We start from the raw sequence: 922,746 nt of genomic DNA on the forward strand, positions 1-922,746 counted from the left end.
GCGCAGACCCCGATCGGCACCAGCATGTAGAACGACCAGCGCCAGCTATAGATCTCGGCGAGATAGCCGCCGATGACCGGACCGAACGCCGGTGCGACTGCGACCGCCATCCCGAAGACCGACATCACCATCGTGTGCTGGCGCCGCGGAAACGTGTTGAACAGGATCGATTGCGACAGCGGCACGATCGGCGCCCCCGCCCCGCCCTGGAGGATGCGCCATAGCACCAGCATCTCGAGCGACTGCGCCATGCCGCAAAGCAGCGTCGCCAGTGTGAACAGGCCGATCGAGTAGACCACCACGCGCCGGGTGCCGAAGCGCGACACCAGCCATCCGGTCATCGGCGTCACCACGGCGGTCGCGAGAATGTTGAAGGTCATCACCCAGGCGATCTCGTCCTGCGTCGCCGACAGCGCGCCCTGCATCTGCGGCAGGATGGTCGACGTCGTCAGCAACGCCGTGCCGTAGAGCGAGGACCCCAGCACGACGGTCGCCATGGTCAGATAGCGTTGCGCCGGAGGCATGAACCCGGCCGCTTTGTCGGCGTCGATTTCGGTGGTGCTCACGCCAATGTCCCCTGCCCCTTTGGCGTTCCCAACGGCATCCCTTGCGCTCTCACGCGGTCCGATTGTAACCTAGCTTACTAGATAATTGCCTAGCTTACCAATTGCCCGGCGGCTACAATTGCTGTCATGCCGAATACCGAAGAATACATTGGCGTCGTGCTCTCCGATGTCGCCCGCCTGCTGCGGACCGAGTTCGATCGCCGCGTGCGCCGGCTCGGGATCACCCGCGCGCAGTGGCTGGTGCTGACGCGCCTGCACCGCCGCCCCGGCGCTTCGCATTCCGAACTCGCCGAGATGATGGAGGTCGAAAAGGCGACCGCCGGCCGCATGATCGACAGGCTGGTCGCCAACGGCTGGGTCGAACGCCGCAGCGAACCCGGCGACAAGCGCGTGAAGCGGGTGTACCTGACGCCGGAAGCCGAACGGGTGCACAAGCGCATCTGGCGGGTCGCCGAAGATACCGTCGAAACCGCGCTCGCCGATCTTTCCGCGCGAGAGAGCAAACAGCTTTTCGCATTGCTGCAGCGCGTCAAGGGGACGCTGGTTTCTGGCGCGGATGCTCCGGCCAAGGGCGCGGCTTTCGGCGCCGGCCGGAATTCCGCTTCGCGCGGGACGCGTCGCCTCAATGGCAACGGCAGGATCGCGTCGTGACGCCGCGCCAACGAAAACTGGCGCTGATTGGCGTTCCCGTGCTCGTCATTGTCGGTGCGCTCGCCGCCTGGCTGCAGGGCGGCCGCCACGTCACCACCGAAAACGCTTACGTCAAGGCTGATATCACCCAGATCGCCAGTGAAATTCCCGGCCGCATCATAGAGGTTCGGATCAGGGACCACTCGATCGTCAAGGCGGATGAATTGCTGGTGCGTCTCGATCCCGCCCCCTATCAGCTTGCGCTGGCCAAGGCCGAGGCCGACGCCGATTCAGCACGCTCGGCCGTCGAACAGCTCAAGGCGAGCCTGCGCGAGATCAGGGCCGAAACCAAAGAGGCCGAGAACAAGCTGACGTTCCTGCAGGCGCAAGCCCAGCGGGCGCGCGATCTGTCAGGGCGCGGCGTGACATCGGCCGTGAAACTCGAGCAAACCAACAGCGAGGAGCAGGAAGGTCTGGATCGCGTAGCCGTGCTGCATCAGCGCATCGCCCGCGTCGAAGCGGCGCTCGGTGGCAAGCCGGACCGGCCGACTGACGAATTTGCCGCTGTCCGCGAGAAGCTGGCGTTGCGCGATCGTGCAGCGCTCGATCTCGCCTATACCGAGATCAAGGCGCCGCGGGCCGGCGTCGTGGTCAATTTCAGGCTCCAGCTTGGTGAGCAGGTCAAGGCGCAGACGCCGCTGTTTGCGATGGTCGCCGATCGCAGGCCCTGGTTGGAGGCCAACTTCAAGGAAACGGATCTCACCCACGTCATCGTCGGGCAAAGGGCAAAGGTAGTGCTCGACATGCATCCCGACGTCACCTGGGATGCCGAGGTGGAAAGCATCAGTCCGGCAACCGGCGCCGAGTTCGCGATTCTGCCGGCGCAGAATGCTTCCGGAAACTGGGTCAAGGTCGTGCAGCGCCTGCCGGTGCGGCTGCGGTTGATCGAACGTCCCGGCGAGCCGCCCTTGCGCGCCGGCATGACCGCCTATGTGAGTATCGACACCGGTCGCACCCGAAGCCTCGCCGGCATATTCGGCAACGGCGCCGCCATCGCCGCGCGTCCGACATCGCAGGATACGATCAAGACAGAGTGACCTTCGGCCGGGACCGCGCGATTTTAGTGTGAACGATGATGGCGCAGGCGGTTCCTGTCGATGAACGAGGCGTTGACGCTGAAATAACGATTTTCTGTGCAATACGCCATCCGGCCCGAAGCCGTCGCCTGGCACTGGGCTCTGGTTGTGAAGATGCACTCGCCGGCTCCGCCAGCGTATTCGTCACCCTGAATGCAATAAGGATAATCGTTCGCTGAAGCCGGGCTTGGTCCGGCCGAGAACACAACTGCCGATGTCACGAAGGCAAAAAATACTGCACGCATGTTTTCCTCCTATGTTGCCACGGCATTGTCAGGCTCCGTCCCGGCATCGACGCGTAACCTATTTCACAATGTGCGCGTCACTGTTTGTTGATGATGGCTCCTGTTCGAGACATGTGTGCTGTCGGCTTTCGATGATCGGCGAAAGCCTTCAATCGACCGGAGCACCCTGTGCTGCGTCGATCCGTAGCCCTCCCCATTTGGAACGTTTCCACGCACCTCTCGTTTCCCTTCCTCAAACTCATCAGGAGGAAAACAATGTCTTTGGAAGCAGACGAAACCGGCAACCTGATTGGCAGCGACAAGGTCGAAGGAACGGCGGTCTATGGCGCCGATAATAACAAGATCGGTTCGATCGAGCGCGTCATGATCGACAAGAAGAGCGGCAGGGTGTCCTACGCCGTGCTCTCCTTCGGCGGCTTTCTCGGCATCGGCGACGACCATTATCCGCTGCCCTGGCAATCGCTGAAATACGACACCTCGCTCGGCGGCTACGTCACCGGCGTGACGGAAGCGCAGCTCAAGGGCGCGCCGCATTATGGCAACGACAATGCCTGGAACTGGGGCGACCCGACCAGGACCCGTGCCGTCAACGACTATTACGGCGTCGCGATCTGATCGCGGTCACACCTTGACTTCCGAAGGGCCCGCCTCGACAGCGGGCCCTTCGCGAACGCCGGCGCGTTCTTCACTCGGCGGAGAACTATTCCTGCTGCTTTGCGTTGGGGTCTGCGGGAGCAGAGCAATGGGAAAATTCTTCCTGATCATTATCGCCATAAGCGTCGCCATTTTGCTGGCGATGAGCGCGTATGTCATCAGCCTGTGACGGCGATGCGATTGCCAGCAGCCTGACCAAGAGCGCCGGTTACGGCATGGTATGTTGAGATCGTGATGGACGATGCGAAGCGGCAGCGCCGGGTGCGCAAGTTTGTCGCAGGAAGGTCTGCCCCAATCGCGCAAAGGTCCGCAAACGCTGCGCCAGCTTCCGGCGGCAGCACATGCCCGCCCGACACGATTGGTTAACGAAGTTGCGGGCAGCAATATAGGGTTGGACCTGGCATCCGCTATCAGCCCTACGCCGGTGAACCGTCTTCTACCCAGCCTGGTTTTCGATTAACCATCAGTTCCCCGGCGTAACCGGCGTGTGCCTGCTGCCAATGCACACGGGCTGCGCGTGCCCCAGCAGACTCGTCATCCCTGCGCCCTCTTTCTTTTTTGAGGGAACCAGTTAGCATGACGCGGGGTGAGGCGAGCCGCGGTAACGCGAAACACAGCCAGTTGCCATTCGTGCTCGCAGGCAGGCGATCGGGTATTCCAGAGACAGTAGTGATGGACACGACAGGTCGCGGCGTATTGGATACCCCGCAAGGGCGGGGTATGACGATCTCCTGTGCGGCGATGCTTCTCCTCCTTGTGATCCTCATCCCGGCCTCGCCGGCGTTCGCCGAACCATGCAGCAGGCCGGCGGCACGCTCCAAGATCGTTGAGGCGCTCCCGCTCGCTTCGGAACAGCGGCCGGTCAATATCACATTCCGCACCCATGCCGACGGCGTGAAGCTGTCGCTTGGCCTCAAGTCGAAATATCCCGACGATATGACCATCATTCTGCAGCATGACTTCGAGCAGTTGAACATCAAGGAGGACCGCTTCGAAGTCTTGCTGCGACTCATGGGGGCTCGGGAACGCCTCTCCGTGCCGTTCGCTGCGATCAAGGCCTTCTGGGATAAATCCGAGCTGAAGTGCTCTGACGGCTGATTCGTCACTGCGGCATCGCGCGCCGAATCAGGGCGCAGAGCCCTGTCATACGCGCAATCGGATGTTCGACGAACAGTCGGCAGGAAGCCAGCGCGCCCTGCAGCGTATCCGGCGGCGTGGCAGGTTTCAGTTGCGACGCGAGAACCGCGCCATGGGCATAGCCAAGCGCGCGAGTCGAAAGCGTCAGCGCGGTCAACCGCCCTTCCCGCTGCAACGGCGCGAGCATGGTTCGCACCAGCGCCAGATATGCAGGCCAATAGGCCAGATGCCGGTACATGCTCGCGATCAATTGCGGCTCGGTGTCTTCGCCGAAGGCGTTCAATTCCTCGACCAGCGCAGCCACCTCCGGATCCAACGCGTCCATCGGCGGCAACTCCGGAATTTTGGTACCCGACGGCTTTGGCGCGGTGCCGGCTGGCTTCACCGCATCCGCAGGCCGCTGTTCGTAATGCGCCAGCAGCGCGGACAGCACGACGAGCGCCAATGCGTTGGTATATTGATAGCTGTCGAGCACATCGCGAATGAGCGCACGTTCGGCATCGTCCACACCGGCAGCAGCCAAGGTGTCAGTGGAGAAGCCGGGCCAGTCCGGCAGCGCGATCGTCTGCCTGACGGCTTCGGCATGCAACGGGGCGTCGCCGAGATAGAGCGGACGGACGGTGGACCACGTCCATTCCAGCGCGCCCGGCATGGTCGCAAGGTTGCGCCAGATCAGGTTGACCACGCTGGTGCCGAGAACCTTTCGAATGTCGGCATAGATATCGGCGATCTCACCTCGCGCTTTGGATTCGAGAACCGACGGAACGCTTTCTGCCATTGCACCCACTCATCCCGTAGGGTGGGCAAAGGCGCGGTTACGCGCCGTGCCCACCATCTCTCAAAATCGTTGCGGGAATGGTGGGCACGCTTCGCTTTGCCCACCCTACGAAATCTACAAGGTTTACCCGAATGTCGCTTCCACCGTGCCCAATCCATCCAGTTCCATCTTCACGCTGTCGCCGGCCTCGAGCCATACCGTCTTCACGAGACTTCCCGTCAGCACGAGCTGCCCCGCATGCAGTCCCTTGCCTTCGTCGACGAGATGATTGGCGAGCCAGGCCAGCGCGTTGTGGGGATGGCCGAGCACGTCGGCGCCGGTGCCATGGCCAACCTCCTTGCCGTTGATTAAAGCGCGGCCCTTGACCGTGAGCAGGTCCGGCGCCTTGGTGCGCGCCACCGCCTTGCCGAGCACGCAGCCGGCGGCGAAGAAATCGTCGGCAACAAGCGTCGGCGCGCCCATCGACTCCCATTTGACGTAGCGGTCGTCGACGATCTCGATCGCGGGATGGTAGGCCTCGATCGCCTCCATCATCCACTCCGCGGTGAAAGGCCCTTCGCCCGGCGACAGGCTGCGCGCCAGCCGCACCGCGATCTCGCATTCGACGCCGACGCGAATGTAGTCGCCGAATCGCAGCTTGGCGCCGCTGTCGTGAACGCCCTTGGCGAACACGCCGCCGCCGCAGGGATGCGGGATGTCGAGATATTGCTGCATCACCGCGCTGGTGCAGCCGATCTTGTAACCGACCAGGCTGCCTGTCTGCGGCAGCAGCAGGTCGTGGACCGCGCGTTGGATCTGATAGCCTTCAGCCTCGGTGTCGGGCACGAGGTCGGACGGGAGCGAGGCCAAAGGCGTGCGATTGCGGCGGGCGGCAGCGATGGTCTGTGCAGCCGCGAGAATGTTGTCCATCGGCGCCACCTCCCGAAGCTGGTCCCAACCTGGCGGCAATTCACCACTATGGTGGGCGCTTTACAAGCGCGGCGGGGTCCCTCCGGTCAAGATTTGACAAGGCCGAGTTTGATCAGGCTTTCGGCGGTGGAGGTGATGATCTCCTCGTTGCCGCGCGGCGTCCAGCCGAGCGCGTTCCTTGCCTTGGCGCCGCTGCAACGCCTGACCTTGCCCAATTGCGCCAGGGCGTCCCGAAGCAACGGGACGCGCGTGGCCGCAAGCCGGACCAGCCAATCAGGCGCCTCCCATCGCGGCACCCGCGCGGCCGAAGCGCCCATCGTGCGCCGGAGCACTTTTGCGATGTCGAGAATCGACAGCGTTTCGCCGGCCACCGCGATGAACCGCTCGCCTTTTGCCGCGGGACTGGTCATGGCACGCAGATGCAGGTCCGCGACGTCGCGCACATCGACCAGGCCGAAATAGATTTTCGGCACCGCCGGCATGGCGCCGTCGAGCAGCGCCTTGAAGATTCCGACCGAGCCGGAAAAATCAGGTCCGAGAACCGGGCCGAAGATTCCGACGGGATTGACGACCGAAAGCTCGAGGCCGCCGCCTTCTTTGGCGATAAAATCCCAAGCGGCGCGTTCGGCGAGCGTCTTGGATTTGACATAGGGCTGCACCTCGGCGCCGCCATCCAGATTGGTCCAGTTCGACTCGTCGAACGGTTGCGACTGCGGCTTGTGGCCATAGGCGACCGCCGCCGTCGAAGATGTGATGACGACACGTTTCACGCCGGCCTCGCGCGAGGCACGGAGCACGCGGAGCGTTCCGTCACGCGCGGGAATGATCAGTTCGTTCTCGTCCCTGGGCACGCCGGACAAAAGCGGCGACGCGACGTGCAGCACGTAATCGCAGCCCGTCGCGGCCTCGCCCCAGCCGGCGTCCTGCGTGAGGTCGGCGGTGAAAAATGAAAGCCGATCGGCCGACGGCGCGCCACCCTCGCGCAGCATCGCCAGCACGTCCTGGCTCCGCTCCGGCTGACGCACCGTCGTCCGCACCTCGTGGCCTGCGGCGAGAAGCTGCAGGATGGTGTGGACGCCGACAAACCCAGACCCGCCGGTGACCAGAACGACGCTCATGCCATTGCCTTTCGCTGGTTGGCCGGCGCACGGAAATCATGCGGCCGGACCTGTAAATCGGCATCTGGGTCACTAGATCGAAATTGGCAAGCAGAATGAAATTCGAGACCGGTATGGAAAACAATACCACCGCGGATGTCGATGAATCCGAATGCGACGGCTGCGCGCCTGATCGCGTCATTCTCGCCGACTTCCAGCGCGCGATTCACGCCATCAGCGGCAAATGGAAACTTGAAATTCTTTTCACGCTGATGAATGGCGCGACGCGGTTCGGCGCGCTGCGCCGGTCGCTTGCCGGCATCACGCAGCACATGCTGACGGTGCAACTGCGCGAACTCGAAAATGACGGGCTGGTGCTGCGGACGGCTTTTGCCGAAAAGCCGCTGCGGGTCGAGTATGAACTGACCGACGCCGCCTATGGCCTGCTGCCGGCGTTCAGGGAACTGCTGAACTGGTCGAAACTATATAGGCTTGCGCCGCGATAGCGACGTCAGCATCGTCCGCGCGGCGCGACGGGCAGCCGTGCGACCCTACTCGTCCCGGTAAACCTTCTCGCGCTTCTCGTGGCGTTCCTGCGCTTCCACCGACAGCGTTGCAATCGGACGGGCCTCCAGCCGCTTCAGCGAGATCGGCTCGCCGGTCTCCTCGCAATAGCCGTAGGTGTTGTCCTCGATGCGTTGCAGCGCGGCGTCGATCTTGGAGATCAGCTTGCGCTGGCGGTCGCGGGCGCGCAGTTCGATGGCGCGATCGGTTTCGGAAGAGGCGCGATCAGCCAGATCGGGATGATTGACGTTCTCTTCCTGGAGGGTCTGCAGGGTAATCTTCGATTCCCTCAGGATCTCATCCTTCCACGCCAGCAGCTTGGCGCGAAAATAATCGCGCTGGCGGTCGTTCATGAAAGGCTCTTTTTCGGAGGGTCGATAATTCTTCAACTTTTCCAAGGTCAGCCCATCTTCACGTGCAAGGCGGGGCGGAAAATTGTCCGTCCGCGCGCGCCTTATATAGCGGCGGGTTGTGACAGACAATATAGGCCCTCCCCTTGGGGGTACCTCCCCCAAGGCCTTGCACAGGCAAAAGTTATCGGTCCGGCCTACCTTTTAGTAGCCAACCGTGAAGCGCTGGCGGATATGGGCCGGGCGCTCGATCTCGTCAGCGAGTGCAACTGCGAAATCCTCGAAGGAAATCGAGCTTTTGCCGTCGGCAGCGGTCAAAAGCTGGTCGGTCCCGAGGCGGAACTTGCCGGTTCGCTCGCCGGCCACAAACAGGGCCGAGGGCGACAGGAAGGTCCAGTTCAGTTCCTTCTCGGCCCGGAGCAGGTCGAGGAAGGCGGCGCCCTTCTCGGCTTCCGCCTTGTATGCCACGGGAAAGCCCGGGGTGGTGACCAGCCGGACGCCCGGGGCAACTTCGAGGCTGCCGGCGCCGCCGACGACGAGGTAGCGGCCGACCTTCGATTCCTTCGCCGCCCCGATCAGCTTGACCGGGTCGCTGGCCAGAAAATGAACCGAGCTGATCGCGGCATCATGGCCGGTGACCAGCCGGACGAGGCCGGCCTGGTCCATGATGTCGCCCCCGGTCGGCGTGACGTTGGCTTGCCGGGCGATTTTTTCGGGATGGCGGGCGATGGCGGTGACATTGTGGCCGCGGCGGGCGAGTTCCGCTGATATACGCGAGCCGGCATTGCCGGACGCGCCGATGACGGCGATTTTCATGGAGGATTCCCTTTCGATGCGTGGACGTGGTATCCACTGGTGACTAGATAACGAAAAGGATGTAGGTGTTAAGAGAGCACTTTTGGGTCACCTGATTACGCGGGAGTAACCGCCGTGAAAGCCACCAATTCGAAGATCCCGAACGCCTATTCGGCCGATTGCCCGACGCGCCAGATACTCGATCGCGTCGGCGACAAATGGGCGGTGTTAATCCTGCTTCTCGTGCGCGACGAGCCGATGCGTTTCAATGCGTTACGGCGGACGATTGAAGGCATCTCGCAGAAGATGCTGAGCCAGGTTCTCAAGTCGCTCGAACGCGACGGACTGGTCCGGAGACGCGCGATCGCGACCGTGCCGGTCACGGTGGAGTATTCGATCACGCCGCTCGGCGCGACGCTCGCCAACGCCGTCGACCCGTTGAGGGATTGGGCGGAGCAGAACCTGAAGGAAGTGTTGAACGCACAGCGCCGCTACGACGCGGCGCGCAAGGATATCGCGGCGTGAATCAACCACCACTGTCATGCCCCGCTTCAAGCGGGGCATCCAGTACGCCGCGGCCTCTCAGTCGAGCACGAGCGCCTCTGGAATACTGGGTTGCCCGGTCAAGCCGGGCAACGACATCCAGAATCTAAAATTGCCCGGCCTTTGCCAGCTCGACTTCAACCCGCAGCTCGATCTCGGACAATACCGAATCGAGGCCGGGATCGCCGGAGGAAGACTTCAGATTGGCCGCGGCATCGCGCAGCCGGTTCACGGTGGAAGCATCGAGATTGCCGGAGAGCAGCCCGATCTTGAGCTCGTCGAGCACGTCGAGCGCGCCCCTGCCCCGCGCCACCGAACGCTTGCGGCGCTCGGTCGGATCCTCGACACCCTGCAGCGCGAGCAGCGCATCGATGTTGCCGGCGGCCTTGGGGGCTGCGGCCGAGCGCGGCTCTTCGGGAGAAGGCGGCGCTTCCGGCAGCGAGAAGCCGGTCGAACTGGTTCGCCGCGCGTGGCTTGCGGGGGATCCAAGCGTGGTGCCGTTTGGTCCGTAGATGCGCATCGTGGTGGTCTCGGCGTGAGAATAGACGGACCTTCGCCTCCTTATGGTTAACGATGCGTAAATGGCCCGGCAAAATCTGCCGACGTACGGCAGTTTCGCCCATCGTGGTGAAGCCGCAGCAGAACATGTCTCCGGCGAACGTTCAGCAATATCAAGCCATTGCCTCAGAAACGCGACATGGCATGACCCTCGCATAGTTAATGCCGGATCGCCGTCATGGGAGTGGCGCCAACGGTCCGATGGAAGACCTTGAGGGGAGCACAGGATGCCCGGCATCCGTTCGGCAAGATTGATTTGGGTGGCCTGCGCCGCGCTGCTGGCGCTGGCGTTATCGCCCATATCCGCGGGCGCGACATCGCGGATCAAGGATCTCGCCAACATCGAAGGCGTGCGGCAGAACCAGTTGATCGGCTACGGCCTCGTGGTCGGCCTCAACGGCACCGGCGACACGCTGAACAACATCCCCTTCACCAAGCAGTCGCTGCAGGCGATGCTCGAGCGCATGGGCGTCAACATCCGCGGCGCCACCATCCGCACCGGCAACGTCGCCGCCGTCATGGTCACCGGCAACCTGCCGGCCTTCGGCACCCAGGGCACGCGGATGGACGTCACGGTGTCCGCGCTCGGCGACGCCAAGAACCTGCAGGGCGGCACCCTGCTCGTCACCCCCCTGCTCGGCGCCGACGGCAACGTCTATGCGGTCGCCCAGGGCTCGCTGGCGATCTCCGGCTTCCAAGCCGAAGGCGAAGCCGCCAAGATCACCCGCGGCGTGCCGACGGTGGGCCGCATCGCCAACGGCGCCATCATTGAGCGCGAGATCGAATTCGCGCTCAATCGCCTGCCCAATGTCCGACTGGCGCTGCGCAACGCCGACTTCACCACGGCCAAACGCATCGCGGCGGCGGTCAATGATTTCCTCGGCGTCAAGACCGCCGAGCCGATCGATCCCTCCACCGTGCAACTCGCGATCCCGGCCGAGTTCAAGGGCAACGTCGTTGCCTTCCTGACCGAGATCGAACAATTGCAGGTCGAGCCGGATCTCGCCGCCAAGATCGTCATCGACGAACGCTCCGGCATCATCGTGATGGGCCGCGACGTCCGCGTCGCCACCGTGGCGGTGGCACAAGGCAACCTCACCGTGACGATTTCCGAAAGCCCGCAAGTCAGCCAGCCCAATCCGCTGTCGCGCGGCCGCACCGTGGTGACGCCGCGCACGGGGATCAGCGTCAGCGAAGACGGCAAGAAATTCGCGGTCGTGAAAGACGGCGTCTCGCTGCAGCAGCTCGTCGACGGCCTCAACGGGCTCGGCATCGGCCCGCGCGACCTGATCGGCATCCTGCAGGCGATCAAGGCCGCCGGCGCGATCCAGGCCGACATCGAGGTGATGTGATGATCGGCATAGACAAGGCCTCGCTGATCAACGGCCGCAAGGATCCGCTGCTCGCCGACGCGCTGACCAAGGTTTCACCTGAGGCGCAGAAAAAGACCCGCGCCAAGGCCCAGGAATTCGAGGCGATGTTCCTCAACTCGATGTTTTCGCAGATGACCACCGGCGTCAAAGGCGAAGGGCCGTTCGGCGATACCACCGGCACCGGCGTCTGGCGCTCGATGCTGACGGACGAATATTCGAAATCCTTTGCCAAGTCCGGCGGGATCGGCATTTCCAACGACGTCTTCCGCACCTTGATCCTGCAGCAAGCCAACCGCGCCGCCTGATCCAAAAGGAAACCCGACATGAACCAGCGTTCTCAGGCCAGCCCCGCGCCCTCACCGGCATCCGCACCGGCAAGAGCGATCTCCACGCCGGCGGAAGCGCGCAAGCTGGCGGAAACTCTGATGGAGGTGATGAGCGGCCTGCTCGGCATCATCGAACGCGAAACCGAACTGGTCCGCGCCGGCCAGGTCCGCGAAGCAATGCAGCTGGAGGAGCAGAAAAGCGAGTTGTCGGGCCGCTACATGGTCGCAGTCGAAAGCCTGAAGAACGCGCAAAAATATCTCACCCAGGTCTCGCCGGAACTGCTGACCACGCTGCGGCGCCATCACGACACCTTCCGTGCCATGCTGCAGATCAATCTCACGGTCCTTGCAACCGCGCACGCGGTGTCCGAAGGCATCGTGCGCGGCGTCAACACCGAGATCCAGCGCCGCAATATTCCGAGCACCTACACCGCCGCCGGCCAGCGCGCCGTCCCCGGTCCGCGGCACATCAAGCCGCTCTCGGTCAGTCGCTCGCTGTGATCGTTTCGGTGCTTCTAAAAAATAGGAACAATTTTAAGTAAAAACTTGCGCGGATTTGAGTGAGAAATTCAGGGCACTCTCTAACATTGTATTGAGAGGTGTTGGGGCATAGTTGCGATTCGAGAGGGGTTGGGATTTGACTCGAAGCAAGCCAGGAGGCTGCCGTGAGTACAGATTTCAGCATCAGGCCGGTGGGGGCACCGGTTGCTACGCCGATTGTGCAGCACGCGAGCGAAGCGGCCCACAAGGCGGTTGCGACAGAACTGCCGGCGCCGCAAAGCGTCACGGCGGCGGATGTGAGCACGCGCGCGCGCGCGGAGTCCGATGCGGTCAATGTTTCCAGATCGCGTCAGGTGGTTTTCGATCGCGCAGCCGCCTCGATCGTCTACCAGGTCGTCGATGTCAGGACCAGCGCGGTGGTGCAGCAGTTCCCCGATGAAGCCGTGCTGCGCCGTCGCGCCTATTTCCACACCCTCGACCTGACCAAGAGCGCGCCCGCGCCTGCCCTTGCCACCGACCGCAAGGCTTGACGCGCTAACCGTCAGGGCTTGCCCGCCAGGCCCGCTGCGAGGTTGCAATTGATGTCGATCAGCGAATTCAGTTTCGACGGATCCGGATTCAATTGCATGTCGATGGTCTGCTTCATCACGAACACGCCGATATTGGCGATGTTCTGACGGACTTCCAGCGGCTGCTCATTGTCGTTGGTCTCCACCGCGCTCATGAAGATCGACCACAGCCGGCGATTGAAGAGCAGCGCATTGTGCATGTTCTTGTCGGGGCCCGCCCAGTTGGCCTGGACATCCAGAAGCTGTCTCGCAGCCTTCAGCAGCGCCTGCGCCTCGATTTCACGGGGGGATGCCGTCGTATGTGACGTACGCGAGTAGGCCTGGGCTGCATTGGACATTCACGACCTCGATGGGAGCGGTGCGCAGGACCGCTGGGGACTTCAAAACTGCCCAACTTTCATACAGTTCGTGCCTTTAAATATGGTTAGCAACGGTTACGCAATGTGACGGAGTCAGGGCATTACCGGGCTTCGTCCGCCTGCTGCACGGCACAAAAAAAGAACGGCGGAGTTTCCCCCGCCGCCCGATTTCGCCTGTGCCGCGCCGGCCGCGATGCCGGCTATCGCGCCGGCGCAAAGTTCACAACAATCAGACCCGATCGACCGGTGCCGAGTTCAGGGCCGATTGCCCGGTGGCTGCATTGGTGACCACGGTCTTGATCGTGCCGTGGCCCTCCTTCGACAGCAGGAATTTGGAGTCGCCGAACTTGAAGGCGTTGTCCTTGATCAGGATGTCCTGGAATCTGATCGGACCGTTGCCGCTCTGATATCGCACCTTCGCGCGAAATCCCTGCACGTCGGACACCGAGAAGGAAAACTTCTCGCCCGACGAATAGGTCCCCTTCCAGGTCCCTTCCCACTGCGTGGCATCGACAGGGACATACTTGGTATGGGACGGAATCGGCGCAGGCTTGGACGTGTAGCCTGCCGCGAGAGTGCTGAAGATGTCACCCATAGCTCAACCTTCTTGCTTGATGCCCGCTTCTGTTCAGGCGCGGCCGCTGAGGCCGGCCGCGAGATTGCGGTTGATTTCGATCAACGGCTTGATGTGTTCGACCTGCGGGCTGACCTGCAGCGCCATGGTCTGGCTCACAACGAAGATACCGATGTTGGCGATGTTCTGCCGCACGTGCAACGGCTGCTGGTTTTCATCGCGCAAGACATCGCTGAGAAAAATGGACCACAGTTTACGATTGAACATCAGCGCTTCGGAGATCTGCTCGCTCGTCGCGTTTTCATTGGTGACGATAGCCTGCAACTTGTTCGCCGCCTTCAGCAGGGCCTGGGCTTCGATATCACGGGGGGAAGAGGTGGTGTTCGCAATACGTGCGTAGGCGTTGGCGGCAGCACTAGACATTCGTCACCTCAGCAACTCCTCTTCCAGTTTGATAAGCTTGCGCATTTCCTTTAACGAAACGTAGAGCTGGCCGCTTAAAATTAGCTTACTTGAGGCTTCGATCTGCGGCCTGAAGCTCGGCACCGCCTCCAGCAAATCCTTGACGAAGCCCATATAAAGTTCCTGGTACTTCGGGATGTCCTTCTCCAGGTACATCTGCTGCACGCAGAGATAGACTCGCTTCACCGGGGAATTGGCTGTCTCCGCCGTCAGGATGTCCTTCTCGCGCAGGATCGGCGCTTCGCCATCGATCAAAAAGTGCGCTCGCGTCTCCGAATTGGTGATCACGCTTTCACCGATGATGATCCGCTCGAACGGCTTCAATTCAACCTTCAGCGCCATCGCCTAACCCCTTGCAAACAGCCGCATCGCGGCGCGCGTGTCCGGAACCAATTACACGAATCACCATGAACAATACCCGAACATTCCAATGCAAAACTGCATCAAAAAAAAGGCTTTTGCTTCATTAACGGAGCGAGTTTGGGCGTCGTCCGTCGGCTCCATCGCGGTTTCAAGGAAAAGCGGCGGGACCCTGCCCCGCCGTTTTTATGGCCTGAAACGTTTCTCCGGCTTACTGGAGGAGCTTGAGCACGCTCTGCTGCGACTGGTTGGCGAGCGCGAGCGCGGAGACCGCGATCGATTGGCGGGTCGACAGCGCCTGGCTGTTGGCCGCCTCCTCGTTGGAGTCGGCCAGCGTCAGATTGGCCGATCCGGTTTGCAGCACGTTGATGATGTTCTTCGCGAAATCCTGGCGGATCTGCACGATCGAGAGGTTGGCGCCGAACGCCGAAGCCTGCGAGCGCAGCGTGCTGCTGGCGTTGTTGAGCGCGTTCAGCACCTTGCCGGTCAGCACGTTGTCGATGAAATCAGTGCCAGGGGCGAGCGGTGCGAGGCCGAGGCCATTCGGGTCGAAGCTGACGCCCGCAATCGTCAGCGTCGACTTGCCGGTTTCGTTGAAGATCAGCTTCAGCGAGTTGCCGTCCAAAAGGTTGATGCCGTTGAACGATGCATCCTGCGCCGTGGTCTTGATCTGCTCGATGACCTGGTTGTACTGGGTGACCAGCGTGGCGCGCGCGGTTTGCGACACCGCATCGGGAACCGTTCCAACGACTGTGCCGCCGGCGCCGCCACCGACCGCATTGGCGCTGATGTTGATTGCATCCAGCGTGGTAGGCGCAGTAGCGGCCGTCGTGCCGGTGATCGTCTGGGCTGCACCGTCGTTGGTCGACGTGAAGGTCAGCTCGTCCGTGTTGGTGATCGAACCTGACAGGTTGACGCCCGCCACTGCCAGCGCCGTGTTGAGCTGGTCGAGCGTCTTGACGGTCGCCGCCTTGGTCGTGGAATTGAAGGGCGAGGCAGTCGTGCCGACCGTGATCGTCACAGCGGTGCCCGCCGAATTGGTGAACGTGAAAACACTACCGTTGAGCTTGCTGGTCGTGAGGTCGGCGGCAGTCGCCGGACCTGCGGGGGGGACCCCGGTGCCCGTGCCGGTGAATGCAATGCTGGACTTGGTGCTGTAGCCCGTCGGCTGCTGCAGCGCCTGGTTGGCGATCGACTTGGCGGTATCGACCAGCTTCTGCAGCGAGGTGATGCCGGTGTTGGCGGCCTGCAGCACCTGTACGCCGTTGCCGATGCTGTCGAGAAGATTGCTGATGTCGCCGGCGCGGGCATCGAGGCCGGCCGCGGTGAAGTAGTTGGTCGGGTTGTCGAGCGCGCTGTTGACCTTCTTTCCGGTGGCGAGGCGGGTCTGTGTCTTCGAGAGCAGGTCGGCGGTGCCCTGCAGCGAGAGCAGGTTCTGGCGGACTGCCGCCGTCAGGACGATATCGGACATATTCAACGCCTTCCTCAAGTGTGCGTCGCCGGCACCTTCTCCCGCGCCGGCGGGCTACATGACCTCACCCGAGTACGTTATGAACAAAAGCTTTTAAAATGTGGTTAACGGTACCTTATGAGGCATGGTTAATAGCCGGTTCCCCTGCTCACAACCCTTTAAGGCGCTGTTTTCGAACGACATGATCCTCCCGTTCCAGACACAAAAAAACGGCGGGGCCGAAGCCCCGCCGCCGTGATGGATCGAGTAGTTCGCCGAAATCAGCGCAGGAGCTGCAGAACGCTCTGGTTCGACTGGTTGGCGAGCGCAAGCGCGGAGACCGCGATCGACTGGCGGGTCGACAGCGCTTGGCTGTTGGCCGCTTCCTCGTTGGAATCGGCCAGGGTCAGGTTGGACGACCCGGTCTGCAGCACGTTGATCAGGTTCTTCGAGAAGTCCTGACGGATCTGCACGATCGAGAGGTTGGCACCGAAGGCCGAAGCCTGCGAGCGCAGCGTGGTGCTGGCGGTGTTGAGCGCCGTCAGAACCGAGTTGGTCGCTGCGTTATCGATGAAGTCGGTACCGTTGGTGAGCGACTTCAGGCCGAGACCGTTCGGATCGAAGGTCACGCCCGTGATCGTCGAGGTCGACTTGCCGGTTTCGTTGAACACCAGCTTCAGCGTATCGCCGTTGAGCAGGTTGACGCCGTTGAAGGACGCGTCCTGCGCAGTGGTGGTGATCTGCTGGATGATCTGGTTGTACTGGGCAACGAGGCTGGAACGGGCCGTCTGCGACACCGTGTCCGCAACAGCGGCGACAACGGTTCCGCCAGCGCCACCACCAGCCGCGTTCGCGGAGATGTTGATGGTGTTGGCAGCAACACCGGTCGCAGCTGCCGTCGAGCCGGTGATGATCTGGCTCGCGCCGTCGTTCGTCGACGTGAAGGTCAGCTTGTCCGTGCCGGAAATCGAGGCCGTCAGATTGACGCCAGCCGCCGACAAGGCCTGGTTGAGGTCGTCCAGCGACTTAACCGTCGCCGTCTTGGCGGTGGCATTGTAGGCGACAGCCGTCGCACCGACCGTGATCGTGGCGGCGGTACCAGCCGAGTTCGTGAAGGTGAACACGCTACCGGTGAGAGCGCCCTGGTTCAGGTTCGAAGCACTTGCCGTGGTTGTTTGGCCGGTCGCAGCACCGGTGAACTCCAAGCTGGCCTTCGTGCTGTAGCCCGAGGACTGCTGCAGCGCCTGGTTGGCGATCGACTTCGCGGTATCGACCAGCTTTGACAGCGAGGTGATGCCGGTGTTGGCGGCCTGCAGCACCTGCACGCCGTTACCAATGCTATCGAGCAAGTTGCCGATGTCGCTGGCGCGGGCGTCGAGGCCGGAGGCGGTGAAGAAGTTGGTCGGATTGTCGAGCGCGCTGTTGACCTTCTTGCCGGTGGCGAGGCGGGTCTGCGTGGTCGAGAGCAGGTTCGCGGTGTCCTGCAGCGAGAGCAGGTTCTGGCGGACCGAAGACGAGAGCGTGATGTTGGAGAGAGACATGAACAAAACCTTTCTGGTGTTACGCAACAGCCCGGCCTTCTTGGCCGAACCCGGGGGCAACCCTGAAAGCAAATGATCAATGGGAAATGAAATCGGCCTGAGAGATCCGCCGATACCAGGCGGGTTCTGAAGTCATGTGGAATAAAGAGTGAAAATGATGGGTAAATGATGAGTAGAAGTCGAAACTTCGGGGCGGCAAAGCCATCCGGGGACGCCCAAGTGTCAGGCCATTAGAGAGCGATTGGTCGCCTCGTCCCAGCGTCTCGCCAGACCTTCGGCGTTTGCGCCAGCCGAAAGTATACCTTCCAACCCAGAACATTGGGCCGCAGATGATCCACCACATCAAAAAAACGGCGGGGCCGAAGCCCCGCCGCCGTGATGGATCGAGTAGTTCGCCGAAATCAGCGCAGGAGCTGCAGAACGCTCTGGTTCGACTGGTTGGCGAGCGCGAGCGCGGAGACCGCGATCGACTGGCGGGTCGACAGCGCCTGGCTGTTGGCCGCTTCCTCGTTGGAATCGGCCAGGGTCAGGTTGGACGACCCGGTCTGCAGCACGTTAATCAGGTTCTTCGAGAAGTCCTGACGGATCTGCACGATCGAGAGGTTGGCGCCGAAGGCCGAAGCCTGCGAGCGCAGCGTGGTGCTGGCGGTGTTGAGCGCCGTCAGAACCGAGTTGGTCGCGGAGTTATCGATGAAGTCGGTGCCATTGACGAGCGACTTCAGGCCGAGACCGTTCGGATCGAAGGTCACGCCCGTGATCGTCGAGGTCGACTTGCCGGTTTCGTTGAACACCAGCTTCAGCGTATCGCCGTTGAGCAGGTTGACGCCGTTGAAGGACGCGTCCTGCGCAGTGGTGGTGATCTGCTGGATGATCTGGTTGTACTGGGCAACGAGACTGGAACGGGCCGTCTGCGACACCGAGTCCGCAATTGCGGCGACAACGGTTCCGCCAGCGCCACCACCAGCCGCGTTCGCGGAGATGTTGATGGTGTTGGCAGCAACACCGGTCGCAGCTGCCGTCGTGCCGGTGATGATCTGGCTCGCACCGTCGTTCGTCGACGTGAAGGTCAGCTTGTCCGTGCCGGAAATCGAGGCCGTCAGATTGACGCCAGCCAGCGACAAGGCCTGGTTGAGGTCGTCCAGCGACTTAACCGTCGCCGTCTTGGCGGTGGCATTGTAGGCGACAGCCGTCGCACCGACCGTGATCGTGGCGGCGGTACCAGCCGAGTTCGTGAAGGTGAACACGCTACCGGTGAGAGCGCCCTGGTTCAGGTTCGTAGCACTTGCCACGGTTGTAAAGCCGGTCGCAGCGCCGGTGAACTCCAAGTTGGCCTTCGTGCTGTAGCCCGAGGGCTGCTGCAGCGCCTGGTTGGCGATCGACTTCGCGGTATCGACCAGCTTTGACAGCGAGGTGATGCCGGTGTTGGCGGCCTGCAGCACCTGCACGCCGTTGCCGATGCTATCGAGCAGGTTGCCGATGTCGCTGGCGCGGGCGTCGAGGCCGGAGGCGGTGAAGAAGTTGGTGGGGTTGTCGAGCGCGCTGTTGACCTTCTTGCCGGTGGCGAGGCGGGTCTGCGTGGTCGAGAGCAGGCTCGCGGTGTCCTGCAGCGAGAGCAGGTTCTGGCGAACCGAAGACGAGAGGGTGATGTTGGAGAGAGACATGACGCTACCTTTCTGGTGTACGCAACAGCTCAGCCTTCTTGGCCGAACCCGGGGAGACCCTGAAACCAAATGGTCAATGAAAACTAAATTGGACCGGCAGATGCAGTGCTACCGCGCCGGTTTCAAAATCATGGTTAAAAAAGGGTGAAGGGGAGCGGAGAGTTCGGCGAGGTCGGGTGGTCACCGGCGGCCGGGTGGTCACCGGCGGTCAGGTGTCACCAGGCGTAAACAGCGCGCGGACCAGCTTCCGAGGTCCTGCTCGCTCGCACATCATTGAAGGTCGCAAAAAGCGCCGCGCGTCTTCAGAGCGGTGGCAAGGCCCGCGGCATGATCATGCCCGGAGCCAACAGGCTCCGAGCGACGGCCGGGCCGGTGCGAAGCTCAGCTCGTCAATGCCGGCTCGTCGGGCGATGCAGATGCAGCGAGAGGGGCTTCGGCCATCTCCGGGGTGGGCCGCCACGCACCGATCAGATTCTGCAGCTCGGTCCGAATGCGATCGATCACGGGTGCGTAGTCGCGCGTTTCGGTCTGCCGGAACAGACGCGCGGTCGGATACCAGGGGCTGTCGTCGCGATCGAGCAGCCAGCGGTAGTCGGGCGTGAACGGCAGCATGATCCACACCGGGCAGCCGAGCGCCCCCACGAGGTGGGCAACGCTGGTGTCCACCGTGATCACGAGATCGAGGCAGGAGATCAAAGCGGCCGTAGCGACGAAATCCGTGAGGTGCTCGCTGACGTCGAGGATTTCGGCGCGTTCGCGCAGGAAGACCATGTCCTGGTCGCGCGGATCCTTCTGCAGGCTGACGAAGGTGGCATCGAGATCCAGGATCGGTGACAGCGCCTGTAGCGCGATCGACCGGTTGTGATCGTTCTTGTGAACCCGGTTGCCGGACCATACGAGGCCGACGCGGAAGCGATCGTGCGGTCCTAGCCGGCTTTGCCATTCCTCGCAGAGCGCCTGCGGAACGGCAGGCAGATACGCCACCGGCGCCGGAATCGTCTCCAGCCGCGTGCGGAACGCCAGCGGCAGGCTGGACAACGGGCAATGGACATCGAACGCCGGCATCATGGGGAAACCCCGCGGCACGCCGTGCGTCACCCCGGACATCCCCAGCATCAGGGAATGGATCGCACCCGGGACCTCGAGAATGACCCGCGCGCCGAGCGCAGCCACCATCGGCACATAGCGGGCGAAATGGAGCACATCGCCCAATCCCTCGTCCGCATGCAGCAGGATGGTCTTGCCTGCGATCGACTCTTGCCCCAGCCAAAGCGGCTGGGTGAAGTTGCGCTCGATCAGGCCGACATTGGCCTTCCAACGCGCTTCGCGGCCGGCCCAGCCGGTTTCGAAATCGCCGGTCAGCAACTTGTGCATGGCAAAGTTCCAGCGCGTCGACGGATTATCCGGATCGATGGCCAGCGCTTTCGCGTAGAGCACAAAGGCTTCATCGAACCGATGCTGTTCGACCAGCGCGAGCGCCTTGTTGGTCAATGTCGTCGGCTGCTTCGGATTCAGCTTGAGCGAGCGATCGAAGCACGCGTGCGCCTCGTCGAAGCGAAAGAATCTCAGATGGACGACGCCCACATTGCAGTGGGTTTCAGCGTGGCGCGGATCGAGCTGCAGCGCCCGGTTGTAATCGGCCAGCGCTTCCTCGAACCGCATTGTCTGCTCGAAGCAAATGCCGCGTACCTGAAAGAGGCCTACGCGCCCCGGCTCGATCTCGTCGGACTGATTGAACAAGGCCAACGCTTCGTCATAGCGTTTCAGATTAAACAGCAGTTGCGCGCAGGTGCTCGCAGCTTCCAGATGGCGCGGATTGAACTTCAAGGCATGCTGAAAACTCAGCACGGCCTCGTCGGAACGCTCCATCTTGATGAGCACGTTGCCCATGCTCTTCCACAGCTCGGCGTCCTCGGGCTTGAACATCACGCCGCGATCGTAGGCCTTCAGGGCCTCGTCCAACCGACCCAACTGTTGCAATGCATTGCCGAGACTCAAGAGGTATTCGGGTTTCGGCACCTGCCGGAGGGCAAGCGCGATCCACTCGACCGCGTGATCGTATTGCCGGTTGTGGAAGGCGACAATGCCCATCAGATGCATCGCGTCGGCGTAGTCCGGCTCCTGAGTCAGGGCTTGCCGGGAACAGCCTTCGGCTTCGGCGACCTGTCCCACCTGCAGAAGGCTGAAACCGAGTTCGCAGAGCGCAGCCGGCGTGGTCGCGTGCGGTCCGGGCGTGATCTTCGCGGATTTAGCGGCAGTCCGGCGTTGGTGACGGTTCATCAGCCCCCCAATTCAAAATGACCCCAGCGCCGAATCGTTAGGTGATTCCGCGGCAACCGGGAAGGATTACAAAGTCTCAAGCCCAAAGTCCGGCGATAACGGAGGCCAGTGACGGCCGACCCGTTACAGGAATTTCAACAGCGAGGTTTGATACAGCATCGCCGTCGTCTGATACGACGCGTTGAGGCTGTTCTGCACGGCGAGGAGTTTTGCCGTGACCTCCGCGTCGGTGACGCCTTCGATAGATTGCAGCATGGTCTCGGCGGTGTTCTTGGTTTGGGTCTGGCGATCGGATGCCGACTGCATCGCGGTCTGGGCGCCGGCGAAATCCGCCTGCATGTCCTGCACGCTCTGCTGGCCGGGCTGCGCCAGAAGTTTTGTCGCCACCCGCTGGTAGAGCGCGCCGATCTGGGCGCTGGCGTTCGGGTCGCCGGCCGTCGTGCTCATGGCGGCCATGGCCGCGATGGTCTGCAATTGCGACGTCAGCGCCGGCTCGTTGGCACGGGCGCCATATTGCACGCTGATGCCGTCGTCGACGCGGGCCACCGCGGTGCCGCGCGCGGGGTCGGTGCCGGTTTCGCCAGTGTACCAGGAGAGCGTATTCGCAGCCGTGCCGGGCACCTGCGTCGTCGCGGTGGCGAACGGCGGGCCGCCGACACGCGCCACCGGACTGCCGCCGAAGAATTCGCTCGACGCCTTCATAGCGGACGCCGCGACCAGGGCGCCGTTGGCGAGAGCGCCGACGGCGGTGGTCAACGCGGCGTTGACGTTGGCGGCGGTCGCGGTCGAGTTGGCGCCGATCAGGAACTGGCCGGCCTGCGGCGGCGTCGTGGTGGTCGCGGTCAACTGCACGTTTTCGCTGGTGCCGTCCGGCAGATTGAACGCCACCGTGATGGTGTCGCCGGTGTTCAGGTTGGTCGCGCCGAGATCGAACGACCCGGTGGCCGGCGAGCCGGTCGGCCCGGTGGTCGTGACGCTTGCAGCCGACGAGGTGATCGATGCGAGCTTCAGGCCAAACGGACCTGTGTCCTCGGTCAATGAAATCGACGTCGGCGTCGGCGTCGCCTGCGTCAGCCGGCCGGTGCCGGAGCCGACATCGGCCTGCTTGCGTTCCGCGATCAGCTGCTTCAGGCCCGCCTGCGCGCCGACACCGTCGAGAATGTCGCCGGTCGCCGCCGTCGCCGCGGTGTCGGTCGCGCGTCCGGAAAACAGATAGCGATCGCCCGACTGGCTGTTCAGCAGACTCAGCATCTCGTCGAGCGAACTGCGCGCCGTGCCCTGGGCGATGGTCTGGCCGTTGCTGGTGATCTGGGTCGAGGACGTCACCGCCGCGCCCTGCACCGTGGTTCCGATCGCTACAATCCGCGTCAGCGCCGCGTTGGCGACGTTGATGCGGGTGGTGACATTGGTCTGCGTATCCGCGAACGAGTCGATGCTGCTGATCTGCGCGCGCAGCGCGACGGCAAAGCCGCGGTTGGTGCCCATGCCGGCATAGGTGTTCGATTTCTTGCCGGTGGCAAGCTGGGTCTGCAGACTGTCGAACTGGCTTTGCATATCCAGGATCCGCGATGCCAGAATCGATGTCTTGATGCCTACGCCGCTAACCGTCATGATGACCTACTCCAAAACCGTCGCGCCAAACCGATCACGCTAGACCTGCATCAACGAGTCGAACATCTGCTTGACGGTCGACATCACCCGCGCGTTCGCTGCATATGCATTCTGCAGCGACAGCAAATGCGCCATCTCTTCGTCGATGTTGACACCGGACTGGCTGTTGAACTTCTGCTGCAGCGTGCTCAGCACCACATCCTGACCGTCGGCGATCTGTTTGGCAGTATCCGCCGCCTGGCCCTGGGCGCTGGCGATCTGCTGTGAAAAATTCGACAGCGTCGCCTGGAACGGTAACGTCGAGGTACCGAAGCCGGTCGACGGCGAATACAGCGACTTGCCGGCAGTGAGCTGCTGGTAAAGGAAATCCGGTCGCTTGGTGTCGCCGGACGGCGTCGTCGCGTTGTACTGTACCAGCTTCGACGGATCGCCGACGAGCTGGCTGTTCACCCGGATTCGCGCCGCGAGTCCCACCGACTGCTGGCCTGCCGCGGTGATCGCGCCGGTATAAAGGCCGTTGCCGTCGGTGAACAACGGCACCTCGCCGCTGCCGCCCACCAGCGATGATGTGGTCGACGTCACGGAGGCGGCGTTCACGGTCGCGGTTCCGATGCCGTTGTCGAGCACCCGCAACGTCGAGCCGGTGTTGGAGAACTGCAGGCCGGCAGAGCCGAGCGCCGCATTGAGCTGGCTCGTCACCGAAGCCATGCCGGCGGAGAAATCGATACCGATCACCTGATCGTTGGGATCGGTGGTGGCGTTGTTGGACAAGGGCAGCACCGACGGATCGTCGACCCGCACCAGCGACAGCTGATGCTGGACGTTGTTGGTATCCGTATAAGTGAGATGGACTGCATTGCCGCTCTGCAGGCCGGACAGATCGAGATCGAAGCCGTTCGACGTCCCCGAGCTCACCGCAGTTCCCGCCGTGGTCTTGTCCGACAACAGGCTCGACATGTTGGCGGCAAACTGATCAAGCTGGGTTTGCGCCTGCACCAGCGTTTTGTCACGCAGCTCAAGATAGCCGGCGATGGTACCGGAACGGATCGAATTGGTCTGAATCAGGTTGAGCGAACCGCCATTCGGGAAATGGACCGAGAGGGTGCCGAGGTTGCTCTTGGTCGGATCGGCGTCCCACTGGGTGTTCGGTGTCACCGTGCCTTGCGGATTGAACGACAGCGTCGAGGCCTCGGCACCGACCAGTTGCACGCCCGAATTGGTGAAGACCTGGATTTGATTGTTGCTGTTTTCGATGACGCGAATGTCCATCAGTTGCGACAACTGGTCGACATACTGGTCGCGCTGGTCCTTCAGGGCCGCGGCCGCAGCATCGCTGGTGTTGCCGCTCTGAAGCTGGGTGTTGAGATTGACGATCTGCTGCATCGCCGTATTGGCGGTGTTGACCGCGGAATTGAGCCCGGCTTCCGCCTGGCTGCGCAGCGACTGTATGCCGCCCGACATGCTGTTGAGCTGCTGCGTCAGCGACTGCGCGGCATTGAGCACGCCGATCCGTGCCGACTGGCTGTCCGAGCTGGTCGATAGCCCCTGCACCGCGGTGACCAGATTGTTGAACGCGGTCTCCAGCGTTCCGGTGCCGCCGGGGGTGCCGTAGATCGACTGCAGGCTGCTCAGGATCGAGGAGCGCAGGTCGGCGTACGACGCACCGGACTGCTCGGTGCGGATCTGCTGCTGCAGATACAGGTCGAGTTCGCGATTGACGCCGGTGATGCTGACGCCGGCGCCGATCGAACCGGAGGACGTCTGGATCTGATTGACGGTCTTGCGGATGTAGCCCGGCGTGTCGGAATTGGCGACGTTCGACGAGGTCAGCGACAGCGCAAGCTGGTTGGCGCGCAATCCCGACATGGCAATTGAGAGGGCTTGACTGAGACTCATGACAAACTGCTCGTTTCAATTCCCTGTCGGATCAGACGGTCCATGTGCGCGACCTATCGCAGCACGTTCAGCAGATCCTGAACCATCGAGTTGGATGTGGTGATCACCTTCGTGTTGGCCGAATAGGCCTGCTGGGTGACGATCAGCTTGGTGAACTCGTCGGCGATGTCGGTGTTGGAGTTTTCAAGCGACGAGCCGACGATCGTGCCGCCGCTGCCGAACAGCGCCTGGCCGGACTGGTCCGTCGCCTCGAACGCGCCGCCGTCGATGCGTTTGAGGAAGTTGGTGCCGTTGAAGGTTGCGACCGAAATCTGCGCGAGGTCGATGTTGCGACCGTTGGAATAGTTGCCGACCACGCGGCCGTTCTGGCCGATCGACACGGTCTGCAGCGAACCGGCCGGAAAGCCGTCCTGCTGGATCTGGTTGACCTTCACATTGCCGTTGGCATCGGCGAACTGGGTGACGCCGCCGGCGCCGAAGTTGAGCTGGATATTGCCGAGCGGCACGCCGCCGATGGTCGGCGCCGTCAGGGTGATGCCGCCGATCGCCGGCGTCATCTGGCCGTTCGGCGAGAAGGTGAAGTCGGTGTTGACGTTCTGCCAGGCGACATCGGTGCCGGTGGCGCTGGAGTCGACTTGGTAGAACATGTTCCAGGTGTCGGTGTGGCCGGCGCCGAGCGACGAACTGTCGACCTTGGCCCAGCGCAGTTGCAGGCTGACCGGCGAGCCGGAGATGTCGTAGGCCGTCACCGCTCCGCCGCTGATGGATTCGTTGACGAAGGCCTGGAGATCGCCGCCGAGCACCTGTCCCGTGCCGGCAGTGCCGCCGCCGGTGCGCGGAAGGGTCAAGGGTGCAAGGCCCATTGCGCCAAGTGCAGTCGAATTGGTGGTGGCGAGCGTGAGGGTGCTGCCAGTGCCGGTATGCAGCGTGATCGCACCGCCGCTGATCGTCGGCGCCACGCCGGTGATCGCTTGGATATTTGCCATCAAATCGCCGACGGTGCCGGTAGTGAGATTGATCTCGTTGGCGGCCAGATTGGTAGGCGTATTGACGATGGTGATCGGGATGTTGTTCACCGTAATCGTATCGTTGAGGACGAAATTGGTCGTGAGCGAATTGGTGCCGGCGGCACCGTTCAACAGCGTCGATGTCGAGATCTGCGCCGGCGTCGGTGTCGCCTTGTTATTTTTGCTGGCGCCCGTGGTCGTTGCGTCGCCAAAAGGCGTGGCAGGCGTGCCGAGCGAGCGCGGATTGCCGGACGCGAAATCCGCCGGCTGCAACAGTTCCGACCCCGGAATCGAATTGTCGTGCTTGGTGGTCAGCGGGTAGCTCGCCAAATTGGCGCGGTAGCTCACCACCGATGTCGGCACCGCCGGCAGGAAGTCGTTGGCGAATTTCAGCACCTGCGGCACGCTGCCGGTCATGTTGCCGGTCGCCGGATCGATCGGAACGCCTTCGACATAATAGCCCGCGCCGTTGACCAGGTAGCCGTTCTTGTCGAGCGCAAAGTCGCCGCGGCGGGTATAGTTGTCGACGCCCGAAAACACCGGCTGGTTGTCGCTGAAGCTGCCGGGCTTCTGCACCACGAAGAAGCCGTTGCCGTTGATCGCCATGTAGGTGGAGACCGACGCGGTCTGCACGTCGCCCTGCACGGTGTTGGTTTCGCGCGATGCGGTGGTGACGCTGCCGGCGAGTTGATTGTTGACGCCGGTGTCCGGGATCAGATCGAGGAAGCTGGTGTCGATCCGCTTGAAGGCGGTGGTCTGCGAGTTGGCGATGTTGCCGGAGATGTTCTCCAGCGCATAGGATTGCGCGCGCAGGCCCGCGACGGAGGTCGTAAGAGCGCCGAAGATACCCATGACATTTTCTCCAAATTCGATCCGGGCGGCTCGCCGGTCTCAGGAAACCCAGGCCGCGTCGGGAGAAACTGTCGCAAGCGTTGTGCCAAACCCTAGAATCTCTCCAAATCAATGACTTAAACAAAAAGCCCCGGTCCGAGGACCGGGGCACATTTGCCGGGCGGGCAACAATTGCCGGGCAGCGCCCCTATGACGCCTGCGGTCCCGCCGGGTGAAACACCAGCCCAAACCCGTCGATGCAATAGCGCAAACCGGTCGGCTTCGGCCCGTCGTCGAACACGTGACCCATATGTCCGCCGCAGCGGCGGCAGTGGACTTCCGTGCGCGCCATCCCGAACGTCGTGTCCTTGGTTTCGCCAATGGCATTGTCGAGCGGTTTCCAGAAGCTCGGCCAGCCGGTGCCGCTCTCGTATTTGGTGTCAGAGGAGAACAGCGGCAGGTCGCAACCGGCACAGGCAAAGGTGCCCTTGCGTTTTTCTTTCAGAAGCGGGCTGGAACCCGGCCGCTCGGTGCCTTGCTTGCGCAGGATTTCATACTGCTGCGGCGTGAGCTGCGCGCGCCATTCGGCGTCGGTCTTTTCCACTTCGAATTTCTCGGCGGCCTGCGCCGGCGTGGCGCGCAGCCAGCGGAAAGCGGCGAGGCCAAACAGGCTGGCCAGGGATGTGAGCAGGATACGGCGGTCGATCATGGAAATCTCCGTGCGAGGCAGGCGTAACGGTTCACCATCAAGTACGGCCCAAGCACCCCGACGTTACACGGAACCGTCCCGGATTCGCTCACTTTCCTGCGAGGGAACGGCTGATACGCCGCCGTCCTGTGCCGCTGCCGGCTGCGGAGGCTGCGAACGTACCGGGCGCGGGCCGGCCGGCGGACGGCGCTGCGGCCCGGTTCCGGCCTGCCGGTTGGCCTCCGCCAATCGCGCATCGCGGACGCGTTCCCGGGCGCGGGCGCCTTCCCGGTAACGGGCCAGCGCGCCTGCCGCGGCGGAATGACCCCGCCCCCACAGGCCGATCAGATGGCCGGCAGCGCGGCCGGTGGGGCCGCCCGCCCACACCAGTTCGAACGGCGAGAACAGTTTCCAGCGTTCCTCGCCCCACAGGATGCTGCGCGCGATCACCTGCCCGGCCATCGCCGAGGTGTTCAGCCCATGGCGGCCAAAGCCGCTGGCGACCCACAGTCCTTTTCTCAACTGGCCGATCTGCGGCATGCCGTGCACGGTCACCCCGACCGCACCTCCGAACACGTCCGATATCGCGACCTTGCCGAGCTGGGGGAAGATGGTGGCGATGCGACGCTGAATGGCGGGACCAAAGCGGCGTGGCCGCGCTTCCCAGGTGGTTTCCGGGCTGGCCCACATCAGCCGGTCGCCGTCGACGATCCGGAAATGATCGATGCCGTCGCTGTCGGCTACCGACCCCTTGAAGGCGATCACCTCGCCCAGCCGCTCGCCGAGCGGCTCCGTGACCGCAGCATAGCGCCAGACCGGCAGCAGCGTCTCCGACAGGCGGCGCAACGGGGCGCCGAGATGAACGTTTCCGGCCAGCACGATGTGCGAGGCGCGCAGGCGCGCCGACGGCGTCACGATGCGCTTGCGAATCCCGGACGGATCGATACTGACGACCGGTGTATCCTCGAAGATGCGCGCGCCCGCCCGTCTCGCCTGCGCGGCAAGACCGTGGATGTATTTGCGGCCGTCGATCTGGAATGCGCGCGGATAATAGATGCCGTGGAAATAGCGTGCGGTCCCAAGCTGATCGCGAACGCGATCGATCTGCCATCCTTCGACCTCGGTCTCAAAATCCTCGCTCAGCGTCTGCAGCCGGCTGATCAGCGTTTCGCCGGCGTCGACATTGGAGACCTCCAGCGCGCCCTCGGTCAGCGTAATTCCGGGCATGGCCTCTTCGGTGGCGGCGGCGCGAACATAATCGGCGCCCTCCTTCGACAGCGCCCACAGCTCGCGCGCGTCCTCGAGGCCGACGCGCTCGATAAGGTCGCCGATCGGAAGGCTGTAGCCCGGCATCACCGTGCCGAGCTGATGGCCGGACGCGTTCCAGCCGACATGCCGGCCTTCGAGCACCGCCACGCTGGCGCCGAGGCGCGCGGCCTCCAGCGCCACGGTCAGGCCGGCAAGGCCAGCTCCGACCACGCAAATGTCAACATCCAGGTCGAATGACAGACGCGAGCGAAAAGGCGCGTCGTCGTCGGGGCCGTTGGTCGCACTTGTGAAAGTCTCGGGCATGGCGTTTCTTACGGACCGCTGCAGCGCTTGTCACCCTATCCGGGACATGAGCTTGTAGAATAGTCCAGACTAAGACCGAATCGAGATCGCGCCCATGCGCCGTTTGATGCTGCTGCGTCACGCCAAGACCGAACACGACGCGCCTTCGGGCCACGACCAGGACCGCCGTCTCGACGAGCGCGGCCGGCTGGATGCCGCCGCCATCGGAACCTGGATCGGCCGGCACCCACCGCTCCCCGACGCCGTCCTGGTTTCGACCGCGGTGCGGGCGAAGCAGACCTGGGAGATCGCCCGCGACGCCATGAAGGATGCCGTGCGGGAACAGTTCCCGCAGCCACAGGTCGAATTGCTCGACGAGCTCTATGGCGCCGAGCCGGCGCAGCTGCTGCGGCTGATCCGGCTGGCCGAAGTTACCGATCCCGCGCGCTTGATGCTGATCGGTCATAATCCCGGCATGCATGAGCTGGCGCTGATGCTGGCCGGCAGCGGCGACGCGGCGGCGAAGAAGTCACTTGAGGACAATCTGCCAACCGCCGGCTTGGCGATCCTGGATTTTGCGATCGACGACTGGGACGAAGTGGCGTTCCGCCGCGGCAAACTCGTGCGCTTCACCAGCCCGAAATTGCTGAAGCAGGCGCTGGACGATTGAGGCAAGCGGACATCCCCGCCCCGCCATGCTAAGCTTCCTCATGACGCCGTTTTCAAGCGAATTGAGAACAAGTTCGCCTAAAAGAAAACACGTCAAAACAAAAGGCTACAGCCCGGTCCTGATAACTCAGGATCAAACGGGCTCAAGCCAGGAGGCGCGGATGTTCAAGTCGATTCTTGTGCCGCTCGATCTCGCCGACACCGACCTCGCCAAGCCCGCGATCGCGACCGCCGCGACGCTGTCGCAGACCTGGAGCGGCTCGGTGCGCCTGCTCAACGTATTGCCGATAACGCCGGTAATGCTGGCCGAATATGTGCCGGCCGATTTCGACGCCCAGCAGCGCTTCACCTCGGAAGAAGCGCTCGCCATCGTGGCAAAGGAATCCGGCATCGAGGCGTCGCGCATTTCTACCGCAGTGCGGAAGGGCGGGATCTATCACGAGATCCTCGAAGAGGCGGCGGCGATCAAGGCCGACCTGATCGTGATGACCTCGCACCGACCGGCGATGCGGACCTACTTCCTCGGCTCCAACGCCGGCCACGTCGTGCGCTATGCCAAGTGCTCGGTGCTGGTGGTGCGGCACTAGGCCTGGAATCCGGAGCCTAGTCGCCGCCGGTGGTTGCAATCGTGGCCAGAAGCGAACTGGCGTCCTTCACCACGGCGTCGATCTCGTACAACGCAAGCCCAATGGCTAGCGCGAGCCCGGCAATCAGGGCTGCGATGGAAATGTGCTCAATCGTAACGCGCAGTCCTCTTTGACGATCATCCACGGGTGATGGCTCCATCCCTGTGGCCGGGAAGTTCGATCGCTTGAAAATTCTGAATGAGATCCCGATGCCGGCGGATCACTCGCGCCGCTTCCTGCTCTCTGGATTCGTGCAAGGCGGCTACCAGCCTTGTCCAGATGCGGACGCCCAGCGCCGGTCGCGGACGGTTTTCGGTTGACCAAGGATTTTGCCAGTGTGCGCCAGTGACCCGCGATCTATTGACGGAATGCATCTGATATTCCCTGACCGGTTGCGAAGCAGTTGCGCAACCATGTCACGGGGATGCCGGCGCCGCGTCGTAGGATCGTGGGATTTCGCGCACTTCATCCAGAGAAAGCGGATGAGGCAGAGCCACGCATCGGTGCGGTGGCCGTGAAAAATCGACGGCCGATTACGCCGGCCGCCCTTTCCACCCATGCAGGACCAGTGCGAGAACCGACGTCAGCGCCAGCACGATTCCAAGCCCGATGGCCGGGTCGCCGGCAAGGAGAGCTGCGAGCGATGCGCCGCATGCCGCCCCGGCCATTTGCGAAAAACCAAACAAGGCTGCGGCGGCGCCGGCCTTGTCGCTGAATGGCGATAGCGCGGCCGCGCTCGACAGCGGGCTCGCGATTCCCAGACCGAACAGGAAGACTGAAGCGGCGGCAAGAAATGGCAATAGCGAATTCTTCGCGGCCAGAATCGCGAGAAGCAGCGCGACACCTCCGACAACGGCCGATCCCAGGCCGATCAGCGTCGCGTGATAGAGGCCGAACCGCGCCGACAGTCTTGGCGCCAGCATCCCTGCTCCAAACACCAGGAAAACAACGCCTGCAAACAGCAGACCAAGCGTGACCGGTGACAAGCGGAAGCCTTCGAGAAGCACGCGCGGCGCACCTGAGAAAACGGCGAACAAGCCGGCCATCAACAAACTGGCGGTCCTGGCAGGCGCCGCAAACCGCGCGTCTCGAATCAGGTCGAGATAGCAACCGGCAACGCTGAGCGGATGCAGCGAACCGTAGGACGCGGCCTTGGTTTCGCCGACGAATGCCGCGTACGCCACCGCGGCGCAGATTGCGAAAATCGCAACAAAGGCAAATTCAGAGCGCCAGCCGAAGAGATGATCAAGCGCGCTGCCGACGAGCGGCGAGAACCCCGGGGCGGCCGCGGTTGCGATCGTGATCGACGCCATTACCTTTGCCAGCGCCTGTCCGTCGAACAGATCCCGGGCGATGGCACGGGAGAGAACGGCCATCGTACATGCGCCGGCAGCTTGGATCGACCGGCCGATCAACAAGCCCAAGAGATCGCCCGCAAATGCGCACCACATCGTTCCCAGTACAAAAACGCAGAGCCCGATCAGGATTGGTATTTGCCGACCCAACCGGTCCGACAACGGACCAACAATCAATTGTCCGACGGCAAAAATCGCCAGAAAGACCGTGATGGTCGAGGTGACGGCCGCGCTGGATACGCGCAGATCGGCGGCAATCACCGGCAGCGAGGGCAGAAAAATATTCGTCGACAAGATTCCCGTGGCGGCGAACGCACAAATTACCGCGCTGGAAGCCGTTGCCCTTCGCTGCCTGGGTTTTGCGGCAGACGCCTTGCTCAGAACGACTTCAATGCTCATGGCTTGCGTGTCCCGTGCTTGCTGGTCAAAACGCAGGGAACATCGGATGCCTGATGGTCTGCGCTGCCACGGCTCTCCGGCCGGACACCTGCCATCCTGATCAATAGTCTGTTGGGTGTCGTCCTAGGAATGTCGGAGGACGCTTCGGGCCGTCAGATGGGATGCAGCCCCTGCGCTATGCCAATGCGCGACGCCGGCCGTGCGGCGATACGGATCAAGAGGCTGGACCGCGTGACGATCCCGGTGACGCTCATTCAGCTAGCGGCGTCGTATATCCTGCCACGAGTTTGACGAGATCGGCCTGCCGCGAGGTACCCGTCTTTTCGAACAGGCGGGTGACATGCGTCCTGACCGTCGTGTCGGCGATGCCGAACGCGGTCGCGACTTCCGGAACGCCGCCAACCTCGACGATCGCCAGCAATACGCGAAGCTCGGTCGGCGTCAGCTTGAAGGCGCTGCCGATGGCTTGAGACGCGGAAGGTACCGCTAAGGTCGCCTTGCGGACAAATAGAGCCGCAGCGGCTGTACCGACAACTCCGGCGCGGCGCCGCGCTCCTGAGGTCAGCGGCAGCGCATGGGCGATAAAGCGCTCGCCGTCCTTTCCGGTCAGCGGCACGGCGATGCCCTTGGTGCCGAGGGCCGCGTCGCCCTGCCCTGCGGCTGCAAAGACGTCCCGCAAGGTTCGATCGATCTGCGCATCACGAGCTACCAGCCGCCCGCTCGCGGAACTCAGTATATCGCTCGCGCCAAGAAGCGCTTGGCCGGCGGCATTGGCATGAATCAGACGCCCGGTCGCATCGACCAGATACATGCCCGCACTGAGCCCATCGAGCGTATCGACGAAGGTTGCGACTTCCGCCGCCTTGAACTCGAACATTCTGCCAATCAGCACGGCTCGCCTGATATGCGGCGCGATCAGCCTCATTTGCCGGCGCGCATGGTCGTCGACGACGCCGTTCCGTTCGTGGCGGAAGACTCCGAAAATGGCGGCGCTGACGGTCGTCCTGTCGACGACCGCGCTCAGGAAATCGACCAGGCCCTGGGGCTCGGCCCATTGACGATACAATTCGCTCTCGGCGAGTTCGCCGACCGACATCAGGTCGGTGGTCGCAATCGGCTGTTCAAGGTCGCCGAGAAAGTGCCCCTCGGCGGCCGGATAGATCTGTTGAAAGAGAGCAACCGGCAACGGCGTCTGGAATCCAGTGCGGTGCGGGATCGAGGCGTGCGGTACGCCGACATCCTTGCAGAAAAGTCCGCCGCCGGAACCGCCGACAAAGCCGGCGATCCGTTCGATGGCGCTCTCCCAAAGAGAAGCTTCAATGGCAGCGTCGTAAACGGCGCTGATCAGGTCACTCAGCCGTCGCTGATCTTGGAAATCGCCTGGTGTGGACAATGCAGAAACCGACCGCGGATGTGAAACATTGCTCATTGGTCATCCCGAAAACGCGCCCCCGGTAAGACGGCAGTGATGCTTCATCAGTCTATTGCGATGATCCGGACAACTCGTCTGCTCAAATTATATTGAGGCGGCACTGTAGTTTGGTGGGGAATACAGCCCATCCTACGATCCTACGATGCCTGGCTCGACCCGAGACCAACCACACGACGGCCAGCCGGCGAGCCTCTGCTCGGGCGCGTCAAGGAAAATCGCCTCCGAAGGCCACGCGAAGGCCGCCCCTGGCGGTGCCGATGCGGCCCTGGTCGGACATCGCGATGCGTTCGACGAAAAAATTCGGCCCGATCCTTCGACCGGGCCGGATGGCGTTACAGCATTCAATCCAGACGCCTCACATGATGCGTCCGAAATCCGGATCGACGCCGCTGCGCACGGCCGATTCAATTCGGCTGCGTTCGATGCCGATGTCGCGGAGCGCGCGATCGTCCAATTCGCTCAGTGTCTGGATGGCCTGGCGGCGCGCGAGATAGGTGACGATACCGTTTACCCATTTGCCGAGCAGGCGGAAAAAGCCGCCCATCGCGCTGGGGGACACAGGTTGGCCTATGGTTCTGGATATCGTCGTCATCGCGCTTCTCCTTGCTTTCACGCGGCAAGCGGCTGCCGCCGGCACAAACGCTTGCGAGAGCGCCTGCACCCTAATGGACTGATTGTCTTGCACCCCTCTCAGTGCAATCTCGGGCTTGATGGGTTCAAAATGATCCGATACAGTTCTCGGTGCAAGGAAAACATTGCTCTCGGTGCAATTATGTCAAAATTCGAGTACCTGAAGCTTGCCGATACCGTCGCCACCGAGATCGCCAATGGCGCGCTCAAGCCCGGCGACCGCCTGCCGCCGCAGCGCAGCTTTGCCTATGAGCGCAAGATTGCGGTCTCCACCGCGAGCCGCGTCTACACCGAGCTGTTGCGCCGCGGCCTCGTGGTCGGCGAAGTCGGGCGCGGCACATTCGTTTCGGGCGAGACGCGCCGCGGCATCGCCATGCCGGCCGAGCCGCGCGGCGCGCGCATCGATCTGGAAGTGAATTACCCGATCCTGCCGACGCAATCGGCGATGATCGCGAGAAGCCTTGCCGGCCTGGAACGTCCCGAAGTGCTCGACCTCGCGTTACGGCACTCAACCACGGCAGGCACGCAGGCGGCACGGACCATTTCGGCCGAGTTTCTCTCACGGGAGGACTGGTCCCCCGCCCCCGATCAACTGGTCTTCACCGCGAACGGCCGGCAATGCATCGCGGCAGCACTGGCGGCGATGGTGCCAAGCGGCGGCCGCTGCGGCGTCGAGGCGTTGACCTATCCCTTCATCAAGGACATCGCGGCGAGGCTCGGCGTCACGCTGGTGCCGCTGGCGATGGACGAGTATGGCGTTCGCCCCGACTCGGTACAAAAGGCGCATCGCGAGGCGCATCTGTCGGCGCTGTACGTTCAGCCGACGATACAAAATCCGCTCGGCATGACCATGCCGCAGGCGCGCCGGGCCGATTTGCTGCGCGTCGTCGAAAAACTCGGCCTCCCCGTCATCGAGGACACGGTCTACGGCTTTCTCGACGAGGAAACGCCAATGGCCGCGCTGGCGCCGGATAGCTGCATCACGCTCGACAGCCTGTCGAAGAAGGTGGCGCCCGGCCTTGCGCTCGGCTTCATCGTGTCGCCGCCGCGCCTGCGCGAGCGCATCATGGCCGCGGTTCGCTCGGGCGGCTGGACGGCTTCCGGATTTGCCTTTGCCGCCGGACAACGGCTGATGGCGGATGGCACGGTGGCCGAACTGTCACGGCTGAAACGGATCGACGCGGCGCGGCGCCAGCAGATGGCGGCGAGATATCTCGCCGGCTTCGAGGTTCAGGCCAACGTCAAGTCCTACCATCTCTGGCTGACCTTGCCGCAGCATTGGCGCTCGCAGACATTCGTCGCGGCGGCGGCCCGACGCGACATCGCACTGACCCCTTCGACCACTTTCGCCGTGATCCCCGGCCATGCCCCCAACGCCGTACGCCTGGCGCTCGGCGCCCCCTCTACCGAACAGCTCGATCTGGCGCTGCGCACGCTCTCGGGAATGCTGACGGCGAAAGAAGACGTCGATACGACAGAATAGATCTACCGGTCGTGCGTTTCGCTCCCCGGCCACTCCGCGATAAAGCCCCTCGCCTTGTACGGCTCGATCTTGTGCCATTCATGGAGCATGCGGCGCGAGAATTCGGCATCGGTGTGCCAGAGCGCACGCGGCGTCCGAAAACTGTCGACCATGACCAGCATCTTCTCCACTTCCGGCCAGTGCCGATGCAGCGTCATCGGATAGCGGCGCGCGGTCCAGGTATTGCCGAGGCAGATCACGCTACGGATGTTGGCGAGCCCTAGCGCGGCATCGATGATCGGCAGCGAGAAGATCACGTTCTCGCCCGTGTTCATCGCACGATCCTCTCTCAGGATGATGTCGGCAGGAACCCCGCGCGCGACCATGGCATCGGCAATGATCGCGCATTCCGACAGATCGGAGCCTGCCGTCACGCCGCCGCTCACGATCGCCCAGCGAAAATATCCCCTTCGCCACAGCCGGCAGGCTTCATCGACGCGCTCCTCGACGTCCTCGCGCGTGCCGAACATGAACAGCAGGTCCGCCGGCCGTAGCGGCGTCTCGATCAAATGCCGTGCGTTGATCGCGGCAATCTCGGCCTCGGTCGGCAATCGCATTGCTTCGATCCGTCGCGACGATTCGTCAGGGAAATTCGGCCGCAACGATGCCGGCAGTCGCCGGCTTCGCGAAGTCACATTTCATTTCGCTTGATTGCGAAGCGACTATGGCAGCAGCGCGTCGGGAAGCTGGTCGAAAGAGTAGCTGCGCGGCCGATTGCGTTTGATGAAGCCGCCGATCGTCCAGACGAACCAGGCGGCCATGCCGACGAGAAACAACGCGCCGGTGAATTCGAACGTCATAAGCGCCCGCACCAGAAGACCGATCATCGCGATCGCCAACAACGCCACCATCGTAACCGCTGTGGCATAGGTGACCGTCCCGATGCCGCCGGTCAGGGAAGCCCTGCTGCCTGCCGCCTTCATCCTTCGATGCAGTTCGGTGATGAAGGCGCGGTAGCCCTGGTCCTGCGGCGTCATCAAGGAGACGGTCTGCCAGGTCGTCGAAAGGATGGCGATCCGCCCCTCCCCGGCCCTAGCGATATCGGCGCGAAAGCGGCGGGCCTGCATCGACATCGGCCGATACGACAGACGGACCGAGGCGATATCGGCATACGGCCACACGCCGGACCGTCGCCCGGTCCGCCACGACAATCCGGAATCCGTCAGTTCGAATTGATACGCCGACGAGATCAGCGACGCCTTATAGACGTAGCTGATCGTGCGCGCCCCCTCGCCCTCGGCCGCCTGGTTCGGCAGTGATGTCGGCAATCCAAAATATCCGTTTCGTTTGAAACCGCCTGCTTGCGGAGCCGGCTGGCTTTACCTTACAAGCGGGCCATGGCCGAGACGACTTATTTTCCGCGCCGCCTGATCCTGGCCGGCGCGATTGTTTCCGGAGTGCTGCTGGCGCTGGCCGTGCACATGCTGGGCGCGCGTTACGGGCTCGATCTCGGCGGCCTGTGGCGTTCCGATACCACCGAGTTCATGCCCGCGGGCGCAGCGATCGCGTGGTGGCTGATCGCGACCGTCGGCTTTTCCGGCGGCTATTTCACCGCCGGCCTGATGCACAGCGCGGCGTCGGGCCAGATCCCGCAGCGGATGCGGCAGTTCCTGATCGCGGTCGGCGTGCTGGTGCTCGCCGGCGCCGGACAGGCTGCCTCGGCGCCGAGCCCTGTCCCGACCATATCAGGCGTGCTGGCGGGCCTTGCAGCGCTGTGCCTGGGTGCGGCAATGGCGTTCTGCGGTGCGCATTTCGCCTTGCGCAGGGCTTGAGCTAGGCGACGATGCGCGCCCGCGCCGTCGACATCATCGTTTCCACCTCCGCTACCGGACGCGGCGGGCTGAACAGATAGCCTTGCGCCTGTGTGCAGCCTTCCTGGCGCAGGAGGTCGAACTGCGCGTCGGTCTCGACGCCTTCGGCCGTGGTGACGATGCCCAGGCTCTTGCCGAGGCCGGTGACCGCGCGGACGATCGCCATGGAGTCCTCGCGCGTCGCCAGTTCGCTGACGAACGAGCGGTCGATCTTGATCTTGTCGAACGGAAAGCTGCGCAAATAGCTCAGGGACGAATATCCCGTTCCGAAATCGTCCAGCGAGATCCTGACGCCGAAGCCGCGGAGCTCGTGCAGAACCGAAAGCGTCGCCTCGCTGTTCTGCAGCAGCACCGATTCCGTGATTTCCAGCTCGAGCCGGTGCGCCGGAAGACCGGAGGCTTTCAGCGCCTCCTTCACCGACAATACCAGATTAGGATTCTTGAACTGCACTGGCGACAGGTTGACGGCAACGCAGACATCCTGCGACCATTGGGCTGCGTCCATGCAGGCCTGGCGCAACACCCACTCGCCGAGCGGAACGATCAGGCCGGTTTCTTCCGCCAGCGGAATGAAGTTGACCGGAGAGATCATGCCGCGCAGCGCGTGATTCCAGCGCACCAGGGCCTCGAAGGCGACCACCACATCCTTGGCGACGTCGCGGATCGGCTGGTAATAGACCTCAAACTCTCCGCGCTTCAGCGCCGCGCGCAAATCAAGTTCCAAAAGCCGCCGCGCCTGCGCGCGGGCGTCCATTCCGGTCTCGAAGAATCGGTAAGTGCCGCGGCCGTCCTCCTTGGCGCGATAGAGCGCGAGATCGGCCTTCTTCAGCAGTTCGTCGGGGTTCTTGCCGTCCTCGGGCGCCAGCGAAATGCCGATGCTGACGCCGATGACAAGCTGGTGCCCGGCGATTTCGTAGGGCGCGGAAACCTGCTCGACGACATGACTGGCGAGCAAGGCGACGGCGGATGGGTCGCAATCGCTGCAGAACTGCACGATCGCGAATTCGTCCCCGCCGAGCCGCGCCACCGTGTCGTGCTCGGTGATGCATTCGCCGAGACGCCGTGCGACCTCTTTAAGCAGCACGTCGCCGACCGGATGGCCAAGCGAGTCGTTGATGTCCTTGAAGTGGTCGAGGTCGAGACAGAGCACCGCAAGCTGATCGTTGCGTTTGGCAAGCCGCAACGCCTTTTCGAGCTGCTCGCGGAATAGCGTCCGGTTCGGCAGATTGGTCAACGCGTCATGGCGCGCCATGTGAGAAATCTGTTCCTGGGCCGCCTGCCATTCCGTGATGTCTTCGAAGGTAGCGACCCATCCGCCGCCCTTCATGGGCTGATCGACCACGCGAAGCGAACGTCCGCTACGGCCCATCGTCTTGGTCACGATTCTGCCGGCTTTGGCGTCCGCCAGCACCGCGCTGAAGAACTCATCGGGATCGCCGTCCCATTCGCCGACCGCTTTCAGTTCCCGCAGAACGTCAACGAGCAAACGGCCTTGAAGCGGCATGCCGGTCCTGTCCATCAGTTCGACGTAGCGCTGGTTGAACAGCAGGATGCGGCCGTCCGCGTCAAACATGCAAAGTCCCTGCGACATGTTGTCGAGCGCGGTGTCGAGCAGGATCTTCTGATTATGCAGTTCGCCTTTCGCGCGGCGGTCGATCATGGCCGCCAGCAGTGACAGACCGAGGATGGCGAAGGCCGCGACCGCCGTCAGGAACGAAAGCGCCGTTGGAGAAATCGACATCCCGTCGCTACCGAGGGTCGGGTCGGGAATCAGCGTGACGGCGCCCATCGCCGTGAAATGATGCGAAACGATGGCGACCGTCAGCAGCCCGGTGGCTGCCACAGTATAAAGCGGATTGTCACGGCGTGCGGCGACCAGAAGCGCAATCGCGGCAAACAGGCTGCCTAACACAATCGAGGCAACGACGATGCCGGGCGACCACACGATGAACGCCGGAAGCTCGAGGGCCGCCATGCCGGTATAGTGCATCGCTGCGACACCACCGCCAATGACGGCGCCGCCGAGGGCGACTACCGACTGGCGCGCACTGGACAATGCAATGCAGAGGCCGATCGCGACAATGCTGATCGCGAAGACCAGCGATAACAAGGTGATGGGGATGCTGTATCCGGCGCCCGCGCCGGGATCGTACGCCAGCATCGCGACAAAATGGGTTGCCCAGATTCCGCAGCCGCCGACGGCCGCATCGAGGCCGATCCAGGTTGCGCGCGTGCGGCCGCGCGACACCCTGGCCCGATGAAACAGGCTGATGGCGACCGCGCTGGCGAGCCAGCAGATGGTGCCTGCCAATACGACCAGGCGCCAGTCATGCTCGGTGGCGAGGCAAGTTAGAACGCGATACATTACAGACTCTCCCCAACAGCCTGTAACAACGATCCCATTCGTATATTTGAGGTAACCGCCGCGGCCGAGTTGCGCGGATGGTGAACGAATATCCGAACGCCGGTCCCGCCGCGGTTGCGGGTCCAAAAGGTGGCAACCACCGACGGGATTTCGGTAAATCAAGCTGCCGGCGGCGTCCGCTCCAAGCGAAGTATCGTTTCCGATTCGTTACCGGCCGGCCGTCCGCCCCACCAGATTGCGGCAGCGGCTGCCAGCAATACGCCGGCCGAGATCAGCAGCGAGGCATGCAGACCGCTCATGAACGCGCTGGAACGGCCAACCAGCGATCCGAACAAGGCGACGCCCAGCACGCTGCCGGTCTGCCGGGTTGCGTTGAGCACGCCCGCGGCGATGCCCGAGCGGGATTTCTCCACGCTGCCGAGCAGCGTCGATGTCAATGGCGGCACCAGCAATCCGAGCCCGGTGCTCATCGCCATCAGTTGCAGGCAGATCGCCCAGTAGCTCGTCCCGGCCTCGATGCCGAGCATCGCGAGGCATCCGGCCGCGGACAGCACCGCACCGGCTGCGATGGTCGCGCGCGCGCCGATATATTCGGTAACGCGGGGCGCGAGCAGATTCACCGGCAACACCGCGCCCATCATCGGCACGAAAGCGAGCCCGGTTTCAAATGCCGACAATCCGTTGACCCGCTGGAAATACAGGCTGAGCACGAAGATCAAACCGTAGATCGCGACATTGACGAGCAGGCCGATCAGCGACGTCAGCGCGAACATCCGGTTCTTGAACAGCCGTAGCGGCAGCATGGGTTGCGGCGCGCGCGTTTGCCGCCAGACAAACAGCGCCGCACAGATCGAAAACGCCGCAAAGCCCGCGATGACGAACGGACTGCTCCATCCGAGCGCGCCACCCTCGATAATGGCGCCGGCGAGAAAACCGAGCGCCGCGACCGCGGTGACCTGGCCCGGCAAGTCTATCCCGCGCTGCGGAGATCGCGTCGTCTCGCCGGCAAAGCGCCACGCCAGCCACAGCCCCGCAAGGCCGATCGGCAGATTGACCAGAAAGATCGAGCGCCACCCGACCAGCGTGATCAGGACGCCGCCCACAAACGGACCCGCCGTGAGCGCAAGGCTTGCGCCGGCGGCCCAGATACCGACCGCACGTCCGCGCACTTTTTCTTCGGTATAGGCGTGACTGAGCAGCGCCAGCGAGTTCGGCACCAGAATGGCGGCCGCCAGGCCTTGCACACAGCGCGCGGAAATCAGGATCGCTGCACTGGGTGCCAGCGCGCAGGCAACGGAGGCCGCCGTAAAGAGGGCAAAGCCCGCAATGAATATTCGCTTGGAACCGATCCGGTCGCCCAGCGCGCCAGCCGTCAGGATGAAGGCCGCGAAAGTGATGGTGTAAGCGCCAACCATCCATTGTAATTCGGCGACGCCGCCGCCAAGCGAGGTTCCGATAGCATTGAGCGCGGTGTTGACGATGGTCACGTCGAGCTGAACCACGCCGTAACCGAGACTCATCGCCGCGAGCGTCAGCGACGTCGCCAATTTTGACGGAGCCGGTCCGGCTTCCGAATCGCGCGAAGCATCGATGCCCGAGACCGGCTTGAATTTGAGAGGAGCGCTTCGCATGGATCACCTCAATTTGGCGATCCAACACCATTTAACGGCGTCCGTTTCAATCGAACACTTCGACAAAGATCGAAGTATAGACGTATCCGAGCCGTCTGCTTACGACAAGGAACCGCGCGAGGTCCCCCCGCGCGGCTTTTTGCCTCATTCGACAGAAGAGATCAGCTTGCGGCCCGCAGGTTGACCTGGCCTTCGGCCAGCGAGGTCAGCTTGGCGTCAGTCTTCTTTTCCTCATCGAGCGTCTGCTGCAGGATGCTGGCGCAATCGTTGCGTCCCAGCTGCCGCGCCCACGCGATCAGACTGCCGTAGCGGGTGATCTCATAGTGCTCGGCGGCCTGCGCGGCGTTGATCAGGGCCGCGTCCAGCACGGCCTTGTCGGCGACCTCGCCCGCAACCTCGTCGGCTTCCTCGATGATACCGTCGATCGCCGGGCAATCGACCGCCTTCACCTCGGCGCCGTGCATGCGAAATACCTCTTCAAGGCGCTGCACATGCGTCCTGGTTTCATCAAGATGGGTCAAAAAGCCCTGTTTAAGCTGCTTGTCGGTGGCTTTTTCCGCCATCTTCGGCAGCGCCTTCACGAGTTGTTTCTCGGCGTAATAGATGTCCTGCAATTGATGTATGAACAGGTCGTTCATCGTCTTGATGTCTTTGCTGAAGAGTCCCATTGCGTCGTCCTTTGTTGGGGGAACATGCAGGCACAGGCCTTTTTTCGGCTGGATGCGCACGCTTCATGTTCGATGCTGGTAGGAGCTAACCGGCTCGCGAAACGGATGTTCCTAAGGCCTCGAAAACGCCGTGATCGAACCGACAGAACGCAAAAAGCGCCCGCGGAACGGACCTCGTTGCGACTCAAAATCGTTAACGCGGCGACATATGTAGGGCGTATGACAGGGACGGCGGACGAAGCCAAAAGGCATGCTTGTCAAGGGCTGCACAACGGCCCGGTTTTGGCTTATGGATTTCGAGCGCGGTGCCTCTGACCGTCGACTGTCACCGGTGGTGGCAGGTCCCATCTTTACGTAATGCCCCCCGCCGGGAGGATGAATGCATCGGCTGCTGACCACGCTCGGGCGTGGCTTCAAGGAGAAGATCGGCTGGAAACGGCTAGGGATCGCTGCGAGTCTCATCATCATCGCTCTTGCGGTCACCCATCTGGTTCGCACCCTGAAGGGGGTCGACACCGCGATCATCCTGACTGCTCTGACCGAGATCGCGCCGCATCGCATCGCGCTGGCCGCGCTGTGCGTGGTGGGCGCGTTTTGCACGCTGACCTTCTATGATTTCTTCGCCCTTAGGACCATCGGCAAGACCCACATCCCCTATCGCATCGCCGCGATGTCGAGCTTCACCAGCTACACCATCGGCCATAATATCGGCGCCACCGTCTTCACCGGCGGCGCGATCCGGTTCCGGATCTATTCCGACTACGGCCTGACCGCGATCGATGTCGCAAAAATCTGCTTCCTCTCGGGTCTCACCTTCTGGCTCGGCAACCTGTTCGTGCTCGGCTGCGGCATGGCCTGGCATCCGGAAGCAGCTTCCGCGATGGACCTGCTGCCGGACGCGATGAACCGGCTGATCGGGATCGGCTGCCTTGCCGGCATCGCCGCCTATTTCGTCTGGCTGCTGACGGGCGATAAACGGCGCGAACTCGGCCAGAACGGCTGGAAGGTGGTGCTGCCCTCGGCGCGGCTGACGCTGCTGCAGATCCTGATCGGCGTGGTCGATCTCGGCTTCTGCGCGCTGGCGATGTACCTGCTGATGCCGATGGAGCCGTATATCGATTTCGTATCGCTGGCGGTGGTGTTCATCCTGGCGACCCTGCTCGGCTTTGCCAGCCACGCGCCCGGAAGCATCGGCGTTTTCGATGCCGCGATGCTGCTGGCGCTGCCGCAGTTCGGCCGGGAGGAGTTGCTGGCGACGCTGGTGGTGTTTCGGATCCTGTACTTCCTGATCCCGTTCGGTATCTCGATCGGGATCATGGGGACGCGCGAACTCTGGCTCAGCGTGGTGCAACCCTGGCTGGAACGGCGCCGGCTCGGCGAAGCCTGCACCGCCAAGGCGCGGGTGCAGCCGCCGGTCAAGCGCCGGCAATCGGGAAGCCGGTAACGGCGTCGTTATCTTCTCCGTCTGGTCTTTTGACGCGGAGCTGCCGCATTCTCTTATTTCCGCCTCACCGCTAACGTCAAACGGCGCCATGGGAATCCTCGCACGTTCAATGCTGTTGCTCGCGCTGGTTGCCGGCGCGCTGGCCGGCCTGTCCACCTCCGCCGTGCAAGCCCAGACCGGCGCCGGCTATGGACCGCTGCAGATATCCTGGGAGGTGCGCAACCGCTTCCGCCTGTTCCGCGAGGAGCGGGATTTCCTGCTGCACGCCGAAAGCGGGCGTGGCCGCAGCGTGCTGGCTTCGGAGCAAATGCTGGCGATCCAGAGCGACGGCCGCGGCTGGGCGCGTAACACGGTGAACCGGCTCTGCATCGATCTCGCCGGCCGCGTCAGCGAGCCCTGCACGCGCGACAACGTCAAGGAAAGCTATCTGACGCCGATCGATCATCCGATCGTGGCCCGGCTGGCCGGCCCGATCCCGGTCGGTGCCACCTGCGCCTGGACGTTCGACGATGGCGACGGCCCACAAACCTCCACCTTCGACTGTGCCGAGCCGGTCAATATCAGGGTCCGCTATGGCCGCACCACGGTTGCCACCGTCGATGTGTCCAGCTCGGACGGCAGTCAACGCGTATTCACCGAGATCGCGGTGCGTGACATCTTCATCGCCGGCCTCGGCGACAGTGTCGCTTCCGGCGAGGGAAATCCGGACCGGCCGATTGCGCTGTCCGATGAGGGCTTTTGCTTCCGCTCCTACCTCGGAACGGCTGCCGCGCAATATTACCGACCGAGCCGCGCCGGCTATAAAGGCGGGCGCGCCTGCGAGGCGCCGGACTTGCTGTCAGTCTGGCAGCGCCAGAGCGCGCTCTGGTTCAATCCCGCCTGCCACCGTTCGCTCTACAGCTATCAGACCCGGACCGCGCTGGCGCTTGCGGTACGATATCCGCACATCGCGGTGACCTATCTGCCGCTGGCCTGCACCGGCGCCACCATTGCCGACGGGCTGTTCGGCTCGCAACGCGCCCGCGACTGCCTGCCGTCGAAATCGGGCAGCGGTGCCTGCCAGGGCACCGTCAACGGACAACTGGCCGAGCTGCGCGACGCCCTCGCCGCTGCAAAACGCCGCCAGGCGGATCGCAAGCTCGATCTGGTGCTGCTGTCGGTCGGGGCCAACGACATCTATTTCTCCGGCCTCGTCGCCGACGTGATCGTGGACAGTGCGACCGAACGCGCGCTGTTCCGGCGCAGCGCCGTGATGGCCACGGTGGACGATGCGCGCAGCGCGCTGACGCGCGACCTGCCGCAGGGATTTGCAAAACTGCGCGAGGCGCTGAAGCCGCTGGTCGGCGACCTGTCGCGGGTGGTCTACACCTCCTACGCCAATCCGACGGTGGCGAATGGCGGCGCGCCCTGCCCCGGCGGACGCGCCGGCTTCGACATTCATCCCTCCTTCAACGCCCAGCCGCAGCGGCTGGCCGCCGTGTCGAATTTCGTCGAAAGCGAATTCCTGCCGCAGTTGAGAGCGCTGGCGCTTTGCGAGGGCGGCATCCTGTGCCGCAATCCGCGCAACGACCGCATGACCTTCGTCGACAGCCATCAGACCAGCTTTGCCAATCACGGCTTCTGCGCGCGCGCCGAAAGCGATCCGGAATTCGACCGGCAGTGCTTCTCGGCGACCGGCGACAGCTTCGATCCCGATATCGTCACGGCCGCCAGCCAGCCGATGCTGTGCGGCCGCAGCGCCGGCGAGTACCGCGCCTATCTGCCGCGCGCGCGCTGGATCCGCGATGCCAATGACAGCTACTTCTCGGCGATGACCTATCCGCAGGGCTTGCCGACATCGCAGCAGCCGGCCGACATTCATGACGCGACCTGGGGCGTGTTGTCGGCGGTCTATGGCGGCGCGGTGCATCCAAGCGCCGAAGGCCACGCCGCGATGGCGGATGCCGCCGTGCCGGCGGCTGCCGCCGTGCTGCAGCTCGATGCGGGGGTGCCTGAAGTCACATCACAGCCGGCGCCACCGTTACCGGACGCACCGCGGCCACCCGGCGGGACAGGATTGAACTAGCGCAGCATCAGGCCGTGACGTGACGACCGAGCATCTCGTGCCTCGATGCAAAGCGGCGTGAGAGCCGCGAGCCCCAAGCTTATCCTACTTTGCATGGGGTTGTTTTCGCGATTTGGGTCTGGGCCTGGAGCCGTCCTGTCCTACCGCGCAGGAACCGGTGCCGGCGCAGTCGTCTTCTTGGGCGCCACGGGGGCCTTTGCCGGACCGACCGGCAGCTTCATCGCCGCGGCCTGCGCCGGCAGATATTTGACGATGATGGGCGGATCGACCTGCGCCAGTGCCGTATCCGGCAGGCGGGTCCAGACCTCATCCTTGCCGAATAGCGAAATACCGAGATAGCCGCGCATCGTCAACGTCTGGCCATCGGGGCTGAGCGTCATCTTGGCCTTGTAGATCTTGCCGTCGCGCGGATCGAGCACGTTGCCGTTCTCGTATTTCAATCCGTCGCGCTTCATGTCCCGGATAAAGGACATCCCGAGCCAGGGCGCGTCCTTTCGATCGTCGATGCATTTCGAACAGACTGGATTGGGCGGATCGTCGGCATCGAGAAACAGCTTGGCGAACACGCCTTCGAAGACACCGCTGTGATCGACCACCAGGAACCAGCCGACCGGCTTGCCCTTCTCGACCTTCTCCCATAGCCCGGCTGCAGAAAGTTCCGCCGGCTGGGCGGCGAGTTCACTGGCAAACGCGAGCCCGATCACGATGGAGAGTATCAGTTGAAGTCCGGTTAGCTTGCGCATCGTCATCACCTGATCAATTCCCTAAATGAATGGCCGCAGACTAAGGCCATTTCGCGAACGGTTCCAGTGATGATCGCCGCGCGCCCCGGCAAGACTCGGCGAGTCCAACTGTCGCTTTTTGGGATTCAGTTGACCCCGAGCTTCTTCTGCAGGCTCGACGACGAGGTGGTGTACTGGAACACCAGCCGCTTGTCCGGATAGACGTAGCGGTGCGCCTTCTGCGCCATCAGCGCGCCTTCGTGGAATCCGGACAGGATCAACTTGAGCTTGCCGGGATAGGTGTTGATGTCGCCGATCGCAAAGATGCCGGGGATATTGGTCTCGAACGCCGCGGTGTCGACCGGCACCAGATTGTTCTCGAGCGCGACGCCCCAGTTCGCCACCGGGCCGAGCTTCATGGTCAGCCCGAAGAACGGCAGCATCGTATCGCAGTCAACCTTCGAGACCGCGTTGTCGTTCCCTTTCATGACAGCCGCGGAAAGCTTGCCGCCCTCGCCTTCGAGCGAAGTGACTTGACCGATCTTCAGATCCATTTTTCCACCGGCCACCAGCGCGCGCATCTGCTCGACGCTGTGGGGCGCGGCGCGGAAATCGTCGCGCCTATGCAGCAGCGTCACGCGTTTGGCGATCGGATGCAGATTGAGCGTCCAGTCGAGCGCGGAATCGCCGCCGCCGACAATCAGGATGTTCTTGTCGCGGAACTGCTCCATCTTGCGCACGGCATAGTGCACCGATGAGCCTTCATAGGCCTCGATGCCCGGCACTGGCGGACGCTTCGGCTGGAACGACCCGCCGCCCGCGGAGATCGCCACCACCTTGCACTCGAACACCTGGCCCGCATCGGTCGTCACGCGAAAGCCGGGATCGCCGATCTTCTCGATTGTCTCCACCATCTCGTTGAGATGGAAGGTCGGATGAAACGGCTTGATCTGTTCGAGCAGCGCTTCCGTCAGGCCCTGGCCGGTGACCAGGGGAATGCCGGGAATGTCGTAGATCGGTTTTTCCGGGTAGAGCTCGGCACACTGGCCGCCGATCTTGTCGAGGATGTCGACCACATGCGCCTTCATGTCCAAGAGGCCCAGTTCGAAGACGGCAAACAGGCCGCACGGACCCGCGCCAATAATCAGCACATCGGTTTTGATCACTTCGCTCATGTCAGCTTCTTTTCGGTTGAACCTGGCGGGAAGGCCGCATCTGTCTAGCCAACAAGGCGGCGTCAGGAAAGCCATAATATGGTGTTCGAGACCGCGGCAACCCCTTGCCGTCATTCGACAAGTGGGCTGTAAGGGAACGAGATTTTCGGAGATTAAGCCCGTGAACGCCCCCTTGCGTCCCGACGCCACCCCGCGTCTGGAGGATTTTCCCTATCGCCTGTCGGACAATGTGAGATTTGCCGACCTCGATCCGAACCAGCATGTCAACAACGCGGTCTACGCGACCTATTTCGAAACCGGCCGCGTCACGCTGATGAAGGACCGCAGCTACGGGCTGATGCCGGACGGCGTCACCTGGATCATGGTCCGGCTCGACATGCATTTCCGCGCCGAATTGCGCTGGCCCGGTACGATCGAAATGGGACTAGGCGTCGTCAAGTTCGGCCGGACTTCCGTCACCTTCGATCAGGTGGTGTTCTCCGAAGGCACATGCGTGGCTTCGGCGCAATCGGTGTCGGTGCTGCTCGACGAAGCCACACGCAAGCCGACGGCGTTGACGCCGGATATCCTGGCGAATTTTCAGCGCTGGATTCGCCGCGGGGCAACACCGGGATGACGCGCGCGGCGATGCTGGCGGCTTCGCGTCGTTGGCGCTGACCGCCGATCCGCCGCCGCGATCAACTTCGCCGGTGGCCGCGGTTCGCGCGCTGACAATGACGTCTGCGACGAGGATGCGCTGGTTCGCGCCGTCGCCACGCTGGGCAGGACGTCGCGGATTCCGACGCTGTGGATCTGTGCGCAGAACGACAAGTTCTTGGAGCCCGAACTGGCGAGCCGAATGCATCAGGTGTTCACCGGCGCGGGCGGGCGGTCAAGTTCATCGATGTCTGCCATTCGGTGATGACGGCCATTCGCTGTTTTCGCGCGGGATATCGCTCTGGACGCCGATGGTCGACAGCTTCCTGCGCGACCAGAATCTCGGAACGCGCGATATCGCGATTGCGCCGGCACCACCGGCATTACCGTCACCATCGCATTTGCGCGACAAAGGGCGCGCGGGATTTTCCGATTATCTCTCCGCGAGCCCGCACAGGGCCTTTGCGGTGTCGCCACAGGGAGCTTCCGCGGCGGAAGCCGGTCGGCGCGTGAAGCGGCGGAAGCTGCCCTCGCCGCCTGCGCGGAGTACGCAGCCAATTGTGCGCTATATGCGGTCGACGATCATCTCGCCGAAACCGCCAGCGCCGGATCGCGCTGAACGTTTTTTTGGGACTTCAGGCCTGCCGCTCCGGCGTCGACACCACGAGGCCGTCGAGCTCGTCGCTCACCTTGATCTGGCACGACAGACGCGAATTCGGCCGCACGTCGAAACCGAAATCCAGCATGTCTTCTTCCATCGGGGTCGGCGCGCCGACCTTCTCGCGCCAGGCTTCGTCGACATAGACGTGGCAGGTCGCGCAGGCGCAGGCGCCGCCGCATTCGGCCTCGATGCCGGGAATGGCGTTGCGGATCGCGGCTTCCATCACGGTGGCGCCGTTCTCGACTTCAATGGTTCGTTTTTCGCCGGTATGGTCGACAAAGTGGATTTTGGCCATGATCGCTCGTGCTGCCGGAATATGTAAGGACGGTCCCGGCAGTCCTATAACGGGTCGATCCGCACAGCGCCAGCGGTCGGGACGAAAACCTGAGGCGGGATATTGCCGGGATTTTGGCCGATACGGCCTGCTTTCCGCTCAGGAACGGCGCAGAATCGCCTCGATCGCCGCCCGCGCCTCTGCAACCGTCTCGCCGAGTTCGGCAAGCTCGGCGGATGTATCGAAGCCTCTGGCGATGGCCGCCTCCAGCTGGGCGGCGGCATCGCCGACGGCAAAAGCGCCGATCGCGCGGGCCGAGCCCTTCAATGTATGTGCCAGCGCGCTGGCGTCCGCAGGCATGGTGGCGAGCTGGCTTACCAGTGTTACTGACTGTGCCACAAACATCGCCAACACCTCGTGCTCGAGGCCGGCATCGCCGAGCGTCATTCGGCTGAGATGTCCGAAATCGATCGGCCCGTCATCGGGAGCCAACGGTGGCGATGGCATCCATTCTACCCGTTCGAGATGAAGCGACATGACTTAAGGTCCGGATCGCCCCCACACAGTGATTCTACGGAAGGGCATTTTCCGTCAGCCAACCACGTCGACAGTTAACGGAACGTTCTCAGAATGGGCCGCAATTTTGCCTGATTTTAGCCGGCAATCGGCCTGCATTTCCGATTCGGTTTCAGAAATCTGTGTATTTCTAGGAACTTATGAAACAGAGCTGTTAACGATGATTAAGAATGTCTTAATCGCGGCCATTTCATTCGTATCGCTCAACCAATAGGATGTTTGCGGATGTGTGTGCGGGACAAGCGGCCGGCGGGTTGCTTGCGTCCGCGGGGGGTTATGAATCCAGCTTTGAGCTTGCGGGTTTTTGCGAGAACGGCTGGGTGCGTACAAAGTTAAGAGGGCTCGGCTGACATGGCGAACAATCCGAAGAAGGTCAAAGATCCGACTGAAGTCGCGCTGTCCGCCATCCAGGAAGCGCTCAACATCAGCGACACGAGCGTCGACAGCAGCCGAAATTCGTCGCTTGGCAACGAGCTCGCCCCTCCGACCAGTCCGTCTGCTCCGCCGCCCTATTCCGACATGTCTTTTGACACGCGCGGAAGCGCCGAGCGGCCGGTGTTCGATTCGATCGACGAGCCGCGCGGCCCGCGTCGCGCCGCCAATGACGATCGCGAAACCATCGGACAGATTCTGCAGGCGATCCAGAAGGGCAGCCCGGCCCGCAGCGTCTACACGCTTGCCTCGGTGTTTGGCGGCGTCTGGGTGATCGGTTGCGGCCTGCTAACCGTCAGCTTCCTGCCCGCGCTGCAGGCGGCGATCGGACAGAGCGGCGGCGTGCTGGTGCTCGCCGGCCTTGCCGCGTTGTTCTTTGCGCCGGTGCTGTTGTTCTATTTCCTAGCGAGCCTCGCCTGGCGCGGCCAGGAAATGCGGATGATCGCGCAGTCGATGGCGCAGGTCGCGATCCGCTTCTCCGAGCCCGAGGGCGCCGCCGCCGATTCGATGGTGACCGTAGGGCAAGCGATTCGCCGTGAAGTCGCCGCGATGGGCGACGGCGTCGAGCGCGCGATCGCGCGCGCCGGTGAACTGGAAACGCTCGTCGCCAATGAAGTCGCAGCGCTCGAGCGCGCTTATAGCGACAACGAGGTGCGGATTCGCGCACTGCTGCAGGACATCGCCCATCAGCGCGACAATCTGGTCGGCCAGGCCGAGCAGGTTCGCAGCGCCATTTCCGGCGTCCAGATCGACCTGCGCCACGACATCGCGCTGATCTCGGATGCGATCGCCTCGCGCGTCGACGAAGTCGCGAAAAGCATCACCGGCGCGCTCGAAGAGCGCGGCCAGCACATCACGAGCGCGCTCAGTCACGCCGGCGACAACATGATTCTTGCGCTCGGCGAGCGCGGCGGCGACCTGCTCGACCGCCTGGAGGAAGCCAGCGCCGAGACCACACGCGCCGTGCTCGACGCTTCCGAGCGGCTGACCACCAGTCTCAACTTCAAGACCGGCCACGTCCACGACGAGTTCGTCGATCTCGCCGATCGCGTCCACGAGATGCTGAACGAACGTATCGATCGCATCACCGGCGAATTCGAGCAGCGCTCCTCCACCATCGTCGACGGCATCTCCGACCGCACCGAGCAGGTCCACGACTCCCTGAAGAATTCCTCCGACTCGCTGCTGCTCGAACTCGAGCTGCGCTCGGGCGATCTCGTCAACAAGATCGACGAAGCCGGCAACCGCCTCGCGAGCCGCATCCTCACCTCCGGCGACAAGGCCAGCGACGCGCTGGACGTGACCGTGAACACGCTGGTCGCCAAGGTGATCGGCCAGACCGAAAACGCACACGACAGCCTCGCGCTGCAGATGAACGCCTACGACGAACTGGTGAAGAATCAGGGCGGCGAACTTGCGGAAAAATTCGCCCGCGACAGCGGCACGCTCGGCGCGCTGATCACGCGCCATATCTCCGAGTTCGATCGCACCGTCAAAACCTTTGGCGGCGTGATCGTCGAGCGCATGGGCACGCGCACCCAGGAGATCTCAGACAGCCTGAAGAACTACGTCGACACTTTCGACACCCGCCTGGTGGCGAACAGCGGCGAGATCACCGCCTCGCTCGATCAGCGCCTGCTGCAGTTCGAAACCACGCTGGGCACCCGCGTCAGCCACCTCGACACTTCGCTCGACAGCAAGATCAGGTCGTTCGACGAGACCATCGACGGCCGGTTGAAATCGTTGGAGACGACCTTCGACACCCGCGCCAGATCCGTCACCGAAACCATCGACGACCGCCTCGGCACGCTGACGGGCTCGCTGACCGACGGCGCGGCGCAGGCTATCCAGTCGATCGACCAGCGGCTGACTTTCCTCACCTCCTCGCTGACCGAGGGCACCGCGCAGGCGATTGCGGCGGTCGACCATCGTATCGCCAACGTCACCGAAACCATCGACGGCCGCAGCGCCCATCTAACCGACACCATCCAGGCGCGCTTCCAGGAAATCCATCAGGGTATCGAAACCCGCATCGGCGACATCGCCAGCGGCGTCGAGACCCGGGTCGGCGCCATCGCCGGCGATATCGACACCCGCGTGGCGCAGTTCGAGGATCTGCTCGGCTCGCGCATCGAGGCGGTCGCAGGCCGGATCGAAAGCAGCGGCCGCCAGGCCAGCGAAGACCTGATGTCGCGCGCCGAGATGTTGTCCTCCGGCATCAAGTCGCATGTCGAGGATGCGGAGCGTTCGCTGACCAATCTCGTCGTCAACACCGCAGAGACGATCCAGACCGGCGCGCGCACCGCGCAGCAGGCACTGCTGACGGTTTCCTCGGACGTCAACGCACAACTCAAGCTGACTTCGGCCGAGGTCGAAGCCGCCCTCACCGCCGTCGGCACCGGCGCCGCCGCTTCGATCCTCACCAGCGCCCAGGATGCCCAGACCACGCTGGTGTCGGCCTCCTCCGAGGCAGCCTCGCAGATCAAATCTCTCGCCGCCGACGTCGAACGCACCCTCTCGGCCGCCGGCGACGCCACCGCCGCGTCGGTTCTCGCCGGCGCGCGCGAGGTACAGAACACACTGGTGACCGCATCCGCGGACGCGGCAAACCACGTCAAGTCGCTTGCCGCCGATGTCGAGCGCTCACTGTCGATCGCAGGAACGACAACCGCCGACGCCGTCACCGCCGGCGCCCGCGAAGCACAGAGCACGCTGGTCGCCGCCTCGACCGAGGCCGCCACCCAGGTCAAGTCGCTCGCCGCGGACGTTCAGCGTGCGCTCTCGCTCGCCGGAACTGCGACCGCCGAGGCGATCACGGCAGGCGCCCGCGAGGCCCAGAGCACCCTCATGAACACGTCCGCCGACGCATCGAGCCAGGTCAAGTCGCTCACCGCCGACGTGCAGCGCTCGCTCTCGATGGCCGGCAATGCCACCGCCGAGTCGATCACGACGGGCGCGCGCGAGGCGCAGAACACGCTGATCACGGCATCGACCGAGGCCGCCAACCACGTCAAGTCGCTGGCGATCGATGTCGAACGGGCGCTGACCGCGGTTGGCGCCGACACCGCCGCCTCCATTCTCGGCACCGCGCGCGAAGCCCAGGGCTCGCTTGCGGCGACCTCCGCCGACGCCGCCAACCAGATCAAGGCAATCGCCGCCGAAATGGAGCGTTCGCTCGGCGTCGTCACCGCTGGCACGACCGACACCATCCAGACCACGGCTCAGAACGCGCAGAGCGCCCTGATCGCCGCCACTAACGAGGTCACGACCAAGGTCAAATCGACCTCGGCCGATATCGAACGCTCGGTGCTCGCCGCCAGCAGCAATTTCGGCTCGACGATGACCGGCAAGACCGACGAAATCGTCACCTACGTTCAGCAGCAGACCGACCGTCTGGCGCAGATCGTCGACAGTCGGCGCGGTTCGCTGGTCGAGGCGCTCAGCACCAGAACGACGCAACTGGCGACCGACATCGACCGCGTCACCGCCGACGCGCTGAAGTCGATCGAGACCCGCGGCCAGAGCTTCTCGCAGTCGATGTCGACCCACGGCTCCGAAGTCGCGCGCACGATCACGACCGCGGGCGACCTCGCCACCGGCGCGGTGGCCAAGTCGCTGAAGGACCTCGAACTGGCGTCGCGTTCGGCCCTCGACCAGTCGCGTCAGGTCTCGATCGCCGCCGTCACCGAAATGCAGGAGACCAGCAAGATCCTGCGCACCGACACGGTGGCGCTGTTCGAACGGCTGCGTGAAGGCAACATCCTGCTGCAGGAAGTGCTGACCGGCGCCCACGACAATCTCAACTCGCTGGAGCGCGCGCTGGTGACCCGTGTGGCCGACTTCGTGTCCGCCATGAACGACGTCACCACCCGCAACGGGGTGGCTACGCAGACCCTGGAGGACCAGCTCACCGTCTTCAACAGCAAGACCTCAAAGGCGCTGGAGGATCTCGGCGCACTGTCGAGCGAGTTCGAGAAGCACGGCAAGGAACTAGTCGACGCCGCTGGCGCCGTCGAACAGGCCAACCGCTCCACCACCACCTCGGTCGCCGACCGCAAGGCGCAGCTCGAATCGCTGGTGACCACCATCGACCTGCGCACCACCGACCTCGATCAGCGCCTGTCGCGCTTCACCACCCTGCTCGACGAATCGCTCGCCGCGGCCGAAGAACGCGCCCGCGATATCGCGCGCGTGGTCGCGGAAACCGCAGGCGCCGGATCGAGCGCGATCAGCCGCCAGTTCGAGGCAGTGCGTGCTGCGGCCGAGAACGAACGACAGCAGACCCTCGACGCGATGAACGACATGTATCAGCAGAGCACCCATGAGACGGATGCGATGTTCAAGCAGTCGACCGAGAAGTTCGCCGGGATGGTGCAGTCCATGAAGCAGATGGCCACCGAAATGCACAACGAGCTCGAGGCGACCCGCAACGAGCTGCGCCGCGGCGTGCTCGAGATGCCGCAGGAGGCCGCCGATAACACCGCGCAGATGCGCAAGGTGATCGTCGACCAGATCGAGGCGCTCGCCGAACTCAACCGGATCGTCGCCCATCATGGCCGCGGCCTCGATGTCGTGACCTCGGGTCGTGCCAGCGTGCAGCGCCAGGAAGAGCCCGTGATGGCAGCCGCCTCCGGCGGCCGCACCGAGGTGCGCATGCGCGATAACGAGGTACGCATGCGCGATGCCGGCAGCGCGTCGACGCTGCCGCCGCCGGACCTCGGCGGGCCAGCCGCACGCCGCGCCGAAGCCCCGCCGGTCTCGCCGGCAGGCGGAGGCGGTCAGGATGGATGGCTGTCCGACCTGCTCCACCGCACCGACGCCGGCGCCGGCGCCGGACAGGCTCCCCGTGGCCGCGCACCGCAGACCGCCGTCAATCCGCTGGAGTCGCTGTCGCTCGACATCGGCCGGCTGATGGACCGCAACCTCGCCGCCGAAATGTGGGACCGCTATCAGCGCGGCGAGAGCAAGGCGTTCACCAAGCGGCTCTACACGCCGGCCGGCCAGAAGGCGTTCGACGAAGTCTCGCGCAAATACCGCGCCGACCGCAGCTTCAAGCAGACGGTCGACCGCTATATCGCCGAGTTCGAACGGCTGCTCGACGAAGTCGCGCGCGAGGATCGCGGTCCACAAGCGCTACGCGGCCACCTCACCTCGGAGACGGGGCTGGTCTACACGCTGCTCGCGCACGCGGCCGGGCGGCTGGGGTAAGGTTCAAATTAATGGCAGAATGAGAAACGGAGGCAGCGATGCCTCCGTTTCGGTTTTCCGACCACTGCGGTTCGTTTGAATGGGAAAGGCGATGGGCTACATCAAGGTGAGCTGGAAACACGACAGTCCCCACAATCCGATCGTGCTTTACAGCGAGTTGGATGATGAGCGGTGGGAGGTCAGGAAAGTGGAAGTATTTCCCGACGGGTCGTTCGGATATGCCGATCGCGCTACGTCTCGCGGAACGACTTTCCTAGGCCTTGTGCCCATACCGACGCTTACGGAGATTGCTGCAATTCCCGAATTCGAGCCCGTGACGATCACGAAAGACGAGTTTGAGGCAATGTGGTTGAGGGCTATCGGGCAAGCCTGACCGGAGGTAAACCAGCGTCGCCGATTTGCAGTTCGCTGTCATTGCGAGGAGCGAAGCGACGAAGCAATCCATTCTTTTCCACGCGGCGATATCGATTGCTTCGCTTCGCTCGCAATGACGGCTCTTGCAGCGATTCTATTCGCTGCTCACCATTCGCCCCCTACTGCCGCTTCTGTCCGCTCGGCGGCTTCGGCGGAGCCGCCGCGTTCGCCCCCCTGGGCGGAGTCGCTGCGGTTGCCTCTGCCGGCGCGGGGTTATTGCTTCCGCCAAAGATCACGCGGCTCGGGTTGCGGTCAAAGTTATTCACGGCGCGGCTGATGTCGGAGAGGGTGCGGCGGCCATCGGTTATCAGTGCGCCCGACCGCTTGTCGAAATCTTCGGCGAGTTCGCGGATCGACTTCACCATCAAATTCAACTCGCCGCCGGCGGCGCCGCCCGCGATCGTGTTCAGCCCGAGCATGAGGCTGTCGGCCTTGCCCATCACGCCGTCGACCCTGAACATGACGTTGTCGATCTTCTCGGAGTTGCGCGCGAGCGCGGCCGTAAAAGTCTCGAGATTCCGCAGCGAGTTCTTCACCGATTCCTGGTTGTCGGCGACGATCCGGTTGACGTTCTGCAGCGTGGCGCGGATCGACTCGGTCACGTCCTGCAGCGCGCTCGGGTCGGCGGTCAGCATCGGCACGCCATCCTCGTCGAGCGGCACGGCAGCCGCGTACTCCTCGCCGCCCTTCAGCGAGATCGCCGCGACGCCGGTCAGCCCCTGGAATTCGAGGCCGACAAGCGTGTCCTTGCGGATCGGTGCGTTGTTCTCAACCATCGCGAGTGCGACCACGCGCCGCGGATTGTCGAGCTTGACCGACACAACCTCCCCTATTCGGATACCGTTGAAATTGACGCTGCCGCCATTGCGCAGACCGGACGCCGGGCCTTCGAAGACGATGCGGATCGGGCTGCGCTGCTTGGTGGTGTGCAGGCTCTGAAACCACAGCACGAAGCCGAACGCAGCGGCGATTACCGCCAGCGTGAAGGCGCCGATCAGGACGTAATTCGCCCGCGTTTCCATAACTCAAGGTACTCCGGAACCTGGATCTGTTCAGCCTCGCCGATCAGACCCGTCGTTTATCGCTTGTTTGAGCATGATCTCATCAAAAACCGGTGCCCGCTTCGTGATCGTGCTACTGCCCCATGACCGCGCGGGCGCGCTTGCCGTGGAAATATTGCCTCAGCCAGGGATGTTGCGAGGCCTGCATGTCGGCGATCGATCCTGCGGCAATGATCTTACCGTTCCCTAAAACCGCGATGCGGTCGCAGGCCGTGTAAAGGCTGTCGAGATCGTGCGTTACCATGAAAACCGTCAGGCCCAAAGTACGCTGCAGGGTGCGCACCAGTTCGTCGAAGTCCCCGGCGCCGATCGGATCGAGCCCCGAGGTCGGCTCGTCCAGGAACACCAGTTCCGGATCGAGTGCGAGCGCGCGCGCCAGCGCCACGCGCTTGATCATGCCGCCGGAGAGTTCGGACGGATAGCGGTCGGCGACGTCGGGCTTAAGTCCCACCATGCCGAGCTTGGCCACCATGATCTCGTCGAGCAGCCGCTGCGAGACCTTGAGATATTCGCGCACCGGAAACTGGATGTTCTGGCGCACGGTGAGCGAGGAGAACAGTGCGCCCTGCTGAAACAGGATCCCCCAGCGGCGCTCGACGCCGCGGCGCTCGGCGGCGTTCGCCGCATCGAGATCGACACCAAACACCTCGATGCGGCCGGCAACCTTCGGCACCAGGCCGATGATGGTCCGCGTCAGTACCGATTTGCCCGCGCCGGACGGACCGACAAATCCCAAAATCTCGCCGCGCTTGACGTCGAGATTGAGCCCGTCGAGCACGCGCGTCTTGCCAAATTGAACCGTAATGTCGCGGACGCGGATGATGGCGTCGGAAATCTCGCCCGCCATGGTCACATTCCGATCGATGCGAAGAAGATGGCGAATACGCCGTCCATCACGATCACGAAGAAGATCCCCTTCACGACCGAAGATGTCGTGTGCTGGCCGAGCGACTCGGCGCTGCCCTGCACCGCCAGCCCCTCGACGCAGGCGACGATGCCGATCACCGCGGCCATCACCGGCGCCTTGATGATGCCGACGATGAAATGGTCGATCGAGATGGCGTCACGCAGCCGCAGCAGGAAGGCCTCGGGATCGACGCCGCCATAGAGCCACGCCACCAGCCCGCCGCCGTAAAGCGCCGCCATCGCGCCCAGAAACGCCAGGATCGGCAGCGCCAGCACCAGCGCCAGCATCCGCGGCAGGATCAAGACCTCGATCGGGTCAAAACCCATGGTGCGCAGCGCGTCGATCTCCTCGCGCATCTTCATCGAGCCGAGTTCGGCGGTGTAGGCCGAGCCCGATCGGCCCGCCACCATGATCGCCACCAGCAGCACGCCGATCTCGCGCAGCACCAGCACGCCCAGCATGTCGACCACGAAAATATCGGCGCCGAACTTGCGGAAATGGAAAATGCCCTGCTGAGAAATGATGCAGCCGATCAGGAACGTGATCAGCACCACGATCGGCACCGCGCGCCAGCACACCTGCTCCAGATGATGGATGGTCGAGGTCATGCGGAAGCCGCGGGGCCGGATGAGAACATGGCCGGCCGCGGCAAGCACCGCACCCAGCATTTCGATCAATCCGACCAGCGTGCCGCCCACGCCAGCCACGGCGCGGCCGATCTGCTCCAGCATGCCCGTGATCGTCACCCGGTCAGTTTCGACGATCGGCTCTGCCTTCACGCGGCGCACCTCGTCGACCAGGCTTGAGTAATTGGCCGAGAGCCCGGCGATCTCGCCTTCGACCCCGCCCTGGGTCAGGCTTCGCCGCAGCCGCTCGATCAGCCAGGCGCCGAACGTGTCGAGCTTTGCCACCTGAGAGACATCGATGAAGATGTTGGGCCGGGTGCCGCTGAGCTTCTCGGCGTCGGCGACCATTCGTTCCAGCACCGGCGCAAAGCGGGCCGTCCACGAGCCGGTCGCGCACAGCGCCAGCGCGTTGCCCCTGGCTATCCGCTCCAATGTCGGGTTGCCGCTCACGATGCCCATCCCTTGGCCGATATGCCCCCTGAAAAACGTCAGGTTCCGCACGCCGCCTGCCTTGTAGAATCTGTCCCTAACCAGCCATAGTTGGTTGCAGCGGGCAAGCTTGCGGTTCAGAAAATTGCAGATTTTAAAATGACTTCCAGCCTATCTCGAAAGCTTGCCGTCAGCATCGAACGCTGGCCGATCGCAGGCGCCTTCACCATCAGCCGGGGCGCCAAGACCGAGGCCGTCACGGTTGTCGCCACCGTCAGCCGTGACGGCGAGAGCGGCCGCGGCGAATGCGTACCCTACCCGCGTTATGGCGAGACGCCTGAAGCGACACTGGAAGCGCTTAAAGCAATGCAGGAACCACTTGCGAGGGGACTGGACCGAATGGCCCTGCAGACGGCGATGCCCGCGGGCGCCGCGCGCAACGCGCTCGATTGCGCGCTGTTGGACCTCGAGGCCAAGCGCTCCGGCCAACGGGTCTGGACGCTGCTCGGCCGGCCGGCGCCGCGCCCCTGCACCACCGCCTTCACGATCTCGCTCGGCACGGCGGAAGCCATGGCGTCGGCCACCGCAAAGGCCGCGCACCGGCCGCTGCTGAAGATCAAGCTCGGCGGCGACGGCGATGAGGCGCGGATATCGGCGGTGCGCAAGGCGGCCCCGGAATCCGAACTGATCGTGGATGCCAACGAAGCCTGGACGCCGGACAATCTCGAAACCAATCTGGCCGCCTGCGCCAACGCCGGCGTGACGCTGGTCGAGCAGCCGCTGCCGGCCGGGCGAGACGAGGCGCTGGCGCGCATCAAGCGCCCAATCGCGGTCTGCGCCGACGAAAGCGTGCATGACCGCGCCTCGCTCGACGGCCTTCGCGCGCGCTACGACGCCGTCAATATCAAGCTCGACAAGACCGGCGGGCTGACCGAGGCGCTCGCCATGGCCGACGCCGCGCATGTGCTCGGCTTTGAAATCATGATCGGCTGCATGGTCGCGACCTCGCTGGCGATGGCGCCGGCCATGCTGCTGGCGCAACAGGCCAGATTCGTCGATCTCGACGGTCCCCTGCTGCTGGCGCACGACCGCGATGGCGGGCTGCGCTACGACGGCAGTCTGGTTTATCCGCCGGAAGCAGCCTTCTGGGGCTGATGCGAGAGCCGCTCCCGCGCCAGCCAGACCACCAACCCGCCGAGCGCGGCCATGACAGCCATCACGTAATAGATGCCCTGCCCCCAGCTCTCGTAGATCGTGCCTGACGCGATCGACGCGAGGCCGGCGACGATGCCGCCACAGGCAGTCAGATAGCCCTGGGCCCTCGCCATCACATGGCCGGGCACCTGATGCAGCATCAATCCCATGATGCCGACCTGGGTCAGTCCAAAACTCAGCGCATGCGCGAGCTGGACAACCGCAAGAACGGCGAGCGGCGGATCCTGCGCCGTTATCATCCAGCGCGCGGCGGCGCTCAGCGCCGCGATCAACACCAGCATCGACGGCTGCAGGGTGAAGCGCGGCGACAGCGCGAACAGCACGATCTCGGCAATCACACCCAGGACCCACAGCGTTGCAATCGTCAGTCCGTCAAAACCCGCCTGTTGCCAGGCGATCGATGCGAAAATGTAATAGGCGGCATGGCTGCCCTGGATCAGCGCCGACGCGACGATGACTGCGATAAAGCCGCCGTCGCGCAGCAACGCGCTGGCGCTGCCGGTGCCCGGCCGGACCGTCCTTGTGTCGTCCAGCGGACGCAGCGCGAGGCTCGCGAGCGCCCCGATCGCAGCGGAACCGGCGATGATCCAGATCAGGTTTTGGGCGGCGATGCGGTCGAACAGCACCCCGCAGACCAGCGCGCCGAGGACGAAGGCGGCCGAGCCCCACAGCCGCAACGGTCCGTAATTGAGGCCGTAGCGCTTCACGCCCCGTAACGCATAGGCATCTGTCAGGGGCACCATGGGCGTCCACAGGCAGCAGGTCAGTGCGTAGATCAGGAACACCAGCAACGGCAAATGCTGGGTGCCGAGGATGAAAAAGCCCAGGGCGGTCGCAAAGGCGGTCACCATGATGGCGCCGCGCAAGGCCTGGCGCCGTTCCGCAAAGCCTGTCACCAGCGGTAGCACCGTAAACCGGGTCACCGGGGGGACGGCCGTGATCAGCCCTATCCAAAATGCATCAATCCCGACCGCTTTCAACCAGACCGTGAAAAACGGCAGGTGAGTGCCGGTCATTCCGAACAGGGTGGCGTAAAACAGCGCCACCCGCGTCGCGAAACGCCGGGATGCATCTTGAGAAGCTGTGGGGATTTGTGATTCGCTCTGCATCAATTCAATTGCGATTCGGGCAATATCGTGTTGTCTCGTTATCGCAGGGCGCGCTGATTTGCGCGAAGAGTTTGACATGGCCGACGAAGCATTCGCCCTTTCTCCGATCTCAGCACGCGCCACGCTGCCGAGCGAGGAGGATTATGCCGCGATCGCCGAAGCCTTCATGGAAACTTCGCGGGGCCGCTGGTTCCTGACCGAATACGCCAAGCGCAACCGCAATGCCGACACCCGGATGGTGCTCGACGCGGTGGCACGGATCGAGCAAAGCCTCGTCGCCCAGCGCGAAGAAACCCTTGAACGGGAAGCAAGCCTCCAGCGCGAGGAAGGCCTTTCGGCGCAGCAGGCCGCGGAGGCCGTCGCCGCGGCGGCCGCGGCGCAGGAGCGGCTGACCGAAGCGCTCGCCGCCATCCGCAGCTCGGTCGAGGCGGCCGAGGAATCGGCGGTGGAAGCGCTCGACAGTCTTGCGCTGGAACAGCGGCTGGCGCCGGTCCGCAAGGGCGCGCGGGTGCTGCGGGAAATCGCCTGGCGGTTGCGGGAAATCGGCAATGACGGGCGGATCTGCGACCTGATCGATTCGCAGGTCACCGTCATCGAGAAAGGCACCGACCAGTTCTCCTCCCAAGAGGCGAGAGCGGCGCTGCATGCGGCCTTTTCCGCCCTTCAGGGCCGGCTTGTGGAATTCGGCGACGCCGACCGCGCACTGGCGCCGGCTGCCGAGAGCGAAGCGGTGGCACCCTCCCCCGCCGCGCCGGAAATGTCCCCGGCGGCGGAGACAGCCGAAATAGCTTTGGCACAGAAAGTTGCCGAGGCACCGTCCGCTTCGCCCGCCATGCCCGCCGAAGCCGCGCGTGCGGCAGTGGAACCTGTGCTGACGCAGACGACAACACTGCCGCCCGCAGAGGTCGCCGCTGCCCGGCCAGCCGCTGTCCAAGAAGCCGTTGTCCAGGAAGCTGTTGTCCACGAAACGGCCGTCAAGAACGCCGACCCCCAAGACGCTGCTCTCGAAGACGCTGCCCTCGAAGACGCTGCCCTCGAAGACGCTGCCCTCGAAGACGCTATCCTCGAAGACGCCGACGCCCAGGACGAGGCGGTCCTCGACATGATCGCGATGGAGATGGGTGCACCGGATCCGATCAGCGACGACGAGATCGCCGAAGCGATGGCCGAGCAAGCCCGCCTTGCGGAGCCTGCGCCGGTCGTCCCCGTGGTCGTCGCAAAACCGGGTGCCGCGCCGCCGCCACCGCCCCCGCCCGTTCAAAAGGTGGTTCAAGCTCCACCTCCGCCGCCCGCCGCAGTACCGGCGCCCGCGCCCGTGGTGGAAATGTCGCTCGGCTCGAGCCTCATCGCGAGCGGCATGCTGCGAAAGCCGGTCACGGCCGCCAACGACCCGCTGGCGCCGATCCGGCGCATGAGCCAGGCCGAGAAGATCGCGTTCTTTTCGTAAAAGGCCCTTTGCGTCGACAGCCCGAAGCTCTCCAGCTTCCACAACGCATCCGCAGCATTTGTTGCATCTGCGAGTAGTTCGCTTTCCGGTTGCTTCAACCCTCCGCCGACGTCAAGCTCACACGATCGTCTTCGCAAGCGGGGATCGCCGTGAAATCCAGAATCATCTTCAATCCGATGGCGAACAAGGGCAACTGCGGCAAGCGCTGGCCGCAAATTCGCGCCGAACTCGAAAAGCATCTCGGCCCGGTCGACGACGACGACATTGCGATGACCCACGCGCCCAATCACGCGACCAAGCTGGCGCAGGAAGCCGTCGATGCCGGTTGCCGGCGTCTGATCTCTGTCGGCGGCGACGGCACCTTCAGCGAGATGATGAACGGCGTGATCTCGGACGATCGGCCGATCGCGCCCGACCTCGTGCTGGCGCAACTGCCGGGCGGCACGTCGAACGAACTGTCCCGCTCCTTCGGCCAGCTCTCGCTCAGTGAGGCGAGCAAGGCCATCGCCATGGGCCACACCCGCGACATCGATGTGTTCCGCGCCGACGCCAGGGGCTATGCGGGCGGCCAGGTGACGCGCTACGGCTTCGTGCTCGCCATCGTCGGCGCCGCCGCCACGATTTCTTGGCGCGCGCAACGCGTGCCGCTGCTGAAGCGGCTCGGCCCGATCAGCTACGTCCTGATGACGGCGTTCACGTCACTGACCTACAACCCACGCGACTACCGCATCAGGATCGACGACGAAGCCGAGCAGAGCCTGCCAATGTGGTCTTTGATGCTGTGCAGCTTCGACGGCGCAGGTGAAGGGTTGATGCTCGCGCCCGGCGCCGATCCCGGCGACCGCAAGCTCGACCTGATCATGGTCGGCGACATCGGACATTGGGAAACCCTGACCAAGATCGTCCCCAACCTCGGCGACGGCAGCTATCTGGCGCACCCAAAGGTGTCGCGGCGCCACGCGACGCGGGTCACCATTGACAGCGATCGCATGGTCCGCGCCGACGTCGATGGCGAGAGCATCGGACAATTGCCGATGTCGGTGACGATGCTGCCGTTCCACCTCAAGGTGGCGGTTCATCGATAGCGGCCCGCGCAGGGACGTTCGTGTGGAACGCCCTCTGGATTTGTCTGCCGCCCGCAACGACCTTCTTCCGGGATCCGAAATCCGCTACGTGCTGCCGGCTGTCCTGGCGGTTGGCAGCCACGCGTAGGCCAGCCACCCGATCCCGTGCGATATCAGGTCGACGCCGAGAAGGAATCCAAGGACCCACAATCCCGTCATTGGAAATCCCGTCAGGATCACAAGACCGGCCAATACGCCGAATACGCCTGACAACAGCATGATCCAGCCCGCCTCCCGCCAGTGGCTGATGCCGAGCATGATGCGAACGATGCCGGAAATCAGCAATGCCAGACCGAGGACGTAGGTGAGGATCAGCGCGCTGGCGACCGGCTGGCCCACCAGCACGACGCCGAAGGCGATGTACAGGATGCCGAGCAGCACTTGCCAGGCAAACCCTCCCCATCCCTTGGTCCAGAAGGCGTGGACGATCTCGAAAGCGCCCGTGAAGATGGATACCCAGCCGATGAAGATGGTGCTGATCACGGTGACGAGCATGACGTCCCCGAGCACCAAAAATCCCGCCAGGATCATGGCGAGCCCGAGCAGGATGCAAACCCAGAAGGGTGGCGCAGGCAGTTTGGTGACGCCCATCGGCGAACTATTGTCAATTGTGGTCATGGAATCCTCCAGATTACGGATAGTCCCTGCCTCACTGCACTCGCATGCTCACCGCCAGCCGCATACGCGACGGCCTCGATGCCACCAGCAAACCCGACGGCGGTGCCGACGGCGCCAATGACGACCGTGCCGATGGCGACGGTGCCAGTGATGATGGCGATTCGGATGTCGAATGGGCCGTCGCGGCGATCGCCTGGCCCCGGCTTGAGCTTCCTGCTTGAAATCGTCGGCCTTGCTTCCGAGATTTTTTTCCATGGCGAGCGGCATCGCTTCGGCCGAGCCTGGCAGCAAGCCCACGCCCAGTCCTGTGGCTACAACGCCGCAAAGAAGGCTCCGCAGCGCACTGCGGCGATCGATTGCATCCATTGTTGTTCTCCTTGCCGGAATGTCCCTCTCCTCGCCTCTTCGTATTCAGTCAGCTCAATCTCACTCGATTACCTGTCGGGGCATCGCTCGGAATCTCGCTTGGCAGATAGTTCGGAAGCCGGCCTGCCGGGATGATAGCCAGCAGCGCAAGGCCGGCCATGATCAAGAACCCGATCTTCAGGGCACGCAACCGCGCTTCCGTATTCACGCGCACGGCTTCCTCGACCTGCCGCGGCGTGGCGGTGGTGCCTTCCATCAAACTGTGCAGCCGGTCGTTGCTGACGAAGGTGATGTTGCCGAGATCGACCTGGCTCTGGATCTCCTTCGGCAGCACCGGGTTCGCCGCGATGCTGCTCAGCACAATCGTGCTCAACAGGCCGACGAGAAGAGCACCCGCCAGCGCCGTTCCGACCGCAACGGCAAGATTTTGCGTGGTGCCGCGCAGGGAGCCGACGTCGCCTGCCAGTTGCTTGGGCGAGTCCGTGACCAGCACGTTGAACAAGAGCGTCACCAGCGAACCGAGGCCGATACCGAACAGAACCAGGCCGAACAGCACCGGAACCTCGCTCCAGTCGTTACGCAAGACAAAGGCGAGCCACACCAGGCCGATCGTGCACAGAATGAAGCCATAGCGGCCGATCTGCCGCGGGGTCAGGCGGTCATAGAGATTGACGATCAGCATCGCCATGAAAAATACCGTCAGGTTGAATGGCATCATCGCAACGGCGGTCGCGAGCGGCGAGCGGCCCTGGACGATCTGGATGTAAAGCGGCACCGAGAAATTCAGCGCCGCCTCCAATGCGACCACGGCAAACAAGGCGTAGACCGCGCAGCGCTCCTCGGGCGAGTCGATTACCGCAAGCGCCACTAGCGGCATCTTCCCCGCCGCCTGCCGCCGCAGCGTCCACATCAGGAAAGCCTGACCGAGCACGACGCCGAGAACGATCATGACCGGCGCGGGCGAAAGACCGAGCAGATCGAACGGCGCGTTGGCGGTGGCCAGCAACAGACCCCATCCGTTCAGATTATTGCAGCCGAAGCTGATGAGAACGATCGCCGACGCCGCCAGAACGACTCCGAAGAAATCGATATCAACATCCGGGCGGCCGTAGTCACGCTTGAGACGGAAGCTCAACAGGAAAACGATAGCGGAAACCGCGATCAGGATTCCGAACGCCGGACGCCAGCCGATATAGGTGCCGAGCACGCCGCCGATGATGAACGCCAGCACGCCGGCGGCCGCATGCGCGGAGCCGAGCGCGCCCAGCGCGGTTGCCTGCCGCCGTCCCGTGTAATTCTCGGCGATCAGCGCCACCAGCGACGGCACGATCACGGCGCCGGCTGCGCCGCAAAGCGCCTGCGCCGTCAACATCAACGTCGCCGTAGGGCTGAACGTCATCAATATCTGCGACGCACAGAACAGAACCACGGCGAAGCGGAAAACTTGCAATGCACCAAACCGCTGCGCGAGCTTGGCGCCCAGCATGACGAAGCCGGCCACCAGCATCGAATAGGCCACGATGCCGGTCGCAACCGTCGTCGGCGGCACCCCAAAGCTCTTGACCATCCCGCCGAGCGCGACCGGCAGCGAGGCGACATTGTAGGACATGATCATCTGGCCGAGCGCGATCGCGATCATCGGCACCCAAGACGCCCGTGCGCTTTCCCGGATTGCTCCGATTGGCATCGAGTGCGTCGCCATGGTGTTCTCCCGAGGTGCTCGGTTCGGGACCGACCGAGCCCTCGCTCGATCAGGCCGCGCTTTGCATCCGCGTCAGTTTTCCGGTTGCGATACGAACAAATCCATTCCCAGTCGCTGCGACAGGAATTTTGCCGCCAGTTGTCCCTTCACACTGTTGCCGGCCGTGTCGAGCGGCGGCGCGAAGGTGCCGAAGCCGCCTTTACCCGGAGAAACCGCGACGATGCCGCCGCCGATCCCGCTCTTGCCCGGCAGGCCGATGTCATAGAGCCAGTCGCCCGAAGTCTCGTACAGGCCCGCGGTAATCATGACGGTGAGCGCATTGTGGCAGGCGGCAGCATCCACGACGCGCTGCCGGGTAACGGGATTTACCCCGCCGTCCGCCAGCGTCGCGCCCATCACGGCCAGATCCCGCGCGCTCACATTCAGCGAGCACTGCCTGGTATAGAGATCGGTCGCTTGCTTGGGATCGCAGTAGAGCCGGTCGTAGCTTTGCAGCAGCCGGGCGATACTGCGGTTGCGGTAATTCGTCTGCGACGCCGAGGCATAAACCTCTTCATTGAGCGAAAGCTTGCGACCCGCAAAACGCGACAGCCCATCTTGAATGTATTGCCACTGGCCTTCCGCGGTCAGCCCCGGCACGAGACTCGTGGTCGCGATCGCGGCCGCGTTCACCATCGGGTTGGTGCGGCCCCCGCCCTGCTCGATGGCGGCGAGCGAGTGGAACGGCAATCCGGTGGCGCTCGCCCCCAGTCTGGCGCGCGCTTCCTCGGGGCCGACCGTCTCGCACACCAGCGCGAACACGAACGGCTTCGCCACACTCATGATCGAGAACTTATATTCGGTGTCGCCGGCCTCGTAGAGGCGCCCGCTGGTGCCGACGACGCAAATACCGAACAGCTCGCGCGGAACCCGGGCCAGCGCCGGATAGACCTGTGAATTGTGTCCCTCGCCGTTCGACTTGAACCGCCGGTGCGCATCGGACACCAGCCTTTGCACCATCGCAGGTTCGGGCAGATGTCCCGTCGAAATGTATGGCCGGTCTATCTGTTCCGCGATCGACGGAAAGTCCATTGGACCCATCCAAGGCCGTTCAACGACACATGAGCTGCACGCCGAGAAACGATCTGCGATGACCGCTTCAGCTGTTTATGACCCTCAGCCAACCTAGTGTTCGAGCGTGTATTAAGTCAACTACACAACCTTAAAGTAGGTTTGCGGCAGGTGTGTTCCACCGCAACACTTTGTGACAAATCGCACGACGCTGAAGATGCATCGACAAAGCTCGGCGAATTAGAAACCAATTTGACCGGGCCCCCCACCTTTTAATGAGGCCGCCGATCAGCGAAGCGTGATCCGTTCACTGGCAGGTTGTGATACGGTGACTTCGAGCCGCACGGCCACTGAGGGACCCGGCCGCTTGCCACTGACAGATCAACGGCTCCTGGCCGGGTCGCTCACCGCCGACGGACTTGCCGGCAGCGACATAGCGCGCTGTGCAGCCGAGGGAGTTTGACCGTCAGCAACCCGCCATGCGCGGTTACATCACGTCCATCATATTGAGTTGGAGGATACGGAGATGTCAGATCTAGTCGCGATCATCTATCCATCCGAGGCAAAGGCTGAAGAAGTGCGGCAACGCCTGTTCAAGCTGCAGAAGGAATATCTGATCACGATCAGCGATGCTGTGATTACAGTGAAGACGGAAGCCGGCCCGGTCAAGCTGAACCAGCTCGTCAATACGACAGCGATGGGCGCCATGTCGGGCAGCTTCTGGGGACTGCTGATCGGCGTGATCTTCCTCAATCCCATCCTTGGTGTCGCCCTCGGCGCGGCCTCCGGAGCGCTCGGCGGCGCCCTGTCGGATTACGGCCTCGATGACGCCTTCATGAAGGAACTGTCGGGGAAACTGCAGCCCGGCAACGCCGCGCTGTTCGTGCTCATCAAGAATATGACGGCGGACAAGGTGCTGCGGGAGATTCAGGACGCGGGCGGCACCGTGCTCAAGACATCACTTGACGATACCAAGGAGCAGCAACTTCGCGACGCGCTGGCGAAAGCCAACACTGAGCCGGCCGAGCCCAAAACAAACGCCGCCTGAGCGGAGCAACCGAAGTCCGCAGCTTCCCGGGACAGCATGCTGATCGATCCGCGCCACGGCGATATCGAGGACGATGCCGCCAGTCCCGGGCAGCGGTCGCTGCTCGCCATCGCCGGCAGCCTGCTGGTCGAAATCAGTTTGCCCAAGCTGCTGTTTGCCTGGACGGTATTGCTGTTGTTGCCGGCGGTGCTGCTGGGTCTGGCGCCGTTGCTGGCCTCCGCCTGGTTTTCAAAACTGTCGCAAAAGCTAGCCGCATTGACCGGGATCGGCACGGCGCTGGCTTTGCTTGCGATCGTCGCGGTGGGGTGGATCGGATGGCGACCGCTGTTCCGGATCGCCGAGAATAATTTCTGGTCGCTCAATGCACTCGCCGTGCAGCCCGGCTATGCGTTCACCCGCGAGGCACTGCGCCATCTGACGGAACGGGTATCGGGCAAAAAGCTGACCGTCGCCGGCCGGGCGCGGTTGCGCAGCGCCAATTCGATGGCAGCCGGCATCGTGCTGTCCGGATGCGCCGTGCTGATCGCGATGCTGGCCTGGCCCGCCTCGCGCTGGACCGGCGGCTGGAACGACCTGGTCTTGCTGCACCGCCTCGCCTGGCCTGCGCTGGCAAACGCCGTTCTGTTGGTGTCGGCCTATCTGGCGGTCGCATCGCTGATGTGGGGGTTTGCGGATGCCAGCATGCAGCAACCCGTCGATCTCGCCGCGTTCGATACCGCTTCGCCCCGGGGGCGGAGCTGGCGCGTGGCGCATCTGTCGGACCTGCACGTGATCGGCGACCACTACGGCTTCCGCATCGAAAGCGGACGGGCCGGCCCGCGCGGCAATAGCCGGCTCGATCGGGTGCTGGCGCGTCTCGCCGCCATTCATGCGACCGATCCCCTCGATCACATCCTCATCACCGGCGACATGACCGACGCCGGCCGCGCCGGCGAATGGGCGGCATTCCTCGATGCCATCGCCCATCATCCGGAACTTGCTGCGCTCATGGTCATGATGCCGGGGAACCACGACGTCAACATCGTCGACCGCGCCAATCCGGCCCGGCTCGACCTGCCGTTCAGCCCTGGCAAGCGGTTGCGGCAAATCCGCACCCTATCGGCGATGGCGGCCGTGCAAGGCGATCGCGTGCGCGTGGTCGACGCCCTTGGAAAACCGACGGCAACCCTGAACGAGGCGCTGGAGCCGCACCGCGAGGCGATCACAGCGCTTGCGGAGCATGGCGGTCTGCGCCGTGCAGCGGTGCTGCGTGGCGTGTTCGACGACCAGTTTCCGATGATCCTGCCGCCGGAGGCGGAAGACGGCCTCGGCATAGCCGTCCTGAACTCCAATGCCGAGACCCACTTTTCCTTCACCAACGCGCTCGGGCTGGTATCCGTCGAACAGACGCATCGCCTCGAGGCGGCGATCCGCCATTATCCGGCTGCACGCTGGATCGTCGCCTTGCACCACCATGTGGTGGAGTATCCCATGCCGGTGAAGGCGTTCTCGGAACGGATCGGTACGGCGCTGGTCAACGGCAGCTGGTTCGTGCGCAGGCTGGAAGCGTTGGCTGGCCGCGCCGTGGTGATGCACGGCCACCGCCATATCGACTGGATCGGCGCATGCGGCGCGTTGAAGATCATCTCCGCGCCCTCGCCGGTGATGAATGCGACCGATGACGCCGCCAGGCATTTCTATGTTCACACGCTGGTAGCCGGGCCGAATGGAAAGCTTGGTCTGCTGCCGCCCCAGCGCGTCGAGATTGCCGGCGAGAAGAACGCCCAGGGCGTACACTCATAAATTCGTGGATGATGAGCCCGATCCCTTGGGGTCGGCTTTGCCTCCGAAGGCCGACATCCGTCAGAGGCGTTGGCACGTCTGCTTTGTGGCCACTTCCAGACATCGCCGATGGGTATATAGGATCATCGTCCACCCCGGAGAACAGCAAGTGGCCCGAATAGAAACCTTCGTATGGATCGTGACGACTTTCATAATCGTTATGGCCGCCACTCCACCACGGGCTTTAGCAACACCAGAAGCGTCTGCATGCGGGTACCTCGCCGGTCTAATCGATAAGGCACCGCCAGGGCCGTTGTTCTTGCCCAGCTATCCGACCGTGGAATCGGGGCCTCTCCATGGCGGCGCATACCTTTATGACAATGCGGTGGCCGCCATCGCATTAGTCGGTTGCGGTGAGCGAGACAAAGCACGTCGGATCGGCGCGGCGATTCTCTGGGCCATCGATAACGACCGGACCTGGCATGATGGACGGCTCCGGAACGCTTACGCCGCGGGTGTGGTGGCGAGTGGCTCCGCCAAACTTCCGGGTTGGTGGGACAATACTCAGAACAAGTGGTTGGAAGATCGATATCAGGTGGGCAGCGATGTTGGTAACATGGCATGGGCCATGTTGGCATTGCTGTCGATTGATGATGTGAACACCGGCTCTCGGTTCCGCGATGGTGCAGCACGGCTTGGCGCCTGGGTCGCGCAATGGGCCGATACGCGCGGTACTGGCGGTTTCACGGGTGGTACGTTTGGGCACGAACCGACGCCGGAAGTGCGGACGTGGAAATCGACTGAACATAATACTGACCTCGCCGCCGCGTTTGGCCTTCTTGCGATCCGTACAGGCGATTCGCGCTGGCGCGATAAGGCAACGGTTGCTGAGTACTTCGTAAATACGATGTGGGATCCGGCATGCGCCTGTTTCGCCGCAGGTACCGCTGAAGACGGTGTCACGCACAATCCGATTTTGGCTCTGGATGCCCAGGTCTGGCCTTTAATGGCGCTCCCCGGAGCGACCGAGAAATTTGCATCGGCAATTACTACCGCCGAACAGCGAATGAGTGTCGACGAGGGCTTTTCCTACGGTGAAGACCGAGACGGTGTGTGGACCGAAGGGACGGGCCAAATGGCTCTCTTGTTGAAATTGCTTGGCAGGACTGGGAGGGCAAGGTCGTTGATCGCTGTCATCGAATCCCAGAGGTCGCCGGATGGTGGGCTGTATGCCACAACTGCCCGCGAGTTACCGACTGGGTTCGTGTTGGACACCGATCCGACCAAGCCGCGACTCTATTTCCGATTGCCACATCTTGGCGCAGCTTCGTGGGCTGCCCTCGCGGAACGTGGGTTCAATCCCTTTACGGTGACAAAAGGACTTCCGTAGTTGAGCCGCAGTGGAGGGATGGACCCTCGAACAGGTCGGGCGGCCTCGGACGCGCTCGCCGACATCATTTGTCTGCGTATTGCGCTCAGCTGAGTTCTTGGGCTAGTCCGATGAGAAGCCCTTCAGGCCCATGGAAGAAATCAATCGTCCTGCCGAGGTCTTCGAAGACGATTCTCACGTCGTCCATCTGCTTGAGCGCCATGTTTCCAATCTCCAAGGTGCTACTTCAGGGTGCTACTCTATGAGATAGATCGGACTTGACCACGCTTGGTGGCCGTCAGCCTGCGTGACGCGCAGGTAGACCGGCAGGTCTGCATCGCCAGTAAAACCCACCGTGTGATTAAGTGTGACATGGCAGCTGAAGTTGGCTTCGGGCAGACGGTAAACGCTCAATTGCCGGCCAAGGCCGCCACCGTCGAGCACGATGGTGCTGTCAGCGAGCGTAGTAAGTTCCACTACCCCCGAGACGATGTTGGTCTCGATGCTGAGCGTGCCGCGGTGTGCTTCGTCGAGCCAAAGGTCAATGCCCGCCAGATTGCCTGTCGTAACCGAAGTCCACGCCAGCGCGGTCGCGGCCGCCGTCTCTCGCACCATCCGCTCCGGATTGAGAAAATTGACCGGCGCGAATCGAGCAATGCGATTGCCCGCGACTGTCAGCTTGCCTTCCCACAGCGTCTCGCGTCCGCGGCCCCGATATTCGGCGCCTTGCCACAACACGCGCACCCGCCGCCCCAGATCAGACGCGTCATACGGACGAAACGTCTGGGCGACGACGGTTCCGTGCAGAACATCGACCCGCTCGATCGGCGCGGTTCCAATCACCTCTGCTGCAACACGCATCGGTGCACGCCCGGGGCGAATGATGTTTCCCATCACCGCCTGCTGAACCGGGAATTCAGTTGTCGGACCGAGCTGCGGGTCTTCCGCAAACCCGACTACGGGCTGGTCGAAGGAGGCGTGCAAATCAACAAATATCCGGGCACCTGATGTCCCGTAGTGTCTGCGTTGCCGCAGCGCCTCGAACAACGCATCGCGCGTCAGCTCAGGCATAAAATAACAGGTAAGGCCGCCAATGGCGCCGAAGCTGGACGCACCCGGGCGGGTCGCGCCGGGTCGTCCTTTGTGATCGTCGCTGTGACACACGACACCCACACGATAGCCCTTTTCAAAGGCATCATGCAGAATCCATTCGAAGGTGCCCCATGTTGAGTGAACCTCAACAGCTCGCTCCAGTCGGCCGTCATGGGCATAGTTCAGATCCGCGTAGCGCCCGCCGACGTGTGCGATAACGACGGCGTCTTCGCCTTGTAGTCCGCGGAACAATTCGTCGGCCGTGTAGATGGCATCGGTTGAGGTCTGCCCCTCGACCAGAATGTGCGACGAGCGTCGAATCGGGCGGCCTTCGCGGCGGTAGAAAATATTCCGATCGCCGCCCATACCGGTATTGCCCGACCATTCGTACCCCGGGAGGCAAACAAAGCGGCCGGGCACGTCGAATTCGGCCGTTAGCAGGTTGAGTTCCTTCCAGAACGCGTCAGTGATCTGGAAGTCATTGCCCTGGTGGCCAACCATGTCGATAAAGGCCGCGTCGCGCGCGTAGCGGAAATAGGCATCGGCGGTTCCCATCCCGATGGTTTCACCGCTCTGCCCGTGCAGATCGCCCCAATAGCGGCGCAGCGCGGCCTGCTTCACCACACGTAGTGGATTGGCGCGTGCAAGCTCTTTGCCGTTTGCCGTGAGCCGAATCTCGAGATCGCCTTCCGCCTCGGCGACGAGTTGTTCGATGACACGTGGACCATCGCCGTTCTTGATCTCCAATCGGGCCGGCAGTCCGCGTACCGGATGCGACGACTCAAGCTCGAAGCTCTGGTTAGCGTTCGCCGTGGGATTTCCCCACTTGTCTTCGGCAACAACGGCGAGGCGAAACAGCTCACCAACAAGCGCGAGTGACGGGAGGATTGCCTTCCAGCTCGCCGCCGGACCCGGCACGAGATCAAAAGCCGGCTGTACCGGTAGTTCGCAAAACTCATACGTTGCGAACGCATCGATCGAGGTCTTTAGCTCCACATTTGCTTCGACGTTGGTCTGCAACCGGAAGCCGGGTGAGCCCTGCCTGCGATCCCCCAAACGCACGGTCAGCGTATCTCCGGCGCGCAAATAGCCGCGCCCAACGCGAATGAGAAGGGTGTTCGCAAAGGGACGAACATTGAGCCGGTCGAACCACACTTCAAGCTTGGCGCCATTGCTGGCTTCCACCGTCGTGAAGTTTGCCGCTTTCGGCTTGTCGAACTGCGGCTTACTCATGTCGGAGGTGGTCCGCCACGAGATCTTGACCATACCGGTGTCATCGATGCCGAAGGTGCCTGCAGTATACACCAGGGTCAGTTCGGCATACGCGCCTGCGATGAACGGACCTGCCGGACTAAGCTTGATCCTTCCCATTTGGGCGGGAAGATAGGTCGAAAATGGCATTCGCTTTCCCGCTACTCGGCCTTGATATTCAAATCTTTCACCAGCCTTGCGAACTTGTCGTAATCCTCGCGAACGAGGACTGCGAACTGTTCCGCTGTGCCACCGATCGGCTCCTGCGCGGAGGCAAGAAAACTCGCACGCATCGTCGGATCGGCAATCGCCTTGTTGATCTCGCTGTTGAGGCGGTTCGTCACCTCCGTCGAAGTCCCGGCCGGCGCAAATACGCCGAGCCATTGATCGAGAACCAGCCCTTTCATTCCGGCCTCTTCGTAGGTTGGCACGTCAGGAAGGCTTGGCGATCGGGACCTGGAAGTCTGCGCCAGAAGGCGTAAGGTGCCGGCCTTATAATGCGGCATCAACGGTGTCGATCCGAGTGACCCAAGCTTGACGTGGCCGCCGAGCAGATCGTTGATCGCCTGCCCGCCGCCACGATAGGGCACCTGCTCAAGTCTGATGCCCGCGATCTGCGCGAACCATTGCACAGCCATGTGCTGAGGCGATCCGAGTCCGCTGCCAGTCGCGTATGGAAGGCCCGGCTGTTTCTTCGCCAGCGCGATCAATTCGGAGAGCGAACTTACGCCGAGCGAGGGGTGAACCGCCAGCACGATGGGTTGACGGGAAACCTGGATAATCGGCAACAGATCCCTGGAAGGATCGATGTTGGTATGGAACACGTGCGGATTGCTTGCGACCGTATCGATGGTAACGAGAACGGTATAGCCGTCCGGCGCGCTCTTGGCAGCATCCTCGACTCCGATGGTGCCATTGGCGCCTGACTTGTTCTCGACGTAAACCTGCTGGCCGAATGCCCGTGACAGGTGCTCGGCGATGAGGCGTGCACCGACATCGGTCGAGCCCCCTGCAGGAAATGGCACGATGAAGCGTATTGGCTTGGCGGGGTACGACTGGGCTTGCGCGACGCGGGCTGCAGCGAACGGCATTGCTGCCAGCGCGAGCGTAAAATGTCGCCTGTTGATCATGGTCCGCTCCTTGTGAAAATACGAGGCGCATTCCGGATAGCAGCATAGCGGAAGCCGATATAACCGAGTAATATTGTTGCTTGATCTGGCCATCAATTAAATTCATGGGCGGCAGCGCATGGCTTGGAGCGAGCAACGAATTAGTCGTCAACTGAAGCTTCGCGATCTTCATGTCCTGATGACGGTGGCCAGATGCGGCAGCATGGGCAAGGCGGCCGATCAACTATCGGTGTCTCAGCCCGCGATATCGAAGGCCATCGCGGACATGGAAACAGCGCTCGGGGTCAGGCTGCTGGATCGAAACCCGCGCGGCGTCGTGCCGACGATCTATGCGCGCGCTGCTGGATCGTGGTCTCGTCGCCTTCGACGAATTGAAGCAAGGCATCGAGCATGTCGATTTCCTCGCCAATCCCACGACGGGAGAATTGCGGATCGGAAGCACCATCGCAATTGCTACCGGCTTCTTGCCCGCCGTCGTCGATCGAATGTTACGGAAATATCCGCGCGTGATCTTTCATCTATCCGCCGGTGAGGCGGCGATGACATACCGTACCCTGGAAGAGCGCACAGTTGACGTGGTGATTGCGCCGGTGTTTGCGTCCATGGCGGTAGAACATTTACACGCCGAGATTCTTTATGAAGAGCCGTTGGTGGTTGTAGCCGGCGCACGAAGCGTCTGGGCGAATCGGCGCAAGATTGAACTTGCTGAATTGGCCGGCGCAACCTGGACACTGCCTCCCCTCTGTATGGCTCGGTCGTCGCCGAGGCATTTCGGGCCAACGGACTGGATATTCCCTCCGCAACCGTCTTCGCGTCCGTCACGCCCGCGCGCAACGCTCTGCTCGCCACCGGCCGTTTTGTCAGCATCGTTCAGGGTTCGGTGATGCGATTCAACTTTAATAATCCGGCTTTCAAGGTCTTGCCCATTAGTTTGCCGACGACGCGCCGACCAATCGGCGCCATCTCATTGAAGGCGCGGACGCTCAGCCCTGTTGCGCGTCTGTTTATCGACTGCGCGCATGAAGTCGCCAAGGCTCTTCCCAGGCAACAGTAGTGCAAGAGACAAATGTCGGCTTCGGATCCTGATAGCTGCGCCGCCAAGGTTACCTTCAGCGGTTCAAGCGTCCTAGGACGTGCGCTCACACATTCGTGGACACGCACTCAGCCGATCACCTTATCGATATGCGCGAGTACTATCGGGAGTGTCGACCCCGCTGTTGGAATTGCGCGGCGCTTCTTTTCGGCTAACTTTGTGAACCACATCACATATCCGACCCGTGATCGAATATAGCGTATTGGCGCATGGCACACGCTGAATTCGATCGGCAACGCTAACGCACCGGGCGCACCAACGGCACCCTTGGCGGTCCGTCCATTATGGAGGGGGCATGGTCGATACATCAACAGCAAAGCGGCTAGTTCAGGCCATCATCGATAATCTGCAGCAGCCAGTCCCCGGCAGGAGGCCGGTTCACACCATCGGCATAGGTGTGAAGGGTGAGTTCGTGGCGTCGGACGTGGCGCGCGCCTATTGCATTGCAGAGCACTTCAACGGAAAGCCCGTCAGGGTGTCGGTGAGGTTCTCCAACGGATTGGGGGGCGTGAAGCAGCACGACGGGTGGTCCGACGTTCGAGGAATGGCGACGCGCTTCCACATTTCGGGAGAGAGAGGAAGCGACCTGATCGCCACGACGCTCGGCGAATTCTTCGTCCGCAATGTCGACGACTTCTTCGAGTTCAACAAGATCGCGAAGCGCGAGAAGTATGAAAGGCGCCCCTGGTGGCGGAAGTTTGGGGACCTTCTGCAGCTCAAGATACCTCCTCGTAACCCGTACCCGAACGAAACCGAGAATGTCGATCAGGGAGCACTCCGTTATGCCGACCGGAACCGCTTCGCCCAGTTGGGAATATTCCAGGTTGCTCTGATCGGCGCACCAGAGAGCTATGCCCGCGCGAGCTATCATGCCGTCCACACCTTTTGGGTGATGGATCCCGACGGCGTTCGGCGCCCGGTGCGCTTTTCCTGGCAGCCGGTCGCGGGCGTTCGCAACACCGATCCCAAGGCCGTGCCGCACGAAAAATATCTGTTCGACGAGCTTAGAGACCGCCTGCAGCGGTGGCCGGCCCGATTCATGTTGATGATGACAATCGGCGAAGAGGGCGATGCGCTCGACGATCCCACAAAGCCCTGGCCGGCGAGGCGGGTCCGGGTCGCCATGGGTACCCTTACGCTCATCAAGGTATCCGAGGACCAGGAAGCGGATGGCGAACGCATCAGTTTCAATCCCTGCCGTCTCGCGCCCGGCATCGAAGTCTCCAACGATCCCATCCTCGAGGCTCGCCTGGGCGCCTATGAAGTCTCGCGTGAGATGCGCGGCGGGTGTCCTTTCAAGTGGAGGTGAGTCGATGCCAAGTGACGAAGGTTTGCTCGATCGTTTTGTGGACTGGGTGCCCACGACTCTCGTGTTCAAGCGCGTGGCGTCATGGACGCTGGTGCCTTACTGGGCGCGGCGGACGCCGGTGAAGTCTCTGCCCGGTGGTCCCCCCCAGTCGTCCCGGCACGGCGACAATGTCCAGTGCATGATGAATCTGATCATGCCGCTCAAGGTCAAGTCACCCATCGGACGAGCGGAAGCCGCGCTGGCAATCGCGCAAAGCCAGTATGCGATCTATGCCGGATTGAACAATGTCGGCACGGTGCACTTCGCGCGCTTCGTCATCGTCGGCGACAATATTTGTATGTTCTCCGTCTATGACGGGGATTTCACCAATTACATCCGCGATTTCATCGCCACGATTGGCGAGGTGTTCAACGAAGTGGTCAAGCTCGTTGAAGACGGAGAAAAAGTGACTCCCTGCGAGCGCAATGTCGAGGCGTTCATTCAATGGATACACGAGCGCGACCTGTACCAGGTGCCGGACACCGCCACCGATTTTCTGAGGGACCAGGAAGCCTTGAATGGCGACAGGGCCGTATCACCCGTCAATGACGATCTGACCCAGCTTCCGCGCAAAATGGTCCTGCAGCTTCGCGCCAACAAGAACGTCTCGCTCGGCAGCGGCTACCGGGCCTATCCCGGATTTTCGGTGGCTCAAATTCGCAAACGATTGGAGCTAGGCTGGTGACTGTCATGTTCAAACTCGCTGATCTGCAGGGCAATATCTTGCGCGGCTACACCAAGAAGCCGTACGTGCGCTACCTCGTTCTGGAGGTCGCCGATCCCGGCGCAGCCCGGCGTTGGCTCGCCGGCGCCGTATCGGGCCGCGACGGTGTCCCGCAGGTCACGAGCGGGGATTGGGGGGCAAACAGGCCGGACACCTGTTTCAACATTGGCCTGACCTTTGAGGGACTGCGCGCGCTCGGCACACCGGCTTCTTCACTCGACATGTTCCCGAATGAATTCATCGAAGGCATGACCGCCCGCGCCTGGAAACTCGGGGATGTCGGGCCGAGCGCGCCGGAAAACTGGCCGGCTCCGTTCAACGAGCCCAAGCGGGTCCATCTCATCGCGACGATCTACGCCGAGGAGGCCGCGCAGCTCGACGACGTCCAGCAGCGCGCGCTCATCAACGGAAGGGCCTGGACCTTGCTCGACACGCGGGAAGGTTACAGCTTTCCCGATGACATCGTTCATTTCGGGTACCGCGACAACATCATGCAACCGAGGTTTGAAGGTATCCACGACCCGCAACGGCATGACGACGGGCAACCCATGGCTCCGCTCGGCACCGTGTTGCTGGGGCACCCGACCAACCTCGAAGGTTTGCTGTGGCGGGTTCCGGAGCCTAAAGCCCTGGGGCTCAACGGCACCTTCAACGCCTTTCGCGTGCTGAAGCAGGATGTGGTGGGCTTCGAGAACTATCTCGACCAGGCCGCGTCCTATTTGCTGACGCACCCGCAGGTCGACGAGGTGCTGCCGCCCGGGGCCGAACTGAACATCTGCCAGGTCCTCTCAATCGCACCGCCGTCGCGTCATGCTGCCTTGCGCGAGGTCGTCGCCGCCAACCTGTGCGGCCGATGGCGCGATGGCACGCCGCTGGCCCTCTCGGCGGACGGGCCTGCCCCGCAATTGTATGACGCGAAATTCGACTACGTTGGCGAGTCGCGCTGTCCCTATGGAGCCCATATCCGCCGGTGCAATCCGCGCAACGGACAGATCGTGCAACGGGTGGCGAACAACAGCCGGCGTCTCGTCCGGCGCGGCGTGCCCTACGGACCACCCTACAAGGGTATGCAGCCCGGTGGCGAAGGCAAACCCGAACCGGAACGCGGCCTGCTCGGCAACTTTATCGGCGCCAGCCTCGGTGCCCAGTTCGAGGCTATGTCCTGCGACTGGCTGAACCTCGGCCTGCAGGATCCACGCATCACCGGCTCCAACGATTCGATCACGGGCACCAATGGTCCCGGCACGAGCTGGTTCGACCTGCCGCTCAAATCCGGCAGCACGATCAGGCTGAGGGGGTTGCCGGAGTTCGTGAGCACGCGAGGCGGAGCCTATACTTTCCTCCCCAGCCTCTCGGCGATCAGTTATCTGGGATCGCTGACGACGTAAGTAGCCCGAACAAGCCCTTAGTCATTCTGGCGGCTGTTGTGAGGCGGGCCTCGCATTTGGGTCGAAAACGGTGCTCGCGACCACATAATATAACTTCCGGTCTACGTCATCAGGCCGGCCACCAGATCATCAGCCTCGCGCAGATCGCGGGAAGTTTCCGCGGATGCAAATTTCGCCCGGGTCGATATCAAAAGGTCGCGTGCTTCGGCGCGTCCGGATGCGCTGTTGCTGGCGCTGACCAGGCGCGCGATGCTGATCGCCGTACGTAGCTCCCAACCGACCGCCCCGAGCTTTCTGGCGGAGGCAAGCGAGCGTTTGAACAAGCGCATGGCAGCCCGGTCGTCCCGCATTGGTTCGCGACACAGCAGCGAGCCGTGGATCCGATAAATTTCGGGAGCAGCCCAGCGCTCGCCGGTTTGCTTCACCAGGGACTCAGCCGAAGCAGCAAAGCTTCGGGCCCTTTCTAGCTCCCCGATCCGTCCGAATTCCGTGGCGAGCAGAATTCGATAGAGCGGAATTTGAATGCACCTATTCTCGGCGGGTAGTAAGCGGAGCAGGCCGCATAGTTGTTCGAGCACCTTTGGCGCCGGGCCTCGTGCGGTCAATGCCGCAGTCGCCCACAACGGACCGATGGTCCGGTACATTGGATAATCGTATTCATCAGCGACCTTCAGGCCGCGTTCAACGCTGGCAAGGTTGGCCGCAAGATCGCCTTCATACCAGTGATCGGACACGCCAAGAATGGAGGCAAATGCGAGCATGAAAGGATGCCCGATCTCGTTCGCGAGTTGCCGCGCCGTCTCACAGCACTCTCTGGCCCGGGTGGGCCGACCCAACAGCCATTCGATGTGCCCGGAATAGACGAGCGACACAATCAATGGATCATGCTGATAGATCTGAACGAGCTTCCCGTGCTCGCGAGGATTGTAGCGGGCGCTGATCAGAGCCGCGAGCTCACTCGCCTGCTCCAGACGACCGAGAAAGAAATTGGCGATCACGGCAGCAGCGTACGCCATGAGGGCAGCCTCGTCGTCGCGCCACTCCTCTGCCCGTCGGACGAAATCCTGCGCATGCGCGAGGCCCTTGGTGAGCTCGCAGTTGACCAGTTTGGCTATGGTACTTCCCCACAGCACCGTCGCCTTCTCGCGAATGGTGCCATAGCTCGCGCAAAGCTTGAGTGCGCGACTGTAGGGCCCATAGACGTGCGGATCGGACCATCCCGTGGTGGCGATGTACGCCATCGCCAGGCTGGATTGCAGTGCCATTTCAGCTTCGAAGCGCTGTGGTGAAGCGGGCAGCTTCGGAATTAGCGAGAGGCCCTCGCGAAGATGCGCCACCGCCTCCTTGTTGGCTGACCGGCGGAGCGCCGATCTGCCCGCCTGAAGCCAGGCCTCGATCGCTTCCGGGATGTTGCCTGCGCGCGCATAGTGATAACCGAGCACCGCGGGTTGACTGCTCTCCCGGATCGCTGCCTCATGAAGCAGCCACGATGCGACGCGCGCATGGAGTTCGCGCCGCTCTTCCTTGAGCAGGGAGGAATAGGCGACTTCCTGTATCATCGCGTGCTTGAATGCGAAGACGGTGCCTTGAGGTTCCTCGACGCAATACACAATCCCGGCGTTCTCCAGTGCCCGCAACGCGTCTTTCAGCGTTTGGCCGTTGCCCGGAAGTACGTTGAAAATACCTTCATAATTGAATTGCCTCCCGAAGACGGAGGCAATCTGGGCGACACGCTTGGCGGGACCGAGGCGATCAAGGCGCTCCATCAATGAGTCGTGAATACTCGACGGCACCAAAGGATCGGGCAAGCTTTTGCTCAGTGTCGAGCCGTCAGCGGCGCGCTCGACCTTGCGGGAATCGATCACTGCCCGCGTAAACTCCTCGACGAAAAGTGGCACGCCATCGGTTCTTTCCAGGATCTGACTGGTGATCCGGCGCGGAACGATATCGCTGCCTGCAACGGCTGCCACCATTTGCTCGCATTCGTGCGGTGCCAGCTTATGCAGGGCAATAGGTCGAACTGCCGAGCCCGACAACCAGTCCGCCTGGTAGTCATCGCGATGCGTGATCAGGATCATAACCCGCTCGCCACAACAGCGAGCGGGTAAGCGTACCACTAGGTCGATGCTGGTCGGGTCCATCCACTGGACGTCCTCCGCGACAACCAGAATGGGCCGCTTGTGCGAGGCAGCGACGAGAACATCGACGAAAGCCTCAAGGGCACGGTCGCGTACAAAGGGAGACCCGAGATCCGCGGGTTCGTATTCCGGGCAAGCGGGTATCGACAGCACCGCCCCGTAGTAACTGAGTGCGTGCGCAACGTCGGGGGCTTCTCTGGCCAAGTACGAGCGCAATTTTGCCAATGCGAGTTCCGCGTCGTCGGCTTCCTGGATACCGGTCACGCGCCTGAGCCTCTCGATTTCCGGGGCAAGCGGCGTGTTGACGTGGAACGGCGAGCATTGCAGCGACAAAACATCGCGCGGAGACACATCAACGGCACCGCGGAAGTGGCGGATCAGGCGCGACTTTCCTATGCCGGGTTCGCCGGAAATGATGCCGATCTGTCCTGAACCCGCTACGGTCTGTTGCCACATCTCGGCAAGCAATGCGCTTTCGCCGGTTCGGTCGATCATCGGGGCAAGAGGCGACCTCTGCGCCCTGTCGAACCTGCTCTCGCTGGACGCAAGAGCTTCGACGCGCCAGACCTCGACCGGCTCCTCCACGCCCTTGAGCGGTCGTCTGCCGAGCGGCGCATAGCTGAACGTTCCGCGGGTCAGTTCGTAAGTGCTCGATCCGACCACGACATCGTTCTCACCGGCGAGCCCTTGCAAGCGGGCAGCGACATGTGCGGAGCTGCCGAACACTTCCCGCCGATCAGGAGGCTCGCCGGGCACACTGCCGACGACGACCACCCCGGTGTTCACCCCGATGCGCACACCAAGGCGGACGAAGCTGCCATCCGATAGCTGAAATTGATGGTCCTTGATCGCCGCAGCGATCGCCAGCGAAGCGCGCACCGCGCGTTCGGGATCATTTTCATGGGCTTGTGGCACGCCAAAATAGGCAAGCAACCCGTCGCCGATCAGTCTGGCGATGTGACCGCCGTAGCGGCGAATCTCCGCGTCGCAGATATCGCGATAGGTTCTGATAACCGCGAAAAATTCCTCGGGATCGATCCGCTCACTCAGCGGTGTCGAGCCGACGATGTCGATAAAGGCCACGGTGAGCTGCCGGCGCTCGGCATGCGGAGCTTCATTCTCGACATTCGGCGGCGCCTGGGTCCGCTGAAGTCCACCCGAACGATCGGGCTTCGGCTGGCTGCTCATGACCCACCATGTTCAGTTTCGGCCGTACCTGCCCGCGAGGCAACAGAGAGGCGAGCTGCGTCCGGTTGACGCGGCCGAGCGGCCTGTGCTCGGGCGGACAGTTCCGGGGATTGAACACCATGTGCTCGCAGCCGTACAGCTGATTTTGCGCGACTTCTAACCATCGGATTAATGGATACAACGCTGCTGGGCGACCCTTCAGCCGGCTTTTAAGGGAAAGCGTCCTGGACCTTGCCCGGCTTCATCTGATCCGGTCCGCCGAACAGATCGGCGACCCAGCGGCTTGACGGATGGGCGGCGCAAAAGGTCAGAATGGCGAGCGTGATCGGCACGCCGATGAAGGTGCCGAACAGCCCCCACAGGAACGTCCAGAAGAAGATCGCGAATAGCACGACAACGGGCGAGATCGATAACATGGAGCCGGCCACCCTCGGCTCGATGTAGCTGCCGACCACGAACTGGATGACGTTCAGGCAGACGAAGACGCCGAGCACCGCGGGCCAGCTTTCGAACTGCGTCATCGCCAGCAAGGTCGGAAACAGCGTTGCAACGAACGGACCGATGAACGGAATATAATTGAGCACGAAGGCAATCACGCCCCACTCCAATGCGAACGGCAATCCGGCCAGCCATGCAAAGGCGCCGACCAACAGGCCGGTCACCGCGCTCATCTGCGTCCGCACCACCAGGTACTTCCGGAATTTCGCTGCGGTCGCCGCACTGCCGTCGAGCAGCACGCGGGCTGCGGTAGGATTATCCAACCGCTCAATTCTTTGCCTGACGTTCTCTACTTCGAGAAGCCCGAGCATGACGTAAATCAGCGCAATCACCCAGAAGCTCAGCGTGGTGTTGACGCGCCCGGTGACATACTGCGTGGTGCGCAAGAGCCAGCCAACGTTGAAATGTTCGGCCCAGAGCCCCGCGACCGAGATGCCGTGGCCGTCCAGCCAAATCACCATCGACGAATAAAGCGCCTGATACCGCGGCAAATCGCTGACCACCGAGCGGCCGACACGACCAAATCCCCAGGCCGCGAGCGAAGCAAAGGCGAGACAGATCGCTACCGTCGCAACGATTGTGATCGCCAGCGCGGCAAGCTTCGGCATCCAGGACTGCAACTGCTTCTGGATCGGCCACACAATCGCGATGATGAACAGCGCGGCCGCAAGCGGCGCAAACACCCGGCTCGCCTGAGCCAGCGCCGCCGTGACCAGGACGCCCGCGATGATTCCCGTGGTGGTCTTTAGCCCGAAGCCCATTTTGGGTCCCTTCGACCTTTCGGCAGCCTGAGATTGTCAGCCGTTTCGTGCGGCGGCAAGCGTGGAAGCGCCTCCTACTACAACCGTGATCACCGTCACGTACCGCCCCTGCCGATGCTGTCTAGCGTCCCCAGAGTAAATCTCGCCACAAGATTTCATTTGAGGAATGCTGCCATGTCCCGTTTCAAGTCAACGCTATTGCGCGCCGGTCTCCTGGCAAGCCTGTTGAGCTTCGGTGCCGGCGCAGCTTTTGCCGAAGCCCCCAACGCAGATATCCGCAACGGCGTGCAAACGCCGCCGCCGGTAGACCAGCGCATGGCGCTGGTGATCGGCAATGCAAATTATCAGACCGCGCCGAAGCTCGCCAATCCCGGCAATGACGCGCAATCGATGTCGCAACTGCTGAACTCGGCGGGCTTCGAAGTAACCCAGGCCACCGACCTGACACGCAAAGACATGGTCAGGGTCGTGCAGGACTTTACCGCCAAGGTCGCCGAGCGCGGCCCAGGCACCGTCGCCATGATCTACTATGCCGGTCACGGCGTGCAGATCGAGGGCGAGAACTATCTGCTTCCGGTCGATGCCAAAATCTCGTCGCCATACGATCTCGACGGCAATTCGCTGCGGCTGGTCGACCTGATGGGCACGCTGGACTCCATTTCAAGCCGGATGCGCATCGTCGTGCTCGACGCTTGCCGCAACAATCCGTTCCCGGAGGTCAGCGACGCCGGGCGGGGCCTGGCCATCGTGGACGCGCCGAACGGCTCGATCGTCGGCTACTCCACCGCACCGGGCATGGAAGCGGCGGATGGCGACGGCAACCACAGTCCGTATACGTCTGCGTTCCTCGATATCGCACGCGAGCCGAACCTGCCGATCGAGCAATTGTTCAAGCGCGTCCGGCTCGAAGTGAACCACGCGACAAGGGGCCGCCAGACGCCGTGGGAAAGTTCGTCGCTGACCTCCGATTTCTATTTCTTCGGCGATACGGCGGTTGCCGCAGGCCGTGAGCCGGATCGCCGCCCGATCCTGCAGATGGCGGCGAACCTGCCCTCGCGGTCGGTGCGGCAGGCTTACGACTATGTGGTGTCCGAAGGCTCGCCCGAATATTATGAGGAGTTCATCCGGCTCTATCCGAACGACCCGCTGTGCGACGAGATCCGCGTGCTGCACTATAATCTGAAGGTCGCAAAGGCGTGGCACAAGGCCGTGCTCGCGAACTCGCCGTTCGCCTACAAGACGTTCCACGAGAATTATTCCAACAGCCTCTACGCGCCCGCCGCGCTGAAGCTGTACGGTGCGCCGAAGGCCGTTCCGCTGATGCAGTTCACGCATCTGGCGAAACAGTCGCCATCGTACAAGCATGGCGGCCTGCCGGGACACTCGTTCGCCCACAACCACAACGGAGGCGCAACCGGTCTGATCCAGCAGATGCCGTCCCTATCGAAGCAAGGCCATGGCAACATGGGCATGCAGACCGGCAAGAACAGCCACGGCCCCTTCAATGCCGGCAAGTTCTCGAAAATGCCGGGCAGGTTCAACAACAGCCCGGTGCGGACCGGCAACAGGCACATGTTCAACAACGGCCCGCGTCATTTCGGCGGCGGGATGGGCGGACGCTTCAGCCAGCGCTTTTCCTCTGGCCCGTCGCGCATGTCATTTGCCCGCGGCTCGTTCGGCGGCGGCCGTTCATTCGGCGGCGGCTTTGGACGGCGTCACTGACCTGAGAGCCAGGTGTCAATGCAAAACCGGGCAGAGCGAACGCTCTGCCCGGCTCCGTTTGAGACGGGATGATCAGGCGACCAGCTTGGCGAACAGGTCCGCGTCGACATTGCCGCCAGAGAGCACGATGACGACGTTCTTGCCCTTGACGTCGATGCGGCCGGCCAGCAGTGCGGCGAGACCGACGGCGCCGCCGGGCTCGACTACCAGCTTCAATTCCCGATAGGCATAGGCGACCGCCGCGCCGACTTCCTCGTCGGAAGCGATCACGCCATTCGCCAGCAGCTTGCTGTTGATCGAGAAGGTAAGCTCTCCCGGCATCGCCGCCATCAGCGCGTCGCAGATGGTGCGGCCGGCGGCATGATGGGCCTCGCGGTGGCCTGCGCGCAGCGACAGGCCGTGATCGTCATAGTCCTTGGGCTCGGCGACGATGATCTGCGCCTGCGGAAACTTTGCCTTCACCGCCGTCGCAACGCCGGCGATCAGCCCGCCGCCCGATGCCGGCGCCACCACGATATCAGGGACGAGCCCGAGCGCCGCCATATCCTCGGCGATCTCGCGGCCTGCGGTGCCCTGGCCGGCGATCACGAAGGGATCGTCATAGGGGCGCACCAGCGTCGCGCCGCGCTTCGCAGCAATGCCGTTGGCGATGGCTTCGCGGTCTTCCTTGTCGCGGTCGTAGAGCACCACCTCGGCGCCGTAGCCCTTGGTGCGCTCGCGCTTGGTGATGGGCGAGTCCGCAGGCATCACAATGGTGGCCTGCATGTGCAGGATCTGCGCCGCCGCCGCCACGCCCTGGGCATGGTTGCCGGACGAGAACGCGACCACCCCGCCGCTACGCTTGTCCTGCGGAATCGAGGCCAGCTTGTTGAAGGCGCCGCGGAACTTGAACGATCCGGTCCGCTGCAGCATTTCGGGCTTCAGAAAGACCTTGGTCCCGACCCGTTCATTGAGAACGGGGAATGACAACAGCGGCGTTCGCACTGCAAAGGGCGCGACCACCTTAGCGGCGGCCTCGATATCGGCCGCGCCAATGGGTGGATTTTGGATGGGTTCTAGCATCCGCAATTTGTATCGCGGTTGCGGACGGGCGAGCAAGACGCATTCCGGTGATATCAGGCAACGAAATGCGGCTTATCGGCCACAAATTCCGCCACCTCGCCTTCCGGTTCGACTGGGCGAAGATTCAGGGCGTGCTCGACAAAAACCCGTGCGGAGGCCGGCCAGCTGTAGCCGGCGGCGAATTCGACGCAATCTTGCCGAGAAACCTGCAGCGCCTCCAGGCATGCCTTGCCCAAATCCTCGTCCAGGACGCCGACCGGCGCCGAGCCGATCACGTCGCGCGGACCGGTAACCGGAAAGGCGGCAACCGGCAGGCCGCTGGCCAGTGCTTCCAGCAGCACAAGGCCAAACGTGTCGGTCTTGCTGGGAAATACGAAAATATCGGAAGCCGCATAGATTTCGGCCAGTTCCTCGCCGTGCCTTGCGCCCAGGAACACCGCATCAGGATATTTCCGCTCCAGCGCCGCGCGGGCCGGCCCGTCGCCGACGACGAGCTTGGTGCCGGGCAGATCGAGGTCGAGGAAGGCCTCGAGATTCTTTTCGACCGCGACGCGCCCGACGCAGAGGAACACCGGCATCGGCAGGCAGAGGTCGGTGCTGCGCGGATGAAACAGCGAGGTATCGACGCCACGCGACCACAGCACCACGTTGCGAAAACCGCGCATGCGCAGCTCAGTCGCCAGCGCCGGCGTGGCCGCCATCACCGCCTGGCTCGGCCGATGGAAGGCGCGCAGCGCCCGCCACACCCAGGATTCCGGAATCGGCGAACGCGCCGAGACATATTCGGGGAAACGGGTGTGAAAGCTCGTGGTGAACGGCAGGCCGCGCTTGCGGCAGTAGCGCCGCACCAACAGCCCAATCGGGCCCTCGGTCGCGATATGAATGCTGTCGGGCTTTGCCGCATCGATCAGTTTTGCGATTTTTGCCGGGTACGGCAGCGCGAGCCGCAGATCGGGATAGCTCGGCATCGCAAAAGTACGAAACGATTGCGGTGTCAGGAAACTCACCTCGACACCAAAACCCCTGGCCGCCTCCGCCATCGCGGTCAGCGTTCGCACCACCCCGTTGACCTGGGGATGCCACGCATCGGTCGCGACCAGGATATGCGTCATGCGGCGCGCGCCGCGACGCGGGGAACCGGGGCTGCCGTTCGCAGTGGATCGGTCCAGGTGATGATCTCGAAGCTTCCGTCCTCGTGCTCGGCTAGCGCCGTGCAGCTTTCCACCCAGTCGCCGCAATTCATGTAGCGGATGCCGTGCTCGTCGCGGATCGTGGCGTAGTGGATGTGGCCGCAGATCACGCCGTCGGCGCCGTGCCGCCGCGCCTCGCCGGCCAGCGTCTTTTCGAACGCGCCGATATAGTTCACGGCGTTCTTGACCTTCAGCTTCGCCCATTGCGACAGCGACCAATAAGGCACGCCGAACATGCGCCGGAAGAAGTTGACCAGCCGGTTCATCTGGATGGCGAAGTCATAGGCTTTGTCGCCGAGATGGGCGAGCCAGCGGGCGTTCTGCACCACGAGATCGAAGATGTCGCCGTGGATGACGAGATAGCGCTTGCCGTCGGCGCCTTCGTGAATGGTGTTTTCCACTACGTCGATGCCGCCGAAATGCGTGCCGTAATAATTGCGCAGGAACTCGTCGTGATTGCCCGGCACATAGATGACCTTGGCGCCTTTTCGCGCCTTGCGCAGCATCTTCTGCACGAAATCGTTGTGCGATTGCGGCCAATACCAGCTCGACTTCAGCGCCCAGCCATCGACGATGTCGCCGACAAGGTAGATCGTGTCGGCGTCATGGGTTTTGAGAAAGTCGAGCAATCGGTCGGCTTGCGAGCCGCGGGCTCCGAGATGGACGTCGGAGATAAACAAGGTGCGAAAACGCCGTTCCGGGCTGTCTTCACTCAAGGAGTCACTACCCATACCTGTCCCCTGACAGATTTCTGTGACAGGGCGATGACTAGTTCACGCGACCCATAGCCCCACGAGAATCAGTGTCGCGCCCCGTGGTTTGCGGATAGCAGCGCGATGCGACAGGCAGGCGACATGAGAACGGCAACATCGCAGCGTCATCCCGTGAACGCACACGGAACCACCGGCGCCAACTGTCCTGAAATGGTTAACACCGCCGCTCGCTTCAACTGATCAGCCGCGGTGCATGTGTTCTTGCGTCCGAGCGCCAGGCAGCTAGGGCGAAGAGCCTCAATAAAACCTGTGGAAATGATGGATCGGGCCGTGGCCGTGGCCAACGCTGAAACGGTCCGCGTCCGCAATCGCCGCGCTGACCCAGGCCTTGGCGTTGCGCACGGCGGTTTCCATGCCCTCGCCCTTCGCCAGTCCCGCGGCAATCGCCGACGAGAGCGAGCAGCCGGTGCCGTGGGTATTTCTTGTGGCGACGCGTGGCGCGGCGAGTGCGGTGACGCCAGAAGAATCGACCAGATAGTCGATGCTCTCGGCGCTCTCGCCGTGACCGCCCTTGATCAGCACCGTCTTGCAACCCAGGGCCAGCAATCGCCTGCCCTGCCTCTCGACCGCGGCTTCGTCCGCCGCCACAGCTTCGTCGAGCAGCGCCGCGGCTTCCGGCAAATTGGGGGTGATCACCGACGCCAGCGGGATGAGTTTTGTGCGCAGCGCGTCGACGGCCTCAGTCGCGAGCAGCCGGTCGCCCGAGGTTGCGACCATCACGGGATCGAGCACGATATGCTTCGGCGACCAGCGCATCAACCCCGCGACGATGGCGTCGATGACCGGCGGATGCGCCACCATGCCGATCTTGACCGCGCCCACCGCCAGATCGGAAAACACGGCGTCGATCTGCGCGGTCACGAACTCGGCCGGCACCTGATGAATGCCGCTGACGCCCTGGGTGTTCTGTGCAGTCAGTGCGGTGATCACGGAGGCGCCGTAGACGCCAAGTGCGGCAAACGTCTTCAAGTCGGCCTGGATGCCCGCTCCCCCTGAGGAATCCGAGCCGGCGATGGTCAGCGCAATCGGCGTCGTCATCAAAAGTCTCGTCAAAATGCCGGGTTGAGAGCCACGGCTTGTCCTAGCGCGCCCCGCTATTGGCGGCAAGCTGGCTTGCCATTGTCAGCGGTTTTTGGCCTATTGGGCCAACATTTTTGGAGACGACAGCGATGGTTCCCTTCTTCGTCCAGTTCAAATGCAAGCTCGGCCAGTCCTACGCCGTCGCCAATGCGCTCGCTGAGGCCGAGATCGCCTCGGAGATCTATTCGACCGCCGGCGATTACGATCTGCTGGTCAAATTCTACGTCGACAACGACACCGACATCGGCCATTTCGTGAACGAGAAGGTGCAGGTGATTCCGGGTATCCAGGACACCCACACCATCATCACCTTCAAGGCGTTCGGCACGGGCTAGCACCGGCCGTCCCGCCAACGCCGTCGACTTCGCCCGGCGCGCGGCCACGCCCGCGGGCCTCTGGGAGCACCCGTTCTGTCCGAGACATCAGTACCTTTTGGCCGGTTGAAGGCCTTCATTGAGCAAGCGCTTATCGCGGTGGGTTTGCCGGACGCCGGCGCTGCAACGGTCGCGGAGCTCATGGCGGCGGCCGATCTGCAGGGATCGGACGGGCACGGCGTCAGCCGGTTGCCGCAATATGTCAGGCGCATCAAAGCGGGCGGCTTCAACGTTCGGCCGAACATCCATGTCATGCACGAGCATGCCGGCACGGCCGTCCTGAACGGCGACAACGGCATGGGCCACCTCGTTATGAAACGCGCCGCCGAAATGGCCATCGAAAAGGCGCGCACCACCGGCATCGGCTGGGTCAACTCGCAGTTCTCAAACCATGCCGGCCCGGCTTCGCTCTACGCCACGATGCCGCTCGCCCATGACATGATCGGGCTCTACTTCGCGGTCGGCAACGCCAACCATCTTCCGCCCTGGGGCGGCCTCGACATGCTGCTGTCGACCAATCCGATCGCAGCCGCCATTCCGGCCGGCGACGAAAACCCGATCGTGCTCGACATGGCGACGACGGTCGCCGCCTACGGCAAGGTGAAAACCAAGGCGTTACGGGGCGAGACCATGCCGGAAGGCTGGATGATCGATCGCAAAGGCAAGCCGCTGACCGATCCGAAACGCGCCGACGAAGGCATGCTGCTGCCGCTCGGCGGCATGGAGGCCGGCTACAAGGGCTACGGCCTTGCGATGATCATCGGCCTGCTCGCAGGCACACTCGGCGGCGCCGCGATGGGCCGCGACGTCATCGACTTCAATCACGACGACGACAGCGTCACCAACACCGGGCAGGCGATCGCCGCGATCAACATCGCAGCGTTCGGCGACGTCGCCATCTTCAAGCGAAGCGTCGATGGGCTGGTGCGCGATTTCCGCAATAGCCAGCGCATGCCGGGCGTGGAACGCATCTGGGTGCCGGGCGAACGCAGCCATGAAACGCGCCTCAGGCGAACGAGCCTTGGCATTCCCGTCGCGTCCGCGCTGCTGCGCGGACTGGACCAGGTCGCCGACGAACTGGGAATACCGAGGCTGACGAATTAGAGCGTCGCGGCGATCCGCAGCGAAGGGCTGCTTTCAGAACATCGGCGGCAGCGCTACCTCAGCTCCCACGGTCTTCGTCGGTTGGATGCTCGGCCTGGCCAATGGCCCCATGCGGGCAAGCACCTCGTTCGGCACCCCGTAGACCTGTATCACGTGGTCGATTTTTCTGAGACCGCAGGCCTCGCGCTGCACGACGAAGAGCCAGAGTGCATATCCCGCCTGCTCGACCAGACCATCGCGGATTTTTCGATCGGAATGGGTCGTCCGCGGACATGTGGCCAGTGCCGTCAGCGCGGCCTCCAGCCGCCGTCCAAGCCGCCCGAGCGCCGACGCCCTCTCTTCGGCAATCTCGTAGGCGAGCGTTGCGTATCCGGATTGAAGTAGATCCAACGCCATATGGGCGCGCTCCAAAACGTGGCCTGCCAACAATCTTATTGGCCGGCAGGAGGCTGTTCAAGGGCTGGAGGGCGGATTAGCCGAAGGCGTCATCCGCTCTTTTGCGGTGGCTCGGACTACGCCCCGACATGTCGCCGTGTCCGGATCAGAACACGTCGATCGTCGGGAAACGAGGCTCCTCGGTGATGCAGTCCCAAAGGTAAATCGCAAGGCCGACATCGCCGGTCCAAAGCGAATACCGTCCACGGCCAACGGCCATCTGAGCGCCGCGATACTGGACGATGGCCGTCATGGCGAATTGGCGCGCGCGGTTGAGCCAGACCGGGTCGTTCGTGCGGCGGTAGAGTTTCAGGAATGCGTAGCCATTCCCACCGGTACCGTGGCAAAGGTTCGAGCCCTTGGTCAGCGGTCCGGCGGCCCAAGTGAAGCGGCCGGCATCCACAAGAAGGGCGTCAAATTCAGGCGTCGCGAACGGCGCATCCGCAAAGGTCGTCACCATTCCGGGCGCGCCGTGACAGTGCTGACAATAGGCGGGTGGCTTCGCGCGCTTGCTTCTCGCGGCCCAGTTTGTCCCAATTTCAGACCGCCACGCATTCGCTGCGAGGGTCTCCGGCACAAATTCGGCCACCTGCGCCTGCTGCGCCAGCGTCAACCAATCCCACCCGCGCAACAACGGGATGACGTTGCCAGCAAACCCGTGAACGGGCCCCAGCCAACGGTCGTTCTCGCCATAGAGATCTTGTGTCCAGAGCCGACCTTGCTGCGTGTCCTCGAGAGCACCCAACAGCCGGGCCGCCTGCGCTTCGAACAGACCGCACCATCGCGTTTCCCCTGTCATCTCGGCCATGTGGATTGCGGCCAGCATGGATCCCGGCATGCCCCACATCAGCTCCCGGATCGGCAGTCCCATATTTGCTTCTGCGCGCATATGCACAAGATCAGCCAGGCTCGATGTGGGTGCGAGACGCATGGCGAGCAGCGCCGCACCCATGTCGCCCTTGAGCAGCGAGCCATGCTTCCCGTAATCGGTAGGCGAATTGTTTTCGAAGGTGTCGATCGTCCGCTCCAGCAGCCGGGGCAGAACAGGCCGAAAGTCTTCAGCAACGCGGACAGCACCAATTCGATGCAAATAATCCAGCGCCCAAATGACACCGGCCGCGCCCGTGTAGAAACTGGGATTACCGTCTCCCACGCCGTCGTCGCTTGGATGACCCAGCCAGAACGTGTCGGGATCGAAATGGGCGATGGCATCGGCCGCAATTTCTTCGATCACCGCCCGGACCGCCGATTCATTCCAGACGTCGTGTGCAAGCGCGCGGTGACGACCGAGGGCAACCATGCCTGAGGGCCTCCTGAGCGCGATCCATCTGTTCTTTAGACGAGGGAAGCAAGGATCGCACGGTTGAACGCAACGTATCCAAAAGCGCTAGGCGCGGCAAACCACAGCAGCATTCGGCGTCACGGCAGGCGCATCGCATCCATCTCGCCGCGAGGTAGAATTTGGTCGCTGTCGGAGGCATCGCGGAATCTGGCAGCCGCACATCCGGCAGATTTATGGAGTCGCCGCCCCCACGCCCGACTGTGACCTGTCGAGACAGGCCCCCAAAGTCCTCCTCCCCGTCATTCAGAACGACGGCTCCTTCAGGGCTGCCGACCGGCTGTGATAGAGGCCGCAGGGCTGGCCGCCTGCCGCCGCCTATGAAGCTGTCACACGGCCGGTATACATTAACCATCCCTGCGGATTTGCATGCTTTTGCCATAAGAGCATCATTTTACCGCCTAGATATCTTTGATTATCTAGGGCGTCGTCAATCGGAGGGCTCCGCGGCGGGGGACGTTCCGAGGGGGAAATAGTCGCGAGTACCACCATGGGGACGCTGTACGATTTGCTCGGGGCGCTTCCGAGCGATGATGCCGAGGGCTTGCGGACCGCATTCCGCAAGGCCGCGAAGGCGACTCATCCCGATGTCAATCCCGACAATCCCGATGCTGCGCTGCGGTTCAGGGAGCTGATGCGCGCCTATGACATCCTGACCGATGCCGAGCAGCGCGAGACCTACGATGAACTGCTCGCCATTGCGCTTCAGCCGGAGCCGGCCACGAAGGCCGTGCGTACCTACGAGGTTATCGGCAAGGTTGCTTCCAACACCATGGCGGCAACGGTCATTTCGGCGGTGCTAGTCGGCGGCTACGCCCTGTTCGGAATGTTTTCAAAACCACCAGGTGCTGCGGAAATCGCCGGCGACAGGATCGGCGGCGAAGCGCAGGTCGTCGCAGCGCTGCATCCTGACATCGCCGCTTCGAACGAAGCGCGCGTCCAGCGCGAGGAAGACGTATCAACCGTTGGCGCCGTCGGCACATCGGCGGTTGCGCCCACAGCGAAAGAGGCAAGCGCCGCTTCTATCGGCCGTTTCGAACCTGTCCCTGGATTCGTCTCGTACAATCTCGGGATCCAATATTATCCGCGCTTCGCAACCGCCAATTTCGACCGCGGCATCGTTCTGTATCGGGTCGGCGATCTCGACCGCCCGTTCGTCGCAGTCGCTCTACCGAGGCCTGCCACGGACTCGCGGCGGGCCAAGATCGCCGCGCCTGTGCCCGCTCTGCGCAAGCCGCTGGCGATCCTGCCGCCTGCGCCCCCTGCGCCGCCAGAGAGGCGAACGCCGATCACCGCCGCCTTGACGCCCTGATCGCGGGCGGCAACGCACCGGTCATGACTTCTCGGCGTCCTTTGCCTTCTTCGGCCGCGGCGGTCCCTCGACCGGCGGCAGCGACTTCAGATATTCCGCGATCGCGGCGCGATCCTCCGGCGACAATTGCGAGGTGTTCCTGATGACGCGCGCCATCGATCCGCCGGCGGTGTCACCATCAGGCGTTTGCCCGGTTTCGAGGAAGTAGGCGATATCCTTCGCGCTCCACTCGGCCAGTCTCTTCTGGGTGATGTTGGGCACCCAGCCCTCGCCCTCCGGATTGGGCCCGCCCGCGAAGCGTTGCGCCGCGACGATACCACCGAGGAAGTTGCGCGGGCTGTGGCACTCGGCGCAATGGCCGAGACCGTTGACGAGATACGCGCCGCGATTCCAGAACGCCGAATGCGAGGCGTCCGCCGTGTAAGGCTTGCCGTCCATGAACAGCCATTTCCAGACGCCGACATTGCGGCGGATATTGAATGGAAACGGCACGTCGTGATCGCGCGGCTTGCCGGCCACCGGCGCGAGCGTCTTCAGATAGGCAAAGAGATCGCGGACATCTTCGACGCTCGCATGCTGGTAGGACGCATAGGGAAAGGCCGGGAAATAATGCTGGCCGTCCGGCGAAGTCCCCGTGAGCAGCGCGGTGACGAAATCCGCTTCGCTCCACCGGCCAATGCCGTATGTCGGATCGGACGAGATGTTGGGAACGTAGAACGTCCCGAACGGCGACGGCATGGCAAGCCCGCCGCCCAGCTTCAGCCGATCGGGCTGGTTGGGAACGGCGTGGCAGGAGGAACAGCCACCGGCATTGAACGTTGTGATGCCGTTGGCGAGGTTCGGCGTACGGGGAGCGAGCGAAGCCGGCGCAACCACCGCCGGGACCGTCAGCCACCAGAAGATGCCGAGGCCGGCGGCGCCAGCCAGGATCAAGACAAGGAGAATTCGTCGCAGCATTCACCGATCCGTCATCAAGCGTCGCAACTCAATGATCAGTATGAACGTACTTTGCGCCACAGGCTTCCACGAAATTTCGAGGCGCCCCTCGGCGTTTCGGGAATAAATCCGGAAAGTCATTGTTTTGAGGCTGACGCCAACAGGGAGAACCACCATGTCGAACAAGACCATGCTCGTCACGTTTGCGCTGGGGGCAGCGATTGCTTTTGCAGGGCCCGCCTTTGCCGAAAAAATGAAGGCTGCGCTCGACGGCAAGGCCGAGGTGCCGCCCAACACCAGCGCGGCTACCGGTACTGCCGACATCGACTACGATCCCGCCAGCAAGAAGCTGAGCTGGAAGCTGAACTATTCCGGCCTGTCCGGCCCGGCCACCGCCGCGCATTTCCACGGCCCCGCCGAAGCCGGCAAGAATGCCGGCGTCGCGGTCGCGATTCCGAATGCGACATCGAGCCCGGTCGAGGGCAGCGCGACGTTGACCGATGCGCAGGCCGCGGACCTCGTGGCCGGCAAGTACTACGTCAACATTCACACCGCAGCCAATCCGGGTGGCGAAATCCGCGGTCAGGTGACCAAGTAGATCGCCGACTGACGGCCAACAAAAACAGGGCGGAGGCTTCGCGCACCCGCCCTGTTTCTGCGACTCCAATGATCAGCCGTTGTTGAGTTAGCCGTTCTTGAGGCGGAACGTCTCGTGGCAGCCCCCGCATTCCTTGCCGATGGCAGGCACCGTCGCCTTCAACGAATCGAGATCCTTGATCTTCGCCTTGGCTTCGGTCACGACCTTGGCGAAGCTCTCGATCTTGGCAGCGAAGCCGGCCTTGTCTTCCCAGATCTTCGGCGAAGAACTGTAATCGCCCTCGGGCTTCAGGCCCTTGGTGCTTTCCGGGAACATGGTCGGAAGCTTCTTGGCGGTGTCGCCGAGAACCTTGAGCGCCTCATTGACCGCCGCCTGGTCGTACGGCTTGTCACCCTTGACCATCGGTGTCAGCACGCCGCCGAGGGCCTTGCCGTTTCCCTTCATATCGGCCTGGGTCTGCTTGACCACATCCTGTTGAGCGATGCCTGCGCCAACGCTCAGCAGCAACGCTCCTGCGATCACCAACATTCGCTTCATTCGCTCGCCCCTTCTTAAGCTCAAAACACAGGCCCGCGACCGTCGCGAGCCTGCCTGTTTTGCCAACACCGCATCCGGCACATCATTCCGCATGCGACAAAATATCAGAGATTATGCTGTTTCTGTGCCTCGCGGATCGCGATCCAGACCCGCTCGGCCGTGGCCGGAATGTCGATGTGATCGATCTTGTATTCGCGCCACAGGCCCTCGACGATCGCATTGACCACCGCGGGGCAGGAACCGATCGCGCCCGCCTCGCCCGCGCCCTTGACGCCGAGCGGATTGGTCGTGCACGGCACGTTGTGCGTCTCGAAGTGGAATGACGGGCCGTCGGCCGCGCGCGGCATCGCGTAATCCATGAAGGTGCCGGTGACGAGCTGGCCGTCAGTAGAACTGTACACCGCCTGCTCCATCAAGGCCTGGCCGATCCCCTGCATCGCGCCGCCATGCACCTGGCCGGCGAGCAGCAGCGGATTGAGCGTCACGCCGAAATCGTCGACGATGACGTAGTTGACGATCTTGATGATGCCGGTAGCGGGATCGATCTCGACTTCGGCCAGATGCGTGCCGTTCGGATAGGTGCCGTCGGCCTGCGCGAAGGTCGCGCTCGCATTCAATTTCGAGGGATCGACGCCCGGGCGTTTCGCGAGATCCGCGAAGCTGATCGAGCGGTCGGTGCCGGCGATGCGCACGAGGCCATTGCTGATCTCGAGGTCGCCGGCGCTGGTCTCGAGCGCCTCGGCCGCGATCTCCTTCAGCTTGGCCCCGAGGTCGCGGGTCGCGCGCTCGACGCTGACGCCGCCGGTCGGGATCGACGCCGAGCCGCCGGTGCCGAGACCGGTGGCGATCTTGTCGGTATCGCCCTGCAGGACGTGGACGCGTTCCGGCGGCACACCGAACTGCTCGGCGACCAGTTGCGCGTAAGCCGTCTGGTGGCCCTGCCCGCTCGACTGGGTGCCGATCAGGATAGAGATGTCGCCATTGGGATCGAGCGCGACATTGGCGGTCTCCTCGCCCATGGTGCCGCACACCTCGACGTAGCTGGCGAGGCCAATGCCACGCACGAGGCCTGCCTTCTTCGCTAGCTTGGCGCGCTTCGGAAATTCCTTCCAGTTGGCGACTTCCATCGCGCGCTTCATGTGCGCGGTGAAGTCGCCGGAATCGTAGATCTTGCCGGTCGCGGTCTTGTAGGGCATCGCCTTCGGCGGAATGAAATTCTTGCGCCGGATCGCATCCGGCGTCATGCCGAGCTTGCGGGCCGCCGCGTCGACCAGCCGTTCGATCACGTACGCCGCTTCAGGACGGCCGGCGCCGCGATAGGCATCCACCGGCACGGTGTTGGTGAACACGGTGCGGACGCGGCAGTGGAAGGCCTGGATATCGTAGAGCCCAGGCAGCATGCCGGCGCCGCCATGCGGAATGTAGGGCCCGAAGGTCGAGAGATAGGCGCCCATGTCGCCCATCAGGTCGACGTCCATCCCTAAGAACTTGCCGTCCTCGGCCAGCGCCATCTTCGCGGTGGTGACGTTGTCGCGGCCCTGCGCGTCGCCCATGAAGTGATCGGAGCGGTCGGCGGTCCACTTGATGGTCTTGCGCAGCTTTTTCGCGGCCACCGAAATCAGCGCGTATTCGCGATACGGAAACAGTTTTGTGCCGAAGCCGCCGCCGACGTCGGGGCAGATCACCCGCATCTTCTCCATCGGCATCTTCAGCACCATGCCGCACAGGATTTCGCGTAAGCGATGGCTGCCCTGGCTTCCGATGGTCAGCGTCAGATGATCGCGCTTGGCGTCGTATTCGGCCACCGCTGCGCGCGTTTCCATGAAGTTGGTGATGACGCGTGGGTTGACGATCGTTACTTCGGCGACCGCATGCGCTTTCGCAAAGGCGGCGTCGGTCGCTTTCTTGTCGCCGATCGGCACATCGAACAGCACGTTGCCGGGCTTGTCGGCCCAGACCAGCGGCGCACCCGGCTTGACGGCGTTGGCAAGGCCTGCCACCGCCGGCAGCGGCGTCCATTTGACGTCGATCGCCTCCATCGCGTCGCGGGCCTGGTCGATAGTATCGGCGACCACGAAGGCGACGGCGTCGCCGACATGGCGCACCTCGTCCTTGGCGAGGATCGGGTATGGCGGGCCGGTGAAAGGATCGGTTTCCAGGTTGAACAGGCACGGCAGATCGCCGAGATCGCCGACCTCGGCCGCAGTCAGAATCAGCGATACGCCCGGCATCCCGCGGGCCTTGGCGACGTTGATGGTGAATTTGGCATGCGCATGCGGTGAGCGCAGCATCAGCGCGTGCAGCGCAGGCTGTGGCGAATGGTCGTCGGTATAGCGGCCCTTGCCGCGAATGAGCGCGTCATCTTCCTTGCGAAGAACGCTTTGACCGACGCCGAATTTGATGGGAGCTGCCATCGTATCTCCAATTGTCAGGGAGCACGATGACGCCTCTTGGAACCGTCATCCGCCCCATCTTTTTTTTGTTTGAGCATGGCCCTTTCGGAAAACCGGTACCCACTTTTCCGGGTCATACTCTAGAAGCGTTCCATATTGCAGTGGTTCGCGCCCCAGCGCAAACCGCTTTCGGCCGGCCAGCCCGGGTGCCCGCGCAGCCGAATCACCTGCGGACAGCAACTCTTTTCGCGCCTGCACAACAAAAGAGCCCCGGACGATGCCGGGGCTTTTGATTTTACGGGAGGCAGATAACGCCGAAATCAATACTTCGCGATCACCGGACCGCCGAAGGCGTAGTTCAGACCGACGCGCATCAGGTGGTCGTGGAAACGCGTGTCCACATTCGCAGCATTCGTGGCGAGCGGCGCGAGCCGGCGCGGAAAGAGTCGAAATCCATAGAGATATTTACTTACAATGGCTTAGGGGTTCGATCGCGCACCAACGTGAATATCCACCCCCTGCCAAACAGCAGCAGGATCAAGGCCCCGTACACAAAGGCACCGGCCGCGATCAGCAGCAGCAGCGCGGTCTCGTCCCGGAAGGTGTGCATTTGCGCGAAGTAGAAGCTGGCGAATCGCGCGGTGGCCCAAAGTGCGGCGGCCAGCAGGACACCCGCCGCCGCGAACTTGGCGAGCGAGGTGATCCAGGCGCGGTCGAGTTCGAGGTAACCTGCCCGCACCGCGAAGAACAGCACCAGTAGCAGATTGACCCAGGCCCCGATGGCGGTGGCGAGCGCCAGGCCGATTTGCGCCAGCGCGCCCATCAACGCGACCTTCAGCGCCACATTGACGGCAACGCCGGTCAGCGCCGCCTTGACCGGCGTCGCGGTGTCGTGGCGGGCGTAGAAGGTCGCGACCGCGCTGCGGATGGTCACGAACGGAATCAGGCCTATCGCGTAAGCGGCCAGCGTGGCGCCCGCGGCTGCGGCGTCTGCCTTCGAGAACGCGCCGCGCGCAAACATCGCGCGCATGATGACGTCAGGCACGGTCAGGAAGGCGGCGACGAACGGCACCGAAAACAATAGCGAGAATTCGAACGCGCGGCGCTGCGCGGCTGACGCACCAGTGACATCGTTCGCGGTGAGCCGCCGCGACATTTCCGGCAGCAGCACGGTGCCGATCGCGATCCCGATCACGCCGATCGGCAACTGGTTGAGACGGTCGGCGTAATACAGCGCCGAAAGCGCGCCCGCCGGCAGAAAGGTCGCGATGATGGTGTCGGCGAACAACGCGATCTGCGTTCCCATCGAGCCGATTGTTGCAGGCCCCAGCGCCCGAAAGAACTTGCGCACGTCTTCATCGAACTTGAGCGGCGCGAATTTCGGCAGGATGCCGCTTCTTGCCGCATCGCCGGCCAGCAGCAGGAATTCAAGGACCCCGGCAAGCAGGACGCCCCATGCGGCGGCGTAGCCCGCGCCTGGAAAGAACGCGGCCAGCGCCAGCGTCGCCATCATCGACAGATTGAGAAAAATCGGCGCGGCGGCGGCACTTGCGAACCGATGCATCACGTTGAGCATGCCGCCGTACAGCGTCACCAGGGTGATCAGCAGCAGATACGGAAACGTGATCCGTGTCAGCGAAATCGCCAGTTCACCCCGCGCCGGGTCGTCCTTGAACCCCGGCGCGAGAATGGCGATCACTTCCGGCATGAACCACCAGGCCACGAGAAGCAGAATTACCTGAGCGGCAAACAGCAGCGTGAAGATGCGGTCGGCGAACAGTTTTGCCGACGCTTCGCTCTTGCCGTGCAGATGCGCATAGGCCGGCACGAAGGCGGCGTTGAAGGCGCCCTCGGCAAAGATCGCGCGAAAATGGTTGGGCAGCCGCAGCGCCACGAAAAACGCGTCCGCGACGGGTCCGGCGCCGAGAATCGCGGCGAGCATGATGTCGCGCGCGAATCCGGTCAGCCGCGAGAGCAGCGTGTAACCGCCAACAGTGAAGATGCGTCCGAGCATGCGCCGCTTCTAGCGCATATTAGCCAGACGGGGAAATCAGGAAGAGAGCGCGCCGCGCACCGCCGCGATGACGCGATCCTGCGCCGCCTCGTCGAGATAGGCGTGAATCGGCAGGCTGATGACATCGTCCGAGAGCTTTTCGCTCACCGGCAGTCCGCCGTCCGCCACCGGGAACGCCTTGTACGCGGTCTGCTGATGCATCGATTTGGTATAATAGACCATCGTCGGAATCCCCTGCGCCTTCAGCGCCGCCGCAAAACCGTCGCGATCGGTCCCCTCGGGCAGGCGGATGGTGTACTGCGCCCAGATCGAGGTGCATCCGGAAGCCAATTGCGGCACCGTCACGAAATTGCCGAGGCCGCGCGCATAGCGCTCCGCCACGCGGTTGCGGGCGGCGATCTCGTCCTCGAAAATCTTCAGCTTCTCGATCAGGACCGCCGCCTGCATGGTATCGAGGCGGCCGGTCAGGCCGAGGCGCACATTGTCGTATTTATCGGAACCCTGGCCGTGCACGCGGATGCTGCGCAGGGTCTCGGCGAGTTCGTCATCATCGGTAAAGATGGCGCCGCCATCGCCGAAGCAGCCGAGCGGTTTGGTGGGGAAGAAGCTGGTCGCGGTCGCAAGTCCCAATGAGCCGATCCGGCGGCCCTTGTAGCTCGCGCCAAAACCCTGGGCGGCGTCATCGAGCACGAACAGGCCTTCGGCCTGCGCGACCTCGGCGATCGCATCGTGGTCGGCGCTTTGGCCGAACAGGTCGACGGGGATCACGGCGCGAGGCTTCAGACCGCGCTGCTTCGCCGTCGCGATACCGCGCCGGAGCGAGGCGGCATCCATGTTGTAGGTTGCGGCGTCGACATCGACAAACACCGGCGTCGCACCGGTCAACGCCACCGCTTCGCCGGTCGCACAGAACGTGAAGGATGGACACAGGACGGCGTCGCCTGGGCAGACTTCCCTGGCCATCAACACCATCAGAAGCGCGTCGGTGCCGCTCGCGCAGCTCACGACATGCCTGGCGCCGCAGAAATCCGCCAGGGCCTTTTCCAGCACGGCCACTTCCGGACCGTTGATGAAGAGGCAATGGCCGGTCACGCGCGAGATCGCCTCATCGATCGATGTGCCGAGCCGCCGGCGCTGCGAGCCGAGATCATAGAAGGGAACGGGTTCTGGACGCATGTGCTGGTTCATGGAGCCTTGCTTGGATCGGAATTTGAGAGTTCAGCCGGCGATGCGGCGCGGTCCCTTGCGCGCGGCGGAGGCCGCGGGCTTGGCGGGCTGCTCGAGGCAGCGGATCGCGATTTCGAGGCTGGCGACACCCTCATCGCCGGAAACCGCAGGCACATTGCCGGTGCGGACGGCATCGAGGAATGCGATCAGCTCGGCGCGCAGCGGTTCGTCATGGCCGACCGGCAGATGCCGCATCGAATAGCTGCCGTCGGGCTTGAAGCCGAAACACTCGGTCACCTGGCGCGTCAACAGATCGCCCATCACATATTTGCCGCGGGTCGCGACCGTGACGCTACGCGCCTTGAACGGCGTCAGCCAGTTGGTGTTGATGTGGGCGAGCACGCCCGAGGCGGTGCGGAACTGCAGCAGCGCGATGTCTTCGCGCTCGGCGACCGCGCTGGAAAGCTGCGGCTGCACCTCGACGATGTCGGATTCGGTGAACCAGCGGATCAGGTCGATATCGTGCACGGCCAGATCGATCACCACGCCGACATTGGACATCCGCGGCGGAAACGGTCCGACGCGGGTGATGCCGATCGAAAGAATATCCTCGCCCGAGATCGCCTGCTTGATGGCGGCGACCGCCGGATTGAAACGCTCGACGTGGCCGACCATCAGCGTCACGCCGGCACTGCGCGCCGCGTTGACGATGTCCTGCCCCTCCTCCACCGTCGAGGCGACCGGCTTCTCGACCAGGATGTGGATGTTGCGGGTGATGCAGGCGAGCGAGATCTCGTGATGCAGATGGGTCGGCGCCGCGATGGTGATGGCGTCGACGCCCTCCTCGAACAGCTCCTCAAGCTCGGCAAACGCGCGGCAGCCGACCAGCGCGGTGGCGCGCGCGCGGTGCTCCGGCAACGGATCGACGATGCCGACCAACGTCACCCCGGGCAGACCGGCCAGCACGCGGGCATGGTTGCTGCCCATCACGCCCGCGCCGACCACGCCGACGCGCAAGCTGCTCACGGCATCGGCCTTCGCGTCAGATGCGGACCCTTTGGAACTCATGATTTGTCGACCCCAAAAGCAGACTTCGAGCGGATTGTACGCCGGTAACGTCCCCGGCGGTTCCTCTAGCACGCCGTCACAGGCGTGGCGAACGCGATCGACCGTTTTTAGACACGTTTTGATTCAAACGATTACAGCCGCCGGGGACGGTAAAACTACTGTTCGCTCTAACTGCGCTTGTAGTCGTCCTCGATGCGAATGATGTCGTCCTCGCCGAAATAGCTGCCGGTCTGGACCTCGATCAGTTCGAGCTGGATCTTGCCAGGATTCTCCAGCCGGTGCACCGCGCCGATCGGGATGTAAACCGATTCATTCTCATGCACGGTCTTGACCAGTTCGTTGACGGTAACCTGCGCCGTTCCGCGCACCACGATCCAATGCTCGGAACGATGGTGGTGCTTCTGCAGCGAGAGCCGCCCGCCCGGCTTGACGATGATGCGCTTGACCTGGTGACGATCGCCATTGTCGACCGACTGATAGGATCCCCAGGGACGGTGCACCCTGATGTGATCTTCCGTCACCTGCGGCGCTACCGTCTTCAGTTTCGCCACCAGCCGCTTCAGCCCGTTCGCATCTTTCTGCCGGCTCACCAGGACGGCGTCCTGGGTTGCGACCACCACGAGATCGTCGACACCTTCCAGCGCGACCAGCGCGCGGTCGGTCGATACGTTGCAGTTGCGGGAATCCTCGAACACCGCAGCCCCCCGCGCCGCGTTGCCGTCGCCGTCCTTGCTGGACAATTCCCACACCGCATGCCAGGAGCCGACATCGGACCAGCCGCATGCGACCGGCACGACTGCGGCGCGCGAGGTCTTTTCCATCACGGCGTAATCGATCGAGATCGACTTCGCCGATCCGAACGCGGCCTCGTCGAGCTTGACGAATCCGAGATCGGTGCCCGCCTTCGTCACGGCATCGCTCACGGCCTGGACGCTTTCCGCATCGACCTTGCGATATTCATCCGTCAGCACGGCGGCGCGGAACATGAAGTTGCCGCTGTTCCAGAGATAGCCGGCCTCGACATAGTCAGCAGCCGTTGCCGGATCCGGCTTTTCGACGAACTTCGCAACCGCGCGGACCTTGCCGGAAATAACCTCGCCGGGATTGATGTAGCCATATTCGGTGGCGGCGCGTTCGGGCTGCACGCCGAACGTCACGATGTGCCCTGCTTCCGCGGCAGCCAGTCCCTCGCGGCAGGCGGCGAGGAAAGCCGGCGTGTCGCTCACCACGTGATCGGCGGCCAGCGCCAGCACGATCGCATCCTTGTCGCGCGCCTCTGCGAAGGCGGCGCCGGCTGCGATCGCAGGCCCGGAATCGCGCCGCATCGGCTCGAGCAGCACGTCGGCCTCGCGTCCGATCTCCGCCAGTTGCTCCAGCACCATGAAGCGATAGGCGTTGTTGGTGATGATGACGGGCCGTTCGAACAGATCAGCATCGGAAACCCGCAACAGCGTATCCTGGAACGTCGAGCGCGCCCCGAACAGGGACAGGAACTGCTTCGGGTGAACCTCGCGCGAGGCCGGCCACAGCCGCGTTCCGGCGCCGCCGCACATGATCAGGGGAATAATTCGTCGGTTCATCAATCTCAAACCCTGTAAAAGTCCCGATACCAGGCGACAAAGTCGCGGAGGCCATCCTCGATCGAGGTCTGCGGCCTGAAGCCGGTGTCGCGCATCAGATCGGTTACGTCGGCAAAAGTTTCGGTCACGTCTCCGGGCTGCATGGGCAACATCTCCTTGATCGCCGTACGGCCCAGTTCCCGCTCCAGAACGGTTACCACATGGGTCAGCTCTTCCGGATGATTATTGCCGACATTGTAAACTTTCGCAGGCGGCCCGGCGCCGTCATCGCGCGGGGGCTGATCGACCAGACGCAACACGGCCCGGGTCGCATCCTCGATAAAGGTAAAATCGCGCCGCATCCTGCCATGGTTAAAGAGCCGTATCGGAGTGCCCTCCACAATGGCCTTGGTGAAGATGAACATTGCCATGTCGGGGCGGCCCCACGGGCCGTAAATGGTAAAGAATCGCAAACCCGTCACAGGAAGACGGTAGAGATGACTGTAGGAATGCGCGATCAGCTCATTGGCTTTCTTCGTGGCAGCGTAGAGGCTCACCGGATGGTCGGTCTTGTCGTCCACCGAAAACGGCATCTTGGTGTTGGCGCCGTAGACCGACGATGAAGAGGCATAGACCAGATGGCCGCATCCATGATGCCGGCACCCCTCCAGCACATTGACGAAGCCCGCGAGATTCGCGTCGACATAGGCATGCGGATGGTCGATCGAATAACGCACGCCAGCCTGCGCTGCCAGATGCACGACTTTGGCAAATCGGTGCCCAGCAAACAGGCGTTCCATGGATGCGCGATCGGCGAGATCGATCTGTTCGAACGCAAAGTCCCGCTCCGCGCGCAGGATATTCAGCCGCGCCGCCTTCAGCGCCGGATCGTAGTAATCATTGAGGTTATCGAGGCCCACCACGGCACGGCCTTCGGCGAGCAGCCGGCGAGCGACGTGGAAGCCGATGAAACCCGCAGCTCCGGTTACCAATATGGGTTGATCCGTCATCGCATCCCTGGAAGGCGCCGCTCAAGGCCTGAAATCTTTGTCTGGGCCTCTTTACCTGCGTTGCTGAGGCCGCTGCAACACCCAGCAGCCCTGCTATTGCCAGATCGGCCCGAAAACCATACCAAGGCGCCGAATTGCATCGCTTTTTGCACCTCTTCTCAAACCCGGCACGGGCGAAATGCGCCGCATCCTGTTTTCGACGCTGAAGATACTGGTCTCGGCCGCGCTGCTGTATTTCGCGCTCCACAAGGTCAACCTTGCCGCGCTCTTCGCCCGCATCGACGTTTCCAGCCTGGGCTGGATCGGCGTGGCGATTGCCGTGACGTTCCTGCAGATATTCATCGGTGTGCTGCGATGGCGCGAGATCAGCGCGGAGTGCGGCGCGCCGCTGCCGACCAGGCAGGCGATGCGCTTCAACGTGATCGGAACCTTCTTCAACCAGACGCTGCCCTCCTCGATCGGCGGGGACGCCGTGCGGCTGTGGCTGGTGGCGCGCAGCGGCCACGGCTGGCGGGCCGCGACCTATTCCATCTTCGTCGACCGCGCCATCGGCTTGATCGCGCTCGCGGTCGTCGTCGTCGCGAGCCTGCCCTGGAGCTACCGCCTGATCACCGATCCGCACGGCAGGTCGGCCTTGCTGTTCGTGGATTTCGCGGCGCTGGCCGGCGGCCTTGGGTTTCTTGTGCTCGGACGGCTGCCATGGCCGTGGCTGAAGCACTGGTGGGGCACCCACCACATCCACGCCTGTTCGGTCATCGCCAATCGCGTGCTGTTCAGCCGCGCTCACGGTCCGAAAGTCGCGGTGCTGTCGCTATTGGTGCATGTGCTCGCTGTCGTCATCGCCTGGTGCGTGGTGCAATCGATCTCCGCGCCGGTGTTGTTCGGCCAGATCTTCCAGCTCATTCCGCCGGTCATGCTGATCACCATGCTGCCGATCTCGATTGCCGGCTGGGGCGTCCGCGAGGCCACCATGGGCCTGGCCTTCGGCTATGCCGGCCTGATGACCAGCGAGGGTGTCAACATCTCCCTGCTCTTCGGCGCAGTGTCGTTCATCGTCGGCCTGGTCGGCGGGCTGGTCTGGATCCTGAGCGCCGAGAAGGCCGCACAGGGCGCGGTGCCGATCGAAGTTCCCAAATAACACCGAGCAACTTTCCACGCGGATAGAATGGCCAGTTCGCAACTCCTGCTGTCGTTGGCTGCCGCCGTGCCGGCGGCGCTGGTGTCGGGCGTCCTGACATGGGCGATCCGGCCGCTGATGATGCGAATCGCGCTGGCAAAGCCGAATGCGCGCTCTTCGCATCGGATTCCGACGCCGCAGGGCGCCGGCATCGCGGTGGTCGCGGCGACGCTGATCGCGGCCGTCACCGTCATCGCCATTGCCGACGCAGCCGAGATGAAAATTCCGGTCGCGGTATTCGGCGCGACGCTGTTCATCGCCGCCGTAGGCTTTGTGGATGACGTCAGAACAATCCCGGTCGTGCCGCGGCTGCTGCTGCAGGGGGCTGCGGTCGTAGCAGTGATCGCTGCTGCGCCGGAAAATCTGAGGATTGTCGACGCATGCCCGCTCTGGCTCGAGCGCGGCTTGCTGGTCCTGGCAGGCCTGTGGTTCGTGAACCTCGTCAACTTCATGGACGGGCTGGACCTGATGACGATCGCCGAGATCGTACCCGTCACCGGCGCGCTCGTTCTGCTTGGCTGGCTTGCCGAACTTCCCACGCCCGCGATGGTCGCCGCCGCGGCGCTGTTCGGCGCGATGCTCGGATTTGCGCCTTTCAACCGGCCGGTGGCGAAGATCTTTCTCGGCGATGTCGGCAGCCTGCCGATCGGCCTGCTGGCCGGCTGGTGCCTGCTGCAGCTCGCCTGGCATCAGCAGATCGCGGCCGCGCTGCTGTTGCCGCTCTATTATCTCACTGACGCGACGGTCACGCTGTTTCGGCGGATGGCAAGGCGCGAGCCGTTCTGGGCGGCGCATCGCACCCATTTCTACCAGCGCGCCACCGACAACGGCTTTTCGGTTTGGCGCGTGGTAAGCGAGGTATTCGCGCTCAATGTCCTGCTGGCGGCGCTGGCAATCGGCTCGGCCATGACCTCGTCGACGGCCATCGCCGTCCTGCTTTTTGTCATCGGCGGCATCGCCACGGCGCTCCTGATGCGCCGCTTCTCGCGCCGACAGCCGTCAGGCTAATCCGGCTTGTTCTGCGCAAGCTCGCGGATCAGCCCGCAATAGCCGGTCATGGCGGTCTCAAAATCGAATCGCCCCGCGATTTCGGACGCGCGCTCGGCCCGCTGCCGGTCCTTGGCGCCGGCGGCGCGACTGATGGTCTTCGCTAGCTCCTCGGCGCTGCCGGGCTCGACGACCCAGCCGACATCGTGTTCGGTCACCGTCAACGCCGCCTCGGCATCCGCTTCGGAAACCAGGATCACCGGGCGGCCGATCGCCAGCAGATTGTAGCACCGGCTCGGAACCGATACGCCGGCGACGTTCTTGCGGTAGGGAATGATCCAGACGTCCGCCGCCGAAAGAAACGTCTCCAGCTGGTCGTCCTCGACACGATCGACCAGCGTGACGTTCGGAAGCCTTGCCTCGGACTGCATCTCGCGCAACTGGTCGAATCCGATCCCCCAGCCCGACAACAGGAAGTGAATATCCCTGTTCTCGCGTAGCAATCGCGCGGCCTCGAAGACGATGACGGGATCGTGGGTAAAGCCGAGATTGCCTGACAGGCCAACGACAAGCTGGCGGAAAGCGAACGGCGATACGGATTGTCAGGATCGACCGCGCGAACGCCGCGCGCAAGCGTCGCCCAGTTCGGAATGAAGCGGATCTTGTTGCGTGTCATTCCGCGATAACGCAGCAGCAGTTTTTCGGTATCGCGGCCGATGATGACCACGGCGTCGAGTGCGCGAAACATCGGCGCGTTGAGGGCGTGCATCGCCTTCGCCAGCAAGGAATCCGGCTTCAGCATTCCCGCCATGATCAGCACGTCGGGATAGAGATCGTGCATGATCAGCATCGACCTCGCGCTTTTCAATTTCGCGGCGGCGGCAAAGGCGTAGGGCAGCATGAAGGGTGCGGGCACGGTGAGCGCGACGTCGCCGCGGCGCAATTTCACCACTAGCGCTGCGAACATCCGGATCGTGAACAGCAGTTCGGCCAAAGCGCGCTTGAACAATGCGGCCTTGCCGGGCTTCCAATTCCTGACTTCGACGATCTGGGGCTTGCCGGCAGCCGCGGAGCCAGCCGTTCCCGACAGCACCAGGACCTCGGCTCCCTGCGCCACACGTTCCGAAATCGCCGCCATGATCGCCGCCGTCGTGCTCGGATCCGGCGGATAATGCTGGCTGACGACGACGACTTTTCCGGACTGCTGCATCATGGCTTTCAAGGTGGCCCGCATGGCCGGCGGGTACCGACAGATCAGGCGGCGTTCGATCCGAACTCGGGTACGGCATCCTTGAGCACGGCGCGGATGGTAGAGCGGTCATCCCGCGCAATCGCCTCTTCCAGCGCCGCGAGCCATTTGCACAACGTCTGCATCGGCGGCTCATTCGGCTTGGCCGCCATGATGCCGGCGACGCCGATCTCCACCGCCGGCTCCTCGCTGGCGAACAGGATCTCGTTCAGCCGCTCGCCCGGCCGCATGCCAGTGAACACCACCTCGATATCGATGCCGGGCTCGAGGCCGGACAGGCGGATCATCCGCTCGGCAAGCTCCACGATCTTGACCGGCTGTCCCATGTTGAGGACGTAGACCGAAACGTCGGGCCGCGCCGGCGTCAGCGCGTGGGTCGCTGCGGTCAGCACGAGATCGCAGGCTTCGCGGATGGTCATGAAGTAACGGACCATGTCCGGATGCGTCACCGTGAGCGGGCCGCCGGCCTCGATCTGTGCCTTGAATTTCGGCACCACCGATCCGTTGGATGCCAGCACGTTGCCGAACCGCACCGAGATCAACCGCATGTGCGGCTTGCCGTCCGACTGCGTCATCAGGTCATGGTCGAGCGCCTGGCAATACATTTCGGCAAAGCGTTTGGTCAGGCCCAGCATCGAGACCGGCTCGATCGCCTTGTCGGTCGAGATCATCACCATTGCGGTTGCGCCCGCCGCACGCGCCGCGTCGGCGACGTTGACGGAACCGAAGATGTTGGTCTTGACGCCCTCGCTCCAGTCGCGCTCGAGGATCGGCACGTGCTTCAGGGCGGCGGCGTGGAACACGATATCGGGCTTGAATTCACGCATCAGGTTCATGATCCGGTCACGATCGCGGATGTCGGCGATTCGCCCCTCGATCGCCGCATTGGTCGCGCGCGCCGCCAATGCTTCGGTCACTGCGTAAAGCGCCGGTTCGGAATGCTCGATCACCAGCAACCGCGCGGCGCCGAAGGTCGCGACGCGGTCGCAAATCTCCGAACCGATCGAGCCGCCGCCGCCGGTCACGATCACCGCCTTGCCCTTCACCAGCGCTTCGAGCCGCGCGTAATCGATCTTCTCGCTCGGCCGCAACAGCAGGTCTTCGACGGCGACATTGGTCAGCCGCGGCACGTCCCCGCTTTCCAGCGACGGCAGGCGGCTGACGAACAGGCCGAGCCGCTTGGCCCGCATCAGGATCGCTTCGGGATGCGCCTCGGGTTCGAACGCCGACGGGGTCATCACGATCCGCGAAATCGATTTTCCCCGTCCCGCGTAATCTCGGACCACGTCCTCGACGTCGTCGAGGCCGCCGAGCACCGGGACGTTACGAATCGACTGGCCGCGGTCCGCGGCCGACGGCGACAGCACGCCGACCGGCCAAAGCTGCTTGACCGCCCCGCTCTCGATCGCGCGCAACAGTACCTCGGCATCGGCGGCGCGGCCGATCAACAGGGTCGACGACGCCCCTTCGGTCCGGGCATGGCGGCGAACGCGCGAATAGCGGAAATAGCGATAGCCGAAACGGAGCGCGCTCAGCGCGAACACCTGGAGGAACCAGTAGAGGACGATGGTGATACGGCCGAACAGCACCGGCGCCCTGGCGCTCGATGCCCCGAAAATGAAGGCATAGTCCAGCACGATCAGCGCTACCGTCAGAACACTCGCCACGCGCATGATGTTCAGCGCATCGGGCAGCGATATGAAGCGCCATTTCGTCGTCGTCAGGTTGAAGACGTAGCAGATCACGACGCTGAAGACGACGAAGAGCGGCAGAATGCGCAGCAACAGCGGCAGGCGGGCATAGAAGGCCTCACCTCCCTCGAAGCGCAAATAGAACGCCGCGAGCAGCGCAAACGCGGTCGCCAGCGCATCATGCGCTGCGATCAGGTAATTGCGCTGGGTCAGTTGCGAAAGAGGCGTCATTCCATTGACCAGAAAGCGAGGGGGATTCCCGAGGCGCATCCGTGGTCCGCTGATATCTTATCTGCGGCGCGCATGCCAGCGATCATGCCCGGACTGTTCCGGGAGATTCCGCTTCGGATCCGGCGCACAGCACCATGCCTCCCGCTACGCCAACGCCCAGCACATACATCCACCCTTCATGAAAATCGAATAGATGCGAGTTGAACAGCGAACTGACCATGTTCTGCAGCACCACCATCAGCCCGATCCAGGCCGCCAGCCCCTCGCCGCGGAACAGGGAGAAATGTGACAACCACATCGCATACAGGATCACGACCCCGACCGTGCCCCACTGGACCGCGACGTTGAGGGTCTGGTTATGCGGGTTCCCGATCACCTGCCCCTGCGCCAGCACCGCGGGCCCGGTCGCCGCGGCTTCGAACAGGCCCCGCGTCGATCCCGTGCCGTGGCCGATGACCGGCGCCTCGGCAAAGAATCGCAACGACTTCTCCCAGAATTCGAGCCGCAGCCCGATCGACGTCGGCTGGTTGAGTTCCTTGTAGATTCGGTAATCCCGCGTGAACTTTTCTGTCGTCGCCTGCAGTTGAGGCGACACCGTCCAGGCCAGCGCCCCCAATATGATGGCGGCAGCGAACAGCAGCACGTTGGTTCGCCATTTCAAATGCGCCATCGCGAATACGGCGAGCATCACCGGTAGCGTCACCAGCGCCGTGCGCGACACGACGACGAACACCATGTTGACGACAAAGTTCGCCGCGACGAGCGTCAGCAGCAGCGCATGCCGGATTTTCCCTTCCCGCAGCAGCGTGATGATGGGGAAAGCAAGCACGACCGTGCACAACAGGAATTCCTGGCTCTGGTCGATATAGTTCTTGACGAAGATGCCGCGGTCCATCGGTTCGCCGGGGACCTTCAACGTCAGGCCGGGATCGATCGCGACCATCCAGGAAGCGGCGGTCATCAGCGTGCAGGACACCAGGAACGCGATGAATACCCACATGCCGCGCGCCGAGCGCTCGAAATGATAGAACAGGAATGGCAGAAAGAGCAGCTTCGTCGCCGGGCTCAGCGCATGGAGGCGCACGCCCCAGGCCGCGTCCGACCACAGGGTTCCGATCACGGCCAACGCCACGAGTGCAATCGGAAACACACAGATCGGCCGCTGCAAAGAACGCAGGAACGGGCGCAATTCCAGCGTGGTGGCAAGCCCGGCTAGCCAGATCGCCATGCCGATGCCCACACCGCTGGTCGACCACGGCAGCAACAACGCCACCAGCACCGCGATGAGGTCAACGTTGAGCATGCGCGCGAACGGGTCGGTCCGGGCCGAGGCCACGACCGACAGCATCGAGCCGACCGAATTTATCTCCCTGCGCTGGTGATCCGCCGCCATCACGACGATCCTGCCGATTCCGCGCGCGCGTTGTGTTGCCCGGCCGCCAGCGTCATGCCGCCGGCAACTCCAACACCGAACACATACATCCATCCTTCATGGAAATCGAAGATGTGGGAGTTGAAAAGCGAGGTGAAGATATTCTGCACGACGACCAGCAATCCGATCCAGGAAGCCAGATCGTCGCCGCGGAACAGCCGCAGATGCGAAAGCCACATCGCATAGAGCAGGATGATCCCGGCAGCTCCCCACTGAACCGCGACGGCGAGCGTCTGGTTGTGCGGATTGCCGATGACCTGGGCGGTAGCGCGATTGCCTGCGCCGGTCGCAGTCCGCTTGAACAAGTCGAGCGTGGAACCCGTCCCGTTGCCTATGACCGGCGCCTCGGTAAAGAAGCCCAGCGACTTGCGCCAATATTCCAGCCGTAATCCCACCGATGTCGGCAGGTTTTCGTTCTTGTAGCGCAGATAGTCGCTGACAAAGGCATCGGTCGTCAGCTGCAGCGGCGGCGACGTGGCAAACGCCAACCCCGCCATGACGGCCAATCCACCGAAGATCACCAGGCTGGTTCGCCATTTCAGGTGAAGCAGCGCGAACACGGCGAGCATGATCGGGATCGTGACCATCGCCGTTCGCGAGACGATCACGAATGCCATGTTGACGACGAAGCCGAGCGAGATCGCCCCCAGCACGAGCGCCTGCCAGATCTGGTTCGTGCGTAGCAGGCGGATGATCGGATAGGCCAGCGCCACTGCGCAGAGCGCGAACTCCTGGCTCTGGTCGATATAGTTCTTGACGAAGATGCCGCGTCCCCCTGCCTCGTCTGGGGCCTTCAGCGTGAGGCTGGGCTCCATCACCACCAGCCACGACACCGCCATCAGCAGCGCGCAGGATACCAGGAATGCGACGAAGACCCAGATCCCGCGCGACGACCGTTCGAAATGATAGAACAGTCCGGGCAACACCAGGAGTTTGAGGGTGGGACTGACGGCGTAAAGCCGCGCGCTCCATGCCGCGTCCGACCAGAGCGTGCCGACAAGGGCTAGACCGACCAGCGCCAACGGCAAGTAGCAGATCGGCAGTTTCAGCAAGCGCCCGTAAGCCCGCCAGTCCATCACCCATGCTACGGCGCCGAGCCAGAGGGGCACGAAGATCGCCGGTAGCGTCGTCGACCACGGCAACGTGAACGCGGCCAGAATCGCAAAAACATCCGCAATCGTCATCCACAGCGCCCGGTCGCGCCAGTACCGCCGCAGCAGCGACACCGGTGGAGCCGTAGCGCTCAGGCTCACGCCTTGCCTCCCCGCGCGCGGTCGACCAGCGACGTCGTGCTGTGGCCCGGCAGAATGTCGATGAGTACAACCTCGCCGCCGGCAGCCTCGACGATCTCGTGGCCGACGACCTGTTCGCGGGTGTAATCGCCACCCTTGACGAGTGCGCTCGGCCTCACCTTCGCGATCAGATCGATCGGCGTGTCTTCCTCGAAGATCGCGACGAGATCGACCGCCTCCAGCGCCGCCAGCACCTCGGCGCGCGCCCGCTCGTCCTGCACCGGACGCCCCTCGCCCTTTAATCGCTTCACCGAGGCATCGCTGTTAAGACCGACGATCAGGCGATCGCAGGCGCCGCGCGCGGCCGTCAGCACCTTGACGTGGCCGGGATGCAGGATGTCGAAGCAGCCATTGGTGAAGCCGATGCGCAGTCCCTGCCGGCGCCAGTCCGACAGATGCGCATCGAGATCGCCGCTAGCAGGCACGATCTTCTCCTCGGCCGCCAGCGACGCATGGGGCAGGATTTTCCGCCGCAGCTCGGCGGGCGTCACGGTCGCTGTGCCTTTCTTGCCGACCGCGACGGCCGCCGCCGCATTCGCCATCCGCAACGCCATCTCCCAATCCGCCTTGGCCGCGAGCGTCAGCGCCAGTACGGCGGCGACCGTGTCGCCTGCGCCCGAGACGTCGCGCACCTTGACCGGCAGCGCCGGCACGTGGATCGCCTCGCCGCCGCGAACCACCAGCGTCATGCCGTGTTCGCTTTGCGTCACCAGCATCGCATCGCAATCGGCGAGAATCATTGCGTCCTGCGCCGCGCCGGCAATGCTCTGGTCGGTATCGGCGCGGCTTCGGGTAGCTTCCGCAAATTCCTTGCGGTTTGGGGTCAGCAACGTGGCGCCGCGATAGATCGCGAAATTGGCGCTCTTGGGGTCGACGATCACCCGCTTGCCGAGCTTCCTGGCGGCATCGATGATGTTGCGGATGACGCGCGCCGTCAGCACGCCCTTGGCATAGTCCGACAGCAGCACGATATCGGCGCGCGCGATCTGCGGCAGGATCGCGTCGATCAGCCTTTGCTCGACATCGGCCGAGGCAGGAACGGCCTGCTCCCAATCCGCGCGTAGCATGTGGGTGGAAAAATGCTCGGAGACGAAGCGCACCTTACGCGTCGTCGGGCGGGAGGAATCGGTAACCAGCACGGCCTCGATCAGCTTCTCCCGCGCCAGATCGGCCTTCAGCTTCGCGCCCGCCTCGTCCTCGCCGACCAAGCCTGCAAAGATGCAGCGCGCGCCGAGCGCGACGATGTTGCGCGCGACATTGCCGGCGCCGCCGACATTAGTCTCGCTGCGCTGGACCGCGATGACTGGCGCCGGCGCTTCCGGCGAAATGCGCGACACCTCGCCATAGACGAATTCGTCGAGCATGAGGTCGCCGACGCAGAGCACGGTCTGGCCGAGAATCGCCTGGCTCAAGGCTTCAAAATCAAACATCTGTCTACCTGGTGCGCATCAGCGAAAGCGATCGTCGCGATCGAGAAAGCCCTTGACGTAACGCTCGACCGCGTCTTCCAGCACGGTGAAGCCGCCATTATATCCGGCGTGCAGCAGCCGATCGACTTCGCTCTGGGTGAAGTATTGATAGCTGCCGCGGATCGTTTCGGGCATGTCGATATACTGGATGTTCGGTGTGGCGCCGAGCGCGGCATAGGCCGACAGCATCAGGTCGCGAAAACTGCGCGCAGTGCCGGTGCCGACGTTGAAGATACCGCTGACGCCGGGCGCCGCCAGCAACCACATCGTCACGCGCACGACATCGTCGACATAAATGAAGTCGCGCCGCTGGTCGCCGTCGGCGATGCCTTCGCGGTGCGACTTGAACAATTGCACGGGGCGCCCGGCCTTGACGTCGTCGAAGCGCCGCGCCAGCACGCTCATCATCGTGCCCTTGTGATATTCGTTGGGGCCGAACACGTTGAAGAACTTCAATCCGGCCCATTGCGGCGGCAGCCGTTCGCCGCGCGCGGCGCGTTCGGCCACCGCCATGTCGAACAGATGCTTGCTCCAGCCGTAGAGGTTCATCGGCCGCAGCTTCTTCAACGCGTCCACGGACTGGTCATCGCCAAAGCCTTCGCTGCCGTCGCCATAGGTCGCCGCCGAGGACGCGTAGATCAGCGGCGTGGCGTTCGCCGTGCACCAGTCCAACAGCCGCATCGACTGCCGGAAATTGGTCTCGATCACCAGATCGCCGTCGGTCGCCGTGGTCTCGGAGATGGCGCCGAGATGAATGACGGCCTCTAGCCGGCAGCCCTTCAGCCAGTCCATCAGTTCCGAGGGCGGCACGACATCGGCGAGCTGGCGCTTGGCCAGATTACGCCATTTGCCGTCATGACCGAGCACGTCGCACACGGCCACGTCCCGGCCGGCGTCATTCAACGCAGCCACGACGTTCGATCCGATAAAACCGGCGCCCCCGGTCACCAGCAACATGCCATCCCCTGCCATGATTTGTTCGGCAAAGCTTTGCCCCACTCCCGCGCGGCAGGCAACTCAAAGCGCTTTTTAGCGAAGCGGCATTCGATTCGCGTCAGGAAAACACGTCAAACCAAAAGGATAGGACCCTCGGTTCTGATTTCATCAGAACCGCGGTCGAGATTGTTTCGCGCGACGAAGGCGGATCGCTCGACTTTACCTCCCGTTGCATAGCGGTTACGCCAGTGCCGGAAACGCCGCTGGGCGTCGAACATAAGATATGAATATTAATTCACTCAATGGGATCGCGGTGGAGGATGCCGCCGACACGCGGCCGATCCTGATCGTGCCCTACATGTGGATCGGCGATTTCGTCCGTGGCCACACGGTCGTGCGTGTCCTCAAACAGCGCTGGCCGAACCGCCCCGTCGACCTGCTGGTGACCTCCCTGTGCGCCCCTCTGGTTGACTACATGCCGGGTGTCCGCGCCGGGATCGTCTGGGACCTGCCCCGTGGCCGTCTTGCGCTGGCGAAGCAGTGGGGTCTCGCATCCCAACTGCGTGCCAAAGGTTATGGAACAGCCCTCGTCCTGCCCCGTACCTGGAAGGCCGCGATCGCCCCTGCGCTGGCCGGCGTCCCGGAACGCGTCGGCTTTTTCGGCGAGGCTCGATTCGGGCTGATCAACCGGATGCGCTGGGGCGAAAAGGCCCTGCCCCGCTTCATCGACAAGAATGCTGCGCTAGCGCTGCCGACCGGCGCGCCGCAGCCGGGCGAATGGCCGGTGCCGCAGCTTGTCGTGCCTGGTGAGGAAATCTTGCGCTGGCGGCAGGGCAACGAGCTGGGCTCAGGCCCCGCGGTGGCGCTCGCCCCTGGGTCCGTCGGTGCCTCCAAGCGCTGGACCTATTATCCCGGCGCCGCCCGGCTCCTGGTCGAGCGCGGCCTCGACGTCTGGGTGGTCGGCGGTCCCGGCGAGAAGGCGCTGGCGCAGGAGATCGTTGCCGCCACCGGCGGCAAGGCCCGCGACCTCTCCGGCACCGATCTGCGCAACGGCATTTTGGCGATGGCGGCAGCCGGCGTCGCCATCTCCAACGATTCCGGGCTGATGCATATCGCAGCCGCCATCGGCACGCCGACCATGGGTATTTTCGGCCCCACCAGCCCCTATCTCTGGGCGCCGCTGAACGGTCTCGCGGCCACGGTGCTTCAGACCAAGGCGGTGCTGCCCTGCCAACCCTGCCAGCGCACCGTCTGCACCATGAACGACCACCGCTGCATGCGCGATATCGACCCCGCCTATGTGGCCGACGTCGCGCACCGCCTGCTGGTTACTCAGCCCAGAGCCTGATCGGTTCTGATTACATCAGAACCGGGGCTCTGTTCTTTTGTTTTGACGCGTTTTCCTTGCGCGAACCGGCATCCGCTTCGCTCGAAAACGCTATAGCGTACGATAGACCGCGGCGATCGCATTCGCTTCCGCCTCGAGGCTGAATTTTTTCAGCACACGCGCACGTGCCCGCTCGCCCATCGCATGCGCCGATGCCGGATCGCGCATCAGCGGCTCCAGTGCCGCGGCCAGCGCGTCGACATCGCCGGGCGGCGTCAGCACGCCGGTCACGCCGTCCTCGACCACGAATTCGGCTGCGCCCGCGCGCGCCGCTACCAGCGCCGCACCTGAAGACATCGCCTCGATCAGCGTCAGCCCGAAACCTTCGTTGCGCGAGGTGAAGGCGTAGATCGTCAGCCGCTGATACCAGCGCTGCACCTCCTCGATCTCAAGCTCGCCGGTGATGACGATGCGCGATTGCAGTCCGGCGGCCTCGATCTGCTGTTTCAAGCCGTTGGCAAAACCCTGCTGCTCCGGCACGACCGCGCCGACGATCACGGCAGTGAAATCGGGATAGCGCGGCAGCAGCCGGCACATCGCCGCCACGAAAACATCCGTCCCCTTTTGCGCGCGCACCCGGCCGAAGCAGCCGATCGCGTAACGCCCCGGCAATTTGGCTTCCGCAAACGCCGTCGCGCGGTCGGCCTGCGGTGCATAAGCATCGGTATCGACACCGTGCATCACCACCGTTGCCTCGCGCTTGAGGAACGACGCCGAGAGTTCGGACGTGGCGATCACCGCATCCATCTGCCGGATCAGCCAGCGCGTCAGCCGCTTGTGATGCCGCTGCGCCGCCGAGGTGAAGACGAGTTTTAGCGGCCAGCCGAGCCCGCGCAACAACAGCCCCGCGATCATCTCGTCATTGCGCCGCGCGTGCCAGATCAGCGGCACGCGGCGGCGCCACAATTTCAAAAGATCCGCAAAACCCAGCCGCGCAATGCCGTCGGGCGCGTGCGGCCCGAGCCAGGCCGCGCGGTACATTGCGGCAAGCTTCGGCGCCACCATCCGGTTGGTCGCCGTGACGCCCGAATAGCGCCTGTGCAGATTAGGCACGATCAGTTGCAGATCACTGGCCAACTTGTTCTCGATCGGCACGTCAGGCTCCGTTTCGGCCAGTTCCTATACGCAACATTAAGCATAGTGGCCAGTTCGGCGCCCGCCGAAACCCTGTCTTCACCGAGGCCCCGCTAGCGTCGGTCCCAATAAACAGGAAAAGGTGGCTCATGACAGTGCTCGTCACTGGTGGCGCCGGCTATATCGGCAGTCATACGGTTCACGCGCTGGCGGATGCCGGCGAAAGCGTCGTCGTGATCGACAATCTCTCCACCGGGTTCTCACACTTCCTGCCCGAGGGCGTGCCGCTGTTCATCGGCGACGCCGGCGATGAAAACCTCGTCGCGGGCGTGATCGCCCAGCACAAGATCGAGAGCATCATCCATTTCGCCGGCTCCATCGTGGTGCCGGATTCGGTGCGCGATCCGCTTGGCTATTACCGCAACAACACCATGACGACCCGCAGCCTGCTGAATGCTGCGGTCAAGGGCGGCGTCAACCGTTTCATCTTTTCATCGACCGCTGCGGTGTACGGCAATCCTGACCAGGTGCCGGTGCCCGAACATGCGCCGACGCGGCCCGCGTCGCCCTACGGCTCTTCCAAGCTGATGACGGAAATCATGCTGCACGACGTGGCTTCCGCCCATGGCATGAACTATGTCGTGCTCCGCTACTTCAACGTCGCCGGCGCCGATCCGGATGGCCGCTGCGGCCTCGCCACGGTCGGCGCCACGCATCTGCTCAAGATCGCGGTCGAAGCCGCCACCGGGCAGCGCGCCAAGATCGACGTGTACGGCACTGATTACCCGACGCCGGACGGAAGCTGCATCCGCGACTTCATCCATGTCAGCGATCTCGCGCAGGCCCATCGCGCCGCGTTGTCCTATTTGCGCGGCGGCAGCAGCTCGATCACGTTGAACTGCGGTTACGGCCGCGGCTATTCGGTGCTCGAGACCATCGAGGCCGTCCGCCGCGTCTCGATGCGCAATTTCGCGGTTTCCTATGCGCCGCGCCGCCCCGGCGACATCATGACCATGGTCGCCGATACCAGCCGCATCCGCTCAACACTCAACTGGACGCCGCAATTCGACGATCTGCAGACCATCGCCATCCATGCGCTGGCCTGGGAACAGAAGCTGTTCCGCGACCGCGGCGGCCTTCCGCGGCAAGCGGAATCGGCCTGAAATCAAGCGCTTATTTGGCTTGAAAAAGCCCCGCCAAGCAGGCAAGGAGTCCCCGCAGCAGCCCTGACGCGCCGGCTATCCAGGCGCCGTCAATGGAACGCGGATGACCGATCTTCCAAGCAAACCGACCCGAAAAATCACCGACGATCCCTATGGCGCGGCGATCCTGATTCGCCGTCTCGTCATGGAACAGGGCTTTGTCTATTGGCGGCGCTATCTGACCGCATTCGCGCTGATGGCCGTGTCCGCCGGCACCACCGCGGGCTCCGCCTATATCCTGGGCCAGGTGATCAATCAGGCCTATATCGACAAGAACGTCACCGGCATTGCCATCCTCTCCGGCGTCACGGTGGTGCTGCTGTTCATCAAGGGCCTGGCGACCTACGGCCACACCGTGATCCTGTCGAAAATCAGCAACGCCATTCTCGCCAACAACCAGCGGCGGCTGTTTGCCAAGCTGATGAGCGAGAGCATCGGATTCTATTCCGAACGGCATTCCTCCGAATTCCTGGCGCGGCTGACATCGGGCGCAAAATCCATCACCGACGTCCTGACCCTGTTGATCAATGCCGTCGGGCGCGACGTGGCGCTGCTGGTCAGCCTGATCTTCGTGATGGTGACGCAGGATCCGGTGCTGTCGTTCATCGGCCTCGTCGTGGTGCCGCCGGCGATGCTGATCCTGCGCAAGCTGATCAAGCGCATCAAGGGGCTCGCCCACAACCAGTTCACCGGCAGCGCCGACATCATGGAGACCATGCAGGAATCGCTGCAGGGCATCCGCACGGTGAAGGCCTTCACGCTGGAAGCGGCCATGCAGCGCCGGATCGACGAGAACATCGCGGTGGTCGAGCGCAACGCCAACAAGATGGCGCGGGTCTCCAACCGCTCCAACCCGCTGATGGAAATGCTCGGCGGCTTCGCGGTCGCCGGCTGCCTGCTTTACGGCGGCTACAGCGTGGTGGCGCTCGGCGCCACGCCCGGGCAATTTTTCTCCTTCATGACCGCGTTCCTGCTGGCAACCGAGCCCGCCAAGCGGCTGGCGCGGCTCAACATCGACCTCAACAGCCAGTTGGTCGGCGCCCGCATGCTGCTGGAGATCGTCGACAGCCCGGCGAGCGAGCCTTCCGACGACGACAAGCCGGCGCTGAAACTCTCGACCGCGCGGGTCGAGTTTCGCGATGTCAATTTCTCCTACCGGCCGGACGAGCCGGTGCTGAAGGCCATGAGCTTCATCGCCGAGCCCGGCAAGACCACCGCTTTGGTCGGCCCCTCCGGCGGCGGCAAATCGACCGTGCTGGCGCTGATGCTGCGGCTCTACGAAGTGAACGACGGCGAAGTCCTGATCGACGGACAGAACATATCCGGCGTATCGCGGCATTCGCTGCGCGCCCAGACCGGCTATGTCGGACAGGACGTCTATCTGTTCCGCGACTCGATCGGCGCCAACATCGCCTTCGGCAAGGAAGGCGCCACCCAGGACGAGATCGTGGCGGCGGCGAAAGCGGCCTGCGCGCACGATTTCATCATGGGCTTTCCGCTCGGTTACGACACGCCGGTCGGCGAGCACGGCACACAGCTATCCGGCGGCCAGCGCCAGCGCATCGCAGTGGCGCGAGCGCTGATCAAGAACGCGCCGATCATCCTGCTTGATGAAGCCACCGCGGCGCTGGATTCGGAATCCGAAAAAGCCGTGCAGGAGGCGATCGACCATCTCTGCCAGAACCGCACCACCATCGTGATTGCCCACCGCCTGCACACCATCATGCACGCCGACGCCATTCTGGTGGTCGAGGGCGGCCAGATCGTCGAGCGCGGCCTGCACGACGATTTGCTGCGCCGCAGTGGCCGCTACGCCTCGTTCTTCCGCCTGCAGCAGCGCGACGCCGGCCATCCCAGTCTGGCGCCGGTCAGCGCAACCGCGTAAAAGCGAACCGCCGGATTTCCACCTGTAACCTGCCGAGACCTTTTTCATGAACGCAGCCTCCTACGTCATATCAGCAGCCCCGCAGCCCACCCTTCCCGTCGTCGGCGAGACGGGCTCCTATCCGGTCCGCCGCATCTGGTGCGTCGGGCGCAACTATCTCGAGCACATCCGCGAGATGGGCAATGACGAGCGCGCGCCGCCGTTCTTCTTCGGCAAGCACGCCGACATGCTGGTGCCCGACGGCGCCACCATCCCCTACCCGCCGCTGACCAAGGATTTTCATCACGAGGTCGAGCTGATCGTCGCGATGAAGAGCGGCGGCCTCAACATTCCCGCCGACAAGGCGCTCGACCACGTCTACGGCTATGCCGTCGGCATCGACCTCACCCGCCGCGACCTGCAGATCGCCTCGCGCAAGAAGGAACGGCCGTGGGAAATCGGCAAGTCGTTCGACTATTCCGCGCCCTGCTCCGCGATCCAGCCGGCTTCCAAGATCGGTCACCCCGCCAAGGGCAAGATCTGGCTCACGGTCAACGGCAAGGAAACCCAGAAGGGCGATCTCACCGAACTGATCTGGAACGTGCCGGAAATCATCTGGCAGCTTTCGCAACAGGTAAAGCTCGCCGCCGGCGACATCATCATGACGGGCACGCCAGCCGGCGTTTCCCAGCTCCAGCCCGGCGACAAGATCGAGTGCGGCGTCGACGGCGTCGGCACGCTGAAGGTGAACATCGGCAAGCCGGAATAGGCGACCGGCGCATAAGCCGTCACGAAATGCAAAGCCCCGGATCCGGTCCGGGGCTTTTTCGTAGCAACCGTAGGAGGGGTAGAGCGAAGCGAAACCCATCACGTCGCCTGTCCGGCACTGACGGGTATCGTTTCCCTCCACCCGTCCTACGCGCCTGAATCCTTCTCCAGCCGCGCAAAATGGCTACGCAGCCGCGGCACAGCGAAATCCATGAAGGCGCGTACCTTCGGCACCGTGAGCCGGCCTTGCGGCACGATCACATGCACCGGCAGCGCGGCGGGCTCGTGGCCCGCGAGCACGATTTCAAGTTCGCCGTTCCGCACCTTGTCGGCGACCTGATAGGAATAAAACAGCGCCACGCCCCGCCCGCCGACCGCCGACGCCACCGCTCCACGGGTGCTATTGATCACGAACCGAGGCGGAAACTGAACGGTTCGCGGGCCGGCGGCGCCCGGTGTCGAGGGAAAACTCCAGGAATTGGGGATGTGCGCCATCGAAATGATCTGGTGCTGGGCAAGATCGCCCGGCTCCTCGATGCGCGGATTCTGCTTGAGATAACTCGGCGCAGCCACCACCACCCGGCGCACCTCCCCCCTCATCGCGACCATCGACGAGTCGGCCAGTTCGCCGATGCGAAGCGCGGCATCGAAGCCTTCGTCGATCAGGTTCACCGCCCGATCCAGCAATGCGAGGCGCGCGGACACCGTCGGGTAAGCGTCCAGGAAGGTATCGAGGACCGGTCCTAGCACCAGTTCGCCCGATATACTAGGCGCCGTCAGCGCGAGCGGGCCGCGCGGCGCTGCCCGTTCGCCGCCGGCCAGGATGTCGGCCTCCTCGAGTTCGGTGAGCATCCGCCGGCAGGCCGCCGCATAGCGCTCGCCGACCTCGCTCAGCTTGATCGATCGCGTCGTCCGGTGCAGCAGCTCAGCCCCGACATGGGCTTCAAGGAAGGCGATGGCGCGGCTGACGGCTGCGGGCGAGCGGCCGAGCTTGCGGCCTGCGCCGGCAAGACTGCCCTCGTCGAGCGCGGCGACAAAGACCTTCATCGCATCGATACGGTCCATCATTCCTGTCCGGCCGCGACGGCCATCATACCGGAAGCATTATCCCGCATTCTTCCGCTTGGCGAAAAGAGTGCCTCTCGAACGATGGGCATTCGTTCGCGTCTCGAACGAGCGTATTTGGTTATGATCGGTTGAACGGGGCCCCAAATCCCCCCGCCTCATCCCCCTCGAACAGACAGGAGCTTGCCATGGGTACCGAACAGAAAGTCGCAGTGATTACAGGCGCATCGCAGGGCATTGGTGCCGCTTTGGTCAACGCCTATCGCGACCGAAATTACCGGGTGGTCGCCACCGCGCGTTCGATCAAGCCGTCGAACGATGACGGCGTGCTCAGCGTTCCCGGTGATATCGCCGACCCCCGAACCGCCGAGCGCGTGATCGCCGAAGCGATGGCCCAGTTCGGCCGCATCGATACGCTGGTCAACAACGCCGGCATCTTCATCGCCAAGCCTTTCACCCAGTACAGCGAGGCCGATTTCGCCGGCGCGCTCGGCATCAATCTCGCCGGCTTCTTTCGCATCACCCAACTGGCGATCGCGGAAATGGAGAAGCAGGGCAGCGGCCACGTCGTGCAGGTCACCACCAGCCTGATCGATCACGCCATCGATGGCGTGCCTTCCGTGCTGGCGTCGCTGACCAAGGGCGGCCTCAACGCCGCCACCAAGTCGCTCGCGATCGAATACGCCAAGCGCGGCATCCGCGTGAACGCGGTCTCGCCCGGCATTATCAAGACGCCGATGCATGCGGCGGAAGCCCATGCGGCGCTCGGCGCCCTGCATCCCGTCGGCCACATGGGCGAGATCAAGGACATCGTCGATGCGATCCTTTATCTCGAAGGTGCCGGCTTCGTGACCGGCGAGATCCTGCATGTCGACGGCGGCCAGAGCGCCGGCCACTGAGCGATCACTCCCTTGAGTGAGGGACCCCCACCCTCGCCCCGACGCGAGGCCCATGGCGGAACCGGCCGCGCCCAATCATTGGAACTCCAGCGATCTCGCTGGAGTTGGTTGTGGATCGGCGTAGTGTCGCCTGGGACAATAAGGATTGGGGCATGGACGTATTGGCGAGAAACAACGTCCACGAGAGCGGTCGGGGCCGGCGGGCCATGGTGTTCGCCCATGGCTTCGGCTGCGATCAGAATATGTGGCGCTTCGTGGCGCCTGCGTTTGAAAGCAACTTCAAGGTCATCCTTTTCGACCACGTCGGAGCCGGCGGGTCGGACCTGTCGGCCTACGACAGAACCAAATATTCGACGCTGGATGGCTATGCTGACGACGTGGTGGAAATCGGCTCCGAGCTCGGTTTGAAAGACGCCGTCTTCGTCGGTCATTCGGTCAGTTCGATGATCGGAATCCTGGCCGCATTGAAGGCCCCTGAATTATTCGGCCACCTGGTATTGGTGGGGCCCTCCGCCAGGTACATCGATGATGGCGAGTATGTCGGCGGATTCAGCGCAAAGCAGATCGCGGAGCTGCTCGAGTTTCTGGAGGACAACCACATGGGTTGGTCGGCCGCGATGGCTCCCTCCATCATGGGCAATCCAGAGCGCCCGGAACTGGGCGAAGAACTGACCAACAGCTTCTGCCGGACCGATCCCGAAATCGCCAAGGCTTTCGCCCGCGTCACCTTCACCTCCGACAACAGGGCGGACCTCTCCAAGGTCGCGATTCCGACCCTGATCCTTCAATGCAGCGAGGACATCATCGCATCCGAAGCGGTCGGCAAGTTCGTGCATGACAGCATTCCCGGCAGCGAGATCGTCTTTCTCAAGGCCACCGGGCACTGTCCAAACCTGAGCGCGCCCGCTGAAGTGGTCTCTGCCATTAAAGCGTATGTCTGAGCTCGGCCCCACCGACGAATACAAGGACCTCTTCGAGAACGCTCCATGCGGCTATCTCACGATCGGGCCCGACGGTCGGATCTCGAAGGTCAACGCCACACTTGAAGCCTGGACCGGCTTCCCGGCCGACAAGTTCGTCGGCCAGCGCCTCCATCAATTCCTGAACATGGCCGGCCGCATCTACTTTGAAACCCACATCGCGCCTCTACTGCGGATGCAAGGCTTTTTCAGCGAGTTTGCGCTCGACTTCGAGACCGCAGCCGGCGAGCGGTTGCCGGTCATCGCCAACGCCGCCGAGCGCCGCAATCCCGACGGCACCGTCCTGTTCACGGCCCTGGTCGTGATCAAGGCGACCGATCGGCGGCGCTACGAACGCGAACTGGTCGATTCGAGATCGGAGCTTCGAAAGGGGCTTGCCGTCGAGCGGGAGACCGCGGAACTGCGTGAGCAATTCATTGCCGTTCTGGGGCACGACCTTCGCAATCCACTCGCGGCGATCAGCGCGGGCGCCAGAATCCTGCAGCGCTCGGGCGTCCTGCAGGCTGACAAGGAGCTTCGCGTCCTCGACATGATGAACACGACCGTGACCCGGATGTCGGGCTTGATCGACAACGTTCTCGATTTCGCACGCGGCCGGCTGGGCGGCGGCATCACCCTCAGCCGCGACGCCAACCGACCGCTGCAGCCGGTATTAGAGCAAGTCGTCGACGAACTTCGCACCGCATCATCCGATCGCAGCATTGAGAGCAGCTTCGCCATCAACGAGCCCGTCAACTGCGACCGCTCGCGGGTTGGCCAATTGGTTTCGAACCTGATCGGAAATGCATTGACGCACGGCGCGGCCTACCAACCGGTGCGGGTTGGAGCGAAAACCGAAGACGGCGTATTCGAGTTCTGGGTTGCGAACGCCGGCGAGCCGATCCCCGCGATCGCAATGGGAAAGCTGTTCGAACCGTTCTTCCGCGGTGACGTCCGCTCCAGCCGACAGGGCCTCGGGCTTGGCCTTCACATCGCCTCGCAGATCGCGCAGGCGCACGGCGGCAGGATCGACGTCACATCCACACCGGATGAAACGCGCTTCGTATTCAGGATGCCGCTACAGCCTATTTAGCTTGATCGAACGTCCGGCGAGATGGGGGAGCGCGAGGTCTGGAGCGCTGCCTATAGCGGATATTTGTCGGTCCGCTCGTCAATGTGCTTTGTGAAGACTCGTGCACCGCAGCAAAGGGCATCGTGTTCGATCGCCGGTCGCCCGGCGCCTTCCAGTTGCAAGATCCGCAAAACTGACACAGATTTCAATTATTGCCGGGAATAACGGCGAACGTCAGAGCGGAGGAATCACCGATGATCAAGGTAAGCGTCATGTATCCCAACACGCCCGGGGCACGCTTCGACCACGACTACTATCGCGACAAGCATATGCCGCTCGTAAAAGCCCGCATGGGTGATGCTTGCAAGTCCTACACCGTCGACAAGGGCATGGCCGGCGGCGTGCCCGGCGCTCCCGCCACCTATGTCGGGATGTGTCACATCTTCTGCGACTCGGTCGAGGCCTTCCAGTCCGGCTTCGGCCCTCATGCCAAGGAGATCATGGCCGACATCGCGAACTACACCGACCAGTCCCCGGTCATCCAGATCAGCGAAGTCGTCGTAGGCTGATAACCCAGCAACCGTAGCCCGGATGAGCCATCGGACGCGCAACCGTGCGGCCCGGTGGCTGATGCGGGCTACTTGCTGAAAGAGCACACGACCATACCGGGCGAAGGCAATCTGAAGACGCTACTGCAAAACATGAAGCCCGAGTTGCACGACGGCGTCTTCGTTTTTTGCAGCATGTCGGAAGACAAGGAAATTCCAGCCGCACTCCAGAAGCTGCAGGTCTCCCCTATCAATTTGCATCGCGAATGATCACGCTGACCGTTCATTCCTCGCTTGAAGCGGTAGGCTTTCTGGCCGCAGTCACCGGTCGATTGACGGAAGCCGGCATCAGCGTGAATGCAGTGTCGGCCTTTTATCACGATCATTTATTTGTGCCGGAGCACAGAGCCGGGGAAGCCCTGCATCATCTGCAAAACTTGTCGAAGCAAACCTGGCTGCCGTAGCCCGGATGAGCAAAGGGATATCCGGGACTCTTCTAGGTACTTATCCCCCCGCATATCGCTTCGCTCATGCGGGCCACCTGCTGCGCGATTACCGCAACGCAGATAAAACAATCAACCCGACGACCCCAATCATCAGACTGTATTTCAGCGCGTAGTATACCTTGCGGTTCCACTCCTTGACCTTGCGGCTGGCGAGATGGATTTCATAGAGCTTGCCGAACACCTTGTTAAGCGCGCCGACATGCTCGCCTTCCATGTTCTGGGTCGCGGAAGCCTTGACGATGTGATGGCTGACCCAGCGGTTGATCGCGGTCATGATGCCGTACTTCATCGGACGTTCGACGTCGCAAAACAGGATGATGCGATTGACGCCGGTGGTATTCACGGCGCTGTGAATAAACGTCTCGTCGAACATGAACGCCTCGCCGTCGCGCCAGACGCACTGCACGCCGTCGACCAGCATCCGGCACTGGTCCGAATTGGGGGTGACGAGGCCCAGATGATAGCGCAGCGAGCCAGCAAAGGGATCGCGATGCGCGCCGAGCTTGCCGCCGGGCGGCAGCATGGCGAACATCGCGCCATGCACCGTCGGAATCGAGTTCAGGAGCTCGACCGTCTTCGGGCACAGCGTGCGCGCGGAAGGAAGGAAGTCGTCATACCATTTCAGGTAAAACCGCTTCCAGCCGCTCTTGAAGAACGAATAAAAGCCCCAGTCGTTGTTCTTGGCGGCGGCGCGGATAAAGCCCTCGTCGAACAGCCGCACCGCCTCTTCGCGGATCGTCTGCCAGTTCTCGCCGAGCTTGGCCAGTTCGGGAAAGCGCTCGACCGGGATCACCGGCTGGTTCGGAACCGCCGAGCCCGCATACATCAGCACGTTGTAGGGCGCGAGGTAGGTCGAGTGATCGCCGAGCTGGCGCGCGATCCGAAGCCGCTCGCGGCCGCGAAAGTGGACATAGAGCGTCGATGCGACGAGGATGTAGAGAACAACGAGCTGTGGCGCGAAAAGCTGCTGTAGCATTTCCGGTTCCTGTACCCGTGATGCGCGGATTTGATCCGCGGCCAGGAAATTCGGGGTTGGTGTTGGTTCCGTTTGGTTACATTTCGGCCTTATTTACCAATGCTCCCGCCCCGTCATCAAGGGTCCGGAAGCGAGTTCAAGAAGATGTCAACGCGGCAGCTACGCCGGGAAAAATAACAGCACCCCGTCTGCCGTAGCTCGTCTCCGCATATCTTGGAGCTTTCACCACTGCGCGAGCGCAGTTGCACTCCACGAGGGGTACACGTTCGGGCCACCCGGCGGCTCCTCGCAACCATCGGTACCGCGCAGCGGCGGCGAACCAAATTATGGGTCTGTCTCCGCGGAGAGCCCCCACATGGGGAGAAGGGGAGAACGCCGCCGCGCAACTGCATGTCACTATGTGACGCGCTGTGTGACTGCCCGACGGGCAAATCACCAAAAGCCTGTCCAGCCCTTCGCGCAAAAATATTCGCTTTCGTTCTCACGCAAATCATCGGCATAACTCCGCCTGTCTCACGGCGGATGAGGGGCGCTGACCATCGTCAAGAACGCGCGGTGAGATGCGATGGACGCGAGAGCTGCGACGGACGGGTGTGGCTTGAGCGTACGGCGAAGTCGTGTGGTTCGGGCGCCGCGGTGCTGGCGTTAAGCCCGGGAGAGGCAAGCCTTCTCTCGCGGCGACGGAGGCAAAAGAGCCGTTCTCCGGGAAGAGCACGAAGTAACCCGCAAAGCCATTGCGCAAGGAGTCAACTGGCCTAAAATGCCGAGTCAAATCAACGGCGAGCGGCTGATGTGTTCACATTTGTGTCGCGATCCGACCGGCGCTCCGAAAGGCTGTGCAAAATTCTGCGATGCACCCGACGTGCAACCCGTAACCAAGATCAGCTGGCACAGTGACGTTCCTCGATGACAGCGTAGCGTCGGCCAACAGCGCACGTTGTTCGACGCCTCCGATCACTGTGCCGAGTCGCGCTGCGAGGTCGATGCGGTTGAGTCCGCCTATGATGGTGGTGCGGACCTCCGCATGTCGAAAATTGATTTCGGCGATTCGCAGTCTCGCGCCGCCGTTCCACGCTTCGCCCGCTGCACCCGAGAGCGCAAGCAATCGGCGAGAAGCGCAGGCGCTAGGTCTTCAGTACCGCGTCTGTGGGCGCACAAAGCATTGGATGCTGCGGCCGATCAAATACACGTATGCCTGACCTGATGGCGAATACTCTACAACAATTTTCTCCGATGGCACTTTCACCCATTTGTATTCGCCCGGTGTGCCATCCGGCTTATACGACTCAATCCACACGTACCACTCAGGCTCCGGATACTTAGCGCCTTCGGGCACGACCATCTTATACTCGACTTTTACGGCATCCTTATCTGTGCAGCATGATTTGGATTTTTTGTCGCGACGATCATCAGGACGGTTGTCCGGTCGCTGAAGATTGTCGAGAAACTTCCGATCGATCTCCGGTACGGCATTCGTATGTTCATGAGCAAAAACGAAAGGCGAAAATAGCAAATAGAACAGCACGCCAAACATGGCCTTCATTATGAGCCTCCATGAGCTTAATTCAGTGCGCCTCCTACCCCAAAGGGGATTCCGACAGCTTAAAATCCCTATAGCCAAAACATCGCATTCTCAACGTGGCGAGAATATCCGATGTTTTGCGGGGCTGCTTAATTTTCGGAAACGGCCGCTTCCGGCGGGTTCTATAGCGCCCTACGAGGTTGCCATCGGCTCCAACTAGACGAGACGGTCAGCGTCTCGCGACATTAGAATTCCTTGTCACGCGCATCTGCGCCCGCACCATTGGACCAAGGGATTGCCGTAAGGCCGTTCTTTACAATTTTAAAAAGTTAGTGGGCCTGACTTTTAAAAGTAGCCGGACGATCTAGCCTGCGTTGATTGGTACGCCGATGATTTTAGATTTTTTGGGGATGTCCCATGTTTGAACGTCGTGCCCTGGAACGTATCGAAATCAACCATCACGCGCTGCTCCATGTTGACGGCATTCGCGGCTGCCATCCCTGCTGGGTGGTGAATATCCACGATGACGGAGCCATGCTTCACTCAGGCACCCATCACACCGCCGCCTTCAAATTCGATCTGTCGCTGGATGGCTTCAAGACGACCAAGCACTGCCGCGTGATCTGGCGGAATGGCAACACGTGCGGCGTCGAATTTGCCGGGGCGCCGCACTGAATGGCATGGTCATGCGGTTTTACTAGCCAATTCATTCTGCCGGACGGGCGCAGGCTGCTGACGCCACGCGATTGGGCCGAATACATCACTGCACTGCCCAAGCTGGAGCAGGATGCGGCATCACGTTGAGAGCGATCGCCGACGGCTGGACTGACAATGCACGGATATCGAGTCTGAAAAAGCCGCCGCTCAACGTTAGTCAGCGGTGGCGAAATCCCGCTGCGGGCTTACTTTAGTTTGTATGTGCCGGTCTGATGATTGCACTCTGAAACATCCCGTCCTTGATGACCGGAAAAGACCCCAGCGGCTCAACCGTAGCGCAAAGACAAACATTTGGGATGCCCCGACGATCGGCTTGACTTGTGACGCTATGAAGTTAACCGCCGACCGTCCGTTTGCTGACCCCCGATAAGGCAGCGCGCCGGCTGATGCAGCACGCGCACGGCTTCGAGCCCATACAGGACGGCAGGATTTACATTGAAGTTTTCAATGGCGCCTCCCTGTTCGGCGACAAAGGCACGCCGGCGGAATACACCGCTGGGCTGGACCACGGGATCCACAAGGCTGGCTGACGATGCACGAGAGCGGGACATTAGTGCGTCTAAGCGTAAGCGTCCGGTGAAGACCGCACACCGGCCACTCAGGCTGCCTGATCGACTTGCTTGTTTCGGTGGCGCCAATTCCACGGAAGGAGTTCGTCGAGCCTTTGGACGGGATGCTCGGCGATGCGCGCCAGAACGTCGGCGAGCCAGGCTTGCGGATCGACATCGTTCATCTTGGCGGTGACGATCAGGCTGTACATCACCGCGGCACGCTCGCCACCGCGATCAGAGCCGCAGAACAGCCAGGACTTTCGACCCAAAGCGATGCCGCGCACGCCACGCTCCGCCGCATTGTTCGACAGGCAGATGCGGCCGTCGTCGAGGAAGCGTATGAACGCGCTCCAGCGCTTGAGCATGTAGTCCATGGCCTTGGCGATGTCGTTGCGACGCGAGAGCTTGGCGCGTTGCTCGCGCATCCAGGTTTCTAAATTGGCGACCAACGGCGCGCTCAGTTCCTGGCGGACGGCCCGGCGCCGTTCGGGGCTCTGTCCGTTGATGCCTCGCTCGATCTCAAACAAGGCGTCGATCCGGCGGACTGCTTCCATTGCCAGCGGCGAGATCACTGCCGGCTTCTTGCCCTTAGCCTTGCGACGCGCATTCTCAGCCAGATCAGCCATTACGAAGAATGGTCGTCGGGCATGGACCCAGCACGCGGCTTCCAGGATCGGACCTGCGTTGCGGCCCGGGTCGTAAAGCTTGCCATAGCCGCTATAGGCATCGGCCTGGAAGATGCCGCTGTAGCCGGCCAGATGCGCCTGGGGATGCTCGCCCGCGCGATCGCGCGAGTAATAGAACACCGCCCCCGGCGGGGCCGGCCCGCCAAAAGGCTTGTCGTCGCGCACATAGACCCAGATCCGGGCGGTGTCGGTCTTGCCTTTGGCCAGGACCGGGACCGTGGTGTCGTCCCCGTGCAATCGCTCGGCGCTCAGCACATAGGCCTCGAGGCGCTTGAACAAGGGCGCCAGCGCCGCCGTGCAGCCGCCGACCTGGTCGGCCAGGGTCGATAGACTGATCGGCACGCCCTCCCTGGCATAGCGTTCCGCTTGGCGGTTCAGCGGCTGATGCTGGCCAAACTTCTCGAACAGCACCATCGCCAGCAAGCTTGGCCCCGCCCAGCCGCGGGCAATCACATAGAACGGCGCCGGGGCTTGGCTGATCTTCTCGCAATCACGGCAAGTAAACTTCTCGCGGACGTGCTGGATCACCTTCCAGGATTTCGGGACCACCTCCAACGTCTCGGTGATGTCCTCCCCGAGCCTGGACAGCCGCGCGCCGCCACAGCAGGCGCACACCACAGGCCCCGGCACGATCACCCGCTCGCGAGGCAGATGCTCCGGGAACGGCTGGCGCGACGGTCGCTTGCGCGTGAACGACGCCACCTTCATGGTTTTGGTCGCGGCCATTTCGGCTGCGAGCTCGTCCTCCGTCGCCGAACTCTCCAACTCCTCCAGCGTCAGCTCAAGCTGATCCAATAGTCGCGCGGTACGCTCCGAGCGCGGCCCATAGCGGTCGCGATTGAGTTTCTCGATCTGCAGCTTCAGATGGGCGATCAGCGCCTGGTTGTCGGACTGCTGAGCGCGGGCGGCCGCAGCCTCCGCGCGAGCAACGATCAATGCCGCTTTCAGCGTTTCGATGTCGTCTGGCAGCGATTCAAGGCCGTCACCCATGGCCCGATGGAATCACAAAAGGGGCGATTTGAGGCGTCTTTTCTTCCGTGCTTCAGAACATTTTTGAGCCTATCCCGCGCTCTGTGGCCGCCACGTATGCTGCGGGTTGCGCCAGTCGATCGCCTCCAGCAGATAACTCATCTGCGCCGCAGTCAGCCCCACCACACCGCTCACCGTCACCGGCCAGACAAAACGGCCACGGTCTAACCGCTTGGCGTAGAGCGACAATCCAATTCCATCGTGCCACAAGGCCTTGATCAGCGAACCGCCGCGGCCGCGGAACACGAAGACATCTCCGGCAAACGGATCTCGACCTAGGCTTTCCTGCACCAATAATGACAAACCCTGCATGCCCTTGCGCATGTCGGTGTAGCCGGTCGCAATCCAGATCCGTGCGTTCGAAGAGATCGGGATCATCGACGCTCCAGAACCTGCAACACCCGCGCCAGCGCCGTCGCATCGACGCCGGCGTCGACAATCACCCGACGATCCCTGCCAACGACAATCACCATCTGCCCGCTCGTCGGTGTGGCAGCAACCGCCGGCTCGACCTCAGCGGCAAGGACGACCCGCGCAAAGCCAGATTGTTCGCTTTGAGGGCTAATCGGCTCGGCATTGAGCGCGCGACGCCATGTCATCAGCAACGAACGTGATATGCCATGGCGCCGTGCCGTCGACGATATAGCGCGCGGCGCTTCAAAGCTCTCGGTCACGATCCGCAGCTTCTCGTCATCCGACCAGCGCCGCCGGCGACCAGTCTCGACCACCTCAAGCCGCTCAAGCTGAGTACTGCGCTTATGGCTGTCCATAAGGACTGTTACGCACCAATTGGACTAATCCAACAAGGCGGCCCTCGCCAGAGGGAAACGTCTAAGCCAAGAAGGAGTGGACCTATTCGCGTGATTTCAGGGGAACGACCAGGATCGGCACGATGCAAAATCGATTAAGCATTTGCGGCTATTACGAAGGTGCAGTTCGCAATGCTTCGAGGAATATCGGTGCTTCACGCTCTAAGACGATTGCTGTTGCAAGGCGCGCTGCGCGTGGCGCTCATTGCCGTTACCACCGCCAGTGTCGTGGGCTTCCTGTCACTTATCCCCCGCGCCTCGCAGTTGCCCGGGCAGACGCTAGCCGACGCCAAGGCTCCGAGCAGGGCGTGTTTGCCCAGCCGCTGCCGAGCGAAAGCGGAGACCATTCTGCGCAATGACAAACGTTGAAGGAGCGTTAGTCGCGCCCGGTCGTTGGCTAGTCAGGGACGACGGAGAGAGAGGAGCTATCAAATTTAGGATGATTTTCATCGCCTGTTTGCCCTCCGGTGTCCTGCGATACGTTCGTCCATCAGGCTGTTTTTCTATCCAGTCTTTGGCCACCATGTTGCTAATTAGCAATCTGCCGGCTGGGTAGCGTTGCTGCAGTGAAAGGCCGCGAGTGAGGGGCAACTTCTGCAGTGCGCTGCGCTCGTTGGCTCGCGGAATGTGAGGGCGGCGCTGGCACAATTGATCCTTCTCACCCGACCTACTTTTTAAGAACGCCGGCATCTGTATTGCCGAGGCTCTGCGTGGCTGCGTTTGCCGCGGGAGTGTCAACGGCGTTGCTATGGGAGGCCAGAGCGGAGCCAGCGCCGCTCGTCTGTGGTGCACCGACGTTATTGCCGGTTGTGCCTTTGCCGAGAGCATTCGCAGTGTTAGGGCCCGGTGATCCTCCCGTACCGCTGATAGTGCTGCCGGTTGAAAGCGTCGATCCGGCGGACCCACCTGTCCCGACGGATGACCCAGCGGAACTCTGCGCAAGCGCGTAGGAACAGGCCGCGAGGTAGACGCTCAAAGTTAGCGAAATGACCTTCATCATATCCTCCACGAATGCCAGCCAGCCTCTGATACCGCTGACCCACCGGGACACAATCGAATGGCGGAGATCTCGTTCCTACCGTAGGAACGAATTGTCGATCGCGTGCTTTGAAATCACAGTTGGAGCAGTGGTTTTGGAGTATCGGATGCGTACGTCCCGATGGGCGCCTTCCATTGTGCCCAAATAGTGGTGGCGCTAAGTAGCCGTCCCCCCAGGATACTTGCTGTAACTCACAGCAAATTCTCCTAAGTTGTATCTTAGATCTTTACAATCTGAAGCTCCCGGTTAAGAAGGGTTCTGCATGGTAAATGTTGCGGGAGGTCCTGCGGCAATGTCGGCGCTCCTGATAGGAGTCCTCGCTACGCTTGCGGTCGTTCTCTCGATCGCGCTCCTGGAGCGCTATCCGCAGGCAAAGACGCAAAATACGAATTGGTTGCGCCTCCAGACGAGCGCCAAAAGGCGCCGGACTATACGCCCGAGGAGAGAGAGCGCGTCGTTCCCCAAATCGAATTGGGAGCGTGCATCTTTACCCAAGGCGCGCTGCGCTACTCGTTGCGGCCACAGAAGGTGAGCTTCACGCCTTGCTCAAATCGCGGCGACTACGAGGTCGAGTTCAGGGAAGATCTGGCCGTGGCCACCGTCGTTGGCCAGGTTGAAATCAACGGCGCCGCACACGCCTTCACGGCTGTACTCAACCATCATCCCTTCGCGACCGAAATCGACGGATTCCAAGCCGTAAGATTTGAGATCGTGCCGCCACCCACGAGGAACGGAATGCGCCTTCCCGAGTAACCAGAACGGGGCCGACCGGTAGGCATCGGAGGAAGCTCTATGTCCTTATGGTGGCTGCTGATCATAGTCCCCGCTGCACTCGGTCTCGCGATTTGGATCTGGACCGAGTTTGAGATCTGGCGGGCAAAACGGCAGTAAGCGCCCATGCATTACCGGAAATTGGGCAAAAGGATGGGCCCCCCAGAGTGAACCGGCAGGCATGAAAAAGCCGCCGCTGGGTTGAGACAGCGACGGCCCTACTCACGCTCGCGTAACCTTATCCGCGATTGATCCGACCCTAGCCCGCAGACGGTTAAAGACTAATTGCCCGGCACGCGCTCGACGACGCGCCACAGCCCGGACGATACGCTACTTGCCCGGGCTGCCTGCCTGCAACGTGGGGGGCTTTAGAGGGTCCGGGAATGCGTCACGAGCACGGATTCGATTCATTCCGGGCCCCAACTTCCCGCACAAAAGAACGGCCCCTACCGGGAGGTTGAGGGGCTCTGACCAGATTGCATGCCCGAAGGCGTATTGCACACACGATCGGCTCACCGGATGGTTCCTAGAAAGCCTCCGTACGAAATCATAAGCGGCGCGAAGACCCTCGAAAGCGCCTAATTTGCTCTCCAGCTAATCTTGAGCTTCCCGTGAGAAGGTGCGCGACCCTTCGGAACGTAGCTTGGCAGGGATACGAAGAGGTCAGCGCCTCGCCTGTCTTCGATCCCTTTGGCCGTTTGCACTAGATGCTGTTGCTGGCTGCGGATCTCATCTCATCCACAACGGATTGAAAATTTGCACCTCGACGTCAGCTGCGGAATCCTCCGCGATGGCTCCGCAGCGACGACACCTGCAATCGACCAACAATTACCCGCTTGGCAACCCGGCGAAATGGATCGCCGACGGTCACGTGACCGGCAACACTCAATGCTCGGCCAAGTGCGATCGGCGGATGGTCGACGTCCGTCTGGATACCCTGACGCAAGACTTGCCCTTGGCCGGAGATCGGCCGTCGCCTCCTCTGCAGGGGTTTGGCACCGCGGGTTCTGTGAACATCGTGCCAAACTGGCATGACAGGACATCCTCTGCTGTGCCATTCACCAAGCATAGGAAAACGTGAGACTCAGCTTTGAACCTGACCGCCGACCGCCCCTTCGCCGATCCTGACAAGGCCGCCCGTCGTCTACTCGAGCACGCACACGCTTTCGAACCAATTCAGGATGGCCGGATCTACATCGAAAAACTCAACGCCCCTTTCCTATTTGGCGATAAGGGCACGCCCGCGGAATACAGCGCCGGATTGAAGCTCGCCATTGAACGGGGTTGGATAGAAATGCATGACAGCGGCACTTACGTGAAACTCACCGCCGCCGCCGCAGATTTATTTGCATGACGCCGAGAATTGTTTTGAACGTTCTCTGAATCGGCAAGACATATGTTTGAGGTCCCCCAAGCCTCATAAGCCCCCATCAGAAAGCCCCGCTTCCCCCAGGCAGGGGCTTTCGCTTTGCACCGGAACCGCCTTCTAACCAAGAAGCCCGCCGCCTGCGGGCCATCCGCCGGCGTGTAGAGCACGGACTGGCGGCCGGGAGCCTCCCCTGACGATTGCAGGCCCTGACCGGCAACCCTTGGTGACTCGACGTCGCCACCAATCTGAACCAAACTCCCTGCACGCTTGAATGCCGGCTGGCGGAGTTTGTCATGGGTGAATCTCACTGGACGCCGTCAACCCTGACCTGCCACTGAGTATTTCCTCCAGGTGGAGTTAGAGTCCGGCCTGAAGAAGGACGGACAGATGAAGCGAGCAAGGTTCACGGAAGAGCAGATTATTGCTGTGTTGAAGGAGCATGAGGCCGGGACGAAGACGGCCGTCCTGGCTCGCAAGCACGGGATATCCGAGGCGACCATCTACAACTGGAAGGCCAGATTCGGTGGCATGGATGTCTCCGAGGCCAAGCGGTTGAAAGCGCTGGAGGAGGAGAACGCGAAGCTGAAGACGCTGCTGGCCGAGCAGATGCTCGATGCGGCTGCGCTACGCGAGCTTCTCTCAAAAAAATGGTAGGGCCCGCTGCCAAACGCGCCGCGGTGGCGCATCTGGAGGCCGAGATGGGCCTGTCGGAGCGGCGGGCCTGTTCGATCGTGGGCGCGGATCGGAAGATGATCCGCTACTGCTCTCGCCGGCCACCGGACATCGAGCTACGCGCCCGGCTGCGCGAGCTGGCCAATGAACGCCGCCGGTTCGGCTATCGCCGGCTGTTCGTCCTGCTGCGGCGGGAGGGCGAGCCGTCCGGGATCAACCGGATCCACCGGCTCTATCGGGAGGAAGGGCTCACTGTCCGTAAGCGTCGGGCCCGCCGCAAGGCGACAGGCACCCGGGCGCCGATCCTGGTGGAAGCGAACCCGAACGCACGCTGGTCCCTCGACTTCGTCTACGGTCAGTTCGCCAATGGACGACGCTTCCGCGTCCTCAACATCGTCGACGATGTCACCAAAGAATGCCTGGGTGCGGTTCCGGACACGTCGATCTCCGGACGGCGAGTGGCTCGGGAACTGACGGCCATCGTCGAGCGGCGCGGCAAGCCGGGCTCGATTGTCTCCGACAACGGCACCGAGTTCACCTGCAATGCCATGCTGGCCTGGTGCAAGGACACCAGCATCAACTGGCACTTCATCGCACCGGGCAAGCCGATTCAGAATGCCTTCGTCGAGAGCTTCAACGGACGTATGCGAGATGAACTACTCAACGAGACACTGTTCTTCGATCTCGACGACGCCAGGACAAAGATTGCGGTGTGGGTTGCCGACTACAACGGCGACCGCCCGCACTCATCGCTGAAATACCTCACCCCGGCAGCCTACGCTGCCACATTCACCGCAACGGGCGATCGGCGGCGCAACCCCGACCAGCTCCGCCGATCGCCCGTTGCTCCACCTGCGCCACTCGGCGTACAAAACCCCGAGACTCTAACCGCCACTGGATGAACATTCAGTGGCAGGTCAATAGTCCCAAGTGACGATCAAACCGTTTATCTTGTAGCGGAAGATTTCGGCAAATTAGGCTGCGGCTGGCGCGAGGCCGCGTACGAAGCAACAGACTTGGAAAGCGTTATTCAGGATCTCCTTTCAGGCCAGTACAATAATCCGATCCGCGTCGTCGCCTTCAATACCCAGGAACTTCGGAAACGCTGCGATCAGTAGATGAGGGATATCCAACTCTCCCTTCAAAATTTCGTCGAGCGACAAGAATGTGCCGCATGGCGTCAATTGACATTGCGGCTCGTCTAGGCCCTCGTTTTAGGCCGTCATCTGGAAAGCTGGGGCTTAAGGTCAAAGGGGAATGAAAGGCGGGAAGTGGACCCGAGATCCTGACGTTCTACTTTTGATTATTGGGGTGCTGATTATCTTAATCTGGGTCGTTTTGCAGAGGCCGAATTACTAATCCCGTCTGGCGAGAGGGCCAATGCCGCACTGGATCCAAGCAAAGAAGGCGCTTTTTCAGTCATGGTCGAGACAGCCAACGACGCCTTGGGGGAAGCTCGCTGAACTGACCGAGGTTGGTTACTCCGAGGTGACCGCAAGGGACATCAGGTCAGGTGAGCTCTAGAAACTCTCGTGTCTCTTCGACCGTCAATCCAATCAGGATACGGTTTCCGTCGTCGTCTAAAGCGTAGTTGCTCTCGCCAAAAATCATGCCTCGTCAAAGCGCGGCGCGAAGGTTAGTGCAATGACTCGATCGATTTAACCTAACCTCTAAAGGTTAGCTGTGGAGTTGGTCTGACGCATCTTTGCTTTCAGTTCCGGAATTAACCAGGGGCGTCGACATCAAGCTTAATCGGCGAGCCTCGTTGCGACGGGCGACAAGACGTCTAGCGTGGCTTCGGTCGCGTAGATGACGATTAGTCCCCGCCTGATTACTGCGCGGCTAGGGGTCGCTGCGCTGCCCCTGCGGCGGCCCCGCCCCCGTTTTTTGAAAAAACACCAGCGAGGGGCGAAATGCCACTCCTCCTGCCAGACTTCGAAACGGTGTTCGACAAGAAGGGCTGGCGGCACTGAACCTGTCCGCTGGGCCTCTCTGGGCCGCTGCCATTCAGCTATCGATCAACCACCGTAGGTCCTACATCGGCTTTCGCCGTGGCCCCCGCCGCGGCAGCAGCAAAGGCGCGTGAGAGCTGAAGCGCCTGATCTGCCGTTATCTCAAAGTGTACGTTGACAAAATTCGCGATCACGACGGTGATCTCTTCCTGAATCTGCTCAACTAGGATAGCGGCCGACTCATTGAGTTCGACAACATAGCGCCCTGGGTCATCCTTCTCCAACGATACACTCTCCGTGCTTCCCGCGCCAAAGCGTTTGGGCGCTCAACCGTAGGCGCCCTGGGCGGCCATTGCTAACTTCCCCGCAACCTCATTGCAGCGCAATAGGTTTCGCCTCACGAAAAAGAGAAGTGTGATGCGACCATTTTGTGGCGGCAGAACCTTCAAAAGCCGGTTTGCCGTCACCAAATCACCCCTTGCCAAGGCAAGAAACCAGCGAGATTCAGCGTCCCCATAGAGGCAGTTTGTAATGAGCTTTTTTCTATGGATGCTGGGTGGCTGGGTGGTGCTCAACCTAGCGGTTGTTGCGGTGATGCACTTTAAACCCCTCCGTCCCCGGCGACACTGGCGGTCACCACGATACGGCTCGCTGGCTATCGCTCGACATCGACGCCGTCCGTTTTACGGTAGGATCTCCAAATTCAGATGATTGCGAAAGAGACCGCCTTCTGGCGGTCTTTTGTTTGCGGCGCACGCCCCTGTGAATAGCCGGGAAAAGCGAGCGATTGCTGCCTGACTCGCGGTGAACGATTGGATTGAACCTTTTGCGAGCACCGCAGGACGTATGTTTGAGGCCCTCCTTCCAAACCCCGTCAGAAAGCCCCGCTTCCCCAGTCCGGGCTTTCGCCTCGCACGCGCGATACTATGCCCGAGAGCGGCTGGCAGCGACCTTTCGAGGATCCGATACTCCTCCCGGACGGGAGGTCACTTCATACTTTGCGTGATGCCGCCGACTACATTACCGGCCTTTCGAAAGAGCAATCCGACCTGGCGCCGTGGTAAGTCGCTATCGAGGCATTGATACTAGTGGCATGGAGCGAACCGACAATGTTAGCGCGGATGGCATTCATGAAGGCGCTCAATCGTAACGTCGTGCTTGCGTTCAATCCCGACGCCAGGAAGCATCATTGGGGCAAACGAAAGCTCAAGAGGGACCAATGACCGTGCTGATTTACGTCGATACGCGCAAGGAGGTCGACGATCCAGAACACCTCAAGGTGTTTGCAGACGCGGACGCCGCGGAGACTTGGTTTGCGGAGAATGACCCCGATGGCGTGGCCTTCGAATACGAGGTTCTCGTCCGGCAGGCGCTCGGTTCGTTTTAAATCGGACGCCCGCCCGGCGTGAACCGGCGAGCGTTCGCCACTAATTCAGCGGGTTGCGGCTGTCCGGAAGCCATCCGCCGCATCGTAGAGTTGGCTAAGGGCGAAGAATAGGAGTGACAGCTTGAGCCGAGTTAATTTTCTTGTGTTGATTGCGGTGCTTTTCCCTACCTTTGCCTTTTCACTCGATAAGCCAATTGTCGCCCCTGAGTATCGAGAGGCCGCGCAAAAGCGACAGGCTGAGCTTGTGCGGCAAAGGTTCTGCACGGAAAAGGCGGGCAAAGAAAAGGTTACGAAGCGCGATCTGGCGTCTTTCGTACTCGGCTGCATGGATGAAGTTGAGAAAGCCGAACAAGCGATCAAGAAATGAAAGCAGCCTGCCGCGGAAACCATCCGCCGGCTTGCCTTCAGCTGGGCTGAAGGCGAAGGGCAAGTGACCGCCGAAGTCGAGCGATTAGATGACGGCGCCATTGAATGATCGCGGTCGGCCCCTAGGCGAGACGAGGTTCAGGCCCTTTTCTTTGTCAATTCCAGACCGGTAAGCGTCGCATTCGTAACAGAATTTGGCTCAGGTTCTCCTCGAAGATTGCTTGGTAGTAGTTTTCGAGTGCCAGAAATGCGTATCTTCAGTCTCTCCCCGGTCGTCCTAGTAATTGGACTCGCCACGCTGTCGATGAACACCAGCGGAGCAATGATCGCGCTCTGCTTAGTCGGCCTCGCGGCGATCATTCTGATAGTGCTGTTAGCCGCGACAGTGGTGATGGCCGAGGTCGAGCGATTGGATGACAGCGCCCTTGAGTGACCGCGATCGACCAGCGGGGTCCGCCGATCCACTACGAGGTGATAGGCCACCGGCGTGAACCGGCGCCCCTTCCAGGGCGTTCATGAACGGGCGGTCGAGTGGCCATCCAAACGAACTCGCTTCGCTATGGCTACACCCTGAGCATTCGAAAGTGTAATGTTCGAAGCCTTCCGCCCCTGCAGAGGTCACAGACGCCAACATCTCGTGCCGGCATTTGGGGCAGCGCGGGTGGACGAGTGGTAGTTTTGGATCGGTTATACGCATGATCACGCACCATTACTGAATGGGGACCGGCGTTTCCGTGACGCTTATCCTATGCGTTTAACAAGCCTCTGACCCCGCTCCAAAGTTACGCAGTGCTGATTTGTCACACAGCTTGCGATACCCGATGGCGAAAGATACGCCCCGCCAGCGTGAATAAAAGCGGGCGAAAAAGGGCCGCCGCTCCGAAACAGCGTGGGCTCCACACGCGGTCAGTAACAACATCAGAATTATCTTCGGCATTTTTTCTACCCTTTCTCACGACCCGCAATTCGGCCATAGGGAAACCAGACAGGTGTGCGCCACAAGTCATCGGTCAATCTGTCACGTTGAAGGAGCAGGATAGCTAGAGGAACCAATATACGACGCTTTCCTTGACCCTTGGTTCTTACAATCGCCGGGGCTAGTCTTTATGGATCTTCTTGGTGCGGCCGTATTAACGCTGGTCAGTTTTGCTGCCGGATTTCTGACGCGGGCCAACATCTCGAGGCGGCGCCGCGCTGCAGCTCGACGTATTCGCGGCGATTCGTGAAGGCCGCAGCGGTCGGCACGCCCCTGCTTTGAGAAACCTAATGGTAAACCCTGCCAAATACGGGTTCAAACCGGCGTGTCTTAAGCTTTACACCCGATAGAATTAGCGGACGCTAGAGAGATGTGCATTTCTGATCGGCGCTCGCCCGGTTCGAAATGAGGTTAATAACGACGTGACTATCAAAGGTTTGCTGCTCTTTGTCTTCGCTTTTGTCGCGGGCTATCTTGTCGCCCTCCTTCGGGAGCGCAGCGCGCTCCGACGAGAACGGAATGCAGAGCGATCGTACCAGAGGAGCACGGGTCAACATTCGTAAAGTTGGGTCGTTCACTTCGAAATTCCGATAGACCGGACTTCTTTGGCGCGCTCATTCAGTCCCGATTGTTAGGCATAGAAAGCCCCGCGATCGGGCAGACTGCCAGTTTTTTGTCGTGGCACCGACATCGACCCATACCCATGATGGGATGGTCGGTATGATTGACAACAGCATGATTTTGCAGCTCGCAGATAATTGGCGTTTTCACAGTTAAGCGTATGTGTGAGGGATTGTGAGTAGGCGTAAAGGAGTTATGCCATGTCCATAGCATCGGACGACATCGGCAGTGTGGAGAGCGGGCAGGTTCGCGAAAAGTCTATCGTAAGCGACGACGCGGCCTCAACGTCTACCGTTCGCAAGGTTCTTAAAGTGCTCCGCGACCCAGGTTTGGCTGCAGCACTTCTCAAAGCTCAACTCTGAATGCCCGGCAAGGCCCGATTGCCATTGTCGGTACGACTTTAGGGTCGCATCTACTTCAGATCTGGCGGCGACGTAAAATTTGGAGTTGGTGTGTGCTTGGTGGGAAACGCTGTCCCTATCGAAATTGTCTCGCTCAAGAGCTCCAATATTTCGATAGGCGATCATACGTTCATCAACTACGGCGCGTCGATTACAGCATACCAACAGGTTAGAATTGGCCGCCACTGTCTGTTTGGAAATCACGTTCGCATCTTGGATAAAAACGAGCATGGCATCAAAGAATGAAATGTGGCGCCGCCGGCCGCACCAATTGTCATTGAAGATAATGTATGGATGGGCTCTCACACGATAATTCTTCCCGGCGTCTCCATTGGAAGCAACAGCTCCATAGGCGCGGGCAGCGTGGTAACGCGAGACGTTCCAGCGAATTGTCTGGCGGTTGGTAACCCTGCCCGCGTTCTCCGTCGAATTTGACGAATTGAGCAAGACGCGATCCGGTCCAGACCGCCTCCGGGCGTTCTCACCGCGTTGACTCAAGCGGACGCTCGAATGTTTCCAGACAACCGCAGTTCCGTGGGGTGTGGTGAAGAGCCTTCATCATCCGCTCGGCCTTTTCGTCCGGCAGCATGGCCCTCCTCCACCAAGCGCTTGATTACGCTGGCAGATGCAGAACCTGAGTCGCGGCGAGCCGGTGTCGGACCGCGCCATCGCATTTCCACAGTCAGCGAGAATATGCCTGAGCGCTCAGGGCCATACGTCGGCTTGTAGAGCTGAGGCTGGCGGGCTCGACGGGACGACAGTATGAAAGCGCATTGACGAAAGATCACGTTCTCGCGATGGTATGAGGGGCTGTGGATAATGATTCGGACCATCTTTTTCATTAGGGGCAATAAATGTTGAAGCGGGCACTTTGCATCTGCGCGTGTGTCGCTGGTTTGGCTGGCTTAGTGGCCACGCCGGCCCATGCTGTAACTGTTGTAGTTGACGCATTTAATAATAGCAGCTCCGGCGGCGCTGGTTTGGCAACCGGATTGAGTCTTACGTTTGGCCAGACTTTCACCATTACAAGCTCCACCAACGACCTTTGGAGCGCTGGAGGACTACCGCGCTATTCAGATGGTAACGGCTTGACCGGTGATCGCAACGCGAGTGCTTTGGACGACAGCGGACGGCCTGTTGGAAGCCAGATTGGTACGAATTTCGGCCTTTGGTCCCAACACTCCATCAGCGCGCCTTACGGGAGCTTAGTAGGCGAGATTGCTGGTAGCTTCTTCTTAATTGGCACCAACTTTACGGGACAAGCAATCGCCAGTGGTGCATTGTCGCTTTTTTATTGGGACTCCAATCAGGGTGACAACTTTGGATCCATCACCTTTGACGTCAACGCAGCCGCTGTCCCGGGCCCAATCGTCGGTGCAGGTCTACCCGGTCTTGTGATGGCGCTGGGTGGCTTCGTTGCCTGGCTCCGACGCCGCAATCGAGCTGCCGCTGCCTGACCAACCACCAACTTCAGAACGATAGCGAGACCGCCTCCGGGCGGTCCTTTGTTTGTTGAAGCAGCTTTTGCCACACCGCTGGTTCCCGGTCGTTGACCTCGTTGCCATCGCCGTTCCGCCGAAATACTACTGCTGTATGAGCGACGATGTATTGCGTGTGGTGGCACTGACGATTGCCTGCCTGTTCGGTCTGTGGACCGCTGTTGCCTGCCGACGGGCCCAACACCACGGCTTGCCAGGCTCTGACGCGCTGATCTGGGCCGGATTATCGGGCGCGTTTTTCCTGCTTTCCCTGCTGAAGACGGCGCGCGGCCTCGGCTTGCTCCAAGGGTTCGGAGGCCTCTTGCGCGACATCTTCAAGCACCGGGGTTGGTACGAAGACCGCCGAAGTATGCAGATTGCGGCAAGCATCGCCATCGCCGTGGCAGTCATCGCCTTGATCGTTTGGGGCTTGCTGTGGGCTTGGCATTACATAAAGCGCTATCGCCTCGCCATCGGCTTCATGGGCCTGACTTTAGGCTTCGCGATCATTCGCTTCATTTCTCTGCACGAAGTCGACGCATGGAATGCGCAAGCGCCATGGGCGCGCACTGCCGCCGACCTCGTCGCCGCTGCCGGAGTATCCGCGGTAGCCATCGCCCGGCTTTGGCAGTTGAGGGTTTTTGCTTCGCGTCGAGCCTGAATTAAAGCGTGAACTGAGGTTGCTGCAAGCTTCGGCCGCTTAAGGCTGTCACATCCACCTTAAGCGGTTTCTCTTGTTGTGTATATCGCTCTAACTTAACTGCTGCGGGATATGGCGGGTCTGTAAGACAAGCTGAGGGGCAATCCGCCAATCAACGGGAGGAACCACAATGGGAGCAGCCCACCAGGATTTGATCGCGATTGATGTGCTCCTCGTACCTGACCGGGCAATGATCGATAAATCGATATCGCTGAACGCTCAACTGCGGACAAACTATCCGGCCGGATATGCGCTGGATACTACGCGTATTCCCCACGTGACGCTGCTGCAGCGCTTTGTGCCAGCGAAAGATTTTGAGGCGGTATGCGCCATTATCACGAATGTACTCGACAACGAGCCGCCCACAGCGATGACACTAACAGCTACAAGTATCGATTCTGTCAAATTTGAACGATTAGCCGTCGCGGTCCTCGTCGTCGAACGTACGCCTAAGTTGGTGCGGCTGCATCAGGAGATCACTCGCGGTTGTACCGTTCTCAGTAGCCGGAGGATCTGCGGCGGCATTCGCTGACTCAAAGGTGGCTGCGGGGACCGTCGATTGGGTTGAGACGTTCGTTCCGAAGTCGAGCGGAAAGAACTACCAACCTCACGTCACGGCGGGGATTGCGGCCGAGGCGTTCGTAGCGCAACTAAAAGCGGCGCCATTTATGCCCTTCGCATTCAAGGCGGCTGCATTGGCAGTCTTCCAACTTGGAAACTTCGGCACTGCAACGAGGAAGCTCTGGATATACTAGCTCGGTGAAGCTCTGCGCCGGGCAGCCAGCTCTTGAACTTTCTCCAAAGTCACAAATTCCAACAAAGTCTACTGATGCGCAACCTTTATTCGATCACAACTAATCAAGCCGCCATCGCCGCGCTGTTCCGCGTCGTCAATCGCTACATCAGCAGCCTCGCGCAGATGCCGGGCGTCTTCCCAGTCTATCCGGCTCCGGTGCTTTAAACAGTCCAACGGGACGGAGACAGCGACCACGCGGTGGGACATGCCGTGGCCACCGCGCATTGGCAGCGGCCGGTCACCATCGACCGCAACACATCGCACTGGCACGGATTAATTTTACGGCGCTGAACCGCCGTGTTTTGCCGGCGTTCCGTCCTGAACGCAAAGATAGCTACAACCTGGTCTTCCCTGCGCCCTCTAAACAAGAGGGCGTGAAGTAATCCAGCAAACCTCGGACGCAATGCGCCGCGAGATCGCCGCTTCACACTCAACTGTCATCGCAGCGAAGACGGATCATCCAGTATGTCAGAGAGGGCTGTGATTGAATCGAAAAGCCGCGACGTACTGGATACCCCGCATGCGCAGGGCATCAGCCCCGCAGCGCCTGCAGACCTTTGAAGGTCAAGCGCTTCGGATCACGGACGCCGGCCAGATAGAACTTGCGGATGAAGGCGGCGGCTGCGTCGCGGTCGCAATCGGTCAGCGCCACGATGGCATCGACGGCAATTCGCTGGGCGTCCATGGGCTTCCTCGTGCTGTCAGGGGCCACAAGCCACGCAGCGTACAGGCACGCCGGTTAATCCGGCGTTAACCGTGAGGATACCTTGAACGATTCGCGCGCAACCACGTATACGCGAAATAACGCATGGGGCAGGACGCGCCTCGCGGGGCGGAACTGCTCACGAATACTGCATCACCCCGTCGTCGACCTTGCCGTAGCGAAGCGTGACGATGTCGAGCGCGTAATTCTGATACAGCCGCCACGGCCGCTTCGAGCCCTGCTTGGGCAGCTTGGCGATCGAGCGCTGCACGTAACCGGAGGAGAAATCCAGCGACGGCAGTTCCGTGACTTCAGGATCGACGTTGTGCGGCATGCACTGCTTGTAGCCGTTTCGGTCCATGTAATTGATCAGCCGGCAGACATATTCGCAGGTCAGATCGCATTTCAGCGTCCACGATGCGTTGGTGTAGCCGAACGCCGAGGCCATGTTCGGAATGTCCGAATACATCATGCCCTTGTAGTTCAACGTTCGCGCGAAATCGATCGTGCGGCCGTCGACGCTGACCTCGAGCCCGCCCATCACCTGCAGGTTCAGCCCGGTCGCGGTCACGATGATGTCGGCATCGAGCTCGCTGCCATCCGTCAGCTTGATTCCGCTCTTGGTGAAGGCGTCGATCTCGTTGGTGACGACGGAGGCACGCTTGTCCCGGATGGACTTGAACAGGTCGCCATCGGGCACCAGGCACAGCCGCTGCTCCCACGGATTGTAGCGCGGCGTAAAGTGCTTGCCGACGTCGTATTCCGGACCGAGCGCCATCTTGACGCCGCCGAGGATCAGCTGCTTGGCGCGATCCGGCTTGCGGCGGCAGAGCTGGAAGAAGTACATGCCGAACAGCACGTTGCGCCAGCGGATCATGTGATAGGCGAGCTTGGCGGACAGATTGCGGCGCAGCTTGTTGGCGAGCGCATCCTCCGCCGGCCGCGCCACCACGTAAGTCGGAGAGCGTTGCAGCATGGTGACGTGCGAGGCGGTCTTGGCCATCTCCGGCACCAGCGTCACCGCAGTCGCGCCCGAACCGATCACCACCACGCGCTTGCCCGCATAGTCGAGATCCTCGGGCCATTTCTGCGGATGCACGATCTGGCCGGCGAAGTCGGCCGTGCCGGAAAATTCCGGCGTGTAGCCTTCCTCGTATTTGTAATAGCCCGAGCACATGAACAGGAAGCCGCAGGTGAAACGCACGATTTCGGTTGCGCCCTCGCCTACATTGCGTTCGGCCTCAACGGCCCAGCGCGCCTCCGGCGACGACCACGACGCGCGTTTGACGCGATGGTGGAAGCGGATCTTCTTGTCGATGCCGTTGTCGACCGCGGTCTCGCAGACGTAGTTCAAAATCCGCGGCCCGTCAGCGATCGCCTTCGGCTCGGTCCAGGGTTTGAACGAATAGCCGAGCGTATACATGTCCGAGTCAGAGCGGATGCCGGGATAGCGAAACAGATCCCAGGTGCCGCCAATGCAATCGCGCCCCTCGAGGATGACGTAGCTCTTGCCCGGGCACTTCTCCTGCAGGTGATAACCCGCGCCAATGCCGGACAGGCCGGCGCCGACGATGAGGACGTCGAAATGTTCTGCCGTATCGGTCATGACGATCTCCCTGCTTTCCGATCTAATGGACAGCAGGGAGAAATTGCAACTCGCAATGTCGGGGTGCCGCGACGATACAGGCTGTATCGAAATCATCGCGGGTTTTGCGACCGACCAGCAAAAAGCCCCGGATCGCTCCGGGGCTTCTAAGGCTCTGGCGTTTGCTTCAGAGCGCCGCCCGCAGCGCGGAATGCCTGAAATCAATACCGGTAGTGATCCGCCTTGTACGGGCCTTCCTGCTTGACGCCGATATAGTCGGCCTGGTCCTTGCGCAGCTCGGTCAGCTTGGCGCCGAGCTTGGCGAGATGCAGGCGGGCGACCTTTTCGTCCAGCGACTTCGGCAGCACGTAGACCTTCTTCTCGTACTTGCCGTCCTTGTTGTTGGCCCAGAGCTCGATCTGCGCCAGCGTCTGGTTGGTGAACGACGCCGACATCACGAAGGACGGATGGCCCATTGCGTTGCCGAGGTTCACGAGGCGGCCTTCCGACAGCATGATGATGCGATGCTTGTCGGGGAATTCGATTTCGTCGACCTGCGGCTTGATGTTGTTCCACTTCAGATTGCGGAGCGCCGAGATCTGGATCTCGTTGTCGAAATGGCCGATGTTGCAGACGATGGCGCGATCCTTCATCGCGCGCATGTGCTCGATGGTGATGATGTCCTTGTTGCCGGTGGCGGTGACGAAGATGTCGGCGCGGGGCGCCGCCTCTTCCATGGTCACGACCTCATAGCCTTCCATCATCGCCTGCAGCGCGCAGATCGGGTCCACCTCGGAGACCATGACGCGGCAGCCGGCCTGGCGCAGCGAGGCGGCCGAGCCCTTGCCGACATCGCCGAAGCCCGCGACCATCGCGAGCTTGCCCGACATCATCACGTCGGTGCCGCGGCGGATGCCGTCAACCAGCGATTCGCGGCAGCCATAGAGATTGTCGAACTTCGACTTGGTGACGCTGTCGTTGACGTTGATGGCGGGGAACAGCAGCTTGCCGTCCTTCTCCATCTGGTAGAGACGGTGCACGCCGGTGGTGGTCTCCTCGGAGACGCCTTTGATGTTCTTCGCGATCTCCGCGAAGTAACCCTTCGGCTTTTCCTTCAGAAGCTTCTTGATCAGCGCGAAGAACACTTCCTCTTCTTCGGAAGCCGGCTTCTCGAGGAAGGCCACGTCGCCCTGCTCGGCGCGCAGGCCGTGATGCACCAGCATAGTGGCGTCGCCGCCGTCATCGAGGATCATGTTGGGCGTGCCGCCGCCGTGCCAGTCGAACAGCTTTGCGGTGTAGTCCCAGTACTCCGTGAGCGTCTCGCCCTTCACCGCGAACACCGGAATGCCGGCGGCCGCGATTGCGGCTGCTGCGTGGTCCTGCGTCGAATAGATGTTGCACGACACCCAGCGGATGTCCGCACCGAGGGCTGCCAGCGTTTCGATCAAGACCGCGGTCTGGATCGTCATGTGCAGGGAGCCCGCGATGCGGGCGCCCTTCAGCGGTTGCTTCGGTCCATATTCCTCGCGCGTCGCCATCAGGCCGGGCATTTCGGTCTCGGCCAGCGAGATTTCCTTGCGGCCGAATTCGGCGAGCGAGATGTCCTTGACGATGTAGTCGGTGAAGGCGGGCTTCTTGGCGGCGGCGGTCATGTCGTTTTTCCTAACACGATGAATTCGGGCATATCGGTACAGGGCGAAGCTGGACGCATTGTGACAGTCAGCTCCCTCGCCCCGCTCTTGCGGGGAGAGGCAACGGCGGCCTTCCGGCCGCCGCTCTTTGCTTCAGATCGCCCAGGCGATGCAACGGCTCCGCAAACAGGGCGAGGTCGCAACAGATCAGATCGCGCGCTTGAGCGCGTCGACCAGATCGGTTTTTTCCCAGGAGAAGCCGCCGTCCTTGTCCGGCGTGCGGCCGAAATGGCCGTAGGACGCGGTACGCGCATAGATCGGCTTGTTGAGGTCGAGGTGCTTGCGGATGCCGCGCGGCGTCAGATCCATCGCCTCGGCCACGGCAGCCTCCAGCTTGTCCTCCGGCACCTTCCCGGTGCCGTGGGTGTCGATATAGATCGACAGCGGCCGCGCCACGCCGATCGCATAAGCAAGCTGCAGCGTGCAGCGGTCGGCGAAACCGGCGGCAACGATGTTCTTGGCGACATAGCGCGCGGCGTACGCCGCCGAACGGTCCACCTTGGTCGGGTCCTTGCCGGAGAACGCGCCGCCGCCATGCGGGGCCGCGCCGCCGTAGGTGTCGACGATGATCTTGCGGCCGGTCAGGCCGGCATCGCCATCGGGACCGCCGATATAGAACTTGCCGGTCGGATTGATGTGCCAGACCGTCTTGCCGTTGATCCAGCCTTCCGGCAGCGCCTGGCGCACATAAGGCTCAACGCGCTCGCGAACCTGGTTCGAGGTCATGTCCTCGACGAGATGCTGATGCGAGACCACGATCTCGCGCACACCGACCGGTTTGCCGTTCTCATATTGCACGGTGACTTGGCTCTTGGAGTCCGGACCCAGCACCTTCTCCTTGCCGGAGTGACGTGCTTCCGAGATCAACCGCAGGATCTTGTGGGCGTAGAAGATCGGCGCCGGCATCAGGTCCGGCGTTTCGTTGGTGGCGTAGCCGAACATGATGCCCTGGTCGCCTGCGCCCTCTTCCTTGTTGGTGCCGGGCTGCAGCGCATCGACGCCCTGTGCGATATCGGCGGATTGCGGATGCAGCAGGATTTCGATGTCGGCCTTCTCCCAGTGGAAGCCGTCCTGCTCGTAACCGATGTCCTTGATCGCAGCGCGGACCACGCTTTCGATCTGGTCGTTGGTGACGGATTTGGGTCCGCGGGTTTCGCCGGCGATGACAACCTTGTTGGTCGTGGCAAGCGTTTCGCAGGCTGCACGGATCGCCCAGGGGTCGATGCCGGCCTTAGGGCCTTCACGGAAAAACAAATCGACGATCTCGTCGGAAATCCGGTCGCAAACCTTGTCCGGGTGACCCTCGGAAACCGACTCGCTGGTGAACAAATAAGACGCGCGCATCAACAACCCCTTGTTCCCGCCGGATGCCGGCGGCTGTCTGTGATCTATCCCGGAATGTCAGTCGCGACGGCGCGAAATGACGTAGGATTCGTCGTAAAACCAAAGCCCATTATGCTTGCGCAGAACCTCTCTGGTGGCATCGAGGGTTCGGCTGTTTTCAGTCATTTCCGTCAACCGGTCGTCTTCGATTTGGGCGACATACACCGCCGCATTCCACGCTGCAAAAGCCGTCGAGGTTCCGATCTGGCCGGTGACCTCGTTGGGCAGCGCTTCCATATCATAACGGAAGATGGAACGGTTATCGGCGTACGCATTAAAGTTAAGGTCGCGGCCGGCCGATCCCAGCTCGTATTTCACCGCGCGCAATAGCTCATGACGGCTCACGGCGAAAGGATTTTCTCCCGGCCAGACCGACTGGATGATTTCCAGGCCCGGATCCTGCCCATGGGAGTGGATTCCAATCAGCCGGCCCCCTGCCCGCAAAGCCCTCGCCAGCGGCGCGATGATCCGCTTGGCGCGGAAATTCACAGAGGATTTGGCCCGATAGGGCTGGGAAGCGATCACGAGGTCGAAATTGGCCTCGGTCCGGCCCGCCCGGGGGATGATCGAATCAAGCAGGAACCGATGGTCCTCCCGGTACAGCACCAGCGCCACCGGACGTTCATAGATCGGCATGCCCGATTTAGGGCTGATGTTGGCCCGCCAGTTTTGCTCTAGAAACGGACCCAATTCGGCGATCTGGACCTCGAATTCGCCCGAAGAGGCCCCGCGCAGGGCGACCTCGTGCCAGATCATGCCCGCCGCCGCAGCCGGCGAGGCCGGGGTCAGCCAGGGCGCCTCGGCGTAGTGCATGTTGGTCAGCACGACCACGGTTGCGGGGTGCTCGAACAGCCGGTCCGGCACCTTGTCGAGCGTCAGCCGGACGTCCTCCAGGCTCAACTCCTTGCCGGCGATATAGAACGGCATATGGGGAAAACGGCCGTGCATCGAGCGCATCACCCGTGCCAGCACCGTGCCGTCGCCGACGCCGGCATCGAACACGCGCAGCGCCGGCGGCCGCGGGTGCAGGCTGGACAACTCCAGCGCCACCCGCTCGGCAATCACCCGTTTCTCGCTGCAGGTATGGACGAACAGCAGGTATTTCTGCCGGTTCTCGAAGAAGCGGAAATTGCCGCGGGGATCGCGCTTTTCCGGCGGCACGTCGAGCCCGCGCGGCGGCGGCAGCGCGCCGGTGGACACCGCGATATAGGCCTGGATGCGGTCCAGCGTGTCGATGGTGATGCGCTTGCCCTCGCGGAGGCGATGAACCAGCTTGCCGTCGTTGACCACCCGGCGGCCGAACGTCGTTTCCGCCATGTCAGACTGACGGCAGAACTCGGAGATCTGGCTGAGAATCTGGTCGTTCTTCATCGGGCGGGTTTTGGGAAGTACCGGTGGGCAGGTCAGGATGACCTATCTGTCCTACCACCATCTGCCCAACAAAGGAAACCCCTGCCAGCCCGCCGCCGGCATGGATCAGTCTCCTTGCTTGAACCCCCGCTTCGCCGGAGGCAACAAAGCGGTATCCGCTACTCGCGACCGCCACTCACGGGGACCTGATGCGCCGCGCAATCCAAATACTTAGCCTGCTCGCCGCCGCGCTATGGTCGGCGCCTTCGCTCGCCCAATCGCGCGCGCTAGGACCGCTCTGCACCACCGACACCACGCCGGCGGATCAGCAGATCGACGCCTGCAGCAAGATCATCGCGCTGAAAGTGTTTTCCGGCGAGAAGCTCGCGACCATCTACTTCTGGCGCGCGGTCGGCTGGAACAAGAAAGGCAACTACAATCAAGTCATCGCGGACGCCTCCGAAGCGATCCGCCTGCATCCCAGCGTCGCCCTCTACAATCTGCGTGGCTCGGCCTATTACGACAAGGGCGAGGACGACATCGCGATTTCAGATTTCAACGACGCGCTGCGGGTGGGACCGCCGAGCGGCATCATCTTTCACAATCGCGGCAACGCCTGGCGCTCCAAGGGCGAATACGCCAAGGCGATCGCCGACTACGATCAATCGATCAAGTTGGGGCCATCATCGGCGTTTTCCTGGCAGAACCGCGGCATTTCGAAACGCGCGCTCGGCGATCTCGATGGCGCGCTGGCCGACATCAACGAAGCGATCCGGCTCGACCCGACATTGCCGCAACCGTTGACCAGCCGTGCGGTGATCTGGCGCGCCAAAGGCGACCTCGATCGCGCCATCGCCGACACCACCGAGGCGATCCGGCTTGCAAAAGCAAAAGCGCCGGTCAACATCATGACACCGCCCGGCAGCGTGCTGATCTCGGCCTATAGCCATCGCGCGCTCGCCTATGAGGCCAAGGGCGATTTCGACCGCGCCAGGCAGAATTATGCTGCGGCACTCGAAGGCAAGGCCTCCGACGCCGGCAGCAAGGCCAACCAGGCAACCGCGAAGGTTCGCCTGTCGCTGTTGTCAGAGACGCTACCGCCCGCGCCGCGAACTGCAACCGCTGCACCACTGTCGGCAGCCAGCAAAGCCGCGCCGGCTTCGCCAGCGGGCGCCGCGAGCCCGCCCCCTCCTGCCCCAGCGGAGCAGCGCAAGCGCGCAGAGACCGCCAGAGAGACCGTCAGGCGCGTTGCACTCGTGATCGGCAACGGCGCCTATGCGCATGTCAGGGCGCTGCCCAATCCGACCAACGATGCGCGCGCGATGGCAAAAAGCCTGCGCGATATCGGCTTCGTGGTGACCGAAGGCACCGACCTCGACCGCACGGCGATGCAGGCGACGATCCGCGACTTCCTGCGCGACGCCGCGCGGTCGCAGGTAGCGGTGGTCTACTATGCCGGTCACGGCGTGCAGATCGACGGCCGCAACTATCTGGTGCCGATCGACATTGAATTTCGGGCCGGCAGCGGGATGACCGATACCATGATGGACATGGATACGATCATGGCCGGCCTCGACGATCAGGTCCGCACCAACATCCTGATCCTCGATGCCTGCCGCAACAACCCGGTGGCGCCGAAGCTGGCTTCCGCAGGTCCGGCCCGTGACATCGAAGCCGGCGCGGGGCTGGCCGCGCCCGCCACGCTCGGTGCCGGCTCGACCCTGGGTGCGGGCACGCTGATCGCATTTGCAACGGCGCCCGGACAGGTCGCACTCGACGGCGAAGGCGCCAACAGCCCGTTCTCGGCCGCGCTGACCCGCCACATCGGCACGCCGGGGCTGGAGGTGCAGCAGATGCTGACGCGGGTCCGCGCCGAGGTAGTTGCTGCGACCAAGGGCAAACAGGTGCCGTGGTCGAATTCCTCGCTGCTCGGAGAGGTCTATCTGGCGGAGAAATAACGGCGAGGCCGTCCTATGCTTCCTCCACGCGCTGTGCGACGAACGTTCCGTTCGGCTGATGGAAGATCATTTCATCGACGATCGCTCCCTCGCCGCGAAATTCAACAACGAAGCCTACCAGCTCGACGATGCGAAATCTTCTGCCCTGCTCGGGCGCGAGGTGATAGGCCGGCTGGTAGTCGGGCTTCAGTACAAGGCGGCCTTCGCTATCCAGCGTGACACGATGCGTTATCGCGCCGCTCTTGAAGTGGCCGATGCAGCGCGCACGGAATGCGGGATCGGTGCAGTCGCCGGCCGCAAGGCGTGTAAAGACGATATCCTTCACGACAGGCTCCAGTGGCGTCGACAGGCTGACAATATTGCCGTCGCGATCGGTCAGGAAGGTGATGGCAAGCCGGTCGGGCAGCAGGCGGTCCGGCACCTCGGGCAGCTCGAACGTCTCGTAGTGACGGTGCGTCAAGGGCGCGAACATCCGCCACGTCCAATGCAGTGTGCCGTCCTGCTCCTTGACCGACATCACGCCATAGGCAGGATGCTCGTACTCACCGGCATAGGCTGCGAGTTCGTGCGCCGGCTGCGTGTTCTTGTGACGCGCCTTTTCCCGCGCGTCCTTGTCGGCCTGCATATGGGCGATGAATTCGTCGCGCTGCTTGCGGGAGCGCGCCCGCCACTCGACCGGCACGCGGCCGCGCAGCCGGTCGATGATGTACCAGGTCAGCGTCGACGTGACTTCGCTCGGACTGCGGTTGGTGAAGACGGCAATTCCAATGCCGAACTCCGGCACCAGCGTCATCAGCGTACCCCAGCCGGGCCAGCCGCCGCCGTGAAACACCAGCCGGTCACCGCGATAACTGTTCACCTGGAAACCGAGGCCGTAATGGGCGTCGCCGAACTCGGCGTGGCCCGGCGCGGTGTTGTAGACGCGCGGCGCATGCAATTCGCCGATCAGCGCTGCCGGCAACAGGCGTTCGCCGTCGAACTCGCCCTTACCCAGATGCAGCCGCATCCAGTTCGCGAGGTCGACGACCGAGGTGTTGATCGCGCCGGCCGCGGTGGTACGGATCGGCAGACGCATGGCCGGCAGCCTCGTGTCCTCGTGCATCATGTACGGCCGCGCGGCTTCGTCCAAGGCTTCAAGATCGTCCAGACTGAAGCCGACGGTCATGCCGAGCCGATCCGTCAGCCGTGCACGGATGAACGCCTCAAAGCTTTGGCCGCTGAGACGTTCGATGAGCAGCCCCGCGACGTTGTAGCAGAGGTTGTTGTATTGCCAGGCGGCGCGGATATCGCGGCTCAATTCGAGGTGCCGCATGACACCGAGCATTTCGGAGGGCGCCCGGTCGCCCACAAAATGCACCCAGTCATGGCGCGGCAACCCCGACTGATGGCACAGCAAGTCGCGCACCGTGACCCGCTCGGTCGCGACCGCGTCGCTCAGGCGAAACTCGGGCATGTAGTCGCGCACCGGTTTGGTCCAGTCGAGCCGCCCCTCATGGTGCAGCAGCGCGATGGCGGTCGCGGTGAAAGATTTGGTGATCGAGCAGATCACGAACTGCGTCGCCGGCGTAACCGGCAGGTTCGTTTCGACGTCCCGCTGACCATAAGCCCGCGTCAGCGCCACCTTGCCATCCTGCACCACAGCAAGCGCTGCGCCCGGCACCTTCCAGTCGGCCATGACTTCGGCGGCGAGACGATCGAGATCGGAGACAAACGAGGAAACCGGCGTGGTGGACGCCTCGGCAGGTGAATGGGACATTGAAGCTTCTCGGCTTGAACGGCAGATGCGCCCATCCGGGATGGGGGCGCGGGGCGTTACGGGGGCCGGTTTCCCGGCAGGCCTCGCGGCTTGCTAGCGCGGAAGCTCGTAGAGACACGTCAACATGTTGCTTGTCCTAAACGCTACAATATGTAGCGCTACATTTTATAGCACATGACGAGGTTGCCGTCCAGATTGCAAATGATGGAGCTCATCTGGCGCAGAAGTAATCAGGCCGCGCGCACCACGTACGCTTTCGCGGCCTTCGCGATCCGCTGCGCCTCGATGCCGATTTCGCGCAACTGCCCGGTCGGCACCGTGATCTGGCCGCAGAAGTAGAGTCCCGGCACGTTGGCCGTCGCTCCCGTGACCAGCGGCATGCCGTGATCATCGAACACGCCCTCGACGTTCGGAACCAACCGGCGGAGATCAGGGCGGAAGCCGGTTGCGAGAATGACGGCGTCGAATTTTTCGGTTGCCCCATCGGTGAAGACGACACCGTCGGCCGTGAAGCGATCGACACCGCCGCGCACCTTGATCGCACCATCCCCGATTTTGGCAAGCGTGCCGATGTCGATCAACGGCACGCGGCCATCTTCTTCCACCATCTGGCGCGGACCCTTCGCGGCGCGCTTGAGGCCGAGCTTCTCGAAATCGCCCACCGCCAGCCGCAGTATCGGCGCGTTGATGAAATCGACGAGACGCGCCGGCAATCGCCGATACAGGATCGCCCATGACAGAATCGGAAAGCCAAGCAGATCGCGCGGAATGATCTGGACCGGACTGCGAACGGCCAAGGTGACGTCGACGCCGGCGTTGGCGAGATCAAGTGCGATCTCGCCGCCGGAATTGCCGAAGCCGATGACGAGCACGCGCCTGCCGGAATACGCCTCGGGATTTCGATAGTTGCTGCTGTGAGCGACCGCGCCCGAATAGATGTCCGATCCCGGCCAGGACGGACGGTACGGTGCGTCCGCAATGCCCGTCGCCACCACCACGACCGGCGCAGACATCGTATCCAGCGACGTATCCGCAAGCCATCGTGCACCATGGTGCCGGAGGCGCAAGACCTTGGTGTTAAAGCCCGGCTTGATCTGAAAACGCGCCGCGTAGCTTTCGAGGTAGGTGACCATCTGCGCGCGCGATGGATAGACCGGATAGTCCGGCGGCATCGGCATCCCGGGCAGGCCGGAATGGCTGCGGTCGGTGTGCAGATGAAGCCGGTCGTAATGCCGCCGCCACACCGCGCCGACCTGACCGGCCTTCTCCAGCACCATGACGTCGAGCCCAGCGGCCCGCATCGTCATGGCGCAAGCGAGCCCCGCGGGGCCCGCGCCGATAATGATGGCGTCACGGGTTGGCGTCACGAAGTTCCTCCCCCGCCGTCGCGCAACGGTGGAGAAGCGGTTACTTCCCCCACACCTCGTTGGCGACTTCGACCGCGAGGCTGAGCTTGGCCCACTGCTCTTCCTCGGACAGGATGTTGCCTTCCTCGGTCGAGGCAAAGCCGCATTGCGGCGACACCGCGAGCTGGTCGAGGGGCGCGAACTTGGCGGCCTCTTCGAGACGACGCTTGATGTCGTCCTTCTTCTCGAGCTCGCCGAACTTCGAGGTGATGACGCCGACCACGACCACCTTGTTGCCCTTTGGCAGATAACGCAGCGGCTCGAAGCCGCCGGCACGGTCGGAATCATATTCGAGGAAGTAGCCGTCGTAATTGGTGCCGGCCAGCATGGTCTCGGCCACCGGCTCGTAGCCGCCGGACGAGATCCAGGTCGAGCGGAAATTGCCGCGGCAGACATGGGTGGTGACCACCATGTCGGCCGGACGCTCGGCCAGCGCGTAGTTGATGACGCGCGCGTAGATTTCCTGCAGCCCATCGGGATTGTCGCCGCGCTCGCGCGCTTTTTGCAGCTCTTCCTGCGAGCAGAGATAGGCCCACACGGTATCGTCGAACTGCAGGTAGCGGCAGCCGGCGTCGTAGAACGCCTTCACCGCCTTGCGATAGGTCTTGCCGAGATCGAGGAAGAATTCTTCGAGATCGGGATAAACCTCCTTCGAGATCGCCCTGCGGCCGCCACGGAAATGCAGCACCGCCGGCGACGGGATCGTCATCTTCGCCGTGACGTGCGCCGTGTCGGCGTGCTTCTTCAGGAAGCGGAAATGATCCAGCATCGGATGGTTGTCGGGGAAGTCGAGCTTGCCGATGACGCGGACGGCGTCATGACGGGTCTCGACGCCCGCGAACTGAATACCGGTCTCGGGGTGGAAGAGCTCGCAGCCCGTGAGCTTGGCGAGAAAATCGAAATGCCACCAGGAGCGGCGGAATTCGCCGTCGGTCGCCAGCTTCAGGCCGATGGAAGCCTGCTTGTGTACGACCTTTTCGATCTCAAGGTCTTCGGCCTTGCGCAAATCCTCCGCCGTGATCTCGCCTTTCTCCAGTCTGGCGCGCGCCTCCTTGATGCGCTGCGGCCGCAACAGGCTGCCGACCTCGTCGGCGCGGAACGGGGCTTTGGTTCTCTGCATGGTCTCAACTCCCAATGAATCCTGGTGCGCGGAATCCTAATGCGCGGCGGCGCCGGCGACGCCGAGATAGCGTTCGAGCACCGCGGGATCGGCCTTCAGGACGGCACTGGCCGCATCATGCACGATCGCGCCGCGTTCCAATATCACAACCCGATCCGCCAGCCCCAGAATCTTTTGGGCATTCTGCTCGACAATGATCGAGCAGATGCCGCCCGCCCGGGTGATCGTGCCGAGCGCCTTTAACAATTCCTCAACGATGATGGGCGCCAGCCCCTCGGTCGGCTCGTCCAGCAGCAGCACCTTGGGATTGAGGGTGAGTGCCCGGCCGATCGCCAGCATCTGCTGCTCGCCGCCGGAAAGCTGGTTGCCGAAATTGTTGCGCCGCTCCTTCAGCCGCGGAAACATCTCGTAGACCTTTTCGACGGTCCAGGGACCGGGCTGGGCCACGGCCGTCATGTTTTCTTCCACGGTCAGCGAGCGGAAAATATTGCGCTCCTGCGGCACCCAGCCAATCCCTGCCCGCGCCCGCTGGTCCGGGCGCATCGCCGTGATGTCCAGCCCGTCAAGGGCAAGGCTGCCGCCGAAGCGGCGGGTGATGCCGACGATCGAATTGATCAGCGTGGTCTTGCCGGTGCCGTTGCGGCCCAATAGCGCCAGCACCTGGCCCTCGCCCAGGGAGAGCGACATCGAGGGCAGCACCACGGCTTCGCCGTAGCCGGCGCGCAAGGCATCGATGGCAAGAAGGTCAGGCATCGGTGGCCTCGCCGAGATAGACCGCCTTGACCTGCGGATCCCTGGCCACTTCGTCGGTCGGGCCTTCCACCAACATGGCGCCGTTGACCAGCACCGAGATGCGGTCGGCAAACGAGAACACCAGGTCCATGTCGTGCTCGATCAGCAGCACGGTGACGTCGCGCGGCAGGGCTGCGACCGCCGCCAGAATATCGTGGCGCTCGCTTTCGGGCACGCCGGCGGCGGGCTCGTCCAGCAGCAGCACGCGGGGCTTGGTGGCAATCGCGACCGCGATCTCGAGCAGGCGCTGCTTGCCATAGGGAAGCGTCGCCGTCAGTTCGTTCATCACGTCGAGCAAATGAAAGCGCCCGAGCGTTTCCGCTATCTCCTCGTTGACGTCGTCGCGCGTGCCCATCCGCCGCCACCAGTCGCCGCCGCGGCCGAGCCGCTCGGAGACCGCGAGCCCTACCGTTTCGAGCGGGGTCAAATCCGCATAGAGCTGGTTGATCTGGAAGGTGCGGGAGAGCCCGCGCAGCACCCTTGTATGAACCGGCAAATCGGTGATGTCGTTGCCTTCGAGCAGGATCCGCCCGCCATGGGGCTTGAGCACGCCGGTCAGGAGGTTGATGACGGTGGTCTTGCCGGCGCCATTCGGCCCGATCAGGGCGTGGCGGGCGCCCTGCTTCACCTGCAGCGACAGATCGCGCGTAACCTTCAAGCCGCCGAAGGATTTCTCCAGTCCTTTAGTTTCCAGCGCGATCGTCATGGCGCATCGCTTTCGGGAACGGCCACGACGGCTTTGCGGCCGGCGATGTGCCGGATCACGAGGTTGGGGAGCCACAGCGCCCAGCGATGCATGCGATCGCGGCCGACCAGCACGATCACGACCAGCACGAGCCCGATCCAGAACAGCCAGTATTGCGGCGTGATGGTCTGGAACACCTCCTGCAGCATCTTGAACACGACGGCCCCGATCAGCCCGCCATAGAGATAGCCGGTGCCGCCGATCACCAGCACCAGCATCAGATCGGCGGATTTTTCGAACGCGAACACGTCGAGCGAGGCCAATGCCGTGGTCTGGGTAAACAGCGCGCCGGCGATGCCGGCATAGAACGCCGCCACCGTGTAGATCGCGGTCAGGCGTCGGTTGACGGGAACGCCGATCGCCGACGCCCGCAATGGATTGTTCTTGATGGCGCGCAGTGACAGGCCGAACGGCGAGTTCACGATCCGCCGTGCCAGCAGAAACAGCAGGAACAGCACGATTAGCGAGTAGAAGAAGCCGGTCTTGCCGAACATGTCGAACGCAAACATGCCGAGGATCGGCTGCATCTCGATGCCCTGCAGCCCGTCGGTGCCGCCGGTGATGTTGGAGAAACGTTCCCCTAGCGCTTCGAGCAATAGCGCAATGCCGAGCGTCACCATCAGCCGCGTCAGGTCGACGCCGCGGATGACGAGGAAACTGGTCAGGAAGCCGAGCACGGTCGCGATCAGGCCGGACGCGACAAGCGCGATCACCGGCTCGTTGATGATCCCGTGCAGGGCCAATAGCCCTGCCGAATAGGCGCCGACGCCGAAGAAGGCGGCATGTCCCAATGAGACGATGCCGGCGTAGCCGAGGATCAGATCGAGCGACAGCGCGAACAACGCCAGCCGAATGATGTCGGTCATGATCAAATAGCGGGACGGAAACAGGAAAGCGCAGGACGCCGCGAGAACCCAGAACGCGATTTCGGCGGGGCGCCAGCGGGCGCGGGCGATGGCATGGGATGAGACGTCGGTTGCTGTGGTCATCGCGGGCTCATCGCGCGGCGGCCCGGCCGAACAGGCCGTTCGGACGCCAGATCAGGATCACGATCATGATGGTGTAGATCACGAACGGGCCCATCTTCGGCACGTAATATTTGCCGGCAACGTCGCCGATGCCGAGCAAGAGCGAGGCGAGGAACGGCCCGGTGATGCTGGAGGAGCCGCCGACGGTAACCACGATCAAAAAGTAGATCATGAATTTGAGTGGAAAATACGGATCGAGCCCGAGGATTTCGGCGCTCAACGCCCCGCCAAGCCCCGCAAGGCCGCAGCCGAAGGCAAAGGTGAAGGCGAAGACCTGCGGCACGTTGATGCCGAGGCCGCTGGCGGCGCGAGGATCGTCGACGGCGGCGCGCAGGCGGCTGCCGAACCGGGTTTTCGCCAGGATCAATTGCAGCGCCACCGTGAGCAGGCCGCAGATCACGATGATCATCAGCCGGTAGCGGCCGATGCCGACGCCGAAGAAATCGAACTGGCCCTCGAGCGCCGCCGGCAGCTTGATGAAGATCCGCGACGATCCCATGATGTAATCGACGGCGGCTACCGACATGAAGGTGAGGCCGATCGTGAACAGCACTTGGTCGAGATGGCTGCGGGTGTAGAGGTGGCGGTAGAGCGTGCGTTCCAGCGCCACGCCGATCGCCGCGGCCGAGACAAAGGCGAGCGGAAGTGCGGCGAAGAACGGCCAGCCCTGGTTGTTGACCAGCACAGCACAGATATAGCCACCGGTCATCGCAAAGGCGCCGTGGGCGAGATTTACGAAATTCATCAGCCCGAGCGTCACCGCCAGCCCGCAAGCGAGCACGAACAGCAGCATGCCGTAGGCGACACCGTCGAACAGGATGGTGAACAGCGTGGTCATGTTGGTCCAGTTATCTCAGACAGAACGATTGCGGCACGAGCCCCTCACCCGTATCGCTGCGCGATCCGACCTCTCCCCGCAAGAGCGGGGCGAGGTTAGCGCGACAGCGCTGCTTGTGCCTTCTCCTCATGAAACGAAGTGCATGCCGCGATTGCCACCCTGCTCCCTCGCCCCGCTCTTGCGGGGCAGCCGCGGGCACGAACCTTATTTCTTCGTCTTGCCGGAATCCTTGACCGCCTCAAAAGTCGCGAATTCGACGTTGTATAGTTCACCGTCGACCTTCTCGACCTTGCGGATGTAGATGTTCTGCACGATGTCGCGGGTTTCCGGATCGATCGAGATCGGGCCGCGCGGGCTCTCCCACTTCATGCCCTTCATCGCCTCGATCAGCGCATCGCCGTCGGTTTTGCCGCCGGTCTTCTTCAAAGCCTCGTAGATCAGGCGGATGCCGTCATAGCCGCCGACCGCCATGAAGCCCGGGCGCGAGCCGAAAGCCTTCTTGTAGGCGGCGACGAATTCCTTATTGGCCGCCGAGGGATGCGCCGCGGAATAGAGATGCGCGGTGACCGTGCCGAGCGCCGCGTCGCCCATGCCGTTGAGCAGGTCGTCGTCCATCACGTCGCCGGGGCCGATCACCTTGATGCCCGACTTGTCGAGCCCGCGTTCGGCGTATTGCTTCATGAAGTTGCCGCCCTGTCCTGCCGGCACGAACACGAACACGGCGTCGGGCTTGGAGTCCTTCATGCGCTGCAGAAACGGTGCAAAATCAGGGTTTTGCAGCGGCACCTTCACTTCTTCGACGATCTCGCCGCCACCGGCGGTGAAGTTCTGCTTGAAGAAGTTCAGCGCGTCGTTGCCGGGTGCATAGTCGGAGGTCAGCGTCGCGACCTTCTTGATGCCGTTCTTGGCGGCCCAGTCACCGATGATGGTCGACGACTGCGCCAGCGTGAAGGAGGTGCGGACGATATAGGGCGAACGCTCGGTGATGATCGAGGTGCCCGCCGCCATCACGATTTCCGGCACCTTGGCCTGCGTCGCCAGGGGTGCTGCGGCAAGGGCTGCCGGGGTCACGCCAAAGCCCGCGATGAAATTGACCTTGTCGTTGACGATCAACTCCTGCGCCAGGCGCTTGGTGTTGTCGGGAACCGCCGCGTCATCCTTCAGGATGACTTCGATCTTCTTGCCGGCGACGGTATCGCCGTTTTGCTGCATGTAGAGCTTGACCGCGTTGTCGATCTGCTTGCCGGTCGAGGCCTGACCGCCGGTCATCGGCAGGATCAGGCCGATCTTGACGGTTTCCTGGGCGTAGGCCGGCGCGGACGCCAGCATCCCGGCGACGGCGCCGGCGGCCAGCAACATGTGACTGCGAATAGACATGAGCAACTCTCCCCCTGATCGGCCTTGTGTCCTCGAACCGAGTCCCCGGCCCTTGATCTCTCACCATAACCCAGATTTTTCGGCCGGGTAGCGCGGCAACATGGCGTCCTTGGCCGCCCTTTTGTCAATCGGACCATTGGCCTGGCGACCGAGTGACCGGGCCCGCCTGAACTGTCGTGAAATACGCGACGGTATTCTAATATGATCCAATCTCGCTGCCCGACCTCCCATAACGGGCCGCCTATTTGTACGGTTGTACAAATGAAATGGTCCTGTCAACAAAGAAGCGCCCTTCACGATTCCCGGAGGCCGCGCCCTAAATCCATCATCCTTAAAGAGTGAGGCTGTAGCCTCAGCCGATGCCTACCAGCGCGCGCCATATTGTCACAATCCTCACCGTTGCCCTCGCCGGCTGCGGCGTGAGCGGTTGCGGCACGATCAGCGAGAAAATCGCGGCCGGTGTCACTGATGCCATCCCGGCGGCGATCGGCGGAATGCCCGCGGACGCGCCGCCGCGCCCCGGGACCGCGAAATACGATGAGTACATGCGGGAGCGCGAGCGAAAGCGCCTGCTGCCGGCGTCCGAGCGGGGCGAGGAGGCCAAGCCCGCGCCCGCGACGCAGGATGCGGCTCGCTAGAAGCGCTGGGATTTTGTTAAGGCGTTTTCTGCACGCAAACCGGTACCCCGCCCCCGGATCAAGTCCGTGGGCATGCTTCGCTCGAAACGCTACGTCAGTCCATAAACACGACGGTCTTGCGCCCGTTGAGGATGACGCGGTCCTCCAGGTGATGGCGCATGGCACGCGCCAGCACGCGGCGCTCGATGTCGCGGCCCTTGCGTGACAGATCTTCCGGCGTGTCGCGGTGGCTGATGCGCTCGACGTCCTGGTCGATGATCGGGCCTTCGTCGAGGTCGTGGGTGACGTAATGCGCGGTGGCGCCGATCAGCTTGACGCCGCGATCATGGGCCTGGTGGTAGGGACGCGCGCCCTTGAAGCCCGGAAGGAACGAGTGGTGAATGTTGATGCAGCGTCCCGACAGTCTTGCCGACATCTCGTCCGACAGGATCTGCATGTAACGCGCCAGCACCACGAGATCGGTCTTGGTGTCCTGAACCAGTTTCCAGACCGCCTGTTCCTGCTCGCGCTTGGTTTCCTTTGTCACCGGCATGTAGTGAAACGGGATCTCGCCGAAATCGAGATTGCCGTAGCTCTCGCGCGGATGGTTGGAGACAACAGCGGTCGGGATCATCTCGAGCTCGCCGGTGCGCCAGCGATAGAGGATATCGACCAGGCAATGATCCGATTTCGAGACCAGCAGCATCACCCGGCGACGATTGGCGCGGTCGCGCATCTGCCAGTCCATGGCAAAGCGGTCGGCGATCGCCGTGAAGCCGGTCTGCAGGGCCTGTAATTCGACCGCGAGATCGGCGGCGGTGAATACCACCCGCATGAAGAATTTATTGGTCTCGATGTCGTCGAACTGCTGGGCGTCCAGGATGTTCTGCCCGTTGTGGGCGAGAAAGGTCGACACCGCCGAAACGATGCCGGGGCGATCCGGGCACGACAGGGTCAGGACGAACTGGTGATCGGGCATGGCGAAGCTGACTACAATTCAGGCAAAAGGGTGATGCGGCGATTTGCGGCCCTGCTCTATCACCGCGCCTGCGCTTGCGCCAATCCCGAAACCGGGTTCAGGATGAACAAAGCGCGAAGCCAAAGCGTTGGAGTGAGATCATGGCTGACAGATTGAACGGTTACCGCATCCTGATCCTGGAAACGCGCGAGGAAGCGCAGTTTTCCCGCCTGCTCACCGAACAGGGCGCCGACGTGCTGCAATGTCCGATGTTCACCATCCGCGAAGCGCCGGACCCGGCGCCGGTCGAGGCCTGGATCGTACGGGCCATTGAAAGGCCACTGGATGACCTAGTGCTGCTGACCGGCGAAGGCCTGCGCCGGCTGATGAAGGTGGTGCGGCTCATCGGCGTCGAGGAAGCATTCGTTGCCTCGCTGGGCAAGGCGCGCAAATTCGCGCGCGGGCCCAAACCGGGCAAGGCGCTGCGCGAAATCGGGCTGGAACCGCAGATGACGACGGAAAAGCCGACCTCCGAAGGCATCGCCGAGATGTTGTCGCGCCTCGATCTCAGCGGCCATCGCCTCGGCTTGCAGCTTTATCCGGACAAGGATCACAGCGTCCTGATCGGCGCGATCAAGGCGCAAGGCGCCGAGGTCGATACCGTGCTGCCCTATGCCTATGACGCGCAGGCCGCCGACGCCAATATCATCACCGCAATCGACGAGATGGCGGCCGGCCGCATCGACGCGATCGCTCTGACCAATCTCGGCCAGATCCGTCGCCTGATCGAGGTCGCCCGCGCACGAGGCTGCGAGGACCGGCTACGCGAAGGACTTGAATGCACGCCGATCGCGTCCGTCGGACCGGCGGTATCCGACGAACTCAAATCCCACGGCCTGCGCACCGATATCTATCCGGCCGAGGACGCCTTCTTCATGCGGCCGCTGATCTCGGCGATGGCGGCGGCGCTTTCGAAAAATCCGCCGCGCGCCGCGGCGAGAAACTGACAAGCTCAGCTCTATTCTGGATGACTTGCGGCCGGGCAAAACGTCCACCTTGCCGAAACGACACCCTCCAGGAGGGTGCTATAGTTTCGGTCTTAACCATTGATCGAGCTGTAAAGTCCGGCGCCGCTATAGTAGACGAATACCCACTGGAGAAGACTCCGTTTATCGATCCGGACCTGGCCCACGTGACCAAATCTGAACGACAATCCGAAGCCGTCGAGACCAACGAGCTGTTGGCTTTCATAGCCCAGAACGCGCTCGCTGACGGTGACAAGCTTCCGCCCGAGCGTGAGCTTGCAACCGAGCTCGGTATCAGCCGCCGCGCGTTGCGGCATCTTCTGACTCGAATGGAACTCGATGGACATATCTGGCGGGGGCGACGCAACGGGACCTTTCTCGGTCGCCGGACGGTCGGACCGATCAGCATAGACCAGCGCATCATACGCGGAAGTCCGGCATCCGTTCTCGAGACCCGCCTTGTCATCGAGCCTTCGATGACCGCGATCGCGGCGGTGAAGGCCAGCGAAGCCGATCTGGTGAACATCGAGACCTGCATGCGGCGTACCACCGAGGTCAGGAATGACGACGATTGGATCAAGTGGGACGGCGCATTTCATCTTGCCATCGCCAAGGCGACCCGAAACGATGTTCTCGTCGGCTTGATTACCGCGTTCAACGAGGCGCGATCGTCTGGCGACTGGCAGGCTCTGCGGCTTGCAACCATTACGCCCGAGAAACGACGCAGGACGATCGCCCATCACCGCACGATCTGCGACATGCTGCGCAAGCGATCCGCCGATGATGCCAGCCGGGCGATGCGAGATCACCTTCTGACGACGCAACGCAATCTTTTCGAGTAATGCTCCGAGCCGGTCAGCCGGCTGAATCCGATGCGGGACGCGAGCGGACGCCGCTATTTGGGGATGGCACCGAGTTCGCGAGCCCAGCGCTGCTGGGTAGCAAAATCACGTTCCAGGAAGCGCGCAAACTCCTCTGGCGGCGTCGGGTCTGTCGCCGCTCCGAGCGTCGTAAATAATTCCCGCATGTTTGGACGCGCGAGCGCTTCCTTGACGCTGTCGTACAGGCGCGCCACGACCTCCTTCGGCGTATCGCGCGGAGCCCACAGGCCGAGATAGCCGAACACCACGAAATCCGGAAAGCCGGACTCCTTCATCGTCGGCACCCCGGTCAGAACAGGAGCACGTTCGGTGCCGGTCGAGGCAAGCACCTTTATCTGTCCACTATCGATGTAACCGCGCGCGCCGGAAATGCCGACAAAACACAGATCGACCTGCCCCGCGATCAGATCGGTCAAGACGGCGGCCGTGCCACGATAGGGAATGCCGGATAGCGGCATGCCGGCCTGCGCCTTGAGCAGCTCTCCGGCGATGTAGGAGATGTTGCCGATGCCGGCATGGCCGTAAGTCAGGCCATTCGGCCTGCTCTTCGCAAAGTCATTGAGCGCGGAAATGGTATCAGCCGGAATGTCCTTGCGTGCGACGAGGATGATTCCATTGGTCTCGATCAGTCCCATGACGGGCGCAAAACCCTGCAAGGGATCGTATCGGACCTGCGCGGAGTTGAACAACTTGTTTCCGATATGCGATCCCGTCGTCATCAGCAGCGTGTATCCGTCAGGCGCAGCCGCCGCGACGGACTCGCTGCCGATGATGCCACCGGCGCCGGAGCGGTTTTCGATGACCACTGTTGCGCCCAAAACTTCCTGCATCACCGCCCCCAAGGGACGCGCGATGGCGTCGATCGGGCCACCGGGAGCGAACGGCACGATGATCTTGATCGTGCGATCCGGAAACGCGGCTTCGGCGTTCCGAGCGCCCATGGCGAATCCAACGAGAGTGGCGGCGAGTGCTGAAATCAAAGCCACATGACGCATAGCGATTCTTTCTTGTTAAACGTGCTGGCCTGCGTGGCCGGATCTATCGCAAAGGGCCTTGAACGTAACGGTCACTCCAGTATCGACGCGTGAACGAGCGTGCTCAAAATATCCATGCGCTTGTTGTGCCATGCGTTGTCGCGGCGGCAGTTGCTCAGGAAAGCGAATGACACGCCGCTCGTCGGATCGGCCCAGCAGTAGGATGTGCCGACGCCGCTGTGTCCGAACGTGCGCGGGTGTCCGATGGCGCCAAGGCCCGGATGCCCGGTTAGGCCGCGAGAGAAAGGACCCAGACCGCGATGCATGGGGTAGCCGGTGTAGTCATCGACGAGATCGCCGGTGAAATCGCGGGTTACGTAGTCGATCATTCTTGGCGAGACGATGCGCACGCCGTTCCATGCGCCGCCCTGCGCCATCATCTGATAGAAGACGGCCATCGCACGTGCGGTCGCGTAGCCGCCGGCGCCTGGAATTCCCGCGCGCCTGAACACCGGTGCCGCCACCATCGGGTCGAGGGGCCATTGCTCGGATTGCTTCGGCGTGTACATCGCCGCTGCACGATGATCCTCCGCCTCGGGCAGGCCGAGAAACATTTCTCCGGCGAGCCCCAGCGGTTCAATCACGCGTTGGCGTATTTCGTCGCGATAGTCGGCGCCGATGATCGCTTCGATGAGCACGGCAATGACCCAATGCGCAGCCAGGCGATGGTAGACCGTGCGGCTCGCCGGCGGCCATTCGAGCTTGAACTCGCAGACCGCACGTCGAAGCCGCTCGCGGTCCGTGAAACATTCGGGCGGAACTTCCGCGGCGGGAAACCCTGCCTGGTGCGTCAGAAGATGCGCGACCGTAACGTCCTTCTTTCCGTGCGCCTCGAATCCGGGAACGTGCTCCGCAACCCGATCCGAAAAGCGAAGCTTGCCTTCCTCGACCAGTGTCCACACCGCAGCCGCCGTAATGACCTTAGTGTTCGAAAAAAGCGGAAAGAGCGTCCTTTTATCGACAAGGCGCGACGGGTCGACCGTGGCGCTGCCGAAGGAACGATAGAGCGCGAGCTTGCCATGCCGCGCGACGGCAAGCTGCGCTCCTGGATGGTAACCGCCGGCGATGTGCGACGTCACGATCTCGCATGCGCGATCGAGCTTTGCGGGATCGAGACCGAGCGCTTCCGGGCTCGCGGGTTGAATGAGCGAGGACTCTGTTGCTGCGACCATACTAGACGGCCTGCTTCAAGACCGAGTGCGCCAGGATCTGGCCGAAAGCGCTGGCGAGCGCGCGCTCCGGATCGGCCGGCGCCGACGCAACGCGCCAGGCGACATATCCGTCCGGGCGCACGAGGACTGCGCCTCCTTCACCTACGCCGTAGGCTTCCATCCAGGCCCCCTCCGGATCGGCGATGTCTTCGCCGAGAATCCGGACGTCGATCTTCGGTACGCCGTACTGGCTGGCCGCGGATCGCCAGACCGCGCCGCCGGGGGCCGCAAACAGCACGAAGCTTCGCCCCAGCAGATCGATCGTCGATATCCGCTGGCCCTTGTTTTCCAGCCAGACGTGCGGCGCGCGACAGCCGGGGTGAGCCGAAGGCAGATATTCGGTGACGGGGTCGCTCACTTCCGGCGGCTTCGATCCATCGGGCACGACGGCTGGCGATTGATATCGCGCACCGAAGATGAGGCCGCGCTCGTTGAGAAATTCCTTTCGCGGGAGCCGCGCCTCCGCCTGGCGCTTGGAGCGATCGAAGCTTTGCATGTTCAGCAGAGTCGCATGCACGACTTCCAGGGCATGCGGCCGGCGTTCCGCTTCATAGCTTTCGAGCAACGAAGGGTCCGCTTCGCCGTGAAGCACGGCCGCGATCTTCCAGGCCAGGTTCTGCGCATCCTGAACGCCCAGATTCATGCCAAAGCCGCCGCTTGGCGTGGTCTCATGCGCGGCGTCTCCGACGAGGAATATGTTGCCACTGCGAAAACTGTCCGCCACCATGGCGGAGCAGTTCCAAAAGTTGATGCCAAGGACCTCTACGGGAAGGTCGGGCACCCCGACCGCCTGACGAACCAGATCGATGCATCGCTCCGGCGTCAGGTTCTCCTTGGTGAAACCGTAGGCGCTCAGGCTGTGAACCAGAAAACCCCAACGATCGGCGCCGTTCACCGTGAGAAACGTCGCCCGGAGTTCCGGCTGCTCGATGAGATAGAGTGCGGCCGGCCGGTCTTCGACCCACGGCCGCAGATCCGCACGAAAATGCACGTTCACCGAATCGTAGATGTCCTTTTCGCCGGTCCTGCCGATCCCGAGCCTTTCCCGAACGAAACTTCGCGTGCCGTCGGCCGCGAGGACGTAGCGCGCTCGGAACGGTGCCGTCTCGCCACTCAGATGATCCTTCAGGGCGCCGGTCACGCCGCCGCCTTCGTGCCTGATGTCGTAGAGCTCGGTGTTGAACCTGACGCTATCGGGAGCCAATGCTTCCGCGTGACGGCGAAGCACCGGCTCCAGGACATCCTGCGAGCAACCACAATTGGCGACCGGTGACATCGCCCGCCCCGCCGGCGTCGCTCGTCCTGGCGTGAGGCGGTTGATTTCCTTGCCCGCAAGGCTTTCGGCCCAGAGGATCATTCCGCCAAATCGCGGAGGCATCCCCGCCGCACGGATGTCGTCCTCGACGCCCATCTGCCGGTACATTTCCATGGTTCGCGCGTTGATGCCGCGCGCTTTGGGTGCGACGGACGTACTCGGATGGCGCTCGATCACGACGTGTCCGACGCCGTGCTGGGAAAGAGCAATCGAGGTCGTCAATCCGACTGGTCCGGCACCGACGACCACGACATCGGTCTCCAACATGGGAGCCTCCCTGCTTTCGCGACTGCATCGCTTCTGGCGTCCACGCTCCGCTTCGGGATCCGTGGCGATTTTGTTATTGGTAGTTCTCGGAAGGAGCGCATGTCAATATTGAAATCGAATGGTTCGCCGATCGATATTGATTTCGTAAAAATACCGCGTCATCTTCAGCTATCTGGACGAGATTTGATACCTTTCAATATGAATGGTCTCAATTTATCTCACCTGCCCGCACCTCGAACGAGTAATCACATGTCAGACGCCATAGCCCTCGAACAAAGCGCGGTAACGACGCCTTCCAATTTCAATATGCCGGATATTCCGGATTCGCTGCGGACGCTGATGGCTGAAGTCGGCCCGAAATGGCGTGACGACACCGCCGGTCACGTCGACATGATGATCACTGCGTTCTCGGAAGTCTTGAAACTGGTTTCACGGGACGACGTGACCGTGCATCGTGACATCGCATACGGTCCACATGAGAGGCAGCACCTCGATGTGTTTCTGCCGGCAGGGAATGTAACGGCGCCACCGGTCGTGCTGTTCGTTCATGGCGGCGCGTTTGTCAGCGGTCACCGTAACCGCACCGAGCAGGTCTACTCGAATGTCCTGTGCTATCTCGCCCAGTGCGGCATCGCGGGGATCAACGTCGGATACCGGCTGGCCACGCATGCGACTTATCCCGGCGCAACACTGGACATCGCGGCCGCCGTCGATTGGGCACGCGCCCATGCCCATGAATACGGTTGGAATCCCGACAAGGTGTTCCTGATGTCCCACTCGGCCGGGGCCGCTCATGCTGGAAGCTACGCGTATGATCCCGCATTCGCATCGGCCGGAAAGCCGCCGCTCGCCGGAATGATCGTGGTGAGCGGCAGGGTCAGGATCGATAATCTCAAAGCGAATCCGAACGCGAAGAAGGTCGAGCAATATTACGGCACCGATGCTTCGCGGTTCGAAGGCTACTCTCCCGTCCACCACATCAATCGCGACAGCGTCGCGACATTCGTCGCCTGGGCGGAGTTCGAAAACCCGCTGATCGACGTCTACTGCGCCGAGCTGGTGTTTCGCCTGGCGGAGGCCAAGCGGAAGGCCCCTCCCATGATGTGGCTGCCTGGCCATAACCACTCGTCCGCCATCGCGCATATCGGCACGTCGGAAGACCGGCTTGGAAAGGCGATCGTCAGCTTCATCGAAAACCCACGGTAGCGAGCGGATCATGGACACGGCCATCGACACCAGACTGACGTTTCTCTGTGCCGTCGCGGTACATGCGGAAATCGAGGAGCTGATACCGCAGTTCACGCACCGGCACCGGATCGAGGTCGACGTGAACTACGACGTGAACCCGGCCGTAGCGAAGCGCGTCATGGCGGGCGAAGACTTTGACGTCGGATTGAACAATCCCTGGTACGTCGAAGAGATGATCAAGCTCGGCCTTGTCATTCCGGACATCCACGTTCCATTCGGGCGCGTTCCCTTGACGATAGGTGCGGCCGGCCCCGAGCCGGAGCAGATCGCCAGTTCGCAGGAGGCCGTGCGCAAGCTTCTGCTCAACGCGGATTCGATCGCCTACACGTCGACAGGAACGAGCGGGAAGACATTCCTGAGGGCCATTGAAATGGTAGGCCTGCAGGATCAGATTCATGATCGCCTGCGCCCGATGGGGGCCGGCGAGCCGCCGATCGCTGCCGCGAAAGGTCAGGTGCAGTACGCCGTCTCCCCGCTTTCAAGGATCATCGCCGCTCCCGGCGTCGCGCCGGTCGCGATCTTCCCGCCGGAACTTGGTCTTGATATCGACATGACCATGTTCGTCCACAGGAGCAGCCATGTTGGAGCGGCTATGCGGCTCATCCAGTTCCTGTCTGATCCCGGGCTGGACGCCTACCTTCGGTCTCACGGCGTGTATCGCTATGAGCTGAAAGCGTAGAACGCGATGGCGCAGGAGGCGGTAGCGATCACGCTAATGCCGTCCTAGTCCACCTTGGCGCCGGCGAACTTGACCACCTTGCCCCATTTCTCGGTTTCGTCCGCCACCAGCTTGCCGAAGTCGGCAGCGGAGCCGGGCAGCAGAATGGCGCCGAGCTCCGTAAACCGCGCCTTTGCCTTGGGATCGGCGAGGATCTCATTGACCGCCTTGTTGAGCCGCTCGACGATCTCGGGCGGTGTGCCCTTCGGCGCCGCGAGGCCATACCAGGCGCTCGCCTCGTAGCCCGGCAGGAAATCGGCGACCAGTGGCAGGTCCGGCAGCACTTCCGAACGGACCGTGCTAGTGACGGCAAGGCCGCGAAGCGCGCCGGACTTGACGTGCTCGGCGCAGGTCGGGATGTTGTCGAACATCACCTGCATCACGCCGGACAGCATGTCGGTAAGCGCCGGCGCGCCGCCGCGATACGGCACATGCTGCATGTTGATCCCGGTCAGCATCTTGAACAGTTCGCCCGACATGTGGATCGTGGAGCCGTTGCCGGACGACGCCATGTTGAGCTTGCCCGGATTGGCCTTGGCGTAGGCGATCAATTCGGGAATCGTCTTGATCGGCAGTGACGGGTGCACCACCACGACGTTGGGAAAGCGGATGATGCCGGCGATCGGCTCCATCTCCTTGATGAAATCGAACGGCAGCTTGTCGTAGAGCGTGGCGTTGATCGCATTCGCCGGCGCCACCAGCAGCAGCGTGTAGCCGTCCGGCGTGGCGCGTAACGCCTGCTCGGTCGCGATATTGGTGCCGCCGCCTGGCCGGTTCTCGATGACAAAGGATTGCCCGAGCTTTTCCGACAGCCACTGCCCCATCAGGCGCGCCGTGAGGTCGGCCGAGCCGCCCGGCGTATAGCCGATCACGAGGCGAACTGGCCGCGATGGATAGGCCTGCGCGCTCGCGTTTCCGGACGTTAGCGGAAGCGCAGCCGCACCGGCTGCAAGTTGCAGGAATCGACGACGCGGAAATTTCATCATGCTTCCTCCGACGCACTGGCGGCTCTTGTGGCCACCTGGATGCGTGCATCCTATCCGCGGAGCGTCGCGAAGCCGACAGATATTCTTAAGGCGAAGACGGGAGATTCACCGCGTCACTTCGTCTCGCTGAGGAACGCCTGATAGGCGAACCTGATGCCGTCGCCGAGAGAGGTAGAGGCTCGCCAGCCAAGTTTGGCCAGCCGGCTGACATCGAGCAGTTTTCGCGGCGTGCCGTCCGGGCGCGCGGTGTCAAAACTGATCTCGCCGGTATAGCCGACGGTTGCCGCGACCACGCGGGCAAATTCGGCGATGGTGATGTCCTCGCCGGTGCCGATATTGACCAGTTCATCGCTGGAATAGATCTTCATCAGATGGATGCAGGCATCCGCGAGATCGTCGACATAGAGGAATTCGCGCCGCGGCGTGCCCGTGCCCCAGACCACGACCTCTTTGGCGCCGGACACCTTCGCCTCGTGGAAACGGCGGATCAGCGCGGCGACGACGTGGCTGTATTCGGGATGATAATTGTCGCCGCGCCCATACAGATTGGTCGGCATCACATTGATGAAGTCGGCGCCGTACTGGCTGCGGTAGGCCTCCACCATCTTGATCCCGGCGATCTTGGCGATCGCATAGGGCTCGTTGGTCGGCTCCAGCGGCCCCGTCAGTATGCAATCCTCGCGCAACGGCTGCGGCGCCAGTTTTGGATAGATGCAGGATGAGCCGAGGAACATCAGCTTCTCGACGCCATGGACATGTGCAGCATGGATCACGTTGGTCGCAATCGCCAGATTGTCATAGAGGAATTCGGCGCGCAGCGTGTTGTTGGCGACGATGCCGCCGACCTTGGCGGCTGCCAGAAACACCACCTGCGGACGGCTGACGGCGAACCAGCGGTTGACGGCGGCCTGATCGCGCAGATCGGCCTCGCTGCGGGTCGCGGTCAGCACATCGACGTTTTCCGCCGCCAGCCTGCGCACCAGCGCAGACCCCACCATGCCGCGATGCCCGGCGACGTAGACGGTCTTGCCCTTCAGCTCAAACGGAAGCCTTGCCATTGGCCACCTCCCGCCTTGCGTCATCGAGATCGCCTGCGACCATTTCCTTGACTAGTTGGGTAAACGAGGTCTTGGGCTTCCAGCCGAGCTTCTCCCGCGCCTTGCTGGCATCGCCGACCAGAAGGTCGACTTCGGTCGGCCGGAAGTACACCGGATCGATGCGAACCACGGTCTTACCAGATTTTTTGTCGATGCCGGTTTCGTCGACGCCCTTGCCGCGCCATTCGATGCTGCGGCCGACTTCGGCAAACGCCAGTTCGACGAATTCGCGCACCGAACGGGCCTCGCCGGTCGCCAGCACGAAATCGTCGGGAGCATCCGCCTGCAATATCCGGTGCATGCCCTCGACATAATCCCGGGCATGGCCCCAGTCGCGCTTGGCTTCGAGATTGCCGAGAAACAGCGCTTCTTCCAGGCCGGTTTCGATGCGGGCCACACTGCGCGTGATCTTGCGCGTCACAAAGGTCTCGCCGCGGATCGGGCTCTCGTGGTTGAACAGGATGCCGTTGGAGGCATAGATGCCGTAGGCTTCGCGGTAATTCACCGTAATCCAGTAGCCGTACAACTTGGCGACGCCGTAAGGCGAGCGCGGATAGAACGGCGTGGTTTCCTTCTGCGGCACTTCCTGAACCAGACCGTACAATTCCGAGGTCGAGGCCTGATAGAACCGCGTCTCCTTCTCCATGCCGAGGATCCGGATCGCTTCCAGAAGCCGCAGCACGCCGATGGCATCGGCATTGGCGGTGTATTCCGGGCTTTCAAAACTGACGCCGACATGGCTCTGGGCGGCGAGATTGTAGATCTCGGTTGGCCTGACCTGCTGCATCAGCCGGATCAGGTTGGTCGAGTCGGTCATGTCGCCGTAGTGCAGCAGGAACGGCACGTTGCGGGAATGCGGATCCTGGTAGAGGTGATCGATGCGCGCGGTGTTGAACGAGGATGACCGCCGCTTGATGCCGTGGACCTCGTAGCCGAGGCCGAGCAGATATTCGGCCAAATAGGCGCCGTCTTGGCCGGTAACACCGGTGATCAGCGCAACGCGCTTTGGATTTTGAGCCGTCATCGTCTCTCCAAGAGCCTGCGAGACGGGCTTTAAGGAACCGTCAAGCCCCAAATCTGGAAGCTTTACGTCTCGGCTGCGCCGGACCTCTGCGCGGCGCAGGCCATAGCATCCGCCGGAGGCGGAGTCTAATCCGAAAGCCGACCGATATCAGACCCTTAGGCCAAGCGCCGTCCGCATCGACTGATGGTAGTGGATCATGGCCGGCTCGTTGCGACCGTAGACGATGTGCGTCTGCGCACCCGACGTCAGGCCGATCTGAATGCTGCGCCCCGTCGGGAAATCCTCGCCAGTCACAACATCGAGGACGAGCTGCATGTTCTTGTCCCAATGGTTACGCTCTTCCTCGGTGCTCGGCGCCTTCGGCACGTAAAGCCCAAGGTCCATGACAGAGCGATCCGCACGTCCCTCGCGGGGAAACACCCGCGCGAGTTCCACGTGGTCGCCCTGCACGAGGAGAACGGTGTTGGGAAACAGCGAATAGACGAGCGTCGTATTCCACATCAGATCCCATTTGTCCTCGGGCTCGGCCTTGAGCCGCTCGAGTTTCCGGCGCGGAAACGTCAGGCGGTGGTTGAGGCCGAATGCTTCGAAATCGGTCACGTTGCCATGCAGGATGTCGCGCAGAGAATCGCGGTGCAGGAAGCCGACGTGGTAGCCCTCGTTGAACGTATCCACGACAATCTTCCAGTTCATGGTCTCCGGGATCAGGCGCCGGTCGTAGAACGACCAGGACGCAAACCCAAACGAAGCAAGTTCCTCCGCGAGCCCGCCAAGCCAGGGATCGATGTCGAAATTCGTCGAACCGTCGGCGGTCGGGATCACCCACACCAGACCGTGCTTTTCACACAGCGGCAGTTCGACGAGAGAAGCACGTTCGCTGCGCACCTCAGGAAAGCTGCGCTCGTCCGGAATGCCCATCACTTGGCCTGCGAGATCGTAGGTCCAGGCATGATAGGGGCACGAGAACAGCCGCGCCTGGCCGCAGCCCTGCGCTACCTTGGCGCCGCGATGGCGACACACGTTCAGGAATGCGCGCAATTTGCTGTCGCGTCCCCGCACGATCAGAACGGGTAAACCGGCATGGTCGTCGGTGCTAAAACTCCCCGACGCGGGCCAGTCCGAAGCAAAACCCATGACCAGCGGATGCTTGCGAAACAGAACCCGCTGTTCCTCGGCGAGGCGCTCGGCGTCCGTGTAGACCGACACCTCGTTGCGCCAGGGGCTGTTTGCCATCGCCGTGGTCCGGGTCTCCACGTAATGCAACAGCCGCTTCAAAAGATTGATCTGATCCTGCCTGCTCATCGGACACCTCCGGCTGGCCGTGGTCACACAAACCGATCACGGTCCTTTGATACGGTGCCGTATCAATACCACTTGCAATTGCGGTTTTCAATACGGTACCGTATCGGACACGAACACAACAACGCGAGCGATCGGTTACATGTTGCGTTTGGTCTTTTTTTCAGAGGACGTCGAGACGGGCGTTACTCTCCGTAACGACGCAGCTTTTCGAGATCGACGATAGTTACCCCGCCATATTCCAGTCGAAGCAGGCCCTCCTTCTCCAGCCGCTTCAGGCACTGGTTGGCATTCTGCCGGGACAGGCCTGACAAGGCGCCAATTTCCTCCTGGGTGATCTCCAGATGACGCGTCAGGTCCGGATACAGAATCGGATTGAACAGCGACGCGATCGAGCGCGCGACGCGACCGGTCGCATCCAGCGCGCGGTCGTGTTCCAGCGCCCCGATGAACTGGCCGACCCGCTCGTTGAGCTGGCGGACCAGAAAGCGGTTGAACGCGACGCTGTTCTCGAACAGCCAGAAGAAGGTGCTGCGGTCCATCAGCGCCAGCTTGGTATCGCGCAACGCGACCACGTCGTAACGGCGCGGCTCGCTCTTGAGCATGGAGCCCTCTCCGAACCAGGCGCCCGCGGTCATGCCGGCCAAAGTCACAGCCTTGCCGGCGCTCGACACGGTACCCATTCGTGCAAGACCCGTGACAATGCCGGTCCAGTAGTCGAAGGGATCCCCGCGCATGAAAACGTATTCGTTGGCACCGTAGGATTTTTCCACGATGCCGGTACGCGCGACCTCGATTTCCCGCTCGTTCAGTTCGCGCGACCAGGCCGCGATGCGCTTGAGGTAATCCGCAGCAATCATGATCGCATCAACCGTCGCTTCTCCAGCGTGCTGCACTGCAGCAGAAAGGCAGGCCGGCAAATTTTTCCGACGAATTGTCAGGCAAAAGACATTTCAAACTATCGCATTGCCCTAAGGAGGGCCACCTCGGCACGCGCCATTTATGGCGCGGTGGCGGGGTGCGACACTACCACGCGTGAGGCGGGGCATTGGCCGGCACCGTTAGTCGGATGGCCTGCCCGTCACCGCCGAGGTAGGATCGCGCAGGCGATTGCAGACGATAGATATCGCAAACGATACATAAAGAGCGCGGCCCAAGCGCCATACCCGGAGGGAATGAGTGGCTTACACGTTGGAAGTGCGCGGGGTTTCGCTGCGCTTCGGTGGCGTCCGCGCGCTGACCGAGGTCTCCTTCGGCGTGAACGAGGGCGAATTGTTCTCGATCATCGGCCCGAACGGCGCCGGCAAGACCTCAATCGTCAATTGCATTTCCGGCCGTTACAAGCCGACCGAAGGCCAGTTGCTCTACCGAGGCAAGGACATCACCGGCCTCAAGCCGAACGCGCGGCCTTCGCTCGGCATCGGCCGCACCTTCCAGAACCTGGCGCTGTTCCATCATATGAGCGTGCTCGACAACATCATGGTCGGGCGGCACCATTTGCTGAAGAACAATTTCATCACGGGCTCCCTGTACTGGCTGACCGGCGCGCGGCGCGAGGAACTCGAACACCGCCGCAAGGTGGAGGAGATCATCGACTTCCTCGACCTGCAGTCGGTGCGCAAGGCGACCGCCGGCACGCTGCCTTACGGCTTGCGCAAGCGTGTCGAGCTCGCCCGCGCGATGGCGCTGGAGCCGCAGCTGATCCTGCTCGACGAGCCGATGGCCGGCATGAACTTCGAGGAAAAGGAGGACATGGCGCGCTACATCGTCGATCTCAACGAAGAGTTCGGCATGACCGTGATGATGATCGAGCATGACATGGGCGTGGTGATGGACATCTCCCACCGCGTCATGGTGCTGGATTTCGGCCGCAAGATCGCCGAGGGCGATCCGGCGTCCGTGCTCGCCGATCCCCATGTGAAGCGTGCCTATCTCGGTGAAGAGGATGAGGCCCTCGTCGACCCCGACGACAAGCCCGCGGCTCCGGAGTGCGCGGCATGATGGATTACGCCGGACGCGTCGCCCAGGCAGATACGTTTCCAAAGCTGTTGCGCCTCAATGCGAAAGAGCACGGCGGCGAGATCGCGTTGCGCGAAAAGGACCTCGGGCTGTGGCGCGTCTTCACCTGGAACGACTACCAGACCCGCGTGCATGATTTCGCGCTCGGTTTGATCGAACTGGGTCTTGGACGCGGCGACGTCATCGGCATCATCGGCGACAACCGCCCGGACTGGGTGGCCGCCGAAATCGCAACGCATGCCGTGGGCGCCATGAGCCTTGGCCTTTACCGCGACGTGCTGGACGAGGAAGCGGCGTATTTGCTCAGCTACGGCGACGCCAAACTGGTGTTCGCCGAAGACGAGGAGCAGGTCGACAAGCTGCTGGCGCTGGCCGATCGCGCGCCGAACCTCAAGCACATCATCTATTCCGATCCGCGCGGCATGCGGAAATATGACGATCCCCGGCTGCTGGAAGCCGAAAAGCTCGCCACGATGGGGCGCGACCGCGCCGCACGCGAGCCCGGCCTTTACGACCGGCTGGTCGATGCGACCGGCGGTGAGGACGTCGCGATCCTCTGCACCACCTCAGGCACCACGGCCAATCCGAAGCTGGCAATGCTGGCGGCCGGGCGCGTGCTGAAACATTGCGCGGCCTATCTGGCGTTCGACCCGAAGGGGCCGGACGACGAATATGTCTCGGTGCTGCCGTTGCCCTGGATCATGGAACAAGTCTACGCGCTCGGCAAAGGGCTGGTCTGCCGGATGAAGGTCAACTTCGTCGAAGAGCCCGAAACCATGATGCACGATTTCCGCGAGATCGCGCCAACCTTCGTGCTGTTCGCGCCGCGGCTTTGGGAATCGATCGCCGCCGATGTACGCGCCAACGTGATGGACTCCTCCCCGCTCAAGCAAAAGCTCTTCGACGTCGGCATGAAGGCCGGGCTTTCAGCGCTCGCCCAAGGCAAGCGGTCGGTGTTTGCCGACCAGCTGCTGTTCCGGGCGCTGCGCGACCGCCTGGGCTTCACGCGACTGCGCTCGGCCGCGACCGGCGGCGCCGCGCTCGGGCCGGATACCTTCAAGTTCTTCCGGGCGATGGGCGTGCCGCTCCGCACGCTCTACGGCCAGACCGAAATGCTCGGCGCCTACACGCTGCACCCTTTCGGCAAGGTCGATCCGGATACGACGGGCGTGCCGATGGCGGCCGATATCGAGGTTCGCGTCGACAATCCCGATGTCAACGGCGTCGGCGAAATCGTGGTGCGCCACCCCAACATGTTCCTTGGCTACTACAAGAACCCGGAAGCCTCGGTTGCCGATGTCAAGGACGGCTGGATGCATTCCGGCGACGCCGGCTATTTCAACGACGACACGCAGCTCGTGATCATCGACCGTATCAAGGATCTCGCCGAGACCTCGCGCGGCGAACGCTTCTCACCGCAATATCTGGAAAACAAACTGAAGTTCTCACCCTATATCGCCGAAGCAGTCGTACTCGGCGCCGGCCGCGACACGCTGGCGGCGATGATCTGCATCCGCTTCTCGATCATCTCCAAATGGGCGGAAAAGAAGCGCATCTCGTTTACGACCTACACTGACCTCTCCTCGCGCCCCGAAGTCTATGAACTGCTGCGCAAGGAGGTCGAGAGCGTCAATGCCACGCTGCCGCCGGCGCAACGCATTTCGCGCTTCCTGCTGCTCTACAAGGAACTCGACGCCGACGACGGCGAACTGACCCGCACAAGAAAGGTCCGCCGCAGCGTCATCAACGAAAAATACGCCGACATCATCGACGCGATCTATGGCGGCAAGCGCGATATTCCGGTCGACACCGTGATCCGCTTCCAGGACGGCACCACCCAGCGCATCCGCACCACCCTCCGCGTGGTCGATCTCGGCGGGCCTGTGCCAATGGCGGAGGCCGCCGAATGAACACCCAGCTCCTGATCCAGCTTCTGGTCAACGGTCTCGTGGTCGGCACGCTCTATGGCGTGGTCGCGATGTCGTTCGTGCTGATCTACAAGGCGACGCAGGTGGTGAACTTCGCGCAGGGCGAACTGCTGCTGGTCGGCGCCTGGGTGTGCTGGTGGCTGCTCACCAAATATCAGGTGCCGTTCTATCTGGGCATGCCGATCACGCTGGTCTTCATGTTCCTGTTCGGTATCGCGATCCAGATCGTGATCCTGCGCCCGATGATCGGCGAGCCGATCATATCCGTGATCATGGTGACGATCGCGCTGTCGACGGTGTTTTCGGCGCTGATGAAGTGGATGTTCGGCGTCAACCTCCAGCCGTTCCCGCGCATCTTCCAGACCCAGAACATCAATATCCTCGGACTACAGGTGCAGACCGTCTATCTGATGAGTCTCGCGGTCTCGGTGGCGATGATGATCGGAATGGCGTGGTTCTTCCGCATGTCCAAATACGGTCTCGCCATGCGCGCGACCGCGTTCAACCAGCAGGTGGCGCAGTCGCTCGGCATTTCAGTGAAAAGCGTATTCGCGATGGCCTGGGCGATTTCGGCAACCGTCTCCGCCGTCGCGGGCGTGGTGGTCGCCGTCGTCAATGGCGTCTCGGCCGGGCTGTCAGCGTACGGCGTCAAGGTGTTTCCGGCGGCGATCTTGGGGGGCCTCGACAGCGTCGGCGGCGCGGTGCTGGGCGGCATCATCATCGGGCTGCTGGAAAACCTCGCGCATTTTCTCGACAGCGAATACCTGCACTGGGGCAATCTGTACGAGGTCGCACCGTTCTATGCGCTCATCATTATTCTGATGATCAAGCCATACGGCCTGTTCGGCACCAAAGACATCGAGCGGGTGTAAACCATCATGGCAGGCCAGACCCTCATTCCATCAGGCGATTTCCGCACCAGCTATGCGGCGGATACCACCGTGTTTCCGACCACCACCAGCCGCAACGCCTTGATCGCGGGCATCGTGCTGATCTGCTTTGCGCCGCATATCCTGAACGAATACAGCCTCAGCCTGCTGATCCAGATCGGCATCTTCGGGATTGCCGCCCTGGGGCTGAACATCGTCGTCGGCTACACCGGCCAGATCTCGATCGGCCACGCCGCCTTCTTCGGCTTCGGCGCCTTTACGTCGGCCTATCTGTCGAACCGGTTCGGCATTCCCGTTTTCTTCTGCATCCCGCTCGCCGGCATCGTGACGGCCGCCGTCGGCCTGATCTTCGGCCTGCCCGCCGCGCGGCTGAAGGGGCTCTATCTCGCGATCGCGACACTGGCGGCGCAGTACATCCTGCTCGACTTCTTCGCCCGCGCGGAATGGTTCACCGGCGGCAGCGTTCCGGCCAGCGCCGAGGCATTTTCGATTTTCGGCTATTCATTACGCGGCGACAGAAAATACTTTTACGTCGTGCTGGCCTACGTCGTCGTCTGCTATCTGCTGGTGACGAACCTGATCCGGTCGCGCGACGGCCGCGCGCTGATCGCGGTGCGTGACCATTATCTCTCAGCCGAGATCATGGGCATCAACCTGACGAAGTACCGGACGCTGTCATTTGGGCTTGCGGCCTTCTTTGCCGGCGTCGGTGGCGCGCTCTACGCGCACTACAATCAGGTGGTCTCCAACGAAGGTTTCGGCATCGACCGCTCGATCATCTTCCTGGCGATGATCATTATCGGCGGGCTTGGCTCCATCATGGGCACGCTGATGGGGACCGCCTTCATGGTGATCCTGCCGGAGTCCATGGAATGGCTCAGCGTCGCGTTGCGCGGCAGCCCGATCGACCAGTTCCTGGGATTGAAGAACAACATCGCCTTCCTGCGCGAGATGGCGATCGGCCTGATCATCATCGTCTTCCTGGTGTTCGAGCCGGACGGACTCGCGCATCGCTGGCGGCAAATCAAAGCATACTGGAAACTCTACCCGTTCTCGCATTGAGGTCGGAACGGGACGCACAACGAAGACCTCGAGAAGTAACCGGAGGATTATGTCCATGACGATGAAGACATTGCTAAGCACCGCTTCGCTTGCCCTGTTGCTGGCAAGTGCTGCGACGACGTCGCAGGCCCAGGTGAAACTGGGACATCTGGCCGACTATTCGGGTGCCACGTCGGACGTCGGAACGCCGTTTGGACAAGGCGTCGCGGACGCCTACGCCTGGATCAACAAAAACGGCGGCATCGACGGCAAGAAGGTCGACGTCGATACGGTCGACTACGGCTACCAGGTGCCGCGCGCAATCGCCCAGTACAAAAAGTGGTCGGGTGCCGACAAGGTTGCTGCCATTCTTGGCTGGGGTACGGCTGACACCGAAGCGCTCACGGGCTTCCTCGCCGAGGACAAGATCCCCGATATCTCGGGCTCCTACGCGGCGGCGCTGTCCGACCCGACCGGCGCCGGCGGCAAGGCCAAGCCCGCGCCGTACAACTTCTTCTACGGCCCAAGCTACTCCGATGCGGTTCGCGGCATGCTGACCTGGGCTGCCGAGGACTGGAAGGCCAAGGGCAAGCCCGGCAAGCCGAAGTTCGTCCATATGGGCGCCAACCACCCCTATCCGAACGCGCCGAAGGCGGCCGGTGAAGCCATCGCCACCGAACTCGGCTTCGAAACCCTGCCGCCGATCGTGTTCGCCTTGACGCCCGGCGACTACAGCGCGCAGTGCCTGACCCTGAAGAGCTCCGGCGCCAATTACGCTTATCTGGGCAACACCGCCGGCTCAAACATCTCCGTGCTCAACGCCTGCAAGGCGGCCGGCGTCGACGTCCAGTTCCTCGGCAACGTCTGGGGCATGGACGAGAACGCCGCCAAGGCGGCAGGTGCGGCCGCTGACGGCGTGGTGTTCCCGCTGCGCACCGCGGTAGCCTGGGGCGGCAACGCACCCGGCATGAAGACAGTGATGGAAATCTCCAAGATGTCGGACGCGGCCGGTACCGCCTACCGCCCGGTGCACTACGTCGCCGGCGTCTGCACCGCGCTCTACATGAAGGAAGCCGTTGAATGGGCTGCCAAGAACGGCGGCGCCACCGGCGAGAACGTCAAGAAGGGCTTCTACCAGAAGAAGGATTGGGTGCCGGCCGGCATGGACGGCGTCTGCAATCCCTCCACCTGGACCGACAAGGATCACCGCGGCACGCTCAAGGTCGATCTTTATCGCATGAAGGTAGCCGGCGCGACCGACGCCCCGCTCAACGATCTCGTCAAGAACGGCGCGATCAAGCTGGAGAAGGTGAAGACCATGGACCTGCCGCGCAAGCCCGAGTGGCTCGGCTGGTAACACCGGAAGAAGCGTCTGTAGGCGCCCCCACGCTCAACTGTCATCCCCCGCGAAAGCGGGGGATCCAGTACGCCGCAGCATCTCGGTCGATGGCAGGCGCCTCTGGAATACTGGATCACCCGCCTTTGCGGGTGATGACGGCGGTGGATGGAGCGGAAGTCCCGCTCCTCCAACAAGCCAGGATCATGAACCATGACTGAAGCAACTCAAATCGATCGTCCCGCGGCGACGAAAGCCGCGGTCCCGCTGCTCAGCGTCCGCAACATCGAGGTGGTCTACGACAAGGTCATCCTGGTGCTGCGCGGGTTGAGCCTTGAGGTGCCCAAGGGTGCGATCGTGGCGTTGCTCGGCGCCAACGGCGCCGGCAAGTCGACGACGCTGAAGGCGGTTTCGGGCCTGCTCAAGACCGAGGACGGCGAAGTGATCCGCGGCGAAATCGTCTTCGACGGCACGCGCATCGACGGCATCGACCCCGACAAGATCGTTCGCCGCGGCATTTTTCAGGTGATGGAAGGCCGCCGCATCATTTCCGACATGACGTCGATCGAAAACCTCAAGCTCGGCGCCTTCACCCGCACCGACAATGAGATCGGCGACGACATCGACATGGTGTTCAAATATTTCCCTCGGCTGAAGGAGCGCACCGGGCTCGCCGGCTATCTCTCCGGCGGCGAGCAGCAGATGCTGGCGATCGGCCGCGCGCTGATGGCGCGACCCAAGATGATCCTGATGGACGAGCCGTCGATGGGCCTGTCGCCGCTGCTGGTGAAGGAAGTGTTCGCCATCATCAAGGAGATCAACCGCGACCTCGGCGTCACCATTTTGCTGGTGGAGCAGAATGCGCGCGCGGCGCTCTCGGTCGCGAGCCACGGTTACATCATGGAACAGGGCAAGGTGGTGCTCGACGGCTCGGCCTCCGAATTGCGCGACAACGAGGACGTCAAGGAGTTCTACCTCGGCGGCGCCGGCGACCAACGCAAGAGCTTCAAGAACCTGAAGAGCTTCAAGCGGCGAAAGCGGTGGCTGTGAGGCTCGCGTGAAGAGAACGCGTCAAAACAAAAGCCGCCACTTAGCCGATCACCTGCTCCGCTTCCGCGACCGCGCAAAGCACATGGTAGAACGAAGACGCAGGGATGGTGGCGACCAGCGAATTGCCGTCGCGATCGAACTGGTCATACCAGCCGCCCGCGACGGGATGGCTGAGATAATGCCGCTCAAGTCGCGACAGCGCCGCGCGCGCTTCATCGGCAGCCCCCGCCTCGCCCGCTTCGGCCTGCGCGATCCACGCCTTGGCGATCTCCGTCTGCGGCCACAGGCGCCGCGTGTGCCGTCTGATGTCGCCGTTGGCGTTGCCCTCATCCACAAGGCAGCCCGTCGCCTCGTCGCGATAGCGCAGCGCCGACGCCAGCAATTCGCCGCGGTAGCGTCCTGTCGGGCAGCCGGTGATGCGCTCAAAGCCCTTCAGCAGCCAGGCCCATTCCGCCTGATGCCCGGGCTCGACACTGACGGGCTCGATCTTCGAAAAATCCTCCTCAAAGTACTCTCCCAGCACCTGCCGCTGCTTGTCGTAGAGGTTGGCCAGAAACAGGCTGAAGAAATTCCCGGCCCTGTTCTGGAACACCAAATCGTGCGTCGCATCGAACGCCGCGATCATCGCTTCGAACAGATGCATCTGCGGATTCTGCCGCCGCGGCAGCGACACCGGCAATCCTTCATGGACCCCGCCGTGCGGCGAACGCAATTGCGTATCGACGAAATGGCACAGCGCGTCGATCTCGGTGCGGATTTGCGCGTCACGATCGAGCCCGTAGACGGTTGCAAGGGCGAGCAGGACAAAGGCGTGATCGTAAGAATCGCGCAGCGGATCCAGCACCGTGCCGTCAGGCTTCAGCGTGTGGACGAAGCCAGGTTTGCCGTCCGGGGCTTTCGCCTTCGCCAGCAAGTGCTCCAGTCCCTTCAGCGCGATCGCGCGGCCCTCGGGATACCAGCCCATTTGCGCCGCCTTGGCGTAACAATAGATCTGCCGCGCCTGCACGAACACCCGGCGCGGCGCCAAACGGTCCGCGCGGGCGTCTACATCGAGCCGATCGATAAAGCCTCCCGCTACGTCGTCCCAGCCTTCGGTCGACCACAGCGGCAGGCAATCGTCGATCATGCGAAGCCTCAGCCTCGCGACGATATCGGCCGAATCCGGCGCATCTGCCGCCGCAGCGGTATCTCTTTCAGCCATTGCGTTCCCTGGAACATCAACACCGGTAGAAGCCGTCTGATAGCACGTCAGAGGCGGCACGCAATCGGCGTAAATCTAAGGCATCAGCCATGACCGAACACTACGACGCCCTCGAAACGCGCGAGCCTGCCCAACGCGAGGCGGAGCTGTTTTCCCGGCTTCCGGACGTCCTGCGAAAGGCGTTGGCTGCGCCCGCCTATGCCGAGCGCCTCAATGGCATCGACCCCGCTTCTGTGACCAGCCGCGCCGCGCTGGCGCGCCTGCCGGTGCTGCGCAAGTCGGAACTCCCTGCCCTGCACAAGGCCGCGCCGCCATTCGGCGGCTTCGTGGCCGGGCCCTTGGGGTCGTTCGGTCGGCTGTTCACCTCCCCGGGCCCGATTTTCGAGCCCGAGCCCGTTCACGCCGACCCCTGGCGCGGCGCGCGCGCGCTGTTCGCGGCCGGCTTTCGGCCCGGCGACGTGGTGCTCAATACCTTCAGCTACCATCTGACGCCCGGCGGCTTCATTTTCGACGCCTCGGCGCGGGCGCTGGGCTGCGCCGTGATTCCAGCCGGCCCCGGCAATACCGAGCAGCAGTTCGAACTGATCGAGGCCTATCGCCCGGTCGGCTATAGCGGCACGCCGGATTTCCTCAAGATCCTGCTCGACGCCGCCGCAAGCGCCAGCCGCGACGTCTCCTCGATCAAGCGCGCGCTGGTATCCGGCGCGGCGTTCCCGAAATCGCTGCAGGACGAGGTGAAGTCGCGCGGCATCGATGCCTATCAGGCGTTCGGCACCGCCGACCTCGGCCTCGTCGCCTTCGAGACACCGGCGCGCGACGGCATGGTCGTCAACGAGGATCTGATCATGGAAATCGTGCGTCCCGGCACCGGCGATCCCGTGGCGCCCGGCGACGTCGGCGAAATCGTCGTCACCTCACTCGACCCGCAGCATCCCTGGATCCGCCTCGCGCTCGGAGACCTCACGGCGGTGTTGCCGGGCGCGAGCCCGTGCGGGCGCACCAATATGCGCATCAAGGGCTGGATGGGCCGCGCCGACCAGACCACCAAGGTCAAAGGCATGTTCGTCCGCCCCGAGCAGATCGCCGAGATCGGCAAGCGCCATCCTGGACTCGGACGATTGCGCCTCGTGGTGACGCGGTCCGGCGAGAGCGATCTGATGACGCTGAAGGCGGAAACGGCCTCACCCGGCGACGCCCTTCGCGACGAACTCGCCGCGAGCCTGCGCGCAGTGACCAAACTTGGCGGCAACGTCGATCTGGTCAGCACAGGTTCTCTGCCGAATGATGGCAAGGCGATATCCGACGAGCGCTGACTATCTCCCAAATAGGTTTGGTTCTGCAAGTGATGACAATTCCCTGGTAACAAGGATTGTCGGAGCAAACAGTCGCGCTCGTTCACCCGTTAGCCTGTAGAATCTAGCATTTCCGCAGCAGCCCGGGCCTTCGATGCGCAGTTGCCCGGCATACGAAGCAGGGAATTTCACAGGGAAATCCGAGCTTGAAGCAGTGAATTTCTCTTCCTCTTGCAAGGATACGAAGAATGCGTTGAGGGAATTATTTTTTGTCTGAAGCTTGTCTGGATATCTGCAATGGCGTCTTTCAGACATGAATCTGTCTGAAACTGTGCCTCCCTCGGAGGCTTTTGTCTGAAGACATGTCTGGAAGGTCCCACTATGTCTGAACCGACACTACCGGGGAGCGTTCCCGGAGGAAGACGACGAGGTTCGCTGAAACGAGCGGCCCCTTGGACGGCCATGCTCTCACTCGTGTCGCCCAAAATCAAAATCTAGTTGATCGGAACGGCTCGATACGCTATACATCGCCGAGCAGCAGAAGCGTGTGGGGTAGAGCAAGACCTCCGTTCTGTAGGTATCGCGGCCGAGCAGCGTCTCACTGTCCGTCGATTCACCGAGCTAGACTTTACATCAACCAAGGAAGGTTACCGACCGGGTGCAGCCAGGAAACTGGTTGATCGCGGTCGTGCGACCGTATCCGGAGGTAAAGCTTTAATTTCGACCATAGCGGCACATGCTTGAGGGGGCATAGAGGGGGCATAGACATGAACACTGACATCTATGAAGAGGCGGCGGTGGGTTACGGCAAGCCACCAAAGCATTCGCAGTTCAAACCTGGCCAGTCAGGAAATCCGAGCGGACGTAAACGGAAAGAAAAGAAGTTTTTTGATCCTAATCCTGTGCGGGAAATCTTACTTGAGGAAATCGAAATAACGATCAGAGGCAAAAAACGAAAGATGACGAAGGCTAAGGCGCTGGCTCTTAAATATGTGGGAATGGCGATGAGCGGAGACTACAAGGCGGCGGCGCTAGTTTTGCGGCATAGCGGGGGGTTGGATGTTCTGCAGTTGTGGGATGAAAAGCGCGCGAGCCCGAAATGAAATTCATGCGCAGTGAGTTTAATCGCTAGTTGAAAATTTTTTTCATATAGGTGCTGTTGACGAGAGTAGTGGGTCTTGAGTATCGGTGCGCGTACGGAGGCTTTCAATTTTACGCTTCCATCAGCGTCAAAGGTTTCTGGGCCGGTAGATCCCAGACCTGATCGCGACGAGCGAACGTTGGCTGCATCTACATCTTATCACCAAGGAGGGTGTGTGAAGTGACGAAGTCGGAGCAACCCGGCTGTCGGTCCATCATGCGCTAAGCCTCGGACCGGCAGCCCCACACACGGAGGGCAATCATATGCCAGTCAAGTTTGGTGCTAAGCCTGCAATCCATTCTAAACCGATAATCCACGTTGATGATTTGGACGACCTGGACGTCGACAACCAGCGTCCAAGTCCTTCGCACGGCCGCTTCCGGTCTGATCCTCGCATTAAGGCTGAATGCGTTGAGGTCGTCTCGATCAAGGACCTCAAGCCGAATTCGAAAAATGCCAAGCAACACCCGGAACGACAGATCTCCTTGCTAGAGGAGAACATTAACGAGTTCGGTTTCACAAATCCGCTAATTGTTGATGAAAACAATACAATCCTTGCCGGTCACGCTCGCTGGGAGGCCGCCAAACGGCTTGAGCTCGAGTACTTGCCGGTTGTCCGGCTTACGCATCTTAGTCCGGCGCAAAAACGCGCAGCGGCCATAGCGGACAACAAGCTTGCGGAACTTGGAGCTTGGGATTTCGAAATCCTGGGCGAGGAATTCGAATTCTTGACAGATCCTGACTCCGACATATGCTTCGATTACCGCATCACCGGTTTCGACACGCCTGAGATCGACGATATTCTCGATGACAAGTCGGACACGGACCGCAACGATCCGGAAGACGACATTGCGCCCCCGGTTTCCACGCCGCCGGTCACGCTACCGGGCGACCTGTGGGACGCTGGGCAGCACAAATTGATTTGTGCTGATGCAACCGTCTCCGAAGCCTATGAGCGGTTGATGCAGGGCGAGCGCGCGCAGATCAGTTTCAACGATTTCCCCTTCAACGCCCCCAACGAAGGTCGTGTGACCAAGCGCAAGGGCGCGCGCGAGTTCGCCATGGGAAACGCTGAGATGTCGAAGGAAGAGTACACGAATTTCCTTGCCAAGTTGTGCAAGAACATTGTGGCCAACATCGCAAGCGGCGCGATCGCCTATTTCTGCACGGACTGGCGTCACATGTCGGAATTGATGGCCGCTGCCGACCCGTTGTTTCACGCGTTCAAGAACTTGATCGTTTGGACCAAACCCAACGCGGGAATGGGAAGCTTTTATAGATCACAGCACGAACTAATCTTCGTCTTCGCCGTGCCGGGCAAGCCCATCAACAACATCGGCCCCGGCGCCAAAGGTTGCCACCGAAGCAACGTCTGGAATTATGCCGGTCTGTCCAGCTTCTGGCGCGGCCGGGACAAGACCTTGGCTATGCATCCGACGGTCAAGCCGGTCGCGATGTGGTGGACGCGTTGAAGGACTGTTCAAACCGCGGTGACATCGTATTGGACGTCTGCGCTGGATCCGGCACCACCATGATCGCCGCGGAGAAAACCGGCCGCCGCGCGCGTCTGATCGAGATCGATCCCGGTTACTGCGATGTCATCATAAGGCGTTGGCAAACCCTGACGGGCAACGTCGTCCGGCTCAAAGAGACCAACGAGACGTTCGAGCAGGTTGCCACAAGGCGAGTATAAAGGGGATGACAGAACGAAGCAGCTGAATACGCTTCCCGGCCACAACGTTCGATCCGATAAAACCGGCGCACCCGGTCACGAGCAACATGGCGTCCTCCTACCTAGATTGTGAGGGCAAGACCTTTGCCCGAGTACCGCCTAGCTTGCAACTTGGCTTCTTCAGGGTAGTGACTCTGGCTTTACCTGCCAGCACCGACAGGGTAGGATTCCGTCGGTTACGCATATCGAAAATGTGAATCAAAATTCATGCCAAGCAGTGGCGCCCGGCGGCGGAACTGCGCGCCGGGACAAGGAACCGCCCTCGTCCTCGGGCCGGCATCCCCGAACGGCTCGCTTCTTCGACGAAACCCGATTCGGCTAATCGGCCGGATGCGCTGGGGTGAAGTAAGGCCCTCTGCCGCGCTTCATCGACAAGAGCGCCGCGCTGGCCCTGCCTACGAGGGCACCTTTGCCGGGGCGGTGGCGCAATTATTCGTCCCCCTGAGAATACGGACGCGCTCGGCCCAAGTCCAACGGCCTTGGTACCGCGCCCGCGGTGACGCTCGGGCAGGGTTCTGTCGCGTCTCGAAACGCCGGACTTACTATCCGGAAGCCGCGCGACTGTTGATTGAGCGCGGCCTTGACGTCTGGGTGGTCGGCGGTCCAGGCGAAAAGCGCTGCTATAAAACCCTAGTCTGAGCGATTACCTTGGCGACGAAGGCGTCGAGGTCGCCGCCTGCGAACAGGAAGCCTGGTAGCCCTGCGTCCTGCGCCGCCTTCATATCGGTGGGCCGGTCGCCGATCACGAAGCTGCCCGAGTGCCGCACCGGCCAGTGCTGCATGAGATCGTGGATCATGCCGGGGCTTGGTTTGCGCCAGTTGTGATCTTCGAGATAGGCTGAAACGGAACCTTCGGGATGATGCGGGCAATACCTGACGTCGTCGATGACGGCGCCTTGGGATGCGAGTTCAGCGCGCATCCAGTCGTGCAGCGCAGCGACGTCGTCTTCAGAGTAGTAACCTCGCGCCACGCCGGATTGATTTGTGAAGAAGAACACGAAGTAGCCCGCCTCATTTAGTCGGCGAATTGCCTTTGCCGCGTTCGGCATCCAACGGATCCGCTCCCTCGTGCCGATATAACCATCGTCCTGATTGACGACACCGTCGCGGTCGAGAAAGGCTGCCGGTCTTTGCATCCTTCGTTCGCTCATTGGAAGGTCACCTCCACTACTGCTGGGGCTACAATCCATGGGCTGCGCCACAGCACAGACCGAACTACTACTCGTCGCGATCTCCGCAACAATCTGCGCCTTGTCGTCGTTGCTCCACTTCCGCCGACAGCGGCCTCGGTGACTTCCAACCGTCGGACCGTTCGGTGATAGCACTGCGCACAGTGTCTATTCTGAGCGTAGCGACTAAAGCAAGGCACAGACTCGCTGATCACCAGCATATCCAAATGATGGCCCCAAGACATCGCTTACATTGATGCGAGAAGTTGCTCGTTTTTCGTAGCTCGGTGCTTCCTGGCTCTGTCGACTGCATCAGCATAACTCAAACGTCCTGCGTTAGCCTCGTCAAAGTAAATTACGATAACAAATGAAGGTCGCCGTCACGCTGATAATTGTCCAGATTCTCGTAGTTGACCATCGATCCTTCGACAGAGGTGGGTTTTCCGTGAAAGCCAAGCGCTACGGCAATCAGCGCATTCGAGAGGCCGTCCCCCGGCAAGTAATGTCCAAAGAAAAGCCCTGTCACACCTACCGTCGCAAGCTCCTCGTCCGGGGGATAGGAAAATGGGATCATGTGCCTCGCTTCAATTCCCTCCCTTCCAACTACATCGGCCACTCGCATCCCCAGTAGTCCTCCGAACTCCTCGAGCCATCTCCGGTTTAATATGTGACTCTCTGTGGCCGCGGCCGGCCCGCCATACTCATTCTGCGAGTTCTCACCCCAGATGATGAGAGGTACCTTGTACTGAACGGCCGCCCGAACTGGAATCGTGAAAATCCCGACATGCTCGGGCCACGAAATGTCCCCGACCTGAGTCAATCCTTTGCGGTTCAGCTTGGCCCTCACAATTGGATTGGGAGACATCTCGACGTGATCCACCCAAAGATGCTTGATATTTTCTACGTTGGCCCGGCCAATCACAAGTTGACGACGTAACACAGAGCGGCGTTAGTCCGACGCGACATTCTCCGGATCGGTTTATTTGCGGGGCTTTTCTTTTCCCGATTTTCGAAGCCTGACACCGGGTCCACCACCGTTCTCGTCAATGAACTCGACGCCGGCAGCTTCCAAGGCTCGGCGAACGGCTAGTTCATTAGCTGCGGTGAGTGACGTGCCGTCTTCTGCAACTTCAGCCCGGCGGATCGTATTAGCGCCCAGCGCAGATTCTTTGGCGAGATCCGCTGCACTCCATCTCAACAGCGCCCGCGCGGCCCTGATTTGAGCGCTCGAAAGCATATGCTTTTTCATATTGCAATTTCACCCAGATGGTTTAAATTAGCCCATATGGGCAACTCGACCCGAATCGCGTTACACGCGTTACAAAGGATATAAAATGAAACCGGACGTTTGGACAAAGTTGTACGCGGACCGCCGTGCCTTTATTGGGGGCTCGGACGCCCGGATCATCATGGGCGACGATGAGGCAGCCCTGGTGCGGCTGTGGCGAGAGAAGCGCGGCGAGATCGAGCCCGAAGACCTCACGAACAACTTGATCGTCCAGCTCGGCAGCGTGACCGAGCACCTCAACCGGCACTGGTACGAGCGGAATACCCGTCAGGTCGTGACCGAGGTGCAGCGGCGGGTGTTTCATCCGGTCAAGCGGTGGATGGCGGCAACATTGGACGGCATGGTTGAGGGGACCGGCGCGGTGTTCGAGGCCAAGTTCATGCTGCCATGGTCGTTCTCGGAGGAAGGCGCGGCCGAGAAGCACATGGCCCAGCTACAGCACAACATGTGGGTTACGGCCTCCCGAACGGCGGTGCTGTCGATTATTACCGGGGGCGGCAAATGGGTGGAGATGACCATTTCGGCCGATCCGCTCTACCAGCACCTTCTGCTCACCGCGGAAAAGAAATTCTGGCGCTGCGTCGAGACCGGCGAGACCCCTCACCTGTTTGGCGTCGAGCCGCCACGGGTAAAGATCGAGGCAGTCCGGACCGTCGATATGAGCGGGTCAAACGCCTGGGCCGAGTTTGCAGGCCTGTTTCAGGCAACTCGGCAGGCGGCCCAGGACCACGAACGATCAAAGGCCGAGTTAAAGGCCCTGGTGCCAGAGGATGCCAGGGAAGCCTCGGGTCATGGTATCCGCGCCAAGCGCTCGAAGTCTGGCGCCATCAGTTTTGACATCGTCAGAGAGGAACCTCGCCATGCAGCGATCCAGCAATAAGATTGGCGCTCTGGCGACGGCACTCGCCAAGGCGCAAGCCGAGATCGCCAATCCGGAAAAGTCGCTCACCGCTACCATCGAATCCCCATTCCCGCGCGAGGGCCAGCGGACCTTTCGCTACGCTTCCTTATCCACAGGCCTCGACATCGTTCGCAAATGTCTGGGCCAGCATGAGATCGCAACGGTCCAAAGCACTGCGATCGACCGGGACAGCGGCCTGATCAGACTGACAACCACGCTCGTGCACGCCTCCGGCGAATGGGTGTCTTCGGACTGGCCGGTTTGCCCCGCTTCGGAGACGGCAGCTCCCCATCGGATGGGCGCGGCGCTGACCTATGCCCGGCGCTATGCCCTATTCACCCTGGTCGGCATCGCCGGGGAGGACGATCTCGATGCCCCCGACCTCGCCCTTCAAACCGTGGCTCCAGTCCCCAAAAGCGGCCCACCGATAAAGGGAAACGGCCCCGATGAAATTCGGCCGCCCCCGCCGACAAAACCATTCCAAGAGGCTCGCAAGGGCCCAAATGGCAAGCCGCTCTTTATTCTGTCACGCGAAGCCTCGGCAGCGCTTCGGGAACGGTTGTTGGCCGAATTGAAAGGATTGGAGCTCAACGACGGTCTGGACGCATGGGCATTTCAGGCATGGCCAAGGACAAACACCTTGACGCCCGTGGATGGGAACGAGGTCAGACTTGCGTTTCAAGCCCGGCTCGGCCGCCTACAGGCGATTCCGGAGGAGAACCCCTCGCCAGCCGAGCCCACGGCGAACCAAGAGATCCGCTCCCGCATCGACAAGAGCGTGCTGGCAATCCCCGTGGCGCGCCGCCTGCGTGACAAGCCCCACCTGCGGTTCGTGGCCAAACAGCCTTGCCTGGTTTGCGGGCGCCAGCCCTGCGATGCCCATCATCTGAGGTTTGCGCAATCCCGCGGTCTCAGCCTCAAGGTCAGCGACGAATTCACGGTCCCACTGTGCCGCGCTCACCATCGCGAACTGCACCGCACCGGTAGGGAAGTGGACTGGTGGCTGAAAGCCGGTCTCGAGCCAATCAGCCTTGCGCGCAAGCTTTGGCTGGAAACCCACCCCCTCGCCGCTTCTGCAGACGTCCTGAGCGACGACAACGAGCAGCCCGGTGCGGCGAACGATGAAGTAACCGCAATGTCACGGCGCCGGCGCGAGCCGCGGATTGCGAAACGAACCCAGTTGCCGGGCACTGCTACATGACTTCGCTTCGACAGATTGCATCCAACCGCCGCAACGCCCAGAAGAGCACCGGCCCCAAAACGCAAGACGGCAAAGCGCGTTCTTCCCAGAACGCCGTTCGCCATGGATTGACCGCGGAGACCGTGATCGGGCCGCTTGAGGATCCAGCTGACTACCAGGCATTCGAGCAGGCGGTCACGACCGCCTATGACGCGGAGACCGCCGTCGAGCGCGAATTGGTGCTTCGGCTGGCAAGCCTGTTATGGCGATTAAGGCGTGCGACCTCGGTCGAGACCGGCCTGCTCCAGATACAGTGCGAAACAAGCACCGCATCTGATCCTGATCCTGCGCTGACAAAGCTACCCGGAGAAGTGTGCGACGTTATCGAAATCTTCCAGTCCAGGCACGATTCGAGTGGATGCGAGCTTGCGCGCTGCTTTCTTCGTCTGGCCAACCTCGACAACGGAATTTTCGAACGGCTTGGCCGCTATGAGGCGGCGCTCTGGCGCCAGGTCAGGCAAACGATTTTAACGTTGCAGAACCTGCAGTGGCGCGTGCCGGGCGGTCGTTCTCGGCGAACCCTGGATCGTTGGCAAAGGTAAGGTCCGGCATCAGCACCTGTGAGACAGAAGTCCGAGAACCAGGAGCCGACGTCCGAGCGGTTTGTGAAGATCATGTAGCGTGCGAAACTTGATCCGCGGCCACTCAGATCGAGCTCGTCCCCGTGTTGGCGTGAGTTCGATCCCGTGGATATCAGCGAATCCCTGACATGGCCGGCAGTCGCGCTTCACCTCGAGATTTTCCGAGGTAAAGCGTCTCATCCAGACCGGTCTCGATGCGGGTAATCCCGCGCGATCTTGCGCGCGACGAAGGTCCGCGCCGCGGATCGGGCTCTCGTGATTGAACAGGATGCCGTTCGAGGCATACATCCCGTAGGCCTCGCGGTAGTTCACCGTGATCCAGTAGCCGTACAGCTTGGCGACGGCATAGGGCGAGCGCGGATAGAATGGCGTCGTCTCCTGCGGGACTTCCATACAGTTCCGGAGTCGACGCCTGATAGAACCGCGTCTATGCCGAGAAATCCGGATCGCTTCCAGGGGTCGCAGCACGCCGATCGCGTCGGCACTGGAGGTATATTCGGAACTTTCGAAAACTGACGCCGACATGGCTCTGGGCGGCAAGATTGCAGATCTCGGTCGGCCTGATCTGCTGCATCAGCAAGATCAGGTTGGTCCAATCCGTTATGTCGTCACGGTGGCAGCGGGAACGGCACATTGCGAACGTGGGGATCCTCATAGAGATTGATCAATGCGTCCAATATTGAACGAGGACGACCGCCGCTTGACGCCATGCACCGTGCAGCCCAGGCCAAGCAGATATTCGACAGATAGCCGCCGACCTGCCCAGTGACGCCGATGGGGAGCGCCACGCGCCGTTCACATCTTGAACTGCCTTGTTGACCCAACAACGGTTGCCTGGCAGCAGCTCAACGACGTTAAATCGCAAATATTGCGTTGACCGCGTAGTGACTGCCGGTTAGCACTCCGACTGGGGGGACCAAATTCCTATCATGACCCATTCGCCCAAATTGAGCTTGCTAGGGCCTTACTCTCGAGCGCAGGCCATAGCATTCAGCCCCACCGGCGAAGGTGACAGTTCGGAAATTCGACAAAGCGATCAAGCATGAAGAGAGGAGCGCTTGCGACAACAGCAAACTAGTGGCTTGCTAAAAGGGTCTGTCGCTTCCTGTTAGACCTTGTGGTACTTGCGATACCATTTTGCAAATCGTCCGATACCATCTTCAATCGTGGTCGCGGGCCGAAATCCAATATCGCGCACCAGATCTTCAACGTCGGCGTAGGTCGCCGGCACGTCTCCCGGCTGCATCGGCACCATCTCTTTGGTGGCCGAGCGCCCGAACTCCTTCTCCAGAAGCGAAACTACGTGCATGAGATCTTCAGGATTGTTGTTGCCGATATTGTAGATCTTCCACGGCGCGGCGCTGCTGGACGGGTCAGGCTTGTCGCCGGACCAGTTCGGATTGCCCTGCGGCGGGCGATCGATGAGGCGGACGATCGCCTCGCTGACATCGTCAACGAAGGTGAAATCGCGGAGCATGTTGCCCTGATTGAACAGCTTGATCGGCGTGCCCTCGACGATGGCTTTGGCAAAGATGAACATCGCCATGTCCGGACGACCCCACGGACCGTAGACGGTGAAGAACCGTAATCCCGTGGCCGGAAGTCGATAGAGGTGGCTATAGGCGTGCGCCATCAGCTCGTTCGCCTTCTTCGACGCGGCATAAAGACTGATGGGATGATCGACATTATCCTGCACCAAAAACGGCAATTTGGTGTTGGCGCCATAGACCGAGGATGAGGACGCAAACAGAAGATGTTTGCAGCCATTGTTCCGGCAGCCCTCCAGCACGTTGATGAAACCCTCGATGTTGGCATCGATGTAGGCGTGAGGATTATCAAGCGAGTAGCGAACGCCGGCCTGAGCTGCGAGATGGATGACAACGGGAAACCGTTGCTGCTCGAAAAGCATTTTTGTCGACGCACGATTTGCCAGATCGAGCTTCACAAAGCGGAAATTGGAATGAAGCTTCAGGATCTCGAGGCGGGCTTCCTTGAGCTTGGGATCGTAGTAATTATTGACGATGTCTAGCCCGACAACCTCGCGCCCCTTCAACAGCAAGCGCTGCGCTACATGAAATCCAATAAAGCCGGCGGCTCCGGTGACCAGCACCGCGTTTTCAGACATCGTTTCTCCGATTTTCGCCTAGAGCCGCCATAGCTCGATGCCGACGGGTCGAGAGCTGCGATCGAGCTTCATTTTTACATCGAGAACAAGGCCCGCACCGCCAGACAACAATCGCTGAACAAGCGGCCAGCCGCCGCTTATATATTGATGGTGTGCGACTGCAAGAATGACCGCGTGGGCTGGTTGCAATTTGTCGAGTTCGATAAGCGTTACGCCATATTCGTGCCGGGCGTCGGCCGCATTCGCCAAGGGGTCATGTACCTGGACCGTCAGGCCGAACGATTCCAGCTCGCAGATGATATCGACCACTCGAGAGTTGCGGGTATCCGGAACGTCCTCCTTGAACGTCAAACCAAGGATTGTAACGACGCTCCCCTGCCCTTTGCCCCGCAGCAGCCCCCGCACGCATTCCCGCGCGATCCGCTGGCCCATACCATCATTGATGCGGCGGCCGGCCAGAATGACTTCCGGGTGGTAGCCTGCTTTTTCGGCGCGATACGTCAGGTAATAGGGATCGACGCCGATGCAGTGGCCACCAACAAGGCCAGGCTGAAACGGCATGAAGTTCCATTTTGTTCGCGCCGCCGCCAGCACGTCGCCGGTATCGATCCCGAGCGCCTGGAAAATGAACGACAGTTCGTTCATGAACGCGATATTGAGATCGCGTTGGGTATTTTCGATGACCTTGGCGGCCTCGGCGACCTTGATCGAAGGAGCGCGATGAATGCCGGCCGTCACTACCGATCCGTAAACGTCAGCAACGATGTCGAGCGTCCCCGCATCCTGCGCCGAGACGACCTTCATGATGGTCTCGAACCGGTGCTGCTTGTCGCCGGGGTTGATCCGCTCGGGCGAATATCCGACGGTGAAGTCGGTACCGGCCTTCAGATGCGATGTCACTTCCAAAACTGGAACGCATTCTTCCTCGACGGCACCGGGATAGACCGTCGATTCGTAGACGACGATGTCACCCTTCTTGAGCACGCCTCCGACCGAACGCGAGGCCGCCATCATGGCACCGAGATCCGGCCGATGCGCGTCATCGATCGGGGTTGGCACGGTGACGATATAGAAATTGGACTTCCGGATCGCCGCTACGTCGGCAGAAAAGGACAGCGAAGCGTGACGAAGGTCCGCGATCTCTACCTCGAGGGTGCGATCGTGGCCTGCGTTCAACTCGGAAATACGCGCCACATCCACGTCGAACCCGACGACCGGTACTTGTGTTCGGGCAAATGACACCGCCACGGGCAATCCCACATATCCCAAGCCGACAACTGCTATACTTCGCCCGTGTGCCACTTATGAACTATCCAGCTGAAACTATTTTTGAGGGGTCTGTTTAGCCGCTATTCCGGCCATTCAGCAATAGCGAAACTGTCGGTATTGCCTGCTTGGTCGCGAAGTTCTAACAGTACTCCACGGCCGCAGCTGTGGTACGTGACCGCCGGCGCCGGGCGTCCTAAGCTCTAACAGTTACGGCTCGGAATGCGCAGATTTCTGGTTCTTGCTGCTCGAATACTGGTGCCCGGCGCGCTATCGCACGTCCTTAAAATCGGCAGCTCAATCCTGGTCGAGTTCTACTGTTTTTCACGGGTGGCAAGTCAAGATGTGCGGTATTGCAGGATTTGTTGTCACCAGTTCGCGGACATCGCTCGATCAGCTGAGATCCGTTGCTGATGCCATGCACATCAGCTTGCAGCATCGTGGCCCCGACGACCATGGCGTCTGGATCGATGGAGAGGCCGGCGTTGCGCTGGTGCACAGGCGCTTGTCTATTGTGGATCTTTCGATCGCCGGGCATCAGCCAATGCTTTCGGCCAACGGACGCTACGTCATTGTGTACAATGGCGAGGTTTACAGCCACGCAGAAATCCGCGCGGAGATCGAAGCGACGGGGCATCGATTCCGAGGTCATTCGGATACCGAAGTGATCCTGGAATCAATTGATAGAGTCGGTGTGCGTGCCACCGCCGATCGACTGATCGGAATGTTTGCACTTGCAGTGTGGGACAGAAAAACGCAAACGCTAACTCTGCTTCGTGACAGGCTCGGAATAAAGCCGATCTACTGGGCGAAATTCACGGGCCTCTTCATGTTCGGCTCAGAGCTCAAGGCACTGCGAAGCCACCCTGCGTGGACGCCCAAAATCCGCCCGAACGCCGTCGCATCATTTATGCGCCACAACTATATCCCGGCTCCTCATACGATCTATGAGAATGTCTACAAGCTCGAACCGGGAATGATCCTGACGCTGCCGTTTGGCGGCGAGCCACGGCTCGAGAAGTTCTGGGATGCCCGGCAGGTGGCTCTCTCCGGTATTCGCGACCCGCTGCGGGAAGATGATCGAACGCTGACAGACCGCCTTGAATCTCTTCTCATGGACGCCGTCGGGCGGCGAATGATCGCCGATGTTCCTCTCGGCGCCTTTCTGTCGGGTGGTGTTGATTCCTCTACAGTGGTCGCCTTGATGAAGGCCGCCAGTGCGGTGCAGGTCAAAACGTTCTCGATCGGATTTGAGCAGGCAAGTTTCAATGAGGCGCCCCATGCTGCCGCGGTCGCCCGCCATCTCGGCACCGACCACACCGAACTTGTTGTAACGCCTCGGCAAGCTCTCGACGTCGTACCGAACTTGGCTGAAATGTTCGACGAACCATTCGCCGATTCATCTCAGATCCCGACCTATCTGGTGTCCGCAATGACCCGAAAGCACGTCACTGTCGCGCTTTCGGGCGACGGCGGCGACGAACTATTTGCTGGCTACAATCGATACGAACTGACAAAGCGTTTCTGGAGTGCGCTTTCGCTCGTCCCGAGACCGATGCGGCTCGCGCTCGCCTCGGGCCTCACATCGTTAAGCCCTGGCCGGTGGGACGGGCTGTTTAACATGCTGCCGAGCAAGTTTGCGCGTCCGCAAGCTGGCGACAAGATCCACAAAATAGCTTCTGTACTCCAGCTAAGTTACGCCGACGAGCTATACCGACGCTTGATCAGTCACTGGACACCTGAGCAGATCACTCCGTCCGTGTCGGAAGACCGCGGCGTTCTCTGGGATGAGACCGCACGAAAGGATTTCCCGAACCTGTTAGACCGTATGCAGTTTTTGGATCTGGTCACCTATTTGCCGGACGATATCCTGACAAAAGTCGACCGGGCTAGCATGGCGATTGCTCTAGAAGCTCGGGTCCCCCTTTTGGACCATCGCGTGGTCGAGCTGGCCTGGAGGCTGCCACATTCGGCTAAAATCAGAGGTGGTGAGACCAAGTGGCTGCTGCGGCAAGTTCTTTATCGCCACGTACCTAAAGAGTTGATCGACCGGCCGAAGATGGGATTTGGCGTCCCTCTGGGCGAATGGTTGCGCGGTCCCCTGCGCGACTGGGCGGAATCCCTTCTATCGGAAAACCGCTTGAAAGAAACCGAATTCCTCGATAGCGGCGTCGTTAGACGTTATTGGAGCGAGCACTTATCCGGACGTCGAAACTGGCAATATTTGCTCTGGAACGTGCTTATGTTCGAGGCTTGGCGGGAACGGTGGACCTGACTCAACGAAATCCCACTTCGGCAAGGTCTGCCGGCTTTCGGCCTTTTAGCAATGCCTCATAAAGCTGTTCATACCGCCTCACGCAGCCTTCCAGCGCAAATTCCTTCTGAACTCGGGTTTTCGCTTTCACTCCCATGGCCAGCCGTAGCTGATCGTCGCCTGCCAATCGCTCAATAGCCACGGCGAATTGCTCCGGATTCCTCGGCGCTACAACAAGGCCGGTTTCTTGATCGACAACGGCCTCTGAATTACCACCGACGTTGGTAACTATCATCGGAAGGCCCTCGGCCATGCCTTCCAAAATTGCGTTAGAGAAACCCTCTTGATGCGAGCTGAGAATTCCTACGTCGGCACTTCGCAGCAACTCAGGGACGTCGTCACGCCCCCCCAGGAAAACAACGTTTTCTTCAATCTGCAGGATCTTCGTCAAAGCACTCAAGTCCGCGCCGATGCCGTCATCTCGTCCGACGACGAGAAGCCGCCAGTTGCGAGGAAGCCGCTGCTTCGCGATCCCAAACGCTGCGAAAAGATCGGAATGGCCCTTATAGGGAATAAGATTGGCGACGACGACGAACACGATTGCGTCGTCCGAAATGCTCAATCGCTCTCGTATGGCGATGCGAGCCTCAGTCGAAACGAACGATTTCTGATCAATGCCGTTATATATCAATCCCAAGCGATCTTTCGGAATCCCTTCTTTCTGATGCAGTTCTTGAACCACGCTACGAGAGTTCCCAAGTATCGCGCTCATTGCGGGATGCAAGTTGCGCTCGACTAGGCGTAGAAAACGATGCCCTGTATGGTACTCATTTAGGCTGCGGCGGCTCATGATCCGCACAGGAATGCGTGCGAGGAATGCCGCTGGCGCACCGAGAATGTAGGCAGCAGGGAGAAAGAAATGCGCGATTGCTGGATCTAGAGAACGCATCGTCGCAGCAAGTTTTAGCGTCGTTGCAGCAACCCACCACGCCCGGCGCACCCGCGACCCACCTTTCGGCGGCGGATCCAGCGCTGAAGTCAAAACCGGAACGCCGTTAGCCTCCAACTCATCAGCCAGCGAACCACGCTCGGTCAGACAATAGACCACAGGCGACCAACGCTTGCGATCAAGTCGCGGCAAGACCTGAACGAGGTGACGTTCCGCCCCACCGACATCGAGCGAGCCGATCACGCAAAAAACTGTTTGGGTACTCATGTTCGAACGAACAAGAACTCGTTGCAGCCTATGCCACCTCCGCATGTCTTCAACTTCTGCAACTTGAAGCCACGCATCTTGAAGAACTCGAATATTTCTTCGGGCTTGGCGACCTCGAACGGATAACCGCCGACCCAGTCAACGAGATCGTGCCAAGCCGACATACCCCGGTCGCCGCCATAGTTGCGCCAAGTCGACAGACCACGACCGCGAAGGAAGTCACGCGTCAGTTGTGGGCCCCAGATTCGCAAAAATGCGAGCCAAACGATGAGCCTTTGGCGCCATTGCGGACTATTGGCATAATAGCGTTTGATTCGTTTCCAGCGTTCGGACCGAAGGCCCTGATCGTTGTAGATTGAGACGACCAGCGCGCCGCCTGGGCTGACCAGCTCGCCTGTCAGCTCGAGCGCGCGCCACATATCACCTGTGTGATGCAAGACGCCCCAGGAATATACGACGTCATGCTGTCCGAGCCTACGCATATAGCTTTCGTCGAGCGCGGACCCGCGTTCAATCGACCAATCTGCATCGCCCGAGCAAAACCGCTCGCGCAGCACACGGGCGCATTCGACGGATTGCGGGTCGTAGTCGAGGGAATGAACTTTGGCGCCGAGATTGCGGGCGGCGAGACTGAACAAGCCGCTGCCGCAACCAACATCGACGAAGCTCCTGCCTTGGAGTGCCGATTCTGGAAGCATGTTGCGCAGCGATTCCTCTGCAGTACGGATGCGTGCGCTATCCACCATCTCGAGAAACCGTCGCCAATTGGCGCCAAACTCAAATCGACGTTCCTTATCTCTCACGTCGGTGTCATCCATGATGATGTCCATTGCCAAGCAACCCTCTGTAGGCGTCCTCATAGCGGTCCACGCAAGCGTCGAGAGAGAATGTTGATTCGACGCGCCGGCGTCCGGCCTGCCCTAAACGCTTTCGCAGCAGCGGATCATTCAGCAGCAAGGTCGCGGCTTGCGCCAACAATTCCGGTGCGGCGGGGGGAATGAGCAATCCTGTCTGATCCTCACACACCGCGTCAAAATTTCCGCCTGTCGCAGTCGCGATCACCGGCAGGCTGGCGGCCATGTATTCGAGGATCGCGTTGGGGAACCCCTCCTGATGCGAGGCCAGGATTCCTGCATCGGCGGCCTTCAGCAGTCGCGGAACGTCCGCGCGGCCACCAAGAAAATCCACTCGCTCAGCGAGCCCTAACCGTTGCGAGAGCTCGCGCAACTGCTGCGTAAAGGCAGGTCTCCCCTGTCCGACCAGGGCCAGACGCCACGGCAGATTCCCTGCAAGCCGCGCGAATGCCTGGAGCAAATCCACATGGCCCTTGTACGGAATGAGATTTGCGACTGTCGCAAAAACTATCTCGTCCGGATGCCATTGTTCCGCGCGCCGTGTCCCTTCTCGCTCGCCGGCCGCGTCATCAAACGCCTCAAGATCGATGCCGTTATGGTTCAGACGAAGCTTGGTATTTGCGATGCCTTCCGCCTTCAGCTCATCAATCACCCGGCTGGAATGGCCAAAGACGAGATTTGCATGCCGGAGCGCCCAACCCTCCATCCATTTGTCTCCGGGAAACGAGGAAGGCCGCACAGCCTGAGACCGACGACTCATAACCACCGGTGAAAATCCTGCCATTCGCCCCGCCAACCCGCCGACAATGCAGCACGTTGGGAGGAAGCAGTGCAGGATGCGCGGCGGCCGGCGGCGGAGCCCGACGGCAAGCGCTCGTGTCTGCTGCATCAGCGCCAGCACGCCTCTCAATTTCGGAACTGGGACAGAAAAACCGCGCGGCAAAACCTCGATCGGAATGCCTGCCGCTTCGATAGGCTCCGCAAACGCGCCGCCGCCGCTGAAGACGACGACCTTGAGTGCCCAGCCGCGCTTCGCCAACGCGGGTAACACTTGCGACAGATGCCGCTCGGTTCCACCCACGGCAAGACTGCCAACGAAAACGAGCACGTCCGTCATCGGCACACGGATCAGGGCATTCCCTGGGCTTCGAGCAGACTTGAGAAGCGGCCGTTCTTGCTAATCAGCTCAGACCAACCGCCTGCTTCGACCACGCGCCCCTCCTCGATCAGGAAAATCCGGTCGCAGAAACGAACCGTGGGAAGGCGGTGGGCAATCATGATCACCGTTAACTCCCCGCGCAACGCGCGTATCGCGTCCAATATCGACTGTTCTGCATCGCTATCGAGCGCGCTCGTGGCTTCGTCCAGGATAAGCAAGGCGCGGTTGCCGAGTAATGCCCGCGCGAGCCCGATGCGCTGCCTCTGCCCGCCGGACAGCATAACGCCCCGGTCGCCGATTACCGCATCGTAACCCTTTGGGTTTGCCATGATGAACTCATGGGCGTTGGCGCGTCGCGCAGCGTCCTCGATCATCTCGTCCGACGCTTCCAGATTGCTCCAGGCGATATTGTCGCGGACAGACATGTTGAAGAGCACCGTCTCTTGCGTGACGTAGCCCACGGACCTGCGCCAGTTGGCGAGACCCACTTCAGCCATTGGCACACCACCAACGCGAATGTCCCCCTTCGAACTGGGGATGAGACCAAGCAGGCAATCGACGAGGCTCGTCTTTCCCGCCCCAGACCGGCCAACAAAGGCATAATGTCCACCGGCGGCGAGATGCAAATCGATTCCCTGCAACACGGGTCGTTGATCATAGCGCAGATGAACATCTCTGATGTCTATATCGCCTTGCGAAAGCAGATTGTCGGGCTGCCCGATAATTTCCTGCGCGCTGTCGAGCTCGCGGTTAAGTCGTTCAAGATTCTCCACCGCAGGCAGCGTGATAAATAGCTGTTGTACCAAATGCTGAAGATTGCCGAGACGCGGATAGAGCCTCATGAACAATGCCACTACTGTGAGCACCACGCCACCCTCGAGGCCGAAGAGCGTCGTGGCAAGCGCCAAGGTGCCGAGCAACAGCAGGATGCCTGTTGCCTCAAACACTACCCGCAGCAGATGCGGCTGAAGCAGCAATCCCCGCTGAATGCGGGCAAGCTCATCTTCGATGACGTTGTGGCGCCGGGCAACATACTCTTCCGCCGCGGTGGCCTTGATCAGTTTGGCGCCATTGAACACCTCGTTAAGCCAACCCAACGACAGGGCGTGCTGAACAGATGTCTCTGCACCTAGAGCACGCGACCAGCGAAGGACAGGATGCAGGAGAGCCGCGACAAGTCCGGCCGCAATGAGCAGCAGGAACGTAAGCTGCCACGAAAGCACGACGGCTATGGCCACGAAGATCGCCGCGGTCACAACCGCGCTGACAAGTTGAACAATGACATAGACGGCGGATGCGGCGCGCGCGGTTTCCGATGTCACGAAATTGATCAGTCCACCAACAGAACGCTTCATCAGAAACGGCCAGTCGGCATGCATGACGCGCCGAAACGTTTCTTGCCGCAGGACGCGCAAGTAACCGCTTTGCACTGTGGCAGACAACCAGCTTTGCGCGATCACCAACGAATATTGCAACGCAATGATAGCGGAGATCAGCGCCACGACGGTTCCGAGTGTCATGTTGAGATCGAACCGCGCAAAGGCAGCGTTGAACAGCGACATATGGGCCTCTTGGCCGCGGGTAATACCCAGGACCGAGAGAAGCGGCAACAGGAGCGAGATTGCAAGGCCCTCGAACGAACTGGCGAGGATGATGAGAAAGACGAGCGCCGGTGCGCGCCAGCCAAACTGGTGCCACAGATCGCCGAGCAGCCTCCTGGCAAGTTTCGCAATCATAATGCCGCCGCTACGCCGGGAGCGAGAATGATCTGCCGGCCGTCACGCCATCGCGTGCCGCCTAGCTGACCCAGGCAAAGCGCCTCGAGCAGGACGACAAACTGCCGTGCGCGGACGGTCGCACTGTGTCGCTCGCGAATCATCTCCTGCCCTGCATTCACGATACGCCCCGCTTCCCGGCTATCGCTTTTCGCAAATTTTAGGACCTCATCTATCCGGCTCAGAAAGCCATCCTCAACCGCGAAGCAATTTTCCCCGTCCTTGAATCCGAGGTTGCCCATGTCAGGAAAGAAGCGGGCGACCAGCAGGGCACCAAACGCCGGAATCTCGAAGAACTTGCGGATCGCGTACCCTACCGATCCGTCGCAGGTAATGCCGACGCGGGACGCGGCGATCATGTTGCGGAAACGACGATGAAACCATGCCGACAGGTCAATATGCCGCTGCGCCCGATAATCGGTCGTGGCCCAATAGAGAAGACGCTGCAGCGGGCTCTCGAGCGAGGTGAGCGAGAATTCTCGCTGACTGACGAGATGATCCCTTGCTTCCTTCCGAAAACGATAGCCGATCCCCGGAACAATTGCATCCCATCTCTTCGGTACCGAACCATACGGCACGAACTCCCCGTCAGCAATGCAATGGGGCAACATCAGCCAGCGCTCGTCGATGAGCTCGGGATGTCGCACCATGTAAAGTTCGGGGTTGAACCAGCTCTCGCGTGCGGCCGCAGCGCGCGGATCGGGAATACGGTACTGCGGACTTGCCACTGCGCTGACGACGGCATCGGCGCGCCTGATGCAGCTTTCATGGATATATTCGGGGATCGCATAGGGGTCGACCTGAAGCAGGTTGAGCACTTTCGGCGCTGGATAATCGGACAGATCCCGTGGCACGAAGGCGCCATATTGTCCGGCGCCCGGCTCACCGAACATCCAGGTTTGCCCAATGATGATATCAAAACGGCCGACACGCCGTTCGAGCGCTCGCAAATTCGAAGTGTCGGCGGCATAGCCAATTCCGCCAAAGACAACGTCCGACTCGCGCGCCAGCGCGGACAACAGGGCGCGCACTGTCGGATTTGCATAAGCGACGTTGGTATCGAGGACGAGGGTTCTCATTTGCGGTGCGTCAACAGGCGATCAGCCAGATCCTTGTCCGTCGCATGAAACCCGTCGGAGCCGTCACTCAAGCTCAATATCGGATTGGCGTCACGCCATCTCATGCCTGTCAATTTGCCCGCAGCGGCGGCGGCGGCGGCCTGAAGGATCTGATCGACACGGCGGGATACGTTGTGGAAACTCCTTACCATGTCCTGCCCCCGGGTCGCGAGTGCGCGGCTTTCGACTGAATCGCTCTTTAACCAACGCACGATATCGCCAAGGGTATGGAGGTCCGCATCGCCCACGAGAACGGCGGTGTCGCGATGCCTGAAGCCAAGGGCCTCCGGTTGCTCGAAGGGGCGCGCAATGAGAATGGAACCAGCAGCCGGAATCTCAAAAAACTTGCGGATGGGATAGCCGACGGACCCATCGCAGGTGATTGATGAAAGCGATCGACGCAGTGTTCTCCGGAACAGGAACTGTGCTATGGGAATAGCCCCAAGGCGACGCGCAGGGCGACTGTTTACCGCCAACCGCGCCGCAGCCCGCTCGATTAGCGTGGCCTGAGACTTCACTTTCAATCCGGCAGCATCCTTGATTATCTCTGCCGCTCGCGATCGAAACCAGTACGACGTCCCCGCAATGCTGATGTCGATCGGTCTTTGGCGCGCTACTGCATGAAATTCGCCGTCACCGACTGCATGCGGAAACAGCAGGAAGCGCTCGTCGATCACCTCGGGTCTTTCGGTCACGTATCCCGGTTTGAGCCAATGTTCGCGCGGATAGGATTCGGCGAAGGACCGCTTCCAGAATTGCGGACTGCCAACGATTGATATCGCAAAAGAGCATCGATCAATGTAGCCGCGGAAAAAATCCTCACCAAGGGTGTGCAAATCCTGAACCATTAGATTGATGAAGGTTGGAATGCCTACATCGAGAATGCCGGCTGGCCGCGATTCCTCCAAATATGGTCTCGACGGCCCTACGACCCAGGGGTCCACAATTGCGACGTCGAAATGACCTAGCTCGCGCGTGACCGTACGATAATCGCTGTAATTCTTTCCATAGCCCCACCCGATCACCGTTACGTCCGCTCGCTTCGCGAGCTCCTCAACGAGCAAACTCCAGGTGGGATTGATGTAGTTCAGCTTTTGCGTGACGATTAAAGTGCGGCAGGTCATGATCCATCGCCTGTTCGGAATCCGGAGGACTCACCGATGGATACGGAAGGTTTTCTGCTTAACGGGTCTTGGGAGCGCATCTCAACCCTAAACGTAGGAACGGCCCGAGAACAAGGGCTCCAGGTCGAGTTGCCGCCACTGAACACCAACGGGCCGCGTGCCGAGCCAATAATGGTACTGTGCCTGCCCCAGGTCGACCACATAACTCGCAGTGGTCCAACCGGTGTCCGGGTGAATAGCAGTGCGCCGCCAAGCTCCCGGCCCACGCCCGGCGCGAAGGAAACGGCAAATCTTCCGCGCATCGGCCTGCGCTGGCCCGACAAACTGCTGACGCGCCCGCGCAAGCCGCGCCGCCGAATTGTCCAGCAGCAGCTGATGGCTGGTGTCGTCGTTGCGGTTGAGCCCGGTCATACCTTCGAGTTCGAAGTGGTTTGCGGCGAATTCGGCCGCTTGGCCTGCACGCACGCAAACGTCTGGACCAGTCGCTTCCAGCCGTGACACTGCGCCCAGCCGGTCGGCTATCACCAGTGAAATCCCGTCATGGGTCGGACCAAGGGGAGCAAAGGATCGAAACGCCCGCTCCGCCTCCGCAACCGAGTGCGCCACGCCCAGCACCGCCATGTCAGAGAAGCTCGTCGAAAGACTTGCCGGCGAGGGCTGGAAATTTCTTGCCACGTTCACCGATCCGCCGCCAAAAGTAACACCAAACTCGTTGACGCCCATACCAAGCCAAAAATATCCCGGCATCAGATGGCATAGCCGCGCAGGGCCGTCGTCCGGCCTCACATGCGCCACGACCACATTGTTGCTCGGACCAACGTCGAGATTTTGGCCGAGGATCGTGCCGTTGCGCGTTTGAACAGCAAGCGCGGCGCAGGAGCGTGAGTAATCACGCCATTGCACCAGAGACGGCCAGCTGGCGGCAAGAACCACGTCCCGCAGCGCCGCGCCCGACAAACCATCGCTCGCGCCTTCTAGATATGCCGCCACGTCCGCGTGCCTGGCTCGCAAATGTTCGAACGTCTCGTCGATGCCCGCGTCGACGCACTTCCTCTCAGCCTGCGGCAGTGAACTGCGATAATCGCTAGCGAGACCGACTTCCCGCGCCACCGGAGTTACCCGCGCCAACTCAGCGCCTATTGCGCGCCATGTACCGTGCAACATCCAAAGGCCGCGCCTGGCATCATACAAGGCATCCGCGGAGACGGCGGGTTCCGCCTGATTACGCATAACCGAATAACGCTCGTACCAGCGGCGGACGCCCAGCCTGTCTACGCCACTGCTGATTGCAGGACTGCGCATAAGCAGTCTGGCAAGGGACAGCGCAGATTTCGCGAACATGTCTACGATACCCATGTCATACAGGGGCCTCAAGAGCGGCATCGTAGTGGGGCGTTGGACGACCGAATGGTGATGGCGGTATTCTGCCAAGCTCTCGCCTTCTACGTAGCGCCGATCCCACGCCCATGGCGTCAGCAGCCGCAATGAGCGTCCGACGGCACGAATTCCGCATATGAAGAGCTGCGAAGGGCTTCGTCACCCGTCGACCTGCCCGTTCCAATCCCGGATGTGGTCCTTCAGACGCGGCCTTTCTCCGACCTTTCTCGCAGGACTTCCTACGTTCACGCTCCAGGGTTCAATGTCCCTGTTCACAAAACTCCCGCCACCAATGACCGCGCCCTCGCCAATGGTGATGTTTGGCATAAGCGTGCAATTGACACCAACATAGACATCATCCTCGATAACCAACCTCCCAAAGAGCGTGTTGGTGTGATCCTCCGGCAGACCGTCCACCATCCTGTAGCCACGGTAATCGTAGGTAGCCGTCAGCAACTGCGATCCACCTCCAACCGAGATGTAATCCCCCAAGATTGCCTCTCCTCCACCCCAAATATTCACGAATGGCTGGATGTCGTTGTAGGCACCGATTCTTATTCCTCGACCGCCCCACATGAAAACGAAGTCATGAATCCTAGCCATCTCGCCTATTTCGATTTGCTCTGGCCGACACAACTTGGCAAGAGGAAAGAGCTTTGCCGAAGCCGCGCAGCTTTTAAGGAAACCCCGAACATTTTCGCCCATAAATTCGTTTCCGGGAAAGTCCTCGGGTATGTGTCCTATCATGTCGCGCCTCCCCTTTTTCAGTTGAACGTGAACCGATCAGCCATCGGTCACAGATTCTGCTCTACAAGCATCCTGCGCTTTCGATCGAGCAGAAAGTTTAACTCGCCGTGCTCCATCTCCAGCTTGTAATCCGACAACATGTCGCTGAATGAATAGCGCGGCGACCAACCAAGTTCACGTGCGGCCTTGCTGATGTCATAGCTGCAGGCCTCTACCGAATTGGATATTTCCGGGCGGTAGACCACATTTGGAGTTTTGCCCTGTACTGCAAAGACCCTGACGATGCTCTCCACCTGTTCCTTCAACGAGAGCCTCTTGCCGGACGCAATATTGAACAGTCCGCAGGCCTCCTTACTCTCGATAGCCAAAGCGACCGCGGATACCACGTCCTTGACGTAAATAACGTCTCGACCTTTTCCGCTGTCGCCCCACACCTCGATCGTCCGCCCGCTTCTCGCGTTTTCGATGAACACACCTAGCCCGGTCTTCGCGACCGTTCCAGAAACGATAACACTCTCGTGGTGGCCGAACCCGTAGACCGACGGCAGCCTAAAAATGACACACTTCATCTTGTGTTGCTGAATATGGTATTCGATCAAATCCGCCGCAGCGCTTTCCGAAATGCTGAAGATTGAGAACCGGCCGGTATACTTGATAGCGCGCGGTGCTTCCTCGGTGATAAGGTCGCCCTTCTCCCAAAGACCCTGGATATTCCTGTGGGAAATCGTGTGCAGCAGCTTTCCGGCGTTGCAGCGCTGACAGTATTTCAGGATGTTCGCCACACCGAGCACGTTCACCTTTATATAGGTGGCGGGATCGCTGTCTGCGTTTGAGGCGGGCTGAACGCAGGCGAGGTTTACAACCGCCCGCACCCCTTGCTCTGGGAGACGATCAAACTCCTCCTCATTGACAATGTCCAGGGCCGTAAACGACGCCCCCTGATCGACCAGATACTTCGCTTCATCATTTTGCGATTTGTCAACAGCAACCACACGGTAGCCGGCCTGTTGCAGGTATCTTACCAGGTAAAATCCGATAAAGCCGGTAGCACCAATGACAACGACCGTATCGGAATCGGTTGGAGCACGCGCGTTGTCGATCATTTGAGAGCCCGTTGATAAATCACGAGGAACGGAAGGAACCAAACGTCCGCAATATTCTCCGGCGTGTAACGCTGTAAAGCCACCGTACGAGCGGCGCTTCGCAATTTCCGAACCTGGTCCGGATCTTTACTTAATTCGATGATAGCACGGGCCGCAGCCTCCACATCTCCTTCCGGTACAAGCTTCGCCGTTCGATCGTCGACATAAATCCGATGCTCGACATTGTCATAGGCGACAATGCAGCATCCTGCTGCCATGGCTTCGATCAGCGCATTGCCTTGCATCGGCGCGAAGTAAAAATCGGAGGCCGCCGCAACTGCCATACCTTGGGGTTGTGGAAGCTGCCCCAAGAACAAGACGCAATCTTGAACCCCCAAGTCCATCGAATGGCACAGGAGTTCGTCCCGATACGGACCCTCGCCGACAAATACGCCTGTTGCATGTAGCCCCATTTCGGCAAGGCGATATTGCAGATCTATCACACTTTTTGATTTCTTCTCGTTATGAAGACGACCGACGGTTACAATCCAGGGATGATCTCGCCTCTGGAGTTCAATCGGAATCTCGGACTGCCTCGCGGCCATCAGCAACGCCGTGACGTCTACGTTATTTACATATGGAAAAATACCATCGACGTTCATGCCCAGCTTTGCATAATAATCAGCTGCAAAACTAGCTGTTCCGCAATATGCATCGAAAACTCTGTACACGAGACGATACCAAAGCAACACAGCCCAGCGCAGACGCTCCGGGATGTATGATTGTTGGGGTAGCATCTTCTCCCAAAATGCTTCGATGAAGACCACCGCCGGGGTCCCCATGACCAGCTTTGCTACAAGGCCGATCTGCGCTGACCTGTTGGGGCCGTTGACGAGGATGACGTCGGCCGAAAGCGCGAGAAAACAGGCGCGCCACCAGCCGCGCACATAGCGCAGTGCCAGCAATGTCCATGCGAACGGAATTTGCAGACCCGGCAAAATGTCACCATCTTGTCGATACCGGATCCGATCCGTAATTCTTCTTTGCGAAGTTTTTTCTGCGAGAGCTACGTAGACGAATACCTTTTCAAATCTCTCGCCGCAATTATACCAGAGATTTGGATCATCCATGATCCCCTTGGTCACAGCTTCGTCGTAGGTATTGTAGCCAAGAATGAGGAGGGAGTGAGGCTTGTCACTCGCACGACGATGCGCGCGATATCGCCAGTAGGCGCGTGTCAGCAGCACGAGCGGACAAAGCGCGATTCCAATCGGCACAAGCATCGCCAGCATAACGAGCAATATCGCGCCGTCGAGCGGGCGAAACCAACGACGGCGGCGTTGAAGTATCGCAAGGTCCTCCGTCATGGCGACGTTTGCGAATGCAAAGAGGCGAACGGCAAAACGAAATACCACGGATATTCGCGCAGGATTTCTTCCCGCGACAGCTTGAGCAGTTTTCTGTTCTTTATCCGCGTATAATAAGTGTACCTGCGGTCCTGGGTGCCCCACCGCTTCTTAAAATGGTAGACCCCTTCCTGACTCTGCCAAGTACCGCCCCAGCTCCAGGTCCGGAAACCGTCCCGGGCAGCGTCAATCATTGCGCGATAGATGATGAGACTTAGGGGCTGCAAATGACGAAAATCGTTTCGGGAAACGGGGACGAAATATTCGGCCGTCTTGTTGAAATACAGTATCAGGAGCGCGGCAACCAATTCGCCCTCATGTCGAGCAACGTAGAGCCGCCGCGATCGGGGGGATGCGAAGTGTTGCTGTACGAATTTAAAGAAAGCTGGGGGCTTCACAATCCCTCCCAGCGCGCTGATCGTCTTCACGTGAACGTCTTCCAGGAAATCATAAGCCGTTTCGTCGACATCGATCACGATACCGCTCTTCTCCGCCTTGCGAACCATGTTGCGCGTCTTCTGATGAAACATACTCATCAAAGCGGTAGCTATGTCTCCCGAATCTGGAAGGGGCGTGATTTGTCCGATCCGATAGTCTGTCATATCGCGCTTGATATCGTCGTTATCGCGCCGGTCGAGCGGATTTTCGATGATGGACGCCGCCGCTATTTCGGGGTCGGCGATGAACCGATTATACTGTGCCAGAAGTGCTGAGCGAGCCTCCGGGACCGCCCCGACCAGACCTCCGATGCTGCCGAAAAACGGCAGCGAATTGCATACTGTTCCATGACGCCCTCTTTTGAAAAACAGTGGAAGGGCGCCGCGGATCGTATCCTGGTGATCCAACGCAAGCAAATATTTTGGCTCACCGCCCGCAACATCCTGAAGAAAATCGCGATAGGAAGGAGAATGGTAGACCAAGGAGGTCTCATGACCCAACAAGAAATCCTCGTAGGCCCTATCCATTTCTGGATTCAAAACGGTGACGCGCAAGATCAAATCCCGATGTTACGATGGCTTACGTGGAGCCAGGCTGAACAAAGCATAATTGCCGGCCTGTTTCAGCGGATGCTTATTCGGAAGCTGCAATTCCTCCGCGGTAACGTAGCGCTGATCGATCAAGAGGTGTGTCAGACCATCCTCCGCCGCATAGTCCTCGATGCGTCGACACAGCACGGGGAGAAACGCAGCGAGCCTCTCGTCGAAATCCTCACTGTGTCCGCCCCAATAGGTCGCAACACGTCCGGAATAAGCGACGAGATCGCTGAGATGGGCGGGCAGGCACATCACCCGGTGGACGCCGGGACTGAAAATGTCCACAAGAGACTGCAATTCTACAGAGCTTCGACCAACCTGCCCCGGTTGCTCGCGCCGCAGGTTGCGGGCGATCAAAACGTACTGGCGGGCTTCCAGCACCGCCGCGGCAGACAAAATTGCCATCAGCGGCAGGTCAAACTCGCTGACATGCAAAACCAGAAAAACCAGGGTCGGCACCAGTGCGAATTTCAGATATTGCCGGCCGAGGCCGATGCCGCGCAGGGCATGCACAAAATGGATGAGAGTCGCGGCAAGATAGACTGAGAGAATCCAGCCAAGCAGGAACATATCCATTGGAGCCGTAGGCCGGCGCAAGATCAGAAAGCCAACAAGTGGAACAACGAAATAGTTCTGGTGCAGCAAGTCCTTGCCGAACTGCACTACATCGCGCCAGCCGTCGTCATGATAGAATTGGATGCGCGTCTTGCCGTCGCTGTAGATGGACGACTGCCTGACTGCGTGGGCTCCTAATAGTGGCCAGTACCGATCCCAGAACCTGACGGTAATCGCATGCGCCCGGACGATGCGCCAGAATCCTCTGGGCCACAGGGCCAACGCGAGGAGGTAAAGCAGGAACGGCCAGACCACCCAGCGCCAATCCGCGGTCATCAACGCCAACACGGGTGCCGCAAACCAGAGCTGTTGGGATGACAGTTTATGACTGTAGAGAAGGATAAGGCCCGCGGGGGCCGCGGCCACGGCAAACCGCCAATCCTCCATGCCGTAAAACGCCAGCACCAGGAAGGCGGTGAGCAGAAGTGCACCGAAAGGACGAGTCGTGAGGTTGGCATATTCGAGGATCAAGCCGGGCGCGAGTGCATAGACCACAACGGCAAACGCACCCAAAGCCGGCAGGCCCGCGCTTGCACAGAGCGCAAAGCCGATCCCGACCGTCAGAAGGTCAATGACGTGGTTCAGCGCCCAGAAGTAGCGATCCAGCCATCGCTGCGGAATGAAGGCGCACAGAATGAAGAAGCCCGGCGGATACCACTGCTCCGGCTTTTCCAGAATGTAGACAGGGGGCAAGCGGATGGGCAACCGTCTCTCGCGTCGAAGGGCTTCCGCACACATCAGAATGTAGTACGCATCGCATCCCTGAAATCGGACCGTCCAGATCGGATAGAACCGAATTACGCAAAATATACCGGCTGCGGCCGCAAACCAGGCGATCGATACAAGCATCAGGAAGCCAGCAACGGAGTGAGCCTAGGCGGCCGGTGCCTGATCGTTCGTGAGCGCTGCCTGGGCAGCGCTCTCGATGCTCAGCTGTTCTTCCGGATCGGCAGTGTGGCGAACGACGGAGAATTTCTCGATCGCCTTGCGCTCGATCGTCGGCAGTCCATAACCCGAGCACAATTTGCAGATGTCGATGTTGCCCTGATCGGTCAGGATTCGGCGGCGAAAATCCCGAGCCTTCGCCCCATTGAACACGCCCATCAATCCCTGTTCGAAGACGTTGCCCAGGACGTGTTTGCCGTTCGGATCGCGGCAGCACGGCACGGCATCGCCATTCCAGTTGATCTGGATCGAATTCCAGATCCACGCGCACTCATTGTCCGGCAGAACCTTCGGGCGCAGATAGCCCTGCTCGAACGCCTTCTCGTCGTAGTACCAATACTTCCGGTCCTTGGGGAGGTAGGCGTAACCCTCCAGCATGTTGCGTACGCAGGGGTCGACGACATTGGCGACGTCGACGCCGATCTCCTTTGCCCATTTGAGGAATTGCGGCACCTCGTGCTCATTGTGCCGCATAACGATGAATCCCACCTCGATCTGCACGTTCGAGCCGGGATTGCGTTTGCGCTCCTCGATCAATTCGTAGAGATTCTTATGTGCCTTGGTCAGGCTGGACGCCACGCGATAGCGCCGATGCGTTTCTTCCGTCATGCCGCCAAGCTGGAAGCTGATCTTGTTGATGTCCGAATAGATCACGCCCTTGGCGTCGACGAAATCACCATTGGTACAGGTCTCGACATAGATGTCCTTGTCTCGGGTGAAGCGGATCATGTCGTAAGCGTGCTTGTTCAGGAACGGTTCGCCCATGAAATAGAACATGAGCGAATTGGTGTGCCTGGCCACCCGCCCGACGAACTCTTCGTATACCTGCCCATCGAGCATGCCTTTGCGGCGCAACATCTCGTTCTTGCCTGTCTCGCAGACCGGGCATTTGGCATTGCAACCGTTGGTCGGCTCTATGGAGACATGAACCGGCGGCAGTAGCGGGCCCACAATTCCACGCTGGGCCATCGCCGTGTTCCAGACGAACGAAGGCCATCCCTTCGCGCCGGTGCGCGCAATCCTGTAGGCGACTCTGGTCTTGCTCAGAATTCCCATTTCAGGTCCTCGACTGCTCTACCGCGGCCAACTCGCATGATTCATCAAGAGCACGCTCAATGTCTGCGCCAGCAGGTCATCTATCTCGGTCTTCGAGTTCAGTGCCGTGAAGGGCGCGCGCTGAATCAGCCTCGCCTCCCCGCTACGCATTTGAATATGAATTTCCAGCGCACCAGTCACGGAGCCATCGCTCTCCTGGTGCGTATCGCTCGATAGTGTCACCATCGGCGCGGCCCGTCGACCGAAATTCTCCTGCGCGATGTGGGAAAGCGCGTGCCCAAGATACTCTAGTGCGTCGCTGGTCATTTCAGCCTGTTGCGGAGTGACGCTCCGACAACCGGAATAGCGTCGGTTCCATCCGAAAACGTCGCCTCCATTAGCCGGACGCTGCCGGAGCCGCATGCAATGACCACACCCGCCGATTTCGAATGCAATACCTGACCCGGAACGGCGCAGAAGGGAAATCCGGCGACGAAGGAATCCGCGCGCCATATCCTGACGGTTTGATTTCCTTCCAGGGTCGTGAAGGCTCCATGGAAGGGTTTTGCAGAGGCGCGAACGAGCCTGAGAACGGTCTCACTGTCCGCCGTCCAGTCGATTGCGCCATCTTCTGGTCGGCGAGGAAAACACCGAAGCGACAGTGACGGGTCGGCCGGCTGTTCGGTCAGAACGGCGCCTCCTCTTTCAATGGCGCCAACCGCCTCGACGAACATCTCGGGGATCGACCTTTCCAGCCATCGATAGACGTCGCCGATATCAAGCGTGGTATCGAGCTCAAAATATCGCCTCAGGAGAATCGGCCCGGCATCGACGAGGCCAGGTGTCATTTTGTGCACGCACAAGCCAATTCTTTGTTCGCCATTGAGGATCGCCCAATTCGGACAGGCGTTGCCGCGGTAGCGCGGCAGATCGCCGGCATGGGCATTCAGGATGCCATCCTCAAACAGGCCGATTTCGTCTGCACCAAGAATGGACGGCCAGTTCATCGAAACACCCAACTTGGGCCGCGGTTCGCCGACACCGCTTAACGCGGCCGTTAGCTTGCCGCGAAAGTAGGTCGCTCCGACTTCCCTTGCGCATCGCTCAAAATCCTCCTCGACCGTCCCGTCCGTGTCCGACGGCTTTGCGGTGCCAAGAAACGCAATCGAATGGCCTGCTTCCGCCAGCGCTTCGACCGTTCGCAGCAGTATCCGGGTGCGACCAAAGACAGCAAGTATCATTCAGGATGCCGTTCCGAGGTGCAAGTACGCCGATCGATTCATGATGCCGGCGTCCTGAAATGAACCGGGATCGCCAAGTCACTCGCTGCTGCCCCTACGTTCGACTCGGCAGCCTCCCGGCCATGGCGACGGTTTCGGACGCCGATCTCGCCAACTTTCAGTCCCGCTGCGTGCAAATCAATCACCGGGGTTGGCCCGGCATAGTCCGTCGTGACCGTCATCTTGCCGTAAGGCGCAGGCGGATCCGGATGAATGGGAAGCCCAAACGCGCGTATGCTTTCGATATCGACGTTACCGCAGATATGGACCAGCACGGTGCCATCGCGAACAAGTTCCCGCGGATCGATCCCGCGCGCGCCGCCAACAACCATCTCCGAAGCTCTATGCTCCGCGATCACGACGGCGTCGGCCGGCGAAGCACGCCTGGCATATAGCTCGGCGACGTGACCGTCATCGGGCCTGATGAGCGCGACCTCGCTCGCCGACATCTCCAGGAGGCCCTTCTGGATGGAACTCCCGAAGGGATCACTGCCGATGATCACTATCCGCGAGCGAAAAACTTCGACACCTCTCTCCAGCATCAGTCGCGCGGCAACGAATGCGAGATAGTCGTATGTCCTTAGCCGCGGGTGCGTCTCACAGGTGCCCAGAACCGGTATGCCCAGATGTTCGCAGGACGCAATATCGATATCCTCCGCGCGAAACTCCCAGGGCTCCCACATCAGACTGACGACCGCCGAGCTTGTCAGTAATTCGAGCAACGAACGATCGATCGGTCGCACGAAACCTAGATTGGTGACCAGGTCGATCTTTGCCTGATTCAGCGACGGACGGCCCTGTTGAAAAATGATCCTTCCGCCTACTTTCAGTTCTTCCGCCCAAACCTCGATTTCGCGAGCGATTTCCTCGTAACTGCCGTAGCGCGAGTCGCGCCCCACGGCGAAAATCGGGTCAGCCCCAGCGAGAGCGGCTAGCAGAGGGGTAGTCGCAAAATAGCCGGAGGCCGCCTCCGTCAGCACCCCGATACCACGCAAATCAAGTTTAAAATCGGATATCGCAGCTTCCATGATCCGATTAATGCGGCGCCGCTCGTGACCTTCCGGAATCAACGGCATAGGTTTCTTGCTTTGCGCTTTCGCATCACTGCAGCCGCGACGCCCGTTCCAGCCGAGGTGCGGGCATTCGCGCCGCACCACGCGTCAGGAACTGATCGCACCAGGACGCCAAATAAATCAAAGACCAAATCAGCAGTCTGCGATTCTCCCGGCCCTCGACGTGATCGGCAACGAGCCGGCGGGCGACGTCGAAATCCAGATAGTCGTAGATCCTGGCCTTGGGATCAAAGAGGGCGCGGCGGACGTAGTCGATGCTCTCGCCCCTGAACCAGGTGGCGTCGGGCGCCGAAAAGCCTTGCTTGACCCCGCCGGCGACGTCGGCGGGCACATAGCGCGCCATCGCCTCCCGCAGGATGATCTTGCCATCCTGGGAACGTTGCGAATAGATCGAGGTCTTCGGTCCGGGAAGGTTTTCATCGAGCCCGGTCACCTCGCCGAGATTGGCGAGCTTGTGAGCGACCGGCAGCGCCATTCCGAAATCGACCAAGTCATTGTCCAGAAACGGAACCCGCGCCTCGAGCGAATGCGCCATCGACAGCTTGTCTTCCACGACGAGCAATCCGTGCAGAAAGCTCTTCGCCTCGAAATACAGGGAATGACAGATGAAGTCCTCGGGACGCTTGAGTTCGGTCGCGTGGTGCGCAAACACGCCGCGGAATATCGCCAGCGGATCGGTCGTATGCTTTCCCGAAAGCGGCGCCATCAGAGCAGGAAACGAATCACGTGGCACCAGACGCTGCCAGGACTTGAAGTAGCGCGCCGAATATTCGTCGAAACTGAAATTGGCATCGCCACGGAAGTACCGCCATGGATAGCCGGCGAACAGCTCATCGCCGCCTGCCCCGGAAAGCACAACCTTGTTGAACTTGCCAGCAAGCTTCGCGGCATAGAAGTTCGGATATGACTGGCCGACACGCGGCTCTTCCAAATGCCAGACCAGGCGATCGATCGAGCGCTCCATGTCGCCAGCCTTCAGCACCATTTCGTAATGCTCGGTGCGACACAACGCCGACATTCGCTCCGCCCTGGCACGTTCGTCAAAGGCAAGCTCAAGCCCGGATACAGAGCTCATGTCGAACCCGATCGTGAAGGTGCGCATTTCGGGCAATTGTCGGCTCGCTATCATCGCAATGGCGCCGGTATCGAGACCGCCGCTGAGATAGGAGGCCACCGGCACATCGCTCACGAGCTGGCGGCTCACCGCCTGAACAAAGAGGCTGTCGAGTTCATCCAGATAGTCAGCGCGCGTGCGCCCCGTCTCGCGTTCGCTGAACTCGAAATCCCAGTATTGGCGCGGCTCCGTGATCGGCCCCTGCATCGACACCGAAAGCGAGTTACCCGCCGGCAGCACCCGCACATTCTTGTAGAGCGTACGATCGGTCAGGAAATTCTGGAAGGTCATGTATTCCATCAGCCCGTCGGGATCCATCTCGGTCCGAAAGGCGGGATGCGCGAGGAATGCCTTGATCTCCGAGGCGAACAGCAAGGTCTGTCCGATCGTCGTGTAGTACAGCGGCTTGATCCCGTAGCGGTCGCGGGCCAGCAGCAGGCGCCGCTCACGCCGGTCGTAGAGCACAAAGGCGAACATGCCGTTCAATCGAGGCAGCGCGTCCAGTCCCCATTCCTCGAGCGCCGCAAGCAACACTTCGGTGTCGGACTCCGAACGAAACACATGATTACGGGTCTCGAGCTCGAGCCGCAACTCGCGATAGTTGTAAATTTCCCCATTGTAACTGATGACCAGGTGCCCGCCCCTGCTCGCCATCGGCTGGTGACCCGATGGCGACAGATCGATGATCGAAAGCCGCCGATGGCCAAGACCGAGCCCACCCTCCACAAGCTGGCCCTCATCGTCCGGGCCGCGATGGATCAGCATGTCCGTCATCGCCTTCAGGATGACGGACGAGGCGGGCTTGCCGTCGAAATTCAGATATCCGGCTATTCCGCACATGACTTCCAGCGCCCGCGCTTCCGCGCAATCATGGTGATGCCGGCTTCCTCAATGACCTCGCGCTCGATGTCGAAGCCGGAATCGTTGCACCATTTCCGTACTTCCTGTTCGGTCTGGCGGTGCGCATTGACCGGTGCAAACCAGTCGAAATTGATGTGCGCCATCTCGTCAAAGGTCAGATCGGGCCGATAGAACATCTTGACGGCATTCCAGTAAAGGAAACGCTGCACATCGTACTCACCGGCCTTGATGCCGAGCAAATCGACGTCGTGGGACACGGTGATCGTCGCATTGAGCTTGCCGAAAGCGATCCCGAGCTTGGTCAGCGGCTCCATTGCCTTCCAGGCCTGCTCGGGCGACAGGCCCTGTAACTTCTCCCGGATATAGTCATCCGTGAACTCACGGATCGGGCCCTTCTTGCGGTAGACATAAAACATGAAGCGCCCGCCCGGCTTGACCAAGCGCGCGGTTCGCTCAAAGGCAGCCTTTGTCGAATCGGTGTGATGCAGCACACCCTCGGAGAAGAGGACGTCGCAACTTTCGTCGCGAAACGGAAGCGCATTCAAGTCGCACTGGATGAATTCACCGTTCAATCCTGCAGCGCCAAAGCTGTCGGCTGCCACGTCAATGGCGGCCGAAATATCTGTGCCGATGAAGCGCACCTGCTTCAACCGATCCCCGAAGAGTTCGATGGAACTGCGCGCGGCACCGCAACCGATATCAACCAGCACGGCGCCGGCACTGAGCCATGGCATGTCCGACGGCTCGCCATAACGCGCACGCAGCCAGTCGCGCATCACGCCGCGGGCGGCGGGGCTCTCGAAAGTATCGCGTCGATTCCATTTGTACCCGAAGACGTCGGAAGTCTGGGCCTGCGATGCAGACACATATTCGACGGCGCGCAGCACACCCTCGCGCACCAGGAATTGCCGGCCACTGACCGAAACCTCACCCGACGCCGGAATCGCCACGCCGGTCACGTCGCTCAGGATGGGAAATCCCTTTTCCGCGAGGACCATCAGGCGTTACCCGAATCCAGCCGCTTCAGACAGTCAACGACGTATTTGTAATCATCATCGTCCATGCGGTTGTGCAGCGGGATCGCCATCGTATTTTGCTCGCAATCGCGTGCGCCCGGCAGATCGTCGATCTGATGGCCAAAGCGCTTTCGGTAGTAGCCGAGCATGTGCACCGAATGAGTGCCCGGCCGGGTAGCGACGCCCAGCGCATGAAGCTTGCCCATGATTTCGTTACGCGCAAGGGGCGCGCGCTTGGGGTCGACATACATCACATAGGCCTGCCAGGCATGGCTACCCGAATTTGGCGGCTGTGGATGCCTCAGCCAATCGATGTCGGCCAGCGCCTCCCTATAATAGCGGGCTCGCCGGTCGCGCTCCTCGATGAATCGGTCGAGCTTGGCCAGCTGGACGAGGCCAATCGCGGCCTGCACATCGGTCATCCGATAGTTGAACCCGAGTTCGTCAAAGGCGGCGAGCAGATAGGGCTGCGGCCCTTGATGGCGCTGCTCCTCGGAGATCGAGGCGCCGTGATTGCGCAGCATGTTGGCCCGCTCGGCAAGGGCAGCGTCGTCGGTCGTCAACATGCCCCCCTCGCCCGTCGTGATGGATTTGCGCGGGTGGAACGAGAAGCACGCGGCATCGCCAAGCCCGCCGGCGGGCCGGCCTTTGTAGGAAGCACCCGCGGCGCAGGCCGCATCCTCAATGACCTTGACGGACGCTGGCAATGCCGCGCGGATACCGTCCATGTCGGCACAAAGCCCGAACAGGTGCACCGCAATCACCGCCTTGGTGTTTTCGGTGACCTTCGATTTCATCGATGCAATGTCGATGTTGTAGGTAGTCGGGTCCACGTCACACAATACCGGCGTGCCACCGCAATAGAGCACGGCATTTGCGGTTGCGACCCAGGTAAACGACGGCACAATCACCTCGTCGCCAGGCCCGATCCCCATCGCGTCCAGCGCCAAGTGAAGCGCCGTCGTGCAGCTTGTTACCGCCATGGCATGAGCAACATCGTGCCGATCCGCAAAAACCTTCTCGAAGGCCGCCACCTTCGGACCCTGCGTGAGCCAACCGGAGGTCAATGGCTCGCGAACCGCGTGCCATTCTTCCTCCCCCATAGAGGGTTGAGATATCTGAATACGTCGTAGCGTCATGATTTCCGTTGCCTGTTAGGTGGCCGCCAGAGCGCGTCTCGCCTTGACTTCGGCGATGTGTGTCCGACGCCATTCGATAAGTGACTTCAATCCCTCGTCGAGATCGATAGCGGACGCAAACCCGATTTCTTCTTTCGCACGCTTCGGCGAGCCGATGCGATTGCGCACCAGCGTCGCGTGGCTCCGCGGCGCATAATTAATCGGCTGGTTCGAGCCGGTCAGATTCAGGAGCTTTTCGGCAACTTCCTTGAGCGAAGTTCGCTTACCGGTGCCAACATTGTAGAATCTATCCGTGGCAGTCGCCTTCATGGCGCACAGGTTTGCCCGCGCACAATCTTCCACCGCCACGAAGTCGAATGCCTCGGATCCATCACCCAGGATCGTCGGTCCCTCGCCGCGATCGATGGCGTCGAGCATTTTCATGATGACGGCGATATAGGCACCCCGATAGTCCTGACGCGGACCGTAGACATTCATATAGCGCAGACCGACATAATCCAGGCCGTACCGAAAGTGATAAGCCCGCGCCATCGCCTCGCCGCAGATCTTGGTGGCCCCGTAAAAATTCTTGTTGTTGAACGGGTGATCTTCCGTCATCGGCTCTTCGATCGCGTCACCGTAGACCGATGCCGACGAAGACCACACAAGGCGCTTCACACCGTTGCGGACGCAACTATCCAGCACGTTGAACATGCCACGCACGTTCACATCGAAAGCGGTCCGCGGGTACTCATGGCATTGGAGAAGCCATAACGCAGCGAACTGAAACACGCCGTCGACGCCCTTGAGAGCCGCGTCGAGAATATCAGACTGCGTGATGTCGCCGCCGGCTTCAAAACTTTTGACACGCGGGTCGCGCATGGCTTCCGCGAGATTTTCGTGAGTCCCACGAACGAAATTGTCATAGATAACGATCTCGCCGACGTCTTGCTGCACGAGTTGATCGACTGCGTGCGACCCGATAAGTCCGGCGCCGCCGATGACCACAAACCGCTTTCCTCGAACGTCCAAATTCCCTCCTACTCGATTGGCGCAAGATGCGAGGGCGAAATCTCGCGATACCGTTCGCCGCTCCGCCCACAGACAAGGTCAGCCGCCAATCTTTCGCCTTGCCTGCTCATCCAACCCATGCGGCGCGCCGGGTTTCCAGCCATAAGCGCGAACGCCGGGACATCTTTTGTTACCACAGCACCCGCGCCGATGAAGCAATACTCTCCAAGTCTATGTCCGCACACAATCGTCGCGTTAGCGCCGATGCTGGCTCCGCGACCGACAGGCGTCGTGCGGAATTCATCCTTGCGGGATACGGCGGCACGCGGATTGTTGACGTTGGTGAAGACGCAACTGGGGCCACAAAACACATCGTCGGCGAGTTCAACGCCATCATAGAGTGCAACATTATTCTGAATTTTGCAGCCGTTACCAACCCTCACCCGCGGTCCGATCATCACGTTTTGGCCGATCGAACAATTCTCGCCGATAATGGTGCCCGGAAGGATATGGCAAAAATGCCAAATCCTCGTGCCCCTTCCTATGGCAGCCCCCTCGTCCACGTAACTCGAGCCATGGATCAACACGCCGGGAAAGCGCGGATCTTCGCGCATCTCCGTCATGCGCGAAGGGCCTTCATGGCAAACGGGTGAACGGGGCTGCTCCCGCTGCCCAAGGGGACATTTCGAAAAGTCGACACGATATCGATCGACGAACGTACTTCGTCCAAGCCGAAGCCTCGTCCTGCGACAATCTCCTCATAACTGCGGGTATGTAAATCAGTGAAGCCTTCCGAAAATTCGACCTCGTCATTGTCGACGGTGATTGAACGGAACGTTGTCTTCTTCCCTTTGACGTTCTCCGGCAAATCGTTGCGATCCACTGACAGGAACCAGCTCACGTCGGCACGTTCGCACTCTAAAAAACCGGCGGCACGCTCCGGCTCGCGGAGGTGGGCCTCATTCCGCTGCACGCGGCCGAACACAAAGCTGAGCATATCGAAGAAGTGCACACCGATATTGGTTGCAACGCCACCCGATTTGGCATCCTCACCCTTCCACGATGCGTAATACCAGCGGCCTCTGGAAGCGATGTATGTCAGATCGACCCTGTGACGCTCGTTGCTATTGGCAAACTTTTCGCGCAGCGCGATAATGGCGGGATGAAGCCGTAACTGAAGAATTGTCGAAATGCGGCGGCCAGTGTCGCGCTCGATCTCCGCAAGGCCGTCGATGTTCCAGGGATTCAGAACCAGCGGCTTCTCGCAAATGGCATCCGCGCCAGACCGCAAGGCGAAGCGGCAATGCGCATCATGGAGATGGTTCGGCGAACATATCGAAACATAGTCGATCTTCCCGCCGCGGCGACGAAGTTTGTCGACATGTCGGTCGAACCGCTCGAACTCGGTAAAAAAATGTGCGTCTGGAAAATGGCTGTCGAGGATTCCGACAGAATCATTCGGATCGTAGGCGACCTTTAGGTCGCCGTCGATTACCTGCATCGCCTTCATATGACGAGGCGCGACATAACCGGCCGCTCCAATCAACGCAAATGAAGTCATCTGGACATCACCCATAAAATTGAGATGCTGTTATTCCAAGCTACCGCAGTCCGGGTGACTCGGGGCCACCAGACCGGCATATCCAAATTTGTATGCGGTTTACCCGCACACGTCAGGCCGCCTCAAGCAGCCGCCACCATATCGGCCTCGATCGAGACACGAACCTTTCGCCCCAACAGGTCAAGCAAGATCGCGATCCGATCTCGATCAGCCAACCCGTCGAACAATCCCAAATTATCGGCAAAGACGCCCGCCATCACGCGCACCTTTTCTCCCAACGCAAATTTCGGTCGTTGGTCCAGCCTGACGTAACCGCTTTCGTCTTCGCGCGCTCTCAGCAAGCTAAGGACCTGTTGTGCGACTGGAGCAGGATCGCAGCCGTTCAATACAAGGCGCGACACACCAAATGTTGATTGAATTGAACGCCACCGCTGCGTCGCCACGTCGATTCGCACAAATAGATAACGCGGGAACAAAGGCGCGGCGATTTTCTCGACCTTACGGGCATGGCTCCTGCGCTTCAAATAGCGAGGCAAGTATATCTCAAATCCCTGACGCACCAGATTGCGCGCCGCTTTTGACTCAGCGTTAATCTGCGTCTGGACGACGTACCACGCATCAGTGCTGACCATGTTCATTGCTCTGCACCCCGACGCTCAGAGAAATGTAAACCTAGCAATTTGGGAGCGAGCACACGATCGGAGCCGTAAACCCGCACGGCATCATCGAACGCCCGGCGCGGGTTAACTACATCGGTGACGATCACGGCGTCAAATGGAACTCTAAGACGGTCGTAGTCAGAAACAACTTCCTTTCCAACAAAACGCATCTCATTGAAATTTTGATCGACAATGGCGATGATCGAGACTCCGCAATCGACGGCCGATAAAATGGCAATCTCGGCTAAGTCCGACTTTCCGCAAAGCACAAGATTTTGGAACTTCTGCTCTTTCGCTAATTCAAAGACTTGCGCACAATCTGCTTTGGCCTGTCTAAAAAATGAAAACGAATACGACAGATATTCCACGGTCAGGCGCGACTTTTCAGCGAAGCCTTGCGGCGTCAGGTAATAGCCGTAGCGGCGCGCCGGCGCCTGGCTGACTTTGACGAGACCTTTTTTGATACATCGTTTGAGGTAGGCGTTAACGAGGCCTAGTGCAATTCCAAGTTCCTCCGCGATGCGGCGTTGCGATTGAGCGCCATCATCGACAGAATTGAGCAAATTGAGGACGATCCTTTCGTCCTCACCGCTCTCGTTTGACAACGCACGATCCATGGAAATTCCCCACTGGCGGGGCTAATAGCGCGTTCATCGCGTGAACGTCAAGTCGATTGTTCACCGCGTGAACAATCTAAGCCATTGATGTTATTCATAAATAATCGTTGATAAAATTCTAACGAACAATCGAAATCCCACGCCCCGTTCCCGTCGGTGAATTCGCTACATTTCTAAATCTCGTCACACCTGCAATCTTGCGCACTTTGCGTCAAGGCTGTACGTGCAAAACAAAGACCAAAATGCAAGCTGCTTAGCGCACCACGCGAGTTTCGACAGGAATTCATTCGTGCAAACCCACTCGCATGGTCATAGCCGCTTTGAAGCGGCCCGAAATGGCATTCGATGAACGACGGGACAAAAAACATTGATTTGGACGTCGCGGCCGGATTCGGTCATGAGTGGTCGACCTTCCGACAGGGTGAAAGCGAATTTTTGCCAGCGGACCGTGAGGCGATCTTCCGGTCCTACTTCCATATCTTTCCGTGGAGCGAGTTGCCGCCCGATCCGGTTGGCATCGACGTAGGTTGCGGCAGCGGGCGCTGGTCGGTGATGGTCGCTCAAAAGGTCGGTCATCTTCATCTCCTAGACGCAAGCGCAGACGCCCTCGCCGTCGCGCGGCAGAACCTCGCCCATGTCACCAACGTCAGCTTTCATCTCGCAAGCGTCGGTAATATGCCTGTTGACGATAACTCCCTCGATTTCGCGTTCTCGCTTGGCGTCTTGCATCACGTGCCGGATACAATGGCGGCCATCCGCGCTATCGCAACCAAGCTGAAGGTTGGTGCGCCGTTTTTAGTTTACCTCTACTACGCGCTCGACAACCGTTCATGGTGGTATCGCGCGGTTTGGCGTTTCAGCAATCGCTGCCGGATGATCATTTCGCCGTTACCGCCAAGATTGCGGCTCGTGATTAGCCAGATCATCGCGGTTGTTATCTATTTGCCCTTGGCGCGTTTCGCAGCGTTGGTTGAGCGCGCTGGGTTTTCTCCTGCTGCCATTCCGCTCGAGTCCTATCGCGATCGAAACTTCTACGTGATGCGCACCGACGCCTACGACCGGTTCTGTACCAGACTTGAGCAGCGGTTCACGCGAGACCAGATCGAGCAGATGCTGGCTGACGCAGGATTTGACGAGATTCGCTTTTCAGACAAAGTGCCCTATTGGTGTGCCGTCGGTAAAAAACGTTAAACCGTAGACTCGCAAAGCCACACTGTGAATTCTTTGTCACCAGCACGATCATAGATACTCCGAAACACTGCCGCTGGCTTGATAGCAGATTTGAGGCTCGTCTCCGGCCCCAGTGTGTCGCTTTACGGCTTAGGCGCAGAACCTCCTAGCCCCATTCTCGAAGGAAAAAATCGATCTATTCATCGACCTCTCAATCCGGCATAACCCCGACAATTAGGGATCATTGGACGCAGGAGCCTTCGACTTGTTCGGCGAACCGATAGAGCAACATGCAGGTTAGATTCAACGCGCAAACTATCGCGAGATGGACATCGGTCGCAGTTACAGTGGCGGTCCTCGCGAAGACCTTCGTGCCGTTCTATCTGATAGGCTCGACAGCGATTTTTGCGGCTTCGGTCGCAGCCGGGCTTGTTTTGGTTGCCCTGAGTTGGCGCCCAATCTTCGTCAGCGCCCGCCATGTCCGTGGCGCCCTGATCGTGGTCGCCCTATTCTACGCGGTCGTCGTCGTCAGCTTCCTAGTTTATTCCCGCGCTGCAGTGCCGGCGACGCACCTTTGGGGCATACTCATCATCCATGGGATCATTCTGATTTTTGGCTTTTCTGCAGCGCGTGCGCTGAATATGGTCCTGCTGGTCCTTTTTGGCATGGCGACGATCTATGTAGCGATGCTGGCCCTGCATGCACTGCGGTTCGGCGGCGTCACAACTGGCATCAATATCGACGATATCTTCGGAATCGGTGTTCCAGCAATTTACATTACCTTCCATCAGAATATCGGCTTCGTGCTCGGCGTCGGCATACTTGCAGCACTAGGATTGGCATCGAATCGCATCACGCAGATCCTCGCAGTGAGCGCACTGCCGATCGTGCTTCTGTTCCTGTTTCATATCGCCGCCCGAACGGCATTGGTCGCTCTCGCGAGCAGTCTCGTCTTCCTGAGTTTCACAACGCTTTGGGCCTATTCGAGGAAAGTGACGTTGCTAACTGCCGCAGCTCTCGTCGTGGCTGCGGCGATCGCATTGGGGGTGCTTTCCCAGCGCGCGCCAAACCAAATTGCCGTGGACGCAACGGCGCCAGACGCGGTCTCTCGGACCCTGCGAGAGCTCCAGGATCCCGATCCCGGATTCCGTTTGCCGATATGGAAACGGACCTGGCGCCATATCGTGACCGCGCCAGATCGACTGCCACTTGGGCGGGGTGTCGGCATGTATCCAGTCGATGCAGGATTTGGAGCTCCCGATTGGCTGCTTCGCCCTACCGAAGGATCCAAGCATTATCCCCACAACGTGCATCTTGAAATACTCTACGATACCGGAATTGCGGGGCTGGTGCTGTTTAGCACACTGACGGTCTTGCCAATATTAGCCTCGCTGCGGCGCTGGTCCATGTTTTCCCTCGCGGAGAGATTCGCTGTCGCCATATATGTTTTTAACCTTGTGAGTTCGGACATTTCCGGCGCGTTCGCCTATGCATACCTGCTGCAGTTTTTCCTCGCATTGACAACTGGGGTTATTGCCCTGAAACCAACTGCAGAAGCCGGCACGCAACACAAGCCAATAGCTGCGTGAGATCCCGCCGTTCGGCCGATGTCTGTGCATACGGCGATCAAAATTAAGCGTCGCACTGACCACATCGGATCAAGGGTCAATTTCAACCCTTAGCACCTCGAACCCCCAATCTGCATAAGAACCGGGATTGTGATTTATAGTAACGAAAAAGCGCTTATCGACCGGACGAGCATTGGGAGACAATACGGTCGCATAACCAGAAACCCTATAGTCACGATCGTCGGCGGCAAGATCGATACCGAATTTATTAGAAGCGCAACTTTCGAAACCGACCTGGCCTTGATCCTTCAGGCGTGCGCGCACCGCACTCTGCGCTGTAACGCAAGCCATAACTCTCATATCGTTCAAATAGGCCTTCGAACGGCCTTCCGCGCGGGATAAACTGGTTTGGAGAGCTGCCGCGAAGACTAACGCTAGACAACACCCTGTTGCCCTAGTCACCACTTTTGAAGCCGGCAATATGGCCCAACGATTCCTAAACGGCATGCTTTCGCTCGGAATTCCGGTGCTGCCTACCTCAACGAACATCGTCATGAGCGGAGCGTGACCAATGAAGCTGCAAGAGATTTAGGTATCTCACGAAGGTAGCACTTAAGAACGCCAGATACGAGCACTTTCAGCTAAGCGGCTTGTGCGCAATAGGAATTACTCTTAGAAGATTCTGATCTTATACCCCTGTTCATGAGATCGACGGCAGCCTAAAAACGGCGACCTGACCGAGACAGTCCCGGACTGTTCCGAGGGCAAATCAATCGATGTGAATTGAAATGACTTTGGAAACCGCTGCGCCGCCGCGACGAATACTATACGTCGTTAACGAGGACTTCGCGTTCTTGCTCAATCGGCTGCCGATGGCCCGGGCGGCGCGCGAAGCTGGCTTTGAGGTGCATGTCGCGACGCGCGTCGACAAGGGCGCCGACGCTATCGAGGCGGAAGGCTTCACGCTGCATCGGATTCCTCTCCGACGCGGTGGGTTATCACCATTTGCCGCAATCCCCACCATCGCAGCGCTTCGACGCATCGAAAACAAAATTAAGCCGCAGATCATTCACCACTCCGGTCTGCAATGCTGCGTCTACGGCTCGATCGCGGCGCTCGGGACAGGGATCCCACTCGTAAATGCAATAACCGGGCTTGGTTATATCTTCACATCGGTGACCTGGCGAACGCGGTTACTAAGGCGGAGCATGGCCATGCTACTGCCATGGCTTCTAAACAGCGAGCAGAGCCTAGTGCTCGTTCAAAACCCCGACGATCAGTCCGCTCTCGAAACCCTTGGCATAGACCGGAAGCGGACCGTCTTGATTCCCGGGTCAGGCGTCGATACCGATTTTTTACAACCGCTGCCAGAGCCGGATGGCCCGATTACAATGGGTTTCGCGGGGCGCTTATTGACCGATAAGGGCATTCGGGCGTTGGTCGCCGCCCATGGTATTTTGCGTAACCAGGGCCATGACATAAACTTGATCATTGCCGGAAATCCCGACCCAGCCAATCCAGCTTCCGTTCCGTTAGAGGAAGCTCAGGAATGGAGCCGCCGGCCAGGGATCACCTGGCTCGGGCACATCGATGATATCGTCTCGCTTTGGCGACGCTGTCATTTCGCAGTCCTGCCCTCGCACCGAGAGGGCTTGCCTATGAGTCTTCTGGAGGCGGCCGCGTGTGGCAGGGCAATGGTCGCAACAGATGCACCGGGCTGTCGCGAAATCGTCATCAATGACAAGACAGGGCTTTTGGTGCCGATTGAAAATCCGCCGGCATTGGCAAGCGCCATTTTGCGCCTTGCGACCTCACTTCCACTGCGAGCGCGTTACGGACAGGCTGCAAGGCAGATCGTCGTCGACAAGCTATCCGCCAAAATTATCGGCAAGGCCGTTGTAGAACTCTACGATCAATTGCTGCTAGACCGTTCAAATCGCACATACCGGCCGCATGATACTTCGATGTTGCCGGTCAAAGCGTTGCAGCCAACTGGGAGAATTCTGCTCGTCACCCAACACTATGCACCTTTTCCCAGCACCACGTCGGGCTACATGACCGACATTGCCAAAGCGCTTGCGCTGGAAAGCCAGGTAATCGTCTTGTCGGGTACCCCAAATTCCGGCTCGAAATTACCGTCGAAACCTGGCGAACCCACCGTAATCGAAATACGGAGCTGGTGGCCGGGGAAATCTGCGCTGGTATCACGATCACTAGCGGCTATCCTGTTCGCCGTGCAGGTTTTTCTTTCCGTCATCAAGCACAGCCGTCGCGAGGACGCCGTTCTTTGCGTTACGACTCCGTTCACATTACCGTATGCCGTGACGTTAGCGGCGCGGCTACGCAGGATTCCCGCGGCGCTTATTATCTACGATTTCTATCCGGATTCGCTGGTCATGGCGGGCTTTCTACAGCCCACGTCGATCGTGACAAAACTCCTGCGATGGGCAAACAAGGTGATGTTCGAAGGGCTCAGTGCCATCGTCACTATCGGGCGAGACATGAGTTCGTTGCTGATGGCCTACCCCCGAATGACCGCGGACAAGATCACCCTGATCCCGAACTGGGCGACGCTTCCCGTGCGCTATCGGGAGATCGATGCTGACAATCCCTACCGCCGCCGTTGCGGAGGCAAATTCCTGGTGGCTATGTCAGGAACTGCGGGATTTACCCACGATCCCGACTCTGTATTTGAGGCCGCGCAATTGTTGAAAGACAATTCTGCCATACATTTTTTGTTTTCTGGTGAAGGCGTCGGTTGGACCAAATTGAAGGAAAGGTACGCCGCTTCGCCACTGGACAATGTCACGCTGATCGAGCGTGTCCCCGAAGCAGAACTAGAAACGTTCCTGTCCGCCGCCGACATCTGGCTCATTCCGTACCGCAAAAACAATACTGGTGTCTCTGTGCCGAGCCGGATTTACAATTTGTTCGCGGTGGGCCGACCGGTCATCATTTGCTCAGAACCGAACGCGGAAGCGGCCCTGCTCGTCCGCGAACATGATTTGGGTTGGGTAGTGGAACCCGAAAAGCCCAATTCGATTGCGCGGGCGGTTACGCTTGCCGCCTCGGCCGTGGGTAACACCGAGGAGAAGGGCCAGCGCGCGGCCGAGATAGCCTCGCGCTATACAAGACAGATTGCGCTGAAATCCTACAATGAGCTGATGAGGCGCCTTCTAGACAGGCGAGCCGCGGTCCCCGAACAAGCTAAAGGAGAGGGTAGTGCCGCACGGATTCGCTGATCCTCATGGAGCGAGCCACACGACACGATATTTGTCGAGAAGCGTTCTAGCCGTTGACTCTCTTGGAAGTATTTTTCCATCGAGGACACTGGGGCGCGTGGTAAATCATCCCATGCTCAAGGACATCCACGCCAAAGCTGAAGCAGGTTACAAACTGGACGCCGGCAATCTCGCGCACACAAAGCATGCATTGGGCAAGCAGCATTGAGGATGACGTGTAAGCCGCGCATCGCCGCTGTCGGGTATCGGCGCCAATCGCGCAGGGTTGCGAAGCGGGCAGACAGCGCATTTTTTCAATGGCACAGCACGACGGCGAGACCATTGAGGACGGCCTCCGCATAATCCGTCAGAAAGGCCCGAAAACCCCTCTACCGCTGCAAAACATTGCCGCGTCAGGCGATAAGCATTGCCTGTCGTCCGGATATCAAATGGCTGCGTCAAAGCCAGTTCGATACCATCTATTTTCGAAATTCCCATCCGCCAGCTGCGCTTAGTCCTCCGTGAAGAACGCGGACGACCGCTGATTTAAGCGATCTTTTGAGCCGGGACAGATTCGGCGAAGGCCCGGATGATGGCACGCAAGAGTTCTGCGAGCCACCGCAGGAGCAGGCCGAAGTTGTAGCCGGCAGCGGCGAGGACGGCGTTGATGCGGTCGCCGACGCGGCCTTTGAGATAGTTGCGGTCCATGCGGTGCTCGGCCTTGACGTGGCCGATGACGGGCTCGACAGCCGCACGACGCTTCATCTCGCGCCGGATGGAAGCCGTGACGCGGCGGACCTGCCCCGAGATCCAGACCCTGAGCCGGTGCGGGTGGTTGTGGCCGCGGTACCCTTTGTCGACATGGATGCGGCGAGCCTCCACGCCGGTGAGCTTCTCCATGTCGGCGACCACAGGGCCGAGCGTGTGCCCGTCGAAGGGATTGCCGTGCAGCGCCTTGGCATGGAGCACGAACTGTCCGCCCTTCGGGGACGTCACGGGGGTGGCGATACTGACCTTGCAGCCGAACTCGTAAGGTGCGCGGGCTTTCCCCTTGCCGATGCACTCGACCTCCGGCGCATGTAACGCATAGACCTTGGGGCCGCGCTGATGCTGATCCTGGGTGCGCACCCGCTGCGCCAGATCGAGTAGTGGGCCGAAGCGAGCTTCCAGCGCCGCATCGCCATCAATCTTGCGGCGGATGTCGCGGATGATCCGGCCAAGTCGCGTCCGCAGGAACTTGAGGTGGCGCCGGGCGAGCTTGAACTGATGAGCGTGGGTATAGCGGCCGACCATGAGGGCGGCGCGCTTCGCCAGGCGCAGATAGCTCTGGCGCAGCGGCACACGGTTGCGCTTGGCGAACCCGACGAGCTTGGTGATGGCCCGATGCATCAGCCGCGCGTCGGTCGGATGCGCAACGGCCTTTGGCTGCACCGTGGTATCGACCGCCACTCGCTCCAGGTCCTTGGGACCGATGGCGCCAGTCTTGTGCGCCACCGACAGACTTTCCTGGATCTGGGCGACGAGCTGCTCCTCGCCGAGCCGCTGGCGCCAGCGCGTCATCGACGATCGATCGAACGGCAGCCGATGGCAGAAGCTCAACTCGCCGCAGAAGTATTGGTAATAGGGGTTCTCGATCCAGCGGGCGCACAGCACCTCATCCGAGAGATCGTGCATGTGCTTCAGGATGAACAGGCCGGCGACAAGCCGCGTCGGCAGGCCAGGCTGCCCCGGACCGGTTTGGCACACCGATCCAAAGCGGTCATCCAGAAACTTCCAGTCGATCAGCGCCGCCAACCGCACCAGCGGGTGTCCCATGTCGATGATTTGATCGAGGGCCGGAAGCAACAGGTCTTTCTGGCGATCATCCCGCGGTTTGCTCATCGCCTTCCCCAATGCCGATGACCCGCCGTCAGGGAATCACGAATCGCTCGAAAGCAAAATCCCAAAACGCAAGAAAGCGCGGCCCAACACCCGGCTTTCCTGCAAAATCGAATACTTTATCGAGACAACTTCTGCCTATCGCTCAGGCCGATCTGCATTCTTTACGGACGACCGCTTAAGCTCGCTGCTGTGGAAAATCTTGCTGCATGTGGCTGTGGGTGGGTCGCCGATCGTGCCGGCAAGTAACAAAATCAACCGCCGCTGGCTGGTATCGACTTGGGCTCGGTTCTAGTCAGAAGCCTGATCGCTTTGACAAGGATGCCTGCCAACAGCGGCGCGAGCAGCAGTCCGCCGGACAAGAATGCGGTGTTGAGGGCACTCACCAAGAGGGTGAATACGCCGCCAAATGCCGCCGCCATCATTGCAATGCCAAGCACTGTTTTGCCATTTACCAGATAAATCGCATCGATGGATCTGCAGGTAGCGGCCGCGAGCATGCTGAAACCGACAACGCCGGCGTAGGAAAAATCGATCCAGGCGTCTGCAATGAACAGTGCGTTGCTGGTAGCATCCCCGGTGCCGTGCCAGAGTTGCGAGATGATCGTGAATGCGGGCGTGTAGTTGAGACCCATGATCGTCGCCAGCGGCCGGATATTGGCGCCCCAGGTGTGAGGATATCGAGAAGGGAATGCGCCGAACGTTTCCAGAAGGGATTCACTCGGTACCTCAAAGACCCTGTAATAGAGAAACCCTAGCGCACCGAAACTGTCATAGGCTAATATCGTGAGCTTGATGCTGAAGCAAAGCACGAGAATGATCGCGAACAACGCGCCCAACCCACTCCACCAGTTCATTCGGTTGCGAAAAATAAGCAATCCGGCGACGATCAATTGAACAAGAAGGAATGCCGGAGGCGCTTTGCTCAGGGTTTCGGACCTTCCGACCATAACAGCTAGAAAAAGCAAACTCGTCGCCACAAATAAAATCCAGTAACGGTTGATCCAACCCGAAAGCAATCCCCACACAATCAGCATCGGCGCTACCGCACCCAGGAGCACGCGGTAAAGGTAGTTCGGGCTGCCACCATGATTCAGGCGATAAGCCGCCCTGCCCGATTCATCATCGGTAATCGACAGGAACGCCTTGATGGTGCCGAGATGGTCCTCTCTGATCGACACCCATGCGAGGAATAGCATCAGACACGCGATCACCAGCAATAACATTCGGGTACCACCGACGTCATCCTTCAATGGCTGCAAATTCCAGCCAGTCAAGGCAGCCTCCATGGCTGTGATCCGTTTTGGTATTAGGTGGTCGACAATCTCGATTCCCGCGATCACCCCGATAAACATCAGAGCTATCGCAAAATTCATAGATATAACGATGGCCGCGAAATCTGGTGATGCAGCCTCAATGATGCTGAATATTGGGGACTTACCCCCCATCGATCCTGAAAGCCGCTGGATCACCATAGCCTTTTCGCCCGAAGACAGCATGAAACTCAAATAGGCCGGGCCATAGATCAACAACAGCGCCCCCACCAGCATGGTGGTCGCCGTCAGAAACAAGCGCAATCTGAGATAAAGATAGATTGCTGCGCCACTCATGGCTACGGCTGCAACAATGTAACTTGCTGTAAGCATCATCTCTTTCGCCTGAATGCTATAGTTGTAAAATCAATCCTAATATCACCGCGAGGGAAAACCTGCGACCCCCTTCTGCATCGGCATCCGCAAAATTATTGGCAAGCACAAAAAGCTAAGAGCGGAACAATCGGCCCCCTATCCGGGATGCGGCGATCCAACTTTCATCAGGGCTGCAAGCGAACCAACATCCACATTTGAAGATATGTCCAAATTCGCAGCTCACTCCCAATCTTACGATCTGTCACAGTTGAGAGCGAAAACCGCTTTCCGAAGCGCCGGCCCGTCGACCAGTTCGGCAAAGGCCGGAATGTTATGTTCCAATCGCATTGCAGTCCATTCCGAAAGCGGGCCGTTCAGCCCATCCGGCATTGGGTTCCGCTTCCCGGTCCCGATCGATTCCGGCATTGAAAATGCCCCGGCATATATTGGTCTCCTCCAAAAGGGCGACTACCTCGGTCACCAGGCGCCAATCCAAAACGGAATTCGCATTTTGATGTCGTGCGCCATCGATGCGGCCGCATTTCGCCTACTCGACGTCGGACGTCATGCAGACGATCACCGACGAATCGAACCCGCCGGACAGGCAGGACTCGATCGGCACGTCACTGCGATGCGCAGGCTACGGCGTCTCGAAACAAAAGCAGCTCCCGTTTGCTGGCAAAACTCGAAGCAGCGGCGTTTCTTGCCGGGGTCGGGTTGAATGTGGTGATCCTGTCTTTTGTGGTGCTGAGGCTGGGCGTTGTACCACTCGGAATTGCACGACCTTAGGGTATCCCCCAATCGGCTCTGAACTGATATCGCCAGCAGCGGGCACAACTAGAATGCGAGAATGAGATCGATCACGGTCTTCTGCTGCTGCGCCGTAATTTCCGCAAAGATGGGCAACGACAGAACGCGCCCCTGATGCCGGTGAGCATTCGGGAACTGCTCGGGACGATGACCAAAACGGCTGTAGGCTGCAAGAAACGGCAGCGCAATCGGATAGTTGATGGCCGTTTGGACGCCGTTTGCGTTCAGGTGCGCGGCGAGCTTGTCACGCTGGGGGTGCTGGATGGTGTAGACATGATAGACATGGGTGCGTTCGGAAGCGACGTGCGGCACCGCGACTTCCTCAATCTGGTTAAGACCGGCATCATAGATTGCGGCCGCGGCCTGCCGAGCCTGAGTCCAACGTGGAAGATGCGGTAGCTTCGCCGAAAGGATGGCCGCCTGCAGACCATCCAAACGGCTGTTGATGCCCTCGATCTGATGCTGATGCTTGATCAATCCTCCGTGTCGCGCCACCATCGCCATGCGTTCGGCGAGATCGGCACGGTTTGTGACAATGGCGCCGGCGTCACCCATCGCCCCGAGATTCTTGCCCGGATAAAAGGAATAAGTCGCAGCTTCCCCAAAGGTGCCGACCTGTTCACCCTTATACCGCGCCAAATGCGCTTGCGCACAGTCCTCGATGACCCAAAGGCCGCGCTTGCGTGCAATCGCCATGATTGCGCCCATGTCGGCGGGTTGACCATAAAGATGGACTGGAATGATTCCGACCGTTCGTGGCGTAATGGCGCTCTCGACTGCAGCGGGATCGATCGTGAAAGTGCTGGTGTCGGTATCGCAAAAAACTACCGTCGCTCCGGCGTGAGTGATCATAGCCGAAGTGCTGATCCATGACTGTGCCGTTGTAATCACCTCATCGCCGGACCTAACCCCCAGGGCCGCCATCGCAACGTAGAGGGCGTCGGTTCCGTTGGCGCAGGACACGCAATGGCGCGCATTGACCGCGGCCGCAAATGCACGCTCAAATGCATCGACGTATGGTCCACGGATGAACGCACTGTCACGAATGACGGAAGCGACGGCAGCGTCGATTTCCGACTTGACGGTCTGGTATTGCAGATGAAGATCGGCGTAGGGCACGGCCATCGACTGGGCTTCCTCTAAAACTTAAAAAGATCACGCTACACGCGCGTTAGCAGGCGCGCCGGATTACCGACATAAGATCCAGCTACCGCGATATCCTTCGTCACGACGGCTCCCGCACCGACCACGACATTGTCGCAAATCTGTACCGGAAGAATCGTCGCACCTGATCCAATCGATACACGATTTCCGATCGTTGTGGAGCGCCACAATTGTTTGCGGCCGCGAGCCGGACCGCCGTGCGAAAACGTGTCATTGATGAACATCACCCCGTGGCCGATGAAGCAATCTTCGCCTATCGTGACGAGTTCGCAAACGAACGCATGGGACTGAACGCGCGTCCGCGCTCCGATCCGAACGTCCTTCTGAATCTCGGTGAAGGGGCCTATAAAGCAGTCGTCTCCGATTTCGCAGCCGTAGAGATTGCACGGCTTGACGATCTCAACGCGCGCGCCGAATAACACGTCGCGCACACCTATATGTCGGATCTCGGGCTCATTCATGGCAGCTCGCCGAGGCGACACAACTGCGGAACAAAATGCAATGAGACTTCCTTGCCCGTCTCAATGGACTCGTACAACGCGGATATCAGCTCGAGACTTTTGCGACCCTGAAGACCGTCGACGAGCGCGGAACTCTGATCGTTGAGGCATTTGATGACGTGCTCGTAATACGCCTGATGACCGAAGCCATAAACGTTCGGTGGATTGACGGAGAACTTCTCCATTACGTCTTTGTCTGACGGAAGCTCCTCGGCGAACTGCCAGTGCCGGATTTTGTTGACGGCAAATCCTGCAATTTCGACAGCGCCTTTCTCTCCCAGTATGGATAACGAACCTTCGAGATCCCTAGGCCTGATCGCTGTTGTTGCTTCGATGATTCCGAGTGCACCATTCTTGAATCTAAGCGTCGCCACTGCAGTGTCTTCGGCTTCAATATTCACCAACGCCGTTGCTGCTCGGGCATGTACGCTGACCACGTTACCAAAGAACCACTCTAGCATATCGACATGATGGCTGGCCTGATTGGCCAGAACGCCACCGTCATATGCCCAGGTTCCGCGCCATTGATCCTGATCATAGTAGGCTTGATCGCGGCACCAGCGCACGCGCACCGTGCCCAGCACAAGGCGACCGAAGCGACCTGCCTCAAGCGCTTCGCGCGCCTTGACCACAGGAACATTGAATCGATTCTGTTTCACGACGAATAGCTTAACTCCCGCTGCGTCGCAGGCACGGATCATGGTATCAGCGTCTTCAAGGCGAAGAGCCATCGGCTTTTCGACGATAACGTGTTTGCCCGCTTTGGCCGCGGCGATGGCGTGAGCCGCATGCATGCCGCTGGGTGTCAGCACCGAAACCGCCTGCATATCCTTTCGCCCAAGAAAATCATCGATATCGTAGAATGCCGGCACGCTAAACTTCGCGGCAATTGCGTCGGCGCGCTCACGCACCTCGTCGCAGACTGCAACGAGCTCGGCGCCGGGGATGTGGCCGCCCCCAAGAAGATCGGAGTGGCGCTTCGCAATGCGTCCGCAGCCTAGCAAGCCAAACTTGATCACACATCACCCTTTGCGGTTTGCGCTGAAGAGCGCCCGACGACCTATCCAATCCGTGCGTCCCAACAGTTGTAGAACCAGCATGGTCTGACCGGCCACCACACCGGATAGCCGAACCTGCTATCATTTTCAATATCTTGTATGCCCATGATGGATCAGGAACCACCCTGTCAAGGCTTGCCCTTACCGAAACTTTCGCGACGCGCCGCGACCCTTCAGATCCAAGCTATCAATCGGTCCTTTTTTTAGCTTTGGAGAAAGACTCTGACTAATTTGCATCGTCTTAAATACTGGTGCTAATCCTATGAATCCAAGAATTCACCCCGCGCCCAATTTTTTTGGTTTCGAGAGCGAGTAGGCTAGGTGGACGCGAAAATAGATTCGGAACAGGCGAAGAGCCTGGTGATAGGCGCCACCGGGCTTACTGGTGGCTATATCGTTGAGCACCTCGTCGGCGGCGGACAGCGACCGCTTGCTATCTCCAGGTCCCGGCAAACGGGACCTGGCATCGACTGGTATCAAGGGGACCTTGAGAATCCTGAGGCATTCCGGCTTCCCCCATTTGCGACACTATACTGCACAGCAAGCGCGATCTTGTTGCCGACGGCGCTTCCGTATCTTTTCAATCCCTTATTGAAGCGCGTTGTTGTCTTCAGTTCGACCAGCCTCATAACAAAAATTGACAGTGAAATCGTCTCGGAGCGAGAGACGCTGAAGAAACTCGCTGAGGCGGAACGAGAAATCGCCGCACTTTGTGATCAAAGCAACATTGGTTGGACGATATTGCGTCCGACGCTCATTTATGCCGAAGGTCGAGATCGCAATATTACGCCGTTGTCGAAGCTTATCCGTAGATTTGGCTTTATGCCTATTGTCGGCGGAGGGCCAGGCTTGCGGCAACCGGTGCACGCAGAGGATCTGGCGATCGGAGCCATTTCCGCCGCATCCAGTCCGGCCGCAGCCAGAAAGGTCTATTCCTTGCCTGGTGGTGAAACGCTTACTTACCGCGAAATGATCGATCGAATTTTTGACGGGCTGCGGCTGCCGCGGCGTACTATTTCGGTATCGCCTTTCTGGTGGAAGGCGGCCTTCATCATTGCAAGACCACTTTTTCCCGGCGCAAATGCGGCGATGGGCACCCGAATGATGAAAGATATGGCGTTCGATTCTACCCCCGCGCGAGAAGACTTCGATTGGGATCCAAGAATGTTCAATCCAGTTTTTGGCTAGGAGCGCCGGCAGGTCGCTGTGCGATATCGTCCGAGCGACCCGGCGGCGCCGAGATGAGGGAGGACCCACGAGGTTGTTGCTTCTCTTGCGCCGCTATTGCTTCTGGTCAAATCAAATACGTGGGCGGTCACCGCGTGTGGCTGCGCCGAGGAGGGGTGGAAATCCGGCGCTGGTGGCGGAGTGCTGGCGGCTCACACGCTGCCGGCCTCAAAACTCTCACAATCGACATGACGTGAGCCTGAAAGCCGCGGGTGGTGTTGTTGCCTGCGGCGTCGCACAATCGGCGGCCGCGTTATCCCGGTCGAGCTTGCATTGCAAGTCGAACAGTGTCCCCTTTGCGATGGCGCTATTGACACATGGCGCCGGGATTCTGTTCCTGCTGTGGTAGGTCATGCCGCGCGCGTTCGAGACGGGCCGAACCGGTAGCTTTCTTCATCAGGCGCAAGCTAAGCGCAAACGTCGAAACGTCGTATCCCGCTCCGCGAGACAGTCGTCGGACATAACCTGACCGGAGAGCTTCGATGCAAAGCGTTCTGATCCGGAAAAACTAATTCCCCTGATGATTATTCATGCGCCGGATGGCAAGCCGTTGCCGGTCTACGGCGACGGCTGCCATGCCCGCGACTGGTTGCACGTCTCCGATCACTGCGAGGCGCTGATGAAGGTGATCGAGGGAGGCCTCACCGGCGAAACCTACAATGTCGGCCGCGGCAACGAGCGCAGCAACCGCAATGTAGTCGGGTTGATCTGCGACACGTTCGACCGCGCCTTCGCCTCCGCTCCTCACCTTGCCGCGCGCTTTCCATCCTGCCCCGCCGCCTCCGGCAGCTCTTGCCGAACGCTGATCGGCTTTGTCACCGATCGCCCCGGCCACGATCAACGTTACGCAATCGACGCGACCAGGCTGGCCAACGAACTCGGCAGCCGCCGCAGCGTCGGTTTCGAGAGTGGAATTGGGCAGACGGTGCACTGGTATCTCGACCATGAACAGTGGTGGCGCGAGCGGCGCTTACAAGGCCTGGATCGACAAGAACTACGGCTTTCGGATGAGGGTCTAGCCATTCCTGCACATGCGTGTTCCCGCCGGTGCCAATGGGCGCGTGCGCTAGCGCGGAGAGGCCTGAATTGCATGCCGGAGTGTCTTTGCGAAGTCCGCGGCAAAGGCTGCCACGCGGTCGTCGTGGCCAGGGACGAGACTTCGAATTAATGGGGCGCCTGAATCCCGTGAGACCCGCATAAGGTGATCCGCCAGGGTCGCAGGGTCATCCGTTCCAAAATAGCTCGCCGTCCCGACGGCTTGTTCGCGATGGACGTCCAGGTCAGACAATATCATCGGCACCCCGAACGACTTCGCTTCTTCCACTGTCGTGCTCCATCCCTCGGATCGAGATGGATTGATCAAGCCGGTGCACGCCCGCAGCAACGCGTACACATGCGAAAGCGGAATCATTCCCAGATGAATAAAGCGCTTTTCGAGTCCACGAGTTTTCACCTGCCCCATGACCTGGTCGAAATAGCCTCGCTCGCGTCGATCTTCGGTGCTGCCCGATGCGCATACCACGGTATCGAACCCGCGCTGCGCTAGGATAGTCAGTGCATCGACGACCACTTGGTGGTTTTTGTGCGTGTAAAATTGATTCGGCAGGTAGAAGTATTTTTCAGGCAATCGGTACTGTGCAACTATCGTGGCCGGATTTGCAGTCAGGAACGCCGGCGATGGCTGGGTCGCGAAACGAACCACACGGACTTCGTTCTTCGCTCCGGGATAATATTTCCTGAAGTCGCGATGCGCGCTTTCGCTGCTCAGCATGACCGTCCGCCCGGATGCGATCTGAATTCGGAAGCCGGCTTCGCGGCGCCACCGCGCGAGTACCGGGAACAGCTCTGGCAAACGTCGATGCTGGAAGTCGGGAAACCAGATCACCGCCGGATACGGCAGCCGCCATCCGAAGAAGCGCCTACTCTGGAAGACTGCATCGATTTGATGCGCGCGGAACTCTGCCGCCGCTCCCCGGTCTAGACCCAGCGCCAGCGCGGCAAGCAGGCCGCGACTGCCTGTGAACGCCGCCGATTGCACAATCTCTACGCCGGGTATCGCAGCAATCGGCGCGAGATCGGCATCATCCCCATCTGTTCCTGCGAACAGGACGGGCGCAATTTCACCCGGACGAAACCTGTCAAGAGCTGCAAACAGGTTGCTTTGATAATTGTAGCCGCCGGCCCAGAGCTGGCGGGGAATATGGGTAAACGCAACACGTAGCGACGCGCCGGGACTCACCGGACCTGACCTTTGAACCAAGAAACGTAGTCGGCGAGGCCGTGTTCGGCAGGGATAGTCCAGTCAAACGGCAGCGCACGCAGCATGGCGTCGTCCGAAAGCAGGCTTGTCGGGTCGCCGGCACGGACGATGCCGGAAAACTGGATGGAGACGAGTCCGCCCCAGCACTGTGCTATCCTTTTAGCAATCTGCGCCACGGTGGTTCCACGCCCGGAGCCCGCGTTGACAACTTGAAACGCCTCCGACTGCGGCTTTCCGTCAATCGCGGTCAATAGCCGGGCGACGTCACGAACATCCGTCCAGTCCCGCACCTCCGCGCCTGTGCCCCCCAGCACCAGACTCCTTTCGCCCGCCTGCAGGCGGGAGCAGATGTCCCATAGCAGTTGCTTACGCAAGTTCGGCCCATATACCGAGAACAGCCGCGCGACCGTGCTCCGCAAGCCAAAGGTCACGGCGTAGCTTCGGCACAGTTGTTCCATCATTAGCTTGTGCTGCCCGTAAGGCGACATCGGAAGCGTTGCGGCGTTCACTGCAATTGCTCCCTCATGGCCTGCGCCATAGACCGCCGCGCTCGACGCGACGATAACGCGACAATCCCTGGCGGTGCCGCGCAGCCACTCCAGCAATCTGGCGGTGCTTGCAACAGTGCGCGAAAAGTCCTCAAACGGCTGCGCGATCGAGAGCCCAACCGACGAGCCGCCGGCCAGATGGAAAATCGTCGACGGCAATCCGGAGTGCTCCGCAAGCGCAATGAGATTGGCCGCGTCGATCTCGCCGTTCAGCCAATGCTGCAGCCCGATGCGACCCCTTTCGGCGTCGCCGATCGCGCCGTGGCCGATGCCATGAACGCGATTGCCCCGATCAGCCAACACTCGAACGAGATGCCGGCCGATAAAACCATTAGCGCCGGTGACCCATATGTTCATGACTCTGCCTTGTTACAGACAAACGAATAGAGCCGGCCAGGCCGGTGGTCAAAGCGCTCTGCCATCGAAAGCAGCGACATGAAAACGCTCTTGGAAGCAAGCGCGGCGCACCAGAGGGGCTTCACCGGAATCTTGCTGGTCAATCTTTCCACGACGGCCGTTCGTAATGTCTCGATCGTATAGGGAAACAGATTGATCGGACTCTTCAGCGGCGCAAGCACCTCGATCGCGGCAAATCCCGCAGCCTTCAGCGCGCCGATATATCGATCGAGAAGAAAAGCATGCTCGCCGCCGTAGAGGTGATGCAGGGGATGTTGATCGAGGAATGCCTCGAGGTGCGTCTCGTTGCTGATCACGTGTTCGCGCGCGGCGATGAGCATTCCGCCGGGGCGAAGCACGCGGAACATTTCCCGGCAGGCGCCATCGAGATCGCGCATATGGTGCAGCACCGCCCGCGCGAACACGACATCGAATGTGCCGTCAGCGAACGGCAGCCGCTCGGAAAATTCCTCAACCACCTCGATCGGCAAACAGGCCTCGGCGGCGAGATCCCGAATTGCCGCCGTACCGACCACGGCACTGGGGTCAGGCTCGAGCGCGGTGACTTCAAATCCGATGCGCGCCAGCGCGTAGCTGGCAATTCCGCGCCCGGCACCGACATCGAGCGCCTTGCCGGTGCGGTTCTGCAGAATGTTCGAAACCGCCTGCCATTCAGTGCTGGCAAAATAGCGCTCAGCAGCAGCGATCAGAGGGTCGTCATAGAAAGCGTCAAGCACCAGCTGGCGCCGGTCCGGCTGGTTGCGCAGCCAGATCACGGCATCCTCCCACGTCGTGAAGTCTTGCTCACCTTTCATCGGGTGGGATCTCCCTGATGAGCACGGCCGGATTTCCCGCAACGATGGAGAAGGCCGGGACATCCTTGGTGACGACCGCGCCGGCGGCCACAACGCCGCCCTTGCCCACTGTCACCCCACGCAAGACCATTGCGCCGGCACCAATCCAGGCGTCGTCCCCAATCGTGACCGGGCTCTCGTCGAGCGAGATTTCGCGCGGATGGCCGCGGGTGAAGATTTGCCTGATTTGCTGGTGCCGCGCCGCCGCTCCCAGCGGATGGGTAAGGCTGTCAAGAATATTCGCATTGTGTGAGATCAAGACGCGATTTCCAATGACGATGGAGGCAGCCGACCAGATCCTGGTCCCTTCGCCGACGTAGCACCATTCGCCAATCCTGATCTCGCCACCATGGGCGAACGTGAAAAGCTCGCCCAGGATGCGGCTGTGTCGGCCAACAACGATCTTGTCGGTAGCGCCACGGGCGTTCTTGATCCTTGCACAGGACCCGAGCACGGCATCATGCTCGAGCCGACAGGTCGCGCGTCCAATCAACCGCTTGATCAAGTAATCGATGTTCATGCGATCAACTCAAGGCATGCTGTGATAGCGGTGCAGATGATCTGGCGCTTCACCCCAGGAACCAAATTATCCGTACGCATCATCGACGCCCGATCATCCACCCGCCAGCCACGCTCTAGCACGGCTAAATCCGCGCGACGAGACCGGCAAAATGCTTCCATTGAGAAGCCTTGCTATAGGCCTGAGAGACCCGACTCCTTCCCCGCCCGGCTATTTCGGCCGATTCCGGCCAGTATTGCAGGCAATTTGAGAGGACTTCGGTGGCCTGCCCCGGCGAGTCGTAACTTTCCATGGTGACGCCCGGCTGCATTCCATCGGGGTAGCCGCCGGCGTCGGAGACCAGCAGTGCGCCGCATCCCATGGCTTCGAAACAGCGCATGTTCCCCCGATCGGTGCCGGCCATATCGATAGCCCCGTTCAGCACGATCTTTGACGAACCGATAAGCTCGTAAAGCTGTCTCCCAAACACCGGAGGCTTTGCGATCTTGGCGATCGCATCGGGACGCCGATGCTTCTGTAACGGCAGCCAGGCGCCGATTGCGCTTTCCGCAAGCTTCGTCAGCCGCGAAGCGTCGAGGCAATACACGATCCGGCGGCTGCCGGCCAGGCTTGCGACCTGTTCGAGCACCCTCGCGCGCGCTGTATGGTGTCGTGAATAGCCGCCAACAAAAAGCACGTCGATCGGCCTATCGCCGTGACCATACTCGTCCATGATCGGGTCCAGCGCGGGAAAGAACAGCTCGGCACGACAGCCCATGCGGCGCCAGGATTCGAGGATTAACGGAAAGTTTCCGAGCACCGCGCCATAGGCTGTCAGATCGGCGTTTCCTGACGGCGCAGCACGCCAGCAAAATGTCTTCCTAACGCAGCCGGGCAGTTTGCGTACGAACGTACTGGGATAGCGCACGGGATCGAGATTGTAGAAAACTTCGGTCCGGTGCTGCTCGATCTGGGCAAGCAAGATGACCTCGAGCGTCGGCTTTCCCGCAATCCCCTGCTCGCGCGCCCAATGACGCTGCAGGATTTCGTCATCACCATTGGTGAAGAACGCCTCGGGGGCTCCATCAAACACCGGTTTCAGAAAATGCAGCGCGCCAAAGCGGTCGTGCAGGAAGATGCGACGCCGTGCTTCGAAGCTCGACGCTTCCGCCGTGAGCTGGTTCAGCCGTACGAGATAGGACGGGTAGAGCCCGCTATTTTGAAACAGGCGCATCGCTCACGCAAACCTTGCCAGCATCCACTTCATATTCAGATACGGCCAGATCCGGCCGACCGTCTCCCAGTCCCATTGCTTCGACACGGTCAGACGGCTGACGGTCCGGCGCAAGCCTTCCTCGTCCACCAGTTCGGCGAACGCGGGCACCTTCCGATCGAGCAGACTGGCGGTCCAGCCGGCGAGAGGTCCGTTCAACCACTCCGGCATCGGCGAATTGAATCCGACTTTCCTGCGCCCCATGCGAATGGATTCCGGCATCAGGTTGGCCATCGCCTGCCGCGCAATGACCTTGGTATAGCCGTTCGATGACTTGCTGGTTTCGGGCAACGCCATCGTATAGGTCACCAGACGCCAGTCCATGAACGGCATCCGGACCTCGATGCCGTGAGCCATCGACAGGCGATCGAAGTTTCGCAGGATGGTAGGCAGCACAGTGCTGTGAAACATGCGATAGAGTCGACGGTTCAATGAGCCCCAGTCGCGCGGCAGCACGTCGTCATCGCCGACCAGCGGAAGCTGAGCCGGAACATCGCCCAGACCGCCACGCAGGAAATAGTGCCCCTGGCGTTTGATCATCAGCGCCCGCAACAGGTCGGTGCCTCTCCTCGCCAGTGCCGAACCGGAACCGAGTCCTGCGAGCATGTTTCGCATCCGGAAAGCTCCCGATTGCCCGTCCTGAAGATAAGCTCCCATCAGTTCGTCTGCGCCATGGCCATCCAGCGACACCGTCACGCTATGCCGCCTGAGTTCTCGATAGATCAACCAGGCAGCACTTGGAAGTCCGATATAGACGTCATCATTGTCGTCGAGGATTCGATCGAGTTCGGTGAGCGCGTCAGCCCGCCCGATCTCCAGGAATGACGGCGCGACATCCGCCCAGGCCGCGGCCTCCTCCGCCATCGGCCGCTCGTCATTGGAGGCGCCGGGAAAGGTCGCGACGAAAGCGTGGCGCCACGAGGTGCTGTCCCGCGGGCCCATACCGGCCTTTTCGTGCGCAGCCATGGTGCAGATCACGGCCGACGAATCGAACCCTCCCGACAGACAGGTCCCGATCGGGACGTCGCTGCGCATTCGCAGCGCAACTGCGTCCTGAAAGTGCTGGCGAAAGCGTTCCACGCGTTCGGCTTCGTTGGACGGGATCGCGGGCAGATGATCGACCGTCCGCCACCATCGTCGGATCTCCAATTTCCCCCGGCGCAGCCACATGCAGTGTCCGCCCTGGAGGCGGCGCACCTCCCGGCAAAGGGTCCGCTCGCTGCCCTCGACCCCGAAGGCATCGAGCATGAGCCGTCGCGCCACGTCGATATCCAGCGATACGTCGATCAGGCCGCTTCGCACCAATGCGCGCTGCTCCGATGCAAAGACAAAGCGCTCCGATGTCAACGCATACAATAGCGGCTTGATGCCGAAACGGTCGCGCGCCAGAAACAGTTCTTCGGTTTTGGTGTCGAAGATTGCCAGCGCCCACATTCCGTTGAAGCGCGTGAGCATGCCTTCCTGCCACGCTTGCCATGCGGCCAGGATGACCTCCGTATCTGACTGGCTGCGGAAAATCACCCCCTGCACTTCGAGTTCGCGCCGCAGTTCGAGGAAATTGTATATCTCGCCATTGAACACGATCACGTGGCGGCCGTTGACGGAAACCATCGGCTGATAGCCCCCTTCGCCAGGATCGATGATCGCCAGCCGACGATGGCCGAATGCCAGATTGCGGTTCGCGCTAAACCAGCTTCCCTCGCCAAAAGGTCCGCGATGCGCGACCAGGTTCGTCAATCGCGAGATTTCCGCCGGTTCGACCGCGTTGCCGCGGAGGTTCACGATGCCTGCAATTCCGCACATTCGTCAAATCGCCTTGAGGGGCAGGAAGCGGCTGACGATGACGCGAAGATCCCGCCAGCAGGCCGCTCCGTAGGGGCCGGCCTGCGAAACCGCGACCGCGACGGCGAAGATGACGCCGGCCGCCAGCACATAGAGGCCCCCCACGTACCACCAGCCGAGTGCCTGGTCGAGTTGCGCGCTGCGGAAGCCATATCGCAACGCCAGCGCGGTTGCGATGCCGACCCCGATCGGCATCAACACGAAGTGGATCAGACGCAACCACATGCCGGTGAGGCTGAAATGCCGGCGCAGCAGAATCACGACAGTGGCCATTTGGGCGATCATGCCAGTGCAGGCGCTCCATCCCGCCGCCTGCCATCCGAAATACGGCAAGGCGATCGCGCTGGTCGCCAGCGTGAACACGCCCGTGAGCAGGGAAATCAAGGCATTCGAGCTCGAGCGCCCTTGCGCCAGAAGATAGAATGCAAAGACATTCGAGCTCGATCCAAGTATTCCGGCGATCGACAGTATCACCAATACGCGCTGGGCTTGGGCGGCCACTTCGGCGCCGGTCCATAGATGAAGTAACGGGCCGGCGACGGGGATCAAGCCGCCAAGCGCACTCGCGGCGAGCACGTTGAGGATCCAGGAAGAGCGGAATAGGAGATCGGCCTTGCGATCGTCAGCCTCCGTTTGCAGGGCGCTGAAGAACGGGAATAGAATTTCGCCGACCTTTAGAACGCCGATATACACCGCCTCTTCTAGCCTCTGCGCAATCGTATAAAAGCCGACGAACTGCGGCTGCAGTAAAGCTCCGAGCAAATAACGATCCGCCTGCGCGGCAATGAGCGCGCCGCCCTGTGCGGCCAATTGCCAGCTACCCACCTTGACCAAATCACCGAGCGCCCCACGATCGATCGCCGGCCGCGCCAGCCAATCGCCGATGACACGTCGGGACCATCCGAAGGCCAGAAGCAGGCTCGTTGCAAAACCCAGCGCCTGACAGCCAAGAAACGTCGAGGCCTGGGGCCAGCGCGGAATGAACAACAGCATGGACGTCGTCGCGACAACGGTACTGACGATGCTGATCGAGGCAACTCGCCGGTAGTCCTGACGTGCCGTGAACAAGGCCAGGAAGACGGCTGACAGGCACTGGCAAAACCATCCGGTACTGGCCAACACAAATGCAAGCCCGAGATCATCCGCAGACGGCCTGCTCAAGTGAAATCCGAGGCGCGCAAGCGGCGCCCCGGCCAAGCCGAAAAGGATCGCGATCGAGCCACCTGCCGCCAATGCCAGCATCACTGCCGTGGCGAAAAGGAGTCGCGCATCCCCGCGCTCGGACGGCTCCAATCGCAGGGCGAGTTCCCGCGTCGTCGACAATGCCAGGGCGTTGCTGAATGCCAGTGCGGGCGCAACGCATGCGGTAACGAGGCCAGCGACGCCGAACGCGGCGACGCCGAGGCGAAAGACCACGAACGGCAGGACGAGGAGGTTGAGCGCCACGGCCGCTGCAAAGGCGATCGCGTTCCAGGCAGAATTACCTAGCAAATCGGTCGGACTTCTTTTCAATGCCATATCAGCTTCAGGCCGGCGCGAAATAGATCGTTCGATCAAGAGTTGGGCCGCCGACCCAACGACCACGGAACATGTCGTGCCGCGAATTATTAAGAGGCGCACTTGCCGGCCTGGCCGAAGAACCGAGCCCGGAGGTCGCTGAGTGTTTGATTTGTCCCACACTTGTCTATCTACAGGAGCTGCCAGGAGACCGCAATTAGGCCCATACAAGTTATTGAACTTAAAGGTAAATCGCGCTATCGATCAGATTCGCGTCGGGCGAGGCGGCCACCGATTTGTTTTTTCGTCCCGATATATTGGCAAACCTGCCGCGACAGTCCGAATGGGCGAATATCGCTACGCTCTCTGATCACCTCAAGCCCTTCCCGCGAAGTGTAGGAAAGACGCCCACAATCACCATCTTCCTTTGGGCAGAAGGTGTTTGAAAGGATAAGTAGATCGCTGACAGCTGCGCCTCATGACCCACATCATGATCAAGACGCTAACCGCTAATGCCGCTGCGAACCACTGTTGGAAATTCGGGCCAAATTGTCTAAGTCAGATGGCGGCTGCCCCACGTAAGAATCCAAAAAAGAAGGTTTTCTCAATGCCTTTCCCGCGAGCCTCGCAGGCCCTGTCCCGTTTCACCGTGCTCGATCTCACCCGCGTCAGCTCCGGGCCCACGTGCGTGCGGCAGTTGGCGGATTGGGCGCCAATGTCGTCAAGATCGACGCGCTGCTGGAGGACAGCGGCGGCGAGTAGCCGGGCGGCCCGCGGCAGGGATAGGACTTCCAGAATTTGCCCCGCAACAAGCGCGCCATGACGCTGAACCTGAAAGACCCCAAGGGCCTCGAAGTGTTCAAGCGCCTCGCCGAACAGGCCGACGGCGTGGTCGAGAATTTTCGTCCCGACGCGAAGGCAAAGCTCGGCATCGACTATGAGAGCCTCCGCCAGATCGACCCGCGCATCCACGTCTCCGGCTTGGGCTGCTATCAGAAGCTTCCAAGCCTGGATCAGATTGTGCAGGGTACACGCGCAGCTTTGGGTTTTGAATCACTGGAGATTGGATGCAAACCGTTCTGATCACCGGCGGTGCGGGCTTCATCGGCCAAAACCTGGTGCATGCGTGGCGGGCCGCGCGGCCGGACGACCGGCTGACCGTGGTTGATGCCATGACCTATGCGGCCAACATCCGCAGCCTGGAGCCGCTGATCGCCGATCGCAGCATCGCGTTCGTGAAGGGCGACATCGGCGACGCGGCGCTGATGCTGCGCCTGTTCGACGAACGAAAATTCTCCCGCGTGGCCCATCTTGCCGCCGAGTCGCATGTCGACCGCTCGATCAGCGATCCCGAGGCGTTTCTGCAGACCAACGTGCTCGGCACGTTCACGCTCCTCAAAGCGGCGCTCGATTGCTGGCGTGCCGCCGCGATGCTCGATGAGGCACGATTTCTTCACGTGTCGACCGACGAGGTCTACGGCTCGCTCGGCCCGGCCGATCCCGCCTTCACGGAATCCTCGCCCTATCGGCCGAACTCGCCCTATGCGGCGAGCAAGGCATCGAGCGATCATCTGGTCCGCGCCTTTGTCGCGACCTACGGCATGCCGGCGCTCATCACGAACTGCTCCAACAATTACGGCGCCTATCAGCACCCGGAAAAGCTCATTCCGCTGATGATCGTCCATGCGCTGGAAGGCAAGCCGCTGCCGATCTATGGCGACGGTTCCAACGTCCGCGACTGGCTGCACGTGTCCGATCATTGCTCCGCCCTGATGAACGTGATCGAGAGCGGCCGCACCGGCGAAACCTATAATGTTGGCGGCGGCAACGAGCGCAACAACCGCGACGTGGTCGGCTTGATCTGCGACACCATCGATGCCGCCTTCGCCGCTGACCCGCGCCTCGCGTCACGCTTTCCATCCTGTCCCGCGGCTGGCGGCGACTCCTGCCGCACGCTTATCACCTATGTCACGGACCGCCCCGGCCACGATCACCGCTACGCGATCGATGCCGGCAAGCTCGCGACCGAGCTCGGCAACCGCGGCAGCGTCGGTTTCGAGCGCGGACTGCAGCAGACCGTGCAATGGTATCTCGACAACGAGACGTGGTGGCATGACATTACGGGAATCAATCCAACCAGTTGCGATAGTATTGGACCCGACAAGGTCGACCGTGATCAGGGTCGATAGCTTTGGAAAGGACTTTTAAATAGCCCTGACTACCGGCCACAAATGGTGAACAAGCAGTTGGAAATCGGTGCTGGATTGGTTAAGCCACAAGTCTGCCCATTCCCCGGCGAAATCCAAAAACAAGGTTTCTCAATGCCTTTCCCCCGTGCTTCGCAGGCCCTTTCCCGTTTCACCGTGCTTGATCTCACCCGCGTTCGCTCCGGGCCCACCTGTGTGCGGCAGCTGGCGGATTGGGGCGCCAACGTCGTCAAGATCGACGCGCTGCTGGAAGACAGCGGCGGCGAGCAGCCCGGCGGCCCGCGCCAGGGCTCGGATTTTCAGAATTTGCACCGCAACAAACGGGCCATGACGCTGAATTTGAAGGACCCGAAGGGCCTCGAAGTGTTCAAGCGCCTCGCCGAACAGGCCGACGTTGTGGTCGAAAATTTTCGCCCCGACGTGAAGGCAAAACTCGGCATCGACTATGAGAGCCTGCGTCAGATCAACCCGCGCATCGTCTATGGCAGCATCTCCGGCTTCGGCCAGGATGGCCCCTATCACAAGCGGCCGGGCTTCGATCAGATCGCGCAGGGCATGGGCGGGCTGATGTCGATTACCGGTGCGCCCGGCGAGGGTCCGATGCGGGTCGGCATCCCCGTGGCCGACCTCACCGCCGGGCTGTTCTGCGCCATCGGCATCCTGACCGCGCTGCTGGAACGCGATGTTTCCGGCCAGGGCCAGTGGGTGCAGACCTCGCTGTTGCAGGCGCAGATCTTCATGCTGGATTTCCAGGCCTCGCGCTGGCTGATGGAAAAGGATGTGGCCAAGCAGGCCGGCAACAACCATCCGACCTCGATCCCGACCGGCGTGTTCAAGACTTCCGACGGCTACATCAACATCGCCACGACCGGCGGCCGGATCTGGGAACGCTGCGCGCAAGCGATCGGCGCGCCCGAACTCGTCACCAATCCCGATTATGCCACCGCGCCCGCGCGCTCGAAGAACCGCGACGCGCTCAATGCCACGATCGGCAAGCTCACCGAGAAAAAATCGACGGACGTTTGGGTCAAGGAATTGAACGAGGCCGGCGTGCCCTGCGGCCCGATCTATTCAATCGACCAGATGTTCGACGACGCCCAGGTCAAGCATCTCGGCATCGCCCAGCACGTGCCGAACGACGAGCACCGCCACATCCAGCTCATCGGCCAGCCGGTGACGCTGTCACGCACGCCGAGCAGCATGGCCGCACGGCCGCCCGAGTTCGGCGAGCAGACGGAGGAAGTGCTGGCCGAGTTCGGCTTCGGCAAGGACGAGATTGCGGAGCTGCGCCAGCGCAAGGTGGTGTGATTTCGTAGGGCGGATTAGCGTCAGCGTAATCCGCCATTTCACGGCAGGAGTCGGCGGATTACGCTTCGCTAATCCGCCTTACGGACCGCCCCTACTTCAGCGACGCCGTCGCGAGCGCGTGCTCCACGCAATTGTTGACATGCGTGCGCAGCGTTGCGGTGGCAGTAACGGCGTCGCGCTTCAGCGCCGCTTCGAGCAAGGCCTTGTGCTGCTCGGCGGGCTCGCTGCCGCGATAGCTGAACGCCACCATCTGGTATCGGAAGTATTTGTCGAACACTAAGGCATGCATCTCCATCAGCGTGCGTGAACCGCAATTGGAGATCAGCGCCTGATGGAATTCGCCGTCATAGCGCTTCCACTGTTCGAGCTCGCCGAGGCCGTTCTCCATCAGCCGATCGGTTGAGGCGAGCTTGTGGTGCGCGGAGACCACACGCCCTTCCCATTCGACATCGGCATTGGCGAACGACACACCCAGTGCATGCGTCTCCAGCACCAGGCGAAGCTCCGCAAGCTCCTTCAGGTTCTCCACCGAGACCGGCGCCACCTCGAACCCCCGCCTGCCCTCGGCCAGCACAAAACCTTCTGCGGCCAGCCGGTTGAGGATTTCGCGCAGCGTCGAGACGCTGACGCCGTAGTCCTCCTTGAGGCCTTCGAGCCGGAGTTTTTGCCCAGGCCGGAGCCGGCCGAACACGATGTCGGTGCGGATGCGGCGATAGCCGTCATCGCCGACCGCTTCCTGCTCTTCCGTTCGCTCGACCAGTGTCATTGCCAACCCATGCGCCAGGCAGCCAACCGGCAGCTGCCGAGTGCCACCTGCCATGTCAGCCGATTTCACTCAAGCATCATCATTCGTCCTACATAACATATTTCATATGATAGTTTCTAAATTATATTTTGACTTTAATTTCCTCATATGGATACTGCCCGCCATCGCGACGTTGAGAAGATCGCGAACCAACGGGGAGAACCGCCATGCGGATCGGATTGCTGTGCGCTGCCGTCAGCCTTTGCGCGCTTGTAGGAACACCTTCTGCCGCCCAGGTGCAGGAGCGCACCATCCGCTGGGGCCACCTCAACAACACCGACCACCCGGTCAGCTTCGGCGTGAAGAAATTCGCCGAGGTGCTGGCAGCCAAGAGCGGCGGCAAGCTGAAGATCCGCGAGTTTGCGGCCTCGCAACTCGGCAACGAGATGCAGCAGCAGTCGGCGGTGCGCGGCGGCACCCAGGAAATCCTTTCGGCGTCGACCACCTCGCTCGCCAGCGTCGTCAAGGATCTCGGCCTGTTCGACTTCCCCTTCATCGTCTCGACGTTCGATCAGGCCGAGGCGCTCGCGCAAGGCGCCTTCGGCAAGGCGATGCTTGAGACGCTGCCGGAGAAGGAACTGATCGGCCTCGGCTATTGGGGACTCGGCTTCCGCAACGCCACCAACTCGAGCCGTCCGATCGCAAAGGTCGAGGACTTTGCCGGGCTGAAGCTGCGGGTGATCCCGAATCCGGTCTATCTCGAAACCTTCAAGGCGCTGAAGGCAAATCCAGTACCGATGGCGTTCGGCGAATTGTACACCGCACTGGAAAATAGGACCGTCGACGGCCAGGAGAATCCCTACAGCGTCATCCTGTCGAACAAGTTCTACGAGGTGCAGAAATACGTATCGGCCACCAACCACACCTTCACGCAGAACGTAATCATCGTCAGCAAGAAATTCTGGGACGGCCTGTCGGCGGAAGAGCAGAAGATGCTGCGTGACAGTTTTGCCGAGACACGTGAATACCAGCGCGACCAGACCAAGCTCGCCGCGGAGAAGGCGCTGGATGAACTGAAAGCCAAGGGCATGCAGTTCAACGAGATCGCACCGGCCGAATACGCCCGCATGCAGGAGGCGACCAAGCCGGTCGTCGAAAAATTCTCGGCGGAATACGATCCGGCGCGCGTAAAACTCTTCACCGGCGAGCTGGCGCGCATCCGCGGCGCCAAGTAAGCCGTCATGGCCGCCATCGAACGGCTGATCGATCTCTACTGCCGGGTGCTCCGGGTCGCGATCGCGGTGTGCCTCGCCGCGATGGTCGTGCTGGTCTTCACCAACGTTGTGATGCGCTATCTCTTCAACTCGGGCATTCCGACCTCGGAAGAGCTGTCGCGCTGGCTGCTGGTGTGGCTGACATTTCTCGGCGCCATCGTTGCGCTACGTCAGCACGCCCATCTCGGCGTCGATACGCTCGTCCGCGCGCTCCCTCCGCTCGGCAAGAAGATCTGCTTCGTCGCGAGCTACCTGCTGATGCTGTACGCGGATGGTCTGCTGACGCTCGGCAGCTGGAAACAGGCGGTTCTGACCTTCGGCGACAGCGCGCCCGCCTCCGGCATCTCGGTCGGCCTGTTCTTCTACTCCTCCGGCCTCGTCTTCGGCGTTTCCGCAGCTGTGATCCTGCTGCTCGATCTCTTTCGCGTGCTGAGCGGCCGGGCGAGTGAGGGAGACCTGATCTCGGTGAAGGAAAGCGAAGAGCATGTCTGATCAGCGGGGGAACCGCGCGTGACGCTCGCCGTCTTCACCTTCTCGCTGCTCGGTGCCATGGCGCTGGGCATGCCGATCGCATTTGCTCTGATCGTCTGCGGCGTCGCGCTGATGCATTCGCTTGACGTGTTCGATTCGCAGATCGTCGCCCAGAACATCATCAACGGCGCCGACAGCTTTCCGCTGATGGCGGTCCCGTTCTTCATGCTGGCAGGCGAGCTGATGAATCGCGGCGGCCTCGCCCGACGCATCGTCAACGTCGCGCTGGCGCTCGTCGGTCACGTCAAGGGCGGATTGGGCTACGTTACGATCCTGGCCGCCTGCGTGCTTTCCTCCCTGTCGGGATCTGCCGCCGCCGACGCTGCTGCGCTGGCCGCTTTGCTGGTGCCCATGATGGTCGCCGCCGGCCACCGCAAGATGAATGCGGCCGGGCTTGTCGCCGCCAGCGGCGTCATCGGGCCCGTGATTCCGCCGAGCATCGGTTTCGTGCTGTTCGGCGTTACCGGCGGCGTGTCGATCTCAAAATTGTTTTTGGCCGGCATCTTCCCGGGGCTGATGCTGGGCGTAGGCCTGTGCTTTGCCTGGTGGTGGGTCGCGCGTGGCGAACTGACCGCGAGCCCACCGCGAAAGTCGTTGCGCGAGATCGTTTGGGCCTTCATCGACGGCTTCTGGGCGCTGATGCTGCCCGCGATCATCGTCGTCGGTCTGCGATTCGGCGTGTTCACGCCGACCGAGGCCGCCGTGGTCGTCGCCGTCTACGCCCTGTTTGTCTCCACTTGCGTCTATCGCGAGCTGAAGTTCGGCGAACTCTACGAAGTCTTCGTTTCGGCCGCGCTTAGCACCAGCATCGTCATGTTTCTGGTCGCGGCCGCGCTGGTATCCTCCTGGCTGATCACGATCTCCGAGATCGCCACGCAAGTCGTCGACCTCGTTCGTCCCTTCATGGGCAATCAGACGCTTCTGATGCTGGCGATCATGACGCTGGTCGTAATCGTCGGCACCGCGCTCGATATGACGCCCACCATTCTGATCCTGACGCCGATCCTGATGCCGATCATCAAGCAGGCGGGTATCGACCCCGTCTATTTCGGCGTGCTCTTCATCATCAACAACTCGATCGGCCTGATCACGCCGCCGGTTGGCATCGTCCTCAACGTCGTTTGCGGCGTATCGCGCATCAGCATGGAAGACATCATCAAAGGGGTCTGGCCCTTCCTGATCGCCCAATTGATCGTGCTGTTCCTGATGATCATGTTTCCAGCGCTCGTCACCGTGCCGGCGAAATGGTTCACCGGCTGACATGCGGCCGCGATCGGCTACACTGCCCCGTCATCATCTCGTGAAAGGCATTTTATGCGCATCATGATCCTCAACGGCCCAAACCTGAACATGCTCGGCATCCGCGAGCCGCACATCTATGGGTCAACCACGCTCGACGCCATCAAGGCGTCATGCGAGGAATTGGCCACTTTCGCCGGTGCCGAGCTGGCGTTCCACCAGTCCAACTACGAGGGCGTGTTGGTCGATCTGATCCAGTCCGCGCGCAATTCGGCGGACGCCCTGATCATCAATCCTGCCGGCTTCTCCTTCACATCGATTGCCATCTACGACGCCCTGAAGATCTTTGAAGGCCCGATCTTCGAGGTGCATATTTCAAACATCCACGCCCGCGATGAGTTGCACCGGCACTCAAAGCTCTCTGCCGCGGTCAAGGGCGTCATCGCAGGCCTCGGCCCCTACGGCTACATCGTCGCCATGCAGGCCGCATTGCAGGGTGCCGGCAAGTTGCCCGCAACACTGCCGGTCGCCATGCGCACCGGACCGAAATAAGGAAGCGCGACATGCAGGGAACCGGCTATCTCGCGATCTGGAGCGATCTCGCGCCGCAGAACGAAACCGACTGGGCGCACTGGATCACGCGCGAACATGCCGCCGAGCGCGTCGGCATCGACGGATTTTTGGCGTGCCGCATCTTCCGCGCGCTGGGTGTCGCGGTGAACCGCTACTTCATCCTCTACGAGCTCGAGGACGAGCGCGTCGTCGGCGGTCCGGACTATCTGGCACGGCTGAACGCGCCGACGCCATGGTCGCAGCGCACCATGCCCAAGCTTGAAAATTTCGCGCGCGGCGGCGGCCGCGTTGCGGCCTCAGCGGGCACTGGTCAGGGCGGCATTGTCGCTCCCCTGCGCCTCGACACCGGGCCATCCCGGGACGCCGCCACACTCGTCGCCGAACTCGCCCGCCTCGACCGCATCATCGCCGCGCGGGTCCTGCTCACCGACATCGCGCAGACCTCGATCAAGACCCGCGAGAAGGGCATGCGCGCCAATGACGGCTCCTTCTCCGCCCTGCTGCTGATCGAGGGCCTGGACGAAGCCGCGGTCCGCGAGGCCCTCCATCATCTGCGCAAGCTGCTTTCCACCGAGGACCACGGCGCGATCGATGACCTACCGCTTTATCGGCTCGCGTTCAGCCTGCCGAAGCAGCTTCTACCGGGCTGACGAGTGCGCGTGAAGACCGTAGGGTGAGCAAAGGAGCGCAGCGACGTGCCCACCATTCAGGATCGCGCTCTTCGAGAAATGGTGGGCACGGCGCAAACGCGCCTTTGCCCACCCTACGAAACTGACGAAAGCACCTCGAGGACCGTAGGATGGGTAGAGCGAAGCGAAACCCATCCTGACGAGCGCTCATGTCCGCGATGGGTTTCGCTTCGCTCTACCCATCCTACGCAAACTACGCTTTCGCCGGCCGCAGCATTCGGGTGACGCTGCCAAAAGCCTTGTCGATGACAGGCCAGAACAGCAGCACGATCGCCAGCGTGGTGATCGAGCCGACCAGGCCGTTCGACCAGAACACCTTCATGTCGCCGCCGGAGCCGATCATCGAGAGGCGGAACGCATCCTCGGCGCGGTTGCCGAGCACCAGCGCCAGCGTGAACGGCGCCAGGGGAATGCCGATCTTCTTGAAGACATAGCCGACCACGCCAAAGCCCAGCATGAGCCAGATGTCGAACATCGCGTTCTGGATCGCATAGGCGCCGATCGCGCAGGACACCACGATCATCGGCGCCACGGCTGCAAACGGCACCCGCAGGATCGAGGCAAAGATCGGCACCGTCGTCAGAACAAGCACGAGGCCGACGACATTGCCGAGATACATCGAGGCGATCAGCCCCCAGACAAAATCCTTGTGCTCGACGAACAGCAACGGATCCGGGTTGAGGCCCCACACCATCAAGCCACCGAGCAGGATCGCGGCGGTGCCGGAGCCGGGGATGCCGAGCGCCAGCATCGGCAGCAGCGCCGCGGTGCCGGAGGCGTGCGCCGCGGTCTCGGGCGCGAACACGCCCTCGATACGGCCCTTGCCAAAGCTGTCCGGATCCTTGGAGAAGCGTTTGGCGAGGTTGTAGCCCATGAAGGAAGCGGCAATCGCGCCGCCCGGGGTGATGCCAAGCCAGCAGCCGATGAAGGAGGAGCGAAACAGCGTCGCCCAGTATTTCGGTAAATCTTTCCAGACCGACAGCACCACGCGCAAGGAAATGCCGGCGGCGTGGCCGCGCAGTGCGAGGCGCTCCTCCATGGTGAGGAGGATTTCGCTGATGCCGAACAGGCCGATCACGGCGACCAGGAAGTTGATGCCGCGCAGCAGTTCCGACGAGCCGAACGTCATGCGCAACTGGCCGGACACGGTGTCCATGCCGATGCCGGCGAGAAGCAGGCCGAGCGACATCGAAATGACCGTCTTGTGCTTGGCTTCGCGGCCGAGGCCGACAAAGGAGCAGAAGGTGAGCAGATAGACCGAAAAGAATTCCGGCGGCCCGAATTTCAGCGCGAACGACGAGATCATCGGCGCCAGGAAGGTGATCAGCAGCACCGCGACCAGCGAGCCGATGAACGACGAAGTGAAAGCGGCAGTCAGCGCTTCGGCGGCCCTGCCCTGCTGCGCCATCGGATAACCGTCAAAGGTGGTCGCCACCGACCAGGCCTCGCCGGGGATGTTGAACAGGATCGAGGTGATGGCGCCGCCGAACAGCGCACCCCAGTAGATGCAGGACAGCATCACGATCGCCGAGGTCGGATCCATCGTGAAGGTCAGCGGCAGCAGGATCGCAACGCCGTTGGGGCCGCCGAGGCCTGGCAGCACGCCGACGAAAATGCCGAGCACCAGCCCCAACATCATCAGCAGCAGTGTTTTCCACGTCAGCAGCACGGCGAAGCCGTGCATCAAGAGGCCGAGGGCTTCCATCAGATGATCCCAAGCAGTTCGTCATTGCGAGCGAAGCGAAGCAATCCATGGCGCGGCAAAGCTAGAATGGATTGCTTCGTCGCTTCGCTCCTCGCAAATGACGGATAGAGTCATGCCGGATCCGTCAGCGGCCGAACGCCGCTTCGAGCGGGCCCTTTGGCATGATGACGTCAAAGGCGATGTCGAAGGTCACGAACATCACGGCGGTAAATACGAAGGCGGTGAGCAGCGACTTCCACCACGCGATCTTGCCGACCATGCGCATGAAACCGGCGATCAGGAGAAAGCTTGCGACATAGAGCCCGAGGAACTGCATCGCGAGGCAGAACAGCAGCGTCGGCACGAACACCGCCATCACGCGGCGAAGCTGCGCCCGCGTCACGAAAACTTCGGAAGCCTCCCTGCGCGACAGGAATGCGGCGATCAGGCCATAGAGGCTGGCGCCACCGAGGATGACCGAGAGATAGAACGGAAAGTATCCGGCCTGCGGGCCGGTCGATTCCCAGCCGGCTCCCGTTCGCCAGTTGTCCCATCCGAGGGTCAGCGCGAGTGCTAGCAGCAGAAGCGAAACGACCACGTCAGCTACGCGAACGCTGGTCACCGCAGGCGAATCCGCCTCCGGAGCGGTCGGGTCTTCGACGACGATTTCGATATCGGTATTGGACATGAAAGCTTCCGATAGCAGCGATCCGAGAGGGGATACGACGCTGGTATGCCAGACGTCAATGTCCGGCGCTACGCTCCGGGAATGCGCTCGCAAGTGCAGCACGCTCGGGGCGGAGCAGGCCGCGCTCGGTGATCAGTCCCGTCACCAGCCGCGCCGGCGTGACGTCGAAGGCGTAGTTGGCTACGGGCGAGCCCTCGGGAACCACCCGCACGGTTTCGACGCGGCCGTCAGCGGTGCGGCCGGTCATGGTCGCCACCTCTGCGGCGCTGCGCTGCTCGATCGGAATCTGCCTGATGCCATCATCAATACTAAAGTCGATGGTGGGCGATGGCAGCGCAACATAGAACGGCACGCCATTGTCGTGGGCGGCGAGCGCCTTCAGATAGGTCCCGATCTTGTTGCAGACATCGCCGTTGGCGGTCACCCGGTCGGCGCCGACGATCGCGAGATCGACCATCCGGTGCTGCATCAGATGGCCGCCGGTGTTGTCGGGGATCACGGTGTGCGGCACGCCGTGTTGGCCAAGCTCCCAGGCGGTGAGCGAAGCGCCCTGATTTCGCGGCCGGGTCTCGTCGACCCAGACATGAACTTTCAGGCCGCGATCATGCGCCAGATAAATCGGCGCCGTCGCGGTGCCCCAGTCGACTGTCGCAAGCCAGCCGGCGTTGCAATGGGTCAGGACATTGACCGGCTCGCCGGGCCGCTTCGTCGCCGCGATCTGTTCGATCAGCGCCAGGCCATGCCGGCCGATCTCTTCGTTGATCGCGACGTCCTCCTCGGCGATCTCGGCGGCACGGGCATAGGCGATCGGCACCCGCTCCGAGGGCGCCGCCGGCTTGAGCACGCGCTTCATTTCGTCGAGCGCCCATTTCAGATTGATGGCGGTCGGCCGCGTCGCGATCAGAGATTCGTAGGCGCGCTCGATGCCGGCGTCGGAACGATCGTCCCGCACCGCCAGCGCCATGCCGTAAGCGGCGGTGGCGCCGATCAGGGGCGCTCCGCGCACCAGCATGCTGCGGATCGCGTCCGCTGCCGCGTCGGCGGTCTCCAGGCGCGCGATCACGAACTCATGCGGCAACCGCCGCTGGTCGATCGCCCCCACCGACCAGCCGTCTTGCGCCAACCAGATACTGCGGAAGTGCCGGCCGTCGACCTTCATGACCGCAACACCCGCCCGGCGACGGCGTCGAGCTTCTTCAGTAATTGCGGATCGCGCGCCTCTGGCGCCGTAATCAAGGCGGTGTCGAGCGCCTTGTCCGATCCAACGGGACACGGCTCATGCTCGCGCGGAAAATCCCTCGCGAGGCGCGCAACGAGCGCCTTGGCCTTGCCGGCATTCGAGTTCAGCACGCGGATGATATCCTGCACGGTGACGGCATCGTGATCGGGATGCCAGCAATCGAAATCGGTGACCATCGCCACGCTGGCGTAGCAGATCTCGGCTTCGCGGGCGAGTTTCGCTTCGGGCATGTTGGTCATGCCGATCACCGAAAAACCCTGCGCCTTGTAGGTCAGGCTCTCGGCAAGCGTCGAGAATTGCGGGCCCTCCATGCAGACATAGGTGCCGCCCTGCACCGCCGCGATACCCTCGGCCTTGGCGGCGGCCGCCAGATGCACAAGCAGCCGCGGCGATACCGGATGCGCCATCGAGACATGGGCCACGCAGCCCCGGCCGAAAAACGAACTCTCGCGCTTGTAGGTGCGGTCGATGAACTGGTCGACCAGCACGAAGGTTCCGGGCGCTAGGTCCTCCCGGAACGAACCGCAGGCCGAGAGCGAAACCAGGTCGGTGACCCCAGCCCGTTTCAGCACGTCGATGTTAGCGCGGTAATTGATGTCGGAGGGCGACAGCACGTGTCCCTTGCCGTGCCGCGGCAGAAACACGATCGGCAAGCCTGCGATGACACCGCGCGTCAGGGCCGCGGACGGCTCGCCCCACGGGCTCTTGATCGCCTCCTCGCGGACGTCCTCGAGCCCCGGCAGATCGTAGATGCCGGATCCGCCGATGATGCCAAGCACGGCACGCGTCATGACTTCTCCCAATCAGGATTTCACTCGAGATGTTCGACTATACTGCGGCGCAATAATCAAGCATTGTCGCGCGGTTGCAAGAGGTCTCAAAATGCCGACCATGAAGGACCGGGAAAAACGCCAGTCGATCATCGATGCCTGCCGCAGCATGAATGCGCTCGGCATCAACCAGGGGACGTCGGGGAATATCAGCCTGCGCCACGGCGAGGGCCTGCTGATCACGCCGACCAGCACGCCTTATGAGGCGATGCGCCCCGAGCAGATCGTGTTCATGGGCATGGACGGCTCGCACGATGCCGCCCAGCGGCCGTCGAGCGAGTGGCGATTTCACCTCGACATCCTGAGAGCCCGGCCCGAAATCAATGCGGTGGTCCATGCCCACCCGACCTATTCGACGATCCTCGCCATCATGGGCCTGGAAATTCCACCGATCCACTACATGATCGCGTGCGCCGGCGGCGACACCATCCGCGTCGCGCCCTATGCGACCTTCGGCACGCAGGAACTTTCGGAGCACGCCGTGCGCGCGCTGGAAGGCCGGCTGGCGTGCCTGCTGGAACACCATGGCATGATTGCGGTCAGCGCATCGCTTTCGAAGGCGATGTGGCTCGCCGTCGAGGTCGAAGCGCTGGCCCGGCAATATCACGGCTGCCTGCAGATCGGGACACCGCGGCTGCTGCCGAAGGCCGAGATCGAAAACGTGCTCGGCAGGATCGCTGGATACGGTCCCGCCGACAAGTAACGATCAGTCTATTTCGCCACGAAGCCCGCTTCGTTCATCAGCAACGAGTTCAGCTTGTCATCCTCTTCAAGGAATTTCAGCATGTCCTTGCCGGTGAGGAAGATCGGCTTCAGCGCCTGCTTCTCCATGTAATCCTTGTACTCCGCCGTCTGCGTCACCTTCTGGAACAGCTCGACGTAGAACGCCTGCTGCTCCGGCGTCACCTTGCCGGGCAGGAACATCGCGCGCAGCATCAGATACTGGACGTCGAGCCCTTCCTCCTTGCAGGTCGGGATGTCGTTCCAGGATTGTGTTTCAGTGACCTTGGTCTTGTAGGAGATGCGCTCCTTGTCGAACACGCAGAGCGCACGAACCTGACCGGCCCGCCAGACCTCGAGATTCTCGGATGGATTATTGACGTTGGCTTCGGTGTGCTTGCCGACGAGTTGCGTCGCGGCCTCGCCGCCCGACTTGTACGGCAGATAGGAGAATTTCGCGCCAGTCTTCTGCTCCATGAACACGGTCAACACGTGGTCCTCGCGCTTGGAGCCGGTGCCGCCCATCTTGAACGGCGAGCTTGCGGCCTTGGCGGCGGCGACGAATTCCTTCACCGTCTTCGGTCCCTCGGTATTGTCCCACAGCACGAATTGATCCATCGCAACGACCGATACCGGCGTCAGCTCACGCCAGTTGAAGGGGATCTTCGCCGACAGCGGCAGCATGTAGATCAGCGAATAGGCGATCAGCACCTTGTTGGCGTCGCCGTCGCTGGACTTCATGTACATCAGCGCCTCGGCACCCGACGCCCCGCCCTTCAGCGACACAACCATTGGCTGCTTCATCAGGTTGTTCTTCTGAATGGCCGCCTGCATCATCCGCGCCATCTGGTCGGACGCACCGCCCGCACCGGCCGCAACCACGATTTCGACCGGCTTGGTCGGCTCCCACGCGGCGAGCGCCGGGGTGGTTGCAATCATGGCCGTCAAGGCGGCCGCGGCTTTCAGCATATGTCCCACGTGTTTCTTCCCTATGTGTCTTGTAAGGCTTGGATAAAACCAGATCAGGTTGCTTCATTTTGCGGGCGATACAGCTCCAGTTCAAGCTGCGCCGCAACCCAAGGTCTATGACTTTCGCACTAGATAGCACCGTTGCGAAATTGAGCAAAAGAAGCGCGACTTCGAGTCGCCGGCTTTTCGGTTGCTTGCCTGCGGGTGCCCCCCTTTAATACACGCGTGTGGCAACGAGGAGGAGAAAACGGAATGAGAGCGCTTTTGATGGCCGTCGCAATGGGCACGGCGGTGATGCTCGCCGGCTGTGGGAGAGATCCAGGGCCGAAAGGGGAAACCGGCGCTCAAGGCCCCGCCGGTCCGCAGGGCGCGCAAGGCCTGCAGGGCATTGCCGGGCCACAGGGGCAGCAAGGGGCACAGGGGCAGCAGGGTCCTCAGGGGCCGCAAGGACCGCAGGGTGCGCCCGGTGCAAAGGGCGATCCGGGGGCGGCTGGAACCATCGTCAGGTCGGTCCAGAGCGATGGACCGGTCAGTTGCGAAGCAAGCGAAATCCTGGTGTCGGTATTTTGTCCCTCTGGCGGCGCAGCCGACGGCGCAAAGTGCGGTACAAGCCCGACCATCGGCCTTTGTCTCAAGAAGCCGTAGCCGCCATACCGCTTCGCGGCCAGAGATGACGGCGCCTGGAGGCGGCATGAAAGCGTTCGCGATTGGTTTGGTGCTGATTTGTCTGTCCACCATCGCGGACGCCGGTTCGTCAATTATCGGCGCCGGCTCTCAAACCTGTACGGCGTGGACCAATCGAAAAAAGAACGCGATTGTCAAAGGAAGCTTTGAATCCTGGCTGGTCGGATTCATCAGCGGTCTGAACATCAGCGGCGAGCGGGACATCGTAGGCGGCGGCGATTTTGATGCGATCATCAGTTGGATGGATCAACGCTGCCTGGCTGCTCCTTCGGAGCGTATAGGCATCGCAGCCCTCGATCTGGGTATGGAGTTGGCAAGGAAAGCTGCTAGGCCATAGCGGGCGGCAAGCGTTGGCTGGCCCGGCTCTACTTGCCCTTCCAGTTCGGCGTGCGCTTGTTGAGGAACGCGTCCATTCCCTCGCGGAAATCCTCGCTCATATAGGCGCGCAGGATCAGGTCCCGGCCCTCCTCGCGCGACAGCGTACGACGGAGGCGGAGCACCGCTTCCTTGGCGGTTTCCATCGTGATCGGCGCATGGCCGGCAACAAGCTTGGCGGTTTCGTCGGCGCGGCGTTGCAGCGCCGGAACGTCGGGCACCACCTCGTTGAGCAGACCGAGCGACAGCGCCTCGGGCGCCTCGATCAGCCGCGCCGTAAAGATCAGATCCTTGGTCCGTGCCGGTCCGACCAGCGCAACGACCCGGCTGATATTCGACATCGACAGGCAATTGCCGAGCGTGCGCGCGATCGGAAAGCCTATCCGCGTCGCCGCCGTACCGATCCTGATATCGCAGCAGGCAGCGATTCCCGCGCCGCCGCCGGTGCAGGCACCGGCGATCGCCGCAATCGTCGGCACCCTGACCTTCTCCAAGGTCCCCAATACGCGATCGATCCGCTCTTCATATTCGAGCGCGTCTTCCGCGGTCTTGAAGGCCCGGAACTGCGAGATATCGGTGCCCGATGCGAATGCCTTGTCGCCCGTGCCGGTCAGGATCATCACCTTGATCGAGCGGTCCTTGTTGACGTCCTCGCAGATAACAGCCATCCGCTCGTACATGGCAAAGGTCAGCGCGTTACGCGCCTGCGGACGGTTGAACGTCAGCCGGGCGATGCCGTCCTCGACGGAATAGATCAGGTCTTCGGTCGCAGCTACCGGTGCGTTCATCGCAGCTCTCTCTGTTTTTGTTTCGGTCAAACGATCTCAGGCCACGGCGGCCTTCGGCATCGATACGACGTCGCGTCCCTTGAGCACTTCCATCGCCGCCAGCACACCGCCGCCGCGATGCGGCACCTTGGCGAGATCGAGACCCATCTCGACGCCCGACAGCGTGCCCATCAGCATCAGATCATTGAAGTGGCCGATGTGGCCGATCCGGAAGACCTTGCCCTTGATCTTGTTCAGACCGGTGCCGAGCGACATGTCGAAATTTTCCAGCACGACTTTTCGGAAATTGTCGGCGTCATGGCCTTCGGGCATCACCACGCCGGTCAGCGCGGGCGAATGGGCGCCCTGCTCCTGGCACTGCGTTTCCAGGCCCCACACCTTGGCGGCCGCGCGCGTCGCGGCGCTATGGCGCTTGTGGCGGGCGAAGACGTTCTCCAGCCCTTCTTCCTCGAGCATCTTGACCGCCTCGCGCAAGCCGAACAGCAGGTTCGTTGCCGGCGTGTAGGGCCAGGTGCCCGCCTTGTTGATCGCGATGACTTCCTCCCAGTCCCAGTAGGAGCGCATGGCAGGATTCGCTTTCGCAACCGCCAGCGCCTTTTCCGAGATGGCGTTGAAGCCGAGTCCCGGCGGCAGCATCAGGCCCTTCTGCGATCCGGCCACCGACACGTCGATGCCCCAGGCATCGTGCTCATATTCCAGCGATCCGAGGCCGGAGATGGTGTCGACCATCAGCAGCGCGGGATGATTGACGCGGTCGAGAATTTTACGGACGTCCTGCGGATGGGTGACGCAGCCGGTCGACGTCTCGTTATGGACTACGCACACGGCCTTGATCTTGTGCGCCTTGTCGGCCGACAGCCGCGCCTCGATCTGCTCGAGGTCGGCGCCATGGCGCCAGTCGCCGGGCAGGAAATCAATTTCGAGCTTGAACTTCTCGGCGATACCGCGCCACAGCACGGCAAACTGCCCGGTCTCCGCCATCAGAACCTTGTCGCCGGGCTGCAGCGTATTGACGAGGGCCGCCTCCCAGGCGCCCGTGCCGGACGACGGGTAGATGATCACCGGCTGCTTGGTGCGAAACACCCGCTGCATCGCGGCCAACACGGCGTGGCCGATCTCGGCGAATTCCGGACCCCGGTGGTCCATGGTCGGCATGTCCATTGCGCGCAGCACCCGGTCCGGCACGTTGGTCGGTCCCGGAATCTGCAGAAAATGCCTTCCAGTATGCACGGTCATGGGCGTCCTTCCCGGTCTTGTCTTGGCGTTTCGAGCCGCTCGAATACCACTATTCGGCGGCCTTGTCCCCCTCCGGGCGGGGGCTGTCAATGCATTAGAAGCAGGGCTTCGCCATGGGAAGCGCCGCTGACGTGAGGTTGGCCATGAACAGGTATCGCCGACGAAAGCCCGTCCGTCTCGACCGTCTTGAACCGGCGCCGCGAACTATGCCGGCGCCGGCCGCATGAGCTTTCCAGCGCCGCTGATCACCTTGTCGATGACAGGCCAGAACAGCAGCACGATCGCCAGCGTGGTGATCGAACCGACCAAGCCATTCGACCAGAACACCTTGAGGTCGCCGCCGGAGCCGATCATCGAGAGGCGGAACGCATCCTCGGCGCGATTGCCGAGCACCAGCGCCAGCGTGAACGGCGCCAGGGGAATGCCGATCTTCTTGAAGACATAGCCGACCACGCCAAAGCCCAGCATGAGCCAGATGTCGAACATCGCGTTCTGGATCGCATAGGCGCCGATCGCGCAGGACACCACGATCATCGGCGCCACGGCTGCAAACGGCACCCGCAGGATCGAGGCAAAGATCGGCACCGTCGTCAGAACAAGCACGAGGCCGACGACATTGCCGAGATACATCGAGGCGATCAGCCCCCAGACAAAATCCTTGTGCTCGACGAACAGCAACGGACCCGGGTTGAGGCCCCACACCATCAAGCCACCGAGCAGGATCGCGGCGGTGCCGGAGCCGGGGATGCCGAGCGCCAGCATCGGCAGCAGCGCCGCGGTGCCGGAGGCGTGCGCCGCGGTCTCGGGCGCGAACACGCCCTCGATACGGCCCTTGCCAAAGCTGTCCGGATCCTTGGAGAAGCGTTTGGCGAGGTTGTAGCCCATGAAGGAAGCGGCAATCGCGCCGCCCGGGGTGATGCCAAGCCAGCAGCCGATGAAGGAGGAGCGAAACAGCGTCGCCCAGTATTTCGGTAAATCTTTCCAGACCGACAGCACCACGCGCAAGGAAATGCCGGCGGCGTGGCCGCGCAGTGCGAGGCGCTCCTCCATGGTGAGGAGGATTTCGCTGATGCCGAACAGGCCGATCACGGCGACCAGGAAGTTGATGCCGCGCAGCAGTTCCGACGAGCCGAACGTCATGCGCAACTGGCCGGACACGGTGTCCATGCCGATGCCGGCGAGAAGCAGGCCGAGCGACATCGAAATGACCGTCTTGTGCTTGGCTTCGCGGCCGAGGCCGACAAAGGAGCAGAAGGTGAGCAGATAGACCGAAAAGAATTCCGGCGGCCCGAATTTCAGCGCGAACGACGAGATCATCGGCGCCAGGAAGGTGATCAGCAGCACCGCGACCAGCGAGCCGATGAACGACGAAGTGAAAGCGGCAGTCAGCGCTTCGGCGGCCCTGCCCTGCTGCGCCATCGGATAACCGTCAAAGGTGGTCGCCACCGACCAGGCCTCGCCGGGGATGTTGAACAGGATCGAGGTGATGGCGCCGCCGAACAGCGCACCCCAGTAGATGCAGGACAGCATCACGATCGCCGAGGTCGGATCCATCGTGAAGGTCAGCGGCAGCAGGATCGCAACGCCGTTGGGGCCGCCGAGGCCTGGCAGCACGCCGACGAAAATGCCGAGCACCAGACCAAGGATCATCAAGGTGATGATCTTCCAGGTCATGAGAACGGCGAAGCCGTGCAACAGCAATCCGAATGCTTCCATGACAGGGCTCCTAGCGGCCGAGCGCCGCTTCGAGCGGACCCTTTGGCATGATGACGTCGAAAGCGATGTCGAATGTCACGAACATCACGGCGGTGAACACGAATGCGGTGAGTAACGACTTCCACCACGCGATCTTGCCGATCATCCGCATGAATCCGGAGATCAGCAGGAAACTTGCGACATAGAGCCCGAGGAATTGCGTCGCGAGACAGAACAGGACGGTCGGCACGAACACGGCCGATACGCGGCGGAGCTGCGCCTGCGTGACGAAGGTCTCTCGCGCCTCCTTGCGCGAGAGGAATGCGGCCGCGAGGCCGTAGAGACTCGCGCCGGCAAGGATGACGGAGAGGTAGAACGGGAAATAGCCGGGTTGCGGGCCGGTTGCCTCCCAGCCTGCGCCGGTTCGCCAGTTGTCGTAGCCGAGTGTCAGCGCCAGCGACAGCAGGAGAAGGTTAACGACGACGTCGGCGGCGCGATTGCTGGTGACGGCCGGCGAATCCGCATCAGGCGCAGTCGGATCATCGACGACAATTTCAATATCAGTGTTGGACATGATCTCTCGAGGCTGATTTCGTGGTCTGTCTTCGACGGCAGGACAAGACGGCAGCGTGAACGCTTACGGCGCCGCGAATCCTGCTTCCGTCATCAGCGACTTGTTCAGCGCGTCATCTTCTTCGAGGAATTTGAGCATCTCCTGCCCCTTGAGGAAGATCGGCTTCAGCGCCTGCTTTTCCATGTAGTCCCGGTACTCGGGCGTCTGGGAAATCTTTTGAAACAGGTCGACATAGAATGCCTGCTGCTCCTGGCTGACCTTTCCCGGCAGGAACATCGCGCGCAGCATCAGATACTGCACATCGAGACCTTCCTCCTTGCAGGTCGGAATATCGTTCCACGACTGCGTTTCGGTCACCTTGGTGGTGTAGGAAATTCGCTCCTTGTCGAATACGCAGAGCGCGCGGACCTGGCCGGCGCGCCAGACTTCGAGATTTTCGCTTGGATTATTGACGTTCGCTTCGGTGTGGTTGCCGACCAGCTGGGTTGCGGCCTCACCGCCGGATTTGTATGGTAGGTAGGAAAATTTGGCGCCGGTCTTCTTTTCCATGAATATCGTGAGCACATGGTCCTCACGTTTGGAGCCCGTCCCGCCCATCTTGAACGGAGAAGCGGAGGCCTTCGCGGCAGCGATGAAGTCCTTGAGCGACTTTGGACCTGCCGCATTGTCCCACAGGACGAACTGATCCATCGCCACGACGGCCACCGGCGTGAGGTCGCGCCAATTGAAGGGAATTTTCGCCGACAGCGGCAGCATGTAGATCAGCGAATAGGCGATCAGCACCTTGTTGGCATCGCCATCGCTGGATTTCATGTACATGAGCGCTTCGGCGCCGGATGCCCCACCCTTCAAGGACACCACGACCGGCGCCTTCATCAAGCCGTTCTTCTGGATCGCCGCCTGCATCATGCGGGCCATCTGATCCGAGGCACCGCCCGCGCCCGCCGCAACCACGATCTCGACTGGCTTCGTCGGCTCCCATGCCAGCGCCGGCGCTGCGCCCGCGGCCAGTAGCAATCCAACGACGACGCCCGTTACCTTGCGCATATTTCCTCACTCCCACTATCTGTCGACGCTTGCGCCTGATGTTTTTGATTGCTCCGCAGGCTTCGCCGACAAAACACAGCGGCCAACGGAATTCGCAACACGATAGCCCCCCTCAACGGACCAACTAAATCCGGTCCGCCGACTGCGTCACCCGCCCACCACTTTGAGAGGCGTGGGATTGTTGGTTTCCGTTCGGCCTTCGAGGTAGCTCATCGCTGCCGCCACGCCGCCTGCCCGATGCGGTACGCCTGCGACCGACAACCCCATCTCTACGCCGGTCAACGCACCAAGCAGCGTGAGCTCGTTGCATTCGCCGAGATGACCGATGCGGAAAACCTTGCCCGCGACTTTCGACAGGCCAGCGCCGAGCGACATGTTGTAGTTGTCGAGCACGATTTGGCGGAATTGATCGGCGTCGTGCCCCGGCGGCATCAGCACGGCGGTCAGTACCGGCGAATGCTCCTGGGGATTTTGACACAGCACCTCCAGCCCCCAATGATTGACTGCCGCTCGCGTCGCTGCGGCGAGCCGCTGGTGACGCGCGAACACATTGTCGAGCCCCTCCTCCAGCAGCATCGCGATCGCCTCACGCAACCCGTAGAGCAGGTTTGTCGCCGGCGTATACGGGAAGAAGCCCTTCGCGTTCGGCTTCAGCATTTCTTCCCAGTCGAAATAGGAGCGCGGCATCCGGTTGGTTGTGGCGGCGGCGCGGGCCTTCTCCGAGATCGCATTGAAGCCGAGGCCGGGCGGCAGCATGAAACCCTTTTGCGAGCAACTGACGCTGACATCGACCTTCCATTCGTCATGCCGGTAGTCGACCGACCCAAGCGAGGAGATGGTGTCGACCATCAACAAAGCCGGATGTCCGGTCCGGTCGATCGCGGCGCGGATATCGGCGATACGGCTGGTGGCGCCGGTCGAGGTTTCGTTATGGACGACCATCACCGCCTTGATCGCGTGTACGAGATCCTCTGCAAGCCTGGCCTCGATCTGCGCGGGGTCGGCTCCGCGACGCCAATCGCCGGCAACGAAATCGACTTCGATCCCAAAGCGGGCTGCCATCTGGCGCCACAGGGTCGCAAAGTGGCCGGTCTCCACCATCAGGACCTTGTCGCCAGGCGAAAGCGTATTGACGATCGCGGCCTCCCAGGCGCCCGTCCCTGACGACGGGAAGATCACCACCGGTCCTGCGGTCTGGAAAATCCGCTGGCTACCCTCCAGCACCGCCCGCCCAAGCTCGGCGAACTGAGCGCTGCGGTGATCGATCACGGGCATGTCCATGGCGCGGAGAACCCGGTCCGGGACCGGGCTCGGTCCCGGAATCTGAAGAAAATGCCGTCCTTGCCGCATCACAATCTCCCAAAAAGCGCCTTGAGGGTTATTTTGCATTCATTTTTTGTCTTTTCAACCTAATTTTGGTATTCGATTTAGATCGTCGACGCCGTAGATTCCTCAAACTACTGTTATGCAAATGAAATCCACGATTCCCGAAACCGGGGTGCCAATCCCCCAGTCCGACCGCCAAGAGGCCTCGCTGCACGGCGAAATCCTCCTGCGGCTTCGCGATTACGTGGTCGAAGGCAACATTCCAGAGGGCGCACGCGTTCCCGAACGGCAACTCTGCGAGATGCTTGGAATCTCCAGGACGCCGCTCCGCGAGGCACTCAAGGTTCTGGCCGCGGAAGGCCTGATCGAGCTCCTGCCGAACCGCGGCGCACGCGTGCGCCAGCTTGGCGCGCGGGATCTGGAGGAGCTTTTCGACGTCGTGGCGGGCCTGGAAAGCCTCGCCGGACGCCTTGCCTGCGAGGCCATCACGGACGAGGAAATCACGGCGATCGAGCGGCTGCACTATGAGATGTACGGCCATTACCTCAATAGCGACATGCACGGCTATTTTCAGGTCAACCAGCGCATCCACGAAAGCATCGTTGCGGCCGCACGCAACGACACCCTGCACGCAGCCTACGCCAGCTTTGCCGGCCGGATCCGGCGCGTCCGCTATTCCGCCAATTTCGCGCGCCAGCGGCAGCGCTGGGGCGAGGCCATGCGCGAGCACGAAGCGATCCTGGATGCACTGCGCCGCCGTGCCGGAAGCGAGTTGAGCGACATCCTGTTCCAGCACTTGCGCAACAAACGAACCGCGGCCACTGAACATCTGGCGGCAGCCCAGGGCGCCACGGCCACCTCGGCCGCGGGCAGCTAGCTTGCCGATTATGAATTCATAATGTAGTTCGTCCTATAGAAAGTGCATAATCCCGTTGAGGGGTTGCAGCAGCCCTCTTGGATCACTTTGGATTTGGGATGAAAAACGCCTCAACGCTCGAGCGACGCCTTCGGTCAAACATGACCGGCGACGTCCTTTTCGGCGCCTTCGACCGCGGTCGCTACGCCACCGACGCGTCGTTCTACCAGATCATGCCGCTCGGGGTTGTGATCCCTCGTACCATCGATGAGGCGCTGCGCGCGCTTGCGATCGCCCGCGACGATGGCCTGGTCGTCACCCCGCGCGGCGGCGGGACGTCGCAATGCGGCCAGACGGTCAACGAGGGGATCGTCGTCGACTTCTCCAAGCACCTGAACCGTATCCTCTCGCTCGATGTCGAAAACCGCACTTGCGTGGTAGAGCCCGGCATCGTGCTCGACGATCTCAACCGCCAGCTCAAAAAGCACGGGCTGTGGTTTCCGGTCGACGTCTCCACCGCCTCGCGCGCCACCATCGGCGGCATGGCCGGCAACAATTCCTGTGGCGGCCGTTCGCTGCGCTACGGCACCATGCGCGACAACACGCTGTCGATGGACGCGGCGCTGGTCGACGGCACGTGCCTGCATTTCGGCGAGGTGCCGCGGGATCTGGCGCGGGTGAACTCGCCCCAGAGCGGGCTTGCGCTGTTCCGCGACATGCTCGATCTCGGCGAGCGCGAAGCCACCGAGATATCGGAGCGGTTTCCCAAGGTGCAGCGCCGCGTCGGCGGCTACAATCTCGATGCGCTGGTGCCACGCAATTCACCGAACAACATGGCCCATCTTTTGGTCGGCTCCGAGGGCACGCTGGCCTTCACCACGCAGGTCGAACTCAAGCTGTGGCCTGTCATCCGCAACAAGGTGCTCGGCGTCTGCCATTTCGGCAGTTTTTACGAGGCGATGGATGCGGCCCAGCATCTGGTGAAGCTGCGGCCGATCGCGGTGGAACTGGTCGACCGCACCATGATTGCGCTCGGGCGCGATATTGCCATGTTCAGGCCTGTGATCGATGCGACCGTGCGAGGCGATCCCGACGCGCTGCTGATCGTCGAGTTCGCCGAGGAGGGTCAGCCCGATAATCTGCGAAAGCTGAAACAGCTTTCGGAATTGATGTCGGATCTTGGATTCGGCTGGAATCATCCGCAGCGTAAATGGGGCGGTGTGGTTGATGTGGTCGAGCCCGCGACGCAGACGGCGATCGCGGATTTTCGTACCTCCGGCCTCAACGTGATGATGTCGATGAAGCAGGAGGGCAAGCCGGTCTCCTTTGTCGAGGATTGCGCCGTACCGCTGCCACACCTCGCCGACTACACCGAGCGGCTCAACGCCGTCTTTGCCAAACACGGCACCCGCGGCACCATGTATGCGCATGCTTCCGAAGGCTGCCTGCATGTGCGCCCTGTCCTCAATCTGAAGCTCGAAAAGGACGTCAAGGCGATGCGCGCCATCGCCGAAGAGACGTTCGAGATGGTGCGCGAATACAAGGGCTCGCACTCCGGCGAGCATGGCGACGGGCTGGTTCGTTCGGAATTTCACGAAACGATGTTTGGCTCGCGTATCGTGGCCGATTTCCGGGAGGTCAAGGCGCGCTTTGATCCGGACAATCTGCTCAATCCCGGCAAGATCGTCGATCCGCCCAAAATGGACGACCGTTCGCTGTTTCGCTTTTCGCCGGACTATCGCATAGGCGAACTGAAGACCGTTCTCGACTGGTCGGCCTATCCCGGCGCCGGCGGCGGCTTTCAGGGCGCGGTCGAGATGTGCAACAACAACGGCGCCTGCCGGAAGCTCGAGGGTGGCGTGATGTGCCCATCCTATCGCGCGACCCGCAACGAGAAAGACGTGACGCGAGGCCGCGCCAATACGCTGCGGCTGGCCATATCGGGCCAGCTCGGACCGGACGCGCTGGCCTCGGATGAAATGATGGACACGCTGAAGCTCTGCGTATCCTGCAAGGCCTGCCGCCATGAATGCCCTGTTGGCGTCGACATGGCCAAGATGAAGATCGAGGTGCTGGCCGCCCGCGCACAGAAACACGGCCTTTCACTGCGCGACCGCCTGGTCGGCTATCTGCCGCGCTATGCGGATCTGGCCTCCCGCTTCGCCCCGCTCGCCAACTGGCGCAATAACAGTCCGTTGCTGCGCGCGCTGTTTGAGAAATTTGCCGGCATCAGCGCGAAACGCGCGCTGCCCGCGTTCCGCCGCGACGTGTTCAAGGCCGACGCCGATGTCTTCGGGCCTACAGATGGCCATGAGGTCGTGCTGTTCGCCGATACCTTTAACCGCATCTATGAGCGCGAAAATCTCGACGCCGCCTTGCGTGTTTTGGTTGAAGGCGGATATCGCGTGCATATTCCAAGACCTGTCGACCGCGCCCGCCCGCTATGTTGCGGGCGAACCTTCCTCTCAGCCGGCCTGGTCGAACAGGCCCGCAGGGAACTGGACAGGCTGGTCGCGACCTACGCCCCATTCGCCGCGCGCGGCGTGCCGATTGTCGGGCTGGAGCCGAGCTGTCTCCTGACACTCCGCGACGAACTGCTTTCGCTCCGCTCGGACAACGAGGCCAAGAGCGTCAGCGCGCATGCTTTGCTGTTCGAGGAGTTTCTGGTTCGCGAGGCGGAAGCCGGCCGCCTGAAACTGCCGCTCGGCGCCATGCCGGGCAAAGCGCTGGTTCACGGCCACTGTCATCAAAAATCGTTCGGCGCGTTCAAATCGGTCGAAAAGGTGCTGCGCCTCGTCCCCGATCTGAGCGTCGAAACCGTCGAATCCAGCTGCTGCGGCATGGCGGGCGCGTTCGGCTACGGCGCCGACACCTATCAAGCCTCGATCGAAATGGCCGAGCTGTCACTGCTGCCGGCGGTACGCCAAGCCAAAGCGGCCACGCTGATCGTGGCCGACGGCACCTCGTGCCGGCACCAGATCAAGGATGGCACGAACCGTGCAGCCTTACACGTCGCCCGGGTGCTCGCGATGAGCCTCGACAGCGCGCGGTCCAACGATTAACCCCACTCAATCGCAAAGGAACCTGTTTATGGCCGAACTCACCCTCGACGTCGCCCGCACGATTCTCGATGCCGCCCTCGCCAAGGGCGTCGAGAAGAAATTGAAGCCTTTGGTCATCACCATTCTGGATGCCCGCGGTTGCGTGAAGGTCACGGCGGCGCAGGACGGCACCAGCCTGATGCGGGCCGAAATCGCGCACGGCAAGGCCTAGCGATGGGCATGGGATCGCGGGCGCTGTTCCAGCGCGCCCAGGAGCAGGCCTATTTCGTCAGCGCAGTAAATACGATGGCGCAGGGCCGTCTGGTGCCGGTGCCCGGCGGCGTGCTGATTCAGGGCGATGGCGGCCTGCTCGGCGCCGTCGGGGTCAGCGGCGACACATCCGACAATGACGAGATCTGCGCCGTCGCGGGCATCGAAGCCGCCGGATTGAAGGCAAACGCCGGATAGTCACCGTCCCGGCCAGGACGGTTTGCGCTTCTCGCCGAAGGCCTTGAGGCCTTCCTTGGCGTCCTCCGTCATCGCCAGCAATGCGATCTGGCTTTCGGTGTAGGCGATGCTCTCGTCGAACGACATCGAGGCGATCGCCCGCATCGCGTATTTGCCGCGACGGATCGCGGTCGGCGACTTGTCGACGATGCGGCTGATGAGCCAGTCGACCTTGGCGTCCAGTTCGGCCGCAGGCACCACGTAATTGAGAAGCCCGGCAGCCTGTGCCGCGTGGGCATCGAACGGCTCGCCGGTCAGCGACCATTCGCTGACGAGACGCTTTGGCGCGATCGACTGCAGCAGGCTCAGCACCTGCATCGGAAATACACCGACCTTCACTTCGGGTAGACCGAAAATCACGTGATCGGCGGCGACCGCCATGTCGGTCATGCACAACAGCCCCATGCCGCCGGCCATGCAGACGCCCCCTACCCGAGCGATTGCCGGCTTGGTGGCGTTCTGCGACAGCCGCAGCAGATCGGCGTAGTCGACATTCGGCCTGGAAAAATCCATCGCAAAGGCAGCGCCGCTGTTCTGCAGATCGGCGCCAGCGCAGAATGCCTTGTCGCCCGCGCCCGTCAGCACGATGACGCGAACCTCCTTGTCGTCATGCGCTTCGCGATAACCGTTGGCGATGCCGGCGACCACGTCGGCATTGATGGCGTTGCGCTTCTCCGGCCGGTTGATGGTAATCCAGAACGCCTGTCCGCGCTTTTCGCGTATCACGCTGCCCGTGTCGGTCATTGTCTCACTCACCCGTTTGCCAAATGCTAGCCAGCATTAGCGGCAGGATGACCGTGGACTGCAAGTGCGGTCTAGCTCTTGCGCGCAGTAGCTGACGTCACTTTTTTGACCCAGACCTTGTTGTCATGGAAGGCCGCGCCGCCGATCGGCGCGACCGTTTCGGCCCCCGTCAGCATGTTGATGCCGCGGCCGCCGATATGGGCCTTGTTCGGATGAATAGATTCGGCGATCAGCACACCGCGGCGCAGGCCGTCGAACAATCTGGCGGTCAGCGTGGTTTCGCCTCGCGTGTTCCCGAGCGTCACGGCGTCACCATCGGCGATCGAGAGGCTTGCGGCGTCTTCCGGATGGATCATTACCGAAGGCGCGCCCTCGCGGGCCTGCGATCCCGGCGTTTCGTTGAAACTGGTATTGAGATAGCCGCGCGACGGCGAGGTGGCGAGGCGGAACGGATGTTGCTCATCCGCCTCCTCGATGATCGTCCAGTGATCCGGCAGCGAGGGCATCTCGGCCCACGGACCCAAGCCCGGGGTGCCGTACGGCGGGTTCGCCCAATCGGCTTTGAAGTGGAACTTCTTGTCGGCGTGCGCAAAGCCGTCAAGATAATGGGAGGTGCGAAAATCCGGCTGGATATCGCGCCATAGATCGGCTTCCAGCGTTTCGATGTCGCCGTGGCCGCTCTTCTTCAGAGTCGCATCGATCAGTTCGCGCGGCGTCATCTCAAAGGCGGGATGCACGGCATCGAGGCGGCGACCGAGGCCTTGCAGCACCTCGTGGTTGGAACGGCACTCGCCGGGCGGATCGATCAGCTTGGGCCCGACCGAAATATGCTGGTGGCCGCCGCCGTAATAGAGATCGTCATGTTCCATGAACATGGTGGCGGGGAGCACGATATCGGCCATGGCGGCCGTTTCCGTCATGAACTGCTCATGCACCGCCATGAACAAGTCTTCGCGGGCAAAGCCCGTTCGCACGAGCGCCTGTTCGGGTGCCACCGTCACCGGGTTGGTATTCTGGATCAGCATCGCCTTGACCGGCGGTCCACCCTTCAAGGCTTCGGCATCGCCGGTCAGAATGCGCCCGATGCGAGACTGATCGAGCCAGCGGGTCGTGCGGTCGATCGCGTCATGTCCCTCGATGATGGATTCATCGAACTTCCATATCCCGGCATTGTTGAAGAAGGCGCCGCCACCTTCATACTGCCAGGCGCCAGTCACCGCCGGGATGCACAGCGCTGCATGCATCTGCGCCGCGCCGTTGCGGCTGCGGGTAAAGCCGTAGCCGAGGCGAAAGAACGAACGTTTGGTTTGGCCGACCAGGCGCGCGAACGCCTCGATCTCTTCGACCGGCACGCCCGAGATCGCGGAAGCCCATTCCGGTGTGCGGGTCGAAAGGTGCGCCTCGAGTTCGCCTGGACAATCGGTGTAGCGATCCATATAGGCGCGATCCGCATAACCCTCGCGGAACAAGACGTTCATGACGCCGCACGCGAAGGCGCCATCGGTACCCGGTCGAAGCAGGATCTTGATATCGGCCTGCTTCATGGTGTCGTTGTTGTAGACATCGACGGCCGCGATCTTCGCGCCGCGCTCCTTGCGGGCGCGGGAGGCATGGGTCATCACGTTGACCTGCGTATTCACCGGGTTGGTGCCCCAGATCACGACGAGATCGGAGACCCCCATCTCGCGCGGGTCGACGCCAGCGATCTTGCCAGTGCCGATGGCAAACCCGACGCGCGCGATGGTCGCACAGATGGTGCCGTAGAAACGGGAATACTTCTTCACATGCGCGAGGCGATTGATGCCGTCACGCATGACGAGCCCCATGGTGCCGGCGTAGTAATACGGCCAGACGGACTGGGCGCCGAATTCGCGCTCGGCCTGATCGAAACGCGCGGCGATTTCGTCCAGCGCTTCGTCCCAGGAAATCCGTGCGAACTGCCCCGAACCCTTCGGGCCGGTACGGCGCATCGGATGGAGCAGCCGGTCGGGATGATGAATGCGCTCGGCGTAGCGCGCGACCTTGGCGCAAACAACGCCCGCCGTGTAGGTCTGAATCTTGGAGCCGCGGACGCGGCCGATCGAGCGGCCGTCGATCACCTCGATGTCGAGCGCGCAGGCCGACGGACAATCGTGCGGACAGGTGGAGTGGCGGATGTCGACCTTGGCGTGCTGGTTCATGCGTTTCTAGGTAACATTAAACGCCGTGGCCGCCGAGAGGATTTGTCCGGCCGTGCACCTGCAAAAACGGCTTTTAGCCATGCATCAGCCGCCCAAATAGGCGCCGCCATTGGTGTGGATGGCCTGCCCGTTGATGTAGCGCGCACCGGGCCCACATAGAAAACGCACGGTTGCGGCGACGTCTTCCGGCAGGCCCCGATTGCCGGTGATGGTCTGATGGGTCAAGTGATGCGCCGGCTCCGGCTTGTCCTTGGGGCGTGGCGTGCCGATCAGCCCGGGAACCACGCAGTTCACCGTGATGCCGTCATCGGCAAGATCATGGGCCAGCGCCCGCGTCAGGCCGATGATGCCGGCCTTCGCCGTCACCACATGCGCGCGGTTTTTTGCGCCGGTATGCGCGCTGAGGCCGCCGATATTGACGACGGTTCCGGCACCTGACTTGCGCAGCGCCAACAGGCAGGCTTTTACGCAGAGGAACGAGCCGTCGAGCGTAACGTCGAGGATTTCGCGCCACGCCGCATAGCTCATCTCGGCGAACGGCTTCTCGCGCCGCAGCGCCGCGTTATTGACGAGGATATCGATACGACCGAATTGCTTGACGGCCGCGTTCGCCATGGCCTGCACCGCCACGGCGTCGGCGACGTCGCCGATATGGACCAACGCCCTGCCGCCGGCTGTCTCGATCTCGCGCACGACGGCGTCCGCCTCGGCGCGGTTACTGCGTGCGTTCACCACGATGGACGCACCGCCCTCCGCCAGGGTCAGCGCGATCGCGCGGCCGATATTGCGACCCGCGCCGGTGACGATGGCGACTTTGCCTGCAAGTTCCTGGGTCATGAGCCGCTACCCCCGCAATGACGAAAGATCGATGTGGCCATTATACAGCCCCGCCAGCAGTTTCAACGCCGCAACGCTTTGTGCCGGGCTCCAGCCGCCGTGCCCGGCGTTGAGCCCGAATTTGTCGATTACATCCTGCCGCGTCAGCGGCTCCTGCGCGCCGCCGCGCAGATAGGGCTGCCGCTCTTCCGCCACGCTGCCATCCCTGAGCGTGGCGCGGATGTGGCCGGTGTAATTGTTCGGATAGGGATTATCCGGATCGATCACGAACTTCACCTTGGCGGCGAGCGCCAGCACACGCTCATCGCGGATCGCGCTTTCTGTGAAGGCGCCGAGCCCGACGCCACCGTGCACGAAGCCGGTCGCCAGCAGATAGGGCACGGCGAACTTGGCGGCATAGCCGTTGCGCGGACGCTGCTTGTCGGCGAGCGGCTCCCAGAGCCGGTGCACCGTCCCCTCGGCCACCTCGCAGACGATCTCGGCGACATCTTCGGGCTGGATGCCGCGCGCGGCCAGCCGGCGCGCGCAATCGATATAGGGCTGCGCCATGGTCCCGCATGGATAAGGCTTGAACGCCAGCGTGTCCGTCACCCAGCGCGTGCCGAAATCGCCGGTCAGCGCGGCGTAATCGCCGTCCGTGGTGTGCGCAAAGCCATGGAACAGCCCGTGCACGCCCTCGAACACGGTGCGCGGCCCGACGAATCCTGCCCGCGCCAGCAGCGCCGCGCGGATACCCGATTGTGCCGCCCATCCGGCATGCAGTCGTTTGGTCCAGGCGCCTTCCGCGAGGTATTCGATGATGCCGCCGGCCATGCTGCCGGCAACGCCGAGCGCATCGACGATCTGCCTGGCGTTGAGGCCAAGCGCGGCGCTGACACCGGCGGCCGCGCCCATCGCGCCGAAGATAGCTGTCGGATGGAAGCCCGCCTTGTGGACCGCCTTCGGAACGACGAGGCTCAACCGGCACAACACTTCGGTGCCGACCGCAATCCCGATCAGCGCCATGCGGCCATCCGGATTGTGCCGCTCGCAGGCAGCGAGCACCGCCGGCACGATCACGGCGCCGGCATGCACCGGGCCACCCTCGAAGGTGTCATCGAAATCCTCGCCATGCGCGGCGGTGCCGTTGACGAAGGCCGCGCCCGCCGCATTCAATGTGCGCCGATGCCCGATCGCCGTGCAGGGACCATCATCGTCGCAGCCTGCCAGCGCGCTTCCGATGTAGTCCTCGTTGCGCGCGGTGACGCATAGGCCGACCACATCGATCAGCAGGTCCTCGCATTTGCGCGCGGTTACAGCCGGCAAGGCGTCGGCTTGCAGCGCAGCGATCTTTTCGGCGAGCGTTTCGGCGACCGAGGTCTCAGGCAGTCCGGAGGCCATGGCGATCAAACGCGGAAGATTTTGGTGTAGCGCGCCTTGATGGCTTCGCCTTCTTTCTCGACCGCCGCCGCGTCGTCCTTCATGGTCTTGATGTCCTTGAGCGGCTTGCGCCCCGCCTTCTCGGCCGTTTGAGAATGCACCGAGCGGAGGCCTCCGACATCGATGATGAGCTGCTGCGCCTCCCGGCTGAGGCTGAACGACTGAAACAGCCTTGCCGCGTTCGGATTGGGAGCATCCTTGAAGACGCCGTTCGGTCCGATGATCAGCGGCGAGCCTTCGGTGGCGTAAACCGGCTCGACCGGACGGCCCGCCTCCTTCATCTGGAAAATGTTGTATTCATTGCCGTCGGCCATCACCGCGCGCTCGCCGAGGTCGAGCTTCTTCGGCGGATCGGCCGATGACTGCACCTGCATGATGTTCTGCTTGGCAAGCTGTTCGAAGAACGTCCAGCCGAGATCGCGCTGCATCTGGTAGGTCGCGGTCATGATGGTGCCGCTGTAGCCCGGATGCGCCTTGACGATCTTGCTCTTCCATTTGGGATCGAGCAGTTCGGCAAAACTCTTCGGCGCGTCGTCGGCCTTCACCAGATTGGTGTTGTAGGCAATGATGCTGAGCCAGACGCGGAAGCTCGCAAACTGGCCATCAGGATCCTTGTGCTCAGCCGGATAGAATTTTGCGACCTCCTCCGGCACGTAAGGCGCCAAGATGCCGTCGCGCTTCCAGACGATGAAATGCGCAGCATCGGACGAGTTCACGACGTCGACGGCGTGGATGTTGCTGGAATATTCCTGGCCGATGCGCTGGAACACGCGCTCGGCGCCGGTGCGCTCGACCCGCACTGCGATGCCTGGATATTTCGCTTCGAACGCCTTGGCCAGTTTCTCCGCGACCGGCAGATCGGTCGAGGTGTAATAGATGACCTTGCCTTCTTTCTTCGCTGCGTCGATTAGCGCCGGCGTCACGGCTTCCGGTGACGGCGCCGCGGCCATCACGCGCGTGGAAAATGCTGCGCTTGCGAGAACGGCGCCAGTACCCTGAAGCATATGGCGTCGCGAAATCGAATTCTTCATTGGCGCTCCCTATTGTCGTTCGTCGAGCCTTCTCTGCGGGCTCGCTTCTGCTCGGTCCGATACCCCCGAACTTATCTTTTATTCCGAGGGCGCGCAGCCAGTCTTTCGTCGACAGCCCGTTCCCATTGCAGCTAAACTTGCGGCAAGGAATAAAACAAGCGTCAGGGGATGGAGAAATGACGGGCCCAAGAATTGCACTGGCTCTGGCTGCAGCGCTGTTCGCCACATCGCTGCCGGGTGCGCAAGCGCAGGACTATCCGTCGCGACCAGTCAAGGTGATTGTTCCCTTCGGCGCCGGCGGCCCTGCCGATGTCACCGCTCGCCAGATCGGGAACATTCTGCAGGAAAGTTTTGGCCAGCCCTTCGTGATCGAAAACCGCACCGGCGCCGGTGGCGTGATCGGCACGCAGGAAGCCGCCAAGTCGGCGCCCGACGGCTATACGCTGCTGATGATGTCGAACACCCAAACCGCGAATGAATCGCTGGTTCCACAGCGCAAATACGAACTGATGCGCGATCTCGCGCCGATTGCGCCGGTCAACTATTCCGATCTCGTCATCGTGGTTCATCCCTCCGTCCAGGCCAAGACGCTGCAGGAGTTCATCGCGCTGGCCAAATCGCAGCCCGGGAAACTGAACTATGCGTCGTCAGGTCAGGGCACGCCGTATCACATGGCGGGCGAGCTGTTCAAAGCCATGGCCGGCATCGACATATTGCACGTGCCTTACCGCAACAGCGGCGAGGCGCGCAGCGGCGTGATCGGCGGCCAGGTGCAGATGATGATCGACGCCGTCCCGGCAATGGCCCCCAACGTCGCCGAAAATCAGGTGCGCGCACTGGCAACGACCGGCAAGACGCGCTCCACCGTGCTGCCCAACACCCCAACGGTGATCGAAGCCGGCGTCCCCGACTATGAGGCCACCATCTGGCTCGGCCTGATGGCGCCCGCGGGCACGCCGAAACCAATCATCGACAAGCTCAATGCAGCAGTGAACGCGGCGGTGAAACGGCCCGATGTCGTCAAGCTCTGGACTCAGCAGGGCGCCGTTCCGATGGCGATGACCCCGGAGGAATTCGACAAATTCCTGCGCGGCGATATTGTGAAATGGGCGGAAGTCGTGAAGAAATTCGACAAGCCGCCGCAATAAGAAGAAGCCACAAGAGAAGGTTCGCCCTCGATGCCGAGCGTTCGATTTCGCCTTAACGGCGCCGAGACGGAGATTGACGCCGATCCCGACCGGTCATTGCTGGATGTTCTGCGCGGACAACTCGGCGTCACCGGGCCGCATTTCGGCTGCGGCGCCGGCGAGTGTGGCGCCTGCAACGTCATCATTGACGATCGCGCGTTGTCCGCCTGCGATACACCGCTGTGGTCGGTGGCCGGCAAGGATGTCACGACCATCGAAGGGCTGGGAACGCGCGAGCGCCCGCATCCGCTGCAGCGCGCCTTCATCGCCGAGCAGGCGCTGCAATGCGGCTATTGCGTCTCCGGCATTCTAATGAGCGCAGCGGCGCTGTTGAAACGAAATCCGTCGCCGACGAGCCGGGAGGTGAAGGAAGCGCTCGACCGCAACCTCTGCCGTTGCGGTTCGCATAATCGCATGGTGCGGGCGGTGCTGCGCGCGGCGGAAGAAATGGCGGCAGGATGAATCAACCGGCCCCCACTCCCTCCCCGCCCGCACTGCCGGTAAGCCTAGCAGCGAACCCGAAGCTGTCGTCGTGGCTGAAATTCTCAAGCGACGGACAGGTGACGGTCTCGCCCGGCAAGGTGGAGATCGGGCAAGGCATCGTGACCGCGCTGGCGCAGATCGCCGCCGATGAGCTCGATATCGACCTGTCGCGCGTACAGATGATCCGCGCGTCAACGGCCAATAGCCCCAATGAAGGGGTCACCTCGGGCAGCCTCTCCATCCAGCAGTCGGGGCGCGCGCTGCGCCATGCCTGCGCCGAGGTCCGCCAGATATTTCTTCAACAGGCGGCTGAACGACTGGGAGTCGGTGCCGATGCACTCGACATCGAAGACGGCACCATTTCAGGACCGGGCAATGTCAGGACCAGCTATTGGGAACTTGCCGCGGAGGTCTCGCTCGATCGCGACGCCACGCCGGGCGTAACGCCGAAGATCGCATCGCGGCGGGCATTGGCCGGGAATTCAGTTCAGCGGATCGACATTCCGGACAAGGTTTTGGGCCGGCCGCGATTCATCCACGATCAGGCCTTGGCGGGAATGCTGCATGGCCGCGTGCTGCGGCCGGAGAACGCGCGCGCGAAACTTATCGAATTGAAGGAGGACGGCGCCCGCGCAGTGCCCGGGCTCATCGCCATCGCGCGCGACGGCAATTTTGCCGGTGTCGTCAGCGAGACCGAACATGGCGCGGAGGCGGCTCTCGACGCCTTGCGCAAAGGCGCGTCCTGGTCCGACGGCGAGCCCCTGCCCGACGAAAACGATCTCGCAAGTTTCCTCAAAGCTCAACCGGCGGAAGTCACCGTTATCGACAAGAAGACGGCCGCAACGCCCGGCGCGGCAGCGCGGACCATCCGGCGGCAATTTACCCGCCCCTACATTGCCCACGCGTCGATCGCGCCGTCCTGCGCGATGGCGCAGTGGCACGGCGACCGCGTTCATGTCTGGACCCATAGCCAGGGCGTCTATCTCCTGCGCGCCGATCTGGCGCTGGTTCTCAAGCTGCCCGTCGAAAGCATCACGGTCGAGCATATGGAAGGCGCCGGCTGCTACGGCCATAACGCCGCCGACGATGTCGCGCTCGATGCCGTGCTGCTCGCGAGAAGCGCCGGCGGCCGGCCAGTTCGGGTCCAATGGTCGCGCCAAGGCGAGATGTCGGATGCCCCCTTTGGGGCGGCGATGGCGATCGAGATCGAGGCCGATCTCGATGCGCAGGGTGAAATCATCGACTGGCGGCACTCGATCTGGGGCAACGGTCACGTGGCGCGGCCGGGGCGCGCGGCACAGCCCGCGTTGCTGGCGGGGTACGAACTGGCAGACCCGTTTCCGCGCATGGTCTCGACCAATCCGCCGCAGGCCAATGGCGGCGGCGGCGATCGCAACTCGATCCCGCTCTATGATTTTCCATCCTGGCGTATCGAGAGCCATCGCCTGACCACCATGCCGATCCGCACCTCGGCGCTGCGGACGCTTGGTGGACAGGGCAATGTGTTTGCGATTGAATCCATCCTCGATGAAATTGCCGCCGAGGGCGGCGAGGATCCGATTGCGTTCCGCCTGCGTCACTTGCGGGATGAGCGGGCCAAGGATGTCATCCGCGCCGTTGCCGCCCGCGCCAAATGGAAGCCCGAGAAGCAGCCGGGTGTCGGTCATGGCGTGGCCTTTGCCCGCTACAAGAACACCGGCGCCTATTGCGCCGTCATCGCCGAGATCGAGGGCGCGGAGGAGATCAGCGTCAGGAAATTGACGCTGGCGGTCGATGTCGGCGAAGCCATCAATCCCGACGGTATCATCAACCAGATCGAGGGCGGTGCCATTCAAGCCGTGAGCTGGGTGCTGAAGGAACGCGTCCGCTTCGACCGGCAACGCATCACCAGCACCAGCTGGACGGAATATCCGATCCTGCGTTTCAGTGAGGTGCCTGAGGTCGAGGTCGAGGTAATCCAGCGGCCTGATGTGGACCCGGTCGGTGCCGGCGAAGCCGCCCATGGCCCGGTTACATCAGCCATCGCCAACGCCGTATTCGACGCGCTTGGCGTGCGCGTGCGCGATCTGCCGATCACGCGCGACAGAATCATTGCCGCGATGGAATTGAGCTCATGACGACGCTTAATATCCTCAGCGGCGGTGCGGCACAGGGTTTGGTTGGAAGCTTGTCGCAAACCTTCAAGGCCCAATCCGGTTTCGATATCATGGGCGAATTCGGCGCGGTCGGCATCATGGCCGATAAATTGCGCAAGGGCACGCCGGCGGACATCGTCATCCTGACCGCGACGCTCCTCGCCAAACTGGCGGAGGAGAAGCTGATCGTTGCCGCGACGATTTCCGACGTCGGCCTGGTCGAAACCGCCCTCGCCGTCCGCACCGGCGATCCCCAGGCCACCGTCAGGGATGCCGCTGATTTGCGCGAGGCCTTGCTCGCCTCCGACGCGATCTTCGTGCCGGACACCAAGGCCTCGACGGCCGGCATTCACGTTGCAAATGTCCTACAGCAGCTCAGTATCGCCGATGAGGTTGCGGCCCGCCTCCGGATCTTCCCGAATGGCGCAACCGCGATGCGCGAACTGGCGGCGTCCGAGGCGCGACGTCCGATCGGGTGTACGCAATCGACCGAGATCATCAGCACCAACGGTGTGACCCTGTCCGGCTCACTGCCGCCGGGCTGCGAACTGGCGACGATGTACACGGCGGGTATCTCGACCGCCGCCGCCCATCTGCAACAAGCGCAAGGCCTGATCGACTTGCTGACCGGCGCCGGACAGCTTGAACAGCGGAAACGCACCGGCTTCATCAGCGGCCGCGGCTAGGCGCTAACGTCTCGGTCCAGCTCGTGGACGAGCCCGGGCAATCGCAAAGCTGCACCAAGCCTGTGCGCAGCACGATTTTTGGTTGCCAGAGCCAATTCATATACTAATATATCAATCGAGAAAGCAGCCATGCCCGCACGCGCATCGAAAAAAGCCGAACCCAGAGTTCGCCAAATGGTCGCCGGCACCCGTCGCAGCGGCAGGCCGCGCGCGGCAACGGCGGCGTCCAGGATCTATTCCGATCTTCGGGTCGAACTGGTGTCGCTGCAGCGCAGGCCCGGCGAAGTCATCTCGGAAACGCAAATCGCGCTCTCCTACGGGGTGAGCCGCACGCCCGTTCGCGAGGCCATCCTCAAATTATCGGATGAGGGCCTGCTGGAGATCTATCCGCAGTCCGGCATCTTCGTCTCGCGGATTCCGGTGGCTGCACTGCCGGAGGCCATCATCATCCGCAAGGCGCTGGAGGAAACCACCGCGCGGCTGGCTGCGGAACGCGCGACATCGAGCCAGATACTGGCGCTGCAATCGATCCTGGAACGCCAGCGCGAGGCCAGCGCCGCCGGTGACAGCGACACGTTCCATCAGGCCGACGAGCTGTTTCATGCCACAGTCGCCGATGTCGCCGGCTATCCCGGAATCTGGAAATATATCCAGCAGGTGAAGGTCCACGTGGATCGCTATCGCCGGCTGACGCTGCCCCAGCGCGGGCGGATCGCAAAGGTAATTGTCGAACACGAGGCCGTGCTCACCGCGATCGAGGCGCATGACGCAGAGGCTGCAAGGCAGGCGATGGAAGTCCACCTTGAAAGCCTGCTCGAGAACATTTCGGCTACTCAACACATCAATCCGGAGTACTTCGACGAGCGACCTTAAAGTTCGAAAAGTCCATAAAACGATAAACAACATCAGGAGGAACACCATGAAACGCCGCGACTTCATCAAGTTGAGCGCAGGGCTTGGAGCCACGATGGCGACCACAGCGCCACTGTCGTCCGCTTTTGCGCAGACGAAAATGGTGCTGAAGGCATCGGACGTTCACCCGCTCGGCTATCCGACGGTCGAAGCCGTCGTGCGGATGGGCAAGAAGCTGGAAGCCGCCACCAATGGCCGGCTGACGATCCAGATGTTCCCATCGATGCAGCTCGGCGGCGAAAAGGAAATGATCGAGCAGGCCCAGCTCGGCGCGCTGCAGATCGCCCGTATTTCGGTCGGCGCCGTCGGTCCCGTCGTGGACGACGTCAACGTCTTCAACATGCCGTTCGTCTTTCGCAACTCCAAGCACATGGAGAAGGTTATCGACGGCGAGATCGGCGACGAATTGCTGGCGAAGATTTCCGCGAACGAAAAGACCGGCCTGATCGCGCTGTGCTGGATGAACGCCGGCTCGCGCAACGTCTACAACAACAAGCGGCCGGTCCGCACCATCGCCGACCTCAAGGGCCTCAAGGTCCGCATGATGGGCAATCCGCTGTTCGTCGACACCATGAACGCGCTGGGCGGCAATGGCGTGGCCCTCGGCTTCGATCAGGTTTTCAGCTCGATGCAAACCGGCGTGGTCGACGGCGCGGAGAACAATCCGCCATCGTTCATGGCGCAGAACCATTATCAGGTGGCCAAGTATTTCACGATGACCGAGCACCTGATCATTCCGGAGCTTTTGGTGTTCTCGCGCATCTCCTGGCAAAAACTGTCGCCGGAAGATCAGGCGCTGATCAAGAAACTTTCAAAGGAAACGCAGGCCGAGCAGCGCGTGCTCTGGTATGAAGCGGAGAACGCCGCCATCGAGAAGATGAAGGCGGCCGGAACCGAGATCATCACCGACATCGACAAGAAGCCGTTTCAGGATGCGGTCAAGCCGGTCTGGGACAAGTACGGCGCCAAGTATGCCGCCATGGTCAGGCGCATCGAGGCGGTCAACTAGGCGGGACTCGCGGTCTTTGAGTGGCCGGATGCTGTGGGTTCCGGGTGCTCTCGGACCCGCAGGATCGATACGAAGCGCCCTTACTTTCCGAGGTCAAAATGTCCGATTCTGGAGCCGGCGTTTTCCGGCGTGTGGTCGATGTGGTCTATTGGACGGGCGCCATTGTCGGGTGCGTGGCGCTCGTCCTGGTTTCCGCGGTCATTCCGTGGGCCGTTTATACCCGGTATATCCTGAACAGCGCTTCGTCATGGCCGGAACCGATGGCAGTGTTGCTGACCGTCGGCATCACCTTCATCGGCTCAGCCAACTGCTATCGTCAGCGCATCCATATGAACATGACAGTCGGCACCGATCTGCTGCCGCCGCTGTTGCGCCGCGCTTCGCTCTTCCTGAGCGAGCTATTGATGGGTGCGATTGCGATTTTCATGGTCGTGTGGGGGCTGAAGCTGGTTCAGACCACCTGGGGAAATTCGGTAGACGAATTTCCGTGGCTGTCGGTCGGGATCACCTATCTGCCGATCGTGGTCAGCGGCGCCATGATGCTCCTGTTCGTCGTCGAACGCCTTACCATCGGGCCACCGCCGCGTGACGGTGCTGACGCCCACGTACCGGTCGAGTAATTCCCATGGATATCGCCGTTCTCCTCCTCAGCATGTGTTTCTTCTTCGCGATCGGCATGCCGATCGCTTACGCGCTGGCGTTAGCGTCGCTGGTCGGCGCGCTGTGGATCGACTTGCCGGTCGGCGCGGTCATGCAGCAATTTGCCAGCGGCGTCGGCAAGGTCTCGATGCTGACCATCCCGTTCTTCGTGCTGGCGGGCGCCATCATGGCCGAGGGCGGCATGGCCAGGCGGCTGGTCGACTTTGCCGCCGTCGTCGTCGGGTTCACGCGGATGCGGGGCGGCCTCTCGCAGGTCAACATTCTCGCGACCACGATCATGAGCGGCATCTCGGGATCGTCGGTCGCTGACACGTCCGCGATCGGTTCGGTGATGATTCCCCAGATGGCCGCCAAAGGGTATCCGCGGGTGTTCGCAACCAACGTGACCATTAGCGCCTCGCTGCAGGCGATCATCATTCCACCGAGCCACAATTCGGTGATCTATTCGCTGGCGACCGGCGGCGTGGTGTCGATCACGAGCCTTTTCCTCGCCGGCGTGATCCCCGGATTGCTGCTGGGCTTCTCGTTGATGCTGCTCTGCCTGTTCTACGCCTATCGTGACAAGCATCCCAAGGGGGTGCCTGTGCCGATCCGCCAGGCGGTCAGGATGCTCGGTGACGCCGTGTGGGGGATCGTGACGCTGGTGATCGTGCTGGGCGGCATCCTCACCGGCGTCTTCACGCCGATCGAGGCCGGCGCGGTCGCCTGTGTCTGGGCGTTCTTCGTCACCATGTTCGTCTATCGCGACTACAAATGGTCCGAACTGCCGCTACTGGTTTACCGGACGCTGCAAACCGTGGCGATGGTGCTGACGCTGGTGGCCACCGCGTCGTGCTTCGGCTATGTCGCCGCCCTGATGCAGATGCCGGCAAAGATGACGGAATTCTTTGTTGCCATCTCCAGCAACAAATACGTGCTGCTGATGTGGTTGAACATCATGCTGCTGATACTGGGAACCGCGCTCGACCTTGCGCCCTTGTTGTTGATCTGCACGCCGATCCTGCTGCCTGTGGTGAAGAGTTTCGGCATCGACCCCGTGCATTTCGGCATCGTCATGTTGCTCAATCTCGGCATTGGCCTGCTGACACCACCGGTGGGGACGACGCTGTTCGTCGGCTGCGCCATCGGCAAGGTTTCTGTCGACGAGGTGATGCGCGGCATCTGGCCATTCTATTACGTCATGTTTACGGTGCTGATGATCGTGACCTACATACCCTGGCTGTCGCTGGCGCTGCCGAGGGCGTTCGGGTTCTAGAACAGGCGCCGCAGTCCGCGGGCAGAGGAGACTTTGCGTGAAGATCGTCGACCTCAGCCGGGAGCTCTATCACCGTACGCCGAGCTATCCCGGCCACCCTCCCGTCATGCACGGCGTCTGGAAGACCCACGAAGAATCCTTTGCGGAGTCCGGCAATGTGCACGGGCTGGCGTCGATGTTCATCTCCATGGTGGACCACGCCGGCACCCATATCGACGCGCCCAGACATTTCGGCGCGAGCGGCATATCGATCGATCAGTATCCGCTGGAGAAATGCATCGTGCCGGGCATCTGCATCGACCTGCGCCACATCGCGCCGCGCGCCGAGATTGCCCCTGCCGACCTCGAGACGGCGGTAGCGAAAGCTGGCTTGCCGGTGCCGAAGGGCGGCACCGTGCTGCTCTGCACCGGTCACCATGAGCGAACATTCCCCCGCAAGGAATATTCGAGCGACAATTCCGGCGTGAACGTTCCCGCCACCGAATGGCTGGCGCAGCAGGGCGTCGTCCATTTCGGCATCGATTCGATGCGGCCGGGACCGGAGGGCAAGGTGAATGCCCTCGTCCACAAGGCCTGTCTCGACCTCGACATCACCCATATTGAGAGCCTGTGCAATCTCGAAGCGCTGCTTGGCCGCGGCCAGTTCACCTTCATCGGCCTGCCGATGAAGTGGCGCGGCGGGACGGCTTCGCCGATCCGCGCGGTTGCAGTGTTTGAGATGTGAAGCGAGCAAAGCGCGCCGAACCGGCGTGGCGCCTTCGACAAAGGCGGTATCTAGCCGCTTACCCCGATCTTCCTTTCGACGAAGCGCGTATGGACGCGCTGTGAAAGCTTCCCTAAACTCATCCCAATAATGGCCGATGCCGGGGCACAACGGCGCGGATAATCGGGCGGGAACCCCCGTCGAATCAGGGGAGGAAAACATGGACCGTCTTCGGCGGACTAATCGCGCTGTCCTGTTTGCATCAATCGCTGCGACATCGCTTGGAGTGGCGGTGCCCGCGTCTGCGCAGGAATCCTTCAAACTCGGCATTGTGACGTTCCTCTCCGGACCGGCGGCGGACAGTTTTGGCGTTCCCGCCCGCAACGGCGCGCAGTTCGTCATCGATCAGTTGAACAAAGGGACGGCCCCCTCGCCTTATGAGAAGGTCGGCTTCGGTGGCATCAAGGTCGAGCCCGTCATCATCGACGAGAACGGCGGCGCGACCAAGCAGGTGCAGGAGCTGCGCAACCTCTATCAGCGCGACAATGTCGACGTCGTGCTCGGCTATATCGGCTCCGGCGACTGCCTTGCCGTCGCGCCGATCGCGGAAGAGTTGAAGAAGATGCTGGTGCTGATGGATTGCGGAACGCCGCGCATTTTCGAAGACGGCAAATACAACTACGTGTTCCGTACTGCCGCCCATGCCACGATGGATAACGTCGGCCTCATCAGGTACATGAAGGCCAAGAACATCAAGATGACGACGCTTTCGGCAATCAACCAGGATTACGCCTGGGGCCAGGACAGCCGGGCCGACTTCGTCGCTGCAGCCGAACAGCTCTATCCTGGCGTCAAGCTTCAGACGGATTTGCTGCCCAAGTTCGGCGCGGGCCAATACGGCACCGAAATTTCTGCGCTGGTGGGTGCCGGCTCCGACGTGGTTTATTCCAGCCTGTGGGGCGGCGATTTGCAGGCTTTCGTCCTGCAGTCGGCCCCTCGCGGGTTGCCGAAGCGCAGCCAGCTCGTGTTCAGCGCCGCCGACCACGTGCTGCCGCCGCTCGGCGACAAGATGCCCGACGGCACCATTATCGGTGCGCGCGGCGCCTACGGCCTGATGTCGCAGAAATCGCCGCTGAACGATTGGCTGTTCAAGGGATATGAAGCCGCCAATGGCGTCTATCCAGTCCAGGCCTCCTATCGCATGACGCAGGCGATTCTTGGATTGAAAGCCGCGGTCGAGAAAGCCATGAGCAAGAACGGCGGCAAGAAGCCTTCGACCGATGAAATGGTCGCGGCGATGACCGGTCTGGAGTGGCCATCACCCGGCGGACTGATTCAGATGAAGCTTGCCGACGGCCATCAGGCGATCCAACCGATCGCCTTCAGCCGCACCAAATACAATCCGGATCTCAAGCGGGTCGATCTGGTGGATATCCAGTACTTCGCCGCCGAATGCGTCAACCCGCCCCCGGGCGTGAAGGCGATCGACTGGATCAAGGGGGGCATGCAGGGTGCCAAGTGCAATTAGGCGCATTGGTATCCAACAAGCACGAGGCGGTGCGTGATTAGCTCTGCGCCGCCCTATTCTGCCCACCGACGGCCCGCGTGACGCCAGCGCCATGAATTTCTTTTTGACGATCATTCTCGATGGCCTGATTCAGGCCTCGTGGCTATTCATCGTCGCCCTTGGGCTGACGCTGGTATTCGGCGTATTGAAGATCCTCAACATCGCCCATGGCAGCTTCTACGCGCTTGGCGCCTATATCGCGGCAACCGCCGTAACCATGGCGGCCGCGCGCGGCCTGCCCCCGAGCGTCGGCTTCGTCGCCATGCTGCTCTCGGTGGCGCTGATCGCGGCCGCCGTCGGACTTCTGCTGGAACGCTGCCTCTTGAAAATGTTCTACGGCCGCGACGAGGTGGTGCTGCTGCTGGTGACCTATGCCGTGTTTCTGATCCTTGAAGACGTCACCAAGCTGATCTGGGGCGTCAATCCGATCTATGCGACGCAGCCATATGAGTTGTTCGGCAACCTCGAATTCGCCGGGCTTTATTACGTTGGCTACGATCTGGTGCTGATCCCGATTTCGGCGTTGATCGGCTTTGCGATCTGGTTCGGCCTCAATCGCACCGTGATCGGAAAGATCGTGCTCGCCGTCATCCACAACGAGGAAATGAGCGTGAGCATGGGCGTGCGCGTCAACCGCGTCTATGCGATCGCCTTTGCGTTCGGCGTCCTGCTCGCCGCCCTAGCCGGCGCCCTGACTGCGCCGAAAATATCGATGCAGCCGGGCCTCAGTTCGGATGTCATCATCCTGAGCTTCGCGATCGTCGTGATCGGAGGGCTCGGCAGCGTCGAGGGGGCGGCCGTCGGCGCGATTCTGGTCGGGCTGGCGCGCGCGGCTTCGGTGCATCTGATGCCGCAAGCCGAACTGTTCATGATCTATCTGATCATGGCGGCAGTGCTGATGTTTCGCCCCGAGGGTTTGTTCAAGCGCGAGACGGCAAGGCGGATCTGATGAGAAAAGGCCTGCATCCCCTGGTCATGATCGGTCTTGTCGCCGCGGTAACGCTGGCTGGCCGCGCGCTGCCGACCTGGACCTTGTCGCTGGCGACGATTGCAGCCTCCAATGCGCTGATCGCCCTTGGGATCGTCGTGCTGGCGCGTACCGGCAACGTGTCGTTTGGCCAGGGCCTGTTCTTTGCCGCCGGCGGCTATGGCGTGGCGCTGATCGCCAATGCCTGGGGTCTCACCGACGCGGTGGCGCAGGTGATCGTCGGCGCCGCTTGCGGCGGCCTGCTCGGCTTGGTCATCGGGCCGTTGATCGCGCGCTACAGCGGGATCTTCTTCGGCATGCTCACATTGGCGCTATCGATGGTGTTTTACGGCGTGCTGGTGAAATCGACTGCGCTTGGCGGCTCCGACGGGTTCAACGTCGGACGGCCAAGCCTGTTTGGCATGAGCTTCACCGATCCGCGCGAGGCCGACTTCATGCTGTATGCCGTCTCGGTCATCGTGACCGGATTTGCTGGCATCGCCGCGACCATCCTGTTCCGGTCCGAATTCGGTCTTGCCAGCCTTGCGGTGCGTGAAAACAACCTGCGGGTCGAATATCTCGGCCTCTCGGCCAATAGGATCATATCGGTCAATTTCGTGATCGCCGCGATCTTCGCCGGCGCCAGCGGCGCCTTTGCGCTGATGGCGCAGCGGCATATCGATCCGCAATTCGCATACTGGACCACATCGGGCGAATTCGTCTTCGTGGCGGTGCTTGCCGGCAACCAGAGCGTGGCCGCCGTCTTCGTTGCCTCGATGGCACTGGAACTAGTCCGCTCGTTCTCGAATCTCTATTTGCCCAACACCTGGCAACTCGTGCTCGGCGTGTTCCTCCTGGGCGTGATCCTGTTTCTGCCGCGCGGCATCGGCTCGCTCTGGATCAGGGACCGGCGCAAGCGGCGCATCCCGGCGGCGGCGCCTCTCACCGCCGAACGAGGAGCCGCACCGTGAACCCGGTTCTTTCGGTGCGTCAGCTCGAGAAGCGCTTTGGCGCCGTGGTGGCGGCCGATGCGCTTACCCTCGATATTCCGGCCGGGCAAAAGATCAGCCTGATCGGCGCCAACGGCGCCGGCAAGACCACCTTCGTCAACATGGTCACCGGCTATCTCAAACCCGACAGCGGGACGATCCTGCTCGACGGAATTAACATCGGCAGACGTTCGCCACGAAGCGCAGCCGGGCTTGGCATCTCCCGTTCTTTCCAGATTCCACAACTGTTTGTCGAGCTCACCGCCGCCGAAAATCTCGCTGTGGCGATTTCCGGCGTCGGCACACGAATGTCCCTCCGGGCGCCGGCGGAGGCCCAAGGCCGCCGCGACAAGGCCGTCGAGCTGCTGGAACGCTTTGGCCTTGCCGATCTGGCCGATCGCCCGATCTCGGAGCTTGCGGGTGGCGTGCGCAAACTGATCGATATCGCCATGGCATTGGTACGCCGTCCAAAACTACTGCTGCTGGATGAGCCGACCTCCGGTGTATCGGCGGAAGAAAAATTCACGACCATGGATCGCGTCATCCACGCCGTCGCGCCTGACGCTGCGACCATCGTATTCGTCGAGCACGACATGGAGATCGTCAGCCGCTATGCCGATCGCGTGGTGGCGTTCTATCAGGGCCGGATTCTGGCCGACGGGGTGCCCGCCGAGGTCCTGAATAATCAGGAAGTCCGCCGCTACGTCACCGGAGGCGTGCGATGAACGTCGCGGCGCCATTGCTCGCAATCGACGATCTTGTCGTCGAGATCCAGTCGATGCCGGCATTGCGTGGCTTTACGATGCACGTCGCGAAAGGCGCCATGGTCAGTCTGGTGGGCCGCAACGGCGCGGGCAAGACGACGCTGATGCGGTCGATCATGGGGCATCTGACGCCGGCCAGGGGCGCAGTGCGGTTCGAAGGCAGCGATCTGGCGTCCCGCCCACGCCATGCGCGCGCGGCACTCGGGATCGGCTATATGCCAGAAGACCGCTGCCTGGTGCCTCAGTTGACGGTCGAGGAAAATATCATGTTGCCGCTGTGGGTGGCGAAGCATCTCGACCGCAAGGCCCGGCTCGACTTCGTCTATGAGGTGATCGGCGAACTCACCGAGATGCGCCAGCGCAAGGCGTTATTGCTGAGCGGCGGACAGCAAAAGCTGGTCGCGCTCGGCCGGGCGCTGGCCATCGGCACCAAATGCCTGCTGCTCGACGAGCCGTTCGAAGGCATCGCGCCGGCGCTGTCGGAACGGCTGTCGGAGGTGCTCGCATCCCTCAAGGGCAAGGATCTGACCTTGCTGATGTCGCAATCGGACCTCAATCACTCGCGTGGGCTGATTGACGTGGAATTCACGATCGAGCGTGGCGCCAATCCCGTAACCGCCAGTCAATGAGCCCTGAGCGTCCCGGCTACGCGACGCGCATCGCCGCTCATTCGCTGTCGTGGCCGGACCCGGCTTCCGCCATCTCACGAAGCGACTCGGCATTCAGCACAACGATGGCACCGTGCTCGAGGCGCACCAGGTCGCGGCCTGCCCAGGCGCGCAACTGCTTGTTGATGCTCTCCCGGGTCATGCCGACCATCTCGCTGATCTCCTGCTGCGTGATCGCGATGGTTCGGCCCTGCGGGGCAGAGGTGTGCTTTTCGGACAGGCGAAGCAGCGCACTGGCCAACCGTCCTGGCAGATTCTGCAGGATAATCTGCTCGACCTGATCGCTGGTCGATCGCAACCGCTCGCAGAGCAATTCGATGAATTTCATCGCCAGCGCCGGTTGGGCCTTCACAAAGGGGATGAACTCGCGCCGGTCGATGACAAAGAGTTCGCACGTGCTGTTTGCTATGGCGTCGGTCGAGCGCGGCTGTTGGTCGAGCAGCGCGATCTCGCCGAAAATCTCCCCAGGCCCAACGATATTGAGGATCGCGTTGCGGCCGTCCGGCGAGGAAATGCTCATCTTCACCGTCCCCGAAATGACGGCGTACAGGCTGTTACCGGGATCCCCCTTGGAGAATAGCGTAGCTCCCCGCTTGAGCGTGGTGTGTTTGGCGTAACGGCAGAGCTGCTCGAAAGCCTCCGGCTCTAGGTCGGCAAAAATCGGGTGCTTGCGCAAAACCGATAGTTTGCTGCCCGGGAAACCGTGAGCTTCACCCGTCCTTTGTTGAGGCACGCCAGTTAAACTCCAGGGAACACGGGATTACCGCTCTTCCGTAATCAACGTGGGCTCACTTTTCAACCGGAAAGCGCCCTGCCGCGTCGATTTGGCGGCCGGAGTGCAAAGACGATGCCCAGTGTTAACGCTCCAAAAACCGTCGAACCTGCGATAAGATAATATAGCCAATCGAGCCTAGGCCCTTGCTGCTGCAGCAGCATCCATCCGCCGGCCAGTACGATAGCAACCCTCGACAGGCTGACAAGCAGTGGAGCCGTCGCCTGTCCCCATCCCTGATAGGCGGAAAACAGTATCACAAATGCGGCCATAAACCCATAAACCAGGCCCATCGCGTAGAAATAGCCGGATGCCGCAGAGACAACTCCTTCAGCATGGGTAAAAAGACCTGCGATCGAGGTTCCCGAAAACCGATCGCCGCAAAAATGGCCGCCGCCAGCAAACAGGAAACAAGCGTCACACGACGCGCGCGTGCCTCCAGGCCAGCGCCCACACAGGTCCCGACCATTATTGTCGTGCCTACGCCCAGGGCGAGCACCATGGAAGAAATAAGAAGCTCGACGCGAGCAGCCAAGCCATATCCGGCCAGCGCCTCAATACCGAAGTGAGCGACATAAGCCGTTATTGCGATCAACGCGACGTTGGAAACCAGTATCTGCAGCGACGAGAGCAATGCCACTTTCAGAATACGCGAAAAGAGCCGCCTCCGCGGCGAAAAGTCCGAAAAAGCGAGATGAATGGGACTCTTGGCGGACTGCAAATGAACGAACAGCCCGACGACGCCGATGGTGTAACATGCCCGCCAAAGGACGCGGCGCCCGCCAGCCGACGGGTATTACTTTGGCTATTCCTTGGTGATTCCTGTTTCTCGGATCACGCGCTCGTACTTGGCGAGCTGATCGCGCGTCATGGCTCGCAATTCCTCCGCCGAACTGCCGCGCACCGCGAAACCCAGCTCTTCAAGTTTGCGGCGCACTTCGGGATCGCCGACGGCCTTCAGCGCCTCGGCATTCAGCCGGGCAATAATGTTCTTCGGGGTGCCGGCAGGCGCCAGAATGGCAAACCATGAGTTGAAGAAGAAGCCAGGCAGGCCGGATTCCGAGACGGTCGGCACGTCAGGAAATTGCGGCAATCGCTTCTCGGTGGTCACCCCGATCAGCCGGACCTGACCGCCGCGCACCAACGCTGCGACGGTGCCCAGGCCCTGAAAGGCGACGGGAATCTGGCCGGAGGCGACGTCGGTCGCGGCCTGGGTGGCCCCCTTATACGGCACATGCGTCAGCGATATACCGGCAGCGGACGCAAACATCGCCATCGACAAATGCTGTGGGCTTCCCGGCCCGCCTGATCCATAATCGATCTTCCCCGGCGCCGCCTTCGCGGCCGCGATCAGGTCTGCTGCGGTCTTGAAGCTGGCCTGATTGTTGGCAATCAGCCCCCACTCCACTGTCGCTACCAGCGACACCGGTTCGAAATCCTTCAGGATGTCCCAGCGCATCTTGGACTGCAGGTTCGGCACCATCGTCATGATGCTGTCGTTGAACCCGCCAATCGTGTAGCCGTCCGGTTCGGCGCGGGCGACGGCCTCGGCTCCGATCAGCCCCGATGCGCCCGGCTGGTTCAGGATCACGAATTGCTGGCCCATGTTGTCGGCCATTTTCTGGGTCACGATCCGTGCTGCAACATCGACCGCACTCGCCGCGGCAAGGGGCACGATCATCTTGATCGGCCGATCCGGATAGCTCCCCTGCGCGATCGCAGGATGGCTTGAGAACAGCGCGAGTGCCGGAATCAGCGAATAAAGCAGTCGCATTTGAAATCTCTCCCTTTGGGCCGCAATTATTCCGAGAATGATTGCCCTTCCCTATCCGGATTGGCAATGTGGTTGCCGATAAAATGAAGAATGGACCGGCGCGTCAGTCGACCGGCCTGAGGAAAGTATCCAAACAATTGAGGGAGGCGACCAATGACCACCCGACGGAATTTCTTGAAAGGCGCGGCCGCGAGTGGGATCGCTTTTTGCAGCTGCGGTATGCTGGATGCGGCCCATGCCCAGCCGAAGGCCCCTCGCCTGCCGGTCAAAGTCAATGGCAAGCGCGTCCTGACGGTGGATGTCCACGCGCATTGTTATTTCCGTGAAGCCATTAACCTGATGGGGGACGGGGCCGACAAGGTGCTGCCGCCAGTCAAGGGCGTGCCCGAGCATTTCATCGCCATCGAGCAGCGCCTGAAGGAAATGGATGCGATGGCCATCGATATGGAGGTGCTGTCGATCAATCCGTTCTGGTACGGCAAGGATCGCGACACCGCAGCTCAGATCGTCAGGGTTCAGAACGAGAAACTGGCGGAGCTTTGTGCGGCGCGGCCCGAGCGGTTTGCCGCCTTCGCTTCCTTGACACTGCAGTATCCCGATCTCGCGGCGCAGCAACTCGAAACGGCGGTCAAGAAACAAGGCCTTCGCGGGGCCGCGATCGGCGGCAGCGTGCTGGGCGAGGATTTTTCCGATCCGAAATTCCATCCCGTCTGGGCCAAGGCGGAAGAACTCGGCGCGGTGCTGTTCATCCATCCGCAGAGTACGCCCGAGCTCGCCAAGCGTTTCAAGGGCAACGGCTGGCTGTCGAACACCATCGGCAATCCGCTCGACACCACGATCGCCTTGCAGCACCTGATCTTCGAGGGAACGCTCGATCGCTTCCCCGGGCTCAAGATCGTTGCCGCGCATGGCGGCGGCTATCTCGGCTCCTACGCCGCACGCGGCGATCATGCTTGCTTCGTGTCACCGCAAAACTGCAATCCGAACATCACGCTGAAGAAAAAGCCGTCCGAATATCTCAACCAGCTCTATTTCGACGCCATGGTGTTCACACCGGAAGGTCTGCGCCATCTGGTGGCGCAAGTCGGCGCCAGCCAGGTGTTGCTGGGCACCGACCACCCGATCCCCTGGGAGCAGCACCCGGTCGACCACGTTTTTGCGACCTCGATGCTTTCGGACAAGCAGAAGATCGCGATTCTGGGCGGGAATGCGGCGAGGTTATTTGGAATGAAGTTGGCTTAGACCGGGATGGGTTGAAGTCGAACCGAGAGCCCCACACAAAATCTCGAAAACAACCCCATGCAAAGTAGAATGCCTCCCGTCGGGCCTCACAACAGCTTTCCATCCGGCGAAAAAAACGGATGCGGGCCGTCGAAAGTCCCAATTGGGACCTGATGGGTTACGACCGTGCCGTACCCCTCGCCCGGAAACCAGGTGTGGAGGTGGAAGGCGGGCGGCTCGACCCTGAAGGAGGGTTGGCGCAGCTCGGCCAGATCGAGATCGACGGCATGGTTCGGGGCTGGGCAGATCGTCGTCGGCACGTCTGCAAACATGGTCAGTGTCGCGCGATGGATGTGCCCCGTTGCAATCAGCTGCACGCGGGAATGACGGCGCACGATGGGTGCGAGATCGCCCGCATTGAGAAGATTCTGGCGGTCCATGTGCCAAATGCCCGCCTTGAACGGCGGATGGTGCAAAAACAATAGCGCGGGCCGGTCGGGCGACGAAGCCAGTGTCTCGTCAAGCCATTGCAGCGTGGGCCCGTCGAGTTCGCCATGCGGCTTTCGCTGCACGCTTGAATCCAGCAGCAGCAGATCGAGACCGGCAACCTCGATCGTCTGATTGAGCGGCCCGGATACGAAGGCGTAGGAAGCGGAAGGAAACGCGGCGCGCATCAACTCGCGCGAGTCGTGATTGCCGGGAATACCGGCGAACGGAAGCTTGAGCGGCGCCAGCAGCCGCTTGAGATATTGATATTCCTCTGATGTCGGCGTATCCGCCAGATCGCCGGAGATCACCACGAAATCAGGTGCCGGGTCGAATTCGTTCAGCGCCGCAACACAGCGTTCCAGCGCCTTCGCTGTATCGACCTTGCCGTAGGCAAGCGAACCCGGCGGCTTGATATGAAGATCCGAAATCTGGGCTATATGAACCGGCTTTGACAACATCGATCTTCTCAGTTCTCAGGCGGCAACAGGCGGACGGCATCCGGCGAAATTGACAATCCGATCCGTTCGCCGGGCGTGACTTGAACCGTATTCGGTGCGTCGACCGTGAGCAACCTGTTGGACGCGCCGCTGACGACCAGCCGTTGCCTATCGCCAATGAAGCTGACGCTGTCGATAGTACCCGAAAGCGACGCACTTTCGACTGCCGTCACGCGAATGGTTTCAGGACGGATCATCGCAATCGCCGCCGGCATGTCCCCATCGCAGTGAATCGGCTGCCGTCCACCCGGCAAAACGAGATGACCGCCCTCAATCGGGGATTCGACGATATTCGCAGCGCCGATGAATTCGGCAACAAAGCGGCTTCGCGGCGTGAAGTAGATCTCACGCGGCGTTCCGATCTGGGCAATCGCCCCCTTCTGCATGACGACGACGCGATCGCCGAGCTCCATGGCCTCGGACTGATCGTGGGTCACATAAATCGTGGTGATCCCCAGCGCGCGCAGCAGGCGATTCAGTTCGCCGCGCAGCCGGTCCCGCAGCGCGGCATCCAGCGCCGTCAACGGCTCGTCGAGCAGCAGGATGCCCGGCCGGATCGCAACCGCACGGGCCAGCGCGACGCGCTGGCGCTGCCCGCCGGAAAGCTGGTCGATGCGGCGGCTTTCAAGCCCGGAAATATTGGTCAGCGCCACCAGTTCGGCGACGCGCACCGCCCGCTCCTTGGCCGGTATCCCGCGGATCTTCAGACCATAGCCGATATTGTCCGATACGGTCATGTTGGGGAAAAGCGCGTAGGACTGGAACACCATGCCGACGTTGCGCCGCTCGATCGGCACCGCCGTCATGTCCTTGCCGTCGAACATCACCCCGCCGCCTGCATCGGGCACTTCGAGCCCCGCGATGATGCGCAGCATGGTGGTTTTGCCGCAGCCGGAGGGGCCGAGCAGCACTAGCGTTTCACCACGGGCGATGTCGAGCGTTGCGGGTTCTAGCGCGTGGGTTCCGTCGGCGAAGGTCTTGCCGCAGGCCTCGATATGCACCGAGGCGCCATGTCCGGCCTGCGCGCTCATCTCTTCTGCTCCTTCTCGGCAAACAATTGCATGGCAACCAGCAACGGAATGATCATCACAAAGAAGATCAGCGTATAGGCCGAAGCCACTTCCAGCCGCATCGAGGCATAGCTGTCGGCGAGACCAATCGGCAGCGTCTTGGTCAACGGCGTGTGGAGCATCCAGGTCAGGTTGAATTCACCGAGCGACAACGTCACCACCATCAGGCTACCCGCCAGAATGCCAGGCAGGGCGTTGGGCACGATCACGTCGCGGAAGCGTCGCCATGGAGAAGCGCCGAGCGACGCCGCGCCCTCGTCCAGCGTCTTGATGTCGACGGTCGCGAACACAGCCATGACCGATCGCACCATGAAGGGCATCGTGAAGATGACATGGCCTGTAAGAATAAATAACCAGGAGCGGCGAAAATCGCCAAAACTTCCGTAAGTCAAGAGCAGCGCCAGCGCGATGGCGAGGCCAGGGATCGCCAACGGCAGGGTGATGATCTCCTCGACGATGCGTGACAGGCGACCTCCCCGCACATGCAAGGCATAGGCAGCCGGGACGCCCACGGCGAGCGTTACCGCAAGCGTCGCAAATGCGACTACGAATGACAGCAGGATGGTGCCGGCATAGAGCTGCCATACCTGTACGACCCATTGCAGGGTCAGGCCGGACTGGATGCCGCGAAAGTAGTTCACGGTGACTCCGGCGGAGATCGACAGGATCGCGGGCACCACCAGGAATCCGGCCACGAGCAGGGTGAAGATGAACTGGCCGGTGAAGATCAGGCGATCGCGCATGGTCTCATCCAGCCGCCGCGACGGCGCTTCCGCTGAAGGAGCGGGCAACCGCAAGAATGAGCCAGGTGATGATGCCAAGCCCGACCGACAGCGCGGCCGAGATGGAGAAATTCGCCGCCAGCGTGAACTCGGTATAGATCAGCATCGGCAGCACATCGATGTTCGTCGCTAGCGTAAACGCCGTACCGAACGCGCCCATCGCAGTTGCAAAGGCAATGGCACCGGAGGCAACGAAGGCCGGCGCCAGCGCCGGCAGCACAACATCGCGCTGTACCGCCCACGGGCTCGCGCCAAGCGAACGTGCGGCTTCTTCCAGACCGACATCGAGCTTCTGCACCGCAGCCATGATGGTGAGAATGACGCGCGGGATGGAGAAATACAGATAGCCGAGAAACAGACCGTAGATCGAATAGGCAAAAACCAGCTTCTCACCAAACAGGCGGTTGGAGAAATCGCCGATTAGGCCCTGTCGCCCGGCGAGGAGAATGATCATGAAGCCGACCACCACGCCAGGAAACGCCAGCGGAAAGGTCAGCATCGCAATCAGAACCGCGCGGCCGGGGAAGCGATGCCGCTGCAGGAACATGCCGGCGATCGTCGCCACGATAAGGGTCACGACGGTGGTCGCGGCGGCAAGCAGGACCGTGTTGATCAGCGTCGCGCGGTACCGCGGCTCAGTCAGGATCGCAAGATAGCCCGCAAGCCCCCGCGGTCCCTCTGCCCCGGTCACAACGAGCCGCGCCATTGGCAACAGGAAAAACGCCGCCGTCACGACCGCAAGCGGCAGCAGGCATAGCCAGACAAAAGACCTGTGTGACATCGGAGGATAGCCGCCCCGGCGAGAGGCGCCATATTGCCTCAGCGGACCTCGGCGAGATAGCGGTCGACAAAGCCTTTTTGCATGTTTTCCATCTGGCCCCAGTCGACGTTCTTCGCACGCGCATAATCGCTGTCAGGCAGGAACTTCTTCTTCACCGCTTCTGGCAGGTCGATCGGCCGCGCCGGACGGAGATAGGCGTTGGTCCAGATCGCCTGTCCCTTGTCGGACAACAGATAATCCAGGACTTTCTTGGCCTTTTCCTTGTCGGGCGCGTTCTTGACCAGGCCGACGACGTAAGGAAACACCACCGATCCCTCGCAGGGGATCACGAATTCAAAATTGCCTTTTTCCGAATATTTCGCGCGATAGGCATTGAAATCATAATCGAACAGAATCGGCATCTCGCCGGAGACAACGCGGGCGTAAGAGGTCTGCTTGGGAACGATCGGGTCGTTCTTGCGCAGATCCTTGAAGAAGTTGATCGCGGGGTCGAAGTTTGCTTCGGAGCCGCCGAGCGCCAAATTGATCGCGACCGCACCGACATAGCCGACCGCGGCCGACGACGGATCGAGATAACCGACCATGCCCTTGTAGTCGGACTTCAAGAGATCCTTCCAGCAGGCCGGCACCGGCTTGCCGCCGAGCGCGTCCTTGTTCACGAACAGGCCAAGCGTGCCGGAATGAATCGTGGTCCAATAACCGTCCGCATCCTTCAGGCCGGCGGGGACCTCGTTCCAATTCGCCGGCTTGTATGGCTCCAGCGCATCCTGCGCTTTGGCCTTCATGCCGAAGGTGACGCCGAAATACCCGATATCGCCGACAGGATTGCTCTTCTCGGCGAGGATCTGCGCCAGCGCCTGGCCGGAATTCTTGTTGTCGTGCGGGATATCGTAGTTGAGGTCGGCCTTGATCGCCTTGAGCATCGAAGCCCAGTCCGCCCATTCCGGCGGGCAATTGTAGCAAATGACATCGGCCGCTTTGGCGGACTGCCAGGGCGCGATCAGCGACAGCGCGAGCAAGGCAAGGACAAAACGGGCGGTCTTCATGGGGCACTCCGGCTTAGGGGGCGGCAATTGACGATCTCATCACCGACCGGTGTGCAAGTATAGGCCGCGTATGAAGGTTTTGCGACAAGGCGTTTTTGCTATGCAGCAAACCTACACGTCGCTAGCGGCATCCCGCAATTTCGCTGGCCGACGATTTCCGGTAGCATCCGGCGCTAGAGGAGAGACTCATGTACCAACCTCCAGGCGTGAAGACATCGCCCGCACTTCCGATTCCCGAGCGAATGAAGGCCTGGGTGCTAGGCGACCCGGACCAGCTGTTGCTGCTTGAAAAGCCCGTGCCCATCCCTTCACGCGCCGAAGTCCTGATCCGGATCGACGCGGTTGCGATCTGCGCCACCGACCTTGAAGTCATTCATTCGGGATCACCGGCCAGCATTGAAGGCGGCCTGCCCTTCAACAGGAATTTTACACCGGGTCATGAGTATATGGGTACAGTCGCCGCGCTCGGACCTGACGTCGACGAGTTCGAGATCGGCGAACGGATCAGCGTAGAAATTCACGCCGGCTGCGGCCAGTGCAAGCGCTGCCGCCAGGGCATGTACACGTCATGCCTGAACTACGGGAAGCCGGAGAAGGGCCATCGCGCCAACGGCTTCACGACGGACGGCGGCTTTGCCGAATACGCCGTGAATCATATCAACACACTGGCGCGGGTACCCGACACTATGGGTGACGCCGAGGCGACGCTGGTCGTCACCGCGGGGACCTCGATGTACGGGTTAACGGAGTTGGGGGGATTGGTTGCCGGCGAGAGCGTTGTGGTGATCGGACCGGGGCCGATCGGGCTACTCGCGGTGGCCGTTGCCAAGGCGCTCGGCGCCAGCCCGGTCATTCTGACCGGTACACGCAACAGCAGACTGGCGATCGGCCGGCAACTCGGCGCCGATCGCGTCATCAATATCAACGACGAGGATGCCGTTGAGGTGGTCAAGAAACTTACTGGCGGAATCGGCGCGGACTATGTGGTCGAGTGCGCCGGCAGCGAAGCGACGATCAATCAGGCTATTCATATGAGCAATCGTGGCGGGAAAATCTGCCTCGCCGCGTTCCCGCACGATCCAGTCACGATCGATCTCGCGCATCTCGTGAAGAACAACATTTATGCCTACGGAATTCGTGGCGAAGGGCGCAGCGCCACCCGCCGCGCCATGGCGTTGATGGCGGAGAAGCGCTTCGACGCCGCGAAAATCCATACCCACACTTTTCCGCTGGCCGATTTGCCGACCGCACTGCGTTATGCCCGTGAGCGCGTCGAAGATGCGATCAAGGTGGTCGTCACCAACCAGCAGGCGGGCGCGATCGCGAGTGCGGCGGCCGAATAGCGCGAACGGCAATCAACGCCCTTCGAACTTCGGCTCCCGCTTCTCCATGAATGCCTTGATGCCTTCCTGCATGTCCTGCGTCTTGAACAGCGGCAGGAGCTGCAGATAGACGTGATGCACATGATCGGGAAACGTTTCGTTGAGCCCCATCCGCATCATGCGCTTGGCGGCCTGGACCGCCAGCGGCGCGTTAGCCGCGATCTCGCGTGCCACCTCGCGCGCCCGTCCCATCAAAGCGGCGTCTGGCACGACCTCGTTGGCAAGGCCCCAGTCGAGAGCTTCGCGCGCCGAGAGCGTACGGCCGGTGAAGATCAGCTCGGATGCCTTGGCCCAGCCGATCATGCGCGGCAGAAACCAGGTGCCGCCGGATTCCGGCACCACACCACGCTTGACGAAGGCAGCCGCCAGCTTTGAGGATTCCGCCATGATGCGAATGTCGCAGCCGAGCGCCGTATCCATGCCGTAGCCGGCGGCTCCGCCATTCACGGCGCAAATCGTCGGCTTGTCCATGGCCTGCAGAACGGTCGGCGGCGTGTTGCGCAGGTCCAGCGAAGTCGCTGACGAAGCCGCGCTGAGACCATCGCCGCTACGCTCCTTCCGCAAATCCAGACCGGCACAAAATGCGCGCCCATTGCCGGTGAGGATGACGCAGCGAACGTCCCGGTCCTCGTTTGCTCTGAGGAGCAGCCGCGTGAGATCATTCAGCATCGGCCCGGAAATCGTGTTCATGCGCTCGGGAGCATTGAGCGTGATGACGGCGATATGATCGGCTACGTCATAGAGGACTTCGTTGGACTCGGTCTGCATGCCGCGTTGGGGTTGGTCCATATGACTTCTCGCTCTGTCCGATCGATCCTGTCGCCGTCGTATTATATCCGCCCCAAGGCGGTCAGGATAACCTGCGGCGTCAGTGGAATTTCTGTGATGATTGTCCCAAACGGCCGGAGCGCGTCGTTGACCGCGTTGGTTACCGCTGCGGCTGCACCCGCCGTGCCGGCCTCCCCTGCGCCTTTTGCCCCCAATTCCGTTTCCAACGTCGGTGAAACTATATGCCCAACATCGATGTCAGGCATTTCACCGGACATCGGAACCAGATAATCGGCCATATTGGCGTTGGTGAGCTGGCCGCGTTCGTCATAGATACATTTCTCGAACAATGCCGCCCCGAGGCCCTGCACAACGCCTCCCCTGACCTGCTCATCGACCAGTTGCGGGTTGATGATGGTGCCGCAATCCTCAACCACCCAATGCTTCAGCAGCTTCACAAAGCCGGTATCGATGTCAACCTCCAGCCAGGACGCTTGAACGCCGTTGGTGAAGGCAAACGGATATTCGCGCGGGACAAAGTGCCTGGTGGCCATAAACTCGGGCTGAATGCCGGGCGGCAACGTATCGGGACGAAAATAAACAATGCGCGCGAGCTCGTTCAAATCGATCCGCGGCGCACCATCGGCGGCATTCACCACGCCATTGTCGACAATGTCGAGTTCTGCGGGCGTCGATTGCAGGACGGCGGCCGCTACGTCGAGGATGTTTTTGCGCAGAACTTTTGCGGCTTGAAGCGCGGCCTCGCCGCCGATGCCGGCGCCGCGCGAAGCCCAGGTGCCGCCGCCATACGGCGTATTGTCGGTGTCGCCGAGAATGACACGGACCCGATCCATCGAGACGCCAAGCACGCTTCCGACAATCTGCGCGGTGAGCGATTCCGATCCCTGCCCCTGCTCAGTGATACTTGTTTGGCAGATCACCGACCCCTGCGCGTCAAGCCGCACCGCGACGCCATCCTGCGAGGATATTTTTGCCCCACCGACCCCATAAAACGCCGCGCTGGGATTGGTGACTTCGATGAAGCTAGCAATGCCGATACCACGATGGATATTCCTTTCTCGCAGAACGGCCTGCTCGGCGCGCAACGCGTCGTAGTCCATCATTTTGACGAGCTTGGCGAGCGCTGCATGATGCGACAGTTGTTCGAAGCGCAAACCTGATGGCGATGCGCAGGGATAAGCGTCATCGGTAATCAGATTGCGCCGCCGGATCTCGACCGGGTCCATGCCGATCTTCATGGCCGCCAGATCGACCAGGCCTTCCGTCACCGAGCAGGCGATCGGATGGCCTACGGCACGGTACTGGCACATCACGTTCTTGTTCTGGAACACGACGCGGGCCCGGGCCCGATAATTTTTGGTCAGATAGGGGCCGCCGACGAGATTGACGACCTGATTGGCCTCGATCGCGCTGGTGCGCGGGTACATCGAATAGGGCCCGATACCCGTGAGATCGTCGATCTCGAATGCCGTGATCGTGCCGTCGCGCTTGATACCGATTTTCCCCTTGCAGCGATGGTCACGGGCATGGATGTCGGTGTTGAAGCTCTCAACCCGGTCGGCGACGAATTTGACCGGACGCCTCAGGAGCTTGGATAGCGCGTAAGTCGCCATCTCGTCGGCATAAATGTGAACCTTGATGCCGAAGGAGCCGCCGACATCCTTGCAGACCACGCGGACCTGCGATTCCTTCAAGCCGAGATGAAGCGCCGCAATATTTTGCACCATATGCGGCGCCTGCGTGCCTTGATAGATCGTCAGTCTCGCTTCCGCGGCGTTCCAGTCTGCCACCACCGAACGCGGTTCGAGGGTCACGCCGGTGTGACGTCCGAAAACGAACTCCGCCTCGACCACCTCGTCGGATTCGGCAAAGGCCTGATCGACGAAACCGGCATCGTAGTTGCGTTCAAAGGCCAGATTGTCGCCGAGCGAGGCATGGATCACGGGCGTAGCCGGATCAAGCGCAGTGCGCATGTCGGTTACGGCATCGAGCTCTTCATATTCGACCGCGACGAGCTCGGCGGCATCCTCGGCATGGGCGCGACTGCTCGCCACCACGGCCGCGATCGCCTCGCCCTGCCAGCACACGCGGTCAACCGCGATAGCGTTTTGCGGCGCCGATTTGAGGCCCTTCAAATGCGAGAGTACGCCGACCCACGGTGTGATGACGGTTGAGAGTTCACTGCCCGAGACGACGGCGATCACTCCCGGCATCCGCTTGGCCGCGGAGGCATCAATGCTCTTGATCTTCGCGTGCGCGTGCGGCGAGCGCAGGAACACGACATGCACCATGCGCGGCAGCTCGATGTCGCTGACATAGAGTCCGCGCCCCTGCATCAGCCGGTCGAGGTTCGGCCGCGGCACCGTCTTGCCGATATAGGAGTTCGGACGGTCCAGCGCAGAAAGCGTCTCGGATTTTTCCCGTGCTGATGTCATGTCAAGCGTCCGGCGCGGGCCCGTGCTGTCGTCTCGATGGCGTCGACGATGGCCTGGTAGCCCGTACAGCGGCAATAATTGCCGGAGAGATGTTCGCGAATCTGTCCGCGATCCGGACACGGCGATTGCCTCAGCAGATCCTGCGCCGCCATCAGCATCCCGGGCGTACAGAAGCCGCATTGCAGCGCATTGCGTTCCCGGAATGCGGACTGCAAATCAGCAATCTCACCGCTGTCGGAGATCCCCTCGATCGTTTCAACGGTGGCATTGTGCGCCTGTACGGCGAGCAGCAAACAGGAACGGACGATATCGCCATTGACGCGAACCGTGCAGGCGCCGCAGACGCCGTGTTCGCAACCGACATGCGTGCCGGTCAGCTTGAGATGCTCGCGAAGAAAATCAGCCAAATTCAGGCGCGGCAGTACATTTGCTTCAACGTGCTCGCCATTAACACTCAGTGAAATCGCAACCGCAGCCGTCACACCGATGCTCCTGCGCGGAGATCGGGGCGACCGAGCAGCGAAGATACGCAACGCGCCAACAGGACTTTCGCCAAGTGCCGACGCATGGCGGGTGTCGCCTGATGATCCTCCAGGGGATCCAGCTCATCATTCAATGCGAAAAACGCCTCGGACAACACCGCGGGCGTGATGGCGACATCGACCAGTTTGCCGGCAGAACCGGCCAGCACCGGGCGATCGCCGACGGCAAAGAAGCCGAGGCGCAGATCGGCGAAGCGCCCGCCCTTGACCACGGCCTGCGCGGCGAGGCCAAGGATCGCGTAGTCGCCATGTCGACGGGCAAACTCATGAAAGAAATGGGTCGAATTTTTCGGGGCCACCGGCAGTTCAATGGCGACCAGCAGTTCCTGCGGCATGAGTGCAGTCTCGTAGATCCCGGCGAAAAACTCGCTCGCTGCAATCCGCCGCTCGCCACTCGGCCCGCGAGCAATGACGGTAGCCGCAAGCGCCAGCATGCAGGCCGGCAGTTCGGAAGCCGGGTCCGCGTGCGCAAGGCTTCCCCCGATGGTGCCGCGGTTGCGGATCGCGGGGTGGGCGACATGGGCGACCGCATCAGTCAGCAAGGGCGCATGGGCCGCTATTTCCGTGGATTTCAAGAGATCGGCGTGGCGTGTCAGGGCACCGATGGTGATGACGCCTTCCTTCACCACAATGCCGCGCAACTCGGCCAACTCGCCGATATCGATAACGAGTTCGGGCGCGATCAGGCGCATATTCATGGCCGGCAGCAGGCTCTGGCCACCCGACAGCACCTTGGCCTTCTCGCCATGCGTAGTCAGCAATTCCAGCGCATTTGCGACGCTGGTTGCGCGGGCGTAAGCGAAAGCCGAGGCTTTCATTTTTGGTGTGACCTCCCCGGCCAACTATCGACATTTTTGCAGGATTAGAGGGCTGAGACCGTGAAAGGTCAAGTTTGTTATCGGATGATTATTTCGACTTTGAGCTTGTTTTCATGCGGTGGACAACGCACGTTCTGTGCCAAATAAAAAGCCTGCCTTTGGGGAAGAGCAGACCATGAAGCTTGGGTTTTTTACGATGCCGATCCATCCCGTCGACAAGGATTGGCGGCTTTCGCTCAAGGAGGATCGCGAAGCTTTCCTGCTGGCCGACGAACTCGACTTTACCGAGGCCTATGTCGGCGAGCATGTCACCGACAGAGCGGAGAATATCACCTCCTGCATCGCGTTCATCGCGTGGCTCGCGGCGGCGACCAGGCAAATCAAGCTTGGCACCGGCACCGTCAACATGCCGAACGCGCATCCGGCGGCGGTTGCTGCCTCAATCGCGATGCTCGACCATATGCTCGACGGACGCCTGATCTTCGGCATCAGCCCCGGCGGCCTGCTGTCGGACGCGGAAGCGTTCGGCAATCTCGAAGCCGACAGGAATGCCATGTTCCTGGAGGCGATCAATCAGGTACTTCAGATCTGGGCCGGCGAGCCACCCTACAATCTGCAAGGCCAATTCTGGAACATATCGGTTCAGAAGACTCTGATCGAAGACATCGGCCAGGGCTTCATTCCGCGCCCACTGCAACGGCCGCACCCGCCGATCGTAGTCACGGCGGTGGCGCCGTTCTCCAAGGGTGTGACGGAAGCCGCCGCACGCGGCTGGGAACCGATTTCGGCAAATTTCCTGATGCCGGCCTGGGTGAAAAGCCATTGGCCGAAATACGTGGAGGGATGCGAACGGGCCGGCCGTCCCGCGGACACGGCAAACTGGCGCGTTGCCAAGAGCGTGTTCGTCGCCAGGGACGCAGCCACGGCAAAGGCCTACGCCACTGATCCAAATGGACCCTATGTCTATTACTATCGCTCGCTGTTCACCAAGCTGAAGCGCGCTGGCCGTATTGAATTGTTCAAAACGCGACGCGCTCAGCCTGACGACGAGGTCACGCTGGAGTCGATCTGCGACAAGCTGATCATTCATGGCACGCCGGAAAGCGTCGCAGATCAACTGCTGGCTTTTCAGGAGGAGACCGGCCCTTTCGGCACACTGCTCTATGCTGGTAAGGATTGGAAGGATCGCGAACTTGGACGCCGGTCAATGATCCTGATGGCCGAAAAGGTCATGCCGAGCGTCAACGCGGGCCTCTCCAAGGCCGCCGAATAATCCCATTCAAACGAGGAAAGCTTGCCGTGGCGCTGAGCGATCGCATTCCCTACCAGGCACAAATCGACCGACCAAGGCTGACGCTTCCCGGCGGCAAGAAGCTTGCGGTATGGGTTATCCTCAATGTCGAAGAATGGCGGATCGAGAACGCCATGCCTCGCACGGTGCTGAGCCCGCCGATGGGTCAGCCACTATTGCCCGACGTGCCTAATTGGTCATGGCATGAATACGGGATGCGCGCCGGCTTCTGGCGACAGTTCAAGGCGCTGACTGACCGCAAAATGCCGGTGACGTTGGCAATTAATGCCAATGTCTGCAATTCCTATCCGCGCGCGTCAGCGGCGCTCGAAGCGGGATTCGAATTCATGGGTCACGGTTTCGTGCAGGGACCGATGCATAAGGTCGAGAACCAGGCGGACGCCATCAAGCGCACGGTCGATACAATTTCGAAATTTGCGGGGAAGCCGCCACGATCATGGGAAAGCCCCGGTCTCACCGAGACCGAGGAGACCCTTGATCTGCTTCGCCTCAACGGTATCGAGTATATCGCGGACTGGGTGATCGACGATCTGCCGCAGGACATCGTCACGCCGCACGGCACCATAACCACAATCCCCTATTCGGTCGAAACCAACGATATCGTCATCCATGCGCTGCAGCATCTGCCGTCCGAGCAGTTCCTGAAACGCTGCACGGATCAGTTCGACCGGCTATATCTCGAAGGCGCATCGAACGCGCGGATCATGGCAATCTCAATTCACCCCTACATCACGGGTGTTCCGCATCGCATCAAGTATCTGGAAGCGCTGCTGGACTACGTGCTCGGTCATGATGGCGTTGCGCTCATGACAGCCAGTGAAATTGGCGACTGGTATCGCGCAGAACTGGCAAAGAATTAAAATTGCGGATCTAACGCAGCAACGCCAGCAAGCTCTGGCGATTCGCTTACGAAGAGCCGTTGCCGTCTCCGGTGATAAACCGGCCGAAGCTGCCGCGTGCGAACAGCAAGGGTTCCTGCCGATTGTAGGCGTAGGCTTCGACGGCGCCCAGGAAGATGATGTGGTCGCCCCCGTAATACCGATTGGCTGCACGGCACTGGAAACTGGCGACGCTGTCAATCAACACCGGCGCGTTGCCAAGCCCCGGCGTCCAGCTTACGCCGACGAACTTGTCGTCGGACGATTTTGCAAACTGCGATGCCAGCGCTTGCTGAGAAGCTCCAAGAACATTTATCGTGAAATGGCTGGCATTCTGGAAGATCGTGAGCCCCTGTGAAAACATCCCCAGACTCCACAAGACCAGCGGTGGATTGAGCGACACCGAGGCAAACGAATTGCAGGTCACACCGTACGGCCTTCCATCTGCGGACATCGCCGTGACGATGGTGACGCCTGTGGCGAACGTGCCAAGTGCGGTGCGAAAGTCGCGCGGATCGATCGCCGAGTTGTCGCTGGCAAATTCATTGGCCGGATCGGCCGGATGTTTGGGTGCGTCGGACATCCGCCAGGCCTCAGAGCGTCAGATTTTCGGACGGCAGGCCAAGCGCCACGCGTCCATAGTTGGTTCCCGCCGCATCGAAATTGAATGCGAGGTGCGAATTCACCGCGTGGGCGTCGCGGAACTGCCGCTGCAGCGCGCCTGACGTGAACAGGCTGCGCGCACCGCTTGCCGCGAACAACAACGAGACCGCTTCAGTGCAGAGCTTCACCGCGAACGCGCCATCCCGCCGAAGTCGCGTCTTGCCCGCAAGATCGGGAACGTAGCCGCGCCTTGCATCATCCATCGCGTCGATGCAGTTCGCGCGCATGACGAGGCGGGCCGCGTCGATCTTGGCGGAGGCTTCCGCAATCTTGATTTGGGTCGTCTGCAGGTCACTGAGTTTGGCACGATTGTAAGTCGAGGCCCGATGCCGCGCGAATTCGACGTAGTCGTTCAGACAGGCTTGCGCATTACCCAAGCCGACACCCGACAATACGTAGGGAAAGAGAGAGAATACCGGCAGCGCATATAGCGCGTTCGGATTGACCATGCTTCCCGGCGTTGGTCCGCCAGTCAACTCGCTGACCGCGACGGTCATTTTCTCCGCAACAAAGGCATCCTCGACCCATACGTCGTTCGATCCGGTGCCGCACAGTCCCGTCGCATTCCAGGTATCGTTGATCCTGTAGTCGCTCCTGTGAAGCAGGAATATACGATATTCGATGCCGTCAGCCTCGTCGTCCGATGACACCACGCCGGCAAGCATGTTCCAGTCGCAAGACTCGACGCCCGACGAGAACGGCCAGTGACCGCGAAGGACATATCCCCCCTCCGCCTTTCGCGCCCGACCGGCCGGAAAGATGAAAGACGATGCGATCAGCGCATCGGCATTCTTGCTCCAGACGGCGTCCTGCGCCTGCCGGTCGAACATGCCCAGCATCCAGTGATGGCTAGCAAGGTTGGCGAAATTCCATGCCACGGAAGCGTCCGCTTGCCCCAGCGCATCGGCGCAATCGACCAGAGCGACATAGTCAAGCTCGGTACCTCCAACGCGTTTGGGTTGTACGATCCGAAACAACCCGGTGTCATGCAAATCGCGCTCGGTCTCCGGCGGCAGACGCCGAAGCTCCTCGGTCTTTGAAGCACGATTGCGCAATTCCGGAATCAGCGCCTTGGCACGCGCAACCATGGCGACATAGGCGTCCGTACCCGGTCCCGTGGGCGACCTTGCATCCGGCTTTCCGCCGTCTCCAGCCATCATGTTTCCTCGCCCGCCCCGTTGCTTTTGCGCCGCTCGAGCCTGGCCAGTCTACCGGCTGACCGCCAATGATCAAGGCACACGGGAAGCATGGCTACTCCGCCACAAGACTGGTCCGCGAACCGCAAAAAAGCCCGGTGGCCACCGGGCCACCGGGCGAATAGAGCAATTTGAGTGCGCAGCGGACCAGCCGGTATTTTACGCCCTTGCGCCAATAGAGCGTATTCGGCCATGCCCAAGGGTCCTGGGGCTAGAGCCCGCACGAATGAAGTTGTTGGCTGAGTGCATGTTATCCGTGGTGTCGGAGATAATCGAGCACCACTCATTCAGGCGCGCACGCGCCTCCACAGCCCGCATCAGGCGCAATTGGCGCTGGTGTCCAAAATACTTACCCAGCACGCCAACGCGGCAAAAATGGCCGGCATTGAAGACGTGGGTAGACGGAATGATACCGGCGACGGCGACCGGCTCGGTTCTTTGAAAAGCAAGCCACCCGTGCCGCTGATCAAATTTGGAACGGGGCAGCGTCGAGCAACGTCATCTGATGAAGTTCCGCGAGCGCGTCTGCAATATCATCTTCATTCCCGTCAACCTGGCGAATCCGATACATCGCAGCAGCTGAATTCGTGCTCGTCGTTGACATTTCGGCGCGTCCGCCGATCATTTTCCGAGCGCCACCTTGATGCCAAGCCACACCGCCCCGACGAATCCTGTCACAATCACCGTGATGACTGCCTTGAAAGTGTAGCTCTGTGCTTGCTCGACGCTTCGGCGCCAGCGCCGCAAGTGTTGAAAATCCGCGCGCAACCCTTTGCGATCTTCCTCGTCGATTCCGAACGAGGTGAGCGCTGTCGCGACGGATTTGAGAACCACTGCATCGATATCGTCAGGACGAATTCTCTGCTGCTCCGCCAAGGTTTCGACGACGATAGCTCTGACATCTGCAGCCTGCTCCCCAGTCATCGCTTGATGATCCGCGCCACGTTCTCAAAACCCCGCTTGGCGAAATAGAACGAAACCACAAGATTGGATGTGATCGCAGCAAAACCCGCGAGCGGATCGGTAATACCGAGCCCAAGAACGCTGTCCCAGATCAACAATTTTCCAAAATAGATCGCCACGAAATATCCGATCAGCTTATCCGGCTCATACCAGTGCCCGATCTCGGCGATGCGATACCGCATGAGGGTGTTAGTTTCGGAGACCTGGGCTGCTATTTCGGCAGATGCCGCTTCGCTCGCAATCTTTTCCGAGATGTTGCCGGCCGCCAGCCTGGCCTTGTAACCGTCGATCAAGCCCTTGATGACGGGACCGCCGATAAAACTGATGATGGTCATCCACATCTGCGCGTCTCCAGCGTCATCCACACCGCGAATACGACCGCCAGTCCTTCGGCGCCGAATACGCCGGGACGGATCTGGTAGAGCTGGCTCGCCATCCAGATCACCCATGCACCGGCCAGCACGACCGCCCACATCAGCAGAGCGAGAACGATCTTCATGTCAAAGCGTCCGCCGTCGACAGGCTTCGGTAATCACGCCGGCCAGCGCTGCAAAGGTCAGCATCCCGAACGCCGACTTGGCGTCCAGGCTCGACAGCTGCGTGAAGTCGTACCCCGAGAATGCCCCGATGAGCCCGGCGCCGACGATGCCGACGACGTACTGAATGCGCGCCCCAGAGACTCGTCACGGAATCCTTGAACCATGCGTTGACCTTGTTCCATGTGGTGATCATGATTTCCTCCTGAAAACAGCGTTGAAGATGCTGGCAATGAACGCGCCGATCGAGCCTTCGCCGGATTGGCAATGGATGGCGCGGCAGGCTTTCAGCCGGGATCGGCTTGATCGAAAATCGATGGCGCGATCGTCGCCCCCGTGAACGTAATGGTGGGATCAAGCCATCATCGCCATCAGCAGGCCTGCGCAACCAAGCTGGCGGTCGACGACATTGGGATCGTAGACTGCGTCGCGGACATACTTGCCGGACCTATCCTGATCGGTGCCGGACCAAATGTAAGGCGACGGCCTCCCGCGCGCGGCGTAACCAAGCCGGTTATATTGCTCGAGCTTGGCCAGCGTCCGGCCAATGCTCCAGTCCTGTTGCTCCTGGCATCCCTTCAGGGGCCGCGTGCGGCGGTGACGATCCGCCCCGCAGGCTGGCATGTTCGCGCATGCCGGCCAATTGTGTGAAGGGTCCGAAGGCGGCCGCTCGCGACGCCCGGGGCGGGGCCGTTGGGAGTTGCGGCGTCGATGTGCGGCCGCCGTCCGATTGGGGGATTTCAAACAAAAAGCCCGCGACGGATTTCTCCGTGCGGGCTTTGCAATTTTCGCGATGATGGCGTTATGCCGGTGATTTGCCCGACAAGTCAAACCGTTTCCGAGCGGTCAACAAACTGCGGAAAATTTGACGAAACGGTTTCGACAAATTGAAACCGCCCTGGCTGACAATCTCGAAACGGAAAAGCCCCCGCCGTTTCCGGCGCGGGCTCTACGATATCTGCGATGATGCCAATGTGGGCCTGATTTGCTCGACGCGTCAAGTGGCCAAAGCAAAAAGAGGCCAAAGCAAACCAGTTCAGTACAGCGACATCGAAAACAAAATCGTTGGGCCGTGATGACGCAACCTGCGGCCCAACAGAGCGCAAGGAGGCTGTCGAATGTTTTTCGTTGCTGCCGTGCTCACGATTCTGTCGGGCTTGTTCTATGCGGCGGGCCGTCACGAGATCGGCTCGCTAGGTGTCGCGATGTGCCAATATGGCAGCCCGTTTTGCGACAATCCGTTTCTCGTCCTGGTCGCTGCCGGGCTGGCCGCGTGCTGGGGCACGTTCGTCAGCGTGCGCTAACGCACTTGTTCGCAAACCAGCAGACTTCGGTGAAGATGACCTTAAGCCCGTGATTTGCCCGACGTGTCAAACGTCGCGCTTTACTGCGGCGCCGGGTTCACCGGATGAACGGGCTTCGGCATGGGTGGCTCAGGCTCCACCCGCAGCTTCGGTTCGGTCGGCATGACCTTGGCGCCGGCTGCCTGGGCAGCTTCGCCGGTAGAACTGTAATTCGCCACAACGGCCGGCTGAACCTTCGGCTTGTTCCACGGCCCATGGTCGACGATCAGCATGCCGAGCACTCCGAGAACCGCGACCGCAATCGCCACCTTCAGCGGCCCGCCACCAGGTCTATTCAAGCGATCTTCCGTCAAAACCTTCGCCATTTGAAAATCCGCCTTTAACTTCCCCACGAGATCAAATCGCGGCGAAGAGGAAGGTTCCTCATCGGTTCGCAAGGCGATCGCTTCCGGGAACAAAAGTCCTGGCTGCGTATTGTAACGATGTCAGGTGTTTGCGCCGCAAATACCGGCCGACCAAGTGGGTTGCAGAACGTGAAAATCGAACCCTCAGACCCGTCGCAGCCCGGCATGGCGGAACGCGCCATCGATAGCGCGACCGATGTCTCACGCACGCTTACGGAGGTGTCTGCCGCGCTGCAGGCTGCCGTTGGTCGCCTCAGCGATGCGATCACGGCGGCACGGCAACCGGGAATGCCGCTCTCGACCATCAGTGCGATTACCCGCGAAGCGCCGCTCGCCAGCTTGTGCATCGCCTTTCTATTCGGTGTCGCGATCGCGCGTCGGCGCTAGCACGCCCTCTCAGAACTTGCCTTTGGTCGAGTCTTTCGCGGCCGATATAACCCCGCCGGTGATCTGACGCATATGTTCGCCGGCATTGGTGAACTGGCTGCGCAGGAATTCAGACTGGATACGCATGGCTTCCTGAAGATCGGTCGCATGGACCAGCTTTCGGGCATGCTCGAATGCAGCCTTCATGTTCTGTTCGGTAAACGTCAACGCCTGTCTGGAAATTTCCGTACCCGCGCCGGGCATCGACGTCATGGACTTTCCGGCGGCATCGAAGAACATGCCGAACGCCTTTTCTGCCTGATCGATGGTTTTCTCGGCCAGTTCGCGCAGCTCGGCCGGGACTTCGAGTTTCGGTTCGGTCATGGTCGCTTCTCCAATGTCGCCTTTGACAGGTTAGCACAATTCCCGGCTGCGTCTGCGCCGTATTGGACCGAGCTCCATCGAGGCACAGACCGCGCCTGTCGGCATCCGGCCGACCAATCCCGACGAACGGCTAAAGGAATGATTTCCTTTTCTCGCGGCCCGTAGCCGTACGGGTGGACGGCCGATTCCAATGGTGGCAACAGTGTGGCATAGTGATTCGGGTTAAAGATCGACTGTCGGTGGCGTTGCGTCTCTGTTTTTAAGTCTCTCGTGGGACATGGGGATAAAATGCTGCAAACGTTTCGACCGACGCCGACCTGCACGCGGTTTCAAACCAGTATAGAAATGCCTTGCATGAAATGCGGCGCACAGATGCGGCTGGCCATGATCGAGCCGCGCGACCAGAATTACGACGTCCTGACCTACCGCTGCACGCCCTGCGACTCCGGCGAGAGCTTCCTGAAGGCGCGCTGACTACGCCCCGTTCAGCACGGCTATTCCAGCCTGCGTCAGCACGAGCCCTTCGTCACGCACTTCCACCAGCCCAAGGCCGGTCAATGTCGTCAGATCTTCGTCGCTGACCGGCGACATTTTCAGCCGACGCGCCTGAACATCCCGCAACGTCCAGCGAAGACCGATAGCCTTCTCGAGGCTGAATTGGGCCAACGGATTTTCTGTCATTCGCTTGCGACTACTTGGCCATGGGAGATCGGACTCGTGTTTGGGGCGCCCTCCCGGGCGCAGCTGATAATGCGAAGGGGCCCGCCAGGTTCCTGACGAGCCACCAACTTGGGAAATGACTGCGTGTTTCCGGGCGAAAAGGCCCGGCGGGGCCGCCCTTCTCAATAGCGATAGGGTTCGATATCCAGCAATGGAAATGCGCTGAACACACTCGGCGGATTCGTCGCGGTCGCCGCATGCAAATAAGACTTGTCGAGTTCGGCAAGGCTTTTGACGCCGAGCAGCCCGAGGCAGCGGATCATCTCGTCTTCCAGCAGCTCCAGCATTCGCACGATGCCGGCTTCGCCCGCGGCCGCGAGTGCCCAGCATTGCAGGCGGCCGATGCCGACCAGATCGGCTCCTGACGCGATCGCCTTCACGATGTCGGTGCCGCGGCAGAACGAGCCATCGACCATGATCTTGGCGCGGCCGGCAACCGCGTCGACGATTTCCGGCAAGACGTGCATCGACCCTCGTCCATGGTCGAGCTGGCGGCCGCCATGGTTCGATATATAGATCCAGTCCACGCCATGATCGAGCGCGATGGCCGCGTCTTCCGCAGTCGCAATACCCTTGATCACCAGCGGAATTTTATACTTGTCCTTGATCAGCTTGACCGTGCGCCAATCCAGCCCCTTCTGAAAGTCGCCGCCGGTGGCCCGGATGCGGCTTTCGCGGACATACCGCTTGGCGATATCGCGCTCGCGCCGGCTGTAATGCGCGGTGTCGACGGTCAGGCAGAAGGCGGCATAGCCATTGTCGATGGCGCGGCTGACAACGTCTTCGACAAAGGCGTCGTCACCACGAACGTAGAGCTGATAAATGCGCAGCGCATCGGGGGCGGCCTTGGCGGTGGCTTCGAGCCCCGGTTCTGACACCGAACTCAACATGTGGGCCGCGCCGAACTGCCCTGCTCCGCGTGCAACGGCGGCGCCTGAATTGGGATCGAAAATTTCGAGTGCACCAACCGGCGCAATCATGACCGGCAGGCGCAAGCGGCGGCCGAATACTTCGGTCGACCCGTCGACCTGGGCGACGTTCCGCAGCACCCGCGGCCGGAATGCAATCTCGTCGAGCGCCATCCGGTTGCGGCGCATGGTGGTCTCGGTCTCCGCGGCCCCCACGATATAGTCCCATGCGTTCTGGTTGAGCCGGGCGCGGGCTTTGCGGACGAATTCGTGGAGATTCTGGAATTCTTCGCCGCTGGCGCCGAGTTCGACATTCCTCGCCGGCCGGCTGGGCGTCCCGTCATTCATGGTGCTTCTCTCCCGTTTTGCCGGCACATTACCCGCAGACAAACGGGAAAAGCTACCGTTTTGAACGAGTTAGGCGTCGTGCAAACGCAGGGATGTTATTCGTTTGCGAGATGCGTCGAGCCTCGTCGGCGCCGGCTCAGGCCGTGTTGCCCGGCTTCCCGAAAGCCCCCGCGTCAGCCAACGCCGCGATCCGTCGCTCATCGTAGCCGAGCGTCTTTCGGAGCACTTCGCTGGTATGCTCGCCAAGCAGCGGGGCCGCCACGGGATCGATGGTTGGCGTCAAGCTCATATGTAGCGGCGTTTCAATATTGGGGACTGCGCCCGCGGTCGGATGCGGAATCTGGCTGAGGCGATGGCGACCGCGCACTTCCGGCGCGTTAAAACCTTCTTCGACCGTGCGCAGATGGCCGACCGGTATGTTGGCCTTCTTCATCTTCGCCATCCAGTACTCAAGGCTGTCGCTGGCAAAGATACCGGCAATAATGGCGCGCAGCTTTTCCTTGTTGGCGGATCGGTTTTTCCTATGCGCGAACTGGGGGTCAGTAACGAGATCCGGCCGATCCAGTACGTCCACCACGAGCCGGCGGTACAGACGGTCGTTGGCGCAGGCCATGTAAAGCGGTCCGTCGGAGGCCTGGTAAAGACCTACGGTGGGCGAGCCATTCGGCGAATTGCCAAAGCGGCCAGGATTCGCGCCACTGACCAGATAGGCCATGCCGTAGAATGCGGTCATCGCTACGGCAGTGTCGATCAGCGCGACCTCGACCTGCTGGCCGCGGCCGAGCCGGTCGCGGGCGATCAGCGCCAGCAGGATCGCGTTGCACGCCGACATGCCCGTCGCCAAGTCGACGATCGGCGGACCGGTTCGCACCGGCTCGCCATCCGGATATCCGTTCAGCGACATGAAGCCGCTTTCGGCCTGCGTAATCGGATCAAACCCGGGACGTAGAGCGAACTCACCCTTGCGGCCATAGGCAGAGATTGAGCAATAGATCAGCCGCGGGTTGGTCGCCACGACGGAAGCGTAGTCGAGGCCATATTTCTTCATCACGCCGCCGGAGAAATTCTCCACCACGACATCCGCTTTCGCGATCAGTTCACGCGCGACTTCGAGCGCGGCAGGATTGGTGAAATCGAGCGCAATGCCGCGCTTGTTGCGATTGAGGCTGAGGAAGGCCGCGCTCTCGCCGCCGATTTCCGCGTGTTCATAATGGCGGGTATCGTCACCACCGTCAGGGTTTTCGATCTTGATCACTTCGGCGCCGAAATCGGCCAGCGTTTGCGTGCAGGCCGGGCCGGCAACGACCCGGGTGAAGTCGACGACCAGCAGACCGTCCAGCGCAGTCGGTTCACCCTTTGCGCGCGGCGTTCGCTCCGGCAATTGCGGCTTGGCGGTCATCTCCAGCATTTCCTCTTTGTTATTCTGCCTGGCGAAACCAAGGTTTCCGCCGCGACTTCAAGGCTTTCTTACCGGAACCGGATGGGTAACGCCAAACCCCGATTTTGCAGGGCGGGACCTGTCGCTGACATAGCTCTCAAGACGGGGCGCGGGGCTCGGGCATTGTCCCACGCCTCCAGGCTCCAGGCCAGGATTCGACCGCGAGGGTCCCCCAAACAGAGGGTACCCTAAAAAAACGTCGCCCGCCCCCGGTCAGATCCGGGAGGCGAGCGACGCTGCGTCGTTAATTCCGTGGAAGTCCGTCTCCTACTCGGCGATCACCACACCGGACCCGCCAAGCTCGGCAGGAAAATCCTTCAGTTTGGGCAGCCCATCCCGCATCGGCAGCACCGTCTCGGCGTAATTGACGTGCACGCCGGGCGTGAAGGGAAGCGTCGGCAGGGTTGCGGCGAACACATCGACCAGCCCGAGCGTCGGATGATTGGTCATCAGGTGACCGCCGCACTCCGCGCAGTACTTGCGCTGGCTCATCGGCGTCTTCTCGAACGTCGCGACATGTTGCGCCCCCGCGGTGATCCGTACCGCCTCCGGCTTCCACAGGGTGAACGCGTTCACTGGCCCGCCGGACCACGAGCGGCACGAACGGCAATGGCAATAACCCATTCCTTCCGGTGCGTCCGTGACCTGAACCTCGACCGCACCGCAAAAACAGCTTCCAGTATGTTTCATAGTTCCTTCGTCTCCGTGCAGATAGTTGAGAAGTGATCAGTTTAGTTTGCGCCATGGGAACAGCATCGGAACGTGCTCCCGATAAAAGCGATACTCGTCACCGAACATGCCGATGAGATCTCGCTCCTCGAGCATGATGCCGATGAAGATGTAGGCCGTGGTCACCGTTGCGAAGAGCAGATGCCCGGCGCTCATCGTCGGGGCCGCCCAGAACGCGATGACGAAACCGAGATAGATCGGGTGCCGGACAAAACGGTAGTAGAACGGCGTCCGGAAAACGGGCGCCGGCATCTGGCGGCCGACCAGATTGTTGGCGACTTGATGCAATCCGAACAGCTCGAAATGATTGATCAGGAAGCTACTCGTGAACACGATCACCCAACCGATGAACGACGCCGTGGCGATCACCATGGCCATTTCGGGTTCCTGGACGTGCCACATGACCGCCGGCATTGGACGCCATTGCCAGAACAACAGCAGAAGCATCAGACTTGCGCACAGCACGTAGGTGCTGCGCTCGACGGACTTTGGAATAAACTGCGTCCACCAGTGTTTGAACGATTTCCGCGCCATCACGCTATGTTGGATGGCGAATAACGACATCAGAGCGAGATTGATGACAATGGCCTCGAATATCCCTGATTCCGGGCCGATATCAATCGCCTTCGGCACGAAACGCCCCGATACGAACCCTATGGCGTACAGAATCGTAAACAGAAATGTGAGATAGGCCACACCACCAAATAGAAATGCAGTGAATCTTAGCAGCCGATTGCCCGGAATCGCCGGGCTAATGGCTTGGGCTTCCGTCATGAAATTGACTCCGCTACGGAAATGCGATTTCAACACCCGATTTTGGCAGAGGTGCACGGAGAGTGGCGACAGGTCTTTGCCTGAAGCTTGATCTCTTCATGAGACGGACTTGATTGTTTCTTTAGAAAATATGCGATGGGACAAGTGAAATTCAACTTCGATAACCACACCCTCGACATCGATCGTCGCGAGCTGCACCGTGGCGCCGACCTGGTGGCGATGCAGCCGCAAGTGTTTGACCTGCTGGTTCACCTGTTGAAGCACCGCGATCACGTGGTCAGCCGGGACGATCTCATTGCGCTGGTGTGGGGAGGACGAATGGTCTCGGACTCGACACTGGACAGCCGGATCAACGCCGCTCGAAACGCGATCGGCGACAACGGCAAGGAACAGCGGCTCATCCGCACGATTCCCCGCAAAGGGATTCGCTTCGTCGGCGCCGTGAACGGGCCAGGCGATGCGCAGGCCGCTTCGCCAGTAGAAGCAGAACAGCCGCGTTCGGCGCTAGCACTGCCCGACCGGCCAGCCATTGCCGTACTGCCGTTCGACAATATGAGCGGCGACCGTGAACAGGAATATTTCTCCGACGGCATCAGCGAGGACATCATCACCGCGCTGTCGAAGCTGCGTTGGTTCTTCGTGATCGCGCGCAACTCATCGTTCACCTACAAAGGCAAGGCAGTGCACATGAGGCAGGTCGCGGCCGAGCTCGGGGTGCGCTACGTGGTCGAAGGCAGTGTGAGAAGAAGCGGCGATCGCGTCCGCATCACCGCTCAGCTCAATGACACCGCGACCGGCAGCCACATCTGGGCGGAGCACTACGACCGCAAACTGATCGACGTATTTGCGGTGCAGGACGAGATCACCGACGCCATCGTCACCGCGATCGAGCCGCAAATTTACGCGGCAGAGAACTGTCGCAGCCGGCGCAAGCCGCCCAACAGCGTGGACGCATGGGACCTGGTGATGCGGGCGCTGTCGCATCACTGGCGGGTGACCCGGCCTGACAGCCTCACCGCGCAGGCGCTGCTGGAACGCGCGATCACGATCGATCCGAACTACGGCCAGGCGCTGGCCCTGTTCGCAACCAACCATATGTTCGGCGTGCATCTGGGCTGGACCGATCTTGCAACCGCGGCGCCCATAGCCGAACGAGCAGCATTGGCAGCGATTGCCGCCGACAGCGAGGATGCCTGGGCGCATACCGCGCTCGCCAGCGTGTATTTCTCTACGCGCCGGCTTGAACATTCGCTGGCAGAGTTTGAGCTGGCACTCCAGCTCAACCCGAACTTCTCCCTGGCGCAGGGGTACTATGCCCTGGCGCTGTGCTATAGCGGTAGGTGGACGGATGCCTATGCGGCAACCCAACGCGCCATCCGACAGAGCCCACGCGATCCCTCTTCCGCGATCTATTACGGCGTTGCGGCCTACGCCCAGTTCGTCGGACGGAATTATCAGGAAGCGATAGCACTGGCGCGCGAGGCGACCCGCCAGCGCGGCGACCTCACCGGCGCCTATCGGGTGCTGACGGTCGCTGCCGGCATGACCGGCCAGATCGAACTTGCCCGGAGCGCGCTTCACGAGTTGCGTCGGACCCAGCCCAATATTTCGCTGGCCTGGATCGCGACGCAGTTACCCTGGAAGCATGACGCCGATCGCGAACACTATCTCGAAGGCTTTCGCCGCGCCGGGCTGGAATAAGCTGCGACCACTGCTCCTGCTGGACTACTGCTGCTTTTCCCAGAACGACAGCAATCCCTGCGAGGCCGAACCGCCGATGACACAGGGAATGCCGATCGCGACCTGCCCCAGCGCAGCCGCTGAGACGCAACCGAGCGCGACCGCGCCGACGCCGACCTGACCCCAGAAGCTGAGGTCGCGGCGACTATCCGAGCCCTTGATCTTGAGTTCATCCACAGCGGTGAGCGCATCCTTGCGGAGCGCTGCGATTTGCACCGTGTCCGCCGCCTCGATCACTTCGGCGAGCGGCACCTTGACCGTCGCCGGCTGTCTGGCTAGTTCGCCGCGGAGATATTCGCGCAAACTGGCGTCGCGGATCGCGTAGCTTGCCAGCGTATAGCGCGCCATGCTTCCGACCGTCAGCTTGTCGACCGTGTCGCGGCTCTTGCTCCACGGCAGCATCTGGATGATGCGCTCGATAGGCGCATGCGAGCCGGTCGCAAAATAGTAGCCCCACAGGGTATCCAGCAAATCCTGGTTGCCCGCAAATGTGAGCGTCGTGTTCAGCTTGCGCTCGTCCTTGGCGAAGGGATTCTTGGTGAACGCCCCGCGCAGCTTGTCCATCACGCCGGGCTTCATCTCCTCAAGCGGAATGTCGGTCAAGGTCGGCAGCTTGCCCGCGAGGTAGCTGTCGATCATGACCTGCCGGCCCGGCATGCGTGGTGCGACCCGGCGCAGAACGTTTCTCCAGTCGGGCAGGCCCGAATAGGCGATGGCACGGATGATCACCCACTCGTCTTCCGGACGGATGGGAAAGAAGCTGGCAATGAGCTGCTCGGCCTTGGCCGGGTTAGAGCCGATCGCCCCCGCGACAAAGCCGAGATAGATTCCGGCATTCTCGGGCTCCTTGAACGTCTGCGAATGAAACAGCACACGCACCGCGGCCGGGACGTGGGCGTAGTCCGGCTTGGCACGGTAATTATAGATCCATTGCTGGACCACGCCGAGCGAGGCGCTCGGATCGACGTCCGGCGTCTTCTCCGCATACGCTGGCTGAATCAGCATGAGCGCAGTGGCAACGAAAGCTGCATAACGCATGTGATGCTCCTGCGAGCTAGACGCATGCGCGGTTCCGCACGGGCGTCTTAGGCTCTCTCGATAGCGAAGCATGAGGCGCGCATTGCGACAATTCTGAGAAAATCAGCATTAACAGAAGGCGCCTAAATTGTGGCGCACCGCCCCGCAACTCACCTTATCCCAGACATTTTTTTGCACTTCGATCTCAGCCGATCAATAGGAGACCCGCGGAACATGGGGATCAGAGCGATTAGATACATCACGCAAAGCAGGCGAACTGCCTATCGGCTTGCCGGCGCTCTCGGATTGATTTTCGCGACTCCTGTCATCGCCGAAATTGCATCGCCGTCGCAGGGATCGATCGTCGTCGAAGGTAACCGCCGCGTCGACGCCGAGACCGTACGCTCCTACTTTCACGCGACGCCTGATGGCCATTTCGACAACGCCGCGCGTGACGCGGCGTTGAAAGCGCTGATCGCGACGGGCCTGTTCGAAACGGTTTCCATCGAACGCGCCGGCGAGCGGCTTGTGGTGCGCCTGTCCGAAGCGCCCGTGCTCGACCGCGTCGCATTCGAAGGCAACAAGAAGGTCAAGGACACCGACCTGGCCGCGGCCGTCGAAGCGAAGCCGCGCGGCTCGCTGCAACGCGCCACCGTGCAGGCAGACGCCGGCCGCATCATCGAAGCATACCGGCGCGCCGGCCGCTCCGGGGTCCGCGTCGATCCGCAAATCATCGACCGCGGCAATGGCCGGGTCGACCTCGTCTACGCCATAACGGAGGGTGCAAAAACGCCGGTGCGGCAGATCGACTTCACCGGCAACAAGGCCTTCGGCAAGCGGCAGCTCAGCGCCGTGATCAAGACCTCCGCCCATCATATGCTGAGTTTTCTGACCGGCGGTGACGTCTACGATCCCGACCGCATCGCACAAGACCAGGAACAGTTGCGGCTTTACTACCGCAGCAAGGGTTACGCCGATGTCAGCGTCTCCTCGGCAAAGGCCGAGTATGATCCGGCGACGCAGGGATTTACGCTTAACTTCGCAATTGACGAGGGCCAGCTCTATCGCTTCCGGGAAGTTAGCGTCGCCTGCAACGTGCCGGGCCTGGATTGCGACAAGCTTCGCGCGCTCCCCACGGCCCACCCAAACGCGGTGTTCGACGGCAACGCCCTGGACAAGACTACCGAGCTTCTGGCCATCGAGATGGCAAAGCTCGGCTTTCCCTTTGCCCAGGCGACCCCTCGCCTCACTCGCGATGCCGCCGCGCAACGTATCGACGTCGCCTTCGTGATCGAACAGGGGCCCCGCGCCTATGTCGAACGGATCGAGATTCATGGCAACACGCGCACCCGCGATTACGTGATCCGGCGCGAGTTCGATATCGCGGAAGGCGATGCCTACAACAAGACGCTGATAGACCGGGCTGAACGGCGCCTGAAGAATTTGAACTACTTCAAGACGGTGAAGATATCGAACAGGCCGGGCTCGGCGCCGGACCACATCATCCTCGATGTCGAGGCGGTTGACCAGGCGACCGGCGATTTCAATGTTGCCGGCGGTTACTCGACCACCGATGGCGCCCTCGTCGAGGTCAAAGTAGGCGAGCGCAATTTCTATGGCACGGGCAAGAACGTCCAGGCCACCTTCACCTACGGCCAATATGCGCGCGGGATCAATCTGGCCGCGTCCGAACCCTATTTTCTCGGCACCAGGGTTGCTGCCGGAATCGAACTGTTTGGCCGCCAGAACGACGCCAATAGCTACCAATCCTACGGCAGCACGACCTATGGTGCGAGACTGCAGTTCGGTACGCCGATTACCGAGGAAATCGGCGTGCAATGGCGCTACTCGATCTATAATCAGAACATCACGCTTTCGCCAAACGCTTCGGGCCTGACGCCTTCGCTGGCCGTCCAGCAAGCGGCCGCCGCCGGCCCGACCTGGGTCTCCGCCCCCGGCAGCACGACGACCTACAGCACGCTGGACAACACAAAGAGCCCGACCAGCGGGATCAGGTCGCAGCTCAGCCAGGATCTGGCGGGGCTTGGCGGCGACGTAAAATTTCTGAAGACGACCGAAGACGTGCGATACTACAAATCGATCAACAGCGATCTGGTCGGCATGGTTCGCGCCCAGGGCGGCTACGTCACCGGTTGGGGCGGCCAGCAGGTGCCGCTGATGAACAATTTCTTCGGCGGCCCGACCATGGTGCGTGGATTTGCCCCCAACGGGTTCGGTCCACGCGACCTGACGCCGGGCACCACGATGGATAATGTCGGCGGCAGCGCATATTGGGCAACGACCGCAGAACTGCAGAGCGCAATCCCCGGCGTGCCCAATGAATATGGCCTCAGGGCCACCGCCTTCGTCGACGCCGGCAGCGTGTTCCGCTACAGCGGATCGACAGCATCGCTTCAGGTCGCCAACAAGAATGTCGTTCGCTCGTCGATCGGCGCTGGCCTGACCTGGGCCTCGCCGTTCGGCGCCTTGACCGTCGACTACGCCGTCCCCCTAAGCAAGGCTGCCTACGACGTGGTGCAGCCTCTTCGGTTCAGCGCGGGAGGGTTTTGACCGGGACAGGATGCCCCGTCGCGAACCCATAAAGCAACGCCAGCCGGTCGAGGCATTCGCGAAATCGCCTTGAAAAATAGTCACCCCAGCGTTTGGTGCACAGGCCTCTGCGCTGGCCGACCTGTTCCATGGTCAGACCCTGGACCAGCACGTCATGCACCAGCGCCGAGCCGTCCGCACCCAGTTCGCGTTCGGCCCGGTTCAACCGCAGCACGGCCTTGCGCTGGCCCTCGGTGATCGGTTCGCGGCTCTGCCCGCCATCGACATATTCCCGGGTGGGATCGACCGCACGCGGTCCGCGCTCGGCCTTCTCCCAGTCGCTCTGGAACGCACGTCCCGCCTGATACTGCGCCTCGTCGATCTGGCGGTGAGAATGCAGGCGCGCAAGCGGATCGTTGCGAATCGAACGCAGGGCAACGATCTTCTCGCCCGGCTCCAACGCCAGCGGATTATCGACCTCGACGGTTGCGACTTCCGCATTGCGCAACAAATCGCGGGACCTCCGGTCGTGTACCTTGGCGGGATCGTAAGGCTTTCGGCGCTTGGCTTTCGGCATCTGATGGACTCCTCGAAAACAGTGGAATTCGGTTGCGACCGGCAGCTCTAATCGGTTGCTGGCCTATTCGTTTGATGCGTCGGCTATCTCCTCGTGCAGCAGTTCGGACAATTCGTTCCGGCGGACGCAGCCCTCCGGCCGAAGGCCGATCAGCGCACGCAGATGAGCGATCCGATGGCGGCGCGGCAGCCGTTTCAGCCTGCCGGCCATGCAGGCGACAGCAGCGTTCTTCATGTCACCTCCACCACCCGCAGCGAAACGGTGCTCACCGTGCGCCCGTCGGGCACGACCGGTTCGCGGCTCAAGTGAAAATGAGGCGCGCAATAGCTCGAACCCGAGTGGCGCGGATGACCGCAGAAGGTGATGGCCTCGCCCTCTTCATCGCCGCCGTAGGGGTAGCGGCAATCGCTGCGCTCCAGCTCGGTCAGGGCGAGATGCCGCGGTTCGATTGCCACACAGCGCAGCTTGACCGGCTTGGCCTCTTTGAATACCGGCATCGGCCAGAGAAGTGCCGCCGCCCTAGAAGCACTGGGACAAGGCTCCGCGATATCGTGCAGATCAACGGGCTTGGTGGGCAGCGACGGTTTCTGGCGATCGTCCGCCTCCAGCCTCAGGCGCCGCGCGCGCCCGAGCGCGGCACTGCGCGTGTAGGACGTATTGAATCGAGAATTGATCGCGTGCGCGGCCTCTGAAAAGGACAGACCTTTGGCAATAAGTTCCCGCAGCGCGTCCGAGTGTTCGGGCGCCCAGTTCGACAGTTCCATTTTTGTTGTCCTTGCTCTTGTCAACGCCGCCCGACGCCGGCCGCCAATTTCTGATATTCCGAAATAAAAGTCAAGCTTGATTTCGGATAATCGGAACTGCTATCATTTCTGAAATTCGGAAAGGTCTAACGATGCTGGACATCAGGTTGATCGAACGGGGGCTGGAGAAGCCGGGCAAGACCAAAGGCGGATTGGCGACGGCGATGGGCGTCCGCCCCGGCGCGGTTTCCGAGATCCTGTCCGGTATACGCCTGATCAAGGCGTCTGAAATCGCGCCGATCATCGACTATCTCGAACTGAACTCGGTGCCGATCATGGGCCGTGTCGGCGCCGGCGCCTCGATCGAGCCGGAACACGAGCAGGTGCCGCCGGAAGGTCTCGGCGAGGTCGAACTGCCGTTCCCGATCGCCGAGGAGACCATCGCTTTCGAGGTATCCGGCGATTCCATGCTGCCTAAATACGAGAACGGTGATATTATCGTGGTCTATCGCGAACAGCGCCATCCGCTGTCGAGCTTCTACGGCGAGGAAGCCGCGGTCCGTCTGAAGACCGGCGAGCGTTATCTGAAAACGATCGAGCGGGGAAAATCTCCGACCGCGGTCAACCTCACGAGTTTCAATGCCAAGCCGATCACCGGCGTCAAGCTGGAATGGATCGGGGAGATCTGCGTCACTCTGCCCAGGGGCCAGATCGAGCGACTGCGTAACAAGGCGGCAGCCCGGGCACGCAAGGCGACAAGGACGACCGGCGGCCGCACGCCGGACAAATAGCAATCGTGGTTGTGATTTCCGAATCGACCGATTCGGTCGATGTCCGGGCCAGCCCCGCCGCCCTCACGACCTAATCTCTGTTTTTCCGAATTTTCACTTGACTTATTTCCGTTTTTCAGAAATACGGCCCTCGTTATTTCCGATGCGGGGGATGAGGTCAGATCGCCAGCATGCAGTATTTCGTCGTGATGATCGACTACGGCCGCCGCGGTCGCGAGGCTATCGTCGACCCGGAAATCACAAGGCGCGAAGTCATCTCCCGAATCGCGTCGGGTGAGTACAGCAATATCAGCTTATCCATGAAATCGCAGATTGCTCGGTCGAGGACATCACCGCCGAGATCCTCAGCGAGGCTGCCCTGCCCGACCTCGGCGCGACGGAGGCCGACTTGCAAGCCAGCCAGTTCGATCACATTCGCGATCTTCGCAAGCACGAGCGGGCGTGATCCCACCCGGTCGCACTAGTCCCTCAAAACATTGTGATTGTTGGGCGGGCTTTAATCGCCGAGAACTTGCTTAATTATTCTTCACGTAAAGTCTATTCCGGCTGAGCGGAGAGTCGCGCTAGATTCGCGATTCGATTCCTCCGACCTGCAAAGCTCTTAAACCACAATGTATCCGCCACTGAAGTCCGAGCTCGCCGCGCGCGACGGCGATCCCCGACTCTATCTCCTGCTTGGTATCGCGGCCTGGTTTCTCTTTCTGGACCACGTGCCGCATAATGCGGTCAGCCTGCTGACCATGCGCAATTTCGGATTCAGCGGCGCCGTCGACCTGTTCGTGTTCGTCGGCGGCTACACTGCCGCGATACTTTATGGAAGGATGATGCTCGAGCGCGGGTTCGTCGTGACGGCGACCCGTATCTTCAAGCGGCTGTGGCAGCTTTACGCCGCCTATATCGTCCTGTTCGTGATCTATATAAATCTGATCGGATATGTCGCGCGCCAGTCCGCCGCGCCCGCGCTTATCGGCGAATTCAACGTCACGGGAATTGTCGATCACACGGTCCGGACGCTGATTCACGGTCTGCTGCTTCGGGCCAAGCCGCTGAATCTCGATGTGTTGCAACTGTTCATCGTACTAATGGCAGTCTTCCCGCTCGTCCTGCTCGGCATGGTCCGCCGGCCGAATGTCACCGTGGTGGCGTCGATTGGTCTCTACTTCGCGGCCCGTCAGCTCGACTGGAACTTGTCTGCGTTTCCGGAGGGGCACTGGTACCTCAACCCGTTCTGCTGGCAACTGCTGTTCGTGCTCGGCGCCTGGCTTGCATTGAGCGGCAAGGCTCAGATCCGCGCCGTACACAAGCTTGAGGAATTCGCAATCCTGCGCGCTGCCGCGTGGCTGTACCTGCTCCTTGCCTTGGCGGTGACGGTTGCAGGGAAATTTCCGCAAGCCGCCATCGTGCCGGACCTCCTGCGCGATATCTTTGGGCCCAATGACAGGGAAAACCTCGCCCCTCACCGGGTGCTTCACTTTCTCGCGCTGGCTTTTCTGTTTACCTGGATGATGCCACGAGACTGGTCCGGTTTCCGATGGCAGGCGTTGCAGCCGGTGATTAAATGCGGCCAAGAATGGCTGGCGGTGTTCTGCGCCGGCGTATTTCTTTCGTTTGCCGGACACCTTGTCCTGATCACGGGCCCGGATTCGCTCGCCATGCAGGTTCTGGTCAGCTTTACCGGGATATTGATCATGACGGGCGTGGCCTATTACGTGTCGTGGTCCAAACAGCAGGATCACAAGCCGGCATTCCGGACCCCCGCGATGACGGGACTTCCGGAGGAAGGCCGGTTCGCCAAGTAATCGCGCCGATTTTCCTCTTACCCCGCGCCCCTCAATCCGCGAGCCCCTTGATAAGTCCGGCATCTATCAAAAGCCGGTTCAGGCGGCTGGCCTGCGTCCCATCTTCGCAGCTGTAGAATAGGCCGTCGCACCGTTGCAGGATCGCTTTCTGCTGCGCGAAGCTCGCACCGAGTGGAATTCCTGCCGCCTGCAGTACGACCAGGGGAAGGTACGGCGCATCAAGCCGGTCGAGCGCCGATGTGATATCGACCGGCGAAAAGTTTACCGCGTCGATCGCGTAGTATGTCGTCAGGTAACGCTGGTCCAACGCTTTTGCTCGTTTCGCAATTTCTTCCTCGCCGAGCGATGGATCGAGCAGGCGAGCTCCAAATTGAGGCTGATGATCGCCGTAGCGGATGATGAGGAAGGATTCCGTGGGAAATTCCTGAGCAAGCCTTTTCAGGAGTGCTTGATATTCCTGGGCGGATATCGCCTGACGCCGAATGTACTCTTCCACCTCAGGTGCGTTGCCAAGGTCGCGCCAATCGGGCGCTAGCTCGGACCGCAGCCGCTCGTCCCATGGAAAATGATTGGCTACCGTATACACATAGAGAAAGAGCGTTCCGTTGCCGCGTTCTCGCTTGATCAGATCGATCGCCCGGTCGTAGTAGAAACTGTCAGCCTCGAAGGCGCTGGTCCCCAGATCGTGCATATCCAGGTAGCGCGCGATACCGGTGGTCGTTTGAAATGCGCGCGACCCAAGGAAGGAGCCGTAGAACGGGTAGAGACTGAAGGTTTCATAACCGCATTGCTGCAAGATGCGCGGCAAGCCGCGATAGACGTGTCCGGCAGCGATTCGCGTCACAGATGTCGCAAACCGCCCGAACGATCGAACCGAAAGGCCTGTGAGCACATTATATTCGGTGAACCAGCTTGGTCCGCCGACGCCCTCCACGAGAAGCTTGCGCTCCCGGCCATCGAACGACTGAAAATGTCGATGATACCCCGCCGGGACATGGACCCCGGGCGCTATGCTGATGTCAAAGCTCGATTCATCGTGCAGCACAATGATATGTGGGAGCTTGCGTGTTGGATGGCAGACGGCGTCGGCAGCTTCGGCCACGGTCCCATGGGCGCTCTCAGCCGCCTCGAGATAGCCGCGAGAGGACAGTTCGTAAACTGCCTCGACCCCCGTCCGCGCAAATTTTGAGACGTAGCTTCGGCCTTCAAAATCCTCGTTGAGCCCGGTCGGCCAAAACAGCGACACGGCAACGACTGTCGCAGCCGATATCACGAAGCCAGCGAGGCTGGTCTGGAGACTCACGCGATATCGATCCAATCGCCAGGCGATGACGATCGCAACAGCCGTTGCCGCCACCGCCAACAAGATCCACCAGCGCAAGCCAGGAAATATCTCCAGCAGAAACGCAGTCGTGTCGCGATCAATGATCATCAAATCGACGAAGTCGATCGTCATCCAGAGCTTGTCGAACTTGAAGCGCGACAGCAGCGTCAGCACGATGAGAATTCCGAGAGAAACAAGCGCCGCCACGGTCGGCCTGCGCAGCAACGCCAACCACAGGCAGTTGAGCATGATCCATACGAGGAGGAATACCGCCGCACCCGCGAGGCGGACTTCGGTCATGAGCATGAGCACCATCACGCCGGCGTGCAGCAACAGCACCAGGCAAAGCGCGGCAATCCTTCCACGCCCGGCTCTCTTCTTGCCGACGTCGCCGGCTAGATCATCTAATGCACCTGTGCGCCTCAATTTGGTTCCGCGCACAATGCTGCGCTTGCCTGCAGTATCACCAACCATTGAACTTTCGTCGGAAAAGCGTCGTTCGAAATTTGCGAGACACGTCGTATCATATGCAACCTTTCGAACAGTTCGTTATTCCTGACCCGAGCCACTAATTTCAGTTCCCGGGCGGCAAATAGGCGATCGGAGGCTTGCATGCGCTTTCTCGCGGCAATTGGTGCGTTGGCAATCGTGGTCGGCATTGGCGCTGCGGCCTTCTTCTTCGGCGGCTACTACAGCGTGGCCGGGACGACCGAAGACCCAGCCGCCGTCACGTGGGCTCTGACGCGGGTAAGGACCGCGTCGATCAATCGCCACGCCAATGATAACCCGCCGGCTTCGTTTGGCGACGCCGCGATGGTGCAGGCCGGCGCCAAAGCTTATGCCAGTTTCGGCTGCGCGAACTGCCACGGCGCGCCAGGCGTCAAATGGCTGAAGTACTCGGAAGGGTTACATCCCGATCCGCCGGACCTGAAGGAGGTCGCCGGCGAGCTGACCCCTGCCCAACTGTTCTGGGTAATCAAGAACGGCATCAACATGACCGGCATGCCGAGCTTTGCGCAGGCTGGGGCCCAGGACGACGAGATCTGGTCAATTGCGGCATTTGTCAAGAAACTGCCGAGCGTTTCCGACGCCGACTACAAGACCTGGACCGCGTCGGCTGAACCAAAGCAATAGGCCGCTCTAGCGCAGCCGCTCACCTCCCTTGCTTCCACCGGAGATAACAATGACGCCACCGGCGATGGCAGCCAACACCGCCCAATAGCCGTAACGGAAGTCGGACGCCACGCCCAAGGCATAGAAGCTCAACACATAAATCGTCGCCGAACCGCAGACTGCCAGCGCAAACGCTGCTTCGCGGGGGCCGCTTCGCCTCCAGCTAAAGCAGCAGACGATGATACAAGCCAAAAGCCAAAAGCCCACGCGAAGAAAAGGCGTAGGCTTGAGCACGTCGTGGGCCGCGACCAGCGCGTTGAACGCAGTTCGATCGGCAAAGACATTCTTTGTCGGATGTTCAACATCGGCCGTCCACATCGTCAGATTATCGGCAGCGAGAAAATTCCACATGAAGGCCGAGCGGTGCTGCAAATAGGCAATCGGATGGCGGAGAATTGCTTCCAGCCAGGCCCGGGATATCGCCGGAGTACCGAACAAGCCTTTTTCACGTTCGACGTTGCGCATCACGAAATCACACGGCTCGAGCCGCCAATAAATGTCCCACTGCGTCGGCTGGTAACAGTTATTGAGCAGCATCGCTTTTTCCGGTTCGCTCCAGTCGATGGGAAACTGGTTTTCTTTCGAGAAGTGGCTGATGCCGCCGAGATCGAAGATCATGATCGTTTGCAGCGGATGCTGTCGTTTCGCATCCAAGATACCGTAGTAAACGAGCTGCACGATGCCAAAGAGACCAAACGCGGCCGGAATGTAGAGAATGGCCGCTTTGCGCAGGGAGAATTGCGACAGCCAGACAATGTAAGCAGCAAGTATCGGCGCAGCCAGCAAGGCGTTCGGCCTCAGCAGGACCCCGACTATAACCAACACGAGCGCCAGCACCTGCCCGGTCAACCTGGTCTGAGACGGACGATCAGACACCGCAAACGCCACAGTCGCGGCAAGCAACCAGAAAGTTGCAAACAAGACATCCCGCCAGATGATCCCGGCGAAGGCCAGTGCAGGCGGCGTCATTGCCAGCAGAGGCAACAGCAACGCGCTAGCCTTGCCGCGGGATGCGAGCGCAAGCGACAGGACGCCAAAGCCTAACCAGTAGGTTGTGGCAATCAGCAGGAACATGCTGCCAGCGCCGGGAGCAATCGGATCGATCAGGGCCCACAGCCAGACCATGACCGGCGACTGCCAATCGCCCATCGTGCCCTTGGCGATGTCCTCATAGACGAATTTGGCGTCGTAGGTCATGACGCCGGGATAGAAGATCAATAGCGTCAAGCCGAAACCCGCGGCGAGCAGTATGGCGACGGGGATCATCAGGAGTCGCGGCTGCATCAGCGGTCGATCACGCCGAGACAGCATAGATGTCTCCGGAATTGGCCGCCTGCGGCAGATCAATCAGCCAACGAGCGATGTCCTGTGCATCCATCCACTCCGCGATCAGCGTCTGGCTTTCTCCAAGGGCCGCGTTGAAGCGCCTGTAGCCCATCGCCGAACACCGCTCAATGCAGGCAAGCCCAACGTCGCGCTGGATGGTCGTGAACTCAAACGAAAGCGCGTGCACGGCCTGTGACAGGCCTGACAGCGCCTCTGCCTCAAAACCCTCCACATCAAGCTTGATGAATGCGGGAACACCGTGCTTGGCGACCAATGCATCCAGCGTCGTGACCACGACGTCGATGGTCTCGCTCCAGCGCTGGGTTTCCCAACCCGGCGCGCCATGTGCGGCTTGAACAAACGCCGGAGAGACCGACGACACCGTCGGGTTATCGACATTGATCAGCATGCGCGCCCCGCCCGGCTCACGCCCCACCGCCAGTGCCTCGATCGCAACAGATTTGCTGCGGCCATAAAGCAACCTGAGAGCCCTGACCATCGACGGCTGTGGCTCGACCGCGACGACGCGCGCGCCCAGCCGGTGGAACGAGGCGACGCGATCGCCGACATGTGCGCCGACGTCGAACACCAGATCGCCGGGCCGAACGAAGTTGCCATACAGCCGGTCCATCGCCGCAGCGCGCCGCTTGCCTCCGTAATAGATACGAAACGATCTGATGGTCGCGCGCGCAGTCCGGACAGCGCTGAGCATTGGCTAAACCGAGCTTGTCAGAGGCGGCTGGCTCTCTGACTTGATCGCGGGCAATGCCAATTCCAGAAGATCCTCCGGGGTTACCGTCTCCTCGGGAACCCGGCCGATGCCCATATGGGCTGCAAGGGCGCCGAGCGCTGGCCAGGCCGTTACCGTTGCAAAGAGAGCCGACAGGGCCGGCCCGCCGGCAAGCAGGAAAATGTACGGCAATGCCCACGGCTGGCTTGCCAGCACGAGGCCGAGCGAGGCGCATCCCACGAAGGTCTGCGGCCAGAGATCCCGCAGCGCCAAGGTCAGAGGCACCGCGTGATCGTCGCGGACCTGCCCCATCCAACCGATCTCGCGATTGAACAGCAGGCCCAAGAGAAAGATCGTATGACTGATCCAGAGGATCGGACACAGGATGATCGAGTACATGGTCTCGATGACGAAATTGACGGTAAACTGTCCCGCGCCACCGAATGCCAGGCGCTCCGCGGGCGAAAGCAGGACGTCGAGGGCGCCGGCGATCTTCGGCGAGAACCACATCACGAGCACCCACGTCAGCAACGCGCCGCCGGCATCGGCGCGCATGATCGTGGCGGGATCGTCGCACGTTACGAGCGCGATCGTGGCAAGGACGAGCAAGCCAATCCAGGCCGGCGAGCCAATGAACATCAGGATCGCGAGTACGAGCTGATAGCGGCTGACCGGCCTGAGGTTCGGCAGCAATAGAAATCGCCAGTACTGCATGTTGCCCTGACACCAGCGCAGATCGCGACGCATGAACTCCAGCAGCGTCGGGGGATTCTCCTCCCAGCCGAGATCTTCCCGCGGCACCACGCGCACATGATAGCCGGCAGAGCGCATCAGCGCCGCCTCGATCTGGTCGTGACTGAGGATATGCCGATCCTCCTCTCCGCCCTCTGACAACAATGGAAGCTGGCAGTGCTTTATGAACGGTTCAAGCCGCAAGACGGCGTTGTGTCCCCAATAAGGACCGCAATCGGACTGCCACCACGCACTTCCGATTGTGTAGGAGCGCATGCCGAGCCGCATGCCGAACTGGAAGATGCGGGCGAACAAGCTCGTTGACGGCAGCCCAACGACCAGGCCCTGCAGGATACCAAGCCTGGGATCGACCTGCATGATCCGCACGAGCCGGATAATCGCGCCCGCCGACATGAAGCTGTCAGCATCGAGCGTGACCGCGAACTCGTGGCGGCTTCCCCAGCGTTCGCAAAACTCGCGGATATTGCCTGCCTTGAAGCCGACATTCACAGTACGACGCCGGTAACTGATAGCGATCCGATCACGCCAACTTGCGGTCAATTCGGAAAAAAGTGCTTCCTCCCTGACCGCAAGATCGGCATCGCTGGTATCGCTGAGGAGGTAGAGGTGAAAGCGCTCACCGTAGCCGGAAGCGTGGATCCCTTCGAGCATCGGCTCCAGGTTACGGATAATACGGAGCGGCAGCTCATTGCGAACGCAAAGCAGCATTGCGGTCGATGCCGTCACGGGTTGGTCATCCCCGATCAGCCCGGCCGCGGGCAGTACCGCAGCCACCGGGTCGGCGGAAATGCGCATGATGATGAAGCCGATCACGGCATTCGAGAACCCCGCGACCATCCAGGGCAAGGTGACGGCGAACAGGAGAAGCACTGCAAAATCCAGAAATCCCAATCCGCCGGGCGCCAACGCCACTGCGGCGAGCCATAGCGATCCCGCCATGGTGACCGAAAACAGGACGGCAAAAATCGCTCGCCTGGCGAACATGCTCTTGTCGGCGGCTTCGGCTTGCGTCATGGCGGAGCGGGCTACTGGCGGCAGGAAAGGTTACGACTTCTCATTCGCCCGCAGGCGGTGCAGACTACCGCTTATAACACGTCAAACCGTCATGAATTCCAGTCCGAGATCGAAGAAAATGGCTGTCAGCGCGAGCGCCAATACCTCGGCTCTTTGGTATCGCGGACCCAAACAGGTCGAGCTCCGCCAGGAAGTCATACCACCGCCCGGCGCCGGCGAGGTACGCGTGAAGACCCTTTACAGCGCCATCAGCCGCGGCACTGAATCGCTCGTTTTTGACGGGCGCGTACCTGTGGGCGAATTCCACAGGATGCGCGCGCCGTTCATGGCGGGCGATTTTCCATTTCCGGTCAAATACGGCTATGCCGCGGTAGGACAGATCGAGAACGGCAGCAATTCCTTACGAGGCAAGACCGTCTTTGCGCTCTACCCCCACCAGACCGCGTTCAACATCCCTGCGGGCGCTGCGGTAACGCTTCCGGAGGATGTGCCACCACTCCGCGCGGTGCTGGCGGCCAACATGGAAACCGCGCTTAACGGCGTGTGGGATGCCGCACCGGGACCGGCCGACCGCATCGCCGTTGTCGGGGCCGGCGTGGTCGGTTCCCTTGTCGCCTATCTTTGCGGGCGGATCGCCGGTACGGACGTCACGCTTGTCGACATCAACTCCAGCCGAGCGGAATTAGCAGGGCAGCTCGGGGTTGGTTTCGCAGAGGCCGGAAACGCAAAAGCCGATTGCGATCTCGTCGTTCACGCCAGCGGATCGCCCGACGGACTGCGGACGGCGCTCGAACTGGCCGGAGACGAAGCGACTGTGCTCGAAATGAGCTGGTATGGTGACGCAGCAGTGACCGCCATGCTTGGAGGTCCGTTCCACAGCCGCCGGCTTCGCCTTGTATCGAGCCAGGTCGGACACATTGCGCCGTCGCATCGTCCGCGCTGGACGCACGGCCGCCGCCTCGCGGCCGCAATCGCGCTGCTCAACGATCCAAGGCTCGATGCATTGCTGGCGCCGGCCGTTGCGTTCGGCGATTTGCCGGAGCGATTGCCGGGAATTCTCGATGCCGGAAGCGGGATACTCTGCCAACCCATCATCTACTCGTAAGGAGCTGCCTTGTTCACCGTCGAAGTTCGTGACCACATCATGATCGCTCATTCCTTCAGTGGCGCGGTTTTTGGACCAGCGCAGAGGTTGCACGGCGCTACATTCGTGGTAGACGCCGCCTTTATCGCCGAGACCCTCGACGACAATGCAATCGTGATTGATATCGGCCGCGCCCATGATGCGCTTAAGACAGTTCTCGCGCCGCTGAACTACCAAAATCTCGACGAAGTACCCGAGTTCAAGGGCAGCAACACGACGACGGAATTTCTGTCCAAATATATCTTCGACGGCCTGGCAAAGCCGGCCCGCGCCGGTGAACTCGGCCGTCCCGGCCGGGAGCTCAAGGCCCTGCGCATTACGATCTCCGAGTCGCATCTGGCGCGCGCGCAATACGAAGCGCCGTTGTGGTGAAGCGCGTCGTCTTCGCGGTGCCAGGCAGTCTCGATACGCCGACTGGTGGCTACGCTTATGACCGGCGGATCATGGCCGAACTCCGGCAGTTGGGCTGGGACGTCGAGTGTCTCGACATTGGCGATGGATTTCCTTTGCCGGATGAGGCGACCCGTTCTGCCGCGCGATCCCTTCTGTTGGAGGTACCGGACGGTTTACCGATCGTGGTGGACGGCCTGGCATTGGGGGTGCTGCCAGACGTTGCAGCGGAAGTTGCAAGCCGTCATCCGTTGCTTGGGCTGGTTCATCATCCCCTTGCACTGGAATGGGGGCTGTCTGCCGAACGAACCGATGCCTTGCATCGCAGTGAGCAGGCTGCTCTCGCGTTAGTGCGCGAAGTCGTGGTGACGAGCCCTACAACCGCAAAACTCGTAGCTTCCGATTATGGCGTATCGGCCGACCACATTACTGTGGCAAGGCCCGGCAGCGATCCTGCGCCAAGGTCTCGGGGAAGCCGAAGCGAAGTGCCGCATTTGCTCTCCGTTGGCACTGTTGTGCCCCGGAAAGGATTTGACGTACTCGTTGCCGCGCTGGCCACATTGGCGGCGCTCCCGTGGCAGCTGACGATTGCCGGGGATCTCACGCGCGATCCGAATGAGGCGGCAAAGCTTGATGCCAGCATTTCTCAACACAAGCTTGCCGGCCGCGTCGCGACGCCTGGCGCCGTTTCTTCCGAACGTCTTGCCGTACTTTACGACAGCGCCGATCTGTTCGTTCTCGCCTCCCGCTACGAGGGATATGGAATGGCCTACGCCGAGGCATTGTCGCACGGTCTGCCTGTGATCGGGACGACAGCGGGAGCCATCCCGGATACTGTTCCGCAAGAAGCGGGTTTGCTGGTCGCCCCCGGCGACGTGGCTGAGCTGGCCGAGGCCCTGCGTCGGGTGATCGCCGACGCTGAACTCCGTCGTCGCCTCTCGGAGGGGGCGTTGGCATCGGCGCGAACATTGCCGACGTGGCAGCAATCCGGCGCGATCTTCGCCGCCGCGCTGGAGAAGCTCGCATGAGCGGTTTCTCCGCCGAATGGCTGGCCTTGCGGGAAGGCCATGACTTGGGCGCGCGCAATCCGATCGTGCTCGACGCGGTGGCCGGTCTATTCAAGTCGCACAACGCAATAAATGTCGTCGATCTCGCTTGCGGCGCTGGCTCCACCGTCCGCGCGCTCAGTTCACACCTGCCGGCACGACAGCGCTGGGATCTCGTGGACAACGATCAACGCCTGCTGACTTTGGCGTGTGGCGGAAAATCTACCGGCGATGTCAGGCTGAATGCCGTTCCACTCGATCTCAGCGGCAATTTCGAGAGGGTGCTCGACGACACAAAAGACGTGATCACAATGTCGGCCCTGCTCGACCTCGTCTCCGAAAACTGGCTGGATCGCCTTACCCGCCATGCCGCCTCGCAGGCGCTGCCGGTCTATGCAGCACTGACCTATGATGGCCGCATCGACATTTCCCCATCCGATCCGCTCGATGAGGCCATCACGTCGGCGGTCAATGCCCATCAGCTCACCGACAAGGGCTTTGGGCCGGCGCTAGGCCCATCGGCCGCCGTTGCGGCCATTTCCAGGTTTGAGGCGCTCGGATATTCGGTAGTTCAGGGTAACTCCGATTGGGTGATCGGAGCTGCTGACCAGGAGATCCAGCTCGAATTGCTAGCCGGATGGGCTACTGTCGCGAGTGAAATCGAAACGGTACCGCGCCGCGATATCGACCATTGGCTGTCAAGACGGAAGAACGAGGTCGGCGCACGCGCTTCAACGATGCGCGTGGGTCATGTCGATTTTTTTGCAACGCCGATGGCGACCCGCTGATCAGACAGGTCGCAGTCGAACAGCACATCGTCCTCGATCTTGTGCACGCGGACCTTCATCCGGTGGGCCTGGTCGGCTCGTTCGAGCGGCGGCAATTCGATCCCTGGCCCGCCTGCACCCAACATGACGGGCGCCACGTTGACATGCAACCGATCGAGACATCGCGCCGCGATAAAACGCGACACGGTGTCAGCACCGCCCTCAATTAACATTCGGCGCATCCCTGCACCGGCCAGCGATGCGACGATGGCGGACGGAGCAATGTTTCCGTCCTCCGCAGGCAGGGTGATGACTTCAACGCCGGGGGGTGGTGCGGCCCTCGAACCGTCTGTCGTAATCAACAGCCGGCGAACGCCGTCGTCGGCAAACAGCTTCGCATTCGCTCCCAGGCGTCCGCCCGGATCAATCACGGCACGCGCGGGCTGGGGACCAGCGACCTGTCTCACCGTCAGTTGCGGGTTGTCAGCCAGCGCCGTTCCTACTCCGACCACGACAACATCCACCAGCGCGCGTAGCCGGTGCAGATGTTCGATACCTGCCGGACAATTGATGTATTTGGAGTGGCCAGTCGCCGTCGCGACGCGACCATCGAGCGATTGGCCGACCTGCCCAACAATCACGAGATCGTCCACCGCCCCGGAGCACAACGGGCCAAATAGATCCGCCCAGGCTTGCGGCAGGGGGTGTTGTCCTCTACGAAAACACGCAACAAAGCTCTCCCAGTCATCGGGAGACGCAAATTTGCGATTGGGGAAATTGCTAAGCTGCACGGCAGAATTCGGTTCTCGCGAGTTATCAATGATACTATCGGCCACTCGTTCCTAAAAATCCATCTGATTTCTGGCGGAATGATTCAGGACTTTCGGTGTTCCACGAACGCGCCCAGTAAAAGAAAGTCCTGCACATGAACGCCGCCCACTCTCCTGCAATCTCCGCCCTGTTTGGCGACGAAGAACACCTCAGCGTTAGCCGCGCTTTGGGCGAACTGCAAGCGCGAAGGCCGATTCGTGTTAACGCCGCTGGCGAAGTATTGTTCGCTTTGCCGGTGGAGAGCCTTGACGACCAGCGGCTGCACGAATTTGTGGAGCTGTGCGGCCCGAATGCGCCGAAGCTGATAGTGACACAACAGCGAGCGCGCGCCATCGGAATAGATGCGTCAACGCCAGTGGCATTGTCGCTTTCCCGAGACGCCCGCACGAGCGATATCCTCGCCCTCGCTGCCGATGCCGAACACAATGATCGTTTTTCGCCAAAGGCCGAGGCTGCCGGTCGTGCCGCCAGGGCGGCGATCCGGCTCATCAAGCTCAGCCGCGGCCTGCCGGCGGTTATTGCGGTAAACCTGGCGAACATCCACCGCGAGCTGATGCGTTCGATCGTTGCCGTTGAGGCGGACGCGGTCGAGCGCTTTGCCGCAAGTGCGCCGAACGCGTTGGCCATCGCAAGCGAAGCCTCAATTCCGCTCGCCTCGGGCACAGCGGCCCGCTTTGTTGTGTTTCGTGACGCTCTCGGCGTCGATCAGGTCGCCATCATCATCGGCAACCCAAATTTTGGCAAGCCGATCCCGGTTCGGCTTCATTCGGCATGCCTGACAGGCGACGTGTTTAGCTCGCGACGATGCGACTGCGGTGACCAGCTGCAGCTCGCGCTCACGCGCCTTGAAAGCCTCGGTGGTGGCATTGTTCTGTACCTGGCCCAAGAAGGTCGCGGCATTGGTCTTGCGAACAAGATGCGAGCCTATCGATTGCAGGACGCCGGGCTCGACACGCGCGACGCCAACACGATGCTGGGTTTCGAGGACGATGAGCGCGACTATGGAACCGCGGCGATGATGCTGCGATCCCTGAACTGCAAGCGAATCGTGCTGCTCACCAATAATCCAGCCAAGCTGGACGGTCTCATGAAGGCGGGTATCGAAATCGCCGCCCGCGTTCCGCTCGAGGCGCCGATCAATTCCCACAACAGGCGTTACCTGACGACCAAAGCAGTACGCTCCGGGCACAAATTCGTTACACTGAAGGCTTCCGCCAGCGAAAAGTCCTGAACCCAATGACGATTTTCATATTGCGCCCTATCCCGCCTGGCGTGGACAGTCATTGAGATGTTCGGCCGGGCACCTCGCCTCGATGATCGTTCGTTCCGGCTTCTGATCGTTGGCACTGGCCTATGTTGGTCCATCGCATTCCCCGTCATCGCACTTTTCTATCAGCTCGAGCTCTATGGCGACGGCGCGATGTTTTCCTACGCTGTCGCAGTCCGGGACGTTTGGGCCTTCCATTGGCATAACATCTCCGGCCGAACCTCCGTCTTCCTGCTGACCCTGTTGCCCGCCGAAGCGCTCGTTCGAATCACGAACAGTCCCTCGGCTGGAATCATCGCCTATGGGGTGCTCTTCTATATTTCTCCTTTGATGGGGTTGGCCGTGACCTACGTGGCCGACCGCTCACCCGGCCGCATTATCTTTGTCTATGCGTGCGGATCGACAGCCCTGCTCTGCCCGTTGATCTTCGGCTTTCCCACGGAGATGTGGCTCGCCCACGCGATGTTCTGGCCCACGTTGGCGCTGAGCCACTATGCGAAAACAACGCATACCGGAGCCTTGCTGGTGTTGACCGCATGGCTCCTGCTGGCCTTCACGCACGAAGCAGCGCTGGTGCTGCTCTTGGCCATCGCGGTAACGCTGGCGCCGCGCGGCGTGTGGAGCGCTACTTTCGTACGCGCAACAATCAGCCTTTTGATTGTTGCGATACTAGCCGCGGCAGCGAAGATCATCCTGCCACCTGACGACTATTACGCAGGCGCATTTTTGCGGGCTGCACTGGGCTTCTTCGATCTCGAAATCTTCAGAGTGGAGGTCGTCCTGGTATTGCTGGGGGCGATCATCGCCTACGGCGCAATCCTGATGCTGTTGTCGATATGGCTCCCGAGGTGGGCATGCATCTGGGCTCTGGTGATTTCGCTCGGATTGCTCTTCACCCACTGGCTTTATCTCGATCATTCCGTCCATGCGAGCAGCCGCTACTATTTGCGGACCGCGCTGGTCGTCGTCACGCCCCTGCTTGGCGCGTTGGCGGCCTTGGCCGCGCTGACCAGGGAAGGTATCGTCCCCAATCGACTAGCGCGGCTGCGGCAAACCCTGATCTTGCCCCGTGGCAGGACGCTGTGCGCCCTCGCCTCGATCTTTCTCGTCGTAACCTTGATTCACGCAATGGAAACCGGGAAATTCGTCGCGTCGTGGGTCGACTACCGTGACGCAATTGCGATGCTGGCGATGAGCAACAATTCCGACCCTGCACTCGGTGATCCGCGTTTCGTCTCGGCCGAGCGAATTTCGCCAGCTCTCGCTCCCCTATCGTGGTTTTCGACTATCCCTTATTTGTCAATCATTCTCTCGAATTTCTCGCCGAATAGGCTAATCATTGATCCCGCTGGAAATTACTTCTGGTTATCCTGCGGAACGGCAACAAGGAACAAGGATGCGCAGCTTGTCGTTCCGGTGCAGACCCGTGAGTTGGTCCGGGTTTATTCGTGCCTGCATCGATAAGTCACGGACGATATCCCATGACAGCGCCAAGATCCCCAACGACCTAATTGAGAAATAGCCTTGAAACTAATCATCTTTGATTTCGACGGCACATTGGTCGACAGCCGCGCGCTGATTCTGGAGAGCCACCGAATCGTATTTGCCGAATTTCAGTTGCCTGTCCCGTCGCCCGCCGACAGTCTTGCGCTGGTTGGGAAGTCACTCGATGTCATTCTGACCGAACTGGCCGGCCCGACAGCCCCTATACGTGAGATGGTCAGGGCCTACGATCTCCTGCTCCCGCAACTGAGAGCGGATTCCGCCTTTGCCGAACGGCCGTTCGACGGAGTCGGCGACCTTCTGTATGAGCTAAGTTCTACTTCGGATACCGTTCTGGGCATAGCGACGGGGCATAGATCTGATACCGTCGCTCCCGCACTGGAAGCGCTGCGATGGAACGGCTTTTTTCGGACCATTCAGGCCGCCGACATGGCGCCCTCCAAACCCCATCCCTGCATGCTCCTTCAAGCACTCGCGGCAACCGGTGCGACGCCCGAGAATGCGGTCTTCATTGGTGACACTATCTTTGACATGGAGATGGCGCAGGCAGCCCGGTTGCGGTCGATCGGTGTCGGCTGGGGATATCATCAGGCGGACCGATTGGCGGCGGCTGGGGCACATCGCGTTGCCAAGACCCTCGACGAGCTAAGAAACTGCATTCGATCTGTCATGAGCGAGTGAGCTGCCGTCCAGGATCCTTGGAAATACGCCGTGTCGTATCATTTCTGTCGTAATCGGTGCCTGCGGATCGGAATCAGATCCTCAGGAGGAGGAAGTCGACCCGAGGAGGTAATCCAGTCGATCAAGCGCAGCGCAATTTCGTCTTGCTCTGCCTTGCGCAGCAGCGCATTCCGTTCGTCGCCGGCCGGAAGCCCCTCGGCCTTCTCGCGAAGTCCTTTGATGTGATCGCTCAGGCGATCAACGTGAGAGGCCTTGTTCAAGATCGAATACTTCGGATTGACTGCCATCCCTAGGGTACGGGGCAGATCTCCGGAAGGTTTCGAACCGTTGAGAGATTATCTGCCCACGCGGCTGACTTTCAGCCCGGGGGCTCGCAGGCGGCGTCGCCAAGCTGCCGTTCGACCCCGTGAACGACGTTGCGCCCGTTGGTCAACGCCCTGCAAACGGCAGTCAAGGACCCGCCCGTGGTCAACCGCTTCGCTGAACTCAGCGTGGCGCTCCCAAGCCGGAGCGGCATTGTGCAATCTCCTGGAACATCGTGCATTCGGCACTCCCCAGAGAATGCCCCTTTCAACCGCACCTCACTGTCGCCCATCATGGCGGCATCAAGCCTTCCCTCGGCCGATGCCGCCACGGCGCAGCTAAAGATACGATAGAACTGCGCCCCGTCGTAGGCGACCAGCAGCAGATCGACGCCGGCATTGAGCGCCTCGACCACTGCCGTACAGACGTTGCGTTGATAGATCGCCCCCATCACGAGGTCATCGGTCATGACGACGCCTTGATAATTCCATTTCTTGCGAACGATGCCATCGACGACCCGTTTGGAATGCGATGCCGGACGGTCCGGATCGACTGATGTCAGCGTCACATGCCCGATCATCAGTTGCGCTTTCGAACCCGCCAGCACCTTCCTGAAAGGAATCCAGTCCGACGCCTCGAGCTCGTCCAGAGGCGTATCGAGATCGGCGCTGAAATGATGGGTATCGGTTCGTACGCGTCCGAGACCCGGAAAATGTTTGACGGTCGCGCCGACCCCCAACGCTTCGAGCCCGTTGACGTAGGCCCGCGCGATATCGGCGACGACAGCCGGATCATCGGAAATCGCGCGGTAGCGAATCAGCGTGTTGAAATCGAGCCGGTTGCGCTTCATCTCGGGGCGCAGATCCAGCACCGGCGCAAGGTTCTGGTTGACGCCGAGCGCCGCCAACTCCTGCCCGTGCGTGCGTCCGAACGCCTCCGCCTTCTCGGCACGGACGTCCGGCGCAAGGCCTGCAAGGGTCGATAGCGCCGGCAACTTGGTCAAGGGCGGCGCCAGATGCGATACGATGCCGCCTTCCTGGTCGGCGGCGACGATCAGGGGTGGCAGGCCAGCCGCACGCCGCTTTTCCTGCAGCGCTGCGATCTCTTCTTTCAGACGCGCCGACGACGATCCTGCGACATTGTGCCTGGTGATATAGACGCCGGAGATCAGGCCCTTTTCGGCCAGAACAGCCACCTCTGGGAATGACGAGTATCCCACGACAAAGTGGCGCCCAAGGCTTCGCGCCACGCCAGCCTCGGCCTGCAAGACGTTCCGCTTGCGCCATTCAAACGAAGCATGCGCGCCGAGCATCGACAGCGATGGCAGGCACCACAGCAGAATGAGCGCTCTTGCCGCGACACCTCTCCTCCAATAGCCGCGGCGGACGAGAACCACGACGGCGATAATGCTCGCTGCTGCCAGAACAATGTTTCCCGGTCCCCGCAGCGAAACCAGATAGGGGTCGTTCTTGTTGACTGCTGCGAAAACGAAGATAGCTCCGGCGACCCAGATCATGACGAGGCGAATAGTTTTGAAAATTTGCATGAAAACGGATGGGGGCTTGCGCGAGGAGATCGAACGAGACAATGGCCCGTATCAAACTTGTCTCGCCGACGCGAGCGCATAACCGCGCGTGCACGGAAACTGCATAAAAATCCTGAACTCTTGCAGACGGCGCTCCAAGCAACTGCACAACAGCGTCGGATAGTTCGCCCTGCAAACCGGGGCGATCATCGAATGCCTGCTCCCACAAGACTAGCCAACGACGGGTGGTGGCTGTGCGAGCGGCCCGCAACGGCGCTGGTTTGCAATTTTCCTCTCCCGAAAGGCAGCATACGAATGGCCGATGTCACCGCGCCGGCATCCAATGCAGGCTTCGTTCACGACGGCACTTTTCCCGTCAAAGCTGCGATCGTTGTCGCGCTGGCTGCAATGGCCGACTGGCTGTTCTACGGGCACGGCATCGGAATATCGGCGGCCATCTTTGCGGTCGCCGTGGCCTGCGGCTCGCTGCTCGCCAACCTCGCAATTTTGAACCGAAGGCAGGTGCCGTCGGCACGCGCTCTCCTGCTGGCCGCCCTTGTCCCCGCCATTGAGGAATTCAACGTCGCGTCTCTGACCTTCATGGTGCTGGCGCTCGGCGCAGGCCTGCTGTTGTCCACCAATCATGATCGGCACCGTCTCAGCGAGCGAGCCGCGGCGTTATGCGATCTTTATCTGGTCGGCCCGTTCAGATTTTTCCGCGATGCTATCGCTGCGTTCAACCTGCCGGCACTGAAAACGGGATTTGCCGTCTGGTTCATTCCCATCGTTCTCGGCGGCATCTTCGTGTTTCTGCTGGTATCGGCCAATCCACTGCTCGAGAAGTGGATCGGCCTGCTGAACCTCCGCAACACAGCTTCTTACCTGAACCTCGAACGCATATTGTTTTGGGCTGTGGCGCTGTCGATCGTATGGCCCTTCATCCATGTCCGGTGGGGCGGCAAGCGGGAGATGCCGGCAGGTTTGGCCGAAGCGGCCGCACTGGCGCAGGCAATACCGTCGGGTCAAAACGACTTCTTCGGTGTTGCAACGATCCTGCGCTCGCTGATCCTGTTCAATTTGCTGTTTTCCGTTCAAACCGTTCTTGATGCGGCCTACCTCTGGGGCAACGCGACGTTGCCCGCCGATATCAGCTACGCCTCATATGCGCACCGCGGCGCCTATCCCCTCATTGTCACGGCGCTATTGGCGGCGGGTTTCGTTCTCGCCGCCATGAGGCCCGGCGGCCCGGCCGAGCAATCGAGGGTGATCCGGCCACTGGTCTACCTATGGGTGGCGCAAAATGTCCTGCTGGTGCTCTCATCGATCCTGCGCCTCGATCTCTATGTTCAAATCTACCTGCTGACCTGGTGGCGCGTCGCGGCTTTCATCTGGATGGCACTGGTCGCGCTGGGACTCGTGCTCATCGTTGCCCGCATCGCTCTCAACCGCTCGAACGACTGGCTGATCCGCGCCAACCTCACTGCCCTGACGGCAACGCTCTACGTCTGCTCGCTGGTCAATTTCGCCGCCGTCATCGCTGACTACAATGTCAACCACAGCCGCGAAGCCGCCGGCAAGGGCGGGTGGATCGACATGAACTATCTGTTTTCCCTCGGACCGCCGGCATTGCCGGCCATCGACCGGGCCATCGCCCTTCGCGGGTTCGATCCCGCCCTTGTTTCCCGCCGTGGTAGCCTTGTAGAACAGCAACGAAGAGAGGTGGTATCCTGGCGTAGCTGGGGCTTTCGGAGTTGGCGGCTGCAGCGCACCCTGGACGCCCAACAGAAGAGTTTGACTGCAGACTAGTACGACTTCCCGGAGAGACCCTTGACGCACCGCATTCTTATCGTTGACGACGACCTGCACATCCGCGAGGTCATGCGTGTTGCACTGAAGAAGGCCGGGATGACCGTCTCCGAAGCGCGCGACGGCAAGGAAGCGTTGACCCGCTTTGCCGCCGACAGGCCGGATCTGATCATTCTGGATATCGGCATGCCGGAATTCGACGGCCTGGACGTCTGCCGCGAAATTCGAAAGTCCTCGGACGTTCCGATCCTCTTTCTCTCCGCCCGCGACGACGAAATCGATCGCGTGTTGGGCCTGGAGATCGGCGGTGACGACTATGTCACAAAGCCCTTCAGCCCGCGCGAACTCGTCGCACGGGTGAACGTCATTCTGCGCCGCATAACCTCGCGCGGGCAGGATGCAAAAGGATCCATCGCCGCGCTGTCGCAGGGCCGGCTGTCCGTCGATCCAGACCAGCACATCGCCGCGTTTGCGGGCACTCCACTTCGCCTCACTGCCATTGAATTTGGAATCTTGAGGGCATTTTTGACGCGGCCGACGCTCGTCTTCAGCCGCGAACAGATCATGAGCGCCGCCTATCAGCTCAACATTCAGGTGTCGGATCGCACCATCGACAGCCACATCCGCAATATCCGCGCCAAACTGTCCGCCGTGAATTGCGACAATGTCATTGAAACCATTCACGGCGTCGGCTTCAAACTCGGCCGATGCGAGCCGCTGGCATGATACGTCGCCCGGGCGAGAAATGGCGGCCAACCGTCGGGCTGGTGATTTTCACCGCGCTTGCCGCTGCGGCGACGCTGCCACTGGTCGGACTGTTCTTCTTTCGCCTCTACGACAACCAGCTCATTCACCAGACCCAAGCAGAGCTGATCGCACAAAGCCGGGTGCTGGCCGCGGTTTATGCGCGGGAAGCGGAAGCCCGCCTCGGAAGCGGAATTGCCCTCGGCGCCGAAATTCCTCCCGAGGCGCGCCCCGATCGCGACGACCAGTTGACGCCGATCCGGCCCGCGCTCGATCTTGCTGCCGGCGGCGACCTGCTCAGGCGGCGTCCGAACGCCCTTCCCGCGAACGCGCCCGTCTCGCCCGCCTATGTCGAGATCGGCGCCAGGCTGATGCCGATCGTCCTGGAAACGCAGAAAGTCACGCTCGCAGGATTCCGCATCCTCGATTCCCGCGGCGTCGTGATCGCCGGACGCGACGAGGTCGGACAATCGCTCGCCCATATCGAGGAAGTGGCCACGGCTCTGCGGGGACAGTATCGGGCGGTCTTGCGAATTCGCAAGCCGGACAAGCCCCCACCGCCGATCTACTCGATCAGTCGCGGCGTCGGCGTCCACGTGTTCTCGGCGATGCCTGTCATCGTCAACAATCGCGTGGCGGGTGTCATCTACACCTCGAGAACGCCGAGCAACATCTTCGACCATCTCTATCAGGAGCGTGGCAAGTTCATTCTGGCGGCACTGGCCGTCGTCTTCGCGACCATCATCATCGGCCTGGTTTTCTCCCGAACCATCACCCGCCCGATGCGTGAGCTGGTCGACCGCGCGGCGCGCATCAGCCGCGGCGATCGCGACGCATTTCGGCCGCTCGCCCACTACGGGACGCGCGAGTTCGCCCAATTGTCGCACAGCTTCCTCGACATGGCCGAGCAATTGGCGCGGCGGTCGGACTACATCGCCACGTTTTCGGCGCACCTCACCCATGAACTGAAATCGCCGCTGACGTCGATCAAGGGCGCCGCCGAATTGCTGCTGGATTCGCTGCAAAGCAAATCCGACAATCTTACCCGGATGGAGCAGAAGAATTTCATATCAAACATTCTGGGCGACACCGGGCGCCTGGAAGCCATGACGCAGCGCTTACGCGAACTGGCGCGCGCCGAAACCGCTCCGCAAAACGAACAAACCGAATTGTCGCAGGTGATCGGCGGATTGAAGAGCCGGTTTCCGACACGCGCCATCGACGCAACCGGATGCCTGGAGCGCTCGATCGGCATGTCCAGCGAAAAGGCCCTGATCGTGTTGTCGCATCTGACCGACAACGCCATTCGCCACAACGCGAAGAGGGTACGGCTCGGAGCCGTCGCGGAAGAGACCTTCGTCAAGATGACCATCAGCAATGACGGCGACCCGATATCCGAACCGAACCGCGAAAAGATATTCGATGCCTTCTTCACCACCCGCCGCGACACCGGCGGCACGGGCATGGGGCTCTCCATCGTCCTGGCTGTGATGACCAGCCACGGTGGATCGATCCGGCTATTGCCGACCGACAACGGCGTTACGTTCGAGTTGCAGTTTCCGGCGGCCTGAAGGCCCTGCCGTCAAACCCGCTCGATGATGATTGCCGGCGCCATGCCGCCGGCGGCGCACATCGTCACCAGGCCCCGCTTGAGATCGCGCCGCTCCAGCTCGTCGAGCACGGTGCCTATCAGGATCGAGCCGGTTGCGCCGATCGGATGGCCAAGCGCGATCGAGCCGCCATTGACGTTGACCTTGTCGCGGTCAAGCTTGAGGTCGCGGATGAACTTTTCGGCGACGACCGCAAATGCCTCGTTGATTTCGAACAGATCGATATCGTCGAGCGTGAGGCCTGCCTTGGCCAGCACCTTGCGGGCGGCCGGCACCGGCGCGTTCAGCATCAGGGTCGGCGAGTCCCCCATGTTCGCCATCGCGACGACGCGGGCGCGCGGCTTTAGGCCATGCGCCTTCGCGTAACTCGGCGACGCCAACAAGACCGCCGCCGATCCGTCGACGACGCCGGAAGAATTGCCGGCGTGATGTACGAAGTTGATGTCGAGGTCGGGATATTTATCCAGAATAAGTTTGCGGTAGGTCGTCCCCTTGTCGTCGAGCGCATAATCGGCAATCGCAGCAAACGCCGCCTTCAGGCCGGCCAGACCTTCAAGCGTGGTCTGCGGCCGTGGATATTCCTCACGGTCGAGCGCGAGGCTACCGTCCTCGCGAAAAACCGGCACGAGGCTCTTGTCGAAATGTCCACCCTTGATGGCAGCCGCCGCCCGCTTCTGGCTTTCGAGGCCGAGCTCATCGACGTCCTGCCGCGTGATGCCTTCCAGCGTCGCCACCGCATCCGCGCAAACGCCCTGATGCGATTGCGGGTGCTTTGCGCGCAGGCGAAGATTGCCATTGTCCATCATGAACGGCCCCTCACCGCGCCGGCCTTCCATCGACATCATCTCGGTGCCGCCGGCGATCACGAGATCCTCGGAGCCCGACATGATCGAGTTGGCCGCCATGTTGACGCTGGTAATGCCCGAACCGCAAAATCGATCCAGCGTCACCGCGCTGGCGCGCACGTCATAGCCGGCGTCGAGCGCCGACATCCGGCCGAGATCGCCGCTCTGCTGGCCGCGCTGCGAACTGGTACCCCAGATGATGTCATCGACATCGGCGGTATTGATGCTGGTGCGATCGGCCAGCGCCCGCAATACTGTTGCGCCGAGCTGCTGCGGATGAATGCCCGACAAAGCGCCTTTGCCTGCCTTGCCAATGCCCCGAGGCGTCCTGCATGCGTCGATGATCAGCGCGTCAACCATGGTGTTTTCCCTGGATCTGTTGATTGGCTGCATTTGCTTCCGATCAAGTCCCAAAGTCAAATCGGCTCTGTCATGGCAGGTCGGCGAGCAGCCTCGCGCTCCCCGGTTGTGGCCACGACCATCCGCAGCCGGGGCGCCATCCTTGACGATCAATTTCGTTTATGCGCAGCTATTCAAAACAACAACGTCCTCAAGGGAGGAGAAATGGCCGCGGTACTGCGAGCGCTAGCCGGTTCCGGCTTCCTGATTGCATCGACAATTCTGGCTCAGGCCGCCGAGCCCCTCCATTTGCGCGTGGCGGACTCGTTTCCGAAGGGTCACTACCTCGTCAAGCTCGTCCTCGAACCCTGGATGGAAGAGGTCAAGAAGCGCACCAACAACGCCGTCACGTTCGACCACTATCCGGCGCAGCAGCTCGGCAAGCCGGCCGACATGCTGAAGCTGACGCAGACCGGCGTCGCCGATATCGGTTACGTCGCTCCGGGGTATACTTCAGACAAAATGCCGGTCTCCGAGGTAGCCATGCTGCCGGGGGCCTTCGAACATTCCTGCCAGGGTACCCTCGCCTATTGGAAGCTGGCACGGAACGGCGTGATTGCGCAGCAGGATTATACCCCCAACAACATCCGCCTGCTGCTGGCGGTGAGCCTGCCGCAGTATCGCATTTTTACCGTCAAAGCGCCGGTCAAGGATGTCGACGATGTCACCGGGCTGAAATTGCGCTCTACAGGAGGCGCGCAGGACCTCACGCTTCGTGCGATCGGCTCCGTGCCGGTGCGGATGGCGGCCCCGGACGCCTATGAGTCCCTTTCACGCGGCACCATGGATGGCCTGCTGTTTCCGCTCGAGAGCGTGGTCGCCTACGGCGCCGACAAGCTCGTCAAATATTCCACCGACGGGCTCGGCTTCGGCAGCTTTATCGTGTCCTATTCCATCAGTGACAACGTATGGAAAAAGCTCTCGCCGGAAGTCCAGAAGGCGATGATCGACGTCGCCGAAGAAATGCTGCCTGCCGTGTGCCAGCAGGTACAGAAGGCGGACAACGAAACCAAGAAATCGCTGGAAGCAGCCGGCATCCGTTTCGAAACCCTGCAACCCGAGGTCAACAGGAAATTCAAGGATTTGATGAAGGGCGTCGCCAAGGCGTGGTCGGAGGGGCTGGACGGACGCGGCAAGCGGGGCAGCGATGCGCTGAAGGAGTTCGACGCGGCGGTGGCGGCTATCCCCGCCCAATAAACGCAAGATGCGGCACAGCCGCAGGCTGCAAGATCGACACCCTGGGGAGGTGAATTTTGCTTGACGGAATATTACGGGCGGTCGGCAGGATCGAGAAAATCGCCTCGACCATCGCCGCCGTGTTCATGTTCGCCATCATGATGATCGTGTTCAGCGACGTCATCATGCGTTACGCCTTCAACCGGCCGTTCTCCTGGGCCTACGATCTGATTTCGATGTACCTGATGGCGGGTGTATTCTTCCTGGTCCTTTCGGAAGCCTATACCAGCCGGGCGCATGTCAGCGTCGATATCCTGCAGCAGAAATTCTCGCCGGCCATGATCCGCCTGTCGGAAATCGTCACCTGCGTCGTCGGTATCGTTGTGTTCTCCTTGATTGCCTATCTCGGTTTCCTGCGCGCCGTCGACAGCTTCCAATCGGCGGATGTCATGGCGGGCGCTATTCCCTGGCCGATGTGGCCCTCGATCGGGCTTGTGCCACTAGGGGCCGGATTGATCACGATACGCCTTGCGCTGCATCTGATTGCGCACGTGCTTTCCCTCGTCACCGGGCGGGCCGTGATCGCCCTGCCTGCATCGCACGCCGCCGGAGAAACCTTCGAATGATTCTCACGCTGGCGATGATCGTGCTGTTCGTGCTGCTCGCGATCGGCACCCCGGTGGGCTTTGCGATGGCCGGCTCGGGCGTTCTCGGACTTTATCTGGTCGGCGGCATGCCGATGCTGAGCGGCATCCTGCAAACCGCGCCGCTGTCAGCGGTGACGTCCTACGAGCTGATCACCATTCCGATGTTCCTGCTGATGGCCGAGTTCGTCCTGGTCAGCGGCATCGCCGACGATTTGTTCAAGGCAACCGCCGCCTGGGTGGGCCGAATCCCCGGCGGGCTGGGCATGGCGACCGCGCTTGCTGGCGCAGGTTTCGGTGCGATCTGCGGCACCAGCACGGCTTCGGCGGCGACACTTTCAGCCACCAGCCTGCCCGCGATGCTGAAGCAGGGCTATGAGCCGAAAATGGCGGCCGGCGTGGTTGCGATCTCCGGCACACTTGCGATGCTGATCCCGCCATCGGTCGCGCTCGTCATCTACGGCCTGCTGGCGGAGGTGAATATCGGCGCGCTACTGATCGGCGGCGTCATCCCCGGCATCCTCGTGACCATCACCATCATGGCAACTGTCTGGTTTCTCGCCTGGCAGGACCCCGCGCGCGCACCATCGGCGCCGGCGGTTTCGCTTATCGAAAAATTCCGGATGCTTCGGGTGGTTGGGCCCATGCTCCTGCTGTTCGGCATGGTGACCGGTGTGATCTATACCGGCGTCGCCACGCCGACCGAAGCGTCCGCGCTGGGGGCCTTCGGCGCCTTCGCGCTGGCGGGCTGGAAAGGCAAGATCAACTGGAAGACATTGCGCAGCGCGCTGCTGCGCTCCGCGCACGGCACCTGCATGATCGCGATGATTCTGTTTGGCGCCTCGATCTTCGGCTATTTCTTCACGCTGACCCAGGTGACGCAAAACCTGGTGGCCTGGGTAGGCAGCCTGCCGGTGCCGCCCTGGGTGATCCTGACGATCATCCTGTTCGGCTACATCGTGCTCGGTTCCTTCATGGACCAGATCGCGATCCTCGTGCTTACGGTTCCGATCGTGCTGCCCTTGATCAAGTCTCTCGGCTACGATCCGCTGTGGTTCGGTGTCATCAAGATCGTCACCGCCGAGGTCGGCATGATCACGCCGCCCGTCGGATTGAACTGTTTTGTGGTCGCACGTTATTCGGGACGACCGGTGGCTGAGGTGTTCCACGGCGTCTTTCCGCATTTCGTGGCGCATCTGATTGCTATTGCGATACTGGTCGTCTGGCCGCAAATCATTCTGTGGCTGCCAATCAAGATGGGATACTGAGACAATAAATAATAAAGGGAGGAGAACCTCATGATCGCAGCTCTCGACAGGCGAACCGTTCTTGCATCGACCATGCTCGTTGCCATGGCAGGCCCCGCGGTGGCGCAAGAAAAGATCACGCTGCGCCTCGCCGAAAGCCTTCCCGCCGGTCACGTCATCCACGAACTGGTGGCGAAGCCGTTCATGGAATTGGTCACGAAGGCTACCAACGGACAGGTCACGTTCCAGCATTACCCCGCCGAGCAGCTTGGCAAGGCCAAGGACATGGCGCAGCTCACTGTCGCCGGCGTCGCTGACGTCTCCTATATCGTTCCATCCTATTCATCGGAAAAATATCCGCTGACGGCGGTTGCGGAATTGCCGGGCATTTTCGATACCGAATGTCAGGGATCGCTTGCCTTCTACAAGATCTCGCACAATGGCGGGATTCTGGAGACCAAGGAGTTCGGACCCAACCAGTTGCGGCCGCTCGTGACCATCGCGCTGCCTGCCTATCAAATCCAGCTTGCCACTGGCCGCGAGGTCAAGACCGCGAAGGATCTGGAAGGGCTGAAGATCCGCACCATCGGCGGTGCCATGGACCTGATGATGCGCTCGATCGGCGGCGTTCCCGTTCGCATGGCTGCGCCTGAAATCTATGAATCGCTAACCCGCGGTACGCTCGACGGAGTGATCTTCTCGTATCAGAGTTCGGTGTCCTACGATTTCGGAAAGATCCTGAAATCGGGCACTGAAGGGCTGAACTTCGGAACCGCCATTTTTACCTATTCGATCGGCGAAGCGAAATTCAAGTCGCTGCCGGAGAACGTGCGCAAGGTGCTGATCGAGGCCGGCGAACAGACCACGCGCGAGGGCTGCAAGCGCTTCGAGGATGGCGAGAAGGGCGCGACCGAGAAGATCAAGTCGCAGGGCATGAAGGTGATCAACTTCGGCCCCGACGACAAGAAAGTCTTCGACACCGCGTTCAAGTCTGTGGCCGAGGACTGGGTCAAGGACATCAACAAGCGCGGCAAACCCGGGACCGAGGTGTTCAAGGCCTTCACCGAGGCCTTGGCCGCAAGCCATTGACCGGGCACGCTCAAAAAGGGGCAAACGCTGCCGCGCCGGCTGGACCGCTCACCGGCGTCAAGGTCATCGATCTGACCAGCGTGATGATGGGCCCGTACGCGACCATGCTCCTCGGCGACTATGGCGCCGACGTCATCAAGGTCGAAAGCCCCGACGGCGACGTGATGCGCTATGCCGCACCGATGCGGCATCCCAAGATGGGCGCGATGTACCTCCAGGGAAATCGCAACAAACGCTCCATTGCGCTCGACCTGAAGAAACCTGGCGGCCGAACCGCGCTGCTCCGGCTGGCGACGACGGCTGACGTCTTCGTGCACAATGTGAGGCCGGCAGCGATGGCCCGGCTCAAGCTCGGCGCCGGCGATCTGCTCGCCATCAATCCGCGACTTGTCTATGCCAGCCTGCACGGCTTTGGCGAGCAAGGCCCATACGCCGGCCGACCGGCATATGACGATCTGATTCAAGGCTTGACGGCCTTGCCCGCACTGACCGGCAAGATTACTGGCGAGCCCCGATATTCCCCGGCAACGATGGCCGACCGGATCGTCGGGCTGAACGCCACGCACGCCATCCTGGCGGCCCTCTTTCATCGCGAGCGTACCGGCGAAGGGCAAGCCATCGAAATCCCGATGTTCGAAACGATGGCGCAATTCGTGCTCGGCGATCATATGGCGGGCCGCAGCTTCGAGCCGCCGATCGGACCACCCGGCTATTCGCGATTGCTGTCGCCCGATCGCCGCCCCTATCAGACCAGCGATGGCTATGTCTGCGCGCTGGTCTATTCGGACAAGCAGTGGAACGCGTTCTTTCGTCTGATCGGCCTGGAAAAAGAAGCCGACCGCGACCCGCGCCTGAACAGCATCAGTGCGCGCACCAGGAACTACGACTTTGTCTATGAGTGGTTTTCGCAGGTCATGAAAACCCGATCGACCGCTGAATGGCTGCAGTTCTTCAACGAGGCCGACATTCCCCATGCGCCGCTGCTTGATCTGGACAGCCTGATCGACGATCCGCATCTCACAGCCGTCGGATTGCTCCAATCCGTCGAGCATCCGTCCGAAGGCACGCTACGTGTCGCAGGTCCCGCCGCGACCTGGAGCAAGACGCCTCCGTCGATCCGAAAATATCCGCCGCGTCTTGGCGAGCATGGCGAGGAGATCTTGCGCGAGGCCGGGTTCACGGATGATGAAATTGCAGCGCTTGAGGTCGAAGGCGTGCTGATCGAGCCTGATGGTACCGATCTCAATCCGTCTGCCTGAGGCAAGCGTCTGCGGAGCCTATGATCTCCGCAGCGCCAGGATCTTCTCCGCCGCGCGCAGATGCGGCTTGTCGATCATCTTGCCGTCGATCTTCACCACACCTGAAGTCGGATTGTCGTTGAAGGCCTTGACCACCCTCTCCGACCAGGCGATTTCCTCATCCGTCGGCATGAAGGCGGCATTGACGACGTCGACATGCTTGGGATGGATCACCGCCTTGGCGAGGAAACCATCCTGACGTGCGGCGATAGACTCTTCTCGAAGTGCGTCGAGATCGTTGATATCGGTCGCGATGGTGTCGATGGCGACGACGCCCGCCGCCGCAGCGCTGATCAGGCAGAGGTCTCGCGCCAGCAGGAACGGCCCATGGAAACGGTTCCCCGTCCGGTTCCGCGACGCGCCGAGCGAGGCTGCGAGATCCTCGGCACCCCACATCATGCCCCATAGCCGCGGGCTCATGTTTTCGAAATCGAGCAGCTTGAGGACCGCCCTTGCCGTCTCCGTCGCCACTGTCACTATTCTCGTCGAGCCCTGTTCAGTCCCGGCGGCGGCCTCGAAGGCGTCGAGATAGAGCGAAAGCCGGTTGACGTCGGCGGCGCCGGCGCATTTCGGCAGCACGATGCCGTCGGGGCGGCCCGGCATGACAGCCGCGAGATCGCCAAGCGTCATGTCCGTGTCGAGCGCATTGACGCGAACATAAACCTTCTGGTTCGGATTCCGGGCGTCGAGCATCTCGCGCACCGTACGCCGCGCGCCGACCTTTTCGTCCGGCGCAATCGAATCCTCCAAATCGAGGATCAGCGCGTCGGCCGCCGTCTTCCCGGCGTTTTCGAACTTGCGTTGACTATCGCCGGGAACAAACAGGAATGAGCGCATCGGCTTATGCCTTCGGTTTGCAATGCATCAGACCGGTCCGGCGGCAGCTTGCCACCACCTCGCCGCGCTGATTGGTCATGGTGTGCTCGAACTCGACGATGCCCTGGTTCGGCCGCGACTTGCTCTCTCGCTTCGAAATGATCCTGGTGTGCGACTTGAGCGTATCGCCGTGAAACACCGGCTTTGGAAATTTGACGTCGGTCATGCCGAGGTTGCCGATCGTGGTACCGAGCGTCGTATCGTAGACGCTCATCCCGATCATGATGCCGAGCGTATAAAGGCTGTTGAACAGCCGCTGGCCGAATTCGGTATTTTCGGAGAAATGCGCATCGATATGCAGCGGCTGCGGATTCATTGTCAGCAGGCTGAACATCGTGTTGTCCATCTCGGTCACGGTCCTGGAGAATTCATGGTGAAACTCCCGGCCGACCTCGAACTCCTCGAAATACAATCCCGCCATCAGCGTCCCCTGTAGTTTGGCGTCCGCTTTTCGACGAACGCATTCAAGCCTTCCTGACAATCTTCCGTCGTCGCGGCAAGCGCAAAACTCTCGGCCGCATTTTCGACCGAGCGGCGGAAATCGGCGTCGACCGCCCGCATGAAGGCGTCGCGCCCGATCTTCATGACGATCGGAGATTTGGCGGCGAGTTTTCCCGCGATTTTTCGCGCCCGGTCAAGCGCGGTCCCTTTTGGCACGACCTCGCTCAGGAGGCCCATGCGAAAAGCTGTCGCTGCATCGAAGGGCTCGCCGAGGAACAGCGGACCAAAAGCCTGATGCTTGCCGACCAACCGTGGCAGTTGCACAAAGTGGATCGCCGGGATCAAGCCCACATCGATCTCGGGATAGCCGAAGGTACAGGCATCACCGGCGATGATCATGTCGCACGAGATCGCAATCGTCATCCCGCCGGCCCGCACCGCACCGTCAATAGCGGCGATGGTCGGCTTGCCCATGCGATACTGGGTATCATTGAGCGCAAAATACAGCCGTTCGAGGAATGTCTTGGTCTCGATCCCGGGCTTGCCCCGGACGATGTCGAGATCAAGCCCGGCACAAAACACCTTGTGTGCGCTGCCGATAATGACGGTGCGCACCGCTTCGTCGTCCCTCGCCTTCGAAAGCGCCGCCAGCAGCGCATCGATCAGGTCCATGCTCAGCGCATTGACCGGCGGACGGTCCAGCATGATTTCGGCGATATTGCCTGAGACGGAATAACGAACGAGATCGGTGCTCATGCCGTGCCTCCCTTAATCTCTCCCTTGGCCTGACGGACCGCGCCGGCCTTGACCAGATCGTCAATGGCGCCACGCTCAAAACCCGCTTCCAGCAGCACCTCGTAACTGTCCTGGCCTATATCAGGCGCAGGGCGCAAGTCATCCTCCGAGAAGCTCGCGATGCCCGGCGTCCGCGGTGAGTACACAGGCCCCACGCCCGGCGTCTGCTGGCAGACCGCTGCCCGTATCGCCTCGACATGGACGTTGCGCAGCCATTCTCCAGGATTGAGGATCCGTTCCGCAATGAGATCGGCGGCATGCAGGCGGGCGAGCCAGACATCCGTCGGCTGCGTCAAAAACACGTCGCGCAACTGCGGGATCAGCGCATCAACGGAATCCGCACGCCGGGCAAAATCGGCGAAGCGCGGATCGCCGGCGAGGTCGTCGCGGCCGATCGCCGCGCACAGCCGCTTGTATTGCGGCTCGTTCACCAGCGTGACCATCATCCAGCCGTCGGCCGTCTGATACGAGCCCGCCGGAACGTTGAGCGCGCGCGGCGCACCGCCCTCCAGAACATATTCGGCGACCTTGTGACCAAGCAAGGCGGACGTCGATTGGCAAAGGTTCACGTCGATCCAGCGCCCGGTTCCGACGGTCGCGCGCGCGAACAACGTCGTCGCGATGGCCTGGAAGGCGTAGACGCCGGTGACGACGTCGGAGATCGTGGTACCGGCCCGGTGTGGGGTACCGTCATTGCCGACATTGATCGATACAAAGCCGGAAAATGCCTGCGCCACGGAATCAGAGCCGGGACGCTTTGAGTAGGGACCGCTCTGCCCGAACGCGCTGACCGAGAGATAGATCAGACCGGGATTGTCGCGTGATAATTCCTCGTAGCCGATCCCCAGCCGTGCGGCGACGCCGGGCCGAAAACCCTCGATCAGAACGTCGCAATCCCTGGCAAGGCCCCGCGCGATGGCGATCCCGTCCTTGTGCTTCATATCCAGGCATAGGCTGCGCTTGCCACGGTTATAGACCGCCGACAGCGTGGTGTGGCTTCCATAGGTCGTGCCCAGAAACCGCGACCAATCGCCCTCCGGCGGCTCGACCTTGATGACGTCGGCGCCATAGACGCCCAGCAGCATCGCGCAATAGGGCGAGGCGATGCCCTGCCCGAAATCCAGCACGCGCAGGCAGGCATACGGCGCCTCATGCGTCGGCGATATCTTGCGTTCAATGGCCATTCCATCCCCCGGATCGGGCCGAAAGCTACAGCGCGAGGTAACGCTGACGAATGTTTTCGTTGGCTTTCAGCTCTTCGATCCCGGATGTGTAGACGATCTGGCCCTTGTCGATAACCGTCGCGTGGCTCGCAAGGCCCAGGCAAAAATGCATGTTCTGCTCGGCGATCAGCACCGTGGCGCCGGTGCCGCGGAGTTGCCGCAGCAATTCGCCGATCCGCTGTACGATGATCGGGGCCAGCCCCTCGCTCGGCTCGTCCAGCAGTAGCAGCGCGGGATTTCCCATCAGCGTGCGCGCAATCGCCAGCATCTGCTGCTCGCCGCCCGACAGCCTTCCTGCGATCCGGTGCCGCAGCGGCTCCAGCAGCGGAAATACGTCATAGATGCGCCGGATCGACCACTCGTCCTCGCCATTAGGGCCCTTCTTGGCGCCGATCTCCAGATTGTCCTCGACCGTGTGCTCCGGAAAGATCTGGCGATCCTCGGGCACGAAGCCAAGACCGGCGCGCGCGATGTGGTGTGGCTTAAACCCGGACACTACTTTGCCGCGCAAGGTGACTTTGCCGCGACGTGCGGGCGCCAGACCCATGATCGCCTTCATGGTGGTGGATTTGCCGGCGCCGTTGCGGCCCAGCAGCGCCATGGTCTCGCCCTGCCGGACCGACAGGCCCACGCCGAACAGGATCTGGCTGGTGCCGTAATAGACGTCGAGATCCTCGACCTGCACGACCGGCTGCGCACTCATATCGCGGCTCCGGCGTGATGTTCGGTGCCGAGATAGGCCTCGATCACGGCCTCGTTGCGGCGGATCGCATCCGGCGCACCGGTTGCAAGAATACGGCCGTAGCACAGCACGACGATCTTGGGCGCGATCTTGAACACGATATCCATATCGTGCTCGATGAACACCACCGTGATCTTCTGCGTCTCCCAGAGCTCCCTCACCTTGTCGATCATCCGCCAGCGCTCCTCGGTGCCCATGCCGGCGGTCGGCTCATCGAGCAGCAGCACCTTGGGATCGAGCACCAGCGCGAGTGCGATATCGAGCAGCTTCTGATCGCCATGCGACAGCGTCGCCGCGATACGATTACGCTTGCCGGCCAAGCCCAGTAGCTCCATCGCATGCTCGGCGCGGTCGCGGGTTTCGGCCAACGGGAAACGCCGGTGCAGGACGCTGGCCCGGCGCTGGTCGGCGCAAACTGCCGCCAGCATCGTTTCCTCCACCGTCAGTGATGGAAAAATGCTGGCAACCTGGAACGCCCGGCCAATGCCGTGGCGCACAATCTCGGGCGGCGACCGCCCGGCCATGTCGACGCCATTGAGCAGGATCTGACCGGAATCCGGTTTCAGTGCACCGGTAATCAGGTTGAAGAACGTGCTCTTGCCGGCGCCGTTCGGGCCGATCACGGCGGTGAGCGAACCGTCGGCAAAATCGAGCGTGACATTGTCGGTCGCCTTGACGCCGCCGAACGATTTGGAAAGGGAGCGTATCTCCAGCATGGCTAGCTGCGCTCCCCGGCGCGGCGCCGCGCATACCACTCGACCACAAAATCCATCAGGCCTTTCCGCAGGCCGATCGCGAAGAACAGGATCACGATGCCAAGCACGATGCCGTGATATTCGGTCAAACGGGTAACGGTATCATTGAGGATCAGCAGCAGCACGGTGCCGACCATTGGTCCCAGGAAGGTCGCCACGCCGCCGAGCATGTTGATGAATATGCCCTCGCCCGAAATCGTCCAATAGGCGAATTCCGGATAGGCTCCGGAGACGAACAGCGCCATGATGACCCCGCCGGTCGAGGCGAACAGCGCCGCGAGCACAAAGATCGTCAGCTTGGCGCGCCAGACGTCGATGCCGATGAAGCTCGCACGCGTCGCGTTGTCGCGGATCATGCGCAGCGTGTAGCCGAATGGCGACTGCGCGATCTGATGCATCAAGAACAGCCCGATCACCAGCAGTGCGCAGCTCGCGACGTAGAGATGCAAATGGTTCGACAGATCAATGCCCCAAAATGGCGGCCGCGGAATGCCGCCGCGCAGCCCCTGATCGCCGCCGGTCAGCGATACCCACGACAGGATGGTCGAGTGGATCAGCATCTGGAACGCCAGCGTCACGAAGGCGAAGTAGATTTCCTTCAGCCGCACGCAGATGGCGCCAATGACGAGGGCGACGACAAACGTGATCGCCAGCGTTGCGACGAAAGCCACGGGGATGGGAACGCCGGTCTTCTGCATCATCAACCCGAAGCCGTAGGCGCCAAGGCCGAAGAACATGCCATGGCCGAACGAAGTCAGGCCGGTGTAGCCGACAAGGAGGTTGAGCGACGTCGCGAACAGTCCATAGGCTGCACAGCGGATCACGAAGTCGAGCAGCAATTTGCTGCTGAAAATCATCGGCAACAGCGCAAGCACGGCAAAGACTGCAAGCGCAATCAGGGCGTCCCGATTACGACGCGGCTTTGCCTCGGTACGGGAGACATTGAGTGCCGGCGCGCCCTGCCCGGCCTGCAGCTCGGTCATGCGACCTCCTTGCCGAACAGGCCGGTCGGCCGCGACACCAGCACGATCACCATGAACAGATACATCAGGCCTTCCGTAAACAGGGGAAAGCCGAGCGATCCGAACGAGCGGATCATGCCGATCAGGATCGCGCCGATCAGCGCGCCCAGGATCGAGCCCATGCCGCCGATCACGGTGACGATGAAGGATTCGATCAGGACCGAGAATCCCATGCCCGGCGTCAGCGAGCGCACGGGGGCGGCGAGCGCGCCGGCAAGGCCTGCCAGCATGCCGCCGAGCGCAAACACCCCGCCATAGATCAGGCCGGTGTTGATGCCGAGCGCGGACACCATGCCCGGATTATGCGCCGCCGCCCGGATCACCTTGCCGATCCTGGTGCGGGCCAGGCCGAGCCCGAGGATCACAGCGACCACTAGCGCCACGCCGATAAGGAGCAGATAATACGGCGGCACCACGCCGCCAGCGATGAATAGCGGCGCCACCTGGAACGCCGCCGGCATCCCCATCGACTTGAATTCCGGCCCCCAGATCATCCGCACGACGTCGTCGAAGATCAGCACGAAAGCGTAGCAGACGAGCAATTGCATCAGCACGTCGGCGCCATAGACCCGGCTCATGAACACCCGCTCGAAGATCAGGCCGAGCAACGCCGTGCCGGCCGCCCCGCACAGCATCGCCAGCGCAAAACGGCCGGTGAGCTGATAGGCCGTCATCGCGAAATAGGCGCCGAACATGTAGAAGGCGCCGTGGCTGAAATTGACGACCTTGAGCACGCCAAAAATCAGCGTCAGCCCGACGGCGACCAGAAACAGCAACATACCGATGATGAAGCCGCTGGTGGTTTGCGTCACCAGGCAGGCAGAGCTGGCGAGACAGCCGGTAAGCGCATCGAGGTCCAAGGGATGACATCCATTGCAGCGTGCGGGAACGGGCGGCCCGCGAGAAACTTACGGCAGTAAGCAGAGGCGGTTGCGCCGCCTCCGCTCGTCGTCGATCAGGTGTAGCCCTTGCTCTTCTTCCACTCGGCTTCGAGCTCGAAGATGGTCTTCCAGTCGCCGGCCTGAACCTGCGGCACATAGGGCTCCTGCGGGATTGTCGTTCCCCAGCCGATCGCATAGCCGACCAGCGTCTGGTCCTCGGCGCGCATCGTAACGGTGCCGTCGGCGCCAAACGGCGACTTGATCTTCAGGCCGCGCATCGCTTCCGCAATTTTCTTGCCGTCGGCCGAATTCGCCTTCTTCGAAGCTTCCGCTAACAGCATGATTGCAGTCGCATTTTCCCATGACCAGTTGGTGGGATATTCGTTGTACTTCGCCTTGTAAGCGTCACCCCAGGCGGCATTTTCCGGTGTTGCCGGATAGGTCTTGATGTAGCGATTGCCGGAGTGAATGCCCTTCGGCAGGTTCTTCACCACGGTCAGCGCGGTGTAGTCGGCCATGTTGACCGCGAATACCTCCATCTGGCTGAACAGCGCATAAATGTTGGCCTGATCGATATAGGACGTGAGGTCGCCGCCCCACAGGCAGGAATACAGCGCCTGCGGCTTGGCCTGCAGAATCTTCGTCACCACCTCGGTGTAGTCGGGCTGGAACAGCTTTGGCCAGGACTCGCTGATGATCTCGACGTCGGGTGCGAAGCGCTTCAGGTACAGCGTGAACTCGCCCGTGGTGTCGCGCCCATAGGCATAGTCGGGTGCACAGGTCGCCCATTTCTTCAGGCCCTTGGCTTTCGCAATCGCCGCTGCGTAGCTGCCGCCGACGATCGAGTCATGCACGCCCTGCCGCGCGGTGCGGAACGCATTGGGAATGTGCTGCTTGGGATCGGCGGTCAGCGCCGAGGTTTCCGAGTTGGTGTGAATGCAGAGCACGCCGAGGTCGCGCGCCACTTCATGCACAGCGAACGCACCCGACGACGCTTCCGCATCAATCAGGATTTCGCATCCATCGGTATTGACGAGTTCGCGCGCGACGCGGGCGGCCTCCTGCGGCTGTCCCTTGGAATCGCGGATCACCATTTCGATCTGACGTCCGGCCAGCCCGCCGGTCGCATTGACCTTTTCGACTTCCAGCATCACCGCGTTGCGCGAAGACGTGCCGAGTTGCGCCACGCGCCCCGACAGAATGGTCGGCATGCCGACCTTGATGGTCTTGGCCTGGGCGCGTGACACCCAGGGCGTCGCAAAGGTTACGGCCCCGGCGCCCATCATTGCCAACGTCGCACGTCGGCTTACGCCCGGTTTGCGGGTTCTCGTCATTGCTTCCTCCCTTTGGGGTTTGCGTTCCCAAATCCCTGCCGGAGGTCGTGTCGCCTCCGTACTCACAAGGATTTCAGAGCAAGGGGGGTGACGTCAAGCCAAAGATGAATTACGAGTCATAGTTCATCTAGGGAGAAGACGGATCCGGAAACCGGGTTTTTGGGCGACTAATGATCAATCTATCCAGCTTCATTGCATTTCACGCCCGGCGAACCCCGGACCGCTGTGCGCTGAAATACCGCGGCGAGGACGTCTCCTACGCCGAGTTCGACGGCCGTATCCGCCGGGTCGGCGGCTGGCTCGCCTCACGCGGAATAGGCGTGGGCGATGTCGTCGCGGTGCTGATGAAGAACAGCACGGCCTTTCTCGAATTCGTATTTGCTGCCAGCCATATCGGCGCGGTGTTTCTGCCGATCAATTTTCGCCTCTCCGCAGATGAAGTCGGCTACATCGTCGCCAATTCAGGCGCGCGCATCCTGATCGCCGATGATGAGCTTGCAAGCATCGCCGCAGGCGAAGCGCCGATCGTGCTGCTGGACGAAGCTGCGCAAGCCACCGCTACGCGGCTCGCGCCTGATATCGCCCCCGCCCCGATGCACGTCCGCCAGCCCCGCGACCTGATGCGTCTGATGTACACGTCCGGCACGACGGACCGCCCAAAGGGCGTGATGCTCACTTACGAGAACATATACTGGAAGTCGGCCGATCAGACGCTCGCGCTCGGATTGAACGCGGACACGCGATTGCTGGTGGTCGGTCCGCTCTATCATGTCGGCGCGCTCGATCTGCCTGGCATCGCGGTGCTCTGGCACGGCGGCATGCTTTCGATTCACCGCAACTTCGAGCCTGAGCAGGCGCTCGCCGCGATCGAAACGGAAAAACTCAACGCCGCCTGGTTCGCACCGGTGATGACGACCGCGATCCTCACCTGCCCCGCCCGCGACCGCTACGATGTCTCCAGTCTGCAATGGGCGATCGGCGGCGGCGAGAAAACCCCGGAGATGCGCATCCGCGCCTTCTCCGACTGTTTCAAGGGCGCCCGCTACATCGACGCTTACGGCCTGACCGAAACCTGCGGCGGCGACACTTTTATGGAAGCCGGCCGCGAGATCGAAAAGATCGGCTCGACCGGCCGTGCCATCGCCCATGTCCAAATCGAAATCCGCGACGATGCCGGCAACCACCTGCCATCAGGTGAGAACGGTGAAATCTGCCTGCGTGGACCCAAGGTGACGCAGGGCTACTGGAAGGATCCCGAGAAAACCGCGGCCGCATTTTTCGGCGACTGGTTTCGTACCGGAGACGTCGGTTATCTCGATGAGGACGGCTTCCTCTATCTGACCGATCGCAAGAAGGACATGATCGTTTCCGGCGGCGAGAATATCGCCTCCTCCGAAGTCGAACGCGTCATCTACGAACTGCCGCAGGTGCGCGAGGTTGCCGTCGTCGGCCTGCCCGACGCGCGCTGGGGCGAAAAGCCGGTGGCGGTCGTGGTTCTGGGCGACGGCACCACGCTGGAATTGCCCGATCTCGCCGACCACTGCCGCGCGCGCCTCGCAGGCTTCAAAGTGCCGAAGCAACTGATCATCCGCGACAGCCTGCCGCGCAATCCTTCGGGCAAGGTGCTCAAACGCGTGCTGCGGGCCGAACTGGAAACTCACGCATGACGCAATCATCGCAAGCTGCATCCGGCAAAGCGACGAAACTCAACCGTGTCGAGCGCAACGCCTGGACCAAGCGCAAGATATTCGACGCCGCCACCAAGGTCGTCGGCAAACACGGTTACGCCGAGGCATCCGTCGCCCGCATCACCGAGGAAGCCGGCGTCGCGCAGGGAACGTTCTACAATCACTTTGAAAATCGCCAGGAGCTGCTCGACCAGTTGTTGCCGAAGATCGGCACCGACATGGTCTACTTCATCCGCGAGCGCACCGGGAACGCAGAGGCAGCCAGGCAGGAGATAGAACGCTTCGGCGCGTTCTTCGATTTTATCCGCGAGGTGCCGGAATTTTTGCGCATCCTCAACGAGGCCGAATATTTCGCGCCGATCGGCTACCAGAAGCATCTCGACAATATCGCGACCGCCTATGTCCGCATCCTCCGGCGCGCGCGTCAGGCCGGCACGATCGTCGATTATAGCGACGAGGAGTTCGAAGCCATCGTTCACATGTTGATGGGCGCGCGTGGCTACCTGAGCCGCCGCTACTCCTATGTTAGGGGCAACGTCACGGCAGCGCCCGAGCATGTCATCTCCGCCTACCGAAAGCTGGTGACACGCGGCCTGTTCGCACCGAAAAAAGGCAACAACCATGACCGCTGAGGGTATCGTGCTCGTCACCGGCGGCAGCCGTGGCATCGGCGCCGCGACCGCAACGCTTCTGGCCGGACAAGACCGGAAGGTCGTTATCGTCGATATCGCGCCCGAGCCGCTGCCGGGGACGCAAACGATCCTGTGGCCGGCCCCCTTCGATGTCGCGAACGAAAGCGCCGTCGTCAGCGGCATCGCCGACATCGAGGCTGCGCACGGACCAATTGCGGGGCTGGTCAACGCTGCCGGCGTCTTTGGCAAGATGCACCCCATCGAGCGCGTGCGAATGGATCAATGGGACCGCGAGGTCAATATCGATCTGCGCGGCACGTTCCTGGTTGCCCGTAGCGTCGGTGTGAAGATGGCCGCGCGAAGGCACGGCGCGATCGTCAATGTCGCCTCGGTTGCCGGCATGACGTCTGGTCCGATCCATGCCTATACCGCCGCGAAAGCCGGTGTCATTCAGATCACGCAGACGCTGGCCGCCGAATGGGGCCGCAGCGGCGTGCGTGTCAATGCGGTCTCGCCGGGCTTTACGCGCACCGCCATGCTGGAAGCCGGTATCGCCTCCGGCGCGCTGAACAGGAAATGGCTGGAAAGTCCGACCGCGATGAACCGGCTGGTCGAGCCGATCGAGGTCGCCCACGCCATCGCGTGGCTGCTTTCGCCCATGAGCAGCGGCGTCACCGGAATCAATCTACCCGTAGACGCCGGATATATCGCAGGCACCACCTGGGCCGCCTATGGCGGCCTGCGCGAAGCACCGAGCGCGTAGTTAAGGACATGAGCATGAACATCGAGCTGTCGCGCAAGAAACTCGATCTGTCATCGGCCATCGCCGAGGGCGATATCCGGGTGCTGCTGATGGTGCTGGTTCACATGACCGGCGACGAGCGCTGGTTGGAGCCGCCCTACAAGCCCAAGCGCGACGTGCGCCTAATCCCGGACCCGCAAGCCGGCGTGCCGCCGGAAATCCAGGCCGAAATCCGCGCCGCCGTGCTGAAACTGTTCACAAACGGCGAACCGAAGCCCGTCATCACCGACCCCGGCGACGAATTGATGCTGAAGATGATGCGCGCCACACTCGGCGAAAACGTCACGCCGGAATATGCGCCGCTGATGCGCGAGGAAATGGGGTTCATTCCGCGGGATGCACGCTGGACCAAACTTCCTTCCGGTGAGAAGCTGTCGCAGAAACATGTCTTGATCGTCGGCGCCGGCGTCTGCGCCATCGCGCTGGGCGTCGCGCTTGGCCGGCTCGGCATCCCCTACACCATCGTCGAGAAGAACGACGAACTCGGCGGCACCTGGTATGTCAACCGTTATCCCGGTTGCGGCGTCGATACGCCGAACCATTCCTATTCCTTCTCGTTCGGGGCGCGCAATCCGTGGACGCGTTACTTCGCCCAGCGCCAGGAGTTGCTCGACTATCTCAAGAAAGTCGCGGTCGAATATGACATCCGAAAGCATCTCCGCCTCAATACCGAACTGAAATCGTCTCGCTGGGACGAGAACAAGCGGCGCTGGATCTCCACGTTGAAGACCGCCAATGGCGAGGAGATCTTTGAATCGACCACACTGGTCAGCGCCATCGGCCAGCTCAACGACCCCGCGCCCGTGCACTTCAAGGGCGAGGAGGATTTCAAGGGTGAAATGCTGCACTCAGCCTTGTGGACCGATGACGTCAATCTCGACGGCAAACATGTCGCCGTCATCGGCACCGGTGCGACCGCGATGCAACTGGTGCCCTCGATCGCCGACCGTGTGGCCTCGGTCACCGTCTACCAGCGCACCGCGCAATGGGCGCGCCCCGTGGCAGGCTATTCCGATCCGATCACCGAAGGCGCCCGGTGGCTGCTCGCGCATTTGCCGTTCTACGTGCAGTGGTATCGCTTCAACATGTTCTGGCGCTACGGCGACGGTCTGCTGCCGTTCCTGCGCAAGGACCCGGAATGGCCACATCCCGAGCGTGCCGTGAACAAGGGCAATGACCGGCACCGCGAGGAACTGACAGACTTCATCCTGTCCGAACTGAAGGACCGCCCCGACCTGATCGAAAAATGCGTGCCGACCTATCCGCCGTACGGCAAGCGTATCCTGCTCGACAACAACTGGTTCAAGACGCTGACAAAGCCGAATGTCGAACTGGTCACCGGCAGGATCGATCATTTCTCAAAGGACGGTGTCGTTGCTTCGGATGGCAAATTGCGGCCGGCCGACGTCATCGTGATTTCGACGGGATTCAAGGTCACGGAGATGGCGGCACGTCTCAACATCAGCGGGCGTGGCGGAAAGAATCTCAAAGCCGCGTGGGCCAATGACAACCCGACCGCCTATCTCGGCCTCACCGTACCGGACTTTCCGAACTTCTTCGTGATGCTCGGTCCCAATTCCGGCCCAGCGCATGGCGGCAGCGTGATCTTTCAATCCGAATGCCAGAGCCGTTACATCTCGGCCTGCCTCGTCGAAATGATCGAGCGTGATATCGCCGCCATCGAGGTTCGCCCGGAGGCGCACGATCGATACATTCGGAAAGTGGATGCAGAGCACGAGCAACTGATCTGGACTCATCCCGGCATGACAACCTACTACCGCAACGATCAGGGCCGCGTGTTTTCCGCGATGCCATGGCGCTTCGTCGATTACTGGGCGATGACCCACGATCCTGATTTCCGCGATTATCGCCAAACCATGATCTGACATTTGTTACCGGGGAACCGTGTTATTACTGCTTTTCGATAGCTTGACACCGGCCTGTATCTGCCGCAGCATTTGTACGCTGCACTTGATGGAGTTACGGAGCTTCGACTCCCTGCTTCGCAGGCATTGACGCCCCCGGTCATATGATCAAGGCGGCACGCAGCGGTTACGGACGGAAGTCCGTCGGCCAACTCTTGAGGAGGAGCATGACGCCACCGGATCAGACTGGTGACCTTGCTCATCGCAAGGTCCAGGTGCGGTCGAGGCCATAAGCAGCTGCTGGCCTCATCGCACCTTCCAACACATCAAACATATCCGCGGGACTGGAGCGCAAAGGCCACGCGCTACCGGATCCTGAAACCATACTGGTGTCTACCAGAAATCCTTCGCCTATAACGAAGATGTCGGGCCCCGCGATGCTCTAATGCACCGGGGCCCATTCGTTTTTGCAATGGAAACCCGCGTCCCATGGTTCCATGCTCTGTTCCGATCGGGATACCGATCCGACCGAACAAGGACACGCCATGGATAAACCGCGCGTAAGAATCTACACCGACTACAAAAGCCCCTATGCGTTCGTCGCCAACAAGCGGCTGTTCGAACTCGAGGACGCTCATGATGTCGAACTCGAATGGCTGCCCTACACGCTGCGCATCCCCGAATTCATGGGCACGGTGGAAGAGCGCACGCCGCACTTCTGGCGCAAGGTGCGCTACTCCTATATGGATGCGCGCCGCCATGCCAACGCGCAAGGCCTCACCATGAAGGGGCCGCGGCGGATCTATGACGCCTTCTATTCCAGCGCGGGCATGCTGTTCGCGCAGCGTCACGGCCTGTTCCGGCCCTATCACGACACGGTATTCCGTCGCTTCTGGAGTCATGATCTCGAAATCGACGAGCTGCCGGACATTTCGGGCGTGATCGCATCGATCGGCGGGTCGGCTGACGCGTTCGAGACCTACGTTCGCGGCCCGGCGCGGGCCGAGCACGACCGCATCATCGATGAAGCCGAGGCGCTCGGTGTGTTCGGCGTGCCGACCATGGTCTTCAACGGTGAATTGTTCTGGGGCGGCGATCGCGTCGACATGCTGATCGAGCGCATCAAGAAACCCGAATCGATCGCGACGGCGTTGGGCAGCCGCCACCGGACGTGAGGCGCGTAGAGCACGCCTCTTGATTTGCTTTCCTCTTAGACCAAGCCGTGCATTCATAGACCCATGGTGTGACTGACTTGAGTGATTTCCACTGAGCTTGACCAGCCAATCCAATCACGGCTTGGACTGACACTCGACGAACTTCTTGTATTCCCATCGCGTGCCGGTTCGACGGCGCCATACCTGTCCAAAAACGAGCTTTCCTGAAATTGATCGTCTCGGCATCAGCACTGTCCACAGGTGCCACGTTTCCGCCCATGCGGGTCGTGGGCTCATCTCGAAATGCTCTAGTCGCTCTCCGCCATCTGCAACCATGGCGACCCTCCTTTGAGACAAGGCCGCCGGCCGGAGTGATCGACCGACGAATTCACCATGCGAGTCCCGGCATTGGCAATTTCCTGTGCTGAAAGGCTACTGCAATTGAGCGATCCCGCAACTAAGGTCGTCCGTTAGTGTTGATGCACGGGCATGAGGTTAATTATGGAACCCAGTCCAGCGTAATCACTCGAGGAATTTGGGCATTCAGATAAACTTGCAACCTATTCGGTCACACAAACCAAGCCGCCATCGCCTGCCAGATTTCTCTCACTGGAAAGCGGCTGGAAAAGGCTATCGGTAAGCGTTCGAGTCACCGGCAGCTAATGGCCGACGAGCGCTGGCGGCGCAACCAATCGTGCTGCGCAGTTGAAAGAACGACCTTAGCGGATCCGTTCGAAGTCCTCGGGTTTTCGCTCTCGATCTGATGACCCTCGAAATCGGAACAACCCTGCTTTGGTCGATACGATATCGCCGGGCCGAAGGTCATCTTCGAGAACCCGTTTGGAAGCCGCTTCAGCTATCTCATCTTGATTAGGTGGCGGCGCTACGAGGCTTTTGTGCTCTCGTCGCATCAGGTCTAGCCGTTCACGGGAGGCTTTGACTTGAGCCTGCCATTCCTCCCTGCTCATCTGGGTTGTATCGGCTGTCGCGCTCTTCTGCGCGTAGCAGCCGATTGAAAGGCTCGCGGCCAGGCTAACCGTCGCAATAAGGAGAAAGCTTCGACTCATACCTTCGATTGACTCGCAATGTGTGCGCGCACCCTTTGGTCCGCCTCTCGTACCACAACTCGCAGTATGTGGCGACCACTCTCGGTCCAAGGGATTGACGATTTCCGCTGTGGCGACTAAGGCGCTGAAATTGCCGCGATCCTCGATCGCGGCCGACCGGTGGCAAGCTGTCGAAATCAAGGATACCCCTTTGCCTCGCGGCCTTCACAACCGATGGCGTCAGCCGTCATGCAGCCGTCACGGCGATTTCATAACAGTAAACGAAAATGAAATGTCGCTGAGCAATGCGGCTGGGAAAGCCTCGATTGAAACGAGGCTCAGTTTATCCAGGAGTTGTAATGAACAGTATCAAGCGAGCCGCGGCGGTGGCCGCGATAGCCTGCGCCGCGGCGCTAGGTGCATCTTCTGCATCGGCTGATGTCATCAGCAATCCAACAAACACCGACAGCTTTGTGTATCTTTCCGGCGCTTTGCAAGGTGGTCAGCAAACACAGTTCGTGGGACAGACGTTTTCCGCCTCAACCACCGGCGTGCTTACGGACTTTCAGTTTACCCTGAATAGCTCGACTATCACTTCGTTATATGGCGCAGTGTACGCGTGGGATGGCTCCAGGCCGTCCACACTCCTCTGGCAAAGCCCGGTGATGTCCGGAATTGGATCCGGGCAAAATGGAGGCGGTCTTTTCGACTTCTCGTTCACTGGGGTAAACGTTACGCAAGGCATGACCTATGTGGCCGTTCTGAGCACTTACGGGATTCCGAATAACAGCGGCTTGGCAACCGTTGCAGATTGTTTGCCTTTTGCCGGCTGCAACTCCAACTCTATCCCCAATCTCGGTAATATGGCGTGGGCCAATATCCTTGCCGACGGACCTTCCTGGACGTCAGTGACCTTTAGAGACGCCACATTTTCGGCGACGATCGCAAGCCCTGTCCCCGGCCCCATCCTTGGCGCAGGACTACCCGGTCTTGTGATGGCGTTGGGCGGACTGATTGCTTTGCGGCGCCGACGGATGGCAACTGCGTAGATTTCAACGCGCTAAAACGCGCTAGTCGGGTCAGAGACCGCCTTCGGGCGGTCTTTTTTTGACAGTTCCAGGCTTAACTCGCGGCGCCGACATCAAGCTTAACAGGCGATTGCCCGTTGCGACTTCATACAAGTGAGATACGCATCATCCGCCGGGGCTATTTTCCAACGTCCGGGCCTGCGGCGATTCAGGCGACTATACTCCGCTTGCAGAATTTATTTTAGAGCACGTACAAATGAACCATTATCGCGTTGTGACAATTGATCACGATGGCAAGTTGAGCCGGCACCGCGGCTTCGTTTGCGACACTGACGGCGATGCAATTGTGTGGGCCAAACAATTGGTAGATGCGGAGCCAGTTGAGCTTTGGAGCGGCGCTCGTTTTGTCGCTCGTCTCGAACCGCGATCCAATACAAAGCCCCAATAGGCGCGCGCGATTCGCGGTTCTCATCCATAGTCGCCTCTATTAACGATGATTACTTAGGTTAAAACTGCTTCTGAATTGTCCGCCTGCATTGCGCCCTATACCCATGTCAGTGTCCTGCAATCTGGCGGTTCCATTAGACAGCGCGGGACCGCTCTGATGGCTAGGACACGGGCCGCTGGTCTTTGTCCCCACGAAGGCCGGCGGTCCACTTTCCAAAAGCTTTTGACTATCTTGTCATCGAGAATGACAATCCTTGTGATTGCCTTCCAGATCTGAGCTTGATGGCATAAGGCGACGCGGTCGAGCCGATCAGCCGGTAACGTCCTTCGGTCATGGCATCACGTGCCATAGCGCATTCGAATTTCAGCCGCCAGACCTGCAATAACGCCTGCGGTGCCCGCCTTGCGGCGCAGCGAAATTTGCCGCTATTCTGACCGCCAATGATCCGGCTCCGCCCGGGCCCAATAATTCAACCGTGGAGAAACGCCATGAACCCGCCCGTCAGCTCGCCCGCCGTCAAGGTCGTGAAATCGGTTCGCGAACAGGTGAGCGCTGAGGAGTGGCAGGCGCGGGTCGATCTCGCGGCCTGCTACCGGCTCACCGCGATGTACGGGATGACCGAGATGGTGGCCAACCACATCTCCTGCCGGGTGCCGGGCACAACCGACCAGTTCCTGATCAACCCTTACGGCATGCTCTACGAAGAGATCGATGCTTCCAGCCTGATCAAGATCGATGTCGAGGGCAACACGCTGTTCAATGCGTCGGACTACGACGTCAACGTCGCCGGTTTCGTCATTCATAGCGCCATCCACATGGCCAAGCACGACATGGACTGTGTCGCGCATACGCACACGCCGGCCGGCATGGCCGTCTCGGCAATGGAATGCGGCTTGCTGCCGCTGGCGCAGACCTCGATGCGGTTTCTCCACATCGCCTATCATGACTTCGAAGGCATTGCCGACAATGTCGACGAGCGCGAGCGACTGGTGAGAGACCTCGGCGACCATGAAGCCATGATCCTTCGCAACCACGGCCTGCTCGTTGTCGGCCGTACCGTGCCGGCAGCCTTCAATGTGCTGTTCCGTCTCGAGCGCGCCTGCCAGGTGCAGATCATGGCGTTGTCCTGCAACACCAAGCTGATCTACCCGCCGCAGAACATCCTCGAAGACACCTATGAGCGGATGCAGCCGAAGCCCGGCCGCAGCACCCGCAACGGCAACCTCGCCTGGCCGGCACTGCTGCGCAAGCTCGATCGGGCTGATCCGTCTTATCGGAACTGAGAGTTCGTCCATTCGTCAGGCGCGCCAATCTCCGCACGATCTTTGGGCGGAGCCTGCCTGTAATTTGATCGCACATATCGCCGCTAAATCGCCGATGCTGATGTCAGGCGTGGCGACGGGTGCGTCCGATGAAGACATTCATTCGCGTGGTTGAATTATGGGTGCCCGACCGAACCCGCACGCGCCTCGAGTTCGGCGGCTGTCTTTGCAGCGAGGAATATTCGGAATTCAAGGCCGTCAGCGAAAACGCGCTGTTCGCCTATGATGAAGGCCTGCCCGGCAAGGCCTGGGCCTCCGGCCATCCCGTCATCCTCACCGAATTCGCAAACTCCTACTTCAAACGCACCGACGAGGCGATCGAAGCGGGCTTAACCTGCGGCGTGGCGCTGCCGGTCTTTGCCGGCGAATTCCTGATGGCCGTGATGGTGCTGTTCTGCGGCGACGACGAAAAGCACGTCGGCGCCATCGAGCTCTGGCACAACGACCCGGAAAAATCCCACGAGATGGGCCTGGTCGACGGCTATTACGGCACCGCCGACATGTTCGAATTCAATTCGCGGCACACCAAATTCCCGCGCGGGTTCGGCTTGCCCGGCCGCGCCTGGAAAGCCGGCATGCCACTCATCATCAAGGATCTGCACAACGCCAAGAGCTTCCTGCGCTGGGAGGAAGCGAGCGAAATCGGAATCAATTGCGGCGTCGGCATTCCCTACACCACGCCGCCGGATCAGACCTGGGTCATGACCTTCCTGTCGGCGCAGGCAACGCCGATCGCCAGGCGTTTTGAGATCTGGGTGCCGAACCCGGCGCGAACGGAACTGGTGTTTCAGTCCGGCGATTGCAGCAAAAATGCCGATCTGGCCTCGCTCTATGCGTCAAAGACGATCCGCAAGGGCGAAGGGAGCATCGGCGGCGCGTGGGCGACGGGGATGCCGGCCATCAACGAACATCTGAAGGTCGATGAATCGATCGCGGCGCAGTTGGCGCGCGCCGCCGGTATGAATCAGATCGTCGTTCTGCCGGTGATCGAAAACGCCCTGCTCAAGGCCGTTCTCGCCTGGTATCTCTAACCGATCGTTCGCCGGCGCATCAGCCCGCCTTGCGCCCGTGGTGACTATGCACTTGCGAGGAGAGAAGCCGTCGCCACTCATTGAATTCCGGACTTGCGATATCGCGTGGCCGCGGAAGGTCGATCCGATATTCATTGTCGATACGGCCGGGTCCGGGTGACATCACGACGACCCGATCGGCGAGGAAGATCGCCTCCTCGATCGAATGGGTGACAAAGATGACAGTCAGGCCGGTTCGCGACCAGATATCAACCAGCTCGTCCTGCAGGCGCTCGCGCGTCATTGCATCCAGAGCGCCGAAAGGTTCGTCCATCAGCACGACCTCCGCGTCGTTGGCGAGCACCCGGGCGATCGCGACGCGCTGCTTCATGCCGCCGGAGAGCTGGTGCGGGTAGACATCGGCGAAGTTCTGCAGACCGACGAGCTCGATGAAACGGTCGGTCGTTTCGCGGATTTCGGCCTTGGTGCGCCCCCGCGACTTCGGACCGAAGCCGATATTGTCGCGGACATTCAGCCACGGAAACAGCCCGTAATCCTGAAACACCATGCCGCGGCTGGGACCCGGCCCAGATATCGGCATGCCCCACATCAGATTATCGCCGTGCGTAGCGGCCTCGAACCCCGCGGCCATCCGCAACAGCGTGGATTTTCCGCAGCCGGAAGCGCCGATCAGGCAGATGAACTCGCCTTTCCTCACCTGCAGATTGGCGCCGCGCAACGCCTCGATCGAGCGGCCGTTCTGCGAATAGGTCTTGCCGACGTTCTTCATTTCCAGAATCGGGATCGGGGCTTCAGCCATGCGACGGACTCCAGGCCAGAAGGCGTCGCCCGATCAGCATCACCAACTGGTCGGACAAAAAGCCGAATGCGCCGATGACGATCATTCCCGAAATCACGATTTCGGTGCGCGAGAGCTGACGCGCCTCCATGATGATCGCGCCCAATCCGGTCTGCACGCCGGTCATCTCGCCGACGACGATCACCACCCAGGCAAAGCCCAGCCCAAGCCGCATTCCGGTGAAGATGGACGGCAGCGCGGCCGGCAGCACGACGCGAAAGAACTGCGCCGACTCGCTGCAGCCGAGCATCGAAGCCGCCTCGAACAGCCGCGGCTCGACCGAGCGTACGCCAAAAATCGTGTTCACGAGGATCGGATAGAACGCGCCGAGAAACACCAGAAAGAACGCGGAGCGCGGACCAAGGCCGAAGATGATCATTGCCAGCGGCAGCCACGCCGTCACCGGGACCGGCCGCAATATCTGGATGGTCGGATCGAGCAACTGACGGACCAGCGGCACGCGCCCGATCAGCATGCCGAGCGGCAACGCGACGATTAGCGCCAGCGCGAAGCCGCCATAGACCCGGCTGACGGAGGCCAGCAAATGGATGTGCAGCGTTTTGCTGTAGGCGTCGTCATTGATCCCGCCAACAGCAAGATCCCAGAGTTCGAGCCAGACTTCGTAAGGAGGCGGGATCAGGCTTCCGGGCCGGCCGACCGTAGCAAGATGCCAGATCGCCAGCATGGCGACAGGAAACGCGACGGCCAGCAGCAATGGCCGCAGGCGTGGCCACCAGGTGAGCGCCCATGACGTCTTGCGCGCGGCGACCGGCGTATCCTTGGTATCGGCCGCGAGCGTGGTCACGGTCAGGTCGGCTTCACCGCATCGACAAAGCTGGTGTCGATGAAGGTTACGAAATCAGGCAGGCGCTTGATCTGCTTCAGCGCCAGCATGTGGTCGGCATAGATCTTCGATTGCTCGATCTGCTTGGCCTCGAGCTTCCATGTCAGCTCGACATTGGGCACCGAAGCCTCGATCGCCTCCTTTTTCTGGCCGAGCTTGCTGGACGCCATCGCGACCATGGCGTCCTTGTTCGTCGCGGCGTAATCCGTTGCCCTCTGATGGATCCCGAGCATCACGCGGACGAGGTCAGGCTTTTGCGCAATCACGTCGCGATGCGTACCGAACACCATGTTCAACGATCCCATCGCCGTCGAGTAAGGATATTCGACCAGCGAACCGATACCGCTCGACAGCGACACGCCAGGGCCGGGTTCGGCGCCGACATAGGCATCGATGTCGCCGCGCGATAAGGCGATATGCATTTCGCTGAAGGAAACGCGGACCGGCTCGACATCCTTGATCGTCATGCCTTCCATGCGCAGCCGCTCCAGGAAGAACACTTCCTGCGTCGTGCCCGGAAACACCGCGACCCGCTTGCCCTTGAGGTCCTTGATCGAGGCAATCCCTGCGTCCTTCTTCGCGATGATCGCCATGCCGCGGTTGCAGGTCGAGGCAATGACCACGACCGGTTCTCCGGCCGCCGCACCGAGCAGCGCCGCGGCGATGCCGAATGCGCCGAAATCGACCGACTTGGTCACGACGGCATTCTTGCACTCGGTCGGCGTTTCGAACGGCAGCACCTCGATCTTGTAGCCCGCGGGCACGAACTGATCGTAGAAATAGGGAGCGATGGAGTGGATCAGCTTCAGCGCGCCGGCTCGAATGACGACTGGCCGCTCGGCGCGAACGATGGCCGGGCTCGCGAACAGTCCAGCCCCGAGACCGGCACCAAGGCCGGCAATGAATTCGCGTCGACAGATCCCAGATGTCATTGAACACTCCTCTTTTGACCCTGAGAAATGCAACAACCATGCCGCTCAAACAGGCGCTTACCGGCGCCTCGGGCGCGCCCGGAGCCCCACCCTCGAGGTGCGCAGAGGCTGTCATTCCGGCCGAAAGCGCCGGAAATGCCCCAGTGGTTGGCGCATATGCGTGGAAAATGGGCTTGCTCCAGCCCAACTGACCAGGAAACAGGCGACTATCGCAGGGCCCGGAAGAACTCCCGTACCTCCTGGACGAACGACTCAGGCTGTTCGAACGCGGCGAAATGTCCGCCCTTCGGCATTTCACGCCAGTGCTGAATATTCGTGAAGCTCGCTTCCATCCACTTTCGCACCGGCGTGACGATTTCCTTGGGGAAGACGGCGACGCCGGTCGGTATAGTCACCTTGTACGGCGTGCGGCGCTTGGGTCCGAAACTCTCCCAGTAAAGACGCGCGGATGACGCGGCGGTAGCCGTCACCCAGTAGAACATGACGTTGTCGATAAGTTCGTCGCGGCCAAGGATGTTCTCGGGATGGCCGTCGCAATCGGTCCAGGCCCAGAATTTTTCCAGAATCCATGCAGCCTGTCCGCTCGGCGAATCCGTCAAGCCGTAACCAAGCGTCTGCGGCCGGGTCGATTGCTGCTTGGAGTATCCGGAATCCCATTCGGCGTAATGTTCAATTCTCTTCAGCGCCCGCGCTTCCTCTGGCGTCGGCTGTCCCTCGACATTGGGCCGCGCTGACATCGCCAGCGTGATGTGAATGCCGGCGCAATGCTCTGTATCCTGCGCACCGATCGCAGTCGTGACCGCCGATCCCCAATCACCACCCTGCGCGACGTAGCGCGAATATCCGAGGCGATCCATCAGCACCGCCCAGCTTGACGCGATGCGACCGACGCCCCAGCCGGTGGTCTTCGGCTTCGCAGAGAAGCCAAAGCCCGGCAGCGACGGGCAAACAATGTGAAATGCATCGGCAGCGTTGCCGCCGTGCGCGGTCGGATCGGTCAAAGGCTCGATCACCTTGTGAAACTCGACCACCGAGCCCGGCCAACCATGTGTGATGACCAGCGGCATCGCGTCCGGATGCTTTGAGCGGACGTGCAGGAAATGAATGTCGAGCCCGTCGATCTCGGTGATGAACTGCGCAAACCGATTGAGGCGCGCCTCGCGCCCGCGCCAATCATACTCTTCCGCCCAATAGCGACAGATGTCCTCGATCCATTTCAGCGGCGCCCCCTGACTCCAGTCCTCGACCAGTTCAGCTTCCGGCCAGCGCGTATTGCGCAGCCGTGATTTGAGGTCGTGGAGAACGTCGTCGCCGATCGAAATGCGATAGGGTTTGACTTCAGCGCTCATGAAGGGCCCTCTTTCAAAGCCAGCCGGAACTGCCGGGACGGAGTTCACAGGCGAAAATCATTGTCGCACGCGAGGCCAACGTCGCGCGGGTGCTGGTGTATTCGACACGTCCGAAATCGAGCACGAATGGCTCGGCGAACTCACCGACACTGTCACAGAACACGTGAACACACACGCCAGCACTGTTGCACAGCCGTGCGAAGGCGTCGATACGATGACGTCCGAAATTGGTCCAGTCTGAGACCCGCCGGGACAATGCAATTTGAGCCCGCCACGCCAATCGTTTTGACACCGCCCGCTCCATAGTCTCGCATTGAGATGTTACGCTGACCCGCTCCGCATCTTCAACTGGAGACCGAACGCGGACTAGCGCAACTGACGAGTCGCGCTGCTTGCCGTCGGTTCCCGAATTAACTCGCCGAGTGGACATCAAGCTTAACAAATGACTTTCGTTGCGATGCCATCGGGATCGTTTAGTGATGAGCCGCCGGACTATTTCCCCAGGCGTCCGGCCTGACACCGGCAAGGCCGCTTGACGGCATTGTTCCTAACGTAGTTCAGCTATGGCCCTGCAAAAACCAGCGAACGTCTCCCGATTTCAGATCGTCTGTGGCATTTGCGACGGTTTGGGGATTGTCTTCGATTGCAGGGAAGATGCGCCCGCCTCCACTCTCATCAAATGCCGGCATTGTGGTGCGCCACGTGGCACGCTGGGCGATCTACGCCTGCTCTCTTGTTCAGGCAAAGAGAGTTTGTTTGAAATTTGAAGCGTCGACGTGTTGTCTATTTTCGACATCTGCGGCGCAATTTGGCTGCGGCGCTCGATTGACCCGCAGTTCGTCAGCGCGTAGCCGCTGTTTGTTGGCGGATGGCTTTCATAAACTGGCCAGGATAAAGGAGTACAATGGTTCGAAAACTTCTTGTGCTCCTTGCCTGGGTTTCTCTGGGCTATATTGTGTATGTCACCTTGTCACCCATCGGTCTTCGTCCTGTCGCCAGCAACAATCCCGCCTACGAGCGGCTCGGGGCATATGCGATCGTCGGCATTTTGTTCGGCTTGGCTTACCGTGGGCGAGCTTTCATGGCGCTGGGTATCGTGGTCGGTGCTGCGATTGCTCTTGAGGGCCTTCAGTACCTCACCCCGGACAGGCACGGGCGACTCGTGGACCTCCTTGAGAAGGCATCCGGCGGCTTGCTCGGAGTGTTGGTTGCGGTTGCGGCCAGCAGATACTTGGCTCGCTTTTAGCGCGCGATCACCAATGAACCCGCGCGCGTTTAAGCCGCACTGCAAGAATCCGCACTATTCGGAAGCTAAGGCGGGATGAATGCAACAACAGCGGCAGCCAGTTCGTTTGGCGAGATGGCGACCTTGCAGGAAACGTATTCCGGCCAGAGAATGCCGAGCACGTCTTAGCGAGTTCTGTGAAAGAGGTCCCGCCTAGCGTCGCGGCTCGCCTGCGGCCCGTCAAGCGGGACCATCGCGACAACTACGGACGCTGTGGCAGCTCGTGCATCAATGCGAGCGGAAAGCCCATAGCCGTGGCGTGAGCCGCGGACGTATCGAACGATCAATGCGCCATCCCGGTCAAAGAGCTATCATGGTGCGGCCACGCCCGGATGCGGACGTCCGACAGCCGCACGACGACCCGATCGCTCCAACCTGATTGAACGCGACTTCTTTCGCCCCCGCGCCAAACCGAATCTGGCTCGTCGCCAGCCCGTGACCTGATCCACCACTCCGATCGGTGCTCAGTATGTTTCTGAACTCGTAACGCGATAAAGTCCGCCTGCTTTAGAGGGCTCGATGAGCAAGGACTGCCATGACAATGCCCCGATCAAGAGCTCCTTGCACGCGCAAAACCGAACTCGTTCCAACAGCAAAAACCAGCGGACGTATCCCGATTTCAGATTGTCTGCCGCATTTGAGACGGCTTGAGGATCGTGTTAGACTGCAAAGAAGACGCTCCGCCTCCACTGTAATCAGATATCGGCCTTGTGGTGCGCCGCGCGGAACGCTGGCCGATTTACGTCTTGTCTCTTGTTCAGGCAAGGATAGCCTGTTCGAAATTTGAAGCGCCGACCAAGCTGACGCGCAATGCCGGTAGCTTGGACGTGCAAGCAATTGGCACTGGTTCTATCGTCCATAACAATCGCGTAGACCGCAAAGCAGGATGGCGGGCTTGGTCGCGGTGCCTACTATGGCATCAAGCCAGCGCGCTTTGATTACACACGGTACCACCCTTCCAAACTTTTTCTGAAGGGGTCCGAAGCGCGCTTGGTAGGCGAGCAGCAACACTGCCGTGATCGCGAGGATGGTATCGCGGAGGACGAGAGTCTCATCGCCACCACGGGCCGGTGATTATGGGGACAGCTCCGACACAAAAGAAGAACAGCCCATACCGCCAGTTGCAGGCAGCGGTACCCAAAACCACGCCAAGGAACGTCACCAATTGCTCGCTCATCGCAGAAATGTCCGGTCAATGCGCAGATCGCAATTAAGCCAATGGAAATCAACAATTATATTCCAAAAGCGCATCAAATGGATGATCTCCTCCCGCTCAATCGATACCCCTCTAGCAGATCAGTCCACAATCCGTCACGCGGAATGGCCTAGTTTTCGCCAGAGCATCTAGAAAAGGTTAAGTTCCGGGCAGCAGGCGACCATCACCAAAGCGATAGCTGCCAGCCAGCCTGTCGTGATGACGCTCTCGAATAGCGGACCACCCAGCGCAAGAATAGCTCGATTACGGCCTCGCCGGCGCTGATGCAAAAATTCGACATACAATTCGGTTCGACTTTACGAACTCGAACTGTCGGTCGAGTGGGCAGACACTCCATGCGCCTGCCCATTACCTTCGTCCATTGGTAAGAGACCAGTGCCATGTGGGCACGCCCCCACGGATCGATGCCACAACAGCCGTTTGATCTGGCGCTCGGCGATCAAACCAACCAGGCACGGAAGCCCGAAGGATCATCGCCGGTATCGAGAACAAAGAAAGTAGCTTCGATTACTGGCTCGCCGACACGCCCCCGGCGGGGTAGGAATTATTTGACCCAGGTAATACGGGGACCCCGCCCGGAACGTCCACGAGTACGATATTGACGTTGGAGGTCACCAGAGGTTGGTCCCCTCCGATCTGCACCACGTTGGTGCCGGCGATCAGGTCACTTGCTGGGATCGTTACTGCAAAGGTGCGCCAAGTGAAGCCCGTGGTGTCTGGATACGGCCACGGCGTTGGATGCGTATGTCCATTGACCGTAACGTTGAGCACACTAGGACGATCGCTGTGGAAGAAGTTGAACAGAACGCGGACCGTCGCGGCCTTGGGATTCGTCGGTATATTTAAGACATTCCAGGTTGAAGTGTTGTTGGGATCCGAGGCTTTACCAAGGTTGTTAGCCAGATTTGGAGCATAATTGTTGACCGGAACATTTGCATCCAGGGCATCATAGCTAAAGTCGCGGTACGTGAAGGGCCCGTCGAACGCGACGTTGTCCCAAGCAAAAGTGTGGTCGTGCTGAAGCGGAAGTTGGAGAGACTTGTCCGCGTTGTAGTGGACGTCCTGAAGCCAAATAAGCCCTCTGGTAAAACCGAGGTTTGCATTCAAGATCGTTGCCAAGTGCTTCAGAGTTGTGGGCGATGGAGCGACTCCCGCATCCGTTCCGTAAATATCGATCTGATTTTGTGAAATCCGAAGTTCATAGTGGTTCATCTGCCCTACTTGAGTGGCCTTCTTCACGCAAGCGTAGCCGCGAAGTTGTAACGATCCGCCGGTATCAAAATCGTTGGCGACGTAGTTGTTTATAAGAATTGCTGATCCGACCCCGAGATAACCATTATTATTCCCTTCTGGACATGGATTGGGGTTTCCATTCGAGTCCACGAAACCGTCAAACCGAAGCCCAAATCCATATTGCGGCAATGCCCGCCAGGTCTCGAAGTGTGCGAATGGCGCGGGAACTGGAAGATTGGTCATCCAAAACTCAGGCCATGCACCGTGCGATCCCTGCGAATCGTTCGATACTTCAAACGACACAGTGCCGGTTCTGCCGGCAAAATCGAACGGTTGCTTCGGATACATAGCAAGAACCGTGACGCCACCGCCTTCGTACCCCCCCGTTGGGTTGTCGTTTGAAGATTGGCGCAATTGACCGTTGCAGATCTGGATATCGTTCGGAGGGAGGACTTTCGTGCTACCGTTGCATCCAACGATTGTTGATGCGGGGTAAGCATTAGCTAAACCTTGGCCGAAGTTGACGAGTGCTTGTGTTCTCGAAACGCCCCAAACATTAGGGTCGAGATCGCCGGTCCGGCTTTGGATTCCTGGATTCTTCTTGTCGAACGTTTCGCAGAACGATACTGCACCGCCCAACTGCAGGCCGCAGTTGCCGACGACCGGTGTTGGAGATGAGGAAGATCCCGATCCGGGCGTTGATCCCGACCCAGTCCCGCCGGACGCCACCGACACCGAGGCGGAGCAACTCGCGGTGGCGCCACCGTTAGAACCTCCACAACCCCATGTCCACGGGCCCGAACCCGCCACGGCCGACGACGTGCCAGTTGAGCAAAGGTTGGTCGTAGGCACGGACGATACCGTCGTGCCATTTGCCGATCCACACGCGCCGTTGATCAGCGCCGGGCTAGTACTCACAGCCACGGTTGCACTAGCTACAGGAGACGTGCCTCCGGCTCCTGTGCACGCCAGCGTGTAGTTCGTGGTACTCGGCGGCGATACTGCAAGAGTGCCGCTGGTAGCTTTCGTCCCAGTCCAACCGCCCCCGGCTGCACATGAGGTTGCGTTGGTCGAGGACCAAGTAACAGTCGAGATCTTACTGGCGCTAATGCTAGGCGGACTCGCCGAAAATGCCACGGTGGGTATTGGAAGGGTGTTGCCGCCACCTTGGCTGCTCGTAGCGTAGATCTGAATGTTGTCCCAATGCCACGTGTACAGCCCGGTCGAGTTTGACGCCACTCCCCTTGCATCGAAATGTTTGTCCGGATTGTAACTGTCGTCGCCAAACTGGACGCGAATGTCTCCGTCGGGAATATTGCCGGCGACCGTACGTGAAACCGTCGTACCGTTCGGCTGCGCAATCGTCGTGGTCAAGGTTCCATTGCCGTTGTCGATAACGCAGTGCTTATAGCGCGCCGCCTTGTCCGACACTGTGAGGCCACGTGCGCCCTCATGAAATTGGTTATTGGTGTAACTGTTCATACTGCCGCGAAATACCTTGACGCCATTCGCTGCAGGGCCTTGTGGGGAACTCGGACCACCGTTTTTAGGGAAGTCAGGTGACGTGTAACCAAGGTCGGTCTTCCCCCCGTACTCAGCGGGCGTAAGGAAGTTGACTACAGTCCACTTGCCACCGCCGAGATCGGTGATGTTCTGATCCCAGCAGACTTTGGATACATTACGGAAAGTCGGTTTTGGAGAGAACCAAACGGAGACGTAGCCCTCCGTGTTGACAGTGGTCATCACGTGACCCTTGTCCTGATTTCCATCGGGCGCACAGTAATAATACGCGGCCTCGGCTGCCTGCTGTTGTGACGTCAGGTGAATCGTGCGGCTTGAGGTATTCGGATTTTCGCACGACATCCCGTGGTCGGCATGCCAGTCGTTCCTGTTTGAGCCGAACATCGCGCCGGCGTTCCATTCACCGGACCAGCCGTAATTGAATCGCTCCTTATAAGAAGTTGGAGTTTTAAAATCTTCGAAAAATGCAAGACCGGCTTCGTTTGAAGGCGTTGGAGTTGTCGTAGATCCCGAGCCAGGCGTCGAACCAGATCCAGCCGTAGATCCCGACCCGGGTGTAGATCCCGAGCCAGGCGTCCCCCCCGATCCAGGCGTAGATCCCGACCCAGCTGTCGACCCCGATTTGGACGCCAAGCAGCTAGCATTGGTACCCCCGTTTGAACCGCCACAGCTCCATGTCCACGGGCCCGTACCCGCCACGCTCGACGACGCGCCCTTTGAGCAAAGGTTGGTCGAAGGTGCAGATGATGCTTGCGTGCCGTTTGCAGATCCGCACGCGCCGGCGACCGGCGCCGGGGCGGCACTCACAGCCACCGTCGTACTGGCGGCTGAGGACAAACCTCTGTACCCAATACACGTCAGCGTGTAGGTCGTGGTGCTTGTCGGCGATACCGCAAGAGTGCCACTGTTGGCTTTCGTCCCTGTCCAGCCGCCGCTAGCGGTGCATGAGATTGCATTAGTCGAGGACCAGGTCACCGTCGAGATTTTGCCGGAGATGATGCTGGTCGGGCTCGCCGACAATGCAACCGTAGGGTTTTGAAATGCGCCAGGCACTGGCGACTGAGCGCGAGCACCGTCTGACTGGGCAAGCGCCACCGAGAGCGCGATTGTCAAGGGCAGGGCCCCGGCAAGCCGAAGTCGAGCGCTACGAAGCAGAGAGACAAAGGCCAAGCTCAAAATAACCCCTCCAAACCAACGATTACCTTTTGCAATCCTCGATTGCGTCTCAATTAAACCTCACCAGCGAACCGCGACTAGTGATTCTCCGTTGAGAATGCGGACGGCAACACAGTCCCTAACCATGTGACTAGGCGGCGACCTCGGCAGAAAGTGCGGCAAAAAGGAGCAAAGATACGGTCAATAAATGGTGATTTTGGACACGGGGACTGTTTCTAAAAGAGATTTTGTGCAGTTCAGACTGCGACATTATCGGCCACCAAAGAATCGGATCGGTTGCGCGACGATAACTTCGACGCCAAATCAAACCTACTTCGATTTCCCGACTCGAGAGGTGGAATTCGGCTCAATGTACTCTTTTCATTTCGGCCACACCGCCGGCGAATCGGGAACGAGATACGGACCGCCGGAAGGAGGACCGCTTGGTTTCTCATCAATCGCGACCACTGAACACTGCCTCACTTGAAGCAATGTGTCTCGTTTGAAGCAATAAACGGTCATTGCGCGAGTATGCCCAAGGTCGTGGTGACCCGGAGAAGAGCAGTGTCCTAGAATCTGGCGTCAGCACCCTGAATAGCGGGGATCTGGGTCCATGGATTCCTTCAAATAAGCCGATCCCAGCTTTACGAGCTGGTCCTCGGACTTTCCGGTCGAAGCCATTAATCTTAAATACTTCAATAGCCTATCGTGGGTTGGCATGGTGACAACATGCCCTGAGGAACTCACAATCCGGTCGACAATGTCATCCTTCATGCACCACCGAAAATACTAATTTTGCAACGCAATACAGGCAGTGCAACATCTCGCAGTCCACCCGTCAAGGGGGCGATTGGTGCTAAGCTTACCGGCGCAGCCGTTGCGCCCTGCGAAAGGCCTTCAGCACAACCAATTGCAAAGTGACGGGGTTTACCTTGGTGGCACAGAACCAAGTTAGGGCCGCACGAAAGATAGTTACTCGAGCCGCTCCGGCCACGCTGCCCTCAACGCTGAGGTCTGGGCCTCTAGTGGATTATCGATACCAACCTGAGTACGTATACCGGGTCAAATAGGCGGCGCCGCCATAGGGCCCATAAGCGCCGTACAGTGACGAGCACGAGTACGGATCTGGACAAGCAGGACGGATGACCGAGGTAGGCGGCACTACCTTCCTGGCGTGGTGCTTTACCGTCACACCATCAGCGGAGGCGTCGCCAGACACGGAAAAAAACACTGCAAGCGCCGCTGCTACGACGCAGATAATTTTGCCCACGAGCCCGACTCCATCAATTAAGATTGGCTAGTACCAGTAGACCACGTGAGGAGTCTTACAATCAACCCTCTCGGTGCCAGCCCGACGTCTTAAAGAGCGCGCGCCTGCGCTTTTAGCGATAGGAGTGATGAAAGACACACACCCGGAGGAGAGGCAGCGGCGCCCCGCCATTTGCCATTTAAAGTGGAAATAGGGCGACAATCCGCTTGGTGCGTTGCCAACGATATTGGCCCGATCCGATGCTTACGCTGCAAGGACCGAAATACCGTCATTTTGTCCGTACTGATTTTGCTTTTGCGCGTGCTACCGGGGTGACGCTGTATCTGCGCCGGACTTGTGCTGAAAATGTGGGTATCGATTCGTGGTGTTGGTCCATAATCCGGTGCTAGATCGATCCCGAATTCACCTACAAGCATCGATCATTCGTAGAAGGCGCCGAAATCTCCAGAAATTTGCCTCCATAGGGGCATTCCGCCGCCACGCTTGTGGCCGATACGCAACAGCATTCCCCGAAATCGGCAAGCATGGCCCCGCAACCCTACGCAGCTGCGATCGCATCGCTTATGGTCGCTCGCGGGCTAGGGCAAAGGGATTGGGACTTTCAGTGAGAATTAAGCGCGTCATCTTGGCCCTGCCTGTGCTGACCATGGCGGTTGCACTGGGCGGCTGCGGCTGGATGTCGGTGAGCGGCCCCGCCGCCACGGACATATTGGCAGGCCAGCGCGACCCGATGAGCCTCAACTACGCGGTGGTGAAGCTCACCCCGAAGATCGTCGAGGTCATGTCCAAGAACCTGCCGCGCCTTTCTACCTTCGTAGGCAATCAGCGGCCGCGCGACATCACCTTCGGCGTCGGCGATGTCCTCAGCGTCACGGTTTTCGAAGCCGCTTCCGGCGGCCTTTTCATTCCGGCCGAAGGCGCGGTGCGGCCGGGCAATTTTGTCGCTATTCCGAACCAGGCCGTCGACATCCACGGCAATATCTCGGTCCCCTATGCGGGTTCCATCCGCGCGCGCGGGCGCACCCAGGTCGAGGTGCAGGATGCCATTGTCGCCGCCCTCAAGAACCGCGCGATCGAGCCGCAGGTCATTGTGTCCATGGTCGAACAGAAGACGTCCATGATCAGCGTCCTGGGCGAAGGCCGCGCGGCGCGGATTCCCGCGACCGCCTCGCCCGAGCGCATGCTCGACGTCATCAGCCGGGCCGGCCTGGTGGCGGTTGGCGGCTCGACCGGGGCTGCCGGCGCTGAAACCTGGGTGCTCCTGGAGCGAGGTGGCAAGCGCGCCATCGCCCCGTTTGGCGCGCTGATTTATGAGCCGGTCAACAATGTCTACGTGCATCCCAACGATACGATCTATCTGTACCGGGAGCCGCAGACCTTCCTGTCGTTCGGTGCGGTCGGCGCACAACAACAGATTCCATTCGGAACCTGGCGGCTGTCGCTTGCGGAAGCGATCAGCAAGGCCGGTGGTCTGATAGATACCCAGGCTGATCCGGGCTCGGTGTTCCTCTATCGCGGTGAAGCGCGGGACGTTGCCGTAGCCATGGGCATCGACGTTTCGCCCTACGAAGGCCCTATCATTCCGGTGATCTACACGATCAACCTGCGCGATCCCGCCGGCCTGTTTCTGGCGAGCTCGTTCGAGATGCGCAACAAGGACATTCTCTACGTTTCGAACTCTGTGTCGGTCGAGTCCACCAAGTTCATGACGTATCTCAACACGCTCAACTCGACTATACAGGCCCCCATTTCGACCGTCACGAGCGCCTATGGCTTGCGGAATATCATCACCGGTACCGGCGCTGTGCCGAGCACTTTCGTAACCGGAGGTACGACGACTGTCGTCACGACGCCAACGCCCTAGGACCGATCGACATTCAGGATTCCCAAGTGGTTTGATCGCTGATTCATAGAGTTCCGTGATTCGACACGGAGCAGATGATGGCGGCGAAGCGATATGAGCTGACCGAGGTGCAATGGGCGAGGATCTCGCCACTGCTGCCGGGGAAAGCTGGCGACCCGGGACGTACGGCTGCGGATAATCGTCTGTTTGTCAACGGATGTCTGTGGGTTTTGCGATCGGGGGCACACTGGAGCGATCTGCCAGAGCGGTACGGCAAGTGGAAAACGGTGCACCAGCGCTTCAGTCGCTGGTGCCATGCTGGCGTCTGGGAGCGCGTATTCGCTGCTCTGACCGCCGATCGCGACAACCATTACCTGATGATCGACAGCACCATCATTCGCGCCCACCAGCAGGCGGCGAGCGGAAAAGGGGGGCCAAAGATCAGGCGCTGGGGCGTTCCCGAGGCGGACTGACTACCAAGATCCACATGCTGGCCGATGCCCTGGGCCGTCCGCTCCGCTTTATCGTCACGGCTGGGCAGGTCAATGACATCACCCAGGCGCCCGCCCTGCTGAATGGCCAGAGCGGCGATGCCGTGCTCGCCGACAAAGCCTATGACAGCAATGCCCTGCGTGCGATCATCGCGGAAATCGGCGCAACAGCGGTGATCCCGTCAAACCGCACCCGCAGGATCATCATTCCGCATGACGCCGACGCCTACAAACAGCGCAACCGTATCGAGCGCTGCTTCTGCCAACTCAAACACTTCCGACGCTTGGCAACCCGTTACGACAGGCGAGCCACCAACTTTACCGGCTTCATCCCTCTCGCTGCCGCAATAATCTGGATGCAATGAATGTCGATCGGTCCTAGGGCCGCGTCTGGGCTGGATTACGTTAAATGGCCGCCGACAGACTAGGCCGGGCGCAACCCGCCGGTATTGAGCCCAAGTTTACGCACAAGACCTTAAGTTACACGCGGCGCAGAAATCGACGGTCCAGCACCGCTTGCCCGAATACCGGTCACGAGGCTGAAGTTAATGGACTCTGACCCAGATTATGTCGACGGTGCCGCTGTCGCGGTTGGTACGGCTAATTGGCGAGTCCACCACCGAAGGCAAGATCAGCGACGATACTACAATGGCGAAAGTGAAAATCGCCAGTCCTGCTCATTGCCGATTTACCGCAGCGTCATTGCTGATGTCGGCAGCAGTCCCGGTCCCGCCCTCCTGGCCATCCGATCCCAACGACACGATCTCGTAAGGACCACGCTCGCCAGGCGAGCGATAAAGATAGACGTGTCCCCACGGATCGGCCGGCACCGCGCCGGTCTTGAGATAGGGTCCGTTCCAAATCGTTGTATTGCCTGGTCTTTGCGCCAATGCGGAAAGACCTTCACTAACGGTCGGATACCGGCCGACGTCGAGATAAAACAGGTCAAGCGAACTTGAGAAGCTCTCGATCTGGAGTTTGGCCGTCTTAACTTTGGAGTCCCCAAGGTAGTTGAGTACGCGGGGTCCGACCAAACCCATGATCAGCCCGATGATCGCGATAACAACCAGCATTTCTACAAGGGTAAAGCCTGCCTCAGCATGTCGCAGAGCATGGCGGCCTCTGGTGACCATATGAAGCTTCATCTGTCCTCTCCGTACCAAACCATTGTCCAAACCGGCACGACCGTCGGTTACCGCGCGGATGTCACGCGCAGCACTTCGGGGGCCGCGGTTATTCCAAGCCGGCATTTCTGCACGGCATCGTCCAGCATGGTCGTCATGCCTGCGCGTATGGCGGCGCCGTCGATCAGGGAGGCATCCGCTTCCGCGCCGACCAAAGGCCTGACTTCGTCGGTCAGTTCCAGCAATTCAAAAATCCCGGCACGTCCGCGATAGCCGGTGCCGCCGCAGCGTTCGCAGCCGCCAGGGCGATAGATCGTCTCGCCGGCTGCAAAGCCCAGAACCCGATAGCGCGGGTCGGCGACCATATCCGGTTCGGTCAGCTCGTGCTTGCTCTTGCAGCCGTCGCACAGCACGCGGACCAATCGCTGGGCAACGACGGCGCGCAACGTCGAGCGCAGCAGAAATCCCTCCACGCCGAGGTCAAGGAGCCGCGGTACCGCCGCAGCCGCCGTCTCGGTGTGAAGCGTTGACAGAACCAGATGGCCGGTCAATGCCGCGTGGATGGCAATGTTTGCCGTTTCGCTGTCGCGGATTTCACCGACCATGATGACATCGGGATCCTGGCGTACGAACGCGCGCATCGCCGTGGCGAAGGTCAGCCCGATCGCCGGCTTGGCCTGCGACTGGTTGATACCCGGAATCTCGTATTCGACAGGATCCTCGATGGTAAGGATCTTTCGCGTCGGCTCGTTGAGAATCGACAGCATTGTCGCGAGCGTCGTGGTCTTTCCGCTTCCGGTCGGGCCGGTGATCAGGATCAACCCATGCGGCAGCGCCAGCAGGCGGCGCAACGTCGCTTCGTCGCGGCCGAACAATCCAATCTTGCCCAAATCGAGCAAGCCGCGGTCGCGAGGCAGCAGGCGTATTACGACGCTCTCGCCGTGCTGTGTCGGCATGGTGGCGATGCGGATATCGATCTCGGTCCGTCCGACCCGAGCCCTTGCCGCGCCGTCCTGAGGCAACCGGCGTTCCGCGATGTTAAGTCCGGCCAGGATCTTGATACGCGAAACCACGGCCTGCGGTGGTGCATCTCCTGGAAACGGCACGGCGCGCAGGATTCCATCAACACGCATTCTCACCACGAGCCCGGTCCGGAATGGCTCGATGTGGATGTCGCTCGCTCGCAGCTCCATGGCACGCTCGAGCACGTCGTTGACGGCCCGAACTACGGGAGCGCCGCTCGCCAGATCGCGCAGGCTGTCGATGTCGTCGTCGCCGGTACGTTGTTCCGGCTCATCGACGTCCACCGCTTCCGCCGTGCGTTCGTCCAGCCGCAGTTCCAGCACCGTGGCGATGTCGTCGAAGGATGCAACGGCGATCGCAACGGGACGACCGCAGACGATCTCAGCTGCCCTGATCGCGGCGCCGTCAGCCGGGTCCGACACCGCCAGGCCAAAGCCGTCGTCCCCCAGCCTAAAAGGGAAAACCGAAGATTCGCGCAAAAATCGCGGCGAGAAATGCTCAACCGCACCTTGCACATTCGTCAGCTGCTGCAAACCCGCGCGCGGCAACTTCCAGAAGCCCGCGACCTCATCGGCGAATATTCCAGCCGGCAGGTCCGATTTTTCCCAAAGCTCCCGAAGCCCGTTTCCAGAAGCCGCTTCCACGGAGCTGACGCTCCGCAATTTTACCCTCGCGGCCTCCGGTAGCCGTTCGAGCAAATGCAGGCGAAACTGCTCAATGCTATGCCTTGAGGTCGCAACCGTCCCCCCCTCCCCTGCCGGTGACGTGATACGATTTGGGATTAAGTTTGACACGTTGCTACTTCGCTCCGCCGCTATCGCGTCACGCTATCCGCAAAATATACAATCCACAGCGCCGGACACAGAAACGCTCCCAAAGGTATCCGCGTCGTCCGTATCACAGCCTGGCCCCTCAAGCGCGCCAACATTACCGTTAGCAGCGCGCCGCTTGTCGCAAGGCCGAAACACCATGGTATTGCCTCGAACGGCAGCCACGCCCCGATTGCCGCCGCCAGTTTCACGTCACCCAGACCAAGGCCCTCGGTTTTCCTGATCCAGCCGTAGCCACTGCGAAACAGCGCCAGCACGCCTGCGATGCAGCCGGCGCGCACGATCGCATGCAAAACTGCTGTCCACGGGTCCGTTGTATCCAGCAACGGCGCAGCAAGGATGCCGCAGAAGAGGGCACCAAACGTAATCAGATCCGGCAGCAGAAAAGTTCTCGCGTCGACGTCAGCCCCGGCAAGCATCAACGTCCCGAGCACAGTCGAAGCAATGGCGACTGGCCACGGCAAGGACAGCGCGGAGATCAGGCCAATGGCGCAGGCGCCGCCGATCAGTATCGCCGCGTTCGGGCGGAGGTCGACCTCCGATCCAATCGCCTCCCCTGCTTCGACTTCGATCGTCATTTCACGACCCTGTTGCCGTCAATGACGCTGCGGCCGCCACGCATGGTTTGCAGGCGGTCCCGGAATTCCTCGGTGACCGCGCTGGCGTCGACACTGTTCCGAATGAGCTGTGTCTTGATGAAGATGATGATCTCGGACCGCGTCTTGGTGTTGGAGGTGTTTCCAAACACGTCACCAAGAAACTTGATTTCACGGAGTCCCGGTATGCCCGATTTAGTCTCCTGACTGCGCTCGCTGATAAGGCCGGCAAGCAACACGGTTTGACCGCTGGTCACCGAGACGGTGGAGTGGACGCGGCGCTGGGCAATCGTGGGTGTCAGAGTCTGCTTGTCGGCATTCACGATGTTGGAGATTTCCTGATCGACTTCGAGTTGAACAGATCCATTGGCGTGCACGTGGGGCAGCACTTTCAGGATCACGCCGGTATTTCGCATGGTGATCGTGTTGACGATCGGCGTGGCTGCATTGGTCAGAACCGCAGCTGAACTGGTCGTAATCGGAACTTCGTCGCCCACCTGCAGCAGGGCCGGCTGATTGTCGAGCGCAACGATGGATGGCGACGACAGCACCTTGACGTCCGTTATGGTGGATAGGGCGTTGAGGATCACGCGCGGCTGCGATGCCGATCCGAGCAGAAGATTCAAACCGGGAGCCACTTTCTGCAGCAGCGCCCCTTGCGCCACGTCCTGGCCCGCGCTCAGCAAACTGACCGCGCCATTGTTTTTGCCGAGTCCAACATCCTTACTGGTGAGGAAGGCCTGGACGCCGAACTGGAGGTCGTCCGTCAGCGTGACTTCCGCGACCGTCGCATCGATTGCAACCTGCATCAGCGGCCGGTCGATGTCGCGAAGCGCGCGTTCGACGACCCGATAGTCTTCCTGGTTGGAATAGACCACAATCGAATTGTTGCCCGCATCCGCTGAAATTCGTAGGTTCTGGAACGTTCCGCGCGGGATGGTCCCCGATGAATTGCCGGAAGCGTCCGCCTCACCATTCTTGCGACCTGCGAACGTTTCGAAAGCTGCCGCAATCGTGCCGGCGCCGCGATTGTCGGAGGTGGTGCTTGCGTTCGTCACCCCGTTTGCGTTCGACCCACTCCCGAGGGACGAGCCTCCGAGAGCATCCATGCGAGCCTGGGCGCTTTCGACCCCCGGCGCGAGCTGCTTCGTGGCAGAATCGCCGCTGCCGGATTTTTGACCGAAGATGTCGTTCAGAATCTTCGCCACTTCCGTTGCTTTGCCATTCTTCAGCTTGAACGTTCGCAGCGTTGTTCCGGTTGTATCGGACCTGTCGAGGCGACGGACCCACTGCGTGGTCTGGGCAAGCAGCTTCGGATTTTTTGTTACAACCATCACCGCGTTCATGCGTGAGATCGGCTGAAAGCGGATTACGCCCTGCCCCAATCCACCCTCACTCGTTTCAAACACCCGCTCAAGTTCGCCGATCATCGTCTCCGGCGAAGTCGATTTCAGCGGATAGACCCCAACCGACTGATTCTGCAGCCATTCCACATCGAAGGTCGAGACCACGTCCAACGCCGCCTGACGTTCTGCGGTGGTGCCCTGGACCAGCAGCAGATTTCGGGACTGGACGACACGGATAGCGCCCGGACGCGTCATAAAACTTTCGGCAGTCTTGGCCACTGTTGAAGCCGAGGTGTAGCGCAGAGGCACCAGCGAAACGCCGAAGCCCGGCTCCCCAGCTCCGACGTTGAGGGCGCCACTGCCACTCGCCTCGGCCATCGGAACCACCTTCACCAGATCGCCGGAGCGCACGATCGCAGCGTTTTGCATTTTCAAAACGCTTTCGAATGCCGGTAGCACGTCCTTGCGAGATATCGGACCGGCCGACGCCAGCGTTACGTTACCCTGGACGCGAGGGTCGACGACGAAATTAAGCTGAAGAATATCTCCGAGCAGGGTCTTGGCGACCGTTTGTACATCGGCCCCCTCGAAATTCATCTCGACGCCGTCGCCCTTCATAAAGGCGGCCTGCTGCAGTGAGGCGGTCCGCATCTCTGGATCGCGATCGCGCGGCCGCTCTGGTTGCACGTCCGAGCCCGGAAAAAGGAAGGGCTGATCTGTAGATTCGCGAGATTCGCGCGTCTTGCCGGACTTGCCCGAATTTCCCTCATTCCCGACAGGAAAACGCGGGCTGAAATCAGTGTTGCGAACGGAATCCATCGAATCAGCCGGAGCGACGCTCGCCACGGAAGCCAAATTCGCCGCTCCACAGCCGCCCAGTGCAAGGAAGGTCGAGACTATAAGGCAAGCCCGTATAGATCCGACCAGATCCCACCCATGCAATTTATCCAAAATATTCTCCCCCGCCGTGGCACCCCATTGCCACATATACGGCGACCGCCTGAGACCTAGGTGCGAGACAAGAAATGCCTCTAGGCCAGCGAGCCAATAGTGATTTCATTTACAACTGTGGGCATTCTGCGAACATTATGAGGCCAACACAGCAATCTATGCGGCAAACCAACGACTATTTTGGGCAAACCATCACTTTTTCAGTGCGAGATGCAATTTATGCAACCTGAAAGAAGCGAATCACGCTACAATTCATGCGAGCCGAATATAGCTGAATTGAGTCTCGGCTCTATCGGGGCCTTGTCTGCTGAACAAGCTCCAGCCCGCCGGTCGGCGACGGAGATTGCTGCATCTGCGAATTCTTCGGCCCGTCCGACCCGGCCCCTCCGCCCGCGCCTGCCCCCCCGCGCTCATCGTTGAAGAGCCTGTAGGTGGCGAAGCGGCCGTCCTGCGACGCCAACACCACCTTGCGCCCATCGATTTGGGCTACTTTCCAACCGTCGATATCGTCGCCCATCTGCGCGCGCAACAATCTCTTGTCCGCGCCAACTTGAACAACGGCGCGGGCGTTTTGACCATCCATCACCACGCCCAAGAGAATAACGCTGGGCGGTGCGGATGGCGGTGCAGACGCCGCGGGCGCCTGCGCGACCGGCGGCGGTGGCGCCGCAGGAGGACGACGGCTCGGCGAAAACAGCGAGCGATCGACGATCGCAGGCAGCTGCTCCAGCGGTTGTGCCGCGACCGGATTGGCGAGGGGCGCGGCTGCCCGTCCCGGCTCTTCGCTCCTTGCGGCGGCGTTGAAAATCAAGGCCGAAAGGAGCAAGACGAGGCTAAATGTCTCCCGCGGTCGTGAATGTCTCACGGCGCACCTCGCCGCCAAAGCGCGCGCAGGCTCAGAGTGGTCCGCAGAAGCGGATCTTCGACAGAACGCCCCGCTGTTGCGTTGACAGGCTGGACCGACAACCCATCCACGAAAACGTACGGCGTTCCGCTTTCAAGCTGGTACAGCACCGCCCGCAACGATTGCAGATTCATGTCAAGCGTAGCCTGGACGCGGACCGTATCAGGTGCGTCGTCGCGCTTGGCAGCTTCGCCGCCGGAGGAAACAAGGTTCGCATTTTTATCGCCGGCCAATTGCCCGAGATATGATTGCAGCTGCGCGCTGGCGAGACCCGGGGTCGGTGCATCGAGGAATGCGGTAGGCGGCGCAGCGGTCGGCCGGCCGGCTTTTACCTGAAGCCTGGCTTCGAGGCGCGAGAGCATCTCACGACGTTCGGAACTCTCCCGCACGGCGTCGGCGCGCGTCTGAAGCGACATCCCCGTCACGGTCACCGACACCAAAAGCAGCAAGACGAAAGCCCCGACAGAAATTGCCTGCTCACGATCGAGCCTGAGCATGTTTCAGTCCTCCCCGATCTTGATGTGCGGCTGGACGCGCGCCTCGATGGAGAACCTGAAAAGTTTGCCGTCCGGCCCTCGCGCCATCGGGGCAAAGAAACGTACGTCGGTCATATGCTTGGATTTCTCAAGTGGTGCCAGCAATCCGGGAGCATCGTCGGCTAGCCCGACAATCCGAAGGTTTTCTTTTTCCAGGCGGATTTCAGTGAGATAGGCGGAATCGGGCAGAGCCCGAGACAACGCCTCCATCACGATCACACTGGATGTAGACATCTCCTTTGTGGCCCACGCGCGTTCTGCCGGCGGCATCGATGCCAGGGAGGACGCCGTACGCCCTGTTTGAACCTGTTTCTGCAAGACCTTGGAACGGGCGGCCATGCCCTCACTCTCATCTCGAATGGAGGATGCCGATGCCCACGCCCACACACTCAGGGCGACAGTCGCCGCCACCGAGGCCGCAATTCCGACACCAATTTTTCGAGCCAATCCCCCTACACTGTCGCGCGATGGGTCCGCGAGCCGCGACCACAGCGTTACCGAGCCGGTTACTTCGTCGACGGCTTCGCTATCCGTGTCACGGGCCACGACGCGATCAACCGGCAAGCCGAGCGCGGCCAGATCGTGCCGCGCCGCATCGACATCGCTGCGCGCCGCCATGACAATTCGCACCTCCACCGCCGCGGCGTCTTCTGCGCCCGCTTCGGCAGCGAACCCGTACACGACATCATTGGCCGGCCAGGGCGACAGGCGCTCGATCTGGTTGCGGATGACTCCGGCCAGGAATTTGCGCGCCTGCGCCGGCACTGTTATTCGCCGCACGAAAACCTTGTCGGTAGGGAATTCGAGAACGACAAAATTGTTGTGGGCCGCGCGCTGGATATCTTCAGAGATTTCCATCCCAGGGGTCAAGGTCGCGAGAATGTTTCCTGCCTGGGCGTCGCGCAGCATCGCATCTCGGGTCGGCTCGGCCCGTCGAACCACGACACATTCGTCCTCGCGCGTAACAATCAACGAACGACGTTCGCGCCCGCTGTCACGCCAGGACAAAAACAGCGTCGCGAGGACTTCGATCCATCGTTTCCAGATAGCGCCGATGCGCATGACTTTACCTTTGTGCTTCAGACGATCCGTTAGAGGAGCCTTGGGGATGGTACCGGGGTCCAGACAAGTACGCGATAGGGTAGACTATCCTGAGGCAGCACGACGATCACCGACCGAGCGGCAGCGGCATAGCCGTTCGCAAGTTCGGCCGTGAGTTCTACCGAAGCGACGCGCACCGGCTTGACCGCCAGATATCGTCGCGCCGGTTCTATCAGCCGCGTCAGCCGCTCGACATCTGCCGAAGCGCTGTGGCGCGCCCTGACGAACGCGTCGGCCTGACTTTTGGCAATCCCGGGAAGTGCCGCGATGACGCCCGGTGGCGCGGTGAGCGGATTTATCGTTTCGCTGCCGAACACAGTCGCTAGCGGCATAATGCCTGCCACCCATTCCGGGCGCATTCCGGGAACGAGCTGCAGCTGTCGCACGTCGGAAAATGGCAGCCCGATCTCCGGCGTCGATGGCTGCCCTGTTTGTTGCGGCGTCCCGCTCGCACTATTGGTCGAACCGAGCGCGACATTCGGACGAGGCATATTGCCGGGATTGCGTCGTTCAACGATACGCTGGGCGACGTCGTTCGCCGCGGCCTGCGAAGCGCCAACAGAACGCAAGAGCGCCGCGATAACTTCGGCTGGCGCTTTTCCAACGTCGATGCGGCCACCCTCATCGGTGAGGCGCGACCGGACCGAACCGGTGGCAAGGTTGACCCTCGCTTCGTTGTCCAGCAGCGGCGCATCACCGAGAGCGTCGATGATGCCGGCGGCGGTCTCAAGCCCCGCCGAGAGCAGCGCAGCGCCCTGCACGCGATCGCGCTCCACCGCCATCACGCCCGCAAACCCGCGGAAGGTGACGGCCGCGGCCATCGCAAGTGCCGACAGCAGTGCGATCGACCACAGCACGGTCACCAAAATCACGCCACTGCGCGGATCGCTGCGTTTCATCGCACTTGCCCTTTCGGATCGGGCGCGTTGCCCGGTATCGAAGTCGCGACCGACAGACAAGCGACCGCCGCGTCCGCTTGCCCGCAGGCCGCCGGAGCATTGGCGCGAATCACGAAATCGGCTTCGCCGAGCAGATTGGCACCGGTGACGCGGTCCCGCAGATTCAGCCGGACGTATCGGGGCAACGCCCTTTCGCTGGCCCAACTCGCGGACCATGCGAGGGCGCCATCCGGCGCGAAGTGCCCGAATAAGAATGAAATGTCCAACTTGCCCTCGATCAGAACGACCGGATCTTTCGTCATGACATCTTCGAAGCGCGCGCGGGGTCCGGGCCAGGTCGCCTGGCGTCTAAGCAAACGGCTGATTTCACCGTCCTGCTCAACCGCCAAACTGATTAGGTCGTCGTCGAGCGGTCCCGATGCAGCCCGCCCGGCACTCACAAAGACGATGCTGGCCTGCTCGCCGGCGAAGGCGACGGCCGCCTTCCCTTCCTCCGTTCTTCTCGCAACGAAGCGGGCGGAACTGAAATCGCCCGCCAGACGCTCTACCGCGAGCATCAGGCGCTCCGCTTCGGCTACACTCCGCGTTCCGCGGTCGAAGAAAAGTGCGACATTGTGGATCAGTGCAGCGCTCGCCATGATGATCACGGACGCGATCGCAAGCGCGGCGAGAACTTCTATCAGGGTGAAGCCATCGCATCCGGCGCGCGTTCGGTTCCGTTGCATTTTCATCGCCGCGACGCCCTGCGGAGCCTTATTGTTTCCGCGGCAATGACCTGATCGGAGCCCCAGGCCACACTTGCCATCACACGATAGGCCTGCCAGGTCGGTCGGTCGGCAGCGCGGGGCGCGGCAGCGGCGACCGGCTCGAAGGCGACACGCCATCGTAATCCCGTTGTTTCGCCGTCCCGCGACAAGTCGGCCGCGCCGGAACGGTCGAAGGGAGCATCGAGCAGCGAGCGCAGCAGAACTTGCGCGGCGACGCGGCCGTCGGCATCGGCCATGATGCGGCGCGCCTGAGACAGGTGCGGACCGAGCACCACTGCAAAAGCGAGGATCACCGCAAGCGCTACCAAGGCCTCGAGAAGGGTGAAACCCGCCTGCCCGCTGCCGTCACGGCGCAATTGCGACGCCTCCCGTGTACCAATTGACTCGAATTTCATATTCGGCATTCTCGCGTGAAAATTTCAGCACGGCTCCCGTCGAGGCTCCGTCCGGAGTGAAGCGCACGACGGCCTGGCGCCCGGACCACAATGCGTCGATGCCGAGGACGTCGAGAACGACATCACGTGGGATGGCGAGAACATTGCCTCCATCGCCGACCAGAACACGGCGCTCGCCATCGAGAGACACTTGCCGGTCCCGCCCGGTCAGAACTGCACCGAGACGCTCGCGCCGAAGCAGTGCGGCCGTTTCGAGCGTCAAGGCCTTCAGCCCGCCTCTTCCGGTGCCGGGCATCATCGTGACCGCCAGCGACGCGACCAACGCGATGATCAGCATCACGGCCACGACCTCAATCAGGGTGAAGCCGGCGCGTCGATCGGAGGACAACGTTCGAAGTCTCGACTGCAGCGGCCGATCCATCCTGGCGGTCCTGATCATTGCGCAAGTTCCGTGATGCTGAGGAGCGCGCTCATAATCGATACGATCAGCGTGCCGATGACCACACTGACAACAACAATCGTGGCCGGCCCGATCGCGCCCATCAACCTGTCGAGACCGAGGCCGAGCTTGTGCTCATAGAAATGCGACGCCTGACGGACAATGGAGGCGAGGTCTCCGACTTGATCCCCGACCCTGAGCATCCTTACTGCCAGCGGCGGAAGCAGGTTGGTTTCCGCCAGCGCATCAGCGAAATTTCGGCCATTTCGCACGTGGTCGTGCACACGGTCCACCGCGGCAACGTAATCCGGCTCGGTCAGGACATCGCGCAGAATTTTCAGCGCGGTCGGAAGCGGCACGCCATTTTCGAGCAGCAGGCCGAGCGTTCCGACAATCCGCGCGGTACGTCGGTCGCCCATCGGCCCCGAAATTCCCGGAAGCCTTGCAATCGCGGCGACGATCCGCGCCCGCCATTCGCGGTTGCGCAATACCAGCCACGCGCCGACGACCAAAACCAAACACATCCCAAGAAACAGGTCGACGTTGGCACGCAGCCAGATAGAGGCCGCGACGATCAATGCTGCGCCTGAATTAAGACGCCCACCGAGGTCCTTGAAAACCGGTTCGAACTGCGGGACCACATACATCAGAAAAAACAAAAGAATGACCGTGGCCGTGCCGATAAGAAATAAAGGATAGCGGATCGCCGAATTGATCCGATCGGTCATCAGTTCCCGGCGCGTTCGATCCTCGACGATCGCGCGCAGCACCGCTTCGAGCTTGCCCGACGCCTCCCCCACGCGCACCATCGCCACATAGGCGGGATCGATAGTTGAAGGATGATGTTCCAGCGCCTCCGCGAAGCTTTCTCCTGCGGAGATCGATGCACGCAGCCCACTCGCAAAGCCCCCCAGTGCCTTGCTGGTGTCTTCGCCGAGCGTTTGGAGTGCCGCTTCGAGCGTCAATCCGGCTCCGATCAGAAGTGCCAGCTGGCGCAGAAAAATGGAAACATCGCGAGATCGTGGTGGCTTTTCGGCACGCCGGCGACCGCGGGTCAGAATTCCCGTTCCCGCGACCTCGGCATCAATCGGCAGGTGTCCCAGATACTCGATGCGCCGAACCACCTCCTCACGCGACGAAGCCTCGACCTCGCCGACGATGATTTCACCCGCGTGGGTAACAGCTCGATATCGGAACTGTGGCATTGACCGGTGCGTGCCGAGGTTATGTCGACGACATCCAAAAACCGTCAGCGCCCGATGTCGTCAAGATGCAGTGTGATTCAAAATTCACGTCCCGTCGTCGATATGTGCTGATCGATTGCGATAACGCGAGTGGACCCGCGGTAGGCCACGCGAGCGGCGAAAATAGGACATGCCGCGCGTCAAACTTGTGTCCCTTTGATGTCTAAAATATGGCGATGGGCCGGTTGCTCATCTACCGCTGGGGCCGCAAATATCTTTCTTCACGATATGTGCGCATCCCGCGCTAGATGGGCACGTCCGAATGGCCGGCCCGCTGCCGGAGCGCGGAAATCGTTTCAAGCAGATTGTCGCGGCGTGCTCTCATCGTTCTGGCAACGGCCGGATATTCCGGTCGCGCGAGATCTGTCACGCCGGCTTCCTGTTCGCGGAAGTCGATGTCTACGTTAAGCACATCAACCAAACGATGGAGGTCGGTAATTAAAGCTCTTGCCTGGGTCACCTCGCGCGTGGCGGTGACAATTCCAAGATGACGCTGCTGTTTCATTTTATAACGTCCAAATGATCAAACCTGGCACACCTTGAAAACTCTGGTGGCCTTAGGACGTCACAGGGCAATACCCGCGCCAGAACATGGACCGGGGGTAGACTCTATCGGTCACCGGCGCCGTTTAACCCCCTCGAGAACATGAGAGTCCGATCCGAACCGGACGGGCCGAGCCTAGTCGAACGACTGGGACCCACCTTCAGTCGAACCGGGCATCTTCCGCAACCGTCCTCCCGATGACGGAGGCTTAGAAGCTGGGCTGAACGGGCTTGTTGCAGTGCGGAAGCGCGGGGGTATTATGGTATGCGCATTTGAATACATCGGCGGGCCGGCATTCGCGTACAATTGCAGTGCGCCTTGCCAAGCATGGGGCTCCTTGACTAAGCTTAAGGCTGCGACCGAATGGCTTTCGAGTACCCGTATGCGTAAAGCAAACAAGAGTTTTCACGGGCTGGTTTTGAGCTGGGTCTTGCTCTTTGGCGGGCCCCTGATGCAATCGGTAAACGCCCAGGATGGAAAGCGCTCCGAAGATGGCGCCCCATATCTCGGGGCATCAGAAGTCGCGTTCGAGTGGCAATATTCCTGCACTGACGGGAAGGCTTGCTCGTTTAGTTGTCCCGGATCGGGCGGAGCATCCAACGTAACGGCGCTGACGCTTCAATTGGGGACCATCCCTCTTGGCGGCAACCAGAGAGCCTTCGGCGTATTTTACAAATTTTCAACCGTGCAGATCCCACGCGCTAACGGTTTTAGCCTCACGACGGGAATAAGCACTCTTTCATGCCAAGTGAATGGCATGGATCTCGACTATTCCGGACCGCGGAAGTCCGTCGACAGCTCTGCGCCGACGGCGGGCATCCCAACTCAAGAGAGCAAGCCCCGGGCTCAGTTGCGGTGAGGTTTACCTAACCGCAACGGCGGAACCGGCCTTACGGACGGGCTAAAGCTACTGATGTTGCGAGTCCCATCGACAACATCTCACCGAGCGTACCGCTGGCTGGAGTCGGAAATTCCGATTCCGCATCCTGATTGTTTTAACATACTGGGATCATTCTGACGCGCCATCCATCACGCGTCATCACACGCTGGCGGAAGAGAGGGCACTCATCGTAACCAGAAGAGATTCCGTACCAGTCGGGAGCTCCACTGTCGTTATCGTATCCGTAGCCATCCACGAACCCGTATACGCCGACGCCCCTGCCGTTGGATCCCCGTCCGTGAAAGCCGCCTCCATGGGAGTTACGGCTATTGAAGCTGCCACCGCCTCCCCCATTGAAACCGGTGCCCTGGGCCGATGCCAAATTTGCACTGACTGTAGCGGAGGCGAATAGGATGAGTAACGTTGCAATTGTTTTCGGGATCATAAGGAAGTCCTCGGAGAAGCTCTCGCACTGTGCTGCAGCGCACGTGGCTGAGGTGCGGCATTTGAATTGAACGAATGGCTCTTAGACGGAACGGAACATCCAAAAGGCGCCGACTTTGTGGTCCAAACCACCCATGCCCCCGGCTGACCGAAAACCACCTGTAGAGCTCCGCAGTTCAATCCGCGCCCAACAGGCGCCATGGCGCCGCCTCAAAATGACCGGAGTTGAGGGAGTCCATTCATCCCTCGTTAACGGTTCGATATCACCGTACCCGGGGCAGTCCAACGATTGAGGCGCAACATGCGTAGCAATTGGTTACTGACGCGGGCCGAAACAATCCTGTTCATGGCAGGCATCACGCTCATAGCCGGTGGGGCCGTGTGGGCGGCTGGTATTGGGTGAGCCGGCAGGCATCTGAAGCGCGGTGACGTGCTGGTAGAGACTCTACTCGCTCATCCCCTGGATTCGCCGCACACCAACCGCCACGTCCTTAGTCAGGGCCGACAAGCTCTCGCCGCCTCGTGTAGGGATTGTAGCGCGGCACAGCTCCCTCAGGAGCATATTCACGTCTTCTGGTAAAGGGATTGTACTGAAGCGTTTCGCCAGGGCCGACAAGCTCCCGCTGTCTCCTGTAGGGATTGTACTGCGGTGTGGCTCCTTTCGGAGCGTATTCGTATCGCTTGGTATACGGATTATATTGCAGTTGCTCCGTCGCCGCAGCAAAATTTGGAAGGCATAGAAAAAGCGCAAATGCGAACGCACGCATGGCATGGCATCCGGTTCATCCGCCCCACTTTCATGACTCAACATGGTGGTCACCCGCCATCCCCGCTAGTGGGATCAACAACGCTGTTCTTCACAACCTGGTTGGCTCGGCCCGCTCCCGCCCGGAGCGATCGCAGACGAACGTGGGCAGCCGGGGTTAGCCAATGGGCAAAATGCGGGCCTCTGATCGGTCGGCGCGGCACAGACGTTTCTCCGCGACGGCCTCGGAATCTCATGCAAAGTCATGCCGCAGCCGTATTCATTCTCGATCATGGCCCTTCGCATGGACCTCAGACCCAGACAAAATCTTTGACGCCGTCAAGTCAGGGCGCTCCTGACGGGTTCAGTCCGTTATGGACCTGCAAACAACGCCCGTCATTCTGATCGCGGGTATGCCGTTGGGAAATGGACGTGAGGCGATGGAGAATTTCATGAAATTGGCTTCGAAGAGAACTGCAATCGCGACCTTGACCGTTGCATGTGCGGTGTCGCTGTCGTTCAGCTGGTCTGAACAGGATGGCGTCTCGCTGGAGGTCAAAATCGCAGAGGCGGCTGATCGCGCCCCGCCCCAAATGAGCGCCGCCAGGACGCTGCGCCGACATGCGCGGCGGTCAGTGTACAGCAATGAAGTGTTCGCAACCGCAGTCGCCGCCACCACCTCGCCTTGGCACTACGATGACTACTACTGCTACGGTCACCCTTCTGCGGGTAGGGGCGTCCCTCCCGGAAGCTACTATCGCAGCTACTCGGGCGGCTACTGCGTCAGTAGCAGCCACGTCACCGGACTCTACGCACGGCCAACGCTGTTTCCGCGCTACTACGTGGGTTGGGACCGGTAAATAGGTATTCTTCGCGATGGCGATTGTTGGTCCATATTTTGAGCGCAAGCTGCGCGGTCGGTAGCTCCGCTTCGCGCAGTCCGGAGGCCCTGCTGAACAAAGGCGCATGAGTTACAGACTGCCGCGACACGCGCCAGGATCAACCGCATGCATGCTGAGAGCCGATTGCCGAGCGGATTCAGTTCAGTGGGTAACAATCAAGGCAAATTGCCATGTCGCCAACAACACACCGGTTCCGCCGAGAAGCCAGAATGCGACTCCCCTTCTCGTCCTTTCAGACATTTTGTCCCTCTTCGTCAGTTGGTCAGGTAGTCGCTCATTGTCGGCGCCGAAGTTCCCTTCCGTGCGCCGACGCAGCGCGATAAGCTCTTGCCCAACTGGCTTCTTACTGGGAAACATTGGCAACAACATGGGACACCTGTCAGCACCGGTGTCCTAAAATGCGCGGCTGCTACTGCGTCGAAGCAGCGGCGACGGTGTTTGCTCCAGGGAGCCTGCGGCGGGCCCAACGCCATGGTTTGGCCCCGCTGTCGAAGAGAGGCGGATGGCGCGGCTGACGTGGCACTACAATTGCTAGTGGTTTTGGTGTGGCCAGTGGAAGCATTCGATGTTGACGGACGTGGCTATTTTGCTTGGGCTTGGTTTTGCAGCCGGTTACGGTTTGCGCGCCTGGATCTCGAGCAGGCGGCGACGCGCCATTAGGAAGGCTCGTGGCGATTGAGCATTCCGCGGCCGATATAAAGTTGGGCGCATTTGCCGTAGCTTCGCGCCGTTCCCACCCTCAACGCGATACCCGGCTTTGGGTGGCAATCTGTAGCTGGTTGCCGTTGCCGTCTAGCCTGCTTTTTTATAGCGATATGCCCCGACCTCACCAGACGCAATGACCCTCATGGGCTGGTAAGTAGAACAGGAGCTCCCGAACAATGACCGCCCGTTGGCGGTACACGTCAGGAACGAACACGCCGCGTCACACGTGAATTTCGGTTCTTTTGAGTGGAGTTTGTAATGCGTAAATCCCATTGGACGCCGTCGATAATCCCGAACGACAACGATCAAACCGCTTATCTCGTAGCGGAAGACTTCGGAAAATTAGGCCGCGCCTGGCGCGAGGCAGAGTACGAAGCCACGGACCTGGAAACCGTCATACAGGATCTCCTTTCAGGCCAATACAATAATCCGTTCCGCGTCGTGGCTTTCAATACGGCCGAGAGCTGGTCCCAAGATGTCTCTGCCGATGTAGCTGCAGAACTTCGTCGCAGATGCGAGCAGCAGATGCGCGAATTGCCGCACACCATTTCTGATTTCGTGAACCGCCACGAAATGCCAGATCGGCGTCAATTGGCACTCCTATTGATTTAACATCGGCCCGCATTTTTTAAGCCGCATTCATCCCGTTTCTCACCGTTTGATCGAACCCGGATGCATGCCCACCTTGGACGAAACGCACAATTTTGAAGTAGCCTCTCTCCCAGCTCCAAGCGCCGCTTGCCTTTTTTCCATTTCCAGAGCGAATAAGTTGAAATATGGCCCGCTTTCGATGGCCTTAGAGCCGTAGCGATCATCTTTTTCTTCCTTGATCACGCTTGGTGGGAACAATATAAACTCGGTCACACTTTGGTCGCTTGCCATGGACGAGCAGTTCCATCTGCTCTGGCCCGCGCTGCTGACTCTCATCTTCGCTCGGCGCGCCATCTGTTGTATCCTTGGCCTAATCGTAGCGATGGTCACGCGGCGATGCTTCCTCGCGCTGAACGGTGCGGATCCTGAACGAACCTACAACGGCGATACCCACGGTGATGCCCTTTTGATCGGTTGTTTGCTGGCACTTCTTGTCCGGCGAAACCCTGATCCGACAATCAAATTGAGCGGGATGTGGATTGGCATCCTACCATTGGATTGAGTTACCTTTTCTGGCGCAGAAAAAACAATTCGCCGCGCGGCTAACAACGGTTCCTGGTTCTATCGTCGGCGCAATGCTGCCGGGCATGATTCTGACGAGCGCCGGTCTTCTCCACTGGTGGCGGCGGAAGGCCCGATGGGAGCAAGGCTCTAATAGACATTGATCCCGTACTAATTAAAAAAGGGGTCGCCAACCGGTGACCGCGAAAAGAACGCTGCTGGTTAGGAATCAGACGGGTTTTTTACGATTGCCTTGAACCTTTTGCGAGCACGGGCGGACGAATTGTTTGAGGTCACCCTACCTCACAAGCCCCATCAGAAAGCTCCGCTTCCCCCAGGCGGGGCTTTCGCTTTGCATCGTGATACTATGCCCGAGAGCAGTTGGCAGCGACGTTTTGAGGATCCAATACTCCTCCTGGACGGGAGGTCACTCCATACGTTGCGTGATGCCGCCGACTACATCACCGGCTTGCCGAAAGAGCAATCCGACCTGGCCCAGTGGCAAGTCGCTGTCGAGGCGTTGATACTGGTGGCGCGAAGCGGACCGACGATGTTAGCGCGGATCGCATTCATGAAGGCGCTTGATCGTAACGTGGTGCTTGCGTTCAATCCCGACGTCAAAAAGCATCATTGGGGGCAAGCGAAAGTTAAAGAGCGACCAATGACCGTGTTGATTTACGTCGATGCGCGCAAGCAGGTCGTAGAGCCGGAAGACCTCAAGGTGTTCGCAGAGACGAATACCGGGGAGAGCTGGTTCGCCGAGAACGAGGAGGCACCCGCTTCAGGGTCGCGCGTCCTCCGCCAGCAGTTGTCGCTTTATTACTGGGACGAAAACAACGGCGATAACACGGAATCCATTCGCTGCTACCATCCCCGCGGTCCCCGGTCCGATCGTTGGCGCGGGCCTACCCGGTCTTGTAATGGCGCTGGGCGGACTGATTGCCTGGCGGCGCCGAAAAATGGCAGCTGCGTAGGTTTTAATCCTCTATCCAGATCGGAGAGACCGCCTTCGGGCGGTCTCTTTGTTTGTTGCTGAAGCAACATTTGCCCGCCTCTAGTCTCCGGTCGGTGCCATCGCCGTTCCACCGAAATACTACTGCTGCATGAGCCACGATGTAATGCGTGTGGTGGCACTGACGATTGCCTGCCTGTTCGGTCTGTGGACCGCTGTTGCCTGCCGACGGGCCCAATACCACGGCTTGCCAGGCTCGGACGCACTGATCTGGGCCGGATTATCAAGCGTGTTTTTCCTGCTATGCCTGCTGAAGACGGCGCGTGGCCTCGGCTTGCTGCGAGGGTTCGGAGGCCTCTTGCGCGACATCTTCAAGCAACGAGGTTGGTACGAAGACCGCCGAAGTTTGCAGATTGCGGCAAGCATCGCCGTCGCCGCCGTAGTCATCGCTTTAATCGTTTGGGGCCTACTGTGGGCATGGCACTACATTAAGCGCTATCGCCTCGCCATCGGCTTTATGGGCCTGACTTTAGGCTTCGCGATCATTCGATTCATTTCTCTGCACGAAGTCGACGCATGGAATGCGCAAGCGCCAGCGGCGCGCACCGCCGTCGACCTCGTCGCCGCTGCAGGGGTATCCGTGGTAGCCATTGCCCGGCTCTGGCAGCTAAGGGCTTTTGCTCTTCAGAGAGCCAAAATTAAATCGTGAACTGAGGTCGCTACAAGCTTCGGCCGCTGAAGGTTGTCAGCCTTAAGCGTATGGTCAGGCCTAGACGCAACCCGATACCATCCATAAGCCTCGCGAACCTCGCCCATCATAAACGCCGAAAGAAGGTGGGAGCGGAAACCGCCTTCAGGTGGTCTTTTGTTTGGCTGCCTGAGCCTATGCCCGTTGAATGCTAAAGGTCATGTCTAGTCGAGGGTCATGCCCTGCACTTGGCAGGCAAGAGTGCCTATGCCAGTTGTGACGGCAAACCCGCTACCGCGCAGAGTTTGCGTGCTGGTGAACTCATAAAAAATACCGGCAGTATTTGCATTCTTTCCGATCGGGACTGATCCCAAAAAGATGCTGAGCTTGGTGACGTTGTTTGCCCCACCCGATCCAGGGCAATTGAAGGAGCAACCCTTGCCATCCGGACAAGAATATTGCCAATCAGTCGTGGCCTCAAAACCTTTAGGGTAGATCGCACGCTTATTAGCCTGAGCCCATAACGGCGCTACGGCCGTCAAAGCCATCGCAACAGACAAAAACAACATAAGGAACTGTTTGGACACCGCCGCCTCCTTCTGCTTGCCACTCGGAAGAGTACATTGTTACGACCAAAAACAACAAGCACCGCGGCGCTTCCAGGAGAGATAGCTGAGATCCCGCCAAATAGGAACGCTTCGAGGAGCGTTTCGGCTACCGAGCTAGGGGCGCGGACTACGGGCGGCCAGCCATAGCAGGATAGATGCGAGTTGGACGAGGGCAAGGTAGTTTCCCGCAAGCCTGTCGTAGCGTTGTAGCGCGACAGAGATACAGGCTAAAGCAGATCGGATCGCGGCGGTTGCTTTTCGGCAAGATATTGGCCCACAGAACATAACCCCGGTCGGCTAGCAGCATTGATCGGGATTTGAGACGAGACAGCAATTGTCCGGCAAGTCGGACGTCATGGGCCTCACCAGGGCTCAACGCCAGTCGTACCGGAAGACCATTGTTATCGACCACAGCATGAATTTTGCTCGTTAGGCGTCGCGCGACCTTCCCATCGACTGACGCTGACTCCTCGTTATGCAAGCCCCATGCTGATGCGCGGACTATCGAGGTGTCGATCATGACGGCGGCTCGGGCAACGGCAGGTGCCTTTATCATGCGGCCCAGACATTAGCCCGCCGCCAACGGACGAAACGATTGAAGCAGGTGGTGTACGGACCAAACGCCTCGGGCAGATCACGCCAAGTGCTCCGGAGCGCAAGACCCAGAAGATGCCATTGAGGACACGACGGTAGTTCACCCGAGGCAACTAGTTCGTAGCGCGTGATTCGATCTGTCAGTTCGGGCGGGTTGAATTACGGCGGTCTGGCCAGACACAACGCTTCCGGGCAGGCACCGGCTCGTCGCTTACGGGGTAGAGCAACATCAACCAGTCGACAGTCTCCACAGAAACCGTCGAAAATCGCCTATACCGGACCTAGGCTTGCATGTAGCTTCACATTTTCGAATGAATTCACGCGAAAAGCGGCTAACTTAACTTTCCCAATTGAGCCGTATTAACTTTTAACTTGAGGCAATATGCCACTGCAACCGCTTAAACCTATCAGCAGATTATTAGAGTACGCGCGCATTCGTGGTGGCGCATGAGCAAACTATACGCATGTGTTGAACTTACGCTAAGTACACAGCAATGCGTCCGCCATCTGAACACAGGTGATGGCGGAAGAGACCGGACCAAATTAAGTCATGAGTCAAACGCAGCAAGGTTTACGTGGTTCAACCGTCCGCGGGCCAGCTATGGCAGATAATTTGGCACTCCAGAACCATGATCGCGTGCCAGCTTTGGATGGCTTGCGCGGCTTGGCAGTGCTGTGCGTCATGTGTTTTCACTTCGGGACCTACGGCGGTCTTCAGGCCGATACTTACGCAGCGAAAATGTTCATCAGTTTGTTCTGCAACCTTTGGTCTGGCGTAGACATCTTTTTTGCCCTTTCGGGCTTTTTGATCACCGGTATCCTACTTCGTCAAAAACAAGGGCCGGGCTACTTCAGTCGGTTTTACATGCGCCGAACATTGCGTATTTTTCCGCTCTATTACGTTGCGATGATCGTGATCTTCGTCTTACTTCCGGCGCTTCAACTACCGGCGCTCGACAACCCGGGCATTCACCGTGTGCAAGACGCACAGGCTTGGATGTGGGCATATTCGCAAGACTTTGCGATAACGTATTACAACAATGACTTTTTCGATCCCGACCCACTTTGGGTTGGGCATTTCTGGTCCCTCGGAGTCGAGGAGCATTTCTATTTAGTGTGGCCCCTGATCGTGTACTTATGCACGCGCCGCGGGCTGCTGTTGACGAGTGTTCTGCTGATAGTGGTGGCACCGATTGTGCGCTTCACCATGATGCACTACGACATGGATCCGGCTGCGGTTTACACTTTCACACTCTCGCGCATGGACCAGTTTGCCATCGGCGGGTTGTTGGCATTGTTCGTTCGGGAGCAAGAACCAGCTCAGATGATGCGTTGGGCGCGCTGGGCTGCAGGGGCCACGGTTTTGTATCTCCTAGTATGTGTGATCGGGCTGAAACGGTCTTTCTACTGGAGCAACCCCGAAGCCCTCGGTTTCGGTTTTAGCTTTCTCGCGCTCGGGAGCGCGGCGCTGATCGTCTTTGCCATCTCGCCGCAACACACCGCGATCAGAGGCGGCCTCGAACTCGGTTGGCTGCGGTTCCTAGGCAAATATAGCTACGGAGCGTACGTGCTGCATGTACCCCTGCAAAAGACTTTCATGCTGCTGTTTGGGCCCGATCGCATCGAAGCCTTGGCCGCCCCTCTGGGGCACTCGGTTGCGCAGCTTATTGGTCTCTTGGGATTCATAAGCTTGGCAATAGCTTTGTCCATGCTCTTGGCTATGGTCGTGTATAAATTAATAGAGATGCCGTTCAACCGACTCAAGCGGCACTATCAATACGAAGTGCCTGCGCAGCGCAACTTGGTTTCAGCGCCTACGTTTAGTGGGCCGTGATGCGGACGAACAGTCGTTGCCTAAGGGCACTCGATCGATATCAGGTGTCGCGCCGCTAGCGTACCGTGGTTGCTGAGTTCTTTTTAGCAAACTAATGGTAACATGATGTCTGCTTCTGGCCCATAGAGCCGGTTCCGGAAATCTGAACAGGACGATAGGTGGAATTTCTGCCTGACAACGGCGATAATCGCCGTGAACAGGAGAAACCATGAGCAGACGACCTCGTGGGAACCACTCACCGGCCTTCAAGGCGAAGGTGGCTCTGACCGCCGTCAAGGGCGATCGGACGATAGCCCAACTGGCCGAGCATTTCGACGTTCACCCCCATCAGATCACAGCCTGGAAATCGCAGCCTGAAGGCGGCGCTTCCGAATCGGGCGGTGGGACGCCGGCCCACCCGCGGTCGATGTGAAGTCGCTCCACGCCAAGAGCGGAGAGCTGACGTTGGAGAACGATTTTTTAGAAGGAGCGCTCACCAAGGCGGGATTGCTGAGCGCCAAGCGATGATCGACCGTGAGCACGATCTGTCGATCACTAAGCAGGCGGAGATTTTGAAGGTCAGCCGCGGCTGCGTCTACTATCTGCCGCGGCCGGTTTCTTCAGCCGACCTCGAGATCATGCGGCAGCTCGATCGGCTGCACCTGGAGTTCACCCCCCGGTTCGCGTATGCTGGAGGCCTGCTGGCTTTGCGGGGTGCAAAGTCGGCCGCCGGCATGTGACGACGCTGATGCGGCGGATGGGCATAGAGGCGCTCTATCGCCGTCCGTGTACCACGAAGCCCGAACCCGGCCACAAAATCTGTTCGTATCTGCTGAGCGGCATGGAGGTTACGCGGCCGAACCAGGACCGGGCCATGGACATCACGTACCTTCCAATGGCGCATGGCTTCGTCTATCTCGCCGTGGTGCCGGACTGGGCGACGTCGTGTCCTGTCGTGGCGGCTCTGTCGATCACGATGGAGGCGGCCTTCTGCGTCGAGACGTTGGAGGATGCTCTCGCGCATCATGGCAGGCCGGAACTCGTCAACGCCAACCAAGGCTCGCAGTTCACCGGTTCGGCATTCACCGGCCTGCTTGCTGATTACGGCATCGCCATCAGCATAGATCGCAAAGGGGCCTGGCGGGACAACGTGTTCGTCGAACGGCTTTGGCGCAGCGTCAAATACGAGGGGGTCTACCTGCGAGCCTACGAAACCGTCGGCGAGGCGCGTTCGATTGGTCGGGATCTCGACTTTTACAACGGGCGACGACCGCGTTCGAGCCTTGACGACCGCACCCCGGACAAAGCTACTTCGATCTTCCTCCGCTCCGCGCGGCGGCCTAACCCCGGCAGACGCTCCACTTATCGACGCGGGATTATTGTTCAGATAACCGGGACCGCTCTACTTTTTCGGAAGGATCATTCAAATTTCCTGATATTCATCTTAGGTGAAATGCCACTTTCGGTGGCTGTGCCCGGGCCGATTGAATCGCGGCGTTCTCCGCGGTGCCATTCAGAAGCGTCGTTTGCTGATCTGAGAATCGGCGCAACCCTCAGGGCTGACCGTCCGCAGTGGAAAGCGAATTTTGTTCCCGCCGGTGCGCCCCCCTGATTCCCGCGGTCTATCGATGTTTTCTTGCCTCGAGGGAATGCAACCGCCTGAACCAATTTACACTCCAGCGCAGGGGATTTCTCACCGCAACTCTTTGTGTGTCCCTCCCGTCTTCGCTGGTAACCGGCTTGGAGCCGATGCAGAATACGCAGCCGGGAGGATAGCCGTGACTTCGAGGACGACGGAATGAGCGCGGATAAACTTCAGGCGGTGCACGAGGCTATCGCGGACATATTCAATGAGCCAAACCTTAATGCGGTCGGTACAGAAAACTTGACCGCCACCTTTTATCAAGAAACGATTTCGGAGGCTTTCAGCAAGTCTCGCCCGAATGCGGCCAATACAAAGAATTCTTTCGCGCAATTCGATCATGCAGCCCTTACCGGAATATTCAACGACGCACTTCCGACCTCACCCACCGAGAGACTGTCGCCGACCAGCTTTGATCAAGCGTTTGCTGAGATATTAAGCGAACGTCCTTCTCTATCAAGCAACGCGCAATCATCGCGAGCACACTTTGGTCAACAAGCGCATTCGGAGATGTTGAGCAAGCCTCCTGTTTCGACCCACACAAGACCTCCGCAACCCAGCTTCGATCATCAAGCACTTGCAGAGATTCTGACCGAATCGCGTGCGGATCCGATAGATCCGCAAATGTCGCGTCCTAGCTATGATGCCAATTCTCTATCTGAGCCGTTCCTTGGTCGAACCGACCATGGGGAGCCGCAGGCAAACCCATCTACCGTCGCCTCATCGACTAACGCGGAAAGCGAGTGGTCGCGGAGAGCTCGGTCTTTGCTGGCTAGAGTACATCACATATTTACGACCAAAGAAGAATCGCTACTCTCTGATAACGAGAGGAAGTCATTACACCCACCGCTCGCTGGTCAAGCAGACCCGCCAGAGCCGATTGCAATAGCCGTTTCAACTCCCGCAGCGAAACCGACTCCGGCAACCTCGCCGCTGGTAGAACCATCGCATTTTAGCGTCGAGCAAGAACCCAGGTCACCGCATCTCTCTGGTCATTCAGGCCACGAGAGGCCGATAGTTGACGGTGTTGTGGTTACCGCTTCAACTGACGCCCCAAGCACGCTACCGCAGCAGGCCACGTCTTGGCCGGACGAAAGATCTTCCCCAATTTCGGCAAACACGGAATCGTCATCTCCAACCGTCGAGAGGCAACCTTCAACCTCGACCGTCGCTAGTTGGCAAAACAATGTGGAGCAGACGGCTAGACCCGTTGCGGTTGCCACCTCAACTGAAGCGGACGGTGAACTGCTGCAGCAGGCAAGATCGTTGCTGATCGAAACCGTTTCCACGCGGCTGGACAATGTAGAACCGCCAGTCCCCTTAACGCAAAGAGGACAGTCGACCCAAATTGCCTCTGATCAACTGGCCCCCGCAAATGTAGAACATGCGCAGTGCGATGTAGAAAAGGTGCTGCCGCTGAGCGGACTGCTTTCGCTGAGGACTACGGCGCCGCACGTTATGAAGACTGAACCCTCGCAACTAGTTCTCTCTGGTCACCCGCACGATCTGACGCCGGCAGAAGAAACCGTTCCAGACGTCAAAAGTGGACAGTCGCAACCGCAAGTATCATTATCTGCGGAACGAGCTTCCCTGATTTCAACAAATTCCGAATCTCCTCCTTTAAACGTCCACCCAGAGCTGTCGCCTCCAACTCTCTCCGATCGCGTTAAAAACATGGCGTCTGCGGCGAGCACTGTTGCACCCGCCCGACTGACCAACGCGGAAAGTGCGCGCCCGCAGCGTTTAAGGAGTGAACCGACGCTAGCAAGCTCTGAGAACGAGCCCTTCCCCCCAGCATCCCCGACGCAGTCGAAAAATCTAGAACCGGCGATAAAAACGACCTCTGTCGTTCCGCGGACTAATTCAGAAAATGCGTCGGAGACAGAGCGGATGTTGGATGAAATCCTCTCGTCGGCTTCGTCCCGCACTAAATCGCGTTTTTTCAGCTTCGGGAATGAAATCTCGCCGGTACCACTCTCTGACGAACTGGACGGTGCAGGGCCGGCGATCGAACCCACTGCCGCCACTCTTCCAGTTCACGTAACAACGCAGCAGACCAACTCATTGCCGCTGGCTGACCGACCTGCTCTCGTTTCAACCGATACCAACTATTCCTGGTCTATCCACGGGCATAATTCACCGCACTCCACACCCTCAGGTCAACTCCACAGTTTGGGGCCGTCGGGAAAGCCCCCTGAAGCTGCTCCGAGCGAAGTGGAAGGCGGCCTCCCGCAGCACGTAAGTCCGTTGTTGGCCGCACTACGCGTGCCAAATACAAAGCCGTCGCCGCCTCTCCTTGAAAAAACGCCTTCTCGCTTGGTATTTGCCAGTCAGCCAGACAACGCGGGGATTGCGGGGGAAACTATTGCCCATCTGTCCGACGCGGAAAGCATGTTGGCGCAACCGCCAAGATCATTGAAGCCCGAAATGTCGGCTCTGGTTTCCACCGACACGAAATCGTCGGCGTCGATCTTCAAAGGAGCGCGGCCCGCCTCAGATCAGGCAGCCAATGAAATGCCAGCGGTACAGCCCACTCTCGTCGCTTCTTCAGCCAATACGGGAAGTGCGGTAACACGCGCCCGACAGGCGAAGTCGTTGCTGGATCAGCTGGACCTGAACACCGCGATCCAGTTGCGATGGACGATGCGCGACATCAGAAGCAAGCGAACGAAATTCTCGCCTGTCAGCGCCGAGGATCTGACGGCACTCCTGAATTTGGGCCTCGTTGAGATGCGAGATGGGCTACCGAGGCTCACAGCCGCAGGCGTTATCGCGCTGGATTAGACGCGCTTGACGTTGATGGTCCAGCCATCTCGTTGCAGCGGCACATGGACCCGGCGATACCCGTATCTCACTCGCGTCTCGCAGATGTCCTTGATCCGGCCCTTGAGGGCGGCCTGGTCGCCGCACTTTGACTTGTAGACGTACAGTGCGCGATCAATCCGAAGGGTCGAGTAGGTCCGCCTGGTCGAGACCTTCCAGTCACTTCGCACCCTGTCGACAAGCTCACGCTTGCGGCCAGGCCTCAGAGCTTTTTTGACAGCACATCCTGAAGCATGGCCTTGTTCAAGGACAAATTGTCAATTGGCTTGCAAATATTGCAGACGATGACGTAATTGCGGTCGGCGCCCGCGGCTCGAAAGGTCCGCTATCTTCAAGCCTTCCCGCAATCTCGCGAATCGGAGGGGGCTATGAAGCAATATGTTGGGCTGGACGTCTCGCAAAAGGAAACGTCAGTATGTAAATCGGCGACGATCCTCTTCAACTTGCTATTCTCCTCCTCAAGCTGACGAAGGCGCTTCATCTCTGACGGCAGCAGTCCCGCATACTTCTTCCGCCAGTTATAGAACGTCGCCTCGCTGTTCCCGGCCTTGCGGCAAACCTCACCAACTGCCGAGCCATCTTCAGCCTGTTTTGAAACGGATGCGATCTGCGCCTCTGAAAACTTCGATGCCTTCATGGAACTCTCCTCGTCCCCGTCCGGGGATCATAACTGGAAAATTCCAGTTCAACCGGCCTAATTTGCCGGGAGCACGTCACTGCTGCCACTGGGTATCACGGCGTTCGGTAGCAAAGACGGTAGCAGTCGTGTGATGGCGCGTTGCTCCCTTGTCTTCGTCGCGATCACGAATGCGCCGAGGCGCAGTCTCCTGGCCGAAACCAGAGCATGTCATCCCCTTCGCTAAATTCATTGATATCATTGAAATAATTCGGCGTTTTCCGTATCTACGCACAATCGGCTGTACAATCTGAGCTGTCATCACCCTGAGCCGTCATCACCGCGCTGGCACCCGCATTTTTTTTAAGGTTGCAGTCGCGCAAAGCGCAAAACTAGCGCGGATCGCGCAAGGCAAGTATAGAGGTGAATGTAGCGGGAGAGTCCTGAGATGAAGGCAAAGATATTCGCGGCCGTTATTTGCAGTGTTGCCACCTGCGAAATCAGCCCGGCGTCAGCGCAGTATTACGGGCCGACGTCATATTACGGCCCAGCCTCCTTGCACTATCACTATCTCTCGCCAACTGGCGCCTGCTGCGCCTTGGTGACGGTTAATTCCGGCTGGGTTTTCACACGCAATCAGCCCGTAGGCGATGTCGCGCCTTATCCCGCTTTGCGAATGGCGGACGGCGAGCCCGGCTGCGAGCACAGCAATTAGCGGCCGCGTCGCGACGGCTTGTGTCGCCGCATTTGGTAGAAGCTCTATCCCACCCCGTAGGACTTGTTGAGAAAGTAATCGCGGTTACCTAGCGCCTTCTCGGTGTACTGATCAATCGCAACGAAATTTACCTCTCGATGTCGTCCCCTGCGACGACCGCGGGTTCCTTTCCAAACAGGCATCCTTTCGGGCGGTCGCTTGGCACGTCGACAGAGGCGCCAGTCACGGTCGCCCCCCTGGCTTAACGCATTGGAATGACGGCCCCAGTTTTTGAGAAAGGGCTGGGGCCTGTTTCTCACATTCGCAGCCTTTCAATTGTGGCAAGGCCCAATACGACACCGCTTCTCAAAGGCACCCCGGTTGGGATGGCGAGTTGCCACGATCCCCTACTGTGCTCTTGATCAATCCGCCTCAAACGCCTGGCTGTAATCTTGCTTCAGCGCGGGGTCCTGTTCGCCCTTGTTCAGCACGCAATTGCCGACCACGAGCACGTCGAGTTCGTTGCCCATGAAGCAGCGGAATGCGTCTTCGGGCGTACAGACGATCGGCTCGCCGCGAACGTTGAAGCTGGTGTTGACCAACACGGGGCATCCGGTCAGTTCCTTGAATCGGCCAAGCAGGCGGTGGAAGATCGGGTTGGTGTCGCGGTGCACGGTCTGGACGCGCGCGGAATAATCGACATGGGTTACCGCCGGGATTTCCGATCGTGACACGTTCAACTTTTCGATGCCAAAAAGCGCATGTTCCGCGGCGCTCATATGGCGGCGGCGATCGTCACGGACGTCGGCAACGATCAGCATGTAGGGACTGTCGGATTTCAGGTCGAACCAGTCGGCGGCATCCTCGCGCAGCACGGCGGGAGCGAAGGGACGAAAGCTCTCCCGGTACTTCACTTTTAAATTGAGGTTCTTCTGCATGGCGGGCGAACGGGCATCGCCAAGAATCGAACGCGCGCCGAGCGATCGCGGGCCGAATTCCATCCGACCCTGGAACCAGCCGACGGCTTTTTGATCGGCAAGCGCCTCTGCCGTCGCATCGATCATCGCAGCTTCATCGAGCACCGAAAATTTCGCGCGGACTGCCGTCAGCCGCTGCTCGATCTGGTTTTGCGTGTAGTGCGGGCCGAGATACGCGCCGGCCATGCCGTCAGTGCCGTTGCTCTTACGCGGCCTTCCGGCAAAGCCATGATAGGCAGAAAGCGCCGCGCCCACCGCGCCGCCGGCATCGCCCGCGGCCGGCTGAATCCAAATGTTATCAAAATGGCCATCGCGCAGCACCTTGCCATTAGCGACGCAATTGAGCGCGACGCCGCCGGCAAGACATAGATTGCGCGATCCGGTTTGCCTAGCGAGACTACGCGTCATCCGCAGCACGGCTTCGTCCAGTACTGCCTGTATCGAGGCAGCGACGTCCATGTGGAACGGCGTGAGCAATTGATCGGGCGTGCGCACCGGCTGACCGAACAGCTTTGCGAAGCGCTCGTTGGTCATAGTGAAACCTGTGCAATAATCGAAATAAGAAAGATCGAGGCGAAACGAGCCGTCCGGCTTCAGGTCGATGATGTGATCGAGTATTAGCTTGGAGTATTTCGGCTCGCCATATGGCGCGAGCCCCATAACCTTGTATTCGCCGGAGTTGACCTTGAAGCCGATATAGTAGGTCGCGGCCGAATAAAGCAGGCCGAGCGAATGCGGGAAATGGATCTCCTGGAAGATTTCGAGCTTGTTGCTTACGCCGGTTGCAGCCGACGTCGTCGCCCATTCGCCAACGCCGTCCATGGTGAGCACGGCCGCATTCTCGTAAGGCGAGGGATAGAAGGCTGAAGCCGCATGGCTGAGGTGGTGTTCGCAGAAAAGAAGCTTTTCGCGATCAAACTCCGGCGCGAACTTCTTCAGCTCATCCGTGAGGAGACTTTTTTGAAACAGCTTTTCTTTCAGCCACAGCGGGATCGACATCTGGAAAGAGCGGAAGCCCCGCGGCGCCAGCGCGACATAGGTCTCGAGCAACCGCTCAAATTTCAGAAACGGCTTATCATAGAAAACGACATAGTCGAGCGCTCCAGCTCCGATGCCCAGCTCAGCAAGGCAATAGGCGATGGCGCTATGCGGAAAGGAAGGATCGTGCTTCTTGCGCGTAAAACGCTCCTCCTGCGCGGCGGCAACAATGCGGCCGTCCTCGACCAGCGCTGCGGCGCTGTCATGATAGAAGGCGGAAATGCCGAGGATGCGCATCGATCTGCTTAGAACAGCGTGTAGATGAACGGCGCGATCGCCGAGCCTTTGGTCAGCACGACAAGGCCACCGAACACTACCATCATGATCAGGATCGGAAGCAGCCAGAATTTCTTGCGCACCCGCATGAAACGAAAAAGTTCTTTCAGAAAATCCATTTCTCTTGCGCTCGCTAAAACTGATCTTTCATCGTCTCAGGCGCCGGTCCAGCTGGCGTTCGCGCGATCCAGTAACTCACCGCATCGGGCTCCCGTTTCAGCCGCAATAGATCCTTGCCCATTGCGCGCATCACGAGACCAGTCGGCAGCACCGTGGCGTAGAAGAGCAGCGCCATTATTATGGGATTGACGATTCGGTGCAGCAACAGGCCGAATCTTAGCCAGATGCGATTGAGCGGATTGAGCAGCGCCGGGCGCAACAACGTGATGATCAGGAAGATGGCGGCGAGGCCCGTCGTCCACGGCCACATGCGGCCCGCATGCCAACCATTGAGCAAGCTGACCACCGCGAACGCGCCCGCCATCACAAAGCCGAACAAGCGATCAGACCCGACGACAATTTGCTCATCGCGGGAAAAACTTTCGTGGGTAGAGTAGTTAGGGTCATTCATTGCGGCGCTAGGTACCGACGTTTCCATTTCATGGTGCTGCTAAGTCCTCCGAGCGAAGCTGAGTAGCTGTTCTATTGGTTGAGGCTACGATTTTCTCATATACTGTTTATGTGGATTGATCGAGTATTTTTGTATGGTACCATCGTTACTCTGGCGGGGGCTGTTCTTGCGATGGTCCCGGGATCGCGAGAGAGTTTGCGATCGCTTCTTTTAGTGGCCGCCTTGATAGCGGTTCACGGCAACAAGCGGCCGCTCCTGGCTGTTCATGTACAGGGCCGGTGGTCGGCGCCGCGAAATGGGACTTGGCTCCGTGCGCGATGTGCCATTGGTCCAAGCCCGCAAATTGGCGGCGAACGCGCGCCAGCAGCTTACCAGCGGCCTCGATTCCCTCGCAGCCCGGCCGAAGCCCGCGACCATGACGTTTGCGGAAGCCGCCAGCACGCTCGTGGAAAGCATGTCGCCCGCGTGGCGTAACGCCAAGCACCGTGCGCAATGGATTACAACCCTCACCGTCTATTGCGCGCCAATCGCGACGAAACCCGTGGCCGACATAACCACGATGTCCTGCGAATCCTGAAAGCCCTCTGGCTCACCAAGCCGGAAACCGGCTCCCGGCTCCGCGGCCGCATTGAACGCACCCTAGACTTCGCCAAGGCGCGCGTCGGCATGCGTTCTGGCGAGAACCCGGCCCGGTGGCGCGGCTAGCTCGACGCGACTAGGAAGAATACATTGCCGCTCGCGACAAGCTAGAGAGAGTGCTTAGGCGCTGAGCACCTAGCCCATCGTTTTACTCATTCACGCCACGCTCCCGGATTCAGCATCCCGCTATGCAAGCTCTAGACTAAGGTTGTGGCGGCGAGTAGGTTCTGGGGATGAGCGATGAACTTTAAGCCCTGCGCCGCGACGGCAATGTCTAGCGGATGGCCTTTTACCCGTCGTCGCCCTGGTCCTGTTCGTGGCTCGGCGGTTCATTGTCCGATGACTGAGAAAGTAAGGCCCGCGATCGTCATTGCCGCGCTTATCGTCGTGATCTTGAGCGTCGCTATCGCTGCCGAACTGCTGTCCTCCGAACTGCTGCTCTATCGATACCGCCGCGAGGGCAAGGTTTCCGATGGACGCCTGTTGAGCGTAGCTGTGCTGGCGTTGAAGGCCGGGGCGAAACTCGGATTGGTCAACGAGCCCATCCCCGCGCCTGAATGCGCGCCCTCGCCTTGCCTGAAGATTAATCCGGTCTACGGGTGGTCGCCACTTCCGGGCGCGCAGACCTACACCTTCAAGCGCCTGAAGAACGGAACGTGGGAGCGCTTCCGGGTCAAAACGACGATCAACCAGGATCAGAGCCGATGGGCCGGAACGGACTTTGATCCGCAGAAGCCGACGATCTATATCCTTGGCGACAGTTTCGTGTTTGGCTATGGCGTAAATGACGAACAGACGTTCGCCTATCACGTGCAGATGGCAAAGCCGAACTACAACGTGAGGCTGTTTGCGCTTGGCGGCTACAGCCTTGTGCAGTCTTATCTGCGAATTCAGGAACTGAAAAGCCGCATCACTGCACGCGACATTATCATAGTTGGGTACGCCGACTATTACGATGTTCGCAATGTCGCCGCACCCTCCCGCCTACGCTATCTCGAACAGTGGTTCAAGCAACACGACGAGAAGCACGACGGCAGCAAAATCCCGAAAGCGTCGTTATCTGGTGGGCAGATTTCCGTTAGCCTCGTTGAGCAGGATTGCGCGAAGTGGGGAGACTATTGCAAGCAGCCCGACCCGTCGCCTACGGAAATGGCTGCGATCTCCACCGCGCTGATCCGTGACATCGCCAAAGTACCAGCGAAAACGTACATCCTTTATTTTGAGGGGCGCAGAGACAACCCCGTGCTCACTAACAGCGGCGTTCCGGTCATCTCAGCCTTGTCGGAAGATTTTGACTCCTTTACACGCGACGATGTCGAAGGCTTCGACCCGCATCCCGGTCCGTACTGGCACTATGCGATTGGGCAGAAGGCGATCGAGGGAATTAGGTAAGGGGCTGTCGGACCTTTTTCGTTTCGACTGTTCCTCCCTCGGCTTTGTGACCGCAGCGACGATTTGAAAGACTTCAGCCGAGATTTTGGGACGCACGCGTCGGAATGAACCGCATTTTTCTCCAGCCAGCAGGACTGCGTTCGGCAATCGTAGCCGGGCGCTTGGTTTGGGGCTGTGACAGCCTATGCGATGCCACAGCTAAGATCTCGCCGCCAAATGTCTGCAACCCTCTTAACGACAGCAGCAGTCACCTCGTCTGGCGCGGAGCAACCGCTGAGGGCCTCAATCAACTCTGCTTGCCGCTGTTCTGACACGGGCCCGTAACTGGAAAACGTCGTAAGCACCCTCATGACCTAGGTTCTGACTCCAAGCCTTGAATTGCCCCGGGTTCTGGCACGTTCGCTCCCCCAATGCCGCCAGCGCGTGACGAAAACTGTGAGGATTAAACCCGTGCAAGCCGACGCTCCCGAATAGCTGCTTGAAGATTTTCTGCACGGCATCGGCGGTCGCCCAATGCGCGCGCGCCAGTCCAACCGCCGCGAGTTGCCGGTTTGAGTTCCGCCCGATCGCGGTCGCCGGAAAAAGAGGATCGTCATTTCCCCAGAGATGGTCCCGCCGCAATTCTGCAATCCAATCCACCACGATGCGTTCGGCGGAGCCGCCGACGCCGAAAAACTGGTTCGCAGTTGTTTGCTGTTCTTCGTCTAACTTCGCGCGGGTCTTGGTCAACCAGTTGCTTGGCAAGGTCTACATGTCGCAACTTCAGCGTAACGAGCGCTCCGTCCCGAACCCCGGTTAGCCACGTAAAGGCAACGATTGCCCGATTTCGACGCTCGACGACGGCAGCCCCCGGGCTACGTTCCAGCACGCTTTCAATCGGTTCCGGCGTCGGCACGGGCCGGGTTTGGTCGCCTTCGCGGTATCCTTTTCAGAAAGACGAAAATAATCGGCATTGGGAAACCTTTTTCCGACTGCGGTGACCGGGCTGTTCCGCCAGCCAAATGAAGAATGCCCGCAACCAAAGCGCGGCGGCCTTGCTTATCAGATTGCCGGTTCTGTCGTTCCGGGCCTCGTCCAGCCGTCGGCGAAACGCAATTGCTTGCACGAAGTGGAACTTTTTATAGGGCCGAAAGGCAGTTGACTCCTCAAAGCGGTGGATAGCGGCGCTTGCTACGTCAATGCTCGCATCTGACGCCCGCAGGTTGCCTAACCGTCCGTTAACTGCCTACCGCGAGAATGATCGCGGCCGAAGGGCCGGCACGCCATGCGGGGCAGCAAAAGTAGGTACAGCATTGTAGGTGCTATCCGAATGAAGCGTCTCGAAGAGCGTAATAGACCCGTATTAGGGTACCATTTGAAGGTTCACACGTTCCGAATATTGACGGCGGTTTTGGCGTGGGCCCTCGTCGTAGCCGCATTTTACCAGAAACCCGAATTACTCACGAGCGCCCAGCAACTGATGCAGCGATGCATCGAAGCCGCCGGCGATGTCGTGCCATCGCCTTGGAGGAACGGATGGATTGTGTTTCGAGAGATGGGTGGCGTGATCTGGCTTCAGATCACAATGGTCATACTCACGCTTCGCGTGATGCTCTCGACGATCGCGGCGACGTGGCGGCTCATCTTCCCAACTACGGGCCCGAGGAAATTCCAGCGGATGAGCGATCCTGTTGCCCTCGCAGTATACGCTGCCCTGACCTTGGCTTTTTTTGTCCTGCTTTTTCTGGTTTTGCTCGCGGTATAAGACTCCAATGATTTGAATAGCGTGAGCAACGCCCAAAGCCACTCGGCCGATGACAGCCATACGGTATGATTCCGGGAATGATGTTTCTGTGTTGCAACATCCGCCTGCGGACTCTCACCAGTCCAAATGTTCGGACTTACCGATATGAACGTGTGTGCCGCTTGAAGTTGCCTTACCTTGGAAATTCAAGGCGGAAAGGAAAACTTCGACCTTCGAACGGCCGCGAGCGCACGATACTCCGATTGCAGTATGAGCGTGAAGGCGGTCTCTACCGCAGCCCAATGCACTTCCGCAACATAGCCGACCGTGCCCCGACCTGCCGCTGACTCAACCTGGTCGAGCTTGGCCCGAACCCGGTCATTCAACACGCCCTAGACAGGCTGTCCCCATTGGCGGATCATGGGTCGGTAGGCGAGGGCCAGAGGCGCTGTCATGGACATCGGAGGTTGGCTGCGGAGGCTTGGCCTAGAACAATATGAGGCGACATTCCGCGCGAATAATGTCGACGAGACAGTCCTGCCGAGTTTGACGGCGGAGGACTTGAAGGACCTGGGTGTCGGATCTGTCGGGCATCGCCGTAAGCTGCTAGACGCCACAGCAGCCTTGCGCGCTGAAGCGAGCGCAACGCCTCTATCCGACGCTCCTCTGGCAACCGACCAATCCGCTAAGGACACCGCTGAGCGCCGCCAGGTCACCGTGATGTTCTCGGACCTTGTCGGTTCGACGGCGCTCTCCGCTCGGATGGACCCGGAGGATCTGCGCGAGGTCATTTCGGCCTATCAGAGGTGCGTTGCAGAGATCGTGCGCCGCTTCGGGGGCTTCGTCGCGAGATACATGGGCGATGGTGCGCTGATTTACTTCGGCTATCCGGCAGCGCATGAAGATGACGCCGAGCGTGCCGTTCGGTCCGGCCTCGACCTGATCGATGCGGTGGCCACGCTGCCGGCTCCTGAGCCCCTCCAAGTGCGGATAGGGGTTGCCACCGGGATGGTGGTGGTCGGGGATCTAGTGAGGTCCGGCGAAGGGCAAGAGCACGATATTGTCGGCGAGACACCAAACGTCGCCGCCCGCCTACAAGCCATCGCCGAGCCCAACACAGTCGTCATAGCCGAGGCCACGCGCAAGCTTCTCGGCAATCTCTTCGAGCTGCGGGACCTTGGATCCAAGGAGCTCAAGGGGATCGCTGGTCCGGTGCCAGTTTTCGCGGTGCTGCGGTCAAGTTCTGTCGCGAGCCGCTTTGAGGCGATGCATCCCGACGGCATGACTGCGCTCGTCGGACGAGAAGAAGAACTTGAACTGCTCATGCGGCGCTGGGCGAGAGCCAAGACTGGCGAAGGTCAGGTCGTGCTGCTGTCCGGTGAGGCCGGCATAGGCAAATCCAGGCTCTCCGCCGCGCTCATAGCGGACATCGCGGCCGAACCACACACGCGTTTGCGTTATTTCTGCTCGCCACAGCACACCGATAGCGCCCTTTATCCGATCATTGGGCAGTTCGAACGTGCCGCCGGATTTGCGCACGGCGACACGTCCCAAACCAAGCTCGACAAGCTCGATGCGCTGCTGGCGCAGACCTCGACGTCCAGGCAGGATGCGGCGGTCCTCGCCGAGATGTTGTCGCTTCCCAACGACGGACGCTACCCCGCTCTGGACCTTGCTCCTGAACAACGCCGGCAGAAAACCCTGCAAGCACTTGGCGCGCAATTGGATACCCTGGAGCGTGCCAACCCGGTGCTGATAATCCTGGAGGACGCGCACTGGAGTGACCCCACCAGTCTGGAAGCGTTCGGTCGCACAGTGGACCAGGTTCGAACCCTTCGCGTGCTATTGATCGTGACGTTTCGGCCAGAGTTCGAGGCGCCTTGGGTCGGGCAACCGCACGTGACCTCGCGAACTATCAACCGTCTGGCTGAGCGCGACGTCGGGTCCATAATCGACTGCGTCATCGGCAACAACCCGCTGCCAGCAAACATCAGGGAAGCCATTATCGAGCGTACCGATGGCATCCCCTTGTTCGTCGAGGAGATGACAAAGGCGGTGCTGGAAGTGGGAAGCGAGAGCGCGGCCCAGCGCATGGTTGCGGCGGTTCCGTCTCCGGCCATGGCGGTCCCGGCGAGCTTGCATGCTTCCCTGATGGCGCGGCTCGACCGGCTCGGCCCGGCCAAGGAGGTGGCACAGATCGGGGCAGCGATCGGTCGTGAGTTCTCTCAGGCGCTGTTGGCTGCGGTGGCCCGCAAGCCAGAAACCGAACTGGCCTCGTCCCTCGACCGTCTGATCCGGGCCGGTTTGCTGTTCCGCAAGGGCGTGCCGCCTCATGCGACCCATTTGTTCAAGCATGCCTTGGTGCAAGAAGCAGCCTATGGCACCTTGCTGCGCCAGCCGAGGCGCGCGCTCCACGCTCGGATCGCAGACACCCTCGAAAACCAGTTTGCCGACATCGCCGAGGGCCAACCCGAAGTGCTGGCGCGGCATTGCACCGAGGCCGGGCTGATCGACAAGGCCGCGGCCCTGTGGGGCAAAGCGGGATTGCGGTCTCAGGCACGTTCGGCTCTGATGGAGGCTGTAGAGCAACTCACCCGTGCACTTGCCCAGATTGGTACCCTGCCGAGCACACCAGCCCTTCGCCGTGAGCAGATAAAGTTTCAAATGGCCCTCGCGAACGCGCTTATGCACACCAAGGGCTTTGCGACGCTCGAAACCAAAGCATCGCTTGATGACCTGCGCACGTTGATTGAGCGAGCAGAGGCGCTTGGCGATTCTCTCGAAAACTCGCTGGCATTATTCTCAGTTCTGTATGGTTATTGGGTCGCTAGTTATGTGGGATTTGACGGTGATGTGATGCGCATTCTTGCGGCGCAATTCCTAGCCGAAGCCGAAAAGAGCGGAGCGACGGTTCCCCATATGATCGGGCATCGCATGATGGGGGTTTCCCTATTGCTCACGGGCAGCATAACAAGGGCGCGTGCGCATTTCGATCGGGCCCTTGCGCTGTACAACCCCGCGGAACATGGTCCGCTGGCACATCTATTCGGCCAAGACGCCAGAATCACCGCCATGTTTTACAGAGCGTACACATTATGGGTCCTCGGTTATCCCGACGTGGCGATGGCGGACACCAACCAAGCGCTCAGGTATGCCCGCGAGATCGGGCAACCTGCTGGCTTGATGCATGCGTATAATCACGCAGCTCTGGTATATTTGTTTTGCGGAAAGTATGTGGAGGGAATTGCTCTTATCGATGAAGCTCTCGCTTTAGCCGACGAGAAAGGCTCCGCCTTCTGGAAAAATTACGCAACATTGCATCAAGGTTGCATATTTGCGCTGACCGGCAAGCCAGCCGATGCAGTAGAGACACTCACCTCAGCAATCGACTCGCGGCTATCCACCGGATCAAAAAATTGGCACCCATGGAATTTGACGCATTTGACGCGAGCCTACGCTGAACTTTGTCAATTCGACGAGGCTCGGCGTTGTGGCGATGAAGCGATTGCGATGGTAGAGGCAACGAAGGAGACGTGGTGCGAAGCTGAAGTTTACCGGGTGGCCGGCGAAACCGTGCTGGCGTCGCCACATTTGGATGAAGCCAAAGCGGCAAGCTATTTCGAGCGGGCGCTCGCAATCGCGCGCGACCAACAGGCGAAGTCCTGGGAGCTGCGCGCGTCCCTGAGCATGTCGCGGCTGTGGCGCGATCAGGGGAAGCGGGATGAAGCCCGAGGACTTCTCGCTCCGGTCTACGGCTGGTTCACCGAGGGCTTTGACACGCCGGACCTGGAGCAGGCTAAGGCCCTCCTCGACGAGCTGGCAGCATGACGGCGCATATGTCGGCTCGTGGCAGATATTGTTGCAAAAGTCTTTTTGGGGTGACGAATGAAATTTCTCAGAGCCACCGATGCGTTTTACGCGCGGCGACGTGAGGGACCATATCGTTTCATCCAAAATCGATCACGGGCCTCCGTCGCGGCGTTGAATGGCGAAGCAGCAGCAGAGAAGTCCAAAGATCAGCTTTCGCGAGATTTTTAGGGTTGTTCGATTTTCGACTTTTGCAACATGGGGTAATTCGTCGTCCGTTAAGAAGCTGATTTAAGCGCGGGCTGGAGGCTGACGACCGCGATTAGGGCTGTGAAGATGAGGCACCAAAGGGTCTTCAGCCAGGCGAGGATACGTCGGAAATTGTGGCCCACGGCTGAGAGGATGACGTTTGCGGCATCGCCGGCGCGGCCTTTGAGGTAGCAGCGGCCGAGGTGACCTTCGGCCTTCAGGTGTCCGATGATGGGCTCGATGGCGGAGCGGCGGCGCAACTCGCGCTTGATGACACCAAAGACGCCGCGCTTCTGGCCGGAGATGAAGACGCGACGGGGATTTTGCGCGTTGTGGCCGCGGTATCCCTTGTCAACATAGGCGCGCTCGATCGGACAGCCGGTGAGTGTTTCGGTGCGATCAATGATGTCCCGCAAGGTGTGACCGTCGTAGGGGTTATCGGGCAGTGCCCTGGCGTGCAGCACGAACAGGCCACCGGGAGCCCGGCGGTTGTTGGTGACGATGGAGGCCTTCACTCCGAACTCGTAAGGCGCCGCGGCCTTGCCTTTGCCGATGCACTCCACCTCAGGGGCATGGAAGGAATAAAGCTTCCAGCCGCGCTGGCGCTGCTGCTGCGAGCGGATCTGCGTGGCCCGGCCAAGCGGGAGGGCGAACGTCTCCTCCAGTGCTGGCTGGCCCTCGATCTTGCGGCGGATGTCGCGGATGATCCGGCCCAGCCTGGAGCGCAGGATACGCAACTGCCGCTGATGCCGCCTGAACTGTTTGGCATGGGCGTAGCGGCCCGCCATCATCGCTGCGGCCTTGGCGACGCGACAATAGGTTTGCCGCAGCCGCACCCCGTGCCTGGTCGCGAGGCGGTTGAGCCCCTTGATGGCCGCATGCAGCAGCTTGGCATCGGTCGGAAAGGTGATGGCCTTCGGCTGCACCGTGGTATCGACCGTGACCCGCTTGAGGTCTTTGCCGCGTAACGCGCCGGTCTCGTGCGCCACCCGAAGGCTCTCGGCCAACAACAGCTCCAGTCTGTCGCCAAGCCGCTTGCGCCAATGGCTCAGGTCCGAGCGCTCGTGCGGGAATGCGTGCTGGAAGAACTCTTCGCCGGTGAAGAACTGGAAATACGGGTCGTGGACCCAGCGCTCACACACCCCCTCATCGGACAGCCCGTAGATGTGCTTGAGCAACAACAGCCCGATCATGAAGCGGGTCTCAATCCCCGGCCGGCCGTTCTCGCTGTAGAGCGGCGCGATCTCGCCGTCGATCCAGTCCCAATCGATGTTGCCGGCAAGCAGAACCAGCTCGTGCTTCAGATTAATGATCTGGTCCAACCGCGCCCGGAACAGATCGTTGGATCCCGTCGACTTGTGCTTCTTCGGCCGCATCGGTCCCTCCGATACGACAGGGAATCATGCTTCGCTCTTCGAGGGAATCCAAAATCGAATTTGCAAGGTTCCGGTGCCCAAAGCACCAAAACCTTGCAATCTCAAATCAACCTTCAAACCAGATCATGATTCCAGATCAGCCGCTTAGCCGTTGTTCACGGACGACTAATTCCGGGATCGAGCCAGACAAAGGCAAAGGAATCAGCTCTCCAGGAACGTATGAGGCCAGCCTCATGTGGCCTCCCAACGATGGAGAGCGGCAATGGAATACTATGTCGGACTGGACGTGTCGTTGAAGCAAACATCGATCTGCGTGGTGGACCAGACGGGATCGGTCATGCGTGAGGGCGTCGTCGATTCAGATCCTGAGGCGATCTCAGTTTACGTGAGGTCAAAGGCGCCGGGCGCGGTACGCATTGGCCTCGAGACCGGACCGACGTCCACCTGGCTATGGACCGAGCTTAAGCGATTTAGTCTGCCGGTGATCTGCATCGACGCGCGCCATGCCAAGGCCGTGCTCAAAATGCAGATCAACAAGAACGACCGCAACGATGCCATCGGGATCGCCCGCATCATGCAGACCGGTTGGTTCAAAGAGGTGCACGTCAAGGATATCGACAGCCATTCGGTCAGAGCGCTGCTGGCGAGCCGGGCGCTGCTGGTCAAGATCAAGCGCGATCTTGAGAACCATGTCCGTGGCCTTCTCAAGAACCTCGGTCTGGTCATCGGCCGCGCCACGTTCAATGTCTTCGCCGCACGAGCCGAGGAGTTGATCGAGGGTCGTCCCGATTTGGTGGCTGCAGTCAGGCCGCTGCTCGAAGCGCGCAACGCCGTCGAGCAGCAGGTCAGCGAGCTCGACCGCAAGGTTATGAAGTTGGCTCGCCGTGATGCGCAGGTCCAGCGGTTCATGACCGTACCTGGGGTCGGCCCGATCACCGCGCTTGCATTCAAGGCAACAATTGACGATCCGGCACGGTTCGCGCGATCGAGAAGTGTGGGTGCCTATGTCGGGTTAACGAGCAGACGCCACGCCTCAGGCGAGATTGATTGGAGTGGTCGCATCTCGAAGTGTGGTGATGCCATGCTGCGCAGTTATCTATTCGAAGCCGCCGGGGTTCTGCTAACGCGCGTCCCGAAATGGTCCACCGTGAAAGCTTGGGGGATGAGGCTCGCCAAGCGCAACGGGCTCCGCAAGGCCAAGGTTGCAGTCGCGCGTAAGCTCGCGGTCATTCTGCACCGCATGTGGATCGACGGAACCGAGTTCAACTGATCGAAAAAGGAAATTGCTGCCTAGCGAACGAGAATACCGAGTTCCTGCCAAACGGCGGGAAAAGACGTCCCTGCCGGGACGATGGCGATGGTGAGTTCGACCGATTTTGTGCGAGCGTCCGAAAGGACGACCGCGATTGCAACATTGAACCGCCAACGTCACCTTACGCCATCATGCGGAGGGTTCACCCCTACCGCGGAGAGAACAGTGGGCCCGGCAAGGATGATCGTGGAGAGCTTGAAACAGATCCGGAATTAGAGAACAGTATCGGCAGTTTTCGGACCTGACAAGCCGGACTGACGATGTCCGTTCTTCATAGGATTGTGTTGCAAAACTCGATTGAGGCGAATCGCGGACCGTGATTCCGTTGGGTTTAGACGGGCATTTGCGGGAGCGATGCATGTTGGGACGGCAGGAGAGCGGTCAGGGCCAGTTCTTTTATGCGTTTGATCTCGACAAGGTCGTGCCGCCGGATCATTTGGTGCGGCAAATCGATGGTTTGCTGGACCTGAGTTGGGTGCACAAGGAACTCGCACCATTCTACTCGCACACTGGCCGACCTTCGATTGATCCGGTGCTGATGATCCGAATGCTGATTGTCGGCTACGTGTTTGCGCTCCGCTCGGAGCGGCGGCTCTGTGCGGAGGTTCAGGTTAACCTAGCTTACAGGTGGTTCTGCAAGCTCGGGATTGAAGACAATATCCCAGATCATTCAGTGTTCTGTCGAGCGAGGCGCGAACGTTTCCGAACGAGCGATGCCTTGCGCCGGGTATTCGAAGGTGTGGTGGCGCTGTGCATTTCAGCGGGGCTTGTCGGAGGTGAAGCATTCTCGATCGATGCGAGCCTGATCAAGGCGGATGTAGACAAGACGAAGCGGGCCCCCGGCGACCGACCGATCGCATGGCCCAAGGCAGAGGAGGCCTCGCAAGCGGTTCGCGAGTACATCGCTGCGCTGGATGCGGCAAGTGAAGATCAGGTCGGTGACGGTGGAGACGGCGACGGTTCAAGTCAAAGCGGCCATCGACGCAAGCCTCCCAAAGAGGTGTCGCTCACGGACCCGCAAGCAACATGGGTAAGGGCCCGGCGTGGACCCATTCTTTGCTTATGACGCGAATTATCTGATCGACAACAAGGCCGGGATCATCCTCGATGCGGTAGGCACGCGCGCGAACCGCGCAGTGGAGATTGCCGTCACCCAGACCATGGTGGACCGTGTTCAGCGTCGCTTCGATCTGCGGCCGCAAAGGCTAGCAGGTGACACGGCTTATGGCGCGGTCAGGCTGCTCAAATGGCTGGTGGATCGCAACATCACGCCGCACGTTCCAGTGTGGGACAAGTCAGCCCGCCCCGATGGTACCTTTAGCCGAGCCGACTTCGCTTTCGACCGGGAGCGCAATGTCTATGTTTGCCCAGGCGGTGCGGAGCTGACCAGCACGGGTAACATCGATCAAGGTCACATCGTCTACTACAGGGCCAGCAAAGGCGACTGCTCGCGCTGTTCATTGAAGCCAAAGTGCACGACCGCGGTCGTCCGCAAAATCACCCGCGACCTCAACGAAGATGTGCGTGATCGCGTCCGCGCGCTGGCCAATACGGGAGCCTTCCAGCAGTCGCGCCGAGAGCGCAAAAAGGTCGAGATGCGGTTTGCCCATATGAAACGCATTCTCAGGCTCGACCGGCTTCGGCTGTGAGGCCTAAATGGCGTCAGGGACGAAGTGCTGCTTACAGCCACCGCGCAGAACCTGAGGCGACTGGTCAAGCTAATCTGCCGTCCCCCACCATCTGTGGCAGTCGCCTGCTGAGCATCCATAAGCAAAACGGAAACCGCCGACACCACTGTCCAAAAAACCCACCAAAGCTCAAAAGCCAAGCTCGGCACAAGACAGAAACGAGTTTTGCAACACAATCGAGTGAGGAGCGGACATCGAACGTTCGCTGTTTGAGGTCTGATAATGACCCAGCCTGTGTGAAAACGCCCTCGAATGATATGATTCTCCTGTGATTTGGCGGGAGGATTCGATAACGCGCTTTGTCGTTGGCGATGACCGTAGTCAGAGCACGTTATTTCCCGAGCGGCTGGATGACTATTTGGGCGAGGACAATCCGGTCCGGGCGATCGATGTGTTGGTCGATGAGCTTGACCTGGCCAATCTCGGCTTTGACGGCGTTGAGCCCGAGGCAACACGAAGGCCGGCCTATCATCCTGCGACGCTGTTGAAGATTTACGTCTACGGCTACCTCAACCGGGTGCAGTCGAGCCGTCGACTGGAACGGGAGTGCCGGCGCAACATCGAGTTGGTTTGGTTGACGGGCAGGCTGATGCCGGACTTCAAGACCATAGCCGACTTCCGTAAGGACAACGGCGAGGCCATCCGCAAGGTCTGCCGTGAGTTCGTGGTGCTGTGCCGCCGCCTTGAGCTGTTCAGCGAGGCCAGCGTTGCGATCGACGGTAGCAAGTTCAAAGCCGTCAACACGAGGGATCGTAACTTCACCCAGGCCAAGATGCAGCGACGGCTGGCACAGATCGACGAGAGTATAGCCCGCTACCTCTCACAGCTCGACAGTGCCGATCGCCAGGGGGAAGCCGTGCCAGAGGCCAAGATCACCCGGCTCAACGAGAAGATTACAGCGCTGCGCCAGGAGATACAGCGCCTGAACGGTCTGAACACTCAGATGATGCAGACCGAGGACAAGCAGATATCGCTAACCGATCCCGATGCTCGCTCGATTGTCATTCGGCCCTTTAATTGCAGTTTGTTGTCAAGCTTACATTTCTGAACTCGCCCACGGCACGGTGGTAGTGCTCGCGCCGTCGGAGCTGGTCCGGGTTGCGGAGACGGCGCGGGCGCGGCTGATACGTGCTTTGCCGGCCAGGCATTGGATCGCCCGGGGTTGTTGATGTCTTCGCTGGGGTCATGGTCCTTTCCGAGGTCGCGGAGCGCCTCATGATGATGTCCGGGTCGGGCGCCTCAACGTCTGCAGCGGAGTACAGTCAAGCCGCCACCAGCCGAATGAACGAGGTCGCCACAACACCGTCCCAGTGGGACATCGCCAGTCCGGCAGACCGGACCAGGAACTTTACAAAATCGGATCAGGCTTCCTTCGATTGGCCCCAGTCGAAAGATGTGCCATCGACCCAGATACAGTGAAGAACGATGGCGATTTTGCGCGCGATGGCGACCTTTGCCTTTCGCATGCCAATCCGCTTAGCGAGTTTTATGCCCCAAGCCTTGAGAGAGGACCATTTCTTCGTTCGATAAAGCAGGACGGTCGCCGCCTCGTACAGGTAAGTTCGGAGAAGACGGTCGCCCCATCGTGATATCTTGCCATTGATGTCAGTTTCGCCAGACTGGTTGCGTCGAGGCGTAAGACCCAAATAGGCGCCGACGCTTGATGCCGATCGGAAGCGCGATGGGTCGTCGATCGTATGGCGGAAGGTCAACGCGGTCACCACGCCGACACCAGGAACCGTCATTAGGCGGCGCGTCGTCTCATCCGACTTCGCCAATTGGCGGACTTCGTCGTCGAACTTGCTTTGCTGCTTGCAGATCTGCTCATGGATCGACAGAAGCGGCGCGATCACACCGAGGAGCTGATGATCCTTGCCCAATAGCTCGCAGACCTGATTGCGAAACTGCAATCCGATCGCGCGTGGGAAGAGCAAGCCGTATTCTTTGATTAGACTGCGGACCTGGTTCTCGATATCTCGACGAATGGCCACGAGCCGAGATCTCGCGACGAGTAACGCGCGGATCTTCTGACTTTCCTCGCTCTTGACTTTGACTTCTCGATACCAGCCGACCCGCACCAGCTCGGCCAGACCTCGAGCATCATTCTGATCGCTCTTGTTCATGCGTACGGACAAAGCCGCGTGGGCATGCCGCGCGTCGATGCAGACCACCGGAAGATCAACCCGACGAAGTTCATGCCATAGCCAACTCGCCATCGCCCCGGTTTCAAATCCGATGCGCTCCGCCTGTGGCGCCCGCTTGCGAAGCAGTGCCGTGAGCGCCCCCGGGTCGGACTTGGCCTTTCCCTCGAACAAGATCTGACCCACTTCGTTGACCACACATACTGACGTTTCCTTTTGCGAGACGTCCAGCCCAACATATTGCTTCATAGCCCCCTCCGATTCGCGAGATTGCGGGAAGGCTTGAAGATAGCGGACCTTTCGAGCCGCGGGCGCCGACCGCAATTACGTCATCGTCTGCAATATTGACCCCTAAGCCGGGGGATCGGCGTCCAAAATTTGAACGCCGATTGACACTGAGATGGCGGCGATCACATTTGTGCTGCATCCTGCTTCCGCTAGGCGACGACAGGCCGCTTTGCGCAGCCCATGCGCGGAAGTCCCGCGCGGCCTGGAGGTCGGCGATGTATTCAGCAATGACCCCTCGTCTTTCCTCTAGGACCGATCGACATTCATTGCATCCAGACTATTGCGGCAGCGAGATGAATGAAGCCGGTGTTGGCGGCTCCTGTCGTAACGGGTTGCCAAGCGTCGGAAGTGTTTGAGTTGGAGGACACTGGCATTACAGTCACGATTTCGTGCCGTGTGACCTGCCTCACCTCGGCCTGCGCCGCTCCGGTCCATCATTGTGCCGGGGCCAAGAGGCGCAGGACATGAAACCCTCGAAGCAAATACCCACGTGGCTGAAAATCAATGTGTTGATAATCATCGTAGGGGTGGGGTTGATCGCACTCGGAATCGTTACCACGTCAGCACGCATTTTGGGTACGTCCGTCCAAGAGTATGCCCGTCTAATTCCGTTTTAGTGGCGATACTGACCCAGCCAAATGACGCAACACCACTCGGTGACCTTAGACGGGATCGCATCACTGCGACGATTATAAACGTGGGCTAAAATCTTAGCGAGTGTGGCAGGTGACGTTGCACTGTGTCCGGTATACCGTGCCAGGGTTGCAGGGGCGCAATCATGAAGCGAACAATCCTACCCGACTGGCTGGTGCTCACCTTCACAATGCTGGCAATCATATCGATAGTTGTCCTGGCCATCATAGTGCTCGATTACCCATAGCTGCTCAGCGCGGGCCGTGCATTCAGCCAGTCTCTAAAGGCCGAGAGCGCCGTCATGGGTTTCGCTTCAGATCATCGAGAATATGATCCACCTCTTGCTGAAACCGGTCGTGAGCCTCTCGGGTCGTCATCAAGGACCTTACCTCGTATTCGAAAGCCACGCCTTCCGGGTCGTGCTGGTCAGACCAAGCTTGCGCGGCTGCCTGGCCGTCGAAGACCTTGAGATGGTCACGGTCTCCAACCCGCTTGCTGGTGTCGACGTAGATCCAGACTGTCATCTGACAATACTCGCCGCCCTCGCACGCTTTAGCACCGCTTTGTCCGTTGCCGTACAACATCGCTGCCCAGCCGAAGACGATGAAAATCCAGGCAACCAGACCGGTGTACCAGAATACCGTGTCGAGCATCGGCTTCCCCCGTTGTCGGGCAAGTAGGGATGATAAGCGGCAGCGAGTCTCTGCGGCCCAGCTAAGTCCTCGGACAGCCGCCTGGTTAGGCTGTCCACCTGCGCAGTGACAGACTCATTTCAGCTAGCGTGCCCAGCGCCACCGCAGCGAGGACCACGTAAGCCCCCCCGTAAATTATCTGTTCCGGTGAGCGGATAACGTAGCGAGCACGGGTGACCTCATCTAAGAGATCCATGGTGGCCGCGGTGCCGATCAGGACGCTCAGCACGCCAACTACAAATGCTACGAAGGCAATTAATACAGCCAGTCTGCTAAAAAACATTATGTTTCCTTCCCACTTTCAGCGGTCCTTGCCGAGCAGATCCGACTTCCTTGGAATATACGACGCGCCCTCTCCGGAGCCGGGCTGAAAACCGTCGGCGACGTGCGCAAGGCGACCATCGAAACTATGCTAAGGTTAAGATTGAGCCGCGGTACGGTAGACTATATCCGTGCAACGCTCGGCTGAATGGGAAGTCCCGCCCCGAAGCCATTCGCCGGCTGGTCGAGTTGGGCTGAAGGCGAAGCGCTGAGCCCGACGTGGAACCACGACGCCCACCGTCAGTTGGGTCTGTGTGTTTACAGACGCTGCTATATTGCTCGGATTAGGTTTCGCCGCCGGTTACGGGGTGCGAGGCTGGCTATCGGCACGGCGCAGGCGAGCTATCAGGAAATCACGCGGGGACTGAGCTTCGAAGCCGACCGACGGCTGGCCGAGAGATGAGGGCGAAAAGCGAAATGAAGGTTTGGAAGTGGACACAAGATCCCAAAGTCCTCACTTTGGATTATCGGCGGCTTGGTTTTCGTGATCTGGGTCGTTCTGCAGCGGCCGTAGCCATCCGCCGGCTAGTAGAGCTGGGGCTGAAGGCGAATGGCAAAAGCTAATCTGCTTGCGTCATCCCATCATTGGAACCGTTCAAGACAATTGACGTTGCTGACGGATGGTGGTCCATTCCATCATTATTTCAACTTCGTTCTCGGCGAGTCGCGCCGGTACAAAATGCGAGGAGGCCGCAGTGATGTTTAAATCGTTGGCTTTAACTGTAGCTGTCCTTGCATCTGCGCAGTTTCCAAATTTGAGCGCCAACGCCGACACCGTGACTGTCCATGGTGCGTTTAATTACGGTTCGCAAGGACCCGCATTTTGGGCTGATGCGGTGCCCTTCGATCTCCCCACCGGTTTTACGAACGCCACTTTCAAGATTAACAGTTACTTCGCAGATGACAGCTCGGTCGCCTATTTGAACGGCATAGAATTGACCAGCACCGGAATTGGCGGGCCTGGACCCGGAGTCTTTTCCTTTGATGGCTCAACTACTGAGCCTTACAACTTCCTCAATGGAAACGGATCTACCTCCTTCGCGACACTTGTCAGCCCCGTTACGCTCTTGACGGCTGGACCGAATATTCTCGCCTTCTACGTGAACAATACCGGTGCCGGTATTGGTGCTGGTTTCCCTGCTGGTGGTCCGACGCAGTATGGGTTCGACGCAACCATCACCTTTGACGCGGCCGCTGTCCCGGGTCCGATCGTTGGAGCTGGCCTTCCCGGACTGGTCATGGCATTCGGCGGACTGCTCGCCTGGCGACGCCGCCGCAATCAAACTACCGCCGCCTGATACTCTGGTCATCGATGACTAGCGACAGACCGCCCTCCGGGCGGTCTTTTGTTGTGGACATCGCGTTGACTCAATCTCACGGGCGGAGTCGTTAGCCACCCGCCGGCTTTGGAGTTGGGGCTGAGGGCTAAGGGAAAGCACGCCTAACGATTGCGATGCCTTCCGAACCTTGATGACTCGACGCCGCCTCGACCCTGGACGATCCAGACGTGGACAAACCACGGTGCCAGATAACTCGCCTTTCTCAAAGCCTCCGCACTAAGCGACAACGGGTGACTAATCTGACTGATTTAAACCGCCTTTTTTGCGCGCGTGCCGTGCCGATAGTTACCGTTTTTATCCTGCCGGGCGGGCGGCGCACCACCTTTCGCACCTTGCCACCCCGGTATGCAGGTGTCGTCCTGCAGTTCCGGTTTGACACATCCACATACACCGCTCTGTCCCCGGCCCCCAGCATCCACCTTGCAAATCAGATTGCTCACTCGGACAGTTTAATCCACTCCCTGTCGCGGCATTGACAAACCTGTTTCGATCGGCAGAAGAGAGATGGTGGAAGCCTTCGATGCAAAGCGATGCTTTGTGGCGGAAGAACATGGTCCTGTTGTCCACGAAAGCCTCAGTCACGAAAAACAAGCAGGGAATACGGTGCTTCAGCAAAAGTGGCCGGACAGATCGGTAGCAATCTGAAAGGCCGTCGTCAAAAGTGATCAGCACGCTTGGACGCTCTTGCAGCCGTGACATATTTTTATTCGCGAAGAATTCCGCCCAGGTAGGCAAAACGAATTCCCGCTTCAGAAGAATCAGGTCTTCTTCGAATTGGGCTTGAGTTTTATAAGGGTAGAGGTTGCGCAGATGTGGTGCCGGGCTCTCACCGACAGCGTGGTACATCAGAACGATCACGTCACGCGGGACTCGGCGAGCAAGTAAAGTAAAGGGAAGTCTCGCTCCGAAGCCAGATAGCGTACTACGCAGGAGCGACTTCAGGCCGGAAGGCATCATTTTCCGCTTTCTAGGGACGTCTACAACATGAATCTACGCTGGTCTCCACCATGTGCCGGGCGCCAAAGGCGCAGGACCATGAAACCCTTGAAGCAAATGCCCACGCTGATGAAGATCGACGTGCCGATCGGCATCGTAGAGCTAGGATTGATCGCTTCGGAATCGTTACCACGTCCGCACGCATTTTGGGTACTTCCGTCCCACAGTATGCTCGCCTAGATCCGTCTCAGCACGCCCGTGCTGACTCGGTGGATTCGTTTTGAGGGTTGGCCGGTGCCACACTAGCTCTCATGTAAACGACTCTCAGCGAGTCTCTGTGGTCCTTACGGCCAGCTAAACGCTCCCCAACTAAACAGCACGTAGACAGTGCCAATCACCAGGATGGCCATCCAGATCATCCAGAGCCGGATATACAGCATGTCTCGGGTCATCGGAGAAACCTACTGCAGTGCCACGGCGGCGCTTGATCCAGATCAACGAAGTGGATGTCGACATGCACCAGTTTCCGCTCCGCCTGGCCATCGCTCGCCCGGCTTGCCGAACCATCCAGACGCCAGCGCTTGATTAGCGAGGGTGCCATTCCAAGGCATCGAACTTCGACCCGAAGCGAGGGTGCCATTCCAAGGCATCGAACTTCGACCCGCCGATATCTTGGGATTTGAACTGTTGAGCTTGTGAGTTCTCGCTGGCGGCTCCTTACTATCCTTCAGACCGGCCTCGTTCACTTGAGTCAATCACAGGAACTTTACCCCACGGTGCTCGGAAGTGTTTTATGGTATGATATTCCCGACAGTGGACTATCGGAGGACGTTGCCATGGCGCAGCGGGATTCGATCAAGGGACACTGGCTATCAAAGTCCGGCGTGAGGCGGGGAATACGCGACACGGTTTTGGCTGTTCCCCTGGTATCGGATCTCTTTCGAAAGCACTGGCATTTTCTGTCCCGCCTAGGCGCTTGCCGAGGAGTTTTTCCGACCCGCCACGGTGCCGAACTCGTTGCCGCCTCACTGGGTCCCGTGGGTTACAATGAAAACACGGCCATCGGTCCGGAAATCAAAGGCGAGCCTTCCGACATGCGGAAGCGCGACTATCCGGTGTTGTTCTGGCTGTCCAGAGCTCTGTCTGAAGGCTGCAAAATACTTGATCTGGGCGGAAGCGCTGGAACCGAGTATTTTACCTACCGACAGTTCCTGCAATTTCCTGAACGCGTGATTTGGATGGTTTGCGAGTTGCCGCACGTTGTCGAGTTCGGACGTTCTCTTGCCAACGCTGTCGATGCGCCGGAACTAGCATTCACGACAAGGATTGAAGACGGCGCAGGCGCCGACATCTTTCTCAGCTGTGGCGTGCTGCAGTACCTGGAGCAGGACCTGGCGACGTGCCTCAGGATGTTGCAGCCACTACCGCCTAGAGTGCTGGTCAACCGAATACCTCTCCACGAAGGCGAAACATTCTTCACCATTCAGAGCTTATTAGGTACGGTGGTCCCCTACCGCATACAGAACCGACAAGAACTCGTCGATTCAATGATCGAACTTGACTACCAGCTTGTCGATTGCTGGACCGAAAAGCGTGAAGTTGTCATACCTTTCCATCCGCAACGAAGCGTCGACGAATTTTATGGGTTCTACTTTGCATTAAGCAAAGTGGCCTCGAAAGATCGGAATTGGGACGCAATCGCGACTGCGCACGAAGTATGCGCACGCATTGCCCCTCTGTGGATGGCCGAACGGCCGACGCAGGAAGCACTTCAAATCGAATTGAGCATCCACTAGTTGAGCGGAGCTTGATACGAATATCGGTCCAAGGTTGACAATCAGACAGACTACCAAATGAAAAAGTGCATAGGGATGCTGGCGGACAAAACGGGTCCCTAGGTATCGCCCGTTCGAAAGTCTGGAATCAATGTCAAGCAAGACGTGGTTCGTTGTTGGGGCAACCAGTGAACGAGTTCACAGGCCCAATTGGATGATTGCATACCTCACCGTGTCGCGACGGGTTTGGAGTGCCTGTAAACCACCAGGTTGGACCGAACACCGGAGGCTCCGATGCAACTCCTATTGGACTTCTGTCGTCCTATTATGTGCTCATTGCATCAGTGCGGCCGCAATCTTAGCATTGCTAAACCGGTTGCACGATTTTGGTGATCATGCGTTGCACTGCACGTATTCGGCGGTGTCTCTCCGATGAACCTAACAGGCGCGAAGCCCTTGACCGCCGAGGGCGCGTCACTCCCGATGGCAAGCAATTTTCGCTGTCTTGCCTCTCCCTAGTCAATAGAAGATGTGTTTAAAGAAGCCTCTCAAGGGCATTTCCGACGAAAAGCTCCCCCTCTCGAACGTAACGAGCCAGCATGGCGTCTGAAGCGTGGCCAGTTTGTTGCCGGATTTTCCAACTTGGCACTCCAGCTTGCGCAGCACTCGTTGCGAATCCCGCCCTTAGGCTGTGACCAGAATAGCCGGTCGGATCGATACCGCCCACACATACGCGCTCCCTTACGACCAGCTTCTCCCGACAATGGCTTCGGACCGATTTTGTGATGGCGGTCGACGGGTCGAAACAAAGCTCCGTCTACAAGGCCAGATGTAGCCAGCCACTGTTCGAGAGCGCCCATGGGACACCAGCGGCCTCTGGCGAGCGGAATGCCAATCTTACGCCCCTCGCCGTCTGATCGGTTTTCGAGCGACGCAGTGTGAGGATCATGCCCTGACGTACCCGCTCAACGTCGCCGCACGTTAGTCCGACCAACTCAGACCTTCGAAATCCTCCCGCAAACCCAATCAGAAGCAGCGCCCGGTCGCGGAGGTCTCTGAGACCTTCCCCGGTGGCATCCAGTGCCAAGATCAGGTCTTCCTTGAGCAAAGGCCTGGCCTGCCGTTGTGCCGTCCCTTTGACCCGCCTCAACTCCCGCAGCACCGATTTGACCAGTTCCGAGGATGTCGGGCTGGCCATCCCGTGTGAACGATGAACCTTCGCTAGGGCCGCCAAACGCCGAGTGAGCGTTGCAACGCTCAAAACGTCTGCGTGCGCGGCAAGGTACGTCGCAACCGTCTCCGGCTCGGCCGGTATCCGACCGCCCCAGTTTTCGAAATGGGCGAGATCGGCGAGATACGCGGCGCGGGTATTCGGAGCGAGACTTTCCCGGACGAGGTCGGCAATCCGTTCGGGCGTTGATTTGCAATCAACGTCAAACTGATGGGCGGCTGGATTCACGGTTCTTTTGGGTCTCGGTAATAGATAGTTATCATCGTAGGTCGCTCGTTTCCGAGAACTGATCACAAAATGAGGGATTCTAAGACCGATCGTCCTATGGCTGGTCGATGGGAGAGGCTCTTCGGGTCGCGTAACCAGAAATCACGTTGTTCGGCAGATGCCAACCTCCATTCATCTGCAGTGTAGTCGTCTTTGAAGTGACCAACGCCCATCAATCACCCTACGCTCGGATCTGACCATGCGAAGCGAAGCTCTGGAGAGCTCAACCCTCTCAAGGTTAAGCCCGTCGCCAAATATGATTGGATTTTGCCACGATTAGATCGAAGGTCTTCCGGTGGGGGAGCGCTGGGGGATGTAAGACGGCCATGGTGGGAAGTAGTGACGCGTCAAATGCGTCCAACAGAGCTGCAGGCTGTTGGCGCTAGATGAATCCTATCGATCGCCGCCTTCGCCGCTGTATCATGGCCGGTGACAGGTGGAATATGGGAGACTTCATGGTCGCGTGCGTGCTCTACGTTCTCACTGGCCTGAAGCTTGATCTCACGGCCTACCCGAAACTCGATGCATGGCTAATTGCGAGCATCAACAGGCCTGCGGCCAAAGTGGCACGTAAGCTGCGCGAGACTTGAGGGTAGAACGCGCGTGACTTCCGCTTCGGACCCTGCAATTTGCGGCTTCCGCTATGCCCCCGAAAGCGGACTCAACTCGGAGATCGCCCCATGTCAGAAAGGTGCCAGACTCGGAAGTTCCCGATTTTTGCGACGCTATTGCCCCTCACTTGCGAACGTCGCCGAGGAGCCGGCACTACCTCTCTTCAGCTCAGCGGCAGATACAACGGCAAAACCAGACCCTGAGCGGACATTCGCACATCCCCTGACGGGGCTATGTCTCCGCTACGGTCGGCCGTTAGCATGCCAGCGGGACAAGACCACGTCAAACCAACTTGATTTGCTTTGCAAACGCGCCGTTCCCGGGCGATTTGGCGTCGTCTCAACAAACGAGGGGGTATTGATGGCCAATCCTGCACCGACGAATGCCGCTGGTGACACCGATCCGGAGCGGGCAGCTCCGAGCTACTGGGACACAACACCTGAAAACCAGGCGCCGACCTTCCGCAACCAGAACCAGGTCTGGCCGGTGCGCGTCATCCGGCGCGGCGACGCGGTGCGGCCGCTCCCGCCGCACGCCCGTTCGCTCGAGGACCTGACCTTTGAGGTGGGCGGGGCCCGCCTCAGCGTCGGCGACCACATGGCCCGCCGCACGGCCGGGCTGCTGATCCTGAAGCACGGCGAGATTGCGCTGGAATGTTACGGCATGGGCAACGGCCCGGAGAGCCGGTGGGTCAGCATGTCGACCGCGAAGTCGATCACCGCGACGCTCGTCGGAGCTGCGCTCCACGATGGCGCGATCGGCAGCCTTGACGACGCTTGCGAGCAATACCTGCCACGGCTGCGCGGCTCGGCTTACGAGGGCGTCACGATTCGTAATCTCCTGCGGATGTGCTCCGGCGTGGCCTGGCGCGAGGAAAACGATGCAGACGGACTCCCAGACGGAGATCGCCTGGTCTACGCCATGGTGAGCCGGCGGCCAGGCTCCGTCTTCGACCTCCTGTGCGAACTGCCGCGCGCTCAGCCGCAGGGCGTCGTCTTCAACTATTCGAGCGGCGAGAGTTTCCTGATTGCCGCGCTGGTCGCGGCCGCAACAGCCCGGCCTTTGGCCGACTACTGCGCCGAGAAGATCTGGGGACCTGCCGGCATGGAGGCCGACGGGTATTGGCAACTTGACTCCGAAGGCGGCATGGAGCTGGGCGGGCTTGGCGTCAGCGCGCGCCTGCGCGACTTCGGCCGCTTCGGCCAGCTGGTGCTGGAGGATGGTGAGGCCTTCAATGGGCGGCGGGTCCTTCCGGCCGGCTGGCGCGACCTAGCCGGACAGCCCGACAGCGCGGCCACCGCCTTCGGTCGGCTCATGCCCGGTTCGCCGGTGGGATATGGCTACCACTGGTGGGCGGTGCCGCCCTTGCCGGGCGGCGTCAGCAACGGCGCCTTTTCGGCGAACGGCCTGTACGGCCAGATTATCGTCGTCAATCCGATCGAGCAGGTGGTCATCGCAATCCAGAGCGCATGGCGTCAGCCGCATGACAACGACGCCCAAGTCGAAATCGTCGCGATGATCACGGCTGCGGTGCGCGCGCTGCGAACGGAGCCAGCGTCGTAGACCCCGGAGCGGCGTGTCCGGAATTGGCCGAGAGCGGGCAATTACTCTCAGCACATCTCGGTGGGTTTTTATCTCGTCGCCACACGAAGAAGCCTATGGCCAGTCCTAAGCTATCTACCGTAGGTGCGACGGTGCCAGCAACGAAGCGGCATAGGCACTGCAGGCCACCTAGGAACTTCAAGGACTCGTTTGGGCTCCTTCCTGCTGCCAGGGTAGCTGGCAATCCAGAGGCCATTCAGGGACTCTCCAGAGTCCAGCAAACACCATCGTCCACCCGTTCGCTCTGTGCTTGAGGTAAACCCGGCATCTCCGTCCGGGGACCGTTGCTAGCGTGATGCCGCTCAGGAGTTCCTCAAGGACTCGCTGACTCGTTCGGGTGCTCCCGGGTGGGAATAGTCACCTTCCCGGACGGAACGTATTGCCAGTCCGGCGCTTGGTATCCATCGCCGTCCTTGCTTGGCTTCTATCGGTGACCGAGAGTTTTGTGCTCCCGCCCGTACAAGGGAAGCACCATGTCACAAAATGCTCTCGCTCTCGATCCCAACTTCACTGTACTCGAACGCCCACCCTGTCCGAGGTGCCACGGACCGTTGACGCTTTCCGATGTCACATCAGGATCAGCGGGTGACATGTGCACCTTTGAATGTGTCATGTGCAATCTACCGAGCAGGTCACCGTCGAACCAAAAGATGAGGAATGGGATTGGCACATCGCGCTTCCTTATCGTCGCATCGTTGGTCCTGCCGGCTGTAGCCCTTGCCCAGCCCCTTGCAGGCGACCCTGCTTCGGGCCGTAAAACAGCGACCGCTCTCTGTGGTACCTGTCATCAGGTCATCGGTGGGAAGGGCCGCGACAGTCCCGCGAGTTTCGTGGACATCGCCAACATGACCTCAACCACCGCTCTCTCCTTGAAAGTGTTTCTTCGCACAAGCCACAAGGAAATGCCTAATCTGATAATCGATAGCTCAGATACTGACGATCTGATCGCCTACATCCTCAGCCTCAAGGAGCCGTTCGCTCAGACCCGGCAGTAGGTCATGTCGCAAAGTGAAGCACGTTCCATCGCTTTGTTGCGTACTCGGCCCCGCTTCTTGCTCTGACAATGAGGAGGATTTGATGTCACGTTTCGTCGTCCATTTCATGAAGGACGTGCTCGGCGAGAATGGTCGAGAACAAGAAATTCGCCAGTGCACTGTCAGGTTGACGCACCCAGCAAAACTGAGGCGATCCCGTTAGCCAAACAGAAATTCTGCGAAACTCAGGGACTCTCTGACTGGTCGGACCACGCCGATCGGATGCAGGTGAAAGAAGGCGATTTCCCGTCGTGAAATCGGGCAGACGCTGTCCGCATGTCCAATGCCGCAAAGGTTAGTTGAGTGTGGAAACAATCTAATCGAACTCGCTGCGCGTTGATCGTGCGCGCGACAATCACGACGACTTCGACCTTCGCGGCCAACCCTGATCAAGGCGAAAACCTCGTCAAACGATGGTGCGCAGGCTGCCATCTTGTCGCAGCCGATCAGAAGGGCGCGAGAGCCGACGCTCCAACTTTCGCGTCCGTCGCAGCGAGGCCGGATTTCGACGCCGCCAAGCTAGCGTTCTTTTTGCTCGGTCCACACCCGAAGATGCCTAACATGCAGCTTGGTAGGGATGAGGCGTCAGATATCGCCGCCTATATCGCGACACTCAAGTAGCAGCTGAAAAACGCCGACGACGCCGGCACGCGCGATCCCGAACGTTCGGCGCTTGACGACCGATAAAGTGTGCTCGAGGTCAACAGAGGAGATCAACATGACAAACATCCCAAACGGGCATGAGGAAAAATGTACTCAATGCGGCTCAAAAGCGGTGAATGTCGAGTGGGATGAACGCGTAAATGCAACGCAAATCCAGTATCTTTGGCGCTGTTTGAATTGCAAAAACGAATTTATCACGCAGGTCGCCTCTGACGAGAAGCCGATCTCGGACGCTGAAATCAGTAGACGATTTTTTACAAGCCTGGTGATCGAGTGAAAAGTTTTGATTTACTGCGTGTGCACGGCTACGTCGTGCTTCCTTGTCGTCCCTTCATTGGCGGTGCCAATATCAGTTCTTCGGGAAGTCAGGCAGCGACTGCTCTCTGGTACTCCAAGGACTCGTTTGCGGTCCTGCCCGCTGTCAGGGTAGCGGGGATCTAGGGGCTCTCTGTGAATCTCCAGATTCCGGCAATGCCATTGTCCACTCGGAGGCTGCGCCGCGATGACACAGGTGGACGCCAGCGGCGTGTGGGACCCAGACCCCAAGGGTGAGCCCGGACCCCGCAGGTCCACAGGGTGCCTAAGGCATCCAAGGCATCGCGGGTAGGCAAGGTCAACGGCGCGTGACCTGTGATGCAAATGAGACACTGGTGTCGATGTTCTGCCTAAGTGGCGGTGCGCCTGATGGTGCCAAGTGCGGCACGTCGCCCGGCGTGGGCTTGTGTCTCCAGCTCTAAGAAGTGTACGGCCCAGCATCGTGAGCCGGCAGCGGCGTTCTATACTCACATCAGCCGCAGCAGATAACCTTACCTCAAGCTAATTTTGCTCGCGTTTGACGGCCATTGTCCTATGATTTCCGAATCAGAAACGCGCTGCCATTGCGTCCCCTCTTTTGAGATTAGGATCAATGCAAAAGCTGCACCCCACGCCAACCTGCACACGCTTTCAAATCACCATCGAGATGCCGTGCTTGAAATGCGGCAAAGATATGAGGTTGAGCCTCATAGAACCTTGCAGTGGTCAGAACCTCGAGAGGCTTACCTACAGGTGTGCTGCATGCGATTGCGACGAAAGATTTTTGATGGCCAAATCGGACGCCTCAGTTACGGCGCGCCAGTAAGCGACAGACGGGCATCCGTTCTCTCAGCCGTCCACAATGCAGTGTGAGCCGAGCAGCAGTAGGAAGGGCCGGGCGCGCGAGCTTGATCAGCAGCCCGCAAGAACCAAAGAACACCAATGCCTCCGCCGCATTCAGGCGACATCTGCAGCGCTGGCCCAAGGGCCGAAAGTCAATTTCAGCCAGCCGCCGAGGTGGCCACGCGCTCCTGCAGTGATGCAATGGTCGCAGAAAGGTTATCACGTCGCGCGACTAAGGTTCGAGCTAGAATCGAGTATGCGGCGTCGCGGCGATCCTTGCAGCGCGTGCGTTTCTCCTCCGCCCCAATGTCATAATCAAGCAATCGCACACGATCACCAAGGCTGACTACGAGCGTCTCGATTTGCTCAGGCACTATCGACCTTGTCTCACAATGGTACTGGCGCTTCACGTCGGTCCTCCTAATTGTCCAGCTTTGAAACAAGTTCCGAACCAGAGGTCCGGGCACTGGTGACAAGAAGCAAGGCCGGTGCCAACGACCAAGGCCCCGAGTGGCATAGGTTGCTTCTGCAGGGCTCACCCACACCCCGATAGCCGAGCAGGGCACCTAAGGACTCCAAGGACTCGTTTGCGCTCCTTCCCCCTGTCAAGGTAGCGGGCGATCTAGGGGCTCTCAGTGACTCTCCAGAGTCCATTAAACGGCATCCTCCATCCGGTCGTTCGGTGTTTGATCACTCTAGGCGTCTTGGAGTACCCAGGCACTCCCAAGCTTCACGCGTTCTGCCGCTCCGCTCAACTTGACTTGATCAGCACGACAACGGCGCGTCACAAGCATCGACTAGACAGCTGGGGAACCCAAAGGACCCCAATATGCCGCACACCGCACCAGCATTCGCACTCGACTTCGTCGACACCATGCGTTGGGCCTGGACGCTGCGTCTGACCGCGTCCCGATGATCTCACGTACGCCTGCGACCAAAGCGAAGATGGCTCAACGTATCGTCAGGTCGGCGCACGAAGGCATCACGGACGCACATCAGCTAGTGGCGGCGGCTGTGGCCGAAGGCATGGTGCCCGCGCTCTAGGTTTTCGCAGCAAGGTTCGCTTCGGCCCGCAGGGGTCCATAGGTGCCTCAGTGGCAGAAACCGGTTGAATAGCGGACGTCGTGCGGACATCGAGTGACGGTAGCGATTGACCCAAACCGGTCATTTTCATAGACAGGCTGTTTCGTCTGGGGGATTATGGAGCGCTACGCGAACTGGGGCGCCGCCCATGGACGTCAGAGGTTGGCTGCGGAGGCTTGGCCTAGAACAATATGAGGCGACATTCCGCGCGAATAATGTCGACGAGACAGTCCTGCCGAGTTTGACGGCGGAGGACTTGAAGGACCTGGGTGTCGGATCTGTCGGGCATCGCCGTAAGCTGCTAGACGCCACAGCAGCCTTGCGCGCTGAAGCGAGCGCAACGCCTCTATCCGACGCTCCTCTGGCAACCGACCAATCCGCTAAGGACACCGCTGAGCGCCGCCAGGTCACCGTGATGTTCTCGGACCTTGTCGGTTCGACGGCGCTCTCCGCTCGGATGGACCCGGAGGATCTGCGCGAGGTCATTTCGGCCTATCAGAGGTGCGTTGCAGAGATCGTGCGCCGCTTCGGGGGCTTCGTCGCGAGATACATGGGCGATGGTGCGCTGATTTACTTCGGCTATCCGGCAGCGCATGAAGATGACGCCGAGCGTGCCGTTCGGTCCGGCCTCGACCTGATCGATGCGGTGGCCACGCTGCCGGCTCCTGAGCCCCTCCAAGTGCGGATAGGGGTTGCCACCGGGATGGTGGTGGTCGGGGATCTAGTGAGGTCCGGCGAAGGGCAAGAGCACGATATTGTCGGCGAGACACCAAACGTCGCCGCCCGCCTACAAGCCATCGCCGAGCCCAACACAGTCGTCATAGCCGAGGCCACGCGCAAGCTTCTCGGCAATCTCTTCGAGCTGCGGGACCTTGGATCCAAGGAGCTCAAGGGGATCGCTGGTCCGGTGCCAGTTTTCGCGGTGCTGCGGTCAAGTTCTGTCGCGAGCCGCTTTGAGGCGATGCATCCCGACGGCATGACTGCGCTCGTCGGACGAGAAGAAGAACTTGAACTGCTCATGCGGCGCTGGGCGAGAGCCAAGACTGGCGAAGGTCAGGTCGTGCTGCTGTCCGGCGAGGCCGGCATAGGCAAATCCAGGCTCTCCGCCGCGCTCATAGCGGACATCGCGGCCGAACCACACACGCGTTTGCGTTATTTCTGCTCGCCACAGCACACCGATAGCGCCCTTTATCCGATCATTGGGCAGTTCGAACGTGCCGCCGGATTTGCGCACGGCGACACGTCCCAAACCAAGCTCGACAAGCTCGATGCGCTGCTGGCGCAGACCTCGACGTCCAGGCAGGATGCGGCGGTCCTCGCCGAGATGTTGTCGCTTCCCAACGACGGACGCTACCCCGCTCTGGACCTTGCTCCTGAACAACGCCGGCAGAAAACCCTGCAAGCACTTGGCGCGCAATTGGCTACCCTGATGCGTGCCAAGCCGGTGCTGATGATCCTGGAGGATGCACACTGGGCCGACCCCACGAGCCTGGAAGCGTTCGGTCGCACGGTGGACGAGATCGCCGACCTTCGCGTGCTGTTGACTGTGACGTTCCGTCCGGAATTCGAAGCGCCCTGGGTAGGACAATCTCGCGTCACAGCTCTCGCCCTCAACCGGCTGGGACATAAGGACGTCGGCAGCCTGATCGATCGAGTCGTCGGCAACAAGCCGCTGCCGGCGGGCATCAGAAAGGACATTATCGAACGCTCCGACGGCATCCCCTTGTTCGTGGAAGAGATGACAAAGGCGGTGCTAGAGGCCGGGGGCGAGCTGGAAGCAATGCAGATTGTCGCCGCGATTCCCTCTCCGGCTCTGGCAGTCCCCGCGAGCTTGCATGCTTCCCTGATGGCGCGGCTCGACCGGCTCGGCACGGCCAAGGAGGTGGCACAGATCGGGGCAGCGATCGGTCGTGAGTTCTCTCAGGCGCTGTTGGCCGCGGTGGCCCGCAAGCCAGAAGCCGAACTGGCCTCGTCCCTGGACCGTCTGATCCGGGCCGGTTTGCTGTTCTGCAAGGGCGTGCCGCCGCATGCGACCTATTTGTTCAAGCATGCCTTGGTGCAAGAAGCAGCCTATGGCACCTTGCTGCGCCAGCCGAGGCGCGCGCTCCACGCCCGGATCGCAGACACGCTCGAAAACCAGTTTGCCGACATCGCCGAGGGCCAGCCCGAAGTGCTGGCGCGGCATTGCACGGAGGCCGGGCTGATCGACAAGGCCGCGGCCCTGTGGGGCAAAGCGGGATTGCGGTCTCAGGCGCGTTCGGCTCTGATGGAGGCCGCAGAGCAACTCACCCGTGCACTTGACCAGATTGGTACCCTGCCGAGCACGCCAGACCTTCGCCGTGAGCAGATGAAGTTTCAAATGGCCCTCGCGAACGCGCTCATGCACGCCAAGGGCTTTGCGGCGCCCGAAACCAAAGCATCGCTTGATAACGCGCGCACGTTGATTGAGCGAGCAGAGGCGCTTGGCGATTCTCTCGAAAACTCGCTGGCATTATTCTCAGTTCTGTATGGTTATTGGGTCGCTAGTTATGTGGGATTTGACGGTGATGTGATGCGCAGTCTTGCGGCGCAATTCCTAGCCGCAGCCGAAAAGAGCGGAACGACGGTTCCCCTTATGATCGGGCATCGCGTCATGGGGGTTTCCCTATTGTTCACGGGCAGCATAACAAGAGCGCGTGCGCATTTCGATCGGGCCCTTGCCCTGTACAACCCCGAGGAACATGGTCAGCTGGCACATCTATTCGGCCAAGACCCCAGAAACACCACCCTGTTTTACAGAGCGTACACATTATGGGTCCTCGGTTATCCCGACGTGGCGATGGCGGACACCAACCAAGCGCTTAGGTATGCCCGCGAGATCGGGCAACCTGCTGGCTTGATGCATGCGCATAATCACGCAGCTCTGGTATATTTGTTTTGCGGAAAGTATGTGGAGGGAAATGCTCTTATCGACGAAGCTCTCGCTTTAGCCGACGAGAAAGGCGCCGCCTTCTGGAAAAATCACGCAACAGCGCATCAAGGTTGCATATTTGCGCTGACCGGCAAGCCAGCCGATGCAGTACAGACACTCACCTCAGCAATCGACTGGCGGCAATCCACTGGATCAAAAAATTGGCACCCATGGAATTTGACGCATTTAACGCGAGCTTACGCTGAACTTTGTCAATTCGACGAGGCTCGGCGTTGCGGCGATGAAGCGATTGCGATGGTAGAGGCAACGAAGGAAACGTTGTGGGAAGCTGAAGTTTACCGAGTGGCGGGCGAAACCGTGCTGGCGTCGCCACATTTGGATGAAGCCAAAGCGGCAAGCTATTTCGAGCGGGCGCTCGCAATCGCGCGCGACCAACAGGCGAAGTCCTGGGAACTGCGCGCGTCCATGAGCATGGCGCGGCTGTGGCGCGATCAAGGGAAGCGGGATGAAGCCCGAGAACTTCTCGCTCCGGTCTACGGCTGGTTCACCGAGGGCTTTGACACGTTGGACTTGAAGCAGGCCAAGGCTTTACTCGACGAGCTAGCGTGATGAGGGGGCTCAGCATGCAAGATCGCCAAGCCGGCGGATCGGATCAAGCTGATCTTTGGAAAGTTCAATCCTGTCTGGCAGCATTGCCACTTCTTCCCTGCGGAACTTCAGCGTCCGGCCACGGGAATGCCAACGCCGCACCAGCAATCATTGCCCTGGGCGGCGTTTCCCGTTTGGAACGCGATCAAGCCACGTTTCGTTGAGTTACGGGTGAACTCATAGACGCAGTTCCGGGAACGCCGTTCGCGCTACGTGATGCTGGTCAACAAGGATACCGAAAGCGTTGTGTCGGCAATCGCAGCGATTGCCGAACGAACTTTACCGATCGCTGACCTGGGACAGAGGCAAAGAGCTTGCCGATCACCAGCGCCTGACATTGGCCACCCAGGTCGAGGTCTACTTTATGATCCTCGGTCTCCCTGCCAGCGCGGGTCAAACGAAAACAGCAATAGATTGCTGCGCCAGTATCTTCCGCGTGGCACCGATCTGTCCCTGCATAGCCAGGCCAAGCTCAGTGCTATCGCAAGGCAACTCAATGAAAGGCCGAGAAAGACCTTGCCCTATCAGTGCCGGCTGAGACTTCGCAGAATGTGTTGCAGCGATCGGTTGAACTCGCCGTCAAACTTTTCGATATACGCAGGCCAGGCCCCCGTTTCAAATCAACCACCTGAAATGGCGTATGCCGAAAAACGACTACAACGACCCAGAGCTGACCTTCCCGAGGTTGGAGGCCCGAAGCCATCCGGGAATTGCCTGATCGCCTCGAGCGAGACGCCGACCAGCGGGATGTCGCGCCAGGAAAACTTCGTCTTGAGCACGCGATCGTCCGGCAGCACCCGGATATGCGGGATGCTGAAATCCAGGATGATATGCTCGCGCCGCAGGTTGATGATTTCGGACGGCCGCGCGCCGGTGTTGATCATCACCAAAAACGCCGCTCGCTCCTCGGCGTTCATGGCATCGAGCGCGCCAGGCGGTTGACGATCCACCAGGCGAGAACCGCGGCCGCGGCCGCGAGCTATCGCCCTCGAGCCGCAGACCGGCAAACACACGATCGAGCTTTAGGCGATGCCGCCGCGACACCGCCGAGAGCATGCCCGTGATGTGCGTCAGGTTGCGGTTGGCGGTATTGGCAAAAATCACAATGGCGTTCGGGCGACGTCGCAGACTGCCTCGATCAGCAGCCGGACTACCTGTGCCTCCCAGTCGATCTTTCCCGCTGGCTCTTGCCAATATTGAGATATCACATAGGCCGCATGCCGAGCTTTTACGCCCAGACCTACGACGGTGCACGCGGGAGCGGCCATGATTGCACGTTCAATGGGGTAAAGACGCGCCAAGATTGCCTCTACGCGTTTCGCTTGGGCCTCTTTGATCGAGACGTCTTCAGTACCACACCTTGCACTGTCCGACACGGCTAACAGCTGATCTGCCTCCTGGGCAGCAATTAACTGGGAAACGAGGTCGTCGAGCTCTGCTTCGAGGGCGAGGAGAGCTCCCTCTTCGCCTATTGCCGCCGTTGTCGAGCGACCTAAGGCTTCTACGCCGTTGGCTGATCGATCATTGCTCATGGCTTGCACCTCCGGTTCCAGCTTCAGTGGACAGCATCTTTTCGGCTTTAAAGCCGTGGGTCAATAGGCCTCCGACAGATTGGCTGGAGCATGGACCTCCGCCATCGATTCGCGACCAATCTGCGCCGCATCCGGCACAACCGGGGTATTTCCCAGGAGGATTTGGCATATGAGGCTGGTGTCGATCGTGCCTACGTCAGCAGGATCGAGCGCGCCGTAACTTATGTCGGCTTGGAAATCATCGGGAAGTTTGCCGACGTGTTGAAGGTCGACCCAGTTGAGTTTTTTGCGGCTCCGAGCCGAACGCATCGGAAAACTTAATACTCCCAGACGTACTTGATGCGATTGGCGCTCCTTAGGGGAAGTAAGCGTCGGGCTCGCCGCAAGGCGACAGTCACCCGGGCGCCGATCCTAGTGGAAGCGAAGTCGAACACACGCTGTCCCTCGACTTCGTCTACGATCAGTTCGCCAATGGACGACGCTTCCGCGGCCTCAACATCGTCGACGATGTCACCAAGGAATGCCTCGGTACCGTTCCGGACACGTAGATCTCCGGACGGCGAGTTGGCTCCGGACCTGACGACTATCGTCGAGCGGCGCGGCATCGACGGCACCGAGTTCACCTGCAATGCCATGCTGGACGCCAGCATCAACTGGCACTTCCGGGCAAGCCGATCCAGAATGCCTTCGTCGAGAGCTTCAACGGTTGTATGCGAGATGAACTACTCAACGAGACCCCTGTTCTTCGATCTCGACGACACCAGGACAAAGATTGCGGTGTGGGTTGCCGACTATAACGGCGATCGCCCGCACTCATCGCTGAAATACCTCACCCCGGCAGCCTACGCTGCCACATTCACCGCAACGGGCGATCGGCTGCGCAACCCTGACCAGCTCCACCGATCGCCCGCTGCTCCACCTGCGCCACTCGGCGTACAAAATCCCGAGACTCTAACCGCCACTGGATGACAATTCAGTGGCAGGTCACTCGGGATCGACCGTCAGCAGCACTTCTCAAAACGTTTTATAGACAATGACTGGCGGAGGCTGGTTGAGCAGTACAGTAAAGACAAGTGAAACCAAGCCAAAGGCGGTTGCGTACACCACGCGTGCATATCGACTGGTAACCGCTGGTTCGCCGGAAATTTTTATTTCAAGCATTGCGGCACGAAGCCATTCCCATGCAGTCAGTGTAGCCGTAGCCAACAGCCAGATCGATAACCAGACACCAAGCCACTGCGCGGCGCTCAAGGCCGTAACAATCATGCCGATCTGTTGCCAATGGGCCCAGAACCAGAACAGTGAGAGAGCAAACCAGGTGAAAGTCAACCCGCGGCCAAACGCAGTGTAAATGAAATTGCTCGACAGTTTCTTGTAGCCATTACGGCCCATGGCGCTGGTCAGCCCGATTTGCCAGAGCTTGTTGATCGCAACGCCCGCTCCCTGCAGCACACCGAATACAACGAACTCCGATGTTCGCCCGTGCCAGACTCCAATCAGGAAGAACGTCACGAAGAAGCATAAAACGCCGAGAAACGGTTGCACGGTCAACGACGAAACCCGGCGCATAAGCGCCAACAGCAGCGGGTTGAATACGTACGTCTTAAGCCAAGTCGAGAGCGTGATATGCCATCGATTCCAGAAATCTAGAAATGAAGAAGCTGAGAAAGGACGGTCGAAGTTCTCTGGAAGGCGAATTCGCATGAGTCGCGCGATGGCCACCACAATGTCGATGTATCCGGAGAAGTTCAGATACAGAAAGAACGGATACACGACGGCCAGAAGAAGCGCCGACAGAAATTTTTGAGAGGACGACAGCGAATGCTGCAGATCCTGCAGCGCTCCCTCTTGGGCCGACAAGAGGAGCATTGCCAAAACGTTGACCTTGAAGAAGCCGCGTACGATACGCTCCAGTTGCAGGCCTACGATGCGGGGACCCAGCATGAGCGGCTGAGCGGCAAACTGGTCCTGCGCAAACTCGTTGTATCGCTGAATAGGACCCGAGATCAGCGTTGTAAAATTGAGGGTGTAGAGCAGATAGGCTTCGGGCTCGATAGACTGGTTTCCACCGCCGTCCGCCATTTCGATGAGCAAATGCAGCACCCGAAAAAAGATGTAGGAGAGCCCTATGGTAAAATAAGGAGAGCTAATAAAAATTCCTTCGGGCAGAACCGTATATTTTTTCAGCCATGCGTACGCAAAGATGACTGCGCAAAGAGTCCAGACGAGGGACTTGGACCAGCCTTCGCGGATAAGATAAAGTCCCGCGTAACCCAATAACAAAAAGCCTGCGAGGGGAATGAATGCGGTTGGATGATGGTCGAGCAGGGCCAAAAAAATAAGGCTGGCCGTCATCAAGACGGCAGATCGCCAGACTGAAGATCGGCTGAAATTCGAGATCGCTGCTGCCGCCAGGCCGAACAGCACAAACTGGACCGATGCTGTATCCAAGATTATCTGACCCGCCCCGACGCGCCGTCTGATTGCGCGAAGGCTCTGAGTTCGGAAACGGCGCCGCCGGTCAGTTCCTTTGCTATGAACTGCGTTAAGATCCTGTGACCGTCGGCATCGGGGTGGCCATCGACAGGATAGAAGTACCTCTCCGGGTTAGGCGTTGCGCGAAACTGGGGGAGAATGTCAATGTAGGTCGCTCCGTGTCTCGCGGTGATGGACGCGAGTTCTCTGTCCAGCTTAAACGGATCATAGCCCGCCGGCCACTCAGCCATTGATATCATGGCAGCCTGAGCGCGCGTTGGCACCATGACAACAGCCATCGGCACGCCAGCGGCTTTGGCTTTCTTACCGATTTCTGCGACGTAACCCTCAAACAAACCCAACCGCCCTTCCCACTCCTGACTGAGTTCTGCCTTCAACGCACTTGGGCCTGAATCCCAAGCCCCTTCGCTTCCATTGGGAATGGCCAAGTATGACCGGATCAATTCGCCTTGGCTCTTTTGTTTTTGCAGGAAATATCCCAGCATCTTTAGGCTCGCGGCAAGCGGATTGCCGCCAATCTTGTCCTTGATCGCATTTTTGAGCGAGGAAACTACGCCAGGTTGGGACGAGGTACTGACCTGTAAATCCTCTGCGTGCGAAAAGCCTGCCAGTTTAACGTCGATCGATGACACGATCCAAAGGACTAGGTTGGGACGAGTTGCCAAAACATCGTTGAAACGTAGGGCCGTATTGCGCGGAAACCCGAATGCCATGCCGTGGTTGTAAAGCTCGATTTGCCGCCCGACCCGGCGTGAAAGTTCTTCAGGTAGGGAGGTCGCGAGGGTCTGCTCAATTGGCACCCGGTTTCCCATCGCAATCGAAGAGCCAATCAGCGCGATCCTATACGCTCCCGGCGTCCTTGACCCGCACGGTTTGTCATTGCGGTATCCTGCGCAGTCGAACTTGTATTCCACCATCTGAGTTTCAGGGATTTTTTCCAAACATACCGCGTTTGGTATTCCTCGAACCCCGGTGGCGGCGTCATTCAGAACGAGGCAGCTGTCGAGGCTCGTCGTCGACACGCCAAAGGAGCGCCGAGCGAGTGTTTCAGTGAAGCCGACAATGACCGCGATCGTCAAAAGGCTGAGCGCTGGCAGGAGAAACCAGTCGCGCCGCGACAATTTCTCTTCCAAAATTGGAGGATCGCCGGTAATTGAGTTCGTCATACGAGCGAATGTCTCTCGAGCGAGAAGCCGTGCGAGACGACTTTCATCGGGACACTCCCAACGCTCTCTTCATTGACCATGAATTCCCAGCGTGTTAGCCCGGAAGCTTCCTCGTCAACCTTCGTGAAGCCCAGCTTGGCGTAGTGATCGGCAACCAGCTTGTTGCGATCAGTCGGCTTGTAAGTACCGGTTAGTTTCCGAACGCGGGCTGCGCGAGCGTGATCCAGAATCTCGCGCAAAACCATGTGCTCTACTTTGCGCCCGAGGACACGACAGCTCATCAGCCACGTATCGATCTCCCATACGTTGGCTTCCACTGTCCTGCAGATGACGACACTTATCATGCCGTTATCGCCAAATATATCTGCCAAGCGGACCTGCAAGGTGAACACCTGTGGGTCGTTCTCTGCAGCAGTCACTTCCGGTTCGGTGTAGCGGCCCGTTGTCAGGTTGTACTGATTGGTCTTGTTGATGAGCTGAACAATGCGGGCCCGTCCGGTTGCGTCAAAAGGTTGGAATGTGATGGTCATCTCCAACGATGCCAAGTATGCGTCTAGTCCGCCAACCTGCTTTTGCAGGCTCGCACGCTTGGCGTTGTCTTGGTAGAAGCCCGCGCGCTGGAGATCCTCGTTGGCAAAGGTGGTAGAATCGAAATAGCCGGCTGCGCTGAGCGTCCTCGCATAGTATGCGACCTCATCCGGCAATTCCGGTACAGCCACTTGCGGAAGCAGCCTGCGAACTAGACCCCGCTCCACCGGATTGTCGTCGACGAATACCACGGAGTCCAGGCCAAGCGACAACTCCTCGGCTATGGCTTGGATATTTGTCGCCTTGTCGTTCCAGTTGGCCTGGAATACGGCGATATGGTCCAGCTTCAGCAACATCTCGGGATGCTGGTCAAAAGGGCTGCGCGCCACCTCATCAGTGTTCTTGGACGAAACGGCAAGCACAATGCCTCGTTGGCGTAATTCCAAGGCCAGCCGCTGAACTGCCAGGTGGGATTCGCCAGTGGCATCGCCTTGGGCAAGCTTGATGCCTTCCAAGCCATCGTCGCCGATCACACCGCCCCAAACCGTATTGTCCAAGTCAAGAACAAGGACTTTTCGACTTTTTCCTCGAAGTGCAGCGATGATTCGGGCCACATGATCGGCGTAAAGCGGAATGAATTCGTCAGAAAACGGCAGCTTCGCCATATTCCACAATTTTGTATCGTGCCAGTTGCCCAAGCCCACGGTTTCGGCCAGCCCAGCAATGTCTAGCAGCACATCGCCATTTTCGACAGCTGTGTCGGCCAGTTCTCGATTGATGTTGTCGATCAGATTTCTTAGCGTTCCCGATACCGCGCGATCCAGGCTTCCAAAGAGTGTTTCCGCCGGACGCGCCAATGTTTGAAAAACGCAAACGGCATTCGAGTTGGTCCTGATACCGTCGCGCAGCATCTGGAAGTAAGCAATCGTGGCCTCGACGGTGGAGGAAGCCGCCTCCGTGTCCGCCAAAGAGAGTTTCAACGGCAATGCACGGTAGTCGAGCGCTAGAAGGACTGCGTCCGGCTTCGAACTGTTAACCTTGGATTCCGGCGTGAGGGCCTCTTGTGCGACCTGGTCGTATAGCGGCTGGACGACCTCAAGAGCTATGCCATGACGTGCAGCACTTGCCACCAGCGCAGGCACGATCAAGTCGATCGTTGAATTACTCAGCATGGCGAGCCGAAACGGCACAAGAGGATCCAGAGAGTTGCCACCAGCGCGCAACTTGCCGATGGTGCTGGCAAGAGCTGTCAACTGGTTTAAGTTCAAGCCCTGCAACGCAAGAGACTGCAGTTCGCGTCCGGGATGACCATTCGAGTTTTCCAGAGCTTTGAGCTTCTGACGAAAGTCCGGCAATGGCCTGGGGAGCCATTGCAGTTCCGAATAAAGTGAGTTCATCGGCACCAACGCAGCCCTTCAGTTCGCAAGCCTACACACAATCGGTCCAGCGTGCGTGGCCCACCTCACGTGCGCGCTTTGATGAGTGTCACCATATCGCTTACATCCTTGAGACCGCCAATTTCCGACGTGGAGAATTTGATTTTGAAAGCCTTCTCGACAGTAAGCATCAGGCGGATGTGGGTCAGACTATCCCAACCGTCCACATCGTTGGCGGACAATTCCGGCGTCACCGAGATCGAATCATCATCAAAAATATCTCGAAATATTTCAGTCAGCCGTTCATAAATCTGCGCTTCATTCACCGTGCACCGCCTCTCCCAATTGCCAGCGAGAGCCGACCGACGACAAATAAAGCCGTACTCGTGCAGTAGTTAAGAGCAACATCAATCTAGTCCACTGTAAGGCAATCCTGGAACAATTGGCCTCAAAATGCCAGCACTTCCGCGCACCGTCCTTAATCAATATGCTTACCAGATCTTGTTTAAATACTTCAGTATCAGCATAATTATACGTTTCCGAGCGGTCAAGACTTCGGGCAAAACCTCCGGCTAGTTGAACTGCGGGCCAGATCACTTCGTCCTCAGGAAGGACGCCAGGAAATACGTCAACGGCTCTAGATCGATAATAACCGAATGATTTGCCGAACTCTCCGTGTGTCAAGTTTTCGACGACCGGTGGACCCTAATTCATGTCGCCATGGAAATGTCCGATAGCTCAAAGGAATTGATTTTGAATGCGCTGGCTTAGAATTTCATTCCTTGTCTTGCTCTCAGCCTTGGCCGGAGCCTTAGTCGCGAAAGTTGATTCATGGCGAAAGCTTCGCGATCCATTGAAAGGCCCATTGTGTTCTGATCTACCCTGCCCCCACTACACGGCTCGCTTGGCTGCCATCGAAAGCGTCATCGCCCAGCAGTCTGGCGGTCCCACTTATTTGGCCATTGGCGACAGCATCACTGAATTCGCAGAGCTGGAGCCCATTTGCGGTCGGAAGCCGGTGAACGCGGGCATCGGATGGGCCACCTCGGAGACTTTCCAAACACATGGTCTACGTCTTGCAGCGTTGCTCAAACCCGACTTCATTGTCGTCGCGCTGGGCACTAACGATGCTACTCGCAATAAGGCGGACTTTCGCCAGCATATGGCATCGTTATTGGTGTCTTTGAAAGACTATCGTGTCGTAATTGTTCCTATTCCGGGCGGCCCCGGCGTCCCAAAGGCGGCCGAATACAACGCCATTTTAATGCAGCACAGTCCTCTCGCTCAGCCGCTTGTATCATTCAAATCGACCGATGATGGCGTGCATCTGGCGCCATCGGCCTACCCACCGTGGAAGCACAACCTTAGGGCTGCGGTCGAGCGGTTGGTTTGTCCGGCCTAGGACCGATCGACATTCATTGCATCCAGATTATTGCGGCAGCGAGATGGATGAAGCCGGTAAAGTTGGCGGCTTGCCTGTCGTAACGGGTTGCCAAGCGTAGGAAGTGTTCGAGTTGGCAGAAGCAGCGCTCGATACGGTTGCGCTGTTTGTAAGCGTCGGCGTCGTGCGGAATGATGATCCTGCGGGTGCGGTTTAACGGGATCACCGCCGTTGCGCCGATTTCCGCGATGATCGCACGCAGGGCGTTGCTGTCATAGGCTTTGTCGGCGAGCACGGCATCGCCGCTCTGGTCATTCAGCAGGGCGGGCGCCTGGGTGATGTCATTGACCTGCCCAGCCGTGACGATAAAGCGGAGCGGACGGCCGAGGGCATCGGCCAGCATGTGGATCTTGGTAGTCAGTCCGCCTCGGGAACGCCCCAGCGCCTGATCTTTGGCCCCCCTTTTCCGCTCGCCGCCTGCTGGTGGGCGCGAATGATGGTGCTGTCGATCATCAGGTAATGGTTGTCGCGATCGGCGGTCAGAGCAGCGATTACGCGCTCCCAGACGCCAGCATGGCACCAGCGACTGAAGCGCTGGTGCACCGTTTTCCACTTGCCGCACCGCTCTGGCAGATCGCTCCAGTGGCCCCCGACCGCAAAACCCACAGACATCCGTTGACGAACAGACGATTATCCGCAGCCGTACGTCCCGGGTCGCGAGCTTTCCCCGGCAGCAGTGGCGAGATCCTCGCCCATTGCACCTCGGTTAGCTCATATCGCTTCGCCGCCATCATCTGCTCCGTGTCGAATCACGGAACTCTATGAATCAGCGATCAAGCCACTTGGGAATCCTGAATGTCGATCGGTCCTAGGGAAAAGTTATGGCAAGCGCTTGAGATCGTTCTGGCCAAAAAGTACGTCATTCAAGCAGGTAATTGATACTTAGCGGACTTCCGCTCAGCGGCAGAGATTTCTCCATCAATAGCCACCAAAGCTTTCGCCTCACTCTTTACTAACAAAGCATACATGAGCCGTGCGAAGCCGCGCCTTTTGTATCGCCCAAGCTACGCGAGGTTTTCGGTGAGCTCAGAATAGGCCTCGGGCTTTGCCTCTGGAGATTGGTCAAGGCTGTGTTGAGGCGCGCTGCTACAAGTTTCCAGGTCGCCATACCGCAGTTCACTGATGGCCGCGGAACGGCCAAACCCCAAATTCCTTGGAAGCGTTGAATGTCTCTCCATATTCCCTACGGCAATGCGCGCCGGTTCGGAATGTCCGCTGCAAGAGCGAGCTCTTCAACGCCCGATACGATAGCATCGAAGTTCGGACCAGGCTTAGTGATCCTGCTGTGTTCGACGATATACTTCAATTCGACGAGTTGTCCCCGACTAGATCGGGCTGCCAGTTCGGCATATAGCTTGGCAAACTTGGCCGAAAATTCGTTGTTTGATGTGACAACATGAAGCGGCACTGCAGACGGTAGCGCAGCCGCAAGCGTTTGCATCCACGATTCCTCCAATGCGTACCATTCCTGCGCCACCGCCCAGGAATGCGGCCGGCGAACCAAAATCGCTTCCAAGCGCCGCTCTACAGGGGATGCAGGGCCTCGCCAGTTTCTTAAACGCTCCGTGAGGCGCATATATCCCAATGAACTGGCCAGCAGGTCGCGAAGAACGCTCCGTACAATTACGCGTCTGGGGCCGTGGAGCCACGGCATCGCTTGCCGGCTTTCGGGAATTGTCGGTTCGAGCAGATACATCGCCGCCACTCTTTCAGGATAACGGCTCGCGAAAACACGCGCGATCGGTCCCGAGGCGGAGTAAGCAACAAGCACCACGGGAGTTTCCACCTTTAGTACATGTAATAGCGCGGCCAGTTCTTCGGCCTGTTCCTCCGCGTTGTGCGCCGTGGAGTTTTCGCTGAACCCGTACCCGGCCCGATCATAGGCGAGCGTCGGCACTTTCGCTGACAGTGCTCGCTGCAAATCATCGACCTGTTCAATACCGCTGCTGATCCCGGGTAGAATTACGACCTGAGCCGCATGGCTTTCGGTTCCGGCCAGCCAGTATCGGATACGTGCGCGCCCCACCGTGGCGAACGTTTGCCCTGCCATCAACAACGCGGCATCGCGCGCCTCCAGTACAAACTCCGCCACCCCAGAGCAGGCTATGAAAATACCGACGGCTCCGAAAGTGTACAACGCCCAGCTTGTCCAGGGCCGCCCGATGATTTGCATGGTTCCTTCCGTTGATTGGGGGTCAGGTGATTAATCTATTGCAGGGAGCGGTAACATGATCAAGCGAAGGCTATCAGTTGCTCAAGCACGCACAGACGAGCGAGTATGTGAGATTGGTTCAGTTTCGCTTCTTAGGCGCCTTGCCAAATGATACCGAGCCCAACTTGTATTGCACACCTAGCTCAGGAGTTGGTTGCTCTAGCCCGTAACGGTCGGTATGATCCGTTTCTGACCAGCGTCGAGCCGCGGGGGACGTCGAATATTCTTGCCCTACTTTCGGCTCGCACGATTTCCTCATTGGCGCATTTGAGGATTTCCGCCAAGAACTCTTACAACGGCCTTAAAACAGGCAGAGCGTGATGCTGTCTGCAGAGAGCGTACATACCTTCCAAATTTCCAAACAGCGAATCGTTCCTTGCCAAAAACTACCGTACTGTTTTCGGCATCGAAGCAAAGATCATTGGTGCGGGCGGGGTCGTGGGAGGGTGTGACTGTGATTTATGAAAAACCGTCGATAAAGAGCGAAGTTGTCGGCCATGTTATGCTCCATGCCGGATTCACACCTCCCCGGCGTCGCCAGTCCACTCAGCGGGCTTGGCGCCGGCACGGGCTGTAGTTTCAATCAATGAGGGAAAGCCGGGCTAACCCGGAAAAACAAGGTCTCGAGGAACGGACAGCATGTGACGTCACTCAGCCCCTCATTCGTCTTACATCTCCGGCCCCCAATCACTTAAGCCGGTTTCCATCGAAACGCCTAAAAGCACCTTCTTGATGAAGGGAACGTGAAGCGATGTCACTTGTTGACTCACCGATGTAGGGGATCTCGATCCGCAAGAGTTGATCGTTCTTTTTCGAAACTCCCTGCAGACGCGTCCTTGTCCAGCCATCCCCATCCGCAACGACTCTTCCTCGTTCGATAGCAATCGTATTATGGCACGTTTTATCGCTAGCACGTCGGTGGAATCAACAACAATGCCGGTCGGCTGATCGGTCACCGCGTCAACCAGCCAGCCTGGTTGCCCGCCACGCTCGGTTCGCGACAAGCCGTCACTTCGAGGTAGACGATATCGAAACCCTCTCGACTTCTTGTTTCCGGATCGTACGTAGACATCGCATAACGCAAAAATCGCCAGAAGATCTTCCGCTTTTACGTAATTGATTACGGTCAACCGGTCGGAGACACCGAGATCAGACGCAATTGCTCCTGGTCTGCCGGAATCGCCTTTTCCGACGATGAGGTAGTGAACGTCCGGGACCGCAGCGACAATGGCAGGAAGAGCTCGCACCACCACGCCGTGGCCCCTTCCATTTTTGCAAGCGCGCGAGCGTCAAAACAATTTTTTCCCCATCAGGTTAAAACGCGAGCAGAGTGCGTCAACCTCTTTAATGGGGACGCCAAGGTATGGAACAGGATCGATGCCCGGTGAAATTGTCCGGGCGTGATGCGAGACATACCGAACCGGGCCGCCTCGGAACACCAGCCTTCACCACATGATGGAGCTGCAGGTTCATCTCCATCAGGGCCTTCTGCATATGCTGGATGTGGGCTTCGGCAAATTCCGCAAGCCGTTCCCACTGGCGCACGCGCAGGGTTGTAATCTCGGCATCAGGTCGGAAGCTGCCACGTAACAGGCCATAGGAATGAAGCTGGCGCAACCAGGCAGCGTCACCTACATCCGTTTTGCGCCCGGGCACATTCTTGGCGTACCGTGCATTGACCAGAATAACATTAAAGCCGCGCTGCTCCAGGATCTCGTAGATCGGGATCCAATACACCCCGGTCGATTCCATCGCAACACTGGTCACGCCGCATGCCTTAAACCAGTTCGCCAGATCATGGAGGTCTGATGTGAACGTGCCGAACATCTCACCGGCATGTCAGCGCGGCCGGGTTCACCGCAGCCGTGTCCGTAAACGACCGACGTTGACGTGCTTCCATCCAACACCTCCTGGCTCCTTACGCCTACTACAGGTGTCCATCAATTCGGAGGAGGTTCACATCTTGGTTTCGTCGGAGTGCAGCCTTGTTGCGTCTGCAGACCTTTCCCCTGCAACGCGCTCAACGTGTCCGGGGCGATGCCCCTTGCCGACGCAGCGTAGCAACGCATCCTCGATCCGCGAGAGCTGATCGCTTTTTCGGAACTCCCTGCAGATGCGTTCCCGTCCCGCTATCCCCATACGTCGTGACTCTTCCTCGTTAGACAATAATCGTATGACGGCACGCTCGATCGCGAGAACGTCGGTGGGATCAACAACAATGCCGGTCTGCTGATCAACCACCGCATCAGCGCAGCCCCCCTGGTTACCTGCCACACTCGGTTTGCCACACGCCGCCGCTTCGAGGTAGACAATACCGAAGCCCTCGACTTCTCGCGTCTCCGGATCATACCGGCTTGCCATTACGTAGACATCGCATAGTGCAAAAAGCGCCGGAAGACTTTCCGTCGGAACATAGTCGATGACGGTCAAGCGGTCGTAGACGCCAAGGTCGGACGCAATTGCTTCCAGTCTGGCGGTATCGCCTTTGCCGACGATGAGGTAGTGAACATCCGGGACCGACGCGGCGATGGTAGGAAGCGCTCGCACCACCATGTCGTGGCCTTTTCGAACCTGCAAGCGCGCGAGCGTTAGCAGAATCTTCTTTCCAACCAAGTTGAAGCGAGTGCGGAGTGCGTCCACCTCTTCTGTGGAGACGGCAAGGTATGGCGCAGGATCGATGCCAGGTGAGATTGTTAAAATGCGATCGCGAGGCACACCGAACCAAGCCGCTTCACTAGCGGTAAAGGAGCTGTTGCACATTACGACGCGTGCCGCCTGGAGCGCGCTCGACAACGCGCTGCGCCGTTGAGCGGCACGTGCAGCAATGAGGTCTTCGCCATGAGTGTATACCGCATACGGCACACGCGTCACCGAACAAATAGCACGCGCTAGAATGGCCGTGGGTGAGGCAAATCCGCAAAGTACGATATCGAATTTTCGCAACGCACAGAGTGTTAACATGCGGATCGTCATCACTATCGAAGACCAGCCCTTCACCTCGAATCGCGGCGACCTAATACGATGGATACGATAGGTCTGGGCATCGTCAAACTCTTTCGAATCTCCGAATTGCGGCAAGTCCAACGTAACTACTTCAACGTGATGTCCGCTAGCAAGCAGATGCTCGACAATGTCTTGCAGTAGCCTAGCGCTACCACTGACTAAGGGGCTGTACAAAGGGGTCGCGAGTAAGATTTTCATGACCTGTATATCTCGCAAAGAACCTATCCGATCAGAAAGCAAAAAGACGGCGTGCTTTGCAACAGCCCTGGCATAAATTGCATTCGGTGTTTCGGATCAGGCGGCATTTCGAAGTTCGGCACGAACTCATAAAGGGGGATGTGCTCCGCGACGCTGCCAAAATGGGAATGAGTAAGTCAATCAAGGCGTCACACGCTAGGAGTGCACACTGGGCGATTTTAGACAAGATGTGCTTAGCGTCATTTGCTCTACCCGCTCGAGGTGGCTGCGACCGGCGTAGTGTCTTATTCGCGCTGGGGTCACTCCATTAGGAGGAATGCTATTCCAAGATGGGTCTATGATCTTGATTCCCGTTTCATACGGGCTGGGTCGCACCTTTACCACGTTAAGCTCTTTAGACACTTTGAATCCTAAAAGATCAAGCATCGCGGCCTGTTCCCAAAATATATGAAATATAAACGCAGTTCGGCTCCAAATGTCATCGAGGAACCGTTTGCTTTGTGCGCATTGAAGAATTAGGAAAACACCAGCATTAATGTGGCCGTAGCTCTCTGTGATATAAAGCCACTTATCGGCCTCGATCTCCTCTGCGATGTCAACGGAATCATCAATTATGACCGCGTCAGAATCGATCCAAAATACTGCATCGTAGTCCGCGAAGAGTTCACGAATTAACCGAATCTTTTCCCACGATGGCGGTCTAGGAAGATCAGCGTAACGACTAACGGTATTATTGCCCATTCTGACTATCTTGCGGACAATTCGATCAACCAAGTGGCGCTCGTCAATGCCGAAAAGCCCGAGAATGCGGTCGGGCCACGGTGCGGGAATGGTGGATTTGGATATTAGCACCAGATCGTAACCATGCTTGGCTGCGTATGCCTCGAAGCACGGTCTAGCGATCTCAAGTAACTCTTGGTGCGATGCTATGCCGATCGAACAGAGAACCTTGCGCATAAACCCCTGCTCCAATTAAACACGCAACTCAACTTGCGATCCCGGAATAACCACTAACTATACTTATGCTCGAAATCTAGTCAAAGATCATACTCCGTTATATTTGGATGAGGGGCAGGCACAAGAGTCCTTGGGTGCGGCCGATGGCTGAGAGGACGTCGTTGGCGGCATCGCCTTGACCTGCCACTGAATTGTCATCCAGCGGCGGTTAGAGTCTCGGGGTTTTGTACGCCGAGTGGCGCGGGTGGAGCAACGGGCGATCGGCAGAGCTGGTCGGGGTTGCGCAGCCGATCCCGCGTTGCGGGGAATGTGGCAGCATAGGCCGCCGGGGTGAGGTATTTCAGCGATGAGTGCGGGCGGTCGCCGTTGTAGTCGGCAACCCAGACCGCGATCTTTGTCCTGGCGTCGTGCCGCTCCGACAGGCCCATCTCGGCCTCCAGATGCGCCACCGCGGCGCGTTTGGCGGCAGGCCCTACCATTTTTTTGAAAGAAGCTCGCGAAGTGCTGCCGCATCGAGCATCTGCTCGGCCAAAAGCTTCTTCAGCTTCGCGTTCTCCTCCTCCAGCACCTTCAACCGCTTGGCCTCGGAGACATCCATGCCGCCGAATTTGGCCTTCCAATGGTAGATCGTCGCCTCGGAGACCCCGTGCTTGCGAGCCAGGTCGGCCGTCTTGGCTCCGGCCTCATGCTCCTTCAACACACCGATAATCTGCTCTTCCGTGAACCTTGCTCGCTTCATCTGTCCGTCCTTCTCAGGACCGGACTCTAACTCCTGCTGGAGGAAATACTCAGTGCCCGGTCAGGGGTACAAGTTTTCATTTACGTTCGCTGGTCTAGCGTTCCTTTGGCTGAAGAGCTTTAACAACAAAGATCGCTAGCGCGCTGCCACGAAAGGGATTGGACTTGCGCCGCCGGGCCATGACCAAGCATCGATTTCAGCGTTGGAAACCGGCTGATCATTTGGACACTTTGTCCAGCATAATTCGCAATAGGCGATCGGTTCCAAGTCAAGAAGCACCTTGTTATGCGGGACGTCGTAGCAGGTAGGCCGATTCGGCTCCCAACGATAGCAATCAGGTGATCAGGGCATGGCGGGAAGCGATCGTGCCCAGCGTCTAGGGTTTGAGGGAGCGCCCAACAGAGGCTTGAAAGTCCATGTAATCAGGCCCGATCAATTATCGGACTACTGATGTTTTGCTGCCGCGAGGGAACCCGCAACCCGTCCTAACTTGTCTATACCCAAGCACGAAGGGTATTCCTCAACACAACTCATTGTGTCCCTGCTATCCTCCCTGGTCACAGATCTGGATGAGATGCAGAATAATCTGAAGAGACGGACTTTTAGGACGAATTATGAGTGCGGATAAACTTGAGGCGGTGCGCGAGGCTCTTGCGGACGTATTCGACGAGTCAAACCTGGATGCGACCAACACCGAAACTTCGGACGCTGCCTTCGATCACAAAACTCTTTCGGAGGCGTTCAGCGAGCCCCACCTGAATGCGGGCAATACAGAGCAATCTTTCGAGCACGCAGCACTTGCGGGAATGTTCGGCGAACCATCTACCGAAAAACCACCGCCAGCCAGCTTTGATCAATCATTTGCGGAAATATTGAGTGAGCGTCCTCCGCATGCGCGCGACATACACCAGCCGCGACCGGGCTTCGATCACCAAGGGTTCGCGGAGATATTGAGCGAACCTCCTCCGGTTTCGACCAACACAAAACCATCGCAACCTAGCTTCGACCATAAAGCCCTTGCGGAGATGCTGACCGATTCGCGTGCTGATCCGATGAATCCGCCAACCTCGCCCCTCAGCTTCCATATGGAGTCTTCGTCTGCAACTTTTTCTGGTCAAATGGAGCATGAGGAGCCGGTGGCAAAAGCGTTTACAGCTTCCCCTCCTACCAACGCGGAAGGTGCGCGGCCGCCGAGAGCAAAGTCGTTATTGGCTAAATTGCATCACATGTTTTCGACCAAAGAAGAACCGCTACCCTCTCATGTTGAGAAGGATACGTTGCCCCCATCGCTCTCTGGTCAACAGCACACGCAAGAGCCGATCACAAAAGCCATTTCAACTTTCGCGGAGGATGCGGTTCCGCAACCGGCAGACTCACGGATGGCAGAACTGTCGCCTCTCAATTCGAACCGGAGCCAGTATCACCACCCCTCGCAAGTCGGTCAGGCAATGCGAGAGCCACGGAAGACGTTGTGGCCACCTTTTCAACCGTTAACGCAAGTACGTGGTCGCCGCTGACAGCACTACCTCCCCTGATTTCGAAAGTTGCAGAATTACCGCCTCTTTTGGAGACGGAGCCCTCGCAACCAATCCTCCCTAGGCAGTCCGACTTCACGGCCGCTCCAACCGACGCGGAGAGTGCGGAGGCGCGGCATGCGAATTCGTTCCCGGTCGAACTGCCCCCCTTGAATCTGATCGACGGCAAAATTGGTCGTCTTATCCGGCGAGAGACATCGGACGCCCCGCTCACAGGACAGCCAGACCATCTAGAATCGGCAGTAGAACTCGCTGCTGCCCCACCAACCGACACCGAACCGGTGCGGCCCCAACAGGCAGAACCATATTTGGAAGTACCTCTCCTGATTTCGACAGATATCGAGCCCTCTCTTCCTAACTTTCAGCGGGAGTCATCGCCGCCAACCGTTTCAGGCCGTTCGGAAAGCACGGCATCCACGGCGAGCACCGTTACACCTTTTCCTCCGACCGACGCGGAGAGTGCGCCGCGGCAAAGATTAAGTTGGTTGTTGGCTGAATTAGCTCCCATGGTCTCCGCTAATCCAAAACCGCCGCTCGCGACGTCCGAGAAGGAGCGGTCAACCTCCTTCACGCAGTTGAATTTGGAACCGGTGGAGAAAGCTGCTTCGGTCGCTCCGCTGACTGCCTCACAGAGTGCGGTGATGACGCCGCCGCAAGCAAAGCGGGTGCCAGATGATATCCTCCCGCTGCATTCGACCGATACCGAACCGCAGCTTTTTATTTTTGAGTATGAATCCTCGTCGATATTTAACTCTAGCCAGCCAGACCGTGCGGAGCCCGCAGAAAAAATCGTTGCAGCTGCCGCTCGATCGGAAGCAGAAGATGCGCGGACGAAACAGGGCGGGTCCATCTTGGCGGATCTACCCCATTCTCGCACCGTCTTCGAGAGGAAGTCGTCACCCGGAATCTTCCCTGGGGAAGGAGACAAGATAGCCCCCGCGGAGAAAACCGCCCCAGCCACCCCTCCGCCTCACGCTACGGCACAGCAGACATCGCCGCTCACTGACCTACCTGCCCTGGCTTCAACCGATACCAAATCTTCTTTTCCTGGCTTCGAGCAATTGTTGCTGTCCTCTTCGCTCTCTGGTCAGCCAGACAGTGTGGGGCCGCCGGTACATCCCGTTGGGGCTGCAGGTGCGACCGAGGCGGAGAGTCCTCGGCCGCAGCCTATAAGCTCGTTGCTGACCGCGCTTCGTGTGCTGACCGGAAAGCCGTCGGCTCCTCGTCTTGAAGAAGGAGCCGCTCGCTCAACTCTTGCTAATCAGCCAGACAATGCTGGGAAGTCGGTCGGAACTATTGGCCGTCCGACCGACGCGGAATGTGCGATGGCGCCGCAGACAAAATCGCTGCTGACCGAAATGCCTGCCCTGGTTTCCACCGTTGTAAAATCGCCGGCCCCGATCTTCCAAACGGAGCCCTCGCGCCCGCGCAATTCCGATCAACCAGTCGATGCACCGCCGACGGCAAAAGCCGTTGCAGTTGACCCTCCAACCGATACGGAAAGTGCGGTGACACGGGCTCAACATGCGAAGTCGTTACTGGCCGAACTGGACCTGAACACCGCGATCCATCTTAGATGGGTGATGCGCGACATCAGAAGTAAGCGAACGAAATTCTCACCCGTTAGCGCCAATGACCTAACAACGCTGGTGGATTTAGGCCTCGTTGAAATACGAGAAGAACTACCGCGGCTTACGGGTTTAGGCTTTCTCGCATTGGACTAAGCTTAGTGCCAGCTTAACGTCATCCCGCGATTGCTGGCTGGGGTATTGAAATATCGAAATAATTTGGCTTCGTTCTGCCAAACACCTGAGAGCATCAGGGTATTAAAATACCTCCGTCAAGCGGCTGCTTCTCTGGAGGTGGATGCCGCAAGTCATCTAATGAACGAAGGTATTGCCGTATTTTTTTTTGCTCATCGCGAGCAGAGCACGCCTGCGCCGTGAAAACGCGCGGCGCTCGTACTGTTCTAACTGCACGAGGGTCTGCGCGCACGAAACAGGCCGCCAAGCTGAGGCGGCCTTACTCTTCGCCCAACGCCCAACCATTACCGCCGTCGCTGCTCAGCGTTTTCGGCCAGCTTGATCCAGTCGGCGGTAAGTCGGAGCCAAGCCTCCTTATCAGGCACCGTCTTGGCGTTAGCTGCCAGCGTGCGGCACTCCTCCGCTTCTTGGCGGAATCTCTCGGCATGGGTCACGGTGGCGGCCCTTACGTCCCGATCAAGTCAGCTTCGCGCGCCTCTGCTTCGACCTCATCGGCCAAGCGGTAAAGAAAGAGAGCCACCTTGGAATCCTGCGCTTCGGATGCCGCGCGACGGCATTCGATGATCCGTTCTTGAATTTTGGTCAGAAGTTCCAGGTTGTCGTCCATCGAGCAAAAGTAAATCAGGCCACTCCCAAAATCAAACTAGGCCACTGAGCCCAGTACCGATTTGTGTCCACTACGTGAACGGGCTTAGGGAAGGCCCCCCGGTGAGTCCGGTCGCGGCGGGCGCTGTCTGTGCGTCACCACCCGGGGCCATCAAATGCGCCATCCTATGCCGCGTGGCGATGACGCGGTGCCGACAGCTTCTTGGGCGGGATGCTGGTCACGCTGATTTTGGATTTGGTGTCTGTGACGCGGGAGCAACCGGGGCAGACGAAAACATGCACGATGGTCGTCGCGTCTACCAGCGTTGAGCGCGACCATTTCATTTCGGTGCTGCAGTTCGGACAGATCGGCGGCTCTAATTGGTCTAAGGATTTTCTGAGCTTGTCCACGATGATCCGCCGTTTTTTGAGTGACGTCCATCCAGTTTAGAGCCGTTCGCAAAGCCAAACCAGGCCACTTCAGGCCGCCGACCGCGGCGGCCTTACTCTTGCTGGTCCACCATCATCTTCTCGATTTCGCTAGCGAGTTGTCTGAAATGGGTGGCGAGGCGCTCGTAAAGCTCGCGCTTCTGCGGGTCCGTCGCGCTTCTGGCGATCTGCTCCGCATAGTCGGCCTCGGTGCGTAGTTTCTCTGCACTGGCCTGCATGTCGTGCATGGATCTTTACCTCGGCGGCTGCGAGCCGGGCGACCGAAGCCACTCGCTCATGCGCGCGCCGGTCTTCGCTTGGCGAGCAAGCCGCAAAAGCCGATTACGCTCAAGACCTGGCGGGATGCCTCGCGCTTCCTTGCGAAGTCGCTCCGCCTGCTCCAACAAGCGCTGATCGAGGGGAAGCTCCTGTTTAAAACGGCGTCGTTCCATGGCGCGCTGCTCCATTCCGCTGGAGGAAGGCGGGAGCAACCGGGCGTTCTCATCACAGATAAAAGCCACGATCCTGGGATCGTGCGCCCTTCAATGCAGGAAAAACAGTCCACAAGTACACACAACGCGAATTAAAAGAGCGCGGGACCGAAGCCCGGCCGCCAACAACTGAGGCGGCCCTAGTGCCGAGCGGAGAGTCTCGCGACCAATCGGGCGCCCTGCCATAGCTCTACGGTGTGGCTGTCAACGAGGAGTTGGGCGCGCTCTTTGGCGGCCTCATCGTCAACGCAAAGGATATCGACGCGATGCACGATATGTCCGTCCCGACCTATCAGGTGGGCGCGGTATTCTAGCATCGTCGTCCCCAGCGGCCACTTTAGAGATCGTCAAAAGTACAGCCGAAAACAAATTATGACACTACGCAAATTGTTCTAGGACACCGGGGATCGGTACCGCCAACTGATGGGGTGGATGGCCCCCTGACGGCATCGATGTGCCAGGATGGTGGTCGTTAGAGATCACCAGCAAAGGGAGCCATCCATGGGCGATATTACAACAATTGGTCTTGATCTGGCAAAGAGTGTCTTCCAGGTTCATGCGGTCGACGAGATGGGCAGCGTAGTAATGCGCAAGCGGCTGCGACGCAGCCAGGTCCTCGCGTTCTTTGCCGAGATTCCGCCGTGCGTCATCGGCCTCGAAGCCTGCGCGACGGCGCACTATTGGGCTCGTGAGTTGATCGCGCTTGGCCATGAAGCGCGCCTGATGCCGCCCAACTATGTGAAAGCCTATGTGAAGCGTAACAAGCATGACGTCGCCGACGCATTAGGACAGCGTAATCGCGGTCGGAACATAGACGCCAGGCGAGGTCCGCGGCCGGTAGGCATCGGGAGCGCTGGAGCCGTCATGCGCCCGCGACGAGGCCCGGCACGGTCCGCGCGTTGACGGCTTGGCGCAGCGCCTGATCGACCTCCCCAAGCGCGGGGCTCAGGGCCGGATCGGAAGCGGCCTCGGCAACGGTGATTTTTGCCATCGACGATGCCAGCGCCAATGACGTCATGGTTGTGAGAATGGTTCGACGGTCTCGATTTCGCATTGTTTCCTCCGTGGCCGCTCGTTGCTTTGATTGCCTATTAGAGGTGGTGTGGTTGGCTGACCAACGGCGCGAGACTAGGATTCGGCACAATGGTCCGCAACCAAAATTCGGTTGCCGCCAGCCGATGCCGACTGAACCAACTTTGGCCGCCGAGGAAGTGGGCATCCTCCCATTTTTATGATGTACGGCGCGCGTCCGCGCGCTCACGATGAAACAGGAGGGCGCAGGGAATGTCAGCTGCTTTGCTCCGTCCACGCTCTCGCACGCAGAATGAAAGAGCATTCGAGCTTCGGTCGCACCGGGTACGCCACTTGCACCGGCAGAGGTCGGGACGCGTCGGGCTGCCTTTGGATTTCGGCATGATGCCACGACGGTTACTCCTTAATTTGCCCACCCTGCCTTGACTAACTTGCCCGATGACGGCGGTGACCGATCCGCACAAGCGCGAGGTCCGCTTTGCCCCCTATCAACGGACATCATCAGTGCAATGCTTCATGTCCGAGAAGTGCCATAAGCGGGAGTGAGAAGGCCTTTCTTCGATCACCCGGCTGATTAAGAGATTAAGCCGCCTTTAATGCGTGGAAAATGTAGCGGTTACTGCTGAAAAAATATCGGCCGCTTTGGTTGAGTTCTGGAAATTCGTCCAACCAGTTTCCGAGCTCTTCGGCTGGAACTTCTCCTCGGGCCGCTACAAAATTGCGGATCAGCTCAGCGAGTCCTTTGCTGTACGCATCATCATCCCAACTCAGATTGAGGATCGGGAAGACAGAAGCCCCGTCAAGCCGAAATCCCACACCCTTCAAACGATTGGCCAATGACCTTGGCAAGTTGGGATGCGCACAGTGGGCCTGCCACGATTTCATAATACGCGCCATCCGGTCGGGCACTTGAGAATGCCAGACAACCGCATCCCAATCGGTGGCAACAAATATCGTCTTACCGCCCGGCTTCAGAAGACGATACGCCTCTGAAATAACCCGACCCGCATCAGGAACGTACTCTGCGACCTGTGCACAAACGACAGCATCAAAGGATGCATCAGGTCGATCTATCTTGGTCGCGTCGCCGACCGCAAACGATAGGCATTTCGGCGGGTTTCGCCGTTCGCACATGGCTACTAGATCGGCCGATACATCAATGCACAACAACGGCTCCTTCGGGACCAACAAGCGCAGCAATACTTTCGCACAGAAAGCCGGGCCCTGAACCGATATCAAGCACATGCTCACCTTTTACCAGAGCCAATTGCCGCAGTGTCTCGGATCGTTGTGCAATGACATCTTTGGTAAGGTAGAGCTTCTCTAATCGCTTTGCCGCAGCATCCGTAAATTCAAGCCCGCTCATCGGCCCGCCCTCGAAAGCTTCCGCAGCATAGATGGTAGCATGAAAGACTGCGCGAGTTGATGGTTCCCGACCCGCTTCGGATCAGTGAATGGCGCTTTTACCCCATGGCCACCAGGTGACGGGCTGAAAGCAAGGCTGGTGGTCCGGTTAGGGTCAAAAGCATCGTTCTAGTCGCCGCTAGTCACTTCCGGTCTGCCCCTATGAACAATCGCGTGGGGTTGATCCTTGGGCGATCCAATCGCGTACCGCCCTATTTTCATGTGTGCTACCTAGTTGGGTAGCAAAATGGTAGCAGGAGAAGCCGATCATGACTGACGATCAGGTCAATCTCGTCGTTCAGCACCTTTGCGAGCAATTGCACTTGGCGCTCCGATTGAAGGACAGCGAAGCACATCCACCAAACGCCAAGGATATTGGATTTGATCCTGCCTCTGTAAGAACTGTATTGCTGACCGGGTTGCGTTCGGCGGGTGTCACCATCCACCACGAGGCAGCCGGGGCGAGCGAAGAGCCGCCGTGGTCCTAAACGCAAAACGCGGGACAGAAGCCCCGCGCCAATGTCTCAGTTGGGTCAAATGCAGACCTCGGCGCACCCGAGCGCGAGGTCCGCCTTGCTCCTATCAACTGACATCGCAAGAGCGACGAGGCCGCTTATTCAAATGCGTGAATTTTCTGCTCGAGTTCGTCCGCCAGATCGTTGAGATTCTTAGCCGTCACGCCCTCGGGGAACTCGCTGAGCAATATACGGCATCTGACGAGCTGTTCTGTTATTCGGCCTGCAATATTGACCCCCCGTATTGCCTCATCTGAGGATGTTACTTTCGCTTGACAGATATAGGGCCGACGGACGGCCTGTCCGAGGTTTCGTTAATACTCGCGGGATCGGAAGGGCTGGGGGCGTCGCGGAGTGCCCATCACACGCAGCGTCGCCCCCAGCCCTGGGATCACCGGCCGGTGCCGCACCCGCACCCGCAGCCGTATGCAGGATGATCGTCTCGGCTGCTTTGCGTCTGAGCGATCGCAACAAGCGCTGCACGATGGTGTGCTGCGGTGGCCCGAACTGTTCGGAGCAGCGTTCAGCGAGACGACCGAGGATGGCCAGCGCGGTCAGACGAGGCTCGGCCGCGAGCCAGCGCTCGATGTCGGCGAGGTGCGGATCGAGCATTGATGGCATTTTCATGCGCTTTTTGTATGGCTTGTGCATACGCCGATGGATGATGCGCTGCTCCCCCAAATGCACATCATTGCCGAGCCTCTTCGCGAACGCTGCTGCGTTCGTTGTCGGTACCGGTAGGCTGGCTGCTGCCGCGAGCTTACCCGCGCGGGCACCGACGCGCGTGCCAAGCTCCGCCTGGGCGTCCCTCATCTCGGCCAGCAGAGCCACAGGATCGAGCGTGCGATAAAGTTCTCGAAGACGCCGTTTGACGGCCTTGCTCAACCTCGGATGCGCCAGTGCGCGTTCATAGGGCGTGGCCGGAACATGATAGCGCTTGATCACCTTCGCGCCCTCGCGTCGCTTGTCCTTCAGCTTGAAGGACGGCTGGAAGAAGTTGGTGTGCAGCCGAGATGCAGCATACAAACGTTCCAGCACGCGCGTCGTCTCGACGCCATCGAAGCGACCGTATCCCACAAGTCGCCGGACGACCGCGCCATTCTTCTGCTCGACGAAAGCCTGATCATTCTTCTTGTAGGCACGCGAGCGTGTCACCTCGATCTTTTGCGCGCGACACCAGGGCACGACGACATCGTTCATGAACGCGCTGTCATTGTCGAAGTCGGCGCCGCGAATGAGCCAGGGAAACAGGTTCTGTGCGCGCTCCATGGCCTGCACGACGAGGCCGCTCTCGCGCGTCACCAGCGGCATGCACTCGGTCCAACCAGTCGCGACGTCGACCATCGTCAACGTCTGAATGAACGAGCCAGCCACGGATGTGCCGCCATGGGCCACCATGTCGACCTCGCAGAACCCCGGCGGCGGATCGTGCCAGTCGTTGAAAGTCCGGATCGGCACTTCACGCCGTACCGCCGAATAAAAGCCGACCCGCCGGCGCTTGCCGCCGGCCGCGGCAATTTTGGTCTCGACCAGCAGGCGATCAATCGTGGCTGCGCTGACGCCGAGCACCAGCGCTCGATCGGCCTGGTCGAGCTTGAGCCGGCCATGCCGCTCCAGCGAAGGCAGCAACGTCGGAATCATTACCCGGAGCCGCTTGCCGCAGATCCGATCCGAGGCCTCCCACAGCGCCACCAGCGCATCCCTGATCGTGGCGCCATAGGTCGGCCTTCGCTGCCGCCGGGCCTCCGGCGAAATTGCGACATGGATGGTAAGCGCCCGAACCGCGTGCTTGCGATGCCAGCCCGTCACCGCGCAAAGCTCGTCGAGAATGCGTCCCTTATCTGCCCGCCCTGCTGATCGATAGCGGTCTACCACCGCCGCCGTGATCTCGCGCCGCGCACCCATGCTGATCCGTCCTGCCATCGGCGACACCGATCCGATTCGGTATCGCCGCCCCACTCCTGACGGTCAGTTCTCCGGTAACATTCTTGATGAGGCAATGCGGGGGGTCAAATTTGCAAGCCGATTGACAAGCTGTTCTTGTAAAGCCTGCTTTTCTCGTCCTGCGTCCATTCGTTCTGCGTTCATTTGCGTTAGTCTTGGACGAAGCTAAAATGTTCAGCCCACAATGCGGGCCTGCCAGCACTTTTTCTAGGGAAGCGATCCGCAGGCGAAGCTGAAGAACTGTCTCCATTAACCGATGGAGATCGACATATTCACCGGGATGGCTCCGCTTAACATCCATCGCAGGTACTCATCCCAAACACCGCAGCTTGAGGCTTTTCTCACTGCATTGCCGGCTTTCCAGCGCCAGGTCGATGGCAAGTTCGGCATCCAACACGGCGTCAGCACGTGTAAGCCCAATTCCGGTCCGGGTTCTGGTTGCATCGAGAAAGACGATCCATTTCCAGCCATAAGGGTTTGCCGTTTGAATGACTTCAAATTGGATAGTCTTGTATTCCATGACTCTCACTCCAGCGTAGCTGCACGAAATACTTCAGTTTATCCAAACGCGTATCGGATCGATGCCGTAATACCAGCCGCAATGAGACTTGCGACCGCGGCCAGCGTCCAATCCGGACGGGCGCTTCGGGAGACCAGACGAATCAAAGTCTCTGCAAAGTCTGCCATCCTGCTCTCACCAACCCTCTAGATAATTCGACTGTGATGAAAAAGTTGCCGCTTTTTCCCGACTGAAATGTGGGCTCACTGGAACCGGGATTTTACGGTTCGCGCGGCACGGGAGCACCTTCCGGCTGATCGTAATGAATGCATATAAGGCCAAAGCCGCTTCACGGTTTGTCCGCGATGTTTGGCACAAAATGCAAGAGGGGCGGGAAATATTGGGAACGTTTCCATGGATGGCCGGGCAGAAGGCGAAGCAGCGCGTGAGGCGGCCTCTACTCTTTGGCGGCGTCCTCGATCTTGCTCGCAAGAAGCAGCCAAGCAGCGGCGTCCTCTCGAAGGGCTTTCTTGCGGTGGCCGATATTGCGCGAGGCTTGCGCCAGCTTATCGGCGGCCGTTTCTCGGCATTGGTCTGCGGTGAACATCATTGCCGGATCAGATCAGAAGCGCCGGACGCTGTCTGATCAAAACAGACCACTTTCGCCACTCAGGCGGCGCATTCGCAATGAGTCCGTAAATGTGGGTTGAACGACAGGTTCACAGCGTGTTCATCAGCAAATCCTTAACAGGCGCTCAGGAGACGCTTAGAGGGAGGTGGACACATGTCGGACGCCCGGGACGGCTTCGATGCGATTGGAGTTGTGGTGGATTGGATCGACGCCTGTAAACAGCGTCGGCTAGATGATTTGCTAAACCTCTATGACCGTTGGGCTTCGGTCGAGTGCTGCGAAGGCGGAAGCTTTCGAGGTCGATCTGAGATGGAAAGATACTGGCGCCCGCGGCTGGCGAGAGCGGTGACCGGTGCCTTTGAGATCGATGCGCTGTTCCCAGAAGCAGATGGCGCGACACTCGATTATCGAGGATACGACGGCGTGCACGTGCGGACGCATTTCCGCTTCACAAGCACAGGGACGATCAGCCTCACTGCCTGCATGCCTATCAGAGCGGCCGCCTGAGGTGTTGGGCCGCCACACCGGCGGCCTTACTCTTTGGCCTCGGTCCAATTGCGCTCGCCACATTGGCATTCGAACATACGAACCGTCATTCCCGTCCTAGGGTCCATCATCTTCCGGACGACCCTTGGCTGAGCGCCGCACTTGCACTGGGGTTTGTCTAACGTCTTATGGGCGGAAAACTCGCTGCTGAAAAAGCTCATCACTCACTCCTGCCCAAGCGAGCTAAGTTACAACGTGAACAGTGGTTCCCATCCGGCGTATCTGATTTGCAGTTTCGTATGGAACAAATTCGTGATCGGGTATGCGGGTTTATTTTTCTCCGTAGAACTACGTTATTCCGGGCGCCTTTTGGCACTTGATGACGCGCGCGGGGAAGTCCGCTTTATCCTCAAGAACAGACGTCGCCAGCCGGGCCTGTCAGGTCCGAAAAGTGCCAATATCGGAAATCACTGCTTGGGGGCAGCCTCGCGCCACATTGCGGACTTCGGAATTAACTAGCTCGCAATGCCCCGTCGCGAGAAAGCTGAAACTGGCCCGTGTGCGCCGCCGAAGGATCTGTCTGAAGAAAAACTCAGGCTAATCTCAGGGATAACTTAAGCCTCAGTCAGAGTCTTTCGGCCATGGTTGGTTCATCAGATCGCACCACCGACCACTTCGAATTCCAAGGGGAAGACCGATGACCAATGCAACAGTAAACATCCTCAGACACGCCGACTATTCCGTGACTGCAGCAGCATCTGAGCTGGCCTTACCTGCCCAGGGCCAGACCAGTGCCTTGAACTCCTGGAAGGCGCTCATGTCATCTCGACTCGCGCTAATGGCTTTCGTCGTCCTCGGTGCAAGTGGCGCATTGGCAGATGATATGAAGATGCCGATGAACGGCAAGGACATTAAGTGGGGACCGGCGCCGCCGTTCTTTCCGAAGGGCGCGGAGTTTGCAGTGCTCTCAGGCGATCCAAGCAAGGATGGTCTCTACGTTGTTCGTCTGAAGATGCCCGCGGGTTATAAGATCCCGGCTCACAATCATCCGACAGCGGAAAACGTGACGGTCGTATCCGGCAATTTCCACATCGGGATGGGCGACCACCTGGACGAGAAGAAAGGAATTGAGTTGACTTCAGGAGGGTATGGCGAGGCACCGGCGAAAATGAACCACTATGCTTGGGTCACTAGTCCAACGATTGTACAGGTTCATGGTCAAGGCCCATTTGCAATTACCTATGTCAACTCGGTGGACGATCCGAGCACCAAGGAATAGCGTGAAGGTCGATCGGCAAGACAAATGGGCCGGCGACCATCTCAGCTGCATGCATCAGCAGCTGGCTGAGATGCCGGCCGTGTCGGCTTTGGGTCTATCGCGTCGGTTCGACCGGACCGTGGCGACTTCCGGTCTACCCCGGTGAACGGACATTCTCAGGATAGGCGGGCATGTCTCAAAGGTGCCAAAAGGCGACGACGAGGCCTCAAATTGAGAGTGAGTGTCGCTATCTGTTTTTGCGCTAATGGCGCGCCACAAATCGGAAGGTAACCTCAAATAGCGGACCGCTCGAATCTCTAACCTCAATGGACAGGGAATGTCCCAATGGGTTGGGATCTTGGGTAGCAAATTCCTTGGATATGTCTGCAAATAATGCGGCGGCCTCTATCTGCGCTTGCGCGATGTTCTCCAGCTCTATTCCTTCTTCATCTTCGGCGAACGCTCCACCCTCTCGGATGTCTATGTAGTATCTCGGCATCGGCGCCTTCCAAGCAAGCGGCCCTTAGGTCGGCGCGGTTGGCAGAGTACCGGCGTTTAAAAGCTGTGAGACTGCGGTTACAAGCTGCGCCGGTGCGAACGGTTTGTTCAGAAGAATGCTGTTCGGCACGCCGCGCGAGGTCCATTGATCGGCGGCGGCTCCCGTCATGTAAATCACAGGCATTCCGGGATTTATTTCTCTAGCCCGCTTGGCGACTTCCCATCCGTCCAATCTGCCGAGCAGATTGATGTCCGTAATGAGAGCGCGGTATTTTTCCCTATCATCTTGGAGCAGCGTCACAGCCTCTTCACCAGTCGCTGCGATGCTTGATTGAAATCCACCTTCGGTCAGAGCTTCATTGACCATACCTTGGATTAGCTGGTCGTCCTCTACGACCATGACTGTGACGAGCGCTTCACTCTGCACGCCTGCCTCCCGTCTGCCACCCCGTTGTGGCATCTCGGGGCAGATAAGAGGAAGGAAGCTATTTGGTTCCCAACAATGTTCAAAAGTATACATACGTGGTGGTTCGGGGGCGCCTAGTTGCGGCCGTGATTGTCTTCATTTTTTGGGGGCTGTAGGCCGGGGGAGGCCAGCCAGTCATCCATATGGGCCGCTGCTTCGGCCTGCCGCGCCTTTTTCAAGGCCGCGTCGCGAACCGGCCCAAAGGGCAATAGCCTGGCTTGCTCTCGGAGCGTCTGCGCTTCCTCAAGAAGCCGCTCTCTGAGTGATTTGGTTTGAATGAAACGATGGCGCATTCTGCGGCTCCCTGTTCGAGTAGGGCGGGAGCGCAATTGGCGTTCTCATCACCGATAAAAGCCGAGTACCGGGCGGTGATGCACGTTAACCTCCGGAGGCCGTAAACGTTCCTACAAGGGATGAGCCCCTTCAGATCGCCCTAGCGCTGGGCCGCCCACCGCTACTCTTTCAGCGGGTGATATTCCGCCTTTTGGGCCTTCAAATCGACTATAAGTTCCTTGATCCGATCCCTTGTAAGAGGCGACGCGTTCTCGGTCGATGCGAGCCTGATCAAGGCGGACGTGAACAAGACCAGACGGCTCCCCGGCAACCAGCCTATTACCTGGCCAAAGGCGGAAGAAGCATCCCATGCGGTTCGCGAGTACATCGCAGCGCTTGATGCCGCCAACAGTGATAAGGACGGTGATGGAGACGGCGGCGGTTCAAGTGAAGGCAGCCATCGACGCAAGCCTCCCAAGGAAGTCTCGCTCACCGATCCGCAAGCAACATGGGTTACGAGGCCGGGCGTAGACCCCTTCTTTGCCTATGATGCAAACTATCTGATCGACAACAAGGCCGGGATCATCCTCGATGCGGTAGGCACCCGCGCGAACCGTGCGGTTGAGATTGCTGTCACCCAGACCATGGTGGACCGTGTTGAGCGTCGCTTCGATCTGCGACCCCAGAGGTTGGCAGGTGACACGGCTTACGGCGCGGTAAGGCTGCTCAATGGCTGGGGGATCGCAAGATCACTCCGCACATTCCGGTGTGGGACAAGTCGGCCCGCGCCGATGGCACCTTTAGCCGAGCCGACTTCGCCTTCGATCAGAAGCGCAATATCTACGTTTGTCCGGGTGGCGCGGAGCTGACCAGCACCGGCAACATCGATCAAGGTCACATCGTCTACTACAGGGCGAGCAAGAGCGACTGCTCCGGCTGCGCCTTGAAGCCCAAATGCACGACGGCGGTCGTGCGCAAAATTACCCGCGACCTCAACGAGGATGTGCGCGATCGTGTCCGTGCGCTGGCCAACACGGAAGCCTTCCAGCAGTCGCGCCGCGAGCGCAAAAAGGTCGAGATGCGGTTTGCCCATATGAAACGCATTCTCAGGCTCGACCGGCTTCGGCTGCGAGGCCTGAATGGCGTCCGGGACGAAGTGCTGCTTACAGCCACCGCGCAGAACCTGAGGCGACTGGTCAAGCTAATCTGCCGTCCCCCACCATCTGTGGCAGTCGCCTGCTGAGCATCCACAAGCAAAACGGAAACCGCCGACACCACTGTTCCAAAAAAACCCACCAAAGCTCAAAAGCCAAGCTCGGCACAAGACAGAAACGAGTTTTGCAACACAATCCCCTCAAGAACAGACGTCGCCAGCCGGGCCTGTCAGATCCGAAAAGTGCCGTGACGACTCGATCAGGCCATAGGAACGTTTTTCTTCAACGAACATAGACTCCAGCCTACCGGCTCCAAATGCCCCCAGGGCCGCGGGTGCGGTCCTGGTGTTGTCCGACTCCCGCCGGGGCCGCTTTTTAGGAACGACCGACTTGGTTTCGTGTTTGCATTTCGTGTCGTCTGGTCACGGCACTTCACGAGAAGAGCACCGAGACGGCCTCAGCTCGTCCCGCTGAGGCCGTTGAGGCTTGCGCTTAGTCGGGCTTTGCTTGCTTCGCCGCCCGCCCGCCCGACCTGGTTGGACATCCACTCGCAGGATAGCCGTGCTCGGGCTTGTCCTCGGCCGGCTGCAGACGCTCTTCCAGGAACCACTGCCGCTTGACGTGCGCCGGCTGCATGCAAATCAGGCCGAAGCATCAAGCCAAAGCCAGGAAAAGAGCCTGTAGACGAGGCCAGACCGCCGTGGGCGATGAAAGCACAACTGCTGATCGAGCAGTACGCAAACGATCTCCGGGCGATCATCGAGAAACTTCGCAAGCTTGATCTAGATCAAGCTCTACGCGCAGCGACGCTCATGGTTGCATCATCGAAAGGATCCGAGAGCGATCTTCTTGAAGAGCCCTTTGTCTTGAGCGTAGCTCATCTAGAAATGCCTCAACTGGCGCGGTGTCCTGATTTTGCGTCTTCAGACATACCAGCAGTTCCTCTTGCTCAGCCAATTGCTGCTCGCCTCGAACAACCTCTTGTTCAATCCGCCTCAGCTCATCGTACAGATGGTTTATGTTGAACACGGCGCGCTCGTCGATTGTGCATGGTTGGAAAATGCTAAATCGTCATGACAGCCTTTAACGGAAGCACCTTTAGGCGGTTCCGCGGGCCGGGGGACTAATTCCACTTCTTGCTGTTATGCGATTACGCGCTCTGCCAAGACCCGCCCGAGCGGCTTTGATTGCCTGAATGCCGCTTGCGAGGCGGAGCGCCGTCTGGCTGGTCATAGTGGATGCACATCAGGCCGAAACCGTCTGCGGCGTGCGAGCTCAATCGTGGTTGGGCCCGAGCCCCGCGTTTCCGCGTTGAAGAAGATCCGCGGGAAGTGACGCCGAGCCGTTTCAATTCGAGGCCGCGCCGGCGAAGGCGAAGTGCTAAACCGCGAGAGAGTGCAATCGTCGTTGCGCCAGCAATTCGGGCTCGGAGGTGACCAGCGCAGGATAGCGCCCGCCGGACGCGGCATCGCGGAACATGATGGTCAATCTCTACGAAACTTTCGCTGCGCCGCTCACGCACGAGACGATGTTCGGGTGGCACCAAGATGGTGTGAGCAGCAAAGGACGCATCGAAGTAGTCGGCGGTTATCGAACACACGAAGACCCAATGCAGGTCGTATCCGGCAGCCTTCACGACCGCGAGGTTTACTTCGAGGCCCCGCCCTTCGTCGCGGATGAAACCCGGGATGGATGCCTTCGTCACCTGGTTCAACGACAGCGGACCTGGCGGCACGCGCGCCCTGCCCGCGCTGACGCGCGCCGGCATCGCGCACCTCTACTTCGTCCGCCCGCATCTTGGAAGGAATCGACGGCTTCAGAGGCAGCCTTATCGCGGAAAACTACATCACTATCACGAAAACCTCGCGCGCTACCGCTACAAGGGACTTGCAGGACCTCGTCACGACGGGCGCGCTCACGAAGACGGGCGAGCTTCGTCACACCCGCTGTCACTTGAATCTGGCGCTGACCACGGTTGAGCCCGGTGCAGGATGCCAACATGAGCGGCACCGCACCGCACTGACCGTCAAGAGACGCCTGCCGTCTCGTCAGCGCACCGCTTGGGGGTAGCGCCCGCGGGGCTTGCCCCCTGGCGGGCTATCACGAACGCGATCAAAAAAGGTCAGGACAAAAAGTCGGTGTCCGCACAATCACGGAAGCGCATTGCTAGGCTTGAATGTCTCTTTCAATTCCGGCAACTCTTTGGCTCCGCTCGTCGATTCACCTCGCCGCGGGGCTTGGTAGATCCGCCCTCTCATCGTGCTGTTTTTCGCTTTTCTCACGCTTTCTCAAATCCCGGGCGATTTCGTCAACCGAGGTTTCACGGGCGAGCTCGTCCGGTGCGCAATCCTCGTCATTATCGACATCCAGTCTTTTCGCGATCCGCTGCAAGATCCGCAAAGACCGGGTCGCTTCCTTTTCGGCAAGGAGGTTGATCTGGAGTTCGAGGTGATCGCGCCGCTCCAGCGTCTGGTCAATGGTGCTCTGGCGGATCAGCACGCAGGAAGTAAGGAGAACGGCCTCCAGGGCGAGAATCGTCGCCAGCAAGGGAAACGGATATTTATCGAAGGGTTGGTGCGTGAAATTGAGATTGAAGACGATCCAGCATAACACGAACGCGCACTGGAGAGCGACAAACTGAATCGTGCCGACAAACCACCCGATCCAGTGGAAGAAGCGGTGATGGACTGCCAGCGCCTCTTTGTCCTGCTTTTCAACCCGCAGGATCGCGTCAATGTTTTCAGCAGGCGACGTTTCAGATTTGCCGCCTGCCGCGGTGCGCATCAACTTGCAATCCTGTCGGCCGCGCGCCGCGCCGACTGTTGCGTCTTATCGAGTGTCTCGTCGCCCGACTTTTCGGCGCTCGCCCTTGCCTCGCATCTGTTTCGGATATCTTCCAGCTCATCGTCGGTGAGGTGCTCGATGCCGACCAGCGAATTCCGTGCCGCACCCACACGGATAAGCTCGTCAAGCTTGACCTGAATGGCCGCGCTGTCGCGGTTTTGCGAGTTCTGGATCAAGAACACCATCAGGAAGGTCACGATGGTCGTGCCGGTGTTGATCACCAGCTGCCATGTGTCGGAGAAGCCGAAGAGCGGGCCGCTGACAGCCCACACGATGACGACACCCGCCGCCAGAATAAAGGTCGACGCACGGCCTGCTGCAAGGGATGTCCTGTTGGCGAGATCGCCAAAGAACCTGGACACGCTCGAGGGCTCTTTAGCCTGCTTCTTACCGCTCATGTTTGCCCCTATAGCCAGTGGGTAAAACCGGTATGGGCGCACAAAGTTCCCATGCTTAGGAACCGCTGCTCCTCACGCACATTATTTTGTCAGATGGCGCGAGGCGCGCCGTCCCTTTGGAGCTTGAAATCAATGATCGATACTGTCGTGGTTGCCCCCAAAGACGCGTCGGGCTCATCGCTTGCGGGTGTGTCGTGGCCTTCCATTGTGGCCGGCGCGGTCGCTGCCTGTGCAATGACCCTTGTGCTGCTCGCGTTCGGCACCGGGCTCGGTCTCAGCATGGTTTCACCTTGGACGGGTTCAGGAGTTTCTGCCACCACCTTCAAGATCACAACAGGTCTCTATCTTATCGTTATCGCCATGATCTCCTCTTCGATCGGCGGTTATCTTGCCGGACGGCTGCGGTCAGGATGGGACGGCGTACACGGCGACGAAGTCTATTTCCGCGACACGGCGCACGGTTTTATTGCCTGGGCGCTGGCTTCCGTACTGGGCGCCGCCGTGCTCGCCAGTCCGGCGACAAGCCTCATCGGCGGCACCGCGGCAGGCGTGAGCCAGGGAGCCGTGACGAGCGCCGCCCAGTCGAGCGGTCCTATGGACGGGTACGTCGACACGCTGCTGCGGGGCGACCCCGCCGCGCAGTCAGCAAACAGCAACCCCGCTGACGCGCGTGGCGAAGTAACGCGCCTTTTCACGCGAAGCTTCCGCAACGGCGGTGACCTTAAGGCCCCCGACCGCGAATACGCCGGCAAGGTCGTGGCTGCCCGGACCGGGCTTAGTCAGCAGGACGCAGAAAAGCGCGTTAACGACGTCGTCACTCAGATCAAGGCTGACGCCGATGCAGTGCGAAAAGCGACGGCCTCACTCGCGTTTTGGATCACGGCTTCCCTGCTGCTGGGAGCTTTCTGTGCAAGTCTTGCAGCCACCGAAGGCGGCGGCCTTCGCGACGGCACCTGGAAACGCCGCCGGTAACCTGAAAGGAAAACACCATGCCGATTTTACTCTGGCTCCTCGGAATACCGATCCCCCTGATCATCCTGATCCTTCTTCTGCGATGACGGTGGTCTCAGTGGCGCGTCTTTGTGCGCGCCACTGACCCCGGCAATGACCGCCGCGGTCAAAACTTCAGGACGGTGCGCAGACCGAAGACTTCCGCGTTTTTAAGAGCTTTGCCCGGCAAGCTCGAAAGCGGGTTCGTCGCGCCGCCGCCCGGATGCACGATGAACTGGAAGTTAGGCTGAAGCGTCCATCCGGCCCGGATCTCATACTGATAGACCGCGGTGAGAAGACCTTCGAAGCTTCGCGCGGGCCGGGCGGGCGCCACCAATCTTTGAAAGTCGAGATCGAGCGCGCGCGCCCGCGGCGAGACGTGGGCGTAGGCAGCGGCAACACCGAACTTGTCCTTGGGCCGCCCGTCCGTAAGGCCGATGAATTCGATCCCGGTGTCTGCGTAATAGTTAATAAGGTTGCGGTCGGGCGGGCTGTAGGAAGCCCGTGCGAAGACGCCGATGCCACGGTCGTCGTCACCGCCGACGCGGTATATCTTCTGCTCGGCGACGGCATAGAGTCCGAAATCTCCGCGGAGCAGGCCCGGCATTCCGTTTGAAGCAGTGTCCGCGAGCGAAACCCCTGCCCCATCGAAGCGCTGATCGTTGAAGAGGCCGAAATGGCGCCACCCGCCAAGCTTGATTTTGCCGTCGAGGCCCGGGTCGCCTTTTTTGGCATTCCACAGAAACTGCGCTTCACCAAGGACAAGGGGCGGATCGTTGATGCGGAAATTGACGCCGTAGCGGTTGCGAAGCTGCGGGTCGTCCGGACCCGGTCCCGCCGAGTCGCCGTTGAAAACCGCGCCCAGCACCGTGAGATTGTCCGAAAGGTCAGCACGAAGCCGCGCCCCGACAGCGGCGAGCGGCGGGGAAGGACCTCCGCCCGGGAGGTTCAGCGACAGCCCTGCCGGCCAGCCGAGCGACGCGTTGGTGAAGACATCCGTATATTTTGCCGTCATGAACTCGGTGTCTGCCGCGAGCTGCCCGGCGCGCAGTGCGAGGTGCGAGCCCCACTTGCGCTCAAACCAAGCTTCGTACAGCCGGGTGGACGGCAGCGCTTCGATGCCGCTGACATCCATAAAATTCAGCAGCGCACCGCGCGAAAGGCCGCCCCCGTGGATCTGAAACATGTTGGCATGGAAGGTCAGCTCCCGCAGCCCCGCCAGTTTTTCAAAGTCCACGTCGACGGCAAGGTTGAGCCGGCCCTCATAGACCGAGCCCCGCTTTAAGCCGCCCGACGGATTGCCAAGCGCTTCTCCGATATAAGTTGCCGCGAACTTGATTCCCCAACGCTCGAACGGCCGCGGCAACAAGCCGAGCGTCGTTTCCTCGACCGTGCTCTCACCCGTATCCGGATCGGCCGGCTTCAGGTCATCAGTCTTCTTGTCCTCCTGGGCCCAGGCGGAGCCTATGAAGAGGAAGCCAAGAAGAAGTGTGGCAGGACGGTGCATGCGATTCCGACCGGCGGCTGTATGTGCTGCCAAACTCGCAGGTTCGCGCGCACCTGACAACAATCCCTGTGCAGCTACTTCTGTACAAAAGTGAACTTTGCACGCGGGCATCAGGAGCTTTGTGCCGCTTTTTTCTGCGCTGATCCTCAGGAACCAAGCATTACTCCCGGGCTTATCGGATGCATTTCGCACGGGAGATTAACTTGAAGATTCGGGCAGGCTACGACATCGCTTTCGAGTGCTATCAGGATGTGCCGATGGTGCTCCTGCTCAGCGTGCATCCGTCACACGAGAAAGACCTTCTTAGCCCGCAGCGCATTGAGCTGAGGCCGGACATCAGAGCCAGGCAGGGCCTCGATCCGTTCGGCAATGTCTGGACGCGCTTTCTCGCACCCGCAGGACGTCTTGAAATCCGCACCAACTTGCTGATCCGCGATAGCGGCCTGCCGGACGAGGTCGCTCCCGGCGCAGAGCAATGGGCAGTCCAGGACCTGCCTGACGACGTCCTCCCTTTCCTTTACGGCAGCCGGTACTGCGATACGCAGAAGCTCACAGATCTTGCGTGGTCGCTCTTCGGGTCTATCCCCGGCGGGTGGGAGCGCGTGCAGGCCGTCTGCGATTACGTGCATGATCGGATCAGGTTCGGCTATCACCATGCGAGAGGCGACCGAACCGCGTCTGAGGGCCACGAAGAGCGGGTCGGTGTTTGCCGCGATTTCGCGCATCTTGCGGTCACGCTGTGCCGCTGCATGAACATTCCGGCACGCTACTGCACGGGCTATCTCGGAGACATCGGCGTGCCCAAAGACCCCGCGCCGATGGATTTCAGCGCGTGGTTCGAGGTGTTTTTAGATGGCCGCTGGTTTACTTTTGATGCTCGGCACAACATCCCGCGCATCGGACGTATCGTCATCGCCCGCGGCCGCGATGCGGCGGACGTCGCGATATCGACCCAGTTCGGAAACGCCAGGCTGACCCGTTTCAACGTTGTGACCGATGAAGTCCCAAGCCGGGAATATGAAGAGGCTGCCTGAGCAAGTCCGGCTTCGATTTTTGGCGCGCGGCAAAGCCGCCCGGCTCTAGAGACCGCAGGTCGACCGGAGCCGTCCAGCGCGCCTCCGCCGTCCGGCAACGATCCGCCGCGCGTTTTTGAGCGCAGTCAGGCACTGGCCGAGGTCCGCTAAGTGCCCAATAAGCGACGTCTGTGCCCGCACGTAAATTAGCATAATTAGCCAGCAGGACAGCGGGACCGGGGCGAAACGAGTACGAGTGTCGTTAGTATTCGAGACTTCAACGATGTTGATGCAGAGGCACTCAGCAATGTTGCGTTCGCGGCATTTTCTCAGTTTCGAAACCAATACTCAGATTAGCTGCGATGGCTGATGGTGTTTCCCGGATGCGCGTCGTTCAGCATTCAAATCGACCCATGTTGATTAGGATCGGTCTAGCAGCGATCCGGAAACGAATTATCCTTCAATGCAGATCATTTGCCGAGTTGGTACACATTTGAACAATTTAAAAAGCCCCGTAAGGAGGAACAATATTTGTCGGTCTGAATCGAATCCAAGCCTGTACGCTCATGTCTCCAGTGGCCCCCAGGGCCGCAGGTGCGGTCCTAGCTCGACTCCGCTAGGGCCGCTTTCATATCGGGATGCTTAGGAACGATCCAGTTCAGCTTCGCGTTGCAAGTTGAGCCCGGTTGGTCCTCCGGCGGATCAAGAGCAGAGCACCGACGGCCCCGGCTCCCCGCTGAGGCCGTCGCGTCTCCCTTTCAGAAGGCAATGATGACCCACCGTACGGTATTAGCTATCTTTGCTACGGCCTTGGCTATTGCAATCATCGCAGCGTTCGTGACGACGTCAGAAAACGTCGATACTCGCGGCGCCAATATCCAAACGCCGCCCGGAACGACAGGCATGGCTCGACCCCGTGCGCCGTCGCCACGCATTTTCCCTTAGAAGCGCTTCTAATTTCAAACGGGATTTGCCGCGGCCTTGGCCGCCTGCCCGACCTGGTAGGGCATCGCGTGGTAGCGGCCGGGTATGGATCGCGGCGCGCCGTCAATCCTAATAGGCAAACCGGAAGACTGGCCGGACATCTTGAAGCGGGCTGCACGAGGGTTAACACGAGGCAGTTCACTGATGTTTTTTGCTGCCCTTTTTTTGGCTTTTAGTATCTCGGCTTGATTGCGGTAGGCCCGAGCCATAGATAACAGACCCTCGAAAGCCTCAGTGTCCGGTGCTGTCCTGGCCAGTTCGGCCGAGCAAGCCGAGCGACTGCAACAATGATCATAGGCCATATTGCGAACTGACCACGCGCCTTCCCAGGAGCCGTCATGGCTCGAGCTGCCCAGGCTTCATCCTTGCGCTCGCAAAGCTTCTTGATTATCGCCCGCAGCCCGTTCGGCTACATCTCAATGTACTTTGCCCGCCTCGGCTGTCCGCTTCTGATCGGCTTCCGTCGGCTCTTCTTTAGGACTCATGCAGCGCAGCAACCAGGATCTGTTCGATACCGCGTCGGCATGGGCGCGCAGCCGCTGTCGGTTGTCGAGCGTCCGGCGACTCCACCGGGTGGTGCTGTCATAGAACGGGCGGGACTGCGCCGACGCTCCGGGAAGTATCGATGTGCGCGATTTCGTGCATATGGAACCGTTCGTTTCGCATTAACCAGAAAATTCGATCCAACTTTAATTAGACAGCGATGCTGCTGGTTAAGGCAACCTCTGAAGGGATATCTCGTTTCGCGAGGTTCGGCGGGACCGGGAACTGAAACAGAGAAGCTTTCGGGAAGTTCTCGCCATGATCGAAACGTCAGGGGAACGTCGCGCTCAGCCGCGCGAAATCATCAATCTGCCGGCATTGCTTTCCTTCGATGGAATTAGTGGGGTCCACCCTTGTGTTGTGCGCGACATCAGTGCCTTTGGTGCCTGTCTCTCCACGCCTTATTACATGTTTGCCAGGGACTTTGATCTGTCGTTCAACGGCTTTCACAGCACGCTTGCCTGTCGAGTGGTGTGGAGGCAGGTTACCCGCTGCGGCGTCGTGTTCGTTTTGCGTCGGCGCGTACCGAAATCGGTGAGTGCAAACGACGCGGCGGTGCAGATGATCGATACCTCTGTCGTGCGCGTGCATCAGCACGGAGCCTGTGTCGCGGACAACAATCACCAAGACATGGGTCGCTCGCGAGGAGGCCTGACGAGCATTCACGCGGTCGTGGACACCAATGGCCTGCCGGTCCATCTCGCTCTCACGCCCGGCGAGGCGCATGATAACCGGCTGTGCTGAGTTCTCCTCAGCGCGTTGCTTCCCCAAACGATGTTGCTCGCAGATCGTGGCTACGACGCGGACTGGATCAGGGAGCTTGCGCGCCAACAAGGAGCATGGCCAACATTCCACCGAAACGGAATCGCAAAGACCCGAACTGCTTCAGCCCGTATCTGTATCGCGCGCGCAACCTGATCGAACGGTTCTTCAACAAGATCAAGCAATGTCGGCGCGTCACGACCCGATATGACAAACTCGCAGCCAACTCGCTCTTTCAGACTGCTTTTGGCGTATGGGAGAAGATCACAAACCGTCCAGCGTCCCAATGACGTGCCGGGCGCGTCGGGCAAATTCTTGTCGTAGGCTGATCTCCCTGAGCAATCCAATACGGCGGGTCTGCGCCCTGGGTAAGTCGATCGAACATCTCAAATGATGCACGCGCCTGAACGAATACTTCGGCATTGATATCGATGTTATCAAACTTGATTCGGCGCGATTGAAGAAGATGATTCTGGACGTCCATCGGGCCACCGCAATCGAAGCCATCTTGGGACGCAAGCGAGCTTCCGTCTCGTTGGCGGCATCTCGATTGTCGCGCCATTCTGCTGCCGTCCTTTTGGCGTGTAAGTCTACCATTGGCATGACCACAGCAGGCATGCCGTCACCGTCCAGTCGGCTACGAGACACGCGGCGGAACCTGAAGAGGCGGAAATAATTAGCACCGCACGGGGTTACGAGTCACACTGGAGCCTGCCGAGTGGAGAGGTGAGCGCTATTATTCCAGATGTTTCCTGCAAGCCCCGTGAATCGTTCTCGGTTTCCGTACTAACGCGCGCGGAACTGTCAGGATGCGCACCCTGGACATCGACTTTCGCCGACCAGCGAAAAGATCATCGGTATTACGAGATCCTCGACGACACTGTCCGGGACAACTTCGAGTATCGATATTTTGCGATTGTAGATAGCAACGGCCAAGTACGAGCGATCCAACCGTTCTTCCTCGTCGATCAGGATGTTCTCGAAGGGCTTGGCCCTAAACGAATTCGTTGGATTTCGCTGGTCCGACGATTCTATCCGCGCTTCCTTAAACTGCGCGCTTTAATGGCCGGTTGTTCCGCCGGCGAGGCCCACCTCTCAGCTACTGAAACTCTGCCTTCCAACATCGTCGCGAAAACCTTGTCGGACGGCATCGTTAAGCAAGCAAGATCGCTCAACGCGCAACTCGTCGTGCTGAAGGAATTTCCTGCTCGCTACCGCAAGATACTTCACTGCTTCGTGCAATGCGGCTTCTCGCGTGCCCCGAGCATGCCGATGACGAAACTGGACATCGCATATGACAGCTTTGACGTCTACATGGAAAAGGCCCTGAAAAGCTCGTCGCGAAGGAAATTGCGCAAGAAGCTCGAGGCGACAGCCGGCATATCGGATATTCGCATGAGCGTCACCGACGATGCGACATGTTTCGTCGATGAGATTTATCCACTCTATCTGCAGGTGTTCGAGCGCTCAAAGATGCAATTCGAGAAGCTAACCAAGGACTTTTTCCGCCAGCTCGGCCAGCGGATGAACGATAAGATCAGGTTCTTCGCGTGGCGTCGCGGAAACAAGCTGGTGGCCTTCACCCTTTGCATGGTGCAAGGAGATTCGCTGTACGCGGAGTATGTGGGTTTCGACTACGCCGTTGCACTCGACCTGCATCTCTATCACTATGTTGTTCGGGACATGGTTAGTTGGGGGATCAGCAAAGGGTACAAATGGTTTCGCAGCAGCGGGCTAAACTATGATCCGAAGCTACATATGAAGCACCGACTCGATCCCATTGATCTCTATGTGCGCCATACGTCGGCCCTTGCAAATGTAATATTCAGGCTGTCGCTGCCCTGGATGGTGCCAGCACGCTACGACGCGACACTGAAGCTATTTCCAGACTACAAGGAACTTTGGTGACGATTTTTGGGCTGCCGCGATTGAGCTTCGAATCCTGTCGAGAGTGCCATCGACCATCTTTGCCACCCACGTCAGTACCCCTTCGAACGTCGCCGCTCTACGCAGTTCATAATTGGCGATCCGGCGGTTTGACCGTGGCGTTAAATCGGGCTGCTCACCACATTGATGTAATTGACTCCGCCAGATGATCGTCGAAGATATTCAGCCGCAAACCAACATCGAATGGCTTTGGACGCTGGATCTGGTCGAGCTCTCCTGGGACCTCTTTCGGTACCGGCGATTGAAGAAGAGCATTCTGGACGTCCATCGGGCGACCGCAATCGAAACCATCTTGCGACGACTGGACGGTGAAGGCGTGCCTGCCGAGGTCATGTCAAGGGTAGACCTACACGCCAAAAGGACAGCCGCAGAATGGCGCGACGATCGAGATGCCGCCAACGTGACGGAAGCTCGGTTGCGCCGAAACAAGTTTGATAACATCGACATCAATGCCGAAGTCTTCGTTCAGGCGCGTGTATCATTTGAGATGTTCGATCGACTTACCCACTTGGCGCAGACCCGGCGTATTGGATTGCTCAGGGAGATCAGCCTACGGTGGCGGATGACGGTCGACCGCGCTTCGCGCGGGGCCGACTAAGAAGCGACCAGCCTCGAAGCCGTCATCCAATACCTTTTGACGGGTCGATGTAAAAACCCGATGCGCGTTGTCGCCTTCAATACCGCCGAGCGATGGTCTGAGGACGTGTCCGCAGACGTGGCCCACGAGCTCCGGCGGCGCTGCCGTTCTTTCTCCAGAATTTCAAGGACCGTTATGAGGGCCGGGATCACGACATACACTTCCGCTGCCCATACGCTTGGTGTGATGAATGATCCATCACGTTTTCTGTCGGTACCAATGATGTCAAGCGTGCGCGAGCATTCTATGAGCCTCTACACCGTTCGGCCGCACTGCTGACGAGCCAGATACACTCCGGCAAGGAAAAAGCACGCGCCGCGTTAACGAAGGAGCGCTGTGGCGGCTAAACCGGACCAAACAAGCTGCAGTGGAATTCCGCTTTATCTCACCGTGACGGCAATTTTCTGCGAGATCACCGGAGGGTCGAACGGATAGTGGCCAGCGTCGCCCAGCACGAGCTGAAGCGTGTGCTTGCCGGGAGGAAGTTCTATCCGCGCTTCCGTCTGGCCCGCTCCGAAATGAAGGTGGGATTTGTCCTGCGGAATCGGTTCCTTGGGATCGATCGGCTCATTCACATCAATCAGCAGATGATGATGGCCGCTGTTCTGGTAATTATCGCCGGCGTGCGTAACGCCCATGTTGCGCAGTCCGAAGCGGCACCAGAATCCGCCTTTGATGGTGGCGCCGTTCTGGGGCCAAACGAAATAAAGAAGCACATCCTTGTGTGCGGGTTTGCCTTGAGCGGATGCGGCGAATGGCAGGCACGTGAGCGCTGCTGAGAGAATGATGCGCTGCATGACCTTCATAACTGCCTCTTCAACGCTCCTTGAGAGAAAGCACGACGCGGAACCCATGAGTAGGATAGCGCACGTTGGTGTCATAGTTGCTGCGGCTTGAAGTCCGGGCATAATCCGAGGCTTTCCTCCAGGAGCCAGAGCGGATCACGTGCGAGGGACACTCATTCTCGACCCACGCTGATCCATCCGCCGGAGCGCCCTGGTAGGTTTTGTGCCAACAGTCTTCGACCCATTGATCAACGCCGCCCCCCATGTCGAATAGGCCAAAGGGATTCGGCTTGAGACTGCCGACTTTGACCGGTTGATCGTTGATTGGGATGTCGCTGCAGCCCTTGCAATTGACCATGCCGGGCTGAAACTGATCTCCCCACCAGTATCTGGTCTGCGTGCCGCCGCGGGCGGCGTATTCCCATTCAGCTTCGCTCGGCAGTCGATACGCCTTTCCAGTGGTTTCCGCGAGCCACGCGACATATTGCCTTGCATCGCTCCAGCTTACGTTCGTAACCGGCGCATCGTCTTTCCCTGCGGCCGAAAACCCGCACGATTTTGCGGCGGCGCAGGCGTTCCATTCCTGCACGGTGATTGGAAACTTTCCCATCGCCAACGGCTTGACCGTGACTTGCCGGATCGGCTTTTCCGTGAAGTCTTCATTGCTACCCATGGCGAAGCTGCCGCCCCGAAGCGAGATCATCTCAGGTTCTGGAATCGGCGCAGCCTGGGTGGTTGGCTGGCTTGCTGGTGTGATAGGTGAAGCGGATGGCGGTAGCGAAGCGGCCTTTTTGGATGCTGGAGAGGGACCAGGCTGCACGGCCGTCTGATGCTGATTTGGCGCCGCCGTCCGAGCGGGCGGAGGCGGTGGCGAACTTGCCACGGGCGCCGGAGCGCCTTGTGCTTCCGCAGGAGATGGAACGGGCGCAGACGCCTGATTTATCAACTTGCGAGGTTGCACAAGCATGTACCACAGGGCACCGCCCGCAATGATTATTAACGCAACGCTCAACAGGGCGATCAAAATGGTTTCGCGGTGCTTCCGGCTTCCCCGAAGGGCCGACGGGTCTGAAAGCACGCGGTAGACTCGCACGGGATCGGTGATGTTCTTGACCTTGCGGTCGCCTAGCGCCTCGTATCCGCAGACCAATTTATGCTTTATCTGTTCGTAGACGCCGCCGGAGATGTAGACTTGGCCAGGATAGGCGATGCCTTCAAGTCGCGCGGCGATATTGACGCCGTCGCCATAAACGTCGTCTGCTTCGATGATGACGTCGCCAAGATTGACACCTATTCGATACTCAATCCAATGATGCACGGGCAGTGAAGCGTTGCGGCCAACGAGATTTTGCTGGATAACGATGCTGCACCGGACGGCTTCCACGGGACTATCGAAAATTGCGATAAAACCGTCGCCGGTGGTCTTAACAAGCTTGCCGTGATGTTCAGTAATGCTAGGTTCGATGAGGTCGCGCTCGATCCGCTTAACGCGGTTATGAGTTCCCTCTTCGTCAATTTGCATTAGACGGCTGTAGCCGGAGATATCGGCTGCGACAATCGCAGCAAGGCGGCGCGGCGTCGGCTCGCGTGGCGGCTCACCATTTCGGACTGACTTAATGTCGCGAATCTGGGCCATGGTTCAGATTGATTTCCAAAACCGTAAGCAACAGTATTAGGTAAGACAATCTTTGAATGGCGGTAGCCTAACATACCGCTGTTTTGTGGGCAACGATGCGCTTATAGGCTCATCTGATGTATTTTGATGTGAACTGGTTCACGCGGTTATCGAGGCTCACGGCTCTCTAGGCGGGATAGGTGCCCACAAGGTCTCGAACAGGCTCGCGACACGTTCGAAATTTGCTTGATCCGCCGGGGCGCCGCTTTGCTGGGGAACGTCAGATAAGATCCATGCGCGCGCTAGGCGGACTGTGGCTGGCGAGATTGAAGAGGCCGCCTTCGGCCGGCGCTGTCGATTGTATGGTGGCGATCCGCCAGTCCCATTCCTTGAGTCGACCGCCACGGCGCCTTGGCGTGGCGCAGAACTTGGCTTTCCTGTGCACGCCCACATGCCGCCACGCCTGTGGCTACGCGCTGGCCAATAAGGGGCACGATACGCGGTCCCTGCAGGCCTATCTCGGCCATAAGAACATCCGACATACCGTCCGCTATACTGAATTGAGCCCGAATCGCTTCCGCGGCTTCTGGCGGAACTGAGGGCACCGCCCAATCAAGTCACGTGGTCCGCCAGTGGCAGGCCGTTTGCCGCGACGGCCGTGCTCCGCATACTGTCAGCATAGCCTCTGACTACAAGCCATCGAGTTCGACTCTCCGACGTTTGACGCGTCCTTCACCCGTCCAGCGCCCCCCTCCTCGATTTCAACTACCGTAAAAAGGCAACGGCCAAGGTAGTCACGACGAGGCGGCCGCGCCTGTCCTCTTCCTCTGCGCAGATATCGTGATAGCTCCGCTCCGGTACGGAGGTCTACGGGTAGATAAAGCCCCACGAAGCCGAATGGCTGAGTGACGAAATCCTCCTGAAACAAACGACAGACAGCCGAACCGAAGCAATGGCTCCAGAGCGCCAAATCGCCAGCTTCGAATGCTCGCTTTGCGACACGACTTTGGAGACTTGGAACACCGCGCGGGTTCCAACTTACCAATTTCTGTCTGGCCCCGTTCGGATGCCTAGGATAGCGGAAACAAATTAGCCGCATGCGCGTAGACCGTTCACGAACATTAACTCGCGCGAATGCGGGGCTAATCAATGTGTGGTCAGTGCGATCAGATCGACATCAAGATTAAGCGCCTCCAGGTTATTGCGCGTCGAATACTGGATCAGCAGACGCTGGACGGCATTGCCGAGTTGATCGCCGAATTGGAGGCGGAAAAGGCCGCGCTTCACCCGGAATAGCAGTGTTAAGCATGCGCCCCCTTCTTGGGGAACCATCCATGACCCTGCTTGGTTCATCAGGAAGGGGTTACCTGATGATCATTTATCAAGAGAAGATTGCGCCGCCGCTCGCTCCACCGAACGGCGAAGAGCAAGTGGCGTTGTTAGTGGAAGCGCTTGTTTGCGAGGATCGTTGGGTTGATAGTTTTATTGCCCGCCTTAACAACACAATCCGAGACATGAAGCACTAGTCCCGTCCGGCGTTCGCCCCACCTGACGAAATGCTGGCTCGGCTTGCAACTGCGGACCCGGTATGCGGCGTAAACCCTCTCATTAGGAGATCGAGCCAGCGCGATTCCTGTTGGACTGAATGAGTATCGAAAAAGGCTCCTTGAAAGCGAAGACTCACCCGCCTCTGGACTCTAGTTCATATTTTCAAACGTTCTCATCGCCGCGACAACATTCTTGCCGACATTGGGCTTGGGAATAAAAAGCGCATTCGCCGGGATTCGAGTAGCCGAACCTTACCACTAGTAATGATGATATGAACCGGCGACCACCTGTCTCTTACGGCAGCGGCCAATTTCAGCCCGTTCATGGAGCCGGGCATGTTGATATCGGTAAAAACGAGGCGGATATCCTGACGGGCTTCGAGAATGGCGATCGCTTGGTCGGCATCGTTCGCAATGACGACGGTGTAGCCGGCCTCTTCAAGTTCTTCCGCGACGAGTTCTCTGATCAGGGTCTCATCTTCAACAACCAAGACTGTAGGCATTTCCACCCTTCCGGTGGGCACATCCAGGCCACGACTGCATGCATCAAGGCCGGCGACAAACAATCGTTCCTTTCGACGGATCGCAGGTCGGGCGGTAGCTCGAAGTCCTCGCTGCGGACCGCCATCAACAGCGTGTCAGGATCTGAAGCTCCATCAATGCCATTCTTTGCAATATAGCGGGGTCTCGCTCGCCGTCCTTCGCGGTGCGGAGTATCGTTTCCGCAATGGCCTGGACATGCGCGGAACTGACGGGATCCGGCAGTGAGGCGACCGCCCTATCCAACGCCACTTTCATGATCGCGATCGTTTCAGGCGGAAACGACGCATTCGAGAAGTCTTTCATCTGGAATCGATCCGGGGCTAAGTTCAGGGTCGTGGTTCTCGCGGCAAACGCACGAGCCGTTGCCGAGACGCGGGCATGGGTCACCCCCAACGGCCGCGCCATCTGCTTCCCCATCCACCGCCACCGCGGAGAAGCCGCACCACGAAGAGCAGCAGTACCGCGCCGATGGTGGCGTTGACGATCGCGCTGATGATGCCGCTGCCGAGATGGATGCCGAGCCGGGGCAGCAACCAACTGCCTATAAAGGCGCCGAGAATACCGATGATCAGATCGCCGACGATCCCAAATCCGGTCCCACGTACGATTTGACCGGCCAACCAGCCTGCAACGAGCCCTACGAACAATATGACCAAGAGGCTTTCGCTCGACATATTCATCTTGCTACCTCAATCGTTGGTCCGAATGGCGTCCATCAGCGTAACCAGGTGTTGCGGTAATCGGTTATGCTCGCCTGCCAGTCTGATCCGCAGCCGAGCACCTATTTCCTCGCAGATCGCGGCGCTACACACTCGGTCGATCTGAATTGCATTGCGAGCTTCTGGACTGATCATCAAGGTCTCCCATTCGCCACGTCTGCAAGCTGCTTGCCTAGCGGCGCGCCGTGACCAGGCGAACTTCGCGAACCATCGCCTCGCCGCTATGCAGACACTGCGCATCGAAGCGGGGCCAGATCTGCTGCGAACAATTTCGCGCAACAGTCGGAAGTTCAAGCCGGTCCGACTTCGCCAGTACGGAGGTCTCGCCCGCGGCCACCTGAGGCGCAAACCCCGGCAAGGCAATAACCGCCGCTCCCAAAAGGCCGAATATGGCCAGGGAGGTGAGAGAGTTGTTCATATGAGGCTGCTGACTGTGGCTGATAGCCGATCCCGCTTCGCTTGGGGATCATGAGCACAACGGCGCAATCCATGGGGAGTTCCCTTGACCGCAAGCTATATTTGAATCACCCCGGCGCCGGCGCGGCTCAGCTCGTGTTCTCGTCCAAGGGCACGTCAAGATGGATCATGACGCCTTTAGGCGTGTTGGACGTCACTGCAATGCGTCCCTCAAGTTGGGCGATCAGGCTTTTAATCACTTTGAAGCCGAGACTCGCCCGTGGCTGGTCGATATCGAAGTCCGTTGGAAGACCGATTCCCTGATCTGATACTTCCACCCGCAAGTCGCTGCCGTGCCGTTCGCCCGAAACGCGGATTTCGCCGGACCCTTCTGGGTAAGCATGCTTGGCGGAATTAGTCACAATCTCATTAATCAGAAGGCCCAGTGGAATCGCTTTGTCGGCGGAGATCGTCAGAGGATCGAAAGCGCAGCTTACGTTGTGCGCCACGGTCTCCTGCAGCTTCCGGCAAAGCTCGCCCGCAAAGTCCGCGATGTTTACAAAGCCGATCTTGTTGCTGCGCCATAAGTGGTCGTGGACCTGGGCAATCGTGGTGATGCGCGAAGCCGCGTCTTTCAAGGCATTTCGGACATCTTCCGACTCCGCGTTGCGCCCCTGCACGCGGAGCAGACCCACGACCGACGCCAGGCTGTTCTTGACGCGGTGGCTCATCTCGCGCGTCAGCATGGCCTGGTGGTCGAGTGCTTCCTTGAGGTCCGCGTCGGCATGTTGCCGCTCGATGGCAATACCGAGCAAACCAGCGAAGCCGGCAAGGAAGTCGGCATCCGCAGCATCGAACTGGCCGGGGTCGGCACTGTCGACCTCCAGGACACCGAAGGGCAGATTGCCCTCGCCGCCTCTCGCGATCAGGACGTTGATCGCCCGCTTGATCCCGTGATCCGACAACAGCTTGGGCGTGCGAAAGCGTGTTTCTTCGTGAAGATGATTTGAAATCACCATTTGGCCGGTCCGGAACGCGTAGCCGGCGGGAGATTCCATATCAATCCCGAGCGACACCTGACCGATCGTTCCCGGTGCCCAGCCGACGCCGGCACGGACCAGCAGCCGCCTGTCGTCAGGCATATACTCAAGCACCTTGGCCAAGGATGTTTCGAGGCCTTGGGCGCAGAGTTCGGTTGCGCGTTGCAGGATTTGTCCAATGTCCCGGGTCTGCATCGCAGAGCGACCGAACTCTCCAAGCAGGGACTGTTGTCGCAACCGGTACGGTAGCTCCTGCCTAGTGGCATCGGTGGCTGCGGTAGGGGCCGATACTGAATCCTTCCCGGGTGGAGTGGGCATTAGTTAGTCCCTCAGAGAGGCCGCCGCGAGCGCCGCAGGGGAAATGTAGCATGGCGCTACTGCCGGGAGGACACGATTTCTAATGCCTAGGCGACCGCAGCCGGCTGTCAGAAGAGGATGGAAAAAAATTTGGACCCCTTTTGAAACCAAAATCCGGTTTTTTTATTTTCCAAGTCGCCACCGCAAGGTGGCTCCCGGGCGCCTGATGGGCCCGGGGACCTGAGACGGGCACCGGTCGTGTCCGGCGCCGCTATTAACCATTTTGCTCCTAGGAGGATCTGGCTATGCGCACTTATGACTTCGCTCCCCTCTTCCGGTCGACCATCGGTTTCGATCGTCTTTTCGACCTCGCTGAGACCGCCCAGCGCGGCGCCGAGGAAGGCTACCCGCCCTACAACATCGAACGCCTCGAGGAAGACCGTTACCTGATCACGCTGGCGGTTGCGGGCTTCTCGCCCGATGAAATCTCGATCACTGCAGAGCAGAACGTCGTCACCATCGAAGGCGGCAAGACCGAGAAAACCGAGCGCGAGTTCCTGTATCGCGGCATCTCGACCCGCCACTTCAAGCGGCAGTTCAACCTGGCCGACTACGTTCAGGTCAAGGATGCAGCCTTCGACAACGGCCTGCTCAAGATCGAACTGGTCCGGGAAATCCCAGAAGCCATGAAGCCGCGGCGGATCGCCATCAATGGCGCGCAGCCGGCCAACCATCAGATCGAGTCCAAGGCGGCCTGAGCGAACACCCCGCGGCGGCCCGGAATTGTTGTCTCGGGCTGCCGCCCCACTCGTCTTGAATGGAGGATACCATGCGGCCGACGACCGCCATCAACCACAACGTATTTGACTTCCAGGCGCTGCTGCACCCGGGCACCGTCTTCGAACATCCCAAGGACGTGGTAGCGCATCCGGACCTGACGCTGGCCGAGAAGCGAGCGATCCTGGCTTCCTGGGCCTCCGATGCATCGGCGATCGCGTCTTGCCCGGCACTGCGCGCTCCGGCAGGTCTAAAGGCGCCGGTCAGCATCGACGCCATCTTGGAAGCCCTGTGCGACCTGGACGGCGGGCCTCGCCATCCGCCGGGCGGGAAGGCCTGCAGACTGCGGTCCACCGAGCGGGCCATCGCGGCTTAGACCACTGATATGACGAAAGACCGTCAGGAGCGATGACGATGACAGAGGAAAATCTCGCCCGTTGACGCGGCTCGCACTTGCTGATCGTCGATGTCCCGCGCACGTGCTTAATTGAGACGTCCAACTGCCACCTCTTTAACAGCTTGGATGGCCGCTTTGCGCCAGAAGCGGCCGTTCGATACCCGACCGGACCAAGCAACGACTGGGTGAAGAACACCTGCGCGAAGCGGGAGATGCCGGTGGACCGCCGTGCACCCGCAGACAGGTCGAGATGCGACAAGCATACCTTCGCGTCAGTCAGGTCGCACCAGTCGCCACCGGGACCTGTCAGGGCTTCACGAACCGATAGGCGAAGCGATCGGTCTTGCCCTTGACCGAGGGGGCGAACACCTTGATCGAATGAGGATCATCCTTGTTCGCGAGCATGGTGCTTTCCGCGTCCAGCACGAAGCCTGCCGCCTCCACCTCCGCGCGAAGGGATACGGGCTCAATCCGATGCAGCGACAGGGCGTCACTCGTGCCCGCCCCGACGGCGGCGGCATGGTCGACGATGACGTAGGACCCGCCGGGCTTCAGCCGATCGTAGACAGCTCGATTGAAGTCGGCCGCCGTCGCGCCCCTGGCCTGGATCAGCGCGGTGTGGAGATCATGGTAGAACAGGTGCAGCCACAGGACGTCCGCCGGTTGCGTGGCCTCCGACATCGCCACAAGGTCCGCCGATACGGCTTCGACGTTCTCCCGGCCCGGCTCCTTCGCAAGCGTCCGCATGCGGCCGACCGGATCGTTCTTGAAGTGGGCGACTTCGGCCGGCACGAAGCTGTAGACCCGGCCTTCGGGTCCCACGACGTCGGAGAAGAGACGGGTCCAACGCCGTCGCCCGGGTAAACGTCGATGACGGTGGAGCCCGCATCTACGCGTGCGAACCGGATCAACTCGGATAGCCTGGATTGGTCGTACATCGGGATCTCCATTACGATTGGGCACATTCACGGTGGCCGCGACGGCCAGCGCTTTCACTGTTCGCTCCGAATGCCTGGACTTAGGCCCAGCGGCCGGCCTCCTCGAAACCAAGGCGAGGATTGCGCGGGAACACGGAAGCTGGATCGCCGTGCCCGATGCTGCAGATGAAGTTCGACCGAACCCGCGTGCCTGAAAAGAACGCCTTATCCACGCCAGCGTTGTCGAAGCCGGACATGGGCCCGCAGTCCAGTCCCAACGCCCGCGCAGCGACGATGAGGTAAGCGCCCTGCAGCGTTCCGTTTCGCATTGCCGTCACCTCGGCCACGTCTGGTGCTGCGAAGTATTTCTGCATGACCTCGGCGGCGTGAGGCAAAAGCTTTGGCAGTTCGCCGGCGAAATCCAGATCGTGGCCGATAATGACCGTGACAGGAGCCTTCAGAATCTTCGGCTTATTCGGTTCCGCAGCAAGCCCGGCGAGCCGTGCCTTTCCATCGGGGCTACGCACCCAGACAAACCGCGCGGGGCTGCTGTTCGCAGATGTGGGGCCCCATTTCAGGAGGTCATAGATCTCGCGTACCAGATCATCCCCTACAGGACGATCTGCCCATCCGTTGGGGGTGCGAGCGGAGCGAAAGATCTGATCAAGCGACTGATCGTTTCTTGCGTCGATGTGCGAGGCCCGCGCCATTGCTTGCGTGTCGATGTACTCCTGGATGTGGGCGACTTTGCCGTCTCGAACGGCAATGTCGAAGACCCATTTGTCCTTGAACGGCCTATTCGTGGCTTTGATTTTTCCCGTAGCGACGCCGACGACCATGACCCGGTCTCCCTGCGCCACGAATTCGGGAGGCTTCGGGTATTGCGTTTCCACCTCTTCGGACGCCTTCTTGAGCACAGCCGCCAACTCCGCGTGCCCGCGGTGCGTGCCTGCCAGCGGCCAGCCTTCGCCCGGAATGATCCACTCAATATCTTCGGCAGCCAACGCCAGCAGATCGCGCGCGTTGCTACTGCCCATGGCTGCAAAGAAATTCTTCACAAGCTTGACATTCTCTTCGGTGCTCATCGTATCTCTCCGTTTTCGCTCGGCGCGAAGTCAGATGGCCGAGAAGCCGCCGTCGACGGACAACTCCACCCCGTTCACGAAGCTCGAATCGTCCGAAGCAAGAAACAGCGCGGCTGCTGCAATTTCCTCGGGACGCCCCATCTTTCCCCGCGGGATCAGGGATTCGAACATCCGCTTCGCTTCCTCGGTGAGAACCTGGTCCTGCATCGGTGTGGCGATCGGCCCTGGGTGCAGCACGTTCACCCGGATATTCCTGCCCTTGAGTTCGTTGAGCCACCCGCGTGCGAATGCGTGCAGCGCCGCCTTGCTCGCCGCATACACGCTGTAACCAGGAAAACCTTTGATCGAAGCAACTGACCCGGTCATGAAGATCGATCCGCCGTCGTTGAACAACGGCAACGCCTTCTGGACCGTAAACAGCGTGCCGCGCGTATTCAGGCCGAAGGTCGCGTCGAAATGCTGCTCGGTAATCTCGCCCAGTGGGACGGCTTCGCCCGTGCCGGCGCTCGCGTACAGGATGTCGATCCTGCCCTTTTCCCGCTTGACCGTGTCGAACAGACGGTCGAGGTCGTCGAGATTGGCCGCGTCGCCGCGCACGCCGGTCACGTTCCGGCCGATCAGCTTGACGGCTTGGTCCAGCGCCTCCTGTTTCCGGCCAGTGATGAAAACATAGGCGCCTTCTTCAACGAACCGCTGAACGCTCGCCAGCGCCATGCCGCTCGATCCACCCGTGATGACTGCAACCTTACCTTCAAGCTTTCCCATGACTGCTTCCTTCCAGGCTTCCGCCTCTGATCGTTTGGGGACGCCCCCAAGAGCCTCGACATAGGTCCGCCGGGGTCAGGCGTTGAGTGCGGAAAAGCGCACATCGGTGGTGCGAAAACGATCCGGGCTCGTCGCTGCAAGCTATGATTCAGCCAATAATGCAATATGATCCGTCAGATAGGGCCTTTGGAATGAGCACCGTGTGGTGCTGGATTGCACCATGATCGACTGGGATGACATTCGCTACTTTCTCGCCGTCGCGCGCGGCGGCTCGGTGCGGGCCGCCGCCAAGAGCCTTGGTGTGAACCACGCGACCGTACTGCGACGCATCGCCCAGCTTGAGGAACGCCTCGGGGCGCTCATGTTCGAAAAGCTGCCTGCGGGCTACCGCCTGACTGATGCGGGCGAGGAGGTCCTCGAACTCGCGAAGCAGATGGAAGCGTCGTCGCTCAAACTGGAGACGCGCGTCTTGGGTCGGGACCAGAGCGTGCGCGGGCTGCTACGGGTGACGCTGGCGCCGCCCCTCTCGACACATCTGGTTATGCCGGACCTCGCCGATTTCGCGCGCCTACATCCGGACATCGAGATGGAAATCCTGTCGTTCGGCGAACTGGCAAACCTGACCAACCGGGAGGCCGACGTCGCGATCCGCGTCGTCTACGACCGCAAGACCCTGCCGCTCAATCTTCACGGACTGAAGGGACCGGAGGTGTTCGGCGGCGTCTACATGTCCCGCGATCGACTGGCCGCATGGCGTGCGGGCGCGCCGGATCCCATCCGGTGGATCGTCATAAGCCTTCATGGAATTCCGGATTGGGCCAGCGAGGGTGAGGTTCGCACCACGGGGGTCCCATTCAGGACCACCGACGCCGAGTCGCAGATCGCTGCTGTACGGCAAGGGCTCGGGTTGACGACGCTGCCGTGCTTCATTGGCGATGTCGACCCCCTGCTGGTGAGGGTGCCGGGCACAGACCTGCACATGTATGGAACGGTTTGGTTTCTCACAAAGGGGGAGACACGCAAGACCAAGCGCGTGCGGCTCTTCACGGAGTTCATATCCCGCAGGCTCGCCGCGTACGCGCCGCTTCTCTCGGGGCAGACCACATCGCACGATTGACGCCCTGCAGGTCGCCGGTGGTTGAATTCAAATTGCGGATACCGCTGCACGAACCCGCGGTCACCAGATCGGAGACTAAAAGCTTTCCTCAACAGGACGGCCGATGGTCCTACCGCTTTCTCGATGGCGGCGGTGCAGGGCTGATCAATGAGGACGTCGTGGACCGAAGATCCCGAGATCCACTAACCTCCTTCATCCTCAGTCTGCCGCATTCTTTTAAAAGAGCTTCTGGACCTTAGCTCATCGTCAATGGTCCGGAGGTCCGCTTTGCGCCGCTGCTGGTGACAAAGAATGTCGCTTTGCCAAACGCTCGACGAGCTTGTCCTCAGATTCCATCCGATGCTCTCCCGGTAAAGCAGTCCGCGGCAAGTGCGGTCAGATCGCTATTCAGCCGCTGCAAGCTCACTCGATCTGCCTGCGACTTCTGTTATCGCCGACATCACTTGATTGGTGGCTGTCTGTTGGATCATGTGGCCGTTGCCGGCTATCCGGTGAAAACTGCTCTGGATGATGTCGGCGTGAAGCCGGGCGGACTGAGTGTCGATATCAATCAGCTTGTCTTGCTCGCCGGCGATGATGACGACCGGCATCTTCAAATCGGCATATTGGTGGCGGAGCATGAAAGCGTCGGGGATCATGAGCGCAGACTCGGCGGCCGATGCCCTGATTTGAGATGGCCGCAGCGCCATTTCCTTCGGAAATGCATTGAACTTTTCCGGTACCGATCTTGGGCCAAAGATCTTCTTCAGCATCAGCGGCCATATAACCCGGCTCAACAGCGGAGACAGCGTGTAGCTCAGAATATCGCCGACGACGGGCACGGACGGGATGGACAACGCGACGACGTCGGGCCTCACCGTCGGATAATAGTATCCGGAAGCAAGAACGAGTCCTCGGACCCGATCGGGGTATTTCAACGCCAGTGCAACCGCGACAGACGCGCCCCAGGAATGCCCAAGCACGATTGCGTCGGAAATGCCGAGCTGCACGAGGGCGAGCTGAATCAATTCCGCCTGGGCGCTCGGCGTCCACACGACATTGCGAGGCCGTTCACTGTGACCGAATCCGGGACGATCAAAAACGATTACACGCTTATCTTTAGCAAGAAGATCTATCAGGCCGCTGGATTCAAAATCCTGGATCATGCTCCCGTTGCCGTGGAGAAGAACCACCGGGTCGCCTGCGCCGCGCTCGACATAATGCAGTCGGACACCGTTAATCTTCAGAAAGCGACCGGAAGGCGGATTGTCGCGCTCGGCTTTCTTCGCAAGATATCGATTGGCCACCGCCACCGCAGCAAGAGTTCCAACCACCGCTGCTGACGCAGCCACGAAGGAATTCGTATTTGTAGCGGGTCGGCCTCGTACAGAGCTGCGAAGCCGCTTGATGGAAACTGCGGTCATAGGTAATCCTCCGTCCGCGTGCACGAAATCCGGATGATCCTGGAAAATGTTGCAGCGCAGGATTGAACCTGCGGAATTCAGGATCGTTCCAAAGCCTTTCCGCGTCGTGAGACGTTAGTGATTCAATTCCTATCGCAGCGCGACGATGATTTTTATGCGTCAAGCGGGGGCGTTTTCCCAAGCGCTGGCAACGCTCGCCCTCTCTTGGGAGCAATCGATTCTTCGAGTCGGCGCGCCGCTCGGAAGTCTTCAAGATAATCGATGCTCGGAGCGAGGGCTGCTTCCTTGGTCAAAAGCAAATAGATTCGTCCAACCGCTCTTTGAAGACGCTTTAGCTTGCCAACGGGCATTCGTCGCGCCCTGCAGATGGCCCTATGGGCGTAAGCGTGCAGATAGTCGACAGCATCGGACATTAAGGAATCTCCCAGCTTTCAACCGCGCTGGTTCTGCTCCGTTCCTGAACTCGGCCGAAGTTCTCACGCGAGGTGGCTGTGCTTCGAAAGCGTCGACAAGAAGCATCACCAAGTCGTTCCACTTCGGGAACTGGTAATCTAACGGGTGCTGAACGCGCGGTTCGCAGCGCGTTAATTCGACTTGCAGCAAGTGGGCTCCCGGGAGGACCACATATGGCGAATGCAAGACAACCTTTTGATGCTATCGGTATCGTTGCCGATTGGATCGACGCCTGCAAGCAGCACCGCTTGGAAGCGTTGCTCGACCTCTACGATGACGGAGCTACCGTCGAATGTTGTGAGGGCGGCAACTTCACCGGCCGATCGGAAATGGAGCGATACTGGCGGCCGCGGCTCGCCAGAGCCGGACGCGGCGCGTTCGCAATCGACGCCTTGATGCCGGAGGAGGATGGCGTTTCGCTCGACTATCGTGACTACGACGGAAGCCGCATGAGGACGCATTTTCGGTTCACTCAGGCCGGCAAGATCCAACTAACAGCATGTGAACCTATCCAACTTGCTGCATGAACTCAGTGCTGGTAACCGGAGCGGCGAGTCCGACAACTCGCCGCTACAGCCCCTCACCGGGCTACATTACCGCTTTCTCCAGCGCGGCTGCCAGGTCTTTTGACGTATAGGGTTTGGCCAAATGCCCAAACTCAATCGACCGGTCGCTCCCCACGCCTCTCGATCCTCGCCAGCACTCGTCGATAGTAGCTGCACGTATGCACTCGATATGCGGCGCGGCGAAGCCACAGGATTTCTTTACGCTCCTATCAACCTTGACACGCAAGTGCTCGATTTCGAATGGCTTTCACGCAAGTACAAGTTGAATATTTCGCTGAGCTTGAACCCCGCCTATAAAAGAGGCCTCCTTCGTACATCGTCTAATCGGGCCGGCCACCGAAGTGGGATGCCATAAGCCTCCGTAGCCGCTACGAGCGCCGTCCCTTATTTCGATCAACATGGAAATATTTCAGACTATCAGGCAATCGTCCCGCCGTAACAGGGATTCACAAGTCTAGCACTTGCGTCATAATCGGACGTTCGGGCATCCGTTCTGACCTATGGCGCTATGTGGCCAATTCTCGTTCTCAAACCGGTTTCTCATCGTCCGTGACCGGCGACGTCACCACCAAAAACACCAGATCAGTCACCCCCGAATTCGAAATCGCGTGTTCCACGCCGGGCGGCAGGAAGATGAAGTCGTGCTTGCGCACCACGTGGTTTTTGCCGGCGATCTCCATCAGCCCCTCGCCTTCGAGCACGTGATAGATCTGCTCCTGCACGAGATGCTTGTGGCGCGCGACATGCGCCATCGGCTGGTACATCGAGATCCGATAGTCGAGGTGATGGGAGCCTGCGGTCTCCGGCATGACAAGCGGTTTGGACAGCGCGCCGCCGAAATGATTGGGGAATTCCCGCCACGGCACCTCGGCGATGTTGCGGATGAAGGCGCCGTTGTTTTCCGAAGCCATGATGGCCTCCTTTGCCGTCAGATCACCAGCGCCCCGCCATCGATATAGACGATCGATCCGGTCGCAAAGCCGTTCGCCATAAAACCGAGAATCTGCCGCGCGATATCCTCACCAATGCCGACGCGGCCGACCGGCAGCGACGCCGCAGCTTTCGCTAGCATCTCGCGCCGCGCCTCCTCCGGCATCGCGGCGCGGATCGGCGTATCGATGATACCGGGCGAGACACAATTCACGCGCACCGGCGCCAGTTCCAGCGCAAGCGCTTTAGCCAGGGACTCGAGCGCACCGTTGGCTGCGCTAACGATTGCCGAATTCGGGCGCGGACGAACGCTCAGGAAGCCCGACACCAGCGTCAGCGATCCGCCCGCGCGGATTTCCGCGCTTTTCGCGACACGCCACGCGCCCCAGAACTTGCCTTCCATCGTGCCACGAACATCTTCCATCGCCACCGTCTTGAACGGGCCGGTGCGAAGCTGCGCCGCCGTCACCACGACATGATCGACTGGACCGCAACGGCGGAACAATTCCGCCACGCTGTCGTCGCTGGTGACATCGGCGGGGATCGCAATCGCGTTCAGCGTCTTGGCCACCTTGTCGAGCCGCTCGACATTGCGCGACGCAATAATGATTTCAGCGCCCTCGCGCTTTGCCATTTCCGTAGTCGAGAGGCCGATACCGGAGGAGCCACCGACGACGACGACTTTCTTGCCTGCAAGCAACATGTGATTTTCCTCGCGTGAGATCAGGCGGGCTGGTAGCGCGTGCCGATGCCGGCCTTGCTCTGGCCGAGCCCGGGCAATTCCCAGACCCCTGCGCCGACCGGGTTGATATCGGCGGCGATGTCGACATCGATCAGATAGGGCTTGTTCGCTGCAATACCCCTGCGGATGGCCTCGCCTAGATCGCCGGCGCGGTCGACGCGCACGCCCTCGACGCCGCAGGACCGCGCCATCGCGGCGAAATCCGGGCTGTAGCGCTCGCCGGTGTTGGGATCGTGGAAGTCCGTCGCAAGCTCCCGTCCACCGAGATAGCCGCGTTGCAATCCGCGGATCGAAGCATAGGCGTAATTGTTCCAGACCACCCAGACCACGGGCAGATTATATTCCAGCGCCGTGCCCAGCACGTTGGCGTGCATGAAGAACGCGCCGTCGCCGCACACGGATACGCAGGGTCGGTCGGGCGCGGCAAATTTCGCGCCCATCACGCCGGCAACGCCAAAACCCATCGGGCCAAAACCCATCGAGCCGATCAGGGAATCCGGCCGCTTCGGCTTGCAGAAGCCGAGCAGCCAGTTGTGGTGCACGCCGATGTCGCTGACCAGGATCGCATCCTCCGGCAGTGCCTTGTCGATTTCGAGCGCGGCGCGCTGCGGGTTGATCGGCGTGGTATCGTCGGAAAATCCGGGGGCGACGAACTTGTCCCAATCTTTCCGGTAGCCATCGATCTGCGACAGCCATTTTTTCCGCGCATCGACCTTCTTGGTGAGATCGGCGCGGCGGTCGAGTTCGGCATGCACCTGTCGCAGGAAAGTGCGGACGTCGGCCATCAGGCCGAGCGCTACGGGATAGTTGCGGCCGATCTCCTCGGGATCAATATCAACGTGGATCAGCCGCGTCGGCGGAATGGTGAAGGAGTAGCCCGGGATCCAAGAGCTTGAGGTGCGGTCGTCGAACCGCATCCCCATCGCCAGTAGCACGTCGGCCTGACGCGTCGCGTGGTTGGCCTGATAGTGCCCGGCGCGCGCGACGAGGCCCAGCGCCAGCGGATGGTTGCAATCGATTGCGCCAAGGCCGCTGGCAGATGCCGCGACCGGAATCTGCAGCCGCTCGGCAAGTTTCAGTAACTCTTCTGCCGCACCGCCATAGCGCACGCCCTGCCCAACGATGATCGTCGGCCGCTCGGCACCGAGCAGCATGTCGACGGCTTTCACCACGCCTTCCGGATCCGCACCGCATCGGCTCGAAATGTTGGCGTTCCAGGCCTGCGCGTTCGGCGCCTCCTCGGCGGCCGATTCCATGAACACGTCAAAGGGCACGTCGAGCACGACGGGGCCGGGCCGGCCGCTCGTCATGGTCTTCCAGGCCTGCCGCACCGCCAGCGGCACCATCTCGCCACGCGTCGGCTGGAACACCTTCTTGCACATCGTGCGCACGGTGGAGGGAAAGTCGGCCTGATAATGCCGGTACATTTCCTGGAAGGCGCCGCGATTGAACTGGCTGGTCGGCACATTGCCGGTCACCGCCATGAACGGCACGGAATCGAGGAACGCGTTGGCGAGCGAGATCGGCAGGTTCGCCGAGCCGGGCCCACAGGACGTAAACGTCGCCGTCGGCCGCCCCGAGACGCGGTAGTAAACGTCGGCCATGAAGCCGGCGACGCTCTCGTGATGCACCGAGATGGTCTTGATGTCGGACGAGCGCTCGTACAGCGCGTCGATGAACTGGATATTGCCGTGGCCGCACAGGCCGAACACCTGCGGCACCTTCTCTTGGATCAAATAGTCGACGATGACCTGGGCGCCGTTGAGCATGTTACGCGACATCGTGTGGCTCTCTCCCTGCAGCTCAACGAATTCGCCTCCGCGTCTTGCTTGCACGGCCGGCGATGGGGTCCGAACCTATTTCTCATAATACTGTACGTCAATTGCTATTGTGGTATGGTCTGGATTAGGCCTCGCGCGAAGCGCGGCGCTGTTGCTGCGTGGACGGCCTGATAGAGTTCGCCCCGCCCATTTGGAGAATTGATTCCGTGAAACCGCGCCCCAAGCTAAAGACGAGCGACAAGCCAACTGCTCCGCGCAAGGTTTCGAACGGCAAGGTTTCGATCGCAAGGCTGGTGCCAACAAGCGAGCCCAATATCGACGACGAGGCCGAGGAGCGCGCGCGGGGCGGCGTGCAGTCGCTGGGACGCGCCTTTTCGATCATCGAGGAGGTCGCCCGCCACCGCGAAGGCATTGGACTGGCGGATCTCAGCAAGCTGGTGGGCTTGCACAATTCAACCACCTTCCACCTCGCCAAGACGCTGGTCTCGCTCGGCTATCTCCGGCAGGAGCGCGATTCAAAGCGCTATCGTGTCGGCCGCCCGCTGTTTGCGTTGGCCGCCAGCGCGCTCGACGAAATCGAGATGGTCAATCTGGCGACGCCGATCCTCGAAGACCTGTCACGCGAGAGCGGCGAAAGCGGCCATTTTGCTGTGCGTATGGGCGACGCTGTAATCGTGATTGCCCGCACCAGCGGGCCCGGCGCGTTCCAGTTGACCGACCGCGTCGGCGTGGTGCGCCCGGCGCATTGCACCGCGCTCGGCAAGATCATGCTGGCCTCGCTGCGCCCCGACCAGTTGAAGCGCTTCGTCGAACGGGTGGAACTGAAACCGTCGACGAAAAAGTCGATCACCGATCCGGCCGTTCTGCTGCGCGATATCGCCGAGATCCGCCGCAGCGCGATCGCCTTTGATGACGGCGAATTCAACGCGGAAGTCCGCTGCGTCGCGGTGCCGGTCTATAACTTCACCGGCGAAGTGATCGGCGCGCTCGGCATTTCCGGCCCGATCTGGCGCATGACCGACCAGGTGCTGCAAAGCCGCGCCAAGCTGGTGCAAGCGGCCGCCGGCCGGCTGTCGGCCGAATTCGGCGCGCGGGATCTGGCGAAATCCTCCTGATCCGAACGAGCTAAAATCCGCTCCAAACCGGTTGAACGCGGCTGCGACGCATTTGGCGTTGACAGGAGCCATCGCGTCCGAAAATATCTTACAACAATAGAAGAACGTCTCTCACATTGTCGCATAAGCGGGAATCGGAAGAGAGAGCGTCGCGACGTATCCCGGGAGGAGAGCAGTGATGACCCGCTACAGCCGACGTACCCTGTTGAAGGCCGGCGCCGCCTTTGCCGGCGCCTCCGCGATCGGATCTCCTTCCATCCTCAGCGCCCAGGCCGCGCGAATAAAGATCGGCCATCTGGTGCCGCTGACCGGCTTTCTCGGCGCGATCGGCAGCTACGCCCAGCTCGGCGTGAAGATGGCCACCGACGAGATCAACGCCTCCGGCGGCATCATGGGCAAGCAGATCGACCTGATGTCGGAAGACTCGGTCAATCCCGCCACCGCGTCTACCAAGGCACAGCGCATGATCGAGCAGGACGGCGCGGTACTTTTGTTCGGCGAAATCTCGTCCGCCTCGTCGCTGGCCATCATGCAGGTCGCCGAGCGCAACAAGAAGGTGTTCTTCTCCACCGGCGCGCGCTCGGACGCGCTGCGCGGCAAGGACTGCAACCGCTATTCCTTCCACTGCGACATCCCCAACACCGTGATGGTCAACGCCGTCGGCACCGCGCTCAACCAGAAGGGCATGGTGAAAGGCAAGAAATTCGTCACGCTAACCGCGGACTATATTTTCGGCCACGACCTGCTGAAGGCCGCCAAATCGTTCTTCAGCGCCAACGACGCCACGCTGATCGGCGACGAGCTGATTGCGACCGACGTCACCGACTTCAGCCCGTATCTGCTGAAAGTCCGGCAGGCCAAGCCCGACGTCGTATGCTGCAACCTCGCCGGCAACCAGGTCACCAACCTCGTCAAGCAATATGCCGAGTTCGGCCTGCCCTACCCGCTGGTCGGCTTCAACCTCAACACCGGCGACGCCTGGGCGATGGGCGAAGGCAATCTCAGCGGCACCTGGCCGACGGTCTGGTATCACACACTGGAAAATCCCGCCTCAAAGGCTTTCGTCGAGAGCTTCACCAAGAAGCACGGCAAGCCGCCGGAAAACCACGCCTGGATCGAATACATCACGCTGAAAATGATCGCGCAGGCGATCACCGAGACCAAGTCGACCGAGAGCGACGCGCTGATCGCCTATTTCGAGAAGCAGACGCAGTTCGACATCATGAAGGGGCGCAAGGCCTATTTCCGCTCCTGGGACCATCAGCTGGTGCAGGAAGCCTATTCGTTCACGGTGAAGCCGAAGGGCGAGATGAAGGACAAGTGGGACATGCTGGTGCTCGGCGAAGCCGTGCCAGCCGCAGGCGCCGAGCTTGAATCGATCTACCCGACGAAGACGCAAAATCCCTGCAACATGAAGGCATAGAAGCCCGGGTCTAGCGTCGGGCACACTGGCGTTGCGGCGCCGGCACACAACGGCCGGCGCCGTCTCTTTTTAATCTTGCGGATCGCATATGCAGTTCGGATTTCTGCTGGAGCAGGTGGTGAATGGCCTGGTGCTCGGGGGCTATTACCTCCTGATCGCGCTCGGCCTGTCGCTGATCTTCAGCGTCGGCGGCATCGTCAATCTCGCGCATGGCGCGTTCTATGCGCTCGGCGCCTACATTTCCGTCGAGATCACGAAGTATCTCGGCTTCGGCCCGGCGGTGGTGCTGTCGCCCATCGCCGTAGCAATGCTCGGCATTCTCTTCGAGCGCTTTATCCTGCGCCGCTTCTACAACGCCGATCCGATCCTGAGCCTGCTGGTGACGTTCGGGCTCGCCATGGTCACCGAACAGGCGATCCGGATCATGTGGGGGGCGCCGCCAATATCGGCCGCGATCCCGCAAAGCTTTCGCGGATCGGTGTTTCTCGGCGACTTCCTGTTCTCGCGCTATCGGCTCTTGATCCTTGGCGTCGTCGCCTTGGTTCTGCTCGGGGTCTGGCTGCTGCTGCACAAGACGTCGTTCGGTCGCGTGGTGCGTGCGGGCATCCAGCGGCCGGACATGGTGGCGGCGCTCGGCATCCGCCTGCAGCCCTACATGACCGCGATCGTCATGCTCGGCGTCGGCATGGCGGCGCTCGGCGGCGCATTCTTTGCGCCGATCACGATCGTGCATCCGGCGATGGGCGCCGAGATCATCACGGTGGCCTTTGTCGTGGTCGTGATCGGCGGTCTCGGCAGCTTTTGGGGGGTGGTGCTGGCAGCAATGCTGGTTGGTGTCGTCCGCGGCATCACCATCCATTTCGCGCCGGCCGCCGGTGAAGCATCGATTTATGTGCTGATGTTTTTGGTGCTGCTGGTGCGGCCGCGCGGGCTGCTGGGCGAACGGATCGAGAAGTTCGAATGACAAGCGCGTTCCTCACCAAATATCATCAGCTGCTGTCGGCGACGCTCGCCGTCATCGCACTGCCGTTCGGCCTCTATCTGCTCGGGCTGTCGCTCAACACCGGCACCATGGTGGTGGCGCTCGCCATTGCCGCGATGGGGCTCAACCTCTGCATCGGCTATACCGGCCTCGTCTCGTTCGGCCACGGCGCCTGGTTCGGCATCGGCGCCTATGCGGCGGGGCTGATCCAGCGCAACTGGTTCAGTGGCGATATCTTCCTGCCGCTGCTGCTGGCAGCCGTCGTCGTCGCCATCATTGCGACCTTCGTCGGCTTCGTCATCCTGCGCCGGCGCGGCGTCTATTTCTCGCTGCTGACGCTGGCGCTGTCGGCGCTGGCCTACACCATCGCCTTCCGCTGGACCGCGGTGACCGGCGGTGAGGACGGCCTCGGCGGCCTGAAGCGCGGCAGCATCGGACCGTTCAGTCTCGACAATGCGCTGAACTATTACATCGTCGCGTCCGCGCTCTGCCTCGGCGTGCTCTATCTTCTGCTGCGGCTGGTGCGCTCGCCGTTCGGCCATGTGCTGATGGCGATCCGCGAGAACCAGTTGCGCGCCACGTTCCAGGGCTATCCGGTCGAGCGCTATAAGCTCGGCGTGTTCGTCATCTCGGCCGTGGTGACCGGCTTTGCCGGCGGGCTGATCGGATTCCAGAACTACCTGGTCTCGGCCGAGGCGGTCTCCGTCCCCTTCTCCGGCGAGTTGCTGGCGGTCGTCGTGATCGGCGGCATGCGCAGCATGCTGGGGCCGGCGATCGGCGCGCTGTTCTTCGTCCTGTTCCGCGAGCTGTTTTCGATCTGGACCTCGAACTGGCTATTGTGGTTCGGCCTCGTCTTCGTCGCCTTCGTGCTGTATTCGCCGGGCGGCCTCGTCGGCATCTGGGCGACGCTGGCAAAACGCTGGTGGCCGCCGCCGGAAGAATCCGCAGCGATGAGCCGCCGGAAAATCTACGAGGGCTTGCCGCTGCCGGCCTTCCTGCTGCCGAAAGGGCTCGACGGCATCGTGCTCGACGTGCGTGGCGTCTCGAAGAGTTTTGGCGGCATTCGCGCGGTCACCGATGCGAGCCTGCAGGTCGGCGCCGGCGAAATCCACGCCTTGATCGGGCCGAACGGCGCGGGAAAGACCACGCTGTTCAATCTGGTCTCCGGCCTCTACCCGACCGACGGCGGCACCATCACGCTGAACGGCCGCGAGATCCAGGGCGTGCCCTCGGAGGCGATCTGCCATCAGGGCCTGACGCGTTCGTTCCAGATCACCAATCTGTTCAAGGGACTGTCGATCTACGAAAACCTGCGGCTGTCGCTGCAGGCGCAGAACGCCTGCCGCTTCAACCTCTGGCGCGACATCGATCACTACAGGGAGATCCATGCCGAAACCGTGGAGCTGATAAAATTCCTCGGCCTCGAAGGCATCGAGACCATCGAGAGCGGCGAACTGTCCTATGGCGGGCAGCGACTGGTCGATCTCGGCATCGCGCTCGGCTCTAAGCCGAAGGTGCTGCTGCTGGACGAGCCGCTGGCGGGACTAGCCGCCGCCGAGCGCGAACGCGTCTCGAACCTCGTCAAGAACATCGCCGCCAAGATTCCGGTCCTGATCGTCGAGCACGACATCGACCGCGTACTCGGTTTCTCCCGCACCGTCACCGTGATGAACCAGGGCGAAGTGCTGATGACCGGTACCCCCGAGGCCATCCGCGCCGACCGCCGGGTGCAGCAAATCTATACCGGCACCGGCATCCCTGCGGTCGAGCACGCCAGCAGCGAACGGATCGGCACGAGCACCGCGCCGGTGCTGCGCTTCGAGCGCGTCAATACGTTTTACGGCAAGAGCCATATCCTGCACGACGCCACGCTCGACGTGCGCGAGGGCGAGATCGTTGCCCTGCTCGGACGCAACGGCGCCGGCAAGTCGACGCTGCTGAAGACGCTGGCAGGCCTCGTGCCGCTGTCGTCGGGCAAGATCGCCTATGCCGGTGCCGACATCTCCCGCCTGCCCGCGCCTGATATCGCGCGCACCGGCATCGGCTATGTGCCGCAGGGCCGCGGCCTGTTCGCCGGCATGACGGTGCGGGAAAACCTCTCGCTCGGTCGTCTCGCCCGCAAGACCGACGGCAGCAACGGCGTGGTGTGGGACGAGGCGCAGATCCTGGAATATTTCCCCCGACTGCGCGAACGCATGGATGTTGCGGCCGATTATCTGTCCGGCGGCGAGCAGCAGATGGTCGCGGTGGCGCGGGCGATGTCGGGCAATGTCAAACTGCTGCTGCTCGATGAACCCTTCGAGGGGCTGGCGCCGACCCTGATCCTCGAACTGTTTAGCGTGTTTGATCAACTACGGCGGCACACGTCCATTGTGATCGTTGAGCACAATCTCGATCTGGTGCTGGCACTGGCCGACCGCGTGTTTGCGCTGGAGCGCGGCGCGGTGTTCCATCAGGGTCCGGCGGCGCCGCTGCTGACGGATCTCGAGTATCGGAAGAAGATTCTCTGGCTGTGACCGACGGAGGCGACGATGCGACATCTGATCGTGGCGGCGATCAGCGGCGCAATGGCCTTGTTCCCACATGGCGCCGCCGCGGCGGACGACAAGATGACGATCGCCGTGTTCGCCAAGAATTCGACTAACTCGGCCTATGAAGCATTCCGTATTGCCGCCGACTAGATCGCAGGGATCACCGGGGCAAAGGTCGTGCATTTCGTGCCGAAGCAGCCGGACAATGTCGACGAGCAGAAGGCGATCGTGGAGCAGAATCCTGAAAGGATCGACCACGCCGTGATCTTCATTCCGGTCGACGATGTCGCGATGATCCCTTCGGTGAAGCTGCTGAACGACGCCGGGATTCCGGTGGTGCTGGTCTCCAATCCGCTGCCGGCCAGCTTTGTGAACTATGTCGGCGCCGACGATTTCGAGATCGGCTATCGCGAGGCGCGTTATCTGTTCGAGCATCTCGGCGGCAATGGCTGTCGGCCAATGACAGCATGGCACTCGGCGTGCTCGACGCACTCAAGGCCGCCAACCGCACCGCTGTGGTGATCGGCATCAACGGCATTCTCCCGGCGGTGAAGCAGATCGAAGCCGGCGGGATGCTCGCCAGCGTCGAATTCAACATGTTCAAGATGGGCTGCACCGCGACGCCGGCCGCTGACCGGCTCAATTTTATGTCGGCTCGCGCCGGTGCGACCTTCATATCGTCTAACCGGGCGCGCACTTGTGGCGTTAGGCCCGGAAAAGACGCCACCGGCGTGAACTCGGGGTCTGGTCGATGCCGGCTTTCCCGGAATAGGCGACGAGACCGTCTTGGGTTGCGAGCATGTCACCCGGGCGCAGCGAGTCGTCCAGTGCGAGAGCGACTAACGCGAGACCGGCGGGATCGTGGCCGTTGCAGGTGCAGTCGGCACGCAGTGCCTTCCGATAGGCAAAGGCGTTTTCGTTATCAGCGTAGCGTTCGCCGTTTTCTACATAGGCACCATCGATGCTTGAGCCGAAGAACACTTCCGTCGGGCTCGCCGGACAGAAGGCCTGGCACATCTGCGTCGGCGAGGGAGCGCCGCGCCTCAGCGGAAAATATTTTCCGTCGCAGCTGCGCACGCAGAAGCTAGGTCCCGAGGTTGCGACCGCCGGGGTTTCGACAACCGGCCGTGCGGGCGCCGGCGGCTGCAGGTTGGTGTTGAAAATATTGGCAAAAAATGGGGTCTGGGGTTGCTGCTTCTGGCTGCCGCCGAAAAAGAAATGGAGCAACCCTTCGGCCGAACTCATCGCGGGCGCCAACGCGACGGACCCAATGATGGTGGCAGCAACCAGCATGCGACGCAGCTCGCGCTGAAAGGACAATCGGTACGCAACGTTTGCTCCACTGGACGCAACGGACCTCTCTGCAGCATTAAGGGCGCCTGAGTTCTCATCGCGGCAATCGTGGATGCGAAACGCGCTCTAGCGCCGACAAACCGGAGCATAATGGCTGCCGTGTCATGATCATTGCCCGGCATCCGATCTGCTCGAGAGCATGTTCTTCCAGACTTGCCCGTTCTTGATGATGACGGAGAGGTTGCGGTCATAGTCTATGAGCAGGTCGATATTCTGGGTCGGATCGCCATCCACTAGAAGCATGTCTGCCCAGGCCCCGCGCTGCAAAACGCCGAGCTTCGCGTCCTTGTAAGGATTGCGCTCGCCGCTGAGCGCGAACAGCTCACAATTACCAGATGTAGCGATCAGCAATGTAGCTACGTTGCCAAACACGCGCGCGAAGCGGGTAAGCAGGAGGGCCTCGTTCTTCGTGCCCTCCGGCTGAAACAGAAGGTCGGTCCCGAAGGCCACCCTGCAGCCCACATCTTTCGCCCAGACGGCAACGCGATCCCAGTGGCTCGTCGGCTCCGCCTTTTTCATCTGCGCGGGCGTCAAAGGATTGTCGCCGGCCTCAAACGGCTGGAGGCTTAGCCAGATGCCCTTGTCCGCCATCACCTTGAGCGTGGCCTGATCGGCCATGTGGCCGTGCTCAATCGAGCGGACGCCAGCCTCAATCGCGCGTCGGATGCCCGGAACGGTATAAACGTGGGTACAGACATAGGTGCCCCAATCGCTCGCTACCTGGACCGCGGCCCCGATCTCCTCTGGGGTGTATTGGAGCGTGTCGATGGGGTCCGCATCCGAAATGACGCCGCCACCCAGCGCCAACTTGATTTGGCTCGCCCCGCGCTTGAACTGCATGCGACCGGCGGCCTCAACCTCCGGCACGCCGTTGGCGACCGTGAAAGCGCCGATCTCCTCGAACCGTGAAGGCTTTCCGCCAATCGCCACCGGGCGATCGTAGGACGGCCCGAAGTCGCCGTGTCCTGCCGTCTGCGAGATGAGAGCGCCACTGGGATAGACGCGCGGCCCAGGAATGACCTCGCGGTCAATCGCTTGTTTGAGGCCGAACGTCGGCCCTCCGGTATCACGGATGGTGGTGAACCCGCGCATGAGCGTCCGCTCGGCCTCGGCTACGGCGTTGGCGTACATCAGACCGGTGTCGGCGGCTTCCATGTTCGCCATCGTGTTCGGCGCGAACACCATGTGCCAATGTGCATCGCTCAGGCCCGGCATAAGTACTCGGCCGCCGCCGTCGATGACCTGCGCACCCGCTGGCGCTTGGATGGCTCCTGCCGATACATCCGCAATCCTGTCTCCGATCGCGAGAACATGGCCATCGCGCAGCCGGCCGTCAATCCCATCGAAGATGCGGACATTATTGAGGAGCACGGCTACGGGCCGCTGCTTCTGCGCTGCTCTAACTGATGCGGGAAGCGTAAGTGAGCAAGCTGCAGAGGCTATAAATCGGCGGCGGGAAAAGGTTGCGGTCATTTGCGTTCCGTGAATCGGAGGAACTTCCAGCTGCGTGTCGTCCCCAAACGGTCCGACCAATCGACGGCGTCGGATTGTCTTCCATTTACGCGGCGGAGCATAACGCTCTCGCTGCGCACCTGGGACGCCCTCACAAGCTTTTGATCTGATTGCCGAGAGGACCTGCTTCCGTTCTGAGTCCCTCAGCGGACATTCACTAGTGGCTGGCCCGGGTCTGGGGCAACTCACGCGGGGGATAGCTAAGCGCGTTAAACGGGTCACTCAGTCGAACTTGGCTTGATTGGTCTTTCCGTAGGAGCAGTCAGCGAACCACACCTTTCGCATTCAGCGAAATGGTAACGGTCGAGATTGTCGGAATGTACAGCACTGGCGCGGTGATTGAGTGCGCTTGCGGAGAGCCCAAGATCATCCATGGTCAGGAAGGTATCCCGGCCTATTGAAGGCGCCGGCTCGCTGAAAGCCCTGCGCCCGAAATGGAAGATTTGCAAACGAAGGACGGGGCCGTGGCGGTTTCTTATCGAACCACTAACGGCATCGTTCAGGCTTTGCTTGACATCGGAGACGACGGGTTTATCAGCCGCTGCCGCTGCGGCCCCCTCTAAGGGGCAGACTGACATGAAAACGCAGTTGGAGAAGCTGCAAAGGGACACAGCCGAATGCGAGATGATCCGAGACCTCGCGACCGATCCCAAGAAACGGGAGCTATTTGACCGGCTGGCTGCTCACCTGAGCGGTGTTGGCGTCTGAGGTCGAAAGGGCGATGCTAGAAGGCGGACGGAATAATTAATCGGACGCAGTGGCTCTGTCGGTTCTCGACTGCGAACTGCTTCATATTTCTAGCGGCCTCTGTGCCATATCATAGGATATGCGTGAGTTCGCAGTCCTCATGGCCCTCATCGCGGCAGTCTCGGCAGTGACGCAGTGTCAGCCGCGTGGGATCGCCTTGAAGCCCACCGAGCCAATGCCTGCTGTGCAAATCCCGTGAGACTGTCTATGCCGTCATTCGGCTGGTGCTGCGGGCGATCTTCCCGCCCGAAACCAAATAGTCCCGCCTGGGAACGCCGTGGAGGGCCGCCGGTAGGAATGGGACCTGGCGGCCCCTGCCGGCCGCTGCGTCGCCAACAGCCGCGACCAACTGTAATCAACGATAAGTGGCAAGTTTGGTTGCTATGGGTAAGCGTTAGAGTGGTGCCGCCGCTGGGGGCGCGGAGACGGGCCTGCGACGACCCCGCCAGCCGCGATGTCATGCGCTGTCACGGCCGACACGGGTTAACGGGCGCTGGCCGCGGAGTTTCAGGCGGCCCTTTCAAGTAATTGTCGGTGTCCTCCAAAACGCATTAGGAATCGAGGGTAGATAAAAATCAAGCACGAGTCCGTCCCCGAGTGCGGCAGCTTCGAAGTTTGATTTGCTGACGGTCGGCCCAGCCAGTATTGGGATGATCTCCCGAGCCGGCGACTTCACGCTGGACCGTGAGACCGCGGTGGAGAAGGCGAAGGCCGTTGCGAGAGCAGCCCAGAGGTAGGAACCTTTGCATGGGCCAAGACTTGACTACGCCGATTATTGCTTATCGGGGGGCTTCCGTGGGTCAGCAGCGTACGGATGTTAAGGCGACGTCGGCGAGTCCCGCCTGAGATAGGAACGCTTGCGTTGGCAATGAATATTACGTGAGCTCCCGGGATTGGCCCCTTAGCCCTCCCGGGAGTGAGCCGTCCCGGCTCCCCCAGTTCCTGTTGGTCGGGGCCGCTGTCTCGCAGCTACATAGCTGCGCCGAAATGTCGGCAATAGGCATACGACTAGCTCCAATTGTTTAGCGTTATGGGAGCGGCCCATGGATGATGACGACGCGAATAGATTCCTAAAGCAAGCTGCGATTTGCCGGGAAGAAGCGGACAAGGCGCCTGATCCTATCGAAGCGGCGAGTTGGCTGCGACTTGCCGAGGATTTCGAGCAGCGGGCCAAGCGGAATAGGTCCCGTAAGCGCGTGGATCGTATCCACGCCCGCGGCTAATCCGGACAACTGTCGCGCTCAACCGTCGGGGGGATTCGACACTCCATTCGCGGCGGGAATTCGGCCATGTTGCATTATTTTGTGCGGTTGGAGATCGGTAATGCGGCAATCCGCCGGTGTGAACCGGTGGGCACGAAAAAGCCGTCGCTGGGTTGAGACAGCGACGGCTCTACTCTTACTCTCGCGTAGTGATGACCTCCGCGATTGCTGGGTATCCTAGTCGCCGGAAGTTAAGGAACGCTTCCCGCTGATGCACCATCCGCCGTCTTTGTAGTTCGCGGCAAGAAAAAGCCCCGCCGGTGTGGGCGGGGCAGTTGGTTGGAAATCTCACCGCGGGGGGAGCGGTCAGGTAATTTATCTTAAGCCCACGTCGTGTAATAAGTTCCTAGAGTTGGCGTTGACGCTTCACGACGTTGAAATTGCGATCAGGGCTGAGATCGTCCCTTCATATTGGCGGCTTCGTTCATCCGCGTCCGAATTTTTCGTGCAGAGCGCTTGAACTGCCTGTCCTACGATCAGGTTATTCCAGGTGTCGGATTGAGATCCGCTTATGCGCTTTAGCTCTCCTGATTGTCCCACAGGGTCTATCGCTCGGAGGAGCGTTCGCTTTTCATTGGATTTCACATGGAACCTTCGCCACTGATCGGGATTGTGGCTCTGCCTTCAGCCCCTGCCCCCAAAGCCTCTGAAGGCAAGTTGTGGCCCCGTCTTTATTGCCTTGGACGGGGCCACAACTTTGTCTGGCCAGCGTGAGCCGGCGGACTCTATATTATCAACCTACCCGAAGGTTTTCGGCGGACTCTTTGCCTCGGTTTGCTTCTATTTCGTAGCTGACCTTCGCGCCCTCGTTCAAGCTGCTCAAGCTCGCTCTCTCGACGGCCGAGATATGGACGAACACATCCTTGCCGCCCGCGTCGGGCTGGATAAATTCATAGCCCTTTGTCGGGCCGAACCACTTCACTACTGCCACGCAACTACTCCCTCAGACTTGAAACAAGATTAGGGGAACCTAGCGAAAACAGCTATCGCCTGAAGGTCGTGGACCGCGGAAACCGGATACAACGCCGATGCCGATCTGCCGGGGCTCGGCACCTAAGGTTGTACCGCTGTTCGCGGGCCTTGAAGTCGAAATCTCCGAGGGCTGCTTTCGAAACCTGACTTGCTCTTGCTTTTGCGATCGGCAAGGCTAAGGAATAGTCGGCGATCACCAGTATCTTGAGGCGCCTATCGGCACGCGCTGCCACAAAGATCGATCGGCAGCAAGATCATCGGAATCGAGCGTACGACTACTTTCACCCCGTTATCCCAAATCTCTATATTCCAAATATCGCAATCACTAAATGTTGCCCGCAAGGGGTTGGATGATGCAGAAATCCGACAGATCGGCAACGAAGGTCCTGATTGTCGACGACCACCCGGTGGTCCTGTCGGGTTGCCGGTCGCTGTTCGCGTCGGACAACACGGTGAAGGTCGAGGAGGCCACCGACGCCAAATCCGGTCACCGCGCCTACTTGGCCAGGAAGCCTGACGTCACGGTGATCGATATCCAGCTTCCGGACGTTTCCGGCTTCGAACTGATGCGTCGCATCCGAAAAGACGATCCGGACGCGCGGATCATCATATTCAGCATGAATGACGATCCGGCGCTCGTGATTCGCGCCATCGAGTTGGGCGCGCAGGGCTATGTCTCGAAGGGCGACGATCCCCGGATGCTGGTGAAGGCGGTTCGGAAGGTCGCCGCGGGAGACAACTTCATTTCACCGCAGCTGGCATTTTCCGGCGCGTCGATCAAGGCCAATCCGGCGTCCCAAATGACAGCGCGCGAGCTGGAAATTCTTCGGCTGCTGGGCCGCGGCGACAAGATCGTCGAAGTCGCCAATGCGCTGGAGATTTCCTACAAGACGGTGGCCAACAGCACCTCATTGCTCAAGCAGAAGCTTGGCGCCAAGAACCATTCGGACCTGATCCGGATCGCGGTGGAGATGGGGCTGGATTGACGCCCGCATAAAATCAAGCTCCCTTTGGCCTGTCGGCCCCCTCAAGGCGTTTCGTCCACTTCAAAAGTCCTTCGTTACCAATTGCGCGCGTGTCTCGCGCCTAATGAAGTTTACCATCGTATAGGGAACTGGAATGAAATAATCCGCCGACTGAGTCATCACGAGGCGGGGAGGCTCGACGGAGGTTGTTTCTCTGCGCGCTCTGCCGCCAGCTTCCGGTAAGCCCTCGCCTGCCCTTTCAATCGGCTTTGAGCTTGGGCTCATGCTCTTTAGCGGCCAGCCGCTCGAACGTTAGTGCATGCTCGATGTACTCGGTGACGCGCCTTATCGAAGCGGCGTCCAGGGTCTGCCTTAACTCCAAAAATCCACTGAGCGAGGCTGTACGCCGCACGCGCGTGGAGGATGGGAGTTGAGGCACAGGAGTATCGATTTTACCATCGTTCAAGGTCTAGGACGCCCAGTGTGGAACTGGACGGTCACGATCAACGACATATGGCCTCGAGGTCAGGGGGGACGAAGTCTGAGGCGATAGCAGATGCCGAACGCGCTATCGATCGTGTCTTGGTTCCTAAGAAATTGAGGTTGTGCGGCCGGAGGACTGAAGCAAGTAGGAGCGTCGGGTATGACTTGCCTGGTCTGTGAGGATTGCGGCTGGGTGTGCGAGGTCCATCAAGACCAGCCTAGGGAGGGCCAACATGCGTGCACTTGTGGAGCCGCGAGCGTGCCCTGTCCAGCAATTTCGCGTCTCCCGATTATCCCTGGCCCCCTGCGTCTCGTGAAGGGATTGCAACTAACGAGGCGGCACGACTGCATCCCGATCAGTATATGGCTACACAATCAAATCGTGAACCGCATGGTGATTAGTGTGCCCTGAGTGATCGTGCTGCGCAGCTGAAGTATCAATCGCATCTGCATCCTGAACTGGCACCGGCCCCTTGTGCGCGGCAGCCTGCTGACCATCTCCTTGCGCTTTCCCGTTTCCGTGGCCCAGCTGCTGTAAGTCAAGAATGTCTGAAGAAGCATTGTTGGCGCCATGCTTAAAATGAAAGGAATCGCCAAGTTCGGTGCCAACGGCTGATTTGGCCTGACCGGCGTCGTCGGATGAAGCCCCGTCCTTTCTTCCAACCTTAACCTTCAATTCCGAATGTGCGTCGTTGGCAGAATCTACGGACGCTGTTTGTAGATCGTGCTGCGGTTTGTTCGTATCTAAATCGTCTGCCTGTGGATCATGCTTGGCGTGATGCTTGCCGGCCGCGGAGCCGTCATCAAAAGTCTGCAAATCGCGGTGCGCCGGCCCGTGATTGGAATCGTCTCCCGGGGCCTGATGCTTGGCATGCCCCTTGGCGGTTCCAGAGCCGTTGTCGGAATTATGCAGAGCCTTCTGGGATTGACCGTGATTTAAATCATCTCCCGAGGCCTCATGCTTGGCATGCCCCTTGGCGGTTCCAGAGCTGTTGTCGGAATCATGCAGGGCCTTCTTCGATTGACCGTGATTTAAATCGTCTCCCGAGGCCTCATGCGTTTGCCCCTTGACGGCTCCCGAGCCGTTGTCGGAAGCATGCAAGTGGGGCTGCCATTGACCATGATTGGGCCCGTTATCCTGGCCTGCCTGCGTTGTGTCACGCTGCGTGCCTTCGTTCGCGGCCGCCGCAACAACGTTGACGGTCCCGGAACCTTGGGGAATGGTGTTCCCTCGGTCGCTGCCGCTATCCGCCTCGCCATCACCAACATGAAGCTCGCTGCCGTCTCTGGCGATCGTATCGCCTCGGGCGAACTCGAATGCGAACGCCCCATCGTACACTGCAGTAGCTGGTGAGGCTGTGCCGTCGAAATTTGCGAAGCTGGGAGCTGCGACCGCTGCCAGTTCCTTGGCGTCGCTTGCGGTAGATGCAGTGAAGACATCAGCTAGGCCATCGCTAAAATCAAACGATTGCGCGGCGTGGGCGGCACCATCGAGCTCGTAAATCAAGACTCCGAAAGCCGCAATCATGAAGGTGCTGTAGCTGCTCGAACTCGGCCTCGGCGCGTTGAGTGCTGCCTGCGCAAATGAACTCGCGGCCATCGCGACACCGGGATCGACGAGTTTGCCGTTCGGCGTGGATGTGCCAGTTGCCGCGCCGGCGCGATCCTTGCTCGCGACTCTGGCTGGGTTGCCACCTGTAACTGTTTCTTTGCGGCTGATTTTGATGGTAACGACCTCCGCAGAGCCGTTAGCGGCCATGACCATGAAACTTTCGGTCGCGGTGTGACCGGCGTCGACTGTATCCTCCAACGCAGCCAGGATCGCAGCTGCCAGGATACTCATCGCGCCGTAACGGCGCGATAGGGCGAGCGCGGCGAGCTCCGTCCGGCTGCTGATTCCGAGCTTCTGTCGCGCGTGGTCGAGCTGAATCCTGACAATGTCCGGGGAGACGCCGAGCACCTGAGCAATCTTACTGTCTGATAAGCCTTCGGCGACGTGATCCATGATCGTCCGCTCGTTGACGGTCAGAATCGTCAGAACGTTATTGCCGAACGAGGCGATTCCATTGACTTCGTTACCGATCCTCGCCAGGTCGGCCCCCGGTTTTTCCATCCTCAGGGACTCCACCAGCGCTTCCGGTTTGGCGCTCATCGAAATCGCGCCGCAAGCACCGGTCGCCATTGCCCTGGCAAGATCGCCGCAGGCGACAGTAGCAGTGAAGAACATCAGCCGGGAGGAAAGGCCTTCGTCGTCCACGACGGCGAGCAGCTCGGAGGCGGTTACATCGGTGAACCCGTCCTCCAGTAGCACCACATCGGGCGTCAATCGGCGAATGGCTGCGAGGCAACTAGCTCCATCGAGACAGCACGCAACCACTTCGAAATCGGGCTGCGCTCCCAGCAGCGATACAAAACCCTGCAGAACAATGGGACGTCGATCTGCTATCACAAGTCGAACGCTACGCATGGGCTTCCTTCGCTCGGCCTCGCAACACATGAGACGGCTCAAACTTCCGGCGACTTAACTCCGCTCGACCGATCGTCGTTCTAATTCGTCGTAATAGAGCATGTGCAGGCGACCTTTTTAACCAACGGGTTTGATCACCGTCTCGACAGCTCCATAGTTCGCTCTCATTCGCCGTTCGTCGGCGGTCGTACCGCTTCAAGTCGCGCAGGCGTGCTTGCAGCTCTGCTTCTAGTTCCCGGAGGTGTTGTTGGTGATTCCGCTCGGGTAATCACCTTGCAGTCGACGGCAGCGAAGCAATTGCTCTTCAAGTGCCAATTTATCCCGTGAAAGGTCCATACCTCAAAGAAGCACAAGAGACAGGCAACCCCGTTTGATGCCCATCAGCGATCCTCGGCTGAAAGTCTAAATCTCGCCGGGGCTTGCAGCAATATTTCTTTTCGCTTGATCGCGCCCATATGTCCTGGCCGCGAGCGCCCGTAGCGCGGCTTGGAGCCGCCCTTTTGCTCACCGGGCGTCTTCGCTTTCCGACCCCGTTTCGATGGTTTTGCGCTCGGCCTAAATGGCCGCGTCCTCCTGTTGTGCTCGCGCTCGGCCTTGTCCAAAGCGGACTCGCGCCTTGTCGACGGCCTGCTGCCGGGGGTCGCGGTCCTTCCGCCGGCGGCCTCTTCCTTTGCACGTTCGCGCTCACGCCGCCTCTTCTCCCATTCGCAGGCGACGCCGCCTTCCGCTCCGCGCCTTGTCCACGGGTCGGGAGCCGGTGTGTCTTCAGCCTTCGGCTTGCCGCGGCGTCGGGGGCGGGATTGCATGTCTCGTTCGTCGGCGCTCGAAGAGAGCCCGCTAGAGCCGGCGTTTCCAACCTCGCCCCCCGGCCGAGTCTGTTTTTTGACGGCTCAGCATCCGGGATTTCGCCGTCGGCTCACCAGACGCCTGCAACAACCCTCGTACAGCTTTCGGAGCCGCGGCCGCCACCACCGGTGGAAACTCAAAACTAGGCAATTGCAACCTACGGGGCTGCTGCTAATGCCTTTCGACTCATTGGAAAAAATTGAACGAAAAAGCCGGGAACAAGTGGAACTCCGGGGAAGCGACGCGGTTGGAAAAACCGTTTTCACGACACTAGAGGAGACCGACATGAAGAAGTTGATCGTCTGCGGCGCGCTTGCCGCCTTCGCACTCGGCACCCAGGCCGCCAGCGCGGCCGAGTTCTACATCGTGCGCGATGCGACCACCAAGAAGTGCACCGTGGTCGACACCAAGCCGACGACGACCACCACCACGGTCGTAGGCGACGGCGTGTACAAGACCAAGACCGAGGCCGAATCCGCGGTCAAGACCACGAAGGTCTGCACGGAGCAGTAACGCTGCGCCGGCTCGCTGAAACACTCACGAAACGGCTCGTCCGAATGGAGCGGACGAGCCGTTTTCATTTTCTCGAGCCGAGCCGGCAGGACCACGCAGAGCCTTTAAGGGGTAAGCGAGACAAATATATCGCTCGACAGTTCCCATCGCTCAGCGCGTCCCATCGACGAACGCGACCGAAGTCCCCTTGGTCACGCTGGCCGCGACGCGTTCGGCATCCCAGTTCGTCAGACGAACGCAACCGTGCGACTCGGCCTTTGATACCTTGCCGGGCCATGAGGTCCCATGCATGCCATACCCCTCGGCGGAAAGCCCGATCCAGACGGAGCCGACCGGATTGTTCGGTCCGGGCTTGATCGTGAACGCCTTGTCGGACTTCACGCCCTTGAAACGGTAGTCCGGATTGTAACGGTAGGTCGGGTTCTTGCTGATATCCGTCACCTTGAGCGTTCCGCTCGGAGATGGCTTCTCCTTGCTTCCGACGGTGGCCGGATAGAAGGCGATCAGAGAATTCGACTTGTCGAACAGCGCTACCGTTTGTCTCTTCTTGTCGACCTCGATCCGGTCGGCCTTGAGTCCTTCCTGGTCCGTGCTGGTGTCCACCACGAGGATGGTGTCGCCGGCGCGGTCGAAGCGTTGATCGGGATTGAGCATCGATAGGAGATCTTCGCTCATGTGAAAACTCTCAGCCAGCCCTTCGCGAGGACTGACGTAACCGAGCTTCGGAATATCCTTCATGTCCTCCATCCTGGCCGGAAGCTCGGACAAGAAGGGCCCCGCCACGTCTTTCTTCTCGATGACGTAGCTCATCGTCACCGGCCGGTCGTCCGCCCGTAGCGCATTCCAAACGTCCGCCGTCAGCGCATCCGAACTCGGCAGCCGACGGGCTTCGGCATACGCCCGCAATGCCTTCCTCGCGTTCTCTCCGAACTTGCCGTCGATCTCGCCGGGTGAGAAATGCGCGCGGTCGAGCAGAACCTGCAACTTGATACCCGCGGGGGTCGGCTTGCCCGCCGACAGCGTCTTCTTCGACGGCTCGGCGGAGTCGATCGCGTCGGCATTAAGTCCGGCGCCAAATGCAGAACCCGTCAGGCTCGCGATGGTGACGCCGACGGCGATTAACCTGGCAATTCCGAATGGCATGACGCGGTCCTTTGGTTTAGGTGATGGGCTTGCGATCCGCGGTTCGATCCGGCTGCGACGCACTCCCGGTACAAATCCTCATACTGCCCGACCATCCGCTGCGCGGAGAACCGTTCCTCGAAGCGCGCGCGTATCGTGCGTCTGTCCAGGCGGTCCAATTTGCCCACAGCAGCAACCGCCTCCAGCTCGCTTTCGACGATGAATCCGGTGACGCCGTCTTCCACCACCTCCGGAACGGAGCCGAACCGGAACGCGATGACAGGCGTGCCGCATGCCATCGCCTCGATCATGACGAGGCCGAACGGCTCCGGCCAGGTGATTGGAAACAGCAGGGCGGCCGCATCGGCCAAAAACGGCTGCTTCCTCGTCTCGTCTATCTCGCCGACGAGCTGTACCCGCTTGCCGTCGAGATGAGGCTCCAGGTTCTTCTTGAAGTACGCCGTTTCCGCACGGGGTAACTTGGCCGCAATGCGCAGCGGTTTTTCGGCGGCCCTCGCGATCCGGATCGCAGCTTCCGGCCCCTTCTCCGCCGTCAGCCTGCCGAGGAAGGCCAAATAGGAGCCGCGCGCATACGAGGGGCGGAGCAGATCAGGGGGCAGACCGTGCTGGACGGTAGCGAGCCAGTTCGCGTCCCGCAGCGGCAGGCGTTGATGGTCGGAGATGGATACGAATCGGGTTTCGGGAAATGCTCGGATGACATCACCAAGGCCCGGCAGATCCAGTCTGCCATGGAGGGTCGTGAGAGATGGCACGCCGAGCCGGCCAAGCAGGGGGAGCGCGAGCCAATCGATATGGGAATGGATCACGTCGAACTCGCGCGCGCGCCTGGCGATGGCCTGCAGCAGGACGGCGTAGGCAGAATTGGGATCGACGCCCTTGCGCCCCAGCCGTAGCGCCCTCGGCCACACCGAATGAAGCCTGCCGCGGGTCTTGGAATCGCCACTCGCGAACAGAGTGACTTCGTGGCCCCGGTCGACAAGTCCGTCCACCAGCCAGGCGACCACCCGCTCCGTGCCGCCATAGAGCTTCGGAGGGACGCTTTCGGCGAGAGGAGCAAGCTGGGCGATGCGCATGGGGACTAGCCGCCCGCTCCGAAGGCCGAACGCAGGACTAGGACGACCGCTGCGGACACGAGGTGCGAAACGGCGAGCACCGTCCAGACCGGCCTCGCGCTTCCGAGGGCGAGCCAGCCGAGCAGTTCCTTTGCCGGGGTCAACATTCGTCGTCCGGAAGCCGCGCAACCGAAGTGCGCGAGCACTTCGACAGCACCACCGCGCGCCTCGGGCCTTCCGCTTAGATGGCGCTCGAGCAGGCAACGACGGCCGTCCGCTGCATCAACACCGTCATGGGTCGCGCGATCGATAGTCCATGCCGTCTCCACGGCACTTCGCAGCGCATCGATTGCCATTTCGAGCTCCATCGCGAAAACATCTTCCGGCGGCAACTCCTATGAGGGTCAAAGTTTCCACTTTTTCCCGAAATTGTTTTTCCCGAAACTTCACCAGCATTCAATCAATTGAGACCGTCGGAGGCGGTCGCGATACGTGGACGATCTTCGCAAGCCGAAATTCTGGCACACACCGAGCATGAGCCGTCTGTGTGCGAGGATCTCTCGTGTCCATCTACGCCTCTCCATGAGTCACCGAAGTTGAAGACCGGGGGTGTGTGTAAACCCACCATGCCCCTCCTCGGGCATTCGTGATGGCGGCGCGCCACGCTACGCGGCTAAGCCTAACACAGCGACATCCTCCGAAAGCTGTTCAAAATCGGGGCCCGGGGCACGGCACTGGTTTTATATGTTTCCAAGAAGGGCAGTCCGCGATCATGTACCGGCCGCGTCCGCCATCGAACCTGCGAAAGGCGCGACTGCGAGTTGAAGCCTGGGCCAGCGCGTGAATAGCGCCTGCAGCGAGCTTCGATAGCGACATACCCCGCATCTCCTACAACTTCGATGGCGATCAACCTCAGGGGCGCTCCGCAGATAGAGCTTAATGATCATCGACCGGTTGGCGTTTCCTTCACCATCGGCAATGGTGCGCCAACCTGCATTACAACTGCATTTAGAAATATCATCGTACCCGTAGCGGCGATAGCGGAACGGCCAAGGGGACGCCTTACGTTTACGCACCGGATGTCGAACCATACATTCCGAACTCCGGGGACCTTAGCCGCATTGAAACGCTTTCGCCCCGGGCACCCGGCGGTGTTTCCGCGCCTCGATACACGAGCAGCGTCAACACATCCTCCCGTTGCTTTACATCTGACGAGGCAAGGAGAAATCTGGGTTGAGCCACACCTGCTGACAAAGATGGAGGACCACACCACTGGGGGAAGGTGTGGCCACATATTCTTTCGGAGTTTGCGGGAGGACCTATGAGCGATTGGCAACCCGACTTCGACCGACTTGCTGTTGATTTGAATGACCGAGATGCACAAACATCGTCATCTAAAATAGTTTGGGTATATGTCGACACGAGTAAGGTCGTGGGTGACACCGGTCAATCGAAGGTACTTGCAAGCCTCGAGCTAGCCAAAGCATGGATCACCGAAAACGATTCGGCGGGCGTCGCATTTGAATACTCGTTTGATCAATCGCATCGAGGATGATGACCGTTGTGGCTTCAGAACGCAAAACAACTCGGCAAGCGGAAGATCCACGTCGATGATCTCATTGTCGATGATCTCATTGCATTAGGCCGCCCATCCAATGCGCCAGCGTCCAGCGACCAGGCCGCCGACATCAAGGTAGCGTTGTCGAGATCAATTTGCCGAGCCCGAGGCGCCGATGGGCTGAGGCTGGCGATTTCGAACAATTGAACCGACGGCTTCATGTCGGATAGATCCTTGACCGCAATGTCGAGCCTGCCGGCGAGAGCAATCAGGCCTGCGGGTATTCCGAAAGCCGATCGATCTGTCCGACTATCGCCTCACGCGGTAGAATCCGTCCATGGGACGAAATTACACGAGCGGTGGCGCGAGGAGTCAACCGCCCTAATGCTATGCGATGTTCCGGCAACTTTCACGTGAAGATTTGCTCTCGCTAACGGCAATCCTGTTCGCCGGCCGACCAGTCTCCGTCGGCCTGGCCGGCTCTTAAAGAAGTCGCTGGCTCGTGCCGCCTCCTGGCTCCTACAGCGCCAGAACCACCTAATCAGTGCATGGAGCGACGCCGGCTGTTCAATTTTGTCCTCACCATCTGCTTGATATTGACGCGTTTTCTCATTGCATTTCAAATTTTCAAATTGAACCCAGGCTACGACCGACCGGCATCTATTCTGCGGGTGCCACTTGGGTAACGCGGGCGCCGCGACACGAAGTCACAATTGCGCGATGTGCTGCGGTGCCGCAATATCGTCACCGCGGCGCAGCATAATCAGCGCTGGTTCTGAACGGAGTTTTGCATGTTCTGGACAGGCATTTCTATCGGTTTTGCTGCGTGCCTTGCCATTGGGCTTACTGGGCACTTTACCCACGACCGGCGTCAACGGTCGGCGTTCATCGCCAGTCTGTCGCCCTCACTGCGTGAAAGGCTCAGCGGCTTTGAAACAATCGATGGCGACTGGCGAGCCTTTCGGGACCTGTTGCGGTAAGCGGCGCTGGTGCGCCACACGACAAACAGCGCGTTCACGATCAGCCAAACAACCAGCCACCCAATTATCGCCACGTAGCGCGCCGCGCTTCTTCTTTGAATAGATATTACAAGTTGTTCTGATTCGTCAGGACGCGTGCGATGCAGAACGTCGCTGACGAAGGATGGCGTGAGCCGATGAGCCTGCGAGCGTCAACGAGAAAGTGCCTGCCCGCGCGGCTCCGCTCTTGATCACCTCGTTACTGGGCGTCGCTGTGACTAGGCGACGCTGGTGCCCCTCCCCGGTCTTCAAGCCGGTTCGAGAACCGCCAAAATCGTCGACTCCTGCGCATCCTCGATTGAGGGTACGATGCCAGGCGACCACACATTATCCAATTCGTCCAGCCGATCGATGAGACGCTGTAGCTGGGGCGGCATCTCCACCGACTTAAGTGCCATGGCCTCACGAAGCCGCTCACCAATCTCATCGCAGATGGCGCGGCAGTGATTGTGATCGAGATGCAGGATTTTGTGGTCGATGGGCATCGATTTTCCCCAGACAGTCAATGCCCCCAAGTATCGGACCAAGACCACAGAGATCGGTAAATGCGGCCGGCGACCGGTCTTCTTGGTCAAAAGCGGGTAAAAACGCCATGGTTTGCTGCGGTACGGCGTGGAAATAGCCAGAGAGCCGCGAGTTAATGATACTTGAAGGTAGCTTAGTCTTCCGAGAAACTTTGAGGTCGGTAGGCACCGTTGAGATCACTCAGCCCAGCCTGCATGCGCTCTTTCCGCTGCTCCGCTCGTGCGCGATCATGACGCGCTCGCGAAATTTGATCGCGCCAAATGTATCCCGCAGCAATGCCCAGAAGGAAAACCAAGAAAAATATAACCGTTTCCAACTTTGCCCCCGATGTCGTGCCGCCCCCCCGGTTACCGATCATTATATCGGTTGTCAGTTAAGCAAGGGTTGGCCACCGGCATGAACCGCCGGATACGCAAAAGCCGCCGCCGGGTTGAGACAGCGTCGGCTCTACTCTCACTCTCGCGGGGAAGTCTCACCGCGATTGATCTGAACCTAGTACTGGAAGTTAAGGAACGCTTGGCGAGCCAGCAACTCGAGGCGACTTCGGATCTTGGCGGAAAGTACCCTGTTAAAATTTAGCACTAGGCGTTTCGTGCGCCCGATGCGTCTTAAACCTTACATAGTTTGGCGACGTGATCGAACCCGGCAGTCTCCGAGCATTCGAATGACGGGGTTCGAACCGGGCGAAAATTGCTCGATCCGCCAAGTATGTGGACCTTCACCCTTAACATCCACTTCAGGAGGGCGGCGTCTTTCTGAAGCCGGTAAAGCTGGGGCCGTCGCCGCGTTGCGGGCATCGAAATCACACATTGAAGGGCAGTATAATTAAATCATCGGGCGGACTGGCCGCGTCAGCAGCATTTGATCGCAAACGAGAAACTGACGACAGGCACGCTCAATCGAGATCGCGCCCGCTTACCAAATTTAGGGGAAACATTTGAAAATTTTGGGGAGGCTCGGAGGGCTGAAGGCCGCTTGCTGAGCAGCAGGAAACGCCGCAAATATCTCAATAATTTCAAGACGAGGTTCGAGAAGTAGCAGTCGGCAATCCGCCTGGCAGTCCAGAGAAGACCCATTGCTCGAGGCTGTTTCGAGGAGGGCGCGCGTTCGCGATTGAAATAGGGGCGCGCTCTGCAGATCGGGGATTCTCAAGTGACTGGCGGGGACTCAAACGTGGCTGAAATCATAGCGACCTAAACTCCGTGATGTCGTGGTCCTCCCACCACTGATCGCAAGAGTCGAACGAATCATTGAATTTCCAAAAGTCCGCCCTGATTCGCACGACAACCGGGCTGAAATGCAGGGAACGCGATCGGCCCGGTTGAGCTCCACCACGCTGATCGTCCGCAGCGATCAATTTCATTGGAAAGTTCGCCGATTACTATTTTTGGACCCGACATCGCTGTGCGCCCTTGCCTTTTGAGTTGCGCTAACAAACTTTCTCCACAGCAAAGTACGGAACAAGGCGAAATCTGGTTTATTTGTTGACGGATCAGCGAGCCCGTGTGTATGATTTACGATAAATTAACTGCAAAGAAGAGTCGGTTCACATGTCCAAGATGAAGATTGCGGCAGCTTTGCTTGGTGGCTTGTTGAGTTCGGTTTGTGGCGGTGGCGCCCAGGCAGTCCAGATCACTTACGCGGATTTCGGCGGCGGATCGAGTTTTTCATCGAAAGGCTTTGATATCACGGCCACAGGCGGCGATTTTCAACAGAAGGGGAATTTTGGCGGATCATTTGGGGTGGGTGTCGGCTCGGTAAACAATTCAGTCGTCTCGGGCGAGATCGATGCCGGCAAGAGCGTGGCCGAGGGTGGAACCGGCGTGCCCGAATCTATTTCGTTCCAAACGAGCATCCCGCAGTTTCTAGAATCTTTTACGGTGGCTTTCCTTTATCCGAAAGGGCAGTTCAGTGATGACGTGAATGAGACCGCACGTATCATAATCAACAATATCACATACACACTGTCCGTCGACGATGGCGGCGGCACTGCCACATTTAGCGATCCCGGGTTAGTAAATGTGTTCCTCGACAATGCCAATGGTGGGCAGTGGACGGTGAGCTTCTTAAACCCATTCCTGCTCCAAGGCATCGTGTTCGCTCCCGGAAATGGGGGGCCAAATTCGGTGCTCGGAGATTTTGCGTTCAATCAGCTGACTACTTCGCCTGTTCCGGGCCCGATCGTTGGGGCCGGATTGCCTGGCCTGATGATGGCCTTGGGTGGCTTGGTTGTTTTGGCTCGGCGCCGTCGCCACCACGCTGGCGTCTGACGACTAAGCCAGTTCCCCTCGTCAATCATCCGCGCAGCGCAGAGAGACCGCCCTCGGGCGGTTTTTTTGTGTTCGGCGGCTACCTCAAGGATTTTGTTTGGTGGGGCGGCTTAAAGCTCCGTTTGCTAGCTGAGGGCGCAAATATGTGTTCGCAGAAATTTAGGCGGTTCCCTCCCGGACCTCTACCGGGCTTTCACGGGTTGCCAGATAGCTACCGGCGTTGCGGCGATGGCGGTCTTAAGCATCCGTCCCCAGATGCAAAACCGCCGAGATCTCGGCGCGCGACTATGTTATCGCTGACTTGGATCGCCGCCCCTCTTGGCAAGAAGATCCTGAGCCAACGGCGAAAGCCGTTGCGGCGCCCTCCTCCAGCCTGTGCAGAAAGTGCGTTGACGCGGCACAGCTGGCAAGTCGTTGCGGGCCGAACTGGGAACCTCAACACCGCGATTCGTTTGCGATAGGGTGATGTGCGATGTCAGGAGCAAGCGGACAAAATTCTCGGCACCGGGCCTGTTCGAGAAGAGCTGCCGAGGCTTACGACCTAAGGGCTCGCGTTAGATCAATCTCTTTGCCTGCTGACGTAGCCCTTTAGGCAACTCCCTACAGGGGCTGGTCGCAAATAAGATGCCATGGACGCCTACGATATAGTAAGGTCTCCTTAGTCTCTGATTCGGCCTGACCCGATAGACGGGGCTTTCACTTAAAATTACTGTGCAAACTAGAATTAATTGCTTGAACTAGCTAATTGAATCGATTCAATTTAACGCAGGAAAATACTGCAGAGGTGGGGACCATGCGTGGGATATTCCGTCTAGTTGCGCTTGTTGCGCTCTTTGCTGGTTCGCATTCTGTTAACGCGAATGCGGTGAGTATTATAAACGGGAGCTTTGAACTCGATCCCCAAGCCAACGGGTCTTGGGCGAACTATCCTTCCTTAACGGGATGGTCGGGCGGATCGGGTGGGATAGAATTACGCAATAACGTCGTTGGTCAGGCCTATGATGGCAGTAATTTTGTCGAGCTCGATACGTACCAGAACAGCACTATTTTCCAACAAATCAGCACGACGCTCGGACAAGTATACACAATAAGTTTCGCCTACTCTCCCCGCACGGACGTTCCGGATACTTCAAACGGGATCGAAGTTTTATGGAACGGTATTGTGTTTGGGTCTTATACCGGATTTACCTCCCTTAACGATGATTGGTCCCTGAAAACGATCAATGTGAGCGGCACAGGCAACCTCGACACCCTGTTGTTTCGAGCAGTAGGAACCAGCGATTCCCTGGGTGGCTCTCTCGACGCGGTCTCGGTTGCGACGGTACCCGGCCCCATTGTCGGTGCAGGAATTCCGGGCCTTGTGATGGCGCTAGGTGGGCTGGTCGCGTGGCGCCGTCGGCGGACGGCAGCTGCGTAGGTCTCGACGCACTAGTCGGATTGAAGAGACCGCCTTCGGGCGGTCTTTTGCTTTCTATGTGCTTTGATCACGCGTTGGGTCACCTCCGACGGTCCCCGGTGTCGCTTCAGCGACCGCTAGCGGCGATCTATCTGTGCACGCCCAATCGCGACGTGAGCTATCTGCCGAGAACCGGGATCAATATCTTCGGCCAGAGTTCGCAGAGCAAAAGCTATCGCACCGCGATTCTCATCAAAGCGTGCCTGGCTGCTGATCCGAAATCCGCAGCGCCGAGTTCTTGGTGAACTGCCTTGCGCTCTCGGCGCTCTGACCGTTCCCGCTCGACCTCTCTCGAGCAGGATGCTCCGGCGGACTTTTTCCAGCAGCAGCAAGATCACTACCGGCTTTTACCTTGGGCGTTGTACCCGCGTCCTCGGCTAGTTCGGCCATCACAAAGGCGACCGCCGGGCGTGGACCCCATTGCTTCCAGAATTCATCCAAGCGCGGCCGGGCTCGTAGAGCTTGTCATGACCGATAGGCATGGCTTCGAAGATGCCTGTATAGTTTGACCGAATCGATGACGGAGCCGACGGCCCGCAAGGCAATTTGAGGCTTGCGAGCCGCGCGCTAATGAACCCTGCCTGATCTGTAAACAAACCCCCTCTGATGCCCATCACCTGAAATATGCGCAACCGCGAGCCTTGGGACGGAAGGTCAGCGACGAGTTCACGGTCCTTCTGCCATGACCACCATCAGCTTAATGGGACCTGGTGGACCAATAACAGGGAATTTTCTCATTATTTCAGGAAAAAACAGGCTATATACACAACTTAGGCTATAGTATAAATAAATTATTCAATAGATTCAGTTAGTTAAATGAGATATCCGGCACTTTCCTGTTATTGTGCAGAACAGGCGTTTAGAGCGTAAGAACAGGGGATGAAAAGCGCAGAGTGGACCATTTGGAACGCCGGAACAGGTGGTTCGACACAGATGCGCATCGATTGATCGCAACTGTCCACTCAGTCCCCTATGATGGGATCGTAGATAGAGTTTCGGGGCAATGGGTCCCGGTCGCCCATCCATGGCCCTTATTATGAACAAACCAATTTCTGCCGAATCCCTGCCACGGCTGGACGTCGCCTACCGTGCCGTGGGTGAACTCATTCCGGACCCGCGCAATGCCCGGACCCACCCGAAGCGTCAGATCGATCAAATCAAAGCGTCGATCAAAGCGTTCGGCTTCACCAATCCAATCCTGACTGACCCCGAAGGCCGCATCATCGCAGGCCATGGCCGGCTTCAAGCCGCCCGGGCGATGGGTATTGCAGAAGTGCCGACAATCACCCTTTCCGGACTGTCGGAGACCCAAAAGCGCGCGCTCCGGATTGCCGACAACAAGATTGCGCTTAATGCGGGCTGGGACCTTGAGATCCTGCAGCAGGAGCTGGGTGAGCTCGGTTCGATCGATGTCGACATTGATCCTACTTTGACCGGCTTCTCGACCGGTGAGATCGACGTCATTCTCTCCCCGGCCGAAGGTCCCGACGATGAGGTCATTCCGCCCACTCCGGCAACGCCGAGAACAAGACCTGGCGATATCTGGATTCTCGGCGATCACCGCGTGGGATGCGGAGATGGCCGCGACGTCGGATTTTTGCAGCGGATCATCGGTGATGGCGCCCGTATCGATGCGGCTTTCCTCGACCCACCCCACAACGTTCGCATCGGCGGCCACGTGGTGGATGCCGGAGGTCATCGCGAGTTCGCCGCCGCGGGCGAGATGAGCGAGGCCGAGTTCCGCTCCTTCCTCGTTGACACGCTTGGTGCTGCTGCACATGTCTCGCGCGATGGCGCGGTCCACTTTGTCTGCATGGACTGGCGGCACATGGACAGCGTTTCCGCTGTCGGATCCAAGATCTACGGCGAACAATTAGACCTCTGCATCTGGAGCAACTCCAATGCGAGCATGGGTTCGCTTTACCGGTCCAAGCATGAGCTCGTCTTCGTCTACCGGGTGGGTACGGCGCCCCATCTCAATAGGGTCGAGCCGGGAAAACACGGCCGCCACCGCACCAACGTCTGGGACTACGCCTCGGTCAACGCCATGCGGGGCGGCGGGCGAGAGGATCTGGCCTTGCATCCGACGGTCAAGCCGACGGCACTGGTGGCCGATGCGATTGAGGATGTCACCCGGCCCGGCGATCTCGTGCTGGATGTTTTTCTGGGCCTGGGCACCACGTTGCTGGCGGCCGAGCGGACCGGTCGGCGCTGCCGCGGGCTCGACATCAATCCGGGCCATGTCGACGTGGCCGTGGAACGCTGGGCGGCGAGATCGGGCCTCGAACCACGCCTTGAGGGAGCCGCACCGTGACCAAGAGGTCCAAGACGTCCCATTCTGGTTCGGCACGCAACCCTGGCTGGTTTGTCAAGGGCCGCAGCGGCAACCGCAACGGTCGGCCGAAAACCTCCCGCGCCGAGCCCCCCTCTGCGTTCGAGGTGTTGCTGGAAAAGACCCTCACGGTGGCGGATCGTGGCGGCACGCGCAAGATTACGCTGGAGGAAGCCCTGCAGCAGCGGACTTATCAGGATGCACTGGCGGGCAAGCGCATGGCCATGCGCCAGCTCGTGCAATGGATCATCAAGCGGGAGGCCTGGCTGGCGAAGCAACATGCGCCAGGGGCCAAAAGGCCGATGACGGTACTTATAGAGCATGATCCAAAAAACGTGGATGCCGCCCTTGTGCTGCTCGGCATCGCCGCGCCCCATCCCGCGCGCGCGAAAATGGGCGGCGCCCGGGCAGAGCTACTGCTGGAGCCATGGGCGGTACAGGCGGCCCTCCGCCGCAGGCGAGGCGGCCAACGTCTGACTGACAAGGAGTGCGAGCAAATACGGCAGTGTTCGCGGGATGCGGATTCTCTGCGCTGGCCTCGGGGGACGGGTGAATGACCTCCAAGGGCGAGCCGCCTTCTGACGACCGAGAGGAGAGCGGCTATCGCCGGCCACCGAAGCAGACGCGCTTCACCAAGGGCCGGAGCGGCAATCCGGCTGGCCGGCCTCGCGGGCGACATCGGCAAGCACCCTATGAGGCGGTGCTGAGCCAGATGGTGAGGATTCGCGAGGGGGGAGTCGAACGCCGCGTGACGGCGGCCGAGGCATTTCTGCTCCAGCTCGCCAAACGCGGAATTGAAGGCGACAGCGCCGCATCCCGCGCTTCCCTGGCGGTGCTCGAGGAGGCCCAAAAACGCCAACACGCAAGCGATGCCGTGACCGTCACCGTGAGAAGCCTAGCGTCAGGGGGCGTCACGCCAGCGATCAAGCCGCTGCGAATGGCGAGGGTACTTGACCCTTACCGAGAGACCGCGCGCGTCGTCCTCGAGCCATGGCTCGTCGAGGCCGCGTTGGCACGGCTTCCCCACCCCCTCAGTCCGGCTGATCAGCGGACCATCGTGAGCGTCACGCGAACGCCCGGCAAGGTTCGCTGGCCCAAATGGTGGAGCGAACATCGGTAATGTTGCGATACTAGTCGCGTGCCGTGGCCATGGTATGGATCGATCCGAGATTGCTCGCGTCGCCAAGCCATTGCCCTAGACGCATTTGCCGGCTCCGGCACCACGCTGATTGCCGCGGAGCGAACCGGCCGGCGTGGCTATGGCATCGAAATCGATCCTGCCTAATGCGACGTCACTATTCAGCGCCCTATCCGCGTCCGCGGGCCAAAGCCGCAACGCTGCAGGCCACAGGGCAAGCTTTCGCCGACGTGAAGCGCGAGAGGTCAGCACAAGGCTCAAGTTCCTAACTCCCAATCAAGACCTTCCGGCGTTTTCCCCATGCTGCCTGCAGTTCCGGGGTTCGGCGGGCGGGCCGAACCGTTGCCGCTTCAAATGGAAGTTGGGTTCGTTCTGCAAAGTTGCCGACCGATCCTGCCTGGCTCGCTGCTCGGAACTGATCTATTTTCGAGCAGGCTTTTTCAAGCGAACTCCTAGCCCATCACCGTTTTCGTCGATGAACTCGATGCCGGCGGCTCTCATCGATCCGAGTATTCTCATTGCTGTCTCTTCTCGACCACCTAGCTGACCGTCCTGAGCTTCTAAACGCTTGATCGTAGGAATCGAGATCCCGGCAGCATGAGCCAATTGCTCCTGTGACCAATTCAACAGCGCTCGGGCTGCTTTGATCTGCCGAATTGATACTTTTAGTATTGACTTCCGCATTGATACTTTTAGTATCCAGTTGACAGTTCGAATCGAAGCAGGAGAGTCGCAATGTCAGCCACCTTTGCCAAGTCGCAGCATGCTGCCCGCCGACGTGAATTCATCGGCGGTTCGGATGCCCGGATCATCATGGGGAGTGATGAGGACGCGCTGCGACGGCTCTGGCAGGAGAAGCGGGGTGAGATCGAGCCCAAAGACTTATCCAGCGACCTCCTGGTTCAGCTTGGCACCGTAACCGAGCACCTGAACAGGCACTGGTACGAAATCAACACCAGCCAGGTCGTGGTCGATGTTCAGCGGCAGGTCTTTCACCCCGTGCACCGCTGGATGGCGGCGACGCTGGACGGCCGGGTGGAGGCGACCGGCGCGGTATTTGAGGCCAAGTTCATGCTGCCCTGGAATTTTTCCGAAGAGGCGGCTGCGGAAAAACACATGGCCCAGCTGCAGCACAATATGTGGGTGACCGCGACACGATCAGCCGTACTTTCCATCATCACCGGCGGCGGCAAATGGGTGGAAATGACGATTTCCGCCGACCCGCTCTACCAGCACCTGATGCTCACGGCCGAAAGGAAGTTTTGGCGCTGTGTCGAAAGCGGTGAATCCCCCCGCCCCTTCGGCATCGAACCCCCGCGGCCCCGCCTTGAGGCGGTTAGAACCGCCGATATGAGCGGCTCGAACGCGTGGGCGGAGTTTGCAAACCTTTACCGCGTGACCCGCGCTGCTGCGAGTGAGCATGACCGCGCCAAGAGAGAACTGAAGGCTCTTGTGCCTGAGGACGCCAGAGAGGCCTCAGGCCACGGGGTGCGCGCCAAGCGATCTAAGTCCGGCGCCATCAGCTTTGAGGCCTCGGAAGTGGAGCCTGGCCATGCAGCGCTCTAGTCATAGCGTCGGCGCATTGGCGGCAGCGCTGGCCAAGGCGCAAGCCGAGATCCAAAACCCGGAAAAATCACTGACCGCCACCATCGTCTCGCCCTTCCCGCGCGAGGGGGTACGCAGCTTTCGCTATGCGTCGCTGGCCTCGGGGCTCGACCTGGTGCGCAAATGCCTGGGCCAGCATGAGATCGCAACGGTCCAGGCCACCGCCATCGATCAGGACAACGGCCTGATTAGGCTTACGACAACGCTCGTTCATGCCTCCGGCGAATGGGTCTCGTCGGACTGGCCGGTCTGCCCTGTCATCGAAACGGCTGCGCCCCATCGGCTGGGCGCCGCGCTTACCTATGCCCGCCGTCATGCGCTGTTTACCCTGGTGGGCATTGCTGGCGAGGATGACCTCGATGCGCCTGATCTGGCGCCTGCGGTAGCTGCGCAGCCATCGCTCCCGCAGTTGCCCAGCGGACCCTTGCAGGCCGCTGCAAAACGCTCGCGCGCTGACAAGTCCGGTCCCGCTCAGTTGCCGCCAGACGCTTCCGAAAAGCTCCGACAGCAGCTGATCTCGGAACTCGGGCAGCTCGGGGATCCCGAGGCCTTGGCGGCGTGGGCACACCGGGTGCTACCGCTGAAGAACCAACTTTCGGCCCCCGATTGCCAGGCGATCGAAGCTGGCTTTGTGGCGCGGCTCCGCGAGCTTGGCGACGACGACGCGGCGAACGGAAATAAGACCCAAGAAGCGAACGCGCAGGAACCCGAGCGAGAGCGCGCCCAACCAGCCCCCGCGGAAGTCACCGTCATTAGCAAGCCGGCGCGCGAGCGCGATCGCAACCATCTGCGCTTCGTGGCCCATCAGCCCTGCCTCGTCTGCGGCCGCAGTCCTTCCGATCCCCATCACATCAAGTTTGCCGAGCAGCGGGCAATGGGGCGCAAGGTAAGCGACCGCTTTACCGTCCCGCTTTGCCGGCTGCACCACCGGGAGCTCCATCGCCGTGGCGATGAACGCGCGTGGTGGCACGTCCACGCGATCGATCCGTTGCCTACCGCGGCAACGCTTTGGGCCATAACCCATACGCCCGAAGGTGCCGAAGCAGGCCTCGAGGGCGAAACAGTCAGCACTCGCCCAAAGCCCGATAGGCGCCGGGTCAGCAATGGAGTTCGTCGCCCTGTTCCGCTTCAGAATGACGAAACGAGCCCGATCTTGCGGCCGGAGGCAAAATGAGCTCGTTCCGACAAATCGGCGCCCACCGCAGCGATGCGCAGCGAAGCACCGGCAGTCCCAACGAGGCCATCAACAACGTCAAGAGATCATCGACAACCTCTACGGCAATGTAAGCGTCCGGTGAAGACCGCACAGCGGCCACTCAGGCTGCCTGATCGACTTGCTTGTTTCGGTGGCGCCAATTCCACGGAAGGAGTTCGTCGAGCCTTTGGACGGGATGCTCGGCGATGCGCGCCAGAACGTCGGCGAGCCAGGCTTGCGGATCGACATCGTTCATCTTGGCGGTGACGATCAGGCTGTACATCACCGCGGCACGCTCGCCACCGCGATCAGAGCCGCAGAACAGCCAGGACTTTCGACCCAAAGCGATGCCGCGCACGCCACGCTCCGCCGCATTGTTCGACAGGCAGATGCGGCCGTCGTCGAGGAAGCGTATGAACGCGCTCCAGCGCTTGAGCATGTAGTCCATGGCCTTGGCGATGTCGTTGCGACGCGAGAGCTTGGCGCGTTGCTCGCGCATCCAGGTTTCTAAATTGGCGACCAACGGCGCGCTCAGTTCCTGGCGGACGGCCCGGCGCCGTTCGGGGCTCTGTCCGTTGATGCCTCGCTCGATCTCAAACAAGGCGTCGATCCGGCGGACTGCTTCCATTGCCAGCGGCGAGATCACTGCCGGCTTCTTGCCCTTAGCCTTGCGACGCGCATTCTCAGCCAGATCAGCCATTACGAAGAATGGTCGTCGGGCATGGACCCAGCACGCGGCTTCCAGGATCGGACCTGCGTTGCGGCCCGGGTCGTAAAGCTTGCCATAGCCGCTATAGGCATCGGCCTGGAAGATGCCGCTGTAGCCGGCCAGATGCGCCTGGGGATGCTCGCCCGCGCGATCGCGCGAGTAATAGAACACCGCCCCCGGCGGGGCCGGCCCGCCAAAAGGCTTGTCGTCGCGCACATAGACCCAGATCCGGGCGGTGTCGGTCTTGCCTTTGGCCAGGACCGGGACCGTGGTGTCGTCCCCGTGCAATCGCTCGGCGCTCAGCACATAGGCCTCGAGGCGCTTGAACAAGGGCGCCAGCGCCGCCGTGCAGCCGCCGACCTGGTCGGCCAGGGTCGATAGACTGATCGGCACGCCCTCCCTGGCATAGCGTTCCGCTTGGCGGTTCAGCGGCTGATGCTGGCCAAACTTCTCGAACAGCACCATCGCCAGCAAGCTTGGCCCCGCCCAGCCGCGGGCAATCACATAGAACGGCGCCGGGGCCTGGCTGATCTTCTCGCAATCACGGCAAGTAAACTTCTCGCGGACGTGCTGGATCACCTTCCAGGATTTCGGGACCACCTCCAACGTCTCGGTGATGTCCTCCCCGAGCCTGGACAGCCGCGCGCCGCCACAGCAGGCGCACACCACAGGCCCCGGCACGATCACCCGCTCGCGAGGCAGATGCTCCGGGAACGGCTGGCGCGACGGTCGCTTGCGCGTGAACGACGCCACCTTCATGGTTTTGGTCGCGGCCATTTCGGCTGCGAGCTCGTCCTCCGTCGCCGAACTCTCCAACTCCTCCAGCGTCAGCTCAAGCTGATCCAATAGTCGCGCGGTACGCTCCGAGCGCGGCCCATAGCGGTCGCGATTGAGTTTCTCGATCTGCAGCTTCAGATGGGCGATCAGCGCCTGGTTGTCGGACTGCTGAGCGCGGGCGGCCGCAGCCTCCGCGCGAGCAACGATCAATGCCGCTTTCAGCGTTTCGATGTCGTCTGGCAGCGATTCAAGGCCGTCACCCATGGCCCCGATGGAATCACAAAAGGGGCGATTTGAGGCGTCTTTTCTTCCGTGCTTCAGAACATTTTTGAGCCTATCCCGCGCTCTGTGGCCGCCACGTATGCTGCGGGTTGCGCCAGTCGATCGCCTCCAGCAGATAACTCATCTGCGCCGCAGTCAGCCCCACCACACCGCTCACCGTCACCGGCCAGACAAAACGGCCACGGTCTAACCGCTTGGCGTAGAGCGACAATCCAATTCCATCGTGCCACAAGGCCTTGATCAGCGAACCGCCGCGGCCGCGGAACACGAAGACATCTCCGGCAAACGGATCTCGACCTAGGCTTTCCTGCACCAATAATGACAAACCCTGCATGCCCTTGCGCATGTCGGTGTAGCCGGTCGCAATCCAGATCCGTGCGTTCGAAGAGATCGGGATCATCGACGCTCCAGAACCTGCAACACCCGCGCCAGCGCCGTCGCATCGACGCCGGCGTCGACAATCACCCGACGATCCCTGCCAACGACAATCACCATCTGCCCGCTCGTCGGTGTGGCAGCAACCGCCGGCTCGACCTCAGCGGCAAGGACGACCCGCGCAAAGCCAGATTGTTCGCTTTGAGGGCTAATCGGCTCGGCATTGAGCGCGCGACGCCATGTCATCAGCAACGAACGTGATATGCCATGGCGCCGTGCCGTCGACGATATAGCGCGCGGCGCTTCAAAGCTCTCGGTCACGATCCGCAGCTTCTCGTCATCCGACCAGCGCCGCCGGCGACCAGTCTCGACCACCTCAAGCCGCTCAAGCTGAGTACTGCGCTTATGGCTGTCCATAAGGACTGTTACGCACCAATTGGACTAATCCAACAAGGCGGCCCTCGCCAGAGGGAAACACGGCAATGCGGTTGCCATTTCCGATTCAGCAGAGCCGACTGAAAATGCGACTGATCACGGCCTGCACGTCGATGCGTAACCTCGAGCAGGCACAGACGAGTTCGATGACCTCGCGCGACCGTACATCCGATTGGCGAAGCGACCGGCCCGCCCTCTCGATCGCCTCATCCGCTACGAGCCAATGCTTTGGCGCCAGGCTTGCCAGATCCTGTTCACGCCGCAGCGCCTCGAACGCGCAAGCCGCGGGAACGACTGAGGCCGCGCTGACCGGTAGCGCGTTAAAGAACGAGCTACCCGCGTTTAGTCGGGATGCGATCCATGGCGGGCGGCTAACGTTGGCAATCAGGTGGCCAAATAAGGGTTGGAGGCGGCCCGTCACGATTGCAAAAAAACTATTGTGGTCGATTTTTTATGGGGGCGCGGGAGTTCGTCTGCCAACAAGTTTGGCGGGATTTCCCGTCACAATTGTCTCCGCATCAACGTTCGTCGTAACGATCGATCCTGCACCGATCACGGCCGCATGTCCGATTTCGACGCCGGGCCCGACAAAAACGCGCGCAGCAATCCAGCACTCACCTGCAACCTTAATTGGAGCACTGACGAACGGGAACGTCACGTCGCGGTAATCGTGCGTTCCCGCACAAAGGTAGGATTCTTGTGAGACACAGGAATGCGACCCGATTGATATTTCCGCAACGGAGTAAAGGGTCACATTATCGCCAATCCAGACGTAGTCGCCCATCGTCAGATTCCAGGGGCAAGTTACGCGTACACCCGGACGGATAAGAACGCGTCTTCCAATTTTCGCACCGAACAAGACAAGCGCGAACCGGCGCCAAGCGAACATGTACTGCGGCGTGGGTAGCACGAAGACCGCCTGGAATAGCCACCACAGCTGTGCGCGCCAGGCGGCGCCCCCGCGCGCGGTACCTCCAAAACGTGCCAGATCTTGAAATTGCCTAGCTTGCATCGCTGCCCAACGCTTTTTGACTACCTGATCATAGCAAGCGAGCAGTTTCTGCGCGGACGCGTGCCAGGTTAGTCGACCTCGCGCGTAACGGCTTGCTTACGCCGACATTTTTCACCGAGTGGCGTCATCCGTCAACAGTGTCTCAATCGCGCGGGAGCAGCCCATTAATATCGCGTTCCGTGAGAACAAGGGCGGCACCGGCCTCCTCCACATAAGGCCAGGTGTTGACCCTATCCGTTATCACGACGGGAACGCCTATCTGCATCGCCTCAACGACCGTAATTGCAAACTCTTTTTCACGGGATGGCAGTAGAAACAACTCCGCCGCGGCAAAGGACGCCCATTTCAGTTCGTCGTCCAAGTGTCCGGTAAAGACCACATCTGCCTGATATGCAGCTCCAGTATTTTGGCTCGCCAGTACCCGCAACGACAATAGCGCATTTAGTATTGTTTGCCTCACGCCCTGCAAGGCCTTCAAGATACGATCCGCCCCCTTCTTGCGATGGAGCCTTCCGAGAAGCGAGCGTGACACCTGTTTCAGGAGTTATCAAAAGTTGCCGGCGCGACGTTCCTGTTGCAGACCGGAAGCTGAAACTGGCGATTTTTAGCCTTTCCATAGCTTGGCGCATTACACCCGTGCTGTTGAGGTTGGCTATCGAATTTATGGAAACGGTATTGTCCCTCACGTTGGCGCATGCAGGCGTCGACAATCGGAATAATTTTCGTTTGCTAACGAAACCGCCTTTGCGACAACAGTTATTATAACCGATCCCGCGCCAACCACAGCTGCATCTCTAGCGATCAGCTGGTCCGCTCGACCATGTTTTTGATGTTGCGAAACGTTGGAAGCAATGGGCCGATTGGTGACTTCTCCAAAGCCTTTCTCAACATTTGACGTCGATTAGACGACCGTTCCCTGCGGTCGTGGTAGCGGAGAGCCCACTTGATCATGGATATAAGCTCCTTATCAGCATCATGCTCAAGTGCGAACTTCAGATTATCTTCCGTCAGATGTCGATGATCTTCCGCCATTAACTCAGCCCAGTGATCAAATGACTTGTTCTGAAAGGTTTTCGCGCGGTCGAAAAGCCCGAGAATCTGCAACGGCACAGCGGTTCGAACGCATTTAGGGCATTGGCCGCAATTAAATGCTCCGCCATAGTTCATGTGGCATACTCGCAGGTAATTTAGAACCAAATTGCAATCGTATTTAACGATTTTTGCCACCTTGTTCGCACGGCTACACTCCGAGCCGTCGTGGAGAATATGGGTGCTCTCCGTCGAATACATTTCGTCTACGAGAGGTGTGCTTCCGTGTGCCACCAAGTGATTATAATCAAATGCGGATGGGATGCATACGTATGCCATAAAGCTTGAGAGGGCCAAGGAAACACCAGCAAGGTCGCTCCCAAAATAGTATCTTTCCCAATCAGGGTTATAAACTTCTGCTCCTTGTAGACTAGTGCGGATATTGGTCTCTCCAATGATGCACGATACGCCGGCTGAAGAGGCTACATCGCGGATCCAGCTCTCGGTCTCACCGACGCCTCTGCCCCACTCAAGCTTGTTCTCAATCCCCTTCATGAAAATCAAATGAGAGAGCGGGGTTGGCAGCGCCCCCGCGTCACTTTTGTACTTCAAGAGGCTATAGAAAGAATCCACACCACCGGAGAAGAATGTTCCGGCTCGCTTAGGCCTCGATGGATTACAGGTTGTGACTGACTCAGCCGTAATTGAGACGCGTGCGAGATGCGGCCACCAAGTGTGGAATATGTCTCGGATTCGAGGCAAATTGAAAAGAAGCCGCGGAGAAATTGGCGGCACGATATGAAGCGGCTCACCGCTCTGCATGCACGGCATAAGCATCGCGGCCGCGAATGCGTCCGCTTTTGCACTAGCCGCGAACGGCTCATCCGAAACGGTAAATTCAAAGCTAACTTCAAATGCGCTTGGTGATGGCGCGCGCCTTTCGACCTTCCCAACAAGACGAGTTATTTTACCCTTAGCTTCGACGTCGACACTAACAAGACGCACAATCTTCCTCCCAAATAAGAGATTCAGGATTTATTTCCGTACCAATACAAGCGGCTCGACATTACGATTGAAAAGAAGCCACTGAGGAGAGCAACAGAGCACAGCGGCGGGTCCTTACTTGCGGGACCAGCGGCTCCTCGCAAGCAAACTGCAACGAGGGTGGGACTTGTACCGAACGTCAATTATAGACTTGCTGGCTAGTTGGAGCAGCGTGAGATTCACGGAACTTATCTTCCGTTATCCTTGAGACTTGATAGTTCGCTTGAGTCACTCGAGTACCTTTGCATGGCGGCCCGGAGTGCCCAAGGAAAGCTCTGATTAAAGGAGAATTCATAAGAGCGAAGTCCCTGAACATATTGTCCAATTGTCCTTACTCTTCCAGAACCGCGGAACGATTTGCTGCCAATTTGGACCAGGGCTAGCGACACGAATGTGACGACACTAAAAATCAAATGATCCCATAGCGATGGAGCGAAGGGCCGCCGCCATTTCGTGCCGGTCCGCGCGCCCCATCCGCCAAACGGAACTTTTTCTGGATATTTTTGCACAAGTGTCCTGCCACAATGCTCCTGATTGAAGGCATAAACTTCTCGCAAGGTTGTTTTTGTCAAGTTCGTTTCGAAATCTCCGTAAGTAGCGGCCTTCTTTTCGGTAGCAAAGGCCTTTCGCGGCACTCCTGCTTCCTCGACGACCCGTCGAGGAATCGGTCGCGAATAATGTTCATATGGCGTATTCGATACGTCCCATTCTTTCATTTCATGAGACTTGCTAATCCGCAAAATATCACGCAATCCGCTATAGCCAATATACGGAACAGGAATGTGCAGAAAGCCGGCCCATAGTCGGAATTCCGAGATGTCCAGACCGGTGTGCTCCTTGCGCTTATAGTTTTCAATCTTCTCGGCGCTCGAGCCGACGCCCCAAATTTCGTCTCCAAAACAACCGCTCAGATATAGCTTCTGATGCAAAAGTTCTCCGACGCCAGCCAGCTCAACCCCACTAGCAAAGCCAACGGCAGCCACAAATGGAACCTCTGGAAAGGAGCACTTTTTCCAAGCGTACCGGTCAACCTTATGCACTGTTAGGCCAAGGTGCTGCCCGATTTCGGATCCGTCATCATCAGCGCCGCCCCTCGCCCGAGAGAATGTAAACGCCTCCTTTAAGCCCGCTCTTTTTGCGAGCGCACATATCATGGGCGAGTCGTACCCAGTTGATATTCCGCTCAGCATCGAATACTTCCGCTCGCGCGCCGAGCTTTGTCCGTTTTCTGCGATGGCCTTCAGCGAAGATTCCAAGAGCGCGATATACTCCTCGAATTCTCGGAATGAGCGCCGTGGGTGATTCTTCTCGACTTGGCAGATATTATCGTTTTCAAAGCGGAGATTTCTGCAAATCGTCATAACGACCATGCCCTTAGTGGTCTTGAGAGTTTGCGCGTAGTCGTCAATTCCGTAGGTAATTTTGAAGGACTCTTCCTCAAAGGTCGCGTAACAACTATCGCATTCCGCGCTCATCTGCGCCATCAGGCAGGCGAGAGAGTTGGAAACCCACCACGTGTCTTCAACCTGAGCGTGATAGAGCCTATCCATTGGAGCGCATGACGAAATGAACGAGAGCTGTTTCCCCAAAAGCACGGCTCCCGATCCAAAAAAACAATCGGAATCCGCAAACGACGTATCTCCGAAAGGCCGGTCCCACACCCCCTCGCAAAACCAGGTCGCTCCCGTCTCGACACCGTGTCCGTGACGAACGCTCAATCGCCGATCGTTCCCATCGAGTTCTGCACACCAAGCTAGCGGCGGCCACGCGGGTATCGAAGAAAACTGCATTTTCATCAATCAATCCTCTCGAGAGGTCGTTACTATCAAATCAACGCCTCTCCAGGCATTAGGCTTTTCGAACGTCCGAGAATGCCGTACCTTTATCGCCAAGAAAATGTATTTCGGTACTCGTGACAGGCTCGTATATCATCCAAGCACGATCAAATCGAAGTGGCTAAGTGCAACGCACATCAAAAATGAATGGCCTGCGGGGACAATTTATTCTAAGCCGCGGAACGCAGGAACCACATCCGGAATGGGAGTGTGCAAGCCAATTCGGCTGGTTCCTTCAAACTCATCCGTCGCTTCGTCTACACAATGTGTTTGACACGACGGGAGTGTCCGCAGGCTGGCTGCTCGGCTACGCAATCGATACTGGATCGCAGCGAATGCTGTCGGGAGACTGGCTCCTTCACTGCGAGGCATCTCAAGAAAATTGCTCATCCATTGAAAGCCAACTCTATTCATTAGCAGGGCGCTATGTCCTAATACTTCTTGGGAAGGATATTCAAAGAATTTATGCGGATCCATCCGCCAGCCTTTCCACTCTTTACTCCGCCGACCAGCAGGTTGTTGGATCCACCGCTTCGGCACTTGGGGCAGTTGATCCGTCTCCCCTCGCCGCCCAGATAAGCCGGACGAGAGAAGCCAGCGGGACATGGTATCCGTGCGGCCTCACAGAGTGGCGCAACCTTCATGTCTTGCTACCTAACCACTATCTGGACCTAAATTCGTGGGTAGTCAGGCGACACTGGCCGGAATGCAATGCGCCTATTCCTTCAAAATTGCGCGATACTGATGCGACCATACGCGAGATCTGCCAACGACTTGCTGCAAACATAGCGGCCGTCGTAGCCGACCATCACGCAACCATGGAACTTACCGCTGGCCGCGACACCCGAATGCTGCTCGCATGCTCCAAGCAGCTCATAGACAGAATTCAGTTCGAGACATCACCGACACATTCCGCAACAGATGTGGACATCTCGGCCAAATTGGCAACTCTCTTCAAACTGAACCATCATGTTAGCCAGCCCGTGAACTTGCGACATGCTCTGCTACAGGGCGCGGCCGGCGAAGTAGGCCGAGCATTTTATTGGCGCAGATCGGATTATCAACAGCTCGCGTTGTCAGGAAAGGAAATAGCCGAGCGAATGCACTTTCCTGACACAACCTTCGTGCCGCAGCTACAGGATTGGCTTGATGAACTTCCGCAACTCAGCATTTTTGCTAAGTTAGATCTGCTGTACGTCGAACAACGACTTGCGATGGCTCACGCGCCGGCAAATTATGAGCGTGACTGCCGCTTTGCGTTTACTCTGTTTCCGCTAAGTGATCGTAGAATATTCGAATTGATGATGTCACTTCCGCCGTCATACCGCCTTCGCCAAGCACTGTGCCCAGATATCTGCAAGCTTCGCTGGCCCGAGCTTAATCTCTTTCCGATCAACTCGCCTTATTTCGAAGGCGTCGGATTTGGGAAGTATCGGAAGTTACTCAAACAGTCGACTTTTAGAGGTCTGAATCGTGAGCAGCGCTCGTTCCTGCGTAAGCAGACATTTCGTACAAGCTCTTTGGTCCATTTGATTGTTGACGACCTGAAGAAGGTTTGGCGTCGGCTGTTTCGGTCTACGTGAGCTTTTATTTCGTCGGCTTCGTCATCGCTTTGCATCGAGATTTGGCGCGCGCTAAACTAATTAAGCAGGGTCAGGTTTAGTGAAGTATTTGCTAAGTTTATAGGGACGAACTCAGGCCTCCTAGTCAAGCCGACCACTCTCCTTAGCCGTTTTCATGAGGACATGGACTTCGTACATATCGGCTCTCCTTCGAAGGGACTAAAAAGATCGAGCAGCCAGAGTATCCCGACCACGTCTGCCAACGAACTTGGCGGGATTTCCGGCCACAATTGTCTCTCGGTCGACGCTCGTCATGACAACCGATCCTGCGCCGACAACAGCCGCATCTCCAATTTTGACCCCTGGGCCAATGAATGATCGTGCGGCCACCCAGCACTCTTCCCCAATGTTTATCGGGGTGCTGACAAATGCGAAGGTAACGTCCCGATAGTCGTGCGTTCCTGCACAGAGGTACGATTCCTGAGAAACGCAGGAATGCGATCCGATCGATATTTCCGCGACGGAATAAAGATGCACATTATCACCGATCCAGACGTAATCCCCCATCGTCAGGTTCCAGGGGTAGGTTACGCGCACGCCTGGGCGGATGAGAACGCGTTTCCCGATCTTCGCACCAAACAGGACAAGCGCAAAACGGCGCCAGGCGAACATGTATTGCGGCGTTGGCAAAACAAAGATCGCCTGGAATAGCCACCACAACTGTGCGCGCCAGGCCGCGCCTCCACGCGCGGTTCCTCCGAAACGAGCCAGATCCTGATATCGCCTAGCTTCCATCGTGACCGCCCGACCGCCTTACGCACCTCGACCCGAAACGACCTCATCATAGCAAGCAAGCAGTTTCTGCGCGGACGCTTGCCAAGTTAATCGGTGGCACGCAAAACGGTTGCCTTGCACCGACATTCTTGACCGTGTGGCGTGATCCGTCAGCAACGTCTCGATGGCTTGTGGGAGATGCGTGTCGATGTCGCGCTCCAGCAGAACAAGACCGGCACCGGCCTCCTCCACATAAGGCCAGGTATTGACCTTGTCCGTTATAATGACTGGAACGCCCATCTGCATCGCTTCTGCAACAGTGAGTGCGAAGTTCTCCTGGCGGGATGGTAGCAGAAACAGCTCCGCCGCAGCAAAGCACGCCCATTTCAGTTCGCCATCAAGGTGCCCGGTGAACAACACCTGATCGTCTAACGCCAACGAACTCACGCGTTGCCTGATGTTCTCTTCGTATTCCGGCTCGCCAGTGCCCGCAACAATCAGAAGCAGGTTCGGAATTGTCTGCCGCGCGTGTTGCATGGCGTTTAGTACACGATCTAGCCCCTTCTTGTGATGGAGCCTTCCTAGAAACAATAACAGCCGCTTCCCTTCGGCTTGAGGGTAATTCTTCAGGAACTCAATCTTCAAATCGTCTCTCAGGGTCGAGCTTGCTTGCGCGCCAAGTGGTACAATTTCTCCGCGCGGCAGTCGCAGTCCTGCCAGCGCTGCCAGTTTCTCTTCCTCCGAGGTCGTATAGATCATGCGCTGGGCACGCGCTATATTACGGCTTTCGAATAATTTGAGATAGATAGTTTTCTTAAGCGCATTGATAGACAAGGAGTATGGGTCAAGCATACCGTGGGGCATGAGCACGTAGGGCTTGGCGTGCCGTTTACATGCATAACGAGCCGCTACGTTCAAAGGGCTCCAGAGCGTGTGCACGTGAACGATGTCTGCCTGTCGAACAAGCGCGTTGAGCTTTTCGGCTCCGGTGCGACTGACAAAGGGAAATGTTTCCACCCCCGTTAGAAACGTGGTGGGGGCATATCGCCCCATGCGTTCTCGCAAGATGTTCTCATCGCCTCTACAAAGCGCGAAGGTTGAGATGATATGGGAGCTGTGCCCTGATCGACTTGTTTCAGATATGAAATTCTCCACCACAACGGGTGGTCCGCCGGAGCTAGCATGCATGTAAGGGGTGACGTGCAGAATATTGTACGGCATTTGATATAGGCAAACGGCTTTGCGGTGTGAGTGCACGCTCTTGGCAACGACCTCTTAACGGAAATCCACGCACCTAGGCAACGGAACTCGTGGGGTGAAGATATTTCCTCTTGATTAGGACTTAAGGAACTTGGCACTCCAAGATTCTTTGCCTGAGCCGGACGGTCGAATACACTGGAGACTTGCCCGCAATCCTCGGCTAGCATCATAGATTGCGCAAATGTGTGCAGAGAAGGTTTTTGTGGTGGGCTTCTAGGTGCGCCCCTCAAAAAGACCGCCTTCAATCGGTTTTTGTTGTGTACGTCTCATTGACTTAAGCGCCAGAGGGAGGTGGAATAATCTGTTGGCGATATCCAAAGGGGGACGGAAGTGACTGATGAGTTCTGTTCTGTCCTTACCCAGATGTTGGCCGAGGACAAGACGGTAGGCCGCTCTGGGAAGCACTTCACCAATCTCGCATCCAATTCGACGCTCAATAATTTGCGCTTCATCCAACAAACGATGCGCGATCGAAAGCCGGAGCGAACACTTGAGATTGGCTTGGCATTCGGCGCATCTGCTCTAGTGTTCTGCTCAGAACATCAGCGCCTGGGCCATAAGGAAGCCAAGCAGCACACCGCAATCGATCCCTACCAGCCCTACCCGCCTTATGACGAAGCCGGCTCCTTTGCGGTCGAAAGGGCTGGACTGATCGGCTATCTGGACTGCCGTTCGGAATTTTCGGAATTTGTGCTACCGCGGCTCGTAGAAACTCAGCAACGCTTCGATTTCATCTACATCGATGGGTCCCACCTGTTTGAAAACGTATTCATCGACGCCTTCTATTCGGCGCACCTACTCAACGACGGCGGCTGGATGGCCTTGGATGATTCCAGCGATCCACATGTCGCAAAAGTCAACGACTTCTTTAGAACCAATTTGGCAGCCGCGGTCAAGGAGATCCCGCTGGGCGCCAAATCTGCCATTGCAGGTTTGCTCGGTAAACGGCAACTTACTGTATACGAGCGCCTTCCATATGACGGACCTCATCCGCCACGCACGTGGGACACTCCGCTCCGGCTATGGGATTCGAAGCTTGGTAAGTTCTGAAATGCAAAACTGTCGCCGATATGGCCCGCTGGATGGCGTGTAAAACACGCAGAAACTGGCAACGGTGTTCCCTCACCTGAGCAGCAACTTCAACGGGCTTCAGAGCGTATGTACGTCGAAGATGCCTGCTCGTCGAACAAGCGTGTTGATCCTATCTACCCCAGTTTAAACTGACGATGGGAACCACTTCCAAACCGATCATGATGTCGAGGGAGCAAATAACCGCAAGCGCTCCCGCAAGATGTCACTATCGCTCTCTGCAAAGCGAGAATGTCAAAAACTCTCCGAGCTATGTCACAGCAGCTTGCCTCGTCCATCAGATGGACCGGTCGCCTAATTGGATGTGCACGCGATCGACATTTGCCGCAACTCCTGATATGCGTTGCCACGACGTCGCACTTGAAGTGAACGATCAGATGCCTCTACGACTTCTATGTGGAAGAATGCCCAAATTCGTGCGGGCTGGGCAATCTTAGAGTGCGCGTTTCAAAAAGCGGTTAGCTAGCAGCGAGAAGATCTTTCGGACGGTCAGGACCTAGTTTGGAGGGAAATAATAGGGTAGTCTGCGGCTCATTATCATGTAGCTGATTTGTGATGAAAATTGCAGTGGTTATTGCATCTACAATGCGACCAAAAGCTTTGGCCGCAACGCTCTCCTCGCTAAGCGCTCAAAGCCGCGCAGCAGATGTCATTGTCGTATCTGTTGTTGGATCTTCCGACCTTCCCGAAACCATGGTCGAAAGTATCCAACTAGTCTACTCAGAGCGCGGGGCAAGCAAACAGCGCAACAGAGGGTTAAAAGTTCTTCCAGAAGACACCGACATCGTTGCCTTTCTCGATGACGACATCATTCTTCATCGCGACTACGTACAAGGCATAGAATCCATTTTTTCAGCGAAGCCAGACGCTGCGTTAATAATGGGACACTTGATTGCTAACGGCAACGTTTCAATCAAAAAAGCCCTCGAGCTTGTCAACCCTCCGGCAGGTTCAACACATTACGCGATAACTCCAAGCAGTTTCGGCGATGTCTATGGTTGCAATATGTGCGTTCGTTTTGATGTAGCTTGCAAAGAGCCGTTCGATGAACGACTGCCGCTTTATTCTTATATGGAGGACGTCGATTTTGGAACGCGCGTGCGTCGCCATGGCCACGTTGGCTACTATCATGGAAGTCTCGCAGTTCATCTTCGAGTAAACGAAGGCCGCGTTAGCTATCGGGCGCTCGGCTTTTCCGAGATCATGAATCCGGCTTATCTCGCAGCTAAGGGCACAATACCTGTATGGCATGCATTATGTGGCTTCGTGCTCAGAAAGCCGCTAGCAAACATCGTGCGCTCGTTAACCCGTGGCCCGCGAAAAGCTGAACGTCGCGAGCGATTGATCGGCAATTGCATCGCCCTGCGTTATTTGCTTTCCGGAAAGATCGACCCAGACCGCGCGGTGGACATTGAAGCAAAGGAAACCAGCTTCGCCTGAAACTTCCTACAGCCTTTCTATTAAGACTTTTGGCACAGAAGCAATCTACGAATTTAAGAAACCGATCTCCCGACAGACACGATCTGCAATAGTTTCACGCCCATCTCAAAAGACGCGAAAGCGAGGACGGTCAGACGCCTTCAGTGCGTCGTAATGGAATAGCACTTGTGGGCAAAGGAACTGTCTTCCATCAGTGAGTTACGAAACGTGCTTACCTCGTTGGGATTCAGCCGCATCAGCATAAGAGAAGCCGCCCCCATCATTCGGCATGGCTTTCGCAGACGGGTAGATCGACATGCGGTACAAACGCCGAAAGCTTAACGGCCGCCTTGTCGAGACCGGGCTGAAGGCGAATAAGTGACTAAACCCGTTCAAAGGATCAGGACGGATAAAGATGGCGGGTTTTAAAGTCCAGCGACTTCGAGCCTATGAATTTTCCTTCAACCAATGCTTCCGTTGGGCGCTCCGCGTTGCGGTCGGCGGTATACGGAAGCGGCACGCCACGATATTTGGTAATCGGCGCTGGCCTTTAACGAAATGCTGTGCGCGGGTTCGCTGTCAGACGTGAGAGGATTCTGATCGTGATCCCAGTTCCGGCTGCTGGATTTGCCTCTTGGTCATCTTGTTCAAGCTACTCTCAACGAAACGCCACATCAGATATGCGGATCCGATCGACGCGGCTAAGGCTAAAGCGAGCGCGATAATTTTAAAATAACAGCAGGACGTCCCGCGTCCACTTGCGATTGGTGCGCAATTATTGTGTTACTAAAGCTGGCGCAGGAGCACTTGATACACCAATTCTCTAGACCTTGGGGGGAACACCAGCTTTACTTCGATTTCTTCGCCGTCTGGAGGCGGTCGCGGCGGCAGGATTATCGGCGGATGAACGTACGGAAGTGGCTTCTTGCACTTACTGGATTGCTGGTTTCGGCGATTGCGCAGGCGCATAGGCTTGGTGCAGTGCCGTTCTCCAGCATCGGAAGTCTCGATGATACAACGCATCAAGCAGCGTACCTTCAGGGACACACCTATCTTCCAAGCATCCGAACTCAAGTCGCATTCAACACCTACGGTGGCGTCTGCGATGGCGTAGCTGATGACACGCTCGCCTTCCGTGCGTTCAAAGCCGCCAATCAAGGCACGGCACCCATCCAACTAAACCTGCCAACCGGAACCTGCACATGGACGCCGGGCAGTGGGAGCAATCAATTTCTCTTCAAGGGCGTGCAGGACTTAATTGTCCAAGGTCAAGGGCAGGCAAACACTTCTATCAAGAACCTAGGCTCTGTCGCCTACATGTTCTTTGGAGGTGATGGACAGAAGCAAAACAACGCAAACAGCATTCGCACTGCCGACGCCAATGAAGGGGATAGTTGTGTTACGCTGAAGACCTCGCCGTTTGTCACGGTCTCGAATGCTTCAAACAATCTGACTGTGCCGGCAACTTTCACTGCGTCAATTTCGGCAACTACGATGACAGTGACGGCGGTAGCATCTGGTACGATCGCCCCAGGTGCGTATGTCACCAATCGACGCAGTAACGTCACGCCGTTTACTCAGATCCAGCCTTACGGGACTCGGGGAACAACAGGCGTAGGCGGAACAGGTACTTACGCCATTACCATTTCGCAATCGCGCGGTTCGGGCACTTTCACGACGGCACCAGCCTCCTTTACTGCGGACTTTGGCGTTTCAACTGCGAACACATTGACAGTATCTGCCGTAGCTGATGGCACAATAACGCCGGGCATGTTTGTATACTCAAATGGCGGGGGCATTGGAGCACCTATGGTGATCCAGCCCTACGGGACCGGCGGCACCACCGGTGGTGGTGGCACAGGAACCTATAATCTCAATGTTGGCCCAGCCTCGGGTAGCGTCTCCAGTCGTGGCTTTATCGGTAATGGCCAGATCAGACTAACCCTCAACTCCACGGACGGCCTTTCAACCGGAGACACGCTTCCTTTTTTCGGCATTACGGGCGGTGGTCTCGTTCCGTTGAATACGTCCGGTCTTCAGTGGATCAAAGTCATCAACGGGACGCAGGTCGATCTCTTCCAAAAGGATTTTAATGGCGGTTACACCAGCGGTGGCACAGGTGGCGGCGATCAAACCGCTCTATTTCCTGTTGGATCTAAGGTGCTCATGTCGGGTTGGGCCAACCAAGCCTATTATGGCAAGGCTTACAGTTTTCCCAGCAACCCACATTTTTATGACTACCTCACCGTTCAGAGCACTAACTCGACGACGCATCAGGTCTGCTTCACGACGCCTCTGACAAATAGCTACAAAGCGGCATGGCCGCAGTATAATACGGGGAGTCAGTTCGAAGTCGATCCTGGCGGTCCAGCGACGCTCTATTTGCTCGACCCGTCATGGGAAATGACGCTCGTTATGAAGGATCTGACGATCGATAGCGGGCCGGCGTCTACCACTGCCGGACGTAGTGCGACGCTTCAGAATGTGACGATGACCGGGGGGCTCTGCGCGATCCCGTCGCAGAATGAAACGATCAATTGGATTAATGTCACCGGCATATCTTGTGTCATTGAGGTCGATAAAATCATCGGCACGTGGAACACCAAAAACAGCACAGTATTCAAAATCGACTACCAAAGCTCATCAATCAACTTGTCCAATCATGACGGGCTTACGGCCGCTGGCGGCGCTGGAACCGGCGGTGTTTATGGGTCTGGCAAAAAATTGAACATACAAAATTCGACGTTGGACACGCTAATTGTTGGAAACTTCGGTGGTGCCACCTACGGCGCGTCAGACGAAACAATTTGTATGAATTGTATGATCAAAACGGGCATCCCCAATAGTCTTGGGGTTGGGATGCGGGTTAATGATCCGCGTATCCCATGGAGCATGTCAGGCGGCATGATCACCATCCCGTTAGCTTATAGTCTCGGTGTTTATGAAATTCAGACCAAAACTCTTGTGCCTGGGAGCTATCAAGTTTGGCGAGGCACTGGCGGTGTTGCCGGTCAATGGGGCACTGTTTTTCAGGTTGTTAGCGTTACCTCTGATACGGACAATACATACATCCAGACTAGCGACGCTGGAGGCTTTCCGACGGGAGCTTACGCAAGCAGCACGCTCAATGTCTCAGGGCATCCAGCACCAAAATTCACGGGTAGCTTTACAGGAGGTTCGGCTGCCAGTGCTCGCGTGTTCAATGGATGCCCTGCGCAAGCGCCCATGTATTCGTGTGCAAATCTCACGTATACGGGCGGGGCTTCCGGTACAACTAGCGGTTACGCTGCCATCATGCTGGGATATCTAGACGCGTTTACGTTCACTAACAACGTCCCGTATACCAATACAGGGTCGCTCACATGGTCGCTTGCTACAAACGGCTGGCAGACGATGAAGAGTGATTTTTCTCTAATTAGTTTTGGTGGTCCAACCACACCTGACGGCAACGCGATCATAAACACCAAACTCTCATCCAGCGGGGGCGGCGGAACGCGCAGGATACCGAGCGGCGGACCAGCTACAGGAACTCAAGCCGGCGACACTGTTTCCGCACCAACTGCAACCAACTGGTTCGGAGGCAGTGCCTTTGCTGGACCCAACTTCAGCGCCAACACTCCGAGCGATAGCCCGCAAGTGACGATGACGCTGCGGACTAATCAGAATCTGCCTTAGACCGAACTGAAGATGTGAAGAACCGCTTCAAGCGCAGGAATGGCATCTCATAGAAGTAAAAAGAGGCTACCGCTAGAGAGATACATATCCCCAATTTCGTGGCTGCAAGCAAGAACGCGCCGAACCCGATCCAGCCGCCAAACGATCCGACCCACGGCGCTACAGGCAGCATCTGATGCAACGCTGGCATCAAGGCGCCGTGGATGATATAGATTCCATAGCTGTACTTCCCAAGAAATATGAGAGGACGCAGTCTAGCCACTCTGGCCAACGCTCCGTCTCGATCTATAAGGATGACGATTAGGACGCAAGCGAACATGGTTGTGATGATGCTCAGGCCAGCCGTCTTCATCAGCCAGTGATGTGGCCACAGCCCCCTGATTATGAAAAACACGACGACCAGAAATAGCCCGCAAGCCGAAGCGATAATTTTGGCTGGTTTGCAAAGTCGCTGCAATTTGGTCGGGCTAAGAATCGCGATGAGGGCGCCGGCGGCGAGTCCGTCCCATCGGCACGGCGTGAGATAGTAGGCGGAGTAATCCTCAACTCCTACAAGGCACAGCAGACACCTCAGTAGCAGAGCGCTGGAGCACAAAAACACGCATATGGCCACCAGAACCCTATTGTTCGCCAAAAGGACCACAGCAGGCCAGACCAGATAGAATTGCTCCTCAATCGACAGCGACCAAAGATGCAGGAGGTTAAACTGGTGAGTGGAGAACGGATTACCACCGATGATCCACGCGCCAAAATTGGTAGCGTAGAACCAATGGTAGGACTGACTTTCCACAAATGATCGGGGTTCGATCTGGATCAGTCCGGTGCCCGGAAGAGCAACGAAAATGATAAGCAGAATACCATAATACAAAGGAAAAATCCGCAGCGCGCGGCGCATGTAAAAGTTGGTGAAATATCCCGGTCCCTGCTTACTGCGCAGTAGTATATCGGTGATCAAGAAGCCAGACAAAACAAAGAAGAAATCGACGCCAATCCAGCCCCCTGTGGTGAACAACTTCTTGAACCATTCCGCCGCACGCCACTGCAGCGAAATATCGGGAATGAAGTGCAGTAAGGCGACGAGCAAAACAGCCACGCCACGAACGCCATCCAGAGCAGCAATATGTCCCCTCGCTTCCATCCTCCAATCACGCAATGGTAGCCAACGTCCACCTAATCCATTCATATGGAGCCTTCGCTCCAAGCAGAATGGTAGTCAGCGCCATACCTAACAGAAACACGCTTGTTATATAGCGTGGCACGAAGTGGGCTGATCGGATTCCACCGGATACGGCCCGCTCAAAGGCATAAACGGATGAGTTAATAGGAGAGCCAAGAACGCAACGACCAGCGGCACTAGAATCGATCGCGATCGCGTACTCATGCAATGCAATATCGCGGATCCAACGGCGACCAAAGCAAGTAGGGCTAGTCCGTATGACCATGAACCGATGTGCGCTATGAGAAAGTCATACCAAACGCTGGGCGGAGGAGAGCGCATAATCCACTGGAACAAGGTTGGCTGCGCATTCTCTAGCGTCAAAGGACCATCAAACGGACCAACCCTACCTGGGAATAGAGGATTGCCCGTAAGGATCCAATTCCGAACATACCAGTAACTGCCAGTTATCGCCACTCCCAGGGCAAACAATAGACCTCGGTTGACCCTCTCGACGTGAGTGATGGATTTTTTTCGAGTCCTACGCGAATTTTCAAGCGTTATCTCAAGCTCGATGCCATTCGCAACGCCTAGGAATTCCCTACCTTCGGCCGTCTTCACTGAATACCCCGGAGTCGAAATCTATCCGAGCGCTTTTCAAGCGACTTCTCGGGGATCGGGGGCATGACCACGATGGCGTTTGGGCAAAATGCAATGCACACAAGAGAACCCAGTAGCAGCCGCCAACGACGGCCAGCTATCTCGTCTGATTACCTGCCTTCGATAATAAAGATTTCCCGATAATCCACATTGCCAGCGTCGGCAGCATAAACGGAACCATCGTTAGAAGACTGCGCATTGACATCGCGGCGCACAGGAAACCGGATGCATACAATATCTGAGAAAAGGAAGACTTTTTGTCCTGACCAACCTGATTCCATCGACCAGCAGCGGCGCCAAAAATAAGCCCGGCAATAAGGACACCTGCAAACCCGAATGCCATGTAGGCTTCACCCGCAAAGGTACAGGCCAGCGTAGTAACACCATCGAACGACCCCAGCGCCGCTTCAATACTCGTACTCAGCCCTTCCGGCTTGCCCGGCCAAAGCGCACGAGGAACGGGTTTGATGATTGCTTGAATTGGTATTTCAAGCCCGAGGTAGTTCACGGCGTCCGGAAACACGTTGGTCAAATTGGAGATATTGACGATGTTATGATCAATATAGAGTGTATTGAAGTGGCGCTGATCGCCTGCGAGTGAACCGATACCGCCCGCTGATCTAAGCTCGAGCATCAGCGTGCTGACGAACAGCAACAGCGCAGCCATCGGAACACCCACCATGAGCAGTCGCTTCAGCTTCAGTTCCGGCCTGCTCAGGACATAAGCACCGAACATCGCAATGACATACGTCCCGAGCACATTCCGGGTTCCTTGGGCGAACGCGTAGAAGAATGTCAACGACAGGACCGATATCACGATCGATTTCTGCAAGACAGAAAACTGCTTTGCCCGGGCAAACATGAAACCGGCTATGGGAGGCAGCAGGTAAATCAAGAGACTCAATTCGTATAGCAGTGCGGATATGTCTCCCAGCTTTCCCCTTCCCCAGGATTGAGTGAACCTCGGTCGAGCCATCTGCGTGATCATCTCGATCGGGTCGAAATTCACGGCAATGAATATGTGTAGATATCCGACGATGAACGCAAACAGGAACAATCCGAACAGATGGCCCGGCTTGAAATCAACCGGCGCGACGGGACTCGATCGCGTCGAGACCAGATGGCGGCCCAGGACCAATCCGAAAAAGGCAAGCAGAACGACCTCCGTGCCGCGCGTCGCGGCATCAATGCTGACGCTGCTGTTGACATCGGGCTGCGGGAAAAGGAATTCCAGCAGCGTCAAACCGTAAAACACCCAGAGCATCAGATTGTCAGTACGGATTAGCGCGCGAACGCCCGCAAATGCTTCAACAATCGTGGCGCCCAGTAGCGCTAATCCCACGCCGATCGCGGCGGTACTGAAGATCGATTCTGATTCCGTCGAAGGGAGAGCAAGCCAGGTCACCGCAAGTCCGACAACCATGATAAGGGTAGGAATAGCCGGACTTCGCGGGATATTCTCCGCAGTCTGCCCATTGAAGCTTCCGGACAGTTCGGTCATCGCGCGCTCACCAGCTTCCCAGCATAAAGCTTCTCGTAATACGCCGCCAGGGCGTGGTCGGAAAATCGTTGGTTCACGAGGATCTGCGTCGCCCCCCGAATTGCCCCAAGGCTTATCGGTGAAATATCATAACCGCCGAGCAGCTATAAACTTCAGCGCTAGTTGGACATCAAGGTTTCCACTACGTGGACCCATTTGTCAGCTCCAGATTCGGGGGTCAAGGTACCGGCTCTTTCTCGCGATTTTGCGCCCCACTCTTTTGCCATCCAGGGATTCTGGATCAAGCTCTTCATCGCCTCATAGAGCGCGTCCACGTTACCTGCTTCAACTCGTGCTCCATTGATGCCATTCTCCACATAGTCGAGACCCGCACCAACGGCATCAGAGACAATAATCGGAAGACCAGCCGCGAGTGCTTGATTGACCACAACTCCCCATCCATCATGTCGGCTCGGCAAAACAAATACATCCGACTTGGCAAAGTATGACGGCAAATTTTCAGGATCCTGAAAACCTTCGTACTGAATCCTCGCTCTTGCTTCCGCTCCCACGAGTTTCATAAAGGTTGGCAATTCTGCTTCTCGTCCGACCAGAAGCAATCGGGCCTTCATTCCGCTCGAGATTAGCCGATCGAACGCCAACAAGAGGACATCTACCGCCTTGCGTTCGATCATCTGGCCGCAAAAGAGGAATGTCATCGACGACCGATCATCCGAGTTCCGTTGGATCGACAAGAAGGAAGTCAAATCGCAATGATAGGGAATGCAGCAATGTTGAACATGCGGGAAGCGTTTGCGGTAATCCTGTTCTGCAGCGGTCCCGATCGCAACGATACCAGTCGCCCTCGTAAGAGGAGCCGCCAATCGTGTTTGAACGATACGCTTCAACGCCGCTTGCGCTCGCATCTGTTCGCCCCAGTACAGCCAGCGCCGGTCACGCAGTTTACCGCGCATGAGAAGCTGTCCGGTAAACGAACTATAGGAGCTTAAAACGACAACATCAGCCTCCGAGAAATCGGGCAAAGGCCAGTTCATGTGGGCGCGAACATTGCCAAACGTAACTGAAAAGCCAGGAAGGATCTTTTCGAATGGCCTGAGTTTCTTTTCCGGCCATGGTGATTCCGGAACAGCGGCTTCGAGATAGTAGACGCTCAAATCTATTTCGTCCCGCTCAGCTAGAGCACCGAATAGATCCCGTTGGTACGGCGAAGGTACGATTGTCACAAAAGCTAACCTATGCCTTCTTTTCATGCAGCCTACGCCAGCACCGGCGGGAAGTGCTTCGGCGTCCCTAATAGCGATTCTGACAAATGCAGAACTTTTCGTGAGAGGCATTTTCGACGAACGTAAGGGCGAAATCTCTTCAGAAATACGTCCCCGTCAAATGGGTATCGTGCGAGTTTCGACAAGAATATCTTGTCCGCCGGCAGGTGCAGGAGGGCAGCACCCTTAACCCTATCGAAGGGCGGTTGCTCATGCCGTGTCCTTGACGTCCACCAGCGGGCAACCGACCCATCCTTCCCATAGTCAACCAAGGACACCCCATCCAGCTGCGCACAGTTGAGCGCGGCGGACATGATCATTTCATCTCCAACGTGCCCCAATGAGCCAACATTCTCGATATAATTCACCCAAAACATTTCAATGTAAGAAGAAATCACGTGGAACATACTTGCCGAGCCCGTGACGAACTCGCCGCCATACCAACGCGCCTCCGGTATCGATCTGCCGGAAACCTTCTTCATATCGGCAATGATTCTATTCTGTTCGTAAATCGGTCGAATCTGATCAGAGATGTCGTAGACGCCCAACGCGTTACACTTCGGCAGTCGCCCAAGCAGAACGGTGTCTAGATCGACAAATCCGACATCGTTGCCAAATTTTCCGGATCCGAAACCGCGGAAAAGATCGAGCTTGAAGTGGGCCGAGTAAAACGGAATCCCTTGAGGCACGCGAAGCGAAAATTCGAAGTTGGCCGTGGGCAGGTCGCTGAGTTCCAAGCGCTTTAGTCGCCGCTGGATCTCCAGCGTGTCATTTGTTACCAGGCTGAACGTTTCTCCTGCCGATCGAAATGCCTTGGCACACAACGAGGCACAGGAGAGATAGACGTCGACAGGGTCCGCCCTTCCCGCCAGATTTGCATTTCGATTACGACCCTCGTCAATGTACAGGAGGCCGTAGTACTTTGTCGGCTCCATCAGTCGATCTCTCCTCGTAAAGATCGCCCGCTATCAATCGAGAACACTGAGCCATCTCGATCCAACCGATTCAAGATCGAATTGGTCCGGCTCCGCATTATCCGAAAGTCGCTGCAGTTGCGCACTATCGGCCACAGCCCGGCGCAGTACGGCTGCAATTTCCTCTCCCGATGGTCCATTCAAGAGCCAGCCATTCCTTTCATGCTCAACGACCTCGCCACTAAACTTCGTCGTAAGGACAGGCAGCCTCCATGCTTGCGCTTCCAACTGGGTCAAACCGAATCCATCAGAGAAAGTCGGGAAGAGGAAGATGTCGGCTTCACGATAGAATTGGTTCGTTTTGTCTCGATTTACCGGCCCAGTCCAATGCACGTTAGCAGCACTGCTGAGATCTTGTGGAACAGAAATTTGGATTGAACCAACAAAAGTAAACTCAACAGGTTCGTCGCGCAGAAGCCTTATTGCATCAAAGAGCGGACCGACCCCCTTACGCATATTGATCTGCCCGAGAAATAGCGCTCGAAGAGGACGTGAGCGCGTGAAAGTTTTGGGATAAACGCGGCGAAACGACCGAGCGATCGAAGGCACCGCATAAGCGAGCGGTACAACTCGAAGTTTTTCGCTCGCGATGCCTTCCTCAATGAGCGCTTGCCGGGACCAAGGAGAATTCACCACAATGCGATCCGCGAGCTCGCATTCCTGGCGCCAGGCCTGCCAGTATTCTGGAGGAGCCCTGCTCCACTGCTGAAGTCTACTTGAGTCTCTTTCGTACAATCCGGCAACGATCTGCTCCTCCGGCGGCCCCGGATCGATCTGATTGAGGACGGTAAACCAGCCTTCGCTGCGCGCATACTCCAGGATTTTCAAGGCCGCATAGCTGTAAGCCACAAGAACTCGCTTCGAAGGCAGCGCCTTCACGAGGCGCAATCGCGAAACAGCCGCATTCTGGAACTGGATGTTGCGAGCCATGATGCGCTGCCATCCACGCAGGCGTGCAATATTGGCGTACATCTCGAATGAGATAGCGCGCCAGTTGGAAGCACTTATATTCGCGTTGGTTAGGTCTTCATGAAAGCGAGAATCAAGACTGGGCTTAAGTCTGCCGAGATAAGAGCCAGGCAACGCCCAACAATCGGTGAACAGCAGCTCCAACTTGCCTATTTTATGCAACGCCCTCGCAACCGCGTAATGTTCTCGTGCTCCCAACTGACAACAAACCCAGCTCGCATGCTTACCCCAGATCAAACACGTAACTCCTCACTGTACGATACGCTCATCCCCTCGCCCTCGCTGCCGCCTTCCTGCGGAAGACCTGATCGGTTCTCCGAAAGGTCAGATAGCTGATCAGCGTTCTCAAGGAGACAGGGCGACGAAACCGGCGATTGCGCCAACAAGCACCGGGAATTCTCAAGACGCCCTGTGCGATTCCCGAGACTCGTCCCATTCGAGCGCAATAGGCGACCTTTCCTGCGACTTGTACGGACGCCCATCCCCACGCGAGCAGCGGATAATGTAGGAATGCGTTTAAGGCGAGATTCGTTATCCCTGCAGATGTGATTTCTGCGGATTTGTGATGCACCAGATCAGTATCGTGAAAAACGCGCAGCTCGCCGGACTCATAGATTGTCCATTCGGTCCGAAACAGCTGCAGGCTTAGATCAGCTTCCTCGATCTCGTAAGACACTGGTACTGGAAGATACCCGCGAACTTCACGATAAGCTGCCAGTCGGATCGCGTGCCCACAACCTATGAAGTTCGGGACGCGACGAAGCGCATCGGTTCGCAACGAATCCGGTTCCCCGCGATGCTGAACATGAGCGCTGAAGATTGCAGTTCCGCGGTGTTCCAAAAAAAGGCGAACGACAATTGCAAAGAAGTCCGCGTCAACAGGCCAGGAATCATCGTCAAGGCTCACGGCATACGGCGCGCTGCACGCCAACAGGCAACGGTGGCGTCCACCGCCCGGACCAAGCCGGCCTGCCGAGGTCAGGATGTGAACACCAGGAAAACGCTCCATGAGATGCCGCTCCAGCGCCCCATCGTTCTGATCGATGTGGACCCAGATTTCGGCCGGCTGCGGATCGCACGCGAGGACTTTTCCTAGAACCGAGACAACCGCGCTTCCCCGGTTGTAGGTAGGGATAACAACGGCGACAGGCGCTTTATCGGCCACGATCAATCCCGGTCGCGTCGACGCTTAGCCGGCTCGCCCGCGACCTGCTTTCCACTACCGATCTGACGTGCCGGGACGCCGGCCACTCGCTCTCCCGGCCCGACGTCTGTCGTGACGACGGCGCCGGCGCCGATGATGGCATTGTCGCCGATGCTGACACCCTTGAGAATCACGGCATGCGCCCCGATCCAGACATTGTTACCAACCTTAACGGGGGCCTCGACCAGCGCCTGAGCCGAAATCGGGCCATCGCCGGCCCCATGGTCATGATCGGTGATGTAGCAGTATGGCCCGATCATGCACTCCGCGCCGATACTTATGTTGAGGGATGCGTCGAACATCGTGAAACGATTGACATAGGTGCTCCTGCCAATGAATAGTTTCGGCCACGCGCCACGCGTTCCCGTCGCGAGCAGGACGACCTCGTCATCCAGTGCGACCATGTCGTCCAGCGCGATATCCCAGGGATTCCTCGGCACGTGAATCCGCCTGATCCAGCATTTGCGGCCGACGCGAACACCGCACATGCGAAGCCGCATGATGCGGATGCGGCTGGCAGCCGCGCGCGGATAGCGGATGAGGCGGTTGATTAGATCGTCGCTGAGCATCAGAGCGCCCGTACCTAGCAGCTCAGCTCGCCTGAGCGACTTCTTTAGGAACGACCATCGATCCGCTTTGCCAAGACCTCTTCGTAGACTGCAACCGTCCGCTTTCCAACGATTGACCAATTAAGCGATTCAGCCCGGGCTCGCGCTGCATCACCCATTCGACGACGCATATCAGCATCCTTATATAGCCTCAGAATCGCGCCAACGATTTCCTCCGCCGACCCCGGCTGACAAAGTATCGCGGAACTCGGGCCGGCGTACTCTCCAACACCTCCGACGTCCTCGGCAACAATCGGCAAGCCACAGGCCAGTGCTTCAAGAATTGCATTGTTAGCCGTTGCTGTTTCCAATGTGAGAAGAAGGCAGGATGACTCCTGATACGCGTCTCGCAGCTCGACATCGCTTAAGCCAGAACTCGCCCTGACGTTTTTACGCCCCGCAAATCCCGCGATCCTGCTCTTCGGTGCAATTATCCTAATCTCGATGTCTTCGTGCGGCTCCAACAGGCCACAAACGCGGGCAAGCAGATCGAAGTTTCTACGGTAATTCCCGACGAAGATGGCCGTAAACGGACCTTGCCGATCGGTACGGGATGGCGTGAAGAACTCGCAGTCAATACCGTGATGAACGACGTGTATCCGATCGCTGGGCACTCCGACCGACTCGAAATAGGGGCGCTGGACTTCGCTCATCAATATCACGGCCGCAAAATTCTTCAGGCGCTTCGGCGCGTTCACTACTTCAGGCAAAGTATCGGGTGGGCTGTGAAATGTCCCGCAAAGTGCTGTATTCCAGCGATCTATCGGTAACTGATCAATAAAGCCCCAATCCCGCTCTGCCCACATCAGGTGGATAAGACCGCTGAAGCCCGCCTGCATAGCCTGCCAGGTTCGATACTCCAGCTTCAGCGAGGCAAGTCGATACCAGCTGGATCCCGAGAAGGTATCGAGCATTTTTTCCAGCGTCCGTTCGCCGATCCCCCGAGTGTTGGTTCTCGTTTCATGGACAAGCTGCGACTCCGGAATATGTTTCGAGAGCCGGGTATATCCTGAGAACCCGCCCTGCACAGACTCATCGCTAGCCAGCAGTAGATATTTAAGGCTACGCAGGCGTGTTGCAGACCAACGGCCTGAGTCCACGCCGGCTCGTCCGACACTTTCATCTATCTCAGAATTCACGGACTTCACCAACGCGGCTCGCAAAAATCCCAAATCACTCTTTTATTGACGACGAAATGACCTGACTGCGCGAATAGTTTCCGCAATGCTTTCCGTCCGGCTAAACCCAAACATCTTAAAGAAGATCCGATAAACCAAAGGCGCTGCGTCTCCACGCGGATGAAACGCATTGTTCGTCTGATAGATTTGTCGAATCAGGCCGTTCGCGAACTCTCTGTCGTGAGCATAGGACGTGCGAGCAGCTTGAAATCTAGTCTGTTCGAGTGCTCTGCGGTGATTATTCTGCAGCGCACCGGCATCGATGAGGAAATTTTCAAGCTTGTTCAGCAGGTCCATCTGATGGGTCAACGTTTTTATTGGAGAGCGCCGCGAGATCGACTCGTCATTCGCCTTCCGATAAACCGATAGGGGTTCCTTCAGCAGCTTGAACTCTTTGCCCGCGATTATGAGGCGAAGGATCAGCTCATGCTCCTGGCAGACCGGTTGATTTTGGTTCCAGCCGCCGACCTCGTTGAGGGCCTCCTTCTTCCAAAGACAGGCGGTCGTGGAGAAACGTCCCCAACCGATATAGTTTGCAAGAAGGTCATCATCTTCGTACGTCTGCTGATATGTTTCGCCGGTCTTCTCAATAAACTCAATCGGTGGCGAAGAGACGACTGCAACATCTCTGTTGCGCTCGACGGCCTCTATCTGCCGTTCAATTTTCGCCGGCAAGAGGTAATCATCAGCATCGAGAAACGAGAGCCAATTACCACGGCTCAGTTCAATAAGCCGATTGCGCGCGAAGTTGCTACCACGATTGGGACCGAATTCGGATCGAACACGATCGCCGAAACTACGAATGACATCCTGACTGCCATCCGTCGACCCGTCATCGACTATAACAATTTCTTTATTCAGATACGTTTGATCCATGGCACTTTGGATGCATTGGCTGATCCACTGCCGAGCGTTGTGGCACGGGATGAGAATTGAAACTAATGGACTCACGCTAGCGCCGGTCATCTATCTGCTATAATTCAGTCTCGACCTGGTGTTTATCGCTGTCACTCTACCAGCTTTGCGCCACAACGATCTGAAACCATGCAACACTACTTGTGCTCCATCGCACACCGATATCCGTCCATCGTGAGTTCTGCGACTCTGTCCCAGTTACATGCGTCGCGCCAAGTTGCCGCCGCCGCAAAGTCCGGCGGAAGCGACAGCGCGGCGTCGAGTTCGGTGCGGAAATCGGTCGCAAAATCGGTGAAGCGTCGCACACAGGGCGTCGGCTCATCGAGTTCGATCGTGTCGAGCCGACGGGGCAGTATCAGGGGAACGCCGTACGAGCGGGCCAGGCTGGCGGCGCCGGACGTGAGGATTTCGCGGTAGTTGGCGATCACGGCGTCGGCGGCGCTGAGCCACAAACCAAGTGCATCATCCGAGAGGAATTCGAACCTCGATACGATTTGCGACGTATCGCCGATGACATTCGAGATGTGAGCCGCGTAGGCATCGGACCCCGGTCTTCCCACGATAGCTAGCCTGGCCGGTGGTTGCGCCTGCCTCCACCACGTGATGACATCCTCCAACCCCTTGTAGGGCTTCACCGCGCCGAACATCAGGGCGAGTTTGCCATCGCCCAGGCCGAGTTGCCATCGCGCTTGGGCCTGATCGACGGGCGGGCGCATCGCGACCGACAGATCGCCATGCGGAACGACGCGGACCAGCGACGGATCGAGGCCGAACGCCTGCACCAGCTTCCGCTTCGCTCCGGCCGAGTGGGCAAAGACGACCCTGGATTTGCGGTTCGCATAGCGGACATTGCGGCCGATTAGCATCTCGGAGGTACGATCATGCGCATGAAAATTGTGCGCTGTCGTCACGAGAGCAGCCCTCTGAGACGCCTGATGAAGATCGAATGGAAATCGCGCTCTCCGGAATAGGTCGAAAGCATCGCCTTTGTGCGGATAGTATGCTTCCGGCCAATGCAAATGGAGGATATCGCATTCCTGATCCTGCAACAGCCGGCTCAACGGGAAGACGCGCTTGTATCCTTGCAGAAACCGGACGTTCGCACCACGGCGTATCAAGGCATCGGCCAAGAGCGTCTGATAAGGTACCCCTGCCCGGTAGTCCGGAGCGAAGAGGATATTCATCGGCCTGGACATCACGGTCGGGCATTTCGCCGGCAGCAGCCGCCTCGCATCAGCGACCCACCGGACTCAGTTGCACAGTCGACGGACGAGCGCATGACTCCTGCGTCCATAGGCACTGTTCCAGGAATCGATCCTGCATCAGATGCGCGATTCCCTCTCCATACATCAGGTGACGGATGGCGCCGACGTAATGACGGAAGATGCGCGGGGGAATGCCGGCTTCCAGACGAACGTCGTAGTCTTTCGGTAGCAGCTCGGCGCCGAACCGGGAACCGCACAGAGCGTACAGCGTCTGCTCGATCCGCCAGAAGTGCCCCTCGGCAAGACCGGGCACCGCCAGAAACTCCTCGATCCACCCCAGCCTCATTGAATCCCGATGAATGACGCCGAAGCCGCTGTTGACCCGGGCCAGCAGTTCAAAATCGAGCTGGGTGCGTACCGCTTCGGCATCGACTGTATAAGCGCTTTTGCAATCCGCATTGAATGCGTTGAGACGATAGTTGCCATCTTCGAGACGGGACAGAAAGTCGGTGGGCTCATCGAAGAAAAGCAAATCGCTGTCGAACAGCAACATCCGTTCCGCCTGCAGGAAGGAGATGAAGTCGAATACCTTCAGCGCCAAGAGGTTGGTCTTGCGGAACTGCAAACTGCGCGGGAACGCTTCCAGTTCCCGCGCAAGCCGCTGGTCGGCCTCGTGGCGACGAATGATCCTCGCCGTTGGGAAATGCTGTTGCAACGACGACAGCGCGAACGGGTCCAGCGAACCGTCTTCATGAACGCACAGCGAATAGCGTCGGCCGCTCGCGGCATAAAATGACTTCAACGACCAGATCAGGTTGAGCCAGTCATGCCGCGACGTAAGGACATGGATCTCAAACCGGCGATCCGGCGTCTCTGCAATCGGCGGCGATTTCAGGATATGCCGACGCACGACGTCGCGGTACCAGGCGACGCGCAAGCCATGCTGAAACATCTGATGCAGTCTCAGCCGGAGAGCACCGGGTGTAAGCCTCATGATTGAGCCGTCATCCGGTTTCTGAAAGATCGAATCCCCGGCACGCGCTGCCAAAAACCAGGCGCCATCACGACCCGAGGATTGGTAGCGGAAAACCACGCCAGCCTCATCAACCGCCGCCATCGCGCTTCATCACGGTCGAGCGACCGCTGTACCTCATTCAGGAAACCAGCCTGATAAATCCACTTGGCTTGCAGGGCTTTTCGTTTCTGATGCGCCAGTCGGTTGCTTGGACCAAAGAGATACGGCTGAACGACCTCGAGAAGCTCCTGGGCCGTTCTGGCTGGCTGCGTTGATTTCTGGTTCGGCTGCAGGCGAAAGGCCGCGAGTTCTGCATCTATGAATCGAGCAGCCCCGCCGGCGGCAAATATCCGCAGCCAGTACTCGTAATCCATTACCAGATGCAGATCCTCGCGAAACGCGCCGACTTTCTTGCTGATGCGCTTCGTCCAGAACACTTCCGGCTGAACGAAATTCCGCCGCTTCCACCAGACATCCCAGAGGTCTAGAATTTCGTCGTAGCGTTCGATTGAACCGATGCGTTCATCCACCTTCTCCCCGAACTGATCGACGATCCGGCAGCGCCCATGCCAGAGATCGACGTCGGGATTTTCGCGATATGCGATGGCGACGCGTTCAAAAGCGTTATCCAGATAATAATCGTCGCTGTTTATGTAAGCAATGATGTCTCCAGTCGCGAGCTTCAAGCCTTTGTTGATGGCGTTTGACTGACCACCATCCTTTTCGCTTACCCAGTAGGCCAGATGCGTTTCGTACTTCCGAATGAGATCAACAGTCCCATCCGTGCTTCCGCCATCGATTATAATGTATTCTAGTTTCGGATATCCCTGACCCAGCACCGAAGAGATCGTACGCTCGATAAACTGCGCCTGGTTGAGCGACGGCGTAATTATTGAAATCTTGGGGAGTTCCAACATGGCGTCAGTTGATGCTTGAGTATGTGTTACGGGTTTTTCCGAAGACAACACTATCTAAGCGGCCGTAATTTGGTGCCGAGGCTTGCAATAACGGATCAATGCCACGCCTAAGTCCAATTGAGAATAGGGGCCATCAATCCAGGCCGATTGTCTTCTAAACTCCAAAACGGGGAAATGCCGTGCCGTAAGTTAACGCAAAACTCTAGAATGGCGTCCTCATGCACTATCCACGACACGTTGTGAATCGAAATTCGCGCATGTACGAGATAGTTGCCGCCGTTGAGCAGTCCGCGTGGAATTTTGCAGCGCCAACGATTGCGCCCGACCCGGACGGATGGCCAGTTTTCCTCCTGAGAGTCCGTTTGATACGTCCGGAGGATTGTAGCTCCATCAGAATTGGCCAAGTCAAATCCAACGCATAAGCTCTTATCCAATTTCCTGGCGATGAATTCGAACTCAATGAAGAAATCCTTGTCGGTGTCGACTGAACGGCAGACCTCTCCACCGTCGTTAATTATTCGAACCGCGAGAAGTGACAACGCATCATTTCCCGGCGCCGCATGCTCCGGCCACACTTTTTCCCCGCCGGGGGACTGAGCGCGCCTTAGGTATTGACCGACCACCGCACGCGAAGGGCCGCACGTCTCCACCGTTCCGGAATTTAACAAGATGGCCCGATCGCATAGCGATTGGACAGCTTGGAGGTTGTGACTAACGAACAACACCGTTCGCTTCTCCTTGTTTGCAACGGAGTGCATTTTTCCTAAAGATTTTTTTTGAAAGCTCGCATCCCCCACCGCAAGCACCTCATCAATGATGAGGATTTCCGGCTCGAGATGCGCCGCCACTGCGAACGCAAGCCTGACATACATGCCGCTGCTGTAGCGCTTGACGGGGGTATCGAGAAATCGCTCCACCTCCGCGAAGTCAACGATCTCATCGAATTTTCTCCTGATCTCCGTCCTGGTCATTCCGAGGATGGCGCCGTTCAGAAAGATGTTTTCCCGGCCGGTCAATTCGGGGTGGAAGCCGGTGCCGACCTCCAGCAGGCTTGCGATGCGGCCCCGCACCACCGCACGGCCGCGATCGGGCTCGGTGATCCGGCTGAGTATCTTGAGAAGCGTCGATTTGCCGGCCCCGTTCCGCCCGATGATTCCGAGTACCTCGCCGCGCTTCACCTCGAAGCTCACATCACGCAGGGCCCAGAACTCTTCAACTTCATCGCCCTGGACGATGGCGCGACCGCCGATGAAATCGAGTCCCTTGCGGACAAAGTTTCGCGCTTCACGGGCAATGACATCACGCAGCGCGGTGTATTGCTCGCGCGAACCGGTCTGATGGCCGATCAGATAGCTCTTCGAGAGATTCTCGACGGCTATGGCTACGTCGGACATTACGTTCCAGAACCCTGCGTCATCTCAGATCAAATCCGCAAAACTTTTTTCCATCTTCCTGAACTGGCGAATGCCGAACCACACGAAGAATGCGGCGACGGCAATGCTCAGTGCGAGCCCCGGCCAATACAGCCGGCTCTCGCCGCCCAGCAGGCACCAGCGGAACCCATCGATTACCCCGACCATCGGGTTGAGCGAGTAAAGCAGGCGCCAATGTTCCGGAACGACGCTGGAACTGAATCCGACAGGCGATACGTACAGCCCCATCTGGACCATGAAGGGGACTACATATCGGAAGTCGCGGTACTTGACGTTAAGCGCGGTGATCCAAACCCCGATGCCGATGCTCGCCGTGAACGCGATGACAGCAAAAAACGGCAGGAACAGAACCTGCCAGCCTGGCGCGAACTGGTACCAGATCATCAGGCCGATGAGGATGACGAAGCCGATCAGGAAATCGACGAACGCGACCATGACGGCGGCTGTCGGCACGATGAGACGCGGGAAGTACACTTTGCCGATGAGATTGGCGTTGCTGATGAGGCTGTTGGAGGCGTCTGCGACCGCGGTCGCAAAGAAACTCCACGGCAACATGCCGGCGAAAACCATCAAGGCGTAGGGTGCTGTTCCATCTGACGGCAGCTGAGCCAATTTGCCGAACACGACCGTAAAGACGACCATCGTCAGGAACGGTCGAATGATGGCCCAGGCTGCCCCAATCACCGTCTGCTTGTAGCGGACGGCAATGTCGCGCCACGCCAGCACTTGGAACAGTTCCCGATAACGCCACAAGTCGAGCCAGTAGTGGCGTTGGGCGCGGCCGGACTCGATGATCAGTTCATGATGTTCGACGGCGTTGCGGCCGGCTTCCGCCTGCGGCTTTGTCTGCTTGAGCGGCATCTCTAGCGCCGGCATTCCAAAATCACCTGATCTATTTGACAGCGGCGGTGCCCTGACCTGGAGGCTCGCCGCAGCTTGCCGACGACGAAAATCGCTTACGTTTCGTCATCACAGCATGCCCATCGCATTGACCGGCCCGAACCGCACTGTGACAATCAGGAACACAACAATCCACGCTACCGCACTACGGGTGAATCGCTTCACCCGATCTCGACGTCATCATGGGCATTCGCCGGTGCGTGCGTTCACGCCGCCGGAGCGAGCGCGCGGCGTTCGACCGACACGGAAACCGCGCCGCCCATAATCTCAAGCAACACATCTACGCGGCGGCGCGCGTCAAGCCGCATGATCGTTGCAGTAAAATCAGCCAGTGGCCCGGACAGGATGCGCACGCGCTGACCCTGCGCGAGCGAGTGGTCGAGCCGCGTTAGCCCGGCATCCGAATGCCCGAGCAATGCTTCCACGATGCCGAACGGAACCGCGGCTGGCCGGCCCTCCTGCGCTACCAGGCTCGATACACCGATCGTGCTGTTGATGAAAGACCAGGCGTCGCGGCCAATGTCCAAGCTAACGAAGAGATAGCGCGCAAAAAGCGGCCGGCGCACGTTCGACAAACGCCGGGCATGCCGAATTGTTTTCTCAATTTGCGGCAGAAACGTTGTTAGTCCCTGCGCCTTGAGATTGAGTTCGGCTTTTCGCTCACTGTTTGGCCGCGTATGAACGAGATACCAACGGTCGCCTAGCGTCAACTCATGTGGGGATGAAATTGGCATTTCCCTTCAATGAGCGCGAGAAGAGCTGCTCCGCCTGGGAGGAGAGCTGCTTTGACCGTAATACTTATATTCACCATATGGCTCGTAGCTGGCGAGGCCCGCAAAGTCCACCTTGTTCAGCACGGCACCACGCATCTTCATCTGCACAGCCGGAGCATTGCCGAGTGCATGGCGCACGGCGTCCATCTTGGTCGACCCCCACTCGACCACAAACATGTACGATTCAACGAAGCGCGACACCGCAAGGACATCAACTGTCGAGATCAGGGGCGCCATGTCGACGATGATGAAGTCGCAGTAATTCTTCAATGACTCGATCAGCAGCTTGACATTGCGCGAGGCGAGCGCTTCGGTCGGATTGCGAACAGACGGATTGGGGACCATCGGCAGGAAGGTCAAGTTGGTGGCTGGATCGCGCCACATGACTTGGGCCAAATTTGCCTCTCCGACGGCAACGTCGAGCAGTCCGAGCTTTGCGTCGGGAAACAACGCCCGCGACAGCGACGGATTGCGGACATCACAGTCGATCAACATCACACGCCGACCGGTCGCGGCCAGCTGACTGGCGACGCCGGCTGCAATTGTCGACTTGCCTTCCCCAGGCATATGCGATGTCAAGCCGATCACTTGACAGCCTCCATCAGGCCCGGAGTCAAGCGAAAGCTTGACCGAGCGGATGGCGTCAGCATAGGCCGAGTTGGGCGCGTCGATCGCGTTCCACAACATCCGTGATCGCCCACGATGGTCGTTCTTGAGAGCGCCCGTAGGAGCCGATGGAGCCGGCAGCGCTTTCGGCCCGCGCGCCATCTGCAGGACACCGCGATATGAAAGCTTTGGTGCATTGGGGTTTTGGCCGACCCGCGGAATCAACGCAAGGCATTCAGTGTTGAGTACCGACCTGATCTGTTCCCTGGTCCGGAAGCTGCTGTCGAGCAGCTCCCGCAGCGCGCCGAACCCGACGCCGAGCATCCCGCCGGCGAACAGTGTGGTCAACCAGAGCTTCAGGGTTTGCGGCCCGGTCTGCGTCACCGAAGCCGACGAAATCAACCTCGCGTCGCTGATCGGATAAGTTTGCCGCTGGACAGCTTCGGTGTGCTGCTTGAGAAAACTGTCGTAAAGCGAGCGATAGCTTTTGGCGGCCGCCTCGAGGCTGAACAACGTCACCTGAGCCTGATTGGCGTCCTGCGTTTTCGACAGTGCGCCAGCAAGCGTTGTTTCCAACTCGCGTTGACCCTTCTGGGCAATTTCAAGCTCGCCCTTGGCAGTTTCTTCGATCCGGCCGAGTTCATCGGCAATGGAGCGACGCATGTCCCTGATCTGGTTGCGAATATTTTGCACTGAGACGTGATCCGCACCATAGCGCGCAGACCAGGTGGCCTCCCGGTTGGTCAAATCAAGGTACTTCTCGCGCAGGGAACCGATGATACGGTTGTTCATTGCCTCCGAGAAGTTTTCGCCGACAGGCAGGCCCGGCTGATCCCTGGAGTCCTGCTGATAGCTTTGGCGAACGGCATCCATTCGTTCAAGCCGGGCCTGCAAATTGGCCACCTGCGCCCGCGCCTTGCCCAGTGCCGCGCTAGTATCGCTTAGCTGCTGCTCGCTTACGAGTGTGCCGCCTGCCGAAACAATGTTGTTTTTGGCCTTGAACTGAACCACCGCGCGTTCCGCTGTAGCCGCCTGGTCGCGAAGATTTTGCAGCCGCTCCTGCAGCCAATCGCCTGCGCTACGCGAGGCCTGGTATTTCGCGTTCAGCTGGTCCGCAATGTAGGCATTGACCATTTCGTTGGCGATCTTTGTGGCAAGCTCCGGATCGCGGCCAGAGAAGTCAATCCTGATCATGTAGCTTTGGCCAATGCGTTGCGCCCTGATCCCGTTCGCTAAGAGCGCGACCGCAAGGTTTGTTCGCTCGGCGTCCGACTTGGCCGCCGCAGAACGGGACAGCAACCGGTCCAGCGGACCCTTGTCTGAGCGGAGGAATTCTGGATCATTCGCGAGATTAAGCTGCTTGACGACGTAGCCCAGCACATTGACCGATCTCAGGTTCTGCAAATTGGTTTCAAACCAGGCCATATCGAGCGGTGCAGCACGCCCCGGCTCATCCAGCGGCCCCTTGCGGCTCTCAATCGTCATGGTTGAGGACGCTGTGTAAGTCTTGGGGCTGCTCAGCGCGTTGATGGCCCCGATTGGCAGGACAATAACCAGCCCGAGAATGATCGGGAGGTATTGCCTTTGGACGAAGCCACGCAAATAATCAAAGCGCTGCCCCAGACTTGCGGGTGCGGTTGCTGGCTGCGGTAGCGGGTTAAATTCAGACACGCGCGCCTACTCGTCTCATTTTTTCCGCCCCTGGGCGCCATTGTGCGAAAAAACGCACTCGCCGCAGCGCGGCAGGTAACTGATCATTAATATATTTTTCGTTTTCGGGCAAAGCTTCTTTAGCCGTTTTCCAAACAAAACTAACGACTTCGGGGATTCTTTAAATCAGCTTCGAGAAGGGTCGAATTTATCCCAAGGGAGCCGATCGGCCTCGCAGCCTCTCCGTGCTACCACCGCAAATACCGGGCTCGGCGACGCAGCTAGGCCCAGTTCCCTCTGAAACCGCGACCACAGTGCGTCGACGACGGTCTGGAAGGTAGGCTGATCGGAGTAAGTCCGCCCTCGGAACACAACAAAAAGTTGATCCTCGGCCTCTGCGTAGCGCCGGATCAAGTCGCGATCCCAGCCCAACGCCGGGGACCTTATGACAAGCATACGGCATGAGCCGGAGCTGGCCGTTACTGCGGGTTTTCCTTGTTCCGCGCGCTCCATCATGGAGACACTGAAATGCTGCCCAACAAGGAACTCGGCCAAGCGAACCTGAATATGGCGATCGGTCGGCTGCTCGTGAGGAGTCACACGGGCAATCACTTTCCAGGCCAAGGTAAGCGACAGGAACAGAAGAAGGATGAGGTATTTAAGCGCGCGCGAAGATTTCACGCCGCGCACCAAGCACAGTCACGCCGACCATCAAAGCTAGCATGATGGAATTGGTGATCATGTCGCCCCACGAGCTATGGATCAATTCATAATGCCGATGGCTAAATCCCATCAGGCTAATGCGCGTCACGTTGACAGCGATGACAGACGCGCAGGCGAAGGCGGCCCAGAACACGTCCTTGGCGGTCCACCGGTGCCCGACCCATTGCGTAATGGTAACCCAGCACAACAGCGCCAGCGACATGTTTGCCAGCGAGGAGCAAGCCGGCAATACGATCATTTGGCCGGACCCGTCCAGGAACCCAACCATGTTGCCGGTCCTTTGGGTGCCCAAAAGCAGCGACACGAACGATGCATCAATGTCCAAGATAGGCTTCGCAAAAATCTGAAACAGCAAGCGACTCCACAACATAGGCGCTGTCATCGCAAGCAGGATCAGAGCCCCCCGCATCCGTTCGCGATCGGTGTTTGCGAATAACAGGATATACAAGCTCAGTCCCGTCACCCCCATCCAACTTAGGGGAAAAATCGGAAGGGCAACCAAGACCAAAAATATGAGCGCGACAACCAAGTCCAGGCGCTGCACTTGCTCGGGTGATTTCGTTGAGACCAGGGAGATTCCGGCAAAGCAGGCGAGCAATATGATGACGTTGATGTCCGCGCCGGCAAGCGCCCCCTCCCAATCCGAGAACTGAAAGCCCTGGATCAACCGCCCCAATAGCCCGTTGGCGCAACCTGCAATGTAAAGGATTGCGAAGAAGTCATTACGCGGGATAGCCTCCCAAACCGCAGAGAACATCCGCAGCTTGAAGGCAGTCGACCGCTCTTGAAGTGACGCGTCCGCCATTAGCATCTCTGGACATATAAAATAACAGCGCTCGCCTTGGTTAGGCTAGCGCGCAGCAGAATTCTACCACAATTATCAAGCGATGCTTTTGGACACTGATCATCGTACCCAAACGAGATGCTATGGGCTGAAGGGTTAATTAGTACAACAGGTTACGGAGCGTCTTTAAGTTCGTTCGATCCGATCGGACGCTCCAAGCGAGCGCGAATACGTCCGTCTGCGGATGCGAAGTCCTTGAAATTCTTATCGTTCGATCTGCAGCGGCCTGGCAGTTGAATGTCTGACCGCGGGCCAGTAAGACGCTGGCACCATTCTTCGCAATCTACTGACGCGGATTATGAACACCCCTAATTAATTGGGACAGCTCTTCATGCCCATTACCTTTTTTATCCCGGCTTTTCGCGCGGTGGTTCGAGGCTCCGGTCAACGCTGGCGGTCAGGGCTCGCATTATCAATCGCGGCGCTTGCAATTGCGGGTTGCTCGGAAAAAGCTCCCACCAAAGACCAAATTCTATCTCGCGCCAACGAAGCCTTTGCTGCTCAACGATATAGCCAGGCGGAAAAGGACTATCGTGAGGTCCTCCGGCTTGCGGCTGACGATCCGGTGGCGATGCGTCGACTGGCGGTCCTGTATTATGACCAAGGGCAGATAGCCCAAGCCTACCCTCTGCTGAAGAAATACGCCGGCCTGCAGCCGGATGACGCAGAAATGCAGGTCAAGTTCGGACTGGCTCTCCTTGCGACGGGCGATTACGCGCAAGCTCGCGAAGCAGTCCTGCAGGCATTGGCTAAACGCCCGGGCGATGAGCAGGCGCTGTCGCTGCTGGCCGATGCCACCCGAACATCTGAAGAAGTTGAAGATGTCAGAAAGATGATCGAAGATCTTCGCAAAGCGGACCAAGACCGTCCAAGCTATCATTTGGCGCTAGGCTCGCTAAGCTTCAGAAAAGGTGAAAAAGCGGGCGCCGAAACAGAGTTCAAGAAGGCCCTCGTACTCGATCCCAAGTCCGCCACGGCTCACGTGGCTCTGGCCATGCTGTATTGGAGCAACAACGACCTCAAGGCTGCAGATCAAGAACTCAAGACCGCGGCGGACCTTGCCCCCGTCACCTCCCCCGTCCGCTTGCGATATGCAGATTTCAAGGTTCGAACAGGGGCTGCTGCAGAAGCGAAGGCCATGCTTGAGGACATCAACAAGCAACTGCCCGAGTATCTGCCGCCTCGCGTAGCGCTTTTGAAGATCGCATGCGCTGAGCAACAAAAAGACGACTGCGCTGCCCGCGTGCAAAACATTCTGGCCCAAGACCCCGCCAACTTCGAGGCGGTCTATCAGGATGCACTCATCAGCGCAAAAAAGGGCGATACATCCAAGGCCATCCGTGAGCTGGAATTCTTGAGCAATGCGTTTCCTCGTAACGCGCTGGTCCGCTATCAGCTTGCCAGCGCGTATTTGCTCTCCGCCGTCAACGCCAGCGAAGTGAATGTGCGGAAAGCCATCGAGAGCGCGGAAAACCGGGTAAGCGAAGCGGTCAAGCTCGATCCCAAGCTTGAGCCCGCAGTGTTGCTGTTCGCCGAATTAAAGATCCGCAAAGGCAACGCCGCCGCTGCGATTGAGCCCCTAAAGGAATTGATCAAGGAACGACCGCAGACCGCGCAGTCCAATTATCTTCTCGCAACAGCCTATTTGGCCCAGCGGCAAAACGCCGAAGCGGCATCGACCTACCAGCAAATGGAAACGCTGTTTCCAAAAGATCCGCAGCCCTCGTTTCTTCTGGGCAACGTCCTCCTAGCACAAGGTCAGCAGGCAGACGCTCGAAAGGCGTTCGAACGAGCCGCCGTGATTTCTCCCGATTATTTGCCTGCCACTGAGAGGCTGATCGATTTTGAGATGGCGGACAAACAGTACGCCACCGCCATGGGGCGGGCTCAGCAGCAGATCGATAAGGATCCCAAGCGGGCTCAGCCGTGGGCATTGCGCGCCAAGGTCTATTTGGCGCAGCGCGATTTTGCTCATGCCGAACCCGATCTCGCAAAAGCCGTCGAAATCGACCCCAAGTTCGAGGCGGCTTCTCTGTTACTCACGCAGCTTTATATTGCCACGAACAGACAGGACCAGGCGATCGCGAAGCTCAATGCTTTCGCCGAACAGAACAAGAGCATTCCAGCGCTCGTCCAGCTCGCCTCCATCTATGAAAAGGATAAGAATTATACCGCCGCGCGCGATGCCTACGAGAAGCTGCTTGCCATCAATGGCAATAACGCTCTTGCCTTGAACAATCTTGCGGTAGTTTATTCCGAGCGCCTCGATCAGGTTGACAAGGCGCTGGATCTAGCCAAGCGAGCCCGCACGAACTTTCCGAACAATCCGAATCTTACGGATACGCTCGGGTGGGTCATGTACCGCAAGGGCGATTATCGAAATGCCCTGCCGCTTTTGCAAGAGGGAGCCGCCAATCTCACGGAAAACCCCGAGGTTCAATACCACTTGGCGATGGCTCAATACATGATGGGAGATGAGGCGGCCGCCAAGACGGGGCTGCAAAAGGCAGTGCAGCTATCTTCGGCATTCCCACAAAAAGCTGAAGCGCAGCAACGCTTGGCAATGCTAACGATAGACGCAAAGACATCTACCGGGGATGCGCGCGCGGCTCTGGACGCCTATCTCCAGCAACAGCCCCGCGACCCGGTTGCGCTTACGCGGCTCGCCCGCTTGCAAGCGCGAGACGGCTCGGCTGATCAGGCAATTGCAACCTATCAGAAAGTCATCGACGCAAATCCGTTGTTTGCGCCCGCTCTCCGTGATCTCGCCCTCGCTTATTTGGCGCGAGGGGGTGATGACTCAAAGGCCTTCGACGTCGCCGCAAAGGCGCGACAAGCATATCCAGAAGATGCAGAGCTCGCCAAAACATTCGGTATCCTGAACTTCAAGCGCGGGCTTTTTCCGCAATCCGCGGAGCTTTTGAATCAAGCCGCCGGGTCCCGCCGCAATGATGCAGACATTCAGCTTTACCTCGGAAAGAGCTATCAGCAGTTGAAGAGATGGGATGATTGCAAATCAGCTCTCGAGCGGGCACTCGCAATCGGTCTCCCCGCGGCAACGAGAACAGACGCCCAGACGCAATTGACGGCTTGTACCGAACAGGGGGCGCAGTGAGCATTTAGCCAATGGCTGCCGTCGGCTGCTGGTCTGAGCAGACCAGACCGTTGCCGATCGTTACGGTTCACCAAGCGGCCGCGCTTTAACGCCGAAAAAAGTCGCCACCGGACGCCAGCCCCCGAGCAGCGTTCCCCTTACTAGGTTCCGGCCGCCTTCCCCGATGGCCATCGCGGATGAGCCACCGCCGTCGAGCAGCATGGCATCGCGTGCGCCCAACTTCGAGAGCTTTTCGAGCACAAGGTGCGGTGAAGCCCACTCCGCTACGATGAGAAAAAGCAATTTGCGCTCCGCATCAATTCCGACAGCGGTTCGTTTGTCGGGCTTTCGGTCGCTGCCGGACCATACCTTGCCGCCCCGCAGACCAACGCCCTGCCCGCCGATTCCCCATTTCGCCTTTCGGAGATCCTCCGGCCTTGGCGGCTTGGACGGCCGCAGATGCGCGTTTAGCGCATCGTCAAACCATAGGAGATAGGTATGTTCCCAGATATGGCTCGTCAGATGGTCTGACACAACGGTCTCCACCCCCTTTGCAAGATCCCCTGGCAATCCCGGTCGCCACCTGGGCTCCGACGTAAACAGTGCACCGTTGATAACGACCGCAAGGCCTTCGTTTCGCAGGACGTCGTCTATCCAACGCAGGCGATATTGAAAGCCGCCCGCCAAGGCCGACGGGTCGAGTGGAGTGACGTAAAGCTCTATTCCCGGGACGCTGAGTTCAACGCGCACCCAATGCAGGATGCCATACCCCTCCTCGCTACGCTCCAGAAGTTCGCAGCCGTAGGTGATACCTGAAAATACTGACCTGGGCTCGGGCGCGCACTGCCTCGAATAGACTGAATCCGCGCTAGCGAAGAGCGCCAACCCAATGGCAAGGGCAATCTTGGCATAGCGATGCTGTAAGGGCGTTATGACCATGGCACCGAAATTCTGAATTCAAAACGACTCTGGCATGCTATGCCGCTTGAATGTCCATTGCCGCAGACCGGGCACATCCTTGCAACACGAGGGGCCCGGAAATCGCAAAGAACGGCGTTCGCGACCTTCTCCTGAGTAGCGCATCAACTTCGAAAGATGAAATTCAAAATGACATTTCCGGTTAGGTCGCATGGAAGGCCAAGGTGGAATAATCCCGGATCCGATATGAGGATACATCGTCTGTTTACCGGCGTTATGTTTCCGCACGTTAGGGAGTAAGAGTTGCGGGGGCTTGTCCCAAAGCGCGAGCACACGGCGATTACCCCGCCTCGCCTTCGCGCGTCTCCTCGACTAAGCATCGCGCGTCCGGCGGGCAACGGTCGTTGGCGGAAATGGCTGCTGTGGACCTTGCTACTATCGGTTTTAGTTGCGGTAGCGACCGGCTTCTGGTTCCAGGTGGATATCTGGCCTCCTTCACTGCTCAACCAAACGATATCATCTGCCTTCCAAACTGTCCGCCACAGGTTTGAACGAAATGACGGAGCCCACACCGCTTACCTTACTTTTGAGAATTCGAAGGCGTCGATTAATCGCCCGCTCCCACTTGGAATCGTCTTGATTAACAGTGTCAGCGAGGAGACTGTGGTTCTCAGCGGACTGATCGAAGGCACAAGTCTCTCCGCTGGAACCGCGTTGACCGCGACACGCTGGTCCCTGCCCGCACGCGACTTGGACAAGGCGTTCATCTCAGCTCCTGAAAACTTCGAGGGTGTTATGGAGGTAATCATCACACTCTACTCAGCCAGGCAGGACATCCTGGAAACGAAGCAAGCTCGCTTCGAATGGAACGGTTCCGGCAAAGCGGATAAGCTTCCCGTAACAATTGCCCCAGCTCAGCGTCTCTCTAGGTAGCCGATGCGGGCGGAACGGTTTCAAGCGATACTTGCCTGTCTGTACCATTCCACCGTCCTCGCCAAGCCCTCGTCCAGGTCCATTTGAGGAGACCATCCCAGCAGCGCCGCACCACGGGTACCGTCGACCGCTTTATGAGGCGCGCCGTCCGGCTTTGACCTGTCGTACACAATACGTCCATTGTATTTGACAATCGATCCAATGCGTTCAGCGACATCGGCAATTGACACGCCCTTCCCAATGCCGACGTTAACGGGTTGGTCGCAGGGTGCACATGTCATGGCACGGAACATTGCTTCAGCTGCATCATCGACGTAGAGCCATTCCCGCACCGGAGCGCCGCTACCCCAAACGATAACCTCCGGAGCGCCGCGCCTATGCGCCTCCAAAAATCTCATCGCAAGGCCACCGACAGCGTGCGAGCGAACGTCGTCGAGATGGTCTCCTGGGCCGTACATGTTGGAGAATACGAGGTTGATGGTTTGCAGGCCCCATTGCTTCGCATACGCCCAGGAACCCATCCAGGACAACTTGCGCAGCAGACCATAGACCATCACCGACTCATGGAGCGGCCCGTCCCAAAACCGGCTTTCCTCGAAAACCATGAGCTCCGATGGATAGACGCAATTGGCCAGCGGATTTACAATGCGCTTCACGCCCGTCTGATGCGCAGCCTCAAATAGATTGGCGATCATCGGCATATTATTGCGGAATATATCCGCCGGTTGCTTGAGGCCGAATTGAATTCCGCCCGCGAAACCCGCACAGTTAAGAATAGTTGTCGGCCGAACAGCTTCGAACAGCTCAAGCGTCTGGGCGAAATTGCGCAGATCCGTGCCGAGAGAAAGTGACGTTCGGCTGAATGCTATGGACGCCTCTTCCAACCTCCGGCACAATCGCTGACCAAGAAACCCGGTGGCGCCCGTCACGAGAATCATCTTGTCTCCTTGCAGACGTGAATGCGACGATTCGCGCATGGACAATCATTCAAAACCATTAACTGGACACAACCATAACTAAGGTGAGCCGACACTATAGCGGCCCCGTAGCGAGACGAGAAGATGACAATCCCGCAGATGGAGCCCTGGCTCGGCGAGGAAGAAGCCGCCGCCGTCAACGACTACATGCGCTCCGGCGGATGGCTCATGGAACACGACAAGACACGTAAATTCGAGTCCATCATCGCCGATTATACAGGAGCGACCCACTGCATCGTAACCGTCAACGGCACCGTGAGCCTGACGTTGGCGGCGCTGGCCTGCGATGTGAAGGCGGGAGACGAGGTGATAGTCCCCAATTACACAATGATAGCGACCGCGAATGCCGCTTCGTTGCTCGGCGCAAGACCCGTTTTCGTCGATGTGGAGCCAGAGACCCTTTGCCTCGACATCAATCAGACCGAGGCTGCCCTAACGACGAAAACCCGAGCCATCATGCTGGTGACCGCCAACGGACGCTACCCCAAAGCCGGCATCGAGGCGTTTGTTGATCTGGCCGACAGATATGGCCTGGCATTGATCGAGGACGCCGCCCAGTCGCTAGGTTCGCACTACCCGGATGGCCGTCACATTGGCAGCGTCGGCAAAGTCGGCAGCTTTTCATTCTCCGTGCCAAAAGTCATTACGACGGGACAGGGCGGATGCCTGATTACCCACGATGGCGAGCTTGCTGAACGCCTTCGTAAGCTGAAGGATTTTGGTCGCGCCTCTGGAGGATCGGACATCCATCAAAGTATCGGCTATAATTTTAAGTTCACCGACCTGCAGGCATGCGTGGGCATCGAACAGATGAAGAAGCTCGATTGGCGAATCGAGCGCAAAAAGGAGATTCTTCTGAAGTATCACCAGGCGCTTCACGCGGTTGGGTCGGTGAAGTTTTTCGAACAAGACCTGGTCAATACAACCCCATGGTTCATTGATATTCTGTGCGAAAGGCGGTCCGACCTTCAGGAGCACCTGAAACAAAGGGGGATCGGTACCAGGGCCATGTATCCTCCTGTCAACAAGCAAGAAGCCTATCAGCGCGTCGGAGACCATCCGGTCTCTGAGCTCGTTGGGCGGCAGGGTCTATGGCTACCCTCCTCGTCTCAACTCACGGATCAGCAGATCAAAACCGTGTGCGACGCCATCGCTGAATTTTACAGCTGACATTTTCATGCCTCGCGTCATTTTCCTCAATCGATTTTTTCATCCGGACCATTCCGCCACGAGCCGGATGGTGAGCGATCTTGCATTTGAGTTGGCATCATCAGGCAAGGACGTTCACGTCATTACCAGTCGTCAGTTGTACGACAAACCGAGGGCGGCCTTGCCTGCTTACGAAATCACGCATGGGGTTCATATCCATCGCGTTGGCACCACCAGCTTTGGCCGATCGAGTCTGCCAGGCCGCGCCATGGACTATTTGTCATTTTATTTTACGTCGTGGCGATGCGCCCTGTCGCTCGCGAGGCCGGGTGACATCCTTGTGGCCAAGACTGATCCCCCAATGATCTCATTGATCGGAATGGCGGCTGCAAAGCAGCGAGGAGCAAAACTGGTCAATTGGGTTCAGGACGTATATCCGGAGATTGCGATAGAATTCGGCGTCCCGTTCTTGATCGCTCCGGTTCGCCGGCTCCTTTTCTGGTTACGGGACAAGTCCCTCAAGGCTGCCACCGCCAATGTGGTACTCGGCCAGCTGCCGGCGAGGCTGGTTTTGTCACGCGGCATTCGTGCGGACGGTGTGACAATCATTCATAATTGGAGCGATGAGGATGAGATCGTTCCCATCGCGCCCGCCGACAACACGCTGCGTCAGGCGTGGGGCCTCAGTGACAAGTTTGTCGTGGGATATTCGGGAAACCTCGGCCGGACGCATGAGTTTCTCACCATGCTATCGGTGTCGGAGCGATTTAAGAACGAAGATCGAATCGTGTTTCTCGTTATAGGAGGCGGCCATCAGAACGACGGCCTCGCCCACGAGGTAAAGTCGCGTGGCCTTGAGCGGTCCTACTTGTTCGCGCCGTATCAAGATGTAGGCGCGCTAAAATATTCCTTAGGTGTTCCAGATGTGCACTGGATCTCGCTTCGACCAAGATTCGAGGGGCTTATCGTGCCCAGCAAATTTTATGGCGTCGCTGCCGCCGGGCGGCCCATGATCTCGATCGGCAGCAAGCAAGGAGAACTTGGCCGCCTGGTGGAGGAGCACCAATGCGGCTTTGCGATCGAAGAAGGAGATGTCGATTCGCTCGAGAGCGCCATCACCCTTCTATCCCGCGACCCCGATCTCTGCGCAAGGATGGGACTTCGAGCTCGATCGATGCTTGATCATCATTTCACGCGTCGCCAGGCGTTTGACTATTGGCAAACTTTGATCTCAAGGGTCGAATTGGGTCAGCCGCTCTGAAAGAGGCTTGGCTGAAAACGCAATAAGTAAGGTGCCCGGGGCAAAGGCCAGTACGCCAGCCTCGGCCTTCAATTCTTGCCAGCTTCAAGCCGGTGCCATTGTATGTGATTGCGATAGCAGCGGCATTAGGCCAAGCGGCCCCGTTCGGTTGAATTTGTTTGCTCAGCCTCGCATAGCCGAGCGCTTCACAACCTCGGCACGGGCCGGCGGTGAAGGTTCAATATTAGCGATCGTCTTCGGCGGCGGGCTTTCAGGTATCGCGAGGCTGCTTTGTTTAGCTTGCACCTGGGCCAGGTCCTCCACGGCTTCTGCCGATCCCAGATAGTTCCGCGAGAGTGTGCGAAGGGTCATAAGCGCGATTTTTGTATCCAGCCATGGCGACGCGTTGCGAACGTACCATTCGTCAAACTTCTCTTTATCTTCCTTGCTGAGGAGCTTCGCGCCATTGACCTGCGCCCATCCTGTAATCCCCGGTCGGACCGACAGCCGCAGCGCCGTGTTGGACGGTTGATCCTCAGGCAGCAATGGTCGCGGACCGATCAGAGACATATCCCCGAACAGCACGTTGATGAGCTGAGGCAGCTCGTCGATGCGCGTGGCCCGCAAGTACCGACCTATCACCGACGGCTGTCGATCACCCAACGCCGGTCTCCCCCTGGAATCAAATGGCGCCCGCAACGTCCTGTACTTGTAAATGAGGAACGGCAGCCCCTTCCGACCAGTCCGCTCTTGCCAGAAAAGGACAGGCGAGCCGACGTCAAATAACACAAGCAGCGTTGCGACTGCAAAAAGCGGCAAAAGCAGGAACATGAGCGCAAGCGATCCCAGAATATCGATCGATCGCTTCATTCTAAGAAAAAGATGGCGCTCCGTTTCTGTGTCCGTTGATCCAACAACCTCCGCACAGGACGCCCCCTGCTCGGTCAACCCCAACATGCGCGGCAGGTACGACAGCCCAAGCTGTCGCTTCTTGCAGACGCGCTCGACATCGTGCAAAGCCGCGGAACTGAGCAGGTCCGTATCGCCGGCGAGGATGACCCGGTCAACCTGAACGCCGTGAACTGCAAATTCGGCGACGATCACATCGAGTTCCTGCGGTGTTCCGAGGACCTGCACTCCGCTCAGGGTACGGCCGATCGCGCCCGATTTTTCTTCGAGCACCGCAACGACCCCTTCTTGATTGGATGCGTATGCGCGCAGCATCGAGATGAATGAGGCAGCGAGGCGATTGGCGCCGATCACAATTATCCGCTCGCGGCGTAACTGGTAGTCACTCGCGCGCCTCTCGCCGCTCGCAACCCGCGTCACAATACGAACGAAGATAAGGCCGCCAGCGAGCAGCAGACCGTGATACAGCGGGACCGCGCGAGCGATCCCATCGAGGCGAGTGAGCGTGAACAGGAGGCCATAGGTTAGGAGTTGCGCGAACAACACCGCTTCCGCAATGTCGAGCACTTCATGCGCAGAAAAGTGCTGACTTACTGTGCTCCGAAGCCCAAAGGCAACATACGCCACGACCGCAAATCCGGTAGAAAGCGCGCAATAGATTATGGTCGCGTTCCAGTCGTGCTGCGTCAGGATTAAAGCGTCGCCCAGCCACAACGCGAGAAGGGACGACGCCAAGGCCCAAAACGCGTCCCATATGGATACGTCGATCCTTCTCTTACGTCGCGAGGTCGGAGAGGGAACGGCCATGATCGCCAACGACTCCTATTATCAAACAAAACGCTCGGCGTTAAAATGTTTCAGTGCAATCGTTTCGCTTTTACACCTTCTCAAGCCCGATGTCCGACAACCTTTAGGCCGCACCGCGGGTTTTTCGAGCATCGTGTTCATATCAACTGCGACTGTCTCAAAGCGGCAACAAATAATATATTGGAGCCCTTTAATTGTGGAAATCTTCTTGTTTCACGACAATGGCGGAGCCCGGGGGTGTAATACAAAGCTGTGCGGATGAAGGAGGTGACGGCGCGCCCGAAGTGGCGAGGCGAGTAACGCGTTCGGATTGTGGGGTTTATGAACCGACAGCGTCTGAATGATCGACAACGGTCAAATTCAAGCAACTATTTATGTCCTTGGGTGCGCAAGACTATTCAGACGGCGGTCTTGCGCCTGCGCTCGATGGCGTCGGAAAGGAGCCACTCATTTCAAGCTTGTAAAAGGGAGCACTCTTGCCCGGGACGGTTATGGTTGCAAACTGAAACCGAGGCACTGCAACCGTCGCAATTTTTAAATAGGGGCCGGTGGCAGATGGTGCTGCGTAAAGATTATAATTTATTCCAGGTTCGAGACTTGACGTTTTTATGTTGAGAACTCCGTTCACGAGCGTTGCCCGGGTACCGAAAGGTCTCGCGAGCGGATCGCCCACGAAAATTCCCTGTGACGGCTGTCGGACCGATTTTGTGTATGCCTCGAGCGCTGTATTGCCGCGAAAGTAACTCTTCACAAGCACCGAGGCTGCGGGGAACTTGTCTGCATAGGCACATGGCTCCGTCACCGTGCCATAGCTGGCCGTTGCCCCAGCTTCGAGCCAACGAAGCGCGCTCATCTGCTCCGTTCCGAACAAATTGCCTCCGCTAGATGTAAGATGGTCTGCCAGCGCCCCCGGAATATATGTGTTTGTATTAATCCCTGACACGTTCGCGGATCCCGTCTGGTAAAATAGAATATCGGCCGCGTTTTTCACCTCCGATCGGCCGCCATTCTTTGAATAGTCCAGATACATCATAGAGAGCGCTTCCGGACGGTTCCAATTTTGCACTGTCGCCTGAAAGTCCTGCAACCGGGGCCCGCTCCTCACGCTGTCAGCGGTTCTGACAAACCAGCCGTTCCCTCCCGGAAGGCTCCTGTCTGCCTTTAGTCCTTTGTCGATAGTTGCCTTTACGCTCGCCGCGCTTTGGCCGGCGAGCATCATGGTCGGCCGAATGCCAAAGTCCGTGAACGGAGCCGTCGACGACGATGCGAAATACGGATTCAATGGCGTTGCGGAACAGTTGTTACTTGTGAGCGTGGGAGTGTCTATTCCAAACGCGAAGGCGCTCGTGATGGAATAGTTGGTGGAATAGTAGTTAAATCTCGCAATACGAAACGGTCTGCTCCAGGAGACGACAAATGCCTGAATGTCGCGACCTGCGGCCGCATCCACCTGCGCTTTGAGACTAGCAAACTCAGCAGGGTCGATGCCGTTATTTGATTTGAGGCCGGGATAAATTTTATCCTGATCAAAACTCAGGTGAATCATGTTCCTGCCCGGGATCATTCTCACCTGCTGATAGTAGCTTGCAACTTCTACGGATTGTGGATCGTTGTCATTGATCAAAACCGCAATTTCTGAAGTCTGAATGCTGCTGCGAGGCACGATCAGCGTTGCTACCTTGATCGAATTTGCGTCGAGGACCTCGAGAGCCTCTGTCTTCTGCGGGGACTGTGCGGCCGCAAAGTTGGGTAGAAGCAGGCTAGCGAGAACAAAATAAGCCGCAGCCAGCGAGAGTCGGTCGACCACTAACACACGATCGATCTTTTTGAGCATGAAACACTTGTTGGGCATTTGGATCTCGAAATCTTGGGCCACAATGTGTGAGTTTTAGCGGTGTAGCCCGACGCTAGCCAACGCATTGCACTGATCTGTCCCGGCGCGAAGATTAAGACTGATCGAAAAACGCAGCACTGCTTGCGAAACCGCGCGATGAACCCGATTTGAGTCGCTTCAGGACCGAAGCAAGCAGGTCATATCAAACTTCATCGATGCCCGATAAAGTTTGCGCGTGAGCATCAATGGCGCTCACGGCTAAGCACCCAACCGCCGAAGTGTTTGCTTGACTGCTTTGTTAACGCCATACCTTCGAAGTGTCAGCCTGACGGATTCAAGCGTCTTACATCCCGACTGCCGCGCTGCTGTTAGCAGCCGAGGCGGTCGCCAACTACGGTAAGCTTGCCCGAACACGATCCCGAGCATTTCCACGATTGGCGCTCTGACGTTGAAGGCAGCCATAGGACTGGTCCGGACGTTAGTTGTCTACCAAGGCTTGACGTTCCAGGGCTTGTCTTCGCGCCCCGGGGTGCGCATTCATCGTGTAATGATCGCCTCAGCAGGCGTCCTTTCATGTCAGGGCCTCGTTTTCCGTCAAAGAGTGGGTTGGCCTTCCTTGCATTAATTGCGCCAAGACCGTCTGCCAAGCCAGGAAACCTTCCGCCAAAGCCGACGCGCGCCTTCCGTCCGGGCCTTCGCAGTGGGCAGACCTCTCGCCCCCACGGGCGCTCCGGTCGAAGGCATCTTAATCCGAAGATGGAAAAGGCCTTCTTCCAGAATGTAACCGCCATTCAAACGACTATGACCGAGAACGCTGTTGCCCGGCCAGCAGTTGCGTGGGTATGGTTGCCAAAAGCTATTGCCATTATGTAGTTGAAATCTCTAGGAGATTATTGGCAAACGACTGAAATCCACCAAAACCAAGGGTTGTTAGGTGAGAATACCAACCCGCCCGCACGGTGCGGCCTGAAATTTTTACAAAGAATTAAGACCTTGGGGGCCAACCTACCGGCGGAGGTTTCCAAAGTGGAAATGGTCGCTTTAACGATGCTGGGAATCGGGTCCGCGCTTGGCCTCCGGTTCAGAATATTTGTGCTGCTTCCAGTGATATTGCTTGTCCTTTTTGTGGGTACCGCTTTCGGGCTCGCTCAGGGTACAACGATCGGGTCGATCATGCTCACGAATGTCGTCGGCGCTACGTGCTTGCAAATCGGATATTTGGGCGGCACTTTGCTCAAATTTCTGATCTTTACCGGCCGATTTGATGGAACCAGAACTTCCCAGTCCGCCCGGCCTTTCACAGGCTAGACTTGGCGCTCCAGACTTCCCAATAGCAGATTTCGGCTGGCCGCCCTCGCCAGCCATCGCCCCGTCTTGGCGATATTGAGCGCAAGTTTCAGTCTGGTTTTCAATTCATTTGCTGTAAAGACCTGACCAGCGGAGAGCTCAGAGCGAGTTCTTGTAACCGGACCGGTAGTTAGGAAATGTGGAGGCGCTTTCGCAAGGCGGCTGAAATTAGTCCCCCCAAATTGCCTGCGGGCTCGCGCGTGTATGCGATCGGCGACGTCCACGGACGCGCCGACCTGCTGCAGGAAACCTTCGCTAAGATCGATAATCACCGCGATGCTTATCCGATCGCCAACGCCCTTGAGATCATGCTGGGCGATTACATTGATCGCGGACCTTCGTCGTTCAATGTGATCGAACTGCTCTCGAAGCGCGTTAGCGGCGGGACAATCTGCTTAAAGGGTAACCACGAAGCCTTTCTGCTGGAATTCTTGAAGGATCCAACCATCCTCAACGAGTGGCAGCGTTGCGGAGGACTCGAAACGCTGGCGTCCTATGGGCTTGAGCCTTCCCTCGACCTCTCTCCCGAAGGCCAGGAAAGTCTTTCCGCCACACTAGCCGAACGATTGCCGGCACATCACCACAACTTTCTAATCGCTTTGCCGCTCAGCTTTACGTTGGGCGATTACTTTTTTGTCCACGCCGGTGTGCGGCCGGGAGTTGCCTTGTCCAATCAACGCGCTGAAGACCTTCTCTGGATCAGGCAAGATTTTCTCCGCTACGAGGGTAGCTTTGGTAAATTTGTGGTTCACGGTCATACACCAGTAAGTGAACCCGAGATCCGCAATAATCGCATCAATCTAGACACCGGCGCATTCGCTTCTGGCAACCTCACCTGCGCGGTGTTTGAGGATGATCAAATTTCGTTCCTTTGAATCTACACTCAGGGAACCTTTCCTAGTCCTTTTTCAATTGTTTTCCTGTTCGTTGACGCGCGCGATTTGACGGGCGGGCGCCAATGCTGGCTAACTTGCGCATTTCCCGCGCGACTTGACAAAACCTGACAGGCGGATGACGGACGGTAGGTGCGGTGCGAAAAGCGCGACTTAAGCCGAGACTTCGACGGCTTGAGAGACACCGGCTTTGGAGATGATATGGCGGCTAAGGATTCAAGACGACGCGTCGCGTTGATAACCGGCATCACCGGCCAGGACGGCGCCTACCTTGCCGAATATCTGCTCGGCCTCGGCTATGAGGTCCACGGCATCAAGCGGCGGTCGTCCTCATTCAACACCGCGCGCATCGATCACCTATATCAGGATCCGCATGTCGGCAATGTGCCGTTCCTGCTGCATTACGGCGACATGACGGATTCGACCAACCTGATCCGGCTGATGCAGGAGATCAAGCCGACCGAGATCTACAATCTCGCCGCCCAGAGCCATGTCGGCGTCAGCTTCGAAAGCCCGGAATACACCGCCAATGCCGACGCCGTCGGCGTGCTGCGCCTCTTAGAGGCGATCCGGATCCTCGGCATGGAGAAGGAGACGCGGTTCTATCAGGCCTCGACCTCGGAATTGTACGGTCTGGTTCAGGAAGTGCCGCAGAAGGAAACCACGCCGTTCTATCCGCGCTCGCCTTACGGCGTCGCCAAGCTGTACGGCTACTGGATCACGGTGAACTACCGCGAGGCCTACGGCATCTATGCCTCGAACGGCATCCTGTTCAACCATGAGAGCCCGATCCGGGGCGAAACTTTTGTGACGCGCAAGATCACACGTGGTGTCGCCCGCATCGAGACCGGTCTGGAAGAGCTGCTCTATCTCGGCAACCTCGAGGCCAAGCGAGACTGGGGCCATGCGCGGGATTATGTCGAGGGCATGCACAGGATATTGCAGGCCGACGCGCCCGACGATTTCGTGCTGGCGACCGGAGAGAGCCGTTCGGTGCGCGACTTTGTCGAACTGGCGTTTGCCGAAGTCGGCCGAGGCATCGAGTGGCGCGGCAAGGGCGTCGATGAAACCGGCGTCGACAAAAAATCCGGCAAGACCGTGGTCAGGATCGATCCGGTCTACTTCCGGCCGACCGAAGTCGACCTTCTGGTCGGCGATGCCAGCAAGGCGCGCGAGAAGCTCGGCTGGAAGCCCACGACCCCGTTCGCCCAGATGGTCAAGGAAATGGTCGCAAGCGATCTCGATGACGCAAAGCGGGAGGTCGCTAATGGCAAGCCTTCCGTTTGAGCTGAAGGGCGAGACCGTCTACGTCGCCGGCCATCGCGGCATGGTCGGCTGCGCGCTCGTCCGCAGGCTGGCGCGCGAAGGCGTTGAGCTGCTGACCGCGCCCCGCAGCGAGGCTGATCTGCGCGATCAGGCCGCGGTCAACAAATGGTTCGCCGCCAACCGTCCGCAGGTGGTGTTTCTGGCAGCCGCCAAGGTCGGCGGCATCGTCGCCAACAACACGCTGCGCGCCGAATTCCTCTACGACAATCTGGCGATCGCGACCAAGGGTATCCATGCGGCGCATGTCTATGGCACCGAGAAGTTGATGTTCCTCGGCTCATCCTGCATCTATCCAAAACTGGCGCCGCAGCCGTTGCGCGAGGATTGCATACTGACGGGGCCGCTGGAGCCGACCAACGAGCCAATGCGGTTGCCAAGATCGCCGGGATCAAGATGGTAGAGGCCTATCGCAGCCAGTATGGCGCCGACTTCATCAACGTGATGCCGACCAACCTTACGGCCGCGGCGACAATTATCATCCCGAATACAGCGACGTCGTCGCCGACCTAATCCCCCGTTTCCACGAAGCCAAAGTTTCCGGCGCCGGGGGGTCGTGGTCTGGGGTACCGGCACCCCGCGGCGAGAATTCCTCTATGTCGACCATCTCGCGGGTGCCTGCATCCATTTGATGAAGACCTATTCCAGCGATGGACTGGTCAATATCGGGACCGGCGAGGACATCACCATCGCCGAATTTGCCCGAGTGGTCGCGGCGACGGTCGGCTATGCCGGCCAGGTCAGTTTTGACAGCTCGCGGCCGGACGGCCCCCCAAAAAAACTGCTCGATGTCTCCAAGCTGGCCAAGCTCGGCTGGCGCGCCGCGACCTCGCCGAAGGACGGCATCCGGCTCGCTGATCAGGCGCGTCTCCACGAGATAGGTGGCCGCTGAGTTGAAGGAATGTCAGCGAACGAGATCGGAAGGACAGCTTGTGACCTTGTGGAATTCCGTAGATACGGTTCCTGGCTACGGTCACGATCAACGCCCTCCTCGACCTATTATGTTATGCGTAATTGAATACTGGCGCGGGCCGAATCGCGAACTATTGCCACGGCCTGATCAGCGTTGATCCGCTTTACGTGCCTGTCAGGATGGGATCGTCTGAGTCGCTGAACCTCAAGGTTAGCGCTTTCTTAACTCAAGCGGGGTACCATCGTCTTGCCGGCTTCGTGTTAGGGCGAGGGCTGCGATCCGCCGCGACAGGGCCCGGCTACGCCGATCAAGATCTGCACGGGGTTTTTGCTGGACAAACAGCCGTTAGCCCAGGGAAAGCGTAGCCACGTTTGTGGCCGATACGCAACAGCATTCCCCGAAATCGGCAAGCATGGCCCTGCAACCCTACGCAGCCGCGATCGCATCGCTTATGGTCGCTCGCGGGCTAGGGCAAAGGGATTGGGACTTTCAGTGAGAATTAAGCGCGTCATCTTGGCCCTGCCTGTGCTGACCATGGCGGTTGCACTGGGCGGCTGCGGCTGGATGTCGGTGAGCGGCCCTGCCGCCACGGACATATTGGCAGGCCAGCGCGACCCGATGAGCCTCAACTACGCGGTGGTGAAGCTCACCCCGAAGATCGTCGAGGTCCTGTCCAAGAACCTGCCGCGCCTGTCCACCTTTGTGAGCAATCAGCGGCCCCGCGACATCACCTTCGGCGTCGGCGATATCCTGACCGTCACGATCTTCGAAGCCGCTTCTGGAGGCCTTTTCATTCCGGCCGAAGGCGCCGTCCGGCCGGGCAATTTCGTCGCCATTCCAAACCAGGCCGTCGACATCCACGGCAATATCTCGGTCCCCTATGCGGGTTCCATCCGCGCGCGCGGGCGCACCCAGGTCGAGGTGCAGGACGCCATTGTCGCCTCCCTCAAGAACCGTGCGATCGAGCCGCAGGTCATTGTATCCATGGTCGAACAGAAGACGTCCATGATCAGCGTCCTGGGCGAAGGCCGCGCGGCGCGGATTCCCGCGACCGCCTCGCCCGAGCGCATGCTCGACGTCATCAGCCGGGCCGGCCTGGTGGCGGTTGGCGGCTCGACCGGGGCTGCCGGCGCTGAAACCTGGGTGCTCCTGGAGCGAGGTGGCAAGCGCGCCATCGCGCCGTTTGGCGCGCTGATTTACGAGCCGGTCAACAATGTCTACGTGCATCCCAACGATACGATCTATTTGTACCGGGAGCCGCAGACCTTCCTGTCGTTCGGTGCGGTCGGCGCACAACAACAGATTCCATTTGGAACCTGGCGGCTGTCGCTTGCGGAAGCGATCAGCAAGGCCGGTGGTCTGATAGATACCCAGGCTGATCCGGGCTCGGTGTTCCTCTATCGCGGTGAAGCGCGGGACGTTGCGCAAGCCATGGGCATCGACGTTTCGCCCTACGAAGGCCCTGTCATTCCGGTGATCTACACGATCAACCTGCGCGATCCCGCCGGCCTGTTTCTGGCGAGCTCGTTCGAGATGCGCAACAAGGACATCCTCTACGCCTCGAACTCTGTGTCGGTCGAATCCACCAAGTTCATGACGTATCTCAACACGCTCAACTCGACTATCCAGGCCCCCATTTCGACCGTCACGAGCGCCTATGGCCTGCGGAATATCATCCGCGGTACCGGCGCTGTGCCCAGTACTTTCGTAACCGGAGGTACGACGACTGTCGTCACGACGCCGACGCCCTAGGGCTAGCGGCGCGAGGCTGCAGTCGATCAAGCGACCGTAGGCCTGACGGTCGCGTAATCGCACCGCGGAGTGACATGAGGGTCACGAGGCGGCGGTTCCGAGCGAGCCATTGAACCGTCAAGCTCGGCCAAAGTTCCTCCTCCACAACAATGAACGATGGCCCGCGTGCAAGACGGGAGCACGTGTGACAATGGTTCTTGCGGGATATCATGGCAGCGTATCGCCATGCTTGATTTGTCTGGCTCTCATGCTGCGAGACGTTGACCGCTGAACCCCAGGCATCGCATGTGAACCGCGGCCGCCGGATCGGGAGCACCCGTCGGATGAGTTTGCCGGGGCAACCCCTCCATCTCACAGAGAGCATACTTACAGACCGCGCTGTTGTAGCTCGCATGTTTGAAGAAGGAAACGGCACTTGACCGTTCGTTACCGACACCAGCCCGTCAATCTTCGCCGAAGCGCGCTAGGAATCCCGCAATCCGAATGGAGCCGCCGCCGCCGCCTGGGTCGCCGACTGTTGCCAGCGGCGTTCGAAAGTAAAAACGAAGCGACGCAAATCAGACCCGTCTAGTACCGCTCGGCGTGAAACGGATATTGTGCTTTGGCCGCGTGAACACCGGGAAAAAAAGATCCACGCGATTTGAAATCGATCATCGAAAAACGATGATCAATACGCTTCCTTCTGTCCCATCACGGCGGAGAATGTCCTCAACAGGATCTTGATATCGAGCCACAGGCTCCAATTGTTTATGTACCACAAGTCCAGATCGACACGTTTCTCCATCAGATCGACCGTGGCCGTTTCACCTCGAAGTCCATTGACTTGTGCCCAACCGGTAATGCCGGGTTTTAGGTGAAGACGGAATGCATATCGGGAAATCAGTATCTTGTATTCGTCATCATGGACCACGGCGTGCGGACGAGGGCCTACGAGGGACATTTCGCCACGCAACACGTTCAGGAACTGTGGAAGTTCATCGATGCTTGACCGGCGGAGCCAACGGCCGAGCCGCGTGACTCGCTTGTCATTGCGCGTTGCCTGCTTCACTTCGGCCCCCTGCTCCATAACCGTCATGGTTCGGAACTTGAGGATCCGGAATTCTTTGTTGTTGAAACCGTTGCGAAGCTGCGAAAAGAACACAGGCCCTCGCGAATCGAGTTTGATCAGAACCGCCGCTATCAGAAAGGTCGGCGCCAAGGTGATCAACGCAACACTGGAAAGCACGATATCGAATGCCCGTTTGATGGCGCACTCGCTCAGGGTCAGGGGACCGCGATGCAGGTCGACAACCCACGTCGAGCCGATCTCTTTTCTCGGTTTGTGAAGTAGCCCCTCGATGCTGCGATCCGGTGCCAGACGAATCGGAATTGGAACGACCCGCAAGACGGCCACGATCGAGTCGATCAGGCGGCGCTGATCCCATGGTATCGCCAGCAGGATCTCTTCCACCCTGCCCGACTGTGCGGTGCGAATGGCTTCGCTCAGCACGTCACGAAGCCGCTCCGACATGCCGCTCGCGGTCTCGAAATCGGATTCTAGAACCGGAAAGCTTTCAATCGGCCTGTAACCGCACCGGCGCAGTCGATAAAGCCCTGCAGAGTAGTCGATCTCATCAGCCCCGCCTATTACCAGGACACGCCGCTCAGCGAAACTTCCATGCGCAAAGGCCTTTGTGAGATACGAGCCCAGCAAAGTGCGCCATCCAATAAGTGATGTTAAGCCAACAACCAGAAAAGTCCCGATCGCGCCGCGCGAAAGCGTCGCACCGACCTTGAGCAGAAACACCACGGCGAGCAGGAGCGAGAAGACGATGAACCAAATCGTAACCACTTCCTTGAGGCGGCTTTGCAGCGCAATCAGGCCGAGCGGCTTGTAACTTCCGCGGGCAGCCAAAACAGTCGTGAAATTCACGGCAACCAGTAAGCCAATTGCGATAGACGTTTCGAGATCACCGCCGCTGCCGAGCACCCATCGGTGGTAGGCGAATCCGCTCACAATGCTTGATGCCAAAATGATGATGCAATCCAAGCCCCAAACCAGAGGCTCTATGCTGCGGAACGGTATTCGCCAGGATGGCGTCGCAAGGGAGATTCCATCCGCAACCGCCGTTTTGTTTCGTGACGAGTTCGGCATGACGCTCCCCCAACGCTACAATTACCCAGTGGCCTTATTCATCTCGCCAGGCGCCTTCCCGGATCGCGTGACCGGACTAGCCCCTTCGACTGAAAGCACGATCAAATCCCGTCGATAAGGCATATTTCGCCTCGATCGGCCCAACAAATCTCGCTCTCTGTTGGGTGCAGATGCGGACAAAAGCAAGAGCGGGCTCGCTCGCTGCTGCTGCTGAAATATCGACCTAGATCGAACCGGCCCACGCGACTAGAACTCAGCATGACCATGGCGCTCAAAAAAACCGTTTTACGCTCAATTAATATTTTCAATCAATCTTGTTTTATAGTCTTCTAGTGTCCGTTAAGTTTTTTTATACCCTTTATTGTGGCAATGCAACATTTCCCATTCTTAATCGAGGCAGAAGGGTCAGAATTGGGGCGTCTCTGTCAAAGTGATGGATAATGGTAATATGATACCGGGTACGGCGAGGAATGGGCCAGCCCACTCCCCGCCTGACGGGCGGCCAGGCGCACGTCTTAATTGCCGTCCATTTAGCGCCGATTTAATACGGAATTTCTAAAGCCGGAGAAGCTTGCAAGCCCTAGACTGGGATTATCCACCTATCGACATGTTTTTCATGCAGAAATTGCCAAGAGCCGTCTGGGCCACGAACCCCACTGCCACGCGCCATCCAGCGTCTGAGGCAATTTCTTCAAGGCGATTATCCTGCGGAGCCGCAAACAGCGCTCCTATGCGGATCGTTGAAGGATTGGCGCCAAAGCAGCGCGACGTTCGCCTGGATCAATGAGGCCGAGAGAGCAGGATGACTTTCGTTGGAATTTGTTATCCGGCTCTATCGATCATGATCTTTTCGGAAAACCCGTACCCAATTTTCCGGATCATGCTCTAGTCGGCATTTAGGGACGCCCGCAGGGCCTGATCAGACAGCAGGTTATCGAAATAGGCGATCGTCTGAACAAGACCTTCCTTGAGCTTCGTCCGCGGAGCCCAGGAGAGTTGTTTATCGGCCAGGGAAATGTCCGGGCGCCGCTGGCGTGGGTCGTCTTGCGGAAGCGGCTTGTGAATGATCTTGGAGGATGAACCGGTCAGGCTGATGACAGTCGATGCCAACTCGAGAATCGAGAACTCATCGGGGTTTCCAATATTCACCGGACCGGTCACGTCATGCGAAGTCCCCATGAGCCTTATGAGCCCGTCGACGAGGTCGTCCACGTAGCAGAACGAGCGAGTTTGCGAGCCTTCACCGTAAATCGTGATGTCGTGGCCAAGCAACGCTTGCACGATGAAATTCGAAACGACGCGTCCGTCGTTCGGGTGCATGCGTGGTCCGTAGGTGTTGAAGATTCGGGCGACCTTGATGCCCAGATTAACCTGGTGCCGGTAAGCGAAGAACAGGCTCTCCGCGCAACGCTTGCCCTCGTCATAGCAGGACCGCAGGCCGATGGGATTGACGTTGCCCCAATAGTCCTCGGTTTGAGGATGAACGCTTGGATCGCCATAGACCTCGGAGGTCGACGCCTGCAGGATCTTGGCGTTAAGGCGCTTGCCAAGGCCGAGCATATTGATCGCGCCATGCACACTCGTCTTGATCGTTTGCACGGGGTCATGCTGGTAGTGCACCGGTGAAGCCGGGCACGCGAGATTGTAAATTTCATCGACCTCGACGAAAAGCGGAAAGGTGACGTCGTGGCGGATGAGCTCGAAGTGCTTGTGATCGAGAAGCGGCTCTATGTTCCTGCGGGCGCCGGTAAAGAAGTTGTCGACACAAAGGACCTGCGCGCCTTCAGCGATCAGACGCGCACAAAGATGGGAGCCGAGAAAGCCTGCCCCACCGGTGACCAGAATACGCTTTTCGAGATGCATTCAAGATACTTTGCTGTTCGATGCCATATCAACATTTAGGCCTGCTCGCGAGCTCCGGACCTGATTGGTGCAGTCGCCTCACTAGGACCGCAGCTCGAGCAAAAAAACACAATTGACCAACCAAGGAGCAAAGTCCCATAACACAGTCAAGGCGATATCATCTGCATGGTGAACAGGAATTGTGCACTTGCGGCATGGTCGCAGCCGAAGGGGCGAAGCGATCGCTCGACCCAGCGCCGTTCGCGGAAAGATCAATAGGCCTCTTTCTGCCCGATCACCACCGTAAACGTCTTCATGAGTATCTTTATGTCGAGCCACAGGCTCCAATTGTTGATGTACCAGAGGTCGAGCTCAACGCGTTTCTCCATCACGTCGACCGTGGCCGTCTCTCCCCGCAACCCGTGGATCTGGGCCCAACCCGTAATGCCCGGTTTGACATGATGGCGGAAGGCATATTTCCAGATCTGCTTTTCGTATTCATTGTTGTGGATTGTGGCATGCGGCCGTGGGCCGACCAGCGACATCTCCCCTCGCAGCACATTGAGGAATTGTGGGAGCTCATCAATGCTTGTTCGGCGCAGCCAGCGGCCGACACGCGTGACCCGCTTATCATTGCGGGCCGCCTGCTTAACTTCCGAACCCTGCTCCATGACCGTCATCGTTCGGAATTTGAAGATCCAGAATTCCTTGGTATTGAAGCCGTTGCGAAGCTGCGAGAAAAACACAGGCCCGCGGGAGTCGAGCTTGATCACAATGGCGGCGATCAGCATGGTCGGCGCCAACATAACCAGCGCAAGGCTGGAAAATGTAATATCGAACGCCCGCTTAATGGCGCATTCGCTCCAGGTCAGCGGACCGCGGTGCAGATCGACAACCCACGTCGATCCGATCTCTGTTCTGGGTTTGTGGAGCAGCCCTGCAATCGTGCGATCGGGCGCCAGACGAATCGGGATCGGGACGATCCGCAGGGCAGTGACGATCGAGTCAACCAGGTGGCGCTGGTCCCAGCGTATCGCAAGCAAGATCTCCTCAACCCTGCCGGACTGTGCCGTCCGAACCACTTGATCGAGCACGCTGCGAAGCCGAATCGACATGCCGTTGTCGGCATCAACGTCGGTCTCCAGAACCGGAAAACTTTCGATCGGCTGATAACCACACCGGCGCAGGCGATGGAGGCCGTCCGAGGTGTTGATTTCATCGGGTTCCCCAATGAGAACCACTCGGCGTTCCGCAAAACTTCCGCGCGCGAGAGCTTTCGTTAGATATGAGCTCAATGCCGCCCGCCAGCCGATCAGCAATGTCATTCCGACGACCATGAAGGTCGCCGTTGCGCCGCGTGATAGATTGGCACCCACCTTTAGCGAGAACACGACCGCGAGGAGAAGCGAAAAGACGATCAGCCAGATCGCGACCGTCTCCCTGATGCGCCCCTGAAGCGAGATCAGGTTAAGCGGCTTGTAGCTGCCGCGGGATACCAGGATGGTCGTGAAGTTCACCGCAACGAGCAGGCCGACAGCGAGCGACGTTTCGAGATCACCGCTGCCGCCGAACACCCATTGATGGTACGCGAGCCCGCTGAGAATGCTCGATCCCACGATAATGAAGCAATCAAGAGCACATACCAGAGGTTCGACACTCCAGAATGGGATGCGCCAGGATGCCGGTGCGAGCGAAATGGCCTCCGCAACGGCGGTCTTCTCTCTTGGCAAGATTGACATTACGTGACGCTCTCTCTGCTACGGTACCACTCTTACGTCACCTTTGTCCCCTGCCCCGCCATGCCCGAGTCGTTCGCTTGCGCACCAGCACATCGATAACAAATGTCACCAGACGCTCTCGACACGAAGCCGGTAACATTTCGTTTCGCTACGGAGATACGCGACGCCGCAACGGCATAACCGCACGGGGGAAGAAACCCGCGCCTTCCGAACAACCATTCGGAAGGCCGGTGAAATTAAGTTGCACTAAACATGTCCGCAGATGGACCACGGCAAACACCTCATCGAATAGGTCTATCGCAGTCAATTAGAGGTTCAACGCTTACGCTTTATTAAGCATTAACGATTTGTTAAGAATTAGCTTCGTAGACAAATAATGCCCTACTATATACTTTTTATTAACGCAATGTGGTTTGCGGTTGCATGTTTAATTGTCCCGATTCAGGGCGTCGCCCACAATGCAAGGATATGGAAGGACAATATAAATTGGTCGGACCGCAGCGACCAAGCACCCACGATCAGTTATTCGCAAGTTTGCTTATCACGAGAAATTTGATTTTCAGCCACCGACGAATCGAAGTCAGTTCCCGCGGGGGTCGGCTTTCCATATTGTTCCGCCCAAGCAACCCGACCAGGTGCCAGAAATCTGAAGCCCCTCCTCTGGAATGGCCTGATAGGAGCGCCGGCGTGAGAGTGGCGCGCAACATCGCCCTCTCCCCACTGCACAATTGGAATGATTGGTTGCGCTGGCCTGGAACCCGCCTCCGGCTCCCTCGGAATACGCAACGAAGATCGATCAGCCGGCGCATCTGCGCCCATCTGGATCGCAAGGGGGCGGCACTGGCTCACCGCCGCATTGGCGAGTTCGGCCGAAAGGGGCTAGACACGCGAGGCACAGAAGTTTCGAGGGTATCGGATGAGTGACGATCGCCGCGTCGTTGTCATAGGCAGCGGCCCAGCAGGCGCAATGGCTGCGTACGAGCTTGTCCGCAAGGGCATTCCAGTGACGATGCTGGAGACCGGAGAGGACATCCAGCACGGCACGCTCGTCCGGCTGGCGGGCAGAAATCTCTTTCGACGTCTTCCGCCCATGACGAAGGCGGAGGGGTTCGTCGTCACCGGCGATCCGGAGACCAACCTCGAATACAATTATGCGCTGGGTGGCCTCTCCAATCAGTGGACAGGCGCCGTGCCGCGCTTCTGCCCGGAGGACTTCACGGCAGGCGAGCAGATCCATGAGAAATATCGTTGGCCCGTCACCTACGGCGATATCGCTGCATACTACGAGATTGCCGAACGGACGATGGAGATCACCGCAGACCCAGGCGATGTCCCAAGTCTGCCGGCCGGCTATTGTGACTATCGACAACAGGTGCCAAAGGACTGGCAATCCGTTCGGCAGGCAGCGCTGAAGCGCGGGCAGGGTTTTACGACGATGCCGCTTGCCGACGGGCCGCCATACCTGCTCCTCAGCCGCGGCACCTCGTTCAACAGCTATTCGAAGTTGATCGCAGGGCTCGTCGGGAAGCCCGGATTCAAGCTGATCACCCGAGCCCATGCGTTGAAGCTGGAATGGGACGGGCAGAAGAAAAAGGTCGTAGCCGCGATCTATTGCGACAGGCAGACCATGGCGCACCATCGTGTGAGCGCCAGCGCATTTGTGGTGGCGTGCGGACCGCTGAGTTCGCCCAAGCTGCTGTTCAACTCCGGTTGCAACGATCACCCGAACGGGATGGGCAATAGCGCCGGTCTGCTCGGCAAATATCTTCACGATCACCCGCGCGAGTGGTGGGCGGTCGACATGGACACGCCGCTCACGTCGCTGTCTCCGCCTGCCTACCTGACGCGACTGCCCCACGCCTCGTCAAATCCTCTGCTTGCCTCCTCATGGACGCTCGGTGCGTTCGGAACGGTCGGCAAGATCAAAAGTCGCCTTGGACAGAAGACGACCTATTTTGGCGTCCAAGTCTTCGGCACAATGGTGCCGGAAGAGAAATACTACGTCGCCCCCGCCAAAAACGACAAAGACGAGTTTGGCTGCCCTGCCTTGGAAGTTCACATCAGGTTTGACGAAAACGTTTTGGACAACATGGTCAAAGCGCGCGCGCACCTGATGCAACTGATGCAGGACGCCGGGCACAAGGGCGCGATTAGAGAGATCGTCCCGACGCTTGTCCCAGGGACCGCCAAGCACTATGGCGGCGCGGCCCGCATGCATGCCTCGCCCAGGTTCGGCGTGACCGACGGCTTCAATCGACTTCACGATATTCCGAACGTCCTGGTGGTCGATGCCAGCTGCTTCACGACCGGCGCAGAGAAAAATCCTACGGTGACGGTGATGGCGCTGGCTGCACGCTCGGCGGACCGCCTCGCACGCGACCTGCGAGCCATGTGACGGAGAGCGGGCGTGCGCTATAGGCAGTTTGGAAAAACCGGATGGCGCGTTTCCGAGATCGGATTTGGCGGCGCGCGCATCGGTGGACTGCTCGCCAAGGACGGTGGCAGGGCGAGCTCGCTGAGGACACTCGAGGCCGCCTGCGACGCTGGGATAAATTTCTACGACACCGCGGACATGTATTCGCAAGGGGAAAGCGAGGTCCTGGTTGGCAACGCCTTTCGCAACAAGCGCGACAAGGTGTTCATCGCCACCAAAGGCGGCTATTGCCTTCCGAAACGGAAGCGACTCATTCAGCTCATCAAGCCGTTCGCCAAGCCCATTGTTCGGGCGCTCGGCCTGCGCCGTAGCGCGGTTCCAGCGGCTCTGTCGGCTCCGCTTTCACAGGATTTCTCGCCCGGCTATTTGAGAGAAGCGGTGGAGGCGTCATTGCGGCGACTGCAGTCCGATCATATCGACCTGTACCAACTCCATAGCCCGCCTCGGGAGGAACTTACCGGGTCGCGGCTCCAGGATGCGTTGGAGCTGCTCGGGCGTTTGAAGACGGAAGGCAAGATCCGCGAATATGGAATTGCCCTCGACTCCGTTTACGATGCTGTGCACTGCCTGGACATGGAAGGGCTCGCCAGCCTCCAGATGCCCTTTGGGTTGATGGACCTGCAGGCGCTGGACGGTGTGTTTGACAAAGTGTCCGAGCGCCAACTCGGGATCATCGCGCGGGGCTGCTTTGGTGGCGGCGCGTTGAAACAATCCCTCACCGAGACGGAATTGCGCGCAAGCGAGCCGCAGTGGGAACGCGCTTTGCAAATCAAGCGGCTTGCCGAGCAGATGCAGCGCTCAGCGCTGGAGGCGGCGCTCCAGTTCGCGCTCTCCGTGGAGCGCATCTCCGTGACGATCCTGGGAATGCGTACACCTGAACATGTCGCGACCAATCTGCAGCATTACGCGGCAAAACCACTATCAAATGAAGAGAAGCGCGCGTTGCTGGCCCGCTGACGCGCAGCGCGTATTATCGCGAAAGTCGGAGCATATGCGGTGAGCCAACGATGTATCGGCCGGTTGAGGGCGATCCTTGCGGCGCTGATCATGCTCAATGGCGGAGGCCTAGCTATGAGTGAAGAAGCGCGCGAAGAGGTCGGCATGTCGGCATGGACGCCCAGGGATGATGTTCGCGCCTTCTACTCAGGCCACAGCCTCAGCGACGGCGTGCCGCAGGTGGTCGAACAGATCGCACGCTCGCTCGGACATCGCCTGGATTTTGAGGCGCAGGTCCTGGGGTATTCCCTCCTACGGCAGCGGACCAAAGGCGAGGTAACTTCTGCTGCCGAATGGCCGGGCTATCGTGCCGGCCATAACCGGAACGGCACTGGCTTGGATGTCGCCGCAGAACTGCGCCAGCCCCGGCGGCTGGGACTTGGCGAGAAGTACGATGTTCTCGTCGTCACGGAGCGCCACGACCTGCCCGCCATTGCACGCAAGGAACGTACCGCCTTCTATCTGACCGACATGGCCCAGCACCTACTGGCCGGTAACCCCGACGCCCAGGTGCTGCTTTATCATACCTGGCTCCCCCTGGACCCCGATGCACCAGGGCTCTGGATCGACTACGAGCGCGCGGTATTACCAATGTGGGAATGCGTCGCCAGTCGGGCCAACCTCGACCTTCCCGCGCGTGGAAATGTTCCGCGCGTCCGCGTACTGCCGGGTGGCGGCGCGCTTGCGGAACTGGCTGCGGCGCTGTGGGAGGGCAAGGTGCCGGGCGTTGCGGGCACTAGTCCGGGGGAGCGCGTGCGCCTCCTCTTCTCCGACAACGTGCATATGAGCGAGGCTGGCCGCTACTTCATCGCGCTGGTGCACTATGCAGTACTCTTCGGCCGCAACCCCGAGAGCGCTACCATCCCTGCGTCACTCGCCCGGGAGACAGGCCGGTACATGCAAACGCTGGCAAGGCAATATGCTGTCTCATACGGCCAGCGGGCCGATGCCGCTGCGCGGCGCGACATGGCGGCGTGCCGGGATCTGATGCAAAAGGAAATCTGCCCGGCCTATACGGCCTTTCAAGGCAAAGGCCTGCCGGGCCTCGCCACGCTCAAGCGCCAGTACAACACCTATCGTTGCGGGCGCGAGTATGCCGATGCAAATGATCCCGAAAACCCATTCGCTTCACCCACGCAATGAGGGGCTGCGATGCTCGGGCACACGTCCGGGTTCGGGCTAGCGCCCGACAGCACGACCTTGAACGCTAGCTAGCTGCGGATGAGAAACCCTCTTCGGTAACAAGTGTGGGCTTGGACGCTATCCGCATATTCGCCCGATCGAGAGCGGCATTCAGCGGGCCCATCAATACCTTTGCGTTGGCTCCGAGCAACAGCGTGTCGTGGTTGCCGGGGATCATCACGGTCTGCACTCCTCCCAGCACGACGCTGTCCCACCCGTAATAGGGCCCGCCGCCACTGAAGACGAAAGGCACACTCTCAGCCCGGAAAAGCAGCGCTTTCCCTTCCCACGGCTGAGGTCGGTAGCGTGCGGCCGCCTGGCCGAAGCTTTCCGTGAGATGGCGATCCCGCAGCGCGTGCGGCACCGGCCTGCCCCTGGTGACGCACAGCGTGATTTGCAATCGTTCGCGCATCGCCCGCGCGCGTTCCAGCCTGTCAAGCACGGTCTCTTTCAGGTATTTGAGGCCGTCTTTGCGCAAACGCTGCAGTTTACGGCCCAGCGATACGGTGCGGATTGGCATCTGAGGGTGGTACGTGTCGAAGAACACGAGAAGCGGGACCTCTTCGCCGAGCGCTTTCAGTTGTTGCGCCATCTCGAAAGCGACGACGCCTCCGCCTGAATAGCCGGCCAGAAAATAGGGACCGTGTGGCCGCAACGCACGGATTTCCTCGACATAGGCCCGAGCCATCTCCTCGATCGAGCGATGCAGCTCAGTCGTGCCATCCACGCCGCGGGCCTGCAGCGCGAAGAAAGGCTGGTCATGGTGCAGACCCCATGACAAGTCGCGGAAGTTGAGCACATTGCCACCGGCGCCATGGACGCAGAACAGCGGCGGTCGATTGCCGCCCCGTGTGATCTCGACCAACGATCGGAAAGGCGCCGGAACGCTTGATGATTGTGCGTCCGCCGAGATGGCAAGTTCGCTGGCCACATGATCGGCGGCTGCCGACGTGCATGCCGCCGAGAGCTGATCTTCGGCGCTCACTTGCATGGCTACGTCGGCGCCGTCCGCTGACGGATCGATCGCCGCCAAGCCCTTGGTCTCCCGCAACAGCGCCGCCGTGGCAGCGATGGTCGGTGCCTGGAACAGCACAGACAGCGGCAACTCGACCCCGTGCTCCTTGCGAATGCGGTTGAAAAGCCGCATCGCGATCAGCGACTGCCCGCCCAGTTCGAAGAAGTCGTCGTCTATCGAGACCTGCTGGACGCCTAGCATCTCCTTCCAGATTGCCGCCAGGTCTCGCTCGATGGCATCGCGGGGCGCTTTGACACCGGTATCGCCACCGGGGCGCACCAGACCGGGCATTCCGATCGACCAGTTTGCCTCCTCTGCCGGCGTTCCGCGACCGCCATGGTCCAGGCGATCCAACCAGAGATCGAGGTCGAGGGTTGATGCTGCGACTTGCGGCGAGACGTTGCAGGCGAGGATACGATCCAGAGCTTCAAGACCCTCCGCGTTGGTCATGCCCTCGCGCAGGAAACCTTCCTCGGCCGTCTCGGGGCCATCTGGCCGCGCCGGCTTGGACGAGGCCGGTATGGAAGCGAACGTCTCGACTCGGCGCATGATGTAGCGCTCGATCGAGACCAGCTCGTTGCCGTCTTCATCGAGCAACGTCACATCAAAGACCGCGCTCTTGCCCTCCGCAATGCGCAAGCGCACGTGACTGGAGAAGGTTGGAGGCAGCGGACGCGTCATCAGCACGCGGCCATAAGAGAACGGAACATAGAAGTCATGATCGCCTGCAAATCCCGGAATCAGTTTTTGGGCGGCGCCGGTTGCCATGTCGAGCAGCGCCGGATGCAGCGCATAGGTTGGGACGTCGGAACCGAAAGCGGCCGGCAACGCGAAGTCGATCAACGCTTCGCCCTGCCCGAGGTGGATCGCCTGGACGTTGGACCAGCGGGGACCAAAGTCCATGAAGTTCTGTACCAGCCGGCCGTTCATTACCTCGCCGCGCCCGCGGCAGCGCGCGCGAATGGTCGACACCGACTGCCTTGGGCCCGCTGGCGAATCGACATACGCGACACGCGCCGTGGCGTACGGCTGCTCTTCGGAATCGCCGTAGACCACGAGGCTATGATTGCCCTCGCGATTCAACCTGATATTCATCGCCCGCGTCTCGTCAGGCCCGACAGCGAAAGGTTGCAGGAATACGAGGTCGCGAATTTCGATTGGCCGGTCTTCCGACCGATGGGCAAGCGCCGCGCGGGCGATCTCCAGGAAACCTGTGCCTGGCATGACCGCCTGCCCGCCCCTGACGACATGCTCGCTTAACGGCCAGTGTGTTCGGGTATGCATCACGGAGTGAAACAGTGTCTGCCCGGCGTCGTCGCGCACGCAGTCGCCGAGGAGAGAGCCCGCGGGGGTCAAATCGCTGGTGGCCGGCTCGTTACGCTCACGGACCAGCGTTGCGAGCATGCCCACCTCCCTCCAGGCATTCCAATTAATGCTGACGGTGCGTGTCTGACTGCCCCGAGCCGTACGAGCCTTCGCCAAGGCGTCCAGAACGGCGTTAGCGGCCGTATAGTCAACCTGTCCAGGCAGCCCAAGGATCGAGCTGACCGAAGAGAAATGGATCAGGAAATCCAGATCCCCGTCGACAAACAGTGACTGCAGAACCATAGCCCCCTTGGCCTTGACCGAAAGCACCGCAGATTCAGCCTCGGGGGCGCGAAGTGCGATCAACTGATCCTTGAGCACGCCGGCGCAATGGAAGACGCCGTTGATCCGGCCAAAGCGTCGGGCTGCCTCGGCTATCATATCGGCCATGGCTTCGCGGTCCGTGACGTCGGCCGTTGCCAGCATCACTTCGGCTCCCAGCGCCCGCAGTGCCCGCACCTTCCCAATTCGGCGCGATGTGCCGTCCTCCTGCCCGTGGTCCTCGAGCCAGCGATCCCAGGCCGATTCCTGAGGCATCGGGGACCTGCCGACGGACACCAGGCGGCCCTTCGCGTGCCGCGCGAGATGCTCCATTACCTCCAGACCTATGCCGCCTAGCCCACCGGTGACCAGGTACACCCCGCCGGGGCGCAACCAGGTACGAACGCTCGGTCCGAGGTCCAGCATGAGCGGGACAAAACGCTGCACCCAGCGCCCGCCCTCGCGGAGGATGACAAGCGGTTCGCGCTTGCGCCCGGAAAGCTCGCCAACCAGGCGATCGGCCAAAAGCGCTTCCGCCTTTGATCCGGCGGACGGCACGACCACGTCCAATACCGAACATGACGCGCCCGGCATCTCGCGCGGCAGCACGCGGCAGACCCCCATCAAGACGGCCTTTTCGGGGTGCACCTCGGATTCGCCGGGTAGTGGCTCAATCGCTGTCCCAATCGCGGTGAGCCGGACCTGGTCTACCTCAAATGCCAACGCCTGCGACAGGAACAGCAGACCGTAGAAGTTCCGGACCGCCCCTCGTTCCCAGGCAGCAAGGTCGGCGTCGCTGGAGGAGCCAAAGAACCGCCTGGGTCTTGGGGCTAGCGCCCAGAGGTGCACAACGTGCGCCGGCACCGCGTTCTGCGCCCGCAGTGCCTCCATCAGCTTGGAATAGTCCGCCGCGCGGGCCGGATCGATCGTGAAGCTCAGTTCGTCGCGTTCCGCGAAATGGCCCGAAGAGACTACCGTGGACACCCGTGCGCCGGACGCTCGCAAGCGTTCAACAATTGCATTAGCCAGCGGCGAATTATCGGTAAGAACCAGCCACGGTTTGCGAAGCTCCTCCGCGGGAAGGTGTTCCGAGGGTGCCGAACGCAGGAAGGAAGGGGCCGAGAACCACTGGCCGAGGTCAGGTCGCCGCGTCAGCGAGTTCGAGGGCGCGGCCTGCACGCCCTTGTCGATCCAGTACCGCTGCCTCTCGAAGGGATAGGTGGGCAACGAAACGCGGCGTTGCGAAACGGTCGCGAAAAAACGGGTGGGATCGATCTCGATGCCTGCAACCCAGAGTCGGCCTACCGCTTCCTTCAGAAAGGCGACATCAGACGCGGCTTCGTTGGGATGGCGGAGCGCGGTGGTCACCACCGCGGCTTTCTTGGGCTGCTGCCTGCAGAGGCTGGCGAGCGTACGGCCAGGTCCCACTTCCAGCAGCGCACGACTTCCACTCGCCAGCAAAGTCCGAGCGCCCTGGTCGAACCGAACCGTGTTGCGGAGATGACGAACCCAGTAAGCCGGGTCGGTCGCTTCGGCGTCTGTGATCCAGGTGCCGGTCAGGTTGGACACAAACGGGATCTTCGGCTTCTGAAAGACGATGGGCCTGCAGAACCGTTCGAACTCCGCCAGGATCGGCTCAAGCATCGACGAGTGGGCGGCGACGTCGATGTGAACGCGCGCATGCTCGATCTCATCCGCAGCGAGCTTGGACTCCAGCCGTGCGATCGCCTCCATCGGCCCCGATGCGACGCAAAGCGAAGGTCCGTTCACTGCCGCGAGCGAAAGCTCGCTTCCTAGAAGCGACCGCACCTGCTCCTCAGGCAACGCGATCGACAGCATGGCCCCGCGTGGCAGCTTCTCAAACAGCATGCCGCGCAGCGCAACCAGCGAGATCGCATCCGACATCGAGAATACGCCCGAGATACAGGCGGCGGCATATTCGCCCGCGCTATGCCCGATCAACGCGGCGGGGAGCAGACCCCACGATTGCAACAGCATAGCCAGGGCATACTCAATTGCGAACAGTGCCGGCAGCGCCAAAGAAGGAGCTTCCAACCGCTTGTCCGCCTTGGCCACTTCATCGGGCGGTGGGAACATCAATCTGAGCAGATCGACCTTGAGCCGTGGCTGAACGACGGAAAGGCAAGCGTCCACTGCGTCGCGGAAGACCGGCTCCCTCTCGTAGAGTTCCGCCCCCATGCCGGCGTATTGCGCTCCACCGCCAGGGAAGAGGAACGCGGTGGAGATTGGCTCGCGCACGGCCTTGCCCGTGAATACACGGTGCGGGTCCGCGGTTTCCAGAAGCGCCGCTGCAGCGGCTGCATCTGACGCCACCAGAGACCGGCGCACCTCGAAGGCCTCGCGCCCGGCCATCAGCGTGAATGCGACCTCATCCAGCGGCTGCTCGGGATGCGCGCGCAGATGGCTGGCGAGATTGCTGGTCGCGACGTCGAGCGCGGCGCTGCTGCGTGACGACAGCAACAGGAGTTGCGATCCTAGGTCACCACGTGCCCGCAAAGAGCGTAGTGGCGCCTCCTCAAGAATAACGTGGGCATTGGTACCGCCGGCGCCGAGGCTTGTGACACCAGCGATCCGCGTCTTGCCGGGCGCTACTGACCACGGCCGCAGGCTGGCGTTGACGAAGAATGGCGAGTTGGAAAGGTCAGCCTGCGGGTTCGGCGTCTGGTAGTGAAGAGAGGGCGGCAGCTCACGGTGCTCGAGGGCACAGATCGTCTTGATCAGGCTGCACATGCCCGCGGCCTCGCCCGCGTGGCCGATGTTGGATTTGACCGAACCGATGGCGCATGATTGCCTTTGGACTTCAGGCCCGAAAGCCTGAACCAGCGCAGCGATCTCGATCGGGTCGCCGATAAGCGTGCCGGTGCCGTGTGCCTCGATGTATGACACGTCTTCGGGAGCAACACCGGCGAGGTCCAGAGCCTCGGAAATCACCCGAGCCTGCCCGCCGACGCTCGGGGCGAGGTATCCCACCTTGTCAGAGCCGTCGTTGTTGAGCGCCGAACCGCGGATCACGGCACGGATACAGTCGCCGTCGCGCACGGCGTCCGAGAGCCGCTTGAGAATGACACAACCGACGGCAGAAGCCATCAAGGTGCCGCCGGCCTGAGCGTCGAATGCACGACAGTGGCCGTCTGGAGAAAGGATCTCCCCCGGCCTGTAGATGTAGCCCAGTTGCTTTGGGTAGATGGTGGAAGCGCCGGCGAGCGCCACATCGCACTCTCCGTTGAGAAGGCTCTGGCAGGCGAGATGAACTGCGACGAGTGAAGACGAGCAAGCCGTTTGCACGCTCATGCTCGGGCCGACAAGATCAAGTTCGTAAGATACGCGCGTTGCAAGGAAGTTGGAATCGTTTCCGGTGTGGCGTAGCAGCCAGGCACCGATCGAGCGCAGAACCTCTTCGTTGGTCACGAGGTTATAGGTAAAATACTCGCTCGCGCCTGACGCTGCAAAGACGGCCACGGGTCCGCTAATCTTTGCGCCTACATAGCCGGCATCCTCAAACGCCTCCGATGCGCATTCGAGGAACACACGGTGCTGCGGGTCGAAGACCGCCGCGTCGCGAGGCGAGATACCAAAAAACGCAGCATCGAATTTGTCGATATCGTCCAGGTAGCCGCACGCATTAACATAAGCCGGATCGCCCAGAAGCTCGGGGCGCTCGCCGGCGTCAAGCAACTCCTGCTCGGTGAAGCTACGGATCGTTTCACGACCCTCGCGAATGTTCTCCCAGAACGTGGCCACGTTTCGTGCGCCGGGAAAACGCCCCGACATGCCGACAATCGCGATAGTGGATACTTCGCTGCCTGTCGTGCCTCCGTTTTGCATTGCTATATCCTGCACTAGGCACGCTCCGAAGGCCGCAAATCACGGTAAAGTACTTCATGATTCAAGTTGAAAGGCGAAGGTGGGTTAATAGTCTGCGTTTGCGCCCGACACCCAAGCCACGTTGCCGGGTCGATCGACGGTGGAAAGCTTGACTTGGCGGCCACTAGACACCCAGCGCGCAATCGCCATTTTTACCCTTCATTGATGAGATGAGACAATAAAGACTTGATAGACGACACCGGTAGTAAGGTTAATCGGCAGGCAACAATTCGTGGCCGAAGCTTCTAGCCTAGCGCAAACGAAGCCTCACTTCCTGAATTGCGTCCAGATATATTAGCTATGCTGGGCTCAATTTATAGTATGATTTTGCCAATTATTATAACCGTAGCCGACAGGTCAAGATCGGTTGGGCTTACCGATCCGAGCGATCGCTCGCGGTGACCTTCGGGAGTACCATGGTCCAGGACAGTTACCTTCTTTCGCCGTTGCAGCAAGGCATGCTGTTCCATCACCTCGAGGCTCGAACTCAAGGCGTGGACGTCGAACAGCTCGAGATGCGGCTGGATGAGCCGATCGACACGACCCGCCTCGCAGATGCCTGGGCCAGGGTGGCGAAACAAAACCCGATTCTGCGCACCCGGTTCCGTTGGGAGGGATCGCAAACTCCGGTCCAGGAGGTCTTGCAAGAGATCGTGGTCCCGTTCGAGACGCGCGACCTGTCCGGGATGACGCCGCAGGCGCAGGCAGAAACGCTGGGCCGTTTCCTTGCTGAAGATCGATCGCGCGCCTTCGCTCTCGACATTGCACCGCTGTGGCGCGTGACAGTGCTGCATCTTGGCGCCAATCGACGCCATATCGTGTTCACCTATTCGCACGCGATCCTCGATTCCTGCTACGCTTCCGTGGTGAAGGAGGTGTTCGACGTCTACGCAGCCTTAAGCCGCGGTGAGCCGCCGCGGTTCGAAGCACGCCCCGCCTACCGTGAGCATATCGCCTGGCTGCAAAGGCATCTGACGACCAACGCCAGCGCAGCTGAAACTTACTGGCGAAACGCGCTGTCGGGCTTCCGGACGCCTACCAATCTCGAGACGCTGCGCCTTGCGACATCGCCCACGCGACCCGCGGCAGGTCACGCCACTCTGGAATTCGCACTCTCGCCGGCCCACACAGGAAAGCTTCATAATCTCCGCGACCGGGCATCGCTGCGGACGTCTGTCTTTGTCGAAGCCGCCTGGGCGCTCGTTCTTTCAGCATTCTCGGCCCAAGATGATGTCGTCTATGGACTGACCAGGGCCTGCCGTCGGTCGTCGATCGAAGGCGCCGATCGTGTTTTCGGGCTGTTCATCAACACGGTGCCAGTGAGGGTCAAGCTATCCGCCGAGCAGCCGGTGCTCGAACTTTGTCGCCACGTGCGCGAGCAGCAGATCGAGCTACGCCGCTTTGAACACACCCCACTCGTCGATATCCTTCGAACCAGCGATGTGCCTCGCGGGCAACCACTCTTTGAATCCATCATCGTCTTCAATTCTCAAACCGACGACGCACGCCTGAAATCGTTCGGTGAGGAATGGCAGCGTCGTGATTTCGCGCTCCACGACCAGACCAATTTTCCGCTCAACGTGATGGCCTATGACGGCCCCCAACTGACCTTCAAGCTGTCCTACGACCCGAGCTGTTTTGCGCCGGCCGCCGTCGAGCGTATCGCCGACCTGATGCAGCGAATTCTTGTCGCGATTGCCGACCAGCCCGAGACCAGGCTCGGCGACTTGCCACGGCTGCCATCGCAGGATGCTCGATCGTCGCTGCAGACATGGAACGATACCGCCAAACCGCTGCCGGGACCACACTGTGTGCATGAAGCCTTCGAAGCGCAGGCCGATCGCACACCCGATGCGGTGGCGCTTGTCGACGGCGCCCGCTCGCTCACCTACCGAGAACTGGATCGGCGCGCCAACCACCTTGCCAAGGCACTGATCGCCCAAGGCGCGCAGCCCGATCAGATGATCGGCATCTACGTCGAGCGGTCGATCGAAATGATGGTCGGTCTGCTTGGCATCCTCAAGGCTGGCGCCGCCTACGTGCCGATGGATCCGTCGTATCCCGGTGAGCGGATCGCGCTCATGCTTGAGGACTCGCGAGCCCGCGTTGTGGTGACGACGACGAACCTGGTCGGCTTACTCCCGCCGCACAGCCATGCGCTTTGCGTAGACGCGGCCGCCGATGCCAGAGAAGCGTCTCGACCGCGCGTGGCCATGACTGGCGAAAATCTCGCCTATGTCATCTTTACGTCGGGCTCCACCGGCCGTCCGAAAGGAGTGATGCTCGAGCACCGCAACGTCGCCAACTTCTTCACCGCCATGGACCAGGTGTTGGGGACGGAGCCCGGCGTGTGGCTCGCCACCACCAGCATCTCCTTTGACATTTCGGTACTGGAGTTGTTCTGGACGCTGGCACGCGGCTTCACCGTGGTCATCCAGCATGAGCCCGAGCGGGTGGCGCGCGCGGCGACGCGGACGGGACTCGACGCGAGACCTATCGATTTCAGTCTCTTCTACTTCGCCGCCGATGCTGCTGAGTCGGCCGGCGGCAAGTACCGCCTGCTGCTCGAAGGAGCGAAGTATGCCGACGAGCACGGTTTCTCCGCCGTGTGGACGCCGGAACGTCATTTCCATCCTTTTGGCGGCCTGTACCCGAACGCGGCCCTGACCGGTGCGGCGGTTGCGGCGGTTACAAAGCGCATCGGCATCCGGGCCGGGAGCGTGGTGCTGCCGCTGCACAATCCGATCCGTGTGGCGGAGGAATGGTCCGTCGTCGACAACCTGTCCAACGGCCGGGTGGGGTTGAGCTTCGCGTCCGGATGGCACGCCCGCGATTTCGTGCTGCAGCCGGAAAATTACAAGAACCGCCGTGAGCTGATGGCCAGCGGCATCGAAACCGTGAAGGCGCTCTGGCGCGGCGAGGCGGTCAAGGCGGTTGGCGGTGACGGCCAGCTGGTTGAAGTGAAAACTTTTCCACCTCCAGTGCAACGTGAACCCAAGATGTGGGTGACCGCAAGCTCTGCGCCGGAGACATTCGCGCTTGCCGGACGGCTCGGCGCCAACGTGCTGACAAATCTTTTGGTGATGAAGCCCGAGCAACTCGTTGAAAACGTTGCCATCTACCGCAAGGCCTGGACCGACGCCGGCCACGATGGGGCGGGCATAGTGACCCTCATGCTGCACACCTTCGTCGGCCCGGACATGGACGCTGTGCGCCATAAAGTGCGAGGCCCGTTCCTGGAATACTTGAAGACCTCGACCGATCTTATTTCCAAGATGCGGTGGGAGTTGACCGCCTTCGCCAAGGGCGACGACAGAAAAGAACAGGCGGCGCCGAACATGAGCCTGGCCGACCTGGAGCCCGAAGAGCTCGACGTCATCATGGAGCATGCATTCGATCGCTACTTCAAGACTGCGGGCCTGTTTGGATCGCCCACCTCCTGCATGGCCACGATCGAAAAGCTGAAGCAGTTCGGCGTCGATGAGATCGCCTGCCTGATCGACTTCGGCGTCGCGGCCGATGACGTGCTGGCCAGCCTTCCCTATCTGGACGAATTGCGTCGCATGTCCAATCCGTCCGTCACCCCGATCTCGAACGAGGCGGTTCTGGATATTCCCTCGCAGATTCGTAGCCACGGCGTGACCCACCTTCAGGCCACCCCGTCCCTAGCAAGCATGCTGGTTGCGGACGAGGCCTCGCTCGACGCGTTGGGCTCGCTACGCAAGCTGCTTGTTGGCGGCGAACCACTGCCGCGCACGCTGGTCGAGCGATTGCGGACAAGTTACCGGGGCGAAATCCACAACATGTACGGCCCCACGGAGACATGCATATGGTCAACCACCAGTCCGGTGGGGGGGGCCGATGATCCGATCACGATCGGGAAGCCGGTTGCAAACACCACGATCTATGTCGTCGATCGATCTCTGCGGCCGGTGCCGGTAGGCGTACCCGGTGAAATCTTGATTGGGGGCGCCGGCGTGGCCCGAGGCTACCTGGAGCGACCTGAGCTGACCCTGGAGCGCTTTGTCCCCGATCCCTTTGGCGGGCCTCAATCCCGCCTCTACCGGACCGGCGATCTCGGGCAGTGGCTGCCCGATGGCACGCTTGCGTATTTGGGACGCCTCGACCATCAGGTGAAGATCCGGGGGCACCGGATTGAGCCTGGTGAGATCGAGGCTGCACTGAATCGGCATCCCTCGGTACGACAGAGCGCGGTCGTGGCCGGACCGGATGCGGCCGGCGCACAGCGGCTCATCGCTTACATCGTCGCGCCCACCGAGGGCAGCGCTCCGACAACGGCGCATTGGGAGGCGATCTGGGACGAGACCTACCGGCATGACGGAGCCTCGGAGACCGCAGGCTGGAGGAGCAGCTATACCGGCGATCCTATTCCCGAAGCCCAAATGCGCGAATGGATCGAGTGCACGGCCGAACGGATTCAGCAACTGCGCCCCCGCCGCGTGCTGGAGGTGGGCTTCGGAACCGGTATGGTTCTCCTCCGCATCGCGCCAGGCTGCGAGCTCTATCACGGCATCGATCTGTCTGCGGCTGCGCTGGCGCGGGTGAAGTCTGAGGCCGATCGCCGCGGTCTTTCCGGCGTGGCTCTGGAGCAAAGGGCCGCCGACACGCTAGCCGCCCTTGAGGGCGGGCCTTTCGACACGATTATCATCAACTCGGTCGTCCAGTATTTCCCTGGCGTGGAGTATCTCATCGACGTGCTCGCGGCGGCCTTCGAACGGCTGGCCCCGGGCGGCGCGATCTTTGTGGGTGACGTCCGCAGCCGGGCGCTGCTGGAGGCGATGCTCTGCGAGATTGAATTGCAGAAGGCCACGTCCGACACTCCCGCGGGTGAGCTCCAGGCCCGGTTGAAGAAGCGGCTCGATGCAGAGTCCGAACTGGTACTGGACCCCAACCTGTTCCTGTCGCTCCGGCAGCGGCTTCCCGAAGTCGAGGATGTGCAGGTCGAACTCAAGCTCGGCCGCCAGCCGAGCGAAATGACCCGTTTCCGCTACGACGTGGTGATCCGCAAGCGCGGTGGGACGCCGCGATTGCCGACGGTCACAAACACCAAGCAAGCCCCTGAACCATGCACGCTCGAGGCCCTGAAGACGATGGTGCGGTCCGAGGCAACTTCGATGCGCATTACCGGAATCCCCAATGCTCGCGTGTCCGCGCCGCTGGCGGCGTTACAAGCCCTGCACGCCCGCTCTCCCGCCGACCGGCTCGGTGAGATAGCCGTGGGTCCAGTAGGGATCGATCCCGAAGACGTGCGCTCCATCCACGCCGACTATGAGGTGGCCATCGAGTGGTCGGCCGCGGGAGCGGGATATTTCGATGCTGTCTTCCGGCCGCGAACAGCGGCAGAGGCAGTTCTGACTCCGACCGAATTGGCGGCGATGGAAAGAGCGCCAGCGCCTGCAGTCGCCTCGGCCGACTGGTCCAGCTACTCAAATCGCCCCGCGTTCCGGGCGGTATCGGTTGCCAATCTTGCCCCTGCCCTGCGCCAACATTTGCGCAGCACTCTGCCGGAGTACATGATTCCTTCGGCATTCGTGCCGCTGGAGGCGCTGCCGCTGACCCCGAATGGCAAGCTTGATCGCCAGGCGCTGCCGTCGCCGGACGGGGCGCGCCAGGAAACCGCCACGCCCTTCGTTCCGCCTGCCACGGAGGTGGAGCGCAAGCTTGCTGCCATCTTCCGGGAATTGCTGGGAATGAACGAGATAGGGATTGACGACAACTTCTTCGATCTGGGTGCCAATTCCTTGATGATGGTCCGGGTCGTCGAGAAGATCCGAGCGGAGCTGGGACTGAAGATTTCCCTTGTCCGTGTTTTCCAGTTTCCAACCTTGAGTAGCCTCGCCGCTGCCATCGCAGGCTCCGAGACCGATCCTGGCCATCCTGTGGTCCCGCCGGAGCAAAATCGTGGCCAGCTGCGCAGGGAAATGATGCAGCGAAGGCGCGAGGTGCGCGGCGGTCGTCCACCGAGCCATTGACAAATTCTTTTGCGCCGGCGCTGCGTTTATGTCCACTAGTGCTGCCCGAATGCCTATCTCAAACTGACCGGCGTGGTGCGTCTCGACGCAAAAGACCCGCGCTACCCTTAAGTCAAAAGGTAGGCAGGCGCTGCCCGACCACATCGATCGAAGGTTTGCAGATAGAAGGTTTGCCGAAGGAAAAGTTCTGGAGCGAAATAGTGGGCTTTGAACGATCTGTGATCAGCAAGAGCTTATTTCCCGTCTAGGACAACTCGTCCAAACACCAAGCCTCGCCGATCATGTTCACCAGATCCATGCCGCTCGAAGAAAGCGTTATAATGTTCCGGTACGGTATTGGCCACTGCGCCACCCGCTGGTATCCTAATCGCTCGCGTATCGTATCAAGCTCCCCTGCACCATAGATCCGGTAAGGCAAAGGCTTAACGTACTTTTCTATGGTGAAGTATCCGCATCTATCTGAGACCGGGACCTTGTTCAAAAAAACAATGTAAGGCTTCTTCGGCAACTTAGCGAAGATTTCCTCAATCGACAAATGAGCGTACTGCAAGACTCCTGAAAGCAATAATCCCTCGGCCGGCCCTGTTTCCTCTAAGGTTTCAAAAAACTTCAGTACCACATTGCCAGGCGCTATTCTCGCCCGGCCTTCACGAATCATGGCGGGCACATCGACAACCTGCCATGCGAAGCCGCTTTTAAGGCCTAGCATTTTCTCGAACGCATAATACTTCACGCCGACATGGCCGCCGAAGTCAGTCATCGTGTGAAGTTTCGCTTCGCGAATGAGCCTTTGGCAGAGCGCAATCACCGGCCAATCGAAAGCATGGATAAGCGAGAACGACTCCAAATTACCTGCGACAAGCTGTTCGTCGTCATAGCCCGAAAGCGCTGAAGGAGGCAGCGATCTCTGCGCATCTTCATAGGTCGAAAATCTCCCCCGGAAAACACCGATTTCTTTGCCCCGAAACGAGCGCAGCAGGATCGACTTTTTCAAACGGCGAATGACAGGCAGCTTACCAAAGGTTTTGCGTGAGAGGATCGTAGCCATTTAGTCTCGAGCTTCCTTGTCCTTGATCTTTGAGAGGAAACAATAGCATTTGCTGCCTCCAAGCACAAAATCGATGCCGCAAAAACGCAACGGCCAGTTCATTATGGTTACTGCCGGTTTGCCTATTACCTTCTGCGTTCTGCGCGCGGGCGGCAGTAGCGTGTGCTGAGCTCTTTTCACCGTTCGATCTGTGGACGATCGAAAGTTGAGTAGGGGCGGCGCCGCCAATCCTTCGGCCGCAGGTTGACGTCGTCCCGGCCGCGGTTAGTCCCGAACCTGGCGGACTATCGCCGGAATGCCGTGGTTAACCAGATGCTACGCATAAGTGCTGCAACTTTGGCAACATATCTGAACCGAAACCGCTCCGTAATCGAAGGTGCAAAGATTCTGAAACAGCGGTTTGAACTCAATTTCCAGATGACCTTATTCAATCAAGGATGTTGCCATTTCCAGGGACCGTAATGAGCGGCACGAAGGCAGTATGTCGCCAGTTGGCGTCCTCCGGAGGGCGAAACAGCCGGCGTGATCGAAGCAGCAACGAGCGCAAAATGCTACATGTCCAAACCGTCGCCATTGCCTGGCCTACGCTGTAGCTTACCAAACGATCTTGAGTTCTCAGGACCAGCGGCGTTGCCCGCCCAAATCTACCACGACACGTTCTGCTAAATGCTTTCACCAATCATGAGAAGAGATTGACGCTCGCGCTGCACTTAGAGTAGCGCATGTCTTGGAGCAAAAACTCCGGCGAGTCAGGTTACCGCTTATCCTGCGCCATGTAATGCACGTTTCACGATCCGATTGGCACCACGCCGAGGCGAAAGAACTCTCCTGATGCCCGAATACAGAATATCATCTTGTGTCTTGGGGTGTGACTTGGAGAAAATATTAATTGCAGCGCTTTTCAATCGATCGCGAAAAGGGTCCTGCCCCGGTGGACGCGGCCGGAGCCCAAGACGCCGCATGCAATAATTCGCTTGATAGGTTCTGGCGCGCTCGTCCAAAAAGCGATCAGCATAAAACATGCTAAGGCTAATGGAGACATTATCTGCATTCTTGATCAAGTGCGGCGCCAAAGGCGGATGGTGAACTGCAGTGCCTGGAGCGAGATGAAAGACTCCACTCTTGTCGATCATCCCCTCACGGAATTTTCCGGCCATCAAGTCCCCAGCGTAGAAGTGTTCAATTTCTTGTTCGAGAACTACGGATCGGTCGAAAAGATAAACATCTTTCTCCCCTCGTATTTGGAAAAGAAAATTTGTATCGTGATCAAAATGATATGGAGTGACAACGTTAGGCGATGCAATAAATACTGTCAGCCCTGCCCAGGTCACCGTTCGTCGCAGCGGCAATCCTGAAAAGTCCTCCATTTGGGCCAAAATATCCTGCAACAAGTCTCGGTAGTCAGAGTGCAGCTCCTGCAACTGCGATATTTTCAACCAAAGAGAACCGCCCTCAATACGACGGACTGCTTCAGGGAGCCTTTGCTTCCATGGTAAATTTTTCAGCTCTGGGTCGTCCGGCACATACACATTGCGCGGCCCTCTTTTCTCGACAGCGGATTCTGCAATGTTCACCAGTCGTGGAATTGCAAATAATGGATGATGCTCTAGATGGTGCCGAAATGTGAAAGGTGAGCGATTGAGAGCATCCCAGTCGGATTTGCGTTCGACCTCGATGACGCCGGAGCCACTTTTCCCACGATCGAAATCAGAACCGAGGTTGTCATTTGTCGCAATGGACATGCCAAACTTCCTCCCCTTACAAACAATATCGCCGGTCACACAAGGTCTGGCTGGCAGACTGAAATTGCCGCGCAGATAATAAAATGTCTTTCCGGACGGCGTCACGTCGGATTGGCTAGTTGCCACTCCTCCGCTCGGAGCCCTCCACGTGTCCTAAATATCTATTTAAATAGCATTATTTTAGGTCTATTGAAAGTCCTCAATCGAGGGTACGGTCCTTGGCACTGACGTGCCGCAACGCAGCAAGTTGATGCTAACAACAGTTGTGGTCAGCCATGGCGAAGCTGAGGCGGAATACTCACTCATGGGAAATCAGGCGTGTGCTATGGTCGCTCCAACCTTCAGGAGCGTCACGGGAGGAAGGTCCATGCCGAACAATTTCGGCCTTGAAATTGATAGCGATGTCCAAACAACCTGCATTGATGCCCTCCGCAGGCGTCGCCGGGAGCTCAGCGAAAATGGTCGCCCGACAAGTAAAGGCGATTGGGTTCGCGCGCACGCCTGAGAAGTTATAAAAAGGCAAACACCAATTGTAAATTTTCCCATCTCTGGCTGCTGCAGCGAGAGGAGTTATTGCTTGCCCATGGAGCGCCCAGAGGATGACGTTTGCCCTCTATTTTTCATCCACCGCACGGCGGTTAGACTCCGCAGGGCCACAACACCGGTTACTGCTTTCAGTCGGTCTGCAGCCAACGACTTGCCCAGCGGCCTTGGCTGAAACCCCAGCCGTCGTAAAGCGTAATTCGTAATCGATGGATATTTGTATGTGGATGGGGGAAGCTCAAAATTGAGACTAAGCGACACGGAGACGTTGTCGGCATTCTGGACCCAGTGAGCGCCGTGCGAGGGAATGAAAACTGCATCACCGGGATTGAGTTCGAATGTCGAAGCCCGATCCTCAACTCCGGGCTTGTAAGTACCAGCGCTCTGGTTCCCCATATAGTATCTTTCGATTTCGCTCTCGGTAGTTACGAACCGATCGTCCGGGTTGCAGACCCAAACTCGCTTGGACCCTTGGACCTGGACTAGGAAATTGACCTCGGCGTCGAAATGAAACGAGGTTAAACGCTTAGGTGAAGTGATTAGGATCAGCATTTCGGGTTTGCTGATCGAAAAACGTGGGTCAGCGGGCGCCAATGACCGAACGAATTCGGCAAATTCATTCAACACGGCCGCATACGCCGGATCGATTTCGACGTGCTTCATGATGATCCAAGCGCCAGCGGATTGAATGCGATTAAGGACTTCGTCAATTGGTCGATCGACGAGCGGGATTTCGCCCCACTTGTCGGCTACTTTCACGTCGCCAGTATCGGCATAGAGATCGCCAGGCCGCCTGGCCGCTTGTTTCGCGACCTCCATAAGGGCCGGCAGTGAGAAGAGCGGATTGCCAACGAGTTCGTGCGTCACTCGGAATGGTTGTCGGTGCATTTTCGCCTTGGCTTGTTCAAATGGGCCAACCGTCTGCCAATTCGCCGAGCCGGCTTTACCGGGTTGATCGAGCGTTTTCATTGATTCAAATCCTCGTAACTCCGTGATAAAACGTCTTCAGGCTAATATTAACTTCGGTAGAGCACTACCCAAGCATTTTAGTATTCGTGCTAGATAGAAGGCAATAGCTCAAGCGATTGGCGCGGCGATGGTATCGTTGTCCCCTGTGTGCCGGGCGGAAGGCCGTGCTCGGGCATCTGGTGGAATGCGTTAATTTTCATGGTTGTTGCCAAGATACCGCCGGCCCCCCGGGATGAACATTCGCGCCCAGTCCGGTTGCAACGGCTTCGATGCCGGCTAGCGAGGCGCTGACCCATCACTTGATGAGGCCCGATGGTCATCGCAAGTCGGGTTCTATTGTTTCGATGGACGTGACCTCAGGAAAGACAGGAAATCCAGGCGCGGTCGGCGGCTGGCCACTGACAGTCCGGAGCAGGAAGGGCACCAGATAAGCCTGGAGGATGGTGCGCATGCGATCTGACCGGATGGGCATAGGACGCCACGGCCGCCATCGCTTCCAGCGACTTGCATATCGCGCGTCGGTGAAATCGCCATGCTCAACCCCGTCGATCAGACGAACCTCGGCAGCTGACGATCGCGACAAAGCCAGCAGCGCACGAAAATCTTCGCGTGCCAATTGGGTCACATAATAGGTCGCTACCCGGGCCGGCGATGGGTACAAGTCGATCTTAGCGTAAAGGGCGAGCAACGGACGCGACACCCCAGCCGCGGCAGCGGTATGGGCAACCCACCCGTCGAGATTTACCGCCGCAGTCACCCGCGGATTGCGGGCAAGGGTCACCGCCGCGACTGCGCCGCCGAACGAAAAACCGACCACTCCGATCCGCGAGAAATCGATCCTGGATGGAATAGCATTGGTTGGCAGTTGCGTTAGCGCATCGACCAGCTTGGCCAGCTTGTTGTAGCCGAGCCGTGTCCTTCGTTCGCTCACCTCCGGAAAGGCTGCAACATCCTCAGGAGAGAACCCTTTGAACTCACCAGTGCGCACTGACTCGTCAGCGGGATCGGCCGCCGGATCGGGCTTGTCACGGCTTATGTCGTCTGCGGCCGCCACCACAAAGCCTGCACTGGCGATGTCCGACAGGAGCACATCGCTCTCGCCGCGGCTGCCGCCCCAGCCCGGCACATACAGGATCAGCGGATAACGACGGGCGATTTCCGCAGCATGCGGAGCCCAAATCCTCACAGCGATAGGCGGGGCTTCAGCGCTACCGGGGCTTGGTAAGGACAACTCATGGACCAAAACCTTCAGAGGTCCGGCGGCCCGATCGGGCTTGCGTGGAAACAGATAAGGGGTCAGTAACACACCGGCGCCTGTCAGCAATCCAACCACAATCGCCGCGATAACAATCACGCCGGTCCGCTGCACCGCTCCCCTCCATCCAGCAGCAATGCCAGTAGGCCGCTAAACTCTTTTTTAGTGCCCAATCTAACAACGCCTAGGGCTTGGCGGGGGGAACCCGCCAACGCTGCTCGGCCTTGTCCATCGTCCACAACATGTGCTCGGCGATGATAGGCGCTGATTCCTCATGTAATATGCTCAAATGCTGACCCGGAACATCGTAGACGCGAAGGTCGCCCTCGACGATCTGGCTCCAGCCAAAACTTCGCGAGTAGAGCCGGCCAACCTTGGCGTCGCAGGAACGGAAAAACACCACGTCGCCTGGATAGGGCTTGGGCCGATATTGCTTTCGTGCTTCGATGAGATAATTCATGATCTGATCGGAGCGGTCCCTTTCGGTATCTATGACTGGCGCCTTCAGGTGCAGAGTTTGCAGCAGAAGCTCCGAGAGATCCGTGTTCTGCAGGTAGCGCCGCCACCGGTCCATCCGGCTCATACCCTCAACATAACCTGCCGCGAGAGTGTCCAGCAGGAACAGCGTTGGCGCTTTCGAGCCGGCAGCTTGCAATTGTCGCGCGGTTTCCAGCGCGACGTTGCCCAACACGCAGAAGCTGATCAAATAATAAGGGCCGACGGGATCGAAGGCGCGGATGAGGCGGGCAGCATCGGCAGCGATGTCCTCTATCGCGTCCGGAATGAGCGGTGGCAAGAGCGCGTCGGCTGGCCATTGCAGGTCAATGAATGGGCGGTCGTCAGCTACTCGCCGCGCGATTGGGTAATAGAGCGAGTGCTGGCTTATAGCGAAAACAGGCGGCGACCTGCCCTCGCTGTAGAGCTCGACTGGCTGAAAGTATTTGCGAGAAGGCTGGCGTAGGAGCGGTCGTGGCGTTGCCACGAGCTCAGCCAGAGCGGCCTCGCTTCGAGCTTCCGGCATGTTGGTGTGAGACGCCAGGGGATCGACAAGGCTTTCCAACTCTTGACGCCATGCTTCCATCAGGGCGTCCACGCCGACAGCTTCGTGGCGATCGGTATTAAACTCGCAAGAAATGCGCCAGCCCTCTTCCCGACCTACCATGAAGAAGTTTAGATCAAAAAGGCATCCCGGGCTGACGGATGGGATAGAGACCAGTTCAACCTGACCGCTTCGGATGGATCCAACCTGGTCGGTGTCGATATTGGCACTCTGAAGCGTGAAATTTACCTCGTATCCGAATGGTAGATCGGGCTGGGAAGAAAGCTTGGTATCGGCGACGATCTCATCAAATGGCAGAGCCTTGTTTGCCAGAGCGTCCGCCGTCACAGTACGGACATGGCTCGCAAACCCCCAAAAGTCGGGCGCCAAGGTAGCGTCCAACCGCAGTATAACCGTATTTGTCGTAGGCCCGATCACTCCAAGCATCAGCGGATCGTCGCGGCCGCCGACTTGGGTGCCAATTATTAGCTCTTTCGCGCCCCAGGCCCTGCTGAGTGCGGTAGCAAGGCAAGTGGCGCCTAGCGCGAACATGGTATAGCCCCGCTGGCGGCCGATGAGATTCAACCGGTCTATCAGCTGCTGGGGCAGCATCACGCTGCGGATGTCTCCGTCGCGCTGGCCCCGCACTGGCGGTTTGCGGGTCGCCGCCACGTCCAGTGGCACTACGTATGCCATTCGCTGGCGCCAAAAGCGGCGCTCATCGTTGACCGCGTCGCTGGCCAGCAGCGCTTCTTGCCAACGCGCGTAATCGCCGTATTGCAGTTCGAGCTCCGGTAGCTCTGGAGCGCTCCCGCGCTCCAGAGAATCGAGCGTAGCGGTGAACTCGCGGGCGAAGACGCCGACCGACCAGCCATCCGCAATGGTGGCATGAAAGGTCACCAGCAGAATGGCTTCTCGTGGTGAATGCCGCAGCAACGCGGCCCGCCAGAGCGGAGCGCTGGCTAAATTGAATGCGGTTTGCGCTTCGAGCCGCGCGATGCGATCAACTTCCGTCTTATATAATTTCCCTGGCAACTGGGACACGTCGATCAAGGACAACTTGGTCTGACACCGCTCGACAATCTGGCGAGAGCCATTTGCCCCGCGCTCGAACCGAGTCCGGAGGCTCTCATGGCGGTCGGATAGCAGCGTCAGCGCCGCCTCGACCGATTTGTCCCGCACTGCGCCAACCAGGCGCCAGCGCATTGAGACGTTGCCGATAGAACTGTCGGGATCACGCGCTTGGAGATCCAGAAAGCGCTCCTGGATCGCCGTGCAGGGCGCGATGAAGTCTGGTTCGAGCTTCGTTTCAGCGGCGTCGGTTTGAAGAGGCGTCTTCATGTGCTTCTCCGTTCCGGCACCTTTCGCCTGAAGCTCGCCAGAGCCGGCCCTTCGTTCTTGGGCTGGCTACCAGCGAGGCTCGCGGCGCGGAGCGCTAGTTCCTCGATGCTTGGATTGGTCATCAAATGCTGAGGCTTGAGCGGCAGACCCGCCTCATTGAAGCGCGCTCTCATACGGAAGACGTGCAAGCTGGTGGCACCGAGCGAGAAAATGCGGTCACTCGGCTGGACGCCTTGTACGCCAAGCACGCCCTCGACAAGCGCGATAATCTTGGCGAGCGTGGCGTCGTCTTGGACCGTTGGGAGCCCCGCAACGGGAGCGGGCTGCGGACGAAGTGGCGCAGCAATCGCACCCGTCAAGGCCTTGCGATCAAGCTTGCCGTTCGCGGTCCGCGGCAGTTCTGCTAGAGCGATATAGCGCCCCGGAACCATATAAGCCGGCAGCCGGGCGGAGAGAACTTGGCGCAGAGCTTCGGGCGCCACGGTAGCGCCGACGACGGCTGCAGTCAGTCCGGCGTCCGGGGTGCCGGCGCGCTCCACCGCCACGGCAGCGTCACGGACGCCAGGATGGCTTCGCAGCACGGCCTCGATCTCTTCAAGCTCGATGCGGAAACCTCGCACCTTGACTTGCTGGTCGCGGCGGCCAAGCAGCTGGATAGCCCCGCCGGCGTTGCGCACAGCGATGTCACCCGTACGGTAAAGCCGCCTCGGCACGCCGCCCCCCTCCACGCTCACTACCTTAAACGCGCGCTTGGTGAGGTCTGGCTGGCCGATATAGCCCTTCGCCAGACCCTGGCCTCCGATATAAAGCTCCCCGGGCACGCCGATCGGCGCCAGTGCCTCGGAATCATCCAGGACGTACAGTTCCGTGTTGGCGATCGGCGCGCCGATGGTGATGGGACGGTTCACGTCCGTGACGCGGCCGCAAGAGGACCAGATCGTGGTCTCGGTCGGGCCATACATGTTCCACAACTCCATGCCGGAAGCGATCAGTTGGCTGGCCAGATCACGCGGCAGCGGCTCGCCACCGCATAGAGCTTTGAATTCTGGCGCCGGCTGAAATCCGGCCTCAAGCAGCACCCGCCACAGCGTCGGCGTGGCTTGTAGGACCGTCGCGCCAGTCGAGTTGATCAGCTTCACCAGTGCGGGCGGGTCGGCCAAGGCTTCGCTGGAAGCGATCACCGTGCGTCCGCCGCAGCATAGCGGCAGCAACAGTTCCAGAAGGGCGATATCGAACGACACGGTCGTCACAGCGACGATGCTATCGTTTTTCGTGAAACCTGGATGCTCCGCCATCGCGCCGAGGAAATTGGCAAGAGCGGTGTGGCCGACCTCGACGCCCTTTGGCGCCCCGGTCGAGCCCGAGGTGAAAATGACGTATGCGGTCGGATCGGTGTGTGCAGCCGAGCGCGGGAAGCGTGCGGACCGCGCGGCGGCGATCCGCGAAGCGTCGCGGCTCAAATCGAGCGCCGGCAGTCCGGTTTCGGTCGCCATCAGTGCGCCCGAGGTGATGAACGCTGCAATTGCGCCCGCCTCCACGATCTGGCGCACGCGCTCTGCCGGCAGCGCCGGGTCGAGCGGCACAAAGGCGTGACCCGCCTTGGCGACGGCGAGCAGAACCACCGGAAGGTCGATGGAGCGCTGGACCGCCACCGCGATTCGGGCGTTGGAAGGTAGCGCGAGCTCGATGATGCAAGCAGCCAGGCGATTAGACCGTTCCTCGGTCTCTCGATAGCTCAAAGCTTCACCGGCAAATTCTATTGCCACTGCGTCCGGGGTAGCGTCGCACCAGCGTTCGAACAGTTCAGGCAGCATGGATTCGTGCCGTCGCGCGATGCCGGTCGCTGCCTCGATCAGCTCCCGCGATACCGCACGATCGAACAGCGGTAGCTCGGCTACGGTGATGGTTGAATCCTGCGCCGCCGCCGTCAGCACCGCGCGCAGATGACCGATCCACCGCGAGATCGTAGCTTTGTCGAACAGGTCAGTGGCGAAATCAACTTCGACTGCGATGTCGCGCTCGCTCTCGATCAGGTTAAGGAACAAATCAAAATTGACGAACGCCTTAGGATTGGTGCGCACCTCGCTAGCAAGGCCCTCAAACGCCAGCCCCGAGCCTACCCGCTCCAGGTTGAACTGGATGTCGGACAGCGGCGTGCGGTCGAGCGAACGCGGCACGGCGAGGTCGCGCACCAGCGACCCCAGCGTGTAGTCCTGATGGTCGAGCACCTCGTTGAGCCGCGCCTCCACCGCCGTGACGTGATCGGCGAACGGCTTGGCGAACGAGACGCGCGCCGGTACAGGCAGGAAGTTGACGCAGTGGCCGACCAAATTCTGGTCATCGAGCAGCGCTTGTCCGCCCATTGGAACGGTGAGCACCACGTTGTCATTGCGGCTGAGACGGGCGAACATCACCTGCACAGCCGCAAACAGCACGTTGAAGAGGCTAACACCTTGACGACGCGCTAATCCCCGCACCTCCTCGCACAGCGCCTCGCCGAGGCTCTCGCGCAGTGATGCGCCGGCAAAGCTCTTGAGTACCGGCCGTGGCCTATCGAGCGGCAGCTCGGTTGGCTCGGGTATCTCGGGGTACAGCCCCTTCCAGAACGCTACTACGCCCGGGTCTGGCTGGCGATTCTGATTCTGGGCATAGTTGGCGAAGCTCGCTGCCGGTGCCATGTCAGCAACTCGCCCGGTCCGCGCCGCGTTGTAAAAGGTGGAAAGGTCTTGCAGCACGATGTTTATCGACCAGCCGTCACATACGATGTGGTGGGCGGTGAAAAGCAGGACGTGAGTTTCGGGCGCGAGCCTGACGATGCTGGCGCGCACGAGCGGGCCAAACATGTCGAAGGGCGAACGGGCGTCCTCGGCCATCAACGCTGCGAGGCGGGCGTCCGCGTCAGAACCGCTGAAGTCGAGCAGGGGAATGTCGATAGGAAGATCGGAAAGGATTTCGAGGGTATCGCCCTCTTTGCCAATGCGGCCGCGCAACGCATCGTGGCGTTGAACCACTGCCTTGACGGCGTTCACCATCGCGTTCCGATCGAACGGGCCCTCGAAACGCACAGTCAGCGACTCATTGAAGGCCATCGAGGCAGCATCGCCCATCTGGGCGGCAAGGAAAATCTCCATCTGCGGCTCGGTAAGCGGCACGGTGGTTACGCCATCCAAGGGAGTCTGCGATATCGCCGCCATGCCTGGCCCGCCGGTGATGATTCCGGCCTCGTCCATCGCGTCGAGGGCGCGCTCAAAAGCATCGCCGATCGCCTGACAATGCGCTGTCGTGTGCGCTGTAGTCAGGAAGCACGGGAAGCCTTCATGCACGTGAATGCCAGCCAGCCGAAGCTCGGGATAGAGCAGACTGGCCAGCGGGCCGTGGTGCGACACGTCGAGATAAAACCAGCTGGCAAAATGCTGGGCCTGCGTCGGCGAGCCGCGGCGGGTGAAGCCAGCATTGATTCGCGCCACCAGTTCCTCGTTGCGCGCAGCCAGCGGAGCATAGATCGCATCTCGGTTGGTCTCGACATGATCGAGCACTGCGCGCGCCGCTGCCAGCACCAGAGGATGCCTTACGAAGGTGCCGGCAAAGAAAGTCGGCGCCACTTCAGGCTCACTATTGTCGCCATACTGCCAAAAGCCGCCGTCAAGCGCGTCCATGAACCGGGCGCAGCCGGCAATCACGCCAATCGGCATACCGCCGCCCAGCACCTTTCCATAGGTGGCGAGGTCCGCGCGAATACCGAATACATGCTGCATACCGCCCGGGTGAACCCGGAACCCCGTCACCACCTCGTCGAACACCAGCGCCGAGCCGCTTTTAACGGTGATGTCGCGCAACTCGGCCAGGAACTCACGCGGCTGCAGTTCGGGATGGCGGCTCTGCACCGGCTCGACGATCACGGCGGCGATGTCATCGGCCAAGCGGCGCACAATGTCGAGGCTTTGCGGATGGCCATAGGGCAGCACGATCATCTGGCCAACATTTTCGCCGGGGATACCGGGCGCGATTGGCAGCGCACCAACCGGCTTTCCAGCACGGCGTGCCTTAATCAGCACCTCGTCGAATTGGCCATGATAGGCGCCTTCGAACATCACAACTTTTTCGCGGCCAGTGACGGCGCGTGCAACGCGCATCGCCGCCATCACGGCCTCCGAGCCGGTATTGCAAAACGCCACCCGCTCATTGCCAGTTAGGGCGCTGACGCGGGCGGCGACTTCCCCGGCCAGCGCGGTTTGCGGGCCGATTGCGAAGCCTTCGTCGAGCTGCGCCCGAAGCGCGTCGAGCACGAAATCCGGCGCATGTCCGAACATGGTCTGGCCATAACCATTTACCAGATCGACATATTCGTTGCCGTCGACGTCCCAGATCAAAGCGCCTTTGGAGCGCGTGCATACAAGCGGATAGACAATCTCTTTCCAGGCCGAATTGAACCCGCTGGCGGTACGTGGGTCGGCGAGCGTGCGGCGCGACGCTTGGGCGCGCGCCTTCGAGGTTGGGGTCTTGGAGTTGTAGCGAGAGATCAACGCGTCGAGATAGCGGCGGGAACGGGGCTCCATCGTCGTATCCCCACCGTCCCCGGCCGGCTTGTAGACGCGGAACCGCGAGGGCGCATTCGCGCCGGTATCGGGCATCAGGATTTCGACCGCCGGCTCGGATGAGACCGCGGCGGGCACCGCGGGCGACACCGCAGCGGCGGGGGACACCGCAGCGGGCGCGGCAGAACTCACACCGCCGACAGCGGAGATCTGAGCAACGAATAGCCGCTCCATCGTCTGCAGCTGTTCGCGCATAAGAGCCTGCAGCACTGGCTCGTTGGCCGGCGCGACAACGGCAGCCGGCGTTGCAGGCGGAGTCGGGCCGACTGGAACGATTACCGGCGCCGCTGGCAGCTTAGTTACTGGGGCCGCAGGCAGCTTGGAGGTTGGTGCGGATCCCTCAACCATAGTGGCAAGTGCCTCAAGAGTATTGAGGTCACGCATCAGCTGGCGGAAGGTAATCTTGACGCCGAAAGTCTTGTTCACCCGCTGAGCGACCTGGCCCAGCAGCAAAGAATCGAAGCCCAGCGATAGGAACGAGGTGGTATGGTTATCCTCTGTCAGGCTCTTCCCGGAAATCTCCGACAGAATTGTTTTCAATGACGCCAGTATGGCTTCGGACACGGCCGACTCCTTCAGATGCGTCGTCTGTGTGACGCTTTGCTCGTTGAACGATTGTTGTGCAATTGCTGCCGGCTCAATCATCTGTTGTGCAATGACAGCAGGCCCAATCGTCGGCCGCTCGATCCAGCATCGGGTGCGTTGGAAGGGATAGACCGGCAGATGCGCGCGCAATGTGCCGGGAAGCGCGTGGTCCTTTATCGCGAAGCCGTGGCGCCACAACGCGCCGAGCGCTTCAGCGAAAACGCTAGCCTCCTCGCTGCGGTCGGCGAAGTCGGGAGCGGTCGGAATGACCTCGCGCACCTTGTCGCGGGCCTCGCTCGCCTCCGCGAACGTCGACAGAGTGCGGCCCGGGCCAACCTCGATCAGTACGCTATTGTCCCCGACCTCGTGCATCAAGGCACTGACCGCCTCGCGAAACGATACCATCTCGCGGCACTGCCGCGCCCAATACGAGGGCGACGTCGCCTCGGCGTCGGTCATCCAGCGGCCCGTTACGGTCGAGATCAGCCGGCATTGCGGCGGGCTTAAGCGCAACGATGCGGCGACATGTTCGAGTTCCTCGACCACAGGCTCCATCATCGCCGAATGGAAAGCGTGGGAGGTGTGCAGCCGCCGGTGACCAATCCCCGCCGCAGCCAGCCGGGTCTCCAGCACAGAAAGAGCGTCGAAGGGACCTGACGCCACGGACAGGAGTGGCGCGTTTTCGGAGGCGATCTCGGCGCCGGCAGGCAGCAGCTTGCGAAGCTCGGCAGCCGGCATGCGCACGCTGAGCATGGCGCCAGCCGGCTGGGCATTCATGATCCGGCCACGATACACCACCAACCGCAGCGCGTCCTCAAAGGACATCACCTTGGCCAGCGCCGCCGCTACCAGCTCTCCCAGACTGTGGCCGATCAAAGCTACCGGCTCAACCCCGAACCGAACTAACCTTTGCGCCAGCGCGTATTCTATTAGGAATAGTGCCGGCTGGGCCAGCGTCGTAGATCGGATGGGATGGGCAGTCTCCTCGCCGGTCCCCTGATCGTCGAACAGCACCCGGCGAATGTCTTGGCCGAGATGAGCCTCGATCACGGCGGCGCCGCCATCGACGTCTGCGCGAAACAAGGGGTCGGAATCGTAGAGCGCGCGCCCCATTCCCGGATATTGCGCGCCCTGGCCAGGAAACATGAATGCCGCGCGCGGTGCTGTGGCCGCAGGACGGCTGTCGACCCGCAGTCTCCGAAGCTGTGTGATAGCTTCGCTGACGTTGGCCGCGGCTATTGCGGAGCGGTGCTCCAATTCCCGGCGGCCGTCGCGGAGTGTGTGAGCGACGGCGGTCAGCGACGGCGACATTCCGGCCGCATTGGCGCTTTCCAGTGCGTCCGCGAGACGTGTGGGCATCGCCGCCAGCGCTGATTGGGAACGCGCCGACAGCCTGATAACGAGCGGCTGACTTGCTACATCCTTGGAGGAAGCCGGTCGCGGCGGCGCCTCTTCCAAGCTGAGGTGGACGTTGGTGCCTCCGACACCGAACGCGCTGACCCCGGCGCGGCGTGGCGCCGTCCCCGGCGTCCAGGCACCGCCGGAAGCCGATAACGTGAAGCCGCCGCGCTTCAGGTCGAGGCGCGGGTTTGGCTCATCGAAATTGATCTGCGGGGGAATAACGCCACGATGAAGGATGAGCGCGGTCTTGATCAAGCCGGTAACGCCGGCAGCGGCGTCGAGGTGGCCAACATTGGCCTTCACCGAGCCTAACAGGCAAGGCTCTGGCCGGGCCGCAAGATCGCCGCTTGCCAATGCCGAGAACCCCTGAGTCAGCCCTTCGATCTCGATCGGATCGCCGAGCGGGGTTGCGGTGCCGTGGCACTCGACATAGCCAATGCTCTCGGGGGAGAAATCTGCCATCGTCAAGGCGGAGCTGATGCATTCAGCTTGTCCCCTGACGCTCGGCGCGGTGAAGCCAACCTTGCCCGTGCCATCATTGTTAACGCCATAGCCCTTGATGACCGCATAGATGGAATCGCCGTCGGAGATCGCGTCGGCCAACCGCTTGATCAGCACCACGCCGGCGCCGGAGCCGAACACCGTGCCGGCCGCGCGCGCGTCGAATGGCCGGCAGGAGCCGTCCCGCGATGCAATGCCGCCATCTTGATAGAGATAGCCACGCTTCTGCGGGAAGGTAATCGATACCCCACCGGCCAAGGCCATGTCGCACTGAAATGTCGCCAAGCTTTGGCAGGCCTGCGCGACCGCGAGCAGCGAGGTCGAGCAGGCGCTCTGGATTGCTACCGCCGGCCCGCGCAGATTGAGCTTATAGGCCACCCGAGTGGCCAAGAAATCGTGCAGCGTACCGATCAGCTCTGAATACGAGCTCACCTGGAAGTCCGAGGTAAAGCGTTCGATAGCCGCACTGTCGGGGCAAACGTTACGCAGGAAGTAGGTGTTCATCGAACTGCCGGCGAACACGCCGATCAGCCCCTCATAGCGCTGAGGGTCATGGCCCGCGTCCTCCAGGGCTTCAACACAGATTTCCAGGAACAGCCGTTGCTGGGGATCGGTCAGCGCCGCTTCCCGAGGCGGAATGTTGAAATAGTCGGCGTCGAACAGCTCGACGTCGTCGATGATGGGGCGCGCCGGCACAAAATCGGGGTCGGCGCGCGTCGCCTCGTCGAACACGTCCTCCAGTTCGGCGAACGAAAAGCGCTTGATGGAGGCTCGCCCGCGCAGAAGATTGTCCCAGAACTGATCGACGGTCTTGGCACCCGGAAAGCGACCCGACAAGCCGACGATGGCAAAACCTGGAAACTCTTCGGAGGGCATGACCTGGGCTTTGCCGCGCGCTATCGCCGGCCTGGCGGCGCGACGGCGGCTAACGCGATCGGAGGCCGCGGCTTGACTGTTCTGCTCGCGGGCCAGAAAGGCTTCGAACTCGGCGACGCTCGGATGGGCGAAAAGCTCTGTCACCGGAAAGCGCCGGCCGGTAGCAACCTGGATACGCTCGTGCGCAGAAATCATTTGCAGCGAGGTGGCGCCGAGGTCGAACAGGTTGGTGCGTCCGTTGATGGGAGCACCAAGAATGCTACTCCAAATCTCGGCAACCAAGGAATCATGTCCGCTAGCTTGTATGCCTGCGGTAGCGTTTACGTGGTCGCTAAGCAGTCGGGCCCGGTCGATCTTGCCGTTGGCGTTGAGCGGCAGATCGGCGACGACAATGGCTGAAAAGGGTACCATTTGCGGCGGGAGGCGCATCTTAAGATCGGCCAGCACAGCGGCGGCCAATGCCTGCGGCTGAAGATCCTGCGGCGGTAGCGACGCCGGCGGTTTGAGAAACGCTATGATTTTTTTGACGGACCCACTGCCGGTAGTGAGCGCTACCGCGGCGTCAGCCACGCGAGCATCGTCGCGCAATGCTTGCTCGATTCCGTCCAGTTCGACCCTAACGCCATTGATCTTGATCTGGCGGTCGCGGCGGCCGAGAAATTCGATCGCACCGTCGGAACGACGCCTGGCATAGTCTCCGGTTAGGTAGAGTTTAGCATTCGGCTCCGTCGAAAACGGATCGGGAATGAACTTTTCCGCTGTGAGTTCCGGACGATTCAGATATCCGAGCGCGACGCCAGCACCGCCGGCGCATAGTTGGCCCTCCTCGCCGTCGGTGACCGGCGAGAAGTCGTCCGACAAAATGTAGACGGTTGTTCCTGCGATCGCATCGCCGATCGGCAGGGCGTCTCCGCCCCAACCCTGATGCGGGATGGTATAGCAGCACGTGAATGTTGTATTCTCGGTCGGGCCGTAGCCGTTGATCAGGCGGCACTGTGGCAAAAGGGCCAGCGCCTTGCGCACATGCGATGGCGACAGCACGTCGCCGCCAGCCAAGAGCTGGGTCAGCGGGAGCAGCGCGTCCGGGCGCTGGTCCACCATCAGATGAAATAGCCCGGCGGTGAACCAAGCGGTATTGACGCCCTGGTCACGGATGGCCGCGGCGATGGAATCGATCGAGGGGACGGCGTCGGATAGAATAGCAACCTGGCCGCCGTTAAGTAGCGGGCCCCAGATCTCCAGCGTGCTGGCGTCAAAGGCAAGCGGCGCGGCATGCAACATCACGGTGTCCGCCGACAGCGTCATGAAATCAGCACCGCGCACCAGTCGAACGATGGCGCGGTGGGGCACGATTACGCCTTTGGGCTGGCCTGTCGAACCGGATGTGAACATGATGTACGCTGGGTCGGATGGCGCGACCACGACGCCAACCGGAAGCGCCGGTTCGGCGGCGGCGGAAGCAAGCGCCGTTTCCAGCTCAATACAAGCGAAATCGTCGAGTGCTTTTGCTTCGGGACCGATGATCACCAAGGTGGGCTGCGCGTCGCGCAGAGTAAACAGCAAGGTGTCGTGAGGAACGGCGGGATCAAGCGGCAGATAAGCTGCGCCAACCTTGAGGATTGCTGCCAGCGCAACAACAGTTTCAATCGACCGGCCCGCTACGACAGCTACGCAATCCCCTCTCCGCACACCATGCTTAGCTAGCACACGTGAGAGTTGATCCGATTGCTCATCTAGCTGGCCGTAAGTTAAAAACCTATCTGAATTGTCAAGCGCACGACGCTCCGGCCAGTTCTTTGCAGACCACGTGAGCAAACTGCAAACCGTAAGACTTAAATCAGACCTTAAGGAATACATTTCGTCTTCCAGACTTTACGCACAACATGAACAATCATGCGGTTGCTATCCCCGCATTTACCCAAGCTGCCCGCCGTTTGAGATCGGGCGTGGCGGCGGCAATCCTACTATAAATTGGCGACAGCGGTACGCGCCACCAACCGCTCGAGCCGAAAAGGCCATAAGAGCATTTTGTGTCATGCAGGCAAGCGATGACGATATTCACTGTTAATGAAACACGGTGCAAGTCCGGTCCATACGTCACCTGTATCCAAATACCGTCCGCTGCGGCGGGAAAATAACTACCTTAACCAGCGATTGGCCTTTGTATATCCGCACCCAAGCCAACGCCATCCTCTCGGATGTCGAGATTACTTTCGTTCGCGTCTTTGCTTTGGAAAGTGCTTTATCTCTTCGTGATTGCTGCCCTCAAGCAAATGACCGCCCCGCCGTCTCTCAAATCGGCTCTCAGCAGGTCAGGAAACTTTCTCTCGGTGCAACGAGTCCATTGACGCGGTTTACCGGGTAAAGGCAGCAAGCAGCCGGATATAGTACGACTGGTAGTGCAGCGAAGGTTCCGTGATCTCCCACGAGTTCGCGGGCCATGGATCGTTGTATTCGAGATACGACTTGGCTGCTGGCTGATCCAGCGGCGGCTTGAAATTACGCTGGCAGAGAGCGATCGTCAGCGAACTATAGCAGCGGTAACCGGGCGAACCGGGAGGTGCGCTGCAGCATGAATCGATCGAGAACTGTGGATTAGGCCCACCGACCAGAAAGCCAGGTGGCGGCCCTGGAAATTGCTCAGTCACCCGCTGCCAGCGGGTACCGCGCGCGAACCAGGAGTGAAACATTGTCGTCGCGGAGTGGCTGGCGCCGGCTTGCGCCATGTTCGTCAGATAGACGAGCCCGAGCGGATTCACGCCATGAAGATAGTGCGCGTATTCCAACGCCGCGGCGAGCGAGGTCTCGGACAGCTTTGGATCCGCGTCGTAAAGAGCCGCTAACTGCAACAACCTTGCTTGCATAGTCTTCCCCTTGTTGCTGCCCCACGTGTAGTCCTTCATCGGGGCGCGATAGGGGTCCGTTTTCTCCAGAGAGGCCTGGAACGCCTCCGAATCCCGCGACAAGTTTGCCAATAAACGCTCGCGTATGGATGCTGCCGCCTCAGGCGTCGCACCAGGGAGCTGCGCATAGTAGAGCAAACTGTCCACCACTTCGACTTCCCACATTGAGGGCCCCCACGAGGGCAGCAGTGCGCCGTAATTGGCGTCGGCAAACTGCTTGAACTGAGCTTCACCGGTCATCTCGAACAGATAGATTGCGGCCTCGAAATGCGCTCGCAGCCGATCGATCTCGCTCATCTCCTGCTGTCCGGCTGCGAGCCCTTTTGAACCCGGCTGTTTTGAATCGTCGTTGTTGTAGTAGACAACCTTGGGGTTTGCGGTCGCCCACGTCCATGCCGCCGTTGCGCGCTTTTTGAGATCGTCCCCGTATTGCTTGAGATACGGCTCCGGTCGGGTCGCAAAGACCTTCGAGGCGTATGCATAGGCTGCTGCCCCCATCAGCGTCGCTGAGGTGGTCGGGGGGCCGTAGTAGCTATCCCCTCTAGCCGCAGAGGGGGGGCTTGCGCTGGCAAGGGCTTGAACGCAAAGAAGAGAGCCGTCCGGATTCTGCATCCTCGAAAGCCAATCCAGACCCCATTTTACTTCGTCGAGAATGTCTGGAACGCCGTTACCCGATTCCGGGATGTCGTAGTCATCGCTGAAAGCTTGAGGGTGCTCCCGGTAAGCTTGCAACAGTGTAATAATGTAGCGCGCCGTCCAGGACGTATATTTGTTGTAGTCGCCGGCATCGTACCAGCCACCACGAAGATCCTTGATCAGCGATTTCGCGGGATTCGACCGCCTCCCCTCGTGCCACGGGCGCGTCTCGGGATCCTGGCCGGGGCCGAGGTGGCTTGCTTTGTCAGCCCAGGCCTGCCCTGCAAATTCCGGCTTCTTCTCAAACCCCGCCCGCTGATAAAAAAATGCCCGAAGCGCGTGCTTCATGACATCCTTGAAAATATGCTCATCGATCGAGAATGTCGCGGATCGGATGCCCTTCTCGATGTCTACAACGGCATACTTGCCCGGCGCCTCGATCTCGGAAAAGTCAAACCACCAGGCGTTGTCGCCAGAGGTCTGATCTGTGTTGCCGCCGTTCCACGTCGCCGGCGCGCCTGCCTTAACAATCTTCCCAGTGGGCAGTTCGACCAACGCGTAGGATGAGCCGGGAGAGAATTTGACCTCACTGTCATAGCCGACCTGAGGAGCGCGTATGACGGCAACCTTCTTTGATTTTGTCAGGTATCCGAACTGATCGACCACGATCACCGGAATCGGACCGTTGGGGCCGGTCGTCAGATTCTTCTTCCAGTCGGCGGCGGCAACGTCCGATTGAACTGACGATTTCTGCGGTTCGGTCCCGCCGACCTGGGCATGGCTCGTGGAAACACCAACCAACAACGAAGCAACAAGGCACCACGCACCGTAACGCACTTCCTTGACCTCGCTTCCTGTGCTGACACCGGAATCATATTTCTAGCACGCGCAGCCCTTGCCTCGAGCACCATTACGCGCCCGATTATCATTCAACAGCGTGCAGATTGGCCGCCGGATATCGAGACACGCACGGCCTCAGGCTCGCTTCGCATCGCTGTAGTAATCCTGAAAGCGCTCTCCCTTGTAACGCTCAATGCTTCGCAATGACGAAGGATCCGCCTTGTTGAGAACGATGCACGCAATTCGATCCACGAACGCCGAAGCATCATCAAGACACTCAAGTACCATGCGCTGACTCGTTTTTCCCCACTCGACGACGAAAATGAAACGATCGCAGTGTCGTGCGATCATCTTGTAGTCGACGACCGCAGCCATGGGAGGTACCTCAATGATCACCAAATCATAGGCCGCCCGAGCGGTATCGATCAGTTGCTCCATCTCCGTGCTTCCCAGCAACTCCGCCGCATTGCGCACCCGCTGGGAGATCGGACAGGGCAGGACGTCCAGATTTAGTCGCTCCTTCTTCACCACGAATTTTGAGAGAGCCGTCGGCTCCGCCAGCGCCTCTTTCAGACCCGCCTTCGCGTCCGGCGCAACTCTCCGAGTAAGCGAAGGGTGGTGCATGTCAGCATCGACAAGCAGCACACGCGTCGTTGAATTACGTGCGAAATGTGCCGCCAGATTGGTCGCCACAGTCGTTTTGCCTTCTCCGGGAATGGAAGAGATGACACAAACGACTTTCGCACCCGACTTCACTTGAGCGGTGTTAATCAGGGACCAGATACTGCGCAGCGTCTCGACGAACCGCGAATAAGGCGCGTTCAAAGCATACTCGCCGGTTTGCACAGACACACGTTTTTCGGCGCCCTCGACCGCTGGCAAGATATCGCAGAATAATCCGGTTACGTCGGTCACTTGCTGAGATGTTCTAAAAACACCGAACGGGTGATCCCTTTGCAGCAGAAAGCAACCTCCCAGCAGAAAGCCCAGAAAAGACCCGCCGGCCAAAATCAACCAGCGCTTCTTGGAAGCCTCGGTTTGCGTCGGAGGGGCCGCACGCATTAATACGCGGGCGTCCGGCGTGATGGAAGGCGGCGCGTCAACCCTGTTTATTTCGCTGGCTTCCCGCAAGACTTGGTCGTACTGGGCCCGGGCAGCGTCCGCTACTTTCTCAAGACCGCGCAGTTGACTGAATACTTTGCCGTTGTCACCTTCGTCGGCCATCACGCCCGATACTTCCGTCGAAATCTCGTCATGTCGAAGGCGTGCAAGCTCGTACTCCTTGTCGAACGATCCCGCGATGCGCTTTTGCTCTTCGGCAATCGCTTCGCGCACTTCCTCCATCCGGGTGCGGATCTTGACCGCAGCCAAGTGATCCTTTCCAACGAGCTTTTCGATTTCCTTTGCACGAACCGAAAGATCCATAAGTTCCGAGCGTTGGCGGGCAACAAGATTATTGTCTGGCAACAAGAGAGCAGCTGCATCCGGATCCTTGGCGAAACGCTCTGCGCGATTCTTCGCTTCACTCAGCGCGCGGCGCGAATTCGTCAGATTGTGCCCTAGAATGTTGAGGCTTCCGTGGGAAAGCGCGTCTTTGTCGCCACCAACCAGTTTGTTGGCAGCCTTGAAGTCAATCAGTGCACGCTCCGCGTCTTGGGCCTGCAGCTTCAGTTCTTCGACGCGCTCCTGCAAAGCCCTGCTGGCCACCTTGGTCGATGAAACTTTGCTGGCAATGTTGGCCTCCATGTACGTGTCGACGATCGCGTTAACAATCGTTGCCGCTTTCACGGGGTCCTTCAATGAAAATGCAATTGAAATGACGCTCGCCACATCCTCCCTCGTAACTGTCAGATCGCGAACGACGTTGTCGAAGGCAATCTTCTCCGGATCGCTGCGCGGGCCAGTAGCTGTCTTTTTCGAGAAGCCCACTGCTTCCGCAGCGTTTCGAAACAGGCCGCCGATGCTAGAGCCAACGCCCTCGTTGTCTTTTTCTACGATAAACTCAGGGTCGTTCGCCAGTCCCAAAGATCTGATGGCCTTTAACAGAATGTCTTCGGAGGAGATTACATAGGTCTGACCCAACGTGTCGTAATCGTCGATAATCGGCTCGTTGCTAATCTTGTTTGTTTGCATATACCGCGCCATCGTTTTTTCGAAGGCTATCCGGGAGCTTGCCTTGTAGACGGGAGGCATCGTGGAAAGTACCGCCAACGCCGCAAGCAGTCCAAGGATGGTGCCCGCAACCATGAAGTACCAACCACGGCGCGCGATTCCCGCCAAGTCCGCAATGTCAGGCTGCGCGCGTCCCGGGGACTTTTGCGAAATTTCGTCTGTCTCACCGTATTCAATCGACGCCATGGAAATACCTAAACTTTATGAACGCAGCCGTCGCGACTGCTCTCAGCAGTTAATTGCCGGGCTCCTTCGTCACAGGCGGTTCACCCTCCGTGCGAAGCCCAACGCCGATGGGGCGCTGGCATATTTACACCCCCAGACTTGCGGCACAAGGCGCTGAAAGTCTCATCGCGACAATCAAGTTAATTATTACAATTACCGGAATGTAACTACGGATAAAGTGGCTTTAGTAGCGTCGCGTCCGTACGAACATGAATATGAATTCATTTTCATTGCCAGGCTATGTTCGAGTGGATACTTAATAAGAACCCAAGTGGGGCCAAAGCGTTAATTACGATGGGAATTGCTGCGTCTATTACTTGCTTGCCCGCCAAGACAATGGGCATTAGGTGCTGTTTCTCAGGCGCACCAGCTTCTGGAGCCGACAAACCGAGCCAGCAGCAAGCGCACAACCCCGGGGCACAGCAGCCGCATGGTTGACGAAAATTCTAAACAGGGCGCTCCAGATCTTTGAACAAGAAGCCATCATTGCTCAATTCATTGATGAAGCCGTTGTAGTACTGTAGGTTGAATAGGCCACTATATGCTTTCCCCTCAACTGCGCTGGCGCGCGCAAGTGTCGCGCTATCCGCAACACGTTTCAGCAGCGAACAGGTCATTCGGGTCAGTTGAGGTCGCCTACTACACAATCGCACGAGGGACCGGATCAGGAGATGCCGTTCCATAAATTCCCGGTGAATCGTCGGCAGCAGCCATTCTTGATTTCGATCTCGCGCGAAGACCACATCGTTGCGGCCATAGGAATATGCCATATCGAGCCACGCCCGATAGCTGCGGTCAGCAAAATGCATGCCTGCAGCCTTGATGTTGAACACGAACTTGAGGCCAGCGCTGGCGAGCCGGTATGCGAGTTCAACATCTTCGGCGCGACGAAAATTCTCGTCGAAACCGCCCACTGCGAGAATATGGCTCCGCCGAAGCGAGGCATTGCCCGTGTAGAATTGCCGAGCCGACGCTGACCAGTCGCCTTTCAGCATGGCCCTGTACTGCTTCATCAGCATCTCTTGCTCCCAACGGACCCAGGGAGCCATTTCGAAGCCCTCTGGAGTGAGCAGCGGCCCGAGCACCACGACGTCAACGCCTGCGCCTTGGTGTGAACGGGCATGCTCCGCCAGCAATCGCGGCTCAGGCACGACATCATCATCGACAAAGACAATAAACTCGCCGACCGCTGTGCGGACGCCAGCATTGCGCGCGGCCGCTGGCCCTTGATTGGCTTGCGTCAGCCACCGCAGCTGCATCGTAGTGCGAAGCGTTTCCAGATAGGCGTCGGTGCCGTCCGTCGAGCCGTCGGAGATGACGATGACTTCGTAAGAACCCGATGGGTAGGCCTGATTTTCAAAGCCCGCGATAACATGCCGCAGTCTGGCAAGACGATTGTACGTCGGTACAACAACACTGAAGTAGGGACGTTGCACAGTTTAAACGCCTTGAAGTTGCTGACATGAGTTCGATCGTTTGGGCACCAATTCGTGACCTAAACTCCGTATTCCATTTTCTGGAGTCATTCTGATAACATTACGCAAGTTCCTGCTATCACAACTGAACTGATCTTCCACCATTTGATCGGCCAGGTGCATCGAGCTCCCATACCAGCGCATTATGCCTGCATCACTAAGCCGAAGCCGCTCGAGCCAATCTGCGTTTCAGTGTCGCTTCTCGGCGTTAACCACATCGCCCAAATAGCCAGTTAGCCGTTGCGCATAGAGATCAAGATTCATCTCACGTTCAATCAGCTTGCGCCCGTTGGCTCCCAGTCTGGCAGCTTCCTCCACGTCGGACAGTAACCGCAGTATCTCGGTGCGCAAGATCGCAGGATCTCCTGGTGGCACATAGCGCCCGTTTTCCCCATCGACGACCACATCGGTTTGGCCGGGAACTCGGGAACAAATGACCGCCTTTCCCATTGCCATGCCTTCAAGGATTGCTGTAACGCCGGCCTGGAACTTTACGTTCTCCAGCGGCATGACCAAAAATCTGCTGTCGGCATAGAGCTGACGCAAATCGAACTGGGTGAATTTTCGCACCGTGACGTTGTTTGGAATGTTCGCTGTCGCCACACCCTTAGCATGTTTGGCCCAAGGCGACGCGGCAGCTATCACAACGTGTACGTCAATATCCTCTACCGCGCGCAACAGGGTTTCATAGTCGCGGCGTTCCAGTCCGACGGCACAGATCTGCCGACGAGCGCTGAGACTTGGTGCAACCCTTTCGGGTGCGAAGAATTCCTGGTCGACCATGAAGGGCGTCCACAACACCCGGCTGCGATCGATTTTCCAACGCTCTTCTATGAACCGCTGTTGCCAGCGGCTGTAAGTAATGAAACGATCGATGGCATTTTGCACACGCAAAACGTCCAGGAATACGGTTTTCTTGGTCTCGGAAATGACGTGTACGATCATCATATGCCGCGGCCGCTTGCCAGGGGTGAACTTGAGAAGCGCCGCCAAGGGCAGTCCAACCTGCTCTCCATCAGTGACGATCGCCTGACAGCTCTTGCGGATCTTCCAGCAAGCGTATGCCACAACCAGATTAGGCCCACCGAGCCTCGCGAGCACACTTCCTACTCGTCCCGCGATCGTTCGCGCTGCGGCGTAGTCGAGGAGGTCCGCATTGAAGCGCTGTGCAAGCTCTAGGTAGTCGGCCCTGGGGCGTCTGCCGCTCGCAATTTGCTCGTGGAGGCCCGCGGCGATAATGCCCGACACCGTCAATACTACGCGCCCGCTCATCCAACTGTCCTCATTCATCGTCAGGCGCATCGTAACCGGATAGTCTGGAGTAGCGTAGTCGTTAACACCTTGCAGATTATCCGGTGCACGCAGCGAGGTCGTGATAAGTCATTATTTTGCCGAGTGCCAAGCCAATAATGGTATATATCGACTATCTCCATGATCTTGGTTTAAAAGCCCTGCCAAATGACGCCTGGAGACAAGCAGTCACTTTGGCGATAGCCCTTCAAGGGTGCCCTCCATTATGCCGCCGAGTTCAGCGTTCTCCCAGGGTCGCGGTCACGCTTTGTGAGAGGTCAACAATGTACAAGATCGTTAACACCCTGGCCGCGGCCCTGAGCATCTTACCAAATTTCTCGCCTCCGACGATAGCAGCGGAGCCTGTGTCGATACTTGGGCGCGGGGTTTGGACTGAGGTCACGCCCGGGGGTGTCGATTTAGTGAACGCGCTTTCCTGCGAGAATTACGGGTCGATCACCATGGTCGCCGACCCCGCAAGGCCATCGAATCTCTTCACGCAGTTCCATTGCCAAGGTGTTTGGAAGTCAGTCGACTATGGCCTCACGTGGTCCGGACCAATCAACACAGGAGATGGCGGAGCTGGAGCGAGTGGAGCGGGCGGACTTGCCATTGCACGAGGTCCGGATGGCGAACCTCCAGTTCTCTATTCGGCCGGCATTCGCGGCACGGGAGTTGGCTTCTGGAAATCCACTGACGGCGGCGTCAGCTGGACAAACTATCTCGTCGACGCTGGCGGCGATCGGCAGCGCTTCTATCCACCCGTCGTAGATCCCTATGATCCAGATCATCTGCTCATGACCGCGCATCAGCGGAGCTTGGTTGTTCAGAGCTTCGACGGAGGCAAGCACTGGTCTGAAGTCTTGATCGCAGACGGCATGAAACATGTTGGAGGCACTGCCTTCGTCTTTTTCATCGACACTGGCCTCGCCGAAACCACGAAGGCCACATGGATATGGACAGCAGAAGCATCTCCCGAGAGACGAATCGGAACGTGGCGAACGAGCGATCATGGACGTACATGGAAAAACGTCGACACCAACGAGCACCCACATGGGCAGATGCAGATCTACCAACCGAACAAAAGCGGCCTTGTCTTTATGCCGGGAGCTAACTCCCGCGCCGGGGTTCTGAGGAGCACCGACTTTGGGGAGACATGGACCCGCGTCGGCATCGCGATGGATCAGGCTACTGTCTTCGGCACGCCTGGGCGTGTTTACGCGATGTATGCCTGGGCGTGTGGCGGCTGCCGCCTTGATCCCGCGCTTCAATCTGCGCCTGAACCCGCGATTTCCGAATGGACGCGCGTCACGACTCCGCCGGAGATGGCGATCGGACCTGCACAGGCAGCGACGATTTTCGACGGCACTAACCACATTGTCCTAACGGCCAACTGGCGCGGAGGACTTTGGCGCTTCGTCGAGTGAGGATCGCGTATAGAGAACGGAATTGAACTCTCTGCCGCCGCCGAGATCTTCTGAAGTAGCCGTCCGTGAACAAGGCTCTGAGCGATTGAGCGGGAGTTTGTTTTTCAGATGCGACGGCATCTGATATTGCAGGGATTTGGAGCTTGAGAACCCAAAACCTTGCAATTTCGTTTTGTAAATTTCTTTTGGCTCCGGACCATGATTCTCTGGTGCATCGGAGGGGACGATGCACCGAAGAAGCACAAGACGACCGGGTCGAACGATCTGTTCCGGGCGCGGCTGGACCAGATCATCAACTTGAAGCACGAGCTATTTCTGCTTACCGGCAAGATCGATGGGGACTGGATCGACGGCGACATCGCATCGCTCTACAGCGTGAACGGCCGGCCGGGCATCGAGACCCGCTTCGCTGTTGTTGCTCAAGGATATTTGCTGGCTATCCGATGAAGGGCCTGCGCAGCCGGCTCGGCCAGATCATCCGCGACATCTGCCGCAAGATCGAGAGACAGCCGGCACTGCAAGAAGGCGTTCGCCCTCCCGCTTGGCAGCTTGGCCGGGCCACGCAGATCCGCTCGCAATAGCAGCGCCAGCGCGGCTGGATGCTGTATTCTTTCCATGCCCCGGAGGTGGAGTGTATCGGCAAGGCCTCTGGCCAGAAGCGCGGCTTCTTCGGTGCCATCAAGCGCAAGCTGCGCCGCCGTTCCGCCATCGATCCGGTCATCGGACACCTGAAGGCCGAAGGTCACCTCGGACAATGCTAACCTCAAAGGCTGCGCAGGAGACGCCGCCAACGTCGTCTCTCAGCCGTAGGCCACACCTTCCGCCGCATCCTCGCCTGGCTCAAAGAATTCTTGTGCCTGTTTCTGTTCCCGCTATGGCGCACGCCCGCCTGTCCAGCCCCGCTCAATTCGGCTTCTTAACGGACGACGAAGTAGTTTGGAACCACATCCAGGACGGGTCCCCGGGAAGACATCGCGCAAGTCTCTCTTGCAAACGTTGCGGTCGATCGGGCAAACAGTTCTAAAGCCGCGACCGATCAAATAGTCTCGCAGTCCGTCATTTCATAGATGCCGATCGCGCTCATATGATCGCGATCGCAATCCGCATCCTCAGTGCACCTACACGGGCGTACGCGATGGACGCAATGGCGTTACTGCTCGGGCAGTTGCGGCGAGCGCACGAGATGACGTCCTCATTGGCCACGTATAGTGGACTGATTCCGCGACGATGATGAGGTAGAGCAGCCAAAAATGCGTGAGCCCGAGCCAATTAGAATCGAGGAGGTTGATCATTACCGCAAACAATTGGATCGAGAGAAATCCCCAGGCGCGCACCGGGTCTTTTCGCCTTACGTACTCCTGCAAATGCAGAGAGGAGAAGATGAACACCATGAAAATCCAGTAGCCGATCCGACCCGTCTCAAGTTTCAGTTCCATATACCCGCTATGGCTCGAGGGCATGTCTCGGACATACCCGGTCGCCTGATTATGAGGCGAGTTCGGAACAAAGTAGTATGAATGAAACCCGAAGCCGAACCACGGTCTGTACGATATCTGTTGGTTGATGAACGCCCAAATTCCAGTGCGGCCAGTGAGACTGGAGTCGCTATACAGTCTGTACCCTATCCGCTCGATTGGGTTCAACACGAACATGGACGCGATCACGACCGCCGCGACGACAAAGGCCGGCGTTAGTCGGGTCCTTTTGCAAACCAGCAATATCAGCCATGAACAAAACAATGCGAGGACAGCGAGCGCCAATGCGCTTTTCGACGAGCTCTCGAATACGAGCCAGGCACTCAAACCGAACGTGACAACAGCTAAAAGCCGTCGCCATCCACCGCGGGTAAACTCATAGCACGACAAGATGATGCCGACCGCGGCAAGCAGTCCCAACCCCTGCTTGTGGGGAAAATAGCCGGGATGACCGATCGGAGACGGCGGAGTCGTCAGTACATAAACTGCGTTGATCGCAAGTGCGATGGCATAGACGACATGCACGCTTGCGATCGTGAACTTAGAATTTGCAAACAAGGCGTATGGCAAAACGACAACAATCAACACCAGTATTTGCACGACAAGTCGACTGAAGGCAAAATCTGGCGCAAAAGCCCATGCTACACTTGCGGCCGCGAAAAGAATATACGCAAGCAAGCTTAATATCGGCGGACTGCGGAAAAATCTGTAGTCTACGCGCGCCCAATTCTGGAAAACGAACATCAATGTAAGCAGGGCCGCAAGCGGCCAAAACAATATGTTTTCTACCCGCCCTTTTCCATCATCAGGCAGAAACGGAAGGACCAGCAAGACATAAATCATTGCTAACACTGGCATCATTGCCAGCAACGTCGAGCCATTTTCCCTGGCAAGGGTGGACTTGCCTGCACCATCCATAGACTTTGGCATTGCTAGCGCGCTTTCAGTCGTGATCAGGAATGAACTTCAAAAATCAATCCCATACCTGAGATTGTCTACTTTTGAATGCTCACTTTCTCAAACCAACCCGGCTCCGGAGCTTTGCGCTGCGCATCAGAAAAAATCCACGCACCATCGCGCTCCGAATAACCATGACGTGCGAAGAAGTCTTTTGATGGCGCATTGTGGGCAGTAGGAACGAAGACCCCGCGGACCCTCACTTGGCCAAAGCGCTCCGCAGCATCCTTTTCCAGTTCGCGCAAAAGCATAGTCTCTACGCCAAAGCCGAATACGCGACAGCTCAGAACGAAAATCTTTAACTCAAGTGCATCAGCCGTGAATTTGCCTACGCAAACGCTGATAAGCCCCATATCGCCAAATTTATCCTTAACGCGGGCCGAATAAATCCGGAAATCATTCGAGTCATGCCAGTCTTTCACATCTTGAAAGCTGCAACGACTGCCCTGCAAGTTCCACTGATTTGTACGATTGATCAGCTCAAAGATCCGCTTCAAGTCACCGTCGGTTGAACGACGAATGTCGAGCTTCAATTTGAGGCTTGCGAGCATTGTGTCTGAAACGTCGTCGTTTGACCGAGACGAAAGCAGCTTTTGGCGCTCGGCGCGTTGCTTGTACATCTCCGTCCGGTCAGCGCCGACAGCCGTGCTCAGGAGTTTCGACCACGTCTCAAGTAAAATCCAGGTAGCCTCCTCACAGGGGTCGAGCGCGACGAGGCTCGCGTATTGGTCAGAAACCAGCTGGCGTTCGTCGGGCCGGTCATCGATAAAGACAAAATCTTTCGCTTTCAAATTCAGCGCTTCAGCGATCCGCCCAATTCCGACTGCCTTCGAGCCCCAAGACACCTCGGAAGCAACAAAGTCGTCACTACTGAGAACCGAATTTACCCACTTCACATTTGCCGGATCATTCTTGGAGCATATCGCCAGAACGATGCCGCGCGCCTTTAAATTGGAAAGAATGCGCTGCCGGTTGCGACAGTGCCTCACGCCGAGGCCCTCACCGATCACACCATCCCACAATGTATTGTCGAGATCGCAGACGATCGCTTTCTTCCCACTCAATCGCAACGACGCCGAAACATAGCGTGAGATCTGCGTTGCCACCAAAACGCTCAATTCGGTCGGATGAATTGCTGACACATAGTAGATGAACCGTCCAAGCGAGACATCATCGTACGACTCGCGCACGGCAGATGCCTCGTCGACAATGTACAAGTGCTCGAACGACGCGGCGTTGATTTCAGCTACCAGTTCAGCAAGGAAGTCGGCAATCTTGCTGCGAACACGCTTACGCTTGTAGCGCGTCGCAACAGACCGAATCATGCGCTTGGTATCATTGGATGCGCGGAGGACCGCGGCAGTGTTGTGCACGTAGATGTTACAATCGAAAAGATCTGCCAGCAAGCGCACGCGCTTACCAATGCGATCCGTCATGAGCTCGATGTCTCGATCGACGGCAGCACTGAGCTGCGGCTTCGTCTCAAAGCAATTGCGGAAATCGACGTCGAATTCCCAGCTCAGAGGGCTGTACACCACGCCACCATATTTCGTGCCGGCGCGCGCCTGAATTTCTTGGATCTGCGCAGCGGGATTTTTCGTTACGATAGGATCCACTGCTACCAAAAAGCCTTGTCGCAGAAGATCAGCACCGATCATCAGTTCGACATCTTCCAGTAGACAGTCGCCTATGAACAGAAGTCTCACGGTCGCAGGTGCTGACGCAGTGAAGTACGGCGCAATCTCCTTGTGCACCTGCGAGACCCGTTCAAGTATTTTGGCATCGACGTTTTGCTTCGTCAAACTATCTATCCAGAGCTTCGCATCGCTGGCCGCCATTGCCGTGATGCCGCCCCGCCTGTCCTTCCAACAATGCTCGTTCGCTGCGATGAATTTGGCACGTGATCCGACGTAGAGATCGCGGAACGTATGAGCTCCGGTTTCCAGATAACGAACGAAGTAATCAATTTCCGGCGTGATAAAATGTCGAACCACGTCGTCTTCCGTAGATGACCCTATACGCGTGCTCCAGCACTCGCGACCATACGCGGCGAGAAGATCGTATCCGAGTTTCTCGACGTCAAACCGAGCGATGTGCTCGCCGATCTGCACAGGACCAGAACCATCCTTTTTGGATGCACGCCACGCTCCATCGAGAAAGGCCGCAGTTTCCGCAAGCGCCGATTTGTTGAGCAACTGATCGTCGGCGCCCCTTCCGGAACTTACGGCGGCCAAGCCTTGCTCTTGAAGCTGCCGATTCACATCCCAATAGGGCAAACCGCGGAGACCAGAAATCTCGCGGAGCTTTTCGTTGAACTCGGCTATATTGGCGTTAAGCGATGTCTGTGAGGCGCTCACTTGTGGCAGGCCGGCTACGACAAGTGTGGATGTGGAATGCAGATAGCCAAGTTGTGTAATCAGATGATCATAAAGATTGGCTAGTTCATCTATAGACATGAATCCGCGACGCAAGTCGTCGAGACCAAAAAACACAGCGATGGCGAGCGGGTTTGGATGCAACAACTCGGAAGTAAGGCGATCAAAGACATCACCGTTGACATCATTTAAGCTGTCATTCGCAAGCCCACGGTTCACCCACCCGTCAGGCATTACGGTCGCGGCCGCAATGGAATCCCCCAGCAGCACGGCGTCGGCGCGTCTCTCCGTTCGACGAACCAGCCGCTCGCAATCAATCTTGAAATTCAAGACCCGCTGCGAGAACTCTTGGGGGCGACCGGAAAGCTCGCTCTCAACCGACGATCTCGCAAACCCATGCATGCGAAATATCCATTCTCTGTAGCCATTTGAAAAGTATCAAGTATATAGTTTTAGGCAACCGTTCAATGACATATGGCGCCGGATCGTCGAGCGCTTTCGATGAGCCCGGAAACCCACATTTCGGGTCAGTCAATTGGACCGGAAGCTGCGCAATGGCGCCGCCCAAGTGCCCGGCTTAGGCGATGCGGGCGCGGCTTTCTTCGCCTGGCAGCAGCGCCCAAGTGCGTTCGGGGGTGCCGCGCGCGAGGAATTCCGCGATCTCAACTCCCTGCATCACGCAATGATCGGTGTTCCCGATCTCGTAGCGCCAGGCGCCAAATCGGCCACGCGAATAAATTCCTCGCTCGGTCAGCCACGGATGAATGGCAGCCAAGGCTCGGTCGCGCCCCGTCGTGGGAACCGGATACGAATACGGCACCCGCAACAACTGGCGGCTGACAATATTGGATTTTGCCTGCTCCGGGGTGAGGAGTTTGCTGCTCACCATGCCCTTGATGGTGCGCTCGACCACGTCGTCGGCATTTTCCGGCTTGAAGCTTGATACAGATACTTCGGCGAGCAGAGAGAAGTGATCTCCGGGCGGCGTCATTTTAGCCGAATAGTTTGAAAGGTACGTGACCCGGTAGAATGGCGAGTCGGATTCCGGGAAATACATCCAGCACTTCGTGCTCGGACAGGGACCGGCAACGCCAATCCCGACAAACATGCCCTCGGTATGGTGCAAATCCTGCGTCGCGGCGATTACATCTTCTGGACAGCCGATGATCTTCTTTACAAGTTCCTTGAGCGGCATCGTGTTGATCAGGAAGTCGTAGTTCACGGTGCGACCGCTGGTGAACGTCACCGACTTGGCGGAGGGATCGATAGATGCCACCTTCTCCTTGAGGTTGACCGGCTTCGGCAGAGCCTCTGCCATGCGATCGTAAAGCATTCCGGTGCCGAGCAACGGAAACTTGAACTTATTATTCGGTCCCCACGAAACATCATCGCGGTTTTCGAGGAGGTTCTCGAGGATGCGCCCGACATCGACGTTGGGCACCCGGTCACCCTGCCAGGAGGTAGACATCATCTCCAGCGGATGGGCCCAGACCTTGAAATTGTACGGCATCATAAAATACTTGGCGATGCCGGCACCGAAAACCGAATTGATCCAATTCTGAAAGTTGTCGCGGGTCAAACTGTTCTTCTGAGCCTCGATGATGCCCATGATGCACTCATGGAATATCTTCGGAGGCAGGCGGTGAATGTTGTTCTGGAACGGATATGGCACGTAGCGATCGAACATCCATACCCAGGCTTCGCGCATATGCTGATCATAGTCGCCTTTCAGCATCTTCTCGACGAGATCATCGAAGTAGCTGTAATGGCTGAACATGACGTGTCCGCCATGATCCCAGATGAAGCCGTGCTCGTCGGTGAAGCTGGAGGCCAGACCGCCAACATGGTCATCGCGCTCGAAAACTTCCCAGTCTTCGTGCCCCAATTCGGCCAGTCTGTATGCCGCGCCAAGTCCCGCAGGTCCCGCGCCGACAATAACGATCTTCTTGCCCAAGCGGGTCTCCTTCAGTTTTTCTCGGTGTACAGCAACGTGGCCCGGTCAACACCGAACTTGAGCCCTCCGCGGACGCCCTGAAAGAAGCCCGAAAGATAATCGACTTCGGCAGCGTGACGCCCGAGGACCCATCTCGAGGCAATTTTGGCGGTTGTTTTGCAACAATTCCTCACAACCAACCAGGCAGCGTATGGATCTCCGCAACGTACGTGTTTGGAATAGAACGCCCCGTCGCCAAAGCCGTAGGCACGCAGAAGAGCCGGCCAATCCTCCCGCTCGCGCCGACCATCGTGGCGAACAATCACCTCGGGCCGCAATAGTATTGGGGCGTCGTGACGATAAGCGCGATAGGCCAGGTCGAAGTCTTGGGAAGATTTGAGCGGCCCTCCGCCCCCAAGCACCTCATCGAACGTGCCCGCTCGCTCGAACAGAGAGCGCCGGGCGGCAAAATTCGCTCCCATCCCAAAAACACGGAAGCCGTTCGCGCGATCCAGTCGTTCCGGCTTGTCGATGCGCAGGAGCGGTGTCAGTGCGCCTCCGCCATCTTCCGGATAAGCGGGAACCACTTGACCGTACATCAATTGGCCGTCGCGCTGCTCTTCGAAGGCCGTCACGATCTTCTCGATCCAGTCCGAAGGCACAAGGCAATCGTCGTCGGTGAAAGCGATGATCGGGCCTGTCGTGCTGGCGATGGCCAAATTGTAGGCGCGCGACAGTCCGGATGTGCTCATTCGCTTATAACGGACCCGACTGTCACGCTCGCCGATCTGCTGCACTATCGCTTCGGTCTCGTCGTTAGTGCTCTGGTCGATGATCGTAAGATCGAAGTTCGGATAGGTATTGGCCAACACCGTCTCGACGGCGTTCCCGATCTTGTCGGGTCGATTTCTCGTGCAGATGACGGCTGAAACAAATGAGTGTGTGTTAGTTTTCATATCGCTTCTTGCATCAAATTGGCGCGCTCGGCACGCGGCCAGGGCCGGATGCCACTAGCCCCGCCTAGCCGCCGTTGGAACAACGACCTGGTTAGATAGGTGCAACTCTCGGGCGGATGCCCCTCTATCACGACATTAATTGACTCCGCGACAATACCGTAGGAATACCGTAAACGTGTGAGCATCCGCCAGACTATGGCCGCATTGTGCACCCGCGAATAAGTAGATGTAAGACGCGGCGCTGCGCTAGCGTCAAGCCCCTAACCCGAAGTTCGAGGGATCCTTACTGCTTTCACGTGCAAGTCACGCGGTCATTCCGATCTTAAGGTTAAGTTGTTCCGTAAAAAGACAGGTCGTCGCGCATCGCCCTACCACGCGATCCTGTTGCGGAAGAGAGACTTAATCTTGTTTAAGTCCTATGACACCAGTCTAGCGCTGCGTGCTAGAGCGCCAATCAATTGTTGGAGCAAAGTTAGCCGGATGGCTGCGGCGATAACCTAAATCGTCTTCATCTTAAGTTTGACTTCTCATTGACTCCTGTCAGGCGCAGATCGCCGCACCATAGGCGCAAGCTTGTTGCGCACCACCTCCAACGCAAGTCGCAGATCGCTCGGCAATACGAGCCTTGTGACCATGGCTGTCACGGCGAAAAGTAGGGCAAAGAGCGGCGTGAGATACAATAATCCAAGCGGCTGCAGCATCGACAACGGCACCACTGTGCACAACGAAGCCACGCAAGCCCGAACCACATTGAGCGTTATGGCTGATCCGATTGCGCCCTTTGGAAGCAGCACAAGGCACGCAATCATCGCGGGTATCTCGGCTACGCCGGCGATGATCACAAGTGCAATAGCTCCGTTGCCAAACCGCTGCTGCCAATACCCAATCAGCAGCCAGTTCAGTACCACACAGACCACAATTCTAACGATGCTGATGACAGCCATCGCCTTGTTCCGACCGACCGCGTTCATGGCGGACGCAAGCACGAATACGAGAAAAAGCAGCGGCACGAAAAGAGCGCTTACCCGCAAGATCGACGCGGTTTCAACGAAGCGGCCATGCCCGTATATGGTCGCAACCATATGGTCTGCAAAAAGGTATAGAGCCGAGGACGTAAATGCGGCCGCAATGAACATAACCCGGCCGGTTGTATCGATGATGCGGCGAAGATCCGGCAACGAACGCGACGCGCGCGAAAGCGCTGGAAATGTCGCTGCCAGCAGAATCATTGCAGGCGAGGTTACGATGCCCATGATGGTGTTGGATGCGCCATACCATCCGACGACTGCCGCACCCGCCAGTGCCGAGAGCATCATGATTTCGATGAAGGGCTGCGACGCGATCACAAGCGAGAAGGTCGCAAGTGGTGTTCCATGTTGAAGGCATTCACGAAGCACTTTCGTCACGGGCGCAGCTACTTTAATATTTAGGCGCAGGGCTGCGGTTACCCCGGCCAACAGGATCGTAACGCCACCGACGGCTTGCATCAGGATTACCTCCGGCAGCCCGCCACCCAAGCGCAGGGCAATAGCGGTCGCGACCAGCGTCATCGCCTTGCCGATGATATTGAGAGATGCGTCGACATCCATTCGGTCCTTGCTGCGCAACGAGCAAGCAAATGGAGCTAATAGCGTCGCCGGAATCCCGGACAGCATGGCCAACAGCGCCAGCACGACAATCTGACCACTATACCCGAGAGGCCCCGCGACCGCGACGCCAACGGCGGAGAGGACGACTACTGCTGCGAGCCGGATGAGCAGCGCACTTCCAATTAACCTAGGTTCGTCAGTACGTCCCCGCGCCATTTCCCTGACGAGATATGTCCCTTGGCCCCAATCAACGATGACGTATGCAAATGAGCTAATGGCGTAGACGGTGTAAAGGATGCCAAGCTGCGCAGGCTCCAATGCGCGTCCAATGACGGAACTCAGAAGGATCCCGAGGATTGTGGATGCGATTTGTCCAATTCCAAGGTGCGAAACGTTGCGAAAGATGAGCCTGGTCGTATTTGATCTCACGGACGGCTCCGGGTGTGGCAAAACCTAAGCTCAGCTATAGGCCACACCGTATATCGACATTCTCAGGCGCCTCCAAGGCAAATACGGCCGGACTTCGGCGGCCTGGGTGTCACGGTTAACCTTCCGGGAATTGCAACGCCGTTAGTCCCTGACAAGCCCGTAGAGGAGAGAGTAAAGCCGAATTCTATCCGCGATCGCCGATGAATATCAGGGCCGTCCTGTGGACCGAGGTGCGAAGTCCGGCAATAAAGCCCTCTACGAATGCCGTGATGCGTACGATCCCGCGCGGCTGGCGTGAATGATGCACGCCTCTGATCGGCGGCCACGGCGCATACTTCAAGAATTCATACCCGGGGATGCACATCAGTTCCATGCGACCGCTCGTGAGGAACTTCGAGTATGCTGCGCCGTGCGGCAATGCCGGCCCACGTGTCGCGCATCTTGCAATGAAATTAGCATTGTCGCAAGTAACAACGAAGCCCGAAACAAAACCGGCTGCCCGATCGGCTCGCCGGCTACGCACAACACGCAACCGAGACTTTGGGATATGTGACGAAAATTGAGGCAATTTTTCCAGCCAGTTTTTCGGAACCGTGCAATCATCGTCCGTGAGTGCGATGATAGAGCCTTCGATCTCTTTCAACCTCGCATTGACGCGCCCCCTTAGCCGATGGCTGTGCTTCTCAGGTAGCGCAGGCGAGGATCGGCACCAAGCAAATTTAGCGCCTTCAAGGTTTCGTCGTCGTTGCTCTGATCGACGACCACCAGCTCAAAGTTGGGATGCGCGTTCGCCAGGATAGACAATACGGTGTCCACCACCAAACGTCCGGGACCATACGCGCAGACAAATGCTGCTATCAGCGGTTGCTCATTTTGTCCCAACAGCCTGCCGACCCATGTCGCCGACTAACAGAAGAATGGGGCGAAGCAGGCCCAACGATTGGCCATGGGAATTTTGTGGAACCATCAGCGCGAGCAAGCTGCGATGGCGGAAGGCTTTGGTCAACATCGTGTAACTGGCGAGCATCCCCATCCCCCGCCTTGCCTTTTTGCCATCGACAATGCACACATAACAAAGTGACCAAGCCTCGACACATACGCTCGGTGCAACCTACTAACCGCCCGTTCTCTGCCAAGAGCTTCAGGCTATTCTCGCTGGATTTCATGGGCTCCTCCTCGGATAGGCGAACGCGAGTTCTCTTCATCAACTCGGCGCTCATCGCTGGCGCGGACACGTGGATCCATTTCCTGCTTCTACGCAACTTGCCGCAGGGCCAATTTGAACTGCACGCGGCAGGGCAACCCGGATCGCTGGCACCGGCGTTCAATGAGCTGAGAGCGATCCCTGGTATTGCGCTGCGTCCGACGAACTTTGGGCCATCGCTGTGGGAACGATCCAAACTTCAAAAGCTTGCCGGCCTCGCGGGCGGCTTGCCGGCCGCAGCAGCAAGCATGTTGGGGCTCGCCGCATACATCCGGCACCACCGAATCGAGATCCTGCATTCCACCGACCGGCCACGCGATGCCATGGCATGCGTGGTCCTGGCGGCCCTCACGGGGGCCAAGGCCCTCATCCACGTGCACGTCAATTACGGCGACTGGATGGGCCGCGGGGTCAATTGGGCATTTGGCCGTGCGGATGCGATCGTTGGCGTATCGAGCCACACGGCGCGCAGCTTCGTGGAGGCAGGTTACCGACCGGACCGCGTGCATTCGGTTCTCAATGCCATCGACCCGTCACGTTGGGACCCGTCGCTGGATCCTGCCCCGGGGCGCGCGTCGCTTGGGGTACCGCAAGGAGCACCACTCATCGTGAGCGTGGCGCGTCTTTTCCGCGGGAAGGGACACTTCGAACTGGTGAGCGCCCTCGCGCTGGTCAAGCCCAAGCATCCAAACGTACGGCTTGCGATTGTGGGCTCGGACTACCCGGCCGACAGCGGCACGACCCGGATGCTCAAGGAGCACGCGAGCGAACTCGGCATTGGCGAGAACGTCATCTTCACCGGCCAGCGCTCGGACATCGCGGCGCTGATGGCGGCCTGCGATGTCTTCTCGCTTCCGAGCTTCGAGGAGCCATTCGGCCTCGTGTTCGCGGAAGCGATGGCGATGAAGCGCCCTGTCGTGGCTCTGACCAACGGAGGCACTCCGGAGGTCGTGGAGCATGGCAAGTGTGGCCTGCTCTCTCCCCCTGGCGACATCGATACGCTGGCGGCCAATCTCCTCAGCCTGCTGGACGACCCAGGGCTGCGCACTCAATTTGGTGAGTATGGCCGCTCGCGGGTCGAGCAGCACTTCACGCCACAGCGCATGGCGTCAGACTTTGCCGCGCTTTATGCGCGCATCCTGGCGTGAAGCGATCTGTCTCGAGGACCGTTATTGCCCGTGCCCGGCGCCTATCGAACAACTGAGCGAATGAACAAATAACTCTTCCCCAGCGCGGGCAGCGAGGCAAAAGCGCGTTCTTGCAGCCGCCCGCTGAGGTTCTGAGCGTAGCGGTTGGTGAGCAGCGTAATCTTGCCGCCATGCGCAGTGTAGGGGTCGGCAAGATCGCTGCCGCCATCTTCCCAGGTGAAAGCGAGCATTGGGCGGATCGCCTTGCTCTTGTTCGGCATCCCGCGGTGCCAAACCGAAGACAGCCGGATAATCACGTCTCCGGCACTCATGCGCATGCGAAGCGCAGGCTTTCCGGAAAGCGCGTACTGCCAATACTTGTACTCGCGCAAGTGAGTACCGGGCACAGCCTCCATCGCGCCATTCTGGAGGTCCGTATCGACGGGCGCGACGTTGACGATGATGAAGGGCGTTGCGACATTGCCATCGGCGTGCGGGTTCTGCGCGCTGCTGTTCGGCAGGTTGAGATTGCACCCGACATTGGGCATGCGCGTTGCGGATGGCGAAAGCTTCCTGACGAAATCGAAGACGCCGTATTGCTCAAGCTCGTCGTACACAAATCGCGACTGTGCGCCGGGGAAGCAGTTGAGATGACCACTGATCGTGCCGCCGCCCGAGAACAGTTCGCCAGCTGCACGGGCGCGGTTATATTCACCTCGCAACTGTTCAGACAGTGCCGCGAGCCGCGGCTTCGAGACCACGTTCGGCAGCGTGACGTAACCATCGCGCGCGAAGGCCGAACTTAAATCCTGCATCTTATTGCTGAGCTGCGTCATCGACGGCCCCCTTTTTAATATCCAATTTCCCGGATCACGACGGACAATCGTAGTCCAATGCAAAAGCTTCAGCCAAATCCCCGCGCAGGAACTGACCAAACATACCGTTTTGGGGACAGACGCGCTAGTCTTTACCCCGGCTGCACCAAGACCGTCGGTACCGTTTGCAATCCTAGGTTAATCGAAACGCCGCGGGCTGATCCGCAGAATTAACAGATATCAGGACGTTCATAATTAACTGGAAGTTCGGCAAACTCCACTGTGAAAATCGAATTGACGGGCTACCAAACCCCGGCCAATCTGCTAGATTGCGGTTTACGCGAGGGGAGCGTTTTCGTTGATAAAGCAAATTTAAGTGAGTTCCATGGCTTCTATTGAATACAACCAAGTCACGCAAAGCGTCGCTCACCCCGCGATCGGCCCGGTGCAACCTGAAGTTTCCGATCTTGTGGGAATCGCTCGCCGGGGTTGGCTTTTTGTAATCGGCGGCATTTTGTTCGGGCTCGTTTGCGCGATGTTGCTGCTCTCTGCGATGCCCCCTGTCTACAAAGCAAGCTCCCGCATCGCATTCGAGAAAACGCTAGCCCGGTACATGCAAACCAATAAGGTTAGCAACGAACCTATTATCGACGACTACGACACGTTTGGTCAGACCTACGTTATTTCCTCCGAAGCAATTCTTTTGCAAGCCATCAGATCCTTAGGACTGGCGAGCGACCCTAATTTCGTTGGAGAAAAGAACACCGGCGGTGTTAGCTCTCGCATTCGAGGCCTGTTTCGAAACGCCGCCCAAGCCTTGGGCTTCTCGAAAGAGCCTGCTGCAAGCCCGCGCAACGATCCGGAGAAGATCGCCTTCGACAACATCGTTCGCGATCTGACAGTCACTAGGGAAGACGTACCGAGCGTCATCTCTATTGCTTTTTCGTTGCCGGACCCCGTGAAGGCGGCCACGATTGTTAACGCGATCGTCGACACTTACATGGAGGCAAACATTGCCAGCAAAGTTTCGTCGACCAAGGTGGCTGGCAAGGTTATGCAGGAGCGCGTCGAAGAACTGAAGCAACAGGCCCAGGACGCGGAGCGTGCACTGTTTGATTTTAAGGCCGCCAACAAACTTGTCGGTAGCGACCAGGATACGCTTTCGCACGGACAAATAAGAGTTCTCGGGCACAGTCTGGTGGATGCCCGCCTCGCGCTGGCTGAAGCAAGGGCCCGCATGGAGCGGATCGCCAAGGATCCGAATGCAGCAGCCCTTCTCACGCCGGACAACGAGCAGATTTCCAGGCAACGCTCCGAGCTTATGGATCTTTCGATACGTGCAAAGGACATCGAAAAGCGCGTTGGAAAGGATCACTTGGCTGCGGTCAAGCTCCGCACCCGGATGGAGGAAATGCGCGAAGCGATTGCCGAAGAGCAAAACCGCATCGCGCAATCGTTCAAAAAGGACTACGAGCTTGCACGTACCCGATATGACGAGCTTTCCGCGGCAGTCTCGGGCGCGTTAAGCGAGGAAGGCGAAAGTAGCAAAGTTCTGAGCCAACTGCGTGGGCTTGAGAAAGCGGCGGACTCTCTGCGAACACAATACGATCGGGCGCTGCAGCAGCTCAGCGAAATAAACAGGGTTGATGCGCAGCCTTCCATCACGCCGGACGCCCGCGTTTTGATCCGTGCGGCCCCGCCAACGCAAACCGAAGCTTCCAAAAAGCGCTGGTTGATTCTGGCCGGCGGATCGATAATGGGGGGGGTGCTGGGCGTCGGCATTCTTCTAGTTAGGACATTTCCATTTGGCGTTTTTAGGACTTCCCAGCAGGTGACCCAGGCGACCGGGCTGCCCTGCGCTGTCCTCCCGGAACTCTCAGGAGCTGACGAGCTAGCTTCATTAAGGATTGGTGAGTACGTTTTGTACTGGCCTTATTCGCGATATTCCCAGACGCTGCGCAGCATTTGGGCCAATATCAATATCGCACAGAGGGAAACAGATTCGAAGGTCATTTGTGTCGTCTCGTCAAGCCCCGGGGAAGGCAAGACGACTGTGGCCGTCAATCTCGCAGCGCATTTCGGTCTGCATTCGAACACGCGCGTCCTTGTCATCGATGCCGACTTTCATCGACAGTCGCTGACGAACAGAGTGACCCCTGACGCACGTATTGGGTTCAAGGAAGCTCTGGAAGAGCCAACGGCTCTCGCCAAATTTGTCGTGAGGAAGGAGCGCCTGAATATAGATGTCCTTCCCTGCCCCGCTTCCGAACGGTTAACAAACGCTGCGGAATTGCTTGGCACAAAGGAGATGGAACAGCTCATCGAGGTTGCACGCAAGACCTACGACCTCGTGATCGTCGAAGCGCCGCCGATGGCGGCTGTCGTTGATTACAGGATGATCGCGAGGCACTGTAGCGGCTTCGTTTTCGTCGTCGAGTGGGGCAAAACAAGTCAACGCATGGTCCGCGAATGTCTTTCTGATACCTCGGTGATGCTAGATCGAGTCCATTGCGTGGTCTTGAACAAGGTGGACCCCACTGCACTGAAAAGCATCGAGCACTATAAGGGCAACGGGTTCCAAAACTATTATACCGATCAGAGGAGTGCCTGAGCCCTCTAAATGCTCAAACTCCAGCGCGACCTTCCGCGCACAATCTGGACCGAGGCGCTTTTGCGGGCGGCTCTTTGTTCGCACGAGTCGCGCATCGCGCGAACATGGTACGCATTCACGTACTCCTATCATAGGCACTTTGAGAGCAAATGGTCGATCTGGCCCGCTCCACGCACAGCTCGCTTCAATGAAATGGGTCACGGCACCGGACCGGAATTTGATGAATGTTGACGTGCTGCTGTTTCAATGCAACCGAAGTTGAGGGCAACTAGCCGGATGGCGTCGCTGGCCAGTTTCTTCCTGGACTTCACCTACGTCATGAACGCCCAATTACGCCTCCTAGGCAAAGCAATAGCCCCCTTATCCGTGCGTCTGCGAGGCCGCGTGCGACTTTCAGGCAGCGGCAAAATCGTACTCGGTGAAGGCGTTAGCTTAAACGGGACCGTCGTGCCCATTGAGCTGATCACCTACGAAACGGGAAGCATCGAAATCGGAGCACATACATTCGTTAACTACGGATCATCCATCGCCGCCCGAACTTCGGTAAAAATCGGCTCCTATTGTCACCTCGGCCACTACATGTTCGTGATGGACAACAACCAGCACGATGTCGTCAGGCACTGGGAATTGCCGCCGTCGGAACCCGTCGTCATCGAGGACAACGTCTGGATCGGCTCAAAAGTGATCATCCTTCCCGGCGTCCGCATCGGCAACAATGCAGTAATCGGTGCAGGCAGCGTCGTTACAAAGGATATTCCGGCGCGATGTGTGGCAGCGGGAAATCCTGCGCGCGTTCTTCGTCACCTCACAGATCTCGACTAATTCATCTTCCGATTTGCGGCCTTTTGATGATGACCCGATGAGCCTAGCAACCGTGAATACACCAAACTGATAGATTCGGGTCCGATAGAGGCGGAGAACGGCTTGTTGCTTTAACTGCGAGAGTTCAATGAACAACGCGAAGAATATTCTGGTTACTGGAGGCGCGGGCTATATCGGCTCGCACACCTGCAAGATCCTGGCGCAGGAAGGGTATCAGCCGATCGCTTACGACAATCTGTCGGCGGGGCACAGACGAGCGGCCAAATGGGGGCCTCTCGAACTAGGGGACATTCTCGATCGGACTGCTCTCGACCGAGTCATCAAAAAGTATAGTCCAAGTGCATGTCTGCACTTCGCGGCTTTCGCTTACGTTGGCGAGTCGGTTACCGATCCCGGCAAATACTATCGCAACAATGTCGTCGGCTCGCTGACGCTGCTCGAGGCACTGAGAGACCACGGCGTTGATCAGTTCGTGCTGTCGAGCACGTGCGCTACCTATGGCGTTCCCGACAGGGTTCCGATCGACGAAACGCTGACGCAAGCCCCGATCAATCCTTATGGTGCGACCAAGCTCATGGTCGAGCGCATGCTCGCCGATTTTCATGCAGCCCATCAGTTGCGGTCGGTAGCGCTTCGCTATTTCAATGCGTCCGGAGCAGATCCAGATTGCGAGATCGGCGAAGATCACGATCCCGAAACGCACCTGGTGCCGCTCGTTCTCGAAGCTGCATGTGGAGATCGGGATGCCATCACGGTCTTCGGCACCGACTACGAGACGCCGGACGGGACATGCGTGCGCGACTACATCCACGTGACCGACTTGGCAAAAGCCCATGTCCTGGCGCTTAAGGGCCTGGAGGCAGGTCTCACGCACCGCGCCTTCAATTTAGGGAATGGCCACGGTTATTCTGTTCGCGAAGTGATCGCGTCGGTCGAGCGTGTTACGGGGCGTTCCGTACCCGTGAAGTTCGGCGAAAGACGGCCGGGAGATCCGGCGCGACTGATCAGCAATTCGACGCGCGCGGCGAACGAGCTGCAATGGCGACCGGAGATGACGGAGCTCGATGACATTATCTCCACGGCGTGGGAATGGTACCAGCGGCGGGCGCAGGAGAAGAGCCGACAAAACTAGACGGCGGCGTAGCCCCATAAGAGCGGTGGAGCGCGTTAAGTATCCAGACGCAGAAAAGTCGCCCGTATACTCGAAAGAATATCAACGCTCGCGCGGAACCAGCGCGGCTCGGGCAAGAATGCCAGGCAGCGCTATCATGCACAGAAGATAGCGGTAGAGAAGCCGTCGCGGATTGCCGGCAGCACGCCAAAGCCATTCCAGGTTACAACGCTGCATCCAGTAGGGTGCACGCACCTGCGTGCCCGCGATGAAATCCAGGCCAGCGCCGATGCATACAAACGAGACGTGAGGTAGGAGGCGTTTGGAGTAGTCGGCGAACAACTCCTGCTTGGGTGCACCGAGCGCGACGAAACAGAGATCGGCTCCTGAACTGCCAATTGCTTCGATGCAACGGCGCGCATCTTCGGAGGCGGGATCGAACCCCTGAGGCGGGGCAAAGACGCCGGCAATCGTCAGGCCCGTGTTTCGCTCCTTGAGAAGGCGCGACGTCTTGTTTAGCACGTGCGAGTTTGATCCAAAAAGATAGATCGACTTATCGGAGCGCGCCGCTTCCGCGATGATCGGGGCAATCAGGTCTGATCCCGCAACGCGGCTTACCTGCTTACCCTGGAGACTACAGGCCAGGACGATGGGAAAGCCATCAGCCGTGATCAACCCTGCCCGTCGATAGGCTTCATAGAACATCGCATCCTTGCGCATCTTGACGATGTGGTCGAGATTTAGCGTAAAAACATTTTGCGCCAACGGGGATCCTGCGTTCCGGCAAATAAGCACTGCCGTCTCCGCCAGCGGAAGCGCACTGATTCTCAAATCTTCAATGACAGCATCCACGGACACTGGGTTTGCCTCCCTTGATTCAATCTATCCTGATAACGGTATGTAGATGCAACTGGCGGTTTGGAAGTCAAACCTAAGAACAGTGCTTACATAACAAGTAAACTTTTGACCCGCGCAGCCCTCGCCAAATATTGTGTAAAAGCTTTCAGAACCTCATGCTGGACTAGCCACAAGCCGCTTCACCCGCAAGGAGCCATCGCTTCCGCGACATCTGCGCTCGATGTTGGTTGGTGCGCGTCAGCCATAAAGGCTAGCGCGTCGCTGCGCGCGCGCAGCATCTGCCTCCGCCTTGAGCAGGTCGAGGAGACGGCTGGCATTCCTTGGGGCGTCGTAATGACGCGTCACGTAAGCCATGGCACTTTCACCGAGGGTCATGCGTAGGGCGGGATTTGTCGCCAGATCCCTAAGTGCCTGCGTCAGCGAAACAACATCGCCTACTGGAACGATCAAGCCGGTCTCTCCGTTGCGGACCAGCTCGGGGATCGCGCCCACGTTCGTGGCGATGATTGCCAGCCCGGAAGAGCCCGCCTCGGAGAGAACCATGGCTAAGGTATCAGCGAAAGTCGGCAGGGCGAAGATATCGCAGGTATGGTAAAGATCCTTCAGCGGCTGGCTGTTGGCGCCAAGATTGTTGTAGACAAATACACCCGGTTCCGGTGGAAGGCGATCTTTAGTCACTAGGTGCAGTTCAAGACCTAGGTGTCTGAGCGCGCGAAAGGCTTCGAGGAGCACCAGCCCACCCTTGCGCTCAAGGTCTCCCCCGACAAACAGAACCTTGACCGGATTCGTGTGAGCCACGCGCGGCTTGGGTCGGCGCCATTCATGCACGTTCACGCCGGGAGGAATAACGGTAATCTTGTCAGCCGGCACTTCATAACCCTGCACAAGGCCGTGCTTTGTCCACTCCGACCACGCGACAAGCCGGCGCGCGGACCTGAAGCAGTCGCGGTTCAGGCGCCATTTCAAACCCTCAAGCCAAGCCGGACCTTGCGCGTGCTTATAAAATGCGCCCAGTTCATCATATTGGATCGGTGTGGCGTCGAGAGAGACGATGCCTGGGATCTTGTGGAGCCAACTCTGGGCGAGAATAGCAGGCACTTGTGTGTGAAAGAACAGAGCGTCGAGTGTGGTCTGCGCATTCATGCGAGCAACCTCGCGGCGCGCGCGCAAACCTGCCCGCACTGTCCAGTTACTCCGGTAAAGTGGTACCCTTCCGGCAATGCCCGTGGTTTCGAAGTCTATCAATCCCCAATGTGCGTGTACCTCGGGGTCGAGGGCAACATTGGTGAGAAGGTTCTTGGCGTGAGTGACGTGTCCGAGCGCCTGCTCCAATATAAATCCGAACTCGTAGCCGGCCATCGATTCCTGTCCATTCACTTGCGATCGGTTCTGATCCACGACGATGAAGCCTTCCCGCTGGCAATCCCGTGATAAAAGCCCAATTTGCGGATAGCATGCAGGGGAAGACGGAGCAATTCGCGCAGCGGCAGCACGTCGCGACCGACCGTTGTCCAAGCCAGCCCAGTTCCGAACCCAACAAGCAGAACGCTCAGCAATGGAATGGCAAGAGCGGCTGGTGATGCTCCCAATATCCACGCTGCACCGCCGAGGACGGCGCACAGAACCGTGACGAGCACAAGCAATGACAGTGGAGGCACCGCCATGTCGATAGCAAGCGCCGCCAACCCAAAGTTTCTATCGCGCAACGATCTGGCGAGAGCCCCGGGAACTAAGTCGATAATATTCTCGAGATGCCCCTTCTCCCAGCGCTGGCGCTGTGAATCGCTGCCAGCCTGCGACACCGGGAAATGGCTGTGGACCCTGGCCTCACTGACGAAAAGCGGCGGATGACCCGTCGATGCGAGAGCAATCCCCAGAGCACAATCTTCCGCCAGCCGGTTGTTTCCGAGGTCGCGGTCCTTGAGCAGACCGAACGGGAAAGCCATCCCGGTGCCAAAAAGCTGAGTTGGCAACCCAAGCAACCCCAGGCCAAGTGGCCTGATCCAGTTCCTGACGCGCCAAGTGAAAAGGTTCACCCCTTTTCCCGGTGGCGCGCTCTCCGGCGCCAGCATGAGATAGAGCGACTGTACCGGGCGGCCGTTGGCCATTGCCTGCTCCGACATGTAGCGCAGCGCATTCTCGCCAAGTCGGCAATCAGCATCCATGATGACAACGACGTCGGGCGGGTCGAGGCGCAGGTGCCGCACCCCGAACTCCAGTGCATATCCCTTGCCGCGGCGCACAGGGTCGGCACGCACCACCACTTCGACCCCTGCCGACTTGGCAATTGCGGCAGTGTCATCAGTACAATTATCGGCGACCACGAGGATGCTATCGCGGGGTCCGAGCTGAGCCTGGGTATCGTGGATGGTGGGGAGTATACCCCTTCCCTCGTTGTGGGCCGGAACAAGTACTGTCGTCCGATGTGACGGGGCGCTTAGCCTCACAAGCGGAGAAACAGTTGGCCTGCGCACGGCAACGCAGCCAGCCAGCACTTCGAGAAACCAGACCACTGTCAGGACGGCCGGCAAACAAACGATCGCAATCACAGCGCCACTGACCATGGCTCACATCCAGTCTGGAACCCTACTCGATGCTAGCCTACACGAAATAGCGATGCGTTTCCGGCTCGTTGGCGTTTATCATGAATTCCGTTTTGAACCGCTGAAAAGATAGCCGTTAAAGGACTTGTCGGAGCGGTCAGGCAGAAGAACTCGCTGTCTGGTCACTCCTGGCAGGCAATTCAGCATTCGTCCCTCTCCGCGGCCGCAATTGCCAAGTCGACGTCAACTTACTATGATACCACTAGCTAAAAAGGTCCGGACGTCGCTCCTTGCACATCTCTACAATCGCGAGCATTGGAGCAGTATCGCAGCAGCAGCTAGTCCCCATCTAAGATTGTCGATGGCGGTTGTAGCGGCGGGTCTTGGCAAATACGCCCGCGTCTACACTCCATTTTGTTTGGGGGACCGGTTCTTCCGGACATTCAAAGGAAAGTAACCCGTCAACCCATGCACACCTGGCGTCGAAGCTTGCTTTCGTTCGACGCACGGCTGGAGATTGTTTGATCTGTTTGCGGCCCCGGCTTTTCACTAGGTGTCCCACACCGCGCCATCCCACCGTCCCGCGGCGGTTGAGTCAACGCGATGTGCACAACGAAAGACCGCCCCAAGGCGGTCGCTCGATATTTGCGAAGTGGGCCCAGAGCTGCCAGAGCTTCCGCGCGTCGACGGAGACCGGATCCCGGCGTCGTCGTGCATTCAGAGGTCTAGCTGACGCTTTGATTGGGAGTGATTTTGCATAGCACATGTATTGGATAATCAGCGACGATGACTTGCCCGAGGAACGATACCGATGCGTTGAACGCATGAAGATAGTTGTACAGCGCTCTTGCTTCGTGGCCGGTAAACTCATCGAAGATGGCAATATACGGCTGCTTAACGCTGTCAATTTGCGAGAGCGCGAACAGTGTCGAAGAATAAAGATCGGCATCGTAGTGGACGATTAGTGCATCGGCGGTCGTCAACATCGGTGACAACTGGTTCCATGTGTTCTGGAACCAACCCTTAATGAAAACAATTCGAGCGTCGTCCGTTTTGGGGATAGCCCCCTTCACGTCGAACTCTCCTTTCTTCAAAACACCCCAATCTTCGGGCAGGCCTTCGAAGCTGTCCAATCCTACAAAAACTGAATCCTTGTTGGTATTGTGCTGCGCGAAATACTTGATGGAAACGCCTGTGTGCACACCAAATTCAACGTACGTGATTTTTTGAGATGCCCCGATTTCAGAAATACAATGATCCCACAGACCATTACGCGTATCGAAAATTCTGATAGATCGAAGGCTGTTAAATCTTTCCTTCAGAACAGAGTGAGCCATCAACCGTTCGTAGACTGGGACGCGAACTCGCGTTGCAGCAAATCGCAAAAGTGATCGGATCATTCGCTTAGCGTGATACATATTAGTCTCAGTTTTGAGAATTCTACTCAAGCGCGAATGCAATTTTCCGCAACTCGGTGAGGCTGTCTTAAATTAATTTGCCGCTGCCGATCCAAGTTTACGCAGCAATCATTCCCGCGTCAAAATAAGACCGGGCAATCCGACAACGGGACCGGGGACAGTGTCAAAATTCTTAGTGTAAACGAGGTGATATCTGAAGGATTTAGATATACTGTGGCGCCTTAATACGTCCGGCAATTATGGTAGGGGTACTTTCGGGAAGTTGAGCCAACCAAGGGGCGCACCAAATGAAAACAGAATCGTTGTGCGGCGTTCTGACGCACCTTGCGCTCATAAGCTATTGTTTCACGGGATGAGCTTTTGTCATCTCATTCAATTTCCGCTCCCCCTAAATGGTGTTTTTTGTCATCGGTATTAAACGGTATCACGGCGTTACGAGTGAACGCCGTCATGAATGCAATCCGCGCCAACGGGGAAGCTTTTCCAATGCACAGCATCAGCGCTTCGTGAGCGGCTTGCCGCTGCGCCAATTCGAAATTTTTCCTTCGGCAGTTTCGTTATGTAGTAAGCGTCGTTTTCTGGCCACGGCTTTGACGTTTATAGGCTCACGGAAGCAGTTGGTCGATCTCGCTGTTTGGATGGCTGTTGACGATCCTGGTGAGCACATCGGTGAGACAGGCAAGCGGGTCGGTGTCGTTCAGTTTGCAAGTTTCGATCAAGGAGGCGATAGCGGCCCCATGCTCGGCGCCGCCGTCGGAGCCTGCGAACGGCGCATTTTTCCGGTTGAGCGCAATATGACGGATGGAGCGTTCGACGGCATTGTTGTCGACCATCCCAGAAGATCAGCTTGATCCGGTCCGCGCGTTTGGCACGGAACACATAGACAGCACCCGAGAACGGATCGGCCGTCATGTGCTCGCGTACCAACATAGCAAGCCCCTCCATTCCCTTGCGGAAGTCGACCGGCTTGGTTGCCACCATCACCCGGACAGTTCCGGACGGGCCGATCACCGGCTTGCCTTCAGCGCATGGACGATGGCCGCAATCATCGCCACGTCCGCGCCTCGGCCGACCCGGATAGAGCGTCCTTCGGCTTCGATCTCGATGCCCCCGACGTCCGGCTTGACCTTGCGTTGAGCTGTTTTGCGCTCATCGCCAACAGCCACGGCCGGTACCATGGCGTCTACCACCGCCGGTACAAACTGCGGATCGTCAGCCATCGGCGTCGGTAACCGGCGTGCTTGCCTGCGCTAGGTGAACACTTATTTTGTGGGCTCAGCCCGGTCGCGGGCGATCTCGGAAACGACCGCGCCTTGCACCGTAAGCGTCCGGTGAAGACCGCACAGCGGCCACTCAGGCTGCCTGATCGACTTGCTTGTTTCGGTGGCGCCAATTCCACGGAAGGAGTTCGTCGAGCCTTTGGACGGGATGCTCGGCGATGCGCGCCAGAACGTCGGCGAGCCAGGCTTGCGGATCGACATCGTTCATCTTGGCGGTGACGATCAGGCTGTACATCACCGCGGCACGCTCGCCACCGCGATCAGAGCCGCAGAACAGCCAGGACTTTCGACCCAAAGCGATGCCGCGCACGCCACGCTCCGCCGCATTGTTCGACAGGCAGATGCGGCCGTCGTCGAGGAAGCGTATGAACGCGCTCCAGCGCTTGAGCATGTAGTCCATGGCCTTGGCGATGTCGTTGCGACGCGAGAGCTTGGCGCGTTGCTCGCGCATCCAGGTTTCTAAATTGGCGACCAACGGCGCGCTCAGTTCCTGGCGGACGGCCCGGCGCCGTTCGGGGCTCTGTCCGTTGATGCCTCGCTCGATCTCAAACAAGGCGTCGATCCGGCGGACTGCTTCCATTGCCAGCGGCGAGATCACTGCCGGCTTCTTGCCCTTAGCCTTGCGACGCGCATTCTCAGCCAGATCAGCCATTACGAAGAATGGTCGTCGGGCATGGACCCAGCACGCGGCTTCCAGGATCGGACCTGCGTTGCGGCCCGGGTCGTAAAGCTTGCCATAGCCGCTATAGGCATCGGCCTGGAAGATGCCGCTGTAGCCGGCCAGATGCGCCTGGGGATGCTCGCCCGCGCGATCGCGCGAGTAATAGAACACCGCCCCCGGCGGGGCCGGCCCGCCAAAAGGCTTGTCGTCGCGCACATAGACCCAGATCCGGGCGGTGTCGGTCTTGCCTTTGGCCAGGACCGGGACCGTGGTGTCGTCCCCGTGCAATCGCTCGGCGCTCAGCACATAGGCCTCGAGGCGCTTGAACAAGGGCGCCAGCGCCGCCGTGCAGCCGCCGACCTGGTCGGCCAGGGTCGATAGACTGATCGGCACGCCCTCCCTGGCATAGCGTTCCGCTTGGCGGTTCAGCGGCTGATGCTGGCCAAACTTCTCGAACAGCACCATCGCCAGCAAGCTTGGCCCCGCCCAGCCGCGGGCAATCACATAGAACGGCGCCGGGGCCTGGCTGATCTTCTCGCAATCACGGCAAGTAAACTTCTCGCGGACGTGCTGGATCACCTTCCAGGATTTCGGGACCACCTCCAACGTCTCGGTGATGTCCTCCCCGAGCCTGGACAGCCGCGCGCCGCCACAGCAGGCGCACACCACAGGCCCCGGCACGATCACCCGCTCGCGAGGCAGATGCTCCGGGAACGGCTGGCGCGACGGTCGCTTGCGCGTGAACGACGCCACCTTCATGGTTTTGGTCGCGGCCATTTCGGCTGCGAGCTCGTCCTCCGTCGCCGAACTCTCCAACTCCTCCAGCGTCAGCTCAAGCTGATCCAATAGTCGCGCGGTACGCTCCGAGCGCGGCCCATAGCGGTCGCGATTGAGTTTCTCGATCTGCAGCTTCAGATGGGCGATCAGCGCCTGGTTGTCGGACTGCTGAGCGCGGGCGGCCGCAGCCTCCGCGCGAGCAACGATCAATGCCGCTTTCAGCGTTTCGATGTCGTCTGGCAGCGATTCAAGGCCGTCACCCATGGCCCCGATGGAATCACAAAAGGGGCGATTTGAGGCGTCTTTTCTTCCGTGCTTCAGAACATTTTTGAGCCTATCCCGCGCTCTGTGGCCGCCACGTATGCTGCGGGTTGCGCCAGTCGATCGCCTCCAGCAGATAACTCATCTGCGCCGCAGTCAGCCCCACCACACCGCTCACCGTCACCGGCCAGACAAAACGGCCACGGTCTAACCGCTTGGCGTAGAGCGACAATCCAATTCCATCGTGCCACAAGGCCTTGATCAGCGAACCGCCGCGGCCGCGGAACACGAAGACATCTCCGGCAAACGGATCTCGACCTAGGCTTTCCTGCACCAATAATGACAAACCCTGCATGCCCTTGCGCATGTCGGTGTAGCCGGTCGCAATCCAGATCCGTGCGTTCGAAGAGATCGGGATCATCGACGCTCCAGAACCTGCAACACCCGCGCCAGCGCCGTCGCATCGACGCCGGCGTCGACAATCACCCGACGATCCCTGCCAACGACAATCACCATCTGCCCGCTCGTCGGTGTGGCAGCAACCGCCGGCTCGACCTCAGCGGCAAGGACGACCCGCGCAAAGCCAGATTGTTCGCTTTGAGGGCTAATCGGCTCGGCATTGAGCGCGCGACGCCATGTCATCAGCAACGAACGTGATATGCCATGGCGCCGTGCCGTCGACGATATAGCGCGCGGCGCTTCAAAGCTCTCGGTCACGATCCGCAGCTTCTCGTCATCCGACCAGCGCCGCCGGCGACCAGTCTCGACCACCTCAAGCCGCTCAAGCTGAGTACTGCGCTTATGGCTGTCCATAAGGACTGTTACGCACCAATTGGACTAATCCAACAAGGCGGCCCTCGCCAGAGGGAAACCTTGCACCAGCGTCTCCCCACGATCCGGGCCTTGTCGTCCTTGGAGAACCCACGACGGCGTCCTGTCTCCGTGATCACTTCCAGCCGGCGCGCCGTCACGCCCGACTTAGGCGTATGGTCAAGCATAGACATAAGCCGATCCCATCAAAGAGATCGTAAAACTCGCCTATCCAATGTGCCGCGAAAAGGTGGGAGCAGAACTACGCTTACGAGTAGGCGTTGAGACAGGGCGTATGTCGCGCGCGTTGGCGTCCTGTCCGACACTTTAGGAATTTCGGCGGATCGGAGACATGCGAACCAATTGATGTCCCAGAACACCCTGCATGGGCGCCAATATCTCATCCCCGTGCCTGAGAGTTTGGCGCGAGCGCTTCAGGGGGCCTCAGCCTGGAAGGCCAAGCCTGAACTTTGGATGATAAGTCCTGCTTGTACCTCGGCCGCTAGGCGCCTACGGCGGGAGCGTCCTGGCCTCTTGACTACTAAAATACCATTTAAAAGTGCAATGAGCCGAACGCCTTGTTTCGCCCAATTGTCAGATCGAACGGCAACATAACATCGGGGGAACTGTTAGGACTTGCACGTCGTTAGGTTGTCGGGACCTCTGCTGTGGCGCGTTGTGAATGTGGTAAGGTCTTGGAACCAAGATTAGACATTGTTGATTCGAAGGCGGGCACACGCAATGGCCCGCTGCGGTTTTAACTAATACTAATCCCGCTGCTCTGCAGCCTTGTTGCCAGTTCATGACCTGGCGAGAGTTGTCGAAGCACTGAGCGCATGCGTCCTGAAGAATCGCTGCCAGGCTCGGCGAAAACGCTTTCGAGTGTCGTTCCTCTCTCAGGTAAGGTGTATCTACAACTTTCACGCGATTCGTTTGTGGCGGACTTGCTTGACGTGTTGGGGCCTAGCCCGAAATAAGGGGCGGATGATGGACCAAACGGTGGCATTGCTGGTGGCTGCGGTGGCCCTGTTTGGGACCGCCATTGGCCTGCGCTTCAGCGTGTACATTCTGCTGCCTGCGGGGGTCGCGGTTCTGATCGCATCGGTCATGACACAGTTGATATCGAACAAGATGGCTGGATGGGGAGTATGGGGGACACTTGGCCCGCTTATGCTGCTGCATGCCGGTTTTGCTTTTGGGTTATTTCTGCGCGCAGGAGCTGCCTTCTGGTCCACGAAAAGGATTGCGCGACTGTTCGCACGTCCAAGTAACCTTGATCAACAGATGCGCCGGCCCGATGGCGCCGGACGCGAGACGAACAGCGAAGGATGCGGGCCGACCGCCGTTACACACCGCGACTTGGCAAAAGAGAGCTTGCGTCGATAAACGACGTCAGCGTCAGCTGTACCGTGCGCATATTCTCGCAAATTCCGAGACGGCCGCTTTCCTGCCAACGACCCAAGCTATGTTATTGGGGTTGCTTACGACCTTCTCGGCTCGGGGATACCACTCTCGGCGAGAATGGCGCCTTCGATCCGCTTCAATTTAGAAATGTGACGATCAAGGTCTAGCAAGCGATTTTCGGCCCTGCTCATCTCGGCCTCGCTCTCAGCAAGTCCGGCGGTCCTCTCCGGCAGCCGGGTCTCGTGCTCATAAGTATCCGTACCCGCCAAAATCGTCGCCGTTGTTCGGGCCTGCTCAAGGCGTTGGCAGAGAGCGGATTTTTCGCGTTCGGCAGCAATCAGAGCGTCGCGAACCGCGCTTTCGATGGCTGCTAAACGTTGTCCATCCGTCTCGCGATCGCGACCGGCAGACCGAAATCTAGCGCCAGATTTGGCGCGAAACGAAAACATCGCTGACACAGCCCATTGATTCTGACCGAAATACCCTATCTTGGAACGTACCATGGCGTCAAAACGTCTTGTCGCGCCTGCAAGGCTCGCCGAACAATTGCCGGGACACGGCACCTTCGCGTCCTAACTCATGATCCTTCTCAACCAACGCGCCCCTCGGAAGCAACCAGTCCAATCACAAAACGGTCGTCAGCAGTTACTTCTTGCACTCGGAATAGAACCGGCCATTTGTTGCCACCAGTCGCTCCAGGCATTGCCGGGGATCGGTGACCGGACCTGCAACAGTGAAATCGTAGGCAAGGCCTTTCAGCACAAGCGCGTAGCGGCCCGGCGGCAATGGAGCCTCCGGATTCTCACTCCGGACTTCGTACATTTCCGGATTGTCCTTTTTCGGCGCCGCACGATACGGCATCGAAATATTTCGTATAACCCAATTGTCATCGACAGCGGTGACAACCTGCTTGCCATCCTTGTTGAAGCTCGCTTCCCGCTCGATCCTGGCAACGACCCGAACCTCGGCCCGATCGGCCGCATTGGTCGCTGAATCCCGACGATAGATGACGAAAGCGACGTGTCCGTCCGGCAACGTCGTACGGCTATTGCCCGTGATGATGGACGAAATGGCAATGCGCGGGTCGGGCGCTCGTCCCGGCAGCACGTCGAGTTCATGGAGCTTGCCGCCGCTGACCGCATAGATGCCAAAGGCCGTCGGAACGGTCGGCGATGGTACCTCAGTCTTTGGCTCCGCTGCTATTGATGCAGATTTTGCTGGCACGGACGTGTTGGTTTTCGCCAAGATTGGTGCCGGCTGATTGACGGCGAAGTACCCCTTTTTTCGAAGCAGTTCCAGTGAAATGAGCGCTGTTAAGACAGCGAGCCCCGTCACAAAAGACGCAACGAACCACCGAGCCGTCCGCAATTGAAAGGGCTTCTTCCGAGCTGGCGCCCCGCCAGATCCGAAGACATGGGCTTCGAACACAGGAGAAACCGACTCGAGAGCAGATGCGACCTGTTGGTTCGATGGCTGGGCCGATATGAGCGCCTTCCCCTGAGCAGGGTTCGCTCCCAATAGGGACGCTTCCATCCCATCCTTCTTTTTGCTGAAGGCCTCTACGCCCGCGATGGCAACTTCCAGCGACTTGGAAAGGTTTCGCACATCCCCAAAACTTTCAGAAGTGAACTCCTCCTTCAGTTTATGTCGAGCGAGTTCGTAGACCGTGGCGCGCAGGAACTCCGGATTTTTTTCGACCGAATCGATCACACGAGAGAGCATGAGCGCGAATTCAACCTCGCGGCTGGGATCCGGGGCTGCATCTCCGACGCTTGGTTGCACTATCTCCGAAGCCATGACTACTGATCCGCGTCCAATTGGCCGTCACGCGATTTGATGCTCCAAGCCGGCAGTTGGCAAGGAAGCCGTCGAGGCAATGCCGCCGGACCCCTCCCCCGCGGGCCCATACGTAGCCGGGCGTGAACTGCTACGCGAGACCTAACACCAAATTCCGTCTTTGGAAAACTACTCAAGGTGCAGACTACGGTAAGCACCTATCGGATTAATCCGGCAACATATCAAAGCCATTGGCTTGCAGTGGTGAGATTTGCCTTAGCCTTCGCTCGCCAGTTCGCGGGACAACCGGCTCTTGCCGGTGTTATTGATGGCCTGCACTAAGCACACTCGCAGCCCCCTGCCCTTTGGTTGGAGCTATCGAGTCGGCGCGTCCGGCGCTCCGCAGATTGGCGTGTGCAGCGCCACATCAGGCGCATTTGGTGTAGATCTGGGTACCTCGCTGACCCGACCACTTCAGCTTATTTTTCGACAGGGAGAGACGAACAGTCGATTCCCAGCGCTCCGATCCGTCTGCGCACAGCGCCTTCATTTCCCATTCAGCATTTCCTATCTGCTTCTTTTCCCTGAATGCGCAACTGTTCCTTCCCGCCCGGGCACCCCGCTCACCGATAACAGTCAGAAGATCGCTGCCCGTCCCCGGACGAGACTCACAGGCGCGGACATCGGCTGCCCATAAGCCAACGAAACCGTCCTTCAATTGCGGGGGACTGGTTTTAAGAGACGCTTTGGGAAGACTGGCAAAGCTTTCCGCGCCTATAGTTTGGTTCATTTGCTCGGCCGTCGTGTCAGGTTTGACTGGGACAGCTCGCTCAACGACTTTTTCTTCGCTCTGGCTTACGGCAGTTACCGCTGCGGGTATAGAAGCTCCCACATGCGATTGCTCCAACTCACGCTGGGGACCGTCACTATCGCCCCGCAACAAGGCCAGCTCCGCGTCTTTGAATGCTAGCGCTGCCTTCGGTTCACCACCGAGAGAGCTTGTTGTCGACTTCGCAAATGCCGTGCCGTAATCAGTGGTCTTGGTCATGAACAGCGAAACGCAGATCAATGCGACGGCCAGCGCAGCCGATCCGCGCAATATGTTCATCTTGCTCCGAGCTGAAATCTTGCTCTGATCTGAATTGACGGGAATTGAGTACCCGCCGAAGAAAATGATCGCACCCTGTATGACTGTATTCACCGCAATCAACAGCAGGGCGTAACTGCTCAAAATCACCTCGGCGGGAACGACGTAGTTAAGCTGCGGAATCGCCCCAAGTATCAAAGGCACATACCAAGAAATTACTGACACTGTACCGGCGAGAAGCACGAGTGAACAATCAAACGGAGACAATCCGTCGAGCAGACGTTTTCCAACCTGGTTTCGGATACGAGGCAGCACAAAATAATGCACCAGAAGGCCGTTGACGCTGAGCACTGCCACGATCGCAATCTTGGCCCAGATCTTGGGGTTCTGTAGTTTGGCGGGCTCAAAAACTCCGTAGCTAATTAAAAACCCAATTCCTGAAACCCAAAGAAGACCCAGTCCGATCGTTACAATCTTGGACGAAAAATCGACAACATAGACATGCTCGAAGGAGATTCCGCGCATCAGGATAAAGCGGGCGATAATGAGGTCCAGGAGCGTAGCCGCGCCAACGCCGAGTACGAGCCCGCAAAAATGAACGACCCTCAGCCCCGTCCCGATCCATGCCGGATCCGACGAGAGCACCTGGAAAAAAGACGACATCAATACTGCTCCCCCGATGAAGGGGGGATTCGCCATCAAGAAGATGGCACCTCCGTATTGAGAAGGTGGCGACTCAGTGTTAGCCCCCAGAATGTAGTGCCGCAATTTGTTGCCTTGTTGTTCCAGGAAGTTTTGGCAGACCGTTATTTGCCAAACCAACATGGGCGCAATTCTGGCCGCCCAACGTGTTTAATAGTATTATTGTACCTCAATCTCTACACGGCGGTTGCATTCGGTATGGCGCCCATCGGACGCCGGCGTGAACTGGAAACTCACGTTAGGATGGTGCTTGAGCCAGCTCGCAGGTGCGCGGCCTTTGCCAACGTCGTTTCCGACAGGATTTCGCGGACACAATGGTCTGGCGTGATCAAGCCGGACCACTGCCGGGGATACCCAAGCGAGACTTCCTCAAACCGAACACCATCGCGGTGCGACGTCGAACGGATATGGAGGTGCCCCGACACGACAACAGCCGCATTGAAGCGGAGGTGCCAATCTTCGGTGCGGCGTGTCCCGCACCAGATTGAGAAACGCGGGATTCTTGGAAGCTTTGCGAGATCTTCTCGCAATGGAAAGTGATTGATCAGAACTGTCGGCAAATCGTTCCGAGTTTTCAGCCGCTGCTCAGTGATTTCGCAGCGGGCGTGGCACCACTCGGCGAGGTCGGCATATGGATCTGGATGTAGAAGCACCTCGTCGGCGCATTCGATCCCTTCTTCGCCTGCCCAGTCGATTGCCCGTTCTATTGAAATATGGAGAGGCCGAAAACTGTAGTCATACAGAATGAACAGCGGCGCAATTCTCACTTCCCTTCCTCCGATCGTCACGATCGGGTAAGGATCCTCAGGGGTCAGCACCTCGTAGAACCGACATAACTCTACCAACTCATCGTATTTGAAGCGGCCTCGAGCCTTCTCATCGCTCGAGGGCAGCGTCCACAATTCATGATTGCCGGGTACCCACACCAGTTTCGCAAACCGCGGCTTAAGCTCCCTGAAAGCTAGTTCGAGATGGGCTGCGGTTTCACCGACGTCACCCGCAAGGATCAGCCAATCGCCAGGATGACTCGATATACCCGAGAGCGCCCGTCGGTTGGCCTCATAGCCCAGATGAAGATCGCTTATCGCATACAATTTCATACGGCGCGCCCACCACGTTGGCCGAGGCCCGTCATCATTCGCTGAGTCTCAAGGTCATGCCGACTCCGCGATCAATGACATCGGTGTTACCCAACGCGGATAAATTGAAGGCTCGACACCCTGAGGCGCGGCGACGGCAAGGGCCATCATGTGCTCGTCTGTCGGCGCATGCTGGTAAAAGCGCCACCGGTCTGGAATGTCGGGGCATCGCTCCGTGACGCATAGAAGCGGAGATGGGCCGCCGAGCTCGAACCAGAACGCGTCGAGTGGAAGGGATAGTCCCATGCCGCGTGCTTTGATGTAAGACTCCTTAAGTGTCCAATACGAGAAAAAGCGCTCACGCCGATCTTCCAACCCGGCTTTGCGAAAGTCCGCCAACTCCGCTGGGGCAAAGACCGATGGCGCCACTGCGTCGGCATCGACCGTTCGCGTAATATTCTCGACATCAATTCCGATCTCGCAATCCATCGAAACTGCACAGGCAACCAATCCCGTTGTGTTTGACAAATTGAAGCGGAGACTGCCTGACGCCTGCGGTTGCGAGATATGAGGACGGCCGTAGGCGTTCGTTTCGAACTGCCAAGTTCGCGCCGGCACGTCGGCATATCTGGATAGCGTCGTACGAACCAACGCGCGCGTTACGAGATATTGAAGCCGCGCATCCTCAACCTTGAACCGCTGCCATTGGGCTCGCTCCGGCTCGCTCAAGAGCTGCACATATGCAAGTGCTTCGCCACTACTGACGTTTGATAGGGAGGCCAGCCAGACATCTACTTGTCCAGCCTGAAGCTGAAGGGATACCGTATCGGTCAATCCCATCACGATAACCTACCTACCGACGCAATTGCGGTGCAGGCACAGGGCACATCGAACTTGCAAGGTTCCGCGCGTTACACGTTTGGTGCCCATAGCGCCTTCCTCATATGCGCACTCGTCATCCTCGAAAACTCACCGCTCGAATTAAAGCCGCTTGTACACGGTCACAGCGTACGAGGTAGGCACTGTTTTGCAATACCAGCAGGGCAGAGCAATCAAGATTACGAATACTGAGTGTTTCCGAACGTAGTTTCTCCTGAATGGCGATCGCCCCCTGGATTGCCCAGGTTTACGGCGATGATGCCGCATCACCACCGATTATTTTGCGGCTGAATAAGCCATGATGGCAGCTACGTAAGGCCACGCCTCGCAGTCGGAATGTCGTTGATGTCGGCGAGCAAGGGGCTGCGGCGGTCAAGGCTCGCACGTTCAGGTTCGGCACTGGCAGATTGGGACGGCTATCGTTGGCGCGAACCCGGCGGGGGGGGGTGCCATGATGTCGCGGTCCATACCGACACTTCAGCCGTTCGATCCGGCCGCAGCAGGCGCCACTTCCCTTCTGCGGCAGGGCGGCATCAACCGGACTACCATAACGCTGACCGCTGCCGTGATGGGTCTGCAGGATCACGGGAAGGAGCGCCGGTGGGGAGTTAGAGCGTTCGCTTACGAGGTAGTTCGGCCAGGAGAAATAGCCGGCCATATCTCCAACGCGGCGCACACCGGATAGGTGTCGCGGTGGTCAACAGTGAGCGCGGAAGCTCATGCGGCGCGTGATGCATTTAAATTACTGATATAAATCAATCGCTTATATCGAAATATTACATCACGGGTCGCAAATCGGTTGTGCAGTTGTCGAATTAGAGCACCGCCTGATTATCGCATCGCAACATTCGGCGTTTTGCTCGTCTCGGTTCGTCGAGCGAATCGGATATCCTTGCTTCTGAGGAAGCCTGATGGCGATTGGCATCGGGAAACCCAGCGTTCAGTCGTGCGGTCAAAAGAACTAGCCGGGACCGACCCGGATAGTGTATTGGGTATAAAGCGGGGGGAGACCTGAGATGAAGGCAATAATTTTTACGGCGGCTATCTGCACTGCGGTCATCAGTCAAATGAGCCCGGCATCGGCGCAAACGTCGTATAACGGCCCAGCCTCCATGCACTATCACTATCTCTCGCCCGCTGGCGCCTGCTGCGCCCTGGTGACCGTTAATTCCGGCTGGGTCTTCACTCGCAATCAGCCGGTAGGCGATGTCGCACCTTATCCAGCCTTGCAAATGCCAGACGGCACGCTTGGATGCGAGCATAGCAACTACCGACCGCATCGCGACGGCTGGTGTCAGCGCATCTGGTAGAACTTGCACGCGATCCATTGGCTAACATCACGCACAATTGCAGTGCGCCAAGCGCGCGACTGGCCTTGCCTAGCAAATTAAATTCAACCTAGCAGTCTTCGAGTACCCGTATGTGTAGAGTATTTAGGAGTTTTCAACCGCTGGTTTTGGGCTGCATCATGCTCGTCAGCGGCGTTTTTGTACAATCTCTAAGCGCTCAGGAGGGCAAGCACTCGGATAACCCCTATCTTGGCGCAATGGAGGTAGCATTCGAATGGCAATATTCTTGCGTTAACGGCAAAGCTTGCTCATTCAATTGTCCCGGATCGGGCGGTGCGTCCAGTGTCACGAAACTCACGCTTCAATTGGGATCGATCCCTCTTGGCGGTGACCAAAAGGCATTTGGCGTATTCTATAAATTTTCCACGATCCAGATTCCGCGTGCCAACGGTTTCAGCCTTACGACGGGAATAAGCACGCTTTCGTGCCAGGTGAATGGAATGGACCTCGACTATTCCGGACCACGGAAGGCCCCCGATGACGACGCGCCGACAGCAAGCATTCCAAGTCGGGAGCGAGGCTCGCAAGTTCAGCGGTAAGGCACAAATCGCCGGCATCACTGGTCGGGGATCCCTCTTTGGTCGGAGCGCGACTGGCGCTTTGCTGGGCCTATCGGCCTAGCCGCTCCCGCAGGGCTTGTTGAGAAAGAGGTCGTCCAGCGCCTTCTCTGCGGACCGACAAATCGCGAGTTTCCGCTTGGGAAAGCACCAAGACGCGCCACACCACAAACAGCGCATTTGCAATTAGCCAAACCAGCAACCACTCAGTGATCCCCACGTGACGCCCCCATTTTTTGCGTCTCCTTTGACAGTTTCAAGTGTGGAGCATGAATCGAGGCATTTCTGTGCGCGTGCGATGCAAAAGAATGCGCAAAGAAACAGCAAAGAAGTGGAATACGAAAGATCAGCGACTGGTTGAGATCGGCGACGGGGGCCTACGCATCATTTTCGCGGCTATGCCCTCTGCAATTGACAGGCCTTGCACACGTCCCGCCCGAGGGGATTGAACCCGATGGTGAGTACGGGTTGGTCGAAGCACTTGGATGAGCAGCTCGTGCCGCCTGAGGGAGTAGACGCCTTGTTTTGAGCCTGTCATGGTGCGCCAGTATTCTCTCATTTAGTAAAAGCTCCTGAATGCGTGAGATTGCCTCCACTCTCCTGTTCGACACTGCCGGCCGCTTTCTTTTTCAGCAACGCGACAATATCGCCGGCATCACCGAGCCGGGGAAAATCGGCCTCTTTGGTGGGCACAAGGAGGCCAATGAAACGTTCCCCGAATGCATCGCAAGAGAGGTGTCAGAGGAGATCGGCATCAATCTGCCGGTGGAGAGGTTTCAGCCTCTAACTGTTTATGAGGGTATCGACGTTGAAATCGGTGGCCCCATCCGGGCTGAGTTTTTTGTCGCTCGAGATATTTCTCTCACCCAAATACGCGTCACGGAAGGCTGCCTGGTCGTCGCTAACGCTGAGAAGATTCCGCGGTTAGAAGGGCGCCTGACTGCTTATGCTCGACTTGCGTTGAATGCTTTCGGGATCGGCACTTGATGATGCCTTGGTGGCTCGTCGCGACATCAAGGGACGTTGTAGTAGCTCGCCTCCAGGAAAGCCGTCGGATGGCCAGCGAAACCGGCTAATTCGCAAAGCTGGAGAAAGGATGGAACTCAAACACCTCGCCGGCGTTCTCATCCCGGGAGTTTGTGATGAGTATTGCTGTTTCGGCATTAGCCACTTGGCTCGCGATCAATGTGGCGATAGTTGCGGCGCTTTATTTCAAACCGTTTGGCGCTCGTCTCCCGCGATGGCCTCGACCCGGCCCGCTTGCTTTCGCGCGGCCCAGACGGCATCGGTTCTGAGAAGTTAGGATCTTCATTGCCGCCCGCGCGTCAATTGTGGGCATGGTCTCAAGTTAGTCTGCTTCTCAATATTCGGCCTGGCGAGCGAGACCCGTTGCGACGACCTGAATCCGCTGTCGCCCCACGCCGGACATTGCGCCTGTCTCGGATTCTCGGATGGTCGCGGTTGTCTGGCAGAAATTCTGCCCTGAACTGACTGCTGTTTAATAGGGCCTGATCCGGCGTGGCGTGGTCACGAGGGGCGGCCCTATTGTTCACGCTCTTAAAGCCCGATGAGACGCCGTTGCTTAGACAACGCGAATATCTTCGGGCTTGCCGCATAAAGAATTGCCCATCCCGAAAGCGATCCGAATCCTGCTACCGCTGTTCCCGATTTAACTTCGACCGCCTGTATCAAGCTTAACGAGCGAATGCTGTTGCTCTCGATATTCGAGCAGATAGCGTGCACGACTGCTGGACTATTGCCCCGTCCAGTTCAACGTGGCGAAGCCGCCGGGCGACCTATAGTCAGTTTAGCCCACAGCGCGACTTCGTTACCGTGCGAGGCCGCTACGAAACTGTTGGGAGACGGCTCCATGTTCACCGCAATTAATCCTCTTGAATCACAACGATTGAAACGAGCAGGCGCCGAATTCTGGCATCTCTGGACCGTGAGATTTCCCCGGCGATCCATCACGGGCCGTCTTGTGCACGGCCGCGTGTGGCGCCGGCATGACGGGCGCCGCTGGCAATACAAGAAATTCATCGAGTACGATCAGGATGGAGAATGATGCCGAATTCTCACGGCAATCGACGAGCGGTTGGCAGGGCAGGAATCGAGAAAGGCGCGCTTCTGTTCTTCAAGGGGCAGATCGGCGCACGCGGTTGCAACGTCATTGACATTTCCGACGTTGGCGCAAAACTTCGGACACACAATCTATCGGTGCTGCCGAACACCTTCGAACTGACCTTCGACAACTTTTTAACTATCCGACAGTGCCGTCTAATTTGGCGAGACGGCGATTTCCTCGGCGTCGCATTCGAAAATTAAGAGGCTTCGCCTCATTGCATGAGCTTGATGTCTGACTTGGCGGACTTAGGACGGCTTTGGCAAGCAATTCCCCTTTTCGTTCGCAGAGATTTTTCGGAACGCAGACTGTCGATCGTAACTGGTATCCTTAACAAGCCAGGACCTGAGCAGCGTATTGCCAGTTTGCACCGCACAAGCTAGGCTTTGGTAATATTAAATCGAGAGCAGCGAGAGATAGTTCTACCGCTGCCCAAGATCACAAAGGATGGTTGGGACGAGTTGAGCCGATCCAACATTGAAGGAATATCCCGTTAATGCGTATAACGATTGTCGGAGCTGGATACGTTGGTTTGGTGTCCGGAGCTTGTTTCGCTGACTTCGGTCATCAAGTCACATGCGTCGATAATGACGCTTCAAAGATCTCGGCGCTTCAACGTGGCAAGATTCCGATTTTCGAACCGGATCTCGATCGGCTTGTGCAGAACAATGTCAAAAATGGTCGGCTCGATTTTAGTACCGACCTGGCGGGACCGGTACGTGAGGCCGACGCCGTGTTTATCGCCGTCGGAACGCCGTCGCGCCGCGGTGACGGTCATGCCGACCTGAGCTACGTGTACGCGGCATCGCGGGAAATCGCCGCGGCAGTGGACGGTTTCACCGTGGTAATAACGAAGTCGACTGTGCCAGTTGGGACAGGCGACGAAGTGGAAAGACTTATTCACGAAACGAACCCATCGGCTGATGTTGCCGTCGCTTCGAATCCTGAGTTTCTGCGTGAGGGCGCGGCGATCCGCGATTTCAAGTTTCCTGACCGAATTGTAGTTGGTACGGACGACGAACGGGCCCGCAAAGTTATTTCGGAAATCTACCGGCCGCTTTACCTTAATAAGGCCCCCGTCATATTCACGAGTCGCCGCACTGCGGAGCTCACAAAATACGCAGCGAATGCATTTCTTGCCACCAAAATCACCTTCATAAACGAAATTGCGGATCTAGCTGAAAAGGTCGGCGCAGATGTGCAGGAGATTGCCCGCGGCATTGGACTCGACAACCGCATCGGCTCGAAATTTCTTCATGCCGGGCCAGGCTTTGGCGGCTCGTGCTTTCCGAAGGACACCCGCGCGTTGATCAAGACCGCGCAGGACCACGACGCTCCGATGCGCATCGTCGAAGCGGTACTTGCAGTCAATGAAAATCGCAAACGTGCCATGGCACGCAAAGTTGCGTCCGTGTTCGGCGGAACGCTGCGCGGTAAAACCGTCAGCATCCTCGGCCTAACCTTCAAACCCAATACCGACGATATGCGAGAATCACCTTCGATACCCCTGATCACCGCGCTTCAAGACCTTGGAGCCAAAATACGGGCATACGATCCGGAAGGAATGGAGCAATCGAAGACCGAGTTATCCGAAATCTGCTATTGCGACGGTCCCTATAGCTGCGCGGATGGCGCCGACGCATTGGTAATCGTGACGGAGTGGGAGCAATTCCGCGCACTGGATCTGGACCGTCTGAAGCGCGCGATGGCATGTCCGGTCATGATTGACCTTCGCAACATCTATCAACCTCACGACGTGATCGCACACGGGTTTCGCTACGAAAGCGTCGGGCGAAACACGCAAACCGGTGGCGTTTAGCGACGTGAGCTCGGCGTGCTTTAGTTGATCCAGATCCAGTGGAGCAAAGCGTCCAGCCACAATTCACCCTGAAGAGATTCTGTCATCTTCAAGTCTAATTGGAGTCCGTTCAACTTCAGATCACGACATTTAACGCCAAGCCATCACGCGAGCATCCGGCGTCGTTACTTGCGAGCAACCTGTCTTAAGCAGCCTACGCCCTTTGCCGCCGAAAATTATTTCTGTTCGATTCCACATTCTGAATCACAAACTCGTCGAGGGTGTGACCCGTCTTCAGAGCGGCAGTCAGCCACCGGGGTTGTTTTCCACGCCCGGACCAAGTCTCCGAAGGCTCGTTCGGATTTCGGTATTTTGCAAACACCCTCGGATATTTGCGTCGCTCCCGTGGCGCATCTTTCGCCTGACTGTCCACCGCTTCCGATTGACGCATTTCTTTCTCGCGACGAAGCTGCGCCAATCTCTTTTCGAGCTCGCGTTTCTCTGACGTCAATCTGATAGAGAGGGCCGCGTTAACTTCCTCATGCAGCTGCCACATTTCGTCGACAGACATGGAATCAAGATTGAATTTCTTGCTCATCCGACGACTCTCAGCAATGTTCGATTCGAGGGTATTCCATATAGCGTAACGATCCGAATATTCAAGCGGGGGCAACGTTCGGTATGGCAACCTGGCAAAGGACCGGCTTGCTCAGTCGGCATTCCGATCCGAGCATATCGATACAGGCGGATCAGGTGGGGCATGTGGTCCTGGGCGCATATCTTCGCGTGGTTGATCTCGCTGGTAAGCGCCATTCGTCGTCCCAGACGTTAGTTCACTGCGGCGAAGCCGAGCGAGGTCCGGACGACCGGCGACATGCGGGAGGGTGTCCAGGGCGGATCGAACGTCATCACGATGTCGACGGAGCCGACGCCCGGCACCCGGGCGGCAGCGTTCGCGACACCCTCTTTAAGAAAACGGATAGCGGGGCATCCCGGGGTGGTCGCGGTCATGGTGATGCGAACGGCGCCATCGACGGCCGAGATGTCATAGACGAAGCCGAGATCGACGATGTTGTGACCAAGCTCGGGATCGATCACGACGCGCAATGCTTCCCGGATACGGTCGGCGATTTGGTTCGTCATTACGGCGCCCTGACGGTCAGTTCGTACGTGGCGCCATCCGGCGAGAACCCGCCAAGCCAGCGATACCCGCGCTTCTCGAGTTGCGGAAACAGAAAGACAGGCTCGCGCCGCAGCAGCGCCGAAAGCGTCTCACCAGGCCCTAGCTTATCGGCGGCCGCGAGGATCCGGACCATCGGCTCCGGAGGATCGAGGTCGCGATTGTCGAGCTTGACAGCCGGCTCGGGCCAACCGCCGAAGACCGAGGTGCCGGAGGGCGACGCCGTCTGTTTCATTGCCCCGGGCGTGAACAGCACTTCCCATTCGCCGGCGTCGAGCGCCTGCGCGGAATGCGCAAATCCTCTGTCCGCCATCACGGCGAACAACGGAATTGGCTTGAACGTGGCGTAAAGGCGGAGCCCCTGCCCCGGTTCGAGGCGCTCGAGCGCGGCCATGATGACCGCGAACGGCTCGCCACCTGCGCGCAGGATCGGACGGACGTCGACATCGATGTATTCGGTCATGCTTCTTCCTTTCGTTTCGTCTTTAGCTCTCGTCTTCAGCCCCTGGCACACAGCAGATGCGGCGCGCACGCGCCGTCCGGAAGGCGCAGCGGGCTCGCGACGTCCGCAAGCCGTCGCGCCCGGATCACTTCCCGGACGATGCCGACGAGGCCGACGGTCATCATCGCCGCCGCCGCCCGGAACGCCGAGGGCTGGCCGGCCAGCAGCATCAACGTGCCGAACCAGACGGCCACGTAGTAGATTACGAACCACTTCGATGCCCTCGCCTCGGAAACGAGATCCTGAACGCGGGGGGTAGGAGTTCGTCCCATCACCGGACCGTAGGTCTCGAGCCAGGTCAGGAACGCCACGATCTTGTAGAGCTTGGCCAGCACCAAACCCGACAGCCAGCCGAAGATGGAGAGAAAGGCGAAGGTGCCGAGATAGGCGGCGAAAGCGCCGGTCAGGACGAGCACCACGCCCAGGAGAGCCGCGCCTGCGAGACTGACGAAGGACAGCACCGCCATTCGCGTGTTGAGTTCAAGTTGCCGCCGCTTGCGTCCGCCAAAGATTCCGATCACGTCGCGCCCATATAGAACGATCGCCGCCAGGCCGAGGGCGCCGACCGCCGGCAACACGACGTTCAATCCGGAGACGAGCCAGATTGCGAGAACCCCGCCGACCACGGCAGCGCCGATGGCGAGCGTGCCGGCCGCCAATGTCATATTGCTCTTCCGCTCGTCGACATCGGGCGAGAGCATGAACATGGAGAGCAGCCGGTAGCTCACCCCCATGGCCGTCAATGTGAGCCAACCGCCGAGGCCCGCGATCGCGTGCAGCGGAACGCCTGATGCCAACATCGATTGCCCGGCCGATCCCGCCCATCCCGCATGCGCAAACGCAAAGACCGCGCCGAACGCTGCGGTGGCGCAGAGCGAAACCAACCCGACAAGAACGAAACGTGCCGGACCTCTCGGCCGCAGCCACGCCGTCAACCCGAGATCGACAACGACTAGGCCGAACCCCGCGATGAGCAGGATTGCGCCCATTGGAAGAAGCCAGAGCCAGGCGGGAAGCCGCCCCCCCAATCCCAGGAAGCCCGCAAGCAACACGGCGAGACCTGCCGTCAACAGGCCAAGCGCCGGCAAGGCCCACTTCTCCGAAAACAGCGGCTTTGCCACAAGGACAGGCACGAACTGGAACAGCGCGCCGCACATCGCCACGCTGAGCCAGCCGATGCAGACCACGTGCACCAGGACGAGCGTATCGGGCGATGCGAGATGCGCCGACGGATAGCCAACGCCTGCGACCATCAACGCTAGCGCAACGAACAACCACGCAAGCGCCGTCGCGAAGTAGCTCATCGTCCATCGTGATATGCTGGCGCCGATCATCGTAGCCCTTCAGAATTTACGGGCGCTGCACAGCAGCGGCGCGTAGACAAGCGCGAAACCGAGAAACGCCGCCGCCCACGCGACGCCCGCGATCGTCAGCAGCAGGATCGCATGGGCTGGCTCAAGCGCCGCGCATACCCGCGCCAGCGCCGCGACGACGATCGAAGCGTAGACGAACTGCGTGGCAATGGACGCCGAAAGCGCCTGCCCGGTGTGGCCGAGCGAGGCACGGGTCATCACAGCGATCGTCATCGAACCGATAGCGCCGCCGGTCCAGGCGTGGATCCCGGCGCTGGGGGCGACAAGGTCCGCTGCCGATAGCGCCGCCAGCAGGAAACCGGCCGGAACGAACGCGTAAGCCACATGGAGGATCAGCACGAGGCGGTCCGACACGGTCCGATGACCGGCCCAGCGCGCCAGGCGGACGACGTGGAGTAAACCGGCGACGCCGAGCGCGGCTGCGACGAAGCGACCCGAAGGCGCCACCACCCACGCGATCATGGCGCAGACACCCGCGGCCATGGTGATCGCATCGAAGCGGTTGAAGGGAACGGGTAGCCGTCCCGGTTCGCGCCGCGCCAGCCAGTTGCGCGTAAAACTCGGAACGATCCGTCCGCCCATTACGCAGACCAGCGTAAGCACGAGGGCGACGCCGGCTCGCATGGAATAATCCGCCAGACCGCCGAGATGCGCCTCGACATGAAACGCGACATTGGCAGCGGCCAGCAGCGAGATGATGCCGACCACCTTCAAATTATTCCACTTGCGTCCGGCGACGATCTCGCGGGCCGCCGCGGCGGCAAGCAACAGCAGAAAGGCAGCGTCGATCACCAGTGTGATTTCCCAGCCGATGAAGCCGGAGAATGTCACCGCCAACCTGCCGGCAAGCCAGGCGGCGAACAGGATCGCGAGCGGACCACCCTGGATCGGAAGGCGGCCGGTCCAGTTCGGCACCGCCGTCAAAAGAAAGCCGGCGATTACGGCGCCCACATAGCCGAACAGCATCTCATGGACGTGCCAGTCCCGCGGCACGAACGCGGTCGGTAGCCGGACGTCGCCGGCAAATACCGCAAGCCACAGCGGAACCATGGCACCTGCATAGATAGCGCCGAACAGAAAAAACGGCCGAAAGCCGTGGGAAAACAGCGCCGGCCCCTGATAGGCCCTCAATTTCTGCATCGTCGCCATCAGCGATCCTCGTCCATTCATTGTGATCTTAGCCTGATCCGGTCGGCGCTCTTTGTCGGGGCACAAATTGCAGCATCGTTCGGCGGAGTGTTTGATCCGCAACAAAGATCGGGCTGATCTTGGTCTGCATTGTCGGCCCGCCATCAACGGAGGACACGATGCGTATTTTCGAGCGATTGCGAGAACGAAGCCGGAGCGACAGCGCCATCGAGCGCAAACTTTTCGAGGCCATCACCGACGATCTCTTGCTGAAACTCGAAGGCCAAACTTCGATCCCGGTTTTCACCGAGAGCAAGGCCAATTGCTGTTCCTGCTGCTCAGCCGAAGAAAAAGGCAATCCAGTAGGCAGGCCTTGCGCCAGATCAACATCCCCCGTCGCTTCAGCGGCAAATAATCGCGGATATCTAGCGCTGCCCCGCGCGACTGGCTTCTGATCGCGCTTGCCACGGACGATTGCGACCTCGAACCCGGCCACGCCCGCGCGGCCGGGTTCGAGCCAGTGCGTTTCCCGCGCCGGCGTAAGTCCGGCGCCTGGTACAATGTCTGGATGGACGAGGTGTTGCTCATTCATCCGGCCAACTGGAGAAGCCGGCGCGAGATGACCGCTATTTGGAAGCGGTTTTGCTGGCTTCGAGCTTGTCGAAGAGCGTCGCAAAGACCTGCTTTGCCTTTCCGACCTGCGGAACGGCCTTCGCCTGGTCGACATTGCCGGGCTTTCCAACCACGATCATCGCAACCATCCCCATGCCGTAGTGAGGCAGGCACTTGATGCCGTAGACGCCTTCCTGCTCGAACTTGACGGCGAGATCTTCATTGTTCTTGCCTGCGAATGGCGCCGCGCCCTCGGGGAGCATGCCCTTGATGGACTCCGCGTTGTGGCCCTTGTCCGTGGACACGAACTTGACGGTGTCGCCGGGCGCGATCTTCACGAAGGCCGGCTCGAACACCATCACAGCGCCATCGCCGCCCTTGTTGAGGAGCTTGACTTCGATCTCCGCCGCCCGGGCGCTTCCGGCCAGAACCAGAGCCGCCGCGGCCGCGGCCAACATCGCAATCTTTTTCATGTTCCCGTTTCTTTCCTGTTTCCTGTAACTTGCGCCCGGGATTTACCGGGCTCCCGGGGCATCAGATACCGCCGCCTGGTCCCCCGGAGATTGCGCCAGCGCAATCTCCGGGGGGAATTATGGGCTAAGAGATGATCCTGGCGGGCCGTTGAGGCCTGCTTCGGCCGCGGGTACCATCCGCAGCGGATTGGAAAGAGGAGATCGATGGCCTCAGTCGACCGCTCACTGGTCGCACACCTGCCGATGTTCGCTGGCCTTACGCCCGCCGAACAGGACGAACTACTGCGCGAAGCGCGTTCGATTCGATACCCGAAGGGGAGCGCCGTCTTCGATCAGGGCGCGGAAGCCGATCGCTTCTACATCCTGATTCACGGCCATCTTCGCGTCGAAAAGACCACGCCGCAGGGGCAACAGTCCGTCGTGCGCTACGTCTCGGCCGGCGAGTTGTTCGGCGTCGCGCAAGCCATGAACCTGACACACTATCCGGCGACTGCCGTTGCCGCCGTGGACAGCATCGCGCTCGCCTGGCCCTCGTCTTCCTGGAATCGCCTGATCGCGAAATATCCGAGCCTCGCCTCCAGCGCGTTGCAGACCGTCGGCAGCCGCCTGCAGGATACACAGGCCCGCGTGCTGGAGATGTCGAACGAGCAGGTCGAGCAGCGTGTGGCGCATGCGCTGCTCCGCCTGGCCAAGCAGGCCGGAAGGAAGGTCGATGCCGGCGTCGAGATCGATTTTCCCATCAGCCGGCAGGACGTCGCAGAGATGACGGGGACGACGTTGCACACCGTCAGCCGGATTCTCAGCGCGTGGGAGCAGCAGGGACTGGTCGAGGGAGGCAGGCAGCGGATCGTTCTGCGCGATGCGCACCGGCTGCATGTCCTCGCCGAAGGCAAAGAAGCCGCTCAGACACGCAAGCCCGCGCCTTAGGCCGCGGCATCCGCGACAGACACCGCATCATATTTCCTGCGGCGATCTTAACCTCGCGGTTACCAAGCCTCTTTGATCCCGCGCAAATCATCGAGCCTTAACTTCGTCGGTCGCTAACGCGTCTTTCCTTGTTCCAGCGCAAAGAGTCTCGACGCCACATCGCGCATTCTGCATCCATCGAATTAGTACATACAAAGCGATGGAGAGCATCATGCTGACGAGAAGGACTGCTTTAATGGGCGCCGCCGTCGCGGCGCTGATGATGGCCGCACCGGCCGTGGCGAGAGCAGCGGACGATCTGAAGCTGCCGCGCCAGAGAGTCGAACTGGTCGCTCCGCCCTTTGTCCACGCCCACGAACAAGCGACCAAGGCCGGACCGAAGATCGTCGAGTTCAAAATGACCATCCGGGAGAAGGAAGTCGTCATCGACGAAGCCGGCACGAAATTCCATGCCATGACGTTTGACGGATCGATGCCTGGTCCGATGATGGTGGTCCATGAGGGCGACTACATGGAGCTCACGCTGGTCAATCCGGCGACCAACAGCATGCCGCATAACATCGATCTGCATTCGGCGACTGGCGCCCTGGGTGGCGGCGCGCTGACCCACGTCAATCCCGGCGAGCAGGTGGTCCTGCGCTGGAAGGCGACGCGGCCCGGCGTCTTTGTCTATCACTGCGCCCCGGAAGGCATGATCCCCTGGCACGTCGTCTCCGGCATGCACGGCACGGTGATGGTGTTGCCGCGCGACGGCCTGAAGGATGCGGAAGGCAAGCCGCTGCACTACGACAAGATCTTCTACATCGGCGAGAACGACCTCTATGTGCCGAAGGACGCGAACGGCAAGTACAAAACCTACGAAACCGTCGGCGAATCCTATGCCGACACGACCGAGGTCATGCGCAAGCTGATCCCGACTCACGTAGTGTTCAACGGACGGGTCGGATCGCTCACCGGCAAGAACGCGATGACCGCGAAGGTCGGCGAGACCGTCATGCTCGTGCATTCGCAGGCCAACCGCGATACCCGGCCGCATTTGATTGGCGGGCATGGCGACTATGTCTGGGAGGCCGGCAAGTTCAACAATCCGCCACAGAAGGACCTTGAGACCTGGTTTATCCGCGGCGGCTCGGCCGGCGCCGCGCTCTACACTTTCCGCGAACCCGGCATCTACGCCTACGTCAACCACAACCTGATCGAGGCGGTCGAGCTCGGCGCCAGCGCCCACATCAAGGTGGAGGGCAAGTGGAACGAGGACCTCATGAAGCAGGTCACGCCTCCCGGCCCGATCCCGCCTGACAAGGTCGGTGCTGCCGACCCGGTGGCCGTCACCCGCTAGGTAGCGCTCGAAACGACGGCCCGCGGTAGCACCGCGGGCCGTCGCATGAAGAGGAGGCAAGGTCATGCTCATCCTGATCAAAATGAAGACGGCGATGCTCGCAGGCGCGCTGGCCGCGCCGATCATGGCGACCGTGTTCGCGCCCACTCAACCCCAGGACCAGGACGGAGCCCTGCGCCTCGCGTCCACCTCCTTCAGCTACCGGGCCGCAGGCGATTTCTCGCAGGCCGGCCGGCCGGTCGAAGCGCCGCTGCGCGAACTGCGACTGCCCGCTGATCTCACCATCATGAAACGACAGGTCACGGTCGCCGAATACGCGCGCTGTGTCGACGAAGCCGCCTGCCCGCGCATCGCCGTTTCGGCAGGCGCGCAGGACGTACCCGTCGTCGGCGTCAGTTGGCACGATGCCTCGGCTTACGCCGCATGGCTGTCGCGCAAGACCGGTGTCACCCATCGTCTGCCGACCGACGAGGAGTGGACATTTGCCGCCGCCGAGAAGGCGCGCGACGAAGCGACGCCGCTGGTCGACCCCTCCGATCCGGCGCAGGCCTGGATCGCCCGCTACGAGGCCGAATCCGCCCGCTCCAGGCCGGCCGCGACGGCCGCTCAACCCGGCGGCACGTTCGGCACTAACAGCAACGGACTGGACGACCTGGCCGGCAATGTCTGGGAATGGACGAACAGCTGCTTCGTGCGCGTTTCGCTCGACGGCGAGGACGAGCGGATCACCAACACGAATTGCGGCGTCCGCGCCGTGGAGGGCGCCCATCGCTCCTACATGACCGATTTCATCCGCGATCCCAGATCCGGCGGCTGCGCCGCGGGCGTCCCGCCGGCCAATCTCGGATTCAGGCTCGTCGCCGAACCCTCCCGGTCGGTCGCCTCGTCCGTCGTCCGGAACGTCACAAAGCTGCTGCAGCGAACATAGACGCCCGGCAATTGGCGGTGGGTTGAGCCAGCGCAAAGTACTCCTGCCCCGAGTCCGGTAATTGATCGGGAGGCGGAAGGAAAAAAGCAGATGCGATCGGACCTGGCGCAATCCTACGGGCAGGACCAGCTGCCGCGCTACACCAGCTATCCCACGGCCCCGCATTTCTCGCCGGGGATTGGCGAAGAGCGCTATCGCAGCTGGCTGAAGTCGGTGCCCGTGCGGCAACCGGCCTCGATCTACCTTCACGTGCCGTTCTGTCGATCCATGTGCTGGTACTGCGGATGCCACACCTCGGTCACCAAGCGCGACGATCCGATTGCGACCTATACCGCGGGCCTGCGCACCGAAGCGCGCCTCGTCGCCGAGACGATCGCGCAGAGAATGCCGATCTCTCATATCCACTTCGGCGGCGGCACGCCGACGATCATGTCGCCCGAGACGTTCGTGGACCTGGTCGGCGCGCTACGCTATTCGTTCTTCGTCCTTCCCGATGCCGAAATCGCCGTCGAGATCGATCCGCGCACGCTGACGGAGCCGATGGTCGAGGCGCTCGGCTATTGCGGCGTCAATCGCGCGAGCCTGGGCGTCCAGAGTTTTGACCCCGCCGTGCAGCGCGCCATCAATCGGCTGCAGAGTTTTGAACAGACCGCAGCTTCCGTCGAGCGGCTGCGCCGGACCGGCGTCGGACGGATCAATTTCGACCTGCTCTACGGACTTCCGCTGCAAACGGTGGACTCGTGTCTCGACACCGTCGCCAAATGCGTCGAACTCCGGCCGGACCGCTTTTCGGTGTTCGGCTACGCCCACGTTCCCTCTTTCAAGAAGCACCAGCGCAAGATCGCCGAAGACGCCCTACCCAATAGCATCGAGCGGCACCTGCAGTCCGAAACCATCGCCGAAGCCTTGCTCGATGCAGGCTACGTCCGCATTGGCCTCGATCATTTCGCCCTCCCGGGCGACAGCCTGGCCATCGCAAGACAGGACGGCAGGTTGAAACGCAACTTCCAGGGCTACACCGACGATTCCGCCGACACGCTTATCGGTCTCGGCGCCAGCGCCATCGGCCGCATGCCGCAAGGATTCGTACAGAACGCCGTTCCGACACGCGACTATCTCGCGCGCATCGCCGAGGACCGGCTCGCTACCGCCAAGGGCTACGTATTCACCAGGGAAGATCGCTTCCGCGCCGACATCATCGAGCGGATCATGTGCGACCTTGCGGTCGATCTGCCCCGGCTATCCCGGTTGCATGGCCGCGACCATCGATCCGCGATCGTCGATCACCCGCGGATCGAGAGCCTGATCGCCGACGGCGCCGTGACGATGATCGACAACCGGCTCTCGATCAGCGACGGCGCGGAATTTTTGGTGCGGAGCGTCGCATCGGCGTTCGATGCCCATCTTGCGCATTCCGCGGCAACGCATAGCCGCGCAGTGTGAGCCGCGATGAAAAATTACTTTGCCGCGAGGGATGGCGCCTGAACCGTCTCGGAATAACCGTCGCGGGTCTGCGGGATTTTTGTATTGAGAATCCTGGACGCCACCAGCGTCCTCAGCACCTGCGCCGTGCCGCCGGCAATCGTGAACATCCGCGCATCCCGAACCATGCGTTCGAGCGGATAATCCCGCGAATACCCCCTGGCGCCGAACAATTGGAGCGCCTGGTTGGTGACCGTGTTGGCCGTCTCCGAAGCGATGATCTTCGCCTGCGCCGCCAGAAGAGGATCCGGGAAGGGATCGGCGCTAAGGGCTGCCTGATGCAGCGACAGCCGCGCGGCGTTGAGCGCCACCGCCATGTCGGCCAGCATCCACTGCAGGCCCTGGAATTCGGCGATCGGCCGCCCGAACTGCTTGCGCTCCTTCACGAAGGTCATGGCCTTCTCAAACGCGCCCTGCGCCAGTCCGAGCGCGACTGTGCCGGCGCCCACCCGCTGGCTGTTATAGGCGTCGATGAGATCGGCAAAGCCGCGCCGCAGCCCGCGCGGCGGCAGCACCAGCATATCCTCGGGGATTTCCAGGTTCTCGAAGATGATCTCCGTTTCGGGGATGCCGCGGAGACCCATGGCGGGTTCGCGTTTGCCGATGACCAGGCCTGGCGTCCCCCCAAGCGCGAGGAAGCCGCCGATCCCCTGCTCTGCGCCCCGCTCGTCGAACACCCGCGCAAAAATCAGATGGAGTTTTGAGACCCCACCGCCCGTGATCCAGTGCTTCTTGCCTCGGATGACGTAGGTGTTGCCGTGCTTGTCGGCGCGCGTCGTCATCTCGGTCGCCGCCGATCCGGCTTCCGGCTCGGTGATGCAAATCGCGGGCTTGTCACCCGAAAGAACGAGATCGGCTCCCAGCCGCTTCTGCTTTTCGGTGCCGTACTGCATGACCGCGGAGATCGCGCCCATGTTGGCCTCGACCGTAATGCGCCCCGTCGCCCCGCATACCCGCGCCATTTCCTCGATGATCAGGGCGGCCTCGAAGTAACTTCCTCCCCGACCGCCGTAGGATTCAGGAATCGTATAGCCCATGAAGCCCGCGGCCTTAAGCGCGGCGACGTTAGCAAAAGGGTAGGCTTCGGTGCGATCGATCTCCGCCGCTCTGGCTGCGAATTCGGCTTCGGCCAATTCACGCGCGGCACTGCGGAGCTTCAGTTGCTCCGGCGACAGTTTCATATCCATTGCAATCTTCTCCCCGGGAACAGTGCCGCCTTTTCGATCATTCGGCTCCGAAGCGGCACAAAAGGCAAATGAATAGTTTATGGTCCCGACTTCAAATATCTCAAGTCCCGCCGTGAGCATTCGGGCGGCTCCGGCTCCGCGCGCAACGTCTCGTCGCGACGCCGGTCTGACATGCCACGCCTCTCACCCTTGCCTATCTCGTGCGGACCTGACGTTAATAGGCAGCGCTCCTGGAGACCTTCGAGATGTCCAATTCAAAATCCCCGCTTGTCGATCGCTTCGGTCCTGACGCTGCAGATGTGGAATTCGGCGGTGACGCCCCGTCTCTCCTCAATCAACTGGCGGCCCGCGGCTCGGTGCGAAAATTCCGCTCCGATACCATTCCATACCCGACCTTGCGGCGGCTATGTGCGCTCGCGCTATGCTCCCCGACAAAAAGCGATCTCCAGCAGCGCGACATCATCATCATCGACGCGCCGCACCTGAAATCCCAGATCGGAGCGCTGCTGGCCGACGGCCGGCTCGGCCAGAAATGGCTTGCCGACGTCCCTAACCTTCTCCTGTTCTGCGGTAACAACCGGCGGCAGCGTCGGATCCACACATTGCGCGACAGGCATTTCGCCAACGATCACCTCGATGCCTTTTTCAACGCTGCGGTCGATGCTGCGATCGCGCTGTCCGCATTCGTGATCGCGGCCGAGGCTGAAGGCCTCGGCGTCTGTCCGATCAGCGCGGTCCGCATCCACTGCGACGCGCTGTCGCGGCTCCTGAAACTTCCCGACCATGTTTTCCCGGTAGCCGGCCTCGCCGTGGGATATCCTGCCGAAGCGCCGCAGCTCAGCATGCGGCTTCCGCTGTCCGTGACCGTGCATCACAATACATTTCTCGAAGACGGGCTCGATGATGCCATCGAAGCATATGACCGGCGCCGCGAGGCAGCCCAGCCCTATGCGGCTCAACGCTATGTCGGGGAATTCGGATTGGCCGAGACCTATGGCTGGTCGGAGGACAAGGCGCGGCAATACGCGCACCCCGAGCGCGCGGACTTCGGTGCCTATGTGAGGCGCATCGGCTTCAAGCTGGACTGACCAGCTCGAACGATCCCGCGCGGCCACCTGGACGAGACATCAGTTGAACAGGTGAACCAGCCCGATGCTGATCGCGAGCAGGAGCATCAGCGACAGCGTCACGGCCGCCGTCACCCTGCCGCCGACGGTGGCGAGAACACGAACATCGACGCCGAGGCCGAGCGCCGCCATCGACACGACCGTGAGAAAGCCGGTGACCACGGTCAGCGGTCCAGCCACCGTAGCGGGTACGATATCGAACGAGCGCAAAACGGAAAGCGCGAGAAAGCCGAGGATGAACCAGGGCACGAGCCGGAAGAAGCCGACCGTTGTCTTGCCGTGCACACCGCCATGCAGGCGCGGAGCGAGCAGCGAAAGTCCCACCACGATCGGCCCCAGCATCAATACGCGCATCAATTTCACCAGCGTGCCGATCTGCGTGCTCACGAGCCCCGCCGGCACGGTCGCGGCAAGCACCTGCGGCACGGCATAGACCGTGAGACCGGCGAGAATTCCGTACTGCGTCGCGGACAAATGCAACAGCGGAATGAGCAGTGGCAGCCCCAGCACCATCATCACGCCGAGTATCGCCGTGAAGGAGATCGAGGACGCGATTTCGTCGCTATCGGCGCCGATCACCGGCGCGACTGCTGCAATCGCCGAATTACCGCAGATGGAATTGCCGCAGGCAATCAGGATCGAAAGCCGCGTCGGTAGCCCGAGCGTGCGGCTGATGCCAAAACTGAAGCCCAAAGTCACGACGACAATAGCGGCAATCGCGCCGAGCAAGGCCGCGCCGGACGCCGCGATCGCGGCAAAACTGATGGATGCGCCCAGCAGCATCACGGCCACTTCGAGCAGCTGCTTGGCGCTGAAGGCGATGCCGGCCTGCCAGCGCTCGGACGGATTCCAGAAGCTGCGCACGGCCATGCCGAGCAGAATCGCCAGTACCAGCGCCTCCACATAGGGGTGCGCGAACAAGCGCCGTTCGGCGGCTTCAAGGGCTGCCGAGACGCCGGCGACGACGATGCAAAGCAGAACGCCGGGAATGAGCGCCGCAAGACGGGTCCCGCTGCTGGCCGCTCCATTCCCTGGAACAGAAAATTCCTCGTCCCGCGGCACTAATTTCCCCCGGAGAGAAAAATCTATGCGTCATATCGCGATAGTTAGGTAATATATTTTCGATCTGGGCCGATAAAGGGAAGTTATGTCCTTAAACCTGCATTTGCTGCGCCTGTTCACGACGGTGGTGAGAACCGGGAGCTTCTCGCGCGCAGCCGACGCCCTCCATATCAGCCAGCCCGCGATCTCCAAGGGCGTGCGGGATTTCGAGCTTCAGGTCGGCTGCCGCCTGCTCGACCGGACACCGAAGGGCGTGCGGCCGACACGGGAGGGAAAGGCGCTGGTGCGGCATGCGGAGGCGCTGTTTGCAGCCGAGCGGTCGGCCGAGGACGAGCTATTGTCGCTGCGCAATCTCGACAGCGGATCGCTGCGCATCGGCGCGTCCACCACGATCGCGACCTACATGATTTCGGACTATCTCGGGACGTTTCATCGAAACTATCCTGGGATCGACCTGCATCTCGTCATCGCCAATACCCGGGACATCGCCGATCTCATGCTGGCGCATGATATTGAGATCGCGCTGGTCGAAGGTCCGGTCGAAGATGACGAGCTCGAAAGCCATGCCTGGCGCACCGATGTGATGAGCCTGATCGTCGATCCGCGGCACCGCTTCGCGGCGGCCGAGCGTACAATCGACGGCGCCGCGCTTTGCGATGAAGTCCTGATCGTGCGCGAGCCCGGTTCCGGATCGCGCGAAGTGGTGGCGCAGGCGCTGGCCGCCGAGGGCATTGAACCGAGGCGGACGCTGGAGATCGGCAGCACCGAGGCAATCAAGCAGGCGGTCGCCGCCGGCCTCGGCGTCGCCATCGTCTCCAGCGCCACGATTTCCGATCAGGTCACGCTCGGCCGGCTCAAGGTCGTGCCGATGCGCGACCTGCGGATCGAGCGCACGCTGTGGCAATTGAAGGTGCCCGGGCGAATAGAAATTCCCGCGGCGACCGCGTTCGAGCGGATGATCTGGCAGGACAAGCGCGTTGCGGAAGTAGCCTAGAAGATCGCGGCCTTGACGAGCGCGGCAACGCGGCTGAATTCGTCAAAGACGCCCGGCTCGAAGAAGACGGCGCGGGCGATCACGATGGTCACGACCAGCGACCAGAACAGGCCGGTGCCGGCCCACAACAGATATTTGGACGCGCGCGACGGCAGCGCAGCTTCCCCTTCGGGCGCCAGGCGCTCGCCAAACGGCTCGTATCTCAAGCGTTCCATTGCGCGGCCAATCTGTTGATTTGCCGCGTAAATGTCGTCATTTCCGGCCGACGGAGCAATGGAAGCGATTTGCTTTTTCGAGCCGCGGAATGGAAGCGTATTTCGCTATGGGCCGGCTGCGGAACGGCTTTCTTCTTTGCCGGTGTTTCGGCACGTCACATGTGGCTTCGACGCCTCGAACGCCGCTGGACGGCTTTCAACTCGTGCCGCGAGCAAAAAATCGATGATGCGGGCGGCCGGAGTGCATCTGATGTGGTCCGGCGAGAGGGGCTGGGAGGTCTCGCTGGCCATAGCGGACATGCACCCGGCCGCCCGTCCCGGGCAGTCACGACGCGTCGGGCGATGGGTCAACCGTCCGGATGCGTTTGAGACCACCCTCCTTGCGCGCTACAGGCGCGAGCAAGGATACGGAAATCAATCACAAGCTCGCGGTGCCGTCACATGCGGTGTAGCGGCTGAACTCGTCAACGCGTCAATCCTGGACTCCAATCTGTGTCGGATCCGACTTCTGCCAATCGGGGTGCGCGGCCGGCAGCACGATGAATGCCGCATAAGCATGACAACCGAGGAAGACGGCGACGATGACCGTCAGCAACAATCGTGTTCGGAACGACATCGGTTCTCTGTGGTGCGCGTGGCATCGATCGAATACGGACACTGACATGGCCGCGTGCCACGACGCGTCCGCCGTTCGGCGGACACGATGACGACAATCCATTCACGAATGCGTGTGCCGCGCCCAACAAGGAAGCAGCAGCCGTACGATCGAACTATCGCTGCAGCTGCAGGTGGACCGGCCGGATGTGGCGCGTGTGATAGGTTTGCGCGTGATCGAACACCGCCACCCACATGCGGGTATTTCTGCCGATCGGTACATCCGGATGTTCGGCATCGAGGCGTCGCGCCACCTCGAGGGTCCACTTGCCGGCGCCCCAGCGGGCCGCCCCCTTGATGTCCGCCCGTTGAGCCAGATCTTCGGCTAGGATCAATGAGCCCGGGATGACCGCGCCGATCGGAATCCGGGCATCGAGATCGGAGGAATAAAGTTCGGACTCCGCCATCGTCATCCACCATCGGGCGCCTTCGCTGTCACCTTGATCGGGTTCAAGATCAACCTTGCCAAGCGCGGCGTAAGTCGCTCTCCAGTCCGTCGGCAGCCGTTTGGGCTGAACCGCGCGTTCGTAGCCGCCAACCGGCTGGGCCTCGAAATTGTCGCCATAAAGCGACGCAGCGCGTAAGTCCTGGACATAGCCGCCACGGTACGGAAAGTCTCCGGCTGTCTGAGCATGGGTGGGATCAGCCGGGAGATCGAAATGGTTCTTGTCGATCCATCCCAGCAACCCGCCACTCGACGCCTTCCATTGCCAGACTTCCATGGCGAGGCCGGGCGCCGAAGTGAAGTGCAGCCCACGCTGCGATAACGGGCCGGGTTTGTCGGCGATCGGCGTCGGCCCGCCGCGGTAGGTGTGATCACCCGGAATGACGATGGGCAGGTTCGTGAGCAGGACCGCGAACTTATCCTCGAAGAACGCGCGTTCGTCAGCGCGATCGTACCTGTCGTGGAGCACGTACCAGCCGTCCTCGCGCTTGACGAGCGGCAGGTGCTTGAGCGAACGGGTCGGATCTTCCCAGGTGAAACGGAAGTAGACCCACCTGCCGTCATGCACTGCCCGAATCTCGACGGCCGAGTTACCCTTGCCACCGAGATTGCCACCGAAGCTGGTGAGCACGTTGACCGGCTTGGCCAACCGCCAAGCCGCATCGGGCGCATCGCCGTCGAGGATTGGTGCGGCTCCGCTGTCAATGCGCGGAATATAAAGCGTGTCCTCCAACGCCGAGCGCCACACCATGATCAGAGCAACTCCCGCGATCCCCGCCAGCATGGTCATCAGCAGAGGACCGGCTGCAGAAAGGGGCCGACGCGATCGTGGTGAAGCCCGCCCGGTCACCCCGCGTTCAAACAAGCTATTGGCCCGATAGTGCGCAAAGAGCTTGCATCGCAGGTGCTTCCTCCAATGAGGGCGGCGGGCAAGGAGGGAATTCGATGGCATCGTCAACTCGTGTCGTTGGACCCAAGAATAATTGCCGATCGCTTCGTCACACCGTTGGCGATCAATGCGCGTTGCGAAGTAGCCCGTGCGCCAAAGGCGCTATCCTGTCGCGCCATATAGCGGGACATGGCTCTCGACGCGTCATGCAATTAAACGACTTTGTTGCAGCGTAGGCGCGCGCTTGAGGAAATGACGCAGGCCGATCTTTTCAATTCGTACGCGTGAATTTTCGGCTGACGATCCCCGCATAATTTTCCTGCAGACTGCCCGGCGATTTTCGTTCCAGCCTCCCTCAACTGCCTGACTTGCTCGGCGAATATCGACACTAGGTTGCGGTCGATTTTCAGATGCGATCGGCGACCGTCATATGCGCGACGGCTACGCGCGATGAGGAGTAGAGACCATGGCTGACCTGATCTCCTATGGTCTCCTTTGCTTCGGCGTCTTCGTCGGCGCCTTCGTTTCCGGCCTGGCCGGCTTTGCGTTCTCTGCGGTTGCGGGCGTTTTCGTTCTCCACGTCCGGACGCCGACCGAGGCCGTGCCTCTGATGATGGCTTGCAGCATCGTGGTTCAGGGCGCCAGCCTCGCCGTTCTGCGCAATCGCATGACGTGGCAAGGCAGCCTCGCCTTCGTCGTTGGCGGCGTACTGGGAATCCCGCCTGCGCTCTATCTGCTGCAACGCGTTGAAACCAGAATCTTTCGAACAGGCTTCGGCGTCTTTCTGGCGGCCTATGCCGCTTACATGCTTTTTCGTCCCGCCGTTGCACTCGTGCGGCAGGCGCAAAGCCGCCGCCGGGATGCGATGGTCGGGTTCGCAGGCGGCTTCATCGGAGGCCTGACGGCGATGCCGGGAGCGCTGCCCACGATCTGGTGCGACCTGCGCGGACTGCCGAAGAATCAGCAGCGAGGTCTGGTTCAGCCGTTCATCGCGACGATGCAGCTGTTGGCGTTGCTGCTCATGATGTCCCGCCGCACTCTCCCGACAGGCATGCTGAACGACTTCATCATCAGTCTGCCGGCGCTGCTGGCGGGAACGGTCGCGGGAATCGTGATGTTCGGTCGCGTGAATGAAACGGCATTTCGACGCGTGGTCCTCATCATCCTGCTGATCGCCGGGCTCGGCCTGCTCGTCTGACGTCATTGCACCGTTCGCGCCGTGTCGAGCATTCTGTGCCGCCGCAAGGGGCCGGCTATCAGCCGTGCATTCCGGCCGCAGCCACGGCCACGGCCGTCGCGGCCGCGCGGGTGCCGACGTCGAGCTTGCCGTAGACCCGCTCCAGGCAATGCTTGATGGTGGCGGGCGACAGGCCGAGAATGCCGGCGATCTCCGCATTGCTCTTGCCGTGGGCGAGCAAGGCCAGAACCTCGGTCTCGCGCGGACTGAGCCCCAGCGAGACAATGTCCGCGGGCGCGATGTGAAGCTTGCGCTCGCTCAGCAGCAGGAAAGGCCCGCCGCGGTCGCGCAGGATCTGAATCGTGAGCCGTCGGCCGTCGCGTTCAGCAACGAATGGCTGCAACGGCGCAATGGAAGCATTCGCCGTGAGCTCCTGGCGCCGCAACCAGTCGTCGACCGGCGCAGGCAGCGCACCGCGGTCGGTCCAGTGGAAATACGCGGTCAGCAGCTCCTGCGCGCGCGCACTCGTCTGGCGAATGCGTCGGTCCGGCCCGAGCAGGATAGCCGCGCGGCCGTTCACCTCGAGGCCCTGAAGGAGTGTAGCAAGCTGCGCCTTGAGGTCGCTGACGGCCTCGGCATAGCGATAGGCCGCTTCGAGATGCGGCGCCAGCAGATCGAGCACGCGGCGGTCACGGCCGTCGAAGTCGAGCGTCTCGCGCATCGCAACGACGTGCATCTTGTAAGGACGGGACACACGAACGGCGACGCCGAGCATATGCTCGATACGAAAAGGCCGGTAGACCTCGTTATAGAGCGCGGTGCTGCGCCATGATGGCTGGCTGACCAAATCGCTCAGCGTGGCTGCCTTGACGGCCGCCTGGTCCGGAGCCCAGTGATCCAGAAACGGATGCTCGTGCATGTGCCGCTCGAAAACTTGCCTGACATTGGGCATGCGCATGGTCGGACCCGAGGCCCAGCTCGATGACCAGCGAGCGCGCCGCAGAGCTGGATTGATGCCGCTCATATGGAAGCTGTTGCAGTTGATGACGCGCTGAAGCGATCGCACCATGCCGATCTCGCACTCCTCGGGCGCCTGGTAGGAATACAATTCCTCGACGACTTCCAGGATCGCGTGAAAGTCACGCTGCCTCAGATGCCTCATTCAGTGCTCCTCTTGGACGGCAGGGTTGGCCATCAGCCGTGCATTCCGGCCGCAGCCACGGCCAGGGCCGTCGCCGCCGCGCGGGTGCCGACGTCGAGCTTGCCGTAGACCCGCTCCAGACAATGCTTGATGGTGGCGGGCGACAGGCCGAGAATGCCGGCGATCTCCGCATTGCTCTTGCCGTGGGCAAGCCAGGCCAGGACCTCGGTCTCGCGCGGACTGAGACCAAGCGAGGCAATGTCCGCGGGCGCGATGCGAAGCTTGCGCTCGCTGAGCAGCAGGAAGGCGCCACGGCGGTCGCGCAGGATCTGAATCGTGAGGCGCCGGCCGTCGCGTTCGACGACGAGTGGCCGCAGCGGAGCGGCGGACGCGTCTACCGTGAGCCCTTGGCGCCGCAACCAGCCATCGACCGGTGCAGGCAGCGCGTTCCGGTCGCTCCAGCGGAAATGCGAGGTCAGCAGGTCCCGTGCGCGCGCGCTCATCTGGCGAATGCGTCTACCCGGCCCGAGCAGGATGGCCGCGCGGCCGTTGGCCTCGAGGCCATGATGGAGCGTAGCAAGTTGGGTCTGGAGTTCGCCGACCGCCTCCGCATTGCGGTAGACGGCCGCGAGATGCGGCGCCAGCAGATCGAGCATGCGGCGGTCACGGTCATCGAAGTCGATCGTCTCGCGCAAGCCAACGACGTGCACGGCGTGCGGCCGAAGCCCGGGAAGGGCTACGCCGAGCATATGTTCGATGCGGATGGGACGATAGATTTCGTTATAAAGACCGGTGTCATGCCATGAGGGGCGGCTGATCAGATCGCTCAGCGTGACTGGCTTTAGATCCTCACGGTGCGAATTCCAGCGCCGCAGAAACGGATGCTCGTGCATGTAGCGCGCGACAACTTCGTTCGGGTTTGGGATGGTCTCTGGTCTGCGCGAAACCCAGTCGGAGGTCCATCGAACGCGGCGCTGCTTCGGGTCGCTTTCGCTGAGATGCCAGCTGTCGCAGTCCATCACTGTTTGGAGCGATTCCACAATGCCCGCCTCGCAGGCATCTAGTGTCTGAAACGAATACAGCCGCTCGACGATCTCCATGATAGCGTGAAAGTCACGCTGCCGCAGCCGGCTCATTCATCGCTCCCAATAACCGATAGGGCCGAACGCCCCTTGTGACCTGCGGTTGCATGGATCAGGTTTCGTGCCACCGCCTCGGCGGCGGATTCGACGAGCCGGCGTCTCGCGCTTGTTCTCGCGTCCGGGACTTCAAGCTCAAACCACAGTCTCGAACCACGCCAAATTGATGGAGTTGCCCGTTGTCCCTCGCTTCCAACGCCCAGCACGAGCCTGCGCACAGGCCACCGGGTACTGGCGTGAAGCCGGTCCAATTTGCGGCAAAACTTCGACATGCTGGAATGAACACTCGCGCCCCCGGCCAAAACAGAAAACCGTTCGGCCATGGTAGCGTCCATAGCACTCTCTTCGTGCCACGCTCTGTGATTGCGATCACAAAATATGATCCTCCAGAGAAACAGTGGTTTCATAGCCATGCGACCGCCCGTGCTTGACGTGGGCGACGTGAACCAGATGACGGCATTCGAAAGCAGTGAAGCTTGCATTGGTCGGGCGAGCGCGGTTCGGGATAATGAAATTCTGATTGGCTTGATTGGCGCCATCTACGAAGCGGCGCTCGATCCGGCAAAATGGGCGGGCGTTCTCGATATCATTACTGATTTCATCAACCCCGGCGCGGAGCGTTTCTTCCACGGTGGATTGCAGCCACGGGAATGGGTCGATGCGGCGAATGCCATATTGGAAGAACCTGCCGACGATCTGGTGTCCGGCACGCGCCATCGAGCCGGCGTGGCGGACGACATGCGGCGCCGCCTGGTCGTGATCCTGCCGCACATCCGCCGGTCGTTGCAGATCGGCGAAGATATCGCCCGCAGCCGGGCAGAGACCGCAGCGCTTGCCGACACGGTCGATGGTCTCGGCGCAGGGCTATTCGTCGTCGACGGCACGACGCGGATCGTCCACACCAATGCCGCCGCACGCCGGCTTCTCGCTGCCGAGGACGTGCTGTCCTCGCACGGCGGGCGTTTGGTTGCCTGCGATCCACAAGCCAATCGAAGTTTGCGCCTCGCCTTGGCTGCTACCGACGGGCCGAGCGATGTCATGCCCGGTCCGTTACCGCTGATCGCGCCCGACGGTACGCGTCGTGTCGGCCATGTACGCCCTCTGAAACCGGTCGCAGGATCGTACGGCAACGGCCCTCAAGAAGCCCTTGCCGCAGTGCTGGTTTATAAGGCGGGCATGGAATGCCCCCGGCCGCCCGACATCATCGCCAGATCCTACAACCTGACCCCCACCGAATTGCGCGTTCTGCTTGCCATCGTCGAAATCGGCGGCGCACCGGAGGTGGCGGCGAAGCTCGGCATCGCCCCCAGCACCGTGAGGACGCATGTCGGCCGCCTGTTCGAAAAGACCGGCACCAAGCGACAGGCCGAGTTGGTCCGGCTCGTCGGCGGATTTGCCAGCCCGTTCCAGGACGAATGAAGCCGCGGCTGACGGGAGGGCGCGACGAGCCCAGCCTCCACAATCGCAATAATCATCGTGGATGACGCGCGCGCGCAGCAGCACCATCATTCATTTGATGGATGGCAGGAGGAAACAGGTTCTTCTGCTCGCATCCGGGCTCAAGCCGTACAAGCGCGGCGGCTGCCGGCTACGTGGCTGACCGCAGCGACAATATCCGGGCAGAGCAGCACATCGCCGGGCGACCTGTTGCGCCGGCTCTGGAGATCCGACAGCTTTCGCACTTATGGGCGAAGGGCCTGTGAGCGTATGGGCATCTTGAAAGGCTTGGTGGGCGCACCAGGGCTCGAACCTGGGACCCGATGATTAAGAGTCATCTGCTCTACCAACTGAGCTATGCGCCCGGATCCTAGTCCGGCAAGCCCTCGCAAGAGGGCGTCGTTTAGCAAAGCGACCTTCGGATGTCCAGCAAGCCGGGGCAAGTTTTCCCGGGCTTTGGCTGACCGCCGGAATGGCAAAAAGCCGCTGGATTTCAGCGGCTTCTGCCGATGTCCGGATCGGGCTCCGATCCGGGGTTACGTCAGAGCCGCTCGGGGCCGCCCCGGTCCGGGCCGCCGTCGCGATCGTAGCGATTCCGGTCATAGGAACGGTCGCGGTCACCACCCCGGTCCGTGTCCATTTCGCGCTCGAACCGGTGATGGCGCCAGCCTTCCCTGCCCCCGAACCAGGTCAGGACGGCGAGCCGGCGCTTCTGGCCGTCATCAAGCGTCTTGTAGAGCGGATCGGCGGCATCGGCGATCTTCTTCATGGCCCCGGCCGTGGCTGTCATATTCTCGGCCCGGTCACGCAACCGCACCACCGGATCGTCCGGCTTCTGCTGGCTGGAATCGTCCTTTGGCGGGTTCATCCGCGCGTTGGCGCGATCGATCCTGAGCTTGGCGAACTCCTTGACCGCGGCTTCGACCGGCGGCCACAGCTTTTCCTGGTCCGCCGTCAATTTGAGGCCGGCATGGACGGCCGCGATCCGGGCGTCGGCATAGGCCGACCGGTCCTCCGGGCTCATCCGCGAAAAGCCGTGGCCCCAATGGCGGTGCTGGGCATAGACGGCGGTCGAACCGGCAATGGCAAGAACCGCAACCGCTGCGATGGCGAACTTCCTCATGCGAACCTCCTGTGCAAGGTTGCATGAAGATGGGCTCGCCTCAGCCGGCCTTCAACTTAAAGGTTGGCAAGGCAGGCCTCCCTTACCAAGATGTAATGTCCGTCAATTGATCCATCACAATGCAGGCGAGCTAGATCATCCCGAGCAGTCGCGGCAGCCACAGCGATATATCCGGCACATAGGTGATCAGCCCGAGGAACACCAGCATAGCGCACAGCCACGGCAGCACCGCGATGGTGATCTCGCTGATCCCCATCTTGGCAATACTGCTGGCGATGTAGAGATTGAGTCCGACCGGCGGATGACACAGTCCGACCTCGGTGTTGACGATCATCAACACACCCAGATGAACCGGGTGAACGCCGAGCTTGGTCGCCAGCGGAAACAGGATCGGCGCCATGATCAGCAGGATCGACGACGGATCCATCACGTTGCCGGCCAGCAGCAGGATGATGTTGACCACCAGCAGGAACATCCAGATCGAAAAATTCTTGTCGATGATCCAGGCCGCCATCTCCTGCGGGATCTGCTCCGATGTCATCAGGAACGAAAACAGCACCGCGTTGGTGATGATGTAGAGCAGCATCGAACTCATGCTCGCGGCCTGCAGCAGTACCCGCGGCACTTCCGTAAGCTTCAGTTCCTTGTAGACGAATACCGTGATGAAGAAGGCATACACCGCCGCCACCGCGGCGGCCTCGGTCGGCGTAAAAATCCCGCCATAGATGCCGCCGAGCACGATACCGATCAGCAGCAAGCCCCAGAGGCTTTCGCGGAATGCGGTCCATTGCTGGCCGAGGGTTGCCCTCTTCATCTTCGGGTAGCCGTTGCGCAACGCTACGACAAAGGTCACGGCGGCAAGCATCAGCGCGAGAATGATGCCGGGTATGATACCGGCCATGAACAGCGCGCCGATCGAGGTATTGGTGGAAACGCCGTACAGGACCAGGATGATCGAGGGTGGCACCAGGATGCCCAGCGCGCCCGAGGTCGCGATCACGCCGACGCCGAACCGGCGCGGGTAGCCGTATTGCACCATCGCCGGCATCATGATCGAGCCGATCGCGACCACCGTCGCCACGCTCGACCCCGAGATCGCCGCGAACATCGCGCAGGCCGCGACGCCGGCAAGACCGAGCCCGCCCGGCAGATGCCCGACAAGCGAAGTCGTGAACGCAATCATCCGCCGCGCCACGCCGCCACGGGTCAGGAAGGTACCGGCCAGGATGAAGAACGGGATTGCCATGATGCCGAAATTGTCCAGGCCCGAGAACAATTTCAGGCCGACGCTTTCGATCGGCACCTGTGTCATCGTGAACAGGAATGTCAGCACGGTGAGGCCGAGCGAAATCGAGATCGGCATGCCCGTCAGCATCAGCGCGAACAGCAGTCCGAAAATAATGGCGGCGCTCATCACGCTTCTCCGAGCGCGATCGGCGCGTTCTTGCTGGTTTCGACGCCATCGACATGGGTGGCGTCATGGTGCGGCAGTTCGTCGGTCCACCAGTAGGTCCACACCACCTGGAGAAAGCGGAAGCACATCAAATACGAGCCGAGCGGGATGCAGGCGTAGACGATCCAGCTTGGTATTTCCAGGTCAGGCGAGGTCTGGTCGGTCGACATCAATTCGATGACGAATTTGGCGCCCATGGTGCCGACGATCGCCGTGAACAGTGCGCCACCCATCAGGCCGAACAAAACGGTACGCTTGCGCCAGCGGTCGTTGAGGCGGTTGATCAGCACATCGACGCCGACATGGATGCCGGTCCTCACGCCGTAGGCGGCGCCGAACTTGGCCATCCAGATGAACATGTAGATGCACAGCTCCTGCGTCCAGGCGATGTGAATCTGGATCAGGTACGGATAGAGAAACGGAATGCCGGTGCCGAACCGGTGCACAACGGCAAGGAAGATCAGCACGGTCGCGGCGCCCATCAGCGTGCTGATCAGGATTTCCTCGAGCCGATCAAGGATACGAAGCAGCATTTCTCCCCCCGTACACCCGGAAAATTCCGGGCGCATCGCCATTTATTTCTGTGAAGCCGGCGCCGGTCGATCCCCACGATGATCCGGCACCGCGCAAGATCAGCGCGAACCCTCGGCTGACAAGGGCCCGCCTGTCGTCATGTCAGTGGCCGGCCTGCCCGGTCTCTTTCATGAACTCGTCGATCAGCGGCTGGCCGACGCGGGTCGCGACATCCTTGTAGACCGGCTCCATCGCCTTGCGCATCGCGGCGTCCTGTTCCGGCGTCAGCGTGATGATCTCGGTCTTTCCGCTCTTCTTGATCAATTCGAGCGCGTCGTCGTTTTCCTTCGCCGACTGGCCGTTGCCGAAAGCCGTGGCTTCCTTCATCGCCTTGTCGAGTTCGAGGCGGATGTCGGCCGGCAGGCCGTCCCAGAACTTCTTGTTCACGACGACGACGTAGCCGATGTAGCCGTGGCTGGTGACGGTGGCGAACTTCTGCACCTCATGCATTTTCTGGGTGTAGATGTTGGACCAGGTGTTTTCCTGGCCGTCGACCACGCCGGTCTGCAGCGCCTGATAGACTTCGCCGAACGCCATCACCTGCGGGATCGAACCGAGCGCACGGAACTGCGCCTCGAGCACCTTCGATGACTGGATGCGGAACTTGACGCCCCTGTAGTCGGCAGGCGCGACCAACTTCTTGTTGGCCGTCATTTCCTTGAAACCGTTATCCCAATAAGCAAGACCGGTCATGCCCTTGGAATCCAGCAGCTTGAGCAGCCGCGCGCCGAGCGGGCCGTCGGTGACTTTGCGGAGCGTCTTCAGGTCGGGCAGAATGTAGGGCAGATCGAATACCTCGAATTCCTTGACCCCGATCGGGCCGAATTTCGAGTTCGACGGCGCCAGCATCTGCACTGCGCCGAGTTGCAGCGCTTCCAGCTCTTCCTTGTCCTTGTAGAGCGTCGAGTTCGGATAGACTTCGACCTTGACCTTGCCGTTGGTATATTTCTCCGCCAGTTCCTTGAACTTGTCGGCCGCCTTGCCCTTCGGCGTGTCGGCAGCCACCACATGGCTGAACTTGATGACGATCGGCGCCTGCGCCGCAGCCGGCCCCACCAGAGCCATTGCCGCGACCGATGCCGCAGCAGCCAGTATCAATTTACGCATGTTTCCTCCCGCGTATTTCTTTTTACGAAGCGCCCGCTCCGAAGCTTGTATGCCAGCCGCACCAATACAGAGAAGCCGGCCCAATTGCCATTGCCCGTTAGCAGGGGCCATGTCGTGGCTTTGTTGCACTGCAAAAAAATGTACGTTCTGTCCGCGCGGGTCTCCGGGCCGTTTCGCAGGCAATCCTGCTTCGCCCTCGCGACCTCGCCCTTCGAGAGGGTGCGGGCAGGATCTCTCCACGTCATGCAGTCCCGTAGGATGGGTGGAGCGAAGCGATGCCCATCAATGCCACGCGCAGAAGGTGCAGAAGATAATGGGTTTCGCTTCGCTCTACCCATCCTACGAAAACATACCTTCGCGATCTCGCGGCGCGTTGCGTCCGAGGTTTGCATCTTCGTTTGGCCCATTAGAGGGCGCAGGGAAGACCGGGTGCTTGCTGCACCCGCGGTCTCGCGTGCGATTTGCGCAAACAAAACGGCACACGAGCATACAGGGCAGCTGGAGCATTCCGGCCTTCCCTGCGCAATGGCTTTACGGCTTACTTCGTGCTCTTCCCGGAGAACGGCTCTTTTGCCTCCGTCGCCTGCGCTTCTTATCGCACGCTTAACGCCAGCACCGCGGCGCCCGAACCACACGACTTCGCCGTACGCTTCCGGCGCGTACGTCTATCGCGCCCTCAGCGTCCATCGCATCTCACCGCGCGTTCGTGACGATCGCGAGCGCCCCTCATCCGCCGTGAGACACGCGGAGTTATGCGACTGATTTGCGTGAGAACGAAAGCGGAATATTTTTAATTCCTAGGCTTGACACAATTTCGGATAATCCGAAGTGATTTGCCCGTCGTGCCAAATGATGGCAGGCCATTGCCTCCACATCGTCATTGCGAGCCACCGGGTCGCGCGAATGCGCGCCCGATGACAGGCTCCGCGAAACAATCCGTTGTCACCTCGTGCGCAGACAGATGGATTGCTTCGCTGCGCTCGCAATGACGTGGAGAGAGCGAGGGCCAGTCCGCAAGCGTGCCCACTATCAAGGCGCGCGATATCGGGGACAGATGGTGGGCACGGCGCGAAGCGCGCCTTTGCCCACCCTGCGCGCTTAGAGCATCGGTACTGCGTGGACCGATACATCCACATGCAGTCCGGTCGGGTCGTCCACATTGCCGGCGAAGCCGCCCGATATCGGGATTGCCTGTTCCGCCTCCCTGGTCACGCCCACGCGGATCAGGTTGGCGCCGGCAATCAAACCATTGGTCGGATCGTACTCGATCCAGCCTGCACCGGGCAGATAGACGCTGCACCAGGCGTGCGTGCTGCCGCCGCCCACGGTCGTGCCCGAGGAATCGTCGTACAAATAGCCGGTAACAAAACGCGTGGCGAGGCCAAAGCTGCGCAGCGCTTCCATCATCAGCACCGCAAAGTCGCGGCAGGTGCCGGAACCAAGCGCCAGTGTCTGGACGGCCGTCTGCGTGCCCTCCTCGTAGCGGGCGCGATAATTGAACTCCTGCTTGATGGCATGCGTCATCGCTTCCAGTACCCGTAGCGTCTGCTTGCCTTCCACTTCGGACACGACACGGCGGGCCCAGGCGTCGACCTTTCGCTCGGGGTCCGGCATCTGGCGTTCGGCGAGGCGCGCCAGGTCGGGAATCTCGTGAGCGGCGTAGGAACACGGAAACTGCTCGGCGGTTGCGTCGAGGCTGTAAACCGGCAGCGGCTGACCATCGGGGTGATGCGTCATGTCAAGCGTCGACACGATGCTGAGCCGCTCGGTCCTGAGTGCTTCCGGCCATTCGAGGTAGCAGATGGAATTGTTGAAGACGTCATGCTTCCAGTAGATCGCATTCGGCTCCGGCTCGACCTTCAGCATCGCGCTGTGCAGGCGAAGGTCGTGGCTCTCGTCCGGCCGGACCATCAGCTTATGCCGCAGCAGGCCCACCGGGTTGCGGTAGGTGTATTCGGTGGTGTGAACGATGCCGATTTTCGCCATCCGAGCCTCCTCCGATTGGATTGACTCCATGAGACCGAGCCGGCTCGATTTACCGGGCGCCGGACACCCGCTACGATGGACAACGGTAGTCGTCTTACAGATCAGTGGCGAGGTGCCGCCACCGCGGAAAAGAGGTCTTGATGAACCTCGATCTCGCCCTCATCCTGCTCATGCTCGCGGGCGCCATCGTGATGTTCGTCATCAACCGGCCCCGCATGGACGCCGTCGCGCTCCTCGTGATGGTCTCGATGCCCCTCACCGGCGTCATTACGGTGAACGAAGCGCTGGCGGGGTTTGCCGATCCATCGATCATACTGATCGCCGCGCTATTCGTCATCGGCGAAGGTCTCGTAAGGACCGGCGTCGCGCGACGGCTCGGCGATTGGCTCGACGCGAAGGCCGGCGGCAGCGAGAACCGCTTGCTCATCCTGCTGATGGCGGCTGTAGGTGGCCTCGGCTCGTTGATGAGTTCAACCGCCGTTGTCGCCATTTTCATCCCGGTGGTGCTGCGCATCTCGCAAAATCGCGGCATGGCGCCAAGCCGGCTCATGATGCCGCTGAGTTTCGCCGCGCTGATCAGCGGAATGCTGACACTGGTGGCAACGGCGCCCAATCTGGTCGTGAACGCCGAACTGATCCGGCAGGGTGCGCAGGGGTTTAATTTTTTCAGCTTCACTCCGTTCGGGCTGCCGCTGCTCGCACTCGGTATCGTCTATATGCTTCTCGCGCGCGGCCTGCTCCCCAGCAAGAGCCTGCCCGCCGCGGCGGAGCGCCGCCCCAGGCTTGCGCGGTGGATCGGGCAATACGGCCTCGCCGAGCGCGAAAAGCGTGGCCGCATCAGCGCCGGCTCGCCGCTGGTCGGAAAGCCCCTCGACGAACTGTCGCTCCGCGCCGCGGGCGTAAACCTTCTCGCCATCGAGCGTGGGACCGGGTTCGCGGCAAAGGTGCTCCGTCCGACCGCACAGACCGAACTGCAGGCAGGCGATGTGCTGCTCGCCGATGTGGACATCTCGAACGACGGCGCCAGCAAGCTGTGGCAGTCACTGAATCTGGAGCCGCTGCCGCTCAGCGAGATCGGAAACTACTTTGTCGATCGCTCGCAGGAGATCGGCACAGCGGAGGTCATCCTGCCGGCCGAATCCACGCTGATCGGCCAGACCGTGCTCGAGGCCCGGATTCGCTCCGAATACGGCCTCACCGTCATCGGGTTGCGGCACGGCAACAAAGTAGTGACGCACGACCTGCTGGGGGAAAGGTTGAAGATCGGAGATACGCTCCTGCTGATCGGATTCTGGTCCGACATTCGGGATCTTCAGTCCCACTCCGACGACGTGGTCGTCCTGAACATGCCCGTTGAACTGGAGGAAGTTCTCCCCGCATCACAGCGGGCGCCGCACGCGCTGGCCGTGCTCGGGCTAGTGGTCGTGCTGATGGTCAGCGGGTTGATACCGAACGTCCAGGCCGCGCTGATTGGCTGCCTGCTGATGGGACTTCTGGGCTGCGTCGATTTCAACAGCGCCTATCGCTCCATCAACTGGAAGACGCTCGTCCTGATCGTCGGTATGCTGCCGTTCTCGCTGGCCCTGCAGCGGACTGGAGGCGTCGACCTCGCTGCGGACGCGGTCGTCGGCCTGGTTGGAGCCGCCGCGCCGCGTTTCGTATTGGCGACCCTGTTCGTCATCACCGCGGCGCTAGGCTTGTTCATCTCCAATACGGCCACGGCCGTACTGATGGCGCCGGTGGCACTGGCCATCGCCAAGGACCTCGGAGCCTCGCCCTATCCGTTCGCGATGATCGTAGCCCTGGCCGCGTCCGCGGCTTTCATGACGCCTATCTCCTCACCAGTAAACACGCTGGTCGTGGGACCCGGACAATATAGTTTTGGCGACTTCGTGAAGGTGGGAGTGCCGTTCACTGTTATCGTTGCAATCGTGTGCGTGATGCTCGTTCCAATTTTTCTTCCGTTTTGAGCTTAGCGGCGGCCGGGACGCTCTCCAGGCGCATGGGTGGCCGGCCGCGCCGCAGCAATTAACGATCTGGTAATCTCGGTTTCGTGCAGGCAGCCGCGACGAAACATTTCACCCGGCGGACGAAGCCATTTTTGTGGCTCCGCGAAAACCTCCTGAAATCAACGACCGGCAGCATGGCAGGCTCTTGAGTTCCCTGAGTCTCGCCAGACCAGCGCGGGACCATCGCAGAACTGGAAATGCCATGCTCGCCGAAAAGTACATGCTGCTTTTGGAAACGATCCGGAGCCTGGCCGAGCGTGGCCCGGCCTACGCCTATGGCGCTCCGAGGGTGATCAGCACCTCGCCGCATGTCCCGGTCCAATTGCCCGGCGCAAGCCGGAAGTAGACCAAGAAGTAGGATGGGTAGAGCGAAAGCGAAACCCATCGTAGTCTTCGTTGAAGTGATGGGTATCGCTTCGCTCCACCCATCCTACGACGGCTCGCGGTTTCGACAGCTCCCAACCTCAACGCAAAAACGCGGCGCCTAGGCGCCGCGTTTTGTTTTTCCATCGATGAGCTACGCGATCAGCCCGCCGCCTGTGCCGGCCTGTCGCGCTGGTGCTTCATGACGATCTTGTTGAGCGCGCCGAGATAGGCCTTGGCGGATGCCACCAGCGTATCCGGGTCGGACCCCTTCGCCGTCATCGAGCGGCCTTCATGGGCGAGCCGCACCGACACTTCGGCTTGCGCGTCGGTACCTTCGGTCACGGCATGGACCTGATATAACTCCAGCTTGGCCTCGTGCGGCACCAGCGCCTTGATGCAGTTGAACACCGCATCGACGGGGCCGTTGCCTTCGGCTTCCTCGATTTTCGTCTGGCCTTCGACGTCGAGCTTCATGGTGGCGCGCTGCGGGCCATGGGTGCCGGCGATGACGGTCAGCGAAACCAGCTTGATCCGGTCATGCGAGGCCGCGATCTCCTGATCAACCAGCGCTTCGATGTCCTCGTCGTAGATGTCCTTCTTGCGATCGGCCAGCGCCTTCATCCGCACGAACGCGTCTTCCAACTGGTTGGCGCCGAGCTTGTAGCCCATCTCCTCCAGCTTGTGCACGAAGGCGTGGCGGCCGGAATGCTTGCCGAGCACCAGCGACGACTTTTTCAGGCCGATCATCTCGGGGCGCATGATCTCGTAGGTCGATGCGTCCTTCAGCACGCCGTCCTGATGAATGCCGCTTTCATGCGCGAACGCGTTGCGGCCGACGATCGCCTTGTTGTACTGCACCGGGAACGAGGTCGCGGCCGATACCAGTTTTGAGGCCCGCGTCAGCATGGTGGTGTCGATCTTGTTCCACCACGGAAACACGTCATTCCGGACGTTGATCGCCATCACGACTTCTTCCAGCGCGGCATTGCCTGCCCGCTCGCCGATGCCGTTGACGGTGCATTCGATCTGTCGCGCGCCGCCGGCGATGCCGGCCAGCGAATTCGCCACCGCCATGCCGAGGTCGTTATGGCAGTGCACGGAGAATATTGCCTTGTCGGAATTCGGCACCCGCTCGATCAGCGTGCGCATGAAGTGGGTGTATTCCTCCGGCACGGTGTAGCCGACGGTATCCGGGATGTTGACCGTGGTGGCGCCGGCCTTGATCACGGCCTCGACGATGCGGCAGAGGTAATCCATCTCGCTGCGGGTGCCGTCTTCGGCCGACCATTCGACGTCGTCGATCTGGTTGCGCGCGCGGGTGACGTTGGCGATCGAGAGCTCCATCACCTGCTCCGGCGTCATGTTCAGCTTGACGCGCATGTGCAACGGCGAGGTCGCGATCACGGTGTGGACGCGGCCGCGCTTTGCAAATTTCACCGCTTCGGCGCAGCGGTCGATGTCCTTGGGGTTGGCGCGCGACAGGCCGGCGATGACGGCGTTCTTGGAGCGGCGGGCGATCTCGCTGACGGCCTGGAAGTCGCCTTCGGAGGTGATCGGGAAGCCGGCCTCGATGACGTCGACGCCCATGTCGTCCAGCATTTCGGCGATCTCGAGCTTTTCCTCAAACGTCATGGTCGCGCCCGGGCACTGCTCGCCGTCGCGCAGGGTGGTGTCGAATACGATGACGCGGTCCTTCTCGGACTTGTTGGCGGTGGTCATTTCCTGAATTCCTTTTGGGTCGTGCGCCGGTTCAATGGGCGCTGAAGGGGTCTGGTGATCTCGTACGAACCCCTGAGTGCCCAGGCGCAAACGCCCAGACGGCCCTCAGGGGCCGATAAGAAGCAGAAGCCCGCCAAGAAGGAGGGTGGGCGCGGTCGCAGCCGGACGAGCGGGGGCAGACATAGAGGCAGCCTTGGCCGCTCCACCCCGAACTCCAGACTTTTCGCTGCGAATCAGCATTGCCAGACCCTTTTGGACGACCAAATCTGGGCCAAAACCATTGACGGTTCGTTCCCGGGACGGCGTTCCGGGCCTGTTCTAGACGAATTTTGCGGCCGGCCGCAATGCCAAAAGATGGTCAGGAAGGATGACCTAATGGTGCCTGTCCAGGCCTCTATCACGCTCGTCGCCCACCCGATGTCGCACGCAAGCTAGATGGTGAGCGGCCGTAAAGACCGGAAAACGCCGCGTTGAAGCGGCGGACGCTGCCGAAGCCCGCGCGGAAGGCAATCTCGGTCATCGTATCGTCGGTGGTGTCAAGTAGCCGCTTGGCGCGCTGGACGCGGCGGGTGGTCGCGACCTGCTGCGGGCTTGCCCCGACATGGCGTTCGAACAGGCGAGCGAGATGGCGCGAGGTGATCCCGAGTTTCTCCGCCAGTGCGGCGACCGAGCCTTGCTCCAGCGCGCCGCCGTCGATCAGTTTCAGCGCGCGCGCAACCGTCGAGCGCGTCCCGTTCCAGGCCGGGCAGAACGGAGCCGTCTCCGGGCGACAGCGCAGGCACGGCCGGTATCCCGCCGCCTCTGCGGCGGCTGCCGTCGGGTAATAGGTAACGTTGCGCGTCAACGGGTGCTTCACCGGGCAGACCGGGCGGCAATAGATCCGCGTGGTCCGCACCGCCGTGAAGAAACGGCCGTCGTAGCGCGCGTCGCGCCGCAGCCGTGCAGCATTGCAGACGTTGAAACTCAGCATCGGCGGATTCTAGCGTATCGCGCGGCCGGGGAAAGTGGCCGCGGGTGATGAAGTCCGATTCCGGCCAGCGTGAACAGCGAGGCTGGCCTAGATGAGGAACGATTGATTTTCACTCCTCACCGAAGGCCAAACCATGGATCATCCGACCGCCAAAGACATCGTCCTCAACGCCTGGAAGACATTCTCGACGCGCGACGCAGGCCAGATCGCATCCCTCTTCACGCCGGACGCCGAATGGATCGCGCCAGCCCGAAATGCAACGGCGGTTGCGCTCGCGCATGCCGACCACATGATCGGCCCCGACCAGATCGCGCGCTTCATCGCCTCCGAGATGCACCGCCTGTTCACGGAGATCGATATCTCGTTCCGCGCCATCCATGCCGATGGCGACACGGTGATCATCGAGGAGCGGATGCGGGCGACACTTCCGGAAGGACGGCCGTATGACAACGACTACTGCTTCATCTTTGTCGTCGCAGGCGGCCGCATCAAGCAGGTTCGCGAGTACATGGACACGCGAAAAGGCTGGCAGATGGTTTTCGGGGAAGCGGCGGAGTGAGCGGCGTGAGCGCGGACATAAAGAACCGAAGGTAAATCATGGCCACCAGGATCTACGGGACGGTCAGTCCCGAGCGACAGAAGGCGATGAGCGGGCTGGAGTTCGTCAAGGGCCTTGCCAGCGGAGTGCTGCCCCTCAACACAATCGCACAGACCTTGGGGTATGATGTGGTGGAGGCCGAAAGCGGTCGCGTCGTCATCACATTGGATCCAACGGGCGCTCATCTCAATCCGTCGGGCACGGTGCATGGCGGCCTCACGGCGACACTTCTCGATAGCTGCATGGGCCTGGCCATCCAGTCGATGCTCGAAAAAGGCATCGGCAGCACGACGGTCGAGTTCAAGATTTCGCTCGTCCGAGCCATCACGCTGGAGACAGGGCAGATCAGGGCCGAAGGCAATGTGCTCAACTGCGGCCGTCGCGTCGGCACGGCGGAAGGCCGCGTCACCGACGCCAAGGGCCGATTGCTCGCGCATGGTACGACGACGTGCCTCATTTTTCCGAGCTAGCGTCGTCACGCCCGTTCAGTTGCGTAGGGCAAAGCGCAGCGTACCCACCGTTTCGCCCGGTATCCGGCATAGGCGTTCGTGAGTAGTGGTGAAGCATGGCGGGCAAAAATGCCGCAGTGACGGCCAATAAGTATTTCTCGAGCCGAAAAGCCGGATTTGGTTGACCACTGTGGCTGGCCGATTCGCTATGATTCCCGTGTCGGGGAGATCCGGGAACGGGATCCCTAGGACAGCTTTTATTTCTCGCGGTCGCAGCAGGGGCGACGATCGTGAAAGCCGATGAGGGGGCCAGGATGTCCGCTGCGGGCCGTGCCTGCAGCGGCAGCTTGGGCTAACGGGGACATCATGCCATCGATCAGTTTCACAGCCATCGACATCCGGAAGCTTGGATTGAAGCAGCGCCCGGCCAGGCCAACCACTTGGCATCTACGGCGGGTCATCATGCCAAGACGCAGCATAACCGGCCGTCTGGTGCGCGGGCAGGTTTGGCGGCGCCACGACGGCCGTCGCTGGTTGTACAAAAAATTTGTCGCATAGCGCGCGCCGTCGACAATGACGGCCTCACCGGAACGATGGTCCAGCGAGTAGCCTTGTAGCCCGGATGAGCGGAGTGATATCCGGGGACGGTGCCAGACAGCCATGATGGCCCCGCATATCGCTCCGCTCATGCGGGCTACGAATGAGTCACTCCCGTAGGATGGGTAGAGCGCAGCGAAACCCATCGCTCGCCGTCGTCGGGAATGGCATGATGGGTTTCGCTGCGCTCTACCCATCCTACTTCTTCGCCTTCGCCCCGCCCTTTCCCTCCGCCAGCAGCGCCTCGCGGACCTGCTTGAACTCGCTGCGGTCGGCCTTGTCGACAGCAGGGAAATGCAGATCGAGCTTGTCGAGCGCGGCCACGATCGCCGAACCGATCACCACGCGCGCGAACCATTTGTGGTCGGCCGGCACGATGTGCCATGGCGCATGCTTGGTCGAGGTGTGGCGGATCACATCCTGATAGGCGGCCTGGTATTTGTCCCACAGTTTGCGCTCGCCGATATCGGCGAGCGAGAACTTCCAGTTCTTGGCGGGATCCTCCAGCCGTTCGAGGAAGCGCTCGCGCTGCTCCTCCCTGGAGACGTTGAGGAAGAATTTCAGAATCAAGATGCCGTTGCGCGCGAGGTAGCGCTCCATCGCGGAGATGTCCTCGAAGCGGTCGCGCCAGATGTCCTTGGTGACGAGCCGCGGGGGAATCTTTTGTTTCGCGAGGATTTCGGGGTGCACCCGCACCACCAGGCATTCCTCGTAATGGGAACGATTGAAGATGCCGATGTGGCCGCGTTCCGGCAGCGCGATCATGCTGCGCCACAGGAAATCGTGGTCGAGTTCTTTCGTCGAGGGCTGCTTGAACGCGGTGACCTCGCAGCCTTGCGGGTTGACGCCCTCGAACACGCTCTTGATCGCACTGTCCTTGCCGGCGGCGTCCATGCCCTGGAAGATCAGCAACAGCGACCAGCGGTCCTGCGCGTAAAGCTTTTCCTGGAAATCGTTGATGCGCTCGCGGTTGGCCTCGATGATCTTCGTCGCGCTCTCCTTGTCGAGGCCGCCCTTCTCGTTGGTCTTGTGCGACTTGAGGTGAAACTCGCCTGCCCCATCGTAGCGGAACGGGGCGACATAGGGCTTCAGTTCGTCCGTCAGCGGTTTTGGGGATTTCTTGTTCATTTCGTCCCGGAGGGCTTGGGTTGCGTCTTCAATCTGTCGAGGACGCTACCAAGAATGCCCTTGGGAAGGAATATGATGAAGACGACCAGCAGCACGCCGTAGACCAGATTGTCCCAGCCCACCGCCTTGGTTCCGAACCCGATGCGCAGCACTTCGGCGAGCATGATGGTGATGACGGCGCCCACCGTCGGCCCAAGCGAGACGTAGAGGCCGCCGACGATGACGGCGAATACCATCTGCAGCGACACCGCGATGCCGCTCACCGTGTCGGGCGAGATGAACATCTGGTACTGGCAGTACAGCGCGCCGGCGAGCGCGGTCATCAGCGCCGAGATCAGGGTGATCTTGAGCTTTTCGGCTGTCACGTTGACGCCGGCGGCAGCGGCTGCGTCCTCGTCCTCCGAGATCGCTTCCATGGCATAACGGCTCATGCTGCGGTCGACCCAGCGCCAGATCAGGAGGCCCACGACCCAGACGAACAGCGCGATCAGATACCAGGTGATCTTGTCGTCGAACTGCAGCGCCAGCAACTGGCTGCCCTTGGTGCGGTTGGGCGTGTAGCCGAGCGAGCCACCAGTCCAATCGCGCGTCGCGGTGATGACCTGCAGCACGATGCCTGACAGCGCCAGCGTCACCAGCACGAAATAATGCCCGGTGATGCGGAAGCGAAAGCAGGGATAGGCAACCACGAGCGCAAGCGCCCCCGCCGCCACCATGCTCACGGGAATGCCGACCCATGGCGACACGCCGAGATGGTTCCACAACAGCGCCGTGACATAGGCGCCGACGCCCATGAAGCCGCCATGACCGAGCGACACCAGGCCGAAGCGGCCCATGATCGACCACGAGGTGTAGGCGAACGACCAGATCAGGATCAGCACCAGGATGTGCAGGTGATACGGATCGCGATAGACAAAGGGCAGCGCGATCAGCGCTGCCAGGCCGACGGCCCAGGCGGCGTTACGGGAATTCACGAGCGCCTCGCGAGTAAGCCCGCGGGCCGGATGAACATCATGACGATGAAGAAGGCGAAGGCCAGCACGTAGCCCCATTCGAGATCGGAGAACAGCCCGCCCAGCGAAATGATCTGCGCGAACACGAACGCCGCGATGAAACCGCCGACGAAATTGCCGAGGCCGCCGAGCACGCAGATCAGGAAGGTGATCGGCCCGAACGACAGTCCGACGAACGGGTGCACGTCGTATTGCAGCACCAGCAGGCAAGCCGCCAGGCCGGCAAGCGCGCCGCCCAGCGCCGAGGTGATGAGATAGATGCGCTTGGTATCGACCCCCATCAGCGACATGATCTGGCGGTCCTGCGCGATGGCGCGGATCGCGGTTCCTGTGTAGGTGCGCTTCATGAAGAAGTAGATCGCCAGCATGCCGATCAGCGCCGCGGCAAATGACAACAACCGCGAATAGCTGAAATGCATCTCGCCGATCGCCAGCACCGGCAGGCGGATGCCGAGATTGCGGAAGTCGATGCCGAAGGCGACGGTGGCAAAGCTCTGCAAGATGAACAGCACGCCGCCGGTGGCGAGCAACTGGTTGATCGGCGGCGCGGTCAATAGCGGCGCGATGACAATATAATGCAGCGCCGCTCCAAGCGCCGCGACCAGCAGGATCGCGAACGGCGCCGCGGCCCAGTACGGCATGCCGAATACCTGGACCATGTAGTACATGCCGTACATGCCGATCATGACAAGTTCGGCGTAACAGATCCAGGTCACGTCGATGACGCCGAAGATCAGATTGAGGCCGAGCGCGAGCAGCGCCAGCACGCCGCCGAGCAGGATGCCGTTGACCACGGCCTCCAGCAGATAGATGTCGAAGATGTCGAGGAACCCCTGCATCGTTTGCCCTGCCGTCTATTCTTGTTGAGGCATGATCATTTCGGAAAGCCGGTTTCCACTTTTCCGGATCATGCCTATACCCCGAGATAAGCCTGCTTGATGGTGTCGGTCGACATCATCTCTTCCGATGTGCCGGATGCGCGAATGGAGCCGGCTTCGAGCAAATAGGCGCGATCGACCACCTTCAGCACCTGCTGCACGTTCTGCTCGACAATCAGCACCGTGAGCCCGCTGGCACGGATGCGTTTCACCAGTTCGAACACCTGCTGCACCACGACCGGCGCCAGGCCCGCCGACGGCTCGTCGAGCAGAAGTAGCTTCGGATTCGACATCAGCGCGCGGCCGATCGCGCACATCTGCTGTTCGCCGCCCGACATGGTGCCGGCCATCTGGCTGCGCCGTTCCTTCATGCGCGGGAACAGATCGAAGACGAATTCCAGCCGCTCGGCATATTTGGCACGGGCGCCCGGCATGTAGGCGCCCATCTTCAGATTGTCGTCGACGGTGAGCCGCGGAAACAGTCGGCGGTTTTCCGGCACGTGTGCAATACCGAGATCGACGATGCGATGCGCGGGCGTCGCCAGCACGTCGTGGCCTTCCATCGCGATCGCGCCTCTGGTGGGGCGGATCAGGCCGGAGATCACGCGCATCAGCGTGGTCTTGCCGGCGCCATTGGGACCGATGACGCCGACCGCCTCGCCCGCCCTGACCTCGAGATTGACGCCGAACAAGGCCTGGAAGGTGCCGTAGCCCGCGTCGACCGCTTTCAATTCGAGCATGCCTCAGACCCCCGCCTTGCGGCGCGCTTCCGACGCCGCAACCTGGCTCGAATCCGCGTCCGTGCCGAGATAGACCTCGATCACCCTGGGATCGCCGGCCACCGCGCTCGGCAAGCCTTCCGAAATCTTCTCGCCGTGATCGAGCACCATCACGCGGTCGACCACCCGCATCAACACGCCCATGATGTGCTCGACCCAGATGATGGTGATGCCGAGTTCGTCGCGGATCTTGCGCAGCATGTCGGCGGCCTGATCCATCTCGTGCTCGTCGAGCCCGCCGAGGCTTTCGTCGGCGAGCAGCAGTTTCGGTCCCGTCGCGAGCGCTTTTGCTAGCTCGAGCTTCTTCAGGCCGGCGGCGCCGAGGCCGTCGACGGTGGCGTGGCGATCGGTCGGCAGCCCGACCATGGCAAGCGCGCGCTCGGCGGCTTCATCGGCCTTGGCCCGGCTGTGGCTGCCCTGGCCGTAATAGCCGGCCAGCGCGACGTTCTCAAAAATGCTGAGCCGGTGAAACGGCCGCGGGATCTGGAAGGTGCGGCCGATGCCGCTGTTGATGATGCGATGCGGGGCAACGCCCGAGATCTCCGCGCCGTCGAACAGGATCGATCCCGCCGTCGGCACCAGCGTGCCCGACAGCATGTTGAAGATCGTGCTCTTGCCGGAGCCGTTCGGGCCGATCAGGCCGAGAATCTCGCCCTGCTCGACCTGGAACGATACGTTGTTGACTGCGGTGAATCCGCCAAAACGTTTTACCAACCCTTCTACCGTCAGCACGCCAGATGCTCCGTCGACGTTTCTTGTTTGAGCATGGTCCCGAAAAACACGACAAACGCGAGGCGTTTGCGCGGGGATCATGCTCTACTGGTTGCTGAACGTGGTTCCCTTCGGCAGGGGCAGCACGGCCTCGCGCTGCGCCTGGCTCTTCGGCCACACCACGTATGACTTGTCGTCGACATACTGGATGACCACCGGGAACGAGCGCTCGTTCTGTCCGGCCATCTGCGTGCCCTCGCCGTGGAATTTGACGCCGAAGCCGAGCATGGTGCCGCCCTCGGGAACGTCGACCTCCAGCGCCGCCTTGCGCAGCGCATCGGGATCGACGCCGCCATGTTTCTTGATGGCGCGCGGCAGCACATCCGTCAGGAAGAGGTAGGTGTTCGACGCCGCCATGCCGACATGGGCGGAGCGAATTGCCACGCCGGGCTTCAGCTTGTCAAACTCCTCACCGACCATCTTGATAATGGGCGGCAGTTTCGGGTTCATGGATTTCTGGTTGGCGATCCAGATCGAGACCGGATCGGTGTTGAAGAGATAGTTGGCGTCGGCGCCAAGACCTTCCTTCAGCTTCTCGTACACGCCGTAGCCCGCGCCGTGGCCTACGAGCGCCGCGAATTTCAGGCCCTGCTCGCGCGCCTGACGCCCGAACAGGGTGATGTCGGGGTTATAGCCGGTGTGGAAGATCACATCGGGTCGCGCGCGCTTCAGTTTGGTGACCAGCGCGGACAGATCGGGCGCGGTGGCGGAATAGCCCTCCTTCATCACGACGTTGAAGCCGGCCTTCTTGGCACCTAACTCGTTGCCCTTGGAGACGTCGACGCCATAGGCGCCGTCCTCGTGGATGATGGCGACGCGCAGGTCCTTCGGCTCCTTGCCGAACTTCTCCTTGGAATTCTGCGCGATGAAATCCATCGTCATCATGCCGAACTGGTCGCCCGAGGCCTGCGGACGGAACACATATTTGAAGTTCTTGTCGGCCAGCACCGCCGAAGAGATACAAGTGGTAATCCACATGAAGTTCTTGAGCTGCTCGACGCGCGCGGCCACCGGCACGCATTGCGCCGAGGAGAAGAAGCCGAGCAGCATGTTGACCTTTTCCTGCTCGATCAGCCGCACCGCCTCGTTGATCGCGACATCAGGCTTGCTCTGGGCGTCGGCATAGACCGCTTCGACCTTGTAGCCCTCAACGCCGGTCTTGGCGTACTGGTCGAGCATGATCTTGGCGCCGATATATTGCAGCTCCGAACCGCCACCCGCCAGCGGGCCGGTGAGGTCGTAGATCACGCCGATCTTGATTTTCTTTTCCTGAGCCTCGGCGGAAACCGCCGTCCCCAGCACCGCGATTGCGGCAGACAGCCCGACAAGAAGGCGTGCAGCTTTGCGCCCCGGCATGGAATCCTCCCTGGATTGTTTTTGTGCACTGCATTTTTCTTGTTCTTGTTGCCGCCTATCACATTGGTCGCGCGACCAGATGTCAAGCGTATTGCTTGCGGCCACAGTGCGCAGCCGCACAAGATCAGTGCAACCTGTACGTCAGAGTCGGGATGCGAATTGGGCTTCGATGAAGGCCGTGACAAAACGCGGCATGGCGGAGGAGAGATCGTGGATGCCGCGCACGAGGTGGATGGCGGATAATTCCGGCTGATGCTGCGCGGCGAGATTGGCCACGATCCGGTCGCGCACGGCGTCGGCCGGCATATCGATCCGCAGCATGCGGATCATCGCAAGCGCAGGTCCGGTGTAGATGCAGTGCCAATGCGGCTCGCTTTCGTATTCGCCCGGGGCGAGTCCGGTTTCCTCCTCGAGTTCGCGCGTGACGCTGCCCGATATGTCGAGCGTGCCGTCCCTGACGTCGTCGAGGTCCGGGGTGCCGGAGGGAAAATAGATGCGCCCCGCGTTCGAGGTGTGCTGGCCCATCTCGCCGAGCACAAACGCGCCGTCGGCGCAAAGAAGCGCGCCCATGCCGAAACCGTTGAACACGGATGGGTCGGGAAAACCCCAGTCGCGCCAGGCCAGAAAACTTGCAAAATCAGTTTCGAAATAGCTGGCGCTCAGGCGGTCGCTTGCAAACACCGGGTTGCGCCCGAGCAGGACGCGGCCGTTAAACAGCGCAGGCCTTTCGCGCTGCTTGTCGGCGAAATGCGCATCGATCTCGGCGCGGCGCGTTTCGGCAAACGGCCACACCCACCTTTCGACAACGAGGTCGAGCACACTGACGCGATGAATGACCAGCGGTTTAGTGTCACTCATCGCCTGACTTCGCCTGATTTCACGCCAATACTGCCCAGCTCTTATTTCGCGCTTGAGCCGGTGGTCTTCTTGACCTGCTCGACATATTTGTTGGTCCAGGTCTTGGTCACGTCGATATTGGCTTTCGCGACCTCGGGTGAACCTTCGCTGAATACGGCGAGCACCGCGTCAGCGCCCTTGGGGTCCATCATGCCGGTCAGCGAATACATCGGGATCGTGTTCTTCAGCGCGGCGAGATAGAGCTCCTTGTTCTTGCCGACGATTTCGTCGGGCATCTTCGCCATGATCTCTTCCGCCGAATGCGAGTGAATCCAGGTGAGCGTGTTGACGATCGCATTGGTCAGCGCCTGCACTTCCTTGTCGTGCGACTTGATCCACGCCGTGGTGGTGTAGAGCGCGCCGCCCGGATACTCGCCGCCGAACAAGGCGAGCGTGTCCTTTTGCGTGCGGGTGTCGGCAAGGATCTTCAAGTCCGGGTAGCTGCCCTGCAGGACGGTGACCGAGGGGTCGAGCATCACGGCTGCGTCGATCTGTCCCTGCTGCATCGCCGCCACGGCGGTAGCCCCCAGGCCGACGCCGATGACAGCGGCGCTGGTCGGATCGAGGCCATTTTTCTTGAGAAGATATTTCAGGAAGAAATCGGTCGAGGAGCCCGGCGCGCTGACGCCGACCTTCTTGCCGGCCAGATCCTTGATCGACTTGATCTCATTGGTGTGGGCCGGCGATACTACCAGCACCAGGCCGGGATAGCGGTCATAGACCACGAAGGACTGCAGTTCCTGCTTTTTGGCGGCCAGATTGACGCAGTGGTCGAAATAGCCCGACACCACGTCGGCGCTGCCGCCGAGCACGGCTTTCAGCGCGTCCGAACCGCCCTTGAGGTCGACCAGCTCGACGGCGAGGCCGGCCTTTTCGTATTCGCCGAGCTGCTTGGCCAGCACCGTCGGCAGGTAGCACAGGCAGGCGCCGCCCCCGACCGCCACCGTGACCTTGCTTTGCGCTGCGGCAAATCCCGTCGTCAGCACCAGCGCCAGCAGCGAAGCGGCCAGCCGGCCAAACAGTTTCTTCATGGGTTCCTCCATTCGTTGGCCGCAAGATAGAGCAGCGCGCGGACGTTGAGAAGGCGACTTTCCGACCGCTGGTCAGGCGCGACCGGGCGGCATAACATCGCCCCATACATAATCAACACTGGGGAGGACTGCCCATGAATCGCCTGACCATCACCCTATCGCTCGCCGCCGCCTTTGCCGCCGGTTGCAGCGTCACCCATCTGCTCCGGCCGGCAATCGCCGCCGAGACCATCACCGCGCAGGTCATCCACACCGGCGAACTGGAGGGCGACGCGCTGTCGCCCGCCAACGCCGGCGGCATGCGCAACAAGACGTTCGTCTCGGTGGACGGCGCGACCATCTCGATCCAGGACGGCAGCCCACCCAAGCATCTGCACGCAAATGCCAACGAGATTCAGTACATCCTCGAGGGCAAGGGCACGATCTGGCTCGGCGACAAGGAGGTGCAGGTGAAGCCGGGCGATCTCGTCATCATCCCGAAGGGCACGCCGCATGGCGGCACAAAGCCCGATGGCCGCACCATCAAGGCGATCGCCATCAAAACGCCGCCGCAGGCGCCTGACGATACGAAGCTGCTGAACTGAGGGCTGCAGACGGCCCTCCACCGTCATTGCGAGCGGCAGCGAAGCAATCCATCTTTCTTTTCTCGGAGATGTGGATTGCTTCGTCGCTGCGCTCCTCGCAATGACGGCTGAAGCCGTAGGGTGGGCAAAGGAGCATCGCGCCGTGCCCACCATCCATCCGTATCGCATTCTAATGGTGGGCACGCTTCGCTTTGCCCACCCTACGTTCTGTGGAGGATCACGTGGCAACCGAGAAAAGATACAAATCCTTTCACTACAGCAACAACCTGGTCTGGGACGCCGCTCGCCGCGGCCGAACATCGGCACCCGGCAAACCCGACATCGAGATCGGCAGTCCTCCGGAATTCAAGGGAGAGGCAGGCGTCTGGGCCCCCGAAGAAATGTTGGTCGCCGCGCTGAATGCCTGCATGATGCTGACGTTCGTCGCGTTCGCACAAGGCAAGAAGCTGGCGTTTATAGCCTATGAAAGCGCCGCGGAAGGTTTGCTGGAAAATGTGGACGGCAAATATCGGATCGTTGAAGTCAGCGTTCAGCCAATTGTAGTCCTGAGCAGCGAGGCCGATATCGCGGCCGCCCGAACGATCATGGCCGACGTGAAAGCAAACTGCTTCATCTCCAACTCGATCACCGCTGATGTGAAACTGGCTCCGCAGTTTAAGCTGGCTTCCGATGTCGCCACCTAGGCGCAAAAGCCGTAGGGTGGGCAAAGGCACGCAGTGCCGTGCCCACCATCCATCCGCATCGCAATCTCGATGGTGGGCACGCTACGCTTTGCCCACCCTACGATTCCTGCGGTGACGGAGAGACCTACCCCCGCCCCTCCGCAGCATTTGGCCGCCAGACCAACAGCCGACGTTCCACCAGCGTCACGCCCATGTCGATCAGGATGACAAAAGCCGACAGCACGAACATGCCGGCGAACACGGCGGCGACGTCGAACACGCCTTCGGCCTGCTGGATCAGATAGCCGAGCCCGGCCGCCGATCCCAGATATTCGCCGACGACGGCGCCGACCACGGCAAAGCCGACCGAGGTGTGCAGCGAGGAAAACATCCACGACAGCGCCGACGGCCAGTACACATGCCGCGTCAGCTGCCGCTGGTTCATGCCGAGCATGCGGCCGTTGTCCAGCACGGTCTGGCTGACTTCCTTGACACCCTGATAGACGTTGAAGAACACGATGAAGAACACCAGCGTCACGCCGAGCGCGACCTTGGACCAGATGCCGAGGCCCAGCCACAGCGCGAAGATCGGCGCCAGCACCACGCGTGGCAACGCGTTGATCATCTTGACGTAGGGATCGAACACCGCGGCGACGAGGGGCTTGCGCGCGAACCAGAACCCGACCAGCACGCCGCCGATCGAGCCGATCACGAAAGCCAGCATCGACTCCAACAGCGTAATCATCAAGTGCTTCCAGATCACGCCTGAGGAGAACCATTTGACGATCTGGCTGCCGACATCGACCGGGTTGGAGAAGAAGAACGGCGGCAGCACCATGCGGCCGAACACCGGCACGGTGGCGAGGAACTGCCACAGCGAGAGTGCCACTACCGCCACCATCAATTGCCAGAACAGCAGTGTCAGGCGCGACATCAGACTGCCTCCGCACTTAGCGTCGACTGCGCATAACCCTTCATCACTTCGTCCTTCAGCACGCTCCAGATTTCGCGGTGCAGTTCGTGGAATTGCTTTTCCATCCGCACTTCCGAGATGTCGCGCGGCCGCGGCAGCGTCACCCGCCAGTCGCCGATGATGCGCGCCGAGGGACCTGCCGACATGATCACGACGCGGTCGGCGAGCGCGATCGCCTCTTCGAGATCGTGGGTGACGAACAGCACCGCCTTGCGGTCGGCGTTCCAAAGTTCCAGCAGCAAATTGCCCATGATCTGCCGGGTCTGCGCGTCGAGCGGGCCGAACGGCTCGTCCATTAAGAGGATTTTCGGATCGCGGATCAGCACCTGCGCAAGGCCGACGCGCTTGCGCTGCCCGCCTGAGAGCATGTGGGGATAACGGTTGGCGAACGCACCGAGGCCGACGGACGTGAGCCAGCCCTGCGCCCGCTGCAGCGACTGCTCGCGCGGCGCGCCCTTGATGTCGAGGCCGATGGCGACGTTGTCGATCGCGGTCTTCCAGGGAAACAGCGCATCGGCCTGGAACAGATAGCCGGCATCCCGGTTCAGGCCGGTCAGCGGCTGACCAAAAATCTTCACCGATCCAGCCGCGGGCTTCAGGAGGCCGGCCGCCACGTTGAGCAGCGTCGATTTCCCGCATCCGGTCGGGCCGACAATGGCGACGAACTCGCCATGGGCGACGGACAGATTAGCCCGCTCCACGGCTGTGTAGACCCGATCCCCGGCCACGCGAAACGCCACCGTCGCGTCGTCAAGGGCGACCGCCACGGGCTCTGCGGTATCCGCCATGTTTTCTCCCCAAGATTTGGATGGATGCCTTAGCGGTTACCAAGGATAAGTTCAACGCGGCGTCGTGACATGGTAGGTGATCTCTCACCCTCCCCTGGAGGGGGAGGGTCGGCTCGCATGAGCGTAGCGAAATGCGAGACGGGGTGGGGTGATCTCTCAACTCGGGCACTGTTAGACGTGGAGAGACCGTCACCCCACCCCGCCGCTTCGCGTCGACCCTCCCCCTCCAGGGGAGGGTGAACAAAAGTTCGAGATCGCATGACCGCTCCCCTGATCGCCTATACGAATGTCGGCAAGACCTTTGACGGCGGCCGCGTGAGGGCCGTCGACGACGTCTCGCTCGACGTTGCCGAGGGCGAATTCCTCGCCATCGTCGGTGGCTCCGGCTCGGGCAAGACCACGCTGTTGCGGCTCGCCAACCGGCTGATCGAGGCGGACTCCGGCTCGATCACGGTCGAGGGCAAGGACGTTCAAAATGTCGATCCGATCCTGCTGCGGCGGCGGATCGGCTATGTGTTCCAGAGCGGCGGGCTGTTTCCGCATCTGACCGTCGCCGGCAATATCGGCATTACGCCGAAGCTTCTGGGCACCCCGCCCGCCGAGATTGCCGCGCGGGTGGATGAACTGCTCGACCTGGTGCGGCTCGACCGCGCGCAATACCGCGACCGGCTGCCGCATGAACTTTCGGGCGGCCAACGCCAGCGCGTCGGCGTCGCACGCGCGCTGGCCGCAAAGCCACGCATCGTGCTGATGGACGAGCCGTTCGGCGCGCTCGATCCGCTCACCCGCGACGCGCTCGGCGACGATTTTCGCGAGCTGCATCGCACGCTCGGCCTGACCACGGTCATGATCACCCATGACATGACGGAAGCCATCCTGCTCGCCGACCGAATCGCGGTGATGGGCGGCGGAAAACTGCTGGCGCAGGGCACGCCATCAAAACTTTCCGAAAGCCGCGACGCTTACGTCGGCGAACTGCTGCGCACGCCACGGCGGCAGGCCGAGCGGCTTGGCGCCCTGCTGCCTCGCGAGGGTGCGGCATGAGCCTCTTCACAGATCCGCGTTGGAGCGAGGCGCTCGGCCACCTGCCCGATTACCTCGGCAACCATGTTCGCGTCAGCGTCACCGCGCTGGCGCTCGGACTTCTCATCAGCCTGCCGCTCGCCATTCTTTCGCGCCATCGGCCGGTGCTGCGCGGCGCGCTGCTCGGGCTCGCCAGCATCGTGCAGACCGTGCCGGGACTGGCGCTGCTGGCGCTGTTCTATCCGCTGCTGCTGGCGCTGGCGGCGCTGTCGCTGTCGTGGTTCGGCTTCGGCTTTTCCGCGTTCGGATTTTTGCCGGCCGTGCTGGCGCTGGCGCTCTATTCGATGCTGCCGGTGCTGCGCAACACCATCACCGGCCTGCAAGGCGTCGAGCCCGCGATCCTGGAAGCGGCGCAGGGCGTCGGCATGACGCCGCGGCAATCGCTGTTCACGGTGGAATTGCCCTTAGCGCTGCCTGTCATGATGGCGGGCATCCGCACCGCGGCGGTCTGGGTGATCGGCACCGCGACGCTGTCGACGCCGATCGGCCAGACCAGCCTCGGTAATTACATCTTTGCGGGACTGCAGACCCAGAACTGGGTGTTCGTGCTGTTCGGCTGCCTCGCCGCCGCGGTGCTGGCGCTGGCGGTCGATCAATTGCTGGCGCTGATCGAAAGCGGCCTGCGTAACCGCAGCCGTTTTCGCCCGACGCTGGGTGGCGTCGGCATCGCGGCGCTTGTCGCGGCCACGCTGGTGCCCACCATGATGCGCGGGCACACCAACTACATCGTCGGCGCTAAAACCTTCACCGAACAATATGTGCTGTCGGCATTGATGGCGCAGCGGCTGAAGGCCGCAGGGCTTCCTGCGACGACGCGCGAAGGCCTCGGCTCCAACGTGATCTTCGAGGCGCTGGCGAGCAATGATATCGACGTCTATGTCGACTATTCCGGCACGCTGTGGGCCAACCAGTTCCAGCGCAACGACATCAGGCCGCGCCAGCAGCTGCTGGCCGAACTGAAGACGATGCTGGCCAAGCAGAACATCACGCTGTTGGGCGAACTCGGCTTCGAGAACGCCTATGCGCTGGTGATGCCGCGCAAGCGCGCCGAGCAGCTCGGCATCCGCACCATCGCCGACCTCGCCTCGCGCGCGGCCAACATGTCGATCGCCGGCGACTACGAATTCTTCTCACGTCCCGAATGGACCGCGCTGCGCAAGGCCTACGGGTTGTCGTTTCGCGGACAGCGGCAGATGCAGCCGGACTTCATGTATGCGGCGGTCGCCTCCGGCGAAGTCGACGTCATCGCCGGCTACACCAGCGACGGGTTGATCGCGAAATACGACCTGGTTGTTCTGAACGACGTCAGGCGCGCCATCCCGCCTTACGACGCCATAGTGCTGCTGGCGCCGAAGCGTGCCAATGACGAAGCGTTGCGCAAGGCGCTGGCGCCACTGCTCGGAAAGATCGACATCGCCACCATGCGCGAGGCCAATCTCCGCGCCGCCGGCAATGACGCCACGAGCTCGCCGGACGCGGTGGCGCAGTGGCTGTGGGAGAAGGTGGGGAAGAAGTAGGCCTCTGTCGTTTGTCGCGGCCCTATCCCCGTCATTGCGAGAAAGCTTCGTAGGGTGGGCAAAGCGAAGCGTGCCCACCATCTTTGAAATCGCATCTGCGCTGCGATACAATGCATCATGCCTCGTTACGTCCGTGCCAAAGGCAGCGTTTTCTTTTTCACCGTCGTCCTTGCACAGCGGCCGAACAGCCTGTTGATCGAAGAAGTCGATCGTCTGAGGCGCATCTATCAAACCGTCCAACGACGGCATCCTTTCGAGACCGTGGCAATCTGTGTCCTGCCCGATCACATTCACGCGCTTTGGGCGTTGCGGACGACGACACAGACTTTTCCACGCGGTGGAGCCTGATCAAGAGCGGATTTTCGCGTGGCCTCGATGCACAAGCCAGATCAACGAGCAAGGTCGCCAAACGAGAGAAAGGTATCTGGCAACGCCGGTACTGGGAACACGCAATTCCAAACGACGAGGATTTCGAGCGACACATCGACTACATTCACTTCAACCCGGTGAAACACGGCCACGTAAAGCGCGTAGCCGACTGGCCTCACAGCAGCTTCCACCGCTTCGTTGAGCAAGGAATGCTCGCTCCGGATTGGGGTGGCGATTTGCGCGATATTCAAGGGTCGTTCGGCGAATAGATGGTGGGCACGCTTCGCTTTGCCCACCCTACGAAGTTTGCAATGACGTAAAGGGCTAAAGCCCCTTGATCATTCCGGCATCGATCAAGAACCGGTTGAACCGGCGTGCCTCCGCGCCTTTTTTGCAGGCGTAGAACGTGCCCTTGCAGCGGAGCATGATGCTCTTCTGCTCGGCAAACGAAGGATCGAGCGGGAGGCCGGCGGCTTCCTGCAGCACGAGGGGGAGATAGGCCGCGTCGAGGGTTTCGAGCGCCGACGACAAATTGCGTGGCTGGTAGTTGATGCCGTCGATGGCATAGTAGGTGGAATAATAGCGCGGGTCGGCGGCGATCAGGTGTTTCGCCAGCCTCGCCTGATCGATGCCGGGCTCGATCAGCTTTTGCGAGATCGCCGGCTGGTGATCGCCAAAACGCAGCACAAGGAACGACTCGTCCGGATAGTCGCGCTTCAGCCGCTCGGTGAATTCGCGATAGTCGTTAGCCGTCATGGCCTGGCGGCGGATGTACTCGTCGACCTCGGCGGTGTTGCCCGGCGGCGTCCAGCCCGCAGGCGTCAGGTCGGGCCGGTAGACGTTCCACCACGGAAAATGATTGGCCGTGAGGTAGACGAACATGAAGACCGGCGATTGCTGCGGCTGCTCGCGCGCCAGCACCTTCAATGCCTGATCGAAATAGAACTTGTCCGGCTGCATGTCCTCATTCACGCCCATCCCGGCCATGTCGATGAACTGGTCGACGCCGGTGCCCTTCTGGAAGGCGCGCGCGCTCAGGAAATCGCCATAGGTCGGATAGAGCGAGACGGTCTTGTAGCCGCAGCGCTGCAGCGCATGCGGCAGTCCGCGCGTCACGCGGCCGGCGGTGATGCGGGTGATGTAGAATTTCAGATCGCCGAACGAGCGCGCCGACAGGCCGGTCAGCACGTTGAATTCGGTGTACCACGTCGGACCGCCGGTCGATTCCGCAATCATGGTCCGCTGCTTGCCGTCGCTCGACTTGAAATAATCGGTGTATCCGGCCGGCACCTTGATATCGGGCGCAGAGGTGACATCGAAGCTCGACTCGTCGAGCAGCATGATGATGTGCGGGCGCTTGGCCGTGGCGTCACAGACCTCGCCTGATGGCAGCCCGGGCAGGCCGGCGGCGTGAGCGTCCCGCGCGAGGCTGAGCGGGCCGTTCGCCGGTGGATCGGCCTCAATCCATCCTGTCGAAGCCAGCCGCGACACCGCCACCACGCCCGAGCGGGCCAGATTGGAAACATGATTGACGCCCTGGAACGGCTCCCATGCCTGCTCGGGGGAAGCGACCGACATCGCCGCGATCAGCACTGTCGTCGCCGCCACTCCCAACAATGCAACGCGGCGGCGCACGCGAAACGGATCGAAGCGCCAAAGCGCCCACAGCAGCGGAACCGCGACCAGCCCCGCCATCAGCAACTGCATTTGCAGCTGAGGGAACACCGAGAGCAGGAACGAAAACGTATCGCGGTCGATGATCAGGAAGTCGAGGAACGTCAGCGTCAGCTGCAGAATGCCGAACTTGAAGTGCGACAGCGTGATCAGGATCGCGATCAGAGCCAGCGAAAGCGCGGCGCAGACACCGGGCCGCTGCAGCACGACCAGCAGGAAGCAGTTCACGAAGATCCACGCCAGCACGGACAGCGTGATCGCAAACGGCCCGTATTCGGTGGTCAGGAGAACCGCGAGCCCCGCCAGGTGCACGGCAACGGTCAAGCCGGCCAGCGCAAAGAACCGGACGCCGCGCGATTCCGCGACGAGGCTTTCGCCGATTCCGGGTCCCGCGACGGCTGACATATCCTCAAAGCCCCTTGATGAAACCTGCCTCGATCAATAACCGGTTGAACCTGCGCGCCTCGGCGCCGTCCTTGCAGGCGTAGAATACACCCTTGCAACGGAGCATGATGTTCTTCTGTTCCTCGAACGACGGGTCGAGCGGAATGCCGGCGGCTTCCTGGATCACCAGCGGCAGATAGGGCGCATCGATCCTGTCCATGACGGCAGAACTCTTGACCGGCTCGAAATTGATGGCGTCGATCGCGTAATAGGTGGTGAAATAGCGCGGATCGTAGGTGTCGAACTTGCGGGCGACCCGGGCTTCATCGAGGCCGGGATCCAGCAGGGTCGACGAGAACTCCGGCTGATGGTCGCCGTAGCGAACGATCAGGAACGGCTGCGCCGGGAATTTCTTTTTCAGGCTGGCGATGAAACCCGCATAGTCGCCGGCGCTCATGGTCTGGCGGCGCAGATATTCGTCGACCACCGGCGCGTTGCCGGGCTTGCGCCAGGACGGCAGCAGGTCGGGGCGGAATTTGGTTTCCCAGGGGAAATGGTTGGCGGCGAGATAGACGAAGGTGAACAGCGGCGTATTCGCCGGCTGCTCGGCAATCAGCTTGACGGCCTTGTCGTAGAAGAAGCCGTCCGGCTCGATGCCCTTCGCGCCGAGATCGCGCGCATCGTAGAAATGCTGGATGCCCGTCGAGGTCTGGAAGCCGCGCGCGCCCATGAAGGCGCCGTAGGCCGGATAGAGCGAGAGGGTGTTGTAGCCGCAACGGCGCAGCGCCAGCGGCAGTCCGCGCTCGACCCGCCGCGAGGCGATGCGGGTGACGAAATAGGAGAAGCGGCCGAACGAGCGCGACGACAGGCCGGCCAGCACATTGTACTCAGCCATCCAGCTGGCGCCGCCGCTGCTTTCGGCCATGAACTTGCGCTCGCGGCCGTCAAACGACTTGAAGTGGCCGCCATAGTCCGCCGGCACCTTGACGCCACTGGCCTGACGGATGTCGAAGCTCGACTCGTCATGGATCATGATGATGTGCGGGCGGCGGCCGGCGACATGACAGGAATCGACCAGCGGCATCTTCAGCCGCTCGGCGGTCACCGCTTCCGATTCCATGAAACCGTAATTGGCGAAGTCGGAAACGGCCGTTACGCCCGAACGGGCGAATTTGGAGAGATAGCCGTCGTCGTAATAGCCGCGCCAGGCTTCGTCCGGCCATGTCGTGGCCTGCCCGGTCAGCGCGGCAAGGCAGGCCAGCAGGCCGGCGGCCGCCGGCAGGCGGCGGATGCGGAACGGATCGAGCCACCACAGCGCGTACATCAGCGGCAGGATGACGATCGCGGCGCCGACCACGTTCCAGCGCAAGTTCGGAAAGATGGTGAACAGATAGGCCGCGGTGTCGCGGTCGATCACCATCAGGTCGACGAAGTTCGCGGTCATCTGGACGACGTCGTGCTTGAGCCGCGACAGCAGAACCAGCAGCACCACCAGCGTCAGCGACAGCGCGCCCGACAGCGCCGGGCGCCGCAGCAGCGCGATAAAGGAGAAGTTCAGGATGCCCCAGGCCAGCCCAAAACCCATGCGGCCACCGAAATCGGCTTCGGTCTGCAGCATGATCGCCAGCGCGGCCATGTGCGGTGCAGCAACGGCCGAAAGCCGCCAGAAGCCGATGGCGGCAAGGCCGGCAACTAGGGTAGCGGCGGAGGGCCCTGGATTTGGCGCGGGCGCCATATGGGAAAACGCAACATGACCCGGCGCAATACAAAGCCTTGGCTGGCGACGGACCAGGAGACGCACGACCAGCCGGAACCTGCATCGTGTCGTAAAAACGTAGTGTAATCGTCATGAACGCGCAATGAATTTGCCCCGCAGGGTAAATGCGGGGCCAATGTTATTCCGGGACGCGTCACGCCCGCCTGGCGATCCCTTCGATGAAGAGATCGAGGATGGCCTCGGCGGTCTGCTCGGCCTCGGCGGCGTCCACGCCCCACCGCGGAAAATGGCCGTCGATGTTCATCCGGGCAAAGCCATAGACCAGCGCCCGCCCGGCAATCTGGACCTGCTTGAGGTCCGCTGGCCGCAGCTGACCCGCCGCAAAGGCTTCCGCAAGTGTCCGCTCGGTCAGCTCGATCAGTTCGGCATTGTCGCGGCTGACAGCGGCCGCCCGGTCGTGATCGAAGAACCAGCGGCTGGAAATGATCTCGAAATGGGTCGGATTGCGCATCGCCCAGCGCAGGTAAGCGAGCCCGAGGCAGCGAAAGCGGCCGAGCGGATCGCCGGCCGGCGCCCCGGCCAGCCCGGCCTCGATCTCGGCCCGGAAGCGCCGCTGCGCCTCCTCCGCCACCGCCTGCATCAGGGCGTCACGGCTCGGAAAATGCCGGAACGGCGCCCCCGGCGACACGCCGGCGCGGCGGGCGGCTTCGCGGACGCTGACCGCCTCCGCCCCGCCCTCGCTGACCAATTGCAGCGCGGCGTCAATCAGGACCCGTCGGAGATCGCCGTGGTGGTAGGGCTTTGGCACGGGCGTCCGGGAGGCACGCCGGCGCGGCTTGGCGGCGGAGGATTTCGTGGCGGACGATCTGGCGGCTGGGCGCATGCCCTCTCCTACCATCACCGCCTTGTGAATGTAAGCACCGATTACACGGATTGACCGTTGAGGTAACCCGCATGTAACCAGTGATTACATAACCATCCACGTTATTGCGAGCGAAGCGAAGCAATCCATCTCACCGCGCGACGAAAGAATGGATTGCTTCGCGGAGCCTGTCATCGGGCGGGCATTCGCCCGACCCGTTGGCTCGCAATGACGGCGCAAACCATGGGGAGCCAAACATGCCGGCACGTCAAAACTGGTTCGATGGCTGGCGGCTGTTCGCGCTGCTCTCGCTGACCCTGCTGGCTTTGAGCATCTGGATCGCCGGCATGCGGGGTTTTGAGGTCGACGGCGTGCGCATGGTGATCCGCTTCACCGCGCGGACCTCGCTGGTGTTGTTCTGCCTCGCCTTCGCAGGCACCGCGCTGGCGCTGATATGGCCCAACGCGTGGACGCGATGGCTGCGCCGCAACCGTCGCTATCTCGGCGTCAGCTTTGCGGCCTCGCACGCCATCCACGCGGTTGCCATCTTAGCCTTCGCCGTGATGGATCCGGCAGGCTACGCGACGGCGACCTCGATCGCGTCCTATATCTTCGGCGGCATCGGCTACGCCTTCATAACAGCGATGACCGCCACCTCGTTCGACCGCACGGCAGCCGCGATCGGCGCGCGCGCCTGGCGCCGGCTGCATCTTATCGGCGGCTATTACCTGCTGTTCCAGTTCATGGTGTCGTTCGGCAAGCGGATTCCCGACATGCCGCTCTACGCGCTGTTCCTGATCCCGCTGGTAGCGGTGTTCGCGCTGCGCATGATCGCGATGGCGCCGCGGCCACAAGCGGCACGCGCGGGATGATCTACGCGTCCTCAAGCAGGTGATATTTCCGCCCCAACCGGCGATGCACCGTGATGACGGCGCGGTCGACGTCGCTGATCAGGCTGTCGCCGAGAACGACGTTGGGGATTTCCCAGTTGCGGCCCTCGCGAATGTTGGGAAGCCCGCGCACCGTGGGCACGGACGCCGTTTCGCATCCCGGCTGGCTGCGTAGCGCGTCGTCGGCGATCTGCGTCAGCTCCGCTTTGTTCTTTCCCGCCGTCACTGGTGGCCGAGGCCTTCGAACTCCTTGGCGCGCGCCTCCGTCATGCTGCGCATGCATTCGCCGGCATCGAGCCGCGCGATGGTGCCCTCGCCGAGGCCGTAATAGAGGCAATTGGCGTCGCGGTACTGGACCCACAGCCGTTGCGCCACGCGCAACTGATCGCGCTGCGCGGGCTGAGCATCCTGCACCGCCTTCTGGTAGGCGATGTTCAACCGCTTGTCCCATTGCGCGGTCTTGGCCTTGAGGCATTCCACCATCTGGAACGTGTTGCCGTCGCAGGATTGTTCGGGCTCGCCCTGATCGCCGGCATGGGCGGCCGAGACCAGCGCAAGGACGGCGGCCAGGCGGATCGCAAATCGCAGCATCATGCTCATCCCTGCCGCGTCAGCCCGAGTCGTTTGGCGATCATTTTGTCGAGGGTGCGCTTGGGCAATACCGCCGCCATCCACCGCTGCATCGGATCCGGCACGATCGTGTAGCGCACCTTCGGGTTCGGCAGCGTCAATGCCCCGAACACCTTTTCGGCAATCGTCTCGGCCGGCAAGCCGGTTGCGCCAAGGCCCAGCATGAAGGCGCGAATTTTCTCCAGCGCCGGAAGATACGGCGAGTTCTTGTAGGCGGAGATGTCGACCTCCTGGGCCTTGCTCCAGATCGGCGTCTTCACCGCGCCCGGCGCAATGATGATGACGTCGATCCCGAACAGCATGAGTTCGCGGCGCAGGCTCTCCGACAGTCCCTCGATCGCGTGCTTGGAGGCGGAATAGGCCGAGGTCATCGGATTGCCGTTCTTGCCGGCGACCGAAGAGATCATCACGATCCGTCCCTTCGGTCCCTTCAGAGCCGGATCGGAGCCGAGCAGTGGCCCGAAAGCCTGGGTCGCAATAACAGGCCCGATGAAATTGACCTCCATCTGGCGGCGGAATTCGTCGGCGGCGAGTTCGAACACGGGACCTGAGACCGCAATGCCGGCATTGTTGACGAGACCGGCGAGCGTTTCGCCATTGAGGGCGCCCCGGACCTCGCGCGCGGCGGCCAGCACGGCGGCCTCATCGGTGACGTCGAAGATCAGCGGCGTGAAGTTTGCCCCGAACTCGCTCTTGAGGCGGTCGGCGTCGGCCTGCTTGCGCACGCTGCCGAATACACGAAAACCGCGGTCCAGCAACATCCTGGCGCTGGCCCAGCCGATGCCGGTGGACGCCCCCGTGATGACAACAGATCTCATGAGCTTAAGCCCTTGTAAGAGGTTTAATGAACTTCGTCGTGAAGGAATGCTTAAGCATCGGCTTCGCGAGCTTCCGCCGCGGGTGCGGCCAGCCTTGACGGCGTCTTGTTCGGTAAGTTGCTATTCGATTTTTTCCGGGAACGGTTTGGAGAGGATAGCAGCCGGGCTGGACGACCGGAAGCGTGCCGCAGCTCAGATCCGGCGCGAGATCGGCGATTTATCGCGCGAAATCGCGGCGTTCGGCCCTGATCGCGTTGGTAAACAATTCGAAACGCGGCGTTTGCAATGCGCGGTCTGCCGGAGGCCGAAGCGCTTGCCGCGACCCCGCCAACGGCCTGCCCGCTTCAGATGCAGTCGGTCTGTATCTCTACCGGTTCCGGCCTTTAACGCGGCGTAAGGCTCGGCTTGTCATTGTGCACGCCAACCCTTCAACAACCAACAGGCTGCCCACAATGGTGCAACAGCCGGCGCACTCGATCATCGCCGAACTCGAAGATGCCGTCAGAGGTGGTTCATCTGCCAAGCGGGTGGAAACCCTGCGGCAGGTCACCGATCTCTTCCTCAATGACGGGGAACGCCTCAGCGACGACCAGGTCAAGGTCTTCGACGATGTGCTCTGCCTGCTGATCGCGCGCGTCGAAACGCGGGCGAAGGCCGAGCTTTCGAAACGGCTGGCGCCGCTCGACTACGCCCCGTTCGAGGTGATCCAGCATCTGGCCTGGGACGACGAGATCGATGTCGCCGGCAGCGTGCTGGCCAATTCCAGCCGGCTCGGAACCGACGTGCTGGTCGAGATCGCCAGCAAAAAGGGGCAGGATCACCTGCTCGCCATTTCCGGCCGGTCCGACCTGCCCGCCGCCGTCACCGACGTCATCGTCGATCGCGGCGAGGACAAGGTGATCCGCAAGCTCGCCAACAACGCCGGCGCCAAGTTTTCCGACCAGGGCTTTTCCACCATCGTTGCCCGCGCCGGCGCGGATGACGAACTGGTGGAAATCCTCGGCCTGCGCGCCGATTTCCCGGCACAGTTCATGGCCGACCTGTTGCGTCGCGCCAAGGAAGCGGTTCGCGCCCGGCTTTTGGCGATCGCACCGCCGGCGGTCCAGGAAGAGATCAAACGGGTCTTGAACGAGATTGCCCGCGAGGCACCGCCCGCGGGGCGTAGCTTTGGCGTCGCCGAGGAATACGTGAAGCTGATGAAGGGGCTGAAAGAGCTGGACGATGCAGCCGTTTATAATTTCGCCGAGTCGAAAAAGTTCGACGAAGTGACGGTTGCGATCGCGCTTCTCAATGAGATGCCGATCGAAATGATGGCCCGGCTGATGGAAGGCCCCCGCGCCGACCTCCTCCTCATTCCCTGCCGGTCGGCCCGCCTGAACTGGCCGACCGTCGAGTCGATTCTGCGCAACCGGCCAGCCATGCCTTCGGTCAACGAGCAGACCATGCAGATCGCGGAACGCGATTTCCGCAAGCTGTCGATGGAAACGGCCCAGCGCACCGTGCGCTTCTGGCAGTTGCACAACAGGATCGAGAAGTAGCCTGTGCGGCTGAATTGAGCCCGTCGCACCGGGCGGCACCGTCTTTGACGGGTACCGATCCGGTTGCGGCATGGCACGAGATTCGGACCGATCACAGCCCATCCAGCGCGCGATCGAGCCAGCCATCGCCGCCGCCCTTGACCCATTCAAAACCGATCCGCCGGGGCAAATCGACGCCCTCCGGGCGAAGCATCCGCACCTCGGGGTGTTCGAAACTGTCCGGCATCAGACAGAACCCGAGACCGGCCGCCACCATCGCGAGTGCCCGCGCATCGCTGTCGGTCTGCGCGACGACGTGCGGCCGCACCTTCCACGCGTCGAGAATCCGCGATGCCGACTGCAATTGTTCGCAGTGCACCCGCACGATCAGGGGCTGGCCCGCCAATATCTCCGGCGAGACCGGTCCACGGGGAAACGCGCGAGCCGAAACCGCCAGCGCCTGCCGGTCCGCCGCCAGCTCAGACTGCCGATGGCCGCGCGCCGCCGATCCCAAAGCGGTCAGGACGACATCGTAACGGCCGCTGGCAAGCCGCTGCTGCAACTTGGGAAGGGAGGCATCCTCGGTCCGCCAAAGCCGTCCCGGCTCGATCGTCCGCAACCGCGCAACGCATTGCGCCACGAAGGCCGGTGGAATCGTCGGCAGAATTCCAAGCCGCAGCGGCCTGCCCGACGGCTTGCCGCCGGACGCCGCCTTGAGCTGTTCGGCTTTGCGCAAAATCGACCGCGAGGTCTCCAGCACTTCTTCGCCCCGCGGCGTCAGCCGCACGCCGCGGGCATGACGCTCCAGAAGAGCGAACCCCAGCTCGGCCTCGAAGGCGGCGATCGCGGCCGACAGTGTCGGCTGCGTGACGAACGCCCGGCGCGCACCGGCGCTGAAGCTGCCCGCTTCGGCGATGGCCACGAAGTACCTGATCTGCTTGAAGTCCATCCATAGAGAATATCTATGGCTTGATATCGAAGCAATCGGGATTGCCTAAGCCTCTCCCCGGTCCGAGCATGATGCCGGTCAAACAGCCGGGAGGGACCGATGGCGCATGATGCGATCCGCGAACTGGTCGAACGGGTCACCTACGCCCCTGGCTACACCAAGGCCGTCGGCACCAGGGTCGAGAGCGCGGAAGCGGGCTATGTCGTGATGTCTCTCGCCAAGACCGACAATCTCCTGCAGGCGAACGGTTTCTTTCATGGCGGCGTCATCGCCGGACTGGCGGACCATGCCGCCGGCGGGGCAGTGACCACCGCCATGCCTCCCGGCCGGTTCGCGGTGACCGTCAACCTCCAGATCAGCTTCCTCGCCCCGGCGAAAGGAGGGTCGCTGATCGCGCGCGCCCGCGCGCTTCAGGTTGGAAGCACGATCGGCGTGGCGCGTGTCGACGTGGTGTCGGTAGCCGACGGCGCGGAGACGCCGTGCGCCATCGCGACGGTGACGCTTCGCGGTGTCGCCTTCCCGGCCCGATAAGCCCGGCTGATCCAGCAACATGAGATGTCGGAAGCACGGAGACCGAAGCCGTCTCGCTGAACAACGACTGACGATCTCGTTTTGCGAACGACAATGCAGATGAAGCAACCGCGCTTTGATTCGGTAAACGCTCGCCTTTCTGCCGCTAATGCATTTCGTGAATCGCTTCGCAACAAGAATGTGTGTGAAGCGTCAGTTCTTCGTTTCGGTTCGGGCGGCGCACTCGGCGCGGCGCGTTGAAGAATTTGGATGAGCCAATCATTCTTCGAAGAAACGGCGAGACCGCGTTCGCGATCTCGCCGGGATGATGCCGATCAGGATTTAAGATTTGGTATTCCGCCACCGCACCCTATCCTGCGGCGCCAACTTCGTAGGGTGGGCAAAGGCGCTCTTGCGCCGTGCCCACCATCTATCACCGGGTCATTTGAATGGTGGGCACGGCGCAAGCGCGCCTTTGCCCACCCTACGCAGATCAACCCAGCCTCAGTTCTTGGTCTTGTCGACCAGTGCGCCCTTCTTGATCCACGGCATCATGTCGCGGAGCTTGGCGCCGACTTCCTCGATCGGGTGCTCGGCAAGCTTGGCACGGGTGGCCTTGAACGAGGTCTGGTTGACCTTGTTCTCCAGCATCCAGTCGCGGGCGAACTTGCCGCCCTGGATGTCGGCGAGGACGCGCTTCATCTCGGCCTTGGTCTCGGCGGTGACGATGCGCGGGCCGGTAACGTATTCGCCGTACTCGGCGGTGTTGGAGATCGAGTAGTTCATGTTGGCGATGCCGCCTTCATAGATCAGATCGACGATCAGCTTCACCTCATGCAGGCACTCGAAATAGGCCATCTCGGGGGCGTAGCCGGCTTCGACCAGCGTCTCGTAGCCGCCCTTGATCAGCTCGACCAGGCCGCCGCACAGCACCACCTGCTCGCCGAACAGGTCGGTCTCGCACTCTTCCTTGAACGTGGTCTCGATGATGCCGGCGCGGCCGCCGCCGATCGCCGAGGCATAGCTCAGGCCGAGGTCATGGGCGTTGCCGGAGACGTCCTTGGAGATGGCGATCAGGCAGGGCACACCACCGCCGCGCTGGTATTCCGAGCGGACGGTATGGCCGGGGCCCTTCGGCGCGATCATCAGCACGTCGAGGTCAGCGCGCGGATCGAGCAGGTTGAAATGGACGTTGAGGCCGTGGGCGAACACGAGCGCCGCGCCCTTCTTCATGTTGTCGTGCAGGTGCTCGCGGTAGATGTCGCCCTGCAGTTCGTCCGGGGTCAGCATCATGACGAGGTCAGCCCATTTGGCGGCTTCAGCGACTTCCATCACCTTGAAGCCTGCGGCTTCTGCCTTCTTGGCCGAGGCCGAGCCCTTGCGGAGCGCAATGGCGACTTCCTTGACGCCGGAATCCTTCAGGTTCAGCGCATGGGCATGGCCCTGGCTACCGTAGCCGACGATCACGACCTTCTTGCCCTTGATCAGGTTCAGGTCGGCATCACGATCGTAATAAACACGCATGGGTCGTTTCCTTAGTCGGTGGCCAAAATGGGCCGGTTAATCAGGCATTTGGGTGGATAGGACCGCCGGTCGCCCGCGAATTTCCGGCGTTGTCTAGATCATTTTCCGCGTCAAAGGAAACCCGTTTATGCATGGCGCGGTGCGGCATCATGCGTCCATGAAGACCGGATAGAGCGAGGCCAAGAGCAGCACCGCCATGACGATGTTGAAGGCCCGCACCGCCCGCCGGGAGGTCAGGACCGGTCGCAGCGCGGTCCCGAACAGGGCCCAGGCGGTGCAGGACAAGATTCCCAAAAGCAGGCTCAAGCCGACCTGGATCGCGATGTTCCAGGGATAGGCGGCGATCGCCGCATAGGCGGTGATGGTGCCGATCACCATGACCCAGCCCTTGGCGTTGACCCACTGGAACATGGCGGCGCCCCAGAAGGTCATCGGCTTGCGGCTGTTGTCCTGCTCGGCCGAGGGCGGCTCGGAGATCGCAATATGGACGGCGAGGTAAATCAGGTAGGCGACCCCGGCATACTTCAGGATCGTCTGCAGCATCGGATAGGCGATGAAGATGGTCCCAAGCCCAAGGCCGACAGCGCCGATCATAAAGGCGAAGCCAACCGTGATACCCATGATATGCGGGATGGTCGGGCGGAAGCCGTAGGTCAGCCCCGACGATAGCAGCATGATGTTGTTCGGCCCCGGCGTGAAGAACATCACGGTGGCGAACATGATGAAGGCGATCAAAAGCGAATGTGACATGGGGCCTCACGCGTCCATGAAGACTGGATAGAGCGAGGCCAGCAGCAGCAGGGCCATCAGGATGTTGAAGGCCCTGACAGCCCCGGGCGACGTCAGTATCCGACGCAGCGAACTGCCGAAAACCGCCCAGACCAGCGAGGATAACCCGCCCATGACGAACATCAGCGCGGCCTGCATGGCGATGTTCCAGGGAAAGCTGGCAATCGCGGAATAGGCGGTGATGATGCCGATCACCATCACCCAGCCCTTGGCGTTGACCCACTGGAACAGCGCCGCATTCCAGAACGTCATGGGGCCGCGCTGGTTGTCCTGCCCTGGCGCAACGGACGTGGACATCGCGATGCCAAAGGCGAGGTAGATCAGATAGGCGATGCCGGCATATTTCAGAATGGTCTGCAAAACCGGATAGGTGATGAAGATCGTCCCCAGGCCGAGGCCCATGGCCGCCACCATAAATGAAACCCCGATCGCGATGCCCGCGATGTGCGGCAGGGTGCGCCTGAAGCCGTAGGTCAACCCCGACGACAACACCATGACGTTGTTGGGTCCCGGCGTGAACGCCATGACTGCGGCAAAAACAACCAGGGCGACAAAAAGCGGCTGCGACATCAGGGGCTCACGCGATTTTCGGCAGGGCTTGTGGACGCTTCGACAGCAGCATCACGGCGATGCCGCCGACGACCGTGATCATGCCGGCCAGCCGCAGCGGCCCGAACTTCTCGCCGAACACGATACTCGATGCGGCGGAACCGACGAACGGCACCAGCAGCGCGAACGGCACCACCTGCGCGGCCGGGTAATCCCGCAGCAACCTCCCCCACAGCCAGTAGGCGATGCTGGTGGAGACCGCGCCGAGACCGATCATGCAGATCAGGCCGGTCAGCGACATATGGGTCAGCGCATGCCAGGTCGGCTGCGGGCCGTTGCTGACCAGCGTCAGTGCAAGCAACGGGACCGCCGCGACCAGGCACAGCCACGCGAACAGGTCGAACATCGGCGCGTCAGGCGCGCGCCGGAGCAAAAGATTGCCGGCCGCGAAGCTGAGCGGCGAAATCATCAAGATCGCAAACGCAGCGACGCTGAAATCGTAGCCGACGGTGCCGCAGATCATCAGCAGGCCGACGGTGGCGATAGCGATGCCCACCGTCTGCCACGCGCCCGGCCGCTCGCCGAACAGCAGCGCCGCAAAGCCGATGGTGAACAGCGCCTGGCTCTGCACGATCACGCTGGAAAGGCCGACGGGAACGCCATGCGCAATGGCGAAGGCCTGGGAGAGAAATTGGCCGAGGAACAGCGTGAAGCTGATCGAGGCCAGCACGCCCCATGAAACCTTCGGCCGCGCCACGAACAGGCAGGGCAAGGCGGCGACGGAAAAGCGCAGCGTCGTCATCAGTTCCGGCGAAAATTCGTTCAGCGCAATGCGGCTCGCCACGAAGGCAAGGCCCCAGATCACCGCTACCAGCACGGCGATGCAGACATCGGCCGGTTTCATTTTTGGCTCTGTTGTTTTTTGGCTCTGTCGGTTTTTTTAGCTCTGCTGGTCCGGCTTCGGCTTGCGCAGGAGGTAGGTGCCGTGCAGCGGCGCGTGATAATCGACCGATTGCAGCGTGAAGCCGACATCGGTCAGCATGCGCTCGATCACCCAGCCGAAGGTCGAGTATTCGTCGCGCATGTGGGTGACGACGCCCTCGCGCTGGAAATCGTGGTTCTTGATGGTGAAATCGGCCCACTGCTCGACATCGCGCTCGGTGCCGTCGGGCATGCTGACGAACACGATGTCACGCAAGTAGAAATTGGCGCCGGGCTTCAGCGCGGCATAGATTCGCGCCAGCGCCACCGCCTTCCAGAAGTCCGGCAAATGATGCAGCGTGAATTCGCTGACGATCAGGTCGTAGGAATTCGGCTGATAGGCGAAGCTCAGCATGCCGGCGGGCTGGGTGCGGATCGCCACCTTGCGGTCGCGGGCCTGGATGTTGGCGAGCGCCAGCATCGCCGGCGAGATGTCGATCGCATCGACCTCGGCGCCCATCAACGCGGCCTCGCAGGCCAGCACGCCGTTGCCGCAACCGATATCGGCGACCCGCCAGCCTTTCTGCACGCCGAGCATGGTCAGCGCTGCGCGGGCGCGGAGGTCACTGTCGTCATGCCGGTCATAGATCGAGGCGACCGCGGAATCGAGGCCGAGCTGCCGCCGTTGATTGTAATACCAGTCCCGCGCCAGCATGTTTCACATCCCCTCTGGCCCGCGCCCGATCGCGGCAACGCCGGTGCGCGACACTTCGACAAGGCCGAGCGGGCGCATCAGGTCGATAAATTGATTGATCTTGGAAGTATTGCCTGTGATCTCGAACACAAAACTCTCGGTGGTGGCGTCGATGACGCGGGCGCGGAACGCATCCGCCAGCCGCAGCGCCTCGACCCGGTTGTCGCCGCCGCCGCGCACTTTCACCATGGCGAGTTCCCGCTCGATCGAGCGGCCGGTGATCGTCATGTCGACAACGCGGTACACCGGCACCATGCGATCCAGCTGGTGCTTGATCTGCTCGATCACCATCGGCGTGCCGGTCGTGACGATGGTGATACGCGAGAGATGTTTCTGGCTCTCGGTTTCAGAGACGGTGAGGCTCTCGATGTTATAGCCGCGGCCGGAGAACAGCCCGATCACGCGCGCGAGCACGCCCGGCTCGTTCTGCACCAGGACCGAGAGCGTGTGCGTCTCGTTGGGATCGTGGCGCTCTTCCAGGAAGTAGGCGGATGCGGGCTGGTTCATTGTCGTCCCCTTAAATGTCCTCTCGTCACGCCATCGCCCGTTGGGCGGTGGCCGTGATGTCCGTCCCGATCCATTTTCGGAACAGATCGAAATCGATATTGCCACCGGACAAGATCAGGCCGACGCGCTTGCCGGCGAGCTTTGCCTTCTCCTGCAGCGCCGCGGCCAGCGGGGCTGCGCCCGCGCCTTCGGCAAGATTGTGCGTGTCAGTCCAGTAGGCGCGAACGGCCGCGGCGACTTCGTCGTCCGTGACCTGCACGATACGCGAGGCGCCCTTGCGAATGATCGCTAGCGCCTCGGGAACGGGAACGCGGGTGGCCATGCCGTCGGCCAGCGTGTTGCTGGTCTCGGTGGTCACGACCGTGCCGGCCGCAAACGACAGCGCATAAGACGGCGCTTCGGTCGACTGCACGCCGACGATTTCGGTGCTTCGGCCGAGCAGATCGCGCGCCATGATGCAGCCGCAGATTCCCGAACCCTGCCCGATCGGCACATAGAGCACGTCGAGACCAGGCGCCGCGCGCAGCAACTCGAGCGCATAGGTCGCGACGCCGAGCACGAGGTCGGGATGGAACGACGGCACCATGTGAAGCCCGTCGAACTGAGCGCGACGCTGGGCTTCTTCGGCTGCCGCCTGAAAGTCCTCGCCATGCTCGACCAGCTCGGCGCCGAACGCGCGCATGGCGAGGTTCTTCTCGACCGAATTGCCCCGCGGCACATAGATCACCGCGCGAACGCCATGACGGCCGGCGGCGAAGGCAAGGCTCTGCCCGTGATTGCCGCGCGTGGCGGAAATGATCCCGGGCGCATTCGGCCGCTCCTGCTTCAGCCGATCGAGATAGACCACGCCGCCGCGCACCTTGAAGGCGCCGATCGGCGTGTGGTTCTCATGCTTGACCACGACGTGCGTCCCCAGCCGCTGGCCAAGCAGCGGCCAAACATGCGCTGGCGTCGGCGGCACCGCCTGCCCCACGATTTCGTGCGCGCGTTCAAGGTCCGCGAGATCAAACACTTCTCGATCCTCTTACATGCTCGTCATCCCCGCGAAGGCGGGGATCCAGTATTCCAGAGACGCCCGAGCACAGCCGAGACGCCGCGGCGTACTGGATCGCCCGGTCAAGCCGGGCGATGACAGCGGAATATGTGGCTGGCGTCCTCACACCAGCGCCTTGCCGCCGGCAAACGCCGCCGCGGTGGCTTCGTCGGTGGCTTCCGCCGGCAGCAGCATTTCGTTATGCGCCTTGCCGGACGGAATCATCGGGAAACAGTTTTCGAGCGCCGCAACGCGGCAATCGAACAGCACCGGGCGCTTGACCTTGATCATCTCCTTGAGCGCCCCGTCGAGATCGCCGGGCTTGATCGCCTGCAGGCCGACGCAACCAAACGCGTCCGCGAGCTTGACGAAATCCGGCAGCGCCTCGGAGTAGGAATGCGACAGCCGGTTGCCGTGCAGGAGCTGCTGCCACTGCCGCACCATGCCCATGTACTGGTTGTTCAGGATGAAGATCTTGATCGGCAGCTCATACTGAACGGCGGTCGACATCTCCTGCATCGTCATCTGCACCGAGGCGTCGCCGGCGATATCGATCACGAGGCTGTCGCGATGCGCGACCTGCACGCCGAGCGCGGCCGGCAGGCCGTAACCCATGGTACCGAGACCGCCCGACGTCATCCAGCGGTGCGGCTCCTCGAACCCGAAGAACTGCGCCGCCCACATCTGGTGCTGGCCGACTTCGGTCGTGATGTAGGTGTCATGGCCGCGCGTCGCCGCGAACAGGCGTTCGATGGCGTATTGCGGCAGGATGATATCGCTGTTCTTCTTGTAGGCGAGCGAATTGCGCGCGCGCCATTTTGCGATCTCCTGCCACCAGGCCTTGATGTCGGGCTTTTTCGCTTCCGCCTTGAACACCTGCAGCAAATCGCCGAGCACGTTGCCGGCATCGCCGATGATCGGCACGTCGACATGGATGTTTTTGTTGATCGAGGACGGATCGATGTCGATGTGGATCTTCTTGGAGCCCGGCGAGAACGCATCGACACGCCCGGTGATACGGTCGTCGAAACGCGCGCCGACGCACAGCATGACGTCGCAATCATGCATCGCCATGTTGGCCTCGTAGGTGCCGTGCATGCCCAGCATGCCGAGCCAGTTCTTGCCGGTGGCCGGATAGGCGCCGAGGCCCATCAGGGTCGAGGTGATCGGGAATCCCGTGACCTCGACCAGCTCGCGCAGCAGTTTTGACGCCTCGGGTCCGGCATTGATGACGCCACCGCCGGAATAGATCACCGGCCGCTTGGCGGATGCCAGCAGCGCCACGGCCTTGCGAATCTGCGTCGCATCGCCCTTCACCCGCGGCGTGTAGGAAACGTGCACGTCGTCCCGGCGCGGCGGATGATAGGTGCCGGTTGCAAACTGCACGTCCTTGGGCACGTCGACCAGCACGGGTCCCGGACGGCCCGTGGTCGCGACGTAGAACGCCTCGTGCAGCACTTTTGCGAGATCGTTGACGTCGCGCACCAGCCAGTTGTGCTTGGTGCAGGGGCGCGTGATGCCGACGGTGTCGCATTCCTGGAACGCGTCATTGCCGATCAGATGCGTGGGGACTTGCCCCGTGATGCAGACCAGCGGAATCGAATCCATCAGCGCGTCCGTCAGCGGCGTCACCATGTTGGTGGCGCCGGGGCCCGACGTCACCAGCACCACGCCGGGCTTGCCGGTCGAGCGCGCATAGCCTTCGGCCGCATGGCCGGCGCCCTGCTCGTGCCGCACCAGGATGTGCTCGACGTCGCTCTGCTGGAAAATCTCGTCATAGATCGGAAGCACCGCGCCGCCGGGATAGCCGAACAGATGCTGGACGCCATGATCGATGAGCGCGCGCACAATCATCGCGGCGCCGGTCATCTGGTTTGGATCGTGGCTGTTGTCGGTCATGGTCTGCTCCGGATGCGCTGCTGGCGCGGCTTTCTTCGATTTAAGGGAATAAAAAAAGGGCCCGAGAGGCCCCATGCACACCGCCCGATTTTGGATGGCCTCAGCCACCCCCGGCGGTGCGCCTGGGTACGACTACGATAAGGAGTTTGGTAATAATGTTGCGCATTTTACGACTCGAACTTCCCAAAGGTTGCGCGGTTATACCGCCCGGCCCCCGGAAGTCAAGGGAAGGACGCCGTTAGCGCGATTTCGGCAGTGTAACCGTGTTCCGGCGGTTCGGCGAGTGGGATTTTTACGCGCGCAGGCATGCAACGGGCGGCCGACGCCCTTCGTAGCCCGGATGAGGGCAGCGGCATCCGGGGCCGGTGTTTGGGGAATCCCGGATATCGCTGCGCTCATCCGGGCTACGGAAGACGGGCCTCCAGCCACCCCCTCGCAGCCTCCGGAGCCACCCACTCGAACTCCGGTAGCTGGTGCCGGAACCAGGTGAATTGCCGCTTGGCGTAATGGCGGGTGTCGGCGCGTCCGGTTTCGGCGGCCTGCTCGCGCGTGATCTCGCCGCCGAGGTAGCGGATCAGGGCCGGTACGCCGTGGGCCTTCATCGCCGGCAGCAGGGGATCGAGCTTTCGCGCGGCCAGCGCGGCGACTTCCTCCAGCGCACCCGATGCAAGCATCGTATCGAACCGCGCATCGATCCGCGCGTAAAGCTGATCGCGTTCAGGCGAAAGGAACAGGGCGGTGAAGTCGCTCCGAGGCAGCAGCGGCGGCAGACCCTCGCGATGCCAGTCGGGCAGCGTACGGCCGGTGGCTTCGACGACCTCCAGCGCACGGGCGATCCGCGTACGATCGCGCGGCTTCAGTCGTTCAGCCGAGGCGGGATCGCGTTGCGCCAGCTCGGCATGCAGCGCTTCGACGCCATCGCGTTCCAGCCGGGCGCGCACGGCGTCGCGTATTTCGGGTGGGATCGGCGGCACCGCGGAAAGGCCGCGCGTCAACGCCTTGAAGTACAGGCCGGACCCGCCGATGAAGATCGGCAGACGCCTTTCCGCGCGCGCCTCCGCCAACGCTTTTTCGGCATCCGCCACCCAGGCACCGGCCGAGAAATTGACTGACGCGTCGACATGGCCATAGAGCCGGTGCGGCGCGCGCGCCTCCTCATCCATTGTCGGCCGCGCCGTGATGATGCGGAGGTCGCGATAGACCTGCATGGAATCGGTGTTGATGACGATTCCACCGGTCTTTTGCGCCAATTCGAGCGCCAGGGCCGACTTGCCGCTGGCGGTCGGCCCTGCGATAAGCACGGCCTTGCTCAAATTAAGCGAATTCGCCTGCATGTCCCTCGTCGCCACCCTGATCTGCAACCCGGCCAATCCCGCACTCGACACCACTATCGTCGACGGCGCGATGGCCGTTCTCCCATCGCCCGGCACGGCGCAGTGGCTGTTCGACGAAGTGGCAGTCGACATTCCCTTCGACTATCAGGTCAAGAGCCCGGACGACATCAAGGCGATCGAAACCCGCCTGCAAGCGGCGCGCGGCGACCTGCCGATCGACATTGTCGTGCAGCCAGTCGCGACGCGGCGCAAGAAGCTTTTTCTGGCGGACATGGACTCCACCATGATCGGCCAGGAATGCATCGACGAGTTGGCCGATTTCGCCGGGCTGAAGGCGCATGTCGCCGGGATCACTGAACGGGCGATGCGCGGCGAAATCGAATTCGAGCCGGCGCTGCGCGAGCGCGTCGCGCTGTTGAAGGATCTGCCAGTCAGCGTGGTCGACGAGGTGCTGGCCAAACGCATCACGCCGACGCCGGGCGGCCGCGAGTTGGTCATGACCATGCGTGCCAACGGCGCCTACACCTGCCTGATCTCGGGCGGCTTCACGCTGTTCACCAATGCGGTCGCCGCCATGATCGGCTTCCAGGAAAACCGCGCCAACCAGCTCGGGATCGAGAACGGCAAGCTGACCGGCGAAGTCATCGAGCCGATCGTCGGACGCGCCGCCAAGCTTGCCACCCTGATCGAGCTCATGGAAAGTTTCGACCTCGACGACATCGACACGCTGGTGACCGGCGACGGCGCCAACGATCTCGGCATGATCGAGGCGGCGGGGCTCGGCGTCGCCTATCACGCCAAGCCCGCGGTCGCCGCCGCCGCCGCCGCGCGGATCGACTACGGCGACCTCACCGCGCTGTTGTATGCGCAGGGCTATCGACGCGACGAGTTCGCGGACTAATTGAAATTGGTTCGTTGCTCACGCCAGCAACGTGAACCTATTGCGACGCTGAGCAACCTTAAGTAGCCTGCATAAGAAGTAGCATCTTAAGGGGTCGCAATGAGCCAACCTAAGACGGTTGATCGTGGCGTTTCATTCATAAAATTCGTGCTTGGACTCTTAAGGGCTCACCCGGACGGCATGCGCCCACGTGACATCTACGCGGAGATCCAATCAAAGCTGCCCTTGGATGATTTCGACAAGGAAACGATGAAGGGATCGGGACTGCCCCGGTGGCGGGCCACCCTGCATTTCCATTCCGTTGCAGCGACGAAAGCTGTGTTGCTCGTCAAATCAGACGGACGATGGCGGGTAACGGACGAGGGTCAGAAGTTCGTGACCCGACCGGATTACGAACTCAAGCGGCTGATGAGGTCCCGCTACCGGGAATGGCGTTGGAGTCATCAGAAGGCAAAGACAGACGCCAGCATTGCAAACGCTGTCGACGAAACGGCGCCACTCGACACTTCCGTTTTGTTCGAAGATGCCAAGGAGAAGGCCCGCGACGAAATCGACACCTATCTCGACACCCTCTCGGGCTACGAATTCCAGAACCTCGTGGCGGCCCTACTGGAAGGGATGGGATACGCCACAAGCACGGTTTCGAAACCCGGCTCCGATGGCGGGACCGATATCCTCGCCTATATCGATCCGCTGGGCGCGCAGACGCCGCATATTCGGGTTCAGGTCAAGCATCGAGACCAGACCGCATCGCGCGAAGATGTTGCAGCACTTCGAGGCATCATCCGGGGCGATCGGGAAATCGGCCTGTTTGTTTCTTCAGGCGGCTTCTCAAGGGAAGCGCGCCGCGAAGCGGGCCATGGCGCCGTTCACATCGACCTGGTCGATCTCGACCGTTTTCTCGAACTTTGGCTGCAGCACTACAGCAAGATACCTGAAGTCAAGCGGTCGAAGCTTCGCCTCGAGCCGATCCACTTCCTGGCCGTGGTCTCACTCACGTAAGGTGTTGGCGCGCAACAGTCATCACCCGCGAAGGCGGGTGATCCAGTATTCCAGAGACGTTAGCGATAGAACCGAAGGCCCGGCGTACTGGATACTCCGCCTTCGCGGAGTATGACAGCCGATGTGTGATGGCGCGACCTACTTCATCTCCTACTGCACGCTCAGCGCGACAAACCGCAATTCGCCATCGCCGTTCGAGACCAGCAGCAGGACCGACTTCTTGCCGTCCTTCTTGAGCTGATCGACGCGCTTCTTGATGTCGGCCGCATTGGTGACCGCTTCCTGCGCCACCTCGACGATGACGTCGCCGGCGGAGAGTCGCTTTTCGGCGGCGTCGGAGTTGCCGTCAACACCGGTGACGATCACGCCCTTGACGCTGTCCTTGATCTTGTACTTCGTGCGCAGGTCCTTGCTCAGCGCGGCGAGATCGAGGCCGAGCGCCTTCTGCGTCACCGGCTTTTCGGCGGGGTCTTCCTTGGTCTTGGCGGCGGCCTGCTGCACCTTTTCAGTATCCTCAAGGCGGCCGAGCGTGACCTTGCGGCTTTCCTCCTTGCCCTTGCGGATGATGACCACGTCGACTTCCTTGCCGACCGCGGTGTCGGCGACGACGCGCGACAGATCCTTCGGGTCCTTGACGTCCTTGCCGTCGAACTTGACGACGACGTCGCCGGGCTCGATGCCGGCGGGCTTGGCCGGCCCCTTGTCGTCGACGCCGGCAACCAGCGCACCGCGCGCAGGCTTGATGTTCAGGCTTTCAGCGATCTCGTCGGTGACCTGCTGGATCCGAACGCCAAGCCAGCCGCGGCGCAGTTCGCCGAACTGCCGGAGCTGATCGACGACGCCCGCCACCGTCTTCGACGGCACCGCGAAGCCGAGGCCGATCGAACCGCCGGTCGGCGAAATGATCAGCGTGTTGACACCGACCACCTCGCCTTCGAGATTGAACAGCGGTCCGCCGGAATTGCCGCGGTTGATGGAGGCGTCGGTCTGGATGTAGTTGTCGTATGGTCCCTGGCTGATGTCGCGGTTGCGCGCCGACACGATGCCGGCCGTGACCGAGCCGCCGAGGCTGAACGGGTTGCCGATCGCGATCACCCATTCGCCGAGCCGCAGCTTGTCGGAATCGCCGAACTTCACCGCGACCAGCGGCTTCACCGGCTTGAACTTCAGCACCGCAATGTCGGTCTTCTTGTCGACGCCGACCAGCTCGGCCTTGATCTTGGTGCCGTCGTTCATGATCACGTTGATTTCGTCGGCATCCGCGATGACGTGATTGTTGGTGACGACGACGCCTGAGGCATCGATGATGAAACCGGAACCCAGCGAATTGGTTTTGCGCGGCGTCGGCATCTCACCGCTCTTGTCGCCGCCCTTGGGCGATCCGCCACGGCGGTTCTTGAAGAAGTCGTCGAAGAACTCCTCGAACGGCGAGCCCGGCGGCAATTGCGGCATCGCTTCCCTGCCACCGCCGCCCTTGGCCTCCACCGTCTGCGAGGTCGAGATATTGACGACGGAATCGATCACCTTCTCGGCGATGTCGGCGATGCCGTCCGGACCGCGCGCACTGGCCGGCACCGAGGCCAGCAAGCTGGCGGCACTGAGCGAGATCGCAATCCCCATCAGGCGCAGGCGGCGGCTCAAGGCGGGTCTGGCACCGGTCATGTCGGCTTGTCTCCAAAGGGTGGAATTCAGCTGCACAGTGCGCCCGAACGGGTCCGAGGCGCAAGCATCTGCGCCGGTTATTCCGGCGAAAAACCGGCCTCCGGCGGCTCACGATTGCGTTGACGCCACAGCTAGTTGCGGCCGTTAATTGCGATCATTCCGGGGCGCGAATCGAACTACCGTGTGCCGTTGCACACCGGAGAATCTCGGGATTCCCCGATGTGCATTGGCATACCCGAGCTCTGGTTTTTCGGACCATCCTGAAAATGACGGTGAATGCCTACCGTCGCACCAACCAGATCAGCACCAGACCCATGACCGCCGAGACAATGCCGACGATCCGCAGGATATTGTCCGGCGTGGCCAGCGCACTCTTCATCGCCCGGCGCATCCAGGCCGGGCTGGCGGCGAACATCAGGCCTTCGAGCACAAAGAGGATGCCCACACCGATGAGGAAGTCGGTGAACGCTATGGACCTCATCGGATAACAACCCCCCGCTATTCAAGCGCCTTTTGCTTTTATGCCGGCGAAGCGTGCCCAATGTGCAATAGCACATTGGGCTTCGCCGTAACGCGTGTATCCGGCCGGACGTTTACGGCTTCGGCGCCGCGGCCGCCGGCGGATGGCCAGACGGATTTGCGAAGAAGCGGAAGAATTCGGAATCCGGCCGCAACAGGAAGCGGGTGTCGCTGGAACGAAGGCCGGTCTCATAGGCCGCCATCGAGCGGTAGAAGGCGAAGAATTCCGGATCCTTGCCATAGGCCTCGGCGAACAGGCGGTTGCGTTCGGCGTCGCCGACGCCGCGGGTCTGCTCGGCGGTCGAATTGGCATCGGCGATGATGACGGTCGCTTCACGATCGGCCTTGGAGCGGATCTCCTGGGCCTTCTGGCCGCCCTGGGCTCGGAATTCCTGGGCCTCGCGCTCACGTTCGGTCTGCATGCGCTTGTAGACCGCCAGGCTGTTCTGCTCCGGCAGGTCGGCGCGGCGGATACGCACGTCGACCACCTGGATGCCGTACTGATCGGCCTCCCGGTCGAGCTGGTCGCGGATGCGCGTCATCAGGTTCTCGCGTTCGTCGCGCACCACGTTGATGAAGGTGACCTCGCCCAGCACGCGGCGCAGCGACGCGTTCAATAGCGTGGTGAGCTGGATGTTGGCGGCCTGGATCGAGCCGATGCTCTGATAGAAGCGCAGCGGGTTCTTGATCCGGTAGCGGGCGAAGGCGTCGACGACGAGCCGCTTCTGGTCGGAAGCGATGACTTCCTGCGACGGATTTTCCAGATCGAGGATGCGCTTGTCGATACTGATGACGGTGTCGATGAACGGCGCCTTGAAGTTCAGGCCCGGCTCGGACACGACGTCGACCGGCCGGCCGAGCCGGACCACGAGCGCCTGTTCGGTCTGCGACACCGTGAAGATCGAGCTGTAGCCCACGATCACCGCGAACAACAGCAGGACCAGGGTGACAACACCTGCAACTGGAGACCTCATCGCGTTGCTCCCGTCTGCTGCTGGCCAGTCGTCGGCGCCGGACGGCGCGGCGTCAATTCGCTGAGCGGCAGATACGGCACGACGCTCTGTGCGGAGTTGCCGCCGTCATAGACCAGCTTCTCGGACCCGCCGAGAACCTTCTCCATCGTCTCCAGATAAATTCGTTGCCGCGTCACGTCGGGTGCTTTCTTGTATTCATCGTAGACCTTCAGGAAGCGAGAGCTCTGGCCCTTGGCCTCGGCGACCGCCTGTTCCTTGTAACCTTCGGCGGCCTGCAGGATCTGCGCGCCGCGTCCGCGCGCGTCGGGAACGACGCGGTTGGCATAGGTCTGCGCCTCGTTCTGCAGTTGCTCGAGGTTGGCGCGCGCGGCCTGCACGTCGCGGAACGCGTCAATGACCTGCGTGGGCGGGTCGACCTTCTGCATCTGCACCTGCGTGATCTGAACGCCGGAGCCGTATTGATCCAGCGTCTTCTGCATCAGGTCCTGCACGGCCTGCTCGGTCGTGTTGCGGGCGCCGGTGAGGATCGGCTGGATGTTGGAACGGCCGATCACCTCGCGCATCGCGCTTTCGGCCACCGCCTTCACGGTGCCTTCGGGATTTTGGATGTTGAACAGGAAATTGCCGACGCCGTTGGGCTTGATCCGCCACAGCACCGTGAAATCGACGTCGACGATGTTTTCGTCGCCGGTCAGCATCAGGCTTTCTTCCGGAACGTCCCGCATGGTGCGGCCGCGCCGCGCCGGATCGTCGATCAGCGTCATGCCGATCGAGATGGTGGAGACGCGCAGCGCCTTCGGCAGCAGCACGGTTTCGATCGGGTAAGGCAGATGATAGTTCAGGCCGGGGTCAACGGTGCGCACGTGCTTGCCGAAGCGCAGCACGACGCCGAGTTCTTCCGACTGGACGCGGAAGAAACCGGACAATCCCCAGATCGCCAGCGCGCCGACCAGCACCAGCGCGATGCCCATGCCGCTGAAATGTCCGCCCGGCAGAAGCTGTTGCAGCTTGTCCTGGCCGCGCCGCAGAAGGTCCTCCAGATCGGGAGGCCTTGGCCCGACCGATTGCGGACCGCCACCCCACGGTCCCTTGGGACCCTGGCCCCAGGGGCCTCCGCCTTGATTCTTCCACGGCATATAAACTCTCCTCTGCGGGGGCCCGGGTCCGCCGGTTTAGGCAGGATGCCTCAAAGCCTCGCGTATCCGCCCGGCTTTATAGGGGACCGTCAGGCCCCTTACAACGCAAGCTTCCGGCTAGAAGCAGCTATGATTGAAGCCATAATTGTCAATGCAAACATCGGTTAGCGAGGTTAACGCTGTTTGCGCCGACGATATGTCACATAGGAGAAGTCGGCACTGTCGTCGGGACCTGCCGGATTCCGTACCCGCGCCACCTCTTCCCAGGCCGCCGGGTCAATTGCGGCAAGATGCGTGTCGCCCTCGGGCCTGGCGTGCACTTCGGTGATTTCGAGGCGGCCGGCGCTATCCATCCATTGCGCGTAGATCTCGGCGCCGCCGATCACGGCAATCTGAGTGGCGAAACGTCGCAGCGCGTCACCCTGCGCGACCGCGCGGGCATTTTCGAACGACGTCGTGACGACGGCACCGTGGGCTCGGTAGTTCGGATCACGCGTCACGACGATGTTGGTCCGTCCCGGAAGCGGCCGGCGCAGCGATTCGAAGGTCTTGCGTCCCATCACCACCGGCTTGTTCAAGGTGATCGCCTTGAAGCGTTGCTGATCGGATTTCAGGCGCCAGGGAATTGCATTGTCGCGCCCGATCACGCCGTTCTCGGCGACGGCGACGACGAGAACGATTTCCATCACCGCCCTCCTTGCGCGAGTGCCGTCAGCGCCTGACCGCCGACCCGGCAGACCGTCCACTCGTCCATCATCTCAGCGCCGAGCGATTTGTAGAATTCGATCGACGGCGTGTTCCAGTCGAGCACCGACCATTGCAGACGCGACCAGCCGCTCGCCACGCATTGCTTTGCCAGATGCACCAGGAGCGCCTTGCCGATGCCCTTGCCGCGCAGCGCGGGACGGACGAACAGATCTTCCAGATAGATTCCGGAACGGCCGCTAAAGGTGGAGAAATTGACGAACCAGACCGCGAAGCCGACCGGCGCGCCGTCCCATTCGGCGATCTCGCAGAACAATCGCGGATTGGCGCCGAACAGCGCTGCGTCGATGTCAGCCTCCGTCGCCTCCATTTCGTGCTGCAGCTTTTCGTATTCGGCGAGTTCGCGCACAAAAGACAGGACCAGTCCAGCTTCGCCCGGCCGCGCGCGGCGGATCAGAAGGGACATCAGGTACTCACACCGCTGCTGCTCATACGGCCACTGCGGCCTTGATGTGCGGGTGCGGATCGTAGCCTTCGAGCGCGAAGTCCTCGTAACGGAACGCGAAGATATCCTTCACGTCAGGATTGATCTTCATCACCGGCAATGGCCGGGTCGGCCGGGTCAGCTGCAGCCGCGCCTGGTCGAGGTGGTTGACGTAGAGATGCGTGTCGCCGAACGAGTGCACGAAATCGCCCGGCTTCAATCCGGTCACCTGCGCGACCATCATGGTCAGCAGCGAATAGGACGCGATGTTGAAGGGCACGCCGAGGAACACGTCGGCGGAGCGCTGATAGAGCTGGCACGACAGCTTGCCGTTGGCGACATAGAACTGAAACAGGCAGTGACAGGGCGGCAGCGCCATCTTGTCGACATCGGCCGGATTCCAGGCGCTCACGATCAGCCGCCGCGAATCCGGGTTGCGCTTGATCATGTCGATGACGTTGGAAATCTGGTCGATGCTGCGCCCGTCCGGCGCCGGCCAGGAGCGCCATTGCGACCCGTAGACCGGGCCCAGGTCGCCGTTGGCGTCGGCCCATTCATCCCAGATCGAGACGCCATTGTCCTTGAGATATTTGATGTTGGTGTCGCCGGCGAGGAACCACAGCAATTCGTGCACGATCGCCTTCAGCGGCAGCCGCTTGGTGGTCAGCATCGGAAACCCGGCCGACAGGTTGAACCGCATCTGGTGACCGAAGATCGACAGCGTGCCGGTGCCGGTGCGGTCGTGCTTTTCCGCGCCGTCAGAGAGGATACGTTCGAGCAGGTCGTGGTACTGGTTCATGGCTGACGTTTCGGGGCCTTTGGGAGCGGGAATTTAGCGGCCGGGATAGCCGATCGACATGCCGATTCGGCTTCCTGCCGCGATTATACCCCGAAAAATGATCATCCCCGACGCAAACGACAAGGGGCGGAACTTGCGTCCTGCCCCTCGCCTATCCGCTTGATTATTTGGGATTAATTCACCGGCTTGAGCACCGGCGTCCACTTCGCGATTTCGTTCTTCACCAGGGTTCCCAGTGCGGCCGGGGTACGGTCGGCGGGGCCCGGGATGACGCTGCCGAGATCGAGCAGGCGCTTGCGCACACCCTCGTCATCCAGCGCCTTGACGGCCGCTTCGTTCAATTTGGCGACGACGTCCGCCGGCGTTCCCTTCGGCGCGAAGATCGCGTTCCAGGCCTGGGCCTGGAAGGCCGGCAGGCCCGCCTCGGTGGTGGTGGGAACATTAGGCAAGGACGGGTTACGCTCGGCCGTCGCCACCGCATAGGCCTTGATGGTGCCGCCGTTGACCTGCGGCACCGCGTTGACGATCTGGTCGCACATATAGTCGACCTGCCCCGCCACCAGCGCGTTCATCGCGGGTCCGGTGCCGTTGAAGGGAACGCCGACCGGCTTGACCCCGAGCACCGAGTTCAGCAATTCGCATGACACGTTCGAGACCGAGCCGACGCCGGCATGTGCCGCGTTGACCTTGGTTTCGTTCGCTTTCACGTAAGCGACGAATTCCTTGAGGTCCTTCGGCGCGAAATCCTTGCGCGCCAGGATCAGGATCGGCGTGCCGGCGAGCAGCGCGACCGGCTCGAAATTCTTTTCGGGGTGGTAGGCGAGATTGGGATAAAGCGGCACCGATGCCGCATGCGTGCCCATATGGCCTGTGATCAGCGTATAGCCGTCATTGGCGGCCTTCGATGCGCGCGTCGTCGCGGTCGTTCCGCCGGCGCCGACGACGTTCTCGATGATGATGGCTTGACCAAGCGTCTGCGCCATATGGCCGGTGACGATGCGCGCGATGACATCGGTCGGACCGCCGGCCGCGAACGGCACGATCATGGTGATGCTGCGCGTCGGATAGGTCTGTGCCTGCGCCTGAGCAGTAAGCGATGCGAGCCCGGCAAGCGCAGCCAGACAGCCGCTCGCAAGCGAGCGTCCATACCAGTTCATATTGAGTTCCTTCAGCCCTTAAACAAATGCCGGCTCTCCCAAGCCGGCATCTGCAAGTCATATCAGCTCACGCGAAGTGGACCAGACTGCAACCTGCGGCCCACCGCCGCAGGCAGGTCAGTTCTCGGACTCGACGAATACCTCGTCGCGCTTCTTGCGTAGGGACGGCAAGACCGCAAGCACGAGCAGGAACGCCGCGATCGCCATCAGCACCGCCGACAGCGGACGGGTGAGGAACACCGACCAGTCGCCACGCGAGATCAGCAGTGCGCGGCGCAGGTTCTCTTCCATCAACGGCCCCAGCACCATGCCAAGCAGCAACGGCGCCGGCTCGAAATCGTGCTTGATCAGCCAATAGCCGACCAGTCCGAACGCGCCTGCGAGGACGACATCGACCGGCGCGTTGTTCACCGAATAGATGCCGATGGCGCAGAAGATCACGATGCACGGGAACATCAGGCGGTACGGCACGCGCAACAGCCGCACCCAGATGCCGACCAGCGGCAGGTTGATGACCAGCAGCATCAGATTGCCGACCCACATCGAGGCGATCATGCCCCACACCAGTTCCGGCTGCTTCTGCATCACCTGCGGACCCGGAACGATGCCGTGGATCGTCATGGCGCCGACCATCAGCGCCATCACCGCGTTCGGCGGAATGCCGAGCGTCAGCAGCGGAATGAACGAGGTCTGGGCCGCGGCGTTGTTGGCGCTCTCCGGCGCCGCAACGCCTTCGATCGCGCCGCGGCCAAACCGCGACGGATCCTTGGCGATCTTCTTTTCGAGCGTGTAAGCCGCGAACGACGCGATCACGGCGCCGCCGCCCGGCAGAATGCCGAGGATCGATCCAAGCACGGTGCCGCGCAGGATGGCCGGCGCCGAGTCCTTGAGATCCTTTGCCGTCGGCATCAGTCCCGTGACCTTTTGCTGGACCAGTTCGCGATCGCTTTCGCTGCCGGCATCGAGATTGCGGATGATCTCGGCAAAGCCGAACAGGCCCATCGCCACCGTCGCAAAGCCTAGACCGTCGGCCAGTTCCGGAATGTTGAAGGCCATGCGCGAGGCGCCGGTTTCGATGTCGGAGCCGACCATCGAGAGCAGCAGCCCGAACACGATCATCGCAATCGCCTTCAGCACCGATCCCTTGGCGAGCACCACCGCGAAGATCAGGCCGAGCACCATCAGCGAGAAATATTCGGCCGGCCCGAACGCCAGCGCGAGCTTGGTGAGCGGCGCGCCCAGCACGGCAATCAGAACGGTCGCCACGCAACCGGCGAAGAACGATCCGATCGCGGCGATCGCCAGCGCCGGGCCGGCGCGGCCTTGTTTCGCCATCTGGAAGCCGTCGAGCGCCGTCACCACCGACCCGGCTTCACCGGGAATGTTGACCAGGATCGAGGTAGTCGAACCGCCATACTGCGCACCATAATAGATGCCGGCGAGCATGATCAGCGCGCCGACCGGCGGCAGGCCGAACGTGATCGGCAGCAGCATCGCCACCGTGGCGATGGTGCCGATGCCAGGCAGCACGCCGACCAGCGTGCCGACCAGCGCGCCAATCAGGCACAGCCCCAGGTTGATCGGGGTGAAAGCAACGCCGAAACCGAGGGCGAGGTTGGAAAAGAGATCGGCCATTACGCCCTCACTGAATCAGGAAACGCGGAAAGAGCTGCAGCGGCAGCCCGAGTGCGTAGGGGAAAAGCAGGCTGCAGCCGATCGTCAGACAGATGCCGACGATGATGGTTTCCTTCCATCGCGTCTCCGGCGTTCCCATTCCCGCAACCAGGAAGGCGACGAACGCCGAGACGACGAGGCCCAGCGGACGGATAGCCACTGCGAAGACAAGGATCGACAGCGAAACGAAAAACGGCCCCCGCCAATGATATTTCGCAATCTGCGGGCCCTCGAACATGAGACCCATGACCGAAATTCCTGCGCCAAGGAGCAGCAGCAAGATCCCGAACATTCGCGGCGCCGTGCCGGCCCCAAAGGAAAACCCGCGCATGCCCTGCAAATCGCTCGACGCCCAGAGGGCGAAAGCTGCGATCGCCACCAGGGCAAGCCCGCCAACAAAATCCTGCGGGCAACGAATCCATTTCGGCATGATGGAATTAACCGGCCCATGGCTCGGCGTATCACTCATCGATCTCTCTCCCCAAGACTTCTAGCCTGTACTGATTGGATAGCTTTTGCGCTGGTCCGGAGGCCTTGCTAGCGATTTTCGTCAGATAAGGCCAGCAAAACCCAAAGCGCCGCCAGCCAGCAACATCCAAAGCGGATTGAGCCGCGTGGCAAAGGCCAGCACCGCTGCGGAGACCGTAATCAGCCCGGCCACCCAGCTGCGATCGGAAGTTAACGCCAAAATCAGGCCACTGGCGCCCATCAGCCCGATCGAAAGCGGAACCAATGCTGCCTGAATAATGGCGGGCCAGCGCGAATGGCGCGAGCGCGCCAGCAGCCTGCTGACGTAGTAAGCCAGCACCGCAGTCGGCCCGCACATTGCAACTGTAGCGGCCAGCGCGCCAACAACACCCGCGACAGAATAGCCGATCAAGGTCACGATCAGGACATTCGGTCCGGGCGATAGCTGGGAAATGGCGAATACGTCGGCGAATTGCCTGTCATCCATCCAATGATGGACGTCGACTGCAATCCGATGCATTTCGGGAATGGCCGAATTCGCGCCACCAACCGCAAACAACGACATTAACCCGAAAGTCCAAACGAGCGTCGCAACCGGATTGGCGTCCGAGTTCATGCTTTCCCCCGATGTCGGATAAAGACCGTGATCGCGAGGCTCAGCGGAATGGCCACGAGCAGCACCATCTGCAGCGGCAGCCGCAGCACCCCGATTGCGACGAACACGGCGACCAGGATCAATAGCCCGGCGACCTCACGTTTCTTGACCAGCGGCATCATCATTTTGAAGACGACCGCGATCAACAGCCCGACCGCCGCACACGACACGCCTGCGAGAATTCGCCGCAGCGCGTCGATCTCACCGTAACGGGCATACAGTGCGGCAAGAATAATCGCGATCACCACCGGGGGCCCGACCAGCCCGGCAAAGGCCGCAACACCGCCGGCGATGCCGCGGAAACGCGAGCCAAATACGACGGATAAATTAACGATGTTCGGACCCGGCAGGAAATGACACAGCGCGAAGGTCTCATTGAACTCCTCCGCCGTCATCCAGCGGTGCTGGTCGACGATGCCGCGGCGCGCCCAGACCAGCACCCCGCCGAAGCCCGCCAACGACATTTTGGCGAAAGCGACAAACAGATCGAGCAGACCGGGCGGGGGTGGTGGCGGGGACAGCGAAATATCCGGTGCCGGGACGGCGGCGGGCGAGGAATCCTGAGGCATGGGCCAAAATCTAGAACGGCGGCAGGCCGGAGGCCAATCCAATCACCGTATTCCCCAGTTTGCGTAACGCCTTCGGCCCTGTTTTTCTCCAAAATTCCCCCCTATATTGGGAGTGTCGGCTCGCCGGCTATGGAAATAAATGACCGTCGCAATAAACCATTCGGACCCGGGGGCAGTACCCGGCGCCTCCACCCAAATCCACCCTTTCAGGATGGGTTTCGGCGGGGGCGAACCAGGATCGACGAGGGCGTAAAGGGCGAGTTTTTTCTCGGTATGGTTCCGCCGTTATCGGGCTATGCAATAGTTGCAAACGACAACTATGCTCCGGTTGCTCAGGCTGCGTAACGCAGTTTGAAAGACCAAGTCTAAAGTCCTAGTGGGTTAAGCTCCGCTAGGCGGGGTTCGGAGGCACCTGGCAACAGAAGCCTCCACTTTATTCTTGATTTCAGGCCGACGCCGCCGTTCTGCCGCAAAATCGCTCCGTCACCCCTGCTGACCTGCGGCTCCCGCCGGGGTACCATGGGACAAAGCGGCGAGTCGGGGGACCGGCGACTATCCAACGTAACAGGACGACCATGGCGACCGATCACATCCGATATGACGTGCTGGCGCGCGACGCGCTGCGCGGGGTGCTGCGCCGCGTGCTAACCGACGCGGCCGAACACGGCCTGCCGGGCGAGCATCATTTCTTCATCACCTTCCTGTCCACCGCCGACGGCGTGAAACTGTCGCCGCGGCTGTTGGCGCAATATCCGGAAGAGATGACGATCATCCTGCAGCACCAGTTCTGGGACCTGGTGGTGACGGAGGATCGCTTTGAGGTCGGCCTGTCGTTCGGCGGCATCCCCGAGCGGCTCGTGGTGCCGTTCGCGGCGATCAAGAGCTTCCTCGATCCGTCGGTGCAGTTCGGCCTGCAATTCGAGCCGTCGGAGGCCACGGCCGAGGCGCCTGCGGCAAAGCTGCCGACAGTTCCCACGCCGTCTGCCCTGCCCGTCGCCGCGTCGGAGCCCGTTGCGGAAAGCAAGGACGACGAGCCGGCGAAGACGAGCGAAGGCGCGGAAGTGGTTCGGCTGGATCGTTTCCGCAAGAAATAATCCGCGCGCGAGAAAATCAGCTACGCTGTAGTGTAAGCGTTCCGCCACTTCACGGCGCAACGGACACTACGCATGGCCCGCACAGAAACACCCGGAAACAAATCCACCCGCAGCGAGACCGACAGCTTCGGCCCGATCGACGTTCCTTCCGACCGCTATTGGGGGGCGCAAACCGAGCGCTCGCGACAGAATTTCAAGATCGGTCAGGATCGCATGCCGATCGCGATCGTCCACGCGCTCGGCATCGTCAAACTCGCCGCCGCCCAAACCAACCGGGAACTCGGATTGCTCGATGCGCGCCGCGCCGGCGCCATCATCCGCGCCGCACGCGAGGTGATCGAAGGCAAGCTTGACGATCACTTTCCGCTGGTGGTCTGGCAGACCGGCTCCGGCACCCAGACCAACATGAACCTCAACGAGGTGATCGCCAACCGCGCCAACGTGTTGCTGGGCGGCAAACTCGGCGCCAAGGAGCCGGTTCACCCCAACGACCACGTCAACATGAGCCAGTCGTCGAACGATGCGTTTCCGACGGCGATGCATATCGCCGCCGCGGGACGCATCATCGCCGACCTGATTCCGGCGCTCACCGAACTGCATCGCGAATTGCGAAGTAAGGAAAAGGCGTTCGCAAAGATCGTCAAGATCGGGCGGACCCACACCCAGGATGCGACACCGCTGACGCTCGGACAGGAATTCTCGGGCTACGCTGCGCAGGTCGAGAGTGGCATCGCGCGGCTGCGCATCGCGGTGAAGGATTTGTACCCGCTGGCGCAGGGCGGGACTGCGGTCGGCACCGGCCTCAACTCGAAACCGAGATTTGCAAAACTGTTCGCCAGGCACGCCGCGAAAATCACCAAGCTCCCCTTAACCAGCGCGCCCAACAAATTCGAGGCGCTGGCTTCCAACGACGCCTATGTCATGGTGCACGGCGCGATCAATTCGGTGGCGACCGGCCTGTTCAAGATCGCCAATGACATTCGCCTGCTGGGCTCGGGCCCGCGTTCCGGTCTCGGCGAATTGATCCTGCCGGAAAACGAACCGGGCTCGTCGATCATGCCCGGCAAGGTCAATCCGACCCAGTGCGAAGCGATGACCATGGTTTGCTGTCAGGTGTTCGGTAACCAGACAGCCGTCACCGTTGCCGGAAGCCAGGGACACTTCGAATTGAATGTTTACAAGCCGGTACTGGCATATTGTATGATACATTCCATTCAACTGCTGTCGGACGCGTCGCGGTCGTTCACTGAACATTGCGTGGCGGGCATACGCGCCGACGAAAAGCGAATCCGCGATTTGATGGAGCGCTCGCTGATGCTGGTCACCGCACTGGCTCCGAAGATCGGATACGACAACGCCGCGAAGGTCGCCAAGTCGGCGCACGCGCGCGGAACAACATTGAAGGAAGAGGCTGTGCGCCTCGGTTTTGTGAACGCCGCCGAATTCGAACGTCTGGTGCAGCCGGACAAAATGACACACCCGGGCTGATCGCCGCGCCCCCGGGAAACTACGGGTGAGAGATATAATTATGGATCATTGCTGAAGAATGAGGTTGATCATCTATCGCGGTTGCATTGACGCGTGGTAGAGCAGGAATTATTCGGTTTTCGCAGAGCGAAACATATTTTTTGATGCTATCAAAGAGTGCTACACGAGGATTCCGAATGACCATCCAATTTGCTTGCGCACGACACGACGACTTTTTTCCAGCCAATGAATTATCATGCCTTCGAGTCGCCGGATGATGGAGGCGAACATGGCGGACGTGATCAACCTGAAACGATTCAAGAAGCGCAGCGAGCGCGAACAGTCGGCGCAGCAGGCCGATGCCAACCGCGTACGGTTCGGCCGCACCAAGGCCGAACGTGCTCTCGATCAACGTCGCAAGGATCGCGCCGGCGATCTCTTGGACCAGCACAAGCTCGATGACGGAGACGCATCATGAAGTCACCCGTCGTCAAGCGCTCGATCGTGGTCGCCGGCCACAAGACCAGCGTCAGCCTCGAAGAGGCTTTCTGGAACGGCATGAAGGAAATCTCGGGGCTGCGGAACATGACCTTGTCCGAGCTGGTCGGCGAGATCGACGGCAATCGCCAGCAGGGCAATCTGTCCTCGGCGATCCGTCTCTTCGTGCTGGACTATTTCCGCACGCGCGCCATGCCGACCGCAGCACCGGACGGGCTGCGGCCGCAGGCTTGAGGCTTTCGATTCAGGCCGGCGCGCCGTGAAGCGCGCCCGCCTTGTTATGCCGTAACGCTCAATAAACGAGTCCGGTGCCGGGCGGTTTTTCGAGCGCCGCCGCCAATGACCGATACTCCTCGCAGCCGGTGCCGCAGATCGCCGCGATCCGGCTGAGATGATACGACGCCTGGTCGCGGTTGCCCTGCTCGATCTGCCACAGGCCGTAATACTGCCAGGTCAGCACGTGGTTCGGGTCGGTCTTCAGCGCGCGCTCGTACCAGACTTGCGACAGCTTGTAATCGCCGAGCTTGCGATAGGAATAGCCGATCAGATTGGCAACGCCGGCGTTGTCGTCGTGGCCGAGCGCGTTGAGCTGCCCGATGGCGGCAGCATAATCGTTGCGCTCGTAGATCGTCGCATGCGCGGCACGGTATCCCTGCCGGAAGGCAGCGTCGTCGGCGCTCGACTGTTTGGTGGGCTTCTTCTTGGATTTGGAGCTCGACCTGGGGGCGGGTCTGTCCGGCGGCGGTGGCGGGTTGGCCGAAGGTGGATCGCCGCCGCCTCCCGCGGCAAAGGCCGGCACGGATGGCGGCGATGCGATCAGAGCCACTGAAAACAGTGTCAGCATTGTGAGCTTGATTGCTGATTTCAACATGCGAACCTCCGGTTTTTCTGCGAGAGCGAATCCATGGTCCAGCCGCAAGTAGACACCCCGCCGGGCGGCAGGTATTCCCGCCGCGCACGAATACATTTTGTGACAGGCTGGACGAATGACGGCGCAATGCGTATCTGATCGACGGTCGTGGCGGTTCCCGCCAAGGCCGGCCGAACAGGCCCCGTCGCAGAAAAACCGTGGAGAGAGAAATGGACATCGCAAAGCTGACCGCGCCGCGACTCCTGTCCATTTCGGAAGCTCTCCATGCCTGCCTTTCTTATTCTGGATTCGATCTCCCTCGCCACGCCTGACGGCCGCCTCCTTTTTGACGGATTGACGCTCGCCATCGGAGGCGAGCGCACAGGCCTTGTCGGGCGCAACGGCTGCGGCAAATCCACATTACTGCGGCTGATTGCGGGCGAGATCGAGCCTGCAGGCGGATCGCTTCAGCGCATCGGCTCGATCGGCATGCTGGCGCAACTGACCGATGAACGGCTGGCGGTCGACGAAGCGCTCGGCGTCGCCGGCGTTCTTGCCCGCCTGCGCCGGCTCGAACGCGGCGAAGGATCACTCGATGACGCGACGGAGGCGGATTGGACGCTGGAAACGCGGATACAGGCGGCGCTGGTCGAAGCCGGATTGCCGTCTTTACCACTCGATCGCCCGATCGTCTCGCTGAGCGGTGGCGAGCGAACGCGCCTCGCGCTGGCGCGGCTCCTGATCGAGGCGCCGGATCTGCTACTGCTGGACGAGCCCACCAACAATCTCGACACCGACGGCCGGCAGGCCGTGGCGCAGTTACTCGAACGCTGGCAGGGCGGCATCCTGGTCGCCAGCCACGACCGCGCGCTGCTGGAAGGCGTCGACCGCATCGTCGAACTGACGCCGATCGGCATCAGCATATTCGGCGGCGCATGGCCGGCCTTTACTGAGGCGCGCGAGGCCGCCCGCGCCCGCGCCGTCGACGACCTCGACCGTGCCTCGGACGCGTTGCGCAACACCGAGCGCGCGCTGCAGAAGGCGCGCGAAAAGAAGGCGCGCCGCGACAAGGCCGGCCGTGCCTGGCGCGCCAAGGGCATCGAGGACAAGATGTTCATGGACCGCGAGAAGGAGCGCGCCGAGAACAGCGCCGCGCGCGAAAACCAGCTCGCCGGCCGCCTGCTCGGCGAGCGCACCGAGGCGCTGCAAATGGCCAAGGCGCAAGTCGAGATCCTGACGCCGCTTTCGATCGATCTGCCGCGCACCCATCTGCCCGGCGGACGCGAACTCGTTGCGTTGAAGGACGTGGTGATGGCCTTCGGGGAGCGCCATCTGTTCGGGCCGCTGTCATTCGAGGTGCGCGGACCGGAGCGGATCGCCATCCGCGGCGCCAACGGTTCTGGCAAGACCACCCTATTCCGCCTGCTCACAGGGGCACTGAAACCTGCGAGCGGCGACATCAGCCGCCTCACCGATCGCATGGCCGTGCTCGATCAGCACATCGGCCTGCTCGATCCCGGCTCAAGCATTCTCGATAATCTGCGCAGCCTAAATCCGGAGCTCTCGGCCAATGACGCCCACGCCGCGCTGGCGCGGTTTGCGTTCCGTAACCGGGCGGCGTTGCAGATCGCGGCAACACTCAGCGGCGGCGAGCGGCTGCGCGCCGGCCTCGCCTGCGTCTTCGCACGCCGGCAGCCGCCGTTCCTGCTGCTGCTGGACGAGCCGACCAATCATCTCGACCTCGCTTCCATCGAGGAACTGGAACATGCGCTGAAAGGATTCGATGGCGCGCTTATCGTGGTCAGCCACGACGAGACGTTCTTGCGGGCGATCGGGATCGAAAAGGAAATCGTGCTTTAGCACGCAGCCATCAGACAGGGGGCTTGTCGCACGTCGCGCCTGTCACCGGCTCGGCCATGCGCAGGAATTCGTCGAACGCGACGGCACCTTCCGCAACGGTGTAACAAGCGCGACTGTCGATGAATAGTTGCGCGTCATGGTCGAAGACATCGACGATGAAAAGCGGCTGCTTCGCGGCGCTGGTCGGGGAAGCCGCGTGCATGCGAATTTCATAGTCCCCGATCCACGCCAAGGAAATCCCCGCCGCGTCCCCCTCAGGTCGGGAAAGCAGGCTGACATACGCTCGGGAAACTCTCAGCGTTGTAAGGTTGTATTCCAACGCACGGCCCACGGCAAAACCTCGCGCCTCGATGGTCGGCCGCATGATTGACAACTCCGCCATTACGGGACGCTGGCGGGGAAATTAATCTTTCGAAAGACGGGGCCGCGCTTCGAGCTAATTCGAACGCGGCGGTGGATTGGCGACCTGCGGCGTCAGCGCCAGTGGCGGACGCAGCTTCGGCTTGGCGGCGGGGCCCGGCGCGGGCCGTACGTCGATCGGCGGCGGCAGCGGTGCGACCTGCGGCTGGCCTGCGACGGGCGCCGGCGGCGCATTGACGACGGGCGCGGTCGGCGGACGCGGCGCCACCGCCTTCTTCGCGGGAGGCCGGCGTGGATCGCGGCCGCCCTTCTGGGTCGCCGGCGCGCTCGGCAGCGCGGCTTCCGGAATCGGCGGTTGTCCATCCGCGGGCAGCACGATCGGCGGTGGTGCGGGCGGCGGCGGTTCGCCGCGTTCGATCGCATCGAGCCTCCGGGTTTCATGATCGATCGCGCGCACCGCCAGCCACGACGCCAACGGCGCAACGTCGACGCTGCGGTTCAGTGCGTCGGGCGTGCCCACCGCAAGCAGTTGAATCTCCGGACGCCCGGTCGTCATCGTCAGGGAAAGCGCGGCGCGGATATCGGCCTGATCGGCGGCAATATCGTATCCACCGGAGACGGTGGCCCGCACCCCATTGCCGTCCAGCGTCGTGGCCCCGACGCGAAGCCGGCCGTCCCGGACGGTGAACGGGATCTGCGCGGAAGGAACCGCAAGCGCACCGACCGGCAGAGCGGCTTCGACGATCTGCCTCAGTCGGACATCGTCCTTGACCTGCCCGCTGTCATTGGCGCGGACCGCCACCTCGAAGGCGCGCGGATCGAGGCCTGAAATTCTCGCGGCCTCCAGCGTCAAAGTGCCGCTGCCGGACAGCGCGCCCGCCAGCGCCGAGGCGCTGCGGCCCTGGCTCGTCAGCGTCATCTGCATCGACGCGCGGCCGGCGGGCATCGTGAGGTTGCGATAGCGCAGCGCCGTGCCGTCGACCCCGGAGAACTGGACACTGGCGTTCAACGCAATGCCGTTCGCGCCTGGCTTGGCGTCCATACTGGCGGTGACGTCGCCACCGCCGATCTTGCCTTTGATGGCATCGAAGCTCAGCGACTGGCCGTCACTCTTGACCACCCCGCTCACCGGCTGCAATTCGCTTCCGCCAGGCAGCAGCCCGCGCAGCGCCTGAAACGCGATCCTGCCGCGCCAGCCTTTCGCGAGCCCGGTGCCGAGCGGCTCGGCGGCGTCGTGTCCGGCGGCGCCGAGCGCCAGCGCAAAGGCCGGCGCCAGCGCGAGCTGCTCGGCGCCGATTTCGCCCTCGATCTCCTTCTCCTCGCCGAGCGTCACCGAAACGCTGCCGCGCAGGCGCGAACCGCCGACACTGCTGTCGAGGTCGTCGAAGATCAGCCTGTTGCCGGTGAGTTGCACGCGCGAAGACAAGCCGATGTTCTGCGCCAGCGTATCCGCCGGCTTGAGATTGAGCAGCGGCCCGAAATCGGCGCGGCCGACTTTCAACGAGAGACTGGCCTTGGCCTCCTGGGCCCATGGTTCGGCGGAGCCTTCCGCTTCGGCCTCGAGGCCCGTCCCCGCGATCCTGGCCTTCAGCCGCAACGGCCCGCCCCACGCGCCTGTCGCGCTGCCCTCGAATTGCGCCGGGCCGTCGCCCGCCGCCACCGCTCGATCGAAGCCGAGCAGGACAAGCAAGCCGCGGCCCAGCTCGGACGACAATTTTGATTCGATCGCGACGTCGCTGCTCCGCAGCGCGGCGAGATCGATGTCCTGGATGGCCGCGACGGTTGGCTTTGCGGTGATCGTTGTGACGCCCTTGAGGAGCGCCGAGTCGAGATCGGCTGTGGCGCGCGCCTGGACGCGATCGGACTGTCCGGCATTCCTGGTGAGATCGAGCGCCAGTTTCAGGCGCGCCGGGCCGGGGCTCGCCCCCATCGCATTGAGCCGGGCGGCCAGCGCCGGCGAAAGAGGAACGATCAGGCCAGTCAACTGGCCGAGCGAAGCCGCGCTCGAATTGAGCGCGAACCAGCCGGTGGCGCTGACGCGATCGAAATTGCCCGCGCCGTCCAGCGTGACGCTTTCGAGCTGGCCGATCTTCAACTGCTCGAGCGACAGTTTTGCCGGCGAGTATGCCAGTCTGGCGAGCAGCGGACTAAGCTCCTGTCCGGCGGAGATGGCACGGCCGACATCCAGCGAAAGCTTTCCCTCATCCGGCCAATCGCCTTGCGGCCCCGCTAGCGACTTCACAAAGGCCGTGGCGGCATCGAGATCGAGACGTTCCGCTTTCAGTTCCGCCTCGACCCGGGAGCCATGAATGGCTTGCTTGTGCGACACCAACACCCGCCCCTCGACCGTGCCGCCCTCGATGTCGGCCTTCATGCCGTCGATGGAAAAACCCTCGGGCGCGACCGTCACATCGCCGCGCAGCCGAAGCGGCTTCTGGCTGCGATACGTGGTGTCGCCGCGGCCTTGCACCCAGGTCAGGAACGCCTCGGGATCGGACGATTCGACGCTGAGCGCGACCTTGAAACGATCCGGCGCGATGCCTTTCGCGCCAGCCTCGCTGAGCGAAATCCGGGTTGCGCCGGGCGCGCGAAACTCCAGTCTTCGCAGGCTCCAGGATTTGTCGTCGCCATGCACCTCGGCAGAGATATCCTGCAAAGGACGTCCGCCCAGCATGAGCTGCTCGGAAGCCAGCTCGATCTGCGCCGGAAGCGGTAGATGCGGAACGAGGCTGGCGAGCGCCCGCAACGCCGGCAGCGCGCGAACCGGCTCAGCGGCATTGTCCTTGGTGAAGAACCTGTCGGCATCGAGCTGGCGCGCGGACAGCGCCGCACGCAACAGCGGCGCCGAACCAAAACGGATGTCGCCGTTGCCTGCAAGTTTCAGCGCGCGCTCCTCGGGGCCAAAGCTCGCCTCGATTTGTTCGAGCCGCGCCGCCGAATAATCGGCTTTGACCTTCGCCGCGATCCGCCATGGTGGGTCGTTGCCTCTTCCCTTCTGGCCAGGCGGGGCGACCAGCGTCAATGCGCCTTCGAAGCGGGGGCTGCGCGAATCGAAATTCAGCACGCCGTCGAGATCCGCCAGCAGCGCACGCTCGCCCGGATCGATATTGAGATGAACGCGGGTGCCGTTGCCATCGGGGCCCTGCCCCGAGGAGATGCGAAACGGGTAACGCGCCCCCCACAGCATGAAGTTGCCGTCGCCGCGGACCGCGCCGGCCAGCGAACGCACATCCCCGCTGAAGGCGATATCGTTGAGTTCGAGCGTCGACCGGCTGGCTGCGTCATGCAGGGCGATGCGGCCGGTGAGATTGAGCCGGTCGATCGCCAGCGAGCCCAGATTAACCGTCCCGATCGATGCCGGCCAATCGATGCGCCCCTTTGCGTCGAGCCCAAGGTCGAGCGACAGGCCGTTGATGGTCAATTCGGTGGCGCGCACCTCGCCCCGCATCAGCGAGCCCAGGCTGAATTCCACGTCGAGCTTGTCGGCGCGTACCTTGCCGAGATCGTTGGCGCCGCCGACCACGACCGAGCGCAGTTGCAGCGACGGCGCCGGCAACAGCCGCGCGTCGAGCTTGCCGCCGACACGGACCGGCGCACCGACGATCCGCGTCGCCTCGGCCTCGAATTGCGGCCGGAACTGGTTCCAGTCAATGAAATACGGCCCGACGAGTGCGGCGATCAGCGCAACGATGAAGGCGATAGCCAGGCCGAGCAGCGTCGTCTGCACGGTATCTCCCCTTGAACCGCCCCGGCGCGCAGGCCGCGCTACGCCGAACCCGGCCCCGGAGCAGTCCGGAATATAGAGAGAAGTGTGGCGGAGTCACAGCGGCATACTGACAGGCGCCCCATCCGGCGCGAATCACTGGAGCCGAGGGCTCAAGACCGGCGCGCCCCGCCGTTACCAGCTCGCCGGCAGGCGCTTCAGGCCACGCAGCACGAAGGTCGGCCGCCATTCCGGATTGACAGCGTCATCCAGCCGCAGGTCCGGAATCCGCCGAAGCAGGGTCGAAATCGCGACCTCGGCCTCGATCCGCGCCAGCTGAGCGCCGAGGCAGAAATGGATGCCGCCGCCAAAGGACAGCGGCCTGACATTAGGCCTGGTGATATCCAGCCGCTCCGGGTGGTCGGGATAGACCGCCGGGTCGTGGTTGGCCGAGCCCAGCAGGCACAACACGCTCTCGCCCTTCGGGATGCGCTTGCCGCCGAGGTCTTCGATGTCTTCCAGCGCCACGCGGCCGGTCAGCTGCACCGAGGAATCATAGCGCAGGAATTCCTCGATCGCATTGGTGATCAGCTCGGGCCCGGCTTTGAGCAGCGCGAGCTGGTCGGGATTGCGGTACAGCGCCAGCAGGCCGTTGCCAATCAGGTTAACGGTGGTCTCGTGGCCCGCGCCGAACAACAGAATGATATTGGCGGTCAGTTCCTCGTTGGAGAGCTTGCTGCCGTCCTCCTCGGCCTGCACCAGCTGCGTGATCAGGTCGTCGCCGGGAGTCTTCCGCCGCAGCTCGAACATCTGCTGGAAATACATCGCGGCCATCGCATTGCCGGCATTGCCCTGCTGAATCTCCTCCGGCGTCAGCGGCACCGGATCGAGCAGGCGTCCGCCGTCGCGCGAATTGGTGTAAAACACCTCGCGATGCTCCTCGGGGATTCCGAGCATATCGCAGATGATGGTAACCGGCAGGCGGAACGCGAAATCCTCGATCAGGTCCATCCTGCCCTGCGGGATGATGCGGTCGAGCGTCTCGTCGACGATCTGCTGGATGCGCGGGCGCATGTCCTCGACCCGACGCGCGGTGAAGGCTTTCACCACCAGCCCGCGCAGGCGGGTGTGGTCCGGCGGATCCTGCTGCAGCATCCAGTGGCTCATGCTGCGGAACACCGGCTCGTCCATGATCTTGGGGCCGTAGCGGCGCATGGTGCGCTCGACGTAATCCTTGCCGAACCGCTTGTCGCGGACCACGAGGCTGGCCTCGGCGTGGCGGCTGCAGACATACACGCCGAGCGGCGTCAGGTGGACGGGGTCTTTGCTGCGCATTCGCTCGTAATGCGGATAGGGGTTGCGGATGAATTCCGGGTCCAGCGGATTGAACAACGGCGCACTGCCGGCAGTCTGAACATGCTCGTTCATGGTGACCTCAACTGGTTGCTATGCGCAGTTCAGCGCGTCTTCCCCGGGGCCGATCGATCGAAACTCGATACATTATTGTATTGAGTTGCATTCTCGCCTAAACTGGCCAGATGTCAAGAGTGCGAACCAGACCCACAAGGGACGACACCCGCGAAAAGCTGTTCGAGGCGGCGGCGCGCGTGTTCGAGGAACAGGGCATCGGCGGCGCCAGCATCGAGGCGGTCGCGGCGGCGGCCGGCTTCACCCGCGGGGCGTTCTATTCGAACTTCAAGAGCAAGGACGAACTGATCATCGCCATGCTCGAGGATCACGTCGAGCAATCGATCGGGCGGATCCGCGATCTGCTTGAGAAGCACAAGAATCTCGCGGATTTCATCGAGGCGCTAAAGACCATGAACCGCAGCCAGCAGGATCCGCTCGGCCGCTCTCCTTTGCTGCACATGGAAATGATCCTGTTCGTGGCGCGCGCCGAAAAGCGCCGGCCCGAACTCGCCAAGCGGCTGCGCGCCCGGCGAAAACTTGTCACCGACATCATTGAGACCACCGCCAGGAACAGCGGCCGGACGACCATTCTCAATCCGACATGGGCCGGCGCGCTGGTGCTGGCGCTGGAGGACGGCTTTCGTCTGCACCGCCTGATCGATCCCGAGACCACGCCGCCCGAGAGCTTTTTTCGCGCCATCGGCGATCTGCAGCGGGCGATGGGAATTTCATCGGCCTGAGCCGAAGATATCCGCCTCGCGAAAGTCATGACAAATCGCTAGCGTGAGCGGATGCCTGTGAACGCCGATACCATGCATTCGACACATTCCGCGCACCGACGCACGCGTCGTTTCAAATATCTGATCTTGATTTCGCTGTGTCTTGCCGGCGCGATCGACGCCGGGGCCGAGGAAGCCATCTCGCTCGCGCTACCCATCAAGTGCCAGCCGGGCGTGAGCTGCTTCTTTCAGAACTATGTCGATCACGATGCCTCGGACAAGGCGCGCGACTATCGCTGCGGCGGACGCAGCTATGACGGGCACGACGGCACCGACATCAGGATTCGGACCCTGGAGATACAAAAACAGGGAGTGGAGGTGCTCGCCGCGGCGCCCGGACGCGTCATCGGAGGGCGAAACGACATGGAAGACATTTCGGTCAAGACCGTGGGCAAGGCCGCGATCGCCGGAAAGGAATGCGGCAACGGCGTCCTCATCGAGCATGCGGACGGCTGGCGCACGCAATATTGCCACATGGCCAAGGGCAGCGTCCGGGTCAAGCCTGGCGATCAGATCGCGACCGGACAGCCGATCGGCCTGGTCGGGCTATCAGGCGATACCGAATTCTTTCATCTTCATTTTACGGTGCGGTATGGCGGAAAGATCGTGGATCCCTTCGCCTATGGCGCGCCTGAAAATTCCTGCGGCGGTGGCCGATCGATCTGGGCAACTTCCCTTGGCGAACAGATTCAGTATCGCCCCCGCGAAATCATCGATTACGGCTTTGCCGGTACCGCGCCGACGATGGAGCTGATTGAATCAGGCGAAATCGGCAAGCATCCCGTCACGCCGGCTTCGGATTCACTCGTCGCCTATGTCAGGGCCATCGGCCTGCAGGCCGGCGACCAGCAGTCGCTCACGGTGCAAGGCCCGGGCGGCGCTTCCGTCTCGACCAACAGCCTTCCCGCGCTCGACCGGGACAAGGCGCAGTTCCTCGTCATCGCCGGGAAAAAACGCACCGAGGCCGCGTGGCCTGCCGGCCGCTACGCCGCGACCTACCGTGTGATCAGAGACGGGGCGGAAGTGGTGCGAAAGACGTTTGACGTTGAAGCGCGTTCTCGGTGAGCCGTGGTTGAGAATGCTACGAGATTGGGCGTGTACTCATAAATCCGGAATGCCGATAGACTTGTCCCTATTGCCCTTGGAAGCGGACATCCGGGCGGGCCTTCAGTATGTCTGCTTAGTGCCACAAGCCATGGGATCACATCGGCAAATGAAAGAGGCCGCCAGCTAAGGCCGCTTCGAAACCAGTCAGCAAACCGTTTGGAGATTACCAGACGTATCGCGAGTTCCGGTCGCAAAGCAACCGAGCTTCGGCCGATACTTTTGGGCATTGTTTGAAACTGTAGCGGGCCGCGACTTGATGACATCGTTAGATCGGCCGCGCGCGGAATCGTCGCCCGCGCTGGCGCCAAAGTTGGTTGCGGCAAGTACGACCGCAATAATCCAAAAAGACCCTGCCAGCGATTTCGGTGTCATCTCGAACCTCTTTTGGTTGTGATGCATAGGCTATCACGCCATCGTTCGCCCGCAAGTCCGCTAAGGGTCAAACGCGTCGTCAGACCGCCCGCCAACCACTTCCGCTCTTCCCCGGATTAACGGACATCGTCAGACCGGCCCAGTTGGTCCGTTTCGGGCCATGAGCGGAAATCGGGATGATCCCAGTAATTCCATGCTGACGGTGGCCAATGGCATGGGGTTAAAGGCAACGGTTGATCAAAAGAAGACGATAGCGACTGCTACCTTGCTTCGCACAGGACTGTGCGCTCCTCTTCGGCGTGCTTCTCGCGGTCCGATCTCGCCTGCATTTCCTCTGCTGAAAGCACCTCCTCGAACACTTTCGGCTCTTGAGAGGGTCCATCGTAGGCCTTGGCGAAATCGACAAGCGGTACAGTCAGGCTGATCGGCGAATTGGCTTTGTCGATCGCCTCGAGAACGAGCATCCGCCCTTGCTTGAGCTGATCAACCAATTCCGCTCCAGCGTCATAGTCGGCCATGCAACCGTTGGCAAAGCAGTTCACATAGGGCCGCTCGATTGCCTGGCCCTGATCGATGATGATGCGAACACCACGCTCCAAGCTCACCCGGGTCGGCAGGGTGACGCGCAGTGTTTTTTTCGTGTCTCCGTTTTGCTCGGTGAGCACAGCCGCTACAACCGGTCCACAGTCAACGTTCGAGCGGCCGTCCCTGCCGATAACGTTCAAGCGGCCGTCTCTCCCGGTAAAGCAGGTATTGCCCAAGCAGAACTTGGTCCAGGGAGAGTAAGTAGGTGCCGGCAAATTAGCCCCCTCGGCAATTACTGGCGTCGCAACGAGACAAGCAAACGCCATTGTGGCGAAGCAACGCAATACCATGCAGCACATAGCCGCCTCCCCGAGAGGATATGAACTCAAGCATGCCGCAAACTTTGTCCGCATTAGGGAGTTGCTCACGTCGAGTATCACTTCTGCAATGGGTCAAACTCAGAAGTACGAGCGCGCTACTGGGCAGTCAGCTTTACTCTCAAGAACGGACGTCGCCAGCCGAGCCTGTCAGGTCCGAAAAGTCCAACATGCGACATGAAAGAGGCCGCCAACTGAGGCGGCCTTACCAGCAGCTCGAAACTGAGGCGCACCACGCTCCAGTGATGCGATTCCTATGGTCGACGCCGTATTCTTTGTATCGGAAAGGCCACGCCGCAACGAGCGCTCCAAGGATCACGACGGCTGCTAGTAATACCCAGCGGTTCATGGCGCTCAGGATAGCGGCCAAAACAGGCCACTGCAAAAATCAAATCAGGCCACTAGGGGGGCAAAACGGGCCGGTACCTCGCCCCGCATGGGGACAGACTGGCAACTCCAGAACCTTTCCCGAAAGCAGCGGCGTATGCCCACCGAATGTCCGTTCAGGGTCAAAAAGAGAAATACCGGGATGACCAGCGCATGTCTGCTTTAGCCTCAAAGCAGACATCTCTCGCTTTATGAGTAAACACCCTAGCCCGCGTCGCTTCTCACATGCGCCTTGTGCATTTGTCCCGCGACCGCCCTCACCTTGCGCGGCGAGGCCTGCCAGATCGCAAATGCCGAAAGGATGCTGACGGCAATGCCGATCGCAAAGGCTGAAGTGTAGCTGCCCGAAAGATCGTACAGTAGTCCGGTCGCCCACGGGCCTGCCGCGCCGCCGGCGAGCGCCGCCAGCATGATGGTGCCAAAGATGCTGCCGTACTGCCTGCCCTGGAAGATTTCCAGCACGACCGCGCCCATGATCGAGGTCAGGCCATAGCCGAGCGCGCCCTGGGTGAAGATCATGAGATAGACCAGCGGCAACACCGGCGCGAATTTCAGGGCGATCAGCGCGGCGAAACAGATCGCAAAGCCTAAGCAACTGATGGCCCAGATCCATTCGCGCCCGATCCGGTCGGAGAGATGCCCGAGCCAGATCTGGCCGGGGATGCCGAGCAGGCTGACGACGCCGAGCGCCCACACCGCCACGTTGGCAGAAAAGCCGACATCGAGAAGGAATTTGGTCTGGTGCACCTGCACCGCGTACCAGATATAGAGCCCGCAGAAATAGCCGAGCGAGATCCACCAGAATCGCGCGGTGCGCAGCGCACGGCGCAGTGTCCAGTCGGTATTGGCCCACACCGGATCGACGATGTTCGAGCGTGGCGCGGCCGATGTCGCCGACGGCGCGGCGTCGCCATCCGGCAGCAAGCCGACATCCTCGGGGCGCTTGCGCAGCAGGAGATTGATCGGCGCGAGTACGGCAAGCACCAGAATGCCCATCGCGGTGCAGGCGGTGCGCCAGCCGGTCTGCTCGATCATATGCTGCACCCAAGGCAGCAAGGTCACTGAGCCGATGCCGACGCCGGCAAAGGCGAGCCCCATGGCAAGTCCGCGCCGGCGGATGAACCAGTTCGGCAGAAACAGCGATTGTCCGGAATAGCCGAGGCACACGCTGCCCGCGCCGACCATCACGCCGATGGTGAGATAGAGATGCCAGGGCTGCGTCGTCAGCGGCGCGAGCAACAGCCCGCCGCCCATCAGGGCGACGCCGAGCTCCATCACCCCGCGCGGCCCGAAGCGGTCCATCATGCGCCCGATCAGCGGACTGACCGCACCTGAAACCACGAAGCCGAACGAGAAGGCGCCGGCGGTGACGCCGCGCTCCCATCCGAACTCGGAAATGATCGGCGGAAAGAACAGCGAGAACGCCGTCCGCGCATTGACGCCGATCGCCATGGTGACAAAGGTCACCCCAACGATCAGCCAGCCGTAGAAGAAGGGAAGACGCATCAGGTTTCGCTGGTTGGAGGGGCCCGGCGCGGCGGCAATTGGCGCGGCTCCCCATCATGCACGACGCGACCGGCGAAGCAATTATGTGAACTGGTTCATAGCTTACGACCGCCCATTTGGTCGCAGTATCCGCCCGCCGCCGCTCGCGTCTGGCCGAACGCGCGGAAGCAGGCTAACATGAGCTTTTCACGAGTGGCTTTTCAGGAGGTTTATAATGGGTGCGTTCGTCGCCGACGGCTATGTCCCTCACGTTCAGGAGCAGTTGAATTCCAGATTCGCGACAGGCGATGCGTTGACCGAGATGATCGGGTTTCAGAAGGAATTCAAGCTGTTCTCATCGCCGCATACACTCAGAAGCGCATTCACGCTGCTCAACATCGCGCCGGTCGGCGAGAAGGACCGCGATGGTTTCCTGAAATATTTGTATTCGCTGACGAAAGCGAAGGCAGACGTCAATGGAAAGCCGTCGAATCTGAGCGGCCACGATCAGATCCTGGCTTCGCTCAAGGAAAACCTCGAATGCCCACGGCCTTTGCCGGTCTATTTCGACTGGCATCCGGCGGAGTCGCCCAAAGGCATCGTTCACGTGACGACAGACCAGCCGTTCACCTTCTCAGGCAAGAACTATCTCACGATCTCGGTGCCGACCGTGCGGTCGGACCGGCCCAAGGCGGGCGCGCGCAAGAAATAGCCCGAAGCGGGCGAATGCGCCGGCTGCGCGCCAGGGTTCGCGAATATTATTCGGGAACGATCGAACGTCACGGCCCGACCCCGCGCGGGGTCGATTGGCCGAACGCCGTCTCGCAATATCTGCGGTTCGTCCAGTTGCTCAAGGTCTGCGATTTCAGGACGCCCTTCAGCCTGAACGACTTCGGCTGCGGCTATGGCGCGCTGCTGGAATTTCTCGCCATGCGACACGCCGAAGCCGAGGTCGCCTATCGCGGCATCGACATCTCGGCTGCGATGATCGCAGCGGCGCGCGCGCGCTGGACCGGCCGGCGCCGCGCGGAATTCGTCGTCGGCTCCACGTGCGGCCGCATGGCCGATTACGCGCTCGCCAGCGGCACATTCAATGTCCGGCTCGGCCATCCCCCGACCGATTGGGAGAACTATGTCGAAACGATGCTATCGGATTTGAAGGCCTGCAGCCGGGTCGGCTTCGCCGTCAACTTCATGCTGCCGCATGACGACAAGGCGGCCGAGGATGAACTCTATCGCAGCCCGCCGGAACGCTGGATCGCCTTCTGCAGGCAGGAACTGGACTGCAGCGTCCGCCTGCTCAAGGGTTACGGCCTGCGCGAGTTCACGCTGCTCATCCGCAGGAAACCGCGGACGGCTGCGCCGCGGCAAGCAGGCTCTCGTAAGGCAGCGCGCCGGTCTCCTCGATGAGACGGCGCGCGCGCGTCAGCAGATCGCTTGCCTGGTAGTTCGGATGGCTCAACTTTCCTTCGCTCAGCACGAGCGCGAGAATGATCGTGGAACGGCATTCCGCGAGCCGGGCATGGCGCTCCCTTGCGACCGCTATTCCTCTTTCGGCGACCCGGAAGGCAGCCGTCGGGCTGTTGCTCCTCAAATGGATTTCGGCGAGGAAGGCGAGCATTTCGCTTTGATATTCCATTCCCGCATAGGCTTCGGTCGCAAGCCGGATGGCCGATTCGAGTTTCTGTATCGCGGCGACGTGATTGCCGGACAAGGAAAGGACCAGCGCCTTGCAGACGGCCGCGTAGACTGCGACATAGGGAATGCGGCTGCTCGTGGCGATCTCGTCAATGCGAACGCAGTGTAGGTCGGCAAGCTTTTCGTCGTGCATGAGCCAGGCCAGTTCGACTCCGGCGAGATGCGGAATGAACTGAACGGCCGGTTCCGGATGATCTCCTTCGCTCGACGTCAGTTTGGCGATGCTTTGCGCCGCGGCGGCGAAATTGCCCACGCGTACCAGCAGCCGGGCGCGAAGGCTTTCAACCCACCTTTCGACACTAAAGCCGATCAGCGCTTCGTGGGACTTCTTGATATCTCCGATGTGGGCCAGCGCCGTTTCGCTGGCCTGAAGCGCTTCCCTCAGCTTTCCGGCGTATCCACAGGCCTGGCACAGGAAAACCTGCAGGAGCGTCCTGACGCTTGGCTCGGCGGCATCAGACAGATCGATGGCCTGCAGAACCTGCTTCACGTAGTCGTCCGCCGAACCAGTGCACGCGGAAATTCGGCCGTACACCACGAGCGTCAGCACCTCCGAGACGGAATCCTTCATTTCCCGCACTAGGTCGAGCGCTTCGCTGGCAAAGGGCGCGACTTCCTCGGCGCTGATGCCCTCCCGCCATGCCGAATTCAGGATCTGGTGGTTTGCCTTCAGGCGCAGCCGGTCGGTCTCGCGCGAACGCGGCTGGGATTGCAGCAAAAGGTGAACCTTTTGCCACGACTTCAGCGCCAGCCGGGAATTGGTGGTTCCAATCCAGGTGGCAGCGCGCGCGGCGTAGTCGGCGGCCGCCGCAAAATTCCTCGCGGCTTCGTAATGGTACGCGATCAGATCGGCGTATTCGCTCAGTTGATTGTGATGAAACCGTTCGAGCGCCTTCGCCACCGCCGAATGCAGTTCGACCCGGCGGGTGCGCAACTGCATGGCATAGGCGACTTCCTGAATCAGAGGATGCCTGAAGGCGAACCGATCCTGCTCGTCTTCGGACGCCACACCCTGAACGAGTTCGACGCGCGACAATCTGCCGAGAATGTCGGCGAGATCGTCGGCCGTCGACCTTGTGACTTCGGCCAGAACCGAGAGGGGAAATTCCCGTCCGATCGTCGCGCCGATCTGCAGCACCTCCTTGTCCGCCGGACGGAGACGATCGATGCGAGCGCCGATCACGGTTTGCACGGTTGCCGGCAGCGTTTCCGCCAACGGCGCTCCCATCGCTTCATAATCTCCCGGCCGGCCATCAAGCTCACCCGCATCGACCAGCGAGCGGATCAACTCCTCGGCGAAGAACGGATTGCCGCCGCTGCGTTCGACGATACGCTCGGAGATCGTGCGGATGGACGGATGATCGCCAATCAGATCCGCGGTCAGCGCGGACACATCCTCGTCACGCAACTCATCGAGCCGGATTTCGTGAAATCCGGCGCCATCGGTCCACGGCACCAGAAAGGTCGGCCGATAGGTGAGGATGAGCAAGACGCGGCTGACCGAAATGATATCGACCAGCGCCGAAACGAACTCGACGCTCGCCTCGTCTAGCCAGTGAATATCTTCGACGATGATCACGGAGGGCGTGCGCGTTCCGTCGCGCACCAGGCTGGAAACCAGATTCACGAGCCTCGCGTGCCTTGTCTTGGGATCGAGCATCAGCGCTGGCGACGCCGCATCGCCAATGCCGAGAAAGTCGGCCAGGATCGAAACGTCGTCGATCAGTTCGGGAACGGTCGCTTCGATCCGCGAAGCAATCTTCGAACGCGCGGTCTCCGGATTGTCCGTGGAAGCAAGCCTGAAAAAGGTCCGGAAGAATTCCACCAGCGGCTGCAGCGGCCCGGAATGGTCATAAGGCGATGCCCTGAGTTCCAGCACCGGCACCAGGCGATCCCTCGCCACCCTGGCGAACTCGAAACACAGCCTGCTCTTTCCAAGGCCGGGCGGTGCCGAGATTCCAACCGCCTTGCCAGTGCCGCGCTCGGCTCCGGCGAAGGCGTCATGCAGCACCGCGAGTTCTGCGTCGCGCCCGCGATAGGATCCGATCACCACATCCCGGAACGGGGTGCGCGACGCCTTCATTCCGACCAGCCGGTAGATTCCGATCGGCCGCGGAAATCCCTTGACGTCCTGATGGCCCAGCGGACGGCCATCGCAATGCGAGTGCACCAGCTTGAACGTCGATTCCGTGACGCAGATATCGCCGGGTTGAGCCATATGCTCCAGACGGCTGGCGAGGTGCACGGCGGCGCCGTAGACGCTTTGCTCCCGCGTGAACTTGTCCGGCAGGCCGGCGACGATCTCGCCGGAGTGAATCCCGACCCGCAGCGTGATGCCGTTTTCGCGTGACGACTGCACCATCGCCAGCGCGGCCTGACAGGCGCGCAAGGCGTGATCCTCCTGCGCCTGGGGGACGCCGAAGATCACCATCAGCCCGTCGCCCATGCTGCGCATGATGGTGCCCTGGAAGCGATTGACGGCGTCTCCCATCCGGGCCAGCGCGGGAGGAAGGGTATCGAGCGCGTGCTCGGGGTCCTTGTCGCCGATCAGTTCGGTCGATCCGACGATATCCGCGAACAGAACGGTGACGACCTTGCGCTCGCCGAGCGCTTGCGGCTGGTCGAGGCGATCGCCACAGGCGCCGCAGAACCGCGCGGCGCCAAGGTTGGGGTGCTGGCAATTCGAACAGATGACGGAAAAGCTGACGCCGCAGGATCGGCAGACCCTGTCGTCCGCCAACGTCTCCATCTGACACGCCGGGCAAAGCATTAACGAACCCTTAACTAACGTCTCGGCTTCGGCAGACACCCTAGCACGATCAAAACCAGCTACGTACGGGGTGTGGGAGGGTGGAATTGCTCGAAAATCTTGCTTTCGGGATGCCGTCCGAATGAGGGAAAAAATCGCTGAAATTGTATGACTACATAACTACTATCTTTACGGTCAGGCCGACAGCCACTGCTTCCAATGACCGGCGTTGACCGCGCCGGCCGGAACGTCGCCTGCAATAATGGCTTTGACTGGGCGAACGGCTTCCGGCGACCGGCTCTCGATGGCCGATGATGTCAGTCTTCAACCTGTAACCGGCGCATGGCTCTCGTGCCCGAAATAGGCGCGCTCGAGCCGCTGCGGCAAATTGTTCTCGCTGGTCGGCGCTTCCAGCACGATATTGCCCTGTACCAGCGCATAGACGCGGTCAGCGGCGGCAAGCGCCTTCTCCAGCAACTGTTCAACCAGTAGCACGGCGGTGCCTTGCTTGCGCAACTGCGCGATCACGTTGAGCACGCGATCGACCAGAACCGGCGACAGGCCGGCCGAGGGTTCGTCCAGCATCAACAGCCGCGGGCGCCGTACCAGGCCCTGCGCGACCGTGAGCATCTGCTGTTGCCCGCCGCTGAGCGCACCGCCGCGCTCGTGACGCTTCTCCGCGATCTCCGGGAAAAACGACAAGGCTTCATCGACCCTGCCGGCGCGTTCGCTGCGGGGCAGATCGTAACCGGCGATCAGAAGATTATCGGTGACGGAAATCTGCGTGAACACGCGATGGCCCTCGATCACATGCACCAGGCCGGCGCGTCCTGCCTCGCGCGGTGTCGCATTGGTCATGTCGCGGCCGTCGAAGCGCACATGGCCCGACGTGACCGGCAGCAATCCCGACAGCGCACGCAGCAACGTCGTCTTGCCCGCGCCGTTGGGGCCGAGCAAGGCAACCACTTCGCCGGCTGCGATCTCGATGTCGATGCCATGCAGCACGCGGATCTTGCCGTAGCCAGATTCGAGCGCTTTCACCGAAAGCAGGGGTTCAGCCGCCGAGGTAAGCACTGACTACCTCCTTGTGAACGCGAATTTCGGCCGGCGTGCCGGCGGCAAGCGTTCGCCCGAGATTGAGCACGGTGACCTGATGGCAGATGTCGAAGATCAAATCGGCATGGTGCTCGACCAGCAGCACGCCGGTGCCGCGGGTGCTGATCGCCTTGATCAACCCGGCCAGCCGTTCGATCTCGTCGTTGGAGAGACCGGCGGCGGGCTCATCCAGCAGCAGGAAGTCCGGATCGAGCATCAGCGCGCGGGCGATCTCGATGAAGCGCAGTTCGCTGTGCTGCAGGCGGTCGGCACGCACCTCCGCCAACGACTCCAGCCCGACGACGCCGAGCAAGGCGCGCGCCTTGGCCGCAAGCATCCGCTCATCCTGCGCGTTGCGCGGCAACGCCAGCATCGATTCGACAAAGCTGGCTTTGCCCTCGATTGAGCCGCCGATCATGACGTTCTGCAGCACGGACGCCTCGCCGATCACGCGCGGGGTCTGAAAGGTGCGCGCGATGCCGCGATGGGCGCGCAACGTCGGCTCACCCGGTGGCAGCGCATCATCGCCGAGCGTCATGGCACCGGCCTGGGCGGCGTAGTAACCCGAGATCACATTCAGCGTCGTGGTCTTGCCGCTGCCGTTGGGGCCGATCAGGCCGTGGATCTGGCCCGGCGCGACGTCGAGGTCGAGGCCATCAATCGCGCGCACATTGCCAAAACTCAAGGCGATGCCGCGCAGCGTCAGCAGGCTGCCGCCAGTGCGCTTGCGCACGATATCGGCCAGTGCGGCCGGTCGCGGCACGATGGCGCGGTTGCTGGCCAGCGGACGGCGGTTGCGAAAATCCAGCAGCGCGGCGATGCCGCCGGGCATCACAAGCACGATCACCAGCAGCAACACCGCATAGAGGAACGTCGACCATGCCGCCAATGGCGCCGCGATCTCCGGCAAAATCGTCAGGATGATGGTGCCGAGCATCGGCCCCAGGATCGAGCCGCGGCCGCCGATCAGGATCGCGATGAAGAACAGCACGGACAGGTCGAAGGTGAAAGCGTCAGGCGTGATGTAGGTCTGCAGGGTCGCGAACAATCCGCCGGCGATGGCCGCGAGCGCGCCGGCAAACAGGAAGATGGCGATCAGCATTTTTGGCTTGGAGATGCCGGTGGCCTCGGCCGCCACCTCGGCATCGCGCACCGCAATCAGCGCGCGACCGAACCGGCTGCGGGCGACATTGGCGCTCAGCCAGGTGGTGAGGGCCGCGATCGCGATGCATAGCGCGTAAAAACCCCACGCCGTATTGAACGGCGCCGGAAATTCCGGTCCAACGATGCCGATACCGCCGCCGGTGACGCTCTGCCATGCCAACGCGATTTGCGTCACGATGGTGGCGAAGCCCAGCGTCGACATCGCGAAATAGAAGGTACGCAACCGCAACGCCGGCAAGCCGACGATCACGCCGAATACCGCACCAACCGCGCCTGCAATCGGTAGCGCGACAAATACCGGCACCGCGGGCATGACATTGCCCGCGACCAGCACGCTCGTGGTGTAGGCGCCGAGCGTCAGCAGCGCGACATAGCCGATCGCCAGATGCCCCGCAAAGCCGACCACCAGATTGAGGCCGGAGACCAGCACCCAATAGATCGCCGCCCGCGTGCCGATCAGCACCCAGTAATCGTTGCTGACGAAGGGCAGGATGATCGCCAGCGCAAGGATGCCGAGGAACGGCGCGATGTGCGGCAACGCCGCGCGAAGGGTGCCGGAGTCGCTGTGCGCCGGAACGGCGGTGACTGATGTCATCACACTCTCCGCGCCGTGGAACCGCCGAACAGACCCTGGGGCGCCGCCAGCAGGACCACGATGAACAGCGTGAAGACGGCGACCGACGAGAAGATGCCGCCAACCAGAAAGTTTGCGGCCTGCTGGAACAGGCCGAGCGCCAGTCCGCCGACGATGGCGCCTCTGTTATTGCCGAGCCCGCCGAGCGCCACCGGGACGAAGCCGTAAAAATTCAGCAGCGCGCCATTGGCGAAGAACGCCAGCATCAACTCGCCGCCGGAGTATCCGGCGACACCGCCGATTACGCCGGCCAGCGCATAGCTGGCGACGCGCAAATTACGTTCCGGCAGACCAAGGGCGCGCGCCGCGAAATTATCTTCAGCGATGGCAACAAAGGCGCGACCGACCAGGGTACGGCGATAAAGATATTCGAGGGCGACGATGGTGATTGCGCAGGCTGCGACGGGCAGCCAGAACTTTTCGTCCCAGACACCGCTGCCGACGCCGAACAGCCGTGGAAACGGCTGCGGCTCAGTGCCCCATTTGATCGCCGCGACCTGCTGGATCATCAGCGCCACCGCGAGCGTCGAAAGCACGTAGAGGTGCTGGTCGAGACTTTTCAGCACCGGCCGCACCGCAACGAATTCGGTGATGACCCCGATGATGGCGCAGCAAATCAGCGTCAACAGGAAGCCGGCGAGGATCGGCAGGCCCAGCTTCAGCGTGAACAGCGAGCCGAACACGCCGCCCAGCATCGCAAGCTGACCGGCGGTGAAGCTCATCACCCGCGACGTCGAGAACATGGTGTTATAGGTGACGCCGACGAGCGCGTAGATCGCGCCCGCCGCCAGTCCGGATGCGAGGATCGAGGCGAGCATGTGCTAGCGCCCTCTTCCGTCGCTCACGTATATCCCGGCGCCAGCGCAAACGTGCCGTTCTTGGCGGTGGAGGCTTCCGACATCACGATCTCTTCGGTCGGATAACCGTTATGCTGTGTCGGCGAGAAGCTGTAATTGCCGAAATAGCCGGGATATTTGGACAGCGTGTTCCAGTAAGCGATGATTCCGGCGCTGTCGGTCGAGCCGCTTTCCGCCACGGCCTTGGCGATCAGTTCGATTGCATCGATGCCGCCGGCGACCCACCACAGCAGCGTATCGCTGAGCACCACATTGGCCTTGGTGAGGCGCGCGACCAGGTCCTCGCTCTTCGGCGGCAATTTTCCGGCCGCGTCATAGCTGCAGCTCTTGTAGCCGATGGCGTAGACTTTTTTCCAGTTGGCGGGTTTCTCGACGAGGCCGGAGAGTTCACCCGACGCCATCGAGGGGTGACCGACAAACGCAACATCCCAATTCAGCGCAGCGCGGACGTTGAACATGCGCGCCTCCATGCCGGTCGAAACGCTCCACACCACAATCACCTCGGCACCAGCGTTCTTGGCGCGCAGCATGTCCGGCGTCATATCGGGCTGGGTCGCGTCGACATTGGCCTGATAAACGACCTCGGCGCCATCCTTCTTGAATGCAGCCACCGACGCGCCGACCGCGGTCACGCCGTAGCCGGTGGTATCGCCGATCACGGCGATCTTTTTTACCTTGAGGATGTTGAGGCAATAATTCCGGACGGCGTCATCCCATTGGCTGTTCGACGGCGCCATGCGGAAGGCGTTCGGAAACTTGGTGGTGTCGATCAGGGTTTCAACAACGCAAGGATGAATATCCGGCATCTTGGCGCGCGCCATGATCGGCGTGGTCGCCAGCGCCTCGCCCGAATTGAGCGGGCCCCAGATCGCATGCACCTTGGCCTGGCTGATCAGTTCCTGCGTGGCGTTCACCGCCTTGGTCGGATCGCCCTGGGTGTCGCGCATGACGATCTCGAGCTTGCGGCCCTTGACTCCGCCTGCAGCATTGATCGCGTCCGCTGCGAAAGTCACGCCGCGGTTGAAGCCGATGGTCGGCGCCGAACTCGGACCCGTCATCGCAGCGAGGCAGCCGACCTTGATCGGCTCCGACTGGGCAATGGCGGGGACTGGAAACGAAAATGCTGCGGCGCCCGCGGCGCCGGCGCTACCCAACAATACGTCACGACGTGAAATGGCCATGTGATGCGCTTCCTGTTCCCTTTGCGGCGCCCGTCATTGGCTGCAGGCGTCCGTGTCGTTCTCCCCGGCTCTTGGGCGGGGTTTAATGATCAAATTTGAGCCTGACGCGGCAAACTTGTCCAGCGGTTATAAAAACATAGCAGGTCATTATTCATGGCCGGCGCATCCAACGGTCGGCGTTGACGGCGCCAACCGGCGCCTCGCCCGTGATGATCTTTTCGACCTGCCGCACCGTTTCCAGCGACTGGCTCTCGATCGCCGGCGGCGTCAGGCCGCCGATATGCGGCGTGGCGATGACGTTCGGCAATTTCGCCAATTCGGGTGACGGCATCTGGTCCAGCGCGCGGCCGACATCCATCGCGGCGCCGGCGATACGGTTCTCGCGCAATGCCGCTGACAACGCCGCCTCGTCGACGAGATTGCCGCGCGACAGGTTGATGAAGAAGGCATGCTTCTGCATGCACGCCAGCGCCGCCTGCCCGATCAGGTTTTCGGTTTGCTCGTTGGCAACGGCGAGGCAGACGACAAAGTCGGATCGGGCAAGCAGATCGTCGAGCGGCACATGCTGCAGACCCTGTTCGCCGACGGTCGCAAAGGGATCGGCAATCAGAATTTCCATGCTCATCACCCTCGCGATCTGCGCCAGGTAACGGCCGATGCTGCCATAGCCGATGATGCCGAGACGGCTGCCCGCCAGTTGCCGGCCCATGATGATCTCGGGCTTGCGCTGGGAATGGTAGTCGGCGGTCGCCCGTGACACGCCGCGCGATAGATCGACCATGAAGCCGACGGCGAGTTCGGCAACCGACTGGACGAAGCCCGGCCCTGCCCGCGTGACCAGGACGCCGGCCGCGGACGCGGCATCGACATCGATGTTGCGGATATCTACCGCGCAGCGAACGAAGGCGCGCAAGTTCGGCAGCGCCGAAAATATCTCGCTGGCTCCGGCGGTGAGCCGATCGGCCAGGATGATATCGACGTCATCAGCGGCCTCGATCAGGCCGGCAGCATCGAGCGCGTCGTTTGATTCATGCAGCTTGACCTGCGCGATGGCTTGCAGCCCGTTCAGGCTGCGCTCGCCATAATACTGGGCGCGTGACTGCGGCGTGTGCGTCAGCAGGACTTTCATGTCAGTAACCGAAGGCGCGCGGCAATGCCGTGCTGATCGCGGGCACGAACGCAATCACCAGCAGGCAAAGCAGCAGCAGGCCGAGATATCCCAGGATCGGCTTGACGGTCTGTTCGATCGGCACATTGCCGATCAGACAGGCGCCGTAGAGCCCGAGTCCCAGCGGCGGCGCAAACAGGCCGATTCCCATCGCAACCACCAGTACGACCCCGAAATGCAGCGGATCGATGCCGAGCTTGACCGCCACCGGCACCAGCAGCGGCCCGAAGATGATGAGCGCCGCCGCGCCTTCCAGCACCGAGCCCATCACGATCAGCACCGCGATCGACAACAGCATGAACAGCCATGTGCCCTGCGACGCCGACAACGACAGCATGAGGTCGCCCACCGCATGCGGCACCTGCTGCAGCGTGAGAACGAACGCCAGCGACTGCGCGGCAGCGACGATGAACAGCACCAGCCCGGAACGCGTCGCCGATTGCACAAAACTGTGTGCCGCCGTCTTGAAGCTGAGTTCGCGGAACACGATGCTGCCGACGATGATGGCGTAGACCACGGCGAAGGCCGAGATTTCGGTGGCGGTCGCAAAGCCGCTCTTGAACCCGAAGAAGATCATGAAGATCAGCCCGAATGAAGCGATGGCGCCGCTCCATAGGCCCGAGACTTCGGCGCGCGGCTCAACTTCCGCGGCAGGCTCAGGCCTTTTTCCAAGGATGATCGACAGCACGATCAGGGCCAGCGCCATCAGCCCGGCGGGCAACAGGCCTGCAACGAACAATCCGCCGATCGAGAGGTTGGCGACAAAGCCGAGAATGATGAGATTGATGCAGGGCGGAATCGCTTCCGCCATCACCGCGGAGGCCGCCAGCAACGCCACCGCGCCGCCGGGGTTCTGCTTGGAGCGGCGCGCGGCCGGAATCAGCACCGATCCCACCGCCGCGACGTCGGCCATCTTCGAGCCGGAGATGCCCGAAAACAGCACCATCGACATCACCATCACCACGTTGAGGCCACCGCGCATCCGCCCGACCGCGCGTTGCAGCAGTTCGATCAGGCGGACCGACATGCCGTTGGCTTCCATCAGATAGCCGACGAGAATGAAGAACGGGATCGCCAGCAGCACGAAATTGTCGATGCCGCGCGCCATCTGCTGCGCAAAGATGACGCCGGGCAGCGTGCCCTCAACCCAGATGAAGATCAGCGCCGCCAGCGCTAGCGCAAACCCGATCGGCAAGCCCCCGAACAGCGTGATGAAGAACCCGATCAGCATCAGCGTGCCCGACGACGGCACGGAGTCCGGCGCCAAAAAGTCCCACGCCAGATAGAACCCTGCGATCAGGCCTACAGCGAGAATGCCGGCCACGATCTCGCGGATCGGACGCGCGCAAAAAATCTCCAGCGCGAACACCGTCATGAACAGCGCCCCGGCGCCCATTGGATAGAACGTCCATTCCAGTGGCAGTCCGGAGCCGGAAGTCTGCCCGGTGGTCAGCCAGCCCATCTTCATCGCGTTGAAGGCGACATAGAAGGCGATGACCGTCACCAGCAGCGCGCCCATGGAATCGACGACGCGGCGCGGGCTGGATGGCAGCATATCGATGAAGAAGGCAACGCCGAGGTTTTCGGCGCGGGCCAGCGCGCTGGCGGCGCCGAAAAAGCTCGACCCCACCATCAGGCCGCGCGCCACGTCGTCGGCCCATTCGACCGGGGCATTGAACAGGAAGCGCAGCAACACCGAAACGCAGACCACCAGAAGATCGGCGGCGAGCAGGATCGCGGCAACGGCATCGCTCAAGGCAAGCAGCGAGGCCGTGATCCGGTGACCGCCGCTTTCGAGCGTTGGCGCGGCGACTGACATAACGTGTTACCTCAAGCCTGTGTCGCGCGGATCATGTCGACCACCGGCTTCGCCTCGGGGCGGGCCTTGATGAAATTGTCGGTCTGCGGAAGCACGCGCTTGCGGAACGCATCCTTGTCGCATTCGACGATGGTGACGCCCTTGTCCGCCAGGTTCTTGAGCGCTTCCTTTTCCATCTCGAGGCCGTGGATGCGGGTGTCGGCAGCCGCCTTTTTGGCCGCATCGAGGAAACCCTCGCGCAGCTTGGGATCCATCCTGTTGAACGTCGCTTCGCTGAAATAGGTCGCGAGCGGCGAGAAATTGTGCTGGGTCAGCGCGTAGTGTTTCGACGTCTCGTAGAACTTGCTGGCGAGGATGGTCGGCGGATCATGCTCGAGACCATCAAGCACGCCGGCCTGCAGCGCCGTATAGATTTCGCCGAACGCCAGCGGCGTCGCGGCGGCGCCCATCAGGCGAAGACACTCGGTGATGACGGGGTTCGGCAGCGTCCTGATCTTGAGCCCGGCCAGATCTTCGGGACCTTTCACCGGCTTCTTCGCCAGCACGCTACGCGAGCCGAAATTATAGGCCCAGGAGATGATGCGGATGTTTCCGCCCTTCAGCAGCGCCTCCTCGATTGGCTTCGCGGCCCCTGCCTCGAACGCCTTGGTCTGCTGCGGGAAGCTGGAAAAGAGATAGCCGAGATCGAAGGTTCCGACCAGCGGCACCAGATTGGCCGAGATCGACGAGCCCGACAGCATCAGGTCGATGACGCCGAGCTTGACCGAATTGATGACGTCGATTTCCTGGCCCAACTGGTTGTCGGGAAAGAAGGTGACCTCGACCTGCTCGCCGAGGCCGTTGCCCTTCAGATGCTTCACCAGATTGTCGTAGTAGACGCGGCCGTTGGCGTATTTGGGATCGTTGGGAAGCGACGACGAACATTTCATTTTCATCGTGGCGGCTTGCGCCCGCCCGATAATCGCGGGTGATGCAACAAGCCAAGCGGTCGCGCCAATCGACGATTGCAGAGCGACCCGGCGGGTTACGGGATTCGACTTCATGATGTTCCTCGCGGGAACGAGTTTTTTCTTGATCCGCAGTCTTGCTGCACGCGGAACTTGGCACGATGTTCATCATAATGTATGACTAAACAATCGGCTTTTGCAAGAACGACAATTTGCCTGTTTCGAGGAGGGATTTGACGGAGGTGCGAAATACGCCTGAGCCTCGTCACACTGTTCGCATGGACCAGGATCCGCTTCGACCGGGTTGATTATCGATCCGCCCTTTCGACGTTCCAAAAGGCTTTCTGATGTTCCAAACCTCCAGCGCGCTTATCCGCAACGTCCATAGCCAGGTCGCCGACCGCGTCGGGACCAGCATCGTGCGCGGCGATATTGGCGTCGGCGAGACGCTGCCGTCCGAGATGCAGATCTGTCAAATGATGGATGTCAGCCGAACGGTAGTGCGTGAAGCAATCCGGACATTAACAGGCAAGGGCCTGGTCGAATCGCGTCCCAAGAGTGGAACGCGCGTTCGCCCGCCGCAGCAGTGGAACCAGCTCGATCCCGATGTGCTGCGCTGGCGTCTCGAAACATCCGACATGGACAGTTACCTCGCCAAGCTGTTTCAGCTGCGCTGCGCGGTAGAACCGGCGGCGGCGGCGCTGGCGGCGATCAGCGCAGGCCAGGACGACCTCACGCTGATCCGAACGGCATACGAAGGCATGGCGGCAGCCAAGGTCAACGAGAAATTCGTGGCCGCCGACATTGCCTTCCATCAGGCTATCTACTTTGCCACGCGCAACGAGTTCTTCTGGCCGATCGCGCAGATGTTCGATGTTACCCTGCGCCAGAGTTTTACCATCGCCGCACGCGGTTCGCATCGCGCGCGGGCGCTGGTCGAACACAACGCCGTACTGGAGGCGATTGCGACGCGCAATGCCGAGGGCGCGCGTGAGGCGACGAACGTTCTCCTGAAGAATTCCGCCGATGACCTCGTCCGGATTCGCGGCCGCGAGTTTGCCTCGCGACCGAAGGCCTGAGCGCGACAGCCCCTCCCTTCCCCTAAATCGTCGCCGGCGCAGGTCTCGCCGCGGGCCATTGTGCACTCCCATCTTGTATGACATTATACTCAAAATGATCTCCAGCGCCCGGCCAAGGCGACGGCCGAAAGCTCTGCTGGAGCAGAAATGAAAAATGGGGAGGATCAATTGCAAATCAGGACGATCATCATCGCGCTGGGTCTTGCCGCGGCATCGCTCGGCATCGTGCCGCCAGCATTCGGCCAGCAGTTCAGCCTGCGAGCGGCGCATTACTTCAAGGAAGACCATCCCTGGAACAAAGGGCTGACGCATTTCGCAAAGCGTGTTGACGAGGAAAGCAAGGGCCGGATCAAGATCGACATCTTCAATGGCGGCATCCTTGGCAGCGAGGCCCAGACGCTGCAGTTCGTGAAGGATGGATCGCTCGATCTGGTGATCTCGGACCCTTCGGCGGGCGCTCCTTTCGCCAAGGAACTGGATTTCTTCGCGCTGCCATTTTTGTTCCGCAACTATGCACACTGGCAGGCGGCGCTCGATGGCGAGCCTGGCAAGGCCTACGCCCGGCTGATCGAGACCAAGACCGGCCTGAAGATCATTGGCTATTGGGGCGGATCCACAAGGAACGTGCTGTCGACGAAGAAGCCGATCAACAGTATCGAAGACCTGAAAGGATTTCGCCTGCGCCTGATTTCCAGTCCGTTGAAAGTCAACGCCTGGAAGGCCGCCGGCACCATCCCGACACCGATTGCCTTTATGGAAACCTATCTCGCCATGAAGTCCGGCGTGGTGGACGGCATGGAAAACGAATCGGTCGCAGTTCGCGAGATGAAATTCTACGAACCAGCGCCCTACATCGCCCGCACCGAACATGAATTCACGGTCCGGCCACTGTTCATCTCGAAGAAGACCTTCGACAAGCTGCCGCCGGACCTGCAGCAGATCGTGCTGAAATGTGCACAGGAAGCCACCGTGCTGGAACGCAGCGCGGAGGTCGACGCCAACGTAGCGGCGGAAGCGGACATGCAAGGCAAGCTCGGAGTAAAATTCAACGCCATCGACAAGGAGCCGTTCAAGACAGTGACCAAACCTGTCATCGCTGACTTCGCCAAGAGCATGGAGCTGACCGAACTCCTGACCAGCATTGACGCCGTGAAATAGACGGCTCGGCTTGCGCCCGCCCGTAACATCCGGACGGACGCACCCAGCTCTTTCGTTTCCGGAGCCCGCCAGTGACAAATTCCAAGGCCACCGTCGTTGCCGACGCTGACGCGTTCGAAAGCAGCCTGTCCTCCGCCCCAGATCAGGCCACGCATCGTTCCGACTTCGTCGAGACAATCGCTGAAATCGTCGTCGTGGTCGCGCTCGCCGGCGAACTGGTTGCGATGTTCGGCAATGTCATCTCGCGCTCGCTGTTCAACACGTCGCTGCTGTGGAGCCTCGAGATCGGCGAACTTGCGCTGGTCGTGATGACCTTTATCGGCGGCGCGATCGCCTACCCGCGCAACGAACACATGGCGCTACACGCCTTTATCGACCGGCTGCCACGGCGGTGGCACGCGGCCATCGCCGCCTTCGCGTGCTGGCAGGTATTCGCGATGGCGATCGTCGGAGGCTGGCTGGCCTGGGAAATGATGCTGTCGCGCTGGGGCGAGCAGACACCGTATCTCGGAATCAGCGCGATCTGGTTCGCAGCGCCGATGATTTCCGGCATGGCGATGCTGGCCTACTTCGCGGCACGGCGCGCTTTCGCGCAAGCAGTTCGGCTGGCCATCATCACCGGCGTCCTGACCGCATGCGCAATCGGCGGCCTGCTGCTTCTTTCGCCAATGCTCGGACCGGAATTGCGCGAATACGCGCTTCCTGCAACCTTTGCGGTCTTCGCGCTGCAGCTGCTGCTCGGCGTCCCGATCGGCTTCGTTCTCCTGATGGCGACGCTGCTGTATCTGCACACGTCTCATGCCATCCCGCTCTCGGTTGTTCCGATCAACATGCAAAGCGGCATCTCGAGCTTCGTGATGCTGTCGATCCCTTTTTTCATCCTGGCCGGCTACGTGATGACGGAGGGAGGCCTGAGCCGCAAGCTCACCGATTTCGTCATATCGCTGGTCGGACGATTCCGCGGCGGCATGCTGCAGGTGATCGTCGTCTCGATGTACATCATGTCGGGCATTTCCGGGTCCAAGGTCGCGGACGTCGCCGCCGTCGGGACCACGATGAAGAACGTCATGCGCCGCGAGCGTTACGATCCGGGTGAGACTGCGGCCGTGCTCGCCACCTGCGCCGTGATGGGCGAAACCGTTCCGCCCAGCATCGCCATGCTTGTACTGGCCTCCGTCACCTCGCTCTCGATCGGCAGCCTGTTTGTCGCAGGACTGTTGCCGGCCGCGGTTATCGCGCTCTGCCTGATGCTGCTGATCTACGTCCGCTCGCGTGGCCGGCCCGGCGTGCCCAAAAAGCATTCGATGCGAGAGATCGTCAGCGCCGGCCTCGACGCAATCCCCGCCATGGTCGCCCCGGTCATTCTGATCGGCGGAATCGTTGGCGGCGTGGCGACACCGACCGAAGTGTCGTCCACCGCCGTCATCTACGCGCTGCTGCTGTCGGTCGTGGTGTACAGGTCGCTGACGGGACAGCGTCTCTGGCGCGTGATGGTCAGCACCGCCGCGCAGGCCGGGATGGTTCTGTTTATAACGAGCACGGCCAGCACCTTCTCCTGGTCACTGACCATTGCCAAGATGCCGCAGAAGATCGCCGCGATGTTCACGACGCTGCACGGTTCGGCGACGCTGTTCATGATCGCGACGATCGTGACGCTGGTCGTGATGGGCGCGTTGCTGGAGGGCCTGCCGGCCCTGCTGATCTTTGGCCCGCTGCTGCTGCCGATGGCGGCCCAGTTCGGAATCGATCCGATTCAGTATGGCATCGTCATGATCATCGCGATGGGGCTCGGTGCGTTCTCGCCGCCGATCGGCGTCGGCATGTTCGTGACGTGCTCGATCTGCGACACCACGATGGAAAACGCCAGCCGGCACATGATCCCGTATTTGATCGTCGTTACTATCGGCCTGCTCCTGGTCGCCTTCGTTCCCTGGTTCAGCCTGGTTGCGCCAAGGATGCTGAATATGATCTGATGCTCTACTTCGTTCGCGCGACCGTCGTACCGTCCCATTCCCCGGCGGAGGGATTTTCGAGCTGGTGCTTGCAGCGCTCGATCATGAGCGATGCAGCGGCATCCTTGCGGATTTCCAGCACCTTCTCGAACGCCCCGATCGCTGCCGTGAAGTCGCGCGCCCGCCAGGCGGCGAGCCCGCGTTCGTAGAAAGCCGCCCAGTCGGGCTTGCCGTCGGACTCGCCGGCCATATCAAGCAATTCATAGATTTGCAGGCCGCCCACGCGGCCATAGACCGCCAGCCGGTCGAGTTCGCGGACGACGACACGATCGCCGGCCAGCCTTCGCGTCTCGGGGCCGATGATGATGGTGGAGCCGTAATTCTTGTTGGTGCTCTCCAGCCGGCTCGCGATATTCACGGCATCGCCGATCACGGTGTAGTTCAGCCGCACTTCCGATCCGATATTGCCGACCAGCATGTCGCCGGAATTGATACCGATGCGAATCCTGACCGGCTCACCGCGGTCGTCGACGAGGCCGGCCTCCTCCATCGCGCGCCGGCACGCCAGGGCCGCCCGGCAGCAATCGACGGCATGATCGGGGTTGGGCGCCGGCGCGCCCCAGAACGCCATCACGGCATCGCCGATGAATTTGTCGATGGTGCCGTTCTGGTCTTGAATCTGCGCCGAGACGCTGTCGAAATAGCGCGACAGCAGCGGAATGATGCGGTCGCCAAGCCGCTCCGACATGCCGGTGAAGCCGGCGAGATCGATAAACATCACGCTCATCGGCCGTATCGCGCCGCCGAGGCGCGCGCCGTTGCCGTCGCTGATCAGCCGCCTCACCAGATCGGCCGGGATGTATTTCCGGAACGCAACCAGCCCCTGCGCCATGTCGCCGATCGCGCCGGAAAGATTCTCGATCTCGGTCAGCCGCGACGGATGCCGCTGCACCTTGTCGAGGTCAAAACGCTCGACGTGCCGGATCTCGTTCATCACCTTGATCAGCGGTGCGGCGATCAGACGCTGGGCCAGCCACGCCGACAACAGGCCGGCGATAACGATCAGCACCGCAAGTCCGATCAGCAAATTCCGGATCGTCATCTGTACCGGGCCGAGAAATTCCGATTCCGGCACCACCGTCACCAGCGACCAGCCGGGAAACGAAATCGGCGTGATGACCGCCTGATAGGCCTTGCCGTCCCGTGTCACGTGCGTATGAAACGGCTCGCCTTCACCGGGATTGTAAGCGCTGGCGTTCTGGATCGCTTCGACAGCGACCGGAAACAGCGGATGATCGGTTTTCAGCGCCACCGCCTCGTTGGCGTTCGGATCGGGGGAAGCGACCACCTTGCCGTTGCGCTCGAGGATGAAGGCGCCGGCCGATTTCCCGACCGTGAGCTGAGACAGGAAATTCGACACCCGCGTCAGTTCGATGATGATGGCGATGACGCCGGCGGGCTTCTTGTCGATATCGATGGGAGCCGCGAAGGCGGCGGCCAGCCGCTCGCCCTTGGGATGCGTCGTGAAGGTCGCCCAGAGTTCGTCGTTGGTCTCGACGGCGGTGCGAAACCATTCCTGATCGGTGACGGAATATTTGGTGTCCTCGACATGGCTGTTCTTGAGTTGAAGATCGTTGCCGACGAATTCGTAGCGGTCGATCCGCAGCTTGTGGTCCGGGGTGATCTCGAGCATTTCGATGACGCCATCGCCGGCCTTGTGCCCGGCAAAGAACGATCCATCCGGCCATCCGAACGCTACCCAGGAGATGGTCGGCTGCGACAACAATTGCGACCGGAAAACGACTTCGCGTTTCCGGGCGTCGCGCGGCTCGAACACTTTCTCGGCCAAGAGCGTTCGCACCGCCATCATCGACGAACGCGCCTCCGTGGTGACCGACTGCAGTTCGTCGCCCACGGCCGAAACGATCTGGTCGTTGATGGTGTTGGCGAGCGTCTGGCTCACCTGATGGGCGGTGCGCCACCACAGCAAATGCACGCCGACGGCGCTGACGACGATGGACGTCAGCACGAGGGCGGAAATGGCGGTGCGGATGCCAAGGCGCATGCAGGGGTCCCGTTGGCGGTCTGATTACCGCAATACGGAATCATAGCAGTCCCTGTTTCGCGAGCGAGACCATTTAGATACCCCGGACACGGCTCTGTGACCGAACTTGAGCCGTAATGACGACGAAACTTATCGATTGTCTGTTCCGTATAAGCCAGGACGGCGCTATGCCTTGTGGCAATTCTCGAAGGTCATGCAATGCACGATGTTTCCATCCCGGCGGCCCTGATTGCCGGTCTCGTCAGCTTCCTCTCCCCCTGCGTGCTGCCGCTGGTGCCGCCCTATCTGATCTATCTCACCGGCGCGACCATCGAGCATGTCGCCAATGACGAGACGACGCAGACCTCCAAGCGGGCGGTGATGACCTCGGCGCTGATGTTCGTGCTGGGCTTTTCCACCGTGTTCGTGGCGCTCGGCGCCAGCGCGTCCCTGGTCGGCGGGCTGATCCGCGCCTGGTCGGCCGAGCTTTCGATCGTGGCGGGCATCGTGATCATCATCATGGGCCTGCATTTCCTCGGCCTGACCCGGATCAGCCTGTTGATGCGCGAGGGCCGGATGCAGATGCCGAAGCCGGTCGGGCTGTGGGGCGCCTATGCCATGGGCCTTGCCTTCGCCTTCGGCTGGACGCCCTGCATCGGTCCCATTCTGGCGGCGATCCTCTCAATCGCGGCGGCTGAGGCCACGGTCACCAAGGGCGCCGGCCTGCTCGCAGTCTATTCCGCGGGCCTCGGAATCCCGTTCCTGCTGGCTGCCTTCATGATCGAGCAGTTCTCCTCGCTGTTCGCGCGGATGAAGCGGCATTTGAGCAAGGTCGAGCACGCCATGGGCATCCTGATGGTGATCACCGGCATCGGCTTCCTGACCGGCTCTGTCTCCAGCATCAGCATTTGGCTGTTGGAGACTTTCCCCGCACTGCAAAATTTCGGTTAGGCGCCGTAACAAGCGGGCCAGCCGTTGCGAAATTGCTGTCGGAGCCAGATTGCCGCCATCCTAGCCGCGGCATTTTTCGAGCGCACCGGATTTGAGGCGACCGCAGATCGCGGCCTCGCGTTACGCCAAATACTTAGAGGGGGGTTCGCATGCATTTCATCATCAATCTTCTCATCCTGTTGCCGGCGCAGATCGCATCGCATTTTTCCTGGGCCGGCCCCCTGATCATGCGGCTCATCGCCGGCTACACCTTCATGCTGGCCGGCTGGGGCAAGCTCAATAATCTGGCGCAGGTGACCGAGAATTTTGTTGGCTGGGGCATCCCCTTCCCGAAAATCCTCACCCCCTTCGTATCCAGCGTCGAGTGCTTCGGCGGCGCCATGCTGATCCTCGGCCTGTTCACACGAATCCCGGCCGCGATGCTGGCGGTCGTCATGGTCGTCGCCGTCAGGTCGGCCAAATGGGGCGACGTCGATTCGCTGGAGACGCTGCTCGGCTTCGAGGAGGCGGCCTATTTCGCCGGCTTCATGTGGCTCGCCATCGCAGGTCCCGGCGCGGCGTCACTGGACCGGCTGCTGCTGAACGCGGCCGGCAACAGCGAGAAATCGACCTGATCTCACAATCCTGTGACAGCGGCGAAAAGCTGAGCCCGGATTTTGTCGTGCGCGTAGCTGTCGAAACATCAGCGCTTCCGGGAGCCGCCATGAAACTCGTCCGCATCGTCGCCATCGCCCTTGCCACGCTAGTCTCTCCATCGTTTGCCGCAGATGGGCCGAAATGGAGTGAATGGAGCGAGGATCTGTTCGCCCGCGCGCAGGCCGAACAGCGCTTCGTCATTCTCGATCTGGAGGCGGTGTGGTGCCACTGGTGCCACGTCATGGAGAAGACGACCTACGCCAATCCCGAGGTCAGGGAATTGCTGGCCGCGAAATATCTCCCCGTACGGGTCGACCAGGACGCCAACCCCGATCTGTCGAGCCGCTATGGCGACTGGGGCTGGCCGGCGACCATCGTGTTCGGCCCCGATGGCACCGAGATCGCCAAGATCAGAGGCTATATCGAGCCGGAACGGATGCAGGCGCTGCTCAACGCCATCATCGACGATCCCTCGCCCGGACCATCGGTCGGCGAAGCCTCTGAAGTGAAGCCGTCGACCTCCGCCTTCCTCGACAAGGAACGGCGCGCCGCATTGAGCAAGAATGTCGACGAATCCTACGAGGAGAAACTCGGCGGCTGGGGCGAGAACCAGAAGTACATCGACGCCGACAGCATGGATCTGGCGATCACGCGCGCCGAGGCCGGCGACGCCGAGGCGATCAAGCGCGCCCGGCAGACGCTGGATGCCGCCGTTGCGCTGATCGATCCGGTCTGGGGTGGCGTCTATCAATACTCCGAAGCGGGCTCCTGGACACATGCGCATTTCGAAAAGATCATGTCGTTCCAGGCGCAATATCTCCGGCAGTACAGCCAGGCCTATGCGCTGTGGAAGGATCCGAAATACCTTGCCGCCGCGCGCAGCATCGAACGGTATCTCGCGGAATCCCTGACCAGCCCCGACGGCGCGTTCTATGTCAGCCAGGATGCCGATCTCAACCACGATATCGACGGGCACACATACTACGCGCTGCCGGACGGCGAACGCCGCAAACTGGGCATGCCGCGCATCGACAAGAATTTATACGCGCGCGAAAATGGCTGGGCGATATCGGGGCTTGCGGCCTACTACAACGTCACCAACGATGCCAAGGCGCTCGATATCGCCGAACGCGCGGCGAAATGGGTGATCGACAACCGCGCGCTGCCGGATGGCGGTTTCCGTCATGGCGAGAAGGATCGCGGCGGACCATTTCTTGGCGATACGCTCGCAATGGGCCAGGCCTTCCTCGATCTCTATGCCGCCACAGGAAATCGCGACTGGCTCACTTTGGCTGCCAAGGCCGGCGATTTCGTCGCGGCCTTCCGCGATGAAGCCGGCGGCTTCGTGACCTCGAAGACCGCGGAAGGCAAGACCGGCGTGCTTGCAAAACCCGCCAAGCTGATTGACGACCAGGTGCAGGTCGCACGATTCATGAACCTGCTTAACCGCTACTTCGGCAGCGAGACCTATCGCGAGCAGGCCGCGCACGCGATGCGCTATCTCGCCAGCGCCTCGGCCGGGATGATGCGTCCCCTGCCCGGCATTTTGCTCGCCGACGAAGAGCTCGCGGTCGAGCCCACCCACATGACAATCGTCGGACACAAGGACGACACCCGCGCGAAAAGCCTGCATGCGCTGGCTCGCGCGCTGCCGGCCCGCTACAAGCGACTGGAGTGGCTGGATCTGCGCGAGGGCAAGCTGCCCAACCCCGACGTCGAATATCCCGACCTCGGCGAACCCGCGGCATTCGCCTGCAGCAACCGCATCTGTTCGTTTCCCTCGTTCAACGCCGAGGAGCTGAAGGCCACGGTGGCGCAGATGGCCAGGCTGAAACCTGTGCGAGGATAACTCGATCGAATCTCGTTGTGCGATGCAACCGGGCATCGGCATCCCAGCTAATCTGTTGAAGCGGCCGCGCTTTCCGAGCGCAGCGCGGTCGCGAAGGGCATGGCTCTGCGCAAGGAAATACTCCGGCGCCGCAGGGGTTAAACATCAACGGGATGCCCAACCGCAAAAAAAGAAAATTTTCTTTCGAAACTCTGTAACCAAATCGCCTGATGCCCCGTAGCTGGTTTCGGATGAGCACTCAAATCACGGAGACCTGACGTCCTCCGGCAAGCCACCGCGATCTGACTGGCATCCGCCCCTCCCTGCGTCGTCGGGGTCTGTGATCGAACGATCGACAGATCTCACGGCGTTACCTTGTGTCTTCAAACAATCATCGAGGAGATCGTCATGAAGTTGAATTCCAAATCCGGTGCCACGCTCGCCGCTGCCGCCGCCACCCTGTTCCTCGCCGGCTCGGTGGTGTCGACGGTGTCGACGCCGGCGAACGCCGCCCAGGGCAAGTGCATGGCCGGCAACGCCTGCAAGGGCCAGAGCGCCTGCAAGGGCTCGGCCAACTCCTGCAAGGGCCAGAACGCCTGCAAGGGCACCGGCTTCTCGATGTCTTCCGAGAAGGCGTGCGCCGCCATGGGCGCCAAGTTCGTCAAGGGTTGATCGGCGGATCAAATGCGAGCGAGGGTCCGGCGCCGCCGGGCCCTCGTTGTTTCGATCAGGGCGGCCGAAATAAATTCGGCCGCGCGTGTAACCAAGGCCAGACCCACCGCGTAACTATCTTCGGGTGCCGTTGTCGGCTGGAACTGTTGCTGCCAGCGGCGAAGCACCCTCACACTTCTTTTGGAGGATACCAATGAAGATGACATCCAAGTCCGGCGCTACCATTGCCGCCGCCGCAGCCACCCTGTTCCTGGCGGGCGCCACCATGTCGACCGTGGCCTATGCCGCCGGCGAAGGGAAGTGCGTCGGCGCCAATGCTTGCAAGGGCCAGAGCGCGTGCAAGGGCGGAGCAAATGCCTGCAAGGGCCAGAACGCCTGCAAGGGTCAGGGTTTCTCGGCCATGACCAAGGAGAAGTGCGACGCCGCCAAGGGTAAGTATATGCCGTCTTAGGCCGCAGCCCGATACGAGGCCCGGTGTAGGCCGGGCCCCGTATCCATGGTAGGTTGAGCGTACAGTTTGAGACACGCCGCCTTGTTTGGTGGTGGAGCGGAGACGAGATGAACGTCGCAAGTAGATTGCCAGACAGCGCGGCGGCGGCGCTTGCGGACCGCCCGGCGACATCGGCGAGGCCGCCCTTCCTCGGCTTCGGTCTCGGCCTGCGCCACCAGCATTACGACGAAATCCTGAGCGGCAATCCGCCGATCGACTGGTTCGAGGTCATCAGCGAAAACTACATGCTGCCCGGCGGCCAGCCGCTGCGCACGCTCGACCGGATCTGCGAGCGTTATCCCGTGGTGATGCACGGCGTATCGATGTCGATCGCCTCCACCGCGCCGCCGAATTTCGAATATCTGCAAGCCCTGAAGGATCTCGCCGGCCGCGTCGAGCCGAAATGGGTGTCGGACCATCTGTGCTGGACCGGCGTCCACGGCAAGAACCTGCATGACCTGTTGCCGATCCCCTACACCAGCGAAGCCCTCGATCACGTCGTCAGCCGCGTCCAGCTGGTGCAGGACTTTCTCGGCCGCGCCATCGTGCTCGAGAATGTCTCGACCTACGTCCAGTTCAACAATTCCGAAATGACGGAATGGGAATTCCTGTCCGAGCTGTCGCGCCGCTCCGGATGCTGGCTGTTGTTCGACGTCAACAACGTCTATGTCTCAGCCTTCAACCACGGCTACGATCCGATGACCTTCCTCAATGGGATTCCGGCGGATCGCGTCGTGCAGTTTCACATGGCCGGCCACAGCCACATGGGCACCCACATCATCGACACCCACGACCATCCGGTGTGCGAGGACGTCTGGGAACTCTATGCCGCGGCGCTGAAACGCTTCGGCCGGGTCTCGACCATGATCGAACGCGACGACAACATCCCGCCGCTCGACGAGCTGCTGCTCGAGGTTGCCAGAACGCGTGAGATGGCCGGGAAGGTCTTATCCGCGGCATGAGTGACTTCGCACGACAGCAATCCGAGTTTCAGCGCGGCATCCTCGATGGCGACGAAACGGTGCTGGCTGAAATCCTCGACAGCCCGCGCGAGAAGCGCGAGGTGCTGTTCGGGGTCTATCGCTATGCCTATGGTTCGCGGCTGGTCGAGGCCATGCGCAACGACCATGAGCTGCTGCATCTTTATCTCGGTGACGAGATGTTCGACGAGATGGGCCACGCTTACGTCAAGGCGTGTCCGTCCGGGAATCCGAACCTGCGCTGGTTCTCGCAAGGTCTGCCGGAATTCCTGAAATCGACCGCACCTTACTCCGAGCATCCCGAGCTGTCCGATCTCGCAGCGCTCGAAAAGGCGCTCAACGACGCCTTCGACGCCGCGGAAGGCCAGGTCGTCGAGCTGACCAACATGGCGGGCTTTGCGCCCGAAGCATGGTCGGGCCTCCGGTTCCGGCCGCATCCCAGTGCATGCAGGCTTGAGCTCGGGACCAACGCGGCTGCGATCTGGCTTGCGCTCAAGAACGACGAAGCGCCGCCGGAGGCGACCGCACTCGAGCAACCAGCGCGTCTTTTGATCTGGCGCCAGGACGTCACGCCGATGTTCCGCGAACTTCTCGCGGAGGAAGCGATGATGTGGGATGAGGCCGCGAACGGCATTCCGTTCGGCGTGCTCTGCGAAATGCTGGCTACCTATGACGATCCCGACAGCGCGGCAGGCCGCGGCGCGGGCTATCTGCACGGCTGGATCACGGCAGGACTTTTGACGGATGTTTCCGTCGGCTCATGAAGGGGAGCGCTCGGCGAAATGGGAAAAGACACCGATCACCATTTCATCGAGCGCATGCATTGGGATGAAGTCGCGCGGCGCATCGGAGATGGCGCGGCGGCAATATTGCCGATCGGCGCCGCGGCCAAGCAGCACGGCTACCACCTCCCCCTCAATACCGATCGCATTCAGGCCGAATGGCTCGCCGGCAGAATGGCGGAAAAGATCGACGCGCTGATCTGGCCGACGCTGACCTACGGCCATTACCCCGCCTTCGTCGAATATGCCGGCAGCAGCAGCCTGTCGATTTCGACCTTCGAGGCGCTGGTGCGCGAGGTAGCCGGACAGATACTCGGCAGCGGATGCCCAAAACTGCTCGTGCTCAATACCGGGATCAGTACACTGGCGCCGGTCGACCGTGCCCTGATGCGGCTGGCGAGTGAGCGGGTCAAGCATCTGTGGATCCACGAAGGTCCACGCTATCCCCGCGTGGCAAGGCAATTGGCCGAACAGAGCCATGGCAGCCATGCCGACGAACTGGAGACATCGCTGATGCTGGCGCTGGCGCCGCATCTGGTCGACATGAGGCGCGCCGAAGCCAGCCCCGCCCTGAAACAGGAGACGCCGGGCGCGTTGACGCCATCGGACCCGAACTCGCCGAATTACAGCCGCTCCGGCAGCTTTGGCGATCCGACCCGTGCGACATCGGCCAAGGGCGAAGCCTTGCTCGCCGCCATGCTTGACGATCTCCACGAGCAGGCCGCCGCGTTCATCGCGCAAGGCACCGAGCAGCACCGATCGGCTCCGGTCCTGGGAGCGTACTGAGATGAAAGCCGCCGGCGCCTTTCGCTGGACCGTTGCCGTAACCCTCCTCGCCGCGATGCTGGCAAGCGCCCTGTCGTTCCGCGCCGACGCACAATCGGAATATATGCGGGGCGACCGCATGCCCTACGATGCATTCGACCGGCTGCCCAGGACCGATCTCGACGTATCAGGCGGCACCATCCATGTCGCGTTCGCGCCGGGCGACATCACGCTACCCAAAGAAAAATTGCTGGGCTGGATCAGGATGTCGGCTCGGGCCGTCACGGCCTATTACGGACGATTTCCCGTCGCCTCGCTGCGGCTATTATTGGTGCCCGTCGATGGCGGACGCATTCGCGGCGGCACGACGTGGGGCTATCGCGGCGCCGCCATCCGCGTTCCGCTTGGCCGCGATTCCACCGAGGATGTCTTGCAGCGCGACTGGGTGATGGTGCACGAGATGGTGCACACCGCCCTGCCCGATATGCCCGATCGCTACGCCTGGCTGTCGGAGGGACTGGCCGTCTATGTCGAACCGGTCGCGCGGGCGCAGGCCGGAGACCTTGACGCGCGGGAAATCTGGCAGGCGATGATGCGCGACATGCCGAAAGGTTTGCCGCAGGCCGGCGACGAGGGCCTCGACAACACGCCCACCTGGGGGCGCAAATACTGGGGCGGCGCGATGTTCTGCCTGCTGGCCGATGTCGAAATCCGAAAACGAACCAACAATCGGCTCGGCCTGCAGGACGCGATGCGCGGCGTGCTCGCCGCCGGCGGCAATCACGAGCAGGACTGGCCGATCGAGCGCATTCTTGCAACCGCCGACAAGGCCGTCGGGGTCGACGTGATGACCCGGCTTCACAACGAGATGGGGCCGAAGCCGGTGTCGCCGGACCTCGCCGCGCTGTGGCGCGACCTCGGGTTGAAGCGTCTTGGCGAAGATATTGAATTCGACGACAGCGCGCCGCTCGCGGCGATCCGCAAGGCGATTACCGCGCCGCACGTCCAATAGGGCGCCTGGAGAAGCCGACGACCCGGCAGCCAATCGCTGCCGGATCATCCACAGCTAGATATCAGAAACGGTAGCTGGCACCGACGCGCACGAGATGCATCTCGTTGCGGAATTCAGCCCGCGTGCGGTCCTTACTGGACAGCGTGACGCTGCCATAATCGGCGTAGAGATATTCACCGCGCCCGACAAAATGCTTGGTGAAAGCGTACTCGAAGCCGCCGCCCACGATCAGTCCGGCCTTGACCTGTTCGTCCCAGATCGCCTGCTGCAGGGTGTCGCAGCCCTTCTGGATCGTATAGCGGTAGCCGTTGCTGATGCTGGCGAAGCCGACGCCGACGGCGCCATAGGCCAGCAGGCGGTCGAACGCGTAGCCGGCGCGCAGGCGAGCCGAGCCGAATGCGCCGAAACTCGACAACAACGCACTGTCGCCAAAGACGAGCTCGTCCCGTGACGACGTGGATTTACCCCAGTCGAGTTCGCCGCCGATCACAAAGCGGTTGGCAAACTGATGATTGTAGCCGCCGTAGACGCCGACGGCGAAGCCGCTCGCTTGCCCGTCTGCATGACGGCAAGCACCATTTCGGCAGTAATCAGCAGCCCACGCCGCAAACGCTCCGCCGCCGTAAACACCCGCATAGAACCCCGTCCAGTCGTATTGGGGCGAAGGCAGGTCCGGAATCCGGATCTCGGCAGCCTTCGCCGCCGGACCTGCCAGTAAAAAGCCGCAAGCGGCAACAAACCCCCAGGAAGCAAAACGCATCAACGCACCTCTTCGCGCACGCACTCGCAACACATGTTGCGGCAACAAGCAGAAGAGCGCAGTTCGGGCGCGACGATGTTTAAGTCGGGCGGCGCAGTGGTGAAACGAGGCTATGTTTGGAGCGAAACTGCGATAGCCGCCACAATGTACAACCTTAAGGCGAACAACGACGTTGCAGGACTTCGGCCACCACCAGCGGTTTCAGCGAAGGCGGCAGACCGACATTCCGGGCACCGCCAGTTTTTTGACGCGCCCCCTGATGCGGGCAGCAAGACGAATACCGCGACCAGTCCCACCGCCGATGCTACTGCTGCTGCCGAGAACAGCCAGACATAGCTGATCGCCAATTCCTGATCGGCGGGGCTCGGTCCGCCACCTCTCTGAAAGCCATCGGAGAGACGATCAGCGATTCCGGAAGGTAATGCGGTTCAGGGCTCGCCGACCCCCACCAAGAATCCTTTCCGAAAATTCTGCCTTTTGTTGAAAAGGGCTTGTTTAGTGCCGCGGGTTTCCAATAGTGCAAACCTAAGGGGCAAGCAGTCCCCGCAGAGGAAGCAATCCCGTGAGAAGCACGCCGTTCCGGCGGATCATCGAGGCCCCGGACTTCTGGCGTTTGTGGTATGTCGGCCTGATCGTCGCCACCGTGCGCTGGCTGGAAACCATCGTGGTCGGGATTGTCGTCTACCAGCGCACCGATTCGGCGTTTCTGGTCTCGATGATGACCATGCTCCGTCTTCTTCCGATGGGTCTCTTCGGGATTTTTCTCGGGGCGCTCGCGGAGCGTTTTGATCGCGACCGAACTCTGTTCCTCGTCGTGCTGCTCATGAGCGGCACATCAGCCGTGCTCGCCGTTCTGGACCTGGGCGGGCAGCTCGAGGTTTGGCATCTCGCCGTCGCCAGCTTCATCAACGGCTGCGGCTGGTCCACCGACAACCCGGTGCGCCGGGTGATGATGGGCGAAGTCGTGGGCCGCGAAAAGGTCGGCACCGCGATGTCGCTGGATGTCGGCGCCAGCAACGCAACCCGCATGATCGGCCCTGCCGTCGGCGGATTTCTCCTCGCCGGCACAGGCATCCAGGGCGCCTTTATCCTGAGCGTGCTGATGTATGGCACCGCGCTGTTGGCGATCCTGACCATCCACTCACGCATTCCCCGCGCCGCAGGATCCGGCGCCGTGCTGGCGCGGATTGGCGAGGGGCTCGTTCTGGTGCGCGGCGACAGAAGGCTGATCGGCGTGCTGGTCGTCACCGTGATCTACAATCTCTTCGCATGGCCCTTTACCAGCATGATCCCCGTCATCGGGCGCGACCGCTTGCATCTGGGCCCCGAAGGCGTTGGCCTGCTGGCGACCATGGACGGCATCGGCGCCTTCGCGGGCGCGCTGCTGCTGGCGTTCTGGCTGACCCCGAGATGGTACGGCCGGGCCTATCTTGGCGGCGTCGTCTGCTACCTGGTCATGGTGGTCATTTTTGCGCTGGTCCAAAGCCCGGCGCTGGCGGGCGCGGCATTGCTGCTGACGGGACTGGGTGGCGCGGGATTCGGAACGATGCAGGCGACCCTGGTCTATCTCGCCGCGCCGCCGGAAATGCGCTCGCGTATCCTGGGCGTTTTGACCGTCTGCATCGGCACGGGGCCGATCGGCTTTGTGTGGCTGGGCTGGCTCGCAGACCGCATCGGCGCTCACAACGCTACGGCCGTGACCGGCGTTCTCGGCTTGCTGGCCATGGCTGCGACCTGGCGCTGGTGGAAGGATATTTGATGGGACTATGCTCGACGCCAAGAGCCAGAGAGCGCAACCGAGGGAATGCCGATGAAACGCAGGGATGTTCTGCTGGGGGCCGGCGCGACGCTGCTAACGACGACCGCCTCCCGGGCCCAGGATGGATACCCGGATCGCCCGATCACCATCAGCAACGGCTACGGTCCCGGCGGTTCGACCGACGTCGCGGCTCGGCTGATGATCGACCAGATGGCGCCTAGCCTCGGCACAAATGCGAGGCTGATCGTCGAAAATCGCGCCGGCGCGAGCGGCACGGTCGCCACCACGTGGCTCGCGCGCCAGCCGGCCGACGGCTACTCTCTGATGATCTCGGAGTCCTCGTCATTTGCGATTTGGCCGAGCATGCACGAATCCGGCACGCGCTACCGGCCGCTGGCTGACTTCACCTGGATTTCGACCATCTGTACGGCGCCGATGGTGTTCATCGTGAAACCGGACTTCCCCGCACAGCATGCGCAGGATGCGTTCAACATCCTGCGCTCCGAACAATCCGCATCACTCGACTATTCGAGCTCAGGCCCGGGTTCGATCCCGCACATTGCCGCGGAAATGCTGAAACATGCGCTCGGCAACGGAGTGCGATCGCAGCACGTTCCTTATCGCGGCGGTGCGCCAGCAGTGCTTAGCGTCGCCAAAGGTGAGACCGCGTGGGGCGTCGCATCGCTCGGCTCGGCCGCCGGCCAGATGCAGGGCAATCTGGTACGGCCGCTCGCCGTTACGAGCGCACAACGCTTTCCCGCATTTCCCGACGTTCCGACCTTCGCGGAACTGGGCCTGAGGGATATGGAACTGAGCATCTTCTATCTGCTGCACAGCCCTGCGGGTCTGTCGGCCGAGCTCACGGCGCGCCTCAACCGGTCCAGCGTCGCAGCGCTGACGCACGGGCAGACGCGCGAGCGTTTCGTCAACGCCGGCATGCAGGCCTGGGACGGCCCGAACACGCCGGAGAGCTCGCGCGACATCGTCGAGAGAGAGCTGAAGCGCTTCGCGGCGATTGGCGAGCGCACCGGGATCAAGATCAGCGGGTGAGGATCGACCAGCGTTCTCCTGGCGGCGCGGCATAAGCCGGATACCGCGGGTCGGGTGCAGCGCCGCAATCGACCCGACGATGAATCAGCTGCTCATGAAGAGCCCAATCGGACTTTCTCAGTCAATGGCGGTCGCTCTTGGGATAGTTTCTAATCGTCCCGCTGGACCAGCTCGAAGGTGATGCCCTCGGGTCCCTCGAAGAGCCGCAGCTTTCGGCTGATGTAGTCCATCTCATCGCTCAACATCTTTATACCGTTGGCCACGAGGTGAGCGGTGGTGGCCTCGATGTCGTCGACGCGGAACGCGATATGATTGAAGCCCAGCTTTCGCAGATTGGTCGGATGGGCGCCCGGATCTGTCGCCGGGGGCTGTTCGAACGCCAGCAACTGGATCTCGAAATGCGGCTTCGCTCCTTCGAGCACAAGGGTTATGTGCTGTGCCTTCATAGCCGGCATGCCCATGTACCGAGCGGGAACGCCACCATCGATCGTCGCGACGTGATCCTTTCTGAAGCCGAGAAGCGCGAAAAACTTGATCGCCGTGTCGGCGTCCGACACTGCTATCGTCACGTGATCCGGATTGATGATCATGTCCTCACTCCCATCCGCAGGCTCAGTGACGCTTTTCACGGCCAACTGTCGAGGTGGCGTACGTTCGACCAGGTCAGGAGCGGAAGTCAACCTCCGGTTCTCGCGCGGACCAAATGGCCAGCGGACGCTGGTCCGCTGGCCAAGACTTACGATTCATCCGACGGGATATCGGCTGCATTTTCAGGGTTTGAAGACGTATCCCGGTCCGATAGCCGCCGCCTCAGGAATTGGCGGCAGGTCGGAAAACAGCTCCGGATGATCCTTCATCACCTTCAAAATGTACTTTGGCTCGATGTGTGCGTTGACATCGAAAGTGGATTTCAGGATTCCAAGCTTGGCCAGGCGTTCTTCGGCGCTGTAAAGCGCGCGATAATTGTTGGCTGATAATCGACGATCCGCTTGCTGGATATTGAACTGCATGGCCGCTTCGGCGATTTCTTGCTTGAGCCCGGGGATCCACCTTGTCGCAACCTGAGCGGCCAGCTTCGGATTCTTTCGCATCCATTGATCGGCCTCGGAAACGGCGGCGAGGAATTTCTCGATGGTCGCGCCATTGGCCTGTACCCAGGGCCTGAGCGCCACGTTGAAGCCGATATACGAGATCACGTCGCCACCGCGAATGAGCTCGAAGGCCCCCGGCACATCCTTGCCGGCGACGATCGGCCATGGATCCCACCCGGAAAACGCATCGATACCCTTGGCCAGCAACGCCACCGTCATGTCCGGGGGCGGCGTATTCACCAGCGTGACGTCCTCCGGTTTCAGCCCGGCCTTCTCGAGGGTGGCAAGGATATAGAGATGGTTGATGGTGCCGAACGACGCCGCAATCTTCTTGCCGCGCAAGCTCGACAGGTCCCCCTTGACGATGCCGGAACCCTCGCGGGCAACGATCGCAACGGTGGCGTCGGAGCCGGCCTTGGTTGCGTTGCCGCTGTAATTGCCTAGGGCAACAAGGTCCATTCCGCGCAAAACGGCACCGATCATGGGTACACCAACCTGCACGATCTCGCTTTCACCCGCCTGCAGGGCGTTGAGAGCGTCGACCCCGGTGGCATAAGGCCGTGCGATCGTAACATCGAGACCATTCTTCTCGAAGAAGCCGCGTTCGAGCGCGATCGGCAAGCCGATCTGATCGATCCCGGTCACCATGCCGGCCTTGAGCTTCGTCAGCGTTTGCGCGCCCGCCGGCGTCCAGGCAAGCGCGAGCGCTGCCGCAAGCATCACCAATCGTTTCATCGTTATCCTCCCTGTTTTATCGGGCCCACCGCCGTCACCCAGTACGGCCGGGCAACGGCGTTGAGGTCAGTTCGTTTGACACCACGCAGTTCGATCGAATGGTCATCGGTGCCGGTGACCCTTCCATATTGCTGGAACGCCAGAACGTGAAACCGCTCGGGCGTGAACGGCAGCTCGATCTGGACATTGACCTTTTCCGAAGTGCCGCCGAGCTCGGGTGAAATCTTTGCGGGCGCAGCCAGGGTCAGCCAGAGCTGGAAGCCGGCCCAGGCGGCGATGACACCGAGGACAATGCGAAACTTGCCTGAACGCAAGGCTTCAGAGATGAGGCTCATGCCGCACGCACCATCTGCAGCACGCTCGCCGAGAGGCGCTTGAATTCATCGTCGTTGACGAGGTCGTCCCAGACCCGCGGCCGCGGCAAGTTGACGTCGACCTGGTCGAGAATGCGTCCTTTCGACAGCACGATGACGCGATTGGCCAGAAAGACCGCTTCGGCCACGTCATGCGTGATGAAAACCACCGTTGGCCGGCGTTCCTGCCAGATGCGGGTCAGCTCCTCCTGCAACGTCATGCGGGTCTGCGCATCGACGCTGGCAAAGGGCTCATCCATCAGCAGCACCGCCGGATTGTTGGCCAGTGCCCGCACCACGCCGACGCGCTGCTGCATGCCGCCGGACAATTCGTTGGGATACCGGTTGGCCGCATGCGACAGCCCGGCAAGGGCCAGATACTCCCGAGCAATCCGGTCGCGCTCGGGTTTCGGTACGCCGCGCATTTTCGGACCGAAGCCGACATTGTCGAGCACGGTCTTCCAGGGGAACAAGGCAAACGACTGAAAAACGACGCCGCGTTCTGGGCCGGGCCCGATGACGGGTTTGCCATCGAGCAGAATTTCGCCGCCGGAATACGGAATGAAGCCGGCGATCATGTTGAGGATCGTGGTCTTGCCGCAGCCGGACGGACCGACGACTGAAACGAACTCGCCCTGCTGGACGTCGAGCGAGACATCGTGGACCGCCGTGACGTGCGCGCCCGCATAAGGATCGAAATAGGTCTTGGCCAAATTGCGGAGTGAGAGCGTCTTCATGATGTTACCAATCCCCAACGCTGGCCGGTTGCGCGTTCAAGCGGCGCCAGGATCCAGGCGTCCACGATGTACCAAAGCAGGCCCAGAATGATCATCCCGAGCAGAATTTCCGTTGTGGAGCCGGCACGCCGCGCATCGAACATCATGAAGCCGATACCGCTGGTGCCGACGATGATCTCGACCGCGATGAGCGCGCGCCAGCCATAGCCGAGCCCGTTGCGCAAGCCCGTGATGATATTTGGGAGGGCGCCGGGAAGCGTCACCTCCCAAAGCACGCGCGCTGGCGACGCGCCCAGACTGCGCGCGGCCCGCCCGAGATCGCGCGGCACCGATTCCACCCCGAGGACAGTATTGAGCACCACCGGAAAGAGCACGGTATAGACGATCACAAACGTCATGGTCGTCAGCCCGAAGCCGAACCAGATCAGGAGGATCGGAAGCCAGGCAATGTCTCCGATAGCCTGAAAGAACAGCAGAACCGGCCAGCAGATGCGGTGCGCCCATCGGCTGGTGCCGATCAGAACGCCAAGTGGAATTCCAAGCGCCATGCCCAGCGCGGCGCCGGTGAGAAGACGGATCAGGCTGTCCTGCAGATAATCCGGCAGAATGCCTTTATAAGTCAGCGTGACAAATGACCTGATGACGTCGAGCGGTCCAGGCAGAAATACCCGCGGGAATACCCCGGCTTCGACGACGATGGTCCACAGCGCGACCACGGGAATGAACGGAATGATGGCGGCAAGCCCCGGCCATCGCTGCGTCAGCCGTATGTACCCGCTCCAGCATTGCAGCAAAACGTTCATGCCCGCCTCACCATACCCCAGCGCTCGATGGTGGAGCGCTCCAGCGGAACCAGCGCAAGGCGGTCGATCAACAGCCACAACACGCCGATCACGATCATGCCGAACACGATGACTTCAGTCCGATAGAAGTCACGGGCCACGAACAGCATGTAACCAAGACCGACATTGGTCGCGATCATCTCGGCTGCGATCAGGCCGCGCCACGCAAAACCGAGCCCGGTGCGGATGCCGGTGACGATATTCGGAAGCGCGCCGGGCAGCAGGACCTCTGTCAGCAATGCCCAGCGCCCGGCGCCGAGCGAAGCCGCCGCGTTACGCACGGCGTGCGGAATCGTTTTCACACCGAGCAGGGTGTTGTAGGCCACGACGAAGAACACCGCGTTGAAGATGACGAACACGATCGCGCCGAAGCCGTAGCCGAACCACAGCGTCGCGATCGGAATCCACGCGATGCCGGCGAGAATCGAGAAGAAGCGAAACAGCGGCGTCAGGAAGGCGGCAACCCCCGGGCTGACGCCCATCGCGATTCCGAGCGGAACGGCCGTGATGATCCCGATCAGGGTGCCGAGGCCAACGCGTAGCAGGCTTGCACCGATATGGGCGATCAGCGTGCCGTCACGGATGGACTCGAGCGCAGCGCTACCGACCGCGCCGACAGACGGAAAGACGCGTGGATTGATCTGGAACAGCGGGACTACGATGGCCCACACCGCCACGAGCGCCAGCAGCGGAGCGGCAAACATCGCGGCCCCGGCGAGCGAATTCACGCCCCGCACGATCCACGGTCGCCGGGTTTTCGCTTCCGTCGTCACCTGCACTTCATCTCCCCGCACGACACCGACGTTTTTTGTCGGCCTTGTTGTTGTTATCGCCTACGGAACAGCTTCGCCGCCCATCGAACGCCAGCGCGGTCCCTTTACATTACCGTACCTGACGTTTTCCCTTCACCTTGGCCGTCGCGCGCACGACGCGCCGATGTCGTGCGGGGCCGGAGGCTGCAGCCTTCTTGTCGGAAATCTTGAATTTCGTGTACCCGAGCACCCGCTCCATCGCGACCCGCGCCTTCTCGGCGTCCCCTGCATCGATCGCGCGCGCCGCGGCCGCGTGGTTCGGCAGATTGTCCTGGAACCAGCCGGCGCTTCCGATGGCGACAACGAACACCGTGCTGAGGATTGTATCGATCGCGCCCCTGAAGCCCTGCAATACCGGATTATGCGTCGCGTCCAGGATCGCAAGATGAAATGCCTTGTCGGCGGCGGTCGCGCTGGCGTGATCTTTTGAGGTTTCCATCGCCGCAAGCGCGGCGTTGATCCGGCCGCGATCAGCCTTGGTCGCGCGCTGGGCCGCCAACGCGGCAGCCGCCGGCTCGATGATGGAACGGACTTCCTGGATCGCCAGCAACAGCTCGCGATCCGGCTCTCCCTGCCCCACCAGCCAGCTCAGGACATCGCGATCGAGAAGACTCCATTGGTGACGGGGCAGGACATGCGTGCCGTGGCGCGGCCGCACGCTGACAAGGCCCTTCGCGGCGAGCGTCTTGACGACTTCGCGCACCACGCCACGCCCAACGCCAAAACGAGCTTCGAGGTCCGGCTCCGGCGGGAGTGCAGCGCCGACCGGAATGCGGTCCTGCGCGATCTCGCGGCCAAGTGTCGCAAGCACGGCCCCGATGCGGCCGGGCTTGATCGGCTTGTCTACGGCGTTCAGCCGCGTCCTGGCCACGCGCTCTCCTCACTCCCTGCTTGTTTGCACAGGTGAAGAGACCGCTTAGCACGCAAGCAGACTTCCTGGCAATCATCGGATGTTTAACATCGGATGATTACAGGTTTCAGATAGCCTCGTTAATCGCCCAATGTTCGCTTTGCGGCCATCATGAAACTCCAAGGCCGGCCGCCGGTCGGACGGGTCGTCAACGAATGCCCGCAGCCGAAGCCATGAAAGTGAGCGTTGCATAGGACGGCAGAGGGCGATTCACCACGTCAAAATCAGTGAGCATGTCCCAAAAGTGCCAGAAGGGAAGTCTCACTTTAACGCCTCATTCGTGTTGGCCAATAACCTTTCAACGCTTCCCATTGAGAGTTTCTCCTGTCCTTTGAGCGCACCGTAAAGCGAACTGTTTCGAAACGCATCCACAATACGTTTTCGGTCCGAATCTTCGAGATAGCCTGTAGCGCTGTCGATGCTGCCGGCGATATCCTTGTCGGTGCCAAACGGGCGCTGGCGGCCTGCTGCGACGCGGAGATAATGTGGCAACGGCCGCAGCATGAACTGCTCGAACAGCAAAGCCGTGTACTCCCTCGGCACGGCTCCGTCGGCACGCATCGTGGCGGCGAATTCGGGTCGTGTGCGGAGCAGATCATCGGCGATGTCGATATAGCGTTTTTTGTCGTAAGCCCGAAGCGCTTGAGTAACATGCGCGACGGCCTGCTGCTTTGCCTCACGTAGGTACACTGCATAGGCGATGTGCTTGGCATAGGCGTCGGCTTCCTCGGCAATGGACCAGACCGCTGTCAGTGGGTTGGCACGGCAGCCGGCACCTTTCGCCGCGTTGCACGACATGTAAAACATGTAATGCCCGAGTGCTTCGTGGACAGCGACATCGACTGTGGCTGCATCGACAGCCGCCTTGTCCACGTTCAAAACGAAGAGGTTGTAGAAGGCCGCGAACATGCCGGGCTGGGTTGCCGGCTTCATTGGGCCGATCGAGACCAACGCCGGTCCACCACCAAGCCCGTGCCTCTTCGTCATGGCTTTCAGTTCTTTTTCGATGCCCAAGACCTTGGCCGCATCGTCAACGCGCGCCATCGTGGCGCGTACCAGCTCCAACTCTCGGGTGTCCGCCGGATTGGTGTTTGCGCCTATGGCCCTCCAGGTTCCCTGATCGTCCAGGCAGTACAAGTGGTGCCCGCGTTCCAGTGCATTGAGCCGTGTCTCGCCGTGCAGCGCCTGTTGACCAAACGTGCCGATGATGTTCGCGGCGCTGTTGTCGTCGGTCACAATTTCGCCAGTCAGCTGCATTGCGCAGGTTTTGAGTGACGAAGCTTGCGGTTTGTTCTGTGCGCTTGCTGACGTTGTGAGAGCAACAATGGCAGCCAATACGGAAGACAGCACAAGGCGGCCCGGGTTGCACTGGTTTTTCGACATTCTTGTTCCCGGCGTTCTGCTCGTTGCCATGGCCGACATCCCTTAACAGTCGGAATTACCATCCATGGCATTGCCCACGCGGAAGTGACTCATTTGGTCTGTATCCGCGGTCACTAAAGAAATCTGCCATCAGAAACGCACGCTGCGTGCTGCGACGGCTCAGGTTTTGTTTGGGTCACTAACAAACATACCAGTCCCGACCTTCGAGGTCCGCTTTGCCAGGCAAGGTGGACACCGGTCAATGACGCCACTGAATTTGCTTTCAGGCGGCTTTGAGCGCGCCCTATTCCGCCGGCACGATCTTGCCCGGGTTGAAAATGTTCTGCGGATCTAGCGCCTGCTTCAGCGCGCGCATGGCATCGATCGCCTCGGGGCCCAATTCGGCCTTGAGGTATTTCTGCTTGCCCTGCCCGATGCCGTGTTCGCCGGTGCAGGTGCCACCCATCGCCTGCGCCCGCTCGACCAGGCGATGCATGAAGTCCTCGCCGCGCGCCATTTCTTCCGCGTTGTCGACGTCGCAGACCAGCGAGCAGTGGAAATTGCCGTCGCCGACATGGCCGACGATCGGCGACAGCAGGCCAAGCCGCTTCAGATCGTCCTCGGTCTCGGTAACGCAATCGGCCAGCCGCGAGATCGGTACGCAGACGTCGGTCGCGACCACCCCCGCCCCGGGCCGCAGCGCCTTCACCGACCAATAGGCGTCATGGCGGGCCTGCCAGAGTTTTGTGCGATCCTCGGGCTTGGTGGTCCAAGTGAAATCGCCGCCGCCGCATTCCTTGGCGATCTCGCTGAAATTCCTCGACTGCTCGGCCACCTCGACCTCGCTGCCGTGGAATTCCAGCAGCAGCAGCGGCGTCTCCGGCAGGGTCAGCTTGGAATAGGCGTTGCAGGCGCGGACCTGCTCGGCATTGAGCAGTTCGATCCGCGCCAGCGGAATGCCGGTCTGGATGGCAAGGATCGTGGCCTGACAGGCGCCGCGCACCGTCTCGAATGAACAGGCGGCGGCCGCGATCGTCTCGGGGATGCCGCGCAGTTTCATGGTGAGTTCGGTGATGATGCCGAGCGTGCCTTCGGCGCCGACGAACAGATGCGTCAGATCGTAACCGGCTGAGGATTTTTTTGCCCGCGTGCCGGTCGTGATGATCGCGCCGTCGCCGCGCACCACTTTGAGCGCCAGCACGTTGTCGCGCATGGTGCCGTAGCGCACCGCGTTGGTGCCGGAGGCCCGCGTCGAGGCCATGCCACCGAGCGAAGCGTCGGCGCCGGGATCGATCGGGAAGAACAAGCCCTGGTCGCGCAAATGTTCGTTCAGCGCCTTGCGGGTCACACCGGGTTGGATCACGCAGTCCAGATCCTCAGCGTGGACGGCGAGAATTTGGTTCATATCGCGCAGATCGATGCAGACGCCGCCGGCCGGCGCGTTGACCTGGCCCTCCAGCGAAGTGCCGGTGCCGAAGGCAATCACGGGAACGGAATGTTTGGCGCAGATCCGCACCACGTCCTGGATGTCGGACGTTTCCTGCGCCATCACCACCGCATCCGGCGGCTGGGTCGGCAGCCAGGTGGTGGTATGGGCGTGCTGCTCGCGCACCGCTTGCGAGGTGATCAGCCGGTTGCCGAATCGCGCCGCCAGCGCCTCGATGGCGCTCGCCAGCGCCTGCGGCTCCGGCCGCTTCACATGTCCTGATATCGTCGTCGCCACGCCAAATTCCTCCCGAATTTGAGCGGACCGTGGCAAAGGATATAAGGGGGGTCAAGAGACCCGCAAAAACAAAGGGATGGATGATGACGACCGTTGCCGCCAGCAGCGACAATCTGAAGGATATGCCGTTACCGCCGGCCCCATTTCTGTCCTCGGTGATGCAGATCGAACCGCAATGGATCGACTACAACGGCCATCTCAACATGGCCTACTACAACGTCATGATGGACCGCGCGATCGACGAAATGTGGCTGCAACTCGGGATCGGGCCGGCCTACATGAAGGAACGCCACGGCTCGACCTTCACCGCCGAATGCCATGTTCGCTATCTGCGCGAGATACACCTCGGCGATCCCGTTCAGATTTCGGTTTATCTGTTAGGTCATGATGAGAAGCGGCTGCACACATTCGAGGAATTGCGGCACGCAACCGAAGGCTGGCTCTCCGCGACGTCGGAAAACATGACGCTCCATATGGACATGAATGCGCGAAAGGTCGCGGCCTTTCCGCCCGATATTGGCGCCCGCATCCAGGCAGTGGTGGATTCGCATGCCGCCGTGCCACGTCCCGAGGGCATCGGCCGGAAAGTAGCGATGCCCCCGAAATAGCGTGCGAATCGGGCGTCAGACGTTACTGCGTCCGCGCACCAGTCCGACCACCGCCGAGATCAGAAACAGGATCACGGCGATAAAGAAGATCGCCTTGGCGATTTCGACGGAAGCGCCGGCGATGCCGCCGAAGCCCAGAACACCCGCGATCAACGCGACGACCAGAAACGTAACGACCCAGCTCAGCATGACACGACCTCGATTGGCTGTTGCTCTCGCGATGGCCGCGACTGCAGCGTCGCGCATCGCCTGCAGGACCAATCCGGGCCGCGAATGATGGTTCCGGGCCACGAAACCGCGAAATTTGACGATTCCGGCGGAACAAAATCGCGGGCTGCCTCGAAATCCGGTCCTGCAAAAGTGCCGGGATAAAACCTGTCAAAACGGCCGGACAGGCCCTATATGGCCCTTAATCCCTGCTATGAAGGCTCCCCTTTACCGCCTCACGGTGCCATCGTGGGGCCAAGACGATTCGAGCATGACCGAGCCGAGCAAACTGCCCCATCGCGGCGTCCCCGAGCACCAGCCAGCGGCTGGCGGCATCGCCGCGCGTGCGCGGGCCGCGGCCGGCCCGCAATATCTCAACGGCCTCAATCCCGAACAGCGCGACGCGGTTGAGACGCTGGACGGACCGGTTCTGGTGCTGGCCGGCGCCGGCACCGGCAAGACCCGTGTGCTGACCACGCGCATCGCCCACATCCTGAGCCAGGGCCGGGCGCGGCCGCAGGAAATCCTGTCGGTGACCTTCACCAACAAGGCCGCGCGAGAGATGAAGCTGCGCCTCGGCCAGATGCTCGGCCAGGCCGTGGAGGGCATGCCGTGGCTCGGCACCTTCCACTCGATCGGCGGCCGCATCCTGCGTTTCCATGCCGAACTGGTGCAGCTCAAATCCAATTTCACCGTGCTCGACGTCGACGATCAGGTGCGGCTGCTCAAGCAGCTTCTGCAGGCCGAGAACATCGACGACAAGCGCTGGCCGGCGCGCATGCTGGCCGGGCTGATCGACGGCTGGAAGAACCGCGGGCTGACGCCTTCGCAGGTGCCGGCGGGCGAAGCCGCGATGTTCGGCAACGGCAAGGGCGGCAAGCTCTACGCCAGCTATCAGGAGCGGCTGAAGATTCTCAACGCCGCCGATTTCGGCGATCTCCTGCTGGAGAACATCCGGCTGTTCCGCGAGCACCCCGACGTGCTGCGGCAGTACCAGAACCGGTTCAAGTTCATTCTGGTCGACGAATATCAGGACACCAACGTCGCGCAGTATCTGTGGCTGCGGCTGCTGTCGCAGGCGCCGTCGCGGCCCGGCGTGCCGCTGTCAGCGATCATTCCGGGAGATCTAACCTCGCCCCGCTTGCGGGGAGAGGACGATGCACGAAGTGCATCGGGTGAGGGGGACTCTCCGCAGACTGCGCTCGTTGAGGGAGCCCCTCACCCCGACCCTCTCCCCGCAGGCGGGGAGAGGGAGAAGAGCGCCGCCGCTCCCCTCAAGAACATCTGCTGCGTCGGCGACGACGACCAGTCGATCTATGGCTGGCGCGGCGCGGAGGTCGACAACATCCTGCGCTTCGATCACGATTTTCCCGGCGCAAAAGTCATCCGCCTCGAACGCAATTACCGCTCCACCGGCCACATCCTCGCCGCCGCCTCGCATCTAATCGCGCACAATGAAGGCCGTCTCGGCAAGACGCTGCGCACAGAGGACGTCGATGGCGAGAAGGTGACCGTCACCGGCTCCTGGGATTCGGAAGAGGAAGCCCGCGCCATTGGCGAAGAGATCGAGGAATTGCAGCGTGCTGGTGAAAACCTCAACGAGGTCGCGATCCTGGTGCGGGCCTCGTTCCAGATGCGCGAGTTCGAAGACCGTTTCGTCACGCTTGGCTTGCCCTATCGCGTGATCGGCGGTCCGCGGTTCTATGAGCGCGCCGAAATCCGCGACGCGCTGGCCTATTTGCGCACGATCAATTCGCCCGCCGACGATCTCGCCTTCGAGCGCATCATCAATGTCCCGAAGCGCGGGCTCGGCGACGCCACCGTGCAGATGCTGCACGACCACGCCCGCAAGCGCCGCATTCCCCTGTTCGAGGCGGCGCGTGCCGTGGTCGAGACCGACGAACTGAAACCGAAGGCGCGCGGGTCGTTACGCGATCTCATCCTGCATTTCGACCGCTGGCGCGCGCAGCGCGAGGTGACATCACACACCGAGCTCGCCGAAATCGTGCTCGACGAGAGCGGCTATACCGAGATGTGGCAGAAGGACCGCTCGGCCGATGCCGCCGGCCGGCTGGATAACCTCAAGGAACTCGTGCGCTCAATGGAAGAGTTCGAGAACCTGCAAGGTTTTCTAGAACACATCTCGCTGGTGATGGACCGCGACGGCGGCGCCGCGGACGAAGCGGTGTCGCTGATGACGTTGCATTCGGCCAAGGGGCTGGAATTCGACAACGTCTTCCTGCCCGGCTGGGAGGAAGGCCTGTTCCCGAGCCAGCGCACGCTGGATGAACAGGGCCGCGCCGGCCTCGAGGAAGAGCGCCGCCTCGCCCATGTCGGCCTCACGCGTGCGCGCCGCCGCGCAAAGCTCTATTTCGCCACCAACCGCCGCATCCACGGCACGTGGTCGACCACGATCCCGTCGCGCTTCCTCGACGAATTGCCGTCGGCCAATGTCGAGATCACGGAATCCAAGGGCGGCTCCGGTTGGGGCGGCAGCGGCGGCTATGGCCCGTCGCGCTTCGACAACGTCGAATCCTTCGGCTCCAGCTACGCGACGCCGGGCTGGCAGCGCGCGCAAGCCAATCGCAACCGAAGCCAGGGTGGTCGCGGACAGGCCCGCGGCGGCTTTGAGGAAAGCCAATCGCCGTTTTCCGGCTCGCGCAGCGATGCGGGCGCGGGCGGCGACACCTTCTCGGGCGGCGGCTTCTCGCGCAACAAGCGCGGCCCGATGGTGATCGAAGGCGAGCTGGTCGCGAAATCCACCGGCACAATTTCGGAATTCTCGCTCGACGACCGCGTGTTTCATCAGAAATTCGGCTACGGCAACGTGGTGAAGATCGACGGCAACAAGCTAACGATCGCGTTCGAGAAGGCCGGCGAGAAGAAGGTGGTCGATAGTTTCGTCGAGCGGGTGTAGGGACGAGAATTTTTCCCCACGCGATTGCATAAGCGGCACAGCGTTCCTATCTCCCGGTTCCCACCCCTCCCCGCGTCGATCCGGCCGAAAGCGCCGCTGTGTCGTTCGCCACACATCCATTTCAGGCTGCCATGCTCGCGATGCCGCCCATCATATCCGTCTCAAATCTCTCCAAGACCTACGGCTCCGGTTTCAAGGCGCTGAACAACATCAATCTGGACATCAAGTCCGGTGAGATCTTCGCGCTGCTCGGGCCGAATGGCGCGGGCAAGACCACGCTGATCAGCATCGTCTGCGGCATCGCCAATCTGAGCGAAGGCAGCGTCACCGTCGGCGGCCACGACATCAACCGGGATTATCGCGCCGCGCGCTCGATGATCGGGCTGGTGCCGCAGGAACTGCACACGGACTCATTTGAAACGGTGTGGGCGACCGTCAGCTTCAGCCGCGGCCTGTTCGGCAAGCCGAAGAACCCGGCCCATATTGAAAAGGTCCTGAAAGACCTGTCGCTGTGGGACAAGAAAGATTCCAAGATCATCACGCTCTCCGGCGGCATGAAGCGCCGCGTGATGATCGCAAAAGCGCTGTCGCACGAGCCGAAGATCCTGTTCCTCGACGAGCCGACCGCGGGCGTCGACGTCGAGTTGCGCAAAGGCATGTGGGAAGTGGTGCGCGCGCTGCAGGCCTCGGGCGTCACCATCATCCTGACCACGCACTACATCGAGGAAGCCGAGGAGATGGCCGACCGCATCGGCGTCATCAACAAGGGTGAGATCATCCTGGTCGAGGACAAGGCCGGGCTGATGCAGAAGCTCGGCAAGAAGGAGTTGAAGGTACATCTGCAAGGCAGGATCGATGCGATCCCCGCCGCGCTCGCGGCCTACAATCTCGAACTGTCCGACGATGGCCACGCCGTGATCTACGACTACGACACCAAGGGCGACCGCACCGGCATCACCAGCCTGCTCGGAGACCTCCGCAATGCCGGCATCCGCATCTCGGACCTCGATACCCGCCAGTCATCGCTGGAAGACATCTTCGTCAGCCTGGTGAGGGCGCCATGAATTACCGTGCGATCCGCGCCATCTATCTGTTCGAAATGGCCCGCACCTGGCGCACGTTGCTGCAGAGCATCGTCTCGCCGGTGGTCTCCACCTCGCTCTATTTCGTGGTGTTCGGCGCAGCGATCGGTTCGCGCATTACCGAGGTCGAGGGCGTCAGCTACGGGACCTTCATCGTGCCGGGGCTCGTCATGCTGTCGGTATTGACACAGAGCATCGCCAACGCCTCGTTCGGCATCTACTTCCCAAAATTCGTCGGCACCATCTACGAAATATTGTCGGCGCCGATTTCCTTTTACGAAATCGTCATCGGCTATGTCGGCGCGGCGGCGACCAAATCCATCATCCTCGGCCTGATCATTCTGGCTACCGCGGCGCTGTTCGTGCCGCTGCATATCCTGCATCCCTGGTGGATGCTGACTTTCCTGGTGCTGACTGCGGTGACCTTCAGCCTGTTCGGCTTCGTCATCGGCATCTGGGCCGACGGCTTCGAGAAACTGCAGATGATCCCGATGCTGGTGGTGACGCCGCTGACCTTCCTCGGCGGCAGCTTCTACTCCGTGAACATGCTGCCCTCGGGCTGGCGCACCATCACAATGCTCAATCCGGTGGTGTATCTGATCTCGGGATTCCGCTGGAGTTTTTACGAGATCGCCGACGTCAGCGTGGCCTTGAGCCTCGGCATGACGCTGGGCTTCCTCGCCATCTGCATGGCCCTGGTGTGGTGGATTTTCCGCACCGGTTACCGGCTGAAGAACTGACGGGATCTGTAGCCCGGATGAGCGCAAGCGACATCCGGGATGACGTGCGCACCTGTCCCGGATATCGCTTGCGCTCATCCGGGCTACGGGGCTCGGGCGTGCCGTCTTACCTCCGCTCGCGAAAATGTCAGCACTTTGCCGCCGATTGCGCCGTCCTGCCGCCTTGTTTGCGCCGCGGCGGGCGTTAACGATTGCCCGCGCGGGACACTGGAACCAATAGAGGTTTCCGGGCATAGTGCATGCCGGGGACGGAGAGAGCCGGCAGCTTTCGTTCAAAGGCCTGGAGGCCAAAAGTAAAATGCGTTCCTTCCTCATTGCCGTTGCCGCCCTGACGCTGTTCGCCTCGGGCGCCGCCCAAGCCAAAGTCGCCATTACCGTGGATAAGGATAACCAGCAGATGTCCGTCGCCGTCGACGGTGTCGAGCGTTACCGCTGGCCGGTATCATCAGGCCTCCCCTCCTACGAAACCCCGAACGGCAGCTTCCGCGCCTTCCGGATGGAAGAGGACCACTACTCCAAGGAATTCGACGACGCGCCAATGCCGCATTCGATCTTCTTCACGAAGATCGGCCACGCCATTCACGGCACCGACTCCGTCAACCGTCTCGGCAGCCCGGCCTCACATGGCTGCGTGCGACTGTCGCGCGAGAATGCCTCAAAGCTCTGGGATTTGGTCAAGCAGGAAGGCGTGCTCAATACCACGGTGACGCTGACCGGCTCCTCCCAGGTGGCACTGGCGCGCAACCCGCGGCGCGCCAATACGGCCGTCGCACGTCGCGCCCCGCAACCGCAATATGAACAGCAATACGACTCCGCCAGCGATCCCGTCGTGACCACGCCGCCGCAGCAGCGCTTGGCGCCGGTGGCGCGGGCCGACGATGGCTACATTTATCCCGCCGATGGTTCTTCGAACGAAGCGCGTTATCCCGCGCCGGGCCGCCGTACCTACGACACCCAGGCCTATCAGCAGCAACCGCAGCAGCAATATAACGACAACCGCGGCTACGCGCCGGCGCCGCAGGGCTACTACTATCAGCCACGGCAGACGTATCAGCCGCGCGGACTGTTCAGCTACCAGAACTAGCCAGCGCGTTCATCGCGGCCGCAATCTCAGCCGTCGGCCGCACTCGCAAGCTGTCGGTCGCGTTGTGCCGTCAGCCGCGACTGTTGCCAGGCGTCGTGCGCCACCATGCCGGCGGCCATCGCGACGACGAAGACGATGACCCCGGGCGACAGCGTCGCCAGGCTCTCCAGCGCCGGCCCCGGGCATAACCCGACAAGGCCCCACCCGATTCCGAACAGCGCGGCGCCCGCGATCAGCGGCAGATCGATTCCCGATTTGTCCGGCCGAAAATATTGCCCGGCAAACCACGGCTGGGTGCCGCGATCAGCCAGCTTGAAGCCGGGCACCGATACCGTGAGCGCCGCAGCCATCACCACGGCAAGGCTCGGATCCCACGCGCCGAAGATGTCCAGAAAGCCCAAAACCTTGGTCGGCTGCACCATGCCTGAAATCAGCAGGCCCGCGCCAAAGATCAGGCCGCACAACAAGGGAGCGATGATCCACATGGCTTAGCCTCCCAACACGTGGCGGGTGACCGCCACCGTAATGACCGCCGTCACCATGAAGACGATGGTGGCGGCGATCGAGCGCGGGGATAGCCGCGCTATTCCGCAGATGCCGTGACCGGAGGTGCAGCCGCCGCCGAGCCGGGTGCCGAACCCGACCAGCAGTCCCGCTGCGACAATGACGGCCCAGTTCGATGGCAGCTTGGGCTGCGCCATGCCGTAACCGATCAGGCCTGCGAGGATCGGCGCGAGAATGAGCCCGGCGACGAAGGCGATGCGCCAGCCCTTGTCCTCTCCGCGCAGATTCAACAGCCCACTGAAGATGCCGCTGATGCCGGCGATCCGGCCGGTCGACAGCATCAGCAGGACGGCCGAAAGCCCTATCAGTGCGCCGCCGATCGCGGCCGATACGGGGGTGAAATTGGCCATGACGGATTTCCGTTCATCTCATGAGAACTCCGAAGCATAGATGCTTCCGGGTTAACCGCAATGCGCGGGGCCCCTACTTGAACGCGCGTTCCCCGCGTTCCGCGACCTTGCGCACGGCTTCGGCGAAAGCGCGAGCCACCGGTTCGAGAATCTCCGGACTGGTGGTGCGGAGATCATCGGATGGCGTGTGGAAGAAGCGATGCAAGCCGGCCACGCCGAAAAAATTTCGATAGCCCGCCGCATGCACGTCGCGCAACTCGCCAATGGCCTGCTTCTCCGCGACCAGACGATTCGCCTTGACTGCGGTGAACGTTTCGCCGACGAGCGCCCGGGCGGAGGGACTAAGCACGATCAAACGCAGCGCGTCATCGACCCTGTCTTCCCGCACGAACCCCTGCGGGCCCAAGGCCCAGGCGTAGCAGGCGTTGGATGCACCAAGGTGCACCCAGGCCAGCGTGTCCTGCGGCGGTGGCGCACCCTGCTTGAGAAACAACTCCATGCCGCCGTGACCAATTTCATGGCCGGCAGTGGCGACAAAGACGAAATCGTCAGGCCGCTTTTCCGCCGCAACGGAGCGGGCCAGCGCCAGAAAATTGGCGATCCCCGGCCCGCGCTCGCAAACGCAACTGTACCAGCCCGTCATCGGCGTGGACACGACGATGGCAGGCCCCTTGCCTGCGCCGAGCCGCGCAACGACATTGCGTCCTGCGACATTGCGCTCATAGCGACCGGCGACGTCGATGGTGACCGGCGCGCCCGAGGCTATCGCCCGCTCGAAAAGGCCCTTGTCCTTTGCGGCGACGACCATCACGGGCACCGGCCAAGGCGTATCCTCCTGCGTGACATTGTAGGCGAAGCGGTCCTCGCCGGGGTTACCGACGACCAGCAGGATCGCCGCCGGGCCGCGCGCCACAGCTTGCGCGATCGTCGAGCGATGGGCCGGGCCGAGATAGGCACCGCGATCATAGGGCAATTCAACAACCAATATCTTGCCGCCGAGCTCGCCCTCGCGCGCGATGGGCGCGGAGAGGCGAAACGAACTCTTGTCCTCAGGGGGCCACCAGAACGGCGTTGCGTCGACGCTGGTGCCCTCTACCACGGCGGTCGCGCTTTCAACGAAATACTGCCGGCCGAGGACCACCGGCTGGAACTCGACCCTGAAGCCGGCCGCCTGTAATTCGCCGGCGATCCAGTCGGTGGTGGCGCGGTCGCCGGGCGAGCCAAACCGGTGCGAGCCGAAGGAGGCGTACCGGGCCACGTCGGCATAGAGACGGGGGCCCGCGAGAAAATCTTCCGCTGCGCTGACTTGTCCGGTCATCATCAAGACCACCACCATCCCGATCAGAACGCGCCAAGCCGACATGCAGGCCTCCAAATTCTACCTCTCGCCGTTCATTCCTCGCCGTTCCTGAGCCGCCGCCATACCGCGCCCAGCACGTTGGAATAATCGTCGGTCCAGACCCGCTGGTGATCCTCGGCTTCGGTCAGCGCCCATTTGTCCGACGACGCCAGCTTGCCGACGTCGGCCTCTTCGCGCGCCGAGACCACCACCGAGGTCGAGAAGATGTATTCATTGTCGCGGCCGGAATCCTCGCTGTAGACCCAGCTCTTCATGTCGTTGGCATCGGCGATGCCGACGACGACGCTGGAAAGCTCCAGATGCCGGTTGGAGACGTGCATCACGACAGCGCCCTGCGGCGCGAGCTTGGACTTGTAGATTTCCATCGCCTCTTCGGTCGCCAGATGAATCGGGATCGCGTCCGACGAATAGGCATCGACGATGATCAGGTCATAGACGCCGTCAGGCTCGCGGGCGAAGGTCAGCCGTGCATCACCGATCACGGGTTCGAGGTTCGGCTCGCAAACCTGGATGTAGGTGAAATATTTCGGGTCGCGCGCGGTGTCGACCATTGTCTGGTCGATCTCGAAGAACTTCCAGTCCTCGCCGGGCTCGGAGGCGCAGACCAGCGTGCCGGAGCCGAGTCCGATCACGGCGACGCGCAATGGCGCGCCCTTGCGTTCGCGGATCGCGGTGATGGCCTGACCGATGCCGCCGTCCTTGTGATAATAGGTGATTGGCTCCGGCTGGCCTTTGACAGGCGTGCCGTCGTCGTTCTTGAATTTCTCGGCGCCGTGGATCGTGGTGCCATGCATCAGCACGTGATACTGGCCGTTCGGCGTCACCACGATCTTGTGCACGCCGAAGAAACTGCGCACCGTCTCCACCCGTCCGTCATCGGACGGGTAAGCGCGCAGCAGCACCAGCGCTACTGCAACGGTTGCAAAGATCTTCCAGCGGTTGGCGTTGAGGCCGAGCGCCATCAGCGCCGAGAGCACGCCAACTGCGCCGATCACCCAGACCCTGTTGGTGTCGAGCCAGGTGAACAGTTTGCCGGTGCCATAGCTCGGTGCGATCAGCGCGACCGCGAGTACGGCCAAGAACGGCCAGTACCATGCGCTCCAGCGCGGCAGCCGCTCATTGCCGATCGGACGGCACAACGCCGCCAGCGCCAGCAAAATCGGATATTCCGCGATCCATGAGAAGGTGAACGGTGCAATCAGCCCGGCGAATAGACCGCCAACCATGCCGCCGAACGACAGCGCGACATAGAAGCCGGTGAGATATTTCGCCGCCGGCCGGGTCCGCGCCAGTTCGCCGTGGCAGGCCATCGCGATCACGAAGAAGCAGAGCTGATGTCCGCCAAGCGTCAGCAGCAGATTCTGCTCGCCGCCGACCGCCAGCAGCACCACGACGCCGGCGATCGCCAGCGGCTGCGCCAACAGCATCCATTTGTGCGGTAGCAGCGGATGCGACTGAAACACCAGCACCCAGGTCAAGAGATAGAGCGACAGCGGCAGCACCCATAGCAAGGGCGCCGCGGCGACGTCGGTGGAAATATGCGCGGTGACCGCGATCAGCAGCCCTGACGGTACAGCGGCAAGGAAGATCCAGCGCGCGCGCAGAATCCATGACGGCGCGGGCGCATCGGGATCGTCGGCCGGCATGTTCAATTCCGCCGCCTTCGCCGGCGAGCGCAGCAGCAATACGCCGCAGCTTGCGATCAGCAAGATCAGCAAGCCATAGCCGCCGGTCCAGATCAGGTTTTGCGTGCGCAGCGTGAACATCGGCTCCAGCAGCACCGGATAGGACAGCAGCGCCAGAAAACTGCCGATGTTCGAGGAAGCATAGAGGAAGTACGGGTCAGGGCCGTTGGGGTGGCCGGTGCGGACGAACCAGGCCTGCAGCAGCGGATTGTTGGCCGCGAGCGCGAAGAACGGCAGCCCGATCGACACCACAAACAAGCCGAGCAGCCAGAACGCGTAACCCGAGGTCGGCGGATCGCCCCACCCGCTCGAGATCGCCAGCGGCAGCGTCAGCATCGCGACCACGAGCAGCACCAGATGGATCGCCACGGGAATGGCGCGGTTGCGGAGCTGCATCAAGAAATGCGCATAGGCGTAACCGCCGAGCAGCAGCGACTGGAAGAACACCATCGCCACCGACCACACCGCCGGCGAGCCGCCGAGCCGCGGCAGCACCATCTTGGTGAACAATGGTTGCACCGAAAACAGCAGCAGCGCACTGACGAAGATCGCGGCGGTGTAGACGATCAGGACCAGCCGGTTCCGGCTTTCGGAAGGCTGGTCCGCGAAAGCGGACGGATCGGGAGAAGTCATCAAAACTCCGGCAGGAAACCGGCGGGCGCCGGTGGCGGGATTTCCGGCAGTGCCACCGGCGGGGCGCAATGGAGCATAGGGCGACACGGCGAGCAATGCGGGATAAGAAAGCATGGTGAGGGCGCGCCGCGCCGATTCCGATCAAACCTTCTTGAAGCTGAAGCTGGCATGAACGAGACGGACGTTGTCATCATTGGGGCGGGGCATAACGGCCTCACCTGCGCCGCCTATCTCGCGATGGCCGGCCTGCGCGTCAAAGTGGTAGAGCGCCGCAAGGCGGTCGGCGGCGCCGCCGTGACCGAGGAATTCCATCCCGGCTTCCGCAACTCGGTGGCCGCCTATACGGTCAGCCTGCTCAATCCGCAGATTGCTGCCGACCTGAAGCTCGCCGAACATGGCCTGCGTATCGTCGAGCGCCGCGCGCAAAATTTCCTGCCCGCCCCCGGCGGCAGCTATCTCCTGACCGGCGAAGGCCGCACACAGGCTTCGGTGGCAAAGCTCAGCGAACGCGATGCGGTCACCATTGAGATCTTCTCGCGCGAGCTGGAGGCCATTGCCGACGTGCTGCGGCAATTCGTGCTGCGCCCGCCGCCGAACCTCGTCGAGGGTTTTGGGATCGGCGCGATCCGAGAAGCCTTCAATGCGGTGGGCACCGCCGGCATCCTGCGCAAGCTGTCGCTGGAGCAGCAGCGCGATCTGCTCGATCTCTTCACACGCTCGGCCGGCGAGATGCTGGACGAGCGTTTCGAGAACGACCTGGTGAAGGCGCTGTTCGGCTTCGACGCCATCGTCGGCAATTACGCCAGCCCCTACGCTGGCGGCTCCGCCTATGTGATGCTGCACCATGCGTTCGGCGAGGTGAACGGCAAGAAGGGGGTTTGGGGCCACGCCATCGGCGGCATGGGCGCGATCACGCAAGCGATGGCGCGCGCGGCGCGCGGGCACGGCGCCGAAATCGAAACCGAAGCCGGCGTGCGCGAAGTGATCGTCGAGGGCGGCCGCGCCACCGGCGTCGTTCTCGACAACGGCAAGACCATCCGCGCGAAATACGTCGTCTCCGGCGTCAATCCGAAATTGCTGTATACGCGGCTGGTGCCGTCGGGCGCGCTGGCGCCGGAATTCCTCGAACGCATCGCGCACTGGCGCAACGGCTCCGGCACTTTTCGCATGAACGTCGCGCTGAACGCCCTGCCCTCCTTCAGCGCACTGCCTGGCGCCGGCGACCATCTCACAGCCGGCATCATCCTCGCGCCCAGCCTCGGTTACATGGATCGCGCCTGGCAGGACGCCCGCAGCCATGGCTGGAGCCGCGAGCCGGTGGTGGAACTCTTGATCCCCTCGACGCTCGACGATTCCCTTGCGCCAGCGGGCCAACATGTCGCGAGCCTGTTCTGCCAGCATGTCGCGCCGGAATTGCCGGATGGAAAATCATGGGACGACCATCGCGAGGAGGTCGCCGACCTCATGATCGCAACGGTGGATCAATTCGCGCCGGGCTTTGGGAGAAGCGTGATCGGCCGCCAGGTGCTGTCGCCGCTCGACCTCGAGCGGCAGTTCGGCCTGCTCGGCGGCGACATTTTTCACGGCGCCCTGACATTGAACCAATTGTTCTCGGCGCGGCCGATGCTGGGCCATGCCGATTATCGCGGGCCGCTGAAGGGCCTCTACCATTGTGGCTCGGGCGCCCACCCTGGCGGCGGCGTCACCGGCGCCCCCGGCCATAACGCCGCGCGGACCATCCTGGGCGATCACCGCGCGCCGTTCGGATAGGCCACCGAAATGCACAAGGCGCGACGCCAGGACCGGCGTCGCGCCTTGCGAAACGATTAAATTGTCAAATCAAACGGCGTCGTAGGCTTCAATCGGAAGCGAACGGGATTCCTGCAGCGACAGCGCCAGCGAAGGCGTCGCGCCGCCGGACATGGTGGCCGACGGATAGCTTACATATGCGCTCAGGGCGCACATCAAGGCACAAACGGCAGTAATCTTCTTCATGAATTCCCCCTGTGTTTTCGTTTTCGCTGTTTTCAGCGTGCCCCGTTGTCAGGCGTGGCGACTTAATGTGCGGTTCCATTGGGCGCGCTTGGGGGACCAACTGGGGATTGCGGTGAATCGGAGGTGTACGAGGTCGTCGCGAACGGGATTTTAACCAAGCCCCGCGATTTACCTTCGGCTTGGGAAGGGGCGGTGTCTGCCGTGCATAACGGGATCACCGATGCCCCTGCTGGCTGTGGATAGAAGGTAGATATTTCGCCGCAGCAGCCTTGGCCCAAACCGAAAGAGACCGGGCGCTTGGCGCGCCCGGTCCCGAAATTCCCCCGAAATGGGCCGTTACTTCAGCGAGTTGCTGATGGTATCGAAGTTCGTGCTCAGCTTGGTGCCGAGACCGTTCACGGCAGTGATGATCGCAATCGCGATTCCGGCAGCAATCAGGCCATATTCGATGGCCGTAGCTCCTGACTCGTCCTTAAAGAATGACTTAATGACCGATTTCATAGCTGGTTCCGACCTGGAGTTTATGTTCCTGGAACCCAGGGTTCCCCTGCAGTTCCTATCCGGGAACCTACGGGAATGAATCTAAGGGTGTTTTAACGGCCGACACTCAACTTTTCCGAGTAGTACGAGATGAAGTTCGCATAAATTTGAATTAAACGCGCACCTGCCCCCCAATCTGCTCCTTCCGCTTTTTCCAGGTTCTTCAATGACTTCCATAGGCCCTACGTATCGCGTCAGTTTTGCCATCGGTGACGAGCACGCCGCTAAAAGTGTCGTCGATGCGATGACTGAAGTTTTTTTTGAGGGCCAGGCCGCGATCGCCGCGTTCGAACGGCCGGATGGCCGATGGGACGTCACGGTGCATTTCGCCGAGCCGCCGGATCAAACGCTGGTCCGCGAGCTCGTCGCCAATGCCGCAGGCACTGATATCGCCGAGGGCATCGCCTTCGACACGGTCGAGGCCAAGGATTGGGTCAAGGCCAGCCTCGAAGACCTCGTCTCCGTGCCGGCCGGACGCTTCGTCGTGCACGGCCAGCATGACCGCGAACGTGTTGCGCCCAACAAGCTCGGCATCGAAATCGAGGCGGCGCTGGCGTTCGGCACCGGCCACCACGGCACCACGCGCGGCTGCCTGCTGCTGCTCGATCATGTCCTGAAAGCCTGGCGTCCGCGCCGCGTGCTCGACCTCGGCACCGGCACCGGCGTGCTGGCGATTGCGGCGGCCAAAGCGCTGCACCAAAAGGTGCTGGCGAGCGACATCGATCCGCCCTCGGTGCAGGTCGCCCGCGAAAATGCGCGGCTGAACGTGTCAGGGCATCTGGTGCAGGCGATCCGGGCCACCGGCTTCGCGGCCCCGCAATTCGTAGCCGCCGCGCCGTTCGACCTGGTGCTGGCGAATATTCTCGCCAATCCGCTGCGGCAACTGGCATCGCCGATGGCGCGGCATCTGGCGCCATCGGCGCTGGTCATTCTGTCGGGCTTGCTGACGCATCAGGCGCCCGGCGTCATCGCCGCTTATCGCGCCCGTGGGCTGGTGCCGGTGCGGCACCTGCGTATCGAAGGCTGGAGCAGCCTGTTGCTGCGCAATGTGAAATGACGGCCGGCGGCCGCCAGTGCGACGACTGCACGCTGTGCTGCAAGGTCATGGCCATCGAAGAGCTCGAAAAGCCGGCAAGTTCGTGGTGCCCGCATTGCAAGCCAGGGCGTGGCTGTCTGATCTATCCCAACCGGCCATCCGAGTGTCAGAGCTTCAAATGCCTTTGGCTGGTCAATGATCAATTGGACCAGCGGTGGAAGCCGAATAAATCCAAGCTCGTTTTGACGACATCCGACGACGGCATCGAAATCAGATGCGACCCGGGATTTCCGGATGCATGGCGCAAGGATCCGTTTCGGAGCGAGATATACGAATGGGCTGTTTCCGGTGAAACCCATGACGTCACGGTCGTCGTCATCGTCGGTCAAAGAATGGTTCTGGTCACTCCTGATCGCGAGTTCGATCTGGGCGTAGTGCAGCCAGATGAACGGATTGTGCGCGAGTTCGAGGGGTCACGGATCGTCAATGCATCCGTGGTGAAGGCATCTGATCTAGAACATGAAGAAAATGAAAGGCGACGGATTTAGCCCAATCGGTCCACCCCGCCGCTTACCCGTCGATCTCTTGGAGGGCACGCGCTCTATTCGTCGGCTGGTCTCTGTGGATTGCGCGCAATCACGCCCTTCTTCAACGATCGCTTGACGCGTGCTTCCGCGAACCTGTCGAGCATTTTGACGACAACGCCGCGCTGTTTCTTGTTGGCGACCGGCGGGACCGGGCCACGATCGGCTGGCGGCGAAATCTTCTCAAACGTGAAAGCAGGCATGGTGCATCCCCTCTTCGTTGAGTTGAAACACTCCTGGAGCCTCCCGGGTGTCTTGAGCCGAACGGCCTGCACCGCAAAACCGTTCCATCCGACTGGCGCGGACGGTTATAGTGAAGCACGGATTATGCCAAATTGTGGCCAGCTCCGCTGCATTGCGGACCTCACGGCCCAACCCTAAAGTGACAAGGTGATGTTCGAAGCCCATTTCCAGACATTCGAAGAACCCGAAAGCGGCGTGGCGCTCGCCGCCCGGCTGGCCGCCTTTCGCGAGGAGCTGGCGCGGCGGAAGCTGACGGGATTCGTGATTCCCCGCGCCGATCAGCAGCAAAACGAATATGTCGCGGCCTCCGAAGAGCGGCTGGCCTGGCTGACCGGCTTCACCGGATCGGCCGGCATGGCGATCGTCCTGACGCGCGAGGCCGCCGTTTTTGTCGACGGCCGCTATACGCTGCAGGCCGCCAAGCAGGTCGACCGCAAGGCCTGGCATATCGAGCCGCTGGCCGATCCGCCGCCCGAACACTGGCTCGCCAAGCATCTTGCGGCCGGTGACCGCCTAGGATTTGACCCGTGGCTGCACACTTCTGCGGCAGCCGAACGTCTGGCCGCCGCCTGCGCCAAGGCAGGCGCCGAGCTGGTCGCGGTCGACAGCAACCCGCTGGACCAGGTGTGGACCGAGCGCCCGGCCCCGCCGCTCGGCCCCGTTTCCGTTCACGGCATGCAGTTTTCCGGCGAGATCGAAGCCGAAAAGCTCAAGCGGATCCGGCTTGAGATCCACAGGCTCGGGGCCGACGCGCTGGTGCTGTCGGACAGCCATGCGGTGGCCTGGACCTTCAACGTGCGCGGCGCCGACGTCTCCCATACGCCCCTGCCCTTGTCTTATGCATTGGTGCCGAAGGACGGCCGCCCCACCGTCTTCATCGACCATCGCAAGCTTTCCAACCTCACCCGCGACCATCTCGAACAATCCGCCGATGTCCGCGACCCCGATGCGCTGGTGCCCGATCTGACCGCGCTGGCGCGTAGCGGCGCAGCGATCGCCCTCGACAGCGCCACCGCCGCGGATGCGCTGAGCCGCCTGATCACAGGCGCCGGCGGAAAGCCGGTGCGCGGCAACGATCCGGTGAGCCTGTTGAAGGCGGTGAAGAACATCACCGAGATCGAGGGCACGCGGACCGCGCACCAGCGCGACGCGGTGGCGCTGACGCGCTTTCTCGCCTGGATCGACCGCGAGGCGCCGTCCGGCGCGCTGACGGAGATCGACACCGTCGAGGCGCTGGAAACCTTTCGGCGCCAGACCTGCGCGCTGAAGGATGTCTCGTTTCCGACCATCGCCGGGACCGGACCGAACGGCGCCATCGTGCATTACCGCGTCACCCGCAAGAGCAACCGGCGGATTTCGCCCCACGATCTGCTGCTGATCGATTCCGGGGCGCAATACGAGGACGGCACCACCGACGTCACCCGCACGATCGCGATCGGCACGCCATCAGACGAAATGTGCGACCGCTTCACCCGCGTGCTGCGCGGACACATCGCGATCGCGCGCGCGATCTTTCCCGACGGCACCACCGGCGCGCAGCTCGATTCCTTTGCGCGGCAATTTTTGTGGCAGGCCGGCCTCGACTTCGAACACGGCACCGGCCATGGCGTCGGCAGCTATCTGTCGGTGCATGAAGGTCCGGCGCGAATCTCGAAACTCGGCACGACGCCGCTGAAGCGCGGCATGATCCTTTCCAACGAGCCCGGCTATTACAAGACCGACGCCTACGGCATCCGGATCGAGAACCTCGAACTCGTCATCGGCACCGACGTGTCAGGCGCCGAGAAGCCGGCGAATGCTTTCGAGACGCTGACGCTGGCGCCGATCGACCGCCGCTTGATCGACGTGAATATGCTCAGCCCGACAGAGCTGAAATGGCTGAACGATTACCATGAGCGCGTCAACCGCGCGGTGCGCCCGCATCTCAACGACAACGCCACGAAGCTGTGGCTGGATGAGGCCACGGCAGCAATGCTGCCGCTTTGAGCACGGTCGCCTAACCCGCCGTCGTCCCCCGCGCAGGCGGGGGACCCAGTACGCCGGGCTCTCTCGTTTCAATCGCTGAGTGCTCTGGAATACTGGATCATCCGCCTACGCGGATGATGACAGGCGAGTTTGTTCGCCCGACGGAACATGAGCCCCCGCCTCCCGAAATCGGCATGGCCGCATGCTGAAACGGCCGTATCCGCCATGAGCCATCGCGCTACAGTTGGATTCAACCAACAGAATCTTCAACCATCAGGGATCTGAACTGAATGCACGGCGTCGTGGGCAAGCCGCCCGGCGCGGCGGCGGACGCCGTCGCGACCTCGAAGATCATGCTGTTGATGCTGGTCGCGATGACCGGCGTCGCGCCGATCTCGCTTTATATGCTGGTGCCGGCGCTGCCCGTGCTGGCGACGACGTTTGGCGGTGACATCTCCGTCGCGCAGATGACGGTGTCGCTCTACATGGTCGGCATCGCCTGCTCGCAGCTCATCATGGGGCCGCTGTCGGACAAGTTTGGCCGCCGTCCGGTGCTGCTCGCAGGCCTCGCGCTGATGGTGGCGGCGAGCATCGGCTGCTCGCTGGCGCAGACGCTGCCGCAGCTGATCGCCGCGCGCTTCCTGCAGGCGCTCGGCGGCGCCACCGGAATGGTGGTGAGCCGCGCCATCATCCGCGATCTCTACAGCCGCGACCGCATCAGCTCCATGATCAGCCTCGTCATCGGGGTGATGATGACGGCACAGATGCTGAGCGCGCTGGTCGGCGGCCTGCTGGAGACCGCGTTCGGCTGGCGCGCGATCTTCTATTTCATTACCGGGGCTTCGCTCAGCGTCTCGGTCCTGATTGCCCTTGCACTGCCCGAGACGCGCCGCGACCGCGGAATGAGCGGCAGCTTCCGCGGCGATGTCGGCAAGCTGGTCCGCGACCGCGCCTTTCTCGGCTATGTACTGTGCCAGGTGCTGGCTTCGCAGATCATCTTCACCTTTGCCGGCGGTGGCCCTTACATCGTGGTGACGCAGATGGGCCGTACCACCGCCGAATACGGCGCATGGTTCGCGACGACCGGATTTGCGTATTTGGTCGGCAACCTGTTCTGCGTTCGCTTCGCGCCGCGCCATTCGCTGGAGAAGCTGATCTGGTTTGGCCTGGCGCTGCAGTTCGGCGGCGCGCTGCTGAACCTGATCTTCAGCATCACCGGGACCAACCAGGCACCATCATGGCTGTTCGGCACCCAGATGATCGTGATGGTCGCCAACGCCTTCGTGATGAACAACGCCGCGGCCGGCGCCATCAGTGTCCGTCCCGAGGCCGCCGGCACCGCGGCCGGCGCGATGGGCTTTCTGCAGCAGGGCATCGGCGCGCTGGTCTCGCAATTCGGCGCCTATCTCGGCGGCCACTCCACCACCACGCTGCCGTTGACGGCGGCCATCTTCGCGCTCTCGATCGCCTGCGCGTCGGCGATGTTCTTCCTGGTGCCGCGCGGAAGCGTCGTGGTCAGCGAGGAATTGATCAAGAAGGCGGAGGAGGAAGAGAGCGGGATGCTGTGAATGCCCGCGCCCGAATTGTGTTTGCTTAGACTGCCTTGCCGCCAAGCCGCCAAGATGACCAGCAAGCTAAAATGCCTAGTAACCATCCCATCCCGAACCCGCCGAGGCCATAGCCCAGAACGAGGTACATCATCACGGAGCTGTGCGACAGGTCTCCCAACAGTACATAAATAACCGTCGGGATATTAAATAAGACTGCGAAAATCCAATGCAGCGGAGTGATCCGTCCAGCGCGTCGGGCAACAAGAAAACTGACGACGGTTGTGAGAAGCAACAATATGCCGCCTGGACCGAAAAGACTGAGCGGCAGATACTCAAGCGCTAACAGCACCAGTGCCCCCGCCTCGTGCGCTAAACTGATAGTCGCGCCTCACTCCCCGATCAACGTCAGCCACTCATCTTCGGTCAGCACCGCCACCCCAAGCTCTCGCGCCTTGGTAAGCTTCGAGCCAGCATCCTCCCCAGCCACCACATAATCGGTCTTCTTCGACACCGAGCCTGCGACCTTGGCGCCGAGACGCTCCGCCATCGCCTTGGCTTCGTCGCGGGTGAACTTGGTCAGCGAGCCCGTGAACACCACGGTCTTGTCGGAGACCGGGGAACTCTTGCGCGGCTGTTCGGCCGGCTTCACCTCGATCTCGCGCAGGAGTTCGCCGAGCGCCTTGACGTTGCGCGGTTCGGCGAAGAACTCGACGACCGCGTCGGCCACGATCTCGCCGACGCCGCCGATATTGTTGAGGTCCTGATAGGCCTCGGTGGTGTTCTCTTCGTCCTTCGTCCCCTTGGCGGCGGCCAGCATCGCCTCGCGAAAATTCTCGATCGTGCCGTAGTGCCGCGCCAGCAGTTTTGCATTGCCCTCGCCGACGTGGCGGATGCCGAGCGCGAAGATCAAACGATGCAGTTCGATCGAGCGGCGGGCATCGATGGCGGCAAACAGATTGCGCACCGAGGTCTCGCCATACCCCTCGCGTTCCATCAGCTTGCTGGTCGATCGCGCATCGCGCTTCTGCAGCGTGAAGATGTCGACCGGCGACATCACGAGGCCATCCTCGTAGAATTCCTGGATCTGCTTGTCACCGAGGCCGTCGATATCGAACGCCAGTCGCGAAACGAAATGCTTCAACCGCTCCATCGCCTGCGCCGGACAGATCAATACCCCGGTACAGCGGCGCACCGCCTCGTCCTCCTCGCGCACGGCATGACTGCCGCACACCGGACAGGTCTCCGGAAACTTGTACGGCTTGGCGGTCTTCGGCCGCTTGTCCATGACGACGCTGACGACCTGCGGAATCACGTCGCCGGCGCGCTGGACAACAACCGTGTCTCCGACGCGGAGGTCGACGCCGTCACGAATAGGATTGCCGTCGTTGCCGATGCCCTTGATGTAATCCTCATTATGCAGCGTCGCGTTCGACACGACGACGCCGCCGACGGTAACCGGCTCGAGCCGCGCCACCGGCGTCAGCGCGCCGGTGCGGCCGACCTGGATATCGATGCCGTTGAGGATGGTCGTCGCCTGCTCGGCCGCGAATTTGTGCGCAATCGCCCAGCGCGGGCTGCGCGAGACAAAACCTAGGCGGTCCTGCCAGTCAAGCCGATCGACCTTGTAGACCACGCCGTCAATGTCATAGCCGAGCGAGGCGCGCTCCTCGCCGATCTTGCTGTAGAATTCCAGGACGGCGTCGACATCCTTGCAAAGCTTGGTCCGCGGATTGACGACAAAGCCGGCCTTGTCCATCCACTCCAGCATGCCGTGCTGGGTATCCGCCGGACGCTCGCTCATCTCGCCCCAGGTATAGGCAAAGAATTTCAGCGGCCGCGAGGCGGTGATCGAAACGTCTTTCTGGCGCAGCGAACCTGCCGCCGAATTGCGCGGGTTGGCAAACACGGTGTCGTCGGCCTCGGCCTGTTTCTTGTTGAGCTCGAGAAAGTCCTTCTTGAGCATGTAGACTTCGCCACGCATTTCGCAGGCCGCTGGAATATGGCGGCCCTTCAGCGTGTGCGGAATGTCCTTGATGGTGCGGACGTTGGCGGTGACGTCCTCGCCCGTAAAACCGTCGCCGCGTGTCGCGGCGCGGACCAGTTCGCCGTTCTCGTAGCGCAACGACAGCGACAGGCCGTCGATCTTCGGTTCGGCAACCAACGCCGGAATATGCTCGTCATCCAGCTTGAGAAACCGCCGGATACGATCGACGAACTCGGTCACGTCCTCGTCGCTGAAGGCGTTGCCAAGCGACAGCATTGGAACGGCATGCTGTACTTTCGCAAAACCGCGCGCGGGCGCGGCGCCAACCTTCTGCGTCGGCGAATCCGTCGTGACGAGATCAGGAAATTTCACCTCGATCGCCTCCAGCCGCTGGCGCAGCGCGTCGTAGGCGGCGTCAGATACGGTCGGCGCGTCCTTCTGGTAGTAGCGCTCGTTGTGCGCCTCGAGTTCCAGCGACAGCCGTTTGTGCTCGACCTTGGCCTGGGCCTTGGTGAGCTTGTCGACGTCGGGAACGGTTTTCGGTTTTACTGTTCTGGCCATGCGGGTTGAATACGACGAAGCAGGCCTGGAGGCAAAATCGCGGGGTTCGTGGCCCGGACATCTGGTCCGGCCTGGGTCCCGGCCCGGCAGAGCAGCGCTGCCGAACGATGCTTCGCATCGCCTAGGACCGATCGACATTCATTGCATCCAGATTATTGCGGCAGCGAGATGGATGAAGCCGGTAAAGTTGGTGGCTCGCCTGTCGTAACGGGTTGCCAAGCGTCGGAAGTGTTTGAGTTGGCAGAAGCAGCGCTCGATACGGTTGCGCTGTTTGTAGGCGTCGGCGTCGTGCGGAATGATGATCCTGCGGGTGCGGTTTGACGGGATCACCGCTGTTGCGCCGATTTCCGCGATGATCGCACGCAGGGCATTGCTGTCATAGGCTTTGTCGGCGAGCACGGCATCGCCGCTCTGGCCATTCAGCAGGGCGGGCGCCTGGGTGATGTCATTGACCTGCCCAGCCGTGACGATAAAGCGGAGCGGACGGCCCAGGGCATCGGCCAGCATGTGGATCTTGGTAGTCAGTCCGCCTCGGGAACGCCCCAGCGCCTGATCTTTGGCCCCCCTTTTCCGCTCGCCGCCTGCTGGTGGGCGCGAATGATGGTGCTGTCGATCATCAGGTAATGGTTGTCGCGATCGGCGGTCAGAGCAGCGAATACGCGCTCCCAGACGCCAGCATGGCACCAGCGACTGAAGCGCTGGTGCACCGTTTTCCACTTGCCGTACCGCTCTGGCAGATCGCTCCAGTGTGCCCCCGATCGCAAAACCCACAGACATCCGTTGACGAACAGACGATTATCCGCAGCCGTACGTCCCGGGTCGCCAGCTTTCCCCGGCAGCAGTGGCGAGATCCTCGCCCATTGCACCTCGGTCAGCTCATATCGCTTCGCCGCCATCATCTGCTCCGTGTCGAATCACGGAACTCTATGAATCAGCGATCAAACCACTTGGGAATCCTGAATGTCGATCGGTCCTAGGCCGCACCGCGTCCGGGAACGCGAGAGCTAGCTGGCCGCCTGCAGCAGCCGCCTCGCCGCGGCCCTCGCCTCCACCGTAATCTCGGCGCCCGCCAGCATGCGGGCGATTTCCTCGCTGCGGCGGTCGGCGGCGAGGGCGTTGACGCGGGTGGCGACGCGCTTGCCCCTGTCGAGCGCGTCCTTGGAGATCAGCAGATGCTGGCTGGCGCGCGCGGCGACCTGCGGCGCGTGCGTCACGGCCATCACCTGAACCCCGCCGGCGAGCCGTGCGAGGCGCGAGCCGATGGCGTCCGCCACCGCACCGCCGACCCCGGTATCGATTTCGTCAAACACCAGCGTCGGCGCAGAGCCGCGGTCGGCCAGCACCACCTTGAGCGCGAGCAGGAAGCGCGACAGCTCGCCGCCGGACGCGACCTTCATGATCGGTCCCGGCCTCGTGCCCGGGTTAGTCTGCACCCAGAACTCAACACGGTCGATGCCCTGCGGGCCCGGCGCGTTGGCGTCGCTCTCGACCTGGGTCATGAACCTGGCGCGCTCGAGTTTCAGCGGCGCCAGTTCGGCGGTGACGGCCTTGTTGAGCTTGTCGGCCGATTTGCTGCGGGCCGCGGAGAGTTTTGCCGCCGCCGCGCTGTAGCGCCGGTCGGCCTCGGTCGCAGCGCCTTCCAGCTTCTTCAACCGGTCGGCGCCGGCGTCGATCAGCGCGACGTCGGAGGAGAACTTGGCAGCCAGCGCCGCCAACCCGTCAACCGGCGTCGAATATTTGCGCGAGGCGGCGCGCAGCGCGAACAGCCGCTCCTCGATGCGCTCGAGCTCGGCCGGATCGAAGTCGGCTTCGACCAGCGCGGCGTGGAGGTGCTGGTCGGCTTCCTCCAGCGCATTGATCGCGATGTCGATCGCCCGCACCGCCGGCTCGACCAGGCTCGGCGAATTGGCGGCACGGCGTTCGAGGCGGCGCACCGCCGCCGCCAGCGCCGGCACCGGCGAATGCGGACCGCCGACCGCCTCCTGCGCCTCGCGCAGGTCGCTGGCGATCTTTTCGCCCTGCATCATGGTGGTGCGGCGTGCGGCCAGCGCGGTCTCCTCACCATCCTCCGGTTTCAACGCGCGGAGTTCATCGGAAGCATGGCGCAGATAGTCCGCCTCCCGGGCGGCGCGCTCCATGCTGGCGCGGTGTGCGTCGAGCGCGCTGAGGGCGGTGCGGCGCGACTCCCACAACGTCTCCAGTGCCGTGACTTCCTTCTCCAGCCCGGCAAAGGCGTCGAGCAATTGCCGGTGCGTCGAGGCATCCACCAGCGCGCGCTCGTCGTGCTGGCCGTGGATCTCGACCAGCGTCGCGCCAACGGCCTTCAGGGTCTGCACGCTGACCGACTGGTCGTTGATGAAGGCGCGGGTGCGGCCGTCGGCGAACTGGACGCGGCGAAGAATCATTTCGCCGGAATCATCGAGACCGTTGCCGGCGAGGATCTTCGTCGCCGGATGCCCGTTCCGGATGTCGAAGGTGGCCGTCACCTGCCCCTGCTCCGCGCCATGGCGCACCAGCCCGGCGTCGCCGCGGCCGCCAAGCGCCAGCGCGAAGGCGTCGAGCAGGATCGACTTGCCGGCGCCGGTCTCGCCGGTGAGCACCGCAAGGCCGCGGGAGAATTCGAGATCGAGGCGTTCGATCAAAACAATGTCACGGATCGACAGACGCGCCAGCATGTGACGGCAACTCCCACTGGTCAGGTTGTGACACCGACCCCCGCCCGGGAGCCGACTCTGCAGGTGTCAGAATCGACACATCACTAGCAGATCTTGGGAGCGTTTTGTACTATATTTGTTCACGTTATGGGCACAAGGTGAATGCCCGGCCGGTCAGGCCAGACTTTTCAGCCCAGACCCAATTTCTTGAAGGCCCTGGAAATATAGGAACCCTTGTTCTCGCTCGGCTCGAGACCGCCCGACTTTACAAGATTGTAGGCGTCCTTGTACCACTTGCTGTCAGGAAAATTGTGCCCAAGCACGGCCGCCGCCGTTTGCGCCTCGCCGACGATGCCGATTGCCATATAGCCCTCGGTGAGCCGATACAGCGCTTCCTCGACGTGGCGGGTGGTCTGGTAGCGGGTGACCACGGTCTTGAAGCGATTGATGGCCGGGGTGAAGTCGCGCTTTTCCAGATAATAGCGACCGACGTCCATTTCCTTGCCGGCGAGTTGGTCGCGCGCGCCTTCGAGCTTGGCCTTGGCGGAGGTCGCATATTCGGAAGTCGGGTATTTGCGAATCACCTCTTCCAGCGCCGCGATCGCCTTTTCGGTACGGCCCTGGTCGCGGGAGATGTCCGGAATCTGATCGTAATGCGAGGCCGCGATCAGGTATTGCGCATAGGCGGCATCTGAACTGCCGGGATGCAACGTCACGTAACGGGTGGCGGCGCCAATGCAGCTGTCATAGTCACCCTGGTTGTAGAAGGAATAGGCCGACATCAGCAGCGATTTGCGCGCCCAGTCGGAATATGGATGCTGACGGTCGACTTCCTCGAATTTCTTCGACGCCGCCTTGTTATCCTTGCGCTGGTTCATCAGGTACAAGCCCTCATTGTAGAGCTTGTCCGGAGGGTCCTCGTTGAAGGTGTCGTCCTTGGCGGTGAACTTGTCCCACAGCGCGCCGGTGCCGCATCCACTCAAGGGGATGGCGAGCAGAATCAGGCTCGCCGCCAGCCGCAACGACCGTCCGGCCCCAGCGAGGCTGGAAGGCCTGAGTGATTTGCGTGGTTCGAGCGTCATACGCTGTGCCGGCATGGAATCTGTGACCTGACGCCTTTGATGCGGTGGATGATTGAGCCCGCCCGTCCATGAACCGCGGTCATGGATGCCATATTCCCCGTGCCCAATACGTTTGGTACCCAATTCTTCAAGAGCGCGTGGCGGCGGTCGTACGACCGCGGGAATCTGTAGCCGAAAAATGGTCCTCAACCAACCGAATACGCAGCCAATTCGCCCGGATTAAGGCGGCTGGACCGCAGCGTTACCAATTGTGGCTATTACGGAAAACGCGCCTCCGAGGCCCGAAAAAAGCTTGGAAATTCCCGGGATATCTCGAAGACGAAAATCCGGATATTTCGGAGACGAAAATCCAGGACGTTTCGAAGTCGGAAGTCAGGAAACGTCCGGACCATAGGCCGGGGCGATCAGGCCGCCCACCATGCCCGCGCCGGCCTCGACATGGCCGCGGGAACGGCGCGCCGGTTCGGCCTCGACCACCCGCCAGGCGCTGCGATCGGCCAGCAGGGCCGTCAGCACGGCGTGGTTCAGCTTGTGGCCACCGCGCACCGAGCGGTACGCGCCGAGCAGCGGCAGACCTGCCAGGGTCAGATCGCCGACCGCGTCCAGCGCCTTGTGGCGGGCGCATTCATTGCTGTAGCGCAGGCCCTCGGAGTTGAGCAGACGGCTTTCGTCGAGCACCACCGTATTCTCAAACGAGGCGCCACGCGCGAAACCGGCACTCCAAAGCCGCGCGACCTCGTTCATGAAGCCAAACGTCCGCGCCCGGGAAACCTCGCGACGGAAGCTTTCGGGGTTGAGGTCGAGCGAGAAATTCTGCCGGCCGATCACGGGATTGGTGAAGTCGATCTCGACCTCGACGCGGAAACCGCCGGCATGCGGGCGCAGTTCACCGAAGCTGTCGCCGATTGCGACCTGCACCGGCTTCAACACCTGAATGAAGCGGCGGGAGGCCGATTGGGTGACAATGCCGGCCTGATCGATGGCGGCGACGAAGGCTGCAGCGCTGCCGTCCATGATCGGAACTTCGGGTCCATCGACTTCGATGATGGCGTTGTCGACGCCCATGCCGCGCAAGGCAGCGAGGACATGTTCCGCAGTGGAGACCAGCGGACCATCGCGGTCGCCGAGAACGGTAGCCAGATCGGTGGCGGTCACCGATGCGGCGATTGCGGGAACTTCGCGATCGGCCTCATCGAGACCGGTGCGGACAAAAATAAAACCCGCATCCACGGGTGCGGGTCCAAGCGTCAGGCTGACAGGTAAACCGGAATGAACGCCAACGCCCGTTACGGTGGCTTGCGACCGAAGCGTGGTTTGGCGGCTGAATTTCATCGATAACTGCCCACTACCCGACTTAACCTAAAGACGGGAACCGCGCGTGCGCGCCGATTCGCGTTCTAGGCATCCCCAAGTCACGGCAGACCATAATCAATTCCCAAAGCGCGCCAACTCACGCTTCTTTACGGATTGTTACCCTATCTCTGCCGCAATCGCGCCAAGGGTTGACCAAACTACGGCACGGCGGGAGGCCGTTTCATCCGCGATAACTGATCACGGAATGAATAATTAATGATTTAAAATCAGTTGGTTGACCGGCTGACCGAAGCTCGGCACCCCCCATAAGAGAAGGGCCCCGACTGTTCCAGCCGGGGCCCTTTGGATCACTTCGATTGTAACAAAACCTCAGTTTGCCTGGCGCCGGAGGAAGGCCGGGATATCAAGATGGTCGTCGCCCTGTGGCGCCGGTGCAACAGGTGCGGGGCGGCCATGGGCGTCCAAACCTTGCGGCGCCGGACGCTTTGCGTACTCCGATACCGGATCCTGATTCGCCGCCATCTGCTGGGCGACGGTACGCTGCGGCTTGCGATCGGGCAGCGGCGCCATCGCGGGTCCGGAGGCGCGGGCCGCGATCGGCGGCTCGGTCTCTTCGTCTCGGCGGCCGAGGCCGACATTGGCGAGCCGCTGCAACAGCGACAGCTTGGACTTCTGCGGATGGTCTTCCTCTGCGTCGCCGCGGGCCTGCCGGATCTCGGCCTGCGCCGGCATCGGGAGATCCTCGAATTTCGGCATCCGGGGCGAGCGGGCCGGCGCACGTTCGGCGGCCTGCGGGATGAAGGTTTCGGGGGTCGCGGGCTGTTCGGGTTCGACGCGGGCGGCCTCGTTGTGATCCGGGAACAGGGTCGGCTTCTGCGCGATCGGGCGGACCGTGACGTCGCCATAGGACGCCGCCTGGATCGGGGCCTGTTGCGGCGTCTCGACCGCTGCGGCGATCGCAGCGAGCGCCGCACGCTCGACATTGCTGGACGAACGTTGCGCCGGCGCGGCGGGGGCCTGCGCGGGAGCGTGGGCAACCGCCTGCGCCGCGGACGCCGGTTCGAGCTTCTGGGCGCGTTCGGCCAGGCGCGCGTTGTCGGCGCGCAGGCGAGCGGTCAGTTCGGCCAGACGGCTGTCGGGCGAGGTCGTGGCGGTAGCCGTGGCGGCCGCAGTGGTCACGACCGCCGGGGCGGCGGCGGCATTGCGCGCGATCTGTGCCTGTTCGATGCCGGTGGCAACGACGGAGACGCGAATGATGCCGTCGAGCGTTTCGTCGAAGGTGGCGCCGACGATGATATTGGCGTCCTGGTCCACTTCCTCGCGAATCCGGGTTGCGGCTTCGTCGACTTCGAACAGGGTCAGGTCCTTGCCGCCGGTGATCGAGATCAACAGGCCGCGGGCGCCCTTCATCGAGGAGTCGTCGATCAGCGGGTTGGCGATCGCAGCTTCGGCCGCGGTCAGCGCGCGCTTCTCGCCGGTGGCCTCGCCGGTGCCCATCATCGCTTTGCCCATTTCGCGCATCACGGCGCGGACGTCGGCGAAGTCGAGGTTGATCAGGCCTTCCTTGACCATCAGGTCGGTGATGCAGGCAACGCCCGAATAGAGCACCTGGTCGGCCATCGCGAAGGCGTCGGCGAAGGTAGTCTTTTCGTTGGCGACCCGGAACAGGTTCTGATTCGGGATGATCAGGAGCGTATCGACCACCTTGTGCAGTTCGGCGATGCCGGACTCGGCGGTGCGCATGCGGCGCATGCCTTCGAAGTGGAACGGCTTGGTCACGACGCCGACGGTGAGGATGCCCATTTCGCGCGCGGTCTTGGCGATCACGGGGGCTGCGCCGGTGCCGGTGCCGCCGCCCATGCCGGCGGTGACGAACACCATGTTGGCGCCCGTGAGATGGTCGCGAAGCTCGTCGATGACTTCCTGCGCCGCCGCCGCGCCGACATCAGGCTGGGACCCCGCGCCGAGGCCCTGCGTCACCTGCGTGCCCATCTGCACGATGCGCTGCGCCTTCGACATGGTCAGCGCCTGCGCGTCGGTGTTGGCGACGACGAAATCGACGCCCTGCAACCCGGCAGTGATCATGTTATTGACGGCATTGCCGCCTGCTCCACCGACGCCGAAGACGGTAATCCGCGGTTTCAGCTCGCTGATGTCAGGGGGGGTCAGATTGAGTGCCATGGTTGCCTCTCGATTACGACGCGCGCGTTGGTTCGCCCCGGCCGGCGGCCGCAGGGTTTGGTGAAAATCGTTTGGTCAGTGGAGCGGTCATCAGAAGCCCTCGCGAAGCCATCGTCCGACCTTTCCGAAATAGCCGTCAGTCCCTGTCCTGAGCTGCCGCGTATGCCGCGGTTCGACGTGTTCCAGATGAGCGTATTGCGGATAGACCAGCAGGCCGGTTGGCACCGCGAACGAGGCGCTCTTGGCCTCGCTGGGCAGCCGGCCGAAACCGAGCGGACGGCCGATCCTGACCGGCCGGTTGAGAATCCGGGTGGCGAGTTCGACCGTCCCGGTCAGCTGGGACGCCCCGCCGCTCAAGACAACCCGCGCCCGCGGCTCTGCCGCAAAGGGGGAATCCGCGAGCCGGTCCCGGACCATTTCAAATATCTCCTCGGCGCGATGCCGAACGATGTTCGCGATCGTGGCGCGCGAGACGATCTGCGGAGCATCGTGTTCCTCCCCTGCGGTCGGAACAGACATCAGCTCGCGCGCGTCAGACCCGCCGGTCAGCACGGTCCCGTATAAAGTCTTGATTCGCTCGGCATCCGCAATGCATGCGCCGACGCCGCGTGCAAGATCCATCGTCACGTGTTGTCCGCCGAGCGCAAACCCTGAGGCATGAACGAAGCGGCCGGCGGAATAGGTCGCAATCGTGGTCGAACCGGCGCCCATTTCGACAACGGCGGCGCCGATATCGGCCTCGTCGTCGGTCAGCACGGACAGGCCTGCGACATAAGGACTCGCCGCCATGGCCTCGACGTTCAGATGGCAGCGCTCGACCACCAGCATCAGATTACGGGCAACGGTGGCGTCCACCGTCACCACCTGCATGTCGACGCCGAACTGCCGGGCCACCATGCCGCGGGGATCGCGGATGCCCTTGACGCCATCGAGCGCGTAGCCGACCGGCAGCGCATGCAGCACCGTGCGGCCTTCGCCGGTGGCGTGGCGCATCCCGGTGGAGGTCACCCGGGTGACGTCATCGGCGGTAACGGCGCCGCCCCTGATATCGGCGGCGGCCTCGACCAGCTGGCCCTGCAGCCGGCCGCCGGAAACCGACAGCAATACTGACTCAACGCGGACCTTGGCCATGCGCTCGGCCAGCGCCACGGCCTGGCGCACCGCCTGTTCGCATTCGGCGAGGTCGACCACGGCGCCGGCCTTGACGCCGCGCGACTGGATCTGGCTGTAGCCGATCAACTCCACCGCGTGGGTACGGCCGCGCAGCGCGTCGCTCGCCGGCGACGGCTTCAGCCGCGCGATCATGCAGGCGATCTTGCTGGTGCCGACATCGAGCGAGGCCACCAGCGCGGTGCGCTTGTGGTCGACGGGGCGCGTCTTCGGGGTCTGGTTGCGATCGAGGCCGGTCATGCGTCACCGGCCTTTTTCTTGGGTTTCTTGTCCTTGAACAGTTCTTCGCGGGCCTTGGCCGCATCATCAGACAATTGCACCGTGAGCCGGTCCGGCAGCCGCATGTCGACCGCGACGATGTCGCGCGAAAACAGCCGGTCTTCCTTGTCGAGCCTGCTCAGCATGGCAAGCGCATTGCCGACGTCATTCTCCGGCAGACGAATGTCGAGGCCGTCGTTCAGCCGCAGATTCCAGCGACGTTCGCCGACCAGGATCGCAGCCTTGGTCACGGCGCGGACCTGCGGATAGCGATCGAGCAGCGCGAGGAAATCCCGGGCCTTGACGTCGGCGCCCTTGCCCACCACCAGCGGCAACGCCACGAAGCGGCGCGACACGTAGGGCTCCAGCACCGCGCCGTCCTCCGAGATCACGGATAGGCGGCCGTCCTGCTGCCACAGCGCGAAGGCGGTGCGCTCGACGATGTCGATCTGCAGCTGACCGGGATAAAGCTTCAGGATGGTCGCATCCGATATCCACGGGTTGGCCTTGAGCCTGTCGCGCACGGTGGCGGCGTCGAGGAACAACAGCGAGGAGCGGCCATTGACGCCACCGATCGCGAGCACCTCGTCCTGGTTCAAATGCTTGCGGCCGTTGATGGCGACGGTGGTGATGCGGAAGCCGGCCGAATTGGCCAGCGCATTGCGGGTATCGCTGACCGCGGCCAAAAATACGTCGAGGTGACCACCCTTGACGATGCCAAAGCCGGCGCTGCCAAGCAGCATCAGCACGGTCAAAGCAACGCCTGCACGCTTCGGAAGGTAACGCTCGACCAGCAGGACGAGGCGATTCGTCGGCTCGCGATCGATCACGGGTCTGGCCGGCACACGGGCGCGACGGCCCAGCCGCTCGCGCAGCAGCACGGCCGCTCCAATAGCGGCCGCCTTCAGGTCAGCTTGGGGCCCCAGCGATCTCACCGACCGAGCGAGGCGTCCTGCACCATCCATTGCACGAGCCTGTCCAAGTGTTGTTCCCGCAAGCATTTTTGCGGGTTCCGGCCATGTGACGCCTCGGTCTTGCCGGACTTGGTGCTGATCTGAAGTCGGAACAGCGCACGCCGGAGCCAAGCGCAACATGCGCCGCCAGCGTTAACCTTCGGACTTCCTGGTAAACAAAGTGTAAATTCGGGGTACCGGCGACGCGTTTTGAGGCGTCTTTTGAGGGGTTTGCCGGACAATTCTTAGGATTTTAGCAATTATTCTCGTGGCGAAGTTAGTTCCGGGTTAACGGCCTGTTAACGGCCTGACCGGGGCCGGTCAGATCCGGTCCCGGCTGCGCCGTTCGGCCAGCGCGATCTGGTCGCGCAGAAAGTCCGAAAATTCGATCCCCTGCGCCTTCAGCGCCTTCGGGTAGAGCGATGCGGCGGTCAGGCCCGGCAGCGTATTGGTTTCCAGGTAAACCAGGCCCTTTGCCGAGACGATGAAGTCGGTGCGGGAGTAGCCGCTGCAGGACAACGCCTTGTGCGCCCGCAGCGCCTGATCCTTAAGTTGCGCTGCAATTTCCGGAGAAAAACGCCCCGGGCAGATCTCCTGAGTCGATTTGAGCAGATATTTGGCCGCATAATCGAAGGTGCCCTCCCCCGGGACAATCTCGATCGGCGGAAGCGACATCAACGTGCCATCCGATTGCTCCAGCACGCCGCAGGTTGCTTCCACGCCCGCGACGAACGGCTCGATCAGATATTCTTCGGTTTTCGCGGCGTTGCGGACCGCGACGAGATCCTGCTTCGCGTTGACAAAGATCAGGCCATAGCTCGAACCGTCCCGCGCCGGCTTTGCGATCAGCCTGCCGTATTCGGCAAACGCCGCGTCGAGGTCTTCCAGGGCCACGTTGCACGGCGGCGCGACACCGGCAATCACCGCAAACCGTTTCGCCGCGGCCTTGTCGAAAGCGAGGTTCGACGACGCCGAGCCGGAGCCGGTGAACGGAATCCCGCGCAGTTCGCACATCGCCTGCAATTCGCCGTTCTCGGCCCGGCCGCCATGCAGGCCGAGCACCAGCACGCGATCCTCGGCCTTCGCCTTGTCGAGCGCCGCTTCGAGCGGCAGACCGTGTTTGCCGGGTTTGAATTCATCCTGGAACGGACGCGAATGTTCGAGCAGCTTCTGTGACGCGACCTCATGCACGGTATCGGCAATGTCCCAGAACCAGAGATCGGCTTCTGGCAACGCCCGGTGCAGCGCCTGGGCGCTCGCGACCGAAACCAGCCGCTCTTTATTGGTGCCGCCGAAGAGAATGGTCGTTCGCATCAGCTTTGCTCGATTCCGATCCGCTTGATTTCCCAGTGTAGCTCGATTCCAGAATGCGCCTTAACCCGCTCGCGCACGGTTTCACCCAGCGTTTCAATATCATGCCCGGTGGCGTTACCGGTATTGATGAGGAAATTGCAGTGCATTTCGGAGACCTGCGCCCCGCCGACGCGCAAGCCCCGGCAGCCGGCAGCGTCGATCAGTTTCCAGGCACTGTTGCCGGGCGGATTCTTGAAGGTCGACCCTCCGGTCTTTTCGCGAATCGGCTGAGCCGTTTCGCGGTGGGTCTGCACCTCGTTCATCCGCGCACGAATGGTCTCCGTGTCCGCGATTTGCCCGCGAAAACGCGCCGACGTGAAGATGATCGACGGGTCGACGCCGCTGTTGCGATAGACGAACTTCATGTCGGCATTGCCGAAGACATGCCGGGCGCCATCGCGGCCGATGCCGACAGCCTCGATCAGAACGTCCTTGGTCTCGCTGCCATTGGCGCCGGCATTCATCCGCAGCGCGCCGCCGATGGTGCCGGGGATGCCGAAGAAGAATTCCATGCCGCCGATGTTGCCGGCTGCCGCGGTCTCCGCCACGCGCTTGTCGAGCGCGGCCGTGCCCGCACTGACGATATTGCCTGAAGCGGACGTCTCGCCGAACGCCCGCGGCGACAGGCGGATCACCACGCCCGCCATGCCGCCGTCGCGCACGATCAGGTTGGAGCCGACGCCGACCACATAGACCGGCAATTGCTTCGGAAGCAGCTTCAAGAAGTACGCCAGATCGTCTTCATCCGCCGGCGTAAACAGTACCTGCGCCGGCCCGCCGACGCGAAACCACGTCAGCTCCGCCAGCGACTGGTTCGCCAGCAACCGCCCGCGCAATTGCGGCATCGCAGCTTTGAGGTCGGGCGTGATGTCGGGGAAGGTCACGGCTAACCCAACGCCTTCAATTCGCCCGGCAACGCGTAGGCCCATTGCGTGATGTTGCCGGCGCCCAGGCACACGACGAGGTCGCCGGAGCCCGCGATGCCGCGAACGACTTTTGCGAGCTCCGTCGAATTCGGCAGCGGGATCACCTCGCGATGGCCGTGGGCGCGCAGGCCCGTAACAAAATGATCGCGGTCGATGCCCTCGATCGGCACCTCGCCGGCCGGATAGACCTCGGCGACCACGACTGCGTCGGCATCGTTGAAGCAGGTGCAGAATTCCTCGAACAGCGATTGCAGCCGCGTGTAGCGATGCGGCTGCACCACGGCGACAACCTTGCCGTTGGTCGATTCACGCGCCGCTTTAAGGACGGCGGCTATCTCGACCGGGTGATGGCCGTAATCGTCGATCACGGTAATGCCGTTCCACTCGCCGGTCCGGGTGAAGCGCCGCTTGACACCGCCGAAGCCTGCGATCGCCTTGTGGATCGCCTCGTCGGACATGCCGAGTTCATGCGCCACCGCAATCGCCGCCGTCGCATTCAAGGCGTTATGCCGTCCAGGCATCGGCAGCATGAGGTCCGATATTTCATGTGTGGCGTCGGTCTTGCGGTTGCGGAACACCACCTTGAATTTCGAGCCGCCACCCATCGGCGTGAGGTCGACCAGCCGCGCATCGGCCTGTGGGTTCTCGCCATAGGTGACGATGCGGCGGTCCTCGATCTTGCCGACGAGGGTCTGCACCACGGGATGATCGGTGCACATCACGGCAAAGCCGTAGAACGGCACGTTCTCGACGAAATTGCGGAACGCGTCCTGGATCGCCTCGAACGTCTTGAAGTGATCGAGATGTTCGGGATCGATGTTGGTGACGATCACGACATCGGACGGCAGCTTCAGGAACGTGCCGTCGCTCTCGTCAGCTTCGACCACCATCCAGTCGCCCGCGCCCAGCCGCGCGTTGGAGCCATAGGCGTTGATGATGCCGCCATTGATCACGGTCGGATCGAGACCGCCGGCATCGAACAGCGTCGCTACCATCGTCGTCGTCGTGGTCTTGCCGTGGGTACCGGCAATCGCGACGCAGCTTTTCAGCCGCATCAGCTCGGCCAGCATTTCCGCCCGGCGCACCACCGGAATGCGCTGGGTACGGGCCGCCATCAGTTCCGGATTGTCGCGCTTGATCGCGGTCGAGACCACGACCACATCCGCGCCGTCGACATTCCCGGCATTGTGGCCGACCGAGACCTTGACGCCCTTTTCGCGCAGCCGCGCGACATTGCCGCTCTCGGAGGCGTCCGAGCCCTGCACCGTGTAGCCGAGATTGACCAGCACCTCGGCGATGCCGCTCATGCCAATGCCGCCGATCCCGACGAAGTGAATGGGTCCGATCTCGCGCGGCAGTCTCATGAGGCATCCCTAATCGTCATCATCCCCGAAAGGCGGATGATCCAGTATTCCGCGAAGCCGAGGCTCAAATCAGGCGCCGCAGCATACTGGATGCCCCGCTTTCGCCGGGCATGACAAGGGGCAATTTTGCGCGCAACGGCCTAGATTCCGGCCACTTTCATCACCAGGTCGGCCAGCCGTTCGGCCGCATCCAGCCGGCCCACCTTGCGGGCGGCTGATGCCATCGCGGTCAGCTTGGCGGGCTCGGCGGCAAACGTTGAAATTTCGGCTGCGAGCCTGGTGGGCGTGAATTCGGCCTGCGGGATGCGTAAGGCACCGTCTACCTTCGCCAACACGCCGGCGTTAGCGAACTGGTCCTGGTCGATCGCGCCGGGCAGCGGCACCAGGATCGAGGGCCGGCCGATCGCGGCCAGTTCCGCCACCGTGCCGGCGCCGGAGCGCGAGATCACGAGATGGCTGGACGCCAGCCGCGCCGGCAGGTCGGTAAAGAACGGCGCCAGTTCGGCATTGATCCTGCGCCGCTCATAGATCGCGCGCACTCGCCCCATGTCTTCCTTGCGCACCTGCTGAGTCAGAATCAGGCGGCTCCACAGCATCGGCTCCAGCTTTTCGATGGCGCCCGGCACGATATCGCTCATGACCCGCGCGCCCTGGCTGCCGCCGACCACCAGTAGCCGCAGCGGCCCGTTCGATTCGGGAGACGCAAACGGCACGGCGGCAGCGGCGAGGACGGCGGGACGCATCGGGGTCCCGACGGTCACCGTCTTGCCCGCCAAATCAGGATCGCGATCGAGCACGCCCGGCAGCGAAGTGGCAATGGCGTTGACGCGGCGGGAGAGAAAGCGGTTGGCGCGGCCGAGCACGGCATTGGCGTCGTGAATGATGGCAGGCACGCCGAGCAGACGTGCCGCCATCAGCGGCGGCAGCGTCGGATAGCCGCCGAAGCCGACCACGGCGGCAGGTTTTAGCCGCCGCACCAGCCTGGCAGCCACCAGCGTGCCGTGACCGAGCGTGTAAGCGGTGCGTAAAAGCGCCACCAGCGAGCGGCCGCGCACGGTCTCGCTCGGTACCACGTCGATATTATCCGCCGTGAACAGGCCACTATAGCGCAGCGCGCGGGCGTCGGTTGCGAGCCGCACCCGCAGGCCGCGTTTGATGAGCTCGACGCCCAGCGCTTCGGCGGGAAACAGATGACCGCCGGTGCCGCCGGCGGCGAGTAGAATGAGAGGCTTTTCCATGGGAGGGCCTTTTACAGGCAATCAGCCGCCATTGCGAGGAGCGCAGCGACGAAGCAATCCATCTATCCCCGGGTTGAGGTATGGATTGCTTCGCTTCGCTCGCAATGACGCGGAGATGACTTCGCTATTACGCGTAACTGCGCGTCACGCCGGCGGCGTTCATCGATTCCACCTCGGTGCGCGGACGCTGCCGCGTCAGCGCCAGCATCATGCCGACGCCATAGGCCAGCGAGATGATCGACGAGCCGCCATAGGAGATGAAGGGCAGCGTCATGCCCTTGGCCGGGATCAATTGCAGATTGACCGCCATGTTGATCGCGGCCTGCACGCCGAACAGGATCGCTAGCCCCGAGGCCGCAAAGCGCGCGAACATATCCTCGCTCGAATAGGCTCGCGTCAGCGTGCGAATCACGACGAAGGCGAACAGCGAAACCAGCGCCAGGCACAGGATGATGCCGAATTCTTCGGCCGCTACCGCGAATACGAAGTCGGTATGGCTGTCCGGCAGGCTGCGTTTTGCAATCCCCTCGCCGGGGCCGAGCCCGAACCAGCCGCCATTCCAGAACGCCTCCATCGCCATGTCGACCTGAAAGGTGTCGCCGGAGGCCGGGTTCATGAAACGCTTGATGCGGCCCGCGACGTGCGGGACCAAAAGATACGCGCCGAACAATCCGAGACCCGCGGCGCCGGCAAGGCCGGCCACCCAGATCATCCGCATCCCCGCGATGAAGAACAGCGCGCCCCACACCATCAGGATCAGCATGGTCTGGCCGAAATCCGGCTCCATCACCAAAAGCGACACCAGCGTCAGCAGCAGCACGATCGCCATCGACGTCGCCGGCATTTCCGGCCGCTTGGTCGATTCCGCAAACAGCCACGCCGCCATCACCACGAAGGCAGGTTTTGCGGATTCGGAGGCCTGGATGTTGACGCCGAGCAGCGTGATCCAGCGTCGTGAGCCCTTCACCTCGGCACCGAAGGCAAGCGTCGCCACGATCAAAAGAATGCTCACCACGAAGACCAGCAGCGCAAGCCGGCGGATCTGCTTCGGCGACAGGAACGACACCCCGATCAGCACCATCAAAGATGGCAGCAGGAACAGCACGTGGCGGCCGAAGAAATGGAAGGGATCGAGCCCGATCCGGGTGGCCACCGGCGGGCTCGCCGCCAGCGACAGGATGACGCCGCCCAGCATCAGCGCCATGATCGCGCCGAGCAGCAGCTTATCCACGGTCCACCACCAGTCCGAAAACGGGGTGCGTTGGTCACGGTGGAGCATGGGCGTCCCCAAATGGCAGAGGTAGCGCCCATTGGTGGCGGAGGATGGTTTCCAAGGGGTTAATGAATTGGGGATGTTTTAAGGGAAGCGGCTGCTCTCCACGTTGCGCAAGCGGCCGGAACTCCTAGGATGGTGCCAACAAGAACAAAATCGGGGAGAAACGTCATGCGCTCGCTTGCAAAATTCATCATCGCGTCGCTGCTCGCCGCGCTGCCGCAGGCCGCATCTGCCCGGGATGGCGAGGGCTGGGTGGTGTCGTGGACCGGCTCGGTCCAGGGCCCCTATCCCGTCGGCAACCCATCGGCCCAACCCGATCAGAAATTCGCCTTCCCCGACCCTGCGACGGGCGCGCGGGACCAGACCTTTCGCCTGATGGTGCGGCCCGACCTGTGGGGCCGCCAGGCGCGCATCCGGCTCAGCAATGCCTTCGGCAAGAAAAATGTCACGTTCGACGGCGTGCATGTCGGCCTGCAATCGAACAGTGCTGCGCTGTTGCGGGGGTCCAATCGCCCGGTGACGTTCAGCGGAAAGCCTTCCATCACCATTCCGCCCGGCGGCTCGGCATGGAGCGATCCGGTCGCGCTGCCATTCGTAAAGCAGCCCGACGAACTCGCCGGCCGCCGGCTCGCGGTCAGCTTTCATATCGCCGGCGACAGCGGTCCGATGACCTGGCACGCCAAGGCGCTCACCACCTCCTACGTCACCGCCCCCGGCGCCGGCGCCACGGGTGCGCTGGAGGACGAATCTGCATTCCTCTACACCACGGCGTCCTGGTTTTTCCTCGACGCGGTTGAGATGACCACACCCGGAGATGCTTTCGCCATCATGGCCTTCGGCGATTCGATCACCGACGGCACCGCCTCGACCATGAATGGCGACGATCGCTGGCCCAATGTGCTGTCGCGCCGCTTAAAGGCTATCCATGGCAACAAGGTTGCGGTGGTGAACGGCGGAATCGGCGGCAACCAGATCGCCGGCCCGGCTGAGTACGGTCCCGACAAGCCGTTCGCCGGCGGGCCTGCGTCAGGCCAACGGCTCGATCGCGACGTGCTCGCGCTGTCAGGCATTTCCAGCCTGATCTGGCTGGAGGGCATCAACGACTTCAGCAAGAACGGCAATGCCTCGACCGACCAGGTCATCGCAGCGATGAAGGACGGCGTCGCCCGGCTGCGAAAGAAGTGGCCGCAGCTTCGCATCATCGGCGCCACGGTGACGACCGCGCTCGGCAGTTCCAGTGCCGCACACGGTTTCCCGGAGCAGGATGACAAGCGGAAGGCGCTCAACGAGTTCATCCGCACATCGGGCACGTTCGACGGCGTGATCGATTTCGACAAGGCCGCGCTCGATCCGCAATCGGGAGGTCTCAAGCCGGAGTTCGTTCCCGAAAGCACCACCGGCGGCCCCGGCGACAAGCTTCACCCCAACCGCACCGGCTATCTGGCGATGGGCCAGGCGATCGATCTCAGTCTGTTCAAGCCGCGTGGCGCGAGCCGCAGCGCGAAGGCACGGGAATAGTGCGTAGGATGGGTAGAGCGCAGCGAAACCCATCATCTTTCGCCGAACGCAGTTGATGGGTTTCGCTGCGCTCTACCCATCCTACGGTTAAATCACTTTATCCTCGTATCGGCCGCGATCAGCTCTTTGCCTTCCGCGGTCGTGATCGTCAGCCGCACCTGTTCGCCGCCACCGCCTTCGGGAATCGGCGCGGAAATGCGATTTCCATTTTTCGGGTCGGCTTGCACGGTGTCGTTGAACAATATCGCATCGCCGCGTTTCAACGTGACGCGCAACGGCGTGACCGGTTCGATACTGAAGAACTGAAGATTAACGCCCGACGCCGCGGCGGAGAAATTGATCAGGATATTCTCGTTCGCAGCCGTCACGTTGCTCATGCCGACGGTCGGGCTGTAGGTCTCGGGGATAGACACTTCGCCCCGTGCGGGAAGCTGCGCGCGGTGGAAAAACTGGTCCGACACACCCGCCCACAATTCGACGTAAGGCCGCGCTTCGCTCGGGTCCTTGCGCGCGTCGGTTTCGTTCGTGAACGACGGAAATCCCCACGTCCACATCTTCAACCCCCGCGTGACCGTATTGTCGGCGATGCGGATGATCCCCTCCTCGTTGTCGTGGTTGATCACGCCCCAGAAATTCCCGCCCTGCATATCGGGCGCCGCGTAGGCGATGCCCATTGTCGGCCAGTTCCTGAAGTGGCGGAGCTTTTCGAAACGGCTCCTGCCCGCGCCTGCGCTCTCGTCGCCATCGGACAGATTGGCGGACCAGCGGGGTGTGCTGTAGGCCTCGATCGGCGCAATAATTTCGGCGCCGCCGGTCGTTTTTGGATTTTTCGGATCCGATCCCGGCGCCAGCGTCGTGCACGTCCAGTACTCATAGTCGATGGACTTGTCCTGCGCGTTTCTCAGCACCACGCGCGTATCGAGCGCGGCGCGATGGGCTTTCAGCGTGACGTAGTAAGTCGCTTCGATGCCCGTCGAACCCTTGAGGAACTGCTTTGGTGCCGCAGAATATGCGGTATCGTCCCTGAGCGACATCGACACCGTCACTTCGCCGGCACTCTCCTTCACTACCCTGAAATTCCACGGCTTCAGCCACGCCTTGCCGTGCTCGGCATCGGGGAACGTCGGGAAGATGCCGCCATACACCATCAGCCAGTCGTAATAAAAATTGCCGGCCGTCATCCCGTAGGGAACGCCGACTTCGGTACGATAAAGCTGTTCGTGGCCGGTCGGCTTGTAGATGATGGAAAGAATGCGTCCGCCGAATTCGGGAACGAGCGTCACCTTCAGATAGCGGTTCTCGAGCACATGGGCCTTGAACATGCGATCGATGATCGTCTTTTTGTCGAGCGACCCGTTGACGAATCCGTTCTCGGCATCTGTCGCGTATTTGACGGTGCTCCACGAGATCGCCGACTCGGTGAGCGTCACATTGTCGGCTGCCAGCGCAGCCGTACCTGCGACGGCATGAAGCGCAAAGGTCGCCGTGAGCGCTGTAGCGATACGTGAGGGAGCATGAATTGTCATTTACGACACCCTCGAATGCGCTGGATGCTGGATGGTAGAGCGAAGCGAAACCCATCAAATCGGTGCCGCAGCGATGGATTTCGCTACGCTCTACCCATCCTACAATCACACCACCGGATTGACACCCGGCAATGCCGCTTGTGCGTTTTGCAACGCCTTGATCAGTTGTTCCAGTTCTTGCCTGCCGAAAAAGACTTCAATATCACCGCTTCGTCTAAGAGACAGTGCAAGTCCGGCCGCCCCACCTGCCACACGGACCACAGCTATAGCTTCATCACCGCTATCGCGGTCCGTAAAACAAATCGTTGCAACGTCCATCGCAACCGCCCTGCCCTTCACACCACCGGCTTGACACCCGGCAGCGCCGTCACCAGATCGCGGAACTTTGTGCCGCGGATTTCAAAATTGCGATACTGGTCGAACGAGGCGCAGGCCGGCGACAGCAGCACCACGGGATCGACGATCCCTGATGCCTCGGCATCGTGCGCGGCGCTGGCGACCGCGACATCGAGCGTCTCCGAAATCTCGTGCGGCACGCGCTCACCGAGCGTGCCGGAAAACTCCTGCGCGGCTTCGCCGATCAGATAGGCCTTGCGGATGCGTGGGAAATATTCGGCGAGACCCGTGATGCCGCCCTGCTTCGGCTTGCCGCCGGCGATCCAGAAGATATCGGCAAACGACGACAGTGCATGCGCGGCCGCATCGGCATTGGTGCCCTTGGAGTCGTTGACGAACAGCACGTTGCCACGGCGGCCGACCTGCTCCATGCGGTGCGCCAGGCCCGGGAAGCTGCGCAGGCCGTTTTGCAACGTGTCGATCGAGATGCCCATCGCCAGCGCACAGGCCGAGGCGCAGGCCGCGTTCTGCGCATTGTGCAAGCCCCGCAGCGAGCCGATGCCCCCTAACCTTGCGATCTCGCGGCGCGCACCGCCGGAGGCCTGCACGACGGTTTCGCGCTCGACATAGACTCCATCGGGCAGCGGGTTCTTCACCGATATCCGCACCACGCGCTTGCCCGACTGGTCGAGTCGGTCGGCGATGTTGCGGCACCAGCCGTCATCGACGCCGACAATGGAGGTGCCCTGCGGCTGCACGCCGGCGACCAGCCGCGCCTTCACGGCGGCGTAATGCTCGAGCGTGCCGTGACGGTCGATATGGTCCTCGCTGACATTGAGGAGAATGCCCACCGACGGATCGAGCGAGGGCGCCAGGTCGATCTGGTAGGACGACATCTCGACCACATGGACGCGGCCCATGCGCGGCGGCTCCAGCGAGAGGATCGCGGTGCCGATATTGCCGCCCATCTGGGTGTCGTAGCCGGCGACCTTCATCAGGTGCGCGATGAGGGCCGTGGTGGTCGATTTGCCGTTGGTGCCGGTGATGGCGACGAACGGCGCGTCTGGCGCGTGACGTCGCCGCTCGCGGCAAAACAATTCGATGTCGCCGATCACCTCACAGCCGGCCTGCCGCGCCATCAGCACCGACCAATGCGGCGCCGGGTGCGTCAGCGGCGCGCCGGGGGTCAAGATCAATGCCTCAAAATTCGACCACGACACCGTGCGTAGATCGGCGGTGGTGAAACCGGCCTGCGCCGCCTTGGCGACATTCTCAGTGCTGTCGTCGCCCGCGATCACTTCCGCGCCGCCTGCCTTCAAGGCGTGGCAGCTCGCAAGGCCTGAACCGCCGAGGCCGAACACGGCGACCGTCTTGCCCGCGAAGGAGGTGACGGGGATCATCGCGCGCCGCTCACCGCAGCTTCAGCGTGGAGAGGCCGGCCAGCGCCAGCATCACCGAGATGATCCAGAACCGGATCACGATCTGCGGCTCGGTCCAGCCCTTCTGCTCGAAATGATGATGCAGCGGCGCCATTCGGAACACGCGCTTGCCCGTCATCTTGAACGAGGCGACCTGCACGATCACGGAAACGGCTTCAAGCACGAACAAGCCGCCGATCACGGCCAGCACGATCTCGTGCTTCACGGCCACCGCGGTCGCGCCCAGCATGCCGCCGAGCGCAAGCGAGCCGGTGTCGCCCATGAAGATCGAGGCAGGCGGCGCGTTGAACCAGAGGAATCCTAAGCCGGCGCCGAGCACCGCGCCACACAGCACGGCCAGTTCGCCGGTGCCGGCGACATATCGGATCTGCAGGTAGTCGGAGAACACTGCGTTGCCGGTCAGATACGAGATCATGCCGAAACTGGCGGCGGCGATCATGACCGGCACGATCGCAAGGCCGTCGAGGCCGTCGGTCAGATTCACCGCGTTGCCGGCGCCGACGATGACGAAGGCGCCGAAGATCACGAAGAACCAGCCGAAATTGATCACCATGTCCTTCAGGAAGGGGATTGCAAGCGACGTCGATGTCGCATCGCGGCCGAGCCGCACCAGCGCGTAGCAGGCGGCCAGCGCAATCACCGCTTCGATCAACAGCCGCAGCTTGCCGGCGAAGCCGCTATGGCTCTGTTTCGTCACTTTCAGATAATCGTCGTAGAAACCGACAAAGCCGAAACCGAGCGTCACCGCCAGCACGATCCAGACATAGGGGTTGAGCGGATTGGCCCACAGCAATGTCGAGACTACGAGGCCGGAGAGGATCATTAGCCCGCCCATGGTCGGCGTGCCCTTCTTGGAGATCAGATGCGATGCCGGGCCGTCGGCGCGGATCGGCTGGCCCTTGCCTTGTCTCAGCCGCAGATGATCGATGATCCAAGGCCCGAACAGGAATACGAACAGCGCGCCCGTCACCATCGCCCCGCCGGTGCGGAAGGTGATGTATCGAAACACGTTGAACAAGCCGCGGAAGATGCCAAAACCGGGAACGGTGTTGGAAAGCTCGATCAGCCAGTAAAACATTCAGGTAGGCCCTATCACGCGGCTTGGTTGCGCCGTCTTTGGCGGAAAGCGCTCCGGGAACGCCTTCGTTCCGGGAATGCCTTGATAATCGTTTTCATCCTCAAACCAAGCAAATCTTGGCCATGCATGGGGTATTGACGAATCGCCTCTTGCGGAAACAACAGCCGTCAAGTGCGGCCAGTTTACGCCTTTGCCTGCAAGGCGGCCAGCAGCCTCGGCACAAACTTGTTCACCCAGAACATCTTTTTGCTGCCCTTGACGACCACCACATCCCCGCCCCGCAGCAATGCGGCGATTTGTTGGGGATCGAGCGTGGCCGGGTCTTCATGCCAGCCGAGCGCCCGCTCCGCCGGCACGAGGTCGTATAAATGGCGCATCAGCGGGCCGACGCAGTAGACGCCGTCGATGCCCGGCAGGTCGTTCGCGAGCTTCACGTGATAGGCGGGTGCGTCAGCGCCCAATTCCAGCATGTCGCCGAGAATGGCGATGCGCCGGCCGACCTTCACCGGCCGCGCCTTCAGGCTGCCGAGCGCGGCCACCATGCTGGCCGGATTGCCGTTGAAACTGTCGTCGATCACGGTGACGCCACGGACCGCTTGCTCGACGCCGCGGCCGGTCATGATGCCGACATGATCGAGTTCTTTCGCCAGCGCCGCGGGTTCGAGCCCGGCGGCTTGGATTGACGCCAGTGCGGCCAGCGCATTCTGCAGGCGATGCGGCGCACCGGGCGTCAGGCTGAATTCGATGGGCTTGCCGTTCACCTGCACGGCGACATCCCAGCTCTCCCCCCGAGCTGCGTGCTTCAACTCCCGCACCTCGGACCCCTCACCGAAGCGAACGACCTGGCCGTTCCATTCCGGCGCCTCGACGTCCCCAGGCAACACCAGCACGCCGTCCTTTGGCAGGCCTTGTCTTAGTAAGCCTTGCGCGATGCTCACCTTCTCGCGCCGGATCGCTTCCAGGCTGCCGAGCTTTTCCAGATGCACCGGCTGCACGTTCACGACCAGCGCGACGGTAGGCTTTGTCAGTTCGCTGAGCCGCGCGATCTCGCCGGTCTGGTTCATGCCCATTTCAACAACCCAGACGCTTGCAGTCGGGCTGGCATTGCACAGCGTCAGCGGCACGCCCCAGAAATTGTTGAAACTGCTCGGGCTCGCATAGGCGCTCGGATACGCGGCGAGGAATTCCTTGGTGCTGGTCTTGCCGACGCTGCCGGTCAGGCCAATCACCGGGCCGTTGAACCGCGCCCGCGCCGCGCGCGCCAACGTCCACAGGCCATCGATCAGCGTGTCCTTGACGACCAGCTGCGGAACGCGGACGCCGTCGATCAAATGCGGAACGATCATCGCCACCGCACCAGCGGCTTGCGCCCTGTCGGCAAAATCCCAGCCGTCGCGCGCGCTGGCGAAACTCGAAATGAAGCCGCCGCTCGGCGTGCCGCTCAGCGCCACGAACAGGCATCCCGGTTTTACAAGGCGGCTGTCCTGCGTGACGAAATCGATCGGCGTATCGGCAAATTTCCCTGACAGTCCGAGCGCGTGCGCAACTTCGGCGATGGTCCATAATGGCGTCGTACTCATGCCACCCTCGCTGCGAGCGCGGCGGCCACCGCCTCGTGATCGCTGAACGGCAAGACCTTGTCGCCGACGATCTGTCCAATCTCATGCCCCTTGCCGGCGATCAAGAGCGCATCGCCGGGCTGCAGCGCCGCTATTCCTGCCGTGATCGCTTCAGCGCGATCGCCGATGTCGCTGGCACCCTTCGCCTCGGCGAGAATGGCCGCGCGGATCGTTGCCGGATTTTCGCTGCGCGGATTGTCGTCGGTGACGATGACATGATCGGCATTCTCGGCCGCGATCGCGCCCATGATCGGACGCTTGCCGGCGTCGCGGTCGCCACCGGCGCCGAAGATCACGACGAGCTTGCGTTTGGCGTAAGGGCGCAGCGCCTGCAGCGCCTTCGCCAGCGCATCGGGCTTGTGCGCGTAATCGACAAAGATCGGCGCGCCATTATGTTCGCCGACCCGCTCCAGCCGCCCCTTGGCGCCTTCGAGATGTTCGAGCGTAGCCAGCGCCGCCGCCGGCTCGCTGCCGGTGCCGATCGCGAGCCCCGCGGCCACCAGCGCGTTCTCGATCTGGAATTCGCCGACCAGCGGCAGCTTTATCGCGTGCTTGCGCCCACGATGTTCGAGCGTGAGCTTTTGCGCAAAACCTTCGACAGCGGCATCGACCAGACGAATGCCCTCGCCCGCGCCGTCTCCGTTGCGGCCGACGGCGATGATCCGCAAGCCCCGCAACCGCGCCGCGTCGATCACTTGCTGCGAGCACTCATGGTCGGCCGAGATCACGGCCGCGCCGTCAGGCGCAACGAGTTCGCGGAACAGCCGCAGCTTGGCGGCAAGGTAATGCGCGACGTCAGGATGATAGTCCATGTGATCGCGCGTGAGATTGGTAAAACCGCCGGCGGCGATGCGCACGCCGTCGAGCCTGAACTGGTCGAGCCCATGCGAGGACGCCTCGAAGGCCAGATGCGTGACACCATCACCCGTGATTTCGTCGAGCTGCCGGTGCAGCGCGATCGGATCCGGCGTCGTCAGCGAGCCGTACACCGTGCGCTTCGGCGAAACGAGGCCGATGGTGCCGATGCTGGCGGATGCGTGGCCGAGCCGCTCCCAGATCTGCCGCGTGAACGCGGCCACCGACGTCTTGCCGCTGGTCCCGGTCACCGCCGCAATGATCGCGGGCTGGCGCGGATAAAATCGCGCCGCCGCCAGCGCCAGCGCGCGGCGCGGATTTGGCGTGGCGACAAAGGGCACGCGGAGACCCGGCGGCGCACGGTCACCGGCGACCGCGACCGCCCCCGCCTGTATCGCCGAATCGACGAAGCGCGAACCATCGGTCTTGCTGCCGGCAACGGCAAAGAACAGGTCGCCCGGCTTCACCGCGCGGCTGTCGACGCTAAGGCCTTTCACATCGACAGCATACGCCTGCGGCTCGAGCGCAGCATCATCGCTGAAGAGGTCGCGAAGTTTCATCGTGTTCCAGTCCGGCCCGGCGCAGCTTGGCGCGCGTGACATACGCCTTACTGGGTTGTCCTCGATGCCGCAAGAATAAGGCGGTCGGACGGCGGCAGATCGAAGCGCGGCTCGATGCCCAGAAGCGGCCCGATGCGGGCAATCACTTTGCCGCCGGTCGGCACCGCGTTAAAGCCCGAGGTGATAAAGCCGAATGTCTCTGGCAGCGCCTTCGGCTCATCCAGCATGACCAGGAGCTGGTACTGCGGATTGTCGGCCGGAATGATCGCGGTGAAGGAATTGAGCACCTGCTTCTTGGAATAGCGGCCGTTGACCACCTTTTCCGAGGTGCCGGTCTTGCCGCCGATATAGTAGCCCTTCACGTCGGCCTTCTTGGCGGTTCCGATCTCAGCGTTCAGCCGCATCAGATAGCGCATCTTGTCGGAGGTTTCGGTTCGGAGCACCCGCTTGGCGATCGCTTTGGCCTCTTCTTCCGACCGCTTCAGGAAAGTCGGCGGAATCAGAAATCCGCCATTGATGCAGGCGTTGATGCCCATCACCGCCTGCAGCGGCGCCACCGCGATGCCGTGGCCGAACGACGCCGTGATGGTGTTGAGCTCGGTCCAGCGCTTCGGCACGATCGGCGAGGCGCTTTCGGGCAGCTCGGTGCGCAGACGGTCCATCTGGCCGAGTTTTTTCAGGAACGCCTTGTGCGCCTCGACGCCCTGCGCCAGCGCGATCTTGGCAGCACCGACGTTCGAAGAAAAAGTGAACACCTCCGCCAGCGTGATCGAGCGGCCGTGAGAATGCGTATCGTGAATGGTGAACTTGCCGAACTTCAGCGCCCCGCTCCCGTCATAGAGCGTGTTGAGCGTCGCCTTGCCGGAATCCAGCGCCATCGCCAGCGTCAGCGCCTTGAAGGTCGAGCCCATTTCGAACACGCCGGTGGTCAGGCGGTTGATGCGGTCAGGATCGTGCGCCTCTTTCGGGTTGTTGGGGTCGAAATCCGGCAGCGACACCAGCGCCACGATCTCGCCGGTCCGCACGTTGGAGACGAGGCCGGAGGCCGCCTTGGCCTTGTACTTCTCTTTCGCCTTCAACAGCTCGTCGCGCAGCGCGTGTTCGACGCGCAGATCGATCGACAATTCCACCGGGCGCTGCAGGCGATCGGTGGCGAAGCCGGCGCGGTGCAGGTCGGCCAGACCATTATTGTCCAGCCACTTCTCCATCCCGGCAATGCCCTGGTTGTCGATGTTGACGAGCCCGATCAGATGCGCGACCGCCGCACCGGTCGGATAGACCCGCTTGTTCTCGCGCAGGAAGCCGATGCCGGGAACGCCGAGCTTGTGGATGTCCTGCTGCTGCTTCGGCGTGATCTCGCGCTTCAGCCAGACAAAACCCTTGCGCGACGACAGGCGCGTGCGTGCTTCCGCCTCGTCGAGGTCCGGAAGCGCTGCGGTCAGGAGTTCGATCGCCTCGTCCTTGTCGATGATGCGCCTGGGCTCACCGAACAGGCTCGGCGCCTTGACGTCGGTGGCGAGCACCTCGCCGTTGCGGTCGACGATATCGGGCCGCGCGGTGGCGATCGCGTCCTGCGAGCCGGCGCGGCGCGCGCCATGGCTGTCGGCGCCGACCGCAAACATCACCAGGCGTCCGGCCAGCACCGCATAGATCGCTGCGAACAGCAGGATGGCCAATCCGACCCGGACCCGGGCTTTTTCAGCGCGGTCGACGTTGCGCCCGTAGAGCAGACTGCGGATCAACCGCTGCCGCCACGGCTCCGCAGGCCGCTTGATGCTGGTGCGCGCCCGGCCGGTCATTGCTGACCTCCCGGCGCGGGCAGCGACCCGGTGGTGGGCGGCGCATCGGCGACGGCCTCGATGGTGTTGATCATCGTGCCGATCGGATCGGGCGCACCGGGCCTTGCAAAGGCCGGCGGCCGTTCCGGCAAGTTCTTCAACTGATCATATTGCGTGGCGTTGAGCGGCTTCAGGCCGAGATGGCGCTCGGCAAGCCCTTGCAGCCGCAGCGGCGCGTCGAGCTTGGCCCATTCCGCGCGCAGCGCCGCGATGGCGTCGCGCTGCTCGCGGATCTCGGCGTTGAGCCGCAACACGCGCTCGACGCGCGAGGTCGATTCCATCTTGATCCGGTAGACATAGGCCGCCGCAAACACCAGCACGCCGATGACGAAGAGGTGGATGATCCGCATCGTCAGCCTCCCCTCATCACGTCGGCAAGAACAGGCCAGGCCGGCAGGCGGTCCGGCGCGTGTGCCGGCGCCGTCGTGCGCTCGGCGGCGCGCAGTTTTGCAGAACGCGCGCGCGGATTGGCGGCCACTTCGGCTTCGCCGGGGGTCACGGGACGCTTGGTCAGAATCTGAAAACTCGGCGCAGCCTGCGCCAGTTCGGGCAAGTGCCGCGATCCGCCGCCGGTCTTGCCGCGTGCGTTGAAGAAATCCTTGACGATACGGTCTTCCAGCGAATGGAACGAGACGACCACCAGCCGCCCGCCGGGCTTCAGCACGCGCTCGGCCGCCGCCAATGCCTGATACAGTTCGTCGAGCTCTGCGTTGACGAAAATCCGCAGGCCCTGGAACGTGCGCGTCGCCGGATGAATCTCGTTCGGCTTCGAACGCACCACCTTGCCGACGATGTCGGCCAGCGCTTGCGTGGTCGTGATCGGCGCTTCCTTGCGTGCCGCCACGATGGCGCGTGCGACGCCGCGGGAATGGCGCTCTTCGCCAAAAATATAGATGATGTTGGCGAGATCGGCCTCGGATGCCTTCGCCACGACGTCAGCCGCCGTCGGACCATCATGGCCCATCCGCATGTCGAGCGGGCCGTCGAGCCGGAACGAGAAGCCGCGCTCGGCCTGGTCGAGCTGCATCGAGGAAACGCCGACATCCATCACGACGCCATCCACCGCGGCCGCACCTTGCGCCGCGCAGATCTCTGCGAGATTGGAGAACCGGTCCTCGACCAGGGTCAGCCGGCCATCGGACTGCTCGACCAGATCGAATCCGCCGGTAACCGCCGACCGGTCGCGGTCGATGCCAATGACCTGGGTTCCCGCGACCGCGAGGATCGCGCGGCTGTAACCGCCGGCCCCGAAGGTCGCGTCGACATAGATGCCGCCGGCCTTAGGCGTGAGCATCTCGACCGCCTCGCGGCCGAGCACGGAGATATGGCGCGGCGCAGCCGAACTCATGCGCCGTCCCCTAGCGTATTCCAGCCTGCAAAATGGAAGATGGACGCGAACGGGCCCATTGCGCCTCAAATCTCTGCGCTTCGCCGGGCTTTTCCGGCCGAAAAGCCGCAAACAGGCACGATTGCCGCCTCTGGCCCAGCCTCGCGCCCCCTCATTTCCGGACGGAATTTGCTGGGTTGCCATGGCATTTCGAGCGCGAAAGAGGGTCTCGGCCGTCCCCAACCCGGTTCGGCTCTTCACCACTTAGTAACGGCACTTAGCGTTAAGAAAGCGTTGATGATCGGCTGCGGGTTTTGCGCGCTTTCTACATACTGAAAAATGGTGATGCGCCCCGCACACACCCCCATCAAAATGCGAACTGGAACTCGGCCCGCTGGATTGCGCGAGCGCGAGGTAAAGGAATAGTAAACGGCGCCGCTTAAGACACGAAATTGCCGTTCTCTTGCCGGGTTTGAGACTAAAAAATGGCTTCTGGTCCGTTCGCATCTGCTGGTATTGATTCGAGGCGTCAACGCGCCCTTCCCGTTGCCAGGGCCAACGCCGACATGAAGACCTTTACGCCAGATTCCTCGATCGCATCCGACGTCATTCCGTCGCCGAACTTTGGCGACCGCAACAACGGCCGCGTCGCGGACATGATCCTGCTGCACTACACCGGCATGCCGGATGTAGAGGGCGCGATCGCCCAGCTCTGCACCCCCGGCACCGACGTATCGGCGCATTACATCGTGCTGGAAGACGGCCGCATCGTCCAATCCGTCCAGGAAGCCAAGCGCGCCTGGCATGCCGGCGTGTCCTTCTGGGCCGGCGAGGAAGACATCAATTCCTGCTCGATCGGGATCGAAATCATCAATCGCGGCCACGACTGGGGCTATCCGGATTTTCCGCTGCGCCAGATCGCCGCCGTGATCGCGCTGTGCCGCGGCATCATGCTCCGCCGCAAGATACCTTCGCATCGCGTGCTCGCGCATTCCGATGTCGCGCCTGCGCGCAAAAGGGATCCCGGCGAAAAGTTTCCGTGGCATTCGCTGGCCAATTCCGGCGTCGGTCACTGGGTGCAGCCGGCGCCGATCGTGCGCGGTGAACCGCTCAAGCTCGGCAGCATCAGCGACGACGTCGCCGGGCTACAGGGGGCGCTTGCCAAATACGGCTACAATATCCCGACCCACGGCAGGTTTGACGGCCCGACCATGGAAGTGGTCACCGCGTTCCAGCGCCACTTCCGTCCCGCCCGCGTCGACGGCATCGCCGATCACTCGACCATCAGCACGCTGCACGCGCTGCTGACGAGTTTGCCGGCGGACGCGACGAACACGGTGATTGCGGCGAGGTAGTTTCACCGTCATTGCGAGCGCAGCGAAGCAATCCATCTTTCCGCATGCGTGGATGGATGGATTGCTTCGTCGCTTCGCTCCCTTGCGCAAACGCTTCGCGTTTGTCGCAGGCAATGACGACTAAAGTCCGCCTGAGCTACCATCCATTTCCGCAATCCTTCGCGCATAGAATCTTCGCAGCGGCTCCAGTTGCGTCGCCGCCGTCGCCTTCAGATACGCCTCCCGCGCTGCGTCGCGCCGGCCGAGACGCCGCAGCAAATCCGCGCGCACCGCCGGCAGCAGCTCATAGCCCTTCAGTCCGCCGCGCGCCTCCAGCGCGTCGATCAGGTCGAGCGCCCGCGCCGGCCCGTCGACCATCGACAGCGCCGCGGCGTGGTTCAGTTCGATCACCGGCGACGGGCTGATCCGCAGCAGCACTTCATAGAGGCCGGCGATCTGCCGCCAGTCCGTGTCCTTGTAATTCGCAGCACGCGCATGCAGCGCGGCGATGGCTGCCTGCACCGCATAGGATTGTGGCCGGCCCGGTATCCGCAGCGCCTCTTCGACGAGAATTAGACCCTCCGCTATCTGCCCGCGATCCCATAGCGTGCGGTCCTGCTCTTCCAGCAGCACGATATCGCCGCCCGCGGTCTCGCGGCCGGCGCGGCGTGAATCGTGCAGCAGCATCAGGGCCAGCAACCCCTTGATCTCGCCGCGTCCCGGCATCAGCGCGTCGAGCAGCCGCGCCAGCCGGATCGCTTCGCGCGCCAGATCAGACCGCATCAGATCTTCGCCTGATGTCGCCGCATAGCCTTCGGTGAAGACGAGATAGATCACCGCGAGCACGCCGCGCAGCCGCGGCTCCAGCGCGTCGCGCTCCGGCACCTCATAGGGAATGCCGGCGAGACGAATTTTCTGCTTGGCCCGCAACAGGCGCTGCGCCATTGCGTCTTCGCTGGCGAGGAACGCGCGCGACCTGCGCGGTCGTGAGGCCGCAGACTGTGCGCAACGTCAGCGCGACCTGAACCTCGGCGGCAAAGGACGGATGGCAGCAGGTGAAGATCAGCCGCAGCATGTCGTCGTCGAGCGCGTTGTCCGTGCCCTCGCCTGGCGCTGCTACGTTGAGCAGGATTTCGCGGGTCAGTTCCTGCTGCTTGCCGCGAAACGTGACGATGCGTCTGACACGATCGATCGCCTTGTTGCGTCCGACATTGACGAGCCAGGCGCGCGGATTGGACGGCAGGCCGGCACTGGACCAGCGCTCCAGCGCGACCGCAAATGCGTCCTGCAACGCATCCTCGGCGAGATCGAAATCGCCGACGAGGCGGATCAAGGTCGCCAGCGCCCTGCCCGCCTCGTCGCGAAATATCTTTTCGACCTCAACCGGGGTCATGCGGGCACGTTGCCGTCAATCATAAACCATGACCGGCCGCACCTCGATCGAACCGTTCCTGGCGCCGGGAATGCGCGCGGCGATGCCGAGGGCGGTGTCGAGATCCTTGGCCTCGACCAGATAATAGCCGCCGAGCTGCTCTCGCGTCTCCGCGAACGGACCGTCGGTCGTCAGGATCTTGCCGTCGCGGACGCGCACCGTGGTTGCCGTCGTTGTCGATTGCAAGCCATCGCCGGCTTTGAAATGGCCGCTTTGGATGATGGACTGGGTGAACGCGCCATATTCCCCCGTCAGCTTCTTGCGGTCGTCCGCGGTCATGCGGCCGTATTCCGCATCACTCCGGTAGATCAGCAACAGGTACTGCATCTCAAACTCTCCTCATGATCGGCTGGATCGCCGACACCTAGTCGAACGGACGGCACGGAAGACGACATCGTCAGGATAATTTATTTTTGGGTGATGGGCGCGCCGCTTCAGCAAGCGGCAAACGCCGCGCACAGCGGCGGCGAAACGCCTCCAAATATTTAAATCGAAGAAACCGATAGTAATTGCCAATATTATTCGTTTGTCAAAATCATTCCCACACGTAGCCTCACGCGCGTGCGCAATCGCGGCGGTCCAACGGCCCATCCCGGAAAGCGATGCCGCTTGGAGGAATCTGAATGACGACGACGCTCGACAACCCCGACCTGCCCTCACGCGCCCTGCTGCCGTTCCTTGATCGGGAGCATACGATCGCCCGGCCGGGCTATAGCCGCTGGATGGTGCCACCGGCGGCGCTGTGCGTGCACCTCTGCATCGGACAGGCCTACGCCTTCAGCGTATTCAACCTCCCGATGACCAAATTGCTCGGCATCTCGCAATCGACCCCCGCCGACTGGAAGCTTACCGAGCTCGGCTGGATTTTCTCGATCGCAATGGTCTTTCTTGGCCTATCTGCCGCGGTATTCGGGCGCTGGGTCGAGGAAGGCGGTCCTCGCCGGGCGATGTTTACCGCCGGTGTGTGCTGGGCCAGCGCGTTCCTGGTCTCGGCGCTCGGCGTCCATCTGCACAATCTCTGGATCATCTATCTGGGTTACGGCGTGATCGGCGGCTGTGCGCTCGGCATCGGGTACATCTCGCCGGTCTCGACATTGATGAAATGGTTTCCCGATCGTCCCGGCATGGCCACGGGCATGGCGATCATGGGTTTCGGCGGCGGTGCATTGATCGCCTCGCCGCTGTCGGTCTGGCTGATGAGCAAGTTTGCAAGCGCGACCGATGTCGGCGTGTTCGCCACCTTCATCACGCTGGGCTGTGTGTATTTCATATTCATGATGGTCGGCTCACTGATCGTGCGTGTCCCCGCACCGGGCTGGAAGCCCGCGGGTTACGTTCCACCCGCCACCGCGAGCAAGCTGATGACGAACAACGACGTGTTCGTCTATCAGGCGGTCAAGACGCCGCAGTTCTGGCTGATCTGGATCGTGCTGTTCTGCAATACCACCGCCGGCATCGGCGTGCTCGGCCAGGCCTCTGCCATGAGCCAGGAAATGTTCCCGGGTCACATCACGGCGGTGGCGGCCGCAGGCCTCGTAGGTCTGATGAGCCTGTTCAACATGGGCGGCAGGTTCAGCTGGGCCTCGTTGTCCGACTTCATCGGGCGAAAGAACACCTATTTCGTCTATATGACGCTCGGCTTCGTGCTCTACGTGACGGTGCCTTATGCCGGCGCGAGCGGCAATGTCGTACTGTTCGTGATCTGCTTCCTGATCATCGTCAGCATGTATGGCGGCGGCTTCTCCACCGTGCCGGCCTATCTGCGCGACATGTTCGGCACCCGCTACGTCGGCGCCATCCACGGCATCCTGCTCACGGCATGGTCTGCCGCCGGCATCGCCGGACCGGTGCTGATCAATTACATCCGGGAATACAACGTCACGCACGGCGTGCCGAAGGCGCAGGCCTACAACACCACCATGTACATCATGGCCGGACTGCTCATGGTCGGCTTCATCGCCAATCTCTGCGTCAAGGCGGTCGACAAGCGCCACCACATGAAGCCCGAAATGGATGCCGATTTGGCGCAAGCCGCGCCTGCCCGCGCGTAAGGAGGCAATCGTGGAACCATCACAGGCAGAAACGCCGTTCTCGCAACTGCTGTTGCGTTGGGCCGCATACCAGATCGCAGGCTTCATCGCGTCGATGAAGCCGAAACATCTCGCCGGCCAGATCAGCGCCGACGTTGCCGCGTCAGGCAATCCCACGGGCGCATAGGAACAATCATGCAGAATACTTCGACATCGCAAACCACGACGCTGCAACTGGTTCTGGCTTGGAGCTTCGCCGGCATCCCGTTACTTGCGGGCGTGGCCCAGACCCTCGTCAATGCCATGAAGCTGTTTCAATAGGCTGCTGATCGAACCAGCAAGCGATCATGATGAAGCGCCGGCTTGCGCGAGCCGGCGCTTCAATTCTCTCAACTCCTCAAAGCGCTTCGTCACGTCACGCATGACCGCCACGGTGCCGGTGACGGCCGGCGTCTCGTTGCGCAGCAACACGATGGTGAATTCGACCGAGATCCGCCGGCCGTCTTTGGTCAGGCCAGGAACTGACAACAGATCGCCGTGACCGTAACGGCTCGTTCCCGTCTCCATTGCATGGCGAAAGCCGCTCCAGTGCCGCGCGCGTAAATTTTCGGGAATGATCAGGTCGAGTGACCGGCCGATAGCTTCCCCGGCCGTAAAGCCGAATATCCGCTCTGCACCAGGATTCCAGAACGTGATTTCGCCCTCGCGGTCGGTCGCAACGATTGCGTCGGAGGCGCTGTCGAGCAGCGCGTCGCCAAGTCCGGAAGGAGTATTCATCGCGCGTTCCTGCTCTAGCTCACGACGTTGGTCTGAACCGGCGCAACCGCGTTGACAAGCGAACAATGGCGATTGCTGCGATCGGAAAGTCCGATACGAAGACGATGCCGATCAATGCCGCTTTCGCGCGCCACGCTTCATCGATGGCGGCTCCGCCGCGTCCCTTGCCTGCACATCGGCGATTCGATGCATCAGCGCGATGGCGCTCGATACGTGATCGTCCTGCCGGTCAATTGGATAAACAACATAGGCCGGCATCGAGAATTCCGGTGCGCCGGCGACCGCGTGAAGCCGGCGCGTCTTCAACAGCGGCTCCACGATCCGGCGAGCAAAGAAGCCGGAGCCGCCATTGTCCAGCACATGTTGCAAGCCGAGCCAGCCGATATTCGCCGTCAGCGACGGCCCGGTGAAATGCGGGAAGAAAGCACTGTGGCGGGCATAGAATTCCGGTCCCCAGTCGACGTAGACATAACCAGGCTGCGGCTCGGGCCCGCTTTTCGGGTCAGTCGAGACCAGGATGAGCCGCTCTTCGAACAACTGCTCGACCTTGAGGCCGGGGCGGCTTTGCGGCGTGTACATCACCCCGATATCGATCCGTCCCTCCACGAGCCCTTGCATGATCTCCGGCTCGAGCGCGCTCTCCGCCCGAACCATAATTTCCGGATTGGCCGCCTGCATGAGCGGCAACCATCGCAACAAATATTCCTCCCACAGGCCGATGCGGCCGCCGATAACCAGCGTTCCGCTAAAACCCTTGGGAATACCAACGTCATGGCGTGCCTGCTCGACGGTTCGCACCAGCGCCGAAGCATGACGTTGAAATTGGCGGCCCGCCGGCGTGAGCGTGGCGCCGGCCTTGTTGCGAACGAACAGCGTGCAACCCAATTGCTCCTCGAGCGTATGAATGCGCGTGCTGACGGTCGATTGGCTGACGTGGAGACGCTCCGCCGCGGCGATGAAATTGCCCGCGGTCACCACGGTCAGGAAGGTTCGGGCCAACTCGGTATCCATGACACGCAAAACCTTCAATCGATGCTTTCGATATCAAATGCCGCTGCTACGCAGATGTCAAAATTGTGCCCTGCGGCCGGGATTAACCATCGCGGTCCCTTGACGCGGCGCGCGTGAGCCCCCATGCGTATGACGTCAGTCGGCCGGACGGCCGCTCCCGCTCTGGTCGAAAGGCTGCGGGGGAGGAAAGTCCGGGCTCCATCGACATACGGTGCCGGATAACGTCCGGCGGGGGCAACCCCAGGGAAAGTGCCACAGAGAACGAACCGCTTCGTCTCCGGACGGAGCAAGGGTGAAAAGGTGCGGTAAGAGCGCACCGCGTATCCGGCAACGGAAACGGCATGGCAAACCACACCGGGAGCAAAACCGAATAGGGACGGCAACGCGGGTCCGTTCGCGAAAGCGATAACACCGCAGGGCGATGTCAGGCTCGCCGTCCGGGTAGGTTGCTCGAGGCCATGCGCAAGCATGGTCCCAGAGGAATGGCCGTCACGTATCGCTTGCGCAAGTGAGCGGTGCCCTACAGAACCCGGCTTACAGGCTGGCTGATGTTTTTGCGAAAGCGTTTTCGAAGAAAACGCGTTTTGCTGAAATGAGGGGTTCGGCGCGAACACGCCGGACCCCTCGCCATTTCCGGTTTCGTTCAGAACCGTAGCCCGCATGAGCGCAGCGACATGCGGGACGAAGCGTGAGCATGCAGTGAGAATTGTCCCGGATATCGCTTCGCTCATCCGGCCTACGTGTCTCAAGCGAGACGCTCGCGTGCGCAACGACCTTAGTCGCGCCCCGCCTCGCCGATCGCCTGCGCCAGCCGCGTCGGATTGCTGAAGAACATTTCATGGCTGCCGTCGCATTCGACCAGCCGGAAAAGCCCCAGCCGTTCCGATAATCGCGGATGCCAGGGCAGGCCGTGTGGCAGGGCGATGTCCTGCCGGCAATTGACATAGGATTTGCCGACCGGCAGTTCCGCCAACGCATGCTTCAGCGTGATCTTGTCGGTGAACGTCTTGTACGGATGCAGATTGAGTTTGGCGTAGGCGGACTTCGCCAGTTCGAGGTCGGCGTCGTTGATGAAGGCATCGCGCCAGATTTCGAACGGCAGCATCACGGCGCCCTTGTTGGCGGCGGCCACGGCGTCGAACAGGCCGACATAGTGCGGCGGCACCATGTCGTTGAGGCACTGCCCATCCAGCGGAACGAAGGCGTTGACATAGACGAGCCGCCTGATCAGGTCGGTCAGGCGGTCGGCGACGCCCGAGATCACCATGCCGCCATAGGAATGGCCGACCAGGCGGACGTCGCGCAGATTGTTCGCTTCGATGTAGGCAACGATCGACGAGATCGCCTGCTCGAGGCCAGTCTTCTCGCGATCGTCGTCCTTGTTGTTGCCGGCGATCGTCGGGCAATGCACGACATGGCCGCCTTTACGAAGATGTCCGGCCACCGCTTCCATTTCGGCGCCGGTGTGCCACGCGCCGTGAACCAGAACGTAAGTGTCTGCCATTCCCGTCTCCCCTCGATTTCGGAAAATCGGACCTTGATAGAGACAGCGTTCCGCTTTCGATGGCCGGATCCGGCCATCGCCATCGCCGAATTGTGCCAAGGGACGCTACAATAGCGCTTTAGCGCTGCCGCCGGAATGCGCCCGGTGTCATGCCGAGAGACTTGCGGCATTGACGGATGAAGTGGGAGGGATCGGACAGACCGACGCGCAGCCCCATCCCACTGATACTGATGCGATCGAACCGCGGCTCGCTCAGCATCCTGCGCGCCGCCGCCATCCGGCAATCGCTCAGCAGGCCGCTGAACGTCAGGCCCGCTTTGTTGAGACAGCGGTGCAGGGTCCGCTCCGAGACACGCAAATCTTCCGCGACCGCCACAGCCGTCAGTCCCGGCTCGGCGTAGCGCAGCCTGATGGCACGACCGATCTGGTCCAGGAGCTTCGCGGCATCGCGCTGCTCGGCGGGCGCGGCCGGAATCTCGCTGCCGAACCCAAGCGCCAGCAGCGCACCGAGCTGGTCGGTTAGCACCCGCGCCGGCAGCGGCCGGTCGGTGGCGAGCTCGGGAGTCAGCTGGCAGGCAAATGCGCTGAGCGCCGCTCCCCAGCCCGCGCGCCCGTCGATGCGCTGCCCGATGCGCCGCTCGGGATCGGATATCCAGGATTCGACCCAGTGGATCGGCAGCTCCAGCGACAGCGTGTCGGCGTTGACCGGAAAGTTGAATTCATAGCAGCGCCGGGAATCCAGCAGGACGAGATCCATCGGTCGCATCCGCGAAGCGTGACCGTTCTGCATGACGGTCCAGTCGTTGTCGGTCTTGCACAGCAGGTAATAGTAGTCGGCCGTGCTGCGCGCGACGCTGGCTTTGCGGCGGTAGACATGCTGCGCCGATCCCTGCACGCGGTTGATGCCGATGGTGTCGAGTTGCCCGCGCCGAACCGAACAATCGAAGTCCGCGCGAACCTGCGTCGTGATGTCCATTTCGAGAAAACATTCGCAGACGGCGCCGATCCAATAGTCCAGGCGCCGCTCAGGCTCGACCGAGCCAGTCGACCACGTCTCGATGCCTGCCGTCGTTCTGGCCGCCATGGCCCTGCCCTCCGCGATCGACGTCGATCACCGGTTCGCCAGCTTGTTGGGCCGATAGCGGAGAGTCAATCGGTATGCGGGGGCCAGTTGCCACCGCGCAGCCGCAACCTCAGGCAGCGATCTTTTGCAGTAACGCCATCAACGTCTCCGGCGCGGTGACGTTCGGCGAATGGCTGGCGTCGATCTCGTAATAGCGCCAGGCGGGATCGCTTTTCGTCATTCTGGCGAACGGTCCGAACGTGTCGGCCGGCGTGATGCGGGTGGCGTAGATGTAGCTGCGCGGCAGGGTCAACGGCCCGCCCTGCAGCTTGAGTTTTGTGTCAAAGCATTTGATCGGCATGTCGACGCGACGCGCCGTCAGCCATTCGACGTCGACGGGCGGAGTATCGGGCGGGGTCGGATTCGGCGGCACGCGCCAGCCGTCGCCGGTCTTCGAGAGCTCCTGCATCCGCGGACGCGCCACCTCGTTCAGATCGAGCAGCGACTGGCCGTCCTGCGGCACGAAGGCGTCGATATAGATGAGCTGCCTGACCTTGTCGCGGGCGCGGTCCGCGACCCCGGTCGCAACCATGCCGCCATAGCTGTGCCCGATCAGTACGATGTCGCGCAGATCTTCATACTTGATGACATTCAGCATGTCCTCGATATGCGAATTCAGATCGATTTCCGGATTGGCCAGATGCACACGTTCGCCGAGGCCGGTGTAGGTCGGGGTGACAAGCCGATGCCCAGCCGCCTGCATCAGCGGATGTACCTTCTTCCAGGCCCAGCCCGCCGACCAGGCGCCGTGACAGACGAGAAATGTTTTCGAAGGAGTTGTGCTCATCGTGCCGTTTCCACCGGGTTGTTGTTGAAGACTTCAATTGCGATAGTACCCATCCGCCGCGTGGTGTAAACGTCGCCGCAAATTCAACGTCGTCATTCCGGGGCGCATCGAAGATGCGAACCCGGAATCTCGAGATTCTCAGGTGCGCAATTGCGCACCGTAGTTCGATGCTTCGCATCGCCGCGGAATGACGGGGGAATAAAGATTGGACGTCGCCACTTACGCGGTTTTGCTCGCTGGCGCGCTCGCCGGTGGCTTCGTCTCCGGCCTCGCCGGTTTCGGCACGGCGCTGATGGCGCTGGGGATCTGGCTTTATATCCTGCCGCCGGCGGTTGCCGTGCCGCTGGTCTTGATCTGCTCGGTCAGTTCGCAGATCTCGACTTTGCCGTCGATGTGGAAGCTGCTCGACTTCAAGCTGGCTTTGCCGTTCGTGGCCGGCGGACTCCTCGGCATGCCGATCGGGGCGCTCCTGGTCGCGCGCGCCGACCCGCAAACCTTCAAGCTCAGCGTCGGCGTCATGCAGCTGGTATTTCCGACCGCGCTGTTTTTCATCCGCAAGCCGATGGCCTTTCGTTTCGGCGGCCGCATCGCCGACGCCTGCGTCGGATTTGCCGGCGGCATCCTCGGCGGCCTTGCCGGGCTGTCGGGCCCGCTTCCGACCCTGTGGGCCAGCATCAGGGGCTGGACCAAGGATCAGCGCCGCGGCGTGTTCCAGATCTTCAACGGCACCGTGCTCGGCGCCGCGCTGATCCTGCAGAGCGCTACCGGTTTCGTGAAGCTGAACGTCTTGCTGCTGGCGATGCTGGCGATGCCCGGCACGCTGATCGGCGCCCGCCTCGGCATGCGGACCTATCACGCCTTGAACGACCGGAATTTTTACGACGTTGTATTGGCGCTGCTGTTTATGTCGGGGCTTGGATTGGTGTGGAGCAGCATTGCTCCGAGGTAACGGCGCATAGCCGCCATGTGCTCCGAGTAGATTGCTGTACCCTGAGCCGCAAAGCGGCTATCCCATCGCGTCATGACTTCTCCTTCGTCACGCGAACGTCTCGGTCTGCTGCTGGGTTTTGTCGGCATGGTGACCTTCGGCGGCACGCTGCCGGCGACGCGAATCGCGGTCTCGCAAATTGATCCGATTGCACTGACCTCGTTGCGCACGGTGATTGCCGGGCTGTGCTCGCTGGTGCTTTTGATCGTGTTGCGCCGCAAGCTACCGCCACGCGCGCTGTGGCCGCAACTCGTGGTCACGATGATCTGCGTCGCTTTCCTGTTTCCGCTCCTGATGTCGCTCGGAATGCAGCGGGTTGATGCTTCGCATGGCGGCGTCGTGCTGGGCGTGTTGCCGATCGCGACAGCATTGGTCGCCGTCGCCATCACCCACGAGCGGCCGAGGCCGCTGTTCTGGATCGCTTCCGTCGCCGGCGCCGCGCTGGTGATCACGTTTGCCCTGCGTCAAGGCGGCGGTGCGCTCGCGGCCGGCGACCTCTTCCTGTTCGCCTCCGTCGCGGTCGCCGCGATCGGTTATGCGTTCTCCGGCCGCCTCACCTCGCAGATGCCGGGCTGGGAGGTGATCAGCTGGGTGCTGGTGATCGCACTGCCGCTCTCGATCCCTGCGGCCGCACTGACCATGCCTGCCGATATCAGCCACATCGCGCTAAAACCATGGCTCGGGCTGCTCTATGTCGCGCTGTTCTCGCAATGGATCGGCTTCTTCGCCTGGAATGCGGGGCTGGCGATGGGCGGGATCGCGCGGGTGTCGCAGATCCAGTTGCTGCAGCCCTTCGTCACCTTTGCGCTCGCGGCATTGTTCAACGACGAAACCATCACGCTGCAGATCATGCTGTTCGCCGCGGCCGTCGTGGCGACGGTCGCGATCTCGACGCGCACGCGCGCCAAGACCTTGCCACTCGAGACCTTGCCGCTCGAGACCGCGCCGCCCAAAGCCGCGCCGTCCCCGTCGCCGCCGCAACGCGATCGCGAGCCGCCTCAGCTGGCGGCATCCTGATCGATCAGTTTCGGGTGATCGGCCACCAATTCCGCCCTCGTCTTTTCCGACCGGATGGCGCGAAGCAGGACCCTCGCGGTTTTCAGATGATCGACCTGCACGCACAATTTGATGACCTGGCTCACTGAAACGTCACGCATCGAATCGTCGGAAATTTGCATCGCTATTTCGAGCGCACGCTTGATGGCGGCCTGGTATCGCTCGGCATCGGCGGCGTGCTTGTTCTCGGCATCGCGCCCGCCGGCCGCCACCAGCCTTTCCGCGATGGCGCCGGCGGACACACAAATATCGCGGATCTTGTGGGCCGCAGCGATATCGCCCAACGGTTGATCGTCGGCCACTTCCCAGACTTCGGGCTGTTTTTCTCTGTTAAACCAGTGCATTGCGCAAGCCCTCTCGGTGCCGGAAGCATATTCCGACACCGAGCGGAACCGCAAGGACGCGCCTCACTCCGCCGCCGAAATGCGGCCGAACTCGGTGGCCTGTAGCTCGAACAATCCGCGATAGATGCCGCCGGGGCGCGCCGTCAGTGTGGCATGGTTACCCTGCTCGACCACTTCGCCGCGATCGAACACCAGGATGCGATCGAGGCTGCGCACCGTCGACAGCCGGTGCGCGATCACGATCGAGGTGCGCCCCTTCATCAGCCGCTCCATCGCCTGCTGGATCAGGCCTTCCGATTCCGAATCGAGGCTGGAGGTCGCCTCGTCCAGGATCAGCACCGGCGCGTCCGCCAGGAACGCGCGCGCCAGCGCGACGCGCTGCCGCTCGCCGCCCGACAGCTTGACGCCGCGTTCGCCGACCAGCGTGCCGTAGCCTTTCGGCAGCCGCAGGATGAAGTCGTGCGCATTCGCGAGCCGCGCCGCCTGCTCGATCGCCGCCATGCTGGCGCCGGGCCGGCCATAGGCGATGTTCTCGGCCAGCGTGCGGTGAAACAGGATCGGGTCCTGCTGCACGATCGCGATCTGGCTGCGCAGCGAATGCTGCGTCGCTTTCGCGATGTCCTGACCGTCGATCAGGATCTTGCCGCCGCTGACGTCGTACAGCCGCTGCACCAGCTTGACGAAGGTGGTCTTGCCGGAGCCGGAACGCCCGACCAGGCCGATCCGTTCGCCGGCGCGGATCTCCACCGACAGGCCGTCATACAGCGGCGCGCGATGGCCGCCGTAATGGAACGTCACGTCCTCGAACGCAATGCGGCCACCCTGGATGTCGATCGGTTTTGCATCGGATGCATCGGCAATGCCGATCGGCTCGCCATGGATCGCGACCAGCTCCTCCATGTCGTTGACCGAACGCTGCAGGTTGTTGATATGCATGCCGACGTCGCGCAGGTAGGCGTGGATGATGTAGTAGCTGGTCAGCACATAGGTGACGTCGCCCGGCGTGGCGCGGCCCGCGATCCACAGCAGGATTGCGCCGCCGATCACGGAGGCACGAAAGCACAGCAACACGACGAGTTGCGCCGTCGAGGTGTAGTTGTAACGGTACCACGTCCGCCGCACGCGTATGCGCCACCGGCCGATGACACCCGCCAGCCGCGCGTCCTCGCGCGCTTCCGCGCCGAAGGATTTCACCACCGCGTTGCAGGTCAAGGCATCGGCCAGCGTGCCGCCGACCTTGGTGTCCCAGGCATTGGAGACGCGCGCGGCCGGCGCGATGTAGTTCACCGAGAACGCCAGCGTCATCGACACATAGATCACCGTGCCGACCGCGATCACCGCGCCCAGCACTGGCCAGTGCAGCCCGAGCAGGATCATCGAGCCCAGCAGCACCAGCAACGACGGCGCCAGCGCCATCAGGATGGTGTCGTTGAGCAGGTCGAGCGCCCACATGCCGCGCGTGACCTTGCGCACGGTCGATCCGGCAAAGCTGTTGGCGTGCCAGTCGGTGGAGAAGCGCTGTACGCGCGCGAACGCATCGCGCGACACGTCGGACATCGTCTTCAGCGTGAACGGCACGATCGCCTGCAGGCCGGTCAGCCGCAGGATCATCGACATCAGGCCGAGCGCCACGATCCCGCCGAAGGCAACGAACGCGGCATGCCGCGCCGCCGCGTCCGAAGCGCCCAGCGTCAGCGCATCGACCAGGCGGCCGGAGAAGATCGGCATGAACAGGTCGGCCGCGGTCGCACCCAGCAGGCCGCCGGCAACGACGGCGGCGCGGCCGGGCTGTTGCAGCCAGTGGCGGAACACGAACGGGATCACCACGCGGATCGCCGCGGGACGTTTATCTGTTTGAACGGTCATGGCGTCATCCGGCTGCGCGCACGCACACACCGGCTCCATCTAAAGTGACGCACGGTGAGCCCGAGGGCCGAACGCAAGCGTCGTTGAAAAATAGCGATAAGTCGTTGGGAAGCTTTGGAGATCGGGCGTCAAACCCGATCAGGGCCGGCGGCGATCGCGCTCAGAGACGCGACCGAAAAACCCGCACAGGCATCGGACGCGAGGGTGCGATCTGCGAATACATCGAAATCATGCAAATCTCCCCGGTTCGAGCGACAATGCGCTGCTTATAAATGCGTCGCGGGAGATTTGCAACATGACAACGGCGTGATCGCGTAGTGCCGCGCCTGTCAATGCGCGTCGCCGCCGAGCACCGTGGCCGACGGCTTTTTCAGCACCATCACGAGCAGGCTGAGGACGAAGTAGAACACGGTCAGCATCAAGAAGGCGTCGCCATAGCCCATCACCACGGCCTGGCGGTGTACGATCTGCGACAATTGCTTCATCGCCATCAGCGCGGCGTCGCCCATGCCCTGCATTTTCTGGGTGAACATGTTGAGCGTCTCGACCGCGGTGGCGTTGCCCCAGTTGACGCGGTCATGCAGCCGCGAGATGTGGTGGTCTGTGCGCTCGTTCAGCACCTGGTTGATGACGGCGAGCCCCACCGCACCGCCGAGATTGCGCGTCAGGTTGAACAGGCCCGAGGCGTTCTTCACCCGCTCCGGCGCCAGTGTGCCGAGCGCGATGGTGTTGGTCGGCACCATCGCCAGCATCATGCCGGCGCCGCGCAGGATCTGCGGCAGCATCAATTCGTAGAAATCATATTCTTTCGTGATCCAGGTCATCTGATAGGAGCCGAGCGCGAACAGCACCAGACCGATCGCGATCAAATAACGCATGTCGTATTTCGCCATCAGCCGGCCCACGATCGGGGCGGTGAGGAACATGGTGATACCAGAGACGAACATGGTCTCGCCGATCATCAAGGGGCTGTAGCCGCGCACTTCGGCGAGGTAACGCGGATACATGTAGGTGAGGCCGTAAAGGCCGATGCCGACACAGAACGAGATCAGGCAGCCGACGCCGAAATTTCGGTCGGTGAAGGTCCTGAGGTCGACGATCGGCTCCCGCACGCTGAGCACCCGCCAGAAGAAAGCGATCGCCGAAACCACGCAGATCGCCGCGCAGACCGCGACCGAGGTGTCTCCCAGCCATTGCGACTGCGGGCCCTCTTCCAGCACATATTCGAGCGTGCCGAGGAAGCCGGCCATGAACAAGAGGCCCCACCAGTCGAAATGATCGAGCAGCGCGAAGTTCGGCTTGTCGAAATCGCACAGCGTCCACACGCCGACGGTGATGCCGATGCCGGGAACGATGTTGATGAAGAACAGCCAGTGCCACGACATCAAGTCGGTGATGTAGCCGCCGACCGTCGGCCCGATGGTCGGCGCCAGCGTCGCGACCAGGCCGATGATGGGACCGACGATATGGAATTTCGAGCGCGGGAACACCGTGTAGGCGGATGCGAACACCGTGGGAATCATGCCGGCGCCGAGAAATCCCTGCAGCGCGCGCCAAAAGATCATTTGCTCGATAGTCGAGGCGAAGCCGCAGAACAGGCTCGCGACCGTGAAGCCGGAGGCGGAAATCGAAAACAGCAAACGCGTGCCGAACGCGCGCGACAGAAATCCGGAAAGCGGGATCGCGATCACTTCGGCGATCAGGTACGAGGTCTGCACCCATGACACTTCGGTGGAGCTGGCCGAAAGGCCGGCCTGAATCTGCTGCAGCGATGCCGAGACGACCTGGATGTCCAGGATCGACATGAACATCCCGAACACCATGATGAGAAACGTGAACAACCGTTTCGGCGGAATGCGATCGTCGGCCGCGGCGTTCATCGAAGGCGGTGCGGCAGTGGCGTCGGCCATGGTCAGCTCGGAACAGGCGCCGGGCTTTAGGCCCGGGCTTTCTGGAAAAATTACCGCGGTTGAACCGTCCCGGGCGCATCGAGGTCGGCCTCGCTGTCGGCGTCGGCCGCGCCCTCGCGGGTATCGACCGTCACATAGACCGACATGCCGGCGCGCAGCAAGTTCTGCTTGGCGACGTCCTTCGGCACTCGAATGCGAACCGGCAGCCGCTGCACGATCTTGGTGAAATTGCCGGTCGCGTTGTCCGGCGGCAGCAGCGTGAACACCGATCCCGCCGCCGGTGAAATGCTGTCGACGATTCCGGCGAACTTGCGGTGGCCATAGGCATCGACCGAGATGTTCACGGGCTGGCCGGGGCGGATGCGCTTGAGCTGGGTTTCCTTGTAGTTGGCGTCGATGAAGACGTCGTTGAGCGGCACCACATTGGCGAGCCGCTGTCCGGCCTGGATGAAATCGCCGGCATTGACGAGGCGGTTGGAGAAGGTGCCATCGACCGGCGCGCGCACCGAGGCAAAGCCAAGGTCGCGCTCCGCCTTGGCAAGCTGGGTCTGCAATTCCGCGAGCTGCGCGCGGGCCTCGGCCTGCTGCGCCTTCGTCACCTCGACATTGTCGCGCGCGGCGTCGTAAGCCGCTTGCGCCGATTTGACCGCCGCGATGCCCTGGTCGCGGCTGGCCTCTGAAACTTCAAAGGCGGCGCGGGAGGCAAAACCCTTGGTGCTCAGCGTCTGCTGGCGATCGAAGTCGAGGCCGGCGCGCTTCAGCGCGGCGTCCGCGGAGGCGAGCTGCGCCTTGGCCTGCTCGGCGGCGCTTTCCAGCGCCGTGACCTGCCGGCCGATGCGATCGATCGTGGCCTGCTGGGTCGCGATCCTGCTCTGCGCGCCGTCCACCGCAATACGATAGTCGCCGTCATCGATCTTGAAAATCACGTCGCCGGCGCGAACGATCGCATTGTCGCGGGGCAGGATTGCCGCGATATGGCCCGATACCCGGGCGCCCAACGTGGTGTTGTTGGCGCGAACGTAAGCATCGTCCGTCGAGACATAGAAGCGTCCGACCAGGACGAAGTAGACGCCGTAACCGATCGCGGCCAGCGCGAGCAGTCCGAGCACGCCGATCATGACGAATTTGCGCTTGCCCGGTTTCGTCGCCGCATCGGCGGTGCCGGCGGGGGACGCGGCCGGCCGCTCCGTGCCGTGCGACTCGGCAGGGCGACGCCTGGCTTCTTCCGCGACGTGAGTCCGCAACTGGTCCGCAAGCTGTGCGCTGGCCTCAGGTGCGGCTTCATCCTGCGCCGTTTCCGATCCACCGCGGATGATGCGTGCGGCCTGATCTCTCGCTGCGGCCATTACCGGCCTCCCCATTCGAAATGTCACAATGCACCCTGGGGCCAGGGAAACCGGCCGCATAGGCGCTCTCGATCCAAAAGTATCATTGACCGAACGGTTCGGTCAAGCTACATTCATCCCACACAGACCATAACGCGAAAAGCGCTTCCCGCCATATCGCGGGTTGAATTCTCGCGCGAGAAGATAAACCAATGATTGCATCCACATCAAACCCGATTCAATCCTTTGGCGAGGAGGAAAGTGCGAAGCGCCGGCAGATTTTGGACGGCGCGCGAAAGGTGTTCATGGATCTGGGCTTTGACGGGGCCAGCATGAACGAGATCGCGCGCGCCGCCGGCGTCTCCAAGGGCACACTCTACGTCTACTTCGCCGACAAGAGCCGGCTGTTCGAAGACATGGTCGAGGACGAAGTGCTCGCAAAGGGCAAGATCGCCTACAATCTCGATCCAGGACGCGATGTCGAAACCACACTGCGGGAGTTCGGCCGGACCTATATCGGTTCGATGTGCCGGCCAGGCGGCGGATCGTCGATCCGCACGGTGATGGCGATCGCCGAACGGATGCCGGAGGTTGGACGCCGGTTCTACGAGAACGTGCTGGCGAAGTCGATCGACCGTCTCGCCGACTATCTGCAGGCGCATGTCCTGCCGAACGATCTGGCAATCGACGACTGCCAGCTTGCAGCAGCGCAGTTCATGCAGATGTGCCAGGCGACGCTGTTTCTGCCCTTCGTATTCCAGTCAGAGCCGGCGCCGTCGGCGGAGCGCATCGCGCGCGTGGTCGACAGCGCGACGCGGTTGTTTCTGCAGAGCTATCGGTCGAAGCCGAAGTAGGTCCCTCCTCCACCTTATCCATCGCGCGCTAGAACCTGTACGTCGCGCTTCCCAGCACGGTGCGGCCGATGCCGAAGAAGCAGTCCCCTCGCGCGAGGCAGGTGGTGACATGCCGCTTGTCGGCCAGATTGCTGGCATTGACCTGAAACCGCCACGGCCCGGTCTCGTAGCGGATCATCGCGTCGAATAGCGTGTAATCAGGCGTGCGGATGGTATCGGTGCCGTCCCAAGACTGACCGATATAGCGCACGCCGCCACCGACGGTGACGCCTTGCAAGCCCAGCGCCGTGAGGCGGTACTTCGCCCATAGCGAGGCCTGCTGTTCGGGAACGGTTTCAACGTGTTTGCCGGCGTTGTCGCCGCTTTCGACCATTGCGTTGAGGTAGGAATAGGCGCCGATCAGATCGAGGTCCGGCGTGACGCGCGTGATCACCTCGAGCTCGGCGCCGCGAAGCCGCACCTTGCCGGTCTGCACCGAAAACACCGAGCCGCCGGGATCGCTCGCCAGCCGGTTTTTCTCGGTCGTGTCGAAGACCGCGCCGTTGATCGCGGTGCCGGCAAACGGATTGTACTTGAATCCCAGCTCGACCATTTCGCCCTGCTGCGCCTTGCAGATGCCATCGAGGCAGACGCCGGAGCCGAACACCGGGGTGAACGACGTTGCGCAGGAGACGTAAGGCGTCAGGCCGAACGGAAGTTCATACATCAGCCCGGCGCGCCCGGTGGTCGCCTTGGTGTTTTCCACGGGCGATCCCGCGACATCACTGGTGACGTAGTCCTGGCGGATGCCAACGACCGCGAGCCAAGGCCCGAGCCGCATCTGGTCCTGTGCATAAAGCCCGAGCTGGCTCTGCCGCAGGTCGGCCTCAGGCGTAAGCACCGGCGGCGTCAGAGCGGTATAAACCGGAGCGTAGAGGTCGAACGGCGTGGTGTCATAGCCTGAGCCGGATCGCGCGCGCTCCTTGAGGGTGCGGTAGTCGAGGCCGACCAGCGCCTTGTGGAGCACCGGCCCGGTGCCGAATTTCAGCTCGACGTTGCTGTCCGAGGTCAAGCTGTCCTTGCTGGTTTCGCGGCTGTAGATAAAGCGCTCCACGGTACGCCGCGCCGGATCGAGAAACGGAAAATTCGGATTTGGCGGATCGTACGGATCGCCATAGACGTTCGGATAGGCCGACCGGTAGATGCCTTCGACATGCGCGAAGCGAACGTTCTGCCGAACCTTCACGGCGTTGTTGAAGCTATGCTCGAACAGGCTGGAGAACGCGCCGGTCTCGGTCTGGTACTTCTCGAAGTTGGGATCGCTGGCGAAACGCCGCACCGGAATTAAGCCATTCGGCCCCGGATACAGCGTGCCTTCATGCGGCAGAAATGCGGTGGAAGAGCCGGTATTGTCCTTCTGATAGGTGCCGAGCACGGTCCAGCTCGTGTTGTTGGTCGGCCGCCAGGTCAGCGACGGCGCCAGCACGATGCGATCGTCCGGCACGAAGTCGGTCTGGGTGCCGCTGTCGCGGAATATGCCGATGAAACGATAGAGCCACTCGCCGTCCTTGGTCAGCTTGCCAGTCGAGTCGAGTTGCACCTGCTTGCGGTTGAAGCTGCCGAACTGCACGCCGATCTCATTGAAGGACTCCGCCCGCGGACGCTTCGAGATCAGGTTCAACAGGCCGGCCGTCGAGGTATCGCCATAGAGCACCGATGCCGGCCCGCGCAGCACCTCGATGCGCTCGAGCGCGTAGGGATCGGGCCGCCATTCATTGAACGTGAAGGTGTTCACCACGCGCGTGCCGTCGAGATAGATGTTGGGATCCTGGCCGCGAATGCGCGGATAGTCGCCGCGCGAATCCGGGCCATAGGCATCGGCGAATACACCGGGCACGTAGCGCAGCGACTCCTGTACGGTGAGCGCGCCCTGATCGGTGACGCGGTCGGCAGTAACCACCGTGATCGATTGCGGGGTTTCGCGCAGCGGCGTGTCGGTCTTGGTTCCGGTGCCGCTCTGGCCCGCGAGATAACCGCGTACCGGCCCGGTCGCCGTTTCAGCGCGCGCACCTGCGGCCGCTGCGGCATCAGGCGCCGTTTGCCCGCGCTGGACTGCGCGGCGGCTCGTTGCCGAGGCGGCTTGGCGTTTCGGTGCGGGGCGCGCGCGCGCAGCCGGCGGACGTGAGGGTTGGTCGACGACGACGGCCGGCAATTCCCGTGCGGACGACTGCGCTTGCGCCGGCGTGACATCGATCATCGCGGCGAACATCGGCAGCGCGGCGCCGAGCCAACCCGCGGTCTTCAAGCTTGCATTCATTTCCAGTCCTCATCGCTTTGCGCGGGACCGGTAACAAGTGCGTCAATCGCGATGAAGTGCGTGAAGGATACAGCGGCGCATCAATCACGCATTTAGAATTAGTATTGCTACAGGCTGCTTGAATAACGGGCCATCAAACAGGATCTGGAATTAGTCTTGGTCTAAGCGAACAACACAACAGTTGCGACGGTGCGCGATGCGTGACAACGCGCGAGCACGATGGATTCCGTTGTTGTCTCCTGCCATTCGATGAAAACGCTACCGGGCGAGACCCCTCGCGCGCGTGGCACTGCGGCACAAGAAGCCGGTCCGGCCGAAACACAGGCATCGTTCGGGAACCGGAACGAAACCGGCAATGGATGGTTGCTCTTCCTCGAGAGGTCCCGATGAGATTTGTACGGAACACCCTGGTTTGGCTGGTCGGCTTTCCACTGCCGGTCATCCTTCTGATCGCGCTTTACCTTCATCCCGCTTGATCGCTGATTAGTCAGGCAAGCGTGGCGGTCGCGGCCTGGCGAACGCGGCAGAGCTTTCGAACCGCCAACTTTCGAGCCCATCAATTCATTCAAAATCTTCGCATCTACAACGAGTGTCTCCGCGGCGCGTTTGATCGCCGGAGGTACTTGGACCATGTCGTTATTGGGCAGAAAAAGGGCGACGTGATCGGGATCAAGTTCTGGTAACCTGACGTACGCAGGCGCTTGCTGCCTCCTCGCTGGAGGTGCAGATTCCCTGCGCCCCTGCCCGGTTCAAAACGCCATGACCCGTGTTGCTTTCATCCTCGCCTTGCTCTTCACCGCGCCCTGGCAAGAAGCCGAGATCGTTGACGTGAGGGATCGCGGAGCGGTCGATCTCAAGCCATTCAACTGTCAGGACATCACCCGGAGCAGCGTCATCAGCCGAGTCTGCTACGATAGCGAGAGCCGCCGCATGCTGATCCAGCGTCATGCGGCCTACCAGCAATATTGCGATCTGCCAAAGGACACGCTCGATGCGTTTCTGAACGCGCCCTCGATGGGACGTTATTACAGGGCGAACATCGAAGCCGCCGATGGTAGCGGGCCTTACGCCTGCGGGACACATAAAGTGCCGTCCTATCAATAACATCGAACTTGCCGTTGTTGCACGGCCCGATTTTTTCATCCCTCCTCGCAATTCCGTCATTTGACATTTCGTCTAGTTTTGTAAAAATCGTCAAATGAGCGCCCGTACCCGCATTCTCGACGCCGCGATGCTGGTGTTCCGCCGGCACGGCTTCCGACGCTCCTCGATCGAGCAGGCCGCAGAGGCCGCGGGCCTGACGCGGCAGGCGCTCTACCATCATTTCGAGTCCAAGGAAGCGCTGTTCCGAGCCGTCATCGAACGGCTGCATGAGGAGGCGCTCGCCGCCGAGATTGCCGCAGCCAGCGCCGCCGAGAACGAAGGCGGCAGCCTAGCCGACATCCTGGTCGCTTCGGTCAGCGCCAAGCTCGGGCAACTGGCCGCCTCGCTCGATGGCTCGCCCCATGTCGAGGAACTGTTTTCCGAACATTTGCTGCAGGCCCGCGACCTCTATCAGAAATACACCACCGCCTATGCCGAGCAGCTCGCGGAAACGATCACGCGCGTCTGCCGCAAGCAAAACCTCACGCTCAAGGCCACGACGCCGCGCGATTTCGCGCGGCATATCGAGATGGCGATCAACGGCACCAAATCCGCTTATCCGGCGCTGCAGCCGGCCGGCGCTTTCCTGAGGGATCTGGAGATCATGCTGCGGACGCTGGTGGCTGGCGCGGTGAGCCCGGCGCCGCAGAAGCCTGCGGCGAAGCCGAAGCCGGCAAGGAAATCCACCGCTCGCAAACCTGGAGATCGCAGATGAGCACGATGACGATCAACGGCAAGCTCGCTCCCCTCCCCGACGATCCCGATGCCCTGCTGGTCGACGTCGTGCGCGACGCGCTCGGTCTCACCGGCACCAAGCTGGTCTGTGGCGCCGGCGTCTGCGGCGCCTGCACGGTGCTGGTCGACGGGAAGCCCGCGGTGAGCTGCCTGATGCCGGCACGCGCTGCCGCGAACACGAACGTGACCACCGTCGAAGGCATCGGCGCGGCAAAACTGCACCCGGTGCAGCAGGCCTTCATGGCGCACGACGCCCTGCAATGCGGCTTCTGCACGCCGGGCTTCATCGTCGAGGCGGTTGCGTTTCACGATTCCTGGCGCGCGGCCAAGGGAACGGCGGTACCGTCGCGCGAGGAAATCGGCGCGGCGCTGTCGGGCCATCTCTGCCGCTGCGGCGCCTATGACGGCATCTTTCGCGCCGTGGCGGACGCCTGCACCGGCCGCTTCGACGGCAACGACATCCTGCCACCGCGCATGGAAGCCCGCGACAAGGTGACGGGATCGGCGAAATATACCGTCGACATCCATCATGACGGCCAGCTTGAGGGCGTGATCCTGCGTTCGCCGTTCGCGCATGCGCGCATCGCCGAACTCGATCTGGCGGCGGCGCGCGCGATTCCGGGCGTGGGTGCCGCGATCTCGCTGCTTGGCGACGACCGCATCGTCCGCTATGTGGGCCAACCGATCGCCGCCGTCGCGGCCAGCGACCGCAAGACCGCGCTGGCCGCCATCGCCGCCATCAAACTCGTTAGCGAACGCCTGCCCTCGGCGATCGGGCTCGACGAGGCGCGCAAGGCCGATGCGCCGGTGGTGTTCGAAAAATCCGCGCGCAAGAAGGCCGGCAACGTCTCGGAAGGTGGCGGTTCGCCGGCGCCCTGGAACGGCAATATCCGCGGACCGTCGGCGGCGTTCTCCAAGAAGCCGAAGAAGGTGCGGAGCTGGGTCGAGGGCGCGCGCGCGGCGAACAATCCGCTGCTGGTCGAGGGCACCTTCCGCACCGGCACGCAACAGCACGCCTGCCTCGAGCCGCATGCCGCGGTGGCGCGTTTCGATGGTGACCGGCTCACCGTGCATGTTTCAACGCAGGCGGTATTTCATGTGATGGAGCTGATCGCCAAGCGCTACAAGCTCGGCCACGACAAGGTGCGCGTGATTGCCGACCATGTCGGCGGCGGATTTGGTTCGAAGGCAACCCTCGGCGTGGAAACGACCACCGCGATCGAGCTGGCGCGCGAAGCCAAGGCGCCGGTCAGGGTAGCCTACGACCGGCACGAGGAGCTTTCGGTCACCGGCTATCGGCCGGCAACGGAAGTGAAAATTGCGTTGCTGCCGTCCGAGCAAGGCGAGCTGAAAGCACTTTCGCTGACCGCCTATGCCGACACCGGAGCCGCGACCAATTCCACCATCGCCGCACTGGCGCGGCTGATCTATCCGGCAGAAGCAAAGGAGCTCGCCGATTTCGACGTCATCAGCAATCTGCCGGCCGGTGCTCCCTTCCGCGGCCCCGGTGGCCCCCCGATGGCGTTTGCGCTGGAACAGGCGATCGACGAGGCGGCGCTGCGCATGAAGGTCGATCCGATCGCACTGCGCAAGCGCTGGGATCCCGATCCCAACCGGCAGCGGCTGTACGATTGGGCTTTGGGCCTGGACGTCTGGCGCAACCGCAAACCGATCGCCGCGCAGAGCGGCCGTTATCGCCGCGGCGTCGGCGTCGCGACCGGCTACTGGCTTTATCTGTGGCAGCCCGGCTCGAAGGTCGAAGTGGCGGTCAAGGGCGGGCGGCTCGTGGCCAGCACCGCGACGCAGGATATCGGCACCGGCACCCGCACCGTGATCGCCAATACGGTGGCGCGCGAATTCGGGCTGGAGCCGCATGAGATCGAAGTCAGGATCGGTGATTCAAACCTTCCGGAAGGGCCGGGCTCGGGCGGCAGTAGGGTCACGGCTTCAGTTGTTCCGCCGATGCTGCTGGCGATCGAGCAGTTGAAGGCGTCGATCCAGCGACACGCAAAGCGGCAGCCGGTCCCGGGCTCCAATGCGCCGTGGCGCGAATGGCTCGCGGCCTCGCCCGACCTGTCTGCTTCCGGCGTGCGGCCGGAAGACAGCAAGCAGATGGCGCCGGGCGTCCAGTCGCCGCTCAAGCAGGCCGGCTTCATGGGCATGATCTTTGGCTGGATGATGCGGCGCTTCTCCAACCTTGCGATCGGCGCCGGCGTGCCGAGTTCGGTGCAGGTCATCGAGATTGAAGTCGATACCTGGCTCGGCCATGTCCGCGTCGTCAACGTTCACACCGGCATTGCGATCGGCAAGGTGGCAGCACCGGCGCTGGCGCACAGCCAGGCGGCCGGCGCCGTCATCCAGGGCATCGGCTATGCGCTCTATGAGGCCCGCGAAGTCGATTCCCGCACCGGCGATGTGCTCAGCGGCGGCATGGAGGATTATCGCATTCCGGGAATTGCGGACACGCCCATGATCGACGTGCATTTCGACGAGGGCGGCTTCGATCACGTGCTCGGCGGCAGCGTCGGCATCGGCGAGGTCGCCACCGTGCCGACCTCGCCCGCGGTCGCCAACGCCATTCTCAACGCCACCGGCGTTCGGCTGACCGAACTGCCGATCCGTCCCGACCGTCTCGTCGCCGCACTCAAAGGGAGGGCCGCCGCATGACACCGACAGCCATGACCGCCACGCAAGTGAGCGAATTCCGCGCCGCCGGCACCGACCTCAGCGAGAGGCGGCGCAGCGGCGTCTCGACGGGACCGCTGATCGATATATCGGCCACGCCCGACACGATCGGAATGCATTGGGGCACGGAGGGGAGTTTGCGCATCGGCGCCTTCACCAGCATTGCCGCCATCGCTGCCGACGTGCGCATCGCCGCGGCGTACCCGGGCATTGCCGCATCCGCGCAAGGTCTGGCGACGCCGCAGATCCGCCACCTCGCAACGCTTGGCGGCAATCTCGCGCAGCGTTCGCGCTGCTGGTATTTCCGAAATCCGCATATCGCCTGCCTGAAGAAAGGCGGGTCTGACTGTCCGGCACGATCGGGCAATCATCTCTACCACGCAGTCTTCGACCTCGGCCCCTGCGTGGCACCGCATCCCTCGACGATGGCCGCCGCACTGCTGGCCTATGAAGCGAAGGTGACCACCGATCGCCGGAGTTCGCTTTCGATCGGCGATCTCCTCGGCGACGGCTCCAACGGCAGCGCCGACAACGCGCTGCAGCCGGGCGAGATGATCAAGAGCATCGAGCTTGCTTCACCGTTGCAAGGCGAGCGCGCCCTCTACAAGCGCGCGATCAGCCGCACCCATGCCGAATGGCCGCTGGTCGAGATCTGCGCCCGCGCCGTGATCAAGGACGGCGCGTTTCAGTTCATCCGCCTCGCCGCCGGCGGCATCGCCCCGGTGCCGCTGCGGCTCGCCGCCGCCGAAGCGGCATTGCAGGGCAAGCCGGCCAATATAGCAACGATTGCCGTGGCCGCGGAACGCGCGACCTCAGGTGCAAAGCCACTACCGATGACGGGATACAAACTCGATCTCTTGAGGGGCGTGGTGCAGGATCTGCTGGAACGGCTGGCGGGATAGCTGCAATCACCATCGACTGCGACACGCAGTCCGTAGGATGGGTGGAGCGCAGCGATACCCATCATCTAACAGCCGCTAGATATCGATGGGTATCGCTTCGCTCCACCCATCCTACGAAGAGATTCACGCACTGACGTCAGCAAGCCCGCGCGAAGATTCGCGCTGGTTCGAATATCCCCCGGCCCGCTGCGCGACCGCTTTCTGTTGCTCGGCCATCATTGCCTCGAACGCAGCATCCAGTTGCGCGCGGCTATAGTTCGACGACGTCGTCTCGCGCGGTTTCCAGGCGGATTGCGTGATCGCGGTGGACGCCTTCTCCACCGTGCCGCCCACCGCCTTTGCGATGCGCTCCGCGCGCCATTGCGCCAGATCGGGGCCGCCGTTCAAGCCGGGAGGGTCTTGCAGGTCCCCGACCATCGCCGCTGCTTGATTCGTCATCGCCACAGAGCCGGCATTGTAAAGTGTCGCGACCACCTTGCCGTCCACCTTGACGGTCGCATAGGTATTTTGCGGGGCATTATCGGGGACGTCGGTGGCAGCGGCCGAGTTCGCGGCTTGCATCCTTAGCCAATTCGACGCCATCAGATCGCGAAGCTCGGGGTTGTCCCTGACCGAGATGATTTTCAATCCGGACATGTCGAGCGCCTTGACGGCCGAAACCGGAATTCCCTGCTTTGCATTTTCTGCTGCCGTGCCGGCATCTGCACCGGCAATCGGCATCGCATCCGCCGTCGTCAATGTCCTCGGTGTGTAAGCTTGTGTCGGACGCAGATAGCTCCCCGCATTAGATATACTCGTCGTCATGGACCCACCCTTGCAATTTCAGGGTGAAAGCAACCACCATGCCAAGGCGGAAGTGATTGATAAGACTGGCGTCCTGTTTGCTGAAAGGATTTGCGCGTCGGAAAATCTTGCCGAGATCGGCAAGATTTTCTGTTTCTGCGGGATGGCGTTGTATCTCACGAATCCGAGCGGATCTAATGGTCCTCGAACTCGTCTTCCTCGTTGACCTTGCTGTTGCCCTTGAACCAGCGCGACACAGATTTCTTTGCGCCCAGCGATCCCGTCGAATAGGGATCGCGTGACGCATAAGGATTACGCTGGCCGGCGCGGGCGGCGACCTCTTCGCCCGATACGGCGGCGGGCTGGCAGATGATGCGGCGGGAGGACCGGCGCATCAGGTCGACGTGAATGTGATCCTCGTGATGGGCGTTGGAGCCCGGCGCCAGCACGGTGTTGAACTGCTGACAGGCGGCCCCCTGCACGTCGCGCAGAAAGCCCTGCTCTTCCGGCATACCGCGCCAGCCGGTCTTGACCGCGATACGACGCCCGTCGGCGAGCGTGAAGGCGGCGATGTCGAGCGCGTTGCCGAAGGCGTGCTCGGAAATATGCGCGTGCGGATTGCCATTCATGCCGCGACAGGAATACGCCGAGATCTGTTTGATTTCGACCACGCGCGCGCCGAACCAGCGCATCGCCGCCGGCTGCACGGAATCAGAGAGCCAGCGGTCGAGCGCCGAGACGATCGGGCACGCCAGCGTCGCCGCCGGCTTCATCGAGACCTGCCCGAGGGCGCCGACGGCATTGCCCTGCGCGGGCCCGAGCCGCGGCGCGGCCGGCGGTGGCGAATAGGACGGCTGTCGATACGGCGCGGAAGAAGCCGCCGGGTAACGGTCGCGCGGCGGATAGGACGGTGCCGCCATGTAGCCGCCGTCGCGCGTTGTCGGCGCGCCCTCGGGCGGCAGATCGGCGTCGTCTTCCTGCGGGCCGATGCCCGGCGCCGACAGCGAGATCGGGCCGTTGGACGGCGCGGCATAGGTCGGCTGCCGCGGCGCTGGAGCCGGATAGCTTCCCTGATAATTCCCTTGATAATTTCCTTGAGGCGGAGCCGCCGCCGGTGCCCGCGTGATCGGCCAGCGCGGCTGGTTGCCGATATTGCCAGGCGGCCGCAGGCTTTCATCGGCAAATCCGAAGCTGCTGATGTTTTCGCCGAGCGCCGCTACTTTCAGCGGATATTCGGCGCCGCACACGCCGGGACCGGAGATCGGGTCGATTCGAACCAGTTCGGCGCTCTCCTTGACCGCGCCGGACTTCAGGCACGCGAGTTCGGCCTCGGCACGCCACGGTTCGCGCTCGGCGGACTGAAAAAATCCGCGGCCACAACCCGCTAGCGAGACGAGGACGAAGGAGCCGACGAGATACAAACGAACTCCGCGCGTCATCCCGCGCACGTTCAACGAATTTATTTAAAGACTCTTCAACATATTGATTTTACGAATTTTTTACCATGTTTTCAGGGGCTGGCGCCTGTGGAGATGCCATGGATGGACAGCAACACTGACTTTTTGGTCCGGGAACGCTTTGCTAGCCTAAAGTGTTAGTTGCGGGCACGACGTGAACCCAGGGAGCTTTCCCAATGGATTTCGTAAGTCCTCTCGTCAGCAGACTTAGCGTTGTAACCGCGTATGTTGCATTCGCTTTCGTCGCCGCGATTGTGCTTGGCGTGTTCTAGATCCCGTCCATAAATGGACCTGAACGCCCGGTGGCCCGTGTCACCGGGCGTTTTCGTGACTAGGACCGCAGCTCGGACGACGTCTGCCATGACGTCACCAGGCTGTCGGCGTGGCGCGTGATGCGGCTCCAATTGTTGCCGGAACAGTAGAAGCGGCCGAGCGCGCAGGCTTCGACGCGAAGCGTGTTGATGCCCTTTAGCGACATCGTGCCGTAATACGTCTCACCGCTGTTCTGGCTGTAGATGCCACCGGTCCATTGCCGTTCCGTCTTCGGCTTCATGTTGATCAGGATCGCTTCGCCCTTTTCGTTCGATGAACCGAGCACGAAACCGCACAGCGCATCGCCGCACTTTCCGATCCGCACCGCTCCCTTGCCTTCGGTCTGCCAGTCACCGATCGGAGAATCCGACGGCTCTTCCTCGGCCCGATGCGTGACGCGCTCGACCTGCGGCGCAGGCTGCACGGTCTCGACCGGTTTCGCGACCGGTGGAGGCGGCACTGGAATCGAAGCCTCCTGAACCGGTGGCGGGGCGAGCGGCGGAGGTGGCGCAAGCGCATCGAGGATCTGGCCTCTCGATGCGGCCGTCGTGTAGACGCCCGGCGGCGGCACGGCCACGATGGTCTTGGCCGGCGCCGTGGTCGTCGGCGGGGCAGGCGGCGAGATCGTCTGTGGTGCTGGCGGCACCGACTTCGCTGGCACGGCCACGTCACTGTCGTCGTTATAGCGGTCGCGCTTGCGGCGCCAATCGAGCCTTCTGGAGATCGACATCGAGGCGCACGAGACCGAACGGCAATGTCGGGAGGATTCGATGTGCACCCGATGGCTGCCGACGCTGAATGAAATCGAACGACCGGCATGGGCCGAAGAAGTGAGCGCGATCAGCACGGCGAGAAAACAAAGTCGTTTCATTGAAGCCTCCTCGCTGGTGAGGCGGAAAGCTAGTCGCAGGGAAGCCCGTCTGAATGTGATTTGAATCACCGACCCGCCTGACTGCGCAGCTTCCGGGGCGCAGGGCTTCCGGGCGTCTTGTGACGTGCGTCACAGAACGTGTCCCTTGCCCCGCGTAGGGTCCACGCATGTTCACCGCCACGCGCTCACAAGCCGCTCAGGAGCCCCGTCATGAAGAAGCTCTACGTCCTCGCCGCATTGTTGATGGCCACCTCGGCGCATGCCGGCGGAATTACCTTCCAGATCAACGGCGAACGCGTCCGCATTGAAGCGCCGCGCAATTGCGGCGCCATTTCCTGCGTCAAGGTCATCTCGCCCGGCTATACCGGCACGCTCGGCAATGTCGATCTCAAGGGCATGGGCTCCAAGAGCAAGATCGACGACGATGTCGTGGCCGCGCCGGCGGCACCCGCAGCACCCGCTCCGGCCCAGGCCACCGCGCCGCCGCCCGCCCCTCTCGCTCCGGCAGCGGCAACGCCCGCCCCCGCTCCAACCACCGTCGCGACTGCAACACCGGCACGGTCCGAAGCTGCGCCGCCCGCTCCGCCTGCGCCGCCAGCGCCGGCCGCAGCCGCGCCCGCACCAGCGCCGGCGGCCTCAGCCGCCGCGTCCGACCCGAACTCGCCGATCGGCACCTGGGCAACGGAAGAGAACAAGGGCAACGTTCGCATCGAGGAATGCGGCGCCAATCTGTGCGGCTATGCCGTCAACACCGGTGCAAGAATCCTGATCAACATGAAGCCGCAGGGCAGCAAGTGGACCGGCCGGATCCATGATCCCGACAGCGGCCGCAATTACGACTCGACGATCGCGCTGAAGAGTACCGACACGCTCAAGGTCCAGGGCTGCGCCTTCGGCGGCATGTTCTGCGGCGGCCAGACCTGGAAGCGCGTGAGCTGATTATTTACCTCCGAGCTATTTCTACCCGAGACCTGTTCTCCCCGAGACTTGGGCCCCGTGAATCTCACGGGGCCTCCTTTTTATTGCTCATCGTCAACTCGCGGCGGGTGGAGGCGGTCTCCGACGCGACGAGCGGCGAACAAACCTCGTCCGCTCATTGTCCACCGTCCCGACAGGCGTCGACTCTTTCGGCGCGCTGATCTCGCTTTTATTGAACCACGCCCGCCACTGCTTCGATCTCAACTCGAAAGCCGTAGTGTAACGTCGGCACGGGAACGACCGCGCGGGCCGGTCGGACGGCACCGATCCATTCAGAATAGAGTTTGTCGAAGACCGGCCAGTCATTGATGTCCGTGACGTAGACGCGAACATGAATGAGCTTGCCGACGGCGCTGTTTGCCGCCTCCAAGGCCGTCGCGAGATTGGCCAATGCTTGACGCACCTGGGTCTGAAAGTCCTTGTCAGCAAGCCTCGTACCATTGGCGGAGATCGGCAATTGCCCGGACACAAAAACAAAAGCACCGGCTCTCACCGCATGACTGTAGTGCCCGCCAGGCGCCGCCATTCCGTGAGGCTCCAGGTAGTCAATGTCACCAGCCATTAAACCTCCGCCATGTTTCAATGCCGTCGTCCGTGGCTGCCTGATATTCGGAGAATTGGGCTCCAGTAGCGCAGGCGTGATTCGGAAGTATTCGAAGTCGTGTGCCGATCGGAAAGCGATTTTCAGGAGAGACGAGACCTCCGTTCGCCGCGGCAAGAATCCCATGTTCCTGATTTGCCGCGATCACGACCAGGTCCCCCTTGAGCGGGCTCCCCTCCAGGTCGCATGCGATTCCGTATCCGTAATCACGGCGCTGACGAGCCGTGCCGCGGTCTCGGCTCATCGCCATCCATCCGGCATCGACGATGATCCAGCCTTTTTCCGACTGATGGCCAACCACGGTCGTCAGCACGGAAAGGGCAATATCGTCGATCGCACAGACGCCGACATTCGTCATGAACAGATCGAAGAACACATACACGCCGCAGCGCACTTCCGTAACGCCGTCCAGGGCACGGGCGGACAGCGCTGTCGGGGTCGATCCGACGCTCACGACCGGGCAGCGAAGGCCGGCAGCACGCAGCCGTTCGGCCGCGCGCACGCTCAAGGCACGCTCCTGCTCCGCCAGGCGCGCCAAAGCCTCGGGATCGTCGAGTTCATAGGAGTTTCCGGCATGAGTAAGCACGCCGCAAAGTATGGCGCCACCGGTGTGAAGAATGCGACCGATCTCGATGAGACGCTCATCCTCGGGGCCCACACCTGAGCGGTGCCCGTCGGTGTCGATTTCTATCAGGACTTCGAAAGGATCGCGATGCGACTGCGCCTCGACGACGGCTTGCGCAGCCTCGACCGAGTCGACCAGAATTTTAAGACGGCAGCCCTGATCACGCAATCCTTGGGCCCGGCTGAGCCTGTGCGGAGCGATGCAGACCGCGTAGAGAATGTCGTCGTAGCCTGCGGCAAAAAACGCCTCGGCTTCGCGCAGGGTCGAAACGGTGATGCCGTTCGCGCCTGCGGCGCGCTGCCTGTCGGCAACAGCGACGCATTTGGTCGTCTTGACGTGGGGACGGAAACTGACGCCCAAGGCGTTCATCCGGACTTGCATGCGGGCGATATTGCGCTGCATGCGCGCGACGTCGACGACGGCAGCGGGCGTTTCGATATTTGAGAGAGATGTCGTCATGATTAATCCAGATATTCGCCCTTGGCGCGCAGCACAGGTACGTCGTGCTCCAGCCCTTGAGCGATCAGCGCGCTGACGGCGCCGGGCTCGAGATCCGCCCCCCGAGGCAGTTCGACACCAACCGCCGTCATCTGTCGCACAACATCCGGGTCGGTGAGTGCGGCACGCAAGGCGTCATTCAACCTCTGACGCACTGGCGCAGGCGTTCCCTTCCGCACGAAGATCGCGTTCCAGGAGCGGAGATTCACATCTGGATAGCCCGCCGCTCCCGCAGTGGGCACCTGAGGCGCCTGCGGCAGCGGCTGATCACTCAGCGCTGCGATTGCCTTGATCGTTCCGCCGAGCACTTGAGGCAGCGCGGTGGTGGTCTGGTCGCACATGAAGTCCACGTGACCACCCATGAGATCGTTCATCGCCGGGGCAACGCCGCGATATGGCACATGGGTGATGTTCAGTTTCAGGTTCGACAGCAGCAGAACGCATGCATAGTGCGAAATCGATCCGACGCCGGCGCTGCCAAAGGTGAGTTTCTCCCGGTTGGCACGGGCATAGGTGACGAAGTCCTGTAGATTGGACGCCGGCAAGTCCAGCTTCGCGACAAGAAGCGTGGAGGCCATCCCCGCGAGGCCCACCGGTTCGAAGTCTGCGACGGGGTCGTAAGGCAGGCGCTTGAAGAGCGCGACATTCGCGACATGTGTTCCGATGGTGCCAAAGCCGAGCGAGTATCCATCCGCAGGCGCCTTTAGCAATCTGGTCAGGCCGATGGTGCCGCTGGCGCCGCCGATATTTTCCACGATGACGGATTGCTTCAAGTGGGCAGCCATGGCCTGAGCCACTGCCCGGCCAAGCGCATCGCTCGGGCCACCGGCGGGAAACGGAACGATCAGCGTCAATTGCTTCTCGGGAAACCCCTGAGCCGTTGCCGCAGAGATGTTCAATCCGACCGCGAACAAGGCCGCCAGCGCGCGGGATATCATGAAAAATCCTCCAGCCACGGAATGAGGTCATCGAGATCAGCAGACTCTCTCTCGGCTGCCGGCGCGCCATCCGGACGCGCCAAGCCCACGCGATTGTGCCAGTAGGTGCGCAGTCCGACGGCTGAGGTGCCGATGAGGTCGTAGCCGGAGCCTGCGACAAACGCTGCGTCCGCGGCCGACACACCCAGCATGTCCAGGGCCAGACGATAGGGGCGGGCGTCGGGCTTGTAGAAGCCGGCCTCCTCGGCGGTGATCACGACATCCCATTGGGTGCGGAGGCGGGCGGCGGCCATTCGTCCGAGACGCGTCGAGCAATTGGTGACGACTGCCAGGCGCGTCCGTCCGGCCAACCGGTCGAGCGCGGCCTGCGCGCCGCTCCAGACCGGGAGGGATTGCGAATTTTCTTCGAGGGCGTCTGCCACCGACGGAGCCAGACCGGTCGTGCGCGCAGCCTGGCGGACCAGATCCTCATACGGGACATAACTCCCGCAACCATATGTCAGGCGGAGATACTCGGCCCTCCAAGCCCGGCCGGCTGCTTCGGATCCGGCCGAGGTATTCCAGACGCTCCAGGAATCGAGGAGCGCGGTGAGAAGGTCGAAAAGAACGGCGCGTGGCATGGTCATGTCAAACCTCTATCATCCTGATGATCAGTTGTGTTTAAGTAAGATTATCTCTTCCCTTCAGGAAAATTGAATGATCGCGCTTGAGGATTTGCGGTTCGTGGTGGCCCTGAGCCGAACCGGCTCGCTCAGCGCGGCGGCAAGGGTACTCGATGTCACGCCGCCGGCGCTTTCCATGCGATTGAAGAAGCTGGAGGCTGTTCTCGGGGTCAACCTTGTCGTTCGCAGCTCCCGAGGGTTGCGCTTCACGCCGGAAGGCGAACAACTTGTCCTTGAGGCCCAGTCGCTGTTGGCGCGCGTCGATGGGCTGGCGGACAGTCTCACCGGTGGCGTGTTTGCTGGCCCCCTGCGGGTTGTCGCGCCGTTCGGCTTCGGCAGGATCCATGTCGCGCCCGTCATGGCGGCATTCATTCGCGAGTACCCGCAAGTGCGTGCGACGTTGCACCTTTCCGAAGCGCCCTGGAACAGCAATGTCGAGGCTGACGTCGTCATCCATATTGGAACAGTCCGGGATTCCTCGTGGGTTGCTCATCTTCTTGCCCGCAACGCGCGCTGGGTATGCGCCAGTCCCAGTTATCTTCGACGACGCGGAACGCCGTCACACCCTCGCGAGCTGGCACAGCATGCCTGTCTCTCCGTTCGCGAAAACGAAGAGGACGTGACGCTGTGGCGCTACAAGAACAGCCACACATCATCCCGCCGATCAGAGGCGCTTCGAATAAGTCCGGCACTTACGAGCAACAATGGCGAAGTTGTTCGCGAGTGGGCCGTTGCGGGGTTGGGCGTCGCGCTCAGGTCCGAATGGGACGTAGCACCATCCGTCAAACGCGGCGAACTGCGTCGGCTGTTTGTTGAATATGAGTTCGAAGGGGCCGACATTCTGGCTTTGGTGCCAACGCGTCGAGGGGTCTCAGCTCGTGTTTCGCATTTTGTTGAAAGCCTGAAGACCCGCTTTCAACCGAAGCCGCCCTGGCGAAGTAATTGACAGCGTGGCCAACGTATTCGGACTGCGCTCGAAGCCGCCTGTTAACGGCAGCTCGAGCGACTTGACCTTTTACGATGGTGAGCGGCCACGGCTAGAGAACGGAAAACATATGTTGTTGGCCCTTAGCGACGTATTGCGCCGTGGCGTGAGCTTGATCGCAACGGGGCAAAGCGGACCTAGCCTTCGTCGCGTCACGCCAACGGCGTTTACGGGTGCACGGCCGAGCTAGCTTGCCGCCCGGAACTGAACCTCACCATTGTTCAGGAAACATGTCTTGGTGAAGAGGCTCAGATCCAGCGGATTGGGCAATCTGACATCTTCCAGATCGGGGCATGGTTTCTTCAACGGATCGTACGAGCGATCGATCTGGGAGATGAAGACGAAGATCAGCCCGCGATCGCGGGCGAACGACTGCAGGGTGCGAACCTGAACCATCAATTCCGGATTCTCACGCTTCTGGTCGAGCAGTTGCAGATAGTCCACGACCACCAGGGTGCCGCGCGGCGCTGCAGCCAGCCGCTTGACGATGTAATCCGAACTCATCTCGTCGGAGCTGTCGAATTCAAACAGACCGGCAAAATCCTCCCGCGCCACGCCTATGTCGCGGAAACGATCCAGCATGTCGTTCTCCGTGTATTCCAGCGTGAAGAACACGCCTCGACTGCCGGACTTCATGGCCTGCACGGCAAGCTCAAGGCTCATCAGGGTTTTGCCCTGGCCCGGGCGTGCACCCACCAGCACCAGGTCGCCGGGAGCCAGCCGCGAAAACAGTTTTTCGGCCGGAGCGCTTGCCGTCACTTTGGCCGCGAGCAAGCTCCAGCCACTAAAACCCTCTTGCCTGGCAACGCGGTCGAGCGCCTCGTGCAGCGGGATATTTTTGGCGCGGGATAGAAGTTTGGCCTTACGCTTCAAGTGATAAAGGGGCGCAGACAGTTTCATCGAAAGAACCTCCTATTGCGAGCAATGATCGCAACCCCTCCTTATGCTTGGTGCTCGAACAGTTGGTTCGATGGTCGAAATGGCCCCGCATGAAAGATGCTGTCCCGACGGAGGGGGGAGGCATGGGCCGCGCCAGAATCAGATCATAGCAAATCCCCGCTGAAGGGACATTGCCGACCGTGGGCGCCGGTGAAAAAAAGTTGCGGAAAAGGCGATCCAAAGCGTCTTGCGAAAGAAAAGACCACGATCTGGCGTCCAAACTCCGTCGGCTCCGCTGCCAACCTCCTTTCGCGCGAGCAAGCTGAAGCGGTATAAAGCTTGGACTGTCATAGGTTCGACCCGTGAGGACGGCTGCAATGGCGTCGATGGCTTTAGATCTCGGCCTCCGGGGTGTGGCGGTCGGATTGTTTCTTGTCGTCTGTATCGTGCTGTTGCGGTGCGCGCCGCTGCGTGTCGCGGCACGCCTGGCTCTCGCCATGAGCGTGGCCGGTGCCGCCTACGCGATTTCGACGGCGCCGTTCTTTCCCATGGGGTCGTTCGGGTGGAATTCCCCCTTTGTCGTGCTTTCGATGGGCTTTCCCGTCGTGTTCTGGCTGTGGGCGCACGCGATCTTCGATGAGAATTTCGCCCTGCGCCCCTGGCACGGCGGTTTGTGGGCGCTCGTCGCCGGCCTCGGCCTCATGGCCTACAACGGCTGGTCGGAGTGGCCAGATCTTGCGGCGACCTGCAGCCGGCTGCTGGCGCTAGCCTCGATCGGCTTCGCCCTGCTGGCGGCCTCCCAGATCCCGAGAGGCTGGCGTGCGGGCCCTTTGACGGGACGCACCAGCCTGCGGATAGCGCTCGTGGTCGGCATCACGATCCACCTCGTGCTCACTGCGGCCTCGGGGCTTGCTGCGATTCCGCTGAAGTCCATGAGCCTGACCTATTCGCTCGCGCTTGGCGTATCGGCACTGCTCGCGGCATGGCTGATCCTGTTTTATGGACCCCAGGGCCGCCCCGCCGTCGCCGGGCTCGGCAGCGGAGCAGCTGGCCGGGCGTCCGAGCCGGTCTCCCACGCTGGCGTGTCGGCGTCGGACCAGGCTTCGCTCCATCGCCTGGACCATGTGATGACGATCGAGCGGGCCTATCGGCGTGAGGGACTGACGATCGGCACGCTGGCGGTCAGGCTCGGCATACCTGAACACCGGTTGCGAGGCCTCATCAACGACGGGCTGGGTCACCGCAACTTCAACGCCTTCCTCAATCGCTATCGCATCGAGGAGGCGAAGGCGGCACTCGCCGATCCCGGCCAGATCGACGTACCCGTGCTGACGATCGCGCTGGATTCCGGATTCCAGTCGCTTGCGCCGTTCAACCGCGCATTCAAGGCCGACACCGGGCTGACCCCGACCGAATTCCGCCGGAGGGCGACGGCCGCGAACCGCGGTAGCGCATACTGACATCGACAATTCGATTAGCGATTTCAGAATTCGATAGGACCAGCCTCCGCCGACCCGCTTATCCTTGCCGTGAAGACGATCGAGCTGCGACGCGTTCATCGGCATGCCGATGGCACTCCGCACAATGCCCATGGCGAGTTCCACGTCCGATGAAAGACTTTCTCAACGCGGCCAGACTGCTGCTGCTCGACCTCGCATCGACCCTGTTCTTCCTCGTTGTCTATCTGCTGACACACAACACGATTCTGGCGGTCGGCCTCGGCATTACGCTCGGCCTCGCACAGATCGGAATCCAGCTCATCCGCCGCCAGCCGATCCACGTCATGGAGTGGCTCAGCCTGGTCCTGATCATCGCTGCAGGCATCGCGACGCTGCTGACCCATGATCCGCGCTTCGTGCTGATCAAGCCAAGCGTGATCTACGCGATTGTCGGCGGCGTGATGTGCAAGCCCGGCTGGTTGAACCGCTATCTGCCTGACATCGCACGGGCGGTGGTGCCCGATGTCGCCACAATCGTGGGCTTCGCCTGGGCAGGCCTGATGTTCGTGTCCGCCGCGGTAAATGCGTTCGTCGCCCTGACCTGCAGCCTTGAGACCTGGGCCCTGACCATGCCGATCTATGGCATCGTGAGCAAGGTGGTGGTGTTCGTGGCCGGCTTTGCCGCCATCCGCCTCACCGCCCAACGCCGCATCCGCGCCATGCCGGCCCCCGAACGTGACGCCCTGCTGGTCGCGGTGGGACGGAAGGCGGCGTAACCATCCTGCCGCTCAAGCGTGGGTAAACGACGAAACAAACTCACCCGCGACGAAACCGTTTTGCGCATGCGACGAAGAATTGCGGAAACCAAGCCTGCGTAGTGATCGCCCAGACGAGCGCCGCTCCGGCGCGATACTTGCGGGCGCACTCACCAACATAAAGGGACATTCGATGGCTTTCACGGATTCGACAATGCGTAACTGCCAATTGCTGGTCGTGACCAGCTTTGCGCTGGCCGCGCTGAGCACAGCCGCTCTGGCCTACACGGCGGAGCAGCAGCAGATGTGCACCGGTGACGCGATGCGGCTGTGCTCGTCGGAAATCCCCGATGTCGATCGCGTCACCGCCTGCATGGTGCAGAAGCGCGCGCAGCTCAGCGACGGCTGCAAGGCGGTCTTTCAGTACGTGCCGCCGCCAGCCGCAACGCCTGCCAGCTATGCGCCCGCGGCGAAACCCGCCAGGCCGCTCAGCCCGACGCCGCACAAGCGCGGCTGAGCATTTTCCTTATTAAAGTCACGGCGCCATGTCCCGGTATCCCGGACGTGGCGCTTGCTCGTTTCGGCCGCCCGTGACAACAAGCACCGCCGTTCATTCCGCGTTCAGCCGGGAGAGGCTGAAATCGGAGACTGAAATCGCGCAAAGCTTCGCCCGCCCTCCCCCGACCCGGAATTCCCCCGATGCAGCGCCACTTGTCCTTTGCGCTCATGCTGTTGGCCTGCAGCGCGACGATCGGCGCGACCAATGCTGCCGCGGCTTCGTCCGGCTTGACGCAACTGGCGCAGGCGCAGACCGAGCCCTCGCCGTCCGCCGCACCGGCGGCCCCGCCAGATCCCGCCACGCCTGACGCAACCGCCGCGGACGCGCCCGAGGAGCCGATCGGCAACGTCGCGACCGTGACCGGAAGCGCCAGCGTGATCCGCAACGACCAGACCACGCCGCTCAAGGTCAAGGACGACATCTATCTCAACGACGTGGTGCAGACCGGCGCGAATTCCGCGCTCGGCATCACCTTCATCGACGCCACCACCTTTAATCTCAAGGGCAGCACGAAGATCACTATCGACAATTACGTCTATGAGGACGGCGGCAAGAGCAACGCGGCGATCTTCGACGTCGCCAAGGGTACCGCCGCCTTCGTAGCCGCCTCGGTGGCAAAAACCGGCGACATGAAGATCACGACGCCGACGGCAACGCTCGGCATTCGCGGCACCACCGGCCTCATCGAAGTGCCGGAGGGTGCCGCCGCCAATAATCCGAACAACGTCGCGGTCAAGCTTTATCCCGACGCGGACGGGAGGGTCGGCCGGATCGAGGTCAACGACCGCGCCGGCGCGCGGCTCGGCTTTCTGACGCAGGGCGCGAGTGGCTTCACCATCCGCCCGGGCGCGGGCGGCGCGCGCTTCGCCGCGGTGCCGCTGGTCATTCCGCAAGCGGTGATGCTGCGCGATCAGGGCTTCGTGCGTCAGCTTCATTCGACACAGAATGTCGGGCGGCAGCTCGTGTTCCAGCAGCGCGAATTCCGCCGCGCCAATCCCGGCTTCGTCAATCCGAACCGGCCGATCCGGCAACAACTCCAGCCCGGCCAACAGCGGCCCAATGGTTTGCCCGGACAGAACAGGCCCGGACAACAACAGCCCGGTCAGCTCAATCGTCCCGGCCAGCCGCGGCAGAACGGCCTGCCCGGGCAACCCGGTCAGCCGCCACTGCCGACTGTGCCGAATCGCCAGGGGCAGCAGCAGCCCGGCCAGCTCAATCGACCCGGACAACCGCAACAACCGGGCACGCCACCGCGCGCCGGACAGCAGCAACCCGGCTCGCCCAATCAACCCGGCGTGCCAGCGCGGGCCGGACAACCGTCACGTCCCGGTTTGCCGGCACAGCCCGGACTGCCGCCGCGTGCGGGACAACCGCCACGATCCGATCTTCCGCCGCAGCCCGCCGCGCCACTAACACGGCCGGGATTGCCCAACAGGTTCGGCGCGCCCGGGCCGCAGCGCGTGCCCGGCGTTCAGGGAGCGCCCGCCGTACAGCGTCCGGGACTGCCCGCCGCGCCACGGCGGGGCGCGCCCGCGCCGCAACGCGGCAAGCCGCCGCCGAAGGAGAAGCGGTAATCGGAAGATGGAGTCAGGTATCGCGCCGCAGCCAGTCGCGCAGCTTCTGTATGAAGCTTCGCGGCTGCCGGCGCGTTCGACTCTCCACTGTGTCGACGGCCACCGGCTCGATCTCCAGCGCAAATGACGGCGGGCCGGCCGTCTGCGCTTCGTCGACGGCTTGATCAACGGGCGTACCGGCAGTCGCATCGATCACGACAGTCACATCGTCATGCTGCGCGACCGGCGGCGAGGATTGATCAGGCAGAGACGGCGCAGGCGCGGGAGTGACCGCAGGCGGCGCGGTCACGTCCGGCCGCCGTGTCCGGCGCTTTTCCGGCGGCTGTTTGGGGCGCGTTCTCCGGGTGGTTGCGGCATGCGCGGCGGCGGAGAGTGCGATCGGGCCGACATTTTCAAGAAAGGCGCGCTCATAGTCGCGCGACAGCCGGTCGACAGCGTCCGCAAGCGGCAGCCAGTCGACAGCCTTCACGTCGCGCATCAGTTCATGAACGGCTCCACCGCGCGCTTCCATGCGCCAATAGTGCACGACCTTGGAACCGCCGCGGGATTCATAGACCAGCGTGCCCAGAAATTCGTGCACGGCGACATCGTGGCCGGTTTCTTCCACCACCTCACGCTCGGCGGCGGCGCGCGGCGTCTCGCCGTCGTCGAGCTTGCCCTTGGGCAAAACCCATTCGTTGCGCTTGCGCAGGCGTACGACGGCGACCAGCGGCGTTTGCCCCTGCCGCAATACAATGCCCCCCGCCGCCATAACGGGCGATCGCGCCATCTCTCTCTTCCCGCGTTATCGCACCTTACGAATCCAGTGCGACCGCGAGCATATAAAGGGATGGGCGCAGGGAATCGAGCCTAAACCTGCGGTTTCCGCAACAACGGTTCGCCGGCGCGAACGCGTGCGCCGTCGGCGACATTCTCGGCGAATTCGAAACTGTCCGGTGCCAGCACGATGATGGTCGAGCCGTGCTCGAACCAGCCGAGTTCGTCGCCTTTCTTGACCCGCGCAAAGCAGGCGAAGTCCACCGGTCCCCTGCTCTGCGCGTTGAGCGTGACATCGAGGAAATGCAGGCGGATGCTGGCGACCAGAATGGCGGCGACCGGCACCAGCGTCAGCGCCTCGCCGGTCGAAAGCCGCATGCGCAGCACCGCGCGCTCGTTCTTGCAGAACAAACGCTCCACCCGCTTCAGCGCGATCGGATTGACGTTCCAGACGTCGCCATGGATGAACGTCACCCTCTTGATCGTGGCGTCATAGGGCGCGTGGAAGCGATGATACATGCTGGACGTCAGCCGCAGCGTGAGGAAGCGGCCGTTGCGATGCTGCTCGACCAGCGCGGGATCGCCGAGCAGGTCGAGCAGCGAATAGGGCGCGCCCTTGATCTGGAACAGCTCGGTATCCGCGATTTTGCCGAAGGCGCCGATGATGCCGTCGGAGGGGCTGGCCACGATGGCGGGATCGGGATCAGCCGGGCGCAGGCCGGGACGGAGCTCGCGCGTAAAACAATCGTGCAGGCTCTTGAATTCGGTCTTCTTGGCCTCCGACAGATCCAGATCGGAAAACAGCCGCCAGCAGGCGATCGAGGCATCCCGCACAAACGGGTTCTCGATCTTGCTGAACCAGCCCATGAAGCGCGTCAGCGCCGCCCGCGGGATGCGGTTGGTCAGGAGGAAATTCAGGTCCTCCTGTTGTGTGAAGCGGGCGATCAGTCCCTTTATTGTCATCAATCTGTCAGCAGGATTGGCTAGCGCTTCAGGCATGGATTCGTCCCTTCCGATTCTTTCGCTGTCCGCCGCTGCGGTTGCTGGTGCCGCGGCAGTCTTCCCCAAATTGCAGGCGCGGCTGGCGCTGTCCCGCGCCAAGCACCGTTCGCTGACCGGACATTCCAAAATGTCCAAGATGGTCGCGCGGTTGCTGCCGCATTACGAGTTCGATATCGACGGCTTCTTCTGCTCCGACGGCGCACCCGGCAACGTCGCCATGCAGCGCCAGGACGCCTTCTTCCGCCTCGCCTCCCTCTATAAGGAGCGCTACGCCAAGGGCCGGCAGATGACAAACGAGGCGGCTGCGCACATCTCGGATCTGCAGTTCACCGAAAGCTACCGGGTGCCGTTCCAGTACAGCCGGCTGGTGCGGGAGAATCTGGGCACCAGCGCCTTCATGCAGTCCTCCGCCGGCGTCACCGTAACCGATGTCGATGGCAATGTATCTTACGACCTGACCGGCTCCTACGGCGTCAACATCTTCGGCAACGATTTCTACAAGGAGTGCATCACGGAAGCCGAGAAGCGCGCGCACGCGCTCGGCCCCGTGCTCGGGCCCTACCATCCCGTCATCACCGAGAACGTGCAGCGGCTGTGCCAGATTTCCGGCCTCGACGAAGTCTCGTTCCACATGTCCGGCACTGAAGCCGTCATGCAGGCGGTGCGGCTGGCGCGCTACCACACCAGGCGCACGCATCTGGTTCGCTTCGCCGGCGCCTATCACGGCTGGTGGGGCGACGTGCAGCCGGGCGTCGGCAATCCCGTTTCGCCGCACGAGACCTATACGCTGGCCGACATGTCGGAGCGGACGCTGCATGTATTGAAGACGCGCAAGGACATCGCCTGCGTGCTGGTCAATCCGCTGCAGGCGCTGCACCCCAACGCCAACGCGCCGGGCGATTCCGCGCTCGTCGACAGTTCGCGGAAAGGTGCGTTCGATCGCGCGGCTTACACCGAATGGCTGAAGAAGCTGCGCGAAGTCTGCACCGAGCGCGGCATTGTGCTGATCTTCGATGAAATCTTCGTCGGCTTCCGCCTCGCCGCCGGCGGCGCCCAGGAATATTTTGGCGTTTGCGCCGACATGGTGACATACGGCAAGAGCCTCGCCGGCGGACTTCCAGTCGGCGTGGTCTGCGGCCGCAAGGATCTGATGCGGCGTTTTCGCGACGACCGCCCCGCCGATGTCTGCTTCG

The 922,746-nt window shown here is 60.7% G+C and carries 792 protein-coding genes, 1 tRNA gene, 2 other RNA genes and 38 pseudogenes (2 of these 833 running past the window's edge); 329 read left to right on the forward strand and 504 right to left on the reverse strand.

Annotated features, from left to right (window positions below):
• Positions 1-566, reverse strand: the beginning of a protein-coding gene (locus ACPPVP_RS31570) for a DHA2 family efflux MFS transporter permease subunit (protein ID WP_426527501.1). It extends 958 nt beyond the left edge of the window; 566 of the gene's 1,524 nt are visible here — the first part of the coding sequence; it begins with the start codon at positions 564-566; its stop codon lies beyond the left edge, outside the window.
• A gap of 126 nt (positions 567-692) precedes the next feature.
• Here ACPPVP_RS31570 and ACPPVP_RS31575 point away from each other — a divergent pair, with 126 nt between their 5' ends.
• Both ACPPVP_RS31575 and ACPPVP_RS31580 read left to right on the forward strand, forming a co-directional pair.
• Positions 693-1,217, forward strand: coding sequence for a MarR family winged helix-turn-helix transcriptional regulator (locus tag ACPPVP_RS31575; RefSeq protein WP_426527502.1), 525 nt, complete (start codon positions 693-695; stop codon positions 1,215-1,217).
• Entirely contained in the window at positions 1,214-2,293 is a 1,080-nt protein-coding gene (locus ACPPVP_RS31580; protein ID WP_426527503.1) for an HlyD family secretion protein, read from the forward strand. The genes ACPPVP_RS31575 and ACPPVP_RS31580 overlap by 4 nt, the downstream gene beginning before the upstream one ends.
• Before the next feature lie 23 nt (positions 2,294-2,316).
• Here the strand turns inward: ACPPVP_RS31580 and ACPPVP_RS31585 are convergent, their stop codons facing one another.
• Positions 2,317-2,577: a DUF3551 domain-containing protein gene (locus ACPPVP_RS31585; RefSeq protein ID WP_426527504.1), complete on the reverse strand. Its 261-nt coding sequence runs from the start codon at positions 2,575-2,577 to the stop codon at positions 2,317-2,319.
• Positions 2,578-2,832: 255 nt separating this feature from the next.
• Here ACPPVP_RS31585 and ACPPVP_RS31590 point away from each other — a divergent pair, with 255 nt between their 5' ends.
• The gene (locus ACPPVP_RS31590; RefSeq protein ID WP_426527505.1) at positions 2,833-3,192 is read left to right on the forward strand and encodes a PRC-barrel domain-containing protein; all 360 of its coding nucleotides are present in this window, start codon (positions 2,833-2,835) and stop codon (positions 3,190-3,192) included.
• Positions 3,193-3,903: 711 nt separating this feature from the next.
• Entirely contained in the window at positions 3,904-4,329 is a 426-nt protein-coding gene (locus tag ACPPVP_RS31595) for a ClpXP protease specificity-enhancing factor SspB (RefSeq protein WP_426527506.1), read from the forward strand.
• Positions 4,330-4,333: 4 nt separating this feature from the next.
• Here the strand turns inward: ACPPVP_RS31595 and ACPPVP_RS31600 are convergent, their stop codons facing one another.
• From ACPPVP_RS31600 to ACPPVP_RS31610, 3 genes are all read right to left on the reverse strand, one after another.
• Complete coding sequence (locus tag ACPPVP_RS31600) at positions 4,334-5,146, reverse strand: hypothetical protein (RefSeq protein ID WP_426527507.1); 813 nt, start codon at positions 5,144-5,146, stop codon at positions 4,334-4,336.
• 123 nt (positions 5,147-5,269) lie between these two features.
• Entirely contained in the window at positions 5,270-6,055 is a 786-nt protein-coding gene (locus ACPPVP_RS31605) for a 2-keto-4-pentenoate hydratase (protein WP_426527508.1), read from the reverse strand.
• 86 nt (positions 6,056-6,141) lie between these two features.
• Positions 6,142-7,173, reverse strand: a complete 1,032-nt coding sequence (locus ACPPVP_RS31610; protein WP_426527509.1) for an SDR family oxidoreductase — start codon at positions 7,171-7,173, stop codon at positions 6,142-6,144.
• 95 nt (positions 7,174-7,268) lie between these two features.
• On the opposite strand from ACPPVP_RS31610, the gene ACPPVP_RS31615 reads away from it, so the two are divergent.
• Entirely contained in the window at positions 7,269-7,658 is a 390-nt protein-coding gene (locus tag ACPPVP_RS31615) for a winged helix-turn-helix transcriptional regulator (protein WP_426527510.1), read from the forward strand.
• A gap of 45 nt (positions 7,659-7,703) precedes the next feature.
• On the opposite strand, the gene dksA is transcribed toward ACPPVP_RS31615, so the two are convergent.
• Together dksA and ACPPVP_RS31625 are read right to left on the reverse strand one after the other, a co-directional pair.
• The gene (gene dksA, locus ACPPVP_RS31620) at positions 7,704-8,069 is read right to left on the reverse strand and encodes an RNA polymerase-binding protein DksA (RefSeq protein WP_092509290.1); all 366 of its coding nucleotides are present in this window, start codon (positions 8,067-8,069) and stop codon (positions 7,704-7,706) included.
• Positions 8,070-8,270: 201 nt separating this feature from the next.
• Positions 8,271-8,882 (reverse strand): NAD(P)-dependent oxidoreductase, encoded by a 612-nt coding sequence (locus ACPPVP_RS31625; protein WP_426527511.1) that lies wholly within the window; start codon positions 8,880-8,882, stop codon positions 8,271-8,273.
• 114 nt (positions 8,883-8,996) lie between these two features.
• Between ACPPVP_RS31625 and ACPPVP_RS31630 the strand changes: the two genes are divergently transcribed.
• On the forward strand, positions 8,997-9,386 hold the full coding sequence (locus ACPPVP_RS31630; protein WP_426527512.1) for a winged helix-turn-helix transcriptional regulator: 390 nt from the start codon (positions 8,997-8,999) through the stop codon (positions 9,384-9,386).
• A gap of 124 nt (positions 9,387-9,510) precedes the next feature.
• On the opposite strand, the gene ACPPVP_RS31635 is transcribed toward ACPPVP_RS31630, so the two are convergent.
• On the reverse strand, positions 9,511-9,924 hold the full coding sequence (locus tag ACPPVP_RS31635; RefSeq protein ID WP_426527513.1) for a flagellar assembly protein FliX: 414 nt from the start codon (positions 9,922-9,924) through the stop codon (positions 9,511-9,513).
• Positions 9,925-10,189: 265 nt separating this feature from the next.
• On the opposite strand from ACPPVP_RS31635, the gene ACPPVP_RS31640 reads away from it, so the two are divergent.
• The 4 genes from ACPPVP_RS31640 to ACPPVP_RS31655 all read left to right on the forward strand — a co-directional run bounded on the left by ACPPVP_RS31640 (position 10,190) and on the right by ACPPVP_RS31655 (position 12,692).
• Positions 10,190-11,314 (forward strand): flagellar basal body P-ring protein FlgI, encoded by a 1,125-nt coding sequence (locus ACPPVP_RS31640; RefSeq protein ID WP_426527514.1) that lies wholly within the window; start codon positions 10,190-10,192, stop codon positions 11,312-11,314.
• A complete protein-coding gene (flgJ, locus tag ACPPVP_RS31645) occupies positions 11,314-11,640 on the forward strand; it encodes a flagellar assembly peptidoglycan hydrolase FlgJ (RefSeq protein WP_426527515.1) in 327 nt (108 codons plus the stop codon). The genes ACPPVP_RS31640 and flgJ overlap by 1 nt, the downstream gene beginning before the upstream one ends.
• An 18-nt stretch (positions 11,641-11,658) precedes the next feature.
• Positions 11,659-12,162: a hypothetical protein gene (locus ACPPVP_RS31650; RefSeq protein WP_426527516.1), complete on the forward strand. Its 504-nt coding sequence runs from the start codon at positions 11,659-11,661 to the stop codon at positions 12,160-12,162.
• A gap of 164 nt (positions 12,163-12,326) precedes the next feature.
• Positions 12,327-12,692 (forward strand): hypothetical protein, encoded by a 366-nt coding sequence (locus tag ACPPVP_RS31655; protein ID WP_426527517.1) that lies wholly within the window; start codon positions 12,327-12,329, stop codon positions 12,690-12,692.
• Positions 12,693-12,703: 11 nt separating this feature from the next.
• Here ACPPVP_RS31655 and flaF (ACPPVP_RS31660) read toward each other — a convergent pair whose 3' ends face one another.
• The 7 genes from flaF (ACPPVP_RS31660) to ACPPVP_RS31690 form a co-directional block, all read right to left on the reverse strand.
• Positions 12,704-13,069 (reverse strand): flagellar biosynthesis regulator FlaF, encoded by a 366-nt coding sequence (flaF, locus tag ACPPVP_RS31660; RefSeq protein WP_426527518.1) that lies wholly within the window; start codon positions 13,067-13,069, stop codon positions 12,704-12,706.
• A 250-nt stretch (positions 13,070-13,319) separates the two neighbouring features.
• Complete coding sequence (locus ACPPVP_RS31665; RefSeq protein WP_426527519.1) at positions 13,320-13,685, reverse strand: hypothetical protein; 366 nt, start codon at positions 13,683-13,685, stop codon at positions 13,320-13,322.
• Between the two features lie 33 nt (positions 13,686-13,718).
• A complete protein-coding gene (gene flaF, locus ACPPVP_RS31670) occupies positions 13,719-14,087 on the reverse strand; it encodes a flagellar biosynthesis regulator FlaF (protein WP_426527520.1) in 369 nt (122 codons plus the stop codon).
• Positions 14,088-14,090: 3 nt separating this feature from the next.
• Complete coding sequence (flbT, locus tag ACPPVP_RS31675; RefSeq protein WP_426527521.1) at positions 14,091-14,468, reverse strand: flagellar biosynthesis repressor FlbT; 378 nt, start codon at positions 14,466-14,468, stop codon at positions 14,091-14,093.
• Positions 14,469-14,697: 229 nt separating this feature from the next.
• Entirely contained in the window at positions 14,698-15,957 is a 1,260-nt protein-coding gene (locus ACPPVP_RS31680; protein ID WP_426527522.1) for a flagellin, read from the reverse strand.
• Between the two features lie 260 nt (positions 15,958-16,217).
• Positions 16,218-17,477 (reverse strand): flagellin, encoded by a 1,260-nt coding sequence (locus tag ACPPVP_RS31685; RefSeq protein WP_426527523.1) that lies wholly within the window; start codon positions 17,475-17,477, stop codon positions 16,218-16,220.
• Between the two features lie 401 nt (positions 17,478-17,878).
• Positions 17,879-19,138 carry a flagellin gene (locus ACPPVP_RS31690; protein ID WP_426527524.1) on the reverse strand — a complete coding sequence of 420 codons (1,260 nt, stop codon included), beginning with the start codon at positions 19,136-19,138 and terminating at the stop codon, positions 17,879-17,881.
• Between ACPPVP_RS31690 and ACPPVP_RS31695 the strand changes: the two genes are divergently transcribed.
• Positions 19,137-19,286: a hypothetical protein gene (locus tag ACPPVP_RS31695; protein ID WP_426527525.1), complete on the forward strand. Its 150-nt coding sequence runs from the start codon at positions 19,137-19,139 to the stop codon at positions 19,284-19,286. The two genes, ACPPVP_RS31690 and ACPPVP_RS31695, sit on opposite strands and share 2 nt — an antisense overlap.
• Positions 19,287-19,519: 233 nt before the next feature.
• Here ACPPVP_RS31695 and ACPPVP_RS31700 read toward each other — a convergent pair whose 3' ends face one another.
• The 6 genes from ACPPVP_RS31700 to ACPPVP_RS31725 form a co-directional block, all read right to left on the reverse strand.
• Positions 19,520-21,418 carry a tetratricopeptide repeat protein gene (locus tag ACPPVP_RS31700; RefSeq protein ID WP_426527526.1) on the reverse strand — a complete coding sequence of 633 codons (1,899 nt, stop codon included), beginning with the start codon at positions 21,416-21,418 and terminating at the stop codon, positions 19,520-19,522.
• A 123-nt stretch (positions 21,419-21,541) separates the two neighbouring features.
• Entirely contained in the window at positions 21,542-23,029 is a 1,488-nt protein-coding gene (locus ACPPVP_RS31705; RefSeq protein WP_426527527.1) for a flagellar biosynthesis protein FlgL, read from the reverse strand.
• Between the two features lie 39 nt (positions 23,030-23,068).
• Positions 23,069-24,925 (reverse strand): flagellar hook-associated protein FlgK, encoded by a 1,857-nt coding sequence (flgK, locus tag ACPPVP_RS31710; protein ID WP_426527528.1) that lies wholly within the window; start codon positions 24,923-24,925, stop codon positions 23,069-23,071.
• A 53-nt stretch (positions 24,926-24,978) separates the two neighbouring features.
• On the reverse strand, positions 24,979-26,784 hold the full coding sequence (locus ACPPVP_RS31715; protein ID WP_426527529.1) for a flagellar hook-basal body complex protein: 1,806 nt from the start codon (positions 26,782-26,784) through the stop codon (positions 24,979-24,981).
• Positions 26,785-26,971: 187 nt separating this feature from the next.
• On the reverse strand, positions 26,972-27,472 hold the full coding sequence (msrB, locus tag ACPPVP_RS31720) for a peptide-methionine (R)-S-oxide reductase MsrB (RefSeq protein WP_426527530.1): 501 nt from the start codon (positions 27,470-27,472) through the stop codon (positions 26,972-26,974).
• Between the two features lie 63 nt (positions 27,473-27,535).
• Positions 27,536-29,023, reverse strand: a complete 1,488-nt coding sequence (locus tag ACPPVP_RS31725; protein WP_426527531.1) for an NAD(P)/FAD-dependent oxidoreductase — start codon at positions 29,021-29,023, stop codon at positions 27,536-27,538.
• Positions 29,024-29,117: 94 nt separating this feature from the next.
• Here ACPPVP_RS31725 and ACPPVP_RS31730 point away from each other — a divergent pair, with 94 nt between their 5' ends.
• Entirely contained in the window at positions 29,118-29,672 is a 555-nt protein-coding gene (locus tag ACPPVP_RS31730; protein ID WP_426527532.1) for a SixA phosphatase family protein, read from the forward strand.
• A 160-nt stretch (positions 29,673-29,832) separates the two neighbouring features.
• Positions 29,833-30,258: a universal stress protein gene (locus ACPPVP_RS31735; RefSeq protein ID WP_426527533.1), complete on the forward strand. Its 426-nt coding sequence runs from the start codon at positions 29,833-29,835 to the stop codon at positions 30,256-30,258.
• A 16-nt stretch (positions 30,259-30,274) separates the two neighbouring features.
• Here ACPPVP_RS31735 and ACPPVP_RS31740 read toward each other — a convergent pair whose 3' ends face one another.
• From ACPPVP_RS31740 to ACPPVP_RS31755, 4 genes are all read right to left on the reverse strand, one after another.
• The gene (locus tag ACPPVP_RS31740; protein WP_426527534.1) at positions 30,275-30,442 is read right to left on the reverse strand and encodes a hypothetical protein; all 168 of its coding nucleotides are present in this window, start codon (positions 30,440-30,442) and stop codon (positions 30,275-30,277) included.
• A 388-nt stretch (positions 30,443-30,830) separates the two neighbouring features.
• Positions 30,831-32,051: a Bcr/CflA family efflux MFS transporter gene (locus ACPPVP_RS31745; RefSeq protein ID WP_426527535.1), complete on the reverse strand. Its 1,221-nt coding sequence runs from the start codon at positions 32,049-32,051 to the stop codon at positions 30,831-30,833.
• 250 nt (positions 32,052-32,301) lie between these two features.
• Positions 32,302-33,480: a helix-turn-helix transcriptional regulator gene (locus tag ACPPVP_RS31750; protein ID WP_426527536.1), complete on the reverse strand. Its 1,179-nt coding sequence runs from the start codon at positions 33,478-33,480 to the stop codon at positions 32,302-32,304.
• Between the two features lie 358 nt (positions 33,481-33,838).
• Positions 33,839-34,075, reverse strand: a complete 237-nt coding sequence (locus ACPPVP_RS31755; RefSeq protein ID WP_426527537.1) for a DUF1127 domain-containing protein — start codon at positions 34,073-34,075, stop codon at positions 33,839-33,841.
• Between the two features lie 180 nt (positions 34,076-34,255).
• Between ACPPVP_RS31755 and ACPPVP_RS31760 the strand changes: the two genes are divergently transcribed.
• A complete protein-coding gene (locus tag ACPPVP_RS31760) occupies positions 34,256-35,596 on the forward strand; it encodes a PLP-dependent aminotransferase family protein (RefSeq protein ID WP_426527538.1) in 1,341 nt (446 codons plus the stop codon).
• 2 nt (positions 35,597-35,598) lie between these two features.
• Here the strand turns inward: ACPPVP_RS31760 and ACPPVP_RS31765 are convergent, their stop codons facing one another.
• Positions 35,599-36,192 carry a YdcF family protein gene (locus ACPPVP_RS31765; protein ID WP_426527539.1) on the reverse strand — a complete coding sequence of 198 codons (594 nt, stop codon included), beginning with the start codon at positions 36,190-36,192 and terminating at the stop codon, positions 35,599-35,601.
• 105 nt (positions 36,193-36,297) lie between these two features.
• The gene (locus ACPPVP_RS31770) at positions 36,298-36,903 is read right to left on the reverse strand and encodes a hypothetical protein (RefSeq protein ID WP_426527540.1); all 606 of its coding nucleotides are present in this window, start codon (positions 36,901-36,903) and stop codon (positions 36,298-36,300) included.
• A gap of 69 nt (positions 36,904-36,972) precedes the next feature.
• Between ACPPVP_RS31770 and ACPPVP_RS31775 the strand changes: the two genes are divergently transcribed.
• Positions 36,973-37,407: a hypothetical protein gene (locus ACPPVP_RS31775; RefSeq protein WP_426527541.1), complete on the forward strand. Its 435-nt coding sequence runs from the start codon at positions 36,973-36,975 to the stop codon at positions 37,405-37,407.
• 1 nt (position 37,408) lies between these two features.
• Here the strand turns inward: ACPPVP_RS31775 and ACPPVP_RS31780 are convergent, their stop codons facing one another.
• The 3 genes from ACPPVP_RS31780 to ACPPVP_RS31790 all read right to left on the reverse strand — a co-directional run bounded on the left by ACPPVP_RS31780 (position 37,409) and on the right by ACPPVP_RS31790 (position 42,110).
• Positions 37,409-39,811, reverse strand: coding sequence for an EAL domain-containing protein (locus ACPPVP_RS31780; RefSeq protein ID WP_426527542.1), 2,403 nt, complete (start codon positions 39,809-39,811; stop codon positions 37,409-37,411).
• 158 nt (positions 39,812-39,969) lie between these two features.
• Positions 39,970-41,442 (reverse strand): MFS transporter, encoded by a 1,473-nt coding sequence (locus ACPPVP_RS31785; protein WP_426527543.1) that lies wholly within the window; start codon positions 41,440-41,442, stop codon positions 39,970-39,972.
• 161 nt (positions 41,443-41,603) lie between these two features.
• A complete protein-coding gene (locus ACPPVP_RS31790) occupies positions 41,604-42,110 on the reverse strand; it encodes a ferritin-like domain-containing protein (RefSeq protein ID WP_426538172.1) in 507 nt (168 codons plus the stop codon).
• Between the two features lie 379 nt (positions 42,111-42,489).
• Between ACPPVP_RS31790 and ACPPVP_RS31795 the strand changes: the two genes are divergently transcribed.
• Together ACPPVP_RS31795 and ACPPVP_RS31800 are read left to right on the forward strand one after the other, a co-directional pair.
• Complete coding sequence (locus ACPPVP_RS31795; RefSeq protein WP_426527544.1) at positions 42,490-43,554, forward strand: lysylphosphatidylglycerol synthase transmembrane domain-containing protein; 1,065 nt, start codon at positions 42,490-42,492, stop codon at positions 43,552-43,554.
• Positions 43,555-43,663: 109 nt separating this feature from the next.
• Positions 43,664-45,619, forward strand: coding sequence for a hypothetical protein (locus ACPPVP_RS31800; RefSeq protein WP_426527545.1), 1,956 nt, complete (start codon positions 43,664-43,666; stop codon positions 45,617-45,619).
• Between the two features lie 140 nt (positions 45,620-45,759).
• Here ACPPVP_RS31800 and ACPPVP_RS31805 read toward each other — a convergent pair whose 3' ends face one another.
• On the reverse strand, positions 45,760-46,362 hold the full coding sequence (locus tag ACPPVP_RS31805) for a DUF2147 domain-containing protein (protein WP_426527546.1): 603 nt from the start codon (positions 46,360-46,362) through the stop codon (positions 45,760-45,762).
• Between the two features lie 125 nt (positions 46,363-46,487).
• Positions 46,488-47,516: an NAD(P)/FAD-dependent oxidoreductase gene (locus tag ACPPVP_RS31810; protein WP_426527547.1), complete on the reverse strand. Its 1,029-nt coding sequence runs from the start codon at positions 47,514-47,516 to the stop codon at positions 46,488-46,490.
• Positions 47,517-47,676: 160 nt separating this feature from the next.
• Here ACPPVP_RS31810 and ACPPVP_RS31815 point away from each other — a divergent pair, with 160 nt between their 5' ends.
• The gene (locus ACPPVP_RS31815) at positions 47,677-48,132 is read left to right on the forward strand and encodes an acyl-CoA thioesterase (RefSeq protein WP_426527548.1); all 456 of its coding nucleotides are present in this window, start codon (positions 47,677-47,679) and stop codon (positions 48,130-48,132) included.
• 655 nt (positions 48,133-48,787) lie between these two features.
• Here the strand turns inward: ACPPVP_RS31815 and ACPPVP_RS31820 are convergent.
• Entirely contained in the window at positions 48,788-49,108 is a 321-nt protein-coding gene (locus tag ACPPVP_RS31820; RefSeq protein WP_212422152.1) for a 2Fe-2S iron-sulfur cluster-binding protein, read from the reverse strand.
• A 138-nt stretch (positions 49,109-49,246) separates the two neighbouring features.
• Complete coding sequence (locus tag ACPPVP_RS31825; protein ID WP_426527549.1) at positions 49,247-49,624, reverse strand: Hpt domain-containing protein; 378 nt, start codon at positions 49,622-49,624, stop codon at positions 49,247-49,249.
• 390 nt (positions 49,625-50,014) lie between these two features.
• Here ACPPVP_RS31825 and ACPPVP_RS31830 point away from each other — a divergent pair, with 390 nt between their 5' ends.
• Both ACPPVP_RS31830 and ACPPVP_RS31835 read left to right on the forward strand, forming a co-directional pair.
• A complete protein-coding gene (locus tag ACPPVP_RS31830) occupies positions 50,015-55,303 on the forward strand; it encodes a negative regulator of septation ring formation (RefSeq protein WP_426527550.1) in 5,289 nt (1,762 codons plus the stop codon).
• Positions 55,304-55,394: 91 nt separating this feature from the next.
• Positions 55,395-55,676, forward strand: coding sequence for a DUF6881 domain-containing protein (locus ACPPVP_RS31835; protein WP_426527551.1), 282 nt, complete (start codon positions 55,395-55,397; stop codon positions 55,674-55,676).
• Positions 55,677-55,836: 160 nt separating this feature from the next.
• Here the strand turns inward: ACPPVP_RS31835 and ACPPVP_RS31840 are convergent, their stop codons facing one another.
• The 3 genes from ACPPVP_RS31840 to ACPPVP_RS31850 form a co-directional block, all read right to left on the reverse strand.
• Entirely contained in the window at positions 55,837-56,739 is a 903-nt protein-coding gene (locus tag ACPPVP_RS31840) for an MlaD family protein (RefSeq protein WP_426527552.1), read from the reverse strand.
• 112 nt (positions 56,740-56,851) lie between these two features.
• Entirely contained in the window at positions 56,852-57,625 is a 774-nt protein-coding gene (locus tag ACPPVP_RS31845) for an ABC transporter ATP-binding protein (RefSeq protein WP_426527553.1), read from the reverse strand.
• Between the two features lie 2 nt (positions 57,626-57,627).
• Complete coding sequence (locus tag ACPPVP_RS31850; RefSeq protein WP_426527554.1) at positions 57,628-58,761, reverse strand: MlaE family ABC transporter permease; 1,134 nt, start codon at positions 58,759-58,761, stop codon at positions 57,628-57,630.
• A gap of 138 nt (positions 58,762-58,899) precedes the next feature.
• Here ACPPVP_RS31850 and dgcA point away from each other — a divergent pair, with 138 nt between their 5' ends.
• Entirely contained in the window at positions 58,900-59,895 is a 996-nt protein-coding gene (gene dgcA, locus ACPPVP_RS31855; RefSeq protein WP_426527555.1) for an N-acetyl-D-Glu racemase DgcA, read from the forward strand.
• Here dgcA and ACPPVP_RS31860 read toward each other — a convergent pair.
• Positions 59,865-61,064: an MFS transporter gene (locus ACPPVP_RS31860; protein ID WP_426527556.1), complete on the reverse strand. Its 1,200-nt coding sequence runs from the start codon at positions 61,062-61,064 to the stop codon at positions 59,865-59,867. The two genes, dgcA and ACPPVP_RS31860, sit on opposite strands and share 31 nt — an antisense overlap.
• 76 nt (positions 61,065-61,140) lie before the next feature.
• Here ACPPVP_RS31860 and ACPPVP_RS31865 point away from each other — a divergent pair, with 76 nt between their 5' ends.
• Together ACPPVP_RS31865 and ACPPVP_RS31870 are read left to right on the forward strand one after the other, a co-directional pair.
• On the forward strand, positions 61,141-62,511 hold the full coding sequence (locus ACPPVP_RS31865; RefSeq protein ID WP_426527557.1) for a hypothetical protein: 1,371 nt from the start codon (positions 61,141-61,143) through the stop codon (positions 62,509-62,511).
• 149 nt (positions 62,512-62,660) lie between these two features.
• Entirely contained in the window at positions 62,661-63,596 is a 936-nt protein-coding gene (locus ACPPVP_RS31870; RefSeq protein WP_426527558.1) for a diacylglycerol/lipid kinase family protein, read from the forward strand.
• Positions 63,597-63,680: 84 nt separating this feature from the next.
• Here ACPPVP_RS31870 and ACPPVP_RS31875 read toward each other — a convergent pair whose 3' ends face one another.
• Complete coding sequence (locus ACPPVP_RS31875) at positions 63,681-64,253, reverse strand: HdeD family acid-resistance protein (RefSeq protein WP_426527559.1); 573 nt, start codon at positions 64,251-64,253, stop codon at positions 63,681-63,683.
• Positions 64,254-64,297: 44 nt separating this feature from the next.
• Here ACPPVP_RS31875 and ACPPVP_RS31880 point away from each other — a divergent pair, with 44 nt between their 5' ends.
• Positions 64,298-64,474 carry a hypothetical protein gene (locus ACPPVP_RS31880; protein WP_426527560.1) on the forward strand — a complete coding sequence of 59 codons (177 nt, stop codon included), beginning with the start codon at positions 64,298-64,300 and terminating at the stop codon, positions 64,472-64,474.
• A 194-nt stretch (positions 64,475-64,668) separates the two neighbouring features.
• Here the strand turns inward: ACPPVP_RS31880 and ACPPVP_RS31885 are convergent, their stop codons facing one another.
• The gene (locus ACPPVP_RS31885) at positions 64,669-66,321 is read right to left on the reverse strand and encodes an MFS transporter (protein ID WP_426527561.1); all 1,653 of its coding nucleotides are present in this window, start codon (positions 66,319-66,321) and stop codon (positions 64,669-64,671) included.
• A gap of 72 nt (positions 66,322-66,393) precedes the next feature.
• On the reverse strand, positions 66,394-67,392 hold the full coding sequence (gene glsA / locus ACPPVP_RS31890; protein ID WP_426527562.1) for a glutaminase A: 999 nt from the start codon (positions 67,390-67,392) through the stop codon (positions 66,394-66,396).
• A gap of 505 nt (positions 67,393-67,897) precedes the next feature.
• Between glsA and ACPPVP_RS31895 the strand changes: the two genes are divergently transcribed.
• The 3 genes from ACPPVP_RS31895 (at position 67,898) to ACPPVP_RS31905 (ending at position 71,570) form a co-directional block, all read left to right on the forward strand.
• The gene (locus ACPPVP_RS31895; protein ID WP_426527563.1) at positions 67,898-68,419 is read left to right on the forward strand and encodes a DUF1269 domain-containing protein; all 522 of its coding nucleotides are present in this window, start codon (positions 67,898-67,900) and stop codon (positions 68,417-68,419) included.
• A gap of 36 nt (positions 68,420-68,455) precedes the next feature.
• A complete protein-coding gene (locus tag ACPPVP_RS31900) occupies positions 68,456-70,201 on the forward strand; it encodes a metallophosphoesterase family protein (protein ID WP_426527564.1) in 1,746 nt (581 codons plus the stop codon).
• Positions 70,202-70,499: 298 nt separating this feature from the next.
• Entirely contained in the window at positions 70,500-71,570 is a 1,071-nt protein-coding gene (locus tag ACPPVP_RS31905) for a hypothetical protein (protein ID WP_426527565.1), read from the forward strand.
• A gap of 234 nt (positions 71,571-71,804) precedes the next feature.
• Here ACPPVP_RS31905 and ACPPVP_RS31910 read toward each other — a convergent pair whose 3' ends face one another.
• Positions 71,805-74,042, reverse strand: a complete 2,238-nt coding sequence (locus ACPPVP_RS31910; protein ID WP_426527566.1) for a DUF3604 domain-containing protein — start codon at positions 74,040-74,042, stop codon at positions 71,805-71,807.
• An 11-nt stretch (positions 74,043-74,053) separates the two neighbouring features.
• On the reverse strand, positions 74,054-75,022 hold the full coding sequence (locus ACPPVP_RS31915; RefSeq protein WP_426527567.1) for a Bug family tripartite tricarboxylate transporter substrate binding protein: 969 nt from the start codon (positions 75,020-75,022) through the stop codon (positions 74,054-74,056).
• A 202-nt stretch (positions 75,023-75,224) separates the two neighbouring features.
• Here ACPPVP_RS31915 and ACPPVP_RS31920 point away from each other — a divergent pair.
• From ACPPVP_RS31920 to ACPPVP_RS31945, 6 genes and pseudogenes are all read left to right on the forward strand, one after another.
• Positions 75,225-75,290 (forward strand): annotated as a pseudogene (locus ACPPVP_RS31920) (helix-turn-helix domain-containing protein); the annotation flags it as partial.
• Between the two features lie 61 nt (positions 75,291-75,351).
• Positions 75,352-75,906 carry a LysR family transcriptional regulator substrate-binding protein gene (locus ACPPVP_RS31925; protein WP_426527568.1) on the forward strand — a complete coding sequence of 185 codons (555 nt, stop codon included), beginning with the start codon at positions 75,352-75,354 and terminating at the stop codon, positions 75,904-75,906.
• Positions 75,813-76,076 carry a LysR substrate-binding domain-containing protein gene (locus ACPPVP_RS31930; RefSeq protein WP_426538174.1) on the forward strand — a complete coding sequence of 88 codons (264 nt, stop codon included), beginning with the start codon at positions 75,813-75,815 and terminating at the stop codon, positions 76,074-76,076. The genes ACPPVP_RS31925 and ACPPVP_RS31930 overlap by 94 nt, the downstream gene beginning before the upstream one ends.
• Positions 76,077-76,410: 334 nt before the next feature.
• Positions 76,411-77,424, forward strand: a complete 1,014-nt coding sequence (locus ACPPVP_RS31935) for a catalase (RefSeq protein ID WP_426527569.1) — start codon at positions 76,411-76,413, stop codon at positions 77,422-77,424.
• Positions 77,387-78,148, forward strand: a complete 762-nt coding sequence (locus tag ACPPVP_RS31940; protein ID WP_426527570.1) for a hypothetical protein — start codon at positions 77,387-77,389, stop codon at positions 78,146-78,148. Before ACPPVP_RS31935 ends, ACPPVP_RS31940 begins: the two co-directional genes overlap by 38 nt.
• 5 nt (positions 78,149-78,153) lie before the next feature.
• Positions 78,154-79,575, forward strand: coding sequence for a Dyp-type peroxidase (locus ACPPVP_RS31945; RefSeq protein ID WP_426527571.1), 1,422 nt, complete (start codon positions 78,154-78,156; stop codon positions 79,573-79,575).
• Between the two features lie 101 nt (positions 79,576-79,676).
• On the opposite strand, the gene ACPPVP_RS31950 is transcribed toward ACPPVP_RS31945, so the two are convergent.
• Positions 79,677-82,901, reverse strand: coding sequence for an adenylate/guanylate cyclase domain-containing protein (locus tag ACPPVP_RS31950; protein WP_426527572.1), 3,225 nt, complete (start codon positions 82,899-82,901; stop codon positions 79,677-79,679).
• Positions 82,902-83,110: 209 nt separating this feature from the next.
• Entirely contained in the window at positions 83,111-84,160 is a 1,050-nt protein-coding gene (locus ACPPVP_RS31955) for an AI-2E family transporter (protein WP_426527573.1), read from the reverse strand.
• 174 nt (positions 84,161-84,334) lie between these two features.
• Here ACPPVP_RS31955 and ACPPVP_RS31960 point away from each other — a divergent pair, with 174 nt between their 5' ends.
• On the forward strand, positions 84,335-85,882 hold the full coding sequence (locus ACPPVP_RS31960) for a caspase family protein (protein ID WP_426527574.1): 1,548 nt from the start codon (positions 84,335-84,337) through the stop codon (positions 85,880-85,882).
• Positions 85,883-85,954: 72 nt separating this feature from the next.
• Here ACPPVP_RS31960 and ACPPVP_RS31965 read toward each other — a convergent pair whose 3' ends face one another.
• The 4 genes from ACPPVP_RS31965 to thiD all read right to left on the reverse strand — a co-directional run bounded on the left by ACPPVP_RS31965 (position 85,955) and on the right by thiD (position 89,945).
• A complete protein-coding gene (locus ACPPVP_RS31965) occupies positions 85,955-86,944 on the reverse strand; it encodes a threonine ammonia-lyase (protein ID WP_426527575.1) in 990 nt (329 codons plus the stop codon).
• Positions 86,945-86,997: 53 nt separating this feature from the next.
• A complete protein-coding gene (locus tag ACPPVP_RS31970) occupies positions 86,998-88,056 on the reverse strand; it encodes a glycosyltransferase family 4 protein (RefSeq protein ID WP_426527576.1) in 1,059 nt (352 codons plus the stop codon).
• Positions 88,053-88,865, reverse strand: coding sequence for a UDP-2,3-diacylglucosamine diphosphatase (locus tag ACPPVP_RS31975; protein ID WP_426527577.1), 813 nt, complete (start codon positions 88,863-88,865; stop codon positions 88,053-88,055). Before ACPPVP_RS31975 ends, ACPPVP_RS31970 begins: the two co-directional genes overlap by 4 nt.
• A gap of 279 nt (positions 88,866-89,144) precedes the next feature.
• On the reverse strand, positions 89,145-89,945 hold the full coding sequence (thiD, locus tag ACPPVP_RS31980) for a bifunctional hydroxymethylpyrimidine kinase/phosphomethylpyrimidine kinase (RefSeq protein ID WP_426527578.1): 801 nt from the start codon (positions 89,943-89,945) through the stop codon (positions 89,145-89,147).
• Between the two features lie 131 nt (positions 89,946-90,076).
• Between thiD and ACPPVP_RS31985 the strand changes: the two genes are divergently transcribed.
• Positions 90,077-90,322 carry an Lrp/AsnC ligand binding domain-containing protein gene (locus ACPPVP_RS31985; RefSeq protein WP_029583462.1) on the forward strand — a complete coding sequence of 82 codons (246 nt, stop codon included), beginning with the start codon at positions 90,077-90,079 and terminating at the stop codon, positions 90,320-90,322.
• A 105-nt stretch (positions 90,323-90,427) separates the two neighbouring features.
• The gene (locus ACPPVP_RS31990; protein WP_426527579.1) at positions 90,428-91,465 is read left to right on the forward strand and encodes an Ldh family oxidoreductase; all 1,038 of its coding nucleotides are present in this window, start codon (positions 90,428-90,430) and stop codon (positions 91,463-91,465) included.
• Between the two features lie 33 nt (positions 91,466-91,498).
• On the opposite strand, the gene ACPPVP_RS31995 is transcribed toward ACPPVP_RS31990, so the two are convergent.
• Positions 91,499-91,861: a DUF6665 family protein gene (locus tag ACPPVP_RS31995; protein ID WP_426527580.1), complete on the reverse strand. Its 363-nt coding sequence runs from the start codon at positions 91,859-91,861 to the stop codon at positions 91,499-91,501.
• A 145-nt stretch (positions 91,862-92,006) separates the two neighbouring features.
• Positions 92,007-93,200 carry a lanthionine synthetase C family protein gene (locus ACPPVP_RS32000; protein WP_426527581.1) on the reverse strand — a complete coding sequence of 398 codons (1,194 nt, stop codon included), beginning with the start codon at positions 93,198-93,200 and terminating at the stop codon, positions 92,007-92,009.
• Positions 93,201-93,729: 529 nt separating this feature from the next.
• On the opposite strand from ACPPVP_RS32000, the gene ACPPVP_RS32005 reads away from it, so the two are divergent.
• A complete protein-coding gene (locus tag ACPPVP_RS32005; protein WP_426527582.1) occupies positions 93,730-94,551 on the forward strand; it encodes a J domain-containing protein in 822 nt (273 codons plus the stop codon).
• 21 nt (positions 94,552-94,572) lie between these two features.
• Here the strand turns inward: ACPPVP_RS32005 and ACPPVP_RS32010 are convergent, their stop codons facing one another.
• A complete protein-coding gene (locus ACPPVP_RS32010) occupies positions 94,573-95,508 on the reverse strand; it encodes a c-type cytochrome (RefSeq protein ID WP_426527583.1) in 936 nt (311 codons plus the stop codon).
• A 154-nt stretch (positions 95,509-95,662) separates the two neighbouring features.
• On the opposite strand from ACPPVP_RS32010, the gene ACPPVP_RS32015 reads away from it, so the two are divergent.
• On the forward strand, positions 95,663-96,085 hold the full coding sequence (locus tag ACPPVP_RS32015) for a CHRD domain-containing protein (protein WP_426527584.1): 423 nt from the start codon (positions 95,663-95,665) through the stop codon (positions 96,083-96,085).
• A gap of 87 nt (positions 96,086-96,172) precedes the next feature.
• Here the strand turns inward: ACPPVP_RS32015 and ACPPVP_RS32020 are convergent, their stop codons facing one another.
• The 7 genes from ACPPVP_RS32020 to ACPPVP_RS32050 all read right to left on the reverse strand — a co-directional run bounded on the left by ACPPVP_RS32020 (position 96,173) and on the right by ACPPVP_RS32050 (position 105,833).
• On the reverse strand, positions 96,173-96,622 hold the full coding sequence (locus ACPPVP_RS32020) for a c-type cytochrome (protein WP_426527585.1): 450 nt from the start codon (positions 96,620-96,622) through the stop codon (positions 96,173-96,175).
• A gap of 104 nt (positions 96,623-96,726) precedes the next feature.
• On the reverse strand, positions 96,727-99,036 hold the full coding sequence (locus ACPPVP_RS32025; RefSeq protein ID WP_426527586.1) for a xanthine dehydrogenase family protein molybdopterin-binding subunit: 2,310 nt from the start codon (positions 99,034-99,036) through the stop codon (positions 96,727-96,729).
• A 448-nt stretch (positions 99,037-99,484) separates the two neighbouring features.
• The gene (gene murJ / locus ACPPVP_RS32030; RefSeq protein ID WP_426527587.1) at positions 99,485-101,029 is read right to left on the reverse strand and encodes a murein biosynthesis integral membrane protein MurJ; all 1,545 of its coding nucleotides are present in this window, start codon (positions 101,027-101,029) and stop codon (positions 99,485-99,487) included.
• 36 nt (positions 101,030-101,065) lie between these two features.
• A complete protein-coding gene (locus ACPPVP_RS32035; protein ID WP_426527588.1) occupies positions 101,066-102,217 on the reverse strand; it encodes a DegT/DnrJ/EryC1/StrS family aminotransferase in 1,152 nt (383 codons plus the stop codon).
• Between the two features lie 30 nt (positions 102,218-102,247).
• Entirely contained in the window at positions 102,248-103,264 is a 1,017-nt protein-coding gene (locus ACPPVP_RS32040; RefSeq protein WP_426527589.1) for a Gfo/Idh/MocA family oxidoreductase, read from the reverse strand.
• Between the two features lie 167 nt (positions 103,265-103,431).
• Positions 103,432-104,844, reverse strand: coding sequence for a mannose-1-phosphate guanylyltransferase/mannose-6-phosphate isomerase (locus tag ACPPVP_RS32045; RefSeq protein WP_426527590.1), 1,413 nt, complete (start codon positions 104,842-104,844; stop codon positions 103,432-103,434).
• Positions 104,845-104,849: 5 nt separating this feature from the next.
• On the reverse strand, positions 104,850-105,833 hold the full coding sequence (locus tag ACPPVP_RS32050; RefSeq protein ID WP_426527591.1) for an NAD-dependent epimerase: 984 nt from the start codon (positions 105,831-105,833) through the stop codon (positions 104,850-104,852).
• A 178-nt stretch (positions 105,834-106,011) separates the two neighbouring features.
• Between ACPPVP_RS32050 and ACPPVP_RS32055 the strand changes: the two genes are divergently transcribed.
• Together ACPPVP_RS32055 and ACPPVP_RS32060 are read left to right on the forward strand one after the other, a co-directional pair.
• Positions 106,012-106,971, forward strand: coding sequence for a lysylphosphatidylglycerol synthase transmembrane domain-containing protein (locus ACPPVP_RS32055; protein ID WP_426527592.1), 960 nt, complete (start codon positions 106,012-106,014; stop codon positions 106,969-106,971).
• A gap of 27 nt (positions 106,972-106,998) precedes the next feature.
• Positions 106,999-108,018, forward strand: coding sequence for an MraY family glycosyltransferase (locus ACPPVP_RS32060; protein WP_426527593.1), 1,020 nt, complete (start codon positions 106,999-107,001; stop codon positions 108,016-108,018).
• On the opposite strand, the gene ACPPVP_RS32065 is transcribed toward ACPPVP_RS32060, so the two are convergent.
• The 7 genes and pseudogenes from ACPPVP_RS32065 to rfaD form a co-directional block, all read right to left on the reverse strand.
• Positions 108,015-108,557, reverse strand: coding sequence for a glycosyltransferase (locus ACPPVP_RS32065; RefSeq protein ID WP_426538176.1), 543 nt, complete (start codon positions 108,555-108,557; stop codon positions 108,015-108,017). The two genes, ACPPVP_RS32060 and ACPPVP_RS32065, sit on opposite strands and share 4 nt — an antisense overlap.
• A 137-nt stretch (positions 108,558-108,694) precedes the next feature.
• Positions 108,695-109,231: pseudogene (locus ACPPVP_RS32070) on the reverse strand (glycosyltransferase family 4 protein); the annotation flags it as partial.
• Between the two features lie 20 nt (positions 109,232-109,251).
• On the reverse strand, positions 109,252-111,168 hold the full coding sequence (locus tag ACPPVP_RS32075; protein ID WP_426527594.1) for an SDR family NAD(P)-dependent oxidoreductase: 1,917 nt from the start codon (positions 111,166-111,168) through the stop codon (positions 109,252-109,254).
• Between the two features lie 82 nt (positions 111,169-111,250).
• Positions 111,251-112,516: an O-antigen ligase family protein gene (locus ACPPVP_RS32080; protein WP_426538178.1), complete on the reverse strand. Its 1,266-nt coding sequence runs from the start codon at positions 112,514-112,516 to the stop codon at positions 111,251-111,253.
• A 44-nt stretch (positions 112,517-112,560) separates the two neighbouring features.
• Positions 112,561-113,853, reverse strand: coding sequence for an O-antigen ligase family protein (locus tag ACPPVP_RS32085; protein WP_426527595.1), 1,293 nt, complete (start codon positions 113,851-113,853; stop codon positions 112,561-112,563).
• A complete protein-coding gene (gene rfaE1 / locus ACPPVP_RS32090) occupies positions 113,850-115,322 on the reverse strand; it encodes a D-glycero-beta-D-manno-heptose-7-phosphate kinase (protein ID WP_426527596.1) in 1,473 nt (490 codons plus the stop codon). The genes ACPPVP_RS32085 and rfaE1 overlap by 4 nt, the downstream gene beginning before the upstream one ends.
• 18 nt (positions 115,323-115,340) lie before the next feature.
• On the reverse strand, positions 115,341-116,318 hold the full coding sequence (gene rfaD, locus ACPPVP_RS32095; RefSeq protein ID WP_426527597.1) for an ADP-glyceromanno-heptose 6-epimerase: 978 nt from the start codon (positions 116,316-116,318) through the stop codon (positions 115,341-115,343).
• Between the two features lie 262 nt (positions 116,319-116,580).
• On the opposite strand from rfaD, the gene waaF reads away from it, so the two are divergent.
• On the forward strand, positions 116,581-117,645 hold the full coding sequence (gene waaF / locus ACPPVP_RS32100; RefSeq protein WP_426527598.1) for a lipopolysaccharide heptosyltransferase II: 1,065 nt from the start codon (positions 116,581-116,583) through the stop codon (positions 117,643-117,645).
• Positions 117,646-117,735: 90 nt separating this feature from the next.
• On the opposite strand, the gene ACPPVP_RS32105 is transcribed toward waaF, so the two are convergent.
• Positions 117,736-118,779: a glycosyltransferase family 4 protein gene (locus ACPPVP_RS32105; protein ID WP_426527599.1), complete on the reverse strand. Its 1,044-nt coding sequence runs from the start codon at positions 118,777-118,779 to the stop codon at positions 117,736-117,738.
• Between the two features lie 128 nt (positions 118,780-118,907).
• Here ACPPVP_RS32105 and galE (ACPPVP_RS32110) point away from each other — a divergent pair, with 128 nt between their 5' ends.
• The 3 genes from galE (ACPPVP_RS32110) to ACPPVP_RS32120 all read left to right on the forward strand — a co-directional run bounded on the left by galE (ACPPVP_RS32110) (position 118,908) and on the right by ACPPVP_RS32120 (position 122,593).
• Positions 118,908-119,921 carry a UDP-glucose 4-epimerase GalE gene (gene galE, locus ACPPVP_RS32110; RefSeq protein WP_426527600.1) on the forward strand — a complete coding sequence of 338 codons (1,014 nt, stop codon included), beginning with the start codon at positions 118,908-118,910 and terminating at the stop codon, positions 119,919-119,921.
• Positions 119,922-120,024: 103 nt separating this feature from the next.
• Positions 120,025-121,845 carry an ABC transporter ATP-binding protein gene (locus ACPPVP_RS32115; protein ID WP_426527601.1) on the forward strand — a complete coding sequence of 607 codons (1,821 nt, stop codon included), beginning with the start codon at positions 120,025-120,027 and terminating at the stop codon, positions 121,843-121,845.
• 46 nt (positions 121,846-121,891) lie between these two features.
• Positions 121,892-122,593: a fumarylacetoacetate hydrolase family protein gene (locus tag ACPPVP_RS32120; protein ID WP_426527602.1), complete on the forward strand. Its 702-nt coding sequence runs from the start codon at positions 121,892-121,894 to the stop codon at positions 122,591-122,593.
• 146 nt (positions 122,594-122,739) lie between these two features.
• Here the strand turns inward: ACPPVP_RS32120 and ACPPVP_RS32125 are convergent, their stop codons facing one another.
• Positions 122,740-123,657, reverse strand: a complete 918-nt coding sequence (locus tag ACPPVP_RS32125; protein ID WP_426527603.1) for a LysR family transcriptional regulator — start codon at positions 123,655-123,657, stop codon at positions 122,740-122,742.
• Positions 123,658-123,845: 188 nt separating this feature from the next.
• Between ACPPVP_RS32125 and ACPPVP_RS32130 the strand changes: the two genes are divergently transcribed.
• The 5 genes and pseudogenes from ACPPVP_RS32130 to ACPPVP_RS32150 all read left to right on the forward strand — a co-directional run bounded on the left by ACPPVP_RS32130 (position 123,846) and on the right by ACPPVP_RS32150 (position 127,599).
• Positions 123,846-124,556 carry an SDR family NAD(P)-dependent oxidoreductase gene (locus ACPPVP_RS32130; protein WP_426527604.1) on the forward strand — a complete coding sequence of 237 codons (711 nt, stop codon included), beginning with the start codon at positions 123,846-123,848 and terminating at the stop codon, positions 124,554-124,556.
• Positions 124,557-124,708: 152 nt separating this feature from the next.
• Entirely contained in the window at positions 124,709-125,497 is a 789-nt protein-coding gene (locus ACPPVP_RS32135) for an alpha/beta fold hydrolase (protein ID WP_426538180.1), read from the forward strand.
• Positions 125,490-126,608: an ATP-binding protein gene (locus ACPPVP_RS32140; RefSeq protein WP_426527605.1), complete on the forward strand. Its 1,119-nt coding sequence runs from the start codon at positions 125,490-125,492 to the stop codon at positions 126,606-126,608. The genes ACPPVP_RS32135 and ACPPVP_RS32140 overlap by 8 nt, the downstream gene beginning before the upstream one ends.
• Before the next feature lie 233 nt (positions 126,609-126,841).
• Positions 126,842-127,156 carry an EthD family reductase gene (locus ACPPVP_RS32145; RefSeq protein WP_426527606.1) on the forward strand — a complete coding sequence of 105 codons (315 nt, stop codon included), beginning with the start codon at positions 126,842-126,844 and terminating at the stop codon, positions 127,154-127,156.
• Positions 127,157-127,249: 93 nt separating this feature from the next.
• Positions 127,250-127,599 (forward strand): annotated as a pseudogene (locus ACPPVP_RS32150) (ACT domain-containing protein).
• Between the two features lie 88 nt (positions 127,600-127,687).
• On the opposite strand, the gene ACPPVP_RS32155 reads toward ACPPVP_RS32150, so the two are convergent.
• Both ACPPVP_RS32155 and ACPPVP_RS32160 read right to left on the reverse strand, forming a co-directional pair.
• Complete coding sequence (locus tag ACPPVP_RS32155; RefSeq protein ID WP_426527607.1) at positions 127,688-128,617, reverse strand: aspartyl/asparaginyl beta-hydroxylase domain-containing protein; 930 nt, start codon at positions 128,615-128,617, stop codon at positions 127,688-127,690.
• Between the two features lie 1,132 nt (positions 128,618-129,749).
• A complete protein-coding gene (locus ACPPVP_RS32160) occupies positions 129,750-130,160 on the reverse strand; it encodes a hypothetical protein (RefSeq protein WP_426527608.1) in 411 nt (136 codons plus the stop codon).
• Positions 130,161-130,556: 396 nt separating this feature from the next.
• Between ACPPVP_RS32160 and ACPPVP_RS32165 the strand changes: the two genes are divergently transcribed.
• On the forward strand, positions 130,557-130,814 hold the full coding sequence (locus ACPPVP_RS32165) for a PilZ domain-containing protein (protein WP_426527609.1): 258 nt from the start codon (positions 130,557-130,559) through the stop codon (positions 130,812-130,814).
• Positions 130,815-131,209: 395 nt separating this feature from the next.
• Complete coding sequence (locus tag ACPPVP_RS32170) at positions 131,210-131,386, forward strand: hypothetical protein (RefSeq protein WP_426527610.1); 177 nt, start codon at positions 131,210-131,212, stop codon at positions 131,384-131,386.
• Positions 131,387-131,454: 68 nt separating this feature from the next.
• On the opposite strand, the gene tnpC (ACPPVP_RS32175) is transcribed toward ACPPVP_RS32170, so the two are convergent.
• From tnpC (ACPPVP_RS32175) to tnpA (ACPPVP_RS32185), 3 genes are all read right to left on the reverse strand, one after another.
• The gene (gene tnpC, locus ACPPVP_RS32175; protein ID WP_426527611.1) at positions 131,455-133,083 is read right to left on the reverse strand and encodes an IS66 family transposase; all 1,629 of its coding nucleotides are present in this window, start codon (positions 133,081-133,083) and stop codon (positions 131,455-131,457) included.
• Between the two features lie 69 nt (positions 133,084-133,152).
• The gene (gene tnpB, locus ACPPVP_RS32180; RefSeq protein WP_426527612.1) at positions 133,153-133,500 is read right to left on the reverse strand and encodes an IS66 family insertion sequence element accessory protein TnpB; all 348 of its coding nucleotides are present in this window, start codon (positions 133,498-133,500) and stop codon (positions 133,153-133,155) included.
• The gene (gene tnpA / locus ACPPVP_RS32185; RefSeq protein ID WP_426527613.1) at positions 133,497-133,892 is read right to left on the reverse strand and encodes an IS66-like element accessory protein TnpA; all 396 of its coding nucleotides are present in this window, start codon (positions 133,890-133,892) and stop codon (positions 133,497-133,499) included. Before tnpA (ACPPVP_RS32185) ends, tnpB (ACPPVP_RS32180) begins: the two co-directional genes overlap by 4 nt.
• A gap of 1,468 nt (positions 133,893-135,360) precedes the next feature.
• Between tnpA (ACPPVP_RS32185) and ACPPVP_RS32190 the strand changes: the two genes are divergently transcribed.
• From ACPPVP_RS32190 to ACPPVP_RS32200, 3 genes are all read left to right on the forward strand, one after another.
• On the forward strand, positions 135,361-135,723 hold the full coding sequence (locus ACPPVP_RS32190; RefSeq protein ID WP_426527614.1) for a hypothetical protein: 363 nt from the start codon (positions 135,361-135,363) through the stop codon (positions 135,721-135,723).
• A gap of 1,108 nt (positions 135,724-136,831) precedes the next feature.
• Positions 136,832-137,095 (forward strand): hypothetical protein, encoded by a 264-nt coding sequence (locus tag ACPPVP_RS32195; RefSeq protein WP_426527615.1) that lies wholly within the window; start codon positions 136,832-136,834, stop codon positions 137,093-137,095.
• A 402-nt stretch (positions 137,096-137,497) separates the two neighbouring features.
• Positions 137,498-138,684, forward strand: a protein-coding gene (locus tag ACPPVP_RS32200) for an IS3 family transposase (protein ID WP_426527616.1) whose coding sequence is annotated in 2 segments (ribosomal slippage) — positions 137,498-137,750 and positions 137,750-138,684 — 1,188 coding nt in all. Because the reading frame shifts where the segments join, the coding sequence is not laid out codon by codon here.
• Positions 138,685-139,793: 1,109 nt separating this feature from the next.
• Here the strand turns inward: ACPPVP_RS32200 and ACPPVP_RS32205 are convergent.
• The gene (locus tag ACPPVP_RS32205; protein WP_426527617.1) at positions 139,794-140,018 is read right to left on the reverse strand and encodes a hypothetical protein; all 225 of its coding nucleotides are present in this window, start codon (positions 140,016-140,018) and stop codon (positions 139,794-139,796) included.
• 935 nt (positions 140,019-140,953) lie between these two features.
• Between ACPPVP_RS32205 and ACPPVP_RS32210 the strand changes: the two genes are divergently transcribed.
• The 3 genes from ACPPVP_RS32210 to ACPPVP_RS32220 all read left to right on the forward strand — a co-directional run bounded on the left by ACPPVP_RS32210 (position 140,954) and on the right by ACPPVP_RS32220 (position 141,920).
• Positions 140,954-141,121, forward strand: a complete 168-nt coding sequence (locus ACPPVP_RS32210) for a hypothetical protein (RefSeq protein ID WP_426527618.1) — start codon at positions 140,954-140,956, stop codon at positions 141,119-141,121.
• Between the two features lie 121 nt (positions 141,122-141,242).
• Complete coding sequence (locus ACPPVP_RS32215; protein WP_426527619.1) at positions 141,243-141,488, forward strand: hypothetical protein; 246 nt, start codon at positions 141,243-141,245, stop codon at positions 141,486-141,488.
• Between the two features lie 246 nt (positions 141,489-141,734).
• Positions 141,735-141,920: a hypothetical protein gene (locus tag ACPPVP_RS32220; protein WP_426527620.1), complete on the forward strand. Its 186-nt coding sequence runs from the start codon at positions 141,735-141,737 to the stop codon at positions 141,918-141,920.
• Between the two features lie 1,445 nt (positions 141,921-143,365).
• Here the strand turns inward: ACPPVP_RS32220 and ACPPVP_RS32225 are convergent.
• Positions 143,366-143,932 (reverse strand): hypothetical protein, encoded by a 567-nt coding sequence (locus ACPPVP_RS32225; protein WP_426527621.1) that lies wholly within the window; start codon positions 143,930-143,932, stop codon positions 143,366-143,368.
• A 407-nt stretch (positions 143,933-144,339) separates the two neighbouring features.
• On the opposite strand from ACPPVP_RS32225, the gene ACPPVP_RS32230 reads away from it, so the two are divergent.
• From ACPPVP_RS32230 to ACPPVP_RS32245, 4 genes and pseudogenes are all read left to right on the forward strand, one after another.
• On the forward strand, positions 144,340-144,942 hold the full coding sequence (locus ACPPVP_RS32230; RefSeq protein WP_426527622.1) for a hypothetical protein: 603 nt from the start codon (positions 144,340-144,342) through the stop codon (positions 144,940-144,942).
• A gap of 52 nt (positions 144,943-144,994) precedes the next feature.
• A complete protein-coding gene (locus tag ACPPVP_RS32235) occupies positions 144,995-145,624 on the forward strand; it encodes a hypothetical protein (RefSeq protein ID WP_426527623.1) in 630 nt (209 codons plus the stop codon).
• Positions 145,625-145,793: 169 nt separating this feature from the next.
• The gene (locus ACPPVP_RS32240) at positions 145,794-146,195 is read left to right on the forward strand and encodes a 2'-5' RNA ligase family protein (RefSeq protein WP_426527624.1); all 402 of its coding nucleotides are present in this window, start codon (positions 145,794-145,796) and stop codon (positions 146,193-146,195) included.
• A 297-nt stretch (positions 146,196-146,492) separates the two neighbouring features.
• A pseudogene (locus ACPPVP_RS32245) lies at positions 146,493-146,670 on the forward strand (SOS response-associated peptidase); the annotation flags it as partial.
• 321 nt (positions 146,671-146,991) lie between these two features.
• Here ACPPVP_RS32245 and ACPPVP_RS32250 read toward each other — a convergent pair.
• The 5 genes from ACPPVP_RS32250 to ACPPVP_RS32270 form a co-directional block, all read right to left on the reverse strand.
• Positions 146,992-147,144 carry a hypothetical protein gene (locus tag ACPPVP_RS32250; RefSeq protein ID WP_426527625.1) on the reverse strand — a complete coding sequence of 51 codons (153 nt, stop codon included), beginning with the start codon at positions 147,142-147,144 and terminating at the stop codon, positions 146,992-146,994.
• 157 nt (positions 147,145-147,301) lie between these two features.
• On the reverse strand, positions 147,302-148,768 hold the full coding sequence (locus ACPPVP_RS32255; protein WP_426527626.1) for a flavin-containing monooxygenase: 1,467 nt from the start codon (positions 148,766-148,768) through the stop codon (positions 147,302-147,304).
• Between the two features lie 200 nt (positions 148,769-148,968).
• On the reverse strand, positions 148,969-150,399 hold the full coding sequence (gene ahcY, locus ACPPVP_RS32260; RefSeq protein WP_426527627.1) for an adenosylhomocysteinase: 1,431 nt from the start codon (positions 150,397-150,399) through the stop codon (positions 148,969-148,971).
• Between the two features lie 186 nt (positions 150,400-150,585).
• Positions 150,586-151,782 carry a methionine adenosyltransferase gene (metK, locus tag ACPPVP_RS32265; protein ID WP_426527628.1) on the reverse strand — a complete coding sequence of 399 codons (1,197 nt, stop codon included), beginning with the start codon at positions 151,780-151,782 and terminating at the stop codon, positions 150,586-150,588.
• Positions 151,783-151,839: 57 nt separating this feature from the next.
• A complete protein-coding gene (locus ACPPVP_RS32270; protein WP_426527629.1) occupies positions 151,840-153,192 on the reverse strand; it encodes a hypothetical protein in 1,353 nt (450 codons plus the stop codon).
• 188 nt (positions 153,193-153,380) lie between these two features.
• Here ACPPVP_RS32270 and ACPPVP_RS32275 point away from each other — a divergent pair, with 188 nt between their 5' ends.
• A complete protein-coding gene (locus ACPPVP_RS32275; RefSeq protein ID WP_426527630.1) occupies positions 153,381-155,129 on the forward strand; it encodes a caspase family protein in 1,749 nt (582 codons plus the stop codon).
• A 13-nt stretch (positions 155,130-155,142) separates the two neighbouring features.
• Here the strand turns inward: ACPPVP_RS32275 and ACPPVP_RS32280 are convergent, their stop codons facing one another.
• The 8 genes from ACPPVP_RS32280 to ACPPVP_RS32315 all read right to left on the reverse strand — a co-directional run bounded on the left by ACPPVP_RS32280 (position 155,143) and on the right by ACPPVP_RS32315 (position 164,143).
• Positions 155,143-156,885 (reverse strand): serine hydrolase, encoded by a 1,743-nt coding sequence (locus tag ACPPVP_RS32280; protein ID WP_426527631.1) that lies wholly within the window; start codon positions 156,883-156,885, stop codon positions 155,143-155,145.
• Positions 156,886-157,115: 230 nt separating this feature from the next.
• Positions 157,116-158,252: a flavin-containing monooxygenase gene (locus ACPPVP_RS32285; RefSeq protein WP_426527632.1), complete on the reverse strand. Its 1,137-nt coding sequence runs from the start codon at positions 158,250-158,252 to the stop codon at positions 157,116-157,118.
• Between the two features lie 40 nt (positions 158,253-158,292).
• The gene (locus ACPPVP_RS32290; protein WP_426527633.1) at positions 158,293-159,411 is read right to left on the reverse strand and encodes a cobalamin-independent methionine synthase II family protein; all 1,119 of its coding nucleotides are present in this window, start codon (positions 159,409-159,411) and stop codon (positions 158,293-158,295) included.
• 36 nt (positions 159,412-159,447) lie between these two features.
• The gene (locus ACPPVP_RS32295) at positions 159,448-160,164 is read right to left on the reverse strand and encodes an ABC transporter ATP-binding protein (RefSeq protein WP_426527634.1); all 717 of its coding nucleotides are present in this window, start codon (positions 160,162-160,164) and stop codon (positions 159,448-159,450) included.
• The gene (locus ACPPVP_RS32300; RefSeq protein ID WP_426527635.1) at positions 160,157-160,909 is read right to left on the reverse strand and encodes an ABC transporter ATP-binding protein; all 753 of its coding nucleotides are present in this window, start codon (positions 160,907-160,909) and stop codon (positions 160,157-160,159) included. Before ACPPVP_RS32300 ends, ACPPVP_RS32295 begins: the two co-directional genes overlap by 8 nt.
• Entirely contained in the window at positions 160,906-161,937 is a 1,032-nt protein-coding gene (locus ACPPVP_RS32305; RefSeq protein WP_426527636.1) for a branched-chain amino acid ABC transporter permease, read from the reverse strand. Before ACPPVP_RS32305 ends, ACPPVP_RS32300 begins: the two co-directional genes overlap by 4 nt.
• A gap of 7 nt (positions 161,938-161,944) precedes the next feature.
• A complete protein-coding gene (locus tag ACPPVP_RS32310) occupies positions 161,945-162,814 on the reverse strand; it encodes a branched-chain amino acid ABC transporter permease (RefSeq protein ID WP_426527637.1) in 870 nt (289 codons plus the stop codon).
• Between the two features lie 204 nt (positions 162,815-163,018).
• Positions 163,019-164,143, reverse strand: a complete 1,125-nt coding sequence (locus ACPPVP_RS32315; protein ID WP_426538182.1) for an ABC transporter substrate-binding protein — start codon at positions 164,141-164,143, stop codon at positions 163,019-163,021.
• Between the two features lie 407 nt (positions 164,144-164,550).
• Here ACPPVP_RS32315 and ACPPVP_RS32320 point away from each other — a divergent pair, with 407 nt between their 5' ends.
• Positions 164,551-164,829, forward strand: coding sequence for a hypothetical protein (locus tag ACPPVP_RS32320; RefSeq protein ID WP_426527638.1), 279 nt, complete (start codon positions 164,551-164,553; stop codon positions 164,827-164,829).
• Positions 164,830-164,923: 94 nt separating this feature from the next.
• On the opposite strand, the gene purU is transcribed toward ACPPVP_RS32320, so the two are convergent.
• Positions 164,924-165,787: a formyltetrahydrofolate deformylase gene (gene purU, locus ACPPVP_RS32325; protein ID WP_426527639.1), complete on the reverse strand. Its 864-nt coding sequence runs from the start codon at positions 165,785-165,787 to the stop codon at positions 164,924-164,926.
• 140 nt (positions 165,788-165,927) lie between these two features.
• Between purU and ACPPVP_RS32330 the strand changes: the two genes are divergently transcribed.
• Both ACPPVP_RS32330 and ACPPVP_RS32335 read left to right on the forward strand, forming a co-directional pair.
• Complete coding sequence (locus tag ACPPVP_RS32330) at positions 165,928-166,773, forward strand: uroporphyrinogen-III synthase (protein ID WP_426527640.1); 846 nt, start codon at positions 165,928-165,930, stop codon at positions 166,771-166,773.
• 20 nt (positions 166,774-166,793) lie between these two features.
• Positions 166,794-167,633, forward strand: coding sequence for a FadR/GntR family transcriptional regulator (locus ACPPVP_RS32335; protein WP_426527641.1), 840 nt, complete (start codon positions 166,794-166,796; stop codon positions 167,631-167,633).
• A 53-nt stretch (positions 167,634-167,686) separates the two neighbouring features.
• On the opposite strand, the gene ACPPVP_RS32340 is transcribed toward ACPPVP_RS32335, so the two are convergent.
• The 3 genes from ACPPVP_RS32340 to ACPPVP_RS32350 form a co-directional block, all read right to left on the reverse strand.
• Positions 167,687-168,613, reverse strand: a complete 927-nt coding sequence (locus ACPPVP_RS32340; RefSeq protein ID WP_426527642.1) for a Bug family tripartite tricarboxylate transporter substrate binding protein — start codon at positions 168,611-168,613, stop codon at positions 167,687-167,689.
• A gap of 125 nt (positions 168,614-168,738) precedes the next feature.
• On the reverse strand, positions 168,739-169,878 hold the full coding sequence (locus tag ACPPVP_RS32345) for a serine hydrolase domain-containing protein (RefSeq protein ID WP_426527643.1): 1,140 nt from the start codon (positions 169,876-169,878) through the stop codon (positions 168,739-168,741).
• Between the two features lies 1 nt (position 169,879).
• Positions 169,880-171,499, reverse strand: a complete 1,620-nt coding sequence (locus ACPPVP_RS32350) for an FAD-dependent monooxygenase (protein WP_426527644.1) — start codon at positions 171,497-171,499, stop codon at positions 169,880-169,882.
• Between ACPPVP_RS32350 and ACPPVP_RS32355 the strand changes: the two genes are divergently transcribed.
• Positions 171,395-172,705 carry an alpha/beta hydrolase gene (locus tag ACPPVP_RS32355; protein WP_426527645.1) on the forward strand — a complete coding sequence of 437 codons (1,311 nt, stop codon included), beginning with the start codon at positions 171,395-171,397 and terminating at the stop codon, positions 172,703-172,705. The genes ACPPVP_RS32350 and ACPPVP_RS32355 overlap by 105 nt on opposite strands.
• A gap of 10 nt (positions 172,706-172,715) precedes the next feature.
• A complete protein-coding gene (locus tag ACPPVP_RS32360) occupies positions 172,716-173,426 on the forward strand; it encodes a substrate-binding domain-containing protein (RefSeq protein ID WP_426527646.1) in 711 nt (236 codons plus the stop codon).
• A 44-nt stretch (positions 173,427-173,470) separates the two neighbouring features.
• On the opposite strand, the gene ACPPVP_RS32365 is transcribed toward ACPPVP_RS32360, so the two are convergent.
• The 5 genes from ACPPVP_RS32365 to ACPPVP_RS32385 form a co-directional block, all read right to left on the reverse strand.
• Positions 173,471-174,448: a Bug family tripartite tricarboxylate transporter substrate binding protein gene (locus ACPPVP_RS32365; protein ID WP_426527647.1), complete on the reverse strand. Its 978-nt coding sequence runs from the start codon at positions 174,446-174,448 to the stop codon at positions 173,471-173,473.
• A 116-nt stretch (positions 174,449-174,564) separates the two neighbouring features.
• On the reverse strand, positions 174,565-175,509 hold the full coding sequence (gene fcl / locus ACPPVP_RS32370) for a GDP-L-fucose synthase (RefSeq protein WP_426527648.1): 945 nt from the start codon (positions 175,507-175,509) through the stop codon (positions 174,565-174,567).
• Entirely contained in the window at positions 175,490-176,572 is a 1,083-nt protein-coding gene (gene gmd, locus ACPPVP_RS32375; RefSeq protein WP_426527649.1) for a GDP-mannose 4,6-dehydratase, read from the reverse strand. Before gmd (ACPPVP_RS32375) ends, fcl begins: the two co-directional genes overlap by 20 nt.
• Positions 176,573-176,719: 147 nt before the next feature.
• Positions 176,720-177,874, reverse strand: coding sequence for an aromatic ring-hydroxylating oxygenase subunit alpha (locus tag ACPPVP_RS32380; RefSeq protein ID WP_426527650.1), 1,155 nt, complete (start codon positions 177,872-177,874; stop codon positions 176,720-176,722).
• A 182-nt stretch (positions 177,875-178,056) separates the two neighbouring features.
• Positions 178,057-178,731, reverse strand: a complete 675-nt coding sequence (locus ACPPVP_RS32385; RefSeq protein WP_426527651.1) for a Crp/Fnr family transcriptional regulator — start codon at positions 178,729-178,731, stop codon at positions 178,057-178,059.
• Positions 178,732-179,050: 319 nt separating this feature from the next.
• Here ACPPVP_RS32385 and ACPPVP_RS32390 point away from each other — a divergent pair, with 319 nt between their 5' ends.
• The 6 genes from ACPPVP_RS32390 to ACPPVP_RS32415 all read left to right on the forward strand — a co-directional run bounded on the left by ACPPVP_RS32390 (position 179,051) and on the right by ACPPVP_RS32415 (position 186,135).
• Entirely contained in the window at positions 179,051-179,872 is an 822-nt protein-coding gene (locus ACPPVP_RS32390; protein WP_426527652.1) for an ABC transporter ATP-binding protein, read from the forward strand.
• Entirely contained in the window at positions 179,869-181,800 is a 1,932-nt protein-coding gene (locus ACPPVP_RS32395) for a long-chain fatty acid--CoA ligase (protein ID WP_426527653.1), read from the forward strand. The genes ACPPVP_RS32390 and ACPPVP_RS32395 overlap by 4 nt, the downstream gene beginning before the upstream one ends.
• Positions 181,797-182,690, forward strand: a complete 894-nt coding sequence (locus tag ACPPVP_RS32400; RefSeq protein ID WP_426527654.1) for a branched-chain amino acid ABC transporter permease — start codon at positions 181,797-181,799, stop codon at positions 182,688-182,690. Before ACPPVP_RS32395 ends, ACPPVP_RS32400 begins: the two co-directional genes overlap by 4 nt.
• A 6-nt stretch (positions 182,691-182,696) precedes the next feature.
• Positions 182,697-183,770, forward strand: a complete 1,074-nt coding sequence (locus ACPPVP_RS32405; RefSeq protein WP_426527655.1) for a branched-chain amino acid ABC transporter permease — start codon at positions 182,697-182,699, stop codon at positions 183,768-183,770.
• Positions 183,771-183,825: 55 nt separating this feature from the next.
• Positions 183,826-185,106 carry an ABC transporter substrate-binding protein gene (locus tag ACPPVP_RS32410; protein WP_426527656.1) on the forward strand — a complete coding sequence of 427 codons (1,281 nt, stop codon included), beginning with the start codon at positions 183,826-183,828 and terminating at the stop codon, positions 185,104-185,106.
• A gap of 192 nt (positions 185,107-185,298) precedes the next feature.
• Positions 185,299-186,135 (forward strand): ABC transporter ATP-binding protein, encoded by an 837-nt coding sequence (locus ACPPVP_RS32415; protein ID WP_426527657.1) that lies wholly within the window; start codon positions 185,299-185,301, stop codon positions 186,133-186,135.
• A gap of 40 nt (positions 186,136-186,175) precedes the next feature.
• Here the strand turns inward: ACPPVP_RS32415 and ACPPVP_RS32420 are convergent, their stop codons facing one another.
• On the reverse strand, positions 186,176-187,336 hold the full coding sequence (locus ACPPVP_RS32420) for an AGE family epimerase/isomerase (protein ID WP_426527658.1): 1,161 nt from the start codon (positions 187,334-187,336) through the stop codon (positions 186,176-186,178).
• A gap of 89 nt (positions 187,337-187,425) precedes the next feature.
• On the opposite strand from ACPPVP_RS32420, the gene ACPPVP_RS32425 reads away from it, so the two are divergent.
• The 5 genes and pseudogenes from ACPPVP_RS32425 to ACPPVP_RS32445 form a co-directional block, all read left to right on the forward strand.
• Positions 187,426-188,649 carry a phenylacetate--CoA ligase family protein gene (locus tag ACPPVP_RS32425; RefSeq protein WP_426527659.1) on the forward strand — a complete coding sequence of 408 codons (1,224 nt, stop codon included), beginning with the start codon at positions 187,426-187,428 and terminating at the stop codon, positions 188,647-188,649.
• Between the two features lie 746 nt (positions 188,650-189,395).
• Positions 189,396-189,731, forward strand: a complete 336-nt coding sequence (locus ACPPVP_RS32430; RefSeq protein WP_426527660.1) for a DUF5681 domain-containing protein — start codon at positions 189,396-189,398, stop codon at positions 189,729-189,731.
• A 301-nt stretch (positions 189,732-190,032) separates the two neighbouring features.
• On the forward strand, positions 190,033-191,241 hold the full coding sequence (locus ACPPVP_RS32435) for a ParB N-terminal domain-containing protein (protein ID WP_426527661.1): 1,209 nt from the start codon (positions 190,033-190,035) through the stop codon (positions 191,239-191,241).
• Positions 191,229-191,462, forward strand: coding sequence for a DNA methyltransferase (locus tag ACPPVP_RS32440; protein WP_426527662.1), 234 nt, complete (start codon positions 191,229-191,231; stop codon positions 191,460-191,462). Before ACPPVP_RS32435 ends, ACPPVP_RS32440 begins: the two co-directional genes overlap by 13 nt.
• 311 nt (positions 191,463-191,773) lie before the next feature.
• Positions 191,774-192,137, forward strand: a pseudogene (locus ACPPVP_RS32445) (lipopolysaccharide heptosyltransferase II); the annotation flags it as partial.
• On the opposite strand, the gene ACPPVP_RS32450 reads toward ACPPVP_RS32445, so the two are convergent.
• The 3 genes from ACPPVP_RS32450 to ACPPVP_RS32460 all read right to left on the reverse strand — a co-directional run bounded on the left by ACPPVP_RS32450 (position 192,122) and on the right by ACPPVP_RS32460 (position 193,919).
• Positions 192,122-192,652 (reverse strand): D-glycero-alpha-D-manno-heptose-1,7-bisphosphate 7-phosphatase, encoded by a 531-nt coding sequence (locus ACPPVP_RS32450; RefSeq protein ID WP_426527663.1) that lies wholly within the window; start codon positions 192,650-192,652, stop codon positions 192,122-192,124. The pseudogene ACPPVP_RS32445 and the gene ACPPVP_RS32450 sit on opposite strands and share 16 nt — an antisense overlap.
• 373 nt (positions 192,653-193,025) lie before the next feature.
• The gene (locus ACPPVP_RS32455; RefSeq protein WP_426527664.1) at positions 193,026-193,535 is read right to left on the reverse strand and encodes a hypothetical protein; all 510 of its coding nucleotides are present in this window, start codon (positions 193,533-193,535) and stop codon (positions 193,026-193,028) included.
• Between the two features lie 114 nt (positions 193,536-193,649).
• A complete protein-coding gene (locus tag ACPPVP_RS32460; protein WP_426527665.1) occupies positions 193,650-193,919 on the reverse strand; it encodes a transcriptional regulator in 270 nt (89 codons plus the stop codon).
• Positions 193,920-194,004: 85 nt separating this feature from the next.
• Between ACPPVP_RS32460 and ACPPVP_RS32465 the strand changes: the two genes are divergently transcribed.
• The 3 genes from ACPPVP_RS32465 to ACPPVP_RS32475 are packed head-to-tail and all read left to right on the forward strand — an operon-like array spanning position 194,005 to position 196,641.
• Positions 194,005-194,838 (forward strand): YqaJ viral recombinase family protein, encoded by an 834-nt coding sequence (locus ACPPVP_RS32465; protein WP_426527666.1) that lies wholly within the window; start codon positions 194,005-194,007, stop codon positions 194,836-194,838.
• Positions 194,819-196,060, forward strand: coding sequence for an ERF family protein (locus tag ACPPVP_RS32470; RefSeq protein ID WP_426527667.1), 1,242 nt, complete (start codon positions 194,819-194,821; stop codon positions 196,058-196,060). The genes ACPPVP_RS32465 and ACPPVP_RS32470 overlap by 20 nt, the downstream gene beginning before the upstream one ends.
• Positions 196,057-196,641, forward strand: a complete 585-nt coding sequence (locus ACPPVP_RS32475; RefSeq protein WP_426527668.1) for a hypothetical protein — start codon at positions 196,057-196,059, stop codon at positions 196,639-196,641. The genes ACPPVP_RS32470 and ACPPVP_RS32475 overlap by 4 nt, the downstream gene beginning before the upstream one ends.
• A 9-nt stretch (positions 196,642-196,650) precedes the next feature.
• Here the strand turns inward: ACPPVP_RS32475 and ACPPVP_RS32480 are convergent, their stop codons facing one another.
• The 4 genes from ACPPVP_RS32480 to ACPPVP_RS32495 all read right to left on the reverse strand — a co-directional run bounded on the left by ACPPVP_RS32480 (position 196,651) and on the right by ACPPVP_RS32495 (position 200,107).
• On the reverse strand, positions 196,651-197,205 hold the full coding sequence (locus ACPPVP_RS32480; RefSeq protein WP_426527669.1) for a GDP-mannose 4,6-dehydratase: 555 nt from the start codon (positions 197,203-197,205) through the stop codon (positions 196,651-196,653).
• Positions 197,108-197,335 (reverse strand): GDP-mannose 4,6-dehydratase, encoded by a 228-nt coding sequence (locus ACPPVP_RS32485; protein ID WP_426527670.1) that lies wholly within the window; start codon positions 197,333-197,335, stop codon positions 197,108-197,110. Before ACPPVP_RS32485 ends, ACPPVP_RS32480 begins: the two co-directional genes overlap by 98 nt.
• Positions 197,336-197,788: 453 nt before the next feature.
• Complete coding sequence (locus ACPPVP_RS32490) at positions 197,789-198,805, reverse strand: NAD-dependent epimerase (RefSeq protein ID WP_426527671.1); 1,017 nt, start codon at positions 198,803-198,805, stop codon at positions 197,789-197,791.
• Positions 198,806-198,823: 18 nt separating this feature from the next.
• Complete coding sequence (locus ACPPVP_RS32495; protein ID WP_426527672.1) at positions 198,824-200,107, reverse strand: nucleotide sugar dehydrogenase; 1,284 nt, start codon at positions 200,105-200,107, stop codon at positions 198,824-198,826.
• A gap of 205 nt (positions 200,108-200,312) precedes the next feature.
• Here ACPPVP_RS32495 and asnB (ACPPVP_RS32500) point away from each other — a divergent pair, with 205 nt between their 5' ends.
• Positions 200,313-202,346 (forward strand): asparagine synthase (glutamine-hydrolyzing), encoded by a 2,034-nt coding sequence (gene asnB / locus ACPPVP_RS32500; RefSeq protein WP_426527673.1) that lies wholly within the window; start codon positions 200,313-200,315, stop codon positions 202,344-202,346.
• A 1-nt stretch (position 202,347) separates the two neighbouring features.
• Here the strand turns inward: asnB (ACPPVP_RS32500) and ACPPVP_RS32505 are convergent, their stop codons facing one another.
• The 24 genes from ACPPVP_RS32505 to ACPPVP_RS32620 all read right to left on the reverse strand — a co-directional run bounded on the left by ACPPVP_RS32505 (position 202,348) and on the right by ACPPVP_RS32620 (position 228,122).
• Positions 202,348-203,541 carry a glycosyltransferase gene (locus ACPPVP_RS32505; protein ID WP_426527674.1) on the reverse strand — a complete coding sequence of 398 codons (1,194 nt, stop codon included), beginning with the start codon at positions 203,539-203,541 and terminating at the stop codon, positions 202,348-202,350.
• Positions 203,538-204,359: a class I SAM-dependent methyltransferase gene (locus ACPPVP_RS32510; protein ID WP_426527675.1), complete on the reverse strand. Its 822-nt coding sequence runs from the start codon at positions 204,357-204,359 to the stop codon at positions 203,538-203,540. The genes ACPPVP_RS32505 and ACPPVP_RS32510 overlap by 4 nt, the downstream gene beginning before the upstream one ends.
• A complete protein-coding gene (locus ACPPVP_RS32515) occupies positions 204,352-205,512 on the reverse strand; it encodes a glycosyltransferase (protein ID WP_426527676.1) in 1,161 nt (386 codons plus the stop codon). The genes ACPPVP_RS32510 and ACPPVP_RS32515 overlap by 8 nt, the downstream gene beginning before the upstream one ends.
• An 11-nt stretch (positions 205,513-205,523) precedes the next feature.
• Positions 205,524-207,290, reverse strand: a complete 1,767-nt coding sequence (locus ACPPVP_RS32520; protein WP_426527677.1) for an ABC transporter ATP-binding protein — start codon at positions 207,288-207,290, stop codon at positions 205,524-205,526.
• Positions 207,287-208,348, reverse strand: a complete 1,062-nt coding sequence (locus ACPPVP_RS32525; protein WP_426527678.1) for a glycosyltransferase — start codon at positions 208,346-208,348, stop codon at positions 207,287-207,289. Before ACPPVP_RS32525 ends, ACPPVP_RS32520 begins: the two co-directional genes overlap by 4 nt.
• 56 nt (positions 208,349-208,404) lie before the next feature.
• Positions 208,405-209,571, reverse strand: a complete 1,167-nt coding sequence (locus tag ACPPVP_RS32530; protein ID WP_426527679.1) for a glycosyltransferase family protein — start codon at positions 209,569-209,571, stop codon at positions 208,405-208,407.
• Between the two features lie 87 nt (positions 209,572-209,658).
• A complete protein-coding gene (locus ACPPVP_RS32535) occupies positions 209,659-210,927 on the reverse strand; it encodes a carcinine hydrolase/isopenicillin-N N-acyltransferase family protein (RefSeq protein ID WP_426527680.1) in 1,269 nt (422 codons plus the stop codon).
• Between the two features lie 180 nt (positions 210,928-211,107).
• Complete coding sequence (locus ACPPVP_RS32540) at positions 211,108-211,695, reverse strand: acyltransferase (protein ID WP_426527681.1); 588 nt, start codon at positions 211,693-211,695, stop codon at positions 211,108-211,110.
• Positions 211,696-211,742: 47 nt separating this feature from the next.
• Complete coding sequence (locus ACPPVP_RS32545; protein WP_426527682.1) at positions 211,743-212,798, reverse strand: NAD-dependent epimerase/dehydratase family protein; 1,056 nt, start codon at positions 212,796-212,798, stop codon at positions 211,743-211,745.
• On the reverse strand, positions 212,795-214,144 hold the full coding sequence (locus ACPPVP_RS32550; RefSeq protein ID WP_426527683.1) for a glycosyltransferase family 4 protein: 1,350 nt from the start codon (positions 214,142-214,144) through the stop codon (positions 212,795-212,797). The genes ACPPVP_RS32545 and ACPPVP_RS32550 overlap by 4 nt, the downstream gene beginning before the upstream one ends.
• Positions 214,141-215,175, reverse strand: a complete 1,035-nt coding sequence (locus ACPPVP_RS32555) for a GNAT family N-acetyltransferase (RefSeq protein ID WP_426527684.1) — start codon at positions 215,173-215,175, stop codon at positions 214,141-214,143. The genes ACPPVP_RS32550 and ACPPVP_RS32555 overlap by 4 nt, the downstream gene beginning before the upstream one ends.
• Before the next feature lie 15 nt (positions 215,176-215,190).
• Positions 215,191-216,537: a hypothetical protein gene (locus ACPPVP_RS32560; RefSeq protein WP_426527685.1), complete on the reverse strand. Its 1,347-nt coding sequence runs from the start codon at positions 216,535-216,537 to the stop codon at positions 215,191-215,193.
• 168 nt (positions 216,538-216,705) lie between these two features.
• Complete coding sequence (locus ACPPVP_RS32565) at positions 216,706-217,833, reverse strand: SPASM domain-containing protein (protein ID WP_426527686.1); 1,128 nt, start codon at positions 217,831-217,833, stop codon at positions 216,706-216,708.
• An 18-nt stretch (positions 217,834-217,851) separates the two neighbouring features.
• On the reverse strand, positions 217,852-218,139 hold the full coding sequence (locus tag ACPPVP_RS32570; protein ID WP_426527687.1) for a hypothetical protein: 288 nt from the start codon (positions 218,137-218,139) through the stop codon (positions 217,852-217,854).
• Complete coding sequence (locus tag ACPPVP_RS32575; protein WP_426527688.1) at positions 218,136-219,053, reverse strand: methionyl-tRNA formyltransferase; 918 nt, start codon at positions 219,051-219,053, stop codon at positions 218,136-218,138. Before ACPPVP_RS32575 ends, ACPPVP_RS32570 begins: the two co-directional genes overlap by 4 nt.
• A gap of 38 nt (positions 219,054-219,091) precedes the next feature.
• Complete coding sequence (locus ACPPVP_RS32580; protein ID WP_426527689.1) at positions 219,092-220,168, reverse strand: hypothetical protein; 1,077 nt, start codon at positions 220,166-220,168, stop codon at positions 219,092-219,094.
• 25 nt (positions 220,169-220,193) lie between these two features.
• A complete protein-coding gene (gene asnB / locus ACPPVP_RS32585) occupies positions 220,194-222,119 on the reverse strand; it encodes an asparagine synthase (glutamine-hydrolyzing) (protein ID WP_426527690.1) in 1,926 nt (641 codons plus the stop codon).
• Complete coding sequence (locus tag ACPPVP_RS32590; protein WP_426527691.1) at positions 222,107-223,027, reverse strand: class I SAM-dependent methyltransferase; 921 nt, start codon at positions 223,025-223,027, stop codon at positions 222,107-222,109. The genes asnB (ACPPVP_RS32585) and ACPPVP_RS32590 overlap by 13 nt, the downstream gene beginning before the upstream one ends.
• Before the next feature lie 110 nt (positions 223,028-223,137).
• Positions 223,138-224,295, reverse strand: coding sequence for a DegT/DnrJ/EryC1/StrS family aminotransferase (locus ACPPVP_RS32595; RefSeq protein ID WP_426527692.1), 1,158 nt, complete (start codon positions 224,293-224,295; stop codon positions 223,138-223,140).
• A 15-nt stretch (positions 224,296-224,310) separates the two neighbouring features.
• Entirely contained in the window at positions 224,311-225,282 is a 972-nt protein-coding gene (locus ACPPVP_RS32600; protein ID WP_426527693.1) for an NAD-dependent epimerase/dehydratase family protein, read from the reverse strand.
• 32 nt (positions 225,283-225,314) lie between these two features.
• Positions 225,315-225,908 (reverse strand): acyltransferase, encoded by a 594-nt coding sequence (locus tag ACPPVP_RS32605; protein WP_426527694.1) that lies wholly within the window; start codon positions 225,906-225,908, stop codon positions 225,315-225,317.
• Positions 225,905-226,846: a Gfo/Idh/MocA family oxidoreductase gene (locus ACPPVP_RS32610; RefSeq protein WP_426527695.1), complete on the reverse strand. Its 942-nt coding sequence runs from the start codon at positions 226,844-226,846 to the stop codon at positions 225,905-225,907. The genes ACPPVP_RS32605 and ACPPVP_RS32610 overlap by 4 nt, the downstream gene beginning before the upstream one ends.
• A gap of 122 nt (positions 226,847-226,968) precedes the next feature.
• Positions 226,969-227,484: a transcription termination/antitermination protein NusG gene (gene nusG / locus ACPPVP_RS32615; RefSeq protein WP_426527696.1), complete on the reverse strand. Its 516-nt coding sequence runs from the start codon at positions 227,482-227,484 to the stop codon at positions 226,969-226,971.
• Positions 227,481-228,122 carry a winged helix-turn-helix transcriptional regulator gene (locus tag ACPPVP_RS32620; RefSeq protein WP_426527697.1) on the reverse strand — a complete coding sequence of 214 codons (642 nt, stop codon included), beginning with the start codon at positions 228,120-228,122 and terminating at the stop codon, positions 227,481-227,483. The genes nusG (ACPPVP_RS32615) and ACPPVP_RS32620 overlap by 4 nt, the downstream gene beginning before the upstream one ends.
• Positions 228,123-228,467: 345 nt before the next feature.
• Between ACPPVP_RS32620 and ACPPVP_RS32625 the strand changes: the two genes are divergently transcribed.
• Together ACPPVP_RS32625 and ACPPVP_RS32630 are read left to right on the forward strand one after the other, a co-directional pair.
• On the forward strand, positions 228,468-229,313 hold the full coding sequence (locus tag ACPPVP_RS32625; RefSeq protein WP_426527698.1) for a class I SAM-dependent methyltransferase: 846 nt from the start codon (positions 228,468-228,470) through the stop codon (positions 229,311-229,313).
• 269 nt (positions 229,314-229,582) lie between these two features.
• Positions 229,583-230,881 (forward strand): O-antigen ligase family protein, encoded by a 1,299-nt coding sequence (locus ACPPVP_RS32630; RefSeq protein WP_426527699.1) that lies wholly within the window; start codon positions 229,583-229,585, stop codon positions 230,879-230,881.
• A 69-nt stretch (positions 230,882-230,950) separates the two neighbouring features.
• On the opposite strand, the gene ACPPVP_RS32635 is transcribed toward ACPPVP_RS32630, so the two are convergent.
• On the reverse strand, positions 230,951-231,229 hold the full coding sequence (locus ACPPVP_RS32635) for a hypothetical protein (protein ID WP_426527700.1): 279 nt from the start codon (positions 231,227-231,229) through the stop codon (positions 230,951-230,953).
• 419 nt (positions 231,230-231,648) lie between these two features.
• On the opposite strand from ACPPVP_RS32635, the pseudogene ACPPVP_RS32640 reads away from it, so the two are divergent.
• Both ACPPVP_RS32640 and ACPPVP_RS32645 read left to right on the forward strand, forming a co-directional pair.
• A pseudogene (locus tag ACPPVP_RS32640) lies at positions 231,649-232,779 on the forward strand (glycosyltransferase family 4 protein); the annotation flags it as partial.
• 192 nt (positions 232,780-232,971) lie between these two features.
• Positions 232,972-234,102, forward strand: a pseudogene (locus ACPPVP_RS32645) (glycosyltransferase family 4 protein); the annotation flags it as partial.
• Between the two features lie 525 nt (positions 234,103-234,627).
• On the opposite strand, the gene ACPPVP_RS32650 reads toward ACPPVP_RS32645, so the two are convergent.
• The 6 genes from ACPPVP_RS32650 to ACPPVP_RS32675 form a co-directional block, all read right to left on the reverse strand.
• Positions 234,628-235,962, reverse strand: a complete 1,335-nt coding sequence (locus ACPPVP_RS32650; protein WP_426527701.1) for an IS5 family transposase — start codon at positions 235,960-235,962, stop codon at positions 234,628-234,630.
• A gap of 251 nt (positions 235,963-236,213) precedes the next feature.
• Positions 236,214-237,608 (reverse strand): hypothetical protein, encoded by a 1,395-nt coding sequence (locus ACPPVP_RS32655; protein WP_426527702.1) that lies wholly within the window; start codon positions 237,606-237,608, stop codon positions 236,214-236,216.
• Positions 237,609-238,134: 526 nt separating this feature from the next.
• Positions 238,135-238,209, reverse strand: coding sequence for a hypothetical protein (locus ACPPVP_RS32660; protein WP_426538184.1), 75 nt, complete (start codon positions 238,207-238,209; stop codon positions 238,135-238,137).
• A 215-nt stretch (positions 238,210-238,424) separates the two neighbouring features.
• A complete protein-coding gene (locus ACPPVP_RS32665) occupies positions 238,425-239,522 on the reverse strand; it encodes a DegT/DnrJ/EryC1/StrS family aminotransferase (protein WP_426527703.1) in 1,098 nt (365 codons plus the stop codon).
• Between the two features lie 35 nt (positions 239,523-239,557).
• Positions 239,558-240,022, reverse strand: coding sequence for an acyltransferase (locus ACPPVP_RS32670; RefSeq protein ID WP_426527704.1), 465 nt, complete (start codon positions 240,020-240,022; stop codon positions 239,558-239,560).
• On the reverse strand, positions 240,019-241,080 hold the full coding sequence (locus ACPPVP_RS32675) for a Gfo/Idh/MocA family protein (protein WP_426527705.1): 1,062 nt from the start codon (positions 241,078-241,080) through the stop codon (positions 240,019-240,021). Before ACPPVP_RS32675 ends, ACPPVP_RS32670 begins: the two co-directional genes overlap by 4 nt.
• 360 nt (positions 241,081-241,440) lie before the next feature.
• Between ACPPVP_RS32675 and ACPPVP_RS32680 the strand changes: the two genes are divergently transcribed.
• Together ACPPVP_RS32680 and ACPPVP_RS32685 are read left to right on the forward strand one after the other, a co-directional pair.
• Positions 241,441-242,307, forward strand: coding sequence for an NAD-dependent epimerase/dehydratase family protein (locus ACPPVP_RS32680; RefSeq protein ID WP_426527706.1), 867 nt, complete (start codon positions 241,441-241,443; stop codon positions 242,305-242,307).
• A 559-nt stretch (positions 242,308-242,866) separates the two neighbouring features.
• The gene (locus tag ACPPVP_RS32685) at positions 242,867-243,514 is read left to right on the forward strand and encodes a GDP-mannose 4,6-dehydratase (RefSeq protein WP_426527707.1); all 648 of its coding nucleotides are present in this window, start codon (positions 242,867-242,869) and stop codon (positions 243,512-243,514) included.
• On the opposite strand, the gene ACPPVP_RS32690 is transcribed toward ACPPVP_RS32685, so the two are convergent.
• The 7 genes from ACPPVP_RS32690 to ACPPVP_RS32720 all read right to left on the reverse strand — a co-directional run bounded on the left by ACPPVP_RS32690 (position 243,413) and on the right by ACPPVP_RS32720 (position 251,575).
• A complete protein-coding gene (locus tag ACPPVP_RS32690; RefSeq protein ID WP_426527708.1) occupies positions 243,413-244,585 on the reverse strand; it encodes a glycosyltransferase family 4 protein in 1,173 nt (390 codons plus the stop codon). The genes ACPPVP_RS32685 and ACPPVP_RS32690 overlap by 102 nt on opposite strands.
• The gene (locus ACPPVP_RS32695; RefSeq protein ID WP_426527709.1) at positions 244,582-245,511 is read right to left on the reverse strand and encodes an NAD-dependent epimerase/dehydratase family protein; all 930 of its coding nucleotides are present in this window, start codon (positions 245,509-245,511) and stop codon (positions 244,582-244,584) included. Before ACPPVP_RS32695 ends, ACPPVP_RS32690 begins: the two co-directional genes overlap by 4 nt.
• Positions 245,508-246,365, reverse strand: coding sequence for a class I SAM-dependent methyltransferase (locus tag ACPPVP_RS32700; protein ID WP_426527710.1), 858 nt, complete (start codon positions 246,363-246,365; stop codon positions 245,508-245,510). Before ACPPVP_RS32700 ends, ACPPVP_RS32695 begins: the two co-directional genes overlap by 4 nt.
• A complete protein-coding gene (locus ACPPVP_RS32705; RefSeq protein WP_426527711.1) occupies positions 246,355-246,924 on the reverse strand; it encodes an acyltransferase in 570 nt (189 codons plus the stop codon). The genes ACPPVP_RS32700 and ACPPVP_RS32705 overlap by 11 nt, the downstream gene beginning before the upstream one ends.
• A 124-nt stretch (positions 246,925-247,048) precedes the next feature.
• Positions 247,049-248,137 carry a glycosyltransferase family protein gene (locus ACPPVP_RS32710; RefSeq protein ID WP_426527712.1) on the reverse strand — a complete coding sequence of 363 codons (1,089 nt, stop codon included), beginning with the start codon at positions 248,135-248,137 and terminating at the stop codon, positions 247,049-247,051.
• Between the two features lie 3 nt (positions 248,138-248,140).
• Positions 248,141-249,979: an asparagine synthase (glutamine-hydrolyzing) gene (asnB, locus tag ACPPVP_RS32715; RefSeq protein WP_426527713.1), complete on the reverse strand. Its 1,839-nt coding sequence runs from the start codon at positions 249,977-249,979 to the stop codon at positions 248,141-248,143.
• 3 nt (positions 249,980-249,982) lie between these two features.
• Positions 249,983-251,575: a lipopolysaccharide biosynthesis protein gene (locus tag ACPPVP_RS32720; RefSeq protein ID WP_426527714.1), complete on the reverse strand. Its 1,593-nt coding sequence runs from the start codon at positions 251,573-251,575 to the stop codon at positions 249,983-249,985.
• Between the two features lie 547 nt (positions 251,576-252,122).
• Here ACPPVP_RS32720 and ACPPVP_RS32725 point away from each other — a divergent pair.
• From ACPPVP_RS32725 to ACPPVP_RS32735, 3 genes and pseudogenes are all read left to right on the forward strand, one after another.
• Positions 252,123-252,544 (forward strand): annotated as a pseudogene (locus tag ACPPVP_RS32725) (CoA transferase); the annotation flags it as partial.
• A gap of 38 nt (positions 252,545-252,582) precedes the next feature.
• Complete coding sequence (rfbB, locus tag ACPPVP_RS32730) at positions 252,583-253,704, forward strand: dTDP-glucose 4,6-dehydratase (protein WP_426527715.1); 1,122 nt, start codon at positions 252,583-252,585, stop codon at positions 253,702-253,704.
• A gap of 132 nt (positions 253,705-253,836) precedes the next feature.
• Positions 253,837-255,030 carry a CaiB/BaiF CoA transferase family protein gene (locus ACPPVP_RS32735; RefSeq protein ID WP_426527716.1) on the forward strand — a complete coding sequence of 398 codons (1,194 nt, stop codon included), beginning with the start codon at positions 253,837-253,839 and terminating at the stop codon, positions 255,028-255,030.
• Positions 255,031-255,121: 91 nt separating this feature from the next.
• Here the strand turns inward: ACPPVP_RS32735 and ACPPVP_RS32740 are convergent, their stop codons facing one another.
• Positions 255,122-255,796 (reverse strand): GntR family transcriptional regulator, encoded by a 675-nt coding sequence (locus ACPPVP_RS32740; RefSeq protein ID WP_426527717.1) that lies wholly within the window; start codon positions 255,794-255,796, stop codon positions 255,122-255,124.
• Positions 255,797-256,002: 206 nt separating this feature from the next.
• Between ACPPVP_RS32740 and ACPPVP_RS32745 the strand changes: the two genes are divergently transcribed.
• The 5 genes from ACPPVP_RS32745 to ACPPVP_RS32765 are packed head-to-tail and all read left to right on the forward strand — an operon-like array spanning position 256,003 to position 260,042.
• A complete protein-coding gene (locus ACPPVP_RS32745) occupies positions 256,003-257,010 on the forward strand; it encodes a TRAP transporter substrate-binding protein (protein ID WP_426527718.1) in 1,008 nt (335 codons plus the stop codon).
• 15 nt (positions 257,011-257,025) lie between these two features.
• Positions 257,026-257,541 carry a TRAP transporter small permease gene (locus ACPPVP_RS32750; protein WP_426538186.1) on the forward strand — a complete coding sequence of 172 codons (516 nt, stop codon included), beginning with the start codon at positions 257,026-257,028 and terminating at the stop codon, positions 257,539-257,541.
• A gap of 18 nt (positions 257,542-257,559) precedes the next feature.
• Positions 257,560-258,840, forward strand: a complete 1,281-nt coding sequence (locus tag ACPPVP_RS32755; RefSeq protein WP_426527719.1) for a TRAP transporter large permease subunit — start codon at positions 257,560-257,562, stop codon at positions 258,838-258,840.
• Positions 258,841-258,894: 54 nt separating this feature from the next.
• Positions 258,895-259,371, forward strand: a complete 477-nt coding sequence (locus ACPPVP_RS32760) for a type II 3-dehydroquinate dehydratase (RefSeq protein ID WP_426527720.1) — start codon at positions 258,895-258,897, stop codon at positions 259,369-259,371.
• A gap of 11 nt (positions 259,372-259,382) precedes the next feature.
• Positions 259,383-260,042: a hypothetical protein gene (locus ACPPVP_RS32765; protein ID WP_426527721.1), complete on the forward strand. Its 660-nt coding sequence runs from the start codon at positions 259,383-259,385 to the stop codon at positions 260,040-260,042.
• A gap of 232 nt (positions 260,043-260,274) precedes the next feature.
• Here the strand turns inward: ACPPVP_RS32765 and ACPPVP_RS32770 are convergent, their stop codons facing one another.
• The 4 genes from ACPPVP_RS32770 to ACPPVP_RS32785 all read right to left on the reverse strand — a co-directional run bounded on the left by ACPPVP_RS32770 (position 260,275) and on the right by ACPPVP_RS32785 (position 264,484).
• Positions 260,275-261,786: a tripartite tricarboxylate transporter permease gene (locus tag ACPPVP_RS32770; protein WP_426527722.1), complete on the reverse strand. Its 1,512-nt coding sequence runs from the start codon at positions 261,784-261,786 to the stop codon at positions 260,275-260,277.
• A 124-nt stretch (positions 261,787-261,910) separates the two neighbouring features.
• Positions 261,911-262,453, reverse strand: coding sequence for a tripartite tricarboxylate transporter TctB family protein (locus tag ACPPVP_RS32775; protein WP_426527723.1), 543 nt, complete (start codon positions 262,451-262,453; stop codon positions 261,911-261,913).
• 55 nt (positions 262,454-262,508) lie between these two features.
• Positions 262,509-263,612, reverse strand: a complete 1,104-nt coding sequence (mtnA, locus tag ACPPVP_RS32780) for an S-methyl-5-thioribose-1-phosphate isomerase (RefSeq protein ID WP_426527724.1) — start codon at positions 263,610-263,612, stop codon at positions 262,509-262,511.
• Entirely contained in the window at positions 263,609-264,484 is an 876-nt protein-coding gene (locus ACPPVP_RS32785; protein ID WP_426527725.1) for an S-methyl-5'-thioadenosine phosphorylase, read from the reverse strand. Before ACPPVP_RS32785 ends, mtnA begins: the two co-directional genes overlap by 4 nt.
• A gap of 91 nt (positions 264,485-264,575) precedes the next feature.
• On the opposite strand from ACPPVP_RS32785, the gene ACPPVP_RS32790 reads away from it, so the two are divergent.
• Positions 264,576-265,226, forward strand: a complete 651-nt coding sequence (locus ACPPVP_RS32790; protein WP_426527726.1) for a class II aldolase/adducin family protein — start codon at positions 264,576-264,578, stop codon at positions 265,224-265,226.
• A gap of 8 nt (positions 265,227-265,234) precedes the next feature.
• Here the strand turns inward: ACPPVP_RS32790 and ACPPVP_RS32795 are convergent, their stop codons facing one another.
• Complete coding sequence (locus tag ACPPVP_RS32795; RefSeq protein ID WP_426538188.1) at positions 265,235-266,212, reverse strand: tripartite tricarboxylate transporter substrate binding protein; 978 nt, start codon at positions 266,210-266,212, stop codon at positions 265,235-265,237.
• Positions 266,213-266,464: 252 nt separating this feature from the next.
• Here ACPPVP_RS32795 and ACPPVP_RS32800 point away from each other — a divergent pair, with 252 nt between their 5' ends.
• Positions 266,465-266,857, forward strand: coding sequence for a hypothetical protein (locus ACPPVP_RS32800; RefSeq protein WP_426527727.1), 393 nt, complete (start codon positions 266,465-266,467; stop codon positions 266,855-266,857).
• 46 nt (positions 266,858-266,903) lie between these two features.
• Positions 266,904-267,233 (forward strand): hypothetical protein, encoded by a 330-nt coding sequence (locus ACPPVP_RS32805; protein ID WP_426527728.1) that lies wholly within the window; start codon positions 266,904-266,906, stop codon positions 267,231-267,233.
• A 28-nt stretch (positions 267,234-267,261) separates the two neighbouring features.
• Here the strand turns inward: ACPPVP_RS32805 and ACPPVP_RS32810 are convergent, their stop codons facing one another.
• From ACPPVP_RS32810 to ACPPVP_RS32835, 6 genes are all read right to left on the reverse strand, one after another.
• A complete protein-coding gene (locus tag ACPPVP_RS32810) occupies positions 267,262-268,059 on the reverse strand; it encodes an enoyl-CoA hydratase/isomerase family protein (protein ID WP_426527729.1) in 798 nt (265 codons plus the stop codon).
• Between the two features lie 36 nt (positions 268,060-268,095).
• Positions 268,096-269,295: a pyridoxal-phosphate-dependent aminotransferase family protein gene (locus ACPPVP_RS32815; protein ID WP_426527730.1), complete on the reverse strand. Its 1,200-nt coding sequence runs from the start codon at positions 269,293-269,295 to the stop codon at positions 268,096-268,098.
• A 204-nt stretch (positions 269,296-269,499) separates the two neighbouring features.
• Complete coding sequence (locus ACPPVP_RS32820; protein ID WP_426527731.1) at positions 269,500-271,011, reverse strand: tripartite tricarboxylate transporter permease; 1,512 nt, start codon at positions 271,009-271,011, stop codon at positions 269,500-269,502.
• 10 nt (positions 271,012-271,021) lie between these two features.
• Positions 271,022-271,564, reverse strand: a complete 543-nt coding sequence (locus ACPPVP_RS32825; RefSeq protein ID WP_426527732.1) for a tripartite tricarboxylate transporter TctB family protein — start codon at positions 271,562-271,564, stop codon at positions 271,022-271,024.
• Positions 271,565-271,627: 63 nt separating this feature from the next.
• Entirely contained in the window at positions 271,628-272,611 is a 984-nt protein-coding gene (locus ACPPVP_RS32830; RefSeq protein WP_426527733.1) for a tripartite tricarboxylate transporter substrate binding protein, read from the reverse strand.
• Between the two features lie 147 nt (positions 272,612-272,758).
• Positions 272,759-273,961: a pyridoxal-phosphate-dependent aminotransferase family protein gene (locus ACPPVP_RS32835; RefSeq protein WP_426527734.1), complete on the reverse strand. Its 1,203-nt coding sequence runs from the start codon at positions 273,959-273,961 to the stop codon at positions 272,759-272,761.
• A gap of 121 nt (positions 273,962-274,082) precedes the next feature.
• Here ACPPVP_RS32835 and ACPPVP_RS32840 point away from each other — a divergent pair, with 121 nt between their 5' ends.
• The 3 genes and pseudogenes from ACPPVP_RS32840 to ACPPVP_RS32850 all read left to right on the forward strand — a co-directional run bounded on the left by ACPPVP_RS32840 (position 274,083) and on the right by ACPPVP_RS32850 (position 278,302).
• Positions 274,083-274,814: a GntR family transcriptional regulator gene (locus ACPPVP_RS32840; RefSeq protein WP_426527735.1), complete on the forward strand. Its 732-nt coding sequence runs from the start codon at positions 274,083-274,085 to the stop codon at positions 274,812-274,814.
• A 98-nt stretch (positions 274,815-274,912) separates the two neighbouring features.
• Positions 274,913-277,855 carry an FAD-binding and (Fe-S)-binding domain-containing protein gene (locus tag ACPPVP_RS32845; RefSeq protein WP_426527736.1) on the forward strand — a complete coding sequence of 981 codons (2,943 nt, stop codon included), beginning with the start codon at positions 274,913-274,915 and terminating at the stop codon, positions 277,853-277,855.
• 28 nt (positions 277,856-277,883) lie between these two features.
• A pseudogene (locus tag ACPPVP_RS32850) lies at positions 277,884-278,302 on the forward strand (GlcG/HbpS family heme-binding protein).
• On the opposite strand, the gene ACPPVP_RS32855 reads toward ACPPVP_RS32850, so the two are convergent.
• The 5 genes from ACPPVP_RS32855 to ACPPVP_RS32875 form a co-directional block, all read right to left on the reverse strand.
• Positions 278,303-279,085 (reverse strand): enoyl-CoA hydratase/isomerase family protein, encoded by a 783-nt coding sequence (locus ACPPVP_RS32855; RefSeq protein WP_426527737.1) that lies wholly within the window; start codon positions 279,083-279,085, stop codon positions 278,303-278,305.
• A gap of 71 nt (positions 279,086-279,156) precedes the next feature.
• Entirely contained in the window at positions 279,157-281,265 is a 2,109-nt protein-coding gene (locus tag ACPPVP_RS32860; protein ID WP_426527738.1) for a molybdopterin oxidoreductase family protein, read from the reverse strand.
• An 84-nt stretch (positions 281,266-281,349) separates the two neighbouring features.
• The gene (locus tag ACPPVP_RS32865; RefSeq protein WP_426527739.1) at positions 281,350-282,102 is read right to left on the reverse strand and encodes a 3-oxoacyl-ACP reductase family protein; all 753 of its coding nucleotides are present in this window, start codon (positions 282,100-282,102) and stop codon (positions 281,350-281,352) included.
• Between the two features lie 6 nt (positions 282,103-282,108).
• Positions 282,109-283,482: an MmgE/PrpD family protein gene (locus ACPPVP_RS32870; RefSeq protein WP_426527740.1), complete on the reverse strand. Its 1,374-nt coding sequence runs from the start codon at positions 283,480-283,482 to the stop codon at positions 282,109-282,111.
• A 5-nt stretch (positions 283,483-283,487) separates the two neighbouring features.
• Entirely contained in the window at positions 283,488-284,552 is a 1,065-nt protein-coding gene (locus ACPPVP_RS32875; RefSeq protein ID WP_426527741.1) for an ABC transporter substrate-binding protein, read from the reverse strand.
• A 176-nt stretch (positions 284,553-284,728) separates the two neighbouring features.
• Between ACPPVP_RS32875 and ACPPVP_RS32880 the strand changes: the two genes are divergently transcribed.
• From ACPPVP_RS32880 to ACPPVP_RS32945, 14 genes are all read left to right on the forward strand, one after another.
• Positions 284,729-285,700: a Bug family tripartite tricarboxylate transporter substrate binding protein gene (locus ACPPVP_RS32880; protein ID WP_426527742.1), complete on the forward strand. Its 972-nt coding sequence runs from the start codon at positions 284,729-284,731 to the stop codon at positions 285,698-285,700.
• A gap of 30 nt (positions 285,701-285,730) precedes the next feature.
• Positions 285,731-286,201: a (2Fe-2S)-binding protein gene (locus ACPPVP_RS32885; RefSeq protein ID WP_426527743.1), complete on the forward strand. Its 471-nt coding sequence runs from the start codon at positions 285,731-285,733 to the stop codon at positions 286,199-286,201.
• Positions 286,198-288,339 (forward strand): molybdopterin cofactor-binding domain-containing protein, encoded by a 2,142-nt coding sequence (locus tag ACPPVP_RS32890; protein ID WP_426527744.1) that lies wholly within the window; start codon positions 286,198-286,200, stop codon positions 288,337-288,339. Before ACPPVP_RS32885 ends, ACPPVP_RS32890 begins: the two co-directional genes overlap by 4 nt.
• Positions 288,336-289,043 (forward strand): molybdate ABC transporter substrate-binding protein, encoded by a 708-nt coding sequence (locus ACPPVP_RS32895; protein ID WP_426527745.1) that lies wholly within the window; start codon positions 288,336-288,338, stop codon positions 289,041-289,043. Before ACPPVP_RS32890 ends, ACPPVP_RS32895 begins: the two co-directional genes overlap by 4 nt.
• 174 nt (positions 289,044-289,217) lie before the next feature.
• Positions 289,218-289,916, forward strand: a complete 699-nt coding sequence (locus ACPPVP_RS32900) for a GntR family transcriptional regulator (RefSeq protein WP_426527746.1) — start codon at positions 289,218-289,220, stop codon at positions 289,914-289,916.
• Between the two features lie 46 nt (positions 289,917-289,962).
• A complete protein-coding gene (gene dctP / locus ACPPVP_RS32905) occupies positions 289,963-290,964 on the forward strand; it encodes a TRAP transporter substrate-binding protein DctP (RefSeq protein ID WP_426527747.1) in 1,002 nt (333 codons plus the stop codon).
• 98 nt (positions 290,965-291,062) lie between these two features.
• Positions 291,063-291,584 carry a TRAP transporter small permease gene (locus ACPPVP_RS32910; protein WP_426527748.1) on the forward strand — a complete coding sequence of 174 codons (522 nt, stop codon included), beginning with the start codon at positions 291,063-291,065 and terminating at the stop codon, positions 291,582-291,584.
• Positions 291,585-291,589: 5 nt separating this feature from the next.
• A complete protein-coding gene (locus ACPPVP_RS32915; RefSeq protein ID WP_426527749.1) occupies positions 291,590-292,879 on the forward strand; it encodes a TRAP transporter large permease in 1,290 nt (429 codons plus the stop codon).
• A gap of 37 nt (positions 292,880-292,916) precedes the next feature.
• Complete coding sequence (locus ACPPVP_RS32920; RefSeq protein WP_426527750.1) at positions 292,917-293,603, forward strand: cyclase family protein; 687 nt, start codon at positions 292,917-292,919, stop codon at positions 293,601-293,603.
• Between the two features lie 271 nt (positions 293,604-293,874).
• Positions 293,875-295,110: an ABC transporter substrate-binding protein gene (locus ACPPVP_RS32925; protein ID WP_426527751.1), complete on the forward strand. Its 1,236-nt coding sequence runs from the start codon at positions 293,875-293,877 to the stop codon at positions 295,108-295,110.
• Positions 295,111-295,201: 91 nt separating this feature from the next.
• Positions 295,202-296,098 carry a branched-chain amino acid ABC transporter permease gene (locus ACPPVP_RS32930; protein WP_426527752.1) on the forward strand — a complete coding sequence of 299 codons (897 nt, stop codon included), beginning with the start codon at positions 295,202-295,204 and terminating at the stop codon, positions 296,096-296,098.
• On the forward strand, positions 296,098-297,087 hold the full coding sequence (locus ACPPVP_RS32935) for a branched-chain amino acid ABC transporter permease (RefSeq protein ID WP_426527753.1): 990 nt from the start codon (positions 296,098-296,100) through the stop codon (positions 297,085-297,087). The genes ACPPVP_RS32930 and ACPPVP_RS32935 overlap by 1 nt, the downstream gene beginning before the upstream one ends.
• Positions 297,084-297,830 (forward strand): ABC transporter ATP-binding protein, encoded by a 747-nt coding sequence (locus ACPPVP_RS32940; protein WP_426527754.1) that lies wholly within the window; start codon positions 297,084-297,086, stop codon positions 297,828-297,830. Before ACPPVP_RS32935 ends, ACPPVP_RS32940 begins: the two co-directional genes overlap by 4 nt.
• Positions 297,827-298,498 carry an ATP-binding cassette domain-containing protein gene (locus tag ACPPVP_RS32945; protein ID WP_426527755.1) on the forward strand — a complete coding sequence of 224 codons (672 nt, stop codon included), beginning with the start codon at positions 297,827-297,829 and terminating at the stop codon, positions 298,496-298,498. The genes ACPPVP_RS32940 and ACPPVP_RS32945 overlap by 4 nt, the downstream gene beginning before the upstream one ends.
• A 37-nt stretch (positions 298,499-298,535) precedes the next feature.
• Here ACPPVP_RS32945 and ACPPVP_RS32950 read toward each other — a convergent pair whose 3' ends face one another.
• The 3 genes from ACPPVP_RS32950 to ACPPVP_RS32960 form a co-directional block, all read right to left on the reverse strand.
• Positions 298,536-299,270, reverse strand: a complete 735-nt coding sequence (locus ACPPVP_RS32950; protein ID WP_426527756.1) for a Crp/Fnr family transcriptional regulator — start codon at positions 299,268-299,270, stop codon at positions 298,536-298,538.
• 295 nt (positions 299,271-299,565) lie between these two features.
• Positions 299,566-299,943 (reverse strand): MATE family efflux transporter, encoded by a 378-nt coding sequence (locus ACPPVP_RS32955; protein WP_426527757.1) that lies wholly within the window; start codon positions 299,941-299,943, stop codon positions 299,566-299,568.
• Between the two features lie 171 nt (positions 299,944-300,114).
• Positions 300,115-301,083 (reverse strand): Bug family tripartite tricarboxylate transporter substrate binding protein, encoded by a 969-nt coding sequence (locus ACPPVP_RS32960; protein ID WP_426527758.1) that lies wholly within the window; start codon positions 301,081-301,083, stop codon positions 300,115-300,117.
• 153 nt (positions 301,084-301,236) lie between these two features.
• On the opposite strand from ACPPVP_RS32960, the gene ACPPVP_RS32965 reads away from it, so the two are divergent.
• Positions 301,237-302,325, forward strand: coding sequence for an amidohydrolase family protein (locus ACPPVP_RS32965; protein ID WP_426527759.1), 1,089 nt, complete (start codon positions 301,237-301,239; stop codon positions 302,323-302,325).
• Positions 302,326-302,411: 86 nt separating this feature from the next.
• Here the strand turns inward: ACPPVP_RS32965 and ACPPVP_RS32970 are convergent, their stop codons facing one another.
• From ACPPVP_RS32970 to ACPPVP_RS32990, 5 genes are read right to left on the reverse strand one after another with little or no spacing between them, the layout of a single operon-like run.
• Positions 302,412-303,251 (reverse strand): phosphodiesterase, encoded by an 840-nt coding sequence (locus ACPPVP_RS32970; RefSeq protein WP_426527760.1) that lies wholly within the window; start codon positions 303,249-303,251, stop codon positions 302,412-302,414.
• Positions 303,252-303,259: 8 nt separating this feature from the next.
• Positions 303,260-304,321, reverse strand: coding sequence for an ABC transporter ATP-binding protein (locus tag ACPPVP_RS32975; protein WP_426527761.1), 1,062 nt, complete (start codon positions 304,319-304,321; stop codon positions 303,260-303,262).
• Positions 304,318-305,103 (reverse strand): ABC transporter permease, encoded by a 786-nt coding sequence (locus ACPPVP_RS32980; RefSeq protein ID WP_426527762.1) that lies wholly within the window; start codon positions 305,101-305,103, stop codon positions 304,318-304,320. Before ACPPVP_RS32980 ends, ACPPVP_RS32975 begins: the two co-directional genes overlap by 4 nt.
• 4 nt (positions 305,104-305,107) lie before the next feature.
• On the reverse strand, positions 305,108-305,923 hold the full coding sequence (locus ACPPVP_RS32985) for an ABC transporter permease (protein ID WP_426527763.1): 816 nt from the start codon (positions 305,921-305,923) through the stop codon (positions 305,108-305,110).
• A 38-nt stretch (positions 305,924-305,961) separates the two neighbouring features.
• Complete coding sequence (locus ACPPVP_RS32990; RefSeq protein WP_426527764.1) at positions 305,962-306,969, reverse strand: ABC transporter substrate-binding protein; 1,008 nt, start codon at positions 306,967-306,969, stop codon at positions 305,962-305,964.
• 188 nt (positions 306,970-307,157) lie between these two features.
• Between ACPPVP_RS32990 and ACPPVP_RS32995 the strand changes: the two genes are divergently transcribed.
• A complete protein-coding gene (locus tag ACPPVP_RS32995; RefSeq protein ID WP_426527765.1) occupies positions 307,158-308,312 on the forward strand; it encodes a zinc-dependent alcohol dehydrogenase in 1,155 nt (384 codons plus the stop codon).
• Between the two features lie 12 nt (positions 308,313-308,324).
• Here ACPPVP_RS32995 and ACPPVP_RS33000 read toward each other — a convergent pair whose 3' ends face one another.
• From ACPPVP_RS33000 to ACPPVP_RS33015, 4 genes are all read right to left on the reverse strand, one after another.
• Entirely contained in the window at positions 308,325-309,119 is a 795-nt protein-coding gene (locus tag ACPPVP_RS33000) for an enoyl-CoA hydratase/isomerase family protein (protein ID WP_426538189.1), read from the reverse strand.
• A gap of 62 nt (positions 309,120-309,181) precedes the next feature.
• The gene (locus ACPPVP_RS33005) at positions 309,182-311,575 is read right to left on the reverse strand and encodes a xanthine dehydrogenase family protein molybdopterin-binding subunit (protein ID WP_426527766.1); all 2,394 of its coding nucleotides are present in this window, start codon (positions 311,573-311,575) and stop codon (positions 309,182-309,184) included.
• A complete protein-coding gene (locus ACPPVP_RS33010; RefSeq protein ID WP_426527767.1) occupies positions 311,572-312,057 on the reverse strand; it encodes a (2Fe-2S)-binding protein in 486 nt (161 codons plus the stop codon). Before ACPPVP_RS33010 ends, ACPPVP_RS33005 begins: the two co-directional genes overlap by 4 nt.
• A complete protein-coding gene (locus tag ACPPVP_RS33015; protein ID WP_426527768.1) occupies positions 312,054-312,935 on the reverse strand; it encodes an FAD binding domain-containing protein in 882 nt (293 codons plus the stop codon). The genes ACPPVP_RS33010 and ACPPVP_RS33015 overlap by 4 nt, the downstream gene beginning before the upstream one ends.
• Before the next feature lie 175 nt (positions 312,936-313,110).
• On the opposite strand from ACPPVP_RS33015, the gene ACPPVP_RS33020 reads away from it, so the two are divergent.
• Both ACPPVP_RS33020 and ACPPVP_RS33025 read left to right on the forward strand, forming a co-directional pair.
• Positions 313,111-314,208 carry an LLM class flavin-dependent oxidoreductase gene (locus tag ACPPVP_RS33020; protein WP_426527769.1) on the forward strand — a complete coding sequence of 366 codons (1,098 nt, stop codon included), beginning with the start codon at positions 313,111-313,113 and terminating at the stop codon, positions 314,206-314,208.
• Positions 314,209-314,234: 26 nt separating this feature from the next.
• Complete coding sequence (locus ACPPVP_RS33025; protein WP_426527770.1) at positions 314,235-315,107, forward strand: polysaccharide deacetylase family protein; 873 nt, start codon at positions 314,235-314,237, stop codon at positions 315,105-315,107.
• Between the two features lie 46 nt (positions 315,108-315,153).
• Here the strand turns inward: ACPPVP_RS33025 and ACPPVP_RS33030 are convergent, their stop codons facing one another.
• The 7 genes from ACPPVP_RS33030 to ACPPVP_RS33060 all read right to left on the reverse strand — a co-directional run bounded on the left by ACPPVP_RS33030 (position 315,154) and on the right by ACPPVP_RS33060 (position 319,107).
• A complete protein-coding gene (locus ACPPVP_RS33030) occupies positions 315,154-315,708 on the reverse strand; it encodes a flavin reductase family protein (protein WP_426527771.1) in 555 nt (184 codons plus the stop codon).
• 10 nt (positions 315,709-315,718) lie between these two features.
• Positions 315,719-316,945 (reverse strand): acyl-CoA dehydrogenase family protein, encoded by a 1,227-nt coding sequence (locus ACPPVP_RS33035; RefSeq protein WP_426538191.1) that lies wholly within the window; start codon positions 316,943-316,945, stop codon positions 315,719-315,721.
• A 505-nt stretch (positions 316,946-317,450) separates the two neighbouring features.
• On the reverse strand, positions 317,451-317,609 hold the full coding sequence (locus tag ACPPVP_RS33040; protein ID WP_426527772.1) for a hypothetical protein: 159 nt from the start codon (positions 317,607-317,609) through the stop codon (positions 317,451-317,453).
• Complete coding sequence (locus ACPPVP_RS33045; protein ID WP_426527773.1) at positions 317,606-317,908, reverse strand: hypothetical protein; 303 nt, start codon at positions 317,906-317,908, stop codon at positions 317,606-317,608. Before ACPPVP_RS33045 ends, ACPPVP_RS33040 begins: the two co-directional genes overlap by 4 nt.
• On the reverse strand, positions 317,905-318,288 hold the full coding sequence (locus tag ACPPVP_RS33050) for a hypothetical protein (RefSeq protein ID WP_426527774.1): 384 nt from the start codon (positions 318,286-318,288) through the stop codon (positions 317,905-317,907). The genes ACPPVP_RS33045 and ACPPVP_RS33050 overlap by 4 nt, the downstream gene beginning before the upstream one ends.
• Complete coding sequence (locus ACPPVP_RS33055; RefSeq protein ID WP_426527775.1) at positions 318,279-318,446, reverse strand: hypothetical protein; 168 nt, start codon at positions 318,444-318,446, stop codon at positions 318,279-318,281. Before ACPPVP_RS33055 ends, ACPPVP_RS33050 begins: the two co-directional genes overlap by 10 nt.
• Before the next feature lie 391 nt (positions 318,447-318,837).
• On the reverse strand, positions 318,838-319,107 hold the full coding sequence (locus ACPPVP_RS33060) for a hypothetical protein (protein ID WP_426527776.1): 270 nt from the start codon (positions 319,105-319,107) through the stop codon (positions 318,838-318,840).
• 494 nt (positions 319,108-319,601) lie between these two features.
• On the opposite strand from ACPPVP_RS33060, the gene ACPPVP_RS33065 reads away from it, so the two are divergent.
• The gene (locus ACPPVP_RS33065; RefSeq protein WP_426527777.1) at positions 319,602-319,787 is read left to right on the forward strand and encodes a hypothetical protein; all 186 of its coding nucleotides are present in this window, start codon (positions 319,602-319,604) and stop codon (positions 319,785-319,787) included.
• An 80-nt stretch (positions 319,788-319,867) separates the two neighbouring features.
• On the opposite strand, the gene ACPPVP_RS33070 is transcribed toward ACPPVP_RS33065, so the two are convergent.
• Entirely contained in the window at positions 319,868-320,152 is a 285-nt protein-coding gene (locus ACPPVP_RS33070) for a hypothetical protein (protein ID WP_426527778.1), read from the reverse strand.
• A 204-nt stretch (positions 320,153-320,356) separates the two neighbouring features.
• Between ACPPVP_RS33070 and ACPPVP_RS33075 the strand changes: the two genes are divergently transcribed.
• Positions 320,357-320,578 carry a hypothetical protein gene (locus ACPPVP_RS33075; RefSeq protein WP_426538193.1) on the forward strand — a complete coding sequence of 74 codons (222 nt, stop codon included), beginning with the start codon at positions 320,357-320,359 and terminating at the stop codon, positions 320,576-320,578.
• A 9-nt stretch (positions 320,579-320,587) separates the two neighbouring features.
• Here the strand turns inward: ACPPVP_RS33075 and ACPPVP_RS33080 are convergent, their stop codons facing one another.
• The 6 genes from ACPPVP_RS33080 to mddA all read right to left on the reverse strand — a co-directional run bounded on the left by ACPPVP_RS33080 (position 320,588) and on the right by mddA (position 325,858).
• Positions 320,588-320,941, reverse strand: coding sequence for a phasin (locus tag ACPPVP_RS33080; RefSeq protein ID WP_426527779.1), 354 nt, complete (start codon positions 320,939-320,941; stop codon positions 320,588-320,590).
• 474 nt (positions 320,942-321,415) lie between these two features.
• Positions 321,416-321,607 (reverse strand): hypothetical protein, encoded by a 192-nt coding sequence (locus tag ACPPVP_RS33085; protein WP_426527780.1) that lies wholly within the window; start codon positions 321,605-321,607, stop codon positions 321,416-321,418.
• Positions 321,608-321,783: 176 nt separating this feature from the next.
• Complete coding sequence (locus tag ACPPVP_RS33090) at positions 321,784-322,917, reverse strand: alpha-hydroxy acid oxidase (protein ID WP_426527781.1); 1,134 nt, start codon at positions 322,915-322,917, stop codon at positions 321,784-321,786.
• A 136-nt stretch (positions 322,918-323,053) separates the two neighbouring features.
• A complete protein-coding gene (locus ACPPVP_RS33095) occupies positions 323,054-324,316 on the reverse strand; it encodes a CaiB/BaiF CoA transferase family protein (protein ID WP_426527782.1) in 1,263 nt (420 codons plus the stop codon).
• A gap of 306 nt (positions 324,317-324,622) precedes the next feature.
• Entirely contained in the window at positions 324,623-325,045 is a 423-nt protein-coding gene (locus ACPPVP_RS33100) for a GFA family protein (protein WP_426527783.1), read from the reverse strand.
• Positions 325,046-325,081: 36 nt separating this feature from the next.
• Positions 325,082-325,858, reverse strand: coding sequence for a methanethiol S-methyltransferase (gene mddA, locus ACPPVP_RS33105; protein WP_426527784.1), 777 nt, complete (start codon positions 325,856-325,858; stop codon positions 325,082-325,084).
• A gap of 144 nt (positions 325,859-326,002) precedes the next feature.
• On the opposite strand from mddA, the gene ACPPVP_RS33110 reads away from it, so the two are divergent.
• Positions 326,003-327,559, forward strand: a complete 1,557-nt coding sequence (locus tag ACPPVP_RS33110) for a winged helix-turn-helix domain-containing protein (protein ID WP_426538195.1) — start codon at positions 326,003-326,005, stop codon at positions 327,557-327,559.
• A gap of 24 nt (positions 327,560-327,583) precedes the next feature.
• Here ACPPVP_RS33110 and ACPPVP_RS33115 read toward each other — a convergent pair whose 3' ends face one another.
• Positions 327,584-328,636 (reverse strand): hypothetical protein, encoded by a 1,053-nt coding sequence (locus tag ACPPVP_RS33115; RefSeq protein ID WP_426527785.1) that lies wholly within the window; start codon positions 328,634-328,636, stop codon positions 327,584-327,586.
• Positions 328,637-328,849: 213 nt separating this feature from the next.
• Here ACPPVP_RS33115 and bamA point away from each other — a divergent pair, with 213 nt between their 5' ends.
• A complete protein-coding gene (bamA, locus tag ACPPVP_RS33120) occupies positions 328,850-331,186 on the forward strand; it encodes an outer membrane protein assembly factor BamA (RefSeq protein ID WP_426527786.1) in 2,337 nt (778 codons plus the stop codon).
• On the opposite strand, the gene ACPPVP_RS33125 is transcribed toward bamA, so the two are convergent.
• The 3 genes from ACPPVP_RS33125 to ACPPVP_RS33135 all read right to left on the reverse strand — a co-directional run bounded on the left by ACPPVP_RS33125 (position 331,167) and on the right by ACPPVP_RS33135 (position 332,506).
• Complete coding sequence (locus ACPPVP_RS33125; RefSeq protein WP_426527787.1) at positions 331,167-331,742, reverse strand: DUF6456 domain-containing protein; 576 nt, start codon at positions 331,740-331,742, stop codon at positions 331,167-331,169. The two genes, bamA and ACPPVP_RS33125, sit on opposite strands and share 20 nt — an antisense overlap.
• Positions 331,743-331,805: 63 nt before the next feature.
• Positions 331,806-331,976 carry a hypothetical protein gene (locus ACPPVP_RS33130; RefSeq protein WP_426527788.1) on the reverse strand — a complete coding sequence of 57 codons (171 nt, stop codon included), beginning with the start codon at positions 331,974-331,976 and terminating at the stop codon, positions 331,806-331,808.
• A complete protein-coding gene (locus tag ACPPVP_RS33135) occupies positions 331,973-332,506 on the reverse strand; it encodes a GcrA family cell cycle regulator (protein ID WP_426527789.1) in 534 nt (177 codons plus the stop codon). The genes ACPPVP_RS33130 and ACPPVP_RS33135 overlap by 4 nt, the downstream gene beginning before the upstream one ends.
• Positions 332,507-332,637: 131 nt before the next feature.
• Between ACPPVP_RS33135 and ACPPVP_RS33140 the strand changes: the two genes are divergently transcribed.
• The 3 genes and pseudogenes from ACPPVP_RS33140 (at position 332,638) to ACPPVP_RS33150 (ending at position 335,075) form a co-directional block, all read left to right on the forward strand.
• Positions 332,638-333,276, forward strand: coding sequence for a S24 family peptidase (locus ACPPVP_RS33140; RefSeq protein ID WP_426527790.1), 639 nt, complete (start codon positions 332,638-332,640; stop codon positions 333,274-333,276).
• 170 nt (positions 333,277-333,446) lie between these two features.
• Positions 333,447-333,721 (forward strand): annotated as a pseudogene (locus ACPPVP_RS33145) (hypothetical protein).
• 166 nt (positions 333,722-333,887) lie between these two features.
• Positions 333,888-335,075 carry an OpgC domain-containing protein gene (locus ACPPVP_RS33150; protein ID WP_426527791.1) on the forward strand — a complete coding sequence of 396 codons (1,188 nt, stop codon included), beginning with the start codon at positions 333,888-333,890 and terminating at the stop codon, positions 335,073-335,075.
• Positions 335,076-335,106: 31 nt separating this feature from the next.
• On the opposite strand, the gene ACPPVP_RS33155 is transcribed toward ACPPVP_RS33150, so the two are convergent.
• Positions 335,107-336,873 carry a sulfatase-like hydrolase/transferase gene (locus tag ACPPVP_RS33155; protein WP_426527792.1) on the reverse strand — a complete coding sequence of 589 codons (1,767 nt, stop codon included), beginning with the start codon at positions 336,871-336,873 and terminating at the stop codon, positions 335,107-335,109.
• A gap of 138 nt (positions 336,874-337,011) precedes the next feature.
• On the opposite strand from ACPPVP_RS33155, the gene ACPPVP_RS33160 reads away from it, so the two are divergent.
• Positions 337,012-337,533 carry a c-type cytochrome gene (locus ACPPVP_RS33160; protein WP_426527793.1) on the forward strand — a complete coding sequence of 174 codons (522 nt, stop codon included), beginning with the start codon at positions 337,012-337,014 and terminating at the stop codon, positions 337,531-337,533.
• Positions 337,534-337,539: 6 nt separating this feature from the next.
• Here the strand turns inward: ACPPVP_RS33160 and ACPPVP_RS33165 are convergent, their stop codons facing one another.
• Genes ACPPVP_RS33165 through mdoH form a run of 3 tightly spaced genes read right to left on the reverse strand, consistent with a single transcriptional unit; the run spans position 337,540 to position 341,395 of the window.
• Positions 337,540-338,883 (reverse strand): hypothetical protein, encoded by a 1,344-nt coding sequence (locus ACPPVP_RS33165; RefSeq protein ID WP_426527794.1) that lies wholly within the window; start codon positions 338,881-338,883, stop codon positions 337,540-337,542.
• The gene (locus tag ACPPVP_RS33170) at positions 338,867-339,610 is read right to left on the reverse strand and encodes an FkbM family methyltransferase (RefSeq protein WP_426527795.1); all 744 of its coding nucleotides are present in this window, start codon (positions 339,608-339,610) and stop codon (positions 338,867-338,869) included. Before ACPPVP_RS33170 ends, ACPPVP_RS33165 begins: the two co-directional genes overlap by 17 nt.
• 3 nt (positions 339,611-339,613) lie before the next feature.
• Complete coding sequence (mdoH, locus tag ACPPVP_RS33175) at positions 339,614-341,395, reverse strand: glucans biosynthesis glucosyltransferase MdoH (RefSeq protein ID WP_426527796.1); 1,782 nt, start codon at positions 341,393-341,395, stop codon at positions 339,614-339,616.
• 118 nt (positions 341,396-341,513) lie between these two features.
• On the opposite strand from mdoH, the gene ACPPVP_RS33180 reads away from it, so the two are divergent.
• The 4 genes from ACPPVP_RS33180 to ACPPVP_RS33195 are packed head-to-tail and all read left to right on the forward strand — an operon-like array spanning position 341,514 to position 344,763.
• Entirely contained in the window at positions 341,514-342,500 is a 987-nt protein-coding gene (locus ACPPVP_RS33180) for a zinc-dependent alcohol dehydrogenase (RefSeq protein ID WP_426527797.1), read from the forward strand.
• Positions 342,501-342,509: 9 nt separating this feature from the next.
• Entirely contained in the window at positions 342,510-342,911 is a 402-nt protein-coding gene (locus ACPPVP_RS33185; RefSeq protein ID WP_426527798.1) for a 6-pyruvoyl trahydropterin synthase family protein, read from the forward strand.
• The gene (locus tag ACPPVP_RS33190; RefSeq protein ID WP_426527799.1) at positions 342,908-343,957 is read left to right on the forward strand and encodes a glycosyltransferase family 4 protein; all 1,050 of its coding nucleotides are present in this window, start codon (positions 342,908-342,910) and stop codon (positions 343,955-343,957) included. Before ACPPVP_RS33185 ends, ACPPVP_RS33190 begins: the two co-directional genes overlap by 4 nt.
• Complete coding sequence (locus ACPPVP_RS33195; RefSeq protein WP_426527800.1) at positions 343,954-344,763, forward strand: SAM-dependent methyltransferase; 810 nt, start codon at positions 343,954-343,956, stop codon at positions 344,761-344,763. The genes ACPPVP_RS33190 and ACPPVP_RS33195 overlap by 4 nt, the downstream gene beginning before the upstream one ends.
• On the opposite strand, the gene ACPPVP_RS33200 is transcribed toward ACPPVP_RS33195, so the two are convergent.
• Positions 344,724-345,578, reverse strand: coding sequence for a RibD family protein (locus tag ACPPVP_RS33200; protein WP_426527801.1), 855 nt, complete (start codon positions 345,576-345,578; stop codon positions 344,724-344,726). The two genes, ACPPVP_RS33195 and ACPPVP_RS33200, sit on opposite strands and share 40 nt — an antisense overlap.
• An 89-nt stretch (positions 345,579-345,667) precedes the next feature.
• On the opposite strand from ACPPVP_RS33200, the gene ACPPVP_RS33205 reads away from it, so the two are divergent.
• Genes ACPPVP_RS33205 through ACPPVP_RS33215 form a run of 3 tightly spaced genes read left to right on the forward strand, consistent with a single transcriptional unit; the run spans position 345,668 to position 349,024 of the window.
• Complete coding sequence (locus tag ACPPVP_RS33205; RefSeq protein ID WP_426527802.1) at positions 345,668-346,804, forward strand: GTP cyclohydrolase II; 1,137 nt, start codon at positions 345,668-345,670, stop codon at positions 346,802-346,804.
• A 57-nt stretch (positions 346,805-346,861) separates the two neighbouring features.
• On the forward strand, positions 346,862-348,304 hold the full coding sequence (locus ACPPVP_RS33210) for a hypothetical protein (RefSeq protein WP_426527803.1): 1,443 nt from the start codon (positions 346,862-346,864) through the stop codon (positions 348,302-348,304).
• A gap of 60 nt (positions 348,305-348,364) precedes the next feature.
• Positions 348,365-349,024, forward strand: coding sequence for an HAD family hydrolase (locus ACPPVP_RS33215; RefSeq protein ID WP_426527804.1), 660 nt, complete (start codon positions 348,365-348,367; stop codon positions 349,022-349,024).
• A gap of 38 nt (positions 349,025-349,062) precedes the next feature.
• On the opposite strand, the gene ACPPVP_RS33220 is transcribed toward ACPPVP_RS33215, so the two are convergent.
• Positions 349,063-349,284, reverse strand: a complete 222-nt coding sequence (locus tag ACPPVP_RS33220; RefSeq protein WP_426527805.1) for a hypothetical protein — start codon at positions 349,282-349,284, stop codon at positions 349,063-349,065.
• Positions 349,285-349,382: 98 nt separating this feature from the next.
• A complete protein-coding gene (locus ACPPVP_RS33225) occupies positions 349,383-350,576 on the reverse strand; it encodes a glycoside hydrolase family 3 N-terminal domain-containing protein (RefSeq protein ID WP_426527806.1) in 1,194 nt (397 codons plus the stop codon).
• Between ACPPVP_RS33225 and ACPPVP_RS33230 the strand changes: the two genes are divergently transcribed.
• The 3 genes from ACPPVP_RS33230 to ACPPVP_RS33240 are packed head-to-tail and all read left to right on the forward strand — an operon-like array spanning position 350,553 to position 354,973.
• Positions 350,553-352,658, forward strand: coding sequence for a DUF4173 domain-containing protein (locus ACPPVP_RS33230; RefSeq protein WP_426527807.1), 2,106 nt, complete (start codon positions 350,553-350,555; stop codon positions 352,656-352,658). The genes ACPPVP_RS33225 and ACPPVP_RS33230 overlap by 24 nt on opposite strands.
• Positions 352,659-352,679: 21 nt before the next feature.
• The gene (locus ACPPVP_RS33235; RefSeq protein WP_426527808.1) at positions 352,680-353,384 is read left to right on the forward strand and encodes a response regulator transcription factor; all 705 of its coding nucleotides are present in this window, start codon (positions 352,680-352,682) and stop codon (positions 353,382-353,384) included.
• Complete coding sequence (locus tag ACPPVP_RS33240; RefSeq protein WP_426527809.1) at positions 353,381-354,973, forward strand: ATP-binding protein; 1,593 nt, start codon at positions 353,381-353,383, stop codon at positions 354,971-354,973. The genes ACPPVP_RS33235 and ACPPVP_RS33240 overlap by 4 nt, the downstream gene beginning before the upstream one ends.
• Positions 354,974-354,984: 11 nt before the next feature.
• On the opposite strand, the gene ACPPVP_RS33245 is transcribed toward ACPPVP_RS33240, so the two are convergent.
• A complete protein-coding gene (locus tag ACPPVP_RS33245) occupies positions 354,985-356,217 on the reverse strand; it encodes an acetyl-CoA C-acetyltransferase (protein ID WP_426527810.1) in 1,233 nt (410 codons plus the stop codon).
• Between ACPPVP_RS33245 and dctP (ACPPVP_RS33250) the strand changes: the two genes are divergently transcribed.
• The 5 genes from dctP (ACPPVP_RS33250) (at position 356,134) to ACPPVP_RS33270 (ending at position 361,671) form a co-directional block, all read left to right on the forward strand.
• The gene (gene dctP / locus ACPPVP_RS33250) at positions 356,134-357,453 is read left to right on the forward strand and encodes a TRAP transporter substrate-binding protein DctP (protein WP_426527811.1); all 1,320 of its coding nucleotides are present in this window, start codon (positions 356,134-356,136) and stop codon (positions 357,451-357,453) included. The genes ACPPVP_RS33245 and dctP (ACPPVP_RS33250) overlap by 84 nt on opposite strands.
• A 56-nt stretch (positions 357,454-357,509) precedes the next feature.
• A complete protein-coding gene (locus ACPPVP_RS33255; protein ID WP_426527812.1) occupies positions 357,510-358,058 on the forward strand; it encodes a TRAP transporter small permease subunit in 549 nt (182 codons plus the stop codon).
• On the forward strand, positions 358,055-359,344 hold the full coding sequence (locus ACPPVP_RS33260) for a TRAP transporter large permease (RefSeq protein ID WP_426527813.1): 1,290 nt from the start codon (positions 358,055-358,057) through the stop codon (positions 359,342-359,344). The genes ACPPVP_RS33255 and ACPPVP_RS33260 overlap by 4 nt, the downstream gene beginning before the upstream one ends.
• Positions 359,345-359,374: 30 nt before the next feature.
• Entirely contained in the window at positions 359,375-360,412 is a 1,038-nt protein-coding gene (gene dctP / locus ACPPVP_RS33265; protein ID WP_426527814.1) for a TRAP transporter substrate-binding protein DctP, read from the forward strand.
• Between the two features lie 83 nt (positions 360,413-360,495).
• The gene (locus tag ACPPVP_RS33270) at positions 360,496-361,671 is read left to right on the forward strand and encodes a CaiB/BaiF CoA transferase family protein (protein ID WP_426538197.1); all 1,176 of its coding nucleotides are present in this window, start codon (positions 360,496-360,498) and stop codon (positions 361,669-361,671) included.
• Positions 361,672-361,689: 18 nt separating this feature from the next.
• Here the strand turns inward: ACPPVP_RS33270 and ACPPVP_RS33275 are convergent, their stop codons facing one another.
• From ACPPVP_RS33275 to ACPPVP_RS33315, 9 genes are all read right to left on the reverse strand, one after another.
• Positions 361,690-362,547 (reverse strand): HpcH/HpaI aldolase/citrate lyase family protein, encoded by an 858-nt coding sequence (locus ACPPVP_RS33275; RefSeq protein WP_426527815.1) that lies wholly within the window; start codon positions 362,545-362,547, stop codon positions 361,690-361,692.
• Positions 362,548-362,551: 4 nt separating this feature from the next.
• Positions 362,552-363,007: a MaoC family dehydratase gene (locus tag ACPPVP_RS33280; protein ID WP_426527816.1), complete on the reverse strand. Its 456-nt coding sequence runs from the start codon at positions 363,005-363,007 to the stop codon at positions 362,552-362,554.
• The gene (locus tag ACPPVP_RS33285) at positions 363,007-363,783 is read right to left on the reverse strand and encodes an enoyl-CoA hydratase/isomerase family protein (protein WP_426527817.1); all 777 of its coding nucleotides are present in this window, start codon (positions 363,781-363,783) and stop codon (positions 363,007-363,009) included. The genes ACPPVP_RS33280 and ACPPVP_RS33285 overlap by 1 nt, the downstream gene beginning before the upstream one ends.
• Positions 363,780-365,006: a CaiB/BaiF CoA transferase family protein gene (locus ACPPVP_RS33290; RefSeq protein WP_426527818.1), complete on the reverse strand. Its 1,227-nt coding sequence runs from the start codon at positions 365,004-365,006 to the stop codon at positions 363,780-363,782. The genes ACPPVP_RS33285 and ACPPVP_RS33290 overlap by 4 nt, the downstream gene beginning before the upstream one ends.
• Before the next feature lie 25 nt (positions 365,007-365,031).
• Positions 365,032-365,748, reverse strand: coding sequence for an ABC transporter ATP-binding protein (locus tag ACPPVP_RS33295; protein ID WP_426527819.1), 717 nt, complete (start codon positions 365,746-365,748; stop codon positions 365,032-365,034).
• Positions 365,745-366,503: an ABC transporter ATP-binding protein gene (locus tag ACPPVP_RS33300; RefSeq protein ID WP_426527820.1), complete on the reverse strand. Its 759-nt coding sequence runs from the start codon at positions 366,501-366,503 to the stop codon at positions 365,745-365,747. The genes ACPPVP_RS33295 and ACPPVP_RS33300 overlap by 4 nt, the downstream gene beginning before the upstream one ends.
• Positions 366,504-366,505: 2 nt before the next feature.
• Positions 366,506-367,525, reverse strand: coding sequence for a branched-chain amino acid ABC transporter permease (locus ACPPVP_RS33305; protein ID WP_426527821.1), 1,020 nt, complete (start codon positions 367,523-367,525; stop codon positions 366,506-366,508).
• Entirely contained in the window at positions 367,522-368,424 is a 903-nt protein-coding gene (locus ACPPVP_RS33310) for a branched-chain amino acid ABC transporter permease (protein WP_426527822.1), read from the reverse strand. Before ACPPVP_RS33310 ends, ACPPVP_RS33305 begins: the two co-directional genes overlap by 4 nt.
• Positions 368,425-368,519: 95 nt before the next feature.
• Positions 368,520-369,779 (reverse strand): ABC transporter substrate-binding protein, encoded by a 1,260-nt coding sequence (locus ACPPVP_RS33315; RefSeq protein WP_426527823.1) that lies wholly within the window; start codon positions 369,777-369,779, stop codon positions 368,520-368,522.
• 170 nt (positions 369,780-369,949) lie between these two features.
• Between ACPPVP_RS33315 and ACPPVP_RS33320 the strand changes: the two genes are divergently transcribed.
• The 8 genes from ACPPVP_RS33320 to ACPPVP_RS33355 all read left to right on the forward strand — a co-directional run bounded on the left by ACPPVP_RS33320 (position 369,950) and on the right by ACPPVP_RS33355 (position 380,795).
• Positions 369,950-371,446: an AMP-binding protein gene (locus ACPPVP_RS33320; RefSeq protein WP_426527824.1), complete on the forward strand. Its 1,497-nt coding sequence runs from the start codon at positions 369,950-369,952 to the stop codon at positions 371,444-371,446.
• A complete protein-coding gene (locus ACPPVP_RS33325) occupies positions 371,443-372,099 on the forward strand; it encodes a TetR/AcrR family transcriptional regulator (protein WP_426527825.1) in 657 nt (218 codons plus the stop codon). The genes ACPPVP_RS33320 and ACPPVP_RS33325 overlap by 4 nt, the downstream gene beginning before the upstream one ends.
• Positions 372,089-372,862 carry an SDR family NAD(P)-dependent oxidoreductase gene (locus ACPPVP_RS33330; RefSeq protein ID WP_426527826.1) on the forward strand — a complete coding sequence of 258 codons (774 nt, stop codon included), beginning with the start codon at positions 372,089-372,091 and terminating at the stop codon, positions 372,860-372,862. Before ACPPVP_RS33325 ends, ACPPVP_RS33330 begins: the two co-directional genes overlap by 11 nt.
• 14 nt (positions 372,863-372,876) lie before the next feature.
• A complete protein-coding gene (locus tag ACPPVP_RS33335) occupies positions 372,877-374,787 on the forward strand; it encodes a flavin-containing monooxygenase (protein ID WP_426527827.1) in 1,911 nt (636 codons plus the stop codon).
• Between the two features lie 524 nt (positions 374,788-375,311).
• Complete coding sequence (locus tag ACPPVP_RS33340; protein ID WP_426527828.1) at positions 375,312-375,941, forward strand: 2-hydroxychromene-2-carboxylate isomerase; 630 nt, start codon at positions 375,312-375,314, stop codon at positions 375,939-375,941.
• Positions 375,942-377,325: 1,384 nt separating this feature from the next.
• Positions 377,326-378,015 (forward strand): hypothetical protein, encoded by a 690-nt coding sequence (locus ACPPVP_RS33345; protein WP_426527829.1) that lies wholly within the window; start codon positions 377,326-377,328, stop codon positions 378,013-378,015.
• A 915-nt stretch (positions 378,016-378,930) separates the two neighbouring features.
• A complete protein-coding gene (locus ACPPVP_RS33350; RefSeq protein ID WP_426527830.1) occupies positions 378,931-379,725 on the forward strand; it encodes a class II aldolase/adducin family protein in 795 nt (264 codons plus the stop codon).
• A 128-nt stretch (positions 379,726-379,853) separates the two neighbouring features.
• Positions 379,854-380,795: a GAF domain-containing protein gene (locus tag ACPPVP_RS33355; protein ID WP_426527831.1), complete on the forward strand. Its 942-nt coding sequence runs from the start codon at positions 379,854-379,856 to the stop codon at positions 380,793-380,795.
• A 19-nt stretch (positions 380,796-380,814) separates the two neighbouring features.
• Here the strand turns inward: ACPPVP_RS33355 and ACPPVP_RS33360 are convergent, their stop codons facing one another.
• From ACPPVP_RS33360 to ACPPVP_RS33375, 4 genes are all read right to left on the reverse strand, one after another.
• On the reverse strand, positions 380,815-381,594 hold the full coding sequence (locus ACPPVP_RS33360) for an ABC transporter ATP-binding protein (RefSeq protein WP_426527832.1): 780 nt from the start codon (positions 381,592-381,594) through the stop codon (positions 380,815-380,817).
• On the reverse strand, positions 381,587-382,357 hold the full coding sequence (locus tag ACPPVP_RS33365; protein WP_426538199.1) for an ABC transporter permease: 771 nt from the start codon (positions 382,355-382,357) through the stop codon (positions 381,587-381,589). The genes ACPPVP_RS33360 and ACPPVP_RS33365 overlap by 8 nt, the downstream gene beginning before the upstream one ends.
• Positions 382,358-382,440: 83 nt before the next feature.
• Positions 382,441-383,409, reverse strand: coding sequence for an ABC transporter substrate-binding protein (locus ACPPVP_RS33370; RefSeq protein WP_426527833.1), 969 nt, complete (start codon positions 383,407-383,409; stop codon positions 382,441-382,443).
• Between the two features lie 206 nt (positions 383,410-383,615).
• Positions 383,616-384,758, reverse strand: a complete 1,143-nt coding sequence (locus ACPPVP_RS33375; RefSeq protein WP_426527834.1) for an epoxide hydrolase family protein — start codon at positions 384,756-384,758, stop codon at positions 383,616-383,618.
• A 904-nt stretch (positions 384,759-385,662) separates the two neighbouring features.
• Here ACPPVP_RS33375 and ACPPVP_RS33380 point away from each other — a divergent pair.
• Positions 385,663-386,004 carry a hypothetical protein gene (locus ACPPVP_RS33380; RefSeq protein WP_426527835.1) on the forward strand — a complete coding sequence of 114 codons (342 nt, stop codon included), beginning with the start codon at positions 385,663-385,665 and terminating at the stop codon, positions 386,002-386,004.
• 1,762 nt (positions 386,005-387,766) lie between these two features.
• Here ACPPVP_RS33380 and ACPPVP_RS33385 read toward each other — a convergent pair.
• Positions 387,767-390,397 carry a hypothetical protein gene (locus tag ACPPVP_RS33385; protein WP_426527836.1) on the reverse strand — a complete coding sequence of 877 codons (2,631 nt, stop codon included), beginning with the start codon at positions 390,395-390,397 and terminating at the stop codon, positions 387,767-387,769.
• A 523-nt stretch (positions 390,398-390,920) separates the two neighbouring features.
• Between ACPPVP_RS33385 and ACPPVP_RS33390 the strand changes: the two genes are divergently transcribed.
• The 3 genes and pseudogenes from ACPPVP_RS33390 (at position 390,921) to ACPPVP_RS33400 (ending at position 395,137) form a co-directional block, all read left to right on the forward strand.
• Positions 390,921-391,052 (forward strand): hypothetical protein, encoded by a 132-nt coding sequence (locus tag ACPPVP_RS33390; protein ID WP_426527837.1) that lies wholly within the window; start codon positions 390,921-390,923, stop codon positions 391,050-391,052.
• 1,990 nt (positions 391,053-393,042) lie between these two features.
• Positions 393,043-394,302: a polysaccharide biosynthesis/export family protein gene (locus ACPPVP_RS33395; RefSeq protein WP_426527838.1), complete on the forward strand. Its 1,260-nt coding sequence runs from the start codon at positions 393,043-393,045 to the stop codon at positions 394,300-394,302.
• Between the two features lie 77 nt (positions 394,303-394,379).
• A pseudogene (locus ACPPVP_RS33400) lies at positions 394,380-395,137 on the forward strand (IS5 family transposase).
• Between the two features lie 312 nt (positions 395,138-395,449).
• Here ACPPVP_RS33400 and gspG read toward each other — a convergent pair.
• From gspG to ACPPVP_RS33470, 14 genes and pseudogenes are all read right to left on the reverse strand, one after another.
• A complete protein-coding gene (gspG, locus tag ACPPVP_RS33405) occupies positions 395,450-395,917 on the reverse strand; it encodes a type II secretion system major pseudopilin GspG (protein WP_426527839.1) in 468 nt (155 codons plus the stop codon).
• A 47-nt stretch (positions 395,918-395,964) separates the two neighbouring features.
• Entirely contained in the window at positions 395,965-397,617 is a 1,653-nt protein-coding gene (locus ACPPVP_RS33410) for a GspE/PulE family protein (protein WP_426527840.1), read from the reverse strand.
• Between the two features lie 116 nt (positions 397,618-397,733).
• On the reverse strand, positions 397,734-398,327 hold the full coding sequence (locus ACPPVP_RS33415; protein WP_426527841.1) for a prepilin peptidase: 594 nt from the start codon (positions 398,325-398,327) through the stop codon (positions 397,734-397,736).
• Positions 398,324-400,537, reverse strand: coding sequence for a type II secretion system secretin GspD (gspD, locus tag ACPPVP_RS33420; protein ID WP_426538201.1), 2,214 nt, complete (start codon positions 400,535-400,537; stop codon positions 398,324-398,326). Before gspD ends, ACPPVP_RS33415 begins: the two co-directional genes overlap by 4 nt.
• A 394-nt stretch (positions 400,538-400,931) precedes the next feature.
• A complete protein-coding gene (locus ACPPVP_RS33425) occupies positions 400,932-401,468 on the reverse strand; it encodes a hypothetical protein (RefSeq protein ID WP_426527842.1) in 537 nt (178 codons plus the stop codon).
• A gap of 35 nt (positions 401,469-401,503) precedes the next feature.
• The gene (gspM, locus tag ACPPVP_RS33430) at positions 401,504-402,043 is read right to left on the reverse strand and encodes a type II secretion system protein GspM (protein WP_426527843.1); all 540 of its coding nucleotides are present in this window, start codon (positions 402,041-402,043) and stop codon (positions 401,504-401,506) included.
• Positions 402,044-402,046: 3 nt separating this feature from the next.
• Positions 402,047-403,144, reverse strand: a complete 1,098-nt coding sequence (locus tag ACPPVP_RS33435; RefSeq protein WP_426527844.1) for a PilN domain-containing protein — start codon at positions 403,142-403,144, stop codon at positions 402,047-402,049.
• Between the two features lie 29 nt (positions 403,145-403,173).
• On the reverse strand, positions 403,174-404,082 hold the full coding sequence (locus tag ACPPVP_RS33440; RefSeq protein WP_426527845.1) for a general secretion pathway protein GspK: 909 nt from the start codon (positions 404,080-404,082) through the stop codon (positions 403,174-403,176).
• Positions 404,079-404,729 (reverse strand): prepilin-type N-terminal cleavage/methylation domain-containing protein, encoded by a 651-nt coding sequence (locus ACPPVP_RS33445; RefSeq protein WP_426538437.1) that lies wholly within the window; start codon positions 404,727-404,729, stop codon positions 404,079-404,081. Before ACPPVP_RS33445 ends, ACPPVP_RS33440 begins: the two co-directional genes overlap by 4 nt.
• A 12-nt stretch (positions 404,730-404,741) precedes the next feature.
• A pseudogene (locus ACPPVP_RS33450) lies at positions 404,742-404,813 on the reverse strand (prepilin-type N-terminal cleavage/methylation domain-containing protein); the annotation flags it as partial.
• On the reverse strand, positions 404,810-405,205 hold the full coding sequence (locus tag ACPPVP_RS33455) for a prepilin-type N-terminal cleavage/methylation domain-containing protein (protein WP_426527846.1): 396 nt from the start codon (positions 405,203-405,205) through the stop codon (positions 404,810-404,812). The pseudogene ACPPVP_RS33450 and the gene ACPPVP_RS33455, both read right to left, overlap by 4 nt.
• The gene (locus ACPPVP_RS33460; protein WP_426527847.1) at positions 405,195-405,683 is read right to left on the reverse strand and encodes a prepilin-type N-terminal cleavage/methylation domain-containing protein; all 489 of its coding nucleotides are present in this window, start codon (positions 405,681-405,683) and stop codon (positions 405,195-405,197) included. The genes ACPPVP_RS33455 and ACPPVP_RS33460 overlap by 11 nt, the downstream gene beginning before the upstream one ends.
• On the reverse strand, positions 405,680-406,888 hold the full coding sequence (locus ACPPVP_RS33465; protein WP_426527848.1) for a type II secretion system F family protein: 1,209 nt from the start codon (positions 406,886-406,888) through the stop codon (positions 405,680-405,682). Before ACPPVP_RS33465 ends, ACPPVP_RS33460 begins: the two co-directional genes overlap by 4 nt.
• 283 nt (positions 406,889-407,171) lie before the next feature.
• On the reverse strand, positions 407,172-407,432 hold the full coding sequence (locus ACPPVP_RS33470) for a hypothetical protein (protein WP_426527849.1): 261 nt from the start codon (positions 407,430-407,432) through the stop codon (positions 407,172-407,174).
• Positions 407,433-409,914: 2,482 nt separating this feature from the next.
• On the opposite strand from ACPPVP_RS33470, the gene ACPPVP_RS33475 reads away from it, so the two are divergent.
• Together ACPPVP_RS33475 and ACPPVP_RS33480 are read left to right on the forward strand one after the other, a co-directional pair.
• On the forward strand, positions 409,915-410,400 hold the full coding sequence (locus tag ACPPVP_RS33475) for a hypothetical protein (RefSeq protein ID WP_426527850.1): 486 nt from the start codon (positions 409,915-409,917) through the stop codon (positions 410,398-410,400).
• A gap of 1,005 nt (positions 410,401-411,405) precedes the next feature.
• Positions 411,406-411,759: a hypothetical protein gene (locus ACPPVP_RS33480; RefSeq protein WP_426527851.1), complete on the forward strand. Its 354-nt coding sequence runs from the start codon at positions 411,406-411,408 to the stop codon at positions 411,757-411,759.
• Positions 411,760-411,798: 39 nt separating this feature from the next.
• Here ACPPVP_RS33480 and ACPPVP_RS33485 read toward each other — a convergent pair whose 3' ends face one another.
• A complete protein-coding gene (locus ACPPVP_RS33485; RefSeq protein ID WP_426527852.1) occupies positions 411,799-412,029 on the reverse strand; it encodes a hypothetical protein in 231 nt (76 codons plus the stop codon).
• On the opposite strand from ACPPVP_RS33485, the gene ACPPVP_RS33490 reads away from it, so the two are divergent.
• The 3 genes from ACPPVP_RS33490 to ACPPVP_RS33500 all read left to right on the forward strand — a co-directional run bounded on the left by ACPPVP_RS33490 (position 412,028) and on the right by ACPPVP_RS33500 (position 413,960).
• Positions 412,028-412,300, forward strand: coding sequence for a hypothetical protein (locus tag ACPPVP_RS33490; protein WP_426527853.1), 273 nt, complete (start codon positions 412,028-412,030; stop codon positions 412,298-412,300). The two genes, ACPPVP_RS33485 and ACPPVP_RS33490, sit on opposite strands and share 2 nt — an antisense overlap.
• A 438-nt stretch (positions 412,301-412,738) precedes the next feature.
• Positions 412,739-413,335 carry a hypothetical protein gene (locus tag ACPPVP_RS33495; protein ID WP_426527854.1) on the forward strand — a complete coding sequence of 199 codons (597 nt, stop codon included), beginning with the start codon at positions 412,739-412,741 and terminating at the stop codon, positions 413,333-413,335.
• Positions 413,336-413,402: 67 nt separating this feature from the next.
• The gene (locus ACPPVP_RS33500; RefSeq protein ID WP_426527855.1) at positions 413,403-413,960 is read left to right on the forward strand and encodes a hypothetical protein; all 558 of its coding nucleotides are present in this window, start codon (positions 413,403-413,405) and stop codon (positions 413,958-413,960) included.
• A gap of 203 nt (positions 413,961-414,163) precedes the next feature.
• Here ACPPVP_RS33500 and ACPPVP_RS33505 read toward each other — a convergent pair whose 3' ends face one another.
• Together ACPPVP_RS33505 and ACPPVP_RS33510 are read right to left on the reverse strand one after the other, a co-directional pair.
• Positions 414,164-414,526, reverse strand: coding sequence for a hypothetical protein (locus tag ACPPVP_RS33505; protein WP_426527856.1), 363 nt, complete (start codon positions 414,524-414,526; stop codon positions 414,164-414,166).
• Positions 414,527-414,661: 135 nt separating this feature from the next.
• A pseudogene (locus ACPPVP_RS33510) lies at positions 414,662-415,254 on the reverse strand (IS5 family transposase); the annotation flags it as partial.
• 437 nt (positions 415,255-415,691) lie between these two features.
• Here ACPPVP_RS33510 and ACPPVP_RS33515 point away from each other — a divergent pair.
• The 3 genes and pseudogenes from ACPPVP_RS33515 to ACPPVP_RS33525 all read left to right on the forward strand — a co-directional run bounded on the left by ACPPVP_RS33515 (position 415,692) and on the right by ACPPVP_RS33525 (position 421,380).
• Positions 415,692-416,975, forward strand: coding sequence for an acyltransferase family protein (locus ACPPVP_RS33515; RefSeq protein WP_426527857.1), 1,284 nt, complete (start codon positions 415,692-415,694; stop codon positions 416,973-416,975).
• A 208-nt stretch (positions 416,976-417,183) separates the two neighbouring features.
• Positions 417,184-418,263, forward strand: a pseudogene (locus tag ACPPVP_RS33520) (IS3 family transposase); the annotation flags it as partial.
• A gap of 489 nt (positions 418,264-418,752) precedes the next feature.
• Positions 418,753-421,380 carry a hypothetical protein gene (locus tag ACPPVP_RS33525; RefSeq protein ID WP_426527858.1) on the forward strand — a complete coding sequence of 876 codons (2,628 nt, stop codon included), beginning with the start codon at positions 418,753-418,755 and terminating at the stop codon, positions 421,378-421,380.
• On the opposite strand, the gene ACPPVP_RS33530 is transcribed toward ACPPVP_RS33525, so the two are convergent.
• Together ACPPVP_RS33530 and ACPPVP_RS33535 are read right to left on the reverse strand one after the other, a co-directional pair.
• Positions 421,377-421,589 (reverse strand): IS3 family transposase, encoded by a 213-nt coding sequence (locus tag ACPPVP_RS33530; RefSeq protein WP_426527859.1) that lies wholly within the window; start codon positions 421,587-421,589, stop codon positions 421,377-421,379. The two genes, ACPPVP_RS33525 and ACPPVP_RS33530, sit on opposite strands and share 4 nt — an antisense overlap.
• A 239-nt stretch (positions 421,590-421,828) precedes the next feature.
• Positions 421,829-422,056, reverse strand: a pseudogene (locus tag ACPPVP_RS33535) (transposase); the annotation flags it as partial.
• Between the two features lie 427 nt (positions 422,057-422,483).
• Between ACPPVP_RS33535 and ACPPVP_RS33540 the strand changes: the two are divergent.
• Complete coding sequence (locus ACPPVP_RS33540) at positions 422,484-422,750, forward strand: hypothetical protein (protein WP_426527860.1); 267 nt, start codon at positions 422,484-422,486, stop codon at positions 422,748-422,750.
• 401 nt (positions 422,751-423,151) lie between these two features.
• Here ACPPVP_RS33540 and ACPPVP_RS33545 read toward each other — a convergent pair whose 3' ends face one another.
• Genes ACPPVP_RS33545 through ACPPVP_RS33555 form a run of 3 tightly spaced genes read right to left on the reverse strand, consistent with a single transcriptional unit; the run spans position 423,152 to position 425,618 of the window.
• On the reverse strand, positions 423,152-424,981 hold the full coding sequence (locus ACPPVP_RS33545) for a carbamoyltransferase family protein (protein ID WP_426527861.1): 1,830 nt from the start codon (positions 424,979-424,981) through the stop codon (positions 423,152-423,154).
• A gap of 8 nt (positions 424,982-424,989) precedes the next feature.
• Positions 424,990-425,139, reverse strand: coding sequence for a DUF5989 family protein (locus ACPPVP_RS33550; RefSeq protein ID WP_426527862.1), 150 nt, complete (start codon positions 425,137-425,139; stop codon positions 424,990-424,992).
• A gap of 14 nt (positions 425,140-425,153) precedes the next feature.
• Positions 425,154-425,618 (reverse strand): hypothetical protein, encoded by a 465-nt coding sequence (locus ACPPVP_RS33555; protein WP_426527863.1) that lies wholly within the window; start codon positions 425,616-425,618, stop codon positions 425,154-425,156.
• Between the two features lie 268 nt (positions 425,619-425,886).
• Between ACPPVP_RS33555 and ACPPVP_RS33560 the strand changes: the two are divergent.
• Positions 425,887-426,296: pseudogene (locus ACPPVP_RS33560) on the forward strand (phage integrase central domain-containing protein).
• A 273-nt stretch (positions 426,297-426,569) separates the two neighbouring features.
• A complete protein-coding gene (locus tag ACPPVP_RS33565; protein WP_426527864.1) occupies positions 426,570-427,622 on the forward strand; it encodes a hypothetical protein in 1,053 nt (350 codons plus the stop codon).
• 282 nt (positions 427,623-427,904) lie between these two features.
• Here the strand turns inward: ACPPVP_RS33565 and ACPPVP_RS33570 are convergent, their stop codons facing one another.
• Entirely contained in the window at positions 427,905-428,351 is a 447-nt protein-coding gene (locus tag ACPPVP_RS33570) for a hypothetical protein (protein ID WP_426527865.1), read from the reverse strand.
• Positions 428,352-429,057: 706 nt separating this feature from the next.
• A complete protein-coding gene (locus tag ACPPVP_RS33575) occupies positions 429,058-429,426 on the reverse strand; it encodes a hypothetical protein (protein ID WP_426527866.1) in 369 nt (122 codons plus the stop codon).
• A 372-nt stretch (positions 429,427-429,798) separates the two neighbouring features.
• Between ACPPVP_RS33575 and ACPPVP_RS33580 the strand changes: the two genes are divergently transcribed.
• The gene (locus tag ACPPVP_RS33580) at positions 429,799-433,173 is read left to right on the forward strand and encodes an ATP-binding protein (RefSeq protein WP_426527867.1); all 3,375 of its coding nucleotides are present in this window, start codon (positions 429,799-429,801) and stop codon (positions 433,171-433,173) included.
• A 257-nt stretch (positions 433,174-433,430) separates the two neighbouring features.
• Here the strand turns inward: ACPPVP_RS33580 and ACPPVP_RS33585 are convergent, their stop codons facing one another.
• A complete protein-coding gene (locus ACPPVP_RS33585; protein WP_426527868.1) occupies positions 433,431-434,777 on the reverse strand; it encodes an IS5 family transposase in 1,347 nt (448 codons plus the stop codon).
• 262 nt (positions 434,778-435,039) lie between these two features.
• Here ACPPVP_RS33585 and ACPPVP_RS33590 point away from each other — a divergent pair, with 262 nt between their 5' ends.
• The 3 genes and pseudogenes from ACPPVP_RS33590 to ACPPVP_RS33600 form a co-directional block, all read left to right on the forward strand.
• Positions 435,040-436,047 (forward strand): IS110 family transposase, encoded by a 1,008-nt coding sequence (locus tag ACPPVP_RS33590; protein ID WP_426527869.1) that lies wholly within the window; start codon positions 435,040-435,042, stop codon positions 436,045-436,047.
• 400 nt (positions 436,048-436,447) lie between these two features.
• Positions 436,448-437,849: pseudogene (locus ACPPVP_RS33595) on the forward strand (IS1182 family transposase).
• Between the two features lie 217 nt (positions 437,850-438,066).
• Positions 438,067-438,786 (forward strand): annotated as a pseudogene (locus ACPPVP_RS33600) (transposase); the annotation flags it as partial.
• Positions 438,787-439,138: 352 nt separating this feature from the next.
• Here the strand turns inward: ACPPVP_RS33600 and ACPPVP_RS33605 are convergent.
• The 3 genes from ACPPVP_RS33605 to ACPPVP_RS33615 form a co-directional block, all read right to left on the reverse strand.
• Complete coding sequence (locus ACPPVP_RS33605) at positions 439,139-440,167, reverse strand: IS110 family transposase (RefSeq protein ID WP_426527870.1); 1,029 nt, start codon at positions 440,165-440,167, stop codon at positions 439,139-439,141.
• Positions 440,168-441,138: 971 nt separating this feature from the next.
• Positions 441,139-441,492 carry a hypothetical protein gene (locus ACPPVP_RS33610; protein WP_426527871.1) on the reverse strand — a complete coding sequence of 118 codons (354 nt, stop codon included), beginning with the start codon at positions 441,490-441,492 and terminating at the stop codon, positions 441,139-441,141.
• An 85-nt stretch (positions 441,493-441,577) separates the two neighbouring features.
• Positions 441,578-441,814, reverse strand: a complete 237-nt coding sequence (locus ACPPVP_RS33615; protein WP_426527872.1) for a hypothetical protein — start codon at positions 441,812-441,814, stop codon at positions 441,578-441,580.
• A gap of 736 nt (positions 441,815-442,550) precedes the next feature.
• On the opposite strand from ACPPVP_RS33615, the gene ACPPVP_RS33620 reads away from it, so the two are divergent.
• Complete coding sequence (locus ACPPVP_RS33620) at positions 442,551-443,150, forward strand: hypothetical protein (protein ID WP_426527873.1); 600 nt, start codon at positions 442,551-442,553, stop codon at positions 443,148-443,150.
• A 336-nt stretch (positions 443,151-443,486) separates the two neighbouring features.
• Here the strand turns inward: ACPPVP_RS33620 and ACPPVP_RS33625 are convergent, their stop codons facing one another.
• Positions 443,487-444,149 carry a polysaccharide deacetylase family protein gene (locus ACPPVP_RS33625; protein WP_426527874.1) on the reverse strand — a complete coding sequence of 221 codons (663 nt, stop codon included), beginning with the start codon at positions 444,147-444,149 and terminating at the stop codon, positions 443,487-443,489.
• A gap of 815 nt (positions 444,150-444,964) precedes the next feature.
• Here ACPPVP_RS33625 and ACPPVP_RS33630 point away from each other — a divergent pair.
• A complete protein-coding gene (locus tag ACPPVP_RS33630; RefSeq protein WP_426527875.1) occupies positions 444,965-445,924 on the forward strand; it encodes a methyltransferase, TIGR04325 family in 960 nt (319 codons plus the stop codon).
• A gap of 514 nt (positions 445,925-446,438) precedes the next feature.
• On the opposite strand, the gene ACPPVP_RS33635 is transcribed toward ACPPVP_RS33630, so the two are convergent.
• Positions 446,439-446,630 (reverse strand): tyrosine-type recombinase/integrase, encoded by a 192-nt coding sequence (locus ACPPVP_RS33635; protein ID WP_426527876.1) that lies wholly within the window; start codon positions 446,628-446,630, stop codon positions 446,439-446,441.
• A gap of 90 nt (positions 446,631-446,720) precedes the next feature.
• The gene (locus ACPPVP_RS33640) at positions 446,721-447,362 is read right to left on the reverse strand and encodes a hypothetical protein (RefSeq protein WP_426527877.1); all 642 of its coding nucleotides are present in this window, start codon (positions 447,360-447,362) and stop codon (positions 446,721-446,723) included.
• Positions 447,363-447,856: 494 nt separating this feature from the next.
• Between ACPPVP_RS33640 and ACPPVP_RS33645 the strand changes: the two genes are divergently transcribed.
• The 7 genes and pseudogenes from ACPPVP_RS33645 to ACPPVP_RS33675 form a co-directional block, all read left to right on the forward strand.
• Positions 447,857-447,991, forward strand: a complete 135-nt coding sequence (locus ACPPVP_RS33645; protein ID WP_426538203.1) for a hypothetical protein — start codon at positions 447,857-447,859, stop codon at positions 447,989-447,991.
• 382 nt (positions 447,992-448,373) lie between these two features.
• A complete protein-coding gene (locus tag ACPPVP_RS33650) occupies positions 448,374-449,576 on the forward strand; it encodes a serine hydrolase domain-containing protein (protein ID WP_426527878.1) in 1,203 nt (400 codons plus the stop codon).
• A gap of 689 nt (positions 449,577-450,265) precedes the next feature.
• The gene (locus ACPPVP_RS33655) at positions 450,266-450,610 is read left to right on the forward strand and encodes a cytochrome c (RefSeq protein WP_426527879.1); all 345 of its coding nucleotides are present in this window, start codon (positions 450,266-450,268) and stop codon (positions 450,608-450,610) included.
• Positions 450,611-450,991: 381 nt separating this feature from the next.
• Positions 450,992-451,270: a c-type cytochrome gene (locus ACPPVP_RS33660; protein WP_426527880.1), complete on the forward strand. Its 279-nt coding sequence runs from the start codon at positions 450,992-450,994 to the stop codon at positions 451,268-451,270.
• 97 nt (positions 451,271-451,367) lie between these two features.
• Complete coding sequence (locus tag ACPPVP_RS33665; RefSeq protein WP_426527881.1) at positions 451,368-451,589, forward strand: hypothetical protein; 222 nt, start codon at positions 451,368-451,370, stop codon at positions 451,587-451,589.
• 2,091 nt (positions 451,590-453,680) lie between these two features.
• On the forward strand, positions 453,681-457,052 hold the full coding sequence (locus ACPPVP_RS33670) for an adenylate/guanylate cyclase domain-containing protein (protein ID WP_426527882.1): 3,372 nt from the start codon (positions 453,681-453,683) through the stop codon (positions 457,050-457,052).
• A 234-nt stretch (positions 457,053-457,286) separates the two neighbouring features.
• Positions 457,287-457,662: pseudogene (locus ACPPVP_RS33675) on the forward strand (IS30 family transposase); the annotation flags it as partial.
• Positions 457,663-457,711: 49 nt separating this feature from the next.
• On the opposite strand, the gene ACPPVP_RS33680 reads toward ACPPVP_RS33675, so the two are convergent.
• Positions 457,712-458,008: a hypothetical protein gene (locus tag ACPPVP_RS33680; protein WP_426527883.1), complete on the reverse strand. Its 297-nt coding sequence runs from the start codon at positions 458,006-458,008 to the stop codon at positions 457,712-457,714.
• Between the two features lie 183 nt (positions 458,009-458,191).
• On the reverse strand, positions 458,192-458,623 hold the full coding sequence (locus ACPPVP_RS33685) for a hypothetical protein (protein WP_426527884.1): 432 nt from the start codon (positions 458,621-458,623) through the stop codon (positions 458,192-458,194).
• A 90-nt stretch (positions 458,624-458,713) separates the two neighbouring features.
• Between ACPPVP_RS33685 and ACPPVP_RS33690 the strand changes: the two genes are divergently transcribed.
• Both ACPPVP_RS33690 and ACPPVP_RS33695 read left to right on the forward strand, forming a co-directional pair.
• Positions 458,714-458,944 carry a helix-turn-helix domain-containing protein gene (locus ACPPVP_RS33690; RefSeq protein WP_426527885.1) on the forward strand — a complete coding sequence of 77 codons (231 nt, stop codon included), beginning with the start codon at positions 458,714-458,716 and terminating at the stop codon, positions 458,942-458,944.
• A 45-nt stretch (positions 458,945-458,989) separates the two neighbouring features.
• A pseudogene (locus ACPPVP_RS33695) lies at positions 458,990-459,592 on the forward strand (integrase core domain-containing protein); the annotation flags it as partial.
• A 45-nt stretch (positions 459,593-459,637) separates the two neighbouring features.
• On the opposite strand, the gene ACPPVP_RS33700 reads toward ACPPVP_RS33695, so the two are convergent.
• From ACPPVP_RS33700 to ACPPVP_RS33715, 4 genes are all read right to left on the reverse strand, one after another.
• Positions 459,638-461,074 carry an MBOAT family O-acyltransferase gene (locus tag ACPPVP_RS33700; protein ID WP_426527886.1) on the reverse strand — a complete coding sequence of 479 codons (1,437 nt, stop codon included), beginning with the start codon at positions 461,072-461,074 and terminating at the stop codon, positions 459,638-459,640.
• Positions 461,075-461,076: 2 nt separating this feature from the next.
• A complete protein-coding gene (locus tag ACPPVP_RS33705) occupies positions 461,077-462,285 on the reverse strand; it encodes a hypothetical protein (RefSeq protein WP_426527887.1) in 1,209 nt (402 codons plus the stop codon).
• A complete protein-coding gene (locus ACPPVP_RS33710) occupies positions 462,282-464,210 on the reverse strand; it encodes an HAD-IIIC family phosphatase (RefSeq protein WP_426538205.1) in 1,929 nt (642 codons plus the stop codon). The genes ACPPVP_RS33705 and ACPPVP_RS33710 overlap by 4 nt, the downstream gene beginning before the upstream one ends.
• 65 nt (positions 464,211-464,275) lie before the next feature.
• Positions 464,276-464,515 carry an acyl carrier protein gene (locus tag ACPPVP_RS33715; RefSeq protein ID WP_426527888.1) on the reverse strand — a complete coding sequence of 80 codons (240 nt, stop codon included), beginning with the start codon at positions 464,513-464,515 and terminating at the stop codon, positions 464,276-464,278.
• Between the two features lie 578 nt (positions 464,516-465,093).
• Between ACPPVP_RS33715 and ACPPVP_RS33720 the strand changes: the two genes are divergently transcribed.
• Positions 465,094-465,591, forward strand: a complete 498-nt coding sequence (locus ACPPVP_RS33720) for an SGNH/GDSL hydrolase family protein (protein WP_426527889.1) — start codon at positions 465,094-465,096, stop codon at positions 465,589-465,591.
• A 13-nt stretch (positions 465,592-465,604) separates the two neighbouring features.
• Here the strand turns inward: ACPPVP_RS33720 and ACPPVP_RS33725 are convergent.
• From ACPPVP_RS33725 to ACPPVP_RS33760, 8 genes and pseudogenes are all read right to left on the reverse strand, one after another.
• Positions 465,605-466,361, reverse strand: a pseudogene (locus ACPPVP_RS33725) (IS5 family transposase).
• Between the two features lie 452 nt (positions 466,362-466,813).
• Positions 466,814-467,803, reverse strand: a complete 990-nt coding sequence (locus tag ACPPVP_RS33730) for an alpha/beta fold hydrolase (protein WP_426527890.1) — start codon at positions 467,801-467,803, stop codon at positions 466,814-466,816.
• A 707-nt stretch (positions 467,804-468,510) separates the two neighbouring features.
• Complete coding sequence (locus ACPPVP_RS33735; protein WP_426527891.1) at positions 468,511-469,095, reverse strand: hypothetical protein; 585 nt, start codon at positions 469,093-469,095, stop codon at positions 468,511-468,513.
• 193 nt (positions 469,096-469,288) lie between these two features.
• A pseudogene (locus ACPPVP_RS33740) lies at positions 469,289-469,672 on the reverse strand (IS110 family transposase); the annotation flags it as partial.
• Between the two features lie 126 nt (positions 469,673-469,798).
• Positions 469,799-471,043, reverse strand: a complete 1,245-nt coding sequence (locus tag ACPPVP_RS33745) for a glycosyltransferase family 4 protein (RefSeq protein WP_426527892.1) — start codon at positions 471,041-471,043, stop codon at positions 469,799-469,801.
• A gap of 195 nt (positions 471,044-471,238) precedes the next feature.
• Complete coding sequence (locus ACPPVP_RS33750) at positions 471,239-472,000, reverse strand: hypothetical protein (protein ID WP_426527893.1); 762 nt, start codon at positions 471,998-472,000, stop codon at positions 471,239-471,241.
• Positions 472,001-472,194: 194 nt separating this feature from the next.
• Positions 472,195-472,428 carry an integrase core domain-containing protein gene (locus tag ACPPVP_RS33755; RefSeq protein ID WP_426538207.1) on the reverse strand — a complete coding sequence of 78 codons (234 nt, stop codon included), beginning with the start codon at positions 472,426-472,428 and terminating at the stop codon, positions 472,195-472,197.
• Positions 472,411-472,739: pseudogene (locus ACPPVP_RS33760) on the reverse strand (transposase); the annotation flags it as partial. The gene ACPPVP_RS33755 and the pseudogene ACPPVP_RS33760, both read right to left, overlap by 18 nt.
• 614 nt (positions 472,740-473,353) lie before the next feature.
• Between ACPPVP_RS33760 and ACPPVP_RS33765 the strand changes: the two are divergent.
• The gene (locus ACPPVP_RS33765) at positions 473,354-474,256 is read left to right on the forward strand and encodes a hypothetical protein (protein ID WP_426527894.1); all 903 of its coding nucleotides are present in this window, start codon (positions 473,354-473,356) and stop codon (positions 474,254-474,256) included.
• 379 nt (positions 474,257-474,635) lie between these two features.
• On the opposite strand, the gene ACPPVP_RS33770 is transcribed toward ACPPVP_RS33765, so the two are convergent.
• Entirely contained in the window at positions 474,636-475,124 is a 489-nt protein-coding gene (locus ACPPVP_RS33770) for a hypothetical protein (protein WP_426527895.1), read from the reverse strand.
• A gap of 475 nt (positions 475,125-475,599) precedes the next feature.
• Between ACPPVP_RS33770 and ACPPVP_RS33775 the strand changes: the two genes are divergently transcribed.
• Positions 475,600-475,998 carry a hypothetical protein gene (locus ACPPVP_RS33775; RefSeq protein ID WP_426527896.1) on the forward strand — a complete coding sequence of 133 codons (399 nt, stop codon included), beginning with the start codon at positions 475,600-475,602 and terminating at the stop codon, positions 475,996-475,998.
• Positions 475,999-476,482: 484 nt separating this feature from the next.
• Here ACPPVP_RS33775 and ACPPVP_RS33780 read toward each other — a convergent pair whose 3' ends face one another.
• Positions 476,483-476,644, reverse strand: a complete 162-nt coding sequence (locus tag ACPPVP_RS33780; protein ID WP_426527897.1) for a hypothetical protein — start codon at positions 476,642-476,644, stop codon at positions 476,483-476,485.
• Positions 476,645-476,845: 201 nt separating this feature from the next.
• On the opposite strand from ACPPVP_RS33780, the gene ACPPVP_RS33785 reads away from it, so the two are divergent.
• Complete coding sequence (locus ACPPVP_RS33785) at positions 476,846-477,073, forward strand: hypothetical protein (protein WP_426527898.1); 228 nt, start codon at positions 476,846-476,848, stop codon at positions 477,071-477,073.
• A gap of 52 nt (positions 477,074-477,125) precedes the next feature.
• Here the strand turns inward: ACPPVP_RS33785 and ACPPVP_RS33790 are convergent, their stop codons facing one another.
• Entirely contained in the window at positions 477,126-477,299 is a 174-nt protein-coding gene (locus ACPPVP_RS33790) for a hypothetical protein (protein WP_426527899.1), read from the reverse strand.
• Positions 477,300-477,368: 69 nt separating this feature from the next.
• Between ACPPVP_RS33790 and ACPPVP_RS33795 the strand changes: the two genes are divergently transcribed.
• Both ACPPVP_RS33795 and ACPPVP_RS33800 read left to right on the forward strand, forming a co-directional pair.
• Entirely contained in the window at positions 477,369-477,638 is a 270-nt protein-coding gene (locus ACPPVP_RS33795; RefSeq protein ID WP_426527900.1) for a hypothetical protein, read from the forward strand.
• A 405-nt stretch (positions 477,639-478,043) separates the two neighbouring features.
• Positions 478,044-478,325, forward strand: a pseudogene (locus ACPPVP_RS33800) (IS110 family transposase); the annotation flags it as partial.
• Between the two features lie 79 nt (positions 478,326-478,404).
• Here the strand turns inward: ACPPVP_RS33800 and ACPPVP_RS33805 are convergent.
• The 3 genes from ACPPVP_RS33805 to ACPPVP_RS33815 all read right to left on the reverse strand — a co-directional run bounded on the left by ACPPVP_RS33805 (position 478,405) and on the right by ACPPVP_RS33815 (position 479,940).
• Positions 478,405-478,596, reverse strand: a complete 192-nt coding sequence (locus ACPPVP_RS33805) for a hypothetical protein (protein ID WP_426527901.1) — start codon at positions 478,594-478,596, stop codon at positions 478,405-478,407.
• 560 nt (positions 478,597-479,156) lie between these two features.
• Entirely contained in the window at positions 479,157-479,741 is a 585-nt protein-coding gene (locus ACPPVP_RS33810) for a methyltransferase domain-containing protein (RefSeq protein WP_426527902.1), read from the reverse strand.
• A complete protein-coding gene (locus tag ACPPVP_RS33815; protein WP_426527903.1) occupies positions 479,731-479,940 on the reverse strand; it encodes a hypothetical protein in 210 nt (69 codons plus the stop codon). Before ACPPVP_RS33815 ends, ACPPVP_RS33810 begins: the two co-directional genes overlap by 11 nt.
• Before the next feature lie 307 nt (positions 479,941-480,247).
• On the opposite strand from ACPPVP_RS33815, the gene ACPPVP_RS33820 reads away from it, so the two are divergent.
• Positions 480,248-480,466 (forward strand): hypothetical protein, encoded by a 219-nt coding sequence (locus ACPPVP_RS33820; protein ID WP_138836405.1) that lies wholly within the window; start codon positions 480,248-480,250, stop codon positions 480,464-480,466.
• A 276-nt stretch (positions 480,467-480,742) separates the two neighbouring features.
• Here ACPPVP_RS33820 and ACPPVP_RS33825 read toward each other — a convergent pair whose 3' ends face one another.
• Positions 480,743-482,185, reverse strand: coding sequence for a transposase (locus ACPPVP_RS33825; RefSeq protein ID WP_426527904.1), 1,443 nt, complete (start codon positions 482,183-482,185; stop codon positions 480,743-480,745).
• A gap of 562 nt (positions 482,186-482,747) precedes the next feature.
• Positions 482,748-482,957, reverse strand: a complete 210-nt coding sequence (locus ACPPVP_RS33830) for a hypothetical protein (protein ID WP_426527905.1) — start codon at positions 482,955-482,957, stop codon at positions 482,748-482,750.
• Positions 482,958-483,258: 301 nt separating this feature from the next.
• On the opposite strand from ACPPVP_RS33830, the gene ACPPVP_RS33835 reads away from it, so the two are divergent.
• From ACPPVP_RS33835 to ACPPVP_RS33845, 3 genes are all read left to right on the forward strand, one after another.
• Positions 483,259-483,582 carry a hypothetical protein gene (locus ACPPVP_RS33835; protein ID WP_426527906.1) on the forward strand — a complete coding sequence of 108 codons (324 nt, stop codon included), beginning with the start codon at positions 483,259-483,261 and terminating at the stop codon, positions 483,580-483,582.
• A gap of 138 nt (positions 483,583-483,720) precedes the next feature.
• The gene (locus ACPPVP_RS33840) at positions 483,721-484,074 is read left to right on the forward strand and encodes a hypothetical protein (RefSeq protein ID WP_426527907.1); all 354 of its coding nucleotides are present in this window, start codon (positions 483,721-483,723) and stop codon (positions 484,072-484,074) included.
• A gap of 676 nt (positions 484,075-484,750) precedes the next feature.
• Positions 484,751-485,332 (forward strand): cupin domain-containing protein, encoded by a 582-nt coding sequence (locus tag ACPPVP_RS33845; RefSeq protein WP_426527908.1) that lies wholly within the window; start codon positions 484,751-484,753, stop codon positions 485,330-485,332.
• Between the two features lie 241 nt (positions 485,333-485,573).
• Here the strand turns inward: ACPPVP_RS33845 and ACPPVP_RS33850 are convergent, their stop codons facing one another.
• From ACPPVP_RS33850 to ACPPVP_RS33860, 3 genes are all read right to left on the reverse strand, one after another.
• Positions 485,574-485,810 carry a DUF6894 family protein gene (locus ACPPVP_RS33850; RefSeq protein ID WP_426527909.1) on the reverse strand — a complete coding sequence of 79 codons (237 nt, stop codon included), beginning with the start codon at positions 485,808-485,810 and terminating at the stop codon, positions 485,574-485,576.
• Between the two features lie 24 nt (positions 485,811-485,834).
• Positions 485,835-486,209 (reverse strand): response regulator, encoded by a 375-nt coding sequence (locus ACPPVP_RS33855; protein ID WP_426538209.1) that lies wholly within the window; start codon positions 486,207-486,209, stop codon positions 485,835-485,837.
• A gap of 140 nt (positions 486,210-486,349) precedes the next feature.
• Positions 486,350-486,568 carry a hypothetical protein gene (locus ACPPVP_RS33860; protein ID WP_426527910.1) on the reverse strand — a complete coding sequence of 73 codons (219 nt, stop codon included), beginning with the start codon at positions 486,566-486,568 and terminating at the stop codon, positions 486,350-486,352.
• A 231-nt stretch (positions 486,569-486,799) separates the two neighbouring features.
• On the opposite strand from ACPPVP_RS33860, the pseudogene ACPPVP_RS33865 reads away from it, so the two are divergent.
• The 3 genes and pseudogenes from ACPPVP_RS33865 to ACPPVP_RS33875 form a co-directional block, all read left to right on the forward strand.
• Positions 486,800-487,791 (forward strand): annotated as a pseudogene (locus ACPPVP_RS33865) (transposase); the annotation flags it as partial.
• 618 nt (positions 487,792-488,409) lie between these two features.
• Positions 488,410-488,727, forward strand: coding sequence for a hypothetical protein (locus tag ACPPVP_RS33870; RefSeq protein ID WP_426527911.1), 318 nt, complete (start codon positions 488,410-488,412; stop codon positions 488,725-488,727).
• 663 nt (positions 488,728-489,390) lie between these two features.
• Positions 489,391-489,681, forward strand: coding sequence for a hypothetical protein (locus ACPPVP_RS33875; protein WP_426527912.1), 291 nt, complete (start codon positions 489,391-489,393; stop codon positions 489,679-489,681).
• Positions 489,682-489,922: 241 nt separating this feature from the next.
• Here the strand turns inward: ACPPVP_RS33875 and ACPPVP_RS33880 are convergent, their stop codons facing one another.
• Both ACPPVP_RS33880 and ACPPVP_RS33885 read right to left on the reverse strand, forming a co-directional pair.
• The gene (locus ACPPVP_RS33880) at positions 489,923-490,486 is read right to left on the reverse strand and encodes a DUF1003 domain-containing protein (RefSeq protein ID WP_426527913.1); all 564 of its coding nucleotides are present in this window, start codon (positions 490,484-490,486) and stop codon (positions 489,923-489,925) included.
• A complete protein-coding gene (locus ACPPVP_RS33885; RefSeq protein WP_426527914.1) occupies positions 490,486-490,944 on the reverse strand; it encodes a low affinity iron permease family protein in 459 nt (152 codons plus the stop codon). The genes ACPPVP_RS33880 and ACPPVP_RS33885 overlap by 1 nt, the downstream gene beginning before the upstream one ends.
• 132 nt (positions 490,945-491,076) lie before the next feature.
• On the opposite strand from ACPPVP_RS33885, the gene ACPPVP_RS33890 reads away from it, so the two are divergent.
• Positions 491,077-491,916, forward strand: a complete 840-nt coding sequence (locus ACPPVP_RS33890; protein ID WP_426527915.1) for a hypothetical protein — start codon at positions 491,077-491,079, stop codon at positions 491,914-491,916.
• A 145-nt stretch (positions 491,917-492,061) separates the two neighbouring features.
• On the opposite strand, the gene ACPPVP_RS33895 is transcribed toward ACPPVP_RS33890, so the two are convergent.
• Positions 492,062-493,441 (reverse strand): carbohydrate porin, encoded by a 1,380-nt coding sequence (locus ACPPVP_RS33895; protein WP_426527916.1) that lies wholly within the window; start codon positions 493,439-493,441, stop codon positions 492,062-492,064.
• A gap of 203 nt (positions 493,442-493,644) precedes the next feature.
• Here ACPPVP_RS33895 and ACPPVP_RS33900 point away from each other — a divergent pair, with 203 nt between their 5' ends.
• Together ACPPVP_RS33900 and ACPPVP_RS33905 are read left to right on the forward strand one after the other, a co-directional pair.
• The gene (locus ACPPVP_RS33900) at positions 493,645-494,475 is read left to right on the forward strand and encodes a transglutaminase-like domain-containing protein (RefSeq protein ID WP_426527917.1); all 831 of its coding nucleotides are present in this window, start codon (positions 493,645-493,647) and stop codon (positions 494,473-494,475) included.
• 1,764 nt (positions 494,476-496,239) lie between these two features.
• Positions 496,240-497,033 (forward strand): annotated as a pseudogene (locus ACPPVP_RS33905) (IS5 family transposase).
• On the opposite strand, the gene ACPPVP_RS33910 reads toward ACPPVP_RS33905, so the two are convergent.
• Positions 496,979-497,227: a hypothetical protein gene (locus ACPPVP_RS33910; RefSeq protein WP_426538439.1), complete on the reverse strand. Its 249-nt coding sequence runs from the start codon at positions 497,225-497,227 to the stop codon at positions 496,979-496,981. The pseudogene ACPPVP_RS33905 and the gene ACPPVP_RS33910 overlap by 55 nt on opposite strands.
• Before the next feature lie 242 nt (positions 497,228-497,469).
• Between ACPPVP_RS33910 and ACPPVP_RS33915 the strand changes: the two genes are divergently transcribed.
• Both ACPPVP_RS33915 and ACPPVP_RS33920 read left to right on the forward strand, forming a co-directional pair.
• Positions 497,470-498,651 carry a GNAT family N-acetyltransferase gene (locus tag ACPPVP_RS33915; protein ID WP_426527918.1) on the forward strand — a complete coding sequence of 394 codons (1,182 nt, stop codon included), beginning with the start codon at positions 497,470-497,472 and terminating at the stop codon, positions 498,649-498,651.
• Between the two features lie 184 nt (positions 498,652-498,835).
• Positions 498,836-499,288: a hypothetical protein gene (locus tag ACPPVP_RS33920; RefSeq protein WP_426527919.1), complete on the forward strand. Its 453-nt coding sequence runs from the start codon at positions 498,836-498,838 to the stop codon at positions 499,286-499,288.
• A gap of 419 nt (positions 499,289-499,707) precedes the next feature.
• On the opposite strand, the gene ACPPVP_RS33925 is transcribed toward ACPPVP_RS33920, so the two are convergent.
• Entirely contained in the window at positions 499,708-500,133 is a 426-nt protein-coding gene (locus tag ACPPVP_RS33925) for a DUF4399 domain-containing protein (RefSeq protein WP_426527920.1), read from the reverse strand.
• Between the two features lie 10 nt (positions 500,134-500,143).
• On the reverse strand, positions 500,144-501,748 hold the full coding sequence (locus tag ACPPVP_RS33930; RefSeq protein WP_426527921.1) for an SUMF1/EgtB/PvdO family nonheme iron enzyme: 1,605 nt from the start codon (positions 501,746-501,748) through the stop codon (positions 500,144-500,146).
• Positions 501,749-502,089: 341 nt separating this feature from the next.
• Between ACPPVP_RS33930 and ACPPVP_RS33935 the strand changes: the two genes are divergently transcribed.
• A complete protein-coding gene (locus tag ACPPVP_RS33935; RefSeq protein ID WP_426538211.1) occupies positions 502,090-502,326 on the forward strand; it encodes a tyrosine-type recombinase/integrase in 237 nt (78 codons plus the stop codon).
• Between the two features lie 547 nt (positions 502,327-502,873).
• On the opposite strand, the gene ACPPVP_RS33940 is transcribed toward ACPPVP_RS33935, so the two are convergent.
• The gene (locus tag ACPPVP_RS33940; protein ID WP_426527922.1) at positions 502,874-503,059 is read right to left on the reverse strand and encodes a hypothetical protein; all 186 of its coding nucleotides are present in this window, start codon (positions 503,057-503,059) and stop codon (positions 502,874-502,876) included.
• Between the two features lie 2 nt (positions 503,060-503,061).
• On the opposite strand from ACPPVP_RS33940, the gene ACPPVP_RS33945 reads away from it, so the two are divergent.
• A complete protein-coding gene (locus ACPPVP_RS33945; RefSeq protein WP_426527923.1) occupies positions 503,062-503,253 on the forward strand; it encodes a hypothetical protein in 192 nt (63 codons plus the stop codon).
• A gap of 194 nt (positions 503,254-503,447) precedes the next feature.
• On the opposite strand, the gene ACPPVP_RS33950 is transcribed toward ACPPVP_RS33945, so the two are convergent.
• From ACPPVP_RS33950 to ACPPVP_RS33970, 5 genes are all read right to left on the reverse strand, one after another.
• Positions 503,448-503,777, reverse strand: a complete 330-nt coding sequence (locus ACPPVP_RS33950) for a response regulator (RefSeq protein ID WP_426527924.1) — start codon at positions 503,775-503,777, stop codon at positions 503,448-503,450.
• A gap of 124 nt (positions 503,778-503,901) precedes the next feature.
• Positions 503,902-504,120, reverse strand: a complete 219-nt coding sequence (locus ACPPVP_RS33955; protein ID WP_426538213.1) for a hypothetical protein — start codon at positions 504,118-504,120, stop codon at positions 503,902-503,904.
• Positions 504,121-504,200: 80 nt separating this feature from the next.
• Entirely contained in the window at positions 504,201-504,497 is a 297-nt protein-coding gene (locus tag ACPPVP_RS33960) for a GlsB/YeaQ/YmgE family stress response membrane protein (RefSeq protein WP_426527925.1), read from the reverse strand.
• Between the two features lie 211 nt (positions 504,498-504,708).
• On the reverse strand, positions 504,709-504,954 hold the full coding sequence (locus ACPPVP_RS33965) for a hypothetical protein (RefSeq protein WP_426527926.1): 246 nt from the start codon (positions 504,952-504,954) through the stop codon (positions 504,709-504,711).
• 127 nt (positions 504,955-505,081) lie between these two features.
• The gene (locus tag ACPPVP_RS33970; protein WP_426527927.1) at positions 505,082-506,290 is read right to left on the reverse strand and encodes a sensor histidine kinase; all 1,209 of its coding nucleotides are present in this window, start codon (positions 506,288-506,290) and stop codon (positions 505,082-505,084) included.
• Positions 506,291-506,574: 284 nt separating this feature from the next.
• Between ACPPVP_RS33970 and hspD the strand changes: the two genes are divergently transcribed.
• Both hspD and ACPPVP_RS33980 read left to right on the forward strand, forming a co-directional pair.
• Positions 506,575-507,027, forward strand: coding sequence for a small heat shock protein HspD (gene hspD, locus ACPPVP_RS33975; protein WP_426527928.1), 453 nt, complete (start codon positions 506,575-506,577; stop codon positions 507,025-507,027).
• 71 nt (positions 507,028-507,098) lie between these two features.
• Positions 507,099-507,422, forward strand: coding sequence for a hypothetical protein (locus tag ACPPVP_RS33980; RefSeq protein WP_426527929.1), 324 nt, complete (start codon positions 507,099-507,101; stop codon positions 507,420-507,422).
• A gap of 327 nt (positions 507,423-507,749) precedes the next feature.
• Here ACPPVP_RS33980 and ACPPVP_RS33985 read toward each other — a convergent pair.
• From ACPPVP_RS33985 to ACPPVP_RS34000, 4 genes and pseudogenes are all read right to left on the reverse strand, one after another.
• Positions 507,750-508,381, reverse strand: a pseudogene (locus ACPPVP_RS33985) (class I SAM-dependent methyltransferase).
• Positions 508,382-508,461: 80 nt separating this feature from the next.
• On the reverse strand, positions 508,462-509,070 hold the full coding sequence (locus ACPPVP_RS33990; RefSeq protein WP_426538215.1) for a malonic semialdehyde reductase: 609 nt from the start codon (positions 509,068-509,070) through the stop codon (positions 508,462-508,464).
• Positions 509,044-509,445, reverse strand: a pseudogene (locus ACPPVP_RS33995) (nuclear transport factor 2 family protein); the annotation flags it as partial. The gene ACPPVP_RS33990 and the pseudogene ACPPVP_RS33995, both read right to left, overlap by 27 nt.
• 30 nt (positions 509,446-509,475) lie before the next feature.
• Complete coding sequence (locus ACPPVP_RS34000) at positions 509,476-510,210, reverse strand: SDR family NAD(P)-dependent oxidoreductase (protein WP_426527930.1); 735 nt, start codon at positions 510,208-510,210, stop codon at positions 509,476-509,478.
• A 220-nt stretch (positions 510,211-510,430) separates the two neighbouring features.
• Here ACPPVP_RS34000 and ACPPVP_RS34005 point away from each other — a divergent pair, with 220 nt between their 5' ends.
• A complete protein-coding gene (locus tag ACPPVP_RS34005) occupies positions 510,431-511,327 on the forward strand; it encodes a LysR family transcriptional regulator (RefSeq protein WP_426527931.1) in 897 nt (298 codons plus the stop codon).
• A 383-nt stretch (positions 511,328-511,710) separates the two neighbouring features.
• Here ACPPVP_RS34005 and ACPPVP_RS34010 read toward each other — a convergent pair whose 3' ends face one another.
• Positions 511,711-512,730 carry an alpha/beta fold hydrolase gene (locus ACPPVP_RS34010; protein ID WP_426527932.1) on the reverse strand — a complete coding sequence of 340 codons (1,020 nt, stop codon included), beginning with the start codon at positions 512,728-512,730 and terminating at the stop codon, positions 511,711-511,713.
• A gap of 626 nt (positions 512,731-513,356) precedes the next feature.
• Between ACPPVP_RS34010 and ACPPVP_RS34015 the strand changes: the two genes are divergently transcribed.
• Complete coding sequence (locus ACPPVP_RS34015) at positions 513,357-513,710, forward strand: YybH family protein (protein WP_426527933.1); 354 nt, start codon at positions 513,357-513,359, stop codon at positions 513,708-513,710.
• Positions 513,711-514,276: 566 nt separating this feature from the next.
• On the opposite strand, the gene ACPPVP_RS34020 is transcribed toward ACPPVP_RS34015, so the two are convergent.
• From ACPPVP_RS34020 to ACPPVP_RS34030, 3 genes are read right to left on the reverse strand one after another with little or no spacing between them, the layout of a single operon-like run.
• Positions 514,277-514,660: a cupin domain-containing protein gene (locus tag ACPPVP_RS34020; protein ID WP_426527934.1), complete on the reverse strand. Its 384-nt coding sequence runs from the start codon at positions 514,658-514,660 to the stop codon at positions 514,277-514,279.
• A 17-nt stretch (positions 514,661-514,677) separates the two neighbouring features.
• Positions 514,678-515,382, reverse strand: a complete 705-nt coding sequence (locus ACPPVP_RS34025) for an SDR family oxidoreductase (protein ID WP_426527935.1) — start codon at positions 515,380-515,382, stop codon at positions 514,678-514,680.
• A 20-nt stretch (positions 515,383-515,402) separates the two neighbouring features.
• The gene (locus ACPPVP_RS34030) at positions 515,403-517,202 is read right to left on the reverse strand and encodes a thiamine pyrophosphate-binding protein (protein ID WP_426527936.1); all 1,800 of its coding nucleotides are present in this window, start codon (positions 517,200-517,202) and stop codon (positions 515,403-515,405) included.
• Between the two features lie 206 nt (positions 517,203-517,408).
• Here ACPPVP_RS34030 and ACPPVP_RS34035 point away from each other — a divergent pair, with 206 nt between their 5' ends.
• The 6 genes from ACPPVP_RS34035 (at position 517,409) to ACPPVP_RS34060 (ending at position 523,775) form a co-directional block, all read left to right on the forward strand.
• On the forward strand, positions 517,409-518,317 hold the full coding sequence (locus ACPPVP_RS34035; protein WP_426527937.1) for an IclR family transcriptional regulator: 909 nt from the start codon (positions 517,409-517,411) through the stop codon (positions 518,315-518,317).
• Between the two features lie 178 nt (positions 518,318-518,495).
• A complete protein-coding gene (locus tag ACPPVP_RS34040; RefSeq protein ID WP_426527938.1) occupies positions 518,496-519,740 on the forward strand; it encodes an ABC transporter substrate-binding protein in 1,245 nt (414 codons plus the stop codon).
• A gap of 88 nt (positions 519,741-519,828) precedes the next feature.
• Positions 519,829-520,704 carry a branched-chain amino acid ABC transporter permease gene (locus tag ACPPVP_RS34045; RefSeq protein ID WP_426527939.1) on the forward strand — a complete coding sequence of 292 codons (876 nt, stop codon included), beginning with the start codon at positions 519,829-519,831 and terminating at the stop codon, positions 520,702-520,704.
• On the forward strand, positions 520,701-523,238 hold the full coding sequence (locus ACPPVP_RS34050; RefSeq protein WP_426527940.1) for an ATP-binding cassette domain-containing protein: 2,538 nt from the start codon (positions 520,701-520,703) through the stop codon (positions 523,236-523,238). The genes ACPPVP_RS34045 and ACPPVP_RS34050 overlap by 4 nt, the downstream gene beginning before the upstream one ends.
• A gap of 15 nt (positions 523,239-523,253) precedes the next feature.
• Positions 523,254-523,403, forward strand: coding sequence for a hypothetical protein (locus tag ACPPVP_RS34055; RefSeq protein ID WP_426527941.1), 150 nt, complete (start codon positions 523,254-523,256; stop codon positions 523,401-523,403).
• Positions 523,404-523,430: 27 nt separating this feature from the next.
• The gene (locus tag ACPPVP_RS34060) at positions 523,431-523,775 is read left to right on the forward strand and encodes a substrate-binding domain-containing protein (RefSeq protein WP_426527942.1); all 345 of its coding nucleotides are present in this window, start codon (positions 523,431-523,433) and stop codon (positions 523,773-523,775) included.
• A 124-nt stretch (positions 523,776-523,899) separates the two neighbouring features.
• Here ACPPVP_RS34060 and ACPPVP_RS34065 read toward each other — a convergent pair.
• From ACPPVP_RS34065 to ACPPVP_RS34075, 3 genes and pseudogenes are all read right to left on the reverse strand, one after another.
• Positions 523,900-524,546, reverse strand: a pseudogene (locus ACPPVP_RS34065) (DUF2865 domain-containing protein); the annotation flags it as partial.
• Between the two features lie 168 nt (positions 524,547-524,714).
• The gene (locus tag ACPPVP_RS34070; RefSeq protein ID WP_426527943.1) at positions 524,715-525,977 is read right to left on the reverse strand and encodes an amidohydrolase family protein; all 1,263 of its coding nucleotides are present in this window, start codon (positions 525,975-525,977) and stop codon (positions 524,715-524,717) included.
• A 2,883-nt stretch (positions 525,978-528,860) separates the two neighbouring features.
• The gene (locus tag ACPPVP_RS34075; protein WP_426527944.1) at positions 528,861-529,058 is read right to left on the reverse strand and encodes a cold-shock protein; all 198 of its coding nucleotides are present in this window, start codon (positions 529,056-529,058) and stop codon (positions 528,861-528,863) included.
• Between the two features lie 394 nt (positions 529,059-529,452).
• On the opposite strand from ACPPVP_RS34075, the gene ACPPVP_RS34080 reads away from it, so the two are divergent.
• Positions 529,453-530,085 (forward strand): response regulator transcription factor, encoded by a 633-nt coding sequence (locus ACPPVP_RS34080; RefSeq protein ID WP_426527945.1) that lies wholly within the window; start codon positions 529,453-529,455, stop codon positions 530,083-530,085.
• 829 nt (positions 530,086-530,914) lie between these two features.
• Here the strand turns inward: ACPPVP_RS34080 and ACPPVP_RS34085 are convergent.
• Positions 530,915-533,014 (reverse strand): LuxR C-terminal-related transcriptional regulator, encoded by a 2,100-nt coding sequence (locus tag ACPPVP_RS34085; RefSeq protein ID WP_426527946.1) that lies wholly within the window; start codon positions 533,012-533,014, stop codon positions 530,915-530,917.
• 1,131 nt (positions 533,015-534,145) lie between these two features.
• Between ACPPVP_RS34085 and ACPPVP_RS34090 the strand changes: the two genes are divergently transcribed.
• On the forward strand, positions 534,146-534,373 hold the full coding sequence (locus ACPPVP_RS34090; protein WP_038383553.1) for a hypothetical protein: 228 nt from the start codon (positions 534,146-534,148) through the stop codon (positions 534,371-534,373).
• A gap of 150 nt (positions 534,374-534,523) precedes the next feature.
• Here the strand turns inward: ACPPVP_RS34090 and ACPPVP_RS34095 are convergent, their stop codons facing one another.
• Genes ACPPVP_RS34095 through ACPPVP_RS34105 form a run of 3 tightly spaced genes read right to left on the reverse strand, consistent with a single transcriptional unit; the run spans position 534,524 to position 536,924 of the window.
• Complete coding sequence (locus ACPPVP_RS34095; RefSeq protein ID WP_426527947.1) at positions 534,524-535,516, reverse strand: L,D-transpeptidase family protein; 993 nt, start codon at positions 535,514-535,516, stop codon at positions 534,524-534,526.
• Positions 535,492-536,589 (reverse strand): glycosyltransferase family 4 protein, encoded by a 1,098-nt coding sequence (locus ACPPVP_RS34100; protein ID WP_426527948.1) that lies wholly within the window; start codon positions 536,587-536,589, stop codon positions 535,492-535,494. The genes ACPPVP_RS34095 and ACPPVP_RS34100 overlap by 25 nt, the downstream gene beginning before the upstream one ends.
• A gap of 5 nt (positions 536,590-536,594) precedes the next feature.
• The gene (locus ACPPVP_RS34105) at positions 536,595-536,924 is read right to left on the reverse strand and encodes a hypothetical protein (RefSeq protein WP_426527949.1); all 330 of its coding nucleotides are present in this window, start codon (positions 536,922-536,924) and stop codon (positions 536,595-536,597) included.
• Between the two features lie 965 nt (positions 536,925-537,889).
• Between ACPPVP_RS34105 and ACPPVP_RS34110 the strand changes: the two genes are divergently transcribed.
• Together ACPPVP_RS34110 and ACPPVP_RS34115 are read left to right on the forward strand one after the other, a co-directional pair.
• On the forward strand, positions 537,890-538,123 hold the full coding sequence (locus ACPPVP_RS34110; protein ID WP_426527950.1) for a hypothetical protein: 234 nt from the start codon (positions 537,890-537,892) through the stop codon (positions 538,121-538,123).
• Positions 538,124-538,917: 794 nt separating this feature from the next.
• Positions 538,918-539,106: a hypothetical protein gene (locus tag ACPPVP_RS34115; protein WP_426527951.1), complete on the forward strand. Its 189-nt coding sequence runs from the start codon at positions 538,918-538,920 to the stop codon at positions 539,104-539,106.
• A gap of 287 nt (positions 539,107-539,393) precedes the next feature.
• Here the strand turns inward: ACPPVP_RS34115 and ACPPVP_RS34120 are convergent, their stop codons facing one another.
• On the reverse strand, positions 539,394-539,630 hold the full coding sequence (locus tag ACPPVP_RS34120; RefSeq protein ID WP_426527952.1) for a hypothetical protein: 237 nt from the start codon (positions 539,628-539,630) through the stop codon (positions 539,394-539,396).
• A 1,590-nt stretch (positions 539,631-541,220) separates the two neighbouring features.
• Between ACPPVP_RS34120 and ACPPVP_RS34125 the strand changes: the two genes are divergently transcribed.
• The 7 genes and pseudogenes from ACPPVP_RS34125 (at position 541,221) to ACPPVP_RS34155 (ending at position 547,013) form a co-directional block, all read left to right on the forward strand.
• On the forward strand, positions 541,221-541,940 hold the full coding sequence (locus ACPPVP_RS34125) for a hypothetical protein (RefSeq protein WP_426527953.1): 720 nt from the start codon (positions 541,221-541,223) through the stop codon (positions 541,938-541,940).
• 793 nt (positions 541,941-542,733) lie between these two features.
• On the forward strand, positions 542,734-543,357 hold the full coding sequence (locus tag ACPPVP_RS34130) for a hypothetical protein (RefSeq protein ID WP_426527954.1): 624 nt from the start codon (positions 542,734-542,736) through the stop codon (positions 543,355-543,357).
• A gap of 611 nt (positions 543,358-543,968) precedes the next feature.
• A pseudogene (locus ACPPVP_RS34135) lies at positions 543,969-544,170 on the forward strand (hypothetical protein); the annotation flags it as partial.
• A 250-nt stretch (positions 544,171-544,420) separates the two neighbouring features.
• Entirely contained in the window at positions 544,421-545,710 is a 1,290-nt protein-coding gene (locus ACPPVP_RS34140) for a site-specific DNA-methyltransferase (RefSeq protein WP_426527955.1), read from the forward strand.
• On the forward strand, positions 545,707-546,285 hold the full coding sequence (locus tag ACPPVP_RS34145) for a DUF5681 domain-containing protein (RefSeq protein WP_426527956.1): 579 nt from the start codon (positions 545,707-545,709) through the stop codon (positions 546,283-546,285). The genes ACPPVP_RS34140 and ACPPVP_RS34145 overlap by 4 nt, the downstream gene beginning before the upstream one ends.
• Positions 546,282-546,848, forward strand: coding sequence for a DUF5681 domain-containing protein (locus ACPPVP_RS34150; protein ID WP_426527957.1), 567 nt, complete (start codon positions 546,282-546,284; stop codon positions 546,846-546,848). Before ACPPVP_RS34145 ends, ACPPVP_RS34150 begins: the two co-directional genes overlap by 4 nt.
• Positions 546,849-546,866: 18 nt before the next feature.
• The gene (locus ACPPVP_RS34155) at positions 546,867-547,013 is read left to right on the forward strand and encodes a DNA methyltransferase (protein WP_426527958.1); all 147 of its coding nucleotides are present in this window, start codon (positions 546,867-546,869) and stop codon (positions 547,011-547,013) included.
• A 273-nt stretch (positions 547,014-547,286) separates the two neighbouring features.
• On the opposite strand, the gene ACPPVP_RS34160 is transcribed toward ACPPVP_RS34155, so the two are convergent.
• On the reverse strand, positions 547,287-547,550 hold the full coding sequence (locus ACPPVP_RS34160) for a helix-turn-helix domain-containing protein (RefSeq protein WP_426527959.1): 264 nt from the start codon (positions 547,548-547,550) through the stop codon (positions 547,287-547,289).
• A gap of 51 nt (positions 547,551-547,601) precedes the next feature.
• On the opposite strand from ACPPVP_RS34160, the gene ACPPVP_RS34165 reads away from it, so the two are divergent.
• On the forward strand, positions 547,602-548,432 hold the full coding sequence (locus ACPPVP_RS34165; RefSeq protein WP_426527960.1) for a YqaJ viral recombinase family protein: 831 nt from the start codon (positions 547,602-547,604) through the stop codon (positions 548,430-548,432).
• Positions 548,433-548,448: 16 nt separating this feature from the next.
• Complete coding sequence (locus tag ACPPVP_RS34170) at positions 548,449-549,645, forward strand: ERF family protein (protein WP_426527961.1); 1,197 nt, start codon at positions 548,449-548,451, stop codon at positions 549,643-549,645.
• 142 nt (positions 549,646-549,787) lie between these two features.
• Here the strand turns inward: ACPPVP_RS34170 and tnpC (ACPPVP_RS34175) are convergent, their stop codons facing one another.
• The 7 genes from tnpC (ACPPVP_RS34175) to ACPPVP_RS34205 form a co-directional block, all read right to left on the reverse strand.
• Complete coding sequence (gene tnpC, locus ACPPVP_RS34175) at positions 549,788-551,416, reverse strand: IS66 family transposase (RefSeq protein ID WP_426527611.1); 1,629 nt, start codon at positions 551,414-551,416, stop codon at positions 549,788-549,790.
• Positions 551,417-551,486: 70 nt separating this feature from the next.
• Entirely contained in the window at positions 551,487-551,834 is a 348-nt protein-coding gene (gene tnpB / locus ACPPVP_RS34180; RefSeq protein WP_426527612.1) for an IS66 family insertion sequence element accessory protein TnpB, read from the reverse strand.
• On the reverse strand, positions 551,831-552,226 hold the full coding sequence (gene tnpA / locus ACPPVP_RS34185) for an IS66-like element accessory protein TnpA (RefSeq protein WP_426527613.1): 396 nt from the start codon (positions 552,224-552,226) through the stop codon (positions 551,831-551,833). Before tnpA (ACPPVP_RS34185) ends, tnpB (ACPPVP_RS34180) begins: the two co-directional genes overlap by 4 nt.
• A 469-nt stretch (positions 552,227-552,695) precedes the next feature.
• Positions 552,696-553,256, reverse strand: a complete 561-nt coding sequence (locus tag ACPPVP_RS34190; protein ID WP_426527962.1) for a WcaF family extracellular polysaccharide biosynthesis acetyltransferase — start codon at positions 553,254-553,256, stop codon at positions 552,696-552,698.
• Between the two features lie 142 nt (positions 553,257-553,398).
• On the reverse strand, positions 553,399-553,734 hold the full coding sequence (locus tag ACPPVP_RS34195; RefSeq protein ID WP_426527963.1) for a glycosyltransferase: 336 nt from the start codon (positions 553,732-553,734) through the stop codon (positions 553,399-553,401).
• Between the two features lie 323 nt (positions 553,735-554,057).
• Complete coding sequence (locus ACPPVP_RS34200; RefSeq protein WP_426527964.1) at positions 554,058-555,290, reverse strand: hypothetical protein; 1,233 nt, start codon at positions 555,288-555,290, stop codon at positions 554,058-554,060.
• Positions 555,291-555,517: 227 nt separating this feature from the next.
• Positions 555,518-557,125, reverse strand: coding sequence for a hypothetical protein (locus tag ACPPVP_RS34205; protein WP_426527965.1), 1,608 nt, complete (start codon positions 557,123-557,125; stop codon positions 555,518-555,520).
• Positions 557,126-557,289: 164 nt separating this feature from the next.
• Between ACPPVP_RS34205 and ACPPVP_RS34210 the strand changes: the two genes are divergently transcribed.
• The gene (locus tag ACPPVP_RS34210) at positions 557,290-558,747 is read left to right on the forward strand and encodes a hypothetical protein (RefSeq protein WP_426527966.1); all 1,458 of its coding nucleotides are present in this window, start codon (positions 557,290-557,292) and stop codon (positions 558,745-558,747) included.
• Between the two features lie 198 nt (positions 558,748-558,945).
• On the opposite strand, the gene ACPPVP_RS34215 is transcribed toward ACPPVP_RS34210, so the two are convergent.
• The gene (locus ACPPVP_RS34215; RefSeq protein WP_426527967.1) at positions 558,946-559,521 is read right to left on the reverse strand and encodes a WcaF family extracellular polysaccharide biosynthesis acetyltransferase; all 576 of its coding nucleotides are present in this window, start codon (positions 559,519-559,521) and stop codon (positions 558,946-558,948) included.
• A gap of 18 nt (positions 559,522-559,539) precedes the next feature.
• Positions 559,540-560,721, reverse strand: coding sequence for a glycosyltransferase (locus ACPPVP_RS34220; RefSeq protein ID WP_426527968.1), 1,182 nt, complete (start codon positions 560,719-560,721; stop codon positions 559,540-559,542).
• A 369-nt stretch (positions 560,722-561,090) separates the two neighbouring features.
• Between ACPPVP_RS34220 and ACPPVP_RS34225 the strand changes: the two genes are divergently transcribed.
• From ACPPVP_RS34225 to ACPPVP_RS34235, 3 genes are all read left to right on the forward strand, one after another.
• The gene (locus ACPPVP_RS34225) at positions 561,091-561,810 is read left to right on the forward strand and encodes a class I SAM-dependent methyltransferase (RefSeq protein ID WP_426527969.1); all 720 of its coding nucleotides are present in this window, start codon (positions 561,091-561,093) and stop codon (positions 561,808-561,810) included.
• A gap of 594 nt (positions 561,811-562,404) precedes the next feature.
• Entirely contained in the window at positions 562,405-563,289 is an 885-nt protein-coding gene (locus tag ACPPVP_RS34230; RefSeq protein WP_426527970.1) for a glycosyltransferase family 2 protein, read from the forward strand.
• A gap of 882 nt (positions 563,290-564,171) precedes the next feature.
• Positions 564,172-566,943, forward strand: a complete 2,772-nt coding sequence (locus ACPPVP_RS34235) for a hypothetical protein (RefSeq protein ID WP_426527971.1) — start codon at positions 564,172-564,174, stop codon at positions 566,941-566,943.
• Here ACPPVP_RS34235 and ACPPVP_RS34240 read toward each other — a convergent pair.
• The 18 genes and pseudogenes from ACPPVP_RS34240 to ACPPVP_RS34325 form a co-directional block, all read right to left on the reverse strand.
• Positions 566,924-568,126 carry an acyltransferase family protein gene (locus tag ACPPVP_RS34240; RefSeq protein ID WP_426527972.1) on the reverse strand — a complete coding sequence of 401 codons (1,203 nt, stop codon included), beginning with the start codon at positions 568,124-568,126 and terminating at the stop codon, positions 566,924-566,926. The genes ACPPVP_RS34235 and ACPPVP_RS34240 overlap by 20 nt on opposite strands.
• A 730-nt stretch (positions 568,127-568,856) precedes the next feature.
• Positions 568,857-570,260, reverse strand: coding sequence for an O-antigen polymerase (locus ACPPVP_RS34245; RefSeq protein ID WP_426527973.1), 1,404 nt, complete (start codon positions 570,258-570,260; stop codon positions 568,857-568,859).
• Between the two features lie 158 nt (positions 570,261-570,418).
• The gene (locus tag ACPPVP_RS34250; RefSeq protein WP_426527974.1) at positions 570,419-571,414 is read right to left on the reverse strand and encodes a glycosyltransferase family 4 protein; all 996 of its coding nucleotides are present in this window, start codon (positions 571,412-571,414) and stop codon (positions 570,419-570,421) included.
• 101 nt (positions 571,415-571,515) lie between these two features.
• On the reverse strand, positions 571,516-572,457 hold the full coding sequence (locus ACPPVP_RS34255; RefSeq protein WP_426527975.1) for a hypothetical protein: 942 nt from the start codon (positions 572,455-572,457) through the stop codon (positions 571,516-571,518).
• 33 nt (positions 572,458-572,490) lie between these two features.
• On the reverse strand, positions 572,491-573,702 hold the full coding sequence (locus ACPPVP_RS34260) for a glycosyltransferase family 4 protein (protein WP_426527976.1): 1,212 nt from the start codon (positions 573,700-573,702) through the stop codon (positions 572,491-572,493).
• A gap of 28 nt (positions 573,703-573,730) precedes the next feature.
• Positions 573,731-574,630 (reverse strand): glycosyltransferase family 2 protein, encoded by a 900-nt coding sequence (locus tag ACPPVP_RS34265; RefSeq protein WP_426538217.1) that lies wholly within the window; start codon positions 574,628-574,630, stop codon positions 573,731-573,733.
• Between the two features lie 2 nt (positions 574,631-574,632).
• A complete protein-coding gene (locus ACPPVP_RS34270) occupies positions 574,633-575,238 on the reverse strand; it encodes an acyltransferase (RefSeq protein WP_426527977.1) in 606 nt (201 codons plus the stop codon).
• Positions 575,239-575,282: 44 nt separating this feature from the next.
• Positions 575,283-576,416 carry a glycosyltransferase family 4 protein gene (locus ACPPVP_RS34275; RefSeq protein ID WP_426527978.1) on the reverse strand — a complete coding sequence of 378 codons (1,134 nt, stop codon included), beginning with the start codon at positions 576,414-576,416 and terminating at the stop codon, positions 575,283-575,285.
• Between the two features lie 42 nt (positions 576,417-576,458).
• Positions 576,459-577,421, reverse strand: coding sequence for a glycosyltransferase family 2 protein (locus ACPPVP_RS34280; protein WP_426527979.1), 963 nt, complete (start codon positions 577,419-577,421; stop codon positions 576,459-576,461).
• Positions 577,422-577,507: 86 nt separating this feature from the next.
• Positions 577,508-578,152: a hypothetical protein gene (locus ACPPVP_RS34285; protein WP_426538441.1), complete on the reverse strand. Its 645-nt coding sequence runs from the start codon at positions 578,150-578,152 to the stop codon at positions 577,508-577,510.
• A 9-nt stretch (positions 578,153-578,161) separates the two neighbouring features.
• A pseudogene (locus tag ACPPVP_RS34290) lies at positions 578,162-578,566 on the reverse strand (hypothetical protein); the annotation flags it as partial.
• 999 nt (positions 578,567-579,565) lie between these two features.
• Positions 579,566-580,507 (reverse strand): glycosyltransferase family 2 protein, encoded by a 942-nt coding sequence (locus ACPPVP_RS34295; protein ID WP_426527980.1) that lies wholly within the window; start codon positions 580,505-580,507, stop codon positions 579,566-579,568.
• A 107-nt stretch (positions 580,508-580,614) separates the two neighbouring features.
• Positions 580,615-581,901 (reverse strand): ABC transporter ATP-binding protein, encoded by a 1,287-nt coding sequence (locus ACPPVP_RS34300; RefSeq protein ID WP_426527981.1) that lies wholly within the window; start codon positions 581,899-581,901, stop codon positions 580,615-580,617.
• A 24-nt stretch (positions 581,902-581,925) separates the two neighbouring features.
• Positions 581,926-582,816, reverse strand: a complete 891-nt coding sequence (locus ACPPVP_RS34305) for an ABC transporter permease (protein WP_426527982.1) — start codon at positions 582,814-582,816, stop codon at positions 581,926-581,928.
• A gap of 230 nt (positions 582,817-583,046) precedes the next feature.
• Positions 583,047-583,574, reverse strand: coding sequence for a transcription termination/antitermination protein NusG (gene nusG, locus ACPPVP_RS34310; protein WP_426527983.1), 528 nt, complete (start codon positions 583,572-583,574; stop codon positions 583,047-583,049).
• A gap of 6 nt (positions 583,575-583,580) precedes the next feature.
• Complete coding sequence (locus ACPPVP_RS34315; RefSeq protein ID WP_426527984.1) at positions 583,581-585,890, reverse strand: polysaccharide biosynthesis tyrosine autokinase; 2,310 nt, start codon at positions 585,888-585,890, stop codon at positions 583,581-583,583.
• A gap of 165 nt (positions 585,891-586,055) precedes the next feature.
• Positions 586,056-586,550 carry a hypothetical protein gene (locus ACPPVP_RS34320; protein WP_426527985.1) on the reverse strand — a complete coding sequence of 165 codons (495 nt, stop codon included), beginning with the start codon at positions 586,548-586,550 and terminating at the stop codon, positions 586,056-586,058.
• On the reverse strand, positions 586,528-587,397 hold the full coding sequence (locus tag ACPPVP_RS34325; RefSeq protein WP_426527986.1) for a hypothetical protein: 870 nt from the start codon (positions 587,395-587,397) through the stop codon (positions 586,528-586,530). The genes ACPPVP_RS34320 and ACPPVP_RS34325 overlap by 23 nt, the downstream gene beginning before the upstream one ends.
• Before the next feature lie 370 nt (positions 587,398-587,767).
• On the opposite strand from ACPPVP_RS34325, the gene ACPPVP_RS34330 reads away from it, so the two are divergent.
• On the forward strand, positions 587,768-590,551 hold the full coding sequence (locus tag ACPPVP_RS34330) for a tetratricopeptide repeat protein (RefSeq protein ID WP_426527987.1): 2,784 nt from the start codon (positions 587,768-587,770) through the stop codon (positions 590,549-590,551).
• A gap of 60 nt (positions 590,552-590,611) precedes the next feature.
• Here the strand turns inward: ACPPVP_RS34330 and ACPPVP_RS34335 are convergent, their stop codons facing one another.
• Positions 590,612-591,469 (reverse strand): phosphodiester glycosidase family protein, encoded by an 858-nt coding sequence (locus tag ACPPVP_RS34335; RefSeq protein ID WP_426527988.1) that lies wholly within the window; start codon positions 591,467-591,469, stop codon positions 590,612-590,614.
• A 282-nt stretch (positions 591,470-591,751) separates the two neighbouring features.
• Between ACPPVP_RS34335 and ACPPVP_RS34340 the strand changes: the two genes are divergently transcribed.
• Complete coding sequence (locus ACPPVP_RS34340) at positions 591,752-592,381, forward strand: hypothetical protein (protein WP_426527989.1); 630 nt, start codon at positions 591,752-591,754, stop codon at positions 592,379-592,381.
• A gap of 20 nt (positions 592,382-592,401) precedes the next feature.
• On the opposite strand, the gene ACPPVP_RS34345 is transcribed toward ACPPVP_RS34340, so the two are convergent.
• Complete coding sequence (locus ACPPVP_RS34345; protein WP_426527990.1) at positions 592,402-593,319, reverse strand: NAD-dependent epimerase/dehydratase family protein; 918 nt, start codon at positions 593,317-593,319, stop codon at positions 592,402-592,404.
• 123 nt (positions 593,320-593,442) lie between these two features.
• Between ACPPVP_RS34345 and ACPPVP_RS34350 the strand changes: the two genes are divergently transcribed.
• Both ACPPVP_RS34350 and ACPPVP_RS34355 read left to right on the forward strand, forming a co-directional pair.
• The gene (locus tag ACPPVP_RS34350) at positions 593,443-594,528 is read left to right on the forward strand and encodes a DegT/DnrJ/EryC1/StrS family aminotransferase (RefSeq protein ID WP_426527991.1); all 1,086 of its coding nucleotides are present in this window, start codon (positions 593,443-593,445) and stop codon (positions 594,526-594,528) included.
• A 7-nt stretch (positions 594,529-594,535) separates the two neighbouring features.
• Complete coding sequence (locus ACPPVP_RS34355) at positions 594,536-595,768, forward strand: glycosyltransferase family 4 protein (protein WP_426527992.1); 1,233 nt, start codon at positions 594,536-594,538, stop codon at positions 595,766-595,768.
• 162 nt (positions 595,769-595,930) lie between these two features.
• Here the strand turns inward: ACPPVP_RS34355 and ACPPVP_RS34360 are convergent, their stop codons facing one another.
• The 3 genes from ACPPVP_RS34360 to ACPPVP_RS34370 form a co-directional block, all read right to left on the reverse strand.
• The gene (locus ACPPVP_RS34360) at positions 595,931-597,463 is read right to left on the reverse strand and encodes a sugar transferase (RefSeq protein WP_426527993.1); all 1,533 of its coding nucleotides are present in this window, start codon (positions 597,461-597,463) and stop codon (positions 595,931-595,933) included.
• A gap of 394 nt (positions 597,464-597,857) precedes the next feature.
• Positions 597,858-599,297 (reverse strand): TIGR03790 family protein, encoded by a 1,440-nt coding sequence (locus tag ACPPVP_RS34365; protein WP_426527994.1) that lies wholly within the window; start codon positions 599,295-599,297, stop codon positions 597,858-597,860.
• Positions 599,298-600,338: 1,041 nt separating this feature from the next.
• Entirely contained in the window at positions 600,339-600,662 is a 324-nt protein-coding gene (locus ACPPVP_RS34370) for a hypothetical protein (RefSeq protein WP_426527995.1), read from the reverse strand.
• A gap of 182 nt (positions 600,663-600,844) precedes the next feature.
• On the opposite strand from ACPPVP_RS34370, the gene ACPPVP_RS34375 reads away from it, so the two are divergent.
• The 4 genes and pseudogenes from ACPPVP_RS34375 to ACPPVP_RS34390 all read left to right on the forward strand — a co-directional run bounded on the left by ACPPVP_RS34375 (position 600,845) and on the right by ACPPVP_RS34390 (position 605,525).
• The gene (locus ACPPVP_RS34375) at positions 600,845-601,519 is read left to right on the forward strand and encodes a metallophosphoesterase (protein WP_426527996.1); all 675 of its coding nucleotides are present in this window, start codon (positions 600,845-600,847) and stop codon (positions 601,517-601,519) included.
• Positions 601,520-601,738: 219 nt separating this feature from the next.
• Positions 601,739-602,824: a GDP-mannose 4,6-dehydratase gene (gmd, locus tag ACPPVP_RS34380; RefSeq protein WP_426527997.1), complete on the forward strand. Its 1,086-nt coding sequence runs from the start codon at positions 601,739-601,741 to the stop codon at positions 602,822-602,824.
• Positions 602,805-603,752: pseudogene (locus ACPPVP_RS34385) on the forward strand (GDP-L-fucose synthase family protein). The gene gmd (ACPPVP_RS34380) and the pseudogene ACPPVP_RS34385 overlap by 20 nt, the downstream one beginning before the upstream one ends.
• Positions 603,753-604,265: 513 nt before the next feature.
• A complete protein-coding gene (locus ACPPVP_RS34390; protein WP_426527998.1) occupies positions 604,266-605,525 on the forward strand; it encodes a polysaccharide biosynthesis/export family protein in 1,260 nt (419 codons plus the stop codon).
• A gap of 667 nt (positions 605,526-606,192) precedes the next feature.
• On the opposite strand, the gene ACPPVP_RS34395 is transcribed toward ACPPVP_RS34390, so the two are convergent.
• The 3 genes from ACPPVP_RS34395 to ACPPVP_RS34405 form a co-directional block, all read right to left on the reverse strand.
• Positions 606,193-607,659 (reverse strand): undecaprenyl-phosphate glucose phosphotransferase, encoded by a 1,467-nt coding sequence (locus ACPPVP_RS34395; protein ID WP_426527999.1) that lies wholly within the window; start codon positions 607,657-607,659, stop codon positions 606,193-606,195.
• Positions 607,660-608,544: 885 nt separating this feature from the next.
• Positions 608,545-609,522, reverse strand: coding sequence for a UDP-glucuronic acid decarboxylase family protein (locus ACPPVP_RS34400; protein ID WP_426528000.1), 978 nt, complete (start codon positions 609,520-609,522; stop codon positions 608,545-608,547).
• Between the two features lie 251 nt (positions 609,523-609,773).
• Positions 609,774-611,240 (reverse strand): undecaprenyl-phosphate glucose phosphotransferase, encoded by a 1,467-nt coding sequence (locus tag ACPPVP_RS34405; protein WP_426528001.1) that lies wholly within the window; start codon positions 611,238-611,240, stop codon positions 609,774-609,776.
• 967 nt (positions 611,241-612,207) lie between these two features.
• On the opposite strand from ACPPVP_RS34405, the gene ACPPVP_RS34410 reads away from it, so the two are divergent.
• The 3 genes from ACPPVP_RS34410 (at position 612,208) to ACPPVP_RS34420 (ending at position 615,813) form a co-directional block, all read left to right on the forward strand.
• Positions 612,208-613,635, forward strand: a complete 1,428-nt coding sequence (locus ACPPVP_RS34410) for a GMC oxidoreductase (RefSeq protein WP_426528002.1) — start codon at positions 612,208-612,210, stop codon at positions 613,633-613,635.
• Positions 613,636-613,647: 12 nt separating this feature from the next.
• The gene (locus tag ACPPVP_RS34415) at positions 613,648-614,631 is read left to right on the forward strand and encodes an aldo/keto reductase (RefSeq protein ID WP_426528003.1); all 984 of its coding nucleotides are present in this window, start codon (positions 613,648-613,650) and stop codon (positions 614,629-614,631) included.
• A 114-nt stretch (positions 614,632-614,745) separates the two neighbouring features.
• Positions 614,746-615,813 carry a hypothetical protein gene (locus tag ACPPVP_RS34420; RefSeq protein ID WP_426528004.1) on the forward strand — a complete coding sequence of 356 codons (1,068 nt, stop codon included), beginning with the start codon at positions 614,746-614,748 and terminating at the stop codon, positions 615,811-615,813.
• Positions 615,814-615,877: 64 nt separating this feature from the next.
• Here the strand turns inward: ACPPVP_RS34420 and ACPPVP_RS34425 are convergent, their stop codons facing one another.
• Positions 615,878-622,339, reverse strand: a complete 6,462-nt coding sequence (locus tag ACPPVP_RS34425; RefSeq protein WP_426528005.1) for a type I polyketide synthase — start codon at positions 622,337-622,339, stop codon at positions 615,878-615,880.
• A 455-nt stretch (positions 622,340-622,794) separates the two neighbouring features.
• Here ACPPVP_RS34425 and ACPPVP_RS34430 point away from each other — a divergent pair, with 455 nt between their 5' ends.
• Positions 622,795-628,371, forward strand: coding sequence for a MupA/Atu3671 family FMN-dependent luciferase-like monooxygenase (locus ACPPVP_RS34430; RefSeq protein ID WP_426528006.1), 5,577 nt, complete (start codon positions 622,795-622,797; stop codon positions 628,369-628,371).
• Positions 628,372-628,615: 244 nt separating this feature from the next.
• On the opposite strand, the gene ACPPVP_RS34435 is transcribed toward ACPPVP_RS34430, so the two are convergent.
• From ACPPVP_RS34435 to ACPPVP_RS34480, 10 genes are all read right to left on the reverse strand, one after another.
• Positions 628,616-629,419: a methyltransferase, TIGR04325 family gene (locus tag ACPPVP_RS34435; protein ID WP_426528007.1), complete on the reverse strand. Its 804-nt coding sequence runs from the start codon at positions 629,417-629,419 to the stop codon at positions 628,616-628,618.
• 761 nt (positions 629,420-630,180) lie between these two features.
• Positions 630,181-631,161 carry a hypothetical protein gene (locus ACPPVP_RS34440; protein WP_426528008.1) on the reverse strand — a complete coding sequence of 327 codons (981 nt, stop codon included), beginning with the start codon at positions 631,159-631,161 and terminating at the stop codon, positions 630,181-630,183.
• A 570-nt stretch (positions 631,162-631,731) separates the two neighbouring features.
• On the reverse strand, positions 631,732-632,673 hold the full coding sequence (locus tag ACPPVP_RS34445; RefSeq protein WP_426528009.1) for a cupin-like domain-containing protein: 942 nt from the start codon (positions 632,671-632,673) through the stop codon (positions 631,732-631,734).
• A gap of 316 nt (positions 632,674-632,989) precedes the next feature.
• Positions 632,990-634,042 carry a dienelactone hydrolase family protein gene (locus ACPPVP_RS34450; RefSeq protein ID WP_426528010.1) on the reverse strand — a complete coding sequence of 351 codons (1,053 nt, stop codon included), beginning with the start codon at positions 634,040-634,042 and terminating at the stop codon, positions 632,990-632,992.
• A gap of 70 nt (positions 634,043-634,112) precedes the next feature.
• Entirely contained in the window at positions 634,113-636,308 is a 2,196-nt protein-coding gene (locus ACPPVP_RS34455) for a condensation domain-containing protein (RefSeq protein ID WP_426528011.1), read from the reverse strand.
• Positions 636,305-646,123, reverse strand: a complete 9,819-nt coding sequence (locus ACPPVP_RS34460; protein ID WP_426528012.1) for an amino acid adenylation domain-containing protein — start codon at positions 646,121-646,123, stop codon at positions 636,305-636,307. The genes ACPPVP_RS34455 and ACPPVP_RS34460 overlap by 4 nt, the downstream gene beginning before the upstream one ends.
• Positions 646,124-646,620: 497 nt before the next feature.
• Complete coding sequence (locus ACPPVP_RS34465; RefSeq protein WP_426528013.1) at positions 646,621-648,642, reverse strand: glycoside hydrolase family 9 protein; 2,022 nt, start codon at positions 648,640-648,642, stop codon at positions 646,621-646,623.
• 138 nt (positions 648,643-648,780) lie between these two features.
• A complete protein-coding gene (locus tag ACPPVP_RS34470; protein WP_426528014.1) occupies positions 648,781-651,003 on the reverse strand; it encodes an AAA family ATPase in 2,223 nt (740 codons plus the stop codon).
• Positions 651,004-651,488: 485 nt separating this feature from the next.
• The gene (locus ACPPVP_RS34475; protein WP_426528015.1) at positions 651,489-652,478 is read right to left on the reverse strand and encodes a glycosyltransferase family 2 protein; all 990 of its coding nucleotides are present in this window, start codon (positions 652,476-652,478) and stop codon (positions 651,489-651,491) included.
• Positions 652,479-652,706: 228 nt separating this feature from the next.
• Positions 652,707-653,789: a glycosyltransferase family 4 protein gene (locus tag ACPPVP_RS34480; RefSeq protein WP_426528016.1), complete on the reverse strand. Its 1,083-nt coding sequence runs from the start codon at positions 653,787-653,789 to the stop codon at positions 652,707-652,709.
• A gap of 302 nt (positions 653,790-654,091) precedes the next feature.
• Here ACPPVP_RS34480 and ACPPVP_RS34485 point away from each other — a divergent pair, with 302 nt between their 5' ends.
• The gene (locus ACPPVP_RS34485) at positions 654,092-655,234 is read left to right on the forward strand and encodes a WD40/YVTN/BNR-like repeat-containing protein (RefSeq protein ID WP_426528017.1); all 1,143 of its coding nucleotides are present in this window, start codon (positions 654,092-654,094) and stop codon (positions 655,232-655,234) included.
• A 198-nt stretch (positions 655,235-655,432) separates the two neighbouring features.
• Positions 655,433-656,154 (forward strand): annotated as a pseudogene (locus ACPPVP_RS34490) (hypothetical protein).
• A gap of 198 nt (positions 656,155-656,352) precedes the next feature.
• On the opposite strand, the gene ACPPVP_RS34495 reads toward ACPPVP_RS34490, so the two are convergent.
• The 7 genes from ACPPVP_RS34495 to ACPPVP_RS34525 all read right to left on the reverse strand — a co-directional run bounded on the left by ACPPVP_RS34495 (position 656,353) and on the right by ACPPVP_RS34525 (position 665,764).
• Positions 656,353-657,639 carry an O-antigen ligase family protein gene (locus tag ACPPVP_RS34495; protein WP_426528018.1) on the reverse strand — a complete coding sequence of 429 codons (1,287 nt, stop codon included), beginning with the start codon at positions 657,637-657,639 and terminating at the stop codon, positions 656,353-656,355.
• A 65-nt stretch (positions 657,640-657,704) separates the two neighbouring features.
• The gene (locus tag ACPPVP_RS34500; protein ID WP_426528019.1) at positions 657,705-660,371 is read right to left on the reverse strand and encodes an HAD-IIIC family phosphatase; all 2,667 of its coding nucleotides are present in this window, start codon (positions 660,369-660,371) and stop codon (positions 657,705-657,707) included.
• A 247-nt stretch (positions 660,372-660,618) separates the two neighbouring features.
• Entirely contained in the window at positions 660,619-661,995 is a 1,377-nt protein-coding gene (locus ACPPVP_RS34505; protein ID WP_426528020.1) for a protoporphyrinogen/coproporphyrinogen oxidase, read from the reverse strand.
• A gap of 11 nt (positions 661,996-662,006) precedes the next feature.
• The gene (locus tag ACPPVP_RS34510) at positions 662,007-662,930 is read right to left on the reverse strand and encodes a glycosyltransferase family 2 protein (protein WP_426528021.1); all 924 of its coding nucleotides are present in this window, start codon (positions 662,928-662,930) and stop codon (positions 662,007-662,009) included.
• A 527-nt stretch (positions 662,931-663,457) separates the two neighbouring features.
• Entirely contained in the window at positions 663,458-664,948 is a 1,491-nt protein-coding gene (locus ACPPVP_RS34515; protein WP_426528022.1) for an oligosaccharide flippase family protein, read from the reverse strand.
• A gap of 184 nt (positions 664,949-665,132) precedes the next feature.
• Complete coding sequence (locus ACPPVP_RS34520; protein WP_426528023.1) at positions 665,133-665,591, reverse strand: hypothetical protein; 459 nt, start codon at positions 665,589-665,591, stop codon at positions 665,133-665,135.
• A 20-nt stretch (positions 665,592-665,611) separates the two neighbouring features.
• Complete coding sequence (locus tag ACPPVP_RS34525; RefSeq protein ID WP_426528024.1) at positions 665,612-665,764, reverse strand: glycosyltransferase family 2 protein; 153 nt, start codon at positions 665,762-665,764, stop codon at positions 665,612-665,614.
• A gap of 348 nt (positions 665,765-666,112) precedes the next feature.
• Here ACPPVP_RS34525 and ACPPVP_RS34530 point away from each other — a divergent pair, with 348 nt between their 5' ends.
• Positions 666,113-667,300 carry a glycosyltransferase family 4 protein gene (locus ACPPVP_RS34530; protein WP_426528025.1) on the forward strand — a complete coding sequence of 396 codons (1,188 nt, stop codon included), beginning with the start codon at positions 666,113-666,115 and terminating at the stop codon, positions 667,298-667,300.
• A gap of 41 nt (positions 667,301-667,341) precedes the next feature.
• On the opposite strand, the gene ACPPVP_RS34535 is transcribed toward ACPPVP_RS34530, so the two are convergent.
• Complete coding sequence (locus tag ACPPVP_RS34535; RefSeq protein WP_426528026.1) at positions 667,342-668,115, reverse strand: phytanoyl-CoA dioxygenase family protein; 774 nt, start codon at positions 668,113-668,115, stop codon at positions 667,342-667,344.
• Between the two features lie 364 nt (positions 668,116-668,479).
• On the opposite strand from ACPPVP_RS34535, the gene ACPPVP_RS34540 reads away from it, so the two are divergent.
• The 3 genes from ACPPVP_RS34540 (at position 668,480) to galE (ACPPVP_RS34550) (ending at position 672,659) form a co-directional block, all read left to right on the forward strand.
• Positions 668,480-670,705: an AAA family ATPase gene (locus tag ACPPVP_RS34540; protein ID WP_426528027.1), complete on the forward strand. Its 2,226-nt coding sequence runs from the start codon at positions 668,480-668,482 to the stop codon at positions 670,703-670,705.
• A gap of 276 nt (positions 670,706-670,981) precedes the next feature.
• Complete coding sequence (locus ACPPVP_RS34545; protein WP_426528028.1) at positions 670,982-671,527, forward strand: acyltransferase; 546 nt, start codon at positions 670,982-670,984, stop codon at positions 671,525-671,527.
• A gap of 127 nt (positions 671,528-671,654) precedes the next feature.
• Complete coding sequence (galE, locus tag ACPPVP_RS34550; protein ID WP_426528029.1) at positions 671,655-672,659, forward strand: UDP-glucose 4-epimerase GalE; 1,005 nt, start codon at positions 671,655-671,657, stop codon at positions 672,657-672,659.
• Between the two features lie 81 nt (positions 672,660-672,740).
• Here the strand turns inward: galE (ACPPVP_RS34550) and ACPPVP_RS34555 are convergent, their stop codons facing one another.
• From ACPPVP_RS34555 to tnpA (ACPPVP_RS34605), 11 genes and pseudogenes are all read right to left on the reverse strand, one after another.
• Positions 672,741-673,496 (reverse strand): WecB/TagA/CpsF family glycosyltransferase, encoded by a 756-nt coding sequence (locus ACPPVP_RS34555; RefSeq protein ID WP_426528030.1) that lies wholly within the window; start codon positions 673,494-673,496, stop codon positions 672,741-672,743.
• Between the two features lie 237 nt (positions 673,497-673,733).
• On the reverse strand, positions 673,734-674,855 hold the full coding sequence (locus tag ACPPVP_RS34560) for a glycosyltransferase family 4 protein (RefSeq protein ID WP_426528031.1): 1,122 nt from the start codon (positions 674,853-674,855) through the stop codon (positions 673,734-673,736).
• A 14-nt stretch (positions 674,856-674,869) separates the two neighbouring features.
• Complete coding sequence (locus ACPPVP_RS34565) at positions 674,870-676,060, reverse strand: glycosyltransferase family 2 protein (RefSeq protein WP_426528032.1); 1,191 nt, start codon at positions 676,058-676,060, stop codon at positions 674,870-674,872.
• 704 nt (positions 676,061-676,764) lie between these two features.
• Positions 676,765-677,376 (reverse strand): hypothetical protein, encoded by a 612-nt coding sequence (locus ACPPVP_RS34570; RefSeq protein ID WP_426528033.1) that lies wholly within the window; start codon positions 677,374-677,376, stop codon positions 676,765-676,767.
• Between the two features lie 449 nt (positions 677,377-677,825).
• A complete protein-coding gene (locus ACPPVP_RS34575; protein WP_426528034.1) occupies positions 677,826-677,987 on the reverse strand; it encodes a hypothetical protein in 162 nt (53 codons plus the stop codon).
• A 75-nt stretch (positions 677,988-678,062) separates the two neighbouring features.
• Positions 678,063-678,287, reverse strand: a pseudogene (locus tag ACPPVP_RS34580) (transposase domain-containing protein); the annotation flags it as partial.
• Positions 678,286-678,468: pseudogene (tnpB, locus tag ACPPVP_RS34585) on the reverse strand (IS66 family insertion sequence element accessory protein TnpB); the annotation flags it as partial. The pseudogenes ACPPVP_RS34580 and tnpB (ACPPVP_RS34585), both read right to left, overlap by 2 nt.
• Positions 678,465-678,677: a hypothetical protein gene (locus ACPPVP_RS34590; protein ID WP_426528035.1), complete on the reverse strand. Its 213-nt coding sequence runs from the start codon at positions 678,675-678,677 to the stop codon at positions 678,465-678,467. The pseudogene tnpB (ACPPVP_RS34585) and the gene ACPPVP_RS34590, both read right to left, overlap by 4 nt.
• A 133-nt stretch (positions 678,678-678,810) precedes the next feature.
• Positions 678,811-680,439: an IS66 family transposase gene (gene tnpC / locus ACPPVP_RS34595; RefSeq protein ID WP_426527611.1), complete on the reverse strand. Its 1,629-nt coding sequence runs from the start codon at positions 680,437-680,439 to the stop codon at positions 678,811-678,813.
• 70 nt (positions 680,440-680,509) lie between these two features.
• Positions 680,510-680,857: an IS66 family insertion sequence element accessory protein TnpB gene (gene tnpB / locus ACPPVP_RS34600; protein ID WP_426527612.1), complete on the reverse strand. Its 348-nt coding sequence runs from the start codon at positions 680,855-680,857 to the stop codon at positions 680,510-680,512.
• Positions 680,854-681,249 (reverse strand): IS66-like element accessory protein TnpA, encoded by a 396-nt coding sequence (gene tnpA, locus ACPPVP_RS34605; RefSeq protein ID WP_426527613.1) that lies wholly within the window; start codon positions 681,247-681,249, stop codon positions 680,854-680,856. Before tnpA (ACPPVP_RS34605) ends, tnpB (ACPPVP_RS34600) begins: the two co-directional genes overlap by 4 nt.
• 984 nt (positions 681,250-682,233) lie before the next feature.
• Here tnpA (ACPPVP_RS34605) and ACPPVP_RS34610 point away from each other — a divergent pair.
• Complete coding sequence (locus tag ACPPVP_RS34610; protein ID WP_426528036.1) at positions 682,234-682,632, forward strand: hypothetical protein; 399 nt, start codon at positions 682,234-682,236, stop codon at positions 682,630-682,632.
• 95 nt (positions 682,633-682,727) lie between these two features.
• Here the strand turns inward: ACPPVP_RS34610 and ACPPVP_RS34615 are convergent, their stop codons facing one another.
• From ACPPVP_RS34615 to ACPPVP_RS34635, 5 genes are all read right to left on the reverse strand, one after another.
• Complete coding sequence (locus tag ACPPVP_RS34615) at positions 682,728-683,153, reverse strand: hypothetical protein (RefSeq protein WP_426528037.1); 426 nt, start codon at positions 683,151-683,153, stop codon at positions 682,728-682,730.
• A 142-nt stretch (positions 683,154-683,295) separates the two neighbouring features.
• Complete coding sequence (locus ACPPVP_RS34620; protein WP_426528038.1) at positions 683,296-684,447, reverse strand: hypothetical protein; 1,152 nt, start codon at positions 684,445-684,447, stop codon at positions 683,296-683,298.
• Positions 684,448-684,853: 406 nt separating this feature from the next.
• A complete protein-coding gene (locus ACPPVP_RS34625; RefSeq protein WP_426528039.1) occupies positions 684,854-686,338 on the reverse strand; it encodes a hypothetical protein in 1,485 nt (494 codons plus the stop codon).
• 110 nt (positions 686,339-686,448) lie between these two features.
• Complete coding sequence (locus ACPPVP_RS34630) at positions 686,449-687,315, reverse strand: metallophosphoesterase family protein (RefSeq protein ID WP_426528040.1); 867 nt, start codon at positions 687,313-687,315, stop codon at positions 686,449-686,451.
• A gap of 54 nt (positions 687,316-687,369) precedes the next feature.
• Entirely contained in the window at positions 687,370-688,134 is a 765-nt protein-coding gene (locus ACPPVP_RS34635; RefSeq protein ID WP_426528041.1) for a 4'-phosphopantetheinyl transferase family protein, read from the reverse strand.
• Positions 688,135-689,189: 1,055 nt separating this feature from the next.
• On the opposite strand from ACPPVP_RS34635, the gene ACPPVP_RS34640 reads away from it, so the two are divergent.
• The 5 genes from ACPPVP_RS34640 to ACPPVP_RS34660 all read left to right on the forward strand — a co-directional run bounded on the left by ACPPVP_RS34640 (position 689,190) and on the right by ACPPVP_RS34660 (position 694,020).
• Positions 689,190-689,483: a hypothetical protein gene (locus ACPPVP_RS34640; protein WP_426528042.1), complete on the forward strand. Its 294-nt coding sequence runs from the start codon at positions 689,190-689,192 to the stop codon at positions 689,481-689,483.
• A gap of 1,172 nt (positions 689,484-690,655) precedes the next feature.
• The gene (locus ACPPVP_RS34645) at positions 690,656-691,066 is read left to right on the forward strand and encodes an NUDIX domain-containing protein (protein ID WP_426528043.1); all 411 of its coding nucleotides are present in this window, start codon (positions 690,656-690,658) and stop codon (positions 691,064-691,066) included.
• Between the two features lie 883 nt (positions 691,067-691,949).
• Complete coding sequence (locus ACPPVP_RS34650) at positions 691,950-692,144, forward strand: hypothetical protein (protein WP_426528044.1); 195 nt, start codon at positions 691,950-691,952, stop codon at positions 692,142-692,144.
• Entirely contained in the window at positions 692,141-692,404 is a 264-nt protein-coding gene (locus ACPPVP_RS34655; RefSeq protein ID WP_426528045.1) for a hypothetical protein, read from the forward strand. Before ACPPVP_RS34650 ends, ACPPVP_RS34655 begins: the two co-directional genes overlap by 4 nt.
• 293 nt (positions 692,405-692,697) lie before the next feature.
• Complete coding sequence (locus ACPPVP_RS34660; protein ID WP_426528046.1) at positions 692,698-694,020, forward strand: UDP-glucose dehydrogenase family protein; 1,323 nt, start codon at positions 692,698-692,700, stop codon at positions 694,018-694,020.
• Positions 694,021-694,213: 193 nt separating this feature from the next.
• Here the strand turns inward: ACPPVP_RS34660 and ACPPVP_RS34665 are convergent, their stop codons facing one another.
• The 7 genes from ACPPVP_RS34665 to ACPPVP_RS34695 all read right to left on the reverse strand — a co-directional run bounded on the left by ACPPVP_RS34665 (position 694,214) and on the right by ACPPVP_RS34695 (position 699,267).
• The gene (locus ACPPVP_RS34665) at positions 694,214-694,597 is read right to left on the reverse strand and encodes an H-NS family nucleoid-associated regulatory protein (protein WP_426528047.1); all 384 of its coding nucleotides are present in this window, start codon (positions 694,595-694,597) and stop codon (positions 694,214-694,216) included.
• Positions 694,598-694,827: 230 nt separating this feature from the next.
• Positions 694,828-695,142 carry a metal-sulfur cluster assembly factor gene (locus ACPPVP_RS34670; protein WP_426528048.1) on the reverse strand — a complete coding sequence of 105 codons (315 nt, stop codon included), beginning with the start codon at positions 695,140-695,142 and terminating at the stop codon, positions 694,828-694,830.
• Positions 695,142-695,642 (reverse strand): DUF2249 domain-containing protein, encoded by a 501-nt coding sequence (locus ACPPVP_RS34675; protein ID WP_426528049.1) that lies wholly within the window; start codon positions 695,640-695,642, stop codon positions 695,142-695,144. The genes ACPPVP_RS34670 and ACPPVP_RS34675 overlap by 1 nt, the downstream gene beginning before the upstream one ends.
• A gap of 35 nt (positions 695,643-695,677) precedes the next feature.
• The gene (locus tag ACPPVP_RS34680) at positions 695,678-697,015 is read right to left on the reverse strand and encodes a hypothetical protein (RefSeq protein ID WP_426528050.1); all 1,338 of its coding nucleotides are present in this window, start codon (positions 697,013-697,015) and stop codon (positions 695,678-695,680) included.
• Positions 697,016-697,024: 9 nt separating this feature from the next.
• Positions 697,025-698,203: an NnrS family protein gene (locus ACPPVP_RS34685; protein WP_426528051.1), complete on the reverse strand. Its 1,179-nt coding sequence runs from the start codon at positions 698,201-698,203 to the stop codon at positions 697,025-697,027.
• Between the two features lie 28 nt (positions 698,204-698,231).
• Positions 698,232-698,774 carry a hypothetical protein gene (locus ACPPVP_RS34690; RefSeq protein ID WP_426528052.1) on the reverse strand — a complete coding sequence of 181 codons (543 nt, stop codon included), beginning with the start codon at positions 698,772-698,774 and terminating at the stop codon, positions 698,232-698,234.
• 34 nt (positions 698,775-698,808) lie between these two features.
• Entirely contained in the window at positions 698,809-699,267 is a 459-nt protein-coding gene (locus ACPPVP_RS34695) for a pseudoazurin (protein ID WP_426528053.1), read from the reverse strand.
• A 204-nt stretch (positions 699,268-699,471) separates the two neighbouring features.
• Here ACPPVP_RS34695 and ACPPVP_RS34700 point away from each other — a divergent pair, with 204 nt between their 5' ends.
• From ACPPVP_RS34700 to hemN, 4 genes are all read left to right on the forward strand, one after another.
• A complete protein-coding gene (locus ACPPVP_RS34700) occupies positions 699,472-700,194 on the forward strand; it encodes a Crp/Fnr family transcriptional regulator (RefSeq protein WP_426528054.1) in 723 nt (240 codons plus the stop codon).
• 211 nt (positions 700,195-700,405) lie between these two features.
• Positions 700,406-701,533 (forward strand): copper-containing nitrite reductase, encoded by a 1,128-nt coding sequence (gene nirK, locus ACPPVP_RS34705; protein WP_426528055.1) that lies wholly within the window; start codon positions 700,406-700,408, stop codon positions 701,531-701,533.
• Between the two features lie 64 nt (positions 701,534-701,597).
• Positions 701,598-702,461, forward strand: coding sequence for a formylglycine-generating enzyme family protein (locus ACPPVP_RS34710; protein ID WP_426528056.1), 864 nt, complete (start codon positions 701,598-701,600; stop codon positions 702,459-702,461).
• A gap of 90 nt (positions 702,462-702,551) precedes the next feature.
• Positions 702,552-703,904: an oxygen-independent coproporphyrinogen III oxidase gene (gene hemN, locus ACPPVP_RS34715; protein WP_426528057.1), complete on the forward strand. Its 1,353-nt coding sequence runs from the start codon at positions 702,552-702,554 to the stop codon at positions 703,902-703,904.
• Positions 703,905-703,918: 14 nt separating this feature from the next.
• On the opposite strand, the gene acdA is transcribed toward hemN, so the two are convergent.
• The gene (acdA, locus tag ACPPVP_RS34720) at positions 703,919-705,130 is read right to left on the reverse strand and encodes a 3-sulfinopropanoyl-CoA desulfinase (RefSeq protein WP_426528058.1); all 1,212 of its coding nucleotides are present in this window, start codon (positions 705,128-705,130) and stop codon (positions 703,919-703,921) included.
• 245 nt (positions 705,131-705,375) lie between these two features.
• Here acdA and ACPPVP_RS34725 point away from each other — a divergent pair, with 245 nt between their 5' ends.
• A complete protein-coding gene (locus ACPPVP_RS34725; RefSeq protein ID WP_426528059.1) occupies positions 705,376-706,218 on the forward strand; it encodes a nitroreductase family protein in 843 nt (280 codons plus the stop codon).
• 39 nt (positions 706,219-706,257) lie between these two features.
• Here the strand turns inward: ACPPVP_RS34725 and ACPPVP_RS34730 are convergent, their stop codons facing one another.
• Positions 706,258-707,319 (reverse strand): YeiH family protein, encoded by a 1,062-nt coding sequence (locus tag ACPPVP_RS34730; RefSeq protein WP_426528060.1) that lies wholly within the window; start codon positions 707,317-707,319, stop codon positions 706,258-706,260.
• Positions 707,320-707,404: 85 nt separating this feature from the next.
• Between ACPPVP_RS34730 and ACPPVP_RS34735 the strand changes: the two genes are divergently transcribed.
• The gene (locus ACPPVP_RS34735) at positions 707,405-708,313 is read left to right on the forward strand and encodes a LysR substrate-binding domain-containing protein (RefSeq protein ID WP_426528061.1); all 909 of its coding nucleotides are present in this window, start codon (positions 707,405-707,407) and stop codon (positions 708,311-708,313) included.
• Here the strand turns inward: ACPPVP_RS34735 and ACPPVP_RS34740 are convergent.
• Positions 708,310-708,528 (reverse strand): hypothetical protein, encoded by a 219-nt coding sequence (locus ACPPVP_RS34740; protein ID WP_426528062.1) that lies wholly within the window; start codon positions 708,526-708,528, stop codon positions 708,310-708,312. The genes ACPPVP_RS34735 and ACPPVP_RS34740 overlap by 4 nt on opposite strands.
• A 31-nt stretch (positions 708,529-708,559) precedes the next feature.
• On the opposite strand from ACPPVP_RS34740, the gene ACPPVP_RS34745 reads away from it, so the two are divergent.
• On the forward strand, positions 708,560-709,189 hold the full coding sequence (locus ACPPVP_RS34745; protein ID WP_426528063.1) for a hypothetical protein: 630 nt from the start codon (positions 708,560-708,562) through the stop codon (positions 709,187-709,189).
• A 109-nt stretch (positions 709,190-709,298) separates the two neighbouring features.
• Here ACPPVP_RS34745 and ACPPVP_RS34750 read toward each other — a convergent pair whose 3' ends face one another.
• Positions 709,299-710,579, reverse strand: a complete 1,281-nt coding sequence (locus ACPPVP_RS34750) for an ethylbenzene dehydrogenase-related protein (protein WP_426528064.1) — start codon at positions 710,577-710,579, stop codon at positions 709,299-709,301.
• A gap of 403 nt (positions 710,580-710,982) precedes the next feature.
• On the opposite strand from ACPPVP_RS34750, the gene ACPPVP_RS34755 reads away from it, so the two are divergent.
• Positions 710,983-711,714 (forward strand): sulfite exporter TauE/SafE family protein, encoded by a 732-nt coding sequence (locus ACPPVP_RS34755; protein ID WP_426528065.1) that lies wholly within the window; start codon positions 710,983-710,985, stop codon positions 711,712-711,714.
• A 58-nt stretch (positions 711,715-711,772) separates the two neighbouring features.
• Here the strand turns inward: ACPPVP_RS34755 and ACPPVP_RS34760 are convergent, their stop codons facing one another.
• Together ACPPVP_RS34760 and ACPPVP_RS34765 are read right to left on the reverse strand one after the other, a co-directional pair.
• Complete coding sequence (locus ACPPVP_RS34760; RefSeq protein ID WP_426528066.1) at positions 711,773-712,855, reverse strand: helix-turn-helix transcriptional regulator; 1,083 nt, start codon at positions 712,853-712,855, stop codon at positions 711,773-711,775.
• Positions 712,856-712,887: 32 nt separating this feature from the next.
• Positions 712,888-713,970, reverse strand: a complete 1,083-nt coding sequence (locus tag ACPPVP_RS34765) for a LuxR C-terminal-related transcriptional regulator (protein WP_426528067.1) — start codon at positions 713,968-713,970, stop codon at positions 712,888-712,890.
• Between the two features lie 453 nt (positions 713,971-714,423).
• Between ACPPVP_RS34765 and ACPPVP_RS34770 the strand changes: the two genes are divergently transcribed.
• Positions 714,424-715,392: a helix-turn-helix transcriptional regulator gene (locus ACPPVP_RS34770; RefSeq protein ID WP_426528068.1), complete on the forward strand. Its 969-nt coding sequence runs from the start codon at positions 714,424-714,426 to the stop codon at positions 715,390-715,392.
• A gap of 307 nt (positions 715,393-715,699) precedes the next feature.
• Here the strand turns inward: ACPPVP_RS34770 and ACPPVP_RS34775 are convergent.
• From ACPPVP_RS34775 to ACPPVP_RS34800, 6 genes are all read right to left on the reverse strand, one after another.
• Positions 715,700-715,775, reverse strand: a tRNA-Lys gene (locus tag ACPPVP_RS34775).
• Between the two features lie 176 nt (positions 715,776-715,951).
• Positions 715,952-716,533: a Spy/CpxP family protein refolding chaperone gene (locus tag ACPPVP_RS34780; protein WP_426528069.1), complete on the reverse strand. Its 582-nt coding sequence runs from the start codon at positions 716,531-716,533 to the stop codon at positions 715,952-715,954.
• 130 nt (positions 716,534-716,663) lie between these two features.
• Complete coding sequence (locus ACPPVP_RS34785; protein WP_426528070.1) at positions 716,664-717,947, reverse strand: TRAP transporter large permease; 1,284 nt, start codon at positions 717,945-717,947, stop codon at positions 716,664-716,666.
• Positions 717,947-718,519, reverse strand: coding sequence for a TRAP transporter small permease (locus ACPPVP_RS34790; RefSeq protein WP_426528071.1), 573 nt, complete (start codon positions 718,517-718,519; stop codon positions 717,947-717,949). Before ACPPVP_RS34790 ends, ACPPVP_RS34785 begins: the two co-directional genes overlap by 1 nt.
• A gap of 142 nt (positions 718,520-718,661) precedes the next feature.
• Positions 718,662-719,666 carry a TRAP transporter substrate-binding protein gene (locus ACPPVP_RS34795; RefSeq protein WP_426528072.1) on the reverse strand — a complete coding sequence of 335 codons (1,005 nt, stop codon included), beginning with the start codon at positions 719,664-719,666 and terminating at the stop codon, positions 718,662-718,664.
• A 1,098-nt stretch (positions 719,667-720,764) separates the two neighbouring features.
• The gene (locus ACPPVP_RS34800; protein WP_426528073.1) at positions 720,765-721,652 is read right to left on the reverse strand and encodes a transglutaminase family protein; all 888 of its coding nucleotides are present in this window, start codon (positions 721,650-721,652) and stop codon (positions 720,765-720,767) included.
• 140 nt (positions 721,653-721,792) lie between these two features.
• On the opposite strand from ACPPVP_RS34800, the gene ACPPVP_RS34805 reads away from it, so the two are divergent.
• Together ACPPVP_RS34805 and ACPPVP_RS34810 are read left to right on the forward strand one after the other, a co-directional pair.
• Positions 721,793-723,622 carry an SLC13 family permease gene (locus tag ACPPVP_RS34805; protein WP_426528074.1) on the forward strand — a complete coding sequence of 610 codons (1,830 nt, stop codon included), beginning with the start codon at positions 721,793-721,795 and terminating at the stop codon, positions 723,620-723,622.
• Positions 723,623-723,863: 241 nt separating this feature from the next.
• Positions 723,864-724,007: a hypothetical protein gene (locus tag ACPPVP_RS34810; RefSeq protein ID WP_426528075.1), complete on the forward strand. Its 144-nt coding sequence runs from the start codon at positions 723,864-723,866 to the stop codon at positions 724,005-724,007.
• A gap of 179 nt (positions 724,008-724,186) precedes the next feature.
• Here ACPPVP_RS34810 and ACPPVP_RS34815 read toward each other — a convergent pair whose 3' ends face one another.
• Together ACPPVP_RS34815 and ACPPVP_RS34820 are read right to left on the reverse strand one after the other, a co-directional pair.
• Positions 724,187-725,746, reverse strand: a complete 1,560-nt coding sequence (locus ACPPVP_RS34815; RefSeq protein WP_426528076.1) for a 2-isopropylmalate synthase — start codon at positions 725,744-725,746, stop codon at positions 724,187-724,189.
• 397 nt (positions 725,747-726,143) lie between these two features.
• Entirely contained in the window at positions 726,144-726,716 is a 573-nt protein-coding gene (locus tag ACPPVP_RS34820) for a bifunctional transcriptional activator/DNA repair enzyme AdaA (RefSeq protein WP_426528077.1), read from the reverse strand.
• A 133-nt stretch (positions 726,717-726,849) separates the two neighbouring features.
• On the opposite strand from ACPPVP_RS34820, the gene ACPPVP_RS34825 reads away from it, so the two are divergent.
• Together ACPPVP_RS34825 and ACPPVP_RS34830 are read left to right on the forward strand one after the other, a co-directional pair.
• A complete protein-coding gene (locus ACPPVP_RS34825; protein ID WP_426528078.1) occupies positions 726,850-727,275 on the forward strand; it encodes a nuclear transport factor 2 family protein in 426 nt (141 codons plus the stop codon).
• 38 nt (positions 727,276-727,313) lie between these two features.
• Positions 727,314-727,784 carry a PaaI family thioesterase gene (locus ACPPVP_RS34830; protein WP_426528079.1) on the forward strand — a complete coding sequence of 157 codons (471 nt, stop codon included), beginning with the start codon at positions 727,314-727,316 and terminating at the stop codon, positions 727,782-727,784.
• A gap of 774 nt (positions 727,785-728,558) precedes the next feature.
• On the opposite strand, the gene ACPPVP_RS34835 is transcribed toward ACPPVP_RS34830, so the two are convergent.
• The 8 genes from ACPPVP_RS34835 to ACPPVP_RS34870 form a co-directional block, all read right to left on the reverse strand.
• Positions 728,559-729,488 carry a polyphosphate kinase 2 family protein gene (locus ACPPVP_RS34835; RefSeq protein ID WP_426528080.1) on the reverse strand — a complete coding sequence of 310 codons (930 nt, stop codon included), beginning with the start codon at positions 729,486-729,488 and terminating at the stop codon, positions 728,559-728,561.
• Positions 729,485-730,462: a branched-chain amino acid ABC transporter permease gene (locus ACPPVP_RS34840; RefSeq protein WP_426528081.1), complete on the reverse strand. Its 978-nt coding sequence runs from the start codon at positions 730,460-730,462 to the stop codon at positions 729,485-729,487. Before ACPPVP_RS34840 ends, ACPPVP_RS34835 begins: the two co-directional genes overlap by 4 nt.
• Positions 730,459-731,340, reverse strand: a complete 882-nt coding sequence (locus ACPPVP_RS34845; RefSeq protein ID WP_426528082.1) for a branched-chain amino acid ABC transporter permease — start codon at positions 731,338-731,340, stop codon at positions 730,459-730,461. Before ACPPVP_RS34845 ends, ACPPVP_RS34840 begins: the two co-directional genes overlap by 4 nt.
• Positions 731,341-731,414: 74 nt before the next feature.
• On the reverse strand, positions 731,415-732,119 hold the full coding sequence (locus tag ACPPVP_RS34850) for an ABC transporter ATP-binding protein (RefSeq protein ID WP_426528083.1): 705 nt from the start codon (positions 732,117-732,119) through the stop codon (positions 731,415-731,417).
• Positions 732,120-732,122: 3 nt separating this feature from the next.
• Positions 732,123-732,890 (reverse strand): ABC transporter ATP-binding protein, encoded by a 768-nt coding sequence (locus tag ACPPVP_RS34855; protein WP_426528084.1) that lies wholly within the window; start codon positions 732,888-732,890, stop codon positions 732,123-732,125.
• Positions 732,891-732,974: 84 nt separating this feature from the next.
• The gene (locus ACPPVP_RS34860; protein WP_426528085.1) at positions 732,975-734,285 is read right to left on the reverse strand and encodes an ABC transporter substrate-binding protein; all 1,311 of its coding nucleotides are present in this window, start codon (positions 734,283-734,285) and stop codon (positions 732,975-732,977) included.
• A gap of 141 nt (positions 734,286-734,426) precedes the next feature.
• Entirely contained in the window at positions 734,427-735,143 is a 717-nt protein-coding gene (locus tag ACPPVP_RS34865; RefSeq protein WP_426528086.1) for an NUDIX hydrolase, read from the reverse strand.
• Positions 735,144-735,184: 41 nt separating this feature from the next.
• Positions 735,185-736,213 carry an ABC transporter substrate-binding protein gene (locus ACPPVP_RS34870; protein WP_426528087.1) on the reverse strand — a complete coding sequence of 343 codons (1,029 nt, stop codon included), beginning with the start codon at positions 736,211-736,213 and terminating at the stop codon, positions 735,185-735,187.
• A gap of 134 nt (positions 736,214-736,347) precedes the next feature.
• On the opposite strand from ACPPVP_RS34870, the gene ACPPVP_RS34875 reads away from it, so the two are divergent.
• Positions 736,348-736,797 (forward strand): cupin domain-containing protein, encoded by a 450-nt coding sequence (locus ACPPVP_RS34875; protein ID WP_426528088.1) that lies wholly within the window; start codon positions 736,348-736,350, stop codon positions 736,795-736,797.
• 221 nt (positions 736,798-737,018) lie between these two features.
• Complete coding sequence (locus ACPPVP_RS34880; RefSeq protein ID WP_426528089.1) at positions 737,019-737,480, forward strand: OsmC family protein; 462 nt, start codon at positions 737,019-737,021, stop codon at positions 737,478-737,480.
• A 124-nt stretch (positions 737,481-737,604) separates the two neighbouring features.
• On the opposite strand, the gene ACPPVP_RS34885 is transcribed toward ACPPVP_RS34880, so the two are convergent.
• Both ACPPVP_RS34885 and ACPPVP_RS34890 read right to left on the reverse strand, forming a co-directional pair.
• Complete coding sequence (locus ACPPVP_RS34885) at positions 737,605-738,393, reverse strand: ABC transporter permease (protein ID WP_426528090.1); 789 nt, start codon at positions 738,391-738,393, stop codon at positions 737,605-737,607.
• Positions 738,393-739,220 (reverse strand): ABC transporter ATP-binding protein, encoded by an 828-nt coding sequence (locus ACPPVP_RS34890; RefSeq protein ID WP_426528091.1) that lies wholly within the window; start codon positions 739,218-739,220, stop codon positions 738,393-738,395. The genes ACPPVP_RS34885 and ACPPVP_RS34890 overlap by 1 nt, the downstream gene beginning before the upstream one ends.
• Before the next feature lie 258 nt (positions 739,221-739,478).
• Here ACPPVP_RS34890 and ACPPVP_RS34895 point away from each other — a divergent pair, with 258 nt between their 5' ends.
• The 3 genes and pseudogenes from ACPPVP_RS34895 (at position 739,479) to ACPPVP_RS34905 (ending at position 742,458) form a co-directional block, all read left to right on the forward strand.
• Positions 739,479-740,264: an ATP-binding cassette domain-containing protein gene (locus ACPPVP_RS34895; protein ID WP_426528092.1), complete on the forward strand. Its 786-nt coding sequence runs from the start codon at positions 739,479-739,481 to the stop codon at positions 740,262-740,264.
• Positions 740,261-741,820: a glycine betaine ABC transporter substrate-binding protein gene (locus ACPPVP_RS34900; RefSeq protein ID WP_426528093.1), complete on the forward strand. Its 1,560-nt coding sequence runs from the start codon at positions 740,261-740,263 to the stop codon at positions 741,818-741,820. Before ACPPVP_RS34895 ends, ACPPVP_RS34900 begins: the two co-directional genes overlap by 4 nt.
• A 117-nt stretch (positions 741,821-741,937) precedes the next feature.
• Positions 741,938-742,458 (forward strand): annotated as a pseudogene (locus ACPPVP_RS34905) (REP-associated tyrosine transposase).
• A gap of 55 nt (positions 742,459-742,513) precedes the next feature.
• On the opposite strand, the gene ACPPVP_RS34910 reads toward ACPPVP_RS34905, so the two are convergent.
• The 3 genes from ACPPVP_RS34910 to ACPPVP_RS34920 all read right to left on the reverse strand — a co-directional run bounded on the left by ACPPVP_RS34910 (position 742,514) and on the right by ACPPVP_RS34920 (position 746,847).
• Positions 742,514-744,268, reverse strand: a complete 1,755-nt coding sequence (locus ACPPVP_RS34910) for a sulfatase-like hydrolase/transferase (RefSeq protein WP_426528094.1) — start codon at positions 744,266-744,268, stop codon at positions 742,514-742,516.
• A gap of 4 nt (positions 744,269-744,272) precedes the next feature.
• Positions 744,273-745,982 carry a sulfatase-like hydrolase/transferase gene (locus ACPPVP_RS34915; protein ID WP_426528095.1) on the reverse strand — a complete coding sequence of 570 codons (1,710 nt, stop codon included), beginning with the start codon at positions 745,980-745,982 and terminating at the stop codon, positions 744,273-744,275.
• A 175-nt stretch (positions 745,983-746,157) separates the two neighbouring features.
• Entirely contained in the window at positions 746,158-746,847 is a 690-nt protein-coding gene (locus ACPPVP_RS34920) for a TetR/AcrR family transcriptional regulator (RefSeq protein WP_426528096.1), read from the reverse strand.
• Positions 746,848-747,083: 236 nt separating this feature from the next.
• On the opposite strand from ACPPVP_RS34920, the gene ACPPVP_RS34925 reads away from it, so the two are divergent.
• Positions 747,084-747,698, forward strand: a complete 615-nt coding sequence (locus ACPPVP_RS34925; protein WP_426528097.1) for a hypothetical protein — start codon at positions 747,084-747,086, stop codon at positions 747,696-747,698.
• Position 747,699: 1 nt separating this feature from the next.
• Here ACPPVP_RS34925 and ACPPVP_RS34930 read toward each other — a convergent pair whose 3' ends face one another.
• From ACPPVP_RS34930 to ACPPVP_RS34940, 3 genes are read right to left on the reverse strand one after another with little or no spacing between them, the layout of a single operon-like run.
• Positions 747,700-747,942 carry a hypothetical protein gene (locus ACPPVP_RS34930; RefSeq protein WP_426528098.1) on the reverse strand — a complete coding sequence of 81 codons (243 nt, stop codon included), beginning with the start codon at positions 747,940-747,942 and terminating at the stop codon, positions 747,700-747,702.
• Positions 747,939-748,307 carry a lysozyme inhibitor LprI family protein gene (locus tag ACPPVP_RS34935; protein ID WP_426528099.1) on the reverse strand — a complete coding sequence of 123 codons (369 nt, stop codon included), beginning with the start codon at positions 748,305-748,307 and terminating at the stop codon, positions 747,939-747,941. The genes ACPPVP_RS34930 and ACPPVP_RS34935 overlap by 4 nt, the downstream gene beginning before the upstream one ends.
• 5 nt (positions 748,308-748,312) lie before the next feature.
• Entirely contained in the window at positions 748,313-749,164 is an 852-nt protein-coding gene (locus ACPPVP_RS34940) for an SDR family oxidoreductase (RefSeq protein WP_426528100.1), read from the reverse strand.
• A 452-nt stretch (positions 749,165-749,616) separates the two neighbouring features.
• On the opposite strand from ACPPVP_RS34940, the gene ACPPVP_RS34945 reads away from it, so the two are divergent.
• Positions 749,617-750,702 carry a DUF2336 domain-containing protein gene (locus ACPPVP_RS34945; protein ID WP_426528101.1) on the forward strand — a complete coding sequence of 362 codons (1,086 nt, stop codon included), beginning with the start codon at positions 749,617-749,619 and terminating at the stop codon, positions 750,700-750,702.
• Between the two features lie 91 nt (positions 750,703-750,793).
• Here the strand turns inward: ACPPVP_RS34945 and ACPPVP_RS34950 are convergent, their stop codons facing one another.
• Complete coding sequence (locus ACPPVP_RS34950) at positions 750,794-751,630, reverse strand: LysR family transcriptional regulator (protein WP_426528102.1); 837 nt, start codon at positions 751,628-751,630, stop codon at positions 750,794-750,796.
• 99 nt (positions 751,631-751,729) lie between these two features.
• Between ACPPVP_RS34950 and ACPPVP_RS34955 the strand changes: the two genes are divergently transcribed.
• Complete coding sequence (locus ACPPVP_RS34955; RefSeq protein WP_426528103.1) at positions 751,730-752,161, forward strand: PaaI family thioesterase; 432 nt, start codon at positions 751,730-751,732, stop codon at positions 752,159-752,161.
• Positions 752,162-752,644: 483 nt separating this feature from the next.
• Here the strand turns inward: ACPPVP_RS34955 and ilvC are convergent, their stop codons facing one another.
• The 9 genes from ilvC to miaA all read right to left on the reverse strand — a co-directional run bounded on the left by ilvC (position 752,645) and on the right by miaA (position 761,450).
• On the reverse strand, positions 752,645-753,664 hold the full coding sequence (ilvC, locus tag ACPPVP_RS34960; protein WP_192737974.1) for a ketol-acid reductoisomerase: 1,020 nt from the start codon (positions 753,662-753,664) through the stop codon (positions 752,645-752,647).
• Between the two features lie 147 nt (positions 753,665-753,811).
• On the reverse strand, positions 753,812-754,414 hold the full coding sequence (locus tag ACPPVP_RS34965; RefSeq protein WP_426528104.1) for a LysE family translocator: 603 nt from the start codon (positions 754,412-754,414) through the stop codon (positions 753,812-753,814).
• Positions 754,415-754,420: 6 nt separating this feature from the next.
• On the reverse strand, positions 754,421-755,023 hold the full coding sequence (locus ACPPVP_RS34970) for a LysE family translocator (protein ID WP_426528105.1): 603 nt from the start codon (positions 755,021-755,023) through the stop codon (positions 754,421-754,423).
• Between the two features lie 7 nt (positions 755,024-755,030).
• Positions 755,031-755,906 (reverse strand): EamA family transporter, encoded by an 876-nt coding sequence (locus ACPPVP_RS34975; protein WP_426528106.1) that lies wholly within the window; start codon positions 755,904-755,906, stop codon positions 755,031-755,033.
• Between the two features lie 36 nt (positions 755,907-755,942).
• Complete coding sequence (locus ACPPVP_RS34980) at positions 755,943-756,638, reverse strand: class I SAM-dependent methyltransferase (RefSeq protein ID WP_426528107.1); 696 nt, start codon at positions 756,636-756,638, stop codon at positions 755,943-755,945.
• A 3-nt stretch (positions 756,639-756,641) separates the two neighbouring features.
• Positions 756,642-757,184: an acetolactate synthase small subunit gene (ilvN, locus tag ACPPVP_RS34985; protein WP_426528108.1), complete on the reverse strand. Its 543-nt coding sequence runs from the start codon at positions 757,182-757,184 to the stop codon at positions 756,642-756,644.
• A 25-nt stretch (positions 757,185-757,209) separates the two neighbouring features.
• The gene (locus ACPPVP_RS34990; protein ID WP_426528109.1) at positions 757,210-758,196 is read right to left on the reverse strand and encodes a threonine dehydratase; all 987 of its coding nucleotides are present in this window, start codon (positions 758,194-758,196) and stop codon (positions 757,210-757,212) included.
• A 144-nt stretch (positions 758,197-758,340) separates the two neighbouring features.
• A complete protein-coding gene (locus tag ACPPVP_RS34995) occupies positions 758,341-760,116 on the reverse strand; it encodes an acetolactate synthase 3 large subunit (protein ID WP_426528110.1) in 1,776 nt (591 codons plus the stop codon).
• 404 nt (positions 760,117-760,520) lie between these two features.
• Positions 760,521-761,450 carry a tRNA (adenosine(37)-N6)-dimethylallyltransferase MiaA gene (gene miaA, locus ACPPVP_RS35000; RefSeq protein ID WP_426528111.1) on the reverse strand — a complete coding sequence of 310 codons (930 nt, stop codon included), beginning with the start codon at positions 761,448-761,450 and terminating at the stop codon, positions 760,521-760,523.
• Between miaA and serB the strand changes: the two genes are divergently transcribed.
• Together serB and ACPPVP_RS35010 are read left to right on the forward strand one after the other, a co-directional pair.
• Positions 761,449-762,351: a phosphoserine phosphatase SerB gene (gene serB / locus ACPPVP_RS35005; protein ID WP_426528112.1), complete on the forward strand. Its 903-nt coding sequence runs from the start codon at positions 761,449-761,451 to the stop codon at positions 762,349-762,351. The genes miaA and serB overlap by 2 nt on opposite strands.
• Before the next feature lie 99 nt (positions 762,352-762,450).
• Entirely contained in the window at positions 762,451-763,353 is a 903-nt protein-coding gene (locus tag ACPPVP_RS35010; RefSeq protein ID WP_426528113.1) for a restriction endonuclease, read from the forward strand.
• A 150-nt stretch (positions 763,354-763,503) separates the two neighbouring features.
• Here ACPPVP_RS35010 and ACPPVP_RS35015 read toward each other — a convergent pair whose 3' ends face one another.
• The 12 genes from ACPPVP_RS35015 to ACPPVP_RS35070 all read right to left on the reverse strand — a co-directional run bounded on the left by ACPPVP_RS35015 (position 763,504) and on the right by ACPPVP_RS35070 (position 774,155).
• Positions 763,504-765,015 (reverse strand): Do family serine endopeptidase, encoded by a 1,512-nt coding sequence (locus tag ACPPVP_RS35015; RefSeq protein WP_426528114.1) that lies wholly within the window; start codon positions 765,013-765,015, stop codon positions 763,504-763,506.
• Positions 765,016-765,295: 280 nt separating this feature from the next.
• Positions 765,296-765,496 (reverse strand): DUF2065 domain-containing protein, encoded by a 201-nt coding sequence (locus ACPPVP_RS35020; RefSeq protein WP_426528115.1) that lies wholly within the window; start codon positions 765,494-765,496, stop codon positions 765,296-765,298.
• A gap of 112 nt (positions 765,497-765,608) precedes the next feature.
• Positions 765,609-766,508, reverse strand: coding sequence for a protease modulator HflC (hflC, locus tag ACPPVP_RS35025; protein WP_426528116.1), 900 nt, complete (start codon positions 766,506-766,508; stop codon positions 765,609-765,611).
• On the reverse strand, positions 766,505-767,644 hold the full coding sequence (hflK, locus tag ACPPVP_RS35030) for an FtsH protease activity modulator HflK (RefSeq protein ID WP_426528117.1): 1,140 nt from the start codon (positions 767,642-767,644) through the stop codon (positions 766,505-766,507). Before hflK ends, hflC begins: the two co-directional genes overlap by 4 nt.
• A gap of 173 nt (positions 767,645-767,817) precedes the next feature.
• Positions 767,818-768,330, reverse strand: a complete 513-nt coding sequence (locus tag ACPPVP_RS35035; protein ID WP_426528118.1) for a dihydrofolate reductase — start codon at positions 768,328-768,330, stop codon at positions 767,818-767,820.
• Complete coding sequence (locus ACPPVP_RS35040) at positions 768,330-768,815, reverse strand: N-acetyltransferase family protein (protein ID WP_426528119.1); 486 nt, start codon at positions 768,813-768,815, stop codon at positions 768,330-768,332. Before ACPPVP_RS35040 ends, ACPPVP_RS35035 begins: the two co-directional genes overlap by 1 nt.
• A 22-nt stretch (positions 768,816-768,837) precedes the next feature.
• A complete protein-coding gene (locus ACPPVP_RS35045; protein WP_426528120.1) occupies positions 768,838-769,632 on the reverse strand; it encodes a thymidylate synthase in 795 nt (264 codons plus the stop codon).
• A gap of 173 nt (positions 769,633-769,805) precedes the next feature.
• A complete protein-coding gene (locus tag ACPPVP_RS35050) occupies positions 769,806-770,789 on the reverse strand; it encodes a tripartite tricarboxylate transporter substrate binding protein BugD (protein WP_426528121.1) in 984 nt (327 codons plus the stop codon).
• 117 nt (positions 770,790-770,906) lie between these two features.
• On the reverse strand, positions 770,907-772,424 hold the full coding sequence (locus ACPPVP_RS35055; RefSeq protein ID WP_426528122.1) for a tripartite tricarboxylate transporter permease: 1,518 nt from the start codon (positions 772,422-772,424) through the stop codon (positions 770,907-770,909).
• 7 nt (positions 772,425-772,431) lie between these two features.
• Positions 772,432-772,932, reverse strand: coding sequence for a tripartite tricarboxylate transporter TctB family protein (locus ACPPVP_RS35060; RefSeq protein ID WP_426528123.1), 501 nt, complete (start codon positions 772,930-772,932; stop codon positions 772,432-772,434).
• An 81-nt stretch (positions 772,933-773,013) separates the two neighbouring features.
• Entirely contained in the window at positions 773,014-773,547 is a 534-nt protein-coding gene (locus tag ACPPVP_RS35065; RefSeq protein WP_426528124.1) for a chromate transporter, read from the reverse strand.
• Positions 773,544-774,155, reverse strand: coding sequence for a chromate transporter (locus tag ACPPVP_RS35070; protein WP_426528125.1), 612 nt, complete (start codon positions 774,153-774,155; stop codon positions 773,544-773,546). The genes ACPPVP_RS35065 and ACPPVP_RS35070 overlap by 4 nt, the downstream gene beginning before the upstream one ends.
• Before the next feature lie 75 nt (positions 774,156-774,230).
• Between ACPPVP_RS35070 and ssrA the strand changes: the two genes are divergently transcribed.
• From ssrA to ACPPVP_RS35095, 5 genes are all read left to right on the forward strand, one after another.
• Positions 774,231-774,588, forward strand: a transfer-messenger RNA (tmRNA) gene (ssrA, locus tag ACPPVP_RS35075).
• Between the two features lie 142 nt (positions 774,589-774,730).
• Positions 774,731-775,249, forward strand: a complete 519-nt coding sequence (locus ACPPVP_RS35080; RefSeq protein ID WP_426528126.1) for an SspB family protein — start codon at positions 774,731-774,733, stop codon at positions 775,247-775,249.
• 72 nt (positions 775,250-775,321) lie between these two features.
• The gene (fumC, locus tag ACPPVP_RS35085) at positions 775,322-776,737 is read left to right on the forward strand and encodes a class II fumarate hydratase (protein ID WP_426528127.1); all 1,416 of its coding nucleotides are present in this window, start codon (positions 775,322-775,324) and stop codon (positions 776,735-776,737) included.
• Positions 776,738-777,005: 268 nt separating this feature from the next.
• Positions 777,006-777,194: a DUF4169 family protein gene (locus ACPPVP_RS35090; RefSeq protein WP_426528128.1), complete on the forward strand. Its 189-nt coding sequence runs from the start codon at positions 777,006-777,008 to the stop codon at positions 777,192-777,194.
• On the forward strand, positions 777,191-777,448 hold the full coding sequence (locus tag ACPPVP_RS35095; RefSeq protein ID WP_426528129.1) for a ribbon-helix-helix domain-containing protein: 258 nt from the start codon (positions 777,191-777,193) through the stop codon (positions 777,446-777,448). The genes ACPPVP_RS35090 and ACPPVP_RS35095 overlap by 4 nt, the downstream gene beginning before the upstream one ends.
• 58 nt (positions 777,449-777,506) lie before the next feature.
• On the opposite strand, the gene ACPPVP_RS35100 is transcribed toward ACPPVP_RS35095, so the two are convergent.
• A complete protein-coding gene (locus ACPPVP_RS35100) occupies positions 777,507-778,085 on the reverse strand; it encodes a tetratricopeptide repeat protein (protein ID WP_426528130.1) in 579 nt (192 codons plus the stop codon).
• A gap of 264 nt (positions 778,086-778,349) precedes the next feature.
• Between ACPPVP_RS35100 and ACPPVP_RS35105 the strand changes: the two genes are divergently transcribed.
• Positions 778,350-779,924: an ABC-F family ATP-binding cassette domain-containing protein gene (locus ACPPVP_RS35105; RefSeq protein ID WP_426528131.1), complete on the forward strand. Its 1,575-nt coding sequence runs from the start codon at positions 778,350-778,352 to the stop codon at positions 779,922-779,924.
• A gap of 10 nt (positions 779,925-779,934) precedes the next feature.
• Here ACPPVP_RS35105 and ACPPVP_RS35110 read toward each other — a convergent pair whose 3' ends face one another.
• The 3 genes from ACPPVP_RS35110 to ACPPVP_RS35120 all read right to left on the reverse strand — a co-directional run bounded on the left by ACPPVP_RS35110 (position 779,935) and on the right by ACPPVP_RS35120 (position 785,415).
• Positions 779,935-780,288 (reverse strand): hypothetical protein, encoded by a 354-nt coding sequence (locus ACPPVP_RS35110; RefSeq protein WP_426528132.1) that lies wholly within the window; start codon positions 780,286-780,288, stop codon positions 779,935-779,937.
• Positions 780,289-780,360: 72 nt separating this feature from the next.
• Complete coding sequence (locus tag ACPPVP_RS35115; RefSeq protein WP_426528133.1) at positions 780,361-784,011, reverse strand: AsmA-like C-terminal region-containing protein; 3,651 nt, start codon at positions 784,009-784,011, stop codon at positions 780,361-780,363.
• A 171-nt stretch (positions 784,012-784,182) separates the two neighbouring features.
• Positions 784,183-785,415 carry a cytochrome P450 gene (locus ACPPVP_RS35120; RefSeq protein WP_426528134.1) on the reverse strand — a complete coding sequence of 411 codons (1,233 nt, stop codon included), beginning with the start codon at positions 785,413-785,415 and terminating at the stop codon, positions 784,183-784,185.
• A gap of 110 nt (positions 785,416-785,525) precedes the next feature.
• On the opposite strand from ACPPVP_RS35120, the gene ACPPVP_RS35125 reads away from it, so the two are divergent.
• A complete protein-coding gene (locus tag ACPPVP_RS35125) occupies positions 785,526-786,137 on the forward strand; it encodes a TetR/AcrR family transcriptional regulator (RefSeq protein WP_426528135.1) in 612 nt (203 codons plus the stop codon).
• A 57-nt stretch (positions 786,138-786,194) separates the two neighbouring features.
• Positions 786,195-787,241 (forward strand): M23 family metallopeptidase, encoded by a 1,047-nt coding sequence (locus ACPPVP_RS35130; RefSeq protein WP_426528136.1) that lies wholly within the window; start codon positions 786,195-786,197, stop codon positions 787,239-787,241.
• A 674-nt stretch (positions 787,242-787,915) separates the two neighbouring features.
• Here the strand turns inward: ACPPVP_RS35130 and ACPPVP_RS35135 are convergent.
• Together ACPPVP_RS35135 and ACPPVP_RS35140 are read right to left on the reverse strand one after the other, a co-directional pair.
• Entirely contained in the window at positions 787,916-788,380 is a 465-nt protein-coding gene (locus ACPPVP_RS35135) for an invasion associated locus B family protein (RefSeq protein ID WP_426528137.1), read from the reverse strand.
• A gap of 768 nt (positions 788,381-789,148) precedes the next feature.
• Positions 789,149-790,450, reverse strand: coding sequence for an MFS transporter (locus tag ACPPVP_RS35140; protein ID WP_426528138.1), 1,302 nt, complete (start codon positions 790,448-790,450; stop codon positions 789,149-789,151).
• 214 nt (positions 790,451-790,664) lie between these two features.
• Here ACPPVP_RS35140 and ACPPVP_RS35145 point away from each other — a divergent pair, with 214 nt between their 5' ends.
• Both ACPPVP_RS35145 and ACPPVP_RS35150 read left to right on the forward strand, forming a co-directional pair.
• Positions 790,665-791,141: a hypothetical protein gene (locus tag ACPPVP_RS35145; RefSeq protein WP_426528139.1), complete on the forward strand. Its 477-nt coding sequence runs from the start codon at positions 790,665-790,667 to the stop codon at positions 791,139-791,141.
• 14 nt (positions 791,142-791,155) lie between these two features.
• Positions 791,156-791,839, forward strand: a complete 684-nt coding sequence (locus ACPPVP_RS35150) for a methyltransferase domain-containing protein (RefSeq protein ID WP_426528140.1) — start codon at positions 791,156-791,158, stop codon at positions 791,837-791,839.
• On the opposite strand, the gene ACPPVP_RS35155 is transcribed toward ACPPVP_RS35150, so the two are convergent.
• The 8 genes from ACPPVP_RS35155 to ACPPVP_RS35190 form a co-directional block, all read right to left on the reverse strand.
• On the reverse strand, positions 791,763-794,876 hold the full coding sequence (locus tag ACPPVP_RS35155) for an adenylate/guanylate cyclase domain-containing protein (protein ID WP_426528141.1): 3,114 nt from the start codon (positions 794,874-794,876) through the stop codon (positions 791,763-791,765). The genes ACPPVP_RS35150 and ACPPVP_RS35155 overlap by 77 nt on opposite strands.
• A 324-nt stretch (positions 794,877-795,200) precedes the next feature.
• Positions 795,201-795,950 carry an ABC transporter ATP-binding protein gene (locus ACPPVP_RS35160; RefSeq protein WP_426528142.1) on the reverse strand — a complete coding sequence of 250 codons (750 nt, stop codon included), beginning with the start codon at positions 795,948-795,950 and terminating at the stop codon, positions 795,201-795,203.
• Positions 795,931-797,730, reverse strand: a complete 1,800-nt coding sequence (locus tag ACPPVP_RS35165) for an ABC transporter permease subunit (protein ID WP_426528143.1) — start codon at positions 797,728-797,730, stop codon at positions 795,931-795,933. The genes ACPPVP_RS35160 and ACPPVP_RS35165 overlap by 20 nt, the downstream gene beginning before the upstream one ends.
• Complete coding sequence (locus ACPPVP_RS35170; RefSeq protein ID WP_426528144.1) at positions 797,730-798,587, reverse strand: branched-chain amino acid ABC transporter permease; 858 nt, start codon at positions 798,585-798,587, stop codon at positions 797,730-797,732. The genes ACPPVP_RS35165 and ACPPVP_RS35170 overlap by 1 nt, the downstream gene beginning before the upstream one ends.
• A 23-nt stretch (positions 798,588-798,610) precedes the next feature.
• Positions 798,611-799,807: an ABC transporter substrate-binding protein gene (locus tag ACPPVP_RS35175; protein ID WP_426528145.1), complete on the reverse strand. Its 1,197-nt coding sequence runs from the start codon at positions 799,805-799,807 to the stop codon at positions 798,611-798,613.
• Between the two features lie 151 nt (positions 799,808-799,958).
• Entirely contained in the window at positions 799,959-800,936 is a 978-nt protein-coding gene (locus tag ACPPVP_RS35180; protein WP_426528146.1) for a hydroxyacid dehydrogenase, read from the reverse strand.
• 1 nt (position 800,937) lies between these two features.
• Entirely contained in the window at positions 800,938-802,794 is a 1,857-nt protein-coding gene (locus ACPPVP_RS35185) for a TRAP transporter large permease subunit (protein WP_426528147.1), read from the reverse strand.
• 11 nt (positions 802,795-802,805) lie between these two features.
• Entirely contained in the window at positions 802,806-803,837 is a 1,032-nt protein-coding gene (locus ACPPVP_RS35190; protein WP_426528148.1) for a TRAP transporter substrate-binding protein, read from the reverse strand.
• A gap of 251 nt (positions 803,838-804,088) precedes the next feature.
• On the opposite strand from ACPPVP_RS35190, the gene ACPPVP_RS35195 reads away from it, so the two are divergent.
• From ACPPVP_RS35195 to ACPPVP_RS35205, 3 genes are all read left to right on the forward strand, one after another.
• Positions 804,089-804,820, forward strand: a complete 732-nt coding sequence (locus ACPPVP_RS35195; RefSeq protein ID WP_426528149.1) for a FadR/GntR family transcriptional regulator — start codon at positions 804,089-804,091, stop codon at positions 804,818-804,820.
• Between the two features lie 168 nt (positions 804,821-804,988).
• The gene (locus ACPPVP_RS35200; RefSeq protein ID WP_426528150.1) at positions 804,989-805,978 is read left to right on the forward strand and encodes a TRAP transporter substrate-binding protein; all 990 of its coding nucleotides are present in this window, start codon (positions 804,989-804,991) and stop codon (positions 805,976-805,978) included.
• A 71-nt stretch (positions 805,979-806,049) separates the two neighbouring features.
• Entirely contained in the window at positions 806,050-807,951 is a 1,902-nt protein-coding gene (locus ACPPVP_RS35205) for a TRAP transporter large permease subunit (protein WP_426528151.1), read from the forward strand.
• A 4-nt stretch (positions 807,952-807,955) separates the two neighbouring features.
• On the opposite strand, the gene ACPPVP_RS35210 is transcribed toward ACPPVP_RS35205, so the two are convergent.
• Positions 807,956-809,995, reverse strand: a complete 2,040-nt coding sequence (locus ACPPVP_RS35210) for an adenylate/guanylate cyclase domain-containing protein (protein ID WP_426528152.1) — start codon at positions 809,993-809,995, stop codon at positions 807,956-807,958.
• 198 nt (positions 809,996-810,193) lie between these two features.
• Here ACPPVP_RS35210 and ACPPVP_RS35215 point away from each other — a divergent pair, with 198 nt between their 5' ends.
• The 9 genes from ACPPVP_RS35215 to ACPPVP_RS35255 all read left to right on the forward strand — a co-directional run bounded on the left by ACPPVP_RS35215 (position 810,194) and on the right by ACPPVP_RS35255 (position 818,090).
• Positions 810,194-810,925, forward strand: coding sequence for a cytochrome c biogenesis CcdA family protein (locus tag ACPPVP_RS35215; RefSeq protein ID WP_426528153.1), 732 nt, complete (start codon positions 810,194-810,196; stop codon positions 810,923-810,925).
• A gap of 149 nt (positions 810,926-811,074) precedes the next feature.
• On the forward strand, positions 811,075-811,539 hold the full coding sequence (locus ACPPVP_RS35220; RefSeq protein WP_426528154.1) for a DoxX family protein: 465 nt from the start codon (positions 811,075-811,077) through the stop codon (positions 811,537-811,539).
• An 89-nt stretch (positions 811,540-811,628) separates the two neighbouring features.
• Positions 811,629-813,410: a thioredoxin domain-containing protein gene (locus ACPPVP_RS35225; protein ID WP_426528155.1), complete on the forward strand. Its 1,782-nt coding sequence runs from the start codon at positions 811,629-811,631 to the stop codon at positions 813,408-813,410.
• A 387-nt stretch (positions 813,411-813,797) separates the two neighbouring features.
• Positions 813,798-814,061, forward strand: a complete 264-nt coding sequence (locus ACPPVP_RS35230; RefSeq protein ID WP_426528156.1) for a hypothetical protein — start codon at positions 813,798-813,800, stop codon at positions 814,059-814,061.
• Between the two features lie 193 nt (positions 814,062-814,254).
• Entirely contained in the window at positions 814,255-814,512 is a 258-nt protein-coding gene (locus ACPPVP_RS35235) for a hypothetical protein (RefSeq protein WP_426528157.1), read from the forward strand.
• A 107-nt stretch (positions 814,513-814,619) separates the two neighbouring features.
• Positions 814,620-815,513 carry a DUF692 domain-containing protein gene (locus ACPPVP_RS35240; RefSeq protein WP_426528158.1) on the forward strand — a complete coding sequence of 298 codons (894 nt, stop codon included), beginning with the start codon at positions 814,620-814,622 and terminating at the stop codon, positions 815,511-815,513.
• The gene (locus ACPPVP_RS35245; protein ID WP_426528159.1) at positions 815,510-816,295 is read left to right on the forward strand and encodes a putative DNA-binding domain-containing protein; all 786 of its coding nucleotides are present in this window, start codon (positions 815,510-815,512) and stop codon (positions 816,293-816,295) included. Before ACPPVP_RS35240 ends, ACPPVP_RS35245 begins: the two co-directional genes overlap by 4 nt.
• A gap of 18 nt (positions 816,296-816,313) precedes the next feature.
• Positions 816,314-817,099, forward strand: a complete 786-nt coding sequence (locus ACPPVP_RS35250) for a creatininase family protein (RefSeq protein ID WP_426528160.1) — start codon at positions 816,314-816,316, stop codon at positions 817,097-817,099.
• Between the two features lies 1 nt (position 817,100).
• Positions 817,101-818,090, forward strand: coding sequence for a hypothetical protein (locus ACPPVP_RS35255; RefSeq protein ID WP_426528161.1), 990 nt, complete (start codon positions 817,101-817,103; stop codon positions 818,088-818,090).
• Between the two features lie 61 nt (positions 818,091-818,151).
• Here the strand turns inward: ACPPVP_RS35255 and ACPPVP_RS35260 are convergent, their stop codons facing one another.
• Complete coding sequence (locus tag ACPPVP_RS35260) at positions 818,152-818,850, reverse strand: outer membrane protein (RefSeq protein ID WP_426528162.1); 699 nt, start codon at positions 818,848-818,850, stop codon at positions 818,152-818,154.
• Between the two features lie 562 nt (positions 818,851-819,412).
• Here ACPPVP_RS35260 and ACPPVP_RS35265 point away from each other — a divergent pair.
• Positions 819,413-820,609: an MFS transporter gene (locus tag ACPPVP_RS35265; protein ID WP_426528163.1), complete on the forward strand. Its 1,197-nt coding sequence runs from the start codon at positions 819,413-819,415 to the stop codon at positions 820,607-820,609.
• A 51-nt stretch (positions 820,610-820,660) separates the two neighbouring features.
• Positions 820,661-821,659 (forward strand): Bug family tripartite tricarboxylate transporter substrate binding protein, encoded by a 999-nt coding sequence (locus ACPPVP_RS35270; RefSeq protein ID WP_426528164.1) that lies wholly within the window; start codon positions 820,661-820,663, stop codon positions 821,657-821,659.
• Positions 821,660-821,808: 149 nt separating this feature from the next.
• Here ACPPVP_RS35270 and ACPPVP_RS35275 read toward each other — a convergent pair whose 3' ends face one another.
• The 9 genes from ACPPVP_RS35275 to ACPPVP_RS35315 all read right to left on the reverse strand — a co-directional run bounded on the left by ACPPVP_RS35275 (position 821,809) and on the right by ACPPVP_RS35315 (position 830,224).
• Positions 821,809-822,249, reverse strand: a complete 441-nt coding sequence (locus ACPPVP_RS35275; RefSeq protein WP_426528165.1) for a VOC family protein — start codon at positions 822,247-822,249, stop codon at positions 821,809-821,811.
• A 180-nt stretch (positions 822,250-822,429) separates the two neighbouring features.
• Entirely contained in the window at positions 822,430-823,485 is a 1,056-nt protein-coding gene (locus tag ACPPVP_RS35280; RefSeq protein WP_426528166.1) for an ABC transporter substrate-binding protein, read from the reverse strand.
• Between the two features lie 2 nt (positions 823,486-823,487).
• Positions 823,488-823,820 carry a hypothetical protein gene (locus ACPPVP_RS35285; RefSeq protein ID WP_426528167.1) on the reverse strand — a complete coding sequence of 111 codons (333 nt, stop codon included), beginning with the start codon at positions 823,818-823,820 and terminating at the stop codon, positions 823,488-823,490.
• Positions 823,817-824,575, reverse strand: a complete 759-nt coding sequence (locus tag ACPPVP_RS35290) for an ABC transporter ATP-binding protein (RefSeq protein WP_426528168.1) — start codon at positions 824,573-824,575, stop codon at positions 823,817-823,819. Before ACPPVP_RS35290 ends, ACPPVP_RS35285 begins: the two co-directional genes overlap by 4 nt.
• A complete protein-coding gene (locus tag ACPPVP_RS35295; protein ID WP_426528169.1) occupies positions 824,572-825,378 on the reverse strand; it encodes an ABC transporter permease in 807 nt (268 codons plus the stop codon). The genes ACPPVP_RS35290 and ACPPVP_RS35295 overlap by 4 nt, the downstream gene beginning before the upstream one ends.
• A complete protein-coding gene (locus tag ACPPVP_RS35300; protein WP_426528170.1) occupies positions 825,375-826,196 on the reverse strand; it encodes an ABC transporter permease in 822 nt (273 codons plus the stop codon). The genes ACPPVP_RS35295 and ACPPVP_RS35300 overlap by 4 nt, the downstream gene beginning before the upstream one ends.
• Before the next feature lie 103 nt (positions 826,197-826,299).
• Positions 826,300-827,100: a FadR/GntR family transcriptional regulator gene (locus ACPPVP_RS35305; RefSeq protein ID WP_426528171.1), complete on the reverse strand. Its 801-nt coding sequence runs from the start codon at positions 827,098-827,100 to the stop codon at positions 826,300-826,302.
• A 300-nt stretch (positions 827,101-827,400) separates the two neighbouring features.
• Positions 827,401-828,522: a hypothetical protein gene (locus ACPPVP_RS35310; protein WP_426528172.1), complete on the reverse strand. Its 1,122-nt coding sequence runs from the start codon at positions 828,520-828,522 to the stop codon at positions 827,401-827,403.
• Positions 828,523-828,805: 283 nt separating this feature from the next.
• Positions 828,806-830,224: an FAD-binding oxidoreductase gene (locus tag ACPPVP_RS35315; protein ID WP_426528173.1), complete on the reverse strand. Its 1,419-nt coding sequence runs from the start codon at positions 830,222-830,224 to the stop codon at positions 828,806-828,808.
• A gap of 122 nt (positions 830,225-830,346) precedes the next feature.
• Between ACPPVP_RS35315 and ACPPVP_RS35320 the strand changes: the two genes are divergently transcribed.
• Entirely contained in the window at positions 830,347-830,832 is a 486-nt protein-coding gene (locus tag ACPPVP_RS35320) for a thioesterase family protein (protein ID WP_426538219.1), read from the forward strand.
• Positions 830,833-830,847: 15 nt separating this feature from the next.
• Here the strand turns inward: ACPPVP_RS35320 and ACPPVP_RS35325 are convergent, their stop codons facing one another.
• Complete coding sequence (locus tag ACPPVP_RS35325) at positions 830,848-831,021, reverse strand: DUF1328 domain-containing protein (RefSeq protein ID WP_426528174.1); 174 nt, start codon at positions 831,019-831,021, stop codon at positions 830,848-830,850.
• 289 nt (positions 831,022-831,310) lie between these two features.
• Between ACPPVP_RS35325 and ACPPVP_RS35330 the strand changes: the two genes are divergently transcribed.
• The 4 genes from ACPPVP_RS35330 (at position 831,311) to ACPPVP_RS35345 (ending at position 836,862) form a co-directional block, all read left to right on the forward strand.
• Positions 831,311-833,956, forward strand: a complete 2,646-nt coding sequence (locus ACPPVP_RS35330; protein ID WP_426528175.1) for an ATP-dependent helicase — start codon at positions 831,311-831,313, stop codon at positions 833,954-833,956.
• 140 nt (positions 833,957-834,096) lie between these two features.
• Positions 834,097-835,020, forward strand: coding sequence for an ABC transporter ATP-binding protein (locus tag ACPPVP_RS35335; protein ID WP_426538221.1), 924 nt, complete (start codon positions 834,097-834,099; stop codon positions 835,018-835,020).
• A complete protein-coding gene (locus ACPPVP_RS35340; RefSeq protein WP_426528176.1) occupies positions 835,017-835,778 on the forward strand; it encodes an ABC transporter permease in 762 nt (253 codons plus the stop codon). The genes ACPPVP_RS35335 and ACPPVP_RS35340 overlap by 4 nt, the downstream gene beginning before the upstream one ends.
• Positions 835,779-836,076: 298 nt before the next feature.
• Positions 836,077-836,862, forward strand: coding sequence for a L,D-transpeptidase family protein (locus ACPPVP_RS35345; RefSeq protein ID WP_426528177.1), 786 nt, complete (start codon positions 836,077-836,079; stop codon positions 836,860-836,862).
• A gap of 26 nt (positions 836,863-836,888) precedes the next feature.
• Here ACPPVP_RS35345 and ACPPVP_RS35350 read toward each other — a convergent pair whose 3' ends face one another.
• The 4 genes from ACPPVP_RS35350 to ACPPVP_RS35365 all read right to left on the reverse strand — a co-directional run bounded on the left by ACPPVP_RS35350 (position 836,889) and on the right by ACPPVP_RS35365 (position 841,454).
• A complete protein-coding gene (locus ACPPVP_RS35350) occupies positions 836,889-837,347 on the reverse strand; it encodes a DUF6691 family protein (protein WP_426528178.1) in 459 nt (152 codons plus the stop codon).
• A gap of 3 nt (positions 837,348-837,350) precedes the next feature.
• Positions 837,351-837,776, reverse strand: coding sequence for a YeeE/YedE family protein (locus ACPPVP_RS35355; RefSeq protein WP_426528179.1), 426 nt, complete (start codon positions 837,774-837,776; stop codon positions 837,351-837,353).
• Between the two features lie 73 nt (positions 837,777-837,849).
• Positions 837,850-839,139 carry a hypothetical protein gene (locus tag ACPPVP_RS35360; RefSeq protein WP_426528180.1) on the reverse strand — a complete coding sequence of 430 codons (1,290 nt, stop codon included), beginning with the start codon at positions 839,137-839,139 and terminating at the stop codon, positions 837,850-837,852.
• Positions 839,140-839,168: 29 nt separating this feature from the next.
• Positions 839,169-841,454 (reverse strand): fused MFS/spermidine synthase, encoded by a 2,286-nt coding sequence (locus ACPPVP_RS35365; protein ID WP_426528181.1) that lies wholly within the window; start codon positions 841,452-841,454, stop codon positions 839,169-839,171.
• Positions 841,455-841,622: 168 nt separating this feature from the next.
• On the opposite strand from ACPPVP_RS35365, the gene ACPPVP_RS35370 reads away from it, so the two are divergent.
• Positions 841,623-843,224, forward strand: coding sequence for a phytoene desaturase family protein (locus ACPPVP_RS35370; RefSeq protein WP_426528182.1), 1,602 nt, complete (start codon positions 841,623-841,625; stop codon positions 843,222-843,224).
• Positions 843,225-843,293: 69 nt separating this feature from the next.
• On the opposite strand, the gene ACPPVP_RS35375 is transcribed toward ACPPVP_RS35370, so the two are convergent.
• A complete protein-coding gene (locus tag ACPPVP_RS35375; protein ID WP_426528183.1) occupies positions 843,294-843,449 on the reverse strand; it encodes a hypothetical protein in 156 nt (51 codons plus the stop codon).
• 336 nt (positions 843,450-843,785) lie between these two features.
• A complete protein-coding gene (locus ACPPVP_RS35380) occupies positions 843,786-843,950 on the reverse strand; it encodes a Flp family type IVb pilin (protein WP_426528184.1) in 165 nt (54 codons plus the stop codon).
• A gap of 205 nt (positions 843,951-844,155) precedes the next feature.
• On the opposite strand from ACPPVP_RS35380, the gene ACPPVP_RS35385 reads away from it, so the two are divergent.
• Positions 844,156-845,046 (forward strand): 50S ribosomal protein L11 methyltransferase, encoded by an 891-nt coding sequence (locus ACPPVP_RS35385; protein WP_426528185.1) that lies wholly within the window; start codon positions 844,156-844,158, stop codon positions 845,044-845,046.
• Positions 845,043-845,573 (forward strand): hypothetical protein, encoded by a 531-nt coding sequence (locus tag ACPPVP_RS35390; protein ID WP_426528186.1) that lies wholly within the window; start codon positions 845,043-845,045, stop codon positions 845,571-845,573. The genes ACPPVP_RS35385 and ACPPVP_RS35390 overlap by 4 nt, the downstream gene beginning before the upstream one ends.
• Positions 845,574-845,626: 53 nt before the next feature.
• Here the strand turns inward: ACPPVP_RS35390 and ACPPVP_RS35395 are convergent, their stop codons facing one another.
• A complete protein-coding gene (locus ACPPVP_RS35395; RefSeq protein WP_426528187.1) occupies positions 845,627-845,812 on the reverse strand; it encodes a hypothetical protein in 186 nt (61 codons plus the stop codon).
• Positions 845,813-846,002: 190 nt separating this feature from the next.
• Between ACPPVP_RS35395 and ACPPVP_RS35400 the strand changes: the two genes are divergently transcribed.
• Both ACPPVP_RS35400 and ACPPVP_RS35405 read left to right on the forward strand, forming a co-directional pair.
• Positions 846,003-847,838, forward strand: coding sequence for an aminopeptidase P family protein (locus ACPPVP_RS35400; protein ID WP_426528188.1), 1,836 nt, complete (start codon positions 846,003-846,005; stop codon positions 847,836-847,838).
• A gap of 269 nt (positions 847,839-848,107) precedes the next feature.
• On the forward strand, positions 848,108-849,385 hold the full coding sequence (locus tag ACPPVP_RS35405; protein ID WP_426528189.1) for a multidrug effflux MFS transporter: 1,278 nt from the start codon (positions 848,108-848,110) through the stop codon (positions 849,383-849,385).
• Between the two features lie 25 nt (positions 849,386-849,410).
• Here ACPPVP_RS35405 and ACPPVP_RS35410 read toward each other — a convergent pair whose 3' ends face one another.
• From ACPPVP_RS35410 to ftsW, 14 genes are all read right to left on the reverse strand, one after another.
• Entirely contained in the window at positions 849,411-849,716 is a 306-nt protein-coding gene (locus tag ACPPVP_RS35410) for a hypothetical protein (protein WP_426528190.1), read from the reverse strand.
• A 39-nt stretch (positions 849,717-849,755) separates the two neighbouring features.
• The gene (gene ligA / locus ACPPVP_RS35415) at positions 849,756-851,912 is read right to left on the reverse strand and encodes an NAD-dependent DNA ligase LigA (RefSeq protein ID WP_426528191.1); all 2,157 of its coding nucleotides are present in this window, start codon (positions 851,910-851,912) and stop codon (positions 849,756-849,758) included.
• Between the two features lie 138 nt (positions 851,913-852,050).
• Positions 852,051-852,808, reverse strand: a protein-coding gene (locus tag ACPPVP_RS35420; protein ID WP_426527389.1) for an IS5 family transposase whose coding sequence is annotated in 2 segments (ribosomal slippage) — positions 852,051-852,466 and positions 852,466-852,808 — 759 coding nt in all. Because the reading frame shifts where the segments join, the coding sequence is not laid out codon by codon here.
• A 108-nt stretch (positions 852,809-852,916) separates the two neighbouring features.
• Positions 852,917-854,587, reverse strand: a complete 1,671-nt coding sequence (gene recN / locus ACPPVP_RS35425; protein ID WP_426528192.1) for a DNA repair protein RecN — start codon at positions 854,585-854,587, stop codon at positions 852,917-852,919.
• Between the two features lie 167 nt (positions 854,588-854,754).
• The gene (locus tag ACPPVP_RS35430; RefSeq protein WP_426528193.1) at positions 854,755-855,663 is read right to left on the reverse strand and encodes an outer membrane protein assembly factor BamD; all 909 of its coding nucleotides are present in this window, start codon (positions 855,661-855,663) and stop codon (positions 854,755-854,757) included.
• 357 nt (positions 855,664-856,020) lie between these two features.
• Positions 856,021-856,980, reverse strand: a complete 960-nt coding sequence (lpxC, locus tag ACPPVP_RS35435) for a UDP-3-O-acyl-N-acetylglucosamine deacetylase (RefSeq protein WP_426528194.1) — start codon at positions 856,978-856,980, stop codon at positions 856,021-856,023.
• Between the two features lie 351 nt (positions 856,981-857,331).
• Positions 857,332-859,143, reverse strand: coding sequence for a cell division protein FtsZ (gene ftsZ, locus ACPPVP_RS35440; protein ID WP_426528195.1), 1,812 nt, complete (start codon positions 859,141-859,143; stop codon positions 857,332-857,334).
• 90 nt (positions 859,144-859,233) lie between these two features.
• Positions 859,234-860,553 carry a cell division protein FtsA gene (gene ftsA / locus ACPPVP_RS35445; protein ID WP_426528196.1) on the reverse strand — a complete coding sequence of 440 codons (1,320 nt, stop codon included), beginning with the start codon at positions 860,551-860,553 and terminating at the stop codon, positions 859,234-859,236.
• On the reverse strand, positions 860,550-861,536 hold the full coding sequence (locus tag ACPPVP_RS35450; RefSeq protein WP_426528197.1) for a cell division protein FtsQ/DivIB: 987 nt from the start codon (positions 861,534-861,536) through the stop codon (positions 860,550-860,552). The genes ftsA and ACPPVP_RS35450 overlap by 4 nt, the downstream gene beginning before the upstream one ends.
• 309 nt (positions 861,537-861,845) lie before the next feature.
• Positions 861,846-862,838 (reverse strand): D-alanine--D-alanine ligase family protein, encoded by a 993-nt coding sequence (locus ACPPVP_RS35455; protein ID WP_426528198.1) that lies wholly within the window; start codon positions 862,836-862,838, stop codon positions 861,846-861,848.
• Complete coding sequence (murB, locus tag ACPPVP_RS35460; protein WP_426528199.1) at positions 862,838-863,761, reverse strand: UDP-N-acetylmuramate dehydrogenase; 924 nt, start codon at positions 863,759-863,761, stop codon at positions 862,838-862,840. The genes ACPPVP_RS35455 and murB overlap by 1 nt, the downstream gene beginning before the upstream one ends.
• A gap of 2 nt (positions 863,762-863,763) precedes the next feature.
• Positions 863,764-865,167 (reverse strand): UDP-N-acetylmuramate--L-alanine ligase, encoded by a 1,404-nt coding sequence (gene murC / locus ACPPVP_RS35465; RefSeq protein ID WP_426528200.1) that lies wholly within the window; start codon positions 865,165-865,167, stop codon positions 863,764-863,766.
• A 140-nt stretch (positions 865,168-865,307) separates the two neighbouring features.
• Entirely contained in the window at positions 865,308-866,405 is a 1,098-nt protein-coding gene (gene murG / locus ACPPVP_RS35470; RefSeq protein WP_426528201.1) for an undecaprenyldiphospho-muramoylpentapeptide beta-N-acetylglucosaminyltransferase, read from the reverse strand.
• Between the two features lie 127 nt (positions 866,406-866,532).
• Positions 866,533-867,684, reverse strand: a complete 1,152-nt coding sequence (gene ftsW, locus ACPPVP_RS35475; protein ID WP_426528202.1) for a putative lipid II flippase FtsW — start codon at positions 867,682-867,684, stop codon at positions 866,533-866,535.
• A 165-nt stretch (positions 867,685-867,849) separates the two neighbouring features.
• On the opposite strand from ftsW, the gene ACPPVP_RS35480 reads away from it, so the two are divergent.
• Positions 867,850-869,199: a GDSL-type esterase/lipase family protein gene (locus ACPPVP_RS35480; RefSeq protein WP_426528203.1), complete on the forward strand. Its 1,350-nt coding sequence runs from the start codon at positions 867,850-867,852 to the stop codon at positions 869,197-869,199.
• A 92-nt stretch (positions 869,200-869,291) separates the two neighbouring features.
• Here the strand turns inward: ACPPVP_RS35480 and ACPPVP_RS35485 are convergent, their stop codons facing one another.
• From ACPPVP_RS35485 to rsmH, 9 genes are all read right to left on the reverse strand, one after another.
• On the reverse strand, positions 869,292-870,725 hold the full coding sequence (locus ACPPVP_RS35485) for a DUF5107 domain-containing protein (protein ID WP_426528204.1): 1,434 nt from the start codon (positions 870,723-870,725) through the stop codon (positions 869,292-869,294).
• Positions 870,726-870,830: 105 nt separating this feature from the next.
• Positions 870,831-871,043, reverse strand: a complete 213-nt coding sequence (locus tag ACPPVP_RS35490) for a hypothetical protein (RefSeq protein WP_426528205.1) — start codon at positions 871,041-871,043, stop codon at positions 870,831-870,833.
• Between the two features lie 17 nt (positions 871,044-871,060).
• Complete coding sequence (murD, locus tag ACPPVP_RS35495; protein WP_426528206.1) at positions 871,061-872,461, reverse strand: UDP-N-acetylmuramoyl-L-alanine--D-glutamate ligase; 1,401 nt, start codon at positions 872,459-872,461, stop codon at positions 871,061-871,063.
• Between the two features lie 10 nt (positions 872,462-872,471).
• Positions 872,472-873,578 carry a phospho-N-acetylmuramoyl-pentapeptide-transferase gene (mraY, locus tag ACPPVP_RS35500; RefSeq protein WP_426528207.1) on the reverse strand — a complete coding sequence of 369 codons (1,107 nt, stop codon included), beginning with the start codon at positions 873,576-873,578 and terminating at the stop codon, positions 872,472-872,474.
• A gap of 182 nt (positions 873,579-873,760) precedes the next feature.
• Positions 873,761-875,158: a UDP-N-acetylmuramoyl-tripeptide--D-alanyl-D-alanine ligase gene (locus ACPPVP_RS35505; RefSeq protein ID WP_426528208.1), complete on the reverse strand. Its 1,398-nt coding sequence runs from the start codon at positions 875,156-875,158 to the stop codon at positions 873,761-873,763.
• Positions 875,155-876,612, reverse strand: a complete 1,458-nt coding sequence (locus ACPPVP_RS35510) for a UDP-N-acetylmuramoyl-L-alanyl-D-glutamate--2,6-diaminopimelate ligase (RefSeq protein ID WP_426528209.1) — start codon at positions 876,610-876,612, stop codon at positions 875,155-875,157. Before ACPPVP_RS35510 ends, ACPPVP_RS35505 begins: the two co-directional genes overlap by 4 nt.
• A 47-nt stretch (positions 876,613-876,659) precedes the next feature.
• A complete protein-coding gene (locus ACPPVP_RS35515) occupies positions 876,660-878,411 on the reverse strand; it encodes a peptidoglycan D,D-transpeptidase FtsI family protein (protein WP_426528210.1) in 1,752 nt (583 codons plus the stop codon).
• On the reverse strand, positions 878,408-878,800 hold the full coding sequence (ftsL, locus tag ACPPVP_RS35520; RefSeq protein ID WP_426528211.1) for a cell division protein FtsL: 393 nt from the start codon (positions 878,798-878,800) through the stop codon (positions 878,408-878,410). The genes ACPPVP_RS35515 and ftsL overlap by 4 nt, the downstream gene beginning before the upstream one ends.
• 2 nt (positions 878,801-878,802) lie before the next feature.
• Positions 878,803-879,798: a 16S rRNA (cytosine(1402)-N(4))-methyltransferase RsmH gene (gene rsmH / locus ACPPVP_RS35525; RefSeq protein WP_426528212.1), complete on the reverse strand. Its 996-nt coding sequence runs from the start codon at positions 879,796-879,798 to the stop codon at positions 878,803-878,805.
• Between the two features lie 545 nt (positions 879,799-880,343).
• Here rsmH and ACPPVP_RS35530 point away from each other — a divergent pair.
• Positions 880,344-881,132, forward strand: a complete 789-nt coding sequence (locus ACPPVP_RS35530; RefSeq protein ID WP_426528213.1) for an N-acetylmuramoyl-L-alanine amidase — start codon at positions 880,344-880,346, stop codon at positions 881,130-881,132.
• 120 nt (positions 881,133-881,252) lie between these two features.
• Here the strand turns inward: ACPPVP_RS35530 and ACPPVP_RS35535 are convergent.
• Positions 881,253-882,504 (reverse strand): annotated as a pseudogene (locus tag ACPPVP_RS35535) (RNA polymerase sigma factor).
• Between the two features lie 15 nt (positions 882,505-882,519).
• A complete protein-coding gene (locus ACPPVP_RS35540) occupies positions 882,520-882,870 on the reverse strand; it encodes a YciI family protein (protein ID WP_426528214.1) in 351 nt (116 codons plus the stop codon).
• Positions 882,871-883,166: 296 nt separating this feature from the next.
• Here ACPPVP_RS35540 and ACPPVP_RS35545 point away from each other — a divergent pair, with 296 nt between their 5' ends.
• Genes ACPPVP_RS35545 through ACPPVP_RS35555 form a run of 3 tightly spaced genes read left to right on the forward strand, consistent with a single transcriptional unit; the run spans position 883,167 to position 884,894 of the window.
• Positions 883,167-884,594: an L-lactate MFS transporter gene (locus tag ACPPVP_RS35545; protein WP_426528215.1), complete on the forward strand. Its 1,428-nt coding sequence runs from the start codon at positions 883,167-883,169 to the stop codon at positions 884,592-884,594.
• Between the two features lie 10 nt (positions 884,595-884,604).
• Complete coding sequence (locus ACPPVP_RS35550) at positions 884,605-884,760, forward strand: hypothetical protein (RefSeq protein WP_426528216.1); 156 nt, start codon at positions 884,605-884,607, stop codon at positions 884,758-884,760.
• An 8-nt stretch (positions 884,761-884,768) separates the two neighbouring features.
• On the forward strand, positions 884,769-884,894 hold the full coding sequence (locus ACPPVP_RS35555; RefSeq protein ID WP_283807444.1) for an MFS transporter small subunit: 126 nt from the start codon (positions 884,769-884,771) through the stop codon (positions 884,892-884,894).
• Positions 884,895-884,918: 24 nt separating this feature from the next.
• Here ACPPVP_RS35555 and ACPPVP_RS35560 read toward each other — a convergent pair whose 3' ends face one another.
• On the reverse strand, positions 884,919-885,350 hold the full coding sequence (locus ACPPVP_RS35560) for a PAS domain-containing protein (protein WP_426528217.1): 432 nt from the start codon (positions 885,348-885,350) through the stop codon (positions 884,919-884,921).
• A gap of 111 nt (positions 885,351-885,461) precedes the next feature.
• Positions 885,462-886,361 carry a LysR family transcriptional regulator gene (locus ACPPVP_RS35565; protein ID WP_426528218.1) on the reverse strand — a complete coding sequence of 300 codons (900 nt, stop codon included), beginning with the start codon at positions 886,359-886,361 and terminating at the stop codon, positions 885,462-885,464.
• A 135-nt stretch (positions 886,362-886,496) separates the two neighbouring features.
• On the opposite strand from ACPPVP_RS35565, the gene rnpB reads away from it, so the two are divergent.
• Positions 886,497-886,914: RNase P RNA component class A (rnpB, locus tag ACPPVP_RS35570), an RNA gene on the forward strand.
• 222 nt (positions 886,915-887,136) lie between these two features.
• On the opposite strand, the gene ACPPVP_RS35575 is transcribed toward rnpB, so the two are convergent.
• The 3 genes from ACPPVP_RS35575 to ACPPVP_RS35585 all read right to left on the reverse strand — a co-directional run bounded on the left by ACPPVP_RS35575 (position 887,137) and on the right by ACPPVP_RS35585 (position 889,775).
• Positions 887,137-887,865 (reverse strand): alpha/beta hydrolase, encoded by a 729-nt coding sequence (locus ACPPVP_RS35575; RefSeq protein ID WP_426528219.1) that lies wholly within the window; start codon positions 887,863-887,865, stop codon positions 887,137-887,139.
• 118 nt (positions 887,866-887,983) lie between these two features.
• Entirely contained in the window at positions 887,984-888,949 is a 966-nt protein-coding gene (locus ACPPVP_RS35580; protein WP_426528220.1) for a helix-turn-helix domain-containing protein, read from the reverse strand.
• A 109-nt stretch (positions 888,950-889,058) separates the two neighbouring features.
• Entirely contained in the window at positions 889,059-889,775 is a 717-nt protein-coding gene (locus ACPPVP_RS35585) for an alpha/beta fold hydrolase (RefSeq protein WP_426528221.1), read from the reverse strand.
• A 205-nt stretch (positions 889,776-889,980) separates the two neighbouring features.
• Here ACPPVP_RS35585 and ACPPVP_RS35590 point away from each other — a divergent pair, with 205 nt between their 5' ends.
• Both ACPPVP_RS35590 and ACPPVP_RS35595 read left to right on the forward strand, forming a co-directional pair.
• Complete coding sequence (locus ACPPVP_RS35590; RefSeq protein ID WP_426528222.1) at positions 889,981-890,724, forward strand: sulfite exporter TauE/SafE family protein; 744 nt, start codon at positions 889,981-889,983, stop codon at positions 890,722-890,724.
• Positions 890,725-890,796: 72 nt separating this feature from the next.
• Positions 890,797-891,780, forward strand: coding sequence for a DMT family transporter (locus ACPPVP_RS35595; protein WP_426528223.1), 984 nt, complete (start codon positions 890,797-890,799; stop codon positions 891,778-891,780).
• On the opposite strand, the gene ACPPVP_RS35600 is transcribed toward ACPPVP_RS35595, so the two are convergent.
• The 4 genes from ACPPVP_RS35600 to ACPPVP_RS35615 form a co-directional block, all read right to left on the reverse strand.
• Positions 891,762-892,121, reverse strand: a complete 360-nt coding sequence (locus tag ACPPVP_RS35600; RefSeq protein WP_426528224.1) for a hypothetical protein — start codon at positions 892,119-892,121, stop codon at positions 891,762-891,764. The two genes, ACPPVP_RS35595 and ACPPVP_RS35600, sit on opposite strands and share 19 nt — an antisense overlap.
• Before the next feature lie 105 nt (positions 892,122-892,226).
• A complete protein-coding gene (locus ACPPVP_RS35605) occupies positions 892,227-894,029 on the reverse strand; it encodes an ABC transporter ATP-binding protein (protein ID WP_426528225.1) in 1,803 nt (600 codons plus the stop codon).
• Positions 894,030-894,358: 329 nt separating this feature from the next.
• Positions 894,359-895,939 (reverse strand): DHA2 family efflux MFS transporter permease subunit, encoded by a 1,581-nt coding sequence (locus ACPPVP_RS35610; RefSeq protein WP_426528226.1) that lies wholly within the window; start codon positions 895,937-895,939, stop codon positions 894,359-894,361.
• Positions 895,940-895,989: 50 nt separating this feature from the next.
• Positions 895,990-897,285 (reverse strand): HlyD family secretion protein, encoded by a 1,296-nt coding sequence (locus tag ACPPVP_RS35615; protein ID WP_426528227.1) that lies wholly within the window; start codon positions 897,283-897,285, stop codon positions 895,990-895,992.
• A 191-nt stretch (positions 897,286-897,476) separates the two neighbouring features.
• Here ACPPVP_RS35615 and ACPPVP_RS35620 point away from each other — a divergent pair, with 191 nt between their 5' ends.
• Complete coding sequence (locus ACPPVP_RS35620; RefSeq protein ID WP_426528228.1) at positions 897,477-898,118, forward strand: TetR/AcrR family transcriptional regulator; 642 nt, start codon at positions 897,477-897,479, stop codon at positions 898,116-898,118.
• 28 nt (positions 898,119-898,146) lie between these two features.
• Here the strand turns inward: ACPPVP_RS35620 and ACPPVP_RS35625 are convergent, their stop codons facing one another.
• Positions 898,147-900,414: a TonB-dependent siderophore receptor gene (locus ACPPVP_RS35625; RefSeq protein ID WP_426528229.1), complete on the reverse strand. Its 2,268-nt coding sequence runs from the start codon at positions 900,412-900,414 to the stop codon at positions 898,147-898,149.
• Between the two features lie 759 nt (positions 900,415-901,173).
• Between ACPPVP_RS35625 and ACPPVP_RS35630 the strand changes: the two genes are divergently transcribed.
• The 4 genes from ACPPVP_RS35630 (at position 901,174) to ACPPVP_RS35645 (ending at position 905,879) form a co-directional block, all read left to right on the forward strand.
• A complete protein-coding gene (locus ACPPVP_RS35630; RefSeq protein ID WP_426528230.1) occupies positions 901,174-901,518 on the forward strand; it encodes a KTSC domain-containing protein in 345 nt (114 codons plus the stop codon).
• Positions 901,519-901,612: 94 nt separating this feature from the next.
• The gene (locus ACPPVP_RS35635) at positions 901,613-902,272 is read left to right on the forward strand and encodes a TetR/AcrR family transcriptional regulator (RefSeq protein ID WP_426528231.1); all 660 of its coding nucleotides are present in this window, start codon (positions 901,613-901,615) and stop codon (positions 902,270-902,272) included.
• On the forward strand, positions 902,269-904,959 hold the full coding sequence (locus tag ACPPVP_RS35640; RefSeq protein WP_426528232.1) for a molybdopterin-dependent oxidoreductase: 2,691 nt from the start codon (positions 902,269-902,271) through the stop codon (positions 904,957-904,959). Before ACPPVP_RS35635 ends, ACPPVP_RS35640 begins: the two co-directional genes overlap by 4 nt.
• Positions 904,956-905,879 carry an FAD binding domain-containing protein gene (locus ACPPVP_RS35645; RefSeq protein ID WP_426528233.1) on the forward strand — a complete coding sequence of 308 codons (924 nt, stop codon included), beginning with the start codon at positions 904,956-904,958 and terminating at the stop codon, positions 905,877-905,879. The genes ACPPVP_RS35640 and ACPPVP_RS35645 overlap by 4 nt, the downstream gene beginning before the upstream one ends.
• 123 nt (positions 905,880-906,002) lie before the next feature.
• Here the strand turns inward: ACPPVP_RS35645 and ACPPVP_RS35650 are convergent, their stop codons facing one another.
• From ACPPVP_RS35650 to ACPPVP_RS35660, 3 genes are all read right to left on the reverse strand, one after another.
• Entirely contained in the window at positions 906,003-906,599 is a 597-nt protein-coding gene (locus tag ACPPVP_RS35650; protein WP_426528234.1) for a hypothetical protein, read from the reverse strand.
• A 257-nt stretch (positions 906,600-906,856) separates the two neighbouring features.
• Positions 906,857-908,101, reverse strand: coding sequence for an extensin family protein (locus ACPPVP_RS35655; protein ID WP_426528235.1), 1,245 nt, complete (start codon positions 908,099-908,101; stop codon positions 906,857-906,859).
• Between the two features lie 349 nt (positions 908,102-908,450).
• Positions 908,451-909,302, reverse strand: coding sequence for a DUF2147 domain-containing protein (locus ACPPVP_RS35660; protein ID WP_426528236.1), 852 nt, complete (start codon positions 909,300-909,302; stop codon positions 908,451-908,453).
• 210 nt (positions 909,303-909,512) lie between these two features.
• Here ACPPVP_RS35660 and ACPPVP_RS35665 point away from each other — a divergent pair, with 210 nt between their 5' ends.
• Positions 909,513-910,241, forward strand: a complete 729-nt coding sequence (locus tag ACPPVP_RS35665; protein WP_426528237.1) for a DUF2147 domain-containing protein — start codon at positions 909,513-909,515, stop codon at positions 910,239-910,241.
• 208 nt (positions 910,242-910,449) lie between these two features.
• On the opposite strand, the gene ACPPVP_RS35670 is transcribed toward ACPPVP_RS35665, so the two are convergent.
• The 4 genes from ACPPVP_RS35670 to ACPPVP_RS35685 all read right to left on the reverse strand — a co-directional run bounded on the left by ACPPVP_RS35670 (position 910,450) and on the right by ACPPVP_RS35685 (position 913,568).
• A complete protein-coding gene (locus ACPPVP_RS35670; protein WP_426528238.1) occupies positions 910,450-910,842 on the reverse strand; it encodes a RidA family protein in 393 nt (130 codons plus the stop codon).
• Complete coding sequence (locus ACPPVP_RS35675) at positions 910,832-911,965, reverse strand: DSD1 family PLP-dependent enzyme (protein ID WP_426528239.1); 1,134 nt, start codon at positions 911,963-911,965, stop codon at positions 910,832-910,834. The genes ACPPVP_RS35670 and ACPPVP_RS35675 overlap by 11 nt, the downstream gene beginning before the upstream one ends.
• A gap of 2 nt (positions 911,966-911,967) precedes the next feature.
• A complete protein-coding gene (locus ACPPVP_RS35680) occupies positions 911,968-912,858 on the reverse strand; it encodes a tripartite tricarboxylate transporter substrate-binding protein (RefSeq protein ID WP_426528240.1) in 891 nt (296 codons plus the stop codon).
• Between the two features lie 80 nt (positions 912,859-912,938).
• Positions 912,939-913,568 carry an HAD-IA family hydrolase gene (locus tag ACPPVP_RS35685; protein ID WP_426528241.1) on the reverse strand — a complete coding sequence of 210 codons (630 nt, stop codon included), beginning with the start codon at positions 913,566-913,568 and terminating at the stop codon, positions 912,939-912,941.
• A gap of 70 nt (positions 913,569-913,638) precedes the next feature.
• Here ACPPVP_RS35685 and ACPPVP_RS35690 point away from each other — a divergent pair, with 70 nt between their 5' ends.
• Entirely contained in the window at positions 913,639-914,550 is a 912-nt protein-coding gene (locus tag ACPPVP_RS35690; RefSeq protein WP_426528242.1) for a LysR family transcriptional regulator, read from the forward strand.
• Positions 914,551-914,775: 225 nt separating this feature from the next.
• Here ACPPVP_RS35690 and ACPPVP_RS35695 read toward each other — a convergent pair whose 3' ends face one another.
• Positions 914,776-915,489 carry a DNA helicase gene (locus ACPPVP_RS35695; protein WP_426528243.1) on the reverse strand — a complete coding sequence of 238 codons (714 nt, stop codon included), beginning with the start codon at positions 915,487-915,489 and terminating at the stop codon, positions 914,776-914,778.
• A 356-nt stretch (positions 915,490-915,845) separates the two neighbouring features.
• On the opposite strand from ACPPVP_RS35695, the gene ACPPVP_RS35700 reads away from it, so the two are divergent.
• The 4 genes from ACPPVP_RS35700 (at position 915,846) to ACPPVP_RS35715 (ending at position 919,795) form a co-directional block, all read left to right on the forward strand.
• Positions 915,846-916,928, forward strand: a complete 1,083-nt coding sequence (locus tag ACPPVP_RS35700) for a helix-turn-helix domain-containing protein (protein WP_426528244.1) — start codon at positions 915,846-915,848, stop codon at positions 916,926-916,928.
• A gap of 149 nt (positions 916,929-917,077) precedes the next feature.
• A complete protein-coding gene (locus tag ACPPVP_RS35705; RefSeq protein ID WP_426528245.1) occupies positions 917,078-917,683 on the forward strand; it encodes an inner membrane-spanning protein YciB in 606 nt (201 codons plus the stop codon).
• Positions 917,684-917,855: 172 nt separating this feature from the next.
• Positions 917,856-918,179, forward strand: coding sequence for a hypothetical protein (locus tag ACPPVP_RS35710; RefSeq protein ID WP_426528246.1), 324 nt, complete (start codon positions 917,856-917,858; stop codon positions 918,177-918,179).
• 182 nt (positions 918,180-918,361) lie between these two features.
• Positions 918,362-919,795: a FecR domain-containing protein gene (locus ACPPVP_RS35715; protein ID WP_426528247.1), complete on the forward strand. Its 1,434-nt coding sequence runs from the start codon at positions 918,362-918,364 to the stop codon at positions 919,793-919,795.
• 352 nt (positions 919,796-920,147) lie between these two features.
• Here the strand turns inward: ACPPVP_RS35715 and ACPPVP_RS35720 are convergent.
• Positions 920,148-920,564 (reverse strand): annotated as a pseudogene (locus tag ACPPVP_RS35720) (NUDIX hydrolase); the annotation flags it as partial.
• Positions 920,565-920,644: 80 nt separating this feature from the next.
• Positions 920,645-921,514 carry an archaetidylserine decarboxylase gene (asd, locus tag ACPPVP_RS35725; RefSeq protein ID WP_426538223.1) on the reverse strand — a complete coding sequence of 290 codons (870 nt, stop codon included), beginning with the start codon at positions 921,512-921,514 and terminating at the stop codon, positions 920,645-920,647.
• Positions 921,515-921,548: 34 nt separating this feature from the next.
• Between asd and ACPPVP_RS35730 the strand changes: the two genes are divergently transcribed.
• Positions 921,549-922,746: the 5' portion of an aminotransferase class III-fold pyridoxal phosphate-dependent enzyme gene (locus ACPPVP_RS35730; protein WP_426528248.1), read on the forward strand. The gene runs 467 nt beyond the window's last position; the window shows 1,198 of its 1,665 coding nt (coding positions 1-1,198); the start codon lies at positions 921,549-921,551; the stop codon falls past the right edge of the window.

Source organism: Bradyrhizobium sp. McL0615, assembly GCF_049993905.1.
Lineage (GTDB): Bacteria > Pseudomonadota > Alphaproteobacteria > Rhizobiales > Xanthobacteraceae > Bradyrhizobium.

Coding starts and splice junctions, on each gene's coding strand:
- ACPPVP_RS31575 (WP_426527502.1), top strand. CDS start 693: ATGCCGAATACCGAAGAATACATTGGCGTCGTGCTCTCCGATGTCGCC.
- ACPPVP_RS31585 (WP_426527504.1), bottom strand. CDS start 2,577: ATGCGTGCAGTATTTTTTGCCTTCGTGACATCGGCAGTTGTGTTCTCG.
- ACPPVP_RS31590 (WP_426527505.1), top strand. CDS start 2,833: ATGTCTTTGGAAGCAGACGAAACCGGCAACCTGATTGGCAGCGACAAG.
- ACPPVP_RS31595 (WP_426527506.1), top strand. CDS start 3,904: ATGGACACGACAGGTCGCGGCGTATTGGATACCCCGCAAGGGCGGGGT.
- ACPPVP_RS31600 (WP_426527507.1), bottom strand. CDS start 5,146: ATGGCAGAAAGCGTTCCGTCGGTTCTCGAATCCAAAGCGCGAGGTGAG.
- ACPPVP_RS31605 (WP_426527508.1), bottom strand. CDS start 6,055: ATGGACAACATTCTCGCGGCTGCACAGACCATCGCTGCCGCCCGCCGC.
- ACPPVP_RS31610 (WP_426527509.1), bottom strand. CDS start 7,173: ATGAGCGTCGTTCTGGTCACCGGCGGGTCTGGGTTTGTCGGCGTCCAC.
- ACPPVP_RS31615 (WP_426527510.1), top strand. CDS start 7,269: ATGAAATTCGAGACCGGTATGGAAAACAATACCACCGCGGATGTCGAT.
- dksA (WP_092509290.1), bottom strand. CDS start 8,069: ATGAACGACCGCCAGCGCGATTATTTTCGCGCCAAGCTGCTGGCGTGG.
- ACPPVP_RS31625 (WP_426527511.1), bottom strand. CDS start 8,882: ATGAAAATCGCCGTCATCGGCGCGTCCGGCAATGCCGGCTCGCGTATA.
- ACPPVP_RS31635 (WP_426527513.1), bottom strand. CDS start 9,924: ATGCGCATCTACGGACCAAACGGCACCACGCTTGGATCCCCCGCAAGC.
- ACPPVP_RS31640 (WP_426527514.1), top strand. CDS start 10,190: ATGCCCGGCATCCGTTCGGCAAGATTGATTTGGGTGGCCTGCGCCGCG.
- flgJ (WP_426527515.1), top strand. CDS start 11,314: ATGATCGGCATAGACAAGGCCTCGCTGATCAACGGCCGCAAGGATCCG.
- ACPPVP_RS31650 (WP_426527516.1), top strand. CDS start 11,659: ATGAACCAGCGTTCTCAGGCCAGCCCCGCGCCCTCACCGGCATCCGCA.
- flaF (WP_426527518.1), bottom strand. CDS start 13,069: ATGTCCAATGCAGCCCAGGCCTACTCGCGTACGTCACATACGACGGCA.
- ACPPVP_RS31665 (WP_426527519.1), bottom strand. CDS start 13,685: ATGGGTGACATCTTCAGCACTCTCGCGGCAGGCTACACGTCCAAGCCT.
- flaF (WP_426527520.1), bottom strand. CDS start 14,087: ATGTCTAGTGCTGCCGCCAACGCCTACGCACGTATTGCGAACACCACC.
- flbT (WP_426527521.1), bottom strand. CDS start 14,468: ATGGCGCTGAAGGTTGAATTGAAGCCGTTCGAGCGGATCATCATCGGT.
- ACPPVP_RS31680 (WP_426527522.1), bottom strand. CDS start 15,957: ATGTCCGATATCGTCCTGACGGCGGCAGTCCGCCAGAACCTGCTCTCG.
- ACPPVP_RS31685 (WP_426527523.1), bottom strand. CDS start 17,477: ATGTCTCTCTCCAACATCACGCTCTCGTCTTCGGTCCGCCAGAACCTG.
- ACPPVP_RS31695 (WP_426527525.1), top strand. CDS start 19,137: ATGACGCTACCTTTCTGGTGTACGCAACAGCTCAGCCTTCTTGGCCGA.
- ACPPVP_RS31690 (WP_426527524.1), bottom strand. CDS start 19,138: ATGTCTCTCTCCAACATCACCCTCTCGTCTTCGGTTCGCCAGAACCTG.
- ACPPVP_RS31700 (WP_426527526.1), bottom strand. CDS start 21,418: ATGAACCGTCACCAACGCCGGACTGCCGCTAAATCCGCGAAGATCACG.
- ACPPVP_RS31705 (WP_426527527.1), bottom strand. CDS start 23,029: ATGACGGTTAGCGGCGTAGGCATCAAGACATCGATTCTGGCATCGCGG.
- flgK (WP_426527528.1), bottom strand. CDS start 24,925: ATGAGTCTCAGTCAAGCCCTCTCAATTGCCATGTCGGGATTGCGCGCC.
- ACPPVP_RS31715 (WP_426527529.1), bottom strand. CDS start 26,784: ATGGGTATCTTCGGCGCTCTTACGACCTCCGTCGCGGGCCTGCGCGCG.
- msrB (WP_426527530.1), bottom strand. CDS start 27,472: ATGATCGACCGCCGTATCCTGCTCACATCCCTGGCCAGCCTGTTTGGC.
- ACPPVP_RS31725 (WP_426527531.1), bottom strand. CDS start 29,023: ATGCCCGAGACTTTCACAAGTGCGACCAACGGCCCCGACGACGACGCG.
- ACPPVP_RS31730 (WP_426527532.1), top strand. CDS start 29,118: ATGCGCCGTTTGATGCTGCTGCGTCACGCCAAGACCGAACACGACGCG.
- ACPPVP_RS31735 (WP_426527533.1), top strand. CDS start 29,833: ATGTTCAAGTCGATTCTTGTGCCGCTCGATCTCGCCGACACCGACCTC.
- ACPPVP_RS31745 (WP_426527535.1), bottom strand. CDS start 32,051: ATGAGCATTGAAGTCGTTCTGAGCAAGGCGTCTGCCGCAAAACCCAGG.
- ACPPVP_RS31750 (WP_426527536.1), bottom strand. CDS start 33,480: ATGAGCAATGTTTCACATCCGCGGTCGGTTTCTGCATTGTCCACACCA.
- ACPPVP_RS31755 (WP_426527537.1), bottom strand. CDS start 34,075: ATGACGACGATATCCAGAACCATAGGCCAACCTGTGTCCCCCAGCGCG.
- ACPPVP_RS31760 (WP_426527538.1), top strand. CDS start 34,256: ATGTCAAAATTCGAGTACCTGAAGCTTGCCGATACCGTCGCCACCGAG.
- ACPPVP_RS31765 (WP_426527539.1), bottom strand. CDS start 36,192: ATGCGATTGCCGACCGAGGCCGAGATTGCCGCGATCAACGCACGGCAT.
- ACPPVP_RS31775 (WP_426527541.1), top strand. CDS start 36,973: ATGGCCGAGACGACTTATTTTCCGCGCCGCCTGATCCTGGCCGGCGCG.
- ACPPVP_RS31780 (WP_426527542.1), bottom strand. CDS start 39,811: ATGTATCGCGTTCTAACTTGCCTCGCCACCGAGCATGACTGGCGCCTG.
- ACPPVP_RS31785 (WP_426527543.1), bottom strand. CDS start 41,442: ATGCGAAGCGCTCCTCTCAAATTCAAGCCGGTCTCGGGCATCGATGCT.
- ACPPVP_RS31790 (WP_426538172.1), bottom strand. CDS start 42,110: ATGGGACTCTTCAGCAAAGACATCAAGACGATGAACGACCTGTTCATA.
- ACPPVP_RS31795 (WP_426527544.1), top strand. CDS start 42,490: ATGCATCGGCTGCTGACCACGCTCGGGCGTGGCTTCAAGGAGAAGATC.
- ACPPVP_RS31800 (WP_426527545.1), top strand. CDS start 43,664: ATGCTGTTGCTCGCGCTGGTTGCCGGCGCGCTGGCCGGCCTGTCCACC.
- ACPPVP_RS31805 (WP_426527546.1), bottom strand. CDS start 46,362: ATGCGCAAGCTAACCGGACTTCAACTGATACTCTCCATCGTGATCGGG.
- ACPPVP_RS31810 (WP_426527547.1), bottom strand. CDS start 47,516: ATGAGCGAAGTGATCAAAACCGATGTGCTGATTATTGGCGCGGGTCCG.
- ACPPVP_RS31820 (WP_212422152.1), bottom strand. CDS start 49,108: ATGGCCAAAATCCACTTTGTCGACCATACCGGCGAAAAACGAACCATT.
- ACPPVP_RS31825 (WP_426527549.1), bottom strand. CDS start 49,624: ATGTCGCTTCATCTCGAACGGGTAGAATGGATGCCATCGCCACCGTTG.
- ACPPVP_RS31830 (WP_426527550.1), top strand. CDS start 50,015: ATGGCGAACAATCCGAAGAAGGTCAAAGATCCGACTGAAGTCGCGCTG.
- ACPPVP_RS31835 (WP_426527551.1), top strand. CDS start 55,395: ATGGGCTACATCAAGGTGAGCTGGAAACACGACAGTCCCCACAATCCG.
- ACPPVP_RS31840 (WP_426527552.1), bottom strand. CDS start 56,739: ATGGAAACGCGGGCGAATTACGTCCTGATCGGCGCCTTCACGCTGGCG.
- ACPPVP_RS31845 (WP_426527553.1), bottom strand. CDS start 57,625: ATGGCGGGCGAGATTTCCGACGCCATCATCCGCGTCCGCGACATTACG.
- dgcA (WP_426527555.1), top strand. CDS start 58,900: ATGACTTCCAGCCTATCTCGAAAGCTTGCCGTCAGCATCGAACGCTGG.
- ACPPVP_RS31860 (WP_426527556.1), bottom strand. CDS start 61,064: ATGCAGAGCGAATCACAAATCCCCACAGCTTCTCAAGATGCATCCCGG.
- ACPPVP_RS31865 (WP_426527557.1), top strand. CDS start 61,141: ATGGCCGACGAAGCATTCGCCCTTTCTCCGATCTCAGCACGCGCCACG.
- ACPPVP_RS31875 (WP_426527559.1), bottom strand. CDS start 64,253: ATGACCACAATTGACAATAGTTCGCCGATGGGCGTCACCAAACTGCCT.
- ACPPVP_RS31880 (WP_426527560.1), top strand. CDS start 64,298: ATGCTCACCGCCAGCCGCATACGCGACGGCCTCGATGCCACCAGCAAA.
- ACPPVP_RS31885 (WP_426527561.1), bottom strand. CDS start 66,321: ATGGCGACGCACTCGATGCCAATCGGAGCAATCCGGGAAAGCGCACGG.
- glsA (WP_426527562.1), bottom strand. CDS start 67,392: ATGGACTTTCCGTCGATCGCGGAACAGATAGACCGGCCATACATTTCG.
- ACPPVP_RS31895 (WP_426527563.1), top strand. CDS start 67,898: ATGTCAGATCTAGTCGCGATCATCTATCCATCCGAGGCAAAGGCTGAA.
- ACPPVP_RS31900 (WP_426527564.1), top strand. CDS start 68,456: ATGCTGATCGATCCGCGCCACGGCGATATCGAGGACGATGCCGCCAGT.
- ACPPVP_RS31910 (WP_426527566.1), bottom strand. CDS start 74,042: ATGCCATTTTCGACCTATCTTCCCGCCCAAATGGGAAGGATCAAGCTT.
- ACPPVP_RS31915 (WP_426527567.1), bottom strand. CDS start 75,022: ATGATCAACAGGCGACATTTTACGCTCGCGCTGGCAGCAATGCCGTTC.
- ACPPVP_RS31925 (WP_426527568.1), top strand. CDS start 75,352: ATGCGCGCGCTGCTGGATCGTGGTCTCGTCGCCTTCGACGAATTGAAG.
- ACPPVP_RS31935 (WP_426527569.1), top strand. CDS start 76,411: ATGGTCGATACATCAACAGCAAAGCGGCTAGTTCAGGCCATCATCGAT.
- ACPPVP_RS31945 (WP_426527571.1), top strand. CDS start 78,154: ATGTTCAAACTCGCTGATCTGCAGGGCAATATCTTGCGCGGCTACACC.
- ACPPVP_RS31950 (WP_426527572.1), bottom strand. CDS start 82,901: ATGAGCAGCCAGCCGAAGCCCGATCGTTCGGGTGGACTTCAGCGGACC.
- ACPPVP_RS31955 (WP_426527573.1), bottom strand. CDS start 84,160: ATGGGCTTCGGGCTAAAGACCACCACGGGAATCATCGCGGGCGTCCTG.
- ACPPVP_RS31960 (WP_426527574.1), top strand. CDS start 84,335: ATGTCCCGTTTCAAGTCAACGCTATTGCGCGCCGGTCTCCTGGCAAGC.
- ACPPVP_RS31965 (WP_426527575.1), bottom strand. CDS start 86,944: ATGCTAGAACCCATCCAAAATCCACCCATTGGCGCGGCCGATATCGAG.
- ACPPVP_RS31970 (WP_426527576.1), bottom strand. CDS start 88,056: ATGACGCATATCCTGGTCGCGACCGATGCGTGGCATCCCCAGGTCAAC.
- ACPPVP_RS31975 (WP_426527577.1), bottom strand. CDS start 88,865: ATGGGTAGTGACTCCTTGAGTGAAGACAGCCCGGAACGGCGTTTTCGC.
- thiD (WP_426527578.1), bottom strand. CDS start 89,945: ATGACGACGCCGATTGCGCTGACCATCGCCGGCTCGGATTCCTCAGGG.
- ACPPVP_RS31985 (WP_029583462.1), top strand. CDS start 90,077: ATGGTTCCCTTCTTCGTCCAGTTCAAATGCAAGCTCGGCCAGTCCTAC.
- ACPPVP_RS31995 (WP_426527580.1), bottom strand. CDS start 91,861: ATGGCGTTGGATCTACTTCAATCCGGATACGCAACGCTCGCCTACGAG.
- ACPPVP_RS32000 (WP_426527581.1), bottom strand. CDS start 93,200: ATGGTTGCCCTCGGTCGTCACCGCGCGCTTGCACACGACGTCTGGAAT.
- ACPPVP_RS32005 (WP_426527582.1), top strand. CDS start 93,730: ATGGGGACGCTGTACGATTTGCTCGGGGCGCTTCCGAGCGATGATGCC.
- ACPPVP_RS32010 (WP_426527583.1), bottom strand. CDS start 95,508: ATGCTGCGACGAATTCTCCTTGTCTTGATCCTGGCTGGCGCCGCCGGC.
- ACPPVP_RS32015 (WP_426527584.1), top strand. CDS start 95,663: ATGTCGAACAAGACCATGCTCGTCACGTTTGCGCTGGGGGCAGCGATT.
- ACPPVP_RS32020 (WP_426527585.1), bottom strand. CDS start 96,622: ATGAAGCGAATGTTGGTGATCGCAGGAGCGTTGCTGCTGAGCGTTGGC.
- ACPPVP_RS32025 (WP_426527586.1), bottom strand. CDS start 99,036: ATGGCAGCTCCCATCAAATTCGGCGTCGGTCAAAGCGTTCTTCGCAAG.
- murJ (WP_426527587.1), bottom strand. CDS start 101,029: ATGCTCGGACGCATCTTCACTGTTGGCGGTTACACGCTGCTCTCGCGG.
- ACPPVP_RS32035 (WP_426527588.1), bottom strand. CDS start 102,217: ATGAACCAGCACATGCGTCCAGAACCCGTTCCCTTCTATGATCTCGGC.
- ACPPVP_RS32040 (WP_426527589.1), bottom strand. CDS start 103,264: ATGAGTTCCAAAGGGTCCGCATCTGACGCGAAGGCCGATGCCGTGAGC.
- ACPPVP_RS32045 (WP_426527590.1), bottom strand. CDS start 104,844: ATGAACCGACGAATTATTCCCCTGATCATGTGCGGCGGCGCCGGAACG.
- ACPPVP_RS32050 (WP_426527591.1), bottom strand. CDS start 105,833: ATGACGGATCAACCCATATTGGTAACCGGAGCTGCGGGTTTCATCGGC.
- ACPPVP_RS32055 (WP_426527592.1), top strand. CDS start 106,012: ATGCGCCGCATCCTGTTTTCGACGCTGAAGATACTGGTCTCGGCCGCG.
- ACPPVP_RS32060 (WP_426527593.1), top strand. CDS start 106,999: ATGGCCAGTTCGCAACTCCTGCTGTCGTTGGCTGCCGCCGTGCCGGCG.
- ACPPVP_RS32075 (WP_426527594.1), bottom strand. CDS start 111,168: ATGACGCCTCTTTCGCAACTGACCCAGCGCAATTACCTGATCGCAGCG.
- ACPPVP_RS32080 (WP_426538178.1), bottom strand. CDS start 112,516: ATGCTGTCGGTCGTGGCCTCGGCCCGGACCGACCCGTTCGCGCGCATG.
- rfaE1 (WP_426527596.1), bottom strand. CDS start 115,322: ATGTTTGATTTTGAAGCCTTGAGCCAGGCGATTCTCGGCCAGACCGTG.
- rfaD (WP_426527597.1), bottom strand. CDS start 116,318: ATGTTGCTGGTGACCGGGGGCGCCGGTTTTATCGGATCGAACGTCGTG.
- waaF (WP_426527598.1), top strand. CDS start 116,581: ATGAATATTAATTCACTCAATGGGATCGCGGTGGAGGATGCCGCCGAC.
- galE (WP_426527600.1), top strand. CDS start 118,908: ATGACAGTGCTCGTCACTGGTGGCGCCGGCTATATCGGCAGTCATACG.
- ACPPVP_RS32115 (WP_426527601.1), top strand. CDS start 120,025: ATGACCGATCTTCCAAGCAAACCGACCCGAAAAATCACCGACGATCCC.
- ACPPVP_RS32120 (WP_426527602.1), top strand. CDS start 121,892: ATGAACGCAGCCTCCTACGTCATATCAGCAGCCCCGCAGCCCACCCTT.
- ACPPVP_RS32125 (WP_426527603.1), bottom strand. CDS start 123,657: ATGGACCGTATCGATGCGATGAAGGTCTTTGTCGCCGCGCTCGACGAG.
- ACPPVP_RS32130 (WP_426527604.1), top strand. CDS start 123,846: ATGGGTACCGAACAGAAAGTCGCAGTGATTACAGGCGCATCGCAGGGC.
- ACPPVP_RS32135 (WP_426538180.1), top strand. CDS start 124,709: ATGGACGTATTGGCGAGAAACAACGTCCACGAGAGCGGTCGGGGCCGG.
- ACPPVP_RS32140 (WP_426527605.1), top strand. CDS start 125,490: ATGTCTGAGCTCGGCCCCACCGACGAATACAAGGACCTCTTCGAGAAC.
- ACPPVP_RS32145 (WP_426527606.1), top strand. CDS start 126,842: ATGATCAAGGTAAGCGTCATGTATCCCAACACGCCCGGGGCACGCTTC.
- ACPPVP_RS32155 (WP_426527607.1), bottom strand. CDS start 128,617: ATGCTACAGCAGCTTTTCGCGCCACAGCTCGTTGTTCTCTACATCCTC.
- ACPPVP_RS32160 (WP_426527608.1), bottom strand. CDS start 130,160: ATGAAGGCCATGTTTGGCGTGCTGTTCTATTTGCTATTTTCGCCTTTC.
- ACPPVP_RS32165 (WP_426527609.1), top strand. CDS start 130,557: ATGTTTGAACGTCGTGCCCTGGAACGTATCGAAATCAACCATCACGCG.
- tnpC (WP_426527611.1), bottom strand. CDS start 133,083: ATGGGTGACGGCCTTGAATCGCTGCCAGACGACATCGAAACGCTGAAA.
- tnpB (WP_426527612.1), bottom strand. CDS start 133,500: ATGATCCCGATCTCTTCGAACGCACGGATCTGGATTGCGACCGGCTAC.
- tnpA (WP_426527613.1), bottom strand. CDS start 133,892: ATGGACAGCCATAAGCGCAGTACTCAGCTTGAGCGGCTTGAGGTGGTC.
- ACPPVP_RS32210 (WP_426527618.1), top strand. CDS start 140,954: ATGACCGTGCTGATTTACGTCGATACGCGCAAGGAGGTCGACGATCCA.
- ACPPVP_RS32220 (WP_426527620.1), top strand. CDS start 141,735: ATGCGTATCTTCAGTCTCTCCCCGGTCGTCCTAGTAATTGGACTCGCC.
- ACPPVP_RS32230 (WP_426527622.1), top strand. CDS start 144,340: ATGTTGAAGCGGGCACTTTGCATCTGCGCGTGTGTCGCTGGTTTGGCT.
- ACPPVP_RS32240 (WP_426527624.1), top strand. CDS start 145,794: ATGGGAGCAGCCCACCAGGATTTGATCGCGATTGATGTGCTCCTCGTA.
- ACPPVP_RS32250 (WP_426527625.1), bottom strand. CDS start 147,144: ATGGACGCCCAGCGAATTGCCGTCGATGCCATCGTGGCGCTGACCGAT.
- ACPPVP_RS32255 (WP_426527626.1), bottom strand. CDS start 148,768: ATGACCGATACGGCAGAACATTTCGACGTCCTCATCGTCGGCGCCGGC.
- ahcY (WP_426527627.1), bottom strand. CDS start 150,399: ATGACCGCCGCCGCCAAGAAGCCCGCCTTCACCGACTACATCGTCAAG.
- metK (WP_426527628.1), bottom strand. CDS start 151,782: ATGCGCGCGTCTTATTTGTTCACCAGCGAGTCGGTTTCCGAGGGTCAC.
- ACPPVP_RS32270 (WP_426527629.1), bottom strand. CDS start 153,192: ATGAAGAACGACCAGATTCTCAGCCAGATCTCCGAGTTCTGCCGTCAG.
- ACPPVP_RS32275 (WP_426527630.1), top strand. CDS start 153,381: ATGCGCCGCGCAATCCAAATACTTAGCCTGCTCGCCGCCGCGCTATGG.
- ACPPVP_RS32280 (WP_426527631.1), bottom strand. CDS start 156,885: ATGTCCCATTCACCTGCCGAGGCGTCCACCACGCCGGTTTCCTCGTTT.
- ACPPVP_RS32290 (WP_426527633.1), bottom strand. CDS start 159,411: ATGCAGAGAACCAAAGCCCCGTTCCGCGCCGACGAGGTCGGCAGCCTG.
- ACPPVP_RS32295 (WP_426527634.1), bottom strand. CDS start 160,164: ATGCCTGACCTTCTTGCCATCGATGCCTTGCGCGCCGGCTACGGCGAA.
- ACPPVP_RS32300 (WP_426527635.1), bottom strand. CDS start 160,909: ATGACGATCGCGCTGGAAACTAAAGGACTGGAGAAATCCTTCGGCGGC.
- ACPPVP_RS32305 (WP_426527636.1), bottom strand. CDS start 161,937: ATGACCACAGCAACCGACGTCTCATCCCATGCCATCGCCCGCGCCCGC.
- ACPPVP_RS32310 (WP_426527637.1), bottom strand. CDS start 162,814: ATGACCACGCTGTTCACCATCCTGTTCGACGGTGTCGCCTACGGCATG.
- ACPPVP_RS32315 (WP_426538182.1), bottom strand. CDS start 164,143: ATGCTGGCGTCCGCGCCGGCCTACGCCCAGGAAACCGTCAAGATCGGC.
- ACPPVP_RS32320 (WP_426527638.1), top strand. CDS start 164,551: ATGCCTACCAGCGCGCGCCATATTGTCACAATCCTCACCGTTGCCCTC.
- purU (WP_426527639.1), bottom strand. CDS start 165,787: ATGCCCGATCACCAGTTCGTCCTGACCCTGTCGTGCCCGGATCGCCCC.
- ACPPVP_RS32330 (WP_426527640.1), top strand. CDS start 165,928: ATGGCTGACAGATTGAACGGTTACCGCATCCTGATCCTGGAAACGCGC.
- ACPPVP_RS32335 (WP_426527641.1), top strand. CDS start 166,794: ATGACTTGCGGCCGGGCAAAACGTCCACCTTGCCGAAACGACACCCTC.
- ACPPVP_RS32340 (WP_426527642.1), bottom strand. CDS start 168,613: ATGGGCGCTCGGAACGCCGAAGCCGCGTTTCCGGATCGCACGATCAAG.
- ACPPVP_RS32345 (WP_426527643.1), bottom strand. CDS start 169,878: ATGGTCGCAGCAACAGAGTCCTCGCTCATTCAACCCGCGAGCCCGGAA.
- ACPPVP_RS32355 (WP_426527645.1), top strand. CDS start 171,395: ATGGCGCTCGATCACGACGTGTCCGACGCCGTGCTGGGAAAGAGCAAT.
- ACPPVP_RS32350 (WP_426527644.1), bottom strand. CDS start 171,499: ATGTTGGAGACCGATGTCGTGGTCGTCGGTGCCGGACCAGTCGGATTG.
- ACPPVP_RS32360 (WP_426527646.1), top strand. CDS start 172,716: ATGGACACGGCCATCGACACCAGACTGACGTTTCTCTGTGCCGTCGCG.
- ACPPVP_RS32365 (WP_426527647.1), bottom strand. CDS start 174,448: ATGAAATTTCCGCGTCGTCGATTCCTGCAACTTGCAGCCGGTGCGGCT.
- fcl (WP_426527648.1), bottom strand. CDS start 175,509: ATGGCAAGGCTTCCGTTTGAGCTGAAGGGCAAGACCGTCTACGTCGCC.
- gmd (WP_426527649.1), bottom strand. CDS start 176,572: ATGACGGCTCAAAATCCAAAGCGCGTTGCGCTGATCACCGGTGTTACC.
- ACPPVP_RS32380 (WP_426527650.1), bottom strand. CDS start 177,874: ATGAGCAGGCAGGATCAGATCAATCTTTTGAAGCGGCTGTTGCATTAC.
- ACPPVP_RS32385 (WP_426527651.1), bottom strand. CDS start 178,731: ATGATTGCTGCGGATTACCTCAAGCGCATCGCGGCCTGGTCGCGCGAA.
- ACPPVP_RS32395 (WP_426527653.1), top strand. CDS start 179,869: ATGATGGATTACGCCGGACGCGTCGCCCAGGCAGATACGTTTCCAAAG.
- ACPPVP_RS32400 (WP_426527654.1), top strand. CDS start 181,797: ATGAACACCCAGCTCCTGATCCAGCTTCTGGTCAACGGTCTCGTGGTC.
- ACPPVP_RS32405 (WP_426527655.1), top strand. CDS start 182,697: ATGGCAGGCCAGACCCTCATTCCATCAGGCGATTTCCGCACCAGCTAT.
- ACPPVP_RS32410 (WP_426527656.1), top strand. CDS start 183,826: ATGACGATGAAGACATTGCTAAGCACCGCTTCGCTTGCCCTGTTGCTG.
- ACPPVP_RS32415 (WP_426527657.1), top strand. CDS start 185,299: ATGACTGAAGCAACTCAAATCGATCGTCCCGCGGCGACGAAAGCCGCG.
- ACPPVP_RS32420 (WP_426527658.1), bottom strand. CDS start 187,336: ATGGCTGAAAGAGATACCGCTGCGGCGGCAGATGCGCCGGATTCGGCC.
- ACPPVP_RS32425 (WP_426527659.1), top strand. CDS start 187,426: ATGACCGAACACTACGACGCCCTCGAAACGCGCGAGCCTGCCCAACGC.
- ACPPVP_RS32430 (WP_426527660.1), top strand. CDS start 189,396: ATGAACACTGACATCTATGAAGAGGCGGCGGTGGGTTACGGCAAGCCA.
- ACPPVP_RS32435 (WP_426527661.1), top strand. CDS start 190,033: ATGCCAGTCAAGTTTGGTGCTAAGCCTGCAATCCATTCTAAACCGATA.
- ACPPVP_RS32450 (WP_426527663.1), bottom strand. CDS start 192,652: ATGAGCGAACGAAGGATGCAAAGACCGGCAGCCTTTCTCGACCGCGAC.
- ACPPVP_RS32455 (WP_426527664.1), bottom strand. CDS start 193,535: ATGTCTCCCAATCCAATTGTGAGGGCCAAGCTGAACCGCAAAGGATTG.
- ACPPVP_RS32460 (WP_426527665.1), bottom strand. CDS start 193,919: ATGAAAAAGCATATGCTTTCGAGCGCTCAAATCAGGGCCGCGCGGGCG.
- ACPPVP_RS32465 (WP_426527666.1), top strand. CDS start 194,005: ATGAAACCGGACGTTTGGACAAAGTTGTACGCGGACCGCCGTGCCTTT.
- ACPPVP_RS32470 (WP_426527667.1), top strand. CDS start 194,819: ATGCAGCGATCCAGCAATAAGATTGGCGCTCTGGCGACGGCACTCGCC.
- ACPPVP_RS32475 (WP_426527668.1), top strand. CDS start 196,057: ATGACTTCGCTTCGACAGATTGCATCCAACCGCCGCAACGCCCAGAAG.
- ACPPVP_RS32480 (WP_426527669.1), bottom strand. CDS start 197,205: ATGTCGGCGTCAGTTTTCGAAAGTTCCGAATATACCTCCAGTGCCGAC.
- ACPPVP_RS32485 (WP_426527670.1), bottom strand. CDS start 197,335: ATGAGGATCCCCACGTTCGCAATGTGCCGTTCCCGCTGCCACCGTGAC.
- ACPPVP_RS32490 (WP_426527671.1), bottom strand. CDS start 198,805: ATGTCTGAAAACGCGGTGCTGGTCACCGGAGCCGCCGGCTTTATTGGA.
- ACPPVP_RS32505 (WP_426527674.1), bottom strand. CDS start 203,541: ATGAGTACCCAAACAGTTTTTTGCGTGATCGGCTCGCTCGATGTCGGT.
- ACPPVP_RS32510 (WP_426527675.1), bottom strand. CDS start 204,359: ATGGATGACACCGACGTGAGAGATAAGGAACGTCGATTTGAGTTTGGC.
- ACPPVP_RS32515 (WP_426527676.1), bottom strand. CDS start 205,512: ATGACGGACGTGCTCGTTTTCGTTGGCAGTCTTGCCGTGGGTGGAACC.
- ACPPVP_RS32520 (WP_426527677.1), bottom strand. CDS start 207,290: ATGATTGCGAAACTTGCCAGGAGGCTGCTCGGCGATCTGTGGCACCAG.
- ACPPVP_RS32530 (WP_426527679.1), bottom strand. CDS start 209,571: ATGACCTGCCGCACTTTAATCGTCACGCAAAAGCTGAACTACATCAAT.
- ACPPVP_RS32535 (WP_426527680.1), bottom strand. CDS start 210,927: ATGGGTATCGTAGACATGTTCGCGAAATCTGCGCTGTCCCTTGCCAGA.
- ACPPVP_RS32540 (WP_426527681.1), bottom strand. CDS start 211,695: ATGATAGGACACATACCCGAGGACTTTCCCGGAAACGAATTTATGGGC.
- ACPPVP_RS32545 (WP_426527682.1), bottom strand. CDS start 212,798: ATGATCGACAACGCGCGTGCTCCAACCGATTCCGATACGGTCGTTGTC.
- ACPPVP_RS32550 (WP_426527683.1), bottom strand. CDS start 214,144: ATGACGGAGGACCTTGCGATACTTCAACGCCGCCGTCGTTGGTTTCGC.
- ACPPVP_RS32565 (WP_426527686.1), bottom strand. CDS start 217,833: ATGGGAATTCTGAGCAAGACCAGAGTCGCCTACAGGATTGCGCGCACC.
- ACPPVP_RS32570 (WP_426527687.1), bottom strand. CDS start 218,139: ATGACCAGCGACGCACTAGAGTATCTTGGGCACGCGCTTTCCCACATC.
- ACPPVP_RS32575 (WP_426527688.1), bottom strand. CDS start 219,053: ATGATACTTGCTGTCTTTGGTCGCACCCGGATACTGCTGCGAACGGTC.
- ACPPVP_RS32580 (WP_426527689.1), bottom strand. CDS start 220,168: ATGCCGTTGATTCCGGAAGGTCACGAGCGGCGCCGCATTAATCGGATC.
- asnB (WP_426527690.1), bottom strand. CDS start 222,119: ATGTGCGGAATAGCCGGATATCTGAATTTCGACGGCAAGCCCGCCTCG.
- ACPPVP_RS32595 (WP_426527692.1), bottom strand. CDS start 224,295: ATGACGCTACGACGTATTCAGATATCTCAACCCTCTATGGGGGAGGAA.
- ACPPVP_RS32605 (WP_426527694.1), bottom strand. CDS start 225,908: ATGACGGAGATGCGCGAAGATCCGCGCTTTCCCGGCGTGTTGATCCAT.
- ACPPVP_RS32610 (WP_426527695.1), bottom strand. CDS start 226,846: ATGACTTCATTTGCGTTGATTGGAGCGGCCGGTTATGTCGCGCCTCGT.
- nusG (WP_426527696.1), bottom strand. CDS start 227,484: ATGAACATGGTCAGCACTGATGCGTGGTACGTCGTCCAGACGCAGATT.
- ACPPVP_RS32620 (WP_426527697.1), bottom strand. CDS start 228,122: ATGGATCGTGCGTTGTCAAACGAGAGCGGTGAGGACGAAAGGATCGTC.
- ACPPVP_RS32625 (WP_426527698.1), top strand. CDS start 228,468: ATGAACGACGGGACAAAAAACATTGATTTGGACGTCGCGGCCGGATTC.
- ACPPVP_RS32630 (WP_426527699.1), top strand. CDS start 229,583: ATGCAGGTTAGATTCAACGCGCAAACTATCGCGAGATGGACATCGGTC.
- ACPPVP_RS32650 (WP_426527701.1), bottom strand. CDS start 235,962: ATGAGCAAACCGCGGGATGATCGCCAGAAAGACCTGTTGCTTCCGGCC.
- ACPPVP_RS32655 (WP_426527702.1), bottom strand. CDS start 237,608: ATGATGCTTACAGCAAGTTACATTGTTGCAGCCGTAGCCATGAGTGGC.
- ACPPVP_RS32665 (WP_426527703.1), bottom strand. CDS start 239,522: ATGGCCGTGCCCTACGCCGATCTTCATCTGCAATACCAGACCGTCAAG.
- ACPPVP_RS32670 (WP_426527704.1), bottom strand. CDS start 240,022: ATGAATGAGCCCGAGATCCGACATATAGGTGTGCGCGACGTGTTATTC.
- ACPPVP_RS32685 (WP_426527707.1), top strand. CDS start 242,867: ATGATTATTCATGCGCCGGATGGCAAGCCGTTGCCGGTCTACGGCGAC.
- ACPPVP_RS32695 (WP_426527709.1), bottom strand. CDS start 245,511: ATGAACATATGGGTCACCGGCGCTAATGGTTTTATCGGCCGGCATCTC.
- ACPPVP_RS32700 (WP_426527710.1), bottom strand. CDS start 246,365: ATGAAAGGTGAGCAAGACTTCACGACGTGGGAGGATGCCGTGATCTGG.
- ACPPVP_RS32705 (WP_426527711.1), bottom strand. CDS start 246,924: ATGAACATCGATTACTTGATCAAGCGGTTGATTGGACGCGCGACCTGT.
- ACPPVP_RS32710 (WP_426527712.1), bottom strand. CDS start 248,137: ATGCGCCTGTTTCAAAATAGCGGGCTCTACCCGTCCTATCTCGTACGG.
- asnB (WP_426527713.1), bottom strand. CDS start 249,979: ATGTGCGGAATTGCAGGCATCGTGAACCTCCGCGGCAACGCGGTCGAA.
- rfbB (WP_426527715.1), top strand. CDS start 252,583: ATGCAAACCGTTCTGATCACCGGCGGTGCGGGCTTCATCGGCCAAAAC.
- ACPPVP_RS32735 (WP_426527716.1), top strand. CDS start 253,837: ATGCCTTTCCCCCGTGCTTCGCAGGCCCTTTCCCGTTTCACCGTGCTT.
- ACPPVP_RS32740 (WP_426527717.1), bottom strand. CDS start 255,796: ATGACACTGGTCGAGCGAACGGAAGAGCAGGAAGCGGTCGGCGATGAC.
- ACPPVP_RS32745 (WP_426527718.1), top strand. CDS start 256,003: ATGCGGATCGGATTGCTGTGCGCTGCCGTCAGCCTTTGCGCGCTTGTA.
- ACPPVP_RS32760 (WP_426527720.1), top strand. CDS start 258,895: ATGCGCATCATGATCCTCAACGGCCCAAACCTGAACATGCTCGGCATC.
- ACPPVP_RS32765 (WP_426527721.1), top strand. CDS start 259,383: ATGCAGGGAACCGGCTATCTCGCGATCTGGAGCGATCTCGCGCCGCAG.
- ACPPVP_RS32770 (WP_426527722.1), bottom strand. CDS start 261,786: ATGGAAGCCCTCGGCCTCTTGATGCACGGCTTCGCCGTGCTGCTGACG.
- ACPPVP_RS32775 (WP_426527723.1), bottom strand. CDS start 262,453: ATGTCCAATACCGATATCGAAATCGTCGTCGAAGACCCGACCGCTCCG.
- mtnA (WP_426527724.1), bottom strand. CDS start 263,612: ATGAAGGTCGACGGCCGGCACTTCCGCAGTATCTGGTTGGCGCAAGAC.
- ACPPVP_RS32785 (WP_426527725.1), bottom strand. CDS start 264,484: ATGACGCGTGCCGTGCTTGGCATCATCGGCGGATCCGGCATCTACGAT.
- ACPPVP_RS32790 (WP_426527726.1), top strand. CDS start 264,576: ATGCCGACCATGAAGGACCGGGAAAAACGCCAGTCGATCATCGATGCC.
- ACPPVP_RS32795 (WP_426538188.1), bottom strand. CDS start 266,212: ATGCTGAAAGCCGCGGCCGCCTTGACGGCCATGATTGCAACCACCCCG.
- ACPPVP_RS32800 (WP_426527727.1), top strand. CDS start 266,465: ATGAGAGCGCTTTTGATGGCCGTCGCAATGGGCACGGCGGTGATGCTC.
- ACPPVP_RS32805 (WP_426527728.1), top strand. CDS start 266,904: ATGAAAGCGTTCGCGATTGGTTTGGTGCTGATTTGTCTGTCCACCATC.
- ACPPVP_RS32810 (WP_426527729.1), bottom strand. CDS start 268,059: ATGAACGCACCGGTAGCTGCGACCGAAGACCTGATCTATTCCGTCGAG.
- ACPPVP_RS32815 (WP_426527730.1), bottom strand. CDS start 269,295: ATGACCGTGCATACTGGAAGGCATTTTCTGCAGATTCCGGGACCGACC.
- ACPPVP_RS32820 (WP_426527731.1), bottom strand. CDS start 271,011: ATGGAAGCATTCGGATTGCTGTTGCACGGCTTCGCCGTTCTCATGACC.
- ACPPVP_RS32825 (WP_426527732.1), bottom strand. CDS start 271,564: ATGTCCAACACTGATATTGAAATTGTCGTCGATGATCCGACTGCGCCT.
- ACPPVP_RS32830 (WP_426527733.1), bottom strand. CDS start 272,611: ATGCGCAAGGTAACGGGCGTCGTCGTTGGATTGCTACTGGCCGCGGGC.
- ACPPVP_RS32835 (WP_426527734.1), bottom strand. CDS start 273,961: ATGCGGCAAGGACGGCATTTTCTTCAGATTCCGGGACCGAGCCCGGTC.
- ACPPVP_RS32840 (WP_426527735.1), top strand. CDS start 274,083: ATGAAATCCACGATTCCCGAAACCGGGGTGCCAATCCCCCAGTCCGAC.
- ACPPVP_RS32845 (WP_426527736.1), top strand. CDS start 274,913: ATGAAAAACGCCTCAACGCTCGAGCGACGCCTTCGGTCAAACATGACC.
- ACPPVP_RS32855 (WP_426527737.1), bottom strand. CDS start 279,085: ATGACCGACACGGGCAGCGTGATACGCGAAAAGCGCGGACAGGCGTTC.
- ACPPVP_RS32860 (WP_426527738.1), bottom strand. CDS start 281,265: ATGAACCAGCACGCCAAGGTCGACATCCGCCACTCCACCTGTCCGCAC.
- ACPPVP_RS32865 (WP_426527739.1), bottom strand. CDS start 282,102: ATGACCCAGGAACTTGCAGGCAAAGTCGCCATCGTCACCGGCGCGGGT.
- ACPPVP_RS32870 (WP_426527740.1), bottom strand. CDS start 283,482: ATGGCCTCCGGACTGCCTGAGACCTCGGTCGCCGAAACGCTCGCCGAA.
- ACPPVP_RS32875 (WP_426527741.1), bottom strand. CDS start 284,552: ATGAAGAATTCGATTTCGCGACGCCATATGCTTCAGGGTACTGGCGCC.
- ACPPVP_RS32880 (WP_426527742.1), top strand. CDS start 284,729: ATGACGGGCCCAAGAATTGCACTGGCTCTGGCTGCAGCGCTGTTCGCC.
- ACPPVP_RS32885 (WP_426527743.1), top strand. CDS start 285,731: ATGCCGAGCGTTCGATTTCGCCTTAACGGCGCCGAGACGGAGATTGAC.
- ACPPVP_RS32890 (WP_426527744.1), top strand. CDS start 286,198: ATGAATCAACCGGCCCCCACTCCCTCCCCGCCCGCACTGCCGGTAAGC.
- ACPPVP_RS32895 (WP_426527745.1), top strand. CDS start 288,336: ATGACGACGCTTAATATCCTCAGCGGCGGTGCGGCACAGGGTTTGGTT.
- ACPPVP_RS32900 (WP_426527746.1), top strand. CDS start 289,218: ATGGTCGCCGGCACCCGTCGCAGCGGCAGGCCGCGCGCGGCAACGGCG.
- dctP (WP_426527747.1), top strand. CDS start 289,963: ATGAAACGCCGCGACTTCATCAAGTTGAGCGCAGGGCTTGGAGCCACG.
- ACPPVP_RS32910 (WP_426527748.1), top strand. CDS start 291,063: ATGTCCGATTCTGGAGCCGGCGTTTTCCGGCGTGTGGTCGATGTGGTC.
- ACPPVP_RS32915 (WP_426527749.1), top strand. CDS start 291,590: ATGGATATCGCCGTTCTCCTCCTCAGCATGTGTTTCTTCTTCGCGATC.
- ACPPVP_RS32930 (WP_426527752.1), top strand. CDS start 295,202: ATGAATTTCTTTTTGACGATCATTCTCGATGGCCTGATTCAGGCCTCG.
- ACPPVP_RS32935 (WP_426527753.1), top strand. CDS start 296,098: ATGAGAAAAGGCCTGCATCCCCTGGTCATGATCGGTCTTGTCGCCGCG.
- ACPPVP_RS32945 (WP_426527755.1), top strand. CDS start 297,827: ATGAACGTCGCGGCGCCATTGCTCGCAATCGACGATCTTGTCGTCGAG.
- ACPPVP_RS32960 (WP_426527758.1), bottom strand. CDS start 301,083: ATGCGACTGCTTTATTCGCTGATTCCGGCACTCGCGCTGTTCTCAAGC.
- ACPPVP_RS32965 (WP_426527759.1), top strand. CDS start 301,237: ATGACCACCCGACGGAATTTCTTGAAAGGCGCGGCCGCGAGTGGGATC.
- ACPPVP_RS32970 (WP_426527760.1), bottom strand. CDS start 303,251: ATGTTGTCAAAGCCGGTTCATATAGCCCAGATTTCGGATCTTCATATC.
- ACPPVP_RS32975 (WP_426527761.1), bottom strand. CDS start 304,321: ATGAGCGCGCAGGCCGGACATGGCGCCTCGGTGCATATCGAGGCCTGC.
- ACPPVP_RS32980 (WP_426527762.1), bottom strand. CDS start 305,103: ATGCGCGATCGCCTGATCTTCACCGGCCAGTTCATCTTCACCCTGCTC.
- ACPPVP_RS32985 (WP_426527763.1), bottom strand. CDS start 305,923: ATGTCACACAGGTCTTTTGTCTGGCTATGCCTGCTGCCGCTTGCGGTC.
- ACPPVP_RS32990 (WP_426527764.1), bottom strand. CDS start 306,969: ATGAAGACCGCCCGTTTTGTCCTTGCCTTGCTCGCGCTGTCGCTGATC.
- ACPPVP_RS32995 (WP_426527765.1), top strand. CDS start 307,158: ATGTACCAACCTCCAGGCGTGAAGACATCGCCCGCACTTCCGATTCCC.
- ACPPVP_RS33000 (WP_426538189.1), bottom strand. CDS start 309,119: ATGCAGACCGAGTCCAACGAAGTCCTCTATGACGTAGCCGATCATATC.
- ACPPVP_RS33005 (WP_426527766.1), bottom strand. CDS start 311,575: ATGACATCAGCACGGGAAAAATCCGAGACGCTTTCTGCGCTGGACCGT.
- ACPPVP_RS33015 (WP_426527768.1), bottom strand. CDS start 312,935: ATGAAAGCCTCGGCTTTCGCTTACGCCCGCGCAACCAGCGTCGCAAAT.
- ACPPVP_RS33020 (WP_426527769.1), top strand. CDS start 313,111: ATGAAGCTTGGGTTTTTTACGATGCCGATCCATCCCGTCGACAAGGAT.
- ACPPVP_RS33030 (WP_426527771.1), bottom strand. CDS start 315,708: ATGTCCGACGCACCCAAACATCCGGCCGATCCGGCCAATGAATTTGCC.
- ACPPVP_RS33035 (WP_426538191.1), bottom strand. CDS start 316,945: ATGGCTGGAGACGGCGGAAAGCCGGATGCAAGGTCGCCCACGGGACCG.
- ACPPVP_RS33040 (WP_426527772.1), bottom strand. CDS start 317,609: ATGATCGGCGGACGCGCCGAAATGTCAACGACGAGCACGAATTCAGCT.
- ACPPVP_RS33045 (WP_426527773.1), bottom strand. CDS start 317,908: ATGACTGGGGAGCAGGCTGCAGATGTCAGAGCTATCGTCGTCGAAACC.
- ACPPVP_RS33050 (WP_426527774.1), bottom strand. CDS start 318,288: ATGTGGATGACCATCATCAGTTTTATCGGCGGTCCCGTCATCAAGGGC.
- ACPPVP_RS33055 (WP_426527775.1), bottom strand. CDS start 318,446: ATGAAGATCGTTCTCGCTCTGCTGATGTGGGCGGTCGTGCTGGCCGGT.
- ACPPVP_RS33060 (WP_426527776.1), bottom strand. CDS start 319,107: ATGCCAGCCTGCGGGGCGGATCGTCACCGCCGCACGCGGCCCCTGAAG.
- ACPPVP_RS33065 (WP_426527777.1), top strand. CDS start 319,602: ATGTTTTTCGTTGCTGCCGTGCTCACGATTCTGTCGGGCTTGTTCTAT.
- ACPPVP_RS33070 (WP_426527778.1), bottom strand. CDS start 320,152: ATGGCGAAGGTTTTGACGGAAGATCGCTTGAATAGACCTGGTGGCGGG.
- ACPPVP_RS33075 (WP_426538193.1), top strand. CDS start 320,357: ATGGCGGAACGCGCCATCGATAGCGCGACCGATGTCTCACGCACGCTT.
- ACPPVP_RS33080 (WP_426527779.1), bottom strand. CDS start 320,941: ATGACCGAACCGAAACTCGAAGTCCCGGCCGAGCTGCGCGAACTGGCC.
- ACPPVP_RS33090 (WP_426527781.1), bottom strand. CDS start 322,917: ATGAATGACGGGACGCCCAGCCGGCCGGCGAGGAATGTCGAACTCGGC.
- ACPPVP_RS33095 (WP_426527782.1), bottom strand. CDS start 324,316: ATGACCGCCAAGCCGCAATTGCCGGAGCGAACGCCGCGCGCAAAGGGT.
- ACPPVP_RS33100 (WP_426527783.1), bottom strand. CDS start 325,045: ATGAAACATACTGGAAGCTGTTTTTGCGGTGCGGTCGAGGTTCAGGTC.
- mddA (WP_426527784.1), bottom strand. CDS start 325,858: ATGACGGAAGCCCAAGCCATTAGCCCGGCGATTCCGGGCAATCGGCTG.
- ACPPVP_RS33115 (WP_426527785.1), bottom strand. CDS start 328,636: ATGCGTTATGCAGCTTTCGTTGCCACTGCGCTCATGCTGATTCAGCCA.
- bamA (WP_426527786.1), top strand. CDS start 328,850: ATGGGGATCAGAGCGATTAGATACATCACGCAAAGCAGGCGAACTGCC.
- ACPPVP_RS33125 (WP_426527787.1), bottom strand. CDS start 331,742: ATGCCGAAAGCCAAGCGCCGAAAGCCTTACGATCCCGCCAAGGTACAC.
- ACPPVP_RS33130 (WP_426527788.1), bottom strand. CDS start 331,976: ATGAAGAACGCTGCTGTCGCCTGCATGGCCGGCAGGCTGAAACGGCTG.
- ACPPVP_RS33135 (WP_426527789.1), bottom strand. CDS start 332,506: ATGGAACTGTCGAACTGGGCGCCCGAACACTCGGACGCGCTGCGGGAA.
- ACPPVP_RS33140 (WP_426527790.1), top strand. CDS start 332,638: ATGCTGGACATCAGGTTGATCGAACGGGGGCTGGAGAAGCCGGGCAAG.
- ACPPVP_RS33150 (WP_426527791.1), top strand. CDS start 333,888: ATGTATCCGCCACTGAAGTCCGAGCTCGCCGCGCGCGACGGCGATCCC.
- ACPPVP_RS33155 (WP_426527792.1), bottom strand. CDS start 336,873: ATGGTTGGTGATACTGCAGGCAAGCGCAGCATTGTGCGCGGAACCAAA.
- ACPPVP_RS33160 (WP_426527793.1), top strand. CDS start 337,012: ATGCGCTTTCTCGCGGCAATTGGTGCGTTGGCAATCGTGGTCGGCATT.
- ACPPVP_RS33165 (WP_426527794.1), bottom strand. CDS start 338,883: ATGCTGTCTCGGCGTGATCGACCGCTGATGCAGCCGCGACTCCTGATG.
- ACPPVP_RS33170 (WP_426527795.1), bottom strand. CDS start 339,610: ATGCTCAGCGCTGTCCGGACTGCGCGCGCGACCATCAGATCGTTTCGT.
- mdoH (WP_426527796.1), bottom strand. CDS start 341,395: ATGACGCAAGCCGAAGCCGCCGACAAGAGCATGTTCGCCAGGCGAGCG.
- ACPPVP_RS33180 (WP_426527797.1), top strand. CDS start 341,514: ATGGCTGTCAGCGCGAGCGCCAATACCTCGGCTCTTTGGTATCGCGGA.
- ACPPVP_RS33195 (WP_426527800.1), top strand. CDS start 343,954: ATGAGCGGTTTCTCCGCCGAATGGCTGGCCTTGCGGGAAGGCCATGAC.
- ACPPVP_RS33205 (WP_426527802.1), top strand. CDS start 345,668: ATGAACGCCGCCCACTCTCCTGCAATCTCCGCCCTGTTTGGCGACGAA.
- ACPPVP_RS33210 (WP_426527803.1), top strand. CDS start 346,862: ATGTTCGGCCGGGCACCTCGCCTCGATGATCGTTCGTTCCGGCTTCTG.
- ACPPVP_RS33240 (WP_426527809.1), top strand. CDS start 353,381: ATGATACGTCGCCCGGGCGAGAAATGGCGGCCAACCGTCGGGCTGGTG.
- dctP (WP_426527811.1), top strand. CDS start 356,134: ATGAATGCCCGACAAAGCGCCTTTGCCTGCCTTGCCAATGCCCCGAGG.
- ACPPVP_RS33245 (WP_426527810.1), bottom strand. CDS start 356,217: ATGGTTGACGCGCTGATCATCGACGCATGCAGGACGCCTCGGGGCATT.
- ACPPVP_RS33260 (WP_426527813.1), top strand. CDS start 358,055: ATGATTCTCACGCTGGCGATGATCGTGCTGTTCGTGCTGCTCGCGATC.
- dctP (WP_426527814.1), top strand. CDS start 359,375: ATGATCGCAGCTCTCGACAGGCGAACCGTTCTTGCATCGACCATGCTC.
- ACPPVP_RS33270 (WP_426538197.1), top strand. CDS start 360,496: ATGATGGGCCCGTACGCGACCATGCTCCTCGGCGACTATGGCGCCGAC.
- ACPPVP_RS33275 (WP_426527815.1), bottom strand. CDS start 362,547: ATGCGCTCATTCCTGTTTGTTCCCGGCGATAGTCAACGCAAGTTCGAA.
- ACPPVP_RS33280 (WP_426527816.1), bottom strand. CDS start 363,007: ATGGCGGGATTGTATTTCGAGGAGTTCGAGGTCGGCCGGGAGTTTCAC.
- ACPPVP_RS33285 (WP_426527817.1), bottom strand. CDS start 363,783: ATGAGCACCGATCTCGTTCGTTATTCCGTCTCAGGCAATATCGCCGAA.
- ACPPVP_RS33290 (WP_426527818.1), bottom strand. CDS start 365,006: ATGGCCATTGAACGCAAGATATCGCCGACGCATGAGGCGCCGTATGCC.
- ACPPVP_RS33295 (WP_426527819.1), bottom strand. CDS start 365,748: ATGAGTGCGCAGCCGGTCGTGCAGGTCGAGGATCTCGACGTCTATTAC.
- ACPPVP_RS33300 (WP_426527820.1), bottom strand. CDS start 366,503: ATGCTGGAGATACGCTCCCTTTCCAAATCGTTCGGCGGCGTCAAGGCG.
- ACPPVP_RS33305 (WP_426527821.1), bottom strand. CDS start 367,525: ATGACCGAGCTGCAGGCCGGGCAGGGCGCGCCGGCACTCAATGTCTCC.
- ACPPVP_RS33315 (WP_426527823.1), bottom strand. CDS start 369,779: ATGACGAGAACCCGCAAACCGGGCGTAAGCCGACGTGCGACGTTGGCA.
- ACPPVP_RS33320 (WP_426527824.1), top strand. CDS start 369,950: ATGATCAATCTATCCAGCTTCATTGCATTTCACGCCCGGCGAACCCCG.
- ACPPVP_RS33325 (WP_426527825.1), top strand. CDS start 371,443: ATGACGCAATCATCGCAAGCTGCATCCGGCAAAGCGACGAAACTCAAC.
- ACPPVP_RS33330 (WP_426527826.1), top strand. CDS start 372,089: ATGACCGCTGAGGGTATCGTGCTCGTCACCGGCGGCAGCCGTGGCATC.
- ACPPVP_RS33335 (WP_426527827.1), top strand. CDS start 372,877: ATGAACATCGAGCTGTCGCGCAAGAAACTCGATCTGTCATCGGCCATC.
- ACPPVP_RS33340 (WP_426527828.1), top strand. CDS start 375,312: ATGGATAAACCGCGCGTAAGAATCTACACCGACTACAAAAGCCCCTAT.
- ACPPVP_RS33345 (WP_426527829.1), top strand. CDS start 377,326: ATGAACAGTATCAAGCGAGCCGCGGCGGTGGCCGCGATAGCCTGCGCC.
- ACPPVP_RS33350 (WP_426527830.1), top strand. CDS start 378,931: ATGAACCCGCCCGTCAGCTCGCCCGCCGTCAAGGTCGTGAAATCGGTT.
- ACPPVP_RS33355 (WP_426527831.1), top strand. CDS start 379,854: ATGAAGACATTCATTCGCGTGGTTGAATTATGGGTGCCCGACCGAACC.
- ACPPVP_RS33360 (WP_426527832.1), bottom strand. CDS start 381,594: ATGGCTGAAGCCCCGATCCCGATTCTGGAAATGAAGAACGTCGGCAAG.
- ACPPVP_RS33370 (WP_426527833.1), bottom strand. CDS start 383,409: ATGACATCTGGGATCTGTCGACGCGAATTCATTGCCGGCCTTGGTGCC.
- ACPPVP_RS33375 (WP_426527834.1), bottom strand. CDS start 384,758: ATGAGCGCTGAAGTCAAACCCTATCGCATTTCGATCGGCGACGACGTT.
- ACPPVP_RS33380 (WP_426527835.1), top strand. CDS start 385,663: ATGGTTCGAAAACTTCTTGTGCTCCTTGCCTGGGTTTCTCTGGGCTAT.
- ACPPVP_RS33385 (WP_426527836.1), bottom strand. CDS start 390,397: ATGTTCGGCTCAAACAGGAACGACTGGCATGCCGACCACGGGATGTCG.
- gspG (WP_426527839.1), bottom strand. CDS start 395,917: ATGAAGCTTCATATGGTCACCAGAGGCCGCCATGCTCTGCGACATGCT.
- ACPPVP_RS33415 (WP_426527841.1), bottom strand. CDS start 398,327: ATGACGATCGAAGTCGAAGCAGGGGAGGCGATTGGATCGGAGGTCGAC.
- gspM (WP_426527843.1), bottom strand. CDS start 402,043: ATGCTCAGGCTCGATCGTGAGCAGGCAATTTCTGTCGGGGCTTTCGTC.
- ACPPVP_RS33435 (WP_426527844.1), bottom strand. CDS start 403,144: ATGCGCATCGGCGCTATCTGGAAACGATGGATCGAAGTCCTCGCGACG.
- ACPPVP_RS33440 (WP_426527845.1), bottom strand. CDS start 404,082: ATGAAACGCAGCGATCCGCGCAGTGGCGTGATTTTGGTGACCGTGCTG.
- ACPPVP_RS33460 (WP_426527847.1), bottom strand. CDS start 405,683: ATGATCAGGACCGCCAGGATGGATCGGCCGCTGCAGTCGAGACTTCGA.
- ACPPVP_RS33465 (WP_426527848.1), bottom strand. CDS start 406,888: ATGCCACAGTTCCGATATCGAGCTGTTACCCACGCGGGTGAAATCATC.
- ACPPVP_RS33470 (WP_426527849.1), bottom strand. CDS start 407,432: ATGAAACAGCAGCGTCATCTTGGAATTGTCACCGCCACGCGCGAGGTG.
- ACPPVP_RS33475 (WP_426527850.1), top strand. CDS start 409,915: ATGGACCTGCAAACAACGCCCGTCATTCTGATCGCGGGTATGCCGTTG.
- ACPPVP_RS33480 (WP_426527851.1), top strand. CDS start 411,406: ATGCGTAAATCCCATTGGACGCCGTCGATAATCCCGAACGACAACGAT.
- ACPPVP_RS33490 (WP_426527853.1), top strand. CDS start 412,028: ATGGACGAGCAGTTCCATCTGCTCTGGCCCGCGCTGCTGACTCTCATC.
- ACPPVP_RS33485 (WP_426527852.1), bottom strand. CDS start 412,029: ATGGCAAGCGACCAAAGTGTGACCGAGTTTATATTGTTCCCACCAAGC.
- ACPPVP_RS33500 (WP_426527855.1), top strand. CDS start 413,403: ATGAGCCACGATGTAATGCGTGTGGTGGCACTGACGATTGCCTGCCTG.
- ACPPVP_RS33515 (WP_426527857.1), top strand. CDS start 415,692: ATGAGTCAAACGCAGCAAGGTTTACGTGGTTCAACCGTCCGCGGGCCA.
- ACPPVP_RS33525 (WP_426527858.1), top strand. CDS start 418,753: ATGAGCGCGGATAAACTTCAGGCGGTGCACGAGGCTATCGCGGACATA.
- ACPPVP_RS33540 (WP_426527860.1), top strand. CDS start 422,484: ATGAAGGCAAAGATATTCGCGGCCGTTATTTGCAGTGTTGCCACCTGC.
- ACPPVP_RS33545 (WP_426527861.1), bottom strand. CDS start 424,981: ATGCGCATCCTCGGCATTTCCGCCTTCTATCATGACAGCGCCGCAGCG.
- ACPPVP_RS33550 (WP_426527862.1), bottom strand. CDS start 425,139: ATGGATTTTCTGAAAGAACTTTTTCGTTTCATGCGGGTGCGCAAGAAA.
- ACPPVP_RS33555 (WP_426527863.1), bottom strand. CDS start 425,618: ATGGAAACGTCGGTACCTAGCGCCGCAATGAATGACCCTAACTACTCT.
- ACPPVP_RS33565 (WP_426527864.1), top strand. CDS start 426,570: ATGACTGAGAAAGTAAGGCCCGCGATCGTCATTGCCGCGCTTATCGTC.
- ACPPVP_RS33575 (WP_426527866.1), bottom strand. CDS start 429,426: ATGGCTGTCATCGGCCGAGTGGCTTTGGGCGTTGCTCACGCTATTCAA.
- ACPPVP_RS33580 (WP_426527867.1), top strand. CDS start 429,799: ATGGACATCGGAGGTTGGCTGCGGAGGCTTGGCCTAGAACAATATGAG.
- ACPPVP_RS33585 (WP_426527868.1), bottom strand. CDS start 434,777: ATGCGGCCGAAGAAGCACAAGTCGACGGGATCCAACGATCTGTTCCGG.
- ACPPVP_RS33590 (WP_426527869.1), top strand. CDS start 435,040: ATGGAATACTATGTCGGACTGGACGTGTCGTTGAAGCAAACATCGATC.
- ACPPVP_RS33605 (WP_426527870.1), bottom strand. CDS start 440,167: ATGAAGCAATATGTTGGGCTGGACGTCTCGCAAAAGGAAACGTCAGTA.
- ACPPVP_RS33610 (WP_426527871.1), bottom strand. CDS start 441,492: ATGCTCGACACGGTATTCTGGTACACCGGTCTGGTTGCCTGGATTTTC.
- ACPPVP_RS33615 (WP_426527872.1), bottom strand. CDS start 441,814: ATGTTTTTTAGCAGACTGGCTGTATTAATTGCCTTCGTAGCATTTGTA.
- ACPPVP_RS33620 (WP_426527873.1), top strand. CDS start 442,551: ATGTTTAAATCGTTGGCTTTAACTGTAGCTGTCCTTGCATCTGCGCAG.
- ACPPVP_RS33625 (WP_426527874.1), bottom strand. CDS start 444,149: ATGATGCCTTCCGGCCTGAAGTCGCTCCTGCGTAGTACGCTATCTGGC.
- ACPPVP_RS33630 (WP_426527875.1), top strand. CDS start 444,965: ATGGCGCAGCGGGATTCGATCAAGGGACACTGGCTATCAAAGTCCGGC.
- ACPPVP_RS33645 (WP_426538203.1), top strand. CDS start 447,857: ATGGTCGCGTGCGTGCTCTACGTTCTCACTGGCCTGAAGCTTGATCTC.
- ACPPVP_RS33650 (WP_426527878.1), top strand. CDS start 448,374: ATGGCCAATCCTGCACCGACGAATGCCGCTGGTGACACCGATCCGGAG.
- ACPPVP_RS33655 (WP_426527879.1), top strand. CDS start 450,266: ATGAGGAATGGGATTGGCACATCGCGCTTCCTTATCGTCGCATCGTTG.
- ACPPVP_RS33665 (WP_426527881.1), top strand. CDS start 451,368: ATGACAAACATCCCAAACGGGCATGAGGAAAAATGTACTCAATGCGGC.
- ACPPVP_RS33670 (WP_426527882.1), top strand. CDS start 453,681: ATGGACGTCAGAGGTTGGCTGCGGAGGCTTGGCCTAGAACAATATGAG.
- ACPPVP_RS33680 (WP_426527883.1), bottom strand. CDS start 458,008: ATGAACGCCGAGGAGCGAGCGGCGTTTTTGGTGATGATCAACACCGGC.
- ACPPVP_RS33685 (WP_426527884.1), bottom strand. CDS start 458,623: ATGAGCAATGATCGATCAGCCAACGGCGTAGAAGCCTTAGGTCGCTCG.
- ACPPVP_RS33690 (WP_426527885.1), top strand. CDS start 458,714: ATGGACCTCCGCCATCGATTCGCGACCAATCTGCGCCGCATCCGGCAC.
- ACPPVP_RS33705 (WP_426527887.1), bottom strand. CDS start 462,285: ATGACGAACTCAATTACCGGCGATCCTCCAATTTTGGAAGAGAAATTG.
- ACPPVP_RS33710 (WP_426538205.1), bottom strand. CDS start 464,210: ATGAACTCACTTTATTCGGAACTGCAATGGCTCCCCAGGCCATTGCCG.
- ACPPVP_RS33730 (WP_426527890.1), bottom strand. CDS start 467,803: ATGCAAATCATCGGGCGGCCCTGGACAAGCTGGGCGTTGTACACTTTC.
- ACPPVP_RS33745 (WP_426527892.1), bottom strand. CDS start 471,043: ATGAAAATCTTACTCGCGACCCCTTTGTACAGCCCCTTAGTCAGTGGT.
- ACPPVP_RS33750 (WP_426527893.1), bottom strand. CDS start 472,000: ATGCGCAAGGTTCTCTGTTCGATCGGCATAGCATCGCACCAAGAGTTA.
- ACPPVP_RS33755 (WP_426538207.1), bottom strand. CDS start 472,428: ATGGGCCTGTCGGAGCGGCACGACGCCAGGACAAAGATCGCGGTCTGG.
- ACPPVP_RS33765 (WP_426527894.1), top strand. CDS start 473,354: ATGAGTGCGGATAAACTTGAGGCGGTGCGCGAGGCTCTTGCGGACGTA.
- ACPPVP_RS33770 (WP_426527895.1), bottom strand. CDS start 475,124: ATGGACCCGCCCTGTTTCGTCCGCGCATCTTCTGCTTCCGATCGAGCG.
- ACPPVP_RS33775 (WP_426527896.1), top strand. CDS start 475,600: ATGGCGCCGCAGACAAAATCGCTGCTGACCGAAATGCCTGCCCTGGTT.
- ACPPVP_RS33780 (WP_426527897.1), bottom strand. CDS start 476,644: ATGGACGACAACCTGGAACTTCTGACCAAAATTCAAGAACGGATCATC.
- ACPPVP_RS33790 (WP_426527899.1), bottom strand. CDS start 477,299: ATGCACGACATGCAGGCCAGTGCAGAGAAACTACGCACCGAGGCCGAC.
- ACPPVP_RS33805 (WP_426527901.1), bottom strand. CDS start 478,596: ATGCGAAATCGAGACCGTCGAACCATTCTCACAACCATGACGTCATTG.
- ACPPVP_RS33815 (WP_426527903.1), bottom strand. CDS start 479,940: ATGAGCGGGCTTGAATTTACGGATGCTGCGGCAAAGCGATTAGAGAAG.
- ACPPVP_RS33820 (WP_138836405.1), top strand. CDS start 480,248: ATGACTGACGATCAGGTCAATCTCGTCGTTCAGCACCTTTGCGAGCAA.
- ACPPVP_RS33830 (WP_426527905.1), bottom strand. CDS start 482,957: ATGGAATACAAGACTATCCAATTTGAAGTCATTCAAACGGCAAACCCT.
- ACPPVP_RS33835 (WP_426527906.1), top strand. CDS start 483,259: ATGAATGCATATAAGGCCAAAGCCGCTTCACGGTTTGTCCGCGATGTT.
- ACPPVP_RS33840 (WP_426527907.1), top strand. CDS start 483,721: ATGTCGGACGCCCGGGACGGCTTCGATGCGATTGGAGTTGTGGTGGAT.
- ACPPVP_RS33845 (WP_426527908.1), top strand. CDS start 484,751: ATGACCAATGCAACAGTAAACATCCTCAGACACGCCGACTATTCCGTG.
- ACPPVP_RS33850 (WP_426527909.1), bottom strand. CDS start 485,810: ATGCCGAGATACTACATAGACATCCGAGAGGGTGGAGCGTTCGCCGAA.
- ACPPVP_RS33855 (WP_426538209.1), bottom strand. CDS start 486,209: ATGGTCGTAGAGGACGACCAGCTAATCCAAGGTATGGTCAATGAAGCT.
- ACPPVP_RS33860 (WP_426527910.1), bottom strand. CDS start 486,568: ATGCGCCATCGTTTCATTCAAACCAAATCACTCAGAGAGCGGCTTCTT.
- ACPPVP_RS33870 (WP_426527911.1), top strand. CDS start 488,410: ATGAAAGCACAACTGCTGATCGAGCAGTACGCAAACGATCTCCGGGCG.
- ACPPVP_RS33875 (WP_426527912.1), top strand. CDS start 489,391: ATGGATGCCTTCGTCACCTGGTTCAACGACAGCGGACCTGGCGGCACG.
- ACPPVP_RS33880 (WP_426527913.1), bottom strand. CDS start 490,486: ATGCGCACCGCGGCAGGCGGCAAATCTGAAACGTCGCCTGCTGAAAAC.
- ACPPVP_RS33885 (WP_426527914.1), bottom strand. CDS start 490,944: ATGAGCGGTAAGAAGCAGGCTAAAGAGCCCTCGAGCGTGTCCAGGTTC.
- ACPPVP_RS33890 (WP_426527915.1), top strand. CDS start 491,077: ATGATCGATACTGTCGTGGTTGCCCCCAAAGACGCGTCGGGCTCATCG.
- ACPPVP_RS33895 (WP_426527916.1), bottom strand. CDS start 493,441: ATGCACCGTCCTGCCACACTTCTTCTTGGCTTCCTCTTCATAGGCTCC.
- ACPPVP_RS33910 (WP_426538439.1), bottom strand. CDS start 497,227: ATGGACGTCCAGAATCATCTTCTTCAATCGCGCCGAATCAAGTTTGAT.
- ACPPVP_RS33920 (WP_426527919.1), top strand. CDS start 498,836: ATGATCGTCGAAGATATTCAGCCGCAAACCAACATCGAATGGCTTTGG.
- ACPPVP_RS33925 (WP_426527920.1), bottom strand. CDS start 500,133: ATGAAGGTCATGCAGCGCATCATTCTCTCAGCAGCGCTCACGTGCCTG.
- ACPPVP_RS33930 (WP_426527921.1), bottom strand. CDS start 501,748: ATGGCCCAGATTCGCGACATTAAGTCAGTCCGAAATGGTGAGCCGCCA.
- ACPPVP_RS33935 (WP_426538211.1), top strand. CDS start 502,090: ATGGTGGCGATCCGCCAGTCCCATTCCTTGAGTCGACCGCCACGGCGC.
- ACPPVP_RS33940 (WP_426527922.1), bottom strand. CDS start 503,059: ATGGTTCCCCAAGAAGGGGGCGCATGCTTAACACTGCTATTCCGGGTG.
- ACPPVP_RS33945 (WP_426527923.1), top strand. CDS start 503,062: ATGACCCTGCTTGGTTCATCAGGAAGGGGTTACCTGATGATCATTTAT.
- ACPPVP_RS33950 (WP_426527924.1), bottom strand. CDS start 503,777: ATGCCTACAGTCTTGGTTGTTGAAGATGAGACCCTGATCAGAGAACTC.
- ACPPVP_RS33955 (WP_426538213.1), bottom strand. CDS start 504,120: ATGAAAGACTTCTCGAATGCGTCGTTTCCGCCTGAAACGATCGCGATC.
- ACPPVP_RS33960 (WP_426527925.1), bottom strand. CDS start 504,497: ATGAATATGTCGAGCGAAAGCCTCTTGGTCATATTGTTCGTAGGGCTC.
- ACPPVP_RS33965 (WP_426527926.1), bottom strand. CDS start 504,954: ATGAACAACTCTCTCACCTCCCTGGCCATATTCGGCCTTTTGGGAGCG.
- ACPPVP_RS33970 (WP_426527927.1), bottom strand. CDS start 506,290: ATGCCCACTCCACCCGGGAAGGATTCAGTATCGGCCCCTACCGCAGCC.
- hspD (WP_426527928.1), top strand. CDS start 506,575: ATGCGCACTTATGACTTCGCTCCCCTCTTCCGGTCGACCATCGGTTTC.
- ACPPVP_RS33980 (WP_426527929.1), top strand. CDS start 507,099: ATGCGGCCGACGACCGCCATCAACCACAACGTATTTGACTTCCAGGCG.
- ACPPVP_RS33990 (WP_426538215.1), bottom strand. CDS start 509,070: ATGGCGCGGGCCTCGCACATCGACGCAAGAAACGATCAGTCGCTTGAT.
- ACPPVP_RS34000 (WP_426527930.1), bottom strand. CDS start 510,210: ATGGGAAAGCTTGAAGGTAAGGTTGCAGTCATCACGGGTGGATCGAGC.
- ACPPVP_RS34005 (WP_426527931.1), top strand. CDS start 510,431: ATGATCGACTGGGATGACATTCGCTACTTTCTCGCCGTCGCGCGCGGC.
- ACPPVP_RS34010 (WP_426527932.1), bottom strand. CDS start 512,730: ATGACCGCAGTTTCCATCAAGCGGCTTCGCAGCTCTGTACGAGGCCGA.
- ACPPVP_RS34015 (WP_426527933.1), top strand. CDS start 513,357: ATGGCGAATGCAAGACAACCTTTTGATGCTATCGGTATCGTTGCCGAT.
- ACPPVP_RS34020 (WP_426527934.1), bottom strand. CDS start 514,660: ATGGCTTCGGAAAACAACGGCGCCTTCATCCGCAACATCGCCGAGGTG.
- ACPPVP_RS34025 (WP_426527935.1), bottom strand. CDS start 515,382: ATGTTGCTTGCAGGCAAGAAAGTCGTCGTCGTCGGTGGCTCCTCCGGT.
- ACPPVP_RS34030 (WP_426527936.1), bottom strand. CDS start 517,202: ATGTCGCGTAACATGCTCAACGGCGCCCAGGTCATCGTCGACTATTTG.
- ACPPVP_RS34040 (WP_426527938.1), top strand. CDS start 518,496: ATGACCCGCTACAGCCGACGTACCCTGTTGAAGGCCGGCGCCGCCTTT.
- ACPPVP_RS34045 (WP_426527939.1), top strand. CDS start 519,829: ATGCAGTTCGGATTTCTGCTGGAGCAGGTGGTGAATGGCCTGGTGCTC.
- ACPPVP_RS34050 (WP_426527940.1), top strand. CDS start 520,701: ATGACAAGCGCGTTCCTCACCAAATATCATCAGCTGCTGTCGGCGACG.
- ACPPVP_RS34055 (WP_426527941.1), top strand. CDS start 523,254: ATGCGACATCTGATCGTGGCGGCGATCAGCGGCGCAATGGCCTTGTTC.
- ACPPVP_RS34080 (WP_426527945.1), top strand. CDS start 529,453: ATGCAGAAATCCGACAGATCGGCAACGAAGGTCCTGATTGTCGACGAC.
- ACPPVP_RS34085 (WP_426527946.1), bottom strand. CDS start 533,014: ATGCGTAGCGTTCGACTTGTGATAGCAGATCGACGTCCCATTGTTCTG.
- ACPPVP_RS34090 (WP_038383553.1), top strand. CDS start 534,146: ATGAAGAAGTTGATCGTCTGCGGCGCGCTTGCCGCCTTCGCACTCGGC.
- ACPPVP_RS34095 (WP_426527947.1), bottom strand. CDS start 535,516: ATGCCATTCGGAATTGCCAGGTTAATCGCCGTCGGCGTCACCATCGCG.
- ACPPVP_RS34100 (WP_426527948.1), bottom strand. CDS start 536,589: ATGCGCATCGCCCAGCTTGCTCCTCTCGCCGAAAGCGTCCCTCCGAAG.
- ACPPVP_RS34105 (WP_426527949.1), bottom strand. CDS start 536,924: ATGGCAATCGATGCGCTGCGAAGTGCCGTGGAGACGGCATGGACTATC.
- ACPPVP_RS34110 (WP_426527950.1), top strand. CDS start 537,890: ATGAGCGATTGGCAACCCGACTTCGACCGACTTGCTGTTGATTTGAAT.
- ACPPVP_RS34115 (WP_426527951.1), top strand. CDS start 538,918: ATGTTCTGGACAGGCATTTCTATCGGTTTTGCTGCGTGCCTTGCCATT.
- ACPPVP_RS34120 (WP_426527952.1), bottom strand. CDS start 539,630: ATGCCCATCGACCACAAAATCCTGCATCTCGATCACAATCACTGCCGC.
- ACPPVP_RS34125 (WP_426527953.1), top strand. CDS start 541,221: ATGTCCAAGATGAAGATTGCGGCAGCTTTGCTTGGTGGCTTGTTGAGT.
- ACPPVP_RS34130 (WP_426527954.1), top strand. CDS start 542,734: ATGCGTGGGATATTCCGTCTAGTTGCGCTTGTTGCGCTCTTTGCTGGT.
- ACPPVP_RS34140 (WP_426527955.1), top strand. CDS start 544,421: ATGGCCCTTATTATGAACAAACCAATTTCTGCCGAATCCCTGCCACGG.
- ACPPVP_RS34150 (WP_426527957.1), top strand. CDS start 546,282: ATGACCTCCAAGGGCGAGCCGCCTTCTGACGACCGAGAGGAGAGCGGC.
- ACPPVP_RS34160 (WP_426527959.1), bottom strand. CDS start 547,550: ATGCGGAAGTCAATACTAAAAGTATCAATTCGGCAGATCAAAGCAGCC.
- ACPPVP_RS34165 (WP_426527960.1), top strand. CDS start 547,602: ATGTCAGCCACCTTTGCCAAGTCGCAGCATGCTGCCCGCCGACGTGAA.
- tnpC (WP_426527611.1), bottom strand. CDS start 551,416: ATGGGTGACGGCCTTGAATCGCTGCCAGACGACATCGAAACGCTGAAA.
- tnpB (WP_426527612.1), bottom strand. CDS start 551,834: ATGATCCCGATCTCTTCGAACGCACGGATCTGGATTGCGACCGGCTAC.
- tnpA (WP_426527613.1), bottom strand. CDS start 552,226: ATGGACAGCCATAAGCGCAGTACTCAGCTTGAGCGGCTTGAGGTGGTC.
- ACPPVP_RS34190 (WP_426527962.1), bottom strand. CDS start 553,256: ATGCAAGCTAGGCAATTTCAAGATCTGGCACGTTTTGGAGGTACCGCG.
- ACPPVP_RS34205 (WP_426527965.1), bottom strand. CDS start 557,125: ATGAAAATGCAGTTTTCTTCGATACCCGCGTGGCCGCCGCTAGCTTGG.
- ACPPVP_RS34215 (WP_426527967.1), bottom strand. CDS start 559,521: ATGGAAGCTAGGCGATATCAGGATCTGGCTCGTTTCGGAGGAACCGCG.
- ACPPVP_RS34220 (WP_426527968.1), bottom strand. CDS start 560,721: ATGCCGTACAATATTCTGCACGTCACCCCTTACATGCATGCTAGCTCC.
- ACPPVP_RS34230 (WP_426527970.1), top strand. CDS start 562,405: ATGAAAATTGCAGTGGTTATTGCATCTACAATGCGACCAAAAGCTTTG.
- ACPPVP_RS34235 (WP_426527971.1), top strand. CDS start 564,172: ATGAACGTACGGAAGTGGCTTCTTGCACTTACTGGATTGCTGGTTTCG.
- ACPPVP_RS34240 (WP_426527972.1), bottom strand. CDS start 568,126: ATGAATGGATTAGGTGGACGTTGGCTACCATTGCGTGATTGGAGGATG.
- ACPPVP_RS34245 (WP_426527973.1), bottom strand. CDS start 570,260: ATGACCGAACTGTCCGGAAGCTTCAATGGGCAGACTGCGGAGAATATC.
- ACPPVP_RS34255 (WP_426527975.1), bottom strand. CDS start 572,457: ATGGAGCCGACAAAGTACTACGGCCTCCTGTACATTGACGAGGGTCGT.
- ACPPVP_RS34270 (WP_426527977.1), bottom strand. CDS start 575,238: ATGCTCAGCGACGATCTAATCAACCGCCTCATCCGCTATCCGCGCGCG.
- ACPPVP_RS34280 (WP_426527979.1), bottom strand. CDS start 577,421: ATGACCGGCGCTAGCGTGAGTCCATTAGTTTCAATTCTCATCCCGTGC.
- ACPPVP_RS34295 (WP_426527980.1), bottom strand. CDS start 580,507: ATGTTGGAACTCCCCAAGATTTCAATAATTACGCCGTCGCTCAACCAG.
- ACPPVP_RS34300 (WP_426527981.1), bottom strand. CDS start 581,901: ATGTCCGACGTAGCCATAGCCGTCGAGAATCTCTCGAAGAGCTATCTG.
- ACPPVP_RS34305 (WP_426527982.1), bottom strand. CDS start 582,816: ATGCCGGCGCTAGAGATGCCGCTCAAGCAGACAAAGCCGCAGGCGGAA.
- nusG (WP_426527983.1), bottom strand. CDS start 583,574: ATGCCAATTTCATCCCCACATGAGTTGACGCTAGGCGACCGTTGGTAT.
- ACPPVP_RS34325 (WP_426527986.1), bottom strand. CDS start 587,397: ATGGCGGACGCGTCACTTCAAGAGCGGTCGACTGCCTTCAAGCTGCGG.
- ACPPVP_RS34330 (WP_426527987.1), top strand. CDS start 587,768: ATGCCCATTACCTTTTTTATCCCGGCTTTTCGCGCGGTGGTTCGAGGC.
- ACPPVP_RS34335 (WP_426527988.1), bottom strand. CDS start 591,469: ATGGTCATAACGCCCTTACAGCATCGCTATGCCAAGATTGCCCTTGCC.
- ACPPVP_RS34345 (WP_426527990.1), bottom strand. CDS start 593,319: ATGATTCTCGTGACGGGCGCCACCGGGTTTCTTGGTCAGCGATTGTGC.
- ACPPVP_RS34350 (WP_426527991.1), top strand. CDS start 593,443: ATGACAATCCCGCAGATGGAGCCCTGGCTCGGCGAGGAAGAAGCCGCC.
- ACPPVP_RS34355 (WP_426527992.1), top strand. CDS start 594,536: ATGCCTCGCGTCATTTTCCTCAATCGATTTTTTCATCCGGACCATTCC.
- ACPPVP_RS34360 (WP_426527993.1), bottom strand. CDS start 597,463: ATGGCCGTTCCCTCTCCGACCTCGCGACGTAAGAGAAGGATCGACGTA.
- ACPPVP_RS34365 (WP_426527994.1), bottom strand. CDS start 599,297: ATGCTCAAAAAGATCGATCGTGTGTTAGTGGTCGACCGACTCTCGCTG.
- ACPPVP_RS34370 (WP_426527995.1), bottom strand. CDS start 600,662: ATGGCTGGCGAGGGCGGCCAGCCGAAATCTGCTATTGGGAAGTCTGGA.
- gmd (WP_426527997.1), top strand. CDS start 601,739: ATGGCGGCTAAGGATTCAAGACGACGCGTCGCGTTGATAACCGGCATC.
- ACPPVP_RS34395 (WP_426527999.1), bottom strand. CDS start 607,659: ATGCCGAACTCGTCACGAAACAAAACGGCGGTTGCGGATGGAATCTCC.
- ACPPVP_RS34400 (WP_426528000.1), bottom strand. CDS start 609,522: ATGCATCTCGAAAAGCGTATTCTGGTCACCGGTGGGGCAGGCTTTCTC.
- ACPPVP_RS34405 (WP_426528001.1), bottom strand. CDS start 611,240: ATGTCAATCTTGCCAAGAGAGAAGACCGCCGTTGCGGAGGCCATTTCG.
- ACPPVP_RS34410 (WP_426528002.1), top strand. CDS start 612,208: ATGGCTGCGTACGAGCTTGTCCGCAAGGGCATTCCAGTGACGATGCTG.
- ACPPVP_RS34420 (WP_426528004.1), top strand. CDS start 614,746: ATGAGTGAAGAAGCGCGCGAAGAGGTCGGCATGTCGGCATGGACGCCC.
- ACPPVP_RS34425 (WP_426528005.1), bottom strand. CDS start 622,339: ATGCAAAACGGAGGCACGACAGGCAGCGAAGTATCCACTATCGCGATT.
- ACPPVP_RS34430 (WP_426528006.1), top strand. CDS start 622,795: ATGGTCCAGGACAGTTACCTTCTTTCGCCGTTGCAGCAAGGCATGCTG.
- ACPPVP_RS34435 (WP_426528007.1), bottom strand. CDS start 629,419: ATGGCTACGATCCTCTCACGCAAAACCTTTGGTAAGCTGCCTGTCATT.
- ACPPVP_RS34440 (WP_426528008.1), bottom strand. CDS start 631,161: ATGTCCATTGCGACAAATGACAACCTCGGTTCTGATTTCGATCGTGGG.
- ACPPVP_RS34445 (WP_426528009.1), bottom strand. CDS start 632,673: ATGAAAACGCTCGATCAACCCGGTAAAGCCGGCTCGGCGAATTGGCAG.
- ACPPVP_RS34455 (WP_426528011.1), bottom strand. CDS start 636,308: ATGAAGACGCCTCTTCAAACCGACGCCGCTGAAACGAAGCTCGAACCA.
- ACPPVP_RS34460 (WP_426528012.1), bottom strand. CDS start 646,123: ATGTATTCCTTAAGGTCTGATTTAAGTCTTACGGTTTGCAGTTTGCTC.
- ACPPVP_RS34470 (WP_426528014.1), bottom strand. CDS start 651,003: ATGGCGTCGATTGAATACGGTGAGACAGACGAAATTTCGCAAAAGTCC.
- ACPPVP_RS34480 (WP_426528016.1), bottom strand. CDS start 653,789: ATGAGCGGGCGCGTAGTATTGACGGTGTCGGGCATTATCGCCGCGGGC.
- ACPPVP_RS34485 (WP_426528017.1), top strand. CDS start 654,092: ATGTACAAGATCGTTAACACCCTGGCCGCGGCCCTGAGCATCTTACCA.
- ACPPVP_RS34495 (WP_426528018.1), bottom strand. CDS start 657,639: ATGCCAAAGTCTATGGATGGTGCAGGCAAGTCCACCCTTGCCAGGGAA.
- ACPPVP_RS34510 (WP_426528021.1), bottom strand. CDS start 662,930: ATGAAAACTAACACACACTCATTTGTTTCAGCCGTCATCTGCACGAGA.
- ACPPVP_RS34530 (WP_426528025.1), top strand. CDS start 666,113: ATGGGCTCCTCCTCGGATAGGCGAACGCGAGTTCTCTTCATCAACTCG.
- ACPPVP_RS34535 (WP_426528026.1), bottom strand. CDS start 668,115: ATGACGCAGCTCAGCAATAAGATGCAGGATTTAAGTTCGGCCTTCGCG.
- ACPPVP_RS34540 (WP_426528027.1), top strand. CDS start 668,480: ATGGCTTCTATTGAATACAACCAAGTCACGCAAAGCGTCGCTCACCCC.
- ACPPVP_RS34545 (WP_426528028.1), top strand. CDS start 670,982: ATGGCGTCGCTGGCCAGTTTCTTCCTGGACTTCACCTACGTCATGAAC.
- galE (WP_426528029.1), top strand. CDS start 671,655: ATGAACAACGCGAAGAATATTCTGGTTACTGGAGGCGCGGGCTATATC.
- ACPPVP_RS34560 (WP_426528031.1), bottom strand. CDS start 674,855: ATGGCCGGCTACGAGTTCGGATTTATATTGGAGCAGGCGCTCGGACAC.
- ACPPVP_RS34565 (WP_426528032.1), bottom strand. CDS start 676,060: ATGGTCAGTGGCGCTGTGATTGCGATCGTTTGTTTGCCGGCCGTCCTG.
- ACPPVP_RS34570 (WP_426528033.1), bottom strand. CDS start 677,376: ATGGCTCACTCTGTTCTGAAGGAAAGATTTAACAGCCTTCGATCTATC.
- ACPPVP_RS34590 (WP_426528035.1), bottom strand. CDS start 678,677: ATGGCTGACGATCCGCAGTTTGTACCGGCGGTGGTAGACGCCATGGTA.
- tnpC (WP_426527611.1), bottom strand. CDS start 680,439: ATGGGTGACGGCCTTGAATCGCTGCCAGACGACATCGAAACGCTGAAA.
- tnpB (WP_426527612.1), bottom strand. CDS start 680,857: ATGATCCCGATCTCTTCGAACGCACGGATCTGGATTGCGACCGGCTAC.
- tnpA (WP_426527613.1), bottom strand. CDS start 681,249: ATGGACAGCCATAAGCGCAGTACTCAGCTTGAGCGGCTTGAGGTGGTC.
- ACPPVP_RS34610 (WP_426528036.1), top strand. CDS start 682,234: ATGGACCAAACGGTGGCATTGCTGGTGGCTGCGGTGGCCCTGTTTGGG.
- ACPPVP_RS34615 (WP_426528037.1), bottom strand. CDS start 683,153: ATGGTACGTTCCAAGATAGGGTATTTCGGTCAGAATCAATGGGCTGTG.
- ACPPVP_RS34620 (WP_426528038.1), bottom strand. CDS start 684,447: ATGGCTTCGGAGATAGTGCAACCAAGCGTCGGAGATGCAGCCCCGGAT.
- ACPPVP_RS34625 (WP_426528039.1), bottom strand. CDS start 686,338: ATGTTGGTTTGGCAAATAACGGTCTGCCAAAACTTCCTGGAACAACAA.
- ACPPVP_RS34630 (WP_426528040.1), bottom strand. CDS start 687,315: ATGAAATTGTATGCGATAAGCGATCTTCATCTGGGCTATGAGGCCAAC.
- ACPPVP_RS34635 (WP_426528041.1), bottom strand. CDS start 688,134: ATGGGATTGACCGATACGGTATCCCTTCAGCTTCAGGCTGGACAAGTA.
- ACPPVP_RS34640 (WP_426528042.1), top strand. CDS start 689,190: ATGAAGGCAATAATTTTTACGGCGGCTATCTGCACTGCGGTCATCAGT.
- ACPPVP_RS34645 (WP_426528043.1), top strand. CDS start 690,656: ATGCGTGAGATTGCCTCCACTCTCCTGTTCGACACTGCCGGCCGCTTT.
- ACPPVP_RS34650 (WP_426528044.1), top strand. CDS start 691,950: ATGTTCACCGCAATTAATCCTCTTGAATCACAACGATTGAAACGAGCA.
- ACPPVP_RS34655 (WP_426528045.1), top strand. CDS start 692,141: ATGATGCCGAATTCTCACGGCAATCGACGAGCGGTTGGCAGGGCAGGA.
- ACPPVP_RS34660 (WP_426528046.1), top strand. CDS start 692,698: ATGCGTATAACGATTGTCGGAGCTGGATACGTTGGTTTGGTGTCCGGA.
- ACPPVP_RS34665 (WP_426528047.1), bottom strand. CDS start 694,597: ATGAGCAAGAAATTCAATCTTGATTCCATGTCTGTCGACGAAATGTGG.
- ACPPVP_RS34670 (WP_426528048.1), bottom strand. CDS start 695,142: ATGACGAACCAAATCGCCGACCGTATCCGGGAAGCATTGCGCGTCGTG.
- ACPPVP_RS34675 (WP_426528049.1), bottom strand. CDS start 695,642: ATGACCGAATACATCGATGTCGACGTCCGTCCGATCCTGCGCGCAGGT.
- ACPPVP_RS34680 (WP_426528050.1), bottom strand. CDS start 697,015: ATGATCGGCGCCAGCATATCACGATGGACGATGAGCTACTTCGCGACG.
- ACPPVP_RS34685 (WP_426528051.1), bottom strand. CDS start 698,203: ATGGCGACGATGCAGAAATTGAGGGCCTATCAGGGGCCGGCGCTGTTT.
- ACPPVP_RS34690 (WP_426528052.1), bottom strand. CDS start 698,774: ATGAATGAGCAACACCTCGTCCATCCAGACATTGTACCAGGCGCCGGA.
- ACPPVP_RS34695 (WP_426528053.1), bottom strand. CDS start 699,267: ATGAAAAAGATTGCGATGTTGGCCGCGGCCGCGGCGGCTCTGGTTCTG.
- ACPPVP_RS34700 (WP_426528054.1), top strand. CDS start 699,472: ATGGCCTCAGTCGACCGCTCACTGGTCGCACACCTGCCGATGTTCGCT.
- nirK (WP_426528055.1), top strand. CDS start 700,406: ATGCTGACGAGAAGGACTGCTTTAATGGGCGCCGCCGTCGCGGCGCTG.
- ACPPVP_RS34710 (WP_426528056.1), top strand. CDS start 701,598: ATGCTCATCCTGATCAAAATGAAGACGGCGATGCTCGCAGGCGCGCTG.
- hemN (WP_426528057.1), top strand. CDS start 702,552: ATGCGATCGGACCTGGCGCAATCCTACGGGCAGGACCAGCTGCCGCGC.
- acdA (WP_426528058.1), bottom strand. CDS start 705,130: ATGGATATGAAACTGTCGCCGGAGCAACTGAAGCTCCGCAGTGCCGCG.
- ACPPVP_RS34725 (WP_426528059.1), top strand. CDS start 705,376: ATGTCCAATTCAAAATCCCCGCTTGTCGATCGCTTCGGTCCTGACGCT.
- ACPPVP_RS34735 (WP_426528061.1), top strand. CDS start 707,405: ATGTCCTTAAACCTGCATTTGCTGCGCCTGTTCACGACGGTGGTGAGA.
- ACPPVP_RS34740 (WP_426528062.1), bottom strand. CDS start 708,528: ATGGAACGCTTGAGATACGAGCCGTTTGGCGAGCGCCTGGCGCCCGAA.
- ACPPVP_RS34745 (WP_426528063.1), top strand. CDS start 708,560: ATGTCGTCATTTCCGGCCGACGGAGCAATGGAAGCGATTTGCTTTTTC.
- ACPPVP_RS34750 (WP_426528064.1), bottom strand. CDS start 710,579: ATGCCATCGAATTCCCTCCTTGCCCGCCGCCCTCATTGGAGGAAGCAC.
- ACPPVP_RS34755 (WP_426528065.1), top strand. CDS start 710,983: ATGGCTGACCTGATCTCCTATGGTCTCCTTTGCTTCGGCGTCTTCGTC.
- ACPPVP_RS34760 (WP_426528066.1), bottom strand. CDS start 712,855: ATGAGGCATCTGAGGCAGCGTGACTTTCACGCGATCCTGGAAGTCGTC.
- ACPPVP_RS34765 (WP_426528067.1), bottom strand. CDS start 713,970: ATGAGCCGGCTGCGGCAGCGTGACTTTCACGCTATCATGGAGATCGTC.
- ACPPVP_RS34770 (WP_426528068.1), top strand. CDS start 714,424: ATGACGGCATTCGAAAGCAGTGAAGCTTGCATTGGTCGGGCGAGCGCG.
- ACPPVP_RS34780 (WP_426528069.1), bottom strand. CDS start 716,533: ATGAGGAAGTTCGCCATCGCAGCGGTTGCGGTTCTTGCCATTGCCGGT.
- ACPPVP_RS34785 (WP_426528070.1), bottom strand. CDS start 717,947: ATGAGCGCCGCCATTATTTTCGGACTGCTGTTCGCGCTGATGCTGACG.
- ACPPVP_RS34790 (WP_426528071.1), bottom strand. CDS start 718,519: ATGCTGCTTCGTATCCTTGATCGGCTCGAGGAAATCCTGATCAGCACG.
- ACPPVP_RS34795 (WP_426528072.1), bottom strand. CDS start 719,666: ATGCGTAAATTGATACTGGCTGCTGCGGCATCGGTCGCGGCAATGGCT.
- ACPPVP_RS34800 (WP_426528073.1), bottom strand. CDS start 721,652: ATGGCGAAAATCGGCATCGTTCACACCACCGAATACACCTACCGCAAC.
- ACPPVP_RS34805 (WP_426528074.1), top strand. CDS start 721,793: ATGAACCTCGATCTCGCCCTCATCCTGCTCATGCTCGCGGGCGCCATC.
- ACPPVP_RS34810 (WP_426528075.1), top strand. CDS start 723,864: ATGCTCGCCGAAAAGTACATGCTGCTTTTGGAAACGATCCGGAGCCTG.
- ACPPVP_RS34815 (WP_426528076.1), bottom strand. CDS start 725,746: ATGACCACCGCCAACAAGTCCGAGAAGGACCGCGTCATCGTATTCGAC.
- ACPPVP_RS34820 (WP_426528077.1), bottom strand. CDS start 726,716: ATGCTGAGTTTCAACGTCTGCAATGCTGCACGGCTGCGGCGCGACGCG.
- ACPPVP_RS34825 (WP_426528078.1), top strand. CDS start 726,850: ATGGATCATCCGACCGCCAAAGACATCGTCCTCAACGCCTGGAAGACA.
- ACPPVP_RS34830 (WP_426528079.1), top strand. CDS start 727,314: ATGGCCACCAGGATCTACGGGACGGTCAGTCCCGAGCGACAGAAGGCG.
- ACPPVP_RS34835 (WP_426528080.1), bottom strand. CDS start 729,488: ATGAACAAGAAATCCCCAAAACCGCTGACGGACGAACTGAAGCCCTAT.
- ACPPVP_RS34845 (WP_426528082.1), bottom strand. CDS start 731,340: ATGCAGGGGTTCCTCGACATCTTCGACATCTATCTGCTGGAGGCCGTG.
- ACPPVP_RS34850 (WP_426528083.1), bottom strand. CDS start 732,119: ATGCTCGAATTGAAAGCGGTCGACGCGGGCTACGGCACCTTCCAGGCC.
- ACPPVP_RS34860 (WP_426528085.1), bottom strand. CDS start 734,285: ATGCCGGGGCGCAAAGCTGCACGCCTTCTTGTCGGGCTGTCTGCCGCA.
- ACPPVP_RS34865 (WP_426528086.1), bottom strand. CDS start 735,143: ATGAGTGACACTAAACCGCTGGTCATTCATCGCGTCAGTGTGCTCGAC.
- ACPPVP_RS34870 (WP_426528087.1), bottom strand. CDS start 736,213: ATGAAGAAACTGTTTGGCCGGCTGGCCGCTTCGCTGCTGGCGCTGGTG.
- ACPPVP_RS34875 (WP_426528088.1), top strand. CDS start 736,348: ATGAATCGCCTGACCATCACCCTATCGCTCGCCGCCGCCTTTGCCGCC.
- ACPPVP_RS34885 (WP_426528090.1), bottom strand. CDS start 738,393: ATGTCGCGCCTGACACTGCTGTTCTGGCAATTGATGGTGGCGGTAGTG.
- ACPPVP_RS34890 (WP_426528091.1), bottom strand. CDS start 739,220: ATGGCGGATACCGCAGAGCCCGTGGCGGTCGCCCTTGACGACGCGACG.
- ACPPVP_RS34895 (WP_426528092.1), top strand. CDS start 739,479: ATGACCGCTCCCCTGATCGCCTATACGAATGTCGGCAAGACCTTTGAC.
- ACPPVP_RS34900 (WP_426528093.1), top strand. CDS start 740,261: ATGAGCCTCTTCACAGATCCGCGTTGGAGCGAGGCGCTCGGCCACCTG.
- ACPPVP_RS34910 (WP_426528094.1), bottom strand. CDS start 744,268: ATGTCAGCCGTCGCGGGACCCGGAATCGGCGAAAGCCTCGTCGCGGAA.
- ACPPVP_RS34915 (WP_426528095.1), bottom strand. CDS start 745,982: ATGGCGCCCGCGCCAAATCCAGGGCCCTCCGCCGCTACCCTAGTTGCC.
- ACPPVP_RS34920 (WP_426528096.1), bottom strand. CDS start 746,847: ATGCGCCCAGCCGCCAGATCGTCCGCCACGAAATCCTCCGCCGCCAAG.
- ACPPVP_RS34925 (WP_426528097.1), top strand. CDS start 747,084: ATGCCGGCACGTCAAAACTGGTTCGATGGCTGGCGGCTGTTCGCGCTG.
- ACPPVP_RS34935 (WP_426528099.1), bottom strand. CDS start 748,307: ATGCTGCGATTTGCGATCCGCCTGGCCGCCGTCCTTGCGCTGGTCTCG.
- ACPPVP_RS34940 (WP_426528100.1), bottom strand. CDS start 749,164: ATGAGATCTGTTGTCATCACGGGGGCGTCCACCGGCATCGGCTGGGCC.
- ACPPVP_RS34945 (WP_426528101.1), top strand. CDS start 749,617: ATGGTGCAACAGCCGGCGCACTCGATCATCGCCGAACTCGAAGATGCC.
- ACPPVP_RS34950 (WP_426528102.1), bottom strand. CDS start 751,630: ATGGACTTCAAGCAGATCAGGTACTTCGTGGCCATCGCCGAAGCGGGC.
- ACPPVP_RS34955 (WP_426528103.1), top strand. CDS start 751,730: ATGGCGCATGATGCGATCCGCGAACTGGTCGAACGGGTCACCTACGCC.
- ilvC (WP_192737974.1), bottom strand. CDS start 753,664: ATGCGTGTTTATTACGATCGTGATGCCGACCTGAACCTGATCAAGGGC.
- ACPPVP_RS34965 (WP_426528104.1), bottom strand. CDS start 754,414: ATGTCACATTCGCTTTTGATCGCCTTCATCATGTTCGCCACCGTGATG.
- ACPPVP_RS34970 (WP_426528105.1), bottom strand. CDS start 755,023: ATGTCGCAGCCGCTTTTTGTCGCCCTGGTTGTTTTTGCCGCAGTCATG.
- ACPPVP_RS34975 (WP_426528106.1), bottom strand. CDS start 755,906: ATGAAACCGGCCGATGTCTGCATCGCCGTGCTGGTAGCGGTGATCTGG.
- ACPPVP_RS34980 (WP_426528107.1), bottom strand. CDS start 756,638: ATGCTGGCGCGGGACTGGTATTACAATCAACGGCGGCAGCTCGGCCTC.
- ilvN (WP_426528108.1), bottom strand. CDS start 757,184: ATGAACCAGCCCGCATCCGCCTACTTCCTGGAAGAGCGCCACGATCCC.
- ACPPVP_RS34995 (WP_426528110.1), bottom strand. CDS start 760,116: ATGACCGACAACAGCCACGATCCAAACCAGATGACCGGCGCCGCGATG.
- serB (WP_426528112.1), top strand. CDS start 761,449: ATGTCCCTCGTCGCCACCCTGATCTGCAACCCGGCCAATCCCGCACTC.
- miaA (WP_426528111.1), bottom strand. CDS start 761,450: ATGCAGGCGAATTCGCTTAATTTGAGCAAGGCCGTGCTTATCGCAGGG.
- ACPPVP_RS35010 (WP_426528113.1), top strand. CDS start 762,451: ATGAGCCAACCTAAGACGGTTGATCGTGGCGTTTCATTCATAAAATTC.
- ACPPVP_RS35015 (WP_426528114.1), bottom strand. CDS start 765,015: ATGACCGGTGCCAGACCCGCCTTGAGCCGCCGCCTGCGCCTGATGGGG.
- ACPPVP_RS35020 (WP_426528115.1), bottom strand. CDS start 765,496: ATGAGGTCCATAGCGTTCACCGACTTCCTCATCGGTGTGGGCATCCTC.
- hflC (WP_426528116.1), bottom strand. CDS start 766,508: ATGAGGTCTCCAGTTGCAGGTGTTGTCACCCTGGTCCTGCTGTTGTTC.
- hflK (WP_426528117.1), bottom strand. CDS start 767,644: ATGCCGTGGAAGAATCAAGGCGGAGGCCCCTGGGGCCAGGGTCCCAAG.
- ACPPVP_RS35035 (WP_426528118.1), bottom strand. CDS start 768,330: ATGGAAATCGTTCTCGTCGTCGCCGTCGCCGAGAACGGCGTGATCGGG.
- ACPPVP_RS35040 (WP_426528119.1), bottom strand. CDS start 768,815: ATGTCCCTTCTGATCCGCCGCGCGCGGCCGGGCGAAGCTGGACTGGTC.
- ACPPVP_RS35045 (WP_426528120.1), bottom strand. CDS start 769,632: ATGAACCAGTACCACGACCTGCTCGAACGTATCCTCTCTGACGGCGCG.
- ACPPVP_RS35050 (WP_426528121.1), bottom strand. CDS start 770,789: ATGAACTGGTATGGACGCTCGCTTGCGAGCGGCTGTCTGGCTGCGCTT.
- ACPPVP_RS35055 (WP_426528122.1), bottom strand. CDS start 772,424: ATGGCCGATCTCTTTTCCAACCTCGCCCTCGGTTTCGGCGTTGCTTTC.
- ACPPVP_RS35060 (WP_426528123.1), bottom strand. CDS start 772,932: ATGAGTGATACGCCGAGCCATGGGCCGGTTAATTCCATCATGCCGAAA.
- ACPPVP_RS35065 (WP_426528124.1), bottom strand. CDS start 773,547: ATGAACTCGGACGCCAATCCGGTTGCGACGCTCGTTTGGACTTTCGGG.
- ACPPVP_RS35070 (WP_426528125.1), bottom strand. CDS start 774,155: ATGCCTCAGGATTCCTCGCCCGCCGCCGTCCCGGCACCGGATATTTCG.
- ACPPVP_RS35080 (WP_426528126.1), top strand. CDS start 774,731: ATGGCGACCGATCACATCCGATATGACGTGCTGGCGCGCGACGCGCTG.
- fumC (WP_426528127.1), top strand. CDS start 775,322: ATGGCCCGCACAGAAACACCCGGAAACAAATCCACCCGCAGCGAGACC.
- ACPPVP_RS35090 (WP_426528128.1), top strand. CDS start 777,006: ATGGCGGACGTGATCAACCTGAAACGATTCAAGAAGCGCAGCGAGCGC.
- ACPPVP_RS35095 (WP_426528129.1), top strand. CDS start 777,191: ATGAAGTCACCCGTCGTCAAGCGCTCGATCGTGGTCGCCGGCCACAAG.
- ACPPVP_RS35100 (WP_426528130.1), bottom strand. CDS start 778,085: ATGTTGAAATCAGCAATCAAGCTCACAATGCTGACACTGTTTTCAGTG.
- ACPPVP_RS35105 (WP_426528131.1), top strand. CDS start 778,350: ATGCCTGCCTTTCTTATTCTGGATTCGATCTCCCTCGCCACGCCTGAC.
- ACPPVP_RS35110 (WP_426528132.1), bottom strand. CDS start 780,288: ATGCGGCCGACCATCGAGGCGCGAGGTTTTGCCGTGGGCCGTGCGTTG.
- ACPPVP_RS35120 (WP_426528134.1), bottom strand. CDS start 785,415: ATGAACGAGCATGTTCAGACTGCCGGCAGTGCGCCGTTGTTCAATCCG.
- ACPPVP_RS35125 (WP_426528135.1), top strand. CDS start 785,526: ATGTCAAGAGTGCGAACCAGACCCACAAGGGACGACACCCGCGAAAAG.
- ACPPVP_RS35140 (WP_426528138.1), bottom strand. CDS start 790,450: ATGCGTCTTCCCTTCTTCTACGGCTGGCTGATCGTTGGGGTGACCTTT.
- ACPPVP_RS35145 (WP_426528139.1), top strand. CDS start 790,665: ATGGGTGCGTTCGTCGCCGACGGCTATGTCCCTCACGTTCAGGAGCAG.
- ACPPVP_RS35150 (WP_426528140.1), top strand. CDS start 791,156: ATGCGCCGGCTGCGCGCCAGGGTTCGCGAATATTATTCGGGAACGATC.
- ACPPVP_RS35155 (WP_426528141.1), bottom strand. CDS start 794,876: ATGGAGACGTTGGCGGACGACAGGGTCTGCCGATCCTGCGGCGTCAGC.
- ACPPVP_RS35165 (WP_426528143.1), bottom strand. CDS start 797,730: ATGACATCAGTCACCGCCGTTCCGGCGCACAGCGACTCCGGCACCCTT.
- ACPPVP_RS35170 (WP_426528144.1), bottom strand. CDS start 798,587: ATGCTCGCCTCGATCCTCGCATCCGGACTGGCGGCGGGCGCGATCTAC.
- ACPPVP_RS35175 (WP_426528145.1), bottom strand. CDS start 799,807: ATGGCCATTTCACGTCGTGACGTATTGTTGGGTAGCGCCGGCGCCGCG.
- ACPPVP_RS35180 (WP_426528146.1), bottom strand. CDS start 800,936: ATGAAAGTCCTGCTGACGCACACGCCGCAGTCACGCGCCCAGTATTAT.
- ACPPVP_RS35185 (WP_426528147.1), bottom strand. CDS start 802,794: ATGTCAGTCGCCGCGCCAACGCTCGAAAGCGGCGGTCACCGGATCACG.
- ACPPVP_RS35190 (WP_426528148.1), bottom strand. CDS start 803,837: ATGAAGTCGAATCCCGTAACCCGCCGGGTCGCTCTGCAATCGTCGATT.
- ACPPVP_RS35195 (WP_426528149.1), top strand. CDS start 804,089: ATGTTCCAAACCTCCAGCGCGCTTATCCGCAACGTCCATAGCCAGGTC.
- ACPPVP_RS35210 (WP_426528152.1), bottom strand. CDS start 809,995: ATGCGCCTTGGCATCCGCACCGCCATTTCCGCCCTCGTGCTGACGTCC.
- ACPPVP_RS35215 (WP_426528153.1), top strand. CDS start 810,194: ATGCACGATGTTTCCATCCCGGCGGCCCTGATTGCCGGTCTCGTCAGC.
- ACPPVP_RS35220 (WP_426528154.1), top strand. CDS start 811,075: ATGCATTTCATCATCAATCTTCTCATCCTGTTGCCGGCGCAGATCGCA.
- ACPPVP_RS35225 (WP_426528155.1), top strand. CDS start 811,629: ATGAAACTCGTCCGCATCGTCGCCATCGCCCTTGCCACGCTAGTCTCT.
- ACPPVP_RS35230 (WP_426528156.1), top strand. CDS start 813,798: ATGAAGTTGAATTCCAAATCCGGTGCCACGCTCGCCGCTGCCGCCGCC.
- ACPPVP_RS35235 (WP_426528157.1), top strand. CDS start 814,255: ATGAAGATGACATCCAAGTCCGGCGCTACCATTGCCGCCGCCGCAGCC.
- ACPPVP_RS35240 (WP_426528158.1), top strand. CDS start 814,620: ATGAACGTCGCAAGTAGATTGCCAGACAGCGCGGCGGCGGCGCTTGCG.
- ACPPVP_RS35245 (WP_426528159.1), top strand. CDS start 815,510: ATGAGTGACTTCGCACGACAGCAATCCGAGTTTCAGCGCGGCATCCTC.
- ACPPVP_RS35250 (WP_426528160.1), top strand. CDS start 816,314: ATGGGAAAAGACACCGATCACCATTTCATCGAGCGCATGCATTGGGAT.
- ACPPVP_RS35255 (WP_426528161.1), top strand. CDS start 817,101: ATGAAAGCCGCCGGCGCCTTTCGCTGGACCGTTGCCGTAACCCTCCTC.
- ACPPVP_RS35260 (WP_426528162.1), bottom strand. CDS start 818,850: ATGCGTTTTGCTTCCTGGGGGTTTGTTGCCGCTTGCGGCTTTTTACTG.
- ACPPVP_RS35270 (WP_426528164.1), top strand. CDS start 820,661: ATGAAACGCAGGGATGTTCTGCTGGGGGCCGGCGCGACGCTGCTAACG.
- ACPPVP_RS35275 (WP_426528165.1), bottom strand. CDS start 822,249: ATGATCATCAATCCGGATCACGTGACGATAGCAGTGTCGGACGCCGAC.
- ACPPVP_RS35280 (WP_426528166.1), bottom strand. CDS start 823,485: ATGAAACGATTGGTGATGCTTGCGGCAGCGCTCGCGCTTGCCTGGACG.
- ACPPVP_RS35285 (WP_426528167.1), bottom strand. CDS start 823,820: ATGAGCCTCATCTCTGAAGCCTTGCGTTCAGGCAAGTTTCGCATTGTC.
- ACPPVP_RS35290 (WP_426528168.1), bottom strand. CDS start 824,575: ATGAAGACGCTCTCACTCCGCAATTTGGCCAAGACCTATTTCGATCCT.
- ACPPVP_RS35295 (WP_426528169.1), bottom strand. CDS start 825,378: ATGAACGTTTTGCTGCAATGCTGGAGCGGGTACATACGGCTGACGCAG.
- ACPPVP_RS35310 (WP_426528172.1), bottom strand. CDS start 828,522: ATGTCGAAAAACCAGTGCAACCCGGGCCGCCTTGTGCTGTCTTCCGTA.
- ACPPVP_RS35320 (WP_426538219.1), top strand. CDS start 830,347: ATGCCGTTACCGCCGGCCCCATTTCTGTCCTCGGTGATGCAGATCGAA.
- ACPPVP_RS35325 (WP_426528174.1), bottom strand. CDS start 831,021: ATGCTGAGCTGGGTCGTTACGTTTCTGGTCGTCGCGTTGATCGCGGGT.
- ACPPVP_RS35330 (WP_426528175.1), top strand. CDS start 831,311: ATGACCGAGCCGAGCAAACTGCCCCATCGCGGCGTCCCCGAGCACCAG.
- ACPPVP_RS35335 (WP_426538221.1), top strand. CDS start 834,097: ATGCCGCCCATCATATCCGTCTCAAATCTCTCCAAGACCTACGGCTCC.
- ACPPVP_RS35340 (WP_426528176.1), top strand. CDS start 835,017: ATGAATTACCGTGCGATCCGCGCCATCTATCTGTTCGAAATGGCCCGC.
- ACPPVP_RS35345 (WP_426528177.1), top strand. CDS start 836,077: ATGCGTTCCTTCCTCATTGCCGTTGCCGCCCTGACGCTGTTCGCCTCG.
- ACPPVP_RS35350 (WP_426528178.1), bottom strand. CDS start 837,347: ATGTGGATCATCGCTCCCTTGTTGTGCGGCCTGATCTTTGGCGCGGGC.
- ACPPVP_RS35355 (WP_426528179.1), bottom strand. CDS start 837,776: ATGGCCAATTTCACCCCCGTATCGGCCGCGATCGGCGGCGCACTGATA.
- ACPPVP_RS35360 (WP_426528180.1), bottom strand. CDS start 839,139: ATGTCGGCTTGGCGCGTTCTGATCGGGATGGTGGTGGTCTTGATGATG.
- ACPPVP_RS35365 (WP_426528181.1), bottom strand. CDS start 841,454: ATGACTTCTCCCGATCCGTCCGCTTTCGCGGACCAGCCTTCCGAAAGC.
- ACPPVP_RS35370 (WP_426528182.1), top strand. CDS start 841,623: ATGAACGAGACGGACGTTGTCATCATTGGGGCGGGGCATAACGGCCTC.
- ACPPVP_RS35375 (WP_426528183.1), bottom strand. CDS start 843,449: ATGAAGAAGATTACTGCCGTTTGTGCCTTGATGTGCGCCCTGAGCGCA.
- ACPPVP_RS35380 (WP_426528184.1), bottom strand. CDS start 843,950: ATGAAATCGGTCATTAAGTCATTCTTTAAGGACGAGTCAGGAGCTACG.
- ACPPVP_RS35385 (WP_426528185.1), top strand. CDS start 844,156: ATGACTTCCATAGGCCCTACGTATCGCGTCAGTTTTGCCATCGGTGAC.
- ACPPVP_RS35390 (WP_426528186.1), top strand. CDS start 845,043: ATGACGGCCGGCGGCCGCCAGTGCGACGACTGCACGCTGTGCTGCAAG.
- ACPPVP_RS35395 (WP_426528187.1), bottom strand. CDS start 845,812: ATGCCTGCTTTCACGTTTGAGAAGATTTCGCCGCCAGCCGATCGTGGC.
- ACPPVP_RS35400 (WP_426528188.1), top strand. CDS start 846,003: ATGTTCGAAGCCCATTTCCAGACATTCGAAGAACCCGAAAGCGGCGTG.
- ACPPVP_RS35405 (WP_426528189.1), top strand. CDS start 848,108: ATGCACGGCGTCGTGGGCAAGCCGCCCGGCGCGGCGGCGGACGCCGTC.
- ligA (WP_426528191.1), bottom strand. CDS start 851,912: ATGGCCAGAACAGTAAAACCGAAAACCGTTCCCGACGTCGACAAGCTC.
- recN (WP_426528192.1), bottom strand. CDS start 854,587: ATGCTGGCGCGTCTGTCGATCCGTGACATTGTTTTGATCGAACGCCTC.
- ACPPVP_RS35430 (WP_426528193.1), bottom strand. CDS start 855,663: ATGCCGGCACAGCGTATGACGCTCGAACCACGCAAATCACTCAGGCCT.
- lpxC (WP_426528194.1), bottom strand. CDS start 856,980: ATGAAATTCAGCCGCCAAACCACGCTTCGGTCGCAAGCCACCGTAACG.
- ftsZ (WP_426528195.1), bottom strand. CDS start 859,143: ATGGCACTCAATCTGACCCCCCCTGACATCAGCGAGCTGAAACCGCGG.
- ftsA (WP_426528196.1), bottom strand. CDS start 860,553: ATGACCGGCCTCGATCGCAACCAGACCCCGAAGACGCGCCCCGTCGAC.
- ACPPVP_RS35450 (WP_426528197.1), bottom strand. CDS start 861,536: ATGGATGGTGCAGGACGCCTCGCTCGGTCGGTGAGATCGCTGGGGCCC.
- ACPPVP_RS35455 (WP_426528198.1), bottom strand. CDS start 862,838: ATGCGAACGACCATTCTCTTCGGCGGCACCAATAAAGAGCGGCTGGTT.
- murC (WP_426528200.1), bottom strand. CDS start 865,167: ATGAGACTGCCGCGCGAGATCGGACCCATTCACTTCGTCGGGATCGGC.
- murG (WP_426528201.1), bottom strand. CDS start 866,405: ATGGAAAAGCCTCTCATTCTACTCGCCGCCGGCGGCACCGGCGGTCAT.
- ftsW (WP_426528202.1), bottom strand. CDS start 867,684: ATGCTCCACCGTGACCAACGCACCCCGTTTTCGGACTGGTGGTGGACC.
- ACPPVP_RS35480 (WP_426528203.1), top strand. CDS start 867,850: ATGCGCTCGCTTGCAAAATTCATCATCGCGTCGCTGCTCGCCGCGCTG.
- ACPPVP_RS35485 (WP_426528204.1), bottom strand. CDS start 870,725: ATGACAATTCATGCTCCCTCACGTATCGCTACAGCGCTCACGGCGACC.
- ACPPVP_RS35490 (WP_426528205.1), bottom strand. CDS start 871,043: ATGGACGTTGCAACGATTTGTTTTACGGACCGCGATAGCGGTGATGAA.
- murD (WP_426528206.1), bottom strand. CDS start 872,461: ATGATCCCCGTCACCTCCTTCGCGGGCAAGACGGTCGCCGTGTTCGGC.
- mraY (WP_426528207.1), bottom strand. CDS start 873,578: ATGTTTTACTGGCTGATCGAGCTTTCCAACACCGTTCCCGGTTTTGGC.
- ACPPVP_RS35505 (WP_426528208.1), bottom strand. CDS start 875,158: ATGAGTACGACGCCATTATGGACCATCGCCGAAGTTGCGCACGCGCTC.
- ACPPVP_RS35510 (WP_426528209.1), bottom strand. CDS start 876,612: ATGAAACTTCGCGACCTCTTCAGCGATGATGCTGCGCTCGAGCCGCAG.
- ACPPVP_RS35515 (WP_426528210.1), bottom strand. CDS start 878,411: ATGACCGGCCGGGCGCGCACCAGCATCAAGCGGCCTGCGGAGCCGTGG.
- ftsL (WP_426528211.1), bottom strand. CDS start 878,800: ATGCGGATCATCCACCTCTTCGTCATCGGCGTGCTGGTGTTTGCGGCG.
- rsmH (WP_426528212.1), bottom strand. CDS start 879,798: ATGAGTTCGGCTGCGCCGCGCCATATCTCCGTGCTCGGCCGCGAGGCG.
- ACPPVP_RS35530 (WP_426528213.1), top strand. CDS start 880,344: ATGAAGACCTTTACGCCAGATTCCTCGATCGCATCCGACGTCATTCCG.
- ACPPVP_RS35540 (WP_426528214.1), bottom strand. CDS start 882,870: ATGCAGTACCTGTTGCTGATCTACCGGAGTGATGCGGAATACGGCCGC.
- ACPPVP_RS35545 (WP_426528215.1), top strand. CDS start 883,167: ATGACGACGACGCTCGACAACCCCGACCTGCCCTCACGCGCCCTGCTG.
- ACPPVP_RS35555 (WP_283807444.1), top strand. CDS start 884,769: ATGCAGAATACTTCGACATCGCAAACCACGACGCTGCAACTGGTTCTG.
- ACPPVP_RS35560 (WP_426528217.1), bottom strand. CDS start 885,350: ATGAATACTCCTTCCGGACTTGGCGACGCGCTGCTCGACAGCGCCTCC.
- ACPPVP_RS35565 (WP_426528218.1), bottom strand. CDS start 886,361: ATGGATACCGAGTTGGCCCGAACCTTCCTGACCGTGGTGACCGCGGGC.
- ACPPVP_RS35575 (WP_426528219.1), bottom strand. CDS start 887,865: ATGGCAGACACTTACGTTCTGGTTCACGGCGCGTGGCACACCGGCGCC.
- ACPPVP_RS35580 (WP_426528220.1), bottom strand. CDS start 888,949: ATGGCGGCCAGAACGACGGCAGGCATCGAGACGTGGTCGACTGGCTCG.
- ACPPVP_RS35585 (WP_426528221.1), bottom strand. CDS start 889,775: ATGAGCACAACTCCTTCGAAAACATTTCTCGTCTGTCACGGCGCCTGG.
- ACPPVP_RS35595 (WP_426528223.1), top strand. CDS start 890,797: ATGACTTCTCCTTCGTCACGCGAACGTCTCGGTCTGCTGCTGGGTTTT.
- ACPPVP_RS35605 (WP_426528225.1), bottom strand. CDS start 894,029: ATGACCGTTCAAACAGATAAACGTCCCGCGGCGATCCGCGTGGTGATC.
- ACPPVP_RS35610 (WP_426528226.1), bottom strand. CDS start 895,939: ATGGCCGACGCCACTGCCGCACCGCCTTCGATGAACGCCGCGGCCGAC.
- ACPPVP_RS35615 (WP_426528227.1), bottom strand. CDS start 897,285: ATGGCCGCAGCGAGAGATCAGGCCGCACGCATCATCCGCGGTGGATCG.
- ACPPVP_RS35620 (WP_426528228.1), top strand. CDS start 897,477: ATGATTGCATCCACATCAAACCCGATTCAATCCTTTGGCGAGGAGGAA.
- ACPPVP_RS35625 (WP_426528229.1), bottom strand. CDS start 900,414: ATGAATGCAAGCTTGAAGACCGCGGGTTGGCTCGGCGCCGCGCTGCCG.
- ACPPVP_RS35630 (WP_426528230.1), top strand. CDS start 901,174: ATGACCCGTGTTGCTTTCATCCTCGCCTTGCTCTTCACCGCGCCCTGG.
- ACPPVP_RS35635 (WP_426528231.1), top strand. CDS start 901,613: ATGAGCGCCCGTACCCGCATTCTCGACGCCGCGATGCTGGTGTTCCGC.
- ACPPVP_RS35640 (WP_426528232.1), top strand. CDS start 902,269: ATGAGCACGATGACGATCAACGGCAAGCTCGCTCCCCTCCCCGACGAT.
- ACPPVP_RS35645 (WP_426528233.1), top strand. CDS start 904,956: ATGACACCGACAGCCATGACCGCCACGCAAGTGAGCGAATTCCGCGCC.
- ACPPVP_RS35650 (WP_426528234.1), bottom strand. CDS start 906,599: ATGCCGATTGCCGGTGCAGATGCCGGCACGGCAGCAGAAAATGCAAAG.
- ACPPVP_RS35655 (WP_426528235.1), bottom strand. CDS start 908,101: ATGACGCGCGGAGTTCGTTTGTATCTCGTCGGCTCCTTCGTCCTCGTC.
- ACPPVP_RS35660 (WP_426528236.1), bottom strand. CDS start 909,302: ATGAAACGACTTTGTTTTCTCGCCGTGCTGATCGCGCTCACTTCTTCG.
- ACPPVP_RS35665 (WP_426528237.1), top strand. CDS start 909,513: ATGAAGAAGCTCTACGTCCTCGCCGCATTGTTGATGGCCACCTCGGCG.
- ACPPVP_RS35670 (WP_426528238.1), bottom strand. CDS start 910,842: ATGGCTGGTGACATTGACTACCTGGAGCCTCACGGAATGGCGGCGCCT.
- ACPPVP_RS35675 (WP_426528239.1), bottom strand. CDS start 911,965: ATGACGACATCTCTCTCAAATATCGAAACGCCCGCTGCCGTCGTCGAC.
- ACPPVP_RS35685 (WP_426528241.1), bottom strand. CDS start 913,568: ATGACCATGCCACGCGCCGTTCTTTTCGACCTTCTCACCGCGCTCCTC.
- ACPPVP_RS35690 (WP_426528242.1), top strand. CDS start 913,639: ATGATCGCGCTTGAGGATTTGCGGTTCGTGGTGGCCCTGAGCCGAACC.
- ACPPVP_RS35695 (WP_426528243.1), bottom strand. CDS start 915,489: ATGAAACTGTCTGCGCCCCTTTATCACTTGAAGCGTAAGGCCAAACTT.
- ACPPVP_RS35700 (WP_426528244.1), top strand. CDS start 915,846: ATGGCGTCGATGGCTTTAGATCTCGGCCTCCGGGGTGTGGCGGTCGGA.
- ACPPVP_RS35705 (WP_426528245.1), top strand. CDS start 917,078: ATGAAAGACTTTCTCAACGCGGCCAGACTGCTGCTGCTCGACCTCGCA.
- ACPPVP_RS35710 (WP_426528246.1), top strand. CDS start 917,856: ATGGCTTTCACGGATTCGACAATGCGTAACTGCCAATTGCTGGTCGTG.
- ACPPVP_RS35715 (WP_426528247.1), top strand. CDS start 918,362: ATGCAGCGCCACTTGTCCTTTGCGCTCATGCTGTTGGCCTGCAGCGCG.
- asd (WP_426538223.1), bottom strand. CDS start 921,514: ATGACAATAAAGGGACTGATCGCCCGCTTCACACAACAGGAGGACCTG.